General features: G+C 55.3%; 789 protein-coding genes, 22 tRNA genes, 9 rRNA genes, 11 pseudogenes, 4 riboswitches and 1 other annotated feature (1 of these 836 only partly in view). Of the genes and pseudogenes, 342 read left to right on the top strand and 489 right to left on the bottom strand.

Translation table 11 applies throughout. From position 1 onward, the window contains the following. The 3 genes in view from puuE to P6287_RS04145 are tightly spaced (at most 29 nt apart) and all read right to left on the bottom strand, a layout consistent with a single transcriptional unit that may run on beyond the window. Window positions 1-916: the 5' portion of an allantoinase PuuE gene (gene puuE / locus P6287_RS04155; protein ID WP_271460156.1), read on the bottom strand. 44 nt of this gene lie to the left of the window's left edge; the window shows 916 of its 960 coding nt (coding positions 1-916); it begins with the start codon at window positions 914-916; its stop codon lies beyond the left edge, outside the window. 29 nt (window positions 917-945) lie between these two features. Next, on the bottom strand, window positions 946-1,677 hold the full coding sequence (gene hpxA / locus P6287_RS04150; RefSeq protein WP_277974558.1) for an allantoin racemase: 732 nt from the start codon (window positions 1,675-1,677) through the stop codon (window positions 946-948). Further along, window positions 1,674-2,396 carry a GntR family transcriptional regulator gene (locus tag P6287_RS04145; protein ID WP_101762549.1) on the bottom strand — a complete coding sequence of 241 codons (723 nt, stop codon included), beginning with the start codon at window positions 2,394-2,396 and terminating at the stop codon, window positions 1,674-1,676. Before P6287_RS04145 ends, hpxA begins: the two co-directional genes overlap by 4 nt. 145 nt (window positions 2,397-2,541) lie before the next feature. On the opposite strand from P6287_RS04145, the gene P6287_RS04140 reads away from it, so the two are divergent. Beyond that, window positions 2,542-4,035, top strand: a complete 1,494-nt coding sequence (locus P6287_RS04140) for an NCS1 family nucleobase:cation symporter-1 (protein WP_192236769.1) — start codon at window positions 2,542-2,544, stop codon at window positions 4,033-4,035. 194 nt (window positions 4,036-4,229) lie between these two features. On the opposite strand, the gene P6287_RS04135 is transcribed toward P6287_RS04140, so the two are convergent. Both P6287_RS04135 and dnaQ read right to left on the bottom strand, forming a co-directional pair. Next, window positions 4,230-4,306: transfer RNA gene (locus P6287_RS04135), tRNA-Asp, on the bottom strand. A 134-nt stretch (window positions 4,307-4,440) separates the two neighbouring features. Then, on the bottom strand, window positions 4,441-5,172 hold the full coding sequence (dnaQ, locus tag P6287_RS04130; protein ID WP_110867826.1) for a DNA polymerase III subunit epsilon: 732 nt from the start codon (window positions 5,170-5,172) through the stop codon (window positions 4,441-4,443). Here dnaQ and rnhA point away from each other — a divergent pair. After that, window positions 5,126-5,693: pseudogene (rnhA, locus tag P6287_RS04125) on the top strand (ribonuclease HI). The gene dnaQ and the pseudogene rnhA sit on opposite strands and share 47 nt — an antisense overlap. On the opposite strand, the gene P6287_RS04120 reads toward rnhA, so the two are convergent. Next, window positions 5,678-6,412 carry a class I SAM-dependent methyltransferase gene (locus P6287_RS04120; protein WP_061723590.1) on the bottom strand — a complete coding sequence of 245 codons (735 nt, stop codon included), beginning with the start codon at window positions 6,410-6,412 and terminating at the stop codon, window positions 5,678-5,680. The pseudogene rnhA and the gene P6287_RS04120 overlap by 16 nt on opposite strands. 40 nt (window positions 6,413-6,452) lie before the next feature. Here P6287_RS04120 and gloB point away from each other — a divergent pair, with 40 nt between their 5' ends. Together gloB and mltD are read left to right on the top strand one after the other, a co-directional pair. Next, a complete protein-coding gene (gene gloB, locus P6287_RS04115; RefSeq protein ID WP_277974557.1) occupies window positions 6,453-7,208 on the top strand; it encodes a hydroxyacylglutathione hydrolase in 756 nt (251 codons plus the stop codon). 71 nt (window positions 7,209-7,279) lie between these two features. Beyond that, window positions 7,280-8,653 carry a murein transglycosylase D gene (mltD, locus tag P6287_RS04110; protein ID WP_192415429.1) on the top strand — a complete coding sequence of 458 codons (1,374 nt, stop codon included), beginning with the start codon at window positions 7,280-7,282 and terminating at the stop codon, window positions 8,651-8,653. 150 nt (window positions 8,654-8,803) lie between these two features. Here mltD and P6287_RS04105 read toward each other — a convergent pair whose 3' ends face one another. Further along, window positions 8,804-9,607 (bottom strand): endonuclease/exonuclease/phosphatase family protein, encoded by an 804-nt coding sequence (locus P6287_RS04105; RefSeq protein ID WP_008105211.1) that lies wholly within the window; start codon window positions 9,605-9,607, stop codon window positions 8,804-8,806. A gap of 510 nt (window positions 9,608-10,117) precedes the next feature. On the opposite strand from P6287_RS04105, the gene yafC reads away from it, so the two are divergent. After that, window positions 10,118-11,026, top strand: coding sequence for a DNA-binding transcriptional regulator YafC (yafC, locus tag P6287_RS04100; RefSeq protein WP_277974556.1), 909 nt, complete (start codon window positions 10,118-10,120; stop codon window positions 11,024-11,026). Window positions 11,027-11,041: 15 nt separating this feature from the next. Here the strand turns inward: yafC and dkgB are convergent, their stop codons facing one another. The 7 genes from dkgB to gmhB all read right to left on the bottom strand — a co-directional run bounded on the left by dkgB (window position 11,042) and on the right by gmhB (window position 18,315). Next, window positions 11,042-11,845: a 2,5-didehydrogluconate reductase DkgB gene (gene dkgB / locus P6287_RS04095; RefSeq protein ID WP_277974555.1), complete on the bottom strand. Its 804-nt coding sequence runs from the start codon at window positions 11,843-11,845 to the stop codon at window positions 11,042-11,044. 169 nt (window positions 11,846-12,014) lie between these two features. After that, a tRNA-Asp gene (locus tag P6287_RS04090) sits at window positions 12,015-12,091 on the bottom strand. Between the two features lie 102 nt (window positions 12,092-12,193). Beyond that, window positions 12,194-12,309, bottom strand: a 5S ribosomal RNA gene (rrf, locus tag P6287_RS04085). 207 nt (window positions 12,310-12,516) lie between these two features. Continuing rightward, window positions 12,517-15,421: ribosomal RNA gene (locus tag P6287_RS04080) — 23S ribosomal RNA — on the bottom strand. Between the two features lie 215 nt (window positions 15,422-15,636). Continuing rightward, window positions 15,637-15,711: transfer RNA gene (locus P6287_RS04075), tRNA-Glu, on the bottom strand. A gap of 90 nt (window positions 15,712-15,801) precedes the next feature. Then, window positions 15,802-17,345 (bottom strand): 16S ribosomal RNA (locus tag P6287_RS04070). The 16S, 23S and 5S rRNA genes sit together here with 2 tRNA genes alongside, the layout of an rRNA operon. A gap of 409 nt (window positions 17,346-17,754) precedes the next feature. Beyond that, a complete protein-coding gene (gene gmhB, locus P6287_RS04065; RefSeq protein WP_192412323.1) occupies window positions 17,755-18,315 on the bottom strand; it encodes a D-glycero-beta-D-manno-heptose 1,7-bisphosphate 7-phosphatase in 561 nt (186 codons plus the stop codon). Window positions 18,316-18,502: 187 nt separating this feature from the next. Between gmhB and metN the strand changes: the two genes are divergently transcribed. The 6 genes from metN to proS all read left to right on the top strand — a co-directional run bounded on the left by metN (window position 18,503) and on the right by proS (window position 24,076). Next, the gene (gene metN, locus P6287_RS04060; protein WP_101762027.1) at window positions 18,503-19,534 is read left to right on the top strand and encodes a methionine ABC transporter ATP-binding protein MetN; all 1,032 of its coding nucleotides are present in this window, start codon (window positions 18,503-18,505) and stop codon (window positions 19,532-19,534) included. Continuing rightward, window positions 19,527-20,180 (top strand): methionine ABC transporter permease MetI, encoded by a 654-nt coding sequence (locus tag P6287_RS04055; RefSeq protein WP_101762028.1) that lies wholly within the window; start codon window positions 19,527-19,529, stop codon window positions 20,178-20,180. Before metN ends, P6287_RS04055 begins: the two co-directional genes overlap by 8 nt. Before the next feature lie 37 nt (window positions 20,181-20,217). Then, window positions 20,218-21,033: a MetQ/NlpA family lipoprotein gene (locus P6287_RS04050; protein WP_277974554.1), complete on the top strand. Its 816-nt coding sequence runs from the start codon at window positions 20,218-20,220 to the stop codon at window positions 21,031-21,033. Between the two features lie 129 nt (window positions 21,034-21,162). Continuing rightward, window positions 21,163-21,564: an Rcs stress response system protein RcsF gene (gene rcsF, locus P6287_RS04045; protein ID WP_101762030.1), complete on the top strand. Its 402-nt coding sequence runs from the start codon at window positions 21,163-21,165 to the stop codon at window positions 21,562-21,564. Continuing rightward, the gene (tsaA, locus tag P6287_RS04040) at window positions 21,561-22,268 is read left to right on the top strand and encodes a tRNA (N6-threonylcarbamoyladenosine(37)-N6)-methyltransferase TrmO (protein ID WP_277974553.1); all 708 of its coding nucleotides are present in this window, start codon (window positions 21,561-21,563) and stop codon (window positions 22,266-22,268) included. The genes rcsF and tsaA overlap by 4 nt, the downstream gene beginning before the upstream one ends. 89 nt (window positions 22,269-22,357) lie before the next feature. Then, window positions 22,358-24,076, top strand: coding sequence for a proline--tRNA ligase (gene proS / locus P6287_RS04035; protein WP_277974552.1), 1,719 nt, complete (start codon window positions 22,358-22,360; stop codon window positions 24,074-24,076). 30 nt (window positions 24,077-24,106) lie between these two features. Here the strand turns inward: proS and arfB are convergent, their stop codons facing one another. Further along, window positions 24,107-24,517, bottom strand: coding sequence for an alternative ribosome rescue aminoacyl-tRNA hydrolase ArfB (gene arfB / locus P6287_RS04030; protein WP_101762033.1), 411 nt, complete (start codon window positions 24,515-24,517; stop codon window positions 24,107-24,109). 214 nt (window positions 24,518-24,731) lie between these two features. On the opposite strand from arfB, the gene P6287_RS04025 reads away from it, so the two are divergent. Beyond that, a complete protein-coding gene (locus tag P6287_RS04025) occupies window positions 24,732-24,932 on the top strand; it encodes a YaeP family protein (protein ID WP_036622231.1) in 201 nt (66 codons plus the stop codon). Further along, a complete protein-coding gene (rof, locus tag P6287_RS04020) occupies window positions 24,919-25,182 on the top strand; it encodes a Rho-binding antiterminator (protein WP_210080832.1) in 264 nt (87 codons plus the stop codon). Before P6287_RS04025 ends, rof begins: the two co-directional genes overlap by 14 nt. Before the next feature lie 39 nt (window positions 25,183-25,221). Here the strand turns inward: rof and P6287_RS04015 are convergent, their stop codons facing one another. From P6287_RS04015 to rpsB, 21 genes are all read right to left on the bottom strand, one after another. Next, the gene (locus P6287_RS04015; protein WP_101762035.1) at window positions 25,222-25,530 is read right to left on the bottom strand and encodes a cytochrome c; all 309 of its coding nucleotides are present in this window, start codon (window positions 25,528-25,530) and stop codon (window positions 25,222-25,224) included. Between the two features lie 14 nt (window positions 25,531-25,544). Next, window positions 25,545-26,846, bottom strand: coding sequence for a tRNA lysidine(34) synthetase TilS (tilS, locus tag P6287_RS04010; RefSeq protein ID WP_277974551.1), 1,302 nt, complete (start codon window positions 26,844-26,846; stop codon window positions 25,545-25,547). A 54-nt stretch (window positions 26,847-26,900) separates the two neighbouring features. Beyond that, window positions 26,901-27,290 carry a VOC family protein gene (locus P6287_RS04005; protein WP_277974550.1) on the bottom strand — a complete coding sequence of 130 codons (390 nt, stop codon included), beginning with the start codon at window positions 27,288-27,290 and terminating at the stop codon, window positions 26,901-26,903. A gap of 75 nt (window positions 27,291-27,365) precedes the next feature. Beyond that, a complete protein-coding gene (locus P6287_RS04000; RefSeq protein ID WP_277974549.1) occupies window positions 27,366-29,516 on the bottom strand; it encodes a lysine decarboxylase LdcC in 2,151 nt (716 codons plus the stop codon). Window positions 29,517-29,891: 375 nt separating this feature from the next. Next, complete coding sequence (accA, locus tag P6287_RS03995) at window positions 29,892-30,851, bottom strand: acetyl-CoA carboxylase carboxyl transferase subunit alpha (RefSeq protein ID WP_101762038.1); 960 nt, start codon at window positions 30,849-30,851, stop codon at window positions 29,892-29,894. 12 nt (window positions 30,852-30,863) lie between these two features. Further along, complete coding sequence (dnaE, locus tag P6287_RS03990) at window positions 30,864-34,346, bottom strand: DNA polymerase III subunit alpha (RefSeq protein WP_277974548.1); 3,483 nt, start codon at window positions 34,344-34,346, stop codon at window positions 30,864-30,866. Window positions 34,347-34,377: 31 nt separating this feature from the next. Beyond that, a complete protein-coding gene (gene rnhB, locus P6287_RS03985) occupies window positions 34,378-35,004 on the bottom strand; it encodes a ribonuclease HII (protein ID WP_277974547.1) in 627 nt (208 codons plus the stop codon). Then, window positions 34,997-36,145 (bottom strand): lipid-A-disaccharide synthase, encoded by a 1,149-nt coding sequence (lpxB, locus tag P6287_RS03980; protein ID WP_101762041.1) that lies wholly within the window; start codon window positions 36,143-36,145, stop codon window positions 34,997-34,999. The genes rnhB and lpxB overlap by 8 nt, the downstream gene beginning before the upstream one ends. A 3-nt stretch (window positions 36,146-36,148) precedes the next feature. Then, entirely contained in the window at window positions 36,149-36,937 is a 789-nt protein-coding gene (lpxA, locus tag P6287_RS03975; protein WP_101762042.1) for an acyl-ACP--UDP-N-acetylglucosamine O-acyltransferase, read from the bottom strand. Window positions 36,938-36,940: 3 nt separating this feature from the next. Continuing rightward, on the bottom strand, window positions 36,941-37,396 hold the full coding sequence (gene fabZ / locus P6287_RS03970; RefSeq protein ID WP_007893924.1) for a 3-hydroxyacyl-ACP dehydratase FabZ: 456 nt from the start codon (window positions 37,394-37,396) through the stop codon (window positions 36,941-36,943). Between the two features lie 189 nt (window positions 37,397-37,585). Continuing rightward, window positions 37,586-38,611 (bottom strand): UDP-3-O-(3-hydroxymyristoyl)glucosamine N-acyltransferase, encoded by a 1,026-nt coding sequence (lpxD, locus tag P6287_RS03965; RefSeq protein ID WP_137385193.1) that lies wholly within the window; start codon window positions 38,609-38,611, stop codon window positions 37,586-37,588. A gap of 3 nt (window positions 38,612-38,614) precedes the next feature. After that, window positions 38,615-39,115 (bottom strand): OmpH family outer membrane protein, encoded by a 501-nt coding sequence (locus P6287_RS03960; RefSeq protein ID WP_007893920.1) that lies wholly within the window; start codon window positions 39,113-39,115, stop codon window positions 38,615-38,617. A gap of 95 nt (window positions 39,116-39,210) precedes the next feature. Then, entirely contained in the window at window positions 39,211-41,622 is a 2,412-nt protein-coding gene (gene bamA, locus P6287_RS03955; protein WP_137386845.1) for an outer membrane protein assembly factor BamA, read from the bottom strand. Between the two features lie 51 nt (window positions 41,623-41,673). Then, on the bottom strand, window positions 41,674-43,023 hold the full coding sequence (rseP, locus tag P6287_RS03950; RefSeq protein WP_101762045.1) for a sigma E protease regulator RseP: 1,350 nt from the start codon (window positions 43,021-43,023) through the stop codon (window positions 41,674-41,676). 12 nt (window positions 43,024-43,035) lie between these two features. After that, the gene (gene cdsA / locus P6287_RS03945; RefSeq protein WP_101762046.1) at window positions 43,036-43,893 is read right to left on the bottom strand and encodes a phosphatidate cytidylyltransferase; all 858 of its coding nucleotides are present in this window, start codon (window positions 43,891-43,893) and stop codon (window positions 43,036-43,038) included. 18 nt (window positions 43,894-43,911) lie between these two features. Further along, window positions 43,912-44,664, bottom strand: a complete 753-nt coding sequence (ispU, locus tag P6287_RS03940) for a (2E,6E)-farnesyl-diphosphate-specific ditrans,polycis-undecaprenyl-diphosphate synthase (protein WP_007893909.1) — start codon at window positions 44,662-44,664, stop codon at window positions 43,912-43,914. Window positions 44,665-44,829: 165 nt separating this feature from the next. After that, window positions 44,830-46,032 (bottom strand): 1-deoxy-D-xylulose-5-phosphate reductoisomerase, encoded by a 1,203-nt coding sequence (ispC, locus tag P6287_RS03935; RefSeq protein WP_192412747.1) that lies wholly within the window; start codon window positions 46,030-46,032, stop codon window positions 44,830-44,832. Between the two features lie 119 nt (window positions 46,033-46,151). Further along, window positions 46,152-46,709, bottom strand: a complete 558-nt coding sequence (gene frr / locus P6287_RS03930) for a ribosome recycling factor (RefSeq protein ID WP_036649587.1) — start codon at window positions 46,707-46,709, stop codon at window positions 46,152-46,154. 142 nt (window positions 46,710-46,851) lie between these two features. Next, on the bottom strand, window positions 46,852-47,577 hold the full coding sequence (gene pyrH, locus P6287_RS03925; RefSeq protein ID WP_007893903.1) for a UMP kinase: 726 nt from the start codon (window positions 47,575-47,577) through the stop codon (window positions 46,852-46,854). Between the two features lie 154 nt (window positions 47,578-47,731). After that, entirely contained in the window at window positions 47,732-48,583 is an 852-nt protein-coding gene (gene tsf, locus P6287_RS03920) for a translation elongation factor Ts (protein WP_101762048.1), read from the bottom strand. A 177-nt stretch (window positions 48,584-48,760) separates the two neighbouring features. Further along, window positions 48,761-49,480 carry a 30S ribosomal protein S2 gene (rpsB, locus tag P6287_RS03915; protein ID WP_007893898.1) on the bottom strand — a complete coding sequence of 240 codons (720 nt, stop codon included), beginning with the start codon at window positions 49,478-49,480 and terminating at the stop codon, window positions 48,761-48,763. A gap of 318 nt (window positions 49,481-49,798) precedes the next feature. On the opposite strand from rpsB, the gene map reads away from it, so the two are divergent. The 4 genes from map (at window position 49,799) to P6287_RS03895 (ending at window position 54,905) form a co-directional block, all read left to right on the top strand. Next, entirely contained in the window at window positions 49,799-50,593 is a 795-nt protein-coding gene (gene map / locus P6287_RS03910) for a type I methionyl aminopeptidase (protein WP_008108487.1), read from the top strand. A gap of 70 nt (window positions 50,594-50,663) precedes the next feature. Next, the gene (glnD, locus tag P6287_RS03905; RefSeq protein ID WP_110867586.1) at window positions 50,664-53,318 is read left to right on the top strand and encodes a bifunctional uridylyltransferase/uridylyl-removing protein GlnD; all 2,655 of its coding nucleotides are present in this window, start codon (window positions 50,664-50,666) and stop codon (window positions 53,316-53,318) included. Window positions 53,319-53,394: 76 nt separating this feature from the next. Continuing rightward, a complete protein-coding gene (dapD, locus tag P6287_RS03900; RefSeq protein WP_008108489.1) occupies window positions 53,395-54,219 on the top strand; it encodes a 2,3,4,5-tetrahydropyridine-2,6-dicarboxylate N-succinyltransferase in 825 nt (274 codons plus the stop codon). Between the two features lie 293 nt (window positions 54,220-54,512). Continuing rightward, a complete protein-coding gene (locus P6287_RS03895) occupies window positions 54,513-54,905 on the top strand; it encodes a DUF3461 family protein (protein ID WP_007893894.1) in 393 nt (130 codons plus the stop codon). 42 nt (window positions 54,906-54,947) lie between these two features. Here the strand turns inward: P6287_RS03895 and P6287_RS03890 are convergent, their stop codons facing one another. From P6287_RS03890 to dgt, 4 genes are all read right to left on the bottom strand, one after another. After that, window positions 54,948-56,174 (bottom strand): alginate lyase family protein, encoded by a 1,227-nt coding sequence (locus tag P6287_RS03890; RefSeq protein ID WP_277974546.1) that lies wholly within the window; start codon window positions 56,172-56,174, stop codon window positions 54,948-54,950. Beyond that, entirely contained in the window at window positions 56,174-57,331 is a 1,158-nt protein-coding gene (locus tag P6287_RS03885) for a CdaR family transcriptional regulator (RefSeq protein ID WP_110867567.1), read from the bottom strand. Before P6287_RS03885 ends, P6287_RS03890 begins: the two co-directional genes overlap by 1 nt. Window positions 57,332-57,515: 184 nt before the next feature. Then, window positions 57,516-58,958, bottom strand: a complete 1,443-nt coding sequence (gene degP / locus P6287_RS03880; protein ID WP_101762052.1) for a serine endoprotease DegP — start codon at window positions 58,956-58,958, stop codon at window positions 57,516-57,518. A gap of 136 nt (window positions 58,959-59,094) precedes the next feature. Continuing rightward, on the bottom strand, window positions 59,095-60,588 hold the full coding sequence (gene dgt / locus P6287_RS03875; RefSeq protein WP_101762053.1) for a dGTPase: 1,494 nt from the start codon (window positions 60,586-60,588) through the stop codon (window positions 59,095-59,097). 97 nt (window positions 60,589-60,685) lie between these two features. Here dgt and mtnN point away from each other — a divergent pair, with 97 nt between their 5' ends. From mtnN to P6287_RS03860, 3 genes are all read left to right on the top strand, one after another. Then, window positions 60,686-61,384 carry a 5'-methylthioadenosine/S-adenosylhomocysteine nucleosidase gene (mtnN, locus tag P6287_RS03870; RefSeq protein WP_277974545.1) on the top strand — a complete coding sequence of 233 codons (699 nt, stop codon included), beginning with the start codon at window positions 60,686-60,688 and terminating at the stop codon, window positions 61,382-61,384. Beyond that, window positions 61,377-62,180, top strand: coding sequence for a vitamin B12 ABC transporter substrate-binding protein BtuF (gene btuF / locus P6287_RS03865; RefSeq protein ID WP_277974544.1), 804 nt, complete (start codon window positions 61,377-61,379; stop codon window positions 62,178-62,180). The genes mtnN and btuF overlap by 8 nt, the downstream gene beginning before the upstream one ends. 114 nt (window positions 62,181-62,294) lie before the next feature. After that, on the top strand, window positions 62,295-62,546 hold the full coding sequence (locus P6287_RS03860; protein WP_101762055.1) for a hypothetical protein: 252 nt from the start codon (window positions 62,295-62,297) through the stop codon (window positions 62,544-62,546). Between the two features lie 35 nt (window positions 62,547-62,581). Here P6287_RS03860 and erpA read toward each other — a convergent pair whose 3' ends face one another. Further along, on the bottom strand, window positions 62,582-62,929 hold the full coding sequence (gene erpA, locus P6287_RS03855) for an iron-sulfur cluster insertion protein ErpA (protein ID WP_007893884.1): 348 nt from the start codon (window positions 62,927-62,929) through the stop codon (window positions 62,582-62,584). A 200-nt stretch (window positions 62,930-63,129) separates the two neighbouring features. Between erpA and hemL the strand changes: the two genes are divergently transcribed. After that, window positions 63,130-64,410, top strand: a complete 1,281-nt coding sequence (hemL, locus tag P6287_RS03850) for a glutamate-1-semialdehyde 2,1-aminomutase (protein ID WP_277974543.1) — start codon at window positions 63,130-63,132, stop codon at window positions 64,408-64,410. 59 nt (window positions 64,411-64,469) lie between these two features. On the opposite strand, the gene fhuB is transcribed toward hemL, so the two are convergent. Genes fhuB through fhuA form a run of 4 tightly spaced genes read right to left on the bottom strand, consistent with a single transcriptional unit; the run spans window position 64,470 to window position 70,381 of the window. Then, window positions 64,470-66,446, bottom strand: a complete 1,977-nt coding sequence (gene fhuB, locus P6287_RS03845; protein WP_277974542.1) for a Fe(3+)-hydroxamate ABC transporter permease FhuB — start codon at window positions 66,444-66,446, stop codon at window positions 64,470-64,472. Beyond that, the gene (gene fhuD, locus P6287_RS03840) at window positions 66,446-67,324 is read right to left on the bottom strand and encodes a Fe(3+)-hydroxamate ABC transporter substrate-binding protein FhuD (RefSeq protein ID WP_210080843.1); all 879 of its coding nucleotides are present in this window, start codon (window positions 67,322-67,324) and stop codon (window positions 66,446-66,448) included. The genes fhuB and fhuD overlap by 1 nt, the downstream gene beginning before the upstream one ends. 9 nt (window positions 67,325-67,333) lie before the next feature. After that, complete coding sequence (fhuC, locus tag P6287_RS03835; protein ID WP_210080844.1) at window positions 67,334-68,128, bottom strand: Fe3+-hydroxamate ABC transporter ATP-binding protein FhuC; 795 nt, start codon at window positions 68,126-68,128, stop codon at window positions 67,334-67,336. 54 nt (window positions 68,129-68,182) lie between these two features. Further along, complete coding sequence (fhuA, locus tag P6287_RS03830; RefSeq protein ID WP_277974541.1) at window positions 68,183-70,381, bottom strand: ferrichrome porin FhuA; 2,199 nt, start codon at window positions 70,379-70,381, stop codon at window positions 68,183-68,185. Window positions 70,382-70,911: 530 nt separating this feature from the next. Here fhuA and P6287_RS03825 point away from each other — a divergent pair. Next, a complete protein-coding gene (locus P6287_RS03825; protein ID WP_277974540.1) occupies window positions 70,912-72,543 on the top strand; it encodes a CDP-glycerol glycerophosphotransferase family protein in 1,632 nt (543 codons plus the stop codon). Between the two features lie 43 nt (window positions 72,544-72,586). Here P6287_RS03825 and mrcB read toward each other — a convergent pair whose 3' ends face one another. Both mrcB and hrpB read right to left on the bottom strand, forming a co-directional pair. Further along, complete coding sequence (gene mrcB, locus P6287_RS03820; RefSeq protein ID WP_277974539.1) at window positions 72,587-75,124, bottom strand: bifunctional glycosyl transferase/transpeptidase; 2,538 nt, start codon at window positions 75,122-75,124, stop codon at window positions 72,587-72,589. A 223-nt stretch (window positions 75,125-75,347) separates the two neighbouring features. After that, window positions 75,348-77,822 carry an ATP-dependent helicase HrpB gene (gene hrpB / locus P6287_RS03815; protein WP_277974538.1) on the bottom strand — a complete coding sequence of 825 codons (2,475 nt, stop codon included), beginning with the start codon at window positions 77,820-77,822 and terminating at the stop codon, window positions 75,348-75,350. A 36-nt stretch (window positions 77,823-77,858) separates the two neighbouring features. Between hrpB and thpR the strand changes: the two genes are divergently transcribed. The 9 genes from thpR to panD all read left to right on the top strand — a co-directional run bounded on the left by thpR (window position 77,859) and on the right by panD (window position 84,867). Next, a complete protein-coding gene (thpR, locus tag P6287_RS03810) occupies window positions 77,859-78,398 on the top strand; it encodes an RNA 2',3'-cyclic phosphodiesterase (protein WP_222185314.1) in 540 nt (179 codons plus the stop codon). Further along, window positions 78,399-79,103 (top strand): DNA/RNA nuclease SfsA, encoded by a 705-nt coding sequence (gene sfsA / locus P6287_RS03805; RefSeq protein WP_277974537.1) that lies wholly within the window; start codon window positions 78,399-78,401, stop codon window positions 79,101-79,103. Window positions 79,104-79,349: 246 nt separating this feature from the next. Further along, window positions 79,350-79,805, top strand: a complete 456-nt coding sequence (gene dksA, locus P6287_RS03800; RefSeq protein WP_007888770.1) for an RNA polymerase-binding protein DksA — start codon at window positions 79,350-79,352, stop codon at window positions 79,803-79,805. A gap of 70 nt (window positions 79,806-79,875) precedes the next feature. Beyond that, window positions 79,876-80,805: a tRNA glutamyl-Q(34) synthetase GluQRS gene (gene gluQRS, locus P6287_RS03795; protein WP_277974536.1), complete on the top strand. Its 930-nt coding sequence runs from the start codon at window positions 79,876-79,878 to the stop codon at window positions 80,803-80,805. 38 nt (window positions 80,806-80,843) lie between these two features. Next, window positions 80,844-82,256 (top strand): polynucleotide adenylyltransferase PcnB, encoded by a 1,413-nt coding sequence (pcnB, locus tag P6287_RS03790; RefSeq protein ID WP_206098210.1) that lies wholly within the window; start codon window positions 80,844-80,846, stop codon window positions 82,254-82,256. After that, window positions 82,253-82,738, top strand: coding sequence for a 2-amino-4-hydroxy-6-hydroxymethyldihydropteridine diphosphokinase (gene folK, locus P6287_RS03785; protein WP_192412368.1), 486 nt, complete (start codon window positions 82,253-82,255; stop codon window positions 82,736-82,738). The genes pcnB and folK overlap by 4 nt, the downstream gene beginning before the upstream one ends. A 42-nt stretch (window positions 82,739-82,780) precedes the next feature. After that, window positions 82,781-83,575, top strand: a complete 795-nt coding sequence (gene panB, locus P6287_RS03780) for a 3-methyl-2-oxobutanoate hydroxymethyltransferase (RefSeq protein WP_192412370.1) — start codon at window positions 82,781-82,783, stop codon at window positions 83,573-83,575. A 15-nt stretch (window positions 83,576-83,590) separates the two neighbouring features. Beyond that, window positions 83,591-84,445 carry a pantoate--beta-alanine ligase gene (gene panC / locus P6287_RS03775; protein WP_192412372.1) on the top strand — a complete coding sequence of 285 codons (855 nt, stop codon included), beginning with the start codon at window positions 83,591-83,593 and terminating at the stop codon, window positions 84,443-84,445. A 41-nt stretch (window positions 84,446-84,486) separates the two neighbouring features. After that, window positions 84,487-84,867: an aspartate 1-decarboxylase gene (gene panD / locus P6287_RS03770; RefSeq protein WP_007888760.1), complete on the top strand. Its 381-nt coding sequence runs from the start codon at window positions 84,487-84,489 to the stop codon at window positions 84,865-84,867. A gap of 82 nt (window positions 84,868-84,949) precedes the next feature. Here the strand turns inward: panD and P6287_RS03765 are convergent, their stop codons facing one another. The 3 genes from P6287_RS03765 to hpt form a co-directional block, all read right to left on the bottom strand. After that, a complete protein-coding gene (locus P6287_RS03765; RefSeq protein ID WP_101762076.1) occupies window positions 84,950-85,720 on the bottom strand; it encodes an ABC transporter permease in 771 nt (256 codons plus the stop codon). Further along, window positions 85,717-86,643: an ABC transporter ATP-binding protein gene (locus P6287_RS03760; protein ID WP_101762077.1), complete on the bottom strand. Its 927-nt coding sequence runs from the start codon at window positions 86,641-86,643 to the stop codon at window positions 85,717-85,719. The genes P6287_RS03765 and P6287_RS03760 overlap by 4 nt, the downstream gene beginning before the upstream one ends. A gap of 192 nt (window positions 86,644-86,835) precedes the next feature. Then, complete coding sequence (gene hpt / locus P6287_RS03755) at window positions 86,836-87,372, bottom strand: hypoxanthine phosphoribosyltransferase (protein WP_222185286.1); 537 nt, start codon at window positions 87,370-87,372, stop codon at window positions 86,836-86,838. Window positions 87,373-87,537: 165 nt separating this feature from the next. On the opposite strand from hpt, the gene P6287_RS03750 reads away from it, so the two are divergent. Continuing rightward, window positions 87,538-88,827 carry a cystathionine gamma-synthase family protein gene (locus P6287_RS03750; RefSeq protein ID WP_137385170.1) on the top strand — a complete coding sequence of 430 codons (1,290 nt, stop codon included), beginning with the start codon at window positions 87,538-87,540 and terminating at the stop codon, window positions 88,825-88,827. On the opposite strand, the gene cueO is transcribed toward P6287_RS03750, so the two are convergent. After that, on the bottom strand, window positions 88,820-90,409 hold the full coding sequence (cueO, locus tag P6287_RS03745; RefSeq protein ID WP_277974535.1) for a multicopper oxidase CueO: 1,590 nt from the start codon (window positions 90,407-90,409) through the stop codon (window positions 88,820-88,822). The genes P6287_RS03750 and cueO overlap by 8 nt on opposite strands. A gap of 177 nt (window positions 90,410-90,586) precedes the next feature. Between cueO and P6287_RS03740 the strand changes: the two genes are divergently transcribed. After that, a complete protein-coding gene (locus tag P6287_RS03740; protein ID WP_007888732.1) occupies window positions 90,587-90,934 on the top strand; it encodes a YacC family pilotin-like protein in 348 nt (115 codons plus the stop codon). 220 nt (window positions 90,935-91,154) lie between these two features. Here the strand turns inward: P6287_RS03740 and P6287_RS03735 are convergent, their stop codons facing one another. From P6287_RS03735 to P6287_RS03725, 3 genes are read right to left on the bottom strand one after another with little or no spacing between them, the layout of a single operon-like run. Beyond that, a complete protein-coding gene (locus tag P6287_RS03735; RefSeq protein WP_101762081.1) occupies window positions 91,155-91,916 on the bottom strand; it encodes a DeoR/GlpR family DNA-binding transcription regulator in 762 nt (253 codons plus the stop codon). A gap of 6 nt (window positions 91,917-91,922) precedes the next feature. Next, window positions 91,923-92,903, bottom strand: a complete 981-nt coding sequence (locus tag P6287_RS03730; protein ID WP_101762082.1) for a D-threonate 4-phosphate dehydrogenase — start codon at window positions 92,901-92,903, stop codon at window positions 91,923-91,925. Further along, window positions 92,896-94,167, bottom strand: a complete 1,272-nt coding sequence (locus tag P6287_RS03725; protein ID WP_277974534.1) for a four-carbon acid sugar kinase family protein — start codon at window positions 94,165-94,167, stop codon at window positions 92,896-92,898. Before P6287_RS03725 ends, P6287_RS03730 begins: the two co-directional genes overlap by 8 nt. Before the next feature lie 182 nt (window positions 94,168-94,349). Here P6287_RS03725 and P6287_RS03720 point away from each other — a divergent pair, with 182 nt between their 5' ends. The 4 genes from P6287_RS03720 to P6287_RS03705 all read left to right on the top strand — a co-directional run bounded on the left by P6287_RS03720 (window position 94,350) and on the right by P6287_RS03705 (window position 98,866). Further along, the gene (locus tag P6287_RS03720; protein ID WP_277974533.1) at window positions 94,350-95,498 is read left to right on the top strand and encodes an iron-containing alcohol dehydrogenase; all 1,149 of its coding nucleotides are present in this window, start codon (window positions 94,350-94,352) and stop codon (window positions 95,496-95,498) included. Window positions 95,499-95,515: 17 nt separating this feature from the next. Beyond that, window positions 95,516-96,400, top strand: coding sequence for a dihydrodipicolinate synthase family protein (locus tag P6287_RS03715; RefSeq protein ID WP_110867544.1), 885 nt, complete (start codon window positions 95,516-95,518; stop codon window positions 96,398-96,400). A gap of 143 nt (window positions 96,401-96,543) precedes the next feature. Continuing rightward, window positions 96,544-97,497, top strand: a complete 954-nt coding sequence (locus P6287_RS03710; protein WP_277974532.1) for a phosphoglycerate dehydrogenase — start codon at window positions 96,544-96,546, stop codon at window positions 97,495-97,497. Between the two features lie 43 nt (window positions 97,498-97,540). Then, complete coding sequence (locus tag P6287_RS03705; RefSeq protein WP_210080858.1) at window positions 97,541-98,866, top strand: MFS transporter; 1,326 nt, start codon at window positions 97,541-97,543, stop codon at window positions 98,864-98,866. Between the two features lie 38 nt (window positions 98,867-98,904). Here the strand turns inward: P6287_RS03705 and yacL are convergent, their stop codons facing one another. The 3 genes from yacL to P6287_RS03690 form a co-directional block, all read right to left on the bottom strand. Then, on the bottom strand, window positions 98,905-99,267 hold the full coding sequence (yacL, locus tag P6287_RS03700) for a protein YacL (RefSeq protein ID WP_277974531.1): 363 nt from the start codon (window positions 99,265-99,267) through the stop codon (window positions 98,905-98,907). Window positions 99,268-99,437: 170 nt separating this feature from the next. Further along, window positions 99,438-102,035, bottom strand: a complete 2,598-nt coding sequence (gene acnB, locus P6287_RS03695) for a bifunctional aconitate hydratase 2/2-methylisocitrate dehydratase (RefSeq protein ID WP_101762089.1) — start codon at window positions 102,033-102,035, stop codon at window positions 99,438-99,440. A gap of 237 nt (window positions 102,036-102,272) precedes the next feature. Then, the gene (locus P6287_RS03690) at window positions 102,273-102,530 is read right to left on the bottom strand and encodes an aldo/keto reductase (RefSeq protein ID WP_277974530.1); all 258 of its coding nucleotides are present in this window, start codon (window positions 102,528-102,530) and stop codon (window positions 102,273-102,275) included. 101 nt (window positions 102,531-102,631) lie between these two features. On the opposite strand from P6287_RS03690, the gene P6287_RS03685 reads away from it, so the two are divergent. Then, window positions 102,632-102,784 carry a hypothetical protein gene (locus P6287_RS03685; RefSeq protein WP_277974529.1) on the top strand — a complete coding sequence of 51 codons (153 nt, stop codon included), beginning with the start codon at window positions 102,632-102,634 and terminating at the stop codon, window positions 102,782-102,784. A gap of 571 nt (window positions 102,785-103,355) precedes the next feature. On the opposite strand, the gene lpdA is transcribed toward P6287_RS03685, so the two are convergent. The 4 genes from lpdA to pdhR all read right to left on the bottom strand — a co-directional run bounded on the left by lpdA (window position 103,356) and on the right by pdhR (window position 110,422). Next, on the bottom strand, window positions 103,356-104,780 hold the full coding sequence (gene lpdA, locus P6287_RS03680) for a dihydrolipoyl dehydrogenase (RefSeq protein ID WP_008108560.1): 1,425 nt from the start codon (window positions 104,778-104,780) through the stop codon (window positions 103,356-103,358). A gap of 173 nt (window positions 104,781-104,953) precedes the next feature. Further along, window positions 104,954-106,849 carry a pyruvate dehydrogenase complex dihydrolipoyllysine-residue acetyltransferase gene (aceF, locus tag P6287_RS03675; RefSeq protein WP_277974528.1) on the bottom strand — a complete coding sequence of 632 codons (1,896 nt, stop codon included), beginning with the start codon at window positions 106,847-106,849 and terminating at the stop codon, window positions 104,954-104,956. A gap of 14 nt (window positions 106,850-106,863) precedes the next feature. Then, the gene (gene aceE / locus P6287_RS03670) at window positions 106,864-109,530 is read right to left on the bottom strand and encodes a pyruvate dehydrogenase (acetyl-transferring), homodimeric type (protein WP_101762093.1); all 2,667 of its coding nucleotides are present in this window, start codon (window positions 109,528-109,530) and stop codon (window positions 106,864-106,866) included. Between the two features lie 127 nt (window positions 109,531-109,657). Next, the gene (gene pdhR / locus P6287_RS03665) at window positions 109,658-110,422 is read right to left on the bottom strand and encodes a pyruvate dehydrogenase complex transcriptional repressor PdhR (RefSeq protein WP_008108566.1); all 765 of its coding nucleotides are present in this window, start codon (window positions 110,420-110,422) and stop codon (window positions 109,658-109,660) included. Window positions 110,423-110,935: 513 nt separating this feature from the next. On the opposite strand from pdhR, the gene aroP reads away from it, so the two are divergent. The 3 genes from aroP (at window position 110,936) to P6287_RS03650 (ending at window position 114,810) form a co-directional block, all read left to right on the top strand. Then, window positions 110,936-112,291 carry an aromatic amino acid transporter AroP gene (aroP, locus tag P6287_RS03660; RefSeq protein ID WP_110867537.1) on the top strand — a complete coding sequence of 452 codons (1,356 nt, stop codon included), beginning with the start codon at window positions 110,936-110,938 and terminating at the stop codon, window positions 112,289-112,291. Between the two features lie 162 nt (window positions 112,292-112,453). Continuing rightward, window positions 112,454-113,860 (top strand): MFS transporter, encoded by a 1,407-nt coding sequence (locus P6287_RS03655; protein WP_277974527.1) that lies wholly within the window; start codon window positions 112,454-112,456, stop codon window positions 113,858-113,860. Further along, window positions 113,857-114,810 carry a family 43 glycosylhydrolase gene (locus P6287_RS03650; RefSeq protein ID WP_277974526.1) on the top strand — a complete coding sequence of 318 codons (954 nt, stop codon included), beginning with the start codon at window positions 113,857-113,859 and terminating at the stop codon, window positions 114,808-114,810. The genes P6287_RS03655 and P6287_RS03650 overlap by 4 nt, the downstream gene beginning before the upstream one ends. Here P6287_RS03650 and ampE read toward each other — a convergent pair. Then, window positions 114,792-115,646: a beta-lactamase regulator AmpE gene (ampE, locus tag P6287_RS03645; RefSeq protein WP_101762098.1), complete on the bottom strand. Its 855-nt coding sequence runs from the start codon at window positions 115,644-115,646 to the stop codon at window positions 114,792-114,794. The two genes, P6287_RS03650 and ampE, sit on opposite strands and share 19 nt — an antisense overlap. Window positions 115,647-115,662: 16 nt before the next feature. Continuing rightward, window positions 115,663-116,214 carry a 1,6-anhydro-N-acetylmuramyl-L-alanine amidase AmpD gene (ampD, locus tag P6287_RS03640; protein ID WP_217549099.1) on the bottom strand — a complete coding sequence of 184 codons (552 nt, stop codon included), beginning with the start codon at window positions 116,212-116,214 and terminating at the stop codon, window positions 115,663-115,665. A 181-nt stretch (window positions 116,215-116,395) separates the two neighbouring features. Between ampD and nadC the strand changes: the two genes are divergently transcribed. The 4 genes from nadC to hofC all read left to right on the top strand — a co-directional run bounded on the left by nadC (window position 116,396) and on the right by hofC (window position 120,493). Further along, window positions 116,396-117,292, top strand: coding sequence for a carboxylating nicotinate-nucleotide diphosphorylase (gene nadC / locus P6287_RS03635; RefSeq protein ID WP_277974525.1), 897 nt, complete (start codon window positions 116,396-116,398; stop codon window positions 117,290-117,292). A gap of 177 nt (window positions 117,293-117,469) precedes the next feature. Next, window positions 117,470-117,913 carry a prepilin peptidase-dependent pilin gene (gene ppdD, locus P6287_RS03630; protein WP_101762101.1) on the top strand — a complete coding sequence of 148 codons (444 nt, stop codon included), beginning with the start codon at window positions 117,470-117,472 and terminating at the stop codon, window positions 117,911-117,913. Next, window positions 117,913-119,301 carry a type II secretion system protein GspE gene (gene gspE / locus P6287_RS03625; protein ID WP_277974524.1) on the top strand — a complete coding sequence of 463 codons (1,389 nt, stop codon included), beginning with the start codon at window positions 117,913-117,915 and terminating at the stop codon, window positions 119,299-119,301. Before ppdD ends, gspE begins: the two co-directional genes overlap by 1 nt. Then, window positions 119,294-120,493: a protein transport protein HofC gene (gene hofC / locus P6287_RS03620; protein WP_277974523.1), complete on the top strand. Its 1,200-nt coding sequence runs from the start codon at window positions 119,294-119,296 to the stop codon at window positions 120,491-120,493. Before gspE ends, hofC begins: the two co-directional genes overlap by 8 nt. A 33-nt stretch (window positions 120,494-120,526) precedes the next feature. Here hofC and P6287_RS03615 read toward each other — a convergent pair whose 3' ends face one another. Next, window positions 120,527-121,567 (bottom strand): GMP reductase, encoded by a 1,041-nt coding sequence (locus tag P6287_RS03615; protein WP_110867529.1) that lies wholly within the window; start codon window positions 121,565-121,567, stop codon window positions 120,527-120,529. A gap of 218 nt (window positions 121,568-121,785) precedes the next feature. On the opposite strand from P6287_RS03615, the gene coaE reads away from it, so the two are divergent. Genes coaE through yacG form a run of 3 tightly spaced genes read left to right on the top strand, consistent with a single transcriptional unit; the run spans window position 121,786 to window position 123,348 of the window. Continuing rightward, window positions 121,786-122,394, top strand: a complete 609-nt coding sequence (coaE, locus tag P6287_RS03610; RefSeq protein ID WP_101762105.1) for a dephospho-CoA kinase — start codon at window positions 121,786-121,788, stop codon at window positions 122,392-122,394. A 4-nt stretch (window positions 122,395-122,398) separates the two neighbouring features. Further along, a complete protein-coding gene (zapD, locus tag P6287_RS03605) occupies window positions 122,399-123,142 on the top strand; it encodes a cell division protein ZapD (RefSeq protein WP_101762106.1) in 744 nt (247 codons plus the stop codon). A gap of 8 nt (window positions 123,143-123,150) precedes the next feature. Then, window positions 123,151-123,348, top strand: a complete 198-nt coding sequence (yacG, locus tag P6287_RS03600; protein WP_277974522.1) for a DNA gyrase inhibitor YacG — start codon at window positions 123,151-123,153, stop codon at window positions 123,346-123,348. Between the two features lie 27 nt (window positions 123,349-123,375). On the opposite strand, the gene mutT is transcribed toward yacG, so the two are convergent. Next, entirely contained in the window at window positions 123,376-123,771 is a 396-nt protein-coding gene (mutT, locus tag P6287_RS03595) for an 8-oxo-dGTP diphosphatase MutT (RefSeq protein ID WP_101762107.1), read from the bottom strand. 188 nt (window positions 123,772-123,959) lie between these two features. Between mutT and P6287_RS03590 the strand changes: the two genes are divergently transcribed. Continuing rightward, a complete protein-coding gene (locus tag P6287_RS03590; protein WP_101762108.1) occupies window positions 123,960-124,346 on the top strand; it encodes a response regulator in 387 nt (128 codons plus the stop codon). Between the two features lie 42 nt (window positions 124,347-124,388). Here P6287_RS03590 and secA read toward each other — a convergent pair whose 3' ends face one another. From secA to ilvI, 21 genes are all read right to left on the bottom strand, one after another. After that, window positions 124,389-127,094, bottom strand: a complete 2,706-nt coding sequence (gene secA, locus P6287_RS03585; protein WP_101762109.1) for a preprotein translocase subunit SecA — start codon at window positions 127,092-127,094, stop codon at window positions 124,389-124,391. Window positions 127,095-127,170: 76 nt separating this feature from the next. Then, the gene (gene secM, locus P6287_RS03580; protein WP_338064763.1) at window positions 127,171-127,671 is read right to left on the bottom strand and encodes a secA translation cis-regulator SecM; all 501 of its coding nucleotides are present in this window, start codon (window positions 127,669-127,671) and stop codon (window positions 127,171-127,173) included. 274 nt (window positions 127,672-127,945) lie between these two features. Then, window positions 127,946-128,863 carry a UDP-3-O-acyl-N-acetylglucosamine deacetylase gene (gene lpxC, locus P6287_RS03575; protein WP_277974521.1) on the bottom strand — a complete coding sequence of 306 codons (918 nt, stop codon included), beginning with the start codon at window positions 128,861-128,863 and terminating at the stop codon, window positions 127,946-127,948. 101 nt (window positions 128,864-128,964) lie between these two features. Then, the gene (gene ftsZ / locus P6287_RS03570; protein WP_008108602.1) at window positions 128,965-130,119 is read right to left on the bottom strand and encodes a cell division protein FtsZ; all 1,155 of its coding nucleotides are present in this window, start codon (window positions 130,117-130,119) and stop codon (window positions 128,965-128,967) included. Between the two features lie 71 nt (window positions 130,120-130,190). Beyond that, entirely contained in the window at window positions 130,191-131,447 is a 1,257-nt protein-coding gene (gene ftsA, locus P6287_RS03565; RefSeq protein WP_007888634.1) for a cell division protein FtsA, read from the bottom strand. Beyond that, complete coding sequence (gene ftsQ / locus P6287_RS03560) at window positions 131,444-132,283, bottom strand: cell division protein FtsQ (protein ID WP_277974520.1); 840 nt, start codon at window positions 132,281-132,283, stop codon at window positions 131,444-131,446. Before ftsQ ends, ftsA begins: the two co-directional genes overlap by 4 nt. Before the next feature lies 1 nt (window position 132,284). Next, window positions 132,285-133,205, bottom strand: coding sequence for a D-alanine--D-alanine ligase (locus P6287_RS03555; RefSeq protein ID WP_277974519.1), 921 nt, complete (start codon window positions 133,203-133,205; stop codon window positions 132,285-132,287). Next, entirely contained in the window at window positions 133,198-134,673 is a 1,476-nt protein-coding gene (gene murC / locus P6287_RS03550; RefSeq protein WP_101762113.1) for a UDP-N-acetylmuramate--L-alanine ligase, read from the bottom strand. The genes P6287_RS03555 and murC overlap by 8 nt, the downstream gene beginning before the upstream one ends. A gap of 71 nt (window positions 134,674-134,744) precedes the next feature. Further along, window positions 134,745-135,803, bottom strand: coding sequence for an undecaprenyldiphospho-muramoylpentapeptide beta-N-acetylglucosaminyltransferase (murG, locus tag P6287_RS03545; RefSeq protein WP_277974518.1), 1,059 nt, complete (start codon window positions 135,801-135,803; stop codon window positions 134,745-134,747). Then, window positions 135,800-137,014: a cell division protein FtsW gene (ftsW, locus tag P6287_RS03540; protein ID WP_101762115.1), complete on the bottom strand. Its 1,215-nt coding sequence runs from the start codon at window positions 137,012-137,014 to the stop codon at window positions 135,800-135,802. The genes murG and ftsW overlap by 4 nt, the downstream gene beginning before the upstream one ends. Beyond that, entirely contained in the window at window positions 137,014-138,330 is a 1,317-nt protein-coding gene (gene murD / locus P6287_RS03535; protein ID WP_277974517.1) for a UDP-N-acetylmuramoyl-L-alanine--D-glutamate ligase, read from the bottom strand. Before murD ends, ftsW begins: the two co-directional genes overlap by 1 nt. A gap of 2 nt (window positions 138,331-138,332) precedes the next feature. Continuing rightward, complete coding sequence (gene mraY, locus P6287_RS03530) at window positions 138,333-139,415, bottom strand: phospho-N-acetylmuramoyl-pentapeptide-transferase (RefSeq protein ID WP_007888613.1); 1,083 nt, start codon at window positions 139,413-139,415, stop codon at window positions 138,333-138,335. Further along, window positions 139,409-140,770, bottom strand: a complete 1,362-nt coding sequence (gene murF / locus P6287_RS03525) for a UDP-N-acetylmuramoyl-tripeptide--D-alanyl-D-alanine ligase (protein WP_277974516.1) — start codon at window positions 140,768-140,770, stop codon at window positions 139,409-139,411. The genes mraY and murF overlap by 7 nt, the downstream gene beginning before the upstream one ends. Beyond that, window positions 140,767-142,254, bottom strand: a complete 1,488-nt coding sequence (gene murE, locus P6287_RS03520; protein ID WP_277974515.1) for a UDP-N-acetylmuramoyl-L-alanyl-D-glutamate--2,6-diaminopimelate ligase — start codon at window positions 142,252-142,254, stop codon at window positions 140,767-140,769. Before murE ends, murF begins: the two co-directional genes overlap by 4 nt. Beyond that, window positions 142,241-144,007, bottom strand: a complete 1,767-nt coding sequence (locus tag P6287_RS03515; RefSeq protein WP_008108616.1) for a peptidoglycan glycosyltransferase FtsI — start codon at window positions 144,005-144,007, stop codon at window positions 142,241-142,243. The genes murE and P6287_RS03515 overlap by 14 nt, the downstream gene beginning before the upstream one ends. A gap of 16 nt (window positions 144,008-144,023) precedes the next feature. After that, the gene (ftsL, locus tag P6287_RS03510; RefSeq protein ID WP_101762119.1) at window positions 144,024-144,344 is read right to left on the bottom strand and encodes a cell division protein FtsL; all 321 of its coding nucleotides are present in this window, start codon (window positions 144,342-144,344) and stop codon (window positions 144,024-144,026) included. Next, window positions 144,341-145,282 (bottom strand): 16S rRNA (cytosine(1402)-N(4))-methyltransferase RsmH, encoded by a 942-nt coding sequence (gene rsmH, locus P6287_RS03505; RefSeq protein WP_101762120.1) that lies wholly within the window; start codon window positions 145,280-145,282, stop codon window positions 144,341-144,343. The genes ftsL and rsmH overlap by 4 nt, the downstream gene beginning before the upstream one ends. 2 nt (window positions 145,283-145,284) lie before the next feature. Continuing rightward, complete coding sequence (gene mraZ / locus P6287_RS03500; protein ID WP_007885013.1) at window positions 145,285-145,743, bottom strand: division/cell wall cluster transcriptional repressor MraZ; 459 nt, start codon at window positions 145,741-145,743, stop codon at window positions 145,285-145,287. Window positions 145,744-146,232: 489 nt separating this feature from the next. After that, the gene (gene cra, locus P6287_RS03495; RefSeq protein ID WP_101762121.1) at window positions 146,233-147,243 is read right to left on the bottom strand and encodes a catabolite repressor/activator; all 1,011 of its coding nucleotides are present in this window, start codon (window positions 147,241-147,243) and stop codon (window positions 146,233-146,235) included. Between the two features lie 197 nt (window positions 147,244-147,440). Then, window positions 147,441-147,932 carry an acetolactate synthase small subunit gene (ilvN, locus tag P6287_RS03490; RefSeq protein ID WP_007885011.1) on the bottom strand — a complete coding sequence of 164 codons (492 nt, stop codon included), beginning with the start codon at window positions 147,930-147,932 and terminating at the stop codon, window positions 147,441-147,443. A gap of 2 nt (window positions 147,933-147,934) precedes the next feature. After that, complete coding sequence (gene ilvI, locus P6287_RS03485; RefSeq protein ID WP_137385150.1) at window positions 147,935-149,659, bottom strand: acetolactate synthase 3 large subunit; 1,725 nt, start codon at window positions 149,657-149,659, stop codon at window positions 147,935-147,937. Window positions 149,660-150,568: 909 nt separating this feature from the next. Between ilvI and leuA the strand changes: the two genes are divergently transcribed. Genes leuA through leuD form a run of 4 tightly spaced genes read left to right on the top strand, consistent with a single transcriptional unit; the run spans window position 150,569 to window position 155,245 of the window. Beyond that, complete coding sequence (gene leuA, locus P6287_RS03480; protein ID WP_101762123.1) at window positions 150,569-152,131, top strand: 2-isopropylmalate synthase; 1,563 nt, start codon at window positions 150,569-150,571, stop codon at window positions 152,129-152,131. 2 nt (window positions 152,132-152,133) lie between these two features. Further along, the gene (gene leuB, locus P6287_RS03475) at window positions 152,134-153,225 is read left to right on the top strand and encodes a 3-isopropylmalate dehydrogenase (RefSeq protein ID WP_101762124.1); all 1,092 of its coding nucleotides are present in this window, start codon (window positions 152,134-152,136) and stop codon (window positions 153,223-153,225) included. Window positions 153,226-153,229: 4 nt separating this feature from the next. Then, on the top strand, window positions 153,230-154,636 hold the full coding sequence (gene leuC / locus P6287_RS03470) for a 3-isopropylmalate dehydratase large subunit (protein ID WP_101762125.1): 1,407 nt from the start codon (window positions 153,230-153,232) through the stop codon (window positions 154,634-154,636). A gap of 3 nt (window positions 154,637-154,639) precedes the next feature. Beyond that, window positions 154,640-155,245, top strand: a complete 606-nt coding sequence (leuD, locus tag P6287_RS03465; RefSeq protein WP_101762126.1) for a 3-isopropylmalate dehydratase small subunit — start codon at window positions 154,640-154,642, stop codon at window positions 155,243-155,245. Window positions 155,246-155,281: 36 nt separating this feature from the next. On the opposite strand, the gene P6287_RS03460 is transcribed toward leuD, so the two are convergent. Beyond that, on the bottom strand, window positions 155,282-156,469 hold the full coding sequence (locus P6287_RS03460; RefSeq protein ID WP_110867518.1) for an MFS transporter: 1,188 nt from the start codon (window positions 156,467-156,469) through the stop codon (window positions 155,282-155,284). 254 nt (window positions 156,470-156,723) lie between these two features. On the opposite strand from P6287_RS03460, the gene sgrR reads away from it, so the two are divergent. From sgrR to thiQ, 4 genes are all read left to right on the top strand, one after another. Further along, window positions 156,724-158,385 carry an HTH-type transcriptional regulator SgrR gene (gene sgrR, locus P6287_RS03455; protein ID WP_277974514.1) on the top strand — a complete coding sequence of 554 codons (1,662 nt, stop codon included), beginning with the start codon at window positions 156,724-156,726 and terminating at the stop codon, window positions 158,383-158,385. A gap of 35 nt (window positions 158,386-158,420) precedes the next feature. Continuing rightward, window positions 158,421-158,516, top strand: a riboswitch (TPP riboswitch). Between the two features lie 46 nt (window positions 158,517-158,562). Continuing rightward, window positions 158,563-159,549 carry a thiamine ABC transporter substrate binding subunit gene (gene thiB, locus P6287_RS03450; RefSeq protein ID WP_277974513.1) on the top strand — a complete coding sequence of 329 codons (987 nt, stop codon included), beginning with the start codon at window positions 158,563-158,565 and terminating at the stop codon, window positions 159,547-159,549. Beyond that, window positions 159,549-161,135 carry a thiamine/thiamine pyrophosphate ABC transporter permease ThiP gene (gene thiP / locus P6287_RS03445; protein ID WP_277974512.1) on the top strand — a complete coding sequence of 529 codons (1,587 nt, stop codon included), beginning with the start codon at window positions 159,549-159,551 and terminating at the stop codon, window positions 161,133-161,135. Before thiB ends, thiP begins: the two co-directional genes overlap by 1 nt. Beyond that, window positions 161,119-161,820: a thiamine ABC transporter ATP-binding protein ThiQ gene (gene thiQ / locus P6287_RS03440; protein WP_101762131.1), complete on the top strand. Its 702-nt coding sequence runs from the start codon at window positions 161,119-161,121 to the stop codon at window positions 161,818-161,820. Before thiP ends, thiQ begins: the two co-directional genes overlap by 17 nt. Here thiQ and P6287_RS03435 read toward each other — a convergent pair. After that, window positions 161,817-162,581, bottom strand: a complete 765-nt coding sequence (locus P6287_RS03435; protein WP_277974511.1) for a DedA family protein — start codon at window positions 162,579-162,581, stop codon at window positions 161,817-161,819. The genes thiQ and P6287_RS03435 overlap by 4 nt on opposite strands. 164 nt (window positions 162,582-162,745) lie before the next feature. Between P6287_RS03435 and polB the strand changes: the two genes are divergently transcribed. The 3 genes from polB to rluA all read left to right on the top strand — a co-directional run bounded on the left by polB (window position 162,746) and on the right by rluA (window position 168,844). Next, window positions 162,746-165,106 (top strand): DNA polymerase II, encoded by a 2,361-nt coding sequence (gene polB / locus P6287_RS03430; RefSeq protein ID WP_277974510.1) that lies wholly within the window; start codon window positions 162,746-162,748, stop codon window positions 165,104-165,106. Between the two features lie 152 nt (window positions 165,107-165,258). Next, on the top strand, window positions 165,259-168,165 hold the full coding sequence (rapA, locus tag P6287_RS03425; RefSeq protein WP_277974509.1) for an RNA polymerase-associated protein RapA: 2,907 nt from the start codon (window positions 165,259-165,261) through the stop codon (window positions 168,163-168,165). 19 nt (window positions 168,166-168,184) lie between these two features. Beyond that, a complete protein-coding gene (rluA, locus tag P6287_RS03420; RefSeq protein ID WP_137385141.1) occupies window positions 168,185-168,844 on the top strand; it encodes a bifunctional tRNA pseudouridine(32) synthase/23S rRNA pseudouridine(746) synthase RluA in 660 nt (219 codons plus the stop codon). Window positions 168,845-169,012: 168 nt separating this feature from the next. On the opposite strand, the gene djlA is transcribed toward rluA, so the two are convergent. After that, window positions 169,013-169,825, bottom strand: coding sequence for a co-chaperone DjlA (gene djlA / locus P6287_RS03415; RefSeq protein WP_061718138.1), 813 nt, complete (start codon window positions 169,823-169,825; stop codon window positions 169,013-169,015). Between the two features lie 182 nt (window positions 169,826-170,007). Here djlA and lptD point away from each other — a divergent pair, with 182 nt between their 5' ends. From lptD to apaH, 6 genes are read left to right on the top strand one after another with little or no spacing between them, the layout of a single operon-like run. Then, window positions 170,008-172,377 (top strand): LPS assembly protein LptD, encoded by a 2,370-nt coding sequence (gene lptD, locus P6287_RS03410; protein WP_225614463.1) that lies wholly within the window; start codon window positions 170,008-170,010, stop codon window positions 172,375-172,377. Between the two features lie 54 nt (window positions 172,378-172,431). Beyond that, entirely contained in the window at window positions 172,432-173,727 is a 1,296-nt protein-coding gene (gene surA / locus P6287_RS03405) for a peptidylprolyl isomerase SurA (protein ID WP_101762137.1), read from the top strand. Beyond that, window positions 173,717-174,709: a 4-hydroxythreonine-4-phosphate dehydrogenase PdxA gene (gene pdxA, locus P6287_RS03400; protein WP_277974508.1), complete on the top strand. Its 993-nt coding sequence runs from the start codon at window positions 173,717-173,719 to the stop codon at window positions 174,707-174,709. The genes surA and pdxA overlap by 11 nt, the downstream gene beginning before the upstream one ends. Then, complete coding sequence (gene rsmA / locus P6287_RS03395; RefSeq protein WP_008108647.1) at window positions 174,702-175,526, top strand: 16S rRNA (adenine(1518)-N(6)/adenine(1519)-N(6))-dimethyltransferase RsmA; 825 nt, start codon at window positions 174,702-174,704, stop codon at window positions 175,524-175,526. Before pdxA ends, rsmA begins: the two co-directional genes overlap by 8 nt. A 4-nt stretch (window positions 175,527-175,530) precedes the next feature. Further along, window positions 175,531-175,908: a Co2+/Mg2+ efflux protein ApaG gene (apaG, locus tag P6287_RS03390; RefSeq protein WP_101762139.1), complete on the top strand. Its 378-nt coding sequence runs from the start codon at window positions 175,531-175,533 to the stop codon at window positions 175,906-175,908. Window positions 175,909-175,957: 49 nt separating this feature from the next. Further along, window positions 175,958-176,827 carry a bis(5'-nucleosyl)-tetraphosphatase (symmetrical) ApaH gene (gene apaH, locus P6287_RS03385; RefSeq protein WP_277974507.1) on the top strand — a complete coding sequence of 290 codons (870 nt, stop codon included), beginning with the start codon at window positions 175,958-175,960 and terminating at the stop codon, window positions 176,825-176,827. Window positions 176,828-176,881: 54 nt separating this feature from the next. On the opposite strand, the gene folA is transcribed toward apaH, so the two are convergent. From folA to ribF, 10 genes are all read right to left on the bottom strand, one after another. Continuing rightward, window positions 176,882-177,364 carry a type 3 dihydrofolate reductase gene (folA, locus tag P6287_RS03380; RefSeq protein ID WP_101762141.1) on the bottom strand — a complete coding sequence of 161 codons (483 nt, stop codon included), beginning with the start codon at window positions 177,362-177,364 and terminating at the stop codon, window positions 176,882-176,884. 285 nt (window positions 177,365-177,649) lie between these two features. Continuing rightward, window positions 177,650-178,792: an autotransporter domain-containing protein gene (locus tag P6287_RS03375; RefSeq protein ID WP_101762142.1), complete on the bottom strand. Its 1,143-nt coding sequence runs from the start codon at window positions 178,790-178,792 to the stop codon at window positions 177,650-177,652. Between the two features lie 236 nt (window positions 178,793-179,028). Beyond that, window positions 179,029-182,253 carry a carbamoyl-phosphate synthase large subunit gene (gene carB, locus P6287_RS03370; RefSeq protein WP_101762143.1) on the bottom strand — a complete coding sequence of 1,075 codons (3,225 nt, stop codon included), beginning with the start codon at window positions 182,251-182,253 and terminating at the stop codon, window positions 179,029-179,031. A 13-nt stretch (window positions 182,254-182,266) separates the two neighbouring features. Then, the gene (gene carA, locus P6287_RS03365; protein ID WP_101762144.1) at window positions 182,267-183,415 is read right to left on the bottom strand and encodes a glutamine-hydrolyzing carbamoyl-phosphate synthase small subunit; all 1,149 of its coding nucleotides are present in this window, start codon (window positions 183,413-183,415) and stop codon (window positions 182,267-182,269) included. A 469-nt stretch (window positions 183,416-183,884) separates the two neighbouring features. After that, entirely contained in the window at window positions 183,885-184,700 is an 816-nt protein-coding gene (gene dapB / locus P6287_RS03360; protein WP_137385134.1) for a 4-hydroxy-tetrahydrodipicolinate reductase, read from the bottom strand. 221 nt (window positions 184,701-184,921) lie between these two features. Then, window positions 184,922-185,875, bottom strand: coding sequence for a 4-hydroxy-3-methylbut-2-enyl diphosphate reductase (gene ispH / locus P6287_RS03355; protein WP_064737614.1), 954 nt, complete (start codon window positions 185,873-185,875; stop codon window positions 184,922-184,924). Continuing rightward, complete coding sequence (gene fkpB, locus P6287_RS03350; RefSeq protein WP_101762146.1) at window positions 185,856-186,326, bottom strand: FKBP-type peptidyl-prolyl cis-trans isomerase; 471 nt, start codon at window positions 186,324-186,326, stop codon at window positions 185,856-185,858. Before fkpB ends, ispH begins: the two co-directional genes overlap by 20 nt. A 3-nt stretch (window positions 186,327-186,329) precedes the next feature. After that, entirely contained in the window at window positions 186,330-186,836 is a 507-nt protein-coding gene (gene lspA, locus P6287_RS03345; RefSeq protein ID WP_210080885.1) for a signal peptidase II, read from the bottom strand. Beyond that, window positions 186,836-189,655: an isoleucine--tRNA ligase gene (ileS, locus tag P6287_RS03340; protein ID WP_277974506.1), complete on the bottom strand. Its 2,820-nt coding sequence runs from the start codon at window positions 189,653-189,655 to the stop codon at window positions 186,836-186,838. Before ileS ends, lspA begins: the two co-directional genes overlap by 1 nt. 27 nt (window positions 189,656-189,682) lie before the next feature. After that, window positions 189,683-190,621 (bottom strand): bifunctional riboflavin kinase/FAD synthetase, encoded by a 939-nt coding sequence (gene ribF, locus P6287_RS03335; protein WP_101762149.1) that lies wholly within the window; start codon window positions 190,619-190,621, stop codon window positions 189,683-189,685. Window positions 190,622-190,939: 318 nt separating this feature from the next. Between ribF and rpsT the strand changes: the two genes are divergently transcribed. After that, a complete protein-coding gene (gene rpsT / locus P6287_RS03330) occupies window positions 190,940-191,203 on the top strand; it encodes a 30S ribosomal protein S20 (RefSeq protein ID WP_036619798.1) in 264 nt (87 codons plus the stop codon). Between the two features lie 53 nt (window positions 191,204-191,256). Here the strand turns inward: rpsT and nhaR are convergent, their stop codons facing one another. The 4 genes from nhaR to dnaK all read right to left on the bottom strand — a co-directional run bounded on the left by nhaR (window position 191,257) and on the right by dnaK (window position 196,747). Continuing rightward, window positions 191,257-192,159 (bottom strand): transcriptional activator NhaR, encoded by a 903-nt coding sequence (nhaR, locus tag P6287_RS03325; RefSeq protein WP_277974505.1) that lies wholly within the window; start codon window positions 192,157-192,159, stop codon window positions 191,257-191,259. A gap of 35 nt (window positions 192,160-192,194) precedes the next feature. Then, on the bottom strand, window positions 192,195-193,373 hold the full coding sequence (nhaA, locus tag P6287_RS03320; protein WP_277974504.1) for a Na+/H+ antiporter NhaA: 1,179 nt from the start codon (window positions 193,371-193,373) through the stop codon (window positions 192,195-192,197). Window positions 193,374-193,604: 231 nt separating this feature from the next. Beyond that, entirely contained in the window at window positions 193,605-194,738 is a 1,134-nt protein-coding gene (gene dnaJ, locus P6287_RS03315; RefSeq protein WP_101762152.1) for a molecular chaperone DnaJ, read from the bottom strand. A 104-nt stretch (window positions 194,739-194,842) separates the two neighbouring features. Beyond that, window positions 194,843-196,747 (bottom strand): molecular chaperone DnaK, encoded by a 1,905-nt coding sequence (gene dnaK / locus P6287_RS03310; protein WP_101762153.1) that lies wholly within the window; start codon window positions 196,745-196,747, stop codon window positions 194,843-194,845. Window positions 196,748-197,047: 300 nt separating this feature from the next. Here dnaK and satP point away from each other — a divergent pair, with 300 nt between their 5' ends. Next, window positions 197,048-197,608: an acetate uptake transporter gene (gene satP / locus P6287_RS03305; protein WP_101762154.1), complete on the top strand. Its 561-nt coding sequence runs from the start codon at window positions 197,048-197,050 to the stop codon at window positions 197,606-197,608. Window positions 197,609-197,646: 38 nt separating this feature from the next. Here satP and P6287_RS03300 read toward each other — a convergent pair whose 3' ends face one another. The 3 genes from P6287_RS03300 to tal form a co-directional block, all read right to left on the bottom strand. Further along, entirely contained in the window at window positions 197,647-198,957 is a 1,311-nt protein-coding gene (locus P6287_RS03300) for an MFS transporter (RefSeq protein ID WP_277974503.1), read from the bottom strand. A gap of 110 nt (window positions 198,958-199,067) precedes the next feature. Next, a complete protein-coding gene (gene mog, locus P6287_RS03295) occupies window positions 199,068-199,655 on the bottom strand; it encodes a molybdopterin adenylyltransferase (protein ID WP_101762156.1) in 588 nt (195 codons plus the stop codon). Between the two features lie 120 nt (window positions 199,656-199,775). After that, on the bottom strand, window positions 199,776-200,729 hold the full coding sequence (gene tal, locus P6287_RS03290; RefSeq protein ID WP_137385129.1) for a transaldolase: 954 nt from the start codon (window positions 200,727-200,729) through the stop codon (window positions 199,776-199,778). 212 nt (window positions 200,730-200,941) lie between these two features. Here tal and yaaA point away from each other — a divergent pair, with 212 nt between their 5' ends. Beyond that, the gene (yaaA, locus tag P6287_RS03285; protein WP_110867502.1) at window positions 200,942-201,718 is read left to right on the top strand and encodes a peroxide stress protein YaaA; all 777 of its coding nucleotides are present in this window, start codon (window positions 200,942-200,944) and stop codon (window positions 201,716-201,718) included. Between the two features lie 178 nt (window positions 201,719-201,896). Here the strand turns inward: yaaA and thrC are convergent, their stop codons facing one another. From thrC to P6287_RS03265, 4 genes are all read right to left on the bottom strand, one after another. Further along, a complete protein-coding gene (gene thrC / locus P6287_RS03280) occupies window positions 201,897-203,180 on the bottom strand; it encodes a threonine synthase (protein WP_008108676.1) in 1,284 nt (427 codons plus the stop codon). A gap of 3 nt (window positions 203,181-203,183) precedes the next feature. Then, a complete protein-coding gene (gene thrB, locus P6287_RS03275; protein WP_277974902.1) occupies window positions 203,184-204,113 on the bottom strand; it encodes a homoserine kinase in 930 nt (309 codons plus the stop codon). A 2-nt stretch (window positions 204,114-204,115) separates the two neighbouring features. After that, window positions 204,116-206,578: a bifunctional aspartate kinase/homoserine dehydrogenase I gene (gene thrA, locus P6287_RS03270; protein ID WP_110867500.1), complete on the bottom strand. Its 2,463-nt coding sequence runs from the start codon at window positions 206,576-206,578 to the stop codon at window positions 204,116-204,118. Between the two features lie 26 nt (window positions 206,579-206,604). Next, window positions 206,605-206,727 (bottom strand) — a sequence feature (Thr leader region). A 196-nt stretch (window positions 206,728-206,923) separates the two neighbouring features. Beyond that, the gene (locus P6287_RS03265; RefSeq protein ID WP_101762160.1) at window positions 206,924-207,628 is read right to left on the bottom strand and encodes a tRNA/rRNA methyltransferase; all 705 of its coding nucleotides are present in this window, start codon (window positions 207,626-207,628) and stop codon (window positions 206,924-206,926) included. Between the two features lie 588 nt (window positions 207,629-208,216). Here P6287_RS03265 and arcA point away from each other — a divergent pair. Further along, window positions 208,217-208,933: a two-component system response regulator ArcA gene (gene arcA, locus P6287_RS03260; protein ID WP_137385127.1), complete on the top strand. Its 717-nt coding sequence runs from the start codon at window positions 208,217-208,219 to the stop codon at window positions 208,931-208,933. 44 nt (window positions 208,934-208,977) lie between these two features. Here the strand turns inward: arcA and creA are convergent, their stop codons facing one another. After that, window positions 208,978-209,451 carry a protein CreA gene (gene creA, locus P6287_RS03255; RefSeq protein ID WP_101762161.1) on the bottom strand — a complete coding sequence of 158 codons (474 nt, stop codon included), beginning with the start codon at window positions 209,449-209,451 and terminating at the stop codon, window positions 208,978-208,980. A 194-nt stretch (window positions 209,452-209,645) separates the two neighbouring features. Here creA and robA point away from each other — a divergent pair, with 194 nt between their 5' ends. Further along, on the top strand, window positions 209,646-210,524 hold the full coding sequence (gene robA / locus P6287_RS03250; RefSeq protein ID WP_101762162.1) for an MDR efflux pump AcrAB transcriptional activator RobA: 879 nt from the start codon (window positions 209,646-209,648) through the stop codon (window positions 210,522-210,524). Window positions 210,525-210,561: 37 nt separating this feature from the next. On the opposite strand, the gene gpmB is transcribed toward robA, so the two are convergent. After that, window positions 210,562-211,209, bottom strand: coding sequence for a 2,3-diphosphoglycerate-dependent phosphoglycerate mutase GpmB (gpmB, locus tag P6287_RS03245; protein WP_101762163.1), 648 nt, complete (start codon window positions 211,207-211,209; stop codon window positions 210,562-210,564). Between the two features lie 51 nt (window positions 211,210-211,260). Here gpmB and yjjX point away from each other — a divergent pair, with 51 nt between their 5' ends. After that, the gene (gene yjjX / locus P6287_RS03240; protein ID WP_101762164.1) at window positions 211,261-211,782 is read left to right on the top strand and encodes an inosine/xanthosine triphosphatase; all 522 of its coding nucleotides are present in this window, start codon (window positions 211,261-211,263) and stop codon (window positions 211,780-211,782) included. Here the strand turns inward: yjjX and trpR are convergent. Both trpR and sltY read right to left on the bottom strand, forming a co-directional pair. Continuing rightward, the gene (trpR, locus tag P6287_RS03235) at window positions 211,779-212,102 is read right to left on the bottom strand and encodes a trp operon repressor (protein ID WP_101762165.1); all 324 of its coding nucleotides are present in this window, start codon (window positions 212,100-212,102) and stop codon (window positions 211,779-211,781) included. The genes yjjX and trpR overlap by 4 nt on opposite strands. Window positions 212,103-212,146: 44 nt before the next feature. After that, window positions 212,147-214,066 (bottom strand): murein transglycosylase, encoded by a 1,920-nt coding sequence (gene sltY, locus P6287_RS03230; RefSeq protein WP_110867496.1) that lies wholly within the window; start codon window positions 214,064-214,066, stop codon window positions 212,147-212,149. 258 nt (window positions 214,067-214,324) lie between these two features. Here sltY and atzF point away from each other — a divergent pair, with 258 nt between their 5' ends. The 8 genes from atzF (at window position 214,325) to urtE (ending at window position 226,057) form a co-directional block, all read left to right on the top strand. Further along, window positions 214,325-216,121, top strand: a complete 1,797-nt coding sequence (gene atzF, locus P6287_RS03225) for an allophanate hydrolase (protein WP_192412420.1) — start codon at window positions 214,325-214,327, stop codon at window positions 216,119-216,121. A gap of 2 nt (window positions 216,122-216,123) precedes the next feature. Beyond that, the gene (gene uca / locus P6287_RS03220; RefSeq protein WP_192412421.1) at window positions 216,124-219,741 is read left to right on the top strand and encodes an urea carboxylase; all 3,618 of its coding nucleotides are present in this window, start codon (window positions 216,124-216,126) and stop codon (window positions 219,739-219,741) included. Window positions 219,742-219,750: 9 nt separating this feature from the next. After that, window positions 219,751-220,449, top strand: a complete 699-nt coding sequence (locus tag P6287_RS03215; RefSeq protein WP_192412422.1) for a GntR family transcriptional regulator — start codon at window positions 219,751-219,753, stop codon at window positions 220,447-220,449. Between the two features lie 28 nt (window positions 220,450-220,477). Further along, entirely contained in the window at window positions 220,478-221,746 is a 1,269-nt protein-coding gene (urtA, locus tag P6287_RS03210; protein ID WP_110867492.1) for an urea ABC transporter substrate-binding protein, read from the top strand. A gap of 185 nt (window positions 221,747-221,931) precedes the next feature. Beyond that, window positions 221,932-223,497: an urea ABC transporter permease subunit UrtB gene (gene urtB, locus P6287_RS03205; protein ID WP_277974502.1), complete on the top strand. Its 1,566-nt coding sequence runs from the start codon at window positions 221,932-221,934 to the stop codon at window positions 223,495-223,497. Continuing rightward, complete coding sequence (urtC, locus tag P6287_RS03200) at window positions 223,497-224,573, top strand: urea ABC transporter permease subunit UrtC (protein ID WP_277974501.1); 1,077 nt, start codon at window positions 223,497-223,499, stop codon at window positions 224,571-224,573. The genes urtB and urtC overlap by 1 nt, the downstream gene beginning before the upstream one ends. Beyond that, on the top strand, window positions 224,566-225,357 hold the full coding sequence (urtD, locus tag P6287_RS03195) for an urea ABC transporter ATP-binding protein UrtD (RefSeq protein WP_277974500.1): 792 nt from the start codon (window positions 224,566-224,568) through the stop codon (window positions 225,355-225,357). The genes urtC and urtD overlap by 8 nt, the downstream gene beginning before the upstream one ends. 1 nt (window position 225,358) lies before the next feature. After that, a complete protein-coding gene (urtE, locus tag P6287_RS03190; protein ID WP_277974499.1) occupies window positions 225,359-226,057 on the top strand; it encodes an urea ABC transporter ATP-binding subunit UrtE in 699 nt (232 codons plus the stop codon). An 85-nt stretch (window positions 226,058-226,142) separates the two neighbouring features. Here the strand turns inward: urtE and P6287_RS03185 are convergent, their stop codons facing one another. From P6287_RS03185 to rbsK, 5 genes are all read right to left on the bottom strand, one after another. Then, a complete protein-coding gene (locus P6287_RS03185) occupies window positions 226,143-226,544 on the bottom strand; it encodes a hypothetical protein (protein WP_277974498.1) in 402 nt (133 codons plus the stop codon). Next, entirely contained in the window at window positions 226,522-226,908 is a 387-nt protein-coding gene (locus tag P6287_RS03180) for a polymorphic toxin type 44 domain-containing protein (protein ID WP_192412430.1), read from the bottom strand. Before P6287_RS03180 ends, P6287_RS03185 begins: the two co-directional genes overlap by 23 nt. A 198-nt stretch (window positions 226,909-227,106) precedes the next feature. Continuing rightward, the gene (locus tag P6287_RS03175; protein ID WP_277974497.1) at window positions 227,107-228,120 is read right to left on the bottom strand and encodes an aldose 1-epimerase family protein; all 1,014 of its coding nucleotides are present in this window, start codon (window positions 228,118-228,120) and stop codon (window positions 227,107-227,109) included. Next, entirely contained in the window at window positions 228,117-229,442 is a 1,326-nt protein-coding gene (gene fucP, locus P6287_RS03170) for an L-fucose:H+ symporter permease (RefSeq protein WP_110867486.1), read from the bottom strand. Before fucP ends, P6287_RS03175 begins: the two co-directional genes overlap by 4 nt. Window positions 229,443-229,451: 9 nt before the next feature. Beyond that, window positions 229,452-230,369, bottom strand: coding sequence for a ribokinase (gene rbsK / locus P6287_RS03165; RefSeq protein ID WP_110867485.1), 918 nt, complete (start codon window positions 230,367-230,369; stop codon window positions 229,452-229,454). A gap of 360 nt (window positions 230,370-230,729) precedes the next feature. Between rbsK and deoR the strand changes: the two genes are divergently transcribed. Both deoR and ettA read left to right on the top strand, forming a co-directional pair. Then, complete coding sequence (gene deoR / locus P6287_RS03160) at window positions 230,730-231,500, top strand: DNA-binding transcriptional repressor DeoR (RefSeq protein ID WP_192412434.1); 771 nt, start codon at window positions 230,730-230,732, stop codon at window positions 231,498-231,500. Window positions 231,501-231,732: 232 nt separating this feature from the next. Beyond that, window positions 231,733-233,400: an energy-dependent translational throttle protein EttA gene (gene ettA / locus P6287_RS03155; RefSeq protein WP_097095007.1), complete on the top strand. Its 1,668-nt coding sequence runs from the start codon at window positions 231,733-231,735 to the stop codon at window positions 233,398-233,400. A 49-nt stretch (window positions 233,401-233,449) separates the two neighbouring features. On the opposite strand, the gene nadR is transcribed toward ettA, so the two are convergent. The 3 genes from nadR to serB all read right to left on the bottom strand — a co-directional run bounded on the left by nadR (window position 233,450) and on the right by serB (window position 237,158). Then, on the bottom strand, window positions 233,450-234,676 hold the full coding sequence (gene nadR, locus P6287_RS03150; protein ID WP_110867484.1) for a multifunctional transcriptional regulator/nicotinamide-nucleotide adenylyltransferase/ribosylnicotinamide kinase NadR: 1,227 nt from the start codon (window positions 234,674-234,676) through the stop codon (window positions 233,450-233,452). Window positions 234,677-234,781: 105 nt separating this feature from the next. Continuing rightward, complete coding sequence (gene radA / locus P6287_RS03145) at window positions 234,782-236,167, bottom strand: DNA repair protein RadA (RefSeq protein ID WP_007886867.1); 1,386 nt, start codon at window positions 236,165-236,167, stop codon at window positions 234,782-234,784. A gap of 13 nt (window positions 236,168-236,180) precedes the next feature. Beyond that, window positions 236,181-237,158 carry a phosphoserine phosphatase gene (gene serB, locus P6287_RS03140; RefSeq protein ID WP_277974496.1) on the bottom strand — a complete coding sequence of 326 codons (978 nt, stop codon included), beginning with the start codon at window positions 237,156-237,158 and terminating at the stop codon, window positions 236,181-236,183. A gap of 107 nt (window positions 237,159-237,265) precedes the next feature. On the opposite strand from serB, the gene P6287_RS03135 reads away from it, so the two are divergent. Then, the gene (locus tag P6287_RS03135) at window positions 237,266-237,946 is read left to right on the top strand and encodes a YtjB family periplasmic protein (RefSeq protein WP_101762182.1); all 681 of its coding nucleotides are present in this window, start codon (window positions 237,266-237,268) and stop codon (window positions 237,944-237,946) included. Here the strand turns inward: P6287_RS03135 and yjjJ are convergent. From yjjJ to P6287_RS03115, 4 genes are all read right to left on the bottom strand, one after another. Next, window positions 237,943-239,265: a type II toxin-antitoxin system HipA family toxin YjjJ gene (gene yjjJ / locus P6287_RS03130; protein ID WP_277974495.1), complete on the bottom strand. Its 1,323-nt coding sequence runs from the start codon at window positions 239,263-239,265 to the stop codon at window positions 237,943-237,945. The two genes, P6287_RS03135 and yjjJ, sit on opposite strands and share 4 nt — an antisense overlap. Before the next feature lie 122 nt (window positions 239,266-239,387). After that, window positions 239,388-240,071 (bottom strand): pyrimidine 5'-nucleotidase, encoded by a 684-nt coding sequence (gene yjjG, locus P6287_RS03125; protein ID WP_101762184.1) that lies wholly within the window; start codon window positions 240,069-240,071, stop codon window positions 239,388-239,390. Between the two features lie 8 nt (window positions 240,072-240,079). Then, window positions 240,080-240,520: a ribosomal protein S18-alanine N-acetyltransferase gene (gene rimI, locus P6287_RS03120; RefSeq protein ID WP_192235784.1), complete on the bottom strand. Its 441-nt coding sequence runs from the start codon at window positions 240,518-240,520 to the stop codon at window positions 240,080-240,082. After that, window positions 240,492-240,902: a DNA polymerase III subunit psi gene (locus tag P6287_RS03115; RefSeq protein ID WP_277974494.1), complete on the bottom strand. Its 411-nt coding sequence runs from the start codon at window positions 240,900-240,902 to the stop codon at window positions 240,492-240,494. The genes rimI and P6287_RS03115 overlap by 29 nt, the downstream gene beginning before the upstream one ends. 232 nt (window positions 240,903-241,134) lie before the next feature. On the opposite strand from P6287_RS03115, the gene rsmC reads away from it, so the two are divergent. From rsmC to P6287_RS03095, 4 genes are all read left to right on the top strand, one after another. Then, window positions 241,135-242,166 (top strand): 16S rRNA (guanine(1207)-N(2))-methyltransferase RsmC, encoded by a 1,032-nt coding sequence (rsmC, locus tag P6287_RS03110; protein WP_101762187.1) that lies wholly within the window; start codon window positions 241,135-241,137, stop codon window positions 242,164-242,166. Between the two features lie 132 nt (window positions 242,167-242,298). Continuing rightward, window positions 242,299-242,385, top strand: a tRNA-Leu gene (locus P6287_RS03105). Between the two features lie 34 nt (window positions 242,386-242,419). Then, window positions 242,420-242,506: transfer RNA gene (locus P6287_RS03100), tRNA-Leu, on the top strand. 29 nt (window positions 242,507-242,535) lie between these two features. Next, window positions 242,536-242,622, top strand: a tRNA-Leu gene (locus P6287_RS03095). Window positions 242,623-242,715: 93 nt separating this feature from the next. Here P6287_RS03095 and P6287_RS03090 read toward each other — a convergent pair. After that, window positions 242,716-243,000, bottom strand: coding sequence for a DUF1435 domain-containing protein (locus tag P6287_RS03090; RefSeq protein ID WP_110867479.1), 285 nt, complete (start codon window positions 242,998-243,000; stop codon window positions 242,716-242,718). Window positions 243,001-243,227: 227 nt separating this feature from the next. Between P6287_RS03090 and P6287_RS03085 the strand changes: the two genes are divergently transcribed. From P6287_RS03085 to P6287_RS03075, 3 genes are all read left to right on the top strand, one after another. Beyond that, complete coding sequence (locus tag P6287_RS03085; protein ID WP_137385109.1) at window positions 243,228-244,322, top strand: diguanylate cyclase; 1,095 nt, start codon at window positions 243,228-243,230, stop codon at window positions 244,320-244,322. Between the two features lie 166 nt (window positions 244,323-244,488). Beyond that, entirely contained in the window at window positions 244,489-245,283 is a 795-nt protein-coding gene (gene fhuF, locus P6287_RS03080) for a siderophore-iron reductase FhuF (protein WP_277974493.1), read from the top strand. Between the two features lie 95 nt (window positions 245,284-245,378). Then, window positions 245,379-245,843, top strand: coding sequence for a YbaK/EbsC family protein (locus P6287_RS03075; protein WP_008107722.1), 465 nt, complete (start codon window positions 245,379-245,381; stop codon window positions 245,841-245,843). Here P6287_RS03075 and P6287_RS03070 read toward each other — a convergent pair. The 4 genes from P6287_RS03070 to P6287_RS03055 form a co-directional block, all read right to left on the bottom strand. Then, a complete protein-coding gene (locus P6287_RS03070) occupies window positions 245,840-247,060 on the bottom strand; it encodes an MFS transporter (protein WP_101762192.1) in 1,221 nt (406 codons plus the stop codon). The two genes, P6287_RS03075 and P6287_RS03070, sit on opposite strands and share 4 nt — an antisense overlap. Before the next feature lie 241 nt (window positions 247,061-247,301). After that, complete coding sequence (locus P6287_RS03065) at window positions 247,302-248,279, bottom strand: nucleoside hydrolase (protein WP_110867476.1); 978 nt, start codon at window positions 248,277-248,279, stop codon at window positions 247,302-247,304. A 12-nt stretch (window positions 248,280-248,291) separates the two neighbouring features. Beyond that, entirely contained in the window at window positions 248,292-249,314 is a 1,023-nt protein-coding gene (locus P6287_RS03060; protein WP_101762194.1) for a LacI family DNA-binding transcriptional regulator, read from the bottom strand. Between the two features lie 75 nt (window positions 249,315-249,389). Beyond that, window positions 249,390-250,772, bottom strand: a complete 1,383-nt coding sequence (locus P6287_RS03055) for an MFS transporter (RefSeq protein WP_101762195.1) — start codon at window positions 250,770-250,772, stop codon at window positions 249,390-249,392. Window positions 250,773-251,356: 584 nt separating this feature from the next. On the opposite strand from P6287_RS03055, the gene P6287_RS03050 reads away from it, so the two are divergent. Further along, window positions 251,357-251,911, top strand: a complete 555-nt coding sequence (locus tag P6287_RS03050) for a histidine phosphatase family protein (protein ID WP_110867474.1) — start codon at window positions 251,357-251,359, stop codon at window positions 251,909-251,911. On the opposite strand, the gene P6287_RS03045 is transcribed toward P6287_RS03050, so the two are convergent. Continuing rightward, a complete protein-coding gene (locus P6287_RS03045) occupies window positions 251,908-252,861 on the bottom strand; it encodes a WD40 repeat domain-containing protein (RefSeq protein WP_210080906.1) in 954 nt (317 codons plus the stop codon). The genes P6287_RS03050 and P6287_RS03045 overlap by 4 nt on opposite strands. A gap of 413 nt (window positions 252,862-253,274) precedes the next feature. On the opposite strand from P6287_RS03045, the gene P6287_RS03040 reads away from it, so the two are divergent. After that, window positions 253,275-254,288 (top strand): capsular polysaccharide synthesis protein, encoded by a 1,014-nt coding sequence (locus P6287_RS03040; protein WP_101762198.1) that lies wholly within the window; start codon window positions 253,275-253,277, stop codon window positions 254,286-254,288. Here P6287_RS03040 and P6287_RS03035 read toward each other — a convergent pair. After that, on the bottom strand, window positions 254,262-255,185 hold the full coding sequence (locus P6287_RS03035; RefSeq protein WP_101762199.1) for a LysR family transcriptional regulator: 924 nt from the start codon (window positions 255,183-255,185) through the stop codon (window positions 254,262-254,264). The genes P6287_RS03040 and P6287_RS03035 overlap by 27 nt on opposite strands. A gap of 120 nt (window positions 255,186-255,305) precedes the next feature. Here P6287_RS03035 and P6287_RS03030 point away from each other — a divergent pair, with 120 nt between their 5' ends. Further along, window positions 255,306-255,695, top strand: a complete 390-nt coding sequence (locus P6287_RS03030; RefSeq protein ID WP_101762200.1) for a tautomerase family protein — start codon at window positions 255,306-255,308, stop codon at window positions 255,693-255,695. 213 nt (window positions 255,696-255,908) lie between these two features. Further along, window positions 255,909-258,200 (top strand): phosphatidylglycerol--membrane-oligosaccharide glycerophosphotransferase, encoded by a 2,292-nt coding sequence (gene opgB / locus P6287_RS03025; RefSeq protein WP_277974492.1) that lies wholly within the window; start codon window positions 255,909-255,911, stop codon window positions 258,198-258,200. Here opgB and P6287_RS03020 read toward each other — a convergent pair. Continuing rightward, window positions 258,197-258,910: a GNAT family protein gene (locus P6287_RS03020; RefSeq protein WP_277974491.1), complete on the bottom strand. Its 714-nt coding sequence runs from the start codon at window positions 258,908-258,910 to the stop codon at window positions 258,197-258,199. The two genes, opgB and P6287_RS03020, sit on opposite strands and share 4 nt — an antisense overlap. A 107-nt stretch (window positions 258,911-259,017) precedes the next feature. Here P6287_RS03020 and P6287_RS03015 point away from each other — a divergent pair, with 107 nt between their 5' ends. After that, window positions 259,018-260,466: a PLP-dependent aminotransferase family protein gene (locus P6287_RS03015; RefSeq protein WP_277974490.1), complete on the top strand. Its 1,449-nt coding sequence runs from the start codon at window positions 259,018-259,020 to the stop codon at window positions 260,464-260,466. Here the strand turns inward: P6287_RS03015 and P6287_RS03010 are convergent. The 4 genes from P6287_RS03010 to P6287_RS02995 form a co-directional block, all read right to left on the bottom strand. Further along, window positions 260,463-260,975 carry an RcnB family protein gene (locus P6287_RS03010; RefSeq protein ID WP_192412452.1) on the bottom strand — a complete coding sequence of 171 codons (513 nt, stop codon included), beginning with the start codon at window positions 260,973-260,975 and terminating at the stop codon, window positions 260,463-260,465. The two genes, P6287_RS03015 and P6287_RS03010, sit on opposite strands and share 4 nt — an antisense overlap. Before the next feature lie 156 nt (window positions 260,976-261,131). Further along, a complete protein-coding gene (locus P6287_RS03005; protein WP_277974489.1) occupies window positions 261,132-262,277 on the bottom strand; it encodes a serine hydrolase domain-containing protein in 1,146 nt (381 codons plus the stop codon). A 183-nt stretch (window positions 262,278-262,460) separates the two neighbouring features. After that, window positions 262,461-263,243: a MetQ/NlpA family ABC transporter substrate-binding protein gene (locus P6287_RS03000; RefSeq protein WP_101762205.1), complete on the bottom strand. Its 783-nt coding sequence runs from the start codon at window positions 263,241-263,243 to the stop codon at window positions 262,461-262,463. 17 nt (window positions 263,244-263,260) lie between these two features. Continuing rightward, a complete protein-coding gene (locus tag P6287_RS02995) occupies window positions 263,261-264,277 on the bottom strand; it encodes an isopenicillin N synthase family oxygenase (protein ID WP_277974488.1) in 1,017 nt (338 codons plus the stop codon). A 215-nt stretch (window positions 264,278-264,492) separates the two neighbouring features. On the opposite strand from P6287_RS02995, the gene P6287_RS02990 reads away from it, so the two are divergent. After that, window positions 264,493-265,170 (top strand): YecA family protein, encoded by a 678-nt coding sequence (locus tag P6287_RS02990; RefSeq protein WP_176970789.1) that lies wholly within the window; start codon window positions 264,493-264,495, stop codon window positions 265,168-265,170. 82 nt (window positions 265,171-265,252) lie between these two features. Here the strand turns inward: P6287_RS02990 and P6287_RS02985 are convergent, their stop codons facing one another. Beyond that, window positions 265,253-266,302, bottom strand: coding sequence for a DUF1176 domain-containing protein (locus tag P6287_RS02985; protein WP_192412455.1), 1,050 nt, complete (start codon window positions 266,300-266,302; stop codon window positions 265,253-265,255). Window positions 266,303-266,513: 211 nt separating this feature from the next. Here P6287_RS02985 and P6287_RS02980 point away from each other — a divergent pair, with 211 nt between their 5' ends. After that, entirely contained in the window at window positions 266,514-269,756 is a 3,243-nt protein-coding gene (locus P6287_RS02980; protein ID WP_192412456.1) for a DEAD/DEAH box helicase, read from the top strand. On the opposite strand, the gene P6287_RS02975 is transcribed toward P6287_RS02980, so the two are convergent. Continuing rightward, the gene (locus P6287_RS02975) at window positions 269,753-270,655 is read right to left on the bottom strand and encodes a LysR family transcriptional regulator (protein ID WP_192412753.1); all 903 of its coding nucleotides are present in this window, start codon (window positions 270,653-270,655) and stop codon (window positions 269,753-269,755) included. The two genes, P6287_RS02980 and P6287_RS02975, sit on opposite strands and share 4 nt — an antisense overlap. A gap of 88 nt (window positions 270,656-270,743) precedes the next feature. Between P6287_RS02975 and P6287_RS02970 the strand changes: the two genes are divergently transcribed. Further along, complete coding sequence (locus tag P6287_RS02970) at window positions 270,744-271,523, top strand: NAD(P)H-dependent oxidoreductase (protein WP_277974487.1); 780 nt, start codon at window positions 270,744-270,746, stop codon at window positions 271,521-271,523. A gap of 30 nt (window positions 271,524-271,553) precedes the next feature. Here P6287_RS02970 and P6287_RS02965 read toward each other — a convergent pair whose 3' ends face one another. The 3 genes from P6287_RS02965 to P6287_RS02955 form a co-directional block, all read right to left on the bottom strand. Beyond that, window positions 271,554-271,883 (bottom strand): DUF1493 family protein, encoded by a 330-nt coding sequence (locus P6287_RS02965; RefSeq protein ID WP_008107769.1) that lies wholly within the window; start codon window positions 271,881-271,883, stop codon window positions 271,554-271,556. Window positions 271,884-272,011: 128 nt separating this feature from the next. After that, window positions 272,012-272,398, bottom strand: coding sequence for a DUF1090 domain-containing protein (locus P6287_RS02960; protein ID WP_277974486.1), 387 nt, complete (start codon window positions 272,396-272,398; stop codon window positions 272,012-272,014). 468 nt (window positions 272,399-272,866) lie between these two features. Next, window positions 272,867-273,577: an IclR family transcriptional regulator gene (locus P6287_RS02955; protein WP_192412459.1), complete on the bottom strand. Its 711-nt coding sequence runs from the start codon at window positions 273,575-273,577 to the stop codon at window positions 272,867-272,869. Window positions 273,578-273,748: 171 nt separating this feature from the next. Between P6287_RS02955 and P6287_RS02950 the strand changes: the two genes are divergently transcribed. Continuing rightward, a complete protein-coding gene (locus P6287_RS02950; protein WP_192235812.1) occupies window positions 273,749-274,441 on the top strand; it encodes an RraA family protein in 693 nt (230 codons plus the stop codon). Further along, window positions 274,441-275,391 (top strand): NAD(P)-dependent oxidoreductase, encoded by a 951-nt coding sequence (locus tag P6287_RS02945; protein WP_192235814.1) that lies wholly within the window; start codon window positions 274,441-274,443, stop codon window positions 275,389-275,391. Before P6287_RS02950 ends, P6287_RS02945 begins: the two co-directional genes overlap by 1 nt. Window positions 275,392-275,700: 309 nt before the next feature. Here the strand turns inward: P6287_RS02945 and P6287_RS02940 are convergent, their stop codons facing one another. From P6287_RS02940 to P6287_RS02925, 4 genes and pseudogenes are all read right to left on the bottom strand, one after another. Then, the gene (locus P6287_RS02940) at window positions 275,701-277,041 is read right to left on the bottom strand and encodes an MFS transporter (RefSeq protein ID WP_110867458.1); all 1,341 of its coding nucleotides are present in this window, start codon (window positions 277,039-277,041) and stop codon (window positions 275,701-275,703) included. Between the two features lie 1,827 nt (window positions 277,042-278,868). Then, window positions 278,869-279,728: pseudogene (locus P6287_RS02935) on the bottom strand (SMP-30/gluconolactonase/LRE family protein). 91 nt (window positions 279,729-279,819) lie between these two features. Next, complete coding sequence (locus P6287_RS02930) at window positions 279,820-280,293, bottom strand: DMT family transporter (protein WP_029569449.1); 474 nt, start codon at window positions 280,291-280,293, stop codon at window positions 279,820-279,822. 14 nt (window positions 280,294-280,307) lie between these two features. Beyond that, the gene (locus P6287_RS02925) at window positions 280,308-281,705 is read right to left on the bottom strand and encodes an amidohydrolase family protein (RefSeq protein WP_210080456.1); all 1,398 of its coding nucleotides are present in this window, start codon (window positions 281,703-281,705) and stop codon (window positions 280,308-280,310) included. A gap of 142 nt (window positions 281,706-281,847) precedes the next feature. On the opposite strand from P6287_RS02925, the gene P6287_RS02920 reads away from it, so the two are divergent. Both P6287_RS02920 and P6287_RS02915 read left to right on the top strand, forming a co-directional pair. Next, on the top strand, window positions 281,848-282,735 hold the full coding sequence (locus P6287_RS02920; protein ID WP_161736118.1) for a LysR family transcriptional regulator: 888 nt from the start codon (window positions 281,848-281,850) through the stop codon (window positions 282,733-282,735). A gap of 93 nt (window positions 282,736-282,828) precedes the next feature. Then, window positions 282,829-283,251: pseudogene (locus P6287_RS02915) on the top strand (NAD(P)H-dependent oxidoreductase); the annotation flags it as partial. A gap of 446 nt (window positions 283,252-283,697) precedes the next feature. On the opposite strand, the gene P6287_RS02910 reads toward P6287_RS02915, so the two are convergent. Then, window positions 283,698-284,150, bottom strand: a complete 453-nt coding sequence (locus P6287_RS02910; protein WP_277974485.1) for a GNAT family N-acetyltransferase — start codon at window positions 284,148-284,150, stop codon at window positions 283,698-283,700. 173 nt (window positions 284,151-284,323) lie between these two features. Here P6287_RS02910 and P6287_RS02905 point away from each other — a divergent pair, with 173 nt between their 5' ends. From P6287_RS02905 to P6287_RS02885, 5 genes are all read left to right on the top strand, one after another. Next, complete coding sequence (locus P6287_RS02905) at window positions 284,324-285,040, top strand: type II toxin-antitoxin system RelB/DinJ family antitoxin (RefSeq protein WP_277974484.1); 717 nt, start codon at window positions 284,324-284,326, stop codon at window positions 285,038-285,040. Window positions 285,041-285,280: 240 nt separating this feature from the next. Further along, window positions 285,281-285,730 carry a hypothetical protein gene (locus P6287_RS02900; protein WP_277974483.1) on the top strand — a complete coding sequence of 150 codons (450 nt, stop codon included), beginning with the start codon at window positions 285,281-285,283 and terminating at the stop codon, window positions 285,728-285,730. Between the two features lie 281 nt (window positions 285,731-286,011). Next, a complete protein-coding gene (locus tag P6287_RS02895) occupies window positions 286,012-286,446 on the top strand; it encodes a MarR family transcriptional regulator (RefSeq protein ID WP_277974482.1) in 435 nt (144 codons plus the stop codon). 30 nt (window positions 286,447-286,476) lie between these two features. Continuing rightward, window positions 286,477-287,211, top strand: coding sequence for an NAD(P)-binding domain-containing protein (locus P6287_RS02890; protein ID WP_265135658.1), 735 nt, complete (start codon window positions 286,477-286,479; stop codon window positions 287,209-287,211). 17 nt (window positions 287,212-287,228) lie between these two features. Beyond that, window positions 287,229-287,993, top strand: coding sequence for an NAD(P)-binding domain-containing protein (locus tag P6287_RS02885; protein WP_265135659.1), 765 nt, complete (start codon window positions 287,229-287,231; stop codon window positions 287,991-287,993). Between the two features lie 173 nt (window positions 287,994-288,166). Here P6287_RS02885 and P6287_RS02880 read toward each other — a convergent pair whose 3' ends face one another. Both P6287_RS02880 and P6287_RS02875 read right to left on the bottom strand, forming a co-directional pair. Then, window positions 288,167-289,426, bottom strand: coding sequence for a cation:dicarboxylase symporter family transporter (locus P6287_RS02880; RefSeq protein ID WP_277974481.1), 1,260 nt, complete (start codon window positions 289,424-289,426; stop codon window positions 288,167-288,169). Window positions 289,427-289,536: 110 nt separating this feature from the next. Beyond that, window positions 289,537-289,962 (bottom strand): VOC family protein, encoded by a 426-nt coding sequence (locus tag P6287_RS02875; RefSeq protein ID WP_277974480.1) that lies wholly within the window; start codon window positions 289,960-289,962, stop codon window positions 289,537-289,539. A 203-nt stretch (window positions 289,963-290,165) separates the two neighbouring features. Between P6287_RS02875 and P6287_RS02870 the strand changes: the two genes are divergently transcribed. Next, the gene (locus P6287_RS02870) at window positions 290,166-291,056 is read left to right on the top strand and encodes a LysR substrate-binding domain-containing protein (RefSeq protein WP_277974479.1); all 891 of its coding nucleotides are present in this window, start codon (window positions 290,166-290,168) and stop codon (window positions 291,054-291,056) included. A gap of 33 nt (window positions 291,057-291,089) precedes the next feature. Here P6287_RS02870 and P6287_RS02865 read toward each other — a convergent pair whose 3' ends face one another. The 7 genes from P6287_RS02865 to P6287_RS02835 form a co-directional block, all read right to left on the bottom strand. Further along, window positions 291,090-291,698 carry a flavin reductase family protein gene (locus tag P6287_RS02865; protein ID WP_277974478.1) on the bottom strand — a complete coding sequence of 203 codons (609 nt, stop codon included), beginning with the start codon at window positions 291,696-291,698 and terminating at the stop codon, window positions 291,090-291,092. Window positions 291,699-291,718: 20 nt separating this feature from the next. Then, window positions 291,719-292,159, bottom strand: coding sequence for an SRPBCC family protein (locus P6287_RS02860; RefSeq protein WP_277974477.1), 441 nt, complete (start codon window positions 292,157-292,159; stop codon window positions 291,719-291,721). A 33-nt stretch (window positions 292,160-292,192) separates the two neighbouring features. Further along, window positions 292,193-292,873, bottom strand: coding sequence for an NAD-dependent epimerase/dehydratase family protein (locus P6287_RS02855; protein WP_277974476.1), 681 nt, complete (start codon window positions 292,871-292,873; stop codon window positions 292,193-292,195). Window position 292,874: 1 nt separating this feature from the next. After that, window positions 292,875-293,534, bottom strand: coding sequence for an NAD(P)H-binding protein (locus P6287_RS02850; RefSeq protein WP_277974475.1), 660 nt, complete (start codon window positions 293,532-293,534; stop codon window positions 292,875-292,877). Between the two features lie 48 nt (window positions 293,535-293,582). After that, window positions 293,583-293,969 (bottom strand): nuclear transport factor 2 family protein, encoded by a 387-nt coding sequence (locus P6287_RS02845; RefSeq protein ID WP_277974474.1) that lies wholly within the window; start codon window positions 293,967-293,969, stop codon window positions 293,583-293,585. A gap of 69 nt (window positions 293,970-294,038) precedes the next feature. Next, a complete protein-coding gene (locus tag P6287_RS02840) occupies window positions 294,039-294,422 on the bottom strand; it encodes a nuclear transport factor 2 family protein (RefSeq protein ID WP_277974473.1) in 384 nt (127 codons plus the stop codon). Between the two features lies 1 nt (window position 294,423). Next, on the bottom strand, window positions 294,424-295,074 hold the full coding sequence (locus tag P6287_RS02835) for a VTT domain-containing protein (RefSeq protein WP_277974472.1): 651 nt from the start codon (window positions 295,072-295,074) through the stop codon (window positions 294,424-294,426). 85 nt (window positions 295,075-295,159) lie between these two features. Between P6287_RS02835 and P6287_RS02830 the strand changes: the two genes are divergently transcribed. From P6287_RS02830 to P6287_RS02815, 4 genes are all read left to right on the top strand, one after another. After that, window positions 295,160-295,801: a TetR/AcrR family transcriptional regulator gene (locus tag P6287_RS02830; protein WP_277974471.1), complete on the top strand. Its 642-nt coding sequence runs from the start codon at window positions 295,160-295,162 to the stop codon at window positions 295,799-295,801. A 64-nt stretch (window positions 295,802-295,865) separates the two neighbouring features. Next, the gene (locus P6287_RS02825; protein WP_277974470.1) at window positions 295,866-296,447 is read left to right on the top strand and encodes a TetR/AcrR family transcriptional regulator; all 582 of its coding nucleotides are present in this window, start codon (window positions 295,866-295,868) and stop codon (window positions 296,445-296,447) included. 55 nt (window positions 296,448-296,502) lie between these two features. Next, window positions 296,503-297,606, top strand: coding sequence for an alkene reductase (locus tag P6287_RS02820; RefSeq protein WP_277974469.1), 1,104 nt, complete (start codon window positions 296,503-296,505; stop codon window positions 297,604-297,606). A gap of 57 nt (window positions 297,607-297,663) precedes the next feature. Then, window positions 297,664-298,407, top strand: a complete 744-nt coding sequence (locus P6287_RS02815) for an SDR family oxidoreductase (protein WP_277974468.1) — start codon at window positions 297,664-297,666, stop codon at window positions 298,405-298,407. 65 nt (window positions 298,408-298,472) lie between these two features. On the opposite strand, the gene P6287_RS02810 is transcribed toward P6287_RS02815, so the two are convergent. The 6 genes from P6287_RS02810 to P6287_RS02785 form a co-directional block, all read right to left on the bottom strand. Next, on the bottom strand, window positions 298,473-298,907 hold the full coding sequence (locus P6287_RS02810) for an SRPBCC family protein (RefSeq protein WP_277974467.1): 435 nt from the start codon (window positions 298,905-298,907) through the stop codon (window positions 298,473-298,475). Between the two features lie 353 nt (window positions 298,908-299,260). Beyond that, window positions 299,261-301,585, bottom strand: coding sequence for a phage/plasmid primase, P4 family (locus P6287_RS02805; RefSeq protein WP_277974466.1), 2,325 nt, complete (start codon window positions 301,583-301,585; stop codon window positions 299,261-299,263). A gap of 14 nt (window positions 301,586-301,599) precedes the next feature. Next, window positions 301,600-301,923 carry a DUF5375 domain-containing protein gene (locus tag P6287_RS02800; RefSeq protein WP_277974465.1) on the bottom strand — a complete coding sequence of 108 codons (324 nt, stop codon included), beginning with the start codon at window positions 301,921-301,923 and terminating at the stop codon, window positions 301,600-301,602. Beyond that, a complete protein-coding gene (locus P6287_RS02795) occupies window positions 301,920-302,144 on the bottom strand; it encodes a hypothetical protein (RefSeq protein ID WP_110867847.1) in 225 nt (74 codons plus the stop codon). The genes P6287_RS02800 and P6287_RS02795 overlap by 4 nt, the downstream gene beginning before the upstream one ends. Beyond that, window positions 302,141-302,680, bottom strand: coding sequence for a host cell division inhibitor Icd-like protein (locus tag P6287_RS02790; protein WP_271460671.1), 540 nt, complete (start codon window positions 302,678-302,680; stop codon window positions 302,141-302,143). Before P6287_RS02790 ends, P6287_RS02795 begins: the two co-directional genes overlap by 4 nt. Before the next feature lie 218 nt (window positions 302,681-302,898). After that, window positions 302,899-303,165 (bottom strand): AlpA family transcriptional regulator, encoded by a 267-nt coding sequence (locus P6287_RS02785; RefSeq protein WP_277974464.1) that lies wholly within the window; start codon window positions 303,163-303,165, stop codon window positions 302,899-302,901. Window positions 303,166-303,794: 629 nt separating this feature from the next. Between P6287_RS02785 and P6287_RS02780 the strand changes: the two genes are divergently transcribed. From P6287_RS02780 to P6287_RS02770, 3 genes are all read left to right on the top strand, one after another. After that, window positions 303,795-304,064: an ogr/Delta-like zinc finger family protein gene (locus tag P6287_RS02780; protein ID WP_265301328.1), complete on the top strand. Its 270-nt coding sequence runs from the start codon at window positions 303,795-303,797 to the stop codon at window positions 304,062-304,064. 544 nt (window positions 304,065-304,608) lie between these two features. Then, complete coding sequence (locus tag P6287_RS02775) at window positions 304,609-305,745, top strand: DUF262 domain-containing protein (RefSeq protein WP_277974463.1); 1,137 nt, start codon at window positions 304,609-304,611, stop codon at window positions 305,743-305,745. Further along, complete coding sequence (locus tag P6287_RS02770) at window positions 305,742-306,422, top strand: MAE_28990/MAE_18760 family HEPN-like nuclease (protein ID WP_277974462.1); 681 nt, start codon at window positions 305,742-305,744, stop codon at window positions 306,420-306,422. The genes P6287_RS02775 and P6287_RS02770 overlap by 4 nt, the downstream gene beginning before the upstream one ends. Before the next feature lie 56 nt (window positions 306,423-306,478). Here P6287_RS02770 and P6287_RS02765 read toward each other — a convergent pair whose 3' ends face one another. Next, window positions 306,479-307,732, bottom strand: coding sequence for an integrase arm-type DNA-binding domain-containing protein (locus P6287_RS02765; RefSeq protein ID WP_277974461.1), 1,254 nt, complete (start codon window positions 307,730-307,732; stop codon window positions 306,479-306,481). Between the two features lie 163 nt (window positions 307,733-307,895). Next, window positions 307,896-307,980 (bottom strand) — tRNA-Leu (locus P6287_RS02760). 273 nt (window positions 307,981-308,253) lie between these two features. On the opposite strand from P6287_RS02760, the gene P6287_RS02755 reads away from it, so the two are divergent. Continuing rightward, entirely contained in the window at window positions 308,254-308,763 is a 510-nt protein-coding gene (locus P6287_RS02755; RefSeq protein WP_101762213.1) for a DUF2501 domain-containing protein, read from the top strand. A 45-nt stretch (window positions 308,764-308,808) separates the two neighbouring features. Here the strand turns inward: P6287_RS02755 and P6287_RS02750 are convergent, their stop codons facing one another. Then, complete coding sequence (locus P6287_RS02750; protein ID WP_192412463.1) at window positions 308,809-310,185, bottom strand: PLP-dependent aminotransferase family protein; 1,377 nt, start codon at window positions 310,183-310,185, stop codon at window positions 308,809-308,811. Window positions 310,186-310,295: 110 nt separating this feature from the next. On the opposite strand from P6287_RS02750, the gene P6287_RS02745 reads away from it, so the two are divergent. The 3 genes from P6287_RS02745 (at window position 310,296) to P6287_RS02735 (ending at window position 312,317) form a co-directional block, all read left to right on the top strand. Further along, window positions 310,296-310,775 (top strand): carboxymuconolactone decarboxylase family protein, encoded by a 480-nt coding sequence (locus P6287_RS02745; RefSeq protein WP_192412464.1) that lies wholly within the window; start codon window positions 310,296-310,298, stop codon window positions 310,773-310,775. 95 nt (window positions 310,776-310,870) lie between these two features. Further along, on the top strand, window positions 310,871-311,506 hold the full coding sequence (locus P6287_RS02740) for a hypothetical protein (protein ID WP_101762216.1): 636 nt from the start codon (window positions 310,871-310,873) through the stop codon (window positions 311,504-311,506). 133 nt (window positions 311,507-311,639) lie between these two features. Next, a complete protein-coding gene (locus tag P6287_RS02735) occupies window positions 311,640-312,317 on the top strand; it encodes a MarC family NAAT transporter (protein WP_110868046.1) in 678 nt (225 codons plus the stop codon). A 90-nt stretch (window positions 312,318-312,407) separates the two neighbouring features. On the opposite strand, the gene P6287_RS02730 is transcribed toward P6287_RS02735, so the two are convergent. From P6287_RS02730 to P6287_RS02720, 3 genes are read right to left on the bottom strand one after another with little or no spacing between them, the layout of a single operon-like run. Beyond that, a complete protein-coding gene (locus P6287_RS02730) occupies window positions 312,408-313,664 on the bottom strand; it encodes a cytochrome c (RefSeq protein ID WP_277974460.1) in 1,257 nt (418 codons plus the stop codon). A gap of 4 nt (window positions 313,665-313,668) precedes the next feature. Beyond that, window positions 313,669-315,438, bottom strand: coding sequence for a GMC family oxidoreductase (locus tag P6287_RS02725; RefSeq protein WP_192412465.1), 1,770 nt, complete (start codon window positions 315,436-315,438; stop codon window positions 313,669-313,671). A 37-nt stretch (window positions 315,439-315,475) separates the two neighbouring features. After that, the gene (locus P6287_RS02720; RefSeq protein WP_110868049.1) at window positions 315,476-316,207 is read right to left on the bottom strand and encodes a gluconate 2-dehydrogenase subunit 3 family protein; all 732 of its coding nucleotides are present in this window, start codon (window positions 316,205-316,207) and stop codon (window positions 315,476-315,478) included. 532 nt (window positions 316,208-316,739) lie between these two features. On the opposite strand from P6287_RS02720, the gene P6287_RS02715 reads away from it, so the two are divergent. From P6287_RS02715 to P6287_RS02705, 3 genes are all read left to right on the top strand, one after another. Further along, window positions 316,740-318,308: an ABC transporter substrate-binding protein gene (locus P6287_RS02715; RefSeq protein ID WP_277974459.1), complete on the top strand. Its 1,569-nt coding sequence runs from the start codon at window positions 316,740-316,742 to the stop codon at window positions 318,306-318,308. 334 nt (window positions 318,309-318,642) lie between these two features. Then, the gene (locus P6287_RS02710) at window positions 318,643-320,145 is read left to right on the top strand and encodes a helicase HerA-like C-terminal domain-containing protein (protein ID WP_277974458.1); all 1,503 of its coding nucleotides are present in this window, start codon (window positions 318,643-318,645) and stop codon (window positions 320,143-320,145) included. 80 nt (window positions 320,146-320,225) lie between these two features. Continuing rightward, the gene (locus P6287_RS02705) at window positions 320,226-321,503 is read left to right on the top strand and encodes a DUF445 domain-containing protein (RefSeq protein WP_110868050.1); all 1,278 of its coding nucleotides are present in this window, start codon (window positions 320,226-320,228) and stop codon (window positions 321,501-321,503) included. Window positions 321,504-321,535: 32 nt separating this feature from the next. On the opposite strand, the gene lptG is transcribed toward P6287_RS02705, so the two are convergent. After that, window positions 321,536-322,612, bottom strand: a complete 1,077-nt coding sequence (gene lptG, locus P6287_RS02700) for an LPS export ABC transporter permease LptG (protein WP_137385080.1) — start codon at window positions 322,610-322,612, stop codon at window positions 321,536-321,538. Next, complete coding sequence (lptF, locus tag P6287_RS02695) at window positions 322,612-323,712, bottom strand: LPS export ABC transporter permease LptF (RefSeq protein WP_110868051.1); 1,101 nt, start codon at window positions 323,710-323,712, stop codon at window positions 322,612-322,614. Before lptF ends, lptG begins: the two co-directional genes overlap by 1 nt. Before the next feature lie 269 nt (window positions 323,713-323,981). On the opposite strand from lptF, the gene pepA reads away from it, so the two are divergent. The 4 genes from pepA to P6287_RS02675 all read left to right on the top strand — a co-directional run bounded on the left by pepA (window position 323,982) and on the right by P6287_RS02675 (window position 329,556). Continuing rightward, a complete protein-coding gene (gene pepA / locus P6287_RS02690; protein ID WP_101762227.1) occupies window positions 323,982-325,493 on the top strand; it encodes a leucyl aminopeptidase in 1,512 nt (503 codons plus the stop codon). A gap of 173 nt (window positions 325,494-325,666) precedes the next feature. Continuing rightward, entirely contained in the window at window positions 325,667-326,128 is a 462-nt protein-coding gene (locus P6287_RS02685) for a DNA polymerase III subunit chi (protein WP_110868052.1), read from the top strand. Window positions 326,129-326,130: 2 nt separating this feature from the next. Next, window positions 326,131-328,986 carry a valine--tRNA ligase gene (locus P6287_RS02680; protein ID WP_192412475.1) on the top strand — a complete coding sequence of 952 codons (2,856 nt, stop codon included), beginning with the start codon at window positions 326,131-326,133 and terminating at the stop codon, window positions 328,984-328,986. A 66-nt stretch (window positions 328,987-329,052) separates the two neighbouring features. After that, the gene (locus P6287_RS02675; RefSeq protein ID WP_277974901.1) at window positions 329,053-329,556 is read left to right on the top strand and encodes a GNAT family N-acetyltransferase; all 504 of its coding nucleotides are present in this window, start codon (window positions 329,053-329,055) and stop codon (window positions 329,554-329,556) included. A 170-nt stretch (window positions 329,557-329,726) separates the two neighbouring features. On the opposite strand, the gene miaE is transcribed toward P6287_RS02675, so the two are convergent. Then, a complete protein-coding gene (gene miaE, locus P6287_RS02670; protein ID WP_101762230.1) occupies window positions 329,727-330,488 on the bottom strand; it encodes a tRNA isopentenyl-2-thiomethyl-A-37 hydroxylase MiaE in 762 nt (253 codons plus the stop codon). Between the two features lie 60 nt (window positions 330,489-330,548). Continuing rightward, on the bottom strand, window positions 330,549-330,971 hold the full coding sequence (rraB, locus tag P6287_RS02665; RefSeq protein ID WP_008104254.1) for a ribonuclease E inhibitor RraB: 423 nt from the start codon (window positions 330,969-330,971) through the stop codon (window positions 330,549-330,551). Between the two features lie 161 nt (window positions 330,972-331,132). Here rraB and argF point away from each other — a divergent pair, with 161 nt between their 5' ends. The 4 genes from argF (at window position 331,133) to ridA (ending at window position 334,260) form a co-directional block, all read left to right on the top strand. Then, on the top strand, window positions 331,133-332,140 hold the full coding sequence (gene argF / locus P6287_RS02660) for an ornithine carbamoyltransferase (RefSeq protein WP_137385078.1): 1,008 nt from the start codon (window positions 331,133-331,135) through the stop codon (window positions 332,138-332,140). Between the two features lie 244 nt (window positions 332,141-332,384). Next, window positions 332,385-333,320: an aspartate carbamoyltransferase gene (gene pyrB, locus P6287_RS02655; RefSeq protein WP_277974457.1), complete on the top strand. Its 936-nt coding sequence runs from the start codon at window positions 332,385-332,387 to the stop codon at window positions 333,318-333,320. A 10-nt stretch (window positions 333,321-333,330) separates the two neighbouring features. After that, complete coding sequence (gene pyrI / locus P6287_RS02650) at window positions 333,331-333,795, top strand: aspartate carbamoyltransferase regulatory subunit (RefSeq protein WP_007886734.1); 465 nt, start codon at window positions 333,331-333,333, stop codon at window positions 333,793-333,795. A 78-nt stretch (window positions 333,796-333,873) separates the two neighbouring features. Beyond that, window positions 333,874-334,260: a 2-iminobutanoate/2-iminopropanoate deaminase gene (ridA, locus tag P6287_RS02645; protein ID WP_061718232.1), complete on the top strand. Its 387-nt coding sequence runs from the start codon at window positions 333,874-333,876 to the stop codon at window positions 334,258-334,260. Window positions 334,261-334,416: 156 nt separating this feature from the next. On the opposite strand, the gene P6287_RS02640 is transcribed toward ridA, so the two are convergent. Then, window positions 334,417-336,801 carry a family 20 glycosylhydrolase gene (locus P6287_RS02640; RefSeq protein ID WP_277974456.1) on the bottom strand — a complete coding sequence of 795 codons (2,385 nt, stop codon included), beginning with the start codon at window positions 336,799-336,801 and terminating at the stop codon, window positions 334,417-334,419. 263 nt (window positions 336,802-337,064) lie between these two features. Between P6287_RS02640 and nrdD the strand changes: the two genes are divergently transcribed. Together nrdD and nrdG are read left to right on the top strand one after the other, a co-directional pair. Next, window positions 337,065-339,203: an anaerobic ribonucleoside-triphosphate reductase gene (gene nrdD, locus P6287_RS02635; protein WP_277974455.1), complete on the top strand. Its 2,139-nt coding sequence runs from the start codon at window positions 337,065-337,067 to the stop codon at window positions 339,201-339,203. Beyond that, complete coding sequence (gene nrdG, locus P6287_RS02630; protein WP_110868057.1) at window positions 339,200-339,766, top strand: anaerobic ribonucleoside-triphosphate reductase-activating protein; 567 nt, start codon at window positions 339,200-339,202, stop codon at window positions 339,764-339,766. The genes nrdD and nrdG overlap by 4 nt, the downstream gene beginning before the upstream one ends. Here nrdG and P6287_RS02625 read toward each other — a convergent pair. Further along, a complete protein-coding gene (locus P6287_RS02625) occupies window positions 339,659-340,693 on the bottom strand; it encodes a permease (RefSeq protein ID WP_277974454.1) in 1,035 nt (344 codons plus the stop codon). The two genes, nrdG and P6287_RS02625, sit on opposite strands and share 108 nt — an antisense overlap. 239 nt (window positions 340,694-340,932) lie before the next feature. Here P6287_RS02625 and P6287_RS02620 point away from each other — a divergent pair, with 239 nt between their 5' ends. Beyond that, window positions 340,933-341,454 carry a type 1 glutamine amidotransferase domain-containing protein gene (locus P6287_RS02620; protein ID WP_277974453.1) on the top strand — a complete coding sequence of 174 codons (522 nt, stop codon included), beginning with the start codon at window positions 340,933-340,935 and terminating at the stop codon, window positions 341,452-341,454. Window positions 341,455-341,492: 38 nt separating this feature from the next. Here P6287_RS02620 and P6287_RS02615 read toward each other — a convergent pair whose 3' ends face one another. Continuing rightward, window positions 341,493-341,918, bottom strand: coding sequence for a YhbP family protein (locus P6287_RS02615; RefSeq protein WP_110868059.1), 426 nt, complete (start codon window positions 341,916-341,918; stop codon window positions 341,493-341,495). An 80-nt stretch (window positions 341,919-341,998) separates the two neighbouring features. On the opposite strand from P6287_RS02615, the gene P6287_RS02610 reads away from it, so the two are divergent. After that, window positions 341,999-342,286, top strand: a complete 288-nt coding sequence (locus P6287_RS02610; protein WP_101762240.1) for a GIY-YIG nuclease family protein — start codon at window positions 341,999-342,001, stop codon at window positions 342,284-342,286. On the opposite strand, the gene P6287_RS02605 is transcribed toward P6287_RS02610, so the two are convergent. Both P6287_RS02605 and P6287_RS02600 read right to left on the bottom strand, forming a co-directional pair. Then, entirely contained in the window at window positions 342,270-342,776 is a 507-nt protein-coding gene (locus P6287_RS02605) for an N-acetyltransferase (RefSeq protein ID WP_101762241.1), read from the bottom strand. The two genes, P6287_RS02610 and P6287_RS02605, sit on opposite strands and share 17 nt — an antisense overlap. Continuing rightward, window positions 342,770-343,294 carry an SCP2 domain-containing protein gene (locus P6287_RS02600; RefSeq protein ID WP_036648365.1) on the bottom strand — a complete coding sequence of 175 codons (525 nt, stop codon included), beginning with the start codon at window positions 343,292-343,294 and terminating at the stop codon, window positions 342,770-342,772. Before P6287_RS02600 ends, P6287_RS02605 begins: the two co-directional genes overlap by 7 nt. Window positions 343,295-343,497: 203 nt before the next feature. Here P6287_RS02600 and P6287_RS02595 point away from each other — a divergent pair, with 203 nt between their 5' ends. The 3 genes from P6287_RS02595 (at window position 343,498) to P6287_RS02585 (ending at window position 346,515) form a co-directional block, all read left to right on the top strand. Further along, entirely contained in the window at window positions 343,498-344,493 is a 996-nt protein-coding gene (locus P6287_RS02595) for a peptidase U32 family protein (protein WP_137385068.1), read from the top strand. A 9-nt stretch (window positions 344,494-344,502) separates the two neighbouring features. Further along, the gene (locus P6287_RS02590) at window positions 344,503-345,387 is read left to right on the top strand and encodes a U32 family peptidase (protein WP_101762243.1); all 885 of its coding nucleotides are present in this window, start codon (window positions 344,503-344,505) and stop codon (window positions 345,385-345,387) included. 117 nt (window positions 345,388-345,504) lie between these two features. Continuing rightward, window positions 345,505-346,515, top strand: a complete 1,011-nt coding sequence (locus P6287_RS02585) for a luciferase-like monooxygenase (protein WP_192412491.1) — start codon at window positions 345,505-345,507, stop codon at window positions 346,513-346,515. A 3-nt stretch (window positions 346,516-346,518) separates the two neighbouring features. On the opposite strand, the gene P6287_RS02580 is transcribed toward P6287_RS02585, so the two are convergent. Next, the gene (locus tag P6287_RS02580; RefSeq protein ID WP_277974452.1) at window positions 346,519-347,436 is read right to left on the bottom strand and encodes an AraC family transcriptional regulator; all 918 of its coding nucleotides are present in this window, start codon (window positions 347,434-347,436) and stop codon (window positions 346,519-346,521) included. A gap of 183 nt (window positions 347,437-347,619) precedes the next feature. On the opposite strand from P6287_RS02580, the gene P6287_RS02575 reads away from it, so the two are divergent. Then, on the top strand, window positions 347,620-348,366 hold the full coding sequence (locus P6287_RS02575) for a glucose 1-dehydrogenase (protein WP_277974451.1): 747 nt from the start codon (window positions 347,620-347,622) through the stop codon (window positions 348,364-348,366). Between the two features lie 68 nt (window positions 348,367-348,434). Here the strand turns inward: P6287_RS02575 and P6287_RS02570 are convergent, their stop codons facing one another. The 16 genes from P6287_RS02570 to rlmE all read right to left on the bottom strand — a co-directional run bounded on the left by P6287_RS02570 (window position 348,435) and on the right by rlmE (window position 366,527). Then, on the bottom strand, window positions 348,435-350,345 hold the full coding sequence (locus tag P6287_RS02570; RefSeq protein ID WP_137385063.1) for a DEAD/DEAH family ATP-dependent RNA helicase: 1,911 nt from the start codon (window positions 350,343-350,345) through the stop codon (window positions 348,435-348,437). A 177-nt stretch (window positions 350,346-350,522) separates the two neighbouring features. Beyond that, window positions 350,523-351,407 carry a lipoprotein NlpI gene (gene nlpI, locus P6287_RS02565; protein ID WP_137385062.1) on the bottom strand — a complete coding sequence of 295 codons (885 nt, stop codon included), beginning with the start codon at window positions 351,405-351,407 and terminating at the stop codon, window positions 350,523-350,525. A 129-nt stretch (window positions 351,408-351,536) separates the two neighbouring features. After that, complete coding sequence (pnp, locus tag P6287_RS02560; RefSeq protein ID WP_101762248.1) at window positions 351,537-353,675, bottom strand: polyribonucleotide nucleotidyltransferase; 2,139 nt, start codon at window positions 353,673-353,675, stop codon at window positions 351,537-351,539. Window positions 353,676-353,984: 309 nt separating this feature from the next. Next, window positions 353,985-354,254 carry a 30S ribosomal protein S15 gene (gene rpsO, locus P6287_RS02555; protein WP_036620269.1) on the bottom strand — a complete coding sequence of 90 codons (270 nt, stop codon included), beginning with the start codon at window positions 354,252-354,254 and terminating at the stop codon, window positions 353,985-353,987. 133 nt (window positions 354,255-354,387) lie between these two features. After that, complete coding sequence (gene truB / locus P6287_RS02550; RefSeq protein ID WP_277974450.1) at window positions 354,388-355,332, bottom strand: tRNA pseudouridine(55) synthase TruB; 945 nt, start codon at window positions 355,330-355,332, stop codon at window positions 354,388-354,390. Then, window positions 355,332-355,739: a 30S ribosome-binding factor RbfA gene (rbfA, locus tag P6287_RS02545; protein WP_101762250.1), complete on the bottom strand. Its 408-nt coding sequence runs from the start codon at window positions 355,737-355,739 to the stop codon at window positions 355,332-355,334. The genes truB and rbfA overlap by 1 nt, the downstream gene beginning before the upstream one ends. Before the next feature lie 65 nt (window positions 355,740-355,804). Continuing rightward, window positions 355,805-358,495, bottom strand: a complete 2,691-nt coding sequence (infB, locus tag P6287_RS02540) for a translation initiation factor IF-2 (RefSeq protein WP_064737725.1) — start codon at window positions 358,493-358,495, stop codon at window positions 355,805-355,807. Window positions 358,496-358,512: 17 nt separating this feature from the next. Then, window positions 358,513-360,000 carry a transcription termination factor NusA gene (gene nusA, locus P6287_RS02535; protein WP_101762251.1) on the bottom strand — a complete coding sequence of 496 codons (1,488 nt, stop codon included), beginning with the start codon at window positions 359,998-360,000 and terminating at the stop codon, window positions 358,513-358,515. 24 nt (window positions 360,001-360,024) lie between these two features. After that, on the bottom strand, window positions 360,025-360,477 hold the full coding sequence (gene rimP, locus P6287_RS02530) for a ribosome maturation factor RimP (RefSeq protein ID WP_137386838.1): 453 nt from the start codon (window positions 360,475-360,477) through the stop codon (window positions 360,025-360,027). Between the two features lie 212 nt (window positions 360,478-360,689). Continuing rightward, window positions 360,690-360,766 (bottom strand) — tRNA-Met (locus tag P6287_RS02525). Window positions 360,767-360,825: 59 nt separating this feature from the next. Next, window positions 360,826-360,912: transfer RNA gene (locus tag P6287_RS02520), tRNA-Leu, on the bottom strand. Between the two features lie 49 nt (window positions 360,913-360,961). After that, window positions 360,962-361,297, bottom strand: coding sequence for a preprotein translocase subunit SecG (secG, locus tag P6287_RS02515; RefSeq protein ID WP_007886689.1), 336 nt, complete (start codon window positions 361,295-361,297; stop codon window positions 360,962-360,964). Between the two features lie 215 nt (window positions 361,298-361,512). Continuing rightward, complete coding sequence (glmM, locus tag P6287_RS02510; RefSeq protein ID WP_192412499.1) at window positions 361,513-362,847, bottom strand: phosphoglucosamine mutase; 1,335 nt, start codon at window positions 362,845-362,847, stop codon at window positions 361,513-361,515. Between the two features lie 3 nt (window positions 362,848-362,850). Beyond that, entirely contained in the window at window positions 362,851-363,684 is an 834-nt protein-coding gene (folP, locus tag P6287_RS02505; RefSeq protein ID WP_277974449.1) for a dihydropteroate synthase, read from the bottom strand. Between the two features lie 130 nt (window positions 363,685-363,814). After that, window positions 363,815-365,722 carry an ATP-dependent zinc metalloprotease FtsH gene (gene ftsH / locus P6287_RS02500; RefSeq protein ID WP_036620266.1) on the bottom strand — a complete coding sequence of 636 codons (1,908 nt, stop codon included), beginning with the start codon at window positions 365,720-365,722 and terminating at the stop codon, window positions 363,815-363,817. 175 nt (window positions 365,723-365,897) lie between these two features. Further along, the gene (gene rlmE, locus P6287_RS02495; protein WP_007886684.1) at window positions 365,898-366,527 is read right to left on the bottom strand and encodes a 23S rRNA (uridine(2552)-2'-O)-methyltransferase RlmE; all 630 of its coding nucleotides are present in this window, start codon (window positions 366,525-366,527) and stop codon (window positions 365,898-365,900) included. Between the two features lie 125 nt (window positions 366,528-366,652). Between rlmE and yhbY the strand changes: the two genes are divergently transcribed. After that, complete coding sequence (yhbY, locus tag P6287_RS02490) at window positions 366,653-366,946, top strand: ribosome assembly RNA-binding protein YhbY (protein ID WP_007886683.1); 294 nt, start codon at window positions 366,653-366,655, stop codon at window positions 366,944-366,946. Window positions 366,947-367,072: 126 nt separating this feature from the next. Here yhbY and greA read toward each other — a convergent pair whose 3' ends face one another. Continuing rightward, the gene (greA, locus tag P6287_RS02485) at window positions 367,073-367,549 is read right to left on the bottom strand and encodes a transcription elongation factor GreA (RefSeq protein WP_110868068.1); all 477 of its coding nucleotides are present in this window, start codon (window positions 367,547-367,549) and stop codon (window positions 367,073-367,075) included. A 246-nt stretch (window positions 367,550-367,795) separates the two neighbouring features. On the opposite strand from greA, the gene dacB reads away from it, so the two are divergent. The 3 genes from dacB to pmrB are packed head-to-tail and all read left to right on the top strand — an operon-like array spanning window position 367,796 to window position 370,949. Then, a complete protein-coding gene (gene dacB / locus P6287_RS02480) occupies window positions 367,796-369,229 on the top strand; it encodes a serine-type D-Ala-D-Ala carboxypeptidase (protein WP_137386837.1) in 1,434 nt (477 codons plus the stop codon). Further along, a complete protein-coding gene (gene pmrA, locus P6287_RS02475; protein WP_101762257.1) occupies window positions 369,229-369,891 on the top strand; it encodes a two-component system response regulator PmrA in 663 nt (220 codons plus the stop codon). The genes dacB and pmrA overlap by 1 nt, the downstream gene beginning before the upstream one ends. Next, window positions 369,888-370,949: a two-component system sensor histidine kinase PmrB gene (gene pmrB / locus P6287_RS02470; protein ID WP_277974448.1), complete on the top strand. Its 1,062-nt coding sequence runs from the start codon at window positions 369,888-369,890 to the stop codon at window positions 370,947-370,949. Before pmrA ends, pmrB begins: the two co-directional genes overlap by 4 nt. A 6-nt stretch (window positions 370,950-370,955) precedes the next feature. Here pmrB and P6287_RS02465 read toward each other — a convergent pair whose 3' ends face one another. Beyond that, window positions 370,956-373,226 carry a TonB-dependent siderophore receptor gene (locus P6287_RS02465; protein WP_277974447.1) on the bottom strand — a complete coding sequence of 757 codons (2,271 nt, stop codon included), beginning with the start codon at window positions 373,224-373,226 and terminating at the stop codon, window positions 370,956-370,958. A gap of 259 nt (window positions 373,227-373,485) precedes the next feature. Here P6287_RS02465 and fes point away from each other — a divergent pair, with 259 nt between their 5' ends. Further along, a complete protein-coding gene (gene fes / locus P6287_RS02460) occupies window positions 373,486-374,715 on the top strand; it encodes an enterochelin esterase (RefSeq protein WP_277974446.1) in 1,230 nt (409 codons plus the stop codon). Then, entirely contained in the window at window positions 374,700-378,611 is a 3,912-nt protein-coding gene (locus tag P6287_RS02455) for an enterobactin synthase subunit F (RefSeq protein ID WP_277974445.1), read from the top strand. Before fes ends, P6287_RS02455 begins: the two co-directional genes overlap by 16 nt. Window positions 378,612-378,786: 175 nt before the next feature. Here P6287_RS02455 and P6287_RS02450 read toward each other — a convergent pair whose 3' ends face one another. From P6287_RS02450 to fepD, 3 genes are read right to left on the bottom strand one after another with little or no spacing between them, the layout of a single operon-like run. After that, window positions 378,787-379,584, bottom strand: coding sequence for an ATP-binding cassette domain-containing protein (locus tag P6287_RS02450; protein ID WP_192412514.1), 798 nt, complete (start codon window positions 379,582-379,584; stop codon window positions 378,787-378,789). Further along, window positions 379,581-380,564: an iron-enterobactin ABC transporter permease gene (gene fepG, locus P6287_RS02445; RefSeq protein ID WP_277974444.1), complete on the bottom strand. Its 984-nt coding sequence runs from the start codon at window positions 380,562-380,564 to the stop codon at window positions 379,581-379,583. Before fepG ends, P6287_RS02450 begins: the two co-directional genes overlap by 4 nt. Then, the gene (gene fepD / locus P6287_RS02440; RefSeq protein ID WP_101762264.1) at window positions 380,561-381,550 is read right to left on the bottom strand and encodes a Fe(3+)-siderophore ABC transporter permease; all 990 of its coding nucleotides are present in this window, start codon (window positions 381,548-381,550) and stop codon (window positions 380,561-380,563) included. The genes fepG and fepD overlap by 4 nt, the downstream gene beginning before the upstream one ends. Before the next feature lie 141 nt (window positions 381,551-381,691). Between fepD and entS the strand changes: the two genes are divergently transcribed. After that, window positions 381,692-382,942 (top strand): enterobactin transporter EntS, encoded by a 1,251-nt coding sequence (entS, locus tag P6287_RS02435; RefSeq protein ID WP_277974443.1) that lies wholly within the window; start codon window positions 381,692-381,694, stop codon window positions 382,940-382,942. Here entS and fepB read toward each other — a convergent pair. After that, window positions 382,937-383,902 carry a Fe2+-enterobactin ABC transporter substrate-binding protein gene (gene fepB, locus P6287_RS02430; RefSeq protein ID WP_210080947.1) on the bottom strand — a complete coding sequence of 322 codons (966 nt, stop codon included), beginning with the start codon at window positions 383,900-383,902 and terminating at the stop codon, window positions 382,937-382,939. The two genes, entS and fepB, sit on opposite strands and share 6 nt — an antisense overlap. Before the next feature lie 176 nt (window positions 383,903-384,078). Between fepB and P6287_RS02425 the strand changes: the two genes are divergently transcribed. From P6287_RS02425 to P6287_RS02405, 5 genes are read left to right on the top strand one after another with little or no spacing between them, the layout of a single operon-like run. Beyond that, window positions 384,079-385,260, top strand: a complete 1,182-nt coding sequence (locus P6287_RS02425; RefSeq protein WP_137385051.1) for an isochorismate synthase — start codon at window positions 384,079-384,081, stop codon at window positions 385,258-385,260. A gap of 10 nt (window positions 385,261-385,270) precedes the next feature. Continuing rightward, on the top strand, window positions 385,271-386,887 hold the full coding sequence (locus tag P6287_RS02420; RefSeq protein WP_192412535.1) for a (2,3-dihydroxybenzoyl)adenylate synthase: 1,617 nt from the start codon (window positions 385,271-385,273) through the stop codon (window positions 386,885-386,887). 18 nt (window positions 386,888-386,905) lie between these two features. Further along, entirely contained in the window at window positions 386,906-387,760 is an 855-nt protein-coding gene (locus P6287_RS02415; RefSeq protein WP_192235878.1) for an isochorismatase, read from the top strand. Then, entirely contained in the window at window positions 387,757-388,515 is a 759-nt protein-coding gene (gene dhbA, locus P6287_RS02410; RefSeq protein WP_277974442.1) for a 2,3-dihydro-2,3-dihydroxybenzoate dehydrogenase, read from the top strand. The genes P6287_RS02415 and dhbA overlap by 4 nt, the downstream gene beginning before the upstream one ends. 3 nt (window positions 388,516-388,518) lie before the next feature. Continuing rightward, window positions 388,519-388,935 carry a hotdog fold thioesterase gene (locus P6287_RS02405; protein ID WP_137385048.1) on the top strand — a complete coding sequence of 139 codons (417 nt, stop codon included), beginning with the start codon at window positions 388,519-388,521 and terminating at the stop codon, window positions 388,933-388,935. Between the two features lie 41 nt (window positions 388,936-388,976). Here the strand turns inward: P6287_RS02405 and cgtA are convergent, their stop codons facing one another. The 3 genes from cgtA to rplU form a co-directional block, all read right to left on the bottom strand. Then, window positions 388,977-390,152: an Obg family GTPase CgtA gene (gene cgtA, locus P6287_RS02400; RefSeq protein WP_008104343.1), complete on the bottom strand. Its 1,176-nt coding sequence runs from the start codon at window positions 390,150-390,152 to the stop codon at window positions 388,977-388,979. Between the two features lie 249 nt (window positions 390,153-390,401). Next, complete coding sequence (gene rpmA, locus P6287_RS02395) at window positions 390,402-390,659, bottom strand: 50S ribosomal protein L27 (RefSeq protein ID WP_007886647.1); 258 nt, start codon at window positions 390,657-390,659, stop codon at window positions 390,402-390,404. Window positions 390,660-390,674: 15 nt separating this feature from the next. Beyond that, the gene (rplU, locus tag P6287_RS02390; protein WP_007886644.1) at window positions 390,675-390,986 is read right to left on the bottom strand and encodes a 50S ribosomal protein L21; all 312 of its coding nucleotides are present in this window, start codon (window positions 390,984-390,986) and stop codon (window positions 390,675-390,677) included. Between the two features lie 252 nt (window positions 390,987-391,238). Here rplU and ispB point away from each other — a divergent pair, with 252 nt between their 5' ends. Then, window positions 391,239-392,210: an octaprenyl diphosphate synthase gene (gene ispB / locus P6287_RS02385; protein ID WP_101762272.1), complete on the top strand. Its 972-nt coding sequence runs from the start codon at window positions 391,239-391,241 to the stop codon at window positions 392,208-392,210. 236 nt (window positions 392,211-392,446) lie between these two features. Further along, window positions 392,447-392,728 (top strand): helix-turn-helix domain-containing protein, encoded by a 282-nt coding sequence (locus P6287_RS02380; protein WP_101762273.1) that lies wholly within the window; start codon window positions 392,447-392,449, stop codon window positions 392,726-392,728. A gap of 68 nt (window positions 392,729-392,796) precedes the next feature. Here the strand turns inward: P6287_RS02380 and murA are convergent, their stop codons facing one another. The 7 genes from murA to mlaF form a co-directional block, all read right to left on the bottom strand. Continuing rightward, on the bottom strand, window positions 392,797-394,056 hold the full coding sequence (gene murA / locus P6287_RS02375) for a UDP-N-acetylglucosamine 1-carboxyvinyltransferase (protein WP_110868080.1): 1,260 nt from the start codon (window positions 394,054-394,056) through the stop codon (window positions 392,797-392,799). Window positions 394,057-394,102: 46 nt separating this feature from the next. Further along, complete coding sequence (ibaG, locus tag P6287_RS02370) at window positions 394,103-394,360, bottom strand: BolA family iron metabolism protein IbaG (RefSeq protein ID WP_008104351.1); 258 nt, start codon at window positions 394,358-394,360, stop codon at window positions 394,103-394,105. 114 nt (window positions 394,361-394,474) lie between these two features. Then, window positions 394,475-394,780, bottom strand: a complete 306-nt coding sequence (gene mlaB / locus P6287_RS02365; protein ID WP_277974441.1) for a lipid asymmetry maintenance protein MlaB — start codon at window positions 394,778-394,780, stop codon at window positions 394,475-394,477. Next, complete coding sequence (gene mlaC, locus P6287_RS02360; protein ID WP_101762276.1) at window positions 394,780-395,415, bottom strand: phospholipid-binding protein MlaC; 636 nt, start codon at window positions 395,413-395,415, stop codon at window positions 394,780-394,782. Before mlaC ends, mlaB begins: the two co-directional genes overlap by 1 nt. An 18-nt stretch (window positions 395,416-395,433) precedes the next feature. Then, window positions 395,434-395,970, bottom strand: coding sequence for an outer membrane lipid asymmetry maintenance protein MlaD (gene mlaD, locus P6287_RS02355; RefSeq protein ID WP_137385047.1), 537 nt, complete (start codon window positions 395,968-395,970; stop codon window positions 395,434-395,436). A gap of 4 nt (window positions 395,971-395,974) precedes the next feature. After that, window positions 395,975-396,757, bottom strand: coding sequence for a lipid asymmetry maintenance ABC transporter permease subunit MlaE (gene mlaE, locus P6287_RS02350; RefSeq protein WP_007886633.1), 783 nt, complete (start codon window positions 396,755-396,757; stop codon window positions 395,975-395,977). Between the two features lie 4 nt (window positions 396,758-396,761). Continuing rightward, complete coding sequence (mlaF, locus tag P6287_RS02345; protein ID WP_008104360.1) at window positions 396,762-397,577, bottom strand: phospholipid ABC transporter ATP-binding protein MlaF; 816 nt, start codon at window positions 397,575-397,577, stop codon at window positions 396,762-396,764. 227 nt (window positions 397,578-397,804) lie between these two features. On the opposite strand from mlaF, the gene P6287_RS02340 reads away from it, so the two are divergent. The 11 genes from P6287_RS02340 to npr all read left to right on the top strand — a co-directional run bounded on the left by P6287_RS02340 (window position 397,805) and on the right by npr (window position 405,806). Continuing rightward, complete coding sequence (locus P6287_RS02340; RefSeq protein WP_277974440.1) at window positions 397,805-398,788, top strand: calcium/sodium antiporter; 984 nt, start codon at window positions 397,805-397,807, stop codon at window positions 398,786-398,788. Window positions 398,789-398,801: 13 nt separating this feature from the next. Then, window positions 398,802-399,782, top strand: coding sequence for an arabinose-5-phosphate isomerase KdsD (gene kdsD / locus P6287_RS02335; protein WP_110868082.1), 981 nt, complete (start codon window positions 398,802-398,804; stop codon window positions 399,780-399,782). Between the two features lie 12 nt (window positions 399,783-399,794). Next, on the top strand, window positions 399,795-400,361 hold the full coding sequence (gene kdsC, locus P6287_RS02330; RefSeq protein ID WP_101762280.1) for a 3-deoxy-manno-octulosonate-8-phosphatase KdsC: 567 nt from the start codon (window positions 399,795-399,797) through the stop codon (window positions 400,359-400,361). Next, window positions 400,358-400,930: an LPS export ABC transporter periplasmic protein LptC gene (lptC, locus tag P6287_RS02325; protein ID WP_101762281.1), complete on the top strand. Its 573-nt coding sequence runs from the start codon at window positions 400,358-400,360 to the stop codon at window positions 400,928-400,930. The genes kdsC and lptC overlap by 4 nt, the downstream gene beginning before the upstream one ends. Further along, the gene (lptA, locus tag P6287_RS02320) at window positions 400,905-401,459 is read left to right on the top strand and encodes a lipopolysaccharide ABC transporter substrate-binding protein LptA (RefSeq protein WP_036648348.1); all 555 of its coding nucleotides are present in this window, start codon (window positions 400,905-400,907) and stop codon (window positions 401,457-401,459) included. The genes lptC and lptA overlap by 26 nt, the downstream gene beginning before the upstream one ends. Before the next feature lie 5 nt (window positions 401,460-401,464). Next, window positions 401,465-402,190 (top strand): LPS export ABC transporter ATP-binding protein, encoded by a 726-nt coding sequence (gene lptB, locus P6287_RS02315; RefSeq protein WP_008104371.1) that lies wholly within the window; start codon window positions 401,465-401,467, stop codon window positions 402,188-402,190. Between the two features lie 48 nt (window positions 402,191-402,238). Then, window positions 402,239-403,678: an RNA polymerase factor sigma-54 gene (gene rpoN / locus P6287_RS02310; protein WP_101762282.1), complete on the top strand. Its 1,440-nt coding sequence runs from the start codon at window positions 402,239-402,241 to the stop codon at window positions 403,676-403,678. A gap of 21 nt (window positions 403,679-403,699) precedes the next feature. Then, window positions 403,700-403,987 (top strand): ribosome hibernation promoting factor, encoded by a 288-nt coding sequence (hpf, locus tag P6287_RS02305; RefSeq protein ID WP_101762283.1) that lies wholly within the window; start codon window positions 403,700-403,702, stop codon window positions 403,985-403,987. Window positions 403,988-404,147: 160 nt separating this feature from the next. Then, the gene (ptsN, locus tag P6287_RS02300) at window positions 404,148-404,630 is read left to right on the top strand and encodes a PTS IIA-like nitrogen regulatory protein PtsN (protein WP_176970221.1); all 483 of its coding nucleotides are present in this window, start codon (window positions 404,148-404,150) and stop codon (window positions 404,628-404,630) included. Window positions 404,631-404,682: 52 nt separating this feature from the next. After that, window positions 404,683-405,537, top strand: coding sequence for an RNase adapter RapZ (rapZ, locus tag P6287_RS02295; protein WP_101762285.1), 855 nt, complete (start codon window positions 404,683-404,685; stop codon window positions 405,535-405,537). Further along, window positions 405,534-405,806 (top strand): PTS phosphocarrier protein NPr, encoded by a 273-nt coding sequence (gene npr, locus P6287_RS02290; RefSeq protein WP_008104379.1) that lies wholly within the window; start codon window positions 405,534-405,536, stop codon window positions 405,804-405,806. Before rapZ ends, npr begins: the two co-directional genes overlap by 4 nt. Before the next feature lie 5 nt (window positions 405,807-405,811). Here npr and mtgA read toward each other — a convergent pair whose 3' ends face one another. Beyond that, window positions 405,812-406,534 carry a monofunctional biosynthetic peptidoglycan transglycosylase gene (gene mtgA / locus P6287_RS02285; RefSeq protein ID WP_110868084.1) on the bottom strand — a complete coding sequence of 241 codons (723 nt, stop codon included), beginning with the start codon at window positions 406,532-406,534 and terminating at the stop codon, window positions 405,812-405,814. A gap of 876 nt (window positions 406,535-407,410) precedes the next feature. Continuing rightward, window positions 407,411-409,765, bottom strand: coding sequence for an aerobic respiration two-component sensor histidine kinase ArcB (gene arcB / locus P6287_RS02280; protein WP_222185109.1), 2,355 nt, complete (start codon window positions 409,763-409,765; stop codon window positions 407,411-407,413). A gap of 902 nt (window positions 409,766-410,667) precedes the next feature. Here arcB and P6287_RS02275 point away from each other — a divergent pair. Both P6287_RS02275 and P6287_RS02270 read left to right on the top strand, forming a co-directional pair. Then, complete coding sequence (locus P6287_RS02275; RefSeq protein ID WP_277974439.1) at window positions 410,668-416,199, top strand: glutamate synthase-related protein; 5,532 nt, start codon at window positions 410,668-410,670, stop codon at window positions 416,197-416,199. Window positions 416,200-416,328: 129 nt separating this feature from the next. Next, a complete protein-coding gene (locus tag P6287_RS02270; RefSeq protein WP_101762289.1) occupies window positions 416,329-418,083 on the top strand; it encodes a sulfite reductase subunit alpha in 1,755 nt (584 codons plus the stop codon). A gap of 53 nt (window positions 418,084-418,136) precedes the next feature. Here the strand turns inward: P6287_RS02270 and sspB are convergent, their stop codons facing one another. From sspB to zapE, 5 genes are all read right to left on the bottom strand, one after another. Beyond that, window positions 418,137-418,625: a ClpXP protease specificity-enhancing factor gene (sspB, locus tag P6287_RS02265; RefSeq protein ID WP_064737765.1), complete on the bottom strand. Its 489-nt coding sequence runs from the start codon at window positions 418,623-418,625 to the stop codon at window positions 418,137-418,139. 3 nt (window positions 418,626-418,628) lie between these two features. Further along, entirely contained in the window at window positions 418,629-419,270 is a 642-nt protein-coding gene (gene sspA, locus P6287_RS02260; protein ID WP_008104394.1) for a stringent starvation protein SspA, read from the bottom strand. Between the two features lie 329 nt (window positions 419,271-419,599). After that, window positions 419,600-419,992: a 30S ribosomal protein S9 gene (gene rpsI, locus P6287_RS02255; protein ID WP_007886600.1), complete on the bottom strand. Its 393-nt coding sequence runs from the start codon at window positions 419,990-419,992 to the stop codon at window positions 419,600-419,602. A 15-nt stretch (window positions 419,993-420,007) separates the two neighbouring features. Next, window positions 420,008-420,436, bottom strand: coding sequence for a 50S ribosomal protein L13 (gene rplM / locus P6287_RS02250; protein ID WP_007886599.1), 429 nt, complete (start codon window positions 420,434-420,436; stop codon window positions 420,008-420,010). A gap of 238 nt (window positions 420,437-420,674) precedes the next feature. Continuing rightward, window positions 420,675-421,802: a cell division protein ZapE gene (gene zapE / locus P6287_RS02245; RefSeq protein ID WP_277974438.1), complete on the bottom strand. Its 1,128-nt coding sequence runs from the start codon at window positions 421,800-421,802 to the stop codon at window positions 420,675-420,677. Between the two features lie 190 nt (window positions 421,803-421,992). Here zapE and zapG point away from each other — a divergent pair, with 190 nt between their 5' ends. From zapG to degS, 3 genes are all read left to right on the top strand, one after another. Continuing rightward, complete coding sequence (gene zapG, locus P6287_RS02240; protein WP_064737767.1) at window positions 421,993-422,397, top strand: Z-ring associated protein ZapG; 405 nt, start codon at window positions 421,993-421,995, stop codon at window positions 422,395-422,397. Between the two features lie 104 nt (window positions 422,398-422,501). After that, window positions 422,502-423,872 (top strand): serine endoprotease DegQ, encoded by a 1,371-nt coding sequence (gene degQ / locus P6287_RS02235; protein ID WP_101762291.1) that lies wholly within the window; start codon window positions 422,502-422,504, stop codon window positions 423,870-423,872. Between the two features lie 86 nt (window positions 423,873-423,958). Next, window positions 423,959-425,038, top strand: a complete 1,080-nt coding sequence (degS, locus tag P6287_RS02230; RefSeq protein ID WP_101762292.1) for an outer membrane-stress sensor serine endopeptidase DegS — start codon at window positions 423,959-423,961, stop codon at window positions 425,036-425,038. A gap of 23 nt (window positions 425,039-425,061) precedes the next feature. Here the strand turns inward: degS and epmA are convergent, their stop codons facing one another. After that, entirely contained in the window at window positions 425,062-426,039 is a 978-nt protein-coding gene (gene epmA / locus P6287_RS02225; RefSeq protein ID WP_101762293.1) for an elongation factor P--(R)-beta-lysine ligase, read from the bottom strand. 136 nt (window positions 426,040-426,175) lie between these two features. On the opposite strand from epmA, the gene P6287_RS02220 reads away from it, so the two are divergent. Then, the gene (locus tag P6287_RS02220; RefSeq protein WP_101762294.1) at window positions 426,176-426,700 is read left to right on the top strand and encodes a lipocalin family protein; all 525 of its coding nucleotides are present in this window, start codon (window positions 426,176-426,178) and stop codon (window positions 426,698-426,700) included. Between the two features lie 39 nt (window positions 426,701-426,739). On the opposite strand, the gene P6287_RS02215 is transcribed toward P6287_RS02220, so the two are convergent. Together P6287_RS02215 and efp are read right to left on the bottom strand one after the other, a co-directional pair. Beyond that, a complete protein-coding gene (locus P6287_RS02215; protein ID WP_007886592.1) occupies window positions 426,740-426,874 on the bottom strand; it encodes an entericidin A/B family lipoprotein in 135 nt (44 codons plus the stop codon). 145 nt (window positions 426,875-427,019) lie between these two features. Beyond that, window positions 427,020-427,586 (bottom strand): elongation factor P, encoded by a 567-nt coding sequence (gene efp / locus P6287_RS02210; RefSeq protein WP_034826669.1) that lies wholly within the window; start codon window positions 427,584-427,586, stop codon window positions 427,020-427,022. A 42-nt stretch (window positions 427,587-427,628) separates the two neighbouring features. On the opposite strand from efp, the gene epmB reads away from it, so the two are divergent. Continuing rightward, window positions 427,629-428,657, top strand: a complete 1,029-nt coding sequence (gene epmB, locus P6287_RS02205; RefSeq protein WP_277974437.1) for an EF-P beta-lysylation protein EpmB — start codon at window positions 427,629-427,631, stop codon at window positions 428,655-428,657. 37 nt (window positions 428,658-428,694) lie between these two features. Here epmB and P6287_RS02200 read toward each other — a convergent pair whose 3' ends face one another. The 4 genes from P6287_RS02200 to P6287_RS02185 form a co-directional block, all read right to left on the bottom strand. Next, window positions 428,695-429,042 (bottom strand): DUF4156 domain-containing protein, encoded by a 348-nt coding sequence (locus P6287_RS02200; RefSeq protein WP_008104416.1) that lies wholly within the window; start codon window positions 429,040-429,042, stop codon window positions 428,695-428,697. A 197-nt stretch (window positions 429,043-429,239) separates the two neighbouring features. Beyond that, window positions 429,240-430,892: a chaperonin GroEL gene (groL, locus tag P6287_RS02195; RefSeq protein WP_101762297.1), complete on the bottom strand. Its 1,653-nt coding sequence runs from the start codon at window positions 430,890-430,892 to the stop codon at window positions 429,240-429,242. A 46-nt stretch (window positions 430,893-430,938) separates the two neighbouring features. After that, window positions 430,939-431,232, bottom strand: coding sequence for a co-chaperone GroES (locus P6287_RS02190; RefSeq protein WP_101762298.1), 294 nt, complete (start codon window positions 431,230-431,232; stop codon window positions 430,939-430,941). A gap of 191 nt (window positions 431,233-431,423) precedes the next feature. Further along, a complete protein-coding gene (locus tag P6287_RS02185) occupies window positions 431,424-431,876 on the bottom strand; it encodes an FxsA family protein (RefSeq protein WP_192236087.1) in 453 nt (150 codons plus the stop codon). Between the two features lie 375 nt (window positions 431,877-432,251). Between P6287_RS02185 and aspA the strand changes: the two genes are divergently transcribed. The 5 genes from aspA (at window position 432,252) to P6287_RS02160 (ending at window position 437,720) form a co-directional block, all read left to right on the top strand. Beyond that, window positions 432,252-433,688: an aspartate ammonia-lyase gene (aspA, locus tag P6287_RS02180; protein WP_101762300.1), complete on the top strand. Its 1,437-nt coding sequence runs from the start codon at window positions 432,252-432,254 to the stop codon at window positions 433,686-433,688. A gap of 117 nt (window positions 433,689-433,805) precedes the next feature. Beyond that, a complete protein-coding gene (locus P6287_RS02175) occupies window positions 433,806-435,107 on the top strand; it encodes an anaerobic C4-dicarboxylate transporter (RefSeq protein WP_101762301.1) in 1,302 nt (433 codons plus the stop codon). A gap of 83 nt (window positions 435,108-435,190) precedes the next feature. Then, window positions 435,191-436,891 (top strand): protein-disulfide reductase DsbD, encoded by a 1,701-nt coding sequence (locus P6287_RS02170; RefSeq protein WP_277974436.1) that lies wholly within the window; start codon window positions 435,191-435,193, stop codon window positions 436,889-436,891. A gap of 66 nt (window positions 436,892-436,957) precedes the next feature. After that, the gene (locus P6287_RS02165; RefSeq protein ID WP_101762303.1) at window positions 436,958-437,536 is read left to right on the top strand and encodes a transcriptional regulator; all 579 of its coding nucleotides are present in this window, start codon (window positions 436,958-436,960) and stop codon (window positions 437,534-437,536) included. A 108-nt stretch (window positions 437,537-437,644) separates the two neighbouring features. Continuing rightward, a tRNA-Phe gene (locus P6287_RS02160) sits at window positions 437,645-437,720 on the top strand. Window positions 437,721-437,808: 88 nt separating this feature from the next. Here the strand turns inward: P6287_RS02160 and P6287_RS02155 are convergent. After that, complete coding sequence (locus P6287_RS02155) at window positions 437,809-438,108, bottom strand: helix-turn-helix transcriptional regulator (protein WP_008109607.1); 300 nt, start codon at window positions 438,106-438,108, stop codon at window positions 437,809-437,811. Continuing rightward, window positions 438,095-438,460: a type II toxin-antitoxin system RelE/ParE family toxin gene (locus tag P6287_RS02150; RefSeq protein WP_277976874.1), complete on the bottom strand. Its 366-nt coding sequence runs from the start codon at window positions 438,458-438,460 to the stop codon at window positions 438,095-438,097. Before P6287_RS02150 ends, P6287_RS02155 begins: the two co-directional genes overlap by 14 nt. A gap of 461 nt (window positions 438,461-438,921) precedes the next feature. On the opposite strand from P6287_RS02150, the gene P6287_RS02145 reads away from it, so the two are divergent. Further along, a complete protein-coding gene (locus tag P6287_RS02145; protein WP_101762304.1) occupies window positions 438,922-439,617 on the top strand; it encodes an RraA family protein in 696 nt (231 codons plus the stop codon). A 134-nt stretch (window positions 439,618-439,751) separates the two neighbouring features. On the opposite strand, the gene P6287_RS02140 is transcribed toward P6287_RS02145, so the two are convergent. Further along, a complete protein-coding gene (locus P6287_RS02140; RefSeq protein WP_277974435.1) occupies window positions 439,752-440,672 on the bottom strand; it encodes a DMT family transporter in 921 nt (306 codons plus the stop codon). Between the two features lie 270 nt (window positions 440,673-440,942). Between P6287_RS02140 and P6287_RS02135 the strand changes: the two genes are divergently transcribed. The 4 genes from P6287_RS02135 to P6287_RS02120 are packed head-to-tail and all read left to right on the top strand — an operon-like array spanning window position 440,943 to window position 444,272. Beyond that, window positions 440,943-441,782, top strand: coding sequence for a transporter substrate-binding domain-containing protein (locus P6287_RS02135; protein ID WP_277974434.1), 840 nt, complete (start codon window positions 440,943-440,945; stop codon window positions 441,780-441,782). Between the two features lie 2 nt (window positions 441,783-441,784). Continuing rightward, the gene (pxpB, locus tag P6287_RS02130) at window positions 441,785-442,495 is read left to right on the top strand and encodes a 5-oxoprolinase subunit PxpB (RefSeq protein ID WP_137385029.1); all 711 of its coding nucleotides are present in this window, start codon (window positions 441,785-441,787) and stop codon (window positions 442,493-442,495) included. Then, window positions 442,492-443,478 carry a biotin-dependent carboxyltransferase family protein gene (locus tag P6287_RS02125; RefSeq protein ID WP_277974433.1) on the top strand — a complete coding sequence of 329 codons (987 nt, stop codon included), beginning with the start codon at window positions 442,492-442,494 and terminating at the stop codon, window positions 443,476-443,478. The genes pxpB and P6287_RS02125 overlap by 4 nt, the downstream gene beginning before the upstream one ends. 20 nt (window positions 443,479-443,498) lie before the next feature. Beyond that, the gene (locus tag P6287_RS02120) at window positions 443,499-444,272 is read left to right on the top strand and encodes a 5-oxoprolinase subunit PxpA (protein ID WP_277974432.1); all 774 of its coding nucleotides are present in this window, start codon (window positions 443,499-443,501) and stop codon (window positions 444,270-444,272) included. Between the two features lie 33 nt (window positions 444,273-444,305). Here the strand turns inward: P6287_RS02120 and P6287_RS02115 are convergent, their stop codons facing one another. After that, window positions 444,306-445,508: a pyridoxal phosphate-dependent aminotransferase gene (locus P6287_RS02115; protein WP_192412586.1), complete on the bottom strand. Its 1,203-nt coding sequence runs from the start codon at window positions 445,506-445,508 to the stop codon at window positions 444,306-444,308. A 486-nt stretch (window positions 445,509-445,994) separates the two neighbouring features. On the opposite strand from P6287_RS02115, the gene nac reads away from it, so the two are divergent. The 7 genes from nac to P6287_RS02080 all read left to right on the top strand — a co-directional run bounded on the left by nac (window position 445,995) and on the right by P6287_RS02080 (window position 450,908). Then, window positions 445,995-446,918, top strand: coding sequence for a nitrogen assimilation transcriptional regulator NAC (gene nac, locus P6287_RS02110; protein WP_049851333.1), 924 nt, complete (start codon window positions 445,995-445,997; stop codon window positions 446,916-446,918). Window positions 446,919-447,027: 109 nt separating this feature from the next. Then, window positions 447,028-447,453: an acetyl-CoA carboxylase biotin carboxyl carrier protein subunit gene (locus P6287_RS02105; protein ID WP_277974431.1), complete on the top strand. Its 426-nt coding sequence runs from the start codon at window positions 447,028-447,030 to the stop codon at window positions 447,451-447,453. A 112-nt stretch (window positions 447,454-447,565) separates the two neighbouring features. Next, window positions 447,566-448,318 (top strand): SDR family oxidoreductase, encoded by a 753-nt coding sequence (locus P6287_RS02100; protein ID WP_137385023.1) that lies wholly within the window; start codon window positions 447,566-447,568, stop codon window positions 448,316-448,318. Window positions 448,319-448,340: 22 nt separating this feature from the next. Beyond that, the gene (locus tag P6287_RS02095) at window positions 448,341-449,036 is read left to right on the top strand and encodes an amino acid ABC transporter permease (protein WP_061718311.1); all 696 of its coding nucleotides are present in this window, start codon (window positions 448,341-448,343) and stop codon (window positions 449,034-449,036) included. 5 nt (window positions 449,037-449,041) lie between these two features. Further along, window positions 449,042-449,797 carry an amino acid ABC transporter permease gene (locus P6287_RS02090; RefSeq protein WP_137385021.1) on the top strand — a complete coding sequence of 252 codons (756 nt, stop codon included), beginning with the start codon at window positions 449,042-449,044 and terminating at the stop codon, window positions 449,795-449,797. Window positions 449,798-449,806: 9 nt separating this feature from the next. Next, window positions 449,807-450,544: an amino acid ABC transporter ATP-binding protein gene (locus tag P6287_RS02085; protein ID WP_277974430.1), complete on the top strand. Its 738-nt coding sequence runs from the start codon at window positions 449,807-449,809 to the stop codon at window positions 450,542-450,544. An 88-nt stretch (window positions 450,545-450,632) separates the two neighbouring features. Beyond that, window positions 450,633-450,908, top strand: a complete 276-nt coding sequence (locus P6287_RS02080) for a hypothetical protein (RefSeq protein WP_277974429.1) — start codon at window positions 450,633-450,635, stop codon at window positions 450,906-450,908. Between the two features lie 40 nt (window positions 450,909-450,948). Here the strand turns inward: P6287_RS02080 and P6287_RS02075 are convergent, their stop codons facing one another. From P6287_RS02075 to P6287_RS02045, 7 genes are all read right to left on the bottom strand, one after another. Further along, window positions 450,949-451,959 (bottom strand): fimbrial protein, encoded by a 1,011-nt coding sequence (locus tag P6287_RS02075; protein ID WP_277974428.1) that lies wholly within the window; start codon window positions 451,957-451,959, stop codon window positions 450,949-450,951. Window positions 451,960-451,970: 11 nt separating this feature from the next. Next, window positions 451,971-454,529 carry a fimbria/pilus outer membrane usher protein gene (locus P6287_RS02070; RefSeq protein WP_277974427.1) on the bottom strand — a complete coding sequence of 853 codons (2,559 nt, stop codon included), beginning with the start codon at window positions 454,527-454,529 and terminating at the stop codon, window positions 451,971-451,973. Window positions 454,530-454,540: 11 nt separating this feature from the next. Continuing rightward, window positions 454,541-455,227: a molecular chaperone gene (locus tag P6287_RS02065; RefSeq protein WP_101762318.1), complete on the bottom strand. Its 687-nt coding sequence runs from the start codon at window positions 455,225-455,227 to the stop codon at window positions 454,541-454,543. A 53-nt stretch (window positions 455,228-455,280) separates the two neighbouring features. Further along, window positions 455,281-455,805, bottom strand: coding sequence for a fimbrial protein (locus P6287_RS02060; RefSeq protein ID WP_101762319.1), 525 nt, complete (start codon window positions 455,803-455,805; stop codon window positions 455,281-455,283). Window positions 455,806-456,497: 692 nt separating this feature from the next. Then, complete coding sequence (locus tag P6287_RS02055; protein ID WP_192235918.1) at window positions 456,498-457,667, bottom strand: Gfo/Idh/MocA family oxidoreductase; 1,170 nt, start codon at window positions 457,665-457,667, stop codon at window positions 456,498-456,500. Between the two features lie 10 nt (window positions 457,668-457,677). Next, on the bottom strand, window positions 457,678-458,601 hold the full coding sequence (locus tag P6287_RS02050; protein WP_277974426.1) for a TIM barrel protein: 924 nt from the start codon (window positions 458,599-458,601) through the stop codon (window positions 457,678-457,680). 147 nt (window positions 458,602-458,748) lie between these two features. Next, the gene (locus tag P6287_RS02045; protein WP_277974425.1) at window positions 458,749-459,777 is read right to left on the bottom strand and encodes a LacI family DNA-binding transcriptional regulator; all 1,029 of its coding nucleotides are present in this window, start codon (window positions 459,775-459,777) and stop codon (window positions 458,749-458,751) included. A 317-nt stretch (window positions 459,778-460,094) separates the two neighbouring features. Here P6287_RS02045 and P6287_RS02040 point away from each other — a divergent pair, with 317 nt between their 5' ends. The 4 genes from P6287_RS02040 (at window position 460,095) to P6287_RS02025 (ending at window position 463,410) form a co-directional block, all read left to right on the top strand. Continuing rightward, complete coding sequence (locus P6287_RS02040) at window positions 460,095-460,976, top strand: sugar phosphate isomerase/epimerase (RefSeq protein ID WP_007888450.1); 882 nt, start codon at window positions 460,095-460,097, stop codon at window positions 460,974-460,976. 141 nt (window positions 460,977-461,117) lie between these two features. Next, window positions 461,118-462,137: a LacI family DNA-binding transcriptional regulator gene (locus tag P6287_RS02035; protein WP_101762326.1), complete on the top strand. Its 1,020-nt coding sequence runs from the start codon at window positions 461,118-461,120 to the stop codon at window positions 462,135-462,137. A gap of 101 nt (window positions 462,138-462,238) precedes the next feature. Then, a complete protein-coding gene (gene yghU, locus P6287_RS02030; protein WP_277974424.1) occupies window positions 462,239-463,120 on the top strand; it encodes a glutathione-dependent disulfide-bond oxidoreductase in 882 nt (293 codons plus the stop codon). Continuing rightward, the gene (locus P6287_RS02025) at window positions 463,120-463,410 is read left to right on the top strand and encodes a DUF1330 domain-containing protein (protein WP_192235922.1); all 291 of its coding nucleotides are present in this window, start codon (window positions 463,120-463,122) and stop codon (window positions 463,408-463,410) included. Before yghU ends, P6287_RS02025 begins: the two co-directional genes overlap by 1 nt. 45 nt (window positions 463,411-463,455) lie before the next feature. Here the strand turns inward: P6287_RS02025 and P6287_RS02020 are convergent, their stop codons facing one another. Next, window positions 463,456-464,907: a methyl-accepting chemotaxis protein gene (locus P6287_RS02020; protein WP_277974423.1), complete on the bottom strand. Its 1,452-nt coding sequence runs from the start codon at window positions 464,905-464,907 to the stop codon at window positions 463,456-463,458. 233 nt (window positions 464,908-465,140) lie between these two features. Here P6287_RS02020 and P6287_RS02015 point away from each other — a divergent pair, with 233 nt between their 5' ends. Next, window positions 465,141-466,076: a glycosyltransferase gene (locus P6287_RS02015; RefSeq protein ID WP_347343280.1), complete on the top strand. Its 936-nt coding sequence runs from the start codon at window positions 465,141-465,143 to the stop codon at window positions 466,074-466,076. Between the two features lie 44 nt (window positions 466,077-466,120). On the opposite strand, the gene P6287_RS02010 is transcribed toward P6287_RS02015, so the two are convergent. From P6287_RS02010 to P6287_RS01990, 5 genes are all read right to left on the bottom strand, one after another. Further along, on the bottom strand, window positions 466,121-467,368 hold the full coding sequence (locus tag P6287_RS02010; RefSeq protein ID WP_192412605.1) for an O-antigen ligase family protein: 1,248 nt from the start codon (window positions 467,366-467,368) through the stop codon (window positions 466,121-466,123). Continuing rightward, complete coding sequence (locus P6287_RS02005; RefSeq protein ID WP_277974421.1) at window positions 467,369-468,337, bottom strand: glycosyltransferase; 969 nt, start codon at window positions 468,335-468,337, stop codon at window positions 467,369-467,371. It lies immediately after the preceding gene. Window positions 468,338-468,534: 197 nt separating this feature from the next. Further along, complete coding sequence (locus P6287_RS02000) at window positions 468,535-469,449, bottom strand: substrate-binding domain-containing protein (RefSeq protein WP_101762333.1); 915 nt, start codon at window positions 469,447-469,449, stop codon at window positions 468,535-468,537. An 85-nt stretch (window positions 469,450-469,534) separates the two neighbouring features. Beyond that, a complete protein-coding gene (locus P6287_RS01995; RefSeq protein WP_277974420.1) occupies window positions 469,535-470,314 on the bottom strand; it encodes a TIM barrel protein in 780 nt (259 codons plus the stop codon). Next, entirely contained in the window at window positions 470,314-471,333 is a 1,020-nt protein-coding gene (locus P6287_RS01990; RefSeq protein ID WP_192412611.1) for a Gfo/Idh/MocA family oxidoreductase, read from the bottom strand. Before P6287_RS01990 ends, P6287_RS01995 begins: the two co-directional genes overlap by 1 nt. Window positions 471,334-471,530: 197 nt before the next feature. Here P6287_RS01990 and P6287_RS01985 point away from each other — a divergent pair, with 197 nt between their 5' ends. Then, window positions 471,531-473,486 carry a sigma 54-interacting transcriptional regulator gene (locus tag P6287_RS01985; protein WP_277974419.1) on the top strand — a complete coding sequence of 652 codons (1,956 nt, stop codon included), beginning with the start codon at window positions 471,531-471,533 and terminating at the stop codon, window positions 473,484-473,486. A 199-nt stretch (window positions 473,487-473,685) separates the two neighbouring features. On the opposite strand, the gene P6287_RS01980 is transcribed toward P6287_RS01985, so the two are convergent. The 3 genes from P6287_RS01980 to P6287_RS01970 are packed head-to-tail and all read right to left on the bottom strand — an operon-like array spanning window position 473,686 to window position 476,976. Then, window positions 473,686-474,369: an SDR family oxidoreductase gene (locus P6287_RS01980; protein ID WP_192412616.1), complete on the bottom strand. Its 684-nt coding sequence runs from the start codon at window positions 474,367-474,369 to the stop codon at window positions 473,686-473,688. Further along, window positions 474,366-475,553, bottom strand: a complete 1,188-nt coding sequence (locus P6287_RS01975; protein WP_192412618.1) for an exo-alpha-sialidase — start codon at window positions 475,551-475,553, stop codon at window positions 474,366-474,368. The genes P6287_RS01980 and P6287_RS01975 overlap by 4 nt, the downstream gene beginning before the upstream one ends. Window position 475,554: 1 nt before the next feature. Further along, window positions 475,555-476,976, bottom strand: coding sequence for a sodium:solute symporter family protein (locus tag P6287_RS01970; protein WP_101762339.1), 1,422 nt, complete (start codon window positions 476,974-476,976; stop codon window positions 475,555-475,557). Between the two features lie 269 nt (window positions 476,977-477,245). Here P6287_RS01970 and P6287_RS01965 point away from each other — a divergent pair. Then, window positions 477,246-477,461: pseudogene (locus P6287_RS01965) on the top strand (isocitrate/isopropylmalate family dehydrogenase); the annotation flags it as partial. A 14-nt stretch (window positions 477,462-477,475) separates the two neighbouring features. Here P6287_RS01965 and P6287_RS01960 read toward each other — a convergent pair. From P6287_RS01960 to P6287_RS01945, 4 genes are all read right to left on the bottom strand, one after another. Beyond that, the gene (locus P6287_RS01960; RefSeq protein ID WP_277974418.1) at window positions 477,476-478,804 is read right to left on the bottom strand and encodes a glycoside hydrolase family 28 protein; all 1,329 of its coding nucleotides are present in this window, start codon (window positions 478,802-478,804) and stop codon (window positions 477,476-477,478) included. A 79-nt stretch (window positions 478,805-478,883) separates the two neighbouring features. After that, window positions 478,884-479,699: a carbohydrate ABC transporter permease gene (locus P6287_RS01955; protein WP_101762341.1), complete on the bottom strand. Its 816-nt coding sequence runs from the start codon at window positions 479,697-479,699 to the stop codon at window positions 478,884-478,886. Beyond that, window positions 479,699-480,571: a sugar ABC transporter permease gene (locus P6287_RS01950; protein ID WP_101762375.1), complete on the bottom strand. Its 873-nt coding sequence runs from the start codon at window positions 480,569-480,571 to the stop codon at window positions 479,699-479,701. The genes P6287_RS01955 and P6287_RS01950 overlap by 1 nt, the downstream gene beginning before the upstream one ends. Before the next feature lie 59 nt (window positions 480,572-480,630). Beyond that, a complete protein-coding gene (locus P6287_RS01945; RefSeq protein WP_008105576.1) occupies window positions 480,631-481,974 on the bottom strand; it encodes an extracellular solute-binding protein in 1,344 nt (447 codons plus the stop codon). Window positions 481,975-482,502: 528 nt separating this feature from the next. Between P6287_RS01945 and P6287_RS01940 the strand changes: the two genes are divergently transcribed. Then, window positions 482,503-483,102, top strand: a complete 600-nt coding sequence (locus tag P6287_RS01940; RefSeq protein WP_277974417.1) for a GNAT family N-acetyltransferase — start codon at window positions 482,503-482,505, stop codon at window positions 483,100-483,102. Between the two features lie 13 nt (window positions 483,103-483,115). After that, window positions 483,116-484,207 carry a sn-glycerol-3-phosphate ABC transporter ATP-binding protein UgpC gene (gene ugpC / locus P6287_RS01935; RefSeq protein ID WP_192412626.1) on the top strand — a complete coding sequence of 364 codons (1,092 nt, stop codon included), beginning with the start codon at window positions 483,116-483,118 and terminating at the stop codon, window positions 484,205-484,207. A gap of 78 nt (window positions 484,208-484,285) precedes the next feature. Here the strand turns inward: ugpC and P6287_RS01930 are convergent, their stop codons facing one another. Further along, a complete protein-coding gene (locus P6287_RS01930; protein WP_101762345.1) occupies window positions 484,286-485,410 on the bottom strand; it encodes an ROK family transcriptional regulator in 1,125 nt (374 codons plus the stop codon). An 18-nt stretch (window positions 485,411-485,428) separates the two neighbouring features. After that, window positions 485,429-486,307: a BadF/BadG/BcrA/BcrD ATPase family protein gene (locus P6287_RS01925; RefSeq protein WP_192412628.1), complete on the bottom strand. Its 879-nt coding sequence runs from the start codon at window positions 486,305-486,307 to the stop codon at window positions 485,429-485,431. Between the two features lie 267 nt (window positions 486,308-486,574). Between P6287_RS01925 and P6287_RS01920 the strand changes: the two genes are divergently transcribed. Beyond that, window positions 486,575-487,735 carry a Gfo/Idh/MocA family oxidoreductase gene (locus P6287_RS01920; RefSeq protein WP_192412630.1) on the top strand — a complete coding sequence of 387 codons (1,161 nt, stop codon included), beginning with the start codon at window positions 486,575-486,577 and terminating at the stop codon, window positions 487,733-487,735. A gap of 64 nt (window positions 487,736-487,799) precedes the next feature. Here P6287_RS01920 and P6287_RS01915 read toward each other — a convergent pair whose 3' ends face one another. Then, window positions 487,800-489,038, bottom strand: coding sequence for an MFS transporter (locus P6287_RS01915; RefSeq protein WP_101762348.1), 1,239 nt, complete (start codon window positions 489,036-489,038; stop codon window positions 487,800-487,802). A 419-nt stretch (window positions 489,039-489,457) separates the two neighbouring features. Here P6287_RS01915 and P6287_RS01910 point away from each other — a divergent pair, with 419 nt between their 5' ends. Together P6287_RS01910 and P6287_RS01905 are read left to right on the top strand one after the other, a co-directional pair. Continuing rightward, a complete protein-coding gene (locus tag P6287_RS01910) occupies window positions 489,458-490,057 on the top strand; it encodes a hypothetical protein (RefSeq protein ID WP_192235952.1) in 600 nt (199 codons plus the stop codon). 284 nt (window positions 490,058-490,341) lie between these two features. Next, window positions 490,342-492,732 (top strand): glucose/quinate/shikimate family membrane-bound PQQ-dependent dehydrogenase, encoded by a 2,391-nt coding sequence (locus tag P6287_RS01905; protein ID WP_217550018.1) that lies wholly within the window; start codon window positions 490,342-490,344, stop codon window positions 492,730-492,732. Window positions 492,733-492,812: 80 nt separating this feature from the next. Here P6287_RS01905 and P6287_RS01900 read toward each other — a convergent pair whose 3' ends face one another. The 3 genes from P6287_RS01900 to P6287_RS01890 all read right to left on the bottom strand — a co-directional run bounded on the left by P6287_RS01900 (window position 492,813) and on the right by P6287_RS01890 (window position 495,571). Further along, window positions 492,813-494,024 carry an MFS transporter gene (locus tag P6287_RS01900; protein WP_277974416.1) on the bottom strand — a complete coding sequence of 404 codons (1,212 nt, stop codon included), beginning with the start codon at window positions 494,022-494,024 and terminating at the stop codon, window positions 492,813-492,815. Between the two features lie 112 nt (window positions 494,025-494,136). Further along, on the bottom strand, window positions 494,137-495,027 hold the full coding sequence (locus P6287_RS01895) for a LysR family transcriptional regulator (RefSeq protein WP_192235958.1): 891 nt from the start codon (window positions 495,025-495,027) through the stop codon (window positions 494,137-494,139). 175 nt (window positions 495,028-495,202) lie between these two features. Beyond that, window positions 495,203-495,571 (bottom strand): helix-turn-helix domain-containing protein, encoded by a 369-nt coding sequence (locus P6287_RS01890; RefSeq protein ID WP_101762352.1) that lies wholly within the window; start codon window positions 495,569-495,571, stop codon window positions 495,203-495,205. 165 nt (window positions 495,572-495,736) lie between these two features. Here P6287_RS01890 and P6287_RS01885 point away from each other — a divergent pair, with 165 nt between their 5' ends. The 3 genes from P6287_RS01885 to P6287_RS01875 all read left to right on the top strand — a co-directional run bounded on the left by P6287_RS01885 (window position 495,737) and on the right by P6287_RS01875 (window position 499,006). Beyond that, window positions 495,737-496,396 (top strand): response regulator transcription factor, encoded by a 660-nt coding sequence (locus P6287_RS01885; protein WP_008105599.1) that lies wholly within the window; start codon window positions 495,737-495,739, stop codon window positions 496,394-496,396. Next, the gene (locus P6287_RS01880; RefSeq protein WP_137384992.1) at window positions 496,393-497,751 is read left to right on the top strand and encodes an ATP-binding protein; all 1,359 of its coding nucleotides are present in this window, start codon (window positions 496,393-496,395) and stop codon (window positions 497,749-497,751) included. The genes P6287_RS01885 and P6287_RS01880 overlap by 4 nt, the downstream gene beginning before the upstream one ends. A 388-nt stretch (window positions 497,752-498,139) precedes the next feature. Next, window positions 498,140-499,006, top strand: a complete 867-nt coding sequence (locus P6287_RS01875) for a nucleoside-specific channel-forming protein Tsx (RefSeq protein WP_101762354.1) — start codon at window positions 498,140-498,142, stop codon at window positions 499,004-499,006. 124 nt (window positions 499,007-499,130) lie between these two features. Here P6287_RS01875 and yjdN read toward each other — a convergent pair whose 3' ends face one another. Next, window positions 499,131-499,562: a VOC family metalloprotein YjdN gene (gene yjdN, locus P6287_RS01870; protein WP_101762355.1), complete on the bottom strand. Its 432-nt coding sequence runs from the start codon at window positions 499,560-499,562 to the stop codon at window positions 499,131-499,133. Between the two features lie 78 nt (window positions 499,563-499,640). Then, a complete protein-coding gene (locus P6287_RS01865; RefSeq protein ID WP_101762356.1) occupies window positions 499,641-500,543 on the bottom strand; it encodes a LysR family transcriptional regulator in 903 nt (300 codons plus the stop codon). A gap of 113 nt (window positions 500,544-500,656) precedes the next feature. Between P6287_RS01865 and P6287_RS01860 the strand changes: the two genes are divergently transcribed. From P6287_RS01860 to P6287_RS01845, 4 genes are all read left to right on the top strand, one after another. Continuing rightward, entirely contained in the window at window positions 500,657-501,970 is a 1,314-nt protein-coding gene (locus tag P6287_RS01860; RefSeq protein WP_277974415.1) for an amidohydrolase, read from the top strand. Continuing rightward, entirely contained in the window at window positions 501,967-503,412 is a 1,446-nt protein-coding gene (locus P6287_RS01855) for a M20 family metallopeptidase (protein ID WP_277974414.1), read from the top strand. The genes P6287_RS01860 and P6287_RS01855 overlap by 4 nt, the downstream gene beginning before the upstream one ends. Window positions 503,413-503,559: 147 nt before the next feature. Further along, window positions 503,560-505,080, top strand: a complete 1,521-nt coding sequence (abgT, locus tag P6287_RS01850; RefSeq protein ID WP_192235968.1) for a p-aminobenzoyl-glutamate transporter — start codon at window positions 503,560-503,562, stop codon at window positions 505,078-505,080. 190 nt (window positions 505,081-505,270) lie between these two features. Then, complete coding sequence (locus P6287_RS01845; protein WP_277974413.1) at window positions 505,271-506,698, top strand: MFS transporter; 1,428 nt, start codon at window positions 505,271-505,273, stop codon at window positions 506,696-506,698. Between the two features lie 215 nt (window positions 506,699-506,913). Here P6287_RS01845 and P6287_RS01840 read toward each other — a convergent pair whose 3' ends face one another. Genes P6287_RS01840 through P6287_RS01830 form a run of 3 tightly spaced genes read right to left on the bottom strand, consistent with a single transcriptional unit; the run spans window position 506,914 to window position 510,766 of the window. Continuing rightward, a complete protein-coding gene (locus P6287_RS01840) occupies window positions 506,914-508,233 on the bottom strand; it encodes a cytochrome c (RefSeq protein WP_277974412.1) in 1,320 nt (439 codons plus the stop codon). Window positions 508,234-508,244: 11 nt separating this feature from the next. Beyond that, window positions 508,245-510,029 (bottom strand): GMC family oxidoreductase, encoded by a 1,785-nt coding sequence (locus tag P6287_RS01835; protein ID WP_101762364.1) that lies wholly within the window; start codon window positions 510,027-510,029, stop codon window positions 508,245-508,247. Window positions 510,030-510,031: 2 nt separating this feature from the next. Next, a complete protein-coding gene (locus P6287_RS01830) occupies window positions 510,032-510,766 on the bottom strand; it encodes a gluconate 2-dehydrogenase subunit 3 family protein (protein WP_101762365.1) in 735 nt (244 codons plus the stop codon). A gap of 296 nt (window positions 510,767-511,062) precedes the next feature. Here P6287_RS01830 and sbmA point away from each other — a divergent pair, with 296 nt between their 5' ends. Continuing rightward, window positions 511,063-512,298, top strand: a complete 1,236-nt coding sequence (gene sbmA, locus P6287_RS01825) for a peptide antibiotic transporter SbmA (protein ID WP_277974411.1) — start codon at window positions 511,063-511,065, stop codon at window positions 512,296-512,298. A 157-nt stretch (window positions 512,299-512,455) separates the two neighbouring features. Here the strand turns inward: sbmA and P6287_RS01820 are convergent, their stop codons facing one another. The 4 genes from P6287_RS01820 to P6287_RS01805 form a co-directional block, all read right to left on the bottom strand. After that, on the bottom strand, window positions 512,456-514,096 hold the full coding sequence (locus P6287_RS01820) for a dihydroxyacetone kinase subunit DhaK (protein ID WP_192412647.1): 1,641 nt from the start codon (window positions 514,094-514,096) through the stop codon (window positions 512,456-512,458). Window positions 514,097-514,218: 122 nt separating this feature from the next. After that, on the bottom strand, window positions 514,219-515,271 hold the full coding sequence (locus tag P6287_RS01815; RefSeq protein WP_277974410.1) for a YncE family protein: 1,053 nt from the start codon (window positions 515,269-515,271) through the stop codon (window positions 514,219-514,221). A gap of 214 nt (window positions 515,272-515,485) precedes the next feature. Beyond that, window positions 515,486-515,695, bottom strand: a complete 210-nt coding sequence (locus P6287_RS01810; RefSeq protein ID WP_192412651.1) for a DUF1471 domain-containing protein — start codon at window positions 515,693-515,695, stop codon at window positions 515,486-515,488. Between the two features lie 268 nt (window positions 515,696-515,963). Beyond that, window positions 515,964-517,151 carry an MFS transporter gene (locus P6287_RS01805; protein WP_101763035.1) on the bottom strand — a complete coding sequence of 396 codons (1,188 nt, stop codon included), beginning with the start codon at window positions 517,149-517,151 and terminating at the stop codon, window positions 515,964-515,966. A gap of 104 nt (window positions 517,152-517,255) precedes the next feature. Between P6287_RS01805 and P6287_RS01800 the strand changes: the two genes are divergently transcribed. After that, on the top strand, window positions 517,256-518,206 hold the full coding sequence (locus tag P6287_RS01800) for an AraC family transcriptional regulator (RefSeq protein ID WP_101763127.1): 951 nt from the start codon (window positions 517,256-517,258) through the stop codon (window positions 518,204-518,206). Here P6287_RS01800 and P6287_RS01795 read toward each other — a convergent pair. From P6287_RS01795 to gltP, 5 genes are all read right to left on the bottom strand, one after another. Further along, a complete protein-coding gene (locus P6287_RS01795) occupies window positions 518,203-519,747 on the bottom strand; it encodes a PAS domain-containing methyl-accepting chemotaxis protein (RefSeq protein WP_277974409.1) in 1,545 nt (514 codons plus the stop codon). The two genes, P6287_RS01800 and P6287_RS01795, sit on opposite strands and share 4 nt — an antisense overlap. A 428-nt stretch (window positions 519,748-520,175) precedes the next feature. Next, the gene (locus P6287_RS01790; RefSeq protein WP_277974408.1) at window positions 520,176-526,247 is read right to left on the bottom strand and encodes an autotransporter outer membrane beta-barrel domain-containing protein; all 6,072 of its coding nucleotides are present in this window, start codon (window positions 526,245-526,247) and stop codon (window positions 520,176-520,178) included. 490 nt (window positions 526,248-526,737) lie between these two features. Further along, window positions 526,738-528,168, bottom strand: a complete 1,431-nt coding sequence (gene murP, locus P6287_RS01785; RefSeq protein WP_101763038.1) for a PTS N-acetylmuramic acid transporter subunit IIBC — start codon at window positions 528,166-528,168, stop codon at window positions 526,738-526,740. Then, window positions 528,168-529,079, bottom strand: a complete 912-nt coding sequence (gene murQ / locus P6287_RS01780; protein WP_277974407.1) for an N-acetylmuramic acid 6-phosphate etherase — start codon at window positions 529,077-529,079, stop codon at window positions 528,168-528,170. The genes murP and murQ overlap by 1 nt, the downstream gene beginning before the upstream one ends. Before the next feature lie 197 nt (window positions 529,080-529,276). Beyond that, window positions 529,277-530,578, bottom strand: a complete 1,302-nt coding sequence (gene gltP / locus P6287_RS01775) for a glutamate/aspartate:proton symporter GltP (RefSeq protein ID WP_007888562.1) — start codon at window positions 530,576-530,578, stop codon at window positions 529,277-529,279. A gap of 581 nt (window positions 530,579-531,159) precedes the next feature. On the opposite strand from gltP, the gene acs reads away from it, so the two are divergent. The 3 genes from acs (at window position 531,160) to actP (ending at window position 535,237) form a co-directional block, all read left to right on the top strand. After that, the gene (gene acs / locus P6287_RS01770; protein ID WP_277974406.1) at window positions 531,160-533,115 is read left to right on the top strand and encodes an acetate--CoA ligase; all 1,956 of its coding nucleotides are present in this window, start codon (window positions 531,160-531,162) and stop codon (window positions 533,113-533,115) included. A 146-nt stretch (window positions 533,116-533,261) separates the two neighbouring features. Continuing rightward, window positions 533,262-533,588, top strand: coding sequence for a DUF485 domain-containing protein (locus tag P6287_RS01765; protein WP_008109989.1), 327 nt, complete (start codon window positions 533,262-533,264; stop codon window positions 533,586-533,588). Next, a complete protein-coding gene (gene actP / locus P6287_RS01760) occupies window positions 533,585-535,237 on the top strand; it encodes a cation/acetate symporter ActP (RefSeq protein ID WP_101763042.1) in 1,653 nt (550 codons plus the stop codon). The genes P6287_RS01765 and actP overlap by 4 nt, the downstream gene beginning before the upstream one ends. A gap of 166 nt (window positions 535,238-535,403) precedes the next feature. Here actP and P6287_RS01755 read toward each other — a convergent pair whose 3' ends face one another. From P6287_RS01755 to P6287_RS01740, 4 genes are all read right to left on the bottom strand, one after another. After that, window positions 535,404-535,949, bottom strand: coding sequence for a YfaZ family outer membrane protein (locus tag P6287_RS01755; RefSeq protein ID WP_008109987.1), 546 nt, complete (start codon window positions 535,947-535,949; stop codon window positions 535,404-535,406). Between the two features lie 138 nt (window positions 535,950-536,087). Then, window positions 536,088-536,630, bottom strand: a complete 543-nt coding sequence (locus P6287_RS01750) for a YfaZ family outer membrane protein (protein WP_192412665.1) — start codon at window positions 536,628-536,630, stop codon at window positions 536,088-536,090. A gap of 84 nt (window positions 536,631-536,714) precedes the next feature. After that, complete coding sequence (locus P6287_RS01745; protein WP_210081820.1) at window positions 536,715-537,410, bottom strand: LrgB family protein; 696 nt, start codon at window positions 537,408-537,410, stop codon at window positions 536,715-536,717. After that, complete coding sequence (locus tag P6287_RS01740) at window positions 537,403-537,825, bottom strand: CidA/LrgA family protein (RefSeq protein ID WP_008109984.1); 423 nt, start codon at window positions 537,823-537,825, stop codon at window positions 537,403-537,405. The genes P6287_RS01745 and P6287_RS01740 overlap by 8 nt, the downstream gene beginning before the upstream one ends. Before the next feature lie 104 nt (window positions 537,826-537,929). On the opposite strand from P6287_RS01740, the gene P6287_RS01735 reads away from it, so the two are divergent. Then, complete coding sequence (locus tag P6287_RS01735) at window positions 537,930-538,832, top strand: LysR family transcriptional regulator (RefSeq protein WP_110868163.1); 903 nt, start codon at window positions 537,930-537,932, stop codon at window positions 538,830-538,832. 71 nt (window positions 538,833-538,903) lie between these two features. Here the strand turns inward: P6287_RS01735 and P6287_RS01730 are convergent, their stop codons facing one another. From P6287_RS01730 to soxR, 4 genes are all read right to left on the bottom strand, one after another. Continuing rightward, window positions 538,904-540,553, bottom strand: a complete 1,650-nt coding sequence (locus tag P6287_RS01730; protein WP_101763047.1) for a Na+/H+ antiporter — start codon at window positions 540,551-540,553, stop codon at window positions 538,904-538,906. A 139-nt stretch (window positions 540,554-540,692) separates the two neighbouring features. Then, entirely contained in the window at window positions 540,693-542,042 is a 1,350-nt protein-coding gene (locus P6287_RS01725) for an NCS2 family permease (RefSeq protein ID WP_101763048.1), read from the bottom strand. Between the two features lie 259 nt (window positions 542,043-542,301). Beyond that, window positions 542,302-542,967 carry a glutathione S-transferase gene (locus P6287_RS01720; RefSeq protein WP_217550054.1) on the bottom strand — a complete coding sequence of 222 codons (666 nt, stop codon included), beginning with the start codon at window positions 542,965-542,967 and terminating at the stop codon, window positions 542,302-542,304. Between the two features lie 43 nt (window positions 542,968-543,010). Then, window positions 543,011-543,487 carry a redox-sensitive transcriptional activator SoxR gene (soxR, locus tag P6287_RS01715; RefSeq protein WP_101763050.1) on the bottom strand — a complete coding sequence of 159 codons (477 nt, stop codon included), beginning with the start codon at window positions 543,485-543,487 and terminating at the stop codon, window positions 543,011-543,013. A gap of 98 nt (window positions 543,488-543,585) precedes the next feature. Between soxR and soxS the strand changes: the two genes are divergently transcribed. Then, window positions 543,586-544,017, top strand: a complete 432-nt coding sequence (soxS, locus tag P6287_RS01710; RefSeq protein ID WP_036649992.1) for a superoxide response transcriptional regulator SoxS — start codon at window positions 543,586-543,588, stop codon at window positions 544,015-544,017. A gap of 253 nt (window positions 544,018-544,270) precedes the next feature. Next, on the top strand, window positions 544,271-544,552 hold the full coding sequence (locus tag P6287_RS01705) for a YjcB family protein (RefSeq protein ID WP_008109973.1): 282 nt from the start codon (window positions 544,271-544,273) through the stop codon (window positions 544,550-544,552). Window positions 544,553-544,607: 55 nt separating this feature from the next. Here P6287_RS01705 and P6287_RS01700 read toward each other — a convergent pair whose 3' ends face one another. Both P6287_RS01700 and P6287_RS01695 read right to left on the bottom strand, forming a co-directional pair. Then, entirely contained in the window at window positions 544,608-545,558 is a 951-nt protein-coding gene (locus tag P6287_RS01700) for an ATP-grasp fold amidoligase family protein (RefSeq protein ID WP_101763051.1), read from the bottom strand. 8 nt (window positions 545,559-545,566) lie between these two features. Further along, window positions 545,567-546,823, bottom strand: coding sequence for a polysaccharide biosynthesis C-terminal domain-containing protein (locus P6287_RS01695; RefSeq protein WP_277974405.1), 1,257 nt, complete (start codon window positions 546,821-546,823; stop codon window positions 545,567-545,569). Window positions 546,824-547,349: 526 nt separating this feature from the next. On the opposite strand from P6287_RS01695, the gene P6287_RS01690 reads away from it, so the two are divergent. Beyond that, window positions 547,350-547,745 carry an IS3 family transposase gene (locus P6287_RS01690; protein ID WP_008109970.1) on the top strand — a complete coding sequence of 132 codons (396 nt, stop codon included), beginning with the start codon at window positions 547,350-547,352 and terminating at the stop codon, window positions 547,743-547,745. 932 nt (window positions 547,746-548,677) lie between these two features. On the opposite strand, the gene P6287_RS01685 is transcribed toward P6287_RS01690, so the two are convergent. Together P6287_RS01685 and P6287_RS01680 are read right to left on the bottom strand one after the other, a co-directional pair. Then, window positions 548,678-549,631 (bottom strand): DMT family transporter, encoded by a 954-nt coding sequence (locus tag P6287_RS01685; protein WP_277974404.1) that lies wholly within the window; start codon window positions 549,629-549,631, stop codon window positions 548,678-548,680. Window positions 549,632-549,703: 72 nt separating this feature from the next. Further along, complete coding sequence (locus P6287_RS01680; RefSeq protein WP_277974403.1) at window positions 549,704-550,534, bottom strand: AraC family transcriptional regulator; 831 nt, start codon at window positions 550,532-550,534, stop codon at window positions 549,704-549,706. A 121-nt stretch (window positions 550,535-550,655) separates the two neighbouring features. Between P6287_RS01680 and P6287_RS01675 the strand changes: the two genes are divergently transcribed. Beyond that, window positions 550,656-551,183 carry an isochorismatase family protein gene (locus P6287_RS01675; RefSeq protein WP_192235999.1) on the top strand — a complete coding sequence of 176 codons (528 nt, stop codon included), beginning with the start codon at window positions 550,656-550,658 and terminating at the stop codon, window positions 551,181-551,183. A 101-nt stretch (window positions 551,184-551,284) separates the two neighbouring features. Here P6287_RS01675 and ssb1 read toward each other — a convergent pair whose 3' ends face one another. After that, entirely contained in the window at window positions 551,285-551,839 is a 555-nt protein-coding gene (gene ssb1, locus P6287_RS01670) for a single-stranded DNA-binding protein SSB1 (RefSeq protein ID WP_061718369.1), read from the bottom strand. A gap of 222 nt (window positions 551,840-552,061) precedes the next feature. Here ssb1 and uvrA point away from each other — a divergent pair, with 222 nt between their 5' ends. Together uvrA and P6287_RS01660 are read left to right on the top strand one after the other, a co-directional pair. Beyond that, the gene (gene uvrA, locus P6287_RS01665; protein ID WP_110868157.1) at window positions 552,062-554,890 is read left to right on the top strand and encodes an excinuclease ABC subunit UvrA; all 2,829 of its coding nucleotides are present in this window, start codon (window positions 552,062-552,064) and stop codon (window positions 554,888-554,890) included. Window positions 554,891-555,109: 219 nt separating this feature from the next. After that, entirely contained in the window at window positions 555,110-556,174 is a 1,065-nt protein-coding gene (locus P6287_RS01660) for an NAD(P)-dependent alcohol dehydrogenase (RefSeq protein ID WP_277974402.1), read from the top strand. 6 nt (window positions 556,175-556,180) lie between these two features. On the opposite strand, the gene P6287_RS01655 is transcribed toward P6287_RS01660, so the two are convergent. The 7 genes from P6287_RS01655 to dnaB all read right to left on the bottom strand — a co-directional run bounded on the left by P6287_RS01655 (window position 556,181) and on the right by dnaB (window position 562,897). After that, window positions 556,181-556,531, bottom strand: coding sequence for an MmcQ/YjbR family DNA-binding protein (locus P6287_RS01655; RefSeq protein WP_101763060.1), 351 nt, complete (start codon window positions 556,529-556,531; stop codon window positions 556,181-556,183). Between the two features lie 3 nt (window positions 556,532-556,534). After that, window positions 556,535-556,951, bottom strand: coding sequence for a secondary thiamine-phosphate synthase enzyme YjbQ (locus P6287_RS01650; RefSeq protein ID WP_061718371.1), 417 nt, complete (start codon window positions 556,949-556,951; stop codon window positions 556,535-556,537). A gap of 108 nt (window positions 556,952-557,059) precedes the next feature. After that, entirely contained in the window at window positions 557,060-558,595 is a 1,536-nt protein-coding gene (locus P6287_RS01645; RefSeq protein ID WP_254633605.1) for a catalase, read from the bottom strand. A gap of 190 nt (window positions 558,596-558,785) precedes the next feature. Further along, complete coding sequence (locus P6287_RS01640) at window positions 558,786-559,979, bottom strand: amino acid aminotransferase (RefSeq protein ID WP_101763128.1); 1,194 nt, start codon at window positions 559,977-559,979, stop codon at window positions 558,786-558,788. 48 nt (window positions 559,980-560,027) lie between these two features. After that, entirely contained in the window at window positions 560,028-560,642 is a 615-nt protein-coding gene (locus P6287_RS01635) for a YitT family protein (protein ID WP_008109953.1), read from the bottom strand. 228 nt (window positions 560,643-560,870) lie between these two features. After that, the gene (locus tag P6287_RS01630) at window positions 560,871-561,362 is read right to left on the bottom strand and encodes an Lrp/AsnC family transcriptional regulator (protein ID WP_097095220.1); all 492 of its coding nucleotides are present in this window, start codon (window positions 561,360-561,362) and stop codon (window positions 560,871-560,873) included. Window positions 561,363-561,490: 128 nt separating this feature from the next. Next, entirely contained in the window at window positions 561,491-562,897 is a 1,407-nt protein-coding gene (gene dnaB / locus P6287_RS01625; protein ID WP_101763062.1) for a replicative DNA helicase, read from the bottom strand. A gap of 73 nt (window positions 562,898-562,970) precedes the next feature. On the opposite strand from dnaB, the gene P6287_RS01620 reads away from it, so the two are divergent. Beyond that, window positions 562,971-563,954: a quinone oxidoreductase gene (locus tag P6287_RS01620; protein ID WP_192412679.1), complete on the top strand. Its 984-nt coding sequence runs from the start codon at window positions 562,971-562,973 to the stop codon at window positions 563,952-563,954. 195 nt (window positions 563,955-564,149) lie between these two features. Here the strand turns inward: P6287_RS01620 and pspG are convergent, their stop codons facing one another. The 3 genes from pspG to traF form a co-directional block, all read right to left on the bottom strand. Next, window positions 564,150-564,383: an envelope stress response protein PspG gene (pspG, locus tag P6287_RS01615; RefSeq protein WP_277974899.1), complete on the bottom strand. Its 234-nt coding sequence runs from the start codon at window positions 564,381-564,383 to the stop codon at window positions 564,150-564,152. 267 nt (window positions 564,384-564,650) lie between these two features. Further along, complete coding sequence (gene dusA, locus P6287_RS01610) at window positions 564,651-565,649, bottom strand: tRNA dihydrouridine(20/20a) synthase DusA (protein WP_137384962.1); 999 nt, start codon at window positions 565,647-565,649, stop codon at window positions 564,651-564,653. A gap of 96 nt (window positions 565,650-565,745) precedes the next feature. Then, window positions 565,746-566,996: a conjugal transfer protein TraF gene (gene traF / locus P6287_RS01605; protein ID WP_277974401.1), complete on the bottom strand. Its 1,251-nt coding sequence runs from the start codon at window positions 566,994-566,996 to the stop codon at window positions 565,746-565,748. Window positions 566,997-567,447: 451 nt separating this feature from the next. Here traF and zur point away from each other — a divergent pair, with 451 nt between their 5' ends. Beyond that, window positions 567,448-567,966, top strand: coding sequence for a zinc uptake transcriptional repressor Zur (gene zur, locus P6287_RS01600; RefSeq protein ID WP_210081833.1), 519 nt, complete (start codon window positions 567,448-567,450; stop codon window positions 567,964-567,966). A 75-nt stretch (window positions 567,967-568,041) separates the two neighbouring features. On the opposite strand, the gene P6287_RS01595 is transcribed toward zur, so the two are convergent. The 4 genes from P6287_RS01595 to P6287_RS01580 form a co-directional block, all read right to left on the bottom strand. Continuing rightward, window positions 568,042-568,254 (bottom strand): CsbD family protein, encoded by a 213-nt coding sequence (locus P6287_RS01595; protein ID WP_110868149.1) that lies wholly within the window; start codon window positions 568,252-568,254, stop codon window positions 568,042-568,044. A gap of 164 nt (window positions 568,255-568,418) precedes the next feature. Then, window positions 568,419-569,741, bottom strand: a complete 1,323-nt coding sequence (dinF, locus tag P6287_RS01590; RefSeq protein ID WP_277974400.1) for an MATE family efflux transporter DinF — start codon at window positions 569,739-569,741, stop codon at window positions 568,419-568,421. Window positions 569,742-569,877: 136 nt separating this feature from the next. Beyond that, window positions 569,878-570,492: a transcriptional repressor LexA gene (gene lexA / locus P6287_RS01585; protein WP_008109941.1), complete on the bottom strand. Its 615-nt coding sequence runs from the start codon at window positions 570,490-570,492 to the stop codon at window positions 569,878-569,880. Window positions 570,493-570,597: 105 nt separating this feature from the next. Then, on the bottom strand, window positions 570,598-570,966 hold the full coding sequence (locus tag P6287_RS01580; protein WP_192236009.1) for a diacylglycerol kinase: 369 nt from the start codon (window positions 570,964-570,966) through the stop codon (window positions 570,598-570,600). A 127-nt stretch (window positions 570,967-571,093) separates the two neighbouring features. On the opposite strand from P6287_RS01580, the gene plsB reads away from it, so the two are divergent. After that, a complete protein-coding gene (gene plsB, locus P6287_RS01575; RefSeq protein WP_110868147.1) occupies window positions 571,094-573,517 on the top strand; it encodes a glycerol-3-phosphate 1-O-acyltransferase PlsB in 2,424 nt (807 codons plus the stop codon). A gap of 48 nt (window positions 573,518-573,565) precedes the next feature. Here plsB and ubiA read toward each other — a convergent pair whose 3' ends face one another. The 4 genes from ubiA to P6287_RS01555 all read right to left on the bottom strand — a co-directional run bounded on the left by ubiA (window position 573,566) and on the right by P6287_RS01555 (window position 576,236). Continuing rightward, window positions 573,566-574,450 carry a 4-hydroxybenzoate octaprenyltransferase gene (gene ubiA, locus P6287_RS01570; RefSeq protein WP_101763072.1) on the bottom strand — a complete coding sequence of 295 codons (885 nt, stop codon included), beginning with the start codon at window positions 574,448-574,450 and terminating at the stop codon, window positions 573,566-573,568. 7 nt (window positions 574,451-574,457) lie between these two features. After that, entirely contained in the window at window positions 574,458-574,976 is a 519-nt protein-coding gene (ubiC, locus tag P6287_RS01565) for a chorismate lyase (protein ID WP_137384959.1), read from the bottom strand. An 82-nt stretch (window positions 574,977-575,058) separates the two neighbouring features. Further along, on the bottom strand, window positions 575,059-575,469 hold the full coding sequence (gene psiE, locus P6287_RS01560; RefSeq protein ID WP_061718383.1) for a phosphate-starvation-inducible protein PsiE: 411 nt from the start codon (window positions 575,467-575,469) through the stop codon (window positions 575,059-575,061). A gap of 68 nt (window positions 575,470-575,537) precedes the next feature. Beyond that, window positions 575,538-576,236: a UTRA domain-containing protein gene (locus P6287_RS01555; RefSeq protein ID WP_277974399.1), complete on the bottom strand. Its 699-nt coding sequence runs from the start codon at window positions 576,234-576,236 to the stop codon at window positions 575,538-575,540. Window positions 576,237-576,460: 224 nt separating this feature from the next. Here P6287_RS01555 and P6287_RS01550 point away from each other — a divergent pair, with 224 nt between their 5' ends. From P6287_RS01550 to P6287_RS01525, 6 genes are all read left to right on the top strand, one after another. Then, entirely contained in the window at window positions 576,461-577,522 is a 1,062-nt protein-coding gene (locus P6287_RS01550; RefSeq protein ID WP_277974398.1) for an extracellular solute-binding protein, read from the top strand. A gap of 10 nt (window positions 577,523-577,532) precedes the next feature. Continuing rightward, window positions 577,533-578,342 (top strand): alkaline phosphatase family protein, encoded by an 810-nt coding sequence (locus P6287_RS01545; protein ID WP_217550070.1) that lies wholly within the window; start codon window positions 577,533-577,535, stop codon window positions 578,340-578,342. Next, the gene (locus tag P6287_RS01540) at window positions 578,342-579,187 is read left to right on the top strand and encodes an ABC transporter permease subunit (protein ID WP_101763077.1); all 846 of its coding nucleotides are present in this window, start codon (window positions 578,342-578,344) and stop codon (window positions 579,185-579,187) included. The genes P6287_RS01545 and P6287_RS01540 overlap by 1 nt, the downstream gene beginning before the upstream one ends. 10 nt (window positions 579,188-579,197) lie before the next feature. Then, window positions 579,198-579,983 (top strand): ABC transporter permease, encoded by a 786-nt coding sequence (locus P6287_RS01535; RefSeq protein ID WP_101763078.1) that lies wholly within the window; start codon window positions 579,198-579,200, stop codon window positions 579,981-579,983. Between the two features lie 2 nt (window positions 579,984-579,985). After that, a complete protein-coding gene (locus P6287_RS01530) occupies window positions 579,986-580,978 on the top strand; it encodes an ABC transporter ATP-binding protein (RefSeq protein ID WP_192236015.1) in 993 nt (330 codons plus the stop codon). 108 nt (window positions 580,979-581,086) lie between these two features. Next, a complete protein-coding gene (locus P6287_RS01525; protein WP_222211738.1) occupies window positions 581,087-582,712 on the top strand; it encodes a Na/Pi cotransporter family protein in 1,626 nt (541 codons plus the stop codon). A gap of 85 nt (window positions 582,713-582,797) precedes the next feature. Here the strand turns inward: P6287_RS01525 and gntU are convergent, their stop codons facing one another. From gntU to P6287_RS01505, 4 genes are all read right to left on the bottom strand, one after another. Continuing rightward, window positions 582,798-584,138 carry a gluconate transporter gene (gene gntU / locus P6287_RS01520; RefSeq protein ID WP_277974397.1) on the bottom strand — a complete coding sequence of 447 codons (1,341 nt, stop codon included), beginning with the start codon at window positions 584,136-584,138 and terminating at the stop codon, window positions 582,798-582,800. A 2-nt stretch (window positions 584,139-584,140) separates the two neighbouring features. Beyond that, window positions 584,141-584,677: a gluconokinase gene (gene gntK, locus P6287_RS01515; protein WP_036621490.1), complete on the bottom strand. Its 537-nt coding sequence runs from the start codon at window positions 584,675-584,677 to the stop codon at window positions 584,141-584,143. Between the two features lie 142 nt (window positions 584,678-584,819). Continuing rightward, complete coding sequence (gene gntR / locus P6287_RS01510) at window positions 584,820-585,815, bottom strand: gluconate operon transcriptional repressor GntR (protein WP_101763082.1); 996 nt, start codon at window positions 585,813-585,815, stop codon at window positions 584,820-584,822. 138 nt (window positions 585,816-585,953) lie between these two features. Then, window positions 585,954-586,649: a pirin family protein gene (locus tag P6287_RS01505; protein WP_110868138.1), complete on the bottom strand. Its 696-nt coding sequence runs from the start codon at window positions 586,647-586,649 to the stop codon at window positions 585,954-585,956. Between the two features lie 216 nt (window positions 586,650-586,865). Here P6287_RS01505 and P6287_RS01500 point away from each other — a divergent pair, with 216 nt between their 5' ends. Then, window positions 586,866-588,437: an AbgT family transporter gene (locus tag P6287_RS01500; RefSeq protein WP_222234575.1), complete on the top strand. Its 1,572-nt coding sequence runs from the start codon at window positions 586,866-586,868 to the stop codon at window positions 588,435-588,437. A gap of 227 nt (window positions 588,438-588,664) precedes the next feature. Continuing rightward, on the top strand, window positions 588,665-589,156 hold the full coding sequence (locus P6287_RS01495; RefSeq protein WP_101763085.1) for a GNAT family N-acetyltransferase: 492 nt from the start codon (window positions 588,665-588,667) through the stop codon (window positions 589,154-589,156). A gap of 68 nt (window positions 589,157-589,224) precedes the next feature. On the opposite strand, the gene ggt is transcribed toward P6287_RS01495, so the two are convergent. Continuing rightward, the gene (gene ggt / locus P6287_RS01490; RefSeq protein WP_110868136.1) at window positions 589,225-590,976 is read right to left on the bottom strand and encodes a gamma-glutamyltransferase; all 1,752 of its coding nucleotides are present in this window, start codon (window positions 590,974-590,976) and stop codon (window positions 589,225-589,227) included. Window positions 590,977-591,304: 328 nt separating this feature from the next. On the opposite strand from ggt, the gene P6287_RS01485 reads away from it, so the two are divergent. Next, on the top strand, window positions 591,305-591,583 hold the full coding sequence (locus P6287_RS01485; RefSeq protein WP_101763088.1) for a DUF2756 domain-containing protein: 279 nt from the start codon (window positions 591,305-591,307) through the stop codon (window positions 591,581-591,583). On the opposite strand, the gene ugpQ is transcribed toward P6287_RS01485, so the two are convergent. The 10 genes from ugpQ to P6287_RS01435 all read right to left on the bottom strand — a co-directional run bounded on the left by ugpQ (window position 591,580) and on the right by P6287_RS01435 (window position 601,654). After that, window positions 591,580-592,323, bottom strand: coding sequence for a glycerophosphodiester phosphodiesterase (gene ugpQ / locus P6287_RS01480; protein WP_110868135.1), 744 nt, complete (start codon window positions 592,321-592,323; stop codon window positions 591,580-591,582). The two genes, P6287_RS01485 and ugpQ, sit on opposite strands and share 4 nt — an antisense overlap. Continuing rightward, window positions 592,320-593,393 carry a sn-glycerol-3-phosphate import ATP-binding protein UgpC gene (locus tag P6287_RS01475; RefSeq protein ID WP_277974396.1) on the bottom strand — a complete coding sequence of 358 codons (1,074 nt, stop codon included), beginning with the start codon at window positions 593,391-593,393 and terminating at the stop codon, window positions 592,320-592,322. Before P6287_RS01475 ends, ugpQ begins: the two co-directional genes overlap by 4 nt. After that, a complete protein-coding gene (gene ugpE / locus P6287_RS01470; RefSeq protein ID WP_101763091.1) occupies window positions 593,394-594,239 on the bottom strand; it encodes a sn-glycerol-3-phosphate ABC transporter permease UgpE in 846 nt (281 codons plus the stop codon). Then, a complete protein-coding gene (gene ugpA, locus P6287_RS01465; RefSeq protein WP_101763092.1) occupies window positions 594,236-595,123 on the bottom strand; it encodes a sn-glycerol-3-phosphate ABC transporter permease UgpA in 888 nt (295 codons plus the stop codon). The genes ugpE and ugpA overlap by 4 nt, the downstream gene beginning before the upstream one ends. A 63-nt stretch (window positions 595,124-595,186) precedes the next feature. Continuing rightward, on the bottom strand, window positions 595,187-596,503 hold the full coding sequence (ugpB, locus tag P6287_RS01460) for a sn-glycerol-3-phosphate ABC transporter substrate-binding protein UgpB (protein ID WP_277974395.1): 1,317 nt from the start codon (window positions 596,501-596,503) through the stop codon (window positions 595,187-595,189). A gap of 283 nt (window positions 596,504-596,786) precedes the next feature. Continuing rightward, window positions 596,787-597,500, bottom strand: a complete 714-nt coding sequence (livF, locus tag P6287_RS01455; protein WP_101763094.1) for a high-affinity branched-chain amino acid ABC transporter ATP-binding protein LivF — start codon at window positions 597,498-597,500, stop codon at window positions 596,787-596,789. A 1-nt stretch (window position 597,501) separates the two neighbouring features. Beyond that, window positions 597,502-598,269 carry a high-affinity branched-chain amino acid ABC transporter ATP-binding protein LivG gene (gene livG, locus P6287_RS01450; RefSeq protein WP_110868131.1) on the bottom strand — a complete coding sequence of 256 codons (768 nt, stop codon included), beginning with the start codon at window positions 598,267-598,269 and terminating at the stop codon, window positions 597,502-597,504. Then, complete coding sequence (locus tag P6287_RS01445; protein ID WP_110868130.1) at window positions 598,266-599,537, bottom strand: high-affinity branched-chain amino acid ABC transporter permease LivM; 1,272 nt, start codon at window positions 599,535-599,537, stop codon at window positions 598,266-598,268. The genes livG and P6287_RS01445 overlap by 4 nt, the downstream gene beginning before the upstream one ends. Further along, window positions 599,534-600,460: a high-affinity branched-chain amino acid ABC transporter permease LivH gene (gene livH, locus P6287_RS01440; protein ID WP_101763097.1), complete on the bottom strand. Its 927-nt coding sequence runs from the start codon at window positions 600,458-600,460 to the stop codon at window positions 599,534-599,536. Before livH ends, P6287_RS01445 begins: the two co-directional genes overlap by 4 nt. 66 nt (window positions 600,461-600,526) lie before the next feature. Beyond that, a complete protein-coding gene (locus P6287_RS01435) occupies window positions 600,527-601,654 on the bottom strand; it encodes a branched-chain amino acid ABC transporter substrate-binding protein (protein WP_061718403.1) in 1,128 nt (375 codons plus the stop codon). 191 nt (window positions 601,655-601,845) lie between these two features. Here P6287_RS01435 and P6287_RS01430 point away from each other — a divergent pair, with 191 nt between their 5' ends. Continuing rightward, window positions 601,846-601,971 carry a hypothetical protein gene (locus tag P6287_RS01430; RefSeq protein WP_255527713.1) on the top strand — a complete coding sequence of 42 codons (126 nt, stop codon included), beginning with the start codon at window positions 601,846-601,848 and terminating at the stop codon, window positions 601,969-601,971. Window positions 601,972-602,056: 85 nt separating this feature from the next. Beyond that, window positions 602,057-602,443 carry an aspartate 1-decarboxylase autocleavage activator PanM gene (gene panM / locus P6287_RS01425; protein ID WP_192236041.1) on the top strand — a complete coding sequence of 129 codons (387 nt, stop codon included), beginning with the start codon at window positions 602,057-602,059 and terminating at the stop codon, window positions 602,441-602,443. A gap of 95 nt (window positions 602,444-602,538) precedes the next feature. On the opposite strand, the gene rpoH is transcribed toward panM, so the two are convergent. The 4 genes from rpoH to ftsY all read right to left on the bottom strand — a co-directional run bounded on the left by rpoH (window position 602,539) and on the right by ftsY (window position 606,728). Next, window positions 602,539-603,396, bottom strand: coding sequence for an RNA polymerase sigma factor RpoH (gene rpoH, locus P6287_RS01420; RefSeq protein WP_064737937.1), 858 nt, complete (start codon window positions 603,394-603,396; stop codon window positions 602,539-602,541). A 239-nt stretch (window positions 603,397-603,635) separates the two neighbouring features. Further along, window positions 603,636-604,619, bottom strand: a complete 984-nt coding sequence (gene ftsX / locus P6287_RS01415) for a permease-like cell division protein FtsX (RefSeq protein WP_101763100.1) — start codon at window positions 604,617-604,619, stop codon at window positions 603,636-603,638. Continuing rightward, window positions 604,609-605,277 (bottom strand): cell division ATP-binding protein FtsE, encoded by a 669-nt coding sequence (gene ftsE, locus P6287_RS01410; RefSeq protein WP_008109888.1) that lies wholly within the window; start codon window positions 605,275-605,277, stop codon window positions 604,609-604,611. The genes ftsX and ftsE overlap by 11 nt, the downstream gene beginning before the upstream one ends. Before the next feature lie 5 nt (window positions 605,278-605,282). Beyond that, window positions 605,283-606,728, bottom strand: coding sequence for a signal recognition particle-docking protein FtsY (gene ftsY, locus P6287_RS01405; RefSeq protein WP_277974394.1), 1,446 nt, complete (start codon window positions 606,726-606,728; stop codon window positions 605,283-605,285). A 232-nt stretch (window positions 606,729-606,960) separates the two neighbouring features. On the opposite strand from ftsY, the gene rsmD reads away from it, so the two are divergent. Together rsmD and P6287_RS01395 are read left to right on the top strand one after the other, a co-directional pair. After that, window positions 606,961-607,557, top strand: a complete 597-nt coding sequence (gene rsmD / locus P6287_RS01400) for a 16S rRNA (guanine(966)-N(2))-methyltransferase (RefSeq protein ID WP_101763102.1) — start codon at window positions 606,961-606,963, stop codon at window positions 607,555-607,557. Continuing rightward, on the top strand, window positions 607,547-607,816 hold the full coding sequence (locus P6287_RS01395) for a DUF1145 family protein (RefSeq protein ID WP_008109883.1): 270 nt from the start codon (window positions 607,547-607,549) through the stop codon (window positions 607,814-607,816). Before rsmD ends, P6287_RS01395 begins: the two co-directional genes overlap by 11 nt. Window positions 607,817-607,856: 40 nt before the next feature. Here P6287_RS01395 and P6287_RS01390 read toward each other — a convergent pair whose 3' ends face one another. Beyond that, window positions 607,857-608,213: a DUF2500 domain-containing protein gene (locus tag P6287_RS01390; protein WP_101763103.1), complete on the bottom strand. Its 357-nt coding sequence runs from the start codon at window positions 608,211-608,213 to the stop codon at window positions 607,857-607,859. A 164-nt stretch (window positions 608,214-608,377) separates the two neighbouring features. Between P6287_RS01390 and P6287_RS01385 the strand changes: the two genes are divergently transcribed. Further along, window positions 608,378-609,007: a lysoplasmalogenase gene (locus tag P6287_RS01385; RefSeq protein ID WP_101763104.1), complete on the top strand. Its 630-nt coding sequence runs from the start codon at window positions 608,378-608,380 to the stop codon at window positions 609,005-609,007. A gap of 92 nt (window positions 609,008-609,099) precedes the next feature. Beyond that, on the top strand, window positions 609,100-611,376 hold the full coding sequence (locus tag P6287_RS01380) for a zinc/cadmium/mercury/lead-transporting ATPase (protein WP_277974393.1): 2,277 nt from the start codon (window positions 609,100-609,102) through the stop codon (window positions 611,374-611,376). On the opposite strand, the gene tusA is transcribed toward P6287_RS01380, so the two are convergent. Further along, complete coding sequence (tusA, locus tag P6287_RS01375; protein ID WP_036649974.1) at window positions 611,373-611,618, bottom strand: sulfurtransferase TusA; 246 nt, start codon at window positions 611,616-611,618, stop codon at window positions 611,373-611,375. The genes P6287_RS01380 and tusA overlap by 4 nt on opposite strands. Window positions 611,619-611,811: 193 nt before the next feature. Here tusA and P6287_RS01370 point away from each other — a divergent pair, with 193 nt between their 5' ends. Beyond that, a complete protein-coding gene (locus P6287_RS01370) occupies window positions 611,812-612,477 on the top strand; it encodes a 7-cyano-7-deazaguanine/7-aminomethyl-7-deazaguanine transporter (protein WP_137384947.1) in 666 nt (221 codons plus the stop codon). A 116-nt stretch (window positions 612,478-612,593) separates the two neighbouring features. Continuing rightward, window positions 612,594-613,151, top strand: coding sequence for a DcrB family lipoprotein (locus tag P6287_RS01365; protein ID WP_061718408.1), 558 nt, complete (start codon window positions 612,594-612,596; stop codon window positions 613,149-613,151). A 183-nt stretch (window positions 613,152-613,334) separates the two neighbouring features. On the opposite strand, the gene glgP is transcribed toward P6287_RS01365, so the two are convergent. The 6 genes from glgP to asd all read right to left on the bottom strand — a co-directional run bounded on the left by glgP (window position 613,335) and on the right by asd (window position 624,235). Further along, window positions 613,335-615,782, bottom strand: coding sequence for a glycogen phosphorylase (glgP, locus tag P6287_RS01360; RefSeq protein WP_101763107.1), 2,448 nt, complete (start codon window positions 615,780-615,782; stop codon window positions 613,335-613,337). Window positions 615,783-615,803: 21 nt separating this feature from the next. Next, complete coding sequence (gene glgA / locus P6287_RS01355) at window positions 615,804-617,237, bottom strand: glycogen synthase GlgA (protein ID WP_101763108.1); 1,434 nt, start codon at window positions 617,235-617,237, stop codon at window positions 615,804-615,806. A 63-nt stretch (window positions 617,238-617,300) separates the two neighbouring features. Next, window positions 617,301-618,593: a glucose-1-phosphate adenylyltransferase gene (gene glgC / locus P6287_RS01350; RefSeq protein WP_192236049.1), complete on the bottom strand. Its 1,293-nt coding sequence runs from the start codon at window positions 618,591-618,593 to the stop codon at window positions 617,301-617,303. A 10-nt stretch (window positions 618,594-618,603) separates the two neighbouring features. Then, the gene (glgX, locus tag P6287_RS01345) at window positions 618,604-620,583 is read right to left on the bottom strand and encodes a glycogen debranching protein GlgX (protein ID WP_277974392.1); all 1,980 of its coding nucleotides are present in this window, start codon (window positions 620,581-620,583) and stop codon (window positions 618,604-618,606) included. Then, window positions 620,583-622,769, bottom strand: coding sequence for a 1,4-alpha-glucan branching enzyme (gene glgB, locus P6287_RS01340; protein ID WP_101763111.1), 2,187 nt, complete (start codon window positions 622,767-622,769; stop codon window positions 620,583-620,585). Before glgB ends, glgX begins: the two co-directional genes overlap by 1 nt. A gap of 356 nt (window positions 622,770-623,125) precedes the next feature. Continuing rightward, window positions 623,126-624,235, bottom strand: a complete 1,110-nt coding sequence (gene asd, locus P6287_RS01335; protein ID WP_101763112.1) for an aspartate-semialdehyde dehydrogenase — start codon at window positions 624,233-624,235, stop codon at window positions 623,126-623,128. Between the two features lie 195 nt (window positions 624,236-624,430). Here asd and P6287_RS01330 point away from each other — a divergent pair, with 195 nt between their 5' ends. Continuing rightward, entirely contained in the window at window positions 624,431-625,024 is a 594-nt protein-coding gene (locus tag P6287_RS01330; protein ID WP_008109858.1) for a YhgN family NAAT transporter, read from the top strand. 87 nt (window positions 625,025-625,111) lie between these two features. On the opposite strand, the gene panS is transcribed toward P6287_RS01330, so the two are convergent. The 3 genes from panS to lysC all read right to left on the bottom strand — a co-directional run bounded on the left by panS (window position 625,112) and on the right by lysC (window position 628,523). Continuing rightward, on the bottom strand, window positions 625,112-626,035 hold the full coding sequence (gene panS / locus P6287_RS01325; protein WP_101763113.1) for a ketopantoate/pantoate/pantothenate transporter PanS: 924 nt from the start codon (window positions 626,033-626,035) through the stop codon (window positions 625,112-625,114). A gap of 174 nt (window positions 626,036-626,209) precedes the next feature. Then, complete coding sequence (aqpZ, locus tag P6287_RS01320) at window positions 626,210-626,902, bottom strand: aquaporin Z (RefSeq protein ID WP_222211760.1); 693 nt, start codon at window positions 626,900-626,902, stop codon at window positions 626,210-626,212. A gap of 265 nt (window positions 626,903-627,167) precedes the next feature. Then, entirely contained in the window at window positions 627,168-628,523 is a 1,356-nt protein-coding gene (lysC, locus tag P6287_RS01315) for a lysine-sensitive aspartokinase 3 (RefSeq protein WP_110868121.1), read from the bottom strand. 112 nt (window positions 628,524-628,635) lie between these two features. Further along, a riboswitch (Lysine riboswitch) is annotated at window positions 628,636-628,830 on the bottom strand. Window positions 628,831-629,203: 373 nt separating this feature from the next. On the opposite strand from lysC, the gene pgi reads away from it, so the two are divergent. The 5 genes and pseudogenes from pgi (at window position 629,204) to P6287_RS01290 (ending at window position 635,169) form a co-directional block, all read left to right on the top strand. Next, window positions 629,204-630,850 (top strand): glucose-6-phosphate isomerase, encoded by a 1,647-nt coding sequence (gene pgi / locus P6287_RS01310; RefSeq protein WP_137384941.1) that lies wholly within the window; start codon window positions 629,204-629,206, stop codon window positions 630,848-630,850. Between the two features lie 523 nt (window positions 630,851-631,373). Next, the gene (gene yjbE, locus P6287_RS01305) at window positions 631,374-631,622 is read left to right on the top strand and encodes an exopolysaccharide production protein YjbE (RefSeq protein ID WP_101763117.1); all 249 of its coding nucleotides are present in this window, start codon (window positions 631,374-631,376) and stop codon (window positions 631,620-631,622) included. 73 nt (window positions 631,623-631,695) lie between these two features. After that, complete coding sequence (locus P6287_RS01300; protein ID WP_110868119.1) at window positions 631,696-632,343, top strand: YjbF family lipoprotein; 648 nt, start codon at window positions 631,696-631,698, stop codon at window positions 632,341-632,343. Next, window positions 632,340-633,077 carry a capsule biosynthesis GfcC family protein gene (locus P6287_RS01295; protein WP_277974391.1) on the top strand — a complete coding sequence of 246 codons (738 nt, stop codon included), beginning with the start codon at window positions 632,340-632,342 and terminating at the stop codon, window positions 633,075-633,077. Before P6287_RS01300 ends, P6287_RS01295 begins: the two co-directional genes overlap by 4 nt. After that, window positions 633,077-635,169 (top strand): annotated as a pseudogene (locus tag P6287_RS01290) (YjbH domain-containing protein). The gene P6287_RS01295 and the pseudogene P6287_RS01290 overlap by 1 nt, the downstream one beginning before the upstream one ends. Window positions 635,170-635,266: 97 nt before the next feature. Here P6287_RS01290 and metH read toward each other — a convergent pair. Next, a complete protein-coding gene (gene metH, locus P6287_RS01285) occupies window positions 635,267-638,950 on the bottom strand; it encodes a methionine synthase (RefSeq protein WP_277974390.1) in 3,684 nt (1,227 codons plus the stop codon). Between the two features lie 197 nt (window positions 638,951-639,147). Between metH and iclR the strand changes: the two genes are divergently transcribed. Then, a complete protein-coding gene (gene iclR / locus P6287_RS01280; protein ID WP_101763122.1) occupies window positions 639,148-639,981 on the top strand; it encodes a glyoxylate bypass operon transcriptional repressor IclR in 834 nt (277 codons plus the stop codon). Here iclR and aceK read toward each other — a convergent pair. From aceK to P6287_RS01235, 9 genes are all read right to left on the bottom strand, one after another. Then, window positions 639,978-641,711 carry a bifunctional isocitrate dehydrogenase kinase/phosphatase gene (aceK, locus tag P6287_RS01275; protein WP_277974389.1) on the bottom strand — a complete coding sequence of 578 codons (1,734 nt, stop codon included), beginning with the start codon at window positions 641,709-641,711 and terminating at the stop codon, window positions 639,978-639,980. The genes iclR and aceK overlap by 4 nt on opposite strands. 57 nt (window positions 641,712-641,768) lie before the next feature. Further along, window positions 641,769-643,070 (bottom strand): isocitrate lyase, encoded by a 1,302-nt coding sequence (aceA, locus tag P6287_RS01270; RefSeq protein WP_277974388.1) that lies wholly within the window; start codon window positions 643,068-643,070, stop codon window positions 641,769-641,771. A gap of 16 nt (window positions 643,071-643,086) precedes the next feature. Beyond that, window positions 643,087-644,685, bottom strand: coding sequence for a malate synthase A (aceB, locus tag P6287_RS01265; RefSeq protein WP_277974387.1), 1,599 nt, complete (start codon window positions 644,683-644,685; stop codon window positions 643,087-643,089). Between the two features lie 266 nt (window positions 644,686-644,951). Further along, window positions 644,952-645,881: a homoserine O-succinyltransferase gene (gene metA, locus P6287_RS01260; protein WP_101763126.1), complete on the bottom strand. Its 930-nt coding sequence runs from the start codon at window positions 645,879-645,881 to the stop codon at window positions 644,952-644,954. A gap of 274 nt (window positions 645,882-646,155) precedes the next feature. Continuing rightward, window positions 646,156-646,485 carry a hypothetical protein gene (locus tag P6287_RS01255; protein ID WP_277974386.1) on the bottom strand — a complete coding sequence of 110 codons (330 nt, stop codon included), beginning with the start codon at window positions 646,483-646,485 and terminating at the stop codon, window positions 646,156-646,158. A gap of 80 nt (window positions 646,486-646,565) precedes the next feature. Then, window positions 646,566-646,681, bottom strand: a 5S ribosomal RNA gene (gene rrf / locus P6287_RS01250). A 208-nt stretch (window positions 646,682-646,889) separates the two neighbouring features. Beyond that, window positions 646,890-649,797 (bottom strand): 23S ribosomal RNA (locus tag P6287_RS01245). Between the two features lie 215 nt (window positions 649,798-650,012). Then, a tRNA-Glu gene (locus P6287_RS01240) sits at window positions 650,013-650,087 on the bottom strand. Window positions 650,088-650,175: 88 nt separating this feature from the next. Then, window positions 650,176-651,720 (bottom strand): 16S ribosomal RNA (locus tag P6287_RS01235). 630 nt (window positions 651,721-652,350) lie between these two features. Between P6287_RS01235 and purH the strand changes: the two genes are divergently transcribed. Together purH and purD are read left to right on the top strand one after the other, a co-directional pair. Beyond that, window positions 652,351-653,940 (top strand): bifunctional phosphoribosylaminoimidazolecarboxamide formyltransferase/IMP cyclohydrolase, encoded by a 1,590-nt coding sequence (gene purH / locus P6287_RS01230; RefSeq protein WP_277974385.1) that lies wholly within the window; start codon window positions 652,351-652,353, stop codon window positions 653,938-653,940. Between the two features lie 18 nt (window positions 653,941-653,958). Beyond that, window positions 653,959-655,239, top strand: a complete 1,281-nt coding sequence (gene purD / locus P6287_RS01225; RefSeq protein ID WP_176972894.1) for a phosphoribosylamine--glycine ligase — start codon at window positions 653,959-653,961, stop codon at window positions 655,237-655,239. Between the two features lie 44 nt (window positions 655,240-655,283). Here the strand turns inward: purD and P6287_RS01220 are convergent, their stop codons facing one another. The 6 genes from P6287_RS01220 to nudC form a co-directional block, all read right to left on the bottom strand. Next, window positions 655,284-655,949: a DUF1481 domain-containing protein gene (locus tag P6287_RS01220; RefSeq protein ID WP_277974384.1), complete on the bottom strand. Its 666-nt coding sequence runs from the start codon at window positions 655,947-655,949 to the stop codon at window positions 655,284-655,286. Window positions 655,950-656,017: 68 nt separating this feature from the next. After that, on the bottom strand, window positions 656,018-656,290 hold the full coding sequence (hupA, locus tag P6287_RS01215; RefSeq protein WP_007886275.1) for a nucleoid-associated protein HU-alpha: 273 nt from the start codon (window positions 656,288-656,290) through the stop codon (window positions 656,018-656,020). 188 nt (window positions 656,291-656,478) lie between these two features. After that, window positions 656,479-657,069: a YjaG family protein gene (locus P6287_RS01210; protein WP_277974383.1), complete on the bottom strand. Its 591-nt coding sequence runs from the start codon at window positions 657,067-657,069 to the stop codon at window positions 656,479-656,481. A 62-nt stretch (window positions 657,070-657,131) separates the two neighbouring features. Then, window positions 657,132-657,800, bottom strand: coding sequence for a deoxyribonuclease V (gene nfi, locus P6287_RS01205; RefSeq protein WP_277974898.1), 669 nt, complete (start codon window positions 657,798-657,800; stop codon window positions 657,132-657,134). A 2-nt stretch (window positions 657,801-657,802) separates the two neighbouring features. Further along, a complete protein-coding gene (gene hemE, locus P6287_RS01200; protein ID WP_277974382.1) occupies window positions 657,803-658,870 on the bottom strand; it encodes a uroporphyrinogen decarboxylase in 1,068 nt (355 codons plus the stop codon). A 39-nt stretch (window positions 658,871-658,909) separates the two neighbouring features. Beyond that, on the bottom strand, window positions 658,910-659,683 hold the full coding sequence (gene nudC / locus P6287_RS01195) for an NAD(+) diphosphatase (protein ID WP_110868440.1): 774 nt from the start codon (window positions 659,681-659,683) through the stop codon (window positions 658,910-658,912). Between the two features lie 88 nt (window positions 659,684-659,771). On the opposite strand from nudC, the gene rsd reads away from it, so the two are divergent. The 3 genes from rsd (at window position 659,772) to thiE (ending at window position 663,271) form a co-directional block, all read left to right on the top strand. Continuing rightward, on the top strand, window positions 659,772-660,278 hold the full coding sequence (gene rsd / locus P6287_RS01190) for a sigma D regulator (RefSeq protein ID WP_101763024.1): 507 nt from the start codon (window positions 659,772-659,774) through the stop codon (window positions 660,276-660,278). Window positions 660,279-660,513: 235 nt separating this feature from the next. Then, window positions 660,514-660,614, top strand: a riboswitch (TPP riboswitch). 90 nt (window positions 660,615-660,704) lie between these two features. Beyond that, window positions 660,705-662,627 carry a phosphomethylpyrimidine synthase ThiC gene (thiC, locus tag P6287_RS01185; RefSeq protein ID WP_277974381.1) on the top strand — a complete coding sequence of 641 codons (1,923 nt, stop codon included), beginning with the start codon at window positions 660,705-660,707 and terminating at the stop codon, window positions 662,625-662,627. Continuing rightward, window positions 662,624-663,271, top strand: a complete 648-nt coding sequence (gene thiE / locus P6287_RS01180) for a thiamine phosphate synthase (protein WP_110868437.1) — start codon at window positions 662,624-662,626, stop codon at window positions 663,269-663,271. The genes thiC and thiE overlap by 4 nt, the downstream gene beginning before the upstream one ends. Before the next feature lie 153 nt (window positions 663,272-663,424). Here the strand turns inward: thiE and P6287_RS01175 are convergent, their stop codons facing one another. Next, entirely contained in the window at window positions 663,425-664,879 is a 1,455-nt protein-coding gene (locus P6287_RS01175) for a PLP-dependent aminotransferase family protein (RefSeq protein ID WP_192415500.1), read from the bottom strand. A 175-nt stretch (window positions 664,880-665,054) separates the two neighbouring features. On the opposite strand from P6287_RS01175, the gene P6287_RS01170 reads away from it, so the two are divergent. Next, the gene (locus P6287_RS01170) at window positions 665,055-665,243 is read left to right on the top strand and encodes a DUF1127 domain-containing protein (RefSeq protein WP_008108404.1); all 189 of its coding nucleotides are present in this window, start codon (window positions 665,055-665,057) and stop codon (window positions 665,241-665,243) included. A 66-nt stretch (window positions 665,244-665,309) separates the two neighbouring features. Here the strand turns inward: P6287_RS01170 and rpoC are convergent, their stop codons facing one another. From rpoC to P6287_RS01105, 13 genes and pseudogenes are all read right to left on the bottom strand, one after another. Continuing rightward, on the bottom strand, window positions 665,310-669,533 hold the full coding sequence (rpoC, locus tag P6287_RS01165) for a DNA-directed RNA polymerase subunit beta' (RefSeq protein ID WP_222186135.1): 4,224 nt from the start codon (window positions 669,531-669,533) through the stop codon (window positions 665,310-665,312). Window positions 669,534-669,611: 78 nt separating this feature from the next. Continuing rightward, the gene (gene rpoB, locus P6287_RS01160; RefSeq protein ID WP_277974380.1) at window positions 669,612-673,640 is read right to left on the bottom strand and encodes a DNA-directed RNA polymerase subunit beta; all 4,029 of its coding nucleotides are present in this window, start codon (window positions 673,638-673,640) and stop codon (window positions 669,612-669,614) included. Between the two features lie 332 nt (window positions 673,641-673,972). Beyond that, on the bottom strand, window positions 673,973-674,335 hold the full coding sequence (gene rplL / locus P6287_RS01155) for a 50S ribosomal protein L7/L12 (protein WP_101763017.1): 363 nt from the start codon (window positions 674,333-674,335) through the stop codon (window positions 673,973-673,975). Window positions 674,336-674,401: 66 nt separating this feature from the next. Continuing rightward, window positions 674,402-674,899, bottom strand: a complete 498-nt coding sequence (gene rplJ, locus P6287_RS01150) for a 50S ribosomal protein L10 (RefSeq protein ID WP_007886294.1) — start codon at window positions 674,897-674,899, stop codon at window positions 674,402-674,404. A gap of 349 nt (window positions 674,900-675,248) precedes the next feature. Then, window positions 675,249-675,953, bottom strand: coding sequence for a 50S ribosomal protein L1 (rplA, locus tag P6287_RS01145; RefSeq protein ID WP_007886296.1), 705 nt, complete (start codon window positions 675,951-675,953; stop codon window positions 675,249-675,251). A 3-nt stretch (window positions 675,954-675,956) separates the two neighbouring features. After that, window positions 675,957-676,385, bottom strand: a complete 429-nt coding sequence (rplK, locus tag P6287_RS01140) for a 50S ribosomal protein L11 (RefSeq protein ID WP_007886298.1) — start codon at window positions 676,383-676,385, stop codon at window positions 675,957-675,959. Between the two features lie 148 nt (window positions 676,386-676,533). Then, complete coding sequence (nusG, locus tag P6287_RS01135; protein WP_007886300.1) at window positions 676,534-677,079, bottom strand: transcription termination/antitermination protein NusG; 546 nt, start codon at window positions 677,077-677,079, stop codon at window positions 676,534-676,536. A gap of 1 nt (window position 677,080) precedes the next feature. After that, entirely contained in the window at window positions 677,081-677,464 is a 384-nt protein-coding gene (secE, locus tag P6287_RS01130; protein ID WP_277974379.1) for a preprotein translocase subunit SecE, read from the bottom strand. A gap of 227 nt (window positions 677,465-677,691) precedes the next feature. Then, window positions 677,692-678,892, bottom strand: a pseudogene (gene tuf / locus P6287_RS01125) (elongation factor Tu). Window positions 678,893-678,999: 107 nt separating this feature from the next. Continuing rightward, window positions 679,000-679,075, bottom strand: a tRNA-Thr gene (locus P6287_RS01120). A 5-nt stretch (window positions 679,076-679,080) separates the two neighbouring features. Next, window positions 679,081-679,155 (bottom strand) — tRNA-Gly (locus P6287_RS01115). Between the two features lie 192 nt (window positions 679,156-679,347). Beyond that, a tRNA-Tyr gene (locus P6287_RS01110) sits at window positions 679,348-679,432 on the bottom strand. A 7-nt stretch (window positions 679,433-679,439) separates the two neighbouring features. Next, window positions 679,440-679,515, bottom strand: a tRNA-Thr gene (locus P6287_RS01105). Between the two features lie 328 nt (window positions 679,516-679,843). On the opposite strand from P6287_RS01105, the gene P6287_RS01100 reads away from it, so the two are divergent. Continuing rightward, window positions 679,844-680,401 carry a GNAT family N-acetyltransferase gene (locus P6287_RS01100; protein ID WP_101762580.1) on the top strand — a complete coding sequence of 186 codons (558 nt, stop codon included), beginning with the start codon at window positions 679,844-679,846 and terminating at the stop codon, window positions 680,399-680,401. A gap of 202 nt (window positions 680,402-680,603) precedes the next feature. Next, window positions 680,604-681,554: a type I pantothenate kinase gene (coaA, locus tag P6287_RS01095; protein WP_210082116.1), complete on the top strand. Its 951-nt coding sequence runs from the start codon at window positions 680,604-680,606 to the stop codon at window positions 681,552-681,554. A gap of 60 nt (window positions 681,555-681,614) precedes the next feature. On the opposite strand, the gene birA is transcribed toward coaA, so the two are convergent. From birA to pepQ, 10 genes are all read right to left on the bottom strand, one after another. Next, window positions 681,615-682,577, bottom strand: a complete 963-nt coding sequence (gene birA / locus P6287_RS01090) for a bifunctional biotin--[acetyl-CoA-carboxylase] ligase/biotin operon repressor BirA (RefSeq protein WP_277974378.1) — start codon at window positions 682,575-682,577, stop codon at window positions 681,615-681,617. Further along, window positions 682,574-683,611, bottom strand: a complete 1,038-nt coding sequence (murB, locus tag P6287_RS01085; RefSeq protein ID WP_277974377.1) for a UDP-N-acetylmuramate dehydrogenase — start codon at window positions 683,609-683,611, stop codon at window positions 682,574-682,576. The genes birA and murB overlap by 4 nt, the downstream gene beginning before the upstream one ends. A gap of 148 nt (window positions 683,612-683,759) precedes the next feature. Beyond that, window positions 683,760-683,875 (bottom strand): 5S ribosomal RNA (gene rrf, locus P6287_RS01080). Between the two features lie 106 nt (window positions 683,876-683,981). Continuing rightward, window positions 683,982-686,892, bottom strand: a 23S ribosomal RNA gene (locus tag P6287_RS01075). A gap of 215 nt (window positions 686,893-687,107) precedes the next feature. Next, window positions 687,108-687,183: transfer RNA gene (locus tag P6287_RS01070), tRNA-Glu, on the bottom strand. An 87-nt stretch (window positions 687,184-687,270) separates the two neighbouring features. Then, a 16S ribosomal RNA gene (locus P6287_RS01065) occupies window positions 687,271-688,808 on the bottom strand. Window positions 688,809-689,217: 409 nt separating this feature from the next. Further along, a complete protein-coding gene (hemG, locus tag P6287_RS01060; protein ID WP_277974376.1) occupies window positions 689,218-689,754 on the bottom strand; it encodes a menaquinone-dependent protoporphyrinogen IX dehydrogenase in 537 nt (178 codons plus the stop codon). Between the two features lie 17 nt (window positions 689,755-689,771). Next, window positions 689,772-691,223 (bottom strand): Trk system potassium transporter TrkH, encoded by a 1,452-nt coding sequence (trkH, locus tag P6287_RS01055; RefSeq protein ID WP_101763723.1) that lies wholly within the window; start codon window positions 691,221-691,223, stop codon window positions 689,772-689,774. A 27-nt stretch (window positions 691,224-691,250) separates the two neighbouring features. After that, the gene (locus tag P6287_RS01050; protein WP_137384924.1) at window positions 691,251-691,868 is read right to left on the bottom strand and encodes an IMPACT family protein; all 618 of its coding nucleotides are present in this window, start codon (window positions 691,866-691,868) and stop codon (window positions 691,251-691,253) included. Next, window positions 691,868-693,199, bottom strand: a complete 1,332-nt coding sequence (gene pepQ, locus P6287_RS01045; protein ID WP_277974375.1) for a Xaa-Pro dipeptidase — start codon at window positions 693,197-693,199, stop codon at window positions 691,868-691,870. The genes P6287_RS01050 and pepQ overlap by 1 nt, the downstream gene beginning before the upstream one ends. Before the next feature lie 186 nt (window positions 693,200-693,385). Between pepQ and fadB the strand changes: the two genes are divergently transcribed. Next, window positions 693,386-695,569, top strand: a complete 2,184-nt coding sequence (gene fadB, locus P6287_RS01040; protein WP_277974374.1) for a fatty acid oxidation complex subunit alpha FadB — start codon at window positions 693,386-693,388, stop codon at window positions 695,567-695,569. A 10-nt stretch (window positions 695,570-695,579) separates the two neighbouring features. After that, entirely contained in the window at window positions 695,580-696,743 is a 1,164-nt protein-coding gene (fadA, locus tag P6287_RS01035; RefSeq protein ID WP_137386834.1) for an acetyl-CoA C-acyltransferase FadA, read from the top strand. Window positions 696,744-696,861: 118 nt separating this feature from the next. Here fadA and fre read toward each other — a convergent pair whose 3' ends face one another. From fre to pepE, 3 genes are all read right to left on the bottom strand, one after another. Then, a complete protein-coding gene (gene fre, locus P6287_RS01030) occupies window positions 696,862-697,563 on the bottom strand; it encodes an NAD(P)H-flavin reductase (RefSeq protein ID WP_101763727.1) in 702 nt (233 codons plus the stop codon). A 39-nt stretch (window positions 697,564-697,602) separates the two neighbouring features. Further along, on the bottom strand, window positions 697,603-699,087 hold the full coding sequence (ubiD, locus tag P6287_RS01025) for a 4-hydroxy-3-polyprenylbenzoate decarboxylase (RefSeq protein ID WP_277974373.1): 1,485 nt from the start codon (window positions 699,085-699,087) through the stop codon (window positions 697,603-697,605). Between the two features lie 73 nt (window positions 699,088-699,160). After that, on the bottom strand, window positions 699,161-699,892 hold the full coding sequence (gene pepE, locus P6287_RS01020; protein WP_137384921.1) for a dipeptidase PepE: 732 nt from the start codon (window positions 699,890-699,892) through the stop codon (window positions 699,161-699,163). A gap of 208 nt (window positions 699,893-700,100) precedes the next feature. On the opposite strand from pepE, the gene rfaH reads away from it, so the two are divergent. Beyond that, window positions 700,101-700,589: a transcription/translation regulatory transformer protein RfaH gene (rfaH, locus tag P6287_RS01015; RefSeq protein ID WP_101763730.1), complete on the top strand. Its 489-nt coding sequence runs from the start codon at window positions 700,101-700,103 to the stop codon at window positions 700,587-700,589. Here the strand turns inward: rfaH and tatD are convergent. From tatD to udp, 10 genes are all read right to left on the bottom strand, one after another. After that, entirely contained in the window at window positions 700,586-701,368 is a 783-nt protein-coding gene (gene tatD, locus P6287_RS01010) for a 3'-5' ssDNA/RNA exonuclease TatD (protein ID WP_137384920.1), read from the bottom strand. The two genes, rfaH and tatD, sit on opposite strands and share 4 nt — an antisense overlap. A gap of 84 nt (window positions 701,369-701,452) precedes the next feature. Next, a complete protein-coding gene (tatC, locus tag P6287_RS01005; RefSeq protein WP_101763732.1) occupies window positions 701,453-702,211 on the bottom strand; it encodes a Sec-independent protein translocase subunit TatC in 759 nt (252 codons plus the stop codon). Between the two features lie 2 nt (window positions 702,212-702,213). After that, window positions 702,214-702,741, bottom strand: a complete 528-nt coding sequence (tatB, locus tag P6287_RS01000; protein ID WP_101763733.1) for a Sec-independent protein translocase protein TatB — start codon at window positions 702,739-702,741, stop codon at window positions 702,214-702,216. 2 nt (window positions 702,742-702,743) lie between these two features. Then, a complete protein-coding gene (tatA, locus tag P6287_RS00995) occupies window positions 702,744-702,998 on the bottom strand; it encodes a Sec-independent protein translocase subunit TatA (RefSeq protein ID WP_008105810.1) in 255 nt (84 codons plus the stop codon). 110 nt (window positions 702,999-703,108) lie between these two features. Next, window positions 703,109-704,746 (bottom strand): ubiquinone biosynthesis regulatory protein kinase UbiB, encoded by a 1,638-nt coding sequence (gene ubiB, locus P6287_RS00990; RefSeq protein ID WP_101763734.1) that lies wholly within the window; start codon window positions 704,744-704,746, stop codon window positions 703,109-703,111. Beyond that, entirely contained in the window at window positions 704,743-705,348 is a 606-nt protein-coding gene (locus P6287_RS00985; protein WP_192414436.1) for an SCP2 domain-containing protein, read from the bottom strand. The genes ubiB and P6287_RS00985 overlap by 4 nt, the downstream gene beginning before the upstream one ends. Window positions 705,349-705,354: 6 nt before the next feature. Then, window positions 705,355-706,113 carry a bifunctional demethylmenaquinone methyltransferase/2-methoxy-6-polyprenyl-1,4-benzoquinol methylase UbiE gene (gene ubiE, locus P6287_RS00980; RefSeq protein WP_008105805.1) on the bottom strand — a complete coding sequence of 253 codons (759 nt, stop codon included), beginning with the start codon at window positions 706,111-706,113 and terminating at the stop codon, window positions 705,355-705,357. A gap of 75 nt (window positions 706,114-706,188) precedes the next feature. Beyond that, window positions 706,189-707,700: a DNA recombination protein RmuC gene (gene rmuC / locus P6287_RS00975; protein WP_101763736.1), complete on the bottom strand. Its 1,512-nt coding sequence runs from the start codon at window positions 707,698-707,700 to the stop codon at window positions 706,189-706,191. Window positions 707,701-707,901: 201 nt separating this feature from the next. Next, window positions 707,902-709,173, bottom strand: a complete 1,272-nt coding sequence (locus P6287_RS00970) for a tetratricopeptide repeat protein (RefSeq protein WP_277974372.1) — start codon at window positions 709,171-709,173, stop codon at window positions 707,902-707,904. A gap of 99 nt (window positions 709,174-709,272) precedes the next feature. Further along, on the bottom strand, window positions 709,273-710,034 hold the full coding sequence (gene udp, locus P6287_RS00965) for a uridine phosphorylase (protein ID WP_101763737.1): 762 nt from the start codon (window positions 710,032-710,034) through the stop codon (window positions 709,273-709,275). Window positions 710,035-710,335: 301 nt separating this feature from the next. Between udp and P6287_RS00960 the strand changes: the two genes are divergently transcribed. Further along, on the top strand, window positions 710,336-711,172 hold the full coding sequence (locus P6287_RS00960; RefSeq protein ID WP_137384919.1) for a dienelactone hydrolase family protein: 837 nt from the start codon (window positions 710,336-710,338) through the stop codon (window positions 711,170-711,172). A 41-nt stretch (window positions 711,173-711,213) separates the two neighbouring features. Here P6287_RS00960 and metE read toward each other — a convergent pair whose 3' ends face one another. Further along, a complete protein-coding gene (metE, locus tag P6287_RS00955; protein WP_277974371.1) occupies window positions 711,214-713,484 on the bottom strand; it encodes a 5-methyltetrahydropteroyltriglutamate--homocysteine S-methyltransferase in 2,271 nt (756 codons plus the stop codon). 135 nt (window positions 713,485-713,619) lie between these two features. Between metE and metR the strand changes: the two genes are divergently transcribed. Beyond that, window positions 713,620-714,552 carry an HTH-type transcriptional regulator MetR gene (gene metR, locus P6287_RS00950; protein WP_110867932.1) on the top strand — a complete coding sequence of 311 codons (933 nt, stop codon included), beginning with the start codon at window positions 713,620-713,622 and terminating at the stop codon, window positions 714,550-714,552. A gap of 93 nt (window positions 714,553-714,645) precedes the next feature. Then, complete coding sequence (locus P6287_RS00945) at window positions 714,646-715,125, top strand: DUF1456 family protein (protein WP_101763741.1); 480 nt, start codon at window positions 714,646-714,648, stop codon at window positions 715,123-715,125. A gap of 133 nt (window positions 715,126-715,258) precedes the next feature. Here the strand turns inward: P6287_RS00945 and P6287_RS00940 are convergent, their stop codons facing one another. After that, window positions 715,259-716,128, bottom strand: coding sequence for a carboxylate/amino acid/amine transporter (locus P6287_RS00940; protein ID WP_277974370.1), 870 nt, complete (start codon window positions 716,126-716,128; stop codon window positions 715,259-715,261). A gap of 336 nt (window positions 716,129-716,464) precedes the next feature. On the opposite strand from P6287_RS00940, the gene glpT reads away from it, so the two are divergent. Next, window positions 716,465-717,805, top strand: a complete 1,341-nt coding sequence (glpT, locus tag P6287_RS00935) for a glycerol-3-phosphate transporter (RefSeq protein ID WP_110867929.1) — start codon at window positions 716,465-716,467, stop codon at window positions 717,803-717,805. Between the two features lie 33 nt (window positions 717,806-717,838). On the opposite strand, the gene yigL is transcribed toward glpT, so the two are convergent. Both yigL and pldB read right to left on the bottom strand, forming a co-directional pair. Continuing rightward, entirely contained in the window at window positions 717,839-718,639 is an 801-nt protein-coding gene (gene yigL, locus P6287_RS00930) for a sugar/pyridoxal phosphate phosphatase YigL (protein ID WP_192414424.1), read from the bottom strand. Window positions 718,640-718,676: 37 nt separating this feature from the next. Further along, complete coding sequence (pldB, locus tag P6287_RS00925; protein ID WP_277974369.1) at window positions 718,677-719,669, bottom strand: lysophospholipase L2; 993 nt, start codon at window positions 719,667-719,669, stop codon at window positions 718,677-718,679. 104 nt (window positions 719,670-719,773) lie between these two features. Here pldB and rhtB point away from each other — a divergent pair, with 104 nt between their 5' ends. Continuing rightward, on the top strand, window positions 719,774-720,397 hold the full coding sequence (rhtB, locus tag P6287_RS00920; RefSeq protein WP_101763746.1) for a homoserine/homoserine lactone efflux protein: 624 nt from the start codon (window positions 719,774-719,776) through the stop codon (window positions 720,395-720,397). Window positions 720,398-720,534: 137 nt separating this feature from the next. Here rhtB and rhtC read toward each other — a convergent pair whose 3' ends face one another. From rhtC to pldA, 3 genes are read right to left on the bottom strand one after another with little or no spacing between them, the layout of a single operon-like run. Next, window positions 720,535-721,158 carry a threonine export protein RhtC gene (gene rhtC, locus P6287_RS00915; protein ID WP_110867926.1) on the bottom strand — a complete coding sequence of 208 codons (624 nt, stop codon included), beginning with the start codon at window positions 721,156-721,158 and terminating at the stop codon, window positions 720,535-720,537. Window positions 721,159-721,170: 12 nt separating this feature from the next. Further along, window positions 721,171-722,997, bottom strand: coding sequence for an ATP-dependent DNA helicase RecQ (gene recQ / locus P6287_RS00910; protein WP_101763748.1), 1,827 nt, complete (start codon window positions 722,995-722,997; stop codon window positions 721,171-721,173). Window positions 722,998-723,020: 23 nt separating this feature from the next. Further along, window positions 723,021-723,899: a phospholipase A gene (gene pldA / locus P6287_RS00905; protein WP_008105781.1), complete on the bottom strand. Its 879-nt coding sequence runs from the start codon at window positions 723,897-723,899 to the stop codon at window positions 723,021-723,023. Between the two features lie 165 nt (window positions 723,900-724,064). Between pldA and P6287_RS00900 the strand changes: the two genes are divergently transcribed. Further along, on the top strand, window positions 724,065-724,535 hold the full coding sequence (locus P6287_RS00900) for a thioesterase family protein (RefSeq protein ID WP_101763750.1): 471 nt from the start codon (window positions 724,065-724,067) through the stop codon (window positions 724,533-724,535). Between the two features lie 22 nt (window positions 724,536-724,557). After that, window positions 724,558-725,457, top strand: a complete 900-nt coding sequence (gene rarD, locus P6287_RS00895; protein ID WP_192414467.1) for an EamA family transporter RarD — start codon at window positions 724,558-724,560, stop codon at window positions 725,455-725,457. On the opposite strand, the gene P6287_RS00890 is transcribed toward rarD, so the two are convergent. The 9 genes from P6287_RS00890 to P6287_RS00850 form a co-directional block, all read right to left on the bottom strand. Next, a complete protein-coding gene (locus tag P6287_RS00890; RefSeq protein WP_101763752.1) occupies window positions 725,428-726,480 on the bottom strand; it encodes an AbrB family transcriptional regulator in 1,053 nt (350 codons plus the stop codon). The genes rarD and P6287_RS00890 overlap by 30 nt on opposite strands. A 180-nt stretch (window positions 726,481-726,660) precedes the next feature. After that, complete coding sequence (gene corA, locus P6287_RS00885; protein WP_008105777.1) at window positions 726,661-727,614, bottom strand: magnesium/cobalt transporter CorA; 954 nt, start codon at window positions 727,612-727,614, stop codon at window positions 726,661-726,663. A gap of 311 nt (window positions 727,615-727,925) precedes the next feature. After that, window positions 727,926-730,088, bottom strand: coding sequence for a DNA helicase II (gene uvrD, locus P6287_RS00880; RefSeq protein WP_101763753.1), 2,163 nt, complete (start codon window positions 730,086-730,088; stop codon window positions 727,926-727,928). 76 nt (window positions 730,089-730,164) lie between these two features. Then, entirely contained in the window at window positions 730,165-730,881 is a 717-nt protein-coding gene (gene yigB / locus P6287_RS00875; protein ID WP_277974368.1) for a 5-amino-6-(5-phospho-D-ribitylamino)uracil phosphatase YigB, read from the bottom strand. After that, entirely contained in the window at window positions 730,881-731,789 is a 909-nt protein-coding gene (gene xerC, locus P6287_RS00870; RefSeq protein ID WP_192236890.1) for a tyrosine recombinase XerC, read from the bottom strand. The genes yigB and xerC overlap by 1 nt, the downstream gene beginning before the upstream one ends. Further along, entirely contained in the window at window positions 731,786-732,490 is a 705-nt protein-coding gene (locus tag P6287_RS00865; RefSeq protein ID WP_101763756.1) for a DUF484 domain-containing protein, read from the bottom strand. Before P6287_RS00865 ends, xerC begins: the two co-directional genes overlap by 4 nt. Beyond that, the gene (gene dapF / locus P6287_RS00860) at window positions 732,487-733,311 is read right to left on the bottom strand and encodes a diaminopimelate epimerase (protein WP_110867946.1); all 825 of its coding nucleotides are present in this window, start codon (window positions 733,309-733,311) and stop codon (window positions 732,487-732,489) included. Before dapF ends, P6287_RS00865 begins: the two co-directional genes overlap by 4 nt. A gap of 29 nt (window positions 733,312-733,340) precedes the next feature. Continuing rightward, on the bottom strand, window positions 733,341-733,544 hold the full coding sequence (locus tag P6287_RS00855; RefSeq protein ID WP_101763757.1) for a lipoprotein: 204 nt from the start codon (window positions 733,542-733,544) through the stop codon (window positions 733,341-733,343). 134 nt (window positions 733,545-733,678) lie between these two features. After that, entirely contained in the window at window positions 733,679-736,240 is a 2,562-nt protein-coding gene (locus P6287_RS00850) for a class I adenylate cyclase (RefSeq protein ID WP_101763758.1), read from the bottom strand. Between the two features lie 316 nt (window positions 736,241-736,556). Here P6287_RS00850 and hemC point away from each other — a divergent pair, with 316 nt between their 5' ends. The 6 genes from hemC (at window position 736,557) to P6287_RS00820 (ending at window position 741,491) form a co-directional block, all read left to right on the top strand. Continuing rightward, window positions 736,557-737,498 carry a hydroxymethylbilane synthase gene (gene hemC, locus P6287_RS00845; RefSeq protein ID WP_101763931.1) on the top strand — a complete coding sequence of 314 codons (942 nt, stop codon included), beginning with the start codon at window positions 736,557-736,559 and terminating at the stop codon, window positions 737,496-737,498. Continuing rightward, window positions 737,495-738,235, top strand: coding sequence for a uroporphyrinogen-III synthase (hemD, locus tag P6287_RS00840; protein WP_101763759.1), 741 nt, complete (start codon window positions 737,495-737,497; stop codon window positions 738,233-738,235). The genes hemC and hemD overlap by 4 nt, the downstream gene beginning before the upstream one ends. Before the next feature lie 23 nt (window positions 738,236-738,258). Further along, on the top strand, window positions 738,259-739,389 hold the full coding sequence (hemX, locus tag P6287_RS00835) for a uroporphyrinogen-III C-methyltransferase (RefSeq protein WP_277974367.1): 1,131 nt from the start codon (window positions 738,259-738,261) through the stop codon (window positions 739,387-739,389). A 2-nt stretch (window positions 739,390-739,391) separates the two neighbouring features. Next, on the top strand, window positions 739,392-740,588 hold the full coding sequence (hemY, locus tag P6287_RS00830) for a protoheme IX biogenesis protein HemY (RefSeq protein ID WP_192236887.1): 1,197 nt from the start codon (window positions 739,392-739,394) through the stop codon (window positions 740,586-740,588). A 160-nt stretch (window positions 740,589-740,748) separates the two neighbouring features. Further along, complete coding sequence (locus P6287_RS00825) at window positions 740,749-741,117, top strand: DUF6516 family protein (RefSeq protein ID WP_192414412.1); 369 nt, start codon at window positions 740,749-740,751, stop codon at window positions 741,115-741,117. After that, window positions 741,114-741,491: a MarR family transcriptional regulator gene (locus P6287_RS00820; RefSeq protein ID WP_192414410.1), complete on the top strand. Its 378-nt coding sequence runs from the start codon at window positions 741,114-741,116 to the stop codon at window positions 741,489-741,491. The genes P6287_RS00825 and P6287_RS00820 overlap by 4 nt, the downstream gene beginning before the upstream one ends. 565 nt (window positions 741,492-742,056) lie before the next feature. Here the strand turns inward: P6287_RS00820 and P6287_RS00815 are convergent. The 18 genes from P6287_RS00815 to trxA form a co-directional block, all read right to left on the bottom strand. Then, window positions 742,057-742,133, bottom strand: a tRNA-Pro gene (locus tag P6287_RS00815). 37 nt (window positions 742,134-742,170) lie between these two features. Continuing rightward, a tRNA-Leu gene (locus P6287_RS00810) sits at window positions 742,171-742,257 on the bottom strand. A gap of 16 nt (window positions 742,258-742,273) precedes the next feature. Beyond that, a tRNA-His gene (locus P6287_RS00805) sits at window positions 742,274-742,349 on the bottom strand. A 90-nt stretch (window positions 742,350-742,439) separates the two neighbouring features. After that, a tRNA-Arg gene (locus P6287_RS00800) sits at window positions 742,440-742,516 on the bottom strand. Window positions 742,517-742,675: 159 nt separating this feature from the next. Then, the gene (wecG, locus tag P6287_RS00795) at window positions 742,676-743,410 is read right to left on the bottom strand and encodes a lipopolysaccharide N-acetylmannosaminouronosyltransferase (RefSeq protein ID WP_101763764.1); all 735 of its coding nucleotides are present in this window, start codon (window positions 743,408-743,410) and stop codon (window positions 742,676-742,678) included. A 28-nt stretch (window positions 743,411-743,438) separates the two neighbouring features. After that, a complete protein-coding gene (gene wzyE / locus P6287_RS00790; RefSeq protein ID WP_192236885.1) occupies window positions 743,439-744,782 on the bottom strand; it encodes an ECA oligosaccharide polymerase in 1,344 nt (447 codons plus the stop codon). Further along, on the bottom strand, window positions 744,779-745,849 hold the full coding sequence (locus P6287_RS00785) for a TDP-N-acetylfucosamine:lipid II N-acetylfucosaminyltransferase (protein WP_277974366.1): 1,071 nt from the start codon (window positions 745,847-745,849) through the stop codon (window positions 744,779-744,781). The genes wzyE and P6287_RS00785 overlap by 4 nt, the downstream gene beginning before the upstream one ends. Further along, window positions 745,846-747,099 (bottom strand): lipid III flippase WzxE, encoded by a 1,254-nt coding sequence (wzxE, locus tag P6287_RS00780; RefSeq protein WP_277974365.1) that lies wholly within the window; start codon window positions 747,097-747,099, stop codon window positions 745,846-745,848. Before wzxE ends, P6287_RS00785 begins: the two co-directional genes overlap by 4 nt. Continuing rightward, window positions 747,099-748,229 (bottom strand): dTDP-4-amino-4,6-dideoxygalactose transaminase, encoded by a 1,131-nt coding sequence (gene rffA, locus P6287_RS00775; RefSeq protein WP_277974364.1) that lies wholly within the window; start codon window positions 748,227-748,229, stop codon window positions 747,099-747,101. Before rffA ends, wzxE begins: the two co-directional genes overlap by 1 nt. Continuing rightward, window positions 748,226-748,924, bottom strand: coding sequence for a dTDP-4-amino-4,6-dideoxy-D-galactose acyltransferase (gene rffC / locus P6287_RS00770; protein WP_277974363.1), 699 nt, complete (start codon window positions 748,922-748,924; stop codon window positions 748,226-748,228). The genes rffA and rffC overlap by 4 nt, the downstream gene beginning before the upstream one ends. After that, window positions 748,902-749,783: a glucose-1-phosphate thymidylyltransferase RfbA gene (rfbA, locus tag P6287_RS00765; protein ID WP_277974362.1), complete on the bottom strand. Its 882-nt coding sequence runs from the start codon at window positions 749,781-749,783 to the stop codon at window positions 748,902-748,904. Before rfbA ends, rffC begins: the two co-directional genes overlap by 23 nt. A gap of 22 nt (window positions 749,784-749,805) precedes the next feature. After that, the gene (gene rfbB / locus P6287_RS00760; RefSeq protein ID WP_277974361.1) at window positions 749,806-750,882 is read right to left on the bottom strand and encodes a dTDP-glucose 4,6-dehydratase; all 1,077 of its coding nucleotides are present in this window, start codon (window positions 750,880-750,882) and stop codon (window positions 749,806-749,808) included. Continuing rightward, complete coding sequence (gene wecC / locus P6287_RS00755) at window positions 750,879-752,138, bottom strand: UDP-N-acetyl-D-mannosamine dehydrogenase (RefSeq protein ID WP_277974360.1); 1,260 nt, start codon at window positions 752,136-752,138, stop codon at window positions 750,879-750,881. Before wecC ends, rfbB begins: the two co-directional genes overlap by 4 nt. A 2-nt stretch (window positions 752,139-752,140) precedes the next feature. Then, window positions 752,141-753,265, bottom strand: coding sequence for a UDP-N-acetylglucosamine 2-epimerase (non-hydrolyzing) (gene wecB / locus P6287_RS00750; protein ID WP_008105750.1), 1,125 nt, complete (start codon window positions 753,263-753,265; stop codon window positions 752,141-752,143). 10 nt (window positions 753,266-753,275) lie between these two features. After that, the gene (gene wzzE / locus P6287_RS00745; protein WP_192414398.1) at window positions 753,276-754,325 is read right to left on the bottom strand and encodes an ECA polysaccharide chain length modulation protein; all 1,050 of its coding nucleotides are present in this window, start codon (window positions 754,323-754,325) and stop codon (window positions 753,276-753,278) included. Window positions 754,326-754,359: 34 nt separating this feature from the next. Continuing rightward, entirely contained in the window at window positions 754,360-755,433 is a 1,074-nt protein-coding gene (gene wecA / locus P6287_RS00740) for a UDP-N-acetylglucosamine--undecaprenyl-phosphate N-acetylglucosaminephosphotransferase (RefSeq protein WP_101763775.1), read from the bottom strand. A 278-nt stretch (window positions 755,434-755,711) separates the two neighbouring features. Next, a complete protein-coding gene (rho, locus tag P6287_RS00735) occupies window positions 755,712-756,971 on the bottom strand; it encodes a transcription termination factor Rho (RefSeq protein ID WP_008105744.1) in 1,260 nt (419 codons plus the stop codon). A 345-nt stretch (window positions 756,972-757,316) separates the two neighbouring features. Next, entirely contained in the window at window positions 757,317-757,649 is a 333-nt protein-coding gene (gene trxA / locus P6287_RS00730) for a thioredoxin TrxA (RefSeq protein ID WP_008105741.1), read from the bottom strand. A gap of 117 nt (window positions 757,650-757,766) precedes the next feature. Here trxA and rhlB point away from each other — a divergent pair, with 117 nt between their 5' ends. Next, entirely contained in the window at window positions 757,767-759,062 is a 1,296-nt protein-coding gene (rhlB, locus tag P6287_RS00725; RefSeq protein WP_110867909.1) for an ATP-dependent RNA helicase RhlB, read from the top strand. A 7-nt stretch (window positions 759,063-759,069) separates the two neighbouring features. Beyond that, window positions 759,070-760,554: a guanosine-5'-triphosphate,3'-diphosphate diphosphatase gene (gppA, locus tag P6287_RS00720; RefSeq protein ID WP_277974359.1), complete on the top strand. Its 1,485-nt coding sequence runs from the start codon at window positions 759,070-759,072 to the stop codon at window positions 760,552-760,554. Window positions 760,555-760,711: 157 nt separating this feature from the next. Here gppA and rep read toward each other — a convergent pair whose 3' ends face one another. Further along, window positions 760,712-762,733 carry a DNA helicase Rep gene (rep, locus tag P6287_RS00715; protein ID WP_137384900.1) on the bottom strand — a complete coding sequence of 674 codons (2,022 nt, stop codon included), beginning with the start codon at window positions 762,731-762,733 and terminating at the stop codon, window positions 760,712-760,714. Window positions 762,734-762,805: 72 nt separating this feature from the next. Here rep and ppiC point away from each other — a divergent pair, with 72 nt between their 5' ends. Continuing rightward, window positions 762,806-763,087, top strand: coding sequence for a peptidylprolyl isomerase PpiC (ppiC, locus tag P6287_RS00710; RefSeq protein ID WP_008105734.1), 282 nt, complete (start codon window positions 762,806-762,808; stop codon window positions 763,085-763,087). Here the strand turns inward: ppiC and P6287_RS00705 are convergent, their stop codons facing one another. Both P6287_RS00705 and pdeH read right to left on the bottom strand, forming a co-directional pair. Then, window positions 763,088-765,148: an AsmA family protein gene (locus P6287_RS00705; protein ID WP_277974358.1), complete on the bottom strand. Its 2,061-nt coding sequence runs from the start codon at window positions 765,146-765,148 to the stop codon at window positions 763,088-763,090. A gap of 61 nt (window positions 765,149-765,209) precedes the next feature. Continuing rightward, on the bottom strand, window positions 765,210-765,983 hold the full coding sequence (pdeH, locus tag P6287_RS00700; RefSeq protein ID WP_277974357.1) for a cyclic-guanylate-specific phosphodiesterase: 774 nt from the start codon (window positions 765,981-765,983) through the stop codon (window positions 765,210-765,212). Between the two features lie 282 nt (window positions 765,984-766,265). Between pdeH and P6287_RS00695 the strand changes: the two genes are divergently transcribed. Both P6287_RS00695 and P6287_RS00690 read left to right on the top strand, forming a co-directional pair. Next, a complete protein-coding gene (locus P6287_RS00695) occupies window positions 766,266-767,195 on the top strand; it encodes a sugar kinase (protein WP_101763781.1) in 930 nt (309 codons plus the stop codon). 398 nt (window positions 767,196-767,593) lie between these two features. Then, on the top strand, window positions 767,594-768,466 hold the full coding sequence (locus P6287_RS00690) for an alpha/beta hydrolase (RefSeq protein ID WP_137384896.1): 873 nt from the start codon (window positions 767,594-767,596) through the stop codon (window positions 768,464-768,466). Between the two features lie 3 nt (window positions 768,467-768,469). Here the strand turns inward: P6287_RS00690 and P6287_RS00685 are convergent, their stop codons facing one another. From P6287_RS00685 to bcsE, 6 genes are all read right to left on the bottom strand, one after another. Next, window positions 768,470-769,978, bottom strand: a complete 1,509-nt coding sequence (locus P6287_RS00685) for a pitrilysin family protein (protein ID WP_101763783.1) — start codon at window positions 769,976-769,978, stop codon at window positions 768,470-768,472. A 245-nt stretch (window positions 769,979-770,223) separates the two neighbouring features. Next, window positions 770,224-771,504 (bottom strand): dicarboxylate/amino acid:cation symporter, encoded by a 1,281-nt coding sequence (locus P6287_RS00680; RefSeq protein ID WP_101763784.1) that lies wholly within the window; start codon window positions 771,502-771,504, stop codon window positions 770,224-770,226. Window positions 771,505-771,732: 228 nt separating this feature from the next. Beyond that, window positions 771,733-773,745 (bottom strand): biofilm formation regulator HmsP, encoded by a 2,013-nt coding sequence (gene hmsP / locus P6287_RS00675; protein ID WP_277974897.1) that lies wholly within the window; start codon window positions 773,743-773,745, stop codon window positions 771,733-771,735. A gap of 728 nt (window positions 773,746-774,473) precedes the next feature. Beyond that, window positions 774,474-776,105: a cellulose biosynthesis protein BcsG gene (bcsG, locus tag P6287_RS00670; RefSeq protein WP_192414392.1), complete on the bottom strand. Its 1,632-nt coding sequence runs from the start codon at window positions 776,103-776,105 to the stop codon at window positions 774,474-774,476. Next, complete coding sequence (locus P6287_RS00665; RefSeq protein WP_192414390.1) at window positions 776,098-776,286, bottom strand: cellulose biosynthesis protein BcsF; 189 nt, start codon at window positions 776,284-776,286, stop codon at window positions 776,098-776,100. Before P6287_RS00665 ends, bcsG begins: the two co-directional genes overlap by 8 nt. Continuing rightward, the gene (gene bcsE, locus P6287_RS00660) at window positions 776,283-777,833 is read right to left on the bottom strand and encodes a cellulose biosynthesis protein BcsE (protein ID WP_192414387.1); all 1,551 of its coding nucleotides are present in this window, start codon (window positions 777,831-777,833) and stop codon (window positions 776,283-776,285) included. Before bcsE ends, P6287_RS00665 begins: the two co-directional genes overlap by 4 nt. 195 nt (window positions 777,834-778,028) lie before the next feature. Between bcsE and bcsR the strand changes: the two genes are divergently transcribed. The 5 genes from bcsR to bcsC are packed head-to-tail and all read left to right on the top strand — an operon-like array spanning window position 778,029 to window position 787,237. Next, window positions 778,029-778,223, top strand: coding sequence for a cellulose biosynthesis protein BcsR (gene bcsR, locus P6287_RS00655; protein WP_101763788.1), 195 nt, complete (start codon window positions 778,029-778,031; stop codon window positions 778,221-778,223). After that, complete coding sequence (bcsQ, locus tag P6287_RS00650) at window positions 778,223-778,954, top strand: cellulose biosynthesis protein BcsQ (protein WP_110867903.1); 732 nt, start codon at window positions 778,223-778,225, stop codon at window positions 778,952-778,954. The genes bcsR and bcsQ (P6287_RS00650) overlap by 1 nt, the downstream gene beginning before the upstream one ends. Continuing rightward, window positions 778,951-781,554, top strand: coding sequence for a UDP-forming cellulose synthase catalytic subunit (gene bcsA / locus P6287_RS00645; protein ID WP_277974356.1), 2,604 nt, complete (start codon window positions 778,951-778,953; stop codon window positions 781,552-781,554). Before bcsQ (P6287_RS00650) ends, bcsA (P6287_RS00645) begins: the two co-directional genes overlap by 4 nt. A 15-nt stretch (window positions 781,555-781,569) precedes the next feature. Further along, window positions 781,570-783,855, top strand: a complete 2,286-nt coding sequence (gene bcsB, locus P6287_RS00640; protein ID WP_277974355.1) for a cellulose biosynthesis cyclic di-GMP-binding regulatory protein BcsB — start codon at window positions 781,570-781,572, stop codon at window positions 783,853-783,855. Next, window positions 783,848-787,237 carry a cellulose synthase complex outer membrane protein BcsC gene (gene bcsC, locus P6287_RS00635; RefSeq protein WP_277974354.1) on the top strand — a complete coding sequence of 1,130 codons (3,390 nt, stop codon included), beginning with the start codon at window positions 783,848-783,850 and terminating at the stop codon, window positions 787,235-787,237. The genes bcsB (P6287_RS00640) and bcsC overlap by 8 nt, the downstream gene beginning before the upstream one ends. 26 nt (window positions 787,238-787,263) lie before the next feature. On the opposite strand, the gene P6287_RS00630 is transcribed toward bcsC, so the two are convergent. The 18 genes from P6287_RS00630 to P6287_RS00545 all read right to left on the bottom strand — a co-directional run bounded on the left by P6287_RS00630 (window position 787,264) and on the right by P6287_RS00545 (window position 809,741). Then, complete coding sequence (locus P6287_RS00630) at window positions 787,264-787,566, bottom strand: BrnA antitoxin family protein (protein ID WP_192236869.1); 303 nt, start codon at window positions 787,564-787,566, stop codon at window positions 787,264-787,266. Beyond that, window positions 787,553-787,846 carry a BrnT family toxin gene (locus tag P6287_RS00625; RefSeq protein ID WP_110867898.1) on the bottom strand — a complete coding sequence of 98 codons (294 nt, stop codon included), beginning with the start codon at window positions 787,844-787,846 and terminating at the stop codon, window positions 787,553-787,555. Before P6287_RS00625 ends, P6287_RS00630 begins: the two co-directional genes overlap by 14 nt. Window positions 787,847-788,022: 176 nt before the next feature. After that, a complete protein-coding gene (locus P6287_RS00620; RefSeq protein WP_277974353.1) occupies window positions 788,023-789,027 on the bottom strand; it encodes a glycosyl hydrolase family 8 in 1,005 nt (334 codons plus the stop codon). A gap of 9 nt (window positions 789,028-789,036) precedes the next feature. Continuing rightward, a complete protein-coding gene (gene bcsD / locus P6287_RS00615; RefSeq protein ID WP_110867897.1) occupies window positions 789,037-789,483 on the bottom strand; it encodes a cellulose biosynthesis protein BcsD in 447 nt (148 codons plus the stop codon). Then, on the bottom strand, window positions 789,483-793,286 hold the full coding sequence (locus tag P6287_RS00610; protein WP_277974352.1) for a cellulose biosynthesis protein BcsC: 3,804 nt from the start codon (window positions 793,284-793,286) through the stop codon (window positions 789,483-789,485). The genes bcsD and P6287_RS00610 overlap by 1 nt, the downstream gene beginning before the upstream one ends. Window positions 793,287-793,297: 11 nt before the next feature. Continuing rightward, on the bottom strand, window positions 793,298-795,829 hold the full coding sequence (gene bcsB, locus P6287_RS00605; protein ID WP_277974351.1) for a cellulose biosynthesis cyclic di-GMP-binding regulatory protein BcsB: 2,532 nt from the start codon (window positions 795,827-795,829) through the stop codon (window positions 793,298-793,300). Further along, on the bottom strand, window positions 795,826-797,931 hold the full coding sequence (bcsA, locus tag P6287_RS00600) for a UDP-forming cellulose synthase catalytic subunit (RefSeq protein ID WP_101763798.1): 2,106 nt from the start codon (window positions 797,929-797,931) through the stop codon (window positions 795,826-795,828). The genes bcsB (P6287_RS00605) and bcsA (P6287_RS00600) overlap by 4 nt, the downstream gene beginning before the upstream one ends. A 54-nt stretch (window positions 797,932-797,985) precedes the next feature. Further along, window positions 797,986-798,786: a cellulose biosynthesis protein BcsQ gene (gene bcsQ / locus P6287_RS00595; RefSeq protein ID WP_101763799.1), complete on the bottom strand. Its 801-nt coding sequence runs from the start codon at window positions 798,784-798,786 to the stop codon at window positions 797,986-797,988. Further along, on the bottom strand, window positions 798,777-799,436 hold the full coding sequence (bcsO, locus tag P6287_RS00590) for a cellulose biosynthesis protein BcsO (RefSeq protein ID WP_277974350.1): 660 nt from the start codon (window positions 799,434-799,436) through the stop codon (window positions 798,777-798,779). Before bcsO ends, bcsQ (P6287_RS00595) begins: the two co-directional genes overlap by 10 nt. A gap of 473 nt (window positions 799,437-799,909) precedes the next feature. Then, window positions 799,910-800,920 (bottom strand): dipeptide ABC transporter ATP-binding subunit DppF, encoded by a 1,011-nt coding sequence (gene dppF, locus P6287_RS00585; RefSeq protein WP_137384884.1) that lies wholly within the window; start codon window positions 800,918-800,920, stop codon window positions 799,910-799,912. After that, on the bottom strand, window positions 800,910-801,896 hold the full coding sequence (dppD, locus tag P6287_RS00580; protein WP_008104610.1) for a dipeptide ABC transporter ATP-binding protein: 987 nt from the start codon (window positions 801,894-801,896) through the stop codon (window positions 800,910-800,912). Before dppD ends, dppF begins: the two co-directional genes overlap by 11 nt. A 12-nt stretch (window positions 801,897-801,908) precedes the next feature. Then, window positions 801,909-802,811, bottom strand: coding sequence for a dipeptide ABC transporter permease DppC (gene dppC, locus P6287_RS00575; protein ID WP_110867893.1), 903 nt, complete (start codon window positions 802,809-802,811; stop codon window positions 801,909-801,911). 9 nt (window positions 802,812-802,820) lie between these two features. Next, window positions 802,821-803,840 (bottom strand): dipeptide ABC transporter permease DppB, encoded by a 1,020-nt coding sequence (gene dppB, locus P6287_RS00570; protein ID WP_192414368.1) that lies wholly within the window; start codon window positions 803,838-803,840, stop codon window positions 802,821-802,823. Window positions 803,841-804,038: 198 nt separating this feature from the next. Next, window positions 804,039-805,649: a dipeptide ABC transporter periplasmic-binding protein DppA gene (dppA, locus tag P6287_RS00565; protein ID WP_101763804.1), complete on the bottom strand. Its 1,611-nt coding sequence runs from the start codon at window positions 805,647-805,649 to the stop codon at window positions 804,039-804,041. A 957-nt stretch (window positions 805,650-806,606) separates the two neighbouring features. Beyond that, a tRNA-Pro gene (locus tag P6287_RS00560) sits at window positions 806,607-806,683 on the bottom strand. A 104-nt stretch (window positions 806,684-806,787) separates the two neighbouring features. Beyond that, entirely contained in the window at window positions 806,788-808,479 is a 1,692-nt protein-coding gene (gene eptB, locus P6287_RS00555; protein ID WP_277974349.1) for a kdo(2)-lipid A phosphoethanolamine 7''-transferase, read from the bottom strand. Window positions 808,480-808,748: 269 nt separating this feature from the next. Continuing rightward, window positions 808,749-809,177: an organic hydroperoxide resistance protein gene (locus P6287_RS00550; RefSeq protein WP_101763806.1), complete on the bottom strand. Its 429-nt coding sequence runs from the start codon at window positions 809,175-809,177 to the stop codon at window positions 808,749-808,751. A 99-nt stretch (window positions 809,178-809,276) separates the two neighbouring features. After that, window positions 809,277-809,741 (bottom strand): MarR family transcriptional regulator, encoded by a 465-nt coding sequence (locus P6287_RS00545; protein ID WP_101763807.1) that lies wholly within the window; start codon window positions 809,739-809,741, stop codon window positions 809,277-809,279. A gap of 62 nt (window positions 809,742-809,803) precedes the next feature. On the opposite strand from P6287_RS00545, the gene P6287_RS00540 reads away from it, so the two are divergent. Then, the gene (locus P6287_RS00540) at window positions 809,804-810,397 is read left to right on the top strand and encodes an HD domain-containing protein (RefSeq protein ID WP_277974348.1); all 594 of its coding nucleotides are present in this window, start codon (window positions 809,804-809,806) and stop codon (window positions 810,395-810,397) included. A 42-nt stretch (window positions 810,398-810,439) separates the two neighbouring features. Here P6287_RS00540 and P6287_RS00535 read toward each other — a convergent pair whose 3' ends face one another. The 7 genes from P6287_RS00535 to P6287_RS00505 form a co-directional block, all read right to left on the bottom strand. Next, on the bottom strand, window positions 810,440-810,736 hold the full coding sequence (locus P6287_RS00535; RefSeq protein ID WP_008104629.1) for an HTH-type transcriptional regulator: 297 nt from the start codon (window positions 810,734-810,736) through the stop codon (window positions 810,440-810,442). Between the two features lie 247 nt (window positions 810,737-810,983). Further along, a complete protein-coding gene (gene uca / locus P6287_RS00530) occupies window positions 810,984-814,583 on the bottom strand; it encodes an urea carboxylase (protein ID WP_277974347.1) in 3,600 nt (1,199 codons plus the stop codon). A 79-nt stretch (window positions 814,584-814,662) separates the two neighbouring features. Next, entirely contained in the window at window positions 814,663-815,298 is a 636-nt protein-coding gene (locus P6287_RS00525; protein ID WP_277974346.1) for an urea amidolyase associated protein UAAP2, read from the bottom strand. Further along, window positions 815,298-816,005, bottom strand: coding sequence for an urea amidolyase associated protein UAAP1 (locus P6287_RS00520; protein WP_101763811.1), 708 nt, complete (start codon window positions 816,003-816,005; stop codon window positions 815,298-815,300). Before P6287_RS00520 ends, P6287_RS00525 begins: the two co-directional genes overlap by 1 nt. An 11-nt stretch (window positions 816,006-816,016) precedes the next feature. Beyond that, window positions 816,017-816,763 (bottom strand): ABC transporter ATP-binding protein, encoded by a 747-nt coding sequence (locus tag P6287_RS00515; protein WP_277974345.1) that lies wholly within the window; start codon window positions 816,761-816,763, stop codon window positions 816,017-816,019. Window positions 816,764-816,773: 10 nt separating this feature from the next. After that, a complete protein-coding gene (locus P6287_RS00510; RefSeq protein WP_277974344.1) occupies window positions 816,774-817,586 on the bottom strand; it encodes an ABC transporter permease subunit in 813 nt (270 codons plus the stop codon). Window positions 817,587-817,600: 14 nt separating this feature from the next. Next, complete coding sequence (locus P6287_RS00505; protein ID WP_277974343.1) at window positions 817,601-818,686, bottom strand: putative urea ABC transporter substrate-binding protein; 1,086 nt, start codon at window positions 818,684-818,686, stop codon at window positions 817,601-817,603. Between the two features lie 63 nt (window positions 818,687-818,749). Continuing rightward, a riboswitch (guanidine-I (ykkC/yxkD leader) is annotated at window positions 818,750-818,844 on the bottom strand. Window positions 818,845-819,251: 407 nt separating this feature from the next. Here P6287_RS00505 and P6287_RS00500 point away from each other — a divergent pair. The 12 genes from P6287_RS00500 (at window position 819,252) to P6287_RS00445 (ending at window position 832,826) form a co-directional block, all read left to right on the top strand. After that, window positions 819,252-819,974, top strand: coding sequence for a FadR/GntR family transcriptional regulator (locus P6287_RS00500; RefSeq protein ID WP_277974342.1), 723 nt, complete (start codon window positions 819,252-819,254; stop codon window positions 819,972-819,974). Further along, on the top strand, window positions 819,971-820,966 hold the full coding sequence (locus P6287_RS00495) for an ABC transporter ATP-binding protein (RefSeq protein ID WP_277974341.1): 996 nt from the start codon (window positions 819,971-819,973) through the stop codon (window positions 820,964-820,966). Before P6287_RS00500 ends, P6287_RS00495 begins: the two co-directional genes overlap by 4 nt. Continuing rightward, on the top strand, window positions 820,963-822,024 hold the full coding sequence (locus P6287_RS00490; RefSeq protein WP_101763817.1) for an oligopeptide/dipeptide ABC transporter ATP-binding protein: 1,062 nt from the start codon (window positions 820,963-820,965) through the stop codon (window positions 822,022-822,024). Before P6287_RS00495 ends, P6287_RS00490 begins: the two co-directional genes overlap by 4 nt. 16 nt (window positions 822,025-822,040) lie before the next feature. After that, on the top strand, window positions 822,041-823,558 hold the full coding sequence (locus tag P6287_RS00485) for an ABC transporter substrate-binding protein (protein WP_277974340.1): 1,518 nt from the start codon (window positions 822,041-822,043) through the stop codon (window positions 823,556-823,558). Between the two features lie 17 nt (window positions 823,559-823,575). Further along, window positions 823,576-824,517 carry an ABC transporter permease gene (locus tag P6287_RS00480; RefSeq protein WP_277974339.1) on the top strand — a complete coding sequence of 314 codons (942 nt, stop codon included), beginning with the start codon at window positions 823,576-823,578 and terminating at the stop codon, window positions 824,515-824,517. 2 nt (window positions 824,518-824,519) lie between these two features. After that, on the top strand, window positions 824,520-825,401 hold the full coding sequence (locus tag P6287_RS00475; RefSeq protein ID WP_101763820.1) for an ABC transporter permease: 882 nt from the start codon (window positions 824,520-824,522) through the stop codon (window positions 825,399-825,401). Between the two features lie 9 nt (window positions 825,402-825,410). Further along, window positions 825,411-827,009 (top strand): gamma-glutamyltransferase family protein, encoded by a 1,599-nt coding sequence (locus P6287_RS00470; protein ID WP_277974338.1) that lies wholly within the window; start codon window positions 825,411-825,413, stop codon window positions 827,007-827,009. Window positions 827,010-827,332: 323 nt separating this feature from the next. Continuing rightward, a complete protein-coding gene (locus P6287_RS00465) occupies window positions 827,333-828,046 on the top strand; it encodes a DUF3053 domain-containing protein (RefSeq protein ID WP_110867877.1) in 714 nt (237 codons plus the stop codon). Between the two features lie 457 nt (window positions 828,047-828,503). Next, window positions 828,504-830,438 (top strand): PTS mannitol transporter subunit IICBA, encoded by a 1,935-nt coding sequence (locus tag P6287_RS00460; RefSeq protein WP_101763823.1) that lies wholly within the window; start codon window positions 828,504-828,506, stop codon window positions 830,436-830,438. A 94-nt stretch (window positions 830,439-830,532) separates the two neighbouring features. After that, window positions 830,533-831,681 (top strand): mannitol-1-phosphate 5-dehydrogenase, encoded by a 1,149-nt coding sequence (gene mtlD, locus P6287_RS00455; protein ID WP_222213162.1) that lies wholly within the window; start codon window positions 830,533-830,535, stop codon window positions 831,679-831,681. A gap of 60 nt (window positions 831,682-831,741) precedes the next feature. Beyond that, complete coding sequence (gene mtlR / locus P6287_RS00450; protein ID WP_199559727.1) at window positions 831,742-832,287, top strand: mannitol operon repressor MtlR; 546 nt, start codon at window positions 831,742-831,744, stop codon at window positions 832,285-832,287. A 176-nt stretch (window positions 832,288-832,463) separates the two neighbouring features. Then, a complete protein-coding gene (locus tag P6287_RS00445; protein WP_007893377.1) occupies window positions 832,464-832,826 on the top strand; it encodes a YibL family ribosome-associated protein in 363 nt (120 codons plus the stop codon). 7 nt (window positions 832,827-832,833) lie between these two features. Here P6287_RS00445 and P6287_RS00440 read toward each other — a convergent pair whose 3' ends face one another. From P6287_RS00440 to P6287_RS00430, 3 genes are all read right to left on the bottom strand, one after another. Then, window positions 832,834-833,796 carry a VirK/YbjX family protein gene (locus P6287_RS00440; protein ID WP_277974337.1) on the bottom strand — a complete coding sequence of 321 codons (963 nt, stop codon included), beginning with the start codon at window positions 833,794-833,796 and terminating at the stop codon, window positions 832,834-832,836. A gap of 188 nt (window positions 833,797-833,984) precedes the next feature. Beyond that, window positions 833,985-834,602 (bottom strand): superoxide dismutase [Mn], encoded by a 618-nt coding sequence (sodA, locus tag P6287_RS00435; protein ID WP_277974336.1) that lies wholly within the window; start codon window positions 834,600-834,602, stop codon window positions 833,985-833,987. Window positions 834,603-834,762: 160 nt separating this feature from the next. Further along, a complete protein-coding gene (locus P6287_RS00430) occupies window positions 834,763-835,788 on the bottom strand; it encodes a LacI family DNA-binding transcriptional regulator (protein WP_101763827.1) in 1,026 nt (341 codons plus the stop codon). Between the two features lie 295 nt (window positions 835,789-836,083). On the opposite strand from P6287_RS00430, the gene P6287_RS00425 reads away from it, so the two are divergent. Genes P6287_RS00425 through alsE form a run of 4 tightly spaced genes read left to right on the top strand, consistent with a single transcriptional unit; the run spans window position 836,084 to window position 838,843 of the window. Further along, a complete protein-coding gene (locus P6287_RS00425; protein WP_137384868.1) occupies window positions 836,084-836,527 on the top strand; it encodes a PTS sugar transporter subunit IIA in 444 nt (147 codons plus the stop codon). Between the two features lie 15 nt (window positions 836,528-836,542). Further along, window positions 836,543-836,809, top strand: a complete 267-nt coding sequence (locus P6287_RS00420; protein WP_101763934.1) for a PTS sugar transporter subunit IIB — start codon at window positions 836,543-836,545, stop codon at window positions 836,807-836,809. Window positions 836,810-836,852: 43 nt separating this feature from the next. Next, a complete protein-coding gene (locus P6287_RS00415; protein ID WP_110867875.1) occupies window positions 836,853-838,112 on the top strand; it encodes a PTS ascorbate transporter subunit IIC in 1,260 nt (419 codons plus the stop codon). A 50-nt stretch (window positions 838,113-838,162) separates the two neighbouring features. Then, a complete protein-coding gene (alsE, locus tag P6287_RS00410; protein WP_101763830.1) occupies window positions 838,163-838,843 on the top strand; it encodes a D-allulose 6-phosphate 3-epimerase in 681 nt (226 codons plus the stop codon). 77 nt (window positions 838,844-838,920) lie between these two features. Here the strand turns inward: alsE and P6287_RS00405 are convergent, their stop codons facing one another. Continuing rightward, window positions 838,921-840,261 carry an aspartate aminotransferase family protein gene (locus tag P6287_RS00405; RefSeq protein WP_110867874.1) on the bottom strand — a complete coding sequence of 447 codons (1,341 nt, stop codon included), beginning with the start codon at window positions 840,259-840,261 and terminating at the stop codon, window positions 838,921-838,923. Between the two features lie 174 nt (window positions 840,262-840,435). Between P6287_RS00405 and P6287_RS00400 the strand changes: the two genes are divergently transcribed. Then, complete coding sequence (locus P6287_RS00400; protein ID WP_222234988.1) at window positions 840,436-841,212, top strand: DeoR/GlpR family DNA-binding transcription regulator; 777 nt, start codon at window positions 840,436-840,438, stop codon at window positions 841,210-841,212. Here P6287_RS00400 and P6287_RS00395 read toward each other — a convergent pair. From P6287_RS00395 to fdhD, 3 genes are read right to left on the bottom strand one after another with little or no spacing between them, the layout of a single operon-like run. Continuing rightward, entirely contained in the window at window positions 841,209-841,793 is a 585-nt protein-coding gene (locus tag P6287_RS00395; RefSeq protein ID WP_271460933.1) for a retron system putative HNH endonuclease, read from the bottom strand. The genes P6287_RS00400 and P6287_RS00395 overlap by 4 nt on opposite strands. Before the next feature lie 12 nt (window positions 841,794-841,805). Next, window positions 841,806-843,155, bottom strand: a complete 1,350-nt coding sequence (locus P6287_RS00390) for an AAA family ATPase (protein WP_277974335.1) — start codon at window positions 843,153-843,155, stop codon at window positions 841,806-841,808. A 28-nt stretch (window positions 843,156-843,183) separates the two neighbouring features. Then, window positions 843,184-843,975: a formate dehydrogenase accessory sulfurtransferase FdhD gene (fdhD, locus tag P6287_RS00385; protein ID WP_271460935.1), complete on the bottom strand. Its 792-nt coding sequence runs from the start codon at window positions 843,973-843,975 to the stop codon at window positions 843,184-843,186. Window positions 843,976-844,147: 172 nt separating this feature from the next. Here fdhD and fdnG point away from each other — a divergent pair. From fdnG to P6287_RS00340, 9 genes and pseudogenes are all read left to right on the top strand, one after another. After that, window positions 844,148-847,196 (top strand): annotated as a pseudogene (gene fdnG / locus P6287_RS00380) (formate dehydrogenase-N subunit alpha). 11 nt (window positions 847,197-847,207) lie between these two features. Next, window positions 847,208-848,107, top strand: a complete 900-nt coding sequence (gene fdxH / locus P6287_RS00375; RefSeq protein WP_277974334.1) for a formate dehydrogenase subunit beta — start codon at window positions 847,208-847,210, stop codon at window positions 848,105-848,107. Then, window positions 848,107-848,748: a formate dehydrogenase cytochrome b556 subunit gene (gene fdoI, locus P6287_RS00370; RefSeq protein ID WP_101763837.1), complete on the top strand. Its 642-nt coding sequence runs from the start codon at window positions 848,107-848,109 to the stop codon at window positions 848,746-848,748. The genes fdxH and fdoI overlap by 1 nt, the downstream gene beginning before the upstream one ends. After that, complete coding sequence (gene fdhE, locus P6287_RS00365) at window positions 848,748-849,674, top strand: formate dehydrogenase accessory protein FdhE (RefSeq protein ID WP_277974333.1); 927 nt, start codon at window positions 848,748-848,750, stop codon at window positions 849,672-849,674. Before fdoI ends, fdhE begins: the two co-directional genes overlap by 1 nt. A 117-nt stretch (window positions 849,675-849,791) precedes the next feature. Beyond that, window positions 849,792-850,403: a glutathione S-transferase gene (locus P6287_RS00360; RefSeq protein ID WP_277974332.1), complete on the top strand. Its 612-nt coding sequence runs from the start codon at window positions 849,792-849,794 to the stop codon at window positions 850,401-850,403. A gap of 8 nt (window positions 850,404-850,411) precedes the next feature. Next, entirely contained in the window at window positions 850,412-851,791 is a 1,380-nt protein-coding gene (gene selA, locus P6287_RS00355; RefSeq protein ID WP_277974331.1) for an L-seryl-tRNA(Sec) selenium transferase, read from the top strand. Beyond that, on the top strand, window positions 851,788-853,641 hold the full coding sequence (selB, locus tag P6287_RS00350; protein ID WP_277974330.1) for a selenocysteine-specific translation elongation factor: 1,854 nt from the start codon (window positions 851,788-851,790) through the stop codon (window positions 853,639-853,641). The genes selA and selB overlap by 4 nt, the downstream gene beginning before the upstream one ends. Window positions 853,642-853,752: 111 nt before the next feature. Beyond that, on the top strand, window positions 853,753-854,037 hold the full coding sequence (locus tag P6287_RS00345) for a type II toxin-antitoxin system ParD family antitoxin (protein ID WP_061719305.1): 285 nt from the start codon (window positions 853,753-853,755) through the stop codon (window positions 854,035-854,037). A 10-nt stretch (window positions 854,038-854,047) separates the two neighbouring features. Then, entirely contained in the window at window positions 854,048-854,293 is a 246-nt protein-coding gene (locus P6287_RS00340; RefSeq protein WP_233501802.1) for a type II toxin-antitoxin system RelE/ParE family toxin, read from the top strand. 68 nt (window positions 854,294-854,361) lie between these two features. Here the strand turns inward: P6287_RS00340 and glyS are convergent, their stop codons facing one another. From glyS to P6287_RS00320, 4 genes are all read right to left on the bottom strand, one after another. Next, window positions 854,362-856,431 (bottom strand): glycine--tRNA ligase subunit beta, encoded by a 2,070-nt coding sequence (gene glyS, locus P6287_RS00335; RefSeq protein ID WP_110867868.1) that lies wholly within the window; start codon window positions 856,429-856,431, stop codon window positions 854,362-854,364. A gap of 9 nt (window positions 856,432-856,440) precedes the next feature. Beyond that, window positions 856,441-857,352, bottom strand: a complete 912-nt coding sequence (glyQ, locus tag P6287_RS00330) for a glycine--tRNA ligase subunit alpha (RefSeq protein ID WP_008105242.1) — start codon at window positions 857,350-857,352, stop codon at window positions 856,441-856,443. A 139-nt stretch (window positions 857,353-857,491) separates the two neighbouring features. Next, on the bottom strand, window positions 857,492-858,292 hold the full coding sequence (locus tag P6287_RS00325) for a hypothetical protein (RefSeq protein ID WP_277974329.1): 801 nt from the start codon (window positions 858,290-858,292) through the stop codon (window positions 857,492-857,494). Then, entirely contained in the window at window positions 858,276-859,661 is a 1,386-nt protein-coding gene (locus P6287_RS00320) for an AAA family ATPase (RefSeq protein WP_277974955.1), read from the bottom strand. The genes P6287_RS00325 and P6287_RS00320 overlap by 17 nt, the downstream gene beginning before the upstream one ends. 379 nt (window positions 859,662-860,040) lie before the next feature. Between P6287_RS00320 and P6287_RS00315 the strand changes: the two genes are divergently transcribed. The 10 genes from P6287_RS00315 to P6287_RS00270 all read left to right on the top strand — a co-directional run bounded on the left by P6287_RS00315 (window position 860,041) and on the right by P6287_RS00270 (window position 870,361). Then, a complete protein-coding gene (locus tag P6287_RS00315) occupies window positions 860,041-860,433 on the top strand; it encodes a RidA family protein (RefSeq protein ID WP_101763844.1) in 393 nt (130 codons plus the stop codon). Next, window positions 860,433-861,404, top strand: coding sequence for a D-2-hydroxyacid dehydrogenase (locus tag P6287_RS00310; RefSeq protein ID WP_277974328.1), 972 nt, complete (start codon window positions 860,433-860,435; stop codon window positions 861,402-861,404). Before P6287_RS00315 ends, P6287_RS00310 begins: the two co-directional genes overlap by 1 nt. Before the next feature lie 115 nt (window positions 861,405-861,519). After that, on the top strand, window positions 861,520-862,416 hold the full coding sequence (locus tag P6287_RS00305; protein ID WP_101763846.1) for a transporter substrate-binding domain-containing protein: 897 nt from the start codon (window positions 861,520-861,522) through the stop codon (window positions 862,414-862,416). Between the two features lie 55 nt (window positions 862,417-862,471). After that, entirely contained in the window at window positions 862,472-864,001 is a 1,530-nt protein-coding gene (locus P6287_RS00300; protein WP_110867864.1) for an amino acid ABC transporter permease/ATP-binding protein, read from the top strand. Then, window positions 863,985-865,028: an alpha-hydroxy acid oxidase gene (locus P6287_RS00295; RefSeq protein WP_277974327.1), complete on the top strand. Its 1,044-nt coding sequence runs from the start codon at window positions 863,985-863,987 to the stop codon at window positions 865,026-865,028. Before P6287_RS00300 ends, P6287_RS00295 begins: the two co-directional genes overlap by 17 nt. Further along, window positions 865,028-865,951, top strand: coding sequence for an ABC transporter substrate-binding protein (locus P6287_RS00290; protein WP_222234998.1), 924 nt, complete (start codon window positions 865,028-865,030; stop codon window positions 865,949-865,951). The genes P6287_RS00295 and P6287_RS00290 overlap by 1 nt, the downstream gene beginning before the upstream one ends. Continuing rightward, the gene (locus P6287_RS00285) at window positions 865,951-867,327 is read left to right on the top strand and encodes an amidohydrolase family protein (protein ID WP_277974954.1); all 1,377 of its coding nucleotides are present in this window, start codon (window positions 865,951-865,953) and stop codon (window positions 867,325-867,327) included. Before P6287_RS00290 ends, P6287_RS00285 begins: the two co-directional genes overlap by 1 nt. Before the next feature lie 14 nt (window positions 867,328-867,341). Next, entirely contained in the window at window positions 867,342-868,103 is a 762-nt protein-coding gene (locus P6287_RS00280; RefSeq protein ID WP_210081047.1) for a GntR family transcriptional regulator, read from the top strand. 32 nt (window positions 868,104-868,135) lie between these two features. After that, entirely contained in the window at window positions 868,136-869,251 is a 1,116-nt protein-coding gene (locus tag P6287_RS00275) for a mandelate racemase/muconate lactonizing enzyme family protein (protein ID WP_101763852.1), read from the top strand. Between the two features lie 114 nt (window positions 869,252-869,365). Further along, window positions 869,366-870,361 carry an acyltransferase gene (locus tag P6287_RS00270; RefSeq protein ID WP_192414326.1) on the top strand — a complete coding sequence of 332 codons (996 nt, stop codon included), beginning with the start codon at window positions 869,366-869,368 and terminating at the stop codon, window positions 870,359-870,361. Here P6287_RS00270 and P6287_RS00265 read toward each other — a convergent pair. From P6287_RS00265 to xylA, 3 genes are all read right to left on the bottom strand, one after another. Further along, window positions 870,346-871,278: a helix-turn-helix domain-containing protein gene (locus P6287_RS00265; RefSeq protein ID WP_277974326.1), complete on the bottom strand. Its 933-nt coding sequence runs from the start codon at window positions 871,276-871,278 to the stop codon at window positions 870,346-870,348. The genes P6287_RS00270 and P6287_RS00265 overlap by 16 nt on opposite strands. A gap of 226 nt (window positions 871,279-871,504) precedes the next feature. Further along, a complete protein-coding gene (gene xylB / locus P6287_RS00260; RefSeq protein ID WP_277974325.1) occupies window positions 871,505-872,947 on the bottom strand; it encodes a xylulokinase in 1,443 nt (480 codons plus the stop codon). Between the two features lie 17 nt (window positions 872,948-872,964). After that, complete coding sequence (xylA, locus tag P6287_RS00255; protein ID WP_061719300.1) at window positions 872,965-874,287, bottom strand: xylose isomerase; 1,323 nt, start codon at window positions 874,285-874,287, stop codon at window positions 872,965-872,967. A 345-nt stretch (window positions 874,288-874,632) separates the two neighbouring features. On the opposite strand from xylA, the gene xylF reads away from it, so the two are divergent. From xylF to P6287_RS00230, 5 genes are all read left to right on the top strand, one after another. Further along, window positions 874,633-875,625 (top strand): D-xylose ABC transporter substrate-binding protein, encoded by a 993-nt coding sequence (xylF, locus tag P6287_RS00250; RefSeq protein ID WP_101763858.1) that lies wholly within the window; start codon window positions 874,633-874,635, stop codon window positions 875,623-875,625. Between the two features lie 28 nt (window positions 875,626-875,653). Then, window positions 875,654-877,174, top strand: coding sequence for a xylose ABC transporter ATP-binding protein (locus P6287_RS00245; protein ID WP_277974324.1), 1,521 nt, complete (start codon window positions 875,654-875,656; stop codon window positions 877,172-877,174). Beyond that, window positions 877,167-878,348 (top strand): xylose ABC transporter permease XylH, encoded by a 1,182-nt coding sequence (gene xylH, locus P6287_RS00240; RefSeq protein ID WP_277974323.1) that lies wholly within the window; start codon window positions 877,167-877,169, stop codon window positions 878,346-878,348. Before P6287_RS00245 ends, xylH begins: the two co-directional genes overlap by 8 nt. A gap of 93 nt (window positions 878,349-878,441) precedes the next feature. After that, on the top strand, window positions 878,442-879,620 hold the full coding sequence (gene xylR, locus P6287_RS00235) for a D-xylose utilization transcriptional activator XylR (protein ID WP_061719296.1): 1,179 nt from the start codon (window positions 878,442-878,444) through the stop codon (window positions 879,618-879,620). A 61-nt stretch (window positions 879,621-879,681) separates the two neighbouring features. Next, window positions 879,682-879,776: transfer RNA gene (locus P6287_RS00230), tRNA-Sec, on the top strand. Between the two features lie 18 nt (window positions 879,777-879,794). On the opposite strand, the gene P6287_RS00225 is transcribed toward P6287_RS00230, so the two are convergent. After that, window positions 879,795-880,454, bottom strand: a complete 660-nt coding sequence (locus P6287_RS00225) for a DUF1345 domain-containing protein (protein WP_277974322.1) — start codon at window positions 880,452-880,454, stop codon at window positions 879,795-879,797. Window positions 880,455-880,649: 195 nt separating this feature from the next. On the opposite strand from P6287_RS00225, the gene rhuM reads away from it, so the two are divergent. Both rhuM and P6287_RS00215 read left to right on the top strand, forming a co-directional pair. Next, a complete protein-coding gene (rhuM, locus tag P6287_RS00220) occupies window positions 880,650-881,684 on the top strand; it encodes a RhuM family protein (protein WP_277974321.1) in 1,035 nt (344 codons plus the stop codon). Between the two features lie 111 nt (window positions 881,685-881,795). Then, a complete protein-coding gene (locus P6287_RS00215; RefSeq protein ID WP_277974320.1) occupies window positions 881,796-882,644 on the top strand; it encodes an AraC family transcriptional regulator in 849 nt (282 codons plus the stop codon). Here P6287_RS00215 and P6287_RS00210 read toward each other — a convergent pair. Continuing rightward, a complete protein-coding gene (locus P6287_RS00210) occupies window positions 882,601-882,999 on the bottom strand; it encodes a helix-turn-helix domain-containing protein (protein ID WP_101763864.1) in 399 nt (132 codons plus the stop codon). The genes P6287_RS00215 and P6287_RS00210 overlap by 44 nt on opposite strands. Before the next feature lie 314 nt (window positions 883,000-883,313). Here P6287_RS00210 and P6287_RS00205 point away from each other — a divergent pair, with 314 nt between their 5' ends. Then, window positions 883,314-883,691 (top strand): DUF1360 domain-containing protein, encoded by a 378-nt coding sequence (locus P6287_RS00205; RefSeq protein ID WP_192414310.1) that lies wholly within the window; start codon window positions 883,314-883,316, stop codon window positions 883,689-883,691. Window positions 883,692-883,721: 30 nt separating this feature from the next. On the opposite strand, the gene P6287_RS00200 is transcribed toward P6287_RS00205, so the two are convergent. Continuing rightward, window positions 883,722-884,186 carry an Rrf2 family transcriptional regulator gene (locus tag P6287_RS00200; RefSeq protein ID WP_101763865.1) on the bottom strand — a complete coding sequence of 155 codons (465 nt, stop codon included), beginning with the start codon at window positions 884,184-884,186 and terminating at the stop codon, window positions 883,722-883,724. A 132-nt stretch (window positions 884,187-884,318) separates the two neighbouring features. On the opposite strand from P6287_RS00200, the gene P6287_RS00195 reads away from it, so the two are divergent. After that, complete coding sequence (locus P6287_RS00195) at window positions 884,319-884,759, top strand: acetyltransferase (RefSeq protein WP_192414308.1); 441 nt, start codon at window positions 884,319-884,321, stop codon at window positions 884,757-884,759. A gap of 1 nt (window position 884,760) precedes the next feature. Here the strand turns inward: P6287_RS00195 and P6287_RS00190 are convergent, their stop codons facing one another. After that, window positions 884,761-885,753 (bottom strand): LacI family DNA-binding transcriptional regulator, encoded by a 993-nt coding sequence (locus tag P6287_RS00190; protein WP_192414306.1) that lies wholly within the window; start codon window positions 885,751-885,753, stop codon window positions 884,761-884,763. A gap of 401 nt (window positions 885,754-886,154) precedes the next feature. Here P6287_RS00190 and P6287_RS00185 point away from each other — a divergent pair, with 401 nt between their 5' ends. Continuing rightward, window positions 886,155-887,618 (top strand): sugar porter family MFS transporter, encoded by a 1,464-nt coding sequence (locus P6287_RS00185; RefSeq protein ID WP_101763868.1) that lies wholly within the window; start codon window positions 886,155-886,157, stop codon window positions 887,616-887,618. Window positions 887,619-887,663: 45 nt separating this feature from the next. On the opposite strand, the gene P6287_RS00180 is transcribed toward P6287_RS00185, so the two are convergent. The 5 genes from P6287_RS00180 to P6287_RS00160 form a co-directional block, all read right to left on the bottom strand. Further along, on the bottom strand, window positions 887,664-888,794 hold the full coding sequence (locus P6287_RS00180) for an ROK family protein (RefSeq protein ID WP_137384842.1): 1,131 nt from the start codon (window positions 888,792-888,794) through the stop codon (window positions 887,664-887,666). Between the two features lie 8 nt (window positions 888,795-888,802). Next, window positions 888,803-889,543, bottom strand: a complete 741-nt coding sequence (gene dnaC / locus P6287_RS00175) for a DNA replication protein DnaC (protein ID WP_007893471.1) — start codon at window positions 889,541-889,543, stop codon at window positions 888,803-888,805. Beyond that, complete coding sequence (dnaT, locus tag P6287_RS00170; protein ID WP_101763871.1) at window positions 889,543-890,079, bottom strand: primosomal protein DnaT; 537 nt, start codon at window positions 890,077-890,079, stop codon at window positions 889,543-889,545. Before dnaT ends, dnaC begins: the two co-directional genes overlap by 1 nt. A 111-nt stretch (window positions 890,080-890,190) precedes the next feature. After that, window positions 890,191-890,868 (bottom strand): hypothetical protein, encoded by a 678-nt coding sequence (locus P6287_RS00165; protein WP_192236815.1) that lies wholly within the window; start codon window positions 890,866-890,868, stop codon window positions 890,191-890,193. 73 nt (window positions 890,869-890,941) lie between these two features. Then, entirely contained in the window at window positions 890,942-891,637 is a 696-nt protein-coding gene (locus P6287_RS00160; protein ID WP_277974319.1) for an autotransporter, read from the bottom strand. A gap of 140 nt (window positions 891,638-891,777) precedes the next feature. Between P6287_RS00160 and P6287_RS00155 the strand changes: the two genes are divergently transcribed. The 9 genes from P6287_RS00155 to P6287_RS00115 all read left to right on the top strand — a co-directional run bounded on the left by P6287_RS00155 (window position 891,778) and on the right by P6287_RS00115 (window position 901,002). Next, window positions 891,778-892,338 (top strand): DNA-3-methyladenine glycosylase I, encoded by a 561-nt coding sequence (locus P6287_RS00155; protein WP_101763874.1) that lies wholly within the window; start codon window positions 891,778-891,780, stop codon window positions 892,336-892,338. Between the two features lie 109 nt (window positions 892,339-892,447). Then, on the top strand, window positions 892,448-893,110 hold the full coding sequence (locus P6287_RS00150) for an OmpA family lipoprotein (protein WP_101763875.1): 663 nt from the start codon (window positions 892,448-892,450) through the stop codon (window positions 893,108-893,110). A gap of 159 nt (window positions 893,111-893,269) precedes the next feature. Continuing rightward, window positions 893,270-894,274: a LacI family DNA-binding transcriptional regulator gene (locus tag P6287_RS00145; protein WP_277974318.1), complete on the top strand. Its 1,005-nt coding sequence runs from the start codon at window positions 893,270-893,272 to the stop codon at window positions 894,272-894,274. A gap of 58 nt (window positions 894,275-894,332) precedes the next feature. Further along, window positions 894,333-895,358, top strand: a complete 1,026-nt coding sequence (locus tag P6287_RS00140; RefSeq protein ID WP_137384837.1) for a LacI family DNA-binding transcriptional regulator — start codon at window positions 894,333-894,335, stop codon at window positions 895,356-895,358. A gap of 125 nt (window positions 895,359-895,483) precedes the next feature. Then, window positions 895,484-896,230, top strand: a complete 747-nt coding sequence (locus P6287_RS00135; RefSeq protein ID WP_192236812.1) for a sugar phosphate isomerase/epimerase — start codon at window positions 895,484-895,486, stop codon at window positions 896,228-896,230. Window positions 896,231-896,240: 10 nt separating this feature from the next. Further along, complete coding sequence (locus P6287_RS00130; RefSeq protein ID WP_277974953.1) at window positions 896,241-897,185, top strand: sugar kinase; 945 nt, start codon at window positions 896,241-896,243, stop codon at window positions 897,183-897,185. Between the two features lie 179 nt (window positions 897,186-897,364). Continuing rightward, window positions 897,365-898,648, top strand: a complete 1,284-nt coding sequence (locus tag P6287_RS00125; RefSeq protein ID WP_101763879.1) for an MFS transporter — start codon at window positions 897,365-897,367, stop codon at window positions 898,646-898,648. A 50-nt stretch (window positions 898,649-898,698) separates the two neighbouring features. Beyond that, a complete protein-coding gene (ghrB, locus tag P6287_RS00120; RefSeq protein WP_192236811.1) occupies window positions 898,699-899,673 on the top strand; it encodes a glyoxylate/hydroxypyruvate reductase GhrB in 975 nt (324 codons plus the stop codon). 81 nt (window positions 899,674-899,754) lie between these two features. Next, window positions 899,755-901,002, top strand: a complete 1,248-nt coding sequence (locus P6287_RS00115; protein WP_277974317.1) for a valine--pyruvate transaminase — start codon at window positions 899,755-899,757, stop codon at window positions 901,000-901,002. A gap of 72 nt (window positions 901,003-901,074) precedes the next feature. On the opposite strand, the gene P6287_RS00110 is transcribed toward P6287_RS00115, so the two are convergent. After that, a complete protein-coding gene (locus P6287_RS00110; RefSeq protein WP_277974316.1) occupies window positions 901,075-902,508 on the bottom strand; it encodes a PLP-dependent aminotransferase family protein in 1,434 nt (477 codons plus the stop codon). A gap of 195 nt (window positions 902,509-902,703) precedes the next feature. Between P6287_RS00110 and P6287_RS00105 the strand changes: the two genes are divergently transcribed. From P6287_RS00105 to P6287_RS00080, 6 genes are read left to right on the top strand one after another with little or no spacing between them, the layout of a single operon-like run. After that, the gene (locus P6287_RS00105) at window positions 902,704-904,170 is read left to right on the top strand and encodes a hypothetical protein (protein ID WP_277974315.1); all 1,467 of its coding nucleotides are present in this window, start codon (window positions 902,704-902,706) and stop codon (window positions 904,168-904,170) included. 17 nt (window positions 904,171-904,187) lie between these two features. Then, window positions 904,188-905,465 carry an ATP-grasp domain-containing protein gene (locus P6287_RS00100; protein WP_277974314.1) on the top strand — a complete coding sequence of 426 codons (1,278 nt, stop codon included), beginning with the start codon at window positions 904,188-904,190 and terminating at the stop codon, window positions 905,463-905,465. After that, window positions 905,453-906,160, top strand: coding sequence for a class II glutamine amidotransferase (locus P6287_RS00095; protein WP_110868247.1), 708 nt, complete (start codon window positions 905,453-905,455; stop codon window positions 906,158-906,160). The genes P6287_RS00100 and P6287_RS00095 overlap by 13 nt, the downstream gene beginning before the upstream one ends. A gap of 5 nt (window positions 906,161-906,165) precedes the next feature. After that, window positions 906,166-906,966, top strand: coding sequence for a hypothetical protein (locus P6287_RS00090; protein ID WP_101763936.1), 801 nt, complete (start codon window positions 906,166-906,168; stop codon window positions 906,964-906,966). Between the two features lie 27 nt (window positions 906,967-906,993). Next, window positions 906,994-907,494, top strand: a complete 501-nt coding sequence (locus P6287_RS00085) for a YbaK/EbsC family protein (protein WP_101763886.1) — start codon at window positions 906,994-906,996, stop codon at window positions 907,492-907,494. Between the two features lie 21 nt (window positions 907,495-907,515). Continuing rightward, the gene (locus P6287_RS00080; protein ID WP_110868246.1) at window positions 907,516-908,421 is read left to right on the top strand and encodes an EamA family transporter; all 906 of its coding nucleotides are present in this window, start codon (window positions 907,516-907,518) and stop codon (window positions 908,419-908,421) included. Window positions 908,422-908,467: 46 nt separating this feature from the next. Here the strand turns inward: P6287_RS00080 and ibpA are convergent, their stop codons facing one another. Further along, window positions 908,468-908,881: a small heat shock chaperone IbpA gene (gene ibpA / locus P6287_RS00075; protein WP_101763888.1), complete on the bottom strand. Its 414-nt coding sequence runs from the start codon at window positions 908,879-908,881 to the stop codon at window positions 908,468-908,470. Between the two features lie 286 nt (window positions 908,882-909,167). Between ibpA and P6287_RS00070 the strand changes: the two genes are divergently transcribed. Then, on the top strand, window positions 909,168-909,527 hold the full coding sequence (locus P6287_RS00070; protein ID WP_309836757.1) for a YceK/YidQ family lipoprotein: 360 nt from the start codon (window positions 909,168-909,170) through the stop codon (window positions 909,525-909,527). Here the strand turns inward: P6287_RS00070 and P6287_RS00065 are convergent. From P6287_RS00065 to dnaA, 13 genes and pseudogenes are all read right to left on the bottom strand, one after another. Beyond that, window positions 909,505-910,767 (bottom strand): DUF3748 domain-containing protein, encoded by a 1,263-nt coding sequence (locus P6287_RS00065; protein WP_277974312.1) that lies wholly within the window; start codon window positions 910,765-910,767, stop codon window positions 909,505-909,507. The two genes, P6287_RS00070 and P6287_RS00065, sit on opposite strands and share 23 nt — an antisense overlap. A gap of 145 nt (window positions 910,768-910,912) precedes the next feature. Further along, window positions 910,913-912,208, bottom strand: a complete 1,296-nt coding sequence (locus P6287_RS00060) for an MFS transporter (protein WP_277974311.1) — start codon at window positions 912,206-912,208, stop codon at window positions 910,913-910,915. Window positions 912,209-912,515: 307 nt separating this feature from the next. Further along, entirely contained in the window at window positions 912,516-913,664 is a 1,149-nt protein-coding gene (dgoD, locus tag P6287_RS00055; RefSeq protein ID WP_007893527.1) for a galactonate dehydratase, read from the bottom strand. Next, on the bottom strand, window positions 913,661-914,278 hold the full coding sequence (locus tag P6287_RS00050; protein ID WP_061719996.1) for a 2-dehydro-3-deoxy-6-phosphogalactonate aldolase: 618 nt from the start codon (window positions 914,276-914,278) through the stop codon (window positions 913,661-913,663). Before P6287_RS00050 ends, dgoD begins: the two co-directional genes overlap by 4 nt. Continuing rightward, window positions 914,262-915,140, bottom strand: coding sequence for a 2-dehydro-3-deoxygalactonokinase (locus P6287_RS00045; protein WP_277974310.1), 879 nt, complete (start codon window positions 915,138-915,140; stop codon window positions 914,262-914,264). The genes P6287_RS00050 and P6287_RS00045 overlap by 17 nt, the downstream gene beginning before the upstream one ends. Then, window positions 915,137-915,835 (bottom strand): FadR/GntR family transcriptional regulator, encoded by a 699-nt coding sequence (locus tag P6287_RS00040; RefSeq protein WP_101763893.1) that lies wholly within the window; start codon window positions 915,833-915,835, stop codon window positions 915,137-915,139. Before P6287_RS00040 ends, P6287_RS00045 begins: the two co-directional genes overlap by 4 nt. 260 nt (window positions 915,836-916,095) lie before the next feature. Beyond that, window positions 916,096-916,905 (bottom strand): sugar-phosphatase, encoded by an 810-nt coding sequence (yidA, locus tag P6287_RS00035; protein ID WP_110868242.1) that lies wholly within the window; start codon window positions 916,903-916,905, stop codon window positions 916,096-916,098. 10 nt (window positions 916,906-916,915) lie between these two features. After that, window positions 916,916-919,335 (bottom strand): annotated as a pseudogene (gene gyrB, locus P6287_RS00030) (DNA topoisomerase (ATP-hydrolyzing) subunit B). A gap of 39 nt (window positions 919,336-919,374) precedes the next feature. Beyond that, window positions 919,375-920,463, bottom strand: a pseudogene (recF, locus tag P6287_RS00025) (DNA replication/repair protein RecF); the annotation flags it as partial. A gap of 145 nt (window positions 920,464-920,608) precedes the next feature. After that, on the bottom strand, window positions 920,609-920,785 hold the full coding sequence (locus P6287_RS00020; RefSeq protein ID WP_277974952.1) for a hypothetical protein: 177 nt from the start codon (window positions 920,783-920,785) through the stop codon (window positions 920,609-920,611). After that, window positions 920,751-920,912 carry a hypothetical protein gene (locus tag P6287_RS00015; protein WP_277974309.1) on the bottom strand — a complete coding sequence of 54 codons (162 nt, stop codon included), beginning with the start codon at window positions 920,910-920,912 and terminating at the stop codon, window positions 920,751-920,753. Before P6287_RS00015 ends, P6287_RS00020 begins: the two co-directional genes overlap by 35 nt. Continuing rightward, window positions 920,890-921,666 (bottom strand): annotated as a pseudogene (gene dnaN / locus P6287_RS00010) (DNA polymerase III subunit beta). The gene P6287_RS00015 and the pseudogene dnaN overlap by 23 nt, the downstream one beginning before the upstream one ends. A 52-nt stretch (window positions 921,667-921,718) precedes the next feature. After that, window positions 921,719-922,746 (bottom strand): annotated as a pseudogene (gene dnaA, locus P6287_RS00005) (chromosomal replication initiator protein DnaA); the annotation flags it as partial.

Genomic DNA, 922,746 nt, shown 5'->3' with positions numbered 1-922,746 from the left:
TTTGCTGCCGCGTACACACCCACACATCTTCATGCTGCTGAATATGATCGAGGAAGCGCTGCAAGCCACGGAATTTCCCCGGACGTCCCAGTAAACGACAGTGCATGCCAATCGACATCATCTTCGGTGCCGTTTCGCCCTCTTCGTACAGCACATCAAAGGTGTCGCGCAAATAGGTAAAGAACTGCTCCGCCGTGTTGAAGCCCTGCGGCGAGGCGAAGCGCATATCGTTGCACTCCAGCGTGTAAGGGATGACCAGATGCGGTTTAACCGTGCCGTCCTGACAGGTGACCTGCGTCCAGAACGGTAAATCGTCGCCGTAATAGTCGCTGTCATAGCTAAAGCCGCCCTGCTCGACCACCAAACGTCGGGTGTTGGGGCTGTCGCGGCCGGTGTACCAGCCGGTTGGCGCTTTGCCAAACAGGTCGGTTAACACGTCCACCGCCTGCTGCATGTGCTGGCGCTCGGTCTTGGCATCCATCGCCTGGTAGTGAATCCAGCGCCAGCCGTGGCTCACCACGTCGTAATCCGCCGCTTTGATCGCCTCAACGATGTCCGGATGACGCGCCAGCGCCATCGCCACGCCAAACACCGTCAGCGGCAAACCGCGCTTTTGAAACTCATTGTGGATGCGCCAGAAACCGGCGCGCGATCCGTATTCATACAGCGAATCCATCGACATATGGCGATCGGCGTAGCTGGCCGCGCCGATGATATCGGAAAGAAACTGCTCGGAACCGGCGTCGCCATGCAACACGTTGTTCTCGGCGCCCTCTTCGTAATTAAGGACAAACTGCACCGCGACGCGCGCTTTGCCCGGCCACTGCGCATGCGGCGGGTTGCCAGCATAGCCGATCAAATCGCGGGGATAGTTTTTGTTGAAGCTGTACTCTTTCTTGCCAGATACATCATTCATTCTGTAAGTTCCTGTCGCTCAACCAGTGGTTAGTTTAGGTGCTGAAAGGCTCCGCTGAGCGGTTTTTCGAGTGGATAATCGAGATCGCCGTGCTTGCTGGTACCAAAGCCTAGCGCCACCAGCGACTCCACCATTTTTACCGCAGCGCTGACCCCGTCGATTACCGGCATGCCCAGTTCTTTGGTGAGATCCTGCGCCAGCGTAGCCATACCGCCACAGCCCAGCACAATCGCGCCGCTGCCATCTTCGCGTTTGGCCTGCATGCAGCGCTGACGCACTTTCTCCTGCGCCACGCCGCTGCCGTCTTCCAGCGCCAGCACCGGCAGATCGATGGCGTGCAGCGCGGCACAATGGTGTGTGAAGCCATATTGCTGCAGCAGATGGCGCGCAATCACCAGCGTGCGCGGCAAGGTGGTGACAATCGAAAAGCGCGTCGCCACCAGCGTGGCGGTGTGCATGGCCGCTTCCGCAATGCCAATTACCGGGCCGCTTGCCAGTTCACGCGCCGCCAGCAATCCCGGATCGCCGAAGCAGGCAATGATATGGCCGCTCACGCCCTGCTCTTTGCCGCGTTTCACCTGCTCCAGCACACCAATCGCCGCGATGGCCTCATCAAAATGACCTTCAATCGACTCGACGCCGTGAGTCGGGCACACCGCCAGAATATCGGTGCCCGGCGCGGCGACGGCGCGCGCGGCAGTACCCATGGTTTCCGTCATCGCTAAGCTGGTGTTGGGATTGATGACCTGAATCAGGCTCATGATGCCGCTCCTTTGTTACCGGCAAATAACCGGGTGAAATCAGGCAAGGTTTCGCCGCTGCGCTCAAAGTGCAGGCTGGCAACAATGTGTTCGAAATGATGCTGCAGCGCCGCCGTCAACCCCGGCAGATCTTTTTGCCGCAGCAGATCCACCAGCCGATCGTGATGATCGCATCGGCAGCCGCGCTGCCACGGTGCACCGTAAGCGGCAATCACCAGCGACGAACGCTGCGTCAGGCGCGTCACCATATCGGTGAGCACTGCGTTACCGGAGATCGCCTGCAGCTGAATATGGAACGCGGCGGAGAGACGAATCGCGGCGGCACCATCATGCTGATCATGTGCCTGCTGCTCTTCTTCAATCAGCACGCCGAGTGCCGCTAAGTGCGGCGCCTGCACGTGGCTCAGCACCGCTGGCAGATTGGCACACTCTAATAAACTGCGAGTGGCAAAGATGTCGCGGGCTTCATCCACGCCCGGCGTCGCCACCTGTGCACCACGCCTGGGCGACAAAGTGATCATTTGCACCGCGGCGAGGCGTTGCAGCACCTTACGAATGCCGGTGCGGCTCACGCCGAAGACATCCGATAAGGCTTCTTCCGGCAATTTACTGCCCGGCGGCAGTTGATGCTCAACGATGGCGGTAAGCAGCGCCTGATAGATAGGTTCATCGCGATCGTTCAGATCGGCAGCCGTTTTCTGGCCTGTTTCACTCTTCATTACCTGCTCCGGTAAGTGACTGTGTGCTGCACATCGTATACGTGAAATTATTTTTTTGTATACAAGAAATCATTTCTGGCCTGGATCCTGCAATACCGTTTCACGCTGTGATTAATTTTCCATGATGTAGAGAGGAGCAGGTTTCATGCCAAATCATTCTGAAGTGACCTCGCGGGTGGCCTCTGAAGCCAACGCACAATACAGTCCACGTCTGTGTAATGACGATCTGGCGCCGACGCGCGACCAGAACTGGTCGTGGTACAACATCTTTTCGTTCTGGATGTCGGACGTGCACAGCATGGGCGGCTACGTGGTGGCCGCCAGCTTCTTTACCCTCGGGCTGGCGAGCTGGCAGGTGTTGCTGTGTTTGCTGGTGGGCATCTGCATTGTGCAGCTGTGCGCCAATCTGGTGGCCAAACCGAGCCAGATGGCAGGCGTACCGTACGCGGTGATTTCGCGTCAGGCGTTTGGCGTGTTCGGCGCTAACATCCCGGCGATTATTCGCGGGCTGATCGCTTTTGCATGGTACGGCATCCAGACTTATCTGGCGGCTAACGCGCTAATGCTGGTGCTGCTGAAGTTCTTCCCCACCCTGAGCAGCATGACGCAAAGCAGCTGGCTCGGCTTATCTCAGCTGGGCTGGTGTTGTTTCGGTGTGATGTGGTTACTGCAGGCGATGGTGTTCTGGCACGGCATGAACGCGATTAAACGCTTTATTGATGTCGCCGGTCCGGCGGTGTACGTGGTGATGGTGGCGCTGGCGGGCTGGATTGTATACAAAACCGGTTTCGATGGTATCTCCTTCACGCTGGCCAGCAAGCAGTTGAGCACCGGCGAGCAAACCTGGCAGATGATTACCGCCACCGCGCTGGTGGTCTCCTACTTCTCCGGTCCGCTGCTGAATTTTGGTGACTTCTCGCGTTACGGCAAAAGCATGGGCGAAATTCGTCGCGGCAACCGCTGGGGCTTACCGTTCAACTTCCTGCTGTTCTCGATTGTCACCGTGGTGATTGTCTCCGGTACGCAATCGCTGTTCGGCAGAATGATCACCGATCCGATTGAAACTGTCAGCATGGTGGGTAACGACGTGGCGGTGGCGATTGGCCTGCTGACCATGATTATCGCTACCATCGGCATTAATATCGTGGCGAACTTTGTTTCGCCGGCATTCGACTTCTCGAACTGCTCACCGCAGAAAATCAGCTTCCGCACCGGTGGCATGATTGCCGCAGTCGGTTCAGTGTTACTGACGCCGTGGAACCTGTTCCAGTCGCCAGAACTGATTCACTACACGCTGGATGTGCTGGGCTCGTTTATTGGGCCGCTGTTTGGCATCCTGGTGGCCGATTTCTATCTGATTAAACGCAGCAAAGTCTACGTGGATGACCTGTTTGATGACACGCCGAAAGGACGTTACTGGTATCGCGGCGGCTTCAACCCGAAAGCAATTGCCGCGCTGCTGCCGTCGGTGGGCATTTGTCTGGTGATCAGCTTTATTCCTTCACTGCATGCAGTGGCGAACTTTAGCTGGTTTATCGGCGTGGCGTTGGGTGCGGGCTGCTATCGCTGGCTGGCGCGCGCTGACCGCGAAGAGTCGGTGGCGGCGTATCGCGCGACGGTGGCGGTACAGAAGGATTAAGTTGCGTGCGCGCTGGCCCTCATCCCAACCTTCTCCCGCTAGCGGGAGAAGGGGCAGCTCGCTGCGAGGGTTAACATCGAGCGCGATCAGCGCCTTCGCCCAGTTGCGTGAGAGGGCGGGGGATGAGGGAAAACGACACCATTTAGAAAAAGCAAAAAGCCGATGCATTTCTGCATCGGCTTCTTTAAATAGATTGGCGGAACGGACGGGGCTCGAACCCGCGACCCCCTGCGTGACAGGCAGGTATTCTAACCAACTGAACTACCGCTCCGCGCTTTGTTCCCCGTCGAGAACGAGGCGCATATTAATAGCAGCTTTCACACCCGTCAACGCTTTTTCTGTGGGAATGTTTCGTTTGACGTTTTTTTCAGCTTAACGTCGATTTTGCACGCAAAATCAGCCGTTTTACACGCGCCACAAGCAGCTACCACCCTTCTTCTGCACCAAATCCAGACGACCTTCGTGCGCAGCAATCTCTTCATCGCTGGCGCTGACCACGCGCAGACCTGAACTCGGACGCACAATGCGCTGAATGTTCTCCGCGCCGCCCTGATTGTTCTGCTCACCGTCCAGAGAAAATGCCAGCGAGGTTTGACCGCCGGTCATCATCAGGAATACTTCGGCCAGAATCTCGGCATCGAGCAGTGCGCCGTGCAGCGTACGTTTGCTGTTGTCGATTTCATAACGGTTGCACAATGCATCGAGGCTGTTGCGCTTGCCGGGATACATCTTACGCGCCATCGCCAGGCTATCGGTGATCTGGCAGAAGGTTTCGGTTTTGCCGATATCCCGCTTCAGCATGCCGAATTCATAATCCATAAAGCCGATATCGAACGATGCGTTATGGATCACCAGCTCTGCGCCACGGATGTAATCAAGGAATTCGTCGGCGATATCCGCAAACATCGGCTTATCAGCAAGGAATTCATCGGCGATACCGTGAACGCCGAACGCTTCCGGATCCACCAGCCGATCGGGCTTCAAATACATATGGAAGTTGTTGCCGGTCAGGCGACGGTTGATCACCTCAACCGCACCAATTTCAATGATGCGATGTCCTTCATAATGTACACCGATCATGTTCATGCCGGTGGTTTCAGTATCGAGGACGATCTGGCGGTTATTTGCAGTGCTCATAGGACTCGTTTTATGTCAGACTTGGCGTTTTGTCAGAAGGAAGTCTACCAGAGATGCGCAAACAGGTAGAAATATTCACCGATGGATCTTGCCTGGGCAATCCCGGTCCCGGCGGTTATGGCGCCATTTTACGATATGGCGCGCATGAAAAAGAGTTCAGTACAGGTTATCGCCTCACCACTAACAATCGCATGGAAATGATGGCGGCTATCGTGGCGCTCGAAGCGTTGAAACAGCCGTGTGAGGTGGTGATCAGCACCGACAGCCAATATGTTCGTCAGGGTATCACCAGCTGGATCCACAACTGGAAGAAGCGCGGCTGGAAAACCGCCGATAAAAAACCGGTGAAAAATGTCGATCTGTGGAAACGCCTCGATGTGGCGCTCAGCAACCATGAAATTAAGTGGGAATGGGTAAAAGGCCACGCGGGGCATCCGGAGAACGAACGCTGCGACGAACTGGCACGCAGCGCGGCGGGAAAGCCCACTCAGGATGATATCGGTTATCAGGTTGAATCCTGATCCTTCACTTCACGAAACTGGCGCGTGACATTAACCGTTTGCCGTAGCTGGCTTTGACTCAGATTCTTCTTCATTTTGGTGGGCGTTAGCGGGAACGTACGTTTACGTGCCACCACAATGTTCAAACAACCGAGCGCCGGTAAATGCGCGCTGATCACCCTGCCGCCCTGCCGATGCCACGGCACCACCTGGAAACGGGTGCGGTAAACCACCTCATAATTCAGCAGGCCCAGCCAGTCGAGCAATCGTACCTGGCTGAACATCCGTCCACTCCACGGCGCGCGCGAGTGCAAACCCGGAATGCCTTTGCTAATCCCTAATAAACTGAAAGGGTTGAAGCCGCTGATGATCATCCATCCATCATCGATCAATACCCGATCCACTTCACGCAGTACGCGGTGCGGATCCTGACTCCACGCCAACGTGTGCGCAAGTAAACAGGCATCAACGGATTTAGATTCAAAGGGTAATTGCGTGTTATTGGCGATAACCTGTAATTCATCGCCCTCAATGCCCACATTCACCTGATGCGATATGGCACACTGGCTGGTGTTGATTTCTGCGCTGAGGCTGCCAATTTTAAGCATATGAAAGCCATATAGCTTGCCGAGATAAGGCTGCAGTTGCTGAGTGAGCGCGTCGCGAAAATAGTCTCCCATTGGCATATCGCGCCAGGAGCGCGGTGCAGTCAGGATTTGGCGTGTTTTAGCCGGCTTCATGCTCTACCATTTTCCTTTTTCTACGACCTGAGAGGTGTTTATGAATCTTACCAGCATTCCCGCATTGCAGGATAACTACATCTGGACACTGACGGACGATGACAACAGGTGTTTGATAGTCGATCCCGGCGAAGCACAGCCGGTGCTGGATAAAATCAGGGCCAATCATTGGCAACCCGTGGCGATTTTGCTGACACATCATCATCACGATCACGTCGGCGGTGTGGATGAGCTGTTGCAGCACTATCCCGATGTGGCGGTTTTCGGTCCACAGGAAACGGCAGATAAAGGGGCGAAGCGTATTGTGGCCGAAGGTGATGAATTTACCCTGCTTGGGCTGAATTTCCGTGTCATCGCAACACCCGGTCACACTTTAGGACATATCTCATATTTCAGCTCCCCTTATCTTTTCTGTGGTGACACGATGTTTTCTGGCGGCTGCGGGCGATTATTTGAAGGCACTGCAGAGCAAATGTTCGAATCATTTCAAAAACTTAATCAGCTCCCTGAAGATACTCTCGTTTGCTGCGCGCATGAGTACACTTTATCCAATATGAAGTTTGCTGCGGCTATTCTGCCCCACGACCCTAAAATTTTGGCAAGGTATCAGCAAATTAAGGACTTACGCGCAGAAAACCGCATCACTTTACCAACAAAACTGGCCTTAGAGCGGGAAATAAATTTATTTTTACGCACGCAAGAGGCTGATTTACAACAGGCTTTAGGCACTAATGTCTCATCATCAGCGTTATGGCAAACTTTCGCCGATCTACGCGAGAAGAAAGACCGCTTTTGATATTTGAGGTTGTGTTGTGGTGGACCGTCACGTATAGTTGCTCGTCTTTTAAGCGAACTATTGACACACACATGAAGGCTAAAGCGATCTTACTCGCCTCGGTCTTGCTGGTAGGATGTCAGGCATCAAGGAATGACGCCAATATCCCCGTACAGCATGCCCAGAGTCTGTCTTCAGCTGGTCAAGGTGAAAATGGAAAGTACGGAGATCGATTGTTGTCGCCGCGATGGCAGGATGATGGAACAAGCCTCGCAGAAGATACTGATCTCTGGAATCACATTAGTGACGAGTTGAAGATGGGGATTCCGGAAAACAGCCGGATCCGCGAACAAAAAACAAAATTTTTAAAAAATAAGAGCTATCTCCACGATGTAACATTACGGGCAGAGCCGTACATGTACTGGATTGTCGAGCAGATACAGAAACGTAAAATGCCGATGGAACTGGTACTGCTACCCATAGTGGAGAGCGCTTTTGACCCACACGCAACATCTTCTGCGAATGCCGCCGGCATCTGGCAGATTGTTGCACAAACGGGCAAAAACTATGGTTTGAAACAGAACCAATGGTACGACGGACGCCGCGATGTGGTGGCCTCGACCAAAGTAGCGCTGGATATGATGCAGCGTCTGAACGGTATGTTTGACGGCGACTGGTTACTGACCATCGCCGCCTATAACAGCGGTGAAGGACGTGTGCTGAAGGCGATGAAACAGAATAAGGCGCGCGGTAAGCCGACTGACTTCTGGAGTTTATCGCTGCCCCGCGAGACCACGGTTTACGTACCTAAAATGTTGGCCTTGAGTGAGATTCTCAAGAACAACAAGCGTTACGGTATCAAACTGCCGACCCCGAACGAGAGCCGTGCTTTAGCTCGCGTAGAGGTGGGACAGCAGATTGAACTGACGCAGGCCGCCGATATGGCCGGTATGTCTCTCAGCAAGCTGAAGACATTTAATGCCGGTTATAAAAACGGTGCCACTGCGCCAAATGGACCGCACTACATTATGGTGCCTAAGTCCAACGTTGCTAAGTTGCGCGATTCACTGGCTTCCGGTGATATCGCTTCCGTGCAGCCTACCGAGATGGCGAAAGTCAGTGCGGCAGGAAACAGCTATACGGTACGCAAAGGTGACACCTTGTCTGGCATTGCCAACAAGCTTGGCGTAAGCGTCAGTGCACTGAAACAGCAGAACAATCTGCGCAGCGCTTCAGTTCGTACCGGTCAGACTCTGACCGTGAACGGCAAAGCGAGCACGCAATTGGCTGATAACGGCAACAGCATCACCTACCGTGTACGTAAGGGTGATTCTTTTGCCAGTATTGCTAAACGCCACGGTGTGAACACCAAAGACGTTATGCGCTGGAACAGTGACGCTAAAGACATTCAGCCGGGCGACAAGCTCACGCTGTTTGTGAATAATAGCGCAACACCTGATACCTAATGCCCCGAAAAGGCTGGCTTTTGTCAGCCTTTTTCATTTTCTGCTTCTGCTAAATTCTGCATATCGCCTGTTCAGGCTCTGACTCGCCCTTCCCTGCATTATTTCAGCTGAACATTAACTGTTGCGAGGCGTGAGTTCGAGCGTATTAGCTTAACGCTCGATACCGTAGAGAGAGTTGAACTCAACCAGCAGCGGATTGTGATCTGATGCGCGCGTCACCAGCACAGAAGCTTCACTGACCTTCATATCGCGGTAGAAGACGAAATCCAGTGGGCGCCCAAAGGCTTTTCGGCGATGGTCATCGGTGAAGTTCACCTCACGCAAAGACATCTCCCGCGCAAAGCGATATAGCGCATTCATGCGCTGGCGGCTCCAGGCGTTAAAATCTCCCGCCATGATCACCGGCCCACGATGATGTTGAATCTGTTCGCCAATCGGCCCCAACTGTTTGCTGTAGACATCGACACCGAGACTGAAATTGACCGCGTGGATATTCACCACCATCAGCATTTCGCCCGTGGGTAATGGATACGCCGTGACCAGCGCAGATTTGGCCAAACGCAGCAGCGGCTCACGTTCCCTTAGTGGGCAACAGTACACAGGGTGCGCAGACGCCAACGTCATGACGCCGGAAGGATGTTGCGGTAAGACAAAGGCCGGCACCTGATCGGCCGCAAGATAGTTACTGGTGGCGAATTTGACCAGTTCAGGCGTGGCCTGCGCCTCCTGCAGCAGAACAAGGTGGGCATCTTTGCCAAAACCCTGGAGCACAGACATCCAGTCTGCACGCTGTTGCTTAAAGATATTCCAGACTAAAACTCGCAGTGTGGGATCAGCTGGCAAAGGTGCGCCAGGCGGTAATGCCTGCCCAAGATGCAGCATTGCCCCCGGCGGAAAAATCCGTTCTGCTGGTTGACCGGCTACATAACGCATTGAATAAGTTTTTTTCCGCACTTTCCCGCCCAACTGGTTTACGACTCGTACTTCACCTGACTGTTATAGGGATTTTAGCGCGGGGTTTCAATTGGTGTTCTTGATTGTCGGAATTCGCCTCACAGCTTACCAATGTAAAAGCCTGCCAGCTGGCAGGCTTTTGTGCATGTCATTCCATCGCTATCGCAGTCTGAGTTTTATCGGGTTGGCCACTCAATCGCCCTAGCAGCAGCGCGCCAGGTACAATTACGGTGCCGATCCACGGGGTTTACGCCAATCCATAATGTTCAACAATGCAGAATCACGCTCACTGCGGCAGGCAGAGTAATACGGAGTTGTTCAGCGATGGTTGGGCTCAGAACGACGATAACAAATTCTGTCGTTCCGATCGCACAGGCACTGATCGTCAGCGCCCAAAGTGCAATTGGCATGATTAACTCCCATTAAGGTTTTAATGGGCATTAGTGTTGCCGCATGCTTTAATGACAAAAAGATGCAAAGTGCGAATAGACTTTTGCTTTTGGAGGGATAATGAAAGCATCGTCAGATGAGCTTAAGGTGTTTATCGCTGTAGTGGAGAGCGGCAGCTTTAGTCGCGCTGCAGAACAGTTGCAGATGGCCAATTCAGCGGTGAGTCGCACGGTTAAAAAACTGGAGAATAAGCTGGGTGTCGCGCTCTTAACGCGTACTACGCGTCAGCTAGCGCTCACTCATGAGGGCGAGCATTATTTTCGCCGCGTGCAAAAGTTGATGCACGAGATGTCAACCGCCGAGAGCGAGTTGATTGAGCGTCAGATGGCGCCTCAGGGCGTACTGCGTATTGATGCTGCTACACCCGTAATTCTGCATCTGTTGCTACCGATGATTAAACCCTTTCGTGAGCGCTATCCCAATGTCACACTATCGCTCATATCTTCAGAGAGCTTTATTAACCTCATCGAACGTAAAGTCGATGTGGCGATTCGCGCTGGCAATTTGACGGATTCTACACTGCGCGCTCGTTTGCTCTTTATAAGCTATCGCAAATTAGTGGCGACGCCGGCTTATCTGGCGAAATATGGTGTCCCTGCATCAACAGCTGATTTGGCTCAGCATGAATGCCTTGGCTTCGTTGAAACGCCACGCTTAAATCGCTGGCCAGTCGCAGATGAAGGTGGCGATCTTTATGACATCACGCCAGGAATGTCATCTAACAGCGGCGAAACGCTTAAACAGCTAGTGCTAGGCGACCAAGGTATCGCGTGTTTATCAGATTTTATGGTAGATAAAGAGATAGCCGATGGTACTTTTATTGAACTGCTTGCTGAACAGCGTATCCCAGTTGAGATGCCTTTTAATGCAGTCTATTACAGTGACTTAGGAGTTAGCCAACGCGTTAGGGCGTTTATCGATTTTCTGAGTGAATGGGTTAAAGCTCAGCCCTGGCGAGTGCAGGGCTGAAAAGGGATGCAGCGATTAATCCCAGTCTGGCGCCAAACCTTCTGGACCCACTAAGCGCTGATGACGATCCAGCGCGGCAATATTTGCCATATCTTGATCGTCTAGCTGCAGATCAACCGCTGTCATGTTGCTCGCCAGGTTTTCACGTTTGGTTGATGACGGGATCACCGCGTAACCTAACTTCATCGCCCATGCCAAAACAACCTGTGCCGGAGTAGCTTTGTGCTTCTGTGCAATGGTATTAATTACCTCATCCTTCAGCGCTTCTCCATAAGCTAACGTCATGTAAGAAGTGATGTGAAGACCATTCTTTTTAGCAAAATCAACCACCTGCCGATTCTGCAGAAAGGGATGCAGCTCAATCTGGTTAGTCGCTATATTTTCCACGCCAACCGCGTCAATCGCCTCTTTCATCAAAGCAATTGGGAAGTTTGAGATACCAATTTGCCGCGTCAGGCCTGCTTCTTTTGCTGCCATCAATGCCAACATGCTCTCTTTTACCGATACCGCCGATCCGGGAGAAGGCCAGTGGATTAAAGTGAGATCGACATAATCGGTGCGCAGTTTCGCCAGACTTTCTTTCAAGCTGGGAATCAACTTCTCAGCCGAAAGATTCTCAATCCAGATTTTGGTGGTAATAAACAAGTCGCCGCGTACTACACCACTCTCAGCGATCGCCTGCCCCACAGCCGCTTCATTTTCATAGATTTGCGCAGTATCAATTGTGCGATAGCCAAGTTCCAACGCAGTTTTAACTGAATGGATTACAACGTCATCTTGCAGGCGGAAAGTACCTAAACCAAAGGCGGGGATCGTCATGATTTCCTCATCGTATAGCGTTATGTTTCGATGGGAACTATTGTGGCAAGTTTATTGTTGCTGAAAAATCCGTTTATAAGCAAAAAAATTTTGATTTTTTATCAACAATAATGACGAAATTGCAGATATGAAAAAGCCCTGACTTTTCAGTCAGGGCTTATCAATTAAGTGGCGGAACGGACGGGGCTCGAACCCGCGACCCCCTGCGTGACAGGCAGGTATTCTAACCAACTGAACTACCGCTCCACCGATTCTGTACTGATATCAGACAATCGTTCTGATTTCAGGTGTTTCGCCCTTCCCGCGTCACGGGGAAGGTCACGACCCGGTGACGGGTCTTAAATTGATGCCTGGCAGTTCCCTACTCTCGCATGGGGAGGCCCCACACTACCATCGGCGCTACGGCGTTTCACTTCTGAGTTCGGCATGGGGTCAGGTGGGACCACCGCGCTAAAGCCGCCAGGCAAATTCTTGCTGCACGAAACGAATATTTTTCACTGATGCCGCGTTGCTCTCCCTCGCGTAACTCAGTCACATACTTCAGTATGCTCCCTCGCTCCGTCTCGGTCGGCGCCTCGCCTCAGCGTAAAATCTTCGCTTCCGCTAATTCTTTATCCGGTAAAACAAGCTGAAAATATCGGTCTCTCAGACCAAAACGCCTCTGGCGTTGTAAGGTTAAGCCTCACGGGTCATTAGTACCGGTTAGCTCAACGCATCGCTGCGCTTACACATCCGGCCTATCAACGTCGTAGTCTTCAACGTCCCTTCAGGACTCTCAAGGAGTCAGGGAGAACTCATCTCGGGGCAAGTTTCGTGCTTAGATGCTTTCAGCACTTATCTTTTCCGCACTTAGCTACCGGGCAGTGCCATTGGCATGACAACCCGAACACCAGTGGTGCGTTCACTCCGGTCCTCTCGTACTAGGAGCAACCCCCCTCAATTCTCCAGCGCCCACGGCAGATAGGGGGCGAACTGTCTCACGACGTTCTAAACCCAGCTCGCGTACCACTTTAAACGGCGAACAGCCGTACCCTTGGGACCTACTTCAGCCCCAGGATGTGATGAGCCGACATCGAGGTGCCAAACACCGCCGTCGATATGAACTCTTGGGCGGTATCAGCCTGTTATCCCCGGAGTACCTTTTATCCGTTGAGCGATGGCCCTTCCATTCAGAACCACCGGATCACTATGACCTGCTTTCGCACCTGCTCGAGCCGTCACTCTCGCAGTCAAGCTGGCTTATGCCATTGCACTAACCTCCTGATGTCCGACCAGGATTAGCCAACCTTCGTGCTCCTCCGTTACTCTTTGGGAGGAGACCGCCCCAGTCAAACTACCCACCAGACACTGTCCGCAGCCCGGATTACGGGCCTACGTTAGAACATCAAACATTAAAGGGTGGTATTTCAAGGTTGGCTCCACGCAGACTGGCGTCCACGCTTCAAAGCCTCCCACCTATCCTACACATCAAGGCTCAATGTTCAGTGTCAAGCTATAGTAAAGGTTCACGGGGTCTTTCCGTCTTGCCGCGGGTACACTGCATCTTCACAGCGATTTCAATTTCACTGAGTCTCGGGTGGAGACAGCCTGGCCATCATTACGCCATTCGTGCAGGTCGGAACTTACCCGACAAGGAATTTCGCTACCTTAGGACCGTTATAGTTACGGCCGCCGTTTACCGGGGCTTCGATCAAGAGCTTCTCCTTGCGGATAACCCCATCAATTAACCTTCCGGCACCGGGCAGGCGTCACACCGTATACGTCCACTTTCGTGTTTGCACAGTGCTGTGTTTTTAATAAACAGTTGCAGCCAGCTGGTATCTTCGACTGCCTTCAGCTCCATCCGCGAGGGACTTCACCTGATGACAGCGTGCCTTCTCCCGAAGTTACGGCACCATTTTGCCTAGTTCCTTCACCCGAGTTCTCTCAAGCGCCTTGGTATTCTCTACCTGACCACCTGTGTCGGTTTGGGGTACGATTTCGTGTTACCTGGAGCTTAGAGGCTTTTCCTGGAAGCAGGGCATCAGTTACTTCACCACCGTAGTGGCTCGTCGTCACGCCTCAGCCTTAAGATACCCCGGATTTACCAAAGGTATCAGCCTACACGCTTAAACCGGGACAACCGTCGCCCGGATAACCTAGCCTTCTCCGTCCCCCCTTCGCAGTAACACCAAGTGCAGGAATATTAACCTGCTTCCCATCGACTACGCTTTTCAGCCTCGCCTTAGGGGTCGACTCACCCTGCTCCGATTAACGTTGAACAGGAACCCTTGGTCTTCCGGCGAGCGGGCTTTTCACCCGCTTTATCGTTACTTATGTCAGCATTCGCACTTCTGATACCTCCAGCAGCCCTCACAGGCCACCTTCAACGGCTTACAGAACGCTCCCCTACCCAACAACGCATACGCGTCGCTGCCGCAGCTTCGGTGCATGGTTTAGCCCCGTTACATCTTCCGCGCAGGCCGACTCGACCAGTGAGCTATTACGCTTTCTTTAAATGATGGCTGCTTCTAAGCCAACATCCTGGCTGTCTGTGCCTTCCCACATCGTTTCCCACTTAACCATGACTTTGGGACCTTAGCTGGCGGTCTGGGTTGTTTCCCTCTTCACGACGGACGTTAGCACCCGCCGTGTGTCTCCCGTGATAACATTCTCCGGTATTCGCAGTTTGCATCGGGTTGGTAAGCCGGGATGGCCCCCTAGCCGAAACAGTGCTCTACCCCCGGAGATGAGTTCACGAGGCGCTACCTAAATAGCTTTCGGGGAGAACCAGCTATCTCCCGGTTTGATTGGCCTTTCACCCCCAGCCACAAGTCATCCGCTAATTTTTCAACATTAGTCGGTTCGGTCCTCCAGTTAGTGTTACCCAACCTTCAACCTGCCCATGGCTAGATCACCGGGTTTCGGGTCTATACCCTGCAACTTAACGCCCAGTTAAGACTCGGTTTCCCTGCGGCTCCCCTATACGGTTAACCTTGCTACAGAATATAAGTCGCTGACCCATTATACAAAAGGTACGCAGTCACCCCATAAAGAGGCTCCCACTGCTTGTACGTACACGGTTTCAGGTTCTGTTTCACTCCCCTCGCCGGGGTTCTTTTCGCCTTTCCCTCACGGTACTGGTTCACTATCGGTCAGTCAGGAGTATTTAGCCTTGGAGGATGGTCCCCCCATATTCAGACAGGATACCACGTGTCCCGCCCTACTCTTCGAACTCACAATCTGTGCACTTTCGTGTACGGGACTATCACCCGGTATCGTGCGACTTTCCAGACGCTTCCACTAACGCACAAACTGATTCAGGTTCTGGGCTGTTCCCCGTTCGCTCGCCGCTACTGGGGGAATCTCGGTTGATTTCTTTTCCTCCGGGTACTTAGATGTTTCAGTTCCCCGGGTTCGCCTCGCAACACTATGTATTCATGTTGCGATGATGCACTGGGTGCACCGGGTTTCCCCATTCGGACATCGTCGGCTGTAGCGGTTCATATCACCTTACCGACGCTTTACGCAGATTAGCACGTCCTTCATCGCCTCTGACTGCCAGGGCATCCACCGTGTACGCTTAGTCACTTAACCTCACAACCCACAGGCGTTTTGCAACGCGTGCAGACTGCAAGCATTTGAGAGACTCGAACATATCGCCGCTTCATTCTTATTACGGAGAATGAAGACGATACGTCGTTTCAATTTTCAGCTTGTTCCGGATTGTTAAAGAGCAGTATCTCAGACGCAGCTCGTAAGCTTCGTTTGAGATACATCGTGGAGACACCTTTCACCTGTCACCAAGCAAGTGGCGTCCCCTAGGGGATTCGAACCCCTGTTGCCGCCGTGAAAGGGCGGAGTCCTAACCGCTAGACGAAGGGGACACGATAGTGTCACGACTTCGCAGCCGTCTTGCTCATTACTTTCTATCAGACAGACAATGTGTGAGCACTTCGCGGGAAGGTATCTTCAGGTAAGGAGGTGATCCAACCGCAGGTTCCCCTACGGTTACCTTGTTACGACTTCACCCCAGTCATGAATCACAAAGTGGTAAGCGCCCTCCCGAAGGTTAAGCTACCTACTTCTTTTGCAACCCACTCCCATGGTGTGACGGGCGGTGTGTACAAGGCCCGGGAACGTATTCACCGTAGCATTCTGATCTACGATTACTAGCGATTCCGACTTCACGGAGTCGAGTTGCAGACTCCGATCCGGACTACGACGCACTTTATGAGGTCCGCTTGCTCTCGCGAGGTCGCTTCTCTTTGTATGCGCCATTGTAGCACGTGTGTAGCCCTACTCGTAAGGGCCATGATGACTTGACGTCATCCCCACCTTCCTCCAGTTTATCACTGGCAGTCTCCTTTGAGTTCCCGGCCGAACCGCTGGCAACAAAGGATAAGGGTTGCGCTCGTTGCGGGACTTAACCCAACATTTCACAAAACGAGCTGACGACAGCCATGCAGCACCTGTCTCAGAGTTCCCGAAGGCACCAAAGCATCTCTGCTAAGTTCTCTGGATGTCAAGAGTAGGTAAGGTTCTTCGCGTTGCATCGAATTAAACCACATGCTCCACCGCTTGTGCGGGCCCCCGTCAATTCATTTGAGTTTTAACCTTGCGGCCGTACTCCCCAGGCGGTCGACTTAACGCGTTAGCTCCGGAAGCCACTCCTCAAGGGAACAACCTCCAAGTCGACATCGTTTACGGCGTGGACTACCAGGGTATCTAATCCTGTTTGCTCCCCACGCTTTCGCACCTGAGCGTCAGTCTTTGTCCAGGGGGCCGCCTTCGCCACCGGTATTCCTCCAGATCTCTACGCATTTCACCGCTACACCTGGAATTCTACCCCCCTCTACAAGACTCCAGCCTGCCAGTTTCGAATGCAGTTCCCAGGTTAAGCCCGGGGATTTCACATCCGACTTGACAGACCGCCTGCGTGCGTGCGCTTTACGCCCAGTAATTCCGATTAACGCTTGCACCCTCCGTATTACCGCGGCTGCTGGCACGGAGTTAGCCGGTGCTTCTTCTGCGGGTAACGTCAATCGGTGAAGTTATTAACTCCACCGCCTTCCTCCCCGCTGAAAGTACTTTACAACCCGAAGGCCTTCTTCATACACGCGGCATGGCTGCATCAGGCTTGCGCCCATTGTGCAATATTCCCCACTGCTGCCTCCCGTAGGAGTCTGGACCGTGTCTCAGTTCCAGTGTGGCTGGTCATCCTCTCAGACCAGCTAGGGATCGTCGCCTAGGTGAGCCATTACCCCACCTACTAGCTAATCCCATCTGGGCACATCCGATGGTGTGAGGCCCGAAGGTCCCCCACTTTGGTCTTGCGACGTTATGCGGTATTAGCTACCGTTTCCAGTAGTTATCCCCCTCCATCGGGCAGTTTCCCAGACATTACTCACCCGTCCGCCACTCGTCACCCGAGAGCAAGCTCTCTGTGCTACCGTTCGACTTGCATGTGTTAGGCCTGCCGCCAGCGTTCAATCTGAGCCATGATCAAACTCTTCAATTTAAGTTTGATTTGCTGAAACCAGTTCAGCGGTGCTCATCTGTAAAACGTCATAATGAATTTCATTATGTGTTCACTCGTGAGGCTTTGATATTTTTTTGCGTCCGGAGACGCGGATATCAATCCTGCGAGTGCCCACACAGATTGTCTGATAAATTGTTAAAGAGCGTTGCGAACAGCGGCTGAACCGCCTGTCGCGAGGTGGCGTATACTACGCTACTCTCCTTCGGAGTCAAACACTTTTTTCAGCGTCTTCATCCGGCGGGATGAATTTCTTCACTCCCTGCCGAGCCGTCTGCGTTGCCGCTTTGCCGTCTCAGTGGTGGCGCATTATAGGGAGTTATTCGGAGCTGACAAGTGCAAATTTCAAGTTTTTTGCTGTTCGCTTGAAATTTGCGCAAAAGGCCCGTTTTCAAGCCTTTTTGATACGTGCTGGCAGCTCTGCCAGACTATTAATCACCCAATCCGCCACTGCTTCCCCTTCTGCCGTTACCGGCTTGCCACTACGCACCAGCACTTTGGTACCCACACCCGCTGCTAACGCCGCCTGCATATCTTCTATTTTGTCGCCTACCATATAAGAAGAAGCCATATCGATATCCAGATGCTGCTGCGCGGAGAGCAACATGCCCGGCTGCGGCTTACGGCAATCACACTGCTGGCGATACGCTTCTACCGTTGCATCTGGCAAATGCGGACAGAAATAGATGCCATCCAAATCAACATCACGATCGGCCAGCGACCAATCCATCCATTCTGTGAGTTGCATAAACTGGTCTTCGGTAAACATGCCACGCGCAATGCCCGACTGGTTAGTCACCAGTACCAGCGCATAGCCCATCTTCTTTAACGCCTGTAGCGCTTCGATGGTGCCATCAATGAATTCGAAATTATCGATTTCATGAACATAGCCGTGATCAACATTCAATGTGCCATCACGATCAAGAAAAATAGCCGGGACTTTGTTCGCCACGTAGAAACTCCTGCTGAAAATGTGTCGCTAAGTATCGCATGATTGCGTATAGCGAGAGAATGGCAGTTTGAATGACTTCCATTGATTTAGCCGTCTGGATGCCTTAACATCCATCCAAATTTCGCACAGCCCTGCTGAGTGAAGCCCGATACACCACGGACTATGCAACACGATAATAAATAAACTAATGATTAAACTCGAAAATATCACCAAAGTGTTCCAGCAAGGCTCACGCACCATTCAGGCGCTGTCCAACGTCAGCCTGCACGTGCCTGCTGGACAGATCTATGGCGTCATCGGTTCCTCTGGTGCCGGTAAAAGTACCCTGATTCGCTGCGTCAATCTGCTGGAGCGCCCAACCTCCGGACGCGTGCTGGTTGATGGCCAGGAATTAACCACCCTTTCTTCTGGTCAATTGACGCTGGCGCGCCGCCAGATTGGCATGATTTTCCAGCACTTCAATCTGATGAACTCCCGCACCGTCTCCGGTAACGTGGCGCTGCCATTAGAGTTAGGCAATCTTTCGCGCGAACAGATAAAGAAGCGCGTTAGCGAATTACTCGATCTGGTGGGATTATCAGACAAGCATGATAGCTGGCCAGCGAATCTCTCTGGCGGACAAAAGCAGCGTGTTGCGATTGCCCGCGCACTGGCGAGCAATCCTAAGGTGCTGCTGTGTGATGAAGCCACCAGCGCACTGGATCCTGCAACCACGCGTTCGATTCTGGAGCTGCTTAAGGACATTAACCGTCGTCTAGGCATTACCATTCTATTGATCACCCATGAAATGGATGTGGTGAAACGCATCTGCGATCAGGTTGCGGTGATCAGCAATGGTGAGTTAATTGAAAAAGACAGCGTGAGCGAAGTGTTTTCGCATCCGAAAACGCCGCTGGCGCAACAATTCATTCAATCGACGCTGCATCTGGATATCCCCGACGACTACCAGCAACGCATGGCGCCACAGCCAACAGCTGATAGCGTGCCGCTGCTGCGTCTCGAGTTCACCGGCAAATCGGTGGATGCTCCGCTACTGTCAGAATCGGCTCGCCGCTTTAACGTTAATAACAACATCATCAGTGCGCAGATGGATTACGCCGGCGGCGTGAAGTTCGGCATCATGCTGGCTGAGATGGATGGCAGTGAAACAGATACACAAGCCGCGATTGCCTGGCTGAAAGAAAATCATGTGAAAGTAGAGGTGTTGGGTTATGTCTGAAGCGATGATGTGGTTACTGACGCGTGGCGTCTGGGAAACGCTGATGATGACCTTCGTCTCTGGTTTCTTTGGTTTTGTCCTCGGTCTTCCGATTGGCGTGCTGCTGTATGTGACGCGTCCCGGCCAGATTCTGGCCAACAACGCGCTTTATCGCGTGCTGTCCGCGCTGGTGAATATCTTCCGTTCTATTCCGTTCATTATCCTGCTGGTATGGATGATTCCGTTCACCCGCGCCATAGTCGGCACCTCGATTGGCCTGCAAGCCGCGATTGTGCCACTAACCGTCGGCGCCGCGCCGTTTATTGCACGTATGGTGGAAAACGCCCTGCTGGAACTGCCAACCGGATTGATCGAAGCGTCTCGCGCCATGGGCGCCACCCCGCTGCAGATCGTGCGTAAAGTCCTGCTGCCAGAAGCGCTGCCAGGTCTGGTGAATGCCGCTACAATTACCCTGATTACGCTGGTTGGCTACTCCGCAATGGGCGGAGCGGTTGGCGCAGGCGGTTTGGGCCAGATTGGCTATCAATACGGTTACATTGGCTATAACGCCACCGTAATGAACACCGTGCTGGTTTTGCTGGTTGTGCTGGTCTATTTAATCCAATTCTGTGGCGACCGCATTGTACGTGCTGTGTCCCATAAGTAAGCAAGCAACATCAATAGTCCTCTATTAAGGAAAGGATATGTCTTTTACATTTAAAAAGATTGCCGCTGTGGGTGCTCTGATTGGCGCAATTGCGCTGGCAGGATGCGATCAGAAAGCAAAAGATCCAAACCACATTAAAGTGGGTGTGATTGTCGGCGCTGAACAGCAGGTTGCTGAAACTGCAGTTAAAGTGGCGAAAGAGAAATATGGCCTCGATGTTGAGCTAGTGACCTTTAACGATTACGTGCTGCCAAACGAAGCACTGAGCAAAGGTGATATTGACGTTAACGCCTTCCAGCACAAGCCGTACCTGGATCAGCAGATCAAAGATCGCGGTTACAAGCTGGCCTTCGTAGCGAACACCTTCGTTTACCCAATCGCCGGATACTCGAAGAAAATCAAATCACTGGATGAACTGCAGGACGGTTCACAGGTTGCTATCCCGAACGATCCAACCAACCTGGGACGTTCACTGCTGCTGCTGCAGAAAGTCGGCCTGATCAAACTGAAAGATGGCGTTGGCCTGCTGCCAACCTCACTGGATATCACTGAGAACCCGAAAAAGCTGAAGATTGTTGAGCTGGAAGCGCCGCAGCTGCCACGTTCACTTGACGATCAGCAGATCGCACTGGCGGTGATCAACACCACGTACGCCAGCCAGATTGGTCTGACGCCAGCGAAAGATGGCATCTTCGTGGAAGACAAAGATTCACCTTACGTGAACCTGATTGTTAGCCGTGAAGATAATAAAGACGCGGAGAACGTGAAGAAGTTTGTGCAGGCTTACCAATCAGACGAAGTGTCTGAAGCGGCCAACAAGATCTTTAACGGTGGCGCAGTGAAAGGCTGGTAATGTTCACCTTTCATGCCTTGCAGGGCGGCTTCGGCCGCCCTTTCTTTTGCCATAAATTGCACCTGACTTGTTATTTATTGTCGTCCTTGTTTCAATAACGCCACTTTTTTATTACTTGAGGATGTTGCCATGCGTTTTTTACCGCTCTGCTTGTTAGCATTGATGCTGACCGGGTGTGTGCGTGAATATCACCCGATAAGCAGTGCTCCTTCTCGTCCGCAACAAGCATCCAGCGAACCACAACGTAAACCGACTCCACGTCCCGCGCCGGTGAAGATCTACACCGATGCGACCGATCTGGTCAGCAACCCGTTCCGCGATTTGGGCGAAGTCTCTGCTGAAGATTGCCAGAGCAGCAGCCAGGATTCGCCTCCTAACATCAACACCGCGCGCAAGCGCCTGCAGATTCGCGCAGCCGGCATGAAAGCCAACGCCGTCCTGCTGCATAAGTGCGAAATTGTCACCAGCACGCCGGGATGCTATCGCCAGGCCATTTGCCAGGGCTCCGCACTGAAAGTATCAAATCAATGAGTGAGTTTGCCTTTGCGCAAATCGGCGTGATTCGTTCGCCGTGGAAAGAGAAGTTTGCCGTCCCGCGCCAGCCCGGTCTGGTGCAGGATGGCTGCGGCGAGCTGCATCTGCTACCACCTTACAATCAGCCGGAAGCCGTGCGCGGGCTGGAAGCGTTTAGTCATTTGTGGGTGCTGTTTGTATTCCATCAAACCATTGAAGGAGGCTGGCGTCCGACCGTGCGTCCCCCGCGCCTCGGTGGCAATGCGCGTATGGGCGTGTTCGCCACCCGTTCAACCTTCCGCCCCAATCCTATCGGCATGTCGCTGGTTGAGTTAAAAGGCATTCGCTGCGAGAAGCAGCAGGTGATCTTGCAGCTCGGCAGCCTCGATTTAGTCGATGGCACGCCTGTGGTGGATATCAAACCTTATCTGCCGTTTGCCGAAGCGCTGCCTGATGCGCGCGCCGGGTTTGCGCAGGCGGCGCCTGATGCCACCATGCCGGTGCGCTTTTCGCCGCTGGCGCAGAGCCAGCTTCAGCTGCAGCAGAAAACCCATCCGCAGCTAGCGCGTTTCATTAGCGAAGTGCTGGCACAGGATCCGCGCCCGGCTTACCGTAAAGGTGAGACGGAAGATCGTGAATATGCCGCCTGGCTACTCGACTTTAACGTGCGCTGGCGCATTGATGAGGCAGGAACCGAGGTGATCGCCCTCGATCCCCGTTAAAACCCGCTTTTGAGTGATTGATCTCGCTGGTACACTAGCCGCCAGAAAAATTTTGTCAGTTTCCTTCCGTATAACTGGAATCGTAATCAATGCGTACTACTCAATATCTGCTCTCCACTCTGAAGGAGACACCTTCCGATGCAGAAGTGATCAGCCACCAGCTGATGCTGCGCGCCGGCATGATCCGCAAACTGGCTTCCGGTCTCTACACCTGGTTGCCGACCGGGATTCGCGTGCTGCGAAAAGTTGAAAACATCGTGCGTGAAGAGATGAACAACGCCGGTGCGATTGAGATCTCCATGCCGGTGGTTCAGCCTGCCGATCTGTGGGAAGAGAGCGGCCGTTGGGAGCAATACGGCCCGGAACTGCTGCGCATTAAAGATCGTCACGAACGTCCCTTCGTGCTGGGTCCAACCCACGAAGAAGTGGTCACCGATTTGATCCGCAACGAGCTGAGCTCTTATAAGCAGCTGCCGCTCAATCTGTATCAGATCCAGACCAAATTCCGCGATGAAGTGCGCCCGCGTTTTGGTGTGATGCGTTCACGCGAGTTCATCATGAAAGATGCTTACTCGTTCCACACCACGCAGGAATCGCTGCAGGAAACCTACGACGCGATGTACCGCGCCTACAGCCAGAGCTTCAGCCGTATGGGCCTTGATTTCCGCGCCGTACAAGCTGACACCGGTTCTATCGGCGGCAGCGCATCACATGAATTCCAGGTGCTGGCACTGAGCGGTGAAGATGACGTGATCTTCTCCAGCGAATCCGATTACGCGGCCAACATTGAGAAAGCCGAAGCCTTAGCGCCGGCTGGCGAGCGTCCGCACGCCACAGAAGCCATGACGCAGTTCGATACGCCAAACGCCAAGACTATCGCCGAGCTGGTTGAGCAACATCAGTTGCCGATTGAGAAAACCGTTAAGACGCTGTTCGTCAAAGCCACCGAAGAGAGCGGCCACACGCTGGTTGCCCTGCTGCTGCGCGGCGATCATCAGCTGAACGAAATTAAAGCGGAGAAGCTGGATATCGTCGCTGAACCGCTGGAGATGGCGAGCGAAGAACAGATTCGCGCGCTGCTGGGTGCCGGTCCAGGCTCGCTCGGCCCGGTCGGTTTGACCATGCCAGTGATCGCCGATCGTACCGTGGCAAAAACAGCTGACTTCTGCGCGGGTGCCAACATTGATGGCAAACACCTGAGCGGCATCAACTGGGGCCGCGATCTGCCAGAACCGCGCGTGGAAGATATCCGTAACGTGGTGGAAGGCGATCCAAGCCCAGACGGCAAAGGTACGCTGCTGATTAAACGCGGTATCGAAGTGGGCCACATCTTCCAGCTGGGTACCAAGTACTCCGAAGCGATGAAAGCAGCGGTTCAGGGCGAAGATGGTCGTAACCAGGTGATGACCATGGGCTGTTACGGCATCGGTATTACGCGCGTTGTGGCGGCGGCAATTGAGCAGAACAACGACGAACGTGGCATCATCTGGCCTGCGGCATTGGCACCGTTTGAAGTGGCCATTCTGCCAATGAATATGCACAAATCTTTCCGTGTGCAGCAGTTGGCTGAAGAGCTGTACAACACGCTGCGTGCCAAAGGCATTGACGTGATTCTGGATGACCGTAAAGAGCGTCCAGGCGTGATGTTCGCGGATATGGAGCTGATTGGCGTGCCGCACACCATCGTAATTGGCGATCGTAATCTCGATAACGAAGAGATTGAGTACAAGGCGCGTACCGCCAGCGAGAAGCAGATGATTAAGCAACATGACATCGTCGACTTCCTGGTGAAAGCACTCAACAAGTAACGCTTAAACGCCTCCAGCCGGAGGCGTTTTTTATTGCACCTTTCCGCGCATCGCCTTCACGTTACTGCGCCGCGTTTTACCTTCCAGCCGCCTCACTTTAGAGCCGTGCGTCGGTTTGGTCGCACGCCGCACTTTTTCCACCGTGGTTAACTCCCGAATCAGATTTATCAGCCGCTGCACGGCCGCTTCCCGATTCATTTCCTGGCTGCGATGTTCCTGTGCTTTGATGATCACCACGCCTTCCGCGGTAATCAAATGATGGCTCGCCGCCAGCAGTCGCTCTTTGTAAAACGGCGGCAGCGATGAGGCATGAATATCAAATCGCAGGTGAATCGCCGTCGACGTTTTATTCACATGCTGGCCACCGGCACCTTGCGCACGGATGGCACTGAGTTCCACTTCATTATCTGCAAGTGAAAGCGATCGAGACAGCACAATCATCTGTCACCTACCGTTTGGCTCGACGTTGCGTCGCGTAATAACCTGTTCATCAACTTAACCTTTTGTGCGCACGCTGGATGCATAAGACCAGCGCGAAATGTCACTTTTGCCCATTTGCTTGCATCATTCCCGTGACGACCGGGCTGATTTCGATGAAATTCCTGTGATATAGTCGCCTATCATCCAGAGTATCAACTCTGCTGAGGAGGTGTATGTGCAAAAGTATTGTGAGTTAGTTCGCCAGAAGTATGCCGAAATTGGTAGCGGCGACCTTGGGTATGTGCCAGACGCCATAGGTTGTGCGTTGAAGGCTCTCAACGATATTGCCGCTGATTCTGCGCTAAACTCTTCTCTCAGGGAACAAGCAGCGTATGCCGCTGCAAACTTATTGGTGAGCGACTATGTTGACGAATGAAGCCTACAAACCCATCAACTGCGATGATTACGACAACCTTGAACTCGCCTGCCAAAAACACTGGACGCTGTCGTTAGAGTTAAAAAACGGCGATCAGCTCAAGGCCAAAGCCGTGGACATGGTCTCACGTAAAAACGTCGAGTACCTTGCCGTCGATCTTTCAGGCGAGACCCGCGAAGTGCGGCTCGACCACATCGCCAGCTTCACACATCCGGAGCTGGGCACCGTCATCGTCAGCGAAGACGAGTAAAACCTCTCTCGGGCGGGAATCACATCCCGCCCACCTCGCTTAAGGTTTTAACGAACTGTAATACGCCGATAAATCTGCCATATCCTGATCGCTCAATCCCGCTACAAACGCTTTCATCACTTCCGCCTGGCCGCCGCTCCGCTCGCCTTTTTTATAGGCTTGCAGTGAATGCAGCAGATAAGGCGCATGTTGCCCGGCCAGATTGGGATAAAGCGGCACGGCGCTTTTGCCCTCCGCACCGTGACACGCCATACAGCTTGCCGCTTTTTGCGCGCCCGCATTCACATCGCCGTCGGCCAACGCCGGCAGCGCCGCAGCGAATAACGCCGCGGCCATCCAAAGTTTCATCATTGCTCTCCATTTTATTGTTGTGGTGACCAGATCGCCTGCCAGCCTTGCTCGTTGCTGGCTGCGCCTTCGCGGGTAATAAACACCCCCGGCGCGCTAATTAACGTCTGGTTAAAATAAATCAACGGAATACGTTCGCGCTGCCAGGGCGCAACGCCCAGCTCTTGCCACAGCTTCTTCATCTCGCGGCCACCTGCGCGCCCCTGTATATGATAATAACCCTGCGACTGGAAGCGGATCGTGATCGCTTCATCCGCTGCAGGCTGGCGCAGCTCGGCAATCCACGCATTCGCGTGCAGCGAACCTAAACCAGCGGGTAAATTAAGCGGCTGCGTGCGGTCTTGCCAGGTTAGCAAGTGCTGACTAAGTGAAGGCTGCGGCGTTAGCCAATAGAGTTGCTGGCGATAGCGGCGCAGCTCAAAAGCGCCGAAACGCAAACAAGGTTTGGCATCTTCACGGCTGTTGATGACTTCATCGGTGATGCGTTTCAATGCCTCGCGCGAAGGCATCGCGCCGCCCTGTTGAGCAATCCAGCGGCGTAACAGCGCATGACGCCGCGCTTCGCTCATATTCATTAACGGCGGGAAGTGCAGCGCGCCCTGCGCATCGCTAAGCTGCGCCAGCTGTTCCGCCAGCAACTCGTCGAGCAGTTGCTCCTGCTCGCCACAGAGCGCGGCGCTGCGTGCACTGGCGGCACTGAAGTGCGGCCAGCGCGCCTGCAGCTGCGGCAGAATCTGCTGACGTAGGAAGTTGCGGTCATAGCGGCTATCGGCGTTGCTTTCATCTTCAATCCAGCGCAGTTGATGCTCGGCAGCATAGTTTTCCAGCTGCTGACGGCTAACGTCGAGCAACGGACGCAGATGCCAATGTTCACCCACGCTGCGCTGCAGCGGCATCGCGGCCAAACCCGCCGGTCCGCTGCCGCGTTTTAACGCCAGCAGCAGCGTTTCCGCCTGATCGTCACGGTGCTGAGCGGTAAGTAAGTGCTCACCGGGTTGCAGATGCTGAAACAGCGCCAGATAGCGTGCTTCGCGGGCAGCCGCTTCAATGCCGTTGGCGCGGCCATCAACCTGCACATGCAGCACTTCACAGGGAATCTGCCACTGCTGGCAAACTTGCTGGCAATGCAGCGCCCAGCTATCGGCATTCGGGCTAAGACCATGATGGACATGTAACGCGCGCACGCGTAGCGCTGGCTGCTGACGTTGCCAGCAGACCAATTGATGCAGTAGCACGGTGGAATCAAGTCCGCCGCTGAACGCCAGCACATAGCCAGCGTCGGGTGTCAGCAGCGAAGCAAGATGAGATAAAGACATGAGCGCGTTCCGTCCGGGCGAGCCACCGAATTGCGGCTCGCGGCGGACGCTAGTTTACGCCTGATACAGCTCCAGCGGCAAACCATCCGGATCGGGAAAGAAGGTGCAGGCTTTACCGGTTAACGCATCAATACGAATCGGCTCGCACGTCACGCCCTTCTCCGCCAGCGCCGCTATGGACTGCTCAACATCCTCAACGCAAAACGCCAGATGACGCAGGCCGCAGGCTTCCGGTCCACTAACGCGTGGCGGCGGCGAGGGGAAAGAGAACAGTTCGATGGTATAAACCCCGTTCAGGCCAAGATCGCCTTTCCACGAGTCACGCTCGGCGCGGTAATATTCACCCAACAATTCAAAGCCCATCACATCACAATAAAACGCCTTACTGCGCTGATAATCGGTGGCAATAATGGCGATGTGATGAATCTGTTTAATCTGCAGCATAGCGACTCCGGTTTTCACACAAGCCGCTTACCCTACGTGGCAAATGCGGCGATGAAAAGAGGTGATTGTCCTAAGTTAGCCTTCGTCATCTTCACGCAATACGCGCACCAGATAACGCCCATCGTCCGTCAACGTCGCACCGTGAATATCGGTCTCGAAACCGGGATAGTGTCGGCCGATGGTGCATAGCATCAGCAGAAAATCGAGTACGGAACGGCTCTCTTCGGTGATCATCTCGCCCGGCATCACCACCGGCACGCCAGGCGGATACGGCAGAATCATGTTGGCGGAAATGCGCCCCACCAGCTCGCGAATATCCACCGTTTCCACCTGACCTTTTACCTGGCGCTGAAACGCCTGATGCGGTGTCATTTTCATCTCCGGCAGCACGTCGAACGCTTTCAACATCAGGCGCGGCAGATCATGTTGCAGGATCAATTGATGAATGCCCTGCGCCAGCGTTTGAATGCGCATGTTGCGGTAGAAGTCGGGATCTTCAGCGTAGAGATCCGGCAGCATGTTTTTCACGCGCAGGTTGAGATCGTATGCACGCTTAAACTCCGTCAGCCCACGCAGCACGCTCATCGCTTTGGTTTTATCGATGCCGATGCTGAACAGGAACAGCAGATTGTATGGCCCGGTTTTCTCCACCACGATGCCGCGCTGATCGAGGAACTTCGCCACCAGCGCGGCTGGAATGCCCTCTTCCGCCATGTTACCCAGCTCGCTCATGCCCGGCGTCAGAATGGTGACTTTGATCGGATCGAGATACATATGATCGCGATCGGCATGGGTGAAACCGTGCCAATCCTCCTCGCCCGGCTGGATCGGCCAGCATTCGGCCTGATCGACCTGCTCTGGCTGCCAAATATCAAAGAACCAGCCGTCAGACTCTTCCCGCAAGCGTTGAATCTCACGACGGAAATGCAGCGCACGCTCAACCGAGCGGTTGATCAGTCGCTTACCCGGATTGCCGCGCAGCATCGCCGCCGCGGTTTCAATCGACGAGACAATCGCGTAGCTCGGCGAGGTGGTGGTGTGCATCATGTAGGCTTCGTTAAAGGTGTGCTCGTCGTAATCGCCTTTGATGTGAATCAGCGAAGCCTGCGAGAACGCCGCTAACAGTTTGTGCGTCGATTGCGTTTCATAAATCACTTTGCCGGGAGTACGATCGCCGCTCATGCCGCTTTTACCGGCATAGATCGGATGGAAATTGGTGTACGGCACCCACGCAGAATCAAAGTGGATCGATGGCACATCCAGCGTCTGTTTGATGAACTGCGTGTTGTACAGCAGGCCATCGTAGGTTGAGTTGGTGATTACCGCATGCACCGGCCAGCTGGCATGCGGCGTGGCGTTGACCTTTTGCTGGATGCTGTCACGCGTAAACTCGCGCTGCGGAATGCCGCCCAGAATGCCCAGTGCGTTGCGCGTCGGTTTCAGCCAGATTGGGATGATGTCGCTCATCATCAGCAAATGGGTCAGCGATTTATGGCAGTTACGGTCAATCAGCACCGTGCTGCCCGATGGAGCCGCATACATGCCGACGATTTTGTTCGAGGTCGAGGTGCCGTTAGTCACCATGTAGCTTTGCTCAGCGCCAAAGGTGCGCGCAACGTACTCCTCCGCTTCCAGATGCGGGCCGGTGTGATCGAGCAATGAACCCAATTCCGTGACCGAGATCGAGACATCCGCTTTTAAGGTGTTCGAGCCAAAGAAGTCATAAAACAGGCTGCCCACCGGGCTTTTCTGGAAAGCGCTGCCGCCCATGTGACCCGGCGTGCAGAAGGTGTATTTGCCCTCTTTGACGTAGGTGAACAACGCTTTAGTTAGCGGCGGCGTGATGTTATCGATGTACTCATCGGTGTACTGACGAATATGCAGCGCGATGTCATCGGCAGCGCTCAGGGCATACTCGAAGAAGTGCAGCGCCATGCGCATCTCGTTGATGCTGACATCCATCTGCGAATGGGTGTTGATGAAGGCATAGAGCGGCAGATATTCATTAAGCTGATTGATGTCGCTACACAGCGCCAGACTGTAATCGTCCCAGTCAAAAATCACACCGCAGATACGCGGATTGTGTTCAATCAACTTCAGCAGGTCGCTGGCATTATTGGGGTAAACGGTTTGGAAGCCTTGCAGCTTGAGGGCAGCATCCAGTTCGCGAATAGGCTCATCTTTGTAGAAAGCGCCGTGCGGTCCCATGATCGCAATAATATTCAATGCTCACCTCCTGTGGTGTTGTGGCACTGAATAAGGATAGCGAAAACCGCGCGCGGATAAACCTGGAATGCTCTGCTGTTGAGTGATTGTAACCGAATGCTAATGCACCAGAAAAGCCACGATCAAGCCACAGGGGACAGGAAAGACCAGCCCGAAGAGCAAAGCGTCCGAGCCATGGATGGCGAGGCCGATCTGCATGGATGCAGTGATTCTTTGCGATCGGGCTGTTCTTTTCTGGACCTTGCACCGAAGTCACAGCGAAATCGTCGAACCAGGTAGCCATGGATGGCTACCCTACGGATGGCTGATCAGAATGGTGTTCGTTCGACATAAAAAAAGCGGACCGGGGTCCGCTTCTTGCTTAGCTCTGATGTATCAAGCGTAGCCGTAGTTCATCAGGCGCTGATAGCGACGGTTGAGCAACTCTTCGGTGCTCAGTACATCGAGATCGGCCAGATCGGCCAGCAGTTGCTGCTTAAGCGAAGCCGCCATATCTACCGGTTGACGATGCGCACCGCCCAGCGGCTCAGGAATGATGGAATCGATCAGCTTCAGCTCTTTCAGACGCTCAGCTGTGATACCCATCGCTTCCGCAGCCAGCGGAGCTTTGTCGGCGCTTTTCCACAGGATCGACGCACAACCTTCCGGTGAAATCACCGAATAGGTGCTGTACTGCAGCATGTTGACTTTATCACCCACGCCGATTGCCAGCGCACCACCGGAACCGCCTTCGCCGATTACGGTACAAATTACCGGAATTTTCAGGCCAGACATTTCACGCAGGTTGCGTGCGATCGCTTCTGACTGACCGCGCTCTTCTGCACCCACGCCCGGATAAGCTCCCGGCGTATCGATGAAGGTGATCAGCGGCATCTTAAAGCGTTCAGCCATTTCCATCAGACGCAGCGCTTTGCGATAGCCTTCTGGTGCCGGCATACCGAAGTTACGACGAATTTTCTCTTTGGTTTCGCGACCTTTCTGATGACCAATGATCATCACTGGACGACCGTCAAGACGGGCAATACCGCCGACAATCGCTTTATCATCGGCATAAGCACGATCGCCAGCCAGTTCGTCGAAATCATCAAACGCGTTGCGGATATAGTCCAGTGTATAAGGACGCAGCGGATGACGCGCGAGTTGCGCCACTTGCCATGCGCCTAAATCGGAGAAGATTTTACGGGTCAGCTCAACGCTTTTTTCGCGTAAACGCTGCACTTCCTCATCCAAATTAATATCGTGTTTCTCATCCGAACGGCCAATCGATTTTAACGAGTCGATTTTCGCTTCAAGCTCTGCGATTGGCTGTTCAAAATCCAGGTAATTAAGACTCATAATGTTCCTGTTTTAGTCAAACTCCAGTTCCACCTGCTCCGATCCTACTAACGACCGCAAATCGTTGAGTAAACGATCGCTGGGCGAAATACGCCACGCTGCACCAAAGCGTAGCTTCGCTCGCGCATCGGCTCTCTGATAGTAGAGATGCACCGGAATGGTCCCGGAACGATGAGGCTCCAGAGACTGGCGGAGACGGTTTAAAAGCTGGTCATCAATTTGCCTGTCCGTCAGCGAGATAGCAAGTCCGCGCGCGTATTTTTCCCGCGCTTCGTCGATGTCCATCACTTCTCGAGCGGTCATTTTAAGGCCACCGCTAAAGTCATCAAAGCTGACCTGTCCACTGACGATCAGGATACGGTCCTTCTCCAGCAACTGCTGGTATTTATCTAACGCATCGGTAAATAACATCACTTCAAGACGACCAGAACGATCGTCAATGGTACAAATACCAATTCGGTTACCGCGTTTAGTGACCATCACGCGGGCGGCAATCACCAGCCCCGCCGCGACGGTTACTTTACCACGATCTGTCGGATGCATGTCTTTCAGCCGCATGCCGCCGACGTAACGCTCAATTTCTTTCAAATACTGGTTAATCGGATGTCCGGTAAGATAGAGACCCAAAGTCTCTCGTTCGCCATCCAGTTGAATTTGTTCCGGCCACGGCGTGATGCTGGCGTAGGATTTCTCTACCTGCTCTGGCTCTTCGGCCAGCACGCCAAACATATCGGCCTGGCCGATGGCTTCGGCTTTAGCATGCTGATCGGCCGCTTTTAATGCATCGCCGAGTGCACTCATCAAAGCCGCGCGATGCGGGCCGAGACGATCGAATGCGCCCGACATGATCAGTTTTTCCATTACGCGACGGTTGATCTTTTTGGTGTCGGTGCGCGCACAGAGATCAAACAACTCTTTGAAGTAGCCGCCTTCATTACGCGCATCAATGATCGCTTCGATCGGGCCCTCACCCACGCCTTTGATCGCGCCGATGCCGTAAACGATCTCGCCTTCGTCATTGACGTGGAACGGATACAAACCGGAGTTGATGTCTGGCGGCAGCACTTTGAGGCCCATGCGCCAGCATTCGTCGACCAGGCCAACCACTTTCTCGGTGTTATCCATATCAGCGGTCATTACGGCCGCCATAAATTCTGCCGGATAGTGCGCTTTCAGCCACAGCGTTTGATAAGAAACCAGCGCGTAAGCGGCGGAGTGCGACTTGTTAAAGCCATAACCGGCAAATTTTTCTACCAGATCGAAGATTTTCATCGACAGCTCACCGTCGACGCCCATCTTCTCCGCACCGTCCCGGAACACCGAACGCTGCTTCGCCATCTCTTCGGGTTTCTTTTTACCCATCGCACGACGCAGCATGTCCGCGCCGCCCAGCGTATAGCCAGACAGCACCTGCGCAATCTGCATCACCTGTTCCTGATACAGAATGATGCCGTAGGTCGGCTCCAGCACCGGCTTCAGGGTTTCGTGCTGCCACTGAATATCCGGATAAGAGATCTCTTCGCGACCGTGCTTACGGTCAATGAAGTTATCTACCATGCCCGATTGCAGCGGTCCCGGACGGAACAGCGCCACCAGTGCGATCATATCTTCGAAGCAGTCAGGCTTCAGACGTTTGATCAGATCTTTCATGCCGCGCGATTCAAGCTGGAACACCGCCGTGGTTTCCGAGCGCTGCAGCATATCAAAGCTTTTCTTGTCATCCAGCGGAATGGCGGCGATATCAATCGGTGGCAAACCCTGCTTTTCACGGCGCGGGTTAATCATCTTCAGCGCCCAGTCGATGATGGTAAGCGTACGCAGGCCAAGGAAGTCAAACTTCACCAGCCCGGCATATTCCACGTCATTCTTATCAAACTGGGTAACCGGGAATTGCCCGTTTTCATCGCAGTACAGCGGCGCAAAATCGGTGATTTTGGTCGGCGAAATCACCACACCACCGGCGTGTTTACCGGCGTTACGCGTGACACCTTCCAGTTTGCGCGCCATGTCGATCAGCGCTTTCACCTCTTCATCAGCCTCGTAGATCTCCGGTAGCTGCGGTTCAGCCAGGAAGGCTTTCTCCAGCGTCATGCCCGGATCCGGCGGGATCAGTTTCGAGATACGATCAACAAAACCGTACGGATGACCGAGTACGCGTCCCACATCGCGGATGACCGCTTTCGCCGCCATGGTACCGAAGGTGATGATCTGCGATACCGCATCGCGTCCATACATATCGGCCACGTGATCGATCACCTGATCGCGCTTCTCCATGCAGAAGTCAACGTCAAAGTCAGGCATCGAAACACGTTCCGGGTTCAGGAAACGTTCGAACAGAAGGTCAAACTCCAGCGGATCGATATCGGTGATTTTCAGCGCATACGCCACCAATGAACCGGCACCCGAACCGCGGCCTGGGCCGACGGGAATGCCGTTGTCCTTCGACCACTGAATAAACTCCATCACGATCAGGAAGTAGCCCGGGAAGCCCATCTGGTTGATAACAGTGAGTTCAATCTCCAGACGTTCATCATATTCCACGCGTTTTTCTGCGCGCACCGCCGGATCCGGGAAGAGGAATTCCATACGCTCTTCCAGGCCTTCACGTGACTTCGCCACGAGGAAGTCTTCAGTGCTCATGTCACCGGTGGGGAACTGCGGCAGAAAATATTCGCCGAGGCGCACCGTCACGTTACAGCGCTTAGCAATCTCTACGCTATTTTTCAGCGCTTCCGGAATGTCCGAGAACAGCTCGCACATCTCCTCTTCACTGCGCATATATTGCTGAGGACTGTAGTTGCGTGGACGCTTGGGATCGTCCAGCGTATAGCCGTCATGAATTGCAACGCGGATTTCATGCGCATCAAAATCTTCTTCATTCAGGAAGCACACTTCGTTGGTGGCAACGACGGGAACGCCTTCGGCCACCGCCAGCTCGACGGCGGCATGCAGATACGCTTCTTCATCGGCGCGACCGGTGCGCATCAATTCCAGGTAATAACGATTCGGGAAGTGTTCCTGATAAAAGCTCAAACACTGCGCTACCATTGCGCTATTGCCGCGCAGCAGACTGCGGCCCACGTCGCCGCGACGTCCGCCAGAAAGCAAAATCAGGCCTTCTCCCAGCTCCAGCAGCCAGTCGCGATCAATGATTGGGCCCGCAATGCCGTAACCGCGCTGATATGCACGTGAAATCAGCAAGGTCAGGTTTTGATAACCGGTGTTATTGGCCGCCAGCAGCGTTAACTGTGTCAGCTCATCGCCCATCAATTCGCTGGCAACCTGGAAGTCAGCACCAATAATCGGCTTGATCCCCGCGCCGTGTGCGCTACCGTAAAAACGCACCAGCCCGCACAGGTTGATGTAATCGGTAATGGCAATCGCCGGCATGCCCAGCGCAGCCGCCTTCTTGACTAAGGGTCCGGTTTTCGCCAGACCATCAACCATGGAGTAATCACTGTGGACGCGCAGATGTATAAAACGAGGTTCAGCCATATCAGTTTCCGGTTAAAACAGCGTCAGGCTATTAAAGCGTAGTTGGCTGGCGGGCTGCCAGCACATCGGCATCAATCAAGGCGTTACGCACCGGCGCAAAGCTGCGACGATGATGAGGTGTGGCGCCGTGCTGCGTCAGCTTTTCCATGTGCAGCGCGGTTGGATAGCCTTTGTGTTGCGCAAAGCCATATTGCGGGAACAGCAGATCCAGTTCGGCCATTTCACGATCGCGCGTGACTTTGGCGATGATCGAGGCAGCACTGATTTCTTGCACCAGGCTATCGCCCTTCACCACCGCCTGTGAGGGCATCGGCAGCGCCGGGCAACGGTTGCCATCGATCAGTACGAAGTCCGGTGCAATGTGCAAACCCGCGACCGCACGCTGCATCGCCAGCATGGTAGCGTGCAGAATATTGAGCTGATCGATCTCCTCTGGCTCGGCACGACCAAGGCTCCAGGCCAGCGCCTTCTCTTTGATCTCGTCATACAGCGCCAGACGACGCTTCTCGGAGAGTTTTTTCGAGTCGGCCAGTCCGGCAATCGGGTTGGCGGGATCGAGGATCACCGCCGCCGTGACCACGGCGCCAACCAGCGGGCCGCGCCCCACTTCATCAACGCCAGCAATCCGCTGCGCGTTGGGATAGATAAATTCAGCCATTGATAATCTCCAGTACCGCATCCGCCGCCTGCTCATCGGCATTCCAGCGAATCTGTTGATGCAGTTCGGTGAAGGTTTTCAGTAGCGCTTCGCGCTCCGGGCCAGCGTGCAGTAACGGCTCCAGCGCCGCGGCGAGCGCGTCGGGCTGGCATTCGTCCTGCAGCAACTCTTTCACCAGCTCGCGACCGGCCAGCAGATTTGGCAGGGAAACGTACGGCGTTTTTACCAGACGTTTTGCCAGCCAAAAAGTAGACGGCTTCATGCGATATCCCACCACCATCGGGCATTTCGCCAGCATGCACTCCAGCGCGGCGGTGCCAGACGCAAGAATAGCGGCATCGCTGGCCAGCATCGCCTGACGGCCTTTGCCATCCAGCAAATGCATCGGCAGTTCTGGCGCAACTTGCGCTTTGATCTGCTCAAACTGCGCGCGGCGTTTGGCGTTCACCAGCGGCACCACGATTTCCAGCGTGGGATAGCGCTGACGCAGCAGCTGCGCGGCGCGCAGGAAATCGGCGCTGAGCATTTCCACTTCGGCACCGCGACTGCCCGGCAACAAGCCAAGGCAAATCGCCTCGTCAGCAATGCCTAACTCGCGGCGCGCCGCCAGCTTATCGGGCTGCAGCGGCATCGCATCAGCCATGGTGTGGCCGATAAAGCGGCACGGCACGTTAAAACGATCGTAGAACGCTTTTTCAAACGGCAGAAATGCCAGCACCAGATTGGTGTTGCGGCCGATTTTGAAAACGCGCTTTTGACGCCACGCCCAAACGGAAGGGCTGACGTAATGAATAGTGCGAATACCCGCGCGCTTGAGGCGACCTTCCAGCGTGATGTTGAAATCCGGCGCATCAATGCCCACGAACACATCCGGCTTGAGTTCGGTGAAGCGCTGCGTCAGGTCACGACGAATTTTCAGCAGACGCCGCAGGCGTCCCAGCACTTCGACGATGCCCATCACCGCCAGCTCTTCCATCTCATACCAGGCTTCGCAGCCTTCGGCCTGCATCAGCGGACCGGCCACGCCAACAAAGCGCGCATCAGGATGGCGCGCTTTTAACGCACGGATGAGACCTGCACCAAGAATATCGCCGGAGGTTTCTCCGGCGACCAGGGCAATCGTTAGGGGACGCGCTGACATGGATTAACGAATCAATCCACGCGTTGAACGGGCAAAGAAGTCATAGAAAGGCTGCACTTCACTGTGTTGTTTCGCCAGCTCTTCAATCTCTGGTTTCACTTCATCCAGCGTTTTGCCGCTGCGGTACAGCAGTTTGTACGCGTTGCGAATGGCATGCAGCGCTTCTTTGCTAAAGCCGCGACGCTTCAGACCTTCGATGTTGATACCGTATGGCGTTGCGTGGTTGCCCTGCGCAATAACATATGGCGGCACATCCTGCGCGACGCCTGAACAACCGCCAACCATCACGTGAGCACCAATGGTGCACCACTGATGTACCGCCGTCATGCCGCCGATAATCGCAAAATCATCAACGGTGACGTGACCGCCCAGCGTGGCATTGTTAGCAAAGATGCAGCGATTGCCGATCACGCAGTCATGCGCAATGTGAGCATTCACCATCAGCAGGTTATCGCTGCCGACCTTGGTCACATTGCCGCCCTGCGTGGTGCCACGATGAATGGTGACGCTCTCGCGGATGCGGTTGCGATCGCCAATTTCAACGCGCGTCGGTTCGCCCGCATATTTCAGGTCCTGATTCACTTCACCGATGGAAGCGAACTGGTAGATCTGATTGTCTTTGCCTATACGCGTGTGGCCGTTCACCACCACGTGCGATTTGAGTACGGTTCCTTCACCAATTTCCACATTAGCGCCGATAAAGCAAAACGGGCCGATGTGAACATTGGCGCCGATGACGGCACCCTCTTCAATGACAGAACTGGGATGGATATTGGCGGTTGAATCAATCACTTATTATGCCTCCCGGCTACGGGCACACATCATGGTCGCTTCACAGACAATTTTGCCGTCCACGGTCGCCACGCCTTTAAAGCGCGTCAGACCACGACGGGTTTTCTCGAAGGTCACTTCCATGATCATCTGATCGCCCGGCACAACCGGACGTTTGAAACGGGCTTCATCGATACCAGCGAAGTAATAGAGTTCGCCTGGTTCCAGTTTCCCAACGCTTTTGAACGCCAGAATACCGGTCGCTTGCGCCATCGCTTCCAGGATCAGAACGCCTGGGAAAATCGGCTTACCAGGGAAATGTCCCTGGAAAAACGGTTCGTTAACAGAAACGTTCTTCACCGCGCGCAGATATTTATGCTCTTCAAAATCCAGCACGCGATCAACCAGCAAGAAAGGATAGCGGTGTGGCAGCAGTTCTAAAATCTCTTCAATTTTCAGAGTATGCGTTTCAGTAGTCAAAATACTCTTCCTGTCCTAAAAATCTGATGGCATCAATAACACGGCCTGCACCGATCAAAATGATCTTCCGCAGGCCGCAAATTAGTTCGGGGCGTTTCGCTTTCTTACGATACCTGCTGCCATTCTCGGGTTACCGAAGGTGGAAGAAAGTACACTTCTTGTTATGAAAGCAAGTAGCGTGGGATGCGTTTAGTCGTCTTTACCGACCTTACGTTCGATGGCTTTTAAGCGTTTGCTTATTTCATCGATGTTCATCACCAGCGCTGCTGTTTTACGCCAGGTTTTGTTGGGTTGCAGTGGAATACCCGACGAATATACGCCTGGCTCTGTGATCGGGCGCATTACCATGCCCATGCCCGTTACGGTCACTTTGTCACAGATTTCCATATGGCCGTTAATGACGCTGGCGCCGCCAATCATACAGTAACGTCCAATCTTCAGACTACCCGCCATGATCACACCACCCGCAACAGCGGTGTTATCACCAATCACGACGTTGTGCGCAATCTGACACTGGTTATCTATGATAACACCATTGCCGATCAGAGTGTTATCCAGCGCGCCGCGATCGATGGTAGTACAGGCACCAATTTCAACCCGATCACCAATCACGACGGTACCCAGCTGCGGGATTTTCACCCAATTGCCGCGATCGTTAGCATACCCGAAACCATCAGCACCAATGACGGTGCCGGACTGAATCAGACAATCCTGACCAATCTGAATTTCGTGATAAATCGTGACATTAGCCCACAAACGTGAGCCGCGACCGATACGCGTCTGCTTACCAACAAAACATCCTGCGCCAATAACGACGTCGTCACCCAGCTCTACGCCAGACTCGATCACCGCATTTGCGCCTACCGAAACGTTGTTACCCAGCTTAGCCGTTACATCGATCACCGCGCTGGGCGCGATATTCTGCGCGGGCTGCGGCGTGGTGTCCAGCAGTTGTGCCATGCGGGCATAAGTCAGGTAAGGATTTTTCACCACCAGGGCGGCCGTTTTACACCACTCCAGATCCGCTTCCGTCAGCACCACGGCTGAAGCCTGGATAGTAGCGAGCTGCTCGCGGTAGCGGCTGTTTGCAAGAAAAGTGATTTGGCCAGTTGTGGCGGATTGCATAGAAGCAATGCCGGAGATGACGATATCGCCATCTCCGTGCAATTCTGCATCCAACTGCTGGGCTAAATCAGCCAGTCGAATTGATGACATCAATTATTTAACCTGTTTTACAACGTCAGCAGTGATGTCTTTAGCATCAGAAGAAGAGTACAGCACGGCCTGAGAGTCCAGAACCAGATCGTAACCTTCGCTTTTCGCTACAGACTGAACAGCGGTCTGGATTTTAGCCAGCAGCTTGTTACGCTCCTGCATCTGACGAGTTTGGTTGTCTTTGTCAAAAGCCTGTGCTTTTTGTTCAAAGGCAGCACGCTCAGAAGAGATTTGCTTCTCTTTCTTGGTGCGGTCGCTCGCTTTCATGGTCGATGCATTACGCTGCAGATCCTGAATTTCTTGCTGGATCTTCTGCTGCTGAGACTGGAGGTCAGAGGCGCGGCTCTGGAATTCACCTTCAAGCTGTTTAGCAACAGCGGCACGCTGCGGAGACTGCTGGAAAACCTGGCTCAGGTTTACGACGGCAACTTTATCAGCCGCTTGGGCACCCGCAGAAGCAGCTAATGCAACACCCAGAGCAGCAGCACAGAACAACTTTTTCACTATAAACTCCTTACCTCAACGTGTGTGTTTGCAGCGTGCCGCATTATCAGGCAGCACGCGTGCAAGACGGTATTTTCACTTCCCTGCTCAGAGCCTTACCAGGTTTTACCAATGTTAAACTGGAATTGCTCTGACTTGTCTCCCTCGACTTTCTTCATCGGCTGGGCGTATGAGAAGACCAGCGGTCCTAACGGTGACATCCACTGCAGTGCCACACCGGCAGAGACGCGAATGTTATTAGGATCGCTGTAATCTGGCACACCCGCCGCGCGTGTTTCTGCAGTGTTCTGCCATTTGGTATCCCAAACGGTACCGGCATCCATAAACACCGAGGTACGCACGGAATTCGCATACTTCTCGCTCAGGAACGGCGTTGGTGTAATCAGCTCCAGGCTGGCAATCGCCATGGCGTTACCACCAACCGCATCGTCCGACTTACAGACGCCGTTTGGATCAGAGATCTTACAGTTTGACGAGCCATCGTTCAGGTACGCAGCTTTAGGACCAATGGTGTTGGACTGGAAGCCACGAACCGTGCTCGAGCCACCGCCGTAGAAGTTCTCATAGAACGGCATCTCTTTTCCATTAAGTCCGTCACCATATCCTACACGGCCACGGCCTAACACCACCCACGTACCATCGCGGTTCAGCGGCACATATTGCTGGCTATCCAATGTCGCTTTATAGAACGCATTATCAGAGCCTGGAATCGTCACTTTACCGTTCAGGTTGGTACGGTTACCGCGCGTAGGGAAGAAGCCGCGGTCTAAAGTGTTATAGGTCCAACCGTAGTTGAAGGTGAAATCATCTGCAGAGAAATCACCATCATCGTTCAAGCCCTGATGGCGACCGACCGAATCGAGATAACGCCACATCGCAACCTGAGGACGCATGTTGGACAGGTCGTTATGCACATAACCTAAACCAACACGCAGCGTATTATTTTCATTGACCGGGAAGCCCAGCGTACCGTCGAGACCATAACTTTTGTTGGTATAGTCAGACAGATCGGCGTTATCAGCTTTAAAGTCGTTATAGAACAAACGACCGCCAAGGCTCACGCCGTCGACCGTGAAGTATGGGTCGGTCAGTGAGAACTCAGCATAGGTCTGGTAATCGTTTTTGGTACCGCTGATGCCAACAGTGTTACCGGTGCCGAGCCAGTTTTCCTGGGTCACGCCCACCTGGAAGCTGACGCCACTTTCAGTACCGTAACCGACACCAAAGTTGAAAGTACCGGTGTTACGCTCTTTCACCTTGTAGACCACATCAACCTGATCCGGCGCACCCGGAACACGTTGCGTATCCACATCCACGGTTTCGAAGTAACCGGTACGATTCAGACGCTCTTTACCCTGATCGACGAGGTCGCTGCCCAACCAGGCACCCTCCATCTGACGCATTTCACGGCGCAGTACGGAATCTTTTGAGGTGTCGTTACCTTCAAAGCGCACTTTACGCACGTAGTAACGGTTGCCCGCATCCACGTTGATGTGCAGCTTGACGGTTTTGTCAGCATCGTTGATTTCTGGCTGCGTCATTACGCGCGGATAGGCGTAACCGTAGCGACCCAGCAATTTCTTGATGTCATCTTCCATCTGGGTGACTTTAGTGCCGTTATACAGCTCACCCGCTGGAATCCTGGTCATCTTTTCGATTTCAGCAGAATGGCCCGCCATGCTGCCGTTCACGATCACGCCGGCAATCTTGTACTGATCGCCTTCGTTGATGTTCACGGTGATGTAGATGCCTTTCTTATCTGGCGTCAGGCTCACCTGCGTGGAATCGATGTTGAAACGCGCATAACCGCGATCCAGATAGAAGCTGCGCAGGGTTTCGAGATCGCCCGCTAACTTCTGTTTCTGGTATTTACGATCGCCCACCACGTTCCACCATGGCACTTCGTCACGCAGTGAGAAGCGCGAGATCAGTTCATCAGAGGTAAATGCTTTATTACCGACGATGTTGATCTGCTGGATCTGCGCTGAAACGCCTTCCTGGAAGACGAATTTCAGATCCACACGGTTGCGCGGCAGCGGCGTAGCAATCGCTTTGACGCTGGCGGTGTATTTACCGACGCTGTAGTAGAAGTCTTCCAGACCCTTCTCGATTGAAGAGAGCGTGGTGCGGTCCAGCGCTTCGCCAACGCGCACGCCAGAGGCTTCGAGGTTCTGTTTCAGCTGATCTTCTTTCACCGCTTTGTTGCCGGAGAAAGTGATGTTGGCAATGGTTGGACGCTCTTTCACCTGAACAATCAGGGTTGTACCGTCACGCAGAACCTGCACATCTTCAAAGTTACCGGTGGCGAACAGTGAGCGAATGGTGTTTCTGACATCATCGTCATTCACCGTATCACCGACACGTACCGGCATGCTGAGCAGAGCCGCGCCGACGGCGACTCGCTGGAGACCTTCGAAATGAATGTCCTTCACTACGAAATCGTCTGCACCGTAAACGGTGGCGCTGCTAAACAGCAGCGACGCTATGAGCAACTTTTTCATCGCCATCGTTGTTATGCGTTTTCCTAACACATCCCGCGCCTGTATGCGTTCCAGCTATTACAGACGTGAGAAATCATTGAAAAGTGCAAGCCCCATTAACAGCACTAGCAATATTGAGCCAATGCGATAACTAAAGTCCTGAACTCGCTCGGACACCGGTCCACCTTTGATCTTTTCGATCGCCAGAAAGAGCAGATGACCACCATCTAAAACCGGCAGAGGGAACAGGTTAATGATGCCCAGGTTGACGCTGATCAGCGCCAGGAACATCAGGTAATAAATCACCCCGTACTCTGCTGATAACCCGGCACCCTGCGCGATCGAAATCGGCCCGCTCAGGTTATTCAGCTTCACATCCCCGATTATCAACTTGCCCAGCATGGAGACTGTTAGCTTCATCAACTGCCAGGTTTTTACACTGGCTTCGCCGATCGCCGCAAAAGGTCCATACTGCCTTACCGTTTTGTACTCATCAGGCAGCGGAATCACACGCGGGATGACACCCGCGAAGCCTTCCGCTTCATTGCCCGGTTTCGCTTCCGGCGTTAACGTCAACGCCACAGGTTCGCCGTTGCGCTCGATATCTAGCGCCATGTTTTTGCCCGGATTATCCCGCACCTGTGCCGCAAAAGCCTGCCACTGTGATAATGGCTGACCATCGACTTTAACGATCCTATCGCCCGCTTGCAAACCAGCATTGCTTGCCGGTGAGTTTGCCTGAACTTCGGCTAAGGTCGTTTCAATCTGCGGCCCACGTGGACGAATACCTAAAGCGACCACCGGATCCTGTTTATCAGGCTCAAATTGCCAATCGCGCAAATTTAATTGCTTTTGCTGCGTGGCTTCTTCGCCAAATTGCGAGACGGTAAGCGTGGCATCGCTGTCGCCGATTTTACCGATCAGCGCCATACGCACAGCATCCCAATCAGGCGTTTCGATACCATCTACCGCTTTAAGTTCCATGCCGGAGGTAATTTGCGCTTCGGCAGCGACGGAACCGTTCAGAATTTCACCAACTACAGGACGCACACCCGGCACGCCGTGAATAAACACGACCCAGTAAGCAAAGATGGCGAAGATGAAGTTGGCGATAGGACCGGCTGCGATAATCGAAGCACGTTGCAGCACGGTTTTATTGTTGAAGGCTTGATGACGTAGTTCGGCGGGAACGCTTTCAACGCGTTCGTCGAGCATTTTGACGTAGCCGCCAAGAGGGATCAGCGCGATGACATATTCGGTGCCCTGACGATCGCTGCGACGCCACAGCGCTTTACCAAAGCCAATCGAGAAACGTTCAACTTTAACACCGCAGCGGCGCGCCACCCAGAAATGGCCAAACTCGTGCACGGTAATTAGCACGCCAAGCGCCACGATAAAGGCGGCAAAACTCCAGAGTATACTCAACATCGCCAGCTATCCTCAGAGGGTGCGAAACACCAACAGCAGCAGGCAGGCAAACACCGGCACCGCAGCAGTCAGGCTATCAATACGATCGAGAATACCACCGTGCCCCGGAATCAAGTTACCGCTGTCTTTAATGCCCGCTTCACGCTTGAACATACTTTCTGTCAGGTCGCCCAATACCGATGCCAGCGTCGCAATCACCGCACAGATAATGAGCGTGCCCGGCGCCACCGAAAGCGGTGCCAGCAGAGCAAACAGCCAGGCGATGATGGCAGATGACAATAGCCCACCGAAGAAACCTTCCCAGGTTTTACCCGGAGAGACTTTCGGTGCCAGCTTGTGTTTGCCAAACAGGCGACCAAACATGTAAGCACCGGAATCTGCGCCCCAGACAAGGAACATTACGAACAGCAGCCACCATGCGCCGGCGAAATGGTCAGTATCATAATGATACTGACGCAGCGCCATCATGCCCCAGAAGAACGGAATCAAGGTGAGCACGCCAAACAGCAGGCGCAGCGTACGTGAGTGACGCCACAACGCGGCAGAAGCGGGATAGAACAGTACTAAGATGAGCGCGACAATCCACCACAACAGCGATGCCCAGAGCGAGCCTTCCATCTGGAATTGGTGCAGATTGCGTTGATAGGGTTCAAGGGTAAAGAGCATCGCGGACAGCAACAGGCCGCAAAGCACGGCCAGCCAGATACGTTGCTGACGCGTTTTCATGCCGGCAAACTGCCCCCATTCCCAGGCGGCAAGCATGCAGATGATGATAGTGATAATCGCAAAACCGGACAGGGGTAACCAGAACAGTGCAGCGATCACCAGCGGAATCAAAATTAACGCGGTAATCAGACGAGACTTCAGCAAAGGTTACCCCCAAATTGCTTAGGCGCCGCCTGGTGCAGTACCGCCATAGCGTCGCTCCCGCGTAGAGAATGCATTCAGTGCACCTTCAAAAACGTTTTCATCAAAATCAGGCCAAAGAACATCGGTAAACCAAAACTCAGCATAGGCGATTTGCCACAGCAGGAAGTTGCTAATCCGATGCTCTCCCCCGGTCCTTATCACTAAATCCACTGGCGCCAGCTCCTGCATACACAGATACGGAGCCAGGCTTTCTTCGGTAATCTGGTCAGGACGCAGTAAACCTTCCTGAACCTGTTCGGCCAATTTTCTGGCACCCTGGATAATATCCCAACGGCCGCCATAGTTGGCAGCAATGTTTAGGGTCAGTCCATTATTTTGCTGAGTCAGTTCCTCGGCGCGGCGAATGCGTTCCTGAATTCGGTTATTGAAACGACTGATATCGCCAATAATGCGCAGACGCACATTGTGTTTGTGCAGGCTTTTGACTTCGCTGTCGAGCGCCCAGACAAACAACTCCATTAACGCTGTCACTTCCTGAATCGGACGGCTCCAGTTTTCACTGCTGAACGCATAAAGCGTGAGCGCTTCCAGTTTATGGCTAACCGCAAAGCTGACAGCCCGGCGTACTGATTTTACCCCGGCTTTGTGGCCTGAAATACGCAGTTTGCCCTGATTTTTTGCCCAGCGACCATTACCATCCATAATGATGGCCACGTGACGTGGCGTACAGTACGACTCGTCATCGATTGTGTTGTGATTGTTGGACGACATAACGCGTAATAATTCCTTTCATCAGAAATGCTGTGGTTTCTGAATACATTGCGCCTGCAGCAAACTCCGGCAAACACGCCAGATGACATCGAAACAATGTCGGCTGTGAAACGCGAGCGAGCGACTATACCATTTTCACCCAGAGCGAACAAATAGCGGGAACTATCAACCTGCTAAACGAAAGCGCGGTAACAATTCATTGGCACGCACGCGCGCTAACCGATCAATCTCCATCACCTCGTCAATGCTGCCCGGCTCCTGACAACTCAGGGACGCCAGCACTTCGCTGTTGATGGCGGCAATATCGGTAAAGCGAATCTGGTGCTGCAGAAAAGCTGCCACCGCCACTTCATTCGCTGCATTCAGCGATGTCGTAGCGGCCTGACCTGTGGCACAGGCATCAATCGCAAGCTTCAGGCAGGGATAGCGCTCGTAGTCCGGCTCGGAAAACGTCAACGACTTCATGCGCGTGAAGTCGAGCGGCGTTACGCCCGCAGAAATACGTGCTGGCCATGCCATGCTGTGCGCAATAGGCGTCCGCATATCCGGAGAGCCCAATTGCGCCAGCACGCTGCCGTCGCAATAACGCACCATCGAATGGATAACCGACTGCGGATGCAGGATCACCTCCATCTGCGCGTCAGTCGCATTAAACAGCCAGCGGGCTTCAATGTATTCAAGACCTTTATTCATCATGGTGGCCGAATCAACGGAGATTTTACGCCCCATTGACCAGTTCGGATGCGCACAAGCCTGATCCGGCGACATACCGGCTAAATCCGCTAATGGCGTGTCACGAAAAGGACCACCCGATCCCGTTAGGAGAATCGACTCGATGCCGTTTCCCCGCAGATCAGCGTACCCCAACTGATGCTGTATGGAAGCGGGTAAACTCTGAAAAATGGCGTTGTGCTCGCTATCGACCGGCAGCAATTGCACCTGATGTTGGCGTACCGCCTCCATAAAAAGACGGCCGCATGTGACAAGCGACTCTTTGTTGGCCAGCAGCACGGTTTTACCGGCGCGAATCGCCGCCATGGTGGGCTGTAAACCTGAGGCGCCAACAATCGCCGCCATCACCTGATCCACGTCATCCAGCGCGGCCAATTCGCAGGCTGCCTGAACGCCGGAGAGCACTTCGGTATTAACGTTGAGTGCTTTCAGTCGCTCACGCAGCGCTTGTGCGGAAGTCTCGTCGGACATCGCGGCATAGCGCGGTTGGAATTGCAGGCATTGTTCAGCCATCAACGCCACATTCTGGCCAGCCACCAGCGCGGTCACCTGATAAAGTTCAGGATTTGCGGCAATCACCGCCAGCGTGCTGGTACCAATGGAGCCGGTCGATCCCAGCAGAGTTAATCGCTTCATCATGCTATCCCTGTGAAGTCGTGGAGAGTGTCCGCAACAGCGCCGAACACAATGTAAAACGCCGCCAGAGTCGAATACGTCTCGTCTCTGAACGGCGTTTTGAAAAGCAGTTGATGGAATTAGAAGTCCATCAGTTCCTTTTCTTTATCGGCCAATGCGGCATCAACACTCTTGATGTGCGCATCGGTCATTTTCTGGATCTCGTCCTGCGTACGACGTTCGTCGTCTTCGCTGATCTCTTTGTCTTTCAGCAGCGCTTTGATCTTATCGTTGGCGTCACGGCGGACGTTACGCACAGAAACACGGCCCTGCTCTGCTTCGCCACGTACGATCTTGATCAGGTCTTTACGACGCTCTTCGGTCAGCGCTGGCAGCGGCACACGAATATCGCTACCGGCTGAGCTTGGGTTCAGACCCAAATCAGACGTCATAATCGCTTTCTCAACCGCAGCGCTCAGCGAGCGATCAAATACGTTGATTTTCAACGTACGTGAATCCTCAACCGTCACGCTAGCCAGCTGGCGCAGCGGCGTTGGTGTACCGTAATAAGGAACCACAATGCCGTCGAGCAGTGAAGGCGAAGCTCGGCCGGTGCGGATTTTGCTGATGTTGTTTTTAAATGCATCCACACATTTTTCCATGCGCGTGTCTGCATCTTTTTTAATGTCGTTAATCACGTTGAAACCCTTGAATTCGGTTGACCTGGCCATTTCCGGGCTAACCGGAAGCGGTATCGATAAACATCGATCATCCTAATTGCTGCGCGATGTCAGAGCATCGCGGCAAAAGAATATACCTTATTTTAACGTGCGTCGGGTATTAATGCGTAATCAGGGTGCCTTCTTTTTCACCCATCACGACGCGACGCAATGCGCCAGGCTTGTTCATGTTGAAGACGCGGATAGGCAGCTTGTGGTCACGCGCCAGCGTAAAGGCGGCGAGATCCATTACTTTAAGCTCTTTATCCAACACTTCTGCATAGCTCAGTTGGTCATACAGCGTGGCATCCGGGTTTTTCACCGGATCTTCAGAGTAGACGCCGTCTACTTTGGTGGCTTTCAGTACCACGTCGGCTTCGATTTCGATGCCGCGCAGGCAGGCTGCAGAGTCAGTGGTAAAGAACGGGTTGCCGGTACCGGCCGCGAAGATCACGACGCGGTTATTACGCAGCAGGCTGATCGCTTCTGCCCAGCTGTAGTTATCACACACGCCGTTCAGCGGAATCGCTGACATCAAGCGCGCATTGACATACGCACGGTGCAGCGCGTCACGCATTGCCAGGCCATTCATCACTGTTGCCAGCATGCCCATATGGTCGCCGACCACACGGTTCATGCCCGCCTGGGCCAGACCTGCGCCGCGGAACAGGTTACCGCCACCAATAACCACACCCACCTGAATGCCCAGCTCAACCAGCTCTTTCACCTCTTGCGCCATGCGGTCAAGCACGCTCGCGTCGATGCCAAAACCTTCGGCACCTTGCAGTGCTTCGCCACTCAGTTTTAGCAGGATACGTTGATATACAGGTTTTGCGTTGGTCGCCATGGTCAGTTCTTCCTGGAAGATATGATGAAAAGGAGAAGTAAAATCTGGTCGATCATCCGCAAAGCCCGCGAGAAAAGCTATTGGGATGAGACTGAAAGTGCTGCACTAAATCGCAGACAAAAAAGAACCGCCTTGTGGCGGTTCTTTCGGACCATTAAGACTGTTTGGACATTGCAGCAACTTCTGCTGCGAAGTCAGCTTCAACTTTCTCAATGCCTTCGCCCACTTCGAAGCGGATGAAGTTGATGACGTCAGCGTTTTTCTCTTTCAACGCCTGGCCAACGGTTTTGCTTGGGTCGATAACGAAAGCCTGACCGGTCAGAGAAACTTCGCCGGTGAATTTCTTCATTCGGCCTTCAACCATTTTCTCTGCGATTTCTTTTGGCTTGCCAGACTGCATGGCGATATCCAGCTGAACCTGGTACTCTTTCTCAACCACGTCTGCAGACACGTCTTCTGGCTTAACGAATTCTGGCTTGCTTGCAGCGATGTGCATAGCAACTTGCTTGCTCAGTTCTTCGTCAGCACCGGTGGTAGAAACAACCACACCGATACGTGCGCCATGCTGATAGCTGTTCAGCTCAGCGCCTTCCAGGATAGCAATACGACGGATGTTGATGTTCTCACCGATTTTCGTAACCAGCGCTACGCGTTCTTCTTCGAACTGCGCTTTCAGAACTTCCACATCGGTAACTTTGCCAGCGACAGCTGCATCCAGAACCTTGTCAGCAAACGCCTGGAAACCGCCATCTTTTGCAACGAAGTCGGTCTGGCAGTTTACTTCCAGGATCGCCGCGAAGCCGTCAGCAATTTTGGTTTTGATCACGCCATCAGCAGCAACGTTGCCTGCTTTCTTAGCAGCTTTGATTGCGCCAGATTTGCGCATGTTCTCAATCGCCAGCTCGATGTCGCCGTTCGCTTCGGTCAGCGCTTTTTTGCAGTCCATCATGCCTGCGCCAGTACGCTCACGCAGTTCTTTTACCAATGCAGCGGTAATATCAGCCATTCCAGAATCCTCGATTCGTCTCTGTGTGCTCACACACTGTCAGAAACTTGTTGCGGAAAATTTACTCTGCCCCGCTCGCTCTGTAGTGAGCGTGACAGACTTAGATAAAATAAAGGGGCCTGAACGGCCCCCAGATAACATCTGATGTCTAAGGGCTCTTAGAAAGAGCGAACCTTATTAAGCTTCAGCAGCTTCTTCAGCCTGCTCAGCCAGATCCTGTGAACGGCCTTCGCGCACGGTAGTGGCAACGGCAGTCAGGTACAGGCTTACAGCACGGATCGCATCGTCGTTACCTGGGATAACGAAGTCAACGCCGTCTGGATCAGAGTTGGTATCAACGATAGCAAAAACTGGGATACCCAGGTTGTTTGCTTCTTTGATAGCGATGTGCTCGTGATCAGCGTCAACAACGAACAGTGCATCCGGCAGACCGCCCATATCTTTGATACCGCCCAGGCTGTTTTCCAGCTTGGCCAGTTCGCGAGTGCGCATCAGCGCTTCTTTCTTGGTCAGTTTGTCGAAAGTACCGTCCTGAGACTGAGACTCAAGATCTTTCAGGCGTTTGATTGACTGACGAACGGTTTTCCAGTTAGTCAGCATGCCACCCAACCAGCGGTGGTTTACGAAGAACTGGTCGCAGCTCAGAGCTGACTCTTTTACCGCTTCGGCAGCAGCGCGCTTAGTACCAACGATCAGGATCTTACCTTTACGGGAAGAGATCTTTTTCAACTCAGCCAGAGCGTCGTTGAACATTGGCACAGTCTGCTCGAGGTTGATGATGTGAACCTTGTTACGTGCGCCGAAGATGAATGGCTTCATTTTCGGGTTCCAGTAACGGGTCTGGTGACCAAAGTGAACACCAGCCTTGAGCATGTCGCGCATTGAAACAGTTGCCATGATTACCTCTAAAGTTTGATTTGGGGTTGGGCCTCCATGTATCCCATACGACCGACCTCTTTCAAGGCACCCCGGCGTATGTGTCGATACATGTGTGTTTTAGTACACATAATGAGTTTTATGCGTTTCCTGCCAGCCAAACGTCGGTGACAGAGAATCGTCGGCGCGCTTTATACCACAATGCGCAGGAATACGCCAATAGTAGTTGAGCGCCGCAGGCGCAGACAATCGCCATTTGGCAGCCCTTTTGCTGGCTGCTAACATGACTGCCACAGAACTCATTATTGTCGAAAAATTCGACGATTGCGGATTAATTTAATGGCTATTTCAATTAAAACCCCTGAAGAAATCGAAAAAATGCGCGTGGCGGGCCGCCTTGCCGCTGAAGTGCTGGAGATGATTGCCCCGCACGTGGTGCCTGGCGTCACCACCGGTGAACTGGATCGTCTCTGCCATGAACACATCACGCAGAAGCAGCAGGCGATTTCCGCCTGCCTCGGCTATCACGGCTTCCCGAAATCGGTGTGTATTTCGGTGAATGAAGTGGTATGTCACGGTATTCCGAGCGACGATCGCGTGCTGAAGGATGGCGACGTAGTTAACGTCGATGTCACGGTGATCAAAGATGAGTATCACGGCGATACCTCAAAAATGTTCATCGTCGGTAAAGCCACCATTCAGGGCGAGCGCCTGTGTCGCGTTACTCAGGAAAGTCTCTATATCGCGCTGCGTCTGGTGAAACCGGGTATTCGTCTGCGTGAACTGGGCCGCGCGATTCAGCAGTATGTTGAAGCACAGGATTTTTCGGTGGTGCGCGAGTATTGCGGTCACGGCATCGGCAAAGGCTTCCATGAAGAGCCGCAGGTACTGCATTACGACGCGGATGATAGCGGCGTGGTGTTGCAAGCAGGCATGACCTTCACCATCGAACCGATGGTCAATGCCGGTGATTACCGCATCCGCACCATGAAGGATGGCTGGACCGTGAAAACCAAAGATCGCAGCTTGTCCGCGCAGTATGAGCATACTATTGTGGTGACAGAAAACGGCTGTGAGATTCTGACGCTGCGTGAAGACGACACCATTCCAGCGGTGCTCGAAAACGTCGCGTAATCATCTCGCTAACAGTACCAGGCCGGCTTATCGCTGGCCTTTTTTATGTGCGTAATGAAGAGGCATGTTGATGAGTGGTAGCGTGACCGAAGCAGTACACAAAGGCCTGACCGATTCCCCCGCCAGCTGGCCGGATGACGCCCTGACGCGCGACAAGCTCAAACACTATCTTGAGCAATTCCAGCAGCACCTGGGCATTGCATTTGATGCGGGCACCGATATTGAATCTCTGATTGATGCCCGCACGCTGTTTATCGACCGCTTACTGCGTCGCCTGTGGCGCTTCTTTGGTTTCGACCAGATGAAGGAGATCGCACTGGTTGCCGTTGGCGGTTATGGTCGCGGCGAACTGCATCCGCTCTCCGATATTGATGTGCTGATCCTCAGCCGCCAGCCGCTGGACGACACAGCCGCGCAGCGCGCCAGCGAGCTGCTAACGCTGATGTGGGATTTGAAGCTGGAAGTTGGTCACAGCGTACGTACGCTGGAAGAGTGCCTGCTGGAAGGCTTATCCGATCTTACGGTCGCCACCAACCTGATCGAATCGCGCATGCTCACTGGCGATGTGGCGCTGTTTCTCGAACTGCAAAAGAACATCTTCAGCGATGGTTTCTGGCCGTCGTCGCGCTTCTTCGCCGCCAAAATTGAAGAGCAGCAGGAGCGCCATCAGCGCTATCACGGCACCAGCTATAACCTCGAACCGGATATCAAAAGCAGCCCCGGCGGCCTGCGCGACATACACACGCTGCAATGGGTGGCGCGTCGTCACTTTGGCGCCACCACCATGGATGAGATGGTTGGTTTCGGCTTTATCACCGAAGCGGAACGCAATGAAATCAACGAGTGTCAGGAATTTTTGTGGCGCATTCGCTTTGCGCTGCACTTAACGCTGCCACGCTATGACAATCGTCTGCTGTTCGATCGCCAACTCACCGTCGCTCAACGCCTCAACTATCTTGGCGAAGTCAACGAGCCGGTTGAGCGCATGATGAAGGACTTCTATCGCGTCACGCGTCGCATCGGCGAACTCAATCAAATGCTGCTGCAGCTGTTCGATGAAGCGATTCTGGCGCTGTCGACCACTGAAAAACCGCGCAACATTGATGACGATTTCCAGATTCGCGGTGATCTCATCGACCTGCGCGATCTCACGCTGTTTGAGCGTGAGCCGCAAGCCATCTTGCGTATGTTCTACGTGATGGTGCGTAACGAAAACATCAAAGGTATTTACTCCACCACGCTGCGGCAGCTGCGCTATGCGCGCCGCCATTTGAAGCAGCCGCTGTGTCAAATTCCTGAAGCGCGTGAAACCTTTATGGCGATTCTGCGTCATCCTGGCGCGGTTAAGCGTGCGCTGGTGCCGATGCATCGTCACAGCGTGTTATGGGCCTATACGCCGCTGTGGGGCAACATCGTTGGCCAGATGCAGTTCGATCTGTTCCACGCTTACACGGTGGATGAGCACACCATCCGCGTGCTGCAGAAGCTGGAGAGTTTTGCCGACGAAGCCACGCGCCCGATGCATCCGCTGTGCGTTGAACTCTGGCCGCGCCTGCCACAGCCGGAACTGTTGCTGATGGCTGCGCTGCTGCACGATATCGCCAAAGGCCGCAACGGCGATCACTCCATTCTCGGCGCGCAGGATGCACTCGACTTTGCCGAATTACACGGACTGAACTCCCGCGAAACGCAGCTGGTTGCCTGGCTGGTACGCCATCATTTATTGATGTCAGTCACCGCGCAGCGCCGCGATATTCAGGATCCCACCGTGATTCAGCAATTCGCCGAAGTGATGCAGAACGAAAACCGCTTGCGCTATCTGGCGTGCCTGACGGTTTCCGATATCTGCGCCACCAATGAAAGCTTGTGGAACAGCTGGAAGCAGAGCCTGTTGCGCGAGCTGTTCTTCGCGACCGAAAAACAGCTGCGCCGCGGCATGGAAAACAGCCCGGATCTGCGCGAGCGCGTGCGCCATCATCGTCTGCAAGCGCTGGCGCTGCTGCGGATGGAAAACCTCGACGAAGAGCGTTTGCACCATATCTGGAGCCGCTGCCGCGCCGACTATTTTCTGCGCCACACACCGAATCAGCTCGCCTGGCATGCGCGTCATTTAATTCATCACGATCTCAACAAACCGCTGGTGCTGGTCAGCCCGCAGGCCACGCGCGGCGGTACCGAGATCTTTATCTGGAGCCCGGATCGTCCGCACCTGTTTGCGGCGGTGGCCGGCGAGTTGGATCGCCGCAATCTCAGCGTGCATGATGCGCAGATCTTTACCAGTCGCGATGGCATGGCAATGGACACTTTTATTGTGCTGGAGCCGGATGGCAGCCCGCTGGCCGCCGATCGTCATCCGCTGATCATTCAGGCGCTGGAACAAGCCATCACGCAAAACGAATGGGTTCCGCCGCGTACGCGTCGCCAGTCTGCGCGCCTCAAGCATTTCAGTGTCGATACCGAAGTCAATTTCCTGCCAACGCACACCGACCGCCGCAGTTATCTGGAATTGGTCGCGCTCGATCAGCCCGGCTTGCTGGCGCGCGTGGGTGAAGTGTTCGCCGATTTGGGCGTGTCGCTGCACGGCGCACGCATCAGTACGATTGGTGAACGGGTTGAGGATCTTTTCATCCTCGCCGATAGCGAGCGGCGTGCGCTTGGGGTGGAAATGCGCAATGTGTTGCAACAGAGGTTGACAGAGGCCCTTAATCCAAACGATAAAGTGTGACCGCAATCGATTAATCAAATTTATTTACCGTGCCAGTGCGATGATGGCACCCGTATTACAGACTTAGGAAATCATTATGCAACAGTTACAGAGCGTTATCGAATCTGCCTTTGAGCGCCGCGCCGACATCACGCCATCTAGCGTAGACAGCGCGACCCGCGATGCTATCACCCAGGTTATTGGCCTGCTGGATAGCGGTGAACTGCGCGTGTCTGAAAAGATCAACGGTGAGTGGGTAACGCATCAGTGGCTGAAGAAAGCAGTGCTGTTGTCGTTCCGCATCAACGACAATCAGGTCATGGAAGGGTCGGAAACCCGCTTCTACGACAAAGTGCCAATGAAGTTTGCTGGCTGGGATGAAGCGCGTTTTAAAAACGCCGGTTTCCGCGTTGTGCCACCTGCTGCCGTGCGTCAGGGCGCATTCATCGCACGTAATACCGTGCTGATGCCTTCCTACGTCAACATCGGCGCTTACGTTGATGAAGGCACCATGGTTGATACCTGGGCGACTGTGGGTTCTTGCGCGCAGATCGGTAAAAACGTCCACCTGTCAGGCGGCGTGGGCATCGGTGGCGTGCTGGAGCCGCTGCAGGCTAACCCAACCATCATCGAAGATAACTGCTTCATTGGCGCACGTTCAGAAATCGTTGAAGGCGTGATCGTCGAAGAAGGTTCCGTGATCTCCATGGGCGTTTACATCGGCCAGAGCACCAAAATCTTTGACCGCGAAACCGGCGAAGTGCATTACGGCCGCGTACCTGCGGGTTCCGTGGTGGTTTCCGGTAATCTGCCGTCTAAAGATGGTAGCTACAGCCTGTACTGCGCGGTAATCGTGAAGAAAGTTGACGCTAAAACGCTCAGCAAAACAGGCATTAACGAACTGTTGCGCAGCATCGACTGAGCTTCTCCTGCCTGAAGATCTTCCCGACGGGCCTGCCTACAGGCCCGTAATTATTTGTTTACACTCCCGCCAGAATTACCTGTTTCGCGCCGCGAATTAACACGTGCGTTTATTTTTCAAACAGTTCATAATCCGCGCCAAGTTAACTCCGGTCGCGCACTGTTCATCCCGGTTTTTGTGTCTACAGTTGATTAAGTATGCCGTAAGCGTTCCGGTTGCCGCGTTTCTGCTGCATCCCGAATGATGATGATAGTCCTGCGCGCTCACCCACTCTTAGATGGAATATAAACGCTATGTACGACAACCTGAAAAGCTTAGGTATCAGCAACCCTGACGACATCGACCGTTACAGCCTGCGTCAGGAAGCTAACAACGACATTCTTAAAATCTACTTCCGCAAAGACAAAGGTGAATTCTTTGCTAAAAGCGTGAAATTCAAATATCCACGTCAGCGCAAAACCGTTGTCGCCGATCACACCAGCCAGGGTTACAAAGAAGTGCAGGAAATCAGCCCGAACCTGCGTTATGTGATCGATGAGCTGGACCAGATTTGCCAGCGCGACCAGGTTGAAGTGGATCTGAAGCGCAAAATTCTGGCGGATCTGCGCCATCTGGAAAGCGTGGTCTCGAACAAGATCGCTGAAATCGAATCAGACCTTGATCAGCTGACCCGCAACAACCGTTAATTTCGCGCTTTAGATAACAGGCCAGCCGATGCTGGCCTTTTTTTATGGCTGCTGATAAGGCAGCGAAAGCAGCCAGGTATCACGCTGTGCCTGCCTCACCGCCGCACTCTTTTGATCTTTCCATTGCGTCTGCATGATCCACTGTTGATAACGCGGCTGCTGCAGACTGTTATCGGCCATTGAAAGCAGCGGAATGATGCGCTGGCTCACGCGATCGCGGTTTTTCCACGGCCAGACTTTAGCGGCATCGCTGTACGGCGCCATCATGTCGAGCGCTGCCAGCAACGATCCGCCTGGCTGCTGGCTATGCCATAAATCGCCTAACCCTGCTTTACCGGCTAGCTGCGCCAATGCGCTAAGCGCCTGCAGATTGAAGTAGCTGTAATGGAAGGATCGCGTGCGCGCTAACTCTGCGGGCTGGCTGCCATCGGCACGAATTTGCAGCGCAATTTTATTGCGCGCCAACTCTACCATCGCTGTGACTGTCTCACGATCGCCCAGATACCACGCGATTCCCGCCACCTGCGTGCAATACCAACTGCCATGATTATTCACCGCCGCCGCTTCTTGCAGTGCTAGCGGATTGTGCCGCAGCCAGTGCAGATACTCGCTAAACCATAAATGCATCGCTTGCTGATCGGCAGGCTGCCAACCGGGCGCATTGCGTAGCAAAGTCAGCGCATCCACCACGCGCGTGGCAAAGTAGCGCCCATCGAGCACGCCATCATGGCGGCCCGCGGATCGGCCCGGAATGCCTTGAGCAAAGTTAAGATTAGGGTGCATACGGCTGGTGGGATTGATAAACCAGTGACGCATCATCGCCAGCGCTTTATCGGCATAACGTTGATTGCCAGTGAAGTACCACGCCAGCGTCAGGGCCTGAAAATCGGCGGTAAAGCGCGCCAGCCGCACGCCATCACTTTGATCATTCTTACTGGCAGGATTCACTTCGCCATCACGACGCTGCCACGGCAGGCCGTCGGCGCTGCTGGCGTCCGGCCACCAATAGGCGCTCAGGCTTAAATAATCCTGCTTCGAGCCGCTCAGCGGCATCATACCTTTATCGGTGACGCTGGGATTGGGGTGTTGTAGCGCGTTATCCGCTTGCTGTTTAAGCTGATGCCAGGCGTCGAGCGTTGGCGGCGCGGCCTGATGATGTGCCAGCTGCTGCTTAACTTTCTGCAGATCGTTTAATGAGAGAAAGGCCGGATCGTTAGCCAAACTTAGCGCGCTATACAGCCACAGCAACGCAATCCACAGGTTTCTCATTAACTTTGCTCATCCAGTTGAAGCGCCACGTACAGCAGCAAGCGATCGTCAAAATTGCCCAGATCGAGCCCAGTGAGCTCGGAAATACGGTTGAGGCGATACTCCAGCGTGTTGCGATGAATGAACAGCGCGCGTGCCGTGGCGCTGGGTTGCACGTTGTGGCTGAACCACGCCACCAGCGTGCGTCGCAGCAAGCCATTGTTATCCATGCTTTTCAGCTTTGCCAGCGGGCGCGCCAGTTCGTTGGCCTGCCAGCCGCCGCGTAAACTGTCGAGCAGCACCGGCAGCACCAGATCCTGATAAAAATAGCTGCGCTGTTCCGGCATGCGCTGTTTGCCCACCATCATGGTGGTACGCGCGGTGCGGTACGAACGTGCGATGCTGCCGGGACCGGTAAAGTAGTTGCCGAGCGCGATGCGCATTCGCACCTGGCCGCTCTCCTTCATGCGTTGCAGCAGTTGATCCACGCGACGACGATGATCGTCCTGATCGTAGCGGCCATGTACATTCAGTGCCGGTTTCAGCACCACCATTTCGGTGAGTGAAACAATCGCAATCAGGTTGTCGCGCTCTGGCGTGGTCAGCAGCGTTTGCAGCTGTTGCAGCTCGGACATGGCGCTATCAACGCCGAGCTGGCCGCTGTCCACTTCCACCACCGCCACCACGCGCGGTTGATTGAGATCGATGCCGAGCCGCTGCGCCCATTCGCTGAGCGCTGGCGATAAGGTTTCGCTGCGCACCAGATTCAGCACCAGCTCTTCTCGCAAGCGGCTATCTTGCGCCAGCATGTGTAGCAAACGCGCCTGTTCCAGCATCATTTCGGCGGTCATACACACCAATTCGCCGTAGTGACGCAGCGTTGCCGGTTGGCCGGTCAAACCGATCACGCCGACGATATCGCCATCAATACGCAGCGGCAAATTGATGCCAGGACGCACGCCGTGCAGATGTTTTGCCACCGCTTCGTCGATGTCTACCACGCGCCCTTGTGACAGCACCAAAAGCGCGCCTTCGTGCAATTCGCCAATGCGTTCACGATCGCCACTGCCGATGATGCGACCACGCGCATCCATCACGTTGACATTGCTGTCAATAATTTGCATGGTGCGGGCAACAATATCCTGAGCCAGTCGCGCATCGAGATGATAGGTGGCCATCAAACACTCCGGAGATAAGGACGAACAGACAGAATACGCATCCGTTACGGCGCTGACATTGTGCAACTGCACATAGCCAGCGGGATTATGCGGGATTTGCGGTAAGCGTCACATTCAGTACCGGACATTTGCACAGACACAAAAAAGGCGAGCCAAAGCTCGCCTGTTATCAACAACCTGAAACTTACTGCATCAGCAGATACAGGCTGCTGTCACCGCGCTGTACGTTCAGTGCCAGCACCGAAGGTTTGGTGTCGAGCACTTTACGCAGCTCGCCAAGATTAGCCACGGCTTGCTGGTTGACACCCAGAATCACGTCACCTTTCTTCAAGCCAATACGCGCCGCTGCGCTGCCAGGCTTGACGCTATCGACGCGCACGCCTTTCTGGCCGTTGGTATCAATATTGCTGAGATCGGCACCTTCAATACCGGTGTAAATGGTGGCGGACTGCACTTTATCCTGCGAGCTCTGCTGCAGTTCAACGGTGACGTTCACCGGTTTGCCTTCGCGCAGCAGACCCAGCTGCAGCTTGGTACCGACCGGCAGCGAGCCGACTTCGGCACGCAGCGCTGCAAAGCTGGTCAGCGCTTTACCGTTCATCGACACCACCACGTCACCCGCTTTCACGCCGGCTTTCGCCGCAGCAGAGTTCGGCAATACCTGGCTAACAAAGGCGCCACGCTGCGCATCGACTTTCATCGCTTTCGCCAGCTCTGAGTTCAGCTCGGTGCCCATAATGCCCAGCTCGCCGCGTTTCACCTGACCGTACTCCACCATCTGCGCGGTAAGGTTTTTCACCATTGAACTTGGAATGGCAAAGCCGATACCGATGTTGCCGCCGTCCGGCGCCAGAATCGCGGTGTTAATCCCGATCAGCTCGCCGTTAAGGTTTACCAATGCGCCACCGGAGTTACCACGGTTAATCGCCGCATCGGTCTGGATGAAGTTTTCGTAATTTTCAACGTTCAGGCCGCTGCGGCCCAGCGCCGAAACAATCCCCGAAGTCACCGTTTCGCCAAGGCCGTACGGGTTACCAATCGCCACGGTGTAATCACCGACGCGCAGGTTGTCGGAGTCGGCAATCTTAATTGCGGTGAGGTTTTTCGCATCCTGCAGCTGAATCAGCGCGATATCTGATTGTGGATCTTTACCGATCACTTTGGCGTCGTAACGACGTCCATCGCTGAGCTGCACCTGGATTTTGGTCGCGTTATCCACCACGTGGTTGTTGGTCACCACATAGCCTTTATCCGCGTTAATTACCACGCCGGAACCCAGCGCACGGAACTGCTGTTTCTGCGCGTTAGCACCGCCATCCGCGCCGCCGTCACCACCGCCGTTTTGACACATGGGTGAGCTTTGGAACGGTGAACCGTCCTGGCAGAACGGAGAATTATCACCAAAGAATTGCTGGAACTGCTGCGGCATACGCGGCGTTTTAACCGTCGTCGAGCCTTCCACACTGATACTCACCACGGAAGGCATGACTTTTTCCAGCATGGGTGCCAGGCTTGGCAACTGCTGGCTGGAAGAAGAAGCGGTCTCTGCGGCAAATACACTCACAGGGCTCAGCGTCGCCGCGCCGAAACTCAGCGCCAACGCCAGCATAATTGTGTTTTTTTTCATTTATCTGTGTCTCTCTAAGAATTACGGCCAGACCATTGCTGTGGTCGTGATGGTGAGATTAAGTTTTTAGCGCGAAGTTCCTAATAAAGTTTTAGGTAAAGGTAAAAAATTGTTCTTCATCTTTACAATTGTGCGCTTATTCAACCGCCATTAAACGACGATATTCGTCCCAGGCATAATTGTCCGTCATCCCACTAATGTAGTCCTGAATCAGACGCGCACGATAATAACGTTCCCACAACAAGCGCTGATATTTATGCTCAACAATTAATGAGCGCATGTGTTGTTGATAGGCCTTTCGATGTTTGCCAGAAAGCTTATGAAACAAGCGGGTTTCAATCGGATGCTTTGCCAGAAAATCCTCGTTCATCAAGGTGGTAAATTGCTCGTAATCCAGCAACAGCAGTGACTGATATATTTCGAGCAAACCTTTAATTACCCGATAACCCTGCAATTCCAGTTGTTCAACTTCCGGATGATTAAACACCTGCTGACGCGCAACCGTTTTAAATAGTTTTAGCAAGCGACCTTCTTCACCATCATCTTCCAGTAAAGCGTGATTAAAATCACCTTCGAAAATAGCCGGTAAGTTGTCGATGAAACGCTTAACCGCATGGCTAACCAGCACGTTTTGCACGTTAACCCGCAATGACATAAAGAATTGATCGCTGATACTGCGGCGTTTTTTCTGATTAGCCTCTTTCCAGGCATCACCGATAGTGCGGCTGAAAACATCGCCGTTTTTTACCGCGCCCCAGGCATCCAATAAATGCTTATACAACGTTTCAACATGGAAGATGTCTTTTTCTACGGCGTCATCCAAATCGGCAATGCAATAAGAGATATCGTCGGCGGCTTCCATTATCCAGGTAAGCGGGAAACGATGGTGCTGTTTAATATTGGTCGCTTCACGCAACTCAGCCACATATTCTCGCTCAGATAAATAGAAGCCCGGCTTTTTCATTAATACGCTAAATTCAGCCGGTTTATCGCCTTGCCACCATGCGGGCGCGGTATATTTCAAAATACAGGCGACCTGCGCATAGCTGAGATTGAGTTGCAGCAGCGTATGCACCAGGCGAATCGCCTGCGCGTTACCCTCGAAATGGCATAAATCTTGACGAATCATTGCATTCAACTGGTCAAAAGCGGCGCGCTCAGCCTCATCGGCAACGCCCGCCACCAGTGGATCGACCAGCTCGGCAGGCAGATTTTCGTCGAACCAGTCATTGATCGCCGCCTCGCCAAAATGACCAAACGGCGGATTGCCGACATCGTGCAGTAAACAGGCCATCTCAATCAGGCTTTCGAAGGCACCTTCAAACTCATCCAGCCCATAATTCGCCAGCCCGCCGCCCTGGGTTTTCAGCGCTTGCAGAATCTCTTTGGTGATATATCGCCCGGTTTGCTGCACTTCCAGCGAGTGCGTTAGACGCGAACGCACCGCCGCATTGCGCTCGAGCGGGAATACCTGGGTTTTCTGTTGCAGACGACGAATGGCGGCGGAGTTAATAATACGTCCGCGATCGCTTTCAAAGTGGCGGGTAATAAAGTATTCCCCTTCGGGATCTTTGCGGCTGGTATAAGGGCGGGTGAAACTGATCTTCTTCCTGAAATTGATCGTCGCCATAATTACCCCTTATTTTTTCGTGAATTCTTCCTCAATCAGCCATGTTAGACTATGCCTCACATTTGCGGGTTACATCCATTAAATTAGCGAGATTCTTATGAAAGTAGGCATTATTGGCGCGATGGAGCAGGAAGTTACACTGCTGCGTGACAAAATTGAAAACCGCCAGACACTGACGCTGGCCGGCTGCGAAATTTACACCGGTACGCTGAATGGTGTTGAGGTGGCGCTGCTGAAATCAGGCATCGGCAAAGTGGCCGCCGCGCTCGGTACCACCTTGCTGCTTCAGCTGTGCAAGCCGGATGTGGTGATCAACACCGGTTCTGCCGGCGGATTGGCGCCAACGCTGAAAGTGGGCGATATCGTGGTGTCGGATGAAGTGCGCTATCACGATGCCGACGTCACCGCCTTCGGTTACGAGCCAGGCCAGATGGCCAGCTGCCCCGCCGCTTTCGTGGCGGATGACAAACTGATTGCCGCCGCCGAAAGGGTTATCAAGCAGCTCGACCTCAACGCGGTACGCGGTTTGGTAGTGAGCGGCGATGCGTTTATCAACGGCGCTGCACCGCTGGAACGCATCCGCACCACCTTCCCGCAGGCGATTGCGGTGGAGATGGAAGCAACCGCGATTGGTCACGTTTGCCATCAGTTCAAGGTGCCATTTGTGGTGGTGCGCGCCATTTCTGACGTCGCCGATCAGGAATCACACCTCAGCTTCGATGAGTTCCTCAGTGTTGCGGCAAAACAATCTTCACTGATGGTTGAAAACCTGCTGGTTCAGCTGGCGCGTGGCTAAAATCCTGCTGCTTGGGCTGTTGCTGCTGTGCAACAGCCTGTTCGCTGCCGCGCCGCGCGTCATCACTCTTTCGCCGCATCTAACGGAACTGGCCTTCGCCGCAGGCATTACGCCGCTCGCCGTCAGCGCCTTCTCCGATTATCCCGCGCAGGCCAACGCGCTGGAACAGGTGGCGAACTGGCAAGGCATTAAAGTGGAACGCATTCTGCAACTGAAGCCGGATGTGGTGCTGGCGTGGCGCGGCGGTAATCCACAGCGGCAAATTGAACAGCTGCAGCGTTTTGGGATTAAGGTTGAGTGGATCGATCCGCAAACTATTGACCAAATGATCGATGCGCTGGCGGCGTTACAGCGCTGGAGTCCGCAGCCGCAGCAAGCCATCGATGCGGCGCAGGCATTACGCGCGCAGGAAGCGGCGCTACGCAAGCAGTATCAGCAAAGTACGCCGCTGCCGCTTTTTTTGCAGTTTGGTCAGCAGCCGCTGTTTACGGCTTCGCGTAACACCATGCAAAACCAGGTCATTGAGCTGTGCGGCGGCAGGAATATTTTTGCCGATAGCAGCGTTAGCTGGCCGCAGGTGAGCCGCGAACAGGTGCTGATGCGCCATCCGCAGGCGATTGTCATCGGGGGTGATGCCGCTCGGGCCGCCAGCATCGCGCAATATTGGCAGCCGCAATTGGATGTGCCGGTGATCGCCATCAATGACGACTGGCTGAGCCGTCCGGGGCCTCGCATGCTGCTGGCAGCGAAACAGCTGTGTGCAGATTTACATCCGACGAAAAAAAGCACTAATTAAGATTAAAGATTCGGCATAAGTTGTCGTAAATCATAATACAAGGCACAGCGGCCACGTATGCTCTGTGCCCTTTTTTAGCGCTTAGCGCAATTTTGTCTTCACCAGGAACTATTCATGACCAGAGCACTGCTGCTGGCCATAGGGCTCGTGATCGCTGCACCTCTGAGTGCGGCCACGTCGACCGGCTCTATCGCCGCTACCTTAACGTTATTCTCGCGTTGCGATATCTCACGCCAGAGTGAACACTCTCTGCCAAAAGTGGATTGTGGACGTCACTTCAGCGCGCAGCCGCGCATTACTGAACGAGTATTAAAACGCGATGCTAAGCGCCGCGAATCTGCGCGTTTAGTGACTATTGAATGGTAGGAATCTGGCTACCAGAACGGCAGCCAGAAGCAGCATTAGATGCTGAAGGAAGAACCACAACCGCAGGTGGTTTTGGCATTCGGGTTGGTCACGATAAAACGTGAACCTTCCAGGCCTTCGGTGTAATCCACGGAACCGCCCACCAGATATTGCAGGCTCATCGGATCCACCACCAGCGCCACGCCTTGTTTCTCGATGGTCATGTCACCGTCATTCATTTGATCGTCAAACGTGAAGCCGTACTGGAAACCGCTGCAACCGCCGCCGGTAATATAAACGCGCAATTTCAGCTCGGGATTTTCTTCATCAGAAATCAGGTTTTTCACTTTTTTTGCTGCTGCATCAGTAAATTGCAAAGGCAGCGCTGCTAAGTCGTCACTCATCTTTTACTCCGGGTAAACGTCGAGGTCAGAAAACGACCTTAATCTCGCTATTATCTGCCAGCCGTCCAGTGCAATCAAGTCTCACGCTTGACACTGCGTGCCGCCGCATGCGCAGGAAAGTATATACCCTAAACTTTAGCGCAAGCCGTTATTCCCGTAGAATGGCGCCAGATTTTTTCCCGAACAGCAGGAGCAGAACAATGAGTAAGTCAGAAAACCTGTATGCCGCAGCGCAACGCCTGATCCCCGGCGGTGTGAACTCCCCGGTACGTGCATTTACCGGTGTGGGCGGTGTGCCGCTGTTCATCGAACGCGCTGACGGTGCGTATCTGTATGACGCCGACGGCAAAGGCTATATCGATTATGTCGGTTCGTGGGGCCCGATGGTGCTGGGTCATAACAACGCCAACATCCGTAACGCGGTGGTTGAAGCGGCTGCGCGCGGTCTGAGCTTCGGCGCGCCAACCGAGATGGAAGTGAAAATGGCCGAGCTGGTGTGCGAGTTGGTGCCCAGCATGGACATGGTGCGCATGGTTAACTCCGGCACCGAAGCCACCATGAGCGCCATTCGCCTGGCGCGCGGCTTCACCCATCGCGATAAAATCATCAAGTTCGAAGGCTGCTATCACGGCCACGCCGACTGCCTGCTGGTGAAAGCCGGCTCCGGCGCGCTGACGCTCGGCCAGCCAAACTCCCCGGGCGTACCGGCCGATTTCGCTAAGCACACGCTGACCTGCACCTATAACGATCTCAGCACTGTGCGTGCAGCTTTCGAGCAGTATCCTGAGGATATTGCCTGCATCATCGTTGAGCCGGTAGCGGGCAACATGAACTGCATTCCACCGCAGCCAGACTTCCTGCCAGGCCTGCGTACGCTGTGTGACGAATTCGGTGCGCTGCTGATTATCGACGAAGTGATGACCGGCTTCCGTGTCGCATTAGGTGGTGCTCAGGCCTATTACGACGTGACGCCAGACCTGACCTGTCTCGGTAAAATCATCGGCGGCGGCATGCCGGTCGGTGCCTTTGGTGGTCGTCGCGATGTGATGGATGCGCTGGCACCAACCGGTCCGGTTTATCAGGCCGGTACCTTGTCCGGTAACCCGATTGCCATGGCGGCGGGCTTCGCGTGTCTGTCGAAAATTGCGCAGCCAGGCACCCACAGCACGTTGACCGATCTGACCACGCAGTTAGCACAAGGCCTGCTGGCCGCAGCGAAAGCCGAAAATATTCCGCTGGTGATCAACCACGTGGGCGGTATGTTCGGGATTTTCTTCACAGATGCCGATGAAGTGACCTGCTATCAGGACGTCACTCAGTGTGACGTTGAGCGCTTTAAGCGTTTCTTCCACCTGATGCTGGAAGAAGGCGTTTACCTTGCGCCATCTGCTTTTGAAGCAGGCTTTATGTCGCTGGCGCACAGTAAAGAAGATATCCAACGCACCATCGATGCGGCACGCCGCAGCTTCGCGAAACTTTAAAACCGCCTGAATGGCGCACTCTACCGTCGTTGTGGAGTCGCCATTCCGGGTTACCCTGATTACGCCCGCCGCAACAGCCAGATAAAATACGGCGCACCAAAGAAGGTCGCCATCAACCCGGCTGGAATTTGATCCGGAAACGCCAGCATCCTGCCGCACCAGTCGGCGAAAATCATCAAGCCGCCGCCCAACAAACCGGCCATCAACACCTGTGGTAATGCACGGCGGAACCCGAGCATGCGCACGATATGCGGCGCCATCAGCCCGATAAAGCTCAGCGGCCCGATGGTCAAGGTTGCCGTGGCGGTTAATGCCGCCGCCAGCAGCAGCAGGCTGAGGCGCGAGGTAGTGAGCGCCATGCCCGCTGAACGCGCGGTAGCGCTGCCGAGTGGCAATAGCGTCAACCAGCGACTCGCCAGCGGCGCCAGCGCCATCAGCACTAAACCCACCACCGCGCTTTGCACGGCCTGCTGCATATTGATGTTGTAGGTTGAACCGGAAATCCAGCTCAACAAGCCCGCCATGCGCGGATCGCCGCTGGCCAGCAGCACCATCAAAAGCGTGACAAACGCGCTGTTAAGCGCCATGCCCGCCAGCAACATGCGTTCTGGCGAAAAGCCGCCGCGACTCGCCACCAGCATAATAATCAACAGCGTCAACGCCGCACCCAGCGCACCGGCAGGTAACAGCCACGCCACCGCATCGCCCGGCACGAAGAACATCATCACCACCACGCCGCACGCCGCGCCCGAGCTGATGCCCAACACTTCCGGGCTCGCCATCGGATTACCGGTGAGCCGCTGGATCAGCGCACCCGCCACGCCGAGCATCATGCCCACAATAAGCGCGGCCAATACGCGCGGTGCGCGCCACGGCAGCAGCTGCTGCAGCATATCGCCGCCCACCCACGCAAAGCCGTGCGCATCGCGGCCAAAGGTGATACCAACCCAACTCAATACGCCCAGAATCAGCAATCCGATCAAACACCAGCGTAAGACCTTCTGCCGCTCAGCCGGCACGCTATCGCCCTGATTAAGCGCTGGCGGTACCGATCCGGTACGCAGGCGCGGCAGCAACCAAAGCAGAATCGGCACGCCGATTAGCGCGGTCGCCGTGCCGGTAGACACTTCACGCCAGTGGTTGGTCAGCCATAGCACGCACTGATCGGCCAGCCACAGCAGCAGCGCACCGATCAGCGGCGCCAACAACATGCGGCTGATCAGGCGACGCCCGCCGAGCATCTTCGCCAGCAGCGGCGCGAAAAGGCCGATAAAGCCGATGATACCTGCAACATTGACCAGTTGCGCGCTAAGTAAAATTGCCAGCGCCAGCGCAGCAATACGTGCCGCCGACAGCGCCAGACCGAGGTTTTTCGCTACGCCATCGTCGAGCCCCATCAGCGTCAGCGGACGCAGCAGCGCCAGCGCCACCACAAACGCCAGCAGCAGACGCGGCCACAGCTGCGCCACATTGTGTCCATCCAGCTGGTTGAGCGCGCCGGTGCTCCACAAGAACATGTTCTGCAGCTGATCGTGATTGAAGATCGCGAAGATTTGATTCACCGAACCGGCGTACAAACTCAGCACCAGCCCAGCCAGAATCAGTGTCACCGGCGACAGACGTTTGCCCCAGGCCACGCCGAATACCAGAATACCGACAATTACCGCGCCGCCCATCGCCGCAAACTGCTGCGTGAACTCGCCGCCCGGCAAATGCCATAGCGTCGCAACGGTAATCCCCAGCTGAGCGCCCGACGACACGCCAAGCGTGGTGGGTTCCGCCAGCGGATTGCGCAGCACCTGCTGAAACAGCAAACCGGCGAGGCCAAGGCCCGCGCCAACCAGCAGCGACAGCGCCAGTCGCGCCAGCAAACTGTGATGAAACACCACTTGCTGGATGTTGTTGATGTCAGGCGCGAAAAACGCCTGCGACCATTGATCGATCGGCAGCGCCTGGCGCAGATTGACCACGGTTAAGGCCAGCGCCAGCAGAAACACCGTACTCAATAGCGCGACGGGAAAAAGACGATTGCGCATCAGTGCGACTCCAGCGCGTGTTCCAGCACGCGGACAAATTTCAGCGCCGAAGAGGTCGCGCCGTAATACCATACCGCCGGCACGCGCTGGAAACGCTGCGCGCGCACAAACGGCAGCGCCTGCCACAGCGCGGTGGCCATCACCTGCTGCATATCGCGATCGTTATCGTGATCGAAGCAGATCACCTGCACATCACCCACTTCCGCCAGCCGCTCCAGCCCAACGACTGCGCTGCCCCAGAAGTTGGTTTCGCCCTGCCAGGCATTGCTCAAGCCAAGGATCTCCATCACCTCAAGGAACAAACTGTTTTTACCGAAGGTAATCGCGTGGCGGCTGTCCATCAGCGACATCAGCAGCACCGGACGATCGGCCCACGGCTTGAGGCGTTCACGCGCCGCCGCCAGCTGCTCATCCACATACTGCAGATGCTGCACGGCCTGCGCTTCACGGCCAAGACGTGCGCCGAGCGCCTGCAATGAGTGACGCGCGGTGCTGAGCGGTTTGCCGTCGCCACTGTTGAGGTCAAAACCCATGGTTGGCGCGATGCGCTGCAGCTTATCCAGCGCCGGACCATAACCATTGGAGTGCAGGATGAGTGAGGGTTCGAGCTGCGTCATCAGCTCCAGATTGGGTTCAGTGCGTAAGCCAAGATCGATAACGCTGGACGGCAGCTGCGGGTCGCCGACCCAAATGTTGTAGTTGTGCATGTCGGCCACGCCGAGTGGCGTCACGCCGAGCGCCATCAGCAGCTCCACCGGCAGCCACTCCAGCGCCAGAATGCGCTGCGCATCCGGCACGGCGGCACGCAGCGGCAACGCGGACATCAACGGGGAAAGCGCCAGCGCCGTCAGCAGGCGGCGGCGAGAAATGTCGAACATGGCGAAGCCTTAGTAAACGAAACTGACGGGCGCGCCGCCCAGCGGATGCGGCAAAATGCCCATCGGAATACCGTAAATGTTGCCCAGCACATCGGCCTGCATGATCGCCTCGGGGCCACCTTCGGCTATCACTTCGCCACCGCGCAGCGCCACCAGACGATCGCAATAGCGTGCTGCCATGTTGAGATCGTGCAGCACCGCAATCACCGTCAGCCCACGTTCGCGGCTGAGACGCTGAATCAGCGCCAGCACATCAACCTGATGGGCAATATCCAGCGCCGAGGTCGGTTCATCCAGCAACAGGCAGCGACTGTTCTGCGCCACCAGCATCGCCAGCCAGGCACGCTGGCGCTCGCCGCCAGAAAGGCTATCCACTAGACGCCCGGCAAAAGGCTTTAATCCCACCAGCGTAATCGCCTCTTCCACCCGATCACGATCTTCCTGACCATAGCGGCCCAGCGCGCCGTGCCACGGATAGCGGCCAATCGCCACCAGCTCGCGCACCGTCATGCCTTCCGCCGCGGGCAGTTGCTGCGGCAGATACGCCACCTGACGCGCAAAATCTTTGCTGCCCCAGTTATCAACCGCGTCCTCATTCAGCAACACGCGCCCTTCACTCGCCGCATGGTGACGACCGAGCATTTTCAGCAGCGTGGATTTGCCAGAACCATTATGACCAATCAGCGCGGTGACTTTGCCCGGTGCAAAGGTAAGAGACAGCGGATGCAGCAGCGTGCGGCCTGGCACACGAAAACTGACGTTATCCAGCCTGAAGGTGGTTTCTGCGTGGTGCGGATGCTGCATGATAATCCCTGGTTAATCTGTAGGTCGCCATTGATGGCGACCTGCGTAACACGATTAGAAACGGAAAGTCGCAGTACCGACAATCTGACGCTCAGCGCCCCAGTAGCAGGCGTAGTCGCGGTAGCAGCTGGCGACGTATTCACGATCAAAGAGGTTATTGACGTTAACGCCGATGGTGGAGCCCGGCATGCCAAAGCGTGCGAGGTCGTATTTCAGCGCGGCATCAACGGTGGTGTAACCGGCTACGTCGAAGTTTTGGTTCACATCGTCGCCGCTGGCGTACAACCCTTTGCTCTCGCCGACATAACGTACACCTGCACCCACGGTCACGCCCGACAGCGCCGTTTCATGGAAGGTGTAATCACTCCACAGCGATGCCATATGCTTCGGCACCTGCACCGGCGTTTTGCCTTTCAGGTTAGTGTCTTCGGTGTATTCCGCATCAGTGTAGGTATAAGACGCGGTCATATTGATGTTGGCATTCAGCGCGGCTTTGGCTTCCAGCTCCACGCCACGCGAGCGGATTTCACCACTCTGAATGCTGGCATTTGGGTGGTTAAGGGTATCCGGATCGGCCGTCAGGTTTTTGGTTTTGGTCAGCTGATACACCGCCGCCGTCAACACCACCGGACGATCTTTAGGAACGTATTTCACACCGGCTTCATACTGCTTCGCGCGGGAAGGATCAAAGGCTTCACCATCATAAGTTGAACCTGAGTTCGGAATGAAGGCTTCGCTGTAGCTGAAGTAAGGTGCGATACCGTTATCAAACACATAGTTCAGCCCGCCACGCCAGGTGAAAGCCTGATCGTTCTGGCGATCAACGCTACTGGCTACGCGATCATAGACCGAGTTCATCGCGTAATCATAACGACCGCCGAGGGTTAACACCCAGCGGTTCCACTCCATCTGATCCTGCGCGTATAAACCGGTTTGGCGCTGCTTATTGAGGTGCTGATAAGGATTAGGGAACGGCGTCACGCTGTCGTCGCCATATTGTGGATTAACGGCATTCAGCGGTGATGCGGTACCAAATTGCGCATCAATATCATTACGCGTGCGCTGGAAATCGACACCCAGCAACAGTGTGTGATCAATTTGACTGGTGGTGAATTTGGCCTGCGCCTGGTTATCGACTGCAAACTGGTTGAGCTTTTCATCAGAAACCGCTGAACCGCGGGTGATTTGCTGTGTTGCGGCATTAAAACCATTGCCATAAATGCTGCGATAATCCGTTCTCAGATCCGCATAGCGCAAATTCTGCCGCACCGTCCAGGTGTCATTGAAACTGTGCTCGAAGTTGTAGCCCACCATCCTGGTGTTGCGCGAAATTTTGTTGCTGTCTTCGCCTTCATCAAAGTTAGTTGGCAGCTTGTAACTGCTGCCATCAGGACGCGTGATGCCCACCACAGTGCCCTGACGCGGCAACCAGCCGTAATAGCCGGTTTCCGGTTCGTTCTGGAAGTAGGTCAGCAAATCGAAACGCGTATTCTCATTCGGACGCCAGCTGAATGATGGCGCAATGGTGTAGCGCTTCTCTTTGTTCATATCCTGCTGCGCATCGGCGCTGCGCGCGAGACCGGTCAGGCGATAGCTGTAAACGCCGTCATCATCCAGCGAGCCGCCGAAATCGAAACCCGTGGAGAACTGATTGTTTGTGCCCATCTGGAACTGCACTTCACGCAGCGTCTCCTGCGTCGGACGCTTACTCACCAGCGACACCACGCCGCCCGGATTGCTCTTGCCGTACAGCACCGAAACCGGACCGCGCAACAGTTCGGCGCGTTCAAGGAAATAGGGATCGATAGCAAACTCAGAGTAGTTATCACCCTGCAGTTTCAGGCCATCAAGATATTGGTTGGTGTTGGTTTCGCTGAAGCCGCGAATAGAGAGCGCATCGATAACATTGGAGCTACCGCGGTTACCGGTCAACACGCCTGGCGTGTAGTTGAAAGCCCCTTTCACGCTGGTGACGTTTTTCATCGCCATCTCTTCCTGCGTGACTACCGAGATTGACTGCGGGTTCTTCTCGATCGGCGTATCGGTTTTGGTGCCGGTGGCGCTGCGTTTGGCCGCAATGGTTGGCGACGGGCCCCACGCTTTCTCTTGCTCGACTCCGCTGCCGCCATCAGCGCTAACCACCACGGTATCTTCTGCCAACGCCTGCACGCTGAACGTACCCATAGTCAGTGAAATAAACCAAGCCAGCGAACGCGGGCGTAAGAAACAAGGATTAGTGTTTCGCGTATTCATAAGTGAGGTCTCTCGAAAAAAGTCGATGCAGGCGAATACAAACGAGAATGATTATTATGACGCACGGATTTTAGGCGAAATAGCGTCATATTCGCAACGATTAATGCCTGTAAGCACGGCGTTTACAGCCAGATCGCGCATATTCATGATCGCAAATAATAAATCAGCAATAAAAGGAGCGGAGGCCGGCAATCGGGAAATTGCATTGCCGCACAGAGGAAGTTTATTTCATCCCGACAGAGCACCAAACCAACGATAACGAGTAAAATCATAAACTTAAAAAAATGGCCCGCTAATTGCTTATGCCCTGCATTCTCCTTCCTGCAGACACACTCATGACCGCTATAAACTGGAACATTGTTGATCGCGTTATCTTCATCAATTTGAAGAAACGCAAAGACCGATTAACCCGCATCACTAAACAACTTAAAAAGCTGGGTTTAACCGCTGAAAAAATCGTTCGCCTGGACGCGATCAAGCATGAAAAGGGCTACATCGGCTGCACGCAATCGCATATCGCCGCGCTGGAGATGGCACGCGATAACGGCTGGGAGCGCGTGCTGATTCTGGAGGATGATTTTAGCTTCAATGAAAGCCAGAAGAACTACGACAATCTCAACCGCTACTTTGCTGCCCTGCCGCAAATCAACTGGCAAGTAGCTTTTCTGGCGGCCAATTATCGCCGCGTCACGCCGTTAAAGAGCGTGGACTATATCGTGCGCGCTAACTTCGCGTGGTGCGCATGCGCCTATATCGTGAATCACCGCTATTACACCACGCTGATTGAAAACTATCGCGAGGCGCTGCAGGCGCAATTGCAAGGTGGTGCGCAGGCACAATATGCCCTTGATGTGCACTGGAATAGCCTGATGCAGCAGGATCTTTGGCTGGGCGTATTCCCCAATGCCGGTGCACAACGGCTCGATAAAAGCGATATCGAAAATAGAACGGTAGATTACCGCGCACTCTTCAGAAAACCGTTGAGTCAAATCGTTGCGCCCGCCAAATTCACACCCTCCACTTCAGGCCCAATTAAAGTCGACTTTTACTTCCAGTGGCCGCCGGGTTGGACGAACTTTGAATCGGTGATTGAGGCGATGCAGGCCAATCCCGCGTTCGATTGCCGCATCGTGGTGGTGCCTTACCTGAACTGGAAGGCGAGCGATGTTAATGGCGATATTCAGCGTAAGATTCTGCGTGAAAGAGGGCTGGATTACACAGGATTTGAAGACTATCAGTTGGAGGAGCGTCAGCCCGATGTGGTGTTCTTGCAAAACCCTTACGACGAAGCACGCCCCGAATGCTTTCGCAGCGACTACCTGCATGAGCGCGGCGTGAAAATTGCTTATATCCCTTATGCGCTCGATAGCGGCATCAGTGAAGAGGTCCAACTCTATCAATTTAATTTGCTGTGCCAAAATCTGGCGACGTGGATTTTTTCTCGCTCGGAGCGACATAAAGCGGAGTTTGGTATTCAGTGCGACGCGGGCAACAACCACGTCTATGTTACGGGTCACCCCAAGTTTGACCACTATCAGCGCCGCTTTCATCTCCCCGACGAAAAGCCACCCACAAAGATCAAAACGTTGCTTTGGACGCCGCATTTTGTGCTGCCTGACGGTCGCAAAATGTCTACTACTTTTACGCTCTACGGCGCCGCTTTTTTAAAGCTGATTGAGCGTGCGGATATCCATTTGATCATTCGCCCTCACCCGCTACTGAGTCAGTGGATAGGGGAAGCCAGCGCAACCGCGCGCAGCCTGTATCAGCAACTGTTTGATGCCGCAAAACATCGTTCAAATGTGGAGTGGGATAGCGGACATGATTACAAACAGACGTTTGCTCGTTCGGATGCGCTGCTCGCTGACGCGGGTTCATTCTTATTCGAATATTTGCCGTCGAAAAAACCGATTCTCTACCTGACTCATGAAAGCTGTTATGGCCTGAATCGCACCGCTGACTTCATCTATAACGCCTACGACGTGGCCTGGCAGGAGGAGGATATTTTCACTTTTGTCGACAATATCGTCGCCGGACGCGATCCGATGAAAGCCACTCGGGAACGGGTTCTGAGGGAAGAACTGCAAATTGAGGAGAGAACAGCAGGCGAAAAAATCGCTGAAATTATTTGTGCCTCGCTAAGACCCCTCAACCAATCCTAAGCATGAAAAAGGGCGCCGCAGCGCCCTGTGTTTTCTCAGCAACTTATTTGCTGCCGAACATATCTTTAATCCAGCCCGCCACGCCGTCAGAATCTTTCTGCTCATTCTGTGGCTGCTGCTGCTGTTGCTGCTGTTGCTGCTCTTGTTGCTGCTGCAACTGCTGCTGTTGTTGCTGAACCTGCTCTTGCTGCTGCTGACACAGCGCGTTCGGATCCAGCGACCACACCGGCAGCGAACGCCATGTGCTGCTGCCCGTACCGCAGATAAAGTTACCGGCAGAATCGATATTCATCTGCGTGATATCTTCCGGCGGCGTCAGCACCAGCGGCATTGGCGCCTGGTTGTCGAGATAGCGACGATAAAGCTGCATTGCACCGCTGGCACCGTACAGCTTCGAGGTTTGGTTGTTATCGCGGCCAACCCAGGTAATCGCCACTTCTTTGCCATCAATACCGGCGAACCAGCTATCAATCAGGTCATTGGTGGTGCCGGTTTTGCCAGCCAGATGCGCTTTAGGATAACGCGCACCCAGCGCACGCGCGGTACCGTGATCGGCGACCTGCTGCATGGTGTAGAGCGTCAGATACGCCGCCTGCGCCGGTTCAACACGCTGCGCCTGCGGATAGCTCTGATACAGCACCGTGCCATCTTCCGCAATCACCGAACGCACCGCCGACAGCTCAGCGCGGTTACCGCCGCTGGCGATCGACTGGAACGCCTGCGCCACTTCAATCGGCGTCAGGTTCAGTGCACCGAGCAGCATTGACGGCACCGGATGCAGCTGATCTTTCGGCACGCCGAGCTTGTTCCAGGTATCGACCACCGCATCCAGTCCCAGCGTCATACCGAGGTTGACGGTTGGCACGTTCATCGAGTTGGTCAGCGCATCCACCAGCATCACTTTGCCGCTGAAACGACGATCGTCATTCATCGGTTTCCAGATGGTGCCATTCGGCTGTTTCAGCGCAATGGGTTCATCGGCGATCCAGCTGTTGAGGCGATAGCTGTTCGGCTGGCTCAGCGCGGTGAGATAGGTGGCCGGTTTTGCCAGCGAGCCAATCGAACGACGTGCCTGCAGCGCGCGGTTGTAACCGGCGAACTGCGGATCGGCACCGCCGACCATGGCGCGCACTTCACCGCTGAAGCGATCCACCACCACCATTGCGGTTTCCAGATCTTTCAGGCCTCGCTGTTTTTTCAGCGTTGGAATGCCTTCAATCACCGCTTTCTCTGCGGCATCCTGCGAAATCGCATCCAGTGTGGTGAAAATCTTCACGCCGGAGAGATCTTTCATTTTGTCGCCGAGCTTAGCCTGCAGCTCGTTACGCACCATCTGCATAAATGCCGGCTGAGGCGTGATCACGCCGCCTTTTGGCTGCACGCCAAGCGGACGCGCCGACAGCATGTCATACAGTTCCTGATCGATGACGTTCTGCTGCTGCAACAAACGCAGCACCAGATTACGTCGCTCCAGCGCAAGTTTCGGGTTACGCCATGGATTGTACAGCGATGCGCCTTTCACCATGCCGACCAGCATCGCCTGCTGATCGAGGCTCAGCTCATCCACCGGACGACCGAAGTAGTAAAGGCTCGCCAGCGGGAAACCGCGGATCTGGTCATTACCGGTCTGGCCGAGATACACCTCGTTGAGATACAGCTCGAGGATGCGATCTTTGCTGTAGCGCGCATCCATGATCACCGCCATATAGGCTTCGCGCGCTTTACGCCACAGCGAACGCTCGTTGGTGAGGAACAGGTTTTTCACCAGCTGCTGCGTCAGCGTACTACCGCCCTGCACCGCTTTACCGGCGGTGATGTTGGCGAGGAACGCACGACCAATCGAATACGGGCTAATGCCGTCGTGCTCGTAGAAGTGGCGATCTTCAGTGGCGATCAAGGTGCTCACCAGCAGATCCGGGAAACCGGCGCGCGGCACGAACAGACGCTGTTCACCGTTCGGCGACTGCAACATGGTGATCAGGCGCGGATCGAGGCGGAAGAAGCCAAAATCGCGGCCGGTATCGAGGTTTTTAATCTCGCTCAGCTCATTGTTGCTAAAGGTCAGGCGCGCGTTGATCTGCCCCTCTTTGCTGTCCGGGAAATCAAACGGACGGCGCAGCAGATCAATGGTGTTGCCTTTGACGCTAAACTCACCCGGACGGGTAATGCGCGACACTTCGCGATACTGCGTGCCTTCCAGCAGCGCAATCATCTCTTTTTTGTCGTACGACATGCCCGGCTCGAGGCTGACCATGCGGCCATAAACGGCAGCAGGCAGTTGCCACACTTTACCGTCGATGCGGCTGCGGATTTCCGAGTCGAGATAGACGCCCCAGGCAGCCATCACCACCACAAAGACCAGGAAGAGTTTAATCAACCAGCCTAACCAGCGACGTTTGCCGCGTGGCGGACGTTTTTTACTTTTTGGTGGCACCGGTCCACTCTCCTCATCTTCTTCGTCAAAATCGTCCTGATCGATATCATCATCAAGTTCCCTGCGGCGACCCCGACGCGCAGTGCTGCGCGGCGGCTTTGGCGCTTTTCCTTTGCGCCCAATAGGTTCGCGATCGTTCCCAGACATGCTTTTATTCTCCAGGTATTGCTACGGCGGCGGCCGTTACTCTATATACGTCATAATTCGATTTGCAGATGCGTTGGCTGCTCTCGCTCACCCGAATCACTTACTGAAGTAAGCTCATCGGGATTCTCTCGTTTGCCGCCTTCCTGAAAATCGAATTATTTAGTCTACAACTGCTTTCTCGTGCTGCGCATGGCAGAACCCTCTGAATTCGATCCACAGCGTTTCACGATGAAAATTTCTTGGTCCGCCTTGTGGGTAAGGCGTTGGCCGGATCGTCCGGCCACGGATGCTTTGGATAGCGCCCTTTCATCTCTTTCTGCACTTCGGGATACGCACCACGCCAGAACGCCGCGAGGTCACGGGTGATCTGCAGCGGACGGTGCGCGGGCGAGAGCAGCTCTAACACCAGCGGTACGCGGCCATCGGCCACCGCCGGGTTCTGTGCTTCGCCAAACATCTCTTGAATCCGCACCGCCAGCGCGGGTGGCTTCTCTGCATCGTAGCGGATCGGCAGGCGGCTTCCGGTCGGCACAGTGTAATGAGTTGGCAGCACAGTATCCAGCCGCTGACGTTGTGACCATGTCAGCAAATGTAATAATGCGCTGACAAGGTTGATGCTCTGCAATCCTTTCAGATCGCGTACCGCGCTCATCTCCGGCAGCAGCCAGCTTTCAAGCGTATCGAGCAGGCTTTCATCGTCCAGCTCCGGCCACGGCTCTTCCGGCAGCCACTGCGCAGCACAGTGCACCCGCAAGCGTAGCTGTTCGGCGTCTTCTTTCCAGCCCAGCACCGACAATCCTTTTTCGCGGATCCAGCGCAGCATCGCCGGATGCAATATTTCCGCCTCCGGGCGTGCCTGCGGCTGCGCTTTTAGGACCAGCGCGCCGATCAGTTCGCGTTTCCACGCGCGCAAAGTGCCTTTATCTTCATCCCACTCCACGTCGGTACGCTGCTCAATTAAGGTGGGGCATTCGCGGCGCAGCGCGTCGATATCCACCGGCAGCGCCAGTAACATGCGCGCCTCGGCGGCGCTGGCGCCCTGCAGCAGTGTCGGTGCAATCAGCCACTCATAGCGGCTCAAACCATCCTGCTCGTTGAGCATCGCGCCAATGCCGTTCGCCAGCTGATAGCGCGCGCTGTCGCCACGACGCTGCGCCAGACGATCGGCAAAACCGGCGGCCAGCAGCTGCGGGAACAGGTCGGGATTAATGGTGCCGCCGCTGGCGTTGAGGCGCTTCTGCCACTGACGCGCGCGGCGCTGCCAGTGCGACTGCGGATGGTTAAGCGCATCACGCAGATCTGCGCTGCCGCTGCGTGGCGGATCTTCCAGAATCGCCACCAGCAGCGCGGCGCTGGCGATGGCATCGTTGTTTTGCCCGGCAGCCACCAGAATCGCGCTCAGGCGCGGATCGCTGCCCAGCGCGGCCATTTTTCGACCGCGCGCGTTGAGCTGGTGATTCTCCAGCGCGCCTAGCTGGGTTAACCGCTCGCACGCCGCACGCAAGTTGCGCGGCGGCGGCGCGTCAAGCCACATAAGCTGTGACGCATTCTGACATCCCCATTGCAGCAGATCGATCTGCAGCGAGGTCAAATCGCTATTGAGAATTTCCGGTTCACTCTGCGCCGCCGCACGCAGCGCCTGCTCTTGCGGCAGTAAGTGCAGGCAGATGCCAGGTTCCAGTCGACCAGCACGACCGGCGCGCTGCGTCATCGACGCCTGGCTGATACGCTGCGTTTGCAGCCGCGTCACGCCGCTGCGCACGTCAAACTGCGCCGAGCGCTCCAGCGCGCTATCGACCACTAAGCGGATACCTTCGATGGTCAAGCTGGTTTCGGCGATGTTGGTCGCCAGCACCACTTTTCGGCGGTCCGCCGGAGACGGCAGGATGGCACGACGTTGTGCCTCCAGCGACAGCGCGCCATATAAAGGAGAAAGATCCACCTCGTCACTGACCCGCGCTTCCAGCTCGCGCTTAACCCGTTCGATCTCCGCCACGCCGGGCAGGAACAGCAGCAGCGATCCTGACTCTTCGCGCAGCAGTTGCGCCACCTCGCGCGCTACCGCTTCTTCAAAACGTTGCTGGCTGTTGAGCGAAGCATAGCGGCGCGTGACCGGGAAACTGCGGCCCTCAGAGACCACAAAGGGCGCATCTGGCAGCAGCTGACGCAAACGCTGATTATCGAGCGTGGCAGACATCAGCAGAATTTTCAGATCGTCGCGCAATCCTTGCTGCACATCGAGCAGCAGCGCCAGCGCGAGATCGGCCTGCAGGCTGCGTTCATGGAATTCATCGAGGATCACCAGCGAGACGCCTTCCAGCATCGGATCGCGCTGCAACATGCGCGTCAAAATGCCTTCGGTGACCACTTCGAGGCGCGTGTTGGCACCGCAGCAGTTTTCACCGCGCATGCGATAGCCAACGGTGCCGCCCGGCTGCTCGCCAAGCTGTTCTGCCAGACGCTGCGCCACGTTGCGTGCCGCCAGTCGGCGCGGCTCCAGCATGATGATGCGGCCGGGCAATGGGGTGTGTTGCAGCAGTTGTAATGGCAGCCAGGTTGATTTACCTGCGCCGGTCGGCGCCGCCAGCAACACCTGCGGCGACTGCGCCAGCGCGTCCAGCAACGCAGGCAGCACCTCGCTTACCGGTAACTCACTCAAACTCAACTCCCAAAATGCCTGTGCTAAGATGGCGCGCATTGTAGCACTCTGAGGCGCGGATTACCGGAGGCCAACCTGGCAACGCAACGTCTGTTTTTTGCTCTTGAACTGCCCGCTCCGCTCCAGCAACAGTTGGTGCAGTGGCGCGCGGATAATTTTGCTGCCGAAGCCGGGAAACCGGTGGCGGCGGCCAACCTGCACCTGACGCTGGCGTTTCTCGGCGAGGTCAGCGATGAGACGTCTCGCAAGCTGCAGCGGCTGGCCTCACGCATCGAACAGCCCGGTTTTGCCCTCGATTTGGATGACGCCGGTCACTGGCCGCGTCCCGGCGTGGTGTGGCTCGGTTGTCAGCGGGCGCCGCGCGGATTACTGCAGCTCGCCAGCCTGCTGCGCGCACAAGCCGCACGTCATGGCTGCGCACAGAGCCCGCAGCCGTTTCATCCGCACGTCACGCTGTTGCGCCAAGCAGCGTCACAGATCGCGCTGCCGCCGCGCGGTTTTCACTGGCACACCGATATCCGCCATTTTGCGCTGTTCACTTCGAACGTAACGCGCGGCCGCACACGTTATCAGGCGCTGGCCCGCTGGCCGCTACTATCATCCACAGGAGAGTAAATGGAGTTCGACCCACCGCTTAAACCCGCCCGCTTGATTGCCCGTTACAAACGCTTTTTAGCCGATGTAGTTACGCCAGAAGGTGAAACGCTGACCATTCACTGCGCCAATACCGGCGCGATGACCGGCTGCGCCACGCCGGGCGATACCGTGTGGTATTCGACGTCCAGCAGTGCCACGCGGAAATATCCGCACAGTTGGGAACTCACCGAGACCCAACAAGGCCATTGGATCTGCGTGAATACGCTGCGCGCCAATCAGCTGGTGCGCGAGGCGCTGACGCTCGACACGATTCCGGAATTATCCGCTTACAGCCGCTGCCAGCCTGAAGTGAAATACGGCACGGAAAAAAGCCGAATTGACTTCCTGCTGCAAGCGGATGGCCGATCCAACTGCTATATTGAAGTCAAGTCCGTCACCCTTTTACAGGCAGGTAAAGGCTATTTTCCGGATGCGGTGACGGCTCGTGGACAGAAACATCTGCGCGAATTGAGCACCATCGTGGCAGAAGGTCATCGAGCCGTTTTGTTGTTCGCAGTTCTGCATACAGGGATTGAGGACGTTTCCCCGGCACGCCATATCGACGTGCACTACGCAGAACTACTGGAACAGGCGCAGCGTGATGGTGTGGAAGTTTTGGCGTATCAAGCTCAAATTTCACCGTTAAAGATATTACTTACGCAACCGATTAACGTAGCGTTGTAATATTTAAGGCAATTTGGTGTGATAGGAATGTTCTGGGCGAGGCGCTGAATACGCGATTGTTCAGAGGCTTGTCAAGTAGTGGTCAGGAATAATTGCCAACCTTGATGGCTTCTGCTATTTATAGCGGCCTGTTTTTTCCCTTTATGGGAATCGATAAGCCCTAAATCGTTTAGGTTGCAGGCACACAGTCAACACACATGCAACTTGACGTATCTAGGGAAGTGCGTGTTATCCAGGAGAAACAACATGCAAGAAGGGCAAAACCGTAAAACATCGTCCCTGAGTATCCTCGCCATCGCTGGAGTGGAGCCGTATCAGGTGAAACCGGGCGAAGAGTATATGAACGACGCCCAGCTAGGCCATTTCCGTAAGATTCTGGAAGCCTGGCGCAACCAACTTCGGGATGAAGTAGATCGCACTGTGTCACATATGCAGGACGAAGCTGCCAACTTCCCGGATCCGGTCGACCGTGCTGCGCAGGAAGAAGAGTTCAGCCTGGAATTGCGTAACCGCGATCGTGAGCGCAAACTCATTAAAAAGATTGAGAAAACGCTCAAGAAAGTGGATGACGACGATTTCGGTTACTGCGACTCCTGCGGTGTAGAAATTGGTATTCGCCGCCTTGAAGCGCGTCCGACTGCCGATCTCTGCATTGACTGCAAAACGCTGGCAGAAATCCGCGAGAAGCAGATGGCTGGCTAATGGCCGTAAGCAAATTGCTACCGCACAGCCGGGAAAATCCCTGTTTTCCCGACGTGCGGTACACTTCGTTATGAATCCTTCAAACTGCATTGGGCGTTTCGCTCCCTCCCCTTCTGGTGACCTCCATTTTGGTTCGCTGATTGCTGCGTTAGGCAGTTACCTGAGTGCGCGCGCGCAACAGGGACGCTGGCTGGTGCGCATCGAAGATATCGATCCCCCGCGTGAAGTTCCCGGTGCCGCAACGCGTATTTTGCAGCAGCTGGAACATTATGGTCTTTACTGGGATGGCGACGTTTTATGGCAGTCACAGCGCCACGATGCCTATCGCGCCGCGCTAAGCTGGCTGCAAACGCATCGACAAAGTTACTTCTGCACCTGCACACGCAGCCGCATTCAGCAGCTGGGCGGTTTTTACGATGGTCACTGCCGCGATTTGCAACTGCCGCCGGACAACGCCGCGCTGCGCCTGCGTCAGCATGCGCCGGTTAACGGCTTTGACGATCGCCTGCGTGGCCAGTTGCAGGCTGAAGCGCAGCTGGCGCAGGAAGATTTTATTATCCATCGCCGTGATGGGCTGTTTGCCTACAATCTCGCGGTGGTGGTTGATGACCATTTTCAGGGCGTGACGGAAATCGTGCGCGGCGCAGATTTGATTGAGCCCACGGTGCGCCAGATTGCGCTGTATCAGCAGTTTACCTGGCCAGTGCCGGATTACCTGCATTTGCCGCTGGCGGTTAATCACGATGGCAACAAGCTTTCCAAGCAGAATCATGCGCCCGCGCTGCCCGCTGGCGATGCGCGGCCGCTGCTGGTGCAGGCTTTGCGCTTTCTTGGCCAGCCGGTTTCGCCAGGCTGGCAGGATGAATCGCTGGAAAGCCTGTTGAAACAGGCCGTCGTGCAGTGGAATATCCGCCTGATTCCGTTGCAGAACGGTCTTAAAGAGGATGAAACGACATCACCATTCCTAAATGGTTCTCAACAGGCTATGATTAGCCGCTGATTTTATTAACACCCTTTTTCTCACTGTCGAGGTGTCCCATTTTTACCCGAGTCGCTAATTTTTGCCGGAGAGTCCTCAAGCGTGATGAGGAGGCGCCTGAAGAGGTGGAAGCTGAAAGTCCTGGTCAGATGACTGTCATTCCACGAGAAAGCCACAACATCTCACGCAAAGATATCAGCGAAAACGCCCTCAAAGTGCTCTATCGTCTGAACAAAGCCGGATTCGAAGCCTACCTGGTCGGCGGCGGCGTGCGCGATTTGCTGCTCGGCAGCAAGCCGAAAGACTTTGATATCACCACCAACGCCACGCCTGAACAGATGCGCAAGCTGTTCCGCAACTGCCGTTTGGTGGGTCGTCGTTTTCGTCTGGCACATGTGATGTTCGGTCCGGAAGTGATCGAAGTCGCCACCTTCCGTGGTCATCATCATGAAGAGAGCGAAGAAGATCGCAACAGCTCGCAGCGCGGCCAGAACGGCATGCTGCTGCGCGACAATATTTTCGGCAGCATTGAAGACGATGCCCAACGCCGCGATCTCACCATCAACAGCCTCTATTACAGCGTGGCCGATTTCACCGTACGTGATTACGTCGGTGGCTTGCACGATCTGCACGAAGGCATCATTCGCATGATTGGCGATCCGGAAACGCGCTACCGCGAAGATCCGGTGCGCATGCTGCGTGTGGTGCGCTTCGCCGCCAAGCTGCAGATGCGTATCGCGGCAGAAACGGCCGAGCCGATTCCGCGTCTGGCAACGCTGCTGAATGACATCCCGCCGGCGCGCATGTTTGAAGAGTCGCTCAAGCTGCTGCAAGCCGGTTACGGCTACCGCACCTATCAGATGATGCGTGAATATCAGCTGTTCCAGCCGCTGTTCCCGATGCTGACGCGCGGTTTCACCGCCGAAAGCGACAGCCTGATGGAGCGTATGCTGGCGCAGGTTCTGAAAAATACGGATACCCGCCTGCAAAATGATATGCGCGTCAATCCGGCCTTCCTGTTTGCCGCAATGTTTTGGTATCCGCAGCTGGAATCCGCCGAACGCATTGCGCAGGAAAGCGGCCTGACTTATTACGATGCTTTCGCCTTGTCGATGAACGAAACGCTGGATGAAGCCTGCCGCGCGCTGGCGATTCCCAAGCGTATCACCACGCTGATTCGTGATATCTGGCAGCTGCAGCTGCGCATGTCGCGTCGTCACGGCAAACGTGCATGGAAGCTGATGGAGCATCCTAAGTTCCGTGCCGCTTACGATTTGATGGCGCTGCGTGCCGACGTGGAAAACAATCCTGAGCTGCAAAAGCTGACGCATTGGTGGGGCGAGTTCCAGGCGGCGGCACCGGTGCAGCAGAAAACCATGATGACCACGCTGGGCGACGATCCGGCCCCGCGCCGTAAACCGCGCCGTCCGCGTCGCCGTCCAACCGGGCCTCGCACAAACAGTCCGCAATGACCCGCGTTTACCTCGCTTTAGGCAGTAATCTGGCCGATCCGCTGCATCAGGTTGATGCAGCGTTGGCCGCGCTCGATGCCATTCCGCATACCTCGCGCATCGCCACATCTTCCCTGTATCGCACGCCGCCGTACGGCCCGCCGGATCAGCCTGATTACCTTAATGCGGTAGTGGCGCTGAAAACCGCGCTGGACGCTGAGGCGCTGCTCGATCATACCCAGCGCATTGAGCTGCAACACGGTCGCGTGCGCAAAGCTGAACGCTGGGGACCGCGCACGCTGGATCTCGATATCATGCTATTTGGCAACCAGACCATCAACACGCCGCGCCTGACCGTGCCGCACTACGACATGCACAATCGCGCATTTATGCTGGTACCGCTGCTGGAAATTGCCCCGCAATTGTCGCTGCCGAATGGACAAGCCTTATCTGTGATTCTTGCCACCCTGGATCGCAGCGCTATCCGTTTGTGGTCTGAGTAAGCCGTAGTACACTGCGCGCATCAGAAAACTCTGGAGCGTGTGATGAAACCAACAACCCTCTCCCATTTACGCCAACTCAAAACCAGCGGGCGCAAATTTGCCACGCTGACGGCGTACGACTTCAGTTTTGCCCGCCTGTTTGCCGATGAAGGCATTCAGGTAATGCTGATTGGCGACTCGCTCGGCATGACCGTGCAGGGCCACGAATCGACCTTGCCGGTCACCGTGGACGATATCGCCTATCACACCGCCGCCGTGCGCCGTGGCGCGCCGCTGGCGCTGCTGATGGCCGATCTGCCGTTTATGAGTTACGCCACGCCAGAACAGACGTTTACTAACGCCGCACAGCTGATGCGCGCCGGCGCCAATATGGTGAAGCTGGAAGGCGGCGAGTGGCTGGCGGAAACCGTGCGTATGCTAACCGAGCGCGCTGTCCCGGTGTGCGGCCATTTGGGCCTGACGCCGCAGTCGGTGAACATCTTCGGTGGCTATAAAGTACAGGGCCGCGATGAAGCCGCCGCTGAACGTCTGCTGGCCGATGCGCTGGCGCTGGAAGCCGCCGGTATGCAGCTGCTGGTATTGGAGTGCGTGCCGGTGGCGCTGGCGGAACGCATCACTAAAGCGCTGTCGGTGCCGGTGATCGGCATCGGCGCGGGCAACGTCACTGACGGCCAGATTCTGGTGATGCACGACGCCTTTGGCATTACCGGCGGTCACGTTCCCAAATTTGCCAAAAATTTCCTCGCAGAAACCGGCGACATTCGTGCAGCGATTCGCCAATATATCGCCGACGTTGAAGCGGGCCTTTATCCAGCCGCTGAACACAGTTTCCAGTAAATCAGGAGATTTGCAGTGCTGATCATTGAAACACTGCCGATGCTGCGTCGTGAGATTCGTCGCTGGCGTCAGGCAGGTAAACGTATCGCGCTGGTGCCCACCATGGGCAACCTGCACGACGGTCATCTGACGTTGGTCGATGAAGCGCGCGAGCGCGCCGACGTTGTGGTGGTCTCGATTTTCGTCAATCCGATGCAGTTTGATCGTCCCGACGATTTAGCGCGCTATCCGCGCACGCTTCAGGACGACTGCGAGAAGCTGAATCGTCATAGCGTGGATCTGGTGTTTGCGCCCGCGCCCGCCGATGTCTATCCCAAAGGCCTGGATAGCCAAACCTTTGTGGAAGTGCCGGGTTTATCATCGCTGCTGGAAGGCGCCAGCCGTCCGGGACACTTCCGCGGCGTCTCCACCATCGTCAGCAAACTGTTTAATCTGGTGCAGCCAGACATCGCCTGCTTCGGCGAGAAGGATTTCCAGCAGCTGGCGATTATCCGCAAGATGGTGGCGGATATGGGCTTCGATATCGAGATTGTGGGCGTGCCAACGGTACGCGCAAAAGATGGTCTGGCGCTGAGTTCGCGCAATGGCTATCTCACCGCCGACGAGCGTAACATCGCGTCCGGTCTTAGCCAGGTGATGAACAGCATGGCCGAACGTCTGAGCAACGGCGAGCGCCATGTTGAAGAGATTATCGAGCAAGCGGAAGTGGCGTTGCGTGAGAAGGGTTTCCGTCCGGATGGACTGGCGATTTGCGATGCCGAAACCTTACAAGCGCTGAACGTGGACAGCCAGCGCGCGGTGATTTTGATGGCCGCATGGCTTGGCAATGCACGTCTGATTGATAATCAGCAAGTGGATCTGACGGAGTAGTTTTCCGTTGTTTATTGGCAGCTTAACAAGGTTAGACAGTTATGATTCGCACCGTACTTCAAGGCAAACTGCATCGCGTTAAAGTCACTCAGGCAGATTTGCATTACGAAGGTTCCTGCGCCATTGACCAGGATTTCCTCGACGCCTCCGGCATTCTGCAATACGAAGCCATCGATATTTACAACGTCACCAACGGCCAGCGTTTTTCAACCTACGCAATTGCCGCTGAACGTGGCTCGAAGATCATCTCAGTCAACGGTGCCGCCGCACGCTGCGCCTGCGCCGGTGACATCATGATCATCTGCTCTTACGTGCAGGTCGAAGATGAAGTCGCACGCAGCTGGCAGCCGAAAGTTGCCTACTTCGAAGGCGATAACGAAATGAAGCGCCTCGCTAAGGCGTTGCCGGTTCAGGTCGCCTGATACAACAAGGGCGCGATTTTTACACCGCGCCCTTTTCTTTGGTTGCCATGAATGGCGATCTTTTTGAAGATCACTCCCAAATCTACGTACGTAACCCGCGCCCACGCTGAATCAACGAATACACCAGCACATAAAACACCACGATAAAGGCGATCAGCACAGATAGCGTGAACACCAGCGGCACATCGTTGATGCCGAGGAAACCGTAACGGAAGCCGCTGATCATATACACCACCGGATTCAGCTTCGACACCGCTTGCCAGAACGGCGGCAGCAGCGTCAGCGAGTAGAATACGCCGCCGAGATAGGTTAACGGCGTCAGCACGAAGGTGGGAATGAGGCTGATATCGTCAAAAGTGCGCGCGAATACCGCATTCAGCAGGCCCGCCAGTGAGAACAGAATCGCCGTCAGCAGCAGCGTCAGCGCCACCATCGACCACGAATGCACGTGGAACGGCACGAAGAACAACGAAATCGCGGTAACCAAAATCCCCACGCACACGCCGCGCGCCACGCCGCCGCCGACATAACCGGCGATAATGATGTGCGTTGGCACCGGCGCCACCAGCAGCTCTTCAATGTTGCGCTGGAACTTGGCGCTAAAGAACGACGATGCCACGTTGGCGTAAGCGTTAGTAATCACCGCCATCATGATCAGGCCCGGCACGATAAACTGCATGTAGCTGAAACCGTGCATATCGCCGATGCGTGAACCGATCAGATTGCCGAAGATAATGAAGTAGAGTGTCATGGTGATCACCGGCGGCACCAGCGTCTGAATCCAGATGCGGGCGAAGCGGTTGATCTCTTTGCTCCAGATGCTCTTGAGCGCCACCCAATACAAGTGCGTCATGCTTTCACTCCTGTTTTTCCCTGTGTCAGGCTGACGAACAGCTCCTCAAGGCGGTTAGCTTTGTTACGCATGCTCAGCACCTGCACGCCCTGCGTGCTCAGCTGGCTGAACACGCTGTTCAGACCTTGCTCACGCATCACTTCCACTTCCAGCGTCGAGGTATCGACCAGTCGATACTGGAAGCCCTCCAGCTGCGGCAGCGGGCTACGCGGCGCCAGATCGAGGATAAAGGTTTCGGATTGCAGCTTGGAGAGCAACCCTTTCATCGAGGTGTTCTCCACCAGCTCGCCGCTCTGAATAATACCGATATTGCGGCACAGCATTTCTGCTTCTTCCAGATAGTGCGTGGTGAGGATGATGGTGGTGCCTTTAATATTCAGCTCTTTCAGGAAACTCCACATCGAACGGCGCAGTTCGATATCTACGCCCGCGGTCGGTTCATCGAGGATCAGCAGCTTCGGCTCATGCATCAGCGCACGCGCGATCATCAGGCGGCGCTTCATACCGCCCGAAAGCATGCGCGCACGTTCGTTGCGTTTGCCCCACAGGTCGAGCTGATTGAGGTATTTTTCCGCGCGCTTGTTAGCTTCAGCGCGTTCAACACCGTAATAACCAGCCTGATTGACCACGATCTGCATTACGGTTTCAAACGGGTTGAAGTTGAACTCCTGCGGCACCAGCCCAAGCTGGCGCTTGGCGTTGACCACGTCTTTTTGCAGGTCGTAACCAAATACGCGCACGCTGCCGCCGGTTTTATTCACTAACGAGCTGATAATACCGATGGTGGTGGATTTACCGGCGCCGTTTGGCCCCAGCAAGGCGTAAAAGTCGCCCGCTTCCACGTTGAGATCGAGTCCTTTCAGCGCCTGTACGCCGCCGGGATAGGTTTTGGTCAGCCCGGAAATTTCCAGTGCATATGTCATTGCGAATCCATACCTTGTTGTAGAGACATCAAAGGCCTATGAAAATGGTAATGCGCACGAGCGATGTCGCGGTCATTAACATTAAGAAATCAATGGAGTTTAGCAGAGAGTCGAGCCAGCCCATAAACCGTTGGCTTACGGGCTGCGCAGTGTATCGCAGGCGGGGAAGTTTAGCCTTGGACGATTGTGCGGTTATTCACCGGTCGGGATAACTTTGCCGATATACGGCAGATGGCGATAGCGCTGGGCATAATCGATACCAAAGCCGACCACGAACTCATCGGGAATGGTAAAGCCAACAAATTCGACGGTGACGTCCACTTCACGACGCTCTGGCTTATCCAGCAAGGTACAAATCGCCAGTGACTTTGGCTCGCGCAGGCGCAGGATTTCACGCACTTTGCTCAGCGTATTGCCGGAATCGATGATGTCTTCCACGATCAGCACATCCTTGCCGCGAATATCTTCATCGAGATCTTTGAGGATTTTCACATCGCGGCTGCTCGACATGCCGCTGCCGTAGCTTGACGCCGTCATAAAGTCGACTTCATGCGGCACGTCGATGGCGCGGCACAGATCGGCCATAAACATAAAGGAGCCGCGCAGCAAACCCACCAGCACCATTTCGCTGCCGCTGTCGCGGTAGTGCTCGTTGATCTGCTTGCCCAGTTCGGCAATTCGGGTTGCGATCTCTTGCTCGGAGATCATCACGTCGACGGTATGTTTCATTGCATGCGTCCAGTTACGGTTTTTGGAAAGCCACGAAGTCTATCATAGACGAGCCAGCGTCTAACGCCGCGCACAGAACGCAAACGATTCCGTGGCGAAATTTATCGCGCTGGCGTTAACTGTAGGAACACGTCCGCCCCTTTACCGCCGAGTTCTGGAGTTCCTATGACCGCTTCATCCAGTAAAAAAAACAAAATTGGTACGCGCGATCTGCACCCGGAAACGCAGATGCTGAATTACGGTTACGATCCGCAGTTATCGGAAGGCGCGGTGAAACCGCCGGTGTTTCTCACCTCCACCTTCGTGTTTAACAGCGCCGAAGAGGGGCAGGACTTTTTCGATTTCGTCGCCGGGCGCAAGCAGCCGCCAGAAGGCAAAACTGGTGGGCTGGTCTATTCACGCTTCAATCATCCCAACAGCGAAATCGTAGAAGATCGGCTGGCGGTGTATGAAGGCGCGGAAAGCGCGGCGCTGTTCTCTTCCGGGATGTCGGCGATTGCCACCACGCTGCTGACGTTTGCGCGTCCTGGCGAAGTGATTTTGCATTCCCAGCCGCTGTACGGCGGCACCGAAACGCTGCTGAGCAAAACGCTGCACGATTTGGAGATCAAAGCGGTGGGTTTCAGCGATGGCACCGATGAAGATAAGGTGCATGAAGCGGCGAAGCTGGCATGGCAGCGCGGACGCGTGGCGCTGATTCTGATTGAGACGCCCGCCAATCCCACCAACAGCCTGGTGGATATTCAGTTGATGCAGCAGGTGGCGGATGTGATTGCGCAGCAGCAAGGTTCGCGGCCGATTCTCGCCTGCGATAACACGCTGCTCGGGCCGGTGTTTCAACAGCCGTTGCAGCATGGCGCAGATTTGTCGCTCTATTCACTGACCAAATATGTCGGCGGCCACTCGGACCTGATTGCCGGTGCGGTGCTGGGTAGCAAAGCGTTGATCGGCAAGGTACGTTCGCTGCGCAGCGCCATCGGCACGCAGCTGGATCCGCACTCCAGCTGGATGATTGGCCGCTCGCTGGAAACGCTGTCGCTGCGTATGGAGAAAGCCACCAGCAATGCCGAAAACGTGGCGGCGTTTTTACGCGATCATCCGCAGGTGGAAAAACTGCATTGGCTGCCGTATCTGGCGGCAGAAAGTCCGGCGGGCAAAACGTATCAGCGCCAGTGCAGCGGCGCGGGTTCAACCTTCTCGTTTGATATCCGTGGCGGGCAAGCGGCGGCGTTCCGTTTCCTTAATACGCTGGAACTGTTCAAGCTGGCGGTGAGCCTCGGCGGCACCGAATCGCTTGCCAGCCATCCTGCCAGCACCACCCATTCGGGCGTGCCACAGGATGTGCGGCAACGTATTGGCATCACCGATGCGACCGTGCGCTTGTCGATTGGTATCGAACATCCTGACGACCTGATCGAGGATATTCGCCTGGCGCTGGAGGCGTCGGTTAACTGACGCTAAAACCGAGCATCATGCCGGTATCTTCATGCTCCAGCAGATGGCAATGCGCCATGTACGCATTGTCGGCGTTAGCGACATAGTTGAAGCGCACCAGCACTTCGCTGCGCCAGCCGTTAACGTTGACGATGTCCTTCCAGCCTGCGCGATGCGCCGCAGGCGGCTTGCCGTTTTCTGACAGGATGCGGAACTGCGTGCCGTGAATGTGGAACGGATGCAGCATGTGATCACCTTCACCGGAAATCTTCCACTTCTCCACTTTGCCCAATTCCACGTTGAACATCGGCTTGGTCATATTAAATGCCTGACCGTTGATCTTGTTGCCATTATGGAAATCATAGGCGGCAGTTTTGCCGTGGCTGCCGTGATCCATCGCCATATCGCCATGATCCATCGGCTTCGCGCTATCACTCATCGCCATGTTGCCATGATCCATTTTCATGCCGCCCATGGCTTTATCGCCATAACGCTCCATCAGCGCCTGCATACCTTGCTGATCAAGCTGCGGATCCATCATCAGCTGCAGCCAGCGGCTTTGCAGGCCTTCGGTGGCGGGAATGGGCGGCAGATCCACCAGCTTGTCTGGCAGCGTACCGCTGGCCATCACGCGCAGCGGCAGAATATTGACCAGCGGCAGCGGTTGGTCAAACGGCGCCAGCGTCATGCCCATTTGCGTCACCGGCAACGTTACTACGTCGAAGGCTTTGCCATCTGACGTATCCACCAGCACTTCAAAACGCTCGCCCGGCAGCAGCGGCAAGCTATCCACTTTCACCGGCTCGGCCAGCAAACCGCCGTCGCTGCCAATTACATACAGCGGACGTTGATCGCTGGTGGCAATATGCAGCGAACGCGCGTTACAGCCGTTAAGCAAACGCAGACGCAGCCAGCCGCGTGGCACCGCATGCTGCGGATACTGCACGCCGTTGGTGAGCATCATGTCGCCAAACCAGCCGACGGCGGCGCGCATGATATCGAGCTGATAATCGATTTGCGTTCCCGCTTTATTCAGCTGCTTATCCTGGAAAATCAGCGGCACATCGTCTTCGCCCCACTGCATCGGCAGACGCAACTTGCCGGACGCTTCATCTTCCAGCAGCACCAAACCCGCCAGACCTTGCGCCACCTGATAACCGGTTTTGCCGTGTTGATGCGGATGGAACCAGCAGGTCGCGGCGGGTTGATCAGGGGTGAAACTGACCTGACGCGTCGCGCCGGGCGCAATAATCCCTTGCGGGCCGCCATCAACATCGCCGGGGATCTCCAGCCCGTGCCAGTGCAAGGTGGTGGCTTCCGGCAGTTGATTATGGATATTCACCGTGACGGCTTTTTCGCGTTGCAGACGCAGCGCGGGTCCGAGCAATCCACCGTTGTATCCCCAGGTAGGCACCGATTTGCCATTCCATTGGCTGCTACCGGTCATGGCGGTCAAGGTGTATTGCCCGCGGGCATCAGGCTGCAAAATGGAGGGAATCGGTAATAATGGGCGCGTGGCGGCCAATAGTGAGCGGCTCCACAGCGGCAGCGCACCGGCGGCGCTGAGTGCGGCAGTCAACTTTAGAAAATGACGACGTTGCATATTCTTATCCTTGTCGTGAATAAGGGCACAGCGTAAACCTTTACCCTGCGGGAGGGTCAAGCCCTGAAACAGATTGCACTGATAAAAAGGGTGGGAATGGCCCGAAAGGGCAAATTTAGCGGAATAGCGGCAATAACTGTGCTAACGTCAATAAATTGTCCCTTGTTGAGAATGATTATGACGAAAAGCATCAAGATCCTGCTGCTGGCGGGACTCCTTGGCTTCTCCTCCACCAGTTTTGCCCTGAGCGAATCCGAAGCAGAAGATCTGGCCGACCTCACCGCCGTGTTCGTTTATCTCAAGAACGATTGTGGCTATCAGGATTTGCCGGACGCACAGATTCGTAAAGCGCTGGTGTTTTTCGCCCAACAGAACCGTTGGGATTTAAGCAACTACAGCAATTACAACATGAAGTCGCTGGGCGAAGAGAGTTACAAGGATTTGAGCGGTATCGCCATTACCAACGACAAGAAGTGTAAGTCACTGGCGCGCGATTCGTTGAGTTTGCTGGCTTACGTTAAGTAATCATTGCCCGCAGGTTGGTGCTTGCTGTCCTCCTCGGTTGGTGCTTGCTGCCCCCCTCCTTGGTTGGTGCTCGCTGTCCCCCTCCTCGGTCCTCCCCCACAAGTGGGGGAGGAAGATGCTGCAATATGTTAGTTCGAGAGTTGCATGTGGCGGCGTCTCCTTCCCCCGCTGGCGGGGGAAGGCCGGGATGGGGGACAGCCAGCACAATCTCAACCTAAATCTAAACCGTCAACTCCAATCCAATACCCCGTTCGCGCAGGTCGCGGCACACCGCTTCATCCAGACGTGCATCCGTTACCACATCGGTCAGGCTATCAATCGGCGCGGCGCAATACAGCGACCATGAACCGTATTTACTGCTGTCAGCCAGCAGAACGCGGCGGCGCGCGTTGGCCAGCAGATCCATCTTCAATCCAGCTTTCTCTTCGGTTGGCGTGGTAATCCCGCGTTCGATGCTCCACGAGTTGCAGCTGACAAAGGCAATATCAGGATTGATGCTGCGCAGCAAACGGCGACCGTGTTCGCCAATGCACGACTGGCTGGAATCGTCGATGCGTCCACCAATAATGGTGGTTTCGATTTGCTTAAACTCCGACAGAAACAGCGCGATATGCAGATCGGCGGTGATGACCCGCAGCTTGAGGTGCGTCAGCTGGCGCGCCAGCTCCAGCATGGTGGTGCCGGCATCCAGCACCACCGCATCACCCGACTGCACGTAACTGGCGGCAAACTGCGCGATGGCCTGCTTCTCGGCGAGATTACGCTGCATCTTCTCCAGCGTGGTCGGCTGATTGGGGATAAAGCGATTCAGCGTAACGCCGCCGTGGCTGCGGCTGATAACGCCCTCTTTATCCAGCTTGATCAGATCGCGGCGGATCGTCGCTGGCGAGGCAGAAATCGCGCTCACCAGTTGTTCAACAGTGACCAAATTATGGCTCTTCAGATAATCCATAATCTGGTCGAGACGGCTTTGTCCCTTCATATTTCCCTATGCAAGCTGCATCGCGAGTTTAATGGAGATCGCCATGCTCGCAGAGTTCGCTTTACCTGTCCAGGCGATATCAAACGCGGTGCCGTGGTCCGCCGAGGTGCGGATAAACGGCAGGCCCGCAGTGATGTTAACACCATCATAAAAGCCTAGTAATTTCAGCGGGATATGGCCTTGATCGTGGTACATCGCTACCACCATATCGTACTGTCCTTCCTGACACTGCAGGAACACGGTATCGGGCGGACACGGGCCACTGACATCAATGCCCTGCGCTTTCATGGCGTTAATGGCTGGCGCGACGATGGTGATCTCTTCATCACCAAACAGACCGTTTTCACCGGCATGCGGATTAACGCCTGCCACCGCGATGCGCGGCTGGTCGAAACCGACGCGGCGCAGGAAGCTGTCGGCCATGCCGATCACCGTTTGAATGCGCTCGCCGTTTAAGGTATCGAGGAACTTACGCAGCGCAATATGCGTGGTGACGTGAATCACTTTCAGCTTATCGGTGTAGAGCACCATGGCGTAATTTTTGGTGTTGGTCAGTTGCGCCAGCAGTTCGGTGTGGCCGGGATAGATATGACCCGCCGAGTGCAGCGCCTCTTTATTTAACGGTGCGGTGGCGATCGCCTGCACGTCGCCAGCCAGCGCCAGTTCGGTGGCGCGTTTGACGCAACGCCAGGCCAAATCACCTGCTGCTTTCTGCACCACGCCAGGCTGCAGCGCGGCGGCATCCGCCAGCGGCTCATCAATTACGTTGATCATGCCGGGCGCGAAATGCGCATCCTTGACCTGGTCGAGCACGCGCAGTTCAGCCTGCGGCGTGACATGTAAACCCATCACCCGACGCAGCGTGTTAGCACAACCGACCACCACGGCAGGCACGCCCGCTAACTCACCTTCTGCCAGCGCTTTAATGATGATCTCCGGGCCGATGCCCGCCGGATCGCCCATGGTAATCGCAATAATTTTACTCACTCGACTTCTCCTCAATAAAACGAATGGCTTCTACCAGGGTGTTTTCATCACCAAAGCCACCTGCTTTGGTCATCACCGGCAGGTGTAATTCACTGTTAAGCAAAACCCCATGCGGTACGCAGCCCGCCACAAGGCCCTGAATCTGAAAACCGCGGGCACCTGATGCCTGTGCCACGGCAATCGCCACATCGCCGCCAGAGAGATAAAGCCCAGCAGGCTGCACCTCACGGCACACGCGGCGGGTTAACTGCGCGAGAAACTGGCAGATGCGTTCGCCCAATAGCTGACGAGAAACCTGATGCTGTTGGCACAACTGAGCAATCTCGTGACGCTGCCCGGCATGTTGGGTAGTGCGTACCACGCAATGCGCGCCGTCGTGCAGCGCCTGCTGCATCTCTTGCTGCCACCGTTCAGCCTGCGGCCAGGCCGGTTGGGCAAACAGCTGACGGATATCAATGTCGATAATGCGGATGTCACGCTGGCTGGCGAGGCGTGTAATCTGCTGCTGCGCAATCGCGCTCATCGAACCGACCACCGCCAGCACCGGCCGCGACTGACGTGCCGCCAGCAACGCGCCGAGCGCATCGCTGAGCCCGGACGCTCCGGCCAATAACGGACGCGTCTTCAGCGTGGCTGCCGCGGCCATCAACAAGGCAATGTCGGCGTCCTGCTCGATATCCACCACCAGCAAACCTTGCTTGCTGGCCAGCACCTGCGCCAGTTGATCACTGCGCAGCGTGGCGAGATCGAGGGTTTCACCCGGCAATGTGCTCTGCATCTGCAGACGCGTCAGCACATGGCCGCTGGTGACCGGCGTTTTGGGATCGCTGGCGAATTCGCTGTCGATCAAACGCTGCTGATGGATCCACACTTCACCCGCACGCGTGGTGCGTCCCAGCTTCGGCACTGCCGGCACCACTAAGGCTAATGTTTTACCGCTGGCCTGCATCGCGGCTTCGATCTCCGCGCCGGGATTGCCGCGCAGCGTGGAATCGATCTTCTTAAATAACCAACCGTCGTTAGCGATGGCCTGATGTTGCTCAATGGCAGCTCGCGTGCGCCGGGCCGCTTCTTGTGCGCTGGTTGCACGGCTATCGGTGCTGATCACCAGCACATCGGCAGCACCAGCGTCGTGTGGCGTGCTGCTCTCAAACAGCACATGCACACGCGCTCCGGCTTGTGCCAGCCCGCTGCCCGCGTCATTGGCGCCGGTGAAGTCATCGGCAATCACTAAGACTGGCGTTTTCCATGGCTGTGAAGTCATGCTTTCTCCTCTTCCGGCCGCTGCCGGGCTGCAATGATTATATTCAATCATGATTGATTATATGTGAGCAAGATCAAATTAATCGAAATCAATTTGCCCTATAAAATTAGGCACTGCAGTGATGAAACTCGCGCCTATTGAGCAAAATCAATCATTCCGCGCAAGAAACGTAAGGGTAAGAGATGAATATTAACAGCACCGTGATCAGTGGCTTTCAGGCGCTTAATGACCTCAGCTATTTACTGCAAGGTAAAGACAAAGCGCTGCTGGTGACCGATAAGAATATTGAAGGCATTCCGGCGGTACAAAAGCTGATCGCCCAGCTCACGCAGCAAATTGCCAGCCTGAGCATCGTCAACACGGTGCCGCCAGAGCCTAGCCAGCACGATGTGGCGGCCATTGTCGCCGCGCTGCCGAGCACCGATGTGGATCTGGTGATTGGCATCGGCGGTGGCAGCGTACTGGATGTCGCTAAGCTGCTGTCGATTCTATGTGTCGAAGATGCGCCAACGCTGGAGGCGTTACTGGCTGGTGAGAAGCCGCACACGCGCACCACTTCGCTGCTGATTCCGACCACCGCAGGTACTGGCTCGGAAGCCACGCCCAACGCGATTCTGGCGATCCCCGAGAAAGAGACCAAAGTCGGCATTATCACGCCGGTGATGCTGCCAGATTATGTCGCGCTGGTGCCAGAACTCACCACCAGCATGCCAGCGCACATCGCCTCTTCCACCGGTATCGATGCGCTGTGCCATTTGATTGAGTGTTTTACCGCGACCGTGGCGAACCCGGTGAGCGATAACTATGCGCTGATCGGCATGAAAAAGCTGTTTGCCAGCCTCGAAACCACTATCGCCGAACCCGACAATCTCGAAGCGCGCCTGAATATGCTGTGGGCGTCTTATTACGGTGGTGCATCGATTGCGCATGCCGGTACGCATCTGGTGCACGCCATGTCTTATCCGCTGGGCGGCAAATATCACCTGCCGCACGGCGTCGCCAACGCCATTCTCCTCGCGCCCTGCATGCGCTTTGTACGACCGGCGGCGGTGAGCAAATTCGCTCAGGTTTACGATCTGCTGCCGGATGCCGACATCACGCTGGACGACGAAGCCAAATCCCACGCGCTGGTGACGTATTTTGCCGCACTGGTGAAGCGCCTGAAGCTGCCCGCCAGCCTGGAAGAGCTGGGTATCGGCCCGGATCATCTGCCGTATCTGGTGGAAGCCGCGCTCGACGTGCAGCGCCTGATGAAGAATGTACCGATGAAAGTGGGCGCCGTTGACGTACGCAACGTCTACCTGACGCTGTTTCCGGCTTTAAATCATTAAGGATTATCGAGGACAACATGAGTAAGAAAATTCAGGGCGTATTAACCGCCATCGTCACCACCTTTGATCGCGACGGCGCATTCAACCCAGCCGCCCAGCGCGAGCAGGTACAACGCCAGTTAAGCGCCGGCAACGGTATCTTCTGCGGCGGCACCAACGGCGAATTCTTCGTGCTGAACGAACAGGAGAAGCTGGCGGTGACGCAGACCTGCGTCGATGAAGTGAACGGCAGCGCACCGGTGGTGGCGCACATTGGCGAGATCTCCACGCGTGAAACCATTCGCCTTGGGAAACAAGTGGCGAAGCTGGGCGTGGATGCGGTTTCGGTGATCACACCCTATTTCGTGCCGCTAAAGCAGGAAGAGCTGATTGCCCATTATCGCGCGGTGGCTGACGCCATCGACGTGCCGCTGTTCCTTTACAACATTCCGGCGCGCACCGGCAACACGCTGCAACCGGAAACCGTACGTACGCTGGCCGCACACCCGAACATCATCGGCATCAAAGACAGCGCCGGCAGCTATGAGAGCCTGAGCGGCTTCCTGCAAGCGGCTGCAGGCATCAACGGTTTTGATGTGCTGAACGGCCCGGATTCGCTGATCCATCAGGGCTTTGTCGACGGCTGTTCGGCCTGTATTTCTGGCCTTGCTAACGTGGCGCCTAAAGAGATCAACGCAATTTGGGCGCGCTTCCATGCCGGCGATATCGAAGGTTCGCGTTTGGCGCAAGAGAATGTGACCGGTCTGCGCACCGATCTGTATAGCGTCGGCTTCTCTCCCGCCGCAGTGAAAAAAGCAGTGACGCTGCTTGGTTTTGAGGTTGGTGACAGCCGCTACGCGGTGAGTTTCTCAGCCGAAGAAGAGCAGAAGATCCGCCAGATTGTGAATCAGTATTTGCAGTAATTAGAGTCATCACCATAGCAGCGTGAAGCCGATTTCAATCGCCGCACAAGCCGTAGCGGCGCGATTTTTCGCGCAATAAATTGCGCCGCTACGATGCATGCGATCCGCGGGAACGGTATTTATTTTCAACATCGGGAAGAATTATGAAAGTCATCTGTACCTCACCGTCGTTTGCAAAATATGACGCGACGCCGATAACTACGCTGCAACAGCACGGTTTTGAGCTGATCACGCTGCCCGCCGATGCGCCGCTGAGCGCACTCCAGCCGCATCTGGCGGACACCGTGGCGCTGATCGTGGCTTTTACCGACATCAACGAAGAGCTGCTGGCGTTAGCACCGCAGCTGAAAATCGTCTGTAAGCACGGCGTTGGCGTCGACAACATCAATCTGGATGCCACGCGTGCACGCGGGATTTACGTCACCAACGTGCCGGATGCCAACAAACATGCTGTCGCTGATTTCGCCTTTGCTTTGATCCTTAACAGCGCGCGGCAGATCACCCAAGCCGCCATCGAAACCCGAGCGGGCAGCTGGCCGCGTATTTTTGCCACCGACGTATACGGTAAAACACTGGGTATCATCGGGCTGGGTAATATTGGCAAGCAGGTCGCGCTGCGCGCCAGAGGTTTCAACATGCGGGTGATCGCGTTTGATTTTTATCCTGATGAGCCGTTTGCTGCTGAACACGGCATCGACTTCGTCACGCTGGATCAGCTGACCGAAACCAGCGATTTCATCACTCTGCACATGCCGCTTACCGATAAAACGCAGAATCTGTTTGATGCCGCGCGCCTCAAACGCATGAAGAAAAATGCCTTCCTGATTAATGCCTCACGCGGCGGCGTGGTGAATGAGCAGGATCTTTATCAGGCGCTGCTGGATAACGTGATCGCCGGAGCAGCGGCTGACGTGTTTGTGCAGGAACCGCTGACCGAGCATCCGCTGTTCACGCTCAGCAACTTCATTCCTACTTCGCACATTGCCGGTTACACCGACGGTGCGATCAGTGCGGTTGGTGAACGCTGCGTGACGCAAATTTTGCAGTGCATCCAACGGGGCGAACGCCCAATCAACGTGATGAACGGGCTGGAATAACACGCCACCTTTCTCTGTAACCTTTTTCGAGTGGATAATTACTATGATTAACTCTGCGCGCTCGAGTCGTATCCGTTGGTGGATTGCTGGCCTGATGTGGCTGGCCATCGCCATTAACTACATTGACCGCACCGTTCTCTCGGCAGCGGCTCCGCATCTGATCAAAGAGCTCGATATCAATCCTGAAATGATGGGCTTCATCATGGCGGCGTTCTTCTGGTCTTATGCGCTGTTGCAGATCCCGGCGGGCTGGTTTGCCGATCGCTTCGGCCAGAAAAAAGGGCTTGGTATCGCCGTCGGCTGGTGGTCGATCGCCACCATGGCGATGGGACTGGCGACCGGCTTTAAATCGCTGCTGGCGCTGCGTTTAGCACTCGGCGTCGGTGAAGCCGCCGCCTATCCCAGCAACGCGGGCATTACCGCGCGCTGGTTCCCGGATCGCGAACGCGCCACGGTTTCTGGCCTGTTCGACAGTGCCTCCAAATTTGGTGGTGCGGTGGCCATGCCGTTGATCGTCTTTATGATCGCCCTGTTCGACTGGCGTCTGACCTTCCTCGCTATAGGCGCGCTGGGCTTGTTCTGGGTGATTGCCTGGTACTTTATCTACGCCGAGAATCCGGAAGATCATAAGTCGATAAGCCAGCAAGAGGTGCGCTTCATCCGTAATGGTCAGACGCAAAAGCACGGCGACAAAAGCGTGCGTCCGATGAAGTGGTACAAGCTGCTGCGCTACCGCAATATCTGGGCAATGTGCATTGGCTTTTTCACCATCAACTACACCTCCTATTTCTTTATTACCTGGTTGCCGACCTATCTGGTGAAAGATAAAGGCATGGATTTCCTCAAAATGGGGATGGTGGCTGCGCTGCCGCTGATCTGTGGCATGGTGATTGAAGTGCTGGCGGGTTGGGCATCGGATCGCATGGTGCATAACAAAGTGCTGTCGCTGACCGCTACACGAAAACTGTTTCTCACCATCGGCCTGCTGATGGCGCTGTGTATCGGATTTGCCCCGTTCACCGATTCGGTGTTTATGACCGTGCTGCTGCTGTGTATCGCCAAATCCGGTACCACCGTGGCGGCATCACAAGTGTGGGCCTTGCCGGGCGATGTGGCACCGCAAAACAGCGTGTCGATTGTGGCGGGGCTGCAGAATACCGTTTCAAACATGGGCGGCGCGGTGGGTCCAATCATAACCGGCGCGATTGTTGGCGCAACCGGTCACTTTACCTGGGCGCTGGTGTTCTCGGCGGTGCTGGTGGTAATTGGCATTCTTAACTATCTGTTCCTGATGGGTAAAGTTGAACCTATCGTCGATGAGGAACAGGTGACGCATGCGCATTCCGTGGCAAGTGGCGCGACGCGGTAATCGGCTGGGTCGCCATCAATGGCGACCTTACTGTTTAGCTATTTACTGGCAATAAACAGCCGATAAGCGGCAATCACTGCGAGAAAATCGTCGACGCCACAGAAAGAGAGGCTCTCTTCGTCGTAATAAGTCATGCCCTCTTCCATGCCGTCATCTTCCAGCGCCAGCTGGTTGGCACGAATCATCACCTCTTCATCATCCAGCCACAGCGTGTATTCATGCCCGACACGCTGCCACTGATTGATGGTGCCTTTCACCTGTTGGGCGGCGGCCTCAACCTCATCCAGCAACGGCAGATTGTCTTTGACCTCTTCGTTGAACCAGTGCCCCACCGCTTCGTGGTCCATCGACATACGCACTTTGACCTGACCGGTCAAATCACGCAGAAATTCATATTCCATGATTGCCTCATACTGATGACGCGCTGTGCAGCACAGTGTTAGTGCATTTTGTGCGCAGCACGCTGAATAAAGTGGGATCGCGCTCGCATTATGCCTGGAGATGTCAGCGGAAAAAAGGGCATAAAAAAAGGGACGATTTTCATCGTCCCCTTGTTCATCCCGATAACCGATTAAACGGCAGTCTGGAAGATCACTGTGTCGGCTTTGTCAGTGTATTGTCCCAGCTGATCAAAGTTGAGGTAGCGATACGTGTCAGCCGCGGTTTTATCAACCTGCAGCATGAACTGCTGATACTCGTCCGGCGTTGGCAGCTTGCCAAGCAGCGAAGCGACCGCCGCCAGTTCCGCTGACGCCAGGAAGACGTTCGCTCCGGTACCCAGACGGTTCGGGAAGTTACGGGTTGAGGTGGAAACCACCGTCGCGCCGTCTGCCACACGCGCCTGGTTACCCATGCACAGTGAACAGCCCGGAATTTCGATACGCGCACCGCTCTTACCAAAGACGCTGTAATAGCCCTCTTCGGTCAGCTGGGCGGCGTCCATTTTGGTTGGCGGCGCAACCCACAGACGGGTTGGCAGCTGGCCTTTATGGGCATCCAGCAGCTTACCGGCCGCGCGGAAGTGACCGATGTTGGTCATGCACGAACCGATGAACACTTCGTCAATCTTCTCGCCCTGCACGTCAGACAACCAACGCGCGTCGTCTGGATCGTTCGGTGCGCACAGAATTGGCTCTTTGATCTCGGCCAGATCGATATCGATCACCGCCGCGTATTCAGCATCCGCATCGCCTTCCAGCAGTTGCGGATCGGCCAGCCATTTCTGCATGCCTTCAATGCGGCGCTCCAGCGTACGACGATCGCCGTAGCCTTCCGAGATCATCCACTTCAGCAGCACGATGTTCGAGTTGAGATACTCGATGATCGGCTCTTTATCCAGCTTGATGGTACAGCCGGCAGCAGAACGCTCAGCCGAGGCATCGGTCAGCTCAAATGCCTGCTCAACTTTCAGTTTCGGTAGACCCTCGATTTCCAGCACGCGGCCAGAGAAGATGTTTTTCTTCCCTTTCTTCTCAACGGTCAGCAAGCCAGCTTTGATCGCATACAGCGGGATGGCGTGTACCAGATCGCGCAGGGTGATACCCGGCTGCATTTCGCCTTTGAAGCGCACCAGCACCGATTCCGGCATATCCAGCGGCATCACGCCCGTCGCAGCAGCAAACGCCACCAGACCAGAGCCTGCCGGGAAGGAAATACCGATTGGGAAACGGGTGTGTGAGTCACCGCCGGTACCAACGGTATCTGGCAGCAGCATACGGTTCAGCCAGCTATGGATAACGCCATCGCCCGGACGCAGCGACACGCCGCCACGGTTCATGATGAAGTCTGGCAGCGTATGGTGCGTGGTCACGTCAACCGGCTTCGGATAGGCGGCGGTGTGGCAGAATGACTGCATCACCAGGTCAGCGGAGAAGCCGAGGCACGCCAGGTCTTTCAGTTCATCACGGGTCATTGGACCGGTGGTGTCCTGAGAACCGACAGAGGTCATTTTTGGTTCGCAGTATGAGCCCGGACGGACACCCTCTACGCCGCACGCGCGGCCGACCATTTTCTGCGCCAGCGAGTAACCGCGGGTGCTAACAGCCACATCTTTGGCTTGCACGAACACATCGCTATGCGGCAGACCCAGCGATTCGCGCGCTTTGGTGGTCAGGCCGCGACCGATGATCAGCGGAATACGACCGCCAGCACGGACTTCGTCCAGCAGCACGTCGGTTTTCAGCTCAAAGGTCGCCAACAATTCGTCGGTTTCGTGATTGCGCACTTCGCCTTTGTACGGGTAAACGTCAATGACATCGCCCATGTTCAGACGATCAACGTCGAGCTCGATCGGCAAGGCGCCCGCATCTTCCATGGTGTTGAAGAAGATAGGAGCGATTTTACCGCCGAGGCACAGACCGCCGCCCTTTTTGTTCGGCACGTAAGGAATATCGTCGCCCATAAACCACAGCACCGAGTTGGTGGCGGATTTACGCGAAGAACCGGTACCGACCACGTCACCGACGTAGGTTAGCGGGAAGCCTTTAGTCTGCAGTGCTTCGATCTGTTTGATCGGGCCAATGTTACCCGCATCGTCGGGTTCGATGCCTTCACGGGCGTTCTTCAGCATTGCCAGCGCGTGCAGTGGAATATCCGGACGTGACCATGCATCCGGCGCCGGAGAGAGGTCGTCGGTGTTGGTTTCGCCGGTCACTTTGAACACGGTGGTGGTAATTTTTTCAGCCAGTTTTGGACGCTTCAGGAACCATTCGGCATCGGCCCAGGACTGGATAATTTTTTTCGCGTGTGGGTTACCCGCTTTGGCTTTCTCTTCGACATCGTAGAAGTTATCGAACATCAGCAGCGTGTGAGACAGGGCTTCGGCAGCAATCGGTGCTAAGGCTTCATCTTCTAACGCTTCAATCAGCGCATGGATGTTATAACCGCCCTGCATGGTGCCCAGCAGCTCAACGGCTTTTTCGCGAGTAACCAGAGGAGAGTGGGCTTCGCCCTTAGTGACAGCTGCCAGGAAACCGGCTTTTACGTACGCCGCTTCATCAACACCTGGTGGGACACGGTTGACCAACAGGTCGGTCAGGAATTCTTCTTCACCCGCTGGCGGGTTTTTCAGCAGTTCAACCAGCGCGGCCATTTGGGAAGCATCTAACGGCTTAGGTACGATTCCCTGGGCAGCACGCTCGGCAACGTGCTTACGGTATTCTTCTAGCACGACGTTCTCCTCGCTCTCATTGTATAGCTTTCCGGTGCACCCCTTGATGCTGTCGAACAGTAGGGTGAGGTGCCCGGTTCCGCGTGGGGCAGCATAGCAGCATTTCGCCTGATTGTTAATCTGTTTACAAAAAAGCAACATTCGTGCGTTTTTTAGCAGCTTCATCTGCAAATTGAGCGGGATCACATAAAAAGTAGGCTATGAAAGCCTGCTTGTTCTTATGTACGGAGAAGAGTGTTAACGATCAACCAGCACGAATTCGCTGTCGTTATAGCGTTCGCCCAGAATATTTTTCTCGCTAAACAACTCGTCCAGCGTGGCGACGTCCGTATGACGTAATGCTAAATCGGCGGCGGCGCAGTTCTGTTCCAGATGGGCGATTTTGCTGGCGCCGGGAATCGGCACAATAAACTCGCCTTTTGCCAGCACCCACGCTAACGCTAGCTGAGCGGCTGTTGCATCATAACCTCCAGCCATCTCGTTAAGTTGATTCACTAACTTCTGGTTATGAGCCTGCGCATTCTGCAGGGTAGTAATGAGCGATATTACAGGCAGCCCGTGCGGGCGTAGGCATTGCCTTTCTGCATGAAGCTACGGTGCGGGAAGTTTTAATTCGCGTTGAGTTAGTGGAAATACTGGCGAACTTCACTCAGGTAAAAGAAGGATTCTGGCTCTACTATCCGAGCCGGAAATATCTGCCCGTGCCACCAAGTCATTTTATTGATCGGCTTAAAGAAATTAATTTTTAATTAAAAACATCCATTACGCGATCTATTTAAATGATTAGATAATATAAAAATCCATTAATTATAAATAATTTAAAATATTAGATGAAATAAAAGAAGTTTGGCGTAGACTGCCTGCGGGCGCTTGAGGCAACTTGCTTCAAGCTGAAAAGATTGGGGTAGGTTGTGGAGCGTAAAACCGTGCAGTTAACTTTCATTAACCGCACGGGCAAGCATCATACCCTAACACCTGAGAAATGTCAGGGTAGTCGCTTGCTCGTGCTAAATCAAGAGGAACGTGACTATGAAGTCTATATTCAGCAAGCTGATTATCAGCGGGCTCATTCTATTAGGATTGTGTCTGGTTAATCGCAGTTCACTCTGTGAATTACGATTACGGATATTCACTGCTGAATTATCGGCTGTTATGGCTTACGAAGCGCAACAGTAAAAATTCACTAGCGGGAGTCCGCTCCCGCTATTCCGGCATTGCGCATGTGTTAGCTCTTGCGCCTTTTTTATTTGTTTATTTAAATAGAACCACTAATAAAAAACGGCTCCTTAAAGGAGCCGTTAATTTATTCAAAGCGCGAACTTATTTCTTTTTCGCTTTCGGGTTCGGCAGGTCAGTGATGCTACCTTCGAACACTTCGGCAGCCAGGCCAACTGATTCATGCAGCGTTGGGTGCGCGTGAATGGTCAGAGCGATATCTTCGGCATCACAGCCCATTTCAATCGCCAGACCGATTTCACCCAGCAGCTCGCCGCCGTTGGTGCCGACAATCGCACCACCGATAACACGGTGAGTCTCTTTGTCGAAGATCAGTTTAGTCATGCCGTCTGCACAATCAGACGCAATAGCACGGCCTGAAGCGGCCCACGGGAAGGTGGACACTTCGTAGCTGATGCCTTTCTCTTTGGCTTCTTTCTCGGTCAGACCAACCCAGGCAACTTCTGGCTCGGTGTAAGCAATGGATGGGATCACTTTCGGGTCGAAGTAGTGCTTCAGACCCGAGATCACTTCCGCCGCTACGTGGCCTTCATGCACACCTTTGTGCGCCAGCATTGGCTGACCCACGATGTCACCGATAGCGTAGATGTGCGGTACGTTGGTGCGCATCTGCTTGTCGACGCGGATAAAGCCGCGATCGTCCACTTCCACGCCTGCTTTACCCGCATCAAGGCCTTTACCGTTCGGTACGCGACCAATCGCCACCAGCACCGCATCATAACGCTGTGCGTCAGCTGGCGCTTTTTTACCTTCCATCGATACGTAGATACCGTCGTCTTTCGCTTCAACAGCGGTCACTTTGGTTTCCAGCATCAGGTTGAATTTCTTGCTGATACGCTTGGTAAAGACTTTCACTACGTCTTTATCAGCAGCCGGGATCACCTGGTCGAACATCTCAACCACGTCGATCTCTGAACCCAGCGCTTTATAAACGGTGGCCATTTCCAGACCGATGATGCCGCCGCCCATAACCAGCAGACGCTTCGGCACTTCTTTCAGTTCCAGCGCATCGGTTGAGTCCCACACGCGCGGATCGTTGTGCGGAATGAATGGCAGTTCGATTGGACGAGAACCGGCCGCGATGATCGCGTTATCGAAGTTAATGGTGGTTGCGCCACCTTCACCTTCGACCACCAGCGTGTTAGCACCGGTGAATTTGCCGAGGCCAGTCACCACTTTCACTTTACGACCTTTCGCCATACCCGCGAGGCCGCCAGTGAGCTGGTTGATCACCTTCTCTTTCCACGAACGAATTTTGTCGATGTCAGTTTGCGGCTGGCCAAACACGATACCGTGCTCTTCCAGGGCTTTTGCTTCGTCGATCACTTTGGCGACGTGCAGCAGCGCTTTTGACGGGATACAGCCTACGTTCAGACAAACACCGCCGAGGGTGCTGTAACGCTCAACGATTACGGTTTCCAGACCTAAATCAGCGCAACGGAAGGCTGCAGAGTAACCTGCAGGACCTGCCCCAAGTACCACGACTTGAGTTTTAATCTCTGTACTCATCATGACCTCTTGTTTGATTACCGGCAGTCAGGAAAAAGCTTTTCCCAAGCTCTAATGCCCTATATCCGCCGGGACATTTCACCGCGAGAGTTTACAGAATTGTTAACAAACTGCCAACCGCGGCAACATTGAATGCTTACAACAAGGCCGGCTTTCGCCGGCCTTGATTAACTTCACATCACCAGACGGCGAATGTCGGACAGTGTGTTGTTGATGATGGTGATAAAGCGCGCACCATCAGCACCGTCGATCACGCGGTGGTCGAAGGAGAGTGAGATCGGCATCATCAGACGCGGCTCAAACTCTTTACCGTTCCACACCGGCTCCATCGCTGACTTGGAAACACCAAGGATAGCCACTTCCGGCGCGTTGACGATTGGCGCGAAGTGCGTGGTGCCCAGGCCGCCAAGGCTGGAGATGGTGAAGCAACCGCCCTGCATGTCGCCGGCGGTCAGCTTGCCATCACGCGCTTTCTTCGAAATCGCCATCAGCTCGCGGGACAGTTCAGTGATGCCTTTCTTGTTCACATCTTTGAACACCGGAACCACCAGACCGTTTGGCGTATCAACCGCCACACCGATGTTGATGTATTTCTTCAGCGTCAGTTTCTGTGCATCTTCAGACAGTGAACTGTTGAAGCGTGGCATCTGCTCAAGAGCAGCGGCAACGGCTTTCATGATGAACACCACTGGCGTGAATTTTACATCCAGTTTGCGTTTCTCTGCTTCGGCATTCTGCTGTTTGCGGAACGCTTCCAGATCGGTGATATCGGTTTTGTCGAAGTGCGTAACGTGCGGGATCACCACCCAGTTACGGCTCAGGTTGGCACCCGAGATTTTCTGGATACGACCCAGTTCCACTTCTTCAATTTCGCCGAACTTGCTGAAGTCCACTTTCGGCCAAGGCAACAGACCTGGCAGGCTTCCGCCGCTGGCTGCTGCAGCCGGAGCCGCTTCAGTGCGTTTCACCGCGTCTTTGACGTAAGTCTGCACGTCTTCTTTCAGGATGCGACCTTTACGGCCGGTACCTTTGACTTTCGCCAGGTTAACACCGAACTCGCGCGCCAGGCGACGAATCACCGGCGTCGCGTGTACGTAAGCATCGTTCTCAGCGAACTCGCCTTTCGCATCCGCTTTCGCTGCTGCTGGGGCCGCTGCCGGTTTCGCGGCTTCTGCCGCTGGAGCCGCTTCCTGCTTAGCCGCAGGCGCCGCAGCCGGTGCCGCGCCTTCCACTTCGAACACCATGATCAGTTTACCGGTGCTGACTTTATCGCCAGTCGACACTTTCAACTCTTTCACGATACCGGCGAAAGGTGCAGGCACTTCCATTGAGGCTTTGTCGCCTTCCACCACGATCAGGGATTGCTCAGCAGCGACTTTGTCGCCCACTTTCACCAGGATCTCGGTGACTTCAACTTCGTCGCCACCAATGTCTGGGACGTTGACGTCTTTAGCGCCAGAAGCCGCAGGTGCTGCTGCTGGAGCCGCTTCCTGTTTAGCTGCTGGAGCAGCCGCCGGCGCTGCGCCTTCTGCTTCGAACACCATGATCAGTGAACCGGTGTTCACTTTGTCGCCGGTGGAGATTTTGATCTCTTTCACCACGCCCGCGAACGGTGCCGGGACTTCCATTGAGGCTTTGTCGCCTTCAACGGTGATCAACGACTGCTCAGCCGTTACGGTGTCGCCCACTTTCACCAGGATCTCAGTGACTTCAACTTCGTCGCCGCCGATGTCCGGTACGTTGACTTCTTTACTGACCGCAGCAGCGGCAGCAGCTGGAGCAGGAGCGGCTTCCGCTTTCTTCTCTTCTGCTGGCGCTGGCGCCGCTTCTGCGGCACCTTCTGCGTCAAAAATCATAATCAGCGAGCCGGTTTCGACTTTGTCGCCGGTCGAGATTTTGATCTCTTTAACCACGCCCGCCTGCGGCGAAGGCACTTCCATGGAGGCTTTATCGCCTTCCACGGTGATCAGCGACTGTTCAGCTTCAACTTTGTCGCCCACCTTTACCAGGATTTCGGTGACTTCAACTTCGTCTGCCCCGATGTCCGGTACGTTAATTTCGATAGCCATTACTCTCTTACCTCTTATGCCAGACGCGGGTTAACTTTATCGGCGTCGATATTGAATTTGGTGATGGCTTCTGCCACCACTTTCTTATCGATTTCACCGCGTTTAGCCAGCTCACCCAGCGCAGCCACAACCACATACGATGCATCCACTTCGAAGTGGTGACGCAGGTTTTCACGGCTGTCAGAACGACCGAAGCCATCGGTACCCAACACGCGATAATCGCTGGAAGGCACGTAGCTGCGCACCTGTTCTGCGAACAGCTTCATGTAGTCGGTCGATGCGACGGCCGGTGCTTCGTTCATCACTTGCGCGATGTAAGGTACGCGTGGCTCATCGGTTGGGTGCAGCATGTTCCAGCGCTCACAATCCTGACCATCACGCGCCAGCTCGGTGAACGAGGTCACGCTGTAGACGTCAGAAGCGATGCCGTAATCTTTCGCCAGGATCTGCGCGGCTTCACGCACGTGACGCAGAATTGAACCTGAACCCAGCAGCTGCACTTTGCCTTTGCTACCTTCTACGGTTTCCAGCTTGTAGATACCCTTACGGATACCCTCTTCCGCACCCTGCGGCATCGCAGGCATGTGGTAGTTTTCGTTCAGCGTGGTGATGTAGTAGTAGATGTTTTCCTGCGCTTCGCCGTACATACGCACCAGGCCATCTTGCATGATGACCGCGATTTCGTACGCGTAAGACGGATCGTAAGAGATACAGTTCGGGATAGTCAGCGACTGAATGTGGCTGTGACCATCTTCGTGCTGCAAGCCTTCGCCGTTCAGCGTAGTACGACCTGAAGTACCGCCCACCAGGAAGCCGCGTGCCTGCATATCGCCGGCCAGCCACATCAGATCGCCGATGCGCTGGAAGCCGAACATCGAGTAATAGATGTAGAACGGAATCATCGGCAGGTTGTTGGTGCTGTAAGAGGTCGCCGCCGCCAGCCAGGATGAACCTGCGCCCAGCTCGTTGATCCCTTCCTGCAGAATCTGGCCTTTCTCGTCTTCTTTATAGTACGCAACCTGCTCGCGGTCCTGCGGGGTGTACTGCTGACCGTTCGGGCTGTAGATACCAATCTGACGGAACAGACCTTCCATACCGAAGGTACGGGCTTCGTCGGCAAGGATTGGAACCAGACGATCTTTGATCGACTTGTTCTTCAGCATCACGTTCAATGCACGCACGAAGGCGATGGTGGTGGAGATCTCTTTATTCTGCTCTTCCAGCAGTGGACGGAACTCTTCCAGCGTTGGCATTTCCAGCTTCTCGCTGAACTCCGCCTGACGCGTTGGCAGGTAGCCGCCCAACTTCTCACGCTGACCGTGCAGATAGTTGTACTCTTCAGAGCCTTTTTCGAAGGTGACGTATGGCAGCTCTTCGATTTTGTCATCGGCAACCGGCACATTGAAGCGATCGCGGATGTAGCGAACGCCATCCATGTTCATCTTCTTAACCTGGTGCGCGATGTTTTTACCTTCAGCAGTGTCACCCATGCCATAACCTTTGATGGTATGGGCCAGAATCAGCGTTGGCTGACCTTTGGTTTCCTGCGCTTTTTTCAGTGCAGCGTAGACTTTCTTCGGATCGTGGCCGCCGCGGTTCAGCGCGAAGATCTCTTCGTCTGACCAGTCTTTCACCAGAGCTGCGGTTTCCGGATATTTACCGAAGAAGTGCTCACGTACGTACGCGCCGTTACGGGATTTGAAGGTCTGATAATCGCCATCAACGGTTTCGTTCATCAGCTGAATCAGCTTGCCGCTGGTGTCCTGACGCAGCAGTTCATCCCAACGACCGCCCCAAATCACTTTGATCACGTTCCAGCCAGCACCGGCAAAGATGCCTTCCAACTCGTTGATGATCTTACCGTTACCGGTGACCGGGCCGTCCAGACGCTGCAGGTTACAGTTGATGATGAACACCAGGTTGTCCAGCTTCTCGCGGGTGGCGATGGTGATCGCACCTTTGGATTCCGGCTCATCCATCTCGCCATCACCGAGGAAGGCGTAAACGGTTTGTGCTGAGGTGTCTTTCAGACCGCGGTGTTCCAGATACTTCAGGAATTTCGCCTGATAGATCGCGTTCAACGGACCCAGGCCCATTGATACGGTTGGGAACTGCCAGAAGTCCGGCATCAGTTTCGGGTGCGGGTAAGAAGAGAGACCTTTGCCCTGCACTTCCTGACGGAAGTTGTTCATTTGGTCTTCGCTCAAGCGACCTTCAAGGAAGGCGCGGGCGTAGATACCTGGAGAAATGTGACCCTGGAAGAAAACCAGATCGCCGCCGTCTTTGTCGCTACGCGCGCGGAAGAAGTGGTTAAAGCACACTTCATAAATGGTCGCGGAAGACTGGAAGGAGGACATATGGCCACCCAACTCCAGATCTTTCTTCGACGCACGCAGCACCGACATGATGGCGTTCCAACGAATTGCGGAACGGATACGACGTTCAAGAGAGGTGTTGCCCGGATAGTCCGGCTCATCTTCAACAGCAATAGAGTTAATGTAGTTGCTGATTGCAGAGGAACCTGCGGCAACTTTCACGCCACCTTTGCGTGCTGCACTCATTACCTGATCAATCAGATACTGCGCGCGCTCAACACCTTCTTCACGGATGACCGATTCGATCGCTTGTAGCCAATCACGAGTTTCGATCGGATCCACGTCATTCTGTAAACGTTCTGACATGGGGTGTATTCCTTATCTGTGTCTAATACGTTGAAATTATCAGGAGCCTGTCTTCTTGTGCTTTGCTTCTGGTTCACAGCACAAGAAGACAGGCCCGTCGTGTTTTCCGCACGTTCGTTGCCGTGCGTTATTCCTTACGTTGCTGTAAACGACGCAGGGAGCGTTCACGACGACTCTGCTCCCGACTTCTATCCAGCAAGATTTCCTCAATGAACGCCAGGTGACGATGAGATGCCTCGCGTGCTTGTTCTGGCTCACGAGCCACAATCGCCTCGTAGATACTGGCGCGGTGACCGCTCACTTTCGCCAGCATTTCCCGACGAGCGTAGAGCAATTCAAAATTCTGACGGACGTTTTGTTCCAGCATAGGGCCCATGGAACGCAGCAGATGCAGCAACACCACATTATGGGCGGCTTCTGTGACAGCGATCTGATACTTCATCACTGCATCCGCTTCGGCGTCGAGATCGCCGCTGTCCTGTGCCTGCTGAATATGAACATGGCAGTCGCGGATGCGCTGCAGATCTTCATCGGTGCCACGCAGTGCCGCGTAATAGGCTGCCACGCCTTCCAGCGCATGGCGGGTTTCCAGCAGGTCAAACTGAGATTCTGGATGTTCGGCAAGCAGACCGACCAGCGGGTCGCTCAGGCTTTGCCAGAGATTTTTTTGGACGAAGGTGCCGCCGCCCTGACGACGTAGCAGCAGGCCTTTAGCTTCCAGGCTCTGAATCGCTTCGCGCAAGGATGGACGTGAGACATCAAACTGTTTCGCCAGTTCACGCTCGGGGAGCAGTTTTTCACCCGGCTGGAGCGTCCCTTCCATAATGAGGGATTCCAGCTGTTGCTCAATCGCATCGGAGAGCTTGGGTTGGCGAATTTTACTGTAGGCCATCTTCCCTTCTTATCAGCCAAACGTCCGGAGTAAATTGGTAATACCAATTGAAAAATGGTGCCGGTAAAGTAACAAAGTATTCACCTTGTGTCTATATGGGTGCGGTCACACTTCAGGGGATGATCGCAGCGCTGGTGCGCTAACCTACCGGCATCAAGCGAGAAATCCCACGCACACGGCAAATGTTAATGAATTGCACTTTTACCTAACCTTACACTGAGTTAGCGCCCAGAAAACGGCCCAACCATAAGGGAAACCTATTCGTGTTCACCCTTTTTTCATGGCAGAAATACTGCGACGGGCGCGCAGAGGATGCTGCTGCTTTTTCAGTCATCTCTCAGCACAAAAAGCAAAAGCAGGTGCAAACTGACGCGCTTATCACTATTCTGAACGCCGTGGTAGCTCATGCATGCACACAGCACGCCAGATACCGTAAAGAAAAGAATACATTAAGGTAAACAGCCTTACAGTGCGCGCACTGCAGGTGCACAATAACAACATCACGAGGTTTGTATGGAACAACAGCATGGCGACACGCTGCACCGCGGCTTAAAGAATCGCCATATTCAGCTGATTGCGCTGGGCGGAGCCGTAGGTACTGGCCTGTTTCTGGGTAGCGCATCAGTGATTCAATCGGCCGGTCCGGCCGTGATTCTGGGATATGCGATTGCCGGTTTTATTGCCTTTCTGATCATGCGCCAACTCGGCGAGATGGTGGTTGAAGAGCCGGTTGCCGGCAGCTTCAGTCACTTCGCCTACAAATATTGGGGCAACTTCGCCGGTTTCGCCTCGGGCTGGAACTATTGGGTGCTGTATGTGCTGGTTGCCATGGCCGAACTCACCGCTGTGGGCAAGTACGTACAATTCTGGTGGCCTGACTTCCCTACCTGGGCCACCGCCGCCATCTTCTTTGTATTGATCAACGCCATTAACCTGACCAACGTCAAAGTGTTCGGTGAGATGGAGTTCTGGTTCGCGATTATCAAAGTGGTCGCGGTCATCGGCATGATTCTGTTCGGTGGCTGGTTGCTGTTTAGCGGCAACGGAGGCCCGCAGGCGAGCGTCAGCAACCTGTGGGATCAGGGCGGCTTCCTGCCGCACGGCATGACCGGATTGGTGATGATGATGGCAATCATTATGTTCTCGTTTGGTGGTCTGGAGCTGGTGGGCATCACTGCCGCAGAAGCCGACAATCCACAAGAGAGCATCCCGAAAGCCACCAATCAGGTGTTGTGGCGTATTCTGATTTTCTATATTGGCTCACTGGCGGTGCTGCTTTCGCTGCTGCCGTGGACGCGCGTGACGGCGGATACCAGCCCGTTCGTGCTGATTTTTCATGAGCTGGGCGATGCCTTTGTGGCCAACGCGCTGAACGTGGTAATCCTGACGGCGGCGCTGTCGGTCTACAACAGCTGCGTTTACTGCAACAGCCGCATGCTGTTCGGCCTGGCGCAACAGGGTAACGCGCCGAAAGCATTGCTGAAAGTGGACAGTCGCGGCGTGCCGGTCGCCACCATTCTGGTCTCAGCCGTGGCGACCCTGCTGTGTGTACTGATCAACTACCTGATGCCAGGCGAAGCCTTTGGCCTGCTGATGGCGCTGGTGGTTTCCGCACTGGTGATCAACTGGGCGATGATCAGCCTCGCGCATCTGAAATTCCGTAAAAAGAAAGATCAGCAAGGTGTCACCACGCGCTTCAAAGCGGTGCTCTATCCGCTGGGTAACTGGATTTGCCTGGTGTTCCTCGCCGGTGTGTTGGTCATTATGCTGATGACGCCAGGCATGGCGATATCGGTATGGTTGATTCCGGTATGGCTGGTGATTCTGGCTATCGGTTACACCATCAAGAACAAACTACAGAAAGCGTAATGTTGTTCCCTGCCCGGCACACTGATGCCGGGCAGCACTTCTGATCTGGCTCACACTTTTCCCCGCCCGCGCGTTTTGTCCATCTACCCGACCATTTGCTCCCCAGCAGATTACTGATTTTGCACAGATAATTCCTGCTCATCATATCGCTGGAGACGATCAATGAAAGGAGCAGCCCTCTCGTTCAGAGAGAAACTGGGATATGGCATGGGCGATGCCGGATGCAACATGATTGGCGGTGCCATCATGCTGTTCCTCAATTATTTCTACACTGATGTGTTTGGTTTAGCCCCGGCGCTGGTCGGTACACTATTACTGTCGGTACGCGTACTTGATGCGGTAACCGATCCGATCATGGGCGCCATTGCCGATCGTACGCAAAGTCGCTGGGGCCGCTTCCGTCCGTGGCTGCTGTGGGTTTCCGTGCCTTACGTGCTGTTTAGCGTGCTGATGTTCACCACGCCGGAGTGGAGCTATGACAACAAGGTTATCTGGGCGTTTGTCACTTACTTTCTGATGTCACTCACTTACACCGCCATCAACATTCCTTACTGCTCGCTGGGCGGTGTGATCACCAACGATCCGGGTGAGCGCGTGTCATGTCAGTCCTATCGCTTTGTGATGGTGGGCATTGCCACGCTGATCCTCTCACTTTCGCTGCTGCCGATGGCCGAATGGTTTGGCGGCGACAACAAAGCGCGCGGTTACCAAATGGCCATGGGCGTGCTAGCGCTGATCGGTTTGGCGATGTTCCTGTTCTGTTTTGCCAATGTGCGTGAACGCATTCATCCCGCGACGCCAAGCAACGATGATTTGAAACAAGATTTGCGCGACGTGTGGAAAAACGATCAGTGGGTGCGCATTCTGCTGCTGACCTTCTGCAACGTCTGCCCCGGTTTTATCCGCATGGCCGCCACCATGTACTACGTCACCTGGGTGATGGGGCAATCAACGCACTTTGCCACGCTGTTTATCAGCCTTGGCGTCATCGGCATGATGTTCGGCAGCACGCTGGCAAAAATCCTCACCGATCGCTGGTGCAAGCTCAAGGTGTTCTTCTGGACCAACATCGCGCTGGCGCTGTTCTCGTGCGGCTTCTACTGGATTGATCCGCACGCCACCGTCGCGGTGGTCATCGCCTACTTCCTGCTGAATATCCTGCACCAGATTCCCTCGCCGCTGCACTGGTCGCTGATGGCCGACGTGGATGATTACGGCGAATGGAAAACCGGCAAACGCATCACTGGTATGAGCTTCTCCGGCAACCTGTTCTTCCTCAAAGTGGGGCTGGCGGTGGCGGGGGCGATGGTCGGTTTCCTGCTGTCGATTTATGGCTACGATGCCGGCGCAAAACAGCAGGCCCCCAACGCGATTAACGGCATCATGCTGCTGTTCACGGTCATTCCGGGCGTGGGATATCTGATCACTGCCGGCGTGGTGCGTTTAATGAAAGTGGATCGCAACTTAATGCGTACGATTCAGGCCGATCTGGCGCTGCGCCGTGCCCATTCACACCACGAATCCCCTATCGCGTCCTCTGCGACCGCGCAACCAGGAGAGATCAAATGAGCTGGCCCAATCCTTTTATTACGCAACGCGCCGATCCCTTTATTCTGCGCCATGCCGATGGCTACTATTTTATCGCCTCGGTGCCGAAATATGACCGACTGGAGATTCGCTATGCCTCAACGCTGGCTGGCCTGATTGAGGCAGAAGCGGTAACGGTGTGGCACAAACCGGATACCGGCCCGTTTAGCGCGCTGATCTGGGCGCCAGAACTGCATCACATCAACGGGCAATGGGTGATCTATTTCGCTGCCGCACCGACGCGGGCGATAAAAGATGGCCTGTTCCAGCACCGCATGTATGCGCTGGTGTGTAATGATGCCGATCCGCTGAGCGGTAACTGGCAGCCCTGCCGCCGCGTACATACGCCCATCGACTCCTTCTCACTGGACGCCACCTACTTCCACCATCAAGGTAAACACTGGTATCTGTGGGCGCAAAAAGATCCGGCGATTCCCGGAAACTCTAACCTGTATCTTGCCGAGTTGCTCAATCCGTGGACGCTAAAAAGCGCCCCACTGATGCTGAGCCGACCGGAGTATGAATGGGAGTGCGCGGGATTCAGCGTCAACGAAGGACCGGCGGTGATTCAGCATGGCGACCAGCTGTTTGTCACCTATTCCGCCAGCGCGACCGATGAAAATTACTGTCTGGGGATATTAAGCATTGATGTGTTAGCCGATCCGCTCAACATCAACGCCTGGCGTAAATCCGCGCGGCCGGTATTTGCCACCAGCTGGGATAATCAGCAATACGGACCGGGACACAACAGCTTTACGGTGGATGAAGCGGGAAGAGCGGTGCTGGTGTATCACGCGCGCAATTACACCGAAATTGAGGGCGATCCGCTGTGGGATCCGAATCGCCATACGCGCTTGAAATATTTCGACTGGCGTGAAGACGGCACACCGGATTTTGGCGTGCCGCCAGCCGATCACACCAGCGTGCCGTAGATCGTCAACAGCGCGACCACCACCACCAGCACCAGAGAAATACGTTTCGCCAACGCCACTGCAACACGTGGCGTTTCGACTTTATCCATGTGCGGATCGCGCGCCAGCGAGAACTGCGCCAGGCTGGTCAGCACCTGATATTGCGGGCGATGCAGATCGCCCAGCGCGGCAAACCACGCTGGCAGCGCACGTTCGCCGTGGCCGAGCAGCGCGTAAGCCACGCCGGCCAAACGCACGGGGATCCAGTCCAAAACGTGCAGCAGACGATCAACGCCAGACTGCGAGCGCGCCAGCGGCGACTGATGCTTCGCCAGCCAGCTCTGCCAGGCGCGCAGAAACGCATAACCCACCAGCAGCACCGGGCCGTAAGGTCCACCGACCACAAACCAGAACAGCGGCGCAAGATAGAAGCGGAAGTTAATCCAAATCAGCGCGTTCTGCAGTTCACGCAGGAACTCGCGCTCGCTGCACTCAACCGGCACGCCGTGAATCAGCGTCAGTTCGGCCGCCATCGCCTGATGCGCCGCTTCATCGTCATGGCTCGCGGCTTTGAGATAGCTGTGATAGTGCAGTCGCACCGAACCCGCGCCAATACACAGCAATCCCACCAAAATCCAGAACAGCAGTTGCGCCACGCCAAACAAGATGCCTTTCAGGCTCCACACCACCAGCCAGACGATCAGCATCGCTATCACTGTCATCATCAGCGTGCGCAGCAGGGAAAAACGCTGGCGGCCACGAAACAGCGGCTCCAGTCGATGGTCCAGTTGCCAATGCTCACCCAACTTAAACAGGCGTTCCCAACCTAAAACCAATAACAAGCTAAACAACGTCATACCCGCTCCTGCTGTCTCAGGGATTCTCCTGCCTGATGGATTCTCTATAGCGCAACCAGTCAAAAGAGGAACCGGGATCGGTTTTCCGCTCTGGTGCGATATCGCTATGGCCGGTGATGCGCGCAGGCGTCAACGGATAGTGCTGCAGCAGGAGTTGAGTCACCTGTTGCAAAGTCGCGTACTGGGCATCGGTATAGGGCAGCGTATCAGTGCCTTCCAGTTCAATGCCCATGGAAAAATCGTTGCAGCTTTCACGTCCTTCAAACTGCGACACGCCGGCGTGCCAGGCGCGCTGATCGAAAGAGACGTATTGCACCAGCTCGCCGTCGCGACGGATTAAACAGTGCGCCGCCACGCGTAAATGGGCGATGTCCGCAAAATAGGGATGCGCATCTGCAGGCAACGTGCCGGTAAATAAGCGATCAATCCACGGCCCGCCAAACTCACCGGGCGGTAAACTGATGTTGTGAATCACCAACAGCGAGGGCACTTCATCATTTGGACGCTGATTGAAGTGTGGTGAAGGTACTTTACGCGCGCTGGTAATCCAGCCCTCTTCCAGTTTCATGCTGTTAAATCCTAAGCAAAATCAGGCTGAGAATAACATGTTTCACCCAGCAGACTTGCGACTTAATGCGCCGACGCGGCCGAGTTCAGGATACTAAACATTTCACCGCCAGCAACTGGCAATGGTCGATAAATCAGGCTAAGGTGAGCGCAAGAAATTTCGTCTTGTGAAGGGGCAAACCATGGCAACGCGTCGTTACGATCCCGATCATCGCCGTCAGGAACTGATTAAACGTATAGAACAGGATATCCCGGAAGCCGTTGCCCGGGCGCTTCAGGAGGATTTAGGCGGCGAAGTGGATGCGAATCGCGATATCACCGCGTTGCTGCTGCCAGCAGAAAAGCAGGCGGTGGCAAAAGTCATCACCCGTGAAGCCGGTGTTTTTTGTGGTAAACGCTGGGTAGAGGAAGTATTTATCCAGCTCGGTAATAAAGTCACTCTTAACTGGCATGTAGAAGATGGACAAGCGCTGGTTGCCGATCAGCTGCTGTTCGAGCTTACCGGCCCGGCGCGCCTGCTGTTAACCGCAGAACGCACCGCACTCAACTTCGTGCAGACGCTCTCTGGCGTGGCCACCGAGGTCAGCCGTTATGTCGCCCTGCTGGCGGGCAGCCAAACCCAGTTGCTTGATACACGCAAGACCTTGCCAGGACTGCGTACCGCGCTGAAATATGCGGTGTTGTGCGGTGGCGGTAATAACCACCGTTTAGGCCTGTCGGATGCTTTCCTGATAAAAGAAAACCACATTATCGCCAGCGGCTCGGTGCGTAACGCCGTAGAAAAAGCGCTGTGGCTGTCGCCGGATGTGCCGGTAGAAGTTGAAGTTGAATCGCTGGCGGAACTGCAGGATGCCATCGATGCCGGAGCGGACATCATCATGCTCGACAACTTCAGCCTTGAGATGATGCATGCAGCGGTTGCGCTTACCCACAAACGCGCGCTGCTGGAAGTCTCTGGCAACGTAACCGAAACCACGCTGCCACAAATTGCCCAGACTGGCGTTGATTATGTCTCTGTCGGCGCGCTGACCAAACATGTGCGCGCGCTGGATCTGTCGATGCGTTTCCGCGAGCTTTAATGCCTCGTTCTGCCGCGTGTTAGTGCGGCCGATATGCGAGCTGGCTTCCAAAATGCTGTTATCTCCGCTGTAAATCTGACGATTCTCTGCGCGATGCTTTCCAGCCTCGCGCAGCCATGACTTCCGCTTTCCCTCGCCCTTTTCTACCGTAGCGGCTCCACAACAAGGAGCCTCACTATGGACAGACAACGCGGTTTTACCCTTATCGAATTAATGATTGTGATTGGCATCGTCGCCATTCTCAGCGCCATCGGTTTACCGGCTTATCAAAACTACCTGCAACGCGCAGCGCTCACCGACATGCTGCAAACCATGGTGCCGTACAAAACAGCAGTAGAACTCTGTGCCATTGAGCGCGGCGGACCGGCGCAGTGTCAGGCAGGAGAACGCGGCATTCCGGTGGCCAAAGGTTCGCGCTATGTGGCAACGCTGAGCGTGGTCAACGGAACCATCAACCTGACCGGCCAGGAAAGTCTCAGCGGATTAACGGTTGAAATGCTGCCGATTTGGAGCGCAACGGATGGCACGTTGAGCTGGCAACGCACTTGTACCAGCGATAACAGCAGCCTGCGCGATAGCTGCCTCGAGCAGTTTCGCTTTGCCGACAAGGATGCCAACTGATGGACAAACCTAATAGTGCGCTGCACACGTTGTGCGCCCGTTATCAGGCGGTGATTCTGCACCATGACGCCACGCTACTGCGCGTAGCGGTAGCCGACACACCCGATCCGCTGCTGCTGGAAGCGCTACAGTTCGCCAGCCAGTGCAAGGTGGAGGTCGAGTGCTGGCCTGCGGCACGGCTTGAGCAGTTGCTGCACGAGCCGGATGCCGCTGCAGCACCACGTGAACAGGCCAGCGCTGAGTCAGCGATTAACGCGGTCGATCAGATTTTGCGCCAGGCCATTCAGCGGCGCGCCTCAGATGTGCATTTTGAACCGCAGCGCCATGGACTGCGGGTGCGTCTGCGCATCGATGGCGTGTTGCACAAACTACCTCAGCCTTCTGAAGCACAACCCGCTGCGATTCTGGCGCGCCTGAAAATTCTCGGAGGATTGGATATCGCCGAACGGCGTCTGCCGCAGGACGGACAGTTTACGCTGGAAATAGAGGACAAACTGGCGGCGTTTCGTCTCTCAACGCTACCGGTAAGCCAGGGCGAAAAAGCCGTGGTGCGGCTACTACAAAGTGAAAACAGCGCCATCACCCTCGATAAACTCGGCATGCCCGCAGCACAGCTGCGTTTACTGAAAAACGCGCTGGCGAAACCGCAGGGTTTAATTCTGGTCACCGGACCGACCGGCAGCGGTAAAACCTTCACGCTCTATAGCGGGTTAAGCGCGCTTAATGTGCCAGAGAAGAACGTTTGTAGCGTGGAAGATCCGGTTGAGATTCCGCTGGTTGGTATTAATCAAACGCAGATCCAGCCGCGTAGAGGGCTCGATTTCAATCGTGTGCTGCGCGCACTACTGCGCCAGGATCCCGATGTGATTATGGTGGGGGAAATCCGTGATGCCGAAACGGCCAGCATCGCCGTTAAAGCAGCACAGACCGGCCATCTGGTGCTTTCCACACTGCATACTAACTCGACTGCTGAAACCCTGACGCGCCTGCGCCAGATGGATATTCCCGGTTATCTGCTGGGCCCCGCTTTGCAGTTGGTGGTGGCGCAGCGTCTGGTCAGACGCTTGTGCGTGCATTGCCGTCAGCCGGGACAAGCTATTGCCCATCTGCCGGGCGAACTCTGGCCGGGCACGCTGCAAACCTGGCGAGCGCCGGGCTGTGATCACTGCTTCTCCGGCTATTACGGGCGGCTGGCGCTGTTTGAAGTCTTGCCGCTAACCAGCAAATTGCAGAATGCTATCTCGGCAGATATGCCGCTGGAACATCTGTTAATGCTGGCAAATGAACAGGGAATGAAAACATTGCTAGCTGCGGGGCTGGAAGCAGTAAGTCGCGGCGATACTTCTTTCGAAGAGATGCAGCGCGTGGTGGGACTGGGCGATGGCTAATCTCTATCATTTCCGCTGGCAGGCTCTTGATACCATGGGCGTGCTGCAGGAGGGCGAATCACTTAATGCCAGCCAGGATGCGTTGCTCAATCAACTCTCCGATCGCGGCATGCTGCCAGTAAACTGGCAGCGTGGAAAATGCTGGCGTTCGCGCGACTGGAAGTGGCAGCAAAAAATCGATTTGGTGCGGCAACTGGCGACGCTGCTGAAGGCCGGCTTACCTCTGGCGGAAAGTCTGATTCTGCTGGCAGAAGGCCATCCTCATGCCGGTTGGAGGGTATTACTGAAAGGATTGCAGCGCCGCGTCATCGCCGGTGAGCCCTTCTCGCAAGCCTTGCAGGAGTGGCCGCAAATCTTTCCCCCGCTGTTTCCCGCTTTGATGCAAGTGGGTGAATTAACCGGCCAACTAGACGAGTGCTGTCGCCAACTGGCGCAGCAGCAAAGCAAGCAGCAATACTTACGGCAAAAAGTGGTGAAGGCGCTGCGCTATCCCCTGTTTATCTTGCTGGTAGCGCTCGCGGTCAGTGCTGGCATGCTGCTGTTTGTTTTGCCAGAATTTGTCTCTGTCTATGCCAGTTTTGATGCGCCGCTGCCCGCTTTTACTGCTGCAGTGATGTCGCTGTCAGAACTGCTGCAGAAGGCCGCGCTGCCGCTGTCGCTGGTAGGTGCCGTATTACTGATGATTGTGCAGCAGACTTATCGACGTTCGGTACCGTGGCAAAAGCGCGTACATCAATGGTTACTGCGCATGCCACTGTTATCTTCGCTGTGGCGCGGCGGGCAGCTCAGCCAGATATACGCCATCCTGCAACTTACACAACAATCCGGTTTGACCTTGTTGCAAAGCCTGCAGGCGGTTGAAGTGACCTTGGTATCGCGATTGTGGCGCGATGCCATCGTTCAGTTGCAGCAACACATTGCTGCGGGTGCGCCGCTGCATCAGGCGCTGCAACAGCATCTGCTGTTTACACCTCTTTGTGCCCAACTCATCCGAGTGGGTGAAGAAGCGGGTGCATTAGATGTGATGCTGGCACGGCTGGCGGAGTGGCATGAGGCGCAAACATTAGCGCGCGCTGATGCTCTGGCGGCATCGCTGGAACCGATGATGATGGTGGTAATCGGCGGGATAGTTGGCACTTTAGTGATTGCAATGTATCTGCCGGTATTTGGTCTTGGTGATGCCATTCGATGACGGGCACGCTCGATGCGCGCCCGTTGGCAGAGATCAGCGAGTGAACACGCGGTTCTCTTGTTCAGCGACGCGGATAAAGGTAGTGCGTTTCGTCAGCTCTTTCAATCGTTCAGCACCGACGTAGGTACAGGCCGAACGTAAACCGCCGAGGATATCTTTAACCGTCTCCTCAACCGGGCCGCGCACCGGCAACCGCACGGTTTTGCCTTCCGCCGCACGGTATTGCGCAACACCGCCAACGTGGCGTTTCATCGCCGATTCGGAGCTCATGCCGTAGAACAGCATAAATTTCTCACCCTGTTCTTCGACGATGGTTCCTTCACACTCGTCATGTGCCGCAAGCATGCCGCCGAGCATGGTGAAATCTGCACCGCCCCCGAAAGCTTTGGCAATGTCACCTGGAACCGAGCAGCCGCCGTCGCTGACGATCTGTCCGCCTAAACCGTGTGCCGCATCTGCGCACTCGATAACGGCAGAAAGCTGAGGATAACCAACGCCGGTCTTCACGCGTGTAGTGCACACTGAGCCGGGGCCAATACCCACTTTGACGATATCTGCGCCAGACAAAATCAGCTCTTCCACCATTTCACCGGTAACCACGTTGCCTGCGCAGATGGTTTTACCTGGGAAGCTTTCACGCACGCGCAGCAGGAACTGAACGAAGTGCTCAGAGTAGCCGTTAGCAACGTCGATGCAGATAAAGTTGAGCTGCGATGATAACGCCAGAATGGCGGATAACTTCGTGAAATCTGATTCTGATGTACCAGATGAGACCATCACATGACTCAGCACCGCCGCTGGCACGCGTTGTACAAATGCCTGCCACTCTTGCACGCTGTAATGTTTATGCACTGCGGTCAGTACGTTAAAACTCGCCAGGGCTTCAGCCATCGTGAAAGTACCGACGGTATCCATGTTGGCGGCAATAATCGGTATGCCACTCCAGTTCAAGCCTGAGTGTTTAAAGGTGAAGGTGCGTTCCAGCTCAACCTCGGAACGGCTTTTCAAAGTGGAACGTTTTGGGCGGATCAAAACATCTTTAAAGCCCAGTTTTAGATCTTCTTCAATGCGCATAGCTGATTATCCTGGTTAGTGACGACGAACCGCGGTTCGGGTAGCGCTCACGGCTCCAGTGTCGTTATCATACGCGCCATTCGTTCCGCGACAAGACTGCGAATTTCACTTTATTTAGGCTACAATCCCTTAAATTTAGCTGAGAAAATTGATTGTGATCATGCTCTCATCTTGCTGTGGTTAATCGCCGCTCACGATATAAATTTTGCGAGAACGCTATGCCTTATACCGTTGCGCTCACCGGCGGCATTGGCAGTGGTAAAACCACTATTGCCAACGCTTTCGCAGCGCTAGGCGTTGATATTATTGACGCTGATGTCATTGCCAGAGAAGTTGTTGAGCCCGGAACGCCTGCCCTAAAGGCGATTGCTCAGCGTCATGGAGATACCATTTTGACGGCAGAAGGCACGCTCTATCGTGCGCGGCTTCGTGAAATTATTTTCCAACAGCCACAAGAGAAAAACTGGCTCAATCAGCTGCTTCATCCACTCATCAACGCCCGCACGCAACAATTAAAATTATTGGCCACCTCACCTTATGTGCTTTGGGTGGTGCCGCTGTTGGTCGAAAACGGCTTACAGCATCAGGCCGATCGCGTGTTGGTCGTGGATGTGGATACCGCCACGCAGTTGCAACGCACCCAACAGCGAGATGGTATTTCGCTAAGTCAGGCGAAAAATATTCTTGCCGCACAGGCTAGTCGCGAACAGCGTCGGGCCTGTGCGGATGACATCATTGATAACAGTGGTACGCCTGAACAGGTGCTACCGCGCGTTGCTGAGCTTCACCAGCGCTATCTACGCCTGGCAGCAACCGGAAAGGATTAACATCATGAGCACAATTGTTCTGTTTGAACACCCATTGAATGAGAAGATGCGCACCTGGCTGCGCGTCGAATATCTGATTGATCAGCTGCATGAAACGGTGCCGGTTAACGGTTCGGTATCAGCACTCGGCGTTTTCCGTATTCTTAGCGATTTACTGGATATTTTTGAGCGCGGAGATATGCGCACTGAATTGTTAAAAGAACTGGAGCGCCAGCAACAAAAATTACGCGCCTGGCTGGATGTGCCAGGCATTGATGAACTGCGCGTGAATGATCTGCGTCAGCAGCTGAAGCAATGCTCAAGCGAACTCATGGCGGCACCGCGCATGGGCCAACAGTTACGTGAAGATCGCCTGGTTGCTCTGGTACGTCAGCGTTTGAGCATTCCCGGCGGCTGCTGCAGTTTCGATCTACCCAGCCTGCACATCTGGCTGCATCAGGAGCAAGCGGTGCGAGATGTTCAGGTGAATGGCTGGCTGGCATCACTGAATCCGCTGCGTAATAGTTTGACGATGATCCTCGATTTGGTGCGTCAGTCTGGCATATTTCGTCATCAAACCAGCCTCAACGGTTTTTATCAGGATAACGCCGAAGGATCCGATTTACTGCGCCTGCAATTAACTCTGGAAGACGCGCTGTACCCACAAGTCTCGGGTCACAAAAGCCGTTATGCGATTCGTTTCCTGCCATTAGACAGCGAACGTGGAGAAGTACCAGCCCGACTGAATTTTGAATTAGCTTGTTGTTAGAGGAAGTTATGCCGGAAGAGATAATTACCGTACCTTGCCCCAATTGTCGTCGCGATGTGATTTGGGATGAGTTGAGCCCGTGGCGGCCATTCTGCAGCAAACGTTGCCAGCTGATTGATTTAGGTGAATGGGCAGCAGAAGAGAAACGTATTCCCAACAGCGGTGACCAGATGGACAGCGATGACTGGAGCGAAGAACAGCAGTAAAAAGTAAGGGGCTTAGCGCCCCTTCACTTAAATCTCGCCAGCCACTAATCGGCTGATCAATTCATGGTTCGCAGGCGGAAATTCATCCGCGACCAAATCCTGCTGTTCGACCCAACGCTGTGGCTGACCTTCACGACCATAAGGTTCGCCGTTCCAGCCTTCAACCAGGAAGAAATGCAGCGTAACGCGCAGATCTTCATAACTGTGATCGGCCTGACCAATCGCGCTTGCCGACGTGACTTCAATACCGGTTTCTTCCATCAGCTCACGCTTGAGCGCCTGCTCGGCAGATTCATCTTGTTCAATTTTTCCGCCGGGAAACTCCCACTTATTCGCCATATAGGAGCTTGCCGCACGCTGGGCAAGGAAGATTTGACGTTCTGTATTGCGAATGATGCCCACCGCAACCTGCAGGTGTTTCATAAGCTGGATTCCGCTTTTTTAATAAAATGAGCGCTGAGTGTAAATCAGACATCGAGTGATGTTAACCGTTGAGCGGAAAGTGACGTCCCACGCCCTACAAAAGCCAGTGATTAAGACATGTCGTAAGGATCGCAACCGGGAATGTTGGGAATACTCGCAGCACTTTCTTCTGTTAAACCCGACTACCTATGGAATTCAAAGAAACAACGTTTCTGGCGCAAACTACGCCGGAACAATTACATGCCCTACGCCATCTGGTATTTCATGACATCCTGACGTTAGACAGCGCAAAGAACACCTTAACATGGTGGCCTGAACACAAAGTTATTTCGTTGAATGAAGCGCAAAAACGATTCTTCTCCTGTCTGTTGCTGCGGATTACCTCGAAGCGTCAGATTATTGCCACCGTTTGGAATGAGAGCTATCCGAGCATCAGCGATAACAATTACCATCAGCTACTGTTCCAAAGCCGGGCGCTGTTGAAGCGAGCTGGCTTACCGGATGGTTTGCTGGTCACGCTGCCGTATCATGGCGTGCGCCTAAACGAAGAGAAACTCATGGCGATAACACGCTAAATCGTCAGCAAAAAAAAAGGAGCCCGAAGGCTCCTTTTTTTATCAGGCCAGACGGCCGTGACACTGCTTGTATTTTTTGCCGGAACCACATGGGCAGAGATCATTACGGCCCACTTTACGCTCCCCGCCTTGTGCGGCTAACGCTTCGGCTGCTGCGGTGGCATCATCAACATGGCTCAGCTGCTGCTGTTGCGCTAAACGCTCAGCTTCTTCACGACGCTGCTGCTCCATCGCTTCCACTTCTTCTGGCATGCGCACCTGAACTTTGCTCAGGGTGCTAATCACTTCGTACTTCAGTGATTCAAGCATCGCCGCAAACATAGAGAAGGATTCACGCTTGTATTCCTGCTTCGGATCTTTCTGGGCATAACCGCGCAGGTGGATGCCCTGACGCAGGTAATCCATCGCTGCCAGATGCTCTTTCCACAACGAATCCAGCGTTTGCAGCATCACGCCTTTCTCAAAGTTGCGCATCATCTCTTCGCCAACCACTTCTTCTTTGGCAGCATAGCTTTCCGCGGCGTGGGTCATGATACGTTCGCGCAGCGTCTCTTCGTGAAGATCGGGCTCTTTATCCAACCACTCAGCAATAGGCAAGTTGAGATCGAAGTCGTTACGCAGACGCTCTTCCAGGCCGGCAACATCCCACATCTCTTCCAGTGACTGCGGCGGAATGTAGGTATCAATGGTAGTTTTGTAGACATCTTCACGGATGCTATTGATGGTTTCAGACACATCAGAAACATCCAGCAGTTCGTTACGCTGGCTGTAGATGGCGCGACGCTGATCGTTGGCAACGTCATCGTATTCCAGCAGCTGTTTACGAATATCGAAGTTGCGGCTTTCCACTTTACGCTGCGCGTTGGCAATCGCTTTAGTCACCCATGGATGCTCGATTGCTTCGCCTGGCTTCATGCCCAGTTTACGCATCATGTTCGATACGCGATCTGAAGCGAAGATACGCATTAATGCATCTTCCATCGAGAGGTAGAAGCGTGAAGAACCGGCATCACCCTGACGACCCGCACGACCACGCAGCTGGTTATCGATACGGCGAGATTCGTGACGCTCAGTACCAATAATGTGCAAACCGCCTGCAGCCAGCACCGCATCGTGACGCAGTTTCCACGCTTCTTTCATCGCCTGAATCTGCTCTTCGGTTGGCTCGTCCATTGCGGCGAGTTCAGCCTGCCAGCTCCCGCCCAGCACGATATCGGTACCACGACCGGCCATGTTGGTTGCGATAGTAACCGCTGCAGGTTGACCCGCCTGAGCAACGATATCCGCTTCGCTGGCATGGAATTTGGCATTCAGTACGCTGTGTTTAATGCCCGCGCGCGTCAGTTCATTGGAAACGACTTCAGATTTCTCAATCGAAATTGTACCCACTAACACCGGCTGCCCTTTAGCAGTGCAGGCACGGATGTCTTCGATAATGGCGTCAATCTTCTCTTTCTCGGTCATGTAGACCAGATCGGCCATATCTTTACGCACCATCGGACGGTTGGTTGGCACCACGATAGTATCGAGCTTGTAGATGGAGCTGAATTCGAATGCTTCGGTATCTGCGGTACCGGTCATACCGGCCAGTTTCTCGTAGATACGGAAGTAGTTCTGGAAGGTAATGGAAGCCAGCGTCTGGTTTTCATTCTGGATTTCCACGCCTTCTTTCGCTTCAACCGCCTGATGCAGACCATCTGACCAGCGGCGACCTTGCATGGTACGGCCGGTGTGTTCATCAACGATGACCACTTCGCCATCTTTAACGATGTAATCAACATCGCGGGTGAAGAGTGCATGAGCACGCAGCGCCGCAGTAACGTGGTGCATCAGCATGATGTTGGTCGGTGAGTAGAGTGACTCGCCTTCTACCATGATGTTTTGACTAACCAGCAGCTCTTCAACTTTTACCAGGCCGCGCTCGCTCATATGTGCCTGGCGCGCTTTTTCATCGACCCAGAAATCGCCTTCGCCCTGGAAGGTTTCAGAGTCTTCTTTTTCCTGACGCACCAGATGCGGGATGATCTTGTTAACTTTGGTATACAGCTCAGAGCTGTCTTCCGCCGGACCAGAGATGATCAGTGGCGTACGAGCTTCATCGATCAGGATTGAGTCGACTTCATCCACCAATGCGTAATGCAGCTTACGCTGCACGCGCTCTTCCGGGCTGAACGCCATGTTGTCGCGCAGGTAGTCGAAGCCGTATTCGTTGTTGGTGCCGTAGGTGATGTCAGCGGCATAAGCTGCACGCTTCGCCACGGCTGGCATGTTTGGCAGGTTAATGCCGATGGTCAGGCCAAGGAATTCAAACAGTGCACGGTTATTTTCGGCGTCACGCTGCGCCAGATAGTCATTGACGGTAACAACGTGCACGCCTTTGCCGCTCAGCGCGTTCAGGTAAGCGGGCAGGGTCGCGGTCAGGGTTTTACCTTCACCGGTGCGCATCTCTGCGATGCAACGTTCGTTGAGCACCATGCCGCCAATCAGCTGCACATCAAAGTGACGCATACCGAAGACGCGCTTACTTGCTTCACGTACGGTGGCAAAGGCCTCAGGAATCAGGCTCTCAAGGCTTTCGCCTTTTTTCAGGCGCTCACGGAACAGGTCAGTTTTCGCTTTCAGTTCATCGTCAGAGAGCTTTACGAAATCCGGCTCCATCTTATTGATGACGTCGACGATTTTGCGCATACGGCGCAGAGTACGATCATTGCTGCTGCCGAATACTTTAGTTAATAATTTGATTAACATGATAAATTTTTCTCAATTCAGCCGTGATTTCACGGGCTGCAAAATCTGATTCAGGATGTGGAAAAAACGTTAGCAGTTAAGCAATGAAAGGCCCGGCGCGGATGCCATGAATAGCAGCCTGCCAATCAGCAGAGGAAAGGATTTGTGGTTCGTTGTGACGCAGGTTTTGTTGCGGCTCAACAACAGTCAGCGATTGCGCCGGAGAAGTCAGCAACGCCTGAAGCGAACCTATCAACGCCAGCTTTTGTGCCGCCAGCGGCACAGCTTGATCGGCTTCCGCCTGAGCGGGCGGCGTCATACTAAAGGAAAGGTGGCGAATAACGGTGCGAATCGCATGCTGGTGCCAGTAATCGACGTTGAAATTCGGTCGACGCGCGCTTTCCTGCAGACGAATCAGATGATCAAAGTGGACAACATTGCCGACAAACAGGCTGCTTATCGGTGAATCATTTGCTTTCGGCTCAGAACTTTGCGCACAGGCAGGCAAACCTAAACTGGCCGCCACCATCCCCAACAGGAGATGTGGCCAGAAATAGCGTCTGCCTAATTGTCGCCAGCGTGAGAAAATCCCGATCACAATCCGTCCACAATGCATTGAATAAAGTAATAAAGCGGTAGCAAAAATCTGCGTTACCCAGCTTATGTGAGCGCCAGATGATAGCACTTATGTGGGGCTTCGACACCAGTGATTAAAGGGGCTTCGGCGGAATTCACGTTTTTTTGTACAGGGTTTCGCCAGTTGCTACAGCGAATTGAGATCGGCTTGGCAGGAATAAAAATGAGGCAATAAAAAACGGCAGGTTAAACTGACCGGAGAGGGTGTCAGCGAAACCTGCCGTTTTATGTCTGACTTACGCCAGAACTAAATTTGGTGCTTTGAATGCCAGTGGCAGTTCAGCTTCATCTTCGAAGGTCGCCCATTCCCAGGCTTCCTGTTTAGCCAGAACCGCTTGTAGCAACTTGTTGTTCAACGCATGGCCCGATTTAAAGGCGGTAAACGCGCCAATAACATTATGACCGCACATGAACAGGTCGCCGATCGCATCGAGCATTTTATGACGAACAAATTCGTCTTCAAAGCGCAGACCGTCTTCGTTTAATACGCGGAAATCATCAAGGCCAATCGCACAATCTAAACTACCGCCCAGGCACAGGCCTTTAGACTGCAGATATTCGATTTCACGCATAAAGCCAAAGGTGCGCGCACGGCTGATTTGGCGAACAAAGTTCTCAGCCGAGAAGTTGAGCTGGTAACGCTGCGAGCTTGAGTCGATTGCTGGATGTTTGAAGTCGATAGTAAAGTCGAGTGAGAAACCGTTATACGGCTTGATCTCGGCCCACTTATCGCCATCTTCCACACGCACCGATTGCTTAACGCGTACGAATTTCTTCGCGCTGCTTAGCTCTTCGATGCCAGCGTCCATCAGCAAATAGACAAAAGGCGCGGCACTGCCATCCATGATCGGGATTTCCGGTGCATCAACTTCAACAATAATGTTGTCGATGCCCAAGCCCGCCAATGCGGCGTTCAGGTGTTCAACGGTTGAAATACGCACGCCTTCATCGTTCACCAGGCAAGTACTCAGCATGGTGTCGCGCACATATTTTGCATCAGCCGGGAAATCTACCGGTGGATTCAAGTCAGTGCGACGATAGATGACCCCGGTGTTAGCCGACGCAGGGCGTAACGTCAGTGTGACTTTCTTGCCGGTATGTAAACCGACACCAGTCGCCTGAACAATACGTTTTAATGTCCTTTGTTTGATCATCGCTTTATCTCGCAATATTACCTGTCCGACCGCCAGTATAAATTACCAGCGGGCGAATACTTTAGCACAAAGAGCGGAGAATCCCAATTCTCGGGATATTCTTAATCAGCCTGCTTACGCAAGAAGGCTGGAATATCAAGGTAATCGGGTTCTTTGCTGGATGCCGCCGGTTGGTCATTCACCACTTTCGCAGCCGGTTTCTGCTCCTGCGGCAGCGGCGCCATGCCGTGCTGCTGGTAGCGATGATCCATCACTGGCTGAGTGGCCGGCTTGTTGGTCACCAGCGTGATTTCCGGACGCTTATCCATGCCGATGCCGGTTGCAACTACGGTAACACGCAGTTCGTCGTTCATCTCTGGATCCAGAGAAGTACCGATAACCACGGTTGCGTTGTCAGAAGCGAAGGCGCGGATGGTGTTACCCACGGTTTCAAACTCATCAAGACGCAGGTCGAAGCCTGCAGTAATGTTGACCAGCACGCCGCGCGCGCCAGACAGATCGATGTCTTCCAACAGCGGAGAAGAGATAGCCATCTCTGCCGCTTCTTCCGCACGATCTTCACCACATGCCACGCCTGAACCCATCATGGCGTAACCCATTTCTGACATCACGGTACGCACGTCCGCAAAGTCAACGTTCATCAGGCCAGGACGGGTAATCAGTTCAGCGATACCCTGTACAGCGCCTTTCAATACGTCGTTGGCTGCGCCAAACGCATCCAACAGAGAAATACCGCGACCCAGAACTTTCAGCAGCTTGTCGTTTGGAATAGTAATCAGTGAATCGACATGCTTAGACAGTTCAGCGATACCTTGCTCAGCAAAAGCCATACGCTTTTTGCCTTCAAAGTTGAACGGCTTAGTTACCACCGCAACGGTCAGGATACCCAAATCTTTTGCCACTTCAGCCACAACTGGCGCTGCACCAGTACCGGTACCGCCGCCCATGCCAGCTGCGATGAACACCATGTCTGCACCATCCAGCGCAGCACGCAGTGCTTCGCGATCCTCTTCTGCAGAGTTGCGGCCCACTTCTGGGTTCGCACCTGCACCAAGACCTTTGGTGATATTGGTCCCGATCTGGATCGTCTGGCCGACCGCTGTCTTACGCAACGCTTGCGCGTCGGTGTTTACAGCGAAGAATTCCACACCTTCGATACGCTCGCGTACCATGTGCTCTACGGCGTTGCCACCGCCACCGCCGACGCCGATGACTTTAATCACCGCGTCATTGGTTAATTCCATAGGTTCAAACATGATTTCTCTCCGTTATGTGCCTGTCGCCTGGAGATCATAAACATTGCCAGCATGATCTCCTTTTTCAAAAATTAAAACTCTTTCTTCAGCCAGCTGTTGATTCGCTTGAACCAGTTGCCCACTGAAGCACGTTTTTCCGTTTCTGCATCACCGTTCATGTGTGACTCTTTGCCGTAATGCAGCAGGCCAACCGCCGTAGAGTAATACGGCTCCTGCGCATAGTCCGTCAGGCCGGTGATGTTAAGCGGCTGTCCGATGCGCACTTGCGTGTGGAACACGCGCTGTGCGCAGGCTGCCAAACCTTCAATCTGCGCCGCACCACCGGTCAGCACGATACCGGCCGCCAGATGATGTTTCACGCCTTGCTGGCGCAGCTGCTCCTGTAATTGCAGAATCTCGTCGTTGACCAGATTCAACAGTTCGGTGTAACGCGGCTCGATGACTTCAGCCAGCGTTTGACGCTGCAGGCTACGTGGTGGACGTCCACCTACGCTCGGCACTTCGACATTTTCGTCTTTGCCGACAATCGAGCCCAATGCACAACCGTGACGCACTTTAATCGCTTCTGCGTCGGTCGGCGGTGTACCAAAAGCGTAAGCGATATCGCTAGTTACCACGTTCCCGGCATACGGGATCACTTTAGTGTGACGCAGTGCACCGCCAGTATAGACAGCGATATCCATTGTACCGCCACCGATATCAACAACACAGACGCCCAGCTCACGTTCATCTTCCGTCAGTACGGAGAAACTGGATGCCAACCCGGCAAAAATCAGTTGGTCAACTTTCAGGCCGCAACGTTCAACGGCTTTGACAATATTTTTTGCCATATCGTTGTGGCACGTGATCAAATGTACTTTCGCCTGCATACGTACGCCAGAAAGTCCCACTGGATTCTTAATGCCTTCCTGATAATCGATGGCGTATTCCTGCGGGATAACATGCAGAATACGATGCTCATCACGTACGCGAACGGATTTCGCCGTATGCACCACGTTCTCTACATCATCCTGAGTCACTTCCTCTTCCGAAATCGGAACCATCCCGATTTCGTTCTGGCAACTGATATGTTTGCCCGATAAAGCAAGGTAGACCGAGGAAATCTGGCAGTCCGCCATCAATTCAGCCTGATCGATGGCGCGCTGTACGCATTTCACCACCGATTCCAGATCGTTTACTCCGCCTTTATCCATGCCGCGAGACGGGCAACTGCCCACCCCAATAATATTGACCATACCATCGGGCAGAATTTCCCCAACCAGGGCGGACACCTTCGCGGTGCCAATTTCGAGTCCTACTACCAGTTTTCTGTCCGTTGCCTTGATCATTGTGGTTTAGCCTGTGCCTGGTTCTGTTGCTGATTACTGTCCTGTGGCTCTATCGGTGCAGCGGCCCAACCGACTGCGGCGCCCGAATCGTAGCGCAAATCAACGTACGTGATGCGCTGGTTCTGACTCTGGCCCTGCTGCTGCAAATCCGGATAAAGCTCAATAAAACGGTTCAGACGCTTCATGGTATCGCTACGACCTAGTTCGATGCGCACATCGTCACTGGTCACTAATTGCCACGAGCGCCGCGCCGTCATCGACGCGACCTTCAGGGTAAACTTGTTAGCCTTTAATACATCACTCATGGTGTGATAGCCGGCTAACACCTCGTTTTCACTGCCTTCCGGACCGTACAACATCGGCAACGTTTCTTTGCCAACGTGACTGGCCGGAACGCTGAAGGAGACGCCAGTGGCGTCCACCATATGTGAGTCATTCCAGCGTGCAACCGGAACATACTCCACCAGATTAATCTTCAGCTCATCAGGCCACTGCTTGCGCACACTGACCTGCTTAATCCAGGGTAAACGCTCAATCTGCTGCTGGATGATATCCACGTTCTGCGACATGAAGGTTCCCGGCGCGCCAAGCGATAAAATGGCCTGACGAATATCATCATGCGTGGTGTAGTGGGTTTGCCCGGTCACCACCAGCTTTGATAACGGCAAGCGTGACGCGTCATTCATCCACTTCAGCACCACGAGGCCACCCGCCACCATAATGCCCAACACAATCAGCAGGAACACCATGCCAAACAGTCGCGCACCGTTGCTGCGCCCGGAGCGTGTCCGCTCCTGAGGTTCGCGATTGCGTACTCGTATCGCTGCCTGAGACATATCAGTCAGCCAGCTCCAGAATACGCGCCACCAGCTGCGGGAAGCTGTATCCCGCTTGCTTCGCGGCCATCGGCACTAAACTGTGGCTGGTCATGCCGGGCGAAGTATTCACTTCCAGCAGCTGGAAGTTGCCCTCACCGTCAGCCATCACGTCCACGCGACCCCAGCCGCTGCAACCCAATGCGCGCCAGGCTGACCACACCAACGTCTGCAATTCTGCTTCCTGCTCGGCGCTTAATCCGCTCGGGCAGAAGTATTCAGTATCGTCAGAAATGTATTTAGCTTCATAGTCATAGAACTCGCTGGCGGTTTTAATTCTGATAGAAGGCAGAATTTGCTCACCCACGATGCCCACGGTGTATTCCGCGCCGCTCAGAAAAGCTTCGATCAGCACGTCATCATCATGACGAAAGGCTTCTTCAAGCGCTGCGGGTAATGCATCCGCATGGTTCACGCGGCTGATACCGACGCTAGAACCTTCGCAGCTTGGCTTGACAAATAGCGGTAAACCCAGCGCCTCAATGGCTTTGGTAGTATCCGCGTTTAAACCTTGTTCATGCTGCTGACGCGTCAGCCAGACAAATTTGCCTGAAGGTAATCCCCTGCCCTGCCACAGCAATTTGCTGCGCAGCTTATCCATGGTGATGGCGGAAGCCATCACACCGCTGCCGGTATAGGGCAGTTGCAGAAACTCCAGCACCGCTTGCAGCGTGCCGTCTTCGCCACCACGACCGTGCAAAGCAATAAACGCTTTAGCGAAGCCTTGCTGTTTCAGGTCAAGCACCGACACATCACGCGTATCGACTGCATGCGCATCAATGCCCATTTCACGCAGTCCGGCCAGCACTGCCGCACCGGACATCAGCGACACATCACGCTCGGCCGAGGTGCCGCCCATCAATACTGCAATCTTCTCAGTCATGGCGCGCCTCCGACTTAACGGCAGGCTGTAATTCGTTTTCGGCCAGCTTGCGGGCAATCTTGCCGATGTTGCCTGCACCCTGCACGATCACCAGATCGTCGCCCGACAGCAACGGTGCCAGCGCATCTGGCAGCGCGTCATGCTCAGAGACCAGAATCGGATCAACTTTGCCACGGTTACGAATCGCGCGGCACAGCGAGCGGCTATCAGCGCCAGGAATCGCCGCTTCACCCGCCGGATAGACATCCAGCATCAGCAACACATCCACCTGCGACAGCACATTCGCGAAATCATCAAACAGGTCACGCGTACGCGTGTAGCGATGCGGCTGGAACACCATCACTAGCTTCTTGTCAGGCCAGCCCGCACGTGCGGCTTTGATGGTGACATCCACTTCGGTGGGATGGTGGCCGTAATCGTCGACCAACATCGCACTGCCTGGATTACCGTTGACGGCGGCGGTATCGAACTCGCCCAGCACGTCAAAGCGGCGTCCGGTGCCCTGGAAGCTCTCCAGCGCGGCCAGAATCGCGTTATCTTCAATCCCCTCTTCGCTGGCAACAGCTACCGCGGCGGCTGCGTTCAGCGCGTTATGACGGCCCGGCGCATTCAGCGTCACTTTCAGCACCGGCTTATCCTGACGAATAATGGTGAAGTGTCCTTGTGCGCCACGCTGCTCGTAATTCTCGATACGCACATCCGCGTCATCGCTGAAGCCGTAGGTGGTTACCTGGCGGCCTACGCGTGGGATCAGGTCACGAATCACTGCATCATCCACGCACATTACCGCGCGTCCATAGAATGGCAGGTTGTGCAGGAAGTTAATGAAAGTCTGCTTCAGGTTCTCGAAATCGCCCTGATAAGTGTCCATGTGATCCGCTTCAATGTTGGTGACAATTGCCACCATCGGTTGCAGATGCAGGAAGGACGCATCACTTTCATCTGCTTCAGCAATCAGATAACGGCTGCTGCCCAGGCGCGCATGCGTGCCTGCGGCTTTAACCAAGCCACCGTTAACGAAGGTGGGATCCAGCCCGCCTTCCGCGTAAATGCTGGTCACCATCGCGGTGGTGGTGGTTTTACCGTGCGTGCCCGCAACCGCAATGCCGTGACGGAAACGCATCAGTTCAGCCAACATCTCAGCGCGACGAATCACGGGAATACGCTGCTCACGAGCGGCAACCAGTTCAGGATTATCCTGCGCTACAGCCGTCGACACCACGACAACGCTGGCATCGGTGACGTTTTCCGGACGATGGTTGAAATAAATCGTCGCACCCAGCGCAGCCAGATGCTGTGTCACCGCGTTCGGCGCCAAATCAGAACCGCTGATGTGATAGCCTTCGTTCGCCAACACCTCGGCAATACCGCCCATGCCAGCACCACCGATGCCGACAAAGTGAATGTGCCGGACGCGACGCATCTCGGGCACAATAGAACGCAGTTTTGCCAATTGTTGTGTATTCATCTGTTTCAATTACCTGTTTTTCCCGTTTGTACCTGCTAAAAGGTACGGGCCAAATCAACTGGCCGATTAATTTACTTCGCGACGCGCGCCACTTCATTTGCAACCCGCTCGGTTGCATCGGGAATCGCGACCTGACGGGCTTTTTCTGCCATCGCCAACAATGTGGTGCGATCCCAGTGACGCAGCGTGTCCGCTACCACAGCCGCGGTGAACTGCGGCTGCTCGAAAATTTTGGCTGCGCCCGCTTTTTCCAGCGGCAACGCGTTCCAGTACTGCTGACGATCTTTGTGCTGAAACGGTACGAAGATTGCCGGTAAACCTGCGGCCGCCACTTCACTTACCGTCAATGCGCCCGAACGGCACACTACGACATCGGCCCAGGCGTAAGCTTCGGCCATGTCATCGATAAATTCGGTGACTTTGTGCTGCGGCTGGCCCGCTGCGCGGTAAGCCTGCTGCACGGTTTCCAGTCCGCCTTTACCGGTTTGATGCCAAACCGTAATGGCATCGCCCAACGCTGCGGCCACTTGCGGCACGGTCTGGTTGAGGATGCGCGCGCCCTGGCTGCCGCCAACCACCAGCACGCGAATCGGGCCGAAACGTGCACTTAGACGCTCTGCCGGTAACGGCAGCGCTAACACATCGGTACGCACCGGATTGCCAACCACTTCAGCATTCGGAAACGCCCCCGGAAACGCCTGCATCACTTTGGTGGCGATCTTAGCCAGCCACTTGTTGGTCAGTCCGGCAATGCCGTTCTGCTCATGCAGCACCACTGGAATACCGCAGCTCCACGCCGCTAAGCCGCCAGGGCCCGAAACGTAGCCGCCCATTCCCAGCACCACATCCGGCTGCCAGCTCTTCATGATGCAACGCGCCTGGCGCCATGCATTGAAGATGCGTACCGGTGCCAGCAACTGCGCTTTAACACCTTTACCGCGTAAACCGCTGATGCGGATAAAATCAATTTCAATGCCGTGTTTCGGCACCAAATCCGCTTCCATTCGGTCAGCGGTTCCCAGCCAGCGCACCTGCCAGCCTTGTTCCATCAGGTGATGGGCAACGGCCAGACCCGGGAACACATGTCCGCCAGTACCGCCTGCCATGACCATCAACCGTTTGCCACTCATCGTGCACCTCGGGTAAACGCCTGCGCTTTTGCCAGACGCGTTTCATAATCTATGCGTAATAAAAACACGATGGCGGTCGACATGATGATCAGACTCGAACCACCGTAACTGATCAGCGGCAGCGTCAGACCTTTCGTCGGCAGCATGCCAGCAGCTGCACCCACGTTAACCAGCGCCTGGAAGCTAAACCACACGCCAATTGAGCAAGCGAGGAAGCCTGAGAAGCGCTGATCGATCTCCAGAGCACGGCGACCAATCGACATCGCGCGAAAAGCGACGAAGAATACCATCAACAGCGCTAAAACCACACCGACATAACCCAACTCTTCACCGATGATGGAGAAGATGAAGTCAGTATGTGCTTCCGGCAGATATTCCAGTTTCTGCACCGAGTTGCCTAAGCCCTGCCCCCAGAACTCACCGCGCCCAAACGCCATCAACGATTGCGTCAGCTGGTAGCCGCTGCCGAAGGGATCTTCCCACGGGTTCCAGAAGGAGGTCACACGGCGCATACGGTACGGTTCGGCGATGATCAGCAGCACCACGGCGAAAATGCCGGAGCCGATGATCGCCAGGAACTGCCACATTTTCGCCCCGGCGAGGAACAGCATCGCCAGCGTGGTAACAAACAGCACAACCACGGTACCGAGGTCCGGCTGCGCCAGCAGCAGCACGGCCAGCACCACCATCACGCCCATCGGCTTACAGAAGCCCCAGAAGTTGTTACGCACCTCTTCGACTTTGCGCACCAGATAGCTGGCGAGATAGCAAAACAGCGTCAACTTCGAAAGCTCGGCTGGCTGAATACGCAGCGGGCCAAGGGCAATCCAGCGCGATGCACCGTTCACCGAGCTACCGACGACCAGGACGATCAGCAGCATCACCACGGAAACCATCAGCATCACGTTGCTGTAGCGCTGCCAGAAATCCATCGGGATGCGCAAGGTCACCAGCGCCATACCAAACGCCAAAGCGATATAAAACGCATCACGCTTGGCAAAGTAGAACGGATCTTCGTTCAGACGTTGACCAACCGGCATCGACGCCGACGTCACCATCACAAAACCGATCAGCGCCAGCCCAAAGGTCAGCCACAGCAGCGTGCGATCGTACAGCACCACCGGCGCATCATCACTGTCGCGCGCGCCCATCACCCACTCACGCAGGCGCAACGACAGATAGTTGGCGATACCGGCTCCAGGAATGCGCATCAGCTCAACTCCTTCGCCAGTTGCGCGAACTGATCGCCGCGCTGTTCAAAATTACGGAACTGGTCAAGGCTGGCGCAGGCCGGTGATAACAGCACCATATCGCCGGCTTTAACCTGGGCGGCAATCTGCGTCATCGCCTGCTGCATGGTTTCAGTGCGCGTGGCGATCTCCGGACGCAATGCCGCTAACGCATCACCATCGCGTCCAAAACAGAACAGCTTCACGTTGTCGCCCTGCAGATAGCGCGCCAGCGGGCTGAAATCAGCCGACTTGCCGTCGCCGCCCAGCAGTAGCCACAAGGTGCCTTTCACCTGCAGGCCATTCAGCGCCGCTTCGGTGCTACCGACGTTGGTGGCTTTGGAATCGTTGATCCAACGCACGCCATTGGCTTCATGCACCAGCTGGAAGCGGTGCGCCAGACCGGTAAAGGTGGTTAAGGCTTTCAGGCTGGAAGCACGCGGGATGTTCACCGCGTCGGCCAATGCTAGCGCTGCCAGCGCGTTGGTGTAATTGTGTTGGCCCACCAGCGTCATCTCATCGGTGTTCAGGACTTTCTCGCCCTTTGCCCGCAGCCAGGTGCTGCCCTGCTGCTGATTGAGATGATAATCGCCGAGATTGATGCCGAAGCTTACGCAGCGCTGATCAACACCGCGCACCGGCATGGTCATACCATCGTCGGCATTCACCACGCAGACGCTGGCATTTTCGTAAATGCGCAGCTTGGCGGCACGATACTGCTGCATGCCGAGCGGATAGCGATCCATGTGATCCTCGGTGAGATTGAGGATCGTCGCCGCAGCCGCTTTCAGGCTATGCGTGGTTTCCAGCTGGAAGCTGGAGAGTTCGAGTACATAAAGCTGTGCTGGCGATTTCAACAGCGTTAGCGCCGGCAAACCGATGTTGCCGCCCACGCCCACCTGCCAACCTGCAGCACGCGCCATTTCGCCCACCAGCGTCGTGACAGTGCTTTTGCCGTTCGAACCGGTGATTGCCACAATCGGTGCCTGCGCTTCACGGCAGAACAGCTCAATATCGCCGATGATTTCAATTCCGGCATCGGCGGCTTCGCTCAATGCAGGATGCGCCAGCGCGATGCCGGGGCTGGCGATAATCAGATCGGAGGCCAGCAGCCAATCACTATTAATACCGCCAACATAGCGCTCAACCGAAGCTGGCAGTTTGTCCAGCCCCGGCGGCGAGACACGGGTATCCATCACGCGTGGCGTTACGCCTTGCGCGAGGAAGAAATCAACACAGGACAGGCCAGTAATGCCTAATCCAATGATGACGACTTTTCTGCCCCGATAGTCAGCCATGATTAACGTACCTTCAGCGTTGCCAGGCCAATCAGCACCAGCATCAGCGAAATAATCCAGAAGCGCACGATGACGCGCGGCTCCGGCCAGCCTTTCAATTCATAGTGATGGTGAATCGGTGCCATGCGGAAAATACGTTGACCGCGCAGCTTGAACGATCCCACCTGCAGAATCACCGACAGCGTTTCAACCACAAATACGCCGCCCATGATTAACAGCAAAAATTCCTGGCGCAGCAGCACGGCGATGGTGCCGAGCGCACCACCCAGCGCCAATGAGCCGACATCGCCCATGAACACTTGCGCTGGATAGGTGTTGAACCACAAAAATCCGAGTCCGGCTCCGACAATCGCGGTGCAGACAATCACTAATTCGCCCGCGTGCCGTAAATAAGGAATGTGCAGATATTCGGCAAATTTAACGTTACCGGTCGCCCACGCCACCAGCGCAAAGCCTGCTGCCACGAACACCGTTGGCATAATGGCTAAGCCATCAAGACCATCCGTTAAGTTAACAGCGTTGCCGGTACCGACAATCACGAAGTAGGCCAGCACCACATAGAACAGGCCCAGCTGCGGCATCACGTCTTTAAAGAACGGCACCACCAGCTGCGTTGCTGGCGTATCTTTACCGGCGATAAACAGCGCGAACGCAACCGCCAGCGAAATTACTGACATCCAGAAATATTTCCAGCGCGCGATCAGGCCTTTGGTGTCTTTGCGCACCACCTTACGATAGTCATCCACAAAGCCGATGATGCCAAAACCGACCAGCACCACCAGTACGCACCAGACGTATGGATTAGACGGATAGGCCCACATCAGCACCGAAATGGTGATTGAGGTGAGGATCATCACGCCGCCCATGGTTGGCGTGCCGCGTTTGCTGAAGTGTGACTCTGGACCGTCGTTACGCACCACCTGACCGATCTGCAGCTTCTGCAGCCAGGCAATCAGGCGCGGGCCCATCCACAGAGAAATGAACAAGGCGGTCAGCAGGCTGACAATGGCGCGAAACGTCAGATACGAGAAGACGTTAAAGCCGGAATAAAATGCGACCAGATGTTCGGCCAGCCAGACTAGCATGTTCCTTTCTCCTGTAAGCTCTGTACTACCTGCTCCATGGCGGCACTACGTGAACCTTTAACCAAAATAGTGATGTCCTGATGTTCGGACAGCAATGTGCGTAAACGTTCAGTTAGCGCGGTTTTTGTGGCGAAATGCTCGCCTTTACCGCTGTTTTCGCCAATCAGCTGGCTCAGAGTCCCAATGCTCAGCACGCGATCGACACCGGCCGCTTTGGCCGCATCGCCGACCTGGCGATGACACAGTTCGGCTTCATCACCCAATTCAGCCATATCGCCCACTACCATCACGCGGTAGCCCGGCATATCGCCTAGCACCTGTGCGGCGGCAGTCATAGAACCGACATTGGCGTTGTAGCTGTCATCCAGCAGCAGTTGATTGGCCGCCAGGCGAATCGGGAACAGTCGACCAGGAACAGCCTGCAAGGTTTTAAGGCCAGCTTGAATCGCCGACAGCGGCGCATCTACTGACAATGCCAGCGCTGCAGCGGCTAACGCATTCGAGATGTTATGACGGCCCGGCAGCGGCAGCTCCACGGCGATATCACCGCGTGGCGTATGCAGCGTGAACAGCGTGGCATCGGCTCGCAGCACGATTTCGCTGGCGCGGAACTCTGCATCAGCCATCGGCTGCGGCGAGAAGCGCCACAAGGTTTTATCTGCAAACTGTGATTTCCAGTTGGCCAGATCGTTGCTGTCAGCGTTGACGATGGCGGTACCGTGTACCGGCAAGCCGCCAAAAATTTCGCCTTTGGCTTTCGCCACACCCGCCAGCGAGCCAAAGCCTTCCAGATGGGCAGCAGCAAGGTTATTCACCAGCGCAGTTTCCGGACGCACCAGATCGGTGGTGTAGGCAATTTCACCCTGATGGTTGGCACCTAACTCGATCACCGCGTAAGCATGCTCTTTGGTGAGACGCAGCAGCGTCATTGGTACGCCGAAGTCGTTGTTCAGGTTGCCAGCCGTGTAAAGCGTTTCGCCACACTGACGCAAAATCGCGGCGGTCATCTCTTTGACCGAGGTTTTGCCAGATGAACCGGTCAACGCAACCACGCGAGCATTCGCCTGTTGGCGTACCCACGCGGCGAGTTGCCCAAAAGCAATCCGCGTATCAGCCACAACCACTTGCGGTATTGAAACCGGCAGCAGCTTACTGACCAGCAGCGCCTGCGCGCCGTTGGCAATGGCATCGTTAGCGAAGTCGTGAGCATCAAAACGTTCACCCACCAGCGCCACAAACAGGCTGCCGGCGGTAACTTTGCGAGTATCGGTGGTGACATCGGCAAGGGTTAAATCAGCGCCGTGCAGTTGACCGCCGCTGATTTCGGCCAGCGTATTGAGAGAAACGGGAATCATGCCATCACCCCCAACAAACGGGCGACGGTGTCGCGGTCGGAATAATCCAAACGGCGGTTGCCAATGATTTGATAATCTTCGTGGCCTTTTCCGGCCACCAACACGATGTCGTCGGCGCTGGCTTGCATCACGGCGTTGGTGACCGCCTGCGCACGACCGGAAACCACGCGTGCGCGGCCCGGATCGAGCAAGCCGGTGAGAATGTCATTCACAATCGCCATCGGCTCTTCGCTGCGCGGATTATCGTCGGTGATCACGACGATGTCGGAGAATTGCTCAGCAATCGCGCCCATCAGCGGACGTTTGCCTTTGTCACGATCGCCACCGCAGCCAAACACGCACCACAGCTGGCCTTTACAGTGCAGACGCGCCGCTTCCAGCGCTTTTTCCAGTGCATCAGGCGTGTGAGCGTAATCGACAACCACCGTAGGTTTGTCTGGCGCAGTGAATACTTCCATGCGACCACACACCGGCTGCAGCTGCGGTGCAGTAGCAACCAGCGCATCAAGCGGGTAATCCAGCGCCAGCAGCGTACCCAGCGCCAGCAATAGGTTGCTCACGTTGAAAGCGCCCATCAGGCGGCTATCAAACTCGCCGTTACCCCAGCTGGAGCTGAACTGAATATGCGCACCGCCGTCGTGATAATCCACCGCCGTGGCTTTCAGCCAGCGGCCATGACAGCCCGATTGCAGATTGTCTTCCATGGTGACTGCTACCGCATCCGGCAATTTCGCCAGCCAGCGACGGCCCACTTCATCATCAGCATTGATGATGGCTTCAGCGACCTGATGCTCAGAGAACAGTAACCATTTAGCAGATTCATAACTCTCCATATCACCGTGATAATCGAGGTGATCGCGGCTCAGGTTAGTAAATACCGCGGCCGCAAACGGCAAGGCGGCAACGCGATGCTGCACCAAGCCGTGCGAGGAGACTTCCATTGCCGTCAGGGTTGCGCCCTGCCCGGCTAAATCATTCAGCACATGCTGCACATCCACCGCAGAACCGGTGGTGTTTTCGGTTGCCACCAGTTGACCGTAAAGGCCATTGCCTACCGTGCCCATCACTGCGCCGGTTTCACCGAGCAGATTGGCCCACTGCGCCATCAGTTGCGTGGTGGTGGTTTTGCCGTTAGTGCCAGTAACACCAATCAATTTCAGTTTGCTTGCAGGCTGCTGATAAAAGCGTCCGGCCAGTGCAGAGAGACGCTGCTGCAACTGCGCCAGATAGATAACCGGGACGCCATGCATCTCGCGGATATCTCCATCGCTGGCTTCGCCTTCGGCTTCGGCAATCACTGCCGCTACGCCTTGTGCAATAGCCTGCGGAATAAAACGACGTCCATCAGCATGATGACCCGCCACGGCGATAAACAGATCGCCAGAAGCCGCCGCGCGGCTATCTAGTGTCATGTCACGGAGTGGACGCGCCGGCGCACCCGGCACCCACGGGGCCAGTAAGTCGCGCAGGTTACGATCTGTCACTTGATTCCTCACTTCTATTCTTCACCAACTCGTTCTTATCAACTGTTGGCAGCGCATCAGGTTCGATATTCATGGTACGCAATACGCCGCCCATGATGGCGCCAAACACCGGTGCTGAAACCGCACCACCATAATATTTACCGGCCTGGGGATCGTTGATCACCACCACCAGCGCAAAACGAGGACGGCTGGCAGGCGCAACGCCTGCGGTATAAGCAATGTATTTGTTGACGTAACGTCCATCCGGTCCAACTTTCTTGGCGGTACCGGTTTTGATGGCAATGCGATAGCCCTTGATGGCGGCTTTCACCCCACCACCGCCAGGCAACGCAACGCTTTCCATCATGTGCATCACCGTTTTCACCAGGTCTTCCTGGAAAACGCGTTCCCCCGCCACTGGCGGGTCAACTTTGGTGATCGACAGCGGGCGATTGATGCCGTAGCTGCCAATGGTTGCGTAGACTCGCGCTAACTGTAACGGCGTTACCATTAGCCCGTAGCCGAAAGAGAAGGTGGCCCTCTCTATGTCAGACCACCGTTGTTTTTGAGGGTATAAGCCACTACTTTCCCCGACCAGCCCCAAATTGGTCGGTTTACCCAGTCCAAAGCGCGCGTAAGTATCTACAAGTGCTGAGGAGGGCATCGCTAACGCCAAACGTGAAACCCCGACGTTACTCGACTTCTGTAAAACCCCGGTAAGGGTCAATTCGTTGTAGCGCGCCACGTCTTTGATCTCATGACCATTGACGCGGTACGGCACGGTATTCAGTACGCTGTTCTCTTTCACCACACCGCGCTGCAAAGCCGTCATCACCACCATCGGTTTCACGGTGGAACCTGGCTCGAAGATGTCGGTAATAGCGCGGTTACGCATCACGTCTTTCGGCGTGTTGCTGAGATTATTCGGGTTGTAAGCGGGGCTGTTCGCCATCGCCAGCACTTCGCCGGTGTTTACATCCACCAGCACCGCGGTGCCTGATTCGGCTTTGTTGAACGCCACGGCATTATTCAGTTCGCGGTACACCAGCGCCTGCAGACGTTCATCAATGCTTAGCGTCAGGTTGTGCGCAGCGCGGCTATCTACCGAGGAGATATCTTCAATGACTCGGCCGTTGCGGTCTTTACGCACCGTACGTTCACCCGGTGCGCCGGTCAGCCATTTATCGAAGCTTTTTTCGATGCCTTCAATGCCCTGGCCATCAATGTTGGTAAAACCAATCAAGTGCGCGGTCACCTGGCCCGCCGGATAGTAGCGGCGCGACTCTTCACGCAGGTAGATGCCCGGCAGCTTAAGCTTTTTCACATACTCGCCAATCGCTGGATTCACCTGGCGCGCCAGATAGACAAAGCGCCCTTTCGGGTTGGCATTGATACGTGCAGCAAGCTGATCGAGGGGGATCGATAACGCATCCGACAGCGCTTTCCAGCGACTATCCAGCGAGACGCCGCCGTGTTCGGTCAGCTCTTTCGGATCGGCCCAGATCGCATTCACCGGCACGCTCACCGCCAGCGGACGACCGGCACGATCGCTGATCATACCGCGCGCGGTTGGCACCGATTGCACGCGCAGCGAACGCAAATCGCCCTCTTTCACCAGCTTGTCAGGGTTGATCACCTGCAGCCACGCTACGCGCGACAGCAGTCCGCCCAGCGCCAGTAAAATGCACCCGCACAGTAACGCAAAGCGCCAGCTTACAAAGCTGGCCTTATCTTCTTGTTTTTTTAACTTTAGCGTTTTGCCTGCGCCACTCATTGAGTTCTGCGATTCCTTATTTCTGCACCACAATATTTTCCTGCGAAGGATCAACATGCTGCATTTGCAGTTTATCGGTTGCTATCCGCTCTACGCGGCTGTGATCGCCCAGTGCGTTCTCTTCAAGAATCAGGTTGCGCCATTCGATATCGAGCGCATCACGCTCCAGCACCAGCTGTTCACGCTGCGCCGTTAACAGGCGCGTCTTATGCGTGGTGGTCACGACCATTACCGAGGACACCAGCACCGCGATCAACAGCAACAGCGGGATCTTGCCAAATCGCAGCAAGTCCCCACCAATGACACCGGGTAAGCTGTGGCGCTCGTTGCCAATCATGAGGCCGTTCGCTCCGCGATACGCAATACCGAACTGCGCGCACGTGGATTTTCGTTCACTTCGGCTTCGCCAGGAATCAATTTGCCCAGCGTTTTCAGCTCACGACCGCCTAAGGCTTTAAGCTGCGACTCCGTCATCGGAATGCCTGCTGGCACCTGAGGACCGCGGCTCTGATCGCGCATAAAACGCTTCACTAAGCGATCTTCCAGTGAGTGGAAGCTGATGATCGACAACCTGCCGCCTGGCGCAAGAACCGACAAGGCCCCTTTCAGCGCGGTATCGATCTCTTCCAGCTCACTGTTGATCCAGATACGAATCGCCTGGAAAGTACGCGTTGCCGGGTGCTTAAATTTGTCTTTGACGGGCATGGCGGCGGCAATCACCGTCGCCAGCTCTTTGGTGCGTGTCATCGGCTGGTCGCGGTTACGCTCTACGATGGCGCGCGCAATCCGTTTACCGAAACGCTCTTCGCCGTAGGTCTTGATCACGAAAGCGATATCCGCCTCCTCTGCGCTCATCAGCCATTCGGCGGCCGATTGCCCGCGTGTTGGATCCATACGCATATCCAGTGGCCCATCACGCATAAAGGAGAAGCCACGTTCGGCATCATCCAGTTGCGGAGAAGAGACGCCCAGATCGAGCAGAACGCCATCGATCTTGCCGGTCAGCCCGCGCTCTTCAACGTATTCTGCCAAAGCCGAAAACGGCCCGTGGACGATCGAGAAGCGCGGATCGTTTATCTCAGCGGCTGCGGCTATCGCTTGCGGATCGCGATCAATCGCTATCAGTTGCCCTTTCTCACCAAGCTGCGAAAGGATTAAGCGCGAGTGACCGCCGCGACCAAAAGTGCCATCAATATAAATGCCGTCTTCCCTGATATTGAGGCCGTTTACCGCCTCATCCAGCAGCACTGTGGTGTGTTTGAAATTTTCCTGCATAGCTATAGCGACAAGTCCTGCAACCGCTCAGATAAAGGCTCCTGAGCCGACTGTTCTGTGTCAATATCATCCTTAACTTGTTGATACCAGGTCTGTTCATCCCACAGCTCAAACTTATTGAACTGTCCAACCAGCATCACTTCTTTGGTCAGGCCGGCATGTTGACGTAACGTGTTCGCCAACAACAAACGACCCGCATTATCCATCTGGCATTCACTGGCATGTCCCAACAGCAGTCGCTGTACGCGACGCTCGGCAGGATTCATGCTGGATAAGCGAGACAGCTTTTTCTCAATGATTTCCCATTCGGGCAGGGTATAAAGCAGCAGGCATGGCTGGTGGAGGTCAATGGTGCATACCATTTGCCCCTGAGACTCTGCGACAAGCAATTCTCGATAGCGCGTTGGTACTGCTAATCGTCCTTTGCTGTCGAGATTGACTAACGTTGCTCCACGGAACATGCCAGCCTTACCCCTCAATCACCCGTTTTCACCACTTTATCCCACTTTTTACCACGAAACGAGTTTACGGAGCCGATGAAATCCTTGTCAAGCCGCAACGGCAAGTGAATATCACTATTTACATCGGGTGAAATTAATCAATGAGGGAATTAATCGACATGGATTCGTAAAATAAAAAATTAACCTGATGAATAATTGAATAAAAATTTCTGCACGAGGAAAAATGGTGAAAAATAAAGCGCTCCAGCGCAAAAATATAATTGCCCCGCAATCTGCGACAGCGGCGGCATTTTAGGGGATTTCTGAAAGGAAGCCCAGCATCATCGCGCCAGCTCTGCCGCGCCTCACTGGTGAACATGTAAACAATTAAGAAAAGTCAGCAAGGTTAAATTGTTAGCTGGAGTGGCGATTATTTACGCTTATTTACGCCCTAAGGTTTCAAAATATCGACAGGATTAATAAATGCTGGGCAGCGAACTGCCCAGCATTTCATTTAGAGCGGCGACTTAATTGTCCGCGGCGGAATAAATTGCGACGGATACGGGTTAAACCAGGCTTGGGTTTACGTGGTTCATCTAGCGAGGCTAACACCAGTTCCAGCACGCGCTCAGCCACGTCGCGGTGACGTTGCCCCACCGCCAGCACCGGGCACTCGAGGAAATCCAGCAATTCATGGTCGCCAAAGGTGGCGATCGCTAAATCCGTCGGCAGGCGACCATCACGCTTCAGCGTAATGTCCATTACGCCCTGCAGCAGCCCAAACGATGTGGTGAAAAGTGCCTCCGGCATCGGATGATCTTCGAGGTACTTCTCAAACAGCGCCGCAGCGGCGGCCCGATCGAAACTGTTGCAGTAGATGTAATCAATTGGCCGCTCATCATCTTTCCACGCATCGCGGAAACCTAACTCACGCAGGAAGCTGACCGACAACTCAGGCAGCGCGCCGAGGAACAGCACATTTTTCACCGGTAGCTGACGCAATTCAGCCGCCAGCGCCTGCGCATCATCCTGATCGGCACCCACTACACTGGTAAAGTGTTCACGATCCAGCGCACGGTCCAGCGCGATAATCGGTAACGGATCGTTGATCCAACGCTGATAGAACGGATGCTCTGGTGGCAGTGAAGTTGAAACAATGATGGCATCAACCTGGCGCTGCAACAAATGCTCGATGCAGCGCATTTCGTTGTCTGGCTGATCTTCTGAGCAGGCAATCAGCAGCTGATAGCCGCGCTGACGCGCCTGACGCTCCAGATAATTCGCAATGCGCGTGTAACTGGTGTTTTCCAGATCGGGGATCACGAGGCCAATTGAACGTGTGCGCCCGGCGCGCAGCCCAGCCGCGACGGCATTGGGGTGATAGTTGTGTTCACGCACCACCGCCATCACTTTTTCGACGGTTTTTTCGCTGACACGATACTGCCGCGCTTTGCCATTAATTACATAGCTGGCCGTGGTGCGCGACACGCCTGCCAGGCGCGCAATTTCATCCAGTTTCACGGTGACACCTTAATTCTGATAAGCCAGCGCTGACGAAAATATCCGCAGAGTAGCCATGGGTAAAACATTTGTAACATCTAACCGCAGAACACTACGCCGAGCAACCGCTTTTCTCTCGCATCCTGGTTAAGCGCATAAAATAAAAAAACCCAGCATTTCGCCGGGTTAGAATCAGATGAAATCGTTACTTTGGGTGATTAACGCATCACGCGATCGCCGCGCGACACACCCACAATTCCTGAGCGCGCCACTTCGACAATTTCTGCCACGTCACGCACGGTGTTGAGAAACGCATCGAGTTTATCGCTGGTGCCCGCCAGCTGAACCGTGTAAAGCGTTGGTGTGACATCGATAATCTGACCACGGAAAATTTCCGCGCTGCGCTTCACTTCTTCACGGCCGTAACCGCTGGCCTGGATTTTCACCAGCATGATCTCACGCTCAACGTAAGCGCCCTGACCCAGCTCGCTGACACGTAACACGTCCACCAGCTTGTGCAGCTGCTTCTCAATCTGCTCCAGTACTTTCGCGTCGCCGACCGTTTGAATGGTCATGCGTGACAAAGTGGGATCATCGGTCGGTGCCACAGTCAGGCTTTCGATGTTATAGCCACGTTGAGAGAACAGCCCCACTACGCGGGACAATGCGCCGGATTCGTTTTCCAGCAGAACCGATAAAATACGACGCATAATTAAGTCCTCTCCGTTTTGCTCAGCCACATCTCATCCATCGAACCACCACGAATTTGCATCGGGTAAACGTGCTCGCTGCCGTCAATGTTTACATCGACAAACACCAGACGGCCTTTCGCCAGCGTATCCAGTGCCAGCTGCAGCTTCTCTTCCAGCTCCGCCGGATGCGCAATGGAAATGCCCACATGCCCATACGCTTCGGCCAGACGCACGAAGTCAGGCAGCGATTGCATGTAGGACTGCGAGTGGCGGCCCGAGTAAATCATGTCCTGCCACTGCTTAACCATGCCGAGGAAGCCGTTGTTGAGGTTTAATACCAGCACCGGTAAATCGTACTGCAGTGCGGTCGACAGCTCCTGAATGTTCATCTGGATACTGCCATCGCCGGTCACGCAGATAACCGTCTCATCCGGCAGCGCCATCTTCACACCTAACGCTGCAGGCAAGCCGAAGCCCATGGTGCCTAAGCCGCCGGAGTTGATCCAGCGACGCGGCTTGTCGAACTGGTAGTAAAGTGCGGCAAACATCTGATGCTGACCAACGTCAGACGTCACGTAAGCTTCGCCTTTGGTCAAACGACAGATGGTCTCGATGACTGCCTGCGGTTTGATTTTGTCGCTGGTACGATCGAATTCCAGGCACTTGCGACCGCGCCAGCCTTCAATGGTCTGCCACCAGTCGCGCAGGCTATCAAGTTCCTGCTTCGCATCGCTTTGCGCCAGCAGCTCTAACATCTGTGCCAGCGTCTGCTTCGCATCGCCAACGATTGGAATGTCGGCGCTGACCGTTTTGGAGATCGACGTCGGATCGACATCGATATGCATGATGGTGGCGTTCGGGCAGTACTTCGCCAGATTGTTGGTGGTGCGGTCGTCGAAGCGCACGCCAATACCGAAAATCAGATCGGCATTGTGCATGGTCATGTTGGCTTCGTAAGTGCCGTGCATCCCCAGCATGCCGACACACTGACGATGTGTGCCAGGGAACACGCCCAAGCCCATCAGCGAGGTCGTTACCGGAATATTCAGTTGCTCTGCCAGCTGCAGCAGCTCGGCTTCGCAGCCCGACATAATCGCGCCGCCGCCGGCGTAAATCACCGGCTTGTGTGCTGCCAGTAACGTTTGCAGCGCGCGCTTAATCTGTCCTTTATGGCCCTGAATGGTCGGATTGTATGAGCGCATGCTCACTGTTTCCGGCCAGACGTACGGCAGCTTGTTGGCGGGATTCAGGATATCTTTTGGCAGATCGATCACCACCGGTCCCGGGCGACCGCTTGCTGCCAGCCAGAAGGCCTTTTTCAACACGGTTGGGATCTCTTCGGCGTTTTTCACCAGGAAGCTGTGCTTCACCACCGGGCGGGAGATGCCGACCATGTCGCACTCCTGGAACGCATCGTAACCAATCAGTGACGAAGGCACCTGACCCGAAAGAATTACCATCGGGATCGAATCCATATAGGCGGTTGCAATACCGGTAATCGCGTTGGTGGCGCCCGGACCGGAAGTCACTAGCACCACGCCCACTTCACCGGTCGCACGCGCAAGGCCATCGGCCATATGCACCGCGCCTTGTTCATGACGGACCAATACGTGGTCAATACCACCGACCGTTTGCAGCGCATCGTAAATATCGAGCACCGCTCCGCCCGGATAACCGAATACCTGCTTAACGCCCTGATCGATTAACGAACGGACGACCATTTCGGCTCCTGACAACATCTCCATTTTCTGCCTCCAGGCTTGAGGGACTGAATCCACTGACGTTCGCGTTTCCCGCACGCCACTGATATCCGGCCCCCGATCGCCAATTAAGATCAAAACCTTATGTTTATGCTCAGAAGGCGGCGTTCTGTCCGCCTTCCAGGTACAGGGAATCTACATGAGTTAATTATTTGAGAGTAGGTCGATTACCATAACCGCAGACAACCCGCCCTGCAAACGCCAGGACGCCACGTCGCGCCCGATCCGGCAATAAAGGCACTGATGCGTGATTATTGCCTGCGAGGATTAAACTAATGCTTCGTCATAACCACAGAGGAAAATGCTGGTTTATAGATTATTTGCAGCGTGTTCTAAGAAATATGATTTTCATATTGCCTGACCACTCAGTCCACAATCTTTTGTGATAATTACTTTCTGGCGTGATTATCTATAAAACGACCTGATCACATCATATTCTTCTTAACAACAAGCCTAATCTTGTTTTATCAGTAATGCGCATTAGCAACTTAAAATTTTAATTATCAACAATTTAAAATAAATTCTATTTTCTAAACGATTTTTTAAGTGGATGGATTCACTTATTCTGTTGCTAATTAATGTCATTGCTCTGCGCAGCCGAAAAATCACAGCACATCGCCCTTCTGACTTCACAGAAATACCCTTGTACTTAAGGTTGACTTCACACGTCAATTCCAGTACCAATACGTGCAGCACTCAATTTACGAGGTTTGACTCATGTTTCATTCTTTCCGCCTACTCGGTCTACTACTAAACGCATCCAGTTTGCGCGGTAGACTAGTGGGCGGAATCAACAACTGATTCGAACCTGCAGAAGTTTAAGAAACCCGCGCCAATGCGCGGGTTTTTTTATGCTCGTAGCACCGGCAAAGTTAATGCATAAGGAAGATTACGATGAGCCAGCAAGTTATTATTTTCGATACCACTCTGCGTGATGGCGAACAGGCTTTACAGGCCAGCCTGAGTGTTAAAGAAAAACTGCAAATCGCTCTGGCGTTGGAACGTATGGGCGTGGATGTAATGGAAGTGGGCTTCCCCGTTTCCTCTCCAGGCGATTTTGAATCCGTACAAACCATCGCTCGTACCATTAAAAACAGCCGCGTCTGCGGACTGGCACGCTGCGTTGAGAAGGACATTGACGCCGCATACGAATCACTGCGTGTGGCTGAAGCGTTCCGTATTCACACCTTCATCGCGACTTCGCCGATGCACATCGCCACCAAATTGCGAAGCACACTGCCAGAAGTGATTGAACGCGCAGTGCACATGATCAAACGCGCCCGCAACTACACCGACGACGTTGAGTTTTCCTGTGAAGATGGCGGGCGTACGCCAATCGACGATTTGTGCCGCATGGTTGAAGCCGCGATCAATGCCGGTGCAACCACCATCAACATTCCGGACACCGTCGGCTACACCTTGCCAGGCGAATACGCCAACATCATTGGCCAACTGGTGGCACGCGTTCCAAATATCGATAAAGCCATCTTGTCGGTTCACACCCACGACGATTTGGGTATGGCGACCGGCAACGCCATCGCTGCGGTATTGGCCGGTGCGCGTCAGGTTGAAGGTACGCTGAACGGTTTAGGCGAACGCGCCGGTAACTGTGCGCTGGAAGAAGTGATTATGGCGATCAAAACCCGCCAGCAGATCATGAACGTCCACACCAACATCAATCATCAGGAAATCTACCGCACCAGCCAAACCGTGAGCCAAATCTGCAACATGCCGATTCCAGCCAACAAAGCGGTGGTCGGTTCTAACGCCTTCGCCCACTCTTCCGGTATTCACCAGGACGGCGTGCTGAAGAATCGCGAAAACTACGAAATTCTGACGCCAGAATCTATCGGCCTGCACAAAATCCAGCTGAACCTGACTTCCCGTTCTGGCCGCGCTGCGGTGAAACACCGCATGGAAGAGATGGGTTACAAAGAGTCCGATTACAACCTCGACACGTTGTACGACGCCTTCCTGAAGCTGGCCGACAAGAAAGGTCAGGTGTTCGATTACGACCTGGAAGCGTTGGCCTTTATCAACAAGCAGAACGAAGAGCCAGAATATTTCGAGCTCAACGAATTCAACGTGCAGACCGGCTCCAGCGTAACCGCAACGGCCTCCGTGCAATTGGGCTGCGGTGAAGAGACCAAAGCTGACGCCGCAACCGGTAACGGTCCGGTTGATGCGGTCTATCAGGCAATCAACCGCATCACCGGCTTTGAAGCCGAGCTGATTAACTACAAGCTGACGGCGAAAGGCCACGGCGAGAACGCGCTGGGTCAGGTCGATATTGTGGTCAATTACAACGGTCGTAAATTCCACGGCGTTGGCCTGGCGACCGATATCGTCGAATCATCGGCGAAAGCGATGGTGAACGCGTTGAACAATATTTGGCGTGCTAAGCAGGTGGAAAAAGAACTGCAGCGTAAATTTAAAGATCAGAAGGAAACGGTGTAATTATGTCTAAGTCTTCTCATATCGCGGTATTGCCAGGCGACGGAATTGGTCCGGAAGTGATGGCGCAGGCCATGAAAGTTCTCGATGCAATTCGTACGCGTTTCGACATGCGTATCACCACCAGCGAATATGATGTTGGCGGTATCGCCATCGATCGTCATGGTGAACCGCTGCCACCGGCTACCGTTGCCGGCGCAGAGCAGGCAGATGCAATTCTGTTTGGCTCGGTAGGTGGCCCGAAATGGGAGCATCTGCCACCTGCGCAGCAACCCGAGCGCGGTGCGCTGTTGCCGCTGCGTAAGCACTTCAAGCTGTTCAGCAACCTGCGACCTGCTGCGCTGTATAAAGGCCTGGAAGCGTTCTGCCCGCTGCGTAGCGATATCGCCGGACGCGGTTTCGACATCCTGTGCGTGCGTGAACTGACCGGCGGCATCTACTTCGGTCAGCCGAAAGGCCGCGAAGGCAGCGGCCCGCACGAGCGCGCTTTCGATACTGAGGTTTATCATCGTTTCGAAATCGAGCGCATCGCGCGTATCGCGTTTGAATCCGCGCGTAAGCGCCGCAACATCGTCACCTCAATTGACAAAGCCAACGTTTTGCAGACTTCCGTCATGTGGCGCGAAATTGTGAACGAAGTGGCAAAAGATTATCCGGATGTGCAGTTGAGCCACATGTACATCGATAACGCCACCATGCAGCTGATTAAAGATCCATCACAGTTTGACGTGCTGCTGTGTTCTAACCTGTTTGGCGACATCCTGTCAGACGAATGCGCGATGATTACCGGTTCGATGGGCTTGCTGCCTTCCGCCAGCCTGAATGAAGAAGGTTTTGGCCTGTTTGAGCCAGCGGGCGGTTCCGCACCGGATATCGCCGGTCAGAACATCGCTAACCCGATTGCGCAGATTCTGTCGCTGTCACTGCTGTTGCGTTACAGCCTGAATGCGGATGAAGCCGCCGCAAGCATTGAACGCGCCGTGAGCCGTGCGCTGGAAGCGGGTTATCGCACCCGTGATTTGGCCGGTGACGGCAAAGCCGTGAGCACAGATGAGATGGGCAGCATCATTGCCGGTTTCATCGCCGAGGAAAAATAATAAAATGAAAAGCTTATATCAGAAGTTATTTGATGCACATGTCGTTAACGAAACCCCGAACGAAACGCCGTTACTCTATATCGATCGCCATCTGATCCATGAAGTGACGTCGCCGCAGGCCTTTGATGGTCTGCGTGCGCACGGGCGCAAAGTGCGTCAGCCGTCGAAAACCTTCGCCACCATGGATCACAACGTTTCGACGCAGACCAAAGACATCAATGCGTCTGGCGAGATGGCGCGTATTCAGATGCAAGAGCTGATGAAAAACTGTGCTGAGTTCGGCATTCAGCTGTATGACCTGAATCACCCGTTCCAGGGCATCGTGCACGTCATTGGGCCAGAGCAAGGTATGACGTTGCCGGGCATGACCATCGTCTGCGGTGATTCCCACACCGCCACGCACGGCGCGTTTGGTTCGCTGGCATTCGGTATCGGTACTTCCGAAGTTGAGCACGTGTTTGCCACGCAAACCCTGAAACAGGGCCGCGCGAAGACCATGAAGATTGAAGTGCTGGGCGAAGCGGCGCCAGGCATTACCGCCAAAGACATTGTGTTGGCCATTATCGGTAAAACCGGCAGCGCTGGCGGTACCGGTCACGTTGTCGAATTCTGTGGCCCCGCGATCGAAGCGCTGAGCATGGAAGGCCGCATGACGCTGTGTAACATGGCGATTGAAATGGGCGCCAAAGCGGGCCTGGTCGCGCCGGACGACACCACTTTCAATTATCTGAAAGACAAGCAGTTCTCGCCGAAGGGCGAGCAGTGGGAACAAGCGGTCGCTTACTGGCGCACGCTGAAGTCTGACAGCGATGCCAAATTCGACAGCATCGTCACGCTGCACGCGGAAGATATCGCTCCGCAAGTGACCTGGGGCACCAATCCAGGCCAGGTAATGGCGGTAGATCAAGCGATTCCGAATCCACAATCCTTTGCCGATCCGGTTGAGCGCGCCTCAGCAGAGAAAGCGCTGGCTTACATGGATCTGCAGCCAGGCATCAAACTGACTGACGTGGCGATCGATAAAGTGTTTATCGGTTCCTGCACCAACTCACGTATTGAAGATCTGCGCGCTGCTGCTGCGATTGCCAAAGGCCGTAAAGTGGCGCCGGGCGTGGTGGCGATGGTGGTGCCAGGTTCGGGTCCGGTAAAAGCACAAGCCGAAGCCGAAGGTCTGGACAAAATCTTCCTCGAAGCCGGTTTTGAATGGCGTTTACCGGGTTGCTCCATGTGTCTGGCCATGAACAACGACCGCCTCAATCCAGGCGAACGTTGCGCATCAACCAGCAACCGTAACTTTGAAGGCCGTCAGGGCCGCGGTGGACGAACTCATCTGGTGAGCCCGGCGATGGCCGCTGCCGCTGCCGTAACCGGTCGCTTTGCCGACATTCGTGAATTGACTCAGGGAGCGTAAGCCATGGCGAACAAATTTACTCAACACACCGGCATTGTGGCGCCATTGGATGCAGCCAACGTCGATACTGATGCCATTATTCCAAAGCAGTTCCTGCAGAAAGTGACGCGCACCGGTTTTGGCGCGCATCTGTTCCACGACTGGCGTTTTGAAGATGATGCTGGCACCGTGCCAACCGCCAGCTTTGTCCTGAACAAACCGGAGTTCAAAGGCACCAGCATTTTGCTGGCGCGTGAAAACTTTGGCTGTGGTTCATCACGTGAGCACGCACCGTGGGCGCTGACCGACTTCGGCTTCCATGTGGTTATCGCGCCAAGCTTCGCCGACATTTTCTACGGCAATAGCTTTAACAACCAGCTGCTGCCGGTGAAGCTGAGCGATGAAGAAGTGGATGAGATGTTCAAACTGGTTGCCGCGCAGCCGGGCATCACCTTCACCGTGGATCTGGAAGCGCAAACTGTAACCGCAGGCGATAAGACTTATAGCTTCGAAATCGACAGCTTCCGCCGTCACTGCATGATCAACGGCCTCGACAGCATTGGCCTGACGCTGCAACACGAAGCGTCTATCTCCAGCTACGAGACCAATCAGCCCGCGTTCTTACGCTGAGGCAACAAGGGCGACATCCTGTCGCCCTTCTCTTTGCTATCTATCAACCACATCCCGCACGCGCGACGCCAGTCCCAACGCCAGCACCGCCAGCCCCAACGCCAGCCAGTAAACCGACTCATGACCAAAGCGTTCACTCATGGTGCCCTGAATGATGCCAGCGATAATCATGCCGGTGGAAATTGAGGTGGTGAAAAGCGTCGTCGCCGCACCTGCGCGGCCCGGCATTAAATCCTGGAACCACAACATGCCAATTCCGGCGATGATGCCAACAAACGCGGCATTAAACAGTTGCAGCACCATCAACGCTGTCCGCGACTGGAACATCACCAATCCGAGATAAAACACAATCGCCGCCACCAGCGCCAGCAACATCAGGTTGCGTTTGCCGGTGCGCCGCGCGTAATGCCCGGCCAGCAGCATAATAGGAATCTCCAGCCCGGCGGCGGTGCCCATCAGCAAGCCCGCCAGCTTCTCCGGCAGGCCAAGCGTGGTACTGATATACAGCGGCATATCAATGATATACATGGTGTTGCATGCCCACATGGTGACCGAGGCGATAAACAGTAACCGCACCTGACTGTCCTTCCACGGGCTCAGCTGCGTCAGCACCTCTTCAGGCGAGACCACCACGCGCGGCACCGAGGGCAAGGTGCGCCAGATCAGCAGCATGCTTAGCAGGAAAATCCCCGCCGCCACGCAAAACAGCGTCACAAAACCGTAATTAAGCGCCAGCGCAAACGACAGCGGTGGCCCGATCACCCACGCCAGCGACAGCTGCGCACGCATCACCGAGCTGAACATCACCACTTCACGCGCCGACTGATCGGCATATTCCCGCGCGAGGGCGAACACCTGCGGAATCGACACGCTGGCCAGCGCCGACAAAAACACGCCCAGCGTCACCAGCGTTAAATAGTGGCGATTGAAGGCAAACAGCAGCGCATTCAGCGTGGCCATCAGGCAGCAAAACAGAATCAGGTTGCGGCGATCGCCCTGATTATCGGAGCGTTTCGCCATCAGCAGGCTGACCACAATCCCCGCGATCGCATTGATGGTAAAGAACAAGCCGACCCAGAACGGACTTACCTGTACTTCGCGCGTCAGAAACAGGCTCAGCGTCGGCGCCTGTAGTGCACCGGCCACGCCGGTCATAAACGACACCGCCATAAACGAGAGGTAGACCGGATTGATGCGACGTTGACGCGTTAACAGCGATTTCATGCAGAAATCCCTTTGCGAATAAAAAAGGTAGAGAAATGAGGGTAGAAGATTCTACAGCAAAACGAAAAAAGCCAGCAGATAAAGCGCTGCTGGCGGTGAAAATGCACCCTACTCAGAAAGGGGTTCCACGTCGGCGGAACCGCTGGCAGAGCGCCATTCATTACTGAATGCCTCCCGCTCTTCCATTGCCGGGCAGTATGCCTCTAATATGAGGCAGGAAAAACTGAGCGATTCTGACAAGGAGTTCCCCTTTTATGTCCTCTTCACGTCTGCAGCAGCAATTTATCCGCCTATGGCAAAGCCGTCAGGGGCAGGATCAGGAAACCACGCTCAGCGAGCTGGCCGATCTGCTGCACTGCTCGCGTCGCCATATGCGTAACCTGCTCAACGCCATGCAAGGCCAAGGCTGGCTGATTTGGCAGGCAGAAGCGGGACGTGGCAAGCGCTCAATGCTGAGTTTTTGCTACACCGGCCTGGCGCTCCAGCAGCAGCGCGCCGAGGATCTGCTGGAACAAGATCGTATCGAACAGTTAGTGCAGCTGGTGGGCGATAAAAACCAGGTGCGCCAGATGATTGCGGCACATTTAGGCCGCAGCTTCCGCCAGGGTAAACACATCCTGCGCGTGCTCTATTATCGCCCGCTGCCCAATCTGCTGCCCGGTTCGCCGCTGCGCCGTTCGGAAACCCATCTGGCGCGACAAATTTTCAACGGCCTGATGCGCATAAATGAGGAAAAGGGGGAAATCGAACCCGATATCGCCCATCACTGGCAGCAAACCTCGCCGCTGCAGTGGCGTTTCTTCCTGCGCCCGGCGATTCGTTTTCATCATGGCCGTGAACTGGAAATGGCGGATGTGATTGCTTCGCTGGAGCGCGTGCGCAGCCAGCCGCTGTTTTCTCACATCAGTAAACTGGATTCGCCCGCGCCCTGGACGCTGGATATCCATCTGAGCCAGCCGGACGATTGGTTGCCGTGGCTGCTGGCCAGCGTCAGCGCGATGATCCTGCCGCGCGAATGGCCCACGTTACGCCAGTTTGCCCGCCAGCCGCTTGGCACCGGTCCGTACAGCGTGGTGCGCAATCAGCAAACGCAGCTGAAAATCGCCGCCTTTGATGATTACTTTGGCTATCGCGCGCTGATTGACGATGTGTCGATTTGGGTGCTGCCGGAGATCAGCGACGAGCTGGTGTATGCCGGGGTTAAATTGCAAGGCGAAACCGCCGATGAAAAATCGGAAGAGAGTCGTCTGGAAGAAGGCTGCTACTTCCTGCTGTACGATCAGCGCTCCGAGTTGGGCCGCGATGCGCATTTCCGCCGCTGGGTAAGCTATCTGTTTAATCCCATCGCCTTACTGAATCATGCAGGCGTAGGCTATCAGCGTTACTGGTTCCCGGCTTATGGCTTGCTGCCGCGCTGGCACCATCGCCGCGATCTCACCTCCGCCGATAAACCGGCAGGCTTAACTCAGCTGACGCTGAGCTGGTACAGCCATCACGTTGAGCATGAAGGTATCGCTAACGCGTTGCGACCGCTGTTGGCGCAGCAAGGTGTTGAGCTAATTACTCGTGTCGTGAGCTACGAAGCGTGGTTCGAGGGTGAAGGTGAAAGTGATATCTGGCTCGGCAGCGTCAACTTTACCCTGCCGCTGGAGTACGCGCTGTTCGCGCAACTGTTCGAGTTGCCATTGATGCATCACTGCATCCCGATTGACTGGCAAGCCGATGCCGCGCGCTGGCGGCAGAAAGCGTTACCGCTGGCGGAATGGAGCAAACAGCTGATCGACCGCGACTATCTGCATCCGCTGTTCCATCACTGGCTGCTGCTGGAAGGGCAACGCAGTATGCGCGGCGTGCGGCTGAATACGCTCGGCTGGTTTGATTTCAAATCAGCCTGGTTTGCACCACCGGAGCTGTGATCCTTTCGCGCTGTCATATAAATGTCTAGAATGAGCCGTTCTCAACGGGGTGCCTTGATATCAGGGCTGAGAGAAACCCGTCGAACCTGATCCGGCTAATACCGGCGTAGGGATTTGAGATGCCTCACGCCTCAGATCCTTTGCGACTCAACATCTCTTCTCCTCAAGGAGCGCAAAGTGTTAAACAAAGTTCTGCCTATGTTGCTGCTGGTTACGGCTCCGGCTTTCGCTGCTAAACCGGTTCTGACCGTCTACACCTACGATTCGTTCTCTGCCGATTGGGGCCCCGGTCCGGCGGTAAAAAAAGCCTTTGAAGCGCAGTGCGACTGCGAATTGAAGTATGTGGCGCTGGAAGATGGCGTATCGCTGCTCAATCGCGTGCGCATGGAAGGTAAAAACAGCAAAGCCGATGTGGTGCTGGGGCTGGATAACAATCTGGTGCAGGCGGCGGAGAAAACCGGCTTGTTTGCCAAAAGCAGTATTGATACCCGCAGCTTAAAACTGCCGGATGGCTGGAACAATCAAACCTTTATCCCGTTCGATTATGGCTACTTCGCTTTCGTCTACGATAAAAACAAACTGAAGAACCCGCCGAAAAGCCTGAAAGAGCTGGTCGAAAGCCCGGAAAAATGGCGCGTGATTTATGAAGATCCGCGTACCAGCACGCCGGGTCTTGGCCTGCTGCTGTGGATGCAAAAAGTGTATGGCGATAACGCAGCTGATGCGTGGCAGAAGCTGGCGCAAAAAACCGTTACCGTCACTAAAGGCTGGAGCGAAGCTTACGGCTTGTTCCTGAAAGGCGAAGGCGATCTGGTGTTGAGCTACACCACGTCTCCTGCTTATCACATCATCGAAGAGAAGAAAGAGAACTACGCCGCGGCCGAATTCAGCGAAGGCCACTATTTACAGGTGGAAGTCGCCGCGCAGCTCGCCAGCAGCAAACAGCCTAAGCTGGCGCAGCAGTTCATGCAGTTTATGGTTTCTCCGGCCTTCCAGCAGACCATTCCTACCGGCAACTGGATGTATCCGGTGATCAAAAGCGATCTGCCAGCCGGTTATCAAGCGCTGCAGGTGCCCGCGAAGGCGTTGCAATTCACGCCAGCCGAAGTCGCTGACCATCGCGCCGCGTGGATCAGCGCATGGCAAAGCGCCGTTAGCCGTTAATGCCCGGCTGGTTGATTCCCGGTAGCGCCATCGCGCTGTTGCTGTGCGCGGTGGCGCTGCTGGCGTTTGGCGCATTGGTGATGGTCGCTCCGGCCACCGACTGGCGCGCGCTACTCGACGACAGCTATTTGCATCATGTGCTGCTGTTCTCGTTTGAGCAGGCGCTGCTGTCGGCGCTGCTGTCGGTGTTGACCGCGATCCTGCTGGCGCGCGCGCTCTATCGTCGCCGTTTTCCGGGACGCAATCTGTTGCTACGTCTGTGCGCCATGACGCTGGTGCTGCCGGTGCTGGTGGCGGTGTTTGGCTTGCTCAGCGTGTACGGTCGCAGCGGCTGGCTGGCACAACTGTGCGCGACCATCGGCTTTGACTACCACTTTTCGCCGTATGGCCTGCAGGGCATTCTGCTGGCGCACGTCTTCTTTAACCTGCCGCTGGCGACGCGCCTGCTGTTACAGGCATTGGAGAGCATTCCCGGCGAGCAGCGCCAGGTCGCCGCCCAGCTTGGCCTGCGCGGCTGGAATCTGTTTCGCTTGCTGGAGTGGCCGTGGCTGCGCCGTCAGATTCTGCCGACGGCGGCGCTGATCTTTATGCTCTGTTTCGCCAGCTTCGCCACGGTGCTGGCGCTGGGCGGCGGACCACAAGCGACCACGCTGGAACTGGCGATCTATCAGGCGCTGAATTTCGATTACGATCCGGGCCGCGCGGCGCTGCTGGCGCTGTTACAGCTCGCTTGCTGTTTGCTGCTGGTAATGCTGAGCCAGCGCTTTAGCAAAGCCATTCCCACCGGCAGCCAGAGCATTCGCGGCTGGCGCGATCCGCAGGATTCATGGCAGGCGCGCATCAGCGATACGGTGCTGATTGGCCTGGCGCTGCTGCTGCTGTTACCGCCGCTGGCGGCAGTAATCGTCGATGGTTTGCGCGGCGGCGTTGCCGGTGCGCTGCAACAAGCGGCGCTGTGGCAAGCCACCTTTACCTCGCTGCGTATTGCCGTGGGCGCCGGCGTGCTCTGCGTGGTGCTGACCATGATGCTGCTGTGGAGCAGCCGCGAACTGCGGCAGCGCCAGAACAGAGTCGCCGCGCAGGCGATGGAGATGAGCGGCATGCTGATTCTGGCGATGCCGGGCATTGTACTGGCGAGCGGTTTCTTTCTGCTGTTCAACGCCACCGTGGGGTTGCCGCAGCGCGCCGATGGTTTGGTGATCTTTACTAACGCCCTGATCGCCATTCCTTATGCGATGAAAGTGCTGGAGAATCCGATGCGCGATATCAGCGCCCGTTACAGCCAGCTCTGCGCTTCACTCGGCATCTCCGGTTTCAACCGCTTGCGGCTGATTGAGCTGCGCGCGCTGAAACGCCCGATTGCTCAGGCGCTGGCGTTTGCCTGCGTGCTGTCGATTGGCGATTTCGGCGTGGTCGCGCTGTTTGGCAGCGCCGATTTCCGCACGCTGCCCTTCTATCTGTTCCAACAGATTGGCGCCTATCGCGGTGCGGACGGTGCCGTCACCGCACTCCTGCTGCTGCTGCTCTGCTTACTACTTTTTACTCTGATGGAAAAATTACCGGGTCGCCATGCTGACACTGAATAACCTTACTTACCTTTATCAGCATCTGCCGATGCGCTTCAGTTTTGCGGCGCAGGCGGGTGAACGTCTGGCGATCCTCGGTCCGAGCGGCGCGGGGAAAAGTACTTTACTGAGTCTGATTGGCGGCTTTTTGCCGATCAATCAAGGCGCGCTGGTGATGAACGGCGTAGATCATACCCACAGCGTGCCGTCGGCGCGCCCGGTTTCTATGCTGTTCCAGGAGAACAATCTGTTTCCGCATCTCACGGTGCAGCAAAACATGGCGTTGGGCTTACATCCGGGCCTGAAACTGACGCGCGAACAGCAGCAGCAAGTGGTGGATATCGCCGAGCAAACCGGCTTGCAGGCGATGCTCACGCGTTTGCCTGGTCAGCTTTCCGGTGGACAGCGTCAGCGCGTGGCATTGGCGCGCTGCCTGCTGCGCAATCAACCGATTTTGCTGCTGGATGAACCCTTCTCAGCGCTGGATCCGGCGCTGCGCAACGAGATGCTGCAGCTGGTACGTTCGGTATGCGAAAACCGCAACATCACCTTGTTGATGGTGTCGCACAGTCTGGAAGATGCTCAGCAGATTGCGCCGCGCAGTTTGGTGATTGTCGACGGGCGCATCTATTGGGATGGCAGTACAGAGAGTTTGGTGCGCGGTGAAAGTGCCGCGGCCGCCATCCTTGGCGTGACAGCGCGTTAAGCGAAGAAAACTTTCCACAGCAGGTGGCGGAAGATTGGCATCATCGGATGGAACTGGATTGCGATAAACGCGCCCAGGCCAATCGCCGCCATCAGCGGTGCCAGCCAGCGCAGACGCGATGCAGGCAGATACTTAGTCGCCCAATCCACCGTTTTACCGCTGCGCGACCAGCGCCACAGCAACCAGCCACCGACCCACAGCAGCAGCGCCACCAGCAACAGCAGCCATTTAAAACTGCCGCCCTGCGCGGCCTGCGGTACATCAATCGCCACGCCCGCCAGAATGCCCGGCATCAAATACGCGGGCGGCCAGAGGATGCAGCCAATCAGGTTAGGCGGCAGGAATTTGCGCACCGGCAACTCCAGCATGCCCGCTGCCAGCGGAATCAGCGGACGCGTCGGGCCGACAAATCGCCCCACCAGAATGGTGAACATGCTGTGTTGATGCAGCGCATGCTCGGTTTTATCCAGCAAACCCTTGTACTTTTTCAGATATTTCCAGCGATGCAGCGGCCCCTGAAACTTCCAGCCGATGCCGTAGGAAACCCAATCGCCGATTAAACAGCCAACGAATCCGGCCGCCCACGCAGGGTAAAGACCAATTTGTCCGCTTCCGACCAGCGCCCCAAGGCTGGCCATTAATACCGTGCCCGGCAACAGCAATCCCACGAAGGCCAGCGACTCAAGGAAGGTCACCAGCGCCACAGCGATCAGCGCGTACTCCAGCGATTGCGAAAACAGGTGTTGAATCCAGGCTTCCATAAATATCCTCTGCGGAATATAGAGGCTGGATTGTCCAGAGCATACACATGGTCGTCAAGGCAAGAATTGTAGAACGATGTTGACAAAGTGGTGACAATTTCGCCTGCAGGACACTGTATAAACATCCATGTTATACTCAATGCAATTCATTCTCTGGAGTTCACGTGACCGATCCGCGCGCAGGTTTTCTGCTTACCCGACATTGGCGAGATACGCCGACCGGCAGCGAAGTGGTGCTGTGGCTGGCCACCGACAGCGGCCCGCAGCGGCTGGTGCTGCCTGCCCAGGAATCCGTGGCGTTTGTGCCCGAGGAGTTTCGCACGCCAACCGAAGCGCTGATCCGCGACGAACGTCATACGCGCCTGCAAACGCTGGAGCTGAAGGATTTCCGCCGCCGCCCGGTGTTTGGCCTCTATTGCCGCAGCAATCGCCAGCTGCAAAATCTGGAAAAGCGCCTGCGTGAAAACGGCATTCCGGTCTATGAAGCGGATATTCGTCCACCCGAACGCTATTTGATGGAGCGCTTTATCACCGCGCCGGTGTGGTTTAGCGGTGAAATACGCGGTGACAGCGTGGTCAACGCGCGTCTGAAACCGCATCCTGATTATCGTCCGCAGCTGAAATGGGTATCGCTGGATATCGAAACCACGCAGCACGGTGAGCTCTACTGCATCGGGCTGGAAGGCTGCGGTCAGCGCCAGGTTTACATGCTCGGTCCGCCCAACGGCGATGCCAGCACGCTCGATTTTGAACTGATCTATGTTGATAGCCGCCCGCAGCTGCTTGAGCAGCTCAACGCATGGTTCGAGCGGCATGAACCGGATGTGATTATTGGCTGGAATGTAGTGCAGTTCGATCTACGCGTACTGCAGAAACACGCCGATCGCTACGGCATTCCGCTGCGTTTAGGGCGTCAGAAGCAGGCGCTGGAGTGGCGCGAGCACGGCTTCAAACCTGGTGTGTTCTTCGCGCAGGCAACGGGCCGCTTAATTATTGATGGTATCGACGCGCTCAAATCCGCGTTTTGGGATTTCCCGTCATTCAGCCTCGAAGCGGTCTCGCGCCAGCTGCTTGGTGAAGGCAAGGCCATCAATAATCCGTGGGATCGCATGGAAGAGATCAACTGGCGCTTTGCCAACGATAAACCGGCGCTGGCGAAATATAATCTCAAGGATTGTGAGCTGGTGACGCGCATTTTCCAGCACACCGCCATCATGCCGTTCCTGCTGGAACGCGCCACGGTAAATGGTTTAGCGGTGGATCGTCACGGCGGTTCGGTGGCGGCCTTTGGTCATCTCTATATCCCGCGCATGCACCGCGCCGGTTTCGTGGCGCCGAATCTCGGCGAAGTGGCGCCGGAAGCCAGCCCCGGCGGCTACGTGATGGATTCGCGGCCCGGCCTGTACGATTCGGTGCTGGTGCTGGATTACAAAAGCCTCTATCCCTCAATTATTCGCACCTTCCTTATCGATCCGGTGGGTTTGGTGGAAGGCCTGGCGCACCCGGATGACGCCGATTCCGTGCCCGGCTTCCGCAATGCGCGCTTTTCCCGTGAGACCCACTGTTTACCGGCAATTGTCGAGCAGATTTGGCAAGGGCGTGAAGCCGCCAAGCGCGACAATAACAAACCGCTGTCGCAGGCGCTGAAAATCATCATGAATGCTTTTTATGGCGTGCTCGGCACCAGCGCCTGCCGCTTCTTCGATCCGCGCCTCGCGTCATCCATCACCCTACGCGGCCACGCCATCATGCAGCAAACGCGCGAGCTGATTGAAGCGGAAGGCTTTGATGTGATTTACGGCGATACCGATTCCACCTTCGTCTGGCTGAAAGGCGCGCACAGTGAAGCGGAGGCGACGGCGATTGGTCGTCATCTCGCTGAACAGGTGAACGGCTGGTGGCGGCAGCATCTGCAATCGACTTATGGGCTGGAGAGCGCGCTGGAGCTGGAGTATGAAACGCACTTCAGCCGTTTCCTGATGCCTACCATTCGCGGCGCCGAACAGGGCAGCAAAAAGCGCTATGCCGGCATGATTCGCAACGAGGGCGGCGAGCGGCTGGTGTTTAAAGGCCTCGAATCAGTGCGCACCGACTGGACGCCGCTGGCGCAGCAGTTCCAGCAAAATCTGTATGGCCGTATTTTCCGTGGCGAGCCGTGGCAGGATTACATTCGCGAAACGGTGGCGCAGCTGCTGGCCGGTGAACTCGACGATCAGCTGGTGTATAAAAAACGCCTGCGGCGCGCGCTGAAAGATTACGAGCGCAATGTGCCGCCACATGTGCGCGCTGCGCGTCTCGCCGATGAGCAAAACCGCAAGCTGCAGCGCCCGCTGCAGTATCAAAACGGTGGCTCGATCCGCTATGTGATGGCCACGGCCGGACCGGAACCGCTCGAGGTGCGCAATACGCCCCTCGACTACGATCATTACGTCACCAAACAGCTGCAACCGGTGGCTGACGGCATTTTGCCGTTCGTCGGTGACGACTTTGCTACACTCATTACTGGGCAGCTGGGGCTTTTTTGACAGGTGACGAATGCCTTGCCATCCAGTACCATAGCGCCCTTCCTGATTCTCACCGCACTCACAATCTGACCAAACACCCGTTTGGCGGTTGGGTATTGCCTGAGTACAGGTGAACTTCTTTATGGCATGTCAGAGAGTCGAGCAAAAAATATATGGTTTTTACACTGGGTCAGCGCTGGATTAGTGATACGGAAAGTGAACTGGGATTGGGCACGGTGGTCGCGCTCGATACGCGCATGATCACCATGCTTTTTCCGGCAACCGGCGAAAACCGCCTGTATGCCCGAAACGATTCTCCGGTCACTCGTGTGATTTTCAATCCGGGTGACACCATCACCAGCCACGAAGGCTGGCAGATGACCGTCGATGAAGTCCGCAACGAAAACGATTTAATGACTTACATCGGCACACGTCTCGACACCGAAGAAGCGGGCGTCGTCATGCGCGAAGTGATGCTGGACAGCAAACTGGTGTTCAGCAAGCCGCAGGATCGCCTGTTCGCCGGTCAGCTCGACCGCATGGACCGCTTTGCGCTGCGTTTCCGCGCACGCAAATACCACAGCGAGCAATACCGCCTGCCGATCAGCGGCCTGCGCGGGATGCGCACCAATTTGATTCCGCATCAGCTGCACATCGCTCACGATGTCGGCCGTCGCCACGCGCCGCGCGTGCTGCTGGCAGATGAAGTGGGCTTGGGTAAAACCATTGAAGCCGGGATGATCATCCAGCAACAGCTGCTGGCCGGTCGTGCCGAGCGCGTGCTGATTGTGGTGCCGGAAACGCTGCAACATCAGTGGCTGGTGGAAATGTTGCGTCGCTTTAACCTGCGCTTTGCGCTGTTTGATGACGATCGCTACACCGAAGCGCAGCACGACAGCGACAATGCCTTTGAAACCGAGCAGCTGATTATCTGTTCGCTCGATTTTGTACGCCGTAACAAGCAGCGTCTTGAGCTGCTGGCCGATGCCGAGTGGGATCTGCTGGTGGTTGATGAAGCGCACCATCTGGCATGGAGCGAAGACGCACCGAGCCGCGAATATCAGGTTATTGAGCAGCTGGCAGAGAAAACCGCTGGCGTACTGCTGCTGACTGCCACGCCAGAACAGCTGGGCTTAGAGAGCCACTTTGCACGTCTGCGCCTGCTCGACCCGAATCGTTTCCACGATTTCGGCCAGTTTGTCGAAGAGCAGCAGCATTATCGTCCAGTAGCCGATGCGGTGAGCTCGCTGCTGGCCGACCACGCCATCAGCAAAGATGAGATGAACCTGATTAACGATCTGATCGGTGAACAGGATATCGAGCCGCTGCTGCAAGTGGCGAACAGCGATCGCGATGGCAAAGAAGACGCGCGTAAAGAGCTGGTCTCGATGCTAATGGATCGCCACGGCACCAGCCGCGTGCTGTTCCGTAACACCCGTAACGGCGTGAAAGGCTTCCCGAAACGCGAGCTGCACCAGATTCGTCTGCCGCTGCCCGCGCAGTATCAAACAGCGATTAAAGTCTCCGGCATCATGGGCACGCGCAAAAGCGCAGAAGAGCGCGCGCGTGACATGCTGTATCCCGAGCAGATTTATCAGGAATTTGAAGGCGATAGCGGCACATGGTGGAACTTCGATCCGCGCGTTGAGTGGCTGATGGGTTACCTCACCAGCAACCGCAAAGAGAAAGTGCTGGTGATCTGCGCCAAAGCCGCCACCGCGCTGCAGCTGGAGCAGGTGCTGCGTGAGCGCGAAGGCATCCGTGCCGCCGTGTTCCACGAAGGCCTATCGATTATCGAACGCGACCGCGCAGCGGCCTTCTTCGCCTCCGAAGAGGATGGCGCGCAGGTGTTGCTGTGTTCCGAAATCGGTTCTGAAGGCCGTAACTTCCAGTTCGCCAGCCGTTTGGTGATGTTCGATCTGCCGTTCAACCCGGATCTGCTGGAGCAGCGTATCGGTCGTCTCGATCGTATCGGCCAGATGCATGACATCCAGATTCTGGTGCCGTGGCTGGAAAAAACCGCGCAGGCGGTGCTGCTGCGCTGGTATCACGAAGGCTTGGATGCGTTCGAACACACCTGCCCAACTGGCCGCGCCATTTATGACAATGAGTACAATCAGCTGATTGAATATCTTGCTGCGCCGGAAAATCCGCAGGGACTCGATGAGTTCATCAGCGCAAGCCGTAAGCAGCACGATGCGCTGAAAGCACAGCTGGAACAGGGACGCGATCGCTTACTGGAACTGAACTCCAACGGCGGCGAAGCCGCTCAGGAGCTGGCAAATGCCATCGGCGAGCAGGACAACGATACCGATCTGGTTAACTTTGCGCTGAACCTGTTCGATATCGTCGGCATCAATCAGGAAGACCGCAGCGATAGCCTGATCGTGCTGACGCCGTCCGATCACATGCTGGTGCCTGATTTCCCTGGCCTGCCGGAAGAGGGTTGCACCGTGACCTTTAACCGTAACCAGGCGCTGTCGCGCGAAGATACCCAGTTTATTACCTGGGAACATCCGCTGATCCTCAACGGCCTCGACCTGATCCTTTCGGGCGATACCGGTAGCTGTGCGCTGTCACTGCTGAAGAACAAGGCGCTGCCGGTCGGGACGCTGCTGGTCGAGATGATCTATGTGGTTGAAGCGCAAGCGCCAAAAAGTCTGCAGCTCACCCGCTTCCTGCCGCCAACGCCGGTGCGTTTGCTGATGGATCGCGCCGGGAACAATCTGGCGGGCAAAGTGGAGTTTGAAAGCTTTAACCGTCAGCTGAATGCGGTGAATCGCCATACCGGCAGCAAGCTGGTGAATGCGGTGCAGCAAGACGTGCACGAGATTCTGACCCAGGCCGAAAAAGCGATCGTTCCGGAAGCGCAGGCGATTATCGCGGCAGCGAAAGTGGAAGCCGAAGAGAAACTCGGTGCTGAGCTGTCACGTCTCGAAGCGCTGCGCGCGGTCAACCCCAACATCCGTGATGACGAGGTTGAAGCGCTGGAGAGCAATCGCGAACAGGTGTTGGAAAGCCTGGGCAATGCAGGCTGGCGTCTCGATGCGCTGCGTCTGATCGTTGTCACGCACCAATAATGTTCAGGACCGCGACATCATGCTGATGGAAGCTTACAACCCGCCGCTCGAACCCTGGCTGCATATTCTGTATCAGGACGAGCACATTATGGTGGTTAATAAACCGAGCGGGTTGCTGTCGGTGCCGGGCCGTCTCGAAGAGCACAAGGATAGCGTGATGACGCGCATCCAGCGTGATTTCCCGCAGGCGGAATCGGTGCACCGTCTCGATATGGCTACCAGCGGCGTGATCGTCGTGGCCCTGAATAAAGCGGCAGAGCGTGAGCTCAAGCGCCAGTTCCGTGAGCGCGAGCCTTCCAAATACTATGTGGCGCGCGTGTGGGGCCATCCGGCGGCAGAAGAGGGTTTGATCGATCTGCCGCTGATTTGCGACTGGCCGAATCGGCCGAAGCAGATGGTGTGTTTCGAGAACGGCAAAGCGGCGCAGACCGAGTATCAGGTGCTGGAGTATGAAGCCACGAACAGTGCGCGCGTCAAGCTTAAGCCAATTACCGGACGCTCACACCAGCTGCGTGTGCATCTGCTGGCGCTGGGGCATCCGATTCTTGGCGACCGCTTTTATGCACATGATGAGGCGCTGGCGATGGCGCCGCGTTTGCAGTTGCATGCGGAGTCGCTGACGATCACCCATCCGGCGTTTGGCAATAGCATGACGTTCAGGCAGCCGGCGGGATTTTAGTGTTGGAGATGCTGCCCCTCCTCGGTCCGTGCTTGCAGTCCCCCTCCTCGGTCCTCCCCCATGGATGGGGGAGGAAGATGTTGCTACATGTTAGTGATGAAGCTGCATGGGGCAGCATCTCCTTCCCCCGCTTGCGGGGGAAGGCCGGGATGGGGGACAGCAATAAAATTATTTAAACCCTTTCTCCTTACGAATCAGATCGTAAGCCGCCTGAATCTCCTGCGCTTTCTGCTTCGCCATCTCCATCATTTCCGGCGGTAAACCTTTCGCCACCAGCTTGTCAGGATGATGTTCGCTCATCAGCTTACGGTACGCGCGCTTGATGGTGGTGCCATCATCGCTGCTTTTCACGCCCAGCACGCTGCAGGCATCTTCCAGCGTAGGACCGCGTTGCGCCTGCTGATAGGCGCCGCCGCGGGAAGAACCGCCGCCACCAAACTGCTGACCGCCTTCCATCATGCGCAGGAACTGATCGAACTGTGCGCGTGAAATACCCAGCTCTTCGGCAATCACATACAGCACCTGACGTTCGTTGGGATGCAGTGAACCATCAGCGAAGGCGGCCTGGATTTGGATTTCCAGAAACATCCGAATCAGATCAAACCGGCCAAAGCAGGCGCTGCGCAGCTCGCGCAGTTTACTGCGCAACGGATAGTCGCTCTGTTTACCTTCACGGAACGCACGCTGCGCGGCAGTGCGCGCATCGCCATGCAGCTGCATGCGATCCATAAATAAGGAAGCAATCTGGATATCCGCTTCGGTGACGCGCCCTTTTGATTTGGTCAAATGGCCCATCACCTGAAATGTGGTACTGAAAAACAGCGTCTGACGCGCCTGGTTATTGGCGAAATAGCCCTGTCCTTTTACGCTGCGCACTTTGTCAAACATGTGACCAATGATCAGACCCAGTACAATGCCCCAAAAGCCTGCCCCGGAAAATATCCCGAGCGCCAGACCAATTACTTTTCCCCAGTAGCGCATAAACTCCTCAATTCGCCATGCTTGCGGCTGAAAATTGCATTATCATACCTGTCATTTATCTCAGCGCCTAACGGCAACGCGGACAGACAAGGATTAACACTGGCGCAACGCCGGGCAGTAAGTTAGTCTCTGACCGGATTGTCGGCATGATGCCAGTTTTCATGGAATTATCGAAACCGCGTATGAAAAAACGTATACCTACCTTGCTGGCTACCATGATTGGTGCAGCGCTTTATAGCCAGTCATCACTCGCCGACGATCTGATGTCGCAGTGCATGCTGGGCGTGCCGAGTTACAACCGCCCGCTGGTCAATGGCGACACCAACTCGCTGCCGGTCACCATCCATTCTGATTCCGCCAAAGGCAACTATCCGGATGATGCGGTGTTCACCGGTAACGTCGACGTGCAGCAAGGCAATAGCCGCCTGCGTTCCGACGAAGTGCAGCTGCATCAACGTCAGCAGGAAGGCCAAACCACGCCGGTTCGTACCGTGGATGCGCTGGGTAATGTGCACTATGACGACAATCAGGTCATCCTCAAAGGTCCGAAAGCCTGGTCAAATCTGAACACCAAAGACACCAACGTGTGGAACGGTGATTATCAGATGGTTGGCCGTCAGGGCCGCGGCGATGCCGATCAGATGAAACTGCGCGGTAACAATCGCTACACCATTCTGGAAAACGGCAGCTTTACCTCTTGTTTGCCGGGTTCCAACAGCTGGAGCGTGGTCGGTTCCGAAGTGATTCAGGACCGCGAAGAAGAAGTCGCGGAAATCTGGAACGCCCGCTTTAAGCTCGGCAATGTGCCGGTATTCTACAGCCCTTATTTACAGCTACCGATTGGCGATCGCCGCCGCTCCGGTTTCCTGATCCCGAATGCGAAATACGGCAGTAATAACGGCTTCGAATTCATGCTGCCGTATTACTGGAACATCGCGCCGCAGGCCGATGCCACCATCACGCCGCACTATATGGAAAAACGGGGTCTGCAGCTGCAGAACGAATTCCGCTATTTGACGGTGTTTGGCGCAGGCTTGATGGAGCTGGATTATCTGCAGTCAGATAAGCAGTACGACAATGACAAAGCAGTGCGTGGTATCGCGCAGGACGATAGCTCCGATCGCTGGCTGTTCTACTGGCGCCATTCGGGTGTATACGACCAGCACTGGCGCTTCAACGCTGACTACACCAAAGTAAGCGATCCCTATTACTTCAACGATCTTGAGTCGAAGTACTACAGCTCCACCGATGGTTACGCCACGCAGAAATTCAGCCTTGGCTACGCGGATACCAACTGGGACGCGACGCTGTCGACCAAAGACTTCCAGGTGTTTGGTAACACCAGCAACAGCAACGTCTATCGTGCGATGCCGCAGCTCGATCTGAACTTCTATCAGAACGATATGGGACCGTTTGATGGTCGAATCTTTGCGCAGGCGGTGAAATTTACCAACGTCAATAGCCAGATGCCTGAAACCACGCGTCTGCATGTTGAGCCAACGTTGAATTTGCCGCTGTCTAACGGCTGGGCGAGTCTCGATACCGAAGCGAAATTCCTGGCAACCCATTATCAGCAGGATGACGTTGAGTATTACAACACCTCGGTTAATACCGCTCGTGATAATCAGCTGGAAAACTCGGTCAACCGCACGCTGCCCCAGTTCAAAGTGGATGGCCGCCTAGTGTTTGACCGCGATATGGACTGGGAACCAGGCTATACGCAAACGCTGGAACCGCGTGTTCAGTACCTTTACGTCCCCTATCGTAACCAGAGCAATATCTATCCGTACGACTCGACGTTGCTGCAAACCGACTACACCGGCCTGTTCCGCGATCGTACCTATAGCGGCCTGGATCGCATCGCTTCAGCAAATGAAGTGGCGACCGGCGTAACCACGCGTATTTATGATAACGATCTGGTTGAACGTTTTAACGTTTCTGTGGGTCAAATCTACTCGTTTACCCCGTCTCGTACCGGCGTAAACCAGACGAACCAGGAAGATGACACCGGCAGCCTCGTTTGGGCCGGCGACACGTACTGGAAAATCAGCGATCGCTGGGGCGCGCGTGGCGGTCTGCAATATGACACCCGCCTCGATAACGTCGCGCAGGGCAATGCGGTAGTTGAGTATCGTCAGGATGCCGATCGTATGGTGCAGCTGAGCTATCGCTACAGCAGCCCGGAATATGTGGCGCAGGCGCTGAATAACTCAAGCCTGGTGACTAACCCGATCTACAAAAACGGGATTTCACAGGTGGGCGGCACTGCCAGCTGGCCGATTGCGGATGCCTGGTCACTGGTGGGCGGTTATTACTACGATACCCGCAACAGTCGTCCGGCTGAACAGCTGGTCGGCCTGCAGTACAGCTCGTGCTGCTATGCCATTCGTCTGGGTTACGAACGCAAGATCAACGGTTGGGAAAACAACGACAGTAAGTATGACAACCAAATCTCATTCAACATTGAGCTGCGTGGTCTGAGTTCTAACTATGGCTTAGGCACCAACGAAATGCTGCGTCAGGGCATCATCCCTTACCAGCGCGCTTTCTGATGTTGTGATGTTTGACAGGCTCTCCCGCAGTGCGGAAACAACAATGGATAAAGTATGAAGAACTGGAGAATGCTGATTCTTGGTGTAGCGATTACCGCTAACACTGCGTTCGCAGCCCCACAAGTGGTTGATAAAGTTGCCGCAGTCGTGAACAACGGCGTGGTACTGGAAAGTGACGTTGATAACATGATGCGCACCGTGAAATCACAGGCGCAGCAGGCAAACCAGCAACTCCCTGATGACAAAACCTTGCGTCATCAGATCCTTGAACGCCAGGTCATGGATGCCATCATTCTGCAAATGGGTGAAAGAGCGGGCGTGCAGATTACCGATCAGCAGCTGGATCAGGCAATTCAGAACATTGCCGCCCAAAACCGCATGAGCCTCGATCAGCTGCGTAGCCGTCTGGCCTACGACGGTATGAACTACAACGATTACCGTGCGCAAATCCGCAAAGAGATGCTGATTTCAGAAGTGCGTAACAACGAAGTGCGTCGCCGCGTCACTATCCTGCCGCAGGAAGTGGATACGCTGGCTACGCAGGTGGGTGCGCAGAACACGCAAGGTACTGAGCTGAATATCAGCCAGATCTTGCTGCCGCTGTCAGAAAACCCGACGCAGCAGCAGGTTGACGACCAGGAAACGCTGGCGCGCCAACTGGTTGCTCAGCTGAAAGGCGGTGCCGACTTCGGCAAGCTGGCCGTGACTTACTCAGCCGATCCGCAGGCGCTGAAAGGCGGCAATATGGGTTGGGGCAAAATCGAAGAGCTGCCAACGCTGTTCTCGCAGGCGCTAAGCACCGCGAAGAAAGGCGATATCGTCGGTCCAATCCGTTCAGGTGTTGGTTTCCACATCCTGAAGGTGAACGACCTGCGTGGCGAAAGCAAAAGCATCTCTGTGACTGAAGTGCATGCGCGTCACATTCTGCTGAAGCCGTCACCGATCCTGACCGACGCTCAGGCGCAGGCCAAAATCGAACAGATTGCAGCGGATATTAAAAGTGGTAAAACCACCTTCGCCGCAGCGGCCAAACAGTTCTCCGACGATCCGGGTTCGGCTAACCAGGGCGGCGATCTCGGCTGGGCATCTCCAGAAATTTACGATCCGGCATTCCGTGATGCATTGCTGAAGCTGCAGAAAGGCCAGGTCAGCCAGCCGGTTCACTCCTCATTTGGCTGGCACTTGATTCAGTTATTGGATACGCGTCAGGTTGATAAGACCGATGCCGCGCAGAAAGAGCGCGCCTATCGCATGCTGTTCAACCGTAAATTCGCGGAAGAGGCGCAAACCTGGATGCAGGAACAGCGCGCCAGTGCTTACGTGAAAATTCTGGATAACAATGGTCAGTAATTATCGTGTGGTGATCACGCCCGGCGAACCCGCCGGGATTGGTCCCGACCTCACCCTGCAACTGGCGCAGCAAAACTGGCCGGTTGAATTGGTGGTCTGCTGCGACGGCGAGCTTTTGCGCCGTCGCGCTGCTTTATTGGGTTTGCCGCTGACGCTGCGTGACTATCAACCTGGCGTTGCGGCACAACCGCAGCAGGCCGGCACGCTTACGCTGCTGCAGGTCGATACCGCTCAGCCAGTGACCGCCGGAGAACTCTGCGTCGCAAACAGTCACTACGTGCTGGAAACCCTGACGCGCGCCTGTGACGGTAGTCTGAATGGCGAATTTGCCGCGCTGATTACCGGTCCGGTGCACAAAGGCGTGATCAACGATGCGGGCATTCCGTTTACCGGTCATACCGAGTTTTTTGCCGATCGCGCCGGTGGCAATGTAGTGGTGATGATGCTGGCAACAGAAGAGTTGCGTGTGGCATTGGCTACCACCCATCTGCCGCTGAAAGATGTTTCTGCCGCAATTACCCGCGACACGCTGCATGAAGTGATCACCATTCTGCATCGGGATCTGCAGCAGAAGTTTGGTTTACCGCATCCTCATATCTTCGTCTGCGGCCTTAATCCGCATGCCGGCGAGAGCGGCCATATGGGCCGCGAAGAGATTGATACCATCATTCCGGCCCTCAACGAACTGCGCCAGCAAGGCATCCAACTTACCGGACCTCTGCCAGCCGATACGCTGTTCCAGCCGAAATACCTGCAACATGCCGATGCGGTTCTGGCGATGTATCACGACCAGGGCTTGCCGGTGCTAAAATTTCAGGGGTTTGGCCGCGCGGTGAATATCACACTTGGCCTGCCCTTTATCCGGACTTCTGTCGATCACGGCACCGCGCTTGAATTAGCCGGTCTCGGTCAGGCAGAACCGGGCAGCTTTATCACGGCGCTTAATCTCGCCATCACTATGATCAAGAGCAGTAATGAATAATCGCGTCCATCAGGGGCATTACGCCCGTAAACGTTTCGGGCAGAACTTCCTGAACGATCAGTACATTATCGATAGCATTGTCTCCGCCATTCACCCGCAAAAAGGTGAAGCTATCGTGGAAATCGGCCCCGGCTTGGGTGCATTAACCGAGCCGGTAGGCGAACGTCTGGATGAGCTGACCGTGGTCGAGCTGGACCGCGACCTTGCTGCGCGTCTGCAAACGCACCCGTTCCTCGGTCCTAAGCTGACCATTTTCCAGCAGGATGCCATGACCTTTGATTTCTCTGCGCTGGCGCAAGAGAAAGGTCAGCCGCTGCGCGTGTTCGGCAATCTGCCGTACAACATCTCGACGCCGCTGATGTTCCACCTTTTCAGCTATACTGGTTCGATTAAAGATATGCACTTCATGCTGCAGAAAGAAGTGGTGAATCGTTTAGTCGCCGGTCCGGGCAGCAAAGCTTATGGTCGTTTGAGCGTGATGGCGCAGTACTATTGCCAGGTTATTCCTGTGCTCGAAGTGCCACCAGAATCCTTCACGCCGGCACCGAAAGTGGAATCGGCTGTGGTGCGTTTAGTGCCGTACATGCAGCCACAGTATCCGGTCAGCGATATTCGTCTGCTGAGCCGTATCACCACGGAAGCCTTTGGTAAACGCCGTAAAACGCTGCGCAACAGCCTTGCTCATATGTTTGCGGCTGGTGCGCTGGATCAATTAGAAATCGATGCCTCGCTGCGTGCAGAGAACGTCTCTGTGGCGCAATATTGCCAACTGGCAAACTGGTTGAGCAAGCATCAGGCAGAAACTCCGGAGAGTTGAGTGCATGAGTGATTTGGCCCGCGTCTGTATCCATGTGCATAGCCAGTATGTGGAGTCGCAATCCTTGCCCGACGAGGATCGCTACGTGTTTGCCTACACCATCACCATTCGCAATTTGGGGCGCAGCAACGTCCAGCTGCGTAGCCGTTATTGGCTGATCACCAACGGCAACGGTCGCGAGACTGAAGTGCAAGGTGAAGGCGTGGTCGGCGAACAGCCGCACATTGCGGCCGGCGGCGAGTATCAGTACACCAGCGGCGCGATTTTGGAGACGCCGATGGGCACCATGCAAGGCCACTATGTGATGATCGACGATGCGGGCGAAGAGTTCCACGTCGAGATTCCGGTGTTCCGACTCGCGGTGCAAACCCACATTCACTAATCCTCCTCCGCCCGGCCCGTCCGGGCGGCGCGTTTTAATCGGACTGACAATGAGTACATACCTGATTGGCGATGTTCATGGCTGTTATGACGAGCTTCGTGCGCTGTTGGCGCAGGTTGACTTCGATCCGCAGCAGGACACCTTATGGCTTACCGGCGATTTGGTGGCGCGCGGCCCCGGTTCGCTCGATGTGCTGCGCTATGTAAAATCGCTGGGAAGTTGCGTGCGCCTGGTGCTGGGTAATCACGACCTGCATTTGCTGGCGGTGTATGCCGGTATCAGCCGTAACAAGCCGAAAGATCGCCTGACGCCGCTGCTGGAAGCCGATGATGCCGATGAGTTGATTAACTGGTTACGTCGTCAGCCACTGTTGCAGGTAGATGAAGTGAAGAAGCTGTTGATGGCGCATGCGGGCATTACGCCGCAATGGGATTTAGAGACAGCGCAGCTGTGCGCGCGTGAAGTGGAAGCGGTGCTCTCCAGCGACAGCTATCCGCTGTTTCTGGATGCGATGTATGGCGACATGCCAAACAACTGGACGCCGGAACTCAGCGGTCTGGCGCGACTGCGCTTTAGCACTAATGCGCTGACGCGCATGCGCTTCTGCTTCCCGAACGGCCAGCTGGATATGATCTGCAAAGAGTCGCCTGAATCAGCGCCGCCGCCGCTCAAGCCGTGGTTTAAGGTGCCGGGCAAAATCGACAGCGACTATACGCAGATCTTTGGTCACTGGGCATCGCTGGAAGGTAAAGGCACACCGGAACATGTGATTGGTCTGGATACCGGCTGCTGCTGGGGTGGAACATTGACGCTGCTGCATTGGGAAACCAAACAGTATTACGTACAGGCATCCAATCGCGAACAGGCAATGGCCGAAAGCGCGGTGAGTGCGCATCCACCGTTAAGTGATACGCCGTAAATAAAAAACCCCGCATAAGCGGGGTTTTTTATGGGTCGCCATCACTGGCAACGTTTACTTGCGGCGATCCAGGATCTCGAAGCAGTAGCTGTGCGAGTTCTGCTCATCGGCGTCATGGAATTCGCTGAAGGTTGACTGCCACTCGTCCGGTTCGTAATCCGGGAACTGCGTATCCCCTTCCACTTCCGCATCGATATGGGTCAGGTAGAGGCGATCCGCGCGAGCCAGCATCTGCTCGTAAACGCGTCCACCACCAATCACCATCATCTCTTCGACATCACCCGCCGCTTTTACCGCCTCTTCCAGCGATGTCACCCAGGTGACGCCTTCGTGGTTGCCTGGCTGGCTGCTGACCACAATGTTCAGGCGTCCAGGAAGCGGGCGGCCTATCGATTCAAAGGTCAGACGACCCATAATCACCGGCTTATTCAAGGTATTACGTTTGAACCATGCCAAATCTGCTGGCAGGTTCCATGGCATGGCGTTTTCCATACCAATAATGCGATCCGCTGCCAGTGCCGCGATCAGACTAATCATGTTAAAAGACCTACTGGAAAAAATTGGCGCCATCATACGTAAAGGCGAAACTTTCGTCGATAGGCCGCCCCCGCTATTTGCGTAAAGCTCCGATGCCACCGCACTTTTGTTATTGGACAGAGTTTTACACCGACTTTCCCGGCAATTGCGGGGCGAGGAGCCAGAAATTGCTGACGAGGCGGCACAACTCCGTGCGAAACGTCGCGTTATTGGTATCGCAGTGTAAAGAAAAGCGCACTCTGTGCAAAAAAAGAAAACGGCTCCCGCAGGAGCCGTTGAAACGCTTTAGAAATCGTAGCGTAGACGCACCAGATTCACGTTGCCCAGTGACTTGTCGGTGCTGGAGGTGATGACATATTCGTAGTCGACACGGAAGCCGTAATCCAGCTGCGCACTCACACCAACGCCGTTATCAATACGCTTGTAGTCACGTCCGTTGACGAACTCCAGACGGTCGCCCATGAAGTAAGGCTGAATAGATTTCACCGCATACTGGCCAATTGGGAATTTGTAGCCGGCAAAGTATTCGATGCCCCACGCGTCATCCGCGAAGTAATTGTTAACGGTATTACGTTTGGTTGGGGAGAAGTTCTCATACCAACCCGCTCCGGCTGACAGCGTCCAGTTATCCGGCGTCCAGCTCAGAGCGGTACCGTAGATATTCTGGTCATAGCGTTTGCTGTCGCCATTGCCTGGATTGCGGATATCGGCGCGGGTGTAGTTCCACGCGGTTCCCCACGCCAGGTCTTTGGTGATGTGGTAGTTCACACCCAGCGAGCCGCCGCCTTTACGCTTGTAACGCAGGCCGTTGCCTGGCAGGAACTCATTATCTTCAAACAGGTACGACGCATACACATCCGCATCGCCGAAGGTATTTTTGTACTTCAGCATTTTGCGCGAACGGTAAGAACCATCGTAATCACCATTGATGCCATTGCCCGGCGCTTGCGCCAGCATGTCGTAATCCCAGATATCGGTCTTCGCTCCTACGACATCGTAGTAAACGCTGTTCTGCTGACCAAAGTAGAGCTCACCCAAGGTAGCGCTTTTGAAGCCAGTATAAAGTTGGCGGCGCGAGGTGTTATTCGCACCATCTGCATGATGATTGTCCCAACCCCACCAGGCCGGGAAGTTAACGCCTAGCTCGTAGTAACCGACCCAGCTTACGTCGTCGAACAGGTAATAATTGGCGCTGAAGCGGAAGCGTGAGCCACCGTCGTAGCCATTACGTTTGTACGATTTGTCGTTCACGCCATTCTGATGTTGGAACTGCGGACGAATACTGCCGCCCACTTTGAAGTCGAGACGGCTTAGCGCATCGCCCGCCTGTGGATCCTGCTTGAGTAAAGTAATTTCCGCCTGGCTGGCGAGTGGCGCCGCTGCGAGTAACGCAGCAATAGCGCTGAGAGTGAAAGCACGCATTTGCATTTTTATATCCCAGTTAAGGTGAGCGCTCTATTGGTGAGCGGGCGAAATAGTACGGTGCGCTAACTGGGATCTTATTTATAATTTTGTGCGGATATTCCGAAGTGTAACGCTTTCCGCATCAACTGATAAAACATATGTCAAATCAATAGGATTTTTACAGATAAGGAAATGCGGGCATTGGTAAAAGGATAAAAAAACGGCCCCCGCAGGAGCCGTTAGTGAGTAGCCAATTGGAATCAGCCTTTAATTTGCGCGTGCATTTCCTGCACCGAAATTACCTGCTCCGTTGGATCCGCGTTCAGCGCCATCGCTGTGGCAAAACCGCCGTTCAGCGTGGTGTCGTAATGCACTTTGTACTGTAGCGCACTACGACGAATCAGCTTGGAGTCTTCAATCGCCTGACGTCCCGCCGTGGTGTTGACGATGTAGGTATATTCGCCATTCTTCAGGCGATCCTGAATGTGCGGACGACCTTCATGCACCTTGTTCACCAGACGTGGATTGATGCCCGCTTCGCCCAGCACCACTGCGGTACCGTGTGTCGCATCCAGCTCGAAACCAAACTTCTGCAGTTTTGCCGCCAGGTCGACGATACGTTTCTTATCGCCTTCACGCACTGACAGCAACGCGCGACCGGTTTTCTTCATGTTGCTCTGGGCACCCAGCATCGCTTTAGCGAAGGCTTCAGCGAAGGTGCGACCGACGCCCATCACTTCACCGGTAGAGCGCATCTCTGGGCCGAGAATCGGGTCAACGCCTGGGAACTTGTTGAACGGCAGCACCACTTCTTTCACCGAGTAATACGGTGGAATCACTTCTTTAGTGACGCCCTGCTCAGCCAGCGTTTTACCTGCCATCACGCGCGCGGCAACCTTCGCCAGCGCCACGCCAGTGGCTTTCGACACGAACGGCACGGTACGCGCGGCACGTGGATTCACCTCAATCAGGTAAACTTCATTGTCCTTCACCGCGAACTGCACGTTCATCAGGCCACGTACGTTCAGCTCGAAGGCCAGTTTTTCCACCTGCTGACGCATCACGTTCTGGATTTCAGTGCTCAGCGTGTAGGCCGGCAGTGAACACGCGGAGTCACCTGAGTGCACGCCCGCCTGCTCGATGTGCTCCATGATGCCGCCAATCAGCACGCGCTCGCCGTCGCAAATCGCATCGACATCCACTTCAACCGCGTCGTCGAGGAAGCGATCCAGCAGCACTGGCGCATCGTTAGACACCGATACAGCGGTCTGGAAGTAACGCTTCAGGTCGATTTCGTCGTAAACGATTTCCATCGCACGGCCGCCCAGCACATAAGAAGGACGTACCACCAGCGGGTAACCGATGCCGGCCGCTTTCTCAACCGCTTGTTCCAGCGTGGCAACGGTGGCGTTAGCCGGCTGCTTCAGGCTCAGGCGATCAACCGCCTGCTGGAAACGCTCACGGTCTTCTGCACGGTCAATCGAGTCCGGGCTGGTACCAATCACCGGAACGCCAGCCGCTTCCAGCGCGCGCGCCAGTTTCAGCGGCGTCTGGCCGCCGTATTGTACGATGACGCCTTTCGGCTTCTCAATACGCACGATTTCCAGCACATCTTCCAGCGTGACCGGCTCGAAGTAGAGGCGATCCGAGGTGTCATAATCGGTTGAGACGGTTTCCGGGTTACAGTTGACCATGATGGTCTCGTAACCGTCTTCACGCAGCGCCAGCGCCGCATGCACGCAGCAGTAATCAAACTCGATGCCCTGGCCGATACGGTTTGGACCGCCGCCCAGAATCATGATTTTTTCACGATCCTGGTTTGGATTGGCTTCGCACTCTTCCTCGTAGGTTGAGTACATATAGGCGGTGTCGGTGGCGAATTCAGCGGCGCAGGTATCAACGCGTTTATAAACCGGGTGCAGGTTAAATTGCTGACGCAGCTTACGGATTTCGCCCTCAGATACGCCCGCCAGCGCGGCCAGACGGACATCAGCAAAGCCTTTACGCTTCAGCGCGCGCAGGAACTCCGCGTTCAGCGAGTTCACACCTTCGCGTTCAACCTGCTCTTCCAGACGCACCAGCTCTTCAATCTGCACCAGGAACCAGCGATCAATGTTGGTGAGGTTGAACACACCATCAACTGACATGCCGGCGCGGAACGCATCGGCGATGTACCAGATACGGTCAGAACCGGCATCTTTCAGTTCGCGGCGAATGCGCGTTAACGCTTCTGGATCGTCGAGGCTGACTTTCGGGTCGAAACCGTTGGCACCGACTTCCAGACCGCGCAGCGCTTTCTGCATCGATTCCTGGAACGTGCGGCCAATCGCCATTACTTCACCGACCGATTTCATCTGCGTGGTCAGACGATCGTTGGCACCGGCGAACTTCTCGAAGTTGAAGCGAGGAATCTTGGTAACGACGTAGTCGATAGAGGGTTCGAACGACGCAGGCGTTAAGCCGCCGGTGATGTCGTTCATCAGCTCATCAAGGGTAAAGCCCACCGCCAGTTTCGCCGCCACTTTGGCAATCGGGAAGCCGGTCGCTTTTGAAGCCAGCGCTGACGAACGCGATACGCGCGGGTTCATTTCGATGACGATCATACGGCCATCTTTCGGATTCACCGAGAACTGCACGTTCGAACCACCGGTTTCGACACCGATTTCACGCAGTACCGCCAGCGAGGCGTTACGCATGATTTGATACTCTTTGTCGGTCAGAGTTTGCGCGGGTGCGACGGTGATAGAGTCACCGGTGTGGATGCCCATTGCATCGAAGTTTTCGATCGAGCAGACGATGATGCAGTTGTCGTTTTTATCACGTACCACTTCCATCTCGTACTCTTTCCAGCCAATCAGCGACTCATCAATCAGCAGCTCATTGGTTGGCGACAAGTCCAGACCGCGTTCGCAAATCTCTTCGAACTCTTCGCGGTTATAGGCGATACCGCCGCCGGTGCCGCCCATCGTAAAGGAAGGGCGGATGATGCACGGGAAGCCAACGTCTTCGGCCACCGCCAGCGCTTCTTCCATGGTATGCGCGATACCGGAACGTGCGGTGCCCAGACCAATGCTCTTCATCGCCACGTCGAAGCGACGACGATCTTCGGCTTTATCGATGGCATCGGCAGTTGCACCAATCATGGTGACGCCGAACTCAGCCAGCACGCCCTGACGCTCCAGCTCCAGCGCACAGTTCAGCGCTGTCTGGCCGCCCATGGTTGGCAGCACCGCATCCGGACGCTCTTTTTCGATAATCTTGCGTACCACTTCCCAGTGAATCGGCTCGATATAGGTCGCATCAGCCATTTCCGGGTCGGTCATAATGGTTGCCGGGTTCGAGTTCACCAGAATGACGCGGTAGCCCTCTTCACGCAGCGCTTTACACGCCTGCGCACCGGAGTAGTCAAATTCACATGCCTGGCCGATAACGATCGGGCCAGCACCAAGAATCAGGATGGATTTTATGTCTGTACGTTTTGGCATCGTGGGCTCCTGATTACTTCGCGTTAGAACGGTATGCTTTGATCAATTCGATAAAGTGATCGAACAGTGGCGCCGCATCGTGCGGGCCTGGGCTCGCTTCCGGGTGTCCCTGGAAGCTGAAGGCCGGTTTGTCAGTGCGATGAATGCCCTGCACGGTTTGGTCGAACAGCGACACATGCGTCACGCGCAGATTGGCCGGTAATTGGCTGTCATCAACCGCAAAACCGTGGTTCTGTGCGGTGATCATCACGGTGTTGTTATCAAGATCTTTTACCGGATGGTTGCCGCCGTGGTGGCCGAGTTTCATCTTGATGGTTTTGGCACCGCTCGCCAGCGCTAACAGCTGATGGCCAAGGCAGATACCGAATACCGGAACATCGGTTTTCAGGAACGCCTGAATGGCGTTAATGGCGTAGTCGCATGGCTCCGGGTCGCCAGGACCGTTCGACAGAAAAATACCGTCTGGATTAAGTGCCAGAACCTCTTCCGCCGGAGTTTGCGCCGGCACGACCGTCAGGCGGCAGCCGCGATCCACCAGCATGCGCAGGATGTTGCGCTTGGCGCCGTAATCGTACGCCACCACATGGAACGGCAGCTCTTCCGCCGTTTTCTGCTCCGGCAGGTCACCTTCCAGTGTCCAGCTGCCCTGCTGCCACGCGTAGGTTTCCGCGGTGGTCACCTCTTTCGCCAGATCCATGCCTTTCAAGCCCGGGAACGCCTGCGCTTTCTGCAGCGCCAGTGCGGCATCCGGATTATCACCCGCAATAATGCAGCCGCTCTGTGCACCCTTCTCGCGCAGCAAACGGGTCAGTTTACGCGTGTCGATATCGGCGATGCCAACGATGTTATTGCGCTGCAGGTAAGCTGCCAGACTTTCTTCGCTGCGGAAGTTGCTGGTAATCAGCGGCAGATCGCGAATAACGAGGCCTTGAGCATGGATTTGGCTGGATTCTTCATCGGCGGCGTTAACGCCAACATTGCCGATATGGGGATAAGTGAGGGTAACGATTTGGCGGGAATAGGAAGGATCAGTGAGGATTTCTTGATAACCGGTCATTGAAGTGTTGAAAACAACTTCCCCCACTGCCGACCCCGTAGCCCCGATGGCCCGACCGTGGAATTGGGTTCCGTCTTCCAGAACCAAGAGCGCTGACTTAATCAAAACATCCTCCAGGGAATAAACAGTCACAATATTTGCATATTAATTCAAAAGCAGTACCAGAATCAATGCAAAACCCGCCTGAGTACTCGAATTTTGGCAAATTGCGCGCATTCTAATGATCGCCCCGCACCTTGTCTACAATATGTGGTTATTTTTTTGTATATTTCGGGCAACTGAATGTTAAAAACGGTGAAAGGCGATAAAAGAGTGAGACAACTCGGAAAAATAATCGGTTGCCTGACGGCGATAATGGCAAACTGGTGCTGGCGCGCATAAATTTTTGACCAAACGGTCAAAATTAGCCATCGCAAGCCTGATAATCACTCATCAACTTCGACAAATAAGCACTTCGAACCAATAATATAGCAAAATGGTCATTTACAGATAAAATAAAGGGCAATGATCACATTGCCCTCGTCAATCAAGGTCTTACCGATTGAAATAACCACATCACGATGGTTCACAACACTCACAACATCGATAAATCCAGCACATCACGCATGTCGTAAAGGCCTGATTTCTTGTTCTTTAACCAGCTTGCCGCTTTAACTGCACCATTTGCAAAGGTCATACGGCTGGAAGCCTTGTGGGTAATCTCTACGCGCTCACCAATATCTGCAAACATCGCGGTGTGTTCGCCGACGATATCACCAGCGCGCACGGTAGCAAATCCGATGGTTTGCGCTTTACGCTCACCGGTATGACCTTCACGGGCATACACCGCGTGCTCATCCAGATTCCACTTCATGGCATCGGCAATCGCTTCGCCCATCGCCAGCGCAGTACCTGATGGTGCATCAACTTTGTGACGATGGTGCGCTTCAACGATTTCAATGTCCGCGTAGTCGCCCATCACCTTCGCTGCCTGCTGCAGCAGATTCAGCACCAGGTTGACGCCCACGCTGAAGTTAGCGGCGAACACGATACCAATCTCTTCAGCAGCCGCGCGAATCGCCGCTTTACCTGCTTCATCAAAACCGGTGGTACCGATCACCATCGCTTTGCTGTGCTGTCGGCAAAATGCCAGATACTCCAGCGTGCCTTCCGGACGGGTGAAGTCGATCAGGACATCGAAGTCGTTAACCACCTTTTGCAGGTCGTCAGAGACGATCACGCCCGTTTTACCGATGCCCGCCAGTTCGCCAGCATCTACGCCCAGCAATGACGAACCGCTACGCGCCAGTGCTGCGCCTAGCGCAACACCTTCCGCCTGCTGTACGGCCTGAATCAAATTGCGTCCCATGCGACCCGGCGCACCAACGATAGCAATGCGGATTTCACTCATAATTATTCATTCCTGATACAAATCTATGCATGTAAAGCGTAAACAGGTTAACGGTCAGATAACAGTCACGCCACAACAATAAAGGGATATAAGAATTTTATGCCAGCCGCGAAACATTATCAGTAAAAGCAATCCCGCATGCTGGAAGCAGGATTTTCTACAGCGACAGGCAAAGAAAAGGCCGAACAATGTCGGCCTGATTTTACTGCGGTGTAAACCGCTTACTGCACGTTTCGCACGTCGACGCGCAGCTCTTTTGGTACTTCAAACACGATGTTCTCTTCACGGCCAATCAGCTCAATCGCCGCTTCACCGCCGAGCTCACGCAGACGTTGAATCACCTGTTGCACCAGAATATCAGGAGCAGAAGCGCCCGCTGTTACGCCGATGACCTGCTTGTCTTTGACCCACTCTTCCTGGATGTCATCAGCCGAATCAATCAGCTTCGCCAGCTTACCAGCACGCTGCGCCAGTTCGGCCAGACGGTTCGAGTTAGAGGAGTTTTTCGATCCCACGACCAGCACCACTTCAGCATCACGCGCTAAGACGCGTACCGCTTCCTGACGGTTGGTGGTGGCGTAGCAGATGTCATCTTTGCGTGGACCGATAATCGCCGGGAAGCGCTGACGCAGTGCATCAATCACGTCCGAAGTATCATCGACTGAAAGTGTGGTCTGCGTCATAAAGCACAGGTTGCTCTCATCTTTGACGTTCAGCTTGAACACATCTTCCGGCGATTCCACCAGATACATGCCGCCGTTAGGATTGCTGTACTGGCCCATGGTGCCTTCCACTTCCGGATGCCCCGCGTGACCAATAAGAATCGCTTCAACACCTTTACGGCTAGCGCGCGCCACTTCCATATGAACTTTGGTCACCAGCGGACAGGTCGCATCAAACAGCATGGTGAGGTTACGCGCTTTGGCTTCGGCGCGAACCGCCTGCGATACGCCGTGCGCGGAGAAGATCAGAATGGCGTTATCCGGCACTTCAGCGATCTCTTCAATGAAGATCGCCCCACGTTCGCGTAAGCTACTCACCACGTAGCGGTTATGCACCACTTCGTGACGCACGTAGATGGGCGCGCCGTACATCTCCAGCGCGCGCTCAACGATGCTGATGGCGCGATCGACGCCTGCGCAGAAACCGCGTGGGTTAGCTAACAGGATTTGCATCGTTGGCCTCCAGCGCCGGATCAATCTCCAGCACTTCAATGTCAAACTGAATGCGCTGGCCCGCCAGCGGATGGTTGAAGTCTACGGTGATCGAGTCACCGGAAACTTCACGGATCACGCCAGGCATTTCGCTGCCGCCGCGGCCGCTGAACAGCATGATGGCACCCACTTCCGGCTCGCCCGCATCGTTAAAGTCACGACGTGAGAAGTACTGAACCAGATCCGGGCTGGTGCCGCCAAACGCATCTTCCGGTTCCAGCGTAAAGGCATGCTTGTCGCCCACTTTACGTCCGAGTAGCTGCTGTTCCAGCGCGCCCGACAGGCTGCCATCACCCAGACGGAACAGCGCAGGTTTGCCGTTGGCGCGCGTGGATTCGGCCGTCGAGCCATCCTCCAGCTTCAGCGTAAAATGCACCAGCAACGCGCTATCGCGCTGAACTAAGTCTGTCATCAGTTACCCTTTCTGTTTAGCCGGTTTGCCGTTCGGGCTGAGAAAACCTTCCAGCACCACCAGCGCCGCGCCGATGCAGATGGCACAGTCGGCGATGTTAAAAGTCGCGAAGTGCCAGTCACCGACATAGAAGTCGATAAAATCGACCACAAAGCCGTGATACGAACGGTCAAACAGGTTACCCAACGCCCCGCCGATAATCAGGGCGTAGGCAATATTGGTTAATTTGTTGCTGGCAGCGTTGCGATACATCATCACCAACAGCGCCACCACGATAGCAATGGCGATGCCGGCGAAGAACCAGCGCTGCCAGCCGCCTTTGTCGGCCAGGAAACTGAACGCCGCGCCATAATTATGCGCGTAGAACAGGTTCAGGAACGGCATCAGCGGCCGCGTTTCGTGCAGCATCATGTTGTTGATGACCCACATCTTGCTGCCAAAATCGATGGCAATCACCACCAGCACCAGCCAAAGCCAGCGCAAACCGGTTGAAGAGAGCGCTTTACTCATCAGGCAAATTTCCGCTGTTCGCCAGTACCGGCGACGTTGGTGTAGCAACGACCACACACCGCAGCATGCTCCGGATTCTGGCCAACGTCAGTAGTGTAATGCCAGCAGCGCGGACATTTCTCGCCTTCTGCTTTATGCAGCGCGATTTTCAGACCTTTGAACAGCTCGCTCTGCTGCGCTTCATCGCTGGCAGTGGCGTAATCCGCCACGGTCGCGCCTGAAGTTAACAGCACGAAACGCAGCTCATCACCCAGCGCCTGCAGCTTGGCTGCCAGCTCGGCATCCGCATACAGCGTAACCGTCGCTTCCAGTGCGCCGCCGATGCGTTTGTCGCTACGCGCTTGCTCAATCACCTTGTTCACTTCACCGCGGACTTTCAGCACATCATCCCAATAGGCATCGTTCAGCGTTTCGTTATCTGCCAGACCAAACAGATCCTGATACCACTCTTCGGTGAACACGTACTTCGCGCGATCGCCCGGCAGGTAGCCCCAGATTTCGTCTGCGGTGAAGGACATGATTGGCGCCATCCAGCGTACCAGCGCTTCAACAATGTGCCACAGCGCGGTTTGGCAGCTGCGACGCGCCAGGCTGTCGCCTTTTGCGGTGTACTGACGATCTTTGATCACATCGAGATAGAACGAGCCCATTTCGATTGAGCAGAAGTGCATCAGACGCTGCACCACTTCGTGGAAATCGTAGTTTTCGTAGGAGTGCACGATATCCTGCTGCGCTGCCAGCGCACGGCCAACCGCCCAGCGATCCACCACCACCATCTCTTCCGGCTTGACGCAATCGGTCGCCGGGTTAAAGCCAGCAAGGTTTGCCAGCAGGAAACGCGCGGTGTTACGGATACGACGATAGCTGTCTGCGGCACGCTTCAGGATTTCGTCGGAAACCGCCATCTCACCGGAATAATCGGTAGAAGCGACCCACAGACGCAGAATGTCCGCACCCAGCTTATCCATCACATCCTGCGGCGCCACGGTGTTGCCGATCGATTTCGACATCTTGCGGCCCTGACCATCCACGGTGAAACCGTGCGTCAGTACCTGACGATAAGGCGCTTTGCCTTTCATCGCCGTGGAGATCATCAGAGAAGACATGAACCAGCCGCGATGCTGATCCGAACCTTCCAGGTACATATCTGGCGTATGGCCGCCGAATTCAGGACGCGCATCCACCACTGAGTAGCTGGTAGATCCAGAGTCGAACCACACGTCTAAGGTGTCTGGCACTTTGACGTAGTGGTCAGCGTCGTCGCCCATCAGGTCGCGCGGATCGAGATCCCACCACGCCTGAATGCCGTCCTGCTCAACCCGTTTCGCGACTTTCTCCATCAGCTCCAGCGTATCCGGATGCAGCTGCTCGCTCTCTTTATGCACGAACAGCGCCATCGGCACGCCCCACGTACGCTGACGTGAGATACACCAGTCCGGACGGTTCGCTACCATCGCTTCGATACGCGCCTGGCCCCAATCCGGGATCCACTGCACGCCTTTGATCTCTTTCAGCGACTGCGCACGCAGGCCTTTCTGATCCATGCTGATGAACCATTGTGGCGTGGCACGGAAGATGATTGGCGTTTTATGACGCCAGCAGTGCGGGTAGCTGTGCAGCAGCTTCTCCACGTGCAGCAGCGCGCCCTTCTCTTTCAGCAGCTCAACGATCATGTCGTTGGCTTTAAAGACGTTTACGCCATCCAGCGTCGGGTAGGTGCCTGGTAGATACGCGCCATCCGGCCCCACCGGATTGGCGGTTTCCAGACCGTATTTCTGACCGATAACATAGTCATCCGGGCCATGGCCTGGCGCGGTATGTACCGCACCGGTACCGGCTTCCAGCGTCACATGCTCACCCAATACCACTTTCGATTGGATCTGCTCGAGGAACGGATGCTGGAACAGCTGCAGCTCCAGCGCCGCGCCGTTGCATTCGCCCAGCACGGTCCAGTCGCTGATGCCCGCGCGCTTCATCACGCTCTCAACCATCTCTTTGGCGAGAATCAGGCTGCGACCGTCGATCTGCAGCAGCTGGTATTCAAATTCAGGATGCAGCGAGATACCACGGTTGGCTGGCATGGTCCACGGCGTGGTGGTCCAGATCACCAGTGAAACCGGGCCTTCTGAAGCAGCGACGCCAAACTTCGCGCGCACCGCATCGGCATCCACGGCATTGAACATCACATCGATGGATGGCGAAGTTTTGTCGTAATACTCCACTTCCGCTTCAGCCAGCGCCGAACGGCAATCCATGCACCAGTGCACCGGCTTAGCGCCTTTGTGCAGATGGCCGTTGCCGATGATTTTACCCAGCGCACGGATGATGTTGGCTTCGGTCTGGAAATTCATCGTCAGATAAGGACGATCCCAGTCACCGAGCACGCCGAGGCGGATGAAGTCATTTTTCTGGCCTTCAACCTGCTCTGCCGCATATTGGCGGCAAGCGGCACGGAATTCAGACGCGCTCACTTTTTCGCCCGGCTTACCAATCATCTGTTCAACTTTGTGCTCAATCGGCAAGCCGTGGCAGTCCCAACCTGGAACGTACGGCGAGTCGTAGCCCGCCATGCCTTTCGACTTAACGATAATGTCTTTCAGAATCTTGTTAACTGAGTGACCAATATGAATGCTGCCGTTCGCATAAGGAGGGCCATCGTGCAAAATAAAGGTTTTTTTCCCTTTTTTGGCTTCGCGGATGATGCCGTACAGGTTGTCATCATACCAACGTTGCAGCATTCCCGGTTCACGCTTGGCCAGATCGCCACGCATCGGGAACCCCGTTTCCGGCAAATTCAGGGTAGATTTATAGTCACTCATCAGATTCTCGATTCCGTATTTCGGTCATTAAACCGGTGTTTTTAGCCCAAAGAATTGGCGGGCTGTCACCACATCTTTCGCAATTTGTTCTTTCAGCGCGTCCAGCGAAGCGAAACGCTGTTCATCGCGAATCTTCTGTTTCAGCACCACTTCAATGTGACGCCCATAGAGATTCATATGTGTGTCGAGCAGATGAACTTCAAGCTGCTGACGTAAACCTTTTACCGTTGGGCGCGTACCAATATTGGCCACGCCGGGCAGCGGCTGATCCCCAAGGCCCAACACTGCCACCGCAAACACGCCTTTAACCGGCGTAACGGTGCGACGCAAAGGGAGATTAGCCGTTGGGAAACCGATGGTGCGCCCGAGTGCATCGCCGTGCACTACGCGGCCTGAGATGCTGAACGGATGGCCCAGCAGCGCTTCGGCTTGCGCAAAATCATCCTGCGCCAGCGCCTGACGAACGGCGGTACTGCTGATGCGCTTGCCGCTGTCACAATAAGTCTGGGTGCTGATAACCTCAAAGCCATACTCCGCACCGGCTTTCTGTAATAACAGGAAATCCCCCTGGCGACCAGCGCCGAAGCGGAAATCATCGCCTACGGCCAGGAACTTGACGTTGAGCTTGTCTACCAGCAATTCGGAAATAAAACTCTGCGCCGAATGCGCAGCGAAGCGACGATCAAAACGTACGCAGAGTACGGCATCAACGCCCGCTTGTTCGAGGTACTTCAGCTTTTCACGCAAACGCGTAAGGCGCGCCGGGGCTTTGTCGCCGGCAAACAGCTCAAGCGGTTGTGGCTCAAATACCATCACCACCACCGGCAGATTGCGTTTTCGTCCTTCGGCAATCAGCTGCGCCATCAAAGCCTGGTGGCCGCGATGTACGCCGTCGAAATTGCCAATGGTCAGGACGCAGCCGCGATGCTGCTCTTTCAGATTATAAATACCGCGGATAAACTTCATGGCTGACTCAAACCGGTGGAAATCGGCGGATTATACCCTTGAATGGCGTTTAGGTTAACCCGTATACGTGCCTTTCCTGCTTCTGGCGCGGCTTATTCCACGCGTGGGCAATTGCTTAGCAAGGTTCTGAAGATTTTTGCTGCGAAATACTGTATTCAACGCCGCGTTGCTGGTAGAATCCTGCGCCATCAATTACGTAATCGAGTGTTGTTTTTAAAACGACGCTTATTTGCACAAATCCATTGACATAAGAAGGCGCAAAAGGCATAGTCCTCGGCCTTTGATTTGTCCATATAGATCACATTTGGGAGTTGGACCTTGGCTAATATCAAATCAGCTAAGAAACGCGCCGTAACATCTGAGAAACGTCGCAAGCATAACGCAAGCAACCGTTCAATGATGCGTACTTTCATCAAGAAAGTATACGCGGCTATCGCAACAGGCGACAAAGCTGCTGCGCAGAACGCATTCAACGAAATGCAACCACTCGTGGACCGTCAGGCTGCTAAAGGTCTGATCCACAAAAACAAAGCTGCACGTCATAAAGCAAACCTGACTGCTCAGATCAACAAACTGGCTTAATCGCCCGTCTGTTAATCGCTTTGTAAAAAAGAACCGGCGTTTAGCCGGTTTTTTTATGCCTGCAATTCAGGGGTAAACAGCGCACTAAAGTCGCGATGGCAGATCCGCTGTACCGCCGGATGCTGAATCATCCGTTCGGCAAAGATCACGTGATACTCCTCCATCACCGCATCCAACCGCCCAATCTCTTTGATGGCGTCATCCCGGTAAATCTCGTCGCCATACAGCGTCGGAGCCATAAATATCGCGTTGTTAAGCGCACCAAAAGCTTTCATTAATGCCGCATCATCAAACTCGCCCAGAATCTCCACTTGCAATCCCTGGCTGTGAATCCAGTTCAGCAGTTTACGACCCAGCATCGAGCGACGCCCCGGAATCAGCAAACGCCGCTCTTCCAGGCTGGCAGGAAACGGCAGCGTCGGTAACGGTGTGTTGCACCAGAAGCTGATCGGACACTCGCCCAGCTTGACCGAAAACAGCCCTTCCTGCTGAGTCGAATCAATTGGGCAATCGGAAAGAATCATATCCAGCTTGTGCTGGCTTAACTGTTCCAACAGCATCTCGTGCGTTGATTCAAAGCAGCGCAGATGGATTCCCTCTTCAGCCACCACCGCAGCCTGCAGCACCTTGCTCACCAGTTGCTTAGACAAGGCATCCGCTACGCCAACATCAAACAGCAGATGCGACTCTTTGCGGTAGTTAACGATATCGAGCATCTCCTGGCTCAGCATGAACATGCGGTCGGCATAGCGAAACACCAGTTGGCCAAGTTCCGTCGGCACTAAACCGCGCCCCTGACGACGAAACAGCACGCCGCCGAGTTGCTCTTCCAGCGATTTAATCTGGCCAGTGACCGTCTGTGGCGCCAGGCACAGCACATCCGCAGCGCGCACTACCGAACCGGCTTTACACACCTGCCAGAAATAGTAGAGATGATTAAAGTTGAGCTGATTCATCGGCAAAAAAGGAGGCTTTCGCCCCCTTCCTCTTTTTAACGCAATTTGATGCGCAGCAGCGTGTAACCAATCACCGCTGAGAGCAGCGAGCCACTGAGAATCCCCAGCTTGGAGAAGGTCACCAGTTGCTCATGGGCGGCATCAAACGCCAGCGAACTGATAAAGATCGACATGGTGAAGCCGATACCGCACAGCACACCAATCGCCATGATATCGCGTATCGTGGTGCCCGCCGGCAACACCGCCAGCCGCCACTTCACCGCCAGCCAGCAGAACAGCGTGATACCCAACGGTTTACCAATCAGCAAGCCGAGAATGATGCCCAGCGGCTCTGGCGACAGCGTATCCATAAAGGTAATGCCGCTCAGCGAGATGCCGGCGTTGGCAAAAGCGAACAGCGGCAGAATCAGCCAGTTTACCCACGGCATTAAACCATGCGCCAGATGCTCGGCTGGAGAATGGCCGTTCTTCTCTTCCAGCGGCACGAAGAAGCCAACAATCACGCCCGCTAACGTTGCATGCACACCCGATTTGAGCACCGCCGTCCACAGCACAATGCCGACTAACATATAGATGGCAATGTTACGCACGCCGCAACGATTGAGAATCGCCAGCAGCACAATCGCACCTGCCGCTACGCTCAGCGACAGCACGGAGAGATCGCTGGTGTAGAACAGCGCGATAATCACGATAGCGCCGAGATCATCAATAATCGCCAGCGCCATCAGGAACACTTTCAGCGCGGTTGGCACGCGGCTGCCCAACAGTGCCAGCACACCCAATGCAAAGGCGATATCAGTAGCAGTAGGAATTGCCCAGCCGTTACGCGCAATAGGATCGCCATAATTAAGCAGCAGGAAAATCAGTCCCGGCACCACCATGCCGCCAATTGCCGCAATCACCGGGAAAATGGCGCGATCGCGGCTGGCGAGTTCACCGGTGATTAGTTCACGTTTCACTTCCAAACCAATCAGCAGGAAGAACAGCGCCATCATGGCATCGTTGATCCACAGCAGCAGGTTTTTGCTGATGTCTAATGCACCGAAGCGAATCTGCACCGGCTCGGCGAGAAACGATTGATAAGCTTGAGCGGTTTCCGCGCTGTTAGCCAAAATCATTGCCGCGACGGCCGCCAGAATCAGCACCATGCCGTTGCTGGCATCGCTGGCAATAAAGCTTTTCAGTAAGCTTCGAAGAGAACGGGGTTTGTTCACAACTCCTCCTGAGTAGAGACATTTAGGCTGAGAAGTGTAGCGACTCAAACACCTCGTTAAAAGCAGCTTATGTCTCGTTAACGACTCGATAATACCGATGCATTACGAAACGGTTTCTGCTTTTATCTCACGCCAGGCAGATTGAGCTTATATCAGGAGCGACGCGTTGGCGGGAAAACATAAAAAAAGCGGAGAGTTTCCTCTCCGCTTTATTAAGCATGCCAGACGGGATTAACGTGTTAAATCGTCAAAAAACTTCTTCACGCCGTCGAGGAAGCTTTTGGAGCGCGGGCTGTTTTTCTCACCGCTCGGGCCGCCAAAACTCTCTTCCAGTTCACGCAGTAACGCTTTCTGTTTGTCATTGAGGCTAACTGGCGTTTCCACCACCACACGACACAGCAAATCGCCTACCGCACCACCACGCACCGATTTCACGCCTTTACCGCGCATGCGGAACAGCTTGCCAGTTTGCGTTTCAGAAGGCACTTTCAGGTTCACACGTCCATCAAGCGTCGGCACTTCAATCTCGCCACCTAATGCTGCCATCGCAAAGTTAATCGGCACTTCGCAATATAGGTTGTTATCTTCACGCTCGAAGATCGGGTGCTTTTTCACCGAAACCTGAACGTACAGATCGCCCGCTGGTGCGCCCTGTTCGCCCGCTTCACCTTCGCCGGTCAGACGAATGCGATCGCCGGTATCCACGCCTGCTGGAATTTTCACCGACAGGGTTTTACTGCGCTCAACGCGACCGTGACCATGACAAGCATTGCAAGGATCTTTGATCACTGAACCGCGACCGTGACAGGTCGGACACGCCTGCTGCACGGTGAAGAAGCCCTGACGCATCTGCACCTGGCCTGCGCCATGACAGGTATGGCAGGTCTGCGGTTTGGTCCCCGCTTTCGCGCCGCTGCCGTGGCAGACATCGCACTCTTCCAGTGTTGGAATGCGGATCTCTTTGGTCACGCCGCGTACCGCTTCTTCCAGCGTTAGCTCCATGTTGTAGCGTAAATCGGCGCCACGTGCGGCACGCTGACGGCGGCCACCACCAAAAATATCGCCAAATACGTCGCCAAAGATATCGCTGAAGTCGGCACCGCCGCCGCCGAAGCCACCACCGCCGCCCATGCCGCCTTGTTCAAAGGCTGCGTGACCATATTGGTCGTAGGCCGCACGCTTCTGTGCGTCGGTCAGAATTTCGTAGGCTTCCTTAATTTCTTTAAACTTCGCTTCGGCTTCTTTATTGTCCGGATTACGGTCCGGATGGTATTTCATCGCCAGGCGCTTATAAGCCTTTTTGATTTCACGCTCATCTGCGGATTTAGAGACGCCTAAGATCTCGTATAAATCACTCTTAGCCATATTTGTTCTGCCCTTAACATGATCGCACGGGCGTGGAGAGATCTCCTACGCCCGTGCTGGTTTCAACGGCTGTCAGGCCAGCCGTCGCGCCCGGTCAGGGGCAATTATTTTTTGTCTTTAACTTCTTCGAACTCAGCGTCGACAACGTCGTCTTCTTTCTGTGCAGAAGCATCGCCTGCATCAGCTGCCTGACCCTGCTGCTGTGCCAGCTCCATCAGTTTGCTGGACACTTCCATCAATGCCTGCATTTTGGCTTCGATTTCTGCTTTGTCTTCGCCTTTCAGCGCGGTGTTCAGCTCGGTCAACGCAGCTTCGATTGGCGCTTTGTCGTCAGCAGACAGTTTGTCGCCCGCTTCGTCCAGCTGCTTACGGGTGCTGTGCGAAATCTGATCGCCCTGGTTACGGGTCTGAACCAGCTCTTCGAACTTGCGGTCAGACTCGGCGTTCGCTTCCGCGTCACGCACCATTTTTTCGATCTCTTCTTCATTCAGACCAGAAGAAGCCTTGATGGTGATCTTCTGCTCTTTACCGCTGTTTTTGTCTTTCGCAGACACGTGCAGGATACCATCCGCATCGATATCGAAGGTGACTTCGATCTGCGGCATACCGCGCGGTGCAGCCTGGATACCGTCGAGGTTGAACTGGCCCAGGGATTTGTTATCACCTGAACGCTTACGCTCACCCTGCAGCACGTGAATCGTCACGGCAGACTGGTTATCTTCAGCGGTAGAGAACACCTGGCTGTGCTTGGTTGGGATGGTGGTGTTCTTGCTAATCAGCGAAGTCATCACGCCGCCCATGGTTTCGATACCCAGCGACAGCGGAGTCACGTCCAGCAGCAGAACGTCTTTCACTTCACCCGCCAACACGCCGCCCTGAACCGCAGCACCCACGGCTACCGCTTCATCCGGGTTCACATCTTTACGTGGCTCTTTACCAAAGAACTCAGTCACTTTCGCCTGAACCATTGGCATACGCGTTTGACCGCCCACCAGGATCACGTCGTTGATGTCTGAAACAGACAGACCCGCATCCTGCAGAGCCACTTTCAACGGCTCGATAGAGCGAGAAACAAGGTCTTCAACCAGTGATTCCAGTTTCGCACGTGTTACTTTGATGTTCAGGTGCTTAGGACCGGTCGCATCCGCCGTGATGTACGGCAGGTTAACGTCGGTCTGCTGTGCTGAGGACAGCTCGATCTTGGCTTTCTCTGCCGCTTCTTTCAGACGCTGCATGGCCAGCGGATCGTTGTGCAGATCGATGCCCTGATCTTTCTTAAATTCAGCCACCAGATAGTTAATCAGACGGCTATCGAAGTCTTCACCACCCAGGTGGGTATCACCGTTGGTTGCCAGAACTTCAAAGGTTTTCTCGCCATCAACGTCATCGATCTCAATGATTGAGATATCGAAAGTACCACCGCCTAGGTCGTATACCGCGATGGTGCGGTTGCCCTGACCTTTATCCAGGCCGTAAGCCAGTGCAGCTGCGGTTGGTTCGTTGATGATACGTTTTACTTCCAGACCCGCGATACGGCCGGCGTCTTTGGTCGCCTGACGCTGCGCATCGTTGAAGTAAGCTGGAACGGTAATAACCGCTTCAGTGACGGCTTCACCGAGGAAATCTTCCGCGGTTTTCTTCATCTTTTTCAGCACTTCAGCAGAAATCTGCGGCGGTGCCATTTTCTGGCCTTTTACGTCCAGCCATGCGTCGCCGTTATCTGCGCCGATGATTTTGTACGGCATAATTTTAATATCACGCTGTACTTCTTCGTCCTGGAAGCGACGGCCAATCAGGCGCTTGATCGCAAACAGGGTGTTCTGCGGGTTGGTCACAGACTGACGTTTAGCCGGTTGACCCACCAGAGTTTCGCCATCCTGTGCATACGCAATGATCGACGGCGTGGTGCGATCGCCTTCGGCGTTTTCCAGTACGCGTGCTTTACCACCATCCATAACTGCAACACATGAGTTGGTTGTACCCAAGTCAATACCAATAATCTTGCCCATCTAAACGTCTCCTACTTAAATTCTTTGCCAATTTGGGTTGTGAAACAGAGATGCGGTCAAACTGACCACTTTCAACTGCTGAAGCAGGCTTTTTTTGCTGCCTCACAACGCTCGATGACAAGTAAATGGGGCCGGTTCGATGCGCATCAAGGGTTAAAACTAAAAAAAATTTCATTCTCTCGTCGATTCAGATCAAAGTTGGGCAAAAAGAGGCCGCTTATTATGCAGCGCCTCGCGCCCCCAGCGGTTTGCGCGGGTGTAAAACACGAACAACATCTTCAACGCTGCTTCTGAGGAATTATGAGCAATACCACGCTGGCGAATCCCGCCCCGTTGGGCCTGATGGGATTCGGTATGACCACCATCCTGCTCAACTTACACAACACCGGCCTGTTTGCGATGGATGTGATCATCCTGGCGATGGGGATTTTCTACGGCGGCATCGCGCAAATTTTTGCCGGGCTGCTGGAGTATAAGAAAGGCAACACCTTCGGGCTGACCGCCTTTACCTCTTACGGCAGCTTCTGGTTAACGTTGGTGGCGATTCTACTGCTGCCAAAACTGGGGCTGGCAGAGGCGGCCGACGGCCACTTCCTTGGCGCGTATCTCGCGCTGTGGGGCGTGTTCACTGCATTCCTGTTTTTCGGCACGCTGAAGTCACCGAAAATGCTGCAGTTCATCTTCGCCAGCCTGACGCTGCTGTTTGCGCTGCTGGCTATCGGCCACCTGACCGACAACGCGGGGTTGCTGCGCGTTGCCGGCTGGATTGGCATTATTTGCGGTTCGAGTGCGTTCTATCTGGCGATGGGCGAAGTGCTGAACGAGAAGTTTGGTCGTACGGTATTGCCGATTGGCGAGTGACAAATGAATAGCGGAGCTGTTTGGCTCCGCTTTTTGCATTATGACGAGTGCAGCGACATATCTAACTGCGCATACTGCTGACGGCTATCGCGCCACAGCCAGATTCCCACCATAAAGCCAATTATCGCCAGCGCCAGCACATACCAGGCAGGCGCCATTGGCGTCAGGCTCATCATCAGCGTTACGCTAATCGGCGTCAGACCACCGAAAATCGCGTAAGCAACATTGTACGAGAATGAGATGCCGGTAAAGCGCACCGCCGCCGGGAATGCGCGCACCATCACAAACGGCACTACACCGACGACCCCCACGCTCAGGCCCGCTAAACCGTACCAAACAAACAGCATTTCCTGCGTGCTACTTAACTGATGGAAGAAGTTCCAGCTGCCGATCGCCAGCAGTATTGAACCGACCATCAGCGAACGCGCCGCGCCGAAGCGATCCACCAGCCATCCGGCGATAACACAACCCAGCAGCAGCATAATGGTGGCGAAGCTGTTGGCCTGCAGACTGAGCGCGGCGGGAATGCCATGCTGTTTTTGCATCAGCGTCGGCGCCATCAAAATCACCACCACAATACAGGCCGACAGAAGCCAGGTGAGCAGCATCGAAATTACGATGCCGCGCTTATGGCTGGCAAAAATGGTTTGCAGCGGCATTTTTTCTGCCAGCGCTTTACGCTGCTGCATCTGCTGGAACACCGGGGTTTCATGCAGCCAGCGACGCAGATACATCGCCAGCAAGCCAAACACACCGCCGAGGAAGAAAGGAATGCGCCAGCCATGATCGCGCATCGCAGCCGGTGACAGCGTGGTGTTCAGCACCGTTGCCACCAGCGAACCGAGCAGAATCCCTGCGGTTAAGCCTGCGGTCAGCGTGCCGCAGGCAAAACCAATGCGTTTTTCAGGCACATGTTCGGCGACAAACACCCACGCGCCAGGCACTTCACCGCCGATAGCCGCGCCTTGCAGCACGCGCATTAGCAGCATCAATAACGGCGCAGCGATGCCAATGCTGGCATAAGTGGGCAATGCGCCCATCGCCAACGTCGGCAGCGCCATCAGCAGAATACTGAGGCTGAACATCTTCTTACGCCCCACTTTGTCACCAAAGTGCGCCATGATAATGCCGCCTAACGGACGCGCCAGATAACCCGCAGCAAAGATGGCGAAAGTCTGCACCTGACGCAACCATTCAGGAATGTCAGGCGGGAAGAACAGTTCGCCAATCACGGCGGCAAAGAAGACGAAGATAATGAAGTCGTAGAATTCCAGCGCCCCACCAAGGGCGGCCAGCGACAGGGTTTTGTAATCCTGCCCGTTGAGTCGGCGCGTTGCGTGCGTATCCATAATCCAGCGGTATCCAGAGGCAAAACAACTTATGTAAAGATTGAATTACTATACCGTCAATATTTTGCCACACCAGTGCCGCTGGATTTTATGCCTGAAAATGCCGATTTTTAGTCATTTGTCTCACGACGGGCGCTTTTTGGGCGAAAAGCTGCTACCACATCGGCATGAGTTTCCACATACGGCCCTTCCAGTAGCTGTAAACAATAAGGTACAGCGGCAAAAATCCCCGGCACCTTTACCGTTCCATCTTCCGCTTTCAGCCCTTCCAGCGTTTCTTTAATGGATTTTGGCTGGCCCGGCAGATTGAGGATCAGCGACTGCTTGCGGATCACGCCAACCTGGCGAGACAAAATAGCGGTCGGCACAAATTGCAGGCTAATTTGGCGCATCTGCTCGCCGAAGCCCGGCATTTCACGGTCGGCAACCGCCAATGTGGCATCTGGCGTCACATCACGCCGCGCCGGTCCGGTGCCGCCGGTGGTGAGGACCAAATTGCAGAACAGCTCATCGACCAGCTCGCAAATCGCCTGCTCAATCATTGGCTGCTCATCCGGCACCAGACGCGTTTCGATTTCAAACGGCGTAGCCAGCGCGGCGGTGAGCCAGCTCTCTAACGCCGGAATGCCCTGATCCTGATAGATGCCGTTAGCAGCACGATCGGAAACGGAAATTAATCCAATTCGTAAAGTATCCATAGAGTTATCGCTGTGGTTAGCTGCATGGCAGCAAATGACGTGAGTAGTTAGAAGGATAATACAAGAAGCGGGGGAAAAAACGTAAAACCGTGGCAGCGGTTGCCGCCACGGCCAATCACCTTACAGCAGCTCGGCGATCATCTTCTCAAGTTTGCCCTGATCGATGGCAAAGTTGCGGATACCTTCAGCCAGTTTGGTAACGGCCATTGGATCCTGGTTGTGCTGCCAGAAGAACTCAGCTTCGGTCATCTTCGCTGGACGCGCTTTCACTTCGCCGGTGTAGCTCAGTTTACGCTCAACGGTGCCTTCGCTCTCAGCCAGCTCTTTCAGCAGGCCCGGAGAGATGGTCAGACGGTCGCAGCCAGCCAGCTCAATGATTTCACCAACGTTACGGAAGCTTGCGCCCATTACCACGGTTTCATAACCGTGCTGCTTGTAGTAGCTGTAGATTTCAGCCACAGACACCACGCCTGGGTCTTCGTGGGCTGCATACTCTTTCTTATCGGTGTTCTGCTTGTACCAGTCGAGGATACGGCCAACGAATGGAGAGATCAGGAACACGCCCGCTTCGGCACAGGCACGCGCCTGCGCGAAGGAGAACAGCAGCGTCAGGTTACAGTTGATACCTTCTTTTTCCAGTTGCTCAGCAGCACGAATGCCCTGCCAGGTTGACGCCAGTTTGATCAGGATACGGTCATTGCTGATGCCCGCATCGTTGTACAGTTTGATCAGGCTACGCGCTTTAGCGATGCTCGCTTCAGTGTCGTAAGAGAGGCGCGCATCGACTTCAGTCGAGATGCGACCAGGGATCAGTTTGAGAATTTCCAGACCAATGTTGACGGCCAGCTTGTCAGAAACCAGCGCCAGCTGATCTTCTTTGTTGCTGCTCTGCTGACGTGCCCAGGTAATGGCTTCGTCAATCAGTTTGCGGTATTCAGGGATTTGAGCGGCGTTGAGAATCAAAGAAGGGTTCGTGGTCGCGTCCTGCGGCTGGTAAAGTTTCATCGCCGCGATATCACCGGTGTCGGCGACCACAGTAGTCAGCTGACGCAAGGAAGTAAGTTTGTCCGTCATGGTTCTCTTTCTCTTAGGTTGACTGTCAGGGTGTAAAAGGCTGTTGCGATAATATCACGCACAAGTGACGGCGCAACACCACGAAGTGCCCTTTACGATAGCGCTAACAAATGGGAGCGATTTGCCGATCCATGCCGCTTTTTTGCTACACTCCTTGCGACATTTTCCCTTCAATTCCCTGATAAACCTGCGGGTCAAAGAGGACGTACACGATGCTGATGGTTATCTCACCAGCGAAGACACTGGACTATGAAAGCCCGCTGGCGACACAACGCTTTACCCAACCGGCGCTGTTAGAAAAATCACACCAATTAATTGACGTTGCGCGCGATCTTTCACCGGCGCAAATCAGCTCACTGATGGGCATTAGCGACAAGCTGGCGCACCTGAATGCCGATCGTTTTAACCAATGGCAGCCGCCCTTCTCGCTGGAGAATGCGCGTCAGGCGATCCTGGCGTTTAAAGGCGATGTGTATACCGGTTTGCAGGCCGAAACTTTTAGCGACGACGATTTTGACTTTGCCCAGCAGCATCTGCGCATGTTGTCGGGTCTTTACGGCCTGCTGCGCCCACTCGATTTGATGCAGCCTTATCGCCTGGAGATGGGCATTAAGCTGGCGAATCCGGCCGGGAAAGATCTCTACAGCTTTTGGGGCGATTTGCTGACTGAGAAGTTAAACGAGGCGATTGCTGAGCAAGGCGATGACGTGCTGATCAATCTGGCATCCGATGAGTATTTCAAAGCCATCAAGCCGAAGAAACTCAACGCCGAGTTGATCAAGCCGGTGTTCCTCGATGAGAAGAATGGCAAATTTAAAGTCATCAGCTTTTACGCCAAGAAAGCGCGCGGTTTGATGAGCCGCTATGTGATTCAGAACCGCCTGACCAACCCTGCGCAGCTGAAGAAGTTCGATGTGGATGGATATTTTCTGGACGGTGCAGAAAGCAGCGAGAACGAACTGGTGTTTAAGCGTCGCGAGCAGAAATAGTTCAGCAAGCGCTGCAATGGATTGTGCTCGCTGCCCCCCTCCTCGGTCCTCCCCCATAAATGGGGGAGGAAGATGCTGCAATATGTGAGTTTGGAGGCTGCATGTGGCAGCGTCTCCTTCCCCCGCTAGCGGGGGAAGGCCGGGATGGGGGACAGCGAGCACTTACCCCAGTCAGCACTTACTTCAGCAAAAACGCCCGCAGCTCCGCGAAATCGCCTTTCAGGTTGTGCGACAGCAGTGGCAAATCGGCGCGCTCGGCCAGCTCTTTTGGCAGCGGCAGATCCTGACCCAGAATCTCATCCACGCTCTCTTTGAACTTCGCCGGATGCGCAGTCCCGAGGAACAGGCCATATTCGCCCTCCTGCAGGTTGTCGCGCAGCAAACGGTAAGCAATCGCCGCATGCGGTTCAGAGATATAGCCAATCTCTGCCAGCTCGCGCATGGTGGATTTGGTGGTTTCATCGGTTACCGCGCCGTACGCCAGATCGGTCAAACGCCAGGTTTTGCGGCGGAACAGCTCTTCCACGCGCGGCCAGTTGTTCGGCTGGCTGACATCCATGGCGTTCGACAGCGTTGCTACCGTGGCGTTTGGCTGCCATGCGCCGTTGCCGAGGAAACGCGGCACGGTATCGTTAGCATTGGTCGCAGCGATAAAGCGCTTGATCGGCAGACCCAATGATTTCGCCAGCAGGCCAGCCGTTAAGTCACCGAAGTTACCGCTCGGCACCGACACCACCAGCTGATTGCGCTTCTCTTGTGGCAGCTGCGCTACCGCTTCGAAGTAGTAGCAAATCTGCGCCAGCAGACGGCTGATGTTGATGGAGTTCGCCGAGTTCAGGCCAATCGCCTTTTTCAGCTCTTCATCATCAAACGCCTGTTTCACCAACGCCTGACACGCATCGAAATCGCCTTCAACCGCGATGGTTTCGATGTTGCCGCCCAGCGTACAGAACAGTTTCTCCTGCAGCGGGCTGATTTTGCCCTGCGGATAGAGAATCACCACGCGCACGTTTTCCATGCCGTAGAAGGCATGCGCCACGGCGGCGCCGGTATCGCCGGACGTGGCGGTCAGAATGGTGATCTGCTCATCCGCACCGCTCACATAGGAAAGCATCTGCGCCATAAAGCGGCCGCCGAAGTCTTTAAACGCCAGCGTTGGACCGTGGAACAGCTCGAGGCAAGCCACATCATCGCTGACCTTCGCCACCGGCGCCGGGAAAGCAAAGGCGTTTTTTACGCGCTCGGCCAGCTGATGCGCCGCAATTTCATCGCCAATGTAGGCAGAGAGAATTTTGCTGCTGCGGCTGACGAAATCCATCTCCAGCATGGCATCGATATCGGTCAGTTCGAATTCCGGCAGTTCGAGCGGGAAAAACAGCCCTTGCTGCGAGCCGAGGCCCTGTTTAACGGCCTGAGCAAAACTAACCTGCTCGTTGTGATCCTTAAGGTTGTAGAGTTTCATGCGTTATCCCAATTTACGTGCGCCAGCCGTATCAAGACGGCAGATGTGGACGAAACCTTCTTCATTCTGCAGATAGTGCTGGCTCAGCCAGTCCGCCATCCGCTGTGCCGTTGCCATCTCGTTGCAAACGGCGAAAAGTGTCGGGCCGGAGCCCGAAATGCCGCACGCCAGCGCGCCAACATCCTGCGCTGCTTTACGCGCATCGGCGAAGCCTGGCAGCAGTTTGGTGCGATACGGCTCGGCGATAACATCCTGCATAAGTTTAGCCGCCAGCCCAGGCTGACGCTTATGACAAGCGTGAATAAAGCCTGCCAGCAGGCGGCCATGCTTAATGGCATCCTCTTTGCGGTACTGTGCCGGCAGAATGGCACGCGCTTCGGCGGTGGAGACTTTAATCCCCGGATACGCCATCACCCACAGCCATTCGTCAAAGCACGGCACGTCCTGACTGATGATGCCGTTCTCTTCAATCATCAGCTGCACGCCGCCAAGGAAGCACGGCGCAACGTTATCAAAGTGTACGCTGCCGGAAATACGCCCTTCCAGCTCGCCCATCAGCGCCAGCAGTTCGGTGTCGTTGAGCGGTTTGCCGCAGAATTCGTTCATCGCCATCAAACCGGCAACCACCGAACAAGCACTTGAGCCGAGTCCGGAACCAATCGGCATATTCTTTTCCAGCGTCATCGCCACCGGAACTTGCTTGCCAATCGCCTGGCAAAAACGCTCCCAGCACTGATAAACGATGTTCTCCTGCGGATTGGTCGGCAGTTTGCTGACAAAACGCCCGGAGTTCACCAGGCTAAAGCTGTCGGCGGCTTCCACGGAAACACAGTCCCCCAGCAAGGTGCCATCCACCGGCGAAACCGCCGCGCCAAGCACATCAAAGCCGACGCTGACGTTACCTATCGAGGCCGGTGCATAAATTTTTACCATCATCAAACTCCCAACTTCCACGACAGCGTACGCAGCAGGTCAGCAAATACGCCCGCTGCTGTGACATCATTCCCTGCACCATATCCACGCAGAACCAGCGGGATTGGCTGATAGTAGCGGCTGTAGAATGCCAGCGCATTCTCACCGTTCTTCACTTTGTACAGCGGATCGTTGCCGTCCACCGCGTCAATCTTCACTTTGCAGACGCCACCCTCTTCAATCGCGCCGACGAAGCGTAATACTTTACCTTCGTCACGCGCTTTGGCAACGCGCGCGGCAAAGGCGTTATCCAGCTCCGGCAGACGTTGCATAAACTGCTCAACGTCGGCGATCTCCGTCAGGCTGGCGGGCAGCAGCGGTTCGATATCGATATCGCTAAGCTCCAGCTGATGCCCCGCTTCACGCGCCAGAATCAGCAGCTTACGCGCCACATCGGTGCCAGAAAGATCGTCACGTGGATCCGGCTCGGTAAAGCCCATCTCACGCGCCATTTTGGTCGCTTCCGACAGCGAAACGCCCTCATCAAGCTTGCCGAAGATAAAAGAGAGCGAGCCAGAGAGAATACCGGAGAACTTGATCAGTTCATCCCCGGCATTCATCAGGTTTTGCAGGTTTTCGATCACCGGCAAACCGGCACCAACGTTGGTGTCGTACAGGAACTTACGGCGCGATTTTGCTGCCGCTGCACGCATCTGCTGGTAATAATTCCACGACGACGTGTTGGCCTTTTTGTTCGGCGTGACGACATGGAAACCTTCGGCGAGGAAATCGGCATATTGATCGGCAACCGCCTGGCTGGAGGTACAATCGACGATCACCGGGTTTAGCAGATGATACTCTTTCACCAAACGCATCAGGCGACCAAGATTGAACGGCTCTTTGGCTTCGTTCAGTTCTGCCTTCCAGTTGCTGAGATCGATACCGTGTACGTTGGTCAACAGCGCCCGCGAGTTAGCGATGCCGCACACGCGCAGATCGATATGCTTCTGTTTTAGCCACGTCTGCTGGCGATGCAGCTGATCCAGCAACGCTGCGCCCACACCGCCAACGCCGACCACGAACACTTCAATGACCTGATCGGTAGCGAACAGCATCTGATGCACCACACGCACGCCGGTGGTGACTTCATCGTTGCTCACTACCACCGAGATGGAACGCTCAGACGAGCCCTGCGCAATCGCCACGATATTGATATTGGCACGCGCCAGCGCCGAGAAGAATTTGGCCGAGATGCCGCGCAGCGTGCGCATGCCATCACCGACCACCGAGATCACCGCCAGCTGTTCCAGCACGTCCAGCGGATCGAGTAAGCCATCTTTCAACTCAAGATAGAACTCCTCTTCCAGCACGCGACGCGCACGCGCCTGCTCGCTTTGCGGTACGCAGAAGCTGATGCTGTATTCCGAAGAGGATTGGGTGATCAGCACCACGGAAATGCCGGTGCGTGACATCGCGGCGAAAACGCGCGCCGCCATGCCGACCATGCCTTTCATGCCCGGACCTGACACGTTGAACATCGCCATGTTATTCAGGTTAGTAATGCCTTTCACCGGATTCTCATCCAGCTCGCCTTCGCCACCAATTAAGGTGCCCGGCGCTTGCGGGTTAGCGGTGTTTTTGATCAGGCAAGGAATCTGGAACTGGGCGATGGGCGCGATGGTACGCGGATGCAAGACTTTGGCGCCGAAGTAGGAGAGCTCCATTGCTTCCTGATACGACATCGATTTTAGTAAGCGCGCATCAGGTACCTGGCGCGGGTCGCAGGTATAAACGCCGTCAACATCGGTCCAGATTTCACAGCAATCAGCGCGCAAACACGCAGCCAACACGGCGGCGGAGTAGTCAGAACCGTTGCGGCCCAGCACCACCAGTTCACCTTTCTCGTTCCCGGCGGTGAAACCGGCCATCAGGATAAAGTGATCGGCTGGGATCTGGCTGGCGGCGATGCGACGCGTGGATTCGGCGATATCAACGGTGGATTCAAGGTAATGACCAATCGCCAGCAACTTTTCCACCGGATCGATAACGGTAACTTTGTGGCCGCGCGCCTGCAGCAGCGCTTCCATAATAGCAATCGACAGCTTTTCGCCACGGCAGATGATGGCGGCATTCACAGCGTCCGGGCATTGGCCCAGCAGGCTGATGCCGTGCAGCACTTGTTTCAGCTGTGCAAATTCCAGTTCAACGCGGGTTTTCAGTCCGTCATAATCAAAGCCCGGCTGCGCATCACGCAAGCCTTGCAGCAGGTCGGCAAAAATACGTTCGGCATCGCTGATATTCGGCAACGTGTCCAGGCCGCTGATGGTTTTCTCAATCATCGCCACCAGATGATTGGTAATTTTTGCTGGTGCAGAGAGTACGGTCGCAACCTGTCCCTGTTGTGCATTGCTTTCCAGAATATCCGCCACACGGAGAAAACGTTCCGCATTGGCTACTGAGGTTCCGCCGAATTTCAGCACTCGCATATTTGAAGCTCTCCTGAATTTTTGCCGAAAAAAAAGCCCGCACTGTTTAGGTGCGGGCTTTTTTCTTTGTTTTTCCTGTATGCGTCAGCCCGCACCGTTACCTGTGGTAATGGTGGTGGTAATAATAATTGTGGTGTTCAGGCTGAGTTTACGCATTTAGATTTTTTTCTGTCTGTCTTTGTCTTGTCCGTCTGCCTTCCAGAAGTAAAGCAAAGCGCACGTTAAGTCAACGAATTTGTCTTAGCCGCGCCGTCCCTGGCGTTGCGCAGTGCTGCGCTTGCTGAGGCAAAAATTATCGCGATCGTTCAGGAGATGCGGCGGATTGCCGCATCAGTCACTAGCATCTCAGGATTTATCCGAGCAATTATCTATAAGTTTTTTTTCTACGTCGTGTAACAAACGATGCAGCATGGCGCTGTCACGCTGTTCCAGCAGGCCGATGCGCTGATCGATCCAGTCCGCCATTTTGACGTCATCACTCACATCCAGCTTGACCAGCAACTGATGAAAGCGCTGGCGCAATGCCTGCAACTGCTGCTCATTCGCCACTTCTGCGGTCTCAGCCGCAATCTGATTGAGCGCCGACAGCTGATAGCAATACACCATCACTGCCTGACCGAGATTCAGCGACGGATAATCATTGGCCATCGGAATGCCGGTTAACAGATCGACCTGCTCCAGCTCTTCATTGGTTAAGCCGCTGTCTTCACGGCCAAACACCAACGCGATGCGGCTCAGCCATTGGCGCTTCTCCTGCAGGATGTTTTCAACCTGGCTGGGCGTAGCGTAATAGCGGAATTTCGCGCGGCTACGTGCGGTGGTCGCTACGGAAAAATCGACATCCTTGAGCGCCTCGCTCAGCGTGGCGTAGGTTTTGACGTTATCGAGGATCTCACCGGCGCCGTGCGCCACTCGGCGTGCTGCGGGATCTTGCCAGGCATCGCTGGCGACAATGCGCAGCTCGCTAAATCCCATGGTTTTCATAGCGCGAGCAGCCGCACCGATATTTTCCGGACGAGCGGGAGAAACAAGGATTAAGGGGAAATGCATGATTTTTCCATCGAACTGTTAACAACTCGCATTATGTTGGCATGCAGCAGAGAAAATACCAACTGCGGCTAGTGGAAAAATAAGATGTTAACGATGTTAAAAGAGGGATAAATCCAGCTGTAGTGGAAATTAGCGGGCATAAGCAAAATTATCGGACCTATTGAATATAAAACCCTTTTCTTTCATATCATTGAAATATAATTTCCTGTGTGTTTTAGTTTTGGTTTTATAAGGACGAAATGTAGCAAAAATGCTGCATTTTGTGAGCTAAACTAGCAATCCTGGAGAAGTTTTTCATAAAAGTGTTAACGTGCTACACTTGCATTTGATATAAGTCAACGAAGCGTTGTTTTTATGCTTATCGGTTGTTGTTGGTGCTGTTAGGTTGCTGTTAATACGGTTAGGATGAGCGCCTGTCCGAGATCCTCGGGGCGTGCAAATATCCATCCTGACTGGCTGAGCTAACACTGAAGTTGACGTAGATGGATGGTGTATTCCGAAGATTATTTCGTATACCGGTTGCAGCACATTAGCGTAACCGACGTACGCCCTGTTTTCGATTTGTTGGCAAATTTTAGGTAGCGAAACATGCAGACCCCGCACATTCTTATCGTTGAAGACGAACTGGTCACGCGTAACACCCTCAAAAGTATCTTTGAGGCAGAAGGTTACGTGGTCTATGAAGCCACCGACGGCGCCGAGATGCATCAGGTTTTGACGGACAATGACGTCAATCTGGTGATTATGGATATCAACCTGCCAGGTAAAAACGGTTTGCTATTGGCGCGCGAATTGCGTGAGCAAGCAAACGTCGCGCTGATGTTCCTTACCGGCCGTGATAATGAAGTGGATAAAATCCTCGGTCTGGAAATCGGTGCCGATGATTACATCACCAAACCGTTCAACCCGCGTGAGTTGACGATTCGTGCACGCAATTTGCTGTCGCGCACCATGAATCTGGCGATGCCAAGTGAAGAACGCCGTACCGTTGAAAGCTATCGCTTCAACGGTTGGGAGCTGGATATCAACAGCCGCTCACTGATCAGTCCAAACGGCGACCAGTACAAGCTGCCGCGCAGTGAATTCCGCGCCATGCTGCACTTCTGTGAGAACCCAGGCAAAATCCAGACGCGTGGTGACTTGCTGAAGAAGATGACCGGCCGCGAGCTGAAGCCGCATGACCGTACCGTGGATGTCACCATCCGCCGTATTCGTAAGCATTTCGAATCCACGCCAGACACGCCAGAAATCATCGCCACCATTCACGGCGAAGGTTACCGCTTCTGCGGCGAACTGCAGGATTAAAAATTGAAAGAAAAAACGCCCGTCAGGGCGTTTTTTATCCTGCATCAATGCCACGGCATAATCGGCACGGCGCTCAGCGCATTCTTCGGCGATCCATCCACCACCTTGTCGGAATAGCTCAGGTACACCAGCGCATGACGTTTCTGGTCAAAGAAGCGCACCACCTGCAGCTTCTTAAACACCAATGATGTGCGTTTTTTGAACACCACTTCACCTTGCGCCTTGCCTTGTGCGATTTTCTCGCTAAGCTCTACCGGTCCCACCTGTTGACAGGAGATGGCCGCGTCGGACGTGTCTTCCGCCAAACCTAGTCCCCCTTTGATACCGCCGGTTTTTGCCCGGCTGATATAACAGGTTACATTTTTTACGTCGGGGTCATCGAAGGCTTCTACCACGATCTTATGATCGGGGCCAAATATCTTGAATACCGTGTCAACTGAGCCGATCTCTTCGGCCTGAACGCCAGCACTGAATACATATGTTGCCAACGTGATTATAAGAATACGAGCTATTGTCATTGAGTTACCATTGCCAATCGAATAGATGAGAATGTAATGTACTGTCAATCGAACAGAGAACCAAACCTAAAAGGGTTTTAACCCACATTGACTTAGCACACTCGATTAGCAAACCGCCCCCACGCTTTTGTGCATTTCGTGCTATTATTCGACGACTTCATAGTTGCGCCACCAGAGAGTTATGAGGATGTTTTATGGACCAAGCCGGTATCATTCGCGATTTGCTTGTCTGGCTGGAGAGCCATCTGGATCAACCGCTTTCATTAGATAACGTTGCGCAGAAAGCAGGCTACTCCAAGTGGCATCTACAGCGGATGTTCAAGGAAGTAACCAGCCACGCGATTGGTGCGTACATTCGCGCGCGTAGGCTGTCGAAAGCCGCGGTGGCGCTTCGCCTGACCAGCCGCCCCATCCTCGACATCGCGTTACAATATCGCTTCGATTCGCAGCAGACCTTTACCCGTGCGTTTAAAAAGCAATTCAACCAAACGCCGGCCTGGTATCGTCGCTCATCGGAGTGGAACTCGTTTGGCATTCGCCCGCCAATTCGTCTCGACGATAACAGCATGCCGGAAGCGCAGTTTGTCACGCTGCCTGAAACGGTGCTGGTCGGCCAGACGCAGAGTTACTCCTGTACGCTGGAGCAGATTTCCAGCTATCGCGATGAGATGCGCCTGCATTTCTGGAAGCAGTTCCTGCTGGAAACCGACACGGTGCCGCCGGTGCTGTATGGCTTGCATCAGGTGCGCGCCAGCCATGAAAAAGATGATGAGCAGGAGATTCTTTACACCACTGCGGTGCCTGCCGATCAGCTGGCAAAAAGCATGCAGTCGAATCAGAGCGTGATTGTGGAAGCCGGTGATTACGTGCAGTTCACCTACAACGGTGCGCGCAGCGCGCTGGGTGAATTTATCCTGCTGCTGTACGGCACTTGTATGCCAACGCTGGGATTAGTGCGTCGTCAGGGACAGGACATCGAGCGTTTCTACACGCACGGGGGTAAAAAACGTAGCGAGCCGCCAACGGAAATCCGCTGCGAATACCTGATTCCGATTCGCCAACAGAATAACTAATAAAAAATGCCGTCATCGCGACGGCATTTTTTTTGGCTTAGCGTTGAAGCTCGTCTAACGCTGGCGCATCCAGATGCGACACATCGCCCGCCGTCTCAACCACCCAACCGGCCGCCAGCCACGCGCTCTGCTGATGATCCACGCGCGAGATCGAGCAATTCCGCAAACGCAAACGACGTTCCGCATGCGCAGGCAAACCGAGAATGGTACTGACCAACACGCCCAGCGCCATCCCGTGGCTGACAATCAGCGGACGGCTACCGGCAGGCAACTCCAGTAGTGCATTCAGCGCTTCGTGCATCCGCGTCGCCATCTCCGCCATCGATTCGCCACCCGGAATACGTCCAGCAGTGGTGCCATCCACCAGCGTTTTCCGCCAGTGTTCCTCTTCTTCGGTTAAGCCATCAAGTGGACGTTGTTCCAGGCAGCCCATATTGAGCTCGCGCAGACGCGCATCGAGCGTCACGGTGCAGCCACACGCATCGGCGATAATCTCTGCCGTACGCCGCGTCCGTCCCAAATCGCTGGCAATCACATGGGTAATGCCCAGCGATTTCACTCGCTCGCCCACTTGCTGAGCCTGCTGCTCACCTTTTTCCGTTAACGGGCTGTCAGACTGCCCCTGAATGCGCCGAGCCGCATTCCATACCGTTTCACCGTGACGAACAAGATAGACCTGTAGCATGCTTAATTTCCGTTATACTGCGACAAATTTGCCTCGAGGGTTCAAACAATTATGTACCATGTTGTCGCAGCCACCATCAACCCGGCAAAAATTCGCGCGATTGCTCAGGCGTTCAACGACGTTTTCGGCGAAGGATCCTGCCACATCGAAGGGGTTGAGGTCGAGAGCGGCGTCGCAGCCCAGCCACTTAGTGATGTTGAAACGCGAACTGGCGCACGTCAGCGGGTTGAGAACGCGCGTCAAACGCGTCCACGGGCCGATTACTGGGTGGCGATCGAAGCGGGAATCGAAGGCGATTGCGCCTTTGCGTGGATGGTGATTGAAAACGCGCAGCAGCGCGGAGAATCACGTTCGGCCAGCTTTACGCTGCCGCCGATTGTCGTGGCAGGCTTGGCTGCCGGGCATGAACTGGGTGATGAGATGGCACGCTTAACCGGCGTGGAGAATATCAAACACAAAGGTGGCGCGATTGGTGCCCTCACCCACGGCCTGCTTAGCCGCTCCAGCGTCTACCATCAGGCGTTGATTCTGGCGCTGTGTCCGTTCACCCATCCGCTCTACAGCCAGCGTTAACCGCGGCCAAGACGCGCTTCCAGCCAGCGTTTTAGCTCTGGCGGCGCCTCTTTCAGACTATTAGACCCGCGCGTAATGGTGGCGATGCCGACGCCCAACTCATTCTTCAGTTCACGCTGGCTCATATCGCCGTTCATCAGCTCTTCAATAATGCGCAAACGCGTCCCGTAGGATTCACGTTCATCCGGCGTCATCATCAGTTGTAATAACGGCAGCGCCACGCCATCGGCAAAGGCATTTTGCATCAGTTCGATAAATCGCAGCCAGTTATCTTCAACAGGCTGAGCCGATTCCGGCTGGGAAGAAAGGGGTTGGCTCATGAAGGGCTTCCGTACTCATTAACGAGTACGGAAGCATAGCACAGTCAATACTGGCGATTCCACTCACTGTCGGCGAGAATCTTGTCCGGCTTGCCCATGAAGTAGCGGTAATAGGCATCGTAGGCCAGCACGTTTTTCACGTAGCCACGCGTTTCGGAGAACGGAATGGTTTCGATAAACGCCACCGCATCCAGATTACCACCGCTGGTTTTCTGCCAGCTGCGCACGCGTCCCGGACCGGCATTATAGGCGGCCGAAGAGAAGATGCGGTTCTGACCAAACTGCTGATAGACATACTCCAGATACTGCGTACCGATCTGAATATTGGTCTGCGGATCCAGCAGCTGGCTGCTGTTCACATAGCCGGGAATGTTATACATCTTCACGGTATGCGTCGCCGTAGCGGGCATCACCTGCATCAATCCGCTGGCGCCCACCGGTGAACGCGCTTTCGGATTCCACGCGCTCTCCTGGCGTGAAATCGCCATCGCATAACTCTGCGGAATGCCTTTGTCGCTGGTGTATTGCTGGTAAAGGTTTTGCCACGCCAGCGGGAAGCGCTCTTTCAGGCTATCCCACATTTTCGCGGTGATGGTGGCCTGCACGCTGAGATCCCACCAATCCTGCTCGTTAGCGTAACGCGCTAGCATCTGCTGCTGCGAACGGGTTTTGCTGGAGATCAGATTGGCCCACTCGCTGCGTGCCAGGTTATCCAGCCCCCAATACATCAGCTCACGCACGCGCGCCATTTCCGCACCTTGCGTCACGCTGCTGTCGGCTGCCGGAGCCTTGTCGACCTGCAACGGATACTCCACGCCCAAACGCTGCGCCGCGACCATCGGATAGAAGCCGCGCGCCTGCATCAGCTTCCGCAGAATATCATTGGCTTCCTCTTTGCGGCCCTGCGAAATCAGCAAATCCGCCTGCCAGTATTGCCACTCATCTTTCTCTTTGGCTTCCACCGGCAAACGCGCGATCCAGGTATTGAGACCACGACGATCGTTCTGGCTCAGCGCCAGGCGTACGCGGCGCTCCACCAGCGCGGTAGATTCGCTGTTCATCACCACCGCATCACGCCAGCGCGCCTGCTCGCTGGTGAGATCCGCGCCCATCATGCGCCACACCACGGTCTCTTTCAGATCCTGCTCATCGGCCTGGCTCATCTTCTGCGCCTGCACCAGCTGCGGGATCATCATGCGCGCGTTATCCATATCCTCACGCGCCACGCGGGCGAAGGCATAGCTGGTCGCCATGCGGGTGAAATCGGTGGGTCCCATGCTGCTGGCAAAGGTGGTGACGGTTTGCGGATTCTGCTGCAGCGCAATCAGCGCGCTGGCGGTGGTTTGATAATCCGCCGGCAGCATTTTCGCCAGGTAATTCACCAGGCTGTCGTTACCGGCTTTCATCGCCAGACGAATACGCTCGAGAATGGTGATCGGCGAGAGTTGCCCGCTGGCTTGCCATACCGAAAACAGCTTGTCGCAGTCGTTCGGCAACGCGGTGCCGCGCAGCCAAATCTCTTTCGCACCGGCAAACGCCGCCTGCTGCTGGCCGGTCGCCCACTTAGCGTAATACCAGTTACAGCGCGCCTGCACCGGTTTCGGTTCATCCGGGCTGAAGCTGAGTACGCCCTGCCAATCCTGACGGTTTGCCAGCACATTCACAAAGCGCGTTGAGAGCGAGCGCGCCGGTGGCAGCGTAGGATACTGTTGAATAAAGTTCTTCACCGCCAGCGGCGTCTCTTGATCGAGATCCTGCGCCAGCAGGCGATATTGCAGATAAGGATAAAGCGGATAATCCTGCAGCGTCGGCATCAGCTGCGTCACCTGGTCCATCTGTTTGTTATCCCAGGCTTGCTTGATTTGCGCATAGCGCTGTCGCTGCTGATCCAGCGAATCGGCCCATACGCTGCTGGCCGTGCTGACCAGACAGATCCCTAGCATCCAGTAACGCCACTTCTCCATTACGCTCTCCTCTCAGTGCTGCGATCCAGCTCATGCCAGACTTCTTTCATGCTAACCAGGCCAACCGTCTCTTGCCATGTTCTTCACAAAATTTACGCTCGCGCACCGCCGTTGCGCAGCGTTTGCGCCGCCGTTGTGCAATTTATCATCAGAAAAACGTATTACACATCAATTAACTACGCGGTTTCATCGGCTTACAAAAATGGCACGCACTTTGCTCTGTTGAATTCCATCTTGTATACCAGTTGGAATTCACTCATGGCATCGACCTTTGGCTTTACGCTCCAGGATTGGCAACGCAGTTACCAACAGAATCCACAACAGATTACCGCCTTGCTGGCGGCTCATCTCGACGCCATCGACGCGCAGGATAACGCGTGGCTCTATCTTGCCACGCCCGCGCAGCTGCAGGCACAGATTGAACCGCTGCTGGCGAGCTATCAGCGCAACCCGGCGGCGCTGCCGCTGTTTGGTGTGCCGTTTGCGGTAAAAGATAATATTGATGTCGCTGGCTGGCCGACCAGCGCCGCCTGCCCGGCCTTCACCTACACCGCCGAAGCCGATGCCTTTGTTGTCGCGCAGCTCAAAGCAGCAGGCGCGGTGGTGATTGGCAAAACCAACCTCGACCAATACGCCACCGGCTTAGTCGGCACGCGTTCGCCGTTTGGTGCGGTGAGCAACACCTTCAATCCTGATTACGTCAGCGGCGGCTCCAGCTCCGGTTCTGCGTCGGTGCTGGCGCGCGGTCTGGTGGGCTTCTCGCTCGGCACCGACACCGCCGGTTCGGGCCGCGTGCCCGCCGGTTTTAACAACATTGTCGGCCTCAAGCCGACCAAAGGTTGGTTCTCTGCCAGCGGCGTGGTGCCCGCTTGCCGCCTCAATGACACCATTTCCGTTTTCGCGTTAACCGTCGAAGATGCCTTCGCGGTGGCTACCGCAGCGGGCGGCTATGACGCGGGCGATGCCTATTCGCGCAGCAATCCGCACACCGCGCCAGCCAGCTTCAAAGCGCAGCCCGATTTCGCCATTCCCGCCACGCCTGAATTCTTCGGCGACAAGCAAGCCGAAGCGGCCTGGCTGGCGGCGCTGGAGCAATTGCAGGCCGGCGGCGCCACACTGCATCCAATCGATTTTTCTCTGTTCCATCAACTCGCCGAGCAGCTCTATTACGGTCCGTGGGTTGCCGAGCGCACCGTGGCGGTGGGCGAGATGATCCATCGCCCGGAAGAGATGGATCCGGTGGTGTACGGCATCGTCAGCAGCGGCCTGAAATACACGGCGGTGGAAGCCTATCAGGCGGAATACCTACGCGCCGAACTGACGCGCCAGATTCAGCAAACGCTGGCGCAGTTCGATGCGCTGTTGGTGCCCACCTCGCCAACCATCCATACGCTGGACGAAATGCAGCAGGAGCCGGTGCACTACAACTCGCAGTTCGGCACCTACACCAATTTCACCAACCTGGCCGATCTCAGCGCGCTGGCGCTGCCTGCGCCGTTCCGCGCCGATGGATTGCCCGCCGGCATCACGCTGATTGCACCTGCGTGGCACGATCGCGCACTGGCTGGTTTTGGCCTGCGCTGGCAGCAGCAGATGGCGCTGCCGCTCGGTGCCACTGGCAAAGCAGCGCCCGCACAATCATACGCGCTGCCGATTTCAACCGATCACGTCCGCGTGGCGGTGGTGGGTGCGCATCTCACCGGCATGCCGCTCAACTTCCAGCTCACCACGCGCCAGGCGGTGCTGGTCGAGGAGACGCAAACCGCCAGCCATTACCGTCTGTTCGCCCTGCTCGATGGCCCGATTAAGAAGCCGGGCCTGCTGCGTGGCGAGAGCGGTGCGGCGATCACCGTGGAACTGTGGGATATCCCGCTGGCGCGCTTTGGCGAGTTCGTGGCGGAAATCCCGGCCCCGCTCGGCATTGGCTCGCTGACGCTGGCCGACGGACGCATCGTAAAAGGCTTTATCTGTGAACCGGCGGTGCTGTCGCAGGCGCTGGAAATTACCGAATTTGGCGGCTGGCGCAACTGGCTGGCCTCTCTGGGGAGTAAATAAGCATGTTCAGCACCGTTCTGATTGCTAACCGTGGCGAAATCGCCTGCCGCGCCATTCGCACCTTAAAACGCCTCGGCGTGAAAAGCGTCGCCGTCTATTCCGATGCTGACCGCAACGCGCGCCACGTCAAAGAAGCAGACGTCGCCATCGCCCTCGGCGGCGACAAAGCCAGCGACAGCTATTTACGCATCGATAAAATCCTCGCCGCCGCGCAGGAAACCGGCGCGCAAGCCATTTGGCCGGGCTACGGTTTCCTGTCAGAAAGCCTGCCGTTTGCCGATGCCTGTGAAAAAGCCGGCATCGCCTTTGTCGGCCCCACCGCGCAGCAGATTGGCGAGTTTGGCCTGAAACACCGCGCGCGTGAGCTCGCCGCCAGCGCAGGCGTGCCGATGACGCCGGGCACGCCGCTGCTGAGTTCGCTGGAAGAAGCTTTAAGCGCCGCCGACACCATCGGCTATCCGGTGATGCTGAAAAGCACGGCAGGCGGTGGCGGCATTGGCCTGACGCGCTGCGCCGACGCCGATGCGCTGCGCAATGCGTGGGAGAGCGTGCGCCGCCTTGGCGAGCAGTTCTTCAGCGATGCGGGCGTGTTTTTAGAACGCTGCATCGATCGCGCGCGCCACGTTGAAGTGCAGATTTTTGGCGACGGCAGCGGCAAAGTGATCGCGCTCGGCGAACGCGACTGTTCGCTGCAGCGCCGCAACCAGAAAGTGGTGGAAGAGACGCCTGCCCCCAATCTGCCGCAGGCAACGCGTGAAGCGCTGCTCTCTTCTGCAGTACGCCTTGGCGAGCTGGTGAATTATCGCAGCGCCGGTACGGTGGAATACATCTACGACGCCGAACAAGATGCCTTCTACTTCCTCGAAGTAAACACCCGCCTGCAGGTTGAACATCCTGTCACCGAATGCGTCACCGGCCTCGATCTGGTTGAGTGCATGCTGAAAGTCGCCGCTGGCGATGCCCTCGACTGGGCGCGCCTGCAGCAAGCGCCCGCTGGCGCATCGATTGAAGTGCGTATCTACGCCGAAGATCCGCTGAAAAACTTCCAGCCCAGCCCCGGCGTGCTGACCCACGTCAGTTTCCCGGATGACGTGCGCGTTGATGGCTGGATCGCTACCGGCACCGAAGTCTCGGCGTTTTACGATCCGATGGTCGCCAAACTGATCGTGCATGCCGACACGCGCGCAGCGGCGCTGGCGAAGATGCAGCAGGCGCTCGACGCCACGCAGCTGCATGGCATCGCCAGCAATCTCGATTATCTGCGCCAGATCGTCGCCACCGACGCCTTCCGCAGCGGCAACGTTTGGACGCGTTTCCTTGATAGCTTCACGCCAGCCGCCAGCGTGATTGAAGTGCTGCAACCCGGTACTTTCAGCAGCATTCAGGATTTCCCTGGCCGCCTCGGCTACTGGGATATCGGCGTGCCACCGTCCGGCCCAATGGACGATTTCGCCTTCCGCCTGGCCAACCGCATTGTCGGCAACCACGACAGCGCCGCGGGCCTCGAATTCACTCTGCAAGGCCCGACGCTGCGCTTCCACAGCGATGCCGTCATCGCCCTGACAGGCGCTGATTGCGCGGCGGATGTCGATGGTGAAAGCATCGCGTACTGGCAGCCCGTCAGCGTCAAAGCGGGACAAACCCTGACGCTGGGCCGTGCACAGAGCGGCTGTCGCACCTACTTAGCGGTACGCAACGGTTTCGACGTGCCGGAATATCTCGGCAGCCGCTCAACCTTCTCGCTCGGCCAGTTTGGCGGCCACGCCGGACGCACTCTGCGCGTCGCCGACATGCTGCCAATCTCCCAGCCGCAGCTTGCCGCCTGCACCACGCCCGCGCCGGTCAGCGCACCGCAGGCGCTCGATCATGCGCTGGTGCCGCACTACGGCACTGAATGGCGCATCGGCGTATTGTATGGACCGCATGGCGCACCGGATTTCTTCACTCAGGCGGCGATTGATGAGTTCTTTGCCAGCGACTGGCAGGTGCACTACAACTCCAACCGCCTCGGCGTGCGTTTGGTTGGCCCGAAACCGACATGGACGCGCGCCAACGGCGGCGAAGCCGGCCTGCATCCGTCCAACGTGCATGACTGCGAATACGCCATCGGCGCGGTGAACTTCACCGGCGACTTCCCGGTGATCCTGACGCACGACGGCCCTAGCCTCGGCGGCTTCGTCTGCCCGGTGACCATCGCCAAAGCCGAACTGTGGAAAGTCGGCCAGGTGAAACCGGGCGATAAAATTCGCTTCCACCCAATCAGCGCCGACGAAGCGGTGGCGCTGGAAAAAGCGCAGGCGCACAGCGTGGCCACGCTGCGCAGCAGCCACGCGCCGGCCTTTGCGGTGCCCTCTTTAGCAGCCAGCGCTATCGGTTCCGCCACCTTGCTGGCGGCGCTCCCCGCCACGGCAACCACGCCAGCGGCGGTTTATCGCCAGGCGGGCGACAAATATGTGCTGATTGAGTACGGCGATAACGTGCTGGATCTGGCGCTGCGTCTGCGCGTGCATCTGCTGATGAATGCGCTACGTGAACGCGCGGTGCCGGGCGTGGAAGAGCTGTCGCCGGGCGTGCGCTCTCTGCAGGTACGCTACGACAGCCTGATTCTCAGCCAGAAACAGCTGATGCAGCTGCTGCTGGAACTGGAAGCCGGGCTCGGCGATGTCAGCCAGCTGAAAGTGCCGTCGCGCATTGTCTGGATGCCGATGGCCTTCGAAGATAGCGCCACGCTCGGCGCGGTCGAACGTTATCAGGAAACCGTGCGTGCCAGCGCGCCGTGGCTGCCAAATAACGTCGATTTTATCCAGCGTATTAATGGCCTGCCGAGCCGCGAAGCGGTGCGCGACACCCTTTTTGATGCCAGCTACCTGATTCTCGGCCTTGGCGATGTCTATCTCGGCGCGCCGTGCGCGGTACCGATCGATCCACGCCATCGCCTGCTGAGCTCCAAATACAGCCCGGCGCGCACCTTTACCGCCGAAGGCACGGTCGGCATTGGCGGCATGTACATGTGCATCTACGGCATGGATTCACCCGGCGGCTATCAGTTGGTGGGCCGCACACTACCAATCTGGAACAAGTTCCTGAAAAACGAGCAGTTTGCGGCCGACGAGCCGTGGCTGCTGCACTTCTTCGATCAGGTGCGCTTTTATCCGGTAACGGAAAACGAACTGACGCAGCTGCGCGATGACTTCCGCGAAGGCCGCGCCACGGTGCGCATCGAAGAAACGGTCTTCGACTTCGCCGCCCATCATCAATTCCTGGCGGAAAATGCCGCATCGATCAGTGATTTCCGCCAGCGTCAGTCCGCCGCCTTCGAACAGGAAGTGACGCTGTGGGCGCAGGAAGAGCAGAACGCGCCGCTCACCAGCGAGGAGACGCTGGTGGTGGCCGAAGCCGACGACGATGCGCTGGCGGTGTGCGCCGATATGAACGGCAACATCTGGAAAGTGCTGGTGCAGCCGGGCGACGCGGTGGAAGCCGGTCAAACGCTGATCATCGTGGAAGCGATGAAAATGGAACTGGCGATTGTCGCGCCGCAGGCCGGCACGGTGAAACGCATTGCCTGCCAGGCAGGACGTCCGGTGAGTCCGGGCGATGCCCTGCTGTGGCTGGAATAAGGAGCTGGCATGAACACGAGCCCTCGTAGCAAAGGTCGTCCGGAAGCACTGGCCGAAAAGGTTTATCAGGCGCTGAAACAGGACATTTTTGAGTTCCGACTGATGCCGGGCGATCGCTTCAGCGAAAACGAAATCGCCGATCGGCTGGAAGTGAGCCGCACGCCGGTGCGTCAGGCGCTGTTCTGGCTGGAGCGCGAGGGCTACGTCGAAGTGTGGTTCCGCAGCGGCTGGCAGGTGAAGCCGTTTGACTTTGAATATTTCGAAGAGCTGTACGACTTTCGCACCGTGCTGGAGTGCGAAGCGGTGCGCCGCTTGTGCGCACTGCCCGCACCGCAGTGCATCGACATGCTCACCGCGCTGAAAAGCTTCTGGATGGATGCACCGCCTCTGGCGGATGGCAAAGCGGTTTCGGCGCAGGATGAAGCCTTTCACATGGCGCTGGTGGCCGCCGCTGGCAATCAGGAGATGGCGCGCATCCACGCCGAACTGACCGAAAAAATCCGCATCATTCGCCGTCTCGATTTTACCCGAGACGACCGAATGGAGGCGACATACCGCGAGCACGCTCAGATTTTACGGGCGATTTTCCAGCAACAAACCGAGGAGGCGCAGCGCATTTTAACCGACCACATCGCCGTCAGTAAGGCAGAGGTCAGAAAGATCACATTGCATATGTTACAGCAGGCTCGACTTCAACCCATTGAATAACAATACAAACATCGTGAGGGTTTTACTGATGAAAAGACGTTCGTTGCTCAAGGCTTTCGCGCTCTCTGCCTCTGTGGCCAGCATGGGCTTTGCCTTTGCGGCGCAGGCTGCTGACACCATCAAGGTGGGCATTATGTCCTCGCTCTCCGGCACCATGGCGATCTCCGAAACGCCGCTGAAGGATGTGGCGCTGATGACTATCGATGAGATCAACGCCAAAGGCGGCGTGCTGGGCAAAAAGCTGGAACCGGTGGTGGTCGATCCGGCCTCCAACTGGCCGCTTTTCGCTGAGAAAGCGCGCCAGCTGCTGACCCAAGACAAAGTGGCGGCGGTGTTTGGCTGCTGGACTTCGGTATCGCGTAAATCGGTGCTACCGGTGTTTGAGGAGCTGAACGGCCTGCTGTTCTATCCGGTGCAGTACGAAGGCGAAGAGATGTCGCCGAACGTGTTCTACACCGGCGCCGCGCCGAACCAACAGGCGATTCCGGCGGTGGAATACCTGATGAGTGAAGATGGCGGCAGCGCGAAACGCTTCTTCCTGCTGGGCACCGACTACGTCTATCCGCGCACCACCAACAAGATTCTGCGCGCCTTCCTGCACACCAAAGGGGTACAGGATAAAGACATCGAAGAGGTCTATACGCCGTTTGGTTACAGCGATTATCAGACCATCGTCTCCAACATTAAGAAGTTCTCTGCCGGTGGCAAAACCGCGGTGATCTCCACCATCAACGGCGACTCCAACGTGCCGTTCTACAAAGAACTGGCCAATCAGGGCATCAAAGCCACGGATATCCCGGTGATCGCCTTCTCCGTCGGCGAGGAAGAGTTGCGCGGCATTGATACCAAACCGCTGGTCGGTCAGCTAGCGGCGTGGAACTACTTCGAGTCGGTGGATAACCCAACTAACCAGAAGTTCGTCGCGGATTACCGCGCCTACGCTAAGGCGCACAACCTGCCGAACGCCAACACCGTGGTGACGAATGACCCGATGGAAGCGACCTACGTTGGCCTGCACATGTGGGCGCAGGCGGTAGAGAAAGCGGGCACCACCGATGTGGATAAAGTGCGCGCGGCGATGGCGGGACAGACCTTTAAAGCCCCGGACGGTTTCACCCTGACCATGGATAAAACCAACCATCACCTGCATAAGCCAGTGATGATTGGTGAAGTGGAAGAGAACGGTCAGTTCAACGTGGTGTGGCAGACCGAGCAACCGGTACGCGCCCAGCCGTGGAGCCCGTACATCGCGGGTAACGATAAGAAGCCGGACCATCCGGTGAAATCAACGCAGTAGGGGTTGTGCTGGCTGTCCCCCATCCCGGCCTTCCCCCATAAATGGGGGAAGGAGACGCTGCCACATGCATGTTCATTGCTGGCATTGGGCAACGTCTTCCTCCCCCATTTATGGGGGAGGACCGAGGAGGGGGACAGCCACACCAATCCAAACCAAAACAACTTCTCACCATCAGGGCCAGAACCATGACAATCCGCCGTTATCTCTGCTGTCTGCTGTTACTGCTGCCCTGGCTCGCCCAGGCGGGCGATGGCGCAGACTTCGCGGCCGCCAGCCGCGCGCAACAAGCCACGCTGCTCCAGCAGTGGGCCGCCGCACCGCAGGCCAGTCGCTTGCCGCTGCTGCAGGCGCTGCGCAATGAAACCGTGGTCATCGACCAAAAACAGCAGCCGTTCAGCAAACAAGGCGAAGCGTTGCAGCCGCTCGACAGCGCGCAACAGCCCGACGGCGACACCAAAAAGCTGTTCATGAACAACCGCCTGCGCGTATTGATCGCCAGCGCCCTCGCCGCCCATCAGCTGGTGAGCGATGATGCCGCGATCCGTTTACGTGCCGCACAACAACTGCAAAATGATGGCGTCGCCGATATGCTGCCGCTGATTGAGCAGCGTCTGACGCTGGAAAAAGACGCGAAAGTGCACGACGTACTGCTGATGGCAGCGGCCAACCTGCAACTCGCCAGCCCGGATGCGGCGCTGCGCCTTAAGGCTGTCAAACTGCTCGGCGAATCCAGCGATCCCAACATGCAGGCCAGCCTCACGCGCTTAACCCAGGCCAGCAATGAACCCGATGCCAGCGTGCGTGATGCCGCCGCCGCCAGCCTGAAGCAGATTAAACAGCGCCTGATGTGGGGCGATCTGCTCGGTCAGGCGTTTACCGGCCTGTCGCTCGGTTCGATTCTGCTGCTGGCCGCGCTCGGTCTGGCGATCACCTACGGCCTGCTGGGCGTAATCAACATGGCGCACGGCGAAATGCTGATGCTGGGTGCCTACGCCACCTGGTTTGTACAAAGCCTGTTCCAGCAGTTCGCACCGCAGTGGCTGGCCTGGTATCCGCTGCTGGCGCTGCCGGTGGCCTTTCTGGTCACCGCCTGCATGGGCATGCTGCTGGAGCGCACCATCATCCGCCATCTGTACGGACGTCCGCTGGAAACGCTGCTCGCCACCTGGGGTATCAGCCTGATGCTGATTCAGCTGGTGCGCATGCTGTTTGGCGCGCAGAACCTGGAAGTGGCTAACCCAGGCTGGCTCTCCGGCGGGCTGCAGCTGTTACCGAATCTGGTGCTGCCGTACAACCGTATCGCGGTGATCCTGTTCGTGTTTGCCGTGCTGGGCCTCACCTGGCTGCTGCTGAATAAAACCCGTCTCGGCCTGAGCGTGCGCGCCGTGACGCAGAACCGCGCAATGGCTGACTGCTGCGGCGTGCCGACCGGACGCATCGATATGCTGGCGTTTGGCCTCGGTTCTGGCATCGCCGGACTCGGCGGCGTGGCGCTGTCACAGCTCGGCAACGTCGGGCCGGAGCTCGGTCAGGGCTACATCATCGACTCCTTCCTCGTGGTGGTGCTGGGTGGCGTCGGCCAACTGGCGGGCACCGTGGTCGCGGCCTTTGGTCTTGGCATTCTTAACAAAGTGCTGGAGCCGCAGATTGGCGCGGTGCTGGGAAAAATCCTCATCCTCGTGCTGATCGTGCTGTTTATCCAGAAACGTCCGCAGGGCCTGTTTGCCTTCAAAGGGAGGGTGATTGACTGATGAGCCAGCCAATGACGTTAACTATTGCGCGCAAAGCGCCACGCCTTACGCTCAGCCTCGGCGTGGTGATCGCTGTGCTGCTGCTGGCGCTGCCGTTCTGCGCCCTGCTGCCCGCCACCCATCCGCTGGCGATCTCCACCTACACGCTAACGCTGGTCGGCAAGATTCTCTGTTACGCCGTGGTCGCAGTGGCGCTCGATTTGGTGTGGGGTTACGCCGGGCTGCTGTCGCTCGGTCACGGCCTGTTCTTCGCGCTTGGCGGCTATGCGATGGGCATGTATTTGATGCGCCAGGCCTCCGGCGACGGCCTGCCCGCGTTCATGTCTTTTCTTTCATGGAGTGAGCTGCCGTGGTTTTGGGCGGGCACGCAACATTTTGCCTGGGCGCTGTGCCTGATCATGCTGGTGCCGGGTTTACTGGCGCTGGTGTTTGGCTTCTTCGCCTTCCGCTCGAAAATCAAAGGCGTTTACTTCTCAATCATGACGCAGGCGCTGACCTACGCTGGCATGCTGCTGTTTTTCCGCAACGAAACCGGCTTCGGCGGTAATAACGGCTTTACCGGCTTCACCACATTGCTCGGCTTTAACGTCACCGCTACCGGCACACGTATTGGGCTGTTTGTCGCCACGGTGCTGCTGCTGCTGGTCAGCCTCGGCATTGGCTTCGCGCTGGCACGCAGCAAGTTTGGCCGCGTGTTGACCGCGGTGCGCGATGCGGAGAACCGCCTGATGTTCGTCGGTTACGATCCCAAAGGCTTCAAGCTGTTTGTCTGGACGCTGTCGGCGGTGCTGTGCGGGCTGGCGGGCGCGCTCTACGTGCCGCAGGTTGGCATTATCAACCCCAGCGAAATGTCGCCAACCAACTCGATTGAAGCGGCGATATGGGTGGCGCTGGGCGGACGCGGCACGCTGATTGGTCCGCTGCTTGGCGCGGCCATCGTTAACGGAGCCAAAAGCTGGTTCACCGTCGCCTTCCCGGAATATTGGCTGTTTTTCCTTGGCCTGATGTTTATCCTGGTCACGCTGTTCCTGCCGCGAGGCGTGATTGGCCTGCTGCGCCGGAGGCGTGATGACTGAACACCTGTTTACCCAACCTCATCCCTCGGATCGCTATCGTGAACAAAGCGATCCGGTATTGCAGCTGGAGAAGATCAACGTGTCGTTCGACGGCTTTCGTGCGCTCACCGATCTCTCACTGAAGATCGGCGTGGGCGAACTGCGCTGCGTGATCGGCCCCAACGGCGCGGGAAAAACCACGCTGATGGATGTGATCACCGGTAAAACCCGGCCGGATAATGGCCAGGTGATCTACGACCAGGATACCGATCTCAGCAAAATGTCGCCGGTGGAGATCGCGCGCGCCGGTATTGGGCGCAAGTTCCAGAAACCCACGGTATTCGAAGCGCTGACGGTGTTTGAGAATCTGGAAATCGCGCTGAAAAACGACAAATCAGTGTGGGCCAGCCTGCGCGCGCGGTTGAACAGCGAGCAGCAGGATCGCATTGATGAGGTGCTAAAACTGTTGCGATTGGGCGGCGAGCGTCAGCGCAAAGCCGGTTTGCTGTCGCACGGTCAAAAGCAGTTTCTGGAAATCGGCATGCTGCTGGTACAGGACCCGCATCTGCTGCTGCTGGATGAACCGGCAGCCGGCATGACCGATGCCGAAACCGAATACACCGCCGAGCTGTTTCGCAGCCTCGCCGGCAAGCATTCGCTGATGGTGGTCGAGCACGACATGGGCTTTGTTGAAACCATTGCCGATCACGTCACCGTGCTGCATCAGGGCCAGGTTTTGGCCGAGGGATCGTTACGCGAAGTGCAGGCGGACGATCGGGTTATCGACGTTTATCTGGGGCGTTAACATGCTGCAAGTCGCGGAACTGAATCAATATTACGGCGGCAGCCACATTCTGCGCGGCCTGTCGTTTGAAGCGAAGCCGGGTGAAATTACCTGCATGCTGGGACGTAACGGCGTGGGTAAAACCACGTTACTGAAATGTTTGATGGGGCTGATTCCGGCTAAATCCGGCGAAATTCGCTGGCAGGATAATGTGATCAACAGCCGCAAGCCGCATCAGCGCGTGCAGGCCGGTATCGCTTATGTGCCGCAGGGGCGCGAAATCTTCCCGCGTCTGACGGTGGAAGAGAATCTGCTGATGGGGCTGGCGCGTTTTTCTGGCGCACAGGCCAAAGCGGTGCCGGAGGAGATCTATCAACTGTTTCCGGTGCTGCGTGAGATGAAAGCGCGCCGCGGCGGCGACCTGTCGGGCGGACAACAGCAGCAATTAGCGATTGGCCGCGCCCTCGCCTGTTCACCAAAGCTGTTGATCCTCGATGAGCCAACCGAAGGGATCCAGCCGTCGGTGATCAAGGAGATCGGGGCGGTGATCCGCCAGCTGGCGCAGCGCGGCGATATGGCGATCCTGCTCGTTGAGCAGTTTTATGATTTCGCCGCCGAACTGGCCGACAGCTATCTGGTGATGTCGCGCGGCGAGATCGTGCAGCGCGGCGCCGGATCCGCCATGGAAGCCGACGGCGTACGCGGATTAGTAGCGATTTAGTTGAGCTTGATAATTCAAAAGAGCGGCTTAACGGCCGCGTCTACAAGCAGGAGGCACGTCGTTTCGAGCATTTTAAATATTTTAATTAATTTTCAAATTCAAAATCTGCCGTGCCAACTTTACTGCTCACTGACACTATTTTTCCACTCCATCCAAAGGTGATATGCCCATTAGCTGATATGTTAATTGAGCGGATGCTTCCTACACCTTCAATGAGAGGTTCCAACGTTTTAAGTTTATTTAAAACTTGTTTTTCGTTGCCGGTAATCTCACTGGTTAAATAATATCGATAAATAACAGGAACAGTGGCACCGCCAGCACTGTATTCAGTCATATATAGCCAGGAAGATTGATTGATTTTTTGACTACGCTTCAACACATCATTATCGCGTGAGCTTTCATTACCGATGACTAAAAAACCAATAATAATCAGCAAAAGAAGAGTCAGTATCAAATGAAATCGCTTAATAACCGTGCTGTTTAGCATACTCAATTCCCTCGCGTATATTGCGTTGATCTGTGGGATCATCTCCATAGGGAGGAACATCATACCACTTTCCCCAGCGAGGTTTTGATGTGCCAGCGAGTGTTTGAGCAAATCCCGCGCCCATCAGCAAAATGTCATCGGGTATGCCAGCCGCTCTGCCTGAAGCGCCAAAATTGAAGTTTCCAAAAGCAGCCCAATTGAAGTCGAATTGTTTGTAATCCCAAGGGCCGCGATTGCGTACTTTTTGATAAAACCAGTAATAGGTTGCCGGTGTCGCCATACCTCTCGACATACCATTACATCTGGCTTCACGCATATTATTCTGAATAATTAATGCACCAGGTCCTATCGGTACAGATGCCATAACCCTTCCCTAAACGTAAATTTAAATCAAATTACTATAATGCACATCCTCTTATTTAATAATTTGATCTAAATCATTAGGTCATTGCAATTAACCGAGGGGAGATAGGGGTATATTTGATATTTTTTAAATGATTTTTAATATCAACATCCGCTGTTGATATTGATTTTAAAATGGCGATCCTAAGACCGCCATTGATTACAAAATCCCGGTCTCAACGCTGAAATGGCGCTGTTCGCCGGGGGCCAGCTCAATCAGCGTGCCAGCGCGCTGTGCGGCTTTGAAACCCTCCGGGCGGCAGGTTGACGGCAGCACATAGGCGGCGACCTGCTGATCGCGGTTATGCAGCATCCAGCGCGTGGCGTGCGGGAATTGCTGGCTGGAAAAGCGCGTCATCAGGGCAAACCCTTGCGGTGAGTGCAGCTCGAACTGCATCTCATCGCCGTACTGCTGGAGATCGTCGGCGAAAAACACGATCTCCGGATCGCACATCTGCGGCTGATCCAGCTGCTGAAACGCCTGCGGATCGCGCGCCAGTTGATCGGTATATGCGCGCCACTGTGGGGTAGGCTTGACGTGCGCCGGGATCGAGCTGCGCAGCTGGAACGCATCGGTCGGGATCGACTGCTGGAAACGCCCTTGATCCAGCCAGGCGCTGTTCAGATGACACATATACTGCAGCGGCATCGGAGCGCCTGCCAGGTTAGTGACGTTCATCTCAATGTGCAGGCGCGCAGCATTGGCCTCAAGGCGCACCGCCGGTGCGGCAAGATAGTGATGGCCAAAGCCCTTCACATATTCGGTTTCGCCCTCCAGCGACAGGCGATCGTCCTCCAGCACGATCCATGCGCTGTCCATGCGCGCGCAGGCCATTTCGCCATGCAGCGGATGATCGTCATCCTCTGCCGGACAGCCGTTGGCCAGCAGCCCGGAGTGGAAAGCGAAACAGCCGTAGGTATCAATGATCGAACTGCCGGGCAGCGGCTGCTTAAAGCTGTGGCTCATGGTCAGCGAATGGCCGTCAAAGTTAGCGTCCCACACCATCTGACCGTAAAACGGCAGTACGATCACCGTGCCGCGTGGATTGCTGATGCACACCGCTTCCACACCTGCGGGATAGCGAAACAGCTCGACGTGGAACGTCTCGTTGCGCAGCAGCGTGGCTGGCGTTTCATGAAACTGCTCACGACGTAACGGTAAACGGGTTTTCATGGCATCTCCTCAACTAAACGACCGGCTGCTTCTGCCTGTTTTTTATGACGCAGCTCGCCCCAGAAGAAGTAACCCACCCAGGCGAAGCACAGCAGCGAAACGCCGAACGCCAGCTGCATCGAGCCCAGATGATCGGAGACGAAGCCCTGAATCGCAGGAATAAAGGCAGCACCGACAATCGACATCACGATAAACGCGCCCGCCACTTCGGTGTATTTGTTATCGACGGTCGCCAGCGTTCCAGCGTAGATCGTCGCCCAGCACGGACCAAACAGCGCACTGACCAGGATGGCGGCATACACGGCGGTAAAGTTTGGCACAAACATCACATACGCCAGCGCCAGAGCACCCAGCAGCGAGTAGGCAATCAACACTTTTTCCGCACGGAAGCGCGTCATCAGGACGTTGGCGATAAATTTACCGATAAAGAAGCCGATGAAGCTGTAAATCATAAAGTTAGAGGCATGGCGCTCATTGACCGCGCCGAGCGTCAGCGCCAGACGAATGGTGAACGACCATACCGCCACCTGCATGCCGACATACAAGAACTGCGCCAGAATCCCGCGTTTGAAGTGACGATTCGCCGCCAGATAGCGGAAAGTCTCGCCGAGCGACGGCAACGATTTTTCACTGCTTTCCGGTTTGCAGCGCGGATAGCGGGTGAACAGGAACAGCAGCATCACTACCACCAAAACCATCACCAGATATTTATACGGCTCAAGCGTGTGCTCCAGCATGGTGAGACGGAACGCATGCGCCTGTTCCGCGTTCATGCCGGCCAGCTGACTTTCCAGACTGTCGCCCTCCTGAAACACCAGATATTTGCCCAGCACGATGCCCATCAGTGCGCCCACCGGATAGAAAGTCTGGCTGATATTCAGGCGCAGCGTGGCGTGATCGCGATGACCAATCATCGAGCTGTAGGTGTTGGCGGCGGTTTCGAGGAAGCTCAAACCGATGGCGATGGCGAAAATCGCCGCCAGGAACATGGTGTAGGTTGCCATGTGCGACGCGGGATAGAACAGCACGCAGCCCACAATATACAGCGCCAGGCCCAATAAAATCGCCAGTTTATAGGTGGCTTTGCGGATCACCAGCGAGGCCGGAATAGCGATCAGGAAGTAGCCGCCGTAGAACGCGCTCTGCACCAGCGCGCTGGCGAAATCGCTTAACGCGAACACGCTTTTGAACTGGGTGATCAGGATGTCGTTCAGACTCGCCGCACAGCCCCACAACGGGAACAGGCACGAGAGCAAAATGAACTGGAACAGCGGCGTTTTATTCAGATAGCCATCAGATTGCTGAACAATGTTCGGTTGCATAACTCGACCTCAGTGAACGTTGAGAAAACGCTGGAAGGTTTCCGCGTCGGGATAGGAGCGCTGCGTGCCGCGACCGGTCACGCTGCAGGCGGCATAAGCCGAGGCTTGCGCCATCGCGGCCGGGATATCGCCGCTTTTCACCAACTCGTGGGCGAAGCAGCCGATAAAGGCATCGCCCGCGCCGCTGGTATCCACCGCTTTTACCGCGGTGGGGGCAACCTGATGCACGCTGTCGCCAGACATCCACAGCGAACCGCGCCCGCCCAGCGTGATGATCAGGTTTTTCAGCCCGCGTTTGAGCAGCGATTGCCCCGCCAGCTTCACCTCTTCATCCGTGGTGACCGGCATGCCGGTGAGGATCTCCAGCTCGGTTTCATTCGGCATGAAAAAGTCGCATTTGCAGGCGTAGTCGATATTGAGATCCGCCACCGCCGGTGCCGGATTGAGGATCACTTTGATGTCATGCTGACGGGCAAAATCAATGGCGTAATAAACGGTCTCCAGCGGGATCTCCAGCTGCAGGATGATCAACTGGCAGCTTTTCAACGCGTCAGCGGCGGCATCGATATCGGCTGGCTTCAACTGTTGGTTGGCACCTTTAATAATCAGAATGCGGTTCTGCGACTCATCGTCGACGAAGATCGGTGCCACGCCGCTGGAGGTGCCTGGCGCGGTGGTGACGAAGCGGGTATCAACGCCTTGCTGCTGCAGATTGGCCACGGTATTCGGCGCGAACAGATCGTCGCCGACTTTACTCACCATCATCACGCTGCCGCCCATCTTCGCCGCTGCCACAGCCTGATTGGCACCTTTACCCCCGCAGCCGATGGCAAAATCGGGTGCTTCCAGCGTTTCGCCCGCTTTAGGCAGCTGATTGGTATAGGTAATGAGGTCCACCATATTTGACCCAATAACCGCAATATCCATTGTTTTCTCCCGGTGAATTTTTAGCTTTATAATGTTATTAAAATAACAATATCAGGTTAATAAAGTTAATTATGTGATAAATTTCACACCTCGACATCCTGATAAAAAGCCGATAAACAGCCCTTCATTCGTAGAAATGAATGTTATTATTCTAACAATGGAACAACATTGAGAATCAGAGCGAAGCGGCTTGAGAGCAACACGTTGGCGGCATTGCATGAGGTTTGCGGGCCGATCTCATTACAGGTAAGATTGAAAACTGGCCTGCTGGATACGTCGCAAATCATTAAAATATGTGAGATTTATCGTGATTTTTGACCAGGCCACTTCGACTTCAGGATTAATTACGCAGAGATGATCATGGAAACCCGGCGCGACGAACGTATTCACAAGTTGGCTCAGGCGCTGAAACGCACCGATAAACTGCACCTGAAAGACGCGGCGCAGCTGCTCGGCGTGTCGGAAATGACCATCCGCCGCGATCTCACCGAACCGGCTTCAACCGTGGTGCTGCTGGGCGGCTATATCGTCAGCGATCCGAAAAGCCACGCCGGACACTACTTTATCTCCGATCAGCACGGTCAGAACGCCGCACGCAAACAGCGCCTGGCGCAGGCTGCTGCGGATCTGATCAGTGAAAATGACACGGTATTTTTTGATTGCGGCACCACGCTGCCGTACATCGTAGATGCGATACCTGATAGCTTGCCGTTCACCGCCATCTGCTGCGCGATGAACACTTTCCTGGCGTTGAAAGAGAAACCGGCCTGCAACGTGATCCTGAGCGGCGGTGAGTTCCACGCCGATAACGCGCTGTTCACGCCGATTGGCGCGCATTCGATCCTCGACGATCTCTGCCCGACGCTGGCGTTTATTTCAGCGGCAGGTATCGATCAGGAACAGGGCGCCACCTGCTACAACATTAACGAGCTGGCGATGAAGCACCACGCGATGCTGCGCGCACGTCAGCGCGTGCTGGTGGCGGACAGCAGTAAATTTGGCAAAGTGCTGCCCGCGCGTATCGGTGAATTACGCCGTTTTGATTTGCTGGTCAGCGATAGCGCACCCGAACCGGCGCTGAAGAGTTGGCTGGCACAACAGAATATACCGCTGCGATTGCCTAAATCTTAGAATTCCTCTGTTTCTATTACCGGGAAACAAAACCAGACCCTAAATAATTCGAGTTGCAGGAAGGCGGCAAGTGGGTACATCCCCATGAGCATACATAAGTATGTGACTGGGGTGGACACAAGCAGCCAACGCGCCTGCAGCGCGAAGTATGACGGGTATGAATAAAGGCTGAAAACGGCTAAACTTCTGTACCTAAAGTTCATAACTCACAGACCAAAAGGCTCAATACAACGTGGCTCAATTCGTCTATAGCATGCATCGCGTCGGCAAGGTCGTTCCGCCGAAGCGTCACATTCTGAAGAATATTTCTCTTAGCTTCTTCCCTGGAGCAAAAATCGGTGTGCTCGGCCTGAACGGCTCGGGTAAATCGACGCTGCTACGCATCATGGCCGGTATCGATACCGATATCGAAGGGGAAGCACGCCCACAGCCGGGCATCAATGTGGGTTATCTGCCGCAGGAACCGCAGCTGAACCCGGAGCACACCGTGCGTGAATCCGTTGAAGAAGCGGTTTCAGAAGTGGTTGGCGCGCTGAAGCGCCTCGACGAAGTGTATGCGCTGTATGCCGATCCCGATGCGGATTTCGACAAGCTGGCCGCGGAACAGGGCCGTCTGGAAGAAGTGATCCAGGCGCACGATGGTCACAACCTCGATACCCAGCTGAACCGTGCCGCCGACGCGATGCGTCTGCCAGACTGGGATGCCAAGATCGCTACCCTTTCCGGTGGTGAGCGCCGCCGCGTGGCGCTGTGCCGTCTGCTGCTGGAAAAGCCAGACATGCTGCTGCTCGACGAACCGACCAACCACCTGGATGCCGAATCCGTGGCGTGGCTCGAGCGCTTCCTGCACGACTTCGAAGGCACCGTTGTGGCGATCACGCATGACCGTTACTTCCTGGATAACGTGGCTGGCTGGATTCTGGAACTGGACCGCGGTGAAGGTATTCCGTGGGAAGGTAACTACTCTTCCTGGCTGGAGCAAAAAGATCAGCGTCTGGCGCAGGAAGCTTCTTCTGAAGCGGCGCGTCGCAAATCTATCGAGAAAGAGCTGGAGTGGGTGCGTCAAGGCGCGAAAGGCCGTCAGTCGAAGGGCAAAGCCCGTCTGGCACGCTTTGAAGAGCTGAACAACACCGATTACCAGAAGCGTAACGAAACCAACGAACTCTTCATTCCACCTGGCGCTCGCCTTGGCGACAAAGTGCTGGAAGTGACCAACCTGAAGAAATCGTATGGCGATCGCGTGCTGATCGACGATCTGACCTTCTCTGTACCGAAAGGCGCGATTGTCGGCATCATCGGCCCGAACGGCGCGGGTAAATCTACGCTGTTCCGCATGATGTCAGGCCAGGAGCAACCCGATTCCGGCACCATCGAGCTGGGCGAAACCGTCAAGCTGGCGTCGGTTGATCAGTTCCGTGACGCGATGGACAATTCCAAAACCGTGTTTGAAGAAGTGTCTGGCGGTCAGGACATTATGCGCGTTGGCAACACTGAGATGCCAAGCCGTGCTTACGTCGGTCGCTTCAACTTTAAAGGCACCGATCAGGGCAAACGCGTGGGCGAGCTGTCAGGGGGTGAGCGCGGTCGTCTGCACCTCGCCAAGCTGCTGCAAGTCGGCGGCAACCTGCTGCTGCTTGATGAACCAACCAACGACCTCGACATCGAAACCCTGCGCGCGCTGGAAAACGCCCTGCTGGAATTCCCGGGCTGTGCCATGGTGATCTCGCATGACCGTTGGTTCCTCGACCGTATCGCCACCCACATCATCGATTATCAGGATGAAGGCAAGGTGGAGTTCTTCGAAGGTAACTTTACCGAGTACGAAGAGTACAAGAAACGCACCCTCGGCGCCGACGCGCTCGAGCCGAAGCGTATCAAGTACAAGCGTATGGCGAAGTAAGGCTTTTACTGTGAAAAAGGCGCCTAGTGGCGCCTTTTTTATGGCTGAATCAGCTGCCCAGCATCTGCTTTACTAACTCGACGCAACGTAGGAAGCGCGTGTCATAGTCATCTTCTTTAACGTGAACAAACTCGATATTGTTTTCACGCAGCATGGTGATCAGCATGGTCTGGAACTCGCGACGATCCATTGAGCTGCCGAGGCTGCGCAATCCATCCGCCACCCAGGGCACGTTGTTTTCCAGCAAAATCACCAGGTCGAAACGGTATTCATCAATTAACGCCTGCACAAACGGGTGCTCGCGACCTTCGTACTTGAGGCAAAACGCCTGCGTAGTGATGAAATCGGTATCGATAAAGGCGACTTTACTGGCGTACTTCACCGCGAAGTCGATGTACTGGGCCTGACCGAGCGCGATTTTGTCGTAGTCGGAATATTGCAGCGCCATCTCGTCGCCACCGAGGTGCGAGAAGACATAATCGCGGCCATATTCCCATGCGCTGGTGGTGTTGAAGATGTTCGCCAGCTTGTTCACCAGCGTTGATTTGCCGCTCGACTCGCCGCCCAGCACCGCCACGGTGCGCACGAAGAATGGCTTCACTTCGGTCGGGATGTATTCCCAGTAGCGGAACGGATCCTGACGAATCTGCCCGCCGCTGATGTTCATAAAGGATCGATTGGGATCGATCACCACCGCCGGAATGCCGAGGTGCTGCTCATACATCGCGGCATCCGGCTCTTCACTGGTGTAGATACAATTCGGCTCAATGCCCTGCTCAGCCAGAAAGGTTTTGACGCCGCCGCTCCACACATCCCAGCCGTGCGGATAAGGTTCAATGCCCTCTTCATCAAACGAATGGATGCGGATATTTTTCTGGTATTTGAAGGTTTGCAGCAACCAGCGTAGTCGATCGCTGATGGTCGGCTGCTGCGACATGGCGCTGTTTTCAAACAGTTCACGATCGCGCGGCTCGTCGTGGCCCATGATGATATGCAGCTCATCCACCTGACTGCAGGCGCGCTGGATTAAATATATGTGGCCGGTATGCAGCGGATAAAATTTCCCGAACACCACGCCAACGGTTTTATCGCGGCGCGGAAATTCCAGGCCAAGAAAACGGTGCAGCGCTTCCAGCTTCTGCGCACTCGGGCTTTTAATTTTGGCGTTGAGCAGCTGGCTTAAGTAGCCTTTGGTCATTCCGCTGGCGTCGGCAACCTGCTGCAGCGTGTGGCCTTGCTGGCGAATGGCTGTTTTCAGGTAGTCAAACGATGACATTTAGTGCCTCCTGCGTGGAATAAAGGGCGGTGCGGCCTTTAAGACGGTGCGCATAAATGCGCACCCTACAAACGTAGGGTCGGCATTCATGCCGACCGGTAAAACTTACAACTCATCCAGAATCGCTAACGCATCCGCCAGCTTCTTCGCGCTGTACACCTTCATCCCTTCGACCGGTTTCTTCGGCGCATTGCCGGCCGGGACGATGGCGCGCTTAAAGCCGTGTTTCGCCGCTTCGGAAATGCGCTCCTGGCCGCTCGGCACCGGGCGAATTTCGCCGGCAAGGCCCACTTCACCAAAGATCACCAGATCCTGCGGCAGCGGACGATCGCGGAAGCTCGATACCATCGCCATCAGCAGCGCCAAATCGACGCTGGTTTCGGTGACTTTTACGCCGCCGACCACGTTAACGAACACATCCTGATCCGCCATCTGCAAGCCGCCGTGGCGATGCAGTACCGCTAACAGGATTGCCAGGCGATTCTGCTCCAGACCCACCGCGACGCGGCGTGGGTTGCCCATCATCGAATGGTCCACCAGCGCCTGAATCTCGACCAGCAGCGGACGCGTACCTTCCCATAGCACCATCACCGAACTGCCCGAGGTGATCTCATCACCGCGTGACAGGAAGATGGCCGATGGATTGCTGACTTCGCGCATGCCTTGTTCGGTCATGGCGAACACGCCCAGCTCATTCACCGCGCCAAAGCGGTTTTTATGGCTGCGTAAGGTGCGGAAACGGGAATCAGCGTCGCCATCCAGCATCACCGAACAGTCGATACAGTGTTCCAGCACTTTCGGGCCGGCCAGCGAACCGTCTTTGGTGACGTGACCGACCATGATGATCGCCACGCCGCGCGTTTTGGCGAAGCGTGTCAGGTAGGCGGCCGTTTCACGCACCTGCGCTACGCTGCCCGGCGAGGATTGGATCTCCGCCATGTGCATTACCTGAATCGAGTCGATCACCATCAATTTCGGCTGCTCCTGCTCGGCGATCAGGCAGATCTGCTCGATGCTGGTTTCCGACAACATATTGAGGTTTTCGGTCGGTAATCCCAGACGATGGGCGCGCATCGCCACCTGTTGCAGTGACTCTTCGCCGGTGACATACAGGGTTTTCATCCCTTCTGCCAGCTTGCACATCACCTGCAGCAGCAGCGTCGATTTACCGGCACCCGGATTACCACCAATTAAGATGGCGCTGCCCGGCACCACGCCGCCGCCCAATACGCGATCGAACTCTTTGAAACTGGTTGAGAAACGCGGCAGGGCTTCGAGGCTGATCTCCGACAGCTTCTGCACGCGGCTAACGCCCGCGTTGCCGCCGGCATAACCGCTCAGGCGCTCATTACGCGCCGCCGCAGGCGAGGCGGCAATGCGCACCTCGGTGATGGTGTTCCACGCATGGCAGGCGCTGCATTGCCCCTGCCAGCGCGGATAATCAGCGCCGCATTCGTTACAAACGAAGGCGCGTTTTGCCGCTTTGGCCAAATCAAATCCTCAGTTAACGCTCTTCGTGAATCAGGCTGCCGGTCAGGATGCAGAACACGCCCATCAGGTCAGCATGACGAATGATGATTTCCGTCTGCTCATTCACTTTAGGTTTAGCATGATAGGCGATACCCAGCGCCGCGGTTTTAATCATCGGCAGATCGTTGGCACCATCGCCAATCGCCACGGTTTGTTCCGGAGCAATTTCAAAGCGCTGTGCCAGATCGTTCAGGGTATCGGCTTTAAATTGGGCGTCGACAATTTGTCCCAGCACCTGGCCGGTTAGCTTGCCGTCGCGAATCTCCAGCTCGTTGGCCACCACCGCGGCTAAATGCAGCGTCTGGCGCAAATAGTCGGCGTAGAAGGTAAAGCCGCCCGAGGCGATCGCCACCTGCCAGCCCAGCGCCTGCAGCTTCTGCACCAGCGTGGTTAAGCCTGGCATCAGCGGCAGCGCATCGCGCACTTGCATCAGGATATTGGCATCGGCGCCCGCCAGGGTGCCGACGCGCTCGCGCAGGCTGGCTTTGAAATCCAGCTCGCCGCGCATCGCGCGCTCGGTGACTTCCGCCACCTGCTCGCCGCAGCCCGCCAGTTTGGCGATCTCATCGATGCACTCAATCTGGATCGCGGTGGAATCCATGTCCATCACCAGCAAGCCTGGCGTTTTCAGATGCGGGATTTTGCCAAGCGGCGCCACATCAAAACCGGCTTCATGCGCCAGTTTGCTGGCGCGCGGCGTCAGCGAGCCTGCCAGACGTATCACCTGATACTCATCGACATTCCAGGCGCTAACGATCACCATCGCCGCCCCCAGCTTATGCTGATAATCGGTGAGTTTTTGTTTATCGAGCCCGCGCCCATACAGCAACCAGCCAGTCCGACCAGCACGGTAATCCAGCGGCATCACTTCATCACCGCTGAGGGAAAGGGGTAAACCCGGCCAAAGTGAAACATCGGCGGGCAGATCGCACCAGGTAAGACGATTTGGCATTACAGCTCCTGTAGGGACAACAAAACCACGCAAGAGGCTACCTTGTCTGCGCGGGTTCTGGCAACATAATTGCCAGCCTTTCTGCTGTTACATCACACGGGTTTCTGATGGTTAAAACCGCACTGAAATTTCGCCTGCATCGCACGGTGATTGTTCTTATCTCGCTGGCTCTGTTAGTGGTTCTGATGCAAGGCGCATCCTGGTTTAGCCTCGGCCATCAAATGGCTCGCTCTGAACAAGTGGAAGAACTGGCGCGCACGCTGACCAAACAGGTGGCGTTTAGTCTTAAACCGTTGATGGATAACAGCGACGATAACCGCACGCAGATTGCCGCCATCCTCAATCAGATGACCGACAACAGCCGCATTCTTGATGCTTCCGTCTACGCCGATGATGGCAGCCTGGTGGCGCACAGCGGCGAAAGCATTAATGTGCGCGATCGGCTGTCGCTGGATGGCAAACGCGCTGGTAGCTACTTCAACCATCAAATCGTGCAGCCGCTGGAAGGCAAAGATGGCCCGCAAGGTTTCCTGCGCGTCACGCTGGATACTCACGTGCTGGTGACGGAATCACGTCAGGTGGATAACACCACCAACATCCTGCGCCTAATGATGTTACTGGCGCTGGCCATCGGCATTATCCTGACGCGCACCCTGCTGCGCGACCGTCGCACCCGCTGGCAGCAATCGCCGTTCCTGCTAACGGCGAGCCGCACGGTGAAAGAGGATAAAGAGAAAGAGCAAGAAGAGGCGGCGGCAGCAACCACAGAGACTGAAAAAGAGCGTTAAGCCATTTTATGCAACGTCACTTCCATCGCTTCCAGTTGCTGTAATGCCTGCCCGGCAATGCTGCGGAAGTTCGCGCTAAACGCAGCATCCTCTGCAATCGCCTGCCAGTAGATTTTCGCCATAGCGCTGGCAGCGCGCCACACGGCGCCTGGCAGCGCGAAATCCAGCGTCAGTTTGACTTCATCGCGCATGTGCCCCTGAGAATTGGGCGCCAGCGCCATCGGCAGCATGTCGTAAGCCGGTGTCAGGCTGAAACGTTCTTCATCAGTAAAGAAAGACAGATTGCCCGCGTGCATGTCGCTATTGGCAATCAGTCGTCCAAACGCCCACTGCAAAGTCCCGCGTTCAACCGCTACCGCATCAATACGTTGCTGACGCTGCAACTCACGCAGCGCATCCGGCCAGTGTTGTTGATGGCCGATAAACTCTGCGCTTACCGCTTCTAATGAACTCATGCAGCGTCGACCACGTTGATGAATGCGATCAAAACGCTGCACTTCGAGGAACAATTGTCCTTCACTATCAATCAGCTGGCTATGTGCGGCAGGCAATCCCGCCGCCAGTAAATGTTGCAACGCCAGATGCTCCGCGCGTAACAAATCACGCCAGCGCTCAGCATTATCACTTTGACGGGCGACGGTAAATTTCACCAGACAATGACGATCGCCATTCGCCGTTGCGGCATAGCACAGGAATTTCGGTTGTTCGCCGCCAGCCGATGAGCCCGGTTCATCGCCGCTCAGCGCCTGTTGTGCCATCAGCGGATAACGCGCGATTTTTTGCGCCTCGCTGATGGCTTGCGGTGCGGGCTGTTGCAGCCAACGCTGGTATGTCATGTCGCCAACAATAAAAGCGCCCGGCATATCGATGCCGCCGCTTGCCAGCGCCATCAGGCACTGCTCATCACTCCAGAGACGAATATCATCCGTCAGCCCGAGCTGTGGCGCGTATTCACGGCCCCATTGTCGGCCCAGAAAACCTTGCGGACGCATCTCCTGCAGGAACCACGGTAAGCCGTCATAAAAGCGGCCTTGATCGTGCTGGTCCAGATGCAGACAACTGCCCTGCGGCCAGGTTGGCAAAAGGATGCCAGCGGGCGATGCCTGACCTTCAGCAGAAATACGATACAGCGGGAAGCGGCTTTCACCCCGGATGGGCCGCAGCAACGCATAACGCGTCGCGCGCGCTTTGCCCCATTTGATAATCTGCGGCTGCTGACGCAGTTGGCGTGAAAGCGTGGCCTGGCTGATATGCAATCGAGCCAGCAGATCCGCCGCACTAAGCGGTCCTTCCAGCAGCAAACTTTGTAGCTCAGCCATTGCCGCCACCTTACCTGATGAATAGATTGATGAATAGATTCATGCATAGATAATAACATAAAAAAAAGCCCGCACAGCGGGCTTCTCAGCATCATCACGATGGTAACGATGAATAGATACTTTTAACCTTCCGTCAGAATCGTTTCCAGCTCGGCCAGCGTTTTCACCTGCCAGGTTGGCGTGATGTGATCGGGTAACGGACGCGTACCGTGATCGATCCAGCAGGTCTTCAGGCCGGCATTCATGCCGCCGAGAATATCTGATTCTGGCGTATCGCCGACCATCAGCACGCGGCTGCGATCCGGGTTGCCCAGCAAGGCCAGCGTGTGATCAAAAATCGCCACGTCCGGTTTCGGTACGCCAACTTCTTCAGAAATCACCAGCGCATCAAACACATCGAGGAATCCGGTACGCTCAAGGCGCGCCTGCTGTAACGCAGTGAAACCGTTGGTAATGATGGCGATTTTCACTTTGCCTTTCAGCGTTGATAACAGATGAGCTGCGCCTTCCAGCGGCAGGCAGATATCGGCCATTGCGCTGAGGAAATCGCTGTTGAGTACTTCGGGTGCGACGCTCAGCTTTTCGCCCCACAAGGTGAAGCGGCGCGTTTGCAGCTGCAGTGCGGAAATGGTGCCGTTCTGGTAATCGACCCACAGCGGCTTGTTGATCGCCTGATAATCGGTGTAATCCTGCGCAGAAAATTGCACGTCATAGCGGGCAAACATGCGCTGCAAACCAGCGTAAGCATCGAAATGGAAAAGCGTTTCGTCTGCATCAAACAGGATGCAGTCCCAATCGTTTAGCATGGTGCTCCTTAAAGCGTTAGCGCCATAATGATGGCATCTTCTCGTCCGCTGGCAGTGGGATAATAGTTGGGGCGTACGCTCACCTGATGGAAATCCAGCTGCTCATACAACGCAATCGCCGGCATATTTGAGGCGCGCACTTCCAGCCACAGCGTCATCACGTCGCGCTGCTCGAGCTCAGCAATCAGATGCTGCAACAGCTGGCGCGCCAGGCCGCGGCGCTGGAAGTCGGGATCCACCGCAATATTGAACAGCGACGCTTCATCCAGCACCACTTGGGTGATGGCGAATCCGGCCAGCTTACCTTCAACTTCAATGCGGAAATTAACGAAACGTTCGCCTTGATTACTGCTAAACGTCTGCTCGCTCCACGGAAAAGCATGTGCGCGGCGCTCAATCGCCAGCAGCTGCGGCTGGTCTTCAGGGGTGACTAAAGAGATGGCTGTCATGGTTACACATCTGTTGCCACAGGGCGCGTTTTGCTGCGCCGCTGCTGATCAGTTCATTGAAAACGGCGGTGTTAAGGGTAATGCCGTTAAAGGGATGTTCGCTCTCGACGCCCAGCAGCCAGCCGGCGCAATCGACCTGCTCCGGCAGCATTTGCAGCTGGTCTGGCGTTAACGACATGACCTGCGCGGGTTGAATGTTCAGCGCGCGCAGCACGTCGCGAATCAGCGGTTCTTGTAGCGTGGGTGCCTGTTCGGCCACCAAAACCAAACGCGTGTCGGGCAAAAGCGTGACGGCAATTTCCCCTTGCAGCACGCGCGGACGCCGCAGCTGATACTGCGTAATCCCCATTTGCTGTAGAAGCCAGTCGCGCCTTGTGCTCATGCTATTACCCGTTATGCTGCCAGAATGCGACGCTATGCTAGCAAACCCATCGAACATGCGCCAACAAAGCACCCTACACAAAATAATTCGAGTTAGAGGAAGGCGGCAAACGAGTGAAGCCCGATGAGCTTACTTCAGGTAAGTGATTCGGGTGAGCGAGAGCAGCCAACGCACCTGTAACTTGAAGTATGACGTGTATATAATCGTCGCTCTGATTTAACAGGAGTGCCCCATGTCTGCTTTTACCCCGGCCAGCGAAGTGATTCTGCGCCACAGTGATGAATTTACTGCCCGCAACGTTTTGTTTGCTGGCGACCTGCAGGATGACCTGCCCGCCCAGCTAGAAACCGCGTCGAGCCGCGTGCATACCCAGCAATATCATCACTGGCAGAACCTAAGCCATCGCCTTGGTGAACGTGCGGTTTACAGCATGGTTGCAACCGCTGCCGATGTTGAAGGCTGCGATACGCTGGTTTATTACTGGTCGAAGAACAAACCCGAAGCGCAGTACCAGCTGCAAAACCTGCTCTCTCTGCTGCCGGTAGGCTGCGATATCTTCGTGGTGGGTGAAAACCGCAGCGGCGTGCGCAGCGCCGAAGGCATGCTGGAAGCGTGGGCGACGCTGGAGAAAGTTGATAGCGCGCGTCGTTGTGGCCTGTATCACGGTCGTCTCGATAAGCAGCCAACCTTTGATGCCAGCAGCTACGGCCATACTTATCAGCTCGAGGATCTCACCATCCATACCTTGCCGGGCGTGTTCAGCCGTGATGGTCTGGATATCGGCAGCGATCTGCTGCTCTCCACGCTGACGCCGCATTTCCGTGGCAAAGTGCTGGATATCGGTTGTGGCAGCGGTGTGCTGGCAACTGTGATGGCGAAAGTGTCGCCGCGCGTGCGTCTGTGGCTGTGCGATGTGCATGCTGCTGCGATTGAAGCGAGTAAAGCCACGCTGGCCGCCAACGAACTGGAAGGTGAAGTGTTTGCCAGTAACGTGTTCTCTGACGTTACCGGCCGTTTCGACATGATCATCTCTAACCCGCCGTTCCACGATGGCCTGCAAACCAGCCTTGAAGCGGCTAACACGCTGATTCGCGGTGCGCTTAAGCATCTGAACAGCGGCGGCGAACTGCGTATCGTGGCTAACGCCTTCCTGCCATATCCACAAATTCTGGATGAAACCTTTGGCAATCACGAAGTGCTGGCGCAAACCGGACGCTTCAAAGTCTATCGCGCCGTATATGGTCGCGGTGCCAAAACGCGTTAACAGCAGCGCGGCGGCAGAAACGTTGCTTTTTACAGCGATCGTTTTGCCGTCGCGAAATATGTGTTGACGCAATGAGTAAAATCTCTAAAATGCGCCTCCGTGGTTAGCAATACTTTAGGGTGTTGTTAGTTTGCGATGGTGGCGGAATTGGTAGACGCGCTAGCTTCAGGTGTTAGTGTCCTTACGGACGTGAGGGTTCAAGTCCCTCCCTTCGCACCAAACTAAAATCACACAGTTTATATCTGCGCACTGAGCGATGGTGGCGGAATTGGTAGACGCGCTAGCTTCAGGTGTTAGTGTTCTTACGGACGTGAGGGTTCAAGTCCCTCCCTTCGCACCAATGCGACGATATAAACAGACAACTAAGATGCGATGGTGGCGGAATTGGTAGACGCGCTAGCTTCAGGTGTTAGTGTTCTTACGGACGTGAGGGTTCAAGTCCCTCCCTTCGCACCAACAGTTGTCACTCCTTTCGAGCAGTAAATCCCCCGAAAGATTTTTCAACGAACTTCACGCTCTCAGCGTGATGTTGTCGTTTCTGCGATTTGATCAGATAACGTGGAAATTGACCGACACCGCCGCTAAGCCGCCCGCCAATGCCAGACAAGATGGCAGCAACAGATAGTGACGCAGGCGATGGTGAAACAGCATCACCACGGTCAGCAGCAGTGCCACAATCATCACCACTCGCCATTGACTGAAACTCGGTTCCCATAACGCAAAAATCGGCATCGCCGCGCAGGGTAATAACACGCCCCAACCGCTATCCAGACGTTTACCCATTACCCAGCTCACGCCCCATAGTCCGCAGGCGGCTATTATCGCCATGATCATCGCGCAACCCTCAAATGATAAATATTCGCATTATCATATGACAATATTTCTCATCTTGCAGCGAATTTTTGTCGCAAGCCATGCCGGATGACAGAATTACTGGAAAATGCTAAATTGCCGCCGATAACAATATCGCTAACACAACAATAACGTGCTCTCTATCCGGGTAGGTAAACTATTACTTGCGGGTAGCGCTTTGATATATCAGGGCTGTCACGAGAATAATAATGAAATTACAATCTTATGATGAGTTGAAACAGAGTAAATATCGGCTGTCGCTGATGCTATTTCTGTTTCTTAATGTCGCCGTTTCGCTTTTTTGCCTGCTGCCGATTTTAGGCAGCGATAGCCCAATACGCTCGCTGCCGGTGGACGTTGTAGCGGGCTTCAGCTCCACGCTGCTGGTTATTTGCTTAATGGCGTCAAAACAAAAATTACCGCTATTAAATCCTGTGGCTTTTATTTTGGGTGCGCTGTGGGCGTGGCATATTAACCACAGATATCATCTGGTTTACTATTTTGATGGCAGCTTTTTAATTATCAGCCTGTTAAGCGTGTTCTTTATCAGTGCCATTGCGCTGAGTGATTATTTGATTGCATTCTGTTTACACATCACACCGCCGGTATTAACCGTGCTGTTATTGGATGATGGTCAGCATTTAATGATGATCTTATTCACCATTACGCTGCCATTAATCGGCTTTTCACTGCACCATTTAATGCGTCGTCGCTTTGATACCTTCACCCGTCGGCTGGTTAGCCAGCTGTATGAGGAAAAAGAGAGCTTCAGCGATTTGAGCATGCTCGATCCGCTTACCGGCTTGTACAACCGCCGTGGATTGAAGAATCGCCTTGATACCATTCTGGAAAACCACGCCGGCAGCCACTTTGTGCTGCTGCTGGATATCGACCACTTCAAAGCCTACAACGACAATTACGGCCATGCGATGGGCGATCAGGCGCTGGCGCGCGTGTCCGTGGCGATCCGCGACGCGGTGCGTTCGCGCGATGTGGTCACACGCTACGGTGGCGAAGAGTTTCTGGTGCTGATGACCAATGTAAACGCCTCAATCGCAATGAAACTGGCTGAACGCATTCGTCAGTACGTGGTGGATTTGGAAATTCCGCACCGCTTCAATGAGAAAGTCTCGACGCACGTCACCATCAGCGCTGGCATCGCGCCCATCTTTGCTGACGATTTTGACCAGGCAGTCGCCAATGCTGACCGCGCGCTGTATGTGGCGAAAAATCAGGGACGTAACACTATTCTGGCGTGGGAGGATTTGCCGAAATTGACGCAGGCGAGTAATGAACTGATATAAAGCCTTGTCATTACCCAACGCACACCTCGTCGCGGCGCAATTTATTGCGCGATAAAACGCGCCGCGACGAAATGTGCGTTAACAGTTGCATGTGCAGAAATGTTGTTCAAAATGCTGGGAACGATTATCATTTGTCTCTCGATTCCCGTTATCACTCAGGACCGGCATGGCCATCATCACGCGTCAGGATCATCGCTTCAGCGAGCATCCACTGATCTTTATGCAGAGCGATCGCAGTTTAGCGAGCGCACTGGAAGATCTGATGCGCGATCAACGCAGCTACATGCTGGATAACCTCAAGCTTGGCCAGCCGGCACCCGCCGGGACGTTAACTCTGGCTGAATGGTCCAATCCGCTTCACTATCGCCGCCTGACGCAGCGCTACAGCGATTATCTCTATCGCGATCATCCTGATGTGAAGCAGGAAGCTAAGCCGCTGCAATCGCTGTGGGCGCAGTGGTATTTTGGCCTGCTGCTGCCACCGCTGATGATGGCGTTATTGCAGGAACCGCGTGCGCTGAACTGCTCGCCGCATCTGATTCACGTTGAGTTCCACGAAAACGGCCATCCGTGCGCTTTCTGGCTGGATGTGCAGGAAGATGAGGATGCGCGCTACCTCAATGCCCAGCAGCGTATCGATCGCCTGATTCAGCAATGCCTGATTCCGGCGGTTAACGGCATGACGCAGCACGGTGATATCAATGCGAAGCTTATCTGGAACAACATGGGCTTTTCGTTTTACTGGTTCCTTGGTGAATTGAAAAACCAGTTGCCAGAAGAGAAGATTTTGCAGCTGGAACAGGCGCTATTTTTCAGCAAATCCCTGCTCGATGGCAGCGATAATCCGCTGTATCGCACCATGATCCCGCGTAATGGCGAAATGGAACGACGCAGCTGCTGCCAGCGCTATCGTATCCCCGATGTAGAACGTTGCGGTAACTGCACGTTAAAAGCGGTGTAGCACCCGCGCATTCTGTTACAGATTCTCCTTTTCTCCCGTTTACACTTTTCCAGGCTTATGGCATTTTTTCGGCTCTGTTTTTACCGGAGATAACAATGAGCCTGGAGTCGGTACGGCACTTCTTTGCCGAACATGCACCGGATATCGACATCATCGAGATGCCGGAAAGCACCGCCACCGTTGAGCTGGCCGCACGCGTTCATGGCGTTCAGCCTGGGCAAATCGCCAAAACCCTGTCGCTGAAAGTGAAAGATGCCATCGTGCTGATCGTTACGCGCGGCGATGCGCGTCTCGACAACCGCAAGCTGAAAGCTGCGCTCGGCGCCAAGGCGCGCATGTTAAGCGTGGATGAGGTGGTGAACTGGACCGGACATCCGGTCGGCGGCGTTTGCCCGTTCGGGCTGGAAAATCCGCTTACCGTCTATTGCGATGTGTCGCTGCGCAGCTTTGATGAAGTGCTGCCCGCAGCCGGATCGATTCATAGCGCGGTGCGCATTTCGCCGCAGCGCATGGCGGAACTCACCGCGGCGAAATGGGTTGACGTCTGCGAGGCGCTTTAAGACGACTCGCGCGCGGCGGCACCGGAGATTTCGATGCCGCGCGTCTCGCGACCAAAGGCCACTAATACGCAAATCAGCACCGCCACCGTTCCGGCGACAATCGCCATGCCCAAACCATAATTGCCGCCGTGCGCCTCGGCGATACGCGACTGCAGCGTCGCATTCACGGAGGCGATCAAATTCCCCAGCTGATAGACAAAGCCCGGCAGCACCGCGCGCGCATTGGCGGGCACCAGTTCGGTAAGATAGGTCGGCACCACGCCCCACGCGCCCTGCACCATAAACTGCATCAGAAACGCGCCGATACCGATCATCCATGAACCGCTGGAGAAGGCCCACAGCGGCAACACCGGCAGCGCGAGGAATGACGCCAGAATAATCGCGCGCTTGCGGCCAATGCGCTCGGAGAGTGCACCAAAGGTAATGCCGCCCAGCATCGCCGCGATGTTGTAGCTGATGGCAATGATGCTGACGGTGTGCGGATCAAACTGATGCTGCACTTTCAGGAAGGTGGGATAGAGATCCTGCGTACCGTGGCTGAAGAAGTTAAAGCAGGCCATCAGCAGCACCATATAGATACAGATTTTCCAGTGCTGGCGGATAATCGGCAGCAGCGCATTGCTCTCTTTCCGCTCGCGCGCCGCCAGCCACACCGGCGATTCCGGCACTTTGAAGTAGATAAACGGCAGCAGCAGAATCGGCAACGCGCCAATCAGGAACATGCCGCGCCAGCCGACCGTTTCGAAGAACAAACCAAAAATCACCGACGCCAGCAGATAGCCGCACGGATAACCAGCCTGGAAGATGCCGGACATCAAGCCGCGCGAGCGATCCGGAATGGTTTCCAGCGCCAGCGACGACGCCACGCCCCAAATCCCCCCCATCGCCACGCCGTAAATCACGCGGAAACCGAGGAACGCCGTGAAGGTGGGGGACCACGCCGACAGCAGCTCAAACGCCGAGAACATCACGATATTGAGCATCAAAATCGGTCGGCGGCCGTACTTCTCCGCCAGCCGACCAAACAATAGCGCGCCGATCGGACGCACGGCGAGCGTGAGCATGATGGCAAGAGAAACATCGGAGACGCTGGTATGGAAATATTGGGCAAGATCGCTGAGGACAAACACTAAGATGAAGAAGTCGAACGCATCCAGCGTCCAGCTCGCGAAACTGGCAAAAGCCACGTTGCGCTGGGTCGCAGTCCAGTTGAACATGTTGGTATCCTGTCTGATGAGCTTCCGGTTCGTTGGCCGGATTTATAGTAGAAGTTACCGCGCGAATAATTTCACGGGTTACTAATTTGTTAACTATTTGTATATAGCATGTCAGAAAGGCGGGCTGTGGTAGGAATTGTCAGCGAGTGATGCGCGGTGTAAAAAAACGTGTCATTGATGGAGGCAATATCCTGTAGCGGCGCGTTTTATCGCGCCGTTACGGCAGGTGCAGTCAAGGGTTTTATAACTGATTAAATGCCTTTTCGATCATCTCAAGCAGCAGCGCATTATTAACGGTTTGAATCACATGCACCAAGGCGCCGGTCTGCGGTGGCACGCCAATATCCAGCCGCAGCGGCGTGCGATAACGCCAGCTTTTGCCGCGCGTGGCGCCAGGTCGCAGCTCAATATCCACATGATAATCCACGCCGTCGGCGACACGCTGATTCAGCAGCCACGCCACCACCAGCGCGTCGTGTATCCAGCAACCTGGCAGATGACGGGTGCGGATCGAATAATCGATCCACGGCCGCAACGTCTCGCGCACAAACTGCGGCAACGGATGATCGTTAGCGGTCAGCCGCGTGAGATCCTGCTGCGTCATCAGGGTTTGCGTGGTGGCGTCCATTGGTACCAGCGTGATGGCAGCACCGCTGTGCAGCACCTGATGCGCGGCTTCCGGATCGAGGCCAAAATTGGTGTCTTTGATGTAATCATCCAGCGCGAACACACCACCCATAATCACAATCTCTGCCACCGATTCAGCCATCTCTGGATAACGCTGCAGTGCCAGCGCCACGTTGGTCAACGGGCCAATGGCTACCAGCGTAAACTCGCCGGGATTGTCACAAATCAGTTGGCCCATTACACCAGCCGCATCATGTCCATCCGCCGGAATACGCTGCGGTTGACGAACGCCGCGCCACAGTTCACCGAGCTTTTCATCAGCAACGTGGTCAAGACGCGCACGCCACGGCGCAGGATCTTCACGCAGCGCCTGCAGCGCGCCCTGCACCACCGGAATGTTGCGTCCCAGCCGCTGCAGCAGATCTTTCGCAACCTGCGCACCCACCGCGCTCGGCGTGTTGCCGGTCACAGTGGTAATCAGTTCCAGCGACAGTGACTTTGAGGCCAATGCTAACGCCAGCGCGAGGCCATCGTCGGTGTTGGCGCCCGCTATACCGTTTCCCGGATCACAATCAATAATCAATCTTTTCATAGTGTTATAATTTTATTCTTGTTGAGTAAGCTGGCAGCCACAGGACTCACCGATTTCTAAATGGTGAGGAAATTCCGCCAGCTTTGCGTCGCCATCCCAATTTTTAAGCATGGCAATCGCACTGCGCGCCATATCGCGCAGCGGCTGACGTACGGTGGTGAGCGTCGGCACATGAAACGCCGACTGATCGGTACCGTTAAAACACACCAGCGCGACATCCTGCGGCACGCGCAGTCCATGCTCCGACAGCGCACGAATGCAGCCAATCGCCTGGCCTTCATTACTGGTAAACAGCGCGCGCGGCACACGACCGCTGGCCACCATGCGCTGCGCGGCGTCGTAACCGCCCTGCCGCGTGTAGCTGGCAGGGAAAATCATTGCCTCATCTGCCAGCAACCCTTTCTGCGCCAGCGCATCGCGCCAGCCGTGAATACGGTCCTGCGCGTTAAGCATGTCCAGTGGACCGCTGATCATGCCCACCTGCTGATAACCGTGGCTGAGCAGATGCGCGGTCACCTGGCACGCCGCTTCGCGCTCATTGACGCGCAGCATGCCAACGCCTGGACGCGGCTCAATGCGATCCAGCATCACCAGCGGCGTACCGCTGGCCTGAATCACATCGATGTAGGGATGGCGATCGACGCTGTTGTAAAACAGGCCATCAACCTGACGATTTAACAGGCCCTGAATAATCTCCAGCTCGCGTTTGCGATCGTCGCCGGCATCCCCCAACAGCATGACGTGGCCGTGATTCATCGACTCCTGCAACAGCATGTGCGCCATCGAGGCAACAAAGGGATTGCCGATGTTTGGCACCACTAAACCAAAGGTTTTAGTGCTGCCCGAAGCCAGCGCGCGCGCTACCGCGTTGGGGCGATAGCCGGTCTGTTTGATCGCCTCCAGCACGCGCTGACGCGTGGCTTCTGCCACCGGACGCGGGCCGTTATTGATCACGTAACTGACCACCGCCACCGAGGTGCCGGCGATTTTTGCCACGTCCGTGCGCGTTACGTTTCCGGTTGGAGATTTCGCCATTCCTTTGCCCCTGCGTAAATGCCATTGGCCGGAATATCCGGCCAATGGGGGTTGTGATTTACGCGATCCTGCTGGTCAGATGGCATCTTCCGGCAGATTGAGATCGCGTCCGCGCGTTTCCGGCGCCACGAAAGTGGTGAGAAAACCGATGCTGGCCATCGCCGTGAAGTAAACCGCGATCGGCCACCAGTGTCCGGTAAACGACAGCAGCGCCGCCGCCACTAATGGTGCGGTGCCTCCTGAAAGGATAGACCCCAGCTCTTTCGCTACCGCCATCTTGGTATAACGACGCTTCACGCCAAACATCTCGACGCCCCACGCTGCCTGCACGCCGAAAATACCCAGCGATGCCAGCGCCATGCCGACCACAATCACCGCGATGACAATCGTCGGGTCGCGGCTGTCCATCAGGCTAAAGGCGGGCCAGGCGTAGAACATCAGCAATAAGCAGAAGCAACGATAGGTTATACGGCGACCAAAGCGATCCGACAGCCAACCGGCAAACGGAATAATCACGAAGCCAAGTAACGAGGCGATGAACACCGCGGTGGTGGGCACCGACTTATCGATCATTAGCACTTTGGCGACGTAACCGACGATAAAGCCCTGCGCCAGATAAGAAGGGCCGTTTTCGCCGATGCGTAAACCCACCATGGTCCAGAAGGCGCGGGTGCGACGCCAGAAACTGCGCGTATCCACTTCTGCTTTCGCCTGCGCCAGCGTGGCGTTTCGTTCGGCCTGCAATTCCGCCTGCTGGCGTTCAAACACTGGCGTTTCTCGCAGATGACGACGGATCCACAACGCCACCACCGCAATCAGTACGCTGCTGAGGAACGGAATACGCCAGCCCCACGCCAGCAAGCTCTCTTTGTCCATCTGGATCACCGCCAGCCAAACCAGCGAGGCGATCAGCGTGCCGCTGTTCGAGCCCAGCGCAATCACCGATGAGACCAAACCACGACGCTCAACCGGCGCGTATTCGCCCAGCATCACTGTGCCGCCGGACAACTCTGCGCCCGCCCCCAAACCCTGGGTAAAGCGCAGCAGCACCAGACACGCCGGTGCCCAAACGCCAATGCTGGCATAGGAGGGAATCAAACCGATTAATGTAGTGGAGGCGCCCATCAGAATGATGGTCGAGATCATCACCGTTTTGCGGCCTTTACGATCGCCGATCCAGCCGAACAGCAAGGCACCAATCGGGCGGGCAATAAAGCCAACCGACCAGGTGGCAAAACTCGAGAGCAAGGCGATAGTCGGCGTGGCTTCGGGGAAGAAGACATCACCAAAGATAATGCCGGCAGCGAGGCCATACAGCGCAAAATCCGCATATTCCATCGCGGTGCCGAGCCAGCACGAGAAGGTGGCGCGCCAGAAATCTTTGCGGCCGGATGATGTTTCAAGCCGCGCGTCGGCAGCTGAGGAGGATGTCAGTGAGCTTTGTTGCGAAACCGTCATAACCCAATCCCTGAATGAGGTAAAAACAGCAAACGCCCTTCCGTGGGTCAGTTCCCTTGCAACAAGCGGAACTCCCCGGTGGCGACGTTCAGTAGGCAAACCTGGATGAAAAATCAGTAATGAATTCCCTGGTGTTGGAATCCGCTTCTTCGCCTGTTCCCGCCGATGTAATTTTCATCGATCGCATTAGTAAGGCAAATGTAACTGGGTCATCTCAAGGCCAACTTCGTCTCTGGCACCGTGAGTTATCACTATGGGCATAGTCTATCTACGCGCGTAGATAAATCAAGCAAAAATAGTGACATTTATTAGATAAACTTCACTATAACTCATGAGCACAAGATAAAAGAGGCGTTAATTCATGACATTACATCTAATGCGCGTATGCAAGAAATGTCTGATTACAACGTAATTAACGATTATTGCTTACCATTTAACGGCGCATACTGCATCTTCATCGCGCTGGTTTTCGCACAGTTCAGGTAAAGTTTAATGACACACCCGCAATATTCTTAAATGCCGTCACCGGTGCGCGACTGACTCAGCATCTGCATTACACTGGAGAAAGATCACTCAGGAGCGCTATGACCATTATTCTTATGCGACACGGTAAACCCAATCATCCGGTCACGGGGCGCTTCACGGCTCGGGCGCTGGCCGACTGGTGTGAAGGTTACGATCAGGCTGATATTTGCGACTCCCCGCCGCCGCGCAGTCAGACTATTGCGCGCCTGGCGAGTGTGATCGCCACCAGCCCGCTGCCGCGCGCCCGCTCGTCGTTAACGCGGCTGGGCTTGCAGCCGCACGCGGTGGATGAGGTTTTTAGCGAAGTGGCGATACCGACGTTGCCGTTTGAGCGTTTACATCTGCCGCTCAACGTCTGGCTGGCGCTATTGCGCTTGTTGTGGCTGTGCGGCTATGCCGGCCATGTCGAATCGGTGCAGCATGCGCGTGAACGTGCCCGTCTGGCGGCGGATAAACTGGTGGTGCTGTCGCAGCAAGGCACGGTGTTATTGGTTGGGCACGGCATCATGAATAAGCTGATTGCACGCGAGTTACGCAAGCGCGGCTGGCAAGCCGAAAAACATGCCAGCAGCCGCCACTGGAGCAGTGCGATTTATCATCGCCCGTTTATTTAAGGTTTGAGCTGAAAGTAACTCAGCACTTCACAACCGGTACCGGCCTGCGGCGTGGCAATCACTTTCATCTGCTGCAGATCAATCAGGCTGAGCGAACCGTCGCCCTCATTAGCAATCAGCAAGCTGTGATTATCCTCACTGAAGCAGCCATCCATCGGCTTGTTGCCAACATGAATATCGCCGAGCGGATTGAGCAGCTCGTCAAACAGCGTCACCACCGGCTCCTGATCGCCAATCGCCACCAGCCGCTCGCCGTTGGCACTGAAGCGCACCACCTGACACGGTTGCTGGTGGCCCGGCAACGTCAGGCGCTGGCGGATGCGATGGCTTTGCCGATCCACCACATACAGCAGCGGCGCATCGGCGGCGCTCGCCACCAGATAAGGATGTTTCGGCGAGGCGGCGATGCCGGAAATCGGGCCGGGCATCAGAATATTGTCAATAATCCGCCCTTCCGCCTCACACAGATCCACCACGGTAATGCTGGCGTCCTCTTCATTCTCGGTGAACAACTTGCGCCCGCTGGGCGACAAAGTGAGTCGGTGCGCATTGTGCGAAGGCAGCTGAATGGTTTTCTCCACGCGATCGCTAACGGGATCAATCACCGCCACCACCGCGCTGTTTTCACAGCAGAGATAAACTTTACCGTCTCGTCCCAACTGGCCGCTGTGCGGTGCTTTTAACGGCGACAGATCGATAAAACCACTGATCTGCCGTAGGCGCAGATCGATGATCGCCACTTTGTGGCCGGGATGCGGATTGTCGCCGTGAATGCCGTCGCCGTAGATCGGCACGTAAGCTTTCTCCAGCTGCGGCAGCATCAGAAGCTCGTGTGGACGCGGCGGAAAGGCATTTAACTCTTGTTCAACGGCAAAGGTTTCGGGATTGAGAAACAGCACGCGATTGCCCTGCTTATCGACCGCCAGTAATCCACGGTTGTGTCGCTGCATAGTGTCTCCTTTTGTTCGTCACCTCCTTTAAGCGTAGCCAACCCGCAATCTGGAGGGGATTTTCCCGGCAGGCCAGCGAAAAATGCAGCGAGATTAACACGTGATCTCACACGCACTTTTTAATCCGCCCCGCGACTTACGCCACGCCATTGTTATTTTATTAGGAATAGTCTCAATGAGATAAAATAGAATAATCAACAATCCACGCGGTTATTTATCGTTAATTTAAAGCTTAACGGATCCTTGATTTTCCGGTTTATCTGAAAGGATCAAAAAGTGATAGCCGCGCCGCACAGAATGTTTTATTAAGCATAGGAGAGTACTTTTTACACACAGCCTAAAGGACAATCAAGAGCGCTCAGCGCCGCGATCAGGGACGCCTTGCCACCATAATCACAATAATCAGGTGCATCATGAATAAAAAACGCCTTCAGCCAGCGTTAACCCTCTGGCATAACTGGAAAAGACTCGCTTTTACCAGCCAGACTTTCCTGCAGAAAAAACAGCATAATGCGCTCTGTGCGCCGGAATACGATCCCAGCCAGGAGGACAATATCGTGTTACTTTCTGGCGAAAAAGATCTGCCAGAGATTCCAAAGAAAGTCTGGATGTATTGGGATAATGAATATTTACCGAAATCAATGGCGTTAAATATTAAAAAGATTCGTCAGGATAATCCCGATCATGAAATTCATTTATTAAATCGTTTAACGATAAAAGAAGTTTTACCGGATTTTATCTTTACCTCGACCCAATTAACCGCCCAACAACGCAGCGAAGTGATTCGTCTGGAATTACTGTTGCGTTATGGCGGCATTGCCATTGATTGCAGCACTTTATTATTTGAAGATCTCTCCTGGGTACATCGCGCGCATCAGGAACGTCGCATGGATGTGATTGGTTATTATCACGAAAACGCCACCGTCAACTATCTCGCGCCGGTGATTGAGAGCTGGTTCCTGGCGGCAACCGCCAATAATCCCTTTATCCGCGAGTGGCAAAAACATTACGCGCCGATCAAACATCTCGGCGAACAGAATTACTTCAGTGAATTGACTAAGCGCGATGATTATTCCCTGCTGACGCAGAAAATTGCGCAGCCGCAGCAGCAATTAGGTTCTCTGGCGCAGCAGATCGCCATGCGCGAACATCGCCGGGTGAATCTCTATCTGCGTAAATGCGAGGCGAACGCTTATTACTATCAGCGTTTAAGCGGCTGGAAAAGCGAGGCGTTTGCCCACGCGGTGCTGTTTCACCAGCGTCCACTCACGCCGCCACCGGTGATTAAACTCAGCGGCAATGAGCAGTTGCATCTCGACTTCAACCTGCGGCTCGGCAACTACAACCGCGGCAGCTTGTTGGGTCAGATGATGCAAACGCCTGCGCCGATCGCGCTGGCATCACCCATCAACAAAGCGCGCGCGTAACCAGTGAATTAAGGTGGTCACCGCCCGTGGCACCTGTGCGGCATACGGGCGCACCACCCACAACCGGTCGGCGAACGCATCCACCGCTTGCCACTGCGGCAGCACCTGCTGCAGCGTGCCGCTGGCAAGCGCCGCGCTGGCACTGAAATCCGGCAGCATCGCAATGCCCAAACCCTGCAATGCGGCATCGCGGATCGACTCGCTGTTGTTGGTGGCAAAGTTGCCCTGAATCTTCACCTGCACGGTTTCGCTGCCGCCGTCCGCTAATCGAAAGCGCCACTGCGGCGACTCGAGTCCGCGCGGATAATAAAGACAATTGTGCTGCTGCAGCGCCTGCGGTGAATCCGGCAGGCCGTTTTGCGCCAGATATGCCGGCGACGCCACCAGCAGTGCGCGGGTTTCACACAGCGGCAGCGCAACATGGGTTTCCGGCAGGCTATCACTGTGGCGAATCGCCAGATCAAAGCCTTCACTGCCGAGCGACACCAGACGATCGGTGACATCCAGCTGCAAGCGCACCTGCGGATAGTCACGCAGGAAATCGCCAATGATCGGCACCAGCTGCTGACGCGCAAACGCCACCGGCGCTGTGACGCGCACCATGCCACGCACCGGACCGGCTTCATCGCGCACGCTGAAAAAGCTCTGCGCGATACGCGCGAAGGGATCGCGCAGCTCATCCACCAGCTTTTCACCGGCGGAAGTCAGTCGCACGCTGCGCGTGGTGCGCTGTACCAACGCCACGCCCGCCATCTTTTCCAGCTCTTTAATCTTCTGACTCATCGCCGCTTTGCTGACGTCTAATCGTTCCGCCGCGCGCGTAAAACTGCCGAGCTCAGCCAGCACGGTTAACCAGTGCAAATGGACCCAAAGGCTATCGGTTTTAATTTCTTTCATATCGATTGTTCAAAATAATAAATAATCATTTCAACCAGCGCGCTTTTTCTTTCCAGCAGCAAGCGGCAGCATAGAGCCACATCCTACTCTTTTCATGTGAGCAAAAACGAGGTTTTATTTATGCCGTTACTGACATTCGACGTTATTCAGGGCCGTTCAGAATCAGAAATCCGCACATTGCTGGATGCCGCACACCGTGCGGTCTTAACCGCCTTCAAAGTCCCGGCGCGCGATCGTTATCAGATTGTTCACGAAAACAAAGGTTATCAGATGGTCTTTCAGGATACCGGCTTAGGCTTTGCGCGAACCGACAATCTGGTCATGGTGCGCGTATATACCAGCCCGAGAAGTGAAGAACAGAAGTGCCTGTTTATGGCAGAGTTAGCACGCGAGCTGCTGGAAAATTGTGGCGTACAGGGCACGGATTTGATGATTAGTTTTATCACCAACAGTAAAGGCGACTGGAGCTTTGCCGACGGCGAAGCGCAATACCTCACTGGAAAACTCTGATTCCCTTCTCTGCCCTCACTGGCAGCAGCCCGTCCGTTGCTGCCAGGCTAAACCACAGTCAGCCTGAACCCGCCTTAAACGAATCGGAATGCATCGCACAAATCTGGTTGGATGTGTTGCAGCCATGTGACACCCAATATAGATTGTCGCAAAATCCCCGCAGAGGGTCGTTGGCGCAAGGATTGCGTATTCATTCAAAATGAGGATCTGACGTTGTCCGAATTGGTTTCGGTTGTACTCTTTTTGGCTGCGATTGCAGTCTACTCCTTCAAAGCCGGGCGAAATAAATTTTGGTTTAGTCTGATCCTGCTGCTGCTCACGCTGTTTATCGTGCTTAACGTCACGCTGGTCGCCAGCAACTATTTTACCGGCGATGGCATTAATGACGCGGTGCTGTATACCCTGACCAACAGCCTGACCGGCGCGGGCGTGAGCAAATATGTCGTGCCAGCCATCGGACTGATCATCGCGCTGTTCTCGCTATTTTGCCTGCTTTCATGGTTATTGCGCCGCCGTAAGCGGCCGCATCACCTCGGCTGGAGTTTGCTGGCGATTGCCTGTGCTGCGGGTTCGGTACAAACCACGCCTGCGTTCCGCCAGGTGAAAGAGCTGATCGCCTCACATTCGCGCCTCGCCGATTCGGACTTCGAAACCTATTACAAAACGCCTAATAAGGTGATCACCGAGCCAAAGCTCAACCTGGTCTACATTTATGGCGAAAGTCTTGAACGCACCTACTTCGATCAGCAGGCATTTCCCGGTCTGGCCCCGGAACTCAGCCGCGAAAAAGATAACAGCATCGATTTCAGCCAAACCGAACAATTGCCTGGCACTGATTACACCATCGCGGGCATGGTGGCTTCACAGTGCGGCATCCCGCTGTTTGCGCCTTTTGATGGCAACGCCTCGGCCTCGCTCTCCAGCTTCTATCCGCAGAATATTTGTCTGGGCGACATCCTGAAAAACTCTGGCTATGAGAACTGGTTTATTCAGGGCGCCGATTTACGCTTCGCCGGTAAAGACACTTTTCTGCTGTCACATGGCTTTGATGCGGCCAATATGTATGGCTCGCAGGAGCTGAAAAGTCGCGTCGCCGATCCCGGCTATCGTAATAACTGGGGCTACTACGATGACACGGTGATGGACGAGGTTTTTGAGAAATATGAAGAGCTATCGCGCGCGCAAAAACGCTTCGCATTGTTCACTCTCACCGTCGACACCCATCACCCGGATGGTTTTATCTCGCGCAGCTGCCAGCGCAAAAGCTACAGCTATGATGGCAAACCAAACCAATCCTTTAGCGCGGTCGCCTGCTCGCAGGAGCATGTGGCGCGTCTGATTGAACGCATCAAAGCGTCGCCGTGGTTTAAAAACACCATCATCGTGGTGACCTCCGATCATCTGGCAATGAATAACACCGCGCATCAATACCTGATCAAGCAGCCGCGCCGTGACCTGTTTATGGTGATTCGTGGCGATCAGCCACAGGCGGAAGTGCTCGACGCCAAACGCAGTACGCTGGATAACGGCGCCACGGTGCTGGAAATTCTCGGCGGGGATAACGCGATTGGACTTGGTCGCAGCGGCCTCTCTTCCACCTCGCTGTCAACCGAGTTTGAAGACATGGCGAAGCGCGTCACGGCGTGGAAAGCGGATATCATTCAACTGTGGAATTTCCCCAGTAAGATGGACAGCTTTACCGTCGATCAACAAAAAAATACCTTCAGCTTCTCCGGCGCAACCTTCAAATTGCCGATTCTGTTCCGCGTCTCCGATAAGCATGTTGAACCGCTGCCCGAAGGCGAATACGCGGAGCCACTGCGTTATCAGCTGGCTAAATTTGCTGCCGACGACAAATTCGTTTGGGTCGATCGCTGCTTTAAAATGGCGCGCCTGTGGCAGCCAGATTTAGCTCTGTCGAACGATTTGTGTGTTTCGATGGGACAGATGGGCGCCAAACCGAGCGTTACCCGCATTGATAAACCGCAGTGGAAAGCGAAAGTCAGCTTCCCCAAAGCCGAAGTGAGTGCGGCAACCTTCCAGCTCAACGAGCAGCAGATTCGGATTGAAGACAATGCGATTCGCTACAACGCAGACCGCTTCCTGTTATCAGTGCCTGGCGCGCCAACCAGCGTGAAGAGTTTTAAAGGGATATCTCGCCCGGAAGAGTGGGGACGCTGGTCAAATGCCAATCTGGCGCCGGAAGTGAATATTGAGTACACCGATCCGCTGCCGAAACGCTTTGATGTGGTGATCACCGCGCGGGCGTTCGGTCCGAATGCGCACCGTCCGATTCCGGTGCGCGTTGGCGATGAAGAGCAGCAACTGAATTTAGGTGAAGATTTCTCCACCACCACGCTGCATTTCACCAATCCAACCGGCAGCCGCAATTTGATCATTGCGCCGCCGGAGCCGCAGGAGTCAAATGTCGGCAATATTATCGGCCAGGATCCCCGCAAACTGGGGATCGGCATGGTGGATATAAAAATAATTCCGCAAAACTAACGTAGGGTGCGCAGCGCCTCCAGCTTTTCGCGTTGCGTCCCCTCCGCCGTAAAGTTCTCTGCCGCCAGCCAGCGTTCGAAGCCCTGTTTCACCTGCGGCCAATCGCTATCAATAATCGAGAACCAGCAGGTATCCCGGCTGCGGCCTTTATAGACAATCGCCTGACGGAAAGTCCCTTCGAACTGAAACCCTAAACGCTGTGCCGCGTTTCGTGATGGCTGGTTGCAGCTGTCGCACTTCCACTCATAGCGCCGGTAGCCCAGTTGCTCAAAGGCGTAGCGCATCAGCAGATAGTGCGCTTCAGTGGCCATGCGCGTTTGTTTGAGCAACGGCGAGAAGGCGACATGGCCGATCTCCACCGATCCGTTTGTCGCATCGATGCGCATTAACGCCAGGCTACCGACCGCGCGGTTGCTAACGGGATCGATCACCGCGAAATGCATCGGATCGCGCCCGTTTTCCAGCTGACGCGCATAGGCAATATAGGCCGCTTCATCGGCAAAAGGTTCGGCGAACATGTAGCTCCAGTCACGGCCATCTTCAGCCAGCGCATAGGCAGCATAGAGTTCGCGGCCATGACGCTCGGCATTCAGCGGTTCAAGGCGGCAATAGTCACCGGTGAAGGTTTCATAGCTCGGCCAGGCGCGGGGTTGCCAATCTGGCAGCGGAAATCCTACCGGTTGTCCGTAATCATTCGTGTGTTGCGACATAGCTTAATTCCTTTATCAGTCAGGGCCAGAATCGCAGAGTGCCACTTTGCTGGTGTGTTAAAAAGCGCCACAATGGTTGAAATTGATGGATCCACGGAACCGCGTAAATGAGTGATATTGCACTGCATCGATTATTGTTGGCCCCGCTAGAGACCAACGGCGAGCTGACGCTGCAACAGCAGCTGTTCCAGCGTATCAAGCAGGCGATTCTGACCGGCAAACTCGCTGCCGGTACGCGTTTGCCCGCAACACGCCAGCTGGCGCTGGATCTCGCGGTTTCACGCAATACGGTGATCGCCGTCTGGGCGCAACTGCAGGCTGAAGGATTTTTGCTGAGCGATCGCCAGGGCAGTCGCATCAGCAATATGGCGCAGCTACCGCAGGAAACTCAGCCGGCCGCCAGCAGCGAAATTGTCTTGTCACCGCGCATCGCTCAGTTGCGATCCAGCCATCGCACATTGAGTCAGGAGATGGCGCTGCGGCCCGGCGTTCCTTCGTTAGCACATTTCCCGTTGGCTCAGTGGCGACGGGCGCTGAACCGCGTGATGCTGCATCAGCCGCAGCAACTGCTGGGCTATGGCGATCCGCTCGGCGAACGCACGCTACGCGCCGCGCTGGCGCAGCATCTGGCATTAGCGCGCGGCGTGCGCTGTACGCCCGAACAAATCGTAATTACCGAAGGCGCGCAGCAGGCATTAACGCTGTGCGTGGCGCTGCTCAGCAGCCCTGGCGACATCGGTTGGGTGGAGGAGCCGGGATATCGCGGGGCGAAAGCGGCGATGCGGCTGGGAGATATGCGTATTGAACCGATAGCGGTCGATGCACAAGGTCTGGCGCCGCAGCCGCAGGACTGGCAGCAGCGTCCGCCGCGCCTGATTTACACCACGCCAACGCACCAATATCCCACCGGCGCAATCATGAGCGCACCGCGTCGTCTGGCGCTGCTGGCGGCCGCGCGGCAACAGCAAACGTGGATTATCGAAGATGATTACGACAGCGATTTTCGTTACAGCGGCGAGCCAATCGCCGCCATGCAAGGCATGACGCAGCCAACGCCGGTGATCTACGTCGGCTCGTTCAGCAAAACGCTGTTTCCGGCGCTACGGCTCGGGTTTATGGTATTGCCGCCGCAGCTGGTCGCGCCGCTGCGCCCTGCGCTGCATGAACTGCTGCGCGGCGGGAATCGTCCTGAGCAGCAGGCGCTGGCGCTGTTTTTACGCAGCGGTGATTTTAGCCGTCATTTGAGCAAAATGCGCCGTCTGTACCGCCAACGGCAGGCGACGTTGCGACAGGCATTACAGCAAACGTTTGGCACACAGGTTCCGTTGCTGGGCGGCGAATGCGGCATGCATCTGGTGTTATCACTGGCTGCGGATCAAAACGATATGGCATTGGTGGATCGGCTGATCCAGAGTGGCTACGCGCCGGGCGCGCTGTCGGGATTTTATCTCGGGGAGCAGAAGCAACAAGGGCTGGTGCTGGGTTACGGTAACACCAGCACCAGCCAGATTACGGCGGGCGTCGCGCAGTTAGCGCGTCTGCTGCGGGGGAATTAACCGCGGAAGAAGATTTCGCCTGATTTGCCCATCACGATCTTACCGGTGTCATCGGTGATCAGGATGTAGTTGGCATTGATGTACGCCCAGTGCGTGCCTGGCTGCGGCGCTGGCAGATGGCGTGGCTTCCACTCAACAATGGTGTACTGTTTTTTACGGTACTCATCTGGCACCACATCGCCCACTTTGTACTCTTTGTAGTCGATGATGATGGTGTTCAGATCGTAGTTGTTTGGCGCAGCCGCATTGCCGCTTTGCGGTGGACGAATCGGCGCGACATCGCCGCTGGATTCAGCCGGTTCATTGCTGGCAGGCGCATCGGCGGCCGGCGCCTGAGCGGGTGCATCAGCGGCGGGTGCCTGGGTTTGCGCGTCGGGTGCGGTTTGCTGCACCTGTGGCGGCATGGGTACGGCGTCTGTTTGCTCGCCTTCCGCCAGCGCGGCCGGAGCAAGGCTTAAAGCGCCCAGAAAAATTCCTGCAGAAAGAAGATTGACGTGTGTCCTGCGCATGGGTGATTTCCACTCTGGTTAATTATTAACTGTCCATTTAACTGACACGTTAAGCACGCAGAAGGTTCCCCCGGCGCGCTTAGCGCGTCAAATTTCGCTGCTCAGCATACCTCAGCTCAGGCGCTTTTTGGCGCAGTAAAATTGCAAGCAACCATGTTAGTTTTTGTCGTGCGCTTTATTTGCCAGATCCCTCAATAACGCGATGCCCAGATAGTTACTCCAGTTAAACGCGTTCTGCAGCACCACAATCGCATTGCCGTTCTGTTTATCAAAGCCAATAAAGCTGGAGTAACCGCCGATATAGCCAACCTGATAGGTAATCTGCTGATCGCCGTAGGTATCCGTAACCCAGGCGATATTTTGTGACTGATTGCCGTGCTGTTCGTAGCCGTGATTGACCTGCGCAAACGCCGCATTGAGCGAAGCGCCCGCGCCGTCATGCAGGTGCGCATCCAGATAGCGAATCAAATCGCGCGCGTTGCTGTAGAGGCTGGCGGCCGCCACCATATTGTTTTTAAACGCCCAGTCCGGCGTGATTTGCCCGCGAGGAATCAGCTTAGGCTGATCGCCGGCATGACCGAGCGCACGCCACGGATAGCCGCGCAGGCTCTGCGGCTTGAAGCTGCTGCTGGTCATGCCCAGCGGCTGGAACAGATTACGCTGCGCCAGCGTTTCGATGTCCTGATGGAAGCGATATTTAAGGATGTAGCCCAGCAGCGCATAGCCGAGATTGGAATAGCGCGCGCCAGGATGCGCGGGCGCGTCAAAGTCGACCAGATAATCCAGCACGGCATCGCTGTCGAGGTTGCCATAAAAGTTCTCGCCGCTACGCAGATAGCCCATAAATTTCATGAACATCGGCAAATCCATATCCTGACGCGGCAAGCCCGAGGTGTGCGTCACCAGCTGCAACAGCGTGATGCGTTTGGCATCGGCGCTCAGCGGCACGTTGGGCGGCAAAAGCGTCGCTAAGGTGTCGTTCCAGTGCAGTTCACCGCGATCCACCAGCTCAATAATCACCTCCGCGGTGATGCCTTTACTCAGCGAGCCGAGCGCAAATAAAGTGTCTGGCGTAATGGGATAACGGTGCAGCGCATCGGTGACACCAAAACTGTAAAATTCAGGCTGGCTGCGTTGATGGATAATGGCGATGCTGATGCCAGAAACCTGCTTTTGCTGCATGTAATGGCGCACGATGTCATCGACGTTTTCATTAAAAGTCGCGTGTGAAAGATAGACTTTATCGCTGACGGGCGCGGAGGTTTGCGACAAGGTGCCGCAGGCGCTGAGCAATACGCTCATGCCCAGCACAATGATGCATATTGTTAAACGATGGCACAGCACCCGTTTATTCCTGGCGAAGGTAATCATGGCAATGGATTGAGCGAATTTTTATGTTTTATAAAGGGTGCGACGGGTGTTGGTGGCGAAATATAGCACAGAAGAAAGTCAGCGCCACCTGCCAAAAACAGGTGGCGGCGGGGATTATTGATTAACGGGAATAACCGATCCTTTATAGTGCTGGTTAATAAATTCAGCAGTTTGCTTTGACTCCAGATCTTTCGCTAGTTCCAGAATACGCGGATCGTGCGCCAGTTTCGGCGTGGTGACAAGCACGTTGGCATACGGATTATCTTTCGCCTGTTCCAGCGCCAGCGCATCCTTCGACGGCACTAAACCGGCCTGCAACGCGTAGTTGCCATTGATGATCGCCAATTGCGCATCATCCAGCGCGCGCGGCAGCTGCGGCGCTTCCACTTCGATAATCTTCAGATGGTGCGGGTTGTCAGTAATGTCTGCGGAAGTCACCAGCGTATTGGCGCTGCTGCTTTTCAGTTTGATCAAACCATTGGCCTGCAACAGATAAAGTGCGCGGCTCAGATTGGTGACATTATTCGGTACCGCCACCTGCGCGCCATCAGGCAGATCTTTCAGTGATTTCACTTTGTGCGAGTAGATGCCAAGTGGCTCAATATGCACGGTGGCGACCACAGAAAATTTCTCGCCCAGCGCTTTTTCCTGATCGCGCAGATAAGGCACATGCTGGAAGTAGTTGGCATCCACGTCACCGCGCGCCAGCAGTTCGTTGGCGTTGAGGTTGCCGTTGAGTTCAATCACTTTGAGATCGAGTTTCTTGTCGCTCTGTTTGATGTGGTTGAGGATTTCGCTGTGCGGTACGGCATCGGCCGCCACGCGCAGCGCGGCCGCCGAGGCGTAAGTGCTGAACACCGAAACCATCGCCAACGCTGCTATCACCTTTTTATTCATCTGCTTCCCTTAGTTTCTTATGATTTAACGCTATTGAGAGTGTCAGCGTAATAACGCTGCGCCACGTCGCGATGCGATCGCAAACGTCCTTTGAGATAGTTCCAGCCCACTTCACGCAGCAGCGGATTGCTGGGATCGCTGGTCGGTCCGTGCGCTTCTGCCGCTAGCTGCGGCGGTAATTGATACAGCGGCACTTCGGCGTCGAGCTGCGCGCCGAGGAAGAAAGCGATGGAGATGCGCTGCTGTTTTGCCGGCGGCGACACTACACGATGCACGGTGGCGCGCAGATAACCGTTGGTGGCGATCTCCAGCAGTTCGCCGATGTTCACCACAAAAGCGCCCGGTTTCGGCAGCGCATCGATCCACTGATCTGGCGTGACTTCAACCTGCAATCCAGGCTGTTCGTCCTGCAACAGAAAGGTCAGAAAACCAGAATCCTTATGCGCGCCGACACCTTGCTGGCTAGCAGCGGCATCCTGACCAGGATAGCGAATCAGCTTCACATGTTCGTTGGGGTGCGTGCCGTACAGCGCATCAAACGCGTCCGGCGGCAGCGACAGGGATTTGGCGAAGGCGCGCAGTAAACGCAGCGCCACGTCAGTCATCGCCTGCTGCCACGCGTGGATCACCGGACGCAGCTGCGGTAGCGCCTGCGGCCACAAATTGGGTCCTTGCAGCTGCTTCCACGCCGGATCGTCTGGTTGCAACGTCAGGGCGGCCCGTTCTGCACCGATATCAAACTGCTCACGCTGATCGCGCTGCTCACGGGTGTATTCCACGCCCGCGCGGTTGTAGCCACGAAAATGCGGTGAATGGATCATCGAAACGCGCTGCTTCTCTTCATCTGGCAAGGCAAAGAACGCGCGCGTGATGCTTTGCACGTTCTGCAGCAGCTGCGGATTGATGCCATGATTCACCAGATAGAAGAAGCCGACGTCACGCGCGGTTTCGCGCAGCTCGGCGAGGTATTGCGCCTGTTCCGCATCCGGCAGTTCCAGCAGGGCTAAATCCAGTACCGGCAATGTGCTGGCCATACTTTTGCATCCTTCGTGCAGAAAAATTCTGCCTTTACGCTGCCATCTGCTGACAAATGCAGCCAATACTGTTGCGCGATAAGTTATGGAGAATCATTTTTAGGAGAGGTTCAGCAATCGATATGCAAAAAGCGATAAATCGCGCCCGCTTCCCGCTATAATCGCCGCCAATTAACTTTGGGCATGGCCCATCAATGAACAGCAGGAGACGCCGTATGAACCAGGGTCCGTTAACCGAAAAAGAGCTCAACTGGCTTGAAGATATGCTGGAGAAATACGGCAACGAACACTCGGTGGTGGATACCGCTGAGCTGGACGGCATGCTGACGGCGTTGCTCTCAGGCCCGAACGACATCGAACCGAGCGAATGGCTGGTGGCGATGTGGGGCGGCAAAAAGCACATTCCAAAGTGGTCGAATGAGCGTGAGATGGATCGCTTTATGACGCTGACCTTCCAGCATCTGAACGACATCGCCGAGCGCCTGGCCGAATTCCCGGAGCAGTTCGATCCGCTGTTTGGCACCCAAGAGATGGAAGGCCAGGAATTCACCGTGGTGGAAGATTGGTGCTATGGCTATTTGCGCGGCGTGGCGCTGGATGCGGATTGGTCGCTGCTGCCAGAATCACTGCAACCGATGATGGAGGCGATTGCCTTGCACGGCAGCGAAGATCATCTGGCGAAGCGCGAAGCCTTCACGCCGGAAGAGTTTGAAGCCAGCATCGAGGCGATTCGCCCCGCGGCGCTGGAGCTGCATGAATACTGGCAGGAACAGCGCATGGCGCAGCCCGATCCTGAACCTCAACTGCCACACTTTGCCGGCGAGAAAACCGGCCGTAACGATCCTTGCCCGTGCGGCAGCGGTAAAAAATATAAGCAGTGCTGCGGTAAATAATATGTGCACCTTCCGTAGCGGCGCAATTTATTGCGCGTCCCTGGCCTTTAAATCGCGCCGCTACCGATATGTGCGGTTTTTATCAGGGAGCCGGTTTCACCTCGGTCACCCAGGTTGGCAACTGCCATGCGCCGCCCGCACGAATCGCGCGGCACATGCCGGTGGTGGCATCGCTACTCTGCTCAAACGCTTTGCCATCCCACACCCACGCCGCTGTACTCCAGCAATCGCCGATGCCGCGCCCTTTCTGCGCTTCTGAGATCACACCTTCACTGTAATCAGAGCCGGAATCCGTCACCAGCTGCGGCGTGCCCTGCAATGCTTTATCGATCAGCCAATAGCCATAACCTTCGTTATACGCTCCGCGCCAGCACAGCGCGGCGATCAGCACATGCGCATCATCAACCGGCGTTAAGGTCAGCGGCTCCGCGCCCTCTTCCGGCTGATCGTCGGACGGAGCCAGATTGTCGCAGCTGTCGTCGTCGGTGAGTGAGGCAATCAGCTTTGGCTTCAACAGCGCCAGCTCATCGGCCGTCAACGGACGCGCATCGGCCTTAGTCACTTTTACCTGCTGAATCACCGGCATCGCCATCGCTGCCGGTACGCTGCTTTCCGGCTTGTTGCCTTTGCGCACCAACGCGCCCGGCGTACTAAGACGACCTTGCGCATCATCCATCTTCAGCAGCACAGCAAATGCGCCATTGCTGGAGAGATCGAAAGGCTCATCACCACCGCGAAACTCCACTTTGCCGCTGCCTTTAATGCCGTTAATTAGCGCCTGGGTTTGTTCATCCGTCAGCGTCCATTCGTCGTTATCGGCTTTCGCCACGTCGCCCAGCGCACGATCATCAATCCACAACGCTAAGTTGTTCACCACTTTAGAATCATCATCGCCGGTATCGGCCAGCACCACACGGCCATGCGTCACCGCATTGGGACCGCCCGCGCGCACCAGCAACACCGAGCCGCCCGCGCCCTCTTCGGCGCTGTAACCAGCGGCACGACAGGTCAGCGTGTTATCGCAGGCCAGTTCCCAGTCTTTGTGGCTAAAGGAGACGCCGTCTTGATCTGCCAACAGCGGCGCACTCAGGCTGGCAAGTAGCGACATCGCCAGCAGCAATCGGGTAATCATGCCATCTCTCCATAATGGTAAAGGTGGCTAGTGTGATGATTTTTGTGACGCGGGAGAAGTGAATTTTTAAGGTCACGTGGATGGCCAAGAACTAGCAGCCGCCGGGTCGTTTACCACTAACCATTCCACAGATGAGCTAATCATTGAAAGCTAAGCGTTCAAAGCAGTAGTATAAGAATTAGCAGGTAAACATTCAGAGGATATAAATTTCATGGACGAGCAAAGCAAAATCTCGAGTACTCAACAGGCCATAAATATTCTTGATTATTGGCACAAAATAGAGTTTTTCGAATCAACTGACATTAAAGATCTTGAAGATAATGCGGATGGCGTAATTCAACTTAACATTGAAGAATTACAAGATATTACTTCACTTCCCTGGATTGAACCACAGCAAGTCAGGCGCGCAGGCAGTGACTATTTACCTGAGAAAAAATACCGCTACGAACTCTTTTTTGGCATTTTTGATCGTGACGAAATATTCCAGCAAGCCAAACCTTTCGTTGCTGAAAACAGTGATATCGAGAGTGATGCACTCGGTAATGAAGGTCGTACATGCTCGATAAAATGTAAGATTGACCATAATGGCGTTATCGATAGTGATAGTTTTGAATTTTCTACCGTAACCTGGGCATTAGGTCAGATAGCAGAAGGTGGATTAGATCGGCTTAACTTTGATTCATATGAAGTTGATACAAAAAAATTACAACAGCGCTTTAAAGAAATTATTACGGTCGCTGATAATTTAAAAAAACAACACCACCTACCGTCTGTTTTAACCACTTTCGAAATCATTGCGTTTTTAAAAGCAATGGCACAATGGACGCCTTTCACTCCTCAAATCCCTGCTCCTGCGTTATTCATTAAGTTAAATGAAACTACACCTAAAAAAATTCATATCTCGTCCCCGCTAGACCTGGATTTAATTTCAGGCCTGAGCGACATAGCTGAAAAGAAACTTTTAAACGAACCGGAGTATTCTTCGAACTCTGCCGCCCACTACTCAAATGAAATAAGTATATTAAACAGCTTCTACTTACGTGATATCGAGCTGATAATACAAGATATCAAGCGGAATAAGCTAGAAGCTAATTCTCCATTAGGTCGCTATCTAACCGGAAGTCGTAAAAGAAAAGCAGATCTTCTTCTACCGGCAGGACGAACGCTATTAATTGATAAATTACGATTATCCCAGCTTCCTGCCGGACGCTGGCTTTCAGATAGCAGACACAATATGAGTTTAATGCAACAATTTGCCATTAATACTCTTGAACAAGAACTGACGCATCAAGGGCTATATTCAGTTAATGGTCCTCCAGGAACGGGAAAAACCACATTACTACGTGATGTAATTGCGAATAATATAGTCAAGCGTGCTGCTATTCTTGCAAGTTTCGATCGGGTTGAGGATGCCTTTTCTGGCTCGTTTACCATCGACGTTAATGGCGACACACGAAAGATTCCCTGCCTGCGCTCTGAACTGTGTGGCTACGAAATGGTGGTTGTTTCAAGCAATAATGCTGCTGTTGAAAACATCTCTCGCGAACTACCGCAGTTAAAAAGTCTTGGCGATGATTGGCAACATCATGATTATTTTAAATCAGCCGCGCGTAAACTTGCAGCATTTTCACGCATTTTGAAAGAAGATGAAAAGCAAGAAGATAAAACCTATTTAATTAAACCTCTTGCGCCAGAAGATGATTGCTGGGGATTGATTGCTGTAGCTTTAGGTAAGAAAAAGAATCGCGATCGCTTCAAAGAAAGAGTTTTCACACAAAATCATACAAAAGCTGTAACTACACCACCGGCTGATGAATACAGACATCTGTTTGAATCCTTAAAAAATAAAGACATAGTGAGCTTCTCAACAGCTAAAAAAGCCTTTATTCAGGCGCAACAAAACTATCAAGGTATCATTCAGGAAGTTCAGCAACTTGAACGTCTGAATGATCTGTCCAATATTTTCCATCAACAGCAGCTTAAAATAGAACAGTTACGCTTACGAATATTTTCACTCCACGCCCGAACAACGCGGTGCGCTGAACGTTTACCAAAATGGTGGACGTTAAGATTTGGAAAGATCTCTCGTCTTAAAGTCATTATTAAAGGATTAAAAAAGAGATTAGGCTCTGCTTTGGCACTATTGGAGTTGACTGAACAACGTTTAAGTCAAACGAGACGTGAACTGGATGCAAAACAACAAGATTGCTCAACGTTAAAGATTAAATATCAAGATACCATTTTTGCTGCGGATGATTTCAATATTGAGGCTGAGGACATTCAACGTACCGCTTTCGGTCAAGGCGCAATATTGAATGCAGCCCGTAGTCGACTTTCAGCATGTGCCCTTGATTTACACCAATCATGGCTGAAAGAAGCTTATAAAGAGTGCAACTTACTTAAAGTTATATTCTCCGTCAGCGACGCCATTAACGGTGGTGTAGCAGATAGCAAAGCCTGCCGTGCGTTGTGGCAACTTCTATTTATGATTGTGCCGGTGGTTTCTTCTACATTTGCCTCCGTGCATCGTCAGTTCATGCATTTAGGTGCTGGCGATATTGGATGGTTATTTATTGATGAAGCTGGGCAGGCAACACCTCAACAAGCGGCTGGAGCATTATGGCGCGCGAAACGTACTGTTGTGGTGGGAGATCCATTACAGATTGAGCCCGTTTTTACTATTCCTCCAGCATTCGTTGAAGCTCTTGCACAGCGTGCCTTCGCTGATGATTGGCGCCAGTGGTCTCCAACAACACAATCAGTACAAAATCTTGCAGATAGAGTGAACCCCTATGGTTCAGCACAAATATCTAATAAGAATTGGCTCGGCAGTCCGCTGCGCGTCCATCGGCGCTGTGATGAGCCAATGTTCAGTATCGCCAACACAATTGCTTACAACAATAAAATGCTACATGGTCGGGACAAGCGTTGGCCTACTGAAAATGATATTTGGGGAGAGAGTTGCTGGTTAGATGTCTGTGGTGAAGTGGAAGGAAAACATTACGTTCCCGCACAGGGGAAAAAAGTCCTCATGATGGTAAAGGACTGGTTTGAATATCATGGCGCGCTGCCCGACGTCTATATTATTTCACCCTTCAAACAGATAAAAAACCAACTTAAATTCCTGTTGAGTCAGGAACTAAAAGGCATCAAGGATATCAATCGCTGGATTGATGATAGGATTGGTACTGTTCATACCTTTCAGGGAAAAGAAGAAAAAAATGTCATTATTGTGCTCGGTTTATCGGCTAATAATTCTGGCGGAGAGAAATGGGCATCTTCAAAACCCAATTTGTTAAACGTTGCAGTAACGCGTGCGCAGAAACGGGTTTATATCATCGGCAGCAAGGCCATTTGGGCAGGATGCGATTATTTTAATATCGCTAACGAAATGCTAAGCAAAATGGCGCCTCCGGAAATCTCGGAAAAACTTGAGGTTGTGCAGTTTGATTAAGAACGTGACAGCGCCGCCACAATCTGCTGCCGCAGCCACTGCTGGGCCGGATCGCGGTGTAGACGTTCATGCCACAGCAGCAAAATATCAAAGCCCGGCACCTCCAGCGGCAGATCGACAACCGCGAGGTGCGAAGCGTGACGCACCAACCGCTCGGGCAGCACCGCCACTAAATCACTGCTCGCCAGCGTTTCCTGCATAAACAAGAAGTGCGGCACCGACAGCACCACGCGGCGTGAACGCCCGAGCTTCGCCAGCGCATTATCGGTGGCGGCGCTAAAGCCACCGCCATCGGGCGATACCATGACAAATTCCAGCTGACAGAATTGATCCAGCGTCGGCAGACGTTGCAACTGCGGGTGATCGCACCGTCCCGCCAGCACATAGCGCTCGCTGAACAGTTTGCGTTGATGCAGCGTCGGCGGCGCGTTATCGCCCGTATGAAACACCACATCCAGCTCGCCTTTTTCCAACTGCTGCGCCACCAGCGGCGGATTCAGCGCCAATATCGCCATACGACTTTGCGGCGCAGCAGCGCGGATCAGGTTGAGCGCAGGCAGCACCAACGCTGACGAGGTGTAATCGGTGGCGGCGATGCGCCAGGTGTCATCGGCATTGGCCGGATTAAAGGCATCGGGCGGCGCGACCGCACGCTCAACCGCTTCCAGCGCCAGACGCAGCGGCTCACGCAGAGCTGCTGCGCGCGCCGTTGGCAGCATGCCACGCGGCCCCGGTAACAATAGCGGATCGTCAAAATGCCTACGCAATCGCGCCAACTGAGCGCTGACGGAAGGCTGCGAGAGATGCAAACGCTGCGCCGCGCGCGTGACGTTGAGTTCGCTTAACAGCACGTTGAGCGTCTGCAGCAGATTCAAATCCAGCGAGTCGATATTCACTATGGCTATACCTGAGATATCAGCAATTGATTTCCACTATAGCCAGCGCCGACTTAATCTGCAGTGGTTTTCATCTCACAGGATTAAGCCCATGAATGTACTGATTGTGTATGCCCATCCGGAACCACGTTCGCTGAGCGGTTCACTCAAAGACTTTGCCGTGCAGCATTTGCAGCATGCCGGACATCAAGTGCAGGTCTCTGATCTCTATGCGATGCAGTGGAAAGCGCCGCTCGACGCTGCCGACACGCGCGCCCCGTTAGTGGGCGACCACTTCGATGCTACGGTGGATTCCCGCTTCGCCTACGATCATCAGTTGCAGGCCGCCGATATCGCCGCGGAGCAGGAAAAATTGCGCTGGGCCGATACGGTGATTTTTCAATTTCCACTGTGGTGGTTTTCGATGCCCGCCATCATGAAAGGCTGGTTTGACCGCGTTTACGCCAACGGTTTTGCTTACGGCGTGGGCGAGCACAACGAACAGCATTGGGGCGATCGTTACGGCGAAGGCAATCTTAGCGGCAAACGTGCAATGCTGGTGGTGACAACAGGCGGATGGGAATCGCACTACAGCCCGCGCGGCATTAACGGCCCGATCAACGATCTGCTGTTTCCGATTCAGCACGGCATGCTGTTTTATCCCGGCTTTAGCGTGCTGCCGCCGCTGGTTTTCTATCGGGTACAAAAGTCAGCAGCAGAACGATTTGCTGGCTGGTGCGATGCGCTGGCTACAAGGCTAGATACGTTGGCGGAAACCGCGCCCATTGCCTACCGTCAGCAGAACGGCGGCGACTATGAGATTCCTGCGCTGACCTTAAAGGCGGAGTTTGTCCCGGAAGAGAGTGGCTTTGGCGTGCATGTGAAGCGGTGAAAGGTGGCAGACTCGGCGCTGAGCCTGCTGTTACTCGTACAGCCAGCGCCCCGCTTTTGCTGATTCAATCAACATTCCCAGCGTGAAATCGGGTACCACCGGCACTTCACGCTTATTGAATGGATTGAGAATCTGCGCCAGCGAGGGCTCATCGGGATAGTAGGTTTCAATGACGAATCCGCCGCGATCGACGCTGAACTCGCCGAAGAACTCATCCATCAGCGCAGCGGCTTCTTCACGCTCGAAGTTAAGATCGCTATCAATATCAATCTGCGGCGTCAGCGTCTTTTGCTTAAACAGGTAAACGCCGTCGTAACGCCGCACCAGCTCGTAGATACGCTGCTCAATTTCAACTGTCATCGCTTCTGCACCTCCACTGATTTCACCGGAGCGCCATTCTGCCATGCAATCCCAACAGTTGGATGAAAAAAATCTCTGCAGGAGAATTTTGAGACAAAGAGCCAGTTTTCCCAGCCGGGATGCCTGGTTTATTGCGTTAATGCATCCCGAGCTTCTTTCAACTCATCTCGCGCGTCAGCCAGTTTACGCTGCTGCTTCTCAATTTTATCGCTGCGGCCTTTGGCCTGCGCTTCCCTTAGATCTTGTTCGCGTTCCTGCACTTTCAATTGCTTCTCGGCCACTTTCTGCTGGCGCGCTTTGAGCAAGCCGCTGTCGGTGCAATTTGCACTGGTTTCGCGTAACGCCTTTTCCAGACCGGCGATGCGCGCAGCATTGCCATGCTCACGCGCCATCGCCAGCTCTTGCTGGATATCCTGCTTTTTAGCGGCGCAGCCGGTGGCTGGGTTGGCAGCCTGAACAGACGTCACGGTCAAAGCAGAGAAAAGAATCGAAAGGGAAATCAGGGTGTTTTTCATGGTGAACTCTTGGTTTACATTGATGGGCGCTATTATACGAAGAGTTCTTAACAAGATCTTAAGGACCACACATCAGCACTAACTTTGCGTAGAATCAGTATGGCTTTGCCGTGATAACGACGGGAATGGTATAAATGGAATTATTGTATTTATAAGCAGGGAGATTATTAAAAGAAAAAACCTTACCTTTCACATTCAAATAAATCACTCCATTTTCAATCTTACTTAGTGCTTTAGAATCAGAAGTAATGAGGAAGGGTGAATAATCATTACTTAAAGCCTTCTTGAATGCCTCTATAATTTATAAAAAAAGATGGTTAATTAAGCTGGTAGCGATGCAGGGTTATTTTCGCTGTGCGATTCACCCGGTTATCTTCTTCATACCCAGGTGAAATAGTTAGCATTCATACTGCCGAAGTTAGCAATACTCGCGGCATATCATTTACAAGGCGAACCTATCCAGGCCAGCTAGAGCGAATAAAAATGATCACATTTGATTTTAGGGGCGCCGAGCTTTAGGGAGAGTCTGTAAGCCGTCTCTTTCATTATCTTGCCCACACCGCTGTCGCGCATCGATTGCGTTAAACGCGATGACGGACCTGTTAATGCCAGCGCGGCGAGCAGTTTGTTTCCCTCACCAAAAACGGGAAGAGAGAATGCAGCAATGTGCGGATCACGCATGCCGGAGGTAAAGAGCGGTAATTCTGGGGCAGATTCAAGAAGCGGTTCATTGAGTCCCCAATGGCGAAGCACTTGCCCTATTGCTGAATTATCCAGCGGCAAAAGTGTACCGGGTAAGCGCGTTTCTCGTAATCCTTCGGAGGGCTCCGCTCTGAATAAGCAAAGCCTTTGACCGTTCTCAATCACATACCATGTGGCGCTTTCACCCGTCGCCGTCGCCAGCGCGTGCAGTTCAGGCTGGACAATACTGGCCAGATGAAATGACTGTTCATAGAGCTTGCCAAGATAAAGCAGTCTGGGACCCAATGTATAAACGCCGCTGTCGCGTCTGATGACGTAGTTCATGCGTTCAAGTGAGTTCATAAGACGGTAAACCGTCGTTTTATGGTAACCCGAAAATTGTGCCAGGGCGGTGAGCGTCAACGCCTCTTCGCCAGGCTTAAAACAATCCAGTAGTGCCAGCGCTTTCTCAACGGCAATTACGCCTTCATTCCCCATCGGTACGGTCTCCTGTTTGCGACGGTAAGAGTTTACCGTGCAATTTGTGATTCACATCGTATTTACATCACAAATGAAAGCTTAACGCTGGTGCGATCTGATTTAACATCGATATAGTGGTTTTACATAGTACAACATAGTTGTATCAGGTAAAACATGAAGAGGTGATTTATGCCACACGCAGAGAATACGTTCATCAAGCGCGACCTTACCCGTACAGCGCCCGAGCTGGTCAAACAGGCTGCTGAGTTTCAGGCCGCTATTCTTGCCGATGTTGCCGGACGTCGCGGTACGCTGCACGGTCGCGTAAAGCCCGTTTCACCCACCATGAAAGTTGCTGGCCCCGCCATCACGGTAGAGGTTCGGCCGGGCGATAACCTTGCCATTCACGCGGCGCTCGCCATCGCTCAGCCTGGCGATGTTATCGTCGTCGACGGTAAAGGCGATATCAGCTGTGCTTTGATTGGTGAAATCATGTCCACTCAGGCAGAAGCGTCGGGCATCGCAGGAATCATCATCGATGGTGCAGTTCGCGACGCCGACGCACTGTGCGAAAACGGCTTCCCGGTGTTTTCCGCAGGTCTGAATCCTTGTGGCCCAACCAAATCTGTCGCGGGCCGCGTTAACTATCCTGTTTCTGTGGCCGGAGCGGCAATCCAGCCTGGTGATTTGATCATTGGTGATGTCGACGGCGTGGTCGTTCTGCCACGTGAAGCCGTTCCGGCGCTGATTGAACTGGCACAGAAAAAACTGGATGCCGAGACCAAACGCATTGCCGCCATCCGTGAAGGCGATATTCGCGCACCCTGGCTGGAAAAAGCCCTGCTTGCGGCTGGAATGTTGAATGAAGGGGAGGAATTGTAATGGCATCTTCTCATCCCGTAATTTTGGTAACCGGCAGCGATTTGGCGCAGGAAGCGTTAGGCCTGCTCAAGGGCTTTGATATCGTTTACGCAGGCATAAAGCCCAGTGAAGACGAATTGTGTCAGCTGTGTCACCAACACGATCCGGTGGCGATTATTGTTCGATACGGCAAAATCAACGCCCGCATCATGGATGCCGCACCTCACCTGCGGGTTATTTCCAAGCACGGCAGCGGCATTGATGTTATCGATCAAAAAGCGGCGGCTGAGCGCCATATCAGCGTGCAGTCAGCGCCCGGTGCTAATGCAGCAGCGGTGGCTGAACATACATGGACGATGATATTGGCCTGCGCCAAAGCGGTTCTCCCGCTGGATCGCCGAATGCGTCAGGGACATTGGGACAAATCGACCCACAAGTCGGTTGAGCTTGAAGGCCGAACGCTGGGTCTGATTGGATTGGGTGCGATTGGCGGTCGGGTCGCTCGCATTGGCAAAGCGTTTGGTATGAAAGTCCTTGCCTATGACCCGTTCGCCAGGTCCTTTCCCGACGAGTGTGAATCCTCCACGCTTGAAGCTCTGCTACAACAGGCAGATGTGATTTCATTGCACTGCCCATTGACGGAACAGACACAGCACATGATCAACAGCGACAGGCTGAGTCAGTGTAAAAAAGGCGCGATTCTCGTCAATACTGCACGCGGTGGCCTGATCGATGATAACGCGCTTCTAACGGCGCTGGGTGACGGCACCCTTAGCTGGGCTGCTCTGGATAGTTTTGCTGTTGAGCCGCTGACCGCACCACATGTCTGGCAGGCTGTCGATAACGTCATCCTGTCGCCGCACATTGGTGGCGTCAGTGACAACTCATACGTGAAAATGGGAACAGCTGCAGCGAGTAACGTTTTGAAGGTGCTGGCTGAACCGATCAAAAGTGAAAGTGCCCTGTCTTAATGCATTAACCCTCCCCACCATTTGTTAAACGACCTTACCAACTTGCTTGCCGGTAAGGTCGTTCATCAACCTCGGCTATCACTGCAAATCTCCGTCACTCCCTCAGCGTTGCCCCTTCGATAAGACAGTTACGTCTTTCCAATCCAGACTTGTCACTGAGATCTCACTGACGTTTAGCGGCTTGATAACGAGAAGTGCATAGCTTGGATGAGGCGGAACGTGAACTTCTTTTGGAGTGGATTGATGGTGGGAGGAATGGGAGAAAAGCCTCCCGCAGACGCTCAGATAAGCGCCCGCGGGAGGGTGACGTTATTTACTCACCGGCGACGCGGTGTTTTCGACTTCAATGTTTAACTCTTTTTTGCGGCCCATGATCAGCACGGCAATACCGCCAATACCACACAGAATCGCCAGCGGCACCATAGCCAGTGTGTGGCTGCCCGTGGCCTGGTTGATGATGCCGTAAACGTTGACCATCAATCCTCCGCCGATCAGGTTAGCCATGGCGCCAATCGCAGCCAGACCGGCAGCCGCGGTAGTGGAAGACATCCACCCCGATGCGAGCGCCCAGAACGGACCTTTCATTGAATACGCGCCTACCAGCACCAGCGACAGAATCACCACGCTGCCCGTTAAACTGTTGGTGATGAAGGCAGATAACAGACCACCCGCAATCAGGAAAAGGGTTAACGCGGTATGCCAGCGACGCTCGCCGCTGCGATCGGAGCTTCTGCCCCACACAATCATCAGGATAGATGCCAGACCGTAAGGGATGGCGTTCACCAAACCGGTGGTGAAGTTATCCAGGCCATATGATTTAAGCAGTTGCGGCGACCAAACGCTCAGCGTTGAGCCTGCCGCAGAAGCGCCGGCATAAATCAGCGCCATCACCCAGATATGTTTATGGCGCAGCAGTTGCCATAAAGAGATGTGGCCGATCGCTTTCTTCTTCGCGTTCTCGGCTTCAAGCGTGCTATTCAGCCACGCTTTTTGTTCCTGATTTAACCAGCTGGCATCGCTTGGTCTGTTGCTCAGCATAAAGAAGGCGGCAATACCCAAAACCACCGCTGGAATGCCTTCCAGGATGAACAACCAATGCCAGCCACGCATGCCGTACCAGCCATCAAGTGACAATATGGCCCCAGAAATGGGCGAGCCGATAAAATTCGCGGCGGGAATGGCAACCATAAAGGTGGCGATCACGCGGGCGCGATATTTACCCGGAATCCAGTAAGTCAGATAGAGAATCACGCCAGGGAAGAATCCGGCCTCAGCTGCACCCAGTAAAAAACGCAATACGTAAAGTGTATTGGCACTCTCAACGAAGGCGGTACAGACCGAGATAATGCCCCACGAGACCATGATGCGAGAGATCCAAATCTTCGCACCGATTTTCTGCATCGCAAGGTTGCTGGGTACTTCAAAAAGAAAGTAACCCACAAAGAACAGGCTACTGGCCAGACCAAAAACGGCTTTAGATAATCCCAAATCTTCATTCATCTGTAGCGAGGCCATACCGATGTTGCCACGGTCAATGATGGCAATCAGATAGCAGACGATGAGAAAGGGCAAAATACGCCAAACCACCTTCTTAACGGTCTGCTGCTCTATATCGGCAGAGAAAGACGTGGTGTGCTTTTTCTCAGACATGATAATCCTCACAAGTTTGTCATGGCCTTACGCGATGATATGTTCGCAATGCCGATTGTTGTACTGTGTAAAACTTAGATGTACAGAGTACAATCATTATCTCGACAAACGCCCTTCTGTGCCTGAAGTTGTAATCAGGTTGTGTCTTTTGTCACAGAAAGGTATCTGATGATTTTCATTTTTGTGATGCTGCCGAGATTTCTTTTTCGCGCGCACCGCGGGTCTGCTGAAAATTATAAGAAATGAGGTAAGTAAAACGGCAGGAATGGAAAAATTAACTGAGACTAATAAAGGAAATATAAATAAGCAATATCAATCAATTAAATGTATTTCCCAATTTCGCAGGATGGAATATCAAGACCTGATCATCAACAGGCGCTGCTGTTAAAACTCACTGTGACGATGCAAAGCGAAACCAACAAGAAAAAAGTCAGGTGTTGATCGGGTGGGCGTTGAATTGTACTTCAGGAGAAAAAGACAATAGAAGATGAAGTGCCCCGTCGACCTTAGCATAACCACAATAAGGCTCGGACGGATTTGAACCAAAAAAAAAGCCTTTCGGCTTTAATTTTAGTAACTTGCGGACTGTTACGGAAGTTCTCGTATCTTTAAATGGTGCGAAGGCCGGACTCGACAATCAACTCAAATACTTGATTTTAAATCAAAAAATAAAAACCCTGCACTGCTAATGCCCCCTTATGTGCCCCCTATTTTTTTGGCTAAATCTTCATAAATATCCTTTCACTAAATTTTTGTATTGCCCGTTTCAAGTAAAAGCCTGCTTAATGTGGCGGATTCGTTCTATAGGTTGAAATCCACATAATCATTTTCCACCTAAAAAAAGATTTTAATAATTATCCTTCACATTGTTCACTTATTGATTTTTATGATTAGAAACATAATCTTATACTGTGAATGATTGGTGCAGGGTGACGATTATCATTCATATCAGGTGAAGTCTGGACGTAAAAAACCGGCTTTCGCCGGTAAATATCGTCATGTTGCTGTGGGATCATCGCACCTTAGCAGCTAATCGCTCATGCTCTATCCCTTGAGATCGAGATTGGATTGCACCACTGACTTTTTACGAGGCTTTAGTCAGTGATGCCCCGTGCTACCGAATGATGCTCTTAAGAAGCAGGCCAAACATATTTATGATATGCGTAATCTTATGGCTGTTGGCCTCCATGTAAGCGCGATAGGAATGATACAAATAGCGCTTAGAGGCTGAAGTGGCCGGATGCTCGCATTCTACTATTGAGTGCTCTTAGCTCTTACGCCCTGTGGATGGCTGAAATGCTGCATAAGCTGGCGCACTATAACAATGGTAAGCTCATCGCTGATTTTACTTCACCTGCGAATCGAGCTTGTTTGCCGGAATGATTTCCAGAAAGTGCAGGATAGCCGATGGCGCGCTAAGACTATTGGACGTGCGAACTTGTCAGCGATTAGCCAATTACCGCAGTGCTTGCAAAGATCCCAGAGTAACGACCGATGTAAACATCACCTTATTCAGTCCGGCCAGCATGGCAGCGATTTACGCAATTATGCTTTTCCGCTGCCTCAGGCACCGGTTACTTCCAGAAAGTATTACTAGCCAAAGCGATTCGCTATAAATATAAACAGCCCAGAGAGAATGATGCTGAGCTTCTCCAGTTTACGTCCGGCGGCAATGCTGCCCAGTAACTGCTAGAAAGTTGTTACCTGAGCTTGCAGCATCTCGCCTTCTCCCGCGTTTATTTAACCGAATGCCCGCTTTGTGCCAGAAGCGGACGCTAACGACATTACTTGTGGTTAAGGCACTTTTACGTATGAAGGACAAGACTGTTACATTTCATATGTTGAAAACCGACTCTCAGGTAAACCGGAAAATACTGCTGAGTTAGCCTTTAACAACGCGCCATCATGTTTTGATTGTTCAGGAAGGCCCACGCTTGCGCTGGTGCAGTAAAGCGTTGTGAAGGTATCACCCGCAATGACCGGACATGTGCTCTGCACGGAGGGAGAAGGCAGGATACAGTCCGTTGTTCCGTCCGGGCGATAACGCACCAGACGATTTCCACCCCATTCTGCATTCCACAGATACCCTTCTGCATCCACACAGGAGCCGTCAGGAGCGCCTTCACCTTCGACTTCTATGAATATGCGCTGGTTTTGCAGCGAGGGATAATCGCAGCACATAATCTGCCCCTGCATTGAGTCGCAGTAGTACATTGTCCCGCCATCCGGGCTGAAGCAGATGCTGTTCGGGATGGCGACCTCAGGCAGAGAAAGCGTCTCAACAGCGAGTGTCGCTGCATTGAGCCTGTGAAACTTACCAATAACTTTCGCCGGAAATCCGTCATCCATCGTTCCAAAGACGAAGTTGCCGTCTCTGTCACAACGTCCATCCCCTGTACGGGTCCCCGCTCACCTGGTGAATCTGCTACCGGGGTAAACTTGCCGGTATCAAGGTCACAGAAGGCCAGTCGGGAAGCAAGCGCCATTAGCAGGACGTTGGCTTTTTCAGTCAGTGCAAACGAGCCGAGACGTTCAGGCAGTGACCATCGCATCACGATGCCGGTATCTTCTTCCAGAGCGAGCAGCTCACTGTTTTCAATGTCAGTCCAGTAAAGCCTGCGTGTTCTGTCACACCAGAGCGGGCACTCTCCCAGCACATTATTGACATCAGCAGCTATTGCAAACATGTTTTTTCTCCCGGTATTAACGCATTGCGCCTGTATAAAAGCTGCGTGCGTCTGCACATATGCATACGCACGCAATGAGCTATTCGCTCGGTTAATGCAGAAAACGCTCAGAGAGCCGGTCGCCGAAAAGCATGACGGCGAGCCCAGCCAGCATGACAAGCATTCCAGCGAGCTTAAGTAAAGAAACCGGGCGCTTAATCGCGCCCAGCAGACCAAAATGGTCGATCATCTGAGATGAGAGCAACTGCCCGACAATCGCCAGTCCGAGCAGAGCTGAAAAACCAATTTTCGGTGCAAGTACCACGTAGCTAAACAGCGCGCAGGCACCTATCAGTCCGCCAGCCAGACTCCAGACAGGCTGAGAAGGAATGGCAGCAAGGGAGGTGAATAACCCTCCGCGCAGCAGCGAGTAAATCCCAAGGCTGAACGCCCCGGCCGTAAAGGAAAACAACGCGGCGGTGACAGAGTCGCCTCCGAGTCCTTTTGCAAGCTGACTGTTCAGGGTCGTCTGCAGGGTAATCCCCAGACCTGCTGCAAAAGCTATCACGTAATAAATCGCGCTCATGCTGTTCGTCTCTGTCAGTTAGCCTGAACCAGCGGCAGGAATTTTTCCGCAAAGATGTCTGGCTCATACCCTGCCGCCGCAAAGAGGTGCTCGCGTGATTCATCAATGGCGGCGCGGAGGCGCTCACTGTCCACTCCCAGCACTTTGCCGTTCTGCTTGACGATGCGCCCGCCGATCATCACGGTGTCGATATTACTGCGCTCGGTTGCATGCACCACCGTGCCAAACGCATTTCCGTTGGGATAGAGGTTGAGATCAGCCGCGTTAATCAGCACCAGATCAGCCTGTTTACCTGGCGTCAGGCTGCCCACTTTGTCCTGCATTCCTGCACAGAAAGCACCATCGACGGTGGCCGATTTAAGCAGCTGCGCAGCCGGAAGCGTCGTCAGCGAATGCGCTGAATCACAGCAGTGCTGCTTATGCATACCCATTACACGCTGCAGGTAAAACGCCACGCGCATTTCCATAAACATGTCGGTGCTGTAAGAGGTTTCATTGTCCACGCTCAGGCCAGGGTTGATGCCATGACGCTGCGCGGCTTCAATGGCGAACATTCCGCTTTCGATGCCATAATGCGAATCCGATCGCGGACAGACGTTCACCCGGACACCGGCTTCGCGCAGGATTTCCCAGCCTTCATCAGGCAGTGCCGTGCAGTGGTTGAAGATATTGTCCGGGCCAAGCAGCCCCTGCTGATGCAGTGATTTAAGCTCAGAGGCCATTTCTGCGCCAAAGAACTCGGTGACAATCGGCAGTCCCAGTCTGCGGGCCTCAGCCCACAATTCGGGTTCCAGCTGGGCCATGACGCCCAGCGTCACAAGACTATCAGGGTTGTCCCTGAAATATTTTTCCTGCAGGCGCTGCCAGTTGCCAGGCCAGTGCGCCTTATCCCATTCGCCGGCCACCGGTGCGCCCGAAGCATGGATAGCGCGAATACCGGCATCAAGCAGGGCCTCAACGGCGGCATCGGCGTGCGCTGCGGTCCGGCTGTTATGCGAGTTATCAATCATTGTGGTGATGCCCGCGTCAATCGCGCCCAGCGCCGTCAGCAGGTTACCCACATAGATATCTTCCGGACGGTAATACTTAGCGAACGAAAAGTGCGTGGCGTTGCTGTAGTCGTCCAGACAGGTGGCGTTGGGGTTGATACGGCGCAGCTGACCTTCCCAGGCGTGACGGTGAGAGTCGACCATTCCCGGCATGGCGATCATATTGGTGGCATCAATGACGTGAGCACCTGGTGCGTCAAGGTTCTCTCCCACGGCGGTAATCGTTGACCCTGTGACAAGAATATCGCCACGCTCAAGGTTTCCCACATTCTCGTCCATGCTCAGTATGGTGGCCCCGCGAATCAGCGTTACCGGCGGGTTTTCGTACTGATTATTAACAATATCTCTGTAGTAATCGGTCATTGTCATCGTCTCTTTATGTGTAAACAGGAAAACGATACGCCTTCCTATTAATGTGAAAAAGATGACTAACGCGTTTTCATAATTCAGAATTAACGAATAATGATGTTTATCACTTTCACAGGATATCCAGGAGAGCAGCCAGATGGATCGCATTCAGGCTATGCAGATTTTTTTAAGGGTGGCTGAGGCCGGAAGCTTTGTGCGGGCAGCGGAAACACTCTCCCTGCCTGCCTCGACAGTTACCAGCACCATCAAAAATCTGGAGAAATATCTGCAGGTGCGTCTGCTGAACCGGACCACGAGACGGGTCAGTCTGACTCCCGAAGGCCTGCAGTATCTGGCGCAGTGCAGAGAAATACTGGCCCTGATCGAACATACGGAAGCCAGTCTGGCCGATGCGAACAGACGGCCCCGGGGCCGTCTGCGCGTTGATATGCCCGGAGGAATAGCTCAGTTCGTCGTTATGCCTAATCTGAAAGCGTTCTGCAGCCGGTATCCTGATATCTACCTGATGATCGGCGTCAGCGATCGGCAGGTCGATCTGGTTCAGGAGGGGGTGGATTGCGTAATCAGAACCGGAGAGTTACTTAACTCAACGCTGGTTGCCCGTCCGCTCGGGCAGTTTCGCTGGATCACCTGTGCCTCTCCCGACTATCTAAGGGCATATGGTATTCCGCAGTCACCTGACGAGTTATCTCATCACCGGGCCATTCACTATTTTTCCGGCCAGAGCCGGCGCACGGATGAACTGCGTTTCGTTCAGGGAACGGAAACGCTGTCTGTCTCCGTCAGCGGGCAGGCCGCCGTCAACGAGACGGGACTCTATATAAAAATGTGCCTTGAGGGGTTCGGACTGGCGCAGCTTGCTGAGAACGTGGTCGCAGAACATCTGCAGAAAGGAACGCTGGTTGAAGTCCTGGCCGACTGGCAGCCGTCGTCTGTTCCTGTCACATTGCTTTATCCCCATCAGCGTTTTCTGTCACCCGCCGTTCGCGCATTTGCAGACTGGATAGATGAAATCGTTAACTGATACCTCCCGGCCGGTGCAGACGAAAGTCTGTGTCTGGCGGATGCGTGCATCCCGGAGCAGCGACTTACCGGGGAAAGGGCTGTACCCGATACTGAAGTGCGTTATCTGTATGACCTCTATCCGGACGGCAAAATTGACGTAGCCGCTGAACAGGCTGCTCTGGAAAACAGCGACCGTATTGTGCTGCAGTTCCCGATGCAGTGGTACAGCACGCCGCCATTGCTCAAGCAGTGGCTTGATGATGTGCTGACCTACGGCTGGTCACATGGTGGCGAAACACAGGCACTGCGTGGCAAGCAACTCATGCTGGCCGTTTCGCTCGGTGGTGCTGAGTCTGCGTATCAGCCTGATGGCGCAGCCGGTCATACGGTAAACGAATATCTGCTGTCCTTTGAAACAATCTCCGGGTATCTGGGTATGCATTATCTCAAGCCTTTTATTACCGGCGGAAGTGCGACGATCACCGACGGAGAAATTGCGGCACAGGCTGAACGCTATAAAGCGGTATTAGTCTGATAAGCACCATGCATTCTTTCGATTATTAAAACGCTCAGATGTGCTGGTTGTCGTGAGGATTTTAATTGCGGCAACCTGCACAACTATGGCTGCTGATAGCTGTTGTGAGGGCCCTCAGCAAACAAAAAACACCCGCCCCTACGCTTTGCCTTTCCAGAATAACGGGTGAAGTTATCTGCCCCCCATTGAAGACACAGAACGCTATTAGCAATGTCCGCTCCTCGCTCAAAGCTGCCAGCCAGTTCCTTTGATTTCCTGAAGATGTTTCAGCCGCCGTTCTGCATGCCTGGTCAGAAAAGCAGCGTGTCCAGGGCGGCGCGGATTTAACTGTAATGGCTCTGATTTGCCTGAAGGTGGTTTGGTTACGTCAGAGCTGTATCCCGACAGGCGTTCCTAATAAGCGGTTTACCGGACAGAATATGCGGTCTATTCAGGAGGTGACTGTATCAACGCGCTGGTTCTCTGAGGCATAGATGGTGCGTGACTTTTTCTATGCCGGTTAAAGCCACAAAGCCAGCTCGTTCATATAAAGTGAATGCCGATGGAGGAGCGTTTGTGGTGATAAAATCAAACCAGTGACCAGAATCCTTAAGTATCTCACTGAGCAGGGCGCTGCCAACCTGCCTTTTTCTCCATCCTGAGTCTACATAGAGATGTCGCAGACGTCCGATGCCAGTTTTTAGCGTAAACGGGTCGATGTTGAGGCCACACACGCCGACGATTAATCCATCGACAGAAGCCCCAATTAGTTTTTCTCCGGGCCTGTCAAAGCGGTTCTGCCCGCTAAGCCAGTTTTCTTCCAGTCTGCGCAGCATGTTAAATCCTTCATCCATGCTCTGCGATCTTAGCTCAGTAAATCCAGGGCTGTCCGGGGTGATGTTTGTGAATTGGATATTCATGATTGTTCCAGAGATTTCAGTCTGCATAGTCTGGACAGAATAACCTGAACGTCCATATACCTGAAAACTGCCAGATGTAAACAAGGGTAATGCAAAAATGCATTACCCTTGTTGCATGTAATGCATTTTTGCATTATTGTGGGCTATACATGTAACACTAAAGGAAAACGACTATGGCCACAATTAACGCACGGATTGATGATGAAACTAAGGCTCAGGTAGACCAGGTGCTAGGTTTACTGGGTATCAGCCAAACCCAAGCAATAACAGCTTTTTATCAATACATCGCCAGCCACGGCAAACTGCCGCTAATTATTACCCAGCATGTCACCACGGCAGAGGATGTTTATTCAAAAATAAGTGATCTGTTTGTCAAAGCCAGCTGCTCTCTTAATAATCTGAAAAGTATGCTTGAGAATTCTGACGTTATTGATGGCCGCGACGCACAGATGGAATTTCGTCAACTGAGAAACATTCATATATCAGTATGGAACGAAATGTCTCACACAGATTATTCAGACGACCTTGTAACTCTGGCCGATGCCTTAAAAGATGCCATTTCTGTATTGGGAGACTTCCGTAATTTTGGGTATGGATTTCAGATCATGAAGGTTACTCAGAAAGAATGTAACGAATTCAGGACGGCAGCTGAATACTTTGACCGTCTTATGTTAGATGGTACCGGGAAGAATAATGAAGAAAATGCGCGTGAAAAAAATATTGTTTCATTAGAACACGAGGTACGAGAACTGGAGGCTTTACATAAGAAGTCAATGACAGATCCAACGCTGACGATGCCTGAAAGAATGGCTATCAGCAATGAGTATTGCGCAAAATACAAAAAGCTTGAAGGCCTGGCCCTCAGCTCAGTAACAATCTACTCCGAGTGATGCTTTTAAGGTTACAACCAGAACCATTGGACAGAATAACCTGACTGTCCATACTGACACGGAATTGGTCTCCGACCAGGAGGAACCAGACTTAAAAGAGTAGGTCTGAATCAAAAAGTTATGCTAAAAGCAGTAAGTACTCATCTCGAGGTTAGGCAAACAATGCACACATTTTACGAACTTGCATATAGATGTACTCATTTTTCATTATCGATGATAAATGAAGCAGAATCTGAGTCATTGACACTACTGTCTGAAACGGGTTCGACACCACCAATTAAAAACTTACAAGCGCTTAAACTACAAAGGATGATTCAGGTTGTAGGAATGTTTTCAATTTTTGAAGCTCATCTGCAACGAAGACTAAATTGCAGTAACGGTTTTAAGGAGGCAGAGACAATTCTCGAAAAGGCAGGTGAATTGGCGTTAAAGGAGGACTTTCATAACTGCTATCTCGCAGTCAACGCGTTAAAGCATGGGGAAGGGAGTAGTTATAAAATTTTAGTCAGTAAAATTCATTCCGTTCCTTTCGTCGTAGAAACCCCATCAAATCCAATTTTTGAAGAAGGAGATGTAACCGGAATAGATGGACTAATAAAAGTGGACGATTCATTTCTCGAAAACTGTTTGCAGCTTATCGAGGATGTATCTGAAAAAATTGCATTAAACCGTCCCGACTTCATTTCCTGATTAGCGAACTGCCATGCATTGGACAGAATAACCTGAACGTCCAGTATGACAATGACACTCCCTTGCTTTTGTCGCCATCAATGTCCGCGTTGTGCCACAAGCGGACCTCCTCTTATCGCCTGGATGCCTGTATTCTTCCGGCGGCAAACGTTTCGGTGTGATTTGTTGTTATTGTCATACCGCACGAATTACTTATTCATCACTCTTTAGCCAACGAAAAGTTTACTATATGCTTTTATCTAGTGCGCTAGATAATCAACAGCTAGATAATGAGTTGGCATATGAACAAGCAGTCACAACAGGAAATAGGAACACAGCTCTCTTTTGCGCTGTATGGTGCGGCAAGCCGAATGAACCGTTTACATAAGCCGTTCCTGGACCCGCTGGGACTTACCTTCCCACAGTATCTGGTCATGCTGGAGTTGTTTAATGGCACCCCACGCACCGTGGGGGATATCGGGAATAAGCTTGGCATGGATACCGGCACCATTACGCCCGTTCTCAAGCGCCTTGAGGCTGCCGGACGCATAATCCGCACTCGTGACCGCGCAGACGAAAGACGAGTTCTCATTACCCTTACGGATGAGGGGCTCGCTTTGCAAAGTGAGCTGTGGCTCGTAACCGAAAGAATCAAATCAGCCTGTCAGCTATCGGATGAAAAGCTCGAGGAGTTACGGGATACCCTGAATGGCTTTGCCCATCCCGCTGATAACTGATCATCCTCCACTCATACAAAAGGTACAGCTATGAAAATAGGCATTATTGGCGCCGGAAATATTGGTGCGACGCTGGCAAACAAGCTCTCTGTGCAGGGCCATGAAGTCAAACTGGCGAACTCAAGAGGACCGGAGAGCATTGCAGAGCTGGCGCGAAAAGTGGGTGCACTGGCGGTTGATCGCCAGGAAGCCGTACGAGAAGTTGACGTCATCATCCTCTCTATACCCTTTGATAAGCATACCGAACTTGCTGAGTTAATGCGCGACGTCCCTGAAAGCGTGATCGTCATTGATACGTCTAATTATTATCCTTTCCGTGACGGGGACATCAGTGAGATCCGTGAAGGTAAGCCTGAAAGCGTGTACGCCAGTGAAACAGTTCAGCGCCATCTCATCAAAGCCTGGAATGCTGTTCTGGCCGAGACGCTTAAAGAGAAAGGTCAGGATGCAGGTTCTCCGTCCCGTATTGCTATTCCTGTTGCGGGCGACGACTCCGCAGCAAAGTCTGTTGTGATGGAGCTGGTCAGTCAGAGTGGTTTCGATGCATTTGACGCCGGTATGCTTAGCGAATCATGGCGGCAACAGCCCGGTACTCCGGCCTACTGCACTGAGCTTAACGTCGCAGAACTTAGAGCGGCCCTTCAGGCGGCGGATAAAGCCCGCGCACCACTGAACAGAGATGCGTTGATCAGGGAATTCATGTCTGCAGGCGATCATCTAACACATGAAGTGATCGTCAAACGTAACCGTGCAGTAACGGCCTGAGTTAAAGAGGAGAGCCTATGACACATAGAGAAAAGTACCGGATTGCTGTCCTGGGAACCGGTCATATCGGTAAAACACTTGCCCGCAGTCTTGCAGCTGCCGGTCATTTCGTAAAAGTCGCAAATTCACGCGGACCAGAAACGATAGACCCCGACGTGCTTGAAACGGGCGCTAAAGCATCTGATACAGACAGTGCCGTGCAGGACGCGCAGGTAGTCATCCTGTCCATACCTATGGCAAAGCTTGCGGATATCGCGTCTCTGCTACGCAATCTGCCTCAGGATGTTATCGTTGCTGATACCTCCAACTACTATCCACATCGTGATGGCATCATTGACACTTTCTCAGATGGTGAGGTTGAAAGTCTGTGGGTGGCACATCTGCTGAACCGTCCGCTTATCAAGGCATGGAATGCCATAGGTTCAGATTCTCTCGCCAGGAAAGGTTCAACATCGGGATCGCCAGTGCGTGTTGCAATTCCGGTGGCAGGGAATATCGAAGAGCACAAGATAGTGATCATGGATTTTGTTAATGATACGGGATTCGATGCCTTTGATGCGGGTAACCTTGAGGAGTCCTGGCGCCAACAGCCAGGTGCTCCGTGCTACTGTACGGACCTCACATATGAACAAATGAAATCTGCGCTGGCTTCAGCGGAAAAGGTACGATTACCCGTGCGCCGGGATATTGCAGTTCAGGCAATACAGGAGCGTATGGGTGATAAACGCACAAACCCTGATGCAGATTATATTGTTCGTTTACACAGAGCGCTTTTCATGTAATTAGAAAGTCGTGTTACTCCCTCCTCAAATGACTGCTCTGTTATATCGAGATTTTCGCTCAAACCATTTTTCATTTGCTGATGTATGAGCGAAAAGCAACTTCCGCTTTTCGCTCAAAGCAGACGTAAAGTAGCGTTACAGGGAACATACAATGTTCCCCATTAATTCTCGTATCAGCGTTTATTCAGGTCCGGCTGTGAGCCTTCAAAGGCCCGTGGTTCTTTTTCCCATCGGTTAATGACCAGTGGAGCAACAACGTTTCCCAGCACGTTGAGCGTCGTCGTACCGCTGTCGATAATACGGAATATCCCGGCTATCAGGGCAACGGCATCAAGCGGCAGTCCCGCAGATGCCAGAGTAGCGGAGAGGATCAGAATGGCGAACCCCGGTACACCGGCCGCCCCTTTCGAGGTCAGCACCATCGTAACCACTAAAATCACCTGCTGCATCAGCGTCAGGTCAATACCGTAAAGCTGAGCGACAAATATGGTTGCCACACCTAGAAATATCGACGCTCCGTCAAGGTTAAAAGCATATCCCACGGGCACCACGAAGCTGACGATCCGCCCCGGTACGCCATAGCGCTCTAGCTTGTACATCAGCTGAGGCATCACCGCTGCAGAAGCGGCGCTTGAAAATGCCAGCACCAGTTCCTGGCGAAAATGCTTTATCAGCTTAAAAACGTTTTCGCCGATCAGCGCACAGATCCCGCCCAGCACCATCACGGCAAATAAAATCAGCCCCAGATAGACGGTGCCAATTAGCTTGAGCAGCGGCAAAAGGGAGGCAAAACCAAACGTGGACACCGTGGCACCAATCATGCCGAACACGCCAACTGGCGCGTATGCCATGACGATCGACACCACCCGGAACATGCCATCGGATACGCTCTGGAGAACGCCGAGGATAGGTGCCGTTTTGTTCCGGGGAAGGCCATTAAGTGCCAGGCCGAACAGCACGGCAAAGAACAGAACTGACAGGAGTTTGCCCTCTGAAAGCGCAACAAACAGGTTATCAGGCACAATATTCTGCAGAATAACCAGGGCGCCGCGCGCCGGCTCCATCTTCATGTGCCCGTCGCCGTGCGCCATTCCCTGAATACTGGTGCCTTCGCCGGGAGAAATAAGGTTAGCCAGCACCAGTCCAAAGACGATAGCCACTCCCGTCACGGTAAAAAAATAGCCGAGCGCTTTCACGCCCATTCGCCCGAACGACCTGTTGTCGCCACTTCCGGTTATGCCCAGAATCATGCAACAGAAGACAATCGGCACCACGACCATTTTCATCATTTTGATAAAAATATCGCCAAGCGGCTTGAGGATTTCGTGGCTGACCCACTGCTGATACTCGGGGTGCGTATTGAAATACCAGCCCACAACGATTCCAAGTGCAAGACCAATAACAATCTGCCACACCAGTGTTATTTTTTTCATTACGCCCTCGGTTTGAACAGGAGCAACCTCCGCCTGAATGAGACAGAAGCCACGCTAAAATAGTCGGGTGAAGGTGTGATGTGGCACGGCCTGGAGCCGTGCCGGGAAAGTTATTTCGCGAAAAGCTGACTCATATCTTTGAACGCCTTGAACTCAAGGGCGTTACCACACGGATCGAATAAAAACATGGTGGCCTGCTCGCCAACCTGTCCCTTAAAGCGGATGTAGGGTTCAATGACAAATTTAGTGTTAAAAGATCTGAGGCGTTCGGCAAGTGCCTCCCACTCCTCCCACTTCAGGATGATGCCAAAGTGCGGGACAGGTACGTCATGACCGTCGACGGAGTTGGAGTGCACGCTCTCCTGCGAGGCGGTTTTAGGATGTTCGTGAATGACCAGCTGATGGCCATAAAAGTCAAAGTCCACCCACTGCTCGCTTGAGCGGCCTTCATTCAGGCCAAAGACCTCGCCATAGAAATGACGTGTTGCTTTCAGGTCGTATACGGGTATCGCCAGATGGAAGGGGGAAAGGCTCATTTATGCATCCTCAGTAAGAATATCCGCCGGTTTGCGGCAGGATGGATAGTTTCGGGAGGTGTAATGCTAAATGCGGATTGAGAGTCAAAAGGCTCGCCTGCATTAACATTACCGTCACAAATGAGCTTATGGATAATTTAATTTGATTAAAATCAATTTATATCTTTATATATAACAAATAAAATTTGTGAATTGTGGGCGTGATGATCCGTGAACTGAAAACGTTTCTGATGGTGGCAAAGGAAGGGACTTTTGCCGCTGCAGGCAACAAAATAGGGCTGACTCAGGCGGCCGTCAGCGCTCAGATGCAGAGGCTTGAAGCCGACTTAAACTTTCCGCTGTTTGACCGGTCGGGAAGAAACGCTCGCCTGAATCAGAAAGGCGTGCAGCTGGTCTCTCAGGCGCAGGAGCTTCTCTCGTTGTATGACGGTCTGGGTGAGCGACTGAACCGATACACCCCCGGTAAAACCATTACGATAGGCGCCATTGCCTCGGTACAGCGAACCCTGCTTCCGGATGCGCTGACGACGTTCTGCAGACAGAGTGCCGGCTGCCGCATACGCGTTATACCTGGCCTATCGATGGACCTGATTAACCTTGTTGACGCAGGCGAAATTGATATGGCCGCAGTGCTGAAGCCCCCTTTTGCACTGACGGCGGGGCTGCAGTGGAGCACGCTGGCCCATGAACCGTTCCATCTTATCGTGCCAAAAGGTGTTGCCGGTGACGACATAGCCGCGCTGCTTAGCGGCCAGCCCTTCATCCGCTACGATCGTTCGTCGTTTGGCGGGCGCCAGGTTGACCGTTTTCTTCGCGAAATGGGTCTTTCGGTCAACGAAATCTGTGAGGTGGACGAGCTTGAGGCCATCCTCAAGCTCGTCAGTAACGGCATGGGCGTTGCCCTGTTGCCCCGGACCGCCAACTGGCGGCGCTGGCCGGCGTCCGTCAGGGCAATTGGCCTCGGAGATAAGGTATTTTACCGCGACGTGGGGCTTATTCACCGCCCCCTTGAAAGCCTTGACGAGGACGTCCGGCGGATTTCTGAGCAGATTATCCTGCTGGCAAGCCGGCAAACTCCTACGGCCACAGCCTGAACCTCATACTGACGTGATGACGCGCACATGAGGTCAGCCCTTCGGCGCACCTGGCGTCAGCAGCGACGCATCGTGCACCTCCACAGCCTCTCCGGTAGCGTAAAAGTGGCCGCCCGCAATGTAGTGCAGGCTTCGCCAGTCGGCGGCTCCCCTTTCAAACTGCCAGTGGCCGTCCTTAAAAGCGCGACTGTCCGCCCACGCCCCTTTGATCTCGCCGATGAATAAATCATAGGTCTGCTGGTTATGCTCTTCAGGAATGAGTTCGCAATACAGCCACGCCGCACATCCTGAAACCCCCGGCACATCCGCGCCGGGCAGCGCAAACAGCGATACGCCAGACTGCGTGAGCTTATCCGCTTCGCAGGCCAGCGAATGCGAGCCGAGGAAATGCACGAGTGATGCCTGGGCTGCCACCGGTACCTGAATCACAAACGAACGACTTTTTTCAATCAGCTCTCTTGTATATGCGGTTTTGTCCAGCACGACGGTCAGCCGCGCCGGATCGTAATCCAGCGCGCAGACCCATGACGCCGCCATGACGTTGTCCGTTCCGTTATAGCGCGCTGAGACCAGCGTCGCCGGCCCGTGATTTATCAGCCTGTAGGCCTTGGCCGGCTCGACAGACACGATGTGTTCATTCATTTCCGGACTCCGTTGAGCTGCTACTGGTTTTCAAGGTAGACAGCGAGGCTGAGGTGGCCTGACTTTATCAGCGCCAGCACGCTCGCTTCCATTGCCTGCACATCGCTGCGGGATCGGGACTCAAAAACTGCCTGCCATACGATGACCGTTTCGTCGCGATCGCTCAGTGGAATAAGGCTGACCGTAGCCACATAGTCATCAACGGCCAGCGGCGCTTCAATAAAGCGATACGAGAAGGCCCGCTTACCTGCATCCAGCATGAGGAGCTCTTCGCGCAGGACGTCGCCGTTTTCAAGTACCAGCCGGCGCCGGCAGCCCGGGCGCCCGTCGGGCTGATTATCTTCGATTTCGCTGCTGCAGATAGCAGGATGCCAGTCGCTGATGCGTCCGAACTGGCTGAGCGTCTGCCATACGCGGTCCGCATGTGCGTTAACCACGGCATTAAAGTTCACTTCTGACATTACGGTTCCTTCTTATCATTCATCTTCAGAAAATTATCCTGCAGAATTTATTTCACCTGCAGAAACAATGTGAATGCCCGGCCTGGGTGGTGTCACCGCTCTGAGGAGATGGCGGGCTATGTCTTCAGCCGGGCTGAGCTGCCAGCTGCGTGGCAGAACCGGCGATAAGAGCCTGAGCACCTGCTTCAGCGCCGTTTCACCCGGGCGGGATTCAGCCCGATCACCGGCAATAACGCCGGGACGGACCAGCGTCAGTGAGGTAAAACCTTCGTGCCTCAGCGCCTGTTCAAGCTCCCCCTTCACCCGGTTATAAAAGAATCGGGAGCGGGCATTTGCGCCGGTCGCCGAGGTCAGCGCGAACGTAGAGGCGCCGCCATTACGCGCCAGCCGGGCAAACCTCAAAGGATAGTCATAATCAACCCGCCGGAATGCCTCCCGGCTGCCGGCTCTGGCAATGGTGGTGCCGAGCGCACAGATAACCGCGTCAACGCGCCACTCCAGAGCGTCAGCGTCGGGTGCATCAAAGTCGATCAGGGGATTAATAAGCCGGGGATGGTCTGTGGCGCACCATGCGAGGGGTTTTCGCGTCGGCGCAATGACGGTACCGATGTGCGGACTGGACATCGCCTGCTGCAGGACATGACTGCCCACGAGCCCCGTTGCGCCGAGCAGTAGCAGCCGCATATCCGGATCTGAATCAGCGGACCTGCCCATCTCAGCGTTCCGCCATCAGCTGAACCGCCTTTCGTACCGGCACCTCACCGTCGGTCAGCTCAATGATGACGCGGCTGACGCGGGGCTGAGCGATAATTTCAGCCAGCGTGGCCGCCACGTTATCCCGGGTGACCTCCCCGTAAGGTATGGCCAGCCCGGCGCGGACATATCCTGAACCTTTGTCATCCAGCAACAGGCCGGGACGCAGAATGACCCAGTCCAGCGAGCTTGCGGCCAGCACGACTTCTGCCTGCTTTTTCACATGCATATAGTTTTCAAATGACGCCGAGGTGGATTCATTTCTTGAGGCCTCCGGAAAGGCCGAAACCAGCAGGAAGCGCGAAATGCCAGCCAGCGCGGCTGCCTCTGCGGCCGTCTTAAGCCCTTCTCCGTCAATGGCGTTCGTCATTTCCGGGCCACCTTTGCCGCCGGCACCGGCTGAGAAGACCACCACATCACAGCCTCTCATCATGGTCGCCAGGGCGGCGGCATCCAGCTCCGTCAGGCTCCCGCTGACGGGCTTTGCTCCCAGCAGACGAATTAACTGCGCCTGCTCCGGCTGACGGTGCAGCGCATGAACAGCGTGCCCTTTCTCCGTAAGAATTCTGGCCAGGCGCCGGCCCACCTTGCCTGCGCCGCCGATAATAAACACTGTACTCATGGATAACTCCTTTGCGTGACCTGTTTTTTGCTAAAAAACTGCCGCCAGTCAGCCCGTAAACTGGTGATAGACTTTCGCAATCACCTGCCAGCGACCGTCGATGCGGATGAGGGTCAGGTAGTCGTTATAGTCGGCGCCGATAGCATCCTTTTCCATGTCCACGCGCACCACCGCCGTAGTCGGGGTAATGGCCAGCACATCCAGATGCGTTTCAATCTCTGGCGCACTGCCGTTTTCACGGACGAATTTATACAGGTTGTCGACAGACCCTCCCAGCAGCTCACCGTCAGTAAAGCCGTACATGACGGCGTCCTTGTGAAACGCTTCTGCCACTGTTTCGGCGCAGCCTTTTTTCAGGCCGTCAACGTAGCGACGCGCCGTGTCGAGAACGGCCTCATAGGCAGAAAGAGGGACGGTTTTGATATTCTGGCTCATGTTTTTTCCTCTCTGGGTTTCGCCGCGTCTGGCGGTCAGACGCGACTGATGAAGGGGGAATGGCTGATGTCAGGAAGCGGCGTGGGTATGGTAAATTTTGCTCACTACGATCCAGCGCCCGTTGACCTTCAGCAGGTTGAAAAAGTCCGTGAAGCGAAAGCCCGAAATATCATCGGTATCGACGCGCGCGCTTGCCGCGGTGCCTGCGATATCAACGTGCACGATGGCGGCCTTCGCTTCCGGGGATGGGCGGAAAGCGGTATCGATGGTGTCGAAAAGTCCCTGAATTGGACCGCCGGTGAGGTTTGCATCACCGTCAACGCCAAAGATGGTGGCCTGCTCGCTGAACGCGGGCTTCATTATTTCGCTTTTGGCCTGCTTTCCACCTTCGTTGTACTGGCTTAGCACTTCCACGATGGCGCTGTATTCCTGAACATAAGTTACGTTGGTCATTTCATCTGTCTCCGGTTTTGTTGTGGCGGGTATCCGCAGGGATGCCCGTAATTCGCTTGAAAATCTTGTTTATGATGAACAGCAGCATCAGTCCCGCCGCAACGGCGGCCATGCCGGTCAGCACATCAGCGCGCTGTAAAACGTCTCTGACGCTGAAACCGCCTTGCAGAAGCACCTGTAAGTCAGAAATAACGCTTCCGGCAGCGGCATAAACATACGTGCCGGGGATCAGTCCAGCCACCGTCGCTGTCGCATATTTTCTGAACGGTACGCCGCTGATCCCCAGCGCGTAGTTCAGCGGCGCGAAGGGCAGAATGGAGCTCAGACGCAGCAGCAGGATCAGCAGCAGGGCGTTGTTCTTCGACAGTGAAAGCAGGCTGTTCAGGTAGCGGTGGCGGCTGGCGGCGCGCGACGCTGCCGGAAATAACTGGCTTTTGCTGATGCAGAAAGCGATCAGTGCGGAGGTGGTACCCGCCAGCAGAGCCAGCGCAGTTCCGCCCGCCGCGCCAAACAGCCACCCTGACAGCGCGGTCAGCAGGGAAGCCGGAAAAAAAATCAGCGTCACGGCGACAAAAATAACGAAGTACAGCACTACCCCCGCCGCGCCGGCGGACTGCAGATAGTGGCTGAGGGAGAACGCAAGATCTGACATGTGCCTCATGTATTTATGTAGTAATCACTATGTAATGTTATTATTGTATAGTGATCGCTATGTAATGTGTCAAGAGAATGATTTTATGCCCGACGTGAAGACGAAAAATTCAGAAGTCAGCAGTGAAAAGCCCAAAGGGCGGCCGCGCAGCTTTGATCGCGACAGAGCCCTGATCAGGGCGCTGGATATCTTCTGGCGTAAAGGCTTTGAGCCCGCCTCGGTTGCCGAGCTCTGCGCTGCGATGGAAATTAATCCGCCGAGCCTGTACTCCGCCTTCGGTAATAAGGCAAAACTTTTCATGGAGGCCGTGAACTATTACGAAAGGGTCTACTGGAAATCAACCTGGGAGCGGCTTGAAAAAGAGCCCGATATTACCCGGGCGATTGATAACTTCTTCAGTGAAGCGGCAGACATTCTGCTTTCCCCTTCAGCACCCTGCGGCTGCATGGTGGTGCTTGCGGCGATCAATGTCTCTCAGGAGTCCGCTGACGTCGTTGAAGCGGTCAGCGTGCTCAGGCAGGAAGGAAAAGATCTGTTTGAAAAGCGTCTGCGCAGGGCTGTCACGGAGAAGCAACTGCCGTCTGATACCGGTACCGCCACACTGGCTACCGTTCTGAATACGCTTCTGGAGGGCATGTCTATCGAGGCCAAAGACGGGGCCACGCCGGAAAGCCTGAGCGCAACCGGGCAGTTTGCGTCTCGATTGCTTCCACGTGAAAAATTCTGATCGCACAAAATGCAACCCGCGAAACTAGACGACCGGTCAGTTTTATCGTTATGCTACCCGGACTATGAAAAAACAAACGGCTAACGTGCGTCAGCACATCATTGATGTTGCCCGGACGCTTATTACACATAAAGGCTATAGCGCCGTCGGCCTGGCTGAGATTGTCAAAGCCGCTGGCGTGCCTAAAGGTTCGTTCTATTACTACTTCCAGTCCAAGGAAGAGTTCGCTGAAGCCCTGCTGGAAAATTACTTCACCCACTATCTTATTCAGGTTGAAGAGCAGCTGCGCGGCAGCGAACCGGCCAGAGAGCGCCTGCTGCGCTACTTTGCATTCTGGAAGGTCACACAGGGTGCCGATCTGCCTGAAAGCAAATGCCTGGTCGTTAAGCTTGGGGCAGAAGTCTGCGATCAGTACGACAGCATGCGAAGCGTTCTGGCAAGCGGAACCCGAGAAATTATCCTTCGGATCACGGCGTGCATACATCAGGGGCAGAGTGATGGCTCACTGCCGTCCGAAGTGGACGCAGAGGCCCTTGCTGAAGAGCTTTACCAGCTCTGGCTGGGCGCGTCCCTGATGGCAAAAATTCACACGCCTGATCAAGCGTTTGATAAAGCAATGAGTGCAACAAAGCGGCTGCTCGCGTAGCCGCGTTTTTTTCTACCCATTTACTAGTCGACCGGTCAACTATTTAGGAGTAACCATGACTGATAACAGTACCCGTACAGATCTCTTTTCCCCCGTGGCAATGGGAAGCCTTCAGCTTGCCAACCGTATCGTTATGGCGCCTGTTACCCGCAGCCGTTACGGCGAAGATGGCGTACCTGATGAGCTACATGCAACCTACTACGCGCAGCGTGCCAGCGCCGGTCTGATTATTTCTGAAGCCACGAATATCTCAGCTCAGGGCCGTGGATATGCGGCTACGCCGGGGATCTGGAGCGAAGATCAGGTTGCTGGCTGGAAAAAAGTCACCGATGCCGTTCACGCAGAAGGCGGAAAAATCGTTTGTCAGCTCTGGCACGTGGGCCGTTTTTCAAGCGTTGAACTGCAGCCTGACGGCGAGCGTCCTGTCGCTCCCTCTGCAATCAAGGCCGAAGGCCAGACCTATACCGTTAATGGCTTCGTACCGGTATCGACGCCACGCGCGCTCGAAACCGATGAGATCCCGGGCATTATTGAGCAGTATAAGCGTGCCGCAGAAAACGCCCTGCGCGCAGGTTTTGACGGCGTGGAAGTGCACTCTGCAAACAGCTATCTGCTCGATCAGTTCCTGCGCGACTCAACCAATCATCGTACCGACGCCTACGGCGGCTCTATAGAAAACCGCGCGCGCCTGACGCTGGAAGTCACTGAAGCGATCGTCAACATCTGGGGCAATGACCGCGTAGGCATCCGCCTGTCACCGGTAACGCCTGACGCAGGCAACACGCCGCCGGACAGCAACGTGATGGCGATGTATGGCTATCTCATCCAGCAACTCAACCGTTTTAATCTGGCATACCTGCACTTCGTAGAGGGTGCCACGGCAACGTCGCGTGACGTACCCGCCGACGTGGATATGGATGCGCTGAGCGCGCAGTTCAGCGGTCCGTTCATCGGTAACAACAACTATGACCTCGAAATGGCGATCAGCCGCCGTAATGCAGGAATCATTGATGCCGTTGCCTTTGGCCGCCTGTTTATTTCCAACCCGGATCTGGTTAAGCGTCTGCGTTATGGCGCCGAGCTGACCATCGCGCCTAAGGAAGCCTACTACGGCGGCGGCGCGAAAGGTTACACCGACTGGCCGGAAGCGAATTACTGATAAATACAACCGGCGGGATCTGCCCGCCGCCTGTACCTCATCCCAAAGGATAAGAATATGAATCATCTGCAGAACAAAACCGCTGTAATTACTGGTGCCTCATCGGGCATTGGCGCCGCGACCGCGCTGGAACTTGCACGTCATGGTGTGAATATCGTAGCCGCAGCACTGGATCAGACCGGCCTCGATAAGCTGGTAAAGGATATTGAGTCCGCCGGCGGCCATGCTTCCGGTCTGGTGACGGATGTAACTCGTCTTGAAGATACACAGGCGCTGGTAAAGCATGCTACCGATACCTTCGGTACCGTTGATATCCTGATTAACAACGCCGGGCTGATGCTCTTTTCAGCCTGGAGTGACATCGCGTGGGACGACTGGAACAAGATGGTCGACGTCAACATCAAGGGCTATCTGAACGCCATTGCGTCGGTACTCCCGGTTATGCTCAGCAAAAGTGACGGCCAGATCCTGAACATGGCTTCTGTGGCAGGCCACCAGGTTGACGCCGGCGCGGGTGTATACAGTTCGACCAAATTCTTTGTTCACGCCATGACGGAATCGATGCGTAAAGATCTGGGCGTGAATAAGGGCATCCGCGTCAATACCATCAGCCCTGGCGTTATTAACACGGGATGGGCTGAAAAAGTGAGCGATCCGGAAGGGCGTAAGGTGGCGCAGGAGCTGACAAAAATTGCTATCAGCCCGCAGGATGTGGCAAATGCTGTGGTCTATGCACTTAACCAGCCCAGAAACGTGACCGTTAACGATCTCATCGTGTCCCCTACTAAGCAGAACTGGTAAATCAACAATGGCAGCCGGCTGGCTGCCACTTCATCTCTGAAATAAAAGGCGTCAGCCTATCGTCGTCAGACCTCCGCGGTCTGCAAGGCTCTAATTCCAGCCAGATAAACATCATTTTCCAGCACCCTGCGCATCTCGCTGCATAAGTCCGGTTTGCAGTTAAAAGAGGCTGACCAGACAACATGCGTGTGTCCCGAAATGTAGGTTGGCAGCAGCTGAATGGTGGAGAGATAATTTTCAACAGGCAGAGGTGCTGTTTCAAAGGAATAGGTCAGCAGGTATGCTTTGCTGTCTTTACGGATTAATTTTTCGGTTCCCGTGGCTCCGTTTCCAAGGGTTACGCGGCGAACGGCTCCTACCACATCTTCTGTGCAACCCTCTTCGAACTCACTACTGACTACGGCAGGATGCCATGCTGACAAAGCGTGAAACTTTTCAATAATTTCCCAGACTTCTTCAATATTGCGCGGTATAACCAGCGATGCGACAGTGCTTTCCATGATTCTCTCTTCAATTTGAATACGACCACAAATATTTTTGTATCGGTCACTATGTAATTTATTTATATTCTTAGTGATCGATACATAATAAGTCAACTGGATTATCTATCAGCCAGATACTTTGAGGGCTCATAAACGTCAATATAGTTATTATTTAATAACATAGACCTAATTGCTTCCTGCAACACCACATCCAGTTTTCGCTCAATGCGGCCCTAAATCTTATTAGTAGGATCTGATTGAAAAACGCTCATATAAAGAAGTGAATAAATTTCACAGGGGGCCTATAAGATTCTAACGGCCACCTTTAGCACAAAAAAACCGGCTCTCGCCGGTTCTAAATATTATAAATTTCAGGTGGCATCACACTTGGGCAGCCAGTCGCTGCTGCTTTCTTCAGTAAGATCGAGGTTGGTCTGCATCCCCAGCTTCGTGCGCCGCTTCAGATAATGATGCCCGTACTCGCGCATAATGCTCTCCAGCGACAGACTGAACATCTTCATGCTGAGTGGATTCCTGTAGCCGTTCGCCTCCATGTAAGCTAGATAGGCATGGTAAAGATAGCGTCTTGGCTGTAAGGGCCTGATGCTGGCGTTACCCATGTAAAGGGACGTAGGTTCCGGCGTGGTGAACAGATAGCCACAGAAGTCCACCATCGGATCCGCGTCCCGCTTGATGCGCATAGCCTCATCAGAGTTCTGCTGCGACTGAAGCAACGTCCTTGCGTCCTGCGGCTGGCTGAACTGCTGCATCAGCTGGCGCACGATAACGGCCAGCTCGCCGCTGATTTTTTCCTTCAGCTGCGGGTCGCGCTCGTTTGCCGGGATGATTTCCGGAAAGTGCAGGATAACCCGGCGGCGCGAGACGCCCCCGCTGCGGTCGGTGAAGCGCATCGGATTGTTGTTCACCGCCAGTATTACCGCCGGAATGTGCGTTGAGTAGGCATCGCGGTATTTCGGGTCCACGGAGACCGCATCGCCGCCGGTAATCGCCTTGATGCCCGCGCCGTCGCCGCTCCACTTCTCCTGGTCGGGCAGAATTATCAGCGAGTAGCCAATCACCGCCGCGCGCTCGCGCGATGACTCCAGCGTCTCGATGGTCGCGGAGGTGGTGTTGTCCGTTCCGGCCAGCATAGTGGCGATTTCGGCCATGATGCTTTTGCCGCTGCCGCCGGGGCCCGTGACCTCCAGAAACAGCTGCCAGTCGTAGCGGTTCGCCAGCACCATAAACAGCGCGGCGAGAATAATATCGCGCTTTGCCGCGTCGCGTCCGGCGGCGCGGTCCAGCCACTGCCAGAAGTGCGGCGCGTGATTCGCCAGCGTCTCGCCCTTAACCGGCGGGGTAAAGTCCACCTCGCTGACCGTGCGCAGCCAGAAGCGTTTGCTGTGCGGGCTGAAGCTGCCGGTGCGCGTGTCCAGTACGCCGTTGCGGAAACCTATCAGGCGGCGCGCCGGGTCGGACTGCTGCGGCAGCATCAGCTTCAGCGTGTCCACCACGCCTGAAATCTTGCCCGCCGAGAACGGCGCGCGCAGCCGCTGGAACAGTTTCGCCACGTCGCGCTCAAACTGCTTCCCCGAAATGACCTTCCACGCGCCCGCCCTGTAGCGTGACAGGATTTCGCCGCTGGCATCCACCGCCAGCGCGTTGCGGTAATGCTCAGCAACGCGCTCCGCTTTTTCGCTGGCGCTCATCGCCGAAAACTCCGCTTCGCTCATCACGTCAAACGGGCTGGCGGTGGCGGGCGCGGCGGCCTCAATAAGCGCCTGCTTCGTCGGGACGTCGCCGTGCTGCACAAAGGCGTCGTTCCAGTCGCCGAACACGGGCGGCAGCGCGATGACGGCGTTACTGACATCAGCGGCCTTCTTCGCCTTGTCCTGGCCGTTGCCGTTAAGGTCGCGGTCGGCGGCAATCATCAGCTGCAGCGTGGCGTGCTTTTCCCGGGCAAGGCCAGCCAGAGAAAGGAGGTTGCCCGATGAGAGCGCAACCCACACCTCATCACCGGTCAGGTTGTGCACCGTCAGGCCGGTCGCGTAGCCCTCGGCAAGCCAGATGCGCTTTGCAGGCTTAGCGCTGCTGAGAACGTGGCAGGCGCCTTTCACCTGGCCGCCTTTGAGCGTGCGCTTCTCCCCGCTGGCATTGATGAGCTGCACGTTAACCAGCTGGCCGCTCATGTCGTGCAGGGGCACAACTAAATCGCCGGTGCGGTAGGACGTTAACGCCACCTTATGCGCTTTCGAAAGCGTAAGGCATGTCTGCTCTGGCAGGCCTTTGCGCGACAGGTAGGCGTTGCCCGCCGCTTCCTTTGCCGTGCTGACCAGCTGCTGCGCCAGTGCAGCCGCTGCGGCGCGGGACGCCTCGTCCGTTTCGGGACCGGCTGCCGTACTGTTGCCGGCCGCTACCAGCGGCAGGTTGCCGGTCAGGTCGTTTACGCGCGCGGCGGCCTCTCTGAACGTAATGCTGAGCGCCTTTTTCACCAGGTCCATGCCGTCACCGGCTCCGCACTGATTACAAATCCACGTGCCGCGCCCGTCTATATCGTCGAAGCGAAAGCGGTCCGTTCCCTGACAGACCGGGCACGGCATGTGGCGGTTTTTGATTACCTTCACGCCCAGCGCGGGCAGAATGCGGGGCCAGTGGCCCCGGGCTGCGGTTGCTGCCTCTGATACGGTCATTTTCATCGTTCAGTTCTCCCTCAGTGCAGCACCGGCGCGTCTGTCATGCGCCCGCAGAGTTCATCCATCATTACCTGGCCGAGAAAGCTCAGGCGCGGGGCCGACTTCAGCGGCCCGGTGGAGAGCAGGTCGTCCAGCAGCGCGCAGGCAATTTCCTGACCGCGCCTGCGTCCGTGCTGGCGCAGGTAAAAGCCCTCCAGCTCGGCTTCAATAACGTGCTCAAGGCGCGCCAGCGTCAGGCCGGGGTAGCGCTGCTGCTCGCGGCAGACGGTCAGCCACGCGCAGGCGACGGCGCGGCGTGAAAGCGCGGCGCGCAGTTCAGGCGAAAGGGTGCGGTCTTTCATGATTCAGCCTCCGCGTTCATCCAGTTGTTCTGGCAGCGCGTCACCACGTCATCCAGCTGCTCGGTGATGAGAAAAACCAGCGAAGCCAGCTGCGCGCGCTGAGCGGGCTGCGGCAGTTCGTGGCACTCCTGAAATGCGGTCATATCGCTGACGAAGCGCCCGGCGTTGCGCAGGTGTTCAAGGCGTACGAGGTCGGCGTGAGAAATCGTGGCGTGAGTCATGCGCGCACCTCCCGGACCGGCAGGCGGGCGGCAAAGGACAGCACGTAGTCGCGGGCCAGCGAAAGGCGCGCGGCGCGCTCATCGGCGGCAACGGTGCGGAGCATGTGAATATGCTGCTGACGCTCGCAGCGGCGGACGGCGGCAAAGACGAAAACAAACTGAGGGTATGGGGAATTAAGGACCGTAGCCATAATGGCAGTCTCCTGTGAATAGCGGTTAACGCCACCACCGGAGTTCCTACACTCATGGGTGGTAGCCCGAACGGGGGTAGGAATACCGGCTTCACAGGATACCGGCCAGCCCGAAGGCTGCCCCGCCCGGGCCACCATTACGCAGACGGCGCAACGGATACAGAACCGTTGCCCGAGAAATGGGTGCACTGAGGCATGGACACAAAAAAAGACGCATGGCGCGTCTGGTGTCGCCTGTGAATTACGCGGGTTCCTACGCCCGGCTGTCGATTTTGCGACAGCGAAATTACTGTACCAGGGAATGGCCCCGGCGCGCAAGCCGGAGGTAGCAGTTAAAAATGACATCAGGCAACCTCAGCAGCTGGCGGGAGAAATGTCGCCACGGGAAACAGTCCGGATAACGTAGGACGGGACGCCTGCACTTTGCAGGCTGAAGTCTGGCTTTGTTGCACCGAAACACTGCGGCTGTAGCGGCCTATCCATCCCGGCGCCAGCCATAGGCACCAGCGGGATTGCGTGCGCGACAGAGGGGTGGCGTGATTTACCGGCATGGTTCAAAAACCTCATACGGTACGCTCCTGACCACGCGCTGCAATGCGATCGCTCATCCAGACGCTGATTTCGCTGGCGAGCCAGGCCACGTTCTTGCCGCCAAGCGACACCTGCGCAGGAAAGGCGTTACGGCTGATAAGGTCGTAAATGGTGGAGCGGGACAGGCCGCAGACGTGCATGACTTCCGGCAGTCGCAGGAAGCGGTCGTTCAGCACCGGGTTCACGGGTAAAGCCGGGGCCGCAGGAGCGGAGGAGTTTGCGGATAATACGGTGTGCATGAGCTACCTCTTATTGAGTCCGTGGTGATACGGACAGATACGTCCGGAGTCGGGTAGCTCTTTATTCTCAGCATATCTACTGCCAAAGCAACAGGGCGAAAGGGTGCTGCGGCTGGCACAAATGTGCAAAAATTAGCCGCCTGTTTTTTGCACAGGTAAATATAGGGCAATATAGACCAATAGTGCCGAGATGGATTATGCAAGTCGTTTTCAATGATTAATCCTTGTTGAATCAATTGAAATAAACACTCGAAAAGGTTTATCTGCATAAAAAGTTGGGTGAAGCATGGTGAACACCGGGTGAAGGGATAAATATTGATTATTCACCCTTTAATATACTGTATTTACTCTCTTTTTTATTAAGGTGAAGAATGGTGAAGGATATATATAAATTTAAAAGTTGAACAGGGAGCCAATATGTCACCTTGCCGCCAGCCAGAAGAAGGTTATTTTGTCTGGGCCATCACACAACGCCATCCGCTAGCTCGCCTGTGCCAGCAACGGCACAATGCATTCACCGGAGCCGCTAATGGCTCTCCCTCTTCGAAGAAAGCTAACGATAACGGCTTTTATAAACCGTTAACTCCAGCCTGTACGGTGACTGGCGTTAAACAGAAGGATAAAACGTGATGGCAATGAAATGCCCTGAATGCAGCATGACCGCACACACGCGTACGAGCGAATATCAGACAGGTACGTTAAAAAAGACGTGGTATCAGTGTCGTAATATCGATTGCTCCTGCACGTTCACAACGCTTGAGAGCCTGGACACCATTATCATGAAACCTCAGAAGGTAGCTGAAGACATCCCTGAGAAAGAATCACCGCCACCACGGCAGACGCTAAACCGTTATGGATCAGCCAGCAGGCTTTCGAATCGCCAGAACGCCCCCTGCTGAGTTTTATCAGCAATACCTGACCGGCCATCGTGCCGGTTTTTTTCATCTCTTTTCTCTGGCAAGCCTGATTCGCATGAGTGCATGCCTATGCTGCATGAAAGCGCATGAATAAATGCAGCTGAGTTAATGCAATTCAGGCCAGCAGTGGCGCGGCCTGAAGGGACTCATGCAGCCGCATGAAAACTGCTACATAAAGCGGGCAGGCGTGGCGGGGGTACGAGCGCGCGCAGCAGGATAAATTAGATGACTATTTAATAAATCTGTCTGTACAGTCATAAGGCACGTGGACGAGTATTAGCTTGTCATCAACCTTGTAGGTTTGAGCAATAAAACCCCTATTAAGTAATTGTTTCAATCTATCAATAGCTTAAATTGTTTAAAAAAACCACTTTATGGGGAAAAGCCAAGAAATGATTTAAAAACACAAAAACTTATGCATATCAATAAAATAAGTAAATTAACAAAAAGCACACTTTAAAATACTTTCCTCGCTCAAAATGTTAAGTTAAATTGAACTTTCTTTTTACTCCCTAAGGACTTAGAGATGACTGATATGATGCAACTAAACCTTGAAGATCAAATTTATGCTAAGCGTAGAGAAGTTAGATATGACATGAGAGATCTAACTGTAGAATATATTGCAGACAAATATGAAGATGGAATAGATTATTCAAATACAGATGAGGAAGAAAGGAAAGATAAAAAAATAAAGCGAAATATCCTCTTTATCCCCGAATACCAAAGAGAGTTTACTTGGGATGAAAAAAGGCAATCGAAACTTATTGAATCGATTCTTTTGGGACTACCCATTCCTTTCATTTTCGTTGCTGAGAATACAGATGGTGCCTGGGAAATTGTGGATGGTTCCCAAAGGATTAGAACCATACACGCTTTTGTTAAAAATGAACTAAAACTTACAGGTTTGGAATCACTACATCTTGCTAATGGCCTGAATTTCTCTGAGATTGAGAGTACACGGGCTGGGAAGTTCTTAGATACTGCATTACGTATCATTATCCTTTCCGAAGAAACTACCGAAGAAGTAAAAAAAGATATGTTTGAAAGAATTAACCGTGGTAGCGATTTATTGAAAGCAATGGAAAAAAGAAAAGGAATTTACCCAGGGCCATTCACATCATTTATTTACGATTTCGTTGAGAAAAGCGAGGAGTTTAGAAGATTACTTCTTGTTGATAAATGGCTTGAAAATCGACAAGAGAGAAGTGAACTTTTGCTAAGATTTTTTGCTTTATCTGAAAATGAAAACTATAGAAAATCTATCTCTGGCAGCATTTCAGATTTTTTAGACAAATACTTAGAAAACAAAAATAAAGAACTTCGTGAAATGAGTGAATCTTCGAGAAAATCACAAATAAACAAATACGAAAAAAAGATAAATGACGTCATCACCATAGTGAAAAACCGATTTCCATATGGATTTAGGCATACCAGTAACCCGCAAACTAAGCGTGCAGTTTTTGAGGCAATCTCTGTAGGGGTATGGGTAGCACTATCTCAAAATAAAATTTCAGAAAAATATAATAAAGATGAAATAAAAAAAATGATTAACTCCGAGGAGTTCAAACAATACACACACATTACAAATCAACTTCATAAAAGTATGAGAATGCAAGGGCGGGTAAACTTTATCATTTCTATTATGTCAGGTGAAGAATTATGAACCCAGTAGAAAATGACATGATAATTAGAATGCAAGAAATAGAAAAAATAGTAAATTTAGTAAAGGATATTGAATCCGGAAATAACTTAGGTGAGCAAAACATTATAACTACCACACCTGTTATCAAAGCTAGCATCGTACTTGCTCTTTATAATGTTGTAGAGTCTACAGTTACAAATACACTAGTGCGCCTTCACAATATTATAATACAACAAAATGTTAAATATGATGATGTCCGTAGAGAACTCAAAGACATCTGCCTGATTTATTACCAATACCATAACAATAAAAAAAACAACCCTCATGAAGCTCTTGATGTATTACATAGCACTTTAAATTTGATTAGGGGTATAAGTTGCTTTGCTCTACCTTATAAAGAGATGGCAAAAGAATACCAGCTTTACAGCGGCAACTTAGATGCAAAAGAGATAAGGAGAATATTTGGTAAATATGGAATAGTAATTCCAGAAGAAGAAACAGGCAAGAACTTACAAAAGATAAAAAATGCCAGAAACAAACTTGCTCATGGAGAGCAATCATTTGAAGAGTATGGCAGAACATTAGTGATATCCACAATTGAAGTTTATAAAAAACAAACAAGCCTATACCTTCAGTTAATAATTAACATAGTTAAAGAATATATTACCGATAAAAGCTACCTGGCTATAAATGCATAATAAAAACACCCTACAATGACAATCAATGTAGGGTGTTTAATCAAATTTCTTTTAGCCTATATTTTTCCATACTCAAATGGGCTAATAAAATGTAGTTGATTAGCATAAAGAAAATCCGCCCACCATTGCACCATCAATCTGCGTTCATCTAAATGCTCAGAAGTGTGAATGTAAGCAGCACGCACATTGTTACGCTCGGAATGGCTCAACTGCCGCTCTATCGCATCATCACTCCATAGTCCCGACTCACCCAGCGCACCTCGTGCCATTGTCCTGAAGCCATGCCCGCAAACCTCGGTCTTTGTGTCATACCCCATAGCACGCAGAGCATTGTTAACCGTGTTTTCACTCATAACTTTTTTAGGATCGTGATCGCCCGGAAAGAGTCTCTCGTTATCACCGCTTAATTGCTTCAGCTTCTCCAACAAGGCTAAAACCTGACGGCTTAGGGGTACAAGATGCTCCTCTTTCATCTTCATGCCACGATGGGAGTAACGAACTCCTTCTATCTCTTTGCGTTGTGCGGGAACCCGCCACAAGGCTCTTTCAAAATCGAACTCATCCCACCGGGCAAAGCGCAGCTCACTTGAACGTACAAAAGTCAGCAGGGAAAGTTCTACAGCAATGCGAGTCATTGTTCGCCCACGATAAGCGGCCAGCCGTTCAAGAAATTCAGGAAATCGACTAAATGGTAAGGCGGGATAATGGCGTGCTTTCGTCGTGGATAGTGCCCCTGCCATATCCATGGCCGGGTTAGATTCGATGTAATCGTTTTGGACGGCATAGCGCATGATTGCGGTTACGCGCTGTTGCAGGCGCTGAGCCACATCATGTTTGTCAGCAGCATCCACTTTCTTGATGGGTGCTAAAAGTTGGCAGGTTTTAAGCTGGCGAATGTCAGCCGTTCCGATATAGGGAAAAATATAGAGTTCAAGATAACGGAGCACGCGTGAGCGGTGATCATCACTCCAGCGCTTGTTGCTGCTATGCCACTCACGAGCAATCGTTTCAAACGTATAGGCGCCGGATGTTTCTGCCTGCGCTTCTTTCTGTTCTGCTTTGGGATCTATGCCCTGCCCTAACAGCTTTTTGGCTTCATCACGCTTAGCACGGGCTTCAGCAAGTTTGACTGTGGGCCATACGCCAAAAGCCAGGCGATCTTCTTTTTTGTCACCGGGACGGCGATATTTCATGCGCCAGTATTTGGAGCCTTTAGGCGTGATCTCGAGATATAGCCCGCCGCCATCAGCAATTTTGTAGGTTTTGTCTTTAGGTTTGGCGGTTTCGACCTGGCGGGCGTTGAGCTTCATTTTGGGGGCACATTTCCTATCGAAGTGTAAGTGCCCCTAATTATGCCCCCACCAATACCCGGATTGCAACGGATGTGCCCGGACGGATTTGGACCAAAAAAAAGCCTTTCGGCTTTAATTTTAGGGACTTACGGACTGTCCCGGACGTTCTCGTATCTCTCGCTGGTGCCGAAGGCCGGACTCGAACCGGCACGTATCTCTACGGTTGATTTTGAATCAACTGCGTCTACCGATTTCGCCACTTCGGCACTGAAGAGGATGCGGAAAACGTTGGCGATTATACCGTTACGAACAGCGTGCGCAACCGGAATCGTTAGGGATGTGCGCTAAGCGTTGAAAAAAACAGCATTTCGCGGATAACTGCTTGTTATAACATCGATCCCATCAAACGAATCCCAAAAACCTAAATCCAGAACGCTCCCAATTTTCCCCAATCAGCCCGGTTAACTGGAACTTTCCGAATTCAAACCTCTCTTAACCAAAACTGACGCAGTCAGAACATAAAAGACAACGAGGTTGAGATGAAAGTACAACGCATGATTTGGGGATGGGGCATCGCGGCAGCCATGGTTGCGGGGAGCGCATCTGCAGCAAGCTGGCAGGATCAGCTGAGCAGCGCGGCATCGCAGCTGTCACAGCAAAACAACAGCACCAGCAACACCAGCACCACGCAGAATGGCGGCATGTCGCTCTCATCGCTTACCGGCCTGCTCAACGGCGGCGATAAAGCGGTGAGTTCCAACAGCATGACCAACGCCGCAGGCGTGATGTCCTACTGCGTGCAGCACAACGTGGTGGATAACAACGTGAAGTCGGTAAAAGATCAGGTGCTGAGCAAACTCGGCCTGAACAGCACCACCGCGCAAGAGCAGAAAACCGATTACCAGCAGGGTTTGCAAGGCTTGCTTAACACTGGCAACGGTCAGCAACTGAATTTGCAAAGTCTGAGCAACTCGCCGATGGGTGAGAAGCTGAAAACCAAAGCCTGCGATGTGGTTCTGAAGCAAGGCAAAAAATATATCGGCATGTAAGGACGCGCCGATATCAAGGCGCGAGCTGTCCCTCGCGCCTTTTCTTTAGTCCAGTAACGCTCGCGTCTCCAGCACCGTTCTCTGCAACAACTCCCGCGCCTGGTCCAGCGACCGAATGTTGGTATAGCCAATCACCAAGCCATAGCGTTTCTGTGTCTGCATATACCAGCCAGAAAGCGGCAATACGCGCAGCTGATGCCGCTGCCAAATCTCCGCCAGCGCCGTGTCCTGCGTGCCGCGCGGCAGGAAGGCGACAATGTGCATGCCGCCATCCGTCAGTTCAAAATCAAACACATCCGGGAAACATGCCTGCAAGGCATCCAGCATCATGCGGCGTCGCTGCTGATAAAGCGTGCGCATCTTTTTGATGTGGCGATAGAAATGCCCTTCGCTCAGGAACTGCGCCAGAATCTTTTGCGGCAGCAGCGACATACCGGTTTCAAGAATTTCCCCCAACTCGCTGAAGCGCGCGATGGTCTCTTTCGGCATCACCAGATAACCCACGCGCATCGCCGGCATCATGGTTTTGCTGAAGGTGCCGGTGTAAATCACCCGATCGTGCACATCCAGGCTTTTCAGCGCCGGAATCACTTTGCGCGTGTAGTGAAACTCGCCGTCGTAATCATCTTCAATAATCCAGCTGTCATTGTGCTGTGCCCACTCCAGCAGTTGATGTTTGCGCGGCAGCGATAAGGTTACCGCCAGCGGGCTGTGATGCGTAGGCGTGACGATGGCGAAACGCGCATCGGCGTGATAGCGCAGCAGATAATCCACATCCATGCCTTGCCGATCGACCGGCACGTAATGCAGATTCGGCGCGATGCGCTTCAGCAGTTTTTGCCCGAAGAAATAGCCGGGATCTTCAAACAACACCTTGTCGCTTGGCTGCGCCAGCACCGCCAGAATCAGTCGCAGGTTGGCGCGATAGCCGCTGGTGATGAAAATCTGTTCCGGCTGGCAGTTAAGCCCACGCGAAATATTCAGGTAGCTGGCGATGGCTTCCCGCAGCGGCTGATAACCCATGACCGGCGGCAAAATCATCTCATCGGCGCGCAGGCTGCGCGCCGCTTTGCCGGAAATCAGCAGCCATTTTTTGTGCGGAAACGCATCCAGCGCCGGGATGCCAAGCCGCAGCTCGCCTTTGCTCTCACGCTGGGTTAACGCGCTCACTGGCGGCGCAGGCACTGCCGTTTTCCCGGTTGTTTCCGGCAGAATCAGTTCGGGATTAACGCGCGTGCCCTTCGCGCCCTGACTGACAAAATAGCCTTCGCCGATCAGGATTTCATAAGCGGCTTCCACCGTTTTTCGCGCCACTTGCAACTCACTCGCCAGCGTACGGATCGCCGGTACGCGGTCGCCCGGCTTCAGCTGCCCTGCAAGAATCTGCTGGCGATATCGCGCATAAATCTCTTTATAACCCACGCCATGCCCTACCTGTTTTCACGTTTTTTGACCCTTTTCACTCAGACATGGAAGTTTAAGATGCCCGCATCACCTTCGCATTGAAAAACGACTGACCTGAGGATAAAAACATGACTGCACGCGTTAACCACTTCAAAACCGTACCGACACTGGTCAAAGCCATGTCCGATCTCTCCATGAACGTCAGTAATGTTTCATTAGAAACCTCACTGAAGCATCTGGTCGATCTGCGCGCCTCGCAGCTCAATCAATGCGCGTTCTGCGTCGACATGCATGTGAAAGAGGCCAAACTGCACGGCGAGCGCGAGCTGCGTCTGCATCATGTGGCGATCTGGCGCGAATCCCCGCTGTTCACCGTCAAAGAGAAAGCGGCGCTGGCGCTGACCGAAGCGCTGACGCGTCTGGGCGATCACGGCATCGACGAAGCGCTGTACAGCGAGGTGCGCGCGCACTTCTCCGAAGTGGAGACCAGCGAGCTGACGTTCTGTATCGCGGTGATCAACACCTGGAATCGCCTGATGGTGCTATCGCAGATGACGCCGGGTGCACTGGACAGCGCTTATGGGTTGGATCGTGCTGATTTACGTTAATTTTTACCGCCAGTCGCTCATGCTGCTGGCGGCACCATGTTCATCTGCGCTGCCTGAGGCTATAGTGAGATTTTGCACCACACAGGACAGCGCACATGAAAGGCATCAACATTGCGATTTACTTCGATCCCGACCAGATTCACATCTGCGTTCACCAGCAGGATGACAGCTATCTCAGCCAACACTTTATTTACGACGACAGCGTAATTGAAGAGATCTATCAGTGGCTGGAGCAGTTCACGCCTAATCGCACCCACATTTGCCTGATTGAGCACGATACCGCCGATATCCTTGCCGATGAGTTGGTGGATAACGGTTATCACGTCCATCAGGTGACGCAGCACGATCTCTTGACCTGGTTCGCCAACGAACCGCCTGCCGAACCCGATGGTTCACCGGTGCGCGCGTTGCTGCGTTATCTGGAGAACGAGCAGCCATCCGAATACCAGTCACGCACGCCGCAGATTGAAGCGTTGATGGATCTGCTGGATGAGCTGGACGATCTCGAAGGTGTGGATGAAGTTGAAGATGAAGACAATCTGCCGGATGACGTGCTGCGCCTGATGAAGCAGAAGAAGATCAGTGCGCAAGACGCCGCCCAACGCCTGCTGCCGGATGTGAATGAGCGCATTCGCGAGCATTTAATCAATTATCCCGAACTGATGACGCCTGAGCTGCTGCAGGATTTCTTCCCTGAGCTGATCGAGGCGCTGGATACGCCGAAGCACTAATCAATGAACGCACACACCGTAGCGGCGCGATTTATCGCGCGGTTTTGACCGACTCTCCATCCTCTTAACGCGCAATAAATTGCGCCGCTACGAGCCGTGCGATTATCGAATAATTTTTCAAATGGGACATTTCATGCTGGAGTTGTTTAAAGCCATCGGGCTGGGATTGGTGGTGATTTTGCCGCTCGCCAATCCGCTGACCACGGTGGCGCTGTTTCTCGGCCTGGCCGGAGAGATGAATTTCCAGGAACGTAATCGCCAGGCGATGCAGGCCTCGATCTACGTGTTCCTGATCATGATGGTGGCGTGGTATGCCGGCAGCGCGGTGTTGCACACCTTTGGCATCTCCATTCCCGGCCTGCGCATGGCGGGCGGATTGATTGTGGCGTTTATCGGTTTTCGCATGCTATTTCCGGCGAAACCGGTCGGGCATTCGGTCGAAGCCGAGCACAAGCAGGATGAACTGGACGCGACCGACAGCAACCGTGAAACCGTCAACATCGCGTTTGTGCCGCTGGCGATGCCGAGCACCGCGGGGCCGGGCACCATTGCGATGATCATCAGTTCCGCGTCGACGGTTAAATCGGGCGTAGATTTCCCGGCATGGGTGGTTGCCGTCGCGCCGGTGCTGACGTTTTTGGCCGTGTCGGTGATTTTGTGGATTTCGCTGCGCAGTTCGGGCGCCATCATGAAGCTGGTTGGTAAAGGTGGCATCGAAGCGATTTCACGTCTGATGGGCTTTTTGTTGGTGTGTATGGGCGTGCAGTTCGTGATTAACGGCGTGTTAGAAGTGATTCACAATTATCATTGAGACCACGTTAAAAGACGCGCAATGAATTGCGCCGCTACGGTATTTGCGCCTATCCGTAGCGGCGCGGTTTATCGCACAGTTTTAAGCGATTTACTCGCCTTTCAACGTTTTACGCACTTCTGCTACCTGATCTTTCGTCACCGCTGGCGCACTGTTGCTCCAGCCCTGACGAATGAAGGTCGCCAGTTTAGCCACTTGATCATCATCCAGACGCTTAGCAAAACCCGGCATCGCCAGCGTTGATGGTGCTTTCTCGGTGGATGGCTGCTGCGCACCGGCCAGAATGGTGTGGATTAAACCACCTGGATCCCTGGCATTGACGATGGTCGCCTGATCCAGCTCCGGGAAGATCCCCGGCGCACCTTTACCGGTGACAAAGTGGCAGGCGCCGCAGTTGTCGATATACAGACGCTCACCTTCCGACAAGCCTTTCGCAGCGGTCAGTTTCGCTTCCGTCGCCTGCTGTTTCTTCACGTCATACGCCTGCAGCGCCGGGTTGCCGCCAAGGAACTTCAGATAGGAGGCAATCGCTTTCAAGTCGGCATCTGTCATGTGCGAGCTCGAGTGCTCAATCACTGACTTCATCTCACCGCCCACCGCCGCTTTATCGTTACGACCAGTTTGCAGGTAATCGACAATCTCCTGCTCGCTCCAGCGCGGCAGACCGCGCAGTGACGGCACATCCCAGCTGTTCAGGCTGCCACCGGCAAGGAACTGATCGTCGCCGCTATCCAGCGCTTTCTCATTCATGCCGAGGCCGCGTGGCGTATGGCAGCTGCCGCAGTGCCCCAGGCTTTCGACGATGTAAGCACCGCGATTAACCTCTTCTGACGCGCCGCCAATCGGCTGGAATGGCTTGTCAGAGGTAAACGCCCAGTTCCAGAAGCGCATGCCCCAACGCTGGCTGAACGGGAAGCTCAGATCGGTTTCCGGCGGCTGCTCGCTGCTCGGCTTCACGCCTTCCATGAAGTAGACGTAAAGCGCGTGCATATCGGCATCGGAGATTTTGGCGTAATCCGGATACGGCATCGCTGGATAGAGACGCGAGCCGTTCGGCAACACGCCTTTGCGCACCGCATCCGAGAACTGCTGCTCGCTGTAGTTGCCGATGCCGTGCTCTTTGTCCGGCGTGATGTTGGTGGAGTAAATGGTGCCGAGATTCGACTCAATCGCCAAACCACCAGCGTAATCCCCTTTGCCGGAAACGGTATGGCACGCCATACAGTCGCCGAGACGCGACAGGTATTCACCCTGCTTGATCAATTGAGCTTCATCTTCCGCGTGTGCCTGCAGTGCAAAGCTGCCCAGCAGCACGGCGTTGGCGATTAACAATGATTTTAATTTCATGCGCTTATGCCTGTACCAGTGGACCGGGATTTTTCAGATAATGTTCTTTAATGGCTTGTGCCGCCATCAAGGTGATCGCGCCGATGGTATCGGTCGGGTTCGCCTGGAAGTTTTGCGGGAAGGCGTTGCCGCCCGGTACAAACACGTTATGAACATCCCAGCTCTGCAGGTACTTGTTCAGTGCAGAAGTTTTCGGGTTATCGCCCATCACCGCGCCGCCCACGTTGTGGGTCGAAACGTATTTGGTGAGGTCAAAGTCCGCGCCCATTGGCAGGAAGCTCATGCTCATGCTGTCTGGGTTCAGCTCTTTGGCGATGTTGCCGACGATGCCTTTCAGGTGCTGTTGCAGCTTCAGTTCATTCTCTTTCCAGTTGAACGTCATGCGCAGCAACGGCTGACCGCGATGGTCGGTGTAATTCGGATCCAGATCCAGATAGATATCGCGATACGACTGGCAGGTAGTGGTGATGCTGATCTTCATGGAGTGGTTGTACCACTCCTCCAGACCTTCTTTGTAACCCATGCCCCACGATGGTGTGCCTTTCGGCAGCGCAGCAGCCATTGGCGTGCCGGTGGCTTGCGAGCTGTGGATCTTGGCGCCGCCAAGGAAGCCAAGGCCCGGACCATCGAAGTTGCCTGGTGAGATGTCGTTGAACATCTGGCCGGTGGCGCCGGCGGTGGCGTAAGAGTTGAAGTTTTTGTCTTTGAAGAACAGGGTTGCGCCGCCGTTTGACAGGAACGCATAGTTACGCCCCACCACACCTTCTTCGGTGATTGGGTTATACGGCTTGCCGATACCGGAGAGCAGCATCAGGCGTACGTTATAAAGCTGGAAGCTGGAGAGCACCACGATCTTCGCCGGCTGGAACACTTCGTTGCCGTTCACATCGTAGTAAATCACGCCCTTGGCAGTTTTCTGGTCGTCATGCAGTACCACTTTCACCACTTCCGCATGCACTTCGTATGAGAAGTTCGGCATACGTTTCAACGCATCCATCACCGCCGTTTGTGGTGAGGCTTTTGAGTAGTTGAGGCACGGATATTTCGAGCAGTAGCCGCAGTAGTTACACGGCGCGATCTGGTTGCCGTACGGGTTTTTCCACGCGCGTGATACGCACGCAGAGGGGTTCGGGAACGGATGGTAGCCGAGTTTGGTGGCCGCCTCTTTGAACATCACGTTGTTCAGCGTATCTTCCAGCGCAGGCAACGGATAAGGTTCAGAACGCGGACCTTCAAACGGATCGCCGCCCGGCAAAATCTGGCCGCGCAGGTTACCGGTGGTGCCGGATTGACCGCAGATCAGCTCAAACTTGTAGTAATACGGCTCGATCTCTTCCCAGGTGAACGGGAAGTCCATCACGCGCATATCTTCCTGCAGGATGCCCGGCTTGTAGGCCTCATCGACGTAGGTTTTCAGCTTCAGGTCGGTTGGGGTTGGACGAATCAGCACCGCCGTCCAGTGCATGCCCGCGCCGCCCACGCCGGTTCCCGGCGCAAACGCGCCCCATTTACGGGTCGGCAACGCCGTCTGGCTGCTGTTGTAACGCACCGTGACCGCCACTTCTTTTGGCGTAGCGAACACTTTGTTACGCACGTTGTAGGCGTATTCATCAGCCGGTTTCGGATAAGCGAAATCCGGGTAATCACGCTCGCCACCACGCTCTAATGCGCGCACGTCGAGTCCCGCCATCGCCAGTTCAATACTCATCAACGAGCCGGCCCAGCCGAGGCCGCAAACGACGACGTCGACTTCTTTCTTTGTAATCTGTGCCATGTTAATCCTGTCTCACATACCAAAAACGGGGGTGTGCTTACGCGCTTTCACCCAGGAGGCTGACCGGTCCCAGCGGGTACGGCACGTTGTGCTGCTTAACCCATTCGGTAAAGCTGGCGCGCGCGCCCGGGAAGCCGATGGCGATCCAGGCTTTCATGCCTTTGTTGCCGCCGTACATCGGGTCAGCGAGGTAGCCATGTTTGGTATCTGAGAGCAGTTGGCCGAAGAACTGCGAGGCCTTCAGGTTCTCTTCGCCCAGGGCGGCGAAGTCAATGCCGTCGTTTTTGTTCACTTTGGTGAGCACCGCATCTTTCTCTTCCAGTGACAGCTCATGGAACGGTTTCTGGAAGTTGCTTTGCGTCCACTGATTCACCAGCTTGATACCGGTTTGGTACATCTGCTGTGGCGTGAACGGGATTTGATAACCCATGGTGGCAGGTGCATGCACGTTGAACGGACCCTGCATGTAGATCTCTGCCCCGAACTCTGGGCTGTGCAGTTGCTGATCGATAAAGATCGGCACGTTGGTTTCCAGTGCACCTGGCGCTTTACCTTTGCCGCCGGCTGGAATCAGGCGATCGGTTGCGGCCAGAATAAATTGCCACTCATCGGCACTGAAAAAGATCGGTTTATAGTCGGCGAGCTCGGGTGCTGCCATTTCCGCAGCTTGCGCCGCAGTCAATCCCTTAAATACCAGGTCACTTAATGGCAAAGCCAAAAGCGACCCAAGTAAAAACTTACGTCTGGTGGTCGGTTTATTTAGAAGCATGGCGCGACGACTCTCACTTGCTAAGAAAGATAATTATTTTTGTTAATAGCTTTATAAATCGGTAAATAACCTGGCAATCTTAGGGATATAGGTATTTCAGAATGTAAAAATTCAATTATGGATGTGTTTTGATGAAATTCAGTCATCATGTTGAATTTAGGTTAAGGCTTGGTAAAAGGCTTTCGAGGCGAAAAAACAGGGTTTAACCGTACATTTGATGGGAAAGTGGCACGAATCAGTGGGCATTTGACCAGGGATTATCGCGCAAAGAAATAATCGCAGAAATGAATCAATGAAAAAAAATCATACTTCCATACCAGAGAATTATTCTCATTTATAACATCTTATTTACTTTATTGACCAGCAGATGAACGATCTATTTCGCGGAAATGACAAGTCGCGCACAAAATAAACGCAATAATTCCCCCAGGTAATCAATTGTAATATTCCGGCACAGCTCAGAACAAACCGGCATTTTGCCAAAGCGACGGCAGAGATAGAGTGAATTTATCTATCACTCAGGACAATAATAATGCGCTCACTGATTTTGCTCGTCGCTTTATGGGGCAGCAGTTTTGCACTGCACGCCGCCACACCGAAAGATACCCTTGTCGTCGCCGTCCCGCTCGACGGCATTATTAGCTTCGATCCCGCTGAAAGCTTCGAAACCGTCAGTAACAGCGTGCAGCGCAACATCTACCAAACATTAGTGGAGGCAGATCGTCATGATCCGCAGAAGCTGGCACCGCTGCTGGCCACCCACTGGCAACAGGGCAGCACGCCGCACAGCTTAGTGTTCAACATCAAACCCAACGCACACTTCTCCAGCGGCAATCCGGTGACGGCGCAGGATGTGATCTTCTCACTGACGCGCGCGGTGCAGCTGAACAAAGCGCCCTCTTTCATCCTCGCCGAATTTGGCTGGACCAATGAAAACATCGCCAGCCAGTTCAAAGTGCTGAATGACAATCAGCTGGAGATTCAGTGGCCAGCGCAGATTGGTCAGAACCTGGCGCTGCGCCTGCTGACCGCTCCGGTGGCCTCGGTGGTGGATAGCAAAACCGTGCAGCAACACGTCGCTAATAACGATCTCGGCAACGGCTGGCTGCATACCCATTCCGCCGGCAGCGGCGCATTTATCCTTCAGCAATATGTGCCGCAGCAGGCGCTGGTGCTGAGCGCCAACCAACAAGCGAATCCGCAGCCGAAGCTGAAACGCATTCTGCTGAAAGGCGTGGCGGATGCCAGTGCGCGTCGTCTGCTGATTCAGCAAGGCGATGTTGATGTGGCGTATCAGCTTGGCCCGGATCAGATTGATGCGCTGAAGAGCGACAAGAATCTGCGCATTGAAGCCTTCCCTTCCAGCCTGGTTTACTACCTCGGTTTCAATACCAAAGATAAAGCGCAACCGGCCTTGGGCAATCCGGCGCTGTGGCAAGCCGCGCGCTGGTTGGTGGACTACAACACCCTCTCGAAGGATTTGCTGAAAGGTCAGTACCGCATTCATCAGAGCTTCCTGCCGCAGGGTTTTGACGGCGCGCTGGACGATCGGCCGTTCCACTACGATGTGGCGAAAGCCAAAGAGATTTTAGCCAAAGGCGGCATCAAGCCGGGGACGAAGTTTGCGCTGACGGTGATCAATCAGCCGCCCTACATTGACGTGGCGCAGGCGCTTCAGGCCAGCTTCGCCCAAGCGGATGTGCAGATTGAGTTGCAGCCGGTGGCGGAATCGGAGCTGTGGAGCAAAATGCGCGGTCGCGATTTTCAGTCGATCTTCATTTACTGGGGCGCAGACTATGTCGATCCAAACACCAACGCCAGCGCCTTTGCCTATAACGTGCCGGGCGGTTCCAAAACCCTGGCGTGGCGCGTCGGCTGGGATATTCCGGATCTGAGTGCGAAAACCCGCGCAGCGGCCGGTGAAAGCGATGCGGTTAAGCGCCGTGCGCTCTATACCGATTTGCAGAAAACCGTGCAGCAGAACTCACCGTTCGTGGTGACGCTGCAGGGCGCGCAGCAGGTTGCGGTGCGGAATAACGTGAATCATGTGCAGCAAGGGATTGGTGTGAGTTTGCTGTTTTTTGATACGGTGCAGAAATAGTTTTGGATTGTGCTCGCTTTCCCCCTCCTCGGTCCTCCCACCAAAATTGTGCTCGCTTTCCCCCTCCTCGGTCCTCCCCCATAAATGGGGGAGGAAGATGCTGCCATATGTTCGTTCAGAAGCTGCATGTGGCAGCATCTCCTTCCCCCGTTTACGGGGGAAGGCCGGGATGGGGGGCAGCGCGCACCTAATCTCCTTCCCCCGTTTACGGGGGAAGGCCGGGATGGGGGACAGCAGGCACATAATTACGCCTTTTTCGGCACAATCCTCCTCCCTCCTCGCGCGCCGCTTGCTATCCTTCTGGCATAACCTATTGCCTGAGAGCGAAAAAATCATGACCACTCCGTTACTGATTGCCCAAACGCCTGACGTTCAACTGCATCTTCTCTCCAACATGGCGAACCGCCACGGTTTGATCACCGGCGCTACCGGCACCGGCAAAACCGTTACGCTGCAAAAGCTGGCGGAATCCTTCTCCGATATCGGCGTGCCGGTGTTTATGGCCGATGTGAAAGGCGATCTCACCGGCATTTCCGCCGCAGGCGAAGGATCCGAGAAGCTGCTGGCGCGCCTGGCGAAGATTGGCGTCAGCGACTGGCAGGCGCAGAAAAATCCGGTGATGGTGTGGGATATTTTTGGTCAGCAAGGCCATCCGGTGCGCGCCACGGTATCCGATCTCGGCCCGCTGCTGCTGGCGCGGCTGCTCAACCTTAACGACGTGCAATCGGGCGTGCTGCAAATCATCTTCCGCATCGCCGACGATCAGGGCTTGTTGCTGCTGGATTTCAAAGATCTGCGCGCCATGACGCAATACATCGGCGACAACGCCAAAGCCTTCCAGACGCAATACGGCAACATCAACAGCGCGTCCGTTGGGGCGATTCAGCGCGGATTACTGGCGCTGGAGCAGCAAGGTGCCGAGCACTTCTTTGGCGAGCCGATGCTGGATATCCGCGACTGGATGCGCTGCGATAGCAACGGCAAAGGCTTTATCAACATCCTCTCGGCAGAAAAGCTTTATCAAATGCCGAAACTCTACGCCACCAGCCTGCTGTGGCTGCTGGCCGAGCTGTATGAGCACTTGCCCGAAGCCGGCGATCTCGATAAGCCGAAAATGGTGTTTTTCTTCGACGAAGCGCATCTGCTGTTTACCGACGCGCCGCCGGTGCTGCTGGAGAAAGTTGAGCAGGTGATTCGCCTGATCCGTTCGAAAAGCGTTGGCGTCTATTTCGTTACGCAGAATCCCGCCGATATTCCCGATAACGTGCTGGGCCAGCTCGGCAACCGCGTGCAGCATGCGTTGCGCGCCTTTACCCCGAAAGATCAGAAAGCGGTAAAAAGTGCCGCCGAAACCATGCGCGCCAATCCGGCGTTTGATACCGTCGAGGCGATTCAGGCGCTCGGCACCGGCGAAGCGCTGATCTCCTTCCTCGATGAAAAAGGCAGTCCATCGATGGTGCAGCGGGCGATGGTGATTGCGCCCGGATCGCGCATGGGGCCGGTTACGCAGGATGAACGCAATGGCCTGATCAACAATTCGCCGCTGTACGGTAAATACGATAGCGAAGTCGATCGCGAGTCGGCGTTCGAAATGCTGCAAAAAGGCGTGCAGGCCACCACGCAGCAAGCCAATGCGCCGGAAGCCAAAGGCAACAAGGTCGCCGTTGATGACGGTATTCTCGGCGGTCTGAAGGACATTCTGTTCGGCACCACTGGCCCACGCGGCGGCAAGCGCGACGGCGTGGTGCAGAGCGTGGCGAAGAGTGCCGCGCGCCAGGTCACCAATCAGATCATTCGAGGTGTATTAGGAAGCCTTCTTGGCGGCCGCCGTCGCTAATACCCGGCATACTTCAAGCCGCAGGTGCGTTAGCTGTATGTCTTCCTGCAACTCGAATTGTTTAGGGTATTTAAAGAACTATGGATAAATTCCAACAACTCAAACGCAGCAAACGTCTGGCGCTGTCGCTGCTGCTGATTGCGGCAGCCACCTTTATTGTGACGCTGTTTCTGCCAGCCAACTTTTGGGTGCTTGGGCTGAAGGCAATCGCAGAAGCGGCGATGGTCGGCGCATTAGCCGACTGGTTCGCCGTGGTGGCGCTGTTCCGGCGCGTGCCGGTGCCGTTTATCTCACGTCATACAGCGATTATTCCGCGCAATAAAGATCGCATTGGCGAAAATCTCGGTCGCTTCGTGCAGGAGAAATTCCTCGATACCGATTCGCTGCTGGCGCTGATTCGCCGCCATGATCCGTCGCAGATGCTGGCGCAGTGGCTGAACACGCCGGGCAACGCCGATCGTATTGGTCGCCATCTGTTACAGGTGATGCGCGGTTTTCTCGATCTCACCGATGATCAACGCATTCAACGCTTTCTGCGCCGTGCGGTGCATCGCGCGCTGGATAAGGTCGATCTCACCCAATCCAGTGCGCTGCTGCTGGATAGCCTGACGAAAAATAATCGCCATCAGGAGCTGCTGGATGCGGCGGTACAACAGCTGCTGCGCTTGCTGCACAAGCCCGGTACGCGCGAGTTTATCGCCGCGCAGATTGTGCGCTGGCTCAAGCGCGAACATCCGATCAAAGCCAAAATGCTGCCAACCGAATGGCTGGGCGAACACAGCGCCGATTTGGTTGCGAATGCGGTGGATTCGATACTCGATCAGGTCGCGCTCGATCAGGGGCATGAGTTGCGCCTGGGCTTCGACCGCGCGGTGCAGCGGCTGATTGAGCGGCTGAAAAGCGATCCCGAAATGGCGGAACGTGCTGAAAACATCAAGAGCTGGCTGAAGGAAGATGAGACGTTCAATCGCTACATTGGCGAGCTGTGGCAGGATTTACGGGGCTGGCTGAAAGACGATCTAAATAGTGAGGATTCACGGGTGCAGGAGCGCGTCAGACTGGCCGCGCTGTGGCTGGGTGAGACGCTGGCGGCTGACGAAGCGCTGCGCGCCTCGATGAATCAGCATCTGGAAGATGCCGCACGCAGCATAGCGCCTGAGTTTGCTGCCTTCCTGACGCGCCATATTAGCGATACGGTGAAAAGCTGGGATGCGCGCGATATGTCGCAGCAAATTGAGCTGAATATCGGCCGCGACCTGCAGTTTATCCGCATTAACGGCACGCTGGTTGGCGGAACGATTGGGCTGATTTTGTATGTGTTGTCGCAGGTGCCGGGTTGGATCGAGCGTATTCAGTAAAAAGGTCGCCATGAATGGCGACCTTACAAGGCTTAGCGGCGTTTCATCAGCAGGAACAAGCTGATGGCGAAGAATGCACCGCTCGGCAGAATCGCACCCAGAATCGGCGGCAAACCGTATACCAGGCTTAGCGGGCCAAAAATCTGGTCCAAAACGTAGAACAGGAAGCCAAAGCTAATCCCCGTCACCACGCGCACGCCCATAGATACGCTTCGCAGCGGACCAAAGATAAACGACAGCGCCATCAGCATCATCACCGCCACAGAGAGCGGCTGGAAGATTTTGCTCCACATATTCAGCTGGTAGCGCCCGGCAACCTGGCCGCTCTGCTTGAGGTATTTGCTGTAGTTATACAGGCCGGTGATCGAGAGCGCGTCCGGGTCCAGCGCCACTACGCCGAGCTTGTCAGGCGTCAGGTTGGTTTTCCATTCGCCACTCAGGCTTTGCGAGCCGGTAATTTGTTTGGCATCTTGCAGATCCGATTCATCGACCTGCGACAGCGCCCAGACCTTTTTATCCGCATTCCAGGCGGCACTCGCCGCATAGCGTACGCTGAGTAAACGGCGCTGATCGCTGAACTTGTAGATGCTGACGCCATCAATCTCGTTATCGCCTTTGATGCGCTCGATGTAGATGAAGTCGTTGCCGTCTTTCGCCCACAGTCCGTTTTGCGTCGAAACCAGCGAGCCACCGTACAGCTGCTGCGCACGGTAGTTACGCGCCATCTGTTCACCCTGCGGTGCAACGAATTCGCCCACCGCCATGGTCAACAGCACCAGCGGAATCGCGGTTTTCATTACTGCCAGCGCCACCTGCATGCGGGTAAAGCCCGATGCCTGCATCACCACCAGTTCACTACGCTGCGCCAGCGTGCCCAAACCGAGCAGTGCGCCCAGTAGCGCCGCCATCGGGAAGAAGATTTCGATATCTTTCGGTACGCTGAGCAGCGTGTAATAACCGGCGTCCAGCGCGGTATAAGCGCCCTGCCCGGTTTTCCGCAGCTGATCGACGAACTTAATAATGCCCGACAGCGACACCAGCATGAACAGCGTCAGCATGATGGTGTTAAAGATGGTTTTGCCGATATAGCGGTCAAGAACCTTAAACATCAGACCGATCCTCCACGGCTAAAGCGCGCGCGGATGCGACGCATCGGCACGGTATCCCACATGTTCAGCAGCACCGCCAAAGCCAGATAGGAGAAGTTCACCACCCACATCCAGATGGCCGGATCGAAGCGGCCTTTCGCGGCGTTGGAACGCAGAGAACTTTGCAGTAAGAAGAAGATCAGATATAGCAGCATGGCAGGCAGCATCGACAGCACTCGGCCCTGACGCGGGTTCACCACGCTAAGCGGCACCACCATCAACGCCATAACCAATACGGCAAAGATCAGCGTCAAGCGCCAGTGCAACTCCGCCTGGAACTGCGGGGTTTTAGTCTTGAGCAGCGTGCTAATATCCGCCTGATCGGCATCGTTCGGATCGAGCGTAGCTTCTTTGTAGCCTATCACCGCCTGATAGTTGACGAAGTCCGTGATGCGGAAGTCACGCAGCAAGGCGGTGCCTTCAAAACGCGTGCCTTTATCCAGCGTCACCACCTGCGAGCCATCTTTGTGTTGCTCCATGTGGCCGCTATCAGCCAGCACCACCGAGGGACGCGCGTTGCCTTTGGGACGCAGCTGCGCCAGGAACACGTTGCCGAAGGTATTGCCCTTCACATCTTCAACAAACAGCACCGCATTGCCGTCGCTAGAGGTCTGGAACTGCCCAGCCGCCAGCGCCGCCGCGCCTGGGTTTGATTTGGCGTTTTGCGTCACTTCCTGCTGATAACGTGATGACCATGGCCCTAACCAAATGACGTTAACCGCCGCCACAAGCGAGGTGAACAGCATCAGGATCATCGCGGCTTTAATCAGCACACTTTTGCCCAGGCCGCAGGCATGCATCACCGTGATTTCACTTTCGGTGTACAGCCGCCCAAGGGTCATTAAAATCGCCAGAAACAGGCTTAGGGGCAGGATAAGTTGTGCCATTTCAGGCACGCCGAGTCCTAACAATGTCAGAACTAAGTTTGTTGGGATTTCGCCATCCACCGCAGCTCCCAAAATCCGCACTAACTTCTGACAAAAGAAGATCAGCAGCAGGATGAAGAGGATAGCCAGCTGGCTTTTGAGCGTTTCCCGAACCAGATATCTAATGATGATCACGCTTAGTACGCCTGTGATAACTTGTCTTTTTGCAGGAAAATCGCTAGTTTCAACGCTTATCAGCCATTTTTCTTCATCAATGGCCGTCATCGTAGCTAAAATAGTATGACGAACGCGTTAGTGTGGTGAAAAAACAACATACTTGTCACCACCACTCATTATGACTACCGGCGTTGAATTGTCATGGCGTCGCAACGAATTAATGAGTTACGAGCGCGCTACATTCTAACGACAGCCAAGGCCGTTGTCTTTAAGATTCAGGAGAGTGCATGGAGTTCAGTGTAAAAAGCGGTAGCCCGGAAAAACAGCGTAGCGCCTGCATTGTTGTTGGCGTTTTCGAACCGCGCCGTTTGTCACCCATTGCTGAGCAGCTGGATAAAATCAGCGATGGCTACATCAGCGCCCTGCTGCGCCGCGGTGAACTGGAAGGAAAAGTGGGCCAAACGCTGCTGCTGCACCATGTGCCGAATATCCTCTCCGAACGCATCCTGCTGATCGGCTGCGGTAAAGAGCGCGAGCTTGATGAGCGCCAGTATAAGCAGGTCATTCAGAAGACAATCAATACTTTGAACGACACCGGCTCAATGGAAGCGGTGTGCTTCCTGACTGAACTGCACGTCAAAGGTCGCAATACTTACTGGAAAGTGCGTCAGGCGGTCGAAACCTCTAAAGAAGCGCTCTACAACTTTGATCAGCTGAAAAGCAACAAAGTCGAGCCGCGCCGTCCGCTGCGTAAACTGGTGTTCAACGTGCCGACCCGCCGTGAACTTACCAGCGGCGAGCGTGCCATTCAGCACGGTTTGGCCGTAGCTGCCGGTGTTAAAGCCGCCAAAGATCTCAGCAATATGCCGCCAAATATTTGTAACGCCGCGTATCTGGCGTCGCAGGCGCGTCAGCTGGCGGATGCGTACAGCAAAAATGTCACCACCCGCGTCATCGGCGAACAGCAGATGAAAGAGTTGGGGATGAACGCCTATCTGGCGGTTGGCGCAGGTTCGCACAATGAATCGCTGATGTCGGTGATTGAGTACAAAGGCAATCACGATCCAGAAGCGCGCCCCATCGTGCTGGTTGGCAAAGGCTTAACCTTTGATTCCGGCGGTATCTCGATCAAACCGGCCGATTCCATGGATGAGATGAAGTACGACATGTGCGGTGCGGCGTCCGTTTACGGCGTGATGCGCATGGTGGCGGAACTGAATTTACCGCTGAACGTGGTGGGCGTGCTGGTGGGCTGTGAAAACATGCCTGATGGCAAATCGATGCGTCCGGGCGACGTGCTGACCACTATGTCAGGTCAAACCGTTGAAGTGCTGAATACCGATGCCGAAGGCCGTCTGGTGCTATGCGATGCGCTGACCTACGTTGAACGCTTCGAGCCAGAAGTGGTGATTGACGTGGCCACACTGACCGGCGCCTGCGTGATTGCGCTGGGTCATCACGTTAGCGGTTTGATGTCGAACCACAATCCGCTGGCGCACGAGCTGATCAGCGCATCTGAGCAGTCCGGCGACCGCGCCTGGCGTCTGCCGATGGCGGATGAGTATCAGGAGCAGCTGGAATCCAACTTTGCTGATATGGCGAACATTGGCGGCCGTCCTGGCGGTGCGATTACCGCCGCCTGCTTCCTCGCGCGCTTTGCGCGTAAGTTTAACTGGGCGCACCTGGATATCGCCGGTACCGCATGGCGTTCCGGTAAAGCCAAAGGCGCAACCGGCCGTCCGGTACCGCTGCTGTCGCAGTTCCTGCTGAATCGCGCAGGGTTGAACGGCGACGATTGATCTGGTGATGGCTGTCCCCCATCCCGGCCTTCCCCCACAAGTGGGGGAAGGAGACGCTGCTACATGCGAATTCACAACTAACATAGGGCAGCATCTTCCTCCCCCACTTGTGGGGGAGGACCGAGGTGGGGGGACAGCAAGCACCCAGCCCCCCCTCTCATCCAAAGGATCCCATGAAAAACGCCACTTTCTATGTGATGGAGTCTGAGAGCGCCGGTGATGGCCTAACCGCCATCGAAGCGTTGGTGTGCTCTCTTGCCGAAACACGCTGGCGTGACGGCAAACGCATCCTGATTGCCTGTGAAAACGAAGAACAAGCCAATCGGCTGGATGAAGCGCTCTGGCAACTTCCGGCTAACGCCTTTGTGCCGCACAATCTGGCGGGAGAAGGCCCGCGCTACGGCGCTCCGGTTGAGCTGGCCTGGCCACAGCGTCGCGGTAGTTCACCGCGCGATCTGCTGATCAGCCTTCTGCCACAGTTCGCAGATTTTGCTACTGGTTTCCATGAAGTGATAGACTTCGTTCCTTATGAAGAATCCCTAAAACAACTGGCGCGCGATCGCTACAAAGCCTATCGCAGCGTTGGTTTCCAATTGAATACGGCGACGCCACCCTCGCCGCAAACGACAGTGTAGAAATGGAAAAGACATATAACCCGCAAGATATCGAGCAGCCGCTCTACGAGCACTGGGAACAGCAGGGCTACTTTAAACCGAATGGCGATACCAGCCAGGAAAGCTTTTGCATCATGATCCCGCCGCCGAACGTCACCGGCAGCTTGCATATGGGTCACGCTTTCCAGCAGACCATCATGGATACCATGATTCGCTACCAGCGCATGCAGGGTAAAAATACCTTGTGGCAGGCCGGTACCGATCACGCCGGTATCGCTACACAGATGGTGGTAGAACGCAAAATCGCCGCTGAAGAGGGCAAAACGCGCCAGGATTATGGCCGCGATGCATTCATCGACAAAATCTGGCAGTGGAAAGCGGAATCCGGCGGCACCATTACTCGCCAGATGCGTCGTCTCGGCAACTCGGTTGACTGGGAGCGCGAGCGCTTCACCATGGACGAAGGTCTGTCCAACGCCGTGCGCGAAGTGTTTGTCCGCCTGTACAAAGAGAACCTGATTTACCGTGGCAAACGCCTGGTAAACTGGGATCCAAAACTGCGTACCGCAATCTCCGATCTGGAAGTGGAAAACCGCGAGAGCAAAGGCTCGATGTGGCACATCCGCTATCCGCTGGCTGACGGCGTGAAAACCGCTGAAGGTAAAGATTATCTGGTGGTGGCGACCACGCGTCCGGAAACCCTGCTGGGCGATACCGGCGTCGCGGTTAACCCGGAAGATCCGCGTTATAAAGATCTGATCGGCAAAGAGCTGATCCTGCCGCTGGTGAACCGTCGTATTCCGATCGTTGGCGATGAACACGCTGATATGGAAAAAGGCACCGGCTGCGTGAAGATCACGCCTGCGCATGACTTCAACGACTACGAAGTGGGTCGTCGTCATAAGCTGCCGATGATCAACATTCTGACCTTTGATGGCGACATCCGCGAGCGCGCGGAAGTGTTCGATACCAATGGCGAAGTCAGCGATGCGTGCGCGGACGACATCCCGGCACAGTTCCAGAAAATGGAGCGTTTCGCCGCGCGTAAAGCGATGGTTGCCGCCATTGATGAGATTGGCCTGCTGGAAGAGATCAAACCGCACGACCTCACCGTGCCTTACGGCGATCGCGGCGGCGTGGTGATCGAGCCAATGCTGACCGACCAATGGTATGTGCGCACCGCACCGCTGGCGAAAGTCGCGGTTGAAGCGGTAGAAAATGGCGATATCCAGTTCGTGCCGAAGCAGTACGAAAACATGTACTTCTCATGGATGCGTGACATTCAGGATTGGTGCATTTCACGTCAGCTGTGGTGGGGACACCGCATCCCAGCATGGTACGACAACGACGGCAACGTCTATGTTGGCCGCACCGAGGACGAAGTGCGTCAGGAAAACAATCTGGCTGCCGATGTGGCGCTGCGCCAGGATGACGACGTGCTGGATACCTGGTTCTCGTCCGGTCTGTGGACCTTCTCGACGCTGGGCTGGCCGGAGAATACCGAAGCGCTGCGTACCTTCCATCCAACCAGCGTGCTGGTGAGCGGCTTCGACATCATCTTCTTCTGGATTGCGCGCATGATCATGCTGACCATGCACTTTATCAAAGATGAAAACGGCAAGCCGCAGGTGCCGTTCAAAACCGTCTACATGACCGGTTTGATCCGCGATGAAGAAGGCCAGAAGATGTCCAAGTCGAAAGGTAACGTCATCGATCCGCTGGATATGATTGACGGCATTTCGCTGGAAGATCTGCTGGAGAAACGTACCGGCAACATGATGCAGCCGCAGCTGGCTGAGAAGATCCGCAAACGTACCGAAAAGCAGTTCCCGGACGGCATCGTGCCTTCAGGTACCGATGCGCTGCGCTTCACCCTTGCCGCGCTGGCTTCTACCGGTCGTGACATCAACTGGGATATGAAGCGCCTCGAAGGCTACCGCAACTTCTGCAACAAGTTGTGGAACGCCAGCCGCTTCGTGCTGATGAATACCGAAGAGCAGGATTGCGGACAAAATGGCGGCGAAATGAAGCTTTCGCTGGCGGATCGCTGGATTCTGAGCGAGTTCAACCGCAGCGTGAAAGCCTATCGCGAAGCGCTGGATAACTATCGCTTTGATATCGCGGCCAACATTCTGTACGACTTCACCTGGAACCAGTTCTGTGACTGGTATCTGGAGCTGACCAAGCCGGTGATGACCAGCGGTAGCGAAGCGGAACTGCGCGGTACGCGTAATACGCTGGTCACCGTGTTGGAAGCGCTGCTGCGTCTGGCGCACCCGATCATTCCTTACATCACCGAAACCATCTGGCAGCGTGTGAAAGGCCTGAAAAACATCGATCACGATACCATCATGCTGCAGCCGTTCCCGCAGTATGACGCGGCGAAAGAGGATGCCGAAGCGCAAGCCGATATCGAGTGGATGAAGCAGGCGATCGTCGCGGTACGTAATATCCGTGCTGAGATGAACATCGCACCAAGCAAGCCGCTCGACGTGCTGCTGCGTGACTGCTCTGCCGCCGCGCAGCGTCGCATCGAAGAGAACCGCACCTTCCTGTCGCGTCTGGCGCGTCTGGAAAGCCTGACCATTCTGCCTGCAGGCGAGAAAGGCCCGGTTTCGGTCACCAAGATTGTTGAAGGCGCTGAGTTGCTGATTCCGATGGCGGATCTGGTCAACAAAGAAGCCGAGCTGGAGCGTCTGGCGAAAGAGCTGGTGAAACTTGATGTCGAAATCGAGAAGATCCAGACCAAGCTGGCCAATGAAGGCTTTGTCTCACGTGCGCCGGAAGCGGTTGTCGCGAAAGAGCGTGAGCGCGTGGCTGAGCTTGAGCAATCAAAAGCAAAACTGTTTGAACAGCAGGGCGTGATTGCGGCATTGTAAGCGCTTCAGTCCAACTGCTTAATCGAAGCCGGGCACTGCCCGGCTTTTTTATACCGGAAGATAATGATGACCACCGACGCTCCCATCAATTTAAAGGTGCGCCCCATTTCAGCCGCCGATAACCCGCTGATTGCGCAGGTGATCCGTGATGTGTCAGCTGAATTTGGCCTGACGGCGGATAAAGGCTACACCGTGTCCGATCCCCATCTCGATCGCCTGTTCGAACTCTACAGCGAAGCCAACAGCGCTTACTGGATTGTGGAACATGACGGTGTGGTGGTGGGCGGCGGTGGCGTTGCACCGCTGGCCTGTAGCGCGCCGGATATCTGTGAGCTGCAGAAAATGTATTTCCTGCCGCAGGTGCGCGGCTTAGGTCTGGCACGCGATCTGGCGCTGCGCGCCATGGAATTCGCCCGTCAGCAGGGCTTTCAGCGCTGCTATCTGGAAACCACCGGCAGTTTGACGCGTGCGATTAAGTTGTATGAGTCGTTGGGGTTTGAGCTGATTGATAGCGCGATGGGTTGTACCGGGCATGTGGATTGTGAAGTGCGGATGCTGAAGGTGTTGTGATGTGCTGGCTGTGTGTGCTCGCTGTGTGTGCTCGCTGTCCCCCATCCCTGCCTTCCCCCGCAAGCGGGGGAAGGAGATGCTGCCACATGCAGCTTCATCACTGGCATGTGGCAGCATCTTCCTCCCCCATTTATGGGGGAGGACCGAGGAGGGGGACAGCGCGCACAAACCTAAACCGCCGGCACTCCACTATGAAACCGCAGTTCGCCATCCGGCTCGCTGATTAAGCGCGCTTCTGCCTCGCCAAACACCTGCACGCGCGGCGCAATCTCCTTCGGCGAAATCTGCTGCGCCAGCTTCAGGTAATCCTGATAGTGACGCGCTTCCGAGCGCAGCAGCGAAATATAGAACTTCTCCAGTTGCTCATCCAGATACGGCGCCAGGCTGGCGAAACGTTCGCAGGATCGCGCTTCGATGTACGCCCCGCAAATTAGCTTATCCACCAGCGCTTCCGGCTCGTATGTGCGAATCTCGCGAATCAAACCTTTGGCATAGCGGCTGGCAGTGATTTTGCGATACGGCAAACCGCGCGACTGCATGATTTCCCACACCTGATAGAAGTGGTGCAGCTCCTCTTTCACCAGCAGCACCATCATCTCCACCAAATCATCGGCCCACGGCAGCTCGTTGCGCACGATAATGCTTTTGGTCAGATTCTTGTGGGCATTGATAAAGTTGCCGTCCTGCTCGTCGCGGTAGATAAAATCTTCATACGGCTTGAGCCATGCCAGAATGGCATCACCACTTGGCTTATCCGCCACGTATTTACGGATGATGAACACCGCGGTTTGCGCGGCTTTTAATTCACAAACCATGTGATCGGTGAGCAGCAACGTCAGATTTTCCGGCTTGCGTGCTTCATCAATCCACGCTTGTGGCGTGCGGCAATGCAGGAATTGATAGATCGGTTCTAATAGCGGAGCGTAATTCATGGGCAGTCTTTTGTCTTACGGGGAAACGTGTTCAGGGCGGCGAGTGCCGCCCAGTCATGCTTAGTGACGCACACCGTTGTCTTCTTCGTCGTCGATGAACTCGCCATCGTCGTCTTCATCTTCGGCATCAGGATCTTCAAAGTAGGTGCCCCACCCGTCGTAATCGACGTTGTAGCTGCCCGCCAGATTCACCAGCTGCTCAACCTGCGCATCAATCAGCTCTGGCTTCAACGCGCCTTCGCTCAGGATATCCACACACATTACGGTGGTGCCGTCTTCCAGCTCCAGCTCTTCTGGCTCGCTCACTTCGTAGCCCAGCTTGAAGGCATCAACCGCGACCTTCTCCAGCGAGTCGAAGTTGTTGCAGGAGAGATGATGCTCAATAGTGTAAAGCGCATCTGGATCGCTGCCGTCTTCCAGCAACTCTTCAATGATCAGTCGCGTCTCTTCGCGCTGTTCTTCCAGCAATGCTTCATATGCCATGGGTGTGTCCTCAAATATTCGGCTGAATTCAATTATTTTCCCACACTGCCTCGCGCGCCACTACACAAAACAACAAGTTTCTTAGCGCTGGGGTTGAAAATGCATATTCATACGGTTAGATTGAATTTTAATTCATTTAATGTAGGCATCCGGAGCGCTGTATGAGTCAGCTACATCAAAGACATTTCCTGAGATTGCTGGATTTCACCCCAGCCGAAATCGATTCTCTGCTGAGTCTGGCAGGTGAATTAAAACACGCAAAGAAAAATGCCAGCGAAACGCAGTACCTGAAAGGCAAAAACATCGCGCTCATCTTCGAAAAAGACTCGACTCGTACCCGATGCTCTTTCGAAGTTGCCGCTTACGATCAGGGCGCTAACGTCACCTATCTCGGCCCAAGCGGCAGCCAAATCGGCCATAAAGAGTCGATGAAAGACACCGCGCGCGTGCTGGGACGCATGTATGACGGTATTCAGTATCGCGGCTACGGCCAGGAACTGGTGGAAACCTTAGCGGAATTCGCTGGCGTGCCAGTGTGGAACGGCCTGACCACCGAATTCCACCCCACGCAACTGCTGGCCGATCTGCTGACAATGCAGGAGCATCTGCCGGGTAAATCGCTGAATGAAATGACGCTGGTTTACGTCGGCGATGCGCGCAACAACATGGGCAACAGCATGCTGGAAGCCGCTGCGCTGGTCGGCCTCGATCTGCGTCTGGTGGCGCCAAAAGGCTGCTGGCCGGAAGCGGAACTGGTGGAGCAATGCCGCGTGGCCGCACAGCAAACCGGTGGCAAAATCACCCTGACCGAAGATATCGCCGAAGGTGTGCAAGGTGCCGACTTCATCTACACGGATGTGTGGGTGTCGATGGGCGAAGCCAAATCGGTGTGGGAAGATCGCATCGCCCTGCTGCGTCCTTATCAGGTTAATAGCGCGATGCTGGCGCTGACCGGCAATCCGCAGGTGAAGTTCCTGCACTGCTTACCGGCCTTCCATGACGATAAAACCACGCTGGGCCGTCAAATGGCCGAGCAGCACGGTTTGCACGATGGCATGGAAGTGAGTAATGAGGTGTTTGAATCTGCGCACAGCATCGTTTTTGATCAGGCTGAAAACCGCATGCACACCATTAAAGCGGTGATGGTGGCGACGCTCGGCAAGCTATGATTGGTGGCGCCGCAAACGTTTACCTCGCGCGCGATATTTGCTTGATGCAAATCAGTGAATGCGTATAATGCGGCCCAATTTGCCGGAGGAAACATGCAACAGCGCAGCGCACAATTTGACGCTCAACGACGCCTGACAGCGGGCGGCGCATCTGTTTCTTTCCGTCATCAATCGATCGTAAAAAAAGCCCCTTAAGCAGGGGCTTTTTTTTTGTCCGCAATCCGGCAGCGCAGAGGAGAACGCTATGGCCAACCCGCTATATCGCAAGCACATCATTTCCATCAACGATCTCAACCGCGACGAGCTGGAGCTGGTGCTGCATACCGCTGCCCAGCTGAAAGCCAATCCCCAGCCGGAGCTGCTGAAACACAATGTGATCGCCAGCTGCTTCTTTGAGGCTTCAACGCGTACGCGTTTGTCGTTTGAAACCGCGATGCATCGTCTCGGCGCGTCGGTAGTGGGCTTCGCCGACGGTAGCAACACCTCGCTCGGCAAGAAAGGCGAAACCCTCGCCGATACCATTTCGGTGATTGGGACTTACGTTGATGCCATCGTGATGCGTCATCCGCAGGAAGGCGCCGCGCGTCTGGCGACGGAATTCTCCGGCGGCATTCCGATTCTCAACGCCGGTGATGGCGCTAACCAGCATCCAACGCAAACGCTGCTCGATCTCTTCACCATCCGAGAAACGCAAAATCGCCTGGATAACCTGAATGTGGCAATGGTCGGCGACCTGAAATATGGCCGCACCGTGCATTCACTGACGCAGGCGCTGGCGAAGTTTGATGGCAACCGCTTCTTCTTTATCGCGCCGGATGCGCTGGCGATGCCGGCGTACATCACCGATATGCTGGATGAGCAGAACATTGCCTGGTCGCGCCACGACACCATCGAAGAAGTGATGCCAGAACTCGATATTCTGTATATGACGCGCGTGCAGAAAGAGCGCCTCGATCCGTCGGAATACGCCAACGTCAAAGCGCAGTTCATCCTGCGCGCCGCTGATTTAGCCGGTGCGCGCGACAACCTGAAAGTGCTGCATCCGCTGCCGCGTATCGACGAGATCACCACCGACGTGGATAGCACGCCGCACGCCTGGTATTTTCAGCAGGCTGGAAATGGCATCTTCGCTCGCCAGGCGCTGCTGGCGCTGGTACTGAATCGCGAACTGGCACTGTAAGGAGAAAGCGATGACTCACGATAATAAATTGCAGGTTGAAGCCATCAAACGCGGCACGGTGATTGACCATATCCCGGCGCAGGTCGGCTTTAAGTTACTTTCGCTGTTTCGTCTGACCGAAACCGATCAGCGCATCACCATCGGCCTTAACTTGCCGTCGGGCGAGATGGGCCGTAAAGATCTGATCAAGATCGAAAATACCTTCCTGACCGACGATCAGATCAATCAGTTGGCGGTTTATGCGCCGCTCGCCACGGTAAACCGCATTGACGAATACGAAGTGGTGGCGAAGATCGCCCCCACCTTGCCGGATCGTATTGACCGCGTGCTGACCTGCCCGAACAGCAACTGTATCAGCCGTAACGAGCCGGTGTTCACCAGTTTTGCGGTGAAAAAGCGCGAAGATGATGTGCATCTGAAGTGCAAATATTGCGAGAAAGAGTTCGCGCGCCACGTGGTGCTCGGTCACTGGTAATCGCCCGCGTCGTCCCTATAATGGGACGATTCATTTCGCGGCGGACATCGGTCGGCCGCGCACTTTCAAGGAGAAACAATGTCTCGCGAAATCAGTACTTCAAACGCACCCGCAGCGATTGGCCCTTACGTGCAGGGCGTGGATCTCGGCAGCATGATCATCACTTCAGGCCAGATCCCGGTTGATCCGGCCACTGGCGCCGTTGCCGACGATGTTTCCGCGCAGGCACGTCAATCACTGGAAAATGTGAAGGCGATTGTCGAAGCCGCCGGCCTGAAAGTGGGCGATATCGTGAAAACCACCGTGTTTGTGAAGGATTTGAATGACTTCGCCACCGTGAACGCGACTTATGAAGCGTTCTTCACCGAGCACAACGCCAGCTTCCCAGCGCGTTCGTGCGTGGAAGTGGCGCGCCTGCCGAAAGATGTGAAGATTGAGATCGAGGCGATTGCGGTACGTCGTTGATTTGGTTGGTTGGTGCTGGCTGTCCCCCATCCCGGCCTTCCCCCGCAAGCGGGGGAAGGAGATGCTGCCACATGCAGCTTCATCACTGACATATGGCAGCCTCTTCCTCCCCCATTTATGGGGGAGGACCGAGGAGGGGGACAGCCAGCACAATATTTATTTAAACGATCGCAGCAACTTCTCCAGCGGCCGCACCAGCGCCAGCACTGTTTCGTCCTGCACCTGCGCTGCCGCATCCAGTTGTGAATGCATCTGCGCCACCTCACCTGCGCCATACGCCTGATTACGTTCCAGCGCATTGACCAAATCCAGTCCCATCCGGCTCAACTCTGCTACTTGCTGTACTTGCTGCTGCAGCGGCTTGAGCTGATAGCTGCGCAGAATTAGCGGCATCACCGCATCGCTGTTGTTCTGCCAGCGCTGCAATTGCTGACGGATGGCATGCGCCGCCGCATGATCGGCGCGATTGGCGATCAAGCGATCCACCTGCTTATCCAGCACACGCACCGCGTTGCTCTCGGCCGGCAACACATCCGCCAAACGATTGAGCGGTTCAAAATAGTCATAATGTCCCGCCTGAAATTTCAGATGCTGGCGCGTGTAGTATTGCGCTGGCTCCAGCACTTCGGCCAATATGCGCAGCGGCGTGATGTCACTGCTGTTCGCCAGTCGCATCATCTGCACTTCAGCCTGCTGATGCTGCTGCAAGCCGACAGAAACAGTGCTCCAGCGATCCACCGCGCTCAGGCGCTGATACATGTTATCGCTGTCGGTGACATCCTGCGCCGACCATAACCGCTCCGCCACCACAAAGGCGCGCGGCCACAGGCGTGTATCGATTACCCGGCTGTTAACATTCTCCGCCCACAGCGCCGCTTCGCCGCCAATCAGGTTGTTCTGCATCTGTTGCGGCGTCGGCAGCGATGGCGCAATGCCGGCTGGCACCTGCGGCAACTTGCTGCCTTCTGCGGGATAGCGCACGTTGCCCACCAGCATATAACCGGTCAGCTTGTCTTGCGTTAGCGTCACCATCGGCTGGAATGGCCCCATCCACGTATCGACGCTGAACGTCAGCTGTGTGGGCGACAGCCAGCGGATATCACTGACCATGCGACGCGCTTTGCCGCTGAAATCGATAAAGCCGCGCCAGCCTTTTTTCCCTTCTATGAGGGTTAAGCTGCCTTTCAGCGCGCTGCCTTTCAAACGCGGCATGGTGAATTGCCAGCTCTGCGCCTGCTCACCTGCCTGCACCTGATCCGCGCCGTTAAGCCCCTGCGGCCAGGGTTCATTGCGATAGTGATAGGCGGCGGTTTGCGGCTGATCGAGATAGAAACCGGTGGAGAGAATGCCGCGAAAGTCGTTTTTCGCCACCGTGCCCAACGCATCCTGTCCTTGCCACGATTGAATCAGAATGCTTTTAGGCAGATCAGGATGGTAAACCTCATCCCAGCCGATCATGCGGCGCTGATGCGCTTCGAGGATTTTCTCAACGCGCTGATTAAACCAGGCTTGCAGCGCATGCGTATCCTTTAAACCGTGGTCGCGCATAAACTGCTGAATGCGTGTGGAATCATTCCACTGGGTTGGATCAACCTCATCACCGCCAATGTGGATGTAGGGATCGGGGAAGATCGCCGTCACTTCGCCCATTAAGGTGTCGATAAAGCGAAATACCGCTTCGTTGCTGGGATCGAGCAGCGGCTTAAACACCCCCCAGCCGCGCTCCATCTGATACGGTCCCGGCGCGCTCATTAACTCCGGCATCGCTACTGCTATCGCCGACGCATGACCGGGCAGATCGATTTCCGGTACCACGCGTACGCCGCGCTGCGTGGCGTAGCGCACCACATCGCGCATCTGCTGCTGCGTGTAGTACAAGCCGTCGCTGGCTTTCTCCTGCAGCTGCGGATAGTGGCTGGAGGCAAATCGCCAACCTTGATCGTCGGTTAAGTGCCAGTGAAACACGTTCATACGCGCGGCGGCGATGCCGTCGATTTGTCGTTTCACGGTTTCAATTGGCAAGAAGTGGCGCGCCGAATCGATCAGCACGCCGCGCCACGGAAAGCGCGGTTTGTCATCAATGGTGACGTAGGGAATTTCGGTGCCGTTTTCGGTGTTTTCAATCAGCTGCAGCACGGTTTCCATGCCGCGCATCGCGCCAAAGCGCGTGTTGGCTTTCAGCAAGACGCCATCGCTGTTAACCAACAGATGATAACTTTCGTCGCTGTCTGGTTGGGGAAGCGGATCAACCGCCTGCGCGATTTGTACCTGAATGCTGGGATGATCGCTGGATGCGCTGGCCGGCAGCAGCGGCCAGCCGGTTTGCCGCGCAATACGCGCGCGCCAGCGCGATTCAGCACCTTCCAGATGATCGCCCGAGATATGCAACGTGAGCTGCGGTGTTAACGCATACGCCCCGCCGCCGCCTGGCTGCACAACGCTCTGTGGCCACGGCATCAGCGGTAAATCTCCAGCCGGCGCGGCGAAGGCGGAAAAAGTCATGGATAAACAACAGGCAAGCAGAGTTCTTTGCAATGGCATCTGGGCATCCTTGTAAATGAAACAACGGACCAAAATGGGCAAAAGGCCCATTAAACCTGTTTCGCTTTGCAAAGCAAGTGGCGACAAACTGAAATCAAGGCAGGTTAAAACTTTTAACGCCGTCGTCACCATTGCGCGGCTTTCATTCCTGGTAGTGGCTTCTTTGTTGTAGGTCAAACCGTCGGCGATTAATCTCAGCGCAAACACCACATATAGCGATTAAACTCCTTAAAATTATCTACATATAGTTTCATGGAGAAGAAATGGCGACGGTGGTGATTAAGCGTGACGGCTGCAGAGTGCCGTTTGATGCGCAGCGGATTGAGGCGGCAGTCAACGCGGCTGCAGCTGCGGTACAAATCGATGATACGGCGTGGTGCGCGCAAGTGGCGGCGCAGGTCAGTCAACAGCTGGCTGACAAGGCTGAAGTGGATATCCGCGACATTCAGTGTGCGGTGGAAGAGACGCTGATGAGCGGGCGCTGGCCGCAGCTGGCGCGTGCCTACATCGAATATCGCCATGACCGCGATTTAGCACGCGAGCAGCGCGGTAAACTGCATCACGCTATTCGCGGTTTAGTGGAGCAAACCAACGCCGCGCTGCTTAATGAAAACGCCAATAAAGACAGCAAAGTGATTCCCACCCAGCGCGATCTGCTGGCTGGCATCGTCGCCAAACATTACGCTCAGCAGCAACTCTTGCCACGCGATGTGGTGCTGGCGCATGAACGTGGTGACATCCACTATCACGATCTCGACTATTCTCCGTTCTTCCCGATGTTTAACTGCATGCTGATCGATCTGCACGGCATGCTGACCCACGGTTTTAAGATGGGCAACGCCGAGATCGAGCCGCCCAAATCAATCGCCACCGCCACGGCGGTGACCGCACAGATTATCGCACAGGTCGCCAGCCACATTTACGGCGGCACCACCATCAATCGCATTGATGAAGTGCTGGCACCGTTCGTTACGCTCAGTCTGGAAAAACACCGCGCGGTGGCGCTGGAATGGCAGATTCCGGATGCCGAAGCCTATGCGCGCGTTCGCACCGAGAAAGAGTGCTACGACGCGTTTCAGTCGCTGGAATATGAAGTGAATACGCTGCACACCGCCAACGGCCAGACGCCGTTTGTCACCTTTGGCTTTGGCCTCGGCACCGACTGGGCCGCGCGCCTGATCCAGCAATCCATTCTGCGCAACCGCATTGCCGGATTGGGCAAAAATCACAAAACCGCGGTGTTTCCTAAACTGGTGTTTGCAATCCGCGAAGGCGTGAATCGTCGGCCTGCCGATGTTAATTACGATATCAAGCAGCTGGCGCTAGAGTGCGCCAGCAAGCGCATGTATCCGGATATCCTCAACTACGAAAAAGTGGTGGAAGTGACCGGCTCGTTTAAAACGCCGATGGGCTGCCGTAGCTTCCTTGGCGTCTACGAGGAGAACGGCGAGCAGATTCACGAAGGCCGCAACAATATTGGCGTCATTAGCCTCAATCTGCCACGTATCGCGCTGCAAGCCAAAGGCGATGAAGCGCAGTTCTGGCGCTTGCTCGATGAACGTCTGGCGCTGGCGAAACGTGCCTTAATGACGCGTATAGCCCGGTTGGAAAAAACCAAAGCGCGCGTAGCGCCGATTCTCTATATGGAAGGTGCCTGCGGCGTGCGCCTGAAAGCGGATGACGAAGTGGGCGCCATTTTCCGCAACGGCCGCGCCTCAATTTCCCTTGGCTACATCGGCTTGCATGAAACGCTGAATGCGCTGAGCGGCAACCAAGTGCATCCGTATGACGCCGATTACCTGCGGGAAAAAGGCGTGGCAATTGTCACGCACCTGCGCCGCGCGGTGGATGCGTGGAAAGCGGAAACCGGCTACGGCTTCAGCTTGTACAGCACGCCGAGCGAGAATCTGTGCGACCGCTTCTGTCGCCTCGATGCCGCCGAATTTGGCGTGGTGGCCGGCGTTACCGACAAAGGGTATTACACCAACAGCTTCCATCTCGACGTTGAGAAGAAGGTCAATCCGTACGACAAGATCGACTTTGAAGCGCCCTATCCCGCCATCGCTAACGGCGGATTCATCTGTTACGGCGAATATCCCAACATCCAGCACAACCTCAAGGCGCTCGAAGATGTCTGGGATTACAGCTATCACCGCGTGCCCTATTACGGCACCAATACGCCGATTGATGAGTGCTACGAATGCGGCTTTAGCGGCGAGTTTAGCTGCACCAGCAAAGGGTTTACCTGCCCATGCTGTGGTAATCACGAGCCGGCGCGCGTGTCGGTGACGCGCCGCGTGTGCGGCTATCTCGGCAGCCCGGATGCGCGTCCATTTAACGCCGGTAAGCAGCAAGAAGTACAGCGGCGCGTTAAACATCTGGAGACAGGAAAACTGGGATGATGCGCATCCACGGCTATTATCCGGTTGATATCGTTAACGGGCCCGGCACGCGCTGCACGCTGTTTGTCGCGGGCTGCGAACATCAATGTCGCGGCTGCTACAACCAAAGCACGTGGCGGCTGGATTCCGGCGTGCCGTTTACGCTGGAGATGGAAGAGCAGCTGATCGCCGATCTTAACGATCGGCGCATTGCGCGCCAGGGCTTGTCGCTGAGCGGCGGCGATCCGCTGCATCCGCACAACGTGCCGCATATACGTCGTCTGGTGAAACGCGTGCGGCGTGAGTGTCCGGATAAGGATATCTGGCTGTGGACCGGATATGAAATGGCGGAACTCAGCGCGGCGCAGCGCGAAGTGGTGGAGGAAATTGATGTGCTGATTGATGGACGCTTTATCGAAGCGGAGAAAGATGCGCGGCTGCTGTGGCGTGGCAGCCGCAATCAGAAGATTTGGTGGTTACGCCAGCCACAAAGCGAGCACGCCGAGCAGCATGCCGCTGCCTGCCACGCCGATCAGCGCGATCCACAGCGCCCGTGCGGGAAAGGCGCGATGCAGCATCAATAACGACGGCACACTCACGGCGGGCAGCGTGACTAATAACGCCAGCGCGGGCGCAATGCCCATGCCCTCCAACATCATGGTCTGCACAATCGGGATTTCCGCGGCGGTAGGAATCACAAACAGGCAGCCGGCGATTGCCATCAACATCACCCAAAACAGCGTATTACCCACCGCGCCATCCGCGTGCGGGAACAGCCACACGCGCGCGGCGCCGAGCAACAATACCGCGACGATATACAGAGGAATGGTGTTGCAGAACAGTCGCCACATCACCCGCAGCCAGCGTGACAGAAACGGCTGCTCATCGCGGGCCGGGATAACGGGGGCGGTAACGGCCTGATCCGGCACGCTGCGCTGCACCAACCACGCGATGCCTAACACCATCAGCAAACCCGCTACCAGCCGAATCGCCGCAAAATGCCAGCCGAGCACAAAGCCCATAAAAATCAGCGTGGCAGGATTGAGCAGCGGATTCGCCAGCCAGAACGCCATCGCCGCACCGCTGGAAACCTGTGACTGACGTAAGCCAGCGGTTACCGGCGCCGCACAGCAGCTGCACATCATGCCCGGCAAACCTAATCCAGTGCCCATCAGCGTCGAGCCAAAGCGTGAGCTGCCCATCAGACGCAGCAGCCAGGCGCGCGGAATCAGCACCTGCACCAACGATCCGAGGATCACCCCGAGCACGGCCGCTTTCCACACGGCGAGGAAATAGACCATGGCGTAATCAAGCGCCGCGCGCCACGGTGAGTCCGCCGCATTGGCCAGAATCGATTTACCGATCGAATGCGTTTCGGCAGCAGTAAAGGCTTTGCCGTAATAAGGCTGCCATTTGACATACCACAGGCCGATTACTACCACGGCGAGGAACAGCAGCGGTTTCCACCAGGCGAAGCGTGTCGCCGGGGCATGAGAAGGGAGTTGGGTCATCACGGAATTCCGTATTCAACTGAATAACGATGCCGCGTTAGGATACGCGGCGGAAAGGCCTTAGTGTCATTCAGGTCATTTCATTGCGCCATGTGGAAATCGCCTAAACTTGATCCGGCGCGGAAATTTACCTCCCGGAAGAATTGCCGGCTGGCTTGCTTTTTGCGACATGGCTACCAGGCTTGTTGGGTTAGAAGTGCAACGAACATAAGGTTCGTGATCAACAAGGAGGAAAAAAGATGAGCAAGAAAATAGCGGTACTGATTACCGATGAATTTGAAGACTCAGAGTTTACCTCACCGGCGGAGGCTTACACTCAGGCGGGCCATGAAGTGGTTACCATCGAGTTTAAGGCCGACAACATCGTTAAAGGGAAGCAGGGTAAAGCTGAGGTCAACATCGACAAGGCTATTGATGATGTGAATGCAGCCGAGTTCGATGCGCTGCTGCTGCCCGGCGGACACTCTCCCGATGCCCTGCGCGGTGACGATCGCTTCGTCAACTTCACCAGGGAGTTTGTTGCCAGCGGCAAGCCGGTGTTTGCCATTTGCCATGGCCCGCAGCTGCTGATCAGCGCGAACGGCGTGCGCGGCCGCAAAATGACCAGCGTAAAAGCCATCGCCATCGATCTGCGTAATGCCGGTGCGGATTTTTACGATAAAGAAGTGGTGGTGGATGATGACAAGTTAGTTACCAGCCGCACGCCTGAAGACCTGCCCGCGTTTAATCGCGAGTCGCTGCGGATTTTGAACGCGGCCTGATAGTTTTTCCTGCATTGGGGTCGCCGTGAATGGCGGCCCTAAGGCCGGGTCCAGATAATCTTTTTGCCAAAGCCCAGCGCATTGTCGGTCATCTTCACTTCGTCGAGCACGATTTCCCACAATGGTGCGGTGACCTTCTTTGCCACTGGAAAACGCTTCTGATAAGCGTGACGCGCAATAACTTCCCTGTCTCCGCTTAGCAGCTTAATCACGCCGCGATACTGCACGCCTTTAATCAGCAGCACACTTTTGGGCTGGCCATTCACCGTGCCCGCCACGCGCGGATTTGACTGGATTAATGCGCCATGGCGCGTGTCCGGTTCAGTCATCAGCCAGAACGCCATGTTCGCGGCATCAAATACATAAAAGCAGTTGGCACACCACAGATCGTCGCCGTGGCTGGCAGATAACGACAGCACGTGCTGTTTTTTTAAGTAGCGAATCAGATGAGCATGGTCGGACAAAATTGGACTCCGTGCGGCGAATAGCGATGCGGCCTGAAGCGCGCTACACTGCCTGCCAGCTAATTTTCGGGATAAGTATGATGGAACAAGGCTGGCAGCTTTATCTGCTACAAACCGCCGCAGGGATGCTATATACCGGCATCACCACCGATGTTAATCGTCGGCTGCAACAGCATCAGCAGGGACGAGGCGCGCGTTCGCTGCGTGGCAAGGGCCCGCTGACGCTGGTGTTTCACTGCGATGCGGGCGATCGGGCGGCGGCGTCACGCCTGGAATATCAGGTGAAGCAGCTGAGCCGCGCGCAAAAGCTGCTGCTGGTTGCACAGCAGCCGCCCTGCTTAGTGGCCTGGTTTAGTCGAAACGGTTAAACGGCAGCGCGAATTCGATCAGCCCTTCTGCACCGACAAACGCATCGTCGGCCAGTTTGTAGACCTGAAAGGCCGCTTCACTGCCTAACCAGCGACAGTGCAAACCATGACGTGCCGCCGGTTCAAAGCCGAGTGGATTGTAGAACTCAGGATCGCCCAGCACCACTACGGCGCTGTAGCTGAACTCATTCAGTGAATCCAATCCTTCATACACCAGCCGTTTAGCAAGGCCCTGTTTGCGCACCGATTCATCCACGGCGAGCGGCGCCAAAGCGACCCAGTTGCGGTCTTCTCCCTGCAGGGTCACCGGACTGAAAGCGGCATAACCCAGCACCTGACCTTCATCATCCGTGGCAACTACACCGAGAGTCAGCAAGCCATCTTCGCGCAGTTGCTGTATCAGTTCCGCTTCGGCAGCGGTAGCAAAACTGCGCTTTAACAGGCTATCGATGCCTGCTGCATCAACGCCAATTTCAGTACGAATCAACATGAGATCCCCGCGCGCGCCTCAGCGGCCTTCGCGTCCTGTTTCATTCCTGCCTCAATAAAAGCAGCGAGCTGCTGCAATCCCGTGCGTAATGGCGTGGGCATGGCATCCAGTTCAATGGCATCCATCAGGTTTTTCACCTCAAGTCCCAGCTCAGTGTCACCTTCAATCACCAGACGGCGTTGAAAGAACAACATATCGGGATCCGCTTTGCGTGCTGCCACCAGCAACAGATCGTTGGCTTCACCGCGAAACCAGACATCAGCCTCGGTGTCGCGCGAAACGGTCAGGCGCCCTGCTTGCAGGGTGGTGATCCAGCGCAGATTCACATCGGCAACCTCAATCCCCAGATAACGCCCTTCCAGAAAGTCTAACTCACCTTCAGACAAAGCATGACGAAATTGCCAGTTTAGGAGTTGTTGCAGAATAGCTTTTTTTAGCGGGAAAGGGGTAATGGAAACAGGTAAAGCAAGGAATTCTGGCCCTTTTTCAACAATCAGACCGCGTAAGCGCGCAAACATCATCGTCATTCCCTTCAGAAAATTTCATCTATTTTGCCACATCTGACCGGCTTCGCCTCCACTGAGATCAAGGAAATCGCCGCCTGGCTGGACGAAAAACCTTCACTCCCGATCATCAATGCCGCTTTCACTGCCTTAAATCAACATTGCTGTCGGGTCAGTTATTTACACTCTTCGGCTTCAGAATCCGGGGAGGAAAATGTATGGAACTGCTGTGTCCGGCGGGGAATTTGCCTGCGCTGAAATCGGCGGTGGAGCATGGTGCTGACGCGGTGTATGTCGGCCTGAAAGACGATACCAATGCCCGCCACTTTGCTGGCCTCAATTTTACCGATAAGAAACTGGCTGAAGCCGCACGCTATCTGCATCAGCATCGCCGCAAATTGCATGTGGCAATCAACACCTTCGCCCATCCTGATGGCATCAATCGCTGGCAAAGCGCGATTGATGTTGCCGCTCAGAACGGCGCGGATGCGTTGATTCTGGCGGATATTGCCACGCTGGAGTACGCGGCAAAACATTATCCGCAGGTTGAGCGTCACCTTTCGGTACAGGCCTCCGCCACCAATCTGCAGGCCATCCATTTTTACCATCGTCATTTTCAACTCAGCCGCGTGGTGCTGCCGCGCGTGCTGTCGATGCATCAGGTCAAACAGCTGGCGCGTGAAACGCCGGTACCGCTGGAAGTGTTCGCTTTCGGTAGCCTGTGCATTATGGCTGAAGGCCGCTGCTACCTCTCTTCCTGGCTGACCGGCGAGTCGCCTAACAGCGCGGGAGCCTGCTCGCCAGCGAAATTTGTCCGCTGGCAGCAGACGCCAAAAGGCATGGAATCACGCCTGAATGAGGTGCTGATTGACCGTTACGCACCCGACGAGAGCGCTGGCTATCCCACCTTGTGCAAAGGCCGTTACGAAGTTGATAACCAGCTCTATCACGTACTGGAAGAGCCTACCAGCCTGAACACCTTGTCGCTGCTGCCTGAACTGCTGCGCGCCAACATTGCCTCGGTGAAAATTGAAGGACGTCAGCGCAGCCCGGCCTATGTGGCGCAGGTAGCGAAAGTGTGGCGTCAGGCCATTGATCGCTGCATGGCATCGCCGGAACAGTATGCCGTGCAGGAACCCTGGATGCAGGCGTTGGGCGAGTTATCAGAAGGCAGCCAAACCACGCTCGGTGCTTATCACCGTGACTGGCAATAAGGAGATCGCATGAAATACGCCATCGGGCCGGTGCTGTGGTACTGGCCAACTGCAACGCTGGAAACCTTTTATCAACGCGCCGCCGAGAGCAGCGCGGAGATCATTTATCTCGGCGAAGCCGTCTGCAGTAAAAGACGCGCTACCTCGTTCCATCAATGGATGGACATCGCGCGCATGCTGGCGCTGCAGGGCAAGCAAGTGGTGCTGAGTACGTTGGCACTGCTGCAGTCGCCATCGGAAGTCAAAGAGCTGCGCCGCTATGTCGAGAACGGAGAGTTCCTGCTGGAAGCCAATGATATCGGCACCGTGAACATGGCGGCGGAGCGCAAATTGCCGTTTGTCGCTGGCCCGACACTGAATGTGTATAACGCGCAGACGCTGCAACTGTTGCTGAAAGAAGGCATGACGCGCTGGTGCATTCCGGTGGAGATGTCCCGCGACTGGCTGATTCAGCTGCTGCAACAGTGCGATGCGGCAGGTGTACGCGAACAATTTGAGGTGGAAGTGCTCGGCTATGGTCATCTGCCGCTGGCGCTGTCAGCACGCTGCTTTACCGCACGCGCCGAGAATCGTGGCAAAGATGATTGCCAAACCTGCTGCATCAATTACCCAACCGGCCGTCGCGTGCTCTCGCAGGAAGGCCAGCAGGTGTTTGTGCTTAACGGCATTCAGACCATGAGCGGCTATTGCTACAACCTCGGCAATGACCTGAGCGGCATGCATAACTGGATCGACATTGTGCGTTTGTCGCCCCAGGGCGAAAGTACGCTCGCCGAAGTGGATCGCTTCCGCGCCAACGAAGCCGGTCAGGCACCGCTAATGATGGCGCGCGGCAGTGATTGTAATGGTTATTGGCGTCGCCTGGCGGGAATGGCACTGGAAGGCGGCAGGTAAAGGCACATTCCGGCTATATTCCTGCTGTTATTAGCAGTTTTAATATAGGTAACGATGAGTAATACTCACAAGCGCAGGTCCGACTAAACACCTGCGCCATCCCTATTTGGAGTGCCCATGTCTGAGAAAAAAACTGTTCGCCTGTCCGTGTTGGATCTGGCCCCTATTCCACAAGGTTCCACTGCACGCGACGCGTTCCATAATTCGCTGGCACTGGCCCGTCAATCCGAAGCATTGGGCTTTCACCGCTACTGGCTGGCGGAACACCATAATATGACGGGGATTGCCAGCGCCGCGACGTCAGTGCTGATTGGCTATTTAGCGGCTAATACCGAAACGCTGCGCCTCGGTTCAGGCGGCATTATGCTGCCCAATCACGCGCCGCTGGTGATCGCCGAACAGTTTGGTACCCTCGAGTCACTCTATCCTGGGCGCATCGATTTGGGACTGGGCCGCGCGCCGGGTTCCGACCAACGCACCATGCTGGCGTTGCGTCGTCATCTTTCCAGCGGCCAGGCAGATAGTTTTCCAGAAGATGTCTCTGAACTGATTCGCTGGTTTGACGCCGAAGAGGGAGAACATCCACCAGTACAACCGGTTCCAGGTTTAGGATTGAAAATTCCGGTGTGGCTGCTCGGTTCCAGCCTGTACAGCGCGCAACTGGCCGCTCAGCTGGGTTTGCCGTTTGCATTTGCCTCGCATTTCGCGCCGGATCTGCTGTTCCAGGCGCTGCATCTCTATCGTGAGAAATTCAAACCTTCCACACGTCTGGCGAAGCCGTATGCGATGGTGTGCGTCAACGTCGTCGCAGCCGATAGCGAACGTGACGCCCGCTTCCTGTTCACCTCGATGCAGCAGCAGTTTATTAACCTGCGTCGCGGCAAACCGGGTCCGCTACCTGCGCCGGTGGAGAACATGGATAATCTGTGGTCGCCGTCCGAGCAATATGGCGTGCAGCAGGCACTCAGCATGTCGATTGTCGGCGATAGCGATAAAGTCCGCAGCGGCCTCGCCGCGCTGATGCGTGAAACCCAGGCGGACGAGATTATGGTTAACGGCCAGATTTACGATTCGCAGGCGCGTCTGCGCTCCTTCGCGCTGGCAATGGAAGCAGCGCGCACGCTGTAAACCTCATTGCGGTGGGTTTAACCACTCTGGGCCCACCGCAATGGTTCGCACGTCTCGCGCCGGTGACTGACCGTGAAAACGGCTGTATTCGCGACTGAACTGCGAAGCACTTTGATAACCCACCCGATAACCCGCCGTGCCGGCATCCAGCTTCTCAATCAACATCAAACGCCGCGCCTCGTTGAGCCGCAGCTGCTTTTGATACTGCATCGGCGTCATCGCCGTTACCGCTTTAAAGTGATGATGCAGCGACGAAATACTCATCCCTACGCTGCTCGCCAGAAAATCCATTTTCAACGGCTGATGAAAGTTTTCGCGTAGCCAACGCGCGGCGCGCGCCACTTTGTTGCCTGGCCGTTCCGTCAACGCCATGTTGAGAATGCGCGGCCCTTCGGGTCCAGTCAGCAAACGATAGAAAATCTCCTGCTCAATCAACGGTGCCAGCGCGGCTATGTCCTGCGGGTGATCCAGCAACTCGACTAAACGCATCACCGCGTCCACCAACGGTGGCGCGACTTTATGCACGGAGATACCGCGCTCGCTCACCGCCGTGCTGCCGAGTTGATGGTGCGGAAAGTGTTCCAGAAAACGCATCAGACGCGTTTCGTTAATGGTGATGCCCACACCAAGATTCGGTTTCTCTGGCGTTGCCATGACCACGCAGGATTGCACCGGCATATCAAGCGTCACCAACAGTAAATCGCCCGGCCCGTAATGCATCACTTCATCACCCATGCGCAGCGCTTTTTGCCCCTGCGCGATCAGGGCAAAGCTCGCCCAGGTCGCCACGTGCGCCAAACTGGTGGGCTGAGAACTGCGGCCGAAAGAGAGAAAGTCGATTGGGCAATAGTGACGACCATCCTGCGGTGCGTGGCGAGCAATAATTGCCACCAACTGCTGCCATTGTTCCTGATGAATCATGTGCTCGGTGCTCCGCGGTAAGAAATCACTGATTTGATATTCTCGCTTGTGGTTGGCGCCGCGACTAGTCCTTGAACAGCAGATTTGCAGGATCGTGCAAGAAGCTTGCAGGATTGCGCTACCACCCGATTGTATGGACAGCGCATGCTTTATCTTCCCCGAAATCTCAGGTGGAGAGACACGATGAAAACACTTGAAGGCAAAATTGCGCTGGTGACGGGCGCTTCGAAAGGCATTGGTGCCGCCATCGCCATGACTTTCGCGGCGGCCGGTGCTCGGGTGGTGGTGAATTATCTTCAGGACGAAGTGGGTGCGGCGGATGTGGTGACCGACATTAAGGCGCTGGGTAGCGACGCCATCGCCGTACAGGCTGATATCTCACGCGAGGCCGATGTGCAGCGCTTGTTCGCTAGCAGCATTGAGCAGTTTGGCGCGCCCGATATTGTGGTGAATAACGCCGGGATTTTTCACCACGGTGACTTTGCCGGGCTTAGCCTCAGCGAAATGCAGCAGCAGCTGAATGTGAATCTGCTGGGTACCTTGCTGGTGTGTCAGCAGGCGGCAAAACATTTCCCCGCACGCGGCGGTTCCATCATCAACCTTAGCGCTTTAAATAGCCAACGCAGCACGCCCGGCTCGGTGCTTTGGGCAGCAACCAAAGGCGCGATCGATACCTTAACGCAGGGCCTCGCACGCGAGCTTGGGCCACGTAATATTCGCGTCAATGCGTTAGCACCCGGCATTATTTTGACTGAAGGTTTGCTGGCGGCGAAGAAGATGCACCCGGAGTTGAAAGCACAGCTGATAGCGGCAACGCCGCTCGGACGCTTTGGCTTGCCGGAAGATGTGGCGCAGGTGGCGCTGTTTCTGGCGTCAGAAGAGTCAGCTTACGTTAGCGGTGAACGCGTGCTGATTGCTGGTGGCGTGTAAAATTTACTTTCCACAGGCATAAAAAAAGGGACGCATTAGCGTCCCTTTTTACTTTTCGCGTTTATCGCTTATGCGTCACGACGACGTGGTGCAGCAGCGCCTTCTGGACGCGGGCCACGACCACCTTCACGGCTGAAGCGTCCGCCTTCACGGCCACCTTCACGACGTTCGGAGAAGCGACGTGGAGCGCCTTCGCCACGTGGAGCACCATCACCGCGCGGTGCGCCATTGCCACGACGTTCGCCGCCAGCAGATGGACGACGTTCGCTACGCTCGTGCACTGGCGCATCACCCATCAGCTGCATATTCATCGGTTTGTTCAGAATACGCGTACGAGTAAAGTGCTGCAGCACTTCGCCCGGCATGCCTTTCGGCAGCTCGATGGTTGAGTGAGTACCAAACAGCTTGATGTTACCGATGTAACGGCTGCTGATGTCGCCTTCGTTAGCGATCGCGCCAACGATGTGACGAACTTCAACACCATCATCACGGCCCACTTCAATGCGATACAGCTGCATTTCGCCAACGTCACGACGTTCACGACGTGGACGATCGCCATCGCGGCTGTCACGGCTTTCGCGTGGACCACGAGAATCACGTGAATCACGACGCTCACCACGGTCAGGACGATCGCTGAACTCGCGACGTGCTGGACGCGGTGCTTCTGGTGGCAGAATCAGTGGACGTTCGCCCTGAGCCATTTTCAGCAGTGCTGCGGCCAGCGTTTCGATATCCAGATCTTCGCCCGGCTGCATTTTGCTCAGCAGTGCGCGGTACTGGTCCAGATCGCTGCTTTCCAGCTGCTGCTGTACTTTAGCCGCGAACTTAGCCAGACGACGCTCACCCAGCAGTTCTGCGTTCGGCAGCTCAACTTCTGGAATGGTCAGCTTCATGGTGCGTTCGATGTTGCGCAGCAGACGACGCTCGCGGTTCTCAACGAACAGCAACGCACGACCTGCACGACCAGCACGGCCGGTACGACCGATACGGTGAACGTAAGACTCTGCATCCATTGGGATATCAAAGTTTACGACCAGACTGATACGCTCAACGTCCAGACCACGTGCTGCAACATCGGTCGCGATCAGGATGTCGAGACGACCATCTTTCAAACGCTCCAGCGTCTGCTCACGCAGTGCCTGGTTCATGTCGCCGTTCAGTGCTGCGCTGTTATAACCGCTGCGCTCCAGCGCTTCGGCCACTTCCAGCGTGGCATTTTTGGTACGCACGAAGATGATGGCTGCATCGAAATCTTCCGCTTCCAGGAAACGAACCAGCGCATCAGTTTTACGGCCGTATGCGGTCCAGTAAGACTGAGAAATGTCCGGGCGCGTAGTCAGGCTTGACTGGATGCGCACTTCCTGTGGATCTTTCATGAAACGCTTGGTAATACGACGAATCGCTTCTGGCATGGTGGCTGAGAACAGCGCGGTCTGATGACCGTCTGGAATCTGCGCCATAATGGTTTCAACGTCTTCGATGAAGCCCATACGCAGCATTTCATCCGCTTCGTCCAGCACCAGACCGCGCAGGTTAGACAGATCTAACGTGCCACGCTTCAGGTGATCCAGCAGACGACCAGGGGTACCCACAACAACTTGTGGTCCCTGACGCAGTGCGCGCAGCTGTACGTCATAACGTTGGCCGCCGTACAGAGCTACCACGTTAATGCCACGCATGTGTTTAGAGAATTCTGTGACGGCTTCAGCAACCTGTACCGCCAATTCGCGGGTTGGTGCCAGCACCAAAATTTGCGGTGCTTTAACAGTAGGATCAATGTTGTTTAGCAGCGGCAGTGAGAATGCCGCAGTTTTACCACTACCGGTCTGCGCCATACCCAACACGTCACGGCCAGCCAGCAGGTGAGGAATACACTCAGCCTGGATTGGAGAAGGCTTTACGTAGCCCATACCGTTCAGTGATTCGAGGATGTCGGCGTTCAGGCCAAGGTCAGCAAAAGTGGTTTGAATATCAGTCATGTAGTACACGTGCCTCTTAGATTGCGGCGGCCAGTCTACATAACTCGTCGTGAAAACTTTCAGTCATTTTCATCAAAAAGTGTGAACCGGCTCAAATTAGAAGTTTTGACGAACAGAAAAGCCCTCATCTCTGAAGATGATGACTTTACAGGTATTCAGGCAATAAAAGTTCGTCAGCTATTGCTGGTCAGATTCTGATAAATCGTCTTGTGTCTGGCCGAGTTGCGCCAGTTCCAACAATGCGTATCGGTGCTCAACAAAGTTATTTACGTTGTTGGCCACCGCCAGTTTGAACAACGCTTTCGCGTCGTCCTTCTCCCCCAGACTTAGGTAATACTTACCTAAATAGAAGTTGGTTTCACTGAGATGTTCAGCGAGCGAGGTGTTATCCGTTGCGTCCGCCTTGAGACGTTCCATCAGCGTTTTTTCACTGATGTCGCCAAGGTAGAACTCGACAATATTCCATCCCCATTGATCGCGAACCGCTTTGTCATGACGCTGTCTCAGCGTAACTTTTGCCTTGTCGGCATCCATATCGCTTTCAACGAGATAGAGCCAAAGGCTGCGGAATGGATCGTTAGGATCGTCTTGATAAAACGCCAGCAGATCATCTTGCGCTAACTTGTATCGACCGCCGTAATAGAGGGCGATACCACGGTTTAAATGCGCATAGTTGTAAGTTGGATCAAGCTCAAGTACAGAATCAAACGCTTCATAGGCAGCATCAAAGTTGCCTGCCTGCGTTAAGTATATACCGAGATAGTTAAATACCTCAGGCATATCTGGTCTTATAGACAGCGCTTGCGAAAAATCGTTCCGCGCTAATGCCCTCAGACCCAAACTATCATACAACACTCCGCGCTCATATAATAGCTGTGCGCGTTCATCATCGGTCAGGGCACGACTGGCAAGAATTTGTTCCATTCGCGCCAGGATCACCTCTTGCTGCAGTGTGGGCTGCAAAGGTACTGCCAGAACTTCGTTCTTACGCCAATTGGAGTTGCTGCATCCTGCCAGCGTGAGAGCTGTCGCAACAAAACACCAGCGCAAAAAAGGCTTCATTTCCCACTCCCGAATACAAACATTGGGACAACCATCCTGTCATCCTCCTGCTGTGCACAAGGATTCCCGCCCTCGCGATGATCTAAACACCTCTCCCCGCAAAGCAGGGAGAGGTAAATCGGTAAACGCTTACTCGGCGTCAGATGCATCAGATGCAGCGGTAGCAACTTCTTCCGCTGGTTTCTGCTCTGTCGCTTCTTTGATGCTCAGGCGTACACGGCCCTGACGGTCCACTTCCATCACTTTCACTGGAACTTCCTGGCCCATCTGCAGGTAATCGGTCACTTTCTCTACGCGCTTGTCGGCGATCTGAGAGATGTGCACCAAACCTTCTTTACCGCCGCCGATTGCCACGAAGGCACCGAAATCAACGATACGTGTCACTTTACCAGAGTAAACGCGGCCAACTTCGATCTCAGCAGTGATCTCTTCGATACGACGAATGGCTTCTTTGGCTTTCAGGCCATCAGTAGCAGCAATCTTCACGGTACCGTCATCTTCGATTTCGATGGTGGTGCCGGTTTCTTCGGTCAGCGCACGGATCACTGAGCCGCCTTTACCGATGACATCTTTGATCTTGTCTGAACTGATTTTGATGGTGTAAATGCGCGGCGCGAACTCAGAAATTTCCTGACGCGGCGTGCTGATTGCCTGTTCCATCACGCTCAGAATGTGCAGACGCGCACCCTTTGCTTGGTTCAGAGCAACCTGCATGATTTCGCGGGTGATGCCTTCAATTTTGATATCCATCTGCAGCGCAGTGATACCGTCGCGGCTACCCGCTACTTTAAAGTCCATATCGCCGAGGTGATCTTCGTCACCCAGGATATCAGACAGAACCACAAAGTTGTCGGCTTCTTTAACCAGACCCATCGCAATACCGGCTACGGCTGCTTTGATCGGTACGCCAGCATCCATCAGTGCCAGAGAAGCACCGCACACGGAAGCCATTGAAGAAGAACCGTTAGATTCGGTGATTTCTGAAACCACACGCACGGTGTAGGGGAAATCCGCTTGCTTAGGCATTACTGCCAGCACGCCGCGCTTCGCCAGACGACCGTGACCAATTTCACGACGCTTCGGTGAGCCAACCATACCGGTTTCGCCCACGCAGTATGGAGGGAAGTTGTAGTGGAACAGGAAGCTATCGGTACGCTCGCCCATTAACTCATCCAGATTCTGCGCATCACGTGCGGTACCCAGCGTTGCGGTAACCAGCGCCTGCGTTTCACCACGGGTAAACAGTGAAGAACCGTGCGTGCGTGGCAGTACGCCAGTGCGCACATCCAGGCCACGAATCATATCTTTCTCACGGCCATCGATACGCGGTTCGCCACGGATGATGCGGCTACGAACAACACTCTTCTCAAGGTCGTGAACGATGTCAGCGATATCGCCAGCATCCAGCGTTTCATCTTCAGCCTGCAGTGCAGCAATGGTCGCGTCTTTCACTGCGCCAACCTGAGTGTAACGCTCTTGCTTATCAGTGATGCGGTAAGCGTCGCTGATGCCCGCTTCTGCCAGTGCAGTAACGCGTGCGATCAGTGCGTCGTTAGTTGGCAGTGGCTGCCAATCCCAACGTGGTTTACCCGCTTCGGCAACCAGCGCATTGATGTTTTCGATAACGATCTGCTGCTGGTCGTGGCCGTATACCACAGCGCCCAGCATCTGCTCTTCGGTCAGGATGTCAGCTTCTGATTCCACCATCAGCACCGCGTTCTGGGTACCGGCAACAACCAGGTTCAGACGTGATTCGTTGATTTCATCAGCAGTTGGGTTCAGTACGTACTGATCGTTGATATAACCCACGCGCGCTGCGCCGATTGGGCCATTGAACGGCAGGCCTGACAGAGCCAGCGCAGCAGAGGCACCGATCATCGCAACGATGTCTGGGTTAACCTGTGGGTTAACAGAAACAACGGTTGCAATAACCTGCACTTCGTTAATGAAGCCTTCCGGGAACAGCGGACGAACTGGACGGTCAATCAGGCGTGAGATCAGGGTTTCGCCTTCGCTTGGACGGCCTTCACGACGGAAGAAGCTACCCGGGATACGACCAGCAGCGTAAGTACGCTCCTGATAGTTAACCGTCAGCGGGAAGAAATCCTGACCTGGTTTAGTTTTTTTCTGGCCAACAACGGTAACGAATACAGCAGTGTCATCCATGCTCACCATTACTGCAGCGGTAGCCTGGCGCGCCATCATGCCGGTTTCCAGCGTGACGGTATGCTGACCATATTGGAATTTGCGTACGATCGGGTTCAGCAAAATTTAAGTCCTTAAATTCAGAGGCGCAGCCCATTCTGGCGCGCCGGGGATTACCGATCTTCAGTTGCATCCTCGCGACTAATGACAACCTTAACCGCCCATGCGGTAAAGCCTCTCATTAGCCGCGCGAACCTCTGCAAGCAAAGATCACTCTCTGCAACAATACATGAGTTTGGTCCGGATTGCTGCGGATTGCTCGAAAAAAGGGGCCATAAAGGCCCCCTTTTCGCGAAACTCGCACAAATCTGATCGTCAGATGCGTTTTTTTGCATGGTGCATGCGCTACATCCTTGATCAGATTCTTCAGACTTAGCGACGCAGACCCAGGCTTTCGATCAGACCGGTGTAGCGAGCAACGTCTTTACGCTTCAGGTAGTCCAGCAGCTTACGACGCTGAGATACCATGCGCAGCAGACCGCGACGGCTGTGGTGATCTTTCTTGTGCTCAGAGAAGTGACCCTGCAGGTGGTTAATCTGGGCAGTCAGCAGGGCAACCTGAACTTCAGTTGAACCGCTGTCGTTGGTACCACGACCGTATTTAGCAACGATCTCTGCTTTAGCTTCTACGCTTAGAGACATAATAAACTCCGTTAGATAATGAATGTATGGGTGCCGATCTCTAATTCAGCAGCCCGCTTTTAAAGCCGCGCCATTCTACTCCTCGCCTGATAGCAACGCAAATGCGCCGTTAGGTCAAATGCGAGAGGCTTGATTACGCAGGAAATTCTACCACCAGACGACGCGGCGCCACGCGCCCATCGTCGGCAATTTCGGCCATACCAATGAATTTGTGCTCATCACCTTCCGTCACGCGCACCAATCCTTGTTCCGGCGCATCCGCCACCTGAACCGGCATACCTTGTTTGAAATAAGCCGCCACCGTAGGCAGCAAATTCACCATCGGGAACTCTTCTGCCGGACTATCCATCGGCAGCAATAACGCATCGAGCGCACTGTAATCCGGCGTTTCCGCCATGTTGACGGTGGCCGCCACTTCCTGCAGCTGCTCCAGCGTCACCATTCTTTCGATCGGATAACGCGCCACCTGCAGACGACGCAGCATGATAACGTGCGCACCGCAGCCAAGCCGTTCACCGAGATCGTCGATGATAGTGCGGATGTAAGTGCCTTTAGAGACGTGAATCTCCAGCTCCAGTTCATCACCTTCCCAGCGAATAAACTGCAGCTCAAACACTTTGATCGGGCGCGCTTCACGCGGCACGGTTATGCCTTCACGTGCGTACTCGTACAGCTTGCGTCCCTGATACTTCAGCGCGGAGAACATGGTCGGCACCTGCATGGTGTCGCCACGAAAATAGTCCAGCGCTGCATTCAGTGCCGCCTGATCAAAAGTAATTGCACGCGTCTCAACAATATTACCGTCGGCATCAGACGTATCGGTGCGTTCACCCAGGCGAGCAATGACGCGATAACGCTTGTCCGAATCGAGCAGATACTGCGAAAACTTGGTGGCTTCGCCGAGGCAAATCGGCAGCATGCCGGTCGCCAGGGGATCGAGGGCGCCGGTGTGGCCCGCTTTGTTCGCGTTGAACAGACGTTTTACTTTCTGCAGCACATCATTGGAAGATGCGCCTTGGTGCTTATCCAGCAGAAACACACCGTGGACGTCGCGACCGCGACGACGAGGACGACTCATTAGTCCTCCTTGTCATCTTCCGCCGGGCTATCGCCACGACGCTCAACATCGCTCTTAATAACGTTGCTGACCAGGTTCGACATGCGCATACCTTCGATCAGCGAGTTGTCGTAGAAGAAGGTTAGCTCCGGCACGATGCGCAGGCGCATCGCTTTACCTACCAGCGTGCGGATATAGCCAGAGGCTTCTTTCAGCGCCTTCAGGCCGTTTTGCACTGCTTCTTCATCTTTATCATTCAAAAAGGTCACAAACACCTTGGCATAGGCAAGATCGCGCGACACTTCGACGCCCGAAACCGTCACCATCATACCGAGACGTGGATCTTTAATTTCGCGCTGCAGGATAATTGCGATCTCTTTCTGCAACTCCTGAGAAACGCGCTGTTGGCGGCCAAATTCTTTTGCCATTATTCTTTCTCCCAAATAATTCGGGAGGCCAGAGGCCTCCCAAATTGCAACACATCAAATGATGATCAATCGATGGTGCGTTTAATTTCAATCACTTCGAACACTTCGATCATATCGCCAACGCGAACGTCGTTATAGTTCTTCACGCCAATACCACATTCCATGCCGTTACGAACTTCGTTAACGTCATCTTTGAAGCGACGCAGTGATTCCAGTTCGCCTTCATAGATAACCACGTTGTCACGCAGTACACGGATTGGGTTGTGACGTTTGATGATACCTTCAGTGACCATACAGCCCGCGATGGCACCAAACTTCGGTGATTTGAACACGTCACGTACCGCAGCCAGACCGATAATCTGCTGTTTGAACTCTGGAGCCAGCATACCGCTCATCGCAGCTTTCACTTCGTCGATCAGATTATAGATGACGGAGTAATAACGCAGGTCAACGTTTTCAGCGTCAATCACGCGGCGAGCAGATGCATCAGCACGCACGTTGAAGCCGAGAATGATGGCGTTGGATGCTGCAGCCAGCGTGGCGTCGGTTTCGGTGATACCACCCACGCCTGAACCGATAATGCGTACTTTCACTTCGTCGGTAGAGAGTTTCAGCAACGAATCAGAGATGGCTTCAACAGAACCCTGTACGTCAGATTTCAGTACGATGTTCAGCTCAGACACTTCGCCTTCAGTCATGTTGGCGAACATGTTCTCCAACTTAGACTTCTGCTGACGCGCCAGCTTAACTTCGCGGAATTTGCCCTGACGATACAGTGCAACTTCACGCGCTTTCTTCTCATCACGTACTACAGTCGCTTCATCACCCGCAGCCGGCACACCGGACAGACCGAGGATTTCGACTGGAATGGATGGACCCGCTTCCAGTACTTCACGACCCAGTTCGTCACGCATCGCACGTACACGGCCATATTCGAAGCCGCACAGCACGATATCGCCTTTGTTCAGCGTACCTTCACGTACCAGCACGGTAGCAACCGGGCCACGACCTTTGTCGAGGAACGATTCAATCACCACGCCGCTCGCCATACCTTCACGGATAGCAGACAGTTCCAGAACTTCAGCTTGCAGCAGAATCGCATTCAGCAGGTCGTCGATACCGGTACCGGCTTTCGCAGAGACGTTAACGAACATGTTCTCACCGCCCCACTCTTCCGGAAGAATTCCGTATTGGGTCAGTTCGTTCTTAACGCGGTCTGGATCAGCATCTGGCTTATCAATTTTGTTAACCGCAACAACCACTGGCACACCGGCTGCTTTCGCATGCTGGATAGCTTCAACGGTCTGAGGCATCACGCCATCGTCAGCAGCCACAACCAGGATAACGATATCCGTGGCCTGCGCACCACGAGCACGCATTGCGGTAAACGCGGCGTGTCCCGGGGTATCGAGGAAGGTGATCATACCGTTGTCAGTTTCAACGTGGTAAGCACCAATATGCTGGGTAATACCGCCCGCTTCGCCTGATGCCACTTTCGTTGAACGAATGTAGTCAAGCAGCGAGGTTTTACCGTGGTCAACGTGACCCATGATGGTGACGACTGGCGCACGGCTTTCCTGCGCAGCATCGGTGTCACGATCGTCCATTACCGCTTCTTCCAGCTCATTCTCGCGGCGCAGGATCACTTTGTGACCCATCTCTTCCGCAACCATCTGAGCGGTTTCTTGATCGATAACCTGGTTAATGGTCGCCATGGCGCCCATCTTCATCATCGCTTTAACGACCAGAGAACCTTTGATCGCCATTTTGTTAGCCAGTTCAGCAACGGTGATGGTTTCACCGATTACAACATCGCGGTTAACCGCCTGAGCTGGCTTGTTAAAGCCCTGCTGCAGGGTGCTTGGCTTACGATGCTTACCGCCTTTGCCGCCACGCACCTGAGCACGCGCTTCTTCGCGATCGGTTTTAGCTTCAGAGTGCTTGTTGCCTTTCTTAACCGGACGAGCCGCTTTGGTGGTGCGGGCACGTGCACGGCCAGCTTCTACCTGGCGATCGTTCTCGTCTTCTGCCTGGCGGGCGTGAGTAGAGGTAGTGACGTGATAATCGCCTTTATCCTCTTCTTCAGGTTTTGCCCATTCAGCGCCTTTCTCTTCAGCCAGGCGGCGGGCTTCTTCAGCCACGCGGCGCGCATCTTCTTCCAGCTTACGGCGTGCTTCTTCTTCTGCTTTACGTTTCAGTTCGGCAGCTTCTGCTTCACGACGGGCTTTATCAGATTGCGCAGCCTTGGCTACTACATCGGTAGGTTGATTAGTCAATTTCTCTTTTTCCGCTGCTTCACGTTTAGCCTTGTCAGCGGCTTCGCGCTTGGCTTTGTCTTCGGCTTCACGTTGCGCTTTCTGTTCAGCTTCGCGACGGGCTTGTTCTTCCGCCTCGCGACGCGCCTGCTCTTCCGCTTCACGCTGCGCCTCGGCTTCCGCTTCTGCCTGAGCTTGCTCAGACTCTGCATCGCCTTTCACGTATGTGCGCTTTTTGCGGACTTCGATTTGTACCGACTTACTTTTACCCCCGGTGACGGGAATATTCAAGGTGCTGCGCGTCTTGCGCTGCAAAGTCAGCTTGCTTGAACCGGTCTGACCGTGCTCACGATTCAGGTGAGACAGTAAGGTTTCTTTCTCTTGCTGGGATACCGCATCGTTTTCAGACTTACGAATCCCTGCATCAGCAAATTGCTGTACCAGGCGATCGACCGGGGTCTGAATTTCGGCGGCCAGCGATTTTACGGTTACATCTGTCATGCTGTTCCTTCCTGTTATTACGCGTCATCGCCGAACCAGCAGATATTACGTGCAGCCATAATCAGCGCACCGGCTTTCTCGTCATCCAGCCCTTCAATATCTGTCAGATCGTCAACACCTTGCTCAGCGAGATCTTCCAGCGTGCAAACGCCTTTCGACGCCAGGCGATACGCCAGCGCACGATCCAAGCCCTCAAGATTCAGAAGATCCTCAGCGGGCTCCTGATTACCAAGGCTCTCTTCTTTCGCTAATGCCAGGGTGGTTAACGCATTTTTTGCTCGTTCACGCAGGGCTTCAATGGTCTCTTCATCGAGGCCGTCGATTTCCAGCAGCTCGTTGATTGGCACATAAGCCAATTCTTCCAGCGAAGAGAAGCCCTCTTCCACCAGAATGGTGGCGAACTCTTCGTCGATGTCGAGATGTTTGGTGAACATATCGATCGCTGCATGGGCTTCAGCTTGGTGCTTAGCCTGCAGATCATCGACGGTCATCACGTTCAGTTCCCAACCGCTCAGTTGGGAAGCCAGACGCACGTTTTGGCCGTTACGGCCGATCGCCTGAGCCAGATTGCCGGCTTCAACAGCGATATCCATGGTGTGATTATCTTCATCCACCACAATTGACGCCACATCGGCTGGCGCCATAGCGTTGATAACGAACTGCGCCGGGTTGTCGTCCCACAGCACAATGTCGATACGCTCGCCACCCAGCTCGCTCGAAACCGCCTGGACACGCGCACCGCGCATACCGACGCAAGCGCCCACTGGATCAATACGTTTATCGTTGGTCTTCACCGCGATTTTGGCGCGTGAGCCCGGATCGCGCGCTGCCGCTTTGATCTCGATAACTTCTTCGCCAATTTCTGGCACCTCAATGCGGAACAACTCGATCAGCATTTCTGGTTTAGAACGGGTGACGAACAGCTGCGCGCCACGCGCTTCAGGGCGAACGGCATACAGCACACCGCGGATACGATCACCTGGACGGAAGTTTTCACGCGGCAGCATGTCTTCACGCAAAATCACGGCTTCAGCATTGCTGCCGAGGTCCAGTGAAATGTTGTCACGGTTCACTTTCTTCACCACGCCGGTGATGATTTCGCCTTCGTGTTGACGGAACTGATCAACCACCATTGCACGCTCAGCTTCACGTACTTTTTGTACGATAACCTGCTTAGCAGTTTGGGTGGTGATACGGTCGAAGGTGACAGATTCAATCTGATCTTCGACAAATTCGCCCAGATTGAACGCTTCGTCTTCATAACGGGCTGCATCCAGCGTGATCTCGCGAGTCGGCTGCGTGACTTCTTCTACAATCTGCCAGCGACGAAAGGTGTCGAAATCGCCGCTGCGGCGATCAATGCTGACACGCACTTCGATCTCTTGCTCATACTTCTTTTTGGTCGCAGTGGCCAAAGCGCTCTCCAGCGCTTCGAAGATTTTCTCACGCGGCAGGGCTTTTTCGTTAGAAACGGCTTCTACTACAGCTAAGATCTCTTTGTTCATCCTGGTTAGCCTCAATCCGGACTTTTAAAAGTGGGGGACCAGGTTCGCTTTCTGAATGTTGCTCAGCGCGAACACTTCATCGTTACCCTCAACGGTCACCGTGATCATCTCGCCTTCAACAGACTTGATGATACCCTGCCATTTACGGCGGTTTTGTACGGCCATGCGTAGTACCAGGCTCACCTCGTCACCGACAAAACGTGCATAGTGTTCAGCAGTGAAAAGAGGACGTTCGAGACCCGGCGAGGAAACTTCAAGGTTGTAAGCCACGGTAATTGGATCTTCCACATCCATTACTGCGCTAACCTGGTGGCTAACATCGGCGCAATCATCAACATTGATACCCTCTTCACTATCAATATAGATGCGCAGGGTTGATGTGCGACCACGAATAAACTCAATACCGACTAATTCGTAGCCAAGCGCTTCTACTGGAGCAGAGATCAACTCTGTCAATTTTTGCTCTAATGTGGACAAGCCCACCCCCAAGACATAAAAAAAGGGCCTATAGCCCAGTGTTTCGATTTCCTGATAACAAAAAACCCCGAATATTCGGGGCTTTTTGTGACTGGACCCTGTACGCCGCATAGCGGCTTCGGAGCACAATCCAAAAGAATTTTTTTCAAAAATCACTGAGATTGCGTCCGTCGATGCATACAGTATATTTGAAAAAGAACTCTAAGGGAAAGTGGTTGCGGGGGCCGGATTTGAACCGACGACCTTCGGGTTATGAGCCCGACGAGCTACCAGGCTGCTCCACCCCGCGTCCGAAAACGTGGCGAATAATACGCCGACCTTGCAAAAAATGCAAGTTAAACTGAGATTTGGTACCGAGGACGGGACTTGAACCCGTAAGCCCTTTCGAGCACTACCACCTCAAGGTAGCGTGTCTACCAATTTCACCACCTCGGTACATCACTAGACTGCGACGTTGTTTTATCGCACTACAGCGTTGACGATCTTACTGCGGGATATCATTGCCCGGTGTTGCCGGTTTAGCTGGCTGAGTCTGCTGTTCAGACTGCGCCGGCGCAGTGAGGTTATCCCACTCGCTACCTTTGGCTGTTTTATTACTGTTCAGGTTACCCAGAACCAAGCTGATGATGAAGAACAGCGTAGCCAGTACCGCGGTCATGCGAGTCATAAAGTTGCCAGACCCATTTGAACCAAACAGCGTACCAGAAGCGCCTGCACCGAATGAGGCTCCCATATCAGCGCCTTTGCCTTGCTGCAGCATGATCAAACCCACGAGGCCAATCGCTACAATAAGGAAAACAACTAACAGAGCTTCGTACATAATCAACCTGTTTCCTTGCGCGTTATCTGCACAGTTAAAGCTTCAACCAATATCGATGGGGAGTCTCGTCATCACCCATCAGAAGCGGGTGTGAATACTAACCAAAGGCACATACCTCTGCAAGTGCAATTTTCACCATCGCTTTCGATTGCGGAAAAAAGCACCATACCGGTGATTTTGCAGGCGGAAAGTTTAAAAACTCCCCGCCTGAAAACTTACACCGCTTTTACTGCATCCGCGATTTTATGCGCCAGCGCACTGACCTGCGCCTCATCTTCACCTTCCACCATTACACGAATCAGGGGTTCAGTGCCGGATTTGCGCAGCAACACACGACCGCGTCCCGCCAGCGTTTTTTCAGCTTCCGAAGTCACAGCTTTCACGCTTTCGCTTTCCAGCGGATCGTGCTCGCCAGCGAAGCGCACATTGACCAGAATCTGCGGCAGCATTTTCATGCCGCTGCACAGGTCATGTAGCGTCATATGGTTGCGTACGATTGCAGTGAGCACTTGCAAACTTGCTACGATGCCGTCGCCGGTGGTGGTTTTGTCCAGCAGAATGACGTGACCGGAGTTTTCGGCTCCTAGACGCCAGCCCTTCTCCTGCATTTTTTCCAGCACATAGCGGTCGCCCACTTTCGCACGGGTAAACGGAATACCCAGCTGTTTCAGTGCCAGTTCCAGACCCATGTTGCTCATTAACGTGCCCACCACGCCACCGCGCAGCTGGCCCTGACGCAGCCCTTCACGCGCAATGATGTAGAGAATTTGATCGCCATCGACTTTGTGACCTAAATGGTCAACCATCATGATGCGGTCGCCATCACCGTCGTACGCCAGTCCGAGATCGGCCTTCTCTTCCAATACGCGATGCTGCAGCAAACGCAGATCGGTCGCACCGCAATCTTTGTTGATGTTCATGCCATCCGGCTGCACGCCGATAGCAATCACATTCGCACCCAGCTCACGCAGCACATTAGGCGCAATGTGATACGTCGCGCCATTCGCACAATCGACCACAATCTTTAGCCCATTCAGGCTCAGCTCGCTTGGGAAAGTCCCTTTGCAGAATTCGATGTAACGACCAGCAGCATCGACAATGCGACTGGCGCGGCCCAGTTCAGCCGACTCTACGCAAGTGATTGGCTTTTCCATCTCCAGTTCGATGGCTTCTTCAACTTCGTCCGGCAGCTTGGTACCTTCAGCCGAGAAGAATTTGATGCCATTGTCGTCAAAGGGATTATGAGAAGCTGAAATCACAATGCCCGCTTCCGCGCGGAAAGTGCGGGTCAGATAAGCAATTGCAGGTGTCGGCATCGGGCCGGTGAAGGCCGCCGACAATCCCGCCGCCGCCAGGCCCGCTTCCAGTGCCGATTCCAGCATATAGCCTGAAATACGCGTATCTTTACCAATCAATACTTTGCGTGAACCCTGGCGCGCCAGCACCTTACCGGCCGCCCAGCCTAACTTGAGGACAAAATCAGGGGTAATCGGTGCTTCACCGACTTTGCCGCGAATCCCATCTGTACCGAAATATTTACGATTACTCATGCTTTATCCTTTTGCTCTCCGTGTCGCTTCGACGACGCGCATCGCTTCGACAGTCTCTTTCACATCATGCACGCGAATAATTTGCGCCCCTTGCATGGCGGCAATCACCGCACAGCTGAGGCTTCCGGTCAGACGCTGGGCCGGACCGACATTTAGCAACTGCCCAACCATCGACTTGCGTGACATTCCTACCAACAGCGGTAAGCCGTAGTGGTGGAAATGGCTGAGGTTGGCCAGCAGTTCATAGTTGTGGCTGAGATTCTTACCGAAACCGAAGCCAGGATCGAGCATCAGATTATCTTTTTTGATGCCGGCGGCTTCACATCGCGCAATCTGTGCAGCGAAGTAAGCGTCCACTTCGCTCACGATGTGGCTATATTCCGGTGCCTGCTGCATGGTGCGCGGTTCACCTTGCATATGCATCAGACACACCGGCAAGCCTGTTTCTGCCGCCGCCGCCAGCGCGCCCGGTTCGGACAAAGAACGAATGTCATTGATAATGTGAGCACCCACTCGCGCCGCTTCACGGATCACTTCTGGCTTGGAAGTATCGACCGAAATCCACACCTCAAAACGCTGCGTGATGGCTTCCACCACCGGAATAACGCGTGCCAGCTCCTCTTCCACGCTAACTTCATCAGCGCCCGGACGCGTTGATTCACCGCCCACATCAATAATGGTGGCACCGGCATTCACCATTTCATTGGTGTGCGTCAGCGCATCGACCAGCGTGTTGTGACTTCCACCATCAGAGAAAGAGTCCGGCGTGACATTCAAAATACCCATCACATGGGGAAAAGAGAGATCGAGATGGGAATCACGGGCGAACAACTTCATGGCGAGAATCTCCTTGAGGAATCACTGAATCGCGGAATGTAAAAAACCCCGGACTGGCCGGGGTTTGCATTGTAACAAGTATTGCGGGAGGGAGAACTGGCGGTGAGCAACGCATCCCGCCAGAGTGCCATCACATGATCTTGTCTGAACCCGGCGTTTTCGGGTCATCAACAGGACGTGGAGCCTGCGTAGAGTCGCCGTTACCCACAGCAACTTTCGCCTCTTCCCAACCTGCTGGTGGACGCACTTCGCGGCGTGCCATCAGATCGCTGATCTGCGGTGCATCGATGGTCTCATACTTCATCAGCGCGTCTTTCATCGCGTGAAGGATGTCCATGTTTTCATTCAGAATACGGCGTGCGCGCTGATAGTTGGTATCAATAAGGTGTTTAACTTCCTGATCGATAATGCGCGCCGTTTCATCTGACATGTGTTTTGCTTTCGCCACTGAGCGACCGAGGAACACTTCGCCCTCTTCTTCAGCGTAAAGCAATGGACCCAGCTTCTCAGAGAAGCCCCACTGCGTGACCATGTTGCGTGCTACGCTGGTCGCCATTTTGATGTCAGATGAAGCACCGGTAGAAACATAGTCCGGACCATAAATGATCTCTTCCGCCAGACGTCCGCCGTAAGCCACAGAAATACGGCTTTCCAGCTTCTGACGGTTGGCGCTGATCTCATCACCTACTGGCAAGAAGAAAGCCACACCCAGAGCACGACCACGTGGAATGATGGTGACCTTGTGCACCGGATCGTAACCCGGAACCAGCGTACCCACGATCGCGTGACCCGCTTCATGATAAGCCGTCGATTCTTTCTGCTCTTCGGTCATCACCATGGAGCGACGTTCCGCACCCATCATGATTTTGTCTTTGGCTTTTTCAAACTCAACCATCGAAACAACACGCTTGTTGCCGCGAGCAGCAAACAGCGCAGCTTCGTTGACCAGGTTAGCCAAATCCGCACCGGAGAAACCAGGCGTACCACGTGCGATAACTGATGGATCCATATCGGTTGCCAGCGGCACACGACGCATATGGACTTTCAGAATCTGCTCACGACCACGCACGTCTGGCAGACCCACCACAACCTGACGGTCAAAGCGGCCTGGACGCAGCAGCGCCGGGTCAAGGACGTCTGGACGGTTAGTTGCCGCGATAACGATGATGCCTTCATTACCTTCAAAGCCATCCATCTCAACCAGCATCTGGTTCAGCGTTTGTTCACGTTCATCGTGACCACCGCCTAAACCGGCGCCACGCTGACGGCCAACCGCATCGATTTCATCAATAAAGATGATGCACGGTGCCGCTTTCTTCGCTTGTTCGAACATGTCACGCACACGAGATGCACCGACACCGACAAACATTTCCACGAAGTCAGAACCGGAAATGGTAAAGAACGGGACTTTCGCTTCACCAGCAATCGCTTTCGCCAGCAGCGTTTTACCGGTACCCGGAGGGCCGACCATCAGGACGCCTTTCGGAATTTTACCGCCCAGCTTCTGGAAACGGCTCGGCTCACGTAGATACTCAACCAGCTCACCAACTTCTTCTTTGGCCTCATCACAACCGGCCACGTCAGCAAAAGTGGTTTTGATCTGATCTTCGGTCAGCATGCGGGCTTTGCTCTTGCCGAAGGACATCGCGCCCTTGCCGCCGCCGCCCTGCATCTGCCGCATAAAGAAGATCCACACGCCAATTAGCAGCAGCATTGGGAACCATGAGATGAAGATGGAAGCCAGCAGGCTTGGTTCTTCAGGCGGTTCGCCAACGACTTTGACGTTTTTGGTCAACAGGTTATCGAGTAACTTAGGATCGTTGACGGGGATATAGGTGGTGTATTTATTGCTGTCTTTTTTGACAACGTTAATCTCACGCCCGTTAATTCGTGCCTCGCGGACCTGATCTTGGTTCACTTCCGATAGGAAAGTTGAATAATCAACCCTACGGCCATTCGACTCGCTGGGCCCAAAGCTCTGGAATACAGACATCAGCACGACCGCGATGACTAACCAGAGAATCAGGTTTTTCGCCATGTCACTCAAGGGATTAACCTCATATTACAACGATGTTAACAGACAGCGTAGGGTACTATAGATCCTTCATACCTGGAATCGCAGTGCGGATGATTTTGCTTGTTTACCCTGAAACTCAGAATTACACATCAGAGTAAACGCATTGGTCGTCTTGCTTTGATTCCGGCAATTCGGGCTAAAGTTTGCGCCCCGTCGCCACAATGTACACTTCGCGCGAACGTAATCGCGAAGCGTCCGGCTTACGAATTTTTACTTTCGTAAACAGGGAGCGAATTTCCCGCAGGTATTCATCGAAGCCATCTCCCTGAAACACTTTCACGACAAAACTGCCGCCTGGGGCCAGGATATCCCGACACATTTCCAGCGCCAATTCTACCAAATACATCGAACGTGGAATATCAACCGCAGGTGTACCGCTCATGTTGGGTGCCATATCAGACATCACCACCTGCACCTTTTGGTCGCCAACGCGCTCCAGTAAGGCGTTAAGTACCGCCTCATCACGAAAATCGCCCTGCAAAAAATCAACGCCGACAATCGGATCCATTGGTAACAGATCGCAGGCGATGATACGACCACTTGATCCGATAAGCTGAACCACGTATTGCGACCAACCGCCGGGTGCCGCACCGAGATCAACAACCGTCATCCCGGGTTTGAAAATCTTGTCACCCTGCTGAATTTCTTCAAGTTTAAACCAGGCACGCGAACGTAACCCTTTTTTCTGTGCCTGCAGCACATATTTATCGCTAAAGTGTTCCTGTAGCCAGCGACTGGAACTGGCCGAACGCTTTTTACCCGTCATAATTTTTCCAATTAAATCGTCATCGTAGCGATAAATCAGCACGCAATGGTCGCGTTGATTTGGCGATATACCCGAGATGGCGGTAGAATGAACCGTTTTCAATCCCTGAGTAAGCAAAAAATACGATGAATCTGAGTACCAAACAAAAACAGCACCTGAAAGGCCTTGCCCATCCGCTTAAGCCGGTTGTCATGCTGGGCGGAAATGGCCTGACCGAAGGCGTGCTTGCCGAAATCGAACTGGCGCTCGAGCATCACGAATTGATCAAGGTAAAAATTGCCTCGGAAGATCGTGAAACTAAGCAGCTGATCGTGGACGCTATCGTGCGTGAAACTAAAGCAGGCAACGTACAGGTAATCGGCAACACGCTGGTGCTGTATCGCCCTGCCAAAGAGCGTAAAATTACTCTTCCGCGTTAATCATGCCTTTAAAGGCGGCGACGGGCAAAGAAAGTGCCACGCTCCTGCATGTGATAAAAGGCCGCAATGCGGCCTTTTTCCTTTCTTTACAAAATGCAGCGACATATTGCAAAGCGTAGCAATATCTTAAAGGTATTCCACCTTCAGGACTTCATATTCCACATCCCCGCCTGGGGTTTTCACAATCGCGACATCGTCGGCTGATTTTCCAACCAATCCACGCGCCATCGGCGAATTCACTGAAATCAGGTTCTGCTTGAAGTCAGCTTCATCGTCACCCACGATGCGATAGGTGAACTCTTCATCCGTATCCACATTGAGAATGGTCACGGTAGCGCCAAAAATCACGCGACCGGTTTTCGGCATGGCAGTCACATCAATGACTTGCGCATTGGAAAGCTTGGCTTCAATCTCCTGAATACGCCCCTCGCAGAAACCCTGTTCTTCGCGAGCCGCATGATATTCGGCATTCTCTTTCAAATCGCCGTGCTCACGGGCTGTGGCGATGGAGGCGATGATGCGCGGACGCTTCACAGTTTTCAGTTCGTTCAGCTCTTCGCGCAGCTTCTCAGCGCCTTTCAACGTCATCGGAATCTGATTCATTTTGGCTCCTCGTCATCTATCCTGGTTAACGGCGTCATCCTGACCGGTGACAGCAGAAAACAGCTTCTGCAGCGCGTTACCTCTTTTCACAAGCAAAAGAAGCCTGACCCGGAAAGCTTTCCGGGTCAGGTTCGGTTTTGCATTTTGATACGTATTTTACCCCAGAGTTCCCTGTGGGTCATCGTTTACTTTGCACCGTCCGGGGACGTAGTATTGACGCCCTCACCCGTCAGTTACCGCGAGATTATGCGATTTTCACGACTTGTTACCGGATTAACCTGTGCGTTTATGCTGCAGGCACAAGCAGCTCCCGTTGAAGAATACATGCAGTATTTGCCAGACGGCGCAAACCTGGCGCTGATGGTACAAAAAGTGGGCGCATCCACCCCGATAATCGATTATCACGGCAAACAGATGGCGTTACCGGCCAGCACCATGAAAGTGGTGACAGCGCTGGCGGCTTTATTAGAGCTCGGGCCCGATTTTCGTTTCCAGACCACCATGGAAACCAAAGGAGCGGTCAATGACGGCACCCTGAATGGCGATTTAGTGGCACGATTTGGCGGCGATCCTACGCTGAGCCGCCAGGATCTGCGCAACATGGTCACAGCGCTGAAAAAGCAGGGCATCACCCATATTAAGGGCAATCTGGTGATCGACACCTCGGTGTTCGCCAGCCACGATATGGCGCCAGGCTGGCCGTGGAACGATTTGACGCAGTGCTTCAGTGCGCCACCGGCAGCGGCCATCGTCGATAAAAACTGTTTCTCAGTATCGCTGTATAGCGCCAATACACCGGGCGAAAACGCCTTTGTGCGTATCGCCTCCTATTATCCGGCCCATATGTTCAGTCAGGTGCGCACCATTGGCCGCAACAGCGGTGACGGACAATATTGCGAGCTGGATGTGGTGCCAGGCGAGCTCAATCGTTACACCTTAACCGGCTGCATGCGTCAACGGTCAGAGCCGCTGCCGCTGGCCTTTGCCGTGCAGGATGGTGCTGCGTGGGCCGGTGAGATACTTAAAGCCGAGCTGCGCGCCGCCGATATTGATTACAGCGGTCATTTGGTTCGCCAGGCGCAAGTGACGTCGCCGGGTACCGTGTTGGCTTCAACGCAATCAGCGCCGCTGCACACGCTGCTGCACACTATGCTGAAGAAGTCGGACAACATGATTGCCGACACCGTGTTCCGCACCATCGGCCATCATTACTTCAATGTGCCTGGCACCTTCCGAGCGGGTTCAGATGCGGTACGTCGTATTCTGCGCGAAAAAGCCGGGGTCGATCTCGGCAACAGCATTCAGGTTGATGGTTCCGGGCTGTCGCGTCATGACCTGATCGCGCCAGAAACCATGATGCAAGTGCTGCAATACATTGCGAAAAATGATTCGACGCTGAATTACATTTCGATGCTGCCGCTGGCCGGTTACGACGGCACGCTGCAATATCGCGGCGGTCTGCATGAAGCAGGGCTGGATGGCAAAGTCTCGGCGAAAACCGGTTCGCTGCAGGGCGTCTATAATCTGGCAGGATTCATCACCACCTCCAGCGGCGCGCGCGTCGCCTTTGTCCAGTTCCTGTCCGGTTACGCGGTACCGCCGGAAAATCAGAAAACGCGCCGCATTCCGCTGGTACGTTTTGAGAGCCGCCTCTATACGGATATCAACAAGAACAACTGATGAAACTGCTAATCGTTGAAGATGATGCGCTGTTGCAATCGGGCCTCGCGCAGGCATTAAGCTCGCAAGGCTACGCCATCGACTGCGCCAGTACCGCCGCAGAGAGCAACGCGCTGCTGCGTAGCGGTCAGTACAGCCTGATCGTGCTCGATCTCGGCTTGCCGGATCGCGATGGCGCATCACTGCTGCGACAATGGCGACGCGACGGCATTGCGGTGCCGGTACTGATCCTCACGGCGCGCGATGCGCTGGAGGATCGCGTTGATGGTTTGGATGCCGGCGCTGACGATTATCTGGTGAAGCCGTTTGCATTGGTTGAACTGCAGGCACGCGTGCGGGCGCTCATCCGCCGTTATCAGGGCCACAGCGATAACCTGCTGCAACAGGGCGATCTGACACTCAATCTCAGTTCACAACAGGTTCTGCTGGAAGATCAGCCGCTGGAGATCACGCCCAAAGAGTTCGCACTGCTCACCCGCTTACTGATGCGCGTGGGGCAAAACGTACACCGCGAAACGCTGCAACAGGATCTCTACAGCTGGAATGACGATCCCGGCTCCAACACTCTCGAAGTTCACATCCACAATTTGCGTCGCAAGCTCGGGAAAGATCGCATAAAAACCGTGCGCGGCGTCGGTTACCGTCTGGAAATCCGCGAATGAACAGCATGCGTCAGCGGTTATTGATTATGCTGGCGCTGATTCTCCTCACCTGTCAGGTGATGAGCGCCATCTGGCTCTGGCATGAAAGCCGCGAGCAGATCAGTTTTTTAGTCAACGAAACGCTCTCTGCGCAGGCGCGTAACGATCGGGTAGAAAACGAGATCCGTGAAGCCATTGCCTCGTTGCTGCTGCCTTCCTTAGTCATGGTCGCCCTTACCTTGCTGCTGTCGTTTTGGGCGATTAACTGGATTATTCGTCCGCTGAAATCGCTGCAGGACAGCCTTGCGCATCGTTCAGCGGATAATCTGACACCGTTGCCGATCTACTCCGAAATGGATGAAATCGTGGCGGTAACCACCTCGATCAACCAACTGTTTTCACGCCTCGATCACACGTTGCAGCAGGAGCGCCTGTTCACCGCCGATGCGGCGCACGAGCTGCGCACGCCGCTGGCCGGATTGCGCCTGCATCTCGAGCTGCTCCACCAGCAGAACGTGCCGCAGAGCGAGATGCTAATTGAACGTATCGATCAGCTGATGCACACCGTGGAACAGCTGTTGATGTTATCGCGCGCCGGGCAAGCGCTGGCGGGCGGTCACTATCAGCAGTTGCAGTGGCAACAGGACATCATGCAGCCGCTGGAGCCAGAAATGACCGAGCTGTATCAACAGCGTCAGCAAATCCTGCACTGGCCGCAGAACGACGATGTGCCGCAGCAAGGTGAAGCGGTACTGCTGCGCCTGATGCTGCGCAATCTGCTGGAAAACGCCTCGCGCTACAGCCCGGCTGGCAGCGAAGTCGTGGTGAAGATGCAGCAGGACCAGCAGCAGGTGATCATTGAAGTGTGGGATCAGGGTCCCGGCATTGAAGCCGCCGCTGCGGAAGAGCTGACGCAGGCGTTTCGTCGTCGCGATCAGCGTTATGGCGGCAGCGGTTTGGGTTTGAATATCGTGCTGCGCATCGTGCAGATGCATCGCGGCAGGCTGGAGCTGGTGAACCGTGAAGATCGCAGCGGGCTGATTGCCCGCTGCTATTTACCGCATCAACTGATTGGCTAAGCGCCGTTAGAAGTGGGTATTCAGGCTCATAAAGTAAGTACGACCAGATTCGTTGTAGGTATTCGCACCCGCTCCATACAGATAAGAGTTGGTGTTGGCGTTACCGGTGGTTTGCGCATTACCTTCGCGATAGTGACGTTTATCGAACAGGTTATCGATGCCCACCGTGACGCTGGCGTACTTGTTGATATCGTAGGTACCGCTCATACCGATAATTGAGTAAGGACTCACTTTATCCGTTGCGCTGCCGGTCGAAAGATTCCCTTTGTAATCATACTTCTTCGGCGTCTGCGTGCCGTACCAGGTCAGCGTAGTTTGCAGCGACAGATCCTGCGTCGCCTGCCAGCTCAGCGTCGAATTCAGCGTGTATTCCGGAATCACCGATAAACGATCGCCGGTCTCTTTGTTCTTACTCTGCAGCATATAGGTGAAGTTGTTATTCCACATCACGCTGTCGGAGAACGGCACGTTGACGGTGCCTTCCAGCCCTTCCACCACCGCTTTCGGTACGTTTTCCCACTTATAAATATCTGTGGTGCCATTGGATGCTTTGCTCACTGGCGAGTAACCGGCTTCGATCTTGTTGCGATAATCGTTGCGGAACCAGGTTAAACCGGCCTGATAACCTTCGTGTTTCCACTCCAGACCAATCTCTTTATTGATGCTGTTTTCCGCTTTCAGGTCGCTGTTACCCTGCAGATAACAGGCGCCGGTGCTGGCCGCACAACCCTGACCGTTGCTGTACAACAAGTAGTTCGGGTTGGTCTGATACAGGCTCGGCGCTTTATAGGCGCGACCAATCCCCATCTTCAGCGTGAAGTCATCGCCCAAACCTTGTGACAGGTTGAGCGACGGGCTCCAGTTATTGCCAACAATCGAGTGATGATCAAAACGCAGGCTTGGCGTCAGCATAGTGCTGTCGGTCAGCTCCATGTTGTCTTCCGCAAACAGCGAGAAAATCTCTGCCTGGGAATACGGGCTGCGACCGGTGTTATCGATGCCCGGCACCGAACCGTAGCTCGCTGCCTGCGTGTTGGAAGAGCCATCCTTCATGCGCTGCTGGTTCCATTCGGTACCCAGCGTCGCCGTTTGGTTAAACAGCAGCTCAAATGGAATGCTGACTTCGCTATGCAGCAGCACGTCATCCAGCTGAATGGTGTTGAAACCGCTGTTAGAGAAGATGCCTTCGGTGCCGCCGGCCAAACCTTCATTGATGCGCGAGTTGCGGGTTTTCTCGTAGCGCGCGTAGGTATTGGTGCTGACGCCGTTATCCCATGCGCCGGTCCATTTCAATGAGACGTTCTGGCGATACAGGCGGTTAGTTTCATCACCGTACAGACTTTTCACCAGCGAGCTGGTGTTGGTGTTCTGCGTATCACCCGCATACAGGTTGCCCTGACGGCTGTAACCGGCCTGCAGCTCCAGCGTCTGCATCGGTGCAAACGCCCAGCTCAGCAAGGCATTGATATCTTTATTAACTGAACCTTCACGACCGGCCGGATAGCTGCCCGCATAGCTGCCGGTGCGCGCCGCCGCATGCCCTTCGTTGATGTCATAGGCATCGGCCTGGGTTTTGGCTAAACCACCGTACAAACGGAAGTTGAAATCATCGCCCAGCGGCCCTTCCAGACTGAAGTTAGTGCGCTTAGTGGCGCCTTCCGCTTTATGTTCCGGCACGTTGTAATAGGTGTTCCAGGAACCGTGCCACTGCTGATCGGTCTGTTTTTTGGTGATGATATTCACCACACCGCCCGCCGCGCCGTTACCGTAACGCACCGCCGCCGGTCCGCGAATCACGTCGATGTGATCGATCATCTCCGGCGGCACCCAGTTGGTGTCGCCACGCGTATCACGCTCGCCACGCCAGCCAAGGCGCACCGAGTTGCGGCTGGTGATCGGCATGCCGTCCACCATGATCAAGGTGTTTTCCGGGCCCATACCACGAATATCGATCTGGCGATTGTTACCGCGCTGGCCGCTGGTGGAGTTGCCTGTCAGGTTAACGCCTGGCATGGTACGGATAATTTCAGACACATCACGCGCGGGCGGATGTTTTTTGATTTCGTCGGCGGTAATGGTTGAGACGCCCGGCGCTTGCAGGTTCTGCTGCTGCGCGGTGACCATCAAGGTGCCGCCGTCCATTGATTGTGCGTCAGTCGTGCTGGCAGAGGTTTTGCTGGAGGAAGTCTCTGCTGCCCAGGCGCTGCTGGAAAGCAGTGAGGCGCTGAGCCCCAGTTCAATCAGAATGGCTAACGATAACCGTGAGTAATTTTTCATTTTATACGTTCCTGGATGGCCAGCAAAAAGCCGTTGAATGCTTAACTGGCGAGCCGGTGAGAAGATCCCTGTCCATATCGCGCCCAGTTCCAGACCCTTCAAACCATCCGTAGCGCAACCTTACCGAACGCTAAGCATCTGGCGGAACAGGCGTGCTCATTTTTGAGCGCAGTCACCCTATTGCAAATGCAAATTATTATCAATAGTATTATTCATCAAGCTTATGTAAATCTCCGCGTAAACACCGACTGGCAGCCCTATGACCTGGCGAAATGATGTAACCGGCAGTGCGGCCTGGTGGCAGGCGCAACAATCCCAAGGTATTCCCCGCATTGAGTTAGTAGACGATGGCCAATGTCAGGTCACTTTCTTCTGGCGTGATCCGCAAGGCGATGAGACGCAATCGTCGACCCAGCGCGTGTGGATTAACATTACCGGCGTGACCGATCACCACCAGCGCCGCCCGCCGCAGTCGTTAATGCGTGTGGCGGGCACCAACGTCTGGTATTGGCAGACCTCGCTGCCCGCCAACTGGCGCGGCAGTTACTGTTTGATGCCCGATGAACAGGCCACGGACTTCACTGGCGTTGCCGACATGTCCACGCTGCGCAACTGGTGGCGCGACAAATTTCCGACGGCGCAGGCCGATCCTTTGAACAGCTTACGTGGCTGGTCCGGTGGTCGCGGCATGGGCGTCTCGCCGCTGCATCTGCCTCACGCACCCGATCAACAGCTGTGGCAAGCGGTGGATAACGGCACAGCGCCAACCATTGAACTGCAACAGCAACAATGGGATAGCGCGCTATTAGGCAACAGCCGCAAGGTGTGGATTTACACCACCGGCGCAGCCAATCCCGCACAGCGTCCGCTGGCCATCATGCTTGACGGGCAATTCTGGGCGCACAGCATGCCGATTGCCGGACCGCTGCAGCAGCTCACTGATGCCGGTTCTTTGCCGCCAGCGGTGTATCTGTTTATCGACATCATTGACCGCGAACACCGCAGCCGCGAGCTGCCGTGTAACGCGCAGTTTTGGCAAGCCATTCAGCAAGAACTGTTACCGCAAATTGCACAATCAACGCCTTATCGCCAGCAGGCGGACAGTACCATCGTCGCCGGACAAAGCTTTGGCGGCCTGGCGTCGGTGTTTGCCGCGCTGCACTGGCCGGAAACCTTTGGCAACGCGCTCAGCTTATCGGGCTCCTTCTGGTGGCCGGAACGCGGCAATCCGCACGGCTGGCTGCTGCAGGCGCTGGATAACGGTCTTGCACCGCGTCAACCGCTGCGTTTCTGGCTCGAAGCGGGCAAACGCGAAGGCTTGATTCTGCAAGCTAATCAACAACTTCAACAGCAGCTTAGCGCTGCCGGCTATCAGGTGAATTACCTGCCGGTGGAAGGCGGCCATGACGCGCTCTGTTGGCGCGGCGGCCTGCTGAATGGCCTGCAAGCGCTGTGGAGCAAACCGGAGCATCCATGTCCGAATCCCTGATGAATAAGCCTATGACCGACCAACAAACCTTGCCGTTAGTCGCGGCACAGCCCGGCATCTGGATTGCCGATCAGCTGTCACCTCATCACAACGCTTACGCGGTGGCGCACTTTGTCGAACTGCGCGGTGAGATTGATAGCGCCCTGTTGGCGCAGGCGATCGTTGCGGGCATGCAGGAAGCCGACACGCTGAATATGGCCTTTGGTGAGGTGGAAGGCGAAGCCTTGCAGTGGCCGCAGCCACACGCCTTTAGCCTGCCGCAGATTGTCGATTTGCGCGCGGAGGCCGATGCGCCCGCCAAAGCGCGCGCGCTGATGCGTGACGATATGAATGGCGAACTGCGCGTATTGAGCGGCGCAAAGCTGTGGCATCACCGCCTGTTCCGTCTCGACGATCAGCATTGGTTTTGGTATCAGCGCTATCATCATTTGGTGGTGGATGGCTTCAGCTTTACCGCGCTGACGCGCCGCATAGCCAATCTCTACAGCGCGGCCGTACGTCAGCAAGCCGCTGAACCGACGCCGTTTATTCCGTTTAGCGAAGTGGTGGACGAGTATCAGCGCTACCGCGAATCCTCCTCCTTTATGCGTGACAGCCAGTTCTGGCGCGAAAAAGGCGCGGCGCTGCCCTCACCGGCTTCGCTCTCGCCGCTGCCGCTCGCCGGACAACATGCCAGCACCGATCTGCTGCGCCACAGCGTTACGCTGGATCGCAGCACCTTCCAGAGGCTAGTGCAGCAGCATCCGCACGCCAGCGCGGCCGATCTCGCCTTTGCGCTGGTGGCGCTGTGGCTGGCGCGTCTCAGCGGGCAAAACGACTTTGCCGCTGGCTTCATCTTTATGCGCCGCATCGGCTCGGCCGCCTTGTGCGCCACCGGTCCGGTGATCAACGTATTGCCGATGGCAATCCATTACGATCCGACGCAGCCGATCGGCGCGCTCGCCGCCCAGCTGGCGGGTGAAGTGAAAAAGATGCGTCGTCATCAGCGCTATGACGCCGAACAGGTGCAGCGCGATCTCGGCCGCCTCGGCGATGGCGATCCGCTGTACGGTCCGGTGATCAACCTGAAGATGTTTGACTACCAGCTCGATTTCGCTGGCGTGGAAGGCATCACCCATCAACTGGCGTCCGGGCCGGTGCGCGATCTGGAGATCGCCATTTACATCAGCGAGCACGGTGAACTGACGCTGGAGCTGCTGGCCAATGCCGAACGCTACAGCGAACAAACTTTGCAGCGTCATGCCAGCCGCTTTGCCCTGCTGCTCGATCAGCTGGCGCAACAGCCGCAGCAGCCGTGCGGCGAACTCGATCTGCTCACTGCCGAAGAGCATGCGCAGATTGCCGCAATCAACCAAACCGCCTATCCGCTGCCAGCAGAAACGCTGGCGTCACTGTTAGCGCAGCAGGCGGCACGCACCCCCGATGCACCGGCGCTGGCCGATGCGCAGCATCAGCTTAGCTATCGCGCGATGCAACAGCAGGTGTTTGCGCTGGCCGCCGATCTCAGCGCCGCCGGCGTGCAGCGTGGCGATATTGTCGCCGTGGCGCTGCCGCGTTCAGTGCAGCTCTCCCTGGCGCTACAGGCGATTGTTTCGCTCGGCGCTGCCTATTTGCCGCTCGATACGGGTTATCCGGATGACCGCTTACAGCTGATGCTGGAAGACGCCGCGCCAAAAACGCTGATCACCTGCGCAGCGCTCAGCGCGCGCTTCAGCGCCATCGCGTCGGTCAATCAGCTGCATTTTGATGTGCTGTATCACAATGCCCATGCACCGCAGCCGGCCAGCGCGCCGACGCCGCAGGATGGCGCCTACATCATTTACACCTCAGGTTCGACCGGTCGCCCTAAAGGCGTGCTGGTGGGGCATGAAGCCATCGTCAATCGCCTGTTGTGGATGCAGGATCGCTATCCGCTGCAAGCCGACGACGTGGTGCTGCAAAAAACCCCGAGCAGCTTCGACGTTTCGGTGTGGGAATTCTTCTGGCCGCTGCTGGTCGGTGCGCGGTTGGTGATGGCACCGCCAGAAGCCCATCGCGACCCGGAAGCGCTGCAGCAGCTGTTTGCCCGCTACAAAGTCACCACCACGCATTTCGTCCCCTCAATGCTGGCGGCCTTTGTCGCGGCGCTGGACGATCAAGCGGCGATTGCCCGCTGCGCCAGCCTGCGTAACGTGTTCTGCAGCGGTGAAGCGCTGCCGACGGATTTATCGCGCGAGTGGGAAAAACTGACGCGCGTGCCGCTGCACAATCTGTATGGCCCAACCGAAGCGGCGGTGGATGTCAGCTGGTATCCGGCGTTTGGGGCTGCCCTGGCCGCCGTCGAAGGTGCCAGCGTGCCGATTGGTTTCCCGGTGTGGAATACCGGCCTGCGCATCCTTGATGCCCGCATGCAGCCGGTGCCGCCGGGCGTGGCGGGCGATCTCTACTTAACCGGCGTGCAGCTGGCGCATGGCTATCTCGGCCGTCCCGATCTTACTGCCAGCCGCTTTATCGCCGATCCTTTCATGCCTGGCGAGCGCATGTATCTCACCGGCGACGTGGCGCGCTGGCTGGATAACGGTGCGGTGGAATATCTCGGCCGCAGCGACGATCAGCTGAAGATTCGCGGTCAGCGTATCGAACTGAATGAGATCGATCATGTGCTCAGCGCGCAGCCCGGCATTGAGCAGGCGGTCACACACGCGGTGATACTTGGCGATACCGCGGCGCAAGGTGATGCGCGTCAGCTGGTCGGCTACGTGATTGCCGGGCAGCCGGTTGATAGCGACGCGCTGCGCCAGGCGCTGGCGCAACGCTTGCCCGCGCATATGGTGCCGGTAGCCATTGTGCAGCTCGACGCCTTCCCGCTCAGCAGCAATGGCAAGCTGGATCGCAAAGCGCTGCCGTTGCCCGCATCCGCCGGCGCCAGTGCGGGACGTGCACCGCACGCCGGGCTGGAAACCACCTTAGCTAATGCTTTCTGTCAGCTGCTGGCGCGCGAGGAAATCAGCGCGCAGGATGACTTTTTCGCCCTCGGCGGCCATTCGCTGCTGGCGATGCGCTTAGCGGCGCAGCTGCGCCGTGAGCTGCAACAGCCGGTGTCGGTGGGACAAATCATGGTGGCCTCCACGGTGGAGAAGCTGGCAACGCTGCTCAGTGATACGCAATCCCATCAGCAAGCCGGTTTCGAAGCGGTGCTGCCGCTGCGTCAGGGCAACGGACCAACGCTGTTCTGCTTCCATCCGGCGTCAGGGTTTGCCTGGCAATTCAGCATCCTGCAGCGTTATCTCGATGCGCGCTGGTCGCTGGTCGGCATTCAGTCGCCGGATATCAGTAGCCCGCTGAACCAAAGCGCGCATCTGGATGACGTGTGCGACGCCCATCTGCAAACCCTGCGCGACGTGCAGCCGCACGGACCTTACTATTTCCTCGGCTATTCGCTTGGCGGCACCCTGGCGCAAGGCATTGCGGCCCGGCTGGAAGCGGCCGGTGAAGAGGTGGCGTTCCTCGGCCTGCTGGATACCTGGCCACCAGAAACGCAAAACTGGGATGAGAAACGCGGCGAGAACGTGCTGGATCCGGCGGTGCTGGAAGAGGTGAACCGCGAGCGCGAGCAGTTTATCGCCGCGCAGCGCCATCAGGCCGGCGAAGAGATGCGTGCGATGTTCGATACCATCGAGGCCAACTACGCCAGTTCGGTGCGCCTGCTGGCGACCGCACGCAGCGCGCGTTTCAACGGTCGCGCCACGCTGTTCCTCGCCGAACAGACGCAGCAGCCAGGACAAGATGCGCGCCGCGCCTGGGCACCCTATGTTGGTGAACTGGAAGTGTGGCCGATGGATTGCGCCCACGTGGAGATCATTTCACCGCAGATGTTTGAGCAGATTGGACCGTTGTTGCAGCGGTTGTTGGGATAGCGATCTTTCCCTCACCCTAACCCTCTCCCGCAAGCGGGAGAGGGAACAATCAGGAGCCGCTGACGGGAGAGGGAATGTTTAGGTGTGGTAACGGGTGTAACATACAAGCTGGGTCGGCCCCTGCTCCCGCAAGCGGGAGAAGGCTGGGATGAGGGCCCGCGCGCACCGTGTTTAATTATCCCCCGCGCCCCAGCGGCACAATCATTGGCGTATGCGCCACCGGATCGTCCACAATCACGCAGCGCAAGCCATACACCTGCTCGATCAACGCGGGCGTCACAATCTCCGACGGCTTCCCTTCGGCAACAATCCTGCCGTCACGCATCGCAATCAAATGCGTGGCATAGCGACAAGCGTGATTAAGATCGTGCAGCACCACCACCAGCGTTCGCCCATGCTGTTGATTCAGCTCCTGCATCAATTCCAGCAGCTCAATTTGATGGGTGATATCCAGCCAGGTGGTCGGTTCATCCAGCAGCAGCAGCGGCGTTTCCTGCGCCAGCACCATGGCAATCCACACGCGCTGACGCTGACCGCCCGATAACGTATCCACCGACTGCTGGGCCAAATCGGCCACGCCGGTGGCGCGCATCGCGTTCTGCACCGCCGCTTCATCTTCCGCACGCCAGCGACCAAACAGCGCCTGATGCGGATAACGTCCGCGCGCCACCAGCTCGGTGACGCTGATGCCCGCCGGCGCGTTGGAACTTTGCGGCAGCAGACCCAAACGCCTCGCCACTTCTTTGGTGGGATAGCTGGCAATGGCCGCGCCATCCAGCAACACCTCACCTTTTAACGGCGTATGCAGGCGACTCAACGTGCGCAGCAGCGTCGATTTTCCGCAGGCGTTAGGGCCGATAATCACCGTCAGCTCACCTTGCGGAATCGTCACTGACAGATTCTCTGCCACCACCTTTTTGTCATAGCTCAGCGTTAGGCTATCGCCGCGCAGACGTGAAGGGATATCGGTCATTGGCGTCGCGCCTCCCGCACCAGTAAAGCGATCAGATAAAGTCCACCGAGAATGACGGTTATCACGCCAACCGGTAATTGATATGGCAGGAACAGATGCTGTGCGGCGAAGTCTGCAGCAATCAATAACAGCGCACCGCACAGCGCCGCCAGCGGCAAGGCACCTTTGACGCCGCCGCCGAGACGCCGGGCAATCTGCGGCGCCAGCAGCGCGACAAACGAAATCGGCCCGACCAGCGCGGTTGACGCCGCCGTGAGCACCACGCCAATCAGCATCAGCCACATGCGGCTGCGCTCCACCGGCACGCCAAGCGCGCAGGCGGTATCGTCGCCCATCTCCAGCAAACGCATCCGCCGCGCCAGCAGCGCCATCAACAGTAACGCCAGCAGCAGCACCGCAATCACCGGCGGCGTTTTCGCCCAGGTAATGCCGTTGAGCGATCCGGCGCTCCACAAACCCGCACTCAGCGCCGACTCCAGCGAGGCGCTGATAATCAGCCAGGAATTCAACGCCATCAGCAGCGCGCGCACGCTGATGCCGACGATAATCAGCCGGAAGGTCTCTACGCCGTTGCGCCAGGCAAACAGATAGACCAGCGCCGCCGTGGCGATGCCGCCAATCAACGCTGCGCCGGTCATCGCCGTGACGCTTTGATTAAACAGCACCAGCGCCACCAGCACGCCGCTGTATGCGCCGGTGTTGAAACCGAGAATGTCCGGGCTGCCAAGCGGATTACGCAGCAGCGACTGGAAAATCGCGCCGCTGATGCCTAACGCCGCACCAATCAGCAGCGCCATTAGCACGCGCGGCAAGCGCCATTCCAGCACGATCAGTTTGACGTTGCTGGCGCCCTGCCCGAGCAGAATTTGCCAGATTTGATCACCGCTGATCGGCAATGCACCGCGCGTCATCGCCAGATAAGCCAGCAGAGCGCAGGCGCACAGCAGCCACAGCGTATGTAACCCGACACGACGCGTCATAGTGCCCCCCGGCCCAATTTACGGCGCACCAGCACAATCAGCATCGGCGCACCGAGCATCGCCGTGACGATGGAAACCCGCAGCTCGCCCGCCACCAGCAGGCGGCCAAGGATATCGGCGGCGAGCAGCAAAATCGGCGTGATCAGCGCCGTCGCAGGCAGCATCCAGCGGTGATCGTTGCCCACCAGCCAGCGGGCAAAGTGCGGCGTCATCAAACCGACAAAGGCAATCGGGCCCACCGCTGCCGTGGCTGCGCCGCACAGCAGCGCAATCGCCAGCAGGCCCAGCAGTTGGGTGCGCGCCACCCGCGTGCCGAGCGCGGTCGCCATGTCGCCGCCCATACTCAAACTGTTCAGCGCCTGCGATAGCGCAATGGCGACCACACTGCCGAGCAGCACCGCCGGGAACAGCGTGCGCAGCGTAGTGAAATTGCGAATATCCAGCGAGCCGCTGTGCCAGAAGCGCAGATGATCGTAAATATCGGGATTGAGCAGCGACAGGCCAGAGGTTAATCCTTCCAGCACCGCGCCCAGCGCCACGCCGGCCAGCGTCAGACGCACCGGATTGACGCGCCCGCCGCCAATCGCGCCGGTCATCGCCACCAGCACGGACGCCAGCAGCGCGCCGCCAAAGGCGAAGCCGAGCCAATCCACCGGCGAGTCAGCACCGAACAGCGCAATGCCAATTACCACCGCGAAACCCGCTCCGGCGTTGACGCCAAGAATGCCGGGATCGGCCAGCGGATTGCGCGTCAGGCTCTGCATCAACGCACCGGCGAGGCCGAGCGCCACGCCCGCCAGCAAACCGGCCAGCGTACGCGGCAGGCGCGCATCACGCACAATGACGCACTCCGCGCTGTGACAGGAGGTGGTAAGCGAATGATAAACATCGGGAAGCGGTATTGATTTTGCCCCCAGCATTAAGCTGAGCGCGATGAGGAGCAAGAGCAGAATCCCTGAGCCTGCTAATGCACGAATCTGGCGCATAGCGTTCTAAACCTTCACTGTTCAACGTCGTCGCATGCGCGATGTAACTTGATAATGGTTATCGTTATTACTCGCGTTTAGCTATGTTACCATGACTCGCCTCGCGGACGATGAGGAAAATTGGTGCAATAAGGCGAACACATGAACAAATCTTCCCACTTTATCGATCTCTCGCTGCTGAAAACTCACCCGGCTTTTCGCGCGGTGTTTATCGCGCGTTTTATCTCGATTGTCGCGCTCGGCATGCTCGCTGTGGCGGTGCCGGTGCAGATTCAGCACATGACCCATTCACCGCTGCTGGTGGGCTTGGCGGTGACGCTGGCCGCTGCCGGCATGTTTATCGGCCTGCTCACCGGCGGCGTTTTGGCGGATCGCTATGAACGCAAAAAGCTGATTTTGTTTGCCCGATCCACCTGCGGCTTAGGTTTTATCGCGCTGGCCATTAACGCCGCGCTGCCAGAACCCTCTCTGATCGCGGTTTATCTGCTGGGTTTCTGGGATGGTTTTTTCGGCGCGATTGGCGTCACCGCGCTGCTGGCGGCGACGCCCGCGCTGGTCGGTAGGGAAAACATTATGCAGGCGGGCGCTATCACCATGTTGACGGTGCGCTTCGGCTCCATTTTATCGCCCGCGATTGCCGGTTTGGTGATTGCTCACGGCGGCGTGACGTGGAACTACGCACTCGCTGCCTTTGGCACCTTACTTACCGTGTTAACGCTGCTGAAATTGCCCACTTTGCCGCCGCCGCCACAACCGCGTGAACATCCGCTGAAATCCCTCGCCGCTGGCGTGCAGTTTCTTTTCGCCAGTCCGATTGTCGGCATGGTGGCGCTGATTGGCGCATTAGTCACGCTGGCCAGCGCGGTGCGCGTGCTCTATCCGTCGCTCGCGCCGCATTGGTCTGTAAGCGCTGACCAGCTTGGCCTGATGTATGCCGCCGTGCCGCTCGGCGCAGCTATCGGCGCGTTCACCAGCGGTAAACTGAAACACGCCGCGCGTCCCGGACAGCTGGTGCTCGGCAGTGCGATTGCAGCATTTGTCGCGCTGGGTTTGTTTAGCCTGATGCCGAACCTGCCGCTGGCGTTAGCCTGCTTAGTCGCTTTCGGTTACTTCAGCGCCATCAACAGCCTGGTGCAGTACGCGATGATTCAGGCATTAACGCCAGATCATCTGTTAGGCCGCATCAACGGCTTGTGGACCGCGCAGAACGTGACCGGCGATGCGATTGGTGCGGCGGTGATTGGTGCGATGGGTTCATGGTTGCTGCCACCGCAGGCCGCCGCGGTATTTGGCTTTACGGCGGCGCTGCTCGGCATCGTGATGTGGTGGGTGATGGGCCGTTTACGTCGTTACCATCCGCCAGCACCGGAGCTGACGGAACAGGCATCATGATTTAACGAACAGCTTCTCCAGACGCGCCAGCAGATTGCTGGCGCTGTAGTAATCAAGACGGAAGGAATCGACGCCCAGCTCGTAAACCTGCTTGCCCTGCACCGCCGCGTTTTGTGCAAGGAACGGATTGTTCAACACCGATTGCGTGGTTTTATCGTCAGCGGCGAACAGCAGGAAGGTTTTACCGGTCAGGCCGCTGGCAACGTTTTCGCCCGACAGCTGAATGATGTCTTTGCGCTGTCCCATGCTGTGTCCCTGCTCAACCGTCGCCGGTGGCGTTGCCAGGGTGAAGCCAAGTTGTTCCAGCAGCTTGCCCTGCGCCGAAGCCGCGGTCCACACATTGACTGCGCGTCCGCCGCCGTTCCATACCATGGCGGAGACCGGCTGCGGTGGCAGCGTGATGGCTTTTTTCAGCGCCGCTTCACGATCGTCGAAAGCTTTAATACGTTGCGCCGCCTGCGCTTCATGCCCGGTCGCCTGGCCTAACTGCGTGACGACCTCCTGCCAGCTTTTGTCGTCGTAATTGACCACCAGCGTCGGTGCAATAGCCGAAAACTGTTCGGCGAGCTTGATGGCAGAATCGTTGCCGGTGGCGCTGACGATAATCAGATCCGGCGCTTGCGCGGCAACCGCTTCGGCATTCGGCTCACCGATATACAGACGTTGAAGATGTTGCTTTTTGGCAACGTCGCTCCACTGGCGGAAGAAACCCTGATCGTCGGCCAGGCGACTGTTCGGCGCAGTCGCGCCGGAAGCAATCACCGGCGCATCAATGGCCAGCAGCGATCCGGTCAGCGTGACGCTGGTCGAGACAATGCGCTGCGGCGCGTGATTGAGCGTGATCGATCCGTTGGCACCCTGAACGGTGCGCGGCCAACCCTGTTCGGCATGAGCGACGCTAGTGAAAATCTGGAAAACACCTATAAGGGCTGCAATGCCCCAAAAACCGCATTTATTCATAAGTTTTGGTCCACTTTTTAGCATATTGCCCTGCTGAGCGTCAGCGCCTGATTACGGCTAAACGCAGCTGAAATCCCGCGAATGGATTGACACTTTTGCCCAATCGACGTAGGTTACAGGCCCATAATAAAAATGATAATCATTCTTAATAATCTTATCATTTATAGGTGAAAATTATGGTGGAATCTTCCACGTTTGAAAATGCCTGGCTGAAGGATTATTCCGCGCTAAGCCGTGGTTTCCTCTTTACCTCGCCATGGCGTAGTTTGGCAACGCAAGGATGCTATACCACCGTTACCGCGCCGGTAGATGACGCCGCGTCGCTGGACGGTGATTTCCAACAACAGTTACGTCAGCATTTTGCCGCGGCGAAAAAACAGGGCATCGACAATCCGATTCTGGTCGGGGCGATCCCGTTTGACGTCAGCCAGCCCGCCGCGCTGTTTATTCCTGAATCCTATCAGACGTTTAATCGCGCTGACCTGCAAAACGCGTTGCCGGAAAACGTCAGCGATCTGCCGCAGGTGCGACGTCGCACCGCAGTGCCGGATCACGATGTGTTTACCACGATGGTGGCAGATGCGGTGGCGGCCACGCAGCGCGGCGATCTGGATAAAGTGGTGCTGTCGCGTCTGATGGATATCGTTACCGAACAGCCGGTTGATACCGCAGCGCTGATGCAGCGCGTGATTGCGCAGAACCCCAACAGCTACCATTTCCATCTGCCGCTGCCGCAAGGCGGTGCGCTGATTGGTGCCAGTCCGGAGCTGATGCTGCGCAAACAGGGGCGCGATTTTAGCTCTTGTCCGCTGGCGGGCTCAGCGCGGCGCAATCACGACGATGCCCAGCAGGATCGTGCCGCTGGCGATACGCTGATGGATTCCGGCAAAGATCGTCATGAGCACAAACTGGTGACCGACGCGATGCGCGACACCTTGCAGCCGCGCAGCCGTTTGCTGTCGGTGCCGACCATTCCGTCGCTGATTACCACCGCCACGCTGTGGCATCTCGCCACGCAAATCGACGGCGAAGTGCAGGATGAGCGCGAAAATGCGCTGTCGCTGGCCTGCCTGCTGCACCCGACGCCTGCGTTGAGCGGTTTCCCCCATCAGCGCGCGCAGCAGCTTATTCAGCAGCTGGAACCTTTTGATCGCCAACTATTTGGCGGCATCGTCGGCTGGTGCGATAGCCAGGGCAATGGCGAATGGGTGGTCACCATCCGCTGCGGCACCGTGCATGGCACGCGGGTGCGCCTGTTTGCCGGCGCGGGCATCGTGGCCGACTCACAACCCGAATCAGAATGGCGTGAAACCGGCGTGAAGCTGGACACCATGTTGCGCGCCTTTGGACTGCAATAAAGGAAAGAACATGAGCATTCCCTATACTCGCTGGCCGGACGACCTGGCTGCGCGCTATCGCGAAAAAGGTTACTGGCTGGATGTGCCTATGACCGACATTCTGGCGCGTCATCAGCATAATGATGCCATCGCGGTGATTGATGGCGATCGCCAGATCAGCTATCGCGAAATGGACGTGCTGAGCAGCAACCTGGCCGCCGCGCTGCAGCGCCGTGGCCTGCAAAATGGCGATACTGCGCTGGTGCAGCTTGGCAACGTGGCCGATTTTTATGTCACGGTATTTGCGCTGTTTAAGCTCGGCGTAGCGTCAGTATTTGCGCTGTTCAGCCATCAGCGCACCGAACTAAGCGCCTATGCGGCGCAGATCGAACCTAAACTGCTGATTGCCGATCGCACTCACACGCTGTTTGCTGATGATAGCTTTATCAACGCGCTGTGCGCCGCGCAGCCTTCGCTGCAGCAGGTGATTCTGCGTAATGACAACCAGCCGGAAAATACGCTGGAAGCGCTGATGGCGGAAGCCGCGGGTGATTACCTCGCCACACCAACCGCCGCTGATGAAGTGGCGTTTTTCCAGCTCTCCGGCGGCAGCACCGGCACGCCGAAGCTGATTCCGCGCACCCACAACGACTATTACTACAGCATTCGCGCCAGTGATGAGATTTGTCAGGTGACCGCCGATACGCGTTATCTCATCGCCCTGCCCGCGCCGCATAACTTTGCCATGAGCTCCCCGGGTTCGCTCGGTGTGTTTTATGCCGGTGGTCAGGTAATTCTGGCTGCCGATCCCAGCGCCACGCTCTGCTTCCCGCTGATTGAGAAGCATCAGGTCACCGATACCGGTTTGGTGCCGCCGGCGGTGAGTTTGTGGCTACAGGCGATTCAGGAATGGGGCAGCAATAAACAGCTGGCTTCGCTGCAACGCATTCAGGTGGGCGGCGCCAAGCTGGGCGAAACCCTTGCGGCACGTATTCAGCGTGAAATTGGCTGTCAGCTGCAGCAGGTTTTCGGCATGGCCGAAGGTCTGGTGAACTACACGCGCTTTGGCGACGATGAGAACATCATTCTCACCACGCAAGGCCGCCCGATCTCTGAAGATGACGAAGTGTGGGTCGCTGACGAGCACGGCAACGCGCTGCCAACCGGCACCATCGGTCGCCTGATGACGCGCGGCCCCTACACCTTCCGTGGCTATTACAAGAGCCCGGAACATAACGCCGCCAGCTTCGACGCTAACGGGTTTTACTGTTCGGGCGATCTGATTGAGATCGACGCGCAGGGCTACATCACCGTGCAAGGGCGCGAAAAGGATCAGATCAATCGCGGTGGCGAGAAGATCGCCGCGGAAGAGATCGAAAATCTGCTGCAACGCCATCCGGATGTGATCCACGCCGCGCTGGTGTCGATGAACGACGAATTGATGGGTGAAAAGAGCTGCGCCTTTATCGTTGCTAGCCAACCGATCAAAGCGGTGGCGTTGCGTCGTCACCTGCGAGAACTGGGTGTGGCCGAGTTCAAATTACCTGACCGTATTACCTGCGTCGATGCTCTGCCGCTGACGCCTGTCGGCAAGGTGGATAAAAAACGTTTACGTCAACAGCTTGCCGACCAACAAGCGCAAGCCTGACCTGTTCCGGAGATTGTAATGGCTATTCCAAAACTGAACGCTTATGCGCTACCCGCAGCAACTGAACTGCCAACCAATAAAGTAAAGTGGACGCTTGAGCCTCAGCGTGCCGCGCTGCTGATTCACGATATGCAGGCTTACTTCCTTAATTTCTGGGGCGAAAACAGCCCGCTGGTTAATCAGGTGGTGGAAAACATCGCTCGTCTGCGTGCTTACTGCAAAGCGCAGGGCATACCGGTGTTCTATACCGCTCAGCCGAACGAACAGAGCGATGCCGATCGCGCACTCCTCAACGACATGTGGGGACCGGGCCTGAACAAACATCCGGATCAGCAGAAGATCGTGGATGCGCTGGCGCCGGATCAGGACGATCAGGTACTGACCAAATGGCGATACAGCGCCTTCGTGCGCTCACCGCTGGAATCGATCCTGCAGGAGATGGGCCGCGATCAGTTGATCATCACCGGCGTGTACGCGCACATCGGTTGCCTGACCACCGCGACTGACGCCTTTATGCGTAATATCCAGCCGTTTATGGTGGCGGATGCGCTGGCCGACTTCACGCGCGAAGAGCACATGATGGCGCTGACTTACACCGCAGGTCGCAGCGGTAAAGTAGTGATGACCGCCGACCTGATGCCGCTGCCGTTGAGCAAAGACGATCTGCGTGCGCTGATTCTGCCGCTGCTGGAAGATGACGATGTGCCTGCAGATGACGAGAACCTGATCGATTACGGTCTGGATTCAGTACGCGTGATGGCGCTGGCGGCGCGCTGGCGTCAGGTGCACAGCGACATCGATTTCGTCAGTCTGGCAAAAAATCCGACCATCGATGGCTGGTGGGCGCTGTTATCAAGGGTGCCAGCTAAATGAGTGCAACTTTCGATTTCAATGGAAAAATCGTCTGGGTAACCGGCGCAGGCAAAGGGATTGGTTACCACACCGCGCTGAGCTTCCATCAGGCGGGCGCGCAGGTTATCGGCTTCGATCTGCGTTTCGATCAGGCCGACTATCCTTTCGCCACGCAGGTGCTGGATGTGGCGAACGCCGCCGAGGTGAAAGCGGTTTGTCAGCGTTTGCTGGCAGATCAGCCACGTCTCGATGTGCTGGTGAACGGTGCCGGCATCCTGCGTATTGGCAGCACCGATGAACTGTCGTTCGACGATTGGCAGGCGTGTCTGGCGGTGAATGCCGGCGGCGCGTTCAACCTGTTTCAGCAAACCTTGCCGGTGTTTCGCCAGCAGCGTGCGGGTGCGATTGTGACTATCGCCTCTAATGCGGCACATGCGCCGCGCCTTGGTATGTCCGCTTATGGCGCTTCCAAAGCGGCGTTGCGCAGCTTGTGTCTGACCGTGGGTTTAGAGATGGCGCCTTACGGCGTGCGCTGCAATATCGTTTCTCCGGGTTCCACCGATACCGATATGCAACGCAGCCTGTGGCATACGCCAGAAGCCGAGCAGGAGATGATCAATGGTTTCCCGGATCAGTACAAGCTGGGGATCCCGCTGCGTAAGATCGCTAAACCGCAGGAGATCGTTGCTAACGTGATGTTCCTCGCGTCGGATCTTGCCAGCCACGTGGTGCTGCAGGATATTGTGGTCGACGGTGGCGCAACGCTGGGATCCTAAGTTATGGCAATCTGGAAACGTTCGGTCGATGTTGAAACGTTGAATAAGATGGGTGAAAACTCGCTGGTGGCACACGTTGGCATTGTGTTTACCACCATCGGTGAAGATTATCTCGAAGCCACCATGCCGGTGGATGCCCGCACGCAGCAGCCGTTTGGCCTGCTGCACGGCGGCGCTTCTGTGGTGCTGGCGGAGTCGATGGGATCGATCGCCGGTTATCTCAGCATCGAAGAAGGTAAAAGCGTGGTGGGGATTGAGGTGAGCGCCAGCCACCATCGTGCAGTAAGCAGCGGTGAAGTGCGCGGCATTTGCCGCCCGCTGCACCTTGGTGCGCGTAATCAAAGCTGGCAGATTGAGATTCGTAACGCCCGCAATCAGCTGTGCTGCACCTCGAGATTGACGGTGGCGGTGCTGGGTTAAGACATAAAAAAAGCGGCCTTCGGGCCGCTTTTTTTGTGCGATTAACGCTGGTAAATGATTTCGACGCCTTCGTCGTCCTCTTCGTCCCAGTCGTCATCCCAATCGTCGTCTTCTTCCACTTCCTGCGCCGTTTCCATGGCTTCACGGTGATAATCATCCCACATGAAGGCCACTTTCTCTGGCTCTTTAGCTTCTTCTTCGGCTTCTTTTGGATTTTCGATGATAAAGCTCATCACATCCCAGCAAAGATCTTTCACGCCATCATGGCTAGCCGCAGAGATTAGGTAATATTTTTCTTCCCAGCCTAATGCTTCCACTACCGCTTTGGCACGGCTTTCCGCTTCTTCTCGGCTCAGCAGGTCACATTTGTTGAATACTAACCAGCGCGGCTTCTGGAACAGCTTATCGCTGTATTTTTCCAATTCGCCAAGAATGATGCGGGCATTTTCTACCGGATCAGATTCATCGATAGGGGCAAGATCGATCAGGTGCAACAGCACGCGGCAGCGCTCAAGGTGCTTCAGGAAGCGAATACCCAGACCTGCGCCATCCGCTGCACCTTCAATCAGGCCAGGAATGTCGGCGACAACAAAGCTCTTTTCGTTGTCCATACGCACCACGCCAAGGCTTGGCACCAGCGTAGTGAACGGATAATCCGCAACTTTGGGTTTCGCTGCGGATACCGAGCGAATAAAGGTCGATTTACCGGCATTCGGCAGACCCAACATACCAACGTCAGCCAGCAGCATCAGTTCCAGTTGCAGATCACGCTTCTCGCCCGGTGTTCCCATGGTTTTTTGACGCGGGGAACGGTTAACTGAGGATTTAAAGCGCGTGTTACCAAGGCCATGCCAGCCGCCTTTCGCCACCATCAGCTTCTGCTCATGACGCGTCATGTCGCCCAGCGTTTCGCCGGTACCCTGGTCAATTACGCGGGTACCAACGGGCACTTTAACGATGATGTCTTTACCACGTTTACCGGTGCAATCACGGCTTTGGCCATTCTGGCCACGTTCGGCACGGAAAGACTTTTCAAAGCGATAATCGATCAGGGTGTTGAGGTTTTCATCCGCCAACAAATACACGTCGCCGCCGTCGCCGCCGTCGCCGCCATCCGGGCCGCCTCTTGGAATATATTTTTCACGGCGGAAGCTTACGCAACCATTGCCGCCATCACCCGCGACCGCAAGGATCGTCGCTTCATCTACAAACTTCATTTTATTTCTCCGTCACGCTGTCGTTCACGGCAGCTTGCAGGCCGCAAACGGGTCCGCCAGGGTCTTCTGCGCTGACCGACGGCGGATAATACAAGACTGGCAAAGCCAGGAGTACATAAATTGTACAACAACTGTGCTAAAGCGTAACTGTTATCCAGCAAGCTCAGTAGCAGAATGTAAAAAGCCCCGCAAAGCTGCGGGGCCTTTCATTCGTGTATTCAGACGTTAGACGTCTGCAGCACGACAACCTTACTCAGCAACGATGCTGATATATTTACGGTTGTTCGGGCCTTTAATCTCGAATTTTACTTTGCCGTCTGCGGTGGCAAACAGGGTGTGGTCACGACCACAACCTACGTTGCTACCTGCGTGGAATTTGGTGCCACGCTGACGAACGATGATGCTACCTGCCAGAACAGATTCGCCACCGAAACGTTTTACACCCAGACGTTTTGCGTTGGAGTCGCGACCGTTACGGGTCGAGCCACCAGCCTTCTTATGTGCCATTTGTCAGATCTCCTCTTACGCGCCGATCACAGTGATTTTCACATCTGTGAACCACTGACGGTGACCAGCTTGCTTACGGTAGTGTTTACGACGACGAAACTTAACGATTTTAATTTTCTCGCCACGACCGTGAGCAACAACTTCTGCCTTGATCACACCGCCTGAAACCAGTGGCGCGCCGATTTTCACGTCTTCGCCATTTGCGATCATCAGAACCTGGTCAAACTCAATGGTTTCACCGGTTGCGATGTCCAGCTTTTCCAGGCGAACGGTCTGACCTTCGCTTACTCGGTGTTGTTTACCACCACTTTGGAAAACCGCGTACATATAAAACTCCGCTTCTGCGCGTGCCTTTCTATTCATCAGGCGGCGCGATAAATATTCACAATAGGGCGCGAATTCTACGCAATACTCCAGCAGAAGACAAGAGCACTTTGCACTCTCTTGCAGAAAAAAAGCGCAAGGCGAATGCAAACGTTTCGCAACCCGATTTTTCAAGTACAATCAGTAACAGATTACCTGAACTCACGCTGTGTAAAGCGCTTACCATGCAAAAAACGAGTAAAGCTGAAAAGACGAATGAACTTAGAACAGATTAATGAATTAACCGCGCAGGACATGGCGGCCGTCAACCAGACCATCCTCGAGCAGCTGAATTCAGAAGTCTCACTGATTAACCAGTTGGGCTATTACATCATCAGCGGCGGGGGCAAACGCATCCGTCCGATGATCGCTGTGCTGTCGGCACGCGCGCTGAATTATCAGGGATCGTTGCACATCACTAATGCGGCGCTGATCGAATTTATCCATACGGCGACGCTGCTGCACGATGATGTGGTGGATGAATCCGATATGCGCCGTGGCAAAGCCACCGCTAACGCCGCGTTCGGTAATGCGGCAAGCGTGCTGGTGGGCGATTTTATCTATACGCGCTCATTCCAGATGATGACCAGCATGGGATCCTTAAAGATCCTTGCGCTGATGTCGGAAGCGGTCAACGTGATCGCCGAAGGAGAAGTGCTGCAGTTAATGAACTGCAACGATCCCGATATCACTGAAGAGAGCTACATGCGGGTGATCTACAGCAAAACCGCTCGCCTGTTCGAAGCTGCTTCGCAAGCGTCGGCGATTTTAGCTGAGGCGACGCCCGCGCAGGAAAAGGCGTTACAGGATTATGGTCGCTACCTTGGCACCGCTTTCCAGTTAATTGATGATTTGCTGGATTACAGCGCAGATGGCGAAACGCTGGGCAAAAATACCGGTGATGACCTGAGCGAAGGTAAACCGACGCTGCCATTGCTGCACGCGATGCACAACGGGACGCTTGAGCAGGCGCAGATGATCCGTAAAGCCATTGAAGAAGGTAACGGTCGTCATCTGCTGGAACCGGTGCTGGCAGCGATGCAACAGACTGGCTCGCTGGAGTGGACGCGCAAACGCGCTGAAGAAGAGGCAGATAAAGCCATCGCAGCCCTGCAGGTATTACCCGAAAGCCCGTGGCGCAGCGCCCTCGAAGCGCTGGCGCACATGTCAGTACAGCGCGATTTCTGATTTCAACGGGGCCTTCTCTGGCCCCGTTTCCTTCCTCACTATTCTCCCTTTTTACTTACATCTCTTGCATCGCTTTTGCGAAAAGCGACGCAGTTTCGTGCGCCAGCCAAACATTTACTGGAAAATTACGGGAAACATTTGCTATAAAAACGCGGGTTTTTTCCAGATATCTCTGCCACGGGAGCGCCTTTTTACAGCGGAGATGAAGTAATAACACGGACATGGAGAAGAGAGTTATGTACACAAGGAAAGCGGATTGGCACCCGGCAGATATCATTGCTGCATTACGTAAGAAAGGCACATCACTGGCAGCGCTGTCACGCGAATCAGGGCTCAGCTCCTCAACGCTGGCCAATGCGCTGTCGCGTCCCTGGCCCAAAGGTGAGTGGCTAATCGCCAATGCGATCAAGGTTCATCCGGCAGACATCTGGCCAAGCCGATATTACGATCCTGTTACCGGCCAGTTATTGGATCGCAAGAAGTGCATACGATCGCCGAAGGATCGTAAAAAGATCTGACTGTAATACCAATGAAAAAAAACCAGCCGCGTTGCCGTGACTGGTTTTTTTGATCTACGAAGCAGAAATTATTCGCCGCTTACGCGCTCGATATTTGCACCCATCGCTTTCAACTTATCTTCGATGTGCTCGTAGCCACGGTCGATGTGATAGATACGATCCACTATCGTGGTGCCTTCCGCGATACAACCCGCCAGCACCAGACTCGCTGATGCACGCAGATCGGTGGCCATCACCTGCGCGCCCGACAAGGTTTCTACGCCATGACAAATCGCTGTATTGCTCTCAATTTCCGCGTGCGCGCCCATACGAATCAGCTCAGGGATATGCATAAAGCGGTTTTCGAAGATGGTTTCGGTAATCACACCGGTTCCTTCTGCCACCAGGTTCAACAGTGTGAACTGCGCCTGCATGTCAGTAGGGAAGCCAGGATGCGGCGCGGTACGGATATTCACCGCTTTTGGACGCTTACCGTGCATATCCAGGCTGATCCAATCTTCGCCCACTTCGATCTCTGCACCAGCCTCACGCAATTTAGACAGCACGGCATCCAGCGTATCTGGCTTCGTGTTGTGGCAAACAACTTTGCCCCGTGAAATGGCTGCTGCGACCAGGAAAGTACCGGTTTCGATACGATCTGGCAGCACGCGATAAACGCCGCCGCCCAGACGCTCAACACCTTCAATGGTAATTTTGTCTGTGCCCGCGCCGGTGATTTTCGCACCCAACGTGTTGAGGAAGTTTGCCGTATCGACAATCTCCGGCTCACGCGCGGCGTTCTCAATGATGGTGATGCCGGTGGCCAGCGTGGCCGCGCTCATGATGGTAACGGTAGCGCCGACAGACACTTTATCCATCACGATATGCGCGCCCTTCAGACGGCCATTGACAGAAGCTTTAACGTAGCCCTCTTCCAGCTTAATTTCCGCACCCAGCTGTTCCAGGCCAGTAATGTGCAGATCGACCGGGCGTGCACCGATAGCGCAGCCGCCCGGCAGTGAAACCTGGCCCTGACCAAAACGCGCCACCAGCGGACCCAGCGCCCAAATCGAAGCACGCATGGTTTTCACTAAATCGTATGGCGCACTGAAAACATTAACTTCGCGAGCATCAACGTGGACCGAACCATTGCGCTCAACGCGCGCACCCAGCAGATTCAGCAGCTTCATGGTGGTATCGATATCACGCAGCTTCGGTACGTTCTGAATCTCTACCGGCTCTTCAGCCAGCAGCGCAGCAAACAGAATCGGCAACGCAGCATTCTTCGCCCCGGAAATGGTCACTTCACCACTTAAACGGGTGGGGCCTTGCACACGAAATTTGTCCATTAACACCGCTCTCAATTATCTATCAATAAAACAACCGGTGAGGCACTTAGAAACCGTTGAGTTTACGGTCGCGCGCCCACTCGGCTGGGGTATAAGTTTTGATGGAAACCGCATGAATACGGTTATCCGCAATATATTCCATCAGCGGCGCGTACACAGCCTGCTGCTTCTTCACGCGGCTCAGTTCGCCGAACATTTCGCCCACCGCGATGACCTGAAAATGGCTGCCATCGTTGCTGAGTACGTGTACTTCTTCTAATGCCAGCGCCTGCATCAGCACGGCCTGAACTTCACTATTTTCCATCGCTCGTTACTTCGCTTAATAATAATAAGGCAGACATCTTAGAGGAAAGCGCCTGACTCTTAAATACGCAAAAGCCCCTGAAAAAATCAGGGGCTTAGCATCGACATCATTCGATCAGGCGATTTTTTCCGCAGAAACAATAATCTGCTGCAGGTTATACAGCGTGATCAGTGACTGGAGTTTATCGGAGATCCCAGAGAAAAGTGGTGCGCTGCCTTGAGCACGCGCAATTTCACGCAGATGCACCAATAGCGCTAAACCCGCTGAATCCACCCTTTCCAGCCCGGCGACATCAATGGTGGTGATATCCGCCACCGCAGTGTTACGTTCCTGCCACAAGGTCAGCAAAGTATCACGATCTAATTTGCCGCTTAAGGCCAGCGTACTGGCAGTGCGCTGCCAGCTTAACGGTTCACTCATTATTGCTTTTTATCCAGGGTGATCGGCTGTGCGGCATAGGTTTTCAGCTGAGCCGTCAAGCCATCAATGCCTTTGGTACGCAGCAGATCGCCCCACTCATTCTGTTTCGTGGTGATCATGCTGATGCCTTCGGCCACCATATCATACGCCTGCCAGTTGCCAGTTTGGCTGTTCTTACGCCACTGGAAATCGAGACGCACAGGCGGACGCCCATTAGGATCGATGATGGTGACGCGAATCGCCACGATATTGGCATCGCCAATCGGCTGCTCCGGCTGAATCTGGTAGGTTTGACCGTTGTACAGCGCCAGCGCCTGGCCGTAAGCCTGTGCCAGATAATCACCGAACGCGGCAAAGTAGGCATCACGTTGCGCCGGTGTCGCATCGCGATAATAGCGACCAAGAACCAACGCACCGGCATATTTTATCTGTACGTACGGCATCAGTTCCTGACGTACCACTTCGCGCAGATAGTTCGGATCCTGCTTAATCTTCGGCTGTTCGTTTTTCAGGCGGGTGAAGGTCTTTTCCGCCGCTTCGTTCATTAGCTTGTAAGGATTAGTTTGATCCGCTGCGGCGTTGGCTGCCAGCGGTGCGATTGCCAACAGGGCAATCATCAGTAAACGTTTAAACATCATGTTTTACCTCGTAGGTTATTCCGTTGTTGCAGGTGCTGCCGGTGCACTCTGCGCACCCTGTGATTTATCGTCAGATTTGTTATCGCCGCTTTTATAGAGGAATTGACCGATCAGGTCTTCCAGCACCAGCGCCGACTTGGTGTCACGCAGCGTGCCGCCATCTTTCAGCATAGAAGAGCCAAGCTCGGGATCGTCAAAACCTAAATTCAGCGCCAGGAACTGCTCACCGAGCAGGCCTTGAGTGCGGATGGCTAATGAGCTGGTGTCGGGAATTTTATCAGCGTATTTATCGCTAATATCCATGGTCACACGCGGTGAGAGGGTTTTCTCATCCAGCGCAATATCTGACACCCGGCCAATCAACACGCCGCCAATTTTCACCGGAGAACTGACTTTCAGTCCGCCGATATTATCGAAGGTGGCATACATCTTCCACGTTGGTTCGGTGCCGATAGTTTTGAGATCGGCAACGCGCAGGCCGAGGAATAACAGCGCCAGCAGCGCAGCCAGCATGAAGACGCCAACCCAGATTTCGTTTTTCTTGCTTTGCATTGCATCAATTCCCAAACATCAGTGCTGTCAGCACAAAATCCAAACCGAGTACCGCCAGTGAAGCATGCACCACGGTACGCGTTGTCGCACGACTGATCCCTTCCGAGGTCGGGATGGCATCATAGCCATTAAAGAGCGCAATCCAGGTTACCGTGACGGCAAAGACTGCGCTTTTGATCATGCAGTTAACGACATCAGTGCGGAAATCTACCGCGTTCTGCATCGCCGACCAGAAGAAACCGGGATCGATCCCTTTCCAGCTCACGCCAACCAGCGCGCCACCGGCAATACCAACGGCGGTAAAGATCAACGCCAGCAACGGCATGCTGATAAATCCTGCCCAGAAGCGCGGTGATACCACGCGACGTAGCGGATCGACGGCCATCATCTCCATGCTGGAGAGCTGTTCGGTGGCTTTCATCAGCCCGATTTCAGCGGTTAACGCTGAACCCGCACGGCCTGCAAACAGCAACGCCGTGACGACCGGACCGAGCTCACGCAGCAGCGAGAGCGCCACCAGCATGCCAAGGCTGGTTTCCGCATTGTAAGTGGTGAGCACCAGATAGCCTTGCAGACCCAGCACCATGCCAATAAACAAGCCAGATACCACGATGATCAGTAACGATAACACGCCCACGCTATACAGCTGTTTCACCAGCAGCGGCGCATGGCGACGAAACGCCGGCTTACCGACTAACGCATGAAATAACATGAGGCCTGCGCGGCCAAAAGCGGCACAGGTATTGATTCCCTGACGTCCAAATGACGCTAGCGCCTGTAACAACATCAGTTTACGTTCTCCCTGAGCGGGTCAAGTCGCTGAGATAATCGCCAGCGGCAAAGCGGAAAGGCACCGGACCATCCGCATGACCCTCGATAAACTGGCGCACACGCGGATCGGGATTTTCTCGCAGTTCCGGCGCGCTACCCTGAGCAATGATTTTTTGTCCGGCAACAATATAGGCATGATCGGCAATGCTCAAGACCTCAGGCACATCGTGTGAAACCACGATGCAGGTCAGGCCCAGAGCATGATTCAGTTCGTCAATTAACTTCACCAGCACGCCCATGGTAATCGGATCCTGGCCGACAAAAGGCTCATCGAACATGATCAGTTCGGGTTCCAGCGCGATAGCACGCGCCAGCGCCGCACGGCGGGCCATACCGCCAGAAAGTTCGGCAGGCATTAGTTTAGCGGCTCCACGCAAACCCACCGCTTCCAGCTTCATCAATACGGTGCTGTGCAACAGCTCTGGCGGCAGCTGCGTATGTTCACGCAACGGCCAGGCAACGTTTTCATACACGTTGAGATCGGTAAACAGCGCGCCGGACTGAAACAGCATGCTCATTTTTTTACGCGCTTCGTACAATTTGGTGCGGGAAAGCGTCGGGATATTTTGATCGCGGAACCAAATCTCGCCTTTATCGGGCTGTAATTGCCCACCGATCAGACGCAATAATGTGGTTTTGCCAATTCCGGATGGGCCCATAATCGCGGTGACTTTACCGGCAGGTACCGTTAACGAGATGTCGTCGAAGATAGTACGATCTCCGCGCGTGAAACTGACGCCACGAACCTCAACCAGATTCGTTTGCTGCTGGATCATCTTTACCTCTTTATGCGGATCGGGCGCTATCAAAGCTGTGGATGGTAGCCTGGTAGCCTCGAATGCACGATAGTTTTACAGAAACTTACCCACTTAGTGTGGCGAAAACGGCCTTAAAATTTACTTTTGCCTCTCAGACAGTCAAAATCAGCGCCTGTTAGTGCGTGCAGAATGTTTTTACCCGTCGGACAAGGTTCGCCGACACCTCCATCCATCAAGGATTTTTAATGTTCGTAGCCTCTGCCTTGCTGTTTATCGGATTGATTTTACTGGTTTACGGTGCCGACCGTTTGGTATTTAGCGCCGCGATCCTCTGTCGATCCTTTGGCATCCCACCGCTGATCATTGGTATGACGGTGGTGAGCATTGGCACATCATTACCGGAATTGATCGTCTCGTTTTCGGCCGCACAGCATGGACAGATGGATTTAGCGGTTGGCACCGCGCTGGGCTCGAACATCACCAATATTCTATTAATTCTGGGCGGCGCGGCGTTGCTCCACCCATTGACAGTACACTCCAATCTGATTCGGCGCGAATTGCCATTAATGCTGCTAGTCTCACTGCTCTGCGGCATCATGCTGTTTGATAACTATTTAAGTCGACTCGACGGCATCGCGTTACTGCTGATTGCATTGAGTTATCTGCTGGTGGTGATTCGCATTGCTCGCCGTGCTGAACGCGATAATAACGACACGCTAACCCGCGAACAGCTGGCGGAGCTGCCGCGCGATGAGGCCGGTAACACCGTGGCCTTTCTGTGGCTGGCGGTTGCACTGATTATTTTGCCGATGTCGACGCGTATGGTGATCGACAACGCCACCGTCTTTGCCGACTACTTTGGTGTGAGCGAACTGGTGATGGGCCTGACGCTGATCGCCGTCGGCACCAGCTTGCCCGAACTGGCCACCGTGGTGGCTGGCGCGCTGAAAGGTGAGGACGATATCGCGATTGGTAACCTGATCGGCGCCAATATTTTCAATCTGGCGATTGTTCTCGGCCTGCCGGCGCTGATTCATCCCGGCAGCGTTGATGCGCATGCCTTCGCACGTGATTACTGGGTGATGCTGGCAGTGAGCGTACTGTTCGCCCTGCTCTGCCTGCTGCGCAAACGCCGTATTGGTCGTATCGCAGGCACACTATTATTAGGTGGTTTTATCGCGTGGGTGCTGTGGTTATGGCTGAGCCCCATGCTTATCACAAGCTATTAAGGACGGACTGACCATGTCACATCAGCAACCGGATTTCGATTTTCAACAAGCAGGCAAAGCGGTGCTGCGCATCGAACGCGAAGGGCTGGAGCAGCTTGATCAATATATCAATGATGATTTCGATCGCGCCTGCGCGATGATCTTTGCCTGCCGCGGCAAAGTGGTAGTGATGGGCATGGGCAAATCCGGGCATATCGGTAAAAAAATGGCCGCGACTTTTGCCAGCACCGGTACACCTTCGTTCTTTGTGCATCCCGGCGAAGCCAGCCACGGCGATCTCGGCATGGTCAGCACCAATGATGTGGTGATCGCGATTTCTAACAGCGGTGAATCCGGCGAAATCCTTGCGTTGGTGCCGGTGTTAAAGCGCCAGAAAGTGCAGCTGATTTGTATCACCGGCCGTCCTGAGAGCGCGATGGGCCGCGCTGCAGATGTGCATCTGTGCGTGAAAGTGCCGCAGGAAGCTTGTCCGCTCGGCCTGGCACCAACCACCAGCACCACCGCGACTTTAGTGATGGGCGATGCGCTGGCCGTGGCGTTATTGGAAGCGCGCGGATTTACCCAGGAAGATTTTGCGCTGTCGCATCCCGGCGGTGCGCTGGGCCGCAAACTGCTGCTGCACGTCAGCGATATCATGCACAGCGGCGATGAAATTCCTCACGTTAGCCGTGATGCGTCGATGCGGGATGCGCTGCTGGAAATTACCCGTAAGAATCTCGGTTTGACGGTGATCGTCGATGACCTAATGAAAATCGAAGGCATCTTCACCGATGGTGACTTGCGTCGCGTGTTTGATATGGGCATCGATTTCCAGAAAGCCACCATTCAGGAAGTGATGACCAGCGGCGGCATTCGCGTGCGCCCCAATATGCTGGCCGTTGACGCCCTTAATTTGATGCAAAACAAAAACATCACCGCCCTGCTGGTGGCCGATGACGATCGCCTGCTCGGTGTGGTACATATGCATGACATGCTGCGCGCTGGCGTGGTCTAACAGGAAGAAATAATGAGTGCTGAAACGGCGATGGTCGAGACTTGCTACGGTCCGGTGAGCGCGGACGTCATGGCGCGTGCTGCGAAGATTCGCCTGCTGATTTGTGACGTTGATGGCGTGATGTCCGATGGCGTCATTTATATGGGCAACAGCGGTGAAGAGCTGAAAGCTTTTAACGTGCGTGATGGTTATGGCGTGCGTTGCCTGCTGACCTCCGGCGTCGAAGTGGCTATTATTACCGGCCGCAAAGCAAAACTGCTGGAAGATCGCTGTAAGACGCTCGGCATTACGCATCTTTACCAGGGACAATCGGATAAGCTTTTGGCCTGGCGGGAACTCCTGGATAAACTGTCATTAACGGCCGATCAGGTCGCCTACATTGGCGATGACCTGATCGACTGGCCGGTAATGGCGCAGGCGGGTTTGAGCGTTGCCGTTGCTGATGCTCACCCGATTTTACTGCCGCGCGCGCATTATGTGACCCGCATTGCCGGTGGCCGCGGTGCGGTACGTGAGTTGTGCGATCTGATTTTGATGGCGCAGAACAAATTTGAGGATGCCAAAGGGCAATCAATATGAGTAAGAGCAGGCGTTGGATGACGCTGATCCTGGCCTTGATCGCCTTAGTGCTGATCGGCTGGAATCTCACCAACCAGGATGACGACAGAACGCCGGTGGCAACCAACGATCAAGCGCCAACCTACACCAGCGAGAAATCGAACACGGTGGTGTATAACCCCACAGGCGCGCTGGGCTATAAGCTGGTCTCCGATAAAGTGACCTACTTTGCTGCCGATGAGATAAGTTGGTTCGATAATCCGGTGATGACCACCTATGACGTAAATAAAGTGGCGACATGGTCGGTGCGCGCCGATAAGGCAAAGCTGACCAAAGATCGTATGCTTTATCTTTACGGCAACGTTGTTGTCAATTCTTTGACTCAGGATTCACAGCTTGAGCGCATCCTTACCGATAACGCTCAGGTTAATTTGGTCACCCAGGATGTGACATCTGACGATCAAGTCACCCTTTTTGGCCGCAGTTTTAATTCCACTGGCATGAAAATGCGCGGCAATTTACGGACGAAACATGCTGAGCTGCTTGAAAAGGTCAAAACTTCCTATGAAATTCAAAATGAACAAAAATAGCCTTAAGTTATTGCTGGTGAGTACGCTGCTGGCAACGAGCCTGCCTGCGCTGGCATTAACCGGCGACTCAGACAAACCGGTAAATATCGACTCCGTTAACCAGGCGCTGGATCTGCAGGGCAACGTTGCGACCTTTACCGGCAACGTAATTGTGACGCAGGGTTCCATCAAGATTACCGCCGATAAAGTGGTGGTCACTCGTCCGGGCGGCGATAGCAAAAAAACCATTGTTGATGCTTACGGCACGCCAGCCACCTTCTATCAGATGCAGGATAACGGCAAGCCGGTGCAAGGCCACGCCAGTAAACTGCACTATGAATTGGCGAACGATTTTGTTGAGCTGACCGGCAATGCCTTCATTCAGCAGCAGGACAGCAACATCAAAGGCGACCGCATCACTTACCTGGTGAAAGAGCAGAAGATGCAGGCGTTCAGCCAGGGCGACAGCAAGCGCGTGACTACCGTTCTGGTACCGTCGCAGCTGCAGGACAAAAACGGTTCGTCCGCGAGCCCTAAAAAGAGTAACTGATTGCTATGGCTACACTAATCGCTGAAAACCTGGCGAAAGCCTACAAAGGCCGCCGCGTGGTGGAAGATGTTAGCCTGCAGGTAAAATCCGGCGAGATTGTCGGCCTGCTGGGCCCAAACGGTGCCGGTAAAACCACCACCTTCTACATGGTGGTGGGCATTGTGCCGCGCGATGCCGGCCGCATCGTGATTGATGATGAAGACATCAGCATTCTGCCGCTGCATGCGCGCGCGCGTCGCGGCATCGGCTATCTGCCGCAGGAAGCCTCGATCTTCCGTCGCCTGAGCGTGTACGACAACCTGATGGCTGTGCTGCAGATCCGTGATGATTTAACCGAAGAACAGCGTCAGGATCGGGCCAACGAGCTGATGGAAGAGTTCCATATTGGCCATCTGCGCGACAGCATGGGCCAGGCGCTGTCGGGTGGTGAACGCCGTCGTGTGGAAATTGCCCGCGCGCTGGCGGCTAATCCGAAATTCATCCTGCTGGATGAGCCTTTTGCCGGTGTTGACCCGATCTCGGTTATCGACATCAAGAAAATCATTGAGCATCTGCGTGACAGCGGCCTTGGCGTGCTGATTACCGACCACAACGTGCGTGAAACCCTCGCGGTGTGTGAACGCGCTTATATCGTCAGCCAGGGACATTTAATTGCCCATGGCACGCCTGATGAAATTCTTGTAGATGAGCAAGTTAAGCGTGTTTATTTGGGCGAAGAGTTCAGACTCTGATAAGGTGTTGTAACACCCTACGTTTGCTTAGGAAATTCTTACCGAATTATGAAGCAAGGTTTGCAACTCAGGCTCAGCCAACAGCTGGCGATGACTCCACAGTTGCAGCAAGCCATTCGCTTGCTGCAACTCTCTACGCTTGAACTCCAGCAAGAACTGCAACTGGCGCTGGAAAGCAATCCGCTGCTTGAACAAACCGAACTGCACGAAGAAGTTGACGCACGTGAATTTCAGGATCAGGAAAGTGATTCGTTAGACACGCGCGAAGCGCTTGAGCAGAAAGATATGCCTGAAGAGCTTCCGCTCGACGCTACCTGGGACGAAATCTACACCGCAGGCACACCGTCAGGCACCGGCACCGATTACCAGGATGACGAACTGCCGATCTACCAAGGCGAAACCACCCAATCGCTGCAGGATTACCTGATGTGGCAGGTTGAGTTAACGCCGTTCACTGATACCGATCGCGCGATTGCCACGTCAATTGTTGATGCCATTGATGACACCGGCTATCTCACCGTCAGCTTACAAGACATTTATGACAGTATTGGTGATGAAGAGTTGGCGCTGGAAGAAGTCGAAGCCGTGCTCAAGCGCGTGCAGCGTTTCGATCCGATTGGCGTCGGTGCACGTGATTTGCGTGATTGCCTGTTAGTCCAGCTGTCGCAATATGCTGCCGACACGCCCATGCTGGCGGAAGCACGCCTGATTGTTAGCGAACATCTCGATCTGCTGGCCAACCATGATTTCCGCAGCCTAATGCGCGTAACCCGTCTGAAGGAAGAAGTGCTGAAAGAGGCGATGCTGCTGATTCAGTCACTCGATCCGCGCCCAGGCCAGTCAATTAACACCAGCGAACCGGAATATGTCATTCCCGATGTTCTGGTGCGCAAAATCAGCAAGCGCTGGACGGTTGAACTCAATTCCGACAGCATGCCGCGCCTGAAAATCAATCAGCAGTATGCGGCGATGGGCGGAGCTGGCCGTAATGAAAGCGATAACCAGTTTATTCGCAGCAACTTACAGGAAGCCAAGTGGCTGATTAAGAGCCTGGAGAGCCGCAACGACACGCTGCTGAAAGTGACACGCTGTATCGTTGAGCAGCAGCAGGCGTTTTTTGAGCAGGGTGAGGAGTACATGCGTCCAATGGTGTTGGCGGATATCGCCCAAGCTGTTGATATGCATGAATCCACCATTTCCCGCGTGACCACGCAAAAGTATTTACACAGCCCGCGTGGCATCTTTGAACTGAAGTATTTTTTCTCCAGTCACGTCAACACCGAAGGCGGCGGCGAAGCCTCTTCCACGGCGATTCGTGCATTAGTGAAAAAATTAATCTCGGCGGAAAACCCCGCAAAACCCTTGAGCGACAGCAAACTGACCTCCATGTTATCCGAACAGGGCATCATGGTTGCGCGACGTACGGTTGCTAAATATCGCGAGTCTTTATCTATACCGCCATCAAACCAGCGCAAGCAATTGGTTTGACCGAACGAAGAAGGAAGACCTATGCAGCTAAACCTTACCGGACTTAATGTTGAAATTACCGAACCTCTGCGTGAATTTGTAAATACCAAATTTGCCAAACTGGAACACTATTTTGATCGTATCAATCAGGTTTATATTGTTCTGAAGGTAGAGAAGGTGACGCAGGTTGCGGATGCAACACTGCACGTTAACGGCGGAGAGCTGCACGCCACATCGGAAGCGGAAGACATGTACGCGGCCATCGACGGGTTAATCGATAAGCTTTCCCGTCAGTTGACCAAGCACAAAGACAAACTGAAAAAACACTAACCTTCACGCTTGCAGAGTGCTGACTGATTCGGCACTTAGAGCATAAATGGGGCGGAATTTACCGCCCCGTTTTGTCATCTGCGCAAGCGCCAGCGGGTGAACGGTAATAAAATCAATTGCCTGAAACTCGTGGCTATGTGAACTCGCAAGTGAAACGATGATGAACAACGATCTAACACTGGAATTGAGCTCGGTCCTTTCACTGGACTGTACCCGTAGCGGCGTACACTGCCAGAGTAAAAAACGCGCGCTGGAGATTATCAGCGAGCTGGCAGCGAAGCAGCTCAATCTGCCGCACCAGACGCTTTTCGAAGCCATCCTGACCCGCGAACGCATGGGCAGTACCGGTATTGGTAACGGCATCGCCATTCCACATGGCAAGCTGGAAGAGGACACCTTACGCGCTGTCGGCGTGTTTATTAGCCTCGATCAGCCTATCGCTTTTGATGCGGTAGATAATCAGCCGGTTGACCTGCTGTTTGCCCTGCTGGTACCCGCGGACCAGTGTAAAACCCACTTACACACGCTTTCGCTGGTTGCCAAACGCCTCGCAGATAAAACCGTCTGTCGTCGTTTGCGCGCGGCACAGAGCGACCAAGAGCTCTACGCCATTATCACAGAAGCTCAGGAAGCACACTCTTAAGCGAAAAACACTTTTACCGGCGTATTCGCCGGTTTAAAACGGGAGAAATGTGATGGTGCTGATGATCGTTAGCGGTCGGTCAGGCTCAGGAAAATCAGTCGCGCTGCGTGCCCTCGAAGATATGGGTTTTTACTGTGTCGACAACTTGCCGGTGGTCTTGCTACCGGAGCTGGCGAATACCTTAACCGAACGCAATATTTCTGCGGCAGTCAGCATTGATGTGCGTAACATGCCGGAATCACCGGAAGTCTTTGAAGCGGCGCTCAACAATCTGCCCGATGCCTTTTCGCCGCAGCTGCTGTTTCTTGATACCGATCGCAACACGTTGATTCGCCGCTACAGCGATACGCGTCGCCTGCATCCGCTCTCCAGCAAAAACTTGTCACTGGAGAGTGCTATTGATGAAGAGAACGATCTGCTGGAGCCACTGCGCTCACGCGCCGATCTGATTATCGATACGTCTGAGATGTCGGTTCATGAATTGGCAGAGATGCTGCGTACCCGCTTGCTGGGCAAGCGCGAGCGTGAACTGACCATGGTGTTTGAGTCATTCGGCTTCAAACACGGCATTCCGATCGACGCCGATTATGTTTTCGATGTGCGCTTCCTGCCGAACCCGCACTGGGATCCCAAGCTGCGTCCGATGACCGGTCTGGATCGCCCGGTGGCCGCCTTCCTCGATCGTCACACCGAAGTGCACAACTTTATCTATCAAACGCGCAGCTATCTGGAACTGTGGCTGCCGATGCTGGAAACCAATAACCGCAGCTATCTTACCGTCGCCATTGGCTGTACCGGCGGTAAGCATCGTTCGGTGTATATCGCGGAACAACTGGCCGATTATTTCCGTTCACGCGGTAAAAACGTGCAGTCTCGTCATCGCACTCTGGAAAAACGCAAATCATGACCGTGAAGCAAACCGTCGAAATTCGTAATAAGCTGGGCATGCACGCGCGCCCAGCGATGAAGCTGTTCGAGCTGGTGCAGAGTTTTGATGCTGAAGTGTTGCTGCGTAACGAATCGGGCACCGAAGCGGAAGCCAGCAGCGTGATTGCGTTGCTGATGCTCGACTCAGCGAAAGGCGGTCATATTGAAATCGAAGCCAGCGGCCCGCAGGAAGAGCAGGCGCTGGCAGCGGTCATCGAACTGTTTGAAGCGGGCTTTGACGAAGATTAAGCCTTTCAATGCAGCTTGTAGCGATTCAGGAAACCTTCGCCGCCTAACTGGCGCATCTGCCGCATAATCCACTGCTGGCGCTGTCGCGTGTAGCCTGAAGGCGCATCGGCACGGAAGCGGATCGGATTGGGTAGAACCGCCGCCAGTAATGCGGCTTCAGACATCGTCAGGCGGCTGGCGGGTTTATGGAAATAGCGCTGTGAGGCCTCTTCCACGCCAAATACGCCATCGCCAAATTCTGCAATATTGAGATAAACCGTCAAGATGCGCCGCTTGGTCCACACGGTTTCGATTCCAACCGTGAGTCCCGCTTCCAGCCCTTTACGCACCCAGCTGCGGCCATCCCATAGAAACAGGTTTTTCGCCGTCTGCTGAGACAAGGTTGAAGCTCCGCGCATGCGTTCATTGCCATCGTTATCCAGCACTGATTGAATGGCATCAACATCAAAGCCCCAATGCTCGGGAAACTTTTGATCTTCAGAAGCGATAACCGCTAAAGCCATCCACGGCGAGATCTCATCCATGCCGACCCAATCCGAGTGCGCCACATAATCAAAACGCCCTGTAAACCAGGCACCGATTTGCCGCTCCACCATTACCGCCGAAAACGGTACCGGTAAAAAAGCAAACAGCAGAATGCCCGCTAACCAGATGCCGAGCCAGGCCAGCAGCACTTTAGCAATCAGTACTTTAATACGTTTTCCCAGCGTCCCTTTACTCTTGCTCATGCAATTTTCTCTTACCTGTTCCCTGTATTAATCAATCACCCAAGTCACAATAGCTAACACCAACGATTAACCACTAAATTTTATCCTCTGATTGGCAAAAACGTCAGTGAAATTGTTGCCTGCGCAATCAACGTTCCTCTATTAGAGCCAATCACATCAAGCACTTCCGCCAAAAAGGAATCGGTTCCATGATGTTAAATGCACCAGGCGCTGCGTGCATGAACACTTAACTGAATGTGATATCGCTCACGCAAAAGCTTTCATGAAGCTTAACTATAATTTTTTATGATGTTCGAACTTGTTCATTGATTACAGAGACCAATCTGAAAAATGCGACCAAATCTGTATGATCCTGCCTGCATTGGGCCTCAATAATGGTAAAGCGATTTACCGCACAATTGGTTTACATCATTCAATAAACTATAAACTGGAACTTTCCGTTTAAGGTTTCCAAAACGTTTTGGATAAGCCGTCAAAAAACCTTACTTTATTCATCAATATCAGCACGTTAATCTAACTTAACTTCAATTTTTTGTCAGAATCACATTTTCCATGCTCGTGTCAGGCTTTTCCTGCTAACGACTGAAGCAAAACCAGGCAAAAAGCAGAACAATTGGTCAAAAAAGGTGCAATATGGCAAAGAAATTAATTCCTTGCTTGACTGTGTCAGCAAATTAATGTTTTCTGTATTTAATCGCTGCTCAACATCACACAATTTAATGAATCTTGTCGCAAGCATTGGCGAATTTGTTAAGGTGATTTGGAAGCGTTAACCAATACCGAACTGCTGCTTTCTTATTCGATTTCTAATAATAGCAGCAGTGCCCATTTCCCTGGTGTTGGCGCAGTATTCGCGCACCCCAGTTTCGACTGGGGTCATTTTTTTCTAACGTCCTGTAATTTTTCCCGCTCCGCTACCCATTCACGTAACACGTTCACGTCTTTCAGCCACTCTTGTTTTAACTCATCGACCCACTCTTGCACGTTGTCCCACCACGCTGGCAATTCCGGCGACTGAATCTGCTTCGCCAACTGCTGTATATGCAGTAAGCCAACCGAACCTGCCGCACCTTTGATCTTGTGCCCTTCTTCAGCAATCCCTTTTTGATCGCGCGCCATCATGTTGGAATCCAGCACCTCGAGGTAGCCCGGCATCATCTGCTCAAACATGGTCAGGCTTTGGGTAATCAAACCAGGGCCAACCAGTTCAATGTATTGCTCCAGCATCGCCACATCTAGCAGCGTGCGCGACTGCGCGTCTGATGATTCGGTGGCGATCTCTTCCAGCTCCGGCTGATAATCCCAGAACTTCTTGATCACCGCCGTAAGCGCTGGCACAGCAAGCGGTTTGCTCAACACATCATCCATGCCGGCATCGAGATACTCTTTTTTGTCTTTCAGCACATTGGCGGTCAATGCCACCAGCGGCGGCAGCGCCACATCTGCGTAACGCTGATGGATGGCACGTGACACGTCGAGGCCCGTCATATCCGGAAGCTGAATATCGAGCAGCACCAGATCGAACTCCTGCGGATCAAACATCGCCAGCGCATCCGTACCGGTCATCGCGACTTCGACGCTGCAACCCAGCTTCTCCAGTACCGAGCGCGCAACGATGACGTTGAGTTCAATATCTTCCACCAGCAACACGTGCAGCGCCGGCAACGGCATACTGTCATCCAGATTGTCGTCTTCCACTTCCTCAGCGACGCGTGGCGCGTTGATCTCCACGGTGAAGCAGGAACCCTGCCCCGCGACGCTACTTACGCTAATATCGCCGCCCATCGCCTGGGCTAAACGACGCGAAACCGCTAAACCGATGCCGGTGCCCGTCGCCGGCTTGCCGCCGTGCTGATCTTTCACCTGGTAATACATGGCGAAGATCTTATCCTGCTCTTCCTGCGGAATGCCCATGCCGGAATCCTGCACTTCAAAGTGCAGCGTTTCATCCTGACGATAGGCAACGCGCACCACAATCTCGCCCTGCTGAGTAAATTTCACGGCATTGCCGATTAGGTTCCACAGAATCTGACGCAGACGCGTGCCATCCGCCGAAATTTTATGGGGCAGCGGCAGCTCCGGCGCCATGACAAATTTCAGCCCTTTTGGCTGCGCCAGCAGACCGGAGAGGTTTTCCAGATCGGCGAGGAAACCGGTGAAATCCAGCGGCTGATTATCCAGCTGCACTTTGCGGCGTTCGATTTTGTCCACTTCAATTACATCATTGAAGATGTTGCCCAGCGTGATGGCCGACACGTGGATGGTTTTGAGGTACTTCAGCTGCTCCTGATTGAGATCGGTATCCAGCAGGATGCGGCTCAGCCCGACGATGCCATTCAGCGGCGTACGCAGCTCATGGCTGATAGTCGAAATAAAGGTGGTCTTCTCACGGCTGGCGTTCTCTAGCGCGTCCTGATAGCGCTTACGCTCGGTAATATCGCGGCCAAAGCCCATCAGGCCACTGCGTTTGCCGACGCGGTCGTAATAGGGCACTTTACGGATTTCGAAACAGGCTTTGCGCCCGTCGGGATATTGCAGCCACTGTTCGTAGGTCAGCGACACATTGTGGCGGAACACCTTCTCATCGGTTTCCAGCACTTTGGTCGCGGCTTCGTCATCGTAGATATCGCGGGGTGTCAGGCCAATCAGCTGCTTTTCGCTCATGCCGGTTAGCAGTTCCATGGCGCGATTACAGCCGGAGAACTGCTTATCAATGTTGCGGTAGAACACCAAATCCGGTGACGCATCAAGGAAGGAGCGCAGGAAGGAGGATTGCTGTTCCAACTCAATTTGCGCCTGCTCGCGTCGTGCCATCTCTTCGCGCAGCTTATCCATCACCTGCTCGCGCGCCTGCTCGGCTTTAATACGGTCGTTAATTTCCTGATTAAGCTGGGTGATGGTCTCTTTCATCTGCTGGTTCAGCTCGAGATCGCGCGTACGCATCTCTTCCAGCTTATCCACCAGTTTCGACAGGCGCTGGCGCGACTCTTCCAGCTGATCGACCACCACTGAGAGGAAATAGACCGCCCAGGGCGTAATCAACAGACCGAAGAAGATGGAGCGGACGACGTCGATGCTCTCCACATGCCCGCGCAATACCATGGTGACGGCCATCTGTACCACCATCGCCAGCACCACCAGCGCTGAGGCTAACAGCAGCGAAAAGCGCACCAAGCCGAGTTTGACCATCAAATCAACGTAGTACTGCGCTAAAAGACGAATCTGTTTCATTACGAGCTCCCTGAACGAAATCTGGCTCATGATAGCGTAATTATCGCTGCGCTGCCCCGCTTCACCCGGCCATATCGCGCAGGTTATGCCCTGTAATGGTGCATCGCAGCGTGATTTCGCCGACGTTCCCTTCTATATGCGCAAAGCGCTTGACTAATTCTGCCAACTGAATAATCTGGAGGGCCGCGCTTTAGCGGACCTTTTCTCAACATCCGGTGCTAATCAGCACCCTGGCAGCCATTCATCCTGATGGTTGCACCTCTTTATTGCATACCCATTCAATTTAAATGACTTTCTACGCATGCTTTGCGTGATTAATTTTACTAATGGCAGCGCCATTTTGATTCAAATATGACGCCATAAGAAAAACAGATACATGCTGTGTATCAACTGCCCCTAACAGCATTAAATGCTGTTATAACCCTTTCTGCCAGCATTGTTTGGATATTAGAGGGCTGGGTCACAGTGAGACGGCTCACACTTACTGGGGGAATGCGCAGCGGGATATTGACATAAATTTACGCAATAAATTCTTATTAATCATTTAATTAAGTGACAAGAAAGCCTATTACCCGCATCAAAGCTGGCTATTTGACCTGAGTTCGCTTTCCCGATAAGTTGGAATTCCACTGGAAGCTTTCCTGGTGGGCCTGTGTCTCGGCATATCTATGCAGCAAGAAGCCTCCCTCTGGATGCAAGCTATCTCCCGAAAGAGACCGGAATAAAAAGAGCAGCTCATTAAGGACGTGACAACAGTGTCTTGAGAGCCCTTGCTCGGTGCTGCGACGCCTGCTCTTTACTGAGCGGCACAAGAATTGATACCGCCGCGCTGGCTTACATTGTCACGCTGCGGTACACGAAATAATGCAGGTAATGTCAAAAGAAGTTTAAGGAGACTCTCAATGTCCACGCAAAAACCGAATCCCTATGGTTTGTATGACCCATCAGCTGGCAGTGACAGCTGTGGTGTAGGTTTCATTACCCGTAAGGACGGCGAGCAGACTCATGAGATTCTGCGAATGGCCCATAGCGCGCTGTGCACGGTTCCGCACCGTGGCGGCATGTCTGCCGAAGGCGTGGGCGATGGCGCGGGTGTGAACGTCGATCTCTCCCTGAACTTCTTCCGCAAGGTCACCGGTCTGGCGCTGGAAGCCGGCCGTTTTGGCGTCGGTAACTTCTTTGTGCCAAAAGACGCAGAGCTGCGTGCAAACGCTGAGCGTCTGGTTGAAGAAACGCTGGCGGCGCATAACTTCCCGGTATTAGTGAAACGCGATATGCCGCTGGACGGCAGCGTGACGCGCCCGGCCGCCCTGCAATTCCAGCTGCCGATTGTGCAGTGGATTTTTGCCGCGCCGCAGGAAGTGACTGAGCAACTCGAATTCGAGCGCCAGATTTATCGCGCGCTGCTGGATATCGAAGCGCGCGCCTTTACCGAAAGCGAATTCGGCGGCCTCTATCCGCTGTCGCTCTCTTCGCGCACACAGGTATTTAAAGCGCGTCTGAACTCCAACGAAGTGATTCCTTACTTCAAAGATTTGACCGATGCCGATCATCAGGTCCGCGGGCTGTTCTTCCACACCCGTTTCTCGACCAACACCGATCCGCATACCACCATGGCGCAGCCATTCCGCTTAATGGCGCACAACGGCGAGCTGAACACCGATCGTAAAAACCGCATTGCCGAAGCGGCACTGATGCTGGCGCGCGGTAAAAAAATCGTGCGTCCAAAAGGTCAGTCCGACAGTTCGCGTCTCGACCAGAGCATCCATAGCCGTTTGATGGAAGATAACCTCGACCTGATCAACGCCGTAGTTTCGATGATGCCGCCAGCGTGGGAGAACGATACCTCGCTCTCGAACGAAGTGCGCGCCATGCTCGAGTACTTCTCTTTATATGAAGAGAAGAACGATGGCCCAGCTGCGCTGATCTTCGGTAACGGTGAAGTGATCGGCGCGCGACTTGACCGCCTCGGTCTGCGTCCGCTGCGTTCCGTTGAAACCGCGGAGTACATCGGTGCGATGTCTGAAGCGGGCCAGATCGCCTTCCCACCGGAAAGCGTGCTGCGTCGTGGCCGTATCGAAGCGGGCGGCATGCTCTATTACGATCACAAAGAGAAACGCTCTTACACCACGGTTGAAGCGCTGGAAAAACTGGCCGCTGAAAAAGATTATCTGTCACTGCTGAGCAAAGCGCGTATCGATCTCGCCGACCTGCCAGAAATTCAGGCAGAGCAGCTCGGCTCGCCGCTGCGTTATCGTGGTGACCTCAAAACCTATCAACGTTTTGTCGCCTACTACTACAACCAGGAAAGCTTCAAATTCATGATGGATCCGATGCTGCAAACCGGCGCTGAGAAGATCTCAGCCATGGGTTACGGCAACGCCATCAACGGCCTGTCTGACCACGAAGGCGGCATGGCGCACTACTTCTCACAACGATTTGCCCAGGTTACCAACCCGCCGCTCGACTCCATTCGTGAAGCGGACGGCATGACGCTGCGTGTGGCGCTGGGTGCGAAGCCGCATCTCGGCCGCAGCAAAGGTCAGCAAATCATTGTTCCGACGCCAATCCTGACGCACCTCGACATGCTGCGCCTGCGCGAGCAAACCGTCGCTCCTTATGCGCGTTTCGAGATGCTGTATGAGCCGGTGGTCGGCAAAGATATCGTCAGCCGTGCGGCCAACGCCAACGCGCTGGAAAAAGCCATTGATGACTTAGCCCAGCAGGTTGTCGATTTCGCACGCCAGCAAGGCGGCATCGCGGTGATCACCGATCGTCATATCTCTTCAACTCACGCAGCGATCCCGATGCTGCTGATGGTGTCGGCGATCAACCAACGTCTGGTGCAGGAAGGTCTGCGTCTGGATGTTTCGCTGGTGGTCGAAAGTGGTCAAAGCATCTCTTCACACCATATCGCAGCGACGCTGGGCTTCGGTGCTTCTGCCGTTTACCCACTCGGCGTGCAGATGCGTGCGGAAGAGAAATTCGGTGAAGGCGAAGAAGGCAATAAAGCCTTTAAACGCTATGCCAAAGCAGCCGAAAAAGCGCTGATGAAAACCATGGGTAAAGTCGGCCTGTGTACCGTTGAGAGCTACAGCTGCGGCGAGTTCTTCGAGCCGAACTTCCTGAATACCGACGATCCGGTATTGAAAAAGTATTTCCCGAATATCAAAACGCCGGTCGGCGGCGCGGGCTTCCCGGCGATCGCCCAGATGGCAGTAGACTGGCATCAAAGCGCATTAAAAATTCAGGGCGAAGCGGAAGTGCCGTTGCTCGGCCTGTTCAAAGAGCGTGCTGAAGGCGCGGGCCACTCATACGGCACCATCGCGGTGCGTACCTTCATTGATATGACGGAACAACCGATTCGCTTTGCTAACAAAGAGCGCGAAGAGGACAACTTTATTCGTTTGATGACGCTGGCCAAACTGGATAATGCGTTCAACATCAAAGCGGAAGCCTTTAAAGACAGCAGCTTCGAGCGCATCCCAAATGATGTGATCGACAGCTTTGCCATCACGCCAGATTATCGTCAGTTCTCCAGCCTGATGCATGCCGAGCGTAAACGCCGTCCGGCGGCGCTACGTGACATCCTCGCGCTGCCGTGCGATTTGACCCACGTGGACAGCGAAGCCGAATTCGGCCGCAAACTGGGCCGCTACTCGCTGGTGAACAACGGTTTCGCTACGCGTGGCCTGAAATGTGAAGCAGTGAACGGCAGCCTGAACCAGTTTGAGCTGCGTCTGATCGATGCCATTGCTGGCCTGAAACCAGAAAGCGAGCGCCTGGAAGCGCTGGCACGGGCACTGAAAACCCGTTTCACCGACGATATCGAAAGCAGCAACGTAGCGAATGGCGTGCTGCACATCACCGCTTACGGCAAAGCGGCCGATTATCTGTCGCTGATCTTCACCGCGCTGCCATCGCTGCCGCTGGAAGAGATTCAGCCAGCCCACGAAATCACCCGTACCTTTGCTTCCGGTGCGATGAGCCACGGTGCGTTGGTTGCGCCGGCGCACGAAGCTGTCGCGCACGGTACTAACATGGTTGGCGGCATGAGTAACTGTGGTGAAGGTGGCGAGCACTATTCACGTCACGGCACCATCCGCGCGTCACGTATCAAGCAGTTGGCATCCGGGCGTTTCGGCGTGTGGGCGGCTTATCTTGCTGATCCAATGCTGGAAGAGCTGGAGATCAAAATCGGTCAGGGCGCGAAGCCCGGTGAAGGCGGCCAGCTGCCGGCCCCAAAAGTGACCGTTGAGATTGCCGCAGCGCGTGGCGGTACGCCGGGCGTTGAGCTGGTTTCACCGCCGCCGCACCACGACACTTATTCCATCGAGGATTTGGCGCAGCTGATCCACGACTGTAAAGCCGCGCGCGTGCGCGTCATCGTCAAACTGGTTTCATCTGAAGGTATCGGCACCATCGCCGTCGGCGTGGCGAAAGCCGGCGCGGATGTCATTAACGTCGCGGGTAACACCGGCGGCACCGGCGCAGCGTCCGTTACCAGCCTGAAATATACCGGCCGCGTCGCGGAAATCGGCATCGCTGAAGTGCATCAGGCGCTGTGTGCCAACGGCCTGCGCGACAAAGTGCAGCTGCGCTGCTCTGGCGCGCAGCAAACCGGCAGCGATGTGATCAAATCTGCCCTGCTTGGCGGCGATAGCTTCGAGTTCGGCACCACCGCGCTGATGATGCTGAAATGCGTGATGGCGAAAAACTGTAACGTCAAATGCCCGGCCGGTTTAACCACCAACGCCGAAGCCTTTGATGGTGATCCGCGTCAGCTGGCGCAGTACTTCATCAACGTGGCGCAGGAAGTGCGTGAGTTCCTCGCCCGCCTCGGTCTGCGTTCCCTGCGTGAAGCGCGTGGCCGTTCGGATCTGCTGCACTTGATGGATCACCCGCTGGAAGTCGGCAAACTGGATCTGCGTGCGATGTTGACCGTGGTGCCAGAGCAGAAAATTGCCAAGCCGGTGTATCTGGAAAAAGACTTTGAGCTGGATGATGGCTGGGTCAGCGAGCTGAAAACGCAGCTGGTTGGCGCGGCAAGCCGTGAAATCGCGCTGGGCGCGGGCATCACGCTGAACAACCGTAACAAGAGCGTCGGTGGTCAGCTGGCGATCGATATCGAACGCATGCTGAACCATGAACTCTCGAAAGAGCAGCTGGCTGCATTGCCAGCGGTGCTGAAAGACGATCGCGGTCGTCACTATCTGGCGCCAGCCACCGTGCTGATTAACACCAGCGGCTCAGCTGGCCAGTCGTTCGGCGCGTTCTGCAACGACGGCATGCAGATGAAGCATTACGGCACCTGTAACGACGGTGTCGGCAAAGGCCAGTGCGGCGGCGAGTTGGTGGTGATGTCACCAGGCGGCGGCGCACAGGATAGCGATGGCAACGTGTTGATCGGTAACTTCGCGCTGTTTGGCGCCACCGGCGGTCGTCTGTTCGTTCAGGGCCAGGCGGGTGACCGCTTCGCCGTACGTAACTCCGGCGCAACCGCGGTAGTGGAAGGCGTTGGCGACTTCTGCTGCGAATACATGACCAACGGCGCCATCCTCAATCTTGGCACCTTTGGTAAAGGCTTCGGCAACGGCATGAGCGGCGGTTTCGCTTACCAGTACGACCCGTATGGATCGCTGGCGGCGCACGCGGCAGGTGATTCGGTGCTGTTTGGTTCTATCGCTGATGAAGATGAAATGGCGCAGGTGCACAAACAAGCGGTGCTGACCATGCTGAACTGGCATCTGGAAGCAACCCAATCGCCACGCGCGGCCTGGCTGCTGGATAACTGGGAAACCGAGTGCCACCACTTTGTTTATGTGATGCCGCGTTCGCTGCTGCTGTATCAGGATGGCACCGAAATCCTGAAAGCCAAATCACGTAAAGACCTGCTTGAAGAGCTGTCAACCTCGCTGGCTGCGCATCAGGTTGCGAAGTTCAAATCAGCGTGGCGTGACGGTAAAACCATTGCCAACGGCGCAGTTCCGGCTTATGGCGCGACCGATACGCTAGAGATGTTTGTTCTGCTGAACAACTACACCGTTCTCAGCCTCGCGCAGCAGCTGGCGCTGGGCAAGCTGCCGAAAGGCACGGGGGTGGAAGATCCAGCAGTAGAAAAAGCGGTACGTAATCTGCTGATGACCGAAGATTTCACGCTCATCAGCAAGCTGCAACGTCATGCACGCTCGGCGATTGAGAGTTACAGCGATGACGAGCTGGCAAGCCTGATCGCCGCGAAACGAATGTCAGATTACAAAGCGGCATTAACGCAGCGCAACATTCGCTCGATGGACAGCCTGGCGACTTACGGCTGGATCATCTATCAGGATGCCTGCAACCGTGAAGTGCTTGGTCATCTACCTGATTTTGAAGAGCTGTTTGCGCGTGCTGCACTGCCAGAAATCGCTGCTGCGGTCGGGAAACTTTCCTGATTACAGCGCCAATGAACAAGTGTAATTTTGACCTTTCCCTCACTACTTCAAGGTGCAGAAAGGCGGCAAACGCATCTGTAACCTGAAGTATGACAGGGATAAAATTTTGAACAGGATTGAGCCTTACCGATGAAAATTCCTTACATTCCTGAAGATGCACCGTTTAACGGTGAGCAGAAATACTGGCTGGCGGGCTTCCTCGCCGGTCTCCATTCGCGCCTGCTGGTATTAGAAGACAAGCAGAGCGCACCGGCTGCAGGTGCCAGCACCAATACGCAGCTGCACATCCTGTTCGGTTCACAGACCGGCAACGCTGAAGCGCTGTCGCAAACGGCCGCTAAAGCCGCACGCGCCAAAGGTTTGGTGCCGGTGGTTCAAGCGCTGGGCGAAGTGGATCTGGATGTGTTCGCTACCATGCGTCACGTGCTGATCGTCACCTCGACCTACGGCGAAGGCGAAATGCCGGACAACGCCCAGCTGTTCTGGAACGCGATTTCAGCCAGCACCGCGCCGCGTCTGGAGCAGATGCACTTTGCGGTATTGGCGATTGGCGACACCGGCTACGACGGTTTCTGCCAGGCAGGTAAATTCATCGATATGCGTCTTGAGCAGCTCGGTGCAAAACGCGTCGCCGATCGTATCGACTGCGATATCGACTTCGAAGAGCCATCCAGCGCGTGGATTGGTACGGCGATGCCGCAATTCGCCGCCAGTGCAGGCAGCAGCGGTACAGCATTAGAAAGCGCGCCAGAAGCGCCCGTCATTCCGGGCAGCAATAAGCAAAACCCCTATGCGGCTGCGTTGGTGACTAACAAGCGTCTTTCGGCAGAAGAGTCGGCGAAAGATATTCGTCACTTCGAGTTTGATCTCACCGACAGCGGTTTGAAATATGAAGCGGGCGATGCGCTGGGTGTGATCCCGGTGAACGACGCAGCACTGGTTTCACTGCTGCTGACTCAGCTCAAAGCAGATTACGAAACGCCAGTTCCCAGCTTTGATCGCAACCTCGGCGATCTGCTGACTTATCAGTTCGAAATTTCCGAGCCATCACGCAAACTGATTGAGTGGGTTGGCCAGCACACCACCAACCAGGAACTGCGTCACGTCCTGCAGCACGACGATAAAGATACCCTTGCCGTTTGGCTGTGGGGCAAAGACACGCTGGATCTGCTGCAGCTCGAGCTGACGCGCAGCCTGTCGGTGCCGGAATTCGTTGCCATGCTGCGTCCGTTACAGCATCGCGCTTACTCCATCTCGTCGAGCTCGAAAGCCCACCCAAATCAGGTACATCTGACCATTGCTTCCGTGCGCTATCACAGCAGCGGCCGCGAGCGTAAAGGCGTGTGCTCAACTTATCTGGCTGAACGTGTACGTCGCGGCGAAAAGCCGGCGATCTTCATCTCACCAAATAAAGCGTTCCGTGTACCGTCAAACGGCAATGCGCCGCTGATCATGGTTGGACCAGGCACCGGTATCGCACCGTTCCGCGCCTTCCTGCAGGAACGTCAGGCAACGGGCGCAGAAGGTAAAAACTGGCTGTTCTTCGGTGACCAGCATCAGGCACACGATTACATCTACGAAGAAGAGTTGCAGGCATGGCAGGAGAAAGGTCTGCTGACTAATCTGGATCTGGCCTTCTCGCGCGATCAGGAAGAGAAGATCTACGTGCAGAACCGCATGCTGGAGAAAGGCGCTGAGCTTTACGCCTGGCTGCAGGATGGCGCTTACTTCTACGTGTGTGGCGACGCATCTCGCATGGCAAAAGACGTTGATGCGGCGCTGTATGAAGTGGTTCGTCAGTTCGGTGGCTTGTCCAGCGAGCGCGCGGCGGCTTACGTTGATCAGCTGAAGAAAGATAAACGCTACCTGCGCGACGTCTACTAAGACGCGCAGGCATAAAAAAAACGGGCCAATTGGCCCGTTTTTTATTGCACGTTTTACTTCACCACACGCAGTGAAGGTCGTCCGCCACGCGGCGGCGGCTCATCATCTGGCGAATGATCGTCGTCAGTCGCATCATCCGGACGATCGCCATCAATCACAGACATCATTGTCTCTTCCTGACCGCTACCTTCCTGCTCGTCCGTCGCCAGCTCGTAAGCCGGTTCCGGCTCGAACATGGTGCCAGCGCCGTTTTCACGGGCATAAATCGCCAGAACTGCAGCCATCGGCACAGAAACCTGACGCGGTACGCCACCGAAACGCGCGTTGAAACGCACTTCATCATTGGCGAGGTCAAGATTGCCTACCGCACGCGGCGCGATGTTCAGAACGATCTGTCCATCACGCGCATATTCCAGCGGCACCTGCACACCAGGCAGATTGATGTCGACCACCAAATGCGGCGTCAACTGGTTATCCAGCAACCAGTCGTAGAACGCCCGCAACAGGTAAGGACGACGCGCCGTTAGTTGCGACATTTCCATACATTAGCCCCGAGCTTGCAGGCGCATTTCACGTTCTGCTTCCGTCAGTGACGCAAGGAAAGAGTCACGTTCAAACACACGCGTCATATAGCCTTTCAGCTCTTTAGAACCGGCGCCAGACAGGTCAACGCCCATCTGCGGCAGACGCCACAGCAGCGGTGCCAGATAGCAATCCACCAGGCTGAACTCTTCGCTCATGAAGAACGGTGTGCGTGCGAACAGTGGTGCAATCGCCAGCAGCTCTTCGCGCAGTTGCTTACGCGCTGCATCGGCTTCGGCACCGTTGGCGGTTTCGATGGTGCGCATCAGGCTGTACCAATCCTGCTCAATGCGGTGCATCATCAGACGGCTTTCACCGCGCGCTACCGGGTAAACCGGCATCAGCGGTGGATGCGGGAAACGCTCATCGAGGTATTCCATGATGATGCGTGATTCATACAGCGTCAGTTCACGGTCGACCAGCGTCGGTACGGTGCGATACGGGTTGAGGTCAATCAGATCCTGCGGCAGGTTATCCGTTTCAACCTGCTCGATCTCCACGCTGACGCCCTTCTCAGCCAGTACGATACGTACCTGATGGCTGAAAATGTCAGTCGGACCAGAAAACAGCGTCATTACCGAACGTTTGTTGGCAGCGACAGCCATGAAAACCTCCAAGTTTGTTCACAAAAAGATACTGCGAATAGCCAACCACGCGGCGACTCACCGGCTCATCAGATTCGCCTACCGTCAGCGTCAGGAGCATCGACCGGTCTTCCGGACAGGAACGACATGCACAACGCTGCGTCTTGCAGGCGCAAAGTGACAGTGAGTTTACCAGATTTTAAGCAGCTTGTGGGGCGGGCGTGATGATTTGCGGGCAAAATGCGGGTAAAGCTCGCGTTTTTCGTGGGAAAAAATCATTAATGCAGGCAATAAAAAACCCGCCGAAGCGGGTTTTTTGAGCCAACTGCCGCTGCCGAAGCAGCAAACAATTAACGCTTGGAGAACTGCGGACGACGACGTGCTTTACGCAGGCCGACTTTCTTACGTTCAACTTCACGCGCATCACGGGTAACGAAGCCCGCTTTACGCAGTTCAGAACGCAGAGACTCGTCGTACTCCATCAGAGCGCGTGTGATACCGTGACGGATCGCACCAGCCTGACCAGAAATACCACCACCTTTAACAGTGATGTACAGGTCAAATTTACCAACCATATCAACCAGCTCCAGCGGCTGACGCACGACCATGCGTGCAGTCTCGCGACCGAAGTACTGCTCCAAAGAGCGCTGGTTAATTACGATGTTACCGCTACCCGGCTTGATGAAGACGCGAGCGGCAGAGCTTTTGCGGCGACCAGTGCCGTAGTTTTGAGTTTCAGCCATTGCCTATAATCCCGATTAAATGTCAAGAACTTGCGGTTGCTGCGCCGCGTGGTTGTGCTCGTTGCCTGCGTAAACTTTCAGTTTACGGTACATAGCACGACCCAGTGGGCCTTTCGGCAGCATGCCTTTAACCGCGATTTCAATCACACGCTCAGGACGGCGCTCGATCATCTCTGCAAAGGTCGCTTGCTTGATACCACCGATGTGGCCAGTGTGGTGATAGTAAATCTTGTCAGTACGCTTGTTGCCGGTTACAGCAACTTTTTCTGCGTTCAGAACGATGATGTAATCACCGGTATCAACGTGCGGAGTATATTCCGCTTTGTGCTTACCACGCAGACGGCGCGCCAGTTCAGTCGCCAGGCGACCCAAGGTTTTGCCCGTTGCGTCAACAACATACCAGTCACGCTGTACGGTTTCTGGTTTAGCTGTAAAAGTTTTCATTGAAAAGCTTACCCAAATAAAAAGTTACACGTTGGTGAAATCCCAAACGCTAAGTAAACGATTGAGGCTCACACGACCATTTTGCCCAGCAAGCCACCCCTTCAAGTGAGTTACCGGATCACATCGAGTTCTTGGGAAAGAAAACCGATGCTGTAACGTGGGGTCGCAAGATTATAGAGAAGTCGAACTCAAAGATCGAACCTTTTTGCATCTAAAACCTACGATTTATGCCACGTCATCAGGGCAGATGCGGCAGACGCAAATACTCTTCGCTCTGCATCTCCTGCAAACGCGACAAGCAGCGCTGATACTCAAACTTCAAGCGTGTGCCCTGATAAATTTCAAACAGTGATGTTTCAGCCGCGACAACCAGTTTCACGTGGCGTTCGTAGAACTCATCGACCAACGCAAGGAAGCGGCGCGCCTGATCTTCGGTCTTATAAATCATCACCGGCACATCATACAGCAAGACGCTGTGAAAACGGCGCGAGAGCTCAATATAGTCGTGCTGACTGCGCCCTTCGCCGCACAGCGTCAGGAAATTGATCGCCAGCACGCCTTCATGCACGCCCAGCGTGGGCATCTGGCGATGGTTGATTTCCAGCACCGGCGCGTCTTCACGCGCTTTGCCGGACAGCGCGCGGAACATGCGCTCCATTTCGCTATGCGTGGCCTCGTTGAGCGGGAAGTTCCACAAATGCGCCGACGTTAGTGTGCGCAAACGGTAATCGATACCGGCGTCCACGTTCATCACTTCACAATGACGCTTGATTTGTTCGATGGCAGGCAGGAAACGCGGGCGCTGCAGGCCGTTGCGATAGAGCTCATCCGGCGGAATGTTCGAGGTGGCTACCAGCGAGATGCCGCGCGCAAACAGCGCTTCCATCAGCGTGCCCAGCAGCATGGCGTCGGTGATATCTGAGACAAAAAACTCATCGAAGCAGAGAATGTCAGTTTCCGCTTTAAAGCGATCGGCGACAATTAGCAGCGGATCGCTGTGGCCTTGCAGCTGCGTCAGTTCCTGATGGACACGCAGCATAAAGCGGTGGAAATGCAGGCGCAGCTTACGATCACCAGGAATTGACTGAAAAAACAGATCCATCACCCAGGTTTTACCGCGTCCCACACCGCCCCACATATACAGGCCGCGCACTGGCGCTTCGCGGGTGCTTTTCTCTTTATTCATTATCTTAGACAAGCGGCCCAACAGACCTTTGGCAGCCGGTTCAACCTGTTGCTGGCGGGCAATCAATCCTTGCTGGATGGTATCTAAGCGGGTAATCGCTTCTCGTTGTACGTCATCCGGGCGAAATTCGCCCTGCGACAGCGCCTGCTCGTAGCGTGCAAGCGGAGATGAGGTTTGCATGGTTCTCTCAGAATCCCTGAAAAAGTCCGATTCACGGGTCGGTTGACGAAAATTAGGCCGCTCTACACTAAGCGATGCAGCCCGATAGTTCCACTTCCAATAGATTATTGGGTATAGTGGCTGCTATTGAAGTTGATGTTGCAACAGAAGCAATGCCCTACGAAACAACGGAAATTACACGGGAGTCATTATGACCTGGGAATACGGGCTGATTGGTTTAGTGATTGGCATTATTGTCGGCGCAGTCGTCATGCGTTTTGGCAACAAGAAGCTGCGTGAGCAGCGTAGCATGCAGTATGAACTGGAAAAATCGAAGGCTGAGCTGGCGGATTACCGCGAGGAGCTCACCAACCACTTCGCCCGCAGCGCCGAGCTGCTGGACAATATGGCGCATGATTATCGCCAGCTGTATCAGCACATGGCGAAAGGGTCTAACGACCTGCTGCCAAATCTGCCCGGCGAGAAAAATCCGTTTGCCTACCAGTTAACGGAAGCCGAAGCGGATAACGATCAGGCGCCGGTGCAGATGCCGCGTGATTACTCTGAAGGCGCATCCGGCCTGTTACGTGGCAGCGACCGCGCTCCGCGTAATTAATCCTTTTGGGGCACAGCTTAGCTGTGCCCTTTTTGTTTTCGAACACAAACCACAAACTACTGTCACACTTCTTTTATCCCTTTCGCAGCGAGAGCGTTGTAGCAATGAAAAAACAAGCACGTCTGTTAAGCGCATTAGCCTTAGGTATCGGGATGAGTTTGGCTGCGGCGCCGAGTGCGCTGGCAACTCTTCCCGCCCAGATTCAGGGACAAGCATTGCCAAGCCTGGCACCGATGCTGGAAAAAGTTCTGCCCGCAGTAGTGAGCGTGCGTGTTGAAGGTACCGACAGCGGTCAGCAGGCGCAGGATATTCCTGAACCACTGAAGCGCTTTTTTGGTCAGGCACCGGGACAATCGCAGCCGCAGCCTTTTGAAGGTCTGGGTTCTGGCGTGATCATTGATGCCGCTAAAGGCTATATCCTCACCAATAACCATGTGGTCAGCAACGCCGATAAAATCAGCGTGCAGCTGGGTGACGGCAACGAATATGACGCTAAGTTAATTGGTCACGATGAACAAACCGACATCGCATTGATCCAGGTTGAAGGCGCGAAAAACCTGACGCAGGTGAAAATCGCCGACTCTGATTCGCTGAAAGTGGGTGATTTTGCCGTGGCCATCGGTAACCCGTTTGGTCTGGGTCAAACCGCCACGTCGGGCATCATCTCTGCGCTCGGTCGTAGCGGCCTGAATCTGGAAGGACTGGAAAACTTCATTCAGACCGATGCCGCGATTAACCGCGGTAACTCCGGTGGTGCGCTGGTGAACCTGAATGGTGAGTTGATTGGTATCAACACCGCGATTCTGGCGTCAAGCGGCGGCAACATCGGCATTGGCTTCGCCATTCCCGCCAATATGGCGATGAACCTGGCGCAGCAGCTGATTCAGTTCGGCGAAGTGAAGCGCGGTCAGCTTGGTATCAAAGGTACGGAAATGACCGCCGATATCGCCAAAGCGTTTAACGTCGATGCGCAGCGCGGTGCCTTTGTTTCGGAAGTGCTGCCGAAGTCAGCCGCCGAGAAAGCGGGCATCAAAGCTGGCGATATCATCACCTCCATCAATGATAAGCCGATCACCAGCTTTGCTGAGCTGCGTGTGAAAGTCGGCACCACGCCGCCGGGCCAGGATGTGAAAATCGGCCTGCTACGTGAAGGCAAACCGGTCAACGTCACCGTCACGCTGGAACAGAGCGCGCAAACCACCGCCAGCGCGCAGCTGATGTCGCCTGCACTGCAAGGCGCAACGCTGAGCGACGGCGCGACCAAAACCGGTGATAAAGGCGTGAAAGTCGATGCCATTGAAAAAGGCACGCCAGCGGAGCAAGTCGGTTTGCAGAAAGATGATGTGATCATCGGCGTAAACCGCAATCGCGTCGCTTCTATTGCCGAAATGCGCAAAGTGCTGGAAGGCAAACCGCCGGTGCTGGCACTGAACGTGGTGCGCGGCGAAGAGACGATTTACCTGCTTCTGCGATAATCCTCGCAACAGGCGGACAAGCAGGTGTTTGTCCGCCTTTCTCATGCTATTCTGCCCTGCGATCTCACCTGGCTTGAAATAACACCATGTTTCTTAAACTTTTGCGTTCTGTGGTGATGGGCCTGATCGTGGCTGGCTTACTGCTCGTCGCGATCCCTGCGCTGCGTATGGGCAGCAACGTCACCTTTGATCAAGACAACAGCGACGATGAAGCACCCGTTAGTTTTAATCAGGGTGTGCGACGTGCCGTGCCCGCGGTCGTTAACGTCTATAACCGCAGTGCCCACGGCAACAATAATCGCGGCATCACGACGCTGGGTTCCGGCGTCATCATGAACGGCAAAGGCTACATCCTCACTAACAAACACGTGATTAATAACGCCGACCAAATCATCGTCGCGCTGCAGGATGGACGCTTCTTTGAAGCCACCTTAGTGGGTTCCGATGCCATGACCGATTTAGCGGTGCTGAAAATCAGCGCCTCGAACTTGCCGGTTATCCCCATCAACGCCAAACGTATCGCGCACATCGGCGACGTCGTCATGGCGATCGGCAACCCATACAACCTCGGCCAAACCGTGACGCAAGGCATCATCAGCGCCACCGGACGCGTGGGCCTGAGCTCATCCGGACGACAAAACTTCCTGCAGACCGATGCCTCGATCAATCAGGGTAACTCGGGCGGCGCATTGATTAACTCGCTTGGTGAACTGATGGGCATTAACACCCTGACGTTTGATAAAAGCAGCGATGGCGAAACGCCGGAAGGGATTGGTTTCGCCATTCCCACCGCGCTGGCGAGCAAAATCATGGATAAGCTGATTCGTGATGGTCGGGTGATTCGCGGCTACATCGGCATCACCGGGCGCGAACTGCCGCCGCTGCATGGCCAGGGCAGTAATCTTGATCGCGTGCAGGGCATTATCGTTAGCGACGTCACGCCGAATGGCCCCGCCGATAGCGCCGGCATTCAGGCCAATGACGTGCTGCTGGAAGTGAATGGTAAACCGGCGCTCTCGGCGCAGGAAACCATGGATCAGGTGGCAGAAATTCGTCCGGGCTCGGTGATTGACGTGCAGATCTTGCGCAATGAAAAGAAAATGACCTTGCCGGTGACGATTCAGGAATTCCCGGAAGTGACCGCGCCCGCCACCACCACGCCATAAGGGCGCTTGCGCGCCCTGATGATTTAGCTGCGATCGACCGGGAAGGCGATCACTTCGCTTAGCGAGCTGGCTTTCAGCGCCAGCATGATCAAACGATCCACGCCCAACGCCACGCCAGAACAGGCAGGCATACCGTGCGCCAGCGCATCCAGCAGATAAGTATCGATAGGATGTTGCGGCAGGCCACGCGCGGCTCGACGACGATTGTCCTGCTCAAAGCGCTGACGCTGCTCGCGGCTATCGGTTAATTCACGGAAACCGTTCGCCAGCTCAATCCCTTTGTAATAGACCTCAAAGCGCTCGGCGACGCGGTGATCTTCCGTACTGATCTCCGCCAATGCGGCCTGCGTCGCAGGGAAATGGTAGACGAAGCACGGCTTATCGTTACCAATCTTCGGCTCAACGCCCAGCATAAACAGCAGCTGCAGCAGCGTATCGCGGTCTTCTTCACGATTGGCCAACTCGCCCTCGCCCAGCTTCTCCGCCACTTCGCGTAGCTGCGCTTTATCAGCCGATAACGGATCGACTTCCAGATGGCGGATAAACGCCTGCTGGTACGACAGAGATTCCGCGCTGTCGCACTCCAGCACCTGCTGCATCAAATCGTCCACCTCATTCATGAGGCGGTACATGTCGTAGTGCGGACGATACCACTCCAGCATGGTGAACTCGGGATTGTGGTGACGCCCTGCCTCCTCATTACGGAAGCTGCGACCCATCTGGTAAATCGGACCACTTCCGGCCGCCAGCAGGCGCTTCATGTGATATTCCGGACTGGTCATCAGCCACAGATCGCGCCCTTCGGCTGCGCCTGGCCCAACAAAACGCGTCTGGAACGGCACCAGATGGATGTCAGTGATGGTCGCCTGGCTCATCGCCGGGGTATCGACCTCCAGCACGCCGCGATCGGCAAAGAAACGACGTATTTCCGCCATGATAGCGGCGCGTTTCAACAAATTGGCAATGGGTGCGCTCGGCTGCCAGCTTGCCGTTTCGCTCATGTTGATGACTCCTCATACAGATAAGGGGTGGAAGTCTACCCGCAATGCCGATGGCAAACAACGGCAGCGGGCGCAGGCAGCAATTTGCTAGCGGGCAGCTATACTTAACCCATTAAAATCGTGAAGGAATCCCACAATGTCTCCATGGAAAACCCTGCTTGCCAGCCTGAGCGCTTTTCTCTCCGTTGCCTGCTCAACCGCGCCGCCTAAAGGTGTCACAGTAGTAGAGGGTTTCGACAGTCAGCGCTATCTCGGCCAATGGTATGAAATCGCCCGCCTCGATCACCGCTTTGAGCGCGGATTACAACAGGTTACCGCTAATTATAGTCCGCGCGAGGATGGCGGTTTGAAGGTGATCAATCGCGGCTACAATCAGCAGAAACAGCGCTGGCAAGAGAGCGTTGGCAAAGCCTACTTCACCGGCGATAAACAGCGCGCCGCGCTGAAGGTGTCGTTCTTTGGCCCGTTCTATGGTGGCTACAACGTGATCGCATTGGATCCTGACTATCGCTATGCGCTGGTGTGCGGGCCGAATCGTAGCTACTTGTGGATTCTGTCACGTACGCCGCAGCTGGATGAAAATGTTAAGCAACGCCTGGTTGAACAGGCCAGAAGTGCCGGATTCCCGGTGGATGAGCTGATTTGGGTGGAGCAGAAATAGAGAGGACCGGTGCGAAAGTCGCTTTCGCACCGGACTATCTTACTGTGCGCTGCGCTGGATTGCCTTGCCGCCCGCCGAAACGTCTTCGCCAACACCACGCGTGGTGTTACAAGCGGTCAGAACGGATGAGAGCACCAGCACGGAAAAAATCGCGACAATACTTTTCTTTAACATAGCCATATCCTTTTTGGTTGCAGTAAAAGTACAGCTCTTAAAGCATAGTCTTGATCTGTAAAACTGCGGATTGGACAGATGAAAAAAGAGAAGGGAAACACACAGTGAGAAAAAAGGCGCATCAATGATGCGCCTGATTTGACGATTATTTTACGCGAGAAACGTATTCGCCAGAGCGGGTATCTACTTTTACCACTTCGCCAATCTGTACGAACAATGGCACTTTGATTACCGCGCCAGTCGACAGCGTCGCGGGCTTACCGCCGGTACCTGCGGTATCACCCTTCAAGCCTGGATCGGTTTCGATAACTTCCGCTTCGATGAAGTTCGGTGGCTGAACAGCGATCGCTTTATCGTTCCACAGGGTAACGATACAATCCGCATTGTCCTGCAGCCACTTGGTCACGTCATCCAGCACTTTAGATTCGATCTGATACTGCTCGAAAGATTCCGGGTGCATGAAGTAGTAGAAGTCGCCGTCGTTGTAAGAGTATTGCAGCGTCATATCACGAACGTCTGCGCCTTCGGCAGAGTCAGTAGATTTGAAGGTCTTCTCAACGCGAGAACCGGTCAGCAGACGACGCATTTTAACGCGCGCAAATGCCTGGCCTTTACCCGGCTTAACGAACTCACTGGCTTCGATGGCATATGGCTCGCCTTCGAACATGATTTTAAGACCGGGACGGAAATCGTTGCTAAGATAAGTCGCCATAAAGGCCCTCTGTAAATATTGAACTGGTAAATAGCCAAAAAAATGGCACACATTGTAACCCTAAATCCCCCCGTCAGAGAAGATTGGTTGCAGCAACTAGCTGATGTTGTCACCGAACCTGCTGAATTACTGCAACTTTTATCTCTTGATCAGCATGCTGATCTGGCTGCAGGCGCGGATGCGCGCAAGCTTTTCGCCCTGCGCGTACCGCGCGCCTTCATCGCACGCATGAAAAAAGGCGATGCGGCCGACCCGCTGCTGCTGCAAGTGCTCACCAGCCGTCAGGAATTTATCGATGCGCCAGGTTATAGCACCGATCCGCTGGATGAACAAAGCAGCGTGGTGCCGGGTTTACTGCATAAGTATAGAAACCGAGCGCTGCTGCTGGTAAAAGGCGGCTGTGCGGTCAACTGCCGCTACTGTTTCCGCCGCCATTTCCCCTATCAGGATAATCAGGGCAACAAGCGCAACTGGCAGGCAGCGATTGACTACATCGCCACGCATCCGGAACTGGACGAGATCATATTCTCCGGCGGCGATCCGCTGATGGCGAAAGATCATGAACTGGCATGGCTGGTGGGCGCGCTGGAGAAAATCCCGCATCTCAAACGCCTGCGTATTCACAGCCGCTTGCCGGTGGTGATCCCGTCGCGTATCACCGAAAGCTTGTGTCAGATTCTGGCGGACACGCGCCTGCAGGTATTGATGGTGAGCCATATCAACCATGCGCAGGAAATTGATGATGAGCTGCGTTACGGCATGCAGATGCTGAAGCGTGCCGGCGTGACGCTGCTCAATCAGAGCGTGTTGCTGCGTGATGTGAATGATGATGCGCAGACGCTAGCGGATCTCAGTAATGCGCTGTTTGATGCTGGCATTCTGCCCTACTACCTGCACGTGCTGGATAAGGTGCAAGGCGCGGCGCACTTCTTTGTGTCAGATGAGGAAGCACGTGGGCTGATGCGCCAGCTGCTGCCGATGGTTTCCGGTTATATGGTGCCGAAACTGGCGCGCGAGATTGGCGGCGAGCCAAGCAAGACGCCGCTGGATTTGCAGCTGCGTCAGGCATAAAAAAAGCCGCATCAGCGGCTTTTTTTACAACTGCAACTTACGGGCACTTATACACCTGGCCGGTCATTTTGCTGTCGAGCGGTGCGAAAGCTGACAGCAGATTCTGCGTCGGGCTGGTGGCGCCATAAATCACGTTGCCGCCCATTTCTGCCGCGCGGTTGCGTAGGTCGTTAGCTGCGCCACGCAGTGAACTGCCTTCACCGCCTGAACCGCTCAGCCAGTTGCTCTGAGAGCCGGTAAGCGTTCCCAGCAGCTGACATTGACTTGCGGGTTGTTGGTCGACGAAGGTCACACGTTCGCCGCCAGCACTCAGTTGATTGGAGCTGCTACAGCCCGCCAGCAGTAAAGTTCCGACTGCCAGACCGAGCAAGAGGTTAATCCGCATTGTAATCCCCATTTATTATCATCAGTGTCGGGCGGCAGCGTAGCAGAAAAGCGCACTTTTTTTCTGAACATTCATTGCCCTAAACCCGTAAAGCCGAAGTATTGCGCCCTTACTTATACCTTGTTCCCCAGCAAAAGAAAAACCCCCGACCGTTTCCGATCGGGGGTTTTCCAGATGACTTAAGCAGTCAGGGGCAATTACATCATGCCGCCCATTCCGCCCATGCCACCCATACCGCCAGCGCCGCCTAAATCAGGTGCGTCGCTTTTTGGCAGGTCAGTCACCATCGCTTCGGTGGTGATCATCAGGCCCGCAACCGATGAAGCGTACTGCAGCGCAGAACGAGTCACTTTGGTTGGATCCAGGATACCGAAGTCGATCATGTTGCCGTACTCTTCAGTCTGCGCGTTATAACCGTAGTTACCGTCGCCTGCTTTCACGTTGTTAGCAACAACTGAAGGCTCTTCGCCGGCGTTGGAAACGATCTGACGCAGCGGGGCTTCCATTGCGCGCAGCGCAACTTTGATACCCACGTTCTGATCTTCGTTATCGCCTTTCAGGCCAGATGCGGCGATTTTCGCTGCAACGCGAACCAGCGCCACACCACCACCGGCAACCACGCCTTCTTCAACCGCAGCACGGGTCGCGTGCAGGGCATCTTCAACGCGTGCTTTCTTCTCTTTCATTTCAACTTCAGTTGCTGCGCCCACTTTCAGCACGGCTACGCCGCCTGCCAGTTTCGCTACGCGCTCCTGCAGTTTCTCTTTGTCGTAATCAGAGGTTGCTTCTTCGATCTGCTGACGAATCTGCGTTACGCGGCCAGAGATAGCGCCTTGATCGCCCACGCCATCGATGATGGTGGTGGTGTCTTTGTTGATCACAACGCGTTTTGCCTGACCCAGATCTTCCAGGGTAGCTTTCTCCAGCTCCATACCGATCTCTTCAGAGATCACGGTACCGCCGGTCAGGATAGCGATATCCTGCAGCATCGCTTTACGACGGTCGCCGAAGCCAGGTGCTTTAACCGCAGCTACTTTGACGATACCGCGCATGGTGTTCACCACCAGCGTTGCCAGGGCTTCACCTTCCACGTCTTCTGCAATGATCAGGAGTGGCTTACCGGCTTTCGCAACGGCTTCCAGCACTGGCAGCATTTCGCGGATGTTAGAGATTTTCTTGTCAGCCAGCAGGATGAACGGGGTTTCCAGCTCAACAGCGCCTGTTTCTGGCTTGTTGATGAAGTACGGAGACAGGTAGCCGCGGTCAAACTGCATACCTTCAACCACGTCCAGCTCGTCTTGCAGGCCGGTGCCTTCTTCAACGGTGATAACGCCTTCTTTGCCCACTTTGTCCATCGCGTCGGCAATCAGTTTGCCCACGGTTTCATCAGAGTTAGCAGAGATGGTACCAACCTGTGCAATCGCGCGTGAATCCTGGCAAGGCACAGACAGGGTTTTCAGTTCTTCAACGGCGGCGATAACGGCTTTATCGATACCGCGCTTCAGATCCATCGGGTTCATGCCCGCAGCGACGGCTTTCAGGCCTTCGGTGATGATGGCCTGAGCCAGTACAGTTGCGGTGGTGGTGCCGTCGCCTGCTGCGTCGTTCGCTTTAGAGGCCACTTCTTTCACCATCTGTGCGCCCATGTTTTCGAACTTGTCTTCCAGCTCGATTTCACGCGCAACAGAAACACCATCTTTGGTGATGGTCGGTGCACCAAAAGATTTATCCAGAACCACGTTACGGCCTTTCGGGCCCAGGGTAACTTTTACTGCATCTGCCAGTACGTTTACGCCGCGCAGCATTTTTACGCGTGCGTCATTACCGAATTTTACGTCTTTAGCTGCCATTTCAAATATCCCTTAAATTCGTTTCGTTCAGTGAATTGCGCGTAAATTACGCTTCAACAACTGCCAGGATGTCGCTTTCGGAGATGATCAGAACTTCTTCGTTGTCGATTTTCTCGGTTTTGGCACCGTAGCCTTCGCTGAAAATCACCAGATCACCCACTTTTACGTCCAGTGGCTTAACTTCACCGTTTTCCAGGATGCGGCCTTTGCCAACAGCCAGGATTTCACCGCGGGTAGATTTACCGGCAGCTGAACCGGTCAGCACGATGCCGCCCGCTGATTTAGCTTCGACTTCTTTACGCTTGACGATAACGCGATCGTGCAATGGACGAATTTTCATTTGATAGCTCTCCTTTAGAAAGTCCAATCATTCATTTTTGGGGTTGAGCCGGACAGCAGGGCTTCCAGCCTCGTGCTGGAAGAGATAGGGGCAATAAGTGGGCTTTCAAGGGCAAAAAATATAAATATTTTCGTTTCTGCAACAGACGGCGAAAAAAGCAACAAAAAGGCGGCTTGCGCCGCCTTGATTATCTAATGGTCTTTGTCATGACCTATTTGGTCCTGATCTTTGCGCTCATATTCACCGTCCACGGTGAAACCCGCATCCGGACCGGCGCCCGGACCTCGCCATACGCGCAAGTGCGGCATCAGCTTCAACGTCAGATGCTTCTGCACCGGCGGCAACAGCAGCAGTAAACCGAGGAAGTCGGTGAAGAAACCGGGCAACAGCAGCAGGAAGCCGGAGATAATCAGCGAAACGCTTTTGGTCATCTCAGCCGCCGGGCTTTCGTTACGCGCCAGCTTCTCCTGCATCAAACGGAAGTTCTTCATGCCCTGATTTTTCACCAGCGACACACCAATACACGAGGTGAAGATCACCAATAGCATGGTGAGCAGCACGCCCAGCGCATGCGCGACCTGAATGAAGATTGAGATCTCAATCCAGGCCAAAACAAAAAAAATCACGAACGGTAACCAGCGCACCGAGTTCTCCTGTGAGTTGAAGCTGCCCCGCAAATGGCCAGGCAGCAGAAAGGGAGGGTCTGTATGACCGTATTGATAGAGATGGGCATTTGCACCGGCATTTTCAACCGCTCCTGCCATTTTTTTCCCACTGACTTAAAATTGCGAAGTACATCACATATCGTTATTACCGCTGGGCCTGCAAAAGCCCGTAAAGTGATCTGTGCACAAACAATTCTGTAACATCAGAATATGATCGTGCCCGTCAGTGCGAAGATGGATAATATGTCGGCGCTGACATTCCACGACAATATAATCGCTTCACCTGCACGTTGTTTGCCGCCCGTCCATCCCGACGCCCGGCAGTAACCAGGCAGCAATAACAAGAAGGTAATCATGGCGAACAACATTCGTATCGAAGAAGACCTGTTAGGCATGCGCGAAGTTCCGGCAGACGCTTACTACGGTGTTCATACTCTGCGTGCGATTGAAAACTTCTACATTAGTAATAACAAAATCAGCGACATACCGGAGTTTGTCCGCGGTATGGTGATGGTGAAGAAAGCAGCCGCGCTCGCCAACAAAGAGTTGCAGACCATTCCCCGCAATATCGCCAACACCATTATTCAGGCCTGTGATGAAGTGCTGAATAACGGTAAATGCATGGATCAGTTCCCGGTTGACGTCTATCAGGGCGGCGCGGGCACCTCGGTCAACATGAACACCAATGAAGTGCTGGCCAACATCGGCCTGGAGCTGATGGGCCACCAGAAAGGTGAATATCAGTACCTCAATCCCAACGATCACGTGAACAAGTGTCAGTCCACCAACGATGCTTATCCAACCGGTTTTCGTATCGCGGTGTACGCTTCGATCCTGAAACTGCTCGACGGCATCAATCAGCTGAGCGAAGGTTTCCAGCGCAAAGCGGTTGAATTCGAAAGCATTCTGAAAATGGGTCGTACTCAGCTGCAGGATGCAGTGCCGATGACGCTTGGCCAGGAGTTCCACGCGTTTAACGTGCTGCTGAATGAAGAGACTCGCAGCATTCTGCGCACCGCTGAACTGCTGCTGGAAGTGAACCTCGGCGCCACCGCCATCGGCACACGTCTCAATACGCCGGATGGCTATCAGCAGCTGGCGGTACAGCGTCTGGCGGAAGTGAGTAATCTGCCGGTGGTGCCTGCAGAAGATTTGATTGAAGCCACCTCCGACTGCGGCGCGTACGTGATGGTGCACTCGGCGCTGAAACGCCTGGCCGTGAAACTATCGAAAATCTGTAACGACCTGCGCCTGCTCTCCTCCGGTCCGCGCGCCGGCCTGAATGAGATCAATCTGCCTGAACTGCAGGCCGGTTCATCAATCATGCCCGCCAAAGTCAATCCGGTGGTGCCAGAAGTGGTGAACCAGGTGTGCTTCAAAGTGATCGGCAATGACATCACCGTCACCATGGCGTCAGAAGCGGGTCAGCTGCAGCTCAACGTGATGGAGCCAGTGATTGGCCAGGCGCTGTTTGAATCGATCAGCATCCTGACTAACGCCTGCTTCAACCTGCTGGAAAAATGCGTCAACGGCATCACCGCCAACAAAGCGGTGTGTGAAGCTTACGTGTTCAACTCGATTGGTATCGTCACTTACCTCAACCCGTACATCGGCCACCACAACGGCGATATCGTCGGTAAGATTTGCGCCGAAACCGGTAAAAGCGTGCGTGAAGTGGTGCTGGAGCGCGGCCTGCTGACGGAAACCGAACTGGATGACATTTTCTCCATTCAGAACCTGATGCATCCGGCGTACAAAGCCAAACGCTACACCGACGAAAACGAACAGTAATCCGTTCCGGATCAAGTTGCCAACAGCACGCCCATATACAATGCGGCGTGCTTTTTTCATTTTGGCGGCTACAACTTTAAGAGTCGGGATTTCTCCGCGGCTCAGGGAGTGGAACGAATGGTAGTAGTGGAGTTGGTTATTGTCCTGCTGGCGATCTGGCTCGGTGCGCGTCTGGGCGGCATCGGTATTGGTTTCGCGGGCGGTTTAGGTGTGCTGGCGTTGACGCTGATTTGCGGCTTGAAACCCGGCGCGATTCCCTTTGATGTAATCGAAATTATCATGGCGGTGATTGCCGCAATTGCCGCGATGCAGATCGCCGGTGGTCTCGATTATCTGGTGGGATTAGCAGAACGCCTGCTGCGCCGCCATCCACGCTATGTCACCTTCCTTGCGCCGCTGGTCACCTATGTCATGACGCTGCTGGCCGGCACCGGCCACACCGCCTTCTCCACCTTGCCGGTGATTGCCGAAGTGGCGAAAGAGCAAGGCGTGCGCCCGTCGCGTCCGTTGTCGATTGCGGTCGTCGCCTCGCAGATTGCCATTACCGCCTCGCCGCTCTCGGCGGCGGTGGTATTCTTCGCTTCAATCCTTGAACCGCATGGCGTGAGTTATCTGGCGCTGCTGGGTGTGGCGATTCCCTCTACCATGGCAGCGATCTTCTGCGCCGCCATCATCACCAGTTTTCTCGGCAAGGAGCTCAGGGATGATGAGAAATATCAGGCGCGTTTAGCGAAAGGTGAAGTGAAACTGCGCGGTGAGCAGGTTTATGACATCAAACCGGGCGCGAAGCGTGCCGTATTGCTGTTCCTGATCGGCATCGCCGCCGTGGTGCTCTACGCCACCGCGATTAGCGACAGTGTTGGCCTGATCAGCAATCCCGTGCTGCCGCGCAACGAAGCCATCGTGGTGTTTATGCTGACCGTTGCCACGCTGATCTGCCTGACCTGTAAAGTCGATACCGGTGAAATCCTCAGCGCCAGCACCTTTAAATCGGGCATGAGCGCCTGTATCTGCGTGATGGGCGTAGCGTGGCTGGGCGATACCTTTGTCAAAGCGCACCTCAACGATATCCAGGCGTTAGCCGGTGACATGCTGCAAGGTTATCCGTGGATGCTGGCGCTGGTGCTGTTCTTCGCCGCCACGCTGCTCTATTCGCAAGCCGCCACCACCAAAGCGTTGATGCCTGCCGCGTTGATGCTGGGCGTCTCGCCGCTGGCCGCCGTGGCGTCCTTTGCGGCGGTTTCCGCGCTGTTTGTGCTGCCAACCTATCCTACGCTGCTGGCCGCGGTGGAAATGGATGACACCGGATCAACCCGTATCGGCAAGTTTGTGTTTAATCACTCCTTTATTATTCCCGGCGTGTTAGCGATTGCCTTCTCGGTGGCGTTTGGCTTCCTGTTTGGCAGCCTGATTCTGTAGCGCGTTTACATCCTGAAAACCTCGTGGCGAAGCGGTCGTGCTATTATCGCGGCCTATTCGCCACCGGAGCTCACTCATTCGCTATGGCTGCACGACTCTTTCGCCTTGCCGGCTTTTGCCTGGCGCTGGTTTTCTGCCTTTCGGCACAAGCCTCACTCTTCTCCCCGAACAACAACAGCCGCTTTGTGCCGGTTGATCAGGCGTTTGGCTTCGATTTCACTCAGCAAGGCAATCAGCTGACGCTCAGCTGGAAAGTGAAGGATGGCTACTATCTCTATCGCCAGCAAATCCACGTCACGCCGCAAAAAGCGCAAATTGCTCCACTCACGCTGCCGCCGGGCCAGCCGCACGAAGATGAGTTCTACGGCAAAAGTGAAATCTATCCGCAGGATCTGCAACTGCCGATCACGCTGCGCCAGGCCGCTGCCGGCGCGACCGTCACCGTGACCTATCAGGGCTGTGCGGCTGCGGGCTTCTGCTATCCGCCGGAAACCCGCGCGGTGCCGCTGAGCGCGGTTGCCGCCAATCAGGCTGCGCCTGCGGTCAGCGCGCAGCCCACCAATCACAGCACGCCGCTGCCGTTTTCACCGCTTTGGGCGCTGCTGATTGGTATTGGCGTCGCTTTCACGCCGTGTGTGCTGCCGATGTATCCGCTGATCTCCAGCATCATTTTAGGAGGCCCGCGCCGCTATTCGATGGGGCGATTGTTCGCGCTGGCGATGGTGTATGTGCAAGGTATGGCATTGACTTACACCGTGCTCGGCATGGTTGTGGCAGCGGCCGGATTACGCTTCCAGGCGGCGCTGCAGCATCCTTACGTGCTGATTGGCTTGTCGGCGCTGTTTATCGTGCTGGCGCTGTCGATGTTTGGCCTGTTCTCGCTGCAATTGCCTGCCAGCCTGCAAACGCGCCTCACGCTGTGGAGCAATCGCCAGCAAGGTGGCTCGCTGCCGGGCGTATTTATGATGGGCGCACTGGCCGGATTGATCTGCTCGCCCTGCACCACCGCACCGCTCAGCGCCATTCTGCTGTACATCGCGCAGAGCGGTAATCTGTGGGCCGGAGCAGGTACGCTGTGGCTCTATGCCTTCGGCATGGGCCTGCCGCTGATTGCCGTGACGATGTTTGGCAACAAGCTGCTGCCAAAAAGTGGGCCGTGGATGCAAACCGTCAAAGAGGGTTTTGGCTTTGTGATTCTGGCGCTGCCGGTATTCCTGCTGGAGCGCGTGATTGGCGATCTGTGGGGCATCCGTCTGTGGAGCCTGCTCGGCGTGGCGTTTTTTGCCTGGGCATTCAGCCTCAGCCTGCGCGCCAGCGGCAAATGGCGCGTGCTGCAAATCATCATGCTCGCCGCCGCGCTGGTCAGTGCGCGCCCGCTACAGGATTGGGCGTTTGGCAGCAGCAACAGTGCGCAAGCCGTGGCGCATCTGCCGTTCCACACCATCACCAGCAGCGAGCAGCTCGACAGCGCGCTGCAGCAGGCGCAAGGCCGTATCACCATGGTTGATCTCTACGCCGACTGGTGTGTGGCCTGCAAAGAGTTCGAGAAATACACTTTTAGCGATGAGGGCGTGCGTAACGCCCTAAGTCAGGTACAACTGCTGCAAGCCAATGTCACCGCCAATAATGCGCAGGACAACGCGCTGTTGCAGCATCTGCAGGTTTTAGGTTTGCCCACCATTCTGTTCTTCGATACGCAAGGCAAAGAGATCCCCGATTCGCGCGTCACCGGCTTCCTCAACGCCGCCGATTTCCGCGCGCATTTGCAGAATGTGTCACGTTAAACGACACTGTCAGCAGGACACTGCCCGTTCGTCCGCGAGCGGGCCCGCATTCCAGAGGAGAGTCACTTGCAACGTGAACAAATACTCGAGCATGCGTTGAATGTGCTCGAACAAAGTGGCCTGGCCGCCACCACTTCCCTAACTCAGCTGGCTGGCGCAACCGGTCTTGAAGCCGAACAACTCACGCGTTTCTGGCCCGATCGTGATGCTTTGCTGTATGACGCGCTGCGCTATCACGGCCAGCAGATTGACAGCTGGCGTCGTCAGGTGCAGCTTGATGAACACCTCAGCGCCGAACAAAAGCTGTTAGCCCGCTACGAAGTGCTGAGTGAGCACGTCAGCAAAGGTCGTTTTCCCGGCTGCCTGTTTATCGCCGCCTGCAGCTTCTATCCGCAACCCGATCAGCCGGTGCATCAGCTAGCCGAACAGCAAAAGCGCAGTTCCTGGCAATTCACCCATGAAATTCTGGTCGATTTAGCGCTGGATAATCCCAGCATGGTGGCCGATCAGATGGAGCTGATTCTGGAAGGTTGCCTGAGCAAACTGCTGGTGAAACGCAACGTACAGGATGTCGCGACGGCGCGCCGTCTGGCGGAAGATGTACTCGGTATCGCGCTGTGCCGCAAAAATGGTGCGCTAGCGTAGCCTTTTTGTTCACCTTGTCTGAAAAGCAAGCAATCAATCACGATTGCACCGCTTTTTTGACGAAAGCCGTTGACGGCTGTAAGCCATTAGGGTTTAATGCGCCCCGTTGCCCGGATAGCTCAGTCGGTAGAGCAGGGGATTGAAAATCCCCGTGTCCGTGGTTCGATTCCGCGTCCGGGCACCAACATTCTGAAAACCCAGCTTATGGCTGGGTTTTTGCTTTTCTGCGTTCTGAAAAAGATGCCGGTTTCTCACGGACATCTTCCTCCACATCAGATCTGAAATATCCGACCATCTCCGGTGGGAAGCTCAACATTCAGACTCAGCTTACCGCCTAACGCCTCGACATACTTTTTCAGGCTGGAAAGTTTTATCTCGTCACCTCGCGCCTCAATCGCCGCGATCGCAGGTTGCGAGATACCCATCTTTTCAGCCAGCTGAACCTGTGAAAGTTCCAGCTCCTCACGCAACTGACGCAGGCGGATTTCCATGATTTTTTGGTCGGCCTTATTTTTAATACGCTCCTGAGATTCAGGGGAACGCTGCGCAATCAGTTCTTCAAGTTTTGGCATGGGTTAATTCCTCCAGATGCTGCTTGTACTCTTTATCAGCTAGTTTGATCATCGATTGGTAGAAACGCTTCTGATTCACGCCAGTTTTATCCCCCGCACACAGCACGATAGCCTTCCTCACGGGATCAAACGCGAAAAATGCGCGAATCGGCCTTCCATTGCTTTGAACGCGAAGCTCCTTCATGTTGGCAAAACGAGAGCCGGTGACGGTATCGACATCCGGTCGCCCCAACATTGGGCCAAACACCTTCAGCAGTTCGAGACTCGACAGCACATCTTCAACCATTTCATCATCTTGTTCTTGCAGCCATGCTGCGAAGAGCAAAGTAATTTCGACTTCCCAACTGTTCAAAATTGCCTCTCATAAACTGTAGTTTATATCCATGCCATATAAACTGGAAGTTATATTTTGAGAGATGATTTGCATCATGATTTCTACTTGCCGCTGCACTTAACGTTTTAGATTTGAGAGTTGCCTCTGAAAAATAATTAAATACTCAGCTAATACTTTTAATCTATCTCCCCATAATAAAATCCAATAAAATTAATTATCAGTGAGTTAAATTCACCCGAAATATTAATTCGTGATCCTGTCTCGGTTAGCCGTAACATCCCCTGCGTAACACCTGCGCAATCGCGTAAGCTAAATCATATGCCAGTAATCATCTGCTGATTCAGCTTGTTAGCTGAACACTCTATTCAATGAAGTAATGACTCATCAAAACAAAAAATAAAACCTCTTACTTTTACATTTAATTATTTACCCAGGAACACAACTCGATTAATTAAATCACTCCCTACAGGAAAATAACCATGAGCGCAGGAAACCGAATCTATTTACGTCGTCCCGCCGATGCCGAACCGCTGTTGGAAGCTTTTCGCCGGTTACCGGCTGCGGTGGTGGCGGATTGCATGAGCCGTTTGCCCGCCTTGTCGGCCGAGATCAGCCTGAAAACCGCGCCGCGCCAACCGATCATGTGTGGCCTGGCGGTGACGGTTAAAGCGCGTTCCGGTGACAACCTGATGCTGCACAAAGCGCTGGATATGGCGGGCCGAAACGATGTGATTATTCTGTCGAACGAGGGCGATCGCAGTCAGTCGCTGATGGGCGAAGTGATGGCGACCTATGCCAGACAGCGCGGTATGGAAGGCATTGTGCTGGACGGACCGGTCCGCGATATCGAAGGGTTGTCACGCATGGACTTCCCCATCTACGCCGCCGGTCACACGCCGGGCGGCCCGTTCAAGGATGGTCCGGGCGAGATCAACGTGCCAATTGCCTGCGGTAAAATTCACGTTTCACCGGGCGATATCGTGCTGGGCGATGCGGATGGTGTGATTGTGATTCCTCGCCAGGATGCCGCACGCATTCTCGAAGCGGCGCAGGCGTATTTAATCGTTGATGAACACAACTTCGAGCTGGCGAAAACCGGCTCACTCGAACGCAGCTGGCTGGATGAGACGCTGCGCACCAAGCAGGTTGAAATCATTGATGATGTGTTTCGTTAGAAACAAAACCGCGCGATAAATCGCGCCGCTACCGATGCGTGCACCTATGTGTAGCGGCGCAATTCATTGCGCGATAAATCGCGCCGCTACGGATGCGTACACCTATTTGTCGCAGCGCAAATTATTGCGCAACGCTAAGGCGTACTGCTCACCATCGCCAGTTTGCGCTGGCGATTCTCACGCCACACCGCAAATATCCCGGCCAGCGCTACAATCGATGCGCCCAGCAAGGTGGTGCTGCCCGGCAGGCTGTTCAGGAACAGATAACCAATCAGCATCGACCACACCAGCGTGGTGTAATCGAACGGTGCCAGCAGTGACGCATCGGCGTAACGCAGGCTCAGCGTCACCAGAATCTGCGCCAGCCCCCCAAACAGGCCGCAGCCCACCAGCAACAGCAGCTGTATCGCGCTGGGTTTGCTCCAGCCAAACAGCGCCGTCGCCAGGCCAATTACGGTAGTCATCAGTGAGAAATAGAACACGATCGCGCCCGGCTTCTCGATGCCGTTGAGGAAGCGAATTTGCACGTTAGAGGTCGCGGAGCACAGCGCCGCCAGCAACGCACATGCCATACCAATGCTCGTCGTCGCGTTGCTGGCCCCATGGGAAAACAGCGCGCCGCTGGTGCTCAGGCTGGAAGAGAGCATGATCAAAATGCCGGATAATCCCACCACCACCGCGACCCAGCGTGAAACCCGCACCCGCTCTTTCAGCAGCATCGCCGCCATGATCACGGTAAACAGCGGCGCCGCATAACTCAACGCGGTGGCATCGGCCAGCGAAATATAGACCAGCGCCAGATAGTTAAAATACATGCCGCCGGTGCCGGAGAAGCCGCGAATAAAGTGACCACACAGGTTACGCGTCTTGAGATTTTCCAGCACGTTGCCCTGCATTTTCAACCAAATCAACAGCGGCAACAGCGCGATAAAACTGCGGAAAAAAATCACTTCGCCGGTGGGAATGGCGCCGTTCAGCCCCTTCACACACGCCAGCATCAGGGTGGCGCACAGCGCGGCCAGTATCTTCAGTAACACGCCTAATCGGGCATTCATGCTTTTTCACTTCTCTCTACCACATGTAATCGGCGGGACTGCCGAGAGGACTTGCAATCAGCCTGGCGAGAAAAGTGTGCGCTGGATAACACTTTTTTGCTCTGCCCGAATAGAAAGAACTTATGCGCCGCTTAGCCATATTTTTTTGCTATTGCACGACAGGGTTTCCCTCTTTTTCGCCTGAAAACAAAGCCGATATAGTCCAGAAAAGCGAGAACGCAGGCGCTCCGTCCCGGTGACGCCGTGGTATTCATCATTGAGGAAGTTCACATGACCATGAAAAGACTTACCACCATCGGGCTGGCACTGCTGCCGCTGCTGGCTATTTCGGCTGCGCATGCCGACATGATGGCCAACATCAAATCCAGCGGCGAGCTAAAGTGCGCGGTCTATTCGGACGTGCCGCCCTTCTCTTCTCCGGATCCGAAAACACGTCAGCTGGCGGGCATGGATATCGATCTGTGTAACGCGCTGGCGAAGCAGATGAACGTCAAACTGACGCTGGTGCCCACCTCGGTGGAAGCGCGTATTGCGGTGATTGCTACCGGCCGCGCCGACGTGCTGATCGCCAATCTGGCCTACACCAAAACGCGCGGCAACCAGATTCAATTCAGCGATCCCTATTACGTCGCCAAAGAGATGCTGCTGGTCAAAGCACCGCTGGCCGACAAGCCGCTGAGCTATTTCAAGGGCAAACGCATCAGCGCCACCAAAGGCACCACTTCTGAGCAATCAATCCATATCAAAGGCGGCAAAGCGGTGACCTTCCAGGATTCAGCCTCCGCGTTCCTCGCGCTGGAGCAGAACAAATCGGTGGGCTTCGTCACCAACACCATGACCGGCATCAAAACCATTTCGCAGGCAAAAAAAGACGGCATCAATCTGGCGATGATCAAAGAACCGATGGCGCTGGAGCCGATTGGTGTCGGCATGAAGCGTGATGAACCGGCGCTGCTGGCCAGCGTCAACAGCAGCCTGAAGGCGATGGACGATGACGGCACCATCGACAAAATCTGGGATACGTGGATTGGGCCCAACACCGAATACAAAATGGTGCGCGAAGAGCGCGTACAGCCGCTCTCCAGTCTGAAATTTGAACCGCTGGAATAACCATGCCCGTGACGTCGCACTCTGCTCTCCAGCCTGCCAGCGTTCCCGCGCTGGCTTGCTCCTCTGCTATCAAGCTCTCCACCATCGGCGCACGCGCGTGGCTGGTGGAAGCGCCAGGCGGTTTCGATCTCCCGGCGCAGCGCCGCATCTGGTCGCTGGCGCGCCTGCTGCATGCCGATGAAGCGATTGAAGCGCTGATCCCCGGCGTCACCAATCTGCTGGTACTGTTCCGCCATATTCCAGCTGATGAAATCGCCGTGCGCATGCAGCTGCATGCCGCATGGGATCAGGCGCAGGCGATCAGTCCGCAGGGCAAACTGATTGAAATTCCGGTGCATTACGGCGGAGAACACGCCACCGATCTCGAGGCGGTGTGCCGCCATACCGGTTTGAGCCCACGCGAGGTGGTGCGTCTGCACCATCAAAGCGAATACACGGTGTTTGCATTGGGCAGCGCGCCGGGCTTCGGTTATCTGCACGGTCTCGATCCGCTGCTGGCGACACCGCGCAAGAAAGTGCCGTCGCTCAGCATGTTGAAAGGCACCGTCACCATCGGTGGCGCGCAGGCGGGCGTTTCGGCGCTGACCGGCCCGAACGGCTGGAATGCGATTGGTTTTGCCGAGCTGGCGGTGTTTGACCCGCTGGCCGCATCGCCCGCGCTGATGGCACCGGGCGATCGCATCCGTTTTCTGCCGCAGAGGATTGAGCTGTGATTGAGATCGAACAGAGCGGTGCGCTCAACACGGTGCAGGATTTAGGTCGCTTCAACTATCGCCACATCGGTGTATCGGTGAGCGGCGCGATGGATCCGCTGGCGCTGCGTGCCGGTAATTTACTCCTCGGCAACGACGAAAATGCGGCGGCAATTGAAGTGCAGCTGTTCCCGTTCCGCGTGCGATTTTTGCAAAACAGCAGCATCGCGGTGACCGGCGCGGATTGCCGCGCCACGCTGGATGGCACGCCGCTGCCGCCATGGTGGGGCTGCGGCGTGCGTGCCGGGCAAGTGCTGGAACTGCGTTATCCACGCAGCGGCGCGCGTGGCTATCTGTGTGTTGCTGGCGGCATTGATGTGCCGCTGGTGCTTGGCTCGCGCAGTACCGCGCTGCGCGGTGGCTTCGGCGGCGTTGAAGGACGTCCGCTGCAGCGTGGCGATCGGCTGGCGATCGGCGAAAATCGCGGCCCGGCACTTCCGCACAGCGGCATCGGTATTGAACCGCCAGACAGCGCATTACACGCCAGTTTTCCCCGCAACAGCGCCGGAGACATTCAGCTGCGCGCCATTCCCTCCGGCGAATACCCGCTGTTTGCCGCCGATGCCGCGCGCTTCTGGCAGCAATCCTGGCAAGTGTCGAATCAAAGCAATCGCACCGGCTATCGGCTATCAGGCGATCCTATCTTCCCGTCAGAAACCGTTGAGATGCGATCGTACGGGCTGATCCCCGGCATTGTGCAGGTGCCGCCGGGGGGGGAACCGATCATCCAGCTAAGCGATGCCAATACCGCCGGCGGTTATCCGAAGATCGCTGGCGTGATCGAGCAGGATCTGTGGCGGCTTGGGCAAGTGCTGCCGGGCCAGCCGATCCAGCTGATCCACAGCGATGTGCGTGAAGCGATCGCCATCGAACAGGAAGTGGCGCGCTGGCTGAGCCGTTTGCGCTTTAGCTGCCAGCCACTGCGTAAAGCGCTTACCGTTTAATCCGCACAAGGAAACCAGACATGAAGATTGATGTGAATTCCGATATGGGCGAAGGCTTCGGCGTTTACCAGCTGTGCGATGACGCCGCGCTAATGAAAGTGGTGTCATCCGCCAATATCGCCTGCGGTTTCCACGCTGGCGATCCGGCGATCATGACCAACATGGTGCGGCTGGCGAAGGCACATGGCGTGGGCATTGGCGCGCATCCCGGCTTGCCGGATCGCCAGGGTTTTGGCCGCCGCGAACTGCCGTTTAGCGCCGAAGAGATTTGTCAGCAGGTGGCCTATCAGCTCGGCGCGCTGACGGCGATTGCCCGCGCGGAAGGCACCCACGTTTCCCACTTCAGTTTCCACGCCGCGATGGGCAACATCGTCAACCGCGATGCCGACCTGGCGCAACAGGTGATGGAGTTAGTGGCGCGCATCAATAGCGAGCTGATCATCTTCGCCCAGCCCGATACGATCATTGAAGTCGCGGCGCAGGCGGCTGGCCTGAAAACGCTGACGCTGTTTTTGGCCGACCGCGCCTATGACGCGCAAGGCCGTCTGGTGCCGCGCGGCATTGCCGGTGCGGTGATCAACGAGGAAAGCGCGCTGCGCGCCCGCGTGCGCCAGTTTTTGCAGCACGGCACGGTGACGACGATTGAAAGTGAAGAGATAGCGGTGCGTGCGCGCTCGATTCTGGTTCACAGCGACACGCCAGGTTCCTTGGCGCTCGCCACCATTGTGCGCAGCGAAATCGAAGCCAGCGGTCATCAGGTAGCCCCGGCGGCGGAGGTTATACAATCCAGGTAAAAAACCAAGTCGCCTTTTTTGGCGACCTGGACATTAAACACAACCACCACAAAACGCCGCAATGCGATCGCATCCCGTCTCTAACCGCTCCATGCTCGTGGCATACGACAACCTGATAAACGGGCTCATGCCGTACGCCGCGCCCTGCACCGTCACCACGTGCTGCTCCTCAATCAGCGCCAGCACAAAATCGGCATCGTTGGTGATCAGCCGGCCACCGGCGCTGGTTTTACCGATGTAGCCCGCGATATTCACAAACAGATAAAATGCGCCCTGCGGTTTGTGGCAGCGCAGGCCATCAATCGACGTCAGGCGCTCCAGCACGTAATCGCGGCGCTGGCGATAGATGCGCGCGCGCTCCTGCAGCAGATCCTGCGGGCCCTCCAGCACCGCCACCGCCGCGGCCTGCGTTAAGGTGCAAACACCGCCGCTGTTCTGGGTATTCACGTTGCTCATCGCTTTGATCAATGGCGCCGGGCCGCCGCAGAAGCCCAATCGCCAGCCGGTCATGGACCAGGCTTTCGACACGCCGTTCACCGTCAGCACGCGGTCAACCAGGCGCGGCTCAACCTGCGCCAGCGTGTAAAAACGCACATCGTCATAAATCAGGTGTTCATAGATATCGTCGGTCATGATCCACACCTGCGGATGGCGCAGCAGCACCTCGCCCAGCGCGTGCAGCTCCGCTTGGCTCGCCACCGAACCGGTGGGATTGCTCGGGTAGTTGAGCAACAACCATTTGGTTTTGTCGGTAATGGCGGCGTCTAAATCGGCCGGCAGCGGTTTGAAGCCGTTCTCCTGTGTGCAGGGTAGCGCCACCGGCACGCCACCAGCGAATTTGACGATATCGGCATAGCTGATCCACGACGGCGTCGGGATCACCACTTCATCGCCTGGATTGATGGTCGCGAGGATCGCGTTAAAAATGATCTGCTTAGCGCCGCCGGCGGTGAGGATCTGGCTGACGTCGTAATCGAGCTGATTATCGCGTTTGAACTTCAGCTGGATCGCTTTGCGCAGCGCTGGCGTGCCGTCGGTGGGCGGATAGCGCGTATCCCCGGCGCGCGCAGCGGCATAAGCGGCTTCAATCGCGTGAGGTGGCGTGGGGAAATCGGGTTCACCGGTAGATAGCGCCACCACATCAATGCCCTGCGCCGCGAGATCGCGGGCCTTTTGGGTCATGGCAACGGAGGCAGAAACGGTCACATTCTTTAATCGATCGGCTATCTCGGGCATGGGTTAATCCTGGCTCAGTGTCAGCATGAACGGTTTGCAGCAAGCTGCAAACACGACGTTTACCAGAGGATAGGTTTTTGCCCGAAGCGGCGGTTAATAGTGCTTTGTTGTGGTGATATAACACAAAGCGATGACTGAACCGACCGCACACTTTCGCCATAAAGGTGGCGAGCCTGATGTGGAAATGCGCGGCAGGTCACGCGCCAGCGCCTGACGCAATGTTAATAGAGTGTTACTTTGAGTGCCGGTTAGCAGCGCGCACCGCCGGTTTACTCACTCCCATCATCGCCAAATCTAATGAGTGAATCGCACCATACCAGTGCAAAGGTCGCTGTTTTACCCTCGCCGTCTCGGCAACTGTCCAACTCAGCACCTGCCGTAGGAGGCACTGTGGCTCTACCCTCCTGTCTGAGTTCATTCGCGAAAGCCTATTTTGGCATCAACTTTGCTTGATACCCGCTATGCGTTCTGTTGGAGGAAGCGTTCATGAATCTTCGTCGCCTGAAGTACTTTGTTAAAATTGTTGATGTGGGCAGCCTGACCCAGGCCGCCGATATTTTGCATATTGCCCAGCCCGCGCTGAGCCAGCAGCTGGCTACGCTGGAAGGGGAAGTGAATCAGCAACTGCTCATTCGTACCAAGCGCGGCGTGACGCCGACCGAAGCCGGGAAAACGCTCTATTCCCACGCACAGGCGATTTTACGCCAGTGCGAGCAGGCACAAAGCGCCATCGAGCTGGTCGGCGCGTCACTGAGCGGCAGCGTCTCGGTTGGCTTAGCGCCGGGCACCGCGGCACAAAACCTCGCATTACCGCTGATGATGGAAGTGCAGCAGCAACATCCCGGCATCGTGCTCTATTTCAATGAGAACTTCGGCACTACGCTGAGCGAACTGATCATGAATGGTCGCATGGATATGGCGGTAATTTACGATCACCGCACCATTCACGGTCTGCGCTTTATGCCGCTGATGAAAGAGGATCTCTACTTCGTCTGTCCGTTCAGCCTCGCGCAACCGGTGAAAGAGATCCCGCTGGCGCAGGTGGCGCAATACGATCTGTTCCTGCCGCGCGTCTACAACATCATGCGCAAAGTGCTCGACGATGCCTTCGTACACAACAATCTGCAGTACCGCGTGAAATGCGAGATCGAGTCACAAACCACGCTGAATGCCGCCCTGAGCGCCGGTCTCGGCACCACCATCATGCCGGAATCCGCCGCGCGCGCGATGCTGAAAAGCGGCGATGCGTGGATGGCGAAGATCGTCGATCCGGATGTGCAGGTGTCGCTGTCGTTCTGCATGTCGGATCACCTGCCGCTGTCACAGCCGGCCGAAGCGGTGAAATCGATCCTGCTGTCGCTGATGTCGCGCCGCAACGTTGAGAATCATCCTTTGACGTTGGTGGGATAAGTCCCGCTTATTGCCGCAAAGCGAAACCCTCTTACTGCCCGTATTGCGAACGCGCTAGATTACGATTTTGCCCGCTCAGGCGGGCGTGTTTCGCTTTGACGGGAATTCCATGGATAAAACCGCAATACCGCTGCCGACGCTGCGTGCGCTGGCGCGCAAGATGCAATCCTCCGGGCTGAACAGCCTGGCGCTCGATGGCAAGCAATGGTCAGTGCGGTTGACCTTCGCCGCTACGCCAGCCGCGCCAGCCACGCCCGCGCCTGTCACGTTTCCCGCCGCAGAAATCCCCCCCATCACGCAACGCATCGGCGCACCGATGCCCGGCACGCTGCTGCGCCGCCATCCGCATAGTCCGCAGGATTTTGTCGCGCCCGGCCAGCACATCGAGGCCGGTGCGGTGGTGGCGCTGGTGCAGGTTGGCCCGCTGTATGTGCCGGTGATCAGCCCGGATAGCGGCACGGTGCAGTCGTTCGCGGCAGAGCATTTGTCTGCGGTGGAGTATGGCGAGGACGTGTTGATGTTTCAGTCGCCATGAATGGCAGCCCTGCGGGGTTATAAGGGGCGCTTATTGCCTCAAAATTTTTATGTCTTATGCCCTTGCGGCATAACTGCATACAGTCAAAAGACGCCATAACGAGGAGAGGCAGATGCCATTTTCAGATTACAAAACCGCGCTGGTGACCGGCGCATCGGCGGGAATGGGCGAAGCGATTGTTGAGCGCTTGTGCCAGGAGGGCATCACCGTGCACGCGGTGGCGCGCCGGAAAGAGCAGCTGGCAGCGCTGGCCGATCGCACCGGCTGTATTCCGCACGCGGTGGATGTCAGTGACATAAAGGCGCTGACCGCGCTGTGCCAGGATCTCGAAATCGACATTCTGGTGAATAACGCTGGCCTGTCGCATCCGGGCTCGATCCTCGATGCCGATGAGAACGTAATTGAAACCCAGGTGGACGTCAATCTGCGCGCGGTGCTGCATCTGTGTCGTTTGCTGGTGCCGGGCATGGTGGCGCGCGATCGTGGCCACGTTTTCAATATCACCTCGATTGCTGCCATCTACAACTTCAACGGTAACTCGGTGTATCACGCCACCAAAGCCGGCGTGCATGCCCTTTCGCGCCAGCTACGCGTCGATTGCTACGGCGCGCGCGTGCGCATCACCGAAATCTGTCCGGGCCGCGTCGCCACCGATATCTTCGGCAACGTGTCAGGCGATCACGAAGAGGCGCGCCGCCGCTTCATTGATGGCTTTGAATTGCCGCAGGCCAAAGATATCGCCGACTGCGTTGCTTTCGCGCTCGCGGCACCGCTGGCGGTAAATATCGGCAACATCGAAATCACCCCGACATTACAGGTGCCGGGCGGTCTTTCCACCATGCGACCGGGCGACCACAGCGCGTAGCAGGCGATGATGAGGTAACAGAATGGCTCTCGATTTCAGCAGTGTGATAACCGGCCAATACGGCCAGATGATCGTTGACGGAACGGTGATCACCCTTGAACTGGCGTTGGGTGCCTGGCTGCTGGCGATGGTGCTGGCGCTGCTGCTGGTGGTGATTCGCCTGACTGAAAACCGCATCGCGGTTGGGCTTGTCAAAGCCTATGTCTCTTATCACCGCAATGTGCCGACGCTGATCCAGTTGATGATGTGGTACTTCGCCATTCCCACGCTGCTGCCGGAAGCGCTGCAGATGTGGATCAACAACTACAACGCCGAGTTCCTGTTCTCCCTCACCGCGCTGGGTCTGTGTCAGGCGGCGTACTTCTCCGAAGATATCCGCAGCGGCCTGCGCGCCATTCCCGACGGGCAGAACGAAGCTGCGCGCGCACTCGGCATGAGCTACGTGCGCGCCATGCACGGCGTGATTCTGCCGCAGGGCATTCGCAATGCGATGCCCGCGATGATCAACCACACGGTGCTGCTGTTTAAAAACACCAGCCTGGCGATGGTGATTGGTGTGGCGGATCTCACCTATGTAACGCGCGATATTGAGAACCAAACGTTCCGTACCTTCGAATCTTACATCGTGGCGACCGTGGGCTATCTGTTCTTCTCCCTGCTGCTGATGGGCCTTGGCGCACTGCTGGCCCGCCGCTTCCAGCGCGTCTATGCGAGGTAATGGCGATGTTTGAGATGTTCACCATTTTGCATGACAACGGCATGCTGCTGTTGATGGGGCAATACCCGAACGGTCCGATTGGCGGCGTGCTCTGTACGCTGCTGATCTCGGTGCTGGCGGTGCTGCTGGCGTTTCCGATTGGTGTGCTGCTGGGCCTGGCGCGCCTGTCGCCGTGGCGCTGGCTGAGCTGGCCCGCCACCGGCTGGGTTTATCTGCTGCGCGGCATCCCGCTGATGATGGTGGTGTTCTGGACCTACTTCTGTGTGCCGCTGCTGATCGGCCACAACATCAGCGGCTTCGCCACCATGCTGTGTACGCTGGTGATTTATGAGAGTGCCTATATCGCCGAGATCGTGCGCGGTGGCATTCAGGCGCTGCCGCACGGCCAATACGAAGCCTCACGCGCGCTCGGCATGAGCCACCTGAAAACTTTGCGTCTGGTGATCCTGCCTCAAGCGCTGTTCAACACCTTGCCCAGCCTGGTCAGCCAGCTGGTGTCGATCATCAAAGACAGTACGCTGGGTTACGTGATTAACGTGCCGGAGCTGACCTTTGCCGCCAATCAGGTTAGCAATCAGCTGCTGACCAAACCGTTTCAGGTGTTCGCCATTGTGGCGCTGAGCTATTACCTCATCTGCTTCAGCCTCACCTGGCTGGCCAATAAACTCGAAGCGCACATTGCGCAGAAACGTCGTCAAGCACCGCAGCCAACGCCCAGCGTGGCGCCCGCGGTGATGCTGACTAAAACCTCCTCGCAATAAGGAAACCGCATGGGACCGATGATCATGTTTAATCAGGTTAATAAATGGTACGGCGCGTATCAGGCGCTGACCAACCTGAGCGCCGAGATTAATCCCGGCGAAGTGGTGGTAGTGTGCGGCCCTTCCGGCTCGGGCAAATCGACGCTGATCCGCACCGTTAACCGTTTAGAACCGATCGATGACGGCCAGATTGTGTTTGATGGCACCGATATTCACGGCAGCAGCACGCGCCTCAATCAGCTGCGCACGCGCATCGGCTTTGTGTTTCAGAACTTCAACCTGTTCCCGCATGTGACGGTGGCCGAGAACATCATGATGTCGCCGATGAAAGTACTGGGCGTAAAGCGCAGCGAAGCGCGTCGTCAGGCGGGTGAATTGCTGGAGCGCGTGGGCTTAGCGCATAAAGCCGATGCTTATCCGGCGCAGCTTTCCGGCGGCCAGCAGCAGCGCGTGGCGATTGCCCGCGCGCTGGCGATGAAGCCGCCGGTGATGCTGTTCGATGAACCGACCTCGGCGCTCGATCCGGAGATGGTCGGCGAAGTATTGTCGGTGATGCGCGGTCTGGCGCAGGAAGGGATGACGATGATGTGCGTGACCCACGAAATGAACTTTGCCCGTGAGGTGGCGGATACCATCTGGTTTATGGACCAGGGACAGATTCTGGAGAAATCACAACCAGAACAGTTCTTCACCCAGCCGCAGCACCCGCGCGCGCAGCGCTTTCTAAGCGACCTGCGATCGCATTAAGGGGGATATTTTTTCACTATCGCCATTTTTAATTAAAGTTTGGTCCTAACTTGTCGTTCTTCTTTATGCCACCACCAGGAGAAGACCGATGAAAACAGCATTCGTATTATTTTCTGGTTTGCTATTTGCCCAAGCCGTTCTGGCTGAGGGCGGTACCGTTTCTTTTACCGGTGCGATAGTTGAGCCTGCCTGTACGACGATGACCAATAGCCAGCATGCCGCAGTGCAATGTAGCCAGAATGGTGTCGATAAGGTGCGTCAGATTAGATTCAATAAGCAACAGCAGGCGCTGCCGTTTCAACTCGGCGATGTCAGCGTGCAATCTTCGGGTCATATTAAAGCTGTTCAAATAACCTACCGGTGAGTCATCACTGACAATCTTCCCCCGCCAGGGGGAAGATTATTTATTGATAGGTCAGTGTGAAAGTCGCGGAACTGTTAGCAGTGCCGGGTGTAATGGTTGCGGTCGTTTGGTAATAACGCGCCTGAAGCGGAATGCTATAATTCCCCGCGCTGGCCGAGGTTCCGGCAACAATATTGGCGCCCAGTTGCACAGGCGCATTATTAAACAGCAGCTGCACGCCCACTCCACTTGCCGTATTGGCACCTGATGTCAGATTTAATACCCCATTGGTGGAGTTTTGGGCATTTCCATCAATTTTCACATTGATGCGGGTGCCGGCATTACAGTTAAGCGGAATGGTAAAATTACGCGTAAAGCTGGCATCGGGTGAACTGCCTGTCCCACTGAACGCACGCTTATCCACGTTGCCCATATTCACGGCGATGGCAGTATTACTGACTGAACACGCCAGCGTTGTGACACTAAAACCATTCATAAGAATAGTCGATTCCGGTGAATGCCAGAACGCCTGGTTGTTGTGCAAAATAAACGATCCTGCCTGCTGCGCGGTGACCATCCCCGATCCGGTTGGTCCGGTTTTATAGAACTGTAGCAACGCTTGCTCGCGCAGAGGTTGTCCCGCCATTAAGCCATTGACCGAACACAGCAACCTATTGTTCGCATTACCATCTCCCGTACTGGTTCCATCAACCCAGCCACTAAAGTTATTGCAGTTGTTCACTGAGATGCCACCGATAGCAAAGCCAATCCCTGCAATATTGGTGCTGTAAATCCGTCTGCCTCCAATGGTCGTGACATAGTTACCGGTGCCTTTTACGCCCACACTTTGGTAAGTCAACGCCGGCGCCGTGTTAGTACAGTTAAACGTGTTCACCGCACCCGAGGTGATCTGGCTGCCAATCAACGATCCCACCGGTAAATCGCGTTGAATCACTATCGCAGGAGGAGAAATTGTCGTCGCGGCTGTGGTGGTGGTACAGGTATAAGCCTGCGCAAAGTTAACGTACAACCCAATAAAAAATATGCTCGGTAATAAAAGAAATAAACGCATAAATGCTTCCTTTAGCGGCATTGTGCCGTCACAGAATTGACACCAAACTGAGCCTTTCCTAACGTAAACGGAGCCTGACATTCGCCGCCCTTCCAGTTCACCTTAACCACGCCCGCTGCGGGCACGCCGCTGAGGTAAACATGTTGTTTGTCATCAACGATGCCATGCGAAAGGGTTTCGCCGTTGGCAACGCTGGCACGTGCGCCGAACGGCACTTGACGCCCACGCAAGGTAACGACCATTTTTGCCCCCGATACCGTGGGATAATTGGCTAATGCTACGGCCCCCTGCGTAGGCACCACTGTTTGGCTGTCACTCAGCAGATCGACGTTATCGCCGAGCGAATTGGCATCAAGCGAAAGCGAGGTGCGGCGATAAGGTGTTACGTTAGGTACGACGGCATAACCTCTGCCATCAGTCAGCACGCCGGTTTGGTTGAGCACGCGAACCGCTTCCGCGTCTTCAGCACGCACTAAGGCCATGGTGTCACCCAACGGCTGGCTCAGAGTCACACCATAGGGATGCACCACAATGCCGCCCGTTGCGCCGTAATTCAGTTGTCGGGTATTCCGCGAGTAGTTATAGCCAGCCTGGTATTCGCCAAAGCGTGCTTTATAGTTGACTGACGCATTGCCATTGGCGCCAACCCCTTGATTGGTGTAACCCTGTTGCACGCTATAGCTCAGGTTATTGTCTGCCAGTGCAGTGCCTGACAACCCCACCGCGCCAGTGGTTTTATCGCGATTGTCGGTGCTGCCCGAGAAGTTCAGCCAGCTTTTGGGTAAAAATCGGTCAAAGGGAATCTGCACCGCCAGCGAAAAAATTTGATCGTGTTTGGTGTAGAACGGCGTCTGTGAATAGCTGTAGTTAAAGGAGTAATTGATGGCGTTGAAGCTGGTGTTATAGCCCAGCGTCAAACTGCGCTCCTTTTCTGTCACGCCCCAATATTGTTGCTGGTAAGCGGAGAGAAAAAGACTGCCATAATCACCCAACGATTGATTAACGTTGAGTTGGGATTTACTGCGTCTGTTATGGCTATAACGCCAGTTTCGCCATTCGCGTCGGGCTTGTTCAACTTCATTGCGGTTGTTGGGATTACCCCGGAAACCCGGCGGCAGTGTATTCGCGTAATAGCCATTGGCTTCATTAAAATCGTAATAACCAGAGGTGGAATAACGGTAGCCTGCCAGAGTAAAAGTGGTGCCGCTCATTGCGACATCTTTTGCATATTGAAAACGAAATGAGCCACCGCGATGAGTTTCTTCCATTAAACGGGCATTGGCGAATGTCCCGTCCAGCGAAATCGAACCCAATAACCCCAGACCTTTCCCCACACCAACCGATGCTGACGTGTAATCACCCGACAGAATTGATCCACCATAAACGGTTGAGCTATAAGGCAAACCATAGATACCTGTGCCTTGTATAAAGCCCGGCTTTTTTGCCGATCCCCCGGTTGAACGATATTGTCCGGCCGTGAAAGCATATTTGAAACGCCCTTCACGCTGCATGATAGGCACCGCAGAAAATGGCTGAACAAACTGTCGGACGCTGCCATTCGCTTCTTTTATTACCACCTCAAGATCGCCACTGGCAGAGGTAGGATAAAGATCGTTTATGGCGAAAGGTCCGGGTGGCACATAGGCTTGCCAAATGATGTTACCGTCCTGACGAATGGTAACTTGCGCATTGCTCTGCGCAATGCCTCGTACAACGGGTGCGAATCCTCGTAAGCTCTCGGGCTGCATATTGTCGTCTGAGTAGAGCTGAGCTCCGCGAAAGGGGAAGCTATCGAATACCTCTGATGGCGTATAGCTCTCTCCCAATACCAGCTGGCTTTTCCAGGGTTTGATGTCACGCTGAACGTAGGTATTAATACTGTTCCACTTATCATTACCCTGACTATGGCTATAGGTGGTGTAGTTGCGCGCGCGCCAGGCCCCGAGATTGATACCGCTACGCAAATTGAGATACGCGTTGTTATCACTTCCCTGACGATAATCACTCCAGTTATTGGCACCTGAATAGCCATAATTCATAAATAGCGCGTTGACACCATCGTCCCACTCATCTGGGCCAACATACCCTTGTGCGTTATGTCGTACATATTCTTGTGGAATGGAGACGTTTAAGCGTTGCTGGCTTAAATCAAAGCGGGTTTGCGCCTGCGGGATGATGGCAGCGATATTCGTCACTTCCTGCGCAGGTGAGATTTTCACGAAAGCGGGTGTGGCATTCTCTTTCACGCCCCACCGCATAAAATCGGCTTTCATTAATAGGGGCTGCAGACCCTTCGCACCGGGTTCAAAGCGTATACTTTTTGATCCAACAAAATTGTCGTTCAGGTAAACGTCGGCGTTGTAAACGCCCGCCGCCTGGCCTCCACTGTGGCTAAAAGTGGAAAGATCCAGATTTGCACGCTGGCCGCTGTGTCGTTCCACCGTGTCAGGATCAAAATAATCCTCTGCAACCACATCATTAATGGATATTGCAGCCAGTATTAACATGTTAAGTAAGGTGCGCTGAAAAGCAGGCCTCAGCGTTAAAGGTATATTTTGTCTCATCGACATGGCCCTCTCCTTTAATCGGTGCCCACTTTTAATGTTTGTTCTGCTGTAATGCCGCCGAAATCATTAATCGCTCGCCAGCTCACCGGATTGCCAACATGCACTTTTTGGCCCAGAACGATTTCCTGTGAAGGCAACACCATCGGCGGTTTGGTCATAGTTGAACCGTTTACGGTCAGGTCGTAGAGCGAAACGCTGTAAGGCGTGGGATTAAACACGGCGAGTTTGCCCTCACGCTGGCGAAATTTGAGCCTGGTAAAAGCCAATGCGGGATCGCCGCTTAACTCTGCGGGCCGGTAAAATAACTTCATCTTGTTTTTAATGGTGATAACGAGATCGTTAGTGGCCTGACGATTGACCGTGGGGATAATCTTGATATTCAACCAGTGCACGGATTCCTGATCGTCTGGCAACGTGTGACCACTGTAGATAACGCGCACCGAATTCTGGCTATGAGGCTCAAGGCGGAAGAGCGGGGGCGTGGTGATGAAAGTGTCATCAGCGGTATCACTCTCTTCCTGACTGCTAACCCAGGATTGAATCAAATAGGGACGATCGTCTGGATTAGTCACACTTATCGCGGCCAGCTTGTTTTTACCGTCATAAACCAGACGTGTGCCGCCAATCTGCACACCAGACTGAGCCATAGGCGACAGGCACAAAAGTGCCATGGCCAATGGCCAAAGACTTTTTTTAAACATCCATCTCTCTCCGTGACGAAAGAAAGAGCCGCATGACGCGGCTCTGAAACTACTTAGTTGTAAGCAATGGTGAAGGTCGCCGTGGAGTTTGCTGTACCCGCAGTAACTGGCGTGGCCGTAGCGTAATATTTCGCTATATAGGTCAGTACATTAGGGCCGGCTGCCGTGATTGGACGATCAGCCGATTTGCTGGCGATAGGGATGAGAGTGGAACTGTCTTGCTCATACAGCGCGACACCCACATTGGTGGCAGTTTGCCCTGAGTTCAGAGCGAGGATTTGGTTATTTCCCGCAGAGGTTGCGCCATCGAAACGTACGCTGGCCGAGGTTACCGCAGCAGGACAACTTGTCAGATTAATGTTGAAGCGAGTCGGTGCCGCGGTGACACCGGCTCCGGTGAAGGTTTTGCTCGAAACGGTGCCCAGATTCACGGTTTGGTTGGCAGAGCCAGTATCTACCGTGCAAGCGTTATCGGTAATTGTACCCGTAAAATTAATCGTGCCATCAGCAGCAGTTGTCGTGCCAATAAATCCAAGAGAAGCCGTAATTGCAACCAATACTGCGAACTTGCTTTTCATGATTAAACCTCAAAAATCGTCATCAAAAATGTCTCTGCTAAAGCAATGAATTTTCATTTCCATAGCAGAAAAAAACATTAATCGAAGTAATGTTGGAGCCCTTCGACCGCTTTAAGTAAATGACAACTTTCGACCTATTGAAAGTTTTTTTGATTATTCGTGCTCAATTTGAAATATAACCCTAAAAAAATTAGCGCGAGGGTAAATTTACAGATCTTTGATCTTTTTTAAGATCTTTTTTTAGAATAAAAAACTTAACATTTGTATTTTAACGATCTAAAGATCTAAAAAAACACCTAAGACAGTATTTTGTTCGATCAAGACAAAACTCAGTATCCTCAAGATATGTCTGCAATTGCCGCCGGAAAGGCTAAAAAACGCGAGATGATGTTTACACCATCAAAACAAAGACGGTTATTATTTATACGCTTCTTATAACGCCGGCTTAACTATTACAGAAATAAAACTGTTATATTACGTTGCGTTAATTGCACGTTTAGTGATTATTTAATCTGGGGAGAATGAATTTGCGCTCTTGATAAAGAGCGCGTAGAGGGGTGAAAAATCATTCAAAAAATCGAGTTAACTTTTATTTAAATTGGCAGTGAATTCTGCAATTTCGAGGGTCTAAAAGCGACCGTGGAAGATTGAGTCATTAACGCCCTCTTGCTCCGCACATGAGCAAGGCCCATTCAACACGCTATCCATATGGCTCCCGCATCCGCAGACTTCACGCACTGCTCCACCCAACGCACGCCCATCAAACCGGCATGCGCGCCCGGATACCAGAAGTCTTTCAGGAATGCCTGATCGCCACGATCGGTGGCATCCATTGCCAGGGCAAAACGGCGATAGAGATTGGACCAGGCTTCAAACAATCCTTCCGGATGTCCGCCGCCAATACGGTCGTCAGCCAGCGCACTCGGATGCAGATACCCCATGCCGCGCTCGAGAATCTGCACCGGCTCGCCCTGCACTTCATAGCGCAGCTGATTCGGCTGCTCATCCCACCACTCCAGGCTGGCTTTCTCGCCGATCACCCGCACCTTCTGACCGTGCATCGAACCGCAGTTCACCGCCGATGCCCACATGGTGCCGACTGCGCCGTTGTCGTACTCCATCATCACGAAGGCGTTATCCTCCAGCGGCGCGCGGGTTTTGACAAAGCTCTGGCGGCTGCACAGCAGGCGTTTGATCTGCAGATGCGGCACCATGGTTTCGGCGATAAACAGCGGATGCGTCGCCAAATCGCCCAGCACATAGCTCGGCCCGACGAAGCGCGGATCGACGCGCCACTTGGTGCTTTCGTTCTGCAATTCTACCGCTTCGTTATGGAAGCCGTGCGCGAACTGCATGTTGATGATGCGGATCTCACCCAGCAAACCTGCGGCAATCATCTCGCGTGCCTGATGAATCAGCTGATGTCCGGCGTAACCATAGGTCACACCGATGATTTTCTTCTTCTCAGCACACAGCTGTTCCAGCTCATCGGCCTCGGCAGCGGTGAAGCACAGCGGCTTCTCACACACCACATGGAGACCCGCATTCAGTGCGGCGCGGCAGATGGCGAAGTGCGTGTTATTGGGTGTGGCAATCGACACCGCTTCGATGCCGTCGGCGCGCGCCGCTTCTGCCGCAAACAGGGTTTCGTAATCTGCGTAGCAGCGATCGGCTTCGATACCTAGCGAAGTGCCAAAGGCGCGGCCGCGCTCGGCGTTGATATCGAATGCGCCTGCCAGCAACGTGAAGTTGTTATCACGCGTGGCCGCCGAACGGTGAATGTAACCAATCTGGCTGGTGCCGCCACCGCCAACCATGCCCCAGCGCAGCGAGCGATCGAGAGCTTTAATGCCGTTGATCATGTTGTTCTCCTCAGAATCCGACCGATTGCAAATAGTGCAGGCTGGCGGTGACGTCACGCAGGCTGGTGTCGGCATCACGCGGATCGCGCTCCTGCTCGACGGTGATCCAGCCCTGATAATTGCGCTCCGCCAGGAAGGCGCGCACCGCCGGATAATCAATTGCCCCTTTGCCAATCGGGCACATCACGCCTTCTGCGCAGGCGGCAAAGAAATCGACGCCGCGCGCAATCACGTCGCGCCATACCGCATCGTTAACGTCTTTGAAGTGCAGATAATCGATGCGATCCCAGTAGCGGCTGAGGTAAGGAATTGGATCCATGCCGGAGTAATACAGATGGCCGGTGTCGAGGCACAAACCAGCGACTTCATGCGGAATGTCTTCCACCAGCTGTTGCAGCTCGTCGGCGAACTCAATGCAGCCACCGGCATGCGGATGGATCACCGCACGCACGCCGTATTCGTTCCAGGCAATCTGGCTCAGCGTGGTGATGTGCTGCATCATGCGCTGCCACGCTTCAGCTGACAGGCGCGGCGCCTTGGCGGATTGACCAGCGTATTTGGCGCGTTCTGGATTACCGAAGTCGATAATCACCAGATAAGGTGCGGGCTTGTTGTCCGCATGGGTTTTGGTCGCGGTCGGTACCAGAGACAGGTTGCGACAGATGTTGTGCGTCAGCTCAACCATAGCCGGGAAATTGGCTTCACTCACCAAATCATCAAAAATGGTGCCCGCCACCAGCGACAAATCGTGCGCTTCCAGCTGCTGACACAGTTCGGCAGGCTCAACCGGCAGATAGCTCCATAGGCCCAGCTCAATGCTTTTATAACCGGCCTGCGACGCTTCACTCAGGACTTTCTGCCACGGCGGCAGGAAGGGATTTTTCGGGTCATCAACGCCCCAGCTACAGGGCGCGTTAGCAATATGGATAGTCATGATCGTTCCTTGCGATAGTGGATAGCGCAAGTATCAAATAAATATTTCATCATCAACAACCATGAAACATTCATTTTTTGATAGCGATCATAGTATTTCGCATCAGTAAAATGATAGAAAATATATCAAATACAGCAACGACGCGGCCTACAGGTTTTCACGCGTGACGATATCAAACGGCAGGATGATCTGGGAGAAATGATCGCCCGGCTGCGCATGATGCTGCTGCACCATCTGCGCCAGGCGCATGGCCATTTCGTCGATGCGGTTGCGGATCATCACCGTAATGGTGCCATCAATCAGCGCCAGCTCGCCCTCTTTCACCGGACCATGACATATCAACGCCACCTTACGCTGCGGCTGCTGGCGCAACGCATGAATCACGCCCTCAATGCCGCCGCAAGGCGCGAAGATCAGTGCCAAATCGGCATGTTCTTCCAGTAACTGACGCGTGGAACGGTAGCCGCCATCAATCGATTCATTGGTTTTCAGCGGCTCCAGCACGCGTCGCGCGCTGTCCTGCTCACGCAGATAGGAGCGGAAACTGATCTCATTGCTCTCCTGACAGATAAAGCGATGGTCGCCCACCAGCACGCCGACCGAACCCGGCTGATGCAACAGATGCGTGGCAATCCACGCGGCGGTGCGTCCGGCTTTCTGGTTATCCAGACCAACGTAACCGGCGTGACCGCACGGCGAAAAGTTGGAAAACAGCGCATAAACCCGCACGCCCTGACGCGATATGTTTTCTATCGCATGGCGAATCAGCGGGTGGTCCAGCGCAACTAAGCCAATCGCATCCACCTGCTCGGCCAGCGCATACAGCGAGGTCACCACCGCTTCCACATCATCAATGTCGTGCCAGGTAAAAAGCGGTTCGCTGCCTGCCGGATGAAACGGCTGCGTATGCTGGCGTAGCGCATCAGTGAGGGAATGATAGAACGAGTAGGATTTTGACAGCAGGATAAAGCCCATGCGCAGCGTCACGCTGGCGGCTGGCGCGGTGCCGCTCAGCAGCGGCACATTGCCGATGCGATAACCGAGGCGATTAGCGGCTTCCAGCACCTTCTGCTCCGTTGCGGCGCGCACCGGTGCACGACGATTTAACACGCGATCAACGGTCGCCACGCCAACACCGGCGGCGGTGGCAATCGCGGTCATGGTGATTTTACTCATGCGCTACTTCCTGAATGATATGATAATAAATTATCAAAAATAATGCCCTAACCTGCGGTAAATCACCAATCATCCCGCACAGGAATCATCAGTAATTGGCTTCAAGTGATAGGGAATCTCTCATTATTTTGATCGCTCTCGCAAAAATGAAATAGCTCATTTCATCTCAATACCATTCAGAATAAATGTTTGATATTCATGTGCGTATTCAAAGCGGTCTGGCTGATGGTTTCACATCAGAATACGTGATGAAGCGCGTAAAAAGATCAGTATGGTCATCATCAAAGTCCGCACCGCTTAACGCTCAGGAGAAAACAATGAAAATCGCTTTTGATGTGGATGTAATCAGGGATCTCGGCATCACGCGCATGGTGCATCAGGTGGCGGAATGGGGCTACAAGTACATCGAGCAGTCGCCGCACCCGCAGATCAACCCGTTTTATAAACATCCGAAAGCCAGCCGTGAAATCATGCGCGAATACAAAAACGCGCTGAATGCCACCGGGCTGGAGATCTCCTCGTTCATCACCGTATATCGCTGGTCTGGCCCGGATGAACTGCGTCGTCAGGCGGCGGTGAAGAACTGGAAACGCATGATCGAGATTGCCGTCGAAATGGGCGTGCAGGTGATCAACACCGAGCTGTCGGGCAATCCCAACGAGCCGGAAATTTGTGAAGAGATGTTCTATCGTTCGATGGAAGAGCTGCTGCCGATCATCGAACGTGAAGGCATCCGCGTCGAGATTCAGGCGCATCCGTGGGATTTCTGTGAGCAGAGCAACGAAACTGCAGACATTGTGAAGTCATTCCGCAGCGAAAACGTGAAGTACATCTACAGCGCACCGCACACCTTCTATTACGACAAAGGTGTGGGCGATGTGAAGAACATGCTGCATTACGCCGGCGATGATCTTTCACATATGCTGATCGCCGATACCATGAACCACACCAAGCACTGCCGTTATATCGTCAACCCGCCAGGCGTGGATGCCACCATCCACCAGCACGTGGCGGTCGGTGAAGGCGAAGTGAATTTCGATGCGCTGTTTGAAGCACTGCGCGAGATGAATTTTGCCAACCGCACCTTTAAGGTTGGCGGCGAATCAATTATCTCGGCGGCACTGTTCGGTTATCCGGAGAAGATGAAGTATCAGGCGGTGGAAACCCGCGAACTGATTGAGCGTGAGCTGTTGGGATAGTTGAGTGCGCGCTGATGCCCTCACCCTAACCCTCTCCCACCGGGAGAGGGAACGGGATGGTACGGCTTGCTCGATCGATCCCTTCTCCCGCTGGCGGGAGAAGGTTAGGATGAGGGCCCGCTCTATTGGAATGCACGCAACATGAAAGCAGTGACGCTGGCCGAGCTGGCAAAACAACTGGGCGTCGGTGTCGCCACGGTTGACCGGGTACTCAACGATCGCGGTGGCGTATCGCCCGCCATGAGCAAAAAAATCCTGCAGGCAGCGCGTGACGCCGGTTTAAAACGCATTCTGCCCGAGGAGCATCGCCATCCGTGGCAGATCGAAGTGCTGCTCAGCGGCAACGCCTCCTTCTTCTTTCAGCAATTAGCGCAAGACTTTGCCAAACTCGCCGACCAGCTCGGTTATCGCCGCCTGCGTCTGCATCGCACGCTGATCCCGGAAAATGCACCGGAAAAACTCGCCGCACACATCACCGCCAGCAGTAAAAAGATGGATGCGCTGATCGTCTTCGCCCATCAAAACCCGCTAATCTACGATGCGCTCGCCGCCTGTAAAGCGCGCGGCGTGCCGGTGATCACGCTGGTCGCCGATCTGCCCGATGCCGCGCGGCTGTGCCACGTCGGTATCGATCAATACAAAGCCGGGCGCACCGCCGGTTTGATGCTCGGTAGTATGCTGTCGCAGCCGGGTGAAGTGGTGTTGATGAGCGGACGCGCGGATTACGCAGCCCACCGCCTGCGCATTGAGGGCTTTCAGGCGGTGCTGGCCGAACGCTTTCCGCAGCTGCGCCTGCGCGAGATTCTTGCCGGTCAGGATGAGCGCGAACGCATCAGCCGCCTGTTAGAAAAAACGCTGGCCGCCTCGCCGCCGATTGTCGGGCTGTATAACACCGGCATTGGCAACACACAGGTGCACGAAGCGCTGGCGCGTCATCGTCTCGACGGTAAAGTGCTGTACGTCACGCACGAGTTGTACAGCACCACACGCCGACTGTTGCAGGATCGCGTGCTGAACCTCACCCTCGATCAAAACACCCTGCGCCATGCTCAGCTCGCCTTAACGCTGATGCTGCGGCATCTGGAAGAGGGCGACATTCCCGACACCTATCAGCCTGGTAGAGTGGACTTTATGCTGTTTACGCAAGAGAACTTTACATAATCGGACTTTGCGTCCCACCGCCAGCGCGGTTAAATCGCCTGTATCACACGCTGCTACACTCAGTAGCAGCAAAAATACAATCACAACAAGGCGAAACCACTATGTCGGAACATCAGTATCAGCCCGCGAAAGTCTGGACCTGGGACCCGGAAGCCAAAGGTAACGGCGCGAAAACCAACCGTCCAACCGCCGGGCCGACGCATGACAAAACCTTGCCGATCGGCAAACATCCGCTGCAGCTATACTCGCTCGGCACGCCAAACGGCCAGAAAATTACTATCCTGCTGGAAGAGTTACTGGCGGTGGGTGCCAATGACGCCGAGTACGATGCCTGGCTGATCCGTATCGGCGATGGCGATCAGTTCTCCAGCGGTTTTGTCGATGTAAACCCGAACTCGAAAATCCCGGCGCTGAGCGACCATTCCGTCACGCCACCGCAGCGCGTATTTGAATCCGGCAATATCCTGCTCTATCTGGCCGAGAAGTTCGGTCACTTCCTGCCGACCTCGCTGGCAGGCCGCACCGAAACCCTGAACTGGCTGTTCTGGCTGCAAGGTTCTGCGCCGTACCTCGGCGGCGGCTTTGGCCACTTCTATCACTACGCGCCAGAAAAAATCGAATATGCCATCAACCGCTTCACGCTGGAAGCTAAACGTCAGCTGGACGTGCTGGATCGTCAGCTGGCCGACCATCGCTTCCTCGCCGGTGACGAATACACCATCGCCGATATCGCCACCTGGCCGTGGTACGGCAATCTGGTGCTGAACAACCAATATGGCGGCAGCGAATTCCTTGATGTGCAGTCGTACAAAAATGTGGTGCGCTGGGCAAAAGAGATTGCCGAGCGTCCGGCGGTGATTCGCGGGCGTAAAGTGAATCGCGCCTTTGGTGCCGAGCCGCAGGATCAGCTGCTGGAGCGCCATGATGCCGCCGATTTCGATAACAACACTGAAGACAAACGCCAGGCGCGAGGAGAGAAATAATGGCTGCATATGTGGTGTTTATTAAGGACGAAACCTTAGACCAGGACGAGCTGACGACGTATGCCGAGAAAGCCGGACAGGCGCGCGGCGACCATCCCATCACCCCGCTGGCGTTTTATGGCGCCCTGGAAACGCTGGAAGGCCCGGAAGCGGAAGGCGTGGTGGTGCTCGAATTCCCGGATGCTGAGGCGGCGAAAGGCTGGTATTTCAGCCCGGCGTATCAGGAAGCCAAAGCGCATCGCCTGAAAGGCGCGAAATACCGCGTGCTGCTGGTTAATGGCGTAGAGTAACTAACGCAAGGTCGCCATTCATGGCGACCTTTGCAAAGGTCACGCTTACCCCAACTTAAATAACGAAATCGCCTGCTTCAGCGCATTGGCCTGCTGCTGTTGCTGCTGCGCCACTTGCAGTGTTTCGGCCACGTGCTGCACGTTATGATGCACGCTGTGATCAATGCTATTGATGCTCTGCTGAATCTGCTCAATGCTCAAATTCTGCTGCTCACTCATCGCCGACAGTTCCGTCACCAGCTGCGATAACCCGCTAATACTGCTGTGAATCTCGCGCATGGTTTGCGCCGCATGCTCCACCTGCACGGTGCCGTGTTGGGTGCTGGTGGAACTGGCATCCATCAGTTGACGGATTTCGCGTGCCGCACTTTCGCTGCGCATCGCCAGATTACGCACTTCGCTGGCGACCACGGCAAAACCGCGTCCCTGATTACCGGCACGCGCCGCTTCCACCGAGGCGTTCAGTGACAGAATGTTGGTCTGAAACGCAATGCCGTCGATCAGCTCCAGGATGATCTTCACCCTTCTTGACTCTTCGCTGATTTTCTCCATCGAGCGAATCGCCGACTGAATATTCTCTTCACCACGCGTCGCCACCGCGCGGGTTTCACTCGCCAGCTCGCACGCACTTTGCGCTTTGTCCCGGGTTAAGCTGGCAGCGATACTGATTTCGCTCATGGCGCTGGCCGCCACTTCCAGCGCTTGCGCCTGCTCGTCGGTACGCGTCGAGAGCGCGGCGTTGCGCTCCAGAATGCTGTCGGATTCCGCCAGCAGTTGACCGACGCCGTCGCTGACCTGATGCAAAGTGCCGTGTAGGGTCCCAAGCGTAGTACTGAAGGTGCGCGCGAACGGCGTTTCACTCTGCTGAGTATCGGCACGCAGCGTGAGATAACCGGCTTGCTGATTAATGTGTGCCGCCAGTTGCGCCACTTCGCTGGCCGAGCTCGCATCCGCTGCCATCTGGCGTGCAATCACCAGCAGCATCGCGGTTTGCACCACGACAAACAGCGCGTGGAAAAACACCATGTCCCAGCCGGGATGATGAAACACCACCACGCCAAACAGATCATTTTCCTGCAGATAATTGAATAACACATGATGCGTGGCTGCCGCCGCAGCGCCCATTACTAACGGGCGCACATCTCGCCACGCCAGCAGCGCCGACATCAACACAAACACCGAGAAGTGGTATTCGGTTGCGCCACCGCCAACCTGAATAAGCAGCCCAGCCCAGCCGATTAACAGCGCGGATAAGACCAGCCGCGACGTAAGCGTACCGCGCAGCGCGGTGCCGAAAAACGTCGCCAGCAGCGCCAATACCAAACCCGCAATTAGCGCCACCAGCACGCTGTCATTTAGCCAGCCAACGCCAAGTACAATCGGCAACAGCGCCCAACTGAGGAACACCGCCAGGCTATCCGCGCGCTGTGCGATACGTTTGAGCGAAACCATTTCCACCGGCGAAGCCGCCGGGCCTGACAAGGGCGTTGCGATCATGACATTTTTCCACACCAGAAGTTGATCGTAGAGCCCCAAAATCGTGGGGCAAAGCGCACGGACTCAGTGGTAAAAAACATCGGCAAGGCGGGAGGAAAGTTTAGTTGTGCTGATTAACGACGCGCAGAGCTGTGAGTATGATTACCTAAACCATGCAACACAATTTCATTCCCTTCAGCGTAGAAAGCGATAGACTTGTTAGCAATGAATGCTCTCAGAACATTAACGGATAGATGCTAACTATGGATTCACCTTGCACTCTCAGCGTCCTGGTCACGGCTCACAATTGCGAAAAATACATTGTTGAGACGTTAAACAGCCTCAAAAAGGCCTGCTCTGGCGTTGAGGATGCGGTCGAGGTTGTGGTGGTGAATGACGCATCCACAGATAACACCAGCGCGTTGCTGCACAGCTTTGCCGCTTCATTCAGCCAGGTGAAAATTTTTGACGTGATGTTCCGTAACATCGGCAAAGTGAGAAATTTTGGCGTCAGCAAATGCAGCGGCCACTTTGTCACGATGCTGGATGGTGACGATCAGCTTTTGCCGAACTCTTTTGCTGACATAGTGCAGTTTTTGCAGGCGCAACAACCCGATATTCTGCTGGCGCCGCTGAATGAAATTTATGAAAAGAAGACCAAACTACAACAGTGGAAAGGTTTGCAGGTTAACGCCTTGTCGCAACATCAGGTGATTGAAAAATTCCTCATCCATCGTGATATTCAGGCGCATTTTATCGGTCAGTTTATTAAACGCTCGCTGTTGGAAGATAACCATTTCCCTGACTTCAGTTGCTACGAAGATGCGTATTTATTCCCCTCGATTCTGAAAGCCAGTCAGACGATATTTTTAGCGAAGCAGAGCCCGTATCTCTATTTCAAACGAGAAAAAAGTCTCTCCAGCGCGCTGGATGCCGATAAAATATCGATGCTGATCAAAGCCACGCAACAGATGGATAATGTGCTCGGTGAAAGCTACCGCAACCTGCTCGCTTGTCACTGGATCAATCTGGCGCATAAGTTTTATCCGCTGATTAACGATGAACATGAGAAACAGGTGGTGAAGCAGGCGATTGAAAACGTCTCTTTCGTTTCATTTTTGCTGGACAGTAAAGTCAGATTTAGTTTGAAGAAAAAATATCTGAGAATGAAATTGCGGAGAATGAGCTGAAGCGTTGAGAAAATCGGTCGCCTTCAATGGCGACCTGACAAATATTAGATATGCGTTCGGGGCTTATGCTGCATCAGCGCATAGCTCATAATAATCGATGCCATCAGAATAAACACTGAACTGCTTTGAATCCATACGGTATCGGTCAAACCGAATATAAAAATGGAAACAGGAAGCAGCGCGACATCCCATGCCCGACGACGCATTGCCGCCACAATTAAACCCACATAAAAAAGAATCAGGGTGACAGCACCCGCGATACCTTGCAGCGAAAGCGTTTCTAAAAAATCATCGTGCAAGTGATACATCACATTTTTATAAGCCTCAGGATTAGCGCGTTCATAGGTTTTAATATAAACGCGCGCTTTATCCGTTCTGTCATCCGGACTTTGCCCCAGCAGCGACCAGGAAACGCTGTGATAGCCACTTTTCCAGATCGAGAAGCGCGCACCAATTGAGGTATCATTATTTTTCTGATAGCTGTCTATTTCGTTCTGGATGTTGTCCAACCGATGCATAATGGAGCTGGGCATGAAGAACAGCCCACCCGCAATGCACAGCACTAAAATTACCAGCGAATATTTTCCTGCCCAGCGATGAACCAGATAAAAACAGAGCAAGTATAAAACGGGCAGCACCAACACCGCCGCACGTGACTCAGTGAGGAACATCAGCAGCATATTCACCACAAAGATAGCGGTGAACAGCAGAATTTGATTAAGGCGGCGAACTATCACCTTATTCACAATAAACAGGGCAGTTAATGCTAACGCCGTCATCAGGTATGAAACGGTACCGGCTGAATCTGTGAGTAATTTGATGCGTTGCTGCGTCTGAGCATGTTCGTACCAGCCGGCGCCCAGCGTCAGCAGCAAGCCAAAAATTAACAAGCACACGCTAATGCGCAGGACTTTCGCTGACAAACAGTGACGCCACGCAATGAAAAAATAGCTGATAAAAGCGGAGATAATGAAAAGTTTACCGCCCTGAAAATAGTTATCCACTACATCGCTAAAATAGGCATCGGCATAAATACGCGACCATATTACCCTGACTATGCCCAATAATAGAATGGGAATAGCGACGATGAAAGCACTCTTATCGATAATGAATTTTCTTTTTATTCCCTGGGCCAGCAGAAAAAATAGCGTTAAATAACCCACCAGATAAAATGTTTTCTTAGGATATGCGGGGATAACTAACGAGGTCGCAAATGCCAGGGTTAACAGCAGAAAGCACAGCTGATAAATATTGCTTTCGGTTAACAGCGGCTTTAAACGTAAAGTCTGCACTCAAAAATACCTCATTTTAAAATACTTAATGCGCCAATAGAGTGCCGGCATCCAATGATGACTACGGAACAAAAATTTGTACATTCTCTTCGCTTGTTGCGCGTTTTTCGGTGTTTCAAAAGAGACGTCGGCTAATGGCGAAATCTGATAAAGATCGCGATAGTAATGGCCAACGTGCTGTTGATTCCACCGCTGCCAGGGTTTATCGGCACCCGCATAATGCAATAAGCAGGTATTTTTCGGCACATCCTGCGTATAGCCGCTATCATCGTGTGAGAGCATATTGATGGTATTAAAGCGCGTTTCCGTGAATATCACACGGTCCTCAAGCAACGTATTCAACGCATCCTGATCAAGATACTGGAATTGTTTTCCCTTTTCGCTAAGCAAACTAAAAGCGCGTTCACTGATCTGCTCTCGATTCCACTTTTGCACATCAATCAGCATCATGCCGGCATTAAAATAGCGCTTTCCACGCAAACCCACCTTTTCAGCCAACTGCGGTTGCAATGCCTCAATCTCGCCAACCACCAAGGCAATAACGTCAGCTGGCATGGCAATCTGCCATAATTCATCCAGAGGATTCAGACACACTATATCGGCATCGAGATAAAGCAATTTAGTGGCATGCGGCAAGATAAGCGGAGCGAGAAAACGATAATAGGTCGCGCGAGTGAATAACTCTGTGGTAGGGAACGCGCCAAACAAACTATCCTGAATAGGATGCAGCGTTAACCCATGTGGCGATCCTGCGAATATTTTTTCCAGACGCGCAGTATCAACTGCAGATATTTCCGAAGAGATAAGATGAAAGTGATAACGAACATCATTGGCATGCTTGATTATCGACATGATGGTAATCAGCGAGTGGCCAATGAATTTACCATCAACACCAAAAAAAATATGCCGGTCGCTGTGCGCGGGAAAAAGGTGCTGAGAATTTATGGTGTTGAGAATCTCTTTATCCATCCTGCACTTCTCTCCGGTCGAAAGCATGCGTTCTGTTAATGCATCATGCCTGAGCAATCATTAACCAGAGACAATTCTGGTTGCAGCCGGAGTTTATCAGTCAGAGTTAGGCAAATAAAGCGAAGTGGAGGAGGAATAAATCGGGTTTCCAGCGTAAAACTCTCCTGCGAGCAGGAGAGTTTTGGTAAATAAAAATGTTATTTCGCCGCGAACTGCGCATAGTTCTCAGGCGTGATGGTTTGATACGGAATCCAGTTGAACTCCTGCACTTTCTGCTTCTCCAGCAGCGCTTTAGTCACCTGCACCGCGCCGGTCGCCTGCCCTTTCGCGTCCTGGAAAATGGTCAGCGTCATTTTGCCGTTCTTCACGAACTGCTGACCATCCGGCGTGCCGTCGATACCGGCGACCAAAATCTTCTCATTTTTCGCCTGGTTGAGCGCCATGATGGCACCAATCGCCATTTCATCATTATTCGCCGCGATAGCGTCAATCGGGCGCTGATTCAGCAGCCAGCTCGATACCACATCCACCGCTTCGTTGCGCTGCCATTTGGCGCTCTGCTTTTCAATCACCTTCATATCCTTGTATTTGGCAATCACGGCTTCCACCGCGCGGGTGCGTTCACGCGCTTCCTCATTCGACAGCGCGCCCATCAAAATCGCCACGTTACCTTTGTAATTCATCTTCTTCGCCAGCGCTTCCATCTGCATTTCGCCGCCCAACGCCGAGTCTGAACCAACATACGCCATGTCGGTTGGCAGTTTCACTTCTGGCTTACGATTGACGAAGATCAGCGGAATGCCGGCATTTTTCGCCGCGGTAATCATTGGCAATACGCCTTGAGTGTCCACCGGATTGAGGATGATGGCATCGACACCCTGATTAACAAAATCATCCACCTGCTGCACTTGCAGCGCGACATCGCCTTTGGCATCAACAAACTGGCTATTGAGCTGGTTAGCTTTCAGCTCTGCCTGCATCTGGGTGCGCAGAATCGAGACGAAGTTGAGATCGAAGTTAGCCAGCGCGACGCCGACGGTGAAGGTTTTAGCGCTCACGCTCAGGCTGAGCAGCAGCGCGCAGAGGCACAGCATCACATTTCTGATGTTCATGGGTTAGTCCTGTAGGGTTGAGATATTATTATTCATTTCATGAAGTTAACGCCGGGTAACAGGCGAATACCCGGCGGTGGAACCGTTAAAGCGTGAAGTGATCGCGGAACTGCTGCAGCGCGGCGCCACTTTCGCCGCTGGCCCAGCCTTCCAGCGCCACGGTGCCCTGATAGCCAACATCGTGTAACGCACGGGCGATGGCGCGATAGTTAATCTCGCCGGTGCCCGGCTGCTGACGCCCCGGCACATCGGCCACCTGAATCTCACCTATCGCCGAACCACAGCGACGAATCAGTTCGATCAAATTGCCTTCGCCAATCTGCGCGTGATACAGGTCGAGGTTCATCTTCAGCGCCGGGCTGTTAACCGCTTCCACCAGCGCCAGCGTGTCGGCCGCCAGCGCGAACGGTGTACCGGGATGATCAACCGGCAAGTTAAGGTTCTCCAGCGTGAAGACGCGTCCGGCGCGCTCGCTCAGCTGCGCCACTTTGCGCAGCGTGTCGGCCGCTTTCAGCCACATCGCGCCGGTCACCACGTCAACCGGTTTGACCGGCAACCCTTTGTCATCCAGTCCGGTACCGTGCAGGTTCAACGCCGGACAGTTGAGCCGCTCGGCCACCGCCAGCGACGCTTCAGCACTTTGCAGCAGTTGCTGAATCTCATCATCATCGGTCAGGTTGCCGCTGAGGTAGCCGGTCATCGAGGTGAAACGCGCGCCGGTCGCCGCCAGCGCATCGATATCTTTGTTGGCCCAGCCCCAGATTTCGACGCCAAAGCCCAGTGCATGAATGCGTTTCACGCGCTCGACAAAAGGCAGATCGAGAAACACCATTTCGGCACACACCGACAGCTGATAACCGGCCATTAGCGACCTCCCAATTTGATCGGCTGCTGCTGCTGCACCGAGTCGATACAGGCCAGCGCGATTACCAGCGCGTTGCGTGCATCTTCACCGGTAGCGCGCGGCGTTTCGCCACTGCGAATGCAGCGGGCAAACTCGGCCATCTCCGCCACATAGGCTTCGCGCAGCAGGTCTGAATCCATGCGTGAGGTTTCAATCGCGATGCCATCCTGGTGATAGCGCACACAGTTGTTAACGTTGATATGGCCCGCCTGCAGCATGCCTTTGCTGCCGAACACTTCGCCGCGCACATCGTAGCCGTATACCGCCTGGAAGTTGGCTTCAGCGGTGGCGATCGCGCCGTTATCAAAGCGGATGGTAACCACCGATGTGTCGAGCAAGCCTTTGTCTTTGAAATCCGGACGCACCAGCGCATCGGCCAGCGCATAGACTTCCACCGGCTTCGCGCCAGGGTTAAAGTGCAGCAGCGTGTCGAAATCGTGGATCAGGGTTTCAAGGAAGATCGTCCACTGCGGGATGCGCGAAGGATCGTGCAGGCCCGGATCGCGCGTCAGCGATCGGCTCAGCTGCGTGGTGCCATTTTCACCCGCTTTCACCGCCGCGATCGCTGCAGCAAAGCCGGAATCAAAGCGGCGGTTAAAACCGACCTGCAACACCACGCCGGCCGCTTTCGCGGCAGCAATCGCGCGATCCGCCTCTTCCAGCGTTACCGCCATCGGCTTCTCACAGAACACATGTTTGCCCGCCTCAGCGGCAGCGATCACCCATTCGGCGTGCGTGCGCGCTGGCGCGGCAATCGCCACCGCCTCAATTTCGGGATCCTGCAGCAGCGCATGCAGATCGCTATAGGCTTTAGCGACGCCGAGCTTATTGGTCAGCGCGTCGGCCGCGCCCGGTTGCGGATCGGCCACCGCTGCGAGGATCGCACCCGGCACGCGCCAGGCCAGATTTTCCGCGTGGAAGCTGCCCATGCGTCCGGCGCCAATCAGGCCGACGTGTACTGGCTTAAGATGAAATGTCATGACCTATTCCTTATTGTTTTGGATATGCTCATTCGAGCGCAGGGATGTGCAATCGGTAGTGCAAAGGCGATGCCAACTGCAATCCGCCGCTTTATGTGAGGCATAACACAGATATAGCTCACAATCTGGCAACAAAATTTACATGTCATCTTCACATGTCAATAAAATGGACATTCCATATTGTTCAGGAGTGTCAAATGCGTGCCAGTGAGCGTTTGCCGTTTAAAGATGAAAGCGATCCGATCTTCAGCTTGCCGGACAGCGCGGAGGTGGGCGAATGGGATACGTTGTTGTGGCAGGGCTGGCACAGCTTCGAACGCGGTGAACAGCCCGGCTGGATGCGGCACAGCATTTTGCAGTCGTGGCGGCGATCGCAGCAGCGCGCGATCGATCCCGCCACCTTTGCCTATGTCTCGCCACCCGCTGCGGAACTGGCGGCGATCCTTGAGCACAATGCCGAGTTGATCCTCGCGGCGCGCAGCATCATGGAAAACCTGCTGGCGTATAACCCGGATGGCCACATCAATCTGACCGATGCGCAAGGCGTGACGCTGCACTTCTGCGGCGCGGATCTGACGCCGGTCGGCAGCATCCTGCGCGAAGAGGTGCTCGGCACCAACTGCACCGCGCGCTGCCTGATTGAGCAGCGGCTGGTGTACGTGTTGAGTGGCGAAAACTGGAAGCTGGATCTGCGCAAACGCCATCGCCAATGTGCTGCCGCACCGGTGCGCGATGCCAGCGGCCAGCTGCTTGGCGTGCTCACGCTGACCGCCACGCCTGACAACTTTAATGCGCATACGCTCGGCACGGTGCAGGCGGCAGCGGAAGCGGTTGGCCAGCAGTTGATGCTGCGCCGTTTGCTGGCCGAGCAGCAGTCGATCCTCGAAACCCTGAACGAAGGCGTGATCGTCTGCGATCGTCACGGTCGCATCAAAACGCTGAACCGCTATGCGCGCCAGATCTTTAGCAGCCTCGATCCCAGCGCCGGACCGATCGACGTGCTGCTGCAACCGCAAGGCGGATCGCTGCTCACCATGCCGTTCTGCAATGACCGCGAGCTGCAATTTATGCCGGATGGCGTGCATCCCCTTTCCTGCCTGATTTCGCTGATGCCCGCGCCAGACGGTGGCCGTGTGCTGTCGCTGCGCGAGAATCAACGTATCCGCGCCATTACGCGCCGCGTGATGGGCGTCGGCGCCAGCTACACCTTTGAGATGATTCGCGGGCACGCGCCGCGCGTGCTGCAAGCGATTCAGAAAGCGCGCGCCAGCAGCCGCAGCGACAGCACGGTGTTATTAACCGGCGAAAGCGGCACCGGTAAAGAGCTGTTCGCGCAGGCGATTCACAACGCCAGCCCGCGCCAGCAGGAAGCCTTTATCGCGCTGAACTGCGGCGCATTGCCACGTGATCTGGTGCAGAGCGAACTGTTTGGCTATGTCGACGGCGCTTTTACCGGATCGCGACGCGGCGGCTCGGCGGGCAAATTTGAGCTGGCCGATGGCGGCACCTTGTTCCTTGATGAGATTGGCGAGATGCCGCTCGAAGCGCAAACCAGCCTGCTGCGCGTGCTGCAGGAGGGCGAAGTGGTGCGAATCGGCGCGGCCCATCCTATCAAGGTCAACGTGCGCATCATCGCCGCTACCCACTGCAATCTGCTGGATGCGGTGGAAAAAGGCGCGTTCCGCCGCGATCTCTACTATCGTCTGAATGTGATTTCGCTGGAGATCCCGCCGCTGCGCGAGCGTCAGGAGGATATTCCCGGCCTGGTGAATACCTTTATTCAGGCGCTCTGCACCCGGCTGAAGCGCATCGCGCCGCAGCTCTCCGCTGAGGCGATGCGCTGTTTACAGGCGTGGCACTGGCCCGGCAACGTGCGTGAGCTGGAGAATCTGGTCGAGCGTATGGTGAATTTGTGTGAAGGGTTGGAGATTGAGCGCCACGATCTGCCTGAAGAGATGGTGCAGCGTAACACGCCTGTCGCCAGCGAATTGAGCTCGCTGCAGGAGAATGAACGCCAGCATGTGATGCAGGTGGTGCGCGAGCATAAAGGCAACCTGCGCCAGTCTGCCCAGCGACTGGGGATTTCACGCACCGCGCTGTATAATAAGCTGCATCAGTGGCAGGTGGATGTGGCGGAATTGCGGCGCGGTTAGGTGCAACTTGTTGCCCTCACCCCAACCCTCTCCCACTGGGAGAGGGAGCTAGTCGGTGCACTATTCCATTCCTTCTCCCACTGGGAGAGGGAGTTAGTCGTTGCACTATTCCATTCCTTCTCCCTATGGGAGAGGGAATTAGTCGGTGCACTATTCAATTCCCTCTCCCATAGGGAGAGGGTTAGGGTGAGGGAAAAAACTACAACGACGCCCCACCACAGATCACCAACTCCTGCCCGGTAATCGCATCGGCGGCAGGCGACAGCACAAACCCTGCCAGCGCCGCCACTTCCTGTGGCTTGATATAGCGCCCCATCGGCGGCAGCTTTGGGGGTGAACTGGCGCGGCCGGGCTGCAGCAGCATGGGCGTCTCCGTCGCCCCCGGCGCAATCACATTCACCGTGATGCCTTTGGGTGCCAGTTCCGCCGCCCAGCTGCGTGCCATGCCCACCATTGCCGCCTTGGTGCTCACGTACTGGCTGCGATTCGCCGCGCCGCGTGACGTGCGGCTGCCAACCAGCAAGATACGATCGCCCTGCGCCATCTGCGGCTGCAAGACATTTGCCATTATCTCCGCCACCTGCACGTGCAGGTACCACAAACGCGCGCTCTGCTCCTCATCCAGCTCACCGAGCGGCGCAGCCGCCATCATGCCTGCGGCATGCACCAGCGCATCCACCTTCGGCAGCGCCAGTAGCGCCTGCTTCAGCAGATTGGCATCCAACAGATCCACGCTGACCGAGGTGAACGCTGGATGATCGTTCTGCACCGACGTGCGGCTAAAACCGGTCACCTGCCAACCTTGTTGCAACAGATGATCGGCAATGGCGGCGCCTATGCCAGAGCTGACGCCAGTTACCAGCGCGTGTCGCTGCCTGCTCATCCTTTCACCCAGCTTTCATCGACGCGCACATATTTAATCGCCTGACGAAAATAGGTGTAAGCCACATGCAGCGCGCCATCGTCACTTTGTTTGATGCTCGGATAGGAGAACTCGCGGTTAAGCTTTTGCTGCGAATTATTGGTCATGCAGTAGCCGTCGCCCTCGTCGAGATTACGCTGCCATGGCCAGCTTTTGCCGCCATCGGCGGAAATCGCCAGCGTCATTGGCGCGCGGGGTGCGCCCCAAAACGCGCTGCGTCCGCTGTGCACCAACGGTTCGGCCGCCACCGCCACATCGCCGTCATCCTCTTCATCTTCGATTTCGTCATACAGCGATAAGCGGCGCTCGCTGGCATCTCTGGCGCTCATGGCATTAAACACCAGCGCCAGATGGCCGTTGTGCAATGTCGTGACCTGAATCGACGAGTTGTTGTTTGGCAAGTCAGTCGCCAGCGGCGCACTCCAGCTTTCGCCGCCGTCGATCGAACGACTTTGATAGATGAAATCGGCCCAGCGGCTGCGATACAGCGCCAGTAAGCTGCCATCCTGCAGCAACGTGATGTTCATATGCACGCAGCCCAGGCTGTCTGGCACCGCCACATCGCGCCAGCTTTGGCCTTTATCACTGGAGATTTTCACCGCGCTGATATCATCGTTACCCACCCATTTCACGCCGGGCTGCGTTCGGCAATAAAACACCGGCAGCAGCCAGTTACCGTTTGGCAGCACCACAATCGGCTGGCGAATAAAGGTGCCGGGCTGATCGAGCAAGGTGTCGATTGCCCCCCAGCTGCGGCCAAAATCGCGTGACTGACGATAGCGCACAATCGCGGTGTCCTGATTGCCGGATTTCTGCGCCGTCCACAGCAGCCAAAGCACCTGTTCGGGATCGAGGAACAGCAGCGGATTTTGCTCCGATCGCGTGGGATCGTCAGAGAGTTTTTCCGCCTCGCTCCACTGTGTGCTGCCGCTTTTCAGCCGCGAGCACCACACAGAAATATCGGCGATCCCTTCCTGCGTGCCGCCAAACCACACACACAGCAAGTCGCCATTGGGTAGCGGCAGCAGATTCGCCGCATGGTTCTGCGGGCAGACCGAAGGCAGCATCGCCGTGAGCTGTTGCGCATCCTGCGCGTGCGGATGGAGGTTACCGCTGCGTTCAACGGTAAGGGTTAAATCACTCATTTCAGGCTCCACTGTTTTGCATTGAAGATTTCGGGGCTTTTTTCACATGGGTTTGGCTTGAAGGGATCAGGCGGTCAATCACCATGATGACCGCCGGCGTGATCAACGCCACGTACATGTTGTTGATACCTAATGGATCGCCGAGCAGATACCACACTGACGTCATGACGCACGCACCAATCAGGCCTGCATTGGCGCCGCGCGTGCTTTTAAAGAACGGCAGATAAAAGGCAATGATTGCCACCACTGAAATCGACAGCCGAATAGCGCGGGTGAAGAAGGAGAGCTTCAACACTTCCGGCACGAACAGCACGAAAATCAGCGGCAGGAAACCGATCAGCAGCGACAGCCAGCGCGTCATGCGGAACTCGCGCTCCGGTGTCGGATTGCGATAGGGCACGTAGAAATCTTTTACCACCAGCGAGGCAATCGCCAGCGCTACGGTGCTGACGCTGACAAAGATCGACGCCACGAGTGAGGTGGTGACAATCCCCGCCAGCCAGGGACTCATGTCCTGCAGGAACACCGGCAGCGCATAGAGACTTTTAATATCGGGATGCAGGTATTTCGCCGCCACGCCAATCAGCGCGATAGCAATGGCAATCGGCATGCAGAAGAAGAACGCCACCCAGGTTGCACGTTTGGCGGACTCGGCACTTTTGGTCGAGGCAATCGCCTGAATCACAAACTGAGTACAGAAGATCGAGCCGATAGTACCAATCATCCAGGCGAAAATAGTGCTGCCGCCAACGTTGCCGTCCCACGTCCAGTAGAAATGCGGCATCTCTTTGATCATTGGGCTGACGCCGCCGGTCATGTGCAGGGCCACGCCGAGAATGATCAGAATACCGATATATTTCAGTCCGCTGTGCAGCAGCGTGACCCAGGCGATGCCTTTCATGCCACCGAACATAAAATAGAACGTACTGACGATCGCGGTGATCACCGCAGCGGTAGTGAGATCGAGGTTGAGCACCGTTGAGATCGCCGCCGCACCGCTAACGTAGTTACCGACGTTAACCAGCAATAGCGCATAGATCATGATTAGCGAGATGATGTTTTTGGTGGAGTTGCCATAACGTTCAGCGATCGCCGCAGAGATGGTGATTTTGCCGGTATTGTAGATGCGCTTTACCAGCAAAAAACCAAACAGCGGGAAACCGATAGCGGCACCAATCACCGACCATGAAGCGGCAAAGCCATCTTCGAAAGCTGCCTGAGCCGTACCGATGGTGGATTTGGCGCCGATGTATTCCGACATCAGCATCACGCCCACCACAAATGCCGGCATCACATTGGAGCCAGCCATAAAGTCGCCGCTGTTTTTACTGCGCAGACGCCAGGTGAGCCAGGTGGTGAACAGGATGTACGCAATGACAATCCCGACAATAATCACCATCCCTTCTGTAGAGAATTGTTTCATTTCAGCCTCATCGATAACGTAGGGTCGTGGAACGCGCTGGGCTTCACGCGTCCCGTTGATGAGGTGGCCGATGTTGTTATTCACCGTGTCTACGCACTTCGCCACCCCACTTATGCTTATGATTCATTTCGCTCAAATAAGAATGAATTTACGCATATTAGAGGCGTTTTATAGGCTAAACAGGGCTTAATTTGTTTGAGGTTGCTCACAAAGCATCAAATATGATTACAAATAATCAAAATCAACGCATTAATTACAGCACCTTTGAATCGGCACCTGACATCGCCGGTAAAGGCGTGAACAACCTGATTGGTCAGATTTGGAGTGGCGCGATGATGCTGGAGCACCTCGATTACGCCGAAGCGGGCGCAGCGGTGTTGGATGCCATCGAGCTTACGCTGGCGGCGGGCAACAGCCTGACGCGCGAGCTCGACGGCCGCGCGTCAACCGAGGAACTGGGCGCGGCTATCGCTGCTGCGTTGTAACCTCCAGGCGTGCCCTAAAGAATCTGCACTGTTTCCGCATGCCAGCCGTGGGGCAACGGCTGCGGGCGCGTAATCACCACGTTATGCAACTGTAGATTCTCCACGCCGCGCGCAAACACGCCCGGCAAGCCATCCGGATAAGCAGCGACGCCGTATGCTAAGCCCGATGTGCTATCCAGTTTGTACGCATTGTCGAGGCCCATGCCGGTCGGCGATTCGGGATTACACGGCGGGCGCACATCGTAATGTCCCTGATCCGCACCTGCTGCTACCACTTGCCGCAGCTGCACATTCGCCAGCATCACATCACGAATCTGTCCCGGTTGTTCCGCATGCAGGTTAATTGCTCCTTCCATCACACCGCTGACGTTGCTGAATTGCAGTTGCTCAATGCTGCCCGGCGCTATCGCCGGATCGCGCGCGCGCACTGAAACAAACAGCGCATCGGCTTTACCCCAATGGCACGGCGGCGCGTGGCGGCAGGCCAGCGTGATATTGCTGAACAGCAAACGGCGGAACTGGCCGCCATCACGCGACAGCAAGCCAATCGCGCGGTTGGAATCAAAGAGGGTGCAGCCGGAGACGGTGACATCTTCCACGTCATCGAAGGTTTCGGTGCCAATTTTGAACGCGCAGCTGTAGGAGCGCAGCAGGCAGTTGCTGATCATGATTTGTCGCGCGGCACGTCGCAAATGCGCGGGTTTTTGGCTGGTTTTGATGCAGATGGCATCATCGGCCGCGCTCAGGTAGCTGTTGCTGACAAACACCGCTTCACAGCTGTCGATATCCAGCGCATCGGTGTTCGGCATGCTCATGCTGTTATTGATGGTGAGATGGTCGACATGTACATGGCGGCAACTCACCAGATGTACCGTCCACATCGGCGCCTGGATGATGGTGAAATCTTGCAGCGTCACCTGCTCGCAATCCTCAAACACCACGATGCGCGGGCGCTGCGCACGCGGCAGGCGATAACCCTGCTCGTCCTTTTCCGCAGCAAACCACGCATCGCCGTTACCGTCGATCACCCCTTTGCCACTGATGCTGATATTGCGCTGCCCGACGGCGTACAGCAGCACATGCTGCGACAGTTCAGCCTGGCTCTGTGCCAGCTGCTGCTGATAATCCTCAACGCGTGAGCTGGCGAGCAACGTGGCGCCCGCTTCGAGATGCAGATTAATGTTGGAACCCAGCGTTAGCGTGCCGAGATGATAGCGGCCAGGCGGCACTGATAAGGTGCCGCCGCCGCGCGTTGCCAGATGATTGAGTGCGCGCTGGAAGCAGTGTGTATCCAGCGTTTCGCCATCGGCGATGGGGTAGAAATCAGCCAATGAAACGTGCATGCGGTTCTCCTGAATAGCGGCGATGCGCTATTGCAGCACGCGCCGCATGACCAAAACCTTTTGCTGGTGGACAAGATGGTTATTTCACCGCGCCTTCGGTGACGCCGCTGATAAATTTGCGCTGGAACACCAGGAACACCGCCACCAGCGGCAGGATGACAATCATCGCGCCCGCCATCAGCACCGGAATATCGATGGTGTTTTTGTTCTGGAAAAACATCATGCCGATCGGCAAGGTGCGCAGCTCATCTTTATTCACCAGAATTAGCGGGATAAGGAACTCGTTCCACGTCCAGATAAACAGCAGCAGCGCCAGCGTGGACAGCGTCGGCCAAATCGCCGGCACCAGCAGGCCCCAGAGAATTTTGCGGCGTGAGGCACCATCCATCACTGCCGCTTCCACCAGCTCGCGCGGCACCTGCTGCAACGCGGTGGCAATCATCAGCGTGGTAAACGGCAGCGACAAGGCAATTTGCGGCAGAATCAGCGCCAGATAGGTATTGGTAAGGCCCATCCAGCGTAGCTCGTGATAGAGCGGAATAATAAAGGCTTCACTCGGTAGCACCATGCCAAGGCCCAGCAGCGCGGCAACCACCGTTTTGCCGGGGATCTTCAGCCAGGCAAAACCGAATCCCGCCAGAATGCCGAGCAGGATGCTGCAGATCACCACCGGAATCACCACCAGCACCGAGTTCATGAAGTAGACGTTGAAATGTCCCTGCTGCCACGCGGTGATGTAGTTTTTGAAATTGAGCGACGAGGGCAAGGTAAACACGCCCTGAAATAGCTCCATCTGGGTTTTGAACGAGGTCATCAGCGCCATTAAAAACGGCAGGATGGTCATCAACGCGACAATCCAGATCAGCGCGCGTGAGACAGTTGGCGTGCCGCGCATCAGTGACGCTCCCGTAGACATAGATGAATTAAGCCGTTGATCATTAACACAATCAGCATACTGAACACCGCCACGGCGGAGGCATAGCCGAAGTAGTGCAGGTCAAAGCCCTGCTTATACATAAAGATGTTGGTCACCATAGTGGACGTGCCCGGCCCGCCTTGCGTCATCACGTAAACCAGATCGAAGGCTTTCAAGCTGGCGATCACCGTCAGCAGCAGCGCGATACGCAGTTCCGGACGCAGCGACGGCAGCGTAATGCGCATAAATTTCTGCCGGCGTGATGAACCATCGAGATCGGCCGCTTCCAGCAGCGACGGATCCATGCGTTGCAAGCCCGCCATAAACAGCACCAGGCAGAAACCGAAGAAGTACCAGGTGGCGACAAAGCCGACCGCGGGTAGCGCCCAGGTAAAATCACCCAGCCACGACTTCGCCAGCTGCGGCAAACCCACGGCGCGCAGGAACTGATCGATAGGGCCAAACGCCGGGTTATACAGCCAGCGCCACACCACGCCGAGCACCGCCATCGGCATGATGTACGGCAGGAAGAAGAGGATACGCAGCACGCTGCGCTCTTTGTTATTGCGCGTCTCATACAGGAAGCTGCACAGCAGCAGTCCAACGCCAATCGGAAACAGCGTGTAGAACAGCATCAGCAAGGCATTATTGCCGAGCGCCACCCAGAACACCGGATCCTGGAACATGCGCAGATAGTTACCCATGCCGATGAAAATCGGCCACGAGGTGCCGTCCCATTCGGTGAAGCTGATCCCTAATGAGGCCAACAGCGGCATCAGCAGAAACACCGCATACACCAGCACCGCGGGCAGAAGATAGAGCGCATTGCGCCAGGCAGATTTATTCAGCATAACCGTACTCGCTTGCGGGCCTGTTCGCGGCCCGGCCACTTACGCCGGGCCGTACGTCATCAGTGCTTGAGGGTTTTCAGGTAACGTTGATAGTTGTTATCGAAGTTGATCACCATCTGGTCGGCGGTTTGACGTCCCGCCAGCAGCAGCTGCACATTCTGATTCAGCTCAGCGTTCATGGTTGGCGTGGCCCAGTCGAGATAATGGCCGAGACCATCGTTGTCATTTAGCGTCACCCACACCTGATACGCTTCCGCCAGCAGCGGGTTATCCGCCGGAATCTGCGCATTTTTGCTGGTGCCGGCCGGCAGGAAGCCCACTTTCAGCCAGCGGTTCGCCATCTCATCTGAGACGATGTAATCGATGAACTTCGCTGCGGCATCCTGCTGCGCTTTGTCTTTGGCGGTGCTGGTGATGGAGAACGCCAGATCGGTGCCGCCCACCATCAGTGGATGCTGCACGCCCTCGCCCGCTGGCATCGCGGCGAAGTGCAGATCTTTGTTGTCTTTAAACTGGCCGAGATACCAGGTTCCGCTCACCAGGAACGCTGCCTGACCATTCTGGAACAGGGTCGCGGCATCGTCGTGCCCAATGCCCTGGAAGCCGGGGAACAGATAGCCTTTGTCGTTCCAGCCCTTCATCAGGTTGGCGGCTTTCACCAGCTTGTCGTCTTTGAACGTGCCGCCCACGTCGTAAATCAGATCGTCGAGTTTTTTCCGGTCGCTGCTCTCAATCTGCGCTTCCCACAAGGTGCTGAGCAGCTGCTGGCCCATGTTGCCGTCGAGCAGGCCGAGCATCATCGGCGGTGTACCGGCGGCTTTAAGTTTCTCCATCGCCTGTTCGAGTTCCGGCAGGGTTTTAGGTACCGCGACACCGGCTTTATCCAGCAGCGCTTTGTTGTAGTACAAACCCACCATCTCGCCGAGGCTCGCTACGCCGTAGAGTTTGCCGCTGCCGAAATCTTGTTTATCTGACCAGCGGTTACGCTTCAGGATGGAATCCGGGAAGCGCGTGGTCCAGCCGTAAGTTTTGGCGTAATCATCCAACGGCCACAGCAGCTTGTCTTTCACCAGCGAGCCCATATCGCCGCCGCCCTGATTCACCTGGGCGATTTGCGGGCCGTCACCGGCGGTCAGCGCCAGCTTAAGCGGAATGCGCGTGTCTTCGAAGGAGTGCACCGAACGCTGAATCACAATGCCCGGATTCTTTTGCTGGAACGCTTTAACCGCTTCATCCACTGCTTCGGTCTGCTGCGGATAGTTGTAAATGTCCCACTCATTCAGGGTAACGGCCTGCGCGGCTGCCATGGTCGCACCGAGCAGAATCCCGGCGGAGACCAGACGCGACACCGTGCGCAGTGAGCTTTGCAAACGGGAAGGACGATTGGTTGAATCACACATCATGCTCGGTTTCTCCAACAGATGACTGGCATCCCTTCATCTCGACACCTGCGATTCCCGGCAGGTTGATTCAGCAGCGACAACGCACATAATTCATACTTACTTTATGCACAAAAGAAAGTCAAACATCACTACTGCGGAATTTTTGCTCTGTGATACAGTGCAAAGAGTAAGAAGAAAAGCCGCCAGAACAGCAGAGGATGCTGCGATTCAGCGCGCAAACCGGACAGCGCCGCACAGTAAAGCCTGAGCATCAGTATAAATCACTCAGCCCGGCGAGCTGCTTTAACCTACTGATAGAGCATATGAAAATCCTATAGTTATCATCACAGCAATAGGTGAGCGAAAGGCAATGTGCTTTCAACCAGCGCTCATAGCGGCGTTGCGCGTGAGTTTGTCAGCCGCCCAGTCATGCTTTGTGGTTATAGTTCGCATCAGCTTTGTGCGCCAGCGCAATTATTACACCTTGAAAACTAAGTCGGCTTTCTTTACCGTAAAATCTGTTCATCTCCTGACCACAGAGGCTCCACCATGACGGCTGAAGGTGTTATTCGTCGCGCCAGCGAGGCAGATTTTCCCGCCTTGTCGCGCATCTGCTTAGAGACCGCCAATGCCGGCACCGATGCCAGCGCGCTCTACTCCGATCCCGCGCTGCCCGGCCTGCGCTTTGTCATTCCCTACGCGCGCTTTGCGCCCGAATTTGCTTATGTGCTGGAACAGCACGGCGAGGTAGTCGGCTACGCGGTCGCCGCGCCCGATACGCGCGCCTTCGAAGCAAAGTTGAATACTGATTGGTGGCCACAGCTGCAACAGCTATATCGCGATTACGCGCCGCAGGCGGCGCTCGACAGCAAAGTGCTGGAAGCGATTCATCAGCCCGATGCGGCAGCGGATCATCTGGTGACGCAGTGGCCTGCGCATCTGCACATCAATCTGTTACCCGCCGCGCAGCAAGGTGGCTGGGGGCGCAAGCTGATTGAACAGCTGCTACACGATCTGCGTGCTGCGGGCGTGCCGGGCGTTTATCTCGGCGTCAGCCTGCAGAACGAGCAGGTGTGCGGCTTTTATCAGCGCCTTGGCTTCACGCCGATTATGCGCAGCAACGCCATTTATATGGGCCAACTTCTCTGATTCGAGGCATCGCATGACCAGCCTGCATCTGCAAAACGTTAAAAAGTCCTACGAAAATGTAAACGTGATTCATGGCATCGATCTCACCATTAACAGCGGCGAATTCGTGGTGTTTGTCGGCCCTTCCGGCTGCGGGAAATCTACGCTGCTGCGCATGATTGCCGGGCTGGAGGAGATCACCGACGGTAAGTTGCTGATTGAAGGCGCCGATATGACCGATCAGCACGCCACCGAGCGCGGCATCGCCATGGTGTTTCAGTCCTATGCGCTCTACCCGAACATGACGGTGCGCGGCAATCTGGCCTATCCGCTGGAAGTGATGAAGCGCCCGAAAGCGGAAATTGAGCAGGCGATCAAACAGACTGCGGCGCGCCTGCATCTGACAGAATTTCTTGACCGCTTACCGCGCGCGCTGTCCGGCGGACAGCGGCAACGTGTGGCGATTGGCCGCGCGATAATCCGCCATCCGCGCATTTTTCTGTTTGATGAGCCGCTGTCGAACCTCGATGCCGAGCTGCGTTTGCAGATGCGCATTGAGATTGCTCGCCTGCACGCTTCGCTGGGCAACACCATGATCTACGTGACGCACGATCAGCTGGAGGCGATGACGCTGGCGGATCGCATCGTGGTGCTGCGTCAGGGCCGCATTGAGCAGGTCGGCGCGCCGATGGCGCTGTATCGCGATCCCGACAACCTGTTTGTCGCCGGGTTTATTGGCTCGCCGAAGATGAATTTCCTCACTGCCGAAGTGTCCGCGATCGCGCCGGGCGCGGTGCAACTGCGGGTGCCGGCGCTGGGCATTAATCAGCTTACGCTGCCGATCGCCGCGTCGTGCCGCGAAGGGCAGAAAATCACGCTGGGCGTACGTCCAGAGCATTTCCAGCCAGTGAGCAGCAACGATGATGTCCTGAGTTTTAGCGGCGAATTGTCGTTTAGCGAGATGCTGGGACACACCAATTATCTCTATCTCGATATCGGCGAAGAGAAGCTGCTGGTGATTGAGGAGCGTAACGTGGCGGAACACGCGATTGGCGAGCGGCTGAGTTATCAGCTGCGTGCCGAGCACTGTTTATTGTTTGATGAGCAGGGTTTGCGACTCAGATAAGGTAAAAGCCGCATCTTTTCGTCGCGGCGCGATAAATCGCGCCGCGACAGAATGGGCGGGGATTTATCGCGTGATTCATTATTGCGGTGCGATCTCTTCATCGGCCTGTGCGGCCAACAAATCCAGCAGCTTATTCACCGCAAACCCGGCCGCGCCCTGCGCCCACATGCGGTTGGATTCCGTAAGGAACTGCAGCGGCGTCATGTGCGGCGTCAGCTTCAAACGGTAGGTCTGAAAACTCTGCGTAACGTGGTCGAGCAGAATGCGCGAAGCCATTTGCGGCTCCATCGCCAGATATACTACGTCCGGATCGTAGGCCACCGACAGATTCGCCAGCGACATCCCCAGATGCTGCCCGGCCTCGGCCAGCGCGCTCAGCACCTCCGGCGTTGGACGCACATCGAGATCGCGCAGCGTATGCGGCACCTCTTCTTTGGTGGTGGCCACCACGCGCTGCAGAATCGCCTGCGACGACGCCACATCCTCCAGCAGACGCTCAGAACCATCGCCCAGCAGCGACACGCCAATCTCCCCAGCTTTGCCGTGACGACCACGATAAAGCTGGCGATCGAGCAGAATCCCCGCGCCGATGCCTTTGCCGAACGTAGCTATCACCGCCGACTGCGCATGGCCGAGCTGACCAAACACCAGCGCCGCCATCGCCAGCGCGTTGGCATCATTTTCAATAAATACCGGCAGCGAGAAGCGCTCTTCCAGCAGACGGGCAATCGGCACGTTATCCCAGCCCAGCGCGCGTGACAGCACGCAAACGCCATTGCTGGCATCGACCAAACCCGACAGCGCCAGACCAATCGCCCCAACCTTTTTGCCCTCAACGCCACGCAAAAACTTCGCCAGCGCATCGCCGAGCTGTTTGGGCGTCATCGCGCCGGAAGGAATTTGCTGCTCGCCGATGATGTTGCCGCTGAGATCGGTCAGCACCATCAGGTTGCGTTCGGCATTAAGCTGAATCCCCACCACGCTGGCGTGATCCGGATTGAGGCCGAGCAGCGTTTTGGGCCGTCCCATCGAGACGCGACGTAGCCCCAGCTCCTGCACGATGCCGCCGGTCAGCAGACGATTGGTGGCTTGCGACACCGTCGACATGCTCAGGCCGCTGCGCACTTTGAGATCGGATTGACTAATAGGCGCATTTTCGACAATCAGCCGCAGAATGCGCGCGGTTACGTTGGGAGCGCTCATGAGCCTCTTTATCTGAAGTTAAGCGGGAAGTGTCAGGCTGAACTGCATGGCCAGGCGAAGCGCACCGCTTAGGGCATCGCCCTGCGGCGGCACCAGCAGCGCGGCGATATCCGCCGGTAGCCACGCCTGAATGGGCGCGGCTAATCCGCCCATCAAAGCCAGCTTGCCGTGGCTGCGCGCCAGCAGCGGCTGCACCATCTGCACGATATCCGCGGCGGATTGCTGCACCAGTGCTGTGCCGTGCACATCGCCCTGCTGCGCGGCAGCGAAAACCTCAGGCACCACGCGGCCCCAATCAGCGGGTGTCGCCTGTTTCGACCACATCAGCAGCTGTTCCGGGCTATTTTGATAGCTTGCCATGATGCGCTGCGTTAACGCCGAGGCGGGCACAATCTCTTCGTGCGCCAGCAGCGCCAGCCGTAGCGCGCGTTGGCCGAGAATCGCACCCGAACCGGCATCTGACAGGGCAAAACCCCAGCCGCCGAGCAGCGTGAAGTGCGTGCCATCCCAGGCCGCGCCCTGGCTGCCGGTGCCAATAATAAACACTGCGCCTGGCGCACCGGCGTGCGCACCGGCACAGGCGATTTCGACATCGGTAAACAGATAGCGCGCCTGACAGCGTGGCTGCCAGCTGGCGAGACGGCTTTGCACCGAGGCGACGTTCGCGCCCGCCAAACCGGCGACGATCACCGTGCGGTCGCGCGCTTCAACGGGTAAATTCGCCTGCGTAAATAGATCGTCAATGACCTGATCAATGGCCACGATGGCGGCATCAAACTGCGACCAGACGTTAGCGGGACCGCCTTTAGCTTCCGCCAGCAGGCGTCCGGCGCTGTCGGTCAGGCGTCCACGACAGTGCGTACCACCGCCATCAATACCCAGCATTAGTGATTGCACGCGCTTCCTCCTGCCAGCCCGAAACGGTATGACGCTTATAGATGTGCGAAAGATAGGGGAAAAAAACTTAAATCGCAATAATAAATAAATAGGCAATCCGTATAGTTAATTAAAATAGATATAAATCATATAAATAACAATTTTACACCAATTGAGATCCGCCACACGGATTGACATTAGTTTTTCTGTCGTAATAAGTTAACGGTCAGATTATCAGCAGCCTGACAGGTCGGGCGGCTCAAAGGCAACGGGCTTCAGGGGTACAACATGAAAGTGGGCATTATTGGTCTGGGCTTTCGGCTTTCCCATGTGGTGAAAGAGTTCAACAAAGCCGACACAGCGTTTTCCGTGGTGGGTTATGTCGATCCCGCTCCGGCGGGATTACCGAATCTGCACAGCTTTGGCATCGACGCGGGCACCGCGTTTGCTAGCGTGGATGCGCTGCTGCAACACGGCGGCTTTGATCTGCTGCTGGTGGGTTCGCCGAACTTTATGCACCTTGAACACATTCGTCAGGGCTTAGCGGCGGGCTACACGGTGTTCACCGAGAAGCCGGTGGTGATCAACGAAGAGCAGACCATGGCGATGGCGCAGCTGGTGCAGCAATATGGTCACGAGCGCATTCTGGTCGGTTTGGTGTTGCGCTACTCGCCGCTCTATCGCGACCTGCTCACCGCGCGTGATGAAAATCGCCTCGGCGAAATCACCTCAATTGAAGCCACCGAACACATCAAGCCGTATCACGGTGCGTTCTTCCAGCGCGACTGGCGTCGTCTGGAGAAGTACGCCGGCCCGTATATTCTGGAAAAATGCTGCCACGATATCGATCTTTATCAGGGTTTGGTCGGCGAGCGTCCGGTACGTGTTGCCAGCTTTGGCGGACGCAAAAACTTCACCCCGCAGCACGCGCCTAAAGGTGCGGTAACAGCGCAGTCAGAGGTGTATCACGTTAAACCGAGCGGCTGGTCGAGTACCGATGCGGTGTTTGACGGCGATGCCGACATCGTCGATTACCAAACCGCGCTGATTGAGTATGCCGGTGGCGCGACCCTCGCCTTCCACGCCAACCTTAATGTACCGGATGAGTTCCGCCGCTTCTGCGTGATGGGCACCGATGGCATGGCCGAAGGTGACTTCGTGCGTAACTACTTCCGCGTGCACAACGCGCGCACCGGTGCGCGCGAAGTGGATACCGAGTATGACGGCAATGCCTATGACGGCCATTACGGCGCAGATGCGCTGATGGCCGAAGAGATTGTGAAACACATTACACAGGGAACGCCGCTGAAAGTTTCAGTGGTGGACGCACTGGAAGCGGGCCTCACTGCGATCAAAATCGATGAAGCGCGAAAATCGAAAACCGTGGTGGATATGACGGAGAGTTGGAAAAAATTTGACGCCAACCTGGGGAAAGCAGCAACCGCGTAAGACACGCGCAATAAATTGCGCCGCTACAAACCGTAGCGGCGCGATTCATCGCGCGATGTTGAAGTTAGGTAACGGTTTCGTTTTCCAGTTTCTGCCGCTTACGCAGATGCGGGAAAATCGTCATCCACACGCCCACCACGATCAGCGTGCCGATGCCGCCAATCGCCGCCGCGGGCACCGCGCCCATCCATGCCGCCAGTAAACCTGACTCAAACTCGCCGAGCTGATTCGAGGTATTAATGAAGATGGCGTTGACCGCATTCACGCGGCCACGCATGTCATCCGGCGTATCGAGTTGCACCAGCGCGCCGCGAATCACCATGCTGACCATATCGAAGCCGCCCAATGCCGCCAGCGCGATCACCGACAGCCACAGCTGCGTGGAGAGCGCGAACACCAGCGTCGCCACGCCAAAACCGGCCACCGAGCCGAACATGATCATGCCGACGTTCTTTTCCAGCTTGTGACGACTCAGCCACACGCCAACCAGCAGCGCACCGACCGACGGCGCGCCGCGCAGGATGCCCAAGCCCCACGGCCCGGTATGCAGGATATCTTGCGCGAAGATCGGCAGCAGCGCGGTGGCGCCGCCCAGCAGCACGGCAAACAGATCGAGTGAAATCACGCCGAGCACATCTTTGCGATCGCGGATAAAGCGCACGCCAGCAAACAGGTTCGGCAGATTCATCGGCAAGCGCGCCTGCGGCGGCCGCTCATAGCGCAGTCGGCTCACCAGCACGATGGAGAACAGATAGAACAGCGCCGAGACGCCATACACCACTTCCGGACCGGCGACATAAAGGAAGCCACCGAGCGTTGGGCCGATAATCACCGCCGCCTGTCCGCCCACCGAACTGGCGGCCATGGCGCGCGCCAGAATCGGTGGCGGCACCAGCGCCGGCAGCATCGAGGTAATCGCTGGCCACTCAAGCGCCTTGGCGACGGAGATCAGAAACACCAATCCCCAAATCTCGATCTTGCCCGCCCAGTTCATCAGCGTGAGCGCAACCAGCCCCAGCAGCGCCAGCCACTCAATAAATTGTCCGAGCAATACGATACGACGACGGTCAAGCTGATCGGCCAGATGCCCGGCGGGCAGCGCCAGCAGTACAGAAGGCAGAAACTGCATCAGACCGATCATGCCGAGCGCCATCGCGCTGTGGGTCAGCGCGTAGATTTGCCAGCTGACCGCGACCGAAAACATTTGAAAACCAAACGATGAACAGGTGCGCGCCAGCCAAAAGGCGACAAACGACCTGTGCCGCAGCAATGAATCCTCTGCTGCGGAGACTGGAGAGCCCATAGTTTTATCCCATCCTAAACAATTACATCGGTTAGCGTCGTTGCACTAACCTGGTGAAAAGCCACGTTGCGGCTTCCGCTTTATTTTTTCAGGCCACAGAGTGCGGCATCTTACTGAGCCAGGCAATGGCTAGCCGTGCTGTTTAAAAACAGAAGCTTATCCAAAAATTAGCTAAGCATGGAGCTCTTAATATTAGCAGGCTGATGGTTATGAGATGAAAATATCCAAAAGTTTCCCAATATGGCAATAGCCGATTAATTCATCCTGCTCAGCGCCTAATATCTCTCTATCAGTGACAGTTAAAAAAAGGTGATCTTGATAAACAAAACGATCTATATTGACTGTGTTTAGATTTCATTATCCCGCCGTCCTTATAATAATTAAGACGCTCCAGTTAATTAATTTATTCACAGAGATAAATGGAAAACAGTTCTTATAATCCTTATGTTACTGAGCGCATCCATCGCTTCGACGGGGCGCTAGCTGGCGTGTGTTATTCAGCCCCCTTTATGCATTGCGAACAGGAAAACACAGCAATACTTAATGGACGCAACATAATTTCGCTGCATAATCAGTTGCCGGATACACCCGAATTAATAATCATCCCGTTAACGGGAAATAACCTTGTGCGTTTTTTACAGGATCCGGAAATTTATTCCAGCCTGCAGGATGAGAATGTACAGCTGGCAATCAATTATGCCGATTTAGTTCAGCAAGATAGTGCTTTACGTAGGGCCGCAGAGCGTTTCTCATTTTGGCTCTATGATTTGGCACCGCCCGGCACCTGCTGGAAGAATATCGCTGCGTTTCCATTTTGCGGTATTGCGCTGACCGACGAGTTTTTTCACGATAATTATCTCAAGTTCAGCTTTCCTTTTCTGCTGGAATCCTGTCGTGAAAGAGAAGTGGAAGTAATATTACGCACGCCACAGTTAACGTTGCCCGCTGAGCACTATGCGCAACTTAATTTGAGCGGCTGGCAGGAACAACGCACCAGCAGCACGCTGTTTGAAGGGTAAACGTTTACACAATGTGTTGCTCTTAGGTGTTGTGGCCCGATCTAACCGGACATAACACCTTTATTCCCTCATAAAATGTCGCAGTACTTCCCTTCAACGAGTGCAAAGCACTAAAAATATCAAACCCTTTAACGTTTTTAAGATAAAATTTAACGCAAAGGGAACATCTCGCCGCACGGAAAGCGTCGCTCGAACCGTTTCGTTATTTCGTACTCTATGTCGGGAAGCAACCCAACGCGTTGTTTCCTTTTTAGTTTTTAATGGCAAAGAAAGAGGTCAATATTATGGGGAAAGCTTCCTCATCTTTTGGCGTAATCCGTTTTCTCACAGTGCTGTTTGCACTGCTGACGGGCGCGTTTATGCTGGTTGGTGGCGTTTGGTTAGCCGCCATTGGTGGTTCCTGGTACTACGTTATTGGCGGTGTGGTCATGTTGATCACCGCTATTCTGCTGTGGCGCCGTAGCGGCTCAGCATTACTGCTGTACGCATTGCTGCTGTTGGCAACGCTGGTGTGGGGCGTGTGGGAAGTCGGTTTCGACTTCTGGGCGCTGGCACCGCGTACCGATGTGCTGGTGATCTTCGGCATCTGGCTGATTCTGCCGTTTGTGTATCGCGGTCTGAATAATGCCGGCAAAGGCGCTCTGGCGCTGCTGTCAGTGGCGCTGCTTGCCAGCGTACTGGTGCTGGCGTGGGCGGTATTCCACGATCCGCAAGAGCTGAACGGTGAAATTCCAGCGACAGCAGCCAATGCTCCGCAGGCACAGCCGCTGAGCAACATCGCTGATGCTGACTGGCCGGCGTATGCGCGTGACCAGCAAGGCACCCGCTTCTCCCCGCTGAAGCAGATCAACACCGGTAACGTTAAAGAGCTGCAGGTTGCCTGGCAGTTCCAGACCGGCGATTTGAAGACGCCAAACGATCCGGGCGAAATCACCGATGAAGTCACGCCAATCAAAATCCGTGACACCCTGTATCTCTGCTCACCGCACCAGATTCTGTTTGCGCTGGATGCCAAAACCGGTAAGCAGAAGTGGAAATTTGATCCGGGCCTGAAGCCGAATCCAACCTTCCAGCACGTGACCTGCCGTGGCGTTTCTTACCACGAAGTGCCTGCTGCGGCCGATGCGGCCAATACCCAACCTGCGCTGTGCTCACGCCGCATTTACCTGCCGGTGAATGATGGCCGCATGTTCGCGCTGGATGCGGAAACCGGTGAACGTTGTGCTGCCTTTGGCAACAACGGTGAACTGGATCTGCAGCACAAGCAGCCGGTATTGACGCCAGGCCAGTATGAGCCGACGTCGCCGCCGGTCATCACCGACACCACCATCGTGGTAGCGGGTGCGGTCACCGATAACTACTCTACCCGTGAGCCGTCAGGCGCCATCCGTGGCTTCGACGTTAACACCGGTAAACTGCTGTGGGTGTTCGATCCGGGTGCCAAAGATCCAAACGCGATTCCAGCGGATGAACACAGCTTCACCATGAATTCACCGAACTCATGGGCACCGGCGGTGTACGATCCGAAACTGGATATCGTTTACCTGCCGATGGGTGTGTCAACGCCAGATATCTGGGGCGGCAACCGCACACCAGAGCAGGAACGTTATGCAAGCAGCGTACTGGCGCTGAACGCCACCACCGGTAAACTGGTGTGGTCGTATCAGACCGTGCATCACGATCTGTGGGATATGGACCTGCCGTCGCAGCCGACGCTGGCCGATATCACGACTAAAGATGGCAAAACCGTACCGGTGATTTATGCACCGGCGAAAACCGGTAACATCTTTGTCCTGGATCGTCGTACCGGTGAGCCGGTTGTCCCTGCGCCGGAAACTCCGGTTCCACAGGGTGCCGCTAAAGGTGACCACGTTGCGCCTACTCAGCCGTACTCCGAACTGACCTTCCGTCCGAAACAGAATCTGACGGACAAGGACATGTGGGGCGCGACGATGTACGACCAGCTGGTATGCCGCGTGATCTTCAAGCGTCTGCGCTATGAAGGTCCGTTCACCCCGCCGTCTGAGCAAGGTACGCTGGTGTTCCCAGGCAACCTTGGCATGTTCGAATGGGGCGGTATCGCAGTTGACCCACATCGTCAGATTGCGATTGCTAACCCAATGGCGCTGCCGTTTGTGTCGAAGCTGGTTCCGCGCGGTCCGGGCAACCCGATCGAGCCACCGGCTGACGACAAAGGCGGTTCAGGCACCGAAACCGGTATCCAGCCACAGTACGGCGTACCGTACGGCGTGGAGCTGAATCCGTTCCTGTCACCGTTTGGTCTGCCATGTAAACAACCGGCGTGGGGCTATGTCTCCGCAGTTGATCTGAAGACCAACGAAACCGTGTGGAAAAAACGCATTGGTACGGTTCGCGATAGCGCGCCAGTGCCACTGCCGTTCAAAATGGGTATGCCAATGCTGGGCGGCCCAATCACCACCGCCGGTAACGTGTTCTTCATTGGTGCCACCGCAGATAACTACCTGCGTGCGTTCGACACCAATACCGGTGAAATGCTGTGGCAGGCACGTCTGCCAGCAGGCGGCCAGGCAACGCCGATGACCTATGAAGTGGATGGCAAGCAGTACGTTGTTATCGCTGCCGGTGGTCACGGTTCGTTTGGCACCAAGCTGGGCGATTATGTGATTGCTTATGCACTGCCTGATGCGAAGTAAGTTTTCGCGTTGAGATAACAAAGCGGGCTTAGGCCCGCTTTTTTTATATGTAACGGTTGCCATGAATGGCGCCCTACATGTTAGGTTTTACGCAGCACTCGCGCGTTCAGCAATGCGCACAGCGCCATGATCACGCAGGTCGCCAGAAACACCGGACGCATACCAAACGCGCCGCCAATAAAGCCGCCGAACAGCGGACCTGAAACCTGGCCGACATACTGCGCCGAGGTTGAATAACCCAGCATCTTGCCCACCTGCGACTGCGGCACGCTGTGACGAATCAGCGCGGTGACGCACGGCATCAATCCACCCAGCGCCATGCCCATCAGAAAACGCAGCACCACCAATTGCCACGCTTCGCGGATAAACGCCTGCGGGATCAGCAGCAGCGCGCAGGCTATCAGCCCATACACCAGCACGCGACCATGCCCGACGCGATCGGCCAGCCGTCCCAGACGCGGCGCGGAAATAATGCTGCCGAGCGCGGCGGCGGCCATCACCAATCCGGCGGTGACGGTGATGGCGTGATCGCCGTTAACAAACTGGCCGATATACAGCGTGATGATCGGCTCAATCGACATATTGGCGAAAATCAGCAGCATGCCCGACAGCAACATTAGCCGCACCACGGGCAAATTGAGTGACTTCGCATCGTCAGCAATCTTCTGTGGGGTTTTCTTGCCAGAGGAGCGCGGCACCTCTTTCAGCAAAAAGGTGGTTGCGAGGAAGGCGAGGAAAATCACCGCGCCGGTCAGCCAGAAGGTGTGACGAATGCCAATCAGCGGCGGCAATACGCCGCCCAGCAGCGGCCCCACCACGTTGCCGGCCATAATGCCGGATGACAACACGCCGAGCGCCCAGCCGGTTTGTTCTTTCGGCGTTTGCGCCGCCACCAGAATGGTCGATCCCGAGGCGTAGCCGCCGAGCAAACCCGCCAGCAAACGCAGCGCCACCAGCTGCCACGGCGCGGTGGCCATACCAATCAGCGACATGGCAATCGCCATGCCGAGGCTGGCGCGGATCAGCATCAGTTTGCGGCCATAGCGATCGGCCAGTTTGCCCCATAACGGCGCGGTCAGGGCGGCGCTGAGGAAGGTGGCGCCGTAGGCCGCACCCGACCAGCGCGCAATCGCCGCCGGTTCCTGCACGCCAAGTTGCTGCACATAGAGCGGCAGAAACGGCAACAGCAGCGTCATCGCCACAATGGTGCTGAACGAACCCAGCACGCAGACACATAAATTTCGCTTCCAGTGTTGCTGTTCGGGCGCTAACGCGAGTGGAGGTTGCTGCATGGTGATATCCCTGTTTTTTGCTTTTTTAGCAGGCTAACAGTGACGCTGCGCAGAAAACAGAGTAGCGCGGATAATTGCCAGGCGGCGCAGCATTGTTGCCAGATAACAACAATTACGCTGTACCAAGGGTGTTGATTAACGCATCGCACAGCATGGTGACCGGCGAAGAGGGTTGCGGCTGCTCTTTCAGCAACAGATAGCTGTGCAGGCGATCCATTTGCCAATCTGATAGCACCTGCTGGATTTCGCCGCGCGCTAAGGCATCTTGCGTCATATAAGCGGGCAGATAAGCGATGCCGGTGCCCGCCAGTGCGGCATTAAGCAGCGCCATGCTGTTGTTGGCGCGGAAACGGCTGTGCACATCCAGCGCCAGACGCTGTTTATCACGGCGAAACGGCAGCGCGGCGGTGTGCGCCGGGCCGTGAAACAGCAGCAAGTCGTGACGCATCAGGCGGTCGGGATGATCGATGGGCGCATGCGCCGCCAGATAATCTGGCGTGGCGTACAAGCCCCAATCAATGCTAGCGAGTTCACGATAATTGGCCGCGTCGGGCGCACGCGCGCGGATCACAATCGCCACGTCGGCGCTGGGTTGCGGGTCATCGCTGGTGGTGAGGTCGAGATCGACGTTGATGTGAATATGGCGGCGAATAAAGTCATTCAGCGTCGGCACCACGCACTGACAGCCGTAGGTGATCGGCGCCTGCAAGCGCACGTTGCCTGCGGGAAGTTGATGTACCTGCTGCACAAAGGCGTCGGCGCGATGCATCTCTTCCAGCATGCGCACGCAGAACGGATAGTAGGCCTGGCCGAGCTCCGTCAGCACCACTTTGCGCGTAGTGCGCTGCAACAGCTTGATGCCGAGGCGCACTTCCAGCCGCGCCACTTCACGGCTGACGTGCGATTTGGAGACGCCTAAGGTGCGTGCGGCTTCGCTAAAGCTTTGCCGTTCCACGACGCGTGCAAACAGCATCATGGCGGAGAGATTGTCGCTGTTATCCATGTTCTCTGGCAGTTAAGAGAGTGAGAACAGCAGCTTAAAAGCAAAAGGCGTCATTAGTCCATCAGCGTACATTTCGTAGCGGCGCGATTCATCGCGCTTATCAATGATGGCAACGAGCCCATCCAGATATTGCGCAATAAATTGCGCCGCTACGAATGATGCGCATAGGCATACATCAACTCGCCATCGCCAATGGGAACAATAAACGATCCGGCTCAACGCGACGCTGGCGGCGCAGCTGGCCTGGCGTCACCATGAAGTAGTTTTTGAAGGTGCGAGTATAAGCCTGCTGCGTATCGAAGCCGTAACTCATCGCCACCTGCAAAATCGCCTCATCGCTGTTAATCAGCGTCAGCGCAGATTCGGTTAACCGGCGCTGGCGAATGTACTCGGCCAGTGAAAAGCCGGTGTGCTGACGGAACAGACGTTGCAGATGCCAGCGGGAGTATCCCGAGCGGCGTGCGACTTCATCCAGATGCAGATCGTGCCCTAAGTTATTCTCTATCCAGTCCAGCAAACTACGGATAAATTCGCGCTGATTCATGGGATTCTCCTGCGTTGGCAATATGTCCAGTGCCGCCACAATAGCGCGTTAAATTTATCCCTTAATTAGCAGAAAATTAGCGCAGAATTAGCAAGCGGGAAAACGGGTATAATTCTGGCCTAATTATCTGTCGCTACACTGCGTTCAGTTAAGTTGGAGGGCATCATGCGTGTGCTGCTGGTAGAAGATGACGAAATGATTGGCGCGAATCTGCAGCAAGCGCTGGAAGCGGCAGGTTGGTCGGTGGATTGGGTACGCGACGGCGTGTATGCCAGCAATGCCTGGGCTGAAGGCGGCTATACCTGCGTGTTACTGGATCTGGGCTTACCGCGTGAAGATGGCCTGCAGGTGCTGCGTCGTGCGCGCACGCGTGGCGACATGACGCCGGTGCTGGTGCTCACCGCCCGCGATACCGTGCAGCAACGTATTCAGGGATTGGACAGCGGCGCCGACGACTATTTGCTGAAACCCTTTGATCTGCAAGAAGTGCTGGCGCGTATGCGTGCCATTACCCGCCGTCGCCACGGTGCAGCAGATTCTCTGCTCGGCAGCGGCGATGTGCAGATCGACATCATGACGCGCGAGGTGCTGTACAAAGGCCAGCGCGAACAGCTCACCGCACGTGAATATGCCCTGCTCTACGCCTTGCTGGAGCGGCCGGGCGCCATTCTTTCGCGCGAACAGTTAGAAAACCGCATTTACGGCTGGGGCGAAGAGGTCAGCAGCAACGCGGTGGATGTGCTGATCCACGGAATGCGTCGCAAACTGGATAACGAAGTGATCCGCAACGTGCGCGGACTTGGCTGGCGGGTACCGGCAATATGAAACCTTTCACCTTTATGCGCTCGCTGCGTAACAAGCTGCTCGCCACGCTGGTGATTCTGCATCTGGCGATGATTGGCGGCGTCACCTGGTATTTCTATCACTGCTACGGCGACATGATGGGCACCATGAAAGACGACCAGCTCGCCAAGATCGCCGATGCGTGGGCCAGCAGCCAACGTATGCCGGCCCTAATGCCAATGGTGATGCATGAAGAGAAACTGAAAAGCACCTATATCGTTCAGCTGTGGGACGAAAGCAATCATCTGCGCGCCAGCTCCTGGCCGGGCCTGCATGCGCCATTGCAGCTGAAAAAAGGCTGGACCGATTTGAAAGTCGGAGACTGTGGCGACGACTGCGAATGGCGTGTTTACACGCGGCCCGGCGAGCTGGGCAGTGAAATTGGCAACATTCAGGTGCTACACAATATCGGCTACATGAAAAGTATCATGGTCAAGCGAGCGCTCTCCGCCATCATTCCGCTGGTGCTGATGATGCCGCTCTCACTGATTGTGATATGGCTGGTGGTGCGAGCTATTACGCGCGATTTACGCGTGGCGTCGCGCCATATCGCAGCGCAGGAAACCCTGCATCCGCATAGCGTTTCACCTGATGGTTTACCGGATGAAGTGCTGCCGCTGGTGGCAGCTTACAACGCCTTGCTGGATAGACTGCGCGCGGCATGGTCATCGCAGCGCCAGTTCCTTGAAGATGCGGCGCATGAGCTGCGCACGCCGGTCACCGCCGTGACCTTGCAGCTGGAGAATCTGCGGCAACATATTCAACCCGGTGAAGCCAGCCGCCAGTTTGACCAGCTGGAAGCGGGCGTGACGCGCACGCGCCATCTGGTGACGCAGCTGCTGAATATCTCGCGTCAGGAAGATCAATCGGTGGTCGCCACAGTGGAAAGCATCGAACTGGACGACCTGCTAAAAGAGAGCATTGAGCAGCTGATGGTGGTGGCGGATAAGCGCGGCATCGATATCGGCTTCAACGGCACCACACACTATCGCCTGCACGCCAGCCGCTCCGATCTGCGCAGCCTGTTCGATAACCTGATTGGCAATGCGATGCTGCATACGCCGGAAGGCAGTTTGGTCGATGTGCTGCTGCATCGCGTCGGCAATCACACCGTGGTGGATATCGTCGATAACGGTCCCGGCATGGCCGAATCCTTTATCGAGCGCGCCTTTGACCGCTTCACCCGTTCGCCGGATGTGCAGGCGCAAGGCAGCGGACTGGGCTTGTCGATTGTGCGCAGCGTAGCGCAGAAACATCAGATGCAGGTTGCGCTATCGAACCGCCACGATCCGCAGGGCCAGATTGCCGGCCTGCAGGTACGCGTGACATTGCCATAAACTTCACCGTGCCGTAGCGGCGCAATGTATTGCGCAAAGTTGCTATGGGCACGGTGCGACATCAAAACAACGCGATAAATCGCGCCGCGACATCCTTTCCCTACATCAATAACTTTCCCTGCTGTACGCGACACGTAAACGGTTGCGGGGTTCAGTTCGCCACACGGGATTAATGTGATAGCGATCACATTTTCAGTGAATCAAACTGCAACACTTTTTGACAAACGTGACCAAAATCTATTTTCTATGCCTCTGTTACAGGCACATTACGCAAGCTTGAAAATCTGGCGATGCAGACCGGATACGACAACTCACTGCCCATCCCCTGGGATCAATTTCACCCGATCGCGGCGACGGCCCGGCGATCAAAAGCATGTGGTTAACAATAATGAAATATAAAGCGTTGATAGCAGGGGCCTTATTGGCCAGCAGCTGGACTGGTGCGGCACAAGCAGCAGACAGCGATCCGCAGTACGTTTCTGACTGGTGGCATCAGAGCGTGAACGTGGTGGGCAGTTACCACACCCGTTTTGGACCCCAGTTCAACAACGACGTGTACCTGGAATACGAAGCCTTTGCCAAAAAGGATTGGTTCGATTTCTATGGCTACCTCGATCTGACCAACTTCTTCGGCGTGGGCAACAGCAACGCTAACGGCGTGTTCGACCACGGTTCGCCGATGTTCATGGAAATTGAGCCACGTTTCTCCATCGATAAGCTGACCGGCACCGATCTCTCTTTTGGTCCGTTTAAAGAGTGGTACTTCGCTAACAACTACATCTATGACATGGGTCGCAACAGCGATAACCGTCAGAACACCTGGTACATGGGTCTTGGCACCGACATCGATACTCACAGCGATATCGGCCTGTCGCTGAACGTTTACGCGAAATACCAGTGGGAAAACTACGGTGCGGCGAACGAAAACAGCTGGGATGGTTATCGCTTTAAGGTGAAATACTTTGTGCCGATTACCGATCTGTGGGGCGGCAAGCTGAGCTATATCGGCTTCACCAACTTCGACTGGGGTTCAGATCTGCGTGATAAGTCCGATCGTTCACGCACCAGCAACTCGATTGCGTCCAGCCACATTCTGTCGCTGAACTACGATCACTGGCATGTTTCTACCGTGGCGCGTTACTTCCACAACGGCGGCCAGTGGGCTGACGGCCAGGAGCTGAACTTCGGTAACGGTCCATTTGAAGTGAAATCAACCGGTTGGGGTTACTATTTGGTGGTGGGATACAACTTCTAAGTTGTTGGTTTCCCTCACCCTAACCCTCTCCCACAAGTGGGAGAGGGAACAGATCGTGCCCCTACCAACTCCCTCTCCCGCTTGCGGGAGAGGGCTGGGGTGAGGGCCAGCGCGCACCCTCTACTCAAATCTGCGGCTTATACGCATTCACCATCCACGGCACGCCGAACTTATCGGTCAACATGCCAAAGCCATTGGCCCAAAACGTCGGTGCCCAGCTTTTCGTCACCTCACCGCCCGCTGACAACGCATCAAACCAACGCTTGCCCTGCGCCTCATCCGGCGTGGATAAACTCACGGCAAAACCGCCATACGCCGCCTGCGGTGCGCCGTCACTCATCATCAATTCACCCTGCCCGATACGCAGATGGGCATGCATGATCTGCTCCGGCGAAAAGCTCACGCCCGAGATGCAGCCTTCGTCCTCCACCGGCGTTTCATCCGGCATATCGCCATAGGTCATCTTGAACAGCAGCTCGCCGTCGGTGGCGTCAAGGTAGAAGGCAATCGCCTCTTCGCAGCGACCGCTGTAAAACACATACGGGGTAACTTGCATGGTCTGTTCTCCATAAAGGGAATGTCCACAGCAAGTGTAGTGCGCATTATTTAATCGGTTGCGAGCCGGGCCGCACTCTTACCTTTGCTGACAGTAGCGCCGGAACAGCTGCGCCATGTAGGCACTCATCGGCGTCAACGCGGTGTCTTTGCGCTGAATAAGATAGAAAGTGGCTTTCGGTAAAGGTTCGTCGAGAACGAGAGAAATCAGCTGGCCGCCGTGTGTAGGATCTTCAATCACGTCGCGCGAAATAATGCTGACGAAATCGCTCTGCGCCACCAGGCTGGTGCAGGCCATAAAGGTCTCGCAGGTGACGACGATTTTCGGCGCCATGCCGCGCTCGCCAAACAGATCGTGTAGCAGCCGATAATAGCTGCCTTGCGGTGTCGGCATGGTCCAGTCGCAGTGTTGCAGCTCGGCCAGCGTGCGCGCATGCGCCATCGGATGCCCTTTGCGCATCACCACCTGATAATCGCGCTCCATCAGCCGTTCAAAAACTAACTCCTGATCGAGATGATTTTTATCGTAGGTATTGATGGTGAAATCCAGCTCGCCCTGACGCAGTTCATGCACCATCGAAACCAGCTGACCTTCAACAATCCGCACCTTGACCAGCGGATATTCGCGATGAAACTGATTGATCACCTGCGGCATGACGGTGCGCGCAATACTGCCACCCACGCCGATGTTGACGCGCCCGCCGGCCAATCCCAGCCGCTGCTGAATATCTTCCTGCGCCACCCGCAACTCTTCCAGCACCAGGCTGGCATGCTTGAAAAAGTTATCACCGATATCAGTCAGCGTAACGCCCTGCTGTCGCCGCTCGAACAGGCGCGCGCCCAGCGCCAGCTCCAGTTCCTGGATCGCTTTGGTCAGCGCAGGCTGTGAAAGCCCGGACAAGCGGCTGGCGGCGCGGATGCTGCCCTGACGCGCCACAGCAACAAAGGCGCGCAGCTGATGAAGTTTGAGGTTCGCAGACATAGTTTAGTGATAACCGTTGTTTATCAGTAGCAAGATATTCGCATCTTATGCACGGCAAAACCAATGTGTAGATTCGGATGAATGCATAAAAAACCAACACTAAGGAAATGCCGATGAAAACCCTTTCTGACCTCGTCAACGCGCGCATCCCGCAGATGCAGGCCTGGCGACGCGATCTGCACCACTTTGCCGAATCGGGCTGGCTGGAGTTCCGCACCGCCACGTTGGTGGCTGAAGAGCTGCATCGTCTTGGTTATCAACTCAAGCTGGGCCGCGAGGTGATCGATGCCGACTCGCGCATGGGATTGCCCTCTGAGGAAGTGCTGGCGCAGCAGGAAGCGCGCGCGCTGGAACAAGGCGCGCTGCCGCAGTGGATGAAACACTTCTCCGGCGGATTTTGTGGCGTGGTCGCCACGCTGGAAACCGGTCGTCCCGGCCCGGTGATGGGTTTCCGCGTGGATATGGATGCGCTCGATCAGAACGAAAGCCGCGCCGCCGATCATCTGCCAACGCGCGAAGGCTTTGCCTCCTGCAATCCCGGCATGATGCACGCCTGCGGTCACGACGGCCACACCACCATCGGTTTGGCGCTGGCGGGCGTGTTGATGGAGATGAAAGCGCAGCTGAGCGGCACCATCAAAATCATTTTCCAGCCAGCGGAAGAAGGCGTACGAGGTGCGAAGGCGATGGTGGCCGCTGGCGTGGTGGATGATGTCGATCTGTTCACCGCCATTCATCTTGGTACCGGCGTGCCCGCCGGCGAAATCGTTTGTGGCAGCGACAGCTTCCTCGCCACCACCAAACTCGACGTCAGTTTCACCGGCGTCGGCGCGCACGCCGGCGGCAAACCAGAAGAGGGCCGCAACGCCCTGCTGGCGGCGGCGCAGGCCACGCTGGCGCTGCACAACCTGCCGCAGCACAGCGGCGGTGTGGCGCGCGTCAACGTCGGCGTATTGCAGGCGGGCAGCGGGCGCAACGTGGTGCCCGACTGCGCGCTGATGAAGGTGGAAACGCGCGGCGTCAGCAATCAGGTTAACGATGATATCTATCAGCAGGCGCTGCGCGTGATTGGCGGTGCGGCAGCGATGTACGGCGTGGAATATGACGTCAAGCTGATGGGCGGCGCGCGCAGCTGCACGCCGAGCCCGCCGTGGGTGGCGTTCATCCACCAGCAGGCCGAGGCGCTGGGCATTTTCACCTCAGTGGTCGATATGAAACAGCAGGCGGCGGGCTCGGAAGATGCCACTTACATGCTGGAGCGCGTGCAGCAGCGCGGCGGCCAATCCTCCTACGTGATTTTCGGCTGCGATCTGGCGGCGGGCCATCACAACGCGAAGTTCGATTTTGACGAAGCGATCATGGCGACCGCGGTGCAAACGCTGGCGACGCTGGCCCTCAATCACGCACAGTTTGGAGGCCAGCGATGAGCCACAGCGAATTTATTGATCGCTACATCAACCAAAACCAGCCGCGTTTTACCGCCCTCAGCGATGCCATCTGGGACGTACCGGAAACCCGTTTTGAAGAGACAACGTCTTCCGCACTGCTGGCCGATGCGCTGGAACAGGAAGGTTTTCGCGTGGAGCGCGGCGTCGGCAACATCGACACCGCGTTTATTGCCAGCATTGGCAGCGGCAAACCGGTGATCGCCATTCTCGGCGAGTTCGATGCGCTGGCCGGTCTGAGCCAGCAATCGGGGTGCGCCACGCCGCAGCCGCTGGTGGAAAACGGCAACGGCCACGGCTGCGGACACAATCTGCTCGGCACCGCCGGTTTGGCCGCCGCTTTCGCCATCAAAGCCTGGTGGGCGCAACACGGCCAGCGCGGCACGCTGCGCTTTTACGGCTGTCCCGGCGAAGAAGGTGGCTCCGGCAAAACCTTTATGGTGCGCGAAGGCTTGTTCGACGATGTCGACGCGGCGGTGACCTGGCATCCCGAAGGTTTTAGCGGCATGTTCAACCTCAGCACGCTGGCCAATATTCAGGCCGCCTTCCGCTTCAAAGGCGTGGCGGCGCATGCGGCCAACTCACCGCATTTAGGGCGCAGCGCGCTGGATGCGGTGACGCTGATGAACACCGGCGCCAACTTTCTGCGCGAGCACATCGTGCAGGAAGCGCGTCTGCACTACGCGGTGACCAATGCCGGCGGCGTCTCCCCCAATGTGGTGCAAGCCGATGCCGAAGTGCTGTACCTGATTCGCGCGCCGCAGCTCGATCAAGCGCAGGATATCTATCAGCGCGTCATCAACATCGCCAAAGGCGCGGCGCTGATGACCGACACGCAGATGACGGTGCGCTTCGATAAAGCCTGCTCCAATTACGTGCCGAATCGCGCACTGGAAAGCGTGATGGAGCGCTATTTGCATCAGTTTGGTTTGCCTGACTACAGTGATGCGGAACAGGCGTTTGCCGCCGAGATGCGCTCCACGCTAAGCAAAGACGATCTGCGTAACGCACGTCTCAATGCGGCGCGCACCGGCGGTGAAGCGGGCGTTGCCTGGGCAGCGGCGCTGGGCGACAAGATTTTGATGGATGAAGTGGCGCCCTATGCAGTGACGCGCGAGATCCTTTACGGCTCAACCGACGTTGGCGATGTGAGTTGGGTGACGCCCACCGCGCAATGCTTTGCGCCCTGCTTCGCCTTCGGCACGCCGCTGCACACCTGGCAGCTGGTGGCGCAGGGCCGCACGTCCATTGCGCACAAAGGCATGTGTCTGGCCGCCAAAGTGATGGCCGCCACCGCGCTGACCTTGCTGCAGGATGACGCGGCGCTGGCGCGCTGCCGCGACGAGTTCCAGCGTGTACGCCGCGAGCAGCCTTACGCCTGCCCGATTCCAGCGGATGTCACACCGTCGAAGTTAACGTCCTAGGATTTACCTCTCGCGTTTATAAACGCGGGCAAAAAAAAATATAAAAACTAAAGCCCAAAATACTTCGAGCTGCACGCAGCCAACGCACCTGCAGCTCGAAGTATGAAGGGCATGCAAACACAATAAGACGACTGATGAGGACCTGCCATGGAAATAACAACGGAGAACCGCAGCCCTGGAAAGCTGTTTAGCTGGATTGAACGCGTCGGCAACAAAGTGCCGAACCCGTTTTTACTGTTCGTCTATTTGATTGTGGTGCTGATGGTGGCCACCGCCGTGCTCAGCAGCCTCGACGTGGCGGTGAAAAACCCGGCCAACGGCGAGCTGGTGCGGGTGAATAACCTGCTGAGCGTGGCAGGGATTCAATGGATCCTGCCCAATATCATCAAAAACTTCAGTGGCTTCACGCCGTTGGGATCGATTCTGGCGCTGGTGATTGGTGCTGGCCTGGCGGAAAAAGTCGGCCTGCTGCAGTCGCTGATGGTGAAGATGGCTTCGCGCGTGAGCCGTCGCTACGCCAGCTACATGGTGCTGTTTATCGCCTTCTTCAGCCACATTTCGTCCGATGCCGCGCTGGTAGTAATGCCGCCGCTCGGCGCGCTGATCTTCCTCGCGGTGGGACGTCATCCGGTGGCGGGATTGATGGCGGCGATCGCGGGCGTGGCGTCCGGTTTTACCGCCAACCTGCTGATTGTCACCACCGACGTGCTGCTGTCCGGCATCAGTAGCGAAGCCGCCAAAGCGGTGAGCGACACCGTACACGTTAGCGTGATCGACAACTGGTACTTTATGGCCAGTTCGGTGATTGTGCTGACCATCGCCGGTGCGCTGCTGACCGACAAGTTTGTCGAGCCGCGCCTGCCCGCGTGGAACGGCGGCAATAGCGATCGTCTGCCGCCGCTCACCGCGCTGGAGAATCGCGGCCTGAAAGCCGCCGGTATCGCCGCGCTGGTGTTTATCGCGCTGATGGCGCTGCTGGTGGTGCCGGAACACGCGCCGCTGCGCAATCCAAAAACCGGCGGCATTATTCCCTCGCCGTTTATTCAGGGCATCGTGCCAATCATCATCCTGTTCTTCTTTGTGGTGGCGATTGCCTATGGCGCGGTAACCAAGCAGATTCGCCGCGCGGATGATATCCCGCAGCTGCTGGTGGATCCGATGAAGAGCATGGCGGGCTTTATTGTGATGGTGTTTCCGCTGTCGCAGTTCGTGGCCTTCTTCAACTGGAGCAACATGGGCAAGTTCATGGCCATCGGCCTGACCGATGTGCTGGAGAGCGCGGGCATCAGCGGCGCACCGGCGTTTATGGGCTTGATGTTCCTGTCGGCGTTTCTGTGCATGTTTATCGCCAGCGGCTCGGCGATCTGGTCGATTCTGGCGCCGGTATTTGTGCCGATGTTTATGCTGCTTGGCTTCCATCCGGCGTTTGCCCAGATGATCTTCCGCATCGCCGATTCTGCGGTGTTGCCGCTGGCACCGATGTCGCCGTTCCTGCCGCTTTTCCTCGGCTTCCTGCAGCGTTATCAAAAAGATGCGCAACTGGGCACCTATTACGTGCTGATCTTCCCCTATCCGCTGGTGTTCTTCACCACCTGGATTGTGCTGCTGCTGGCGTGGTACGCGCTGGGTTTACCGATCGGTCCCGGCGTCTACCCAAGCCTGCATTAAGCCTGCGCCACGGATGGCGATCACTTTTCTGTGAACTGCAACGTATGTTGCCAAAATGTCACCGTCCTGCCTCTCGGCAACTCTCAGCGAATTTATTATCCTGCTATTCCTTCGCTTGCTAACGGTTAATTATTTTTAAAACCCATCTCAGCCGTCAGCGGGTTCTGCAAACACCGAGGTATACATAATAATGACAACCATCACGTCGACAGGGATGGCGAACGATCACATGAGCGCGGATCGCCGCACCTTAGCCGGGCGCATTGATGCGCTGCCCTCGTCCGCCGGCCTGTGGCGCTTTATCACGCTGCTGGCGCTGGGCGGCTTCTTTGAGCTCTACGATCTGTTTGAAACCGGCTATATCAGCTCCGGCCTGGTGGCGGCGGGCGTGTTTCATACCGGTTCTGCGGGCGTGTTCGGCATCGCCGACCAGGCCGCATTTGCCTCCGCTACTTTCCTCGGCCTGTTTGTCGGCGCGAGTTTGCTTGCGCCCTACGCCGACCGTTTTGGTCGCCGCCTGACCTTTATGTGCGCGCTGGCGTGGTACGGCGCGTTTTCGCTGCTGATGGCGTTCCAGCAGAGCGCAGAGATGATTATCCTGTTCCGCTTCCTGGTCGGCATTGGCCTCGGCGTCGAGCTGGTGACCATCGATACCTATCTTTCCGAATGGGTACCGGCGCATCTGCGCAGCCGCGCGTTCGCCTTCTCCTTCTTTATCCAGTTCCTGTCGGTACCGACGGTGGCGCTAATGTCGTGGTGGCTGGTGCCGCAAACCATTCTCAACCTCGAAGGCTGGCGCTGGGTGGTGATTGCCGGTGCGGTCTGCTCGCTGGTGATCTGGCTGATTCGAAAAAACCTGCCCGAATCGGCGCGCTGGCTGGCGCAACAAGGACGGCATCAGGAAGCGCATCAGGTGCTGAGTGCGATGGAAAAGCGCTGTGGTATCGCTTCTCCCCTTCCCCCTGTTGCGGAGGAAGGCCGGGATGGGGGACAGTTCGCACCTGAGCAACCTAAGCAAGGGCGTTTCAGCGAGATTTGGGCACCGGCCTATCGCCAGCGCACGCTGATGCTGGTGGTGATGAACTTCTTTCAGGCGATCGGCTTTTTTGGCTTTGGCAACTGGCTGCCGGCGCTGCTGTCGGGCAAAGGCGCCACCGTCACGCACAGCCTGCTGTATGCGTTTTTCATTACGCTGGCCTACCCGCTCGGCTCGCTGATTTGCAGCCGCTACGCCGATAAGCTCGAGAATAAATGGCAGATCGTGTTTTCATCGCTGATGACGGTGGTGTTCGGCACGCTGTTTGCGTTTATGACCCATCCGGTGCTGATGATCATCTGTGGTTTCCTGATCACTTACAGCAATGCATGGCTAACCTTCAGCTATCACGCTTATCAGACCGAGATTTTCCCGACGCACATTCGCGCCCGCGCGGTGGGTTTCTGCTACTCGTTTAGCCGCCTGTCGACGGTGTTCAGCAGTATTTTGATTGGCCTTATTTTGCAGTATGCCGGCAGCCAGGGCGTGATCGCCTTTATCGTGCTGAGCATGCTGATTGTGATGCTGTCGGTGGGGATTTACGGGCCGAAGACCCGTGGGATGGATTTGGAGAATATTTGAGGGTTGAGCGTGCTGGCTGTCCCGGATCGTGCTGGCTGCCCCAGATCGTGCTGGCTGTCCCCCATCCCGGCCTTCCCCCGCTAGCGGGGGAAGGAGACGCTGCCACATGCAGCTTCAGAACTACCATATAGCAGCATCTTCCTCCCCCATTAATGGGGGAGGACCGAGGAGGGGGACAGCGAGCACGGGATGGGGGACAGCGAGCACACAACGGGTTACTGCCCTTCCAACACCTTAATATCCGCATTACCCTGCTTTGGCTGCACGGTTTCGTCTTTACGCAACTCGGCCACATCTTTCGCCGACACGCTCGACTTCACGTTATTGCCCCAGCTGCCACGGATAAAGTTCACCACATCCGCCACCTGCTGATCGTTCAGACGCCAGCCGAACGCCGGCATGGTGATCGCCGTCGGTGCGCCTTTCACGCCAGGCAAAGTGCCGCCGACCAATACGATGTGAATCAGCGAGGTCGGATCATCTGCCATCACCACCGGATTGCCGCGCAGCGCCGGATAAAAGCGCTGATAGCCACTGCCGTCGGTTTTGTGGCACGCCGCGCAGCTATCGACATAAGTCGATGCGCCCGGCTGGCTGTCGTCACCTTTCCACAACGCCTGAGACACCGCATCATCCTGCTTAAACACCGCCTGATTCGGATCTTTCGCGCCGAGGGATTTCAGATACTTCGCAATCGCGCTGATATCGTCATCGCTCAGATATTGCAGGCTGTGCTGCACCACATCGGTCATGCCACCAAACACCGCAGTGTGATCGTTGCGGCCAAAACGCAGGAACTGTTTGAGATCCTCTTCGCTCCAGCGGCCTAAGCCATCGCGGTTGTCGCCACGCAGATTGCTGGCGGTCCAGCCATCAATCGGTGCGCTGCTGCCGGCGAGATAGTTATTGCCTTCGCCATTGTTGAGCGCTTTTTCCTGCATGGTGATGCTACGCGGCGTATGGCAAGCGCCACAGTGACCGAGACCTTCAACCAGATAGCGACCGCGTGCCAGCTGCGGATCTTCCTGTGCCGCCGGCTGGAACGCTTTCACATCCGGCGCAAAGATGCCGCGCCAGATGGACAACGGCCAGCGCATCGACAGCGGCCACGGAATGTCGCTCTCTTTGTTGGCCTGCGCCACCGGCTGCACGCCATGCATGAAGTAGGCGTAGAGCGCCTTCATGTCGTCATCGCTGACCACCGCGTAAGACGGATACGGCATCGCCGGATAAAGCGTGTCGCCGTTTTTCGCTACGCCGTGACGCACCGCTTTCTGGAAATCGTCGTAGCTGTAGTCACCAATCCCGGTGGTTTTATCCGGCGTGATGTTGGTGGAGTAAATGGTGCCGATCGGCGTCGCCATCGGCAGTCCACCGGCAAACGGCTGGCCGCCCTGCGCGCTGTGACACGCCACGCAGTCGCCCGCGCGCGCCAGATACTCACCGCGCTTTACCAACGCGTCCGAACCTGCTTCGTCCGCCACTGCGGCGAACGTCATGGTGCCCAGAAACAGGGCTAAAATGCTTTTGATCATCGCCGTGTTCCTTATGCCTGTACCAGCGGGCCGGGGTTCTTCAGATACTGTTCACGAATCGCTTTGGCTGACCAATAGGTCAACGCGGCGACCATGCCCGTTGGGTTGTAGCCGAGTCCCTGCGGGAACGCCGACGCACCTGGCACAAACACGTTCGGCACATCCCAGCTCTGCAGGTAACGGTTCACCGCACTGGTTTTTGGATCTTCACCCATGATCGCGCCGCCGCTCATGTGCGTGGTTTGATACACGGTGGTGTCGAAGTGCGAGCCCGGCCCTTTCGCGCCGCCGATGATCATTTTCGGGTTCATCGCTTCGGTGATTTTGCGCATCTTACCGATCATGAACTGCGCCATCTTGATGTCGTTATCCTGCCAGTCAAAGGTCATACGCAGCAGCGGCTGGCCGTAGGCATCTTTGTAGTTCGGATCGAGATCGAGATAGTTGGCGCGATACGACTGGTGCGCGCCGTGCGCATCCATCGAGATGTGATGGTTGTAGGTATCCGCGACCGCAGATTTCCACTGGCTGCCCCAGTTTGGCGTGCCTTTCGGCGTTGGCAAACCGGAAATCGGCTTGGTACCGGCTTGGTTCACCCAGAATGGCGAACCGCCAACGAAGCCGTGCGGACCGTGATCGAAGTTGTCGGCGTTGAAATCGTCCACCGCCACACCTGCGCCACCGGCACCGATAAACGGGTTGGTGGTGGTGTTTTTATCGAACAGCGCTTTCAGCGTCGAGATGTTCTGATAGGCGAAGTTACGGCCCACCACACCTTCGTTGGAAATCGGGTTATACGGCTTGCCGATGCCGGAGAGCAGCATCAGATGCACGTTGTGGAACTGGAACGCCGACAGGATCACCAGATCCGCAGGCTGCACCACTTCGCGGCCCTGACCATCGAGATAGGTCACGCCGGTGGCGCGCTTTTTATCGTCGGTCAGATTGACGCGCAGCACGTAGGCGTTGTTGCGCAGCTCGAACTTCGGTTCCTGACGCAGCGCGGGCAGGATGTTGACGTTCGGCGAGGCTTTGGAATACATGTAGCAGGCGTAACCGCTGCAGAAACCGCAGAAGTTGCACGGGCCCATCTGTGCGCCGTAGGTGTTGGTGTACGGGCCTGAGGTGTTGGCCGACGGCATATCATAAGGGTGATAACCCACCGATTCCGCCGCTTGCGCGAACAGCTGCGCCGAGTAGGTGCGCTTCTGCGCCGGCAGCGGGAAATCGCTGGAGCGATCCGGCGCGTACGGGTTGCCGCCCTTCTCTTTGCCCAACAGTTTGCCTTTGATTGACCAGGCGCTGCCCGAGGTGCCGAACACTTTCTCGGCCTGATCGAAGAAGGGTTCCAGCTCGTCATAGTTGACGCCGAAATCCTGAATCGTCATGCCTTCCGGAATGAAGTTTTTACCGTAACGCTGCTCGTAATGGCTGCGCAGGTTCAGTTCTACCGGGTCAACGCGGAAATGCACGCCTGACCAGTGCAGACCTGCACCGCCGGTGCCGGTGCCGGGCAGAAACGCCGCCAGCTGGCGATAAGGTACGGCGGTTTGCGAGGCATCGTGACGAATCGTTACGGTGCTTTTCGACAAATCCTGGAACAACTTTTTGCGGATGTTATAGGTCAGTTCGTCAATCGACTGCGGATAGGATCCATCCGGGTAGGTATCGCGATGCGGACCGCGCTCCAGCGCCACCACATTCAGGCCCGCTTCGGTCAGCTCTTTCGCCATGATGGCACCCGCCCAGCCAAAACCGACCACGACCGCATCCACTTTTTTCAATTCATTTGCCACGCTTACGTCCTCTCCCCGCGAATATCCACTGACGGGAACGGATAACGTTCGCCGCGTTCTACCCAATCCATAAAGTCAGCGCGTGCGCCTGGGAAGCCAATCAGCTTCCAGCCCACCATGCCCTGGTTGCCGCCGTGGATCGGATCGCTGAAATAGCCCTCGCGGGTGTTTTGCAGCAGGAAGGAGAAGAAGGTTTTCGCCGGCAGCTGCGGGAACTCGGCCGTGCCGCTTTCAAACGCGGTCAGCAGCGCATCCTGCTGTTCGCCCGTCAGCTCGGCAAACACTTTGCCATGCTGTTTTTTGCTCCAGCCATCGGCATCGGCGAGGCCGAGACGGTAGATCTGCTGCGGCACCAGCGGCAGCTGATAACCCAACTCTTTTGGCAGATCGGGATTGAACGGACCTTGCATGTACCAGTTGTTACCGGTGGCATACGGCGTGTTCATTTGACGATCGATAAATTCCGGCACGCCAGCTTCAAGTGCGCCAGGACCGCGTTCGTCGTTAGGGATCAGGCGCGCCACGGCCGCAGTGATAAAGGCAAACTCTTCGGCGGTGAACCAGGTGGGCTGGTAGCTACGCGCCTGTTGTGGTGATGCGTTTTGTTCTGCTGCCCCAGCGGCCATTGGTGCCACCAGTGCGCCCATCGCCGTACTGCCCACCGCCATTGCCGGCGCCAGGGTGATGGTTCTCAGCAGAAAATCCCTGCGAGTGTGACCATTTTTTTGTTCTGACATGACATTGCCTCAGTACCACATATAATGCGGCATGAAAGTTAAGTAGTTGCGTTGTATTGTTTTTTTATTGATAGCTTAAGGGATACAGCAGCACTGTTACCGGTAACAGTGCAAATATTGTAACACCATTGCTGTGGATAATTTAGTTGTTAGAAACAAATTCGCACTAATTACTTAACAATTGCCGCTGTCGTTTTACATCGCAGCGGCGAAACTGACATCGTCAGATACAACCCACAACAGACAGATAGAGGTCTGAAGCGGTATAAAAGCGTACACACAACAGCGGAGTGCCTATGTTTAAGTCCTTTTTTCCGCGGCCAACGCTGTTTTTCAGCTCAGCTGCGATTTGGAGTTTGCTGGCGATTTTTGCCTGGTTTGGCTTTTTCAGTGATTTCCCGGCGCGCTGGTCTGCACTACAGGCGGCGATGCACGAACCTTTGCCAACCAATGCCAGCCGTTTTATTCACATCAGCCAACTGTGGTTTTACGCCTATTACTGGATCGTTGCCGGCCTCTTTGCGCTAGCGTGGCGCGTGATTGATAACCATCCGTGGCAGCGCTGGTCGGTTTGGGGGGCTGCGTTAATCATCTTCATTACCTGGTTTAGCGTGCAGGTGAGCGTGGCGATCAATGCCTGGTACAATCCGTTTGGCAATATGATCCAAAAAGCGCTGAGCAAGGCGAATGCCGTCACTATTGAGGAATTTTACCATCAGCTCACCGCTTTCCTCGGTATCGCGCTGATCGCGGTAGTGATTGGTGTAATAAGCTCCTTCTTTATCAGCCACTGGATATTCCGCTGGCGTACTGCGATGAACAACTACTACATGCATAACTGGCAACGCTTACGCCACGTGGAAGGTGCTGCGCAGCGTGTCCAGGAAGATACCATGCGCTTCGCCGGCACACTGGAAGATTGGGGAGTGAATTTTATTCAGGCGATCATGACGCTGGTGGCATTTCTGCCGGTGTTGGTCGCACTGTCACCCAACGTTAAAGAGGTGCCAATTCTTGGCAATCTTCCTTACGCGCTGGTCATCGCCGCCCTGCTGTGGTCAATTTTTGGTACGGGTTTACTGGCGCTGGTAGGTATCAAGCTACCCGGACTGGAATTCCGCAATCAACGGGTTGAAGCGGCCTATCGTAAAGAGCTGGTGTACGGGGAGGATCATGCCGATCGGGCGGCTCCGCCAACGGTGGCAGAGTTATTTAGCCGCGTACGCCATAACTATTTCCGCCTCTATTTCCACTATCTGTACTTTAATATCACCCGCATTCTTTATCTGCAGGTCGATAATCTGTTCGGACTGTTTTTACTGTTACCGTCGATTGTGACCGCATCCATTACGTTGGGCATGATGAACCAAATCACTAACGTGTTTGATCAGGTGCGTTCGTCATTCCAGTATCTCATTACCTCTTGGTCGACGCTGGTTGAGCTGATGTCGATCTATAAACGTCTGCGCAGTTTCGAGCAGATTTTGCAGGATATTCCACACGAAGAGATGATGCGCGAAGCCGCGGAGTAAGGTGGTAGTGCGGTGCGGTCTGGTGCCCTCACCCCGGCCCTCTCCCACGGAGAGGGAGACGCTGCCAAATGTCAAATATGTGCTCGGTCAGTCCCCTCTCCCGCTTGCGGGAGAGGGTTAGGGTGAGGGTGAGGGTGAGGGGCCAGGCGCACTCTGTTTAACCCGCCAACACCGCAAACACCTTCTCAATCGCATACGCGCCCGGATCTTTCACGCCATCCAGACTCTGCTGGTTCAGATACGCGGAACGCCCCGCTTTGGCGCTCTGCATCTGCGCAGTGGCGTCGGCGCCTTTCTGCGCCGCTTCTGCCGCCGCAGCCAGCGACTCGCCCGCCACTAACGCTTCCAGCGCCGGTTGCAGCGCATCCACCAACGTACGATGACCCGGCTGCGCGCCGCCGTAATGTTTCATGCGCTCCAGCCCGTGCATCAAGGCCTGCGGCAGCGCGCTGCCCTCTTCCAGCTGCTGGCCGGCGCTGGTGAACAGAATTGACATCAACACGCCGCTCGATCCCCCCATCACCGTCGCCAGCTGCTCGCCAATCAGCGCCAGCAAGGTTGGCAGCTCATCCAGCGGCAGCTGTTTTTCCTGCAGGCCGCGCTGAATTTTCTTCGCCCCGGCGGCAAAGGTTGAGCCGGTATCGCCATCGCCCACTTTGGCATCCAGCGCGTTCAGCTCGCTTTCCAGATCGATCAGCGTCTGCGTGACGCTGGCGACGATGCGCGCCACCTCCGCATTCTCAGAGGCATCAAAATCCAGCACGCTGCCGATTTTCTCTGCACGTTGCAGGCTGATCGGCGCAAAGTCATACACCGGCACCCAACCCAGCACCTGAACCGGCGCGTTTAACGCTTCGAGGAACGGCTCCTCCAGCGCCAGCAGCGTCAGCGAAAAACCTTTCATATCCAGCGCGCTGACCAGCGTTGCCGGCCCCAGCAGATGCGTGATGCGCGCCGCCAGCGGCGACTGCAACACTTCACGCGTTAACAGCGCCAGCTCCAGCTGCGAGAAGCCACCGAGATTGTTGATCAGCAACAGCGCTTGCTTGCCGTCCGGCAGCGCCTGCGCCAGTTTATCGGTCATGATGCTGGTGATTTGGCGGCTGTCTTGCGTATCCAGCGTGATTACACCCGGCTCGCCATGAATGCCCATGCCGAGCTCGCTGTGCCCGGGCGCGACGCGCTCATCGCGTTTTTCGCCCGGCACATGACAAGTGGCAAAAGCCAAACCGATGGACGATGTGGCATCAATCGCGCGCTGCGCCAGCGCTTTGACCTCATCCAGCGATTGTCCCTGCTCCGCCGCAAAGCCAGCAATTTTGTGCACCAGCACAGTCCCGGCGATGCCGCGTGGCTGCGGGTTTTCCGGCAGCGCGATATCATCCTGCACCATCACCAGCTCAACTTTGTAGCCGAGGTTTTTGGCTTTCTCTGCCGCCAGTCCGAAGTTAAGACGGTCGCCGGTATAGTTCTTCACAATCAGCAGGCAACCGGCATCGCCGGTGACGTTAACAATGGCGTTCAACACCGCATCGACGCTCGGCGAGGCGAAGATATCGCCGCACACCGCCGCCGTCAGCATGCCTTTGCCGACAAATCCGGCATGCGCCGGTTCATGGCCAGAACCGCCGCCCGAGATCAGCGCCACTTTGCTTTTATCCCAGTCCGAACGCACCACCACGCGAATCTCATCACCGAGATCGAGGCGACTGAGGTTGTGCCACGGCGTACTCAGCAAAACCCCTTCGATGGCTTCGTTAACCAGATCGTTTTTCTCATGCATAAAAAACTGGCTCATTGCATCCTCTCCATTGGTGTTGTCGTCCTACAAGGTAGCGTATGTGCGTAAAGAATAGGCGCAGCGAAGTGCGGAAATGCAAAGGGCGGCACAAGCCGCCCTTTAATTCAGACTATTACCGCTTATAAAGCGATGCGCAGCACGCTATCTGGATTTTTTGGTGGTTCTTTGCGTGAACCCGGCTGCTTGAGGCTGACAAACAGGGTTTTGCCATCGGCGGAAAGCGCCAGGCTGTTTGGCAGGCCCGGCGCTTTCACCGTGCGTTTTACCTGGTAACTGCTGGCGTCGATGATGCTGATTTCGCCCGCTTTACGGTGCGTGACGTACAGCTCATCACGATCGGCATTAAACAATACCGCCAGCGATTCCGGCACATCGATCTTGTGGATCACCTGCTGGGTGCGGGTATCCAGCACCAGCACCTGCGGTTGTTTTGAGTCGCTGAGGAAGGCGCGATGGCCTTTGGTATCCAGCGAGATATTGAGGAAGAAGTGATCTTTGTCGCCATCGATTTTCTGACGCTTTTCAATCGCGTTCAGGCGCGTATTGATGGTCACCAGTTCGCCATCGGAGTTAGTGACGTACAGTTTTTGCGCCGCAGAATCGATCGCTAAACCGGTGCCCATTTTGCCGGTGTTCGGCACGGTGCTGATCAGTTGCAGGGTTTTGCCATCCACCACCCACACCACGCTCTGCTCACCGAGGCCAGTGATGTAAACTCGATCGGTCGCCGGATCAACCGCCAACTGGCGCGGCTGCAGCGGACGCACGGTTTCACTGCGCTGACGCCCATCCAGCACCAGCGTGTTGATCACCTTGCCGCTGGTGGCATCCACTGCAGTCAGTGCAGCATCGCGGGTGTTACCGAAATAGAGAATGTTGGTTTTCTGGTTGATCGCCGCGCCAAAGGTCGGCAGATCGGTGTTGATGGTTTGCTTTACCGCCAGATCCTGCGGATCGAGACGATAAACGGTGCCGCCTTTTTTGTCGGTGGTACTCTGCGCGGTCGCCAGGAACAGCGCATTATCGCTGTTGCTGAACGCCAACTCGTAAGCGCCTTTTGAGATCGCCTGGTTCAACGGCTGAGACTCCGCCGCCATCACCGCAGAGGTTGAGAACAGCGCTGTTGCCAGCAGCAGTGGACGCAGCGCCCACGATTTTTTATTCGCCTTCATAACTTCTCCATAGCAAAAACACCGCCTGATGGCAGTGAAGTGAAAGCCCGACATTACAACCAATGTTAAAAAGACAGCCCGAGGCGAGCCGACGAAGGGTGCTACTTTTTGAGAATAGTAATCATTTCGAAGGGAAAGTGACAGGATTTTATCGGCTTACCAACGCCGCCAGGGCGCCCGAAGGCACCCTGTCAGCACAGAACGTTAATGCAACTTATTTGGTCAGTTCAGCAGTCATGTGCACGCCGTTGTTGAAGTTGGCTTCGGTCACTTTATACGAAGCACCAGCTTCATGCGCCTGAGCAGCGATTTGCGCTTCTGCTCCATCCAGCGTTGAAGCGGTTGCAGTGATGCTTTGCGCAAAGCTCGCGAATGGCAGAACGGTCAGAGCAACAACAGCAGCAAAAGTTTTGATGGTTTTCATGGTCAATTCCTTAATGTACGTTTGATTGAGTAAGGCGTCATCGCCTTGTTGAGAGATATAATAGGCGCAGAATTGATCAGTAAAAAGCGGAGAGATTTGCCGTTGTCATTCGAATATTTTGAACATAAAAAGCACGTTTGGGTTAACCTTTGTGCAAAGGGTTAAAAATCTGACATTTAATTAAAAGGCAGGATATATGGCTGTGATAGCCAGAACGCATAATGCTATCGCGGCGCGATTTATCGCGCCGCGACGGATGGCATAGGTGTTAACCGTGATGACGAACGCGGGTGAAGATGGTGATGGCCGCCAGCAGCATCAGCACGCCGCTGGCGAGGAACACGCCGCCGGCGCCTTGCAAATCAAACATCCAGCCGCCGGCTGCGGCACCGGCGGTGATCGCCAGCTGAATGGTGGCGACCAGCAAACCGCCGCCTGATTCCGCATCGTCCGGCACCGCGCGGGAGATCCACGTTGACCACCCGGTTGGCATCGAACCAAACGCCAGGCCCCACAGCGCCACGCCCGCCGCGACCAGCCACGACACCTCGCCGAAACTCACCAGCAGCAGCGCGGTCACGCTCATCACCAGCGCCATCGCGGTTAACGTCAGCGATACGCTACGCGTCACCAGATATCCCGCCAGCGAAGTACCGAAGAAGTTCGCCACGCCAAACGCCAGCAGCACCAGCGACAGCTGATTGACGTTCAGCTGCGCGCTGCCTTCGAGGAACGGACGCAGATAAGTAAAGAAGGCGAAGTGGCCGGTAAACATCATGATCACCGCCAGCATGCCCCAGCGCATCACGCTTTTACGCAGCAGATCCAGCACGCCACCGCTGCGCGCTTTATTAATCGGCGGCATCGCGGGCAAGGTGAAGAACTGCCACAGCAGCGCCAGCACGCCTAATGCAGCGGTCAGAATGAAGATGTTACGCCAGCCAATAATGCCGCCCAGATAGCTGCCGAGCGGCGCAGCAATAATGGTCGCCAGCGAAATACCGCTAAACACGATGGATAGCGCGCGCGGCACCTGATCGCTCGGCACCAGACGCATGGTAATCGCGGTCGAGAGCGTCCAGAAGCCGCCAATCGCCACGCCCAGCAGCACGCGGGCCAGCAGAATCATTGGCAGATTCTCGGCAAAGGCCACCAGCAGCGCGGAGGCAATCAGCAGCAGCGTAAAGGCCAGCATCACCACGCGACGATCAAGTTGGCGCGTAACGTTGCCAATCACCAGGCTGGTGAGCAGCGCCACCAGCGCAGTCACGGTCACGGTTTGTCCCGCCTGCCCTTCGCTGATGCGTAGCGTGTCGGCAATCGGCGTCAGCAAGCTTACCGGCAGAAATTCTGCGGTAATCAGGCCGAACACGCCAAAGGCCATGGCAAACACCGCGCCCCACGCCGGTTTATCCACGTCTAACGGTGTTTCGACTATTTCAGTATCCAGGCTCATCTGTGATCCCCATCACAAAATATTTAGCGTTAAGCATAGTGACTGTTCATCAGACGATCTATGATGCAGAAACTTTGTTTTTTGATTATTCGTCTGGGATTGGTATGAGCCGCTATGAAGATCTGACCAGTGAATTGCTGATGGGCATGCGCCTGTACGGCGTCAAATACCAGCGTATCGCGCTGCACGCGCCTTTTGGCCTGCAATATGACGACGCGCCTGGTCGCGCGCAGCTGCATTTTGTTGGGCGCGGATCGTTACTGATTCGCTCGGCGTCAGGCGTGATCTATCCGCTGCAGGCCGGCGATGCGCTGCTGATCCCGCACGGCAAACCGCACGCGCTGATCTCCAGCGAAGAGGCCGTTTGCGAACCCATTTCGACGTTTAATAGCCGCCCGATTTGCGCCAGCGTCTGTGCCATCGACGACAGCACCGAACTTTGCCCGGATAACAGCGATGTGATTCTGTTCAGCGCCTGCATGGCGTTTGAACTGGGCGGCATGCAGCCGCTGGTGCACACCATGCCAGATGTGATGCTGGTGAGTACGCTGCTGGCGCAGTACCCGGAAATTCAGCCGATTCTCGATGCGATGGAGCGCGAAACGCGGCAGCGCAAAGCCGGTTTCGCCGGGATTTTGTCGCGGCTGGCGGATGTGGTGGCGGCGCAAATTGTGCGGGGCTGGGTGGAGAACGGCTGCGGCAAAGGCAGCGGCCTGGTGCAGGCGCTGCGCGATCCGCGTCTCAGCCTGGCGATGGCGGCGATGCATCGCGCACCCGGCGAAAATTGGACGGTGGAGCGGCTGGCGCGCGAATCCGGCAGTTCACGCTCGGTGTTTGCCGCGCGCTTCCAGACGGCAACCGGCATGACGCCGCTGCGCTATCTTACCGAGCTGCGCATGCGGCTGGCGGTGGAACGTATCGTGAACGAGGGCGAAGCGGTGGAAAGCGTTGCCTTCCACCTCGGTTACGGTTCGCTGGCGGCGTTTAGCCGCGCCTTCAAACGCATTGTTGGCACGCCACCCGGCGCACTGCGCGCCGAACGCGACATGCGTTAACGGAACACGCTGATCGCTTCCACCAGACGATTGGCCTGATGCTTCATGCGACCGGACGCTTCGGCGCTTTCCGCCACGCGCGCGGCATTTTGATGGGTGATTTCGTCGAGATCTTCCACCGCCGTGCTGACCTGCGTCAGCGCGATGGCCTGCTCGGCGGTCGCGCCGCTGATTTGCGCGATCAGCGCAGTGACATTCTGCACCTGATCGACAATCTCCTGCATGGTGTGCCCAGCGGCATCGGCGTGGTCGCTGCCCGATTGCACGCGGCTGGCGCTGGTTTCCACCAGATGTTTGATTTCGCTGGCGGCTTTGGCGCTGCGTTGCGCGAGATTGCGCACTTCACCGGCCACCACCGCAAAGCCTTTGCCCTGCTCACCGGCGCGCGCGGCTTCCACTGCGGCGTTAAGCGCCAGAATATTGGTCTGGAAAGCGATACCGTCAATCACGCTGGTGATGTTGGCGATGCGCTTCGAGCTGTCGGCGATCTCCGCCATCATGCCCACCATCTCCTGCATCACTTCGCCGCCTTTGATCGCCGCATGACTGGTGTTTTCCGACAGCCCATTGACCTCTTTAGCGGTATCAGTGTTGCTCTTCACCGTGGCGGTCATTTCGTTCATGGTGGCGGCGGTTTGCTGCACGTTAGCCGCTGCTTGTTCGGTGCGGCGGCTCAATTCGTCGTTGCTGCGCGCGATGGCATCGCTGGCGCTCAGCACGTTGATCGCCTGGCCGCTGACATCATCCACCAGCCAGCGGAACATCAGCCCAAGCTGACCGATGGCGCGCAGCGTCACGCCAATCTCATCAACGCGATCGATCTGCTCCACTTTATGGCTGGCGCCGGTCGCCACGCTCAATGCCTGACGGCACATGCGCTCCATCGGACGTGAAATTTGCTGCTCCAGCCACAGACTCGCCAGCAGTAAAAGGCCCGCCATGCCGCCGGCAAAGCAGCCAATGGCGAGAGGTGCAAGGCCCAGCAGCCAGACGCCAATCACCGAGAGCGGCAGCAGCGTTAATAAGGTTGAGCGGATGCGCCAGCGCAGCGGCAGAGTTTTCAGGATCGAGCCCAGGCGACGCCAGCCGGTGCCGACCATCAAGCCTTTATGGAAACGGCGTCCTTTGACGCGCCCTTCGCGGAAGTCGCGGTACAGCGCTTCGGTCTGGCGAACCTCCTCCACCGACGGCTTGGTGCGCACCGACATAAAACCCTGCACCTTGCCTTCACGCACCACCGGAATGGCGTTGGCGCGCACCCAATAGTGATCGCCATTTTTACGGCGGTTTTTCACCAGCGCCGTCCACGGCTCGCCCTGTTTGAGGGTCGCCCACATATCGGCAAAGGCTTCCGGCGGCATATCCGGGTGGCGCACCATGTTGTGTGGCTGGCCATTCACCTCTTCCGGACTGAAGCCACTGACTTCAATAAAGGCATCGTTGGCATAGGTGATGTAGCTGTTGAGATCGGTAGTCGACATCAATGTGGCGTCATCGTCAAAAGCGAATTCACGCTGAGTGACGGGCTGGTTGTTACGCATGTGTGTGTCCTTGCAATACGCAGGCGAAAAGAAACAATCGATAATACTTTTTTATCTTTTCGGCATCGTACGGCTTGAGCTTTAGCACCAGTTTCAAATTCAGGGCAATAAAAAAGCCGCTTTGCAGCGGCTTTCACACTTTTTCACTTAGCTCATCGATTAACCGGGTTTTACAATAAACCAAATCAATCTTTAATTTAAACGCATTCATCAGACCTGCAGGGCGAAGGGCAATGGAGTGTCTCAAAGCCATTTGTGTTGCAGCCAACGCACCTGCAGCGCAAAGGGCGCAGGGAGATGGGATTTCCCAAAGCCATTTGTGTCGCAGGAAGGCGGCAAGCTCGCTCATCCCCGGGAGCAGAGTGAACTCTGTGACCGGGGTGAGCGAGCGCAGCCAACGCACCTGCGGCGCAAAGGGCGCAGGGAAATCAGAATTGCCAGCGGACCCCCACGTTATACCGCCACCCTTTAGCACCATTGCCAGCGATCTCTTTGCGATAATCCGCTTCCGCATACAATGAAACATCCTTCTGCAGGGTTGCAGTGCCGCCGGCGCCCACTTCCCACATCTGTCCAAACTTGCCGCTGCTGAAGGTGGCGCCAAATGCCGGATTATCCACCGATGACACCGAGGTATCTGCGCTGCCGCCCCAACCTTTGTAGTAGTTCGCGCGCAGATAAGGGGTGTATTGACGATTACTGTCGTCGGTCCAGGTACGATCGAGGCGCGCGCCGAGACGACCAATAGTTTGGTTATAGTCGCCATAACGCACGTTGTTGCCGTCTTTATCGGTGAAATCATTCATATTCAGCTTCATGTACATCAGCTGCGCCTGCGGCTCAAGCTTGTAGCCATCGCCCAACGCAAACGGATAGCCGCTCTCCAGCGATGCCGTCCAGCCGTGGCCTTTCAGCTTCGCTACTTCTTGCGTGCGGGCGATATCGGTTTCGCCGCGATGCCAGTCAAATGACAACACACCGTCCAGATAGAAGCCGCTCTGACGCTGCCAGGTGCCGTAAAACGCCAGGCTGTCGCTGTCGAAAGTGGTGCTGCTGTAACCGTCGGCCGCATGCGGACGAATGCGCGTATTACCGCGCGTATAGGCTAAACCGCCGCGCAGGCTATCCTGCTCGCCATCGAGTCGCAGCAGATTGCCGCCCACCTGCACCGCACTGTAATCGAGGTCAAAGTCATAACCGAAGTCGCGGAAACTCTTATCGCTCTTGTACTTCAGGTTCGAGCCGATATAGCGCAGGAACATCTCGCCGCCGTTGCCTTGCGGACGTGTCTGCTCGTGGCGCAGTTCACCAAGACGTTTATGCAGATCGTCGATAATCGCCGAGGTGTAATAGGCCAGGCCAACCGGTGCCGACACATAAGATGGCACCTGCGGCACCACCGCCGGACGCGAATCGTAGCTTTGCGGCGTGCCAAAGGCATCGGTGACGAAGGTCGGCTGACAGTTAGCGCTATCCTCACACACGTAGTAGTTCGCCAGACGGTAATCCCAATAGTTATTGCCGCTGCCGCTGACTAAACGCTGGCTGGGATCGCTGCTGCCCGGTGCAAAGGTGTAGAGCCGATATTGCCACGGCCCGGCACCGAGATAGCCATCCTTCAACGCGAAGCTGTTGGCGCTGGCATTACCGCCTACCTGCGCCAGCGAGATCCCTTCGTTGCCCTCTACCCCTCCATTTTGATTGAGATCGGTGAGTGCGCCGATGCTGGCATCCGCCAGTTTCACATTCACCAGCGTGGTACCGCTGGCATTGCCGGTGACGTTAATGTGGTCAGTGAACTGATTGCTTAGCGCACCACCCTGGTTGAGATTAGTGACCAGATTGAGCTGGCCGCCGCTCGACGCCAGCGAGCCAGCAATATCCAGCGTGTTGCCCGGTGAACCCGCGCCGTTGGTGAGATCCAGCGTACCGGCGTTGTTCACCAGCAGCGAATCGGCGGTGCCGCCGGATAGCGTCGGATGCACGTTATCGCCGGCATACAGCGTGGAATCCGCATCGACATTGATGGTGCTGTGCGCCAGCTGCAGGTTATCGGTTAGTGTCCATTGGGTATTGGCGAAGTTGATGGTGCTCCAGCCGCTGCCAAGATTAACGCCTTTGCTGAGATCGTCGGCGCTGAAGCTGCCGCCGCGCGCGCCAATCTGATTGAAGGTCAAGGTGTTGCCGGTGCCATTACCGCTGGTGAGATGGTAGGTGGTGCCGAGATCGACCTTGCTCACTTCAGCCGTGTTGTTGTTGTCGTTGCCCATGGTCAGGCTGCCGTTGAGCGTTCCGCCCGTCCAGCGGAACCGATCCGATCCGCCGCCCGGATTGATATCGCCCTGCACCGCGCCTTCGGTCAGCAGAATTTCGTCATCGGCGTTGCTGCCCGCTACCGCCACGGTTTGTGGATTGGCGGTGATGATGTTGCCGAGGTTCTCGAAGATGGTTTTACCGCCGCGCAGATCCACCACCGGCGCCGTCAGGCTGTTGGAGGTGAAGTTGCCGGTATTGACGATGGTGCCCGCCGTGCTGGAGACCAGCGCCGATCCGCCCGCCGCATTGTCGATATTGACGTTGGCGGCGGTGGTGACATTGCCGGTGGTATTGGCGCGGATACCGGTGCCGCCTGCGCCGGTAACATTAAATTGATAGCCCGACCCCAACGTCAGATCGCCGCGGGTGGTGGAACCATCGGCATTGGCGATATTCAGGCCGCTGCCGCTGCCGGAGACGTTGGTGGTCACCGTCGAAGCCGGATCAAATGGCACGGCGGTGCGAATCCCGTTGCCGTCACCGACGTTAATGGTGAGATTGCTCAGGCCAACGTTGCTTAGTTCGGCGCGGTTTTCGATGCCGTTGCCGCTGCCCAGCACGTTCACCGTGGCGTCGCTGGCGCTGAGTGCGGACGCACCGCTATCCAGCAAAATGCCATGCGCATTGCCGCGCGTGGTGATCACCGTGTCGCTGCCGGTAAGCGCCAGCTGCGCGCCGTCGCTGATGCGCACGCCCGCGATACCGTTATCGACATTGATGGTGCCGCCTTTCGCCAGCGTGCTGCCGCTGCCGGAGACATCCAGCCCGGTGCCGTTGGCTACGTTGACCACGCCGTTGTTGGTCAGCGTGCTGCCGGCGCGCGAACGGATCCCAATATTGTTGCTGCCGGTGAGGTTCACATTGCCGTTGTTGACCAACTCTGCGCCGTTAGTGACATCAAAACCCATCGCGCCATTGCCCGCGCCGCTCACATTGCCGTTGCTGGTAACGCGGGTGGCCGCTGACGTGCCATCCAGCGCGTTGCTCAAATCGGTACGCAGATTATTAATCAGCACGCCGACCGCGTTGCTGCCGCTGAGGTTGATGCTGCTGCCGCTATCGAGCGTGGCGTTCGCACCGCCCTCAGCACGGATCGCCGTGCTGCCCTGGCCGCTGGCGGTGAAGTTGGCGTTGCTGCTATTCAGGCTGCTGCCGCTGCCGGAGATAATCGCGCCGGTGCTGCTGCTGGCGCTGGCGGTGAGGGTGGTCGGTGTGGTGAAACTCAGCGCCGCGCCGTCATCAATGCGATAGCCGGTTGAGCCGCTACTGTTGATATTTAACGCATTGGTGGCGGAGCTAATGCGCGATCCGCTGCCCGCCGCGTGATAGGCAATTTGGTCACTGTTATTGAATACCGGCGCTGAACCGGCGGCGATATTCACCAGCGCGCCGTTGAGCGCTTCCGCCCCAATCGCGCCGGTGCCGTTGAGATTCAGCGTGCCACCGTTCAGGTTGGCTACCGCGCGATTGCCGCTGGCGCTGACGCCTCGGCTGCGGTTAGTGGTGCTGCCGCCATTAACATTGATGGTGCCGGTGTTATTGGCGGTGGTGGCAAAGGTGCTGCTGCCGCTGTTCACCGCGATGCCGGTGCCGCCATCGTTGATGTTGATATTGCCGCTGTTGGTGCCGGTCGCACCGCTCTCGACGCGAATGCCGGTGGCGTTGGCGCCGCTGAAGGTGATATCGCCGCTGTTGGTCAACTGCGCGCGATTGCGGGCCAGATAACCGGTCAATCCACTCTGTGACGCATTCAATAACGCCGCAGAGTTCAGGCGGGTGCTGGTCACCGGCGAGCCGCTGTTTCTGCCAAAGATATCGTGTTTTTGTCCGTCAACGATCGCGCCAATTGCGTTGCTACCGGTGAGATTCATGGTGGTTGCGGCATCAATAACACCTGTTGCGCCCCCTTCCACCGTAATGCCATTGGCACCGCTGCCGCTGACGTTGATCACCGCCGCATCGCTGCTCACTTCGGTGCCTGCGCCGCTGCCGAGCACGGCGGTAGAACCGGCACCCGACGCGGTGAGCGACAAGGCGTTACCGTTGAAGTCTGCGCCCTGCTCAACACGAAACAGCGTGGAGTTCTGCGTGGTCACATCAAACGGATTGTTGCCCAGCACGTTAATCAGCGCATTGGGGCCGTAGGCAAAGAAGGCGATCTGATTGGTACCGTTAGAAAAGGTCGGCACGGCAGCCGGATCCACGGTCACCGTGGAATTGCCGCGCGCATGTACGCCGATCGCGCCATTGCCGCTGAGATTGATCGGGCCATCGACGGTGGCCTGCCCCGTGCCGGTTGCACCTTGCCCTTCCACCCACACGCCATAGTTGCGCGTGCCGCTGGCCGGATCGGCGCCGCCTGCCACGTTGATGGTGCCGGTTGAGGTGGCGCTGGCGTTGTTGCCATTGGTCGCCAGCACTTTCAGGCCGGTGCCGTTCACGCCATTCAGGTTAATGGTACCCGCGTTATTGATGTTGCCGGCACTGTTGGTCACCAGCATGCCGACGTTTTCACGCGGAATGGTGGCAGCCGCACCGTTCACATTGATGGCGCCGGTGTTGATCATGGTGGCGTTATTCGCACCGGTCGCTGACATCCCCGCCGCGTTCTGCGTTCTCGTGCCGAGGGTAATGTTGCCGTTGTTAACCGCGTTGCCGTTGGCGACCAGGGCGATACCGCTGGTCAACCCGCTTTGGTTCATCGCGGTATCCGCCGTCGCTTCACCCAGGCTGTTCTGCGGTCCGCGACCAATGTAGATATTGCCGCTGGCGTTATTGGTGAAGCTGGAAGTGGCGTCGGTCAGTAACACGCCAGACGCGGTGCCGCGCGCGCTCGAACCGTTGACGCCGACGTTGATATTGCCGCTGTTATTGGCGGTGGATGACACGCCAAGATTGATGCCCGCCACGCCATACTGTGAATTGCTGCCGGTGGTGGCGAGGTTGAGGATGCCGTTGTTGTTAAAGGTGCTACCGGTTTGCACGGCTACGCCGTTGGCACCGTAGCCGGTCGAACCAATGCCGGTACCATCCTGACGATTGAGGAAGCCGCCGTTAATTACCCCATTATTGGTTCCACTGCTGTTATCGGTTAACACCAGCGCCGTGCCGTTATTGGTGATGCTGCCGCGACTCGCCAGTTTGCCATCAATCACCGCTTGCGCGCCGTTGGAGGCTTTGATCGCACCGCCCGTCGCGCCCACCACTTCCAGCGTTTTACCCGCCGCCAGATTGACTCTCGCGTCCGCGCCATTGGCATTGATCACAATGCGATTGCCGATCGCCTGCGTCACCTCGTCTGGCGGCGTGGCGCTAACGTTGTAGACGATGTTGGCATTGGTGAAGGTGACAGCTTTATTGAACTCAGGCAGATAACGGGTTTTATCAAGATTGCCCGCCTGCAGCTGACCGATCAGCCAGTTGTTGTAGCTTTGCAGCTGGCTGGCGTTGGTGACGGTAAAGCTGGTGCTTTTGCCATCCAGCGTCTGCACGCTGAATGCGCCGTTATAGGTGGCGAGGTTTTGCACCTGATAGCTGCTGGTGGCCGATCCCGCGCCGTCCGGCGTGGCGGTGGCACCGAAAAAGCTGATGCGGTTATTACTGTTCCAGTTCACCGTGCCAGTGCCGCTCACATCAAATAGCTGTGTCTGCTTGGCGGCCATGGTCCAGCTGTTGGTGCTGGCGCTGCTGAGCGCATTCGCCTGGCCGATATTCACATCCAGCGTGCCGCCGGTGACATCCGCAATGCGCGCATCGATGTACTGCGCATCATTGACGTTCTGCACATCCGGCACGCTGGTGGCGCTGGTGACGGGCGCTAAGGCGACAAGACTGGCGGAGTTATATACCTGGAATGTGCTGTTGGTGCCGGTTGCGGGATCGGGCGTGGTGATCGCAAAGTTTTGCGGGCCGGGATCCAGGCGATCCTGATTGAGATACTGCGATCCCGAGGTGATCGCCACTTGCCCGAGCGTGGTGGTGACCGCGCCATCCGTTCCTGCCGTGAATGCCTGATTGCCGGTCAGACTTTCATTGCCGCTGCTGACGGTAATTTTACCGGTTTGGTTGTCATTATTTTCTGGTGTGTAAGTCCCCAACGTAACAGCCTGACTTTGCATCGCTGGATAGATCAGCAATTGCGCCGCCAACATCCCTAATGCGATAGGATTTAATGTAAACCTCATACTTCCTCCAGTGGGCGTGCAGCGTCCGCGCTGTTATTGCAACAGCGTTAAATTCTTCGCGTGGGGATAAAGCGGCAGATAATGACCAATCCCGTGTAGCAATCTAATTTGAGAACAACTGTGTGAAGAAATACGGTGCAGTGAAAAAAGGGATGGAATTGTTGTTATAGATTAATTGGCTTTAGGTATAGACTTTTTCGCTGGTGAGTGCAAAAGACAATTATGAGTAACCTATTGTCATCTCGGGGAATTAATTGCGATGCAGGTTGGATATTCTAAATAATTTGAGGCCATTTTAAATATTAGGTCTGGCTTTCTATCTCCTTAATAAAACCTTTATTTTTTGCTAACGCTTTACTTACAAACGGTACTTAAGCAGTGAATGTGGCTGTGACGGGTTAAGCGACTTGAGAGAGTTTAAAAGCGTGATCGTGATCACGGTTAGACCAGGTCACGCTTTATGCCGACCTGGTCGAAATCCGTACTTCACTCAACTTAAATCCACATTGCGGGTGCCGCCCCACCAGGTAAAGGCGAACCCGCCAATCCACGCCACGATCAGCCCGGCGAGATACACCGCCATGCCGGCAAAAATGCCCTGCGATGAGGTCATTAGCGGCAATGTGACTAATCCTGAAGGGCCAAACACGGTGTTCATTCCCACTGGCAATCCCAGCCATGCCACCAGCCCGATAAAGAAGCCGCCCAGCGCACCGCCAAAACAGGCGGTGATAAAGGGTTTCAGACGCGGCAGCGTGACGCCATAAATCAGTGGTTCGCCGACACCGAGCAAGCCCGGCACAATGGCGCCTTTGATCTGTTTACGCAGCAGTGAGTCTTTATCCGCTTTGCACCATAACGCCAGTGACGCGCCGACCTGCCCGGCGCCGGCCATCGCCAGAATTGGGAAGAGCGAGTTAAAGCCCTGGGTTTCCATTAGCGCGAAATAGACCGGAATAAAGCCTTGATGAATGCCAAACATCACCGCGATCAAAAACAGTCCGGCCAGAATAGCGCAACCAAACGGATTGTTATTTAGATGAATGAACAACCACGACATGCCTTTAAATAATTCGCCGCCGATTGGCATAATCACCAGGAAAGTCACCGCGCCGGTAATTAATAACGTCAGCAACGATGTCAGGATCATATCGAGATTATCGGGAATGATTTTTCGCAGCTGTTTCTCAATCCAGGCACCAAATATTGCCGCCAGCAGCACGCCAATAATATTGCCGCGCGGATCGATCACCATGCCGAAGAAATCCTGCATCCCGCTGTAATAACCGACCTTCGCGTCAGGGATATAACCGAGCACAAACAGCGAGGCGATAATGGCCCCGTTGACGCCGGTACCGCCAAAGGCTTTCTGCGCGTTATAGCCAATCAAAATACTCAGGAAGGTGAACAACCCTTTGCCAAACACCTTCATGTACGCCACGGTATCCAGCAGCCAGCGTGCATGATCGCCAGGCTGATTAAGGTGGAAGATCTGCTCAATCAGCGTGGCGAAACCCAGCAGCAAGCCGGCACCGATAAAACCGGGGATCAGCGGCGTAAAGATGGTGGCGAAGCAGGAGAGAAAACGGTGCAATGCGCTGGTCTGCTTCGCCTTCATCTGCTGCTTTTGCGCGCTGGCGATGGCCTGCAGATCGCCCGGCGCCTGTTGATTAAGCAGTGCCTGCATTTTCTCTGCTGCAGTTTGCGCTTTACCGGGACCGAGCACGATCTGCAGCTGCGCATCGCTGTCGATCACGCCCAGCACGCCCGGCAGCGTTTTGAGTGTGGCGCTATCCACTCGCGCGGCATCGTTTAGTGTCAGACGCAGGCGCGTCATGCAGTTGCCGCACTGCACCACATTATTGGCGCCGCCCACCGCCAGCAAAATGTCGCGCACCAGATCCTCAGTAATGGCCGCCATTATTGCGCTCCTGCGTCACGCAAAGCGTTGCGAATGAAGCCCTGATTCTGACTCAGCAGCGATTTCGCTTCATCGGCCGTTAATCCCGCCAGCACCATGACAATAGCGGTTTTACAGTGCCCATTACACGCCGCCAACGCCTGCTGCGCGGTAGCATCGTCACAGTCGGTGGCTTGTTTGACGATATTCACCTGGCGCTGCACCAGCTTCTGGTTGGTGGCTTCCACATCGACCATCAGATTGCCGTACACCTTGCCGCTGCGAATCATCGCGCCGGTGGTGAGCATATTCAGCACCAGCTTCTGCGCCGTGCCGGCTTTCATGCGCGAAGAACCGGTGACCACTTCCGGGCCCACCACCGGGGTCAACGCCACATCCGCGGCCTGCGACATTGGGCTGTTAGGATTACAGGTTAACGCTGCGGTAAATGCGCCTTGCTGACGCGCATACGCCAGCGCGCCCAATACATAGGGCGTGCGGCCGCTGGCGGCAATCCCGACCAGCACATCGTTAGCGTTGAAATTGATATCACGCAGATCCTGCGCGCCCTGCTCCACGTTGTCTTCGGCGTTTTCTACCGCCTGCAGAATTGCGGTGTGGCCGCCAGCAATTAGCCCAACCACCTGGCTGCGCGGCGTGCCGAAGGTCGGCGGACATTCGCTGGCATCCAGAATCCCCAGACGACCCGACGTGCCTGCGCCGCAATAGATCAGGCGACCGCCTTTGCTGAAGGCGTGAGTGATGGCATCCACCACCTGCGCAATCTGCGGCACGATGGCTTCCACCGCCAGCGCCACTTTTTTGTCTTCATCATTGATCACCCGCAGCATCGCTTCGGTGGTCAGCTCATCAATGTTGTGGCTGGCGGGATTACGACCTTCGGTGATCATCTGGCTCAGATCGAACTGCATGAGACACTCCTGTATGAGAATAATTTATTCGTAAAACTATATATCACACAGAATTGTTAATTCCTCTGCTGCGCGGGATTTTTTTGCTTTTTGCCGCAGCGGACATAAAAAAACCCGCCGAAGCGGGTTTCTGTGCGTAGCGGTCGCCATGAATGGCGAGGTTTTCGTAGGGTGCGCATTCATGCGCACCTGGAAGATTAGCTGGCGCTTTGCGTGCGCAGCTGTTGCTCGTAGGCGGCGGCTTGTTTGGTGTCGAACTGGTCTTCCCAGCGCGCAATCACCAGCACCGCCAGCGCGTTACCGATCACGTTCAGCGCGGTACGCGCCATGTCCATGATGCGATCTACACCAGCGATAAATGCCAGGCCTTCCAGCGGAATGCCCACGCTGCCCAGCGTTGCCAGCAGCACCACGAAGGAGACGCCCGGCACGCCAGCGATGCCTTTCGAGGTCACCATCAGCGTCAGCACCAGAATAATCTCGTCAGTCAGCGACAGATCAATGCCATACAGCTGGGCGATAAAGATCGCCGCGATGCTCTGATACAGCGTTGAACCGTCGAGGTTGAACGAGTAACCGGTCGGCACCACGAAGCTGGTGATGGCTTTCGGCGCACCGTAGGCTTCCATCTTCTGCATAATGCGCGGCAGCACGGTTTCTGAGCTGGAGGTGGAATAGGCAAGAATCAGCTCGTCTTTGAGAATGCGCATTAGCGTGGTAATGCGCAGCTTACAGAAGCGCGCCACCGTGCCGAGCACCACGAAAGCAAAGAACAGAATCGCCACGTACACCAGCAGCACCAGCTTGGCGAGTGGATAGAGCGACGCAAAACCGAAGTTCGCAATGGTGACCGCAATCAGCGCAAACACGCCGACTGGCGCATAACGCATGATCATGTGCGTCACTTTAAACATGGTTTCGGAAATCGAACGGAATACCGTGACCAGCGGATCGCGATGTTCCGATGGCAGCGCCGACAGGCCCATACCAAACAGCACCGAGAAGAAGATAATCGGCAGCATGTCGCCCTTCACCAGCGAGGCGAAGATGTTCTGTGGGATCAGGGACAAAATGGTGGTGACCAGACCGTGCGGTGCACCCTGAACCGCTTCGGTTGTGGCTTCGTATTTAGAGATGTCCACCGTTGCCAGCGTTGACATATCAATGCCGCTGCCGGGTTGGAATACGTTGGCCAGCGTAATGCCGACCACAATGGCAAGGGTGGTGATCACTTCAAAATAGATAATGGTTTTAACACCAATACGTCCGAGCTTTTTCGCATCACCCACGCCGGCAATGCCGACAATCAGTGAGGAGATAACAATCGGTACCACAATCATCTTGATCAGATGAATAAAGATGTCACCCGCTGGCGTCAGAATGTTAGTGATTAACCATTCACGATCGTCGGGCTGATTATGCAGCACGGTTCCCACAATCACGCCCAGAATCAGCGCGACTAAAATCTGCCATGCAAGGGTGAACTTAAAACCTTTCATAACGCGTTATTTCCTCAGTTAAAAACCCCTTTGCTCTGCTGCGAAGGTGCAGGAGAAATGTCACACAGGGAAGTGAGCAAAAGCCCGATAAAATAGAGGGTTATTTATGACTACGTCGGTTACAGCTGTGCAGGCATTTTGCGCCTGCGGGGTGATGCAGTCTGAGTTGATACCTGCTGAACAGGGCCGAGATAAGTACCATTTTCACTACGGTAAATGCAACCCCCGGCGCGATAGCGCAAATCTTATTCAGGTTAGTAGCATAAAATGCTGACGAAGGTTAACGGCCATAACTCGCTGTTATGAAAAGTGTTAATTCGATAAGTTTCAGCATAGCTATGCATTATTGCGCAAAAAGCGGCCCGGCTCGTTTGCTGATTATTTGCACAGCAGAGGCAGAGATCTCTTAGGCTTAAAGCAAAAGATCACGCTGCTGGCGCGGCGTTTTTGCCCGCCGTTCGCCGGGGATTTGGCAGTGATAAAAGGTCGTGATCCAGACTACAAAACAGAAACAAAGCCCTGTCGTGGTCTTCAATTAACCATTGATTGACATATGATTAACATCTTCAAGGAGGTCAGCCATGAGCCAAATACACAAGCATCCCGTACCCGCTGCCATTGCAGCGAATGCTCTCATTAATGCCGATCAGTATGCGGCGCTGTATCAACAATCGGTTGACGATCCCGACACCTTTTGGGGTGAGCAAGGCAAAATCCTCGACTGGATTAAGCCTTACAGCAGGGTGAAAAATACCTCCTTTGCCCCCGGCAATATTTCGATTCGCTGGTATGAAGATGGCGCACTGAACCTCGCCGCGAACTGCCTCGATCGCCATCTCGCCACGCGTGGCGACCATCCCGCCATCATCTGGGAAGGCGACGACGCCAGCGAAAGCAAAACCATTACCTTCCGCGAACTGCATGCGGACGTCTGCCGCTTTGCCAATGTGCTCGGCAGCCTGGGCGTAAAGAAAGGCGACGTGGTGGCGATCTACATGCCGATGGTGCCTGAAGCCGCCGTTGCGATGCTGGCCTGTGCACGCATTGGCGCGGTGCACTCGGTGATCTTCGGTGGCTTCTCACCGGAAGCGGTCGCCGGACGCGTGGTCGATTCCAACGCCAAACTGATCATCACCGCCGATGAAGGCGTACGCGCCGGACGCAGCATTCCGCTGAAGAAAAACGTCGATGATGCCCTGAACAATCCGAACGTCACTACGGTGAAAAATGTGGTGGTGTTTAAGCGCACCGGTAAAGACACCGGCTGGCGCGAAGGCCGCGATCTGTGGTGGCACGATTTAGTGGCGAAGGCCAGCGATCAGCATGAACCGGTCGCCGTCGATGCCGAACATCCGCTGTTTATCCTTTATACCTCCGGTTCCACCGGCAAGCCGAAAGGCGTGCTGCACACTACCGGCGGTTATCTGGTGTATGCCGCCAGCACCTTTAAGTATGTGTTTGATTATCATCCTGATGATGTTTACTGGTGTACCGCCGATGTCGGCTGGATCACCGGCCACAGCTATCTGATTTACGGCCCGCTGGCGTGCGGCGCGACCACGCTGATGTTTGAAGGCGTGCCGAACTGGCCAAAACCAAGCCGCATGGCGGAAGTGGTGGATAAACATAAGGTGACGCTGCTGTATACCGCGCCAACCGCGATTCGCGCGCTGATGGCCGAAGGCGATAAAGCGATTGAAGGCACCGATCGCAGTAGCCTGCGCATCATGGGTTCGGTGGGTGAACCGATCAACCCGGAAGCATGGGAGTGGTATTACAAGAAGATTGGCGACAGCCGTTGCCCGATCGTCGATACCTGGTGGCAAACTGAAACCGGCGGCTTCATGATCACGCCGCTGCCGGGCGCGACCGAACTGAAAGCCGGTTCCGCCACTAAACCGTTCTTTGGTGTGCAGCCAGCGCTGGTGGATAACGAAGGCAATCCACTTGAGGGTGCCACCGAAGGAAACCTGGTGATTGTCGATTCCTGGCCAGGCCAGGCGCGTACGCTGTATGGCGATCACGATCGTTTCGAACAGACCTACTTCTCCACCTTCAAAAATCGCTACTTCAGCGGTGACGGCGCGCGCCGTGATGAAGAGGGTTATTACTGGATCACCGGCCGCGTCGATGACGTGCTGAACGTCTCCGGCCACCGTCTCGGCACCGCCGAGATTGAATCGGCGCTGGTGTCGCATCCGAAGATTGCCGAAGCGGCGGTGGTGGGCATTCCGCACAGCATCAAAGGCCAGGCAATCTATGCGTATATCACGCTTAACCACGGCGAAGAGCCGTCGCCAGAGCTGTATACCGAAGTGCGTAACTGGGTGCGTAAAGAGATTGGCCCGATTGCCACGCCGGATGTGCTGCACTGGACCGACTCGCTGCCAAAAACCCGCTCCGGCAAGATTATGCGTCGCATTCTGCGCAAAATCGCTACGGGCGATACCAGCAATCTCGGCGATACCTCTACGCTGGCCGATCCGGGCGTGGTAGAGAAATTGCTGGAGGAGAAACAGTCCATCACCATGCCATAACCGGCTTCTGTTGTAGGGGCGACCATTTGGCCGCCCTTATATGCCACGTATTTCTGAGTTCGCACAACTTATAAAACTAGAATATTCAGCCAGTTAAATCACTTTACCGTGAGATATCTGTCTGCCTTGCCTCTGGAGAAAATGTGATGAACGAAACCCCTGAACAGGAAGCAGTCTGGCAACAAGTCGAGAATAATCCGCGCTTTCATGAACTGGTGCACAAGCGCCAGGCGTTTGCGCTGTTGCTCAGCGTGATCATGCTGGTGCTCTACATCGGCTTTATTCTGTTGATCGCCTTCGCACCCGCCTGGCTCGGTACGCCGCTGCACGCGGGCACTAACGTCACGCGCGGTATTCCGATTGGTGTCGGTTTAATTGTGATGTCATTCGTGCTGACCGGCGTCTACGTGTGGCGCGCCAACGGCGAGTTTGATCGTCTGACCAAACAGATCCTGAGCGAGGTAAAATCATGAAGCGCCTGCTTTCGATATTTCTCGCGGTAGTGCCCGCCAGCGTGTTTGCCGCCGATGCCATTACCGGCGCGGTGCAACGGCAGGCCACCAACTATGAAGCCATTATCATGTTCGTGGTGTTTGTCGCGGCGACGCTCGGCATCACCTATTGGGCTTCGAAACGCACCCGCTCGCGCAGTGATTACTACACCGCCGGCGGCAATATCACCGGTTTCCAGAATGGCCTCGCCATCGCCGGCGACTTTATGTCCGCCGCCTCCTTCCTCGGTATTTCTGCGCTGGTTTACACCTCGGGTTACGACGGTCTGATCTACTCGCTCGGCTTCCTCGTCGGCTGGCCGATGATCCTGTTTTTGATTGCCGAACGTCTGCGTAATCTCGGACGCTATACCTTCGCCGATGTCGCCTCCTATCGCCTCGCGCAGAAACCGATTCGTACGCTGTCAGCCTGCGGCTCGCTGGTGGTGGTGGCGCTGTATCTGATCGCGCAGATGGTGGGTGCGGGTAAGCTGATCCAGCTGCTGTTCGGCCTCGATTACCATATCGCGGTAGTGATGGTCGGGATTCTGATGGTGCTGTACGTGCTGTTCGGCGGCATGCTGGCGACCACCTGGGTGCAGATCATTAAAGCGGTGCTGCTGCTGTTTGGTGCCAGCTTTATGGCGATTATGGTGATGAAAGCCACCGGCTTTAGCTTCAATACGCTGTTCACCGAAGCGATGGCGGTGCACCCGAAAGGCGCGGCGATTATGCAGCCGGGCGGGCTGGTGAAAGATCCCATCTCGGCGTTGTCATTGGGTCTCGGCTTGATGTTCGGTACCGCCGGTTTGCCGCATATTCTGATGCGCTTCTTCACCGTGGCCGATGCGCGTGAAGCACGTAAAAGCGTGTTCTGGGCCACCGGCTTTATGGGCTACTTCTACTTCCTGACCTTTATTATCGGCTTCGGCGCGATTTTGCTGGTGGGATCGAATCCAGCCTTTAAAGACGCCAGCGGCGCGCTGCTCGGCGGCACCAACATGGCAGCGGTGCATCTGGCGAACGCGGTCGGCGGCAGCCTGTTCCTCGGCTTTATCTCGGCCGTGGCCTTCGCCACCATTCTGGCGGTAGTGGCAGGTCTGACGCTGGCGGGGGCTTCGGCAGTTTCACACGATCTCTATGCCAGCGTGATCCGTGAAGGTAAAGCGACGGAACGCGATGAACTGCGCATCTCGAAGATCACCGTGCTGGTGTTAGGTGTGGTGGCGATTGCGCTGGGGATTCTGTTTGAGAAACAGAACATTGCCTTTATGGTCGGTTTGGCGTTCTCGATTGCTGCCAGCTGTAACTTCCCGATTATTCTGCTGTCGATGTACTGGTCAAAACTGACCACGCGCGGCGCGATGGTGGGCGGTTGGCTGGGACTCGTTACTGCGGTACTGCTGATGATCCTTGGCCCAACGATTTGGGTGCAGGTGTTGGGGCATGAAAAACCGATCTATCCGTATGAGTATCCGGCGCTGTTCTCAATGCTGGCGGCATTTATCGGTATCTGGCTGTTCTCAATTACCGACCATTCTGCACGCGGTGCCCAGGAACGTGCCCGCTTCCGTGGGCAGTTTATTCGCTCACAGACGGGGATTGGGATTTCGCAGGGGAAATCGCATTAAGTCCGTGCTGGCTTCCCCTCACCCTCTCCTATAGATGGGAGAGGGAACCGATCGGCGCGTTTTCTCCTTCTCCCGCTTGCGGGAGAAGGCCGGGATGAGGGACAGACCGCACCCAAACAAAAATGGCGACCCATTGGGCCGCCATTTTTCATTCTAATTTAAACAATTAGAAACGCAGTGATGCGCCAACATACGGGCCATCGACCAGTACGTTATCTTTGCGGCTGCCTTTGTTGTTCAGCTCAATGTACTGATAACCCACACGCAGGTTCAGCAGCGAAATCGGCGTGAAGCTCAGGCCGCCTGAGGCTTCCTGGTAGCTATCGAGGCGATCGGAGAACGCTTCTGGCGCATAGTAATATTCGCCGTACAGGCCCCACATGCTGTTGAAGCTGTATTGCGCTGCGCCACCGACTGCCACGGTGAAGCCATCACGACCATCTTCCGGATGGGTGAACAGCGCTTTCGCAGTAGGCGCAATGCGGAAATCACCCACGTCGATGTTATAGCCGAGGCCCGCACCGTAGGTGCTGCCATCGTGATCGCTGCGCAGCCAGTTGCCTTTCAGGAACAGGCCCGGTGAAGTGGTGCCGAGGCCAAGGTTCAGGTTGGTGCTATGCTCACCCACGTCAACACTGCCCTCAATTGCCTGTGCGCCGCTGCTCAGCAGTGCCAGACCCAAAACGCTTCCAGTAACAAGTTGCTTTAACATGTGATTCCACTCCATGAAGGACAATTAATTCGGCGGCAAGGGTACCAGCCTGGCGACGAGAGACAACATTATTTGGAAAGCTTTACGTAAAAATGGATTACGGCGGGGAAAAAAGTGGCCCTAAAGCCACTTTTCAGATTAGAAGCGCCAGGCTGCGCCGATAAAAAGACCATCAATCGCACGATGGGTTTTATATTCGTGCAAGCCACTACCGAGATAGCGGTAACCGGAACTCAGCGTTAACCAGTGGGCCGGTTGGTAGTAAACTCCGGCCTCAAACTGATGCAGATGATCCAGCTTATAGGTGCTGAAGTTAGGCGCCATGCTGAAATCGAGATAGAGCCAGGTATGGCGCGCTTGTGGCAGTGGAGCCATCGCGCGTATACCCGCATTCACGCCGTAGCTGGAGGTTTTATCATGGTTCAATTCAGCCCAGAACAAACCGACGCGCGGCACAATGCGCATTGCGCCTACAGCCACGCCGTAACCCAGATTGGCGTCCAGCAATTCTGACTGATGTTTGGCATTCACGTATTCCACGCCATATTGCAGGCCTGGCGCGGTTTTTTGGCTGTTGATGGCGGCCGCAAAGAAATCACTGCCCCCCTTTACGCCGATTTCCTGAGCAGTTACCCCAGCGGAGGCCAACAGGAGCCCCATTGCAAAATACTGACTTTTCATTTATCGCTTCCTTATCGTTTAAGCGGGCAAACAATAAGCAAAGCGATCGGGCTGCTGTATGAGCAATGACTCAAAACCAGCGGATTACGATACCCACAGTAAGTGGCTTAACAGCGGCGCGAGAATGACGGTGACGACGCCAGACAGCATCATCACCAGGCTCGACACCACGCCTTCCTGCTGGCCGAGTTGATACGCGCGCGCGGTGCCTGCGCCATGTGATGCAGCACCAAAACCGGCGCCTTTAGCCACGCCCTGCTTGATGGCAAGACGCAGAAACAGCACGTCGCCCACCGCCATACCAAACACACCGGTGATCACCACAAACAGCGCCACCAGATCCGGCTGGCCGCCAATCGGCTGCGCGGCTGCCAGCGCAAACGGCGTGGTAATTGAGCGTACCGCCAGGCTGCGCTGAATGGTTTCCGGTAACGTTAGCAAGCGCGCCAGCCACACCGAACTGCATACTGCCACCAGCGTGGCCGTCAGCACGCCCACGCTCAGCGACAGCCAGTGACGCTTGATGATCTCAAGGTTCTCATACACCGGCACGGCAAATGCCAGCGTCGCCGGGCCAAGCAGCCAAATCAGCCAGTGGCTTTCAGCGATGTAATTTTTCCAGCTGACGTGAGTGAGCAGCAACAGCGCCACCAGCACCAGCGGCGTCAATACCAGCGGCATCAACAGCAGCGTGCGCCAGCGGCGATAAAGAATTTTGTTGAGGTAGTAGACCAGCAGCGTGAACGCCAGACACAGCAGACTAATCAGCAGATCATTCATGATGCGCCTGCTTGCGTGCGGCGCGTGCCAGTTCGAAGCGATATAAACGATCAACCACCAGTGACGTCGAAGCCAGCACCAGCAAGGTACTGACGCCGATCACCACGCAGATGCGCCAGCCTTCACTGCGCAGCAAATCGCTGTAGTTCACTACCGCCACCACCGCTGGAATAAAGAACAGCAGCATTTCTGCCAGCAGCCAGTTGGCGCCAGCTTTCACCCAGCGCAGCGGCACGATGCGCGTCATGATCAACACCAGCAGCAGCACCATGCCCACTACGTTGGCGGGCAGCGGCAGATGCAGCCAGCTCACCAGCCTGTCGCTGAAAATAAACAAACCGACATACAGCACCAGCTGCAGCGGAACAAAGGTACGTTGCAGGAGATCCGTTCTGCGCGGACTTAATGCCATCATTGCTTGTTACCTGGATGAAAAATTGAGGTGCCCAGTATAAATCCGCCGCAAACTGTGAAAGAAATGAATTAAAATTATTCAAACTATGCCAAAAAGGAATGTTTATGGATGTGCGCGCCCTGCGCTACTTCACTGAGGTGGTGCGCCAGCAGAGCTTCACCCGCGCCGCTGAGAAGCTGTTCGTGACGCAGCCGACCATCAGCAAAATGCTGCGCCAGCTGGAAGAGGAGCTCGGCTGCACCTTACTGCTGCGCGAGGGCCGCAAACTGCATTTAACGGATAGCGGTCAGGCGGTTTACCAGCGCGGACTGGTGATTCTGCAAGAGTTCCACCAGCTTGAAGCGCAGTTGGGCGATATCAACCAGCTGAAAACCGGCGAGCTGCGGCTGGGTATTCCACCGATGGTCGGCATGCAGATGGCCGGATCGATCTCCGCCTTTCGCCGCCGTTATCCCGGCGTACAGCTGAAAATATCCGAGTTCGGCGGACTGACGGCGCAGCAAGCGGTGCTGAGTGGCGCGCTGGATATCGCCCTTACCGCACTGCCGATCGAATCCGAACTGCCGCTCAATACGCTGGAGCTGATGCACCATCCGCTGTGCGTGCTGCTGCCGCGCAGTGAACAATGGCGAGATCACCGTAAAGTCGGTTTGGCAGAGTTAGCCGAACATCCGCTGCTGATCCTCAATGAAGAGTTCGCCTTGAATCGCCAGATTCGTAAAGCGTTTCAACGCCAGAACCTGACGCCAACTATTGCGCTGCGCAGCGCGCAGTGGGATTTTCTCGCCGCGATGGTGCAGGCGGGTATGGGACTGGCGATTCTGCCGGAGCCCATTTGTCAGCGGCTGGATAAGCAGTCGCTGCTGTGGCTGCCGCTGGAATCGGAGCTGCAGTGGAGTTTGGGGTTGATTTGGCGGGAAGGCAGTTATCTGTCGCGCAGCGCCGAGGCGTGGATTGAATGTTGCCGTGAACACTGGCCGGATAGTGCGCCACGGCTGTCGGTGTGAAAACAACCGCAGCGCATTAACGTAGCGGCGCAATGTTTTGCGCCGCTACCGATGAACAATATGGCTTACTGCTATTCCTCTTTCTCAATCAGCAACGCTTCCAGCAGATCAAGATCGTGCAGCAGTTTCTGCATTGTCTCGTTGGAGATCTCCTGCGTGGCGCGCAGATGATAGACCTCGGCGCGCTCGGCGCGCAGCGCATTGAGGCGGAAACGACGCTCAAGATTTTCAGCAAATTGCGCCTGTTCGATATCGTTTTTCCCCTCCGCGCGACGACGCAGGTTACCAATCACGCGCAGGCTGACCTCTTTCAGCAGCTCAGGATCGATGTTCTCTTCGGTGTCGCTCTCAAGACGCTGCTCCATTTTATGCAGGCTCTCAATCGCCACTCCCGCCATCGCGGCACGCGCAAACTGAATCTCACGACGATGGCCGACCTTATCGATGCTTTCTACGTCGCGCAGCAGAATCGGCAGTAGCACCACGCCAACCAGCAGCGACACCAGAATCACGCCGGTAGCGATGAACACCAACTCATAGCGCGCCGGGAACGGATCGCCGTTGCTCAGGAACAGCGGAATCGACAGCACACCGGCCAAGGTAATGGCACCGCGCACGCCGGCAAAAGAGGCAATCAGCAATTCACGCAGCGAGTAATTGGTAAACTCCAGCGGCTTCTTCTTCAGCAGACGCATGCTGGTGCGCTTCATGATCCACAACCAACCGAAACGCACCACCATCAGCGCGGCGTACACCAACAGAACATCGGTAAACAGCATCCACAGTTCCACGTTAGGATCGGCTTGCGCCTGCGCAATCGAGGTGGAAAGGATGTCGGGCAGCTGCAGGCCGAGCATCAGGAACACCATGCCGTTGAACACGAACTCCAGCATCTGCCAAACGCTGTTCGCGCGCAGACGCATCGCCAGCGGTGCCTGGCGGATAATGCCGGAACGCGTAATGGTCATACCGGCGGCGACGGCGGCGAGAATGCCCGATACGCCAAGGTGTTCCGCAATCAGGTACGAGGCGAACGGTAACAGCAGCAGCAGCACGGTCTGTGTTGCCGGGTCATCCCCGCTCCAGCGGCTCAGCAGACGCAGCGAGCGGCCATACAGCCAGCATATCGCCACACCAGCGACCAAACCGCCAACCGCCACTTTGAGAAACTCAACGCTGGCGCCGCCCCACGTAAACACCATGGTGCCCATCGCCACCGCGACGGCAAACTTCAGCGATACCAGGCCCGACGCGTCGTTCATCAGGGCTTCGCCCTGCACAATCGACATAATTTTTTTCGGGATGCGTCCTTCACCGACAATGCCGGACAGCGCCACGGCATCGGTTGGCGAAAGCACCGCCGCCAGCGCGAAGGCGGGAATCAGCGGAATCCCTGGCACCAGCCAGTAAATCAGGTAGCCAATCCCGACCACCGTGATCAGCACAAGAACCAGCGCCAGCCCCATGATTTCGCGACCGTGATGCAGGAACTCGTTTATCGGCGTTTTCCAGCCATCCGCAAACAGCAGCGGCGGAATGAACAGCACGAGGAACAGTTCCGGATCAAAATCGACATGCAGGCCGAAGACGGGAAATGCGAGCAGTGCACCGGCGGCAATTTGCACCAGCGGCAGGGGAATTTGAAACGGCAGAATACGTGCCGCCACGCTGGAGAGTGAAACCACCAGCGTCATGATGAGAATAGTAAAGAAGATTTCCATGCTTTCCTTAGGCGAATCAATTTCATTAAAGCGATGTTGTTGCGTGGGAAAGTGTAAAACAAAACGCCGCACAGCGGAGCAACCCGATGTGCGGCGTGATGCAGAAAGCGAATAATCCTGGAATTATTCAACTTTCAGGTCAGATGGCCCAGCCACCGGCATAGAACGCGACCAGCGCGACAGCAATCACCACGGTGCCCACGTTCAGCTTGCGCCACTCACCGGCAAACAGGCGTCCAATCACCAGTGAAGCGAAGCCGAGCATGATGCCGGTGACGATGTTGCAGGTCAGCACGATGAACACGGCGGTCAGCAAGCCGGACATCGCATCAACGAAATCGTTGAAGTCGATTTTTGCCACGTTACTCAGCATCAGCAAGCCAACGTACATCAGCGCCGGCGCGGTCGCGTAAGCCGGAACCAGATAGGCCAGCGGCGACATGAACAGGATCACCAGGAACAGCAAACCCACCACAATCGCCGTCAGACCGGTTTTACCACCCGCCGCCGTGCCCGCCGCCGATTCGATATAGACCGCAGCTGGCGAAGCGCCGACCAAGCCGGCAAACAGGCTGCTGACGGAATCGGTGGTTAACGCACGACCGCCGTTGATAATCTGCCCCTCTTTATCCAGCAGATTCGCCTGCCCCGCGACCGCGCGGATGGTGCCGGTGGCATCAAAGACCGCGGTCATCACCAGCGCCAGCACGCTTGGCAACACCACCGGTTGCAGCGCGCCCATGATATCGAGGCTAAACATCGCTGATTGCCCGTTAGCATCCTTAAGGCTCGGCATGGCAAACAGACCTTGATAGGTCACCGCCGGATCGAAAATCAGGCCGAGAATCGAGATGGCGATGATGGTCAGCAGAATGCCGCCCGGCACGCGGCGTTTTTCCAGACCAAAAATCGCCGCCAGTCCCACCAGCGACATGATTACCGGGAACGAAGCGAATTGACCCAACGCCACCGGCAAGCCCGGAGCCGGATTTTTCACCACTAAACCAATGCCGTCAGCGGCGATCAGCAGCAGGAACAAGCCGATACCTACGCCGGTGCCATGCGCCACGCCCATTGGTAAGTTGCGCAGTATCCATGCGCGGATGCCGGTGACCGAAATCAGCGTGAACAGCAAGCCCATCAGGAACACCGCACCAAGCGCCACCGGCACGCTAATGTGCTGGCCGAGCACCAGGCTGAACGCGGTGAAGGCGGTCAGCGAGATGGCGCAACCAATCGCCATCGGCAGATTGGCCCACAAACCCATGATGATCGATCCAAAACTGGCGACCAGACAGGTAGCGACGAACACCGCCGTTGGCGAGAAGCCCGCTTTGCCCAGCATGCCGGGCACCACGATGACGGAGTACACCATCGCCAGAAACGTTGTCAGACCCGCCAATACTTCCTGACGCACGCTGCTGCCGCGTGCAGAGATATTGAACCAGGCGTCCAGTTTTCCACTGGCCGGGCGCGATTCGCCAGACATAATTCTTCCTCAATTTTTTTGTGATGTGAGTCGCCGCGCGGCGCACGTTTGCCGTTCCCTGATGGCGGTTTTTCATGATGAAAATCCAGGCAAACGTTTACGTCGCCGCGTATTCCAGGCCGTAAAGGGGGACGCGGAAAAAAGGCAAACGATTATCTGGCGTTTGCCCTGGGGTTTTCAACTCTTAATCACGGGTATTGCAGGATAAATCCAGGCAACTGACCCCGCAGGGCCGCCAATTATGGCGGCCTGCCTGAACTCAGCGGCTTAACTCAATCGCGCCGCCCTGCTGGATCGCCCGTTGCCAGGCCGCGCGCTGCTGCATGGTTTCCAGCCAGCGGGCGGTGGCGGGTGTATCGCTCAGGGAACCACGCAGTTGCAGCGCCAGCAGCGGGAAGCTCATCTGCACATCGGCGATGCTAAAACGTGAACCGGCAAAAAACGCATGCTGCGTGAGATGCTCTTCAATTACCCGACCATGTAGAGCCAGCTGTTTATTCAGCCAGGCTTTCTGAATCCCTTTGCTCAGGGCGATGCCGGCCGGACGCAGCAGCCACGGCACCGGCTTTTTGCCAAACTGCGCAAACACCAGTTTCATTACCAGCAATGGCATCAGCGAACCTTCAGCGTAATGCAGCCAGTAACGCGCCTGAATCTGCTCATCTTCATGACTCAACGTCAGCTGATGCTCGCTGTCGTACTTCAGTTGCAGGTATTCGAGAATTGCGCCTGACTCGGCAATCACGCGATTGCCGTCGGTAATCACCGGGGATTTGCCCAGCGGATGCACTTTCTTTAAGGAATCGGGTGCCAGCAGGCTGTTTTCACGCTGATAGCGTTTGATTTGGTAAGGCACCGCAAGCTCTTCCAGAAGCCATAACACGCGATGCGAGCGGGAATTTTCCAGATGGTGAACGGTGATCATACGGTTTCCTTGCCGGTAAAAGTGTTCCGCCAAGTATAGTCGATCAGCGTTTTTGCTCGTCCTGTTCCGGATCGAGTAACACCGCGCCCGAACCTTGCTCGCCCAACCGGTCACCGGGATTGCGCAGCGGGCAATCGCGCATCGATAAACAGCCGCAGCCAATGCAGCCATCAAGATCGTTACGCAAGCGCGTGAGGGTTTCGATGCGTTTATCCAGCTCCTCGCGCCAGTGCTGCGTCAGCGCGTCCCACTCTTGTGTCGACATCCGTTTATTAGCCGGCACATGCGTCAGGCTGTCGCTCACCGTCGCCAGCGGAATGCCAATGCGTTGTGCAATTTTGATGATGGCAACGCGACGCAGCACGTCACGGCTGTAGCGACGTTGGTTGCCGCCGTTGCGCGAGCTACAGATCAATCCTTTGGTCTCATAGAAGTGCAGCGCCGACACCGCCACGCCGCTGCGCTTCGCCACTTCACCCGGCGTCAAAACCGGCTTCGGGTAATTGCGTTCTTTTTTCATTTAGGGCCTTTACCTCAAGTTAACTTGAGGAATTATACTCGCACCCCAGCAAAACTTCGAATTTCTTACCAGGCAAAAAACATCAGAAGGATGAGGCTATGATGCAACAGGAAATCATTCATTCGCTGTCCAACTGGATCGATCAGAATCTGGATAAAGCGCTGTCAATTGATGAAGTCGCGGCAAAATCAGGTTACTCAAAATGGCATCTGCAGCGTATGTTCCGTGCCGTCACGAAACAAACGCTGGGTGGCTATATTCGCGAACGTCGTCTGACCCTGGCCGCTGAAGCGCTGCGTCAAACCCAGCGTCCGGTGTTCGATATCGCGATGCAATACGGTTACGATTCGCAGCAGACGTTCTCGCGCGTGTTCCGCCGTCAGTTCTCGCAAACGCCAACCGCTTATCGTCATACCATGCGTCGCCAGGCGATGATTCAGCGTCCGCGTTTGCTCAGTTTTGACTGTGCAGACAACAACATGACCAGTTTTGCCCAGCGTACCACCGGCGAGTGCTGCCCGGTTAGCTAACCCTTTCTGCGCGCCCCTTGCGGGCGCACCTCGCTTTTCCTGCCTGTTTTTTCCCCAGTTCGATAAAAATCTTTCTACCTGACCCGGTATAAATTTTGTTCAAAATTTAAAATCGAGTGATATAATGTGAGCCAAGTCACACTTTTCTGTCTTCAGTTAGACGGCCAGAAGGACTTCCCTGACCTTCCTTCTTAGCCGCCAGTGATGTCGATTGAATGTCGGGGATATCACTGATTCTAAGAGGTTTTTGCAGATGGCCACCCTAACCACCAGTTTGATTGTAATGCGCTGGGAACTCCTGAGTGCGGTAATGATGTTCTTCGCCAGCACCATGAAAATTCGACTGCGTCAGAACAGTCACCACGTGATGGCGCTGCTGTGCGGTGGCATCGGCGTTGGCATGTCATGCTGGTTTGTTACTGGCCTACTCGGTATCACGCTGAGCATGGAGAATCTGCATAACTTTATGGAAATCTCCAAAAACGCCTTTATCGAAGTAATGAGCCAGACGCCAACCGATTGGCCAATGCCTTAATCGCAGCCAATAAAAAACCCCGCCGAAGCGGGGTTTTTTATTTTGCTGTGTGATTCTAAATTTTCTTCAATACGGCCGGAATGGTCACTTCCGCCACCGTGATGCCCGGTATCTTCGTACCGCGGCGATCCTGAATCCACATATCACCCATCATCTGATTTAGCCCGCGATCCAGACCGGTCACCAAACCCGCGCCCGGCGTGAAGGTTAATTCGCCGAAGTAGATCTGCTCGTTATCGATGTACCAATCCACGCGCACATAATCGAAATCGCTCGCCAGCTTTTTACTCAACGCCAACGCGTGCTGCAACGAGGCCATTTGCGGCGTCACGTCCAGGCCGGTATCACGAATTTTGTGATACGCCTCGTTGAGGTTGTTGACGTAGAAGTTCATCGACAACAGCGGATTGCAGCGGTTGTAGATCACCTGCAGCACATACTCAAAGCTGCCGTCGCGCTTGTTGAACATGTGGAACTTGTAGTCAATTGGTGCCGATTTACCATCGCCAATGTACTGCTCCACCAGAATGCGTGGCTTGATGTAGCGATAGTGAATCTCGCGCGCTTCGTTGGCGAAATCGGTCTTCAGCCAGCGATGGCAATCGTTGATAATCTGCTGCTTCTTCAACGCATCCGGCTCTTCCAGCAGGATCTCCACCATGTTGGAGGCGTGATTCGGCTTGATAACGGTATTTTTCCAGCTCGGCAGCGTGTGCAATGAACTGGGATCGCTGGTCTCGTAAACCAGCGGGATCAGGTATTCGCTGCCCACTTTCTCGGCGATATATTCACGCACCGAATATTTGTCCGACAGACGACCATAAATCTGATAATCGCCATGGATGAATTTGCGATACAGCACCTTCTCGTTAAACACTTTCGGCTCGCGCAGATTAGGCAATTTGCGGAACTTGTGAAAATAGTAGATACGATCCTGGTATGCCCAGGGCATCTTCTTGATGAAGTACTGAACGCTTCTTCTGAGTTCATCTTTCAACTTGAGCATATCTGACCTCATTTGTAGGTTTTGTAGTTGAGTGAGGAAACCTGGATTTTTTGGATGACGCCGTTTTTGAAGAAGTAATTCATTACGGTAAGAGACAGCAATTCTGAGATGAAAACGCTCCATGCGGCACCCATGATGCCGTAGCTCTGGATCAGCCACCACGACAGCGGCAAGCTGATGACCATCAGGCAAACGATTTTCTTCAACAGATAATTAAACCCGCCTTCTTTGACCATGTAGCGATACGCTACGGTCCCCATCGCCGAAAAGCAGGTTGCTAACGACAACAACGTAATGAGACTTCCTGACTGTGTGTACTCGTGACCATATAAAGCGATGATGATTTTTTCGCCGTACATCGCGATCACCGCTAACAACAACAATGAAACACCCATGACATAACCATTAAGCCGTGCTGTCAGCTTGATGGCGGTTTCTCCACGCTCACGGAAGATTTCCGAAAAGCAGGAAGTGATGATGGCGACCGGGATAAAAATCCAGGAGGCCGAAATGGTATTGGCGGCGGCGAACAAACCAAGATCGCGCGCTGAGGCGATGCCTGCCAGGAACATCTGTGCCGCTTTCACCTGCACCGAGATAAAGATGCTGGAGATGGCCAGCGGCAATCCGGCGTACAGCAAATAGCGCAGATAGGTGTTGCGCTTATCCTGTGGCGGCGCCACATCCTGATTTTCGCGATAAAAGTTAAAACGCTTAATGACGTACGGCACCAACGTGACGGCGACAATCGAAACGGTCAGCCATAGCGGATTGAGGTGCAGCCAGGCAATGGCGAAACTTAAGCTGAAGCCCAGCAGCAATCCGACAGAGTTGGCGATGGTATTCAGCCGCGACGCTAAGCGCGCATTGTTGTAGACACTGAAGGTGTCCTGCGTCACGAAAACCGAAGAGATAAATGAGGCCAGTGCAAAAGCGAGGAAGTTTTCCTGCATGTTGTACCAGACCCAAATCAAGACGGGCAGCGATGTGAGCAACAGCAAAACCATGCGCATGTTGCGCGCTACGGTCATCAGGCGTAGCCCTTTCGGTGCACTCTTACTGATACGTTTAAACAAAATGGTTTCCGTACCGAAAATCGCCACGGTCTGCACCATGGAAAACAGTGAGGTCGAAAACGCCATTTGGCCAAAGATGGTTGGACCAAAGGATTTTGCCACGTAGGAGGTCACAAATATGACGCCGAACACGGAGACGATCTTTTCAGACATCATCCAGACGGCATTCGACATTACGCTCAATTTCATTGACTGATCCTTAGTATTACGAACTACAACAACTTTCGGTACAACGTCCTTGAAATGAATTAACAAGCGCTCAGTGGGCCTGACTTAATTTATTAACTTCAAACCAAACTGGTCCGAAAAATGAGACTCGCGTCAGCAATTAGGAATTATATTCAGGAAAATTCCGATTATATCCGGTGCGAAACTCGGTGGATGTAAACGATTTCAGCCTAAATTCTAAGCAAAAGTTTACTGGCATACCCTGACATTTCTGCAAGTGGTTTATGCCGATTTTCCAATGAATGTAGTATTTTTCTGCATTTGGGATGGAGAGAATTTATATCAAAAACCTAAAGCCAGGAAGGCGTTCAATGCCATTCGGAATAAAATAAGATTTATCCCATGATGATATTTCTTCTAAATATCTTAATTTAACCCTCGCAATTCAAATCGCGCACTTTAATACTGCATTAATAGTGTTTTTGCAGTGCCAGATATTAATACAGTAATTCTCATCCACTAATTGATAAGAAAGGTAATAGCATTTATGAGAAAGTCACGATATAGCGAAGAGCAAATCACAAATGCCATTAAAGCTTCTGAAACGGGAGTGAAAGTCAGGGAGATTTGTGAGGAGCTTGGCATTTCCGAGGCCACTTTCTATAGCTGGAAGAAGAAGTTTTCTGGGCTCTCTTCCGAAGAAGGTAGAAAAATCAAGGAGCTGGAAGATCAGCTACTTAACCTCACGCGTGAGCTGCAATCACTGAGTTCCGATAAAGAGATGCTGCAAAGCGTATTGAAAAACTTCTTCACCACCAATGAAAAGCGTCAGGCGGTTAACTTTCTGCAAACGACATTCGACATAGGTACCCGTCGTAGCTGCCGTTTACTGGATATTAGCCGTAGCGTTTATCATTATCCTGCAGGTACAGATAATCGCTAATACCATTAAGGCCGATGTTATTTGACCTAATGCTGAGATTTGTTCTTACCAGAAGATATCAAGATCATTTAATACGGCGTTCACAACATAACAATTCGCACCAATTTTTCCTGATGAATACCATCGCGGAATTGCTTCCTTTTTTGCGGTAAAATAGATTCACATCAGCAAAAGTCTCTCTATTCAAGCCATTCTAACGAAGTCCAATCTCATTTCGGTGAGATTGGCGCTTCGATTATTACTTTACCAACATTAATCATCAGTCCTGAATGCGGATAGTTCTGTTAAGCATTATGAACAACCGAGTGTAACCGCTCACACACAACCTCTGTTTTCATCTGGATCTGTTCTGAGATCGATTCGTCAATCGTTTGACACGCGTAGACCATAATTCCCTCTTCTGTTGCCAGGAATAATCCTGATAACAAAGGTTACCTGCCCTAAACAATAACGGCCAAAAAGCGGGAAATAAGTTAAATTCCTGCACCCTATTCATCGCTACGCTTAATGGTTTTTTGCCAAAGGTTAATGGAATCTTTCTTAACATCTCTCGATTCCCTTAAGCAAAAAGTGGTTTTCAAGTGCCAATCTTCAGTGCCAAATGGCAATAAAAGGTAGGTTAGATGCATGTTTTTGCGCGCTAATGCGTCGGTTTTTTCCGCTTTAGGGCCTGCGATAGCCAGGAAGATCGGAGATTCGTGAAGGTTCAGGAAGCCTTAATACGGTTAAACACTCATGCGTCGGATGAAACGGTATGACTTTTTATGACAAATTAGCGCTAAAAAGAGGGCTGCAATTAGCCAAAATGTTATATCGATGGCCAGCTGAGCGCCTGAATGGGCGAAGAGGCGCGTGAAAAGGGTTAGTCAAATTCTTAAAATACAGCGTAGTACGCTGCCGAAATGATTTTTCAGCAGCCCTATTTTGATGACCTATACCGCAGTGATGCGCGGCTGGGGTTTAATACGCATCGCGTAGATCACGCCAATAATTAAACAACCAATGCCAAGCGCGGTTAGCAGCGGCGGCCAGCTTTGTCGCCACAGGAATGTCCACAGCAAACCGGCTAAGGTTTCGAACACAATCAGCGGCCCCATGATCACCGTCGGCACGCGTTGGCTGGCCGCATTCCAGCAGAGCGTGCCCAACCATGAGCAAATCAGCCCGATACCTAACATCAATAATAGAAAGCGTTGCGGCTGCGTCCCGAATGGCAGCGCAAATGCAGGTTGCTGCCAGTGAAGCTGCACGCAGACTAATAGATAGAACACTATTGCCAGCGGCAGCGTCACCAAACCTTGTGCCGTCGCCCAGCTGGATGGCTTGTGCTGGGGATGCGCGCGTAACCATAAACCATTACGCAGCGGATACCATGTCCAGCATGCCACCGCCAGAACCGCTAACCCTAAACCGGTGAGATAGCGCGACCAATCAAAATCGGGGCCTTGCGTCTGGAGTTCGGCGGCATTCACGCAAGCCAGGCCCACAGCAATAATCAGCAACGCTGGCGTCAATTTACGCCACGGCAAGCGCCCTTCAAGATGGCCATAACAGAGATTGGCCGTCACAGTAATCACCACCGGCAAGGTGCCGATAATCATGGTAGAAATGGGCGCGCCGGTGCGTTGAATCGCGCTGGCGAGAAACGCGTAATAGAGCAAATTGCCAATCAGCGACAGCTTCAGCGCTTCGATCCAGTCTTTGCGCGCCAGCTGACGCAAACGACGGCGATCCAGCCAGGCGAGCGGCAACACCACCAAACCAAAGGCGACGTAGCGTCCGGCCGATTGCAAGGTGCCGGGATAATCCGGTATTAACAGCGGGCCCACAAAGATCAATCCCCACATCAGTCCCGCCGCCAGCGCAAACAGTATTCCAGCAAACATAAACTCTTCCTTTATATGCATTCCGCTGCAGTGTGACGCAGGTGGAGGCTAAAGGCTTGTAGCAGATTGCGGTTAGCGTGAAGGGAACACTTGTTTTTGATAGCGGCCCGGCGTGATGCCGTAGCGATGCGCGAAGGCGCGGGTGAGATGAGCCTGATCGGTAAGACCAACCGATGCCGCGACGGTTGCCGCACTGTCGCCGCGTGCCAGCTGCTGTTTTGCTGCGAACAGGCGAAAAGCCATCAGCATTTGATGCGGCGTGACGTGGAAGTGTTGTTTAAAACTGCGCAGGAAATGCCACGGCGACAGTGATGCCAGCGCAGCAAGTTCTTCGAGGCGCACCGGTTCGGCGAGATTTTCACGCAAATAGTCTCTTACCGCATCAAAGCGATGTGCACCTTCGACAGGTCGCAGCTGTCCCTGACGCGCCAGCGGACGCATTAACTCCAGCAGTTCGAGCAAAATGCTTTCACGCTCCAGCGGGGTTTCCGCCTGCCACATCTGCGCCAGCAATTGAGAAAACGGCTGCGCCAGACGCGCATCGGTGCGCAGAGCATCGGTGAACCACCAATGACGATCGCCGGTCAGACGATCCATCTCCTGCGGATCGATATAGATCATGCGATAACGCCAGCCTTCGTCGCAGGCAGATTCACCGGTGTGCAGCTCGTCAGGATTCATCATCACCAGCGAATGCTGCGGCGCGGTGTAACTGGTGCCGCGATAGCGAAAGCGCTGGGCGCCGGATTCGATAGTGCCGATGCCAAAGGCTTCATGGGTATGCGGTTCAAAAGCGTAGCGGGAGATGTGCGCCTGATACAGCTCGATGCCCGGCAGCTCAGCGAAATGCTGAAACTGCGCACGATCTTGCTCACAAGGAAAGATTTCAGGAACCACCTTCACGACACACCTCCGGAATAAATCGCTTATAAGCATGCGCGGCAGTGGCGATAAATGCAAAGCGGATTTGCTTTACCTCGTTGCGAGTTCACCGGACACTGACAAAACTTAACAGGAGATAAAAATGGCTAATCGTGTGGTTGTGGTAGTGGATATGCAAAACGGCGTGCTGGCATCGCCGCGTTTTGATCGTGCCGGACGCTGCGAGCGGATCAATCAGTTAACCGCTGCGGCCGATCAGGTGATCTTCATCCAGCACGTTGGGCCAGGTTTAGAGGTCAATTCAGCAGGCTGGGCCATCGTCCCCGAGTTACAGCAGCCGGCCAACGCCATCTTTGTCAATAAAACCGCCTGCGACAGTTTCTGGCAAACCGATCTCGCCGCTCAACTCGACCAACGCGGTATTAAAAGCTTCGTTATTTGCGGCTGCGCGACTGATTACTGTGTCGATACCACCATCAAAGTCGGCGCCAGCCTCGGCTATCACATCACCGTCGCCGCCGATGCGCATACCACCGCCGACCGCACCTATGTTTCCGCGCAGCAGCAGATCAATCAGCACAACGAAGTGTGGGCCGATTTGATTATGCCGGGCAACCCGGTGCTGGTACGTGAGACGGAAGCGTTATTGCGGGAATGGCGACCGCATTAAGGCTGCACCTTGTTTGGCTTGAGATAAAAAAAATGCCACTCCTCGCGGAATGGCATTTCTGGATTCGATAACGTCCGGCCTGAGATAGCTCAGGCGGATTATCAGAACGGAATATCGTCGTCAAAATCCATTGGCGGTTCGTTGTTAGCAGGCGCGCTCTGCTGCTGTGGACGCTGCTGCGCACCGCCGCTGAACTGGTTGCCACCGCCCTGCGGCTGCTGTTGTGGCTGCTGTGGCTGGCCCCAACCGTTGTTATTGCCGCCGCCCTGGCCGCCCGCCGGTGCGCCACCTGCGTTCGCGCCCTGCTGACGTCCGCCCAGCATCTGCATGGTGCCGCCAACGTTAACCACCACTTCAGTGGTGTATTTTTCCTGGCCGGCCTGATCGGTCCATTTGCGGGTACGCAGCTGACCTTCGATGTAAACCTGAGAACCTTTACGCAGGTATTCGCCAGCCACTTCCGCCAGCTTGCCGAACAGCACAACGCGGTGCCATTCCGTGATCTCTTTGTTTTCACCGGTTGTCTTATCGCGCCAGCTTTCTGACGTGGCCAGCGTAATGTTGGCTACCGCGCCACCATTTGGCATGTAGCGCACTTCCGGATCCTGACCCAGATTCCCGACTAGAATCACTTTGTTTACGCCACGACTGGCCATGTTGCTGTCTCCCGATGAGTTGATGCTAAAAGTCTAAGCGAAAAATTGTATCACGTCACATTGGCGTGTGCCCACTTTAGAGCGGGATTCCAAAATTTATCGGCGGACAGAATAGCAAAAACACTGGATATTTATTCAGTTTATTTTTTGTGCCATAATGGACCGTTTCTGCTGGTCGTGCTGGCAAGGCATGGCGAGTGTTGTTCAATCCGGGAAAGGTGAATGGATAAGATCGAAGTCCGCGGTGCTCGCACCCATAATTTGAAGAACATCAACCTGATCATCCCTCGCGATAAGCTCATTGTGGTCACCGGTCTGTCAGGTTCCGGTAAGTCTTCGCTGGCGTTTGATACGCTGTATGCGGAAGGCCAGCGTCGCTATGTCGAGTCGCTTTCGGCCTATGCGCGCCAGTTTCTTTCATTAATGGAGAAACCGGACGTTGACCATATTGAAGGTCTTTCGCCCGCCATCTCCATTGAGCAGAAATCGACTTCGCATAACCCGCGTTCCACTGTCGGCACCATTACCGAAATTCACGACTACCTGCGCCTGCTGTTCGCGCGCGTGGGTGAACCGCGCTGTCCGGATCATGACGTTCCTCTGGCAGCGCAAACCGTGAGTCAGATGGTCGATCAGGTGCTGTCGCAGGAAGAAGGCCGTCGTCTGATGCTGCTGGCACCGGTGGTGAAAGATCGCAAAGGCGAACACACCAAAACGCTGGAAAACCTCGCTGCGCAGGGCTATATCCGTGCGCGTATCGATGGTGAAGTGTGCGATCTGTCGGATCCACCGAAGCTGGAGTTACAGAAGAAGCACACCATTGAAGTGGTGATTGACCGCTTCCGCGTGCGCGAGGATCTGGCAACGCGCCTGGCCGAATCCTTTGAGACCACGCTGGAACTGAGCGGTGGCACCGCGATCGTCGCCGATATGGACGATCCCAGCGCCGAAGAAATGCTGTTCTCGGCCAACTTTGCCTGCCCAATCTGTGGCTACAGCATGCGTGAACTCGAACCGCGCCTGTTCTCGTTCAACAATCCGGCTGGCGCCTGCCCGACCTGCGATGGCCTGGGCGTGCAGCAATATTTTGATCCCGATCGAGTGGTGCAGAACCCCGAGCTGTCGCTGGCCGGAGGCGCCATCCGCGGCTGGGATCGCCGTAACTTCTACTACTTCCAGATGCTGCGCTCGCTGGCAGAGCATCTGCAATTCGATGTTGAAGCTCCGTTTAACAGCCTGAGCGACAAAGCGCGCGAAGTGATTCTGTACGGTTCCGGCAAAGAGAATATCGAATTCAAATACATCAACGATCGCGGTGACACCTCAGTGCGCCGCCATCCGTTTGAAGGCGTGCTGCACAACATGGAGCGCCGTTATAAAGAGACGGAATCCAACGCGGTGCGCGAAGAGCTGGCGAAATTTATCAGCAACCGTGCCTGCGCCAGCTGTGAAGGTACGCGTCTGCGTCGTGAAGCGCGTCATGTTTTTGTTGAAGACACCAACCTGCCGACCATCTCAGAAATGAGCATCGGTCATGCGATGGATTTCTTCGCCAACATGAAGCTGAGCGGCCAGCGTGCGCAGATTGCGGAAAAAATCCTGAAGGAGATTGGCGATCGCCTGAGCTTCCTGGTGAACGTCGGCCTGAATTACCTGTCGATGTCACGCTCGGCGGAAACGCTCTCCGGCGGTGAAGCGCAGCGTATTCGTCTGGCCAGCCAGATTGGTGCCGGTTTAGTCGGCGTGATGTACGTGCTGGATGAACCCTCAATCGGCCTTCACCAGCGCGACAACGAACGCCTGCTTGGCACGCTGATTCACCTGCGCGATCTCGGTAACACAGTGATTGTGGTGGAGCACGATGAGGATGCGATTCGTGCCGCTGACCATGTGATCGATATCGGTCCGGGCGCGGGCGTGCACGGTGGTCAGGTAGTTGCCGAAGGTGATGTGCACGCGATCATGGCGAATGAAAATTCCCTGACCGGCCAGTTCCTTAGCGGCAAACGCGAGATTGCGATTCCCCAAGAGCGCGTCAAAGGCGATCCAGCCAAAGTGCTGAAACTCACCGGTGCGCGCGGTAACAACCTCAAAGATGTCACGCTGACGATTCCGGTCGGCTTATTTACCTGCATCACCGGCGTGTCCGGATCGGGTAAATCGACGCTGATCAACGATACGCTGTTCCCGATTGCGCAGCGCCAGCTCAACGGCGCGACCACCATCGAAGCCGCGCCTTATCGTGAAATCGCCGGCCTGGAGCATTTCGATAAAGTGATCGATATCGATCAGAGCCCGATCGGTCGCACACCGCGTTCGAATCCCGCGACCTACACCGGCATTTTCACTCCGGTGCGCGAACTGTTCGCCGGCGTGCCGGAAGCGCGTTCACGCGGCTACAATCCGGGGCGCTTCAGCTTCAACGTGCGCGGCGGACGCTGCGAAGCCTGTCAGGGTGACGGCGTGATCAAGGTAGAGATGCACTTTCTGCCCGACATCTACGTGCCGTGCGACCAGTGCAAAGGCAAGCGCTATAACCGCGAAACGCTGGAGATTAAATACAAAGGCAAGAGCATCCACGAAGTGCTGGATATGACCATCGAAGAAGCCCGCGAATTTTTTGATGCGGTGCCGGCGCTGGCGCGTAAGCTGCAAACGCTGGTCGATGTCGGCCTGTCGTATATCCGTCTGGGCCAGTCAGCTACCACGCTTTCTGGTGGTGAAGCGCAGCGCGTCAAGCTGGCGCGTGAGCTGTCAAAACGCGGCACAGGCCAGACGCTCTATATCCTCGATGAGCCGACCACCGGCCTGCACTTTGCGGATATTCAGCAGTTACTGGAAGTGCTGCATCAGCTGCGCGATCAGGGCAACACCATCGTGGTGATTGAGCACAACCTCGACGTGGTGAAAACCGCAGACTGGATTGTCGATCTCGGCCCGGAAGGCGGCAGCGGCGGCGGTGAAATCCTGGTGTCCGGCACGCCAGAAACGGTGGCGGAGTGTGAAAAATCACACACGGCGCGTTTCCTTAAGCCAATGTTGAAGAAGTAAATTTCTCTCAGGCCCGCCATTGCGGGCCTGTTTTTTTCTGTCGGATTCCGCAACGAAATGCAGGAACAGGCAAGAATCAGACAACTTCAGGCATATACGCATTACCCCCTGCTGACTATCCTTACAACGTTCCTTTTGGCGTCCCTTACGCCCTTTATCCCTTCAGTACGCTGAACGGGATCCCGCATAGAAATCACGACACATCCTACTGGAGACACCATGAATATTACGCATGCCTATGCCGCACAGGACGCGAAAGCAAAACTCGCCCCGTTCGATTTTAAGCCACGCGAACTGCGCGCTCATGATGTGCAGATTGAAGTGTTGTACTGCGGCGTCTGCCACTCGGACCTGCATACCGCGCGCAACGAATGGCGCAACACCATTTTTCCTGTAGTGCCTGGCCATGAAATTGTTGGTCGCGTGACGGCCGTTGGCGCTCACACCCACAACTACAAAGTGGGCGATTTGGTCGGTGTTGGTTGTGTGGTTGATTCCTGCCGCAGCTGTCCAAGCTGTCAGGAAGGGCTGGAGCAGTATTGCGAGAATGGCTTTGTTGGTACTTACAACGGTGAAGACCGTGAAACCGGCGCAATCACCTACGGCGGTTACTCCACCAGCATGGTAGTAGATGAAAGCTTCGTGCTGCGCGTACCAGAAAATCTCGATCTGGCGGGCGTTGCGCCACTGCTGTGTGCCGGTATCACCACTTACTCACCGCTGCGCCACTGGAATGTCGGTCCGGGTAAAAAAGTCGGTATCGTCGGTTTGGGCGGCCTTGGTCACATGGGCGTGAAGCTGGCTCATGCGATGGGCGCACATGTGGTGCTGTTCACCACGTCACCGTCAAAAATTGAAGATGGTAAACGTCTGGGCGCTGATGAAGTGGTGATCTCGAAAGATGCCGACCAAATGGCCGCACACACCAACAGCTTCGACTTCATCCTGAACACCGTTGCAGCGCAGCACGATCTCAACCCGTTCATTGCCCTGCTGAAGCGTGATGGCAACATGACGCTGGTCGGCGCGCCGGAGCACGATCACCCGGCACCGCAGGTCTTCAACCTGATCTTCAAACGTCGCAGCATCGCCGGTTCACTGATTGGCGGCATCGCGGAAACCCAGGAAATGCTGGATTTCTGCGGCAAGCACGGTATCACTTCAGATATCGAACTGATCGCGATGAATCAAATCAACGAAGCCTACGAACGTATGCTGAAAAGCGATGTGAAATACCGCTTCGTGATTGATATCAATACTCTGCGCGAGGAATCTGCGGCTTAATTCGCCTCAGTGTTCATCATGGTTGACGCCCGCCGCGCGCGTGGCGTCAGCCTGTTGCCAGGAAGCATCCACCAGATAGTAAATCTGCGAATCTTTTAGCGAACCATCCAGCCACAGCGTGCTCCAGTGCGACTTATTTAAATGTTCGCTGGGAAACACATCGTTGTGCTCCTCACGTAACAATTCCGCTAGCGCAGGCGTGGCTTTCAGCGACAAGGCCGGACGCCCTTTTACCTCATAAAGCATGGCAAACAGCACACCTTCACTTTTAATCTGCGTCGCCTGCCAGCACTCTTTAAAGCTTTGCTCCGCGCCCGGCTTGCTCATGCAGTACGTCAGTAAATCCGAAGTATTCATCTTTTATTCCCCTTGTAAGGTCGCCACGATACGCCGCGCACCGCCCTGCACCCGATGTTCACCCAACCAGATTCCCTGCCACGTACCTAACATCAGGCGACCGCGGTTAACCGGAATCAGCAGCGAGACGCCGAGCAGTGACGATTTGATGTGTGCCGGCATGTCGTCAGCCCCTTCGTAATCGTGCTGATAAGGCGCACTTTCCGGAACATGGCGTAAGAAATGCTGCTCCATATCGCTGCGCACGGTGGGATCGCAATTCTCATTGAGCGTTAACGACGCCGATGTGTGTTGCAGCAGCAGATGCAGTTGGCCGACGCGCACATCGGATAAGCCATGAAGCTGGCCGACAATCTCGTCGGTGATCAGATGAAAGCCGCGCGCTTTGGCGCCAAGCGTAAGCGTTTGTTGATGCCACATGCCAGAATCCTAAAAGTAATTACACCGTTTAAGTGTGCAGCATGTCGGCGAAAGGTAAACCCTGAAGAGAGGAAAAAACGGCAGAGCGTGAACTCTGCCGACTGAAGGTTAGTCGCTCAGCTTAGCGGCCATGGTTTTGATGCTGCCCACATCGTCTTTAGTAATTGCAGCCAGACGTTCGCCGTACTCTTTATCAGCCTTGTAGAAGTACGACAACATAATGGCGCGGCTCTGCACATCCACGCCTTTCAGCGCGCCGCCCAGAGAATTGATCAGATCGGTTTTCTCTTTGTCATTGAAGGAACGATACAGATCGCCCGCCTGCTTAAAGTTCTGCGTTTTGGCAATCATCGCCTGCTGCGTGGTGCCGCTCAGCGGGCTGTGGCTGTATCGGGCGCTCTGCAGCTCTTCGCGTGGATAGACACGGCTTGGCTGATAGTTGACGCCATGATCGTCAGCCTTGCCGCTGTTCATCGCGCCGTCCTGATTACCGTTGCTCACCGGCACGCGCGGCGCGTTGACCGGCAACGTCAGGCCATTGGCGCCCAAACGGTGCATCTGGGTATCGGCGTAAGAGAACAAACGACCTTGCAGCAAGCGATCTTCCGATGGCTCAATGCCCGGAACCAGATTCGATGGCGCCATCGCCACCTGCTCGGTTTCCTGGAAGAAATTATCCACGTTGCGGTTCAATTCCATCTGGCCGACTTTCACTTCTGCGATACCCGGCCAGATTTTAGTGGCGTCCAGCGGGTTGAAGTCGAACTTATCCAGATCGCTGGCTTTAATGGTTTGAATATAGAGATCCCATTTCGGGAAGTCTTTGTTGTTGATCGATGCCACTAAATCTTCTGTCATGTGGCTGAAAGTGCTGCTCTGAATAGCCGCCACTTCGCCCGGATCGAGATTTTTCTCGCCCTGCAGGGTTTTCCAGTGGAATTTCACGTAGTGCACTTCACCTTTGGCGTTGACGAACTTATAGGCGTGCACGCTGTTGCCATCCATCTGGCGATAGTTTGCTGGCGTCCCCATGTTGGAGAACAGCATGGTCAGGCCGTGCGTGGCTTCCGGTACGTGAGAGAAGAAATCAAAGGTGCGCGCGTCGTTGCCAAGATTGGTGCGTGGATCAGGCTTAAAGGCATGCACCATGTCCGGGAATTTAATCGCGTCGCGGATGAAGAATACCGGCAGGTTGTTACCCACTAAATCCCAGTTGCCCTGGCTGGTGTAAAACTTGGTGGCAAAACCGCGTGGATCGCGCAGCGTTTCCGGTGAATGTTTGCTGTGCACCACGGACGAGAAGCGCACAAATACCGGCGTCACGCTGCCTGGTTTAAAGACTTCGGCGATGGTTAAGTCGCTAATATCTTTGCTGGCGCGGAACTCGCCGTGCGCGCCGGTACCGCGTGCATGTACCACGCGCTCTGGAATGCGTTCTCGGTCAAAGCGTTGCAGCTTTTGGATCAGCTGCACATCTTGCAGTAACACTGCGCCATTTTCGCCTGCGGTTTGTGAGTTCTGGTTATCGCCGACGGGTGCGCCGTTATCACGCGTTAAAGCGGTGCTGTAAACCGGAAGGGAAAAGGCTAAGGCTAATATACAAGCGAGGGGTTTGACTGCAAAAGAGTAAGCGGTCCGGGTCATAAGCGTGCTTCCTTGTGAGTTTAAATATGCGACTACATTGCCGCTCTCGCGCCGTTTCAGGCTGGAGGATATTTACACTCATGGGGAGAAGCGCTAACGAGACCAGTCCGGTTTATAGTTAAAAAAAGTTATAAATAAAAAACCGCCAAACCATGTTGGCGGTTTTTTGTGGCGCGCCGTCGCAGTGAAGTTACATCACCGCAGCAAACGCCTCAGCAACCTGGTTGACGTTACGGCTGTTCAGGCCGGCAACGCACATGCGGCCGCTGGCGATCAGATACACGCCAAACTCATCACGCAGACGGTCAACCTGCTGCGCGCTCAAGCCGGTATAGCTGAACATGCCACGCTGTTTCAGCAGGTAATCAAAGTTTTGTCCCGGCAGTTTGGTACTCAATACTTCAACCAATGCCTGACGCATGTCGATGATGCGCAGACGCATCGCTTCGACTTCTGCCAGCCAGTTGTTGAGCAGCGCTTCGTCGTTCAGCACGCAGGAAACCACCTGCGCACCGAAGTTTGGCGGGCTGGAGTAATTGCGGCGCACGGTGGCTTTCAGCTGGCCCAGCACACGAGCGGACTCTTCCGCGCTATCGCAGACAATAGACAGGCCGCCAACGCGCTCGCCGTATAGCGAGAAAATCTTGGAGAACGAGTTGCTGACCAGCGCAGGCAGACCCGCTGCCGCAATCGCGCGAATCGCATAAGCATCCGCTTCCATGCCCGCGCCAAAGCCCTGATAAGCGATATCGAGGAACGGAATCAGCTCCTGCGCTTTCAGTACTTCGGTGGTTTCATCCCACTGTGCGTTGGTGAGATCGGCGCCGGTTGGGTTATGGCAGCACGGGTGCAGCAGCACGATGGATTGCTTCGGCAAGGTTTTCAGTTTGGCGATGAACGCATCAAACTTCACGCCGTTGGTTTCCGCGTCATACCACGGATAGGTATTCACCTCGAAACCGGCACCGTTGAAGATTGCGACGTGGTTTTCCCACGTCGGATCGCTCACCCACACGTTGGACGCCGGGAAGTAACGCTTGAGGAAATCAGCACCGACTTTCAGCGCGCCTGAGCCGCCCAACGTCTGGATGGACGCAATGCGGCCCGCTTGCAGCATCGGATGTTGTTTACCGAACAGCAGCGGTGCAATGGCGTTACGGTAAGCGTTCAGACCTTCCATCGGCAGATACAGCGACGCCTGATGCGGCTGCGCCTGCAGGCGCTCTTCTGCTGCGGCAACCGCCTGCAGCTGAGGAATGATGCCCGCTTCGTTGTAATAGAGACCAATGCTCAGGTTTACTTTGTTATCGCGCGGATCTTGTTTGAAGGTTTCCATCAACGACAGAATCGGATCGCCGGCATAGGCATCAACGTTTTGAAACACGGTGCAGATCTCCATGATTGGTCATAAATAAGAGGTAAAGATGCGTCATCAAACCATGTAACGGCCGGGACGATGATTCATTGCGATGATGAGATTGAGGATCACCGCGCCCGCGATTGAAGCAAACAGCATCGGTAACGACACCACAAACAGCGACGCTAATACCACGCAGGTATCGACCGCCATTTGCAGTTTTCCGGCACGCAGACCGATGCGGTCCTGCAGCCAGAGCGCCAAAATATTAATACCGCCGAGGCTGGCTTTGTGACGGAACAACACTATAAACCCAATGCCCATCACCACGTTACCGAACAGTGTCGCATAAAACGGATTTAGCGCAGAAAAATGCACAAACAGTGGATGCAGATGGGTGAACAGCGACACCAGGCCAACCGCGCAGAAGGTTTTCAGGGTAAATTCCCAGCCCATGCGCCGCACGGCTAGCCAGTAAAATGGCAGGTTGATCAGGAAGAAGGCGCTACCAAAGGAGAGCGGTGACAAATAGCTGATTAAGAAGGCAATACCGGCAGAACTGCCGGTGAGTGCACCCGCCTGTTTCAGCATAATGACGCCGAAAGAGACCATTAGCGTGCCGAGGACTATCGCCAGCGCATCTTCAATCAGCGAATGCGGAACTTTAGTGGGTTGAACAACGTTATCCATGGGTTAATCTCATTGCAAATGATGCGGTTCAAATGCAAAAAACGCACCACATCGGCGGCGTATGCTCGCCGCCGATGGGTGCCAGTGATTATCCAATTGATAACTAAGGCGCTTTATTGCAGGTTTTTGTGCATCAGTTGAGACATAAACCATCAACCCATGCACAAATCTGTTTTCTGGTGCGCGTTTTTTGCATTATTAAGGCAATAATTGCACCAGATTAGCACGTCACGCACTTTTTTGGCGCGTTTTGTGCTGTGGGATGATCATTAAACCGTTCTCTTTCAAACGGCTCAATACCACGGAGGTTTTCACGTGCGCCACGCTTTGATGGCCAGCCACTAGCTGGCTGATCAGCGCGCTCAGTGAAGCCAGATCGGCTACCGCCACTTTCAGCAGATAATCGGCATCGCCGGTGGTTTTGAACGCATCAACAATCGCGGCTTCTTCTTCCACCATGCGATGGAAACTCTCTTCATAATCCGGCGTATGGTTTTTCAATCGCACTTCAATCAATCCCACCATGCCAAGGCCCACCGCGTCGGGCGAGAGGCGTGCGTGATAGCCGAGAATGAGATTGGCCTGCTCAAGATTGATGCGGCGGCGTGAACATTGCGACGCCGAAAGTCCGACTAAATCACTGAGTTCCTGGTTGGTGAGGCGTCCGTTAGATTGTAATAATGTCAATATCTTAAGGTCGTGATCGTCTACCTGAGTCATTCTGTTTCCACAGCGTAATAAGGGGCGCTTTGCTACAGATAACCTGATTAAAGCCGGGGTTGTCCAACACTATTTTCTGATGACGTGAAATGCATGCACAAAACGTGCATGCATCCGGAATGAAAGGGTTATTCGTCGTCGTATTGCGGGCCAGCGTAGTTATCAAAGCGAGACCATTGGCCATTAAAGGTCAAGCGTACCGTACCGATCGGGCCGTTACGCTGCTTACCCAGGATGATCTCGGCGATGCCTTTAAGATCGCTGTTTTCGTGATACACCTCGTCACGGTAGATGAACATGATCAAGTCGGCATCCTGCTCGATCGAACCTGATTCACGCAGATCCGAGTTCACTGGGCGCTTATCCGCACGTTGTTCCAGTGAGCGGTTCAGCTGCGACAGCGCCACCACCGGCACATTCAGCTCTTTCGCCAGCGCTTTGAGCGAGCGCGAGATTTCAGCGATCTCCAGCGTACGGTTGTCCGACAGCGCAGGCACGCGCATCAGCTGCAGATAGTCGATCATGATCAGGCTCAACCCGCCGTTTTCGCGGAAGATGCGGCGCGCGCGTGAGCGCACTTCGGTGGGCGTCAGGCCAGAAGAGTCATCGATAAACATGTTCTTCTTCTCAAGCAAAATCCCCATAGTGGCGGAAATGCGCGCCCAATCTTCATCTTCCAGCTGACCGGTACGAATGCGCGTCTGATCCACGCGCGACAGCGACGCCAGCATACGCATCATCAGCTGCTCGCTGGGCATCTCCAGGCTGAAAATCAACACCGGCTTGTCCTGCAGCATCGCGGCGTTTTCGCACAAATTCATGGCGAAGGTGGTTTTACCCATCGAAGGACGCGCCGCGACGATGATCAGATCCGAGCCCTGTAAACCGGCGGTTTTTTTGTTCAAATCCTGATAGCCGGTATCGACGCCGGTGACGCCGTCGTGCGGCGTTGAGACCAGCGACTCAATGCGCGATACCGTGGCTTCCAGAATCTGCTCGATATTCTGCGGGCCCTGATCTTTATTAGCGCGCTGTTCAGCAATTTTGAAAACGTTCGATTCAGCAAAGTCGAGCAGATCTTCACTGCTCCGTCCTTGCGGATCGTAACCGGCATCGGCGATTTGGTTCGCCACAGAAATCATTTCGCGCACTACCGCACGTTCACGCACGATATCGGCATAAGCACCAATGTTCGCGGCACTTGGCGTATTTTTTGCCAGCTCGGCCAGATAGGCGAAGCCGCCGGCCATCTCTAATTCGCCTAGTGTTTCCAGCGATTCAGAGAGCGTAATCAGGTCGATCGGCTGGCCAGCTTCCAGCAAACGCTGCATTTCCGTGAAAATCAGACGGTGCGAGCGGTTGAAGAAATCACTGGCGACGACGCGTTCAGAAACGTTGTCCCAGCGCTGGTTATCCAGCATCAACCCACCGAGCACCGACTGCTCCGCTTCTATGGAATGCGGCGGCATTTTCACGCCTTCCAGCTGCCGATCGCGGGGTTCGTTCGATTTGTTGGTGGGTTTATTTCCTGCCATAGTGAATGCATTACCGATCGTGAAAGGGACGCGCAAGTATACCGTCCCAGGATGAACAATCACAGGAGTCAGAATGGCAAAGCGTATTCAGTTCAACCAACACGGCGGCCCAGATGTACTGCAATGGGTCGATTTCGAACTGGCCGATCCCGCCGAACATGAAGTGCAGGTGGAAAACAAGGCAATTGGCATTAACTACATTGATACCTACGTGCGCAGCGGCTTGTATCCGCAAAGCAGCTTCCCTTCCGGCCTGGGTACCGAAGCCGCCGGCGTGGTGAAGCGCGTCGGATCGGCGGTGACGCGGTTTAAGGCGGGCGATCGCGTGGTCTATTGCCAGGCCGCGCTGGGCGCCTACAGCGAAGTGCACAATGTGGCGGAAGATCGTCTGGTGATCCTGCCCGACAGCATCTCCTTTGAGCAAGGCGCGGCCTCTTTCCTCAAAGGTTTAACCGTGCAGTATCTGCTGCGCCAAACCTATAAAGTGAAAGCTGATGAAATCTTCCTGTTCCACGCCGCCGCGGGTGGCGTGGGTTTGATCGCCTGCCAATGGGCCAAAGCGCTCGGCGCACATCTGATTGGCACGGTGGGTTCCGCAGAGAAAGCGAAGATAGCTAAAGATGCCGGTGCCTGGGCGACAATTAACTATCGTGAAGAGAATATCGCGAAGCGCGTCAGCGAGTTGACCCATGGCGAGAAAGTGGCCGTGGTATATGACTCAGTGGGGAAAGATACCTGGGAACCATCGCTGGATAGCCTGCGTCGCCACGGATTAATGGTCAGCTTTGGTAATGCGTCGGGTCCGGTTACCGGCGTTGATCTCGGCATTCTCAACAAGAAGGGCTCGCTGTTCGTCACCCGACCTTCGCTGTTCGGTTACATCACCAACCGTGAAGAACTGGATACCGCCAGCAATGAGTTGTTCTCATTGATCGCCAGCCGCGCGATTCAGCTTAACGTGCCCGAGCAGCAGAAATTTGCCTTGAGTGACGCGGTGCGCGCGCATCAGGTGCTGGAGAGTCGCGCGACTCAGGGTTCCAGCCTGCTGATTCCCTGATCACTAAATGCAAACGGGGCTTCCCGTAGGAAGCCCCTTTTTTTCTTTCTTTTTATAGTTCGCGCTGGTGTAGGGACAGCGGCGATGAATTCGTTTGAAACAACGCCAATCATCCTGACAGAAAACATAAGTAAAAAATATGTTTAAATGCGGAATAATGCTAAGCAATATCCGAGTCTGTGATCGTCACCGCAATTAGCGCCAGTCCCTTCTATCTAAGTCGCTGATTTTTCTTTTCAGCCTGCGCATCTTTGCCTCACCTGAAGGCGTGGTAAATGCCCGATAAAGCCAGACAGCGAGAACCGCCAATACCAGCCATGGCAACACTTTAATAACAATTGCCAGCAATCCGCCAAAGAACATCAAAGCGGTCGCCACCATCAATGCCGCAATAACGCCCAGCAACGAAACGCCGGTGAACAGCAGCATCAGAAAAAAGCCGATAACAAATAGAATTTCCACGAAGGCTCTCCTGTGAAAGTAACATCAGGAACATTACAAGATACGTGCCAGGTTATAAAAACAGCTAATTGATTGAAAGCAATGGACAAAGTTTAAATGAAGAAGCATTGAGGTGATGAAAAAAACTAATTCCAGGCGTAGAAATAACCATCTATAAAATTATGGTACTGGCTTTACGGTGCGCATGAAGGCGCACCGTACCAAATCGGAACGTTCCGGCATGCTAAACAGTGATTACATCACTTCCTGCGGGATCTTATCCGCTACCAGCGCTAACGCCGCTTCCAGCACGCGCACATCGGCGCCGGGTTTGTGGGCGTTTTCACTTAAATAGCGACGCCACTGGCGCGCACCCGGAATGCCCTGGAACAGGCCAAGCATATGGCGCGTCACATGGCCGAGGTACATGCCTTTGGATAGTTCAGCTTCAATGTAGGGATACATCGAGCGCACCACCGCTACCGGATCGACGCGCGGCATATCGCGACCAAACAGCTCGCGGTCAACCTGCGCCAGAATGCCCGGATTCTGATAGGCTTCGCGCCCCATCATCACGCCATCCATATGCTGCAGATGCAGTTTGGCCTCTTCCAGCGTTTTGATGCCGCCATTAATCGCCATGGTCAGCGCCGGAAAATCGCGCTTCAGCTGGTAAACGCGGGGATAATCGAGCGGCGGAATCTCGCGATTCTCTTTCGGGCTTAAACCCGACAGCCACGCTTTGCGCGCGTGGATAATAAAGGTATCGCAGCCGCCCTGTTGCGCCACGGTGCCAATAAAATCACACAGGAATTCGTAGCTGTCCTGCTCATCAATACCGATGCGGGTTTTAACCGTCACCGGAATGCTCACCACATCACGCATCGCTTTAATGCAGTCGGCAACCAGCGCCGCATCGCCCATCAGGCAGGCGCCAAAACGTCCGTTCTGGACGCGATCGGATGGACAACCCACGTTGAGGTTGATCTCATCGTAGCCACGCTCTTCTGCCAGCTTAGCGCACTGCGCCAGGGCGGCGGGATCGCTGCCACCCAGCTGCAGCGCAAGTGGATGCTCTTCCTCGCTGTAGGCCAGATAGTCACCTTTACCGTGAATGATCGCGCCGGTCGTCACCATTTCGGTATACAGCAGCGTGTCACCGCTCAGCTTACGGTGAAAATAACGACAGTGACGATCGGTCCAGTCGAGCATTGGGGCGATGGAAAAACGTTGCGAGGAGAAAGTATCGGTCATGAAACGCAGTAAATCCGCAGTAAGTAAGTGATGAGAAACTGCGCAATCATATCACAGCAAAACGGGCGGCACAGCCGCCCGTTATCAGACGGGTAATTAGAAGTTGAATCCGAGCTGCAGCATGGCACCTACGGTGTTGTCTTTACCTATAGAACCGGCCAGGTCCAGATGGACAGCATTGTTGAACGGTGACACACCCAAACCGGCGGTGAACACGTCAGTATCGGTCGACTTCAGATCGGCGCGATAGCCCGCACGCAGCGCCAGCCAATCCAGCACACGATATTCCGCACCTACGCCAGCATATTGGCTGGTGTCTTCCGACTTGAAGCGCTTGGTTTCAGTCAGATCAACATCCCCAGCCAGCGTAAACGGCCCGTTATTCCAGGAAAGCCCTGTAGTGACCAACGGACGAATTTGATAAGTATCGCGGTAACCGTTCACCTCTTTGGTATCGAGATCGCGCGAGATCAGGTTTTGTCCGGTCACGCCAAAGGTCCAGTTCTCACCGAAATCTGTTGCGACACCCGCATCCATGTTGAAACCGGTATCGCTGCTACGGTAGCGGCTGCTGTTGATGTCGCTCTTGTCGTAGTTGTAGATACTCGCGGTGTAGTTATACAGCCAGGTTTTCTGCAGCTTTGGCGTCACGCCGACAGAAACCGGATGGCCGGCAATCGAGAACTCATGCGCGACTGACACACCATAATCGGTGACTAATGCCGCCAGGCCATTGGCGCTGGAGCGCAAATTATTTTCATCACCCGGCACAGGCACTCTCGTGCCATTGGCAACCGCGCGCAGGTAGGCAATATCGCTATCTGCCACGTTGGCGCGCACAATCGCAGTGCCGTAAGCCTTGGTGATAAAGGCAAAAGGTAAGGTTTCATTCGGAACGGTGACGGCCACGGCCACACCGGCTGTCGCGTGAGCTTTATTACCACGCAGATCGCTGAGCTGGTTTGCCATATCGCCTGCGGCGGCCTTCAGCTGCGGGTAACCATTGAGGTAATCCTGAAAGGTCAGGTTATCGATCACGTCCTGATAACGATCAACGGTATCGGTAATGTCGTCAACGCGATCGATCAATTTGTCTTTATCGGTAACCTGTGCGCCGGCTGATGGCAGAATGATGCTGACGTTATCTTCAGGCTGCGCCTTGGTCATCAATGCTGGGTTAGCCAGCACCGCTGAACTCCAGGTGGAAGAGGCTACGCCGGTACCGCCCATTGCGTCGTTACGCGCGTCGTACCATGTACCTGCTGCCAGAGCTGAGGAAGAGAGAAATACTGCATTCAAACCAACAAGATAAGCTACTTTTTTGTGCCTGAATAATGTCTTCGCCATGAGCCTGCCATCACCTTTGAAATGTCGCTGAATCACTCACCGACTGAAAGTTTAGTTAGCCGCTATTCTGAACCCTGGCTAACGCTTCATTGCTGTGAATTAAAAGGAAATAGCACTGCTATTCGCAGAATTGGACGCTTCCACGCCATTCCGCTGTGTTTTTATGCAAAAAAATTAACAGTGGGTTAATTGATACCAGAAATTACTTAAGACCTTTTGAACCATAGCCGCTAACCCGGTGAGTTGCAAAGCAAAATCCGTGCAGGCGTTGCGCTGCCTGGCCGGACGCATTTTGCAGACATAAGGGTTGCAACAATATTGACGGAAAAATGGCGATGGTAATCTATTGATTGGGGAGAATTTTCTTAGGGATTTTAAGGACAATAAGCAATCACAGCAGCGTAAAAATTTGTGTGATAAAATAACATCACCTGCAACCCGGAGAATGCTTATGTCAAACCTCACGCCAGAACAACTTCTTACCCAGGCTGAATCACTTTGCCTTGATCGCGGCGTGCGCCTGACCACTCAACGCGCCGAAGTGTTGCGCTTAATGGCCGAGCAGAATGGTTCGATAAGCGCTTACGATTTGCTGGATCAACTGCGTGTCAGTGAACCGCAAGCAAAACCGCCTACCATCTATCGCGCGCTGGATTTCCTGCTGGAACAGGGATTTATTCATCGCGTAGAGTCAAATAACAGTTATGTGGTTTGCCATCATTTTGATGAGCCAGCACATACTTCGGTGATGTTGGTGTGTGACGGTTGTGCGGCAGTTAGCGAAAAACATGCTCATGGCGTGGAAAAAACCATCGCTGCATTAGCGGATCAGGCGGGATTTTCTCTGCGACATACCGTGATTGAGGCACATGGCCTGTGTGAAAATTGCGCAGAGGTGGCGGCTTGTACGCACCACGAAAGCTGCGAGCATGACCATCAGGTCGAGGGTAAAAAGCGGATAAGAAAATAGGGAGGCACATCCTTGTGCCGGGCCAATCACTACGCTAAATGATTGGCGGGTAGGAGCATCATCCGTGAAGTGAGATTACCAGCGGTAATCTTTGTTGGTTGTTTCCCAGTCTTTCACTTCTTTCTCGGCCTGGTCTTTACCATACCCGTAGCGTTCCTGGATTTTACCAACCAGCTGATCGCGTTTACCTTCGATCACAGTGAAGTCGTCATCGGTCAGCTTGCCCCACTTCTCTTTAAACTTGCCTTTGAACTGCTTCCAGTTTCCGCTCGCTTCGTCTTTGTTCATAATATTCCTCCACTACATCCTGAGTGAGATAGATATATTGCCTGCTTAGCTGGCGATATACCCAGACAACGCGCTACTCATATGCGCCGTATGAGGTAATTGTAGTAGCCGCTTCGCAGTTTGCAGAGAAATACAGATTAATCTGTAGGTTACGCTTCGCTTATTCAGGCGTTAAACCAGCTATCGCGCCGCCAGTGACCACGCCAAATGAGCCACAGCGTGAGTCCGCGTAACGCGAGGAATACCGTCACCGCCAGCCATAAACCGTGATTACCGAGCCACGGCAGCGTGAGCAGCGAGACACCGTAGCCGATCGCCGCCATCACCATGCTGTTGCGCATCTCACGCCCGCGCGTCGCGCCGATAAACATGCCGTCCAGCAGATAGCACCAGACGCCAACCAGCGGCAGAATCACTTGCCAAATCAGATAGCGGTCGGCCATCTCTCGTAGCGCTTCCAGTGACGTCAGCATCGCCACAATCTCCGGACCGGTGAATGCATAAATCAGCGCAAAGATCGCGGCGACGAAGCATGCCTGGCGACAAGCCGCATGCCAAATCAGCAATAGTCGGCTGCGATCTTTGGCCCCAACCGCTTCACCCGAACAGGCTTCAACCGCGTAGGCAAATCCATCAAGCGCGTATGCGGTGAAAGTGAGGAACATCAGCAGCACCGCATTGACTGCCACTACATCCGGCCCAATGCGTGCGCCAAGGATGGTGAGCGACGCGAAGCAGATTTGCAGCATCAAAGAACGCAGCATAATGTCGCGATTGAGGCGGAATAGCCGCGCCGCATCGCCGCACCAGCTGCTTTTGAGTAAAGCAAAATGGATACCGCGCATCTTCAGCACCCGCGCCACCATCCACAGACCCACGCCCAGCGTGACATATTCTGCCAGCGCGGTAGCCGCCGCCGCTCCGGCGACACCCCAATGCAGTTTGAGCACGAACAGCAGATCCAGCAGGATATTCACCAGGTTGCCGATGATTAGCAGCACCATCGGTGCCCGCGCATACTGCACGCCCAGCAGCCAGCCAAGAATCACCAAATTGGCCAAGGTTGCGGGCGCACTTAGCCAGCGAATCTCAATAAATATTTTCGCCTGTTGCTGCACTTCCGGGCTGCCACCCATTAACGCTGCCGCCAGGCTGCTGACCGGCGTTCGCAGCACCATAAACAGCGCACCAAAAACCAGCGCAATCAGTAGCGGTTGTGTTAAGGCGCGCGCCAGCGCCGTTTTGTCATTGGCGCCAAATGCCTGAGCGGTGAGTCCGGTGGTGCTCATGCGCAGGAACAGCAGGAGCATAAAGATGAAGCTGGTGGCGGTTGTGCCCACGGCGACGCCACTGAGATAGATTGGGCTATCGAGATGACCAATAACGGCGGTATCCACCACACCCAGTAATGGGACGGTGATATTTGACAGGATCATCGGCAGCGCTAGCCGCCAGAGCGTTTTATCTGAGGAGGAAAACAGCTGCATTAGCCCATTCCGTTGTGTGCGGTAATCAGCGTAATGGCGCCAGAATGAGCCGCAGAAAGAGTCACAGAGAAGTAAAACAGCAGACTGCGGTCAGCGCAAACACGCACCGCCGCAGTTAAAGTGGATCAGAAACTGATCAGAGCCACTCGCCGTTGCGCACAATCCCGACAGCTAAACCTTCAACGGTTAGCGACTGCTCACGGGTATCCACGACAATCGGCTGAAAATCGGTGTTTTCAGGTAGCAGATGGACAATCGCACCCTGCTTTTTCCAGCGTTTCACTGTGACTTCATCATCAATGCGCGCCACGACAACCTGGCCGTTACGCACTTCCTGCGTTTTGTGTACCGCTAACAGATCGCCATCCATAATGCCGATGTCTTTCATCGACATACCGCTCACGCGCAGCAGGAAATCGGCGCTCGGTTTAAAGAGGTTAGCATCCACCTGATAGTGGGCTTCGATGTGTTCTTGAGCCAGCAAAGGTTCACCGGCAGCGACGCGGCCAATCAGCGGCAGCCCTTCGCTCGGTTCTTCTTCCATCAGCAAACGAATTCCGCGCGATGCGCCGGAAACAATTTCAATTACGCCTTTACGCGCCAGCGCTTTCAGATGCTCTTCGGCAGCATTGGGCGAGCGGAAACCCAGTTGCGCAGCAATTTCCGCACGCGTTGGCGGCATGCCCGTCTGGTTAATATGGTCGCGAATCAGGTCATAGACCTGTTGCTGCCGTGCAGTTAACGCTTTCATCCCGCCCCCTGGTTGTTTATACAGTCGCTGTGAGTATATACAGGTATTCGCGAAATGAAAACCGTAACAGAGGGAAAAATCAGCGGTTTGATGAATCTGGAATCCCTATCTCAAATGCGTCCAGAGCAGCGCGCTCCAGACGAACAGAGCCAGTAAGATAGTCAGCAATACGGCAGCCGATCCCATATCTTTGGCGCGGCCCGCGAGCGGATGTTGCTCCTGCCCGATGCGGTCGACCACCGCTTCGATAGCGCTATTAAGGATCTCAACGATGATAACCAGCACTACCGAGCCAATCATCAGGATGCGGGAAAGGGTATCTACATCCAGCCAGCAAGCTACGAGAATGGCCACCAGCGCGGCAATGGCTTCCTGCCGAAAAGCGGCTTCGTGCTGCCATGCGGCACGCAGGCCCTGCCAGGAATAACCGGCGGCTTTCACTATTCTTACTAAACCGGTGACGTTATTTGCCATGTCTATGGAACCCTTGAACTATTTTGACGTCAATGTGTGGGCAGTATGAGGCGGCAGAGCCACAGACCTTCGCTGCGCTTTCTGGTATGCTTGCCGCGCTTTGCTAACAAGAGGCTTAAAGTTGTCTATGTCAGGTTGGCGTAAACTCTATTACAAATTATTGAATTTACCACTCTCTATTTTGGTAAAAAGTAAGGTCATTCCGACCGATCCTATCTCTGAACATGGGATCGATCCGACACGTCCGGTGATGTATGTTTTGCCTTATGATTCAAAGGCTGACCTGCTCACACTGCGTGCTCAATGCCTGAAACATGATCTGCCCGATCCGCTGGCTCCGCTGGAGATCGATGGCACCCTGCTGCCGCGCCACGTGTTTATTCACGATGGCCCACGCGTAATTCCCTATTTCGTGGCCAATCCCGAATCGGTAAAGCTGTTCCACGATTATCTGGATTTGCACCGCAGCAACCCGCAACTCGATGTGCAAATGCTGCCGGTCGCGGTGATGTTTGGTCGTGCGCCGGGACGTGAAACCTCCGGTGAATCCACGCCACATCTGCGCGTGCTCAATGGCGTGCAGAAGTTCTTCGCCATTTTGTGGCACGGCCGCGACAGCTTTGTTCGCTTCTCGCAAACCGTTTCGTTGCGCCAGATGGCGACCGAGCACGGCACCGATAAGTCGATTGCCCAAAAGCTGGCTCGCGTGGCGCGCATTCATTTTGCCCGCCAACGTCTGGCCGCGGTCGGCCCGCGTCTGCCTGCGCGTCAGGATCTCTTCAACAAGCTGTTACAATCCAAAGCGATCGAAAAAGCAGTAGAAGATGAAGCGCGCAGCAAAAAGATTTCGCATGAGAAAGCCCAGCAGAACGCCATCGAAATGATGGAAGAAGTGGCGGCGGACTTCTCTTATGAAGCGATTAAAGTCACTGACCGCGTGATGGGCTGGCTGTGGAGCCGCCTGTATCAGGGCATCAACGTGCATGGCGGTGAGCGCGTGCGTCAGCTGGCGCAGGATGGTCATGAGATTGTGTATGTGCCCTGCCACCGCAGCCACATGGATTACCTGCTGCTCTCCTACGTGCTTTATCATCAAGGCCTGGTGCCGCCGCACATTGCTGCCGGTATTAACCTGAACTTCTGGCCAGCCGGCCCGATTTTCCGTCGTCTGGGCGCCTTCTTTATTCGTCGTACCTTTAAGGGCAACAAACTCTATTCCACCGTGTTCCGTGAATATCTTGGCGAGCTGTTTAGCCGGGGTTACTCCGTGGAATACTTTGTGGAAGGCGGACGTTCGCGTACCGGTCGTTTGCTGGATCCAAAAACCGGCACCCTATCAATGACGCTGCAGGCGATGCTGCGCGGCGGCAGTCGTCCAATCACCTTCGTGCCGATTTACATTGGCTACGAGCATGTGATGGAAGTGGGCACCTACGCCAAAGAGCTGCGGGGTGCGGCCAAAGAGAAAGAGAGTTTCCTGCAGATGGTGCGCGGTTTACGTAAGCTGCGCAATCTCGGCCAGGGCTACGTTAACTTCGGTGAACCCCTGCCGTTGATGAACTATCTGAACAAAAACGTGCCCGAATGGCGAGATGCGATTGATCCTATCGAACCGCAACGCCCAGCCTGGATGACGCCCGCCGTGAATGACATTGCGGCGAAGCTGATGGTGCGCATCAATGAAGCCGGTGCAGCCAACGCCATGAACCTGTGCGTCACCGCCCTACTGGCGTCACGTCAGCGTTCACTGACCCGCGAACAGCTGATCGAGCAGTTAGAGTGCTACACCCAGCTGCTGCGCAATGTGCCCTATTCGCCGGAAGCCACGGTGCCTGACATGAGCGCCGAAGCGCTGCTTGATCACGCCATGGGCATGAACAAGTTCGAGACCGAGCAAGACAGCATTGGCGACATCATCATTCTGCCGCGCGAGCAGGCGGTGCTGATGACCTACTATCGCAACAACATTCATCACATGTTGGTGATGCCATCGTTGATTGCCGCCATCGTGCAACAACATCGGGAAATCAGCGAAGCAGAGCTGCTGCGTCAGGTTAGCCTGGTATATCCGATGCTAAAGAGCGAGTTGTTCTTGCGCTGGGACAAGGCGGAGTTGCCTGCGCTACTTAACGCACTCTGTGCAGAGATGGCGCGTCAGGGCCTGATCACCTTGCAGGATGGTCAACTAAGAATGACGCCGGCACGTCACCGTTCGCTGCAACTGCTAGCGGCGGGTATTCGTGAGACGCTGCAGCGCTTCGCGATTACCTTCGCTATCCTCAGCGCGAAACCGGCCATCAACCGTGGCACGCTGGAGAAAGAGAGCCGCACGCTGGCTCAACGCCTGTCTGTGCTGCACGGTATCAACGCACCAGAGTTCTTTGATAAAGCAGTGTTTACTGCGCTGGTCCTCACGCTGCGTGATGAAGGATATATCAGTGACAAAGGCGATGCCGATGCCGAACGCAGTCATATGATGTGGCAGATGCTGGCGGAACTGGTGACCAGCGACGTGCGTCTGACGATTGAAAGCGCGGTCACCCACGATTAACGCGGCGATAAGCTAATAAAAAGGCGCACTTCAGTGCGCCTTTTTTGTTTATAACAGATCCGCGAACGGCACGGTGCTGAGCAGAATGCCGAGAAACAGCACCATGCCCACATAGTTGTTATTCAGAAACGCCTGGAAGCAGGGATCGCGCTCGCGCTGGGCAATTAGCTTCTGCTGATGCACAAACAAGCCCGCAGCCAGCAGCAGCGACCAGTAAAACGCCCCATTCAGTTGAAGCATCATGCCCACCAGCGCCATCAAACCGAGCGTTGCCAGCTGCAGTAAACCAATAATCAGTTTGTCGTAACGGCCAAACAGAATCGCCGTTGATTTTACGCCGATCTTCAAGTCGTCATCGCGATCGACCATCGCGTACTGCGTGTCATAGGCCACCGTCCAGCAGATATTCGCCAGGAAAACCAGCCAGCAGACCAAAGGTAAGGACTCACTAACTGCCGCCCATCCCATGGGAATCGCCCAGCCAAACGCTGCGCCGAGCACCACCTGCGGCAGATGCGTGTAGCGCTTCATAAACGGATAAACCCACGCCAGCGCCAGGCCGCCAAACGACAGCAAAATGGTCATGGTGTTCATGGTCAACACCAGCATAAACGCCAGCAAACCGAGACCGGCAAACAGCAGCTTCGCCTCTTTCCCGGACACCGCGCCGCTGGCCAGCGGACGTGACGCCGTGCGCTTGACGTGACCATCGATTTTGCGGTCTGCGTAATCGTTGATAACGCAGCCGGCAGCACGCATCACGATAACGCCGAGCACAAACACCAGCAGCACCGGCAACGGAGGAATCGCCATGCCGGAGAGCCACAGTGCCCACAGAGTTGGCCACAGCAGTAACACAGTGCCGATGGGTTTATCGATACGCATCAGGCGGCAGTAAGCCTGCCATTTGGTCATGGGTAAGGTGTTTTGCACAGTGGTTTTATCCTTGATCCAGCGCGCGATAGAGCGGCGACGCCGGTAAAAATAGTTCAGTTAACAGCAGCGGCTTGCCCGACAAACGCAGGCGGGAACGGCGTCCCCATAAATCGCCAACCTGACCGGGATCGATAAAATCGCGGCTCAGGGTAGATGAAGAGAACAGATAGCGGCCAAGCGGGCGCGTACCGAGCTGTTGCAGCATCTGCTCGGGGCCGTTCAGCGTGCTTTCTGGCACCACGGTGCGGCCAATCAGCCAGGGTTCGCCATCACCGCACAGCACAATTTCACGTAACCAGAAGCGCGGATCGGCGGGCAAAAATTCCGCTTCCTCCGAGATCTCTTCAGCGCCAATAAACGCTTCGCGGATCAGTTTTACGGTCACTTGCTGGCAATGCTGCTCGAAGCGACGCGTCATGGAGTCTTCTTCCATTAACCAGTCAAGTAGCGGGGCAGAAAGCTGCGGTGAAGAGGCTGGCAGCCAGTGCAGTGCGCGTAACTGGCGCAGCGCGTCATGCGACATCAGGACATCTCCGGGAAAAAAGTTGCCCTAGTTTAGCGCAGAGGAGAATGCGTGGCACGGCTCGTTGTGCCACGCGATATTATTACTCGCGTTTCAGGCGGTTACTGTTCGCTAGCCACAGCGTCACCACCAGAATCAAAATCGCCGCCGAGTAGTAGAGCGTATCGAACGGATTTTTATGGTCGACGATGATCAAGCGGATAATCGCCGTGATGCCGATATAGATGAAGTAGCGCAGCGGGAAGTGATAGCCAGACTGAAAGTACTTCACAATCAAGGCGATAAATTCGAAGTAGAGGAAATAGATAACGATGCCTTCAATCAGCAGATAGGAAGACGTCTGCTCGCCGGTGCTCAACAGCACGTTGGCCAGATGAATGGTTTCTTTACCGAGGAACACCACCAGAATAATGGCCAGAATGATCAGACCAATATTCAGCACCCACTGCAATGCTAACGAGATGTACTGCCCAACCCCTGTTTTTATTGTCATTTTTGCGCCTCACGCTCTCAATTACTCACTGGCGCTATCATGCTGTAGTGTGATCAAAATCACAATATTTATACTTCGACATCCACGCACAGCGCGTCATAGCGCCAGAACTCGCAGTCGCAATCAATCACGCGCTTGTGCTGATCGCGATTGATGCGGGTAATCAACAATCCGGGCGTGCCGCTCGCCACGTTGAGCACAGGCGCAGCGCGCACCGGCAGAGGTCCCGGCAAAATGGTAAAACGCGCGCCGCCGTAGCGAATGCCATAGCGCTGGTCATACAGATCGGTGAGTGAACGCGTCAGGTCTTCATCCAGCAATCCCGGAAAGAAGGCGGGATTGAGGTAATGCTCGACATACAACACGGCGCGGCCATCAATACGGCGCAAACGGCGAATGCGGTAAACCCGATCGCCCTCCAGCAGTTGCAGATGACGCGCGATGGCTAATTGCGCTGGCACTTCGCACGCCTCCAGCACTTCAGTGCTGGCAATACGGCCTTGCTCAGCGGCCATGGCGTGAAAATGGCTATGATGAGAGGGGTTGTAGACCAGCCGAGGCGGTGCGAGAAACCAGCCACGACGCAGTTCACGATAGATAATGCCCTGCGCTTCCAGCAAACCCAGCGCCTCACGCAGCGTAATGCGCGTGGTGGAATAGTGTTCGCTTAAGCTACGTTCGGCGGGCAAACGACCACCGGCAAATTCACCGCTTTCAATGCGTTCCCGCAGCCCTGCTGCAATCACATCCGCCGTTTTCGACATCATTATTCAGCCTCATTTTGGGGCAAATCTGCACTATGACAGTTCGATGACTACAATGTGACAGAGAACAACCCACGCTTTAGCGCGCTGTAACCGCATGTGGATCGTCGCGCCACACCCCGTTTCACCACCATGGTCATAAAACCTTCATCTATTCGGGCTACATTGGCTCGGTTCTTGCTGGACTAGACCAAGAAGTCCCACAACATATACCGGGAGCAATCGAGATGAAAGCGTTTATCGCCTCTGTAGTAGCCAGTGCCGTACTGCTTGCGCTGCCCGCCGCGCAAGCCGTAGATAATGACCTCGCCGCGTTAGAAAAAGCCGCGCGCGCCGAAGGTCAGGTCAACAGCGTCGGCATGCCAGATAGCTGGGCCAACTGGAAAGATACCTGGAGTGACCTCAACAGCAAATATGGCCTGAAGCACAGCGACACCGACATGTCCTCGGCGCAGGAACTGGCAAAATTTGCTGCAGAGAAAGAGAACGCCAGCGCCGATATCGGTGATGTGGGCGCTGCTTTCGGTCCGATTGCCGTCGCTAAAGGCGTGGCGCAACCGTATAAGCCAACGCATTGGGAGCAAATCCCGAGCTGGGCAAAAGATCAGGATGGCAACTGGATGCTGGCGTATACCGGCACCATCGCGTTCCTGGTGGATAAGCAGCAGGTCAAAGATGTGCCGCACAGCTGGGCCGATCTGAAGAAAGGTAAGTATGTGGTCACTATCGGTGACGTCGGCACTGCGGCTCAGGCAGCGAACGGCGTGTTAGCGGCCAGCTACGCGTTAGGCGGTGACGAGAAGAATGTAAAACCGGCGTTGAGCTTTTTTGGCGATCTGGCGAAAGAAGGCCGCCTTGGCGTGACCGATCCGGTGATTGCCAACATTGAGAAAGGCGAAATTCAGGTGGCGGTGGTGTGGGACTTTAACGGTCTGAACTACCGCGATCAGATCGACAAAAACCGCTACGAAGTGGTGATCCCTTCCGACGGTTCCGTCACTTCTGGCTACAGCACCATCATCAATAAATACGCCAAACATCCGAACGCCGCCAAGCTGGCGCGTGAATACATCTTGTCTGATGAAGGCCAGATCAACCTGGCGAAAGGCTATGCGCGCCCGATTCGTGCCGAGCATTTAACTCTGCCCGCCGACGTGCAGGCTAAGCTGCTGCCGCAGTCTGAGTATAAGAATGCCCGTCCAATCAAAGACCAGGCCGCGTGGGATAAAACTTCGAAAATGCTGCCGCGTCTGTGGCAAGAGAACGTCATCATTAATATGAAGCAGTAAGGAGCGAGGGATGAAAACGATCCTGGTGGTGTTGGATGGGCTGAGTAATCAGGTAGCGCAGCACGCAATGGGCTATCTGTTTGCTGAATGCGCGCAGGGCAACGGCCAATATTATACGCTGACTTGCGAACTGCCTTCGCTGTCGCGCCCGCTGTACGAATGCATTCTCACCGGCATTCCACCGGTGCGCAGCGGCATTATTCACAACGGCGTCAGTCGCATGAGTAATCAGCGCAGCATCTTCCATTACGCGCGTGCCGCCGGTCTCACCACCGCGGCGGCCGCCTATCACTGGGTGAGTGAGCTCTACAATCAATCCCCGTTCAACGCGGCGCGCGACCGCCACACGGTCGCGCCCGATCTGCCGATTCAGTATGGGCATTTTTACTGGGACGACGGTTATCCGGATTCCCACCTGTTTGAAGACGCAGAAAGCCTGCGTTTGCGGCACGATCCCGACTTCCTGCTGATCCACCCGATGAACATTGACGATGCCGGACACAAGCACAGCCTGTCATCGCCGCAGTATCGCAACCGCGCGCGCATGGCCGATGGTTATCTGTCGCAGTGGATGCCGGACTGGCTGGCGGCCGGTTATCAGGTGATTGTCACCGCCGATCACGGCATGAACGATGACCGCTCGCACGGCGGCATTTTGCCGGAAGAGACGCAGGTGCCGCTGTTCGTGTTTGGCAAAGGTTTCTCGCTGCAGCCGGATCTTCAGCCGCAGCAGACCGAACTGTGCGGCATCGTGTGCACCTTGCTCGGCGTCGAACATGACAAACCGCTATGTCGCGCGTTACTGGCGGAGCCGCAGTAATGAAAGGCAAAACGCTCGCCGCGCTATTGCTGCTGCCGTTTGCGCTGTTCTGGGTGGCATTCCAGCTCGCGCCGCTGCTGTGGATTGCCATCAACAGCTTCTGGAGCGACATCAATGAGCGTTGGGGCTTCGACAACTACAGCGATATCCTCACCTCGCCGTTCTATTTGCAGGCGTTTCGCCTGTCGCTCGACATCTCCATCTGGTCGAGCATTTACGGCCTGCTGATTTCGCTGGTTGCCGGATATTCGCTGCATCAGCTCGGCAGCGGCCGCTTTCAGCGCTTTTTGATGTCATTTACCAACATGACCAGCAACTTCGCCGGCGTGCCGCTGGCGTTTGCCTTTGTCATTCTGCTCGGTTTGAACGGTTGTCTGACGCTGCTGCTGCGCCATTACGGCGTGCTGGAAGGCTTCAAGCTGTTCTCGCGTGACGGCATGGTACTGGTGTACACCTGGTTCCAAATCCCGCTCGGCATTTTGCTGCTTTATCCCGCGTTTGATGGCTTGCGACAGGATTGGCAAGAGTCCGCCGCGCTGCTGGGTGCAGGCCGCTGGCGCTATTGGTGGCACATCGGTTTGCCGATTCTGTTCCCGGCGCTGCTCGGTACTTTCGTGATTTTGCTGGCGAACGCGCTCGGCGCTTACGCCACCATTTACGCGCTCACTACCGGCAACTTTAACGTGGTGCCGGTACGCATTGCCGCGCTGGTCTCTGGCGATATCTCGCTTGATCCCAACACCGGCGGCGCGCTGGCGATGTTGCTGGTGCTGATTATGGCGCTGATTACCGTGGTGCAGCAGTATCTGGTGCGCCGCAGCTATCTCAACGCCAAACCTTCCTGAGGAGCTACACGTGTCGCGCGCGGAAAAATTTTATCATCGCCTGATTGTCTGGCTGCTGCTGGCCATTTTAGCCGCGCCGCTGCTGGCGACGTTACTGTACGGCATTTCCACCAGCTGGAGCGACACCATCCTGCCGCAGGGCTTTACGCTGAAGTGGCTCAGCGCGCTGTGGAGCGATGCGCGTTTTCTGACCGCGCTCGGTCATTCGCTACTGGTTTGCTGCGGTGCACTGCTGTTCTCGCTGGTGCTGGTGCTGCCTGCCATGTTTGTGATCGCTTACTACTATCCGAAACTGGATGCGGTGATGAACGTGCTGATCCTGATGCCCTTCGCCGTACCGCCGGTGGTGTCGTCGGTCGGGCTGCTGCAACTCTATTCGTCGTCGCCGCTGATGCTGACCGGCACGCCGTGGATTTTGATCGGCTGCTACTTCACCATCGCCTTGCCGTTTATCTATCGCGCCATCTCCAACAATATGCAGGCCATCAACCTGAAAGAGCTGATTGATGCCGCGCAGCTGCTCGGTGCCAGCACCTGGCAGGCGGCGCTGTTTGTGGTGTTGCCGAACCTGCGCAAAGGGGTATTTATCGCGGTGCTGCTCTCCTTCTCCTTCCTGATTGGTGAGTTTGTCTTCGCCAATATGCTGGTCGGCACCCGCTATGAAACCTTGCAGGTTTATCTGTTTAACATGCGCAACGGCAGCGGCCACTTCACCAGCGCGCTGGTGATCTCCTATTTTGCCGTCGTCCTGCTGGTTACCTGGCTGGCGAATGCCCTCAATCCTGAACGAGGCTGACCATGAGTTATCTGAGCGTCACCCAGCTGAACAAAAGCTACGGTCCGACCACCATTTTTGAAAACATCGATTTCAGTGCCGAAGAAGGCGAGTTTGTTACGCTGCTCGGCCCCAGCGGCTGCGGCAAATCGACGCTGCTGCGCTGTATCGCCGGGTTAACCGAAGTGGATAGCGGCAAAGTATTGCTGCAAGGTCAGGATATCGTGCCGCTGACGCCGCAGAAGCGCACCATCGGCATGGTGTTCCAGAGCTACGCGCTGTTCCCCAACATGACGGTTGAGAAGAACGTGGCGTTTGGCCTGAAGATGCAGAAACTGGCGAGCAGCGAGATTCAGAAACGCGTGATGGAGGTACTGGCGCTGGTGGAACTCACCGACTTCGCGCGGCGTTATCCGCATCAGCTCTCTGGCGGACAGTGTCAGCGCGTGGCGCTGGCGCGTTCGCTGGTGACGCGTCCACGCTTGCTGTTGCTGGATGAACCGCTGTCGGCGCTGGATGCGCGCATTCGTCGCCATCTGCGTGAACAGATCCGCAATATTCAGCGCGAGCTGAAACTCACTACCTTGTTTGTTACCCACGATCAGGAAGAGGCGCTGACCATGTCCGATCGCATCGTGCTGATGAACCGCGGAAAGATCGTGCAGAACGGCAACGCGGAAATGCTCTATACCCAACCGGCCGATCTGTTTGCCGCCGGCTTTATCGGCAACTACAACCTGCTGAGCGCGGAACAGGCAACGCAGCTGACCGGACAGGCGTTTAGCGGTCAGGTAGCGATTCGCCCGGAGTCGATCCAGCTGTGTGCGCCGCAGGCGGGCATTCCCGCCACCATCCTCAGCCACAGCTTGCTTGGCAACGTGATTCGCTATCGGGTGCGCGCGCAAAACGTGGAGCTTTCGATTGATGTACTCAACCGCAGCGTGGCAGATTTGCATCCCGCTGGTATGCAGATTGGGCTACAGTTAGAGATGTCGACGTTGCGCCAGGTTGCTTAATTTAAACGAAAAAAGGCGACACAACGCGGCGAAGGTTTTACCGGTTGTGCTCACCGTCAGGCTGGCAATCGGTGTGGTTTGAGCCTGACGGATGAGGAGCCTCTATACGTGTTAACTCTGCTTAATCTACTCTCCGCCGTTGCGCTGCTGGTGTGGGGCACACACATTGTGCGCACCGGCATCATGCGCGTTTACGGTGCCGATCTGCGTCGCGTACTCAGTCGCAGCGTTGAAAAAAAACCGATGGCGTTTCTTGCCGGCATTGGCGTCACGGCGCTGGTGCAGAGCAGTAACGCCACCACGCTGCTGGTTACCTCCTTTGTTGCACAGAATCTGGTCAGTCTGACGCCAGCGCTGGTGGTGGTGCTGGGCGCGGATGTCGGGACCGCGATCATGGCGCGTATCCTGACCTTCGATCTGTCGTGGCTGTCGCCGCTGTTTATCTTCTTTGGCGTGGTGTTCTTTCTCAGCCGCAAGCAAACGCGCATTGGGCAGTTAGGCCGCGCCAGTATTGGACTTGGCCTGATTCTGCTGGCGCTGCAGCTGATTGTCGCGGCCGCCAAACCGATCACCCAGGCGGCGGGCGTTCAGGTGCTGTTCTCGACGCTGACCGGCGATGTGATGCTTGATGCACTGATTGGCGCGGTGTTCGCCATCATCAGTTACTCCAGCCTCGCGGCGGTCCTGATTACCGCCACGCTGACCGCTACCGGTGTCATCTCTTTCAAGGTGGCACTCTGTCTGGTGATTGGTGCCAACCTCGGCAGCGGCCTGCTGGCGATGATCAACGCCAGCGGCTCCAATGCAGCGGGCAAACGCGTCGCGCTCGGCAGCCTGCTGTTTAAGCTGATTGGCAGCATCGCCATTTTGCCGTTCGTCAATGTTGTCGCCGATGTGCTGGATAAGCTGCCGGTCAATGACGAAGAGCTGGTGATCTTCTTCCACGTCTTCTACAACCTGATTCGCTGCTTAGTCATGGTGCCGTTTGCCGATCCAATGGCGCGCCTGTGCCGCCGTATGATTGCCGATGATCCCGAAAACGAAGCCCATCTCAAACCCAAACACCTCGACAGCAGCGCGCTGGATACGCCGGCGTTAGCGCTGGCTAACGCCTCACGCGAAACACTGCGCATCGGCGATGTGGTCGAGCAGATGATTGAGTCATTCAATAAGGTGGTGCACGGCGACCTGCGCGAAGAGCGCGCGGTGCGGCGGCTGGATGATGATGTTGATGTGCTTTACACCGCGATCAAACTCTATCTGGCGCGTATGCCGAAAGAGGATTTGCCGGAGGATGATTCGCGCCGCTGGGCGGAGATCATTGAGATGGCGCTCAACCTGGAGCAGGCGGGCGACATTATCGAACGCATGTGCGCCGACGTAGCGGATAAGTCACTGACCGCGCGCCGTGCCTTCTCTGCCGAAGGACTGGAGGAGCTGCAAACCTTGCAGGAACAGGTGCTGTATAACCTGCGTCTGAGTTTGTCGGTGTTTTTGTCGCACGATGTCACCAGCGCCAAACGCCTGCGCCGATCCAAGCATCGCTTCCGCATCCTGATTCGCCGTTTCTCCCACGCGCACGTCGAGCGCTTGCATCTGCAGAATGTGCAAAGCATTGAGACAAGCTCGTTGCACCTTGGCTTGCTGGGCGATTTGAAGCGTTTAAATTCGCTGTTCTGCGCCGTGGCGTACACGGTTTTGGATCAGCCGGATGATGAGCGGGAAGAGGATTAAGAAGGTCAGAATCGCGCGATAAATCGCGCCGCTACAAATCCGCGTAATGGTCCGTAGCGGCGCAATGTATTGCGCTGGTTTTACATCACGACAGCAAACTGAACGCAATAATGCCAACAATCGCGCCGGTGGTGCCCAAAATGGTTTCCATCAGCGTCCATGTCTTCAGCGTTTCGGCTTCGGTGGCGCCGGTGAAGCGGCCAAACAGCCAGAAACCCGCATCATTCACATGACTGATAATGATCGAGCCGCCGCCGATACAGATCGACAGCGCGGCCAGCTGCGCGCCGCTGTAGTGCAGCGGTTCAATCACCGGCATCACTAAACCGACGGTGGTTAAACACGCCACGGTGGCCGAACCCTGAATCACGCGAATCGCGCCAGAAAGGATGAAGCACGCCAGCGCAATCGGCATACCTGCGCCGGTCAACGCATGCCCTAAAACCGGGCCAACGCCCGAATCCACCAGTACCTGCTTAAACACGCCGCCCGCACCAATCACCAGCAGAATAATGCCCGCCGGTTGCAGCGCGCTGCCGCACACCTGCATCACCTTCTCTTTATCCATGCCCTGACGATAAGCCAGGCCATAAATCGCCACCAGACAGGCCAGCAAAATCGCGGTGAACGGATGGCCGATAAACTCCAGCCACTCATACAGATGGGAACCCGGCGTAGTGAAGCGTGCGCCGATGGTTTTCAGGCCAACCAGCAGCAGCGGGAACAGAATCAGCGCCAGACTAAAGCCAAACGACGGCAGTTTGCCCTCTTCCACTTCCGGCTGATGATCTTCCGGCGGTGCGCTAAAGCTGACGTGCTGCGCAATAAAGCTGCCAAACAGCGGGCCCGCAATCAGCATGCCCGGAATCGCGGCGCACAGGCCCAGCAGAATCATCCAGCCAAAATCAGCGTGCATCTGCGCCGCCAGCAGCATCGGCGCGGGTCCCGGCAGCAGAAACGCGGCGGACGCCGCAACACCGGCAAACAGCGGGATCACCAGCTTAACTAAATTGCCTTGGGTACGACGCGCCACGGCGAACGCAATGCTGATCAGCAACACCACCGCCACTTCAAAGAACAGCGGCAACGCACAGATCAAGCCAGCGACGCCCATCGCATAGTGCGCGCGGCTTTCCCCAAAGGTTTTCAACATGCGAATGGCGATCTGATCGACGGCGCCGGTTTCATGCAGGATCTTGCCGAACATCGCGCCCAACGCCACCACAATGGCGAGAAAGCCGAGCGTTCCGCCCATGCCTTTTTCCATGGTTTGTGCGATTTTATCGAGCGGCATGCCGGAGAACAGACCGGCACCAATGGAGACTAACATCAGGGCAACAAAGGCGTGCATACGCGCTTTCATCACCAAAAACAGCAGCAGCAGGACAGAGCCTGCTGCGGTTAACACTAGCGTTGCGGTACTCATGACTAACCCTTGTTGATTGCACCCTCAATGGTCGCAACCGTGGCCGCAACTACCTCATCCAGTGAATGATTGATATCAACCACCAGTACATCGGGCTCATCCGCGCCGGGTTCCTGCAGCGTGGCGAACTGCGTCACCAGCATCTGCGGTTTGAAGAAGTGACCTTTACGCGCTTTCAGGCGGGATTCGATGGTTTCGAAATCGCCCTGCAGATAGATAAATTTCAGGTTCTCGTTGCCCTGACGCAGGATATCGCGATAGGACTTTTTCAGCGCCGAACAGACGATGATGGAGATCTCCTGCGTGCGCTGCATGGCAAATGCCGCATCATTCAGCGCCTGCAGCCACGGCTGGCGATCGTTGTCGTCCAGCGGATGACCATCCGCCATTTTCATGATGTTGCTGCGCGGATGGAGGAAATCCCCATCGAGGAACGCAGTGTTTAACTGATGAGAGACCTGATTGGCGACGGCAGATTTTCCGCTGCCGGAAACGCCCATCAGGATAAAGACGTGGTGCGATGGAGATGGCGTTGTCATTGTTTTGCGCTCCGGCAGTGAATTCTGCCCAATGTTACCGATAACAAATCGAGCTGCCATTGTCAGAGCCCACTGAAAGGCTGGCAACCCTTCTCAGGTGGAAAAGCACGAAAGTGTGAACTGACTCAAATAATCGCCAAAATCAGATGCTGTCACCTTCGGAGATTTCAAAGCCAACATCCAGCGGTTGCGTTAGCGTGCGATCGCCGCCAATGCGCGCCAGCAGCATCGCTGCCGATTCCCGTCCCATACGCTCGCGCGGCGTTAACACCGTGGCGAGGCGCGGATTCACCACTTGCGTAATGTCGTGGCCGTGGAAACCGGCAATCGCCATCTGCTGCGGCACGCGTAATCCCTGACGCTGGCACTCAAACATCGCGCCTACCGCCAGGTCATCGTTGGTACAAAACAGGCTGTCAGTTTCCGGATAACGCTTTTGTGCCTCGCACAGCAGTTGCGCGCCGGCGCTGAAAGAGGAGGCATCTTCCATCATCACGCTGTGTGGCGTGAGCCCCGCTTCGCGCATCGCTTTTTCGTAGCCCTGCTGCTTCTGCAAGGTACGTTCATCAAGGCGTGCACCGAGATAAACCGTGTGGCGATGGCCTTTTTTCAGAATAGCATGCGTCATCTGCCGCGCGGCTTCGACGTTATCAAAGCCCACCGCCATATCGAGGCACGGCGTGACCGAATCCATCATTTCAATCACTGGAATGCCCGCGACTTCCAGCATGCGCAGCGTGCCCGGCGTATGGGTACGCTCGGTGAGGATCACGCCGTCGATGTTCCAGCCGAGCAGCGATCGCAGCTGTAACTCCTCTTTCTGCGCGTTGTAGCCAAAATGCGCCACCAGCGTTTGGTAACCCGCTTCGTCGGTAACGGCCTCAATGCCGCGCAATACGTCGGCGAAAACCTGGTTGGTTAAGGAAGGCAGCAGCACGCCGATAGCGCGACTGGTGGCGTTGGAGAGCATATCGGGGGCGCGATTGGGGATGTAACCGAGTTCGTCCAGCGCCACGGCGATCTTATCGCGCAGCGCCGCAGAAACCTGATCGGGATTGCGCAGGTAGCGGCTGACGGTCATTTTTGTGATGCCGACACGATCGGCAACGTCCTGTAATACCGGTCTTTTCTTCTTCATCGTATGCGCCTGAAATCAGAGATACGACGAGTTTATCATTTTTTTGTCATGCACTGCCTTTGAGGAAAACCTGCGCGATCAATCGCGCCGCTACAAATACGTGCAGATATTGCAGCGGCGCCGTTCATTGCGCGACCTTTAAACCGGTGGCAAATCAAACAGCAGAATCTCTGCATCGCTGTCAGCTTTGATGCTCAGCGCGCTTTCATCCCAAATCGCCAGCGCATCGCTGCTGCCAACCTGTTCGCCATTCACGCTCACCAGCCCTTTCACCACCTGAATCCACACGCGACGACCGGCTTCAACTGTCACTTCATCGCTTTCGCCCTCAGCAAAGACCCAGCGCGACAACGTCATGTCCTGAAACACCTTGAGCGATCCGTCACGTTCATCCGGCGTCAGCACAAACTGGCGGCCTTTAACATCATCGAAACGGCGCTGCGCGTAACGCGGCTCAATGCCTTTGCGCTCTGGAATGATCCAGATCTGATACAGGTGCAGCGGATCGGTGGCGCTGGCGTTGTACTCCGAATGTCGCACGCCGGTACCGGCGCTCATGATTTGGAACTCACCGCTCGGAATCTGCTCTTTATTGCCCATGCTGTCTTGATGTTCAACGGTGCCAGACAGCACATAGGTCAGGATTTCCATGTCTTTGTGCGGATGGGTGCCGAAGCCCTGACCACCATCGATAACATCTTCGTTAATCACGCGCAGTGCCGAGAAGCCCATAAAGTTGGCATCGTGATAATCGGCGAAAGAAAAGGTGTGCCAGCTATCCAGCCAACCGTGATTAGCGTGACCGCGTTCTTCAGCTTTGCGTACATAAATCATGTTCAATTCTCCTCAATGTTTTTTACAGTTTGGTACTGCGAAGGATTGATTGATAGCTGAAAAACTTCATCCCTCTGTTCAAAAAAAGTGAATGAAAACAAAAAACGACCCAGGTTTTACTGATGAGGAAGTGCGAACGAGATTGGTCTTGTAGATAACCCACTACATAACAATGAGCATCACGGACCCTGCAAGCAGGAATAACAAGGAAAAATTATGTCAGAACACATCACTCCACCCGCTAAGCGCCCGATTGAGCGCTTTTTGAATACCGTTGAATGGCTGGGTAATTTATTACCGCATCCGATTACTTTATTTGCCCTGTTTTCACTGTTTATCATTGTTGCGTCTGCCGTTGCCGCAGCGTTTGGCGTCAACGTGATCGATCCCCGCCCAGTTGGCGCGGCAGGACGCGCACCAGACGGTGTGATTCACGTGGTTAGCCTGATGAGTGCCGAAGGTTTGCAACGCATCGTCAGCCATCTGGTCACCAACTTTACCGGCTTTGCGCCGCTCGGCACCGTGCTGGTTGCGCTGCTCGGTGTGGGGATTGCCGAACATTCAGGGCTGCTCTCGGCGGCGATGCGCGCGCTGGTGTTTAACGCACCGAAAAAGCTCATCACCTTCACCATCGTCTTCGCTGGCATTATCTCCAACACCGCTTCTGAGCTGGGCTATGTGGTGCTGATTCCGCTGGCCGCGATGATTTTCCACTCATTGGGCCGTCATCCCCTGGCGGGCCTGGCCGCGGCGTTTGCCGGGGTTTCTGGCGGCTACAGCGCCAACTTACTGCTTGGCACCATCGATCCGCTGCTCTCGGGCATTACCCAAAGCGCCGCGCAGATTATCGATCCTGACTACCATGTTGGCCCGGAAGTGAACTGGTACTTTATGTTTGTCAGTACCTTCGTGATTGCCATTCTTGGCACCTGGATCACCAACAGCATCGTCGAACCTAAACTGGGCAAATATCACGACAGCGAAGGTGATGCGGTGCGAGGCGATATGGGCGCGCTGACGACGCAAGAACGTCGGGCGTTGAAAGGCGCGGGCTGGGCGGTTCTTGGCGTTACGCTGCTGCTGATCCTGACCGTGATTCCGGGCTACGGCGTGTTACTCAACCCGAAAACCGGCACGCTGGCGGGTTCACCGTTCCTGAAGGGCATCGTGGTGTTTATCTTTGTCTTCTTCGCTATTCCCGGCATGGTATATGGCCGCCTGATCGGCAATATGCGCAACGATCGCGACGTCATTAACGCCATGTCCGCCAGTATGAGCAGCATGGGCATGTATATCGTGCTGGTGTTCTTTGCTGCGCAGTTCGTGGCGTTTTTTAACTGGAGCAATTTCGGCACCGTGGTGGCAGTGAAAGGCGCTAATCTGCTGGCATCAATCGATATGGGCGCGCCGCTGCTGTTTGTCTGCTTCATCATGATCTGCGGCTTTATCAACCTGATGATTGGCTCCGCCTCGGCGCAATGGGCGGTGACCGCACCGATCTTTGTCCCGATGCTGATGCTGGTCGGCTTTGCGCCCGAAGTGATTCAGGCGGCATATCGCATCGGCGATTCGGTGACCAACGTGATTACACCCATGATGAGTTACTTTGGCCTGATTATGGCGGTGGCGGCGCGTTATCGACGCGATATGGGCATCGGTACGCTGGTGGCGATGATGTTGCCGTATTCGGTGGTGTTTATGATTGGCTGGACGCTGCTGTTTGTGCTTTGGGTGTTTGTCTTCAATCTGCCGGTCGGGCCCGGTGCGGCAACCTGGTATACGCTGTAAAGGCAAAAAAAAAGCCAGCACCCGAGCTGGCTAAATAATACCTGGAAGCAATGTGAGCAATGTCGTGCTTACCCGGTTGTCAGGAGACGTTTCCGAGCTCGCATGGCAATAATAATCATTATCATTCGCGTCTGTAAAGCCCTTTTGCGAATTATTTTGCATTGACGAAGAGCGAGAATTCCTTGATGTTAAAGGGGATTTTATCCATTTTGCACAAGGAGTCGCTCATGAGTCAGATCGTTGTTCGTCACGCTATTCCCGAAGATGCTGCTGCTTTAACGCGCATGTACAGTCAGCCTGAACCGCAGGCCAACACGCTGCATCTGCCGTATCAATCGCCGACGCTGTGGCAGGACCGCCTCAGTAATCTGCGTCCGGGTGTGCATATGCTAGTGGCGTGCATTGACGATCAGATTGCCGGGCAACTCACGGTGGAAGTGCTGTCGGTGGCGCGCCGTCGCCATACCGCGACCTTTGGCATGGGCGTCGATTCTGCTTTTCATCGGCGCGGCGTCGGTAAAGCGCTGATGTCAGCGATGATTGATTTGTGCGACAACTGGCTGCAGGTGACGCGCATTGAGCTGACGGTGTTCGCCGATAATCATAAAGCGCTTGGCCTGTATCGGCAGTTTGGCTTTGAGATCGAAGGCACCGCACGTCGCCACGCCATGCGCGACGGCGAAATGGTGGATACGCACTATATGGCGCGCTTGAAATAACCTGTTAAATCGCGCCGCTACAAATGCGTGCACATACCGTAGCGGCGCAATTTATTGCGCATTAGCGTTCAATAACCTGCGCTTAAATCATCCACTGAACGCGGATCCGATGCGCCATAACGCGTGCCGTCCGGCCCAATCATAATGCTCTGCGTGCTGCCCATCGCGGGCATCACTTTCACATGCTGGCCTTTGGCTTCCAGCAGGCGCAACGTATCCGGGCTGAAGCCTTTCTCTACGCGCAACTGGTCGGGCAACCATTGATGATGGAAGCGCGGTGCGTTGGTCGCTTCCGCGACGTTCATGCCGAAATCGATGCTGTTCACCACCATTTGCAGCACGGTGGTGATAATACGGCTGCCGCCTGGGCTACCGGTCACCAGCCAGGTTTTACCGTCTTTTGCCACAATAGTGGGCGACATCGATGACAGCGGACGTTTAGCCGGTTGCACCGCATTCGCCTCGCCACCGACTAAGCCGTAGACGTTTGGCGTACCCGGTTTGGCCGAGAAATCATCCATTTCATTGTTCATCAAGATGCCGCTTTGTCCGGCGACAATGCCGCTGCCGAAGTAAGTATTCAGCGTGTAAGTCACCGCGACCGCGTTGCCATCTTTATCCACCACCGAGAAGTGCGTGGTTTGATTGCTTTCATACGGCGCCAGTTTGCCCGGCTTGATCTCGCTGGATGGACGCGCTTTATTGACGTCAATCTGCTGCGCCAGGGTTTTGGCGTAGGCTTTGCTGGTTAGCGCCTGCTGCGGCACTTTGACGAAATCAGGATCGCCAAGGTATTCGGAACGGTCGGCGTAAGCGTATTTTTCCGCTTCCGCCATCACCTGCATCGCATCGGCGCTGCCAAAACCAAACTTCGCCAGGTCGAAGTTTTCCAGGATATTGAGGATCTGCACGATGTGAATCCCGCCGGACGATGGCGGCGGCATGGAGAACACTTCATAGCCGCGATAGGTGCCGCTCACCGGTTTACGTTCCACCGCGCGATAGGCCGCCAGATCCTGCTTGCCGATCAGGCCGCCGTGCTGCGCCATTTCACCGGCAATTTCATCGGCGATTTTGCCTTTATAGAACGCATCCGGCCCTTGCTGGGCGATCAGCTGCAGGCTGCGCGCGAGGTTTTTCTGCACCAGACGTTCGCCCTTCTGATACGGCTTACCGTCGGCTTTGTAGAAAATCGCGCGGCTGTTGTCGTGATTGATCAGCGTCTCTTTGCCATAAGTGGCGAGATCGTCGGCCAGCGCATCGTTCACTACGATACCGTCACGCGCCAGTTTGATAGCAGGCGCCAGTAATGTGCTCAGCGGCAAGGTGCCGTATTTCTGCGCCGCCAGCGCAAAACCGGCCACGGTGCCCGGCGTGCCTGAGGCTAAGTGAGAAGTGAGTGACAACTTACTATCAGCGTTGCCCTGCTTATCAAGGAACATATCGCGTGACGCGCGCGCCGGTGCCATTTCTCGGAAGTCGATGGCGGTGGTGCGGCCCGATGCGGTGCGTAGCAGCATAAAGCCCCCGCCGCCGAGATTACCGGCCTGCGGATGCGTCACCGCCAGCGCGAAACCCACCGCAACCGCCGCATCCACCGCGTTACCGCCCTGCTTAAGAATATCGACGCCGACTTCTGTCGCCATCGCATCCACCGATGCCACCATGCCATGTTTGGCTTTTACCGGGTGAAAGGTATCACTATCAACGCCATACGAAACCGGCGGCGCGTTGGCGGGCGCAGCGTGTGCGCCCTGCACCACGGTAAAACTCATCAATAATGCCCAGCCGAACTGACGCACGTTGCCCTGTATCCTCATCCTGCCACCATCCTTTTAAAGTTATTTATACCCTTCATACTTCAAGGTGCAGATGCGTTGGCTGCTCTCGTTCACCCGAATCACTTACTTATGTAAGCTCATCGGACTCTCTCGTTTGCCGCCTTCCTGCGCCTCGAATTATTATGGGTATCCATTTGTTATTTATTGATGCAAGTGTTTGCAAACACGGTAAAAAGCGTAGCAGTAAGCTAAATTCGGCGCACTCCTGGATCATAGGTTTGTGATATCGCATAAACTTATGACTGCAGCGCGTGTTGCCACCTTGGCAGCATCAGCACACAGCAGGCTGCATGAATGGAGGAAGACCATGAACAAATGGCTAATTGTGATCGCAGCATTGCTGCCGTTAAGCAGCATGGCAAATACGTTGAACAGCACCAACGACCCGAACAAACCCGGCTTCAACCCAAGCCAGCAGCGGATGCAGTCGCAAATGCAGAATCAGCAGCAACAGCAGAAGCTCAGGTTGCAGCAGAATCAGCAGCAGCAAAGTCAGGATGTCCAGCGCAAGGTGCAGGAACAGCGGGATAGCGCCCAGCAGCGGGTGATTCAGTCGCAGCCGGGCCAGAAACAGCAGCAGAACTAGCGGAAGTCGGGACCGATAATATCGATGCGGTCGGTGCAGATAGCATCGACGCCCCAACTCAACAGCTCGCGCGCCCGCGCGGGCTGATTCACGGTATACACCAGAATATGCAGACCGGCCGCTTTCAGCTGCGCGGTGCGTTTGGCGTCGAGTAATTTGTGGTTGAGATGGATCGACACGCAATCCAGACGCGCCGTCAGCGCCTGCCAATCGTCGTGCCACTCATCCAGCAGCAACCCGCGCGGCAGTTCAGGTGCTGCCTCCATCGCCGCCTCCAGCGCAGCGTAAGAGAAGGAGGAGAGCAGCGGTGCGGTTTGACCTTGCCACAGTTCGCGTGCGGCCAGCGCCACATTGCGGCCAGTTTCCACCTCCTGCCCGGTGGTGGGTTTGATCTCGATGTTCGCCATCATCTGATGCTGGCGACAACGCTCGGCCACTTCGCTCAGCAGCGCCAGCGGTTCGCCTTCGTAATCGCGGCTAAACCAGCCGCCGGCATCCAGCTGTGACAGCTTATGCCACGACAGCGCGCCCGCCACGCCCCAACCGTTGCTGGTGCGATCCAGCGTGTCGTCGTGCAGCAGGAAAATTTGCTTATCTTGCGACAGCTTGGCATCAAACTCGATCATGGTGTGACCGTGCTGCGCGCCGACATCAATCGCCGCGAGGGTATTTTCCGGGGCCAGTTTGCCGCCGCCGCGATGCGCGACAATGTGCGGATAAGGCCAGTTGTGTTGACTCATTCCAGACGCTTTCCATAGGTTGAATCGAAGAAGTGTAACGCATCTGACGGCAGATGCAGCCACAAGGTGCTGCCCGCCAGCGGGCGCTCGCTGTGCGGCAAACGCACCACCATGCGCGCGTTACCGATGCGGCCGTGCGCCAGATTGTCCGCGCCGAGCATCTCCAGCGTTTCTACCACCAGCGGAATGCCGCCCGCATCGCGGCTGCTGAGTTTAATGTGTTCGGGACGAATGCCGAGCGTCAGCGGGCGATTGGCCCATTTGGCTCTGCTCTCGCCCAGCAGCAAGCTGTTAAGCGCATCCAGCGTGAAACGCGTGCCGTCGCTGCTGATTTGTCCTGGCAGCAAATTCATGGCAGGCGCGCCGATAAACGAGGCAACAAACTGGCTGGCCGGACGCTCATAGACTTCCACCGGCGTGCCCACCTGCTCCACCACGCCTTTGTTCATGACCATCACGCGTTGCGCCAGCGTCATCGCTTCTACCTGGTCGTGCGTCACGTAGATGCTGGTGGTTTTCAGGCGGCGATGCAGCTGTTGCAGCTCAAGACGCATCTGCACGCGCAGGCGCGCATCCAGATTCGACAGCGGCTCATCAAACAGGAAAACCGCCGGTTCACGCACGATAGCGCGCCCCATCGCTACACGCTGACGCTGCCCGCCCGACAGCTCACGCGGGCGGCGATGCAGCAGATGATCCAGTTCGAGGCTGCGCGCGGCTTCAATCACGCGCTGATCAATCTGCACTTTGCCCATGCCGCGAATTTTCAGGCCATACGCCATGTTTTCGCCCACCGTCATGTGCGGATAGAGCGCGTAGTTCTGGAACACCATGGCGATGCCGCGATCTTTCGGCTCCATGTGGGTGACGCGTTTGTCGTCGATGTAGATGTCGCCCGACGATACGCGCTCAAGGCCCGCCACCATGCGCAGCAGCGTCGATTTACCGCAGCCGGAAGGGCCGACCATCACCATAAATTCGCCATCGTTAATGGTGATATTCAGGGGCTGAATGATCTGATTTTTTCCGTCGTACGATTTGGTAACGGTCTGAAGGGTTACGCCTGCCATTTATTTATCACTCTCTACCAGGCCACGCACAAACGCACGTTGCATCACGAGTACCACCACCACCGGTGGAATCAGGGTTAATAACATTGCCGCCATCACTTCATTCCACTGCGTCGGCCCGCCGCTGCTGTTGATCATGCTTTTCACTCCGGCGACGGCGGTGCTGAGGCTGGCATCGTTGATGATCAGCAGCGGCCACAGATATTGGTTCCAGCCGTAGATAAAGGTGATCACGAAGAGCGCGGCGAGATTGGTTTTGGACAGCGGTAACACAATGTCCCAGAAGAAGCGCATCGGGCTGGCGCCGTCGATACGCGCCGCCTCAATCAGCTCGTCCGGCAGCGACATAAAGAACTGACGGAACAGGAAAGTGGCCGTCGCCGATGCCATCAGCGGCAGCGTTAGGCCGCTGTAGCTGTCGAGCATATTCAGCGTCGAAATCACTTCCACCGTCGGAAAAATACGCACTTCCACCGGCAGCATCAGGGTGATAAAAATCAGCCAGAAAAACAGCGAACGCAGCGGGAAGCGGAACCACACCAGCGCGAAGGCGGAGAGCATCGAGACGCTGATTTTGCCAATGGTGATGCCGAGCGCCATCAGCAGGCTGTTGAGCATCATCATGCCAAATGCCGGGCCGTTGCCATTCACGCCATGCGTCCAGATGCGCGCGATGTTCTCCCACAAATGCGTACCCGGCAGCAGCGTCATCGGCACCTGATACACCGCCTCGTTATCCAGCGTCGCCGCGACAAAAGCGATGTAGAGCGGGAACAGAATGGTCAGCACGCCCAGCACCAGCAAGGTATGGCTGAAGATGTCCAGCCCGCGTCGATTCTCAATCATTGGTATTGCACCTTACGCTCGACAAAGCGGAATTGCAGGATAGTCAGGCCAATCACCAGCAGCATCAACACCACCGATTGCGCGGCGGAGGAAGAGAGATCCAGCCCGGTGAAGCCTTCGCGATAGATTTTGTAGATCAGCGTGGTGGTGGCCTGTACTGGCCCGCCGCCAGTGGCGGCATCGATCACCGGGAAGGTATCGAAGAAGGCGTACACCAGATTGACCACCAGTAGGAAAAAGCTCACCGGCGTAATCAGCGGCAGGGATAAATTGAAGAAGCGACGCACCGGACCGGCGCCATCGATCGCTGCCGCTTCCACCAGCGATTTGGGAATCGACTGCAGCGCGGCAAAGAAAAACAGGAAGTTGTAGCTCATTTGCTGCCAGATCGACGCCAGCACAATCAGGAACATCGCCTGACCGCTGTTTTGCGCGTAGTTCCAGTTGTAGCCCATTTGGTTCAGCAGATGGCTGAACAAACCGAGGCCCGGATTAAACAGGAACATCCACAGCACCGCCGCTACCACCGGCGCCACCGCGTATGGCAGCAGCAGCAAGGTTTGGTAAAGCTTGCGCAGGCGAATCACGTAATCCACCAGCGCCGCCAGCAGCAGGGAAAAGGTCATGCCGCAAATCGTGACCAGCGCACTGAATTCAATGGTGGTCCAAAAGGACGCCAGATAGTACTCGTCGCTGAACAGGCGTTTAAAGTTCGCCATTCCGACGAAGGTGCTGGAGATGCCAAAAGGATCAATGCTTTGCAGCGAATACCACAAGGCTTCACCGGCTGGCCACAGAAAGAAGATGGCCGTGATCACCAGTTGCGGCAGCAGCAGCAAATAGGGCAGAAAACGGGAGCGAAATACCGGGCGCGATGAGGACATAGCAGGCTCAATCCAGGAGAAAAATCGGGGCGAACGCCAGGCGTCGGCCCCGAGATAACAGCGTTACTTCACTTGCTGCTCAAAACGGCGCAGCAGTTCGTTACCGCGCTTCACAGCGTTATCCAGCGCGGCTTGCGGTGCCTGTTTGCCGGTCCACACGCCTTCCAGCTCTTCGTCCACGACAGTACGAATCTGTGGCATGTTGCCCAGACGCATGCCTTTGGTGAACGGCAGCGGATCTTTGTTCAGCATCTGACGCGTAGCGATGTCTGCGCCGGGGTTCTTGTCATAGAAGCCCTGTTGCTTAGTCAGTTCGTATGCGGCGGTGGTGATAGGCAGGTAACCGGTTTTCTGGTGCCATTCGGCAGCGATTTCCGGCTGTGCGAGGAACTTCATGAACTCCGCCGCGCCTTTGTAGGTGTTGGCATCTTTGCCTTTCATCACCCACAGGCTCGCGCCGCCAATGATGGCGTTTTGCGGTGCGTTCGGAACGGTTTCATCGTACGGCATCATGCCTACGCCGAAGTTAAATTTGGCGTAGTGTTTGATGTCGGCCAGCGAACCGGAAGACGCGGTGGTGATGCCGCAATCGCCGTTGTAGAACTTGGCGGTGGATTCATCTTTGCGACCGAAGTAGGTGAAATCCCCCTTCTTGTTCATCGCTTCCAGCATTTCGATGTGGCGCACCTGCACCGGCTTGTTGAATTCCAGCACCGCATCGGTACCGTCAAAACCGTTGTTTTTGGTGGCGACCGGCAACGCGTGCCAGGCGCTGAAGTTTTCAATCTGAATCCAGCCCTGCCAGCCACTGGCGTAACCGCAGGTCAGGCCCGCTTTACGCAGCGCTTCGGCGTCTTTCGCCAGCTCCTGCCAGGTTTTTGGTGGCTGATCCGGGTTCAGACCGGCTTTTTTGAACGCATCTTTGTTGTAATACAGTACCGGCGTGGAGCTGTTGAACGGCTGCGAGATCAGCTGGCCTTTGCTGTCGCTGTAGTAACCGGCAACGGCTGGCACGAACTGCCTGGGATCCATTTGCACGCCGGCGTCTTTAAACACCTGGTTGACCGGCACGATAGCTTTTGACGCCATCATGGTCGCCGTACCGACTTCATACACCTGCAGCAGCGCAGGTGCTTTACCGGCGCGCACTGCCGCGATACCCGCCGCTAAGCTCTGCTCGTAGTTGCCTTTGTAAGTCGGAACGATTTTGTAATCGGGATGAGCCTGGTTAAAACGTTGTGCCAGAGAATCAACTTCTTTGCCTAACTCGCCTTCCATTGAGTGCCAGAAAGGGATCTCAGTTGCAGCCAGCGCATTACCGCTGAGCGCCAGGCCGAGCAAGACACTCATCAGGCGGGGACGAAGCGTAAAAGCGGACATAAGGTTTTTCCTGTGCTGTTAAGTACGCGCGAATACGCGCATTTTTTAGTTCGCGACGTAACATGACACGGGGAAATGACGGATTAATAACAGGTTTATGACGGGGATGTGACAGGTGGGTTAGGAGTGCTGGCTGGTACGTGCTGGCTGTCCCCCTCCTCGGTCCTCCCCCATTAATGGGGGAGGAAGATGCTGCCATATGTTCGTTCTGAAGCTGCATGTGGCAGCATCTCCTTCCCCCGCTAGCGGGGGAAGGCCGGGATGGGGGACAGCGAGCACCAACTTACGCGCCTAAATACGCACTCCGCACCGCTTCGTTGGACAGCAACGCTTCGCCGCTGTCCTCCAGCACCACGTGGCCGTTCTCCAGCACATAGCCGCGATCTGCCAGCTTCAGCGCCTGGTTGGCGTTCTGCTCGACGAGGAAGATGGTCATGCCCTCTTTACGCAGCTGCTCAATGGTATCGAAGATCTGCTGAATGATAATCGGCGCCAACCCCAACGACGGCTCATCCAGCAGCAGCAAACGCGGCTGGCTCATCAACGCACGACCAATCGCCAGCATCTGCTGCTCACCGCCAGACATGGTGCCCGCGCGCTGTGCTTTACGTTCTGCCAGCCGTGAAAACAGCTGATAAACGCGATCGATACGCTCCAGATACTGCTGACGCGTGGCGAAAAAACCGCCCATCGCCAGGTTCTCTTCCACCGTCATGCGCGAAAACACCCGACGGCCTTCCGGCACGATGGCAATCGCTTCACGCATGATTTTCGCGGTTTGCCAGTCGGTGATTGTTTTACCATCAAAGGTGATGGTGCCGCTGGTGGCGCGTGGTTCGCCACACAAAGTGCCGAGCAACGTGGTTTTACCCGCGCCGTTGGCACCGATCAGCGTGACGATTTCACCCTGATTGATGTGCAGATTAATGTTATGCAGCGCCTGAATCGGACCGTAATGGGCGCTGACATTCTGCAAAGTTAAAATCGGGTTTGCCATGTTACGCCTCACCTAAATAAGCACGGATCACATCCGGATTGTTACGCACCTGTTCCGGCGTGCCGTTAGCCAGCGGCGTTCCCTGATTAACCACGTAAATGCGGTCAGAAATGCCCATCACCAACTTCATATCGTGTTCAATCAGCAGCACGGAAACCTTGTGCTCACCGCGCAGTTCGGCGATCAGCTCATCGAGTTCGTGCGTTTCACGCGGGTTAAGACCCGCCGCCGGTTCATCCAGCATCAGGATTTCCGGACGCGTCACCATGCAGCGCGCAATCTCCAGACGACGCTGCTGACCATAAGCAAGGTTACCCGCCTGACGGTTAGCCAGATCCAGCAAACCGATGCGTTCAAGCCAGGTTGCCGCGCGATCCAGCGCTTCGCTCTCACCGCGACGGAAAGCCGGGGTTTTGAACAAGCCGGAGAACACGCCGCTTTTCAGGTGCTGATGCTGTGCCACCAGCAGGTTCTCAATCACCGTCATTTCACGGAACAGACGCACATGCTGGAAGGTACGCACAATGCCCATGCGCGCAATCTTCTGGCCTGGCAAACCTTGCAGTTGTTGATCGCGCAGTTTGATGGTGCCGCCGGTCGGTTTGTAGAAACCGGTCAGGCAGTTGAACACCGTGGTTTTACCGGCACCGTTCGGGCCGATCAGCGAAACAATTTCCTGTGGATGCAGCTCAAGCGCCACGTTGTTGACGGCTAACAGGCCGCCGAAGCGCATCATCAGGCCTTCAACGGCTAATAAAGGCTGACTCATGCCTGCTCTCCTTGTTTACTGCTTTTCATCTTCAGATGCGGACGCTTCATCGGCAGCAGACCTTGCGGACGCCAGATCATCATCAGCACCATCAAACCGCCGAGCACCAGCATGCTGTACTCGTTCAAATCACGCATCAGCTCGCGTGATACCACCAGCAGAATCGCTGCAAGGATCACTGCCAGCTGCGAACCCATGCCGCCCAACACCACAATCGCCAGCACAAAGGCCGATTCGACGAAGGTGAAGGATTCCGGGCTGACGAAGCCCTGACGAGCGGCGAACAGCGTCCCCGCGAAGCCTGCGAACACGGCGCTGATGGTGAAAGCGGTCAGCTTGATGCGCGTTGGGCTCAGGCCGAGCGAACGGCAGGCGATCTCATCTTCACGCAGCGCTTCCCACGCGCGGCCCAGCGGCATACGCAGCAAACGGTTGATCACAAACAGCGTCAGCACCACCAGCAGCAGCGCCACCAGATAGAGGAAAATCACGCGGTCGCTGGGATCGTATTTCAGGCCAAAGAAATCATGGAAAGTGCTCCAGCCGCCTTCACTGACGCGGCGGCCAAACTCCAGACCAAACAGACTTGGCTTGGGAATCTGCGCGATGCCGTTCGGGCCGCCGGTGATCGCGGTATTATTCAGCAGCAGAATACGCACGATTTCACCGAAGCCGAGCGTGACGATCGCCAGATAGTCACCGCGCAGGCGCAGCACCGGGAAGCCGAGCATCAGGCCAAACGCACCGGCGACTAAACCGGCCAGCGGCAGACTTTCCCAGAAACCAAAACCGTAATAGTGATTAAGCAACGCGAAGGTGTAAGCGCCGATGGCGTAGAAACCGCCGTAGCCCAGCACCAGCAAACCAGACAAACCCACCACCACGTTCAATCCGAGCCCGAGCATTACGTAGATCAGCGTCAGCGTGGCTATATCGACGCTGCCGCGCGAGACCAGAAACGGCCAGATAACGGCGGCGGCAATCACCAGCGCCATCAACAGCTTCTGCTTTGGCGTTGATCCATCAAAACCCGGCAGAACAAAACCTTTGCCGCTGCGTTTGAATTTACCCTGCACCAGCGGACGCAGCAGCTGGAAGACAAACACCACCGCACAACCCATGAAGATCCAGTTCCAGCGCACCGCGCCCGCATTGGCGACCACCAGTTTGGTGCCGTCCAGATCGAGGCGCACGCCCATAAAGAAGGTGGCGAGAATCAGCAACATCACCGTGGAGATCACGGCGTTGACCAAACCGAGGCGTTTCATACTTTCTCCACCTCCGGACGGCCAAGAATCCCGGTTGGCATCACCAGCAGCACCACAATCAGCAGCGCGAAGGAGACCACATCTTTATATTCGGTCGACAGATACGCCGAGGTCAGCGCTTCTGCAATGCCCAGCACCAGGCCGCCAATCATCGCGCCTGGAATACTGCCGATACCGCCTAATACCGCGGCGGTGAAGGCTTTCATCCCGGCCATAAAGCCGATGAATGGGTTAATGGAGCCATAGAATTGACCGAGCAATACGCCCGCCACCGCGGCCATCGCGGCACCAATGATAAAGGTGAGAGAGATAACGCGATCGGTGTTGATACCCAGCAGGCTGGCCATTTTCAGGTCTTCTGCACAGGCGCGGCAGGCGCGGCCCATGCGTGAATAACGGATGAACAGCGTCAGCGCCAGCATCGACAGGAAGGTCACCACCCAAATCACCAGTTGCATGGTGGAGAGCGTGGCCGCAAAGCCGTTGCTTTCGCCCAGCGTCCACTGGCCGGTGATCAGGCTTGGCAGCGCAAGATCGCGCGAGCCTTGCGTCAGGCTGACGTAGTTTTGCAGGAAGATCGACATCCCGATCGCGGAGATCAGCGCGATCAGGCGCTTGGACGATCGCACCGGCCGGTACGCCACGCGCTCGATGCTCCAGCCATAGGCGCTGGAGATGATCACCGCCATCACGAAACCGGCGGCGATCATCAGCCACGAGGTATCGATGCCCATCATCATCAGGGCGGCAATCACGATAAAGGAGACATAGCTACCGATCATATACACCTCGCCGTGGGCGAAGTTGATCATGCCGATAATGCCGTAAACCATGGTGTAACCGATGGCGATCAGCGCGTAGGTGCTCCCGAGGGTCACCCCGTTGAACATCTGCTGAATAAAATAGAGAAACTGCTCGGACATAGTGAGGACCTGCTCTGGAGCTGAATAATTCCCTCTCCCGCGTGCGGGAAAGGGAATTTTGGGGGATTACTTAACTGCGGTAGAAGAGCCGTCTTTGTGCCATTTGAAGACACCAAATTCGAAGCCCTTCAGGTCACCTTTCTCATCCCAGTTCAGGTTGCCCATCACGGTTGGAACGGCAGCGCCCTCTTTCAGGTTCTTCGCAATTGCATCAGGCTCATCGCTCTTGCTGCGTTCGATTCCGGCCACCAGCGACTGAATCGCCGCGTAGGTGGTCCAGACGAACGGACCGGTTGGATCTTTGCGGTTAGACGCGGTGTTGGCTTTAATCGCATCAACAATCGCCTTGTTCTCTGGCAGCTGGTCATAACGTTTCGGCAGGGTCACGAACAGGCCTTCAGACGCATCGCCAGCGATGTTAGACAGAGAAGCATTGCCCACGCCTTCCGGACCCATGAAGCCGGCATTCAGGCCAGCGGATTTTGCCTGACGCAGAATCTGGCCCAGCTCCGGGTAATAGCCACCGTAGTAAACGAAATCGACGTTTTCTTTCTTCAGACGCGCAATCAGCGTGGAGAAGTCTTTATCACCGGCGGTGATACCTTCAAACAGCACCACGTTGCCGCCTTTGGCTTTCAGGGTTTTCTGCACCGATTCCGCCAGGCCCTGACCATATTGCTGTTTGTCATGCACCACAGCGATACGTTTTGGCTTGATGTGGTCGAGGATGTAGGTCGCCGCCGTTGGGCCCTGATCGGAATCCAGGCCAGTAGTACGCAGCACGTCAGCATAGCCACGTGCAGTCAGTTCAGGCGCGGTAGCGGCTGGGGTGATCATCAGCACGCCTTCATCGTTATAGATGTCTGAAGCTGGCTGAGTAGAGGAGGAGCACAGATGGCCGATAACGTATTTGATGCCGTCGTTAACCACTTTGTTGGCAACCGCAACCGCTTGTTTCGGGTCACAGGCATCGTCATATTCCACGCCAACCAGTTTGTCACCGTTAACGCCGCCTTTGGCGTTGATGTCCTTAATCGCCTGCGCGGCACCGGTAAACTGCATGTCACCGTACTGCGCGACCGGACCGGTTGATGCGCCTACGATGGCAATTTTGATGTCTTTAGCCAGCGCCGCATGGCTCATCGCCAGGGCAACGCAGCCCGCCAGTAATGCGCGTCCTTTACTCATTTTCATGCGAACTTCCCCATCTGTTGTGTCGTGTTTGTTGTGATTGTTTATTTTCTGCCAGTCAAAGAGGAAAACTCATTCTGCAATAATGGGTTAGCACGCTTTTCTGGCATTTATAGGTAATAAGGCTTTATTTTTCAGGTTATTAAACAGGAACTTTCTTCTGTAAATCAACTGACATATTCAGAATTGACTGAGTGGATCAGCAGAATCGTCTGGTTGTTATGGCCGATTTTTCAGCAGGATACCAGCGCGTTATGCTGGCTTTTTCAACTATCGTTGATGGCTTACTCCACAATCCTGGCAAACTGACCGGCATTTGACCTATTTTCATCAGAAAAAAGTGACAGCGCTCTGACTGTCTAAATTCGCTACACTATCGCCTTTGCACTAGTACAGGTATTAGGTATGAAGCTGACAATCCAGCGCTTAGCATCGTTAACCGCTCAGGATCGTATCGATTTAGCTAAAGTCTGGCCGGAAATCGATATTGTGCAACTGGAAGCACAACTCAGCGACACGCAGCGTTTGTATGCGGCGCGTTTTAACGACCGATTACTGGCGGCGCTGCAGCTGACCCTCAGCGGCACGCAGGGGAAAATCACCCACCTCAACGTTCGCGAAGTCACGCGTCGACGTGGCGTGGGGCAATACTTGCTGGAAGAGACAATCGCGCAGAATAGCGCGTTAGCAGATTGGTGGATTGCCGATGACGGCGACGCCGATCAGGGGGTGCGTGCGGCGTTTATGCAGGCTTGTGGTTTTCGTGCGCAGGCTGATGGTTGGGTACGTTGAAAGGATGTCGCGCGGAATGTCTGAACGTGATGCGTAGCGACCAGGTAATAAAAAGGGCGACTTAAAAGTCGCCCCGTTTTTCCACCCGATCACTATCAGGCTTCAATCGCCACACGCAGTTTCTTCATGGCGTTCTTTTCCAGCTGACGCACGCGCTCCGCAGAGACGCCGTATTTGTCGGCCAACTCCTGCAGCGTGGTTTTGTTGTCATCGTCCAACCAGCGGGCACGGATAATGTCCTGACTACGCTCGTCGAGGCTCAGCATCGCATCGCTCAGCTTGTCAGCCGCATGTGCATCCCAGTTGTCCTCTTCGATGCCATCGGCAAAGTCAGAGGTTTTATCCTGCAGATACAGCACCGGCGCCATCGCTTTGCCTTCGCCTGCTTCGTCATCAGACGACATGTCGAAAGTCATATCCTGCGCAGCCATGCGCGATTCCATTTCCAGCACGTCTTTGCTGCTCACGCCCAGCTCGCGTGCGACCATTTCTACTTCGTCCTGGTTGAACCAACCGAGACGCTGTTTGCTTTTACGCAGGTTAAAGAACAGCTTGCGCTGCGCTTTGGTGGTCGCGACTTTCACAATACGCCAGTTACGCAGCACGTATTCGTGAATCTCTGCTTTAATCCAGTGCACGGCGAACGACACCAGACGCACGCCGACTTCAGGGTTGAAGCGACGCACCGCCTTCATCAGGCCGATGTTACCTTCCTGAATCAGGTCCGCCTGCGGCAAGCCGTAACCGGAGTAGTTACGAGCAATATGAACAACAAAGCGCAGGTGAGACAGGATCAGCGTCTTTGCTGCATCCAGATCGCCCTGGTAATGCAGCCGCTCAGCCAATGCTTTTTCCTCTTCTGCCGTCAGCACCGGCCAGTTGTTGGCAGCCCGAACGTAAGATTCCAGGTTACCCAGAGGAGCAATCGCTAAAGTTTGCATTTCTTTGGTCATTCAAACCCTCACAAATTCAATGGACTTGCTGCACAGTTCCTTGCGCAGACGCTACATTATGTCAACGTCGCGAAAAAACCAGAAGCAATCTGTGCTACTTGGACGACAAAGTTATCCACAAGTTCAATTATAGCAGTGAATATTTTACACACAGATGACGGCGGGGGATATAGGAGAATTCCTCTGCTCCCAGGTCGTCGGCAGCAGAGGAAGAGTATAGCAAAAAACGTTGCTTTTGGTTACTGCGGCGTAAAACGGCGTAAATGTTGCACTGTTGCCAGCCAGGCGGCAATCCAGCCGATGATGGCAGCGATCAGCAGTAACAGCAGCCCTTCATCCCAGGAAAAACCTTCCAGCACAAAGGTGGTACCGAATACGGTTGCTACTTGCGCCACCACCGATTGCAGGCGCAACACCAGCACTTCCGAGAGCAGCAGCGACAGCACCGCGCCGCCCAAACCTAACAGCGCACCGCCGTACAGGAATGGACGCAGGATAAAGCCGTCAGTGGCACCAATCAGCTTCTGCACGTTAATAGTATCGCGCCGCGCAAAGATGCTGAGCCGCACGCTGTTGCCGATCACCAGGAACACCGCAACCACCATCAGCAGGCCAATCATTGAGGCAATCTGTCCCACCAGCCCGGTTAGCGCCGCTAAACGCGCGAACCAGCTGTCATCCATACGCACTTCATCAACGCCCTGCACTTTAGATACGCGATCGCGCAGATTCGCCATGGTGTCCGAATTCTGGAAATTAAGTTTAGGCGTGATGATGGCCACCGCCGGCAGCGGATTCTGCTCCAGCATGTCCATCGAACCACCAAAACCAGACCAGTTGCGGAACTCATTCAACGCTTCTTCACGCGTCAGATAGTTGACGTTGTCCACGCCATCGAGCTGCTTGAGCTGCGCGGTGACATTCTCCGCTGCAGTGTCATCCAGCGCTTTATCCAGATAAACCGTTAGCTGCGGCGCGGGATACCACTGCGTCGCCGCCTGGCTGACGTTCTTCCACACCATGTAGCACACGCTCGGCAGCGTCAGGGAAATGGCGATCACCATCACCGTCAGCAGCGTCGCCAGCGGCTGACGCCACATATCCGACAGCGTGCCGCGCAGCGCATAGCGCCACTGTTCTTGCCAGCCGCCTTTCAGCGCCTTGCTTTTAGAGGGCTGCTTCGCTTTCGGCGCTGGTGCGCGCTTGTTGCGTTTATTGACCATCGTGGCCTCCGTGCAGACGTCCCTGATTAAGCGTCATCACGCGGTAATTCCGGCGTGCAATCAGCCCGACATCGTGCGTTGCCATCAACACCGTGACACCAACGCGGTTGAACTCTTCGAACAGGCGCAGGATGTCTTCCGACAGCGCATTGTCGAGGTTCCCGGTGGGTTCATCCGCCAGCAGCACCGCAGGCTTGTTCACCACCGCGCGGGCAATGCCAACGCGCTGCTGTTCACCGCCAGAGAGCTGAATCGGATAGCTTTTCGCTTTGTCGAGCAGGCCGACTTTATCCAGCGCGGCCGACACGCGCCGACGAATATCTTCGCCGCTGGCACCGGAAATGATCAGCGGGATCGCCACGTTGTCGTAGACCGAACGATCCATCAACAAATGGTGATCCTGGAAAATCATGCCGATTTGGCGTCGCAGGAAAGGCACTTCGCTGTGACGCAGACGCGAAATATCGTGGCCGCTAAACCAGATCTGCCCAGCGCTCGGGCGCTCAATGCCACAAATCAGCTTTAGTAAGGTACTTTTCCCCGCACCGGAATGGCCGGTCAGGAACGCCATTTCGCCGGGACGCAGATGGAAATCCACTCCCTGCAGCGCCTGACGTCCTCCCAGGTAAGCTTTACTGACCTCTTCAAAGCGAATCATCCCAATCATTCCTCTCGGGCAAACAGTGCCTCAATAAAGTCTGCGGCCTTAAACGGCCGTAAATCCTCGATGCCTTCCCCAACACCGATATAACGAATCGGAATGCCGAACTGATCGGCAACCGAGAAGATCACGCCGCCTTTGGCGGTTCCATCCAGTTTCGTCAGGGTGATGCCGGTCAGGCCCACCGCTTCATGGAACAGTTTGGCCTGGCTGATAGCGTTTTGCCCGGTGCTGGCGTCGAGCGTCAGCATCACTTCATGCGGCGCATCTTCGTCCAGCTTCTTCATCACGCGGGTAATTTTCTTCAGCTCTTCCATCAGGTGCGATTTGTTCTGCAGACGACCCGCGGTATCGGCGATCAGTACATCCACATTGCGCGACTTGGCTGCCTGGATGGCGTCAAAAATCACCGAGGCAGAATCTGCGCCGGTATGCTGCGCCACCACAGGAATGTTGTTGCGCTGGCCCCAAATCTGCAGCTGCTCAACGGCGGCGGCACGGAAGGTATCGCCCGCTGCCAGCATCACCGATTTGCCCTGCGCCTGATACTGACGCGCCAGCTTACCGATGGTGGTGGTTTTACCCACGCCGTTGACGCCCACCATCAGGATGACGAATGGCATTTTGCCACCCACTTCCAGCGGCTGATCCACTTTTTCCAGAATACCGGACATTTCCGCTTTCAGCAGGCCATACAGCGCTTCCGCATCGCGTAGCTGCTTGCGGTTGGCCTGTTGTGTCAGATTGGTGATGATGCGGCGGGTGGTTTCGACGCCAACGTCGGCAATCAGCAGCTGCTCTTCCAGCTCTTCAAACAGATCGTCATCGATTTTCTTGCCGCGGAACAGGCTGATAAAGCCCGAACCGAGGTTTTCGCGGGTTTTTACCAGGCTGCGTTTCAGTCGGGCGAAGAAGCCCTCTTTGGTCGGACGCTCCTGCTCCTGCGCGATGATTGGCGCAGCGGCCAGCGGCAGATCGCTCACGGTATCCTGCGTGGCTTCGGCTAGCTCAGCATCTTCCGCATAGGTTTCCGCTAACGCCAGCGCTTCCAGTTCTTCGTCAGTTAATGGCGCTTCTTCGTGCAGTTCAGGCTCATCAAGCGCCAGCTCTTCCAGCTGCGGCTCTTCTTCGATCGGTGCCACATCCGGCGCTGCTATCTCTTCTGGCAGCACCTCTTCAACGATTGCGGTAACCGGCTCAGGTTCCTGCAGCTCGATGACCGGCTCTTCAATCAGTTCCGGTTCAACCTGCTGCTGTTCCGCCACCTGTTCAGTGACGGCGACGGTTTCAACAGCCTGCGCTTCGGCGCGATCGAGCGCACTCTCTTCAACGGCAGGCTCAGCGACCACCTCGGCAGTTTGCTGCTGCTCTTCAGCAGGTTGTTGCGTCTCTTCTTCTTTGCCAAAGCCTAACCAGGAAAAAAAGCCGCGTTTTTTCTCTTTTGCCATTGTGTGACCCTACTCCTCGATGGCTTATTCCCGGTAGCACGCTTGTTCCCAGGGGATAAAATATTCAATTTTAAGCGGGTGAGCGGCGTAAAAATCAGGTAATTACGCGCGCTATACCAACTCAGTAGTCTAACACTTTCCAGCCAGCGCACCACAGCACCCTTTTTTAACGTTTCTTCTGCCCGCTACGCCCGTTAAACTACGCAACAAAATATGACGAGTTGTGAGCGAAATGAGTAAATCCCCCCGCAGCAGCAGCGCTGGCCAGATCCGCATCATTGGCGGTCAGTGGCGCGGCCGTAAATTACCGGTGCCGGATAGCGCAGGTTTGCGCCCGACCACCGATCGCGTACGTGAAACCCTGTTTAACTGGCTGGCGCCGGATATTCAGGAAGCGCGCTGCCTCGATTGCTTCGCCGGCAGCGGCGCGTTAGGGCTGGAAGCGCTGTCTCGCTATGCAGCGTCGGCCACGCTGCTGGAGCTGGAGCGTTCGGTGGCGCAACAGCTGTCACAGAATCTGCAAACGCTGCGTGCTACGCAGGCAAAAGTGGTGCAAACCAACACGCTGCAGTGGTTAAGCCAGCCGGGCGAACCGTTTGACGTGGTGTTTGTTGACCCGCCTTTCCGTAAAGGGCTGTTACAGGAAACATTGTCGCTGCTGGAGCAAAATGGCTGGTTAGCGGCTGAAGCGCTGATTTATGTCGAGAGCGAAGTGGAAAATGGCACGCCTGTCGCACCCGCAAATTGGGATTTGTACCGCGAGAAGATTGCCGGTCAGGTGGCTTATCGCTTATATCAACGCCAACAGGAGACGCACGATGTGGCTTAATTTGGGACGTTTGCTGATGATTTGCGTCTGGGCCTTTTTATTGCTCAATCTGGTGCAACCTTTCCCAACGCCGCTGCGCTATTTCGTGCACGTGGCGCTGTTCTTTATGGTGATTATGCACGGCCTGCAGCTAGTGTTGCTGCGCGCCACCCAGCCAAAAGACGCCCCAAAACTGAGCGGCGTAACCCAGGCGAAGATCTTCTTTTTTGGCGTGTTTGAGCTGCTGGCGTGGCAGAAAAAGCATTATCCGAAGATGTAGTTTCGTGCGGTTTATAGCCAGGTCGCCATGAATGGCGGCCCTATTGGGCCGGAGTAAAACTCACAAAACGCGTGCCTTTCATCTTCAACTCGCCCTTAGCGCCCTTATCGATCTGGTGATACTGGTTCGCATTCACCGTCACTTTAATATCGCTGGCACCGTTCAACGGATGGAACCAGGCTTCATATTTCATCTCTTCCGCCACAATCTCTTCACGCTGACGTGAACGGCGATTGGGCGACGGAAATTCGCGTTTGGTTTTCACTTCCACGCTCAGCGAGCGCACCGGCGAGGCATCGTTCACCGCCGTTTCGCGGCGCTGTTTAATAAACTGACGGGTCGCCAAAACGGCAATAATGGCCAGTACGATGAAAAAGATTAGCGGTGGTTTGCTCATGATTTATCTCGTGCTTTGCGTTAATTCGGAACGGGTAAAGACGACAAAGCATACAACCAGAGTCGGCTGATTGTCACATTTGGCGCCGGTAACTTACACTGAGAGGGTGATTTTGGGAAAATTCATCAAACTGGCGGACATTTCGTCCAGAAAAGGGAGAAAACATGCTTTGGTCTTTCCTTGCCGTACTTTTTTCCGGCTGGCTTTACGTCGATGCTTCATATCGCGGTCCGCAATGGCAACGCTGGCTATTTAAACCTGTCACCTTGCTGTTACTCGTTGCCTGGGCGTGGCAAGCGCCAACCTTCAACACCACCGATTATTTGATTCTGGCCGGGCTGGTCGCCACGTTGGTGGGTGACGCGTTAATGCTGTTACCGCGTCAGCAAATGCTCTATGCGCTAGGCGCATTCTTCCTGTCGCATCTGCTGTACACCATCAGTTTTGCCGCACACATGACCATGAGTTTCTTCTGGCCGATTCCCCTCACCTTCCTGATCATTGGCGTGATCGTTATCGGGATTCTGTGGAGCAAACTGGAAGATCTGCGCTGGCCTATCTGCACCTTGATCGGCATGACGCTAGTGATGAACTGGATGGCGGCGGAGAACTACTTCTTCCGTCCAACTGACTTCAGTTTCTCGCTGCTGGTGGGTGCCGCGTTGCTGCTGTTAGCCAATATTGTCTGGTTTATCTCGCATTATCGCCGCCGTTTCAGCGCCGATAGCGCGATTGTCGCCGCCTGCTACTTCGCCGGTCACTTCATGATTGTGCGTTCACTGTGGCTCTACTGAAGATAACCTTACCTTCCGCTTGACTCTGGAGTCCACTCCAGAGTGTAGCATTAGGGCGCGGGCATCAGCCCGCCCCTGATTCCGGAGGTTACATGCATCAACATGCTCACCCTTGCCGCTGTGGCAAATCACATCGTCAGCCACAGCCGCTATGCTCGATTCGCAGCGTAAAACCCGCAACATTGAACATCTCCGCGGCGCAGCCCGTTACGCCAGACAGCGATTGCGGCTGCTGTGACAGCGACAGCGGATCGCCAGGCGGCGAAAGCGACGCCGAAAGCGACAGGCCCGCCCTCTCTTCACATCAATTCCGCTGGCAGATTGCGGGCATGGATTGCCCCAGCTGCGCGCGTAAAATCGAAACCGCCGTGCAACGTGTACCGCAGGTTCAAAAAGCACGCGTGATTTTTGCCAGTGAAAAACTGGTGGTCGATGCCGACCAGGATATCCGCGCCACCATTGAACAGGTGGTGAAAAATGCCGGCTTCGCGCTGAGCGCCAACGACTCCCCATCGTCGCCACAACCCGAAAGCCGCTGGCAGGAAAACGTCGGTTTGCTGCTGCTTGGCGTACTGATGCTCGCCAGTTGGCTGCTGAGCCAGCTTTCGCCGGTTTGGGGCGATCGCCTGTTTATCGCCACCACGTTGATAGGTTTAGCGCCGATCGCGCGCAGCGCCTGGAAGCTCCTGCGCAGTGGTTCGCCGTTCAGCATTGAGATGCTGATGACCATTGCCGCCGCCGGTGCGCTGGTGATTGGCGCGCACGCCGAAGCCGCGATGGTGCTGCTGCTGTTTCAACTGGGTGAACGCCTCGAAGCGTACGCCGCCGCACGCGCACGCCGTGGCGTCACCGCGCTGATGGCGCTGCGTCCCGCTACCGCCACGCGCATCAACGGCACACAGCGGGAAAACGTCCGCTTAGAAGCGCTGCAGCCCGGCGATGTGATTGAAGTGGCGGCCGGCGGACGTTTACCCGCCGATGGCGAACTGCTGCACGCCAGCGCCAGCTTTGATGAAAGCGCGCTGACCGGTGAATCGTTGCCGGTAGCGCGTGAGCCAGGCGAGCTGATCATGGCCGGTGCCACCAGCCTTGATCGTCTGGTGACGCTGAAAGTCATTTCCCAGCCGGGCCAAAGTGCCATCGACCGCATCCTGCAACTGATTGAGGAAGCCGAAACCCATCGTGCGCCGGTTGAGCGCTTTATCGATCGCTTCAGCCGCATCTATACGCCCGCCATTATGCTGCTGGCGCTGCTGGTGATGGTGCTGCCGCCGCTACTGAGCTTTGGCGCGTGGTTGCCGTGGATTTATAAAGGGCTGACGCTGTTGCTGATTGGTTGCCCCTGTGCGCTGGTGATCTCCACGCCCGCTGCCATCACTTCCGGCCTGGCTGCTGCCGCGCGTCAGGGCGCGCTGATCAAAGGCGGCGCGGCGCTGGAGCGGCTCAGTCGCGTAAATATGATGGCGTTCGACAAAACCGGCACGCTGACCGCCGGTAAACCGCAGATCAGCCACATCCAGCCATTTGGCGTGATGGCGGAAAACAACTTGCTCACCATCGCCGCCGCCGTTGAACAGGGTTCCACCCATCCGCTGGCGCGGGCGATTGTCAGCGAGGCCGAGCGGCGCGCGCTCAGGCTTCCGCAAGCTGCACAGCAGCAAACGCTGGCCGGCAGTGGTATTCGTGCTGCGATAGATGGCGTGACCTATCAACTGCTGACGCCGCGCGAAGTCAGCCATCTTGATAATGCACAACAGCAGCAGATTGCTCAGCTGGAAGCGCAAGGCCAAACTGTGGTGCTGCTGTTGCAGGAGCAGCAGGTTCTTGGCGCGTTAGCCTTGCAGGATCAGTTGCGCGCTGAAGCCCTCAGCGCGCTGTCTGAACTGAAGAAGCTTGGTGTTAACAGCATGATGCTGACCGGCGACAATCCACGCGCGGCTGCGGCCATTGCCGCTAAGCTCAACATCGATTACCGCGCAGGTTTACTGCCCGCCGATAAAGTTGCGGCGGTGAGGACGTTAGGCACACAGCACGCATTGGCAATGGTCGGCGATGGCATTAACGATGCGCCCGCCATGAAAGCCGCCACCATCGGCATTGCGATGGGCAGCGGCACCGATGTGGCGCTGGAAGCCGCGGATGTGGCATTAACGCAAAATCAGCTGGCGATTCTGCCGCGCACCATTGTGCTGGCACGGCGCACGCGCGCCATCATTCGTCAGAACGTGGCGCTGGCGTTGGGATTAAAGGCGATTTTTCTGGTCACCACGCTGCTCGGCTTCACCGGTTTGTGGCTGGCGGTCTTAGCGGATTCCGGTGCCACCGCACTGGTGACAGCCAACGCGCTGCGCTTGCTGCGTCAGCGTTAGGCGCCTTTTTTAATTAGAAACTGGTACGGCAGGCTTTCGGTCTGCTGTGCCAGCAACTCATGCTCCATAAAGCGGCAGAAACCGGGGATATCGCGCGTGGTGGCGGGATCGTCAGCAATGATCAGCAAGGTTTCACCGGCCTGCATGCTGCGCACGGTTTTACGCACCATCATTACCGGCTCCGGGCAGCGCAGGCCAAGGGCATCAAGCTGATGGTCAGGCGCAGAAAAGGGATCGCTCATGATTCTCTGTCTGTAGTGGGTAATGGGCGCTCATTCTAGCGCGCGAATAAGCCAACGCAAGGCGATAACGATTGCGTTAAAATTAACCATTGCATAAATTGCGCAACGCGTTAAGATGCCGCCGATTTTTTATTTACCACCGTGCCAATGCACGAATCTGGGTTCCCTCACCCCATCACTAAAAAGGCTTACAATGATTAACTTCTCTGCACGTCAGCGCATGCATGCGCTGTTTTGGCTATCGCTATTCCATCTGCTGGTGATCACCTCCAGTAACTATCTGGTCCAGCTGCCGGTTTCCATCTTCGGTTTTCACACCACATGGGGCGCGTTTAGCTTTCCGTTTATTTTCCTCGCCACCGATCTGACCGTGCGCATCTTTGGCGCGCCGCTGGCACGTCGCATTATTCTGGCGGTGATGATTCCCGCGCTAGTGATCTCCTACATTGTTTCCTGCGTGTTCTATCAGGGCGAATGGCAAGGTTGGGCATCACTGGAAGAGGTGAATCTGTTTGTTGCCCGTATCGCCTGCGCCAGCTTTATGGCTTATGCGCTGGGACAAATCCTCGATGTACACGTTTTTAACCGTTTGCGCCGTTTATCGCAGTGGTGGATTGCGCCAGCGGCAGCGATGTTCCTCGGTAATATCAGCGATACGTTGGCCTTCTTTTTCATCGCCTTTTACAAGAGCCCAGATCCGTTTATGGCCACGCATTGGGTCGAAATCGCGCTGGTGGATTACAGCTTCAAAGTGCTGATCTGCATGATCTTCTTCCTGCCCGCTTACGGCGTGCTGCTAAATGCCATGCTGAAGCGCTTAGCCGAACGTTCCGCGCAGCAGCAGATCAATTTCGGCTAATTGCACATACACTAAATGCCGCATTACGCTAAGATTTCCTGACACTCCCGCGGTTGCTTTTGCTAACTAAATCCGCTTGTATAACGGCTGACTGGAATCATGTAAAAGGGAAAAGAATGCGTAACGTAGTGAAATATGTGGGTATTGGCCTGTTGGTTATCGGCCTGGCGGCATGTGACCAGAAGAAAGATGATGCGGCAGCGAACAGCAACGGTGCGAGCGCCAGCCAGTCGGCCCAGACGGTTAACCTGATGGACGGCAAACTGAGTTTCTCTCTACCGGCGGGCATGTCTGACAAGAGCGGCAAGCTCGGCTCTGAATCCACCAACATGCACGTCTATGCCGACGAAACCGGTCAGCGCGCGATTATCGTGATTGCCGGCGATCCCACCAACGAAGCGCTTGATGCGCTGGCACAGCGTCTGGAACAGCAGCAGCGCGGTCGCGACCCACAGCTGCAGGTGGTGTCTAACAAAGCGGTGACGCTGAAAGACCAGCCGGCACAGCAGCTGGATACGGTGATTTCTGCCAACAATCAGACCTCATGGTCTTCGGTGATTCTGGCGAAAGTGGATGGCAAACTGCTGACGCTGCAAATTACCTTGCCAGCCGACAACCAGCAGCAAGCGCAAAGCGATGCTGATGGGATCGTCAAAAGCATCACGTTGAAATAATACCCTTCATCCTTCGAACGGCAGGTGCGTTGGCTGCATTCGTTCACCCCGGTCACTTACTAAAGTAAGCTCCCGGGGATTCGCTCATTTGCCGCCTTCCTGCCGTCCAAATGATTTTGGGTATCGATTTGGGGGTTCACGTAGGGTCGCCATTCATGGCGACTTGGTTCTGCAATCCTCGCCTTACAATCTCACTGGCGAAATGTGCCAGATCTCATCCGCATATTCCTGAATGGTGCGGTCCGACGAGAAATAACCCATATTGGCGATATTCAGCGCCGCGCTGCGTTGCCACTTATCCGGCTGACGATACAGCTTGTCCACCTTGTCCTGCGTATCCACATAGCTGCGGTAATCCGCCAGCAGCTGATAGTGATCGCCGAAGTTCACCAGCGCATCAAACAGATTGCGATAGCGCCCTGGCTCCTGCGGGCTGAACACCCCGCTGGCGATTTGCGTCAGCGCCTGATGCAGCTCAGGATCATCCTCATAATACTTACGCGGGTTGTAACCGTCGGTGCGCAGCTTCTCGACCTGCGGCGTAGTGTTACCGAAGATAAAGATATTCTCCTTGCCGACATGCTCCAGCATCTCAACGTTGGCACCATCCAGCGTACCGATGGTTAACGCGCCGTTCAGCGCAAACTTCATGTTACTGGTACCAGAGGCTTCGGTACCGGCAGTGGAGATCTGTTCGGAGAGATCCGCCGCCGGAATGATGATCTGCGCCAGGCTCACACCATAGTTTGGAATGAACACCACCTTCAGCTTGTTCTTCACCTGCGGATCGTTGTTGATCACATTGGCGACATCGTTGATCAAGTGAATGATGTGTTTCGCCACGTAATAGGCCGACGCCGCTTTGCCGGCGAAGAGATTAACGCGCGGCACCCATTCTGCGCTGGGATCGGCCTTGATGCGGTTGTAGCGCGTGATAACGTGCAGCACGTTCAGCAGCTGACGTTTGTATTCGTGGATGCGCTTAATCTGCACATCAAACAGCGCATGCGGATCGAGCACGATATCCATGTTCTTCGCCACCCAATCCGCCAGGCGTTTTTTGTTGGCAAACTTGGCGTCGGCGATCTGCTGGATAAAGGCCGGATAGTCGATCTGCGTGGTCAATTCGTTGAGCTGGCCAAGATCGGTGCGCCAGTTGCGGCCAATCGCCTCGTCCAGCACCTCGGAGAGCGCCGGATTCGCCAGCGCCAGCCAGCGACGTGGCGTCACGCCGTTGGTTTTATTGCAGAAACGGCCCGGGAACAGACGCGCGAAGTCAGCGAACAGTGATTGCACCATCAAGTTGGAGTGCAACTCTGACACGCCGTTAACTTTGTGGCTCACCACCACCGCCAGCCACGCCATGCGAATGCGGCGGCCGTCGTTCTCATCGATGATCGAGATGCGCGCTAACAGCTCCCAATCATCCGGGTAATATTCCTGAATGGTTTTCAGGAAGTAGTCGTTAATTTCAAAAATAATGCTGAGATGACGCGGCAGGATCTTGCCAATCATATCCACTGGCCAGGTTTCCAGCGCTTCCGTCATCAGCGTGTGGTTGGTGTAGGAGAACACCTGACAGGTCACTTCAAAGGCATCGTCCCAGCTGAATTTCTGCTCGTCGATCAGTATGCGCATCAGTTCCGGGATCGCCAGCACCGGATGCGTATCGTTGAGGTGGATGGCAATTTTGTCCGGCAAATTGTCCCAGGTTTCATGCATCTGCCAGTGACGATTGAGAATATCCTGCACCGTCGAGGAGACGAGGAAATACTCCTGACGCAGACGCAGCTCGCGCCCCGAATAGGTGGAGTCATCGGGATAGAGCACGCGCGACACGTTTTCCGAGTGGTTTTTATCTTCTACCGCGGCGAAGTAATCACCCTGGTTGAACTTACCGAGGTTGATTTCGTTACTGGCCTGCGCGCCCCACAAGCGCAGCGTGTTGGTGGCATCGGTATCAAAACCGGGAATGATTTGATCGTAAGCCATCGCCACGATCTCCTCGGTTTCCACCCAGCGCACCCGCGCGCCTTCATGTTGCAGACGGCCGCCGAAGCGCACTTTGTAGCGCGTGTTAAAGCGCTGGAATTCCCACGGATTGCCGTACTCCAGCCAGTAATCCGGCGATTCGCGCTGCTGGCCGTCAACGATATTCTGCTTAAACATGCCGTAGTCATAACGAATGCCGTAGCCGCGCCCCGGTAAACCGAGCGTGGCGAGCGAATCCAGGAAGCAGGCCGCCAAACGCCCTAAACCGCCATTACCGAGGCCGGGATCGTTCTCCTCTTCCATCAGTTCGCTGAGGTCGAGGCCCATCTCTTCCAGCGCCTGATTGAGATCCTCATAAATGCCCATCGCCAGCAACGCGTTGCCGAGCGTGCGCCCCATCAGGAACTCCATCGACAGGTAATAAACCTGCCGCACATCCTGCGAGAGCTGCGCGCGGCTGGAGCGCAGCCAGCGTTCCACCATGCGATCACGCACCGCCAGCAGCGCGGCGTTGAGCCACTCATGCTTATTCGCGATCGATGGATCTTTACCAATAGTAAACATCAGCTTATAGGCGATTGAGTGCTTCAGTGCATCAACCGTCAGCGTGGGTGAGGCATAGGTGAAAGGTGCATTCATATCAAGTATCCCAATCTCTCATTACAGCAAACGTTGATAAAGATCGCGGTAGGCTTGTGCTGCCACCTGCCAACTAAAATCCATCCCCATCGCCTGCCGCTGAACGTAACGCCAGAGTGCAGGACGAGACCACAGAACAAATGCGCGCCGAATCGCCCGCAGCAGCGACCAGGCATTACTGTCTTCAAAAGTGAAACCGCTGGCGACGCCATCCGCCAGATTCTCAAGCGAGCTGTCTTGCACCGTATCCGCCAGTCCGCCAGTGCGACGCACCAGCGGCAGCGTACCGTATTTCAAACCATACAGCTGGGTTAAGCCGCACGGCTCAAAACGGCTCGGCACCATAATCACATCCGCGCCGCCGACAATGCGGTGCGAGAAGGCTTCGTGATAACCAATCTGCACGCCAACGCGGCCCGGATGCTCCGCCGCCGCCGCAAGGAAACCTTGCTGCAGCTCCGCATCGCCCTGGCCGAGCAGCACCAACTGTCCGCCCTGCGCCAGTAAGCCCGGTAGCGCTTCCAGCACCAGATCCAGCCCTTTCTGTTTGGTCAGACGGCTGATGACGCAGAACACCGGTGCTTTATCATCCACCTTCAGGCCCATGGCAATTTGCAGCTGGCGCTTGTTCTCCGCTTTGCTCTCCAGCGTTTCGCTGTCGTAGCGCGCGGTGAGCAGGAGGTCGTGCGCCGGGTCCCAGATGCCCGGATCGACGCCGTTCAGAATCCCGCTCAGGCGCCCTTCACGCAGTCGCTGTTCGAGCAGTGATTCCATGCCGTAACCAAATTCCGGTCGGGTAATCTCCAGCGCGTAAGTCGGGCTGACCGCCGTAATGTGATCGGCAAAGAACAGCCCCGCCTTGAGGTAGGAAATTTGCCCGAAGAACTCCAGTCCATGCATGTCGAAGAACGCGCGCGGGATCTGGATCTCATCCAAATGACGCGCCGAAAACAGCCCTTGATACGCCAGATTATGCACGGTGAACACCGTTTTCGCCGGACGCCCGCGCGCCGCAATATAGGCGCAGGTTAAGCCAGCATGCCAGTCATGCGCATGCACGATATCTGGCTGCCAGTCGGTATCCAGCCCGCTGGCAATCTCGGCGCCCATCCAGCCCAGCAGCGCAAAACGCAGGTAGTTATCGACGTAAGCAAACTGCGACGTATCGTGATACGGGCTGCCGGGACGTTCATACAATCCCGGCGCATCGATTAAATAAATACCAACGCCGTTAAATTGTCCAAAAAGTAAGCGTACCGGTCCCGCAAAAGTTTGCAACTCCGCCAGGACCTCTGTATCAGGAATCCCTTTACGCAGATCCGGAAAGGCGGGAATCAACACCCGCGCATCCGTACCATCGGCTATTTGCGCCTGTGGTAATGCACCGACGACATCAGCCAGTCCGCCGGTTTTCAACAGCGGGAAAAGCTCTGAACAGACATGTAAAACCTGCATCCTGAACCCCTATTGTTATCGCACACGTTCCACGCGGCAATTTTCTCTATATTCTTTCGTCACTTACTGACCGCCTCCGGCCAATTTGGCCAGCATGGCGCGCGTCACCAGTACGATGCCCTCTTCAGAACGGTAAAAACGACGGCTGTCTTCGTCGGGGTTTTCGCCAATGACCATGCCTTCTGGCAGTTCGCAGGCGCGATCGATCACGCAGCGACGCAGACGACACGATCGGCCAACCACCACATCAGGCAGCAGCACTGCGGAATCAATATTGCAAAACGAGTTGATGCGAATACGCGGGAACAGCACCGAGTTCACCACCACCGAACCGGAGATGATGCAGCCGCCCGAGACCAGCGAATTCATTGTCATGCCGTGGCTGCCGGATCGATCCTGAACAAATTTCGCCGGTGGCAGCGGCTCCATGTGGGTACGAATCGGCCAGCTGTGATCGTACATATCCAGCTCAGGCGTGACCGACGCTAAATCGAGATTGGCGCGCCAGTAAGCTTCCAGCGTTCCGACGTCTCGCCAGTACGGCTCAGCGTTTTCATCAACCTGCACGCAGGAGAGCGTGAAGGAGTGCGCATACGCCTCGCCGCTGGCGACGATTTTCGGCAACAGATCTTTGCCGAAATCATGGCTGGAATCGGCTACAAGCAGATCCTCTTCCAGCAGCTGATAAAGGTAATCGGCGTTGAACACGTAAATGCCCATGCTGGCCAGCGCGCGGGTATCGTCACCCGGCATTGACGGCGGCTTCGGCGGTTTTTCAACAAAATCGATTACGTTGTTTTCGGCATCCACCGCCATCACCCCAAACGCCGTGGCTTCAGCTAACGGCACCGGCAAGCAGGCGATGGTGCATTTGGCACCGCGATCGACGTGGTCGAGCAGCATGCGCGAGTAATCCATTTTGTAGATGTGATCCCCGGCGAGGATCACGATGTACTGCGCGTTATAGCGGCGAATAATGTCGAGGTTTTGCGTCACCGCATCGGCAGTCCCGCGATACCAATGTTCGGTAGCGGCACGCTGCTGCGCCGGCAGCAGATCGACAAACTCGTTCATCTCTTCGTTGAACAGCGACCAGCCACGCTGGATGTGCTGCACCAGCGTATGCGACTGATATTGGGTGATCACGCCGATGCGCCGAATGCCCGAGTTGATGCAGTTGGACAGCGCAAAGTCGATGATGCGGAACTTGCCACCGAAGTGAACGGCAGGTTTGGCGCGTTTCGCGGTGAGATCTTTCAGGCGCGTACCGCGCCCGCCAGCAAGGATCAGGGCGACCGTTTGTGTAGGGAGCTGGCGCGCCAGCATCAGATGATCTGTTCTATCTAATTTCACCATGTCTGACTCCTTATGATTGCTTTAGGAACACACACACACCGTGTGCGGGACCGTGCCAGACAGTTGTCAGGATGGGGTTATCTTCCCCGGCGAAAGGAGGAATGGCACGCCACTCTCCGTCTGGTAAGGCGATATCACTCACCGATTCCGTGGCGTTTATTGTTATTAACCAGCGGCCGGAGAGCAGGATCTGCATTCGGTGCGTCCCCTGTTCCCACTGCTCGGTTTCCAGTGGTGTGCCGCTGGCATTGCACCACTGCACGCTGCCATCGCCCTCCTGCCACCAGCGATCCTGCGTCAACGCGGGAATGCGCTGGCGCAGACGGATTAACGCAGCAGTGAAGTCGACCAGGCCAAAATCATCCTGTTGCCAGTTCAACCAGGTCAGCGGGTTGTCCTGACAATAGGCGTTGTTGTTGCCATGCTGGCTGTGACCGCGTTCGTCACCCGCCAGCAGCATCGGCGTGCCCTGCGCCAGCAGCAGCGTGGTCAGTAAGCCATGCACGCTGCGCCGCCGCCGTTCGACAATATCGAAATTGACCTGCAGTCCCTCTTTGCCGTGGTTATGGCTGAAGTTACTGCTGCTGCCGTCGCGATTGTCTTCGCCGTTAGCCTGATTGTGTTTGTTGTTAAAACTCACCACATCGCGCAGCGTGAAGCCGTCGTGAGCGGTAATGAGATTGATGCTGGTGTGCGGCAGCCGCGCCTCACGCTGGAAAACGTCGCTGGATGCGGCAAAACGGCGGGCGAAATCGCCATTATTCAATTGACCATGCAGCCAGTAACGGCGCGCCGCATCGCGAAAATGGTCGTTCCACTCGGCGAAGTCTGGCGGAAAGCTGCCGACCTGATAACCGCCGGGGCCGATGTCCCACGGCTCGGCAATCAGCTTCACCTGCGACAGCAGCGGACAGGCTTTGATGGCGGCAAACAGCGGCGCATCCTGATGAAACTCCGGTGTGCGTCCCAACACGCTGGCGAGGTCAAAACGGAACCCATCAACATGGCAAACACGCACCCAGTAGCGCAGCGCTTCCAGCGCCCACGTCATCACCTGCGGATGACTGAGATTTAGCGTGTTGCCGCAGCCGGTCCAGTTTTGATAGTCGCCGTTGCCATCCAGCCAGTAATAGCTGGCGTTATCCACGCCGCGCAGGGAAATCGTTGGCCCGATCTCTTCCAGCTCGGCGGTATGGTTGAACACCACATCCAGAATCACTTCGATGCCCGCGGCATGCAGTGCTTTAACCGCCTGCTGAAACTCCTGCAGCGGCGTTAAACCGTTTTCGCCCGAGGCGTAACGCGCATCCACCGCCCACAAGGCAAAGGGGTTGTAGCCCCAGTAATTACTCAATCCCAAACGGCGCAGGCGCGGCTCGCTGGTGAATTGGGCAATCGGCAACAGTTCCAGCGCGGTGATGCCGAGGTGGCGCAGGTACTTCACCATAGCAGGATGACCCAGCGCCGCATAAGTGCCACGCAACCTTTCCGGAATTTCCGGATGCTGCTGGGTTAAGCCGCGTACGTGTGCTTCATAGATCACCGTGTTGCCCCACGGCGTCCGCGGCGCGTGATCGTCCTCCCAGTCAAAATCTTCGGCAGTCACCAACGATTTCGGCGCGATGGCGGCGTTATCCAAACTATCCGGCTCGCGTTCGCCGCCGTTGAAACGCGCGTCGTCCGCCACTTCACCCGCCACCGCTTTGGCGCAGGGATCGACCAACAGCTTAGCCGGATTGAAGCGATGTCCCTGCTGCGGCGCCCACGGACCGTGAACGCGATAGCCGTAGCGCTGGCCGGGCTTCAGCGCGGGAAAATAGCCGTGCCAGATATCACCGCTGCGCGCGGGCAGCGCGAAACGGCGCTCAGCACCGTGCGCGTCGAACAGGCAGAGTTCGACGCGTTCGGCATGCTGGGAGAACAGCGTGAAATTAACGCCGTGCCCATCATAGTGCGCACCTAACGGTTCCGGCTGCCCCTGCTCCAGCATCAGTCGCTCTCCCGCACCAGCCAAAGCGTTGCCAGCGGCGGTAAGGTCAAACTCAGCGACTGCGGCCGACCGTGACTCTCCATCTCATCGGTGTGTACCACGCCGTGATTGCGCGTGTCGCTGCCGTGATAATCGTGCTGGTCGGTGTTCATGATCTCGCGCCAGCCGCCACGCTGGTTGACGCCAAAGCGATAGTTGTGACGCGCCACTGGCGTAAAGTTGCTGGCTACGATGATTTCATTGCCGTCGCGATCGCGGCGCACAAATACAAACACGGAGTTTTCGTAGTCATCGACCACCAGCCACTCAAAACCTTGCCCATCAAAGTCGAGTTGATGCAGCGGCGCGTAATGGCGATAGGTGTGATTGAGATCGCGCACCAGACGATGCACGCCGTTGTGCCAGTTATCCTCACCTTCCAGCAGATGCCAGTCGAGGCTGGTGTCGTGGTTCCATTCGCGACCCTGCGCAAATTCATTGCCCATAAATTGCAGCTTCTTACCGGGGAAACCCCACATCCAGCCGTAATAGGCGCGCAGGTTAGCGAACTTCTGCCAGGCATCGCCCGGCATGCGATCGAGAATCGAACGTTTGCCGTGCACCACTTCGTCATGCGACAGCGGTAGCACGAAGTTTTCGGTGTAGTTGTAGATCATGCCAAAGGTCATCAGCTGATGATGATAACGGCGATGCACCGGGTCGAGCTTCATATAGTCCAGTGTGTCGTGCATCCAGCCGAGGTTCCATTTGAACCAGAAGCCGAGGCCGCCATCTTCTGAAGGGCGCGTAACGCCGGGATAATCGGTGGACTCTTCCGCCACCGTGACGCTGCCCGGTGCGGCGCGACCCAAAACGCGGTTGGTGTGACGCAGGAACGAAATCGCTTCGAGGTTCTCGCGTCCACCAAACTGGTTCGGCACCCATTCGCCTTCGGCGCGGCTGTAATCACGGTAGATCATTGATGCCACCGCATCGACGCGCAGCCCATCAATGCCGAAACGCTCCATCCAGTACAAGGCGTTGCCGGAGAGATAATTGCTCACTTCACGGCGACCAAAGTTGTAGATAAGCGTGTTCCAGTCCTGATGAAAACCTTCGCGCGGATCGCTGTGTTCGTAGAGTTCGGTGCCATCGAACTTCGCCAGGCCAAAATCATCACTCGGGAAGTGGCCTGGCACCCAATCGAGCAGCACGTTAATGCCAGCATCATGCGCGGCGGCCACGAAGTGGCGGAACTCATCGCGCGTACCGAAACGGCGCGTCGGCGCATACATGCCGAGCGGCTGATAGCCCCAGCTGCCGTCGAAGGGGTGTTCGTTAATCGGCATCAGTTCGATGTGGGTGAAGCCCATCTCTTTAACGTAAGGAATCAGCTGTTCCGCCAGCTCTTTGTAGCTGAGCCAGAAGTTGTTATCGGTGTGACGTCGCCATGAACCGAGGTGCACTTCATAAATCGAAATCGGCTGGTCAAAAGCATTGGCGGCCTTACGCTGCGGCTGCATCTCGGTTTTCGGCGGCAGCCCGCAGATCATCGAGGCGGTTTGCGGACGCATCTGCGCTTCAAAGGCGAAGGGATCGGCTTTGATGCGCATCTGGCCGGAATTATCCACGATTTCAAATTTATACAGCTGACCGTTTACCGCGCCCGGCACAAACAGTTCCCAGACGCCAAGTTCACGGCGAAAACGCATGGGATGACGTCGGCCATCCCAGAAGTTGAACTCGCCTACCACCGATACGCGACGCGCGTTAGGTGCCCAAACGGCGAACCGCGTGCCGTGCACGCCATCAATGGTGGTGCCGTGCGCGCCGAGGGTTTCGTAGGGACGCAGATGCGTGCCTTCACCCAATAACCATGCATCCATCTCCTCCAGCAGCGGGCCGAAGCGATAGGCATCATCAATCAGGTTTTGCTGGCCGTGCCAGTTCACTGCCAGCTGATAACCAAAGCGGTTTTTACGACGCGGAATCACGCCACTGAAGAAACCGCGTGAGTCGAGGCAGGTAAGCTGAGCACATTTGCGTCCGGTGTTGGTTTCAATGACCCAAACATCGGAGGCATCGGGCAGCAGCGCACGCACTTCAAGGCCTGCAGCCGTTTGGTGCATGCCCAGTAGTGAAAAGGGATCGGCATAATTCCCGGCAAAAAGGGCATTGATCGCCTGGCGATCGGGAAGCTCTGACATGACTTTCTTCCTATGATTTTGCGCAGGCGACCAGAGTCGGCAGGATTATCGCCTCGGGTGCGCTGCTTTTCATTGAGCCATAGGTACACCGTGAGGACACAACCGTCCGTGGGAAAGATCTTCACCGTGTACAACAACCATTCAGTTCGAAAAAACAAAAACAGTTAACAACCGGCACATCTCTGTTAAATCATAGCTTGGGGATAGCAGAAGCCAGGGAGGATCGTGAAAAATACTTATCGGGCAAGCAAAAAAGGGAAGCGGATCACTTGTCAGGCGCAATTTGCATGAATTTTTGCAGCCTGGATAATAAAAAAAGGCCGGGAAACCCCGGCCTTTCTGATTTGCCGCTGCGCTTAGTCGATCAGCAGACGCAGCATGCGGCGCAGCGGTTCAGCCGCGCCCCACAGTAACTGATCGCCCACCGTGAAGGCAGAAAGGTATTCCGGTCCCATATTCAGTTTGCGCAGGCGGCCTACTGGCGTGGTCAGGGTGCCGGTGACGGCGGCTGGCGTCAGTTCGCGCATGGTGATGTCGCGGTCGTTTGGCACCACTTTCACCCATTCGTTATGCGAGGCCAGCAGCTGTTCGATTTCGCTCAGCGGCAGGTCTTTTTTCAGCTTCAGAGTGAATGCCTGGCTGTGGCAGCGCAGCGCGCCAACGCGCACGCACAGGCCATCAACCGGAATCACACTGCTGGTACGCAGGATTTTGTTGGTCTCCGCCTGGCCTTTCCACTCTTCGCGGCTCTGGCCGTTATCCAGCTGCTTGTCGATCCACGGAATCAGGCTGCCCGCCAGCGGTACGCCGAAATTGTCGGTTGGCAAAGTGCCAGAACGGGTGAAATCGGTCACGCTGCGTTCGATATCCAGAATTGCCGAAGCCGGATCCTGGAGCGATTTCGCCACGTGGTCATGCAGCATGCCCATTTGCGTCAGCAGTTCACGCATATGACGCGCGCCGCCGCCTGATGCCGCCTGATAAGTCGCCACCGAGGCCCACTCAACCAGATCGTTAGCAAACAGACCGCCCAGCGACATCAGCATCAGGCTGACGGTGCAGTTACCGCCGACAAAGGTTTTGATGCCGTTATCGAGGCCCTGACGAATCACGTTATGGTTAACCGGATCGAGAATGATGATGGCGTCATCTTTCATGCGCAGCGTGGAAGCTGCATCAATCCAGTAACCCTGCCAGCCGCTTTCACGCAGCTTTGGATAGACTTCACTGGTGTAATCACCGCCCTGGCAGGTGATAATAATATCCAGCGCCTTCAGCGCCTCGATATCAAAAGCATCCTGCAGCGCACCGGTCGACTTACCGCCGAATGTGGGTGCCGCCTGACCAAGCTGTGACGTGGAGAAGAAGACCGGATTGATGACATCAAAATCGCGTTCTTCGCTCATGCGTGACATCAGCACTGAGCCGACCATGCCACGCCAACCAATAAAACCTACATTCTTCATTTTCTGTCCGTCTCGGGTGCTCTCGAAAGAGGCCGTGTGGTGCGAGGAAAAGACTGGCCGGATAATCGTGCCGGTCTGCGTAATAATCAGGTTTACCTATGACCGTCAACTCTACAAAATGCAGCACTTCTGGCAAGTGAATTAATTCGATTGCGCCAACTTTTTCAGCAGTACAACTAATAATGGCTAACCAACATGACTGAAATGATATCCGCGACCATATTGCTGCTGTTGATTATGGATCCGCTGGGCAACCTGCCGATTTTTATGTCGGTATTGAAGCATCTGGAACCCAAACGCCGCCGCGTGGTACTGATGCGCGAAATGCTGATTGCGCTTATTCTGATGCTGCTGTTTTTATTCGCCGGTGAACGCATCCTGGCGTTTCTCAATCTGCGCACCGAAACCGTGTCGATCTCCGGCGGCATCATTCTTTTCCTGATCGCCATCCGCATGATTTTCCCGTCAGAGGAGAGCAGCTCGAGTGGCTTGCCGGCCGGTGAAGAACCGTTTCTCGTGCCGCTGGCGATTCCGCTGGTGGCCGGACCGTCCCTGCTGGCGACGCTGATGCTGTTGTCGCATCAATATCCCAACCAAATGACGCACCTGGTCGGCGCGCTGCTGATCGCGTGGGGCGTGACGGTGGTGATTCTGCTGATGTCGGGGTTGTTTTTACGCCTGCTGGGCGACAAAGGCGTTAACGCGCTGGAGCGCCTTATGGGATTGATTTTGATTATGCTGGCGACGCAGATGTTCCTGGATGGGATTCGTACGTATTTGAAGCTGTAATACATTCAGAGCGCAGGCAGCGTAGCGGCGCAATTTATTGCGCCGCTACGCTATGTGCATGAATTGAATGTGATGCTTTTTTGAATATTACTTCTGCTTCTTATCGATCGGTTTACCCGACCAGTAACCGGCCAGCAGCGAACCTGACAGGTTGTGCCACACCGAGAACAGCGCGCCCGGCAAGGCCGCTAACGGCGAGAAGTAAAGTTTGCCCAGCGTCGCCGCCAGACCTGAGTTCTGCATACCCACTTCCAGCGCCAGCGTGCGGCAGGTCGATTCATCGAAGCCAAACAGCTTACCGCCCCAATAACCGCCCAACAGACCGATCGCGTTGTGCAGGATCACCGCCACAATCACCATCAAGCCGACAGAACCGATAAAGCCCTGGCTGCCAGCCACCACCGCGCTGATGATCAGCAGAATGCACACCATCGAAAACGCCGGCAGATAAGGCTCAACGCGGCGCACCACGCTATTCATGGAGTGATGGATAATCAGACCCAGGCTAATCGGAATCACCACGATTTTCACGATGCTGAGCAGCATGCCGACCACATCCACCTGAATGTGGGTATCAACGTAGAAGCGTGTCAGCAGCGGTGTGGCGAATACACCTACCAGCGCCGACACGGATGAGATGGTCACCGACAGCGCCACATCGCCCTTCGCCAGATAAATCATCACGTTTGAAGCGGTGCCGCTGGCCACGCTGCCGACCAGAATCATGCCTGCCGCCAGATCCGGTGGCATCTGGAACAGCTTCGCCAGGCCCCACGCGGCCAGCGGCATCACCAGATAATGCAGGAAAGTCCCGGCGATCACCGGCGCCGGACGCACCAGCACGCGTTTGAAATCATCAATGTTTAGCGTCACGCCCATGCCGAACATAATCAGCATCAGCAGGTAAGTCACCCACGGCCCAATGCCGAGAAAGGTGCCAGGAGAATAATAAGCAGCGACCGAGAGCAGCACGGCCCAGAGCGGGAACAGGCGGGTAAGTTTGCCGAGCATAACCAGACTTCCTTAGGAATTTTTTTATATTGCCACAGATGAAATGTCGCGCAGGGAACGACCACAGCGACGGACGCGGGATCATAACATTTCATTATCTTGACGTAAGGCGGGAAGTCGCTTGCGGGGCAAAATGCGGATCGGCTGCTGCCGATCCGCTGAAATACGGCAAAGTTACTCTGCTTTTTCCAGTGCAAAGCGGTAGATCGCACCACCAATCGCGGCACCGATAATCGGTAACAACCAGAACATCCACAGCTGTTCCAATGCCCAGCCGCCCTGGAAGATCGCCACACCGCTACTGCGCGCCGGGTTGACTGAGGTATTGGTGACGGGAATGCTCACCAGGTGAATCAGCGTTAGCGCCAGGCCGATTGCAATGGGCGCGAAGCCAGCCGGAGCACGTTTATCGGTCGCGCCCATGATCACAATCAGGAACACGGCGGTCAGCACCAGCTCGGCGATCATGCCCGCCTGCAGGCTAAAGCCCCCCGGCGAATGTTCACCGTAACCGTTCGACGCGAAGCCGCTGGCCACGGCATCGAAACCGGCTTTACCGCTGGCGATCAAATACAGCACGCCGGCAGCCGCAACCGCACCCACCAGCTGCGCGATAATATAAGGCACAACCTGCGCCGCCGGGAAACGTCCGCCAACCGTCAGACCGATGGTGACCGCCGGGTTAAAATGGCCGCCCGAAATATGGCCGACGGCACATGCCATCACCAATACCGTCAGACCAAACGCCAGCGCAACACCGGCAAAACCAATACCCAATTCTGGAAACGCCGCGGCCAAAACCGCACTGCCACAACCGCCCAACACCAGCACGAAAGTGCCCAGCGTTTCAGCCACTAATCTTTTCATCTCTGTTCCCTCAAATAATTTAATGTTTTCGCGGCGGGATTATCGTTTTTGGCGATTGAAGCGCAACCGAAGAATAAGGGATTAGGGTGATTTTTAGGCGATAGCAGCGTATTTGAGACGGTTCTCGCGAGATATGACGGGGTTCATCAGAAATGTCTGGCGCGAAGCAGTGAATGTCGTTGGGCTTGAATTATTGTTTAAAAAATTTCACCAATAAAAAAAGCCGGACCCGGTCCGGCTTGATTCCGCATGCTAAAAACTGGCCTTAAGAACCAAAAAGATTCTTATGCAGCGCACGTACCACTTCCTCGGCATCTGGGGTCGGCACCAGGAAGCAAAGGTTATAACTGCTGGCACCGTAACAAATCATGCGCAGGTTGAACGGCTCGAGTGCGCCAAACACTTCTTTGCCGACGCCGCACGCTTTTGACAGGTTGTTGCCGATGATCGCCACCAGCGCCAGATTCTCTTCCACTTCCACACGGCACAGTGAAGAGAGTTCGGTCAACAGCGCCTGGGTCAGCAAGCTGTCGCCGGTGGTGGTTGAACCGGTGCTGTCCAGCGTCAGCGCCACGCTCACTTCGGAAGTGGTCACCAGATCAACGGAGATGCTGTGGCGCGCCAGAATGTTAAACACTTCGGCGAGGAAGCCATGTGCATGCAGCATGTTCAGGCTGTGCAGCGTTACCAGCGTCTGCTTACGACGCAGCGCCAGCGCACGGAACAGCGGTGGATTCTTGGTTTCGTTGCACACGCGCGTACCGCCCGCGGCCGGATCTTTGCTCGAACCGACAAACACCGGAATATCGCTACGCACGGCCGGCAGCAAAGTGGCCGGATGCAGCACTTTGGCACCAAAGATCGCCATCTCCGCTGCTTCTTCGAAGGTAATCTCTTCGATGCGTTTAGCGGTGGACACCACGCGTGGATCGGTGGTGTAGATACCGGCCACATCGGTCCAGATATCAATGCGCGCGGCCTGCAGCGCTTCGCCCAGCAGCGCAGCAGTATAGTCGCTGCCGCCACGACCAAGCGTGGTGGTGCGCCCTTTGATTTCGCTACCGATAAAGCCCTGCGTCACCACCAGCGCTTCCGCAATGCGCGGCTGCAGCTGCGTTGCGGCCAGCTCTTTCAGCGTCGCCACTTCGGGTTCTGCGCGACCAAAACGATCGCTGGTGCGCATCACTTTACGCACGTCAAACCATTCGCTGTTGACCTGACGCTCGCGCAGAATCTCCACGAACAGCAGCGTCGACATCAGCTCACCGTGGCTCACCAGCTCATCGGTTAGCGCATGTGAGGTCGCCAGCGAGGTGGCTTCAGACAGCATGGTGATGTTTTCCAGCATGCGATCAATCTCATCGCGGATCACATCCGGCGATTGCAGACGATCGATGATGGCATATTGAATACGGCGGATTTCATCCAGCAGGTAAGCGCGCTGCGCTTGTTCCTGGCCTTCAGCAAGGGCTACCAGCAGATTGGTCACGCCAGCGGAGGCAGAGAGCACCACTAAGCGGGTATTAGCGTCCGACAGCACAACATCTGCGCTGCGGTTCATAGCATCAAAATCGGCAACGCTGGTGCCGCCAAATTTAGCCACGATAAGATTTTGGGACATATTACGAACCCCGTGTCAGGTTATCTTTCTTCCGTTTTGGGGCGGAAGACATAGTAGCAGCCTAGGCACAAGAGAAGAGCAGAATTGGGCAGACAAGATCAGTAGTAGACAAGTCACCAAAAGCGCTTCACCTTGCGAACCGTCCGACTGTGGACGATTCTGGTGACAACCCAGAGGATTCAGCCCCTGCAGCCGACAGTGCAACACCCCGCGTGTTGCCCCACCTCGGCGTCACACCCCCTGATGTGTTCTCTGCGGATACGGATCCTCAAACACACTGCCTGGGCGACGCGCCTCTTCTGGCTTACACCCGGAGGTGTAAGTAGCGCGCATAAATTACTGATTATTTTCCCCCCTGTCCATCCCCGCACTTTGAGGATTTCTCACTTTTACACTTCGGTAAACGCATCGTTGAACAAACGCGCCCACCAACAGCGGCCTAAAGTAGTGTCCGAATCAGACAAAAGCGGCTTTTTTCTGATGCGGCACAGGGAATTCTGCTGGCGCAGCACCGACAATCGCTGCCGGATTTACCTGAAACAGTGCGGCCACGGTCACAAATTTTTTCCCTTAGCCAGTAACTGTGGTCATACTCATCCCCGTGCAAGAATGCTATGGATGCCGGGCCAGCAGGACGCCCCGGATGGAATGACGGTTCTTATATCAACTAGAGTGTTGCCATGAAAAATATCAATCCGACCCAAACCGCTGCCTGGAAAGCGCTGCAGCAGCATTTTGAGCAGATGAAATCGGTGCAAATCGCCGACCTGTTTGCGCAAGATGCCGATCGTTTTGCGAAATTCTCTGCCACTTTCGATGACCAGATGCTGGTGGATTTCTCAAAAAACCGCATCACCGAGGAAACCCTCGAAAAATTACAGGCGCTGGCTAAAGAGACCGATCTGGCAGGCGCCATCAAATCGATGTTCTCTGGCGAGAAGATCAACCGCACCGAAGAGCGTGCAGTTCTGCACGTTGCGCTGCGTAACCGCAGCAACACGCCCATTGTGGTGGACGGCAAAGATGTGATGCCGGAAGTCAACGCGGTGCTGGCGAAGATGAAAGGCTTCTCCGAGCGCATCATCAGCGGCGACTGGAAAGGCTATACCGGCAAAGCCATCACCGACGTGGTGAATATCGGGATTGGCGGTTCAGACCTCGGCCCGTTCATGGTGACCGAAGCGCTGCGTCCGTACAAAAACCACCTGAACATGCACTTTGTTTCTAACGTCGATGGCACCCATATCGCCGAAACGCTGAAAGATCTCAGCCCGGAAACCACGCTGTTCCTCGTGGCATCTAAAACTTTCACCACGCAAGAAACCATGACCAACGCCCACAGCGCGCGTGACTGGTTCCTGAAAACTGCGGGCGATCAGCAGCACGTGGCGAAGCACTTCGCTGCGCTGTCGACCAACGGTAAAGCGGTGGGTGAGTTCGGTATTGATACCGACAACATGTTTGAGTTCTGGGATTGGGTTGGCGGCCGCTATTCACTGTGGTCAGCTATCGGCTTGTCGATCATTCTCTCCATCGGCTTCGAGAACTTCGAGCAGCTGTTGAGCGGCGCGCACGCCATGGATAAGCACTTCGCCAACACGCCTGCCGAGCAGAACCTGCCGGTCCTGCTGGCGCTGATCGGTATCTGGTACAACAACTTCTTTGGTGCCGAAACCGAAGCGATTCTGCCGTACGATCAGTACATGCATCGCTTTGCTGCTTACTTCCAGCAGGGCAACATGGAATCCAACGGTAAATACGTTGACCGTGAAGGTAATCCAGTGGATTACCAGACCGGCCCAATCATCTGGGGCGAGCCTGGCACCAACGGCCAGCATGCGTTCTATCAGCTGATTCATCAGGGCACCAAACTGATTCCGTGCGACTTTATCGCACCAGCACTGAGCCACAACGTGCTGACCGATCACCATCCAAAGCTGCTGTCGAACTTCTTCGCGCAGACCGAAGCGCTGGCGTTTGGTAAGTCACGCGATGTGGTGGAGAAAGAGTTTACCGATGCGGGTAAATCTGCCGAATCTGTCGCGCACATCGTGCCGTTCAAAGTGTTCGAAGGTAACCGCCCAACCAACTCCATCCTGCTGCGTGAAATTACCCCGTTTAGCCTGGGTGCACTGATTGCGCTGTATGAGCACAAGATCTTCACTCAGGGCGCGATTCTCAACATCTTCACCTTTGACCAATGGGGTGTTGAGTTGGGTAAACAGCTGGCAAACCGTATTCTGCCAGAACTGGAAAATGACGCTGAAATTAGCAGCCACGATAGCTCCACTAATGGCTTAATTAATCGCTACAAATCCTGGCGTTAATTTTCCGGCTAATTTACATAAGGCGGCGTAATTGCCGCCTTTTTTTTGTCAACCAAGCCATCTCACACGCAATATTATTAATTACTGCCTTAAACAGGGTTAGAAAATTCTTAAAGTGGCGTAAGGAAATTCGTAATTCATTTCAATTTACCGCACCTTACCTGGCTTAAAAATGGACCTAATTTAACCCGACAAATAGTTTATCCATCTGATAGATCTATGATTTTAATTTAAGCCTTGTAAGTAAATTCCGATTATTCCCATTCCGTACCAATAATTAGTGCAAAAGTGAAAAACTCTGCCGTGAAATGCGCAGGCATTCACTTATCCTATTAGCCTGAAAAAAGGCGTTAAAAAAAAGCAGCTAACGCCAATTCGCCGTATTTATCACCAGAAAAAACCCGACTTCCTGCCCTCTTTTACTCATGCTGAACTCTGGTAATTTGTTGCCCTATACTGAACGCGCCCGAAATCTGGGTAAATCCTACATTCATTGATTCATATAAATGCAGGAAACGTTGTTATGAAAAAACTGATGGTTGCCGGTGCAGCCTTACTTTACGTTGCCGTTTCTTCCGCTGCGATTGCCGCGCCGGAAGAAGCTGGTGCTGCAGCAGGCGCGCAGGCGGGAGCAATCTCTTCCGGCGCGTCTACCGCTGTGGGTATCGGCGCGCTCGGTGCGTTAGTGGGTCTCGGCATTGCTGCTTCTGGCGGCGGTGACGGTGCAAATACCGGTACAACAACAACCACCACAACGAGCACCACTCGTTGATGTAGCACCTTTAAGCATAACCACACACCCGTGTGGTTATTTTTTGCTTGGCTTATTTAGACAGGGATACACCGTGCGCCGACTCTCTTTGCTACTTCTTTGCCTGTTGTTGCAGGCCTGCACACAAACACAAAAAGGTCTCGAACAAACCGTGATGCTGGCCGTGAATGGCCCGGATGATGTCACGGTCACCAACGAGCAGGTTGCTAACCTGCCCTACGCCAGCCTCTATGCCCGCATCAATGAAGGACCGCGCATCTTCGTGGTGCTCGGTTACAACGAAAACGGCCAACAGAAGTGGATCACCCAGGATAAAGCGATGCTGGTGATGCAGCATGGCCGTCTGATCAAAACCCTGGGTTTACCGAGCAACCTCGCTGACGTCAGTAACCTGGCGCAGGATCCGCTCGCCGATGCGCTGCATCTGCAAAACGGTGCCAGCTGGACGCGCGTGGTGCAGTGGCGCGAGCAAGATAAAGTGCGTGCCGCCACAGCGGTTTCCCGCTTCGAGCGAGGTGACGATACGGTGCTGGACATCGCCGGTGAACGCGTACCGTGCCGCGTCTGGCATGAAACCGTGCGCATGGAGAACGTAGGCGCGGAGTGGCAGAACACCTTCTGGATCGATAACCGTGATGGCACGGTATTGCAGGCCAACCAGATGCTGGCCGCCGATGCCTTCCCCGTTGAAACCACCATTCTGAAGCCGGCGAAATCATGAAAAAAATAACTCCAATGCTGGCAGCATTGACGCTGCTCACGGCTGGCCACGCACTGGCGGCGGCGCAAGTCACCGTGCACGAACTGCCGGGAAAAAACACACTGCAAATTAACGATGCGCAGAATCTTAGTCAGTTGCTCACCCATCCTGAACTGCGCAGTTGGTGGCCGGGCACGGTGATTGCCGAACGCGGCGCAACGGCGGTAGCACAGCAGCAACAGAAGCAGCTGCTGGCCGATCTGCGCGCCTGGCAAGCAGACAGCGGCGAGTCGTTGGCCGCAACCATCGGCTCGGTTATCCACCAGCTTGGCGCGCTGCAGGTAACGGGCCGCCAGTTCACCTCGCTCGATCCCGATGACGTGCGTCTGCGTCCACAGGATAACCGCACGCTGCAAGGCAGCTATGACCTCTATATGCTGGCGCAGCCGACGCAGGTACTGGTGCTGGGGGCGTTGAGCAATCCGGGTAAAGCGCGCTGGCAGCCGGGCCGCGAAGTGCGTGATTACCTCGAAGGCCACGATCGTCTGTCCGGCGCGGAACGCAGCTATGCCACGGTGATTGCGCCGTCCGGCAGCACCCAGCAAGTTCCGGTCGCCCACTGGAATCATCGCCATATCGAAGTGGAACCCGGCAGCATTATCTGGCTCGGTTTCACCTCATGGAGCTTGCCATGGGGCCACAGCGATTTGAATGAGCGCATGCTTTCCGTTCTGACTCACCGGATACCAGACTGATGAAAAAACAATTACTTCTCAGCCTGTTGGCTGCTTCTGTTTCCGCCGCTTGCCAGGTGCATGCGGAAACCTGGCCTGAACCGGTCGGTCCTTCTCAATCGGATTTTGGTGGCGTTGGCCTGATGCAGACGCCCACCGCGCGTATGGCGAAAGAGGGCGAATTTAGCGTCAACTTCCGCGATAACGATCAATATCGCTACTATTCTGCCTCGCTGCAGCTGTTCCCGTGGCTGGAAACCACCGTACGCTATACCGATGTGCGTACCCGCCGTTACAGCGCAGTAGAAGGTTTCAGCGGCAACCAAAGCTATAAAGATAAAGCCTTCGATGTGAAGCTGCGCCTATGGCAAGAGAGCTACTGGCTGCCAGAAGTGGCGGTTGGCTCACGCGATTTAGGCGGTACCGGGCTGTTCGACAGCGAATATCTGGTGGCGAGCAAAGCGTGGGGCCCGTTCGATTTCACCTTGGGTCTGGGCTGGGGTTATCTCGGCAACAGCGGCACCATTAAGAACCCGTTCTGCTCCTACAGCGACAGCTTCTGTAGCCGCACCGGCGGTGGCGAAGCGGGTTCAATTAATGGCTCGCAGATGTTCCACGGTCCGGCGGCGCTGTTTGGCGGCGTAGAGTATCAAACACCGTGGCAGCCGCTGCGCCTCAAGCTGGAGTACGAAGGCAACGATTATCAGGATGATTTCGCCGGTCGTTTGGATCAGCGCAGTAAGGTCAACGTCGGCGCGATTTATCGCCTCACCGACTGGGCGGACATCAACGCCAGCTACGAGCGCGGCAACACCTTTATGTTCGGCTTTACCCTGCGCACCAATTTCAACGATCTGCATCAGTCGCATCTCGATAGCGAGAAGCCGGCCTACAACCCGCAGCCGCAGGGCGATCTGTTGCAGCCAACGGTGGTGGCAAACCAGCTGACCGATCTGAAGTACAACGCAGGACTGAATGGCCCGCATATTCAAACCAAAGGCAGCACGTTGTATGTGTCCGGCGAGCAGACCAAATATCGCGATACGCGCGAAGGGGTCGATCGCGCCAATCGCATTATCATGAACAACCTGCCGGCCGGCATCGATACCATCGACGTCACCGAGTCGCGCTTCAATATGCCGCAGGTGAGCACGCGCACCAACGTTGCCAGCCTGCATAACGAACTCGTGGGTTATCCGCTGGGGCATGAACAGCCGCTGCAGCAGACGCGTGAAAATCCGATCGATCCCGGTGCCACCGAGCAAGGTTTCTTCATCCGCAAAGATCGTCTGAACTACAGCCTGTCGCCGGTGCTGAATCAGTCCGTCGGCGGACCGGAAAGCTTCTACATGTATCAGGTTGGCGTGATGGCCAACGCCGATTACTGGCTTACCGATCACCTGTTGGTCGGCGGCAGCCTGTTTGGCAACCTCGCCAATAACTACGATAAGTTCAACTACAACGGCGCACCGGCGGATTCCACGCTGCCGCGCGTGCGTACGCATATTCGTGATTACGTTGAGAACAACGTTTACGTTAACGATCTGCAAGCCAACTACATGCAGGCGCTCGGCAACGGTTTCTACGGCCAGGTTTACGGCGGTTATCTGGAAACCATGTACGGCGGTGTCGGCGGCGAAGTGCTGTATCGTCCGATTGATAGCAACTGGGCCTTCGGGGTTGATGCCAACTACGTGAAGCAGCGTGATTGGGACAACATGATGCAGTTCACCGATTACAAAGCGCCAACCGGACATTTTACCGCGTACTGGCGTCCGTGGTTTATGCAGGACGTATTGGTGAAAGCCAGCGTCGGTGAATATCTGGCGAAGGATAAAGGCGTTACCGTTGATGTGTCGAAGCGGTTTGATAGCGGCGTGATGGTGGGCTTCTACGCCACCAAAAAACCAACGTGTCGGCGGAAGCCTATGGCGAAGGCGACTTCACTAAAGGCTTCTACATTTCGGTGCCGATGGATCTGTTTACCGTGACGCCAACGCGAGGCCGCGCGCAGGTGAACTGGGTGCCGTTGACACGTGATGGTGGGCAGATGCTGGGTCGCAAATATCAGCTGTATGACCTGACGTCAGATCGTGATGCGCGATTTAATTAACATCAGCACGGGTGGTTTGAAACCCGCGCGATAAATCGCGCCGCTACGGAGAGGTGCATATACCGTAGCGGCGCCATTTATTGCGCGTTACCGACTATTAATCTGCGTCATAACCCAAATTGGGTGCCAGCCAGCGCTCAACTTCGCTCACGCTCATGCCTTTACGCGCGGCGTAATCTTCCACCTGATCGCGCTGAATCTGCGCCACGGCGAAGTACTTGCTATCAGGATGGCTGAAGTACCAGCCGGAAACCGCTGCGCCTGGCCACATGGCGAAAGATTCGGTGAGCTTCATGCCGGTATGCTTCTCCACATCCAGCAGCTGCCAGATCGGTGCTTTCTCGGTGTGTTCCGGACACGCCGGATAACCCGGTGCAGGACGAATGCCCTGATAGTTCTCGCGAATCAGCTCTTCGTTGCTGAGATTTTCATGGGCGGCAAAGCCCCAAATCACCTTACGCACGCGCTCGTGCAGATATTCAGCAAAGGCTTCTGCCAGGCGATCCGACACCGCTTTCACCATGATTTTGTTGTAATCATCGTGCTGCTTGTCATACGCCTCGGCCAGCGCATCTTCCTCAATTCCGGCGGTAACCGCAAACGCGCCGAGATAGTCGGCTTTACCGCTGGATTTTGGGGCCACAAAGTCGGCCAAACAGTAGTTGGCGAAGTCGGATTTCTCGGTCTGCTGACGCAAATGATGACTGACGCACAGCACCTGATTGCGGTTCTCGTTGCTGTAGATTTCAATGTCATCGCCGACACGGTTGGCCGGGAAAATCCCTACCACGCCGCGTGGATTGAGCGTGCCGGTGCTGCTCAGCATATCGAGCATGGCGTTGGCATCGGCAAACAGGCGTTTGGCCTCTTCGCCTACCACTTCATCTTCCAAAATGCGCGGATATTTGCCGGCCAGCGACCAGGTCATAAAGAACGGCGTCCAGTCGATGTAATTGCGCAGCGTTTCAATGCTGGCTTCGACCGGACTCACACCGAGGCGGTGCGCCACCGGCGGCGTATAGCTTTCCCAATCAATGACATAATCATTATCGCGCGCAGTTTGCAGGCTCACCGGCGGCGTGCGCGGCTTTTTGCGCGCGTGCTGAATACGCACCGTGTCGTACTCTTTGCGCGTGCGCGCCACGAAATCTTCTTTCAGCGTTTCGGACAGCAGCGATGACACCACGCCCACGGTGCGCGAGGCGTTCTGCACGTAGACCGTTGGTCCGCTATAGTTCTGCTCGATTTTCACTGCGGTATGCGCTTTCGAGGTAGTCGCGCCGCCAATCAGCAGCGGGATGGTGAATCCCTGGCGCTCCATCTCTTTGGCGACGTTAACCATCTCATCCAGCGACGGCGTGATCAGGCCGGAAAGGCCGATGATATCGGCGTTCTCGGCAATCGCGGTTTTGAGGATTTTGTCACTCGGCACCATAACGCCGAGGTCAATAATTTCGTAGTTGTTACATTGCAGCACTACGCCGACGATATTTTTGCCGATGTCATGCACATCGCCTTTTACCGTTGCCAGCACAATCTTGCCGTTGCTGCGTCCGGCCTCTTTGCTGGCCTGAATATAAGGTTCGAGATAGGCCACCGCTTGCTTCATCACGCGCGCTGATTTTACCACCTGCGGCAGGAACATCTTGCCCTCGCCGAACAGATCGCCAACCACGTTCATGCCGGACATCAGCGGCCCTTCAATCACTTCAATCGGCCGCGCTGCTGCCTGGCGCGCCTCTTCGGTATCCAGCTCAATAAACTCGGTGATGCCTTTCACCAGCGAGTATTCCAGACGTTTTACCACGTCCCAGCTGCGCCATTCGGCCTGCTGTTTCTCCTGCTCGCCGTCGCTTTTGCTGCCGCGATATTTCTCCGCCAGTTCCAGCAAGCGCTCGGTGCCATCGTCACGACGATTCAGCACCACATCTTCCACCGCGTCACGCAGTTCGGCAGGCAGATCGTCGTAAATCGCCAGCTGACCGGCGTTCACGATGCCCATGTCCATGCCGTTGCGGATGGCGTAATAGAGGAACACCGCGTGAATCGCTTCGCGCACCGGTTCGTTACCACGGAACGAGAACGACACGTTGGAGACGCCGCCGGAGATCATCGCGTGTGGCAGTTCGCGCTTGATGTCTTCGCAGGCACCGATAAAGTCCATCGCGTAATTGTTGTGTTCTTCAATGCCGGTCGCTACGGCAAAAATATTCGGGTCGAAAATGATGTCTTCTGGCGGGAAACCGACCTCTTCGGTCAAAATCTTGTAGGCGCGACGACAGATCTCAATTTTGCGCGCCCGCGTATCCGCCTGACCCGCTTCGTCAAACGCCATCACCACCATCGCTGCGCCGTAGCGACGCACTTTGCGCGCGTGCGCGATAAACGGTTCCACGCCCTCTTTCATCGAAATAGAGTTCACAATGCCTTTGCCCTGAATGCACTGCAGGCCTTTCTCGATCACTTCCCATTTCGAGGAGTCGATCATAATTGGCACGCGGGCGATATCCGGCTCACCAGCAATCAGATTGAGGAAGCGCACCATCGCCGCTTCCGCATCCAGCATGCCTTCATCCATGTTGATGTCGATGATTTGCGCACCGTTCTCTACCTGCTGGCGCGCCACATCCAGCGCTTCGTTGTATTTCTCTTCTTTGATCAGACGCTTAAATTTGGCCGAGCCGGTGACGTTGGTGCGTTCACCGACGTTGACGAACAGCGAATCGGCCTGAATATTCAGCGGTTCAAGCCCGGCTAAGCGACAGGCAACCGGAATCTCAGGCAACTGGCGCGGCGCAACGCCGTCTACCGCTGCCGCCATCGCCGCGATGTGTTCCGGCGTGGTGCCGCAGCAGCCGCCGATAATATTGAGGAAACCGGCGCGCGCCCACTCACCAATTTGCTCAGCCATGATCGTCGCATCGAGATCGTATTCACCAAAGGCGTTGGGCAAACCGGCATTCGGGTGCGCGGTGACGTAGCCTTCAGCAATGCGCGACAGCTCCGCCACATACTGACGCAGTTCATCCGGGCCAAGAGCACAGTTGAGGCCGAACGACAGCGGTTCGGCGTGGCGCAGCGAGTTATAGAAACCTTCGGTGGTTTGGCCGGAGAGCGTACGACCGGACGCATCGGTGATGGTGCCGGAGATCATTAGCGGCAGCTTCACGCCCATCGCTTCCATCTCGGCCTGCACCGCGTAGATCGCCGCTTTGGCGTTCAGGGTATCGAACACCGTTTCGATCATGATGAGGTCGGAGCCACCGGCGATCAGCGCATGCGTCGATTCGCGGTAGGCTTCCACCAGCTGATTAAAGGTGACGTTACGATAGGCGGGATCGTTGACGTCCGGCGAGATAGAACAGGTGCGGTTGGTCGGGCCCAACACGCCCGCCACGTAGCGCGGACGATGCGGCGTTTTCGCCGTCCATGCATCGGCACTGGCACGCGCCAGTTTGGCGGCTTCGAAGTTGATCTCCGCCGACAGCGCTTCCATCGCGTAATCGGCCATCGCAATGGTGGTGGAGTTGAAGGTGTTGGTCTCGAGAATATCCGCGCCGGCAGCGAGATAGGCATCGTGGATTTCGCGGATCACCTCCGGTTTGGTTAGCACCAACAGATCGTTGTTGCCCTTCAAATCAGATGGCCAGTCGGCAAAGCGGCTGCCACGGAAATCCTGCTCACTCAGTTTATAACTCTGGATCATGGTGCCCATGCCACCGTCCAGAATCATAATGCGTTGCGCCAGCTGCTGCTGCAGCATTTCTGTTTTGTTGCTCACTCTCGCCCCGTCCACGTCATTGCGTTGGCTAATATGCCAGCCAGTCATACTGGCACAACTTGCAGGTGATCAAAAGTCAGCTCAGATGAGACATTTTCAGCTATTGCCGATGACAGGTCTGACCAGAAAGTCAGCGTTTGCATTAATGCGGTTAAAAACGAAAATGGTTTCCAGCATTGATGCGAATTGGAGACGTTATGGCAACCCCTGCGCCCGTGAAACGCGGCAAGAAACCGCGTGCGACAACGGCTACCACCAGCGCGCCCGTCGGCGGGCAAGTACAATCTTTGACGCGTGGTCTGCGCCTGCTGGAGCTGATTGCCGAATCCCACGGCAGCGTGGCGCTGACCGAACTGGCACAACAGGCCGGTTTACCCAACTCCACCACTCATCGCCTGCTCTCCACCATGCAGCAGCAAGGTTTTGTGCATCAGGTGGGCGACTTAGGTTTGTGGACCATTGGTTCGCACGCGTTTGTGGTCGGCAGCAGCTTCCTGCAGAGCCGCAATCTGCTGGCGATTGTGCATCCGCTGCTGCGCAAGCTGATGGAAGATGCCGGCGAGACGGTGAATCTGGCGGTGCTGGATCTCAGCGATTATCAGGCGGTGATCATCGACCAGGTGCAGTGTACGCAGCTGATGCGCATGTCCGCGCCGATTGGCGGCAAGCTGCCGATGCATGCATCCGGCGCCGGCAAAGCGTTTCTGGCGCATCTGAGCGATGAGCAAGTTACCGCGCTGCTGCATCAAAAAGGGCTGCATCACTACACGCCGAAAACGCTGATGTCGCCGCACAGCCTGAAGGAGAATCTGGCGCTGATTCGTAAGATGGGCTTTTCGCACGATGATGAAGAGCACGCGCTGGGTCTGCGCTGCGTTGCGGCACCGATTTATGACGAACATGGCGAACCCTTCGCCGCCATCTCAATCTCCGGCCCGATTGCGCGCATGACTGACGACCGTATCACCGAGCTGGGTGCGCTGGTGATCCGCGCCGCGAAGCAGGTGACCCAAACCTATTCTGGCCGCTAAGCGGCCACCGACGCATAGCGCGCGCTGAAACGCTGGCTGGCGCGCCACGCAATGACCTCTTCAATATGCCCTTCGCGGATGCGCGTTTGCAGCGCGCGCCACCAGTTGGGATCAAACAGCTGCGGATGCAGCGCCTGCAGCAGTTTGCCGGTCGAGGGTTCGCTGCACAGCGCATAGCGAAAGGTTTCCGGGAACACATCATCCGGCCCGACGCTGTACCACGGCTCGGCCTGCAGCTCATCTTCCTCATAGCGCGCCTGCGGCACATCGCGGAACACCAGTTCGGTCATCGGGCGGATTTCGTCGTAATCGTAAAACACCACGCGGCCATGACGCGTCATACCAAAGTTTTTGTACAGCATGTCGCCGGGGAAAATATTTGCCGCCGCCAGCTGACGAATCGCATCACCGTATTCGCCAATCGCGTGCTGCCGCTGTTCCGGCGAAGCCTGAGCCAGCCACAGATTAAGCGGCTCCATGCGGCGTTCCAGCCACAAATGGCGGATGATCACCACATCGTCGCGCAGCTCGAGCTTTTCCGGGATATCGCGCTCAAACTCCGCCATCAGCTCGGCCGGAATTCGCGCGCGCGGTAACGCAAAGTGCTCAAACTCCTGCGTATCCGCCATACGACCCACGCGATCGTGCTCTTTGACCATGCGATAGCAGTCGCGCACCTGCGCATCGGTGACCTCTTTTTGCGGTGCGAAGCGGTCTTTGATCACCTTAAATACGCGATCAAAACCCGGCAGCGTGAACACCATCATTACCATGCCGCGAATGCCGGGTGCGACGGTGAAATCTTCCTGACTGTGCGCCAGATAGTGCAGGTATTCACGGTAGCATTCGGTTTTACCGTGCTTCTGACAGCCAATCGCCATGTAGCGCTCTGCCACGGTTTTTCCCGGCAGAATCGGTTGCAGCCACGCCACCAGCGCGGCTGGCACCGGCGCGTACACCATGAAATAGGCGCGGGCAAAACCAAACACGATGCTGGCATCATCGCTGTCGGTGAGACAGGTATCAATCCACAAACGGCCAGCATCATCGCGCTGAATCGGCAGCAAACAGGGCACCATGCCATCACTCAGCTGCAGGCGCGCCACAATCCACGCGGTTTTGTTGCGGTAAAACAGTTCGCTGGCGACATCCAGCGTCGCCGTCGCCAGCTGTGTGGCACCAAACTGCTCGTGCAGATGGCGCACAATCCAGCCGATATCGCGCGTTTGATCCTGCCACGTTAGACGCAGCGGAATGTCATTCAACACCTGACGCAGTGTTTCCTGCCAACTCTGCTGCGGACGATAGAGGCGCGACAGCGGGCGCGGCGCAACCGGTGCGGGCGCATAGGGCTGCGACGGCAAGATAAACAGACGCTCGGGCGACAAATGGCTGTGGCCCTGCAGGCGACAATAGACCGAATTGAAGAAGCTTTCGGCGATTTCATGGCGCGGATAGCCGGGCAGCAAGGTTTCGTAATGGCTTTTCACCCGTAGCCAGAACGCGTCATCCCAACCCGAAGTGTCATTGAGAATGCGCAGCTGGTTGGTGACCAGGCCAACATGGTGATCGTAAAGATGGATACGCGCTTTCATTGCCTGCTGCACCGCGTGCCAGTCGGCCTGCTCGAAGCGCTGTTGCGCACCGGCGGTGATATCCAGAAAGCGGCCATACTGCGCGTCAAAACCTTGCAGAATGGTGTGGGCGATCAGCGATTCTCTCGGCGTCATCGGCAACGCTCCTTTAGCGGTAAGCGGTCGCCATTGAATGGCGACCTTACAACGGCTTCAGAATTGTGCGGCTTCGGTGGAGCCGGTCAGCGCGGTCACGGAGGATTGTCCGCCCTGGATGACGTTGGTGACGCGATCGAAATAGCCGGTGCCCACTTCCTGCTGATGCGATGAGAAGGTGTAACCCTTATCGCGCGCCGCAAACTCCGGCTGCTGCACTTTCTCCACGTAATGGCGCATGCCTTCGCCCTGTGCATAGGCGTGCGCCAGGTCAAACATGTTGAACCACATGCTGTGAATTCCGGCGAGCGTAATGAACTGGAAGCGATAGCCCACTTCGCTCAGCGCCTGCTGGAAACGGGCGATAGTGCGATCGTCAAGGTTCTTCTTCCAGTTGAACGAAGGCGAGCAGTTGTAAGCCAGCAGCTTGCCGGGATACTGCGCGTGAATCGCGTCGGCAAAGCGCTGCGCCATCTCCAGATCTGGCGTTGAGGTTTCGCACCACAGCACATCGGCATAAGGCGCATACGCTAGCCCGCGGCTGATCGCCTGTTCAATCCCGGCACGCGTGCGGAAGAAGCCTTCCGAGGTGCGCTCGCCGGTGATAAACGCCGCATCGCGCGGGTCGCAATCTGAGGTGATCAGATCGGCGGCATCCGCATCGGTGCGCGCCAGCAACACTGTCGGCACGTTCATGACGTCCGCGGCCAGACGCGCCGCCACCAGTTTCTGAATCGCTTCCTGCGTTGGGACTAATACCTTGCCACCCATGTGGCCGCACTTCTTCACCGCCGCCAGTTGGTCTTCAAAATGCACCGCGCCGGCACCGGCCTGAATCATCGATTTCATCAGCTCGAACGCATTGAGCACGCCGCCAAAGCCCGCTTCCGCATCGGCGACAATCGGCAGGAAGTAATCAATAAAATCACTGTCTTCTGGCGATACGCCGCTGGCCCACTGAATTTGATCGGCACGCTGGAAGCTCTGATTAATCCGCTCCACCACATTTGGCACCGAATTCACCGGATACAGCGATTGGTCGGGATACATCTGCCCGGCCAGGTTAGCATCTGCCGCCACCTGCCAGCCGGAGAGGTAAATCGCCTCTATGCCGGCTTTCGCCTGCTGCACCGCTTGTCCGCCGGTCAACGCGCCAAGGCTGTTGATGTAGCCTTTGCTCGATTCACCATTCAGCAGCGACCAGAGTTTGGTGGCACCGCGTTCCGCCAGCGTGCAGGCGGGATTGACCGAACCGCGCAGATTGACCACATCCTCCGCACTGTACGGACGAGTAATTCCCTGCCAGCGCGCATCATTCCAGCTCGATTCCAGTTGTTTGATCTGTTGCGTACGATTCATCGTCATATCTCCAGGTTCAAGGCAGCAGGCGGTAGCCCGGCAGAGTGAGGAAGGAAACCAGTTCGTCATCGGTGGTAATTTGCGCCATCAGCGCGGCGGCATCGTCGAAGCGTCCATTTTGAAAACGTTCTGCGCCAACGGTTTGCTGCAAGGTGGCCAGCTCTTCCTCCAGCAGCCGTTCAAACAGCGCCACCGTTACCGGCTGGCCATCGCTGAGAATTTGTTTGTGATGAATCCATTGCCAGATGGAGGTGCGGGCGATTTCAGCGGTGGCGGCATCTTCCATCAACCCATCAATCGGAACGCAGCCGTTGCCGCTGATCCAGGCTTCCAGATATTGCAGCGCCACGCGGATATTGGCGCGCATGCCGGCTTCAGTACGCTTGCCGCGACAGGGCGCCAGCAGACGTTCGGCGGTGATTGGCGCATCCTGCTCACGCGTGATGTGCAGTTGGTTGGGCTGATCGCCCAGCCGACGGTCAAACTCCTCCATCGCGATATCAGCCAGGCCGGGATGCGCCACCCAGGTTCCGTCGTGACCGTTGCCCGCTTCTCGCGCCTTATCTTCCTGCACCTTTTGCGTCACCCATACATTGCGCTCCGCGTCTTTGCTCGGAATCAGCGCCGACATACCACCCATCGCCAGCGCACCACGACGATGACAGGTTCGAATCAGCAGGCGTGAATAGGCATCGAGGAATGGCTGATCCATGCTGATTTGCTGGCGATCCGGCAGGATACGATCGGGATGCTGGCCCAGCGTTTTGATGTAGCTGAAGATGTAATCCCAACGGCCACAGTTCAGGCCAACGACGTGATCGCGCAGTTCCCACAGGATCTCATCCATCTGGAATACTGCCGGCAGCGTTTCAATCAATACCGTGGCTTTGATGGTGCCGCGCGGCAGATCGAAGCGATCTTCACTGAAGCGGAAGATCTCACGCCACCACGCCACTTCAGCGGCATGCTCGGTTTTCGGCAGATAGAACCATGGCGCGTGGCCCTTCTCCAGCAGCGCTTCAACGTTGTGGAAAAAGTAGAGCGCAAAGTCGAACAATCCGCCGGGAATGGCCCGATCGCGCCACTCCACATGCTTTTCATTCAGATGCAGACCGCGCACCCGACACATCAGCAGCGCCGGATTGGCGCGCAGCTGGTAGATCTTGCCGGTTTCACTGGTGAAGCTCAGCGTGCCATTGACGGCATCGCGCAGTGTTAATTGTCCGTCGATCAGCTTCTGCCAGGTTGGCGCCAGTGAATCTTCAAAATCGGCCATGAAGACGTTGACGTTCGCGTTGAGCGCGTTGATCACCATTTTGCGATCCGGCGGCCCGGTGATCTCTACGCGACGATCCTGAAGCAGCTGCGGGATAGGACGAATCTGCCACGCATTTTCACGAATGGAAGCGGTTTCCGAATCAAAGCCGGGTAACTCACCCTGATCGTAACGCTTCTGTCGTTGCTGGCGTGCTTTCAGCAGGCGTTCGCGCTCTGGTGCAAAGCGCACCACTAATGCGTGTATAAAGTCGATTGCTTCTGGGGTAAGCAGCTGCTTTTCCGCGTGGGTAAAGGGCTGGCTGAAGGTTAGCGTATTGCTGATAACCGAGTCTGTCATGCGGGCTGCCTCCTGAGTTGATCCATCGTTTAACGATCGGATCCGGATGTAGGGTGTTTTATAACCTGCAAGATCAGAGCATAATGATTTTTATTTTAATTTCAAAAACTATTTCCATTTTAATGTTTATGTTAATTTATCAGATTGATATTTATGTAATTTAATCTCTCGAATTAAAGGCAATAACTTCCACTGGTGAATTGAAGACAAAAAAAAAGCCGCGATAGCTTTCGGCTAGCGCGGCAGGATCAAACGAGGTGTTTAATCTATTCGAGTGTTGGATTCATCCGGCGCAGATCGAACGGCGTGATCTGATAAACGTAGTAGTTCAGCCAGTTGGAGAACAGCAGGTTGCCGTGGCTGCGCCAGGTGGCGCGCGGTGGCAGCTCTGGGTTGTCGTGCGGGAAGTAATTGAACGGCACGTCCGGCTGCAGGCCAGCATCGTAATCGCGATGATACTCACCCGAGAGCGTCAGCGCATCGTACTCAGGGTGGCCGGTGACAAACGCCAGGCGCTTGTCTTTGCTCGCCATCAGATATGCGCCGGTGGATTCCGATTCGGCAAATAGCTCGAGATCGGTGTAATCGCGGATCAGCTGGCTCGGAAAATCAGCATAGCGCGAATGCGGGGCCAGGAAATTGTCGTCAAAACCGCGCGTTAGTAAGGCGTGGGGATGCAGGATTTGGTGCTCATAAACACCTGACAATTTGTTCTGCCGCGTCTGCTTAGGAATGCCATACAGAATGTTGAGTGCCGCCTGAACCGCCCAACATACAAAGAGCGTGGAGGTGACGTGTTCATTCGCCCAATGCAGTACGCGTTGAATCTGCGGCCAGTAAGCGACATCATTGAAATCGACCAATCCCAGCGGCGCGCCGGTCACGATCAGTCCATCGAAGTTATCGTTTTGGATGTCTTCGAAGTTGCAGTAGAAGTTGTTCAGATGCTCCGTCGGCGTGTTGCGCGACTCGCGACTATCAATGCGCAGCAGCTGCACATCAATCTGCAACGGTGAGTTAGAGAGCAGACGCAGGAACTGATTTTCTGTCTCAATCTTCTTTGGCATCAGGTTGAGAATCAGCACTTTTAGCGGACGGATCTCCTGAACACTGGCGCGCGACGACGTCATGACAAAGACGTTTTCATCACGCAAAAAATTCACTGCCGGTAATTCGTCGGGAATCCTGATTGGCATAACCTACTCACCTCTTACTGATAACCGTATAAACGTTTAGACATCCAGATGCCCGACATTATCTTGTTATGTCGGGAATGTCGAGTCTTCATGCGGTTTATGAAAATGTTTCAGCTTTAGGTGGGATTATCTTTCTAATCGCAGAAGTTTATACAATCCATGATTGTTAGTCTTTTCTTGATTTTATGGAAGCTAAGATACGTTCAAAGTGATTTATAATTCGCCGCTTCTTACGGCAAATTATAATTAATTTAAGATGAGATTTGATGCTTATTTAGCGTGATGGTGAGCGGCACAACTTAAATATACGCATAATTTCAGCTATTTCTGCGGGAGTCCCTTCAAGAACCTCGCCACTATTTAGCTTTAATTTCATAGGGTTGTTTTTTTCTAAGGACGCTACTATCGTGTCATCTTTAATTTGCGTAGAAGATTCCTGCAGCTGTACTGCTTCATCCTTAATCGCGAAGGCTCGAGTCAGATTACCAAAGGTTTTAATGTTGATTCCATGTTGAACCGCATATTCAGTTTTATTCATGCCACTACTTAACCAGTTTTCGTAATGTTGTCGTCTCTGTTCTTCAGTCATTTTGGATTTAAACATCTCTTACTCACAATATTTTTATTTTTAATAGACGTAAAAAAGCCCCGAACTTTCGTTCGGGGCTTCTTCACTTATTTGATGCCTGGCAGTTCCCTACTCTCGCATGGGGAGGCCCCACACTACCATCGGCGCTACGGCGTTTCACTTCTGAGTTCGGCATGGGGTCAGGTGGGACCACCGCGCTAAAGCCGCCAGGCAAATTCTTGATGCACGAAACGAATATTTTTCACTGATGCCGCGTTGCTCTCCCTCGCGTAACTCAGTCACATACCTCAGTATGCTCCCTCGCTCCGTCTCGGTCGGCGCCTCGTCTCAGCGTAAAATCTTCGCTTCCGCTAATTCTTTATCCGGTAAAACAAGCTGAAAATATCCGGTCTCTCAGACCAAAACGCCTCTGGCGTTGTAAGGTTAAGCCTCACGGGTCATTAGTACCGGTTAGCTCAACGCATCGCTGCGCTTACACACCCGGCCTATCAACGTCGTAGTCTTCAACGTCCCTTCAGGACCCTCAAGGAGTCAGGGAGAACTCATCTCGGGGCAAGTTTCGTGCTTAGATGCTTTCAGCACTTATCTTTTCCGCACTTAGCTACCGGGCAGTGCCATTGGCATGACAACCCGAACACCAGTGGTGCGTTCACTCCGGTCCTCTCGTACTAGGAGCAACCCCCCTCAATTCTCCAGCGCCCACGGCAGATAGGGACCGAACTGTCTCACGACGTTCTAAACCCAGCTCGCGTACCACTTTAAACGGCGAACAGCCGTACCCTTGGGACCTACTTCAGCCCCAGGATGTGATGAGCCGACATCGAGGTGCCAAACACCGCCGTCGATATGAACTCTTGGGCGGTATCAGCCTGTTATCCCCGGAGTACCTTTTATCCGTTGAGCGATGGCCCTTCCATTCAGAACCACCGGATCACTATGACCTGCTTTCGCACCTGCTCGAGCCGTCACTCTCGCAGTCAAGCTGGCTTATGCCATTGCACTAACCTCCTGATGTCCGACCAGGATTAGCCAACCTTCGTGCTCCTCCGTTACTCTTTGGGAGGAGACCGCCCCAGTCAAACTACCCACCAGACACTGTCCGCAGCCCGGATTACGGGCCTACGTTAGAACATCAAACATTAAAGGGTGGTATTTCAAGGTTGGCTCCACGCAGACTGGCGTCCACGCTTCAAAGCCTCCCACCTATCCTACACATCAAGGCTCAATGTTCAGTGTCAAGCTATAGTAAAGGTTCACGGGGTCTTTCCGTCTTGCCGCGGATACACTGCATCTTCACAGCGATTTCAATTTCACTGAGTCTCGGGTGGAGACAGCCTGGCCATCATTACGCCATTCGTGCAGGTCGGAACTTACCCGACAAGGAATTTCGCTACCTTAGGACCGTTATAGTTACGGCCGCCGTTTACCGGGGCTTCGATCAAGAGCTTCTCCTTGCGGATAACCCCATCAATTAACCTTCCGGCACCGGGCAGGCGTCACACCGTATACGTCCACTTTCGTGTTTGCACAGTGCTGTGTTTTTAATAAACAGTTGCAGCCAGCTGGTATCTTCGACTGGCTTCGGCTCGGGGAGCAAGTCCCTTCACCTACGCGCCAGCGTGCCTTCTCCCGAAGTTACGGCACCATTTTGCCTAGTTCCTTCACCCGAGTTCTCTCAAGCGCCTTGGTATTCTCTACCTGACCACCTGTGTCGGTTTGGGGTACGATTTCGTGTTACCTGGAGCTTAGAGGCTTTTCCTGGAAGCAGGGCATCAGTTACTTCACCACCGTGGTGGCTCGTCGTCACGCCTCAGCCTTAAGATACCCCGGATTTACCAAAGGTATCAGCCTACACGCTTAAACCGGGACAACCGTCGCCCGGATAACCTAGCCTTCTCCGTCCCCCCTTCGCAGTAACACCAAGTGCAGGAATATTAACCTGCTTCCCATCGACTACGCTTTTCAGCCTCGCCTTAGGGGTCGACTCACCCTGCTCCGATTAACGTTGAACAGGAACCCTTGGTCTTCCGGCGAGCGGGCTTTTCACCCGCTTTATCGTTACTTATGTCAGCATTCGCACTTCTGATACCTCCAGCATGCCTCACAGCACACCTTCAACGGCTTACAGAACGCTCCCCTACCCAACAACACATAGTGTCGCTGCCGCAGCTTCGGTGCATGGTTTAGCCCCGTTACATCTTCCGCGCAGGCCGACTCGACCAGTGAGCTATTACGCTTTCTTTAAATGATGGCTGCTTCTAAGCCAACATCCTGGCTGTCTGTGCCTTCCCACATCGTTTCCCACTTAACCATGACTTTGGGACCTTAGCTGGCGGTCTGGGTTGTTTCCCTCTTCACGACGGACGTTAGCACCCGCCGTGTGTCTCCCGTGATAACATTCTCCGGTATTCGCAGTTTGCATCGGGTTGGTAAGCCGGGATGGCCCCCTAGCCGAAACAGTGCTCTACCCCCGGAGATGAGTTCACGAGGCGCTACCTAAATAGCTTTCGGGGAGAACCAGCTATCTCCCGGTTTGATTGGCCTTTCACCCCCAGCCACAAGTCATCCGCTAATTTTTCAACATTAGTCGGTTCGGTCCTCCAGTTAGTGTTACCCAACCTTCAACCTGCCCATGGCTAGATCACCGGGTTTCGGGTCTATACCCTGCAACTTAACGCCCAGTTAAGACTCGGTTTCCCTGCGGCTCCCCTATACGGTTAACCTTGCTACAGAATATAAGTCGCTGACCCATTATACAAAAGGTACGCAGTCACCCCATAAAGAGGCTCCCACTGCTTGTTGTACGTACACGGTTTCAGGTTCTGTTTCACTCCCCTCGCCGGGGTTCTTTTCGCCTTTCCCTCACGGTACTGGTTCACTATCGGTCAGTCAGGAGTATTTAGCCTTGGAGGATGGTCCCCCCATATTCAGACAGGATACCACGTGTCCCGCCCTACTCTTCGAACTCACAATCTGTGCACTTTCGTGTACGGGACTATCACCCGGTATCGTGCGACTTTCCAGACGCTTCCACTAACGCACAAACTGATTCAGGTTCTGGGCTGTTCCCCGTTCGCTCGCCGCTACTGGGGGAATCTCGGTTGATTTCTTTTCCTCCGGGTACTTAGATGTTTCAGTTCCCCGGGTTCGCCTCGCAACACTATGTATTCATGTTGCGATGATGCACTGGGTGCACCGGGTTTCCCCATTCGGACATCGTCGGCTGTAGCGGTTCATATCACCTTACCGACGCTTTACGCAGATTAGCACGTCCTTCATCGCCTCTGACTGCCAGGGCATACACCGTGTACGCTTAGTCACTTAACCTCACAACCCACAGGCGTTTTGCAACGCGTGCAGACTGCAAGCATTTGAGAGACTCGAACATATCGCCGCTTCATTCTTATTACGGAGAATGAAGACGATACGTCGTTTCAATTTTCAGCTTGTTCCGGATTGTTAAAGAGCAGTATCTCAGACGCAGCTCGTAAGCTTCGTTTGAGATACATCGTGGAGACACCTTTCACCTGTCACCAAGCAAGTGGCGTCCCCTAGGGGATTCGAACCCCTGTTGCCGCCGTGAAAGGGCGGAGTCCTAACCGCTAGACGAAGGGGACACGATAGTGTCACGACTTCGCAGCCGTCTTGCTCATTACTTTCTATCAGACAATCTGTGTGAGCACTTCGCGGGAAGGTATCTTCAGGTAAGGAGGTGATCCAACCGCAGGTTCCCCTACGGTTACCTTGTTACGACTTCACCCCAGTCATGAATCACAAAGTGGTAAGCGCCCTCCCGAAGAAGGTTAAGCTACCTACTTCTTTTGCAACCCACTCCCATGGTGTGACGGGCGGTGTGTACAAGGCCCGGGAACGTATTCACCGTAGCATTCTGATCTACGATTACTAGCGATTCCGACTTCACGGAGTCGAGTTGCAGACTCCGATCCGGACTACGACGCACTTTATGAGGTCCGCTTGCTCTCGCGAGGTCGCTTCTCTTTGTATGCGCCATTGTAGCACGTGTGTAGCCCTACTCGTAAGGGCCATGATGACTTGACGTCATCCCCACCTTCCTCCAGTTTATCACTGGCAGTCTCCTTTGAGTTCCCGGCCGAACCGCTGGCAACAAAGGATAAGGGTTGCGCTCGTTGCGGGACTTAACCCAACATTTCACAACACGAGCTGACGACAGCCATGCAGCACCTGTCTCAGAGTTCCCGAAGGCACCAAAGCATCTCTGCTAAGTTCTCTGGATGTCAAGAGTAGGTAAGGTTCTTCGCGTTGCATCGAATTAAACCACATGCTCCACCGCTTGTGCGGGCCCCCGTCAATTCATTTGAGTTTTAACCTTGCGGCCGTACTCCCCAGGCGGTCGACTTAACGCGTTAGCTCCGGAAGCCACTCCTCAAGGGAACAACCTCCAAGTCGACATCGTTTACGGCGTGGACTACCAGGGTATCTAATCCTGTTTGCTCCCCACGCTTTCGCACCTGAGCGTCAGTCTTTGTCCAGGGGGCCGCCTTCGCCACCGGTATTCCTCCAGATCTCTACGCATTTCACCGCTACACCTGGAATTCTACCCCCCTCTACAAGACTCCAGCCTGCCAGTTTCGAATGCAGTTCCCAGGTTAAGCCCGGGGATTTCACATCCGACTTGACAGACCGCCTGCGTGCGCTTTACGCCCAGTAATTCCGATTAACGCTTGCACCCTCCGTATTACCGCGGCTGCTGGCACGGAGTTAGCCGGTGCTTCTTCTGCGGGTAACGTCAATCGGTGAAGTTATTAACTCACACCACCCTTCCTCCCCGCTGAAAGTACTTTACAACCCGAAGGCCTTCTTCATACACGCGGCATGGCTGCATCAGGCTTGCGCCCATTGTGCAATATTCCCCACTGCTGCCTCCCGTAGGAGTCTGGACCGTGTCTCAGTTCCAGTGTGGCTGGTCATCCTCTCAGACCAGCTAGGGATCGTCGCCTAGGTGAGCCATTACCCCACCTACTAGCTAATCCCATCTGGGCACATCCGATGGTGTGAGGCCCGAAGGTCCCCCACTTTGGTCTTGCGACGTTATGCGGTATTAGCTACCGTTTCCAGTAGTTATCCCCCTCCATCGGGCAGTTTCCCAGACATTACTCACCCGTCCGCCACTCGTCACCCGAGAGCAAGCTCTCTGTGCTACCGTTCGACTTGCATGTGTTAGGCCTGCCGCCAGCGTTCAATCTGAGCCATGATCAAACTCTTCAATTTAAGTTTGATTTGCTGAAACAAGTTCAGCGGTGCTCATCTGTAAAACGTCATAATGAATTTCATTATGTGTTCACTCGTGAGGCTTTGATATTTTTTTGCGTCCGGAGACGCGGATATCAATCCTGCGAGTGCCCACACAGATTGTCTGATAAATTGTTAAAGAGCGTTGCGAACAGCGGCTGAACCGTCTGTCGCGAGGTGGCGTATACTACGCTACTCTCCTTCGGAGTCAAACACTTTTTGCAGCGTTTTCATCCGGCGGAAGTTCTTATCGAATCTTCCTCACCAACACCGCATTTCGTAAACCGTTGTGCCGTGTTGATGGATGCGCATTATAGGGAGTTGTTCTCAGCACGCAACCGCTAAATTCAATAAAAACAACCGTTCGCTGCATTCCACAGCAAAACCCCGCCTTATACGCAGTTACACACAGTGTTATCCACACTCTGCCGCACAAATGAATTTAGGCGAGCATCACGCAAACGTTTTCGCTACAATGCCCGGCGACGTCAAGGATGCCCCTTTTGGGGCGTTACATGAGGCAAGCGTTTCCTTCTATATAGAAGAGAGACACTAAGCTTGATGTAACGCTCTTTTTTACGCGAAACAAAGCCAAGGGATAAAACCACCATGCAACAACGTCGTCCTGTACGCCGCGCTCTACTCAGTGTCTCTGACAAAGCCGGTATCCTCGAATTTGCTCAGGCACTCTCCAGTCGTGGTGTTGAGCTGCTCTCCACAGGCGGTACAGCACGTCTGCTGGCTGATGCGGGCTTGCCCGTCACCGAAGTTTCTGACTACACCGGTTTCCCGGAAATGATGGATGGACGCGTCAAAACGCTGCACCCGAAAGTGCATGGCGGCATTTTGGGTCGTCGTGGTCAGGATGATGCGATCATGGCTGAACACGCTATCAACCCAATCGACATGGTGGTCGTCAACCTCTATCCCTTCGCACAAACCGTTGCCAAACCTGATTGCTCATTAGCTGACGCGGTTGAGAACATCGATATCGGTGGCCCAACCATGGTTCGCTCAGCGGCGAAGAACCACAAAGACGTGGCGATCGTGGTGAAGAGCAGCGATTACGAAGCGATCATTGCCGAGCTGGATGCCAACGAAAACTCGCTCACGCTGGAAACGCGTTTCGATCTGGCTATCAAAGCTTTCGAACACACTGCCGCCTACGACAGCATGATCGCCAACTACTTCGGTAGCCTGGTGCCGGCTTATCACAGCGACAGCAAAGAACCGGCTGGCCGCTTCCCGCGCACGCTGAACCTCAACTTCATTAAGAAGCAGGATATGCGTTACGGCGAGAACAGCCATCAGGATGCTGCCTTCTATATAGAAGAGAATGTTGCTGAAGCTTCTGTGGCCACTGCGCAGCAGGTTCAGGGCAAAGCGCTCTCATACAACAATATCGCCGATACCGATGCCGCACTTGAATGCGTGAAAGAGTTCGACGAAGCCGCTTGTGTGATCGTCAAACACGCTAACCCATGCGGCGTGGCAGTTGGCGGTTCGATTCTTGACGCTTATGAGCGTGCCTACAAAACCGATCCGACTTCCGCTTTCGGTGGCATCATCGCCTTTAACCGCGAGCTGGACGAAGCCACCGCGCAGGCGATCATCAGCCGTCAGTTTGTTGAAGTGATCATCGCGCCATCCGCCAGCGAAGCGGCACTGAAAGTTACCGCGGCCAAGCAGAACGTGCGCGTTCTGGTGTGTGGTCAGTGGCAAGGTCGCGTTGCGGCGCTGGATTTCAAACGAGTTAACGGCGGCGTACTGGTTCAGGATCGCGATTTGGGCATGGTCAATGCCAGTCAGCTGCGCGTTGTCAGCAAACGTCAGCCAACTGAGCAGGAACTGCGTGATGCGCTGTTCTGCTGGAAAGTGGCGAAGTTCGTTAAATCCAACGCCATCGTCTACGCACGTGACAACATGACCATCGGCATTGGCGCCGGCCAGATGAGCCGCGTTTACTCGGCCAAAATTGCCGGTATCAAAGCCGGTGACGAAGGTCTGGAAGTGAAAGGGTCCGCGATGGCGTCTGATGCCTTCTTCCCGTTCCGCGACGGTATCGACGCCGCTGCGGCTGTCGGTATCAGTTGCGTGATTCAGCCGGGCGGTTCAATCCGTGATGATGAGGTGATTGCCGCCGCTGATGAGCACGGCATCGCGATGATCTTTACCGACATGCGTCATTTCCGCCATTAATTGTTGGGAGCAGTACAGATGAAAATTTTAGTGATTGGTAATGGCGGACGTGAACACGCGCTGGCATGGAAAGCGGCACAATCGCCACTGGCGGAAACAGTATTTGTCGCGCCTGGCAATGCGGGCACCGCGCTCGAGCCGGCTCTGCAAAACGTGGCAATCAGCGCCACCGACGTTCCCGCGCTGCTGGCCTTTGCTCAGCAGGAAAAGATCGATCTGACTATCGTTGGTCCGGAAGCACCGCTGGTGATTGGCGTGGTTGATGCGTTCCGTGCTGCAGGTCTGAAGATCTTTGGCCCAACGCAAGCCGCTGCCCAACTGGAAGGCTCAAAGGCGTTCACCAAAGATTTCCTGGCACGTCAGCAGATTCCAACCGCCGAATACCAGAACTTCACCGAAGTGGAACCTGCGCTGGCGTATCTACGTGAGAAAGGCGCACCGATCGTGATCAAAGCTGACGGTCTGGCGGCCGGTAAAGGCGTGATCGTGGCGATGGAACTGGCGGAAGCGGAAGCCGCTGTGCAGGATATGCTGGCTGGCAATGCGTTCGGCGATGCTGGTCACCGTATCGTGATTGAAGAGTTCCTCGATGGCGAAGAGGCCAGCTTTATCGTAATGGTCGACGGCAACAATGTGCTGCCGATGGCCACCAGCCAGGATCACAAACGTGTCGGCGATGGCGATACCGGTCCAAATACCGGCGGCATGGGCGCGTATTCTCCGGCGCCCGTGGTGACCGATGAGATACACCAGCGCGTGATGGATCAGATCATCTGGCCAACCGTTAACGGTATGAAAGCAGAAGGCAACATCTATACCGGCTTCCTGTATGCCGGTTTGATGATCGATAAAGCCGGTCAGCCTAAAGTGATCGAATTTAACTGCCGCTTCGGCGATCCGGAAACTCAGCCGATCATGCTGCGCCTGCAGTCGGATCTGGTGGCGCTGTGTCTGGCGGCGACCGACGGTAAACTGGATCAGCAAACCTCGCAGTGGGATCCGCGTCCCTCTCTCGGCGTGGTGTTAGCGGCGGGTGGTTATCCGGGCGATTACAACACGGGCGATCAGATTCACGGTCTGCCGCTGGAAGAAGTACCGGATGGCAAAGTGTTCCACGCTGGCACCACCATGAAGGACGATCTGGTGGTCACCAACGGTGGTCGCGTACTGTGCGTGACTGCACTGGGCGACGATGTTGCCGCTGCGCAGAAGAACGCTTATGCGCTGGCGCAGCATATCTCGTGGGATGGCAGCTTCTGCCGCCGCGATATCGGCTACCGCGCGATTAACCGCAAATAAGTACGCAAAGGGGCACAGCAGGTGCCCCTTCTCTTATCCGCCTGTCAGAAATCACTCTCATTTGGCTGCCAGCTGCATTCGTCATCCGGCGTAGCACGCAGCAGTTGCACACCTTCCGGCGCTTCCAGCCACGACACCATCAATGGCGCAGCCTGGCTCTGCTGCTGGCGGCCTAGCGTATACAGTGTGTCGCGATCAAAGGCCACATTCACCAGCTTGTCATCGCACTCACGCACCTGATTGCCACCCAGCCAATGGCCCTGACGCAGTAATACACGGCCTGCAAGCAACGCATTGCTCTGATCCAGCATGCGCTGCGCATCGAAGCGATATAGCTCAACGCTATCAGCGCTGACCGCTTCACGTCGCCCCGCCAGCTGGCGCTGCATGAAATTGAGATTGCCCTGATGATCGAAGCGTAAGGTGACATCATCCGGCTGTGCACCCGCGACGCGCCGTTCGACGCTAATCAGCTTCTGCTGCTGCCAATTGTAGTCAGTGGTTTCCATCGCATCGCCATTAAACGGCGTGAAGACCGTACGCAGGTGAACAACTTGATGGTCACTATTCTTGCGCCAGATGCGCACAGTGCCGCGGTCGGCCAGATAGCCGCTCGCCGTGAAGGCAGGCAGTTCAGGAGTGGAGCTACAGCCCGTCAGCAGCGCACCAAATAACAGGGCGCAAACGCGCTGAGGAATTGAATTCAGCATGGCAGGTCCCGGCAACAAAAAGGGGCGCTAACGCCCCCTCTTTTAAAGCTAAACCGCAATGCGGAAACTTACTTAACAGCGTCTTTCAGAGCTTTGCCTGAAACGAACGCTGGCACGTTAGCTGCTGCGATTTTGATCTCTTTGCCAGTCTGCGGGTTGCGACCGGTACGCTCAGCGCGGTGGTTCACTTTAAAAGTACCAAAACCAACCAGTTGTACAGCATCACCTTCTTTCAGAGACTCAGTGATCGCAGCCAGGGTAGATTCCAGCGCAGTCTTAGCCTGGGTTTTAGACAGGTCAGCTTTCTCTGCGATCACATCAATCAGTTGAGTCTTGTTCATAAGTTATCCTTAAAGTGTATTTATCGCTTGCTAAGCAACGAGTGCGAGGGAAAAGCCATTCTCAGACCTTGTTCAGCCGGCACGCACCGATAGCCACAATTTTCAGCCCCCCAAATGTAGACCAGACTGGGGGCTGATGTGAAGCCTCCAGGCGCGGTAATTCGGGCCTGAAGTCACGTTTTCTTGCCTTATTGCTGAAAAAGTATACCGATGTTACTGATTCCCGCTTCGCGCAGGTCTGCACGCAGGCCTTTAATCAATTCCAGGTCGCGCTCCTCACACTCTGACAGCAGGCGGAAAATCTCCCACTGCAGGTCCCATTCATCGATGACAGCCTGATTTCCGCGCAGCTCTTCGTCGGTCATTTCGCGACCGGCCTGCGTCATTTCCAGAATCGCCACGGTGGTGATCGATGTACGGCTGACTTCAACGGCGTGCTCCAGCGTTTCGCCGCTAAGCTGTGCATGCAGCAGTTCACTCAAGGCCACGCAGGCATCAATCGCCGGATGAACACCGTAAACCTCAAAATCGTCACCATCCGGGATCGCCGTTTCAAATTTCTCCAGCTGACCGTCGAAATTGATTTTGGCATCTTTGACCGTCAGGCTTTCCCAGATGAGATCGAGGATGCGGCGATAGAGTTGCGGATCGGCGAATGCGGTCTGCTGACAAAAAGCCCAATAGTTGGGGAACATACGCTCGCAAAGGCAGGCCATGAAAGTCATATGCTGCCAGCTTTCAAGCTTCGCCAGACGCAAATGGACGGGATTCTGTAACATCAAACTTACTCTCAATAGGTTAGCTGGCGGCAGTGTACCGCAAAAGCCGGGCACAAACAGCGTTAAGGCGTGTTTTGCCAGCGCAGAAAGGCCGGGCGTCCGGAGGCGACAGCATCCGCCCAACGCGTCGGTTCCGGCAAACGATAGCCCGCAGTACAGGCTTCCACCCATTGCAATGCGCTATCCATGCTGACGCGATGGCCGGTCGAGATAAACAGCGGATTACAGCGCGCTTTACTGCGCCATACCCAGCCAATCTGTTCGCCTTTGTCGAGCAGCGGCTGACGGCTGCCTGGCTCGGCGTCCAGCTCAGCAAAACGTCCACACAAACGCTTCTTCGCCACGCCAATGGTGGGCACATCCACCAGCGACCCGAAATGCGCCGCCACGCCAAGCCGACGGGGATGGGAAATACCGTGGCCATCGACAAACAGCAGATCGGGCAACTGGGAGAGCTGCTGCCAGGCTTCCAGCAGCGCCGGCATTTCGCGGAAGGATAAGAAGCCCGGAATATAGGGCATGGTGGTGGCCACGCGCGCAATGCGGTGTTCCACCAGCTTTAAGGATGGATACTCGAGGATGACCAGAGCCGCGCGCGTGATCTCGCCGCCCTGTTCAAATCCCACGTCGGCACCACCAATAAAGCGTGGCGGCAGCACATCGAAATCATCCTGCCGCACCACATCAGCAGCGCGCTGTAACTGTTCCTGGCGTAGTGCGGCTAAATCCATCATCAGCCCTGATGATACGGACGTGACAGACGATGCACCGCTTCAACAAACGCACCAGCATGCTCAGGCGGCACATCAGGATGGATGCCGTGGCCCAGGTTAAACACGTGACCTTCGCCAGTGCCAAAACCTTCGAGAATCCCGGCGACTTCCTGCTCAATGCGCGCAGGCGGTGCATACAGCATGGAAGGATCCATGTTGCCCTGCAGCGCCACTTTATCACCCACACGACGACGCGCCTCGGCGATATCGGTAGTCCAGTCAAGTCCCAGCGCATCGCAGCCGGTCGCCGCTATCGCTTCCAGCCATTGGCCGCCACCTTTAGTGAACAGCGTAATAGGAACGCGGCGACCTTCATTCTCGTGCAGCACGCTATCGACGATTTTGTGCATGTAATAGAGCGAGAATTCGCGATAGTCGCGTCCGGTCAGCACGCCGCCCCATGTGTCGAACACCATGATCGACTGCGCGCCAGCTTTGATCTGCGCATTGAGATAAAGAATCACGCTGTCTGCCAACTTATCCAGCAGCTTATGCAGGGTTTGCGGCTCGGCGTACATCATCTTTTTAATTTTGGTAAACGCTTTGCTGCTGCCGCCTTCAACCATGTAGGTTGCCAGCGTCCACGGGCTGCCGGAGAAACCGATCAGCGGCACTTCGCCTTTCAGGTTGTGACGAATGGTACGCACCGCGTTCATCACATAACCGAGCTCTTGCTCTGGATCCGGCACTGGCAGATTGTCGACATCCGCACGGCAGGTGATCGGATTGGAGAAACGCGGGCCTTCGCCGGTCTCAAAGTAGAGCCCAAGTCCCATCGCATCCGGAATGGTGAGGATATCGCTGAAGAGAATTGCCGCATCCAGCGCATAGCGACGCAGCGGTTGCAGCGTGACTTCACACGCCAGCTCAGCATTCTTACACAGCGACATAAAATCACCGGCTTCAGCGCGCGTGGCTTTGTACTCCGGCAAATAACGCCCGGCTTGTCGCATCATCCATACCGGTGTGACATCTACCGGCTGACGTAACAGGGCGCGCAGATAACGATCGTTCTTCAGTTCACTCATAATGGGCTCTCTCATGCTAAGGCCGGCAGTGTAGCATTTTCACGCCGCGCTGGCGCGACACAGGGCAACGGTATCTTCAATCAGGCGACGCGCCACCGTGCCGGGCGGCGGCAACAGCGGCAGATCGTCGTAGCGATACCAGCCGGCATCCAGCAGCTCTTTGCCGTCGTGTTGCAGATCGCCGCCGTCATATTCCGCCATATACGCCATCATCAGAGAGTGCGGGAACGGCCACGGCTGCGAGGTAACGTAACGCACGTTTTTCACCCGCACGTTGCTCTCCTCCATCACTTCCCGCGCCACCGCTTGTTCTAAGGTTTCGCCCACTTCGACAAAGCCCGCCAGCACGGTGTAGATATTGTTACGATGACGCGCATGATTGGCGAGCAGGATCTCATCGCCACGGCGGATAGCCACGATGATGCACGGCGCAATTTGCGGGTAATAACGCTCGCGGCAGTGATTGCACAAGCAGGCAAATTCGCGTTTGCTGATGTGCATCTCATGGCCGCAATAGCCGCACCAGCGATGCGAGCGGTAAAACTCCGCCAGCTGCACGCCACGTCCGGCGATTTGGAACAGGCCGACATCCTCATCAATCAGTTGGCGCACGGAGCCCATGCTGTCCGGACGCGATTCACGTACCAGCCAGACATTCTCGCCCTGCCACTCGCCGATCAAAATCGCGTTGCTGCCGCTGAGGCCAAAATCGCTGGCTAAGCCATGCGGCAATTCGCCCTGCGGCAACCAAAGTTTTTGCTCATGGCTGACAACCCACCATCCAGCGTCTAAGCTTGAGATCTCACGTTGCATCTTAATCGTTGTCCTTAGCGTCAAATCGCACGCTGAAATCCTAATATTAAGTGTGTAATAAACAACTATAACCTACCTGGAGCCCCATATGCTTAACCAGTTAGATAACCTGACAGAGCGTGTAGGCGGCGGAAATGAATTGGTTGATTCATGGCTGCGCGCCCGTCGACAGCTGCTCGTCACTTACTACGAGCTTATTGGCATGAAGCCACAAAAAGATGCGTTATCCACGCTGGATGAACAGGCGCTGGACGCATTTTGTCACAACCTGGTGGATTACCTTTCCACCGGCCATTTCAGCGTGTATGAACACATCATTAGTGAGATGCAGGGTGATAGCCCCTTATTCGTCGCTGCGCAGATTTATCCGGCACTGGAGGCGAATACCGATCGCATCATGCAGCTCTACGATAGCCATCTGCAGCAAGCGATTAACGATGATAATTGCGTGGATTTTCAAACCGCGCTCTCCGAAGTCGGCGAGGTGCTGGAATCGCGCTTCACGCTGGAAGATAAGCTGGTGCAACTCGCCTGGGACAACCAGCTGGCGCTTCCGCCGGTTGCCAACGATAGCGCCATTGCCCGCCCGGCTTAATCTAATGAAGATGTAAAAAACTTGTTATTCAAGAAAAGCCCTCTTATGCTGAATGGGCTTTTTTATTGTCTTCTTTAACAACAATCAAAAGGCAAATTTTGCGGTTTAAGCGTAGCGTGCGCAGCCAGTTTGCACTCGGACAGCGCGCAGGGACCGGAGCGTACACGTAGTACGTGACGGTCACGAGCACTGCCCAGGTGCAAAATGGCAAGCAAAGTAGCTTAAACCACAAAACACCAACTTGTCGGAGTGCCCTCTGGGGCTGAGACCGTTAATTCGGGATCCGCGGAACCTGATCAGGTTAGTACCTGCGAAGGGAACAAGAGTAGACATTATCAGCACGGTGCATGCTGGCGCCCGGCACCGTACCTGTTACTCCTTCCGAACTCTGGACAAGCAACTTCCAACCGTTACCGGAAACTTGCTATGTCTGCTAAAACTTCTCGTCGTGAACAACGCGCTCAGGCGCAAGAATTTATCGATTCCCTGCAGGGAACCGCTTTCCCCAACTCCAAACGTATCTGGATCACCGGCAGCCGCGCGGATATTCGCGTGCCGATGCGTGAGATACAGCTCAGTCCAACGCACATAGGCGGCAGCAAAGAGAATCCGCACTATGAGCCAAATGAAGCGGTGCCGGTTTACGACACCGCCGGGGCTTATGGCGATCCTCAAGCCACCATTAATGTGCATCAGGGACTCGACAGGCTGCGTGCCAATTGGATCGAAGAACGTGACGACAGCGAAACCATCCACCAGCTGAGTTCCCGTTACACGCAGCAGCGTCTGGCGGATGAAGGCCTGGACCATCTGCGTTTTGAGCAGCTGCCGCAACCGCGCCGTGCCAAAGCGGGTCGCCGGGTTACCCAACTGCACTATGCGCGTCAGGGCATCATCACGCCGGAGATGGAGTTTATCGCGCTGCGTGAAAACATGGGCCGCGAGCGTATTCGCGGTGAAGTGCTGTTACAGCAGCATCCGGGTCACAGCTTTGGTGCCAATCTGCCAGAAAATATCACCGCGGAATTTGTCCGTCAGGAAGTCGCCAATGGGCGCGCCATCATCCCTTCGAACATCAATCATCCCGAATCCGAACCGATGATTATCGGCCGCAACTTCCTGGTGAAAGTGAATGCCAACATTGGCAACTCTGCGGTGAGCTCATCTATTGAAGAGGAAGTGGAGAAGCTGGTGTGGTCAACGCGCTGGGGCGCAGACACTGTGATGGATCTCTCAACCGGCCGCTATATCCATGAAACGCGTGAGTGGATTTTGCGCAATAGTCCGGTGCCGATTGGTACGGTGCCGATTTATCAGGCGCTGGAGAAAGTGAACGGCATTGCAGAAGATCTCAACTGGGAGATTTTCCGCGACACGCTGCTGGAGCAGGCGGAACAAGGCGTTGACTACTTCACTATTCACGCTGGCGTGCTGCTGCGCTATGTGCCGATGACGGCCAAACGCCTGACCGGCATTGTGTCGCGCGGTGGCTCGATTATGGCGAAATGGTGCCTGTCGCATCACACCGAAAATTTCCTCTATCTGCACTTCCGCGAGATTTGTGAAATTTGTGCCGCCTACGATGTGGCGCTGTCACTGGGCGACGGCCTGCGTCCCGGCTCGATTCAGGATGCCAACGATGAGGCGCAATTTGCCGAACTGCATACGCTGGGCGAACTGACCAAAATCGCCTGGGAATACGATGTGCAGGTGATGATTGAAGGTCCGGGCCATGTGCCCATGCAGATGATTCGACGCAATATGACCGAACAGCTTGAGCATTGTCACGAAGCCCCGTTTTACACGCTTGGCCCGCTCACCACCGATATCGCGCCCGGCTATGACCATTTCACTTCCGGCATCGGCGCGGCCATGATTGGCTGGTTCGGCTGCGCCATGCTGTGTTACGTGACGCCGAAAGAGCACCTCGGTTTGCCGAACAAAGAGGATGTGAAGCAAGGGCTGATCACCTACAAGATCGCTGCGCACGCGGCGGATCTGGCGAAAGGTCATCCCGGTGCGCAGATCCGTGACAATGCGATGTCGAAAGCGCGTTTTGAATTCCGCTGGGAAGATCAGTTCAATCTGGCGCTCGATCCGCACACCGCACGCGCCTATCACGATGAAACCCTGCCGCAGGAATCGGGAAAAGTGGCGCACTTCTGCTCGATGTGCGGCCCGAAATTCTGCTCGATGAAAATTACCCAGGAAGTGCGTGAGTTTGCCGCCCGCCAACAGGCTGAAGCCCAGCCGATTGAGATGGGTATGGCGCAAATGTCGAACGCCTTCCGCAATCGTGGCGGCGAGATCTATCACGCTGCCGATACCCTTAAAGAGGAAAATGTATGACCGACGCCTTTCCTGCCACAGCCTCAAAGCTGGGGCTGTATCCGGTTGTTGATAGCGTGGAATGGATCGCGCGCTTGCTGGAAGCCGGTGTGCGCACCATACAGCTGCGCATCAAAGATTGTGAAGATTACGAGGTGGAAGATGCGGTGCGCGAGGCGATTGCACTCGGCAAACAGTATCGCGCTCGCCTGTTTATCAATGATTACTGGCGCTTAGCCATTAAATATCACGCTTATGGCGTGCACCTCGGCCAGGAAGATCTCGATGTAGCCGATCTGGCGGCCATTCGCGAGGCGGGATTGCGCCTGGGTTTATCGACGCATGACGATGCCGAGTTAGATCGGGCTCTGGCGCTGCGCCCTTCTTACATTGCGCTTGGCCACATCTATCCTACGCAAACCAAAGATATGCCTTCTGCGCCGCAAGGCGTGGTGGAATTGAAACGCCACCTGGCGCGTTTGCAGAATGTGCCAACCGTGGCGATTGGCGGTATTTCTCTGGCGCGCGTGCCGGAAGTGCTGGCTACCGGCGTGGGCAGCATTGCGGTGGTGAGCGCGATTACCCAAGCCGCCGACTGGCGCGCAGCAACGCAGCAGTTACTGTCACTGGTGGAAAATGGAATCGAACCCGCAGAAGCAGTGTAATGCGCGGCAAGTAAAGATGAAACGCTGGAATCTGCCGCGCAGTAGCGTGATGTAGGGGCTGGCGTCATTTCCTGACAAGACTAAAGTGTGCCTGCCCGCTGTCGCTTGCAGCGGGCCAGGGCTGGTCTCAACCTCTCCCAGCCCTGCCTTTCTTCACGTGATCAGGGAGGAGGTATGCACGGATTCATGACTACAAGCCAGCATGGCACGTTCTACCGCTGCGCCGAGTTGAGCTATCGCCTGCTCTGTGTGCTCATTCATTGGCAAACCATAATTCAGGCGCAAACAGTTGCGATACTTACCCGAGGCCGAAAACAGCGAGCCGACGGCAACCTGCATGTTCAGCTCACGCAATTCGGTATTGAGCCTGACCGCGTCAAATGCCTCTGGCAATTCAATCCACATCAGGAAACTGCCCTGCGGACGCGACACACAAATCCCACACGGAAAGTAGTGGCGTACCCAGCAGCTAAAGGTTTCATAATTGCGTTGATACACCTGACGCATGCGCCGCAAATGCGGCAGATAATGACCAAGACGAATAAACTCGGCGACCGCGTGTTGCGGCTGGGTAGCCGTCGATCCGGTGCTGATATATTTCATATGCAACACGCGATCGCGATAGCGCCCCGGCGCCACCCAACCAACACGCAGCCCCGGCGCCAGCGTCTTGGAGAAGGAACTGCACAGCAATACCCGTCCATCGTGATCCAACGACTTAAGGGTAACCGGACGCGGATACTCCCACGCCAGCTCGCCGTACACATCGTCTTCAATAATCGCGGCATCGAAACGCTGTGCCAGCGTCACCAGCGCACGTTTGCGAGATTCCGGCATGATAAAGCCCAGCGGATTATTGCAGTTTGGCACCACCACCACCGCTTTAATCGGCCACTGTTCGAACGCAAGTTCCAGCGCTTCCAGGCTGATGCCGGTAACCGAATCGGTGGGAATCTCAATGGCGCGAATGCCGAAGCCGCGCAGAGTTTGCATAGTGCCGTGAAAAGTCGGCGACTCCACCGCAATGATGTCACCAGCCTGACATATCGCACGAATCGAGATCGACAACGCTTCATGGCAGCCGGTGGTGATCACGATATCGTCTGCCGTGAGCTGACAACCGCTGTCGATCGTCAGGCGCGCAACCTGTTCGCGCAATGCCGCGACACCCAGCAAACTGTCATAGTTGAGCTGATCGATATCCTGCTTCTGCGCCATACGGCTTTGAATTTTCCACAGCGGTTTCAACGTGGGCTGGGTCAGATCAGGCATACCGCTGCCGAGTTGCAACACATCGTTATTAGTTCGGCTGCTGAGCAACTCCAGCACCGATTCCCACTGCGTGATTTCCACCGGACGCTGTGCAGGTCGGGTGATGGCCGGCATCGGCGGCGTCGCTTTGCGTGTTGCAACGAAATATCCGGAACGTGGCTGCGGCACAATCAGCTGTTTCTCTTCCAGCAGATGATATGCCTGCTGAACGGTGCTGATACTCACGCCGTGTTCAAGACTCAGCGTGCGCACCGACGGCAAGCGCTCGCCGCTGCGGTACAGCCCTTGCTCTATACGATCCGAAAGCAAACATGCTAAATGTTGGTAGCGCGTCATCGTATGCCTCACTCAGCCATCAATCATAATAAACCAGTACAGATAGACCTCATTATTACCATTCAGATCCACCTCAAGGCAATCTGTATGTTAAAGATAAGTGTTTTTTGCATCTGTATCATAATGCGTGGGAATAAGACAATGCTTCTCAGGCAACTTACTGAGGGCAAGGATTATGGAATTCGATCAAAACCGCGCGGCTAAACCTTTTGATGTCACTTTACTGGATATCTTCCGCGGCGCAGTGCGTATGGTTAAACACTGGAAAGCACGGCGTGAAACTCACCGCATCCTGTCAAAACTGAGTGATAACCAGCTGCGTGATATCGGACTGACACGCGAAGATGTCTGCCGCAAGTTCTGACAAAATGAAGACGAAAAAAAACCCTGCCGAAGCAGGGTTTTTTATTGGTCAGCTTTAGCAGACGAATTACTCGTCGTCGCTTCCGCCCAGACCGGCGTTCAGCAATTCTGCCAGGCTTGCAGAGGCTTCATCCGCAGTAACCTGCGGTGCAACCGGTGCTTCGCCCGCAGAGCGGCGACGCATACGATCCTGGTGATAAGCATAACCGGTACCGGCTGGGATCAGACGACCCACGATGACGTTCTCTTTCAGGCCGCGCAGTTCATCACGCTTACCTGCAACTGCTGCTTCGGTCAGGACACGCGTGGTCTCCTGGAACGATGCTGCAGAGATGAACGATTCGGTTGCCAGTGACGCTTTGGTGATACCCAGCAGATCGCGCATGAATGTTGCGCCGATTTTGCCATTCGCTTCAAGTTCACGGTTAGAGATCTTGATGCGTGAGTATTCAGCCTGCTCACCTTCCAGGAAGTCGGTGCTTCCCACGCTCGAGATGGTTGCTTTACGCAGCATCTGACGAACGATGACTTCGATGTGTTTATCGTTAATCTTAACGCCTTGCAGACGGTAAACTTCCTGCACTTCGTTAGTGATGTAACGGGTCACAGCATGGACGCCACGCAGACGCAGGATGTCGTGCGGAGACTCTGGGCCGTCAGATACGACGTCACCACGTTCTACGCGCTCACCTTCGAATACGTTAAGCTGACGCCATTTTGGAATCATCTCTTCGTACGGATCGCTACCATCAACCGGCGTAATCACCAGACGACGCTTACCTTTGGTCTCTTTACCGAAGGAGATGATACCGCTGATCTCCGCCAGGATTGCTGGCTCTTTCGGACGACGCGCTTCGAACAAGTCAGCAACGCGCGGCAGACCACCGGTAATATCCTTGGTACCGCCAGATTCCTGCGGAACACGCGACAGCGTGTCACCGGCACTGATCTTAACGCCATCTTCCAGCTGAACAATTGCTTTGCCCGGCAGGAAGTACTGTGCTGGCATGTCGGTACCCGGAATCAGAACATCATTTCCGTTGGCATCGATAATTTTCAGCGCAGGACGCAGATCTTTACCACCCGCAGTACGTTCTGCAGAATCCAGAACCACCAGCGATGACAGACCGGTTAAGTCGTCAGTCTGACGCGTAATGGTCTGACCGTCGATCATGTCAGTGAAGCGAATGAAACCGCCCACTTCGGTGATGACCGGCATGGTATGCGGATCCCAGTTTGCTACGGTTTCGCCCGCGGCAACCTGCTCGCCATCACCTTTAGCCATGACCGCACCGTAAGGTACTTTATAGCTCTCTTTGGTACGACCGAACTCGTCGATCATCTTCAGCTCAACGTTACGTGAAACGATAACCAGTTTTCCTGAGGAGTTGGTTACAGACTTCGCGTTGGTCAGCTTGATAGTACCTTTGTTCTTCACCTGGATGCTGGATTCAGCAGCCGCACGAGATGCCGCACCACCGATGTGGAACGTACGCATCGTCAGCTGTGTACCCGGCTCACCGATGGACTGTGCTGCGATAACACCGATGGCCTCACCTTTGTTGATGATGTGACCACGTGCCAGATCGCGACCGTAGCAGTGTGCACACACACCGAAGTCGGTTTCACAGCCAACAACCGAGCGCACTTTGATCGCATCGACTGAATTCAGTTCGATCACATCACACCAGTGTTCATCGATCAGGGTGTTACGCGGGATCAGGATGTCCGCAGTGCCTGGCTTCAGAACGTCTTCAGCCGTTACACGACCCAGTACACGCTCACGCAGCGGCTCTTTAACGTCGCCACCTTCGATGACTGGAGTCATCATGATGCCTTCGAACGTGCCGCAGTCATCTTCGGTAACAACCAGATCCTGCGCTACGTCGACCAGACGACGCGTCAGATAACCGGAGTTAGCGGTTTTCAGTGCGGTATCCGCCAGACCTTTACGCGCACCGTGCGTGGAGATGAAGTACTGGAGTACGTTCAGACCTTCACGGAAGTTCGCGGTGATCGGCGTTTCGATGATTGAGCCATCTGGCTTAGCCATCAGACCACGCATACCGGCCAGCTGACGAATCTGTGCAGCAGAACCACGCGCACCGGAGTCGGCCATCATGTAGATGCTGTTGAACGATACCTGCTGCTCTTCTTCGCCATCACGGTTGATCACGGTTTCAGTTTGCAGGTTATCCATCATCGCTTTGGAAACGCGTTCGTTAGCGGCGGCCCAAATATCGATAACTTTGTTGTAACGTTCGCCAGCAGTTACCAGACCAGACTGGAACTGTTCCTGAATCTCAGCAACTTCCGCTTCCGCTTCGGCTACGATTTCCGCTTTCTTCGCTGGGATGACCATGTCGTCGATACCTACAGAGGCACCTGAACGGGCTGCGTAAGCAAAACCGGTGTACATGGTTTGGTCAGCAAAGATAACGGTCGGCTTCAGACCAAGAATGCGGTAACAGGTGTTCAGCATCTTGGAAATGGCTTTCTTACCCAGCGCCTGGTTGACGATGGAGTAAGGCAGGCCTTTCGGAACGATCATCCACAGAATCGCACGACCAATGGTGGTGTCGATAATGCTGGTTTTCGCAACGAACTCTTCCTGTTCGTTCTTGGTGTATTCAGTGATACGCACTTTAACGCGTGCATGCAGCTCGGCCAGGCCAGCGCGATAAACACGCTCAGCTTCTTTCGGGCCAGTCAGCACCATGCCTTCGCCTTTAGCGTTCACTTTGTCGCGGGTCATGTAGTACAGACCCAGAACAACGTCCTGTGAAGGAACGATGATTGGCTCGCCGTTCGCTGGTGACAGAATGTTGTTGGTCGACATCATCAGCGCACGCGCTTCCAGCTGGGCTTCCAGCGTCAGCGGTACGTGAACAGCCATCTGGTCACCATCGAAGTCGGCGTTATATGCCGCACAAACCAGCGGGTGCAGCTGGATCGCTTTACCTTCGATCAGAACCGGTTCAAACGCCTGGATACCCAAACGGTGCAGAGTTGGTGCACGGTTCAGCAGTACCGGGTGTTCGCGGATCACTTCGTCCAGGATATCCCAAACGACAGCTTCTTCGCGCTCAACCATTTTCTTAGCGGCTTTGATGGTGGTGGCCAGGCCACGCAGTTCCAACTTGCCGTAGATGAACGGTTTGAACAGCTCAAGAGCCATTTTCTTCGGCAGACCGCACTGATGCAGACGCAGATATGGACCAACGGTGATAACTGAACGGCCAGAGTAGTCAACACGTTTACCCAACAGGTTCTGACGGAAACGACCCTGCTTACCTTTGATCATGTCTGCCAGAGATTTCAGCGGACGCTTGTTCGAGCCAGTGATGGCGCGACCGCGACGGCCGTTATCCAGCAGTGCATCAACCGCTTCCTGCAACATACGTTTTTCGTTACGTACGATGATATCTGGCGCAGCCAGATCCAGCAGGCGTTTCAGACGGTTATTACGGTTGATCACGCGACGATACAGATCGTTCAGATCCGACGTTGCGAAACGACCACCGTCCAGCGGTACCAGCGGGCGCAGATCTGGCGGCAGAACCGGCAGAACGGTCAGGATCATCCACTCTGGCTTGTTACCAGACTGAACGAACGCTTCCAGCAGCTTGATACGCTTGGTCAGCTTTTTACGTTTGGTCTCGGAGTTGGTCTCGTTCAGCTCTTCACGCAGCTGCTCGCACTCTTGCTCCAGATCCATGTTTTTCAGCAGCGCCTGGATCGCTTCCGCACCCATCTTCGCGTCGAATTCGTCACCGAACTCTTCCAACGCGTCAAGGTACTGCTCTTCGGTCAGAATCTGACGTTTTTCCAGGTTGGTCATGCCGCCTTCGATAACCACATAAGATTCGAAGTACAGCACGCGCTCGATATCACGCAGTGGCATATCCAGCAGTAAGCCGATACGCGAAGGCAGTGATTTCAGGAACCAAATGTGCGCAGTCGGTGAAGCCAACTCAATGTGGCCCATGCGCTCACGACGTACTTTGGTCTGTGTAACTTCAACGCCACACTTCTCACAGATCACGCCGCGATGTTTTAAACGCTTGTACTTACCGCACAGGCATTCGTAGTCTTTTACCGGTCCAAAAATACGGGCACAGAAAAGACCGTCACGCTCAGGCTTGAAGGTACGGTAGTTAATGGTTTCCGGCTTTTTAACTTCACCAAAAGACCATGAACGGATCATGTCTGGCGAGGCCAGAGCAATTTTGATCGCATCAAACTCTTCGGTCTTAGTTTGCGCTTTCAGAAACTTAAGTAAGTCTTTCACGGATTAGCTCCCGTCGGAGTGGAACTCTCAGGGACGCGCACCCGAAGTGCACGTCCCGTAACCAGTACTTGCGAGTACTTACTCGTCTTCCAGCTCGATGTTGATACCCAGCGAGCGGATCTCTTTCAACAGCACGTTGAAGGATTCCGGCATGCCCGGTTCCATCTGATGGTTACCGTCGACGATGTTTTTATACATCTTCGTACGGCCGTTAACGTCATCAGATTTAACGGTAAGCATTTCCTGCAGGGTATACGCGGCACCGTATGCTTCCAGTGCCCACACTTCCATCTCACCGAAGCGCTGTCCACCGAACTGCGCTTTACCACCCAGCGGCTGCTGAGTAACCAAGCTGTAAGAACCGGTAGAACGTGCGTGCATCTTGTCGTCAACCAGGTGGTTCAGTTTCAGCATGTACATGTAACCTACGGTTACCTGACGCTCAAACTGCTCACCAGTACGGCCGTCGAACAGGGTGATCTGACCGGAAGAAGGCAATCCGCCGAGCTGCAGCAGCTCTTTGATTTCGCTCTCTTTCGCACCGTCAAACACCGGAGTCGCGATTGGCATACCCTTCTTCAGGTTCTCTGCCAGACGCAGTACTTCGTCATCTGTAAAGGTTTTCAGGTCAACTTTCTGACGCACATCAGTGCCCAGATCGTAAGCACGCTGGATGAACTCACGCAGTTTGGAGACTTCTTCCTGCTTCTTCAGCATCGCATTGATTTTTTCACCAATGCCTTTCGCCGCCATACCGAGGTGAGTTTCCAGAATCTGACCGATGTTCATACGCGATGGTACGCCCAGCGGGTTCAGTACGATGTCGACCGGCGTACCGTTCTCATCGTAAGGCATGTCTTCGATAGGGTTGATCTTCGAGATAACACCCTTGTTTCCGTGACGACCTGCCATCTTGTCACCAGGCTGGATCTGACGTTTAACGGCCAGATACACCTTAACGATTTTCAGCACACCTGGTGCCAGATCATCGCCTTGGGTGATCTTGCGACGCTTAGCTTCAAGTTTCTTCTCAAACTCGTGCTTCAGTTCGTCGTACTGCTCAGCCAGCTGCTCCAGAGAGTTCTGCTTCTCTTCGTCAGTCAGGCCCAGCTCCAGCCAGCGCTCACGTGGCAGTTTGTCCAGCTTCTCAGCTTCAACACCACCCGAGATCAGTACGGCCTGGATACGGCCAAACAGGCCCGCTTCGAAGATCTGCAGTTCTTCAGACAGGTCTTTCTTAACCTGCTTCAGCTGCATCTCTTCGATTTCCAGCGCGCGCTTGTCTTTTTCCACGCCATCGCGAGTGAAGACCTGCACGTCAATAACAGTACCGGATACGCCGTTCGGAACGCGCAGTGACGAATCTTTTACGTCAGAGGCTTTTTCACCGAAGATCGCACGCAGCAGTTTCTCTTCTGGCGTCAGCTGGGTTTCACCTTTCGGTGTTACCTTACCAACCAGAATGTCGCCACCGGTCACTTCCGCACCGATATACACAATGCCGGATTCATCCAGTTTAGAAAGCGCAGCTTCACCCACGTTCGGGATATCAGCGGTGATCTCTTCTGGCCCCAGCTTGGTGTCGCGAGACACACATGCCAGTTCCTGGATGTGGATAGTGGTGAAACGGTCTTCCTGAACCACACGCTCGGATACGAGGATGGAGTCTTCGAAGTTGTAACCGTTCCATGGCATGAACGCCACGCGCATATTCTGCCCCAGCGCCAGTTCACCGAGGTCGGTAGACGGGCCATCTGCCAGCACGTCGCCACGCTCAATCGGCTCACCCAGATTGACACACGGCATCTGGTTGATGCAGGTGTTCTGGTTAGAACGGGTGTACTTGGTCAGGTTGTAGATGTCGATACCCGCTTCGCCCGGATACATCTCTTCTTCGTTAACTTTGATAACGATACGAGAAGCATCAACGTACTGAACGGTACCACCACGTTTCGCGACAGCAGTTACACCGGAGTCAACCGCTACTGCGCGTTCCATACCGGTACCAACCAGCGGCTTATCAGCACGCAGAGTTGGAACCGCCTGACGTTGCATGTTCGCACCCATCAAGGCGCGGTTAGCATCATCGTGCTCCAGGAACGGAATCAGTGACGCACCGACAGAAACCACCTGTTGGGTGGAAACGTCCATGTAGTCAACCTGATCGCGGCTGAACAGGCTTGACTCACCCTTGCTACGGCAGGTGACGAGATCGTCAACAAAGCTGCCATCTTCTGCGAGGTTGGTGTTTGCCTGAGCGATAACGTAGTTACCCTCTTCAATTGCAGAGAGGTAATGAATTTCATCACTCACTTTCCCGTCAACAACGCGGCGATACGGGGTTTCAAGGAAACCGTATTCGTTAGTCTGCGCGTAAACCGAGAGTGAGTTGATCAGACCGATGTTCGGGCCTTCCGGAGTTTCGATAGGACATACACGACCGTAGTGCGTTGGGTGTACGTCACGTACTTCGAAGCCGGCGCGCTCACGGGTCAGACCGCCTGGGCCCAGAGCAGAGATACGACGTTTGTGCGTAATCTCGGACAATGGGTTGTTCTGATCCATAAACTGGGACAGCTGGCTTGAACCGAAGAACTCTTTCACCGCCGCCGAAATCGGCTTAGCGTTGATCATGTCCTGAGGCATCAGCGTATCGAGGTCGCCCAGAGACAGACGCTCTTTAACTGCACGCTCAACACGTACCAGACCCACACGGAACTGGTTTTCTGCCATCTCGCCAACAGAACGAATACGACGGTTACCGAGGTGATCGATATCATCCACTTCACCGATACCGTTACGGATACCGATAAGCTTTTTCATCACTTCGATGATGTCGTCTTTGCTCAGGATACCTGAACCTTCGATCTCATCACGCAGCAGAGAACGGTTGAACTTCATGCGGCCAACCGCAGAAAGATCGTAACGATCTTCAGAGAAGAACAGGTTCTCGAACAGGTTTTCAGCAGCTTCACGCGTTGGTGGCTCACCAGGACGCATCATTCGGTAGATCTCAACCAGCGCGCTTAAGCGATCGTTGGTTGGGTCAACACGCAGAGTCTCGGAGATGTACGCACCGTGATCAAGGTCGTTGGTGAACAGCGTTTCAATGCGCTTGTGGCCCGACTGGCTCAGTTTCGCCAGCAGATCCAGTGACAATTCCATGTTTGCAGGAACGATCAGCTCGCCGGTGTTCAAATCGACGTAGTCTTTAGCAACCACTTTGCCAGCAATGTATTCAACTGGCACTTCGATGTGCTGAATATTGTCTTTTTCCAGCTGACGGATGTGGCGCGCAGTGATGCGACGACCTTTCTCAACGTAAACCGTGCCGTTTGCTTCGATATCGAAGGAGGCGGTTTCACCACGCAGGCGCTCAGGCACCAGTTCCATCTGCAGTTTGTTATCGCGGATTTCATAAACGACTTTATCAAAGAACAGATCAAGGATTTGTTCTGAGGTGAAGTTTAACGCGCGCAGAATGATACTGGCCGGCAGCTTACGACGACGGTCAATACGGACGAAGAGGTTGTCTTTCGGGTCAAACTCGAAATCGAGCCATGAACCGCGGTAAGGGATGATACGTGCGTTATACAGCACTTTACCGGAAGAGTGCGTTTTACCCTTATCGCTGTCGAAGAACACGCCAGGACTACGATGCAGCTGAGAAACGATAACACGCTCAGTACCATTGATAACAAAGGTACCATTGTCCGTCATGAGTGGAATCTCACCCATGTAGACTTCTTGTTCTTTAATGTCTTTTACGGTGCCTTCCGGCGCTTCGCGCTCGTAGATCACCAGACGCAGTTTCACGCGCAGCGGTGCCGAATAGGTCACGCCACGGATCTGACATTCAGTTACGTCAAAGACAGGCTCACCCAAACGGTAGCTGACATACTGCAACTCAGAGTTGCCGCTGTAGCTTGAGATTGGAAATACGGAGCGGAAGGCTGCTTCCAGACCGTACTGGCCTTCTGGATCTTGCTCGATGAACTTCTGGAACGAGTCAAGCTGGATAGAAAGGAGATAAGGTATGTCCAAAACTTGTGGACGTTTACCAAAATCCTTACGAATACGTTTTTTCTCGGTATAGGAGTAAACCATGGGGTTCCTCAGCTAGCTGACATGTCGAACCACGCTGTCCGTCCTGAAAAGGACAGTTCATGCAACACTATTTTTTGTTTTTCATGCGATGCGCAGCACCCCATGCAATACATCTTTCTATCACTCTTAAATCATTTCATCGCCGTTGTTCAGGCAGGGAACCTTCGCAGGAGAGCGATATATTAAGGCGTCGATAGAAAAAGATATTGAAGAGGAATGATGGACAAACAGTGCGAAACGCCATCATTCCCCTGTAGCGCAAAAAGGCTGGTGACCTAAACAGTCACCAGCCATCAGCCTAATGTTACTCAGGCTGCAACCCGAAGGTTGTCTTACTTAACTTCAACTTCAGCGCCAGCTTCTTTCAGAGCAGCTTCAAGAGCGGCTGCGTCATCTTTGCTGATGCCTTCTTTGATAGTACCGGTAGCTTCAACCAGGTCTTTAGCTTCTTTCAAGCCCAGGCCAGTTGCAGTACGTACTGCTTTGATTACTGCGACTTTGTTAGCGCCAACAGCTTTCAGAATTACGTCGAATTCAGTTTTCTCTTCAACAGCTTCAGCTGGGCCAGCAGCAACAGCTACAGCGGCAGCAGCAGAAACGCCGAATTTTTCTTCCATAGCAGAAACCAGCTCAACTACTTCCATTACGGACATAGCGGCAACAGCTTCCAGAATTTGGTCTTTAGTGATAGACATATCGATTGTTCCTAAAAATCAGAAAAAGTTTATACGGTAGCAAGCACGAAGGAAAAGAATTTGGCCTTAAGCCGCTTCTTTTGCATCGCGCACAGCAGCCAGAGTACGGACCAGTTTGCCAGCAGCGGCTTCTTTCATGGTCGACATCAGACGTGCCAGTGCTTCTTCGTAAGTCGGCAGAGTTGCCAGACGGTCAATATTGGCCGCCGTGATCAGCTCACCTTCAAAGGCTGCAGCTTTGACCTCAAATTTTGCATTCGCTTTAGCGAAATCTTTGAACAAACGAGCGGCAGCGCCCGGGTGTTCCAAAGAGTATGCAATCAGGGTCGGACCAACAAACGTGTCTTTCAGGCACTCGAAAGGAGTACCTTCAACGACGCGGCGCAGCAGGGTGTTACGAACAACACGCATGTAAACGCCAGCTTCACGACCTGCTTTACGCAGTTCGGTCATTTTATCAACGGTCACGCCACGGGAATCCGCAACAACCGCTGAAAGCGCGCCTTTGGCTACTTCGCTAACTTCAGCAACAATCGCTTGTTTGCCTTGAAGATTTAATGCCATTAGCTTTTGCTCCTGGATTGACCGGGAATAATTTCCCGGAACTCACTTCACTTATTCACCCGAAGGCGATAAGCGCTATTACACGGTGAGCAGAATCCAGCGAAGAAATAATTCTTTTTGGTTCTGTCACCGTCTACGCAGGGTATTAAGCAAGATATCCGAAAATATTCTGCTCCTGCGGTCTCGGACGGAGGCCAGGATAAGGCCTGGCTCCAACCTAAGCGACTGAACAACCAAGTGTTTAGACTTTGTCACTCACTCGCTTTGAATCTGGGTTCTGAATTGTGCAAACAACCAGAACAACGGGCGTAAGATTCTAGATGAATTTTTCGCCCGTTACAAGCAGCAATTAGTTTGCTGATGCACTCAGACCAGCCTGGTCAACGGCAACGCCGGCGCCCATGGTGGTAGAGATGCTGACTTTCTTGATATACACGCCTTTCGCCTGTGATGGTTTAGCTTTTTTCAGCGCAACCAGCAGAGATTCCAGGTTTTCTTTCAATTTGTCAGTGTCAAAATCCACTTTACCGATGGTGGTGTGGATGATGCCGTTTTTGTCGTTACGATAACGAACCTGACCTGCTTTAGCATTTTTAACTGCTTCAGCAACGTTCGGCGTTACGGTACCAACTTTCGGGTTTGGCATCAGACCGCGTGGGCCCAGAACCTGGCCCAACTGGCCAACAACGCGCATTGCATCTGGAGATGCGATTACAACGTCAAAGTTCATTTCGCCTTTTTTGATCTGCTCAGCCAGGTCTTCCATACCAACCAGTTCTGCGCCAGCTGCTTTAGCAGCTTCAGCGTTTGCACCTTGGGTGAAGACGGCAACACGTACTGAACGACCAGTACCGTGTGGCAGAACGGTCGCACCGCGCACGTTCTGATCAGATTTACGTGCATCGATGCCGAGGTTAACGGCAACGTCAACGCTTTCTACGAACTTGGCAGTAGCCAGTTCTTTCAGCAGAGCAACAGCTTCGTTAATGTCGTACTGCTTAGTAGCATCAACTTTGTCACGGATTACGCTCATGCGCTTGGTCAGCTTAGCCATTTCTTAATCCTCTACTACCAGGCCCATGGAACGAGCAGTACCTTCGATAGAGCGAGTCATCGCTTCTACGTCAGAACCAGTCATGTCCGCAGCTTTAGTTTCTGCGATTTCACGTACCTGAGCACGGGAAACTTTACCGACTTTGTCTTTGTTCGGCTTACCAGAACCAGACTTAATGCCCGCTGCTTTTTTCAGCAGTACGGCAGCCGGAGGCGTTTTGGTAACGAAGGTGAAAGAACGGTCACTGTATACGGTGATAACAACAGGAGTAGGCAGGCCTTTCTCCAGGGATTCAGTCTTAGCGTTGAACGCTTTGCAGAATTCCATAATGTTAACACCCTGCTGACCCAGTGCTGGACCAACAGGTGGACTTGGGTTAGCCATACCAGCTGCAACTTGCAACTTAACGTAGGCTTGTACTTTCTTGGCCATGATAATTCCTCAATTGGGTTATAACGCCTGAAAAACAGGCTCCCCGTGATAACGATTTATATGCCGTTGCGGGCACATAAAAACAAAAGGCGCGAAATTATAGGTAAATTTCGCGCCTTCCGCAAGAGCTAAAAAGTGAACAGAAGGGTTAACCTTTCTCCACCTGAGCGAAGTCGAGTTCCACTGGCGTTGCACGACCAAAGATGGAAACGGACACTTTCAGGCGGCTCTTCTCGTAGTCCACTTCTTCGACCACTCCGTTGAAGTCGGCAAACGGGCCGTCGCTGACGCGTACCATCTCGCCTGGCTCGAACAGCGTTTTTGGACGCGGCTTATCACCCACCTGCTGCAGGCGGTTCATAATCGCATCAACTTCTTTATCACTGATTGGCGCAGGACGGTCGGAAGTACCACCGATAAAGCCCATTACACGCGGTACACTGCGTACTAAGTGCCAGCTGGCGTCATTCATTACCATCTGAACCAATACGTAGCCAGGGAAGAATTTACGTTCGCTTTTGCGGCGCTGGCCGCCACGGATTTCGACGACTTCTTCAGTCGGCACCATGACTTCGCCAAAAAGCTCTTCCATGTTGTGCAGTTTGATATGCTCGTGCAGCGATTTCGCTACGCGGGCTTCAAAACCGGAGAACGCCTGAACGACGTACCAGCGTTTTTTTGGAGCTTCAGACATCTCAGAACCTCAGGCCAGTGATAAACGATACCAGACGGACCAGAATACCATCCAGCCCCCACAAAATCAGTGACATCACGGCAGTTACCGCGGCAACGATTAACGTGGTGTGCAGTGTTTCCTGGCGAGTCGGCCAAATGACCTTACGCATTTCGGTTTTAGCTTCACGGGCAAATGCCACAGTCGCTTTGCCTTTGATTGTCAGCAAAGCAATGCCGCCCGCTGCAGCGATCAGCACAACCACAGCCAGCGCGCGCAGAGGCAATGTTATATCGCGATAGATATAGTTGCCGACGATTGCTACCAGGAGCAATGCGATCACAACTACCCATTTCATCGCTTCAAGGCCGCGCCCGCTTCCTTGAGCTTCGGTATTCGCACTCATAAACCAACCTGCCACAATAATTCAGAAACTATACTGCCCCGCAGTGCGAGGCATCCAAACCGAATGAGCTTTTGAGCGTAACTCGGTATCCAACGCCGTGAAACAGAGCCTGTCTCAGCAATGATTATGATGCAAAATCACTGATGAGCCAGGTTCTATACAACAGCGTGCAAAAAGGGCATCAAATGATGCCCTTTCCTTGTGCATTGCGTCAAATCTTATCGCAGTTAAGCGATAATTTCAGCAACAACACCCGCACCAACAGTACGGCCGCCTTCACGGATTGCGAAACGCAGACCCTGATCCATAGCGATTGGCTTGATCAAAGTAACGGTCATTTTTACGTTGTCGCCTGGCATTACCATCTCAACGCCTTCTGGCAGTTGAACGTCACCGGTCACGTCAGTAGTACGGAAGTAGAACTGAGGACGGTAGCCTTTGAAGAACGGAGTATGACGGCCGCCTTCATCTTTAGACAGAACGTAAACTTCTGAAGTGAACTGGGTATGTGGCTTGATTGAACCCGGCTTAGCCAGAACCTGGCCACGCTCGATGTCTTCACGCTTGATACCACGCAGCAGAACACCACAGTTCTCGCCTGCCTGACCCTGGTCCAGCAGTTTGCGGAACATTTCAACGCCAGTACAGGTTGATTTCACAGTGTCTTTAAGGCCAACAACTTCAACTTCGTCGCCCACTTTAACGATACCGCGCTCAACACGACCCGCGCTCAACACGACGGGTACAAACGGTACCACGGCCAGAGATTGAGAATACGTCTTCGATTGGCAGCAGGAACGGCTTGTCGATTGCACGAACTGGCTCTGGGATGTAAGTATCCAGGTGCTCAGCCAGCTCAATGATCTTCGCTTCCCACTCAGCATCGCCTTCCAGCGCTTTCAGAGCAGAACCACGTACGATTGGAGTGTCGTCGCCTGGGAAGTCATAAGCTGACAGCAGGTCACGTACTTCCATCTCTACCAGTTCCAGCAGCTCTTCATCATCAACCATGTCGCACTTGTTCAGGAACACGATGATGTAAGGAACGCCAACCTGACGACCCAGCAGGATGTGCTCACGGGTCTGTGGCATTGGGCCATCAGTCGCAGCAACAACCAGGATCGCGCCGTCCATCTGCGCAGCACCGGTGATCATGTTTTTCACATAGTCGGCGTGGCCTGGGCAGTCAACGTGCGCATAGTGGCGAGACGGGGTTTCGTATTCAACGTGAGAAGTGTTGATGGTGATACCACGTGCTTTCTCTTCTGGCGCTTTATCGATCTCATCGAATTTGCTTGCCTTACCGCCGTAGGTTTTAGCCAGTACGGTAGTAATTGCTGCAGTCAGGGTGGTTTTACCGTGGTCGACGTGACCGATGGTGCCCACGTTTACGTGCAGTTTGTTACGCTGAAATTGCTCTTTAGCCATCGCTAGTCCCTCTAAGACACGGATATATCGAAGATATCGTCATATCAACCAGGCATTGCCTGACTGTTTGGTTTACAGAGAGAGAATCAGGAGAGAGATAAAGGAAGTGGTGCTGATACCCAGAGTCGAACTGGGGACCTCACCCTTACCAAGGGTGCGCTCTACCAACTGAGCCATATCAGCACATCTGGAGCGGGCAGCGGGAATCGAACCCGCATCATCAGCTTGGAAGGCTGAGGTAATAGCCATTATACGATGCCCGCATCCTGGAACTCGGCTACCTGTTCTTTCTGTAGCTTATGAATAATAAAAGAAGACCTTCTATTATTCGAGCCGGTCAGAGTTGCTGACCAACTTTGATTGCGCTAATGCGCAATCTGAAATTCGAAGGTGAGAGATGAAGAACTCACCCATCAGATAAAGACTTTATCTGATGCCCAACCAGGAGGTTGAGATGGTGGTGGGAGAAGGATTCGAACCTTCGAAGTCTGTGACGGCAGATTTACAGTCTGCTCCCTTTGGCCGCTCGGGAATCCCACCTACTTGATGGTGCCGGCTACCGGAATCGAACTGGTGACCTACTGATTACAAGTCAGTTGCTCTACCAACTGAGCTAAGCCGGCATCAAGTGGAGCGCATTCTAGGAATACCCGAAGAAGGATGCAACAAAAAAATCGTCAAAATTGTTCTATCGCTTACTATTTGTGCAAATCATCTCAAATCAGCCATCAGCTGCAGTAAAATCACCCTAAACCTGTGCATTTTTACACCACCACATCGATTGATTGCTATGAACCGCCATCATTTTCAATGCACATATTTGAAGCACACTGCCTTTCTGCTGTGCAAATTGTAGAAAATTTTTTGTGAAACTACCCGCTACACTCGTTTTTTCTGCTGGCCTGCATTTTGCTTATCTATTTAATCGGGTCATTAAATGGAGGATGTCGCATGAATATTGTTCAGCTCACTGCAGAAACATTACCCCTTTATCGTCAGGCTTTGGCTGCCCTGATGGTTGAAGCGGTAAAAAACAATATGACTTCGGCATTTCAACATTCGCAAAAGATGCAACAGTATCAGGATGCCGAGCGCTATTTTCATAGCTTGCGCAACAAAATGGCACGCCATGAGTTGCTGCTATGGATTGCCGTCATCGACTCGGTTGTGGTGGGAAGCGTGCAGCTCAATATTTGTCAGCGTCCAGATGGACAAAATCGCGCGGAAGTTTTACAGCTGCTTGTGCATTCAAATGCTCAGCGAGAAGGGATTGGACGCAGATTAATGCAGACGCTTGAGCACAAGGCAGAAAGCTATCAGCGTGGTCTGCTTTATTTGGATGTCATTGCAGGTTCTGCAGAAGAAATTTTTTATCGGGCACATGGCTACCGCTACTTAGGGGAATTGCCCGACTATGCATTATGCGCGGATGGGCATCCTCATCCCGGCGCGATTTACTATAAACGTCTGCGTACCAGCCCAGCAGAAAATGTAGCGACAAGCTACTGACCGACAAGAAAAATGCGGGCACGCTTGCGAAAGCGTGCTCCTGTTTATCATTTTACTTCTTTTTAAAGTCACACTGGTGTTACCCTCCTGCCCATTGTTCTCGTTAATTACCCCTGTGACGTGCAATTGAGTTTGATACATCTTCGTATGCTTAATGCAGCAAGGTGTTGATGAATCAGAATTTGCACTCAGATGCATGCTTATGAGTAAAAAAACGACACCTCTTACTACGCCTTATTTGCAGTTCAATCGCCAGCAATGGGCAGCACTACGCGATTCAGTACCAATGACATTGGCTGAAGGTGAAATTGAGCGTCTGCGTGGTATCAATGAAGATCTTTCATTAGAAGAAGTGGCCGAGATTTATCTGCCGCTATCGCGTCTGCTTAATTTTTATATCAGTTCTAATCTGCGCCGTCAGGCGGTGCTTGAGCAATTCCTTGGCACTAATGGGCAGAAAATCCCTTATATCATCAGTATTGCCGGCAGCGTTGCGGTAGGAAAAAGCACAACTGCCCGTGTGCTTCAGGCGCTTCTTAGCCGCTGGCCAGAACACCGCAAAGTAGAACTGATCACTACTGATGGTTTTTTGCATCCTAATGCCGTGCTTAAAGAACGCGGTTTGATGAAGAAAAAAGGGTTCCCGCAATCTTACGATATGCATCGCCTGGTTAACTTCGTATCTGATTTAAAATCGGGTGCTAGCCAGGTGACAGCGCCGGTTTATTCTCATCTGATTTATGATGTCATTCCGGATGGCGATAAAGTCGTACAACAGCCTGATATTCTTATTCTTGAAGGATTGAATGTGCTGCAAAGCGGTATGGACTATCCTCACGATCCTCATCATGTATTTGTGTCTGATTTCGTGGATTTTTCAATTTACGTCGATGCACCAGAGTCTTTACTTGAGAACTGGTATGTAAATCGCTTTTTGAAATTCCGTGAGGGCGCGTTTAGCGATCCGGACTCTTATTTCCATCACTATTCGCAATTACCTGAAGAGGATGCACTCAATATTGCGCATGGTCTGTGGAAAGAGATTAACTGGCTTAATTTAAAGGAAAATATCCTGCCTACACGTGAACGAGCAAGTCTTATTATGACGAAGTCGGCTGATCATGCGGTGCAAAGTGTACGTTTGAGGAAATAGTCTTTTTTATAAAATGCCCATAAAAGATCGTGGGCATTTTAATTTGTTAGCTCAGATGCATTAATTGTCTGGACGAAGAGAAATCTCACCCCCTACCCAGGATTTAATGACTCCATTCTGCTCCAGTAATAAGCCACCCTGCTTATCAATACCTCGCGCAATGCCATGTACCTCACGATCCCCAATAAGAAGCTTCACTGGACGATTAATGAAGTTATCAAGGGCTTCCCAGCGGGAAACAAATGGCGCCAAACCATCGCGCTCAAAAATAGGTAACGCTTCACGCAGGCTATTGATCAACTTCGCAGCTAACTCGTTGCGATCGATATCAACACCAGCTTCCTGAAGATTAATCCAACCCTGATTAATTTCTGCCGTGCCTTCTGAACGCATCAGCAAATTGACACCAGCACCTATAACAATCTGAGCTGCATCGCCGGTTTTTCCAGTTAACTCAACTAAAATACCAGCAAGCTTACGATCGTTAAGATAGAGATCATTCGGCCATTTAACCCGGACATCCGGAGCACCTAATGACTGAATCACTTCTGCCATGATGATACCAATCACCAGACTCAGGCCCATCGCCGCAGCTGGCCCCTGATCAAGACGCCAATACATGGACATATACAGGTTGGAGCCAAACGGTGAAAACCATTTACGCCCGCGACGTCCGCGCCCTGCTTGCTGATACTCGGCAATGCATGCGTAGCCAGACGGCAATTGATCCATCCGATCCAGCAAATACTGGTTGGTAGAATCGATAACAGGAATAACCGCCAGATTAGTTTGATGCAGGAGAGACAGAATGATTTCTTCATCCAGTAACTGAATTGGCTCTGGTAAGCTGTAGCCTTTACCCGTTACCGTATATACATCCAGACCCCAACTTTTGAGAGTCTGTATATGTTTATTAATGGCAGCACGGCTCATACCAAGCGCTTCGCCCAGCTGCTCACCAGAGTGAAATTCACCATCGGCCACCAATGCCACTAACTTTAACGGCACGCTATTATCTTTCATGAAATTACCTCAACGGCATTACGCTCGCCTCGAGCACCGATAAAGCGCACTTCTGGCTCCAGCCAAACATCAAACTTTTGTCCGACTCTATTTCTAACCTGATGCGCTAAATCGACAATATCCTGTGGAGTGGCATAATCTTCATTTATCAGTACTAAAGCCTGCTGACGGTGAACTGCGGCGCCACCTACACGGAAGCCTTTAAGACCACATTGGTCGATCAACCATCCAGCAGCTAATTTCACTTCGCCACTGGCCTGTGGATAATGAGGAATGGATGGCCACTGCTTAATTAGCGCATCTGCATGCTCAGCTGTGATCAGCGGATTTTTGAAGAAACTACCGACATTGCCTGTGATTTTTGGGTCGGGCAGTTTGCTTTGGCGCATATGGCAAATAGCATTGAATACATCCCAGGCACACACTGTTGCTGGGTTTAACTTAGTCAGCTCGCCATAAGTTAGAACTGGTTTCCACTGTTTTGCCAGACGTAATCCCACTGCAACAATGACATAGTCATTTTTCATAGCATGTTTGAAAATACTATCGCGATAGCTAAACTGGCACTCTTCTCGATACAACCGAATTATATTTTGCGATGGGAGGTGTATAGCTTCAACGTAGTGACAGATATCTTTAAATTCGACACCATATGCACCGATATTTTGAATCGGTGCTGAGCCGGCCATACCAGGAATCAGCGCCAGGTTTTCCAGTCCTGTAATACCCTTCTTTAGCGTGTTTTCAACTAAAGCATGCCAATTTTCGCCGGCACCAACATGCAAGTGCCAGGCTTCGTCATGCTCTTCGATAGCGATGCCTTTAATCGCATTAACCACCACCGAGCCGCTAAAATCTTCAAGAAAGAGTACGTTGCTCCCTTCGCCTAATACAATAAAAGGCAGATTTGATTGCTGACTGTTTTTCCAGGCCAAAGTAATAGCGTCAGGAGTTTCAGCGATGGTCAGTGTTTGTGCATTGATCGTAAGACCAAGAGTGTTGAAAGCTTTCAGGGATGTATTGGGGCTGGACATTTCACGGCCTTTACTGATTAATCTGACCGTAGTTTACCTGATCGGTAGGTTGCGAGTTTGATGTTTTCTTATTTCTGATGGGAAATTGCTAATGTACAGACGTAAAAAAGCCCCGGACTTTCGTCCGGGGCTTCTTCACTTATTTGATGCCTGGCAGTTCCCTACTCTCGCATGGGGAGACCCCACACTACCATCGGCGCTACGGCGTTTCACTTCTGAGTTCGGCATGGGGTCAGGTGGGACCACCGCGCTAAAGCCGCCAGGCAAATTCTTTGTGCAAAAACGAATAACATTCGCTTCCGCTGATTCTTTAATCCGTAAACAAGCTGAAAATATCCGGTCTCTCAGACCAAAACGCCTCTGGCGTTGTAAGGTTAAGCCTCACGGGTCATTAGTACCGGTTAGCTCAACGCATCGCTGCGCTTACACATCCGGCCTATCAACGTCGTAGTCTTCAACGTCCCTTCAGGACCCTCAAGGGGTCAGGGAGAACTCATCTCGGGGCAAGTTTCGTGCTTAGATGCTTTCAGCACTTATCTTTTCCGCACTTAGCTACCGGGCAGTGCCATTGGCATGACAACCCGAACACCAGTGGTGCGTTCACTCCGGTCCTCTCGTACTAGGAGCAACCCCCCTCAATTCTCCAGCGCCCACGGCAGATAGGGACCGAACTGTCTCACGACGTTCTAAACCCAGCTCGCGTACCACTTTAAACGGCGAACAGCCGTACCCTTGGGACCTACTTCAGCCCCAGGATGTGATGAGCCGACATCGAGGTGCCAAACACCGCCGTCGATATGAACTCTTGGGCGGTATCAGCCTGTTATCCCCGGAGTACCTTTTATCCGTTGAGCGATGGCCCTTCCATTCAGAACCACCGGATCACTATGACCTGCTTTCGCACCTGCTCGAGCCGTCACTCTCGCAGTCAAGCTGGCTTATGCCATTGCACTAACCTCCTGATGTCCGACCAGGATTAGCCAACCTTCGTGCTCCTCCGTTACTCTTTGGGAGGAGACCGCCCCAGTCAAACTACCCACCAGACACTGTCCGCAGCCCGGATTACGGGCCTACGTTAGAACATCAAACATTAAAGGGTGGTATTTCAAGGTTGGCTCCACGCAGACTGGCGTCCACGCTTCAAAGCCTCCCACCTATCCTACACATCAAGGCTCAATGTTCAGTGTCAAGCTATAGTAAAGGTTCACGGGGTCTTTCCGTCTTGCCGCGGGTACACTGCATCTTCACAGCGATTTCAATTTCACTGAGTCTCGGGTGGAGACAGCCTGGCCATCATTACGCCATTCGTGCAGGTCGGAACTTACCCGACAAGGAATTTCGCTACCTTAGGACCGTTATAGTTACGGCCGCCGTTTACCGGGGCTTCGATCAAGAGCTTCTCCTTGCGGATAACCCCATCAATTAACCTTCCGGCACCGGGCAGGCGTCACACCGTATACGTCCACTTTCGTGTTTGCACAGTGCTGTGTTTTTAATAAACAGTTGCAGCCAGCTGGTATCTTCGACTGCCTTCAGCTCCATCCGCGAGGGACTTCACCTGATGACAGCGTGCCTTCTCCCGAAGTTACGGCACCATTTTGCCTAGTTCCTTCACCCGAGTTCTCTCAAGCGCCTTGGTATTCTCTCTCTACCTGACCACCTGTGTCGGTTTGGGGTACGATTTCGTGTTACCTGGAGCTTAGAGGCTTTTCCTGGAAGCAGGGCATCAGTTACTTCACCACCGTAGTGGCTCGTCGTCACGCCTCAGCCTTAAGATACCCCGGATTTACCAAAGGTATCAGCCTACACGCTTAAACCGGGACAACCGTCGCCCGGATAACCTAGCCTTCTCCGTCCCCCCTTCGCAGTAACACCAAGTGCAGGAATATTAACCTGCTTCCCATCGACTACGCTTTTCAGCCTCGCCTTAGGGGTCGACTCACCCTGCTCCGATTAACGTTGAACAGGAACCCTTGGTCTTCCGGCGAGCGGGCTTTTCACCCGCTTTATCGTTACTTATGTCAGCATTCGCACTTCTGATACCTCCAGCATGCCTCACAGCACACCTTCAACGGCTTACAGAACGCTCCCCTACCCAACAACACATAGTGTCGCTGCCGCAGCAGCTTCGGTGCATGGTTTAGCCCCGTTACATCTTCCGCGCAGGCCGACTCGACCAGTGAGCTATTACGCTTTCTTTAAATGATGGCTGCTTCTAAGCCAACATCCTGGCTGTCTGTGCCTTCCCACATCGTTTCCCACTTAACCATGACTTTGGGACCTTAGCTGGCGGTCTGGGTTGTTTCCCTCTTCACGACGGACGTTAGCACCCGCCGTGTGTCTCCCGTGATAACATTCTCCGGTATTCGCAGTTTGCATCGGGTTGGTAAGCCGGGATGGCCCCCTAGCCGAAACAGTGCTCTACCCCCGGAGATGAGTTCACGAGGCGCTACCTAAATAGCTTTCGGGGAGAACCAGCTATCTCCCGGTTTGATTGGCCTTTCACCCCCAGCCACAAGTCATCCGCTAATTTTTCAACATTAGTCGGTTCGGTCCTCCAGTTAGTGTTACCCAACCTTCAACCTGCCCATGGCTAGATCACCGGGTTTCGGGTCTATACCCTGCAACTTAACGCCCAGTTAAGACTCGGTTTCCCTGCGGCTCCCCTATACGGTTAACCTTGCTACAGAATATAAGTCGCTGACCCATTATACAAAAGGTACGCAGTCACCCCATAAAGAGGCTCCCACTGCTTGTACGTACACGGTTTCAGGTTCTGTTTCACTCCCCTCGCCGGGGTTCTTTTCGCCTTTCCCTCACGGTACTGGTTCACTATCGGTCAGTCAGGAGTATTTAGCCTTGGAGGATGGTCCCCCCATATTCAGACAGGATACCACGTGTCCCGCCCTACTCTTCGAACTCACAATCTGTGCACTTTCGTGTACGGGACTATCACCCGGTATCGTGCGACTTTCCAGACGCTTCCACTAACGCACAAACTGATTCAGGTTCTGGGCTGTTCCCCGTTCGCTCGCCGCTACTGGGGGAATCTCGGTTGATTTCTTTTCCTCCGGGTACTTAGATGTTTCAGTTCCCCGGGTTCGCCTCGCAACACTATGTATTCATGTTGCGATGATGCACTGGGTGCACCGGGTTTCCCCATTCGGACATCGTCGGCTGTAGCGGTTCATATCACCTTACCGACGCTTTACGCAGATTAGCACGTCCTTCATCGCCTCTGACTGCCAGGGCATCCACCGTGTACGCTTAGTCGCTTAACCTCACAACCCACAGGCGTTTTGCAACGCGCGCAGACTGCAAGCATTTGAGAGACTCGAACATATCGCCGCTTCATTCTTATTACGGAGAATGAAGACGATACGTCGTTTCAATTTTCAGCTTGTTCCGGATTGTTAAAGAGCAGTATCTCAGACGCAGCTCGTAAGCTTCGTTTGAGATACGTCGTGGAGACACCTTTCACCTGTCACCAAGCAAGTGGCGTCCCCTAGGGGATTCGAACCCCTGTTGCCGCCGTGAAAGGGCGGTGTCCTAGGCCTCTAGACGAAGGGGACACGGTGTGTCACGACTTCGCAGCCGTCTTGCTCATTACTTTCTATCAGACAATCTGTGTGAGCACTTCGCGGGAAGGTATCTTCAGGTAAGGAGGTGATCCAACCGCAGGTTCCCCTACGGTTACCTTGTTACGACTTCACCCCAGTCATGAATCACAAAGTGGTAAGCGCCCTCCCGAAGGTTAAGCTACCTACTTCTTTTGCAACCCACTCCCATGGTGTGACGGGCGGTGTGTACAAGGCCCGGGAACGTATTCACCGTAGCATTCTGATCTACGATTACTAGCGATTCCGACTTCACGGAGTCGAGTTGCAGACTCCGATCCGGACTACGACGCACTTTATGAGGTCCGCTTGCTCTCGCGAGGTCGCTTCTCTTTGTATGCGCCATTGTAGCACGTGTGTAGCCCTACTCGTAAGGGCCATGATGACTTGACGTCATCCCCACCTTCCTCCAGTTTATCACTGGCAGTCTCCTTTGAGTTCCCGGCCGAACCGCTGGCAACAAAGGATAAGGGTTGCGCTCGTTGCGGGACTTAACCACATTTCACAACACGAGCTGACGACAGCCATGCAGCACCTGTCTCAGAGTTCCCGAAGGCACCAAAGCATCTCTGCTAAGTTCTCTGGATGTCAAGAGTAGGTAAGGTTCTTCGCGTTGCATCGAATTAAACCACATGCTCCACCGCTTGTGCGGGCCCCCGTCAATTCATTTGAGTTTTAACCTTGCGGCCGTACTCCCCAGGCGGTCGACTTAACGCGTTAGCTCCGGAAGCCACTCCTCAAGGGAACAACCTCCAAGTCGACATCGTTTACGGCGTGGACTACCAGGGTATCTAATCCTGTTTGCTCCCCACGCTTTCGCACCTGAGCGTCAGTCTTTGTCCAGGGGGCCGCCTTCGCCACCGGTATTCCTCCAGATCTCTACGCATTTCACCGCTACACCTGGAATTCTACCCCCCTCTACAAGACTCCAGCCTGCCAGTTTCGAATGCAGTTCCCAGGTTAAGCCCGGGGATTTCACATCCGACTTGACAGACCGCCTGCGTGCGCTTTACGCCCAGTAATTCCGATTAACGCTTGCACCCTCCGTATTACCGCGGCTGCTGGCACGGAGTTAGCCGGTGCTTCTTCTGCGGGTAACGTCAATCGGTGAAGTTATTAACTCCACCGCCTTCCTCCCCGCTGAAAGTACTTTACAACCCGAAGGCCTTCTTCATACACGCGGCATGGCTGCATCAGGCTTGCGCCCATTGTGCAATATTCCCCACTGCTGCCTCCCGTAGGAGTCTGGACCGTGTCTCAGTTCCAGTGTGGCTGGTCATCCTCTCAGACCAGCTAGGGATCGTCGCCTAGGTGAGCCATTACCCCACCTACTAGCTAATCCCATCTGGGCACATCCGATGGTGTGAGGCCCGAAGGTCCCCCACTTTGGTCTTGCGACGTTATGCGGTATTAGCTACCGTTTCCAGTAGTTATCCCCCTCCATCGGGCAGTTTCCCAGACGTTACTCACCCGTCCGCCACTCGTCACCCGAGAGCAAGCTCTCTGTGCTACCGTTCGACTTGCATGTGTTAGGCCTGCCGCCAGCGTTCAATCTGAGCCATGATCAAACTCTTCAATTTAAGTTTGATTTGCTGAAACAAGTTCAGCGGTGCTCATCTGTAAAACGTCATAATGAATTTCATTATGTGTTCACTCGTGAGGCTTTGATATTTTTTTGCGTCCGGAGACGCGGATATCAATCCTGCGAGTGCCCACACAGATTGTCTGATAAATTGTTAAAGAGCGTTGCGAACAGCGGCTGAACCGTCTGTCGCGAGGTGGCGTATACTACGCTACTCTCCTTCGGAGTCAAACACTTTTTTCAGCGTCTTCATCCGGCGGGATGAATTTTTTCACTCCCTGCCGAGCCGTCTGCGTTGCCGCTTTGCCGTCTCAGTGGTGGCGCATTATAGGGAGTTATTCGGAGCTGACAAGGGTTAATTGCAAATAAATTACTGTTCGACCTAAATTTCGCCACAACGCTGTATTTCACAACGATTTGCCTGGTAACTGCGCAAAATCCTGGGCAAAAAGCGCCACTTTATTCCAATCGGTGTACTCCACTTCTTTCGATGTATCGGTTTCCCCGCCGGTCATACGCATAATGAATTGAATCATGACGCGATCAAACCAGCGATAACGCGGATAACGCAACGCACCGGCGAAAACCGCACAGCAATCGGGTTGCCACGGTGACTGCTCCAGGAACTTGCGCGTATACGCATTGGTCTCAGGCGTACACTTATCTGCTTTACGCGCCGTCAGGTTGACACTAAAGAAGCCGCTCACCCGCTGCTGCAGTTTTGCTTTGTGCTGGGTGACAAATTTCAGCAACGCCGGATTGAAATGGCCATAGCGGATCGAAGCACCAATCAGCACGCGATCATACTGCAACCAATCAATCTGCTGCGCCTGCAGTAAATCGATCACGTCACACAGTTGATGCGGCACTAACGTCTGTGCAATGCGCGCGGCAATGTCACGGGTTTGCCCATCGCGGCTGGAATACAGAATCAACGCTTTCATTACTCAATCCTATTTTATTATTCGCGCCAGAAGGTCGGCGTGAACAGCACCAGCAGCGTGAACACTTCAAGGCGTCCAAACAGCATGGTTAAAATCAAAATCCACTTCGCGACATCATTCATTGAAGTGAAGTTGTCTGCTACCACACCCAAACCGGGCCCGAGGTTATTCAGGGTCGCGGCCACGGCAGCAAAAGCCGAGAAGTCATCCACGCCGGTGGCGATGATCGCCAACATGCTGAGCAGGAACACCAGCGCATAAGCTGAGAAGAAACCCCACACCGCTTCGAGGATACGTTCCGGCAGCGCGCGATTACCCAACTTGATGGTGTAAACCGCATTCGGGTGCACCAATCGCTTCAGTTCACGCGAACCCTGTTTGAACAGCAGAAGAATGCGAATCACCTTCAAACCGCCGCCGGTTGAACCCGCCATGCCGCCGATAAAAGCCGAGCACAGTAGCAGCACCGGCAGGAACAGCGGCCAGCGCGCAATGCTGTCGGTGGTAAAACCGGCCGTGGTCGCCATTGATACCACCTGGAAAAACGCCTGATTCAGCGTTTGCCAGCCGCTGGCGTACACATTGTGGAACCACAACACTATGGTACAGATCAGCACTAAGGTCAGTTGTACGCCAATAAACATGCGGAATTCGGGATCGCGCCAGTACACTTTCAGGTTGCGACCACTTAATAAAGAGAAGTGCAGGCCATAGTTACAGCCCGAGATCAGCAGAAATACCGCGACAATGGTGTTGATAGTTGGGCTATTAAAGTAGCCGATGCTGGCATCATGGGTTGAGAACCCGCCAATCGCGATCGTCGAGAAGCTATGGCCGATAGCATCAAACATCGGCATGCCCGCCAGCCACAGCGCCACCGCGCACGCCACGGTGAGCAATACGTAGATCAGCCACAGCGTTTTAGCTGTTTCTGCGATACGCGGGCGCATCTTGTTATCTTTCAACGGTCCCGGCATTTCGGCGCGATAGAGCTGCATGCCACCCACGCCCAGAATGGGCAGAATCGCCACCGCTAGCACAATGATCCCCATCCCGCCGAGCCACTGCAGCATCTGACGATAGAACAAAATCGCTTTAGGCAACGTATCCAGTCCCACCAGCGTGGTGGCGCCGGTGGTAGTGAGGCCAGAGAAGGACTCAAAGAAGGCATCAGTGATTGAGAGATGCGGCTGCTCGGCGAAGATAAACGGCATCGCACCGACGCTGCCCAACACGGTCCAGAACAGCACCACGATAAGGAAGCCTTCGCGCGGCTTGAGTTCGGTTTTCTGCTTGCGGTTTGGCCACCACAGCAGTGAACCGATAACGATCGCCATCATAAAGGTCTGACTGAACGCGCGCCCGGCACCATCACGGTAAATTAAGGCGACGAGGCCCGGTAAAATCATGGTCACCGAGAACAGAATCACCAGCAGGCCCACGATGCGGGTAATGGCGCGAAAATGCATTCAGCCGTTTCCTTTAAACAGAAGCTTTTAGTTTGTCAGCGGGATGAGCGTCAGCGCGCCCCGGCTGTAATCAGAGAGGTTTTGGCGAAAGCCATCAATCTGCGCATGCGGCAACGCTAAACGCAGCGCAATACGATCCTGATAATGGCTCTCTTCTATAATGCCGTCAAAACGTTGCAGCAAGCGTTCGATGTCGCTGAGTTGGGCGTAATCGCACTGCAGAGTAAAAGATTCCATCGGCACTTTACGCTGACGCGCCAGTTGCTTCAGCCCTTGCTGCACGCCGCCGCCATAAGCTTTTACCAGGCCGCCGGTGCCCAGCATGATGCCGCCATAATAACGCACCACCACCGCGGTGATCTCACCGACACCGCTACCCATCAGCTGGGCCAGCATCGGTTTGCCCGCGGTGCCAGAAGGTTCGCCATCATCGGAGAAACCCAGCTGCTGCGAATCATCCGGCGCACCCGCCACCCACGCCCAGCAGTGATGCCGCGCGGTAGGATGTTCCTGCTTCACCTGCTGCACAAACGCGCGCGCCGCTTCCACGCCGGCCGTGTGCGCCAGCAAGGTGATGAAGCGGCTTTTCTTGATGGTTTCCTCGCTGAGACTTACGGCCTGAGCGGGAATGTCGTAAGCATCCATCAGGCAAGGTGCAAGTCGCGCGTCATGTTTTCAATGCGATTAGCGTGAACCACCACGTTATCCTCGATACGAATACCGCCGTAAGGTTTCAGTGCATCAATTGCCGTCCAGTCAAAGTATTGGCTGAACTTGCCGCCGCGCAGGTTCGTCAGCAGCGAATCGATAATATAGAAGCCCGGTTCGATAGTCAGCACCATGCCAGGTTCCAGCACGCGCGTACAACGCAAATACGGATATTGCGACGGTGCCGCCAGATGCGTGCCATTGTCGTCCTGCATAAAACCAGCCACATCGTGCACCTGCAGGCCGAGCGGATGTCCAAGGCCGTGCGGCATAAACGGATCGGTTAAATCTTCCGCCACCAGCGTCTCTTCAGTCAGGCCTTTCACCAACTCGAACTTCAGCAGCAGACGCGCAATGCGCTGATGCATCTGCAGATGATAATCGGTATAGCGCACGCCGGCTTTCAAGGTGGCGATCAGCGCCAGCTCTTCCTTGTTCATCGCCGCAACCATGTCGGCATAGCGCGATTTGCTCTGCGCCGCGTAGCTGCGCGTCAGGTCAGCGGCGTAACCGAGGTATTCCGCACCGGCGTCAATCAGGAAGCTGTGGCGTTTGGCCGGCGGCTGATGATCCAGTTTGGTGTAGTGCAGCACCGCGGCATGTTCATTGAGCGCAATGATGTTGCCATAAGGCACATCGGTATCGCGATGGCCGGTTGCGGTCAGATAGGCGATATTGATATCGAACTCGCTCATGCCAGAGAAGAACGCCTCTTTGGCAGCGCGATGGCCCGCCACCGCCAGCTTCTGCGCTTCGCGCATACACGCCAGTTCATAGTCGGTTTTGATACTGCGATGATAATGCAGGAAATCGATCACGCCTTTCGGGTTCACCTGCTCGCTGTTAATACCGAGCTGGGAAGCACGTGACGGCACCGGACCGATATAGGCTACGTTTTCACGCTGTGCTGGCAGCAGCTGCGCGATCTCATCGGCACTCTTCAGGCCAATCACCTCCACATCGTTAGTCCAGAAGCTGTTTGGCAGCGGCTCAACGTTGTGCCAGTAATCAACCGGCGAATAGAACCACAGCTTGGGTTTATTCACGCCATCAATCCATAACCAGCAGTTTGGCACCTGCGTCACCGGCACCCACGCTTTGAACTGGGGATTCACCTTAAACGGATAGTCGTGATCGTCGAGAAAAACGGTCAACAGTTCGCCGGAATGAATCAGCATGGCATCAAGCTTAAAGCGAGCCAGCACCTGCTGCGCTCGCTGCTGCAGCGTATTGATGTGCGCGTGATACAGGGTTTTCAGTGAATCCATGGACTAGTCTCCGATGTCGCGAAAGTGGCCGCAGTGTAGCACAGCCGTGTTAGTGATGCCGTGCTGCGCGCGCTGTGATCGTTGTATCAAATAATCAAACTCTCATTTGCAAATAATTAACATCACACTCACACTCCAACTCATCTGGTATGACCAGATCAACTTTCGCGGTTTCAGGAGACGGACATGCTCTACCAAGGCGATACCCTTTCAGTTCACTGGCTTGACGACGGCATCGCCGAGCTGGTTTTCGATGCGCCCGGTTCGGTGAACAAACTCGATACCAAAACCGTTGCCTCGTTGGGCGAGGCATTAAGCGTATTGGAACAGCAACCCGCGCTGCGCGGCCTGTTGCTCTCGTCGGCCAAACCGGCATTTATCGTTGGTGCCGACATCACAGAATTCCTGTCGCTGTTTGATGCGCCAGAAGAGAAGCTGAGCCAGTGGCTGGCGTTTGCCAACAGCATCTTCAATCGTTTAGAGGATTTGCCGGTGCCCACCGTGGCTGCCATCGACGGCTATGCGCTGGGCGGCGGCTGTGAATGCATACTGGCGACCGACTTCCGCATTGCCACGCCGACCGCACGCATTGGCCTGCCGGAAACCAAACTGGGCATTATGCCAGGCTTTGGCGGCAGCGTGCGCTTGCCGCGCCTGCTTGGCGCCGATAGCGCGATGGAGATTATCGCCGCCGGTAAAGATGTTGATGGCAGCAGCGCCCTGAAACTCGGTTTGGTGGATGCGGTAGTCAGCAGCGACAAACTACGTGCCGCTGCGCTGACCGTATTGCAGGACGCCATCGTGCAGGGCAACTGGCAGACACGCCGCGCGCCGAAGCTGGCACCGCTGAAACTCAGCCCGATTGAAGCCGCCATGAGCTTCACCATCGCCAAAAGCATGGTGCTGCAAACCGCGGGCAAACACTATCCGGCACCGATCACCGCCGTGAAAACCATTGAAGCTGCCGCCAGCCTCGGACGTGATGATGCGCTGAAGCTGGAAACCGCCGCGTTTGTGCCGCTGGCGCAGAGCGATGTGGCACGCGCGCTGGTCGGTATCTTCCTGAACGATCAGTACGTCAAAGGCCTGGCGAAAAAGCACAGCAGTGCGGCCGGTGCGCCGCAGCAAGCAGCAGTATTAGGCGCAGGCATTATGGGCGGCGGCATTGCTTATCAATCGGCATGGAAAGGCGTGCCGGTGATGATGAAAGATATCAATCCGCAGGCGTTAACGCTGGGCATGACCGAAGCCAGCAAGCTGCTGAACAAACAGCTGGAGCGCGGCAAAATTGATGGCGCGAAACTTGCGAGCGTACTCACCACCATTCAGCCCACGCTGGATTACGCCGGATTCGAACGCACCGACGTGGTGGTAGAAGCGGTAGTAGAGAATCCGCAGATCAAAGCCAAAGTGCTGGCAGAGACCGAACAGCATCTGCGCGAGGACGCCATTCTCGCCTCCAACACCTCAACCATTCCGATCAGCCTGCTGGCGCAAGCCCTGAAACGTCCGGAAAACTTCTGCGGCATGCACTTCTTCAATCCGGTACCGCGTATGCCGCTGGTTGAAGTGATTCGCGGTGAGAAAACCTCAGAAGCGACCCTCAGTAAAGTGGTGGCCTGGGCGAGCAAAATGGGCAAGACGCCGATTGTGGTGAATGACTGTCCCGGCTTCTTTGTGAATCGCGTGCTGTTCCCCTACTTCGCCGCCTTCAGCCTGCTGCTGCGCGACGGCGCGGATTTCCGTCAGATCGATAAAGTGATGGAAAAACAGTTCGGCTGGCCGATGGGCCCCGCGTGGCTGCTGGATGTGGTCGGCATTGATACCGCGCATCACGCTCAGCAGGTGATGGCGCAAGGTTTCCCGTCTCGCATGCAGAAAGATTATCGCGACGCGATCGACGTGCTGTTTGACGCCAAACGTTACGGCCAGAAAAACGGTCAGGGCTTTTACCGCTGGGAGCAGGATAAAAAAGGCAAAGCGCAGAAGAGAGCCGATGCGGCTGTCGATGCGCTGCTGGAACCGATTTGCCAGCCGACGCGCGTGTTCAGCGATGACGAGATCGCCAACCGCATGATGCTGCCGATGCTCAACGAAGTGGTGCGCTGCCTCGAAGAGAAGATCATCGCTTCACCGGCCGAAGCTGATATGGCGCTGGTGTACGGTTTAGGCTTCCCGCCGTTCCGTGGCGGCGCGTTCCGCTACATGGATACGCTGGGCAACAGCAACGTGGTCGATCAGGCCAAACGTTATACCGCGCTCGGCCCGCTGTATGCGCTGCCGGAGCTGCTGTTGCAAAAAGCCCATCAGCATCAGAGCTGGTATCCCGCGGTGCAACCGATTGACGAAGCGGCGCTGCAAAGTGCCTGAGGTAATGAAAATGGAAAAAGTGGTAATTGTTGATGCGGTCCGCACGCCGATGGGCCGCTCCAAAGGCGGCGCGTTTCGTCAGGTACGGGCGGAAGATCTCTCGGCGCATTTGATGCGCGAGCTGCTGAGCCGCAACCCGGCGGTTGATCCCGCCACGCTGGACGACATTATCTGGGGCTGCGTGCAGCAGACGCTGGAGCAAGGCTTCAACATTGCACGTAACGCCGCGCTGCTGGCGGAGATCCCGCATCGCGTACCTGCCAGCACCGTCAACCGCCTGTGCGGTTCGTCGATGCAGGCGCTGCACGACGCGGCACGTGCGATTATGGTTGGCGATGCGCACAGCTGCCTGATTGGCGGCGTAGAACATATGGGCCACGTGCCGATGAGCCACGGCGTGGATTTCCATCCGGGCCTGGGTCGCACGGTGGCGAAAGCGGCGGGCATGATGGGGTTAACAGCCGAGATGCTGGCGCGCATGCATCACATTACGCGTGAGCAGCAGGATGCTTTTGCGCTGCGTTCGCACCAGCGTGCGTGGGCGGCAACTCAACGTGGCGATTTCAAGCGTGAGATTGTGGCGACCTACGGCCACGACGCCGACGGCGTGTTGAAGCGCTTTGAGAGCGACGAAGTGATCCGCGAAGAGACCAGCCTCGAAGGATTGGCTGCGCTGCGACCGGCATTCGATCCGGTCAACGGCACCGTGACCGCAGGCAGCTCATCCGCGCTTTCCGACGGCGCAGCCGCGATGCTGATCATGAGTGAAAGCCGCGCACGCGAACTCGGTCTGACAGCGCGCGCGCGCATTCGCAGCATGGCGGTGGTTGGCTGCGATCCGTCGATTATGGGTTACGGTCCGGTTCCCGCCAGCAAGCTGGCGCTTAAGCGCGCCGGATTGAGCGTGCAGGATATCGACCTGTTCGAGTTCAACGAGGCTTTTGCCGCACAGGCGCTGCCATGCATTAAAGACATGGGCTTGCTGGAACAGCTGGATGAAAAAGTGAATTTGAATGGCGGCGCGATTGCGCTCGGTCATCCGCTGGGATGTTCCGGTGCGCGTATCAGTACTACGCTGCTGAACCTGATGGAACGTCGCGATGCGCAATTTGGTCTGGCGACCATGTGCATTGGCTTAGGCCAGGGCATCGCCACGGTGTTCGAACGAGTTTAATACGTTAATGTTGCACGTGTTCCCGCCCTTTCGGGCGGGCTTTTTTGCGCAATAAATTGCGCCGCGACGAATCCGTGCACATTATCGTAGCGGCGCGATTTATCGCGTTCTGTTGACCTCAAATAAAGGCAAACGCATCGCCAAACATCTGCGCTTCCAGCGCACCGCGCTCGGCGCAGAAACGCTCACGCGCAATCTTCGCCATCTCAAAACGACCGGCAATATAGATATCGTGCTCGCTGAGCGACGCGAAATCCTGCATCACCGCCGTCAGCACCGTGCCACTGCGTCCGGTCCAGTCATCCGCCGGTTGTTCAACCACCGGAATCACTTTCAGGTTCGGATGCTTCACCGCCAGCGCATTCAGCTCATCCAGATCGTACAGATGCATCAGCTCACGGCCGCCCCAGTAAATCGCGATCTCGCGATCGGGTTGCTGTGCCAGCGCGGTCAGCAGAATAGAACGCGCATAGGAGAAGCCGGTACCGCCCGCGATCAGAATGATCGGACGCTCGCTATCTTCACGCAGCCAGGCATCGCCGTGCGGCATATCAACCGTAATCTGGCGATCGTTCTTGATGCGGTCCATCACCGCCATCGCGTAGAGATTGAGATCCGACGCGCCGATGTGCAGCTCAATGATGTCCTTTTCCATTGGCGTAGAAGCCAGCGAAAACGGGCGCTTATCGCGCTCATCCATCACCACCATCAAATACTGTCCGGCGCGGAAGTTAAAATCCGCCGCCGGAATTAAACGAACGCGGTAAACCGTGTCCGTAATCGCTTCAACCGAAGTCACTTTGCAGCTTAACGTTGTCATGCGTTCCCTTTTTCTTCGGGTCTAATTGGTCTGCCGCCGTTAGCGCTGCGGCGGCTCGGCAAAGATAGCTAACTCATCCCAAATGGCGTCAATGCGCGCGGTCACCGCCGGATCTTTCACAATCGGCGTGCCCCACTCGCGCGTGGTTTCGCCCGGCCACTTATTGGTCGCATCAAGTCCCATCTTCGAGCCTAAGCCGGAAACCGGCGAGGCGAAGTCGAGATAATCGATGGGCGTGTTCTCAACCAGCACCGTATCGCGTGCCGGATCCATGCGGGTGGTAATCGCCCAAATCACATCATTCCAGTCGCGCGCGTTGACGTCGTCATCGCACACAATCACGAACTTGGTGTACATGAACTGACGCAGGAACGACCACACGCCGAACATCACGCGCTTGGAGTGACCCGCGTACTGTTTCTTTATTGTCACTACCGCGAGGCGATAAGAGCAGCCTTCCGGCGGCAGATAGAAATCAACGATCTCCGGGAACTGCTTGATCAGAATCGGCACCAGCACTTCATTGAGCGCCACGCCCAACACCGCCGGTTCATCCGGTGGACGTCCGGTGTAGGTTGAATGATAAATCGGGTTGCGACGTTGCGTTACGTGCGTCACGGTAAACACCGGGAAGCTATCTACTTCATTGTAGTAGCCTGTGTGGTCGCCGTACGGGCCTTCCGGCGCGACATCGCCCGGCTCGATATAACCTTCCAGCACGATTTCCGCGCTGGCCGGCACTTCGAGTTCGTTTGAAACGCACTTCACCACTTCGGTTTTATTCCCGCGCAGCAAACCGGCAAAGGCGTATTCGGAGAGTGTATCCGGCACCGGCGTTACCGCGCCGAGAATGGTGGCAGGATCGGCGCCCAGCGCCACCGACACCGGGAAACGTTCGCCCGGATGCGCTTTACACCACTCCTGGAAATCCAGCGCGCCGCCGCGATGCGACAGCCAGCGCATAATCACGCGGTTCTTGCCGATCACCTGCTGACGATAGATACCCAGATTTTGTCGCTCTTTATGCGGGCCGCGCGTGACGGTTAATCCCCACGTAATCAGCGGCGCAGCATCGCCCGGCCAGCATTTCATCACCGGAATGCGCGACAGATCGACGTCATCGCCGCTGAAAATCTCTTCCTGGCACGGCGCATTGCGCAGACGCTTGGTTGGCATGTTCAGCACTTGCTTGAACTGCGGCATCTTATCAAACAGATCGCGGAAGCCTTTTGGTGGCTCCGGCTCTTTCAGGAACGCCAGCAGCTTGCCCACTTCACGCAGCGCACTGACCTCTTCCTGGCCCATGCCCATCGCCACGCGTTTGGGTGTGCCAAACAGATTACACAGCACCGGCATGTCGTACCCTTTCGGGTTTTCGAACAGCAGCGCCGGGCCGCCAGCGCGCAGCGTGCGGTCGGCAATTTCCGTCATCTCTAACTCAGGATCGATCTCCTGAGTGATGCGCTTTAACTCGCCACGCTGTTCCAGCAATGCGAGGAAGTCTCGTAAATCCTGATATTTCATGCGGCTTTAGCTTTCCGGCCAGAGTGAAACGCCATTATAGAGGCGTTTTACGCTGACATGTTGAGGTTTTGCGTCAGGCAGGCTGACAGGAAAACGGCACCAGCGACTGAATCGCCAATACATCGTGATAAGCAGTAATCGGCTCGCCGTGACGGAACACTTTGAAGTCTTCACCGCGTGCGCTGTAGTAACGCAGGCGATTTTCGCTCACGTGCAGGAAGCTGGCTTCACGCAGCGCAATCACCGATTCATGCGGGTTAACGGCACAGAACTCGGCCAGTCGTTCATCACGCGTTTCGCCCATATGGCCGCTGACGTGCGCATCAAGATAATGCGGATTGATCTGCACCGGGAACAAACCCAGCGCGGGCAACACTACGCTGCTGCGCACCGGCATATCATTGGTGGTGCGAATGGAAGGTGTTGCCACATTGCAACCGGCGCTCCAGCCGACGTACGGCACATCACGCTCGCGCACCGCGCGTTGGATAGCGACGATCAAGCCGTGCTCGTGCAGCATTTGATTGAGGAACCAGGTATTTCCGCCGCTGACCAGAATCAGCTCAGCTTGTTCAATCGCCGCAACGGGCGATGCAAACTCGTGCACGGTGCGCACGTCAATGCCTAACGACGCGGATAAGTCCTGCGCGCGCTGCGCGTGATCGCCACGAATAATCGCGTACGGTACCAGCACCGCCGAAGTGATGCCGCGCTGGGCGATCATCGCATGCAGCTGCGGGTGGGCGTAACTTAACAGCGGCGCATCGTCAGCCACTTTACCGTTACTCAACAGGAACAGTTCCATCAGCCACTCCTTTTCAATCGAAAGATGGGGAGGGAGTCTGATACAGATGGTCGCCGGCCGTCAATTTTCTTGCAAGAAAGCGTAAATAAGCCGCATCAATCGGATAAATCGTAGTGAAATTGTTTTCAGCGCCCGGTTCCACCCGCCGATGCGCTATAACTCTGACAACTGATTTGATATTCTTAGCGTCCATTATTTGGGAGCGGTTATGGAATCCTGGTACTTACTCTATTGCAAACGTGGACAACTGTTGCGCGCGAAAGAGCATCTTGAGCGGCAAGAGGTGAATTGCCTCAGCCCGATGATCGCTCTGGAGAAGATTGTGCGCGGTAAACGCACCACCGTGAGTGAGCCGCTGTTTCCCAACTATCTGTTTATCGAATTCGATCCCGAAGCGATTCACACCACCACCATCAGCAGCACGCGCGGCGTCAGCCACTTCGTGCGCTTTGGCACCATGCCGGCCACCGTATCAAATGATGTGATCGAAGCGCTGCAAACCGACGTGCCGCAGATCGTGCTTGATGCGGAAACCCCACAAAGCGGTGATGAAGTGATCATCACCGATGGCACGTTCGAAGGGCTGCGCGCCATTTTTGCCGAGCCGGATGGCGAAACGCGCTCCGTTCTGCTGCTCAACATGCTGAACAAACAGGTGATGCGCAGCGTGGATAACAAACAGTTCCGTAAACTCTAAGCGAGTTTAAACAGCTGACGCGCGTTGAGATTAACCTGCGCGCCCAGCGCTTCCGCCTCCTCGCCACGCCAGTTCGCCACCTGCTGCACAATATGCGGCAGGAAGCATGGCTCATTGCGGCGCGAAGTGGGACGCGGATGCATATCGCGCGGCAGTAAATACGGTGCGTCGGTTTCCAGTAACAGGCGCTCAGCCGGAATCAGCGGCAGCAATTCACGCAGTTCCATACCGCGACGCTCGTCGCACACCCAACCGGTAATGCCCACCGACAATCCCAGCGCCAGGCACGCTTGCAGCTCGTCACGCGTACCGGTAAAGCAGTGCACGACTGCGCCAACCAGCTTCGGTAGCCACGGCTCAAGTACCGCAACAAAACGGTCGTGCGCTTCACGGCAATGCAAAAACACCGGCAGCTGCAGCTCAGCGGCCAACGCCAGTTGCGCATCGAAAGCGTATTCCTGCTGATCGTGGGCCGAAAGATTGCGATTGAAATCCAGGCCACATTCGCCAATCGCGACCACCTGCTCACTTTCCGCCAGGCGACGCAAGGTATTCGCGGTTTCCGCCGACCATTCACTGGCATGGTGCGGATGGACGCCGGCGGTTGACCAGCAATAGCCCGCGTGCAATGCCGCCAGCTGCCGCGCCTGCTGGCTCTCCAGCGCGTTGGTGCCGGTAATTAACAGGCCGGTGACGCCTGCTTCGCGCGCACGTTTTACCACCTGCTCGCGATCTTTTGCGAATTGCGTGCTGGTCAGGTTTACACCGATATCAAACATGTCTTCTCCCCAATAAAAAACCGCCCAACGGGGCGGTTTAGATTCATCTTCCCGCGCGCTGCGGGATGCCCTGCATTAAGGACATCAGGATTCGGTGTTGTGTTCCTCATCCGAAGACTGACGTCCTTTACCCACATAGTAGCGGGAGAAGAATACGCCGACTTCAAACAGGCAGTACATCGGAATAGCGAGCAAAGTTTGCGAGAAAACATCCGGCGGTGTGAGCAACATCCCAACCACGAACGCGCCAACCAACATATAAGGACGTTTCTTTTTCAGATCTTCTGGTGAAGTTATGCCGGTCCAGCACAGCAGCACAATTGCAATCGGCACCTCAAACGCCACGCCGAAGGCCATGAAAATCGTCATGACGAAGTCGAGGTAGTTGGTGATATCCGTTGCGATGGTCACGCCTTGCGGCGCGGTTTTGGCGAAGAAGCCAAACGCCAGCGGGAACACGATGAAGTAAGCAAACGCCACGCCGACGTAAAACAGCAGCGTACTGGAGAACAGCAGCGGCATCACCAGTTTGCGTTCGTGGCGATAGAGCGCGGGCGCCACAAAGGCCCACACCTGATACAGAATCACCGGCACGGCCAGAAACACCGAAACGATGATGGTCAGCTTGATCGGCGTGAAGAATGGCGATGCGACGTCGGTAGCGATCATGCTCGCCCCGGCTGGCATCTGGCTGATCAGCGGCGACGCGACCAGATGGTAAATATCATTCGCAAAATAGACCAGACACAGAAAGATGACTAAAACAGCGATGATGCAATTCAACAAACGCTTGCGCAGCTCAATCAAATGGCTAATGAGCGGTTGGGTATCTTCAACGGCCATGTTTATCGTTCATCTTTTACGAGAGAAGTCTTCGCGGTGCTTTCAGGAGCACTGGCGACGGGAGGGGTTTCTGCGGCAGAGATTTCGTCAGTAGGCTGCGGAGTCTGTGCAGGCGCACTGGTTTGATGCTCTGCTGCTGCGGGCGTGACCGCAGGTGAAGTCACGGGCTGCACGGCGGCTGGCGGAGTCTGATGAATAGTGTTGGCTTCATCTTCCTCTTTTTCGAGATCGATACTCTGCTGCACCGAACGCTTCATGGAGTCGGCGGTTTTACGCAGTTCTTCCATCGACTCTTTCAGCTCGGGTGACAACGTGCCACGGCCCGCTTCTTCCACCTTTTTCAGGCTGTCCTGCAATTCCTGCAGTTTCAACTCTTGCGCCAGTTCGTTTTGTACATTCGCGGCCAGCGAGCGAATGGCTCTGATCCAGCCGACGACGGTTTTCACCGCAACCGGTAACCGCTGCGGGCCAAGCACAATCAGCCCGATCACGAACACTAATACCAGTTCACTAAAACCAATGTCGAACACAGTTATACCTGCTTGTCGTTCCGGGCGTCGTCTTTAGTCGCCGTGGTTTGCTGTTTGTCTGCCAGAGTTTTGGCGTTGAAGTCAGCGTCCTGCTCTTTCGGTTGATCCTTTTTATCGTCTTCATCGCCCATAGCTTTTTTGAAGCCACGAATGGAAGATCCTAAATCCGAACCCAGGTTACGAAGTTTGTTGGTACCGAACAGAAGAACAACAATGACGGCAATGATTAACAATTGCCAAATACTGATACCGCCCATGAGATATGCCTCTAATATTCTGTGAAAAACTGTTGACTGTAACGCACAGAAAGCCCGTATGATTTCGGGCTTTAGCTTGCGACATTACGCGATTTGCACCAGGCAGACAATCAGTTTGTCTTGCGCCAGCCAATAAGCCAGGTGACGATGCCAGCGGCCATTAATAGCGCCGGGAAGAAATCCCAATCCGGTCGACTTAACAGCACGGCGGTGCCACTTAATAACAGTGTAGCGCCTACACCAAACAGATAGCGCGCCTGATGATTGCGTGTTCGCTGTACGTTTAAATCGGTGACGAGTTTATCGACGCTGTGCTTCAATAATTTGTGCTGGCGCATGCTGTCGTAAAATAGCTCCGGCAACTCCGGCAGTTTTTCCGCCCAGTACGGCGCTTTCTCTTTCACCGCCCGCAAAATCGCCGGGATACCAATCTGATCTTTGATCCAATCTTCGAGGAAAGGCTTGGCCGTTTTCCACAGGTCAAGCTGCGGATAGAGCTGGCGGCCAATCCCTTCAATATACAGCAGCGTCTTCTGCAACAGCACCAGCTGCGGCTGCACTTCCATATTAAAGCGACGCGCGGTGTTGAACAGGTTCAGCAGCACGTGGCCAAACGAAATCTCAGCCAGCGGCTTTTCGAAAATCGGCTCACATACGGTACGAATGGCAAACTCAAAGTCTTCGACGTTGGTATCGGCCGGTACCCAGCCAGAATCCACATGCAGCTCGGCCACTTTGCGGTAATCGCGGTTAAAGAAGGCGATGAAGTTCTCGGCCAGATAGCGCTTATCTTCTTTGTTCAGCGAACCGACGATACCGCAGTCGATGCCGATATATTGCGGATCTTCCGGGTGATCGTAGCTGACGAAGATATTGCCAGGATGCATATCGGCATGGAAGAAGCTGTCGCGGAACACCTGAGTGAAGAATACCTGCACACCGCGCTCGGCCAGCAGTTTCATGTTAACGCCGTGCTGCTCCAGCGTGGCGATATCTGAGATCGGAATGCCGTAAATGCGCTCCATCACCATCATCGATTCGCTGCAATAATCAGAGAACACTTCCGGCACATACAGCATGCGGCTTTGGTCAAAATTACGACGCAGCTGGATGGCGTTCGCCGCTTCACGCAGCAGATTCAGCTCATCAATTAAGGTCTTTTCGTAATCGCGCACCACTTCTACCGGACGCAGACGACGACCATCCGGCAACAAACGCGGCACCCAACGCGCCAGACGGTAAATCAGTCGCATATCGGCTCTGATCACCGGCAGGATGTCGGGACGAATCACTTTAATTACCACCGCGCGGCCGTTGGATTTCAGCGTTGCGGTATGCACCTGCGCGATAGAAGCCGAGGCCAGCGGTTTGATATCGAAGTCTTCAAACCAGGTTTCCACCGGGCCGCCAATCGACTTTTCAATCTGCTGTTTGGCTTTCACGCCATCAAATGGCGCAACGCGGTCCTGCAGCACCGCCAGTTCATCGGCAATCGCCGGTGGGAACAGATCGCGACGCGTCGAGAGCATTTGACCGAATTTGATCCACACCGGCCCCAACTGCTCCATCGCTAAACGGATGCGCACGCCGGCGGAAGCATCTTTATGTTGGTTAGGGATCCAGAAGATGCAGCGCCGCCACAAGCGTAAAAGCAGTGTGAAGCGCATGCGGGGAATCAGTTCATCAAGGCCGTAAGTCAGAAAGATCTTGATGATGAAGTATAAGCGCCGAATTTCTCCCAGCGTCATTTCGCCTCCAGCTGTGCCAAACGCGTTTCAAACGCATTGAGCGAACGTTCTGTCGCTTCCACTTCCTCGCAAAACCATGCCAGTTCCAGTGCGCCCGGCGCAACGCGCCACTCTTCTGTCAGCACCTGACCAAGATAATCCTGACGGCGGATGAACTGCTGCTGCACGAACTTCAGCGCCTGCTGTGCGGCCTGGCTTACGCCTTGCGCAGCGATATCGCCAATCCACGGTGCAAGATATTCCGCCGGATCCAGCTCGGCGAGATCCATCAGCGCGGAGAATTGCTGTACCACCTGCAAATCGCCGTCCACCTCCAGTTCACCGCTACGAATCAGGCTGGTGAGCTGCTGGCGATCGCGCAGTTTCGGCAAAGTACTGACACGCAAACTCACCGTGCAGTCGCTGTTGTCTTGCCAATCACTCAGCACATCGAGTTGCGATTCGCTAAATACCAGCACCAAAGGAAAATCGAGCTCTTGCAGACGCAGCATCAATACCTTACCAGCCAAACGCTGGCGTGCGGCTCTCAGGCTGCGATCGCGATAGAGAACACGGTTCAGGGCGGTCTCAAGACCGCCGGTGATGAGAGGAGTTAAAGTCATGATGGATTAGAATTTAAATCCGCGATGCAGCGCGACAATACCGCCAGTCATGTTGAAGTAGGTGGTATTTTCAAAGCCCGCATCGTTCATCATCGCTTTCAGGGTTTCCTGATCGGGATGCATACGAATCGACTCCGCCAGATAGCGATAGCTTTCAGCGTCTTGCGCCACCAACTGACCAATACGCGGCAGAATGTGGAATGAATAGGTATCGTAAGCTTTGCTGAGCGGCTCCAGCAGCGGCTTCGAGAACTCCAGCACCAGCAGACGTCCGCCTGGCTTCAGCACGCGGAACATTGATGCCAGCGCTTTCTCTTTTTCGGTCACGTTACGCAAGCCGAATGAGATGGTGATGCAATCGAAGTAGTTATCCGGGAACGGCAGCGCTTCGGCATTCGCCTGCACATAGCTGACATTGCCCGACACGCCGAGATTACGCAGCTTTTCGCGGCCCATCTTCAGCATCGAGCTGTTGATGTCTGCCAGCACAACCTGGCCGGTTTCGCCCACCAGACGTGAGAATTTTGCCGTGAGATCGCCGGTACCACCCGCCAGATCCAACACGCGCTGACCGCGGCGCACGCCGCTGCTGTCAATGGTAAAACGCTTCCAGACACGATGGATGCCAAACGACATCAAATCGTTCATCAGGTCATATTTTGCCGCGACGGAGTGAAACACGTCCGCAACTTTATCGGCCTTTTCGCTTTTCGCGACGGTCTGGAAGCCAAAATGGGTAGTTTCCTGCTGTGATTCATCTGCCATCGGTTTTACCTGTTCCACAAACAATTCTTGCCGAAGTGTATCAGAGTCGCGCTACACGAGCACGCGACCACCGTGCTATTCGTTGATGCGGCGCAGCGAGTCTGTTGTTGGTTCTGCAACGTTTTCATCCTCGGTGCGATCGTCTGCCCAATCTTCATCCGCTTCTTCCGGCTGCGCTTGTTCAACCAGTTGCGGATTAATCGGACGTTTGATCTCCACGCCAAGCGAACGGAACGCTTCACTTTGTGCGATCAGATTGCCGCGCCCTTCAGACAGCTTTTTCATCGCCTGATGATAACTTTGCTGCGCTTTGTCGAGATTGTGCCCGATGCCACTCATGTCATCGACAAACAGCCGCATTTTGTCGTACAGCCGCGTTGCCCGGTCGGCGATACGCTGTGCGTTGCGGCTTTGATGCTCATAACGCCAGAGATTATTGATAGTACGCAGCGCCACCAGCAACGTGGTGGGACTAACCAGCATGATGTTCTGCTGTAACGCTTCGCTGATCAGCTCGGGCTGACGATCAATCGCCAGCAGAAACGCCGGTTCCACCGGGATAAACATCAACACATAATCCAGAGAGCGTAAACCGGGCAATTGTTGGTAATCTTTACGGCTCAGCAGGCGAATGTGTCCGCGCATGGCGCTAATGTGTTCCTGAATCGCCTGCTCACGCGTGGCTTCATCGTCGGCATTGAAGTAGCGTTCGTAGGCAACCAGCGTCATTTTGGCGTCAATCACCACATCTTTACCCTGCGGCAAACGCACGATCACATCCGGTTGCATCCTGCCCTGCTGTTCCAGCTGCACGCTAACCTGCGTTTGGTATTCGTAGCCTTCACGCAGGCCCGATGCTTCCAGCACGCGGGCCAATACCACTTCGCCCCAGTTTCCCTGAATTTTATTGTCGCCTTTTAGCGCTTTAGTAAGATTGACCGCTTCCTGCGCCATCTGTGCGTTGAGTTGCTGTAGCTGGCGAATTTCGTGGGTCAGCGTGTGACGTTCACGCGCTTCCAGGCCAAAGCTGTCGGTGACCTGACGGCGGAAACCGTCCAGCTGTTCGCGCAGCGGACCAATCAGACTATTCAGGCTTTGACGGTTTTGTTCATCGACGCGCCGCCCGCTGTTTTCGAAGATGCGATTGGCGAGATTTTCAAACTGCGCGCTGAGGCGCTGTTCGCTGTTGGTCAGTAGTCGCTGCTTCTCTTCTGCACCGTAGCGCGTCTCTTCAAGACGAATGGTCACTTCGCGCAGTTCGGCTTCCTGCGCGCTGTTCACTTCAAGCTGATTTCGCAGTTCACGGCTGAGTTGTTCACTTTCGCCGCGCCAGTAATCAAGCTGCTGCAAACGTTCCTGCGCACCGCTCAGTGCACCGTGTAGCTGGCGCATCTCCTGTTCGCGTTGTTGGATTTGCTGCTGTAACTGTTCGAGCTGCTGCTGCTGACGCTGCTGCGCCTCTTCCAGCAGGCGACGCTCAGTGGTGAAGCTGGCGTGCTGATGACCGGCGCGCAGTTGAGCAATGATCCAGCCAATGCCCAAACCGGCCAGCGCCAGCGCGCCGCTAATGATAAGTTGCTGATCCATAATCCCCCCGCGGATCGACTTGCTGAGGGAAAAGGTAGAGCTCTACTGTATGAATGTCCAGATTTTTTTCCCTTCATACTTCAAGCCGCAGATGCGTTGGCTGCACGTTCTCACCCCAGTCACTTACTGATGTAAGCTCCCGGAGATTCGCCGCTTGCCGCCTTCCTGCGACTCGAATTATTTAGGGAAAACGTTCTCTAATTAGAGGGCTTTTACGGTGAGATCGCCCGCTTTCCACGCATCAATCAGGAAGAAGGGCATCGGCAACACCCATTCGGTTTCACCCTGGATTTTGGCCGGATAGGTCCAGCTTTTCCCGTCGTAGGTGATCTCAACCTGCTGCCAGCCGTTCTCAGCGTTTTCGACCTGGCCCGCCATGCTGGCAAAACCGGCGTTACTACCGACGTGGAAGCTGTCGGTTTGCCAGCGAATCGGCTGATGCGCCGGCCACGGTTGTGCATGATGGAAGCGGAAAATATCGTCATGATTCAAGATGCTCTCACGTACCGTCGGCCACAGCGCCACTTTGAGGAAGTACTGATCGGTAAATCGTTCGCTGCCTTCGTATTGCGCGATAAAGTCACGCATCTGCTGCTCAACGTTGTGGAACACGCCGTGGCAGCCGCCCCACATGCCCGCCAGCAGCAGCTCGGTATGCGAGAAGTAATCGCGCATATGATGGAACCAGTAAGGCGAAGTCAGCCAGGCTTCTACCGCCACGACTTCGCGCTCGGACAGCAACGAATCCGCATCACGCACGATGTAGCGTTTGACGCTGTCATCGTCCATCACCAGGAAACGCCACAGCGTTGGGAAGATAGTTTTCTCATGCGACATATCCACCAGTTGGGTGTTTGGCTGCGTCAGGCGCTGCCAGACGTGCTGCGGCACGCTGTCGTCGAGATAGATGCGGCAGATCCAGTCGGGATAAAGCTCGCGCGCCACTTCGATGTTTTTAATCAAGGTTTCGCAGTAGCGTGGCTGACCGCCATACAGGCTAAAGGAGATGATATTTTCTGCCGGATTACTGCGGTTGATCGGCGGTGGTGCCTCTGAGGGGAAGGCTACTTTCGCCCCTTTACTGAAGGTCACATCGGATTTCTGCAGCGATTCGAGGCCGTACCGCGCCACCTCATCTTCTTTATTCAACCAGCCGCACACTTCAGTTAATCCATCCAGCCAGGTTTCCGATGCCTGTGCACGCTGCGCGGCCGGAGCCTGGTAGATCTTCTGGTAAATTTTATAAGATTTTTTGTATTCGCCAACGCGCATCAGGGTGAGCGCGTAGTCGCTGAGCACCTGCATATGATTGGGCAAGACGCGCAGCACTTCTTCACAGCATTGACGCGCAAGAGGATAGTTATTCGCCGCCATCGCCTGGCGAAATCTCGCTGCTGCACCTTCAACGCGTGATTGTGCAGTAGCGGGATTATTCATGAAATTGGGACGTGAGACAGAAACCATTTTGCGCATAAGAAATTTCTCAGTAGCTGCTGAAATTGCGCGCATTCTAATCAGGAAGTAGCGGGATTCCTTATAAGCCTGGTCTCGAATTCATCCCTGACTGGCGCACTAAATTAAGCGACGCGCGGCTTCAACCACAATTTTCACCGCATCACTTTCGGTCTGCTTCATGGTCGCGGCATCCGGGATCTCTTTTTGCGTACGGTTAACGATGACGCCAGCCACCATGCCGGCACGCAGTCCCTGACTGGCGCACATGGTTAACAGTGTAGCGGATTCCATCTCATAGTTGAGGACGCCCATTTGCTGCCACTCTTCCATTGAACCCTGGAAGCGATTCACCACGCGACCGGAGAAAGTGTCGTAGCGTTCCTGGCCTGGATAGAAGGTGTCAGATGAGGCGGTAATCCCAATGTGGGTTTTCGCGCCGCACGCTTCTGCCGCTGCCACCAGCGCGGTGGTGCAGGTGAAATCAGCCACGGCCGGGAACTCCATCGGCGCAAAGTGCAGGCTGGCACCGTCGAGGCGCACCGATGCGGTGGTGACCAGCACATCGCCCACATTAATATGCGGCTGGATAGCGCCGGTGGTGCCAACGCGCAGGAAGGTGCGCACACCCAGTTGCGCCAGCTCTTCAACCGCAATTGACGTTGAAGGTCCGCCGATACCGGTGGAGCACACCACAACCGGTTTGCCATCCACTTCGGCCAGATAGCTGGTGAATTCACGGTGTGAAGCCAGATGCTGTGGATTGTCCATCAGCGCGGCGATTTTCTTTACGCGCTCAGGATCGCCAGGCACGATGGCCAACGTGGCTCCTTTCAAATCAGCTTTAGTAATGCCAAGGTGGAAAACGTCAGACTGGGCCATAACAGACTCCTGATAATTGGGGATGAGCGCGCCACTCTACGTGAGCAGGCGGCATAAATATGTGACTCAATTCACCATCGATAATGAAACTTACATTATCAGAAAAACATTATGTGACATAAATCACACATTCACGCTGTGCAATTCTGAATTGCTACAAGCGGTGCTGTGTAAGTGTTGGTGGCAATGTTAATAGAGAAGCAGCACACGTGAAAAAATCCCTCTGTACCCTACGCCAGCCTTGCTTCACTTCGCCAGGCTATAGTTACGTGATTGCGCATTTGCTAGCACGGAGAGAACAATGAAAACCGAAGACAATATGGCACAAAAAACGGCACCCGGCGGCTTTGCACCGGCCGTTCAGCCCACCGCAAGCAGCACCATTATTACCGGCAGCGACGCGATTCATGCTGGCGAGACCTCAGTTGCGAGCCAGGGCGAAAACCTGCCTGCCTATTACGCCCGACCAAAAGAGTATCAAGGCACCTTGCCGGTTGTGTTGGTGGTGCAGGAGATTTTCGGCGTGCACGAGCATATCCGCGATGTCTGCCGCCGTCTGGCGCTGGAAGGTTATCTGGCCATCGCTCCGGAACTCTATTTCCGCGAGGGCGATCCCAACGATTACCACGACATTCCCACGCTGTTTAAAGAGCTGGTGAGTAAAGTTCCGGATTCGCAAGTGTTGTCCGATCTCGATCATGTGGCCAACTGGGCCACGCGCCACGATGGTGATATCCGTCGCCTGGCGATTACCGGTTTCTGCTGGGGCGGACGTATTAGCTGGCTGTTTGCCGCGCACAATCCGCAGGTGCGTGCAGCGGTGGCGTGGTATGGACGCTTAGACGGTGAGAAGACGCTGAAGCAGCAGAAGCATCCGATCGATATCGCGGTGGATCTCAACGCACCGGTGCTGGGCCTTTACGGTGGTCAGGATGAGAGCATCCCGCTGGAGAGCATTGATAAGATGCGTCAGGCGCTGCACGCCGCCAATGCTAAAGCGGAGATTGTGGTGTATCCGGATGCCGGACATGCTTTCAATGCGGATTATCGTGCCAGTTATCACGCCGATTCCGCCAAAGATGGCTGGCAACGCATGCTGGCGTGGTTCGCGCAGTATGGCGTGGCGCCAAACGCGTAATAATAAGGGGCGCATTTGCGCCCCAATCTCATTTACAGCGACTAAGCCGTTTCACCCCGCAGGTTTTGCGCCGCTTTTACCATGTTCGCCAGCGCCTGACGGGTTTCCGCCCAGCCACGCGTTTTTAGGCCACAATCCGGGTTAACCCACAGACGCTCTGCCGGGATGCTCTGCGCCGCTTTACGCAGCAACTCTTCCATCCACTCCACGCTCGGCACGTTTGGTGAGTGAATGTCATACACGCCCGGACCGATTTCGTTGGGATAGTCGAACTCCTTAAAGGTATCCAGCAGATCCATATCGGAACGTGAGGTTTCGATGGTGATAACGTCCGCATCCAGCGCGGCAATCGAGTCCATGATGTCATTGAACTCGCAGTAACACATGTGGGTATGGATCTGGGTTTCATTCTGCGCCACGGCGGCATTGAGACGGAACGCATCCACCGCCCAGGTCAGGTACGCCGCCCAATCGGACTGATGCAGCGGCAGGCCTTCGCGCAGTGCCGGTTCATCAATCTGAATAATGCCAATACCGGCTTTTTCCAGATCTTCCACTTCGTCACGCAGCGCCAGCGCAATCTGTTTGGCGATGGTTTCCCGGCTTACATCTTCTCGCGGGAACGACCAGCAGAGAATCGTCACAGGACCGGTCAGCATGCCTTTCACCGGTTTGTCGGTCAGCGACTGCGCGTACTTCGCCCACTCAACGGTGATGGCTTGCGGACGGCTTACGTCGCCGATGATGATCGGTGGTTTAACGCAGCGTGAGCCGTAGCTCTGTACCCAGCCGTTTTGGGTGAACACGAAGCCGTCGAGGTTTTCGCCGAAGTATTCCACCATGTCGTTACGTTCTGCTTCGCCATGCACCAGCACGTCGAGGCCCAAACGTTCCTGCTCCACAATCGCCTGTTTGATGTGTTCGGCGATGCCAGTGCGATAGTTTCCACCATCAATGTTGCCTTTTTTAAAGTCGAGGCGCAGGCCGCGAATTTCGGTGGTTTGCGGGAATGAACCTATGGTGGTGGTCGGCCACGCTGGCAGGTTAAAGCGGTGACGCTGCGCTTTGGCACGCTCGGAGTAGCTGCTGGCACGTTCAACGTCTCTGGCCTGAATTTTCGCCAGACGCTCGCCGACTGCGGCGTTGTGAACGCGCGTGGAGTTGGCACGCGCACGAATCGGTGCGCTCCACTCAACCAGCGAAGCGGCATCGTTGTTGTTCAGTGCATGACTCAGCAGTGCAAGCTCAGTGCACTTCTGCAGAGCAAAGGCGAACCAGCTTTTCACTTCCTCATCGAGGCGCGTTTCCACGCTGAGGTCGATTGGGCTGTGCAGCAGCGAGCAGGATGATCCAATCCACAATTGTTGACGCTGCCCCACCAGCGGCTGCAGACGCGTAAACCAGCTGCTGAGATCGGCACGCCAGACGTTACGGCCATTGATTACGCCGACGGAGAGCAGCCAATTCGCGGGAATCTGCTGGTTCACCTGTTGGATGTCGTCTTTGCCGTGGACCAGGTCAACATGCAGACCTTGCACCGGCAGCGCTTTGATCACGTCGAGATTCTGACCGATGCTGTCGAAATAGGTGGTGAGCAGCAATTTGCTTTCGCCCTGCAGCGCGTCGTAAGCCGGTTTGAAGGCATCGCGCCACGCTTGCGGCAGTTCCAGCGCCAGTGCTGGCTCATCGATTTGTACCCATTCGATGCCGCGTTTTTTCAGTTCAGCCAGCACCTGTTGGTAAACCGGCAGAATGTCTTTAAGCAGTGACAGGCGGTCGAACGGCGTACCTTTCACTTTACCCAGCCACAAATAGGTAACCGGACCCAGCAGCACCGGTTTAATCTTGTGCCCGAGCGCCAGCGCTTCATCAACCTCATCCAGCAACTGAGTCCAGGTCAGTTTGAACTGCTGCCCTTGAGTGAATTCCGGCACCATGTAGTGATAGTTGGTGTTGAACCATTTGGTCATTTCCGCCGCTGCCGCCGGTTCACCGCTTGGTGCGCGGCCACGGCCAAGGCGGAACAGCGTGTCGAGATCGACCGAGCCATCCTGATTTTGGTGACGAGCTGGCACGTTACCCAACAGCAGGCTGGTGGTAAGTACGTGATCGTACCAGGCGAAATCGCCCACTGGCAGCAGATCCACGCCCGCCTCTTTCTGCTGTTGCCAGTGACGGGCGCGCAGTTCACGCCCCACCGCCAGTAGCTCTTCCTGTGAGCTTTTACCTGCCCAATAGCTTTCCTGTGCTTTTTTCAATTCACGACGCAATCCAACGCGAGGGAAACCGAGAGTATGGTTCAGAATGGTCATTTTCTGTTCTCCAGATATTCTTAACTGAATAGGGGGCAGAGATGTTTAGCCGTCCAGATGTTTACACCGCCATAATCTGCGGGTACTGTATGTTCCTCAAGCGCAATTTGTTCAATCTCGATGTGAAGGATTCTCATGATCGAACTCAAACACCTGCGGACGCTGCAGGCGTTACGGAACACCGGCTCGTTAGCTGCCGCCGCCTCCCAGCTTCATCAGACGCAATCGGCGTTATCCCACCAGTTCAGCGATCTGGAGCAGCGGCTGGGTTTTCGCCTGTTTGTGCGTAAAAGCCAGCCGCTGCGTTTTACGCCGCAGGGAGAGATTTTGCTGCAGTTGGCTGAGCAGGTTTTACCGCAGATTCAGCAGGCTTTGCAGGCGTGTCATGAGCCGCATCAGGCCACGTTGCGTATCGCCATTGAGTGTCACAGCTGTATTCAGTGGCTGACGCCCGCGCTAAATAATTTCCGCCAGAGCTGGCCGCAGGTGGTGATGGATTTCAAATCCGGCGTGACCTTTGATCCGCAACCCGCGTTGCAACAGGGCGAGCTGGATGTGGTGTTGACCTCCGATATTTTGCCGCGCAGTGGATTGTTTTATTCACCGATGTTCGATTTTGAAGTGCGTTTGGTGATGGCACCGGATCATCCTTTGGCGCAGCTTGAGCACATTGCTCCGGAAGATATGGCCGATGAAGTGCTGATGATTTATCCGGTGCAGCGTCAGCGTTTGGATGTGTGGCGCCATTTCCTGCAGCCTGCGGGCGTCAGTCCAGCCTTGAAGAGCGTCGATAACACGCTGCTGCTGATTCAGATGGTGTCGGCGCGCATGGGCATCGCCGCGTTGCCACATTGGGTAGTAGAGAATTTTGAGCAGCAGGGTTTGGTGGTGACCAAGACCTTAGGCAATGGTTTGTGGAGCCGCTTGTATGCCGCCGTACGCGAAGGCGAGCAGCGTCAACCGGTAATGGAAGCCTTTGTGCGGTTTGCCCGTCAGCACGCCTGTGAACATCTGCCCTTCGTGCGCGATGCCGCGCGTCCCGGCTCACTGCAAATCACCTCATCCTGATGTTGTTGGGCGGCGAAGGTCGCCCGCGCTATTATCCCTGCCCCGCCTGCTCTATAATGCGCCGCCTCAACCCGCGACCAAGAGAGTTTCACCATGATGAGTAACGATGTTCTGCGCAGCGTGCGCTATATGCTGGATTTGAGCGATAGCAAAGTGGTGGAGATTTTTGCCCTGGCGGGAAGTGAAGTGCCGCTGGAAGACGTGCAGGCGTGGATGAAGAAAGATGACGATGCCGCGTTTCGCAAGCTGCCAGATGTATTGATGGGCTATTTCCTTAACGGTCTGATTTTTTACCGTCGCGGTAAGAGTGAAGATGCGCCCGCGCCTTCGATTGAGCGCCGCATGAATAACAACATTTTCATGAAGAAATTGCGTATCGCCTTTGAGCTGAAGACCACCGATATTCCGGATGTGCTGCTGAAAGCGAACTTCAAGATTTCACAGGCTGAGGTTGGCGCGATTTTCCGCAACCCGGATCATAAAAATTTCCGCGAATGCGGCGATCAGATTCTGCGTAATTTCCTGAAAGGGTTGACGATGATTCATCGTCCGGGGCCGGCTAAGAAGGGTTAATCGCTTCTTTGTTCGAGCCGGGTCAGGGATAGCGCGGCAGATCGCAAAGGGAAACCACTTCCTTGTGGATCAGCCTCGCCATCCATGGCTCGGATGCTTTGCTCCTCTGCCGCGCTATCCCTTCCCTTTTAGCCTATGCGTTGCTTTGGGCCGTCTTGCCTAGCACCCAGCGTTTGTGCACATAAAGGGATGCGAAAATCACGGCGGCACCGGCGAGAAAACTTGGCCAATGCGGTTTCTCCTGCCAGATCGCCAGATTCACCAGCAAGCCCGCTGGCACATGCATGTTGTTCATAATACCCAGCGTGCCAGCATCCACCTGCGTAGCGCCGTAGTTCCACATGAAGTAACCCAAACCTGAAGCCGCCACGCCCAGCCACACCAGAATGCCCCACTGCAGCGACGTGGTCGGCAGTTTGTTCGGATTGCCCCACAAGCTCCAGGCGATCACCGCGATCATCACCGCGCCCAGATAGAACCACGAAAATGCGGTGTGCTGCGGCATCGGGCGAGTTTCCTGCAGGCGTTTGTAGCCCACCATGCCGATGGCGAAGCAGATGTTTGCCGCCTGTACCAGCAGCAAGCCAAACCAGAAATGGTCGCTGACTTTGTCGTAACGAATAATCGCCGCACCAATTACCGCCAGTAGCGCGCTGAAGGCATAGCCGATACGCAGCGGACGTCGGCTGAGCAAATCGTAGATCAGCGTGACATACAGCGGCGTCATCACGGTGAACAGCAGGAACTCGGTCACGCTAAGATACAGATAAGCCTCAAAGCTTAATAAATACATGATGCCAAGCTGCAGCATGCCCACCAGCATATACAGCAGGATGGTGGAAGCACGGTAACCGCGCCAGCGCAGGAACGGCAGGAAAACGATGGCGGCGAGCGCCAGACGCATCAAAACAGAGAACCAGGAATCCACCTGACCTGCGAGGTATTCCCCGATCAAACTGAAGGAAAAGGCCCACAGAATGGTGGTAACGATCAGTAACGGCACGGTAACGATCCCAAAATGAACAGTGGCGTTAGTGTAAACAAACTGTCGAAATCGGGTTGAACTATCTGGTTTACAAATGGATAAAATAACGACGAATAATTTTCGAACCTCATTTTTACGACCGGCTAAAAATGCGCGAAATACAACATTTCCTGGTTTTTTTCGCTCTCAACTGTCATAAAACTGTAACATATGTGTCACATGTCACAGTAACTGCGCGTGACCATCACTATCCTTTGCGCGAAATGGAAACTTCGCTTTGCCATTTTTACTGCCTGTTTTTGCCCCAACCTGCTGGGAACTCATAACTATATCGCGCCCTGGAGGGCCACACTCATGTTGAGTATTTTCAAACCTGCACCGCATCGCCCACAAGTGGCCGATGATCGTGTTGATCCGCTTTATCGTCGTCTGCGCTGGCAGATTTTCCTGGGAATATTTTTTGGCTATGCCGCCTACTATTTGGTGCGTAAAAACTTTGCGCTGGCAATGCCTTATCTGGTGGAACAAGGCTTCTCGCGCGGCGATCTCGGCTTTGCGCTATCGGGCATTTCCATCGCTTACGGCTTCTCGAAATTCATTATGGGCTCGGTCTCAGACCGCTCGAATCCGCGCGTGTTTTTGCCCGCCGGATTGATCCTTGCCGCAGCGGTAATGTTGGTGATGGGGTTCGTGCCGTGGGCCACCTCCAGCATCATGGTGATGTTTGTGCTGCTGTTCCTGTGCGGCTGGTTCCAGGGCATGGGCTGGCCGCCGTGCGGGCGCACCATGGTGCACTGGTGGTCGCAGAAAGAGCGCGGCGGAATTGTGTCGGTATGGAACTGCGCGCATAACGTCGGCGGCGGTATTCCTCCGCTGCTGTTCCTGCTCGGCATGGCGTGGTTTAACGACTGGAAAGCCGCGCTGTATATGCCGGCGTTTGGCGCCATCCTCATCGCGATTATCGCCTTCGCCTTGATGCGTGACACACCACAATCTTGCGGTTTACCGCCGATTGAAGCGTGGAAAAATGATTATCCGCCGGATTACAACGAGGATCACGAGCAGGAGCTGACGGCGAAACAGATTTTCATGCAGTACATTCTGCCCAACAAGCTGCTGTGGTACATCGCACTGGCGAACGTGTTTGTGTACCTGCTGCGTTACGGCATTCTCGACTGGTCGCCGACCTACCTGAAAGAGGTGAAGCACTTCACGCTGGATAAATCCTCGTGGGCCTACTTCTTTTACGAATATGCCGGTATTCCCGGCACGCTGCTGTGCGGCTGGATGTCGGACAAAGTGTTCCGCGGCAACCGTGGCGCAACCGGCGTGTTCTTTATGACGCTGGTGACCATCGCCACCGTGGTGTACTGGCTGAATCCTCCAGGCAATCCAGGCATCGACATGCTGTGCATGATTGTGATCGGCTTCCTGATTTACGGTCCGGTGATGTTGATTGGCTTGCACGCGCTGGAGCTGGCACCGAAAAAAGCAGCCGGAACGGCAGCGGGCTTTACCGGGCTGTTTGGCTATCTCGGCGGATCGGTAGCGGCCAGTGCAATTGTCGGCTACACCGTAGATTACTTCGGCTGGGACGGCGGATTCATTGTGATGATTGGCGGATCGGTGCTGGCGGTAATCCTGCTGCTGCTCACCATGGTCAGTGAACACAAGCATAAGAAACAGCTGGCATAACCAGAACGGGCCGGTGATAACCGGCCCATTTTTTCAGGCGAGGAACAGCTTACGCAGCGTGTGCGGTACGGCGTCATCCGCGTTGCTGCCAATCACTTCCAGCGTCGGCAAGGTATCTTTCAGACGCTGCTGCGCATTACGCATGATGCAGCCTTTGCCCGACATGCTGAGCATCTCCACATCATTCATGCCATCGCCAAAGGCGATGCACGCTTTCAGCGAGTGGCCGAGCTGTTTCGCTACCGCTTCCAGCGCGTGACCTTTGGAAACGCCGCCCGCCATCACTTCCAGACACGTTGGCAGCGAGAAGCTGACATTCACGCGATCGCCCCAGCGCGCTTCAATCGCCTGCTCCATGGGAACCAAACGCTCCGGATCTTCGCAGGTGAAGAACACTTTGCTGATGCCGTCGGTCGGCAGCATGCCCGGCTGGTAAACCTGATAGTTGAATACTGACTCGCGAAAATAATCCTGCTCATCCGGGCGATGGCGGCTCATGAACCACTCATCGTCGCGATAGACGTGCGTCAGGATGTGCTCGTCATGATATTGCAAGCCGTACAGATCGCTGGCGATGTCGGCGTCGAGGTTGTGGCTGAACACCAGCTCACCCTCGGCGTTATGCACGCGTGCGCCATTAGACGTGATCATGTAAGCCGGAATGCCGAGCTTATCGCGCATCTGTCCGACGTCGATATAGTGACGGCCGGTAGCAAAAACAAAGTGGATGTCACGCGCCACCAGTTCCTGCAGCGTGGTGCGCGCGAACGGCGTCAGGCGGTGGTCCGGAGAGAGCAGCGTGCCATCCAGGTCGGATGCGACGATGTGATACATGTAAACCTCGGGTGTTGATATCGGAAAGTAAAATTGATTAAGCGTGGCGTTCAAAGAAATCGACCACCGCGTTTAGCGCTTCGGCACGCATCGCGTCTGTTTCAAACAAGATCTCATGACGCGCTCCTTTGATCACATACGGCGCGTTGCCCGCGCAGGGATGTCCTGCTGCGGCCATCGCCGTACAAAATAGATTTTGTGAGCGGTTATCCACCACATCATCTTCACTGGCCTGCAGCAGCAAGGTCGGCGTGGTGATGTTCGCTACCTGATTGAAGATGTCCCGCCCGGCCTGCACGCCTTCGCGCACCCAGTGATAAGTGGGGCCACCGACGCGAATTGCCGGATCGTCGGCGTAAAAACGCAGGTTACGGCGATAGCGTTCGCGGCTATGCGTCAGGCGGTTGATGCCAAACGGATTGGCGCGCCAGCGCCCGGTGCCCAGCGCGTAACCTTCACGCAGCGCCGGCAGTTTCTCGGTCCAGTCCAGAATGCGGTGCGCCATCCAGTCGGGCAGCGGCAGCACAATGCCAAACATCGGCGCGGAGAACACCGCAGCATGAAACGCCTGCGGCTGACGCGCCAGAAACAGCGCTAAAATCGCGCCGCCCATCGAGTGGGCCAGCACGTAGCGCTGCTGATAATGTGGACTCACGATCTCTTTCAGATACAGCGTTTCCAGATCGTCAACGTAGTCGCCAAATTCCACCACATGGCCGCGATGCGAATCTTCCAGCAGACGTTCAGAGCGTCCCTGACCGCGATGGTCGAGAATCACCACATCGTAGCCGCACATGAACAGGTCGTAAGCCAGTTCGGGATACTTGATGTAGCTCTCAATGCGGCCAGGCACGACCAGAATGACACGACGATGTTGCGGTGAGGTGAAACGGACGTAGCGAATCTTGAGGTTGCCGACGCCGGTAAATTCACGCTCTTCACGGCGACGCCAGAAGTCGAGCAGCGGACCGGTGGCAAAGGCCGAAAAGCCTCGCTCACGTCCGAGCCAACTCTGTTTATGCTGCTGCATCCGTCCCCCTGAAAAAAACGTGATTTGCGCGCCTGTGCTGCGTAGCGTGCGGCGATTTTCTGTCGTATTGTGTCACACTTCGCTAACTTCAGGGAATGTCACACATGACCATTGAATGGTGGTTAACCTATCTGCTGACCACAACCATCCTCAGCCTTTCACCCGGTTCCGGCGCGATCAACACCATGAGCACCGGCATCAGTCACGGCTATCGCGGCGCAGCGGCATCGATTACCGGCTTGCAGCTGGGTCTGGCCATTCATATTGTGCTGGTCGGCGCCGGTTTAGGTGCGCTGTTTTCCCAATCGATTCTGGCGTTTGAAGTCCTGAAGTGGGCCGGTGCAGCCTATCTGGTATGGCTGGGCATTCAGCAGTGGCGCTCGGCGGGTGGCATCGACCTCGACGCCGTTGCCAAAGCCATGCCGCGTCGCCGCCTGTTTAAGCGTGCCGTGTTGGTAAACCTCACCAACCCGAAAAGCATCGTGTTTCTCGCTGCGCTGTTCCCGCAGTTTATTCAGCCGCACCAGCCGCAGCTCATGCAATATCTGGTGCTGGGCGTGACCACCATTGTGGTCGATATCATCGTAATGATTGGTTACGCCACGCTGGCAACGCGTATCGCCGGCTGGATTAAAGGCCCGAAGCAGATGAAGCTGCTGAACCGCACCTTTGGTGGATTGTTTATGGCAGTAGGCGCGCTGCTAGCCAGCGCACGCAGAATGGCGTAAAAGAAAATCGCACCCACTTCAAAGCCGTTGGTGGCGCAGCCAGTTCGGTGCCGGCCAGCGCGCAGCCCCCGGAGCGTACACGTCGTACGTGAGGAGGGCGAGCACTGCCCGGTACCGAAATGGCAAGTAAACCAGGCTTAACGTGAAATGATGAGGTGAATGCCAAAACCGGCGAACAACACGCCCGCCATACCATCCACCCACTTCGCCATTCGCTGATACTTATCACGCATCCACGGCATAGCGAAAATCGCCGCCACCAGCGTAAACCACGCGAACGTCTCTCCGATAATCAGCAGGAACAACCCCCAGCGCTCCATCGCGCCAACGTCGTTGCCAACAAACAATGAGAATACGCTACCGAAGTAGATGATCGCTTTTGGGTTCGACAGGTTAGTCAGGAAACCTTTCAGGAAGCTCATGCCCTTTTTCGGCAGCTCAACCACTGGCGCTTCCGATTGTGGCTGCTTATGACGTTGACGCGCTGAGCGCATCAGCTGCCAGCCCATCCACAGCAGATACAATCCGCCGCCGACCATAATGATTTCATGCAGCCAGGCCATTTTTTCCAGGATCAGATGCAGGCCCATCAGCGCCACACCGGCCCAGATCACAATGCCCAACGTAATGCCCAGAACGCCCATCATCGCCTCTTTGCGCGAGCGGCTTGCCGCCGTTTGCGACACAAAGAAGAAGTCCGGGCCGGGACTCATCAGCGCAACCAGATGCACCAGCGCGACAGTGGCGAATAACATCAGCATGAATTTTTTCCTTTAACCTTCATCAACATGTTCTTTGATCATCACCAGGAACGGCTTACCAAAACGCTCCAGTTTGCGATGACCGACGCCGTTCACGCTGAGCATTTCTGACGCGCTAATCGGCATTTGTTCTGCCATTTCAATCAGCGTGGCATCGTTAAACACCACGTACGGCGGAATATTCTCTTCATCGGCAATTGCTTTGCGCAGCTTACGCAGCTTGGCAAACAGCTGGCGATCATAATTGCCGCTGTGCACTTTCGGCGAACTGCTGCCGCGCGTTTTCACCGTCACGATACGCGGCACCGCCAGCATCAGCGGCACTTCCGCACGTAATACCGGACGCGCCGCTTCGGTGAGTTGCAGCGCCGAATGCATGGCGATGTTTTGCGTTACCATCCCGAGGTGAATCAGCTGACGCAGCACGCTGATCCAGTGTTCGTGGCTGTGCTCGCGGCCCAGGCCGTACACCGGCAGTTTGTCGTGGCCGTTGTCGCGAATGCGCTGATTGCTGGCGCCGCGCAAAACTTCAACAATATAGCCCATTCCAAAGCGTTGGCCGGTACGATAGATGCTCGACAGCGCCTTTTGCGCCTCCAGCAAACCGTCGTAGCGACGCGGCGGATCGAGGCAGATATCGCAGTTATCGCACTGCTGCTGGCGACCTTCGCCGAAATAGTTCAGCAACACCAGACGACGACAGGTTTGCGCTTCAGCAAACGCGCCCATCGCATTGAGTTTGTGGCGTTCTATATCCTGCAACGGGCCGGGCACTTTCTCTTCCAGACATTTACGCAGCCACGCCATGTCGGCCGGATCGTAAAGCATCATCGCTTCGGCAGGCAGGCCATCGCGCCCGGCGCGGCCGGTTTCCTGATAATAGGATTCGATGTTGCGCGGAATATCGAAGTGCACCACAAAGCGCACGTTGGGTTTGTTAATGCCCATCCCGAACGCCACGGTGGCGACCACGATTTGCAGATCGTCACGCTGAAAAGCTTCCTGCACGCTGGCACGCTGCGCGCTATCAATGCCGGCGTGATACGCGCCAACGCTCAAACCACGGCTCTGCAGGCGCGCGGCGGTGTCTTCCACTTTGGCGCGGCTGTTACAGTAAATGATGCCGCTTTTGCCGCGCTGATCCTGCACATAACGCAGAAGTTGCTCAGTGGGTTTGAATTTCTCCACCAGCGTGTAGCGAATATTGGGGCGGTCAAAGCTGCTGATTTGAATCAGCGGATCGTCCATCTGCAGCAGATGGACGATATCGTTACGCGTGGTTTCATCGGCGGTGGCGGTCAATGCCATGACCGGCAAATCAGGGAAGTGCTGACGCAGCTGGCCGATCGAGCCATATTCCGGACGGAAATCGTGGCCCCACTGCGAAATACAGTGCGCTTCATCCACCGCCAGCATCACCGGATTCCACTGGTGCAGGCTGTCGAGGAAATTGTCCATCATCAGACGTTCAGGCGCGATATACAGCAGCTTGAGCTTGCCGGTACGACAATCCGCAAACACCTGCTGCTGCTGCTCACGCGTCTGCGTCGAGTTGAGGCACGCTGCAGCCACGCCGTTGGCCAGCAGCTGATCGACCTGATCTTTCATCAGTGAAATCAGCGGTGAAACCACCAGCGTCAGCCCTTCGCGCACCAGCGCCGGGATTTGATAGCACAGCGATTTGCCGCCGCCAGTCGGCATCACCACCAGACAATCGCGTCCTGACAGGGCGGTTTCGATGATGTTTTGCTGACCTGGGCGGAACTGCTGATAGCCGAAGGTATCTTGTAATACCTGCTGCGCCAGCATTTCCTGATTAAGCACTGCCGATGTTGCCACGGTAATCCTGTCTTTGTTGCGGGTTAGAACAGATCGTTGAGCGTCACGCCCACGCCGAAGCGCGTCTGGCGATGGTTATAGTCGATCAATGATTCACCATAACCGCTGAAGACCTGCGTGTAAAAGCGCACGTGTTCAGAGATCGGGTAGCTCCAGGCGAAGGTTGCACCGCCAAAGCCGCTGTTCCAGTTGTAGTTACCTTCCACGCTGAAAATGTTCTCGCCCATCATGTAGCCGAGCTTGGCGCGGTAGTAACCCATGTATTTGGTAATGTCCGGGTTATCGTCATTGCTTTCACTTTCAGGCAGACGATACCAGGGTTTGATCTCTGCGAGCAGATTGCCGTTCTGCGCCATGAAGCGCGCGTAAACGCGGTTCCAGCTGCGTGAGGTCGGCTCGCTGCGGCCGTTCGACTGATGCACTAAGCCGGTTTCCACATCGCGTAAGGTCCAGCCTGCGAAAGTGTAATCGGTGGCCCAGCCGAGGAAAATTTGTGGCTCATAATCGGTTTCACGGAACGGTGATGACGCACCACGGTTCGAGAGCTGCCACCACGAGCGCTGAGTATAAGACGCCGCCAGCACCGAGTTATCGCCTAAAATGCCGCGCCACAGCGGAAACGCCAGGCTGAGCTGGAATTTTACTTCATCATTTTTAGCTTTGTCTGCCCAGTTGTACGAAGAGATCGCCTCTTTGTTCATGTCAGTGGTGTAGGTGTAGAGCAGATAGTTGTTTTCATAAGGATAAAGCACGAACGGGTTATCGTGTTTCTCCAGCAGGTTAGCGATAATGCTGCCCTTCACTGCCGGTGCATCATGAACCTCTTTTATCGTGGCTTCTTCAGCCTGCGCCAGGCCAGGAAGGATCAGCGCCGCGGCCAGCAAGGCGTAATGCTTACGCATAGAATTCTCCAGAGAACTGCGTGTCGTAATCGTCAAGTGACGGTTCAAAAAGCAGGCCATTCTACACGCAAAACCTGCGGTTGATCAGCGCCGATTTCCGAAACTGGAAAGCGGCTCGAACGCGGCATAATATACACAACCCGTTAACATTTTAAGGCAGGCATTATGTCATCCCCGTTGCTGACACAGCAGGAAGCGCGTCGTCTGATTGGCGAAATCTTTGTTTATCACATGCCCTTCAATCAGGCGCTCGGATTAGAGCTGGATCGACTGGAAGCGGATTACGCCGAACTCGGCTTCGCCAATAAAACCATGCTGGTCGGCAACGCGGCGCAGCAGATTCTGCACGGCGGCGTGATCGCTTCAGTGCTCGATGTCGCCGCCGGGCTGGTGTGTGTCAGCTATGCGCTGACGCGTCAGGAGAGCATTACCGAGGAAGAGCTGCGTCAGCGCCTGTCACGCATGGGCACCATCGATATGCGCGTGGATTATCTGCGCCCTGGCCGCGGCGAGCGCTTTGTCGCCACCAGTAGCCTGCTGCGCGGCGGCAACAAAGTTGCCGTGGCGCGCGTGGAGTTACATAACCAGCAAGGCGATTACATCGCCACCGCTACCGCCACCTACATGATTGGCTAATCAGTACTTTTGGAATGACATGATGGATTCGCAACAAACTCGCCAGGGTATTGGCTACGCGCTCGGCGCTTACTTCATTTGGGGCATCGCGCCCGCCTACTTCAAGCTGGTCAAAGAGGTGCCCGCTACCGAGATCATGACGCATCGCGTGATTTGGTCCGCACTGTTTATGCTGCTGTTGATCACTTTGACGCGCAGCTGGGCGCAGGTACGCAGCGTACTGGCTCAGCCGAAAAAGGTGCTGCTGCTGGCGCTGACCGCCATCACCATTGGCGGCAACTGGCTGCTGTTTATCTGGGCAGTGAACAATCAGCACATGCTGGAAGCCAGCCTCGGCTACTTTATCAACCCGCTGATTAATGTGGTGTTTGGCATGCTGTTCCTGCGCGAACGCTTCCGCCGCTTGCAGTGGCTGGCGGTACTGCTGGCGACCACCGGCGTGCTGGTGCAGCTGTGGCAGTTTGGATCGCTGCCGATTATCGGCCTTGGCCTGGCGTTGAGTTTTGCTTTTTACGGTTTGGTGCGCAAAAAAATTCAGGTCGATGCGCAAAGTGGCATGTTGATCGAAACGCTGTGGCTATTCCCGCTGGCGGCGATTTACCTGTTTGGTTTTGCCGATAGCGCCACCAGCCATCTCAGCGCCAACGCCATGAGCCTCAATCTCAAGCTGGTCGCGGCGGGCATTATCACCACCATTCCGCTGATGTTTTTTGCTGCCGCCTGCGCGCGTCTGCGCTTATCGACCGTCGGTTTCTTCCAGTATCTGGGTCCGACGCTGATGTTCCTGCTGGCGGTGCTGTTCTACGGCGAGCGCCTGACGCCGGATAAAATGGTGACCTTCGGCTTTATCTGGCTGGCGCTCGCCGTGTTCATTATTGATGCGGTTGCGTTCTCAGCTCGGGCGCGCATGCGCGTAGCGTGAAATAAAACGCGCCAGCGCCGGACCGGTAAGCAGAATGGTGAACAGACGCAGCGTCTGCAGCGCCATGACAAAAGCCATATCGACGCGCGTGCCGGCCGCAATAATCGCCACGGTATCCAGCCCGCCCGGGCTGGTTGCCAGATAGGCGGTCATCAGATCGACGTGTAGCACGCGCGTTAGCATCCAGGCTAATCCGCCACACAACAGCATCAAACCAAAAATCGACAGCAACATTTGCGGCAGCGTTCGCAGCGCAAGTTTGAAAATCGGCCGGGTGAAACGCAATCCCACGCTCCAGCCAATCAGTGCATAGGCTAGCGCCAGCAGCCATTCCGGAACCTGCAAAGTCGCCACATCGGTGCCGTGCAATACCGCACCGATCAGCGCGGGTAGCAGCAAGGCACCAGAAGGAATTCGCAGCCTCTGGCCGAGCCACGCACCGGCGACCATCACCAGCAGCGTCAGCAGAAAGCTGCTGTGCAGCGCGGGAAACCATACCAGATCAGCTGCACCGCCGTGGGTGCCGAGGCCAATGCGCGCCACCACCGCCGCAGCGGTGGCGACAAACAGCACGCGCAGATACTGCATAAACGCCACCAGCCGCACATCCGCCCCGAAATCACCGGCCATCGCCACCATCGCCGAAGCGCCGCCGGGCGACGATCCCCATGCGCCGGTTGGGCCGGGCAAACTACTGAAACGTACCAGAAGAAAACCGGACAGGCCGCTGGCCGCCAACGTCAGCACCAACACCGCCAACACCACCGGCCAATCCTGAATCAGCGGCGTGAGAATACCCGGCGATAAGCTCTGGCCAATCATGCAGCCGAGCACCGCTTGTGCCAGCACGAAGAAACGTTTATCGATGCGAACAGTCGCGCCGGACAAGCCCATAAAGGTGCCGACGATCATCGGGCCAAGCAGCAAGGCCGCAGGAAGATGGAACAGCTGGAGGATAATCCCCAGCACTAACGAAGCAATCAGCAGCAGTGTCCACTGAAGTCGCAATGAGAAGCGCGCCATAGGGTGGAAATCATTGATTTAAGAAGAGAGCCAACAGATTACGCTCCCCTCGTCATAATTCAAGTCGCAGCTACGTTGGCTGCCTTTATTCACCCCAGTCACTTACTTTAGTAAGCTTTTGGGATTCACAAACTTGCCGCCTTGCTGCAACTCGAATTGTTTAGAGGGGAGTAAGAAGGGTTAAAGCCAGTTCTTGCGTTTGAAATAGAGGTACGGCGCCAGGCCAGCGAGAATCATCAGGCTAATCGCGCCCGGATAACCAAAGCTCCATTTCAGCTCCGGCATAAACTCGAAGTTCATGCCGTAGCTGGATGCCACCAGCGTGGGCGGCAGGAATACCACCGAAACCACTGAGAAGATCTTGATGATGCGGTTCTGCTCAATATTGATGAAGCCCATTGCCGCCTGCATCAGGAAGTTGACCTTCTGGAACAGCGATTCGTTATGCGGCAACAGCGATTCGATATCGCGCAGGATTTCACGCGCCTGCTCCAGCTGGTTGCCCGGCAGACGCGCTTTGCGCACCAGGAAGTTGAGGGCTCGCTGGGTATCCATCAGACATAACCGCACTTTCCAGCCGATATCTTCCAGCTCCGCCAGACGTGACAGCGCCTGATCGTACTCTTCGCCCTGCTGGCCTTCCATGATCACGCGGCTGAGTTTCTCCAGCGCGCTATAGATGTTCTCGATCTCATCCGCCAGCTGTTCGATTTTGGTCTCAAACAAATCCAGCAGCAGCTCATAGGCGTTGCCATCGGTCAGCATCTGATTGCGCGCACGCATGCGATAGAGACGGAAAGCTGGCAGTTCGCGTTCGCGCAGCGTATACAGGCGATCTTCGCGGATGGTGAATGCCACGGTGGAGTTGCCAGCGTGGTCTTCGGCATCTTCAAAGAAGAAGAAGGAGTGAATGTGCAGGCCGTCTTCGTCTTCGAAGAAACGCGCCGAGGCTTCGATGTCTTCCAGCTCCGGACGCGTCGCCAGGCTCTGGCCGAGCTCGCATTGCACGCGATCGCGTTCGCTGTCGTCAGGTTCGATCAGATCGACCCAAACAGACGTGTTGAGTTTGTCGTTATCTTCTTCCAGCTCGATGCGCGTCAGGCGATTACGATCGAGTTTAAATGCGCTCAGCATAGCAATAACTCCCCATTTTTTCGGAATGGGACAAGGCGGTGACCACGGTAAATTACGGGCACGGCGAAGCCTGAACACGGAAACTTTCGCTTCAAGGGTAAATCAGTGCTAACTCACGCGACGAGAGTAAAAAAGGGAGGTCGCTGTTAACCGCTAAGGCTACCAGCTAAAAGAGGTAACCTTAGGAGTTCCTGTTAAACAGGTGATTGAGCCAGCATCGACTGGGCGCGTCCAAGGCATTGTCCTCTCATGATAATAGTGCGCGCATGTTACGCTGAGACGAAAAAGTCGTCAAGGTAGCGCAACCCGCGCTACACCGTTTCCAGACGGGCGTAAGCCGCCACCAGCCACTTGATGCCCTGGCCCTGAAACGCCACTTGCAAACGGCTGTGTTCACCGCTGCCTTCGAGGTTGATGATGGTGCCCTCGCCGAACTTGGCATGGCGCACGCGCTGGCCGAGCGTGAAGCCGCTGTCGTTTTGCGCGATGGGCGTGCCCATGCGCTGATGGCTCACCGGACGGCTGACGCTGGCGCGCAAACGCACCTCTTCCACGCACTCTTCCGGCAGCTCACCGATGAAGCGTGATGGACGGTGATACACTTCCTTACCATAAAGACGACGGCTTTCAGCATAGGTGAGCGTCAGCTTGACCATGGCACGCGTCACGCCAACGTAAGCCAGACGGCGCTCCTCTTCCAGACGACCGCCTTCATCCAGCGACATCTGGCTCGGGAACATGCCCTCTTCCATGCCGACGATAAATACCTGGCTGAACTCCAGCCCTTTCGCCGAGTGCATGGTCATCAGCTGCACCGCGTCCTGCCATTTGTCGGCCTGGCCTTCGCCTGCCTCCAGCGCCGCATGCGACAAGAACGCCTGCAGCGGCATCAAATCTTCGTCTTCGTCCTGATAGCTGAACTGGCGCGTTGCCGTGACCAGTTCCTCAAGGTTTTCTATACGCGCCTGGCCTTTCTCGCCCTTCTCCTGCTCGTACATCACCCATAAACCGGAGTCTTTAATTACGCGATCGGTTTGCACATGCAGCGGCATCTCGGCGGTTTCGCTGGCCAGTGAATCGACCAACTCGCAGAAGCGTTGTAACGCCGACGCGGCGCGTCCGGCTAAGGCTTTGTTCTGCAACAGCTCGCGCGTGGCCTGCCACAAGGTGAGTTGCTGATCGCGCGCGGTCTGGCGCACCACATCGAGGGTACGATCGCCGACGCCGCGCACCGGCGTGTTCACCACACGCTCAAAGGCTGCATCGTCATTGCGATTGGCCATTAAACGCAGATAGGCCAGCGCATCTTTAATCTCCTGACGCTCGAAGAAGCGCATGCCGCCATAAATGCGATACGGCATGCTGCCTTGCAGCAGCGCCTCTTCCAGCACGCGCGATTGGGCGTTGCTGCGGTAGAGAATGGCGCAATCCTGCAGCGCATTGCCGTTCTCGTGCCAGCTTTTGATGCGATTGACCACAAAGCGCGCTTCATCCAGCTCGTTGAATGCGCAGTAGAGTGAGATCTTTTCACCATCGCTGCCGTCGGTCCACAGCTCTTTACCGAGGCGGCCATTGTTGTTGGCGATCAGCGTGTTCGCCGCTTTCAGAATGTTGTTGGTCGAGCGATAGTTCTGCTCCAGGCGAATGGTTTCCGCGCCGGGAAAATCCTGCAGGAAGCGCTGGATGTTCTCCACCTGCGCACCGCGCCAGCCGTAAATCGACTGATCGTCATCGCCAACAATAATCACGCGGCCGCTATCACCCGCCAGCATGCGAATCCATGCGTACTGAATATTGTTGGTATCCTGGAACTCATCCACCAGCACGTTGCTGAAACGCTCACGGTAATGGTTCAGGATATGCGGCTTGTTAAGCCAGAGTTCGTGGGCGCGCAGCAGCAGCTCGGCGAAATCCACTAATCCGGCGCGATCGCAGGCTTCCTGATACGCCTGATAGATGCGCAGCCAGGTTTGCTCAACCGGATTGCCGTAGCTTTCGATGTGTTTTGGCCGCAGGCCTTCATCTTTTTTGCCGTTGATGTACCACATGCCCTGACGCGCAGGCCACTGTTTCTCATCAAGGTTCATCGCTTTGATCAGGCGCTTCAGCAGACGCAGCTGATCGTCGCTGTCGAGGATCTGGAAATCCTGCGGCAAACCGGCATCAAGGTGATGCGCGCGCAGTAAACGGTGCGCCAGGCCGTGGAAAGTACCAATCCACATGCCGCCCTGGCTGGTGCCGATCAGCTGATCGATACGATGGCGCATTTCCGCCGCCGCTTTGTTGGTAAAGGTCACCGCCATAATCGAATACGGCGAGCAGTTCTCTACCGACAGCAGCCAGGCGATGCGATGCACCAGCACACGGGTTTTGCCACTGCCTGCTCCGGCCAGCACCAGCAGGTTGCTGCGCGGTGCGGCGACCGCCTCGCGCTGTTTGTCATTCAAGCCGTCAAGCAGATCAGAAACGTCCATAAGCACCGTTCGCGAAAGAAAATGAACTCAAATCCACACTGCTGCGGATAGAGCTGTATATATTTACATGTGTGGATTATAGCAGCGAGGTCAGAGATGCCAACCGATCAATTTCAACGTGCGGCAGCAAACGCGCATCGTCGATCTTCATCAGATTGCCTTCACGCAAATTGATCCAGCAGGCTTGCATACCGGCACGCAGCGAACCGGCAACATCGGTGGTGAGATCGTCGCCGACGTGCAGAATGTGCTGCGGCGCAATGCTCAAACGCTCAGCGGCCAGATGATACATATCCTGCCACGGCTTGGCGCGACCGTGCGGACCGGCACGCAGCGCGAACTGGAAGTAATGATTAATACCGAGCTTTTCCGGGCAGGCATTGCCGTTAGTGATCGCCACCAGCGGCACGCGCTCGCCCAGCCACGTCAGCGTTTGATGCGTCTCTTCCGGCATATCGACTTCACTACGCCACTGATGGAAGACGCTCATCACGTCGCTGGCACCGGCGGTGGCTTCCGCTTTGGATAAGCCGACATTGAGCAGCGCCAGCTCCACCGAGCGACGACGCCATTCAGACACATCGTGATAAATTTCCGGCTCGCGCGCCAGCAACTCATTGCGCAGCGTCTGATAATCCGCCGGGGTGAATTCTCGCAGAGCTGGATGATACGCCTGCAGCGCAGCGTGCGATTCGGCAGTGGTTTTGCGAATGACGGGATGGTTGTCATACAGCGTGTCGTCGAGATCAAAGGTGATTGCTTTGATTGGGCCGAGCGGACGATAAAACTTCATTAAGACTTTCCTCGTTTGGCACGCGGATGGGCCGCATCGTAAACCGTCGCCAGATGCTGGAAATCCAGATGGGTGTAGATTTGCGTGGTCGCCAGATTGGCGTGACCGAGCAGTTCCTGTACCGCGCGCAGATCGCCGCTCGATTCCAGCAAATGCGTGGCAAAAGAGTGGCGCAGTTTATGCGGATGAATATGGCTGGCAACGCCTTGCTTGATGCCCCATTCGGCAAAACGCTTCTGCACGTTGCGCGTCGAAATCCGGCTGCCGCGGCTGGAGACAAACACCGCATCATCCTGCGGCGCAAAACTAGCACGCAGCGGTAACCAGTGCTGAATCCAGGTAACCGCCGTGCCGCCAATCGGTACGCGGCGCTCTTTGCTGCCTTTACCCAGCACCCGCACTTCACCTGCCTCCAAATCCATGTGGCGACAATCCATATTCACCAGCTCAGACAGACGCAAACCGCCGCCGTACATGGTTTCCAGCATCGCGCGGTCGCGTACCGCCAGCGGATCGTTAAGATCGATCTCCAGCAGTTGGTTAACTTCGTCGACATCCATGTTTTTCGGCAGATGGCGCGCATTACGCGGCGTGGCGATGCCTTTGGCGGGATTGGCGCTCAGCATGCCCTGATGCACTTGCCAGTCGAGAAAACTGCGCAGCGCCGACATACGCAGCGCCAGACTGCTGGCGCCTAAACCGCCCCGCCGGCTGCGTGCCGCCAGGCTGCGCACCTGCGCCGGTTCCAGCTGCGACCAGCTCGTCAGCTTCATCTCATCGGCCATTGCCATAATCGCCTGCAATTGCCGTTGGTAATTCTTTTGCGTCAGCGGACTCAGCTGGCGTTCGACCTTGAGATAACGCAGAAAGTCATCCACGGCCGGCAGCAGCGGACTGACGTGACTCATGCGCGTTCAATCCAGCGTGACAGCAGATCCGGCAACATTTGCGCCAGATGCTGCAGCAGCAGCGTACCCATGCCCGCCTGATAATGCTGATTATCGCGGCTGGTGAACATTAATATGCCCAGCTCTCCGCGTTCGCCCATCAGCGACATCGCTACCGAGCCAATCGCTTTGGCCTGCGGCAACAGCAGTAGCAATTCCGGACCGTTCAGGCTGCCGAGATAGTGATGTTCATTGCCGAAGCGCTGAATGCGCAGCGGTTCGAATGCCTGACGTGACAAGCCGAGCTGGGTGAAATCAGAGGGTGCGCCGATGTGCCACTTGTCATTGAACACGCGTACGTGTGCGCCGGCCAGACCCAGTTCGCGCGCCCAGCGGTGCAGACGCGTTAGCATCTCTTGCAAGCTGTCGGCGGCGGCGAGATGACCTTGTAGCGCCAGCAGGCGATCAAACAGCTGATGGTTGGCGGTAGCCTGCTCCATCAGCAGCGTGATCTCCTCTTCTAACTGCTGGATGTGGTTGCGCTGCCGCGCCATATGCCACTCCACCAGCGAAACACTGCCGCGTACCGGATGCGGCACCATCATCTGTTCAACCTGGCGCGCATTGCGAATAAAAAAATCGGGGTTTTGACGCAGAAATGCGCTTACCGATTGATCGTCCAGCAAAACCTCGCTTTCGGTTTGCTCTTCGACATTTTTCATAGATGAATAAACCCATCGTAGACGTGTGTGGCTGGACCGGTCATAAACAGCGGTTGCCCTTCCCCTTTCCAGGCAATGTGCAGCGTTCCGCCCGGCAAATCGACGCGGACATTTTCTGCCAAAATGCCCTGCTGAACGCCGCAGGCGACCGCCGCGCAGGCGCCGCTGCCGCATGCCTGGGTTTCGCCTGCGCCACGTTCATACACGCGCAGACGGATGTGTTCACGATTGACCACTTCCATAAAGCCGACATTGACGCGCTCCGGGAATCGCTCGTGGCTTTCCAGCTCTGGGCCCAGCGTTTCCACCGGCGCGGTTTTCACGCTTTCTACCTGAATCACGCAGTGCGGATTGCCCATCGATACCGCACCAAACATAACGGTTTGCTCGGCCACCCGCTGCAAATAAAGGTTCTCTGCTTTGTTCGCGCGGAGCGGCACGCTTTGCGGTTCGAAGTTGGGTTGCCCCATATTGACGCGCACCAGCTCATCATTGGTAACGCTGAGCACCATGCGGCCGGTTTGCGTGCTGACACGAATGTCGCTTTTATTGGTCAAACCTTTCAGACGCACAAAGCGGGCAAAGCAGCGTGCGCCGTTGCCGCACTGCGCGACTTCGCTGCCATCAGCGTTGAAAATGCGGTAATGGAAATCGAGATCCGGATCGTAAGGCGGTTCAACGATCAGTAGCTGATCAAAACCGATCCCCAGATTTCTGTCCGCCAGGCGGCGAATCAGTTCCGGCGAAAAAAAGACGTTTTGCGTCACAGCATCCACAACCATAAAGTCGTTGCCGAGACCGTGCATTTTTGAGAACTGCATTTTCTGCTCCGCCGGATTACTCATAGAGTTTAGTTGGCCTGCGAACCAGGCTTGCTGGTGACCAAACCACCGACATCAGCATCCTGAGCCGCTTTTTGCTGCTGCGCGGTGACCTGCTGTTTCGGCTTGTTTGGCTGATCTTTCGGCGGGAAATACAGCGGTCCTTTTAGGCCACAGCCTACCAGGCTGACCAGTGCCAGCGCCATACCCAGCTGACTCATCACTCGTATCATTCTGTCTGCTCTTCTGTCCTAAAGCCATGGTTGCTTATCATCGCAGTTGACGTTGTAAAAGCAACAGGAAATAGCCGCATTTCCTGCGGCAGGTCAGAGTAACAGCGCATCCCGCCGCGCGAACGCGGGCGGGATCAATGCATTTGGTAGCGCGGCTGGAAGTCGCCGTTGTCGTTGTCAGGCTGGGTAGCGCAGAGCTGCGTCAGCGTTTGGCTGCGGAAAGGAATCACCTGGAAACGTTCGCCAGTGTTCACAATCTGGTAGAACTGCGGCAGGTTAAAATTGATAAAGCTGGAGCCGTAAGTAAAACGGTCATGCGACGAGGAATAGAATCGACTCACGTCGCGCACCAGCTCCTCTTTACTGCCTTCGCAATGGTGATAAACCTCAACGCGATTGGTTTCGTCGAGGATATAGATGTTGAAGCCGCGATCGTCATTAGTATCTTCAAAGAAGAACTGAATGATGCCTTCGCTGGCGTAGCCGTTCACCACCGGCGGCAGCGGCGTCTGGTTCGATTCCACTTTAATCGACAAACCATGCAGCTTGTTGTTAGAAATCGCGCCATAAAATTCGACGGCGTTTTCCAGCTTCTGCACCGACACGCTCATGCGTTCGAAGAATAAGCCCCAGGTTTGGCCCGCCATGCGTAACGCTTTAAAGCGGCCCGGTTCCTGACGCGTGCTCGACAGACGCAGCTCAATGCATTCCGAAACCAGCTGCTGCACGCGAGTACGAATTAAACCGCGCAGATGCTGGCTGTAGCAGAATACTTCCACCGTATCCGGCGGCGCAGCATCCTGATGCATTTTGCCGAGAATGGTTTTCAGCGCCTCAATCATCGCCTGCTCGCCATTGAAGTGCAGCGTACGCACTTCATTCCACGAGTTGCGATAGAGCAGATCGATGCTGCCAATCAAACATTGCTGCTGCTGACCGAAGCTGAACACATCCAGCTTACGGAAATCAAAATGCACCACCTGATTGCGGAATGCGGAGGTAGGATCGTGTTCCAGGTTAACGATAATCGCCAAGTGACGAATTTCGCACGGGCTGTAGAGCGCTTTCGGCGTCGGTGCTGGCACGCGCAGCGGGAAGTGGCTCGACACATCGTTAACCAGTTCCTGCAGACGCGGCAGATCGCACAGATCGTTGCCCTTCATATGCAGACGCGTTTTACTGGTCAGCAAACCGTTAAACCACGCCCACGCCACCAGCTTGTTCAGATAGCGATTATATTCCAGCGGCTGATGGCTGATGATGGAACTCATGTCCGGCGATTGGTTATACAGATACCAACCGGCGCGATTAGCGCGGCCCGCCGGGACATGAATAAAGGTAAGATTCTCTTCCGAGAGATCGGGCGAAATCTGCGGGTTCACTAAAGTGACTTTACCCGGCAGCGCCTCGAACGCGGCATACAGTTTACGCGTCAGCACGCCGATATCCTGCGGGCTGGCGCTGACGCTTAAATTGTTGCGACGCGCAAAGCGAATCAGGTTGCGATAGCTCTGCATCATCGCATCCAGCAGCTCGTTGTGCGCTTCGCGTACCCGTTCGATTTTCCACTGCGCGCGGTTATCCAGTACCGCTAACTTCTCTTCATCCCAGCCCCACTCTTTAACCAGCTGCGATAAGATCTCGCGCCGCCAGCCGGTGCGCTGATGATGGTGATCTTCGCTCGAGAGCTTTTCACACACTTTTAAATAGAAACATCGACGCACTAAATCGAGGCGCGCCATGTCATCAACGCTGGTGAGATAGCGCGTCACGCGCTCCAGCATCATGCAGTAAGGATCGAGACCGAAGGAGACAATTTCGCCGTCGTGCAGGCGCTGCTTGATGTCCATCGACAAGAGCTGCGTGTCGGGATATTCCCAGCTGTAGGCTTCCAGCAGCAGGGTTTTCAGCACCGCTTTATACGGCGAGTCGATACTTTTATACAGCTGCCACAAGCTGGCACCGAAATACTCTTCCGCTGACAGCGTGCCAAGGCCGCCGAGATCCAGCCACTCATTCGGCGTCAGTACGCCTTGTGAATAGAGCGACATGACGTAATCGTCGTAATGGTGCTCCTCTTCGCCAGGCACCATATTCCACAGGATGCGTTTACCCGCCATACGCACGGCGGTACGGTAGAACTCATCCAGCAGCAAAATATGTTGGGTAGAACCGCAGTCTTCACCGCCGAGGCTACCGCTTTCGTTATGGCGGAAACGGTTCTCGTCAATCAGGAAGAAGCTGACTTCCACACCCATCGACACACACCATTTCTGCAACAGCGTACACTTACGCTGCAGATTAAGGCGCTCTTCATTATCCAGCCACGATTGGTGGCATACCCAGATGTCGAGGTCGGAAATGCTGTTTTGCCCAACCGACGAGGTGCTGCCCATTGAGTAAATGCCGGTAATTGGACGTTCGCCCGCGACGGCGGCGGTGAGATCGAGTGGTTGTCCACCCGCTAAGTTCTGCAGCAGCTGGAATTGATTTTCATCGGGCGTGTAAAGGCAGACGCCATGCGGAACGCTACCTTCGAGGTAGCCCGGCATCAGCGGATGATGGTAATGCAATAATGTTGGCAGCAGACTGTAGACTTGCTGGAAAGCAGGCCCCATGGCAGCCAGTGCGCGATCTACACGCAGCTGGTTAATCGCATCCAGTCTCTGTTTCAGTGTCTCAATGTAGAGGTACAAGACGTTTCGCCTGATTGTCCCAGTGTTAAGCACCCTGTTTCCGCATTCTGCCGCTTAATAATAAAGATATCGGGCAAATAATTGCTGGAAACGTGATCAATCTAACACCCGGAGGATTGACCGTAAAGAAAGTTGCGCTACTTAACAGTTTAGCATGTTCCGACCGTAGCCCTGCTTTTTTCAGACTTCGACATAAAACTGCGACCCGCAAGATCCAGGCGCAGTCTGACATCGCCGCCTTTTCAATCCGTTGAAACTGACAGCATTCCCCTATCAATGATAGGATATTCGATGAACGATCAAAACGGTTAACAGCATGTTAAACAAAATTTTCAGAATTGCTACCAGACAAAGTCCCCTTGCTTTGTGGCAGGCACAATATGTCCAACAGCGTCTGATGGCGGCTCATCCGGGTCTACAAGTCGAGTTGCTGCCGATGGTCACCAAAGGTGATGTCATCCTTGATACGCCATTGGCAAAGGTTGGCGGCAAAGGGCTATTCGTTAAAGAGCTTGAGCTGGCAATGCTGGAAGGCCGCGCCGATCTCGCCGTGCACTCAATGAAAGATGTGCCGATCGATTTTCCACAAGGCCTCGGTCTGGTGACCATTTGCGAGCGTGAAGATCCGCGCGATGCTTTCGTCTCCAATCGTTACAACAGTGTTGATGAGCTGCCACAAGGCGCGGTTGTTGGGACGTCCAGCCTGCGTCGCCAGTGCCAGCTTAGCGCCCGTCGTCCGGATTTAGTGATTCGCTCACTGCGCGGCAACGTCGGCACGCGTCTTGGCAAACTTGATGCCGGTGAATATGACGCCATCATTCTGGCGGCGGCCGGTTTGAAGCGTTTAGGTCTGGAAGATCGCATCCGTCAGGCAATGCCTGCCGAGATCTCCCTGCCCGCCGTGGGTCAGGGCGCCGTCGGCATTGAATGCCGCGCAGATGATGAGCAATTGATTACGCTGCTACAGGCGTTGAATCACGACGATACCGCCGTGTGCGTGCGCGCCGAACGCGCAATGAACACGCGGCTGGAAGGCGGTTGTCAGGTGCCTATCGGCAGCTTCGCGGTGCTGGAAGACGATCAGCTGTGGCTGCGCGGATTAGTTGGCTCACCGGACGGCAGTCAAATGGTGGTCGGCGAGCGTCGCGGTCCACGCGATCACGCCGAAAGAATGGGGGTTTCGCTGGCCGAAGAGCTGTTGGATGGCGGCGCGCGCGACATTCTGCGTGAAGTGTATCAAGGTCAACCGCCAGTATGACCATCCTCGTGACCCGCCCGGAACCGGCCGCCACTGAACTGGTCTCGCGTTTGCGCAGCCTGGGCAAGCTGGCATGGGGCTTCCCGCTGATTGAATTTACGCCGGGTCGCGATCTTATCCATTTGCCAAGCCAACTTGCGGCGTTACAGCCAGGCGATCTGGTGTTTTTACTGTCGCAGCAGGTCGTTACTTTCGCCGAGCCCGCTTTACAGCAAAGCGCGACAACATGGCCTGAAGCCCTCAACTATTATGCTATTGGTCGCAGCACCGCTTTAGCCTTGCATACCGTCAGTAATCTCAAAGTAGACTATCCTCATGCGCGGGAGACCAGCGAAGAGCTGGTGCGCCTGAACCGTCTGCAGCAGGTGAGTGGCAAACGCGCGCTGATTCTGCGCGGCAGTCCGGGGCGCGAGTTGCTGGCAGAAACGCTGATTGAACGCGGCGTTGAGGTGCAATACTGCGAGTGTTATCAGCGCTGTGAAAAGCACTACAACGGCGCGACTGAAGGCCGACGCTGGCGCGATCGCGGCATTACAACGCTGGTGGTAACCAGCGGCGAAATGTTACAACAACTCTTTTCTCTGTTTCCGCCAATTGATCGTCGGGAATGGTTACTACACTGTCGGCTTGTGGTCGTCAGTGAACGTTTGGCTACGCAAGCCGCTGAATTAGGCTGGCAGGACATTGATGTAGCCGATGGTGCCGATAACGATGCGCTGCTGCGCGCGTTACGCTGAACTTAACAATGGGATGAGCCATAATGACGGAACAAAAAGCCTCCTCCGCCATGGTTGAAGAAACCACCCCAGCGGACAATTCTCCCTCGCCAGCAACCAAACCACCTCGCGATAAAAAAGGCGATGGCAAGGTGCTGAGTGCCGTGGCGATTGTGATTGCGCTGGCGATTGGGGCGGGACTTTACCTTAATGGGAAACACCAGGCCGATTTACAGGCTCAAACTAACCAGAATCTCAGTGAGCAGCTGAGCGCCTTGCAGCAGCAACTAAGCAGCGACAAACAGCAGCTGACGCAACAGCTGGATAGCGCCAACAGCGCCTTGCAGCAGGCGCGCACGCAGCAGGATAACAGCGCAAAAGAGCTGGAAACCCTGCGCGATAAAGTCGCTACCATCTCTGGAAACGACACGCGTACCTGGCTACTGGCGCAAGCGGACTACCTCGTCAAACTGGCGGGCCGCAAACTGTGGAGCGATCAGGATGTCACTACCGCGGCAGCGTTACTGAAAAGTGCTGATTCCAGTCTGGCCGACATGAATGATCCGAGTGTGATGAACGTGCGTCGCGCCTTAACGCAGGACATCAGTTCACTCTCCGCCGTCAGCCAGGTTGATTATGACGGCACCATCCTTAAGCTTAATCAGCTGTCGAACGGCGTCGATAATCTACGCCTGGCCGACAACGACAGCGATGATTCGCCTATGGACGCTGATGGCGGTGAACTCTCCAGTTCGCTGCACGAGTGGCGTCAAAATCTGGTGAAAAGCTGGCATAACTTTATGGATGATTTCATCACCATCCGCCGCCGCGATAACACCGCACAGCCGCTGCTGGCACCGAATCAGGACGTTTACCTGCGCGAAAACATTCGTTCACGCCTGCTGATTGCGGCTCAGGCCGTACCGCGTCATCAGGATGAGATCTACAAACAGTCTATCGATGCGGTATCAACCTGGGTTCGCGCCTGGTATGACACCAACGATGCCGCCACCAAAGCCTTCCTTGCGCAGCTGGATGAATTGAGCCAGCAAAGCATTTCAATGGATGTGCCGGATACGCTGGAAAGCCAGCCGCTGCTGGAAAAACTGATGCAAACCCGCGTACGTAATTTGCTGGCTCAGCCATCGGTTGCTGCTGATCAACAAGGAGGCTAACCATGCTGAAAGTATTGGTGCTTTTCCTGCTGCTGATTGCGGGCATTGTGGTTGGACCGATGGTAGCCGGCCATCAGGGCTACGTGTTGATCCAAACCGACAACTGGAACATTGAAACCAGCGTAACCGGCCTGGCGATCATCTTGATCCTCAGCCTGCTGGTGATTTTATTGGTGGAATGGATTCTGCGTCGCCTGTTCCGTACCGGCGCACGCACACGCGGCTGGTTCACCGGCCGCAAGCGCCGTAGCGCGCAGCGTCACACGCAAAGCGCGCTGATGAAACTGGCGGAAGGTGACTTTAAACAGGCCGAAAAACTGCTGTCGAAAAATGCCGACCACGCCGATCAGCCAGTGGCAAACTACTTGCTGGCTGCCGAAGCGGCACAGCAACGCGGTGACGAAATCCGTGCTAATCAGCATCTGGAGCGCGCTTCTGAGCTGTCGGTGAATGACACGATTCCGGTTGAAATCACACGCGTACGTCTGCAACTGGCGCGCAACGAAGATCATGCGGCACGCCATGGCGTTGATCGCCTGCTGGAAGTCGCGCCGCGCCATCCGGAAGTGTTGCGTCTGGCAGAACAAGCCTATATTCGTACCGGCGCATGGGGCGCATTGCTCGACATTCTGCCTGCGATGCAGAAAGTGCAGATCAATGATGAAGCACAGCGCGATGCCTTGCAGCAGCAAGCCTGGCTGGGCCTGATGAACCAGGCGATGGCCGATCAAGGCAGCGACGGTTTGAAGAAATGGTGGCAAAACCAGAGCCGCAAAACGCGTCAGGAAACCGCCTTGCAGGTGGCTATGGCAGAACATCTGATTGAGTGTGACGACCCGGATACCGCACAGAGCATCGTGCTGGAAGGTCTGAAACGCCAATATGACGATCGTCTGGTATTGCTGATGCCGCGTATCAAAAGTGGCGATCCGCAATCTCTGGAAAAAGCGCTGCGTCAGCAGATTAAACAGCATGGCGCCACGCCGCTGCTCCATAGCACGCTGGGTCAGCTGCTGATGCGTCATGGGGAATGGCAGCAGGCAGCAGAAGCGTTCCAGCAAGCGCTGGCGCAGCGTCCGGATGCGTTTGATTATGCCTGGCTGGCCGATGTTTACGACCGCCTGCATCGTCCGGAAGACGCTGCCAAAATGCGTCGTGAAGGCCTGCTACTTACGCTGAAGACCAATCCCAGCGCCTGATTTTACGATTGTTACTTTTGTGCACGCCGGGCTTGTCCCGGCTTTTTTTTGCCTGCAATTTATCGCTAATCAATATCCTGATCTGTTTCGATCATTACCGTGTGGGTCTGATGAAATTTTACACAGCAACATTGATTTGTTATGATTGGGTCATAAGTATATGGATGATGAAGACTACGGATTAAATACGCTGATCGACATGGATGGATATCGATTTACTTATGAGAGCGGATATTGGTGGAAAATTGAGGTTCGTAAAGAAGCACCGTCGAAGTTCAGGCCGCATGGCATAAGGTACAATCTTACCTTCCATAACAATTACAACACCCGCATCTTCGGCATAGATAACGCTCATGCCATTAAGCCGCCGAAGAGAGGTTTTTCAGGTAAATGGACGGTTTATGACCATCTGCATAAAACCTCTGTTGATTCTGGGCAGCCCTATTTCTTTGTTTCGGCCAGCCAACTGCTCGAAGACTTTCTGGGAAATGTAGACAAAATCATTGGTGAAAAAGAGGGTAAATCATGAAAGCGCTCATCGGCATTATTTCTCCAGAGAATATGCGTAATCGAATAATGAGCATTGCGAGTGGGCAGTACAAACCTGAGGCTGACGAACCCAAAGTTTGGTTTGCGTCCGTAAACGCGATTGCGCAGGTGCTGAGCAATGAGAACATCCTACTTCTCAAGCTCATGCACGAGCGCAAACCTCAGACCGTTACAGAGCTGGCGGAGCTTTCGGGACGTCGAGTCAGTAATCTGTCTGCGACGCTGAAAACGTTGGAAGGTCACGGCTTTGTGAGCCTGAAGAAGATAGGCAATAAAAAAATTCCTACCGCGCTTTTCACTGAGTTCGATATACGCGTGACCAGTGAACTCATCGCAAAACCCAAAGCGGCTTAACTGAACCTTGCGTTCCGAAGCCGAATCTACCCTTCGCCATACTGCAGACAAAAAAACACCTGCCATAAGCAGGTGTAAGATCAGGTCGTTAAGACAACTGATGGCATCCGACTCAACGTAATGTCCTTCTTACTGCAGTAAAGCGTGCGCAAATACTGCCAGGCTGGACAACGGATGCCGTAAGGGGCTCTGCATCATTCCCAGGTTTATGTAGCATCAGCAAACATAAGAGGTGGAATGAGCATCTACAGGTAGATTATTGCACAAGACGTGCCAAAGTTGCAGTTAGATAAATAAGTTAATTAATATCAATAGGATATAGTTACTGCCACAATCCCGGTGTTAGCCACTGTCGGTAAAACGCAACGATGACTCAATAAGCTGTCTCCGCAGAGCGACAAGCTATGCAGGGAATTGTCATGCCCATATAAATCAATGATTTATATGTATCTAAATAGCGACAATGTGCGGAATTACGCTCAAAGGAAATGATGGGAAGAGTTGAGAATATGAATGGCGGATACAAACGAAAAAAGCCTGCTTTTTCAAGCAGGCTTTTCGAATATGGTCGGCGAGAGAGGATTCGAACCTCCGACCCACTGGTCCCAAACCAGTTGCGCTACCAAGCTGCGCTACTCGCCGATTTTTTACTTCTTTAACGCTACAGCGTAATTTTGCCTGGTGCGAAGGGAGGGACTTGAACCCTCACGTCCGTAAGAACACTAACACCTGAAGCTAGCGCGTCTACCAATTCCGCCACCATCGCGTGACCGAGCAAAATCTGGGGTGGCTAATGGGACTCGAACCCACGACAACTGGAATCACAATCCAGGGCTCTACCAACTGAGCTATAGCCACCATAATTCTGGTGCGTAAGCGTGTTTCGCTTACTAATTCACTGCATAACGCGGTCTAACCAACCACCGAAGCTCTTGCGCACAAACTAAATGGCGCGCCCGACAGGATTCGAACCTGAGACCTCTGCCTCCGGAGGGCAGCGCTCTATCCAGCTGAGCTACGGGCGCGTAGCGCCGTTGCGGATGGGCATACTACGGGCTTGACCTCATACTGTCCAGCCCTTTTTTAGAAAAAAAACGCGTTTGATTACGCTTTGTGCATTCCATCGATAATTACAGCAGTTTGAGGCGCTTACCCTCTCATTTTCGCTGGAAAAACCAGCAATTTCAGAGGTCGCCCCGCCAATGGTAGCGTAAGTATTTCAGCAGCTTTAATTGGCGACGCAGACGCGAAGGCTGACGAATAAGGCGATAAAGCCATTCCAGTCCGGACTTTTGCCACCAAACGGGCGCGCGCTTAACGTGCCCAGTAAACACATCGTAAGTGCCACCAACGCCCATATAGAGCGCATGCGGCCAATGGGCGCGGCAATCACGCATCAACAGCTCCTGGCGCGGCGAACCTTGCGCCACCGTGACAATCTGCGCACCACTCGCGGCGATGCGGGCAAACAGCGCGTCGCGCGCTTCAGGCGCAAAGTAACCATCCTGACTGCCAACGATATTCACATTCCACTGTCGGCGCAGCTTGTCGCAGGTTTCCTGCAGCACCGCCTGACGTCCACCAATCAGAAACACCGGAATGCCGCTACGCCCTGCACTCTCCATCAACGCTTCCCATAAATCCGCGCCTGCAATGCGGTTCACCTGCAGCTGAGGATACTTCTTACGTAGCGAACGGACGATGCTGATGCCATCCGGATATTTGAACTCAGCCTCAGCGATCAGTGCGCGTAGCTGCGCATCTTCTTCCAGCGTGAGCATTTTCTCGGCATTCATCGCCACCAGCGTGCCGCAACGCGGTTTACCCTCGGGCAGCAGAAAGCGCAGAAAGCTCGCCATATCGTTGAAGGCGTGAAGATCGACTCCGCGCAGGCTATAGCGCGGCTTATCGGTTTCCATGGTATGAATTTCCCGTTGTGCCCAAAGGTTAAGAAGGGCTGTGTAAAACCGGCTCGCTGCGCGGACGAATCAACCCCGCGCGCGCCAACAGCCAGTAAAGCAATTTAGCCGCCCACATACAGGCCGCAAAAATCAGACAAAAGAACACCACGCGCGAGCCGAAAGCATCCAGCCCTTCACGCGCCAGCACGATCATATTAAACACCGCGCCGAAGCAGAAACTCTGCAAAATCGCCCCGCTGTAACGATTGCTGGTATCGCGGCCATAAAGATAAAGGTTATCGAAGCCTTTCATCAGCAGTCCGACAGCCACCGCACCGATTGGGATAAACCACACGCCGCCCATCACCACCAGCGAACCCAACAGCGTGGGCGAGATCGCCAAGCCGGAATGGTTGTTCAGCACTTCCCAGGTAAAGTAGTTAGCGCTGTTGAGAATGGCTGTTGGACGTCCCGGCCACATCCAGCTGGGAATGAACACGTAGAAATCGCGCCAAATCGGTGCCAGCCCCTGAAAATCGATCTTGTCGTAGTTTTGCAGTAACAGCGCCAGATTTTCCCACGGCGAGAAGGTGTCGCGCGTCAGATAAAGGAAGGTATAAAACGCTTCATCGCCCACTACGTCGAGGTTATAGCGACGCAACGCCAGCCAGAACATACCGCCAATCGCCATCACACCGGCGCCAACCAGCATCCACAGCGTGATCCAGCCGCGCGTAATGCCAATAAACAAGAACAGCGCGAACGCGATAATGATATTGGCGCGCGTGCCGCCCACCAGCGCGTAGGTCAGCAAGCCAAATGCCACCGACACCAGCAAAAACCACAGCCACTGACGCTGGGTTGGCTTGAGGAAGTAGCGAATCAGCATCGCCGGAATAAAGAAGTAGAAGAAGCGTTTAAGCGCCACGCCGGACACTTCGCTGGAGAAGATCTGGTTGTAAGCCGAAAGCCGGAACAGCAGCAGGCCGTTGTGCATAAAGAACACCGTCACGGTGCCAATTGCCACCAGCGCCAGCAGCAGACAGGTCAGATGGGTTTCAACCCGGTTCATCTGCAGCCAGGGTTTGCGCGCAGGCGCATTGGCCGGCCGCAGCCGCACCTTGTAGCTAACGTAATAGATGGCATAAAAGCTGGTAGCGGCCAGCAGCGCCTGCAGCAGATATTCCGGCGGCACCACCGCCACGTTAAAGCGGAATACCAGCACGCTGGTCAGCGGGAAGCCGAAATAGAAGGTCAACAAAAACAGAATGGTGAAGAACAGGTGGAAGTTGAAGCGCACCCGTTTAAATTCCCGCCAGGTTAGGGTCAGAATGAAACCCAGCGAACACAGATAAACCACCAGCAGACCACTAAACTGCATCAGGCTCATGTTCTCTCCCTTTCACTCAGGGTTAGCGCGTCGCGCCAGCCTGCCAGATAGCCGGGGGCAAAAAAGGCAATCGAAGAGTGATCGCATTGCGCTAATTGCCGTTGCGCTTCGGCCACGCTGGCGCTATCCAGCGCATCTTCGCTAAACAGCACCGGCAAACCTTGCTCGCTGAGATCGCGCCAGAACGGATTTTTGCGGTTCAGCACAAACGGAATATTGGCCTGAATCAGCAAGCAAAGCGTACCAATGCCTTGCTGGCGCTCGAACATAAAATAGCCGAGCTGGCAGCGGCTAAGCAATGTCAGATAGGCATCAAAGTCGAGCTTGTCGCGCAGCAGCGTCACTTGCCCCGCCGGGAACAGGCGCTGTGCGGCGGCGGCAATCTCATCGATATAAGCGTGATTATTCTGCGGATAACCGAGCGGCACGACGATTTTCACCTGTTCACCAAACTGGGCTCGAATCGCCTCTAAACCGGCAATGTGACGATTACTGCGATCGCCGGAGTTACCGAGCAGAATAGTGAAATCGGGGCTTTCCACTGGCGCAGGCAGCGCCACATCCGGCATGCGCGTCGGGAAATAGAGCAGCGAGGCGGGAACGCGCGGATGACGCTGCTGGAAATGGTGCAAATCACCGCGCGTCGCAAACACGCGCGCCACGCGCCCTTGCGCCATTCTGCGCAGCAGATAAAACAGCTGATACTTAAGACCGCGCCCTTCTTCGTAGAGATCCGCGCCCCATACATGCCAGAACGCCTGCTGACGACGCAGTTTGCCGCTCAGCAAGGCCAACCAAATGCTGGGATTAAACTGGCCGTGAAAGAAGAAGCGCTGCGAGCGATCGGCAGCACGCGTCACCACCGCTTGCGCCAGCGCACGCTTGCTGGCAAAGGTTTCAATCTGCAATGAAGCATACGCTTGCAGCGTTTCGGGCGCGCTGGATACCACCATAAACTGACGCGGGGCAGCGCCTGGCAACTCGGCGCTCATTACGTCATTAAAGAAGCGCAGCACCGTATGATTGTGATGCGGGATATCCGATCCCAATACGTGAAAAGTCGTCATTTTTTCCGGCAATAAATCATGAAGGCGCCACAACACAGGGCGAAATAGAGAACGTAGGTTGCCATGTAAGCCTGCGCGGCCCCGGCGGTACCGTGCAGCGGAATCAGCCAATGGGAAAAACCGGTCAGCAGCGCAAACTGGCTGATTTCCGTCAGAATATAGAAGCGCAGTGACGCTTTGGCGATCACCAGATATCCGAAAACATAAGCGCCGACTTTAAACACATCACCGCACAACTGCCAGACGAAAAGGTCACGCATCGCGCTGAACTGCGGCGAAAACAGCAGCCAGATAGCGACATCGCGCAGCAGCCATACGCAGAAACTGGCCGCTGCGACGGCAGGTAACACAAAGCGCAGCGCACGCCCAATCTCACGGGCGATTTGCGGTTTCTGCTCCAGCCGCGCCAGCGTGGGCAGCAGCCAGACGCTAAAGGTGGCGGTGATAAATTGCAGGTAGGCATCGGAAATACTGGTCACGCCCTGCCATAAACCGACCTGCGCCCAACCTTGCTGCTCGGCCAGCAGATTTCGCATCATCACCCACGCCACCGGCAAGGTGAATGAGGTGATCAGCGCCATCAGCGTAAACTTCGCCAGATTCCGCGCCAGGTCAGGATGCCAGCCTGGCATCAGCCAGCTCAGCGGCAGCCGATCGCGATGGCGACGTAGCATCAGCAACGCCGGAAACACCAGCAGCGCCGGCACCAGCGCCAATCCCACTAACGCACCAGCATAGCCGCCCAGCCACCAGCACAGCACATAACCCAGCACGCCGACGATACTTCCGGCAATCAGCGCCAGCGCATTGCCGCGCGCATCGCGGAAGCCTTTTAGCAACGCCAGCGTCAGGTTGGCCCAGGCAATACCGAGTTGCAGAAATGCAACAATGCGCACCACGTTGGCATATTCAGCATGACCAAACAGCGCCGTGCTGATCGGCGTTGCCGCCAGCAAAAACACCAGCGCCAGCAGCGTTGAAAAGCCGAGCACAATCGCCGAAGCCGTGCCGGTCACCGCGCGCAGTTGTTGTGGCTGTTGCTGATGTTGCGAGACTAAGGTAGTGACGCCGTTAAAGATGCCCGCGCCCGCCAATACGCCGAGTACAGTAATCAACTGGCGGAAGTTACCGGCTTGCCCGATCCCTTCGGGTCCGAAGCTTATCGCTAACAGTTTCACCACCAGCAGGCCAGCAACGATTTTTACCAGCGTGGAAGACGCGGTCCAGACTGATGCTTTTGCTAATGACATCAGGCAAAGAAACTCAGCAGCGAACTGATCACCGTACGCTGGTTGTTATCCGATAAGTTGTAGAACAGCGGCAGGCGCAGCAGGCGCTCGCTTTCACGCGTGGTAAAGGCATCATCACCGTGGAAGCGGCCAAAACGTTCACCCGCTGGCGACGAGTGCAGCGGGATGTAATGGAACACCGTGAGGATTTCCGCCTCTTTCATCCAGTTGATCAGCGCCTGACGATCGTCGCTGTCGCGCAGCTTGATGTAGAACATATGTGCATTGTGGCGGCAATTTTTTGGCACTACCGGCAGCTCAATACGGCCGGCAGCAGCCAGCAGCTGCAGCGCATCGTAGTAACGTTGCCACAAACGCAAACGCTGCTGATTAATTTGCTCCGCCGCTTCCAGCTGCGCCCACAAATAGGCCGCCTGCAAATCCGCCATCAAATAGCTGGAGCCAATATCGCGCCAGGTATATTTATCTACCTGACCACGGAAAAACTGGCTGCGGTTGGTGCCTTTTTCACGAATGATCTCGGCACGATCCACCAGCTTCGCGTCATTGATTAGCGTTGCGCCGCCTTCACCGCCGGCGGTGTAATTTTTAGTTTCGTGAAAGCTAAAGCAGCCAATGTGACCAATGGTGCCGAGCGCGCGTCCTTTGTACTGCGACATCACGCCTTGCGCGGCATCCTCGATAACATAGAGTTTATGCTTCGCCGCCAGCGCCATGATGCTGTCCATCTCGCAGGCCACGCCCGCGTAATGCACCGGCACGATGGCGCGGGTTTTCGGCGTGATCGCTGCTTCAATCAGCGTTTCATCAATATTCAGCGTATCGGGGCGCACATCGACAAACACAATGGTCGCGCCGCGCAGCACAAAGGCGTTGGCGGTGGAGACGAAGGTGTAGCTCGGTATGATCACTTCATCGCCAGGCTGCAGATCAATCAGTAGCGCCGCCATCTCCAGCGACGCGGTGCAGGATGGCGTCAGCAGCACTTTTTTGCTGCCGAAATGCTGTTCCATCCACTGCTGGCAGCGGCGAGTAAAGCCGCCATCGCCGCACAGCTTGCCGCTGGCCATCGCCGACTGCATATATTCAACTTCGCTGCCGACAATCGGCGGCGCATTAAATGGGATCATGAGGCTTTCCTGTAGAACCAGTAAGCGGTGCTTTCCAGCCGCGCACCGCTGCGTAAATAGAGGCGCAACGCCGTGAGATTGCTGAGCTGGGTCGCCACGCGCAGATGCGTTAGCTGACGCACGCGGCCCCAGTCGGCGGCGGCGAGCAGCAGGCGCTGGCCGACGCCGCAACCTTGTGCGGCGGGCAATACCGCCAGCAGACCGATGCGCATGTCGCCGTCCACTTCGCGCATCGAGACGAAACCTTGCAGCGCGCCCTGCTCATCGCAGGCCACCAGACATTGATTATCAAAGGTGCCGCGCACCGCATTTTCAATCCACTGCGCGTAGAAACGTCCGCTGTCCGCCGCAGCAAACCACGGCGCGCGGAAGCGACTTTGGCTAAACGCCTGCGCAGCCGCTTCACGCAGTGCCGGGATTTGTGCTTCCCGCGCAATGCGCACGCCAACTTGCCGCTCGGTATGTTTGATGCTGAGGAAAAGGTCAGCTTCGCCTTCCACTAACTGAAAACCATGCTGGCTCAGCGCATCGATGGCATCAACGCGTTCAGCGGGCACCTTCACTTGCCACAGCGCATACGGCTGCTGAAGGGCCTCGGCCAGCATCAAATCGCCATCCAGCGATAAGCGCGCGCTGTTCTGACCGAAGAACTCAGTTTCCCACGTAAGGGGATCAATATTGACGCGGACGGGCATTGTGAACATCCAGCAGATACTGGCCGTAGCCGGTTTTGGTTAGCGCCTGAGCCGCGGCTAAAAGCTGGGCATCGCTCAGCCAGCCGTTACGCCATGCAATCTCTTCCAGGCAGGCAATTTTAAAGCCCTGCCGTTTTTCCACCGTCTGCACAAACATACTCGCCTCAATCAGGCTGTCGTGCGTGCCGGTATCCAGCCAGGCAAATCCGCGCCCCAGCAACTCCACCGCCAGCTCGCCCTGATCGAGATACATTTGGTTGATGGCGGTGATTTCCAGCTCACCGCGCTCGGAAGGTTTCACCTGTTTGGCAAACTCCACCACGCGATTATCGTAAAAATAGAGGCCGGTGACCGCCCAGCGCGATTTCGGCTGCTGCGGTTTTTCCTCAATGGAGAGCGCGTTAAAGTCGTCATCAAACTCCACCACGCCAAAACGCTCCGGATCCATCACCTGATAAGCAAAGACGGTCGCGCCGCTGCTGCGCGCGGCCACTTTCTTCAGCTTGGGGCTGAAACCCTGGCCGAAATAGAGATTGTCGCCCAGCACCAGACAACAGTGATCGTCACCAATAAAACTTTCGCCAATGATAAATGCCTGCGCCAGCCCATCAGGACGGGGTTGTTCTGCATAGGTTAGCTGAATCCCAAATTCACCGCCGTCGCCCAGTAAACGTTCAAAATGGGCGCGATCTTCTGGCGTGGTGATGATCAAAATTTCGCGAATCCCTGCCAGCATCAGTACCGACAGCGGATAGTAAATCATGGGTTTGTCATATACCGGCAACAGCTGTTTCGAGATGGCGCGGGTAATCGGATGCAAACGCGTGCCCGAACCTCCGGCTAAAATAATGCCTTTCATCGCTGCTCCTTCTGAAGTGCGTTTAACGCGGCGTGGCTAATCCCAGACGCTCACCGCGATAGCTGCCGTTAAGAATTGCCTGCCACCATTGCGGGTTTGCCAGATACCATTGCACGGTTTTACGAATGCCGCTCTCAAAGGTTTCCTGCGGCGTCCAACCCAGCTCACGCTCAATTTTACTAGCGTCGATGGCGTAGCGCTGGTCGTGGCCGGGACGATCGCTAACAAAGGTAATCAGGTCACGGTAGCGGCTCAGATGCGGTGCACGCTGCTGCGGCGCCAACTCATCCAGCAGATCGCACAGCGTTTCCACCACTTCAAGATTACGTCGCTCGTTATGACCACCAATATTGTAGGTTTCCCCTACTTTGCCGCTGCTCACCACGCTATGCAGCGCCCGCGCGTGATCCTCTACATATAGCCAGTCGCGTATCTGGCTGCCGTTGCCATACACTGGCAGCGGTTTGCCCGCCAGCGCATTAATGATGGTGAGCGGGATCAGCTTCTCCGGGAAATGATACGGTCCGTAATTGTTGGAGCAGTTAGTGATGATGACCGGCAAACCGTAGGTGCGCAGCCAGGCGCGCACCAGATGATCGCTGCTGGCTTTGGTCGCCGAATAGGGGCTGCTCGGCGCATACGGCGTGGTTTCGGTAAAGAAATCGTCGCTACCGTGCAGGTCACCAAACACTTCATCAGTGGAGATATGATGCAGAATGAAGCCTTTTTTGCGTTCATCTGCCATGCCATTCCAGTAATGACGCGCCGCTTCCAGCAGCTGATAGGTGCCAACAATATTGGTTTCGATGAAGGCGATAGGTCCATCGATCGAGCGGTCAACATGACTTTCTGCCGCCAGATGCATAATGCAATCCGGTTGATAGTGTGCCATGACGCGATCCAGCTCAGCGCGATGGCAAATATCTACCTGTTCGAAGGCGAAACGTGCATTCTGTTGCACCGGCGCCAGCGACGCCAGATTGCCGGCATAGCTCAGCTTATCGACCACCACCACGCGGTGTTCGGTGTTTTCAAGCAGAAAACGTACCAGCGCAGAACCGATAAATCCTGCCCCGCCGGTCACCAGAAACTGTTTCATCGCCACACGCCTTTGGTATCAACAATCCACGGCTGGGCAATCTGGGCCGCATCAATCGCGCGGAACTGCGCGTGATCAACCAGCATCACCAGAATATCCGCCTGCTGCAGCGCTACGTCCGTAGCAACCAGCGTGGCTTCGTGCGCCAGACGTTGCGGAATGTCTTCCACATGCGGTTCAACCACCCAGGTTGCGCCGCTGTGCCACCCGGCAATACGATGGGCGACGCTCATCGCCGGACTTTCGCGCAGATCGTCAATATTCGGTTTGAAGGCCAGACCAAAGCAGGCAATGGTGACATCGCTGGCGCGTTTGCCGCTGGCGGTGAGGCACTCTGCTAACGCCTGCTTTACCTGATCCAGCACCCAGCCCGGTTTGGCATCATTCACTTCACGTGCGGTGCGAATCAGTCGCGCCTGTTCTGGATTCTGCGCCACGATAAACCACGGATCGACGGCGATACAGTGCCCGCCGACGCCCGGTCCGGGTTGCAGGATGTTGACGCGCGGATGGCGATTCGCGAGCGCAATCAGTTCCCACACGTTGATGCCCTGCTCGGCGCAAATCAGCGAAAGCTCATTGGCAAAGGCGATATTCACATCGCGGAAGCTGTTTTCTGTCAATTTGCACATCTCGGCGGTACGCGCATTGGTTTCCACACACGCGCCGCGCAGGAAAATGCGGTACAGCTCGCTGGCGCGTGCGGAACAGGCTGGCGTCATGCCACCAATGACGCGATCGTTTTCCAGCAGTTCAACCATCACTTTGCCGGGTAACACGCGCTCCGGGCAGTAAGCGATAAACACATCGCACGCATCACCGTGCTGCGGGAAACGCAAATCGGGACGCGCCGCCGCCAGCCATTCCGCCATTTGCTCGGTGGCGCCCACCGGCGACGTCGATTCGAGGATCACCAGATCGCCCGCTTTTAACACGGGTGCAATCGACAGCGCCGCGGCCTGCACATAGCTGAGATCCGGCTGATGGTCGCCGATAAACGGCGTGGGCACGGCGATCAGGAATGCATCGGCGGCTTCGGCCTGTGTAGTCGCACGTAGATGACCGGCACGCACCGCTTCGCGCACCACATCACCCAACTCGGGTTCCACGATATGGATATCGCCACGATTGATGGTTTCAACGGCGCGGACATTAATATCCACCCCAACGACTTTCTTTCCCTTTGAGGCAAAAACGGCTGCCGTTGGCAGCCCAATGTAGCCCAGTCCGATAACGGAAATGGTTTCAAAACGCATGGTTACACTCTGTGTTGTTTTAGGGCCTGCAAGATGCGCGCGCAGGCATGGCCATCGCCATACGGATTGTGCGCGCGACTCATTGCCTGCCAGGCTTCATCGTCCTGCAACAGCAGGCTGACTTCAGCGACAATTTTACTGATATCGGTGCCGACCAGTTTCACCGTGCCTGCGTCCACCGCTTCCGGACGCTCGGTGGTATCGCGCATCACCAGCACCGGTTTGCCTAATGACGGCGCTTCTTCCTGAATGCCACCGGAGTCGGTGAGAATCAGCCATGAGCGATTCATCAGCCAGACAAACGGCAGATACTCTTGCGGCTCAATCAGGATGATATTCTCGATGCCGCTGAGAATGCGGTTAACCGGCTCGCTGACGTTGGGATTGAGGTGCACGGGATAGACAATTTGCACCTGCGGATGCTGGCGCGCGATTTGCGCCAGCGCACTGCAAATGCGTTCAAAGCCGTCGCCAAAACTTTCGCGGCGATGACCCGTAACCAGAATGAGTTTTTTGTCAGCGTCGAGGAACGGATAGCGCGCGGCGAGGCGGGCATTGAGATCGGCATCGTCCAGCACGCGATCACGCACCCACAGCAGCGCATCAATCACCGTGTTGCCCGTCACGAAAATGCGCGCATCCGGCAGATTCTCGCGCAGCAGATTTTGTCGCGAATTTTGCGTGGGCGTGAAGTGATAACTGGCGAGATGGCCGGTGAGCGTGCGATTGGCCTCTTCCGGCCACGGCGACATCAGGTTGCCGGTACGCAATCCCGCTTCTACGTGACCCACCGGAATCTGGTGATAAAACGCCGCCAGGCTGGCCGCAAACGTGGTGGTGGTATCGCCGTGCACTAACACCACATCCGGCTGGAAATCAGCGAGTACGGTTTTCATGCCCTGCAGTATGCGGCTGGTGATCTCCGTCAGCCCTTGCTCCGGGCGCATGATATTCAGATCATAATCAGGCTGCAGCTGGAACAAACGCAGCACCTGGTCGAGCATTTCACGATGTTGTGCGGTGACGCATAGGCGTGACTCGAACGCAGCATCCTGCGCCAGCGCCTGCACCAGCGGAGCCATTTTGATCGCTTCAGGACGCGTGCCAAATACCGTCAGAACTTTCACGTGGCTTCTCTTAATGGCTCGTTGCTAACGTTGAACGCGGACGACGCACCAGCGCCACTCCCGCACCGACCAGCGCGCCAATCACGCCCCACATGATCATCATAAACAGGCGGCGCGGACTATCGCGCGACACCGGCTCTTCCGGGGTGCGCAAATAGCGGTAAGTCTGAAATTGTTTATCCAGACGCGGACCGGCCTGCAGCGTACTCAGCATCGCTTTGTTTTGATCATAGCTTAAATCGTAAGCAGGCCCGCTGGCTTGTAAAGTGTCGAGTTGCGCCTGCAGCATTTGCTGACCCAGCAGGAAACGATCGCTGTCTGGCAGCGCCTCGCCGGTTGCCGGCGCGCGATTCTCTTTAATCCCCTGCTCGCTCGCCACTTTCAGCGCCTGTTCGATGCGCTGACGTTGACGTTCAAATACCGTCTGCGCCACTTCCTGCTGGCGGTTAACCTGCGACGCCAGCTGCACGCTGCGCGCCTGCCAGGCGCCTTTCAGCTCCGCATTAAGATGACGCGCCGCACGCTCGCTGGCGTAGGCAATATATTGACGCAGCAGATTGTTAGCATCGCTGGCGGTTTCGGCCACCAGCTTAATGTTATCTAAGATATTGCGCGCCGGGTCGGCAGCGGTGAACTGAATGTTGGTGATCAGGTCGTCGAGCAGCGCCGCATCGTTGTGCGCGTTACCGCTTTTGCGGCTTTTGAAGTATTCGGTCTGCTGCCAGAAATCACGGCGCGTATCCCATGATGCCAGCTGCATGGTGAACTCCTGATAAACCTCATCCATCACGGTCGGCGCTGGCGAACTGAGATTGAGCGTATTGGTGCGCACATCCAGATTATTGAGGAATTGCTGCTGTACGAAGAAATCACCCAGCATATTGACCGTTGGACGATCGGTCACCGCCGTGGTGCTCCACGCCTGCTTCATTAACATCGATGCTAACCAGGCAACCAGCGCAAACAGCAGCGCCAGACCGATAATCCAGCGTTTACCACGCCAGAGTGTGCAGCCAAGGCCACGTATATCCAGTTCGTTCTCCACAACGACAGAGGTCATAACAAAATCCTTATCAGGGTACTTTCTGGGTAATTTATTTTTTATCTTCGCTGCTTTGCCAGCGACGTTTAATGCGACGGATTTTGCGCGCCACGCGCCATGCGTGTTTCAGGCAATAGCCATAAAGGAGGAATGCCATCATGAACAGCACCAGCATCACCCATTCCGGGATGAAAGCCAGATACTCGCCGAGCACACCAATACCCGCCAGAAGCGCGGCGGCGACGGTAATCAGCAGGAACGCCTGACGTGACGTGAATCCGGCGCGCATAATTAAATGGTGGATGTGCTGGCGGTCAGCGGAAAACGGGCTCATGCCTTTGCGCAAACGGCGATACATAATCGCCACCATATCCATCAGCGGAATCGCGATCAGCCACAGCGCGGTGACAGGCGTGATCGGATGGCTCAGGCCTTGGGTGGTTTCCAGCAGAATCCAGATGATGGTGAAACCGATCATGGTGCTGCCGGCATCGCCCATAAACACTTTGTAGCGACGGCCAATCAAGCCGAGATTAAGCAGGATATAAGGAATGGTGGCGGCGATCATCGCGAAGCACCACATGGCGAGGCTGGTCTGGCCGTCGAAATAGAGAATGATGCCGATGGCGGCGAAAGTGACGCTGGAGAGGCCGCCAAGCAGGCCATCAATCCCATCCACCATATTGAACGCATTGATGGCGGCCCATACGGCGAATAGCGTCAATACGTAGCCAAAGGGACCGACAATTAATTCAACCGGCCCGATAATAAAGCCCAGACTGAGCAAATAGAGTTTGGCACCGACCATCATCACGATGGCAACCGCCGCCTGCACCAGCGCACGAATTTTAACGCTGATATCGAAGCGATCGTCCAGTGCGCCAACCAGCACCAATACGCCCGCGCAACTCAGATACAGCATCGCGTGCGGCAAATAATAATTTGAGATGGCAAAAGCGAAGCAGATCCCCGCGTACACGGAAATGCCGCCAACTAACGGAATGGCGCCATGGTGCCTTTTTCTGGAGTTTGGTGTGTCCACAAGCCCAATTTTTTTAGCTGCTTTGCGAGCAAAAAACAGGAACACTAAAGTAAAAAGAAAAACTAAACCAAGCTCAGTACTCATAGTGAGTAAATTCACGTTAATGCTCTCAGCTAAAATCGTGGACAACAATATGCAAAACACCCGCCATTGCCGTATATCCCTATTCCGAATTCTGCTACAGAAAAGTCTGATTGCTGAAAAAACAAACGAATCTCTGTCACAGTCAATATAAAAGCTTCCTGACTGCGCTAATCCTAATGCCCATAAATAAAAAACGCCACGTTAAGACGTGGCGTTAGCAATATTTCCTGGCAAATTGTGCGAATCACCGCTTGGCTTAGCGACTCGCCGATCGCAACTTAGGAACGCTTCATCATATCGAAGAATTCGTCGTTGGTTTTCGTCATGGCCAGTTTGTTGATGAGGAACTCCATCGCGTCGATTTCACCCATTGGATGGATGATTTTGCGCAGAATCCACATCTTCTGCAGCTCTTCCTGCGTAGTGAGCAGCTCTTCTTTACGGGTACCGGAACGATTGTAGTCAATCGCTGGGAATACACGCTTCTCGGCGATTTTGCGCGAGAGGTGCAATTCCATGTTACCTGTACCTTTAAACTCTTCGTAAATCACTTCGTCCATCTTCGAACCGGTATCAACCAGCGCGGTCGCGATGATGGTCAGGCTGCCGCCCTCTTCCACATTACGTGCCGCACCGAAGAAACGCTTCGGACGATGCAGGGCGTTAGCATCCACACCACCGGTCAGCACTTTACCTGATGCTGGAACCACGGTGTTGTAGGCACGCGCTAGACGCGTGATAGAGTCAAGCAGGATGATCACATCTTTCTTGTGCTCAACCAGGCGCTTGGCCTTCTCGATCACCATCTCAGCAACCTGCACGTGACGTGACGCTGGCTCATCAAAGGTCGAAGCGATCACTTCACCTTTAACCAGACGCTGCATCTCGGTCACTTCTTCCGGACGTTCGTCAATCAGCAGCACCATCAGCAGGCAATCTGGATAGTTGTAGGCGATGCTCTGCGCGATGTTCTGCAGCAGCATGGTTTTACCCGCTTTCGGCGGCGCCACAATCAGACCACGCTGACCACGACCAATCGGAGAAGCCAGATCCAGCACGCGTGCGGTCAGATCTTCAGTCGAGCCATTACCGCGTTCCATACGCATACGCTTGCTGGCGTGCAGCGGCGTAAGGTTTTCGAACAGAATCTTGTTACGCGCGTTTTCCGGCTTGTCATAGTTAACTTCATTAACTTTCAACAGCGCAAAGTAGCGTTCACCCTCTTTTGGCGGGCGAATCTTGCCAGAAATGGTGTCACCAGTGCGGAGGTTGAAGCGGCGGATTTGGCTGGGAGAGACGTAGATATCATCGGGACCGGCGAGGTAGGAGCTATCTCCAGAACGAAGGAAACCAAATCCATCCTGTAATATCTCCAGCACACCATCACCAAAGATGTCTTCGCCGCTTTTTGCGTGCTGTTTCAGGATAGAGAAAATAATATCCTGCTTGCGCATACGCGCCTGGTTTTCCAGCCCCATATTTTCGCCGAGGGTAATCAGCTCAGAAACCGGCGTATTCTTTAATTCGGTAAGATTCATAGTGATGGGTTCTTAAACTCGGGGTAATTCTCGAAATGATTGTCGTGAGTGGTATGGCAAAAATTCCATGCCTGTTAATGGCTCTTTTTCAACTCAGCTCGACGATTATCGTCAGATGTGGCGATAGGAAACGAGGAGACAGTCGAAAGATGATGCCGAATGTGCTAGTCATCAGATTGCCAAACCACGATAACGTTCATTGCGAGTAGGGTCTGACAAGGGAAAACTTAGATGCAAACTACAAGGTAAGAGCGTAATGCAGTGAAATTAACTTAACACGCTTAAAGTGAGACGTCCAGCAGTGGCGAAAAAATTCACCACTGCCGAACAAACACCGCGCCGGGCTTAGGCCAGGTTGGCGTTCAGGAACTCTTTCAACTGTCCTTTAGACAGTGCGCCAACCTTGGTTGCCGCCACTTCACCGTTCTTGAACAGCAGCAGAGTTGGGATACCGCGGATGCCATATTTTGGCGCTGTACCCGGGTTGTCATCAATGTTCAACTTAGCGATGGTAAGTTTACCTTCGTACTCTTCTGCGACTTCGTCGAGAATTGGGGCGATCATTTTGCAAGGACCACACCATTCAGCCCAGAAATCTACCAGAGTGACACCGTCTGCTTTCAGTACGTCTGTGTCGAAACTGTCATCGGTCAAGTGAACGATCTTATCGCTGCTCATGTTTAACTCCAAAAGATTGCGCCTGGCGAATTGGCGGAAATGATACCAACGTAGGTTGACTTTATTTCATCGGATACGCTTTCGTAAAGCGCTAGTAAGCTGATATTCTACCACACTATGAGCAAAACACACTTAACTGAACAGAAGTTTTCCGACTTCGCCCTGCACCCTCAGGTGGTAGAAGCCCTTGATACCAAAGGCTTTTCTAACTGCACGCCTATCCAGGCGCTCGCATTGCCTTTTACGCTTTCAGGGCGTGATGTTGCGGGTCAGGCGCAAACCGGTACCGGCAAAACGATGGCGTTTCTGACGTCAACGTTTCATTATCTTCTTTCTCATCCTGCCGCAGAAGGTCGCCAGATCAATCAGCCACGTGCGCTGATCATGGCCCCGACGCGTGAGCTCGCCGTACAAATTCATGCCGATGCAGAACCGTTAGCAAAGGTCACTGGCTTAAAGCTGGGCCTGGCTTATGGTGGCGACGGCTACGATAAACAGCTGAAAGTGCTGGCTGATGGTGTCGATATTCTGGTGGGCACCACCGGACGTCTGATCGACTACGCCAAGCAGAACCATGTCAACCTGGGCGCGATTCAGGTTGTTGTGTTGGATGAAGCCGATCGCATGTTCGATCTCGGCTTTATTAAAGACATTCGTTGGCTGTTCCGCCGCATGCCGCCGGCCACCCAACGCCTGAGTATGCTGTTCTCTGCAACCTTGTCTTACCGCGTGCGTGAACTGGCGTTTGAGCACATGAACAACGCCGAATACGTGGAAGTGGAACCCGAGCAGAAAACCGGCCACCGTATTAAAGAAGAGCTTTTCTACCCTTCAAACGAAGAGAAAATGCGCTTGCTGCAGACGCTGGTAGAAGAAGAATGGCCAGATCGCGCCATTATCTTTGCGAACACCAAGCACCGCTGTGAAGACATTTGGGGCCATCTGGCTGCCGATGGTCATCGCGTGGGTCTGCTGACGGGTGATGTGGCGCAGAAAAAACGTCTGCGTATCCTCGATGACTTCACCAAAGGCGATGTGGATATCCTGGTTGCCACCGACGTCGCGGCACGGGGTTTGCACATTCCTGCCGTCACGCATGTGTTCAACTACGATCTGCCTGACGATCGTGAAGACTACGTTCACCGTATTGGTCGTACTGGCCGCGCGGGTGCCAGCGGTCACTCCATCAGCCTGGCGTGCGAAGAGTACGCGCTGAACCTGCCGGCAATCGAAGAGTATATTGGTCACGGTATTCCGGTCAGCAAGTACAACAGCGATGCGCTGATGAGCGAACTGCCACCGCCGAAACGTCTGCAACGCAGCCGCTCGGGTAACGGCCCACGCCGTGGCGGAAACAACAGTAACCGTCGGAGCGGCGCGCCGCGCAATAGCAACCGTAAACGTTCGGGTTAAGCACACCATGCTAAGCGCATCGTCACTTTATGCAGCGATTGATTTAGGTTCTAACAGCTTTCATATGTTGGTGGTGCGCGAGGTGTCTGGCAGCATTCAGACCGTCGCGCGGATAAAGCGCAAAGTGCGTCTGGCGGCTGGCCTCGACAAAGCGAATCACCTCTCCGCTGAGGCGATGCAACGCGGCTGGCAGTGCCTGAAGTTGTTCTCCGAACAGCTGCAGGATATTCCTCCGGAACAAATCCGCGTGGTGGCAACCGCCACGCTGCGCCTTGCCGAAAATGCGCAGGATTTCCTCACAACGGCTGAACACATTCTTGGCTGCGCGGTGAATGTCATCAGCGGCGAAGAGGAAGCACGCCTGATTTATCAGGGTGTAGCGCATACCACCGGCGGTTCCGATCAGCGTTTAGTGGTCGACATCGGCGGTGGCAGCACCGAACTGGTGACTGGCGAAGGTTCACATGCCACCACGCTGTTCAGCTTGTCGATGGGTTGCGTAACCTGGCTTGAACGCTACTTCAGCGACCGTCATCTGGCCAAAGAGAATTTCGAGCAGGCCGAACTGGCCGCGCGCGAGATGATCCGTCCGGTGGCCGCTGCGCTGCGCGAAAAAGGCTGGCAAATCTGCGTCGGAGCGTCGGGCACCGTACAAGCGTTGCAGGAAATTATGATGGCGCAGGGCATGGATGAGCGCATCACCTTAAGCAAACTGCAACAGCTGAAACAGCGCGCGATTCAGTGCGGCAAGTTGGAAGAGCTGGAAATTGAAGGATTGACGCTGGAGCGCGCCTTAGTGTTCCCGAGCGGTTTATCGATTCTCATCGCTATCTTCCAGGAACTCAGCATTGAAGGTATGACGCTGGCCGGCGGCGCACTGCGCGAAGGTTTAGTGTATGGCATGCTGCATCTGCCGGTGGATCGTGATATCCGCAGCCGCACATTGCAGAACGTGCAACGTCGTTTTGCCATTGATATTGACCAGGCCGGTCGCGTACGTCAGTTGGCGGAGAGTTTCTTCCGTCAGGTGAGCAGCAGTTGGAAGCTGGATAACCGATGTCGCGATCTACTCCTCAGCGCCTGTTCTATCCACGAAATTGGCCTGAGCGTCGATTTCCGCCAGGCACCGCAGCACGCCGCTTACCTGATTCGTCATCTCGATCTTCCTGGCTTCACTCCCGCGCAGAAAAAAATGCTGGCTTGCCTGCTGCAGAACCAAAGCGGCAGCATCGATTTAGCCTTGCTGACCCAGCAAAACGCCGTACCGCCGCGCATGGCGGAGCGTTTAAGTCGTTTGCTACGCTTAGCGATTATCTTCTCAAGTCGTCGTCGCGATGACACTTTGCCTGCCGTGCGTTTACAGGCGGATGATGATGCACTGCATTTGACGTTGCCGGCCGGTTGGCGCGAAGCGCATCCGCTGCGTTCTGAGCTGCTGGAGCAGGAGAGCCATTATCAGTCTTACGTGCACTGGTTACTGACGATTTGCTAATTGGGAATGCGCTGGCTGTCCCCCATCCCGACCTTCCCCCGCAAGCGGGGGAAGGAGATGCTGCCACATGCAATTTCCGACTCACATATAGCAGCATCTTCCTCCCCCATTCATGGGGGAGGACCGAGGAGGGGGACTGCAAGCACTAACCGATAACTCAACCCTTCTTCGCATTCTCCAGCATCGCTCTCAACCCAGCGACCCGCGTCTGCCCGGTCTTCACGCGCTCTTCTGCGCTCACCACTTTTTTCTCGCGCTCCCACACCACATCGTCCTGCGGCAACTCCAACAGGAAACGACTCGGTTCTGGGCGCATCAGCTCGCCGTACTGGCGACGTTCACGGCACAGCGTAAAGGTCAGCTCTTTCTGCGCCCGGGTAATTCCCACGTAGGCCAGACGCCGTTCTTCCTCGATGTTGTTCTCATCGATGCTGCTCTGGTGCGGCAATAACCCCTCTTCCATGCCAACCAGATAGACATACGGGAACTCCAGCCCTTTTGAGGCGTGCAACGTCATCAGCTGCACCTGATCGAGCTCTTCGTCGCTCTCACCGCGCTCCATCATGTCGCGCAGCGTAAAGCGCGTCACCACCTGCGCCAGCGTCATCGGCTCGTTCAGCTCATCGCCTTCCAGCATCTCGGTCATCCACTGGAACAGCAGGTTAACGTTCTTCATGCGCATCTCAGCGGCTTTCGGGCTGGGCGAGGTTTCAAACAGCCAGCTTTCGTAGTCGATGCCGCGAATCAGGTCGCGCACCGCATTCACCGGCTCGCGTTCGGTCAGCTGGACGATTTCACTCAGCCAGTGCGTAAAGCGCTGCAGATGCTCCAGCCCGCGCCCGCTCAGCGTTTGCTCCAGCCCCATATCGAAGCTGGCGTTATACAGGCTTTTATTGCGCAGGTTGGCCCATTCGCCCAGCTTCTGCAGCGTTGCCGGACCAATCTCACGGCGCGGCGTATTCACGATACGCAGAAACGCGCTGTCATCTTCCTGATTGGTCAGCACGCGCAGATAAGCCAGCAAATCTTTGATTTCCGGACGAGAAAAGAACGACGTGCCGCCCGAGATACGATACGGAATACGGTTCTGCATCAGCTGCTTCTCGAACACGCGTGACTGATGATTGCCGCGATAAAGAATGGCGTAATCTTTATAGGCGGTTTTGTTAATGAAGTGATGCGCGATCAATTCACCCGCTACGCGTTCCGCTTCGTGGTCTTCGTTATTCGCGCTCAGCACCTTCAGCTCGCTGCCCTGCCCCAACTCTGAGAACAGGCGCTTCTCAAATACGTGCGGATTGTTGGCGATAAGGATGTTGGCCGATTTCAGGATGCGCTGCGTCGAGCGATAATTTTGCTCCAGCTTCACCACTTCCAGCGCCGGGAAATCCTGCTGCAGCAGCACCAGGTTTTGCGGACGCGCGCCACGCCACGAGTAAATTGACTGATCGTCATCGCCCACCACGGTAAAGCGCGCACGCGCACCCACCAGCAGCTTCACCAGCTCATATTGGCTGGTATTGGTGTCCTGATACTCATCCACCAGCAGATAGCGGATGCGCTGCTGCCAGCGTTCGCGCACTTCCTGATTGCGCTGCAGCAGCAGCGTGGGCAGCGCGATTAAGTCGTCGAAATCCAGCACGTTGCAGGATTTCAGGTGTTGGTCATACAGCTGATAACAGTGAGCAAAAATCTGGTCACGCTGCGATTGCGCCAAACCCGCTGCGCCCTGCGGATCGACCAGATCGTTCTTCCAGTTGGAGATGGTGGAAATCAGCTGCTGTAACAGCGTCTTGTCCTCTTCCAACCACTGTTTGGTCAGGTCTTTAAGCAAGGCCAGCTGATCCTGATCGTCGAACAGCGAGAAGCTGGCTTTCATTCCCAGCGCCTTGTATTCGCGTTTAATGATCTCCAGTCCCAGCGTATGAAAGGTGGAAATCATCAGGCCGCGTGCCTCTTTACGCCCCAATGTCTGCGCCACGCGCTCTTTCATCTCGCGCGAGGCTTTATTGGTAAAGGTTACAGCGGCGATATGGCGCGCCTGATAGCCACATTCGCGGATCAGGTGGGCGATTTTGTTGGTGATCACGCGGGTTTTACCCGAGCCAGCACCGGCCAGCACCAGACAAGGACCGGTGACAAATTCGACAGCTCGTTGTTGGCCGGGGTTTAAACGCATAACGGAATTCGCTCAGTTGAATCAAAAGAAAGGAGGTTATAATGGCCGGATTATACACATTAGGACTTCATCATGGCGAAAACCGCGGCGGCTTTACATATCCTCGTGAAAGAGGAAGCGCAGGCCAAATCCCTGCTGGCGCAACTTGAGAAAGGGGCGAACTTCCAGCAGCTGGCAAAGAAACACTCTACCTGCCCATCCGGACGCAACGGCGGTGATTTGGGTGAGTTCCGTAAAGGACAAATGGTACCGGCATTTGATAAGGCGGTCTTCTCCTGTCCGCTGCTACAGCCTTACGGACCGGTGAAAACCGCCTTTGGTTACCACATCATCAAAGTGCTGTGGCGTAACTGATCACTTCTGATTCTTCATCTGCTGCAGCACATTACTGCACTGATTGTCGTCAGTATCGCTAGGCGAAATCAGTGCGATCAACGCGGCGGCGGGAGCAACCACCGCCCCGAGCGCCACCGCTGCGGCACCGCGTGCAATCAGCGGTCCGGCTTTCACCCCGGCATCCGGATTTTTAAAGGTGCCGCGCACATACAGCGGCGAACGCAGCGTGATGATGCGAATCCCTTTACTCTCCGGATTGATCGACAGGTCCATGCGTTCATTCGCGAAGTTGACGTTGCCCGTCACGTTGATCACCGCATTCTCGGTATCCAGCAGGAACAATTTCGGCGTCGCTAAGCCTTGACGAATATTCATATCGGTCGCCGCGCAGTTGATCTTCACTTCATCATCGCCGAACAGCTTACCCACCACATAGTTACCGACGTTCAGTCCGGCAATCTCCATCAGGCTGCGGCTGATCAGGCCATCATTCATCAATAGCTTCAGTTCGCCATTGCTGGTGCCGAGCAGATCCGCCACCGAATTGCCGGTGCCGCTCAGCGAGGCATCGCCGTTGAGCTGGCCCAAACTGTTCTGCATCGCCGTAACATCCGGGAACAGCTGACGCAGACGCAGCTTACGCGCGTGCAAATCGGCACGTCCGCGCATCGGGCTGCGGTCGCCCTCCAGATGAATGGTGGAGTTAATGCTGCCGCCGGCCATACCGAAGCGCAGCGGATCGAGCAACAGGTCGCCGTTTTTCAGCTGCAGATGCGTATAGAGATCGCTGAGCGGCAGCTTGCTGCTGTGTTCAATGCGCTTGCCGCTGAACTTCACATCCGCATCCATCACGTCCCAGCTCTTGGTATCAAACTTGTCGTGTGGCAACACGCGGTCGGCGGGCTGCGATGAGGCTTCGCCGCGCTGCGCTTTGGCCTGCTGCGTTTTCTCGCTGCCTTTGCCGGAGTTGACGCCAATCAGCGGCCCCAAATCTTCCATCCGCAGCTGGTTCGAGGTCAATTCACCGGTCAGCGTTGGACGCGGTTTGCCCTGACGATAGGTGAGCGAGCCGTGAATATCGCTGTCGCCGATGTGGCCGTTAAACTTCTCGTAGCGGAATAGCGGCCCTTTCGCCTCATTGAAACGCGCAATCAAATGGCCGTCAGTTTCATAGGGCGGCGTATCGGGCAGCAGCACGCCGGTCAGGCCATACAGATTGGCCAGCGTATCGCCCGCGAAGCGCAGACGCACATCAAGTCCGCCAAGATTGAGCGGATCCTGCAAGGTACCGTCAATACGTACACGCGTGGTGCCATTACGCACATCCACCTGCAGCGGGAACGGCGTGGTTTTACTGCGCAGCGATAGCATGCCGCCAATTTTGCCGTCGCCATCCAGCTTCTGATTGTTGTAGGTGCCGTTCGCCTGCCAGCCAAAGACAAAATCACCCGCGCCTTTCTGCTGATCGTCACCGCCCGCCACTTGGGCGTAGGGCACCGGTTTGCCCAGCGGATTGATGGTCACTGTGACATCGGCTTTATTGACGGCGTCGCGATAGCGCACTTGTCCCTGATCAAACAAAATATTGTCGAGGCGGAAGGACCAGGCAGAAGGCGCGGCGTTAGCATCGCTGTTCTGGCTGCTGGCGAGATCAAAGGTCCAGTTATTCTTCTTGTCTGCGGTTTGCACCAGCCGCGCATCCGGCTTTTGCATCTTGATCCACGGCAGGTAGACCTGCTGATGCAGCAGCGACAGCGGTGCAATGGTGGCTTCAACCCGCTGCAGATGCACCATGGTGACATCAGGAATAGAGGGCGGATTGCCGAGCATCACATCATCGGCATGCACCTGCGGCCACGGCACCCAGCTGCGCCAGCCAGGTTCTTCACGGTTGCGAACCCAGGCCACGCCGAGATCGCCGCGAATCGCGAAAGGTCGGTTCAGTTCGGCTGAAACTTTTTGATTAATCGTTGGTTTCAAGCGGTTCCAGTCAAAGGTGGCGATAAGCACCACAATCACTACAACCAATAACAAAAAAATCCCGAACACCCAGCTCAGGATCTTTCGAGTACGTGACATATTGCTTCCTCCTTGCCCTTCCACGTCTGACTAAGGATAGTCGAGACGCCGCGGAACGGGATCAGGGAAGCTCAAGTGCCATACGTTCCAGCTCGCTAAACGGCACCGGACGCGAGAAGAAGTAGCCCTGCGCCGCCATCGCTGGCGAGCTACGCACCTGTTGCCACTCCTCTTCGGTTTCCACGCCTTCAACGATGACGCCGTTGCAGTAACGGTTAATCAACGCCAGCAGCATCGAGAACATCGAGCGGCCTTCATCGCTGGCGCGCAGCAGCATAAACAGCTCGCGCGAGAGTTTGATGTAGTCGTAACGCAGTTCGGTCAGCGCGGAGAAGTTCGCCATGCCAGAGCCAAAATCATCCAGCCACAGCGGCCCGAGTTCCGGCATCTTCGCCACCATCTCTTCCTGCGGCAGCGCATGATGCTCCGTTAGCTCGAAGCGCACCCACGGCAGTTGCGCAATCAGCGTGCGAATCGACTCATGCTTCTCAATCTCCATCAACGTTGGACCGTCGATATTAACCGACGCCACCAGCTGACGCTGATTGAAAAACGTTGACCATGTTATCAGCAGCTCGAGTTGTTCCTGGACGACACCAAGCCGCTGCGCGATAGTCAGTGCTTCAAAATAGTCTTCGGGCGACAGCCTTTTTTCTGGCGCGGAGGGATGGGTAACCGCCGTCAGTAATTCAATAGCCAGCATGCGGCCTGAGACCTGGTAAATCGGCTGGAAAGTATAGAATCGTTGGCACTGTTGCCAGAAGAGACGCGTTTCCTGTTGTTGCTCCAATTCATTTGAAACAGGCAGCCGATGACTCAAATTCTTCATCACCATGGTTTTTTCCTGGTTGGTGTTGAGTGCCTGCAAATAGCATCTCAGCGGCAAGTATCGGCGATCGCCGGGATAACTTTATCAATCTCGTTAGTCCCATGAAGAGTTGAGTGTAACAGCGTGCTTCGCACTTAATCGGCAAAACAAAACGCGCTTTGGCCGCTAAATCACCGTGGCGCAGGCGGTTTGCTGCCTTAAGTTAAATCAAAACATCGTTTTAAAAACCATTGACGGCTGCCATACCAGACGCGAGACTAAGGCAGAATTCACTACAGGCTGAAGACCATGACGCAGAAGAAAATCGCCATTATTGGCGAATGCATGATTGAGCTGTCCGAGAAAGGTGAGAACATCAAACGCGGTTTTGGCGGCGATACGCTGAACACGGCGGTGTATCTGGCGCGTCAGTCAGATAAACAGCTGCGTGTCGATTATGTCACCGCACTCGGCACCGACAGTTTCAGTGACCAGATGATCGCCGCCTGGCAGCAGGAAAATGTCGAAACCGCGCTGGTTCAGCGCCTCGACAATAAAATGCCGGGTTTGTACTTCATCGAAACCGACGACCACGGCGAGCGGACCTTCTGGTACTGGCGCAACGACGCCGCCGCCCGTTTCTGGCTGGACAGCGCGCAAGCGGACGCGATTTGCCAGCAGCTGGCGCACTATGATTATCTCTATTTGAGCGGCATCAGCCTGGCGATTCTGCCTGCGACCAGTCGCGAAAAACTGATGACGCTGCTTAGCGCCTGTCGTCAGAACGGTGGCAAGGTGATTTTCGATAACAACTATCGTCCGCGTCTGTGGGCCGATAAAGCCAGCGCTCAGCAGGCGTATGCCGAGATGCTGCGTCATACCGACATGGCATTTCTGACGCTCGACGACGAAGATTTGCTGTGGGGCGAGCAGCCGCTGGATGCGGTGATTGCTCGCACACGCGCTGCGGGCGTGCAGGAAATTGCCATCAAACGCGGTGCGGACTCCTGTCTGGTGGCGGTTGGCGATGAGCCGCTGCGCGAGGTCGCCGCCATCAAGCTGGCGAAAGAGAAAGTGATCGATACCACCGCGGCTGGCGACTCCTTCAGCGCTGGTTATCTGGCGGTGCGTTTAGCCGGAGGAAGCGCCGAAGATGCCGCCGCACGCGGTCATCTCACCGCCAGCACGGTGATCCAGTATCGCGGGGCGATTATCCCGCTCAGCGCGATGCCGAAATGACTTAACCACCTGCACCAACCGTAGCGGCGCAATTGATTGCGCAATGAATCGCGCCGCTACAAATCTCTGCGCCATTCATTACCTGTGCTAACCAACCCGCCCGCGCAGTTTGCCTTAACGCAGCATTTTTCCCTGCCAATTTCCGCTAACGACCTGACTCATCCACTTCTGTAACAAAAACGGTATTACTTCTTCACTCGCGCTAATCAGATCGATTTAAATTCAATGTGTTATGGCAGGAAATCTGGCCGCCAGGCATAGTCCGAAACTGGCGAAATCGGCGGTTTTCGGCTGGACGCCAGCAGCAAAAAAGACCATGTTTTAATCAACAACAGCAGGACGCTGTTACTCCGGCCGCGAAAAAAATAACGACAACATGACTCGCTCAGGACTGACTTATGCACACAGAAATCATCAATATCTGGCCACACGGTGATGCGCCAGGCGCGAGCGATTCGCGCGCTCAGCCGCAGATCGTCGATCTCGCCAAAGAGTACGAACCTTATGACCGCGCCGCCACCGGCGTGCGCTGCCCGGAAATTGCCATCTGGCATCCGGAAACCTCGAACGGCATCACGCTGCTGGTCGCGCCGGGCGGCGGTTATCAGCGGGTATTGATCGACCGCGAAGGCAGCGCGCTTGCCACCTTCTTCACGTCAATGGGCTACACGCTGGCGGTGATGACGTATCGCCTGCCGTATGACGGTCACCATGAAGGTCCAGACGCGCCGCTGGCCGATGCGCAGCGTGCGGTGCGCGTGCTGCGTGAACGTGCGCAGCGCGGGCTGAACGGCAAATATATCGTGATGATGGGCTTCTCGGCGGGTGGACACGTTGCCGCCAGCCTCGGCACCCGCTTTGGCGAGAAACTCTATCCGGTGCAGGATCAAGCCGACAGCTTCACACCGCGCCCGGATGCGATGGTGCTGCTCTATCCGGTGATCAGCATGCGTGAAGGTCTGGCGCATGAAGGTGCGCGCACCCGCTTGCTCGGCGCATGGCCGGATCAGAAGATGGTTGATGCTTATTCGCTGGAGACGCGCGTGCACGCACAAACGCCACCGACGCTGCTGATTCACGCATCCGATGATGAATCGGTTTCGGTGAACAACAGCATGGTGTTCTTCAGCGCGCTGCGTGAGCACAAAGTGCCGGTGGAGATTCACTTCTACCAGAAAGGCGGCCACGGATTTGGTATCCGTGGCGTGGCAGATTTACCGCTCGCCAGTTGGCCGATGCTGGTAACCGAATGGCTACGTGCTAAGACCTAATGTTTAGGATGATGGCGCGGTCTGATCCGCCGCGCCTGCGCTGTTATCCGGTTTCACTTCTTCCGGGCTCGCGGGTACCGCTGGCGGTTCGGGTAGCTTCATCACTTTATCCCAGCTTTCCTGCAGCATCTTCACGTTGGTCTCAGCTTCACCCTGCGGCTGAATCAGCACCATGGTCAGCTCCTGCGACAGTTGCTGGCGCAGTTCCTGATTTAGCTGGTCGCGCGTCATTTCGCTGAGGAAGGTTTGACGCAGCTTCTGATACTGCTCAGGCGCAATGTCCACCACCGCGTTTTGCTGCGAGCGCAGACGCTGGCCCATCAGAATATCGGTGTCGGTGCGGGCGTATGTGGCAAACAGCTTGTTGAGCTCCAGCAGCTTCTGCGCCATCAGCGCATCGAACTCCTCCTGCGGTAACCCTTTGTCGCGCACCGCCGCCAGCTCTTTCGCCACCTGATTCATATTTTGCGGCAAAGAGGCATTCGGGCTGTCCATGTTGATCGAGCACTGCGCACGTTGATAGAGCACGCGGCAATCGAAGCCAACCTGCACGCTTTGCGCTTTGCTGTCAGCCAGCGCGCGCTGCACATGCCAGAACAGCGCTTCACGCGCTAAATCGCTCTGCCAGTAGCGCTGCAAATTTTGCGAATCACGAATCGGCTGCCATGCAGTGTCCCACACCAGCGACAGGCGATCCTGATTCATGCCGCCATTCACCAGATTCACCGGCTGATGCGGCAGCGGTGACAGCGTCGGTAGCGCGGCAGGTGCGACACGCTTGCCTTTCAGCGGCGCAAAAGCTTTGTTGATCTGCTCCGCCATGCTGCGGCTATCGACGTTACCTACCACGTACAGCGTCATGCCGTCGGGCGTGTACCACTGCTGATAGAAGCTGTTGAGCTGTGCGATATCCACCGGCGCGCGCGGTTGCTCGCCGGGATCGTGCGCCAGCATCGCCGAGCCTTTCAGGCGATAGCGCCACCACACATCCTGCGTATTGGCAGGCCAGGTGGCAATCGGATCGGTCGCCATTAACGCGGTAGAAACCACCTGCTCATTAATCGTCATTTTCCCGGCGGTCGCCGCCAGCCAGCTGAGCGCTTCTTTCAGCAGATCAGGGCGGTTATTCGGCAAGCTCAGGTTGTATTGGGTGTAATCGTACGACGAAATAGCGGGTGGCAGCGGACGTTGCGGATCCATGGCTTGCTGCCACAGCGCACGTTGCTGATTGGTGTCCAGCGTGGCGTTATGCACCATCGCTAAACGCGGTAAAAGATGGCTATAGCCGGTTTGTTGCGCACTCTCCACCAGCGAACCGGTGTTAACAATCAGGCGCAGCTCAATACGATCGCTTGGACGTTGTGGTGTGGTTAGCAGCTGCCAGCTAAAACCATTGTCCAGTTTGCCTTCCTGCCAGGCGGGATCGGGTTGGAGCGTCTCGGCGTGCACGCCAAAACCGGACGCTGCCAGTAGCAATCCGCCAACCAAAAGCCGAATTCTGGTGCCCTGCATGTGAACCCCTACTCAAACAGATCAACGCTCGTTAGCGCGGCATGTTCGGTCACATCTGGGGTGACCGGCGCGGCATTGTGCCGCCACGTTTATTTAATAACAGACTCTTTGACCACGAGAAGGTCAGGATGTCGCGCAACGAGGCAAAAAATCGGGAAAAAAATCAATGGGGTTTATTATGCAAATGCCCGCTGTCAGGGCAAGCGACAGCGGGCATTTCTCGGCAAATTAACGCAAATAGCAGGTTATGCGGCGGTTTCTGGTGCGTTATTCACCTTTTTCCCGGCAGAAAGCGTCGCATTCAATTGTTTCTCATCCAGCTGGCCGACCCACTTCGCCACCACGATGGTCGCCACGCCGTTGCCCACCAGATTGGTCAGCGCACGCGCTTCGGACATAAAGCGGTCGATACCGAGAATCAGCGCCAGACCCGCAACCGGTAAATGTCCCACCGCTGACAAGGTCGCCGCCAGCACGATAAAGCCACTGCCGGTTACACCCGCTGCGCCTTTTGAGGAGAGCAGCAGCACCACTAACAGCGTGATTTGGTGGAACACATCCATATGCGCGTTGGTCGCCTGAGCAATAAACACCGCCGCCATGGTGAGGTAAATCGAGGTGCCATCCAGGTTGAAGGAGTAGCCGGTTGGAATCACCAGCCCCACCACCGATTTCTTACAGCCCAGCTTCTCCATCTTATCCAGCATGCGCGGCAGCGCAGACTCGGAAGATGACGTGCCCAGCACAATCAGCAGCTCTTCTTTGATGTAGGCGACAAATTTAAAGATGTTGAAGCCAGCGAAGCGTGCAATCAGCCCCAACACCACCACCACGAACAGCACGCAGGTGATATAGAAGCAGATGATCAGCTGCCCCAACTGCACCAGCGAGCCGACGCCATATTTACCGATGGTGAAGGCCATCGCCCCGAAGGCACCGATTGGCGCGAGACGCATAATCATGTTGATCACGCCGAAGATCACTTTCGAGAAGCTCTCAATGACGTTGAACATCACGGTGCCGGCGCTGCCCAAGCGATGCAGAGCGAAGCCGAACAGGATAGCGAACAGCAGCACTTGCAGAATGTTGCCGCTGGCAAAGGCACCAATGACGCTATTCGGGATCACATCCAGCAGGAAGGCGACCACACCTTGCTGCTCCGCCTGCTGCGCGTATACCGCGACTGCTTTAGCATCCAGCGTGGCTGGATCAACGTTCATGCCCACTCCAGGCTGCACCACGTTAACCACCACCAAACCGATGATCAGCGCGATGGTGCTGACCACTTCAAAGTACAGCAGCGCCACTGCGCCCGTACGTCCAACGGCTTTCATGCTCTCCATGCCGGCAATACCGGTCACCACCGTACAGAAAATCACGGGGGCGATGATCATCTTGATCAACTTAACGAAACCATCGCCAAGCGGCTTCATTTGCGCGCCTAACTCAGGATAGAAGTGGCCCAACAGGACGCCGATGCCGATGGCAACCAGTACCTGAAAATAGAGGCTTTTTAAGATTTTCATAACAGGTGTCCAGTAAGACGGTTCGCACCGCCATTGTTGTGGAGAACGCATGCGGCAAGCCGCCAGAAGCGTAAAACCTTACCGATGGCGAGGAAAATAACACCCTGTTAACAAGATTAATATCCCCTACTATTCCTTACAAAAGTTACAAAACTCTAACTATGAACTGAAACGCTTCAGCACAGCGCTTCGCTACAATTTTGTAAGGAAAATCAATAACCAAGGTGATTATTCTGGGAGTTGCGAGCTATTGAGCCAGCGTTGGTTAAAGACGTGGAGCGGCAGCGCTTCAGCGTATAAGTAGCCTTGCCCTATAGTAATTCCGCGCGCCAGCAGCCAGTCGCGCTGCTCGGCGGTTTCCACACCTTCGGCGATGACGTCGAGGTGAATGATGTCGGCAATCGCCGCCACGATGCGCACCATGGTGTCGTCATCCGGCAGCGCGGCGACGAAGCTGCGATCCATTTTCAGCTTATTTACCGGCAGCGCTTTGAACTGATGAAGATAGTTGAGGTTGGAGTAGCCCATCCCGAAATCATCGAGCGCTACCGCCACGCCGGTTTGCTGCAGCAAGCGCAGCAGCGCAATCGCCTGTTCGGCATCGCCAATCTGCGCGGTTTCGGTGATTTCCAATACGAAGTTGCCCGGCGCGATGCGATGGCGCTCCAGCAAGCCCTGCAAATGGCTGACCATGCTGGCATCACGCAGCTGCACCGCCGAGATATTGACGCTGAGCGGGATGTTAATGCCCTGCTTCTGCCAGCCGGCCAGAATGCGGCAGGCTTCTTCAAACACCCAGCGGCCAATGGCCGAGATCACGCCAATCTCTTCGGCGCTGGCAATAAACTCTTCCGATAATCCGTAGCTGCCATCCGGCATGCGCATGCGCAGCAGCGCTTCGGCACCGGCCAGCTCGCCGGTTTCCATATTGATTTGCGGCTGGAGATAAAGAGCAAACTGCTCGTCCTGCAGACCTTGCAAGATGTCGTGTTCCTGCGTTAAACGCTTTTGCGCCCGCTCGGTGAGCGCCGGATCGAAGAACAGAATCTGGTTTTTGCCCTGATGCCGCGCCGACATCATCGCCGAGGTGGCGCGATCGAGCTGTTCGCTGGCCGAGATGCTGCTCTCTTCGTGCAGCGCCAGGCCAATGCTGGCGTTCGGACGCAGCTGCAGCTGTTGCAGGTTCACCGGCTGATTAATGCGAATCATCAGGTTGCGCGCCAGACGCATGGCGCGGAACGGATTGTGCGCGCGCTTCATCAGCAAGGCGAAGTCGCTGGGCCCGGTTTGCGCCAGCAGTGAGTGATCGTCAACGGTGCTGCGAATCTTCTCCACCAGCGTCAGCATCAGCGTATCGCGCTGCTCATCGCTCAGCACGCCGTTGGCTTCCTGCAACGTTTCAATGCGAATCACCATCAAGCCCCACGCCTGACGATTGTGGCGATGACTGATGTGCTGTTCGAGCAGCGCAAGGAACAGCGCGCGATTGGGCAGATCCGTAACGGCAAAATGCGTGGTCATGCGGCTCATTTCGTCGTGAATCGACTCCAGCACCTGCTGGTTGCGGTTGTAGCTGCGGATCAGCATGCCGATTTCATCATCGCGATGATTATTCGGCAGCTTCATTTTGTGGGTCAGAATCGCCTGCGGCGGCAGCTCCTGTAAATCACGCGAAATATCGCGCAGCGGATGCACAATCAAGCGGTTGATACACCAGCTAATGGCGATCGAGAGAATCAGCGCCAGCAGCAGATAGGTGGTGATCATGGTGGATAACGTGCTGAGCAGGAACTGATAGACGCGGGAGGAATCAGCCTGTAGCACCAGATAGGCAATCGGCTTCGGCAAACCGGAACGCTCCACAGAATAGAGCGGCAGCGTGATTTGTACCGGCAGCTCAAACAGGCGTGCGACCCAGCGCGGCACCGGTTTTTCCGGCGCAAAATCGGCGTGCAGCGCCTGGAAGGCATTTGGCAACACCACATCGGCGCGCGATAAAATACCGGCCGGTTTCAGGGTATTAAGGATGCGTTCGGCTTGCGGAATATCGGCTTTGAGCACCGCTTCGGAGAGTGGCTGACGCACGGTGTGCGCCACATTTTCCATTTGCTGGGCGTAGTCAATCCTGCGCTGCTGCACAAAGTGAAAGAGCTGGATGACAATAAAGATGCAGATGGTCACCATCGCCACGGCGGAAACCGTCGCCATCTGCTTTATCGTTAGAGAACGACTGACGCGCAACAAAACTTCTCCAGGCCACCAAAGGCGTGTAATGAGATGAAATTCGCAGCGAGTATATCCCAGGTCACGCGTTTTTTTCGCCGGGATAAAGGCGAAAAATAAGCAAGTTTGGTTATTTATGAAGTGATTCGGAATTATGCAGGTTTGAGTGCACATTCAAGCTCACCTGCAAGGTCACCATTTATGACGTAATGCCTGTCAAAAAAAACATTTTGCTATAAACCGGGTACGGGCGCTGACACGTCTGCTGCGTCACGGGCCGTCCTCGCGCCGCTAGCGCGGTGCCTTCGGCTTCCACGTCGTGCCGACGGACCGTTCGGGGATCGGCCGTCCTGGCCGCCCCGAACTGCCTCACGCATCCCTGCGTGAGGCTCCTGGCCCAACGTAAAAGCCTCAGCGCTGCGAATAGCCCTTTTGCCGCAGCAGACGCGCCAGCGCCTCCAGCCAATGAGCCCTTTTCAACAACATTCACTGAAGGTTCGGAGCAGGCCGGGGCCACTTTTGGGCAGGCAATCCGCAGCGCTGAACGAAGCGAGGAAGCCAGGAGAGCCCGCAGGACGCGGGCGAAAGGCGGAGCCGGGACAGGGAGGTCCCGTCTCCGCCGGTCCGACAGGCAGACGAGCGAAGTGAAGGTACCGCGTAAGCGGCGCGAGGACCGCCGGACCAAAAGTGGCTCCGGCCAGCGTACTCGTCGTAGTCTTAACAAACATTAGGCCATTAATTGCGACCTACTGCGGATATGGCACCCAATCGCCGCCGTTCAGGCGGATCCACGGTTTACCCTGATACATCATCACCACCGCGTTATCGTTCTCAGACACCACCGGCGTCTGCGGCAAATTATCGGTCAGCACCGACATATTAACGTTCGGCGCGTTAAATACCTGGCCATCCACCACGCGCGACACGATTTCCGAGATCGCCATCAGGCTGGTAGGCGTCTCCACGCTAAGCGGCTGGCCCTGATGCGGTGCTTTCATGCCAACAAACTTAATGCCGACCGGCACATGGGTAATATCCGGACTGGGGATATCACGCAATCCTGACATCTGCATCTTGTCGCCCTGCAGCGCCGCGCCGTGTTCCGGCACCACCAGCACCATCACGCGACGGCCCGACTTCTCCAGATTGGTCAGGAAGGCATCGAGCTGATCAAACAGCACTTTGGCGCGCGGCTGCCAGTCTGCGCTGCGCGTGCTGCCCAACTCGCGCGTACCGTCATGCAGCGGAATCAGGTTATAGAAGGTCGCGGAGCGCGCATCGCTGCTCTTGGTGCGATCGTCGAGCCAGCGCTGCATCAGCTGCGCGTCATTAAATACCGGCGAGCCATCAAATGACGTCACCTCCGGCGAGATGCCCGCCTGCGACATCAGCGGCGCCTGCAGATTGCCCTCTTCACGCAGTTCCTTGAGATAGTTACCAAACACGCCGGTGTGATCCATCATCAATTGCTGTTTAAAGCCCAGCTTCGCCAAATTATCAAATAGATAGCAACGCTGATCGGTGGCTTTGTACAGATCGCTGTGCGAGCTCTGGCCGCAGCTGGCGCGCAGCAGACGAATCCCCGCCGGGCCGCTGTAACCGGTGGCAGAGTTGTAGTTGTTAAGCAGAATATCGAAGTGCTGCCACAGCGGATGATTACGCAGCTGCGCGACGTTCAAATCAGACCACGACAGCGAACAGATGTTGATCACCAGAATATCGAACGGCTGCGAATCAGCTGGCAAGGCGTCCGGGAAATGGGTCGCACGCTGGCGCTCGGCGTCGTAAAAACGGTTGAGCCACGCGGTGAGGTTGGCGCTGGTTGGCGGCGCGGATTGATCGAGGCCATCTGGCGCTTTCGCCGCTGGCGTATCGCTGAGCTTCACCGTCGGCGTGGCGGCGCTGTTCGGCAGTAAATTCATTGCCGGTCCGGCGATCGTCAGCACGTTGAGCCAGATCAGCATCAGCGACACCAGCACGGTGACGCGAATCCACTGCGCGATAAACAGATACAGCACCAGCAGTACAAAGCCCGCGCCAATCATCTCCCAGTTGATAAAGCGATTAGCAAGATCGAGCAGATAGCTGGGCGAGAAGCCTGCAAGCTGGCTGCCCTGGCTCATAATCGAATGGATTCCCGGCAGCCAGGTATCGTGCCAGAACAGCGCCACGCCAATTGGCAGCGAAATCCACTGACGCAAGCGATGCAGCCGCGCGCCCGGCAGTGGGAACAGCAGCCACGCCAGAAACACCAGGTTACTTAGCGCGTGAAAATTAAGGTAGCCGTACCACAGCAGCGCAAATTTGATCAGGAAGTAAAAGTTCCAGCCACCGAGGCCGCGCCACCACGAGCCGTGCATCGTGAATCTGTTATTCATGTTTATCCGTTTTATGGGTTTTGCGTTGCCACTGTCCTTCTGATTTCAGTGCGCGCGTCGGTAACAAACGCAGCAGCGGATTAGAGCCGCTGCGCGCTCGTCCGCGCCCAAACAGTGATGTCAGGAACAGCAAAATCAATAACAGCAGGATCGCCACCTGCACCCAATCCATCAGCGTCATTGGTGGCTTACTCCATCGAGGTTGAGGGTAATCGGCTGCGGCGTTTGTGCCCCGCGCTCAGGCGCGGCGGTTTGCGTGCTGACTGGCGCAGCGGCCAGCGGCGTGGCCTGCCGGTCGCGCTGTGCCACCGGCGTCAGCTGACGAATTTTGTCCGCCTCCGACACGATCTGATTGTCTTCAAACCAGACGATACGATTGCTAAACAGCTCGTCGTGCGGCAGCGAGAAGATCGACTTCAGCGCGATATCCAAATCATTGAATCGGCATGAAGAGAGGAACAGATAAATGCGGTCGTTCACCAGCGTCACGAGATCGCCGAAGCGGCGCGGTTTACACAGCGTCAGAATCTGTTCGGGTTTCAGCTGCGGCACCGCGCGCAGCGCCACCATCAAGCCTTTGTCATTTTCCGGCAGCAGCGTATTGCTCATCAACTGCTGCACCGCCGCGCAAAAGGCATCCAGCGGTAAAAAGCCTTTCTGCTGTAGCGGCTGCAGCGCCTGCATCAGGGCATGGAGATTGGCAGGCACATGGCGCGAGAACTGCTGCCCCTGAATCCCTTCCAGCGTGGTAAGAAAGCGCGACAGGCTGGCCACGGTCGGTACAATGGCATTCACGCCGCAGGCCAGCAGCAAACGCTCATCACTGTAGCGCAGCGTGGTACTGATTTCGCGCACCACAATCTTAAGCGCACTACCGCGTGAACGACGCAAACTATGGACCATCGTTGCTAAAGAATTAATGTCTTGATTATGAACCAGACTAAAGATGACCGTGGCGGCGTTCGCCTGCTGCGCACGCGAGAACACGCTTTCGTTATCGCTAAACAATTGCCACTGCGCTGAAAGCGGCGGCGCGCCTTCCAGCACACCTTCCTGAGCCAGGAATTGGTTTTCATCATTGCGGCTTAAGGGAATATTTTGTCCCGCTTGATTAACGGCAATAAATTGATTATCGACATAACTCAAACGGATAGCGCGGTCGGCCAGTAATTTATCTGCCGCATACCACCAGTTAATTCGATAATGCCAACTGTCCTGCTGAAACTCCAAATGTGCGAGACCATCAAGCTGGCGAAAATAACCTTGCAGATGATTACGCAGGTGAATTATTGACGTACCGGAGGTGATCATTAACAACGTAATTTGTTTTTTAGATAACAAACGGCGCATGCGCTTAAGCCAGAAGGTTAACTCATCGGGCGATAATTTTCCCCACAGCGCGGCATTACTATAAAAAATCACCAGGCCACTGCGACTATTAAGCACACGGGAAAAATCACTTTCAAGCTGCTTTAGGCTGCGTTTATTAGCCGGCAGTGAAAATAACGGCATACGCGCTGGACCGCCGATGGGATCGGGCGTCAAAAGCGCCTGCGGTTTCTCATCCGCACTGATGAGCGTAGCCGCCTTTTGTTGGCTAACTACCTGACGCAGCAGCGTTCGCGCATCATCCTGACGCTGGCTGGTAATCCAGTAAAACCCAGGATTCTGCAGAGTATTTAATTCCTGCTGAATCTGCTGCAGGCCAAGCGCATAATGTTTTTTCATATTTGATTCGCGATCGATACAATCCAGGCTAGTTTAATCGAGACAGCCGCAATTGGAACGGGTGAAATAAAAAATAGCGTATTAGCGCAAATCATATTGATCTGTGGATAGCATTTGTCTTTACTTCAGGTTTAAACTTTACAAAAAATAAAACCACAATTCATCCGTTGTCGATTTTTTGGTGGCAAAAAAATAATGAAAACAGAGAATGCATTTTCGCTGAATGCGACTAGCAGCGAAGAGCACGATGACATTACTGCCTTAAGTGATGCCTTTTCCCTTAAGGCATTTCGCTACATTGATATTGCCCGCGAAGCGCGACTGAATACCATTATGACGCGCTGGCCATTGCTGCGTGAAATAAGCGCCGCACAGGAGTCAGAACGTTAATGCCTGTTATTGCATTACAAGGATTGCGTGGCGGTTGTGGCGCTACCTCGCTGAGCGCCGCACTCGGCTGGGCGTTTAACGCGCTGCAGCAATCGGTGCTGGTTATCGATTTTTCCCCGGTAAATCAGCTAGCTGTCCACTTTAATATGCCGCTCGACCGCGCTCAGGGCTGGGCGCCCGCGCTGCTCGAACAGCAAGCGTGGCAGCAGTGCGCTCAGCGCTATCAGGCAGGGCTGGATTTTCTGCCGTTTGGCGCACTCACGTCGCAACAGTACGCCAGCATCAGCGCTATCAACGCAGAATTTGCCGCACCGCTGCTACACGCGCTACCGGCCCTGAAATCGCACTACAACTGGATTATTTTCGACATGCCAGCGGATCTGTTGCCGTGGCAGCGATCCCTGGTTACCGCGGCCGATCGTCTGCTGCAGGTGCTAACGCTGGATGCCAACTGTCAGTTGCGTCTGCATCACGCGCGTTTTCCTGCGCACACGCTGTTTCTGATCAACCAGTTCAACGCCAACAGCCAGCTACAGCAGGATCTGCATCAGCTGTGGATCAACTCACTGAAAAACCTGATTCCCCAAGTGATTCACCGCGATGAAGCGCTGGCGGAAGCGCTGATGATGAAACAGCCGGTGGGCGAATATCGGCCGCATGCGCTGGCCAGCGAAGAGATCAACACCCTGGCTAACTGGCTGCTGCTGCATGTGCCGGGAGGCGCGGCGTGAATCCATTACGCTGGCTGCTGATGCCGCAAGCGTGGCAGGCGCTGCAACGCCGCGCTCAGCTGGCGCATCAGCATGGCGCGGGCCGTTTCACCCTCGCGCTGCATTTAATGTGGTGCATACTCGCGTGGTCGCTGTTGCGGCTGGAAACCCCCGGTTGGCAGCGCATCCTGCAACATCGTCAACGTTACTACCCGCAAATTTCGCCGCTGCGCCCACGTCCGCTTGACCCGCTGCGCTATGCACTGCAAAGCCTGTGGCTGATGCTGGTAATGCCGCTGGATAAGCGCGCGCGTAAAAGTTTCAGCGTCAAACCGCTGTTCCGCTGGCGTGAGCCGCTTTATCAGTGGCTCGGTGCGCTGCCGGCACGGCTGGAACAAAACCGGTTCGCCCAGCGCAGCGAACAACGTATTCAGGCGCTGCCCGTGTGGTTGCGGCAGCTGCTGTTTATCGTGGCAGCGATTGTCGCCAGCCTGCTGGCGCTGCTGTGCATCTCGCAGCCCTTCGGCATCACTACGCAGTTTGTCTTCGTGCTGCTGTTATGGGGATTGGCGATGCTGGTGCGTCGCGTGCCGGGCCGCTTGTCCACCATCATGCTGATCGTGTTATCGCTGACGATTTCCTGTCGTTATCTGTGGTGGCGCTACACCGAAACCCTCAACTGGGATGACCCGATCAGCCTGACATTTGGTCTGCTACTGATAGGTGCAGAAACCTATGCGTGGGCGGTATTAGTGCTGGGCTATTTCCAGACGCTGTGGCCGCTCAATCGTCAGCCGGTCTCGATGCCGCCGGAAATCACCTCGTGGCCGAGCGTCGATATTCTGGTACCGACCTACAATGAACCGCTGAGCGTGGTGAAACCGACCCTCTACGCGGCGATGGGCATCGACTGGCCGCAGGACAAGCTCAATATCTACCTGCTGGACGACGGCACGCGCGAAGAGTTCCGCGAGTTTGCCGCCAGCGTCGGCGTCAATTACGTGGTGCGTCCCACCCACGAACACGCCAAAGCGGGTAACATCAACCATGCTTTGAAAGCCGTGTGCCGCAGCGAATATGTTGCCATTTTTGACTGCGACCATGTGCCGACACGCTCGTTTCTGCAGCTGACGATGGGCTGGTTCCTGAAAGATCATCGGCTGGCGATGCTGCAAACGCCGCACCACTTCTTCTCACCCGATCCGTTTGAACGTAACCTCGGTCGCTTCCGCCAGACGCCTAACGAAGGCTCGCTGTTTTACGGTTTGGTGCAGGATGGCAACGATACCTGGGACGCAGCGTTCTTCTGTGGCTCTTGCGCCATATTGCGCCGAACTGCGCTGGATCAGATCGGCGGCATTGCGGTAGAAACCGTCACCGAAGATGCGCACACCTCGCTGCGTCTGCATCGCCAGGGTTACACCTCGGCATATATTCGTATTCCGCAGGCTGCGGGTCTGGCCACCGAGAGTTTGTCCGCGCATATCGGTCAGCGTATCCGCTGGGCGCGCGGTATGGTGCAGATTTTCCGCCTCGATAACCCGCTGTTCGGTAAAGGATTAAAGCTGGTGCAGCGCCTGTGTTACGCCAACGCCATGCTGCACTTTCTCGCCGGGATTCCGCGTCTGATCTTCCTGCTGGCACCGCTGGCGTTTCTGCTGTTCCACGCCTACATCATCTACGCGCCCGCGCTGGCGATCGCCATCTACGTGTTGCCGCACATGCTGCACACTAGTTTGACCAACTCGCGCATTCAGGGCCGCTGGCGACATTCGTTCTGGAGCGAAGTGTATGAAACTGTGCTGGCGTGGTACATCGCGCGGCCAACCACGGTGGCGCTGTTTAATCCGCACAAAGGCAAATTCAACGTTACCGCCAAAGGTGGTTTGGTGGCCGAACGTCATCTCGATTGGGTGATTACCAAGCCGTACATGATGCTGGTGCTGCTGAATATCGCCGGTATTGGCATGGCCTTCTGGCGCATGGCGTACGGTCCGGCCAACGAAATGCTCACCATTTGGGTCAGTTTGGTGTGGGTGATTTACAACATGATTATCCTCGGCGGCGCGGTGGCGGTATCGGTTGAAGCGCGTCAGATCCGCGAAGCGCATCGTGTGGAAATCGCCATGCCCGCCGCCATCGCACGTGAAGATGGACACATGGTGCCGTGCACCCTGCGTGACTATTCCGACGGCGGCGTGGGCGTTGAGCTGCGCGAAGCCGATGCGCTGAAAGAGGACGAAACCGTGTCGCTGCTGCTGCGCCGTGGTCAGCAAGAGTTCAGCTTCCCGTGTCAGGTGCAGCGCGTGTTTGGCCGTCGCGCCGGGATTCGCCTGCATCAACTCACGACGCGCCAACACATTGAATTTATTCAGTGCACCTTCGCTCGCGCCGATACCTGGGCGCTGTGGCAGGATGGCTTCCCGGAAGATAAACCGGTGCAAAGTCTGGCCGACATTATGGTGCTGGGTTTTAAAGGCTATCTGCGTCTGGCCGAGTATGGACCTGCGCCGCTGCGCCGCTTATTCCGTGGCCTCACCGCGTTGGTGAGTTGGCTGGCGACACTGCTACCGCAGCGTATTGACCGCCAGCCTGCGACGATCAAAACCGATTTTACTTAAGTTGATGATATGACCATGACGAAAAAACTGAGTTGGTTCACCGCCCTGCTGCTGGGCTGCGTCTCTGTGGTGCAGGCCGCGCCGCTGACTTCTGGCGCCATGACTGCGCCGCAGCCGTTACCGGAGGTGAATGCGCGGGTCGACGCCAACGCGCCGCTGCGTGACAGCCAGCTGGTGTTTAATCAGGTCGCTCCGCCGCCCGGCAGCATGACGCTGCGCGGTACCGAACCGAGCAGCCAGATTGAGTTCGGCGTGCGCAGCGATGAAGTGGTGACGCGCGCGCTGCTGAATCTGAGCTATCGTCCCTCGCCGGCGCTGATTCCGACGCTGTCGCAGCTCAAAGTCTATCTCAACGATGAACTGGTGGGATTGGTGACGGTCACCGCCGAGCAGCTCGGCAAAGAGAACCAAACGCAAATCCCTATCGATCCGCGCTTTATCAGCGACTTCAACCGCGTGCGGCTTGAGCTGGTAGGTCACTATGCCAACGTATGTGAAAACCCGGCCAACAGCACCATCTGGCTGGATATCGGCAAAGCCAGCAAACTCGATTTGACGCTGCAGAAGCTGCCGCTGAAGAACGATCTGTCGCATTTCCCGGAGCCGTTCTTAGATACGCGCGACAGCCGTCCGTTGCAGCTGCCGATGGTTTTCAACGCCCCGCCGAATCTGCTGCAACAGCGTGCGGCCGGGATTCTGGCTTCCTGGTTTGGCAGCAAAGCGCAGTGGCGCGGACAATCTTTCCCGGTGCTGTATAACCAGCTGCCCAAAGAGCAGCATGCGGTGGTGTTTGCCACCAACGATCATCGTCCCGACTTCCTGAAAGATCTGCCGCCAGTGGAGAAACCGACGGTGGAGATGGTGAATCAGCCGGACAATCCGTACGAGAAGATGCTGCTGATCCTCGGCCGTGACGATAATGACCTGCTGACCGCCGTCGAAGGCATTGCGCAAGGCCAGCTGCTGCTGCGCGGCGACAGCTCAACCATCGACAGCGTAAAACGGCTGGCCGCACGCCAGCCGTACGACGCGCCGAACTGGGTGCGCACCGATCGCCGCACCACCTTTGCCGAGCTGACGCAGTATCAAAACCAGCTACAGGGCAACGGTTTGCAGCCGAATCCGATCAGCCTGACGCTGAATCTGCCGCCGGATCTGTTTTTGGTGCGCGCACGCGGCATCGATATGGATCTGCGCTACCGCTACACCTCGCCGATTCAGCAGGATGGTTCGCGCCTCGCGGTGCATCTCAACAATCAGTTCATGCAGGATTATCCGCTGACGCAGAAAGATACCGCCGGCCAGCAGCTGATGCGCATCCCGCTGATGCAAGGTTTGCAGGACAGCAATCGCCAGTTGACCATTCCGGCGCTGCGCCTCGGCGTAGTGAATCAGCTGCGCTTTAACTTTGATTACGCCAACACCTTTATTGGCGGCACCGCCGATGGCCGCTGCGAAACCGTCACCGCCGTCGGGCATCACGTGGTGATCGACGATACCTCGAGCATCGATTTCTCCGGCTATCGTCACTACATCGAAATGCCGTCGCTGGGCGCCTTCGCCAACGCCGGTTTCCCGTACAGCCGCTACGCCGATCTGGCGCAAACGCTGGTGCTGGTGCCATCCAGGCCGAGCAATGATGAAGTCAGCACGCTGCTGAATGCGCTCGGCAGTATCGGCGCACAAACCGGTTATCCGGCGCTGCGCGTGCAGATGAGCGATGACTGGAGCAAAGCGAAATCGGCGGATGCGGATATGTTGATGATCGGCGGCATTCCGCAGGATCTGCAGGACGACACGAAGATCCCGCTGCTGGCCGATGCCGCCCGTAGCTGGATCAGCATGCCTGCACGCAACAACGCAGCAGCCAACGTACCGATTTCTGACAGTGAACGCGCGGTAGAAAGCCAAACCATCATTAGCTCACGCGGGCCGATGGGCGCGATTGTCGGCTTCCAGTCACCGTTTAACGATCAACGCAGCGTCGTGGCATTGCTGGCCGACAGCCCACGCGGCTGGGAATTGCTGAATAACGCGCTGCTCGACAGCGGCAAACGCGCGGCAGTGTTCGGTACCGCCACGGTGATCCGTGAATCGGGCGTTAACAGCATCCGCGTCGGCGATACCTATTACGTCGGTCACCTGCCGTGGTGGGAACGCCTGTGGAATCTGCTGGCCACCCATCCGGTGTGGCTGGCGATTTGCGCGGTGGTGGTCGTGGTTCTGTTTGCGCTGATGGCGTGGCGTTTAATGCGCATGGTCAGCCGTCGCCGTCTGGCCGAGCTGGATAACGATGAATAAGCTGCAGCTGGGATTGCTGATCAGTAGCACGCTCGGGGTGTTGGCAGGCGCGACAGCCGCCCCGAGCGGTCTCCAGGTTTCGCCGGTTGAGTGGCTGCTAATGCAGATTCGTACCGGCGAATCGACCAACAAAATCGATCTGGTACAGCAATCGCTCTATCGACTGGAAAAAATCGATCCTGATAATCCGCAGGTGCTGGCGGCGCAAATCCGCATGGCACTGCGCCAGGGCGACCAGGCCAAAGCGCAAAAACTGCTGGATGAACTGAAGCGCGTGGCACCGAATGCCGCCGCCACGCGTGAATCAGCAGCCGGCTTGCGTCTGGTGACTGCGGAAGGGCGTCAGCAGCTGCAGCAGGCGCGACTGCTGGCCACCGCCGGGCACGTCGTCGAAGCCAAAGCCGCGTGGGACACGCTGTTCCACGGCGTGTTCCCCGATGTGAATACCGAGCTGGAGTATTGGCGGCTGGTGGCGCGTTTACCCGGCCAGCAGCCGCAAGCGTATCAACAGTTGCAGGCGCTGGAACAGCGCTATCCCGGCAACATCGGCGTAGAACTGCAGCTGGCGCGCATGGCGTTTGATAACAATCAGCCGGGCGAAGCCTTCACCCAGTTGCGTCGTCTCGCCAACCGCAACGGCGGGCGTGATGCCGCTTCCGAGCTGTGGCTGCAGCAGATCCAGAATCAGCCGGTGAGCGAAAGCAGCGTCGCCAGCCTGCAGCAATATCTGCAAACCTTTACCGAAGGCGATGCCCAGCAGCGCGGTCAGCAAGAGCTGGCGCGTCAGCAACAACTGCTCGCCGATCCGGCGTATCGCCAGCGGATGCGTGGCTTAGCGCTGGTGGATGCCGGAGGCGGCGCCAATGCGATTGCCGCGCTCAATGCCGCGCTAACAGCCAATCCCAACGATGCTGAATTGATGGGCGCGATGGGCCAGGCGCAGGCGCGAGCCAACAATCGCGCCGCCGCCATTCGCTGGCTGGAGAAAGCGATACAGGCCGGTCAGGCCAGCACGCAGATCGGCAAATGGCAGTCGCTGCTGCAAACCAACCGTTACTGGTTGGCGATCAACAACGGTGATGCGGCGCTGAAAAAAGGCGATATCGCCGCGGCGGAAGGCTATTACCGCAGCGCGCAAGGGTTGGATAATCGCGATAGCTGGGCGCTGATTGGCTTGGGTGATGCCGCGCTGGCGGGTAAAAATTCTGCGCAGGCAGAGCGTTATTGGCAGCAGGCGCTGCGCTTAGATCGCAGCAATAGCACGGCGAAACGTCGTCTGCTACAGCTGCGCACTGATGCGCTGATGGCCGAAGCCGATGCGTTGGCGCAGCAAGGCCAATGGCATCAGGCGGCGGAGAAGTATCGCCAGGTAGCGCAGGCGAATCCTGATGATATCTGGCTGGTTTATCGACTGGCTGGCGCGCTGCGCAATGGCGGCGAAGAAACTCAGGGCGCGCAGGTGATGGACGCGATGGTGCGCCAGCATCCACAGGAACCCACAGCGCTGTATGCATCGGCGCTGTGGCTGGCTTCTGGCGACCGCGATGACGCGGCGCTGGCCACCTTGCATCGCCTGCCCACTGCGCGCTGGGACAGCAACATGCACGAGCTGGCCGATCGTCTCGAGCAGGACAAGGTGTTTACCCGCGCCAGTGATTTACGCACGCGCGGCGATGAAACGGCGGCGATTGCGCTACTGCAACAGCAACCCGCTTCTATCCGCCGCGATATCACGCTGGCCGATTGGGCGCTGGAGCGCGGCGACGCCCGCCGCGCGCTGGCGAACTATCAAAAGGTGTTGCAGCAAGACCGTAAAAACGGCGATGCGGCGCTGGGTCGTATCGAAGCCTTGATCGCCTTAAAACGCCCTGCAGAAGCGCAACGCGCGTTACAAGCCTTGCCGCCCGGCGTGGCGCAGCAAAGCGTGAACAGCGGTCGCCGCGTGGCGCTCGCCTGGCAAAACAGTGGCGATGCGGTGCGTGCTCAACAGATTTTTGCTGAGCTGAAAACCCGCGCGACGCAACAGGCCGCGTCACAGGAAAAAGCGTTGGTGTTTCGCGATGCGGCGCGGCTGGAAACACAGCTGCAACAACCCGCACAAGCGCAGCAGGATTATCAACGGGCGATGGCCGCGAGCGGCATCAGCCCGGATGTGCCACAGGATAACGATCGTTATACGCAATTAACCCGCAATCAGGCGCAGGATGACTGGCTGAAACGCAGCATCCGCAGCGACGCCGCCGATCTTTATCGTCAGCAGGACACCACGTTCACGCTGGAGCAGGATTACTCGCGCAACAAAGGCAACGGCGGCACTTCCGATTTCACCGCCCATACCACCATGATGCAGGCGGAAACACCGCTGGCCGATGGCCACAGCTTTGTGCGTGTCGATCATGTGCGGGTTTCAGCCGGCACTTTCTCCACCAGCAACGGCAGCCACAGCGAGCAGTTCGGCAGCTGTAACGATGACAATTCCGGCGGATGCAGCCGCGACTTTACTCAGCGCGATGAAGGTACCGCGCTAGGCGTGGGCTGGCATAACGATCGCTGGTCGGCAGACTTCGGCACCACGCCGCTCGGCTTCGAGACCCGCAACTGGGTCGGCGGCGTCAGTTGGAAAACCGACGTCAAAGACATTGGCCTGACGTTCACCGCATCACGCCGACCGATCTCCAGCTCGCTGCTGGCGTACGCAGGCGCGCGCGATCCCGCGGCAAACGGCGGCAAAACCTGGGGCGGCGTGGTGGCAACCGGCGGCTCGCTCGGACTGAGTTATGATCAGGGCGGCGCGCATGGCGTGTGGGGCGATATCAGTGCGCATCAACTCAGCGGTGATAACGTGGCGGATAACAGCCGCGAGCGCCTGATGGCGGGCTATTACTACAAGCTGATTAATGAAAATAATCGCCGCGCCACCGTGGGCCTGAACAGCATGCTGTGGCATTACCAGAAGAATCTCAGCGACTACACCTTCGGTCAGGGCGGCTATTACAGCCCGCAGCAATATTTCTCGCTGTCGCTGCCGGTGACCTATCGCCAGCGCACAGAGAACTGGTCGTTTGATCTCGGCGGCTCGGTTTCCTGGTCGCAATCGCATACCGACGGGCAGCAGCGCTATCCGGTCAATCCTGGCTTTACGCTGGCGTCGAATCCCACCTCAGACAGCAGTTCGGGTAGAGGTTTTGGCTACACGCTGCAGGCGCTGGTGGAGCGACGCATTACGCCGCATTGGTCGGTGGGCCTGGCGATGGATATACAGCAAGCGAAAGATTACACCCCAAGCCACGGTTTGATTTTCATGCGCTACTCAATGTCCGGCTGGAATGGCGATATGGATATGCCGCCACAACCGCTGACGCCGTATGCGGATTTTGAATAGCGGCGGCTTGTTAAGCCGCCCGGGCACTATTTGCTTTCTAATTCGCGCAGCATCGCCGCGCGCAAAATGGCGTTCAAACGCGTCTGGTACCCTTTACCCGGCGCTTTCAGCCACTCAAGCACATCCGCGTCAATTCTGACTGAAGCCTGTGTTTTAATCGGACGATAAAATCGCCCGCTGGAAGCACTGTTCCAGAAACGTTCATTTAACGGGGCGATTTCACCGCAATCAATCTCGCTATCCGGCTTTTGACTCAGCGCGTCCAGTTCAGATTGCAGGCTATCCGAAAGCGGCGGTAATTCGCTGCGTTTAAACCTAACCTTGCTCATAGCGTCTCCTCTCATTGCGCGTGGCAGGACGTGCACTAATGATGCGAATAATCTCAGTGCCCTGCTCGAAACGTACCGTGTGGGCCACCAAAATAATAATATGGCCCATAACATTACCTATTGATTGCCAGCGATATTCGCCATTCTCACAACGATCCTGGCTAGACAGATGAAAAGGATCATCAAACACGCGCACGGCAATTTCGAAGCGGATGCCATGCTTGCGGTGATTAGACTCTGCTTTGCTAAGGTCCCACTCAAATTCCAGTTCCGTTTGCATTTTACCATACACTTTTGTCTATACATTTTAGCATGACAAATTTGCATGTGTGTCAGTGCTGCCATTTTGATCGCGTTCAAGAAATCAAAGATAAGCAGCACAATGAAATGAGATTCAGACAAGGCTGGAAAATATGGCCTGGCCGCCATTTATGTCGACCAGGCCAAAAATGAGATTTAGCGCTTTTCCTGATATGCCAGCCAGGTCAGCAGCTGCAGGCTGGCGGAAAAGTAGTTTTGATCCGCTGCCAGCGTGTCATTGAGATACTGAGTTTGGCCCAGGGTTAAATCGCGCACCGCAATCAATCCCCCCTCCATGTTGTACGGCGCTGGCGTGTTGCCCAACACATCATACCAGGCGGGCGTGGTCATGCGCGCCGAACCTTGCCAGACACGCTGGAACGGCACCAGACGCAGGCTTTGCGGGTCGTACCACCAGATATTTAGCGGAATACGGATCGCGTCATAGCTGAAGCGATTGGAATAGCCGACCGCCGGTGCCACAGAACCATCAGCATTCAGCGCCACCCAATCGAGCGGCAGGCCGGTTTTGCCGAAGTGCATATCACCCAGCAAATCCATGCCGTCATCAATCAGCTCATTCCAGATACGCAGATGGCTGTGTTCCGCAAATTCGCGCCAGGCCTCAAACAGGAAATAAGAGGGATTAAGCACCACGTAGCTGGTTTTGTTGAAGCCCTGCGCGCCCGGCAGCATCACTTTATGTCCGCCGTAGCTGATCACATTCAGCTTGACGATCGCACGCTGAATGCGGTCGGAGGCCTGCTGATAATCGCCGCCCCACTTCTGTGCCGCACGTTGCAGCGCCCAGGCAATCAGTACATCACCATCGGAAGCGTTGTTTTTGTCGGCAATCGGATCGGCGGCGCCTGGCGTGTAGCGCCAGTAGAACAGATCGTTTTGCGGATTACGCAGATGGCTGCGCGTCCACTGCCACAGCAGATCGAAAGTGGCGCGATCGTCATGCGCCACCGCCAGCAACATGCCGTAGCCTTGCCCTTCGGTATGGCTAACGTTATTGTTGGCCGTATCGCTAATTCGGCCATCGCTGCCCATAAAACGGCTTTTATAGGTACTCCAGCCATCTGCGGCCGCCTGAGCGCTAAAAAACATCACCATGAAACACAGCATCCATTGACGCCAGAACCGCATCACTCTCATTACAGCATCCTATTGATATCGATAGTGCAGCGTGCCGCCGTCGTTGTTCTCCAGCATCACCGGCACCGCCGCGCTGCCGCCTTGTGCCTGCAGCCATTGTGCATACACGCCCGCCAGCACCGCGCTCAACGCCAGCTGCCAACGTTCAACACCGACGTTGCTGTCGCCCTGCGGCAGCGCGTGGTGCTGAATCAGAATGGCATTCTCCTGCGGCTGTAACTGCACAAAGCCCCAGTTAAATCGCGCCAGCTGCAAATTCATTTCACGCTCCAGATCCTGCACGGTGCGCGCATCGGGTAAAGGATAGCGTGTTGCCAGCGATACGCCGACGCCATTGAGAAAGCCTTCCGCTTCCTCGCCCGCGTTGTCCAGCATGCTCTCAATCATCGCGCTCACCAAATCAAACCAGCCCGGCTGATGCGGATGGCTGACGCGTGCGGTTACTTGCTCACTCATTAGTAATCTCCGAACATGTAACGGAAGTACAGATTGGCGGTGCTCTCGTTGTAATCGCCAAAGGTGTCGTAGCCGAGCTGACCGCCCACGGTGACATCTTTGTTGATCTTATAATCCGCACCGGCATGCAGGTTGTAGCCAATGCCGTTTTTGCTGTCGCCGCTGTAGAACGCATCCTTCACGTAGCCTTGATCGGCCAGACTTTGCAGCTGCGCCTGCAACGACGGATTATTCGGGAAGTAGGCGCTCTTATCCTGACTGTAGGATTGATAACCCACCGAACCGCCGACGTTCACTTTCAGATCGTCAAACTTGCGGCTGAATTCGATAGGGAACGACACCGACGCATAGTTCTGCGGGCTGAAGTAACCGCCCTGACCGTAGCTGAAGTAGCTGAGGTTTTTCGAGTAATCCATCCACGACAAGCTCATGCCGACTTTCAGCTCGCGATCGTCGAGGTGATACGGACGCACATACGCGCCTGCGGTCGCCTGCACGCTGTTGTTGCTCGCCACGTTTTCGCCGATGTAGCTGTACGCGCCGCCGCCGACATAAAAACCGGCATCGCCGTTGTCGTAACTCAGCAAGGCGTTACCGCCGTTTTTAGTCACGCGGCCCCAGCGTTTACCGCTGGTTTTGTCTTCGACGCCGACATACGACAGCAAGCTGTCGGTCATCGCGCGGCGTTCACCGGTAAGGATCAGCGTCAGGAAGTCGGTCAGCTTCGGCGACCACTGCACGCCGCCAACCAGCGTACTCAAGTCCTGACCCAGCGGCGTGCTGCCGAGGTCAATCTTGTAGCTGTCGCCCTTCAGCGCCATGTTCAGCTCCACGCCGGTCGCGGATTGCGAATCGGTGGTGGAGTTGGGCGTATCATCAATTTTCGCCGCACCGGTGGCAACCACATTGCCCTGCACCAGCGCGTTGGTGCCGAATCGACGCCATGCGTCGCCACCGGCGCTGCCGGCGGTGAGGGAAACCGGCGTCATGGTGAAGTCGAAGCGCGACTCGCCAAACGGCACGGTGGAGAAGGTGAGCGGCGCTTTGGCTTCGGTGAGTTTGCTCAAGCCTGATTCGCCATCACGACCGCGTACCTGCATTTCACCCTGCACCCAGGTGCCGGTTTTCTCTTGCAGGTCATCCATCATGTTGTCGATTTGGCGCAGCGTCTGGCTCTGCTGAACCGCCGGGGTGTTGCTCGCCAGCGTCACGCCTTCGGCGCTGCTGGTAGCCGCCGGTGCCGACTGCCACGGCATCACCGCGCCATAGCTGGAAGGCGTACGCCCCACCGGCGAGGTGCCGCGATTGATAAACGGATTGTCGGCCAGCGCCAGACCACCGACGTTTGGCACGCTGCCGGTTTCTGCGCCCTGCAGACCAATCAGCTGACCGCGCGCGGTGCGCAGGTAGCTCATCGCCTGGCTGTGTTCGCCGTTGGCTTCGGCCACGCGGGCTAACAGCAGCAAGCGATCCGGCGACTGCTCGTTGCGCAGGCCGCGCGTTAAGGTATTGGCTTTGTTGACGTCATTCTGCGCCAGCGCCACGTTGATGGCGCCGGTGCGCGCGTCTTGCGTTGGCGTATCCTGCGTCATCAGGTAGTCGTACACCACGCCCGCTTCTTTATTCATCTTGCCGGACTGGTAGAGTCGCGCCATGGCGAACATCAGATCGCGGTTCTGCGGATCGTGCTGCAGCGCGCCCACCAGCTTGTCGTAAGCGGCGGCGTACTGTTTCTGCTCGCGCAGACGATCCACTTCGTTGATCACGTAGCCGTTGCGGATGCCCGCCAGCTGGGTTGGCGTGCTGCGTGCCTGCAGTTCCGGGCTGCTGAGGAAGCTCTGCGCTTCGGTATTCAGCCCGGCCTGATTCAGCACCGCCACCTGCGCGGCGTAATCACCGGCATTGCCCTGAATGCCGCGCTGCATGTTGCTGCGCACAACGGACACCGCGCTGGTGAGATCGCCGGCTTTCGCCAGCTTCTGCGCCAGGTTACCGGCATCCACCGGATTGGCGGGCGGCGTAGAGGCCAGCGCGCGCAGGGTGTTGGCCGCTGCCGCGTTCGAGCCCTGCGCCAGATACTGATCGGCGGTAGCCATCTGCAGGTTGAAGTTGACGCGCTGCGCCAGCTCGCGCATATCGCTGTTTTTGCTGCTGTTGGGAATGCGAGACAGCAACTGACTCGCCTGCTGCCACGCGCTGCTTTCGCTGGCGTTTAACGCACCCGCATAGAGTTCGGTGGTGCTGGCGCCGCTGCGCAGGGTGGGCTGCATGATATTGGCCGCCATCATGTTGTTGCCCTGCGCGCGGTAGAGACGTGCCAGATCGAGACGCAGCCAGCCATCGTTGGGATAGCGCTGAATACCCGAGGTCAAGGTGGCGATAGCCGCGCTGTTATTGCCCGCCGCCACTTCACGCTTGGCCTGCGCACGAATCGGATCGGTGCTGCTGCCGCGCGGTGCCACGCTTTGGCGCACGCTGTCGGGCAGTGATGCCAGCAACGTATTGGCTTCTGCGCCACGGTTCTGCTGACGCAGCACGTAGAACAAGCCCTCTTTGGCGTTGCGGTTATTGGCATCGCTTTGCAGGATGGCGCGATAGGTTTGCTCCGCCTGATCGAGCTGATTGCTGCGACGCTGCACATCGGCACGGAACAGTTTGGCAGAGACGCCTTTGTCGCCGTCGGCCTGCGCCAGCGGTTCGCTCAGCGCCAACGCCTGCGCGCTGTCGCCATTTTTCAGCGCCTGCTGCGCGGAGGCCAGCTGCGCGTAGAAGCGTGCATCGGCGGCCTGCTTCTGGCGCGTGTCGCTCTGATCGCCACCCATCTGCGCCGCGCGCGTCAGGTAATCCGCCGCTTCGGCATAACGCCCGGCGCGCTGGGCCACATAGCCCATACCGGCCAGCGCATCCGCATCTTGCGGATTAGCTTGCAGTACTTTCTCAAAGTTGTTCTGCGCGTTGCTGACGTCGCCGCTGTTCAGCGCGGTAAAGCCTGCGCCCTTCTCCGCACCGCCAACGTTTTTACGGTAGTAATCCAGCACCGCGTTGTCTTGCGGATGGCGCTGCTGCCAGGTTTGGTACAGCGACGCATCGGACGCCTGCGGACCCAGCCACAACAGCGCCTGACGCAGCGAACGGTCCGCTTCTTTGTTGCCGTCTGCCAGGCTGCCGAGCACATCGATACCCTGACGACGCGTTGCTTCCTGATAGGTCAGCGCTTTACCCAGCGCCAGCTTGGCGCCGGTATCCTGCGGATGATCGGCGGAGAACTGACGCAGCGCTTCAACCGCCTGCGGCAGCAGCGAGCGATCGCCCGCCATGGTCAGATAATATTCGGCTGCCACGCTCGGCGGCGGTTCGTTGCCGCTGAAGGTGTTACGCCAGGTTTGCAGCGACGCCGCGATGTTGCCGCTGCGTGCCTGCTGGCGCGCTAACTGCAGCTGCGCCTGCGGAATGGTTTGCAGCTGGCGGGCGTTATCCAGCTCGGTGAGATGCGGATCGTTCGGCGAGGCCGCGCTCAGGCGCGCACGCCACTGCGCCGCCTCCGCCGTGCCGCCGCTCTGCTGTGAATAGAGCGCCAGCAGATAAAGCGCCTGCGTGTTGTTGGGCTCAACCATCAGCACTTTCTGCAGCGAGGCTTTGGCCAAATCGTCATGCGCTTTCTGGTGCCAGTAAGCCGCCTGATCGAACAGCGCCTGTAACGCAGGATTACTGCTCTCCGCCGCCAGCAGCGGCTGAGAGAGCGTCAGCGCGCCACCCAGAATCAAGGCATGGCGAATACCGGCACTTAACAGATGTTTTTTCATTGTTTTTATCCTTACTTCTTGCCGGACTTGCTATCAACTTTTGGGTTGAGACGACGCCACGCATGACGTTTCAGCATCACCCACGCACCGCCGCCGACCAACGCTGAAAGCAGCAGCGCCGCCAGCGCCATCAGCACCGAGTGCTGGTTGGCATACCACACCACCATCATGTACCACGGCATTTCGCCGCTCGGGAATTGTGGGCCAACGCGGAAGCTGCGGATGCCGTTCTCATCGGTGATGATGGCGGTATCGCCGCGAATTCCGGCGTTAATGCGCGCGGAATTCAAATCTTCATGCAGGCGCAGCAGTTGCTGATCGCTGGTCGCCACCGTCATCACCACTAAGCGATCCGGGTTCCACGGCGAGCGATAGCTGACAAAGCCGCGCCACGCTTCGTTGGAGGAGAAGTAACGATCGGCATCCAGCGGCTGGCGATACCAGTCGCCGGTCAGCCAGCCGCGCAGTTTGTCCCAGGTGGTGGGCTCTTTCACACCCAGCGTGTTGCCGCTGGTATCGAACGGCGTGTTGGCCAGCATGGCCTGGTTGAAGTCGTTGTTCTGCGTGGTGCTGACCGCCAGCAGATCGCTCTGCTGCAGGCGCGTCATGTTGGTGCCGCCGTTTGGCAGGCCAAACAGCACCTGATTTTGCAGCAGCGGCACGCCGGTAGCGTTACCGGCGCGTGAGGCCATATCCAGCAGCGTGGCGATCTCCGCATCGCTTGGTTGTTCCGGCAACAGCAGCGTGGTCTGCGAGAAGTCCGCCAGACGCGAGAACGGGAACGAAGCGCCAACAAAGTAAGAGAGATTCGGCAGCATGGTGAAGTGGCGCGTGTGGCTCAGATCGATCCACGAATCCTCTTCGATGCGGCTCTTAATGTTGTTGTTCAGCAGCACGCCGCACGGCGCATCCGCTTTCGGCTTGATGTTGAAGTAGAGCGCCAGCTGATTGTCACCGTAAATCAGGTACGGTTCGAGCTTCAGGGTGTAATGCTCCTGACGCGCGTCGCCGCCCAGCCGATGCCAGGCGCTCTCCAGCAAACCGACTTTATTCACCGTAAGATTGCGCAGGAACGTGCCGTTAATCATGACGTTGAGGAACGAGTTGTCCTCATCAATCCAGCTTTCGGATGGGAAGCGATAGTGCAGCTCCACCGGAATGGTGTCGCCATCCCACAGGAACAGGTCTGGCGCCGCGCGGAAGTTGACGCTCAGCGCATCGTGCCAGATGCCGGTGGTGGTCAGGCTCTGATCTTTGCGCAGCAGTTCGCTCAAACGCACCGGGCGCATGGTGTTGATCCAGCGCGGCGCATCGTACGGCTTACGTTCACCTATCGGCTGCGGCTGCACGTTAAGGCTGCTGGCATCGGTCGCCAACGGCTGAGTGGTTAAACGGTTAGCGGCCTGACGTAGCTGATCGTCATTTGCGCCCACCACCAGCAGCAGTTTGTAGACCGGATTGTTCGGGTTATCGATCACCTGCAGCAGCGGACCACTGGTGGCTGGCAAGGTTACGGTACCAATTTTGTCGCCCGGATGGCCGACCAGAATGCCGTTGTGTTCAGGCAGATCGCCGCGCACCACCGGGAAACGGATGCCACGATAATCCGACTGAATGCCCATCCACGATGCCACCAGCGCAGCGGCGCTGATGCTGTCCGGCGCGAGATTGGCGGCAAAGCCAAAGGTGACGCTGGCGGGCGTCATGCGCTGCGCATCGATAAACGGACGCGGGAAGTTACGCAGGCTGGTGCCGATGTTCAGCTGCTGCCCTTCGAGGCTCAGCGTGGTCTTCGGCAAAATCGATACCTGATACTGCTGCGCGCTCTCTTTCTCGCACAGCAGCTTGTCGGCATCGTTAATCTTGAAGCTGAGGTTATTGCTGGACACCACCATCGCCGCCGGAATATCCAGCTGGTAATCGCTGACATCGCTGTCGCTGGCGCCCAAAGGCAAGGTACCCAGCGGCTGACCGTTCAGCATCAGCTGCAGCGAGGTGTTACGCGCGGCCAGCGCCGCCGAGACGCGCAGCGACAGATTAAGACGCGCGTTGGTGATCACTTCATCGCTGGGCAGCGTGAACATGATGCCGGATTGCAGCTGGCCGCCGGTCAACGTAATGCCGCGCGGCTGGCCCATTTGCGCCACCGAAACGGTGCTGCTGATTGGCTGGTTAAGCGTCACGGAAGACGTTTCTGGCATCATCGCCGGTGCGGTTGGCGCTACCGTTGGCAGCACCATTTCTGGTGCGGCAGCAGGTTCGCTGGACGCAGGTTCAGCAGGCGTGTTGTTTTCCGTTGTCGATGCGGCTTCCGGTGCGGTTTCGGGAGCGGTTTGCGGTGCGGTTTCCGCTGGCGCATAAGGTGCAGCGCCCGCTGCCTGTTGCAGCTGCGGATCGGCAGCGCTTTCGATGCCTTGCGGCGGCGGCACGTCTGAAAGTGCAGCGCTATCCTGAGTGACTGGCGGGGTTTCGGCCCACGCTGGCGCGAGCAGCAGCGCCGTTGCCAGCGAGCTTGCCAGCAACCTTTGCGTCAAATTCTTCATGCAGCGCTGTCCTCTTTTACTGCGGGCTGGTTGTCACGCTTACGCTTCTCACGGCGATCTTTCCAGGTCAGCCAGAACAGCTCAAAGACGGTACGAATAATGGTGCCAAGCGAAACCAGTGGATTGTCTTGCTTATACTCCGGCTGAATCCACGCATCGGCACGCGCCAGTACCACGCGCACCAGCTCACGGCGGCGCGACAGCGGCATATCGCCAAAGCGCAGACGGATGCTCTCCTCATCGCCGGAGATTTTGTTCACCGGAATGGTGATGGTGCCCGACTTCAGCAGCAGATCGATCTCTTCAATTTCATCGTGCTCGTGACGATTGTCCGGCGCATCCAACTGCGCGCCGCCCATCGACAGATCGCTGGTTTTCGTGCGTGACGAGATGCCGCTGGCGTAGTGAATCACCGCCGGAATCTGCACTTCAATACGGATGGTTTTACGCACCTGCTTGGTTTCGCGCGCCACGGCAATCGCCGCCATCAGGATAACCAAACTGAAGACCGCCCAGCCGACGTTGAGCGCAATAACGTAAGGATCAACGCCAAAGTAGTCATGCGCGGTGGCGCGCACCACGCCCGCGATGATGCCGATCGACAGCAGCACCGCGACAATCACATGTGGACGCACGATGTGGAAGTCGAAGAAGCCCTGATCGAGCAGGCCGCCTTTATCCGTTACGTTAAACTTACCGCGCTTCGGTGCCAGCATGGTGAGCAGCGTTGGGATGACGAGGTGGAAGCACATCACGGTTTCGTAGATTTCGCCCCAGAAGGTGTAACGGAACTTGCCGTTCATTCGCGAGTTGACGTAGAGGGACATCACCAGATGCGGCAGGACGTAGGCGAAAATCAGTGAGGCTGACGAGTGAATGATATTCAGGTTGAACAGCAGGTAGGCCAGCGGTGCCGTCAGGAACGCCACGCGCGGCAAGCCAAACTGGAAGTGCAGCATGGCGTTGAGGTAGCACAGACGCTGCTGCCACTTCAATCCACGGCCAAACAGCGGATTATCAACGCGGAAGATCTGCGTCATGCCACGCGCCCAGCGGTTACGCTGCACGACGTGCAGGCCAAGACGCTCGGTCGCCAGACCGGCCGCCAGCGGAATCGCCAAAAAGGCCGATCCCCAACCGCGACGCTGCATTTTCAGCGCGGTATGCGCATCTTCGGTCACGGTTTCCACCGCAAAACCACCGATCTCTTCCAGCGCGCTACGGCGAATCACCGCACAAGAACCGCAGAAGAAGGTGGCGTTCCAGTTATCGTTACCCTGCTGCACCGGGCCGTAGAACAGTGAACCTTCGTTCGGGATGCTGCGGGCCGCGCGCAGGTTACGCTCGAACGGATCCGGTGAATAGAAGTAGTGCGGGGTTTGCAGCAACGCCAGCTTTGGGTCTTTCAGGAACGGACCGACCGTCGCCTGCAGGAAGGTGCGCGTGGCCACGTGATCGCAGTCGAAGATGCAAATCAGCTCACCTTTGGTGATCTTCATCGCGTGGTTGAGGTTACCGGCTTTAGCGTGATTATTGTCGTCACGGGTGATGTAACCCACGCCAACATCGGCGGCAAATACCGCGAACTCACTGCGCTTACCGTCATCCAGCAAATAGACCTTCAGCTTGTCGCGCGGGTAATCAATACACTGCGCCGCCAGCACGGTATCACGCACCACATCGAGGCTTTCGTTGTAGGTTGGAACATAAACATCCACCGTCGGCCACAGGCTGGTATCATCCGGCAAAGGTTCGATGGTGCGTTTTAATGGCCAGGTGGTTTGCAGGAAGCCGAGAATTAAGATCAGCCAGACATAGAGTTCGGCCAGATATAAGCCGATACCGAGAATCGCTTCAATCTCAGAATTAAATTGCAGCGTCTCCGTAGTACGCCACCAGATATATCGGGTCGACATCAGCGCGGATAAGATAACCATAACGATGGTTATTTTGCGGCTTTTGCTGAAGCCCAGTAAAAACATCATCCCGATGCTGATTAAGCCAAATATATATTGCTTCTGGCTGTCCATAGGCGTGATGACGATTACCGCCGCCACCGGTGCAAGCACCAGCAGCAGCAGGTAAAACCCGAGTTTACTCATGATTCACCCTGAAGAAGCTGTGTTGTTATTATGTGGCCGGAGTCGGCCTCATTATTAATAGTGGCTGCGAAAAGGTGCCTGAACTTCGCCGTTACCCACGGTGATATCCAGGATATTGGCTACGCGTTTTGCCACTAATTCGATATCAAACGCAGCTGCAGACGCTGGGCTGAAATCATAAACCGATTGTTGCGAGGCATTGGCTTCCGCGACGCTTTCATCACGATGTACCACGCCTAATAAGTTCTCACCCAGGCGCTGCTGCATAAAAGCGGTGACTTCACGGCTAATATTGCGGCGGTTATCGCTCTGGTTAAGGACAAAATAGTGACCACGTTTATTATTCAGCGGTCGACCAATCATGCGGTCATTTTCTATTTGCGGCAGCAACGAGACCGATGCGGTATCCGCTAACATCACCACTAAATGCATATCGGCAAGTGCCTGCATTGCTTTAAGCGCCGGACCCGGACCGGGAGGAAAATCGGCGATAATCACCAGTCCCGGATAATTCAGCACCGTATCCAGCCCGCGTTTCAGGAAATGGGGATCTTTTACCAGATTTTCTTCAAAGCGTTCACGCTGCTCTTCGCTGACCTCGCCATACGGCATAACGAAAATATTGCCGCCGGTGGTCAGAATCGATTGGCTCCAGTCAGCCTGATCTTCAGAGCGTGCCACAAAGCCGCGACCATCATTCAGCGGTACACCGAAATGCAGGCGCAAGGCGTTCTGAACATCGAAATCGATTGCCAATACCTTGCTGCCAGCGCGAGCCAGACTCCACGCAAGGTTGGCCGCCATGGTGGTTTTCCCTACTCCCCCTTTTGGCGAGCACACACAAACTAACGGCATAGCGCAATCTTCTCCAGTAGCGGTTTTAACGGTGTTTCTTTTGACAGGTTAGCCGGCTCGGCTGGACGCGAGCGGAACAGCGCACCAAAGCGAGACGGGGCTGGCGCAGCCGGACGTGCCGGTTCAACCGCAGCGGCCAGGGTTGGCAGAGGCACTGGCGCGATTGGCGCGGGAGCTGCCGGTGCGGCAACAGCAGCAGGCTGAGCGGCTGGCGCGGCGGCAGGTTTTGCTGGTGGAAACAGTGAGGTTGTCGCCTGGCGCTCGACCCGCGTGGCTTTCGGCGCTAATGGCGTCGCAGAGGAGAGCGGCTTAACCGACGGCGCGGGCGGAAACAGCGATGAGCCGCTCTCCGGTTGCGCGGCGGCAGGTGCGTTCAGGCTATCGGGAATCGATGCGCGCGCCGGGGTGGCGGGTGCAGCCTGAGCCGGTTCCGGCGGTGCGCTGAATTCATCCCCGCGAATCGGCTGTGGTTGCGGCATATCAATGCGCTGACCGCTGCCTAATTCAGGCTCTTGTTCGGTGGTCAATTGACGCAGTAACGCCCACTGACTTTGATCGGCTTCCTGCGATTGACCGGACATATCCTTAAAAGCGATGTCAAGCGTCTGCGTTTTCTCTTTAAAACGCTGCAGATCGTCGTAATTCTTCATGATCAGAGCCTGTAAAAGCGGGAGGGAATTTTCCGCGAATATATCACACACATTAAAAGACGGTGAGACAAATCTGATTACTAAAACAGCGCATTCAATAAAAGAATTCTATCTTTAAGATTGAAAAAGCGGGAATGCAAAAAGCATGCAGTTATTTATGGACGGAGATTAATTAGTATCAATTAACAGAAATAATCACGCAGGAGATTTTAACCTAAGCTACTGAAAAACCTCTACTGCGCTGCAAGTTATGGATTTTATTCCACAGTGACATTGCTCACACAATGATGATGAAAATAGGAATTTGCCTTTACGCTATATATCTTAATCAGGACCAATTGTTCACAGATGCAGTGGCGTAATGCTTTTGTCAGGGCTTTAGCAGTAACCCTTTTTGTCGTTAATTTATCTCATGTATTAATCAGCAAAAAGAAAGGCTCCCGCAGGAGCCTTGATTCATTTATGGCAGTAATTTATGACACGCCTACCGGCTGATTTTCATCCTGATCCACCGCGAAGCAGGCGATTTGCTGATCGCCATATTGCTTCAGTTTTGGCTGCAGCTGAACGCAGGTGCCAAAACGACGACGGCAGCGCGCGTTAAACGCACAGCCCGGCGGCGGATTGAGCGGGCTTGGCAACTCGCCCGTCAGTTTGATGCGCTCGCGGCGATCGTCCGGGTTGAGGCGTGGTGTCGCCGACAGCAGTGCCTGCGTATAAGGATGACGCGGATTGCTGAAGATCGCCTCTTTGCTGCCCTTCTCAACGCAGCGGCCGAGATACATCACCATCACCTCATCGGCGATGTGTTCCACCACAGAGAGATCGTGCGAGATGAAGACGTAGGACAAGCCTAAATCCTGCTGCAAATCCATCATCAGATTCAGCACCTGCGCTCGCACCGACACGTCGAGCGCGGAGACCGGCTCATCGGCGATCAGCACATCAGGATCGAGCATCAAACCACGCGCAATAGCGATACGCTGACGCTGGCCGCCCGAGAACATGTGCGGATAGCGATCGTAATGCTCGGTTTTCAGGCCAACCTTCGCCATCATCTCCAGCGTTTTTTCCTTGCGCTCCGCTTTGGTCAGCGAGGTGTTGATCACCAGCGGCTCTTCCAGAATCTGGCTGATTTTCTTACGCGGATTGAGCGAGCCATACGGGTTCTGGAACACGATCTGAATTTTCTGGCGACGCAGTTTCTGCGCCTGCGGATCGTGTTTCAACAGATCCTGACCGTGCCAGAACAGCTGGCCTTCGGTCGGGGTTTCAATCATCGTCAGCAAGCGGCCCAGCGTGGATTTACCACAGCCGGATTCACCCACCACCGCCAGCGTTTTGCCGCGTTCGAGGTTGAACGAGACGCCATCCAGCGCTTTGACCAGACGTTCCTGGCCAAACAGACCTTTCTTCACCGGGTAGTGTTTTTTCAGGTCAATCGCCTGCAGCAGGTAATCCTGCTTATCGTTATCAAGACTCATAAGTCGGTCTCCCGGCATCATCCAGTGGGAAGTGACATTTGGCCTGGCGGCCAGGAATGTCGCGCAGCTCCGGCTCTTCGCGGCGGCAGCGATCGGTCACATACGGGCAGCGCGGATTTAACAGGCAGCCGGTTGGGCGGTCGTATTTACCCGGCACCACGCCAGGCAGCGAGGCCAGACGCGCTTTGTCGGCAGCAAACTCCGGCAGCGCGCGCAGCAAGGCTTGCGTGTAGGGATGACGCGGCGCTTTGAAGATATCCACTGCTTTACCGCTCTCCACCACTTGTCCGGCATACATCACGATGATGTGCTGAGCCGCTTCGGCCACCAGCGCCAGATCGTGGGTAATCAGGATCAGCGCCATGTTCTCCTGCTTCTGCAACTCCAGCAGCAGTTCGATGATTTGCGCCTGAATGGTCACGTCGAGCGCGGTGGTTGGCTCATCGGCGATCAGCAGTTTCGGTTTGCAGGCAATCGCCATCGCGATCATCACGCGCTGGCTCATCCCGCCCGATAGCTGGTGCGGATAGACATCCAGACGCGATGCCGGGTCGGGAATGCCCACCTGATCGAGCAGATCAATCGCACGCTGACGACGGGTACGTTTGCTGCCGCCCTGATGCACCTTGAGCGCTTCCATGATCTGGAAACCCACGGTGTAGCAAGGGTTGAGGCTGGTCATCGGGTCCTGGAAGATCATCGCTACTTCGGCGCCCACCAACTGGCGGCGCTCTTTTTCGGAGATTTTCTGCAGGTCGCGCTGATTGAATTCCAGTTTCTCGGCCATCACGCGGCCGGGATAATCAATCAGGCCCATGATCGCCAGCGAGCTGACCGATTTACCGGAACCGGATTCCCCGACGATGCCTACTACCTGGCCTTGCTCGACCTGATAGCTGATGCGGTCAACCGCACGGAACGGTGTTTTTTCGTCGCCGAAATGCACCGATAATTTGTCTACATTTAATAACGCCATCTCGGTGCCTCTTTACTGCTTGAGTTTCGGGTCGAGTGCATCACGCAAACCATCGCCCATGAGGTTGAATGCCAGAACCGTTAGCAGAATGGTCACTCCAGGGAATGTCACCACCCACCAGGCACTTTGCGCATACTGCAACACGTCGGAGAGCATGGTGCCCCACTCCGGCGTTGGCGGCTGCGCCCCCATACCGAGAAAGCCCAACGCCGCCATATCGAGGATGGCGTTGGAGAAACCTAATGATGCCTGCACGATCAGCGGTGCCAGGCAGTTAGGCAGAATATTGATGAACATCTGGCGCAGCGTACCGGCACCCGCCACGCTTGAGGCGGTAACGTAGTCGCGGTTAACTTCAACCAGCACCGCAGCACGCGTCAGACGGATATAGTGCGGCAAGGCGACGAAGGTAATCGCCAGCGAGGCATTAACGATCGACGGACCGAAGATCGCCACCAGCACCAATGCCAGCAGCAGGCTTGGCAGCGCCAGCATGATATCGACCACACGCATAATGATGGCGTCAACCACGCCGCCAAGGTAGCCAGCCATCAGGCCAAATATCACGCCGAGAATCAGCGACAGCACGACGACCATGCAGCCAACTAGCAGCGACAGACGCGCGCCGTACATCAGGCGCGACAGCACATCGCGGCCCACGTCATCGGTACCGAGGATGTAGCTCCAGCTGCCGCCTTCCTGCCAAACCGGCGGATGCAGCAAGGCATCACGGAATTGCTCAGCCGGTGCGTGCGGTGCCAGCACATCAGCAAAGATAGCGATTAACAGCATCAGAACGATGTAAACCAGGCCGATAACCGCCCCTTTGTTACGCCTGAAGTAGTGCCAGAATTCCTGCAACGGGGTCATCGGCTTGGGTGCAGCAGTTACGCTTGCGGGATCAACAGCAGACATGATTCCCCCTTATTTCTTATGACGGATACGTGGATTGACCACGCCGTACAACAGATCAACCAGCAGGTTGACCACGATGATCAGAATCGCCACCAGCAACACGCCGCCCTGCACCACCGGATAATCACGGCGTTGCAGCGCTTCGATCAGCCAGCGACCGAGTCCCGGCCACGAGAAGATGGTTTCGGTCAGAATCGCACCGGCCAGCAGCGTACCAACCTGCAAACCAATCACGGTGACGACCGGCAGCATGGCGTTACGCAGCGCATGCACCACAATCACACGCATACGCGTCAGCCCTTTGGCGCGAGCGGTGCGGATGTAATCTTCACCCAGCACTTCCAGCATCGAGGAGCGCGTCATACGCACGATCACCGCCAGCGGAATGGTGCCGAGCACGATGGCCGGCAGAATCATGTGCATCACCGCATCTTTAAAATCGCCCTCTTCGCCCCACAGCAGCGTATCAATCAGCATAAATCCGGTGAGCGGATGACTGTCGTCAAGGAAGATGATGTCGCTGACGCGCCCGGAGACCGGCGTGAGGTTCAACTGCACCGAGACCAGCATGATCAGCATGATGCCCCACCAGAAAATCGGCATCGAGTAACCGGTGAGCGAGATGCCCACGGCGGTGTGATCGAAGATCGAGCCGCGTTTTACCGCGGCCAGCACGCCAACAGGAATGCCGACAGCGACCGCGAACAACATGGCGCAGATGCCCAGTTCCAGCGTAGCTTTGAAGCGTGGTACGAATTCGTCCCAAACCGGGATACGGCTTTTCAGCGAGATGCCGAGGTCACCGTGTAAGACGCCGTTGATGTAGGTGATGTATTGCTTCCACATCGGCTGATCGAGGCCAAACTGCGCCATCAATTGCGCGTGACGTTCAGGAGAGATACCGCGTTCGCCGGCCATGATCAGTACCGGATCGCCGGGGATCAAGTGGACAAACGCGAAGGTCAATAACGTGATACCGATGAACGTTGGGATGACAAGGCCCAAACGTCGGAGTATGAATTGCAGCATAAGCCTGGTTCTCTGACATTTCCCACAGCGTTACCGCCGGGGACAACATTGCTCAACACTCGCAGCCAGCCGAAGGCGGACGCGACGCAAGAAGCGCTTCATTAGTAGAATTTGCCGGAAAAAAAGAGCGGAATACGGGCGGCGAAGGTGCCGCCCGAGGGCCAGCAATGCTGGCCCTGACCGCGATAATCCGAAAGGTTATTCCTGGATATCGACGTTTTCGAAGTGATGTTTACCTAATGGATCAACCACATAACCAGAGACTTTCTTACTCACTGGCTCGTAGACGGTTGAGTGAGCGATGATCAGCGCTGGAGCCTGGTCATGCATCACTACCTGAGCCTGTTTGTACAGTTCAATACGTTTGTTGTGATCGGCTTCAGCACGGGCTGGCTGAATCAGATCTTCAAACGGCTTGTAGCACCAACGTGAGTAGTTAGAACCGTCTTTCGCCGCTGCACAGCTGAACAGCGTGGCGAAGAAGTTATCCGGATCCCCATTATCACCGGTCCAGCCCATCATTACGGTCTGGTGTTCACCGGCTTTCGCGCGTTTCAGGTACTCGCCCCATTCGAAGGTGACGATTTTGGCTTTCACGCCAATTTTCGCCCAGTCAGCCTGAACCATTTCCGCCATGCGACGTGCGTTCGGGTTGTATGGACGCTGAACCGGCATTGCCCACAGGTCGATGGAGAAACCATCAGCCATGCCTGCTTCTTTCAGCAGCGCTTTGGCTTTCTCAGGATCGTAAGCGTAATCTTTGATGTCGTCGTTGTAGCCCCACATGGTGGGTGGGATCAGGTTTTTCGCGGCCTGGCCAGCGCCCTGATAAACGGCATCAATGATGGCTTGTTTGTTCACCGCCATGGTCAGTGCCTGACGCACCTTCACGTTATCCAGCGGCTTTTTCTCGGTGTTGAACGACAGGTAACCGACGTTCAAACCAGGCTGTTCCATCAGGTTAATTTTGTCGTCTTTCTTCATGCTGGCGATGTCGGCCGGGTTCGGGTACGGCATGACCTGGCACTCGCCTTTCTGCAGTTTCGCATAACGCACAGAGGCGTCTGGCGTGATGGAGAACACTAAGCGATCAATCTTCGGCTTAGTGCCCCAGAAGTCTGGGTTAGCTTTATACAGAATGCGCGAGTCTTTCTGATACTGCTGCAGTACGAACGGACCGGTGCCCACTGGATTGAGGTCCAGCTTCTCAGGCGTGCCCGCTTTCAGCATGTTGTCGGCATATTCTTTAGAAATGATTGAGGCGAAGTCCATGCCGAGGTCAGCAATGAACGGCGCTTCAGGACGCGTCAGCGTGAAGCGTACGGTGTAATCGTCAACTTTTTCGATTTTGGCGATCAGCTTAGGCATGTCCATGCCTTCGAAGTATTCGTAGCTGCCGCCAGAAACACCGTGATATTTGTTGTTTTTGTCGAGCTGACGCTCGAAGGAGAACACGACGTCATCGGCATTGAAGGTGCGGGTTGGCTTGAAGTCTTTGGTGGTTTGCCACTTCACGCCCTGACGCAGGTGGAAGGTATAAGTTTTACCGTCCGCGCTGACATCCCATTTTTCTGCCAGACCTGGCTGCAGCTCGGTGGTACCGGTTTTGAACTCAACCAGACGGTTGTAGATCGGTACCGAGCTTGCGTCGTAGGTGGTGCCCGATGTGAAGAGCTGCGGGTTGAAGCCTTCCGGCGAACCTTCTGAACAATAAACGAGGGTTTTCGCCTGGACACCAGCGGCAACGGTCATAGCAATCAGGCTGAGACCGACCTTCAGCATCCTGGATTTAGCCAGGGAGTTGATCATGTTTTGCTCCATTGTGATGTGATGTTGTGTGCGTCGCCCGACCTCTGATTTTTTTATGCGGTTCGGGCAGGTCAATTAAGAGTAAGCAAAATGTGAGCGGTTATTTTTTTGTGCTGGCACCGTGGAATCTGTCAGACACGTCCTTCTCTACATTTTATTGACGCATCAATTTGTCAACAGTTGCAATGAACGTCAATACAGTGTGGGGTTATTTACATAGAGTGTGACTAAGTGCAAGCAACGATAAAAAACACCCTTCTCAGCCTAAGCCAAAATTAAAAAAGGTGATAAAGCGCTCAATGCCGCGTGATTATCTGGCTATGTAGTCAAATAGCAGTGATTATCACCGCTAAAAAACACACAAAACTTATTGGTAAATGTTGAATATCTGAACGATTCTGCGTGCGTTATGACGTTCAGGCAGCGGAATGTGCTAGGGAAATGGCATAAGAAATCAGCATGATGCATAAACCGGTCATAAGAAGAATGTTTCGCGAATTAAGCGCGCGGGTTCGATTTGGCGTGGGGTACGCGGGAGTTAGTGGAGATAATGGTGAGTATTGCTGGTTTAGGGGATGGAATGGGTATATTTAGGGGTTTTGCTATTCGCTCGGTGCGTTGCTCAGGAAAGGCGGCTCGAACGCAAAGTCGGCGTGAATACGTCCCTGTAGCCTCGACCGCCGCATCCCTGCGGCGGACGCTTTGCTAAACGAGCCGCCTTCCCATCGCCAGGTTGGCTTCTGTTTTGCTGTTAAAAAAATGCAGAGGAGTTTGAAGAAGGATGGAATACAGGGCCGCGGAGTAAAGCTTCCGGCGCAGGGATGCGCCGGCAGAGCCCACAGGGATGTGTCCACGGCGACTTTACGGAGCGGCCCTGTATTTCAGCCTGATCGGCACAAGACCCAACAAATTACAGACGAAAAAAAACCTGCTTATAAAAGCAGGTTTCTTCAAAGATGGTCGGCGAGAGAGGATTCGAACCTCCGACCCACTGGTCCCAAACCAGTTGCGCTACCAAGCTGCGCTACTCGCCGATGGGGGCGCATATTACTGCGCTGCTAAAAAAGCGTCAATGCCTTTTACTGAAAACCCAACTGATCGCCTGGAAAGCAAGCAGCGGTCAACAACCCCAAAAAAATCACAGCGCTTTAGCAGGCGCGGCCGCTGGTGCTGAACACCAATTATTTGCGTCTTTAATTCCGCCGTCCGGCGAGGTGTAGCCGAGGCAACCCATGATGGTGTCGAACAGCTCAACATGGCGATGGGTTTTACCCACGCGCTGCTGCGCCTGTAAACGTTCGAAGTTGCTGCGGTTGGTTGGATCTTCAAGATACTTATCAGAAGCCCACACCATCATCGGTACACGGAACTGCTCCGGTGGCGCCATCTCGCGCGGCGTACCGTGCAAGTGCATATTCTCGCTGATTGATTCACCGTGATCGGAGGCGTAGAACACAATCGCCTTCTTATCTCGCAACTGATCGAGCACGCTATCCAGCATGGTATCCACGTACAAAATCGAGTTGTCGTAGGCGTTAATCAACTGCGCTTTACTGCACTTCTCATCAACGCCCATGCATTCCGGCTGATAGCGAGCGAAATCACGCGGGTAACGCTGAGAATAAAGGTAGTGCGAGCCTTTGGTGTGCAGAATCACCACGTGCTTGCCTTTTGGGAAGCGCTGTAACGATGCCTGCAACTCCGGCACTAACAGCATGTCATCGACCGCTTTGCCCTGATTACGCTTCTCTGAACCAATCTGCTCGCGGAACGAGAAGTTATTGGTGTCAGCGTTATCGTAGAACCACACTTCGCTCTGCATCGCGAACAGCTCAGACGTGAAGCCCAGCTCTTTCAACACGGCGAAAACATTTTGTTCTTTCAACGTGCGGCCCGGATTATCCATGGTGCCACCTTCGCGCACGAACATGCAGCGCAGCGACAGCTTGGTGGCGGTATCACAAGATTCACCACGGAACGCGACCAGGTTCTTCTCTTTCGACAGCTTCGGCGTGGTATCACGATCGTAGCCGAGCATGCCCATGTGATCCCAGCGCGTGGTTTCGCCAATCACAAACACCATATAGGTATCGTCGAGGCCCGCAGGCGCGACGTAAGTAAACTCTTTTGCCGGATCGAGTAACTTCTGGCCATCCCACTCTTCATCAACTTTGGTCCAGGCGAACAGGCCCAGCGCGGCAATCCAGTTGGATGGCAGATACGAGTGCGCCACCACGCCGCCATAGCTCGGCAAATCGATGTTGGTGATCTCTTCATTCACCTTCTGCAACTTGTCGAAATAGCGAATCGGCAGCCAGACCAGCGCCACGCTCAGCAGCATAACGGCTACCGGCTTAAGACGTTGGCCAGGCGTTTTAAGTTGTTCAATCAGTGTCTGGCTAAGCTTATTGCGCCAGATAAGCAGCAGCGGCAGCGCACTCACCAGCACCATCCACAGCACGAAATGCAGACCAATCACTTCTTTAGAGAGATCGATATCGGTGGTCATCACCGAGGCGATAATGCCGTAGCCAATCACCACGTTGAAGAACGCCATGAAATAGGCGGCGGCAACAGAGATGATCACGGTGAGTGTGGCGAGAATGCGGTAAACCCATTTGCCGCCCAGCGACAGCAGGCGCATCAGGAAGAAAGTCAGCAGTACCGCTGCCATCACTTCCGCCGCTGCAGAGAGCCAGTTAGAGATATTGGATTTCGTTAAGAAGCCGTCAAAGCGGCGATAAAATATCGGTAAATTCAGTAAGATACCGAGATATAACGCAAGCAGCAGAGACAGCTTTTGCTGCGTTAAACTTTTAATATAATTCATGAAAATTTTCTATTCCCGACCTGGTGTCGTTGTATCAACCGTTATGTGACTGTTTAAAGACAGCAGAGTTCGCTAAACCGCATTAAAAGCGTGACGCAAGATGCAGGATCGGGACGATTCCGACTGGCGAAAGGGCGATGGCGCGAAGCCGAGCAGTAGAACATTTAACCAATGGTAAGACCAGATAAATTTTCTAATCGAACCGGTTAGCGTTTTATTCAGATGTGAAAAAGGCTCCCGCAGGAGCCTGTTATCGTGAACAACATCAATTAGTTGATGATGTTCAGCGTCACGTCGATATTGCCACGCGTTGCGTTTGAGTATGGGCAAACGATGTGTGCCGCATCCACCAGCTTCTGCGCTTCAGCTGCATCCATCTCTGGCAGATGAATATTCAGTTTGGCTTCAATACCGAAACCGTTCGGGATTGGGCCAATGCCAACTTCGCCTTCAATCCACGCATCTTTCGGCATCGAAATCTTGTCGCGGCCAGCCACAAACTTCATCGCTCCGAGGAAACACGCTGAATAACCTGCAGCAAACAGCTGCTCTGGGTTAGTCACTTCGCCGCCTGCGCCGCCCATCTCTTTTGGCACGCCCAGTTTTACATCCAGTACGTTGTCGGAAGAAGTAGCACGACCATCACGACCGCCGGTAGCTTTAGCTTTTGCAGTGTAAACAACTTTTTCTAAAGACATAATAACCTCATTAATTCGCTATATAATCGCGCACTACTTATTATGCGCAAACCTGAACGTCATCTTTTGGGTTGTCGGGACAGCGACTTCCCCTGTTTATTAATTGGCGCGGTAAAGGCTATCGCGCAACTCGTCTAACTGAGCTTTCAGTGATGCCATCACCTGATCATCGCAGGCTGTTGCGCACTGAATGGCTTCCGGAATACTTTCTGCTTTGTCACGCAACGCACGACCTTCATCGGTCAGCGTTACCACAACCTGACGCTCATCCTGACGGGAACGCTGGCGATGCAATAAACCCGCGCTCTCCAGACGTTTCAACAGCGGCGTCAGCGTGGCTGAATCAAGAAACAGCTGCTCGCCAATCTCAGAGACCGTCACATCGTCCTGACTCCACAGCACCAGCATCACCAGATATTGCGGATAGGTAATCTCCAGCTTTGATAGCAGCTGGCGATAGACTTTGTGCATCGCGAGATTCGCCGAATACAGTGCAAAGCAGAGCTGCTGATCTAACTGAAGTGGCGCCTGCTTCACTTTTTTGTCATCTTGATTACTGTTCATGGGTTTCAATATAAATAGCGCGCTAGATAATTGCAAGCGACTTTTCTCTGGGAGAGTGAAATATGCGAGATTCACTGGAAGAGCAAGCGCGCCGTTATGCCACTGAGGCGCATGCCGCTGCGGGTCAACGTCGCAAATACACTGACGAGCCTTACATTGTGCATCCGGCTGCCGTCGCCGAATTAGTGCGTAGCGTTACCGATGATGAACAGATGATTGCCGCCGCCTGGCTGCATGACACGGTAGAAGACACGCCCAGCACCATTGACGATATCGAACGCCATTTCGGCCCGCGCGTGGCGGAACTGGTGGACCAGCTCACCGACAGCGCGCAGCCTGCGGCAAAAAACCGCGCCGCACGCAAGCTGGCGCATTTTCGCCACACCGCCGATGCCTCGCCCGAAGCGCAAACCATCAAGCTGGCCGACATCATCGACAACACCCGCGCCATCGTGCAGTACGATGCCGACTTTGCGCGCGTCTATCTGGTGGAAAAGCAGATTCAGATTCAGCTGTTACGCCAGGGCGATAGCCATCTTTGGCGGCAGGCAGAGCAGACCATCAAACAAGGGCTTGCGCAGTTAGCGCAACCGCCGCACAGCGTGCCGGAGAGCTGGTTCGTTAAACAGGCAGCAAAGTATGGCGCCATAAATTAAAAACCCGCCATCAAGGCGGGTTGGATCATCCCGAAAAAGGGATTACTCCAGCAGCTGACGCCCTAAATAAGGGTTGGCCTGCAACAACTTCATCAATTTACGCGCCGTAGCGGAAGGACGTGTACGTTGCGCCTCCCAGCTTTTCACTGACGAAACGCTGACACCCATCACACGGGCAAATTCGTCAACCTGCATGCCGGTCATCTCGCGTAAACGCTGCGGCTCGGGAACTGTAGTCTGATTGATTGAAATTTCTGATACGGATGGCTTCGCGTCACGTGTCAAAACAATCTGCTCAAGGCTGCTGAGCAACTCGACCATGGGATCTTTTAATTCCATAGAGAACTCCTTAAAAACTCACTATGAAGCACGTGAAAGTAGAGAGGTAAGCGCCACCAGGCGCTGAAACCGGACGATCAGGCTGTATCCCGAAGCGGTTTCGCATAGTTATTATCAAACCGATGCGGGACACAGCCTGTTGAGCACTGCAAAAGATGTCAGGGCAATGCAACAATAGTTCGGGTTTCTAAGTATGGGACATATCCCCAACTTTGCTGCCAGATTCCTGATTATTTTTTATTCTTTCTTATGCCACTTTTGGGTCGATCACCATAAGCAATTGACCTGCCTGCACTTGCTGCCCAGGTTGCCGCGTCAGACTATGGATTTTTCCACTGACGGGCGCGATGATCGGGATTTCCATCTTCATTGATTCGAGAATGCCGACCGTGGCCCCCGCACTGATTTCACTGCCTTCCTCCACCAGCCATTGCCACACGCTGCCCGCCACCTGGCTCTCAACGGGATGACAACCGGCTGGCACCACACTCTCTTCGCTGCTCTGCGCTTGCAGCTGGCTATCGAAGGTAAACTGCCCTTCCGCTCGCCAGCGCGCCAACTCCTCATCAAACGCCTGCTGGCGCTGCTGCTGGAAGGCATCAATCTCCTGCGCGTGCTGCGTCAGCATCGCCTGATACTCGGCGAGGCGGAATTCACCCTGTTCCACGCGTAGCGGATAATCGCCCCACGGGAAACGCTCACGAATCTGCAGCAACTCGTCGGCATCTACCGGATAAAAGCGTATTTGATCGAAGAAGCGCAGTAACCAGGGCTGGGTAAACGCAGCTGTAGGGCGATCGCGGTTCCACATCTGCATAGTGCGTCCAACAAACTGATAGCCGCCCGGCCCTTCCATGCCGTACACGCACATATAAGCGCCACCGATACCGACTGAATTTTCCGCCGTCCAGGTGCGCGCCGGATTGTATTTGGTGGTCACCAGGCGATGGCGCGGATCGAGTGGCGTAGCCACCGGCGCACCGAGATAGACATCGCCCAATCCCATGACCAAATAAGAGGCGCTAAATACGATCTCTTTTACCGACTCAATGCTATCCAGCCCATTGATGCGGCGAATAAATTCAATATTGCTTGGGCACCACGGCGCATTCGGTCTGACGGATTGGTCGTAGCGCACAATCGCTTCACGACAGGCCGCATCATCCCAGCTAAGTGGCAGCCAGACGGTGCGCGCAGGCACGGCCGCATCGGCCAGGCTACCCAATGCTAAATCAGCGTGCAATATTTGCGCCACTCGCTCACTTCTGCCACACATTTGTGCGTCATAATGAATTTGTAGCGAGCGGATGCCAGGCGTCAATTCCAGTTGCCCCGGCAGCGGATGCGCTTCCAACCATTGCATCAGCGCATGCACGCGAAAACGCAACGCGATATCCAGTTGTAAATCGCCATATTCCACCAGCAGAAAACGGTCGCCCGCCGCCCGAATACTGAGCGAAGGACGTTGCTCCGTTGCCGCATGATGGTGCAGCACCGGATCAATTAAGGGCAGCGCCGCGTTCACTGTAATCGGTTGAGATTGCAGTTTGATGATCTCGTCACGCTGCGCCTGCGCCAGTTGATCGGCGGTGGCAAGTTCGATCGGCTGGAACTGGACGCGATCGCCAGCTTTCAGCTGCCCCAGCTTCCACAGATCGGCTTCAATCACCGTTGCCGGACAAACAAATCCTCCCAGCGATGGGCCATCCGGGCCGAGGATCACCGGCATATCGCCGGTAAAATCCACCGCGCCGAAGGCGTACGCATTGTCGTGGATGTTCGAGGGATGCATGCCCGCTTCGCCGCCATCGCTGCGTGCCCAGGTCGGTTTGGGGCCAATCAGGCGAATGCCGGTGCGGCTGGAGTTGTAGTGCACTTGCCACTCAGCGGCAAAAAATTCCGCGATGTCATCATCGGTGAAGAAGGTTGGCGCGCCATGCGGACCGTAAATCACCCGCAGCTGCCAGCTGCCGTTCAGTGACGGCAGCAAATTATCCGGCAAGCTGGCCGCTGTCAGCACCTGCGGCGCGGCGAGATGCAGCACATCACCGGCGCGCAGCGCGCGTCCGGCATGACCACCAAATTTGCCGAGGGTGAAAGTGCTGCGGCTACCCAGATAGCGCGGCGTATCGAGGCCACCGGCCAGCAGCAGATAGCTGCGGCTGCCGTCTCGAACTTCGCCGAGCGTCAGCGTTTGCCCGGCCTGCGCCGTCAGCCGCTGATGCATCGGTATCGTTTGTTGATCAAGCTGCGCGGCAATCGGCGCGCCGGTCAGGACAAAACTGCAGGCCTGGTTGAAGCGCAGCGTCGGGCCACGCAAGGTGATCTCCAGCCCGGCGGCCTGCGCATCATTGTCTAACAGGCGATTACCCAGCTGGAACGCGCGGCTGTCGAACGGACCGGAAGGCGGCACGCCAACATGCCAATAACCGATGCGGCCCGGCGCATCTTGCACTGTGGTTAAGGTGCCGCCGCTGAGAATATCCAGCGTTGGCGGCTGCCACTGCAGGGTGCCGAGCGTGGCGGTGATGATGCGTCCCTGCTGCACGTCCGGCAGCGTGCACAGCTGGCGCAGCCATAGCAAATTGGTTTCGATGCCGTACAGTTCGGTGGCGGACAGCGCCTGCGCCATGCTGCCTAGCGCGCTGGTCCGGTCTGCGGCATGTACAATAAGTTTCGCCAGCATCGGATCGTAAAATGGCGAAACCTCCATGCCGCTCTCAACGCTGCTGTCGATGCGCAGCGTAGCGCCCTCAATCGTAGTCGGGAACTGCACATGGCTGAGCAATCCCGCGCTGGGCTGGAACTGCTTAGCCGGATCTTCGGCGTAAAGCCGTACCTGAATGGCGTGACCTTGCACCACCGGCTGCAAATCGGCCAGCGGCGGCAATCTTTGCTGCGCCAGTTCTACCATCCAGCGCACCAAATCAACGCCATACACCATTTCGGTGACGCCATGTTCCACCTGCAAACGCGTGTTCACTTCGAGGAACCAGAACTGCTGGCTGGCATCGTCATAAACATATTCCACCGTGCCCGCGCTGCGATAGTTCACCGCCCGCGCCAGCCTTACGGCGGTGGCCTGCAACTGCGCGCGCACCGCAGCGCTCAAGCCCGGTGCGGGCGTCTCTTCCAGCACCTTTTGATTGCGGCGCTGGGCCGAGCAATCACGCTCGCCGAGCGCGATGACTTCACCTGCGCCGTCGCCAAAAATCTGCACTTCGATATGGCGCGCACGCGCAATAAACTTCTCTAAAAACACGCCATCGTCGGCGAAGTTGTTGCCTGCCAGGCGCTTCACGCGGGTGAATGCGGCGTCTAGCTGTTCGGCATCGTCACAGCGCTGCATGCCAATGCCGCCGCCGCCCGCGGTGCTTTTCAACATGACCGGATAGCCAATCTGCGCCGCCATCTGCTGCGCCTCGGCCAGCGAAGCCAGTAAGCCGCTGCCCGGCAGCAGCGGCACGTTATTCTGTTCAGCCAGCGCACGCGCGCTATGTTTCAGGCCAAAGGCCGCCATCTGCTCGGCGCTCGGCCCAAGAAAATGCACGCCCGCCGCTTCGCAGCGCGTGACAAACTCCGGATTTTCACTAAGAAAACCGTAACCGGGATGCAGCGCCTGCGCGCCACTCTGCGCGGCTATCGCCAGTAATTTATCCTGATTGAGATAAGTGTCTCGCACCTGACCTTCACCGAGCGACCAGGCTTCATCCGCCAGACGCACATGGCGCGCATGACGGTCGGCTTCGGCGTATACGGCAATCGCCCGGATATTCATGGCTTGCAGGGTTCGAATAATGCGCACGGCAATCGCGCCACGGTTGGCAATTAATACGCGATCAATCATGACTGAATACTCTCGTTGCGGCAGGTCGTCCTGCGTAGCATTGACGGCAGAAAACGGGTCGTCCCGTTGCGTCAGAAAATCACCACACGCTGACTAAAATCGGCGTTGGGTTGTAACCGTTGCAGGGATTGTTGAGCTGCGGGCAGTTGGAGATCAGCACCAGCACGTTGATGTGTGCCAGCATCTCGACATATTTGCCCGGCGCAGAAATGCCGTCGGCAAAGGTCAATCCGCCATCCTGCGTCACCGGCACGTTCATGAAAAAGTTGATGTTGTGGGTGATGTCGCGGCGCGTCAGGCCAAACTCCGGCTGCTCCGCCACCGCCAGCATCCAGCTATCGCGGCACGAATGCATATGGCGCTTCTCCAGGTCATAGCGCACCGTGTTGCTCTCGCACGAACAAGCGCCGCCGAGCGTGTCGTGACGGCCGCAGGTATCGGCAGTGATGGTCAGCATTGGGCGATCAAAGTTCGAGCGCAGCACGCTGCCGGCCGTCAGAAAAACATTGTTTTGCCCGCGCAGCGTGTCGCTCATGCTGTAGCGTTCGGCGGTGTCCTCAGCATTGAAAAACAGCGTATCGGCGGCTTGATTGCCTTCAAGATCGGTGATGCGTAGCGTTTGGCCCGCCTCGATGCGCTGCAGCCAGTAATCACCGGCATCAATTTGCTGCTGGAAGCGCGCTTCGGCTGGATCGCGCTGACTCTCATTGATCATCACATTTCTCCTTGCAGTTGATACAGCGCGTTATTGCGCAGACCGCGCTGATTCTCGTCGCGCTCGAGACACATCGCCGGCAGCGGCGCGTGTTGCGCATCCAGTTCGATCTGCACCGGCTGGCGCGGATAATCCTGCGATGCGCTGAGCGGATGCGGGCAAGTGTGCAGCAGCACTAGCGTGTCCATCGCGAAACGTAAACGCACGCTGGCACCCGCCGCGCCCTGACGTTCCAGCTGCAAAGTGCCACTGTCGTCGGCGCGCACCTGCGCAAACAGGTTGAGGCAGGACGCCATATCGCGCCGGCCGAGCCCATATTTGGCCAGCTCGACAAGAAAACTGTCGTAGCCATTTTGATGGCGCAGATTGCGCGCCTGCTGATAGGTGCTGGCACCAAAACGCGCGGCGGTTTGTGCGGCATTCAGCGTGCCGCACACGCTTTCGTGCCAGCCGAAGCTGTCGTGTTCGATGCCGCAGAAAATACGTCCCATATCTGAATAGAGACAATGACCGGCGGTGAGGCGGAAAGTGTGCTGGCACTTCAGGGTATCGGGCGCGTTATAGCGCTCCAGCAGGTTTTCCGGGTTGTAAAACAGCAGGCCGACGTTGGCGCCACCTTCGACATCGGTGAGGGTCAGCGCACTGCCGCTGCGCATCATCAGCGACCAGTGTGCGCCGCTCGGCAACAAGGTTTGATAAGGCTTCATGGTTTTCTCCTTTAGGCGACCTGCGGTTCGGATGGCTGTGCGCGATCCAGCGGCAGATCGTAAGTGATTGTCGCGCCCCAGGCTTCAGGCGCGTGCGGATCGTGGCGCAGCTTGTCGAACACCAGCAGACGCGATGCAAGGCTAAATCCCTCTTTCAAATCGTGGGTGATCATGAAAATGGTCAGGTTATGCTGCTGCCACAAACGGGTGATCAGCTGGTGCATCTCGCTACGGATGCCGGGATCGAGTGCGCCGAAGGGTTCATCGAGCAGCAAAATGCGCGGCTGCTTCATCAACGCCTGCGCCAGCGCCAGACGCTGCTGCATGCCGCCCGACAGCTGATGCGGATATTTATTCTGTGCCTGTTCAAGCCCGACCTGCGCCAGCATGGCCTGCGCGCGCTGGCGAATCGTCTGGCGTTTCTTTCCCCACACGCGGCCCAGCCAACGCGCACTGCTGAACTCGTCGCCCAGCATCACGTTGCCCAGCACCGTCATATGCGGAAACACGGAATAACGCTGAAACACCACGCCGCGATGCGCATCCGGTTCGTCGGGGATAGGTTCGCCATCCAGCAACAGCTGGCCTTTGCTGGGCGCTTCAGTGCCGAGCAGCATATTCAGGAAGGTGGTCTTGCCGCAGCCGGACGCACCGACAATCGCCACAAACTCGCCCTCTTCAACCTCGATATTGAGGCGCTCCAGCACCACTTGCTGGCCGTAATGTTTCTCAAGGTTTTTCAGTTGCAGTAACGGCATCGCTCGCCCCTTATTTCGCGTGATACCACGGCCAGCAGCGACAGCTAATCAGCCGCAGCAACAGGTCGAGCAGGAAGGCCAGCAGCGCGATCCACGCCACGTAGGGCAGAATCACATCCATTGCCAGATAACGCCGCATCAGGAAGATGCGATAACCCAGGCCTTCTGTGGCGGCGATGGCTTCGGCGGCAATCAGAAACAGCCACGCCGACGCCAGCGACAGCCGTACCGCATCCAACAGCCGCGGCATCAGCTGCGGCAGGATCACGCGCCATAAAATCTGCGCGCTGTGCGCGCCGAGCGTCTGCGCTTTTACCAGCTGCTCGCGCGGGATCTTCTGCACCTGCAGCTGCAAATCGCGGGCAATCAGCGGCGTAATGCCGATGACAATCAGCACCACTTTCGATACTTCGCCGAGACCAAAACAGATAAACAGAATCGGCAGAATCGCCAGCGGCGGCACCAACGCAAACAGCGTCACCAGCGGCGCCAGCACCGCACGCACCACCGGCAGCGCGCCGGTGAACAGACCCAGCGCCAGCGCCAATAGCGCGCTGATCGCCACACCACACAGCAAACGCAGCAGACTGGCGGCGGTATCGCTCCACAACAGATATTCGCCAGTGCGCGGGCTGGGCTGAAATGCCATGCGGCTGATGGCGTCGCCCATGGCGTTAAAGCCCGGCAACAGCTTGTCTGCCGCATTCAGACTGAGACGCGCCTCCGACGCGAACAGATACACCAGCAGCAGCGCCAGCAGCGGCAGAACGCCCAGCAGCAAGCGGCCCAGCGGCAGCGGTTGGTAGTTGATCAACTTACGCATCGGCATCGCCTCGCTTACAGCTGCCCGGCGGCGGCCATTTTGGTGTACTCATCGGTGAAGCGCAGTTTGAGGTTACCCGCATCGCCCCAATTGCCCGCAGGCGTTGCCACGCCAACCACATCGGCGCTCGGCGCGCCCTCGCCCAGCAAACCGTGCTTGAACGAGAACTCGGCGACCATCTGCATGGTGGCTTTGAGCTGTGGGCTTTGGACGAAATCGAGGGTGGTTTTGGCATCGCTAAACAGATGCGTGGCGGCCAGCTGCTGGTCAAAGCCCGCCAGATCGGTGCCGGAAGCCTGCGCCATTTGTGTACGTGCCGCTTTAGCGCTGTCGGTTGGGCCGGACATGGTTTTCAATGTTTCATACCATGCGCCGGTCAGCGCTTTGCCGAGCTGCGGATACTTCTGCAACGTGGCGCTGTTGACCACCAGCAGATCGAGGATTTCGCCCGGAATTTGCGCGGAAGAGAAAATCAGATGGCTGTTCGGCTGCTTCTCCGCTTCGGCGAGCAGCGGATTCCACGTAACGATAGCGTTGACGTCGGCGGTGCCAAACGCTGCCACCAAATCGGCATCGGCGGTGTTCACCACTTTGACGTCTTTTTCGCTCATGCCGGATTTCTCCAGCGCCCGCGCCAGCAGGTAATGCGAAACCGAGAGTTCGACCAGATTGATTGGCTTGCCTTTCAGCGCTGAAAGGTTGCCCGCGCCTTTCAGCGCTGAAAGGTTGCCCGCGCCTTTCAGCAGAATGCCGTCGTTACCGTTGGAGTAATCGCCAACGATCAGCGCCGTGCTATCCACGCCGCCGGTGGCCGGAATGGTCAGTGCATCCATGTTGGTCATGGTGCAACCAGCAAAACCCCCGGCGGTGTATTGATTCACCGACTCGATGTAGTCGTTAACCTGCACAAACTGGATATCGATGCCGTATTTGTCGGCCCATTTTTTGACGATACCGCTCTGCTGCGCGTAATCCCACGGCATCCAGCCCGCGTAGATCGACCAGCAAATCTTAAAGGAGGGTTTGTCGGCGGCCAGCGTGTTGACGCTGAACAGCGTGATGGTGCAAAGCAACAGCAGGCGAAGGCAGGCTTTGATCATGATGGTTCCTCTGGCGTTAACGGACGAAAAAAAAGCAGGAGGCGGCGAGCAACGTTCTCGCTTTCCTCCCGGGCTTTTTTCCCGCCGTGTAACCGTCAGAGGACGGTCGGTCACTCTCGGACCAGCATCTTTCGACCGGAACCCTAGTGACCCATTGCAAATTGTCTGGCGACCTCGGTTGCCCGCTATCGCTCCTGCATCTGCGTTAACACATACAAAATAGATGCCAAGGTTATATCCCGCTGAAAACCATCGGTTATTCACCCACCGTGCGTCGCCGCACTGCTGGCATTGCACAGATAAGCAGCGCGCGCGCACCACCGTGAAGCAGTATGCCGGTGAGGACGTTGACGCTTCTCGCAATTCTCAACCGGCAATGAAAAAACTTTTACTTTGCGATCATGTGGTTATTACACATTGATGACACGCTAATCCGAACCAATTAAATATTGGTTCACTTCTTGCCTACGCTAAGAAAGCTGCCGAATTCGCCTTTTATCAGGAAAAGTGCTGGATACGCGGCGATTACCGATCTTTTTCTGAAGTATAAACAGGCGAACCAATCATGAATGACACGCCAGAAACCAGCCGCAACTCCAGCACCGCACTTGAGCAACTGCGCCAGCTGATTCAGCAACAGGAGCACACGCCCGATCGCGCGCTGCCCTCCGAACGTGAGTTAGCCGAGCGGTTTGGCATCGGTCGTCGTGAAATTCGCCGGGCATTAGATGTGCTGGAAGAAGAGGGCCGCATCTGGCGTAAACAGGGCAAAGGCACCTTTGTTGGGCCCTCCGCGCCAGTGCAGCCGCTGGTGCTACAGGATCTGCCACAGCAATCGAATCTGCTTGAAGTGATGGAAGCGCGTTTGCAGCTGGAGCCGGGGCTGGCAAGTCTTGCCGCCCTGCGCGCCACCAAAGAACAAATCGCCTTAATGAATCGCCTGCTGGAGCGCATGCACGCCATCACGCCGCCTGAAGATGGCGATCAGCATGAACTGTGGGACAGCGCCTTCCATCGCGCCATCGCCGAAGCGGCGGGCAATCGTTTGATGCTCGGGCTGTTTGATGCCGTCGATGCGGTGCGCCGCGATCCCGGCTGGCAGCATTTGCGGGTGCAGGCGCGTACCCCGGCACGCCTGGATAACTATGACACCCATCATCAGCGGCTGGTGATGCACATCGCCCAGCGCCAGCCCCATGAAGCGGCAGCGGCGATGCGTGAGCATCTGCTTGCGCTGCAACAGGCGCTGATGGAAACGCTCTATTCCCGTCAGGAGGAAGCGCCATGACCGCACATCCCGTTTTATCGCTGCGCAATCTGCGCGTGCAGTTTCGCGGCTCGCCGGTCACGGTACTGGATGATATTTCTCTGGAGCTACAGGCGGGAGAAACGCTGGCGCTGGTCGGTGAATCGGGCTGCGGCAAAAGCATCACCTCACTCACGTTGATGGGTTTGCAGCCTGACAGTGCGCAAATCTTGCAGGGCGACATGCTGTTTGATGGCCGCGATCTGCGCCAACTCAGCAGCAGTGAATACGCCAGCCTGCGTGGCAACCAATTGGCGATGATTTTTCAGGAACCGATGACCTCGCTTAATCCAGCCTTCACGCTTGGCGATCAGCTGAGCGAAGCGGTGATGCGCCATCGCAAAGTGAGTAAGCGCCAGGCAATGGACGCGGCGCTGGCGATTCTGCAAAAAGTGCAAATTCCAGCAGCGGAACAGCGGCTGAAAGCCTATCCGCATCAGCTCTCCGGCGGCATGCGCCAGCGCGTGATGATTGCCATGGCGCTGATCAACCAGCCAAAACTGTTGATTGCCGATGAACCCACTACCGCGCTCGACGTCACCATTCAGGCGCAAATTCTGGCGCTGTTGAACACCCTAAAACAGGACACTGGCACCGCAGTATTGATGATCACGCATGACCTCGGCGTGGTAGCGGAAGTGGCGCAGCGCGTGGCGGTGATGTATGCCGGTCAGGTGGTGGAGAGCGGCAGCGTGGAGCGTATTTTCAACGATCCGCAGCATCCGTACACCATTGGCCTGATGGGCTCAATTCCCAGCCTGAGCGCGCGTGAAGGGGCGTTAGCCACCATTCCCGGCCAAGTGCCGTTGCCGGAAAACATGCCGACTGGCTGCCGCTTTGCCACGCGCTGCCCCTTCGCCGAAATACGCTGCCACCAGCATCGTCCGGCGTTGCGCGCACTGGCGAACGATCATCAGGTGGCCTGTTTCCGCGCTCCGTTAGAGCAACACGTCACGCTGGGAGAAAGTGCATGAAGCCGATTTTAGAGTGCCGCGATTTAAGCAAAACCTTCTCCACCGGCAACCGGCTTTTTTCACGCAATCGCGGCGTGACGGCGGTCGATCGCGTTGCGCTACAGGTGATGCCGGGCGAAACGCTGGCGATTGTCGGCGAATCCGGTTCCGGTAAATCGACGCTGGGACGTTTGCTGCTGCGTTTATTAGCCGCCAGCGCCGGCGACGTGTTCTATCAGGGTGAAAGCATCACCGATGCCAGCGGCGCGCGACTCAATCAGCTGCGTCGCGAATTGCAGATTATCTTTCAGGATCCGTTTGCCTCGCTCAATCCGCGCATGACGGTGCAGCAGATCGTGGGCGAACCTTTGTGGCTGCACGAAAAGATGAGCCGCGATCAGCGCCACGCGCGCGTCGCCGAACTGCTGCGCACCGTTGGCCTGCCTGCGGCCTGGGCCGAACGTTACCCGCACGAGTTTTCAGGCGGTCAGCGCCAACGCATTGGTATTGCTCGCGCGCTGGCCTCACAGCCGAAATTACTGCTCGGCGATGAGCCGGTTTCAGCGCTGGATGTGTCCGTGCAGGCGCAGGTGGTGAATCTGCTTGAGAGCCTGAAACAGCAGTTTGGCCTGACGATGGTGATCGTGGCGCACGGTTTGGCGGTAATCCGCCATATGAGCGATCGCGTGGCGGTGATGTATCTCGGTCAGATTGTCGAACTGGCCAGCGTCGATGAGATTTTTGATGCGCCGCTCCATCCTTATACGCAAGCGTTGATTGCCTCCGCGCCACAAATGCAGCCGGGCGTCAGTCGCACCATCCCAATGCTGCAGGGTGATTTGCCCAACCCAGCAGATCCACCTAGCGGCTGCCGTTTTCATACCCGTTGTCCCTATGCCACAGCGGAATGTCGCCAGTTTGAACCGATTAATCAGGTGCTGAGCGGCGGCCGTCAAATTGCCTGTCACCGCTGGCAGGAGATTAATCGCGATCGCAGCGTCATCACCCTTGCGCCACCTTCCGCCGCTTTTTTACGTCGCCGCGCCCTGTTTGAGCAGGCGGTGAATCAGCAAGCCTAACCTCTGGAGATACACCGTGAAGCAAGCTCGTCATACGTTATTAACCGCCCTCAGCGGTCTGTTACTGCTCGGGGCTAGCGCCCACAGCCAGGCTGACAGCGTGATTCGCATCGGCCTGGGCGCCGATCCCGACATGCTCGATCCGCATCTGGCGCGCACCTATTACGGCCGTTTTGTGTTTGCGGCCATGTGCGATCGTTTGGTCGATGTTGACCAAAACCTCAAAGTGGTACCGGGTCTGGCGACCGATTGGGCGTGGAGCGAGGACGGCAAAACGCTGACCATGAATCTGCGCAGCGGCGTGACCTTCCACGATGGCGAAAAATTTGATGCGCAAGCGGTGAAATTCAACATCGAACGTGCGCAAACGCTACCGGGTTCGCTGCGTAAAAGTGAAATCTCCTCGATTGAAAGCGTGGAAGTGAGCGGCCCGATGCAGGTGAAGTTCCACCTGAAAAACCCGGATGCGGCGCTGCTGAGCCAACTGACCGACCGCGCCGGAGCCATGCTGGCACCGGAAGCGGCGAAAAAGCCCGATTTCGCCGCTCATCCGGTCTGCTCTGGCCCGTATCAGTTCGACAGCCGTGTTCAGCAGGATCGCATCGTGCTGAAGCGCTATGACAATTACTGGAATAAAGGCGCCTATCACTTCGATAAGGTGATTTTCCTGCCGATCCCGGATGCTTCAGTGCGCCTCGCGAACCTGCGTGCGGGCGATTTGGATCTCACCGAAGGCGTGGCCGCCAGCGATGTGAAAACCGTTGAAGCCGATAGCAAACTGGCGCTGGCAAAAGTCACAGGTCTTGGTTATCAGGGCATCACTTTCAATATCAAAAACGGCAAAGTCGATGCTAATAGTCCGCTGAAAGATGCGCGGGTGCGTGAAGCGTTCTCACTGGCGATTGACCGTGATGCGCTGAATCAGGTGGCGTTTGAAGGCTTATATACGCCAGCCAATCAGGCGTTTTCACCGGTCAGCGCGTATCACGTCAAAACACCGATCGCACCGCGCGATGTTGAGAAAGCCAAAGCACTGCTGAAGGCTGCGGGTGTTACCACACCGCTGAATCTGACGCTGCTGGTCAGCAATAACCCGACCGCGCAGCAGGTGGGCCAGGTGATTCAGGCGATGGTCGGTGAAGCCGGTTTCAACCTCAATCTGCAAATGAGTGAGTTCGCCACGCTGTTGGATCGCCAGCAGCGCGGGGATTATCAGCTTAGCCTGTCGGGTTGGTCTGGTCGTCCGGATCCGGACGGCAGCATCTATTCGTTTATTAACAGCAAAGGCACGCTCAATGACGGACGCTACAGCAATGCGCAGGTCGATGAGTGGCTGAATGCCGCGCGTCTCACCAACGACCAGGCACAGCGTCAGGCGCTCTACACCCAGGTGGTGAACCAACTGCAAAGCGATATGCCGATTGCTTACCTCTACTTTGAGCCACGCATTTTTGGCATGTCGAAAAAACTGCAGGGCTTCAAAGCCTGGCCGGACGGATTGGTACGTTTGGCTGGCGTAAGTCTGGCGCAGTAAACCGCTAAGGAGCGAGGATGCTGGAACTGATTGTAAAACGGCTATTGCTGGCCATTCCGACGCTGCTGCTGGTGAGCATTATGGTGTTCGCACTGCAAAAGCTGCTGCCGGGCGATCCGGTGCTGGCGATGGCGGGCGAAGAGCGCGATCCAGCGGTTATCGCCCAGCTGCGGGCGGAATATCATCTGGACGATCCGATTCCCGCGCAATATTTCGCCTGGATGGGTAATGCGCTAACCGGCGATTTGGGCATGTCGCTGCGCACCAAAGAGCCGGTGACGGCGCTGATCGCCAGCAAATTGCCGGTCACGCTGGAATTGTCATTGCTGGCGATGATTATCGCGCTGGTGATTGGCATCAGCATGGGCATCATCGCCGCGATGCGCAAAGACAGTTGGGTCGATCACACCACCAACTTTGTCGCGCTTTCCGGGATTTCAGTGCCTCACTTCTGGCTCGGTATTCTGCTGATTCTGCTGTTCTCAGTACACCTGCAATGGCTGCCGGCATCGGGTTTTGTGCCGGTTAGCGAAGATGTGGCGCAGAACCTGAAAACGCTGCTGCTGCCGGCGCTGGTGCTTGGCACCGGACTGGCCGCCACGTTAATGCGCCACACTCGCGCTTCAATGATCGCCGTGCTGAAAGCGGATTACATTCGCACCGCACGCGCCAAAGGGCTGCTGGCAAAGAAAGTGGTGCTCAAGCATGCGTTGCGTAATGCGCTGATGCCGATAGTTACTCTCACCACGCTGCTGTTTGGCGAGTTGCTGGGTGGCGCGGTGCTGACCGAGCAGGTCTTCACGCTGCCCGGCTTTGGCAAGATGATTGTCGATGCGGTATTCAACCGTGATTACGCCGTGGTGCAAGGCGTGGTGCTGGTGGTGGCGATTGGCTTCTTGCTGCTCAATCTGCTGGCTGATGTGCTCTATCTGATCATTAACCCGAAAATGCGAGGCTGACCATGAGCGAGGTATTAACCGCTGGCGCACTGCCTGCAGTGGCAAAGCCGAATCGTCGGGTGCTGAAAAAGTTCCTGCGTAATAAAAGTGCGCTGATTGGTGCGGTGATTGTGCTGCTGTTTGTCGCCGTGGCGCTGCTGGCACCGTGGCTGGCACCGTTTGATCCCATCAAAGCCAATTTCCTTGCGGTGCGTAAAGCACCTACGGTGCTGCACTGGTTTGGCACCGATGAGCTGGGGCGCGATATTTTGTCTCGCCTGGTGTGGGGCGCCCGTACTTCGCTGCTGGCGGGCTGCATTTCGGTGCTGATCGCCATTCTGATTGGTGTGCCGCTTGGGTTGATTGCCGGTTACTGGCAAGGCTGGTGCGACGGCATTATTTCGCGCTTTATCGAAGCGCTGCTGGCATGCCCGTTTCTGATTCTGGCAATCGCGCTGGGAGCGTTTCTCGGCCCGAGCTTATCAAATGCAATGATTGCCATCGGTTTATCTGCGATGCCGATTTTCGCGCGCTTGACGCGCGGCCAGGTGATCGCCATTCGCCACGAAGAGTACATTGACGGCGCGCGAGCGATTGGCCTGCCCGATCGCTGGATCATCCTGCGTTACGTGCTGCCCAATGTGCTATCGCCAATTCTGGTGCAGGCCACGCTGGCGATTGCTTCGGCGATTATTACCGAAGCCAGCCTCTCATTCCTTGGCCTCGGCCAGCAACCGCCCTCGCCTTCATGGGGTGCGATGCTGAATACCGCCAAAGGCTTTCTCGAACAGGCGCCGTGGATGTCGATTTTCCCCGGCCTGGCTATTTTTCTCACTGTGCAGGGCTTCAACCTGCTGGGCGACGGTTTGCGCGACGCGCTCGACCCACGTGATGACTCACACTAAGGAACGATCATGAGTGAACTGGATTTTAACGTCAGCTATGCCTCACACCGCGTACCGATGATGGGACGCAACGCGGTTGCCACTTCGCAGCCGCTGGCGGCGCAGGCCGGGATGCGTATGTTGCAACAGGGCGGCAATGCGGTAGATGCGGCGATTGCCAGTGCAATGGCGTTGACCGTGCTGGAGCCTAGCGGCAACGGACTCGGCAGTGACGCCTTTGCGATTATCTGGGATGGCAAACAGCTGCACGGTTTGAATGCCTCGGGCCGCTCGCCCGCCGCATGGAACCCGGAACGCTTTGCCGGGCGCGATGCCATGCCGGAAATTGGCTGGGAAGCGGTCACCGTGCCGGGCGCGGTTTCGGCGTGGGTGGAGCTGGCCGAACGCTTTGCCAAGCTACCACTCACCACGTTAGCGCAACCGGCCATTGAATACGGGCGCGATGGTTTCCCGGTTTCACCGCTGATTGGTCATCTGTGGCAGCGCGCCTACCACAAGCTGAAAGATCAGCCCGGCTTCGTCGAGTGCTTTGCGCCCGATGGACGACCGCCGCGTGCCGGCGAGCTGTTCCGTAATCCGGCGCAAGCCGAAACGCTGCAAAAAATCGCCGAAACGCGCGGTGAGGCCTTCTATCGTGGCGAGCTGGCTGAAAAGATAGTGGCGTTTGCTGAGCAGCATGGTGCGGCGCTGAGCCTTGATGATCTGAAAAATCATCGCGCCGACTGGGTAGAATTGTTATCGCGCCCGTTTGCGGGCGGATCGGTGCAGGAACTGCCGCCGAACGGTCAGGGCATTGCCACCCTGATTGCGCTGGGCATTCTTGAGCAGTGGGATATTGGTCGCTATGAACCGGATTCGGTGCCGTGGCTGCATCTGTCGATTGAAGCGATGAAGCTGGCGCTGGCCGATCTGGATCGCTATGTCAGCGATTACGATCACCTCGAGTTTCCGGCAGAATTGCTTCTCAGTGATGAGTATTTAAAACAGCGCGCGCAGTTGATTAATCCCGATCGGGCCGGAGATTTTACCTTTGGCTCCCCGCAGCAGAGCGGCACGGTTTATCTTTCTACCGCGGATGCCAGCGGCATGATGGTGTCCTTTATACAGTCAAACTACATGGGCTTCGGTTCTGGCGTAGTGGTGCCGGGCACCGGCATTAGCCTGCAAAATCGTGGCTGCGGTTTCTCACTCGATCCGCAGCATCCCAATGTGGTCGCCGGCGGCAAACGTCCGTTCCACACCATCATTCCGGCATTTGCCCTCGACGGTGACGGCCAGCCGCTGATGTCGTTTGGCGTGATGGGCGGCCCGATGCAGGCGCAAGGTCATTTGCAGATGGCGCTGCGTATCATGCAGCATAAGCAAAACCCGCAGGCAGCGATTGATGCACCGCGCTGGCGCGTTGAGCAAGGACGTGCGGTGGTGGTTGAACCCGGCATCGACCGTAACGTGCTGGCGAAGCTGCGCGAGATGGGGCACCAGATCACGCTGGAAGATCCTTTGCTCGGCTATAACTTCGGCGGTGCGCAGGCGATTGTGCGCGATCCGCAAGGCTTCTATATCGCCGCCACTGAAAGCCGTAAGGATGGGCAGGCGCTGGTGTTTTGATTTAACGTGTTAAAACGGTCACCATAATGGGTGTAATGCCGATCAGCTAAGCACCTTATTAAATCACCGCACATTCCGTAGCGGCGCGATTTATCGCGCAATAAATTGCGCCGCTACAATATGTGCTCTCGGTAATTATGGGTTTTCATGTCTTAACTGACGAGCATTACACCATAATGGGTGACCCTGGAATTCCGCCATTTCCTTATCGGGTGCGCATTTATGCGCACCAGGCAAACGCCGCCCGTTGTACCCGTCAGGCCATTGCACTATTCTTTAGGACCATTCCCATCGAATCGAATTAGCCATAACAGGAGTTCATCATGGCGTCAGGAATTTCTCGCATCTGGATGCGTACCGGCATGCTGATGGTCAGCGCGTTAGTGGTGCTGCAACTCACAGCCTGCGGTGACAAAGAGGGCGATCAGCGTAAAGCGTTCAGTGACTTCCTTCAGAACACGGTGATGCGCAGCGGCGAACATCTGCCAAGCCTGAGTGAAAACCAAAAGCAAACCTTCGGCAACTACGCCAGCGACTACGCCATCCTTTATGGCTTCTCGCAGCAGACCAATCAGGCGATTGAGCAAGGTATGCGCCCGGTGGTTGATGAGTTAGCAGCGATTCGTGTACCGCAGGATTACCTCACGCGTCGCGATAGCCTGCGCCAGGCCAGCGGCAATCTGAGCGTGCTGACCCAGCAGATTCAGAGCGCCAAAATGCAGGCGGACAGCAGCAAAGCCACCCTGAAGCAGCCGGATGATCTGAAGAAAGTGTATGACGCGGCCTACGTCAAAGTCGTGACGCAGCCAGCGAGCACGCTGATTCCGCTGCTGCCACAGCTGCAGGCGCTGAGCCAGGCAGCCGTGCAAACCGGTGACTATCTGCAATCGCAAGGCACGCGCGTAACCTTCAACGATGGCGGCGTACAGTTCCCAACCCAGGATCAGGCAACGCAATACAACACGCTGATGAGCAATCTCTCCAGCAACGCGCAAGCGCTGACGCAAGCGCAAAATGCGGTGCAAGGCGGGTTGTAACAGCCGAACTATTTTAGTGGTCGCCATCAATGGCGACCCTGAAAGTCTGTTGTCCCTTTCCAGAATTTCGTCACTTCCTTACAGCTCACTTGTCTGCTGCAGCATATTGTGATCTGGCGCATTTTCGACCAAAAATAGTTTGTGACATTGATCACACTTACACAACAAAGCGCCCACCTTAAAAGGTGACTTTAGTCACATTCATCGCCTTGTTTTGCTTAATTTTTCAGCATCGTTGCTTTCTTACAGCGCCTTTTTGTGATCGATGTCACCTTTTCGCCCCCCAATCACCCCAACTTAGCGTGATCTGCATCACACTTAGGTGCAGCTCTACGCAGCGTAATAAACTAGTGCTAGAGTCCGCGTGCATACAGTAATGCCACGGCCCCCGCCGTAACGTTCAAACAAAAACAAACGCGCTCTCTTATTGCAGCGCGTCTCAATAAGGGGTGGGTTTATGTCCTCATCAGTAAAGGTCAAGGTTCAGAGCTTTGGTCGCTTTCTGAGTAATATGGTGATGCCTAACATCGGTGCGTTTATCGCATGGGGTATCATCACTGCGCTGTTCATCCCAACCGGATGGATTCCAAACGAAACGCTGGCGAAACTCGTCGGCCCAATGATCACCTACCTGCTGCCGCTGCTGATTGGTTTCACCGGTGGCCGTCTGGTTGGCGGCGATCGCGGTGGCGTGGTCGGTGCGATCACCACCATGGGCGTGATCGTCGGTGCCGATATGCCGATGTTCCTCGGCTCCATGATTGCCGGTCCGCTGGGCGGCTGGGCAATCAAATCCTTTGACCGCGTTGTTGATGGCAAGATCAAAAGCGGCTTCGAGATGCTGGTTAACAACTTCTCGGCCGGTATCATCGGTATGCTGCTGGCGCTGCTGGCGTTTGTCGCTATCGGTCCACTGGTTGAAGGCCTGTCTCACATTCTCGCCGCGGGCGTGAATCTGATGGTGCAGAACAACCTGCTGCCGCTGACCTCAATCTTTGTTGAACCGGCGAAAATCCTGTTCCTTAATAACGCCATTAACCACGGTATCTTCTCGCCGCTGGGTATCCAGCAGGCGAGCGAGGCGGGCAAATCAATCTTCTTCCTGATTGAAGCCAACCCAGGTCCGGGTATGGGCGTGCTGGTTGCCTACATGGTATTTGGCCGCGGTAGCGCCAAACAATCTGCAGGCGGTGCAGCGATCATCCACTTCCTTGGTGGTATCCACGAAATTTACTTCCCATACGTGCTGATGGCGCCGCGTCTGTTGCTGGCGGTTATTCTCGGCGGTATGACTGGCGTATTCACCCTGACACTGCTGAACGGCGGCCTGGTCTCTCCGGCTTCTCCAGGTTCTATCCTGGCGGTGCTGGCGATGACGCCAAAAGGCGCTTACTTCGCGAATATCGCTGCCATTATCGCTGCGTTTGCCGTCTCCTTTGTGGTCTCAGCTATCCTGCTGAAAACCAGCAAAGTGAAAGAAGATGACGACATCGAAGCGGCGACACAGCGCATGCAGGATATGAAAGCGCAGTCAAAAGGTCAGGCTGTTGCCGGTTCGCCAGTTGCTGGCGATGCGATGAGCGTTGACCTGAACCACGTGCGTAAAATCATCGTAGCCTGTGACGCCGGTATGGGTTCAAGTGCGATGGGTGCGGGCGTGCTGCGTAAGAAAGTGCAGGACGCAGGTCTGAGCAATATCTCCGTCACCAACACGGCGATTAACTCGCTGCCGGGCGACGTCGATCTGGTGATTACCCACCGCGATCTGACCGAACGTGCGATGCGTCAGGCACCGCAGGCGCAGCACATTTCGCTGAACAACTTCCTTGATAGCGCGCTGTACAGCAACCTGACCGAACGTCTGGTGGCCGCTAACCGCAGCGAAGCGCGTCGTGAAACCGTGCAGACCACGCTGGCTGACAGCTACGACGAAGGCAACGCGCACCTGTTCAAACTGGGTGCAGACAACGTGTTCCTCGGTTTGAGTGCCACCCATAAAGAGCAGGCGATTCGCTTTGCGGGTGAGCAGCTGGTGAAAGGCGGCTACGTGCAGCCGGAATATGTTGATGCGATGCTGGAACGCGAAAAGCTGACGCCAACTTACCTCGGTGAATCCATTGCTGTACCTCACGGAACCGTAGAAGCGAAAGACCGCGTGCTGAAAACCGGCGTGGTGTTCTGTCAGTATCCGGCGGGCGTACAGTTTGGTGATGAGCCAGAAGACGTGGCGCGTTTGGTGATTGGTATCGCCGCTCGCAATAACGAGCACATTCAGGTGATTACCAGCCTGACCAACGCGCTGGATGATGACAGCGTCATTGAGAAGCTGGCCAATACCACCAGCGTGCAGGACGTGTTGGATCTGCTCTCGGGCAGCACCGTCAAAGCGTAATACCCCGTTTTACCTTCCCTGGGGCGGGTAAGCCCGTCCCACATTTCCGGGGCGGACTTGCCCGCCCTTTCGTCATTTGATATGGGTCAAATTTATGAAAGCGTTACATTTTGGAGCAGGTAACATCGGTCGCGGTTTTATCGGTAAGTTACTGGCAGATGCCGGCATCGAGCTGGTGTTTGCTGACGTCAATCAGGTGGTACTTGATGCCCTTAACGCCCGTCATGAGTATCCGGTTCATGTGGTTGGCGAACAGGCAAAAGTCGAAATCGTAACAGGCGTAAGCGCCGTTAACAGCACCAGCGATGACATCGTTACGCTGATTGCTGAGGTTGATATCGTGACCACAGCGGTTGGTCCGCAGATTCTGGAGCGCATCGCCGGTGGCGTCGCGAAAGGTCTGGCCAAACGCAGCGACAGCGGTAATGTGCGTCCACTCAACATCATCGCCTGTGAAAACATGGTGCGCGGTACCAGCCAGCTGAAGCAGCACGTGCTAAAAGCGCTGCCAAAGCAGTATCACGCATGGGTTGAAACGCATGTTGGCTTCGTTGATTCCGCGGTAGACCGCATCGTGCCGCCGTCCGAAGCGGGCACCACCGATCCGCTGGAAGTGACGGTTGAAACCTTCAGTGAGTGGATCGTTGATAAAACCCAGTTCAAAGGGGAATTGCCGAACATTCCTGGCATGGAATTGACCGACAACCTGATGGCATTCGTTGAGCGCAAGCTGTTCACTCTCAATACCGGTCACGCCATCACCGCGTATCTCGGCCAGCTGGCTGGTCACGCTACCATTCGTGACGCGATTCTCGATGAGAACGTGCGTGCGGTAGTGCAAGGCGCGATGCAGGAGAGCGGCGCCGTGCTGATCAAGCGTTATGGTTTTGAAGCCGATAAACATGCTGCCTATATCCAGAAAATCCTCACCCGCTTCGAAAACCCGTACCTGAAAGATGACGTTGAGCGCGTCGGTCGTCAGCCGCTGCGTAAACTCAGCGCGGGCGATCGCCTGATCAAGCCAACGCTGGGCACGCTGGAGTATCAGCTGCCGCACGATAATCTGGTTCAGGGCATTGCCGCCGCGATGCACTATCGCAGCGAAGCCGATCCGCAGGCGCAGGAACTGGTCGCGCTGCTGGCAGAAAAAGGCCCGCAAGCCACGCTGGCGGAAATTTCTGGCCTGGATGCCAACAGCGAAGTGGTCACCTCAGTGGTGAGCGCTTACAACGCTATGGCATAATGCGCGCCCTTTAGTGGTTAACTCGGGCGCGCTTGCGTGCCCGCTGGCGGTAGCTGAACGATGCAGGCAATGATGGAAGAGAAGCAGGCTTTTGAAAACCGGGTGCTTGAGCGCCTGAACGCCGGTCGTTCGGTGAGAAGCTTCCTGATCGCCGCCGTTGAGCTGCTGACCGAAGCGGTTAACCTGCTGGTGCTGCAAGTGTTTCGCAAGGACGATTACGCGGTTAAATACGCGGTAGAACCGCTGCTGCTGGGTGATGGTCCGCTGGGCGAACTCTCGGTTCGCCTTAAGCTGATTTACGGCCTGGGCGTGATCAACCGGCATGAGTACGAAGATTGTGAACTGCTGCTGGCGCTGCGTGAGGAGCTGAATCACGACATCAGCGATTATCGTTTTACCGATGATGAGATCCTCGGCCCGTTTGGCGAACTGCACTGCGTGGCCGCCTGGCCATCGCAGCCAGACTTCAACCGTGACGACGACCAACTGCGCTCCATGCAGCAACAGCGCTATCTGCAGATGGTGCGTTCAACCATGGTGCTGTCGCTCACCGAGCTGATTTCACGGATTTCGCATAAGCAGGTGTTTAAAAAGCCTGCGCTGTAGTTTTCGTATGAACAAGCGCGATGAAGCGTGCCGCTGCGGATAAGTGCGCGTGAGGCATCTACGTCTTAAATCAGCACGCATTGTCGCGGCGCGATTTATCGCGCGAAGTCATGCGCTGCAAAGTTGCCTGAATTTGATGTATCCTTTGCCTGTTTTCCTTAACGAGTTTTCCCCCAATGAAAGAACAAGAAAAAGCCGAGATCAAACTTCTGAGCGATCAGCTCGATGCGCTCAACCGCAAAGAAGCCCCGCTGTTAGCCTCTGGCGATGCCGAAAAGCTCGGTGAACTGCTGCGTGAAAAAGAGAAGCTGGAGCTGGAAATTGAGCGCCTGCGCGGTGTGCGCACCGAGAAGCTGAGCAAAGAAGCGCAACAGCTGCAGAAGCTGGGCTTTAGCCGCGAAATCACCAAAAAAGAACAAGCCAACATGGGCGCATTCAAGAAAAGCGTGCGCGGCCTGGTGGTGGTACACCCAATGACCGCGCTCGGACGTGAAATGGGATTGAAAGTGATGACCGGCTACGCGAAGCAGCCGTTCTAATCTTGACTTACGCGGCGTGTGAAACGTCGCGTAGGATGCCCGCCGCCTGATGAACTTGTTCATTCAGACTGTCCAGCAAGGCATAGCGACGGCGATACTCGGCGCGCTTCTTGCTGGCAATCTCTTCCAAAAATTTACGCTCCGCGCGTAACGGCAACGTAAATAGCTCATCGCCACGCGCCACGCCACCCAACGACAACCAAAACTCGCTGTAGCTGGCAAAGAACTTATCACCTTTACTGTGACGGTAGCGCAGGCTGCGAAACACGTGCGTGGTATCGCCAACGGCGGTGATCGCCTCAACGCCACACTGTTCCGCCAGATTAAATACTACTTCCATCAGCAGGCGTTTTGGGAATACGCCGTGCGCCGCTTTGGTGGCATCGCGAATCACATCGTTAGAAATATGCTTACGCGGCCCCTGCAATCCACCAATTAATAACGTGCGCTTCTGCTGTTCGCGAATAATTGAGAAAGAGAGCGACGCAATTAACTGCGTTTCATAGCGCAATTCCAAAGTAATTTCACCTTCACGGTCAAAGCGGCCCGGACAGCAGTGAATCACATACGTCTCATCATTTTTGCCGCTCAGGCTGGCCAGTAAATTATCACCCGGACTCTGCAACAGCTGACGCAGCGCCGCATTATCTAACTGATCCATCAACGTATAGTGATCGATGATCGCCTGTGCGCGCTGCGCCACGCTGAATCCCGCACGCAGATAAGGACGATGTGGCTTCGCCGGCAGCAAACCCTGCATGGTCAGCAGCTGTGGTAACGCAGATAATTGCGCCAACTGGTGCAGGTAATTAAAGGTAGTTACAGGAAAGACCAGCGATCTTAAGGCAAATTTCGCGCGAAATCTTCCGCTATTCCATAATTTATTTGGCCTGAACTTTCCGCTTATTAACGGCAAAAATAGCGGTGCTGACGAATCATTATTCGTCACAGAAGTTGTGATAGTAGACATGATTATTTAGGCTTGGCGAGACAAATTATCGCCACTATATGCCCCAAATTATCAACGGCAGGTTAATAGCTTTCGCAGCGGAATAGTCGTGTGCGGGAATATTCAGGTCGTTTAGCAAGGGTTTATAAAGGCGAAAAAAAACCGGTGAAGAGATCACCGGTTTAGTGCGTTGCGGCTATCGCCTGAACTTACTTCGCAGCAGCGAAACGTGCTGCAGCTTCATCCCAGTTCACTACGTTCCAGAATGCTTTGATGTAATCAGGACGTTTGTTCTGATACTTCAGGTAGTAAGCGTGTTCCCACACGTCCAGACCGATGATCGGCGTGCCTGAAACGCCAGCAACGGCTTCACCCATCAGCGGGCTATCCTGGTTTGCGGTTGAAACCACAGCCAGTTTGTCGCCTTTTTTCACCAGCCACGCCCAGCCTGAACCGAAGCGAGTAGTCGCAGCTTTCTCAAACTCAGCCTTGAAAGCTTCAACGCTACCGAAATCTTTTTCGATGGCGGCTTTCAGGTCGCCCTGCAGCGAGGTGCCCAGCTTCAGACCTTTCCAGAAGAAGCTGTGGTTAGCGTGGCCGCCTGCGTTGTTACGCAGTGGACCTTTTTTGTCTGCTGGCAGCTGATCCAGTTTGGTGATCAGCTCTTCTACCGGCAGGTCAGCGAATTCGGTACCTTCCAGCGCAGCGTTAGCGTTGTTAACGTAGGTCTGGTGGTGTTTAGTGTGATGGATTTCCATCGTCTGCTTGTCGAAGTGCGGTTCCAGTGCGTCGTACGCATACGGCAGGGATGGCAGTGAATAACTCATGTTCTTCCTCTCCATTTTAGTGTTTTGCAGCACCACCTCACTGGGCGTGCCGCGTAAGCAGTCGGATCATTATAGTTAAAAACATGATCCGTAAAAGGGTTATCAATGCCTTAGAATTGATAAGGATTTGATGAATCTGGGAAAAGGTGCGCACGCATGGCTACACCTTGTGGCTGCTGGCGCGCAGTTTAAGCTGCACCGGCAGTTCATTGATGGCTGGCGGCTCATCACCTTTGAGCGCCGCCAGCAGACGTTTACCCGCCATGCGCCCCATCTCTTCATACGGCAGCACAATGCTGGTAAGCGGCGGCGAACACACTGCCGCTAGCGGACCGCCGCCAATGCTGGCAATCGCCAACTGGCTGGGAATCGCAATCCCCGCCGCATGGCACGCCATAATGGCGCCGCAGGCCACTTCATCGCTGGTGCAAATCAGCACATCCAGCTCCGGCCAGGTCAGCCGAATTTCCGCCAGCAAGCTGTGCCCGGCGGCAAAGGTCGGCATTTTCGGCGAGGTCACCACGCGATGCGGCGCCTGATTCATCGCCAGCATGCCGCTGTGCCAGCCATTCAGCAGCTGGCGGAAGATGGTGTTATTACTTTGCGTGCACAGCAAACCGAGATTGCGATAGCCGCGCTCGACCAGACTTTGCACCAACTGGCGAATCGCTTTGGCGTAATCGACACCAATGCTGATCCCCGCCGAATCCTGATGCACGCCGCCAATATCCATGACCGGCAGCCCGGAATTGCTCAGCAGACGATGCGCTTCGGCGGCGTTATCGAAATTGAAATGCACCATCGCCGCCGGATTATAGGAGAGCAACATTTCGATCAGCTCGCTCTCTTCTGCCGCCGAATGGTTGGCTTCAGCCAGCATCATGTTATAGCCCTGCGGCCGCAGCACTTCCTGTAGCGCTTCGGACACAATTGCACTGCCCGGCGTGGCAAAAGATGGCACCACCATGGTGATCAGGCGTGATGTGGCCGATGCCAGATTGCTCGCCTGCACATTCGGCACATAGGAGAGCTCAATCACCGCCGCATCGATTTTGGCGCGAATTTCAGGCGACACTTTCTCCGGCATGCGTAGCGCGCGCGACGCTGTCATGGTGCTTACGCCCACCAAACGGGCAACATCGGCTAAAGTGCTTTTACCGGTACCGCGCCGTTTTTTTTCTGTCATGCGATCTCCTGCATTACTCGCTACTTTTTTGCCAGGACGCAGCTTAAAACCAAATCTGTCAACGCGCCATGTGAAAAACCACAGTTTCGGGCATGCCTCACCCCGCGATCTTTTCAGAATGATTGAGCATGTCAGGTGCTTGCAACCAAGACAAACGCACAGCAAGGAAATGTTAGCGATAACACGTTTTTTAACAATAACGGTGTTAGCGCTAACTTTTGCGACAATCATCACAGAAAACCGCTGAGAAAATAACCTACATTGCACTCCATCGACGAATAAACAGGAATGACTGATGCTCACTCAATGGCTAACGCCGCAACATATTCGGGTAGTCGAGCAGGTTAGCGACTGGCAGGAAGCAGTGCGATTATCTGCCGAACCGCTGCTGGCCGCTGGGGCGATCAGCCCGGCTTATCTCGATGCTATCTTCACTTCGCATGCCGAACTCGGCCCTTACTACGTGCTGGCGCCGGGCCTGGCGATGCCGCACGCCCGCCCGGAACAAGGCGCGCGCAAAAACGGCCTGTCGTTGCTGCATGTGAAAAATGGCGTGAATTTTCAGGCCGATGAAAACGATCCGGTTTATGTGGTCATCATGCTGTGCGCGGTATCTGGTGACGATCACATTCAGATGATCACCGCCTTAGCGGACGTGTTCAGCGACGAATCCCGCCTGCAGCAGTTGCTGTCGGCTTCTACCCTGTCAGCGATTGAAGCTGTCATTGAAAATAAATAACCAGAGAACCCTATGATGAAAAAAGTCCTGATTGTGTGTGGAAATGGTTTAGGTAGCAGCTTTATTGTTGAAATGAACGTGAAGAAGATTGTGGCGGAATTAGGCAAAGAGGCAGAAGTGGGCCACACCGATTTAACCTCTGCGAAATCTGAACAGGCTGATTTAATCATTGCCGCAAAAGATATTGCTGACCAATTAGCCGGGCACAGCGCGAAAGTCGTTGGTCTGACAAACCTGCTGGATAATGCAAAGATTAAAGAAATTCTGGCTGAAAATATCTAATAACAGTTTATCCCGAAAAACTTTACTCACTATGGAGTAAGTTATGCTGCAGTTTATAATTAAGGATGTTCTTGGAACACCCGCTATACTTGTCGGCCTTTTTTCCCTGTTTGGTTTATTACTGCAAAAGAAACCGGTTTCTGATGTTATTTCCGGTACGCTTAAAACCATCATGGGTTTTGTTATTCTCATCGCCGGGGCCAATTTAATTGCGGCCACGCTGACCATCTTCAGTCAGCTGTTTGAGCACTCATTTAATATTCAGGGCGTAGTGCCAAATACGGATGCAATGGCCGCGCTGGCGCAGAAAAGTTACGGCACCGAAACCGCCATGATTATGGTGTTTGGTATGCTGGTGAACATCTTGCTGGCGCGCATTACCCCGTTGAAATACATCTTCCTGACCGGTCACCACACGCTGTATATGTCGGCGATGCTGGCGGTAATTCTGTCGGTAGGCGGCATTCACGGCTTCTGGCTGGTGCTGATTGGTTCGCTGATTCTCGGCACCATGATGGTGGTTTGCCCGGCGATTCTGCAGCCGTTCACCCGCAAAATTACCAACTCGGACGATCTGGCGCTCGGCCACTTTGGCTCAACCGGTTATCTGCTCTCCGCGTTAGTGGGCAAAATGGTCGGTAAAGGCAGCCCGTCGATTGAAGAGCTGAAGGTGCCAAAAACCCTCAACTTCCTGCGCGACTCATCGGTAGCGATTTCGCTGACCATGATGATTCTGTTTATCGCGCTGGTTCTGGTTGCCGGTAAAGAATTCACCGAAAGCATCAGTGGCGGCCAAAACTACATTGTGTTCGCCATCATTCAGTCGATCACCTTTGCTGCGGGCGTCTATATCATCCTTGCCGGTGTGCGCATGGTGATTGCCGAAATCGTGCCGGCCTTTAAAGGTATCGCCGATAAGCTGGTACCCAACGCCAAACCGGCGCTGGATTGCCCAACCGTGTTCCCGTTCGCGCCGAACGCGGTAATCATCGGCTTCCTGTCGAGCTTCTCCGCCGGCTTGATCAGCATGTTCCTGTGTCCGCTGTTTGGTCTAAGCGTTATTGTTCCGGGTCTGGTACCGCATTTCTTCTGCGGTGCGACCGCCGGCGTCTACGGCAATATCACTGGCGGACGTCGCGGCGCAGTGATCGGCGCCTTTGTGCAAGGCTTGCTGATCTCCTTCCTGCCAGCGATTCTGCTGCCGCTGATGGGCGACCTCGGCTTCGCTTCCACCACCTTCGGTGATGCCGACTTCGGCATTGTTGGTATTGTGCTCGGCCACATTATTTCGTTCTTCCATTGATGTCATCAACAGCGCCTGCGGGCGCTGTTGTTGTAATGAGGAAATAAGTTATGCAAGCCAAATTCTCCCCCTCCTTAATGTGCATGGATCTCACGCGTTTTCGCGAGCAGGTTGAAGCGATGAATAGCACCGCTGCCTTTTATCATGTCGATATTATGGATGGCAGCTATGTGAAGAATATTACGCTGTCGCCGTTCTTTATTGAGAACCTGCGTAAAATTACTGATGTACCAATTGATGTGCATTTAATGGTAAATCATCCGGAAGATATTATCCCAATGTGCATTGAGGCCGGCGCAGATATTATTAGCTTCCACCCGGAAACCGCTAATAACAAAATTTTCCGCCTGCTGACGCAAATTAAAGACGCAGGCCGTCGCTGCGGCGTGGTGTTAAATCCGGCCACACCGGCAGAAACTATTCGTGAATATGCGCACCTGCTGGATAAAGTCACGGTGATGTCAGTGGATCCGGGTTTCGCCGGGCAGACATTTATCCCGCAAACGCTGAATAAGATTCGCCAGTTAATCGCCATGCGCGAAGAGCACGGTTATCACTATCTGACCGAAATTGATGGTTCATGCAATGCGCGCACCTTCCGGCAGATTGCTGCTTCAGGCGTGGATGTGTTTATTGTGGGCACGTCAGGTTTGTTTAATCTGGATGACGATGTCGCGCAGGCGTGGCAGAAGATGGAGAGCATTTTCGCCGAGGAAACCGCAGCTGCGTAAACCTGCACATATCGTAGCGGCGCAATTTATTGCGCGATAAATCGCGCCGCGACAAAATGTGCACAATCAATGATCTGTTAACGCCCCAGCTCACTCAGCGATTTATCCAGCGCGCCCACCAGCCAATCGATATCCGCTTCCTGGAACGCCAACGGCGGACGCAACTTCAGCACGTTGCCGTAAGGTCCCGCCACTGACGTCAACACGCGGTGTTCGCGCAGTTTCTCGATCAAATCCAGCGCCAGCGCTTTATCCGGCGTTTTACTGGCGCGATCCTGCACCAGTTCGAAACCAATAAACAGGCCCGCACCGCGCACGTCGCCGATCGACTCGTGACGATCCATTAGTTTCTGCAGTTCACTCAACAGCCTGGCGCCCACCACGCGGCTGTGCTCCTGCAAGCCCTCTTCTTTAATTACCGTCAGCACCGCTTGCGCGGCGGCCATCGCCACCGGATTACCGCCAAAGGTGTTGAAGTAAGGAATCTCGTCACTAAATGCCGCTAGCACATCGCTTTTCGCCAGCAAACCTGAAACCGGAATGCCGTTGCCCATTGGCTTGCCGGTGGTGATCACATCAGGCACCACGCCGTGACGCGCAAAGCCCCAGAACGCATCGCCGGTACGACCAAAGCCCGGCTGCACTTCATCGGCAATGAAAATCCCGCCGTTGGCATGCACCACATCGACCGCTTTTTGCAGGAAGCCGCGCGGGTTCGGCAATACGCCATCGGATGAGAAGATTGAGTCAGCGAGGAAGCCGGCAAACTTGATGCCGTGCGCTTTCATATCGTCAATCTGCTGCTGGATTTCATTGGCAAACCACTCGCCGAGATCGGGCGCATTCACGCGATAGGCATCCGGCGGTGAAACCAGACGCGTGGTTGCCGCCAACGGCTGTCCGCTGCCGAGGGCGGGCGACACACCTGACGTGAGATCGCTGGTGCCGTGATACGCCTCCTGCGACACGATAATGCCGGTGCCGCCGCTGAAAGCCCGCGCCACGCGGATCGCCAAATCGTTGGCTTCCGAACCGGTACACATATACATGGCGCGATCAATGGCATCTGGCGTGGTCGCCAGCAGCTCTTCGGTGTAATCGAGAATGCGTTCGTGCAGATAGCGCGTGTGGGTGTTCAGCATCTTCATCTGCTGATTCACCGCCTCAATCACCGCCGGATGGCAGTGACCAATGCTCGCCACGTTATTGTACACATCAAGATATTTATCACCGGCGGCATCCCACACATACTGCCCTTCGCCGCGCACTAAATGCACTGGCTTGCGGTAAAACAGGCGATACGACTCGCCCAACACTTTGCTGCGCTTGTCGGTTAGCTTGCGGGTTGCCGCATCCAGTCCGTCGGCGTGCTCAGCACGAAAACTGTTGGTATCCATGATGGTAGAACGTGTAGCCATGGTAACTCCCGTTGCGAAGGTGAAAGGGGTGCATGCGAAATCGCCGTTTGCCAATATCATGCCTGCTTTGGCGACAAATGCAACCAAATACACAAATACAACCAAATACACATGACGGCGCAATGACACTCAGGTAAGCTTAGGCCCAGGTTGAACACGCCACAGGGAAAAGTCATGCTGCAGGAAACCCGCTTACACCGCATTCGCGCGCTGCTGACCACGCAACATCAGCTCAGCACCGAACGCATCATCAATGAGCTTGGCATCTCGCGCGAAACCGCGCGGCGCGACATTATTGAGCTGGAAGCGCAGGGATTGGCGCGGCGGGTGCATGGCGGTTTGGTCGCCGTCGATAGCCAGCCAGAGCCGCCGCTGCAGGTGCGCCGTAACGCGCAGGCGAAAGAGAAACGCGCAATTGCGGTTGCTGCCGCGCAACATCTCCAGCCCGGCCAAACGCTGTTCCTTGACGCCGGCACCACCACCACCATGCTGGCCGAACAACTGCGCACCATGTCGGGTTTAACCATCATCACTAACAGCCTGCAGGCCGCGCTGGCGCTGAGCGCAGCGGAAGAGCATGAGACGCTGAATAATCAGGTGATTTTAATTGGCGGCATGATGATGGCGGGCGCGCAGCAAACGCGCGGGGAGATGACGATTGGGGAAATTTATCGTTATCGCGCCGATGTCGCGTTGCTTTCGCCGGTCGGCATCGATGCGAAAAACGGTGCCAGCAGTTTTCATCCCCACGAAGCGGCGATTGCCCGCGCCATGGTGCAGCAGGCAAACCGCACCATTTTACTGGCGGATCACAGCAAACTCGGCGTGATGAGCCGCACCGTTTATGCAGCGATTGCGGAAATCGATCTGCTGATCTGCGACAGCGGCGCGGCAAAACCCGGCGCGCTGACGGCGCTGCAACAGGCGCTGCCGCAGGTGCAGGTGGTTTAACCGATGAGAAAATAGCGGTAAGCAAACTCATGTAACGATGTTTCATCGCCCATTGCATGCCAGACGCGAAACTGGCGTAAACGTTCTTTTTTGCGCACCGGTAAATTAAGTCCATAAATTTCAAGCGTAACTGCGGCGGCCTTTTGGAACTCAGCTGAACATTCCGGTGCTACCTCAATTTCACCATTGTCATAATTACAGATGAAGTAATCTTCAAATTGATAATCAGGACGATCAGGTTTAATTAAAACTTCATCAAATTTTTCACGCTTTTGGCTCTGACACATATCGCAGCATGGAAACAAATTTTCCCAATGAAATGCCAAAGCCGGATACTGGCTTTTCGGTCTGAAATGCTCCAGTGTTTCCCGGCTTTCACTACCAATGAAACCATCACAAAATGCACAATGGTGATGCGTCATTACTAATAACTCTCGACGCACTGCTTGATAACAAGTGATAGAAAACCAGCGGAATGTTGCTGCCGGATTCCCCTCACGCGCTGAAATATAGCGATCGGTCCACTCAGGATAATGCATTTTAAGACATGGCGGCCATGGTCCTCGATATGATTTGAACATTCCCTGTTCTCCTTACTTTTTTGAACGGCGTGCTATTTGTCGTAACTCCATCTCAATAATGGTTTCTAATTCTTCACCGCGCTCACGTATAGTTTGCGCCAAATCCATTAATTCACTGTCATCAGTAGGATTCTGCAAATAGCGATTACGAACCTTTTTGAATGATTTCAAGAGTTGTTCAGTTTCGACATCGAAACGTTCGTCGACATCAAAAATCTCTTCAAGAATAAGTTGAATACTTTTTCCTGCTCCGGATTCAGTAGGTACGATCTGATCCTGCATAGAAGCATCCCGCATCACATTGCGCTGTGGATCAGGCAGACGATAAACCCACGCATCCTCTACCGAACCAACGACAAAAGGCGAATGCGTTGATACAAAAACCTGGGAGTTGGGTAACAACTTTTGGATTGCGGGTAAAATGCGACGTTGCCATTTAGGGTGTAAATGAATATCTATTTCGTCGAGAAATAGTATTAGAGGCTGAGAGAATATGTCTTTTTTTTCTTCGAATTTAAGATATTCTAATCTTATAGCCAAATCACATACCCAACCAATAATTGATTTTAGTCCCTCAGGCAAAGAATCAAAAGCCATACATTTATCATCAATATTGAAAACAATCGACAATGGACTTCTACTTAGCTTAAAATCAATTTTAATGCCACTCAAGTTAAATATAAAAGCCTTTATCTTCCCAAGAGACTCTTGATATTTATTTGCCTCTTCATCTTCTTGTTCTATTTTAGCCAATGCATATTTAGTTAAGTTATTAGCAATCCATTGAGCAATAACATCCGAACGGATTGTTTTGTAAAATGATAAAGCATTTTCAAAAGGAGAATAATCAATTTCCTTAATTGAATCAAAAACGAATTCATCTTGATGGCTGGTATTTCCAGAGTAAGCAAATGCAGCAAATTGGAAATCTGTATCATTGAGCATTCTTTCTATATCAAAATAGTATGCATAGTTTTTTATTAAATCTCTAAAATTTTTGTCTCCATAATAATGTGTTTTCCCAACAGGATTAATTAAATAGTCTTGATCAATAAACAAACTTGTATCAATTTTGTTCACACAATAAAACCCATGACCGTTTCCAAATTTAAAATCTACTAAGCTGTAACCATTTAAAAACCTTTTAGATATGGGATGTTTATTGCTAAAGGGATCAAATATCGCAGCTAATGCATATAAAACCGTACTTTTCCCACAGCCATTCGGCCCGGTAAAAATGTGGATCTCGGCTTTTTCTCCGTCACGCAGTTCACTTTGAATCGGCGGAAAATCAAAATGCGTGTGCTCAAACACTCCGATGTCTTTGAGTGTGACACTTTCAATGCGATAAGGCTGGCGCATGATTACTTCCTTGTGCTGAAGGAAAAAATTAAAACAAACGCCGCGAGTGGCTGTAAACCGTGGCGCGTCCCGGCTTACTAAACCCGATTAGAGTTAAATTGCAACGTTCGGCTACCTCAACTGCGAGCTGTGTCGCAGCTGACACCGCGAACAGAATCTCCACGCCGCACATGGCGGATTTCTGCACCATCTCATAGCTGGCGCGACTGGAAACCAGCACCGCGCCCTGCTGCCACGGCTGCTGGCTGCGATTCCCCAGCAGTTTATCCAGCGCCACATGGCGACCGACATCTTCATACCCGCCCTGCAATTCGCCTTGCGGTGACATCCACGCCGCCGCGTGCGTGCAGCCGGTGAGGTTGCCGATCGGCTGGTAGTCGCGCAGCTGCGCCAGGCCTTTATCCAGATTGGCTAAATCAAAGGTTTGGCTGAACGGCAGCGGCTGTAATGGCTTACCGATTTGATCAAGTTGCTCCACGCCACACACGCCGCAGCCGGTACGGCCAGCCATGGCGCGGCGCTGCTCTTTCAGCGCCATAAAGCGGCGGCTGGAGAGTTCAATCTGTACTTCAATGCCATTACAGCCCGGAACCACATCGATACCGTAGATTTCATCCGGGCGCGCAATAATGCCTTCCGAGAGCGAGAAACCTATCGCAAAAGCTTCCAAATCATTGGGTGTCGCCATCATCACAACGTGCGAAATGCCGTTATAGACCAGCGCTACCGGTACTTCCTGCGCCAGCCAGTCTGTTTCCGCAAGGCTGATATCACGCCGCTGATGCACCTGCGCCTGCACCGCACCTGAGATCTTATTCACATTAATGTGACTTTCCTGCTCATTCTCTGTCACTTTTTTCGCCTCACATAACAACCTTACTAAAGTAGTGGTAATATTAGGTCGCTATTGCCGCAATATTCGTCGGGTTATTGTGACGCCCGATTCACTGCACTGCAAAAGTAAAAAATCATTCATGTTGAAAGGATAATCCATGAACGTCAGCCGAAGAAAATTCTTCAAGGTCTGTGCTGGCGGTATGGCAGGGACAACGGCAGCACTGCTTGGCTTTGCGCCAGAGGTAGCGCTGGCGGAAACGCGACAGTATAAACTGCTGCGCGCACGCGAAACCCGTAACACCTGCACTTACTGCTCAGTTGGCTGTGGCTTGTTAATGTACAGCCTCGGTGACGGCGCGAAAAACGCCAAAGAGACCATTTTCCATATCGAAGGGGATCCGGATCATCCGGTGAGCCGCGGCGCATTGTGCCCGAAAGGCGCAGGCCTGCTCGACTTCATCCACAGTGAAAGTCGCCTGCAATACCCGGAATACCGCGCGCCAGGCTCCGATAAATGGCAGCGCATTAGCTGGGACGATGCCTTTGATCGCATCGCCAGGCTAATGAAAGCGGACCGCGACGCTAACTTCGTGGCGCAAAACGCTGCGGGCGTGACGGTAAAACCGTTGGCTCTCCACCGGCATGCTGTGTGCTTCCGCATCCAGCAACGAAACCGGCTATTTAACCCAGAAATTTACCCGATCGCTCGGCATGTTAGCGGTCGACAACCAGGCACGCGTATGACACGGACCAACGGTAGCAAGTCTTGCTCCAACATTTGGTCGCGGTGCGATGACCAATCACTGGGTCGACATCCGTAATGCCAATCTGATCGTTGTGATGGGCGGGAACGCCGCTGAAGCGCATCCGGTGGGATTCCGCTGGGCGATGGAAGCCAAGATTCACAACAAAGCCAAACTGATTGTTATCGATCCGCGCTTCACGCGAACCGCATCGGTAGCCGATTTCTATACGCCGATTCGTTCGGGCACCGACATCACTTTCCTGTCGGGCGTACTGCTGTGGCTGCTGCAAAACGACAAAATCCAGCATGAATATGTGCAGGCGTACACCAATGCCAGCCTGATCGTGCGCGAGGATTATCATTTTGAAGATGGCCTGTTCAGCGGCTACGACGAAGAGAATCGCAAATACGACAAAACCAGCTGGAACTACGAACTGGACGCCGACGGCTTCGCCAAACGCGACGCCACGCTCACGCATCCGCGCTGCGTATGGAACCTGCTGAAGCAGCACGTTAGCCGTTACACGCCAGAAATTGTTGAACGCATCTGCGGCACGCCAAAAGCGGACTTCTTGCACGTGTGTGAACTGATTGGCGAAACCAGCGCGCGCGATCGCACCACTTCGTTCCTGTATGCGCTCGGCTGGACGCAGCACTCGGTCGGTGCGCAGAATATCCGCACCATGGCGATGATTCAGCTGCTGCTCGGCAACATGGGCATGATTGGCGGCGGCATCAATGCGCTGCGCGGCCACTCGAATATTCAGGGGCTGACCGATCTCGGTTTGCTGTCGCAAAGTTTGCCGGGTTACATGACTTTGCCGTCGGGAAAAACACACCGATCTGCAGAGTTATCTTGCTGCCAACACGCCGAAAGCGCTGCTGCCGGGCCAGGTAAACTACTGGAGCAACTACCCGAAATTCTTTGTCAGCCAGATGAAAGCCTTCTTCGGCGACAAAGCCCAGGCGGAAAACAGCTGGGGCTTCGACTGGTTGCCGAAGTGGGATAAAGGTTACGACGTGCTGCAGTACTTCGAGATGATGTCGCAAGGCAAGGTCAACGGCTATCTGTGCCAGGGCTTCAACCCGGTGGCATCGTTCCCGAACAAGCGCAAAGTGATTGATTCACTGTCGAAGCTGAAGTTCCTTGTCACCATCGACCCGCTCAACACCGAAACTGCCACCTTCTGGGAGAATCACGACGAGTTTAACGATGTTGATCCATCAAAAATTCAGACCGAAGTGTTCCGTTTGCCCTCCACCTGTTTCGCCGAAGAGAACGGTTCAATCGTTAACTCCGGCCGCTGGCTGCAGTGGCACTGGAAAGGTCAGGATGCACCGGGCGAAGCGCTGAATGACGGCGAGATTCTTTCCGGCATCTATTCACGCCTGCGCAAAATGTACGCCAGTGAGGGCGGCGCATTGCCTGAGCAAGTGCTGAACATGAGCTGGAACTACCTGACGCCAGAAAATCCTGCGCCGGAAGAAGTGGCGATGGAGAACAACGGCAAAGCGCTGGCGGATGTATACGATGACAAAGGCACGCTGCTGGTGAAAAAAGGCCAACAGCTCAGTACCTTTGCCCATCTGAAAGATGACGGCAGCACCAGCAGCGGATGCTGGATTTTCGCCGGCAGCTGGACGCCGGACGGCAACCAGATGGCGCGCCGCGACAACACCGATCCTACCGGTTTGGGCAATACGCTGAACTGGAGCTGGGCGTGGCCGCTCAACCGCCGCATTCTCTACAACCGCGCCTCGGCTGATCCGCAAGGCAATCCGTGGGATCCGAAACGTCAGATCCTGAAGTGGGATGGCAGCAAATGGGGGGGCATGGATGTGCCGGACTACAGCGCCGCCGCACCCGGCAGCGATGTCGGGCCGTTCATCATGCAGCCGGAAGGCATGGGCCGCCTGTTTGCGCTCGATAAAATGGCCGAAGGTCCGTTCCCGGAACACTACGAGCCGTTTGAAACGCCAATCGGCACCAACCCGCTGCATCCGAACGTGGTATCCAACCCGGCGGCGCGCGTGTTCAGGACGATTTGGCATCGATGGGCCAGGCGGAGCAGTTCCCGTATGTCGGCACCACTTATCGTCTCACCGAGCATTTCCATTACTGGACCAAACACGCGCGGCTCAATGCCATCGCGCAGCCGGAACAGTTTATTGAAATCGGCGAGAAACTGGCCAACAAGCTCGGCATCGCGCAGGGCGACACGGTGAAAGTGAGCTCCAATCGCGGCTACATCAAAGCCAAAGCGGTGGTCACTAAGCGCATCCGTCCACTCAACGTCGACGGCAAAATCGTCGATACCATCGGCATTCCGATTCACTGGGGTTATCAGGGCGTGGCGAAAAAAGGCTTTATCGCTAATACCCTGACGCCGTTTGTCGGTGATGCCAACACGCAGACGCCAGAATTTAAAGCGTTCCTGGTCAACGTCGAGAAGGTGTAAGGAGAACGAATATGGCTTATCAATCTCAAGACATTATCCGCCGCTCCGCCACCAATGGACTCACGCCTGCCCCGCAGGCACGTAACCATCAGCAGGAAGTGGCGAAACTGATCGACGTGACCACCTGCATCGGCTGCAAAGCGTGTCAGGTGGCGTGCTCGGAGTGGAACGATATCCGCGATGAAGTGGGACATAACGTTGGGGTGTACGACAATCCCGCCGATTTGACCGCCAAATCCTGGACGGTGATGCGCTTCTCAGAAGTGGAGGAGAACGGCAAGTTAGAGTGGCTGATCCGCAAGGATGGCTGCATGCACTGCGCCGATCCCGGCTGCCTGAAAGCCTGCCCATCTGAAGGCGCGATTATTCAGTACGCCAACGGCATCGTCGATTTTCAGTCAGAACAGTGCATTGGCTGCGGCTACTGCATTGCGGGCTGTCCGTTCGATGTGCCGCGTCTGAATAAAGAGGACAACCGCGTGTATAAATGCACGCTGTGCGTCGATCGTGTCAATGTCGGTCAGGAACCGGCGTGCGTGAAAACCTGCCCGACCGGCGCGATTCACTTCGGCAGCAAAAGCGATATGCAGGCGCTGGCCGGTGAACGCGTGGCCGAGCTCAACACGCGCGGCTATGCCAACGCCGGCTTGTACGATCCGGAAGGCGTCGGCGGTACGCACGTGATGTACGTGCTGCACCACGCCAACAAACCGCAGCTCTATCACGGTTTGCCGGATAATCCGAGCATCAGCCCGGCGGTAACGTTCTGGAAAGGGACCTGGAAACCGCTGGCGGCGATCGGTTTTGCCGCTACCTTTGCTGCATCCGTGTTCCACTACGTTGGCGTAGGGCCAAACCGCGTGGAAGAGGATGAGGACGAGAATCTGCACGAAAAAGAGGAGCGCGAATAATGAAAAAACGCGATCGTCTGGTGCGCTACAGCGCACCGGAACGCATCAATCACTGGATTGTGGCGTTCTGTTTTGTGCTCGCCGCGCTGAGCGGACTGGGTTTCTTTTTCCCGTCGTTTAACTGGCTGATGCACGTGCTCGGCACGCCGCAGTTGGCGCGTATCCTGCATCCGTTTGTTGGCACGGTGATGTTTGCCGCCTTTATCATCATGTTCTTACGCTATTGGAAACATAATCTGATCAATCGCGAAGACCTGGTTTGGGCGAAAAACATCCACAAAATCGTGCAAAACGAAGAGGTCGGCGATACCGGCAAATACAACTTCGGGCAGAAGTGTGTGTTCTGGGCTGCTATCATCAGCTTAGTCTTGCTGCTGGTGAGCGGAATTGTTATCTGGCGCCCGTACTTTGCCGGTGCCTTTACTATTCCGCTGATTCGCATCGCGCTAGTTGTGCATTCGGTCTCAGCTGTGGCGCTGATCGTGGTGATTATGGTGCACATTTACGCCGCGTTGTGGGTAAAAGGCACCATTACCGCCATGGTTGAGGGCTGGGTTCCGGCCGCGTGGGCGAAGAAACATCACCCACGCTGGTATCGCGAGCAGCGCCAACGCCAAACACAACAGGAAAAACGTCCCTGATGAGTATTCGCATCATCCCGCAGGACCAGCTGGAGAAAAGCGAAAAGCACACGGCGGAGCACGTTCCGCCGTTACTTTTCCCCCGGCTGAAAAATCTGTATAGCCGCCGTGCGGCACGTTTGCGCGACCTGGCCGCGAAGAATCCGCTGGGTGATTACCTGCGCTTTGCTGCGGTGATCGCCGAGGCGCAGGAGATCGTGCTGTATGACCATCCGCTACAGCTTGATCTGCAGCAGCGGCTGACGCAGAGCGCCGAGCAGGGCAAACCGCCGCTCGATATCCACACCTATCCGCGCGATGCGCACTGGCAGCGTTTGCTGCATTCGCTGATCGCCGAGCTGAAGCCAGAGATGAGCGGCCAGGCGCTGGCAGTGCTGGAGAATCTGGAAAAATCCTCCACTACCGAACTGGAAAATCTGGCGCATGCGCTGCTGGAAGGCGATTTCGCGCAGGTGAGCAGCGACAAATCGCCGTTCATCTGGGCGGCGTTGTCGATTTACTGGGCGCAGATGGCAGCATTAATTCCCGGCAAAGCGCGTGCGGAATACGGTGAGCATCGCCAGTTCTGTCCGGTATGCGCCAGCGTGCCGGTCACCAGCGTGGTGCACATGAGCGTGGGTCAGCAAGGGCTGCGCTATCTGCACTGCAATCTGTGTGAAAGCGAATGGTATGTAGTGCGCAGCAAGTGCTCCAACTGTGAACAAACCGGCGATCTGCATTACTGGTCGCTGGACAGCGAAAAAGCGGCGGTGAAAGCAGAGAGCTGCGGCGATTGCGGTACCTACCTGAAGATGTTGTATCAGGAGAAGGATCCCGCCGTGGAGCCGGTGGCCGATGATTTGGCTTCGCTGGTGCTGGATGCCCGCATGGAGCAAGAAGGATTCGCCCGCAGCAGTCTGAATCCGTTTATGTTCCCCGGCGATTAGCTTTTCCCATGTTTCTGCGGTCCGTAGCGGCGCGATTTATCGCGCATTGTGCCAGGGCGCCGCCAGGGATATGTGCGGTTTGTTATCGCGTATTTTCATTCAACACGGAGGCGCACGATGAAACTGATTGGCAGCTACACCAGCCCTTTTGTCCGCAAAATATCAGTGATATTGCTGGAAAAAGGCCTGGTTTTCGAATTCGTTAATCACTCTCCGTGGATCGATGACAGCGATGTACCGCAGTACAATCCGCTGGGCAAAGTACCGGCGCTGATTGACGACAACCAGCTCACCTGGTTCGACTCTTCAATCATCGCGCAAGTCATTGAACTGCGCGGCGATGCGCCTGCGCTGCTGCCCGATGATGCGCTGCATGCGTTGCACATCCGTCAGCTGGAAAAACTGGCCGACGGCATTAACGATGCGGCGGTGATGATCGTGCGCGAGCAGATGCGTCCCGGCGATCAGCAATCTGAAGAGGTGCTGCTGCGCAACCGTGACAAAATCCAACGCGGCCTCGATGCGCTAGAAACCGTCGCCGCCCAAGGCGAATGGCTCAATAGCGGCACGCTCAATCTGGCCGATATCGCCACCGGCTGCATGATTGGTTACCTCAACTTCCGCCTCGTGCTGCCAAACTGGTGCGTAAATCGCCCGGCGCTGGTGAAGCTGGCCGAAAACCTGTTTGCGCGCGAAAGCTTTGCCCGCACCGTTCCGCCCTCTCTGTAAGTCTCCCGATGAAAACCCTGTACAGTCAATTACCTGCTATCGACAGCCTGCTGCGCGATCCCGCGCTGCAGCCGCTGCTGGCGCATCACGGAACCGCCTTCGCCACGCGCCAGCTGCGCAGCATGCAGCAGGAAGCGCGCGACCACATTCAGCAGCACCAAACCTTGCCAGAGTGGCACCTGAACTGGCCGGATGAAGCGCTGCGCCGCAGCCAGCAACAGCAGCAAAGTGCGCTGCGTCCGGTGTTCAATCTCACCGGCACCGTGCTGCACACCAATCTTGGCCGCGCACAGCTGAGCGATCGCGCTATCGACGCGGTGGTGAATTGCCTGCGTCAGCCGGTCACGCTGGAATACGCGCTGGATGATGCGGCGCGCGGCCACCGCGATCGTGCGGTTAGCGCGCTGCTGTGCGAGTTAACCGGCGCGGAAGCGGCCTGTATCGTTAACAACAATGCCGCCGCCGTGTTATTGATGCTGGCCGCGTTAGCGCCGGGGCGCGAAGTGATTGTCTCGCGCGGCGAGCTGGTGGAAATTGGCGGCGCCTTCCGCATTCCTGACGTGATGCGCCAGGCGGGCTGCAAACTGGTGGAAGTGGGCACCACCAACCGCACACACCTGAAAGATTATCGCGCCGCCATCGCGGAAAACAGCGGCCTGCTGATGAAGGTGCACACCAGCAATTATCAGATTCAGGGCTTTACCCATGCGGTAACGGAAGCGGAACTGGTTGAGCTGGGTGACGCTTATCAATTGCCGGTAATCACCGACCTTGGCAGCGGATCGCTGATCGATATGACCGAATTTGGTCTGCCGGCTGAACCGATGCCGCAGCAGCTGATCGCCGCAGGCGTCAGTCTGGTAAGTTTCTCCGGCGACAAACTGCTCGGCGGTCCGCAGGCGGGGATTATCGTCGGCAAGCAGACGCTGATTGATCAGCTCCAGTCGCATCCGCTGAAACGCGCGCTGCGCGTCGACAAAATGACGCTCGCGGCGCTGGAAGCCACGCTAAAGCTCTATCGTCAGCCGGAAACGCTGCGTGAAGCCCTGCCGACGCTGCGGCTGCTCACTCGTCCAGCGCAGGATATTCAGCAACAAGCTGAACGATTGCTGCCCGCGTTACAACAGATTTATGGAGAGGATTTTTCGCTGGCGATTGCGCCCTGTTCATCCCAAATCGGCAGCGGATCGCTACCAGTTGAACGTATTCCCAGTTTCGCTATCACCTTTGCGCCGAGCGATGGGCGCGGTAGCCAGCTCGTCAATTTGTCACAGCATTGGCGCAGCTTAGCGCGCCCGGTGATTGGCCGCATTCAGGAAGGCAAACTGTGGCTGGATTTGCGCTGCCTTGATGATGAAAGCGCGCTGATTCAGGCCTTAGCGTCATGATTATTGCCACCGCTGGACACGTCGATCACGGCAAAACCGCGCTGCTACAGGCATTAACCGGCGTGGATGCCGATCGCCTGCCGGAAGAGAAACGGCGCGGCATGACCATCGATCTCGGCTACGCGTACTGGCCGCAGCCGGATGGTCGCGTGCTCGGCTTTATTGATGTGCCAGGCCACGAGAAATTTCTCGCCAATATGCTGGCGGGCATTGGCGGCATTCATCATGCGCTGCTGGTGGTGGCCTGCGACGATGGCGTGATGCCGCAAACCCGCGAACATTTGCAATTGCTGAGCCTGGCCGGACAGCCGCCGCTCAGCGTGGCGCTGACCAAAGCCGATCGCGTGGATGAAACGCGCATCGCGGAAGTCCAGCGGCAGGTGGCGCAGCTCACGCAGCAACTCGGCTGGCCGGCGGTGCCGCAATTTGTTACCAGCAGCCACACCCAGCAAGGCATCGACGCGCTGCGCCAGCATCTCAGCACGCTGGCGGAACCGGCCTTCGACTCTCGTTACCGTTTCCGTCTCGCTATCGATCGCGCCTTCACGCTGAAAGGCAGCGGATTGGTGGTCACCGGCACCGCACTGTCGGGCGAAGTGAACGTCGGCGATACTCTTTGGCTTAGCAGCCTGAATCTGCCGCTGCGCGTGCGCGCGCTGCATGCGCAGAACCAATCGGTGACGCGCGCGCAAGCCGGTGAACGTATCGCATTGAATATCGTCGGCGATGTGGAAAAAGCGCAGATCGCGCGCGGCGACTGGCTGCTGTCACAGGCCAGAGCGGAAGGCACCACGCGCTTAACCGTGGCGCTGCGCTTGCTGCAGCCGCTGAAGAGCGCGTCGCAGCCGATTCATCTCCACCACGCCGCCAGCCACGTCACTGGACGCATTACGCTGCTGGCGGATGATGTCGCGGAACTGGTGCTGAACCAACCGCTGTGGCTGGCCGAGAACGATCGGCTGATTATCCGCGACAGCAACGCACAGCACACGCTGGGCGGCGCGCGCGTGCTGCTGCTCAACAGTAAAAAGCGCGGCAAACGTCAGGCGGAGTATCTTGCCTGGCTGCAGCAGCTGGCCGCCGCACAAGATGATGACGCCAGCCTGCAGGCGCATCTGGCCTATCAACCGACAGAACGGCGTGACCTGGCGTGGGCGCGCCAGCTTACCGAGCCCGCGCTGGATGCACTGATCGAGCATGCAGCACCGGTGCAGCTTGATAACGCGCTGATGAGTGCCGCGCAGGCAGCACAATGGCGGCAAAAGCTGCTGGAATCACTGGCGCATTTTCATCAGCAGCATCCCGAGATGCCGGGCATCGGCCACGATCGTTTGCGTCGTGTGGCAATGCCGCATCAGCCTGCGGAATGGGTGTTAGCGCTGATTGATCAACTGCTGGCGCAAGGTCAGCTACAACAGCGACAAGGCTGGCTGCATCTGCCCGACTTCGAACCGCGCTTTAATCCGCAGGAAGAAGCTCTTTGGCAGCAGGTCGGCCCGCTGTTTGGCGATCAGCCGCTGTGGGTGCGCGATATCGCGCTGGCGCTGCAGCAGGATGAACAGGCGATTCGCTCGCTGCTGCTCACTGCTGCGCGGCTCGGACATATCACCGCGATCGTACGCGATCGCTACTATCGCAGCGACCAGATCCAGATCTTCGCCGATCTGATTCGCCAACGTGCCGCGCAAGAGGGCAGCACCAGCGCCGCCGACTTCCGCAACCAGCTTGGCACCGGGCGCAAAGTGGCGATACAGATTCTGGAATTCTTCGACCGCAGCGGCTTCACCCGCCGCCGTGGTAACGATCATCTGTTGCGCGACGACCGCCTGTTTCCCGTCTCATCTGCCTAAAATCTCTCGCGTTGCCTCGCAGTTCAGCCTGTAACTGCGCTGTAACGCGCATTCCCTGTTGCGCAAAAAAGTGCCAGAATGTAAGAAATACTCTTACACGGGATGACGATGATGGCACGTACCATGACGATCGATTTAGGCGATGAACTGCGCGAGTTTGTTGAATCTCTGGTTGAATCCGGCGACTACCGTACGCAAAGCGAAGTGGTGCGAGACTCGCTGCGCTTGCTGCGTGAGAAGCAGGCGGAATCAAAGCTGGAAAAGCTCAGAGAGTTGGTCAGAGAGGGCTTTGAAAGCGGCCCGGGAAAAGAGTGGGATCATGAAGATTTTCTAAGACGAGCAAAAGCCAGGGTAGGCATTTATGAAAAGGACCATCACGATAAAACCGGAAGCTGATGCAGATCTAATGAAGATCTGGATTTATGGCTACTGGAATTATGGAGAGCAGTTAGCTGATGACTATAGCGCCAGATTCGCTCAGCTCTTCGACAAACTCGCCATGTTTGATTTAGGTCGTAAACGACCGGATTTAGGTCAGCAGATCTATTCGCTGCCTTTCGAACAGCATATTGTGATCTACCGCGCTGAAGTGGATGAAATTTTCATCGGGCGTATCTTGCACCACTCGCAGGACGTTAGCGCCGAGTTTTGAAAACAAAAAAGGGACGATCTCTCGTCCCCTTTATTTTGTAGCATCGCCATTCATGGCGACCACGCCAATTACTGCAGCAGTGAAATATCCGCCACCTGCAGGAACAGCTGGCGCAGCTGTGCCAGCAGCGTCAGACGGTTAATACGCACCGCCTGATCGTCAGCGTTCACCATCACTTTATCGAAGAAGTTATCTACCGCTTCGCGCAGCTGCGCCAGTTCAACCAGCGCATCCTGATAGCGACCTTCTGCAAAGTACGGCTGCAGCTTGTCGCCCAGCGCGGTCACGAAGGTCGCCAGTTGGATCTCTTCGTTCTCTTTCAGCAGGGAAGCCTGCACGCTGTCGTTCAGGGTTTCGGTCGATTTCGCCAGGATGTTCGACACACGTTTGTTGGCAGCAGCCAGCGTGGCGGCCGCTTCCAGCGTACGGAAGTGCGAAACCGCCTTCATGCGCGCATCGAAATCAGCCGGACGGGTTGGACGACGCGCCAGCACCGCCTGAATGGTGTCAACGCTGTGGCCCTCTTCCTGATACCAGGTACGGAAACGGCCCAGCATAAAGTCGATCACTTCATCGACCACTTTGGCGTTGCTCAGCTTGCTGCCGTACAAACGCACCGCTTCTTCGGTCAGCGTTTGCAGATCGAGCGGCAGATTTTTCTCCACGATGATACGCAGCACGCCCAGCGCAGCACGGCGCAGTGCGAACGGATCTTTGTCGCCTTTCGGATGCTGACCGATACCGAAGATACCCGCGAGGGTGTCCATTTTGTCGGCAATCGCCACGGCGCAGGCCACAGGATTTGACGGCAGATCGTCACCGGCAAAGCGCGGCTGATACTGCTCATTCAGCGCCACCGCCACATCTTCCGCTTCGCCATCGTGGCGCGCGTAGTGCATGCCCATCACGCCCTGGGTGTCGGTGAACTCGAAGACCATGTTGGTCATCAGGTCACATTTCGACAGCAAGCCCGCGCGGGTAGCGTGGTTCACATCAGCGCCAATCTGCGCGGCAATCCAGCCAGCCAGCGCCTGAATGCGATCGGTTTTATCACGCAGCGTACCCAGCTCTTTCTGGAACAGTACGGTTTCCAGACGCGGCAGATTATCTTCCAGACGCTTTTTGCGGTCGGTGTTGAAGAAGAACTCGGCATCCGCCAGACGCGGGCGCACCACCTTCTCGTTACCGGCGATGATCTGCTGTGGATCTTTGGATTCGATGTTGGTGACGAAGATGAAATTCGGCAGCAGCTTGCCCGCCGCGTCGTACACCGGGAAGTACTTCTGGTCACCTTTCATGGTGTAAACCAGCGCTTCAGCTGGCACCGCGAGGAACTTCTCTTCGAATTTCGCCGTCAGCACCACCGGCCACTCCACCAGCGAGGTTACTTCTTCCAGCAGGCTTTCGCTCAAATCGGCGATGCCGCCAATTTTCTGCGCTGCCGCTTCCGCATCCGCCTTGATTTTGGCTTTACGCGCGGCGTAATCCGCCACCACTTTACCGCGCTCCAGCAGCAGCTGCGGATACTGATCGGCGTTGTCGATGGTGAATTCTGGCTCGCCCATAAAGCGATGACCGCGAATCACGCGATCGGACTCAATACCGAGAATCTTCGCGGGAATCAGCTCATCGCCGAGCAGCAGCGTAACGGTGTGCACCGGACGCACAAACTGCACGTCGCTCGCGCCCCAGCGCATCAGCTTAGGAATTGGCAGCTTGCTCAGCGCGGTAGCCACCATAGCGGGCAGCAGCGCCTGCGCGCTTTCGCCGGTGATGGCTGCGCGATGCACCAGCCATTCACCTTTATCCGTGCTCAGACGTTCAGCCTGCGCCACGGTGATGCCGTTACCACGCGCCCAACCTTCGGCCGCTTTGGTGGCGTTGCCATCGGCATCAAACGCGGCGGCGATAGCCGGGCCACGTTTTTCAACTTCGCGATCCGGCTGCGCGGCAGCCAGCTGGGCCACTTTCAGCGCCAGACGGCGCGGAGCAGCAAACCAGCTCACTTCGCCGTGCGCCAGACCGGCGCTATCAAGTTCAGCAGTGAAATGCGCAGCAAAGGCTTCCGCCAGACTGCGCAGCGCTTTCGGAGGCAACTCTTCGGTGCCAATTTCCACCAGGAAAGTTTTATCGGTCATGGCTGCCTCTTACTTGTTTTTATTGCACATCGGGAAGCCAAGCGCCTCACGGGACGCATAATAGGCTTCCGCCACGGCTTTCGTCAGGGTGCGGATACGCAGGATATAACGCTGGCGTTCGGTAACCGAAATCGCTTTGCGGGCATCCAGCAGGTTAAAGCTGTGCGCCGCTTTCAGAATGCGCTCGTAAGCCGGCAGCGGCAGCGGTTTTTCCAGCGCCAGCAGCTGCTGCGCTTCTTTCTCATACTGCTCGAAGCAGGTGAAAAGGAAGTCAACGTCAGCGTATTCAAAGTTATAGGTCGACTGCTCCACTTCGTTCTGATGGAACACTTCGCCGTAGGTGGTTTTACCGAACGGACCGTCGCTCCACACCAGATCGTAAACGCTGTCTACGCCCTGAATGTACATCGCCAGGCGCTCTAAGCCGTAGGTGATCTCGCCGGTTACTGGCTTACACTCGAGGCCGCCAACCTGCTGGAAGTAAGTGAACTGCGTCACTTCCATGCCGTTCAGCCACACTTCCCAACCGAGTCCCCACGCGCCCAGCGTTGGGTTTTCCCAGTTGTCTTCGACAAAGCGAATGTCGTGGATGGTGGGATCCATACCCAGCTCTTTCAGCGACCCAAGGTACAGCTCCTGAAGGTTGTCCGGGTTGGGCTTAATCACCACCTGGAACTGGTAATAGTGCTGTAAACGGTTCGGGTTTTCACCGTAACGTCCATCGGTTGGACGACGAGATGGCTGCACGTAAGCGGTCGCCATCGGCTCTGGGCCTAAGGCACGCAGACAGGTCATCGGGTGTGAGGTGCCGGCGCCCACTTCCATGTCCAACGGTTGGACAATGGTGCAGCCTTGACGCGCCCAGTAATCCTGCAAGGTCAGGATCAGGCCCTGAAAGGTCTTGGTATCAAACTTTTGCATGTTGAATTCGCACGCGATACGGATCGGTTAAAAAAAGAGTGCGCCAGTATACCCTTTGACCGCGGATTGTGCAGCCGGAAATCCGCGTTGGAACGCCGATGTAATCTATGAAATATGCACTAATTAAATATCGTCATTATCAGCCAACGTATTGCATCGAAGATAAATAACGCTCAGCTTGCTCCCCTAATAAAATCCTGCGTGTCGTAAAAAATGCTGGCCAACGGTTTGAAAACCATTGACTGACCAATGAATCCAATGCAGCAGGATTGTTTAAATTTCTGGCAACTTTTACTGCACGCTCACGTGCATAAACATACTGAACTCGCTGTGCGGTCAGTCTAGCGCAATTCAAATTGAACACTTTAATTGTATGTTCAACCAACTCTTGCACAGTGGCATGCATATTATATGTAATTTCAACACGCGCACAATTTTCCACGTTAGGCATCAATTCACCGTTGGCACGATTCAGAGAAAATAAACAAGGTGAGGCGACCATATCTAAAGGATTTAACACTCGTCCTTCAGGTGGAACATATACATTCGATTTTAATTTAAGATGGTTTTTATGTGCATCGCAACTCAAATTATCGGGTAAAGGATAATTTCTCTTTTCCTCTTCATCAATACGGCTTCCACCAGGGCACACAGCAAAAACATTGTTCCAATCAAGTGCCCAATTATGCCCATTAGCAGCGATCCCTTGTGATTTATCATGATAATGTTCAACTTGTTTATGATGTTCAGGTAGATTTTTTATCTCTGTTTCACAATAAGCACAAAGTCCACCTTGCTCATCAACCATTAATGCACGAACAGCCTTGTAATCATTACCACCATTTGATGAACGAAATCCGTTGTCCCAATCTGCAGTTGGGTTCTGTTGTGCATAAGCTGTTAAAGAATTAGGCGTGAGTGATTTATAAATCCTTTTCAAGAGAAATCTCCCATTTTCTATTTTCTATATAAAGGTCAGCTGCGGTCAAAGCTGGCTCTTCACCACCAAAATGTTTGTCTAATTGCATTCGAATTTCATTAACATCTGCGTCATCCCACTTATCATGATAGATTTTTTTAAGATATTTCATAAGAAGTTGAGAAACTGGATCGGATGCAGGCCTAGGATCAACACTGAAGATACTTTTCAGCAATCGGGATGATTCTGCACCTTGATTTCCATCTGGTGAAGCGAAAACTTTTCCGCCATCTAATATTCTCACGCATTCGCTTGGTACTGTAGTTAAAACCTGAGGGCTATGCGTTGTAACAATAAATTGAACTTCAGGGAAAGCCCGTTGTAGTGCTTGGATAACACGTTGCTGCCAACTTGGATGTAAGAACATATCTACTTCATCAATTAATACCACACCCGGTGTTTTAAGTGCTGCCTGCTCCCCTAAGCTAGGATTTAATTTAATACACCTAAAGGCGATGTCGGCAATCATCGAAACGACATTACGTAGGCCATCGCTCAATAATTCAAGTGGCATATATCCATTTTCATGATGATACATCACTAATTGCTGCCCTTGGCTTGCACGGTACTGCAAATCCTTCCAACCAGTAGCTTCAAACGTCAATTCATTTATTGAATCCTGGACAACTTTAATTGCAGAACTAAAGTTATCAAGACTACTTTCATCAACTTCATAACTCTCTAACTTTGATATTTGTAGCTCACGATAACTTCTAAAAACCCAGCCAAACCACTCTTCAAATTGCTTATAATTTGATGTTGCTGTTAAGCAATTTCTATAACCCCAAAACCTTGAGAAAACATCATTATTTAACGTTTTTATTGAAACCTCTGATGTATATCGACCTTGATACCATAAACGTCCCGTACCAAGATACAACACTATTGGTAATATATGAATATCATTACCTTTATTATTCCTTACATCTTTTTGAATTTTATCACTAAGGCTGATGAGACTCTTAGTTCCTTTATCACTTTGTGCTTTAGTATTTTTTTTAACGGAAACTCTTGCCGTTTTCCATGTGCGCACATTTTTTTCCATGAACCAATAACCAGATGATTCAATTTCTGCTGGAGTCATAGGCTCCATGTTTTCTTTTTCTTTGTTTAGGCGTACATCGTCAATTTGAATCGTTGCTGACTTTCCCCCCTGACTACCGAGATCAAAGCCTTTCACATATGGCCACAATGCAATTCTAACTGAATCAAGCACTGTAGTTTTTCCTGCGCCATTAGCAGCAACTAATACGGTTAGCTTTGAATGGAATGAAACTTCAAGTTCTTCAAAGCACCTAAAATTTGATAATTTCACATTTTTAATAATCATCACTGCCATTCCTCTTATCCAACTTCGAGCTTTTGTAGCAACCATCAAACAAACTGCCTAATCGCGAAATCTTAGCATGTAGCGTGTGAACAAACATTCCGTATGTGATTAACGATTTGATGTAAATCGACCTCTGTTTTTGTTGTTGAACACAATGAAACCTTAAGAATAAGAAAATCGTATACGATTCTATTCAAGCGAAGACTAGCGTAAAAAAACTAGGATTATTAGATTAAAATCAACATATTAAATATTATATCAGCTAATCCTATTACGTGATGAACATCACCATTTCGACCCAATGGTTAGAAATCACGCGTTGACACTCGTATAATCGTATACGAAATTGCGGTGAAACAGGTTTGCTTGAGATTTCACCATGAAGATTGCGTTGAGTTATCCCGGCATGAACGCCAGCGACCGCCCAATGGGGCCTGCGCCGCTCTCCGCCGCCGTGCTGCATGAACCGATGTTGTTCATTTCCGGCCAGGTGGCGATTGATCCCTACAGCGGCGAGATTATGGGCAACGACATCGCCAGCCAGACGCGTCAGGTGTTGAAAAACGTCGGCGATCTGCTGAGCGAAGCGAACATGACCTTCGACAACGTGGTCCGCGTCACTGTTTACCTGACCGATCTCAGCACGTTCAGCGCGATGAATGCCGCTTACAGTGAATTCTTCCGGTTCCCCTTCCCGGCGCGCGCCACCGTGGGCATTCAACTCAACCATCCTGACCTGCTGGTCGAGATGGAAGTGACGGCGATGCGCTGATGCATATTCATATCGAGAACGACGCCAGCGCACCGCGCGCACTCCATCTCTCTGTCGAGCAGCTGCAACTGCAGCTCGACGCGCATCCGCCGTTGCGCAGCCACTTCACGCTGAGCGAAAACAGCGATCCGGCGCAGACCGCCGACTTCCTCGCCCGCTGCGACATTCTGTGGAGCGGCCGTAAGCTGGCGCTCGATCAGTTCAGCACGCCGCGTCTGGGTTGGGTGCAGGTGATGTCCGCTGGCGTTGAGCAGTGGCTGGCGCACTGGCCGCAAGGCGTGACGCTCACCAATGCTTCTGGCGTACACGGCGATAAAGGTGCCGAGTTCATTTTGATGGCGGCGCTGATGTTCAACTTCGGCATTCCCGGTTTTCTGCAGGATCAGGCGCAGCGTGTGTGGCGTCCGACTTTTGGCGGCTGCGCACGCGGCAAAATTGTGCTGCAGCTGGGGGTTGGTGGCATTGGCGCCGCGGCGGCAACTCTGCTGACGGCGCAAGGCTATCGCGTGATTGGCGTGACGCGCAGCGGCCAGTGCGATGCCAACGTGGCGCGCTGCATCCGTATTGATGCGCTAGACGAGGTATTGCCGCAGGTGGATGTGGTGGTGTCGACGCTGCCGCTGACGCCACAAACCCGCAATCTGTTCGATCGCCGCCGTCTCGATCTGCTGCCCGCACGCGCTGGTATCGTGATTGTTGGCCGCGCCGATGTGTTTGATTACAGCGCGATGCGCGAAAAACTCAACGCAGGCGAACTGGCCGGCGCGGTGCTGGATGTCTATCCGCAAGAGCCGCTACCGGCCGACGACCCGCTGTGGCACACACCCGGCGTGGTGATGACACCGCACTGCAGCCTCGACGATCACAGCGCCTACCTCGCCGGTTGCCTTGACGTGTTTATCGATAACCTGGCGCGCTTCCGCCACGGACAACCGCTGCGTAATCAGGTTGATCCGGCACGAGGTTATTAACCCCCGATATTTCCGTAGGTCGCCATTCATGGCGACCACCTAAAAAAGCACCAAAGACGTTCATAAATCACAAGGTCATCGCTTTCTCATTCACCAGCATCAGGGGAACCTTATTATGAAATTTGCACGCACTGCTTTGTTAATATCTGGTCTCAGCGGCAGCTTACTGGCGGGCATCTCCAGCGCCCACGCAGCCAGCACCGATCCCATCACGCCTGCCGCCAGCGACTTCGCGGCGATGGCGCAGTGCAAAGCACTGCAAACCAAATATCCCTCGCTGAAAGGCAAAGATCTGGTCGTCGGCCTCGGCGGCTACACCAAAGGCTTTGAAGCGCCATCGGAAAAAGATCCCAGCATCATTGAAGGTCTCGATCCTTCCCTGTTCGAGCGCATCAGCAGCTGCCTCGGCGCGAAACACAGTTACCAAAGTGGCTCGTTCAACGTGCTGCTCACCTCGATCGCCAGCGGACGCGCGGATATCGGTCCGATGCTGTACGTCACCGAAGAACGCATGAAGCAGATCGCCTTCGTCGCCTCGATGCAGGTGCAGGATGGTTCGGTGCTGGCACAGGGCAACCCGAAGAAAATCAACAGCGTCGATGATCTGTGCGGCAAAACCGTCGCCGCAGCAGCGGGTTCGTACGAAGCCAACAAACTGGTGCCGGAACAAAGCGCTAAATGCAGCGCCGCCGGTAAGCCCGAAGTCAGCATGTTGATGGTGCAGAACACCGACAACAGCATTCAGGCGGTGAAAAGCGGTCGCGCGGACGTCTATCTGACCGAAGCCGGTTCCGCCGTTGCCATCGCCAAAGCGGACAAATCGCTGCAAAGCGGCTTCACCGTGGATCTGCCGATCATGGTGGGCTTCCCGATCGCCAAAGACAACGCCACGCTGCGCGCGGCGGTGCTGGACGCGATGAAGGTGATTCAGGCGAGCGGCGCACAGAAAAAACTGCTGGATTACTGGGGCCAGGGCAGCGCTGCCGAACGTCCAGTGGTTGCGCGTGGTTAATGCATAAACTCAGCCGCCTCGGTGACTTAACCGAGGCGTTGAGGAGGATAACGCCTTGGATGATTTTCTTAAGTACCTGACTTTCCCCTACTTGTGGGAAGGCGCTGTTATCGCCGTGCAGCTGCTGATTGGCGCGCTGGCGGGCGGCATTGTGATTGGCTTTTTCCTGGCGTTAGCCAGCAGCTCAAAGCACGGGTTTATTCGCGTGCCGGTGAAAATCTACATCTATACGCTGCGCGGCACGCCGGTGCTGCTGCAGCTGATTTTGCTGTACAACGTGCTGCCGGAATTTGGTCTGCGTTTGAGCCCGTTCACCAGCGCGCTTATCGCCCTGATGATCAACGAAACCGCCTTCTGCGCCGAAATCATTCGCGGCGGCATTATGGCGACCGATCGCGATCAAAGCATGGCGGCGCAGGCGTTCGGTTATTCGCGCAGCAAAGAGATGATTCACGTGGTGATCCCGCAGGCGCTGCGCGCCATTCTGCCCACCATGGGCAATGAAACCGTCGGGCTGCTGAAATCCACCTCGCTGGCTTCGGTGGTGGGCGTCAATGAGCTGACGATGCGCGGCCAGGCGATTGTGTCGCAAAACTTCCTGTTTATTCCGGTGCTGGTCGCGTCGGGCGGCATCTACCTGATTCTTTCCACGCTGCTGGCGGGCGGTCAGTGGTGGCTGGAGAAGTTCTACAACCTTGATGAACGTGCGCGACGGGCACGCGCGCGCCTGGCGAAACTGCCGCCGGAAGCAGACGTGATGCCGATGCAGCTACCAAAACGGCGCTGGGATACGCAAACCGCTGCGCCGGTGCTGGAAGTGAATCAGCTGTGCGTCGACTACGCCGGTAAAGCGGTACTGAAATCGCTGTCGTTAACCGTCCGTCGCGGCGAAGTGGTGGTGCTGCTTGGTCGCTCCGGTTCGGGCAAAAGTACGCTGCTGAAATCGATTCTGGCGCTGACGCCACGCAGCAGCGGCACCATTCAGACTGAAGGCCACTTCATGGGCAGCGACGAAAACGGTCGCGCGCTGGCGCAGCGACATCTGCCGGTGAACCGCGCTAAGTCGGGCATTGGCATCGTGTTCCAGCACTTCGCGTTGTTTGATCATCTTACCGCGCTGGAAAACGTGATGAGCATTCTGCTGCGCGTGCAGGGCGCACAGCCGGAAATCGCGCGCGGCAAAGCGATGCGCGCGTTGAAAATGGTAGGACTCGGTGATTTCGCCGCCTCGCTGCCGCACGAACTCTCTGGCGGACAGAAACAGCGCGTCGGCATTGCGCGCGCGCTGGCGGCAGAACCGCAAATCCTGCTGTTTGATGAACCGACTTCCGCGCTCGATCCCGAACTGGTGCGCGAAGTGAACCAAACCATGCGCAGTCTGGCGCAGACCGGCATCACCATGATCATCAGCACCCACGACATCGCGTTTGCGGCGGGCGTGGCCGATCGCGTGGTGTTCCTGCAGGACGGCGCGCTGATTGAAGAAGGCCCGCCGACGATTCTGCAAAATCCGCAAACGCCGGCGTTTGCCACCTTCCTTGAACATGAAAATGCTGCGGAGGCGCCACATGCCAACGCGCTTTGAACTCACGGCACGCGAGCGCCTCGGCGATGCGCTGTTCCGCTATATGCAGGGCCAACCGGCCGATGCGCTGGGTAATGAATCCGATGCCAATCAGCAGGCGCTACGCCGCTTTCGTCTGTTACCGCGCGTGCTGCAGGGCAATGAAAGCATCGACACGCAGATTTCCCTGCACCAGCAAAACTGGTCCGCGCCGATTGGCGTCGGCGCGTTTGCCGGTGACCGAATTTTTCACGAAGAAGGGGTGCTGCCGATTGCGCGCGCCTGCAAACGTCTGCAACTGCCGCTGGTGATCTCCGAAGAGAGCGTCACGCCGCTGGAGCAGATTGGTGCCGAATACGACCGCTGCTGGCTGCAACTGCGTGCGGCGGGCGATGTCGGCCGCATCAACGCTTTGATCGACCAGGCCGCGCAGGCCGGATTTAAAAATATCGTGCTCACGGTGCTGGCGCCGGTGCATCCGGTGGCCGGGTTACAGCCCGGCGGCTTCTCTATCGGCGACGCCCTGAAACAGCGCGGCTGGCACACCATCGGCGGCACGCAGCCGGGTGTTGCGCCGCTGCCCGCTTTCCCGGTGTGGCGCTGGCAGGAGATTGATGAGGTGGCAGCACACTGCGCCGATCGCCAGCTTCCACTGTGGCTGAAAGGCGTTCTGCATCATGACGATGCGGCGCAGGCCGCGCAGCACGGCGTCAGCGGAGTGATTGCCTCAAACATCGGCCTGCGCCAGAGCGCGCGCTGGGCTACGCCGGTCGATCAGCTGCCCGATTTGCAGGCGGTGACGCGATTGCCGCTGCTGCTGGATGGCGGCGTACGCTGCGGCAGCGATGCGGTGGTGGCGCGCTGTCTTGGCGCGTCGCTGTCGCTCAGCGTGCGCCCGATCATCAGTGCTTTAGTCGCCGGTGGCGAGAGCGCGGTGTTCGATCTGCTTTCCGGCTGGATCAATGAAGTTACGGCCATTAGTCATTGGTGCGGCGTCAGCGATATGGCGGCGCTGAACGGTAGCTTTATCACCGAGGAGCGCTACTGATGCAGACACTGATTTTCAACCAAGGCGATGCCAGCGAATCCCGCATCTATTACTGCGCGCACTATCTGGCGCACAGCCTCGGCCTGTTCGCCGCACAGCAGCTGCAGGTAATCTTCACCACCAGTGAATCAGGCGGGCATACGGTACAAGGCGGCCAGGTTCCCGCAGTGCTGAATCGCGACGCCGATCTCACGCTGGGCGGCCCGATGGTGGTGATGAAGCATTTTCAGCAGCACGGTGCAGAGTTGCAGTGTTTCTGCGCCTCGGTGGCGGCCAATCCGTGGTTTCTTGCGGCGGCGCAGGCGCAGCCCGATTTTCAGCTCAGCGATCTGCGCGGCAAACGTGTGCTGGATGTCGGTAATGTCGGCACCGCCACGCTGACGTTCCGCTGGCTGCTGGCGCGTCACGGTTTGCAGGATGACGTTGAGCTGATCGCTGGCAGCGGCGATCAGGCGCGGGATTTCACCGCCGTGGCCCAAGGTGCAGCCGATTATGCGCTGCACGCCATGCATATGCTGGCGCCCGCCATCGCCGCCGGACAACTCCACAACATCAGCAGCCTCGCCAGCGTGTGCGGCCACGTACCCTGGAGCGCCTACATCGCCCGCACCGATGTATTGCAGGAGAAAGCCACCGCTTTCGCCGCCTTCTCCCGCGCCATTGCCCAGGCGCTGACGTGGATCGCCAACCATGACGCCACTGCGCTGGCGCAACAGGTGCAGGCGTTTTACCCCGATTATCCGCGCGAGGCGCTGGTGCGCGGCCTCGCGGCCTATCAACAGGCCGGTGTCTTTGCGCCAGATTGCGTGATTCCGCGCGCTGAGTTTGCGCATTTCAGCCAGCTGTTAACTGCTATCGGCTGGCTCGACTCTTCACAGCCGGTGCCGTACGCGGCGCTGGTGACGCAGGCAGGAGCAGAATGATGAAACAGCTGATTATTAATGGTTTGGTGGTGACAGAAACCCGCGCTGAACTGGCCGATCTGCTGATCGAAAACGGCAAGATCAGTGGCGTGTTATCGCCTGGCGCCATCACGCACGGCGTTGACGAGGTGATCGATGCACGTGGCTTGATCATCGTGCCCGGCGCGATTGACGTGCATACCCATTTCACCGGCTCGCACGATTTTCCCGAACAGGAGCTGCGTGAAGGCACGCACGGCGCGGCGGCGCACGGCGTCACCACCATCGTCGAAATGCCGCATTCGCTGCCACCGGCGACATCGCTGGCTAACTTCAGCGCTAAGAAAAGCTGGCTGGCAGACAACTGCTCGGTGGATTACGCCCTGTGGGCTGGGTTAGACGGAGATAACGTGCATGAACTGGCGGCGCTGGATCAGGCCGGTGCGCTGGCCTTCAAAGCCTTCCTGTGCAGCGGCGCACCCAACGGCGACGCCACCGACGAGAAAGGTTTGCCGCGTCTCGACGATGACGGCCTGCTGCGCGCCATGCGCGAGTTGGCCACGTTCGACGGGCTGATTGGCGTGCACGCTGAGAATCACGAGATTTTGATCGGTGCCGGCAGCGAACAGCGCCGCGCCGGACGCAAAGATGCGCGCGCTCATGCGCTGGCGGGGCCGGAAATCGCCGAGATCGAAGCGGTGGGACGCGTGTTAGCGATTGCCGAAGATACCGGCGCGCGCTGCCATATCGTGCACGTCAGCTCGGCGCGCGCGGCGGAAACCATTGTCGCTGCCAAAACCCGCGTACGCGCCAGCTTCGAAACCTGTCCGCACTATTTACTGCTCGACGAAGACGATTTGGTGCGCATCGGCCCCAACGCGCGCTGCGGCCCACCGATCCGCCCGCGTCCGGTGGTGGATGCGCTGTGGCAGGTGCTGCTGCGCGGCGATATCGACATGATCGCCTCTGACCATTGTCCGTACACGCCCGCACAAAAACAGGCGGGTGAAGCCAGCATCTGGGAGGCGGGCATGGGCCTGACCGGCGTGGAAACCCTCAGCCCGATGTTCTTCAGCGCGGCCCATATTGAACGTGGCGTGGCGCTCAGCGAGTTTGCGCGCATGACCGCCAGCGGCCCGGCCAAAGCCTTCCAGCTGTGGGGCAAAAAAGGGGCGATTGCGCCCGGCTTCGACGCCGATTTGGTGTTCTACGACGCCAGCCAAAGCTGGACGGTGCGCGGCGCCAATTTTCAGGGACTCGGCAAGTGGAGCGCATTTGAAGGGATGCGCTGTCAGGGTAGAGTGGTGCGCACATTGATTCGTGGCGTCACGGTATTCCAGGATGACCAGATGCAGGTTGAACCCGGCTTCGGTCAATTCGTGACCCGTCAGGTTTAAACAGGACAAATAACATGGCAGGAAAATCCTCTACCGCTCGTCGTAAAAACAGCGCCCCGCTGGCGCAGGACGCGGCCACCGATAACAGCTGGAATAGCGCGCGTCCGCGCACGCTGGTCGATCACGCCGTGGATGCCATTCTCAGCGCCGCCTCGCGCGGCCTGATCCTGCCCGGCGATCGCATCGCAGAACCCGAACTGGTGGCGAAACTCGGCATGAGCCGCGTGCCGATCCGCGAAGCGCTGCGCATTCTGGAGAGCCAGGGCATTGTCACCAGCGAGCCGTATAAAGGTATCCGCCTGATGGAGATTTCGCATCAGCGGCTGGAGCAGATTATCGATGTGCGCATCCCGCTGGAGACGCTGGCCTGTCGCCGGGCAATTGAGGCCGGACGCAACAGCGCTGAGCAGCTTAATCAGCTCTATCAGGGCGTGGCGCAGATGCAGGCGATGATGCAAAGCGATAACGTTTACGGTTTTGCCTCCGCCGATACCGATTTCCACCGCACGCTGTGCAGCTTCGCGCACAACCCGGTGCTGAGCAATTTGTGGGAGTCGATTGCCCGTCAGCTGACGGTGATTTTCGGTCTCTCCACCATGGGCAAATCGATGAGCGACATCATTGAGGAGCATCAGCGGCTGATTAATGTCTTTGCCGATGGCGACATCGCCAAAATGACCGACGAGGTTGAGAACCACATCCGCATTCAGGCGCTGGACGTGGATTACGAAACCCTGATAACACAGCGCCGACAGCACCGTTCCGCTCTCGGCTAATTTCGGCTTGCCTTTACACCAGGGAAAACACCATGAAAATCATTAACGTTGAGGCGTTTTACCTGCGCCTGCCAGTGATTGAGCAGCGCACCGACAGCTCTCAGGATGCGCTGCTGATCAAAATCACCACCGATGCCGGCATCACCGGCTGGGGCGAAGTGGATGGCAGTCCGTATGTCACCAAAGCCATCATCGAAGCGCCCTATTCGCACACCATGGTCACCGGCCTGAAGTCGCTGTTAATCGGCGAAAACCCGCTGGAAACCGGCCGTTTATGGAAGAAGATGCACAAAGCCACACTCTATTACGGCCGCAGCGGCGCGGTACTACAGGCGATGGCCGGCATCGACATCGCCTTGTGGGACATCAAAGGTAAAGCACTCGGCAAGCCGATTGTTGAACTGCTGGGCGGCGCCATGCGCGACAAAATGCGCGTTTACTCCTCCAACATGTTCCAGTTCAGCGTGGAAGAGACGGTCGCGCGCGCGCAGCATGCGATGGATACCGGCCATAGCGGCGTGAAGTTTGGCTGGGAGCCGTTTGGCACTGACGAAGCGCTGGATCTGCGCTATCTCGACGCCCTGCGTAAAGCGATGGGCGACGATGTGGATCTGATGCTGGATGTCGGCCACGTGTGGGATGCCAAAACCACCATTCGCCGCAGCCAGCGCTATGAACACCTCAATCTGTTCTGGATTGAAGAGCCGCTGCATCCCGATAACTACGCGGGTTACGGCCAGGTTTCCGCCGCCTGCCAGCAGCATATCGCCGCCGGTGAGCAAGAGTGTTCGGTAACGGGTTTCCAGCGCCTGATAGATGAAGGCGGCATCGATATCGTGCAGATCGACCTGACGCGCACCGGCTTTACGCAGGCAATGGAGATCGCCAGCTACGCGCACAGCCGTGGACGCAAAGTGTGCAACCACAACTTCACCACCGACATTAATACCGCCGCCTCGCTGCATTTCCTGTGCGCGATTGAGAATGCGCTGGTGATGGAGTATTGCGTCGAGCCGGGCGAAATCAGCCGCTCGCTGGCGAAGAATCCGGTGCGCATCGCCGACGGTTATGCGTGGCTGCCGAGCGAGCCGGGCCTCGGCGTTGAACCCGACGAAGCGGTGATCGAGACGTTTTTGGTGCGTGATTAACCAGGTCGCCATTTATGGCGACCTGGTAACAGAGTGATCTGAATTACAACGCTAAAGGTTGTTGGCGCGCTGCTCACTGGCTACCCTTCTTCGCAGCCAATGCAAGAGGGTGCCATGCAGCAAAAAATTTACTGGATCGACAACTTACGTGCGGTTGCCTGCCTGATGGTGATCGTCATTCACACCACAACCTGGTACATCACCGGGCCGATGGCGGTGACAGGCCTGAGCTGGGATGTGGCGAACCTGCTTAACTCAGCGTCACGCGTCTGTGTGCCGCTGTTCTTTATGATTTCAGGCTATCTGTTTTTCGGCGAACGCAGCGCACAAGGGCGGCATCTGCTGCGCATCGTGCTGTGCCTGCTGTTCTACAGCGCGGTGGCGCTGGCCTATATCACCTGGCTGACGCCGATCAGCGAAGGTCGATCGCTGCTCAAACTGCTGCAAAGACCGGTGTTCTATCACCTGTGGTTCTTCTTCGCCATTATCGGTATTTACCTGTTATCCCCGCTGATTCAGGTGAAAAGCGTGGCACCGCGCTATGTCGCGATACTGGTGATCGTGCTGGCGGTGCTGGCGAATCCGAATACCGTGAGCCAATCGCTGGGGCCGTTCCACTGGCTACCGGTGAATCTGTATGTCAGCGGCGACAGCATTTACTACCTGCTGTATGCGCTACTCGGGCGCGCGATTGGCTGTATGGAGACCGACAAGCGCAGCATCAGCTGGCTGGCGGGATTAGGCTTTGTGGCCTGCGTGATTGGCATTGCGCTCGGCACCAAACAGATGCTGAAAATCAACGGCGCGTTCAACGATACCTGGTATCTCTACTGCGGGCCGCTGGTGTTTATTGCCGCCATCAGCCTGTTGATTCTGTTCAAAAACACCCTGAATCAGCGCGCGCTGCCGGGGCTCGCCACCCTCTCGCGCTATTCCCTGCCGATCTATGGTTTTCACGCGCTGTTTATCCACTTTCTGCGTACTCATCACTACGACGACATGTCGCGCCCGTGGCTCGATTTGCCGTGGGTGATGGGCACGACGCTGATCGGTAGCCTGCTGCTGGCGATGGGATTACAACGCGTGGATAAGCGTCATCTGGTGAGCTGATCGTCCCAGCGCTGGTGCGCGCGGCGCAGCTGGCGGGCCGAGGAGAATCCGGCGGCCAGCGCCGCTTTCTCCGCCGCTTCGCCCTGCTGCTGGCGTTGCCGCGCAATCACTAAGCGCAGCTGTTCGTGGTATTCGCGCACGCTGATGCCCAAATGCTGGCGGAACAGGCGCGTCAGATGACGCTCGCTGACGTGCGCCCGTTCGGCCAGCGCGGTAAGCGACCAATCATGTTCGGGATGGGCAATCATCACATCCTGCGCGCGATGAATCGCCGGATGCATGTGATTGCGATAGCGCAGCCACGGCGACAGTTGCGGATCGTCGCCAGAGCGGCGGAACCACACCACCATTTCGCGCGCCACTTTCAATGCCTGCGGCGCGCCGCACAGCCGATTGATGAGATGCAGCGCCAGATCGATGCCCGCAGTAATGCCCGCGCTGGTCCAGATGCCGCCATCTTCGACGAAAACCCGGTTATCTTTTACCAACGCCGCTGGCGCTGCCGCTTTCAGACGCGGTAACACATCATGATGCGTGGTGCATTGGATGCCATCCAGCAATCCCGCCTGCGCTGAGAGCAGTGCGCCGGAACAGATGCACACCAGCGTGATGCGCTGATCGGTAATCGCCGCCTGCTGCTGGCGCAGCCAGTTACGCGCTTTCGCGGCCGGTTCGGTGTCGAAACAGACGCGCGAATCGTGTACGCCCGGCACCACCAGCAGGCTGTTATCCGGCAGTTGTGCGGGCAAGGGCGCGATGTCGGCGAGGGTCATGCCGGTGGAGCACAGCACGCTCGGCTGCGGGCCGATGTAGTGCAGCATGAAGTAGCCGTCGGCCAGCTGCAGGGTTTCAGCGGGGCCAGTGAGATCCAGCGCCATCACGCCGGGAAGCACGAGGAAGAAGACGGACTGCGGCATGGTGAGCTCCGGTTGGGTTTGGTGTGTTTTTCCCCCCTCACCCCAACCCTCTCCCGTAAACGGGCGAGGGAGCTGATCGTGCGTATACTCTCGATCGGTTCCCTCTCCTGCTTGCGGGAGAGGGCTAGGGTGAGGGCAAATCAGGCCACTACATTTAACACAAAACCCCAATCATACCCGATAAAAACTCCAACACCCTGCCAAATCCAGCCATCACCCTCCCACATCAAGACATCAACGGCTGCAACTGCTGATACAAGCGCGCAAACACCTCGCGCTGTGGCTGATATGCCTGATGCCGCGTTGCATCCGGTTGATGCCGCTGCGCCAGTTCCAGAGACGGCCATTCGCTCGCCGGATCAACCGCCAGCTGCGCCAGCCGCGCCGCACCCAGCGCCGGACCGACTTCGCCGCCGTGACAATAATCCAGCGTTTGCCCGCTGATATCCGCCAGCATCTGACGCCAGTACGCACTTCGTGCGCCGCCGCCAATCAGCATCACGGTTTTCGGCTGCACACCGCACTCATGCACCGCATCCATGCCTTCGGCCAGCGCGAAGCCCACGCCTTCCAGCACCGCGCGCGCCAGTTCTGGTCGGCCATGCTGATGCGTTAAACCAAAGAACGCGCCCTGCGCCTGCGGATTGTTATGCGGCGTGCGCTCGCCAGAAAGATAGGGCAGGAACCACACTGGCGGCACATCGCTGCGCGCTGTTTCCGCCTCACTTAGCAGTTGCGGCACATCGGCGCAGCCGGTCAGCGCCGCCGCCCAATCAAGGCAGGAAGCCGCGCTCAGAATCACCGACATCAGATGCCAGCGCTGCGGCAGCGCGTGGCAAAAGCTGTGCACCGCACGCTGTGGATTGCTGAGATAGCCGTCGCTCACCAGGAAATAGACGCCCGACGTGCCGAGCGACAGCATGCCTTGTCCCGGCTCAACCATGCCGACACCCACCGCGCCCGCCGCGTTATCGCCACCGCCCGCCACCAGCGGCACACTTTGCATGCCCCAACGCGCGGCGACATCTGGCAACAAGGTGCCGGTGATCTGATTGCCTTCAAACAGTTGCGGCATCTGGCTGCGTTGCAAATCGCAGGCGTTGAGCATCTCATCGCTCCAGTCGCGCTGCGCCACATCCAGCCACATCGTTCCCGCCGCGTCCGACATGTCGCTGGCGAACTCACCGCTCATGCGCAAGCGCAGATAATCCTTTGGCAGCAGCACTTTAGCTACCTGAGCAAAAACTTGCGGCTCATGCTGTTTTACCCACAGCAGCTTAGGCGCGGTAAAGCCAGGCATCATCAGGTTGCCGGTGATGCGACGCGAATCCGGCACGCGCTTCTCCAGTTCCTGACACTGCTCGCCGCTACGCCCGTCATTCCATAAAATCGCCGGACGCAGCACCCGACTCTCGCTATCCAGCAAGGTGGCACCGTGCATCTGCCCGCTCAGGCCAATCGCCTTTACGCCGCTGAGATCGTGCTGCTGGGCCAGCGCCTGCATGGCACGATCGGTCGCCCGCCACCAGCTTTCGGCATCTTGCTCGCTCCATAACGGCTGCGGCCGCGACACCTCCAGCGGCGCACTCTCCACTGCAATCACTTTGCCGTGCGCATCCAGCAATGCCACTTTCACGCCGGAGGTGCCTAAATCGATGCCGATAACCATGCTGCGCTCCTGAAAAGTTAAAAATCAAACAAGTAGTGATTCACCAGATTCTCCAGCTGTTCCTGGCGTCCACTGCGATGCTGTGGATTAAATTGCTGTTGCTGCGCCTGTTCCGCCAGAGCGGCAAGGGAAAATTCTCCCTTCAGGATCTGCTGTCCGAACTCGCCGTTCCAGCCGCTGTAGCGCTGCGCCACACGCTTATCCAGCTCGCCGTCCGCCACCATGCGTGCCGCGACTTTTAACGCCAGCGCCATGGTATCCATTGCGCCTATATGGCCGTAGAATAGGTCATATTTATCGGTGCTCTGACGGCGGACTTTGGCATCAAAGTTTAAGCCGCCGGTGGTGAATCCGCCCGCTTTGATGATTTCGTAAAGCACCAGCGCATTCTCTTCCACGCTGACCGGGAACTGGTCGGTATCCCAGCCACACTGCATGTCGCCACGGTTAGCATCCACCGAGCCAAAAATGCCCAGCGCGATGGCCGTTGCGATCTCATGATGGAATGAGTGCCCCGCCAGCGTCGCGTGGTTGGCTTCCACATTCACTTTGATCTCTTTCTCCAGCCCGAACTGCTTCAGGAAGCCATAAACTGTCGCGACATCATAGTCATACTGATGTTTCGTCGGCTCCTGTGGCTTGGGTTCAATCAGCAACATGCCGTGGAAACCGATCTTATGTTTGTGCTCCACCACCATCTGCATAAAGCGGCCAATCTGCTCGCGCTCCTGACGCAGGTCGGTATTCAGCAGGGTTTCATACCCTTCACGCCCGCCCCACAGCACATAGTTCTCGCCGCCCAGAGTTTGCGTGGCCTGCATGGCGCTGCACACCTGGCTGGCGGCCCAGGCAAAAATTTCCGGATCCGGATTGGTCGCCGCACCCGCACCGTAACGCGGATGGGTAAAGCAGTTGGCGGTTCCCCACAGCAGTTTCACGCCGGTTTCCTGCTGTTTTTCCAGTAATTTATCGGTCATCACCGCGAAGTTTTCACGATAGCTTTTCAGCGAATCGCCTTCCGGTGAGACATCCACATCGTGGAAGCAGTAATAAGGCACATTCAGTTTATGGAAGAACTCAAAGGCGACATCGGCCTTTTGCTTCGCCAGCTCAAGCGCATCACCCGGCTTCTGCCACGGACGATCAAACGCGCCAACGCCAAACATATCCGCGCCGTTCCAGCAGAAGGTATGCCAGTAACAGGCTGCAAAGCGCAGATGCTCCGCCATGGTTTTACCGAGAATCACCTCGTCCGGGTTGTAATGACGAAACGCCAGAGGATTGCGGGTATTACTCCCTTCATAACGAACGCGATCAAGCTGGTCGAAATAGGCGTGCATAGTTAGCTCCTTAGCATGAGGACCCGAATGGTCAGCTTTGAGCGGTTATTGTGATGATGTAATTTACTGCTGCTCAATTACGATATTTAACACTCAACGTAAGATAATTATTATTTGTGCGCCAGGTCGCAAAATAATGTCGTTATTTTCATTCAGCCTCTCTCACGTCATTTTTTCTGAAAGCGTTGAAATATCGATCGCGCTCATAAAATCGCAAATAAACCAAAAAACGTAATAGCCGGATAAAAATCAGTAATTGATGTCATCTGAAACTCAGGGCAACAATTCATCGGCCTGGTTATCAGCCTTACAACGACAACAGCCTCAACCTACAGGATTAATACCATGAACATGAAAAAATCACTGTTGGCCGCCTGCGCGGCTCTGGCCCTGTTTAGTCACGCGGGTAGCGCTAAAGAAGTCAAAATCGGTATGGCTATTGATGATTTACGTCTGGAACGCTGGCAAAAAGATCGCGATATCTTTGTTAAACAAGCCGAATCCCTGGGCGCCAAAGTGTTTGTGCAATCGGCCAACGGCAACGAAGAAACGCAGATGTCGCAAATTGAAAATATGATTAATCGCGGCGTCGATGTATTGGTCATCATTCCTTATAACGGCCAGGTTTTAAGTAACGTGGTGGCGGAAGCGAAACGTGAAGGCATTAAAGTGCTGGCGTATGACCGCATGATAAATAACGCCGATATTGATTTTTATATCTCATTCGATAATGAGAAAGTGGGCGAATTACAGGCCGAAAGTATTGTGAAGCAAGTACCAAAAGGTAATTACTTCCTGATGGGTGGCTCGCCGGTGGATAATAACGCACGCCTGTTCCGTGCCGGTCAGATGAAAGTGTTAAAACCTTATATTGATAATGGCAGCATTAAAGTGGTCGGCGATCAGTGGGTTGATGCGTGGCTGCCGGAAAATGCGCTGAAAATAATGGAGAACGCCTTAACCGCAAACAGCAACCACATTGATGCCGTTGTGGCGTCGAATGATGCCACCGCAGGCGGTGCGATTCAGGCATTAAGCGCGCAGGGACTTTCCGGCAAAGTCGCGATCTCCGGCCAGGATGCCGATCTCGCCGCCATCAAACGCATTATGAACGGCACGCAAACCATGACGGTTTACAAACCCATCACCGAACTGGCGACTGAAGCAGCCAAAATCGCGGTGGAACTCGGTGACGACAAACAACCCGCCAGCAACAGCAAGCTGAATAATGGCCTGAAAGATGTGCCATCTCGCCTGCTGAATCCTATTCCGGTGAACAAAGACAACATTGAAAGCACGGTAGTCAAAGACGGCTTCCACAAGCAGAGCGAACTCTGAGGCGCGAGCCCGTAAAGGAGAGAGGCCGATGTTGCTGGAAATGAACCATATCACCAAGCGTTTCGGCGCGGTGAAAGCTCTGGATGACGTGAGCCTGCAGCTGGAAGCCGGTGAAGTGATGTCGCTGTGCGGCGAAAACGGCTCGGGGAAATCGACCCTGATGAAGATCCTGTGCGGGCTGTATCCGCACGGTGACTTTGAAGGCAGTATCCATTTTGCGGGCGACGAGATTCAGGCGCAGACCATCCGTGATACCGAACGCAAAGGGATCGTTATCATCCATCAAGAGCTGGCGCTGGTGCGGCAGCTGACGGTGATGGAGAACATTTTCCTCGGCGCAGAGCTGGGACGTTTCGGCATGGTGGATGACGAAACCATGACGTTGCGTTGCCAGCAGCTGCTGGAGCGGGTCAAGCTGCAGGTATCGCCGGATACGCGCGTCGGCGAGCTGGGATTAGGCCAGCAACAGCTGGTGGAGATTGCACGCGCCTTGAATAAACAGGTGCGCCTGCTGATCCTCGACGAACCGACCTCTTCGCTCACCGAACAGGAAACGGAGGTGCTGCTAAGCATCATCAAAAACCTGCGCGAACATGGCATCGCCTGCATCTACATTTCGCACAAACTCAACGAGGTAAAAGCAATTTCGGACACCGTCTGCGTGATCCGCGATGGTCAGCATATCGCGACCCGCGCGGCCGCCGGGTTAAGTGAGGATGACATCATCACCATGATGGTCGGACGCGAGCTGACGGCGCTCTATCCGCATAGCCCACACGAGATTGGCGAAACCGTGTTGCAGGTAGAGAACCTCACGGCGTGGCATCCCATCAACCGCCATATCCGCCGGGTGGATAACGTCTCTTTTAGCCTGAAGCGCGGCGAAATTCTTGGCATTGCCGGGCTGGTTGGTGCCGGGCGAACCGAAACCGTGCAGTGTCTGTTTGGCGTTTGGCCGGGACGCTGGCAGGGCGATATTCATATCAACGGCAAGAAAGTCCGTATCAAGGACTGCCGCGCCGCCATCGCGCACGGCATCGCGATGGTGCCGGAAGATCGCAAAAAGGATGGCATCGTGCCGCTAATGGGCGTGGGCAAAAACATCACGCTGGCCGCGCTGGACCAATTTAGCCCCCGACTTTCGCTGCTGGATGACGCGCAGGAACAAAAGGCAATTAATCAGGCCATTGCGCGCCTGCGGGTGAAAACCTCGTCGGCGGAACTGCCGATTGGTCGCCTGAGCGGCGGCAATCAACAGAAAGCGATCCTCGCTAAATGCCTGCTGCTCAATCCAAAAATCTTAATTCTTGATGAGCCGACGCGCGGCATTGATGTGGGCGCGCGCCAGGAAATCTATCTGCTGATCAATTCGCTAGTGCAGCAAGGGATTGCCGTGATTGTCATTTCGTCTGAGCTGCCCGAAGTGCTGGGCCTGAGCGATCGGGTTTTGGTGATGCATGAAGGCAAAATCAAAGCCGATCTGATTAACGATAACCTGACTCAGGAGCAGGTGATGGAAGCCGCCCTGCGGAGTGAACACTATGTTTAAGACCGAAAGTACGCAACGCGGCCTCACTACGCCGGGTAAAGGTGCGCCAGGTAAATTCTCGCTGCCAAATCTGCAGGTGCTGGTGATGCTGGGTGCGATTGTGCTGATCGCCCTGTTCTTCACCTGGACCACCGACGGTGCCTGGCTCAGCGCACGTAATGTTTCCAACCTGCTGCGCCAGACCGCCATCACCGGCATTCTTGCGGTCGGCATGGTGTTCGTCATTATCTCTGCGGAGATCGATCTCTCGGTGGGTTCGATGATGGGGTTGCTCGGCGGTGCTGCAGCTATCTTTGACGTCTGGCTTGGTTGGCCGCTGCCGCTCACCATCGTCGTAACCCTGGTGATGGGCTTGCTGCTCGGCACCTGGAACGGCTGGTGGGTGGCCTATCGCAAAGTTCCGTCGTTTATTGTCACGCTGGCGGGGATGCTGGCGTTCCGCGGCATTCTGGTCGGCATCACCGATGGCACCACGGTAGCGCCCACCAGCTCGGCGATGTCGCAGATTGGGCAAAGCTATCTGCCTGGCGGGATCGGATTTGGCTTCGGCTTTGCTGGTTTGGCGCTGTTTATCCTCTGGCAATGGCGCTTGCGCCTGCGTCGCCAACAGCTTGGTCTGGCGCAAACTTCCGTCAGCGGTGCGCTGGTGCGGCAGGTCGTCACCGCCATTCTGGTACTGGGCGCGATCTGGCTGCTCAACGATTATCGCGGCGTGCCAACGCCGGTCTTGCTGCTGGCGCTGCTGCTGCTCGGCGGTATGTTTATGGCGACGCGCACAGCCTTTGGTCGCCGGATTTATGCCATCGGTGGCAACCTGGATGCCGCGCGCCTTTCCGGCATTAATGTGGCCCGCACCAAGCTGGCGGTTTTCGCCATCAATGGCGTGATGGTGGCGATTGCGGGCCTGATCCTGAGCTCACGCCTTGGCGCGGGTTCGCCTTCGGCAGGCAACATTGCCGAGCTGGATGCTATCGCCGCCTGCGTGATTGGCGGCACCAGCCTGGCGGGCGGCGTTGGTTCGGTGGCGGGCGCGGTCATCGGCGCATTTATCATGGCGTCGCTGGATAACGGCATGAGCATGATGGATGTCCCGACCTTTTGGCAGTACATCGTCAAGGGCGCCATTCTGCTACTGGCGGTGTGGATGGATACCGCGACGCGCCGCCGGGTGTAATCGCGTGGGGGATCACAATGTGGCGCAAATTCTTTCTGCTGTCCGTCGTGCCATGCTATGCAAGGTGCTGTCGATTTAGGAGAGTGCGCCACGATGCATGAGAAACGCTTTCGCATTACGTTGCTGTTCAACGCCAATAAGGTCTATGACCGCCAGGTGGTTGAGGGCGTCGGTGAGTATTTACAGGCATCACAAACGGATTGGGACATTTTCATTGAAGAGGATTTTCGTTGCCGCATCGACAATATCCGTGAATGGCTGGGCGACGGGGTTATCGCGGATTACGACGATCCCTCGATTGAAAAACTGCTGGCGAACGTGTCGGTGCCGATAGTTGGCGTTGGCGGATCGTACCATCAGCCGCAGGACTATCCGCCGGTGCATTACATCGCCACCGACAACGCCGCGCTGGTCGAGAGCGCCTTTTTGCATTTGAAAGAGAAAGGCGTGAACCGCTTTGCATTCTATGGCTTGCCCGCAGCCAGCGGCAAACGCTGGGCGCAAGAGCGTGAACATGCGTTTCGCCAGCTGGTGGCGCGCGAGCGTTATCAAGGCGTGGTTTATCAGGGCATGGAAACCGCGCCGGAAAATTGGCAGCACGCTCAAAACCGTCTGGCTGACTGGCTGCAAACCTTGCCGCAGCAAACCGGTATTATTGCCGTCACCGATGCCCGTGCGCGCCATCTGCTGCAGGCCTGTGAATACCTCAAAATTCCGGTGCCGGAAAAGCTCACGGTGATCGGGATTGATAACGAGGAACTGACGCGTTATCTGTCGCGCGTGGCGCTCTCGTCCGTGGCGCAGGGTTCACGCCAGATGGGTTATCAGGCGGCAAAACTGCTGCATCGCCTGCTGGATAATCAGCCTCTGCAACTGCAACGAATTCTGGTGCCACCGGTAAAAGTGATTGCGCGCCGCTCCACCGATTTCCGCTCCTTGCACGATCCCGCAGTGATTCAGGCGATGCATTACATCCGCTTCAACGCCTGCAAAGGCATTAAGGTTGAACAAGTGCTGGATGCCATCGGCATCTCGCGATCGAATCTGGAAAAACGCTTCCGCGATGAAACCGGCGACACCATTCACGCCATGATTCACCGCGAAAAACTGGAGAAAGCGCGCGAGCTGCTGGCGTGTTCTTCGCTGAGCATCAATGAGATCTCACAAATGTGTGGTTACCCGTCGCTGCAATATTTCTATTCGGTGTTTAAAAAGAGTTACGCCAATACGCCAAAGGAGTATCGGCAGCTTCACGGTGAAAACGTGCTGTGACGCACGGCTGAGATCAAGAATTCCGCCGCGATTGTCGCTATACTCCTGCGGCATCTTCAAAGGAAGATCGTCGTCTCCGGTGAGGCGGCCGGATTTCAAATCCGGTTGGGGCCGCCAGCGGTCCTGGGCAGGTTCGACTCCTGTGATCTTCCGCCACTTTTTTGTTTCATTCAGCTAACTCAACAACCCCGCCCCCACATTCACCGACAATCCCAAAATCGCCAGATTGAATACAAACGAAATCACCGACTGTAACAGAGCGATTTGCCGCATATCCGTGGTGCCCGTTGCCACATCGGCGGTTTGCGAAGCTACCGCGATAGTGAAAGAGAAGTAGAGAAAATCCCAGTATTCCGGCTGTTCGGGCTTTTCAGGAAAGATCATCGGCGTGACATCCTTGCTGCGCCGCAGATAGTGATGATGCGCGTAATGCATGGCGAATGACGTCGGAAGCAGCGCCCAGGAAACCACCAAGGTTGCCGCGGTCAGCAGCAGATGCAGCACGCGTGGCGTTCCCGTTAGGCTCTTCAGCGTGGTGAGTTCCATCAGAATCGCCAGAATGCTGACCAGGCAGGTGAGCGTCACCATACTCAACACCAGCGTCGCGCTTTCATCCTCGATTTTCGCAATATGCGGAATGTCTTTGGCCTCGGTGCCTAACATGCGCAGCCACAGAAATGCGAGATAGAGCCATGCCAGCACGTTCCAGCCAATCAGCAGACGCTGCAACATGCCCAGATGCGCAGGCAGGAAGAAATAACAGGCCACGCCAGCGACAATCGAAATCAACAAACGCAGGCGCGCACGAAGATAATGCATCAGAGAAAGGCTCATGGTGTCAGAGGCTTAGTGAAGGAAGGTGGATAGGTTAACTGTAGACGCTGATAAAGAGGTTGTAATTGCGGAGCACCCCAACCGTTTACCAAATCTGCTGCGCTGCAGTTGATAAAATAATCGCCAATCGACTAATGAGCTTCATTGCGTCTCTCTGGCATACTGTGCACCAGATCCTAAAAGAGCGGAGGCGACATGTCAGAGGAGCAATCCACACCATCACCAGCAGGCGAATTTGTCATGTTTGCGAGCGGCGATGGGAAAGTGCGGGTTGAATGTCGCTTTGAAAACGAAACTCTGTGGCTTTCTCAGGCCATGATATGTGAGCTGTTTGATAAAGCGAAAGCGACCATCAGTGGGCATATCAAAAACATCTTCGAAGAGGGTGAATTGCTGGAAAATTCAGTTGTTCGGTTTTACCGAACAACTGCCAGTGATGGAAAAAATTATCAGGTTCAATACTTTAGCCTACCAATGATTCTCGCCATCGGTTATCGCGTCCGCTCTGCTCGCGGTACTCAGTTCCGCCAATGGGCAACGCAAACCCTGCAAGAATATTTGGTCAAGGGCTTCGTGATGGACGACGAGCGGCTGAAAAATCCGCCGGTTGGTTCATCCGCAGTACCTGACTATTTCGATGAGATGCTGGAGCGTATTCGCGACATTCGCGCCAGTGAGCGTCGGATGTATCTACGCGTTCGCGAGATTTTTGCCTTAGCGGCTGACTATCAACCTTCCCTCAAAGAGACCACGCAGTTTTTTCAAACCATCCAGAACAAATTGCACTTTGCCTGTACCGGTTATACCGCTGCCGAGCTGATTCATATACGCGCCAACGCCAGCCAACCTCATATGGGTTTGACCAGTTTCAAAGGTGAAGAGGTGCGCAGAAGCGATGTCACCGTGGCTAAAAATTATCTGGTTCAGGACGAAGTGAGCGAGCTTAATCGCGTGGTCACGATGTGGCTGGATTTCGCCGAAGATCAGGCGCGCCGCCGCCAGCAGGTTTTTCTTCGCGATTGGCAGAGCAAACTCGATCAATTTTTGCAGTTTAACGATCGCGATGTGCTGCAAGGTGCAGGTTCAATCAGTAAGAAAATGGCCGATGAAAAAGCGCAGGCTGAATACGGTGAATTCGCCGAGCAACAGCGTCGTTTGAAAGAGTCAGAAGGTGAAAACAACATTGCCAGTCTGCTGCAGTGGCAGACAAGCCCTAAGAAATCGAAATGATCGCCGCTGGGCCGCATCCCGCCCTTTAACTCCTCAACTTATACACACCCACGCTTTACTTCCCCACCTATCTCCGCCACTTTGCTCCTTCATCGCATTGTGGAGCCAGGCATGCTAATCCATCCAACCGATACTCTGACTTTTTCCGGCAATCCGCGTCAGGCTGAGCTGCGTCAGCGCCTGCTGCAGCCGGATGCGCCGAAAGTGATTGCCGCTGCGTTAGCGAAGCAGCTGGACCGTGAAACCTTCACCCATCGCCACGCCGCCGGGCAGCTCTTCTGTTTGAAGCAGGGATTGATGACGGTGAAAACGCCGTCGGGTATTTTCGCCAATCCGCCGCGACTGGTGGGCTGGATTCCGCCCTACTTTGAACATGCGATCATCGGGCCGGGCCCGGTGCTTGGCTGGACAGTATTGGTGGACGACGCGCTGGCCGCGCCCTTGCCGGATCATCCCGTCCTGCTTTCCTGCCCGTCGGTGCTGGAGCCGCTGGCGGAAAGGCTGGCAACCTTGTCGCCCGATCACTGGGGCAGCGCGCGCTACCATCGCCTGTGCGAGGTGTTCCTGGATGAGTTATATGAATCGACCGAACATCCGCTGACGTTACCGCTGCCGGCGGAACCGCGCTTGCTGCAGATTGCGCGCCTGTTGATGGACGATCCTTCCGATACGCGTACCGGACCCGAACTGGCGCGCTGGGCGGGGCTCAGCCCGCGCAGTCTGAGCCGTCATTGGGCCAGCGCGGTCGGCATGAGCTTGACGCGCTATCGCCAGGTTTCACGTTTACTCAAATCACTGGAAGGATTGGCGGCGGGCAAAAGTGTGCAGCAGGTGGCGTGGCAGGTCGGATTCGACAGTGTTAGCAGCTATATCAGCGCTTTTCGCAGCGCGTTTGGCTCAACGCCCGGCAAATACTTTACGCCGCCAGCCGACTCTGCGGATGCAAAAACAGCAAACTAGCGGGCCCGTCAATGTCCGGCAAACTGTGCTGATATTTGCGACGGAACGCGCCGGGCGGCAGGTCGAACATGCGGCGGAAGGTGCGGCAGTAAGTTTGCTGCGAGTCGAAGCCATATTTGATGGCGATATCCATCAGCGGCATATTGCTGTTCAACAGCGCAATCACCGAAGCCGTTAACTTGCGCTCGCGAATATAGGTACCCAGCGCGACGCCGGTGTAACTGCGAAACAGTCGCTGCAGATGCCACTGCGAATAGCCGGCGCGGCGCGCCACGGTTTCCAGAATGAGTTTCTGTTCAATGTTGTCCTCAATCCAGAGCATCAGTTGCTGCATAAAGGCGGCGTGCATATCCATCTTTCCTCCTGATGTCGAAATGAATACCGTGATACCGATAAATCGTCGCACATCCCGTAGCGGCGCGATTTATCGCGCAATAAATTGCGCCGCTACGATCAGTGCGCTCTGAAATTTCGGTGTCAGCGATTAACTGATAAGCATTATAAGAAGACGCTCACTGGCTATGTGATGGTCAAAAGCCAATAAATAACGATAACTCGCCAATTTATGGCTGTTCCTACAGCTAGGACTCTTCGGCATCTTGTAGCCAAATGCATCATGTAATATTGTTAGTTACATGAAATGATACTTTGAGATGAAAAGGAGAATGTATGAGCAGCTTAATAATATCGAACCTGTCAATATGTCTGGCGATCGCACTGGCATCGGCCAGTATTTCCATGACAATTACCCAAACTGAGCTATTCGCGGGATTACGCGCATGGACCGCTAAAAAGAACGCATTATTGGGTCACTTGTTTCATTGCTTCTATTGCATGAGCCACTGGGTGGTATTTTTCGGCATGGTGGTTTATCACCCTGATTTATTACATAGCGGAATGGCAATTGCTGACTGGCTGATGACAGCATTTATCACCCTCACGCTAACAACCTTTATTAATGGTTTGATGTTTAAGGTTTTCCAGGCGGCCATTACTACGCACGTCATGAAGCATGAAGCACAAATCACCTTACAAAAACAGGATTAACCGATGTGATGAATAACCGGGAAAAATCGGTTATTCACTGCATTTAGGGAAGGTATTGGACGGGAGGCCAAGTTTAGCCATTTTACTCAGATAATCGTCGCTAATATCGGCAACAGTAATTTGGCTAAAGCGCTTCAACAACAGCGCTTCCGCTTCGCTAAGGGTTTGATCGAGTTGCGCATCAACGGCATGCTCAACCAGACAAGGCGAGGGCTCCGCAGCCGGACCAATGCTAAACAGTGCTGGTGCGCCGATTGCCTGATAAACATCCAGCAGGGATATTTCCGTTAACGCCACACGCAGCTCCCATCCACCACCGTGCCCTTTTTCTGACACCACATACCCTTTATCACGCAGGCCGGACATCATCCTGCGCACCACCACCGCATTAGTGCCCAACATTTTAGCCATCGTTTCTGAAGTGGCGCGTTTAACGTGCCGATCCAGATGTATCAGTGCGTGCAACGAGCGGGACAAGCGATTATCGCGCGGCATAAATCATTCCTCTAAAATTCACCACACTCTAACAAAGGAGTGAAGTGGCAACAATTTATCGCGCTATCATCGAGTCAAAAGCTTAATCATCAGCGTTTACGGATATGACACGAAAATATCAAGGAGAACACCATGAAAGGAATTTACCCCGCTCAGAGGAGCGATTTCGAGGCGATAACCACGTTATGGGAAGCCTCGGTGCGGGCGACGCATCATTTCCTGCAAGATGCGGATATCCGCGCTCTGCGCCCGTTGGTGCGCGAGCAATATTTGCCGATGGTTGAGCTGCGTGTTTATCGCGATGAACAACAGAACATCGTCGGTTTTCTCGGCGTGGCGGATAATCGGCTGGAGATGCTGTTTGTCGCGCCGCAAGTGTTTGGTCTCGGCATAGGCAAACAGCTACTGCGCTTCGCCATCGAACAAATGAATGTCACCGAACTGGATGTGAACGAGCAGAATCCGCAGGCGCTAGGTTTCTATCAGCATCAGGGATTTGTTATCACCGGCCGCTCGCCGCTGGATGGTCAGGGAAATCCTTTTCCGCTGCTTCATCTGCGCTATGCGCCGTGATTTAAATGGTCGCGCCCATTGAAAGGCGATAATGCAGGTCGACCTGCTCGATGGTGGGCTGCTGGTTGACCTTTTTCAGGATGATCTCCGTCGCCACTTTTCCCATCTCAAAGCGCGGCGTGATCACGCTAGCTAAGCGTGGCGTGGTTGCCTGACCAATTTCCAGCCCGTGAAAACCGGCAATCGCCATCGCTTGTGGCACGGCAATGCGCGCCGCCTGACACTCCTGCAGTACGCCAACCGCCAGATCGTCATTGGTACAAAGAATCGCATCCATCTCCGGATAGAGCTGGCGCGCCAGCGTCATCATGCCGGTGCCAATCGATACCGAAGAGACCTTGTTCGGCACAATCCGGCCCGCAGGCAACCCGGCCGCTTCAACCGCATCGCGATAACCGGCGTAGCGTTGCTCATCACGGCGATCGGACATCGAACCAAAATAGATAACGCGCTGTTTGCCGCTGGCCAGCAGCATCGCCGTCATGTCGTAGCCGGCGCGATAGTTGTCGAAACCCACATTGATGCGTCCACGCGCCTCGGTCAGCCCCATCACTTCCGCCACCGGAATGTTGGCGGCGTTTAGGTATTTTTCTGCGCGCACAGTGTGCACAGATTCGGTCAGGATCAGCCCTTTGATGTTAAAGGCCAGCACCGTGGCGATCTGCTCCTCTTCACGCTGGGCGTTGTAGTCGTAATTGACCACCAGCGTTTGATAACCGTGCGCGCTGGTCACCGATTCAATACCCGCCAGCAAGTCGGCAAAGATTTGATTATTAAAAGAAGGAATTAACACGCCGATGCGCGGTGGGTTCTGTTTGGTCGCTGAGACATTTTCGCTATCCGCGACGTAGCCAATTTCGGCAATCACGCTGGCGATTTTCTCCGCCGTTTCCGTTTTGACCTTTTCCGGCGTGCGCAGATAGCGACTTACCGTCATTTTGGTGACGCCCGCCAGGGTAGCAATATCGTCCAGAGTGATGCGCTGCGTTTTCATTACGGCGTCCGCAAAGAGGGGCTGATAATCAACGTATTATGCCCGTTGCCTGTTAAAAAATGAAACGCACCCGTGCGCTCCGTCGGGTGAAATAAACCCGGCAAACCCACGTATTCAACAGAATGAAAATTCCAATAAAAAGCAAATTGTGCAATGCCATTACTGAGTGAGTTGATGAAAAACCTATCATTTCATTGGGCTATAAGCATACTCCTGACGACTTATTCGGCAATTTTCGCCACCCCCTTCACACTTTTCGGAAAAAATGATCCAAATACCATCATTTAGAACATATATTCCAACACGAAGACCTCGCGTGAATAAAAGTTGAACATCGAAACCTACACCACCCTCTTTCTGGACAAGTAACGTTCAGGCCGTAGAGACAAGGGGCTATAACAATGGATACCAGGCAAAAACGCTACAACATGAAGTATGTCATTCTCTGCTGTACTGTCGCGGCATTCGGCGGTCTGCTGATGGGATATGACTCTTCCATTATCTCCGGTGCAATCGAACCCTTAAGTGAATATTTCCAGTTAACGCCCGCTGAAACCGGCTGGGCCGTTTCCAATATCCTGCTCGGCAGTTTGATCGGCTGCTTTATGGCACCGCGCCTCAGCGACAAGCTGGGACGTAAAAAATCCCTCGCCATCACCGCCCTGCTGTTTACCGTTTCGGTAATCGGCACGGCGCTGGCGCATAACTTCACCGTGTTCGTCATCTTCCGCATGATTGGCGGATTAGCGATTGGCCTGGCGTCGGTAATTTCGCCTATCTATCTGGCTGAGCTGTCGCCTTCGAAGTTTCGTGGCCGTACCACCGCGCTCTATGCGGTGTGCTGCGTCGGTGGACAATCGGTGGTGTTGCTGACCAACTACTTCATCACCAAATCCACCTTGCCGGATGTGATGATCAACATGGGCTGGCGCTACATCCTCGCCACCGCGCTGGTGCCGTGCGCGCTGTTTATTTTGTTCATCGCCTTTATCCCGGAATCACCGCGCTGGAACGTGCTGAAAGGCAAGTACGATGAAGCGCTGGATACGCTGACCAAAATCTCTAACCGCGAACATGCCGAGAGCGTGTTCAACGAAATCAAACATTCGTTTTCTGATAAAACCGCGCAGCAGCACAAATCGCGTCTGCGTCTGGATAAAACCACCATTCCATTGCTGATTGTCGGCATCGGTTTGGCGGTGGGTAACCAGATCAGCGGTATCAACGTCATTCAGTACTTTGGGCCAACCTTGCTGAAAAACGTCGCGGGCAGCACTGACTCAGCGCTGCTGCAAACCTTCTGGCTGTCGATTTGTCAGTTTATTGGCGTGCTGGCGGGGATGATGCTGATCGACAAAGTCGGTCGTCGTAAGCTGCTGCTGCTGGGCGCAATCACCTCTTGCGTGTGCCTGACCTACTCCTTCATCGCCTTCTATTACCACTTGCCGGGTATGCTGGCGGTTATTGGCCTGTTCGCTTACATGATTTTCTTCGGTATGACGTGGGGGCAGATCGTCTGGACGGTGCTGGGCGAAGTGTTCCCAACCGAGATTCGTTCGATTTGCGTGGGGATTTCCATCTGCGCGATGTCGATGGCCAACTTTGTTATCAGCAGCACCTTCCCGATCATGAACAGCAGCCCGATGCTGCTGGATATGTTCCACGGTGGCTTCCCACTGTTGCTGTTCGCAATCTTCTCGCTGGGTATGTACTTCTTCACCTTCCGCTATCTGCCAGAAACGGCCGGCGTGTCGCTTGAGAAGATTCATGCGCTGGTGCTGCGTAAATTTAACGTCGAAGCAGAGTTGCCGGAGACGACGTCCACCGTGAAGGCGAGCGAATCATTTGATATTCCACGGCATTAATCGGTAAGGATACGGATCTGCAGGGCGCCCTTTATGGCGCCCTTGTTAACTCAGGCGTTCGTACTGCTCAATCACCGCCAGCGCTAAGCCGTTGGCCGGATCGATACGCAGCGGCAGGAAATGCAGCGCGGTATGGGCGAAGGTAAAGGCCAGCGCACCGGCCTGCGCCGCCTGCTGCACCGCCTGCACAAACGCTGGCTGCGCATTCCACGGCCCATCAATAATGATGCTGGCCGGATTCACCAGCTGCATCACCTGACTCAACGCGTTGCCCAAGTGGGTGCCCGCCTGCGTCATCACCTCTTTCAGGATTTCCGGTTCGCTCTCGCCATTCTGCCAGCGCAGGCCCGGTTTGCGTTTTGCCAGCTGCTGCTGAATGGCCGGTTTGCTCACCAGCGTTTCCAGACAACCTAAGCGACCGCAGCTACAGCGTTCGCCGTTGGGTTGCACGGTAAGATGGCCGATCTCGCCCGCCGTCCAGCTGCTGCCGGTAAACACTTCGCCGTGTTCCACCAGCGCGCCGCCTAATCCTTCAGAAATTCGCAGATAGAAATGGCTTTGCGACTTATTCAGTTCGAGTTGCTGCACCGAAAGCAGCGCCGCCGCTTTGACGTTATTCATGATGCGCAGCGGCAGCGGCATCTCGTGGCTGAGAATGGTCATCACATCCACATCCTGCCAGCCCAGATGCGCGGAAAAATGCACCCAGCCGCGATGCGGATCGATGATGCCAGGGAAACCAATCGCCACGCCGAGCAGCTCGGGATGCGCCGCGTGCAAGGTCTGGCACACTTCCACCAGCTCATGCAGCAACTGCTCAGGATCGCTGGTTTCGGTGCGCCAGGTTTGCTCGGCAATCACCTGCGAGAAATAGTCGCACACGCGCCAGTGAATCGCCTGGCGCTCCACCATGATGCCCGCGCTTTTCAGCTTTTCGGCGCGCAGCGAGATTTCGATTTTCGGCCGGCCCGCTGACGCCACGCTAACCGGGCCGAGCTCATTGATCAGCCCGGCTTCCAGCAAATCATCGACAATCAGTGAAACGGTGTTTTTGCTCAGCTCGAGCGCTAATGCCAGATCCTGGCGGGAGGTGATGCGGGTGGTGCGCAGTTGCATCATCACCCGCTTCAGGTTGTTCAGGCGAAGTAGTGCTGGACCTTTACCGGCTGCTTTCATAGCACTCCTCAATACTCATCACCGCGCACACGGCTGCGATAACTTTCCCAGTCAAAGCGCACCCACAAGCTGTTGCCGAGGCGCATACGGTCCATCACGCGTTCACCCAGCAGCGAATTCATGCCGGCGGGATCGAGGTTCGATAACATGCCCGTTGGGCGTTTCGACGATGAGCGGCGATCAACAATCTGATTGATGATCACTTTTTCATAGCGCGATTCACTCTGCATGCCGATCTCATCGATCACCAGCAGATCCACATGGCTGAGATCGTGCAGCAGGCGCTCTTCAGTTAAATCGCTGCCGCCGCTGAAAGTGCCTTTCATGCTCGACATCAAGTCGGCCACGGTGACAATCAGCACGCTTTTACCGCGAATAATCAGATCGTTACCAATCGCTGCGGCAAGGTGGTTTTTACCGGTGCCGGGACGACCGGAAAAAACAAAACTGGAGATGCTGTTTTCAAATCCGGCGGCGTATTCGCGCGCCATGGCCAGCGCTTTGCGCTGCCCATCATTTTCCACGCGATAGTTGTCGAACGAGCAGTTCATGTGCAGCTCGCGGATTCCCGAGCGCCCCATGATGCGCTGCATTTTCATCGCGCGGTTTTCTCGCACAATCGCTTCCGAGCGCAAGCGGCCCTGCTCCTGGTTCCAGGCCAGCAGCTCCGCGCCGTTTTTGAATTTCGGCTGCACTTCGGACGGCATCATCTTTTTCAGGCGACTAAAAAGATCGTTCGGCGTTTTCATTACTCACCTCGGAATCCATCGGGAATATCGTAATCAGTATTGCTGATTTGCGTGAGATCGCGCTTTGGCTGTCCGCCATTGGCGGCGCGATTCATCTGCACGCTGCGCGCTAGCTTCTGCTGCCACTGCACATGATGGAACAAACGGCCTTCCGCCTGCCAGTACGCCACAAACGTGGCCAGCTCGGCGGCGGTAACCGGTTCACTCAACGCCACGCCCCAGATCGCGGCCTGACGCTGAAAATCGCTATCGGGCTGCCAGCCTTCATACATTGCGAACTTGCCCACCGGCGTGGCGATGGGCGCGCTTTCGGTCTGAAACAGACTCTCATCCAGCGTGACATCATTGGGCTGCTGCGCGGCGGCTTCCAGCGCCAGCAGCTGCGCCAGACGCTGCGGCGTGAGCGCATAAAACGCCGGCGTATTGTTATGCAGCACCGCCAGCGTGCCGTTATCGGCCTGCTGCAGCACGGCGAGCGGGTCATGGCAGAAGCCATCCAGCCCCACCAACGTTGAAGATAAGATTTTGACTGACATGAAGAAACCTGACGTTAACCAGCATGGTGCGCCGGGCGGCAAATTCAGCCCGGCGTTATGCGGTAAGTGTACCTGTTTTAGGACAAGTGATCGTCAAAAAGGTCGCAGCGATTAGCGTGGCATCGTCAGCGGTTCGGCGCGATCCACATGGCGTGACGCGTGCGGCACCCGAACCGCGACAGGCTGCGGCCGGGTTTGCCAAAGATAGCGAGCCGATGCGATCAGGCACAGGCTGTAGCCAAACATCTCGCTGCCCTCTTCCGCCATGTTTTTTACCACGCGGTTATAACCATCGAGCATCAGATGTTCCCACAGCTGATGCATGCCAAACAGGCGCGAAAACACCAAAATAGCCAGTAAACCTGCGGCCATCATCTGCCAGCTGCGATGCTGAACCAGCGACGCCAGCCCGGGCAGGATTTGGCGCGGCTGGCGGAAGGCCATCGCCAGACAGGCCGCCGTCGTCGCCAGCGCAAACCACAGCCAGGCGCCGTGCCTGATGAAATCGAACAGGAAGTCCATCTCACGAATCAGCATGCAGCTGTAAAAACCGCCGACCAGGATCAGCACGCTGCGTTGTGATGGCCGCTGCCAGGCCGAGAGGAAATAGAAGGTGGCGATGAGCAAGAGCATCAGCTCCTGGGTGATTTCGGTGAAGGAGGTTTCGTGCAGGGCATCGTTCATCCAGTTGACGTCGATGTAGACCATCGCCATACAGAAAACGAGCACCAATCCACTGATGAGAAAGGCCGTAACTTCACGGCTAATAAGAATAATATTGTTGCGCATATTGTGACCAAAGTAATGATTAGCGCGCTTAGTATATGGACCTCAGGTTTTGTCACTTCTCTTTTTATGCCGATTAGAAGCTGGCGCTGACGCCCAGGCTATAAATAAACTGCTCGCCGCTGGTCACTGCGCCAGTTTGCGCAAAAGAAGCAAAGGCCGCCATATTTTGCCCCAGCGGCATATTTGCGCCGACGCTGACATCCACCCAATTGCTTTCCCGTCCGTTGATATCCTCGGCTCGTTCGCGGGTGGGCGATGGCAACTCTTCATTTACCAGATGGCTGTAACTTACCTGCGCCCACGGCGATATCCCACCAAGGCTGGAATCCACGCGCCAGCCAACGGAGGCAATGTGCTCGGCGTTGTTGCTATCCACTCCTGCGCACTTCGGACAGCTCAAGGTCGAATCATCTACCGCAAACTGCGCCACCGGCCCGGTGCTCACCGCTTTACTCATCGGCATCGACCAGCCGGCAGAGTAGCGATTAACAAAAGGCGTAGCGCCGACGCTGGCGGTTTCACTGTGTATCACCAGCGCGTAGTCATTCGGCGAGTTAAGCGCGGCGTCAAACAGGTTGGCATCGGGGTTTTCTGTCAACATCAGGTGATTACTGGAAATTTTTTCAGCAAGTATGGCGTTGTAATCGGGTGCGCTATTCTGGCTCGATTGATCAAAGGCATAGGTATTCCCGGCCAGAAAAAATAGCCATACACTGCCAAAAGCCAGCGCGATTATATGCTGGCCTGTCCGCTGACTTTTCTGCAACATGAAGGACTCCTGACGAGCCGGGAAGAGATGGGCGTTTAGGTTTTATAAGATCTATATCGGCGCCCCTTGTATAACTATTAATCGCTTTTGCCATTCGTCAAGGGAACTACCGCTATTTCATAGGCTAAGGGAGTGATGCAATGCAACGTTGTGGCTGGGTAACTGAGGATCCACTGTATCTGGCGTACCACGATAAAGAGTGGGGCGTGCCGCAAACCGATAAGCGAGTCTTATTTGAAATGGTCTGTCTTGAAGGCCAACAGGCCGGACTTTCATGGATTACGGTACTGAAAAAACGCGAAAACTACCGCCGCGCGTTCCATGAATTTGATCCCGCAGCCGTGGCGTTGATGGATGAAAGCGACATGGCACGGTTGATGCAAAATGCGGGACTGATTCGCCATCGCGGCAAGCTGGAAGCGATCATCAACAATGCGCGTGCCTTGCTAGCGCTGGAAGCCACCGGAGAGGAGTTTTCACGCTTTATCTGGTCTTTTGTCGACCATACGCCGATTTTGCACCGTTACGCGAATTACAAAGACGCGCCAACGACCTCCGAGCCCGCGATTGCGCTGTCGAAAGCACTTAAGAAGCGTGGTTTTAAATTCGTCGGCCCCACAACCTGCCACTCATTTCTACAGGCCTGCGGCTTAATTAACGATCATCAAACCAGCTGTTTTTGCCATCCTGATAATCTTTAAAGCAAAAGTTTACAAATTAAGACTGACCCTCACGCATTTCCCCATAATTGAACGGCATAATAGTGCCGTTTTGGGGCTTTTCCCCGTTTAAATCTGTGAGGGGTTTTTCATGAATAAGCGTATTTTGGCGCTGACCTTGTTACTGAGCGGCAGCCTCGCGCTGTCGGGTTGTACCACCAATCCCTATACCGGCGAATCGCAGGCGGGCAAATCGGGTATCGGTGCTGGTTTGGGCGCGGTGCTGGGTGCGGGCGTGGGCGTGCTGTCGTCGTCGAAGAAAGATCGCGGTAAAGGTGCGTTGATTGGCGCGGCGTCCGGTGCCGCACTGGGCGGCGGCGCGGGCTATTATATGGATGTGCAGGAAGCGAAACTGCGCGACAAAATGCGCGGCACCGGCGTCAGCGTGACGCGTCAGGGCGACAACATCGTGCTCAACATGCCGAATAACGTCACCTTTGATTCCAACAGCAGCAACCTGAAACCGGCGGGCGCCAACACCCTGACCGGCGTGGCGATGGTGCTGAAAGAGTATCCAAAAACCGCCGTGAATGTGGTGGGCTATACCGACAGTACCGGCACGCGCGCGCTGAATATGCGCCTGTCACAGCAGCGCGCCGACAGCGTGGCCAGCGGTCTGATTCTGCAAGGTGTGGCACAAAACCGTCTGCGCACCCAGGGTTTAGGCCCGGATAATCCGGTTGCCAGCAACAGCACCGAAGACGGTAAAGCACAGAACCGTCGCGTTGAGATCACCCTCAGCCCACTGGGCTAAAAGTAAAGAGCCGATCTGCACGAACAGATCGGCTTTTGTCACATTTTTCCGCCTCTTTTGACGCCATCTTTGTTAGAAAAAGCTAAAAAATTCGTAACCGATAGAGCCGCCTTTTCCTTTATGCTAGCGTGATCAAAAATTGATCAGTGGGACGCTATCATGTCACTCAAAGCCATCGCCGCTACCCTTGGCCTCTCTGTTACTACCGTGAGCCGGGCGCTAAATGGCTATGACGATGTAGCGGCCGTCACGCGTAAACGCATTGAAGACGAAGCGAATGCGCGCGGCTATCGCCCCAACGACGCTGCCCGCCGCCTGAAAACCGGGCGCGCCAATGCGGTCGGTCTACTCTTTCCCATCAGCCACGCCTCGCTCAATGACAGCTATTACAGCCAAATGCTGCTGATGCTGGATCAACGCCTCGCCCAGCACGATATTGATTTGCTGTTGCTGCCTGACAAACCGCAAGGGCAACAGCGTAAGCTGATCCGCATGCTGCGCAGCGGCGCCATCGATGCGCTGATTTTAACCCACACCCTGCCGCAGGATGCGCGACTGCAACGCTTGCAGCAGAAGGGTTTCCGCTTCCTGACGCTCGGCCGCAGCGAGCTGCCGCTGCCATACGCATGGATTGATTACGATAATCACGCCGGTACCTTTCTGGCGGCAGAACACTGCCTGCAACAAGGTTGGCCGCGTCTGGCCTATCTCGGCAGTAACGAAACGGCAACGTACATCCTCGATCGCCGCCAGGGATTTATTGATGCGCTGATTCGGCATCAGGCGCCGGTCGATCAATCCCTGATGGCCGCACTACCCGCCACACGCCGCTCCGGCTATCAGCAAACCAATGCCTGGCTGGCGCAAGGCGACGCGCCGCAGGCGATCATCACCGATTGCAGCACGCTGGGTGAAGGTGCCGCGATTGCGCTGCAGCAGGCGGCCCGCCTGAAGGGCGCGCAGGCGATTCCGCTGTATGTGTATGATGGATTGCCGCCCGATTCGATTGTCGATCAGCCGGTGAACACCATTCTGCAATCATCGCAGCAGCACATTGGCGAGCGCATCGCCGAAATGGTGCTGCAACTGCTCGATGATGTGCCGCCAGGCGATCTGCAAACGCTCTGGCAGCCGGTGCTGCGACTCACTTCTGACGCGCAATGATTGCGCCTGGCGCGAGCTGTGTTAGTCTTCGCCTGTTTCTTTTCAGCAGGTGTAAGCAATGAAAACCAGGCCGCCACGAGCCACAATCAGTGACGTTGCCCGTACGGCAAAAACCGGTAAAACCAGCGTTTCCCGCTATCTGAATGGCGAAGTGAATCTGCTCTCGCCCGATCTCAAAGCCCGTATCGAACAGGCCATCGCCGAACTCAACTATCGTCCCAGCCAGATGGCGCGCGGACTGAAACGCGGCCGCACGCGTTTGATTGGCCTGATCATTGCCGACATCACCAATCCTTACTCGGTTGACGTGCTGAGCGGCATCGAAGCGGCGTGTCGTGCGCAGGGCTTTACCCTGCTGATGTGTAACACCAACAACGAAGTCGATCTCGAACAGCATTACCTGCAACTGCTCAGCAGCTATCAGGTGGAAGGCATTGTGGTTAATGCTGTGGGCATGCATGAAGAAGTGCTCAATCGCCTGCAACAGTCGATGCTGCCGATGGTATTGATTGACCGGAAAATCCCCGATTTCGCCTGCGATATGGTGGGGCTCAACAACGTTGAAGCCTCCACGGTTGCGACCCAACATTTGCTGGATAACGGCTATCAAGCCCTGCTCTTCCTTAGCGAGCCTCTCGGCAGCGTCAATACGCGCCGTGAACGTCTGCGCGCCTTCTACGACACGGTAAAAAACGCGCCAGAGATTGCGGCAGAGAATGCCGAAGTGGCGCTGCATCAGCCCGACGCGCTGGAAAAACAGCTGCGGGAATTCCACCAGCGGCATCCCGACAAACGCTGTGCGGTGATCGCCGCCAACGGCGCGCTGACCTTGCAAGTGGCGCGCGCGCTGCAGCGCCTTGCGCTGCGCTGGGGCGAAGCGATTGGCCTGCTGGGCTTTGACGAACTGGAATGGGCGGCGCTGGCGGGTGTCGGCATCACCACCTTAAAGCAACCCACCTGGCAGATTGGTTACGCCGCGCTGGAGCAGGTTATCGCGCGCATTGAGGGCAGCGAGCAACCGGTCAGCGAACAGCTCTTCTCCGGCGAACTGATCGTACGCGGCTCCAGCCAGCCGCTGCGCTAAGCCGGCCTTTTATGGCTCACTTCGTGAGCATGATCATAATTTCACGGTCTGCGCCTTTCCTTTGGAACCGGTTCCATTTAGGTTTTTTATAACGAATGGGATGTGGTCATGCCCGGAGAAACGTGATGAAACCAGAAATTATTGTTGTAACTGCCGCATACGGCGCGCAGAAAGTAGCGGAGTTGGGTGGCCAGGCCGCGCTGTTGCCGCTTATCAAACAGGCTGGCGCAGATGGCGTCGAAATTCGTCGCGAGCTGTTCAACGAAAATGAACTCTGCCTGCTGCATGCGCTGGGCAATGCGATTTCCCAGCATCAGCTGAGCGCCAGTTATTCCGTGCCGGAAGCGTTGTGGCTGGATGATGGTGCGCTGAATCCGCGTCTGGCGCAGTTCCTGCAGGAAGCCGAACAAATCGGCGCTCAGCGCCTGAAAGTGGCGCTTGGGCATTTCGTTGAACTTGATGCGCGCGCGCTGCTCGATGTACTTAAAGCATCAACGGTGACGCTGGTGGTTGAGAACGATCAAACGCCAGACAGCAAACTGGCGCCGATGCTGCGCTTCTTCCATCAGGCTTGCGATGCCGCATTGCCGCTGGATATGACCTTCGATATGGGCAACTGGCAGTGGACCGGCGAAGACGGTTTGCAGGCCGCCGCGCAACTCAGTCGCTACGTCAGCTACATCCACGTTAAAGCGGCGGTGCCACACGGCGCTACTTTCCGCGCGATCGCGCTGGATCAGGCCGACGATAGCTGGCGCACGCTGCTGAACGCGCTGCCAACCGACGCTCCGCGCGGCATCGAATTCCCGCTGGAAGGCGCGGATTTGCTGGCGGTCACTCGCCATTACGTTGACCTGCTGCGTGCAGCGTAAGGAGCCGATGATGACGCAAAAAACGCTGGATGTGGTGACGATTGGTGAAGCGATGGCGATGTTTATCGCCCAGCAAACCGGCGATCTCGCCGCAGCAGAAGGCTTCGTCAAACGCATTGCTGGGGCCGAACTCAACGTGGCGATTGGCCTGGCGCGCCTCGGTTTGCAGGTCGGTTGGGTGAGCCGCGTCGGCGACGACAGCTTTGGTCGCTTCACGCTGCAACAGCTGGAAAAAGAGGGCGTCGATCACCGCTGCGTCACCACGGACACGCGCTATCGCACCGGCTTCCAGCTCAAATCCCGCGTCGATGACGGCTCCGATCCGGAAGTCGAATATTTCCGCAAAGGCTCCGCCGCCAGCCATCTGTCGCCCGACGATTTCAACGACGACTACTTTGGCAGCGCGCGCCATCTGCATCTGAGCGGCGTGGCGGCGGCAATCTCTGACAGCTCGCTTGCCCTGGCGCAACACGCGGCAAAAGAGATGCGCGCGCGGGGCAAAACCATCTCCTTCGATCCTAATCTGCGTCCGGTGTTATGGCGCAGCGAAGAGGAGATGCGCAAGCAACTCAATCATCTGGCGGAATACGCCGATTGGGTGCTGCCGGGCGAGAAAGAGGGTTTGATTCTCACCGGCTACCGCCAGCCGGAAGCCATCGCCGATTTCTACCTCGATAAAGGGGTGAAAGCGGTGGTGATCAAAACCGGTGGCGACGGCGCCTGGTACAAAACCGCCGACGGCCAGCAAGGCCAGGTCGCACCAATTCGCGTCGAGAATGTGGTCGATACCGTGGGTGCCGGCGACGGCTTTGCGGTTGGGCTGATCAGCGCTTTGCTTGAAGGCAAATCCCTGCCGCAGGCGATTCTGCGCGGTAATAAGATCGGTTCGCTGGCGATTCAGGTCGCTGGCGACAGTGAAGGCCTGCCGACGCGCGCGGCATTGGGCGATTACTGATAACAGCATAATCCCGTAGCGGCGCGATGCATCGCGCGCTTTTCGCAGCGGCTTCGCTGCCAGAAGCGCAATAAATTGCGCCGCTACGGGTCCGTACGAAACCAAATAGCTGTACCCACTACAACAATATCGCGAGACGCATCCACTGAATGCGTCCACCTCAACCAGAGGAGTCACCCATGAAATCGCAGACAATCGCGCCAAAACGCTGGTGGTTTATCATGCCCATCGTGTTTATCACCTACAGTCTGGCGTATCTGGACCGGGCGAACTTCAGCTTCGCCTCTGCCGCAGGGATAAATGACGATCTCGGCATCACCAAAGGCATGTCATCGCTGCTGGGCGCCCTGTTCTTCCTCGGCTACTTCTTCTTCCAGATCCCCGGCGCGCTGTACGCCGAACGTCGCAGCGTGAAGAAGCTGATTTTCTGGTGCCTGATTTTATGGGGCGGCTGCGCCTCGCTGACCGGCGTGGTCAGCAACATTCCGATGCTGGCGGCGATCCGCTTTGTACTTGGCGTGGTGGAAGCGGCGGTGATGCCAGCGATGCTGATCTATATCAGCAACTGGTTTACCAAATCCGAACGTTCGCGCGCCAATACCTTCCTGATCCTCGGTAATCCGGTGACGGTGCTGTGGATGTCGGTGGTTTCTGGCTATCTGATTGAGTCCTTTGGCTGGCGCGAGATGTTTATCATTGAAGGCATCCCGGCAGTGATCTGGGCGGTGGCCTGGTGGTTCCTGGTGCAGGACAAACCTGCCCAGGCCAAATGGATGAGCGAAAGCGAGAAAGCCGCGCTGCAGGCGCAGCTGCAAAAAGAGCAGGAAGGGATTAAAGCGGTACGTAACTACGGTGAAGCGTTCCGTAATCGCAACGTGATCCTGCTGTGCCTGCAATATTTTGCCTGGAGCATCGGCGTGTACGGTTTTGTGCTGTGGCTGCCGTCCATTCTGCGTAATGGTTCGCAGATGGGCATGGTGGAAGCCGGTTGGCTGTCTGCGGTGCCTTATCTGGTGGCGACCATTGCGATGATCGTGGTGTCGTGGGCGTCAGATAAAACCCAGAACCGTAAACTGTTTGTCTGGCCGCTGCTGCTGATTGGCGCGCTGGCGTTCCTCGGTTCGTATCTGGTGGGTTCCAGCAACTTCTGGCTGTCGTATACGCTGCTGGTGATTGCCGGTGGGGCGATGTATGCGCCTTATGGTCCGTTCTTCGCCATCATTCCTGAGATGTTGCCGCGCAACGTCGCCGGTGGTGCGATGGCATTAATCAACAGCATGGGCGCACTGGGTTCCTTCGTCGGATCGTGGATTGTAGGCTATCTTAATGGCGCGACCGGTTCGCCTGCCGCCTCCTACATTTTCATGGGTGCTGCGCTGCTGGCTTCGGTTTGGCTGACGTTGATCGTCAAACCAGCCCAGAACAAAACGCCGCCGCCCGTTCACGGGGCGAAGCACGCGTAATCGATTCGGGAGGCCTTAACGCCTCCCCTACATTTTAAAGGGAGCAAAAGATGAAACCTGCTGTGATTCTTTATAAGAGCCTGCCAGATGACCTGCGCACCAAACTGGATGCCCATTTCACCGTCACTGAAGTGCACGACATTTCCCCGGAAACTATCGAAAAACACGCGGCGCAGTTCGAACAGGCGCAAGGTTTGCTCGGCTCTGGCGGCAAAGTGGATGGCGAGTTGCTGGCTAAAATGCCCGCGCTGCGCGCCTGCTCCACCGTGTCGGTGGGTTACGATAACTTCAACGTTGATGCGCTGAATCAACGCAAAGTGCTGCTGATGCACACACCAACCGTGTTGACCGAGACTGTCGCTGATACCATGATGGCGCTGGTTCTGAGCACCGCGCGTCGCGTGACCGAGCTGGATAAGTGGGTCAAAAACGGCGAGTGGAAAAAGAGCATCGGACCGGATCATTTCGGCATTGATGTGCACCACAAAACTCTCGGCATTCTCGGTATGGGCCGCATCGGCCTGGCGCTGGCGCAGCGTGCGCACTTTGGCTTCGGCATGAACATTCTCTACAACGCGCGTCGTCAGCATGAAGAGGCGGAAACCCGCTTTGGTGCGCGAGCCTGCGATCTGGAAACCTTGCTGAAAGAGAGTGATTTTGTCTGCATCAGCCTGCCGCTGACCGAACAGACGCACCATATGATTGGCGCGGCGCAGCTCAAGTTGATGAAGCCAAGCGCAATTCTGATCAACGCCGGTCGCGGTCCGGTGGTGGATGAGCAGGCGCTGACGGCGGCGCTGAAAGACGGCACTATCCACGCCGCCGGTCTGGATGTGTTCGAAGTTGAGCCGGTGCCTGCCGATGCCGAAATTTTGACGCTGCCGAACGTGGTCGCGCTGCCGCACATCGGTTCCGCCACCCATGAAACCCGTTACGGCATGGCGCGCGACGCGGTCGATAACCTGATCGCCGCCCTGAGCGGCAAAGTCGAGAAAAACTGCGTTAACCCGCAGATCCAAGGCTAAGCTTGCCGTTTACCCATTGCGCCTGCCAGCGGCGGGCGCTATGGTGGTTCCCCATTCGATTTCACAACGTTTTAACTTCCTATGTCCTTTTCTCAGTTCGGCGACAAATTTACTCAACACTCCGGCATCTCACGTCTGATGGAAGACATGGGTGAAGGCCTGCGCACGCCCGGCACCATCATGCTTGGCGGCGGTAATCCGGCGCAGATCCCGGCGATGAATGACTATTTCAACCAGTTGCTGATGCAGATGCATCAGGACGGCAAGCTGAGCGAAGCGCTGTGCAACTACGATGGTCCGCGCGGCAAAGCGCTGCTGCTGGATGCGCTGGCGAAGATGCTGCGTGAGGAACTTGGCTGGCCATTAACCGCGCAAAACATCGCGCTGACCAACGGCAGCCAGAGTGCGTTTTTCTATCTCTTCAACTTGTTCGCCGGACGTCGCGCCGACGGCAGCAAAAAGCGCGTGCTGTTCCCGCTGGCACCGGAATATCTCGGCTACGCCGATGCCGGCCTGGAAGAGGATCTGTTTGTCTCCGCCAAGCCAAACATTGAGCTGCTGCCGGAAGGCCAGTTCAAATATCACGTTGATTTCGACCATTTGCCGCTGAATGACGATGTCGGCCTGATCTGCGTTTCGCGCCCGACCAACCCAACCGGCAACGTGATCACCGATGATGAACTGCTGCAGCTGGATGCGCTGGCGCAGCAGCACGGCGTACCGCTGCTGATTGATAACGCGTACGGCGTGCCGTTCCCCGGCATCATCTTTAGCGAAGCGCGCCCGCTGTGGAATCCCAATACCATTCTGTGCATGAGCCTGTCGAAACTTGGCCTGCCCGGCGCACGTTGCGGCATTATCGTCGCCGATGAGAGCACTATCACCGCCATTGGCAACATGAACGGCATTATTAGTTTGGCGCCGGGCAGCATCGGCCCAGCGATTGCTAATGAGATGATCGTACGCGGCGATTTGCTGCGGCTGTCGCAAGAGGTGATTAAGCCGTTCTATCAGGCCAAAGTCAGCGAGACGATTGCGATTCTTCGCCGCTATTTGCCGGAAGATCGCTGCCTGATTCATAAACCCGAAGGCGCGATTTTCCTCTGGCTGTGGTTCCGCGATCTGCCGATCAGCACCGAAACGCTGTATCAGCGCCTGAAAGCGCGCGGCGTGCTGATGGTGCCCGGCCACTTCTTCTTCCCCGGTTTGGAGCACGAATGGCCGCACACCCATCAATGCATGCGCATGAACTATGTGCCGGATGCAGAGAAGATTGAGCGCGCGGTGCAGATATTGGCGGAAGAGCTGGAAGCCGCGTTTAAGAATTAAAGCTTCAAAATCGCGCGATGAATCGCGCCGCTACGATTGTGTGCACATTCCGTAGCGGCGCACTCTATTGCGCTATCCCTGCGTTATAGATAGCTGGCACCACTGCGCCAGCTGCTGAATCGCCTGCTCCACTTCGGTATTCCAGCCAAAACCGGCATTGAGTCGAAAACAGTGATCGTAGCGGTGATCGGTAGCGAAAATATGGCCCGGCGCGATACCGATACCCGCGTTGCGCGCCTTCAGAAACAGCGCGCGCACATTCAGCGCGCCGATCGGCATTTCCACCCATAACACATAGCCGCCTTCAGGATCAGACACCCGCGTGCCCGGCGGGAAGTAGCGCAGCACCGCCTGACGCATATGCTGAATTTGATTCTTTAATTCGCGCCGTAGCTTACGCAGATGCGCATCATAGCCGCCGCTGCGCAGCAGTTCGGCAATCGCTGCTTGCGACAACACCGACGTGCCCATGCTGGTGGTGTATTTCAGCGAGGCGATTTTGCGCATGTAGTTGCTGCTGTGCACCCAGCCAATGCGAATGCCCGGCGCAACCGTTTTCGAGAAGCCGCTGCACAAAATAGCGTTCGGGCTGAAGGCACGCATTGGAAACGGACGACGCTCGCCAAACGCGGTATCACCAAAGATATCATCCTCAATGATCACCACATCGTTCTCGTCGGCCTGACGCGCGATATAGGCTTTCTGCTCGTTGGGAATGCTTTTGCCGAGCGGATTATTGATGTTGTTGATGGTGAGATACGCCTGCACCGCTTTGCGCTGGAACAGTGAAGTGAGTTTCTCCACATTGACGTAACCTTCCGGCCCCGCTTCCACCTCAATCACCCGTAGATTGAGGTTATGCAGCATCTGCAGCAACACGAAATAGCACGGCGATTCCACCGCAACGATATCGCCGGGCCGCGTGGTGGCGCGCAGCGCCAGCGAAATCGCTTCGATGCAGCCGTTGGTGATCAGGATGTCATCCGCATTGATATTGCAGCCATAATCCACCGCGCGGCGTGCAATTTCATTTTTCAGCGGCGCATAACCGGTGCCTTTTACGGTATTCCCCAGCAGCGCCGGTTTGCTGTAACCCATCTGGCGCATCAGCAAACCAATCTTCTTCACCGGATAGAGTGAGAGGTCGCCGTTGGCCAGATCCAGCCGCACGCGGCAGTCTGAACCGAGCATCGCCAGATGCAGCTCGGTCTGCTCGTCGAGCGGCGCCACTTCGCGCGCTTGCTCGTTGATGACCGTGGTAAAGGTTTTATTAACAGGCCGCGGTGCGACAAAAAAACCGGACTTGGGACGCGCCACCGCATAGTGCTCATCCTCAAGCGTGCGTAATGTTTTCAGCGCGGTGGTCATGCTGACGCTGTACTGCGTCGCCAACGTGCGCACCGACGGTAAACGGCTGTCGGGCGGCAGCGAGCCGCTGTGAATGGCTTGTTTTATCTGCTCTGCGATTTGACGGTAACGACTGCCCTGTTCCGTTTCACCCGCCATCTGTTCCACCCTATTTCGTCCGGATCTGTGCGTTTTCACCAGATTACATTCAAAGTACTTTAGGCTGCATTAGTTAATTGATAACCCGCGCAATCGTCTTTAAGGCATTCATTCCGTAGCACCTTCGTGGCCCATTTCCCGTCTGATGCCGCCAGCACGGCAGCAGCGACTTTTTAGCCAAAGGATGAAGTGAAAATGAATAATCTGTCCACCCTGATGCGAGAGATTAGTGGATATCTCACCCCCACGATTATTGATTCCGCGCAACACTGTTCACGCCGTTTACTCGCCGCGCTCCCGGATGCCACTCACCCGGAGAATAACCGCGTGCTGCTGGCCTACGGCGGCGGCAAAGACAGCAGCTATATGGTGGCGTACGTGCGCTACATTCAGGGGCTGATCTGGCAGCAACATGGCAGCACCTTTCAGCTGCGCATTAGCACCAACCGCCATGCGGCAATGAACGACAGCGTAATGGACAATATCGATCGCGTGTATCGCGCGTTGCACATCCACGATGATGACTTTACCGAATGTCTGGTGACTGACGGCCTGCAAATCCGCCACTTCGATCGCCATTTACCGATGCCAGACAGCGTGCGCCAGCAGAATCGCAACGATGTGCTGATGAATGGCCATCGCTTCCGCGCCGATGCGCGCTCGACGTTTTGTAACGCCTGTAATCTCAGCATGGTGAACTCGTTTGGCCTGGCGGCGCATTACGACGGCGGCGTTGATGTGATCATCACCGGCGATTCGCCGCAGGAACAAACCGCTTATCTGGCGTGGGCGCGCCATCTTTCGCGGCTGTTTGCTGCGCCGGTGGCGGATAAGTCGCGCGGCTTTAGCGGCTTCCTGCAAACGCTGGATGGCGTGGCCGAGCGCTATTTCGCCGATATCTACGGTGCCGATCAGGTGACGCCCGCGCACCGCATTACCTGGCAGCTGGAACGCGATCCGCTGTTCTTCAATATCTATCAGGACACCGCCTATGAAGCGGGCGCGCACTGGGCGCTGCTGACTGAATTTATGCATTTCCGCTTTGATGAACTGATGTTCAGCTTCTCCGAATCGGACTGCGGGAACCCGACGTTAATGGCACATATTCGCGGTCTGCGTGCGGAGACGCTGTTGCAGCGCAGCTACGCCGAAGGCATTCGCGAATATGTGCGCTTTGCGCTCGGGCTGATGGTGAAAAAAGATTTCCCGCCGCAGCTGATTGATGAGATGGCGGCACGTTATCAGGACGATGAAGCGATTAAGCGCGCCCGCCAGCGCGCCGCGCAGTTCGCCGAACAGGCATTTGGCCTCAATGAAACCCAACTGGTTTGCATGATCTATTCGCCGTTTATCGCCGAAGGCAATCAGCTGAAAAGCTGGCTGCAGCAGCTAGTCGATGCGCCGGACGAAGCGGCGGTGCGCGCCTTGCTGCGCGGCGAGAGCGACGACCTGGGGCTGGCGCAGCAGCTGGAGCAACGCTCTGGTTTGACCGTGGCGCAGATGCGTCACTGCTGGCGTAGCAAGCAGGTGAGTTCACTGCTGGACGAACAGCGCGGCGATGCGCTTTCGCGCGTGCTGCGTTTTGACCCGCACAAAGCAGTGATTCAGGTGAATAACGGGGTCATGCACGACGTCGTCACTGAAGTGATCTCCGGGCGTTAACCCGGTAAGGCAACGCGATGAGAAAGATTTTCCTGCAGATTGGTGCCACCCGCGACGGACAAAATCCTTACTGCGCGGTGGCCAAACGCGACGGCTACTTTACCGTGCTGGCGGAGATGGGCGATTTCGTCGATTACCAATCGCTGAGCATCCCGTTGCCGTTCGATCTGATTGTGCGGCTCGATCGCCCGGAAAATCCGTGGGATGTACTGCAAGCCTGTTTGCATGCCGGGTTGATGGAGCATCCTCACGTGGTGCTGGCGGGCTTTGAAGCTTACAACGCCAGCGCCGGTCGCGTACGCGAACTGCTGGCGGGGCCCGACGCCGGTGCCAGCTTTATTCCGCCGGATAAGTACGCGCAGCGTATGGCGTTGCGCAAAGCCTGGCAGCGCTTTCCGCAGCCGGAGTTTCGCTTTTTTGCCTCGCCGCTCAGCATTCGGGATGCGCGAGACGCGTTGCTCTATCCCTGCGTGATCAAGCCGGTTGACGGCGGCGGCGGTCTTGGCGTCTGGCTGGTGAAACAGGCCAGCCAGCTTGATGCGGTGATCGGCAAGCTGGTTGATACCATGAATTACGGCGGGCGCGGCTTCAGCGGTTTTATCGTCGAGAGCTGGCTGGCGGGCGATGAGTATTCGCTGCAAGGCGTGGTGGCGAACGGCCATGCGGTGGCGCTGACCTGCTGCCAAAAGGTGATCGAACACCATAGCGATGCCGACGGCTGCGTCAGTTTTTACGAATCCGGCCATGTGGCGGTCGCCGCGCAGCAACTGCCCGCCAGCTTTAGCAGCCTGATGAGCTTCTGCTGTGAAACCTTCGGCTATCGTCAGGGCGCATTTCACATCGACTTCATTTTGGTCAACGGCGAACCGCATTTCCTTGAAATGGGCTTCCGCCTTTCCGGCATGGGCGTGGTGAATCTGGTGCAGGAAGTCACCGGCATCAACTGGGCGGAAGTGGCGTTCCACATCGAAGCCGGTCACGGCATGCCGCCGCTGCATTTTCCGGCGCAGCCGCAGGCAGTGGGCCGCGTGCGTTTGCGTCAGCGCCTGCAGTATGACGCAGCTGAGCGCTGGATCGCACAGCACCAGCGCGGTCAGCTGTTGCCGCCGCTCAATCTGCCCGCGCTAGCAGTTTCGCCACGCTCTTCGCTGTATGCCGATTTAACCCGCCACGCCGGCATTCTCGCCACCTTGAGCCTCGCAGCGACCAGCCGCGACGACATTTTGGCGGTGTTCCATCAGATCCTTGAGGCCTCATCGCTCACCACTCGGAGAGATTTACTATGTGCAGAATGATTGTGGCGCACGGCCAATTCGATGCCGCCGCAGTGCTGGACGCCGCGCGTGCCATGAGCTGCGGCGAAACCGCCACGCACGAAGGTCCGATTAAACAGCATCCCAACGGTTGGGGCTGTTTATGGCTGGAGCAAGGGCACATTCGCACGCTGCACGGCACCGGCACGTTCGCCGATGCGCTGCCGACCATTGATGTTGATCGCCTGCGCGGCCGCTTTCTGGCGGTGCATGTGCGCCACGCCACGCTGAGCAAAAATCACGGTATCGAATTTTCCCATCCGCTGTGGCGCACCAGCGGCGACACGCAGTGGTACATGATGCATAACGGTTTTTTGCCCACCGTTTATCAGCAATTGGGCATGGCGGAGTCGCGTTTCGATTCCGCCGAGTATCTCGAATATATGGTGGATCGCGCCACGCCCGCCGATTTCACCCGCGATTATCTGCGCGACAAGATGGCGCAGGTCGCGCCGGGCGGCAGTTCGGCCAACGCCATTTTTGTCACCCGCGATAAAGCCTGGGCGTGGCAATGGCATCCCGACGACACGCCCTATCCCAACTATTTCACGCTGCACCGCTTACAGAAAAACGACACCACTTTCATCTCTTCTGAACCTATTTCAGCACTGGGCACGGCGTCTGAATGGCGTCGTATGAACAACCATGAACTTCATGAATTTCCAATTGGGGAGTGATCAACATGGCGATTTTCAATCAGATCCGCGTTATTCATCCAAACATGTTTGTGGAGAGCACCTGGCTGGATGACATCGTGACGGCGCGCGTGCCGCTGCTGGTGTTACGTAACTTCCTCAAGCCGGACGTGCGCGCAGCGGTGGTGGAGGATTTGCAGCAGTGCCGCGAACAGGTGCGGGTATCGCACTATCCAAACGGCGCGCTGACCACGCTCGGCCCTTATCTGGCGAAGCACACCGCCGCGCCGGAAAACTACTTCACCGAGCTGCGCGATATTCAGGCGGCGCTGCCGTCGTCGCTGCACTGCCTGCGCGATCAGATCTATAACTGGGTGCAGCACGCGCTGCGCCTGGAAAGCCTGCAAACCGCTAATGAGCCCGAGCTGGGCGATTACGCCGGTTCGATTGTGCGCTTCCACGCTGACGGCGTCGCCAATCCCCTGCATAACGACAACATCGTGCGCGATGCTGCCGGCAGCGGATTGGCGGTGACCCGCATCTTGCACCAGCTGAGTTGCGTGGTTTGTTTGCAGGAGTGCAACGCCGGCGGCGCGCTGCGCATCTTCAATAAGAAGTGGCAGCCGGTGGATGAATGGTACAAAACGCCGGGCGAACTGGGTTATCAAACCGGCGTCATCGAGCACAGCGAGGTGTGCGAGTTCTCACCGCGCAGTGGCGATATCTATCTGTTTAACCCGGCGTTTTATCACGAAATTGATCGCGTGGAAGGCGACACGCGCATCACCATGGGCTTCTTCTTTGGCCTGACCGACAAAAAAATGAAACACGCCATCGCCTGGAGTTAACGCCAGGTTTTCGACGAGGAGACGAACATGAATACCTATGAAAAAGTAGCGGCCCTGCTGGATCACCATCAGGCGCGTTATCGCGTGGTGGAGCATGAAGCCATCGGCCAGACTGACCTGATTAGCGAGATTCGCGGTAACGATCTCAATCAGGCGGCCAAAGCGATGGTGCTGGAAGTGACGATGCCGGATGGCGCGGATGCGCGCTATCTGCTGGCGATTGTGCCGGGCGACTGCAAGATCAACTTCAAGAGCGCCGCACGCGCCATTGGCGGCAAGAAGTCGAGCTTTGCGGCGCCAGAGAAAGCGCAGGAGTTAACCCAGTGCGTAATGGGCGCGGTGCCGCCGTTTAGTTTTGATGACCGGCTAGCGCTGCGCGTCGATGTGCGCCTGCGCGATGTCGGCACGCTGTGGTTTAACGCCGGGGCACTGGATCGCTCCGTGGCTTTACAGGTGGATGATTTCTTTAAGGTTGTCGGTGATGAATGTTGTGCCGAGATCGCAACACCGGTGACGGCAACCGCCTGATCGCGGCAGTAAGGACTGTGTATGTCAGTGAAAGATATGTTGTTAGCCCTGCTGGTTGTGGTGGCGTGGGGCGTGAATTTTGTGGTGATTAAGCTGGGCCTGCAGGATATGCCGCCTTTTTTACTGGCGGGATTGCGGTTTAGCCTGGTGGCGTTTCCGGCAATCTTGTTTGTGAAGCGTCCGGCGATTCCGCTGCGCTGGCTGATCGTCTACGGCATGACCATCAGCTTTGGCCAGTTCGCCTTTCTGTTCCTCGCGATCAAGCTGGGCATGCCGGCAGGATTGGCGTCGCTGGTGTTACAGGCGCAGGCCTTCTTCACGCTGCTGTTGGGGGCGCTGTTCCTGGCGGAGAAGTTACGCTGGAATCATATCGTCGGCATTTTGGTGGCGACGCTCGGCATGTTTATGCTGGCAACCGCAGGCATGGCAGGCCAAACCACAGCGGGCATTACGCTCACTACCATGATGCTGACGCTGGCTGCGGCGCTGTCGTGGGGCCTCGGCAATATCACCAACAAAATCATTTTGCGTAACCGCAAAGTGCCGGTGATGTCGCTGGTGGTGTGGAGTGCGCTGGTACCGATCGTGCCGTTCTTTGCCTGCTCATGGCTGTTCGATGGCGAAGCGGCGATTATCACCAGCCTGCTGCACATTTCACTGCAAACGGTGTTGGCGCTGATCTATCTCGCCTTTATCGCCACCATTGTCGGCTACGCGATATGGGGTAATTTGCTGAGCCGCTATGAAACCTGGCGCGTGGCACCGCTGTCGCTGCTGGTGCCGGTGGTGGGGATTCTCAGTGCGGCGCTGATCCTCGGTGAAACCTTGTCGATTCAGCAGATGATCGGCGTTTCAGTGATCATCCTCGGCCTGCTGGTGAATGTGTTTGGCGGCATGGTCAGTCAGCGATTATTGGTGCGCACCTAAACAAAAACGCCGCTTTTCAGCGGCGTTTTTTTAACTCACATCCTGATTACAGAATTTCGATACGACGCGGTTTCGCCTCTTCCGGGACAATGCGAATCAGATCGATGCTCAGCAGACCATTTTCCAGACGCGCATCGCGCACCGTGATGTGATCGGCCAGCTGGAATTTGCGTTCGAAGTTGCGCTCGGCAATACCCTGATACAGGTATTTACGCTCCGGCTGCTCTTCAGGATGTGCGCCGCGCACCACCAGCACGTTGTCATGCGAGGTGATATCTAACTCGCTCTGGGCAAAGCCCGCCACGGCAATGGTGATACGGTAGAAATTCTCATCCACCAGCTCAACGTTATACGGAGGGTAGCCACCATTGGCCTGGTTTTGGTTGGACTCAAGCAGGTTAAACAGGCGATCGAAACCAATGGCAGAGCGATAAAGTGGGGTGAGATCAAAGTTACGCATAATAAGACTCCTGATATTCAGCAAGTTTAGGCAACCTTCCACCATGGACAGGTTGTGCAGTCCGTTGCTGTCCCTTCCGGCAACAGCAACAAGACCGTTCCTTAAAAGTGGGTGCAGCCTGGTCGCTTTCAAGGGCTGATGCGTATTTTTTTACAGCAAATCTGACGATATGACATACACTCAGGGGACCAATCGCCTGAGATCCAAGACGCAGCCACAGAGCTTTGCTTAACGTCAGGTGACACACTCCAGCCAGGGCCATGCCATGACTGAAGGGATGATGATGATGAATATGATGAAACGCTTTCCACTCACAGCTGTGCTGGTTTGCAGTACCTTTGTTACTTCAGGTTGCTCCAGCGTTATGTCTCACACTGGCGCCAGTCAGGGCTACTATCCCGGCACGCGCGCCAGCGCAGAGATGATCACTGACGACAACACCAGCTGGGCGATCAAGCCGCTGGCGCTGATCGATCTCCCGTTCTCAGCGGTGATGGACACCGTGCTGCTGCCGTGGGATTACTTCCGTTCTGGCGACGATAAAAGTAAGGATTCGATTCACGAGCGCGTGATGCAGAGCGAAAAAATGGCCGGCACGCAAGCCAGCCTGGCGACCGCCGCGTCTATGCCCGCGCAGCCGCACTGACGCAAAACAGCTGCCGCCAGCCGTCCACTTCCCGCATATAAGCGATCTTTTCTCCATCCGGCGACCAGACCACTGCATCACCGGATGGCGCATGATCGCTGCGTGGCGTTAAGCGCGTACAGGCTCCCGTCGCCATTTCACAGCGCATCACACTGTTATCACAGATAAAGCATATCGCGCCGCCTTGTGGATGCCAGCTAAAGGCCGACTGAATGCTACTCGCCAGCTGCGTCACCTGGCGTGGCAGGCCGCCATTCGGTGAAACCGTCCACAGCTGAATCACGCCCTGTTCGTCCGCCAGCAAAAAGGCGATGGCGCTGCCATCCGCGGAGGCGCGCAGCCAGTGGCGCGGTTGCAGCGCCAGGCCGTGAGTATGCGTGATGCGTCGCTGCTGCACGCCAGCCGGCGGCGCAGGCAATTTATCCGCCGTGCCCTGTAAGGGCGAAGCGCCCGCTTTGGCGTAATCGGCTAACGCGGCGGGCAGATCCACCACAAACACTTCCGGCACTTTGTCGCCGTTGGCGGCGCGCGTATCGCCGATAAAGGCGATAGCCCAGCGCTGCCAGCTGCCATCCGTTTTCTGATAGCCTTGATTCCCGATCCAGCACTCTTCATAGGCGCGGTCAATCTGGTCGCTGCCCGACTGTGGATCGCGCTGCGTCTGGCTGACCAGCACGCAATAATGGCTGCCCTCATATTCACGCGGATGCTGTTTAGGCGGACACACCGGATGCAGCGGCACGGCCACGCCGACGTTACGCAGGTCTTCGCCGGCATCCTTTTCATGCATCACATGATCGTTGTAGGTAAAGCTCAGGCGCGAACCATCCGGGCTGAAGACGTGGACATGCGAGCCACCGCGCAGCGCGCCAGGCGTGTAAGGCGCGGTGATATCGCAGGCATCGAGGTTCTCGGCGATGCCTTGCTGCACGATCACGCCGCGTCGGTGATGAAAATCGTAGCGCCAGTGCGCATCCGGATGTTCCGGACCATGAATGCAAACGTAACGCGGCGGCAAATCCGGACTGACGGTGACCACGCCAACGTGCGCACCATCGCGAGCCTGATACAACACTTCAACGGCACCGCTCGCCACGTTGACGCGCTCGATAGTCAGGCTGGTAAAAGAGGCGCCGGAAGGTCGCACATCAAATGCCAGCCACTGGCTGTCGCCGGTCCAGACGTTGATGTTGGTAAGTTGATGATGACGCGCGGCAAAGGTGATTTGTTTTTCTGACATGAGGCAACCTTCCATCTAACAGTTGCCGGATAAATTACGTGATTCTGCAGTGAGAAGCAGCAATTTCGCCGCGGTTGATTGCGCAATGAACGGCGCCGCTACGGATTGTGCCCGTATTTGTAGCGGCGCGATTCATCGCGCGAATTTATTCACCTACGCGTTTTACATCACCGACCAGCAGGATGTAGGAGAGCGCGCCAATCAGCGCCACCGCCGAGATATACACCAGCGCTGGTGCAAAGCCGTAGTCCTGCGCCAGATAACCCACCACCAGCGGCACGGTGATGCCACCCAGGCCGCCAACAAAGTTGAACATGCCGCCGGTCAAACCAATCAGGCGCACCGGTGCCAGCGAGGAGACCAGCGACCAGGTAATTGAGGCGAAGCCGTTACCGAAGAAGGCGATCGCCATCAGCGTCATAATCCATATCGGATCGTTGGTGTAGTTCGCGCCCATGATGCAGGTGGAGATCAGCAGACCGCAGATGATCGGCGTTTTGCGCGCAAAGCCCAGCGAACGGCCATTGCGCACCAGACGATCGGCGACGATACCCGAGAGAATCACGCCAACGAATGCCGCGAGGAAGGGCACGGTGGTCATGAAGCCCGCGGTGAGCGCCGCGATGTGTTTTTCCTGCGTCAGATAGTTCGGGAACCAGGTCAGGAAGAACCACAGCGTGGATGTGACGGCGAACTGGCCAAGATAGACGCCGCACAGCTTGCGGTGGAACACCAGTTTCCAGTCGGCGGCGGTAAGTTTGGTGCGGGCTTTCTTTTCGCTCGGCGCATCGCCATCCACCATCGCGCCACCTTCACGGATGTAATCCAGCTCGGCTTTATTGATGCCTTTGCTCTGGCTGGGTGCCTGATAGAACTTAATCCAGATGAACGACCAGATGATGCCGATGCCGCCGGTAATAATAAATACCCAATGCCAGCTCAGCAGTTCCTGAATCCAGATCAGCAAGGGCGTGAGGAACGCCAGACCAACAAACTGACCGGACGTGTAGAAGCCGACGGCGGAAGCGCGCTCCTGCTCCGGGAACCAGCTGGTCACCAGCCGGTTATTGGTCGGGAAAGCCGGCGCTTCAAATATGCCGGTAATCGCACGCAGACCAATTAATGATAATAAGCCGGTGGCAAAACCCTGCAATAACGTCGCAACCGACCAGCCAAAGATGGCAATAAAATAGGTTAAGCGTGAACCCACGCGATCAAGGAACCAGCCGCCGGGAATCTGGCATAACGTATATAACCAGGCGAAGGCCGAAAATACATAACCCATTTGCGCTTTAGTAATACCGAACTCTTCCTGAATATGCGCGGAAGCGACGGCTAAATTAGCGCGATCGACATAACAAATGACCACCGTAATAAATATCATCAGCAGCGTGATATAACGACGGCGCGTCGGTTTGGCGTGAACAGCAGAGAGATCCATGGTGTTTCTCCGTAATCGGTTTTGCCGTTTGGGCACGAAAGAGCACGCCCCGGCAAATGTAGGGTAGCGATATCAAAGGTAAAACCGCGTCAGCGGTAAATAAGCTGTGCCGGGAAACAGGCTGAACGCAGCCCTATGCCTTATTTCACCGGCATATAATTATCGAGATTTAATAAAATTTAATACCCTAAAGAATTCGAGTTGCAGAAAGGCGGCAAGCGAATGAATCCCACGGAGCTTACACTAGTAAGTGACTGGGGTGAATGAGCGCAGCCAACGCATCTGCAGCTTGAATTATGACGGGTATTTACCATTCAGCGACTGAACCGTCCGGGAATCGCCATAATGGATTACGCCAGTCAGGTGCATTTTTACTGCGCTCGATCACCAGCTCTTCGTTAATTTCCACGCCGAGGCCCGGTTTATTTAACGGATAGAAATGACCATCATCCATTTTGAAATCGTCTTTATTGATCACATAATCGAGCAGTTCAGCGCCCTGATTATAGTGAATGCCCATGCTCTGTTCCTGGAACACCGCATTGCGTGACACGAAGTCAACGTGCAGGCACGCAGCCAGCGCAATTGGGCCGAGCGGACAGTGAGGCGCCAGCGCCACATCGTAAGATTCGGCCATCGCGGCAATTTTGTAGCACTCGGTGATACCGCCCGCGTGTGACAGATCCGGTTGCAGAATCGCCAGTCCACCCGCTTCCAGCACGCGTTTGAACTCGAAGCGCGAGAACATGCGTTCGCCAGCGGCGATCGGAATATGAGTCTGCGCCGCCAGACGCGGATAATATTCCGCCTGCTCCGCCAGCACCGGCTCTTCGATAAACAGCGGGCGATACGGCTCCAGCTCTTTGATCAGCACTTTTGCCATTGGCGCGCTGACGCGGCCGTGGAAATCGAGGCCAAATTCAATCTCTTTACCGAAGGCTTCACGAATTTGCGCTACGGTATTCACCGCGTCATCGACTTTGCGCGCGTTATCGATAATGCCCATCTCTTCGCAGCCGTTGAGTTTGAAGGTATCAAAACCGATGGTGCGCAGTTTCTTAATGCCGTCAATCACGTCGGCCGGACGATCGCCGCCCACCCAGCTGTAAGCTTTAATGCTGTCACGCACTAATCCGCCAAGCAGTTGATAAACCGGCACGCCGAGCGCTTTGCCTTTGATATCCCACAACGCCTGATCGATACCGGCGATGGCGCTCATCAGGATCGGGCCGCCGCGATAGAAGCCGCCGCGATACATCACCTGCCATAAGTCGTTGATGCGCGCCGGATCCTGACCAATCAGGTATTCCGACAGCTCATGCACCGCCGCTTCCACGCTGCGCGCGCGGCCTTCAATCACCGGTTCGCCCCAGCCAACGATGCCTTCGTCAGTTTCGATTTTCAGGAACATCCAGCGCGGCGGCAGGCGGTAAGTGGTCAGTTTGGTAATTTTCATCGTACAGCGTCCTTATATGCAGCAATAAATGCGCGAGCTTGTTCCACAGTGCGTGACAGCGGTTGACCGGCGCGATAGAGATCGCTGCCTAAGCCCGCGCCAATGCAGCCTGCGGCCATAAATTCATGCAGGTTTTCCGGCGTCACGCCGCCCACGGCAAACACCGGCACCTCTGGCGGCAGCACCGCTTTCAGCGCTTTGATGTAGCCCGGACCAAAGGCTGACGATGGGAAAATTTTCAGCGCCTGCGCACCGGCCTGTAAGGCGGTGAACGCTTCTGTCGCGGTAGCGCAACCGGCGGCAACGATCATCCCTTTGGCGACCGCCTGGCGGATCACCGCAGCATCGGTATTCGGCGTGACGACCAATTTGCTGTTCAGCGTCGCCAGCTCATCAACCTGCGCCGGATTCAGCACCGTACCGGCGCCAATCAGCGCTTTATCGCCGAAGGTTTTCACCATCGCGCCGATGCTTTTCGCCCACTCCGGCGAGTTGAGCGGGATTTCAATCGCATCGAAACCCGCTTCAATCAGCGCGCCAACGTGCGCTTCGGCTTCATCCGGCGTGATGCCGCGCAGAATGGCGATCAGCGGGACTTTAGTTTGCCAGGACATTCGCAATACTCCTTATTCCGTGCTGGAAAGCACGATCGCCTTCCAGCGTGACTGAATCCATGCCGATAAACTGCAGCGCCTGCTGATAACGTTGCGCCAGCGCACTACCGGCAATAATGGTGATCGGTTGGCTTGCGGCGTCGGCCTGTTGCGTCATCAGCGCCACTTCGTGACCAATCAGCAAGCCTGAAAGAAAGTCGCTAATATGGCGGCGATCGCGCGCGCCGAGTACGTGTGAAGCACGCACTTCAAACAGGCGCGAGAGAATCGAGGCATCGTTGCTGCCTACTTGCACACCTGCGCGGAAAGCCGCCGCGTTCTCTTGCTGTTCGGGTAAACCTGCGCCAACCAGCGACTGTTTGAGCAGCAGATGATGCAGTTCGCCGGTCATCACGGTGCGGAAATCCAGCACGCGATCCTGTTCCATCTGCACCCATTTGGCGTGCGTGCCTGGCATCACATAGAGCGGCGCAGGCTGCAGTTCCAGCGCGCCAAGCAGCTGCGTCTCTTCACCGCGCATCACGTTGTAATTGTCGGCACGTTCGACGCTCAATCCCGGCACGATCCACGCTTTATCCTCGACGCGCGTCAGGCGGCTAGCGATGTCACCCAGCGCCACTGGACACGATAGATAGGGCACCGACCGCCAGCCGGCATTGCTGCCTACCATGCCCGCCATCACCACCGGCACGTCATTGACTGGCCAACCTGCGGTGACGCTGGCAAACACTTCGGCTGGCGTGCGATCGCCCAGGCGCGTGACGCCGGCTTCCGAACGACGCTCATCGATGCAAACGCCGGCTTGATAATGCCAGGCGCGCAGGTTAGTTGAGCCCCAATCAATCGCGATATAGCTGGTCACATAATCTCCTTGAGTCGCGCCGTTGAGCTGGCAATCATTGCTTTCGCCGCCTGCTCGGCAGCATCGCCATCCTGATGACGAATGGCATCAAACAGCGCTTTATGTTCGGCGAGCGTACGCGGCATGTTGCCTTCGTCCGCCATGTAGGTTTGCGCGAACACCGCTTTTTGCAGCTGGCTGATCGCCACGTTGAGCTGCTGCAGCACCGGATTGTGTACCGAATTCAGCACCGCTTCGTGATAGCGGATATCCGCTTCATTAAAGGCATCACGATTGAGATGGTTGGCCACCATGTCGTTGTACGCCAGTTCAATCGCAGCCAGATCGCTTGAGGTGGCGCGCTCGGCAGACCAGCGTGCAATCTGCGGCTCGACCAGCACACGCACTTCGTTCATGGCGGCAATCAGACGCGGGTCCTGATCGTGCGCCAGCGCCCACTGCAATACGTCGCTATCCAGATAGTTCCAGTGATTGCGCGGCGTGACGAACGCGCCGCGATAGCGTTTCATCTCCATCAAGCGCTTCGCCATCAGCGAGCGAAACACTTCGCGGATGATATTGCGCGAGGTGCCGAAGCGTTCACACAGCTCAGCTTCCGCGGGTAACGCCGCGCCCGGCACAAACTTGCCGGCCACAATCTCTTCACCCAGCGTCAGGATGATGCGCTCTGTTTTGCTTAGTTGTTCTTGCGTCATGATGTTCCATTCAGTGAAAGGCAGGTACGCATCAGATTACTGCTTTCGCCTGGCGAAGCCTAACGGCCGCCCTGACCTGCGTTGTCGATTGTAGTACCATTAATCAAAGTTGTACTACAATGTGGATCACAAAATAGACAAGTCATGTGTCATAACGCGATAAGGTCGCCATAAATGGCGACCTTATGAAGGCTTGGTGAGATTTGAAGTGTCGCCATGCATGGCGACCTAAAAACAGCGTGACGAGGAATAACGAGGGTTTACAGCACCAGCTCTTCAATGGCGTGCGCTACGCCGTGTTCCATGTTGGTTTTGGTAATGAACTGCGCGATTTTCTTCACGGAATCAATCGCATTGCCCATTGCTACGCCGGTTCCTGCATACTCAATCATCGCCAGATCGTTTTCCTGATCGCCAATCGCCATCACCTCTTCACGCGCCAGGCCGAGCTTCTCAGCCAGCATTTTCACGCCTTGCCCTTTATTCACGCGGGCATCGAGGATTTCGAGATAATAAGGTGCGCTTTTGAGGATGGTGTAGTTGTCACGCGCCTGCTGCGGCAAGCGCTGAATGGCAGAATCCAGCAGATCGGGCTTATCGATCATCATCAGCTTAGGGAAACGCGTGGCGCGATCCATCTCTTCCACAGAACGATAGCGCACCGGAATGCCGGTCAGGCTCGCTTCGTGGATGGTGAACTCACTGATGTCTTTGTTCGGCGTATAGAGGAAAGATTTATCGAAGGCCTGGAAGTGGACACCAAGATCGCGCGCCAGCTGTTCGATATACAGATAGTCGTCGAAACCCAAGGTGATTTCCGCGACGCACTCGCCATCATTAGCGCGATGCACCAGCGCACCGTTATAGCTGATGCAATATTGGCCTTCATCAACCAGATTCAGCTCCATCAGATAGCGCTGAATACCGACAAACGGACGGCCGGTGGTGAGCACCACCATCACACCTTTTTTATGCGCGCGTTCAATGGCCGATTTAACGGCAGGCGTGATCTCGTGCTGCGGATTGAGCAGCGTACCGTCCATATCGATTGCAACCAGTTTTATAGCCATAACGTCCTCATTAGATATCGATGTTCGCGGCTTTCAGCGCGTTCTCTTCGATGAAGGCACGACGTGGTTCAACCGCATCGCCCATCAGGTGGTGAACAGCTGGTCCGCTGCAATCGCGTCCTTTTACGGTAACGCGCAACATGCGGCGGCTCTCGGGATCCATGGTGGTTTCCCACAGCTGCTCCGGGTTCATTTCACCCAGACCTTTATAACGCTGAATGGAGACAGCCACGACGCGACTCTTTCACCAGCCAATCCAGCGCCTGCTCGAAGCTGGCAACCGGCTGACGGCGTTCGCCACGCTCGATAAAGGCATCTTCTTCGATCAGACCGCGCAGCTTCTCGCCCAGCGTACAGATTTTGCGGTATTCCGCACCATCACAAATTCATGATCCAGTGGGTAGTCGGTATCCACACCGTGGTACGCACACGGATCACCGGCTCGAACTGATTCTGCTCATGTTGGCGCGTTCATGGGCCAATTCCACTGCTGCTACCGTGCTGCTCGTTCTCAGTCAGATCGGTCACTAAAGGGTCGATCACCCAACGGGTCACGGCTTGCTCGCTGCTGAGGTCGGCTTCGGACAGCGTCGGCTGATAGACCAGCGCTTTCAGCAGCGTGCGTAGGGAAACGGCGCTCCATACGGCCAATCATCTTCTGGTAGCGTTGTACTCAGAGACCAGACGTTTCCAGCGGTTCACCCGCCAGCGCCGGGGCGCTGGCGTTGGTGTGCAGCGTTGCGCCGTCGAGGGCGATGGAAATCTGATACTGATCCATCGCTTCGTCGTCTTTAATATACTGTTCTTGCTTGCCTTTCTTCACTTTGTACAGTGGCGGCTGCGCAATATAGACGTGACCACGTTCGACGATTTCTGGCATCTGACGGTAGAAGAAGGTCAATAGCAGCGTACGAATGTGCGAGCCGTCGACGTCCGCATCGGTCATGATGATGATGCTGTGATAACGCAGTTTGTCCGGATTGTATTCGTCACGACCGATACCACAGCCCAGCGCGGTGATCAGCGTGGCTACTTCCTGCGAAGCGAGCATCTTGTCGAAACGCGCTTTCTCCACGTTCAGGATTTTACCCTTCAGCGGCAGAATCGCCTGATTCTTACGGTTACGACCCTGTTTGGCTGATCCGCCTGCAGAGTCCCCTTCCACCAGGTACAGTTTCAGACAGCGCCGGATCGCGCTCCTGACAGTCGGCCAGTTTGCCCGGCAGACCGGCCAAATCCAGCGCGCCTTTGCGGCGCGTCATTTCACGAGCTCGACGGGCAGCTTCACGCGCACGCGCTGCATCGATAATTTTGCCGACCACGATTTTCGCGTCAGACGGATTTTCCAGCAGGTATTCCGCCAGCAGTTCGTTCATCTGCTGCTCAACCGCCGATTTCACCTCTGAAGAGACCAGCTTATCTTTGGTCTGAGAAGAGAATTTCGGATCCGGCACTTTCACGGAAACCACCGCAATCAGGCCTTCACGCGCATCGTCACCGGTCGCACTGACTTTGGCTTTTTTGCTGTAGCCCTCTTTATCCATGTAGGCATTCAGCGTACGCGTCATTGCCGCACGGAAGCCCGCCAGGTGCGTACCGCCGTCGCGCTGTGGAATGTTATTGGTGAAGCAGTAGATGTTTTCCTGGAAACCATCGTTCCACTGCAGCGCCACTTCCACGCCAATGCCATCTTTCTCCGTCGAGAAGTAGAACACCGTTGGGTGAATCGGGGTTTTGTTCTTGTTGAGATACTCTACGAACGCCTTGATGCCACCTTCGTAGTGGAAGTGGTCTTCTTTGCCGTCGCGCTTGTCGCGCAGGCGAATAGAAACGCCAGAGTTCAGGAACACAGCTCGCGCAGGCGTTTGGCGAGGATTTCGTATTCAAACTCGGTGACGTTGGTGAAGGTTTCATGGCTTGGCCAGAAACGGACCTGAGTCCCGGTTACGTCAGTTTCACCGGTAACCGCCAGCGGAGCCTGCGGTACGCCGTGCACGTAGGTTTGCTGATGCACTTTGCCTTCGCGACGGATCAGCAGTTCCAGCTTCTGCGACAGGGCGTTTACCACAGAGACACCCACGCCATGCAGACCGCCGATACTTTATAGGAGTTATCATCGAACTTACCGCCTGCGTGCAGGACGGTCATGATAACTTCCGCTGCAGATACGCCCTCTTCCGGGTGGATACCGGTCGGGATGCCACGGCCATCATCGGTTACGGAGACGGAGTTGTCGGCGTGGATCGTCACCACGATGTCTTTACAGTGACCGGCGAGCGCTTCGTCGATAGCGTTATCCACAACTTCGAATACCATGTGATGCAGACCGGTGCCGTCATCCGTGTCGCCGATATACATACCCGGGCGCTTACGCACCGCATCAAGCCCTTTCAGGACTTTGATACTGGAGGAGTCATAAGAATTCGACATCAACGTTTCTCGCTCATTTATTCTTGGTTTAATCCGTTTTTTACCCTTTTCCACGGTGAACATCTTCGAATTTTTGTCCGACATGTCCATTACGTGTTCAGCGCTAATCGCACTGACGAAAACTTGTGACTGCGTGGCTTTTAAGCGGCTGGCAAGCAGTCCGCGCCGCGCGTCGTCAAGCTCTGAGGCAAAATCATCAATCAAATACAAACAGCGTTGTCCCACTGCTCACGCGTCAGGTAAAAACTCACCCTGCGCCAGCGCAGCGCGCACATCAGGAGTTTTAGCTGCCCGCGTGATAAGGTGTCTTCTACCGGCGCACCGTCGGCACGAATGCGGAAAATCCGCCTTGTGCGGGCCGTGTGCGTGTGAGGTCAACATGCGATCGCGCTCGAAGCTTCGCTCCAGCACCTCGGCATAGTCGGTCTCTTTCTCCCAGCCGCGCTGGAAGGAGAAGCTTCAAGAGAAACTCGGGTAAAAACTGTTTGCAGGTATCTGCCATGATGATCTGCGCGATCCCGCCGCGCTGTACTCGGCGCGCCAGCGCGCTGATCTGCTCGCCAGTGGGATCAGCTCTTTGTCCCAGGGACGCAGTTGGCTGCATAGCGCGTTACCTGGCGTAGCGCGGCATTGCGCTGCTTGAGCAGCCGTTTAAGGTTGCTCCAGGCGGTAAAAAAGCCTGCTTCGTTATGGAAGCATCCCCAGTCGATGAAGGCTCTTCTGTATTTTGGGGCCGCCGTTGAGTAAAGTAAACCCCTCGGGGTGATCAGCTGCATCGGCATCATCAGCTGCGCCAACTTTTCGGCGACTTTGTGCCCGTCGGTGCCGTCGATGCGCACCTTGCTGTCGCCATGCTTGTCTTTGGTCAGACCGATAGACGTTTCGTGATCCTGCCCTGCAAACGCCCATGTAAAATGAACGCGTCCTGCTCGTGGCGAATGACGCGGCCAATCTGCAAACTGCGAAATGCCCGACCATGCCCCAGCGTGTATAGATGGCTTCCAGGACGCTGGTTTTGCCGCTGCCGTTGGCGCCAACCAGGAAATTAAAGCCGGGAGATAAAGCAAGATCCGCGCTTTCGATATTGCGAAAATCTTTAATTAAAAGGCGCGTCAGTGATAAACATATCTGGGTTTTACTTCGGGCCAGGCGTAATCGGCGCGCAGCCAGTTTTAACGCGGCTGCGCACAGACCCTGAAGCGTACACGAGTACGTGACAGGGGCGAGCACAGCCCAGGTTGAAAGTGGCAAGTAAGATAGCCCGATATTTTTACTACAGTCGCATTGGCATAACAACATAGGCTGCCGACTGTGATGCAGCATCTTCAATCTGTACACTCGACACGGAATCCGTCAGCAGAAAACGCACGTTTTCGCACTTCAGTGCGTTCAGCACATCCAGCACGTAGCTGACGTTAAAGCCGATTTCCCATTTCGGTGCCCGCCGCATAGGTGACATCGAGGATCTCTTCGGCTTCTTCCTGCTCCGGGTTGTTAGCCGTAATCTTCAGCTGGTTTTCGCTGACATACAGGCGCACGCCGCGGAACTTCTCGTTAGAGAGGATCGCCGCACGCAAAGGCCTGCTTGAGGATATCGCAGCCCGCTTCCAGCGTTTTGTCCGGGTTCTTCGGCAATACGCGGCGATAGTCCGGGAAGCGGCCATCCACCAACTTAGAGGTGAAGATAAAGTCACCGACATGCGCGCGAATGTTGTTGCTGCCAATCTGCACGCGCAGCGGGGTTTCGCCGCCGTCGAGCATACGCATCAGCTCAATCACGCCTTTACGCGGCACGATCACCGAATGGTTTTTTCGGCAAGCTCACGCCAATCGGCATAGAGCAGACCGCCAGGCGGTGGCCGTCGGTGCGACGGTACGCAGCTCTTCACCTTCGGTTTCGAACAGCATGCCGTTTAAGTAGTAGCGAACGTCCTGATGCGCCATCGAGAACTGGGTGGCTTCAATCAGGCGCTTCATGGTTGCCTGCGGCAGGGTGAATTCGACTTCGCTCTGCCAGTCATCGAGGTTCGGGAAGTCGATAGCCGGGAGCGTGGAGAGCGAGAAACGGCTGCGGCCGGAGCGCACCAACATGCGATCGCCTTCCAGCTGCACGGCAATCTCTGCCCCTTCAGGCAGGCCACGGCAGATATCAAAGAACTTACGCGCTGGAACAGTGGTAGCGCCCGCTTCGTGAGGCTGAGAAAGCGTCACGCGTGCGACCATTTCCATTCGAGATCGGTGCCGGTCAGCGACAGCGTGCCGTCTGCGACCTGTAGCAGCAGGTTTTCCGAGAATAGGCAGCGTCGGGCGGCCGCCTAAGGGGCCACTCACCTGTTGCAGCGGTTTTCATAAGTGTTCACGTTCAACGGTAAATTTCATAGCGTCACGAAGATAATGTTCTGATTAAATTGGAGAAGTCTTCTTTTATGTCGTGGCTTTCTTCACGCAGCTGCTCGATTTTACGACAGGCGTGCAGCACGGTGGTATGGTCACGGCCACCAAAGGCATCACCGATTTCCGGCAGGCTGTGGTTGGTGAGTTCCTTTGCCAGCGCCATCGCCATCTGACGCGGTCGCGCCACCGAGCGGGATCGACGTTTGACAGCAAATCCGCCACTTTAATTTTGTAGTACTCCGCCACCGTTTTCTGAATATTGTCGATGGTGACCAGTTTTTCCTGCAATGCCAGCAGATCGCGCAGCGCTTCACGCACGAAATCGATGGTGATCGCGCGCCGTCCGGTGAAGTTGGCATTGGCGATGACGCGGTTCAGTGCGCCTTCCAGCTCACGAACGTTGGAACGCAGACGCTTGGCAATAAAGAACGCCACCTCACCCGGCAGACGAATGTCGTTTTCGTCGGCCTTTTTCATCAGGATCGCCACGCGAGTTTCCAGTTCCGGCGGCTCGATCGCCACGGTCAGGCCCCAGCCGAAACGGGATTTCAGACGATCCTCAACCCGTTGATCTCTTTTGGATAACGATCCGAGGTCAAAATGATCTGCTGATTGCCTTCCAGCAGGGCATTGAAGGTGTGGAAAAACTCTTCCTGAGATCGTTCTTTATTAGCAAAGAATTGAATGTCATCGATCAGCAGCGCATCAACGGAGCGGTAGTAGCGCTTAAACTCTTCGATCGCGTTGTTTTGCAGGGCTTTAACCATGTCCTGAACGAAACGCTCTCGGAGTGCATATACACGACTTTGGCATTCGGCTTACGCGCCACGATGCCATTGCCAACCGCGTGCAACAGGTGCGTTTTACCCAGACCGGTGCCGCCATAGAGGAACAGCGGGTTATAGGCGCCGCCCGGGTTATCCGCCACCTGACGGGCCGCCGCGCGCGCCAGCTGGTTCGATTTACCTCGACGAAGAAGTTGTCGAAGTTATGACGGTTATTCACATTGGAGCGGTA

This window comes from Pantoea sp. X85 (assembly GCF_029623675.1).
Lineage (GTDB): Bacteria > Pseudomonadota > Gammaproteobacteria > Enterobacterales > Enterobacteriaceae > Pantoea > Pantoea leporis.
This window is presented reverse-complemented; position numbering and strand designations above follow the sequence as displayed.

Bases quoted from the DNA above. Each gene is read 5' to 3' on its own strand.
- P6287_RS04015 (WP_101762035.1), bottom strand. From the start codon at position 25,530: ATGAAACTTTGGATGGCCGCGGCGTTATTCGCTGCGGCGCTGCCGGCG.
- leuD (WP_101762126.1), top strand. From the start codon at position 154,640: ATGGCGAACAAATTTACTCAACACACCGGCATTGTGGCGCCATTGGAT.
- mtlR (WP_199559727.1), top strand. From the start codon at position 831,742: ATGCAGGCAATGATGGAAGAGAAGCAGGCTTTTGAAAACCGGGTGCTT.
- mutT (WP_101762107.1), bottom strand. From the start codon at position 123,771: ATGAAACACCTGCAGGTTGCGGTGGGCATCATTCGCAATACAGAACGT.
- P6287_RS03890 (WP_277974546.1), bottom strand. From the start codon at position 56,174: ATGAGAAACCTGTGGATTGCGTTGCTGTGGCTGTATAGCGCGCTAAGT.
- P6287_RS02835 (WP_277974472.1), bottom strand. From the start codon at position 295,074: ATGTCAGATCTTGCGTTCTCCCTCAGCCACTATCTGCAGTCCGCCGGC.
- P6287_RS02075 (WP_277974428.1), bottom strand. From the start codon at position 451,959: ATGCGTTTATTTCTTTTATTACCGAGCATATTTTTTATTGGGTTGTAC.
- P6287_RS02220 (WP_101762294.1), top strand. From the start codon at position 426,176: ATGTCTCCATGGAAAACCCTGCTTGCCAGCCTGAGCGCTTTTCTCTCC.
- deoR (WP_192412434.1), top strand. From the start codon at position 230,730: ATGGAAACCCGGCGCGACGAACGTATTCACAAGTTGGCTCAGGCGCTG.
- P6287_RS03175 (WP_277974497.1), bottom strand. From the start codon at position 228,120: ATGAAAACCCGTTTACCGTTACGTCGTGAGCAGTTTCATGAAACGCCA.
- pdhR (WP_008108566.1), bottom strand. From the start codon at position 110,422: ATGGCCTACAGTAAAATTCGCCAACCCAAGCTCTCCGATGCGATTGAG.
- P6287_RS00360 (WP_277974332.1), top strand. From the start codon at position 849,792: ATGAAACTGATTGGCAGCTACACCAGCCCTTTTGTCCGCAAAATATCA.
- murG (WP_277974518.1), bottom strand. From the start codon at position 135,803: ATGAGTGGCAAACGGTTGATGGTCATGGCAGGCGGTACTGGCGGACAT.
- P6287_RS02895 (WP_277974482.1), top strand. From the start codon at position 286,012: ATGAACAAGCAGTCACAACAGGAAATAGGAACACAGCTCTCTTTTGCG.
- eptB (WP_277974349.1), bottom strand. From the start codon at position 808,479: ATGAATTATATTAAAAGTTTAACGCAGCAAAAGCTGTCTCTGCTGCTT.
- P6287_RS03750 (WP_137385170.1), top strand. From the start codon at position 87,538: ATGACCGCTTCATCCAGTAAAAAAAACAAAATTGGTACGCGCGATCTG.
- rplU (WP_007886644.1), bottom strand. From the start codon at position 390,986: ATGTACGCGGTTTTCCAAAGTGGTGGTAAACAACACCGAGTAAGCGAA.
- bcsQ (WP_110867903.1), top strand. From the start codon at position 778,223: ATGCCTGTTATTGCATTACAAGGATTGCGTGGCGGTTGTGGCGCTACC.
- bcsR (WP_101763788.1), top strand. From the start codon at position 778,029: ATGAAAACAGAGAATGCATTTTCGCTGAATGCGACTAGCAGCGAAGAG.
- P6287_RS02810 (WP_277974467.1), bottom strand. From the start codon at position 298,907: ATGGAAAGCACTGTCGCATCGCTGGTTATACCGCGCAATATTGAAGAA.
- P6287_RS00125 (WP_101763879.1), top strand. From the start codon at position 897,365: ATGAAATCGCAGACAATCGCGCCAAAACGCTGGTGGTTTATCATGCCC.
- ftsH (WP_036620266.1), bottom strand. From the start codon at position 365,722: ATGGCGAAAAACCTGATTCTCTGGTTAGTCATCGCGGTCGTGCTGATG.
- murD (WP_277974517.1), bottom strand. From the start codon at position 138,330: ATGGCTGACTATCGGGGCAGAAAAGTCGTCATCATTGGATTAGGCATT.
- P6287_RS02940 (WP_110867458.1), bottom strand. From the start codon at position 277,041: ATGTCTGAGAAAAAGCACACCACGTCTTTCTCTGCCGATATAGAGCAG.
- ppdD (WP_101762101.1), top strand. From the start codon at position 117,470: ATGGACAGACAACGCGGTTTTACCCTTATCGAATTAATGATTGTGATT.
- P6287_RS01995 (WP_277974420.1), bottom strand. From the start codon at position 470,314: ATGGCCGGTTATCAGCTGTCGGTGTGTGCCGAAATGGTGTTTCTCGAT.
- arfB (WP_101762033.1), bottom strand. From the start codon at position 24,517: ATGATTGTGCTGTCTCGATCGCTTTCACTTGCAGATAATGAAGTGGAA.
- P6287_RS03765 (WP_101762076.1), bottom strand. From the start codon at position 85,720: ATGACGCACTTGTATTGGGTGGCGCTCAAGAGCATCTGGAGCAAAGAG.
- P6287_RS00480 (WP_277974339.1), top strand. From the start codon at position 823,576: ATGCTGGAACTGATTGTAAAACGGCTATTGCTGGCCATTCCGACGCTG.
- P6287_RS02710 (WP_277974458.1), top strand. From the start codon at position 318,643: ATGACCACTCCGTTACTGATTGCCCAAACGCCTGACGTTCAACTGCAT.
- rffA (WP_277974364.1), bottom strand. From the start codon at position 748,229: ATGATCCCATTTAATGCGCCGCCGATTGTCGGCAGCGAAGTTGAATAT.
- ispU (WP_007893909.1), bottom strand. From the start codon at position 44,664: ATGTCGTCCAACAATCACAACACAATCGATGACGAGTCGTACTGTACG.
- P6287_RS01730 (WP_101763047.1), bottom strand. From the start codon at position 540,553: ATGGAAATCTTCTTTACTATTCTCATCATGACGCTGGTGGTTTCACTC.
- P6287_RS00625 (WP_110867898.1), bottom strand. From the start codon at position 787,846: ATGCAAACGGAACTGGAATTTGAGTGGGACCTTAGCAAAGCAGAGTCT.
- rsd (WP_101763024.1), top strand. From the start codon at position 659,772: ATGCTTAACCAGTTAGATAACCTGACAGAGCGTGTAGGCGGCGGAAAT.
- bcsO (WP_277974350.1), bottom strand. From the start codon at position 799,436: ATGAAGAATTACGACGATCTGCAGCGTTTTAAAGAGAAAACGCAGACG.
- xylA (WP_061719300.1), bottom strand. From the start codon at position 874,287: ATGCACGCCTATTTCGACCAGCTTGATCGCGTTCGTTATGAAGGGAGT.
- folA (WP_101762141.1), bottom strand. From the start codon at position 177,364: ATGATTAGTCTGATCGCGGCACTGGCAGCGGATCGCATTATTGGTATG.
- P6287_RS02860 (WP_277974477.1), bottom strand. From the start codon at position 292,159: ATGTCAGAAGTGAACTTTAATGCCGTGGTTAACGCACATGCGGACCGC.
- P6287_RS01970 (WP_101762339.1), bottom strand. From the start codon at position 476,976: ATGAAACAATTCTCTACAGAAGGGATGGTGATTATTGTCGGGATTGTC.
- P6287_RS00210 (WP_101763864.1), bottom strand. From the start codon at position 882,999: ATGGATATGCACGCCGCCTTTATGCAGCAACTGATGCTCTGGATTGAG.
- kdsC (WP_101762280.1), top strand. From the start codon at position 399,795: ATGAGTGCTGAAACGGCGATGGTCGAGACTTGCTACGGTCCGGTGAGC.
- P6287_RS01800 (WP_101763127.1), top strand. From the start codon at position 517,256: ATGAGCCGCTATGAAGATCTGACCAGTGAATTGCTGATGGGCATGCGC.
- P6287_RS00500 (WP_277974342.1), top strand. From the start codon at position 819,252: ATGAATGACACGCCAGAAACCAGCCGCAACTCCAGCACCGCACTTGAG.
- P6287_RS02585 (WP_192412491.1), top strand. From the start codon at position 345,505: ATGTCTGAGAAAAAAACTGTTCGCCTGTCCGTGTTGGATCTGGCCCCT.
- P6287_RS04055 (WP_101762028.1), top strand. From the start codon at position 19,527: ATGTCTGAAGCGATGATGTGGTTACTGACGCGTGGCGTCTGGGAAACG.
- robA (WP_101762162.1), top strand. From the start codon at position 209,646: ATGGACCAAGCCGGTATCATTCGCGATTTGCTTGTCTGGCTGGAGAGC.
- tatD (WP_137384920.1), bottom strand. From the start codon at position 701,368: ATGTTTGATATCGGTGTAAACCTGACCAGCACGCAATTCGCAAAAGAT.
- P6287_RS02190 (WP_101762298.1), bottom strand. From the start codon at position 431,232: ATGAAAATTCGTCCATTGCACGATCGCGTTATCGTCAAGCGTAAAGAA.
- panS (WP_101763113.1), bottom strand. From the start codon at position 626,035: ATGCTCGGCAAACTTACCCGCCTGTTCCCGCTCTGGGCCGTGCTGCTC.
- hemG (WP_277974376.1), bottom strand. From the start codon at position 689,754: ATGAAAGCGTTGATTCTGTATTCCAGCCGCGATGGGCAAACCCGTGAC.
- P6287_RS00190 (WP_192414306.1), bottom strand. From the start codon at position 885,753: ATGAAAACGCAGCGCATCACTCTGGACGATATTGCTACCCTGGCGGGC.
- yacG (WP_277974522.1), top strand. From the start codon at position 123,151: ATGCCGGAAGAGATAATTACCGTACCTTGCCCCAATTGTCGTCGCGAT.
- apaG (WP_101762139.1), top strand. From the start codon at position 175,531: ATGAGTGATTTGGCCCGCGTCTGTATCCATGTGCATAGCCAGTATGTG.
- rseP (WP_101762045.1), bottom strand. From the start codon at position 43,023: ATGTTGAGTATACTCTGGAGTTTTGCCGCCTTTATCGTGGCGCTTGGC.
- urtB (WP_277974502.1), top strand. From the start codon at position 221,932: ATGACAATCCGCCGTTATCTCTGCTGTCTGCTGTTACTGCTGCCCTGG.
- P6287_RS02090 (WP_137385021.1), top strand. From the start codon at position 449,042: ATGTTTGAGATGTTCACCATTTTGCATGACAACGGCATGCTGCTGTTG.
- P6287_RS02045 (WP_277974425.1), bottom strand. From the start codon at position 459,777: ATGAGTAAAATCACCATGACCGCGATTGCCACCGCCGCCGGTGTTGGC.
- P6287_RS02175 (WP_101762301.1), top strand. From the start codon at position 433,806: ATGGTAGTAGTGGAGTTGGTTATTGTCCTGCTGGCGATCTGGCTCGGT.
- tilS (WP_277974551.1), bottom strand. From the start codon at position 26,846: ATGTCTTTATCTCATCTTGCTTCGCTGCTGACACCCGACGCTGGCTAT.
- P6287_RS01330 (WP_008109858.1), top strand. From the start codon at position 624,431: ATGACTGAAATGATATCCGCGACCATATTGCTGCTGTTGATTATGGAT.
- P6287_RS01985 (WP_277974419.1), top strand. From the start codon at position 471,531: ATGCGTGCCAGTGAGCGTTTGCCGTTTAAAGATGAAAGCGATCCGATC.
- tal (WP_137385129.1), bottom strand. From the start codon at position 200,729: ATGACGGACAAACTTACTTCCTTGCGTCAGCTGACTACTGTGGTCGCC.
- P6287_RS02775 (WP_277974463.1), top strand. From the start codon at position 304,609: ATGACTGATATGATGCAACTAAACCTTGAAGATCAAATTTATGCTAAG.
- P6287_RS00475 (WP_101763820.1), top strand. From the start codon at position 824,520: ATGAGCGAGGTATTAACCGCTGGCGCACTGCCTGCAGTGGCAAAGCCG.
- hrpB (WP_277974538.1), bottom strand. From the start codon at position 77,822: ATGCGCGCCATCTTAGCACAGGCATTTTGGGAGTTGAGTTTGAGTGAG.
- mraY (WP_007888613.1), bottom strand. From the start codon at position 139,415: ATGCTAGTCTGGCTGGCCGAACATCTGGTCGCATTTTATTCCGGCTTT.
- P6287_RS02620 (WP_277974453.1), top strand. From the start codon at position 340,933: ATGAGCAAGAAAATAGCGGTACTGATTACCGATGAATTTGAAGACTCA.
- fadB (WP_277974374.1), top strand. From the start codon at position 693,386: ATGCTCTACCAAGGCGATACCCTTTCAGTTCACTGGCTTGACGACGGC.
- P6287_RS01675 (WP_192235999.1), top strand. From the start codon at position 550,656: ATGGCTAATCGTGTGGTTGTGGTAGTGGATATGCAAAACGGCGTGCTG.
- yjjG (WP_101762184.1), bottom strand. From the start codon at position 240,071: ATGCTAAACGATTGGGACTGCATCCTGTTTGATGCAGACGAAACGCTT.
- livH (WP_101763097.1), bottom strand. From the start codon at position 600,460: ATGTCCGAGCAGTTTCTCTATTTTATTCAGCAGATGTTCAACGGGGTG.
- rpsO (WP_036620269.1), bottom strand. From the start codon at position 354,254: ATGTCTCTAAGCGTAGAAGCTAAAGCAGAGATCGTTGCTAAATACGGT.
- P6287_RS00890 (WP_101763752.1), bottom strand. From the start codon at position 726,480: ATGGCGCGCTTCTCATTGCGACTTCAGTGGACACTGCTGCTGATTGCT.
- arcA (WP_137385127.1), top strand. From the start codon at position 208,217: ATGCAGACCCCGCACATTCTTATCGTTGAAGACGAACTGGTCACGCGT.
- fepD (WP_101762264.1), bottom strand. From the start codon at position 381,550: ATGCGCCAGATTCGTGCATTAGCAGGCTCAGGGATTCTGCTCTTGCTC.
- mlaC (WP_101762276.1), bottom strand. From the start codon at position 395,415: ATGTTTAAACGTTTACTGATGATTGCCCTGTTGGCAATCGCACCGCTG.
- nadR (WP_110867484.1), bottom strand. From the start codon at position 234,676: ATGTCATCGTTTGACTACCTGAAAACAGCCATTCGCCAGCAAGGCCAC.
- P6287_RS02785 (WP_277974464.1), bottom strand. From the start codon at position 303,165: ATGCACACCGTATTATCCGCAAACTCCTCCGCTCCTGCGGCCCCGGCT.
- mlaD (WP_137385047.1), bottom strand. From the start codon at position 395,970: ATGCAAAGCAAGAAAAACGAAATCTGGGTTGGCGTCTTCATGCTGGCT.
- ptsN (WP_176970221.1), top strand. From the start codon at position 404,148: ATGAACAACGATCTAACACTGGAATTGAGCTCGGTCCTTTCACTGGAC.
- ftsX (WP_101763100.1), bottom strand. From the start codon at position 604,619: ATGGTCAATAAACGCAACAAGCGCGCACCAGCGCCGAAAGCGAAGCAG.
- P6287_RS01255 (WP_277974386.1), bottom strand. From the start codon at position 646,485: ATGTTTAAATCCAAAATGACTGAAGAACAGAGACGACAACATTACGAA.
- P6287_RS01920 (WP_192412630.1), top strand. From the start codon at position 486,575: ATGAAAGTGGGCATTATTGGTCTGGGCTTTCGGCTTTCCCATGTGGTG.
- bcsE (WP_192414387.1), bottom strand. From the start codon at position 777,833: ATGAAAAAACATTATGCGCTTGGCCTGCAGCAGATTCAGCAGGAATTA.
- P6287_RS02405 (WP_137385048.1), top strand. From the start codon at position 388,519: ATGGCAATCTGGAAACGTTCGGTCGATGTTGAAACGTTGAATAAGATG.
- aspA (WP_101762300.1), top strand. From the start codon at position 432,252: ATGGCGAACAACATTCGTATCGAAGAAGACCTGTTAGGCATGCGCGAA.
- sbmA (WP_277974411.1), top strand. From the start codon at position 511,063: ATGTTTAAGTCCTTTTTTCCGCGGCCAACGCTGTTTTTCAGCTCAGCT.
- P6287_RS02795 (WP_110867847.1), bottom strand. From the start codon at position 302,144: ATGACTCACGCCACGATTTCTCACGCCGACCTCGTACGCCTTGAACAC.
- P6287_RS00150 (WP_101763875.1), top strand. From the start codon at position 892,448: ATGAATAAGCGTATTTTGGCGCTGACCTTGTTACTGAGCGGCAGCCTC.
- P6287_RS01370 (WP_137384947.1), top strand. From the start codon at position 611,812: ATGATTAACTTCTCTGCACGTCAGCGCATGCATGCGCTGTTTTGGCTA.
- P6287_RS00665 (WP_192414390.1), bottom strand. From the start codon at position 776,286: ATGACGCTGATGGATTGGGTGCAGGTGGCGATCCTGCTGTTATTGATT.
- bcsB (WP_277974351.1), bottom strand. From the start codon at position 795,829: ATGAAGAATTTGACGCAAAGGTTGCTGGCAAGCTCGCTGGCAACGGCG.
- P6287_RS02170 (WP_277974436.1), top strand. From the start codon at position 435,191: ATGGCTGCACGACTCTTTCGCCTTGCCGGCTTTTGCCTGGCGCTGGTT.
- birA (WP_277974378.1), bottom strand. From the start codon at position 682,577: ATGAAAGATAATAGCGTGCCGTTAAAGTTAGTGGCATTGGTGGCCGAT.
- P6287_RS01855 (WP_277974414.1), top strand. From the start codon at position 501,967: ATGAGCCACAGCGAATTTATTGATCGCTACATCAACCAAAACCAGCCG.
- aceA (WP_277974388.1), bottom strand. From the start codon at position 643,070: ATGAATCGTACGCAACAGATCAAACAACTGGAATCGAGCTGGAATGAT.
- P6287_RS00540 (WP_277974348.1), top strand. From the start codon at position 809,804: ATGCGAGATTCACTGGAAGAGCAAGCGCGCCGTTATGCCACTGAGGCG.
- P6287_RS02060 (WP_101762319.1), bottom strand. From the start codon at position 455,805: ATGAAAAGCAAGTTCGCAGTATTGGTTGCAATTACGGCTTCTCTTGGA.
- P6287_RS03735 (WP_101762081.1), bottom strand. From the start codon at position 91,916: ATGAAGGGACAAAGCCGTCTCGACCAGATTATGGATTATCTGAAGAGC.
- P6287_RS00690 (WP_137384896.1), top strand. From the start codon at position 767,594: ATGCACACAGAAATCATCAATATCTGGCCACACGGTGATGCGCCAGGC.
- P6287_RS00050 (WP_061719996.1), bottom strand. From the start codon at position 914,278: ATGTCCTGGCAAACTAAAGTCCCGCTGATCGCCATTCTGCGCGGCATC.
- P6287_RS01805 (WP_101763035.1), bottom strand. From the start codon at position 517,151: ATGAGCCTGGATACTGAAATAGTCGAAACACCGTTAGACGTGGATAAA.
- dgt (WP_101762053.1), bottom strand. From the start codon at position 60,588: ATGGCGACGATCAATTTCAGGAAGAAGATCAGTTTCACCCGCCCTTAT.
- thrA (WP_110867500.1), bottom strand. From the start codon at position 206,578: ATGCGAGTGCTGAAATTCGGCGGAACCTCAGTAGCCAATGCGGAACGT.
- P6287_RS00065 (WP_277974312.1), bottom strand. From the start codon at position 910,767: ATGTCAGAAAAACAAATCACCTTTGCCGCGCGTCATCATCAACTTACC.
- zapE (WP_277974438.1), bottom strand. From the start codon at position 421,802: ATGCAAACCTCATCTCCGCTTGCACGCTACGAGCAGGCGCTGTCGCAG.
- metN (WP_101762027.1), top strand. From the start codon at position 18,503: ATGATTAAACTCGAAAATATCACCAAAGTGTTCCAGCAAGGCTCACGC.
- P6287_RS00040 (WP_101763893.1), bottom strand. From the start codon at position 915,835: ATGACGCAAGAACAACTAAGCAAAACAGAGCGCATCATCCTGACGCTG.
- P6287_RS03725 (WP_277974534.1), bottom strand. From the start codon at position 94,167: ATGACTTCACAGCCATGGAAAACGCCAGTCTTAGTGATTGCCGATGAC.
- P6287_RS01810 (WP_192412651.1), bottom strand. From the start codon at position 515,695: ATGAAAACCATCAAAACTTTTGCTGCTGTTGTTGCTCTGACCGTTCTG.
- P6287_RS02600 (WP_036648365.1), bottom strand. From the start codon at position 343,294: ATGTTTGCGCGCTTACGCGGTCTGATTGTTGAAAAAGGGCCAGAATTC.
- psiE (WP_061718383.1), bottom strand. From the start codon at position 575,469: ATGACAATAAAAACAGGGGTTGGGCAGTACATCTCGTTAGCATTGCAG.
- P6287_RS02830 (WP_277974471.1), top strand. From the start codon at position 295,160: ATGCCCGACGTGAAGACGAAAAATTCAGAAGTCAGCAGTGAAAAGCCC.
- P6287_RS01630 (WP_097095220.1), bottom strand. From the start codon at position 561,362: ATGACTCAGGTAGACGATCACGACCTTAAGATATTGACATTATTACAA.
- thrB (WP_277974902.1), bottom strand. From the start codon at position 204,113: ATGGTAAAAATTTATGCACCGGCCTCGATAGGTAACGTCAGCGTCGGC.
- P6287_RS02085 (WP_277974430.1), top strand. From the start codon at position 449,807: ATGGGACCGATGATCATGTTTAATCAGGTTAATAAATGGTACGGCGCG.
- ampD (WP_217549099.1), bottom strand. From the start codon at position 116,214: ATGAAACTGGAAGAGGGCTGGATTACCAGCGCGCGTAAAGTACCTTCA.
- P6287_RS02595 (WP_137385068.1), top strand. From the start codon at position 343,498: ATGGAACTGCTGTGTCCGGCGGGGAATTTGCCTGCGCTGAAATCGGCG.
- P6287_RS00960 (WP_137384919.1), top strand. From the start codon at position 710,336: ATGAAAACCGAAGACAATATGGCACAAAAAACGGCACCCGGCGGCTTT.
- P6287_RS02845 (WP_277974474.1), bottom strand. From the start codon at position 293,969: ATGAGCCAGAATATCAAAACCGTCCCTCTTTCTGCCTATGAGGCCGTT.
- leuC (WP_101762125.1), top strand. From the start codon at position 153,230: ATGAAAAGCTTATATCAGAAGTTATTTGATGCACATGTCGTTAACGAA.
- P6287_RS01550 (WP_277974398.1), top strand. From the start codon at position 576,461: ATGAAAGCGTTTATCGCCTCTGTAGTAGCCAGTGCCGTACTGCTTGCG.
- P6287_RS01990 (WP_192412611.1), bottom strand. From the start codon at position 471,333: ATGACATTTCATCTTAAGCCAGTACACGTCGGCCTGATTGGCGCCGGA.
- surA (WP_101762137.1), top strand. From the start codon at position 172,432: ATGAAGAACTGGAGAATGCTGATTCTTGGTGTAGCGATTACCGCTAAC.
- P6287_RS00145 (WP_277974318.1), top strand. From the start codon at position 893,270: ATGTCACTCAAAGCCATCGCCGCTACCCTTGGCCTCTCTGTTACTACC.
- P6287_RS02770 (WP_277974462.1), top strand. From the start codon at position 305,742: ATGAACCCAGTAGAAAATGACATGATAATTAGAATGCAAGAAATAGAA.
- P6287_RS03000 (WP_101762205.1), bottom strand. From the start codon at position 263,243: ATGAATAAAAAGGTGATAGCAGCGTTGGCGATGGTTTCGGTGTTCAGC.
- secE (WP_277974379.1), bottom strand. From the start codon at position 677,464: ATGAGTGCGAATACCGAAGCTCAAGGAAGCGGGCGCGGCCTTGAAGCG.
- P6287_RS01385 (WP_101763104.1), top strand. From the start codon at position 608,378: ATGCTTTGGTCTTTCCTTGCCGTACTTTTTTCCGGCTGGCTTTACGTC.
- fepB (WP_210080947.1), bottom strand. From the start codon at position 383,902: ATGAATAAATGCGGTTTTTGGGGCATTGCAGCCCTTATAGGTGTTTTC.
- ampE (WP_101762098.1), bottom strand. From the start codon at position 115,646: ATGACGTTGTTTAGCTTGTTATTGGTTTTAGGTTGGGAACGCCTGTTT.
- P6287_RS03075 (WP_008107722.1), top strand. From the start codon at position 245,379: ATGAGCCTGGAGTCGGTACGGCACTTCTTTGCCGAACATGCACCGGAT.
- P6287_RS02945 (WP_192235814.1), top strand. From the start codon at position 274,441: ATGGCATCTTCTCATCCCGTAATTTTGGTAACCGGCAGCGATTTGGCG.
- P6287_RS03215 (WP_192412422.1), top strand. From the start codon at position 219,751: ATGAACACGAGCCCTCGTAGCAAAGGTCGTCCGGAAGCACTGGCCGAA.
- P6287_RS00985 (WP_192414436.1), bottom strand. From the start codon at position 705,348: ATGACTTTAACTCCTCTCATCACCGGCGGTCTTGAGACCGCCCTGAAC.
- P6287_RS01295 (WP_277974391.1), top strand. From the start codon at position 632,340: ATGAAAAAAATAACTCCAATGCTGGCAGCATTGACGCTGCTCACGGCT.
- pyrB (WP_277974457.1), top strand. From the start codon at position 332,385: ATGGCCAACCCGCTATATCGCAAGCACATCATTTCCATCAACGATCTC.
- secG (WP_007886689.1), bottom strand. From the start codon at position 361,297: ATGTACGAAGCTCTGTTAGTTGTTTTCCTTATTGTAGCGATTGGCCTC.
- P6287_RS03860 (WP_101762055.1), top strand. From the start codon at position 62,295: ATGACCAGAGCACTGCTGCTGGCCATAGGGCTCGTGATCGCTGCACCT.
- ugpB (WP_277974395.1), bottom strand. From the start codon at position 596,503: ATGTCCGCTTTTACGCTTCGTCCCCGCCTGATGAGTGTCTTGCTCGGC.
- P6287_RS00550 (WP_101763806.1), bottom strand. From the start codon at position 809,177: ATGTCTTTAGAAAAAGTTGTTTACACTGCAAAAGCTAAAGCTACCGGC.
- P6287_RS02605 (WP_101762241.1), bottom strand. From the start codon at position 342,776: ATGTTGATTCGTACTGAAATTGGCGTTGATGCAGCAGGCATCGATAGC.
- yghU (WP_277974424.1), top strand. From the start codon at position 462,239: ATGTCGGAACATCAGTATCAGCCCGCGAAAGTCTGGACCTGGGACCCG.
- thiC (WP_277974381.1), top strand. From the start codon at position 660,705: ATGTCTGCTAAAACTTCTCGTCGTGAACAACGCGCTCAGGCGCAAGAA.
- gspE (WP_277974524.1), top strand. From the start codon at position 117,913: ATGGACAAACCTAATAGTGCGCTGCACACGTTGTGCGCCCGTTATCAG.
- P6287_RS01895 (WP_192235958.1), bottom strand. From the start codon at position 495,027: ATGGATAACAGCGACAATCTCTCCGCCATGATGCTGTTTGCACGCGTC.
- fdoI (WP_101763837.1), top strand. From the start codon at position 848,107: ATGAAAAAACGCGATCGTCTGGTGCGCTACAGCGCACCGGAACGCATC.
- P6287_RS01815 (WP_277974410.1), bottom strand. From the start codon at position 515,271: ATGAAGGCGAATAAAAAATCGTGGGCGCTGCGTCCACTGCTGCTGGCA.
- mltD (WP_192415429.1), top strand. From the start codon at position 7,280: ATGAAGGCTAAAGCGATCTTACTCGCCTCGGTCTTGCTGGTAGGATGT.
- ssb1 (WP_061718369.1), bottom strand. From the start codon at position 551,839: ATGGCCAGTCGTGGCGTAAACAAAGTGATTCTAGTCGGGAATCTGGGT.
- murQ (WP_277974407.1), bottom strand. From the start codon at position 529,079: ATGCAGTTCGATCTGAGCCAGATGATCACCGAAGGTCGTAATCCCGCC.
- P6287_RS00115 (WP_277974317.1), top strand. From the start codon at position 899,755: ATGTCCTTTTCTCAGTTCGGCGACAAATTTACTCAACACTCCGGCATC.
- ftsA (WP_007888634.1), bottom strand. From the start codon at position 131,447: ATGATCAAGGCAACGGACAGAAAACTGGTAGTAGGACTCGAAATTGGC.
- rsmC (WP_101762187.1), top strand. From the start codon at position 241,135: ATGTCTGCTTTTACCCCGGCCAGCGAAGTGATTCTGCGCCACAGTGAT.
- aceK (WP_277974389.1), bottom strand. From the start codon at position 641,711: ATGACGCCGAGAGAATCGCTGATCGCCCACACCATTCTGCAAGGTTTT.
- fkpB (WP_101762146.1), bottom strand. From the start codon at position 186,326: ATGACAGACTTAGTTCAGCGCGATAGCGCGTTGCTGGTGCATTTTACG.
- P6287_RS02960 (WP_277974486.1), bottom strand. From the start codon at position 272,398: ATGAAAAACACCCTGATTTCCCTTTCGATTCTTTTCTCTGCTTTGACC.
- dnaC (WP_007893471.1), bottom strand. From the start codon at position 889,543: ATGAAAACGCCGAACGATCTTTTTAGTCGCCTGAAAAAGATGATGCCG.
- P6287_RS00610 (WP_277974352.1), bottom strand. From the start codon at position 793,286: ATGAAAAAACATCTGTTAAGTGCCGGTATTCGCCATGCCTTGATTCTG.
- P6287_RS00090 (WP_101763936.1), top strand. From the start codon at position 906,166: ATGGCGATTTTCAATCAGATCCGCGTTATTCATCCAAACATGTTTGTG.
- yigL (WP_192414424.1), bottom strand. From the start codon at position 718,639: ATGTATCACATCGTCGCATCCGACCTGGATGGCACGCTGCTCTCTCCG.
- hofC (WP_277974523.1), top strand. From the start codon at position 119,294: ATGGCTAATCTCTATCATTTCCGCTGGCAGGCTCTTGATACCATGGGC.
- P6287_RS01890 (WP_101762352.1), bottom strand. From the start codon at position 495,571: ATGAATCAGCGCGAATTTATCCGTAGTTTGCTGGACTGGATAGAGAAT.
- urtD (WP_277974500.1), top strand. From the start codon at position 224,566: ATGACTGAACACCTGTTTACCCAACCTCATCCCTCGGATCGCTATCGT.
- dnaT (WP_101763871.1), bottom strand. From the start codon at position 890,079: ATGTCAGTCAAAATCTTATCTTCAACGTTGGTGGGGCTGGATGGCTTC.
- pepQ (WP_277974375.1), bottom strand. From the start codon at position 693,199: ATGGATTCACTGAAAACCCTGTATCACGCGCACATCAATACGCTGCAG.
- yaaA (WP_110867502.1), top strand. From the start codon at position 200,942: ATGCTGATGGTTATCTCACCAGCGAAGACACTGGACTATGAAAGCCCG.
- P6287_RS02415 (WP_192235878.1), top strand. From the start codon at position 386,906: ATGGCTATTCCAAAACTGAACGCTTATGCGCTACCCGCAGCAACTGAA.
- alsE (WP_101763830.1), top strand. From the start codon at position 838,163: ATGCAAGCCAAATTCTCCCCCTCCTTAATGTGCATGGATCTCACGCGT.
- P6287_RS01910 (WP_192235952.1), top strand. From the start codon at position 489,458: ATGGAAAACAGTTCTTATAATCCTTATGTTACTGAGCGCATCCATCGC.
- P6287_RS03555 (WP_277974519.1), bottom strand. From the start codon at position 133,205: ATGACTGAGAAGATTGCAGTATTGATGGGCGGCACCTCGGCCGAGCGT.
- P6287_RS03115 (WP_277974494.1), bottom strand. From the start codon at position 240,902: ATGAGCACAAGGCGCGACTGGCTTCTACAGCAAATGGGGATTACGCAG.
- dacB (WP_137386837.1), top strand. From the start codon at position 367,796: ATGCGATTTTCACGACTTGTTACCGGATTAACCTGTGCGTTTATGCTG.
- glmM (WP_192412499.1), bottom strand. From the start codon at position 362,847: ATGAGTAATCGTAAATATTTCGGTACAGATGGGATTCGCGGCAAAGTC.
- ilvI (WP_137385150.1), bottom strand. From the start codon at position 149,659: ATGGAGATGTTGTCAGGAGCCGAAATGGTCGTCCGTTCGTTAATCGAT.
- ftsE (WP_008109888.1), bottom strand. From the start codon at position 605,277: ATGATTCGCTTTGAAGAGGTCAGTAAAGCTTACCTGGGAGGACGTCAG.
- ubiB (WP_101763734.1), bottom strand. From the start codon at position 704,746: ATGACGCTGGGAGAAATTCGGCGCTTATACTTCATCATCAAGATCTTT.
- dppA (WP_101763804.1), bottom strand. From the start codon at position 805,649: ATGATCAACTCCCTGGCTAAATCCAGGATGCTGAAGGTCGGTCTCAGC.
- P6287_RS02855 (WP_277974476.1), bottom strand. From the start codon at position 292,873: ATGGGCAGGTCCGCTGATTCAGATCCGGATATGCGGCTGCTACTGCTC.
- P6287_RS00200 (WP_101763865.1), bottom strand. From the start codon at position 884,186: ATGCCGCGCGATAATCGCTTGTCCCGCTCGTTGCACGCACTGATACAT.
- mtnN (WP_277974545.1), top strand. From the start codon at position 60,686: ATGAAAGTAGGCATTATTGGCGCGATGGAGCAGGAAGTTACACTGCTG.
- dppF (WP_137384884.1), bottom strand. From the start codon at position 800,920: ATGAGTCTTGATAACGATAAGCAGGATTACCTGCTGCAGGCGATTGAC.
- P6287_RS02825 (WP_277974470.1), top strand. From the start codon at position 295,866: ATGAAAAAACAAACGGCTAACGTGCGTCAGCACATCATTGATGTTGCC.
- ibaG (WP_008104351.1), bottom strand. From the start codon at position 394,360: ATGGAAAATAGTGAAGTTCAGGCCGTGCTGATGCAGGCGCTGGCATTA.
- P6287_RS01655 (WP_101763060.1), bottom strand. From the start codon at position 556,531: ATGAATACTTCGGATTTACTGACGTACTGCATGAGCAAGCCGGGCGCG.
- rraB (WP_008104254.1), bottom strand. From the start codon at position 330,971: ATGGCATATGAAGCATTGCTGGAAGAACAGCGCGAAGAGACGCGACTG.
- panB (WP_192412370.1), top strand. From the start codon at position 82,781: ATGAAACCAACAACCCTCTCCCATTTACGCCAACTCAAAACCAGCGGG.
- rplL (WP_101763017.1), bottom strand. From the start codon at position 674,335: ATGTCTATCACTAAAGACCAAATTCTGGAAGCTGTTGCCGCTATGTCC.
- P6287_RS02675 (WP_277974901.1), top strand. From the start codon at position 329,053: ATGACCACCGACGCTCCCATCAATTTAAAGGTGCGCCCCATTTCAGCC.
- leuA (WP_101762123.1), top strand. From the start codon at position 150,569: ATGAGCCAGCAAGTTATTATTTTCGATACCACTCTGCGTGATGGCGAA.
- rpoN (WP_101762282.1), top strand. From the start codon at position 402,239: ATGAAGCAAGGTTTGCAACTCAGGCTCAGCCAACAGCTGGCGATGACT.
- P6287_RS01170 (WP_008108404.1), top strand. From the start codon at position 665,055: ATGGAATTCGATCAAAACCGCGCGGCTAAACCTTTTGATGTCACTTTA.
- P6287_RS02450 (WP_192412514.1), bottom strand. From the start codon at position 379,584: ATGACCGATATCCCTTCACGTCTGCGCGGCGATAGCCTAACGCTGAGC.
- P6287_RS03615 (WP_110867529.1), bottom strand. From the start codon at position 121,567: ATGCGCATTGAAGAAGATCTAAAACTGGGCTTTAAAGATGTTTTGATC.
- dapD (WP_008108489.1), top strand. From the start codon at position 53,395: ATGCAACAGTTACAGAGCGTTATCGAATCTGCCTTTGAGCGCCGCGCC.
- P6287_RS01885 (WP_008105599.1), top strand. From the start codon at position 495,737: ATGCGTGTGCTGCTGGTAGAAGATGACGAAATGATTGGCGCGAATCTG.
- P6287_RS02850 (WP_277974475.1), bottom strand. From the start codon at position 293,534: ATGAGTACAGTGTTTATTATCGGCGGCGCAGGCAAGGTGGGCCGGCGC.
- epmB (WP_277974437.1), top strand. From the start codon at position 427,629: ATGGCACACATTGTAACCCTAAATCCCCCCGTCAGAGAAGATTGGTTG.
- groL (WP_101762297.1), bottom strand. From the start codon at position 430,892: ATGGCAGCTAAAGACGTAAAATTCGGTAATGACGCACGCGTAAAAATG.
- P6287_RS00285 (WP_277974954.1), top strand. From the start codon at position 865,951: ATGAAACAGCTGATTATTAATGGTTTGGTGGTGACAGAAACCCGCGCT.
- dnaB (WP_101763062.1), bottom strand. From the start codon at position 562,897: ATGGCAGGAAATAAACCCACCAACAAATCGAACGAACCCCGCGATCGG.
- fdxH (WP_277974334.1), top strand. From the start codon at position 847,208: ATGGCTTATCAATCTCAAGACATTATCCGCCGCTCCGCCACCAATGGA.
- P6287_RS00785 (WP_277974366.1), bottom strand. From the start codon at position 745,849: ATGACGACTTTTCACGTATTGGGATCGGATATCCCGCATCACAATCAT.
- pdxA (WP_277974508.1), top strand. From the start codon at position 173,717: ATGGTCAGTAATTATCGTGTGGTGATCACGCCCGGCGAACCCGCCGGG.
- ibpA (WP_101763888.1), bottom strand. From the start codon at position 908,881: ATGCGTAACTTTGATCTCACCCCACTTTATCGCTCTGCCATTGGTTTC.
- metR (WP_110867932.1), top strand. From the start codon at position 713,620: ATGATCGAACTCAAACACCTGCGGACGCTGCAGGCGTTACGGAACACC.
- P6287_RS01705 (WP_008109973.1), top strand. From the start codon at position 544,271: ATGGCCACCCTAACCACCAGTTTGATTGTAATGCGCTGGGAACTCCTG.
- P6287_RS03055 (WP_101762195.1), bottom strand. From the start codon at position 250,772: ATGACGGTTTCGCAACAAAGCTCACTGACATCCTCCTCAGCTGCCGAC.
- thiE (WP_110868437.1), top strand. From the start codon at position 662,624: ATGACCGACGCCTTTCCTGCCACAGCCTCAAAGCTGGGGCTGTATCCG.
- zur (WP_210081833.1), top strand. From the start codon at position 567,448: ATGTCAAACCTCACGCCAGAACAACTTCTTACCCAGGCTGAATCACTT.
- fhuA (WP_277974541.1), bottom strand. From the start codon at position 70,381: ATGAATACGCGAAACACTAATCCTTGTTTCTTACGCCCGCGTTCGCTG.
- P6287_RS00900 (WP_101763750.1), top strand. From the start codon at position 724,065: ATGTCATCCCCGTTGCTGACACAGCAGGAAGCGCGTCGTCTGATTGGC.
- soxS (WP_036649992.1), top strand. From the start codon at position 543,586: ATGATGCAACAGGAAATCATTCATTCGCTGTCCAACTGGATCGATCAG.
- mlaE (WP_007886633.1), bottom strand. From the start codon at position 396,757: ATGTTGTTACAGGCGCTAGCGTCATTTGGACGTCAGGGAATCAATACC.
- P6287_RS02120 (WP_277974432.1), top strand. From the start codon at position 443,499: ATGAAGATTGATGTGAATTCCGATATGGGCGAAGGCTTCGGCGTTTAC.
- P6287_RS00275 (WP_101763852.1), top strand. From the start codon at position 868,136: ATGAAAATCATTAACGTTGAGGCGTTTTACCTGCGCCTGCCAGTGATT.
- gltP (WP_007888562.1), bottom strand. From the start codon at position 530,578: ATGAAAGGTTTTAAGTTCACCCTTGCATGGCAGATTTTAGTCGCGCTG.
- nac (WP_049851333.1), top strand. From the start codon at position 445,995: ATGAATCTTCGTCGCCTGAAGTACTTTGTTAAAATTGTTGATGTGGGC.
- P6287_RS00205 (WP_192414310.1), top strand. From the start codon at position 883,314: ATGAGCAGCTTAATAATATCGAACCTGTCAATATGTCTGGCGATCGCA.
- P6287_RS02080 (WP_277974429.1), top strand. From the start codon at position 450,633: ATGAAAACAGCATTCGTATTATTTTCTGGTTTGCTATTTGCCCAAGCC.
- infB (WP_064737725.1), bottom strand. From the start codon at position 358,495: ATGACAGATGTAACCGTAAAATCGCTGGCCGCCGAAATTCAGACCCCG.
- P6287_RS00865 (WP_101763756.1), bottom strand. From the start codon at position 732,490: ATGAAAAATGTCGAAGAGCAAACCGAAAGCGAGGTTTTGCTGGACGAT.
- sltY (WP_110867496.1), bottom strand. From the start codon at position 214,066: ATGGAGAAGTGGCGTTACTGGATGCTAGGGATCTGTCTGGTCAGCACG.
- folP (WP_277974449.1), bottom strand. From the start codon at position 363,684: ATGAAGTTGTTCGCCCGTGATTCCCATCTCGATCTCTCTTTTCCCCAT.
- P6287_RS02955 (WP_192412459.1), bottom strand. From the start codon at position 273,577: ATGGGGAATGAAGGCGTAATTGCCGTTGAGAAAGCGCTGGCACTACTG.
- P6287_RS03825 (WP_277974540.1), top strand. From the start codon at position 70,912: ATGGCACGCGATAACGGCTGGGAGCGCGTGCTGATTCTGGAGGATGAT.
- P6287_RS00520 (WP_101763811.1), bottom strand. From the start codon at position 816,005: ATGAAGCCTTATCAAACCTTGTTGCCGAGCGGCGCACACTGGTCGCTG.
- dnaE (WP_277974548.1), bottom strand. From the start codon at position 34,346: ATGGCTGAACCTCGTTTTATACATCTGCGCGTCCACAGTGATTACTCC.
- P6287_RS00320 (WP_277974955.1), bottom strand. From the start codon at position 859,661: ATGATTATTAAAAATGTGAAATTATCAAATTTTAGGTGCTTTGAAGAA.
- P6287_RS01540 (WP_101763077.1), top strand. From the start codon at position 578,342: ATGAAAGGCAAAACGCTCGCCGCGCTATTGCTGCTGCCGTTTGCGCTG.
- P6287_RS00420 (WP_101763934.1), top strand. From the start codon at position 836,543: ATGAAAAAAGTCCTGATTGTGTGTGGAAATGGTTTAGGTAGCAGCTTT.
- P6287_RS01390 (WP_101763103.1), bottom strand. From the start codon at position 608,213: ATGAGCAAACCACCGCTAATCTTTTTCATCGTACTGGCCATTATTGCC.
- P6287_RS02580 (WP_277974452.1), bottom strand. From the start codon at position 347,436: ATGATTCATCAGGAACAATGGCAGCAGTTGGTGGCAATTATTGCTCGC.
- ppiC (WP_008105734.1), top strand. From the start codon at position 762,806: ATGGCGAAAACCGCGGCGGCTTTACATATCCTCGTGAAAGAGGAAGCG.
- P6287_RS01500 (WP_222234575.1), top strand. From the start codon at position 586,866: ATGTCAGAACACATCACTCCACCCGCTAAGCGCCCGATTGAGCGCTTT.
- murF (WP_277974516.1), bottom strand. From the start codon at position 140,770: ATGATTCCCGTTTCTCTCAATACGCTGGCCGAAATCAGCGGCGGTCAA.
- rpoB (WP_277974380.1), bottom strand. From the start codon at position 673,640: ATGGTTTACTCCTATACCGAGAAAAAACGTATTCGTAAGGATTTTGGT.
- P6287_RS01945 (WP_008105576.1), bottom strand. From the start codon at position 481,974: ATGATGTGTGATTCAACCAATCGTCCTTCCCGTTTGCAAAGCTCACTG.
- nudC (WP_110868440.1), bottom strand. From the start codon at position 659,683: ATGCAACGTGAGATCTCAAGCTTAGACGCTGGATGGTGGGTTGTCAGC.
- P6287_RS02840 (WP_277974473.1), bottom strand. From the start codon at position 294,422: ATGACCAACGTAACTTATGTTCAGGAATACAGCGCCATCGTGGAAGTG.
- P6287_RS01395 (WP_008109883.1), top strand. From the start codon at position 607,547: ATGTGGCTTAATTTGGGACGTTTGCTGATGATTTGCGTCTGGGCCTTT.
- rplJ (WP_007886294.1), bottom strand. From the start codon at position 674,899: ATGGCATTAAATCTTCAAGGCAAACAAGCGATTGTTGCTGAAGTTAGC.
- traF (WP_277974401.1), bottom strand. From the start codon at position 566,996: ATGGCGAAGACATTATTCAGGCACAAAAAAGTAGCTTATCTTGTTGGT.
- lpxD (WP_137385193.1), bottom strand. From the start codon at position 38,611: ATGTCATCAATTCGACTGGCTGATTTAGCCCAGCAGTTGGATGCAGAA.
- P6287_RS03070 (WP_101762192.1), bottom strand. From the start codon at position 247,060: ATGTTCAACTGGACTGCGACCCAGCGCAACGTGGCTTTTGCCAGTTTC.
- glgP (WP_101763107.1), bottom strand. From the start codon at position 615,782: ATGAATGCACCTTTCACCTATGCCTCACCCACGCTGACGGTTGATGCA.
- livF (WP_101763094.1), bottom strand. From the start codon at position 597,500: ATGGCAAACCCGATTTTAACTTTGCAGAATGTCAGCGCCCATTACGGT.
- P6287_RS02980 (WP_192412456.1), top strand. From the start codon at position 266,514: ATGGACGAGCAAAGCAAAATCTCGAGTACTCAACAGGCCATAAATATT.
- P6287_RS02270 (WP_101762289.1), top strand. From the start codon at position 416,329: ATGAAAATTCCTTACATTCCTGAAGATGCACCGTTTAACGGTGAGCAG.
- P6287_RS01175 (WP_192415500.1), bottom strand. From the start codon at position 664,879: ATGACGCGCTACCAACATTTAGCATGTTTGCTTTCGGATCGTATAGAG.
- glyQ (WP_008105242.1), bottom strand. From the start codon at position 857,352: ATGCAAAAGTTTGATACCAAGACCTTTCAGGGCCTGATCCTGACCTTG.
- fes (WP_277974446.1), top strand. From the start codon at position 373,486: ATGACCTGGCGAAATGATGTAACCGGCAGTGCGGCCTGGTGGCAGGCG.
- mraZ (WP_007885013.1), bottom strand. From the start codon at position 145,743: ATGTTCCGTGGAGCAACGTTAGTCAATCTCGACAGCAAAGGACGATTA.
- P6287_RS01915 (WP_101762348.1), bottom strand. From the start codon at position 489,038: ATGGGCTCTCCAGTCTCCGCAGCAGAGGATTCATTGCTGCGGCACAGG.
- fhuF (WP_277974493.1), top strand. From the start codon at position 244,489: ATGGCCATCATCACGCGTCAGGATCATCGCTTCAGCGAGCATCCACTG.
- dapB (WP_137385134.1), bottom strand. From the start codon at position 184,700: ATGAGTGAAATCCGCATTGCTATCGTTGGTGCGCCGGGTCGCATGGGA.
- P6287_RS00515 (WP_277974345.1), bottom strand. From the start codon at position 816,763: ATGCCGTTACTGCAACTGAAAAACCTTGAGAAACATTACGGCCAGCAA.
- nhaR (WP_277974505.1), bottom strand. From the start codon at position 192,159: ATGAATCAGCTCAACTTTAATCATCTCTACTATTTCTGGCAGGTGTGT.
- sodA (WP_277974336.1), bottom strand. From the start codon at position 834,602: ATGAGTTATTCACTGCCATCCCTGCCGTATGCGTACGACGCACTGGAA.
- rlmE (WP_007886684.1), bottom strand. From the start codon at position 366,527: ATGACGGGTAAAAAGCGTTCGGCCAGTTCCAGTCGCTGGCTACAGGAA.
- P6287_RS03710 (WP_277974532.1), top strand. From the start codon at position 96,544: ATGAAAGTCATCTGTACCTCACCGTCGTTTGCAAAATATGACGCGACG.
- P6287_RS03030 (WP_101762200.1), top strand. From the start codon at position 255,306: ATGCCGTTACTGACATTCGACGTTATTCAGGGCCGTTCAGAATCAGAA.
- rfbA (WP_277974362.1), bottom strand. From the start codon at position 749,783: ATGAAAGGCATTATTTTAGCCGGAGGTTCGGGCACGCGTTTGCATCCG.
- fucP (WP_110867486.1), bottom strand. From the start codon at position 229,442: ATGCAACCGAACATTGTTCAGCAATCTGATGGCTATCTGAATAAAACG.
- corA (WP_008105777.1), bottom strand. From the start codon at position 727,614: ATGCTGAGCGCATTTAAACTCGATCGTAATCGCCTGACGCGCATCGAG.
- P6287_RS04145 (WP_101762549.1), bottom strand. From the start codon at position 2,396: ATGAAGAGTGAAACAGGCCAGAAAACGGCTGCCGATCTGAACGATCGC.
- fhuB (WP_277974542.1), bottom strand. From the start codon at position 66,446: ATGCGCAATCGTCTTTTTCCCGTCGCGCTATTGAGTACGGTGTTTCTG.
- ggt (WP_110868136.1), bottom strand. From the start codon at position 590,976: ATGAGGATACAGGGCAACGTGCGTCAGTTCGGCTGGGCATTATTGATG.
- P6287_RS02925 (WP_210080456.1), bottom strand. From the start codon at position 281,705: ATGACCGATTACTACAGAGATATTGTTAATAATCAGTACGAAAACCCG.
- rho (WP_008105744.1), bottom strand. From the start codon at position 756,971: ATGAATCTTACCGAATTAAAGAATACGCCGGTTTCTGAGCTGATTACC.
- coaE (WP_101762105.1), top strand. From the start codon at position 121,786: ATGCCTTATACCGTTGCGCTCACCGGCGGCATTGGCAGTGGTAAAACC.
- nlpI (WP_137385062.1), bottom strand. From the start codon at position 351,407: ATGAAGCCTTTTTTGCGCTGGTGTTTTGTTGCGACAGCTCTCACGCTG.
- lpdA (WP_008108560.1), bottom strand. From the start codon at position 104,780: ATGAGTACAGAGATTAAAACTCAAGTCGTGGTACTTGGGGCAGGTCCT.
- ftsW (WP_101762115.1), bottom strand. From the start codon at position 137,014: ATGCGCATTCCTGGAGCCGGTATCGCCAACTATCTGTCGTTGCGCCTG.
- tatA (WP_008105810.1), bottom strand. From the start codon at position 702,998: ATGGGCGGTATCAGTATTTGGCAATTGTTAATCATTGCCGTCATTGTT.
- coaA (WP_210082116.1), top strand. From the start codon at position 680,604: ATGAGTAAAAAAACGACACCTCTTACTACGCCTTATTTGCAGTTCAAT.
- P6287_RS00215 (WP_277974320.1), top strand. From the start codon at position 881,796: ATGCTAATCCATCCAACCGATACTCTGACTTTTTCCGGCAATCCGCGT.
- fre (WP_101763727.1), bottom strand. From the start codon at position 697,563: ATGACAACGTTAAGCTGCAAAGTGACTTCGGTTGAAGCGATTACGGAC.
- P6287_RS02025 (WP_192235922.1), top strand. From the start codon at position 463,120: ATGGCTGCATATGTGGTGTTTATTAAGGACGAAACCTTAGACCAGGAC.
- proS (WP_277974552.1), top strand. From the start codon at position 22,358: ATGCGTACTACTCAATATCTGCTCTCCACTCTGAAGGAGACACCTTCC.
- P6287_RS01845 (WP_277974413.1), top strand. From the start codon at position 505,271: ATGACAACCATCACGTCGACAGGGATGGCGAACGATCACATGAGCGCG.
- P6287_RS01485 (WP_101763088.1), top strand. From the start codon at position 591,305: ATGAACAAATGGCTAATTGTGATCGCAGCATTGCTGCCGTTAAGCAGC.
- rbfA (WP_101762250.1), bottom strand. From the start codon at position 355,739: ATGGCAAAAGAATTTGGCCGCCAACAGCGCGTTTCTCAGGAGTTGCAG.
- panM (WP_192236041.1), top strand. From the start codon at position 602,057: ATGAAGCTGACAATCCAGCGCTTAGCATCGTTAACCGCTCAGGATCGT.
- ispB (WP_101762272.1), top strand. From the start codon at position 391,239: ATGAACTTAGAACAGATTAATGAATTAACCGCGCAGGACATGGCGGCC.
- xerC (WP_192236890.1), bottom strand. From the start codon at position 731,789: ATGAGTCACGTCAGTCCGCTGCTGCCGGCCGTGGATGACTTTCTGCGT.
- P6287_RS02200 (WP_008104416.1), bottom strand. From the start codon at position 429,042: ATGCGGATTAACCTCTTGCTCGGTCTGGCAGTCGGAACTTTACTGCTG.
- P6287_RS01620 (WP_192412679.1), top strand. From the start codon at position 562,971: ATGGCAAAGCGTATTCAGTTCAACCAACACGGCGGCCCAGATGTACTG.
- selB (WP_277974330.1), top strand. From the start codon at position 851,788: ATGATTATTGCCACCGCTGGACACGTCGATCACGGCAAAACCGCGCTG.
- acs (WP_277974406.1), top strand. From the start codon at position 531,160: ATGAGCCAAATACACAAGCATCCCGTACCCGCTGCCATTGCAGCGAAT.
- P6287_RS00225 (WP_277974322.1), bottom strand. From the start codon at position 880,454: ATGAGCCTTTCTCTGATGCATTATCTTCGTGCGCGCCTGCGTTTGTTG.
- urtA (WP_110867492.1), top strand. From the start codon at position 220,478: ATGAAAAGACGTTCGTTGCTCAAGGCTTTCGCGCTCTCTGCCTCTGTG.
- bcsQ (WP_101763799.1), bottom strand. From the start codon at position 798,786: ATGCCGTTAGTTTGTGTGTGCTCGCCAAAAGGGGGAGTAGGGAAAACC.
- P6287_RS01950 (WP_101762375.1), bottom strand. From the start codon at position 480,571: ATGCTGAATAAATCTGCCTGGCGCAATGCGCTCTATCTTCTGCCCGCG.
- P6287_RS01940 (WP_277974417.1), top strand. From the start codon at position 482,503: ATGACGGCTGAAGGTGTTATTCGTCGCGCCAGCGAGGCAGATTTTCCC.
- trkH (WP_101763723.1), bottom strand. From the start codon at position 691,223: ATGCATTTTCGCGCCATTACCCGCATCGTGGGCCTGCTGGTGATTCTG.
- P6287_RS01745 (WP_210081820.1), bottom strand. From the start codon at position 537,410: ATGAATGATCTGCTGATTAGTCTGCTGTGTCTGGCGTTCACGCTGCTG.
- rplM (WP_007886599.1), bottom strand. From the start codon at position 420,436: ATGAAAACTTTTACAGCTAAACCAGAAACCGTACAGCGTGACTGGTAT.
- rplA (WP_007886296.1), bottom strand. From the start codon at position 675,953: ATGGCTAAGCTGACCAAGCGCATGAGCGTAATCCGTGACAAAGTTGAT.
- gpmB (WP_101762163.1), bottom strand. From the start codon at position 211,209: ATGCTACAGGTCTATCTTGTTCGTCACGGTGAAACGGTATGGAATGCG.
- P6287_RS00695 (WP_101763781.1), top strand. From the start codon at position 766,266: ATGACGCAGAAGAAAATCGCCATTATTGGCGAATGCATGATTGAGCTG.
- pspG (WP_277974899.1), bottom strand. From the start codon at position 564,383: ATGCTGCTGTTCACCGGCGTTTCGTTGCTGGGCGTTATTGCGGCATTG.
- P6287_RS02965 (WP_008107769.1), bottom strand. From the start codon at position 271,883: ATGACAGTTGAAATTGAGCAGCGTATCTACGAGCTGGTGCGGCGTTAC.
- degP (WP_101762052.1), bottom strand. From the start codon at position 58,958: ATGAAAAAAAACACAATTATGCTGGCGTTGGCGCTGAGTTTCGGCGCG.
- ileS (WP_277974506.1), bottom strand. From the start codon at position 189,655: ATGAGTGACTATAAATCTACCCTGAATTTGCCGGAAACGGGGTTCCCG.
- thiP (WP_277974512.1), top strand. From the start codon at position 159,549: ATGCCCGGCTGGTTGATTCCCGGTAGCGCCATCGCGCTGTTGCTGTGC.
- P6287_RS02905 (WP_277974484.1), top strand. From the start codon at position 284,324: ATGGCCACAATTAACGCACGGATTGATGATGAAACTAAGGCTCAGGTA.
- bcsA (WP_101763798.1), bottom strand. From the start codon at position 797,931: ATGAGTAAACTCGGGTTTTACCTGCTGCTGCTGGTGCTTGCACCGGTG.
- P6287_RS03300 (WP_277974503.1), bottom strand. From the start codon at position 198,957: ATGGATACGCACGCAACGCGCCGACTCAACGGGCAGGATTACAAAACC.
- P6287_RS00020 (WP_277974952.1), bottom strand. From the start codon at position 920,785: ATGCGGCGGGCACCGAAATGGGAAATCGGCTTTAACGTCAGCTACGTG.
- P6287_RS02000 (WP_101762333.1), bottom strand. From the start codon at position 469,449: ATGAACATCAGAAATGTGATGCTGTGCCTCTGCGCGCTGCTGCTCAGC.
- lptD (WP_225614463.1), top strand. From the start codon at position 170,008: ATGAAAAAACGTATACCTACCTTGCTGGCTACCATGATTGGTGCAGCG.
- P6287_RS00820 (WP_192414410.1), top strand. From the start codon at position 741,114: ATGAAAGCGCTCATCGGCATTATTTCTCCAGAGAATATGCGTAATCGA.
- P6287_RS00425 (WP_137384868.1), top strand. From the start codon at position 836,084: ATGCTCACTCAATGGCTAACGCCGCAACATATTCGGGTAGTCGAGCAG.
- leuB (WP_101762124.1), top strand. From the start codon at position 152,134: ATGTCTAAGTCTTCTCATATCGCGGTATTGCCAGGCGACGGAATTGGT.
- P6287_RS02920 (WP_161736118.1), top strand. From the start codon at position 281,848: ATGGATCGCATTCAGGCTATGCAGATTTTTTTAAGGGTGGCTGAGGCC.
- P6287_RS03050 (WP_110867474.1), top strand. From the start codon at position 251,357: ATGACCATTATTCTTATGCGACACGGTAAACCCAATCATCCGGTCACG.
- P6287_RS00440 (WP_277974337.1), bottom strand. From the start codon at position 833,796: ATGTCTACTATCACAACTTCTGTGACGAATAATGATTCGTCAGCACCG.
- glgX (WP_277974392.1), bottom strand. From the start codon at position 620,583: ATGCTGGAGCAGGGGCAGCCGGAACCGTTAGGTGCGCACTATGATGGG.
- nfi (WP_277974898.1), bottom strand. From the start codon at position 657,800: ATGGATTTAGCCGCACTACGCCAGGAACAGTTACAGCGCGCTGCTGAT.
- P6287_RS00470 (WP_277974338.1), top strand. From the start codon at position 825,411: ATGAGTGAACTGGATTTTAACGTCAGCTATGCCTCACACCGCGTACCG.
- P6287_RS01545 (WP_217550070.1), top strand. From the start codon at position 577,533: ATGAAAACGATCCTGGTGGTGTTGGATGGGCTGAGTAATCAGGTAGCG.
- P6287_RS00825 (WP_192414412.1), top strand. From the start codon at position 740,749: ATGGATGATGAAGACTACGGATTAAATACGCTGATCGACATGGATGGA.
- greA (WP_110868068.1), bottom strand. From the start codon at position 367,549: ATGAATCAGATTCCGATGACGTTGAAAGGCGCTGAGAAGCTGCGCGAA.
- rfaH (WP_101763730.1), top strand. From the start codon at position 700,101: ATGGAATCCTGGTACTTACTCTATTGCAAACGTGGACAACTGTTGCGC.
- P6287_RS01695 (WP_277974405.1), bottom strand. From the start codon at position 546,823: ATGAAATTGAGCGTAATGTCGAATGCCGTCTGGATGATGTCTGAAAAG.
- P6287_RS00110 (WP_277974316.1), bottom strand. From the start codon at position 902,508: ATGGCGGGTGAAACGGAACAGGGCAGTCGTTACCGTCAAATCGCAGAG.
- pldB (WP_277974369.1), bottom strand. From the start codon at position 719,669: ATGCAGCAGCATAAACAGAGTTGGCTCGGACGTGAGCGAGGCTTTTCG.
- P6287_RS02105 (WP_277974431.1), top strand. From the start codon at position 447,028: ATGGATAAAACCGCAATACCGCTGCCGACGCTGCGTGCGCTGGCGCGC.
- rsmD (WP_101763102.1), top strand. From the start codon at position 606,961: ATGAGTAAATCCCCCCGCAGCAGCAGCGCTGGCCAGATCCGCATCATT.
- rpsB (WP_007893898.1), bottom strand. From the start codon at position 49,480: ATGGCAACTGTTTCAATGCGCGACATGCTCAAGGCTGGTGTTCACTTT.
- P6287_RS02340 (WP_277974440.1), top strand. From the start codon at position 397,805: ATGTTCGTAGCCTCTGCCTTGCTGTTTATCGGATTGATTTTACTGGTT.
- P6287_RS00705 (WP_277974358.1), bottom strand. From the start codon at position 765,148: ATGTCACGTACTCGAAAGATCCTGAGCTGGGTGTTCGGGATTTTTTTG.
- selA (WP_277974331.1), top strand. From the start codon at position 850,412: ATGAAAACCCTGTACAGTCAATTACCTGCTATCGACAGCCTGCTGCGC.
- P6287_RS01220 (WP_277974384.1), bottom strand. From the start codon at position 655,949: ATGCTGAATTCAATTCCTCAGCGCGTTTGCGCCCTGTTATTTGGTGCG.
- livG (WP_110868131.1), bottom strand. From the start codon at position 598,269: ATGAGTCAGCCTTTATTAGCCGTTGAAGGCCTGATGATGCGCTTCGGC.
- rarD (WP_192414467.1), top strand. From the start codon at position 724,558: ATGGATTCGCAACAAACTCGCCAGGGTATTGGCTACGCGCTCGGCGCT.
- P6287_RS03010 (WP_192412452.1), bottom strand. From the start codon at position 260,975: ATGCGCAGGACACACGTCAATCTTCTTTCTGCAGGAATTTTTCTGGGC.
- P6287_RS00505 (WP_277974343.1), bottom strand. From the start codon at position 818,686: ATGATCAAAGCCTGCCTTCGCCTGCTGTTGCTTTGCACCATCACGCTG.
- yhbY (WP_007886683.1), top strand. From the start codon at position 366,653: ATGAATCTGAGTACCAAACAAAAACAGCACCTGAAAGGCCTTGCCCAT.
- P6287_RS01475 (WP_277974396.1), bottom strand. From the start codon at position 593,393: ATGGCAGGCGTAACCCTTCAGACCGTTACCAAATCGTACGACGGAAAA.
- rhlB (WP_110867909.1), top strand. From the start codon at position 757,767: ATGAGCAAAACACACTTAACTGAACAGAAGTTTTCCGACTTCGCCCTG.
- ubiC (WP_137384959.1), bottom strand. From the start codon at position 574,976: ATGTCGCATGACGCGCTGCGCCAGTTACGCGCACTGCACTGGCTGCCA.
- P6287_RS02725 (WP_192412465.1), bottom strand. From the start codon at position 315,438: ATGGCACAGATTACAAAGAAAGAAGTCGACGTCGTCGTTTGCGGCCTC.
- lptB (WP_008104371.1), top strand. From the start codon at position 401,465: ATGGCTACACTAATCGCTGAAAACCTGGCGAAAGCCTACAAAGGCCGC.
- P6287_RS04120 (WP_061723590.1), bottom strand. From the start codon at position 6,412: ATGAAGCCGGCTAAAACACGCCAAATCCTGACTGCACCGCGCTCCTGG.
- ribF (WP_101762149.1), bottom strand. From the start codon at position 190,621: ATGAAGTTTATCCGCGGTATTTATAATCTGAAAGAGCAGCATCGCGGC.
- atzF (WP_192412420.1), top strand. From the start codon at position 214,325: ATGGCATCGACCTTTGGCTTTACGCTCCAGGATTGGCAACGCAGTTAC.
- pmrA (WP_101762257.1), top strand. From the start codon at position 369,229: ATGAAACTGCTAATCGTTGAAGATGATGCGCTGTTGCAATCGGGCCTC.
- P6287_RS02465 (WP_277974447.1), bottom strand. From the start codon at position 373,226: ATGAAAAATTACTCACGGTTATCGTTAGCCATTCTGATTGAACTGGGG.
- dnaK (WP_101762153.1), bottom strand. From the start codon at position 196,747: ATGGGCAAGATTATTGGTATTGACTTGGGTACAACCAACTCATGTGTT.
- rbsK (WP_110867485.1), bottom strand. From the start codon at position 230,369: ATGGATATTGCGGTTATTGGGTCAAATATGGTGGACCTCATTACCTAT.
- P6287_RS01790 (WP_277974408.1), bottom strand. From the start codon at position 526,247: ATGAGGTTTACATTAAATCCTATCGCATTAGGGATGTTGGCGGCGCAA.
- creA (WP_101762161.1), bottom strand. From the start codon at position 209,451: ATGACAATAGCTCGTATTCTTATAATCACGTTGGCAACATATGTATTC.
- murB (WP_277974377.1), bottom strand. From the start codon at position 683,611: ATGTCCAGCCCCAATACATCCCTGAAAGCTTTCAACACTCTTGGTCTT.
- P6287_RS01765 (WP_008109989.1), top strand. From the start codon at position 533,262: ATGAACGAAACCCCTGAACAGGAAGCAGTCTGGCAACAAGTCGAGAAT.
- P6287_RS00460 (WP_101763823.1), top strand. From the start codon at position 828,504: ATGTCCTCATCAGTAAAGGTCAAGGTTCAGAGCTTTGGTCGCTTTCTG.
- apaH (WP_277974507.1), top strand. From the start codon at position 175,958: ATGAGTACATACCTGATTGGCGATGTTCATGGCTGTTATGACGAGCTT.
- hupA (WP_007886275.1), bottom strand. From the start codon at position 656,290: ATGAACAAGACTCAACTGATTGATGTGATCGCAGAGAAAGCTGACCTG.
- yafC (WP_277974556.1), top strand. From the start codon at position 10,118: ATGAAAGCATCGTCAGATGAGCTTAAGGTGTTTATCGCTGTAGTGGAG.
- P6287_RS01495 (WP_101763085.1), top strand. From the start codon at position 588,665: ATGAGTCAGATCGTTGTTCGTCACGCTATTCCCGAAGATGCTGCTGCT.
- ispC (WP_192412747.1), bottom strand. From the start codon at position 46,032: ATGAAGCGATTAACTCTGCTGGGATCGACCGGCTCCATTGGTACCAGC.
- lexA (WP_008109941.1), bottom strand. From the start codon at position 570,492: ATGAAAGCGTTAACTGCACGGCAGCAACAGGTCTATGACCTGATTCGC.
- metA (WP_101763126.1), bottom strand. From the start codon at position 645,881: ATGCCAATCAGGATTCCCGACGAATTACCGGCAGTGAATTTTTTGCGT.
- P6287_RS02720 (WP_110868049.1), bottom strand. From the start codon at position 316,207: ATGCTTCTAAATAAACCGACCACCAGACGTAAGTTTTTACTTGGGTCG.
- trxA (WP_008105741.1), bottom strand. From the start codon at position 757,649: ATGAGCAGCGATAAGATCGTTCACTTGACCGATGACAGTTTCGACACA.
- ugpA (WP_101763092.1), bottom strand. From the start codon at position 595,123: ATGTCCTCATCGCGCCCGGTATTTCGCTCCCGTTTTCTGCCCTATTTG.
- P6287_RS00490 (WP_101763817.1), top strand. From the start codon at position 820,963: ATGAAGCCGATTTTAGAGTGCCGCGATTTAAGCAAAACCTTCTCCACC.
- asd (WP_101763112.1), bottom strand. From the start codon at position 624,235: ATGAAGAATGTAGGTTTTATTGGTTGGCGTGGCATGGTCGGCTCAGTG.
- rcsF (WP_101762030.1), top strand. From the start codon at position 21,163: ATGCGTTTTTTACCGCTCTGCTTGTTAGCATTGATGCTGACCGGGTGT.
- murP (WP_101763038.1), bottom strand. From the start codon at position 528,168: ATGGCGGCCATTACTGAGGATCTGGTGCGCGACATTTTGCTGGCGGTG.
- dnaJ (WP_101762152.1), bottom strand. From the start codon at position 194,738: ATGGCTAAGAGTGATTTATACGAGATCTTAGGCGTCTCTAAATCCGCA.
- P6287_RS02685 (WP_110868052.1), top strand. From the start codon at position 325,667: ATGAAAAACGCCACTTTCTATGTGATGGAGTCTGAGAGCGCCGGTGAT.
- rmuC (WP_101763736.1), bottom strand. From the start codon at position 707,700: ATGGATCAGCAACTTATCATTAGCGGCGCGCTGGCGCTGGCCGGTTTG.
- P6287_RS03650 (WP_277974526.1), top strand. From the start codon at position 113,857: ATGAGCTGGCCCAATCCTTTTATTACGCAACGCGCCGATCCCTTTATT.
- dksA (WP_007888770.1), top strand. From the start codon at position 79,350: ATGCAAGAAGGGCAAAACCGTAAAACATCGTCCCTGAGTATCCTCGCC.
- ridA (WP_061718232.1), top strand. From the start codon at position 333,874: ATGTCTCGCGAAATCAGTACTTCAAACGCACCCGCAGCGATTGGCCCT.
- iclR (WP_101763122.1), top strand. From the start codon at position 639,148: ATGGCAACCCCTGCGCCCGTGAAACGCGGCAAGAAACCGCGTGCGACA.
- murC (WP_101762113.1), bottom strand. From the start codon at position 134,673: ATGAATACACAACAATTGGCAAAACTGCGTTCTATTGTGCCCGAGATG.
- P6287_RS00160 (WP_277974319.1), bottom strand. From the start codon at position 891,637: ATGTTGCAGAAAAGTCAGCGGACAGGCCAGCATATAATCGCGCTGGCT.
- mrcB (WP_277974539.1), bottom strand. From the start codon at position 75,124: ATGTCTGGGAACGATCGCGAACCTATTGGGCGCAAAGGAAAAGCGCCA.
- P6287_RS01795 (WP_277974409.1), bottom strand. From the start codon at position 519,747: ATGCGTAACAACCAGCCCGTCACTCAGCGTGAATTCGCTTTTGACGAT.
- aceE (WP_101762093.1), bottom strand. From the start codon at position 109,530: ATGTCAGAACGTTTACAGAATGACGTGGATCCGATCGAAACTCGTGAT.
- P6287_RS00290 (WP_222234998.1), top strand. From the start codon at position 865,028: ATGCAGACACTGATTTTCAACCAAGGCGATGCCAGCGAATCCCGCATC.
- mog (WP_101762156.1), bottom strand. From the start codon at position 199,655: ATGGATACTTTACGAATTGGATTAATTTCCGTTTCCGATCGTGCTGCT.
- P6287_RS02740 (WP_101762216.1), top strand. From the start codon at position 310,871: ATGAAAGGCATCAACATTGCGATTTACTTCGATCCCGACCAGATTCAC.
- P6287_RS01635 (WP_008109953.1), bottom strand. From the start codon at position 560,642: ATGGATAACGTTGTTCAACCCACTAAAGTTCCGCATTCGCTGATTGAA.
- P6287_RS03020 (WP_277974491.1), bottom strand. From the start codon at position 258,910: ATGTCGCAACACACGAATGATTACGGACAACCGGTAGGATTTCCGCTG.
- mtgA (WP_110868084.1), bottom strand. From the start codon at position 406,534: ATGAGCAAGAGTAAAGGGACGCTGGGAAAACGTATTAAAGTACTGATT.
- P6287_RS01660 (WP_277974402.1), top strand. From the start codon at position 555,110: ATGAATATTACGCATGCCTATGCCGCACAGGACGCGAAAGCAAAACTC.
- xylR (WP_061719296.1), top strand. From the start codon at position 878,442: ATGCATGAGAAACGCTTTCGCATTACGTTGCTGTTCAACGCCAATAAG.
- P6287_RS01865 (WP_101762356.1), bottom strand. From the start codon at position 500,543: ATGTCTGCGAACCTCAAACTTCATCAGCTGCGCGCCTTTGTTGCTGTG.
- P6287_RS02880 (WP_277974481.1), bottom strand. From the start codon at position 289,426: ATGAAAAAAATAACACTGGTGTGGCAGATTGTTATTGGTCTTGCACTT.
- P6287_RS02005 (WP_277974421.1), bottom strand. From the start codon at position 468,337: ATGGATAAAGAGATTCTCAACACCATAAATTCTCAGCACCTTTTTCCC.
- P6287_RS03060 (WP_101762194.1), bottom strand. From the start codon at position 249,314: ATGGCGAAATCTCCAACCGGAAACGTAACGCGCACGGACGTGGCAAAA.
- lptA (WP_036648348.1), top strand. From the start codon at position 400,905: ATGAAATTCAAAATGAACAAAAATAGCCTTAAGTTATTGCTGGTGAGT.
- xylB (WP_277974325.1), bottom strand. From the start codon at position 872,947: ATGGTTATCGGCATCGATTTAGGCACCTCCGGCGTGAAAGTGGCATTG.
- P6287_RS01735 (WP_110868163.1), top strand. From the start codon at position 537,930: ATGGATGTGCGCGCCCTGCGCTACTTCACTGAGGTGGTGCGCCAGCAG.
- P6287_RS02570 (WP_137385063.1), bottom strand. From the start codon at position 350,345: ATGACTGATATTCAAACCACTTTTGCTGACCTTGGCCTGAACGCCGAC.
- P6287_RS00185 (WP_101763868.1), top strand. From the start codon at position 886,155: ATGGATACCAGGCAAAAACGCTACAACATGAAGTATGTCATTCTCTGC.
- P6287_RS03180 (WP_192412430.1), bottom strand. From the start codon at position 226,908: ATGGCATCTGTACCGATAGGACCTGGTGCATTAATTATTCAGAATAAT.
- ftsQ (WP_277974520.1), bottom strand. From the start codon at position 132,283: ATGTCTCAGGCAGCGATACGAGTACGCAATCGCGAACCTCAGGAGCGG.
- P6287_RS00495 (WP_277974341.1), top strand. From the start codon at position 819,971: ATGACCGCACATCCCGTTTTATCGCTGCGCAATCTGCGCGTGCAGTTT.
- P6287_RS01505 (WP_110868138.1), bottom strand. From the start codon at position 586,649: ATGATTTATGTACGCAAAGCTGAAGAACGCGGTCACGCTAATCACGGT.
- P6287_RS03065 (WP_110867476.1), bottom strand. From the start codon at position 248,279: ATGAAAAGATTGATTATTGATTGTGATCCGGGAAACGGTATAGCGGGC.
- pxpB (WP_137385029.1), top strand. From the start codon at position 441,785: ATGCCCGTGACGTCGCACTCTGCTCTCCAGCCTGCCAGCGTTCCCGCG.
- bcsB (WP_277974355.1), top strand. From the start codon at position 781,570: ATGACGAAAAAACTGAGTTGGTTCACCGCCCTGCTGCTGGGCTGCGTC.
- lptC (WP_101762281.1), top strand. From the start codon at position 400,358: ATGAGTAAGAGCAGGCGTTGGATGACGCTGATCCTGGCCTTGATCGCC.
- fadA (WP_137386834.1), top strand. From the start codon at position 695,580: ATGGAAAAAGTGGTAATTGTTGATGCGGTCCGCACGCCGATGGGCCGC.
- P6287_RS00340 (WP_233501802.1), top strand. From the start codon at position 854,048: ATGAAGATCTGGATTTATGGCTACTGGAATTATGGAGAGCAGTTAGCT.
- yigB (WP_277974368.1), bottom strand. From the start codon at position 730,881: ATGAAGTTTTATCGTCCGCTCGGCCCAATCAAAGCAATCACCTTTGAT.
- rhtB (WP_101763746.1), top strand. From the start codon at position 719,774: ATGACCATTGAATGGTGGTTAACCTATCTGCTGACCACAACCATCCTC.
- P6287_RS02040 (WP_007888450.1), top strand. From the start codon at position 460,095: ATGAAAATCGCTTTTGATGTGGATGTAATCAGGGATCTCGGCATCACG.
- P6287_RS00270 (WP_192414326.1), top strand. From the start codon at position 869,366: ATGCAGCAAAAAATTTACTGGATCGACAACTTACGTGCGGTTGCCTGC.
- fepG (WP_277974444.1), bottom strand. From the start codon at position 380,564: ATGACGCGTCGTGTCGGGTTACATACGCTGTGGCTGCTGTGCGCCTGC.
- P6287_RS02065 (WP_101762318.1), bottom strand. From the start codon at position 455,227: ATGTTTAAAAAAAGTCTTTGGCCATTGGCCATGGCACTTTTGTGCCTG.
- P6287_RS01380 (WP_277974393.1), top strand. From the start codon at position 609,100: ATGCATCAACATGCTCACCCTTGCCGCTGTGGCAAATCACATCGTCAG.
- gntU (WP_277974397.1), bottom strand. From the start codon at position 584,138: ATGAGTACCGCAACGCTAGTGTTAACCGCAGCAGGCTCTGTCCTGCTG.
- P6287_RS04005 (WP_277974550.1), bottom strand. From the start codon at position 27,290: ATGCTGCAGATTAAACAGATTCATCACATCGCCATTATTGCCACCGAT.
- tatC (WP_101763732.1), bottom strand. From the start codon at position 702,211: ATGGCCGTTGAAGATACCCAACCGCTCATTAGCCATTTGATTGAGCTG.
- rnhB (WP_277974547.1), bottom strand. From the start codon at position 35,004: ATGGCTGAATTTATCTATCCCAACGCGCAGCGGATTGCTGGCGTTGAT.
- dusA (WP_137384962.1), bottom strand. From the start codon at position 565,649: ATGACCGATACTTTCTCCTCGCAACGTTTTTCCATCGCCCCAATGCTC.
- P6287_RS02135 (WP_277974434.1), top strand. From the start codon at position 440,943: ATGACCATGAAAAGACTTACCACCATCGGGCTGGCACTGCTGCCGCTG.
- P6287_RS00280 (WP_210081047.1), top strand. From the start codon at position 867,342: ATGGCAGGAAAATCCTCTACCGCTCGTCGTAAAAACAGCGCCCCGCTG.
- rsmH (WP_101762120.1), bottom strand. From the start codon at position 145,282: ATGCAGGAAAATTTCAAACACACCACAGTGCTGCTGGATGAGGCGGTA.
- P6287_RS02735 (WP_110868046.1), top strand. From the start codon at position 311,640: ATGCTGGAGTTGTTTAAAGCCATCGGGCTGGGATTGGTGGTGATTTTG.
- P6287_RS00060 (WP_277974311.1), bottom strand. From the start codon at position 912,208: ATGGATCTCTCTGCTGTTCACGCCAAACCGACGCGCCGTCGTTATATC.
- ilvN (WP_007885011.1), bottom strand. From the start codon at position 147,932: ATGCGTCGTATTTTATCGGTTCTGCTGGAAAACGAATCCGGCGCATTG.
- P6287_RS01690 (WP_008109970.1), top strand. From the start codon at position 547,350: ATGAGAAAGTCACGATATAGCGAAGAGCAAATCACAAATGCCATTAAA.
- wzzE (WP_192414398.1), bottom strand. From the start codon at position 754,325: ATGACCTCTGTCGTTGTGGAGAACGAACTGGATATACGTGGCCTTGGC.
- dppB (WP_192414368.1), bottom strand. From the start codon at position 803,840: ATGCTGCAATTCATACTCCGACGTTTGGGCCTTGTCATCCCAACGTTC.
- pldA (WP_008105781.1), bottom strand. From the start codon at position 723,899: ATGCGTAAGCATTACGCCTTGCTGGCCGCGGCGCTGATCCTTCCTGGC.
- P6287_RS01980 (WP_192412616.1), bottom strand. From the start codon at position 474,369: ATGAGCAGGCAGCGACACGCGCTGGTAACTGGCGTCAGCTCTGGCATA.
- P6287_RS00855 (WP_101763757.1), bottom strand. From the start codon at position 733,544: ATGATACGAGTGATGAGTCAGCTGGGTATGGCGCTGGCACTGGTCAGC.
- uca (WP_277974347.1), bottom strand. From the start codon at position 814,583: ATGATTGATCGCGTATTAATTGCCAACCGTGGCGCGATTGCCGTGCGC.
- P6287_RS02640 (WP_277974456.1), bottom strand. From the start codon at position 336,801: ATGCCATTGCAAAGAACTCTGCTTGCCTGTTGTTTATCCATGACTTTT.
- wecA (WP_101763775.1), bottom strand. From the start codon at position 755,433: ATGAGTACTGAGCTTGGTTTAGTTTTTCTTTTTACTTTAGTGTTCCTG.
- accA (WP_101762038.1), bottom strand. From the start codon at position 30,851: ATGAGTCTTAATTACCTGGATTTTGAACAGCCAATCGCAGAGCTTGAA.
- P6287_RS01650 (WP_061718371.1), bottom strand. From the start codon at position 556,951: ATGTGGCATCAACAAACGCTTACGCTTGGCGCCAAAGCGCGCGGCTTT.
- djlA (WP_061718138.1), bottom strand. From the start codon at position 169,825: ATGCGCTACTGGGGAAAAGTAATTGGTCTGGCGCTCGGGATATTTTCC.
- P6287_RS00070 (WP_309836757.1), top strand. From the start codon at position 909,168: ATGAATATGATGAAACGCTTTCCACTCACAGCTGTGCTGGTTTGCAGT.
- P6287_RS02155 (WP_008109607.1), bottom strand. From the start codon at position 438,108: ATGCCAAAACTTGAAGAACTGATTGCGCAGCGTTCCCCTGAATCTCAG.
- mtlD (WP_222213162.1), top strand. From the start codon at position 830,533: ATGAAAGCGTTACATTTTGGAGCAGGTAACATCGGTCGCGGTTTTATC.
- uca (WP_192412421.1), top strand. From the start codon at position 216,124: ATGTTCAGCACCGTTCTGATTGCTAACCGTGGCGAAATCGCCTGCCGC.
- ubiD (WP_277974373.1), bottom strand. From the start codon at position 699,087: ATGAAATATCAGGATTTACGAGACTTCCTCGCATTGCTGGAACAGCGT.
- P6287_RS00395 (WP_271460933.1), bottom strand. From the start codon at position 841,793: ATGTTCAAATCATATCGAGGACCATGGCCGCCATGTCTTAAAATGCAT.
- P6287_RS00265 (WP_277974326.1), bottom strand. From the start codon at position 871,278: ATGCCGCAGTCCGTCTTCTTCCTCGTGCTTCCCGGCGTGATGGCGCTG.
- P6287_RS02705 (WP_110868050.1), top strand. From the start codon at position 320,226: ATGGATAAATTCCAACAACTCAAACGCAGCAAACGTCTGGCGCTGTCG.
- uvrD (WP_101763753.1), bottom strand. From the start codon at position 730,088: ATGGACGTTTCTGATCTGCTTGACGGCTTGAATGACAAACAGCGCGAG.
- P6287_RS02730 (WP_277974460.1), bottom strand. From the start codon at position 313,664: ATGAAATTAAAATCATTGTTAATCGCCAACGCCGTGCTGCTGGGCAGC.
- purD (WP_176972894.1), top strand. From the start codon at position 653,959: ATGAAAATTTTAGTGATTGGTAATGGCGGACGTGAACACGCGCTGGCA.
- fhuD (WP_210080843.1), bottom strand. From the start codon at position 67,324: ATGTTCGACATTTCTCGCCGCCGCCTGCTGACGGCGCTGGCGCTTTCC.
- nrdG (WP_110868057.1), top strand. From the start codon at position 339,200: ATGATGCGCATCCACGGCTATTATCCGGTTGATATCGTTAACGGGCCC.
- panD (WP_007888760.1), top strand. From the start codon at position 84,487: ATGATTCGCACCGTACTTCAAGGCAAACTGCATCGCGTTAAAGTCACT.
- P6287_RS00305 (WP_101763846.1), top strand. From the start codon at position 861,520: ATGAAATTTGCACGCACTGCTTTGTTAATATCTGGTCTCAGCGGCAGC.
- nadC (WP_277974525.1), top strand. From the start codon at position 116,396: ATGGCAACGCGTCGTTACGATCCCGATCATCGCCGTCAGGAACTGATT.
- rapA (WP_277974509.1), top strand. From the start codon at position 165,259: ATGGTTTTTACACTGGGTCAGCGCTGGATTAGTGATACGGAAAGTGAA.
- ftsL (WP_101762119.1), bottom strand. From the start codon at position 144,344: ATGATTGGCAACGAGCGCCACAGCTTACCCGGTGTCATTGGTGGGGAC.
- P6287_RS03185 (WP_277974498.1), bottom strand. From the start codon at position 226,544: ATGCTAAACAGCACGGTTATTAAGCGATTTCATTTGATACTGACTCTT.
- rfbB (WP_277974361.1), bottom strand. From the start codon at position 750,882: ATGAAACAGTTTCTGGTGACCGGCGGGGCAGGATTTATCGGTTCTGCG.
- P6287_RS01050 (WP_137384924.1), bottom strand. From the start codon at position 691,868: ATGGATGCTTACGACATTCCCGCTCAGGCCGTAAGTCTCAGCGAGGAA.
- P6287_RS00140 (WP_137384837.1), top strand. From the start codon at position 894,333: ATGAAAACCAGGCCGCCACGAGCCACAATCAGTGACGTTGCCCGTACG.
- P6287_RS02990 (WP_176970789.1), top strand. From the start codon at position 264,493: ATGAACCAGGGTCCGTTAACCGAAAAAGAGCTCAACTGGCTTGAAGAT.
- P6287_RS03085 (WP_137385109.1), top strand. From the start codon at position 243,228: ATGAAATTACAATCTTATGATGAGTTGAAACAGAGTAAATATCGGCTG.
- npr (WP_008104379.1), top strand. From the start codon at position 405,534: ATGACCGTGAAGCAAACCGTCGAAATTCGTAATAAGCTGGGCATGCAC.
- P6287_RS00155 (WP_101763874.1), top strand. From the start codon at position 891,778: ATGCAACGTTGTGGCTGGGTAACTGAGGATCCACTGTATCTGGCGTAC.
- hemX (WP_277974367.1), top strand. From the start codon at position 738,259: ATGACGGAACAAAAAGCCTCCTCCGCCATGGTTGAAGAAACCACCCCA.
- P6287_RS02420 (WP_192412535.1), top strand. From the start codon at position 385,271: ATGAGCATTCCCTATACTCGCTGGCCGGACGACCTGGCTGCGCGCTAT.
- P6287_RS02985 (WP_192412455.1), bottom strand. From the start codon at position 266,302: ATGATTACCCGATTGCTGCTGGCGATGTCGCTACTTGCCAGCCTGAGT.
- urtC (WP_277974501.1), top strand. From the start codon at position 223,497: ATGAGCCAGCCAATGACGTTAACTATTGCGCGCAAAGCGCCACGCCTT.
- pgi (WP_137384941.1), top strand. From the start codon at position 629,204: ATGAAAAATATCAATCCGACCCAAACCGCTGCCTGGAAAGCGCTGCAG.
- P6287_RS03655 (WP_277974527.1), top strand. From the start codon at position 112,454: ATGAAAGGAGCAGCCCTCTCGTTCAGAGAGAAACTGGGATATGGCATG.
- glyS (WP_110867868.1), bottom strand. From the start codon at position 856,431: ATGACCGATAAAACTTTCCTGGTGGAAATTGGCACCGAAGAGTTGCCT.
- P6287_RS01580 (WP_192236009.1), bottom strand. From the start codon at position 570,966: ATGGCAAATAACGTCACCGGTTTAGTAAGAATAGTGAAAGCCGCCGGT.
- P6287_RS00445 (WP_007893377.1), top strand. From the start codon at position 832,464: ATGAAAGAACAAGAAAAAGCCGAGATCAAACTTCTGAGCGATCAGCTC.
- P6287_RS00100 (WP_277974314.1), top strand. From the start codon at position 904,188: ATGAGAAAGATTTTCCTGCAGATTGGTGCCACCCGCGACGGACAAAAT.
- pyrI (WP_007886734.1), top strand. From the start codon at position 333,331: ATGACTCACGATAATAAATTGCAGGTTGAAGCCATCAAACGCGGCACG.
- gloB (WP_277974557.1), top strand. From the start codon at position 6,453: ATGAATCTTACCAGCATTCCCGCATTGCAGGATAACTACATCTGGACA.
- trpR (WP_101762165.1), bottom strand. From the start codon at position 212,102: ATGAGCCAACCCCTTTCTTCCCAGCCGGAATCGGCTCAGCCTGTTGAA.
- P6287_RS01445 (WP_110868130.1), bottom strand. From the start codon at position 599,537: ATGAAACGCCTCGGTTTGGTCAACGCCGTGATCTCCACGGTGATGTTG.
- P6287_RS01435 (WP_061718403.1), bottom strand. From the start codon at position 601,654: ATGAAAATGAGTAAAGGACGCGCATTACTGGCGGGCTGCGTTGCCCTG.
- P6287_RS00680 (WP_101763784.1), bottom strand. From the start codon at position 771,504: ATGAAAATCTTAAAAAGCCTCTATTTTCAGGTACTGGTTGCCATCGGC.
- P6287_RS01830 (WP_101762365.1), bottom strand. From the start codon at position 510,766: ATGTCAGAACAAAAAAATGGTCACACTCGCAGGGATTTTCTGCTGAGA.
- P6287_RS02625 (WP_277974454.1), bottom strand. From the start codon at position 340,693: ATGACCCAACTCCCTTCTCATGCCCCGGCGACACGCTTCGCCTGGTGG.
- P6287_RS03715 (WP_110867544.1), top strand. From the start codon at position 95,516: ATGAGTAAGAAAATTCAGGGCGTATTAACCGCCATCGTCACCACCTTT.
- P6287_RS01595 (WP_110868149.1), bottom strand. From the start codon at position 568,254: ATGAACAAAGACGAAGCGAGCGGAAACTGGAAGCAGTTCAAAGGCAAG.
- P6287_RS00195 (WP_192414308.1), top strand. From the start codon at position 884,319: ATGAAAGGAATTTACCCCGCTCAGAGGAGCGATTTCGAGGCGATAACC.
- nusA (WP_101762251.1), bottom strand. From the start codon at position 360,000: ATGAACAAAGAGATCTTAGCTGTAGTAGAAGCCGTTTCTAACGAAAAA.
- P6287_RS02930 (WP_029569449.1), bottom strand. From the start codon at position 280,293: ATGAGCGCGATTTATTACGTGATAGCTTTTGCAGCAGGTCTGGGGATT.
- purH (WP_277974385.1), top strand. From the start codon at position 652,351: ATGCAACAACGTCGTCCTGTACGCCGCGCTCTACTCAGTGTCTCTGAC.
- P6287_RS03435 (WP_277974511.1), bottom strand. From the start codon at position 162,581: ATGGAAGCCTGGATTCAACACCTGTTTTCGCAATCGCTGGAGTACGCG.
- P6287_RS02020 (WP_277974423.1), bottom strand. From the start codon at position 464,907: ATGATCGCAACGCCCTTGTCAGGCCCGGCGGCTTCGCCGGTGGAAATG.
- P6287_RS03375 (WP_101762142.1), bottom strand. From the start codon at position 178,792: ATGCAAATGCGTGCTTTCACTCTCAGCGCTATTGCTGCGTTACTCGCA.
- ftsZ (WP_008108602.1), bottom strand. From the start codon at position 130,119: ATGTTTGAACCTATGGAATTAACCAATGACGCGGTGATTAAAGTCATC.
- truB (WP_277974450.1), bottom strand. From the start codon at position 355,332: ATGAGTCGTCCTCGTCGTCGCGGTCGCGACGTCCACGGTGTGTTTCTG.
- yjjJ (WP_277974495.1), bottom strand. From the start codon at position 239,265: ATGGCTGAGCTACAAAGTTTGCTGCTGGAAGGACCGCTTAGTGCGGCG.
- hpxA (WP_277974558.1), bottom strand. From the start codon at position 1,677: ATGAGCCTGATTCAGGTCATCAATCCCAACACCAGCTTAGCGATGACG.
- map (WP_008108487.1), top strand. From the start codon at position 49,799: ATGGCTATTTCAATTAAAACCCCTGAAGAAATCGAAAAAATGCGCGTG.
- bamA (WP_137386845.1), bottom strand. From the start codon at position 41,622: ATGGCGATGAAAAAGTTGCTCATAGCGTCGCTGCTGTTTAGCAGCGCC.
- aqpZ (WP_222211760.1), bottom strand. From the start codon at position 626,902: ATGAAAAGATTAGTGGCTGAAACGCTGGGCACTTTCGTGCTGGTGTTG.
- P6287_RS03740 (WP_007888732.1), top strand. From the start codon at position 90,587: ATGACGAAAAGCATCAAGATCCTGCTGCTGGCGGGACTCCTTGGCTTC.
- P6287_RS03895 (WP_007893894.1), top strand. From the start codon at position 54,513: ATGTACGACAACCTGAAAAGCTTAGGTATCAGCAACCCTGACGACATC.
- lptG (WP_137385080.1), bottom strand. From the start codon at position 322,612: ATGTTTAAGGTTCTTGACCGCTATATCGGCAAAACCATCTTTAACACC.
- argF (WP_137385078.1), top strand. From the start codon at position 331,133: ATGAGTCAGCTACATCAAAGACATTTCCTGAGATTGCTGGATTTCACC.
- soxR (WP_101763050.1), bottom strand. From the start codon at position 543,487: ATGAAAAAAGAACGCAATTACCCGAAGCCGGTTTTGACGCCGGGTGAA.
- gluQRS (WP_277974536.1), top strand. From the start codon at position 79,876: ATGAATCCTTCAAACTGCATTGGGCGTTTCGCTCCCTCCCCTTCTGGT.
- xylF (WP_101763858.1), top strand. From the start codon at position 874,633: ATGAACATGAAAAAATCACTGTTGGCCGCCTGCGCGGCTCTGGCCCTG.
- glpT (WP_110867929.1), top strand. From the start codon at position 716,465: ATGTTGAGTATTTTCAAACCTGCACCGCATCGCCCACAAGTGGCCGAT.
- P6287_RS00315 (WP_101763844.1), top strand. From the start codon at position 860,041: ATGAAGATTGCGTTGAGTTATCCCGGCATGAACGCCAGCGACCGCCCA.
- P6287_RS02875 (WP_277974480.1), bottom strand. From the start codon at position 289,962: ATGAGCCTTTCCCCCTTCCATCTGGCGATACCCGTATACGACCTGAAA.
- zapG (WP_064737767.1), top strand. From the start codon at position 421,993: ATGACCTGGGAATACGGGCTGATTGGTTTAGTGATTGGCATTATTGTC.
- dkgB (WP_277974555.1), bottom strand. From the start codon at position 11,845: ATGACGATCCCCGCCTTTGGTTTAGGTACTTTCCGCCTGCAAGATGAC.
- P6287_RS02910 (WP_277974485.1), bottom strand. From the start codon at position 284,150: ATGAATATCCAATTCACAAACATCACCCCGGACAGCCCTGGATTTACT.
- tsaA (WP_277974553.1), top strand. From the start codon at position 21,561: ATGAGTGAGTTTGCCTTTGCGCAAATCGGCGTGATTCGTTCGCCGTGG.
- tusA (WP_036649974.1), bottom strand. From the start codon at position 611,618: ATGAGCGATCCCTTTTCTGCGCCTGACCATCAGCTTGATGCCCTTGGC.
- P6287_RS02780 (WP_265301328.1), top strand. From the start codon at position 303,795: ATGGCAATGAAATGCCCTGAATGCAGCATGACCGCACACACGCGTACG.
- rsmA (WP_008108647.1), top strand. From the start codon at position 174,702: ATGAATAATCGCGTCCATCAGGGGCATTACGCCCGTAAACGTTTCGGG.
- P6287_RS02950 (WP_192235812.1), top strand. From the start codon at position 273,749: ATGCCACACGCAGAGAATACGTTCATCAAGCGCGACCTTACCCGTACA.
- murA (WP_110868080.1), bottom strand. From the start codon at position 394,056: ATGGACAAATTTCGTGTGCAAGGCCCCACCCGTTTAAGTGGTGAAGTG.
- fhuC (WP_210080844.1), bottom strand. From the start codon at position 68,128: ATGCAGCATCCGCACCACGCAGAAACCACCTTCAGGCTGGATAACGTC.
- P6287_RS02865 (WP_277974478.1), bottom strand. From the start codon at position 291,698: ATGAATGAACACATCGTGTCTGTCGAGCCGGCCAAGGCCTACAGGCTG.
- glgA (WP_101763108.1), bottom strand. From the start codon at position 617,237: ATGCAGGTTTTACATGTCTGTTCAGAGCTTTTCCCGCTGTTGAAAACC.
- lpxB (WP_101762041.1), bottom strand. From the start codon at position 36,145: ATGTCAGCGCGTCCCCTAACGATTGCCCTGGTCGCCGGAGAAACCTCC.
- sgrR (WP_277974514.1), top strand. From the start codon at position 156,724: ATGTCCTCTTCACGTCTGCAGCAGCAATTTATCCGCCTATGGCAAAGC.
- dppD (WP_008104610.1), bottom strand. From the start codon at position 801,896: ATGGCGTTATTAAATGTAGACAAATTATCGGTGCATTTCGGCGACGAA.
- P6287_RS02050 (WP_277974426.1), bottom strand. From the start codon at position 458,601: ATGACTATCCATATTGCTAACGCGCCCTGTAGCTGGGGCGTTGATGAC.
- P6287_RS02115 (WP_192412586.1), bottom strand. From the start codon at position 445,508: ATGCCCGAGATAGCCGATCGATTAAAGAATGTGACCGTTTCTGCCTCC.
- abgT (WP_192235968.1), top strand. From the start codon at position 503,560: ATGGAAATAACAACGGAGAACCGCAGCCCTGGAAAGCTGTTTAGCTGG.
- cgtA (WP_008104343.1), bottom strand. From the start codon at position 390,152: ATGAAGTTTGTAGATGAAGCGACGATCCTTGCGGTCGCGGGTGATGGC.
- P6287_RS01685 (WP_277974404.1), bottom strand. From the start codon at position 549,631: ATGTTTGCTGGAATACTGTTTGCGCTGGCGGCGGGACTGATGTGGGGA.
- rhuM (WP_277974321.1), top strand. From the start codon at position 880,650: ATGTCAGAGGAGCAATCCACACCATCACCAGCAGGCGAATTTGTCATG.
- P6287_RS01960 (WP_277974418.1), bottom strand. From the start codon at position 478,804: ATGCACGTTTCATTGGCTGATTTCTACCCCATCGCCGATGGCGAAACG.
- P6287_RS02070 (WP_277974427.1), bottom strand. From the start codon at position 454,529: ATGTCGATGAGACAAAATATACCTTTAACGCTGAGGCCTGCTTTTCAG.
- aceB (WP_277974387.1), bottom strand. From the start codon at position 644,685: ATGACAGACTCGGTTATCAGCAATACGCTAACCTTCAGCCAGCCCTTT.
- P6287_RS02425 (WP_137385051.1), top strand. From the start codon at position 384,079: ATGGTGGAATCTTCCACGTTTGAAAATGCCTGGCTGAAGGATTATTCC.
- P6287_RS02870 (WP_277974479.1), top strand. From the start codon at position 290,166: ATGATCCGTGAACTGAAAACGTTTCTGATGGTGGCAAAGGAAGGGACT.
- nusG (WP_007886300.1), bottom strand. From the start codon at position 677,079: ATGTCTGAAGCTCCAAAAAAACGCTGGTACGTCGTTCAGGCGTTCTCC.
- P6287_RS03045 (WP_210080906.1), bottom strand. From the start codon at position 252,861: ATGCAGCGACACAACCGTGGATTACTGGCGGTCGATAAGCAGGGCAAT.
- ugpE (WP_101763091.1), bottom strand. From the start codon at position 594,239: ATGATTGAGAATCGACGCGGGCTGGACATCTTCAGCCATACCTTGCTG.
- aceF (WP_277974528.1), bottom strand. From the start codon at position 106,849: ATGGCTATCGAAATTAACGTACCGGACATCGGGGCAGACGAAGTTGAA.
- tsf (WP_101762048.1), bottom strand. From the start codon at position 48,583: ATGGCTGATATTACCGCTGCATTGGTAAAAGAACTGCGTGAGCGTACT.
- P6287_RS03460 (WP_110867518.1), bottom strand. From the start codon at position 156,469: ATGAAATCGCTGTTAACGCGTCAACGTCGCATCAATCCGGTCTACCTC.
- bcsD (WP_110867897.1), bottom strand. From the start codon at position 789,483: ATGAGTGAGCAAGTAACCGCACGCGTCAGCCATCCGCATCAGCCGGGC.
- P6287_RS03090 (WP_110867479.1), bottom strand. From the start codon at position 243,000: ATGATCATGGCGATAATAGCCGCCTGCGGACTATGGGGCGTGAGCTGG.
- P6287_RS02765 (WP_277974461.1), bottom strand. From the start codon at position 307,732: ATGAAGCTCAACGCCCGCCAGGTCGAAACCGCCAAACCTAAAGACAAA.
- P6287_RS00510 (WP_277974344.1), bottom strand. From the start codon at position 817,586: ATGCGTAAGTTGATCAACTACCAACCGCTGCCGCTGGGCCGCTTGCTG.
- P6287_RS00405 (WP_110867874.1), bottom strand. From the start codon at position 840,261: ATGGCTACACGTTCTACCATCATGGATACCAACAGTTTTCGTGCTGAG.
- P6287_RS02575 (WP_277974451.1), top strand. From the start codon at position 347,620: ATGAAAACACTTGAAGGCAAAATTGCGCTGGTGACGGGCGCTTCGAAA.
- yjjX (WP_101762164.1), top strand. From the start codon at position 211,261: ATGTACCATGTTGTCGCAGCCACCATCAACCCGGCAAAAATTCGCGCG.
- metE (WP_277974371.1), bottom strand. From the start codon at position 713,484: ATGACCATTCTGAACCATACTCTCGGTTTCCCTCGCGTTGGATTGCGT.
- dppC (WP_110867893.1), bottom strand. From the start codon at position 802,811: ATGTCTGCTGTTGATCCCGCAAGCGTAACTGCTGCACCCAAGCCGATG.
- P6287_RS00105 (WP_277974315.1), top strand. From the start codon at position 902,704: ATGAATAATCTGTCCACCCTGATGCGAGAGATTAGTGGATATCTCACC.
- hemD (WP_101763759.1), top strand. From the start codon at position 737,495: ATGACCATCCTCGTGACCCGCCCGGAACCGGCCGCCACTGAACTGGTC.
- wzxE (WP_277974365.1), bottom strand. From the start codon at position 747,099: ATGTCATTAGCAAAAGCATCAGTCTGGACCGCGTCTTCCACGCTGGTA.
- wzyE (WP_192236885.1), bottom strand. From the start codon at position 744,782: ATGAGCCTGATGCAGTTTAGTGGTCTGCTGGTGGTTTATCTGTGTTCG.
- P6287_RS02715 (WP_277974459.1), top strand. From the start codon at position 316,740: ATGCGCTCACTGATTTTGCTCGTCGCTTTATGGGGCAGCAGTTTTGCA.
- rpsI (WP_007886600.1), bottom strand. From the start codon at position 419,992: ATGGCTGAAACTCAAAACTACGGCACTGGTCGCCGCAAAAGCTCTGCC.
- P6287_RS01725 (WP_101763048.1), bottom strand. From the start codon at position 542,042: ATGTCTGGCGAATCGCGCCCGGCCAGTGGAAAACTGGACGCCTGGTTC.
- rhtC (WP_110867926.1), bottom strand. From the start codon at position 721,158: ATGCTGATGTTATTCGCCACTGTCGCGCTGGTGCATCTGGTTGCGCTG.
- P6287_RS03705 (WP_210080858.1), top strand. From the start codon at position 97,541: ATGATTAACTCTGCGCGCTCGAGTCGTATCCGTTGGTGGATTGCTGGC.
- yacL (WP_277974531.1), bottom strand. From the start codon at position 99,267: ATGGAATATGAATTTCTGCGTGATTTGACCGGTCAGGTCAAAGTGCGT.
- lysC (WP_110868121.1), bottom strand. From the start codon at position 628,523: ATGTCCCAAAATCTTATCGTGGCTAAATTTGGCGGCACCAGCGTTGCC.
- P6287_RS00945 (WP_101763741.1), top strand. From the start codon at position 714,646: ATGATGAGTAACGATGTTCTGCGCAGCGTGCGCTATATGCTGGATTTG.
- bcsC (WP_277974354.1), top strand. From the start codon at position 783,848: ATGAATAAGCTGCAGCTGGGATTGCTGATCAGTAGCACGCTCGGGGTG.
- P6287_RS01875 (WP_101762354.1), top strand. From the start codon at position 498,140: ATGAAATATAAAGCGTTGATAGCAGGGGCCTTATTGGCCAGCAGCTGG.
- P6287_RS02015 (WP_347343280.1), top strand. From the start codon at position 465,141: ATGCTAACTATGGATTCACCTTGCACTCTCAGCGTCCTGGTCACGGCT.
- P6287_RS02885 (WP_265135659.1), top strand. From the start codon at position 287,229: ATGACACATAGAGAAAAGTACCGGATTGCTGTCCTGGGAACCGGTCAT.
- dinF (WP_277974400.1), bottom strand. From the start codon at position 569,741: ATGCAGCTGTTTTCCTCCTCAGATAAAACGCTCTGGCGGCTAGCGCTG.
- P6287_RS01880 (WP_137384992.1), top strand. From the start codon at position 496,393: ATGAAACCTTTCACCTTTATGCGCTCGCTGCGTAACAAGCTGCTCGCC.
- bcsG (WP_192414392.1), bottom strand. From the start codon at position 776,105: ATGAATAACAGATTCACGATGCACGGCTCGTGGTGGCGCGGCCTCGGT.
- arcB (WP_222185109.1), bottom strand. From the start codon at position 409,765: ATGAAACAGATTCGTCTTTTAGCGCAGTACTACGTTGATTTGATGGTC.
- P6287_RS00535 (WP_008104629.1), bottom strand. From the start codon at position 810,736: ATGGAATTAAAAGATCCCATGGTCGAGTTGCTCAGCAGCCTTGAGCAG.
- P6287_RS02820 (WP_277974469.1), top strand. From the start codon at position 296,503: ATGACTGATAACAGTACCCGTACAGATCTCTTTTCCCCCGTGGCAATG.
- P6287_RS02800 (WP_277974465.1), bottom strand. From the start codon at position 301,923: ATGAAAGACCGCACCCTTTCGCCTGAACTGCGCGCCGCGCTTTCACGC.
- ftsY (WP_277974394.1), bottom strand. From the start codon at position 606,728: ATGGCAAAAGAGAAAAAACGCGGCTTTTTTTCCTGGTTAGGCTTTGGC.
- kdsD (WP_110868082.1), top strand. From the start codon at position 398,802: ATGTCACATCAGCAACCGGATTTCGATTTTCAACAAGCAGGCAAAGCG.
- serB (WP_277974496.1), bottom strand. From the start codon at position 237,158: ATGCCAAATCGTCTTACCTGGTGCGATCTGCCCGCCGATGTTTCACTT.
- P6287_RS00165 (WP_192236815.1), bottom strand. From the start codon at position 890,868: ATGCGCAACAATATTATTCTTATTAGCCGTGAAGTTACGGCCTTTCTC.
- P6287_RS02755 (WP_101762213.1), top strand. From the start codon at position 308,254: ATGAAAGTACAACGCATGATTTGGGGATGGGGCATCGCGGCAGCCATG.
- P6287_RS02995 (WP_277974488.1), bottom strand. From the start codon at position 264,277: ATGGCCAGCACATTGCCGGTACTGGATTTAGCCCTGCTGGAACTGCCG.
- ugpC (WP_192412626.1), top strand. From the start codon at position 483,116: ATGACCAGCCTGCATCTGCAAAACGTTAAAAAGTCCTACGAAAATGTA.
- dgoD (WP_007893527.1), bottom strand. From the start codon at position 913,664: ATGAAAATTACCAAACTGACCACTTACCGCCTGCCGCCGCGCTGGATG.
- hemL (WP_277974543.1), top strand. From the start codon at position 63,130: ATGAGTAAGTCAGAAAACCTGTATGCCGCAGCGCAACGCCTGATCCCC.
- P6287_RS00685 (WP_101763783.1), bottom strand. From the start codon at position 769,978: ATGCAGGGCACCAGAATTCGGCTTTTGGTTGGCGGATTGCTACTGGCA.
- lspA (WP_210080885.1), bottom strand. From the start codon at position 186,836: ATGAGTAAAGCGCTCTCTTCAACCGGTTTGCGCTGGCTTTGGCTGGTG.
- P6287_RS00135 (WP_192236812.1), top strand. From the start codon at position 895,484: ATGAAACCAGAAATTATTGTTGTAACTGCCGCATACGGCGCGCAGAAA.
- P6287_RS02805 (WP_277974466.1), bottom strand. From the start codon at position 301,585: ATGAAAATGACCGTATCAGAGGCAGCAACCGCAGCCCGGGGCCACTGG.
- miaE (WP_101762230.1), bottom strand. From the start codon at position 330,488: ATGAATTACGCTCCGCTATTAGAACCGATCTATCAATTCCTGCATTGC.
- P6287_RS00080 (WP_110868246.1), top strand. From the start codon at position 907,516: ATGTCAGTGAAAGATATGTTGTTAGCCCTGCTGGTTGTGGTGGCGTGG.
- wecC (WP_277974360.1), bottom strand. From the start codon at position 752,138: ATGCGTTTTGAAACCATTTCCGTTATCGGACTGGGCTACATTGGGCTG.
- pdeH (WP_277974357.1), bottom strand. From the start codon at position 765,983: ATGGTGATGAAGAATTTGAGTCATCGGCTGCCTGTTTCAAATGAATTG.
- yjbE (WP_101763117.1), top strand. From the start codon at position 631,374: ATGAAAAAACTGATGGTTGCCGGTGCAGCCTTACTTTACGTTGCCGTT.
- carB (WP_101762143.1), bottom strand. From the start codon at position 182,253: ATGCCAAAACGTACAGACATAAAATCCATCCTGATTCTTGGTGCTGGC.
- dnaQ (WP_110867826.1), bottom strand. From the start codon at position 5,172: ATGAGCACTGCAAATAACCGCCAGATCGTCCTCGATACTGAAACCACC.
- yidA (WP_110868242.1), bottom strand. From the start codon at position 916,905: ATGGCTATAAAACTGGTTGCAATCGATATGGACGGTACGCTGCTCAAT.
- thrC (WP_008108676.1), bottom strand. From the start codon at position 203,180: ATGAAACTCTACAACCTTAAGGATCACAACGAGCAGGTTAGTTTTGCT.
- hpt (WP_222185286.1), bottom strand. From the start codon at position 87,372: ATGAAACATACCGTCGACGTGATGATCTCCGAGCAAGAGATCGCAACC.
- wecG (WP_101763764.1), bottom strand. From the start codon at position 743,410: ATGGAAACCGATAAGCCGCGCTATAGCCTGCGCGGAGTCGATCTTCAC.
- xylH (WP_277974323.1), top strand. From the start codon at position 877,167: ATGTTTAAGACCGAAAGTACGCAACGCGGCCTCACTACGCCGGGTAAA.
- P6287_RS02815 (WP_277974468.1), top strand. From the start codon at position 297,664: ATGAATCATCTGCAGAACAAAACCGCTGTAATTACTGGTGCCTCATCG.
- P6287_RS00630 (WP_192236869.1), bottom strand. From the start codon at position 787,566: ATGAGCAAGGTTAGGTTTAAACGCAGCGAATTACCGCCGCTTTCGGAT.
- P6287_RS02680 (WP_192412475.1), top strand. From the start codon at position 326,131: ATGGAAAAGACATATAACCCGCAAGATATCGAGCAGCCGCTCTACGAG.
- P6287_RS00085 (WP_101763886.1), top strand. From the start codon at position 906,994: ATGAATACCTATGAAAAAGTAGCGGCCCTGCTGGATCACCATCAGGCG.
- dhbA (WP_277974442.1), top strand. From the start codon at position 387,757: ATGAGTGCAACTTTCGATTTCAATGGAAAAATCGTCTGGGTAACCGGC.
- P6287_RS01645 (WP_254633605.1), bottom strand. From the start codon at position 558,595: ATGACCCGGACCGCTTACTCTTTTGCAGTCAAACCCCTCGCTTGTATA.
- P6287_RS01740 (WP_008109984.1), bottom strand. From the start codon at position 537,825: ATGATGGCATTAAGTCCGCGCAGAACGGATCTCCTGCAACGTACCTTT.
- aroP (WP_110867537.1), top strand. From the start codon at position 110,936: ATGGAACAACAGCATGGCGACACGCTGCACCGCGGCTTAAAGAATCGC.
- P6287_RS03015 (WP_277974490.1), top strand. From the start codon at position 259,018: ATGAGTGATATTGCACTGCATCGATTATTGTTGGCCCCGCTAGAGACC.
- actP (WP_101763042.1), top strand. From the start codon at position 533,585: ATGAAGCGCCTGCTTTCGATATTTCTCGCGGTAGTGCCCGCCAGCGTG.
- P6287_RS00295 (WP_277974327.1), top strand. From the start codon at position 863,985: ATGCCAACGCGCTTTGAACTCACGGCACGCGAGCGCCTCGGCGATGCG.
- P6287_RS01750 (WP_192412665.1), bottom strand. From the start codon at position 536,630: ATGAAAAGTCAGTATTTTGCAATGGGGCTCCTGTTGGCCTCCGCTGGG.
- hemC (WP_101763931.1), top strand. From the start codon at position 736,557: ATGTTAAACAAAATTTTCAGAATTGCTACCAGACAAAGTCCCCTTGCT.
- efp (WP_034826669.1), bottom strand. From the start codon at position 427,586: ATGGCGACTTATCTTAGCAACGATTTCCGTCCCGGTCTTAAAATCATG.
- plsB (WP_110868147.1), top strand. From the start codon at position 571,094: ATGTCAGGTTGGCGTAAACTCTATTACAAATTATTGAATTTACCACTC.
- P6287_RS02590 (WP_101762243.1), top strand. From the start codon at position 344,503: ATGAAATACGCCATCGGGCCGGTGCTGTGGTACTGGCCAACTGCAACG.
- P6287_RS03040 (WP_101762198.1), top strand. From the start codon at position 253,275: ATGAATAAAAAACGCCTTCAGCCAGCGTTAACCCTCTGGCATAACTGG.
- P6287_RS02610 (WP_101762240.1), top strand. From the start codon at position 341,999: ATGGAACAAGGCTGGCAGCTTTATCTGCTACAAACCGCCGCAGGGATG.
- P6287_RS04050 (WP_277974554.1), top strand. From the start codon at position 20,218: ATGTCTTTTACATTTAAAAAGATTGCCGCTGTGGGTGCTCTGATTGGC.
- P6287_RS03760 (WP_101762077.1), bottom strand. From the start codon at position 86,643: ATGACATATGCACTGGAAATTTCCGGGCTGACCAAAACCTATCCCGGC.
- P6287_RS01555 (WP_277974399.1), bottom strand. From the start codon at position 576,236: ATGATGTCGAAAACGGCGGATGTGATTGCAGCAGGGCTGCGGGAACGC.
- P6287_RS01900 (WP_277974416.1), bottom strand. From the start codon at position 494,024: ATGCAGCAACCTCCACTCGCGTTAGCGCCCGAACAGCAACACTGGAAG.
- P6287_RS00390 (WP_277974335.1), bottom strand. From the start codon at position 843,155: ATGCGCCAGCCTTATCGCATTGAAAGTGTCACACTCAAAGACATCGGA.
- uvrA (WP_110868157.1), top strand. From the start codon at position 552,062: ATGGATAAGATCGAAGTCCGCGGTGCTCGCACCCATAATTTGAAGAAC.
- P6287_RS02455 (WP_277974445.1), top strand. From the start codon at position 374,700: ATGTCCGAATCCCTGATGAATAAGCCTATGACCGACCAACAAACCTTG.
- entS (WP_277974443.1), top strand. From the start codon at position 381,692: ATGAACAAATCTTCCCACTTTATCGATCTCTCGCTGCTGAAAACTCAC.
- P6287_RS02970 (WP_277974487.1), top strand. From the start codon at position 270,744: ATGAATGTACTGATTGTGTATGCCCATCCGGAACCACGTTCGCTGAGC.
- P6287_RS00545 (WP_101763807.1), bottom strand. From the start codon at position 809,741: ATGAACAGTAATCAAGATGACAAAAAAGTGAAGCAGGCGCCACTTCAG.
- ugpQ (WP_110868135.1), bottom strand. From the start codon at position 592,323: ATGAGTCAACACAACTGGCCTTATCCGCACATTGTCGCGCATCGCGGC.
- rffC (WP_277974363.1), bottom strand. From the start codon at position 748,924: ATGCCCGTCCGCGTCAATATTGATCCCCTTACGTGGGAAACTGAGTTC.
- P6287_RS00130 (WP_277974953.1), top strand. From the start codon at position 896,241: ATGACGCAAAAAACGCTGGATGTGGTGACGATTGGTGAAGCGATGGCG.
- secA (WP_101762109.1), bottom strand. From the start codon at position 127,094: ATGTTAATCAAATTATTAACTAAAGTATTCGGCAGCAGCAATGATCGT.
- sfsA (WP_277974537.1), top strand. From the start codon at position 78,399: ATGGAGTTCGACCCACCGCTTAAACCCGCCCGCTTGATTGCCCGTTAC.
- P6287_RS02890 (WP_265135658.1), top strand. From the start codon at position 286,477: ATGAAAATAGGCATTATTGGCGCCGGAAATATTGGTGCGACGCTGGCA.
- P6287_RS03265 (WP_101762160.1), bottom strand. From the start codon at position 207,628: ATGCATTTCCCCTTAATCCTTGTTTCTCCCGCTCGTCCGGAAAATATC.
- hemE (WP_277974382.1), bottom strand. From the start codon at position 658,870: ATGAGTGAACTGAAGAACGATCGTTATCTGCGCGCCCTGTTACGTCAG.
- P6287_RS01820 (WP_192412647.1), bottom strand. From the start codon at position 514,096: ATGAGCCAGTTTTTTATGCATGAGAAAAACGATCTGGTTAACGAAGCC.
- pmrB (WP_277974448.1), top strand. From the start codon at position 369,888: ATGAACAGCATGCGTCAGCGGTTATTGATTATGCTGGCGCTGATTCTC.
- P6287_RS02745 (WP_192412464.1), top strand. From the start codon at position 310,296: ATGACTGCACGCGTTAACCACTTCAAAACCGTACCGACACTGGTCAAA.
- hpf (WP_101762283.1), top strand. From the start codon at position 403,700: ATGCAGCTAAACCTTACCGGACTTAATGTTGAAATTACCGAACCTCTG.
- P6287_RS04140 (WP_192236769.1), top strand. From the start codon at position 2,542: ATGCCAAATCATTCTGAAGTGACCTCGCGGGTGGCCTCTGAAGCCAAC.
- P6287_RS01720 (WP_217550054.1), bottom strand. From the start codon at position 542,967: ATGATCACCGTTCACCATCTGGAAAATTCCCGCTCGCATCGCGTGTTA.
- pepA (WP_101762227.1), top strand. From the start codon at position 323,982: ATGGAGTTCAGTGTAAAAAGCGGTAGCCCGGAAAAACAGCGTAGCGCC.
- P6287_RS02055 (WP_192235918.1), bottom strand. From the start codon at position 457,667: ATGATCAACGGCATTAAAGCTCTCGATCGCTCGCTGCGCTGGGGCATG.
- P6287_RS02215 (WP_007886592.1), bottom strand. From the start codon at position 426,874: ATGTTAAAGAAAAGTATTGTCGCGATTTTTTCCGTGCTGGTGCTCTCA.
- gntR (WP_101763082.1), bottom strand. From the start codon at position 585,815: ATGAAGAAGAAAAGACCGGTATTACAGGACGTTGCCGATCGTGTCGGC.
- P6287_RS02275 (WP_277974439.1), top strand. From the start codon at position 410,668: ATGTCCACGCAAAAACCGAATCCCTATGGTTTGTATGACCCATCAGCT.
- P6287_RS00525 (WP_277974346.1), bottom strand. From the start codon at position 815,298: ATGATCAATGAGAGTCAGCGCGATCCAGCCGAAGCGCGCTTCCAGCAG.
- P6287_RS02095 (WP_061718311.1), top strand. From the start codon at position 448,341: ATGGCTCTCGATTTCAGCAGTGTGATAACCGGCCAATACGGCCAGATG.
- P6287_RS01975 (WP_192412618.1), bottom strand. From the start codon at position 475,553: ATGAGTGATTTAACCCTTACCGTTGAACGCAGCGGTAACCTCCATCCG.
- P6287_RS02035 (WP_101762326.1), top strand. From the start codon at position 461,118: ATGAAAGCAGTGACGCTGGCCGAGCTGGCAAAACAACTGGGCGTCGGT.
- P6287_RS02140 (WP_277974435.1), bottom strand. From the start codon at position 440,672: ATGAATGCCCGATTAGGCGTGTTACTGAAGATACTGGCCGCGCTGTGC.
- P6287_RS01210 (WP_277974383.1), bottom strand. From the start codon at position 657,069: ATGTTACAGAATCCCGTCCATTTGCGTCTGGCGAAGCTTGAAAGCTGG.
- P6287_RS01530 (WP_192236015.1), top strand. From the start codon at position 579,986: ATGAGTTATCTGAGCGTCACCCAGCTGAACAAAAGCTACGGTCCGACC.
- P6287_RS01955 (WP_101762341.1), bottom strand. From the start codon at position 479,699: ATGCGCGGCACGCCAACTGTCTCACGCGCGCTGATCTGGATTGTCGCG.
- sspB (WP_064737765.1), bottom strand. From the start codon at position 418,625: ATGGAAATGTCGCAACTAACGGCGCGTCGTCCTTACCTGTTGCGGGCG.
- fdhE (WP_277974333.1), top strand. From the start codon at position 848,748: ATGAGTATTCGCATCATCCCGCAGGACCAGCTGGAGAAAAGCGAAAAG.
- rapZ (WP_101762285.1), top strand. From the start codon at position 404,683: ATGGTGCTGATGATCGTTAGCGGTCGGTCAGGCTCAGGAAAATCAGTC.
- P6287_RS00970 (WP_277974372.1), bottom strand. From the start codon at position 709,173: ATGCGCAAAATGGTTTCTGTCTCACGTCCCAATTTCATGAATAATCCC.
- lpxC (WP_277974521.1), bottom strand. From the start codon at position 128,863: ATGATCAAACAAAGGACATTAAAACGTATTGTTCAGGCGACTGGTGTC.
- rplK (WP_007886298.1), bottom strand. From the start codon at position 676,385: ATGGCCAAGAAAGTACAAGCCTACGTTAAGTTGCAAGTTGCAGCTGGT.
- satP (WP_101762154.1), top strand. From the start codon at position 197,048: ATGAGCAATACCACGCTGGCGAATCCCGCCCCGTTGGGCCTGATGGGA.
- P6287_RS02100 (WP_137385023.1), top strand. From the start codon at position 447,566: ATGCCATTTTCAGATTACAAAACCGCGCTGGTGACCGGCGCATCGGCG.
- folK (WP_192412368.1), top strand. From the start codon at position 82,253: ATGACCCGCGTTTACCTCGCTTTAGGCAGTAATCTGGCCGATCCGCTG.
- urtE (WP_277974499.1), top strand. From the start codon at position 225,359: ATGCTGCAAGTCGCGGAACTGAATCAATATTACGGCGGCAGCCACATT.
- rof (WP_210080832.1), top strand. From the start codon at position 24,919: ATGTTGACGAATGAAGCCTACAAACCCATCAACTGCGATGATTACGAC.
- dapF (WP_110867946.1), bottom strand. From the start codon at position 733,311: ATGCAGTTCTCAAAAATGCACGGTCTCGGCAACGACTTTATGGTTGTG.
- erpA (WP_007893884.1), bottom strand. From the start codon at position 62,929: ATGAGTGACGACTTAGCAGCGCTGCCTTTGCAATTTACTGATGCAGCA.
- sspA (WP_008104394.1), bottom strand. From the start codon at position 419,270: ATGGCTGTCGCTGCCAACAAACGTTCGGTAATGACGCTGTTTTCTGGT.
- rpoH (WP_064737937.1), bottom strand. From the start codon at position 603,396: ATGACCAAAGAAATGCAAACTTTAGCGATTGCTCCTCTGGGTAACCTG.
- P6287_RS00245 (WP_277974324.1), top strand. From the start codon at position 875,654: ATGTTGCTGGAAATGAACCATATCACCAAGCGTTTCGGCGCGGTGAAA.
- gppA (WP_277974359.1), top strand. From the start codon at position 759,070: ATGCTAAGCGCATCGTCACTTTATGCAGCGATTGATTTAGGTTCTAAC.
- P6287_RS03590 (WP_101762108.1), top strand. From the start codon at position 123,960: ATGGAATTCAAAGAAACAACGTTTCTGGCGCAAACTACGCCGGAACAA.
- P6287_RS00095 (WP_110868247.1), top strand. From the start codon at position 905,453: ATGTGCAGAATGATTGTGGCGCACGGCCAATTCGATGCCGCCGCAGTG.
- P6287_RS00310 (WP_277974328.1), top strand. From the start codon at position 860,433: ATGCATATTCATATCGAGAACGACGCCAGCGCACCGCGCGCACTCCAT.
- ispH (WP_064737614.1), bottom strand. From the start codon at position 185,875: ATGCAAATCCTGTTAGCTAACCCACGCGGTTTCTGCGCAGGCGTCGAT.
- P6287_RS01365 (WP_061718408.1), top strand. From the start codon at position 612,594: ATGCGTAACGTAGTGAAATATGTGGGTATTGGCCTGTTGGTTATCGGC.
- degS (WP_101762292.1), top strand. From the start codon at position 423,959: ATGTTTCTTAAACTTTTGCGTTCTGTGGTGATGGGCCTGATCGTGGCT.
- P6287_RS01860 (WP_277974415.1), top strand. From the start codon at position 500,657: ATGAAAACCCTTTCTGACCTCGTCAACGCGCGCATCCCGCAGATGCAG.
- rpmA (WP_007886647.1), bottom strand. From the start codon at position 390,659: ATGGCACATAAGAAGGCTGGTGGCTCGACCCGTAACGGTCGCGACTCC.
- P6287_RS00415 (WP_110867875.1), top strand. From the start codon at position 836,853: ATGCTGCAGTTTATAATTAAGGATGTTCTTGGAACACCCGCTATACTT.
- P6287_RS00620 (WP_277974353.1), bottom strand. From the start codon at position 789,027: ATGAGAGTGATGCGGTTCTGGCGTCAATGGATGCTGTGTTTCATGGTG.
- pepE (WP_137384921.1), bottom strand. From the start codon at position 699,892: ATGGAACTGTTCCTGTTGAGTAACGGTAAAGTGGCTGACGATGCGCCG.
- P6287_RS00430 (WP_101763827.1), bottom strand. From the start codon at position 835,788: ATGACAGAAAAAAAACGGCGCGGTACCGGTAAAAGCACTTTAGCCGAT.
- P6287_RS00465 (WP_110867877.1), top strand. From the start codon at position 827,333: ATGGCGTCAGGAATTTCTCGCATCTGGATGCGTACCGGCATGCTGATG.
- rluA (WP_137385141.1), top strand. From the start codon at position 168,185: ATGCTGATGGAAGCTTACAACCCGCCGCTCGAACCCTGGCTGCATATT.
- P6287_RS03885 (WP_110867567.1), bottom strand. From the start codon at position 57,331: ATGGCCACCTATCATCTCGATGCGCGACTGGCTCAGGATATTGTTGCC.
- P6287_RS01700 (WP_101763051.1), bottom strand. From the start codon at position 545,558: ATGCTCAAGTTGAAAGATGAACTCAGAAGAAGCGTTCAGTACTTCATC.
- P6287_RS00345 (WP_061719305.1), top strand. From the start codon at position 853,753: ATGGCACGTACCATGACGATCGATTTAGGCGATGAACTGCGCGAGTTT.
- P6287_RS01905 (WP_217550018.1), top strand. From the start codon at position 490,342: ATGGGGAAAGCTTCCTCATCTTTTGGCGTAATCCGTTTTCTCACAGTG.
- pyrH (WP_007893903.1), bottom strand. From the start codon at position 47,577: ATGGCGACCAACGCAAAACCTGTATATCAACGTATCCTGCTAAAACTG.
- cueO (WP_277974535.1), bottom strand. From the start codon at position 90,409: ATGCAACGTCGTCATTTTCTAAAGTTGACTGCCGCACTCAGCGCCGCC.
- glgB (WP_101763111.1), bottom strand. From the start codon at position 622,769: ATGTCAGAGCTTCCCGATCGCCAGGCGATCAATGCCCTTTTTGCCGGG.
- P6287_RS01755 (WP_008109987.1), bottom strand. From the start codon at position 535,949: ATGTTAAAGCAACTTGTTACTGGAAGCGTTTTGGGTCTGGCACTGCTG.
- gntK (WP_036621490.1), bottom strand. From the start codon at position 584,677: ATGACAACGCCATCTCCATCGCACCACGTCTTTATCCTGATGGGCGTT.
- zapD (WP_101762106.1), top strand. From the start codon at position 122,399: ATGAGCACAATTGTTCTGTTTGAACACCCATTGAATGAGAAGATGCGC.
- hemY (WP_192236887.1), top strand. From the start codon at position 739,392: ATGCTGAAAGTATTGGTGCTTTTCCTGCTGCTGATTGCGGGCATTGTG.
- P6287_RS03135 (WP_101762182.1), top strand. From the start codon at position 237,266: ATGGTTAAAACCGCACTGAAATTTCGCCTGCATCGCACGGTGATTGTT.
- P6287_RS01100 (WP_101762580.1), top strand. From the start codon at position 679,844: ATGAATATTGTTCAGCTCACTGCAGAAACATTACCCCTTTATCGTCAG.
- P6287_RS02145 (WP_101762304.1), top strand. From the start codon at position 438,922: ATGAGCGCAGGAAACCGAATCTATTTACGTCGTCCCGCCGATGCCGAA.
- degQ (WP_101762291.1), top strand. From the start codon at position 422,502: ATGAAAAAACAAGCACGTCTGTTAAGCGCATTAGCCTTAGGTATCGGG.
- P6287_RS03720 (WP_277974533.1), top strand. From the start codon at position 94,350: ATGAATATTAACAGCACCGTGATCAGTGGCTTTCAGGCGCTTAATGAC.
- mlaF (WP_008104360.1), bottom strand. From the start codon at position 397,577: ATGATCCAGCAGCAAACGAATCTGGTTGAGGTTCGTGGCGTCAGTTTC.
- epmA (WP_101762293.1), bottom strand. From the start codon at position 426,039: ATGAGCGAAACGGCAAGCTGGCAGCCGAGCGCACCCATTGCCAATTTG.
- P6287_RS01930 (WP_101762345.1), bottom strand. From the start codon at position 485,410: ATGAGCGCTCCCAACGTAACCGCGCGCATTCTGCGGCTGATTGTCGAA.
- thiQ (WP_101762131.1), top strand. From the start codon at position 161,119: ATGCTGACACTGAATAACCTTACTTACCTTTATCAGCATCTGCCGATG.
- P6287_RS01840 (WP_277974412.1), bottom strand. From the start codon at position 508,233: ATGATCAAAAGCATTTTAGCCCTGTTTCTGGGCACCATGACGTTCGCC.
- P6287_RS03515 (WP_008108616.1), bottom strand. From the start codon at position 144,007: ATGAGTGGCGCAGGCAAAACGCTAAAGTTAAAAAAACAAGAAGATAAG.
- glnD (WP_110867586.1), top strand. From the start codon at position 50,664: ATGAGTGGTAGCGTGACCGAAGCAGTACACAAAGGCCTGACCGATTCC.
- rep (WP_137384900.1), bottom strand. From the start codon at position 762,733: ATGCGTTTAAACCCCGGCCAACAACGAGCTGTCGAATTTGTCACCGGT.
- P6287_RS00180 (WP_137384842.1), bottom strand. From the start codon at position 888,794: ATGAAAGCAGCCGGTAAAGGTCCAGCACTACTTCGCCTGAACAACCTG.
- yjdN (WP_101762355.1), bottom strand. From the start codon at position 499,562: ATGCAAGTTACCCCGTATGTGTTTTACAGCGGTCGCTGCGAAGAGGCG.
- P6287_RS02380 (WP_101762273.1), top strand. From the start codon at position 392,447: ATGTACACAAGGAAAGCGGATTGGCACCCGGCAGATATCATTGCTGCA.
- mlaB (WP_277974441.1), bottom strand. From the start codon at position 394,780: ATGAGTGAACCGTTAAGCTGGCAGCGCACTGCCAGTACGCTGGCCTTA.
- nrdD (WP_277974455.1), top strand. From the start codon at position 337,065: ATGGCGACGGTGGTGATTAAGCGTGACGGCTGCAGAGTGCCGTTTGAT.
- ghrB (WP_192236811.1), top strand. From the start codon at position 898,699: ATGAAACCTGCTGTGATTCTTTATAAGAGCCTGCCAGATGACCTGCGC.
- rimI (WP_192235784.1), bottom strand. From the start codon at position 240,520: ATGACAGCCATCTCTTTAGTCACCCCTGAAGACCAGCCGCAGCTGCTG.
- glgC (WP_192236049.1), bottom strand. From the start codon at position 618,593: ATGGTGAAATTAGATAGAACAGATCATCTGATGCTGGCGCGCCAGCTC.
- P6287_RS03035 (WP_101762199.1), bottom strand. From the start codon at position 255,185: ATGAAAGAAATTAAAACCGATAGCCTTTGGGTCCATTTGCACTGGTTA.
- P6287_RS00400 (WP_222234988.1), top strand. From the start codon at position 840,436: ATGCTGCAGGAAACCCGCTTACACCGCATTCGCGCGCTGCTGACCACG.
- ubiE (WP_008105805.1), bottom strand. From the start codon at position 706,113: ATGGCAGATGAATCACAGCAGGAAACTACCCATTTTGGCTTCCAGACC.
- P6287_RS03005 (WP_277974489.1), bottom strand. From the start codon at position 262,277: ATGAGCGTATTGCTCAGCGCCTGCGGCACCTTGTCGCAAACCTCCGCG.
- udp (WP_101763737.1), bottom strand. From the start codon at position 710,034: ATGGCCCAGTCTGACGTTTTCCACCTTGGCATTACTAAAGCTGATTTG.
- P6287_RS02790 (WP_271460671.1), bottom strand. From the start codon at position 302,680: ATGTCATTTTTAACTGCTACCTCCGGCTTGCGCGCCGGGGCCATTCCC.